Raw genomic sequence first — 915,101 nt, 5'->3', positions numbered from 1 at the left:
AGGCGACACCAGCGCAGGTGGAACCGCCCCCACTTTCAGTGCTTCGCTAAACCGCTCCGTCACACTTTACGAGGCGCTCAAGGTCGATCTCGACTTCCGCGAACGCGCCTATCTCTCGGCCCTTTCCTCGCTAGAAGCCGCGCGCGTCGAAGCAGATCGGCAACAGCGCTATGTCGCCACCTTTGTGACCCCCTCACCACCGGAATCGGCCCGTTATCCGCAGGCCCTCCTCACCATCCTGCTGATCGGAGCGGTGGCCTTCCTGATCTGGGGCATCCTGTCGATGTTCATGCATATCCTGCGCGAGCATCTGACATGACCCGCCCCCCTTCAATCCGGCCCCAAGTCCCGTATCAGCCGGATCTGTCGCCGCCGCAACATCGCCCCGGACAGCGGCCCGAAAAGGTGCAGCAACCGCACCGCCCAACTGGGCAGTGCATGAAGGCGGTTGGCCTCCATCGCACGGATCAAGACAAGGGCCACCTCTGCCGCTGTCATGGCTTGCGTGCCGGCAATCACCTCCGTCACCGCCGGGCGATGCCCGCGCTCGGCGGTCAGCATGGGGGTGTCCGTGTCGGGCGGCTGGCACAGTGTCACACCGATGCCCCGCGCGGAAAGCTCCACCCGCAGAACCTCGGCCAGTCCCCGCAACGCCAGCTTGGATGGCGCATAACCGCCATAGCCATGGATACCCGCAATCCCCGCCGCCGATCCGACAAAGCCGATCCGCGCGCCGGGCTGAAGCTGCGGCAGCAAGACATGCAGCACATGCACAGCGCCGAAATAATTCACTTCCATGACCCTGTGCTGCGCGTCGATCTCCAGCCCTTCAAAGAGCCCCGGCAGCGTCATACCCGCCGACAGGATTACCCGCTCCGGCACGCCCATCGCCTGCACCGCAGCCTTCATCGCCAAGGCGACAGCGGCGGCATCCGCCACATCCACGCTCCAACCGCGCACGGCCACCGTAGGCTCCAGCGCCGCGATCTCTGCCACGGCCTTTTCCAACCGCTCGGTATCCCGGCCAAACAACGCGATCTGCCCGGTCCTACCCTGAAACCGCCTCGCCCAATCACGTGCCACGGCCAGCCCAATGCCGCTTGACCCGCCCGTGACGAAAACGGTCCGCACCGCTCTACTCATGCCCAACGCACCTGAACTAAAAACTCAAGGCTCCACCATGCTCCTCCCTGTTACGCCGCGCAATCCGTCCTGCCGTGCGGCGCTTACCCGACGCGGCCTCCTCCTTGGCTCCATCGCCGCCTTGTCCGCCTGTGCCCTGCCGCAACAGGGCCCGTCCACCGCCGCCGTTCTGGAAGGGGCGGAAGACAAATCCTTCCTCCTGATCGAGGTGGATGAGAACATCACCCGCACCTTAGGCAATCCTCCCGTAACCTCCGTCTCGGGCCTGTCGCTTGACCCATCCGCCGCCCCATCCGAAGCGGTGGGCGTTGGCGATGTCCTCAGTATCCGCATCCTTGAAGCCGGGTCCGGCGGCCTTTTCGCCACCGGCAACGGCGGGGCGGGCGGAACCGATTTCGACAATGTCACCGTCGGCCGAAACGGCCATATAACGCTTCCCTACGTGGGAGAGATCTCCGTCGCAGGCCGCACACCCCTGCAAATCGAAACGCTGATCGTCGAAAGCCTGGAAGGCAAGGCCATCGAACCGCAGGCCCTTGTCCGCATTTCAACCTCCAGCGGCAACCGCGCCGTCATCACGGGCACCGTTGGACGCCCCGGCCCGTTCCAGCTTTCCCTGAGCGGGGACCGCCTATCGGCAGCCATCGCCGCCGCCGGCGGCAGCAGCAACCCTGCCCATGAAACCACCGTTACCATCCGCCGCAACAACCGTCAGGCCCGTGCAAGGCTCAGCGACATCTTCCTGCAACCGGCCAATGACATCCCGCTGCAACGCGACGACGTGGTTATCCTCGCCCATGAGCCACCGCGCTACACACTTGCCGGTGCCGTCGGGCAAACAAACACTTACCGCATCGAAACCCCGCGCTATTCGCTGCTTGAGGCAATCTCCGCCGCAGGCGGCGCGCGGGATGAACGGGCCAATCCCTCGGGCGTCTTCCTCTTCCGCCATGAAAGCCGCCGCCGACTTGGTCAGGCGGGCATCGCGGATCTTGATGCCTATCCCGTCACCGAACAGGGTCTTCCCACCGTATACCGCTTTGACATGTCCCGCCCGGAAACCCAGTTCAGCGCCCAGCGCTTCCTTCTAACCGATGGCGACGCGATCTTTGTGACCAATGCCGATACGGTGACGCTGGGCAAGTTCATCACGCTCTTTGATCAGGGTGTCGGCGCGATCAACCGGGCCCAAACCGTTACGGAATGAGACCGCCCCGCCTGCCCCCGGATTGGACAGAGGAAGACCTCAAGGCCGAACTGCGCGCCATCGCCGCGATCTATCGTAGGCTTTGGCCCGGTGCCGCCCTTGATCTCTGCTTGCGCCGCGCGCCGGGCTGGTGGGGCGATCCTACGGTCACTCTCAACCCGGCGGGGGACCCGGACGAAACCGGCTTGATGGCCCGCATCCGCCTTCCCGGTACTCAGCCCGCCCTGCGCGTCGAAACGGCGCTACCGCCCCCGGCCCGTCGCGCGGCCCAAGTTACCACGCCGGAACGCCCCCTCGCCCCCGGCCCCGTGACGCGCGGCCTGATCGCCGTGCACCCGATCCTGCCCGAATTGCCGCGCCACCTGCACGACACATGGCAAAGGCGTACCCTGCCCTTGCGCCACAGGACGACGCCGGTCGCCCCTTGCCCAAACGCGCCTTTTCCACCTGCACTCGGCTCCAACCGCAGCCCCGCCATCCTGATTGGAATGCACTGGCTTGAGGTGGGCGGGGCCGAACGCCTTGCCTTCGATTGCATCCGCTGGGCCCGCACTCTGGGCCTCAGGGTGGTGGTGGTGGCCTCTGTCCCCGCGCCGCAATCCCTCGCCGAAGAAATCGAAGGCGACCCCGGCATCCTTTTCCTGCGAACTGACCGCTATCTTCCCCGCGATCTCTGGCCCGATTTCATCACCGCCCTCGTCACGGCTGAAAACATCCGCCTCCTGCACATCCACCATTGCCACCCGCTTTATGACTGCCTGCCACAAGTCAAGGCGGCAGCGCCCCACCTGTCGGTCATCGACAGCACCCATATCGTCGAACATGCCGATGGTGGCTTCGCCCGCATTTCGGGCGTCTGGACCTGGCACATCGACCACCACCACGTCATTAGCACCAACCTTGCCGCCTACTTGCAACGCCGCTTCCCGGTCGCCGGACGTGTGCGGCTTGGCCGCATGTTCGACCGTCGCGCCATGCCGCATCGCCTTGTCCCGCCCAACCTGCGCCCCGAATCTGGCCGCCTCCGCCTTGCCTTCGTCGGCCGCCTCAGCCATCAGAAACGGCCCCTCCTCCTCTTTGCAACGATCCGCGGGCTGATCCGCCGCTTCACCCGCAAGGGCATCTCCGTCACCGCCACCATCCTTGGCGACGGGGCCTATCTCCATCTGATCCAAGACCTGATCCAGCGCCACGCCCTGACGGATGCAATTCGCCTTCTTCCCCCAAACGCCAATGTCGCCGACCTGATGGAGCAAAGCGACATCCTCCTCCTCCCCTCCGCCAATGAAGGCCTCGCCCTAGTGGGGATCGAGGCATTGCGCCATGGCTGCCTTCCCATCGCCACGGATGTGGGCGGGCAGTCCGAACTCCTTCCCCCGGCCCTTCTTGTGCCATCGGCCCCCCTCGCCTGCCTGCGCCAGACGGTCTCGCGCATCGAACGGCTGTGGCAGGATTCGGCCTTCCTCGACAGCACGCGCCGCGCGCTTCAGGACCGCTGGCTTACCTTTACCGCCGACCCAACGGCAGAAGAGGTGCTGACCCCTCTCTACCGTCAAGCATTGGAACCAGACGCATGACCCGCCTCATCGCCGTTCTGGTGACGCGCAACCGCGCTCAATCGCTGATGGCGGTTCTTGACGCGCTCGGCAATCAAACCCGGCGCCCCGACCTGACCGTGGTGATCGACAACGCCTCAACCGACGACACAAGCCAGCGCCTTATGGCCCGCGCGGCAAGCGACCCCTCCCTTCACCCGATCCGGCTGGATCGCAATGCAGGCGGGGCAGGCGGCTTTGCTGAAGGAATTCGCACTGCCTGCGCCCTTGGGGCCGATCTGCTTTGGCTCTCTGACGATGATGCCATCCCCCGGCCGGACACCATCGCAACCCTTATCGATGCCCTCCACCGCTTCGAACAGACTCACGCCCGCCGCCCCCCCTTCGCCTGTTCCCGCGTCCTCTGGACTGACGGCACCCTGTGCGAGATGAACACCCCCCGCCCCGTCTGGGATTGGCCCCGTTTCCTGACAGCCACCGATGGCGTGGCGCTGGTCGATTCCTGCTCTTTCGTCTCGGCCCTCGTCCCGCGCTGGGCTGTCGAAAGGCACGGCCTTCCCATCGCCGAATATTTCATCTGGTTTGACGATGCCGAATATACCCGCCGCCTATCGGCCGATCATCCCGGCCTATACGTTCCGGCCAGCGTGATCCGCCATGACATCCCCCTTAATCGCGGCGTGAATTTTGGCCGAGTCACCGCCGATGACCTGTGGAAATTCCGCTTCGGTGCCCGCAATCAGGCCTCATTCCACCTGCATCGCGAAGGCTGGGGCAGCTATGTCCTTTTCCTTGACCATGTCGAACGCCAGATGCGCAGAGGCGAGGTGCCGCTCCGTCTGCGCTGGCCGATCTGGCGCAGCCTGATTGCCGCGCTGACTTTCAATCCCAAAATCCGCTATCTCTCCGGCGCGACCACCAATCCCGGCCAAAAGACCTGACTCCGCAACGGCTAGGCCCTCACCCAGAAACCCCAGCCCGCAAACGCTCCACCAAAGGCTGAACCGCCTGCGCCCAGTCCCGCCCCGCCATATCGGCCATAGCCTGCGCCGACAGCCGCGCCAGCAGCGCATCGTCCCCAGCCAATCGCTGCAGCGCCGCTACCGCCTGCCCGACTACATCCGCCCCGTCCAGCAGCACCCCATTTTCCCCATCGCGCAACACCTCGCGCACCGCGCCCACATTCGTGGCCACAGGCACGACACCGGATCGCATCGCCTCCAGCACAGTAAGGGGCAGCCCTTCATAGTAAGACGGCAGGAAGAACACATCCGCCTCTGCCAAGGCCGCCGCGATCATGTGGCCTTGCAGGATCGGCGGCTCCAACATCGCGGCAATATCCTCGGGAAGCGCCGCCCCCCCGTCCGTCACCGCCTTCCCAATAAGCCGCCAGCGCAGGGAAATCCCCTCGGCCTTTGCCCTCCGTAGCGTGGCGGTTAATCGGTCCAGCCCCTTTTGCGCATCCAGCCTGCCCAGATAAATCACCCGCAAAGGCGCCCCCGCCGCACGGGGCCTGCGCATTACGCCCCCGGGCAGCGCAAAGGATGGCGCATTCGGTACGGGAACCACCTTTTCCTCTGGTATTCCCATCGCATGGCACCATTCGCCAAGCTGATGCGAACAGGGCAGCACCATGTCATAGGCATGTTCAAAGGCCAGCCCAAGATAGGCATTGCCCACAGGCCGCCCGAACCCGCTCAGATCGTTCAGATGCAGCGAAAGCCCGGTCCTAACCCCGAACCGCCGCAACTGGCCCATGACACCCGAAATCGCCCCGCCATGGAAATTCAGCGCGGCATCCAGCCAGGCCATCATGCCCAGCGCATCCCCATGATCACCCCAGCGCGCCCAGTCGGAAACGACCGTTCCCTGATACAGGGTCTGTCCCGGCCCCCAAGTGGCAAAGTCCGGATCACCCAGAAAGGTCACGCTTTCAAAAACCTCCTGCCATTCCGCACTGAACAGGATGTTGCGTGCCTCCAGCACGAAAAGATGCGGCACCATCCCCGCGGCCTTCAGCGCCGCCGCAATGTTCAACGCGACGCGCTCCACCCCGCCAAACTCCACCATCGGCATCACAAAGCCGATATGGAACCGCCCGTCAGACGCGCGCGGAAAGGCCGCCTTCGCCCCGGTCGGCACACGCGCCACCTCATGGCTGCGCGACCGCCAACCGATATCCGGGTGCCGCCATTCCCATTTGTGGCCCGCCGCCGCCCGGTAGTCCGACCGTGCCAACCGCGCCGCAATAGCCCCCAAGGCCTTCCCGGCAGACCATGGCACGGGCACCGCCGCACTTGGCAAGAACCGCCGCAGCGCGCCGGTGATCCCGGCCAATCCCGCCTCCGCCAACCGCTCCGGTGCCATCCGCACCCGGATCAAGGCCAAGCTTTCTTCTTCTGCCGGAACGGCCTCCCCGCCCACCCCAGCCATCTGCCAGACCAGCTTGCGCAACAGCGCGGGCGAGGCCATCACCATATCCGCCCTTAGTCGCCCCGAAGCCACCCCCCGCTCTTCAAACACGGCCAGACGCGCCGCCTCACCAGCCTCGACGATAAGCCCCGCCACCGCCTCATCCGTCGCCCGCCGCTCCAAAAGCCAAAGACTCCCGTGCAGCAACCCCGTCGCCTGCAATGCCTCCCACACCGCGGCCCGCGTCACCACAAGGAAGGGCGGCAGATGGTGGCGGGTGGTCCGCATCTGCCCCAGCCACCACATCCGTTCGAACTCCGCCACATCCAGCCGCGCCACAGCCCCATGTGCGGGGTCCAACGTCAACAAAACCTCGTTCCGATCCGCCAGCAGCACGGCAAAGCGCGGCGCCTCCCCCTGCTCCAGATCGACCAGCCGCCGCGGCCGGTACAGCCCGCGATGTTTCCGCTCGATCTCGCCCCGGATCACGGCCGCTTCACGCTCGGACTCGGCCAACATGCTTTCCCCCCGCTTGCGGTACTGGAAACCAAAGCTTTCAAGGTTGCGCCCAAGGAACCGCTTCTCGGCCGCGCGCAGAAAGAACTCCCAATCCTCAAACCCGCTTTGGAAGTCCGTGTCGAAAAACACCCCCGCCTCGAACACCCGCCGCCGGATCAGGCTACCCGCCTCGCAAAGGTTCATCCGGCTGTGCAGCAAAAGCGAAAACTCCCCCCCGTAATCCCCCGCCCATGTCAGGCCGAACATGTCGATATTGGGATAGATCCAATCCGCCTCCGGATGCGCCTCCAACTCTGCCGCCGCACGGGCCAAGGCACCGGGTCGCAACCGGTTGTCGGCGTCCAGCATGTAGATCGCCCCCACTTCGGGTGCCGCATCCAACACATGTCGGATGCCTACATTGCGCGCATCGCTCAACCCACCATTCGGCTTGCGGACATAGCGGATACGGTCTGGCCATGCCATTGCATAGGCGCGGCAGACGGCCTCCGTCTCACGATGCGGACAGCCGTCATTCACGATCACGATCAGGGGCACCTGGACCGCACCCTGCGCCAAGGCGCTTTCGATCGCCTCCACCAAAAGCACCGAATGGCGAAAGACCGGGATCACGACGCCAATGGCCATCACCCGCGCCGCGCCCTCCCGAACGGCAATCTCAGACATGCATCACCACGCCCGAAAACCCGCTCCATCCCCAAGCATTGCTTGTGGTGCCCGGCGGCAGACGTGTCATCAGGTAAAGGTCATGCGCATCGCCCGGCAGATCGGGCAGGATCAGGGTCACCTGCCCTGCCCGCATCGGCTTCATCCGCACCCAGCCGGAATGAAAACCCTCTGGGAACTCTGGCAAAACACCCGGCTGCTTTGGCCGCAATCCCGCAGGCAACACCCCAATGGCATAGTCCACCAAGGGTCCCTTCGCGCTCCATGTCATGATATCGGCGCTCACCACCCGCGCCCCGCCCACCGTTTCTGGCAAGATTCCGCAGGTCACGCGATCGGGCATCACATGCACCAGCAAGGCAGAGGCGTCCTGCACCTTCTGCATATCCTGCACCAGTGTATCAAGGTTGATCGCCCGGAGCAGCTCTATCCCGTCAATCCGCCGCGTTGGCAGATCCGCCTCGCCGGAACCATCCTGCAGCAGCCCCTTGGCCGATCCCGGCGCGCGCACGCCCGGCAAATAGTGCCAGACCTCAATCGCCAGCACATGCCGCCCGACTGGCATCCCATCCGCACCGCATGGCAGGAACCGTGGGTCGGGATGCGCCATCGCCGTCTCCAGTCGCAAGGGCCCCGCCCCCTCCCACTCCAGCCGAATTTCCAATCCGACCGGGTCTGCCTCCAGCCCCCGCAACAACGACAGCCGCAGCCACCCCGCCTCGATGCGCGCAGCAGGCACGGACCATTCCGCCAACACCTCCCCGCGATCCGGGCTTTCCAAACGGCACCGCAGAACTCCGCTCCGCGCAGGCCCCTCTGAAATCCGCAGCGCAATATCGGAAAGCCCTACGCTCAACCCCGGAACACGCTGCACCAGCGCAGCCCCGGAAGGCAGCTCCAGAACCGGGCTCCCCGCCGCTGGCGTGACCGTGAACCCTAGCTTCCGCTGCGACAGACGATGCAGAAATGCATGCGTCTCCAGCCGCGCGAATGAGGCCTGCATCGCCTCATGCTCCTGCCGCAGCGCGGCCATCGCACGCATAAGCGAAACCATGCGCCCTGCTGCGCCCTGCCGTTCGGCCAAAAGCACATCGGTCAGCCACTCCAATGCAGCCTCTCGCCGCGCCCCGGCGGCCACCCTGCTCAGATCCAAGAAACCCGGCAGTTCGCTTTCGAACAGGCGCGCCCAAAAAGCGGCCAATCCCGCCACATCCCGCGCACCTTCGGCAGAGAGCGCGACCACGCCCAGCGTCGCAAGATGCACCCGATCCTCGGCGACACCGTCCCCGCGCCAAAGAAACTCCGCTCCGTCGAATACGACGATATCGACAGGCAGGCCCAAGGCCTCTGCCGCCGCCGTGTCACAAAAGGGAACAAGGATCACCGCATCCGGCACCTCGCGGCACCTCATGCGATCGCGCATCCGCGCCGGTTCAGTCATCTCCACCGATAAAATCCCACCAACTACACAAAGGATGAAAGGCCGGAACCTGATGCCGGGATCATAGGAACCGACCCTTACCCCGTCAATCGACGGGCCCGAGGCCAGACCGCTTAGGCCAACCGCCCCATCCGCGCGGCCACCCGCAAGGCATGGGCTGCATCCTGCGCCACCCCCGGCAGAACCGGGTCATAGACTGCCCGGATCACTCCCGCGATCTCTGGCCGCAACATCACAGCCCCCCCGTCGCCCATGGCAAGCGGTGAACGGTCGGCAAAGGCCCGATCCGACCACAAAAGGATCACCTGCACCGCCTGGCTCAGGGCCAGTGTCTCTACCGGTACGGCGGCCAAATGCGCATCCATCCGGATAAAGACAAAGGCCGCCCGGATCGCCCCTTCGACGTCAAAGCGGAAAATGCGGTATTGGTTCGCATCCGCCGCCGCAAGCTTCGCGCAAAGCTCGGCCAAGCCCGGCACCAGCCGATCAAGGTTCGGTACCTCCGGCAGTTCCGCCCAATCCCGAAAGAAAAAGATCATCAGGTTCGCACCCAGTTCCGGGTCCGTCTCGGCCATCTGGTGGCCCGCCAGCGCCACCACCGCCTCCAGCGCGCCCTTCACCACTGACAAAGTGGCGTCTTCCACCCCAAAGACCACCGGCACGATCGGCCGCCCCCAGCGGGCGCAAAGATACTGCCCATCCCCCCGCGTGAACAATGCCTGTACCTGATCCGGTTCCATCCTCGTCCCCCGTCACCGCCCCCTGCGAAACCCGCTCGCCCCTTACCGCCTCAGACGGACGTTCTCAACCGTCAGAAAAGGGCCTGCCCCTGCCAAAGGCAGGACGCAGGCCCTTCTCCCGGTTTCACAGACCCTCAACCACCACCGCATCCACATGCGCATCCGTCAAATCGCCGTCCCACAGCGCCGCGTCCAGCACCGCCATCGCCACAGCCAGCCAAGCGACCGATAATGCCCCCCAAGCCCATGCGACAGCAGGACCAGCGGATAGCGCCCCGGCACCGCCTTGGCGTTCGTTGCCACAGTCACGGGCCGAAACACCGGGTTCCCGGCAAAGGGCGCAACCACGCTGCCCGCAACGCCCGGATACCAGACGGCGAATTCCATTTCCCGCCCATGATGCGGCGCGGGGATAGTCCCCTCCTGTACCCCGGCCACTTGGGCGAAAAGGGCAGCAGGCATCAGCGACAGGCACGAGGCAAGAATAGGGTTCTTCATCAGGGTCTCTCCATCAACAAGGGTTGCGAATACCCCAAGCTCTGCCACCCCCTACCCTTTCCGCGCGCCCTTAAACCGGTTCAAGGCTGTGCAAAACCGGTTCGAGGACTACCCCTATCCCCATGATCGCCCTGCCCTTGCCGCTTGTCCTGTCGCTGATCCTCGGCTTCCTCGCGCTCCGCATGGTGCTGCGCGGCAGGCCGGTCCCGATGATCGCAGGCCTCCTTGCGCTTCTCGCGCTTCAGGCGCTGATCAATGCCCTCGCCCTTCACTACACATCGCCCGCCGCCCGCTTCATCCAACCTGTCACCGCAATGGCCATCCCGGCCCTCGCCTGGCTCGCCTGGACGTCCGACGGCCTCGGCCGCCCGCTCACCCCGCGCGATGCACTGCACGCCGCAGGCCCTCTCTTGGCCCTCGCCCTGCGCTGGCAGGGCGGGTTTTTCCTCGAACTCCTCGTCCCCCTCACCTATGCCGCCTATGCGACGGCCCTCGCCCTCACTCTCAATCGCGCAGGTCCGGACCTCCCGCGCACGCGCCTCGGACAGGGTGGTACCCCCCACCTTCTCTGGGGCGGGATCGCCCTCGCCCTTGCCCTTTCCGCACTGTCGGATTTCGGCATCGCCCTAGCCATGGCCGCAGGTCACGCCGCCCGCGTGCCCCTGATTGTCGATATCGCGACCACCGCGCTCCTCCTCGGCATCGGCACGCTGGCCCTTGCTGCCGAACGACTGACCGCCCGGACTGACGACCAAGACAGCGCCACCGCCCCCGTGGCCACAGAAGACGACCACGCCCTCATGGCCCGCCTCAATGACCTGATGGAGAGCCGCCACCTTTGGCGCGACCCGGACCTCACGCTCGCCAAACTCGCCCGCCGCCTGCAGGTTCCGGCCAAGCGCCTGTCCACCGCCGTCAACCGCGCCACCGGCGACAACATCTCGCGCCTTGTGAACGGCTACCGCATCCGCGCCGCCTGCGATGCCCTGGCCCGTGGCGCTACGGCGACCGAGGCGATGCTGGACGCAGGCATCCTCACCAAATCCAACTTCAACCGCGAATTCCGCCGCATCACCGGCCAGACACCCACTCAATGGCAGGCGGCCCACCGCCAGCCCTGATCTGCATTTTGGGAAAATACTCTGTGGGGGAAGGCGGCGCGTCCCGCGCGGCCGTGGGGGCGCAAAGCCCCCTTAAAGCTCAAACAAATCCGCCTGCCCCGGCCCCTTCGGCGGCTCCAGCCCCAGATGCCGCCACGCCTTCGCTGCCAGCATCCGCCCGCGCGGCGTCCGCTGGATCAACCCCTGCTGCAACAGGTACGGCTCGATCACCTCTTCAATCGCATCCCGCGCCTCCGAAAGCGCCGCCGCGATCGTCTCCACCCCCACCGGGCCGCCCCCATAATTCTCGGCCAATAGGCTGAGGTAACGCCGATCCGCCCCATCGAGGCCAATGTGATCCACCCCCAGCCGCGTCAGCGCACGGTCCGCGATCTCTTTCGTCAGCCGTCCATCGCCCTCGACCAGCACGAAATCCACCACCCTGCGCAACAGACGCCCTGCCACACGCGGCGTCCCCCGCGCCCGCCGCGCGATCTCGCGCGTCCCCTCTGCCTCGGCCTGCACCCCCAGAAGCCGCGCCCCTCGCCCGACGATGAGGTCCAGCTCTTCCTCCGTATAGAACTGCAACCGCGTCGGAATCCCGAACCGGTCACGTAGCGGCGTGGTCAGCAGCCCCAGCCGCGTCGTCGCCCCCACCAGCGTGAATGGCTGCAAATCTATCCGCACCGTCCGCGCCGCAGGCCCTTCGCCGATCACCAGATCCAGCGCGAAATCCTCCATCGCGGGATAAAGCACCTCTTCCACCACCGGCGACAGACGGTGAATCTCGTCGATGAACAACACGTCGCGCGGTTCCAGATTGGTCAGGATCGCCGCAAGATCGCCGGGCTTGGCCAGCACGGGACCGGATGTCATCCGAAACCCCACGCCCAACTCCCGCGCCATGATCTGCGCCAAGGTCGTTTTGCCCAATCCGGGCGGGCCATGGAACAGCGTATGGTCCATCGCCTCGCCGCGCATCCGGGCGCTTTCGATGAAGACGCGCAGGTTTGCCCGAGCCTCCGCCTGCCCCACGAATTCCTCAAGGGCCTGCGGACGCAGCGCCCGGTCGGTATCTTCGGGCAAACGGTCAGGGCGAAGCGTGGGATCAGGGGTCATCATGGGCGGGAACATTCACAGAACGCCGCTCCTTTGGCAAGCCACTCAGGACCACGGCCCCCGCGCCTGCACCCCTACCTGGCCCCAACGCTTTCCCTCCGCCGCCAGCGCCTCCAGCGCTGCGATCCGGTTCGCTGTCGCCGGATGGGTGGAAAACAGCGCATCCCGCCGATGCGCATGCAGTGGATTGATGATGAACATATGCGCCACCGCCGGGTTCCGCTCGGCCTGATCGTTGTCGATCCCCTTGGCAAAGGCGTCGATCTTTTTCAGGGCCGAGGCCAGCCACAGCGGGTTCCCGCAAATCGCCGCCCCCGCCTTATCCGCCTCATATTCCCGCGACCGCGAAATCGCCATCTGCACCAGCGCCGCCGCAAGGGGCGCAAAGATCATCACCGCTATCGCACCCAGCATGCCCCCCTGCCGATCCCGGCCAAAGAACATCGCGAAATTGGCCAGCATTCCGATGGCCCCGGCAAAGGTCGCCGTCACCGTCATGATCAGCGTGTCCCGGTTTTGGATATGTGCCAATTCATGCGCCATGACCGCCGCCACCTCTTCGGCATTCAACCGTCGCAGCAAGCCCGTTGTCGCCGCCACCGCCGCATTTTCCGGGTTCCGCCCCGTGGCAAAGGCGTTGGGCTGGTCGCTCTCGATCACATAGACCTTCGGGCGCGGCATCCCCGCCCCATCCGCCAGCCGATGCACCATCCCCACGAATTCGGGGGCCGTGCGCGCATCCACCTCGCGCGCGCCCGTCATCCGCAAGACTGCCTTGTCCGCGTTCCAATAGCCAAACAGGTTCATCCCGGCCGCGAAGACAAGGGCCAGCAGGGCCCCGCCCGCGCCCCCGATCATCGCTCCAATTCCCATGAACAGCGCCGTCAGCGCCGCCATCAACAGGAATGTCTTCCCATAGCCACCCATGGCCCGACCCTCCATTACCGCAGTAAAGATGGTCAACGTCCGGCGCGGTGCAAGTCTTACTTGGGGGCCAACAGCTTCAGCGCCGCCCGGATCAAGGACGCTGCATCCGCTTCGGGATTTTCGGCGGCCACAGTCGCCACGGCCTGCGCCGCATCGCCGGGTCCGTAACCAAGGTTCGCCAAAGCCGACAGCGCATCCGCACTCGCCGCCGCCCGCGCCTGCGCGGCCCCATCCACCTTGGCCACCCGCTTCGGGGCCGCCGCCATAGGCTCGATCACCGCATCCGCTTCATCGGCCACCGCCGACACGGACAGCCGCCCCCCCATCGCCATCAATCCCGGCGCCTTGGACTTCAGTTCCAATATCACCCGCTGCGCCAGCTTCGGCCCCACGCCCGGCGCCGCCTGCACCGCCCGCGCATCACCAAGGGATATCGCCCGCGCCACCCCCTCCGCCCCCAAGGCTCCAAGGATCGCCATCGACGCCTTCGCCCCCACGCCCTGCACCGTCATCAACAGCTTGTGCCACTCCTTCTCCAGCATGGTCGGAAAGCCGAACAGCTGCAAAAGATCCTCCCGCACCAACAGGTCGGTATAAAGCGACACCGCCTCCCCGACCCCCGGCAGGCCGGCCATGGTCCGCTCGCTCACATGAACGATATATCCCACGCCGCGCACGTCGATCAGCACCGTATCCGACCCGCGCCAATCCAGCCGCCCCGAAATCTTGCCGATCATCCCGCCGCCCTCTTCAGCGCGGCCTGCAACCGCCCCGCGCTTTGGCAATGATGGGCATGGCAGATGGCCACGGCCAAAGCATCCGCCGCATCCGGCCCCGCCACCTTCACGCCGGGCAAATGCAGCTTCACCATGTGATCCACCTGCACCTTCGCGGCATGCCCCACACCCACCACCGTCTTCTTCACGGCATTAGGGGCATATTCCCCCACCGTCAGCCCGAACTGCGCCGGAACCAGCAGCGCAATCCCCCGCGCCTGACCCAGTTTCAGCGTCGCCACCGCGTCCTTGTTCACGAAAGTATGCTCCACCGCCGCCGTATCCGGCTGCCACTGTCGCAGCACATCGGTCAACTGGGCATGCAAGGACAACAACCTTTGCGCCAGATCACCCTCGGCCTCGCCGGGGGCCGAATGGCAAATGCCATTGGCAACATGCGTGAGCCGTGCCCCCGCGACATCAATTACCCCCCAGCCCAGATTCCTCAGCCCAGGGTCGATTCCCAGAACTCGCATCCCTGCCCCTTTTTCTTGCCCTTGTCGCAGGATTAGCACGAAACGGGAACATCCGGCAAACGGCATTTCCCCTTGCACAATTTGTGAACGATTTGTTATGCAGGCGCAGAAACCGACACAGCCCGTAGACAAAGCGACGGAAAACTGGTTCGGAACCGGATCACCCAGAAAAAACAGGGCCTTGACGGCCCCCTCTGTCATGCATCCATTGCATGGGTGCTTTGCTATTGCAGCGCTGGTTGTGCATGCGCAGCACGATTATATGGCTGCTCAGAAGCAAGAATGCTTCCACCATGAGCAGTTTATAAAGGATACCTCCCATGGCCGCCTATGAAACGACCCGTCCGGCGCCGTTCGGCGCCATTTCGATCTTCCGCGCTGTGCAGTTCATCGCGAATGCGCAAATCGCTTTCTCGAACTGGAACGACGCCCGCGTCACGCGCAAGTCCCTCGCCAAGCTTTCGGACCGCGAGCTTGACGATATCGGCCTGTGCCGTGGCGACATCGAAATGATCGGTCGCTGATCAACCAGCACCGTTCCGACATGCCAGAGCCGTCGTCCGTGGGGGACGACGGCTCTTTGCATTCCAACCCTCAAAGAAAATCCCAAACAGGCATGACAAAGGGGCGACGGCCCCTCGGACCGCGCCCCCGCATGTGTCAGGCCCTACAGGAACCCAATCAGTTCCGGCTGCGTTCGATCACGATATCGATGCCTTGTGAAACCATACGCGTCAAAGGCTCGGACCGCATCAGAAACCCCTGCACCGCATCCAGCCCGCCCCGCGCCTCGATCTCGGCCACACGGCGATCATAGGCTTCGGCCCCCATATGATAATGGATCGCGCCTTTCAGACCAAAGCAGAAGGCCAGAAGGAAAAGGCCAACCCGGAACACCGGTCGACGCCGCACAGGGGTCCGACGGTAAAAGGAACGGCCCAAAGTTCCTTCCGCCTCGAAGCCATAACCCATGGAATGGGCCTGCTCGATCCGGACCACGCGATTGTAGAAGTCCTTCAAATTCGGGTCGGACATGGAACAACTCCAGCAATCCAACCCCCACCGACGGTAAGGGATACTGACCAATCATGGCAAAATTGCGGCAAAACAGACCCTTCGCCACGTTTCTGCCGCATAAATTAAAACGACTGCGGTTTGCGGCGCAGGCTCAGCCCCGCCGCAGCACCAACGTGGACCATTCGCCAATATCCTCGCGGCCCTCCAGCGCGAATCCGACCGCTTCATAGGCCGCCGTCACTGCCTCGGCCTGCACCACAAGCAGCCCGGACAGGATGGCAAGCCCATCCTTGCCCACATGCGCCGCCATATCCGGGGCCAGTTCGATCAACGGCCCCTTCAGGATATTGGCAAAGACCAGATCAAAGGGCGCCATCTCAGTCAGCGCCGGATGGCCAAACCCCGCCGCTTCAAGGCAGTCCACCCGCCCCTCCAGCCCGTTGATCGCCAGATTGGCCGCCGCCACCTCAACTGCAACCGCATCGATATCGGATGCAATCACCCGCGCATCGGGCAGAACCGCCGCCGCCGCCATGGCCAGCACCGCCGTCCCACAGCCGATATCGGCCACCTTACCGGGCCGGAACCCGGCTTCGAACAGCCGATCGAAGGCCCGCAGGCAGCCCAGCGTCGTGCCGTGATGCCCCGTCCCGAAGGCCACCGTCGCCTCGATCTGCAAGGCCACCCGTCCCGCAGGCACCTTATCCGCATCATGGCTGCCAAAAACGAAGAACCGCCCCGCCTCAACCGGGCTCAACTCCCGCCGGACCTTGGCGACCCAATCGATCTCGGGCAGTTCCGACAGCGCGAAAGGCTTCGCACCAAAGGCCAGCGCGATCACTTCCAGCATCACCATATCGGGCTTTTCAAGGAAATAGGCCCCGACCTCCCACAGCCCGCTGTCATCTTCGATCTCAAAGACGCCAACCCCCGTGGGTTCCGGCTCCATCCGTTCAATCGCATTGGCCAGCGCCACGGCGGCATCCTCGCCTTCCAGCGTGGTCAGGGCGGAATAGGTGGGCATGGGATCGTCTCCTTCAGGGGGTGACCCCGGTAAACCTCAAACCGCAGCGGGGCGCAACCGCATCAGCAAGTAGTGGTTGCTTGCCCGAAACGCGGCCGAGGTCCGCTCCTGCGCCGTCAACCGCCGCGCCAGCGCCGCGCGCCGCCGCGCGCCCATCACCCGGCCCAGCACGCCCACCGCCACCCCCCGCAGCCATGGCCGCTTCGCCCGCAACTCGCGATCCATCCCCGCCACGCCCACGCCCAGCACGTTGAAAAAGGCCTGCTCCAGATCGATCGACGGCGCGACCTCATCGGTCACATCTTCTTCCGCCTCGATCACCAGCCCCTCGCGCGCCACCGCCGCCCGAAATTCGCCCAGCACATGGCCGCCGCCCACCGTCCGCCCCGGCGCATGCCGCCAAGGCCCATCATCCCGGCGAAAGCAATCGCCAATCACAATCGCGCCCCCCGGCGCCAGAAGGGCCTTCGCCTTTGGCAGGCTGTCATGCAGATGGATATATTGAAAGCTTTCCGAAAACAGACACAGATCGAAGGGGCCTGTCACCGCCGCCTCTTCAAAGATCGCCTCATGCACCACCGCCCCCGGCGCATTCGCCCGGCAGCGCGCGGCCAGAAAGGCCGACGGCACCACGATCTCCACCCGATGCCCCAGCCCAATCAGCCGCTTCGCCGTCTCGCCCGCGCCGCCGCCGATATCCAATATCCGCAACGGCCCCGGCGGAAACAGTGCCATGAGCCGCTGGCTATAGGCCTCTTGCGCCGCGCCAAGATTGGCTGCCACAGGGTCCAACCCCGCCCACAGCCCGTAATGCATATGCTCCTTGCCCGTCAGCCAGCGGGCAAGCGCGCAGCCTGCCTCCAGCCCGACGGTGCGCGTATCGATGCGCCCCGACCCCATCTGCGGTGATCGCCTCCCCCCAAGAACGCTGCCGCGTCTTAGGCGGTCAGTCCGATGGGGCAAGTTACCCCGGTCCCCCCGATGCCGCAATAACCGTTAGGATTCTTTGCCAGATACTGCTGATGGTAATCTTCCGCGAAATAGAAGACCGGCGCAGGCACGATCTCGGTCGTGATCGCGCCATAGCCCGCCGCCGTCAGCCGCACCTGATAGGCGGCCTTCGTCTCGCGCGCCAAGGCCGCCTGCGCTTCATCATAGAAATAAATGCCGCTGCGATAGGTCGAGCCCACATCATTGCCCTGCCGCATGCCCTGCGTCGGGTCATGCCCTTCCCAGAACAGCCGCAAGAGATCGGAAAAAGAAACCACAGCAGGGTCAAAGATCACCCGCACAACCTCGTTATGCCCGGTCAATTGCGTGCAGGTCTCGCGATAGGTCGGGTTCGGAGTATACCCGCCCGCATATCCCACCATGGTCAGCCACACGCCCTTCTGCTGCCAGAATTTCCGCTCCACGCCCCAGAAACAACCCATACCGAACATGGCCTCTGCCATGCCCGCAGGCACCGGGGATTTCAGGGGAAGGCCCGAAATAAAATGCGTCTCCGCCGTCGGCAAAGGCTCCTGCCGCCCCGGCAGCGCCTTCTCTGGCGTTACCATCTCCATCTTCTTGCGGTCGAAAAGAAACATGCGCGGCCCTCCTGCGTCAGCCTTCCGAATATAGGATCGCGTGCCCCAAATTTCTTCGAAGAAATTTGCAAAAAATCTTCACAAGATTTTTGGCCCCTCACTCCGCGGGCGCCGCTTTCGGCCCAACGGACCCGAAGACCGTCTCATATCCCGGTTCCGGGTGCCGCGGGATCATCAGCGCCAGCGCAAGTGCAGCCATCGCCATCCCCGCGCCCATCACGAACACCCAATCCGGGCTTTTTGCCCACATATACCCCATCGCCACGGGCAGAAAGACCGCCGCGATATGGTTGATCGTAAAGGCCACCGCCGCTGTCGGCGCAATATCGGCCGGATCGGCGATCTTTTGGAAATAGGTCTTCAGCGCGAAGGACAGGGCAAAGAACATCTGGTCAAGGATATAAAGCCCACCTGCGATCACCAGCCCCCAACCGAACCAATAGATCCCGCCATAGGCCAGAAAGACCAGCGTCAGCCCGACATATTCAAACACCATCACGCGCCGCTCGCCAAACCGGCCCAGCGCGCGGCCCATCGCGGGGGCAGCCACCATCTGCAAAACATAATTCACCAGCAAAAGCATCGTCATCTCCGATACTTTCATGCCGAAGCGTTCCACCATCATGAACCCGGCAAAGACGACAAAGATCTGCCGCCGCGCGCCCGCCATGAATTGCAGCGCATAAAACAGCCAATAGCGCCGCCGCAGGACCATCCGCTTCACCTGCGGATGGGGCCCTTCGAACTGCGGATAGGCAAGGAAACAGAACAGCGCGATCCCCGCCGTGATCCCGCCCGACACCAGATAGACAAGGTTATAGGTCAGCCCAAGTGGCTCCCACAGCAGGACCAGCGCGCCATAGGACAGAAGCGAAGCCCCCGATCCCACCGCCACGATCCGCCCCAGAACCTCCGGCGCGCGCTTCTTCTCGATCCACTGCAATTGCAGCGACTGATTCACCGTCTCGTAATAGTGAAACCCGATTGAAGACAGCAGCGTCACCGCCAAGAGCCCGCCAAAGGACGGAAACCACGCCGTCACCGCCGAGGCCACGCCCAAAAGCCCCAGCATCGCCACGCCCAGCACTTGCTCGCGCAGGTAAAGGATCAGAAAGATCACCCCCACCGCCAGCAGCCCCGGTATTTCGCGCACCGTATGCAGCCAGCCGATCTCCACCCCGGAAAAGCCTGCCACCTCGATGACGAAGTTGTTCAAAAGGGCCGACCACGTGGCAAAGGCCACCGGCATCGCAAAGGCCATCAGAAACAACAGCGACTCGGGCCGACGCCAGCGCGGCAGCCGCTCTGCTTCCTCAAGGGTCATGATCCGTTGCATCATCCCTTGGCCTTACGCCTTCGCACGGCCTCAGGACAGTGCGAATTTGTACCGGTGACATTCTGCCACCCACGCCTCAGGGGGCCGCGCCTGACACGTCCTGGGGATCGGTTGGGGATGATTCCGGCGGGATCGGCGCCGCCGCCGGTGCGTCTGTCCCCACGGCAGTGGCCGGATCAGGCGGGACCACGACGTCACTCGCCAAATCCTTGGGTGGGGCCTCGGCGGCGATGGGTTCCGCCGGACGGATCACTGCGGCCGGTCGGTCGGCTTCGATGAACAGATCGCGCATCACCCGCCCATCACCGGCATGCAGCACGATCTCGCGCTGCCCCTGCGGCCCCTCCGCAACGATGCGGATACGGCCAAGCAGGGTGCGCTTCGTCTCGACAACCGCGAACCCTTCGGATTCCAGCATTCTTTGCGCTTCATCCTCGGTCAACACCCGGCCTTCGCCCGCAAGCTGAACCGGCACAACGCTCCCCGGAAGGAGCATGTCCTCGATGCCATCCGCGCCCGCGCTCTGCGCCATGCACAAAAGGCCAGCTCCGAAGGCACCGGCCAAAACGCTTCGCGATCCGATGGTCTTTGCCAGACCCATTCTTTGTTCCTCCTGCGACACCCCATATCCAGAGCATCGCCCCTTCCGGCGTCTCAGCCCGCCGATCCATCGCTTTGCCGTCAAGGGCTTGGCCTGTGGACAACGTCACACTGCCTGATTCCTTCCACGAAAAGAACAGACAAAGGTCGGAGAAATTAAGGCATATGACCCGATCCTTGTGGCGAAACGAAGATTTTTCAACATCTTGCGCCGAAGGCGTAACAAAACCCCAAGAAAGGGTATGAGCCCCTACAAAAAGCTTTGCGGATCGATATCCACCGCAAGCCTTAGATTGGCAGGCAGCTTCATCTGCCCCACCCATTCCGCCAATGCCGCCTGCAGGGGCACGCCCTTTTCGGCCTTCACCAACAGCCGCACCCGATGCCGCCCCCGCACCCGCGCGATGGGTGCAGGCGCGGGCCCATAGACCTGCGCCCCCACCGCCCGCAAGGGCGCGTCCCGGCGCGCCAACGCGCCGGCAAAATCGAAGACCTGCGCCACATCCGGGCTGGAAAGGATAACCCCAGCCATCCGGCCATAGGGCGGCACCCCCGCCGCCCGCCGCTCGGCCGCCTCCGCCTTCCAGAAGGCCTCTTCATCCCCGCCAAGGATCGCCCGTATCACCGGATGCTCCGGCTGATGGGTCTGCAAGAGCGCCACGCCCTTGCGCCCCTCGACCCGCCCCGCGCGCCCCGCCACCTGCCGCATCAACTGAAACGTCCGCTCCGCTGCCCGCAGGTCCGACCCCTGCAAGCCAAGGTCCGCATCAATCACCCCCACCAGCGTCAGCAGCGGAAAGTTATGCCCCTTCGCCACAATCTGCGTGCCAATGATGATATCCGCCTCGCCCCCCGCAATCGCCTCGATCTGCGCCTTCAAGGCCCGCGCCGATCCGAACAGATCCGATGACAGCACCGCCACCCGCGCCTCCGGGAACCGTGCCGCCACCTCTTCGGCCAGCCGCTCCACCCCCGGCCCAACGGCGGCCATCCGCCCCTCCACCCCGCACGCCGGGCAGACCACCGGCACCGGCTTTGTCGCCCCGCATTGATGGCAGACCAGCCGCTTCTGGAACCGATGCTCCACCATCCGCGCGTCGCATTGGTCGCAGCCCACCTGATGCCCGCAAGCCCGGCACAGCGTCACCGGCGCATAGCCCCGCCGGTTCAGGAACAGCATCGCCTGCTCCCCCGCCGCCACCCGCGCCGCGACCTCGGCGGCGAGCTTCCCGCTCAGCCACCGATCCGAAGGAAGCTTCTCGGCCCGCATGTCGATGGCTCGCATGTCCGGCATCTCGGCCGCCCCGAACCGCGCCGACAGATCCAGCCGCCCGTATTTCCCCGCCTCCACATTGGCCCAAGTCTCCAAGGATGGCGTGGCCGAGGCCAGTATAACCGGGCAGCCCACAATGGACGCCCGCAGCACCGCCATATCTCGCGCGTTGTAAAGGACCCCCTCCTCTTGCTTGTAGGAGGTATCATGCTCCTCATCGACCACGATCAGCCCCAGCCGCTGATAGGGCAGGAACAGCGCGGACCGCGCCCCCACCACCACCGACGCGCCCCCCGTCGCCACCATCTTCCAGACCCGCCGCCGCTCGGTCATCGTCACGCCTGAATGCCATTCCGCAGGCCGCGCGCCAAACCGCGCCTCCACCCGCTTCAGGAATTCTGCCGTCAGCGCGATCTCAGGCAGCAGAACCAGCGCCTGCCGCCCCGCGCGCAGACATTCCGCCACCGCCTCCAAATAGACCTCGGTCTTCCCCGACCCGGTCACCCCCTTCAACAGCGTGGTCGCATACTCCCCCGCCGCCACCGCCGCGATCAGGGCATCCGCCGCTGCGACCTGATCCCCCTGCAATTCCGGCCCGCCTTTGGGGTCCAACAACGGAAAGGGCAAATCGCGCGGGGCCTCTTCCTCGATCACCACCCCCAGCTTCACCAACCCCTTCACGACCGAGGTTCCGCAACCCGCTTCTTCCGCCAACTCGCCCAGTGTCATCGGCGCACCGCCAAAGGCCCGCAGCGCCTCCACCACGCGATGCCGCGCATCGGTCAATTGATTGGGCACCGTGCCGCCCAGACGGTAAACCCGCCGCAGCGCCGCCCCCTCCATCAACCCCGGTGCCCGCGTCGCAAGGCGCAGCATCTGCGGCAAAGGCGTCAGCGTGTAATCCGCCGCCCGTCCCAGAAAAGCCCGCAACTCCGCCCGCATCGGCGGCGCATCCAAAACGCGCCCCACCGCCCGCACCTTCGCCGGGTCCCAATCTCCCCGTCCCCGGCCCCAAACCACACCCAACACCCGGCGCGGCCCAAGCGGCACCTCGACGAAATCCCCATCCCCGCAGCCACCCTCAGGCGCGCGATAATCCAGCACGCGCCCAAGCGGCTCGGTCGTCAGAACCCCGACCAGATCACCCGCCTGATAGGTCCGATCATACAAATGTTAGATTCCCCATACATTTTTATAGCAGCAACCTACGCCCGGCCCTTCCGCCCGGCGGCCTCTTGGGGTAAACCCGCCCCCAAAACCTCGCAACCCATAAGGACCGCGCCGATGAAATTCTTTGTGGATACCGCCGATGTCGAAGCCATCGCCGAACTCAACGATCTGGGCATGGTCGATGGCGTCACCACCAACCCCTCGCTGATCCTGAAATCCGGCCGCGATATCATCGAAGTAACGCGCGAGATTTGCTCCATCGTCTCAGGTCCCGTCTCGGCCGAAGTGGTGGCGCTCAAGGCCGATGACATGATCGCAGAAGGCCGTAAACTGGCCGAGATCGCGCCGAACATCGCCGTCAAGGTGCCGCTGACTTGGGACGGGCTGAAAACCTGCAAGGTCCTGTCCTCCGAAGGCAAAATGGTCAACGTCACCCTCTGCTTCTCGGCCAATCAGGCGCTGCTTGCCGCCAAGGCGGGCGCGACCTTCATCTCACCCTTCATCGGGCGGCTCGATGACATCAACCTCGACGGCCTGGAACTGATCGGCGACATCCGCACAATCTATGACAATTACGGGTTTGAGACCCAGATCCTCGCCGCCTCCATCCGCACCGCGAACCACGTCACCCAATGCGCCCTGATCGGCGCCGACGTGATGACCGCGCCTCCCGCCGTCATCAAGGGCATGGCCTCGCATGTCCTTACCGACAAGGGGCTCGACCAGTTCATGAAGGACTGGGCAAAAACGGGGCAGAAAATCATTTGACGGCCTGCTATACTGCCCGGCAAATCACCAAGAACGACACCGGGCAGTAGAACCAAATGATCGAACCAGACCTGCGCGACCGGCTTCTGGCGGAGCCGGAGCTTCTGCTTGAAGACCGCGATGTGATGAACGCCCTCATCGCCGCAAATGAACGCGCGATGGGGTCGAATATCGTCGATCTGCGCGGCATCGCGATGGAACGACTAGAGGCGCGGCTGGAACGGCTGGAAGACACCCACCGTTCCGTCATCGCTGCCGCCTATGAAAACCTCGCGGGCACCAACCAGATTCACCGCGCCATCCTCCAGATGCTCGACCCTCTCAGCTTCGAGGATTTCCTGAAATCGCTGGCCGGGGATGTCGCTGCCACCCTGCGCGTCGATTGCGTCCGCCTCGTTCTGGAAAGCGTGCAACCCGAAGACAGCCCTGCCCTCCTGCGCAAGCTGGGCGATGTGCTTTATGTGGCCGAGCCGGGCTTCGTCACCGATTACCTCGCAGGCGGACGCAACGTGCCGATGCGCCCCGTCGTCCTGCGGCAGGTGCAACCCGACAATGACGCGCTTTATGGCGAACGCTCCGGCTGGATCCGGTCCGAGGCGCTGATGCGCCTCGACTTCGGCACCGGCCGCCTGCCCGGCATGCTCGTCCTCGGCGCAGAAGACCCGCATCAGTTCAAACCGACGCATGGCACCGACCTTCTGGCCTTTTTCGCCGGGGTTTTCGAACGGACCATGCGCCGCTGGCTGCAATGACGGACCTCCCCGACGGCATGATTTCGCCACAGGCGCGCGACGCGCTTGCGCGCTGGCTGACCCATCTGCGCGCGCTGGACGGCGCGGCGGGAAACACCCTCACCGCCTATGGCCGTGATGTGTCAGGCTTCCTTGCCTTCCTCGCCCGCCATCGCGGCGGGGCAGAAGGCACTGCCCACCTCACCACCCTCCCCCTCACCGACCTGCGCGCCTGGATGGCACATGAACGCGCGCGCGGTCTTTCGGCCCGCTCCCTCGCCCGCGCCCTGTCTGCCGTGAAGAACTTCACCGCATGGCTGGCCGACCGCGACGGGCAGGATGCCACCACCACCCTCTCTGCCCGTGGCCCGAAATACCGACGCAAACTGCCACGCCCCCTTTCCGAAGACGGCGCACAGGCCATGCTCGATGCGGTGGGCGACCAGCATTCAGAAGACTGGATCGCCGCCCGCGACAGCGCCGTGGTCACCCTCCTCTACGGATGCGGCCTGCGGATCTCCGAGGCGCTTTCCCTCACCGGTGCCTCCCACCCCCTGCCCGATGTCCTGCGCATCACCGGCAAGGGCGGCAAGACCCGCCTCGTTCCCGTCCTGCCCGCCGCCCGCGACGCTGTCGCCCGCTATGCCCGCCTCTGCCCCTTTGACCTGACGGCAACCGAGCCCCTTTTCCGCGGCGCGCGCGGCGGCCCGCTCAATCCCCGCCTCATCGCGCTGGTGATGGAAAAGGCGCGGATGCAGCTTGGCCTGCCCGCCACCGCCACCCCCCACGCGCTCCGCCACAGCTTTGCCACCCACCTTCTCTCCGCCGGCGGCGACCTGCGCGCCATTCAGGAACTTCTGGGCCATGCCTCGCTCTCCACGACACAAGCCTACACGGCTGTGGATGCATCACGATTGATGGAAGTCTACGAAAAGGCGCATCCCCGGGCCTGACAGGAATTGCAACCGGGGGCGGTTTCGGTACAAACCGGGGGATGGATATGCGTTTCAAGGCCCTCGGCGTCCACCTCCTCACCGCGACCGGCGCGGTGCTTTCGATGTTCGCCATGCTCGCCGCCGTCGAGGAACAGTGGAGCTTGATGTTCCTCTGGCTCGTCGTCGCCCTTCTGGTCGATGGCATCGACGGCCCCCTCGCGCGCCGCTATGACGTGACGAAGAACTGGCCCACCTATGACGGCGTCCTGATGGACCTGATCGTGGATTACCTGACCTATGTCTTCATTCCCGCCTATGCCCTGTTCAAATCGGGGCTGCTGCCAGGCTGGACAGGGTGGTTCGCCATCATCGCCATCGTCTATGGCTCCGTGGTCTATTTCGCCGACACCCGGATGAAGACAAAGGACAAATCCTTTGCAGGCTTTCCCGCCTGTTGGAACATGGTGGTGCTGGTCCTCTTCGCCCTGCATCCGGCATGGTGGATCATCCTGCTGATCGTCATCGCCCTGACCGTGGGCATGTTCACCAACCTGAAATTCGTTCACCCCGTGCGCACCGCGCGCTGGCGCATGGTGACCCTGCCCATGGCGCTCGCTTGGGTCTTCTTTGCAGGCTGGGCGGCATGGGTGGATTTCTACCCCCAAAGCTGGGCGCATTGGGGGCTGGTGGTAACCTCGCTCTACCTGACTTTCGCCGGGATCGCGCAGCAACTCATCCCCGATCGGAACATCGACCGCGTGGCCTGATGCTGGCGGCGCGTGCAGTGCACGCCCCCCGCAGCACCCGTCATAACCGCGTCATCACCACGCCCGCGACGATCACCACCGCCGCCACAGCCTTGTCGACCCCCATCTTCTCGCCAAAAGCCAGCCAGCCGATCAGCACCGCAAACAGGATCGACGTCTCGCGCAGCGCCGCCACGACCGCCAAAGGCGCCACCGTCATCGCCCAGACCGACACCGCATAGGCCCCATAGGACGCAGCCGAAGCCACCGTCGCCACGCCCCACGCCTTCCGCTGCCGCGGGATCACGTCCAACCCCTTCCACAAAAGCATGCCCGTGGTGAAGATCGTGCCATCCACCACAAAGACCCAGGCCACATAGGCCACCGCATCCCCCGACACCCGCGCCCCCAGCCCGTCAATCAGCGTATAGGTCGCTGTCGCGCAAGCTGAACCCAGCGCGAAAGGCAAAAGCCGCCGATCCTCACCCCGCGTGAACACCCCCCGCGCCATCAAGAGGATGCCAAGGCCAAGCACCACCACCCCCAGATATTCCTGCATGGATATCGCATCGGGCAGCGTCAGCGCCCCCACCACCGCCACCACCATCGGCGCCGCCCCCCGCGCGATGGGATAAACCCGCGACAGATCCCCCCGCTCATAGGCAAAGACGAGGAAGGACTTATAGCAAAAATGTGTGCAGCCTGACGCGATCAGCCACCACCAGACCTCCGCCTCGGGAAAGGGCCGGAACAGCGCAACCGACAGGCCAATCGGCACCTCCGCGATGGACAGGATCACCATCCCCCCCGCCTTCGACGTGCCAAGCTTGATCAGCGCATTCCACAGCGCATGCAGAAAGGCGGCGGCCAGCACCGCCAGAAAGACACCAAGGGTCAAGATGCACCCGTCATGGAACCGTTACGAAAGGGCTAGACCTCGCCACGCGCTTCGGCAAGGCCGAAAGGTAGGGCCGTGGGGGGAAACCCCACCCTACCCCTATCGGCTTAAGCCGTAGGATGGGCCGTCCGGCCCATCTACCGCAGTCGCAACCGGATCGGCCCCCGCGCCGTCAGCGGATCAACCGGTTCGCCCTTCTGCACCGCCTCAATATCCGCATGCGATGCCGCAACCATCCGCACCCGCCCCATCAGGGGCCGCCAATCGGCGGCCAGCCCCCGCGCCACGTCCGACGGGCAGAAGGTCTTCCCCCGCCCCCGCCGCAGGGCAAGGTCCAGCATCAGGGCCGCGATCACCTCATCCGAGGGCGTCATTGCACCGTGCGCAGGTCCCCGGATGCTTATGCGTCCCCACATCCGGCAAGACCTGCCAGCAGCGTTCGCATTTCGCCCCATCCGCCCCACGGAAAACAACCGCCACACCCGGCACCTCGGCCAGCGTGAAGGCCCCCTCCGGTGCCGCCTCCGTCACCACGGAAATCCCCGATGTGATGCAGACATCCGCAAAGGGCACGCCCTCCAGCAGCGCTGCCGTCGGCCCATCCACATGCACCACAGGTGCCGCTTCCAGCGAGGCACCGATGACCTTCGCCACCCGCTGCACCTCCAAGGCCCCCGTCACCACACGGCGCACCGCACGGATACGGTCCCATTTCACCGCCAGCGGATGATTCAGCCATGCCGCAGGCGTCTCGGGGATATCCCGCAGATGGACCGACTCCCCCTCACCGGGGAAGCGCGACAGCCACACATCCTCCATCGTGAAGACAAGGATCGGCGCCAGCCATGTCACCAGCCGATGGAAGATCAGGTCCAGCACCGTCCGCGCCGCCCGACGCCGCAAGGACTGAGGCGCATCGCAGTAAAGCGCGTCCTTCCGAATGTCGAAATAGATCGACGATAGGTCCGTCGTGCAGAAGGCAAACAGCTTCTGGAACACACCTTGGAAGTCGTACTTGGCATAGCCCTCGCGCACCTCGGCATCCAGTTCCGCCAGACGGTGCAGCACCCACCGCTCCAGCTCTGGCATCTCTTCGATGGCTACCCGTTCGGCCTCGTCGAACCCGGCAAGGTTCCCCAGCATGAAGCGCATCGTGTTGCGCAGACGGCGATAGCTGTCCGCCACGCCCTTCAGGATCTCTTTCCCGATCCGCAGGTCCACCGTGTAATCCGACTGCGCCACCCACAGGCGCAGAATATCGGCACCGTATTCCCCGATCACCTCCTGCGGCGCGACCGTGTTGCCCAGCGACTTGGACATTTTCATGCCCTTCTCGTCCAGCGTGAAGCCATGCGTCAGCACGCCCCGATAGGGCGCGCGCCCCTTGGTGCCGCAGGCTTGCAGCATGGACGAATGGAACCACCCGCGATGCTGGTCGGTGCCTTCCAGATACAGGTCGGCAATCCCGTCCGCCGTCCCGTCCTTTCGGTCACGCAGCACGAAGGCGTGTGTCGACCCGGAATCAAACCACACATCCAGCACGTCAAAGACTTGGTCATAGGCTGCAGGGTCCACGATCCCGCCCAGAACCTTGTCCTTGAACCCAGGCACATACCAGACATCCGCGCCCTCGGCCTCAAACGCTGCCTTGATGCGGGCATTCACCTCCGGGTTCTTCAGTAGGAAATCCGGGTCCGTCGGCTGTGCCCCCTTCTTCACGAAACAGGTTAGCGGCACGCCCCATGCGCGCTGACGGCTCAACACCCAATCCGGCCGCGCCTCGATCATCGAATACAGGCGATTGCGCCCGGTCGCAGGCGTCCACTCCACCAGCTTGTCGATGGATGTCAGCGCGCGTTCGCGGATCGTGTCGCCATATTGGCCCATCCCATCCGCCAGCGCCCGGTCGATTGACACAAACCACTGCGGCGTGTTGCGATAGATGACCGGGGCCTTCGACCGCCACGAATGCGGATAGGAATGCCGCAGCTTCGCCTTGGCAAACAGCGTCCCCGTCCCCGCCAAAGCCTTGATGATCGACACATTGGCAGGCCCCTCCTTCCCATCGGGAAGGATGATGTGCTGCCCGCCGAACAACGGCAGATTGGCCCGATAGGACCCGTCCGGCTCCACGTTGTACGTCATGGCCAGACCGAATTTCAGCCCGATCTGATAGTCGTCATCCCCGTGGCTCGGTGCGGTATGCACAAACCCCGTGCCCGCATCATCCGTCACATGATCGCCCGGCAGCAGCGGCACGTCATAATCCCACTCGCCCGCGCCACCCTCGATCCCCCGGAAGGGATGCGCGCAGACCAGCGCCCCAAGGTCATCCGCCGACACATCGCACAGCCGACGCACATATTCGGCCCCGCCCAGCTTGGCCTGCCCAAAAGCCGCCTCGGCCAGCTTGTCGGCCAGCAGCACGCGATGCCCGATGGTGGCGTTGCTCTCGGCAGGCCGCCCGATGATCTCGTAAAGACCATAGCTGATCTCCGGCCCGAAACAGATCGCCCGGTTCTGCGGGATGGTCCAAGGCGTGGTGGTCCAGATCACCACATCTGTCGGCGTCTTGGTAAAAAGCGCATCGCCCGTATGCACCCGGAACTTCACCCAGACCTGATGGCTGGTATGGTCGTGATACTCCACCTCCGCTTCGGCCAGCGCGGTTTTCTCCACGGGCGACCACATCACGGGCTTCGACCCCTGATAAAGCGTGCCGTTCATCAGGAAGGTCATGAACTCATCCGCGATCACCGCCTCGGCGTGGTAATCCATCGTCAGATACGGGTCCGCCCAATTCCCCGTCACGCCCAGCCGTTTGAATTCCTCGCGCTGCACATCGATCCAGCCTTCGGCAAACTTCCGGCATTCCTGCCGAAAGGCCACCACATCCACGTCATCCTTGTTCAGCCCCTTGGCGCGATACTGCTCCTCGATCTTCCATTCGATCGGCAACCCGTGGCAGTCCCAGCCCGGCACATACCGCGCATCCCGGCCCAGCATCTGCTGCGACCGGACGATAAAATCCTTCAGCACCTTGTTCAGCGCATGCCCGATATGCAGATGCCCGTTCGCGTAAGGAGGGCCGTCATGCAGGGTGAAAGGCTCCCGCCCTTCCTTCTCGCGCAGGCGGTCATAGACTCCGATCCGCTCCCACCGCGCCAGCCATTCGGGCTCGCGCTGCGGCAGGCCCGCGCGCATGGGGAACTCGGTTTCCGGCAGGAAGACGGTGGAACGGTAATCGGGCGTGGCGGTGGTCTCGGCGCACATCAGCGGCGGTCCTCTGGGATAGGCTTGGGATAGGCGGCGCATCCGGCGCCGCAACGGCAACAGCAGGCAGTCCCGGCGGCTGGATCAGCGCGCCGGGCCGATAATTCGCCCGCCTATCGCAAAAAGGCTTCTCATGGCGCGCGTTATAGTCGCCCCGCCTGCCATGGTCCAGCCTGCGCAATGCACCCAACCCAAGCATTGCAGTCATTCTCTGGACAGCCGCCGCCCATGGGATACCTTCCCCATCAAAGGAAAGGGAAGCCCGATGAAGGAAGCCTCGCTCAACGTCCTTGGCCAGCCGCTGGAAGATTGCTCCCACGCGCCCCTGACCGGTTTTTTTCGAAATGGCTGCTGTGATACCGGGCCGATGGATACAGGCCGCCACACCGTATGCGCCCTGATGACCGAAGAATTCCTTGCCCTGTCGAAATACCTCGGCAATGACCTGTCCACCCCGCGCCCCGAATACGCCTTTCCGGGGCTGAAACCGGGGGATCAATGGTGCCTCTGCGCCGCCCGCTTCCATCAGGCCCATGACGAAGGCGCGGCCCCGCAAGTGCGCCTAGCCGCAACCCATATCCGTACGCTGGATATCGTCCCGCTCTCGATCCTGAAGCTTTACGCCGTTGACCTTCCCGCCGAAGGCCCAACCGACTGACCCGCTTCAGGCCGCCGATTTCGGCCGGATCTGATCGGTCACATCGTCCCGCATCAGATCGTCGATGAACAGCGAAAGAAGTTGTGGCCGCCCGCTCACCCCCGCCTTGCGGTAGATGGCATTCGTCTGCGCCTTTACCGTGCCTTCCGACGTGGCGCGAAGCGTGGCAATTTCAGACGTCGTCATGCCCTTGATGGCAAACAGCGCCACATCCCGCTCTGCCGGGGTCAGCGCCCATTCCACGAACCGCTCTTCCAACAAATCCATGAAGGCACCCGAGGCACGGCGCAGCTTCTCCTGCGCCTCGTTGCGTTCCTTGATCGTGCGCCGCAGCATCAGCGTGCCCACGACAAGCCCAAGGATAAGCCCGATCGCCGACCCGATCTCCATCAACTCGCGCACTTCCCACGGCAGAGGGCGCGTATAGATGCCAAAAATTGACGACAGAATGTCAGATACGAAAAAGATCGTGCAGAGAAACTGAACGAGCAGAACCGCCAGAATGACCCATCTGCTCGTCACGACATCCCCTGCCCTTCCCTAGGCTCAGTCAGAATCGCCGCCGTTGCTGCCACCGGAATCGCCACCATTGCGGTCACGCCCCGACCCGCTGCGATCATTAGACTTGTCGCCGTTGCTGCTGCTCTTGCCGCCATTGTCGTCGTCATCGTCATCGTCATCTTGTGAAACATTAACAAGGCCACTCCTGCCGCTGCCACCGCCATTTCCGGTCAACAGCAAATCGCGCAAGATTTCGCCAGTATTGGGGTTCACAATGATCTCGCGCTGCCCATCACGGCCTTCGGCTGTGATCCGCGTCCGCCCCAGCCAAGTCCGCTCGGTCGAGATGCTTCTGAAGCCCTGCGCTTCCAGTTGCTGGACAATCCGCTCCGAATACACATCCGCCATCGCAGGCGCAGCGCTCATAGCGCCAACAACGAGCGCCCCAACAAACTTTTTCCGTCCCATCATCTTTACCCCCTCTAGGGCAAAACCGCGTCAAGCGGTGATTAAGTTATCTTACACAAACAGCGCCCCGGCAAGGCCGGGACGCTTTGAATTGTCCTCAACGCAGCGACGATCAGTCGTTGCTGCCGCCACCGTTGCCGGAACGACCACCATTGCCGCCACCCGAAGTATTGCCATTCGCGTCCGAGCTTCCGGTCGAGCCGCCATTGCTATCCGACGTGTCGCCATTCGAATCAGAGGTATCCGACGAATCCGATGCCGGGCGGATGCGATAGCGCACCTGATCCCCTTCGATCCGCACCCGGATGCGCTGGCCATCTTCGGTCACTGCCCGCAGGCGCACATTGCCGTTGTTTCCGACATAAAGCCGAGTCAGCGTCAGGTCATTCGCCAGCAGCGCCGCCTCCACATCGTCGCGCGACGGCTTCGTATCCCCGCCAAACAGCGATCCAAGAAAGCTCAAATCGATTGCCGGCGCTGCAGGAGTCATCGGTGCGGGGTCCGGCGACATGCCAGTGTCCTGCGCCTGTGCCATGCTCGTGGTTCCGGCCAACACCGCAGCAGCGGCCAGCGTCAGCAAACGGGATTTCGTTTCCATGTCCTACGTTCCTTGTTTGGGGCTGACCGGGGCCATCTCCCCAGAGTCCCGCCAGCCCAGATGCAGCAATCAGGGCAACCCCCGATGGTGCCGTCATGCGCCTATCCTTTGGTAGAGTGAATTTAACCAAGGTTTAGGACGCGAAAATTCGTCAATGATCGCCGTGCTAAACGCAAGTTTACGGAAATTTACGCCCCGCGCGACGAAATGTGGCGGCCAAGAGGACAATCACCACAGCATCTTGTAGCCCCAAAAGAAAACCCCGGCGCCGCAGCACCGGGGTTTTTCATCCTTTATCAGGCCGTCCGGACCCGAATGTCAGGCTCAGACCTTCATATCCACGCCCAGATGCTTGGCCACGGTAAAGATGTCCTTATCCCCCCGCCCGCACATGTTCATCACGATGATATGGTCGCGCGGCAATTCCGGCGCGATTTTCATCACATGCGCCAAGGCGTGCGAAGGCTCCAGCGCCGGGATGATCCCCTCCAGCTTGCAGCACAGCTGGAACGCCTCCAGCGCCTCCGCATCCGTGATGCTCACATATTTCGCGCGGCCCGTGTCATGCAGCCAGGCATGTTCGGGCCCGATCCCCGGATAATCCAGCCCCGCGCTGATCGAAAATCCCTCAAGGATCTGCCCATCCAGATCCTGAAGCAGATAGGTGCGATTCCCATGCAGAACCCCCGGACGCCCGCCCGTCAGCGACGCGCAATGCTGCATCCGGTCATCCACGCCCTTGCCGCCCGCCTCGACGCCGATAATCCCGACCTCCGGATCGTCAAGGAAAGGATAGAACAGCCCCATCGCATTCGACCCGCCGCCAATGGCCGCGATCACCGTATCCGGCAACCGCCCTTCGCCCTCGGCTTCCGCCAATTGCCAGCGCACTTCCTTCCCGATGATCGATTGGAAGTCGCGCACCATGGCCGGATAGGGATGCGGCCCAGCCACCGTGCCGATGCAATAGAAAGTGTCGCGCACATTGGTCACCCAATCGCGCAGCGCATCGTTCATCGCATCCTTCAACGTGCCGCGCCCGCTCGTGACGGGGATCACCTCCGCCCCCAAAAGCTTCATGCGGAACACGTTCGGCGCCTGCCGCTCCACATCATGTGCGCCCATATAGACCACACATTTCAACCCAAACTTCGCGCAAACCGTGGCCGTCGCCACCCCATGCTGCCCCGCGCCGGTTTCTGCGATGATCCGCGTCTTGCCCATGCGGCGGGCAAGGATGATCTGCCCCAGCACATTGTTGATCTTATGCGCGCCCGTATGGTTCAACTCGTCGCGCTTCATATAGATTTTCGCGCCGCCCAGATGCGTGGTCATCCGTTCCGCGAAATAGAGGGGCGAGGGACGGCCCACGTAATGCTTCCACAGATCGTCCATTTCGGCCCAGAAGGTCGGGTCCGTCTTGGCGAAATTATACCGCTCTTCCAGCTCCAGGATCAGCGGCATCAGCGTCTCGGACACGAACCGCCCGCCAAAGATGCCAAACCGCCCGGCCTCATCCGGCCCGGTCATGAAGCTGTTGATCCCGTCCTCGGCCATTGTCGCCACTCCCCGTTTTCTTGCGCCCCGATGTAGCGCCCTTGGCCCGCCGGGGAAAGGGGGGCCTTCGCCCCCCCCTCCTCGCGCCGCGCCTCACCCGCTGAGGATATTCAAAGAGAGAGAATGAACATCCCGCCGCGCGTTAACATTAATGCCGTCCTGACGCTTTCGTGAACAGCCCCGCTGAAACCCTGCCCGCCCCCCCCTTCGTAGCTTCGCCCGTTGCAATCCATGGACAGGAGCGAAACCATGAAAACCCTTACTGCCACCTTTCTGCTCGCCGCCGCCGCGACCGGTGCGGCACAGGCCGAAACCGCCCTCGGCCTGACGGGCGACCGCACCCTCGTTATGATCGACACCGCCACCGCCGCCATCACCGGCAACGTCGAGGTGCGGGGTGTCACCCGCCTTCTCGGCATCGACTACCGCCCGAATACCGGCACCGTCATTGGCGTGACCGATACCCAAACGATCGTCGAGATCGACCCGATGACCGGTGCCACGACGGAAAAGGCCAAAATGGATACGATGCTGCCCGTCGCGGAAGGTGCAGCCGTGGTCGTCGATGTGAACCCCGCCGCCGACAAGCTGCGCTTCATGTCGGGCACCACCAATCACCGTGTCGATATGGAAACCGGGGCCGTCACCGTGGATGGATCGCTGAACTTCGACGCCGCCGATGCCAATGCCGCGTCCATGCCCATGGTCGTCGCGGTCGCCTATTCCAACAGCTTCGGCAAGCCGGAAAAAACCGCGATGTATGACATCGACGCGGGCCTGAACGCGCTTTTGCAACAGACCAAGCCGAATGACGGCCTCCTTGCCACCATCGGCAGCCTTGGTGTCATGCTGGAGGGCCCCGTCGCGATGGATATCGCCACCACCGCCGATGGCACCAACACGGCCTATGTCGCCGCACTCGGTGGGTTGCACCAGATCGACCTCGCCACCGGGATGGTATCGGGCACCATGCCCATCACTGGCAGCGATCAGCCGATCCGCGACCTCACCGTCCTGCCCGCGATGTAAGCGTCAAAGGCCCCCGCGGCGTCAGCCGACCGGGGGCCTTCACCCCGCCGCCCTTACGAATTCCGCGATGCGCGCGGCATCCTTCACCCCCGGCGCGCTTTCCACGCCTGACGCCACATCCACCTGCCGCGCCCCCGTCAGGCGGATCGCCTCGGCCACATTGCCTGCGGTCAATCCCCCGGCCAGCATCCAAGGCCGCAGCCATTTCCGCCCCACCAGCAGACGCCAGTCAAAGGTCAGCCCATTCCCGCCGGGCAGCACCGCATCCTTCGGCGGCTTCGCATCGATCAGAATCTGATCCGACACCAGCGAATATTCCGTCAGCGATGCCAGATCGGCCTCGCCCGCCACGCCGATCACCTTCATCACTGGCAGCCCATAGCGCGCCTTGACCTCGGCCACCCGCGCGGGCGTTTCATGGCCATGAAGTTGCAGCATGTCCAACGGCACCGCCGCCGTGATCGCATCCAGCAGCGCATCCTCGGCATCCACCACCAGCGCCACCTTGCACAGCCCCTCCGGCGCAGTCAGGGCCAGCGCTCGCGCCTCTTCCGCCGTCACGTATCGCGGCGATTTGGCAAAGAAATTGAACCCGGCATAGGCCGCCCCTGCGGCCGCTACGGCGGCAACATCCTCCACGGTCCGCAGACCGCAGATCTTCACCCGGACATTCGTCATGGCTCAGCCCGCCTTGCGCCGATCGATCAAGGCCAACACGTCATCCCCCGGCACGCTGGCGGAATCCTTCATCACCGCCAGTTCCCGCTCCAGCCGCGCCACTTCCTTGCGCCGCACGCTCGCCGCCTTGCGGTGCTTATGCTCGCGCAGCCATTCCCAGGTGAACCCGATCACCACGCCGATCACCACGCCGCCCAGGATCACCAGAAAAAGCGGCATCTCCATCTGCCAGCTCACGCCGAACAGCGCCGCCACATCCTCGGGCAGAAAGCGCACCGGAACCACCGTGCGATTGGCCAGACCGACGGTCAGCAACAGGACCATCAGCACGGCAATCAGGGCATAGCGCAGGTAACGCAGCATCAGGCTCTCCTCCGGGTGCAGGCCGCTTGACTATCGCGCCCTGCGCGCCCCGGCGCAAGCCATGCCCGCGCTCAGGACTTGCCGTTCAGCCGATCCCGCAGCAATTTGCCGGTCTTGAAGAAGGGAACCTTCTTATCCTCGACCTTGACCGATTCCCCGGTCCGCGGATTGCGCCCGACCCGGGCATCGCGCGATTTCACGGAGAAGGCGCCAAAGCCCCTCAACTCCACCCTATCACCCTTGGCCAGCGCCTCGATGATCTCGTCAAAGACGGTATTCACGATCCGCTCCACATGCCGCTGCGTGAGGTGCGGGTTTTCATCCGCGATCTTCTGGATCAGTTCCGATCGGATCATCCATGTCCCCCCTGTGGTCGCCGCAGGCCTGCCGCCATCGGTCGCCACGTCCTTGTTTGCCTTGGACTATAGGCAAAAAAACCCGTCGCACAATGAAAAGGACAACCTTTTCCGGCATTCCGCCTTCACTTGCGGCCCCGAGGCCCCCCCACAATTCACCCAAAAGTTGCGCAAACGAAAAAGGCCCCGCGGTTGCGGGGCCTTCCTCACGTCCTTCCGGAAGGATCGGATCAGTTGCCGCCCTTCAGCGCTGCGCCAAGGATATCCCCCAGCGACGCGCCCGAATCGGACGAACCGTACTGTTCCACGGCTTCCTTCTCTTCGGCGATCTCGCGCGCCTTGATCGACAGGCCCAGACGGCGGGTCTTCGGGTCGATATTGGTCACGCGCACGTCCACATGGTCGCCCACCTGGAAACGCTCGGGGCGCTGGTCGGCACGATCACGCGACAGGTCCGAACGACGGATGAACGACTTGGCGCCGTTATACTCCACCTCGATCCCGCCTTCCTCGATCGCCGTCACCGCCACGGTGATCACCGACCCACGCTTCACGCCATCCACCGCATCGGTGAACGAATCGTCGCCCAGTGCCTTGATCGACAGCGAGATACGCTCTTTCTCCACATCCACCTCGGTGACCGCGGCCTTGACCACGTCGCCCTTGCGGTAGTTCTGGATGGCGTCCTCGCCGCGCTGATCCCAGGACAGGTCCGACAGGTGCACCATGCCGTCGATATCGTTGTCGAGGCCGACGAACAGACCGAATTCGGTGATGTTCTTGACTTCGCCTTCGATGGTCGACCCAACCGGGTGCGATTCCGCGAACACTTCCCACGGATTGCGCATCGTCTGCTTCAGGCCCAGCGACACGCGGCGCTTGGCGCTGTCGATCTCCAGCACCATGACATCCACTTCCTGCGAGGTGGAAACGATCTTGCCGGGATGCACGTTCTTCTTGGTCCAGCTCATTTCCGAGACATGGACCAGACCTTCGACACCGGCTTCCAGTTCAACAAATGCACCGTAATCGGTGATGTTGGTCACGCGGCCCTTATGCACCGAACCCAGCGGATAGGCGCGTTCCACGGCATCCCACGGATCGGCCTGCAGCTGCTTCATGCCAAGGCTGATGCGGTGCGTGTCCTTGTTGATCTTGATGACCTGAACCTTCACCGTCTCGCCGATCGACAGGATCTCGGACGGGTGGTTCACACGGCGCCATGCCATGTCGGTCACGTGCAGCAGACCGTCCACGCCGCCCAGATCGACGAAGGCACCGTATTCGGTGATGTTCTTGACCACGCCATCCACAACCTGGCCTTCGGTCAGGTTCGAGATGACCTCGGCGCGCTGTTCCGCACGGCTTTCCTCAAGGATAGCACGACGCGACACGACGATATTGCCGCGGCGACGGTCCATCTTCAGGATTTGGAACGGCTGCTTCATACCCATCAGCGGGCCAGCATCGCGCACGGGGCGCACGTCAACCTGCGAACCGGGCAGGAAGGCAACGGCACCGCCCAGATCGACGGTAAAGCCACCCTTCACGCGGCCGAAGATCGCGCCTTCGACGCGGGTCTCGGCGGCATAGGCCTTCTCCAGACGATCCCAGGCTTCTTCGCGGCGGGCCTTCTCACGGCTGATGACAGCCTCACCGCGGGCATTCTCCACGCGGTCCAGATAGACCTCGACCTCATCGCCCACATTGATGTTGGGCTGTTCGCCGGGATTTGCGAATTCCTTCAGATCGATGCGGCCTTCCATCTTGTAGCCCACATCGACGATGGCCTGGCCCGCCTCGATGGCGATGACCTTGCCTTTGACAACCGTTCCCTCTTCGGGGGTGTCAATCTCGAAGCTCTCCTTCAGAAGGGCTTCAAATTCTTCCATAGCGTTTTTCGCGCACATATGCAGTTCGTCCTTTGTCATGGTTTTCTGGCCAAGCGGTTGTCTCCGCCGGTCTTTCGCTGGTCCGTCCCGAAAAGCCCGCAATGCCCGGAAAATCCAGGGAGCCGCGACTCTGCCGTCAGGATGGGGGGCCTATAGTCGCTCGGGGGCAAGAAAACAAGCGCGAAGCGTCCCATCGCCCGCCATGGTCCCTAGGGTAGGGTTCAACCTCGCCGCCCCCACCCATCCTAACGCAAAACCGCCTCCGGTCGTATTAAGAGAAAGCTAGGCTTTAGCTCCGCATCATGTGCCGCGCCACGCGAACCGGACTCGCGGCCCAGAGGGAGGATGACCGTGAACGTTTACCACTGCCTCATCGAATTGCGGACAGAGGCCCGCGCCCTCTCTTTCGCTCATGCGACGGGCCTCTGGCTCGACCATCTGACGCGCCACGACCTTGTTTCCGGCTGGCGTCTGATGCGCCGCAAATTCGGCCTCGCTTCCGGCCGCCACACCGATTTCGTGCTCGAGATTGAAATCAAGGGCCTCGCCGCACTCGACGACGCCTTCACCGCGCTGGCCGAAGCCGATGCCGACGCGGTGGAGCTTTACGAAAAGATGCATGCCATGATCGCCACCGTCGAAATCGGCCTCTACCGCCCCTATCCCGACCCCGCGCAACGCGAACGCATCGCACTGATCTGACGGGCACGAGAACGCCCCCGCCCCCCGACTTCCGTCTCCCGTCCCGGCCCCCGCGCCGGGACCTCCCTCTCCCCCCGGGCCCCTCCGCCCCCGGATCAGCCCCAGCGTCCAAGACAGCCCCCCCGCTAAGACGGGGTTAACCCGCCCCCCTCAAAAGCGCAAGGATCGGGTCGCGCGCGCCCATCCCCACATGCCACCCTCGGTGTCAACCTCCTGCGCCAAGGATCACCCATGCCACCGCCACTGTCCTCCCATGCCAAGACCTCGCACCAGATGTCCCCCCTTGAATGGACACTCCTCCTCTCCCTCGCCACCCTCTGGGGCGGGTCTTTCTTCTTCAACGGCATCGCGGTGCGCGAACTCCCTGTCTTCACCGTGGTGCTGGCACGGGTGGCGCTTGCCGCCCTCATCCTCCTCACCCTCCTGCGCCTCAGGCATGACCCGCTCCCCAAAGCCCCCGGCATCTGGTCCGCCTTCTTCACCATGGGCCTTCTGAACAACGCGATCCCCTTCTCGTTGATCGTCTGGGGCCAGCAGCACATCGCCTCGGGCGTAGCCTCGATCCTGAACGCCTCCACCCCACTTTTCACCGTCCTGCTTGCGCACCTGCTCACCCGCGACGAACGCGCCGCGCCCGCCAAGGTCACCGGCGTGTTCATCGGCTTTGCTGGGGTTGCGGTGATGATCGGGCTGGACGCCCTCACCGATCTGGGAACGGCGGTTCTGGCCCAGCTGCTCTGCCTCGCCGCCGCCCTCTCCTATGCCTTCGCGGGGATATACGGCCGCAGGTTCCGCGCCCTCGGCATCACGCCGATGGCCACGGCCACCGGACAGGTCATCGCCTCCAGCTTGATCCTGCTGCCCCTCGTCCTTTTGCTGGATCGGCCATGGACCCTTTCAATGCCCAGCGTCCAAGCCATCGCCGCGCTGCTGGGTGCCGCCGCCCTGTCGACGGCCCTCGCCTATGTGATCTATTTCCGCATCCTTGCTACGGCGGGGGCCACCAACCTCCTCCTCGTGACATTCCTGATCCCGGTCAGCGCGATCCTCCTCGGAACGCTCTTCCTTGATGAGATACTGCTTCCCCGCCACCTCGCAGGCATGGCCCTGATCGGCCTGGGGCTCGCGACCATCGACGGGCGGCTCTGGCGGGCCATCACCCGCAGCGGTCACCAGACAGGATCGGAAAGCCCATGATCGGCAAGGCCAAGCCGAACAGACGGCCGTCTGTGCAACCACGCACCCTTAACCAAGAATCCCGTCGTCGCCCTGCCGAAATTTGTATGTACACTTTGCTGCACAAAATCCGGCACAAAACAGGGCACAGTCGATGACGGCCCTTCCGCCCTTTTTTGCTTTCAGGACAGAAGCTTAACGCCAACCCGTCAGGGCATCAACTGCCCGCCATTCACCTCGATCACTTGGCCCAGGATGTATCCTGACAGCGAGGCGCAAGCCAGAAACAGATAGGCCCCCACGCAATCCTCTGCCGTGCCAAGCCGCCCTGCCGGGATCGTGGCCAGCTGCGCCTGCAACTGGGCTTCGGTCGAATAGCGTTCGTGAAACGGCGTGGTGATCACCCCCGGCGCCACGGCATTCACGCGAATTCCAAAGGGAATCAACTCTTTGGCCATCCCGCGCGTCACGTTATGGACAAATGCCTTGGACGATCCGTAAAGCCCCGCCCCGCCCGATGCCCCATTTCGTGCCGCCACACTCGTCGTATTGATGATGAACCCGCCCCCCGCCGCCTTCAACGGCGCAACAGCAGCCTGTGACGCCACCACGACGGACCGCGCGTTCAGGTCCATGATCTCATCATAATCCGCTTCAGAAACATCGGCGTAAGCCACCCGCCGCACCATTCCGCCGGCATTGTTGATCAACCCATCCAGACGCCCGAAGGCCGCCAAGGCCCCCTCAACCGCCGCCCGCGCTCCGGCCCCGGTCGATACGTCGGCGCGGATCAGAACCGCCTCGCCACCCGCGGCCTCGATCTCATAAGCCACTGCTTTTGCAGCTTCTTCCGATGCGTTGTAATGCAGGCCCACCCGCGCGCCCTGCGCCGCAAAGGCCCGCGCCAGCGCCGCCCCGATACCGGTCGAGGCCCCCGTGATGAGAACAGCCTTCCCCTTCAACTCCGGCAAGTGCATCCCTGTCATCCCCGCCCCTCCATGGCCTGTTCCACCACCGCGATGGCCCGCGCCACCGCCGCCTCCACTGTCATCTCACTGGTATCCAGCACCACCGCATCCGCCGCCGCCCTAAGCGGCGCATCCGTCCGCCCCATGTCACGCGCATCCCGCTCGCGCACCTCGGCCAACACAACGGATTGATCTCCGCCCACTTCCAACCACCGCCTATGGGCGCGCACCTCGGCTGACGCGGTGACGTACAGCTTCACCTCCGCCTCCGGGCAGATCACCGTTCCGATGTCCCGCCCATCCAGCACAGCGCCTCCGTCGGCTCGTGCAAAGCGCCGCTGAAACGCGACCAGAGCCGCCCGCACCTCCGGGATCACCGCCACTTTGGATGCCGCCTGCCCCGCCGCCAACGACCGCAACCCGTCCTGTTCCAGATCACCCGGCACCAAGCCGACAGCCGCAGCCACGGGGTCCCCCCCCTTGGCCCCCACTGCGCGATACAAAAGCCCGGTATCCAGATGCCGAAACCCGAACCGCGCCGCGACGGCCCGCCCGATCGTGCCCTTGCCCGCCGCAGCAGGCCCGTCAATTGCCACCGTGAAGATCACCGCCAAAGCCCCTTCATCTTGGCCAAAATACTCTCGGGGGGAAGGCCCGCAGGGCCGCGGGGGGCAGACAGCCTCCCGTTTCTCCGGCCCGTCACCCACGCGCCAGATCGGCACCCAGACCCGTCATCAACCCCTCGAAAATCGGGAAAGACGTCAGGATGGGCGACGCATCATCGACCGAAATCGCCGTCTTCGCCGCCATCCCGCAGACAAGGAAACTCATCGCAATCCGGTGGTCGAGATGGGTCTTCGCAACAGCCCCGCCCGGCACCCCACCCGCGCCAAGACCATGGACGATCAGCGTATCCTCATCTTCTTCCACCCGTACGCCACAGGCCTCCAGCCCCCGCGCCATGGCGTCAATCCTGTCGCTTTCTTTGACGCGCAACTCCTTCACACCGCGCATCACCGTGGTCCCTTCGGCAAAGGCCGCCACCACCGACAGGATCGGGTATTCGTCGATCATCGACGGCGCACGCTCCTCAGGCACCTCTATGCCCTTGAGGTTGGGGGAAAATTTCACCCGCAGGTCGGCGACAGGCTCGCCCCCTTCCTCGCGCGGGTTCTGGAATTCGATCTCCGCGCCCATTTCCACCAGCGTCAGATACAGCCCGTTCCGCGTCAGGTTCTGGCTCACACCCGGCACCATGATGTCAGACCCTTCCACGATCAGCGCCGCACAGGTCGGAAAGGCCGCACTGGACGGATCGCGCGGCACGGCCACACGCTGCGGCCGCAGCTCCGGTCGCCCGGTCAGGGTGATCACATTCCCCTCGGCCGTCTTTTCCACCACAAGTTCCGCGCCGAACCCGATCAGCATCCGCTCCGAATGGTCGCGCGTCGGTTCCTTCTCAATCACCACCGTCTGCCCCGGTGCGTTCAACCCCGCCAGCAGCACCGCCGATTTCACCTGTGCGCTCGCCACCGGCAGGGCATAGCGCACCGGCACCGGGTCCGCCGCGCCCACCACTGTCATCGGCAACCGCCCCCCCTGCCGCCCAAAAGCGCGGGTCCCGAACAGCGACAGGGGATCAGTCACCCGCCCCATCGGCCGTTTGCGCAAGGATGCATCCCCGGTGAAGGTCGCCGTGATAGGCGATGTGGCCATCGTCCCCATGATCAACCGCACACCCGTGCCGGAATTCCCGCAATCGATCACATCCGCAGGCTCGCGGAACCCACCCACGCCGACGCCATTCACCGTCCATTCGCCGGGGGCATGGCGCGCCACTTCGGCCCCGAATGCCCGCATCGCAGACGCCGTGTCCAGCACGTCTTGCCCTTCCAAAAGGCCCGTCACATGCGTCTCACCCACCGCCATCGCGCCAAAGATCAGCGCGCGATGGCTGATCGACTTGTCGCCCGGCACCTCGGCCACGCCCTTCAGGGGCCCGGATTTGCGGGCGGTCATCGGTTGCGCTTCGCCGTGGCCGGACATGGCTTCTCTCCCAATCATTCCGGCCCGCCTGATAGCGCAAGCAAGAAGGCCGGTCCATGCCCCAAGCATCGTGTCCAGCCATCCCATGATTGGGTCGCCCAAGGGTTGAAGACGCCGCCGCAGGACTCATATCACAAGCATGAACCGCCGCAGCTTTCTGACCAGAACCGCCCTTCTCGCCACCGGCATTGCCGCAGCCGCTACAGGAGCTTTCGCTCTGTCCCCTTCTCGCAACCGTTACTATCAGGGTCCACCGGGGCCGAATTTCGACGGCACCCGTTTCTTCAATCCCGGCGGCAGCCCGCCCAAGGGCTTTGCCGACCTGCTGAAATGGCAAACCGGGGGTGGGCGCGCGAAATGGCCCGAAAGCGTGGGCATCCGCCAATCTATTCCCGCCCCCCGCGTGGATGACCTGATCATCACCATGGTCGGTCATGCGACCCTTCTGATTCAGGTCGCGGGGCTGAACATCCTCACCGATCCCGTCTGGTCAGATCGCGCCAGCCCCTTTTCCTTTGCAGGCCCCCGCCGCGCCACCGCCCCCGGCATCCGGTTCGAAGCGCTGCCCCGCATCGACGCGGTCCTTCTGACCCACAACCACTACGACCATCTCGATCTGGCCACGCTGGCGCGCTTGAAAGCGGCCTATGATCCGCTCGTCATCACCCCTCTCGGCAATGACACGATCGTGCATGAGGCTGTGCCAGACATGCGCATCACCACGGGAAACTGGGGCCATACCGTGCCCCTCGGCCCTGCGACCGTGCATTTCGAACCCTGCCATCACTGGTCGGCGCGCGGCACGCGCGACCGGTCCATGGCGCTGTGGTCGGCCTTCCTGATCGACACGCCCGCGGGCCGCATCTTCCATATCGGTGACACCGGGTTCGATCAGGGTCGCCCCTATCGCGACCTGCCCAAGAAGCACGGAAAGATTCGCGCCGCCATCCTACCTGTGGGCGCCTATGAACCCCGCTGGTTCATGCGGGATCAGCATCAGGACCCCGCCGAGGCTGTGGAGGGCTTCCTCCTTTCCGGCGCAGACCACGCGATAGGCCACCACTGGGGCACCTTCCAGCTGACGAATGAGGGGCGCGAGGCCCCGCCCCGTGAGCTTTCCGCCGCCCTTCAGGCCAAGGGGATCGGCCCCGACCGCTTCCGCGCCTTGGGCCCCGGCGAATGGTGGGCGATCCCGCGGTGAAGGGGGCTTAACCCTGCCGACGAAACGTCAGGTAATGGGGATGCCGCCCTTCGCGCAGCGCTTTCTGCTCGTACCTCGTGGAAAACCAATCCTCCCACGCGCCACCTTCCCCGGCCTGGGACAGAAGATCGAACCCGGCCTTCGGCACCTCTTCCAAGGTCTGGCGCACGTAATCGGGGATATCCGTCGCCACCCGGAATTCGGCCCCCGGTGCCATCACCCGCGCCAGCGCGTTCAGATAGCCGGGCGTTACGAACCGCCGGCGATGATGCCGCGCCTTGGGCCAAGGGTCGGGATAATTCAGGAAACATTTCGCAACCGACGCCCCCGGCAGCACATCGAAAAGGTCACGCACATCGCCGGGATGGATCGCAAGGTTCTCCACCGCCGCCGCCCGGATCTTGCCCAACAACATCGCCACGCCGTTCACAAAAGGCTCGCAGCCGATGATGCCCACCTCCGGATAGCGCGCGGCCATATGGACCAGATGCTCCCCGCCGCCAAACCCTACCTCCAGCCACAAAGGCCGCCCGCCAAACAGCCCCGCCACGTCCAGCGCCGCCCGCGACGGGTTGTCCTCCACCGTCACGCCAGAAAGCCGAACCTTCCCAAGATCTTCGGCCAAATAGCCCTTCTGGCTTGCCCGCAATGTCTTGCCATGCACGCGGCCATAGAAATTGCGCCGCTCGGTCACTGGATTGTCAGACAAGGGTTCAGACATGGAAAAAGGCCCCGGAGATGATCCGGGGCCTCTAACCCTGTCACAGCCTTGGGGTCAACCCGTCAGCGGATCGCCGCCTTCAGCGCATCCACCAGATCGGTGCGTTCCCAGCTGAAGCCGCCATCCGCCGTGGCCTCACGCCCGAAATGGCCATAGGCCGAGGTGCGCGCATAGATCGGACGGTTCAGTTCCAGCTTCTCGCGAATGCCACGCGGCGTCAGGTCCATGCATTCCTCGACCGCCTTTTCAATTGCGGCAGCATCCACGGTCCCGGTGCCATGCGTATCAACATAGATCGACAAGGGCTTTGCCACCCCGATGGCATAGGACACCTGCAGCGTGCAACGATCTGCCAGCCCCGCCGCAACCACGTTCTTCGCCAGATAGCGCGCGGCATAGGCGGCCGAGCGATCCACCTTGGTGGGGTCCTTACCCGAAAACGCCCCGCCACCATGCGGGGCGGCCCCGCCATAGGTATCCACGATGATTTTGCGCCCTGTCAGGCCCGCATCACCATCGGGTCCGCCGATCACGAACTTGCCCGTCGGATTCACCCACCATTCCGTCTTGGCGGTGATCCACCCATTGGGCAGGATCTCACGGATATAGGGTTCCACGATCGCACGGATGTCATCGCTCGTCTGCGCCTCGTCCAGATGCTGGGTCGACAGCACGATGGACGTCACCTCGACCGGCTTGCCATCCTCATAGCGCAGCGACAGCTGCGATTTCGCATCTGGCCCAAGCGTCGGTTCCTTGCCGGATTTCCGCACTTCGGCCAGACGCCGCAGGATCGCATGCGAATACTGGATCGGTGCCGGCATCAGTTCCGGCGTCTCGCGGCAGGCATAGCCGAACATGATGCCCTGATCGCCCGCGCCGTCACGATCCACGCCCTGCGCGATATGGGCTGATTGCTCATGCAGCAGGTTATGAACCTTCAGGGTGTTCCAGTGGAACTTGTCCTGCTCGTATCCGATATCCTTGACGCAATCGCGGACAATCCCCTCGACGCGCGCAAGCATCGCCTTGGTGGCCGCCTCACTGGACAGACCAACTTCCCCGCCCACGACGACCGTGTTGGTCGTGGCAAAGGTTTCACAAGCTACTCGTGCATTCGGCTCTTCCGACAGGAAGGCGTCCAGAACCGCATCGGAAATGCGATCGCACACCTTGTCAGGATGCCCCTCCGACACGGACTCGGAGGTAAAAACATAGTTCAGTCGGGACATGGGAAGTGCTCCATTAGGGTTACCCCCGTCACGCCAGGAAGCCGTTGTGACGGTTCGATGCGCCTCCCTAGCCGCCCCCCCCTTGCGCGTCAAGCCGCCTTCCGCCGCCCGGCCAGAACCAGCCCGCCGCCGAGTCCCACCAGCAACAGAAGAACCGGCCCCTCTCCCCAACGCGCGTAAGGCGGCGCAGCCAAGGCCCCCGGCAGCACCACATCAAGATAACCCGCCTCACCTAAGGGCAGGCTTTCGACCACCCGCCCCCGCGCATCGATCAGGGCCGATACGCCGGTATTGGCCACCCGCACGAAGGGCAGCCCCTGCTCCACCGCCCTCAGCTGCGCCTGCGCCAGATGCTGATAAGGCCCCGTCCACTCTCCAAACCAAGCATCATTCGTGATCTGCAAAATCCAATTCGCCCGCTCTGGTGCCGCGCGCAGGTCCTGCGGAAAGACCGCCTCATAGCAGATCAAGGGCAGCACCTTGCCCAGACCCGGACCAAGGTCCAGCACTGCTGGCCCCGGCCCCGCCGAATAGCCATTCCCCTCTTGCGCGGCAAAAGCGACCAGCCCGAACCAGTCGTACATGACATCGCCAAAGGGGATGTATTCGCCAAAGGGCACAAGGTGATGCTTGTCGTAATGCTGCATGACCCGCCCTTCTGGGCCGATCACAGCAAGACTGTTCCAGAACCGCCAGCCCTCCACCCGCTGAACGCCCACCGCAACCGGCTGCCCTCGCCCCGCGGCACCGATCCGCACTGCAACCTCGGGGTAGTCTTCCAACAGATAGGGCACCGCCGTCTCGGGCCAGATCGCCAGATCGGGCCGCACCCCGGCCAGCGTGAAATCCAACTGCCGCTCAAAGAAGAGGCGTGCCTGCTCCGGCTCCCATTTCAGGCCCTGCTCCGCATTGGGCTGCACCAGCCGCAGCTTCGCCCCTTGCGCCACAGGCTCCGGCGCCGCCAGCCGCCACAGCCCAAAGCCAAAGCCCGCCGCCATCAGCGCCGCCCCGACCGCCACGGGCACAGGCCGCCAAAGCGCCACCGAACCCGCCACCAGCAACGTCAGCAGTGTTAGCCCCGACGGCCCCATGAGCGCCGCCACCTGCATCGGCGCATGGTCCACCCAGATATGACCCAGCGCTGCCCACGGAAACCCCGTCAGAACATAGCCCCGCGCCAGTTCCGCCGCGCCCAGCGCCACCGCAAACCCGATCCCTGGCCAACGCCCGCGCGCCCCCAAAAAGCCCGCCGCAGCCCAGAACAGCGCCAATCCAAAACTCAGGAAAACCACCGCGAAGGGCGCCATCCAGCCATAAACTTCAGGCTCGATCAGAAATGGCTCCACGATCCAGTTCAGCGCGGCCATGTAATGCCCCGCTCCGGCAAACCACGCCAACCAAAAAGACCCGCGCCCGCTCCGCCCCACTTGGCCGATCAGCAACGCCAAGGCAGGCAGCGCAAGCCACCACCAGCCCAGCGGGGCCTGCCCCACCGCCACCACCGCCCCCGTCACGAAGGCCATGGCCAGCGCGCCCCAACCGGGCCGCGCCCAGCGCCGGGCAGGGGCCGTCTCTCCCGTCATTCCTCGGCAGGCGCCGGCGGCCGCGCGGCCACCGCCTCGGGCAGACGAATGCGAAGCCGCTTGATCCGGCGCGGATCGGCGTCGATCACCTCGAACTCGGCCCCGCTCTCATGTGGCACGATCTCGCCCCGCGCGGGCACCCGACCCGTCCGCAAGAACACGATGCCGCCCAGCGTGTCGATCTCCTCGTCATCCTCGTCATGCCGCAGCTTCAAACCGATCGCTGTCTCGATCTCTTCCAAAGGCGCGGCCGCCATGGCGACAAAGACACCGGGCTTCTCCTCTTTCCAGAGGGCACCCTCTTCCTCGTCATGCTCATCCTCGATCTCGCCGATCACCGTCTCAATCAGGTCTTCGATGGTCACCAGACCATCCACCCCGCCATATTCGTCGATCACCAGCGCCATATGCACCCGCTCGCGCTGCATCTTCTGCAACAGCACCCCGATCGGCATCGATGGCGGCGCATAAAGCACAGGCCGCAGCATCCGCTTCAGCGAAAACCGCCCTCCCGCGCCAAAGCCATGCTGCAATGCAAGATCCTTCAGCAGCACGAGTCCCTGCGGATGATCCAGCGTCCCCTTATAGACAGGCACCCGGCTGAAACCATGCTCGCGGAACACCTCCACCAACTCGTCCCGCCCGATATCCAAAGGCACCGCCACGATCTCCACCTTGGGCACCGCCACATCATCGACCCGCAAGCGGCGCAAAGCACCCAGCCCCGGCAGCGCCGCCTGCGCAACGCCACCCGATGGGCCACCCGTCGCCGGGGCCTGCTCGGACCCTGTGGAAGCCTCGCTGTTCGAAGAGGAAAAGGCGCTCAAGATGCGCCCGAAAAATCCGCGCTGTGGAGGCTCCGCCTCATCCGCGCCCATATCATCCTGCGCGCCCCGCGCCGCAAGAGAACCGTCGCTGCTACTGCCCATGGATCCTTCTTCCAAAACACCCCGTCACGCAGGGCCTCACGAATATGGGTCAGAAAGGCCCATGCTGGCAAGTATCCGCACTTCAAGCCCTTCCATCACGGCGGCATCCGCCTCCTCGACATGGTCATAACCCAGACAATGCAACAGACCATGAATGATCAGATGGGTCACATGCTCGGCCATCGGTTTGCCCTGTTCCTCCGCCTCGCGCGCACAAGTCTCAAAGGCAATTGCGATGTCACCCAATTCGCAAGGATCGTCCTCATCCCCCGCCTCGGGCAGGTCCGGCACGCCACCCACCTCTTCCGCCGCCCGCTCTTCTGATGGCCAGGACAGAACATTTGTCGGCTGCGGCTTGCCCCGGAAATCCGCATTCAATTCCGCGATTCGCGCATCGTCACAGCCCATGAGCACAACAGAAAACCCTGCCGCCCCCAGCCCCACACCCGCCAACGCCGAAGCCACAGCCCGCTCTGCCAAGGCGGTCAGGCCAAAGGCCACCCAACGGTCATCCTCGATGACAATATCCACGATTCCGCTCATGACCGCGCTCTAACCGATGCCCAAGAAAAGCGCAAAGCCCCTTCATCTTGGCCCAAATACTCCGGGGGTCCGGGGGCAGGGCCCCCGGCAACCGAGCCGAAGCGCGGCACGCGCGAAGGCGAGAGGAATGTCTTGCGCGGTCCCCGCCTGCGGGGGCCGCGCGCAATTTGCGTCACGCGCTTGGCGATTCGTCTGCCTCATAGGCCTCGATGATCCGTGCCACCAGCGGGTGACGGACCACATCCTTGGCGGTGAAATAGTTGAAGGTCACGCCCTTCACCCCCTTCAGGATGCGCTCCGCATCAGCAAGCCCTGACGGCACGCCACGCGGCAGATCGATCTGCGTGCGGTCCCCGGTGATCACCATCCGGCTTCCCTCGCCCAGTCGCGTCAGGAACATCTTCATCTGCATCGTCGTCGCGTTCTGTGCCTCATCCAGCACGATGAAGGCATTCGATAGCGTCCGCCCCCGCATAAAGGCCAGCGGCGCGATCTCGATCCGCTTTTCCTCCATCAGCTTCTGCACCTGCTTCTGCGGAAGAAAATCGTTCAGCGCGTCATAAAGCGGCTGCATGTAGGGATCGACCTTCTCCTTCATGTCGCCGGGCAGGAAACCAAGCCGTTCGCCCGCCTCTACCGCAGGACGACTCAGGATGATCTTCTCCACCGCACCCGAAATGAACATCGTGACGCCAACGGCCACGGCAAGATAGGTCTTCCCCGTCCCCGCCGGCCCGATGCCGAAACCCAATTCATTCTGGAACAGGTTCGCCACATAGGCCTTCTGCGCCTCGGTGCGCGGTTCGATCGGCTTTTTGCGGGTGCGCAACTCCATGCCGCCGCCCGAGAACATCTCGATCTGCTCGCCCTCGGCCATCGCGCGGTCTGGCATGGGTCGCCCCATCCGCATTGCGCCGTCGATATCGCCCGCCGCCACGCCGCGCCCCGATTCCAGCCGCGCATAAAGCGACCGCAGCACGCCTGCCGCCTGATCCCTTGCCCCTTTCTCGCCGATCACGGCCAACCTGTTGCCCCGCCTCAGGATATGCACCCCGATCTGATGTTCGATCTGTGCAAGGTTGCGGTCGAACTCGCCGCATAGATCGATCAGCAATCGGTTGTCCGGAAATTCGAGCAGCGTTTCCACAACGTCCTCGGAACGGGTCGGGGGGGTCAGCGCGCTGATGCCCAAAGGGCTCTCCTTCTACAAGGGCTTCGCCAATATCTTGATGATGTGCCGCGTTGATCCACAAGGCAAGCACCATTCACGGGCGCAGGCAAAGATTGCCCAAGGATTGTGCAAATCCCGTGACGCCCCGCGCCAAAGCCAGCCACAACGAAAAGGGCGCATCCTGCGACGCGCCCCTTCCGGTCCTGTCCCTTATTCTCTCGGTCCCTGCGCCTTAGCGCGGGATCCAGTCGTTCAACACCGCCGACTCGGTCTGATACCGCCCCAGCACCGTGCCCGGCGGATAGCGGTTGTTGCAGATCGGCAAGCCGCTGACCGGGTCAAAGCGCGGGCTGGAATAGCCTTCCAGACCGTCATCGATGATCCAGTTCTGGCACCCGTCGGGGTCATAGGCGATGGCCGCTTCACCATTGACCAGCGCGCCGCGATCAAGCAGCCCGCGGTCCTGTCCCGTTGCAATCACGCTGCCCGGCCCCTGATAAGGCTGGATGCCACAGGCCGACAGCATCAGCCCGACCGCAACAAAGGCCCCCACACGGGGCAAGTTCACACATACCATCACCGACCCCACGTATAGCAGACGACTTCCACCCGGCGGTTCTGCTGCATGCCTGCCGCCGTTGCATTGCTGGCGCGCGGTTGCCGCTCGCCAAAGCCGATCATACGCTCCACCGGGGCACCGACCGACTGCGCCACCTCGGCCACTGCTGCCGCGCGACGCTGCGACAGGCGCATGTTGTATTCATCCGATGCCCGGCTGTCGGTATGCCCGTAGATAGCATAGCCAAAGGCACCCGCCGATTGGAAGAACGACTGCAACCTTGCCCGACCATGCGCCGTCAAATGCGCACTGTCGGTGGCAAACAGCGTGTCCGTGTTCTCCACAAGACAAAGATTGCGCTTCAGACAAACCGGCTTCCCCGTCGCCGGATCGCGGCGCGGCACCATATAGCCTTCCGTGCCGCCATCGGCCCACCAATGCATGCAGCCATCATCATCGACCCATGCACCCCAGTCGATCCGTCCGGTCACTTCGGGTTGGGATTGGGCCATCAGCCCGGTCGGCGCCCCTAGGCCAAGCGCCACACAAAGCGCGCTTACCAGCGCGCGACGCGATTATCGAAACAAGCCGAAGCCCTCCTCGTTAACAGTTCACCACATACGGATACTCGCAGTCAGGATTGCCGCCCCTCATTAAGCAAATCAAGGCAAAATCTTGGCGTTCGGACCTTTGTCGAACGAAAATCTGGGTTTAGCCGCGCGATTCACGCCAAAGCAGGCCGGATTGTCACCAATCACGCAACAATCGACCCGTCCAGGCGCGCGCCAGCCAAAGAATTGGGGGCCGACGCCGTGATCCGCACGCGCACCAGATCGCCCACTCGGCCCTCGGAATCAGCCACATGCACCGCGTGCAGGTGGTCCGATTTGCCCACCATCTGCCCCGGCAAGCGCCCAGCCTTTTCATAAAGAACCGCCACCTCGCGCCCAACCATGGCCTCTTGCGCGGCGCGCTGCTGCGATGTGATCAACGCCTGCAACTCCTGCAAACGCGCATCGGCGATATCCGCCGCGACTGGGTCTTTCTCAGCCGCAGGCGTGCCGGGCCGCGCCGAATATTTGAAACTGAACGCCGCGCCAAACCCGACCTGCCGGATCAGGTCCATGGTATCGGCGAAGTCCGCATCGCTCTCGCCCGGGAAACCCACGATGAAATCCGAACTCAGCAGGATGTCGGGCCGCGCCGCGCGGATGCGTTCCACCAGCCGGAAATATTGCTCCCGCGTGTGCTTGCGGTTCATCGCTTTCAGGATGCGGTCGCTACCCGATTGCACCGGAAGATGCAGATAGGGCATCAGCTTTGCCTCCTCGCCATGGGCGGCGATCAGGTCGTCATCCATGTCGTTCGGGTGGCTCGTTGTGTAGCGGATGCGCTCAAGCCCATCGATCCGCGCCAGTTCCCGCACCAGCCGCGCAAGGCCCCAACTGCCGCCCTCGCCCTCGCCATGATAGGCATTCACGTTCTGGCCCAGCAGGGTGATCTCGCGCACCCCCTTCTCCACCAACGCCCGCGCCTCGCCCAGCAGCCGTGCCACCGGGCGGCTGACCTCTGCCCCGCGCGTGTAAGGCACCACGCAAAAGGCGCAGAACTTGTCACACCCTTCCTGCACGGTCAAAAAGGCCGAAGGCCCACGCAGCATCTTGCGCTCGGGCAGGTGGTCGAACTTGTCCTCGGCGGGGAAATCGGTATCGACCGCCTTCTTCCCCTTGGCCACCTCGCCCATCATCCCCGGTAGACGGTGATAGCTTTGCGGACCCACCACCAGATCGACCAGCGGCATCCGCCGCAGAATTTCCTCTCCCTCCGCCTGCGCCACACAACCTGCCACGCCAATCTTCAGATCAGGCTTGGCCTGTTTCAGCGGCCGCAAACGGCCAAGGTCGGAATACAGCTTCTCGGAGGCCTTCTCGCGGATGTGGCAGGTGTTCAGCAACACCATATCCGCCTCTTCCGCCACCTCGGTCACGACATAGCCTTCCGCGCCCAGCGTCTCGGCCATACGCTCGCTGTCATAGACGTTCATCTGGCAGCCATAGGTCTTGATGAACAGCTTCTTGGTGTCCGGCATCTCGCCCCCCGTGATCCGCAAGCGCCCCATATAGTCAAATCGCCGGATTTCGCAATCGACGCGCCGCCAAAGGGCTTGCATCGGCGCGGGCCATGCCGGACTCTGCGCCGCGAACGGCCACAAAGGGCCGCACAGGTGCAGTTCGGGCAGGGTGCATGCAGCACGGGTCTTTGTCAGCTTACATCGCCAGCACGGCGGCCACGCCGCCCAAAGGGCCGATGGCCATCATCATGGCCGAAGACGGGGTCGAGGTGGATACCACCCTCCGCCACCATCTGCGCGCGGGCTTTGCCCCGGTCCTTCTCCTCGCCCCGCCCGAGATCGCGGTGGCTAAGGAACTCGATCCGCAAATTCACCGCATAGATCACAACGTCCATTCCGAAAACGCCCTGCCGGGGGCTGTGAACGCGCTGATCGCGGCCTTTCCCGGCATATGGATGTATTACTGCTTCAACGCGGAATACCTCTTTCATCCCTTCTGCGAAGCGCGCACGGTCCGCGACGTTCTTACCTTTCATGCCGAAGAACGGCGCGACGCCATGCTCACCTATGTCGTCGATCTCTACGCCGGTGACCTTGACCGCCACCCTTCCGCCGTCAGCCTTGAAACCGCCCATCTGGATCGGTCCGGCTATTACGCCCTTGCCCGCCCCGACCCCGACAACCACTGGCACCCCAAGGAACGGCAACTGGATTTCTTCGGCGGCCTGCGCTGGCGATTCGAAGAACATGTTCCCAAATCCCGGCGCAACATCGACCGCATCTCGATCTTCAAGGCCAAGAAGGACCTTGTCCTTCGCCCCGACTTCACCTTCTCGGACGAGGAATACAACACCTATGCCTGTCCGTGGCACAATAACCTGACCGCCGCGGTCTGCTCGTTCCGCACGGCCAAGGCGCTCAAGTCCAATCCCGGCTCGAAATGGGAAATCACCAGCTTCCGCTGGCACAATTCAACCCCTTTCGAGTGGCATTCACAGCAGTTGATGGACCTTGGCCTGATGGAACCCGGTCAGTGGTTCTGACGCCTACCAGCGCAGCATCCGCCGCCCCGCCAGCGCCCCGATCCCCGTAACCAGCAGCACCGCCACACCATACCAGGTGACATAGAAGATCGGGTTGTCCTTGGTGCAAAACAACGAATAGCCCACCGTCACTCCGCAACCAATCGCCAGCCCTGCCAAGGCCCCCGCGCGCATCGGGTTCTCGCTCGCGCCCTGACGCATCATCCACAACAAAACCCCAAGCGGCAGCAGCGACAAAAGCAGGATGAAGCCAAGGCATTCCACAATGGCCGACCCCATCTGTTCGGCAAAGCGCAAAGGTGGCGGCAAAACCGCAAAGGCCCAGACCCAAAGCCCAACCGCAACCGCCACCGGCAGCGCGACATAACCCCAAGGCGGCGTGCTTGCGTCGGGCCGCATCTGCCGCAGTGCCCAAGGCAAGGCCATAAGAAAAAGGATCAACGGCAGCAGCGTCTTAGCAAGAACCTCAGGTCGCTGCATCACAGTGGCCAGCCCGTCCCGCATCCCGGCCAGCGTCAGAAACAACGCCACCGCCGCAAGGATGCCCGCAACCGCGACACCGCCGATCCGCGCCGGACGCAGCGGCGGGGACGGCTGCGCATCCGCTGCCAGAAGCCCGATCAGATCATCCGTCCTCATCTTTCCAGTCCCTTCGCAATATCCGCCATCCGGCGGATCGCCCGGTGCAAGGCCACACGCACCGCGCCTTCGCTCATCTTCAACTGCGCGCCAACCTCGGCTGTACTCAATCCATCCAGGCTGACCGCCTGAACGATCTGTGCCGACCGCGCATCCAGCCGTCCAATCAAGACAGCGCTGTCGCGCGCCGCCATAACATCGCCCTCAGCCTCGGCTTCCAAGGCCTCGGAGAAGTCCTCGATGGGCAGATGCACCGCCCCGCCCCTTCGGCGGAAGGCATCCACCACCTTGTGCCGCGTCACCGCATAAAGCCACGGCAACAGGGGGGCCGTGCGGTCCCATGTGTGGCGCTTCGTGTGGATGGCGATCAACACCTCCTGCACCACATCCTCCTGCGCTTCCGGCCCCAAGACACGGCCACGGGCCCGGACGATGCCCCTCAGGACAGGCGTCACAAGCCCAAGGAACCGGGCATAGGCACGCCCGTCCCCTTCCATCGCCGCAATCAGCAGCGCCGACCATTCAGCTTCGCGCGTCGCCATTCCACCCTGTCCCTACGCAGTGCCGCGCAAGATGTTACAGACCCACCGTCCGCTACAGCAGAAATGTTTCAAACCGCTCACGCAAGCCCGCGTTTTCCATAATTTCGAACACCAGAGCGTGATCGACAGTAACGCCCCCCGACCCTGCCGCGAAAGGACGCACCGAGGACCGCAGCGGTCCTTGGCCGCATCAAGGCCTTTCCTTCCAACTGCGTCTGACAAGGAGCAAACACATGTCCATGATCGACAAGACCCTGACCCTCACGGCCACGCTCGCCACCGCGCTGACCATGGCCGCCGCCACCGCCTCGCACGCCGAAGACGCGATGGAAAAATGCTATGGCGTGGCACTTGCTGGCCAAAATGACTGCGCCGCCGGCCCGGGCACGACCTGTGCAGGCACCTCGACCGTCGACTATCAGGGCAATGCCTGGAAACTCGTCCCCGCCGGGACCTGCACCACGATGGAAACGCCCAATGGCATGGGCTCGCTGGACCCCATCGAATCGTGATGCCCAAAGGCCGGGGCATCGCGCCCCGGCCTCCCTTTCAGCGAAAGGCCCCGCGCCATGACCCTGCCCGCTTCTCCCGGCCTCGGCTTCAAAGCCGAACATTTCGATACCATCTGCCTGACCCTGCCAAGCTTGGGCTTTTTCGAGGTTCATGCCGAAAACTACATGGGTGCAGGCGGTGCGCCCCATCGCCAACTGGCCGCGCTGCGGCAGGATTATGCGCTTTCGCTGCATGGTGTCGGCCTTTCTATCGGCGGGACCGACCGCCCCGACGCCGCTCATCTTCAACGCCTGCGCGACCTGATCCGCCGTTATGAACCCGCGGCCTTCTCGGAACATCTCGCATGGTCCAGCCATGGCGGCGATTATCTCAACGACCTCCTGCCCCTACCATACACGCCCGAAACGCTTGCCCGCATTTGCGACCATATCGACGAAGTGCAAGCCGCCCTCGGCTGCCGGATGCTCTTGGAAAACCCCTCCACCTACATTCTCTTTGAACAGTCCAGCATCGACGAACCCGCCTTTCTCGCCGAAATCGCCCGCCGCACGGGCTGCGGCCTCTTGCTTGACGTGAACAACGTCTTCGTCTCCTGCACAAACCATCGCCGCGACCCGCGCGATTGGCTGGCCGCTTTTCCCCTGTCGCATGTGGGCGAAATCCATCTCGGCGGCCATGCCGAAGAAGAACTGCCTTCCGGCCCCCTCCTGATCGACGATCATGGCAGCCCCGTCGCCGATCCCGTCTGGACGCTCTATGCCGAGGTGATCGCCGATGCAGGCCCCCTGCCTACCCTTATCGAATGGGACAATGACATCCCCCCCTTCGCAACCCTGATGGACGAGGCCGCGCGTGCCGCCAAAATCCTCGCCCGGCAGGCCGATCACCTGAAAGGTGCCGCCTGATGCAAGCCGCCGATCCCCTGCCCGCCTTCCGCGCCGGCCTTTTCGACGGCAGCCTTCCCCCCGGCGTCACCGCCCGCGCGGCGGACGAGGCTGAAACCCGCTTCGCCGTCTACCGCAACAACGTGACCCACAGCCTGACGCGGGCCCTCGCTCGCCGCTATCCGGTGGTCGAACGCCTTGTCGGCCCGGAATTCTTTGCCGCCATGGCGCGGCTGTTCTTGCGCGACCATCCGCCCCGCGACCCGCGCCTCTTTCTTTGGGGCGAAACCTTTCCCGCCTTCCTGCAAGGCTTCCGCCCCCTGCGCGACCTGCCCTATCTGCCCGATGTGGCCCGTCTCGAATGGATGCGCGGGCTGGCCTATCACGCCGCCGACGCATCCCCCCTTCAGGCAGAAGCGCTTACCGCAGCCGCCACCGCACCCCAGCGCTTTGCCCTTACCCTGCACCCATCCGTGCAAATCCTGCGCTCGCGCCATGCCGTCGTGACCATCTGGCAGGCCAATCAACCCGGCGCATCCGCGCCAGAACGCCCGATCCGCGCCGATCTCGCTGAAGATGCGATGGTCCTGCGCAACCGGGCAGACCGGGTGCCCGTCATCGCCCTGCCATCGGGCGAAGCGGCCTTCCTCGCCGCCCTTCTTCGCGGCGACACGCTCCTGATGGCTGCCCAAGCCGCCGAAGGGGCCGACCCCGGCCCCCTCCTTGCCCAACTCGCCCATACCGGCACCATCACCGGACTGATCGAAAGGAATGCCCCATGACCTCTGCAACCGGCCTTCTGCGCCAGATCAATGGCCTGCTCGATCGTGTGACATGGGACATCCCCGCCTTTGCCTTACGGGTCTTTCCCGCCGCCATCTTCTTCGCCTCTGGCCGCACCAAGGTAGAGGGCTGGCAGATTGCCGACAGCACGTGGTTCCTGTTCGAACATGAATATGCCCTCCCCCTGATTCCGTCCCCATTTGCCGCCGTTGCCGCCACCGTGGCCGAACATGTCCTGCCGATTCTCCTGATCCTTGGCATCGCCACCCGCCTTTCGGCGCTCGGCCTCTTGGGAATGACCGCCGTTATCCAGATCTTCGTCTATCCCGAGGCATGGCAAACCCACGGACTCTGGGCCGCCTGCCTTCTTGCCGTTGCGGCACGGGGGCCAGGGCGAATTTCGGTGGATCATCTGGCAGGTCTCGACCGGTCGCCCGTAACGAATGGCCTGCCAAATCTCGGACGAATCTAACGGCGAAAGGGTCGGTTAACCCATCGCAGCCTATGCTGCGATCCATGCCGATACATCCTCCCCCCGCTTCAAGCTCAATCGAGCCGCTGCCGCCCGACCGGGCGGCGGGACGAACGCTTCCCCTGCTTCAAGGGGAACAACAGGTTTCCTCCGATCCGGGGACGGTGATCACCAGCGTCCTCGGCTCCTGTATTGCCGCCTGCCTTTGGGACCCGCGCGCGGGAATCGGCGGGATGAACCACTTCCTTCTGCCGGATGGCCCCGACGGGGGGGCCATCCCCATGCGCTATGGTCTGCATGCGATGGAATTGCTGATCAACGCCCTCCTGCGCCAAGGGGCGGATCGCGCCACTCTGCGGGCAAAACTCTTTGGTGGCGCCCATCTGCAACCGCATCTGCCAGATATCGGCAGCCGCAACATAGCCTTCGCCCAGGATTTTCTGAACCGTGAAGGCATTCTCTGCATTGGCGGCTCCACAGGCGGCAACCGTGCTCGGCGCATCCGTTTCTGGCCCCATGACGGGCGGGCACAGCAATTCCTCCTTCCCCCGACCGCCCTGCGCGAAAGGCCGTCGCCCCCCGTCGGGGCGGGTGAGGTTCTGCTCTTCTAGGTGGATCGCCATGCGGGAACTGCTTCGGAACTTACGTCGATTTAACGAATCAGTTGCAAGCTTGGGGAACGAACGGGCGGGCACGGGGCCGAAGGTCAGGCCCCCGCGAATGGAGGTGCGCAGGATGTTCACGCAAATCAAGGATGGGGCACCGATCTCGGTCGCCGCAGGAACCGTAACAGGGATGCTGGCAGGGGGCCTGCCCCTTGCGGCGGGCCTTCCGGGCGCTGGGGCCACGGCCGCTGCCGCGCTGGTTGCGGCAACCACTGCCGGAATGGTCTGCTTCGCCCGCAAGGGGCGCATGGAAAAGGCCAACGTCGGCGATGCCTGCGCCCCCGCCTTTGATGCCGCACCGGTAGCGCTGATTGTCACCGACCCTGCCGGCAAAATCACTCATGCCAACGCTGCCCTGCACGATCTCTTGGCCAAGCCCGGCTCGCCCCTGCAGCGTCATCTTGCCAAAGGCGGCGCGTTGTCCGTCATCGGAACCGATATCCGCTACTTCCTGCCGGATTACGATCGTCTTCTTTCTGCCCCGGCCATGGCGCGCAGGGCCGGGCTGGATTTGCATCTTTCGGCCCTGCCGGATCAAGCAGGGGTCATCATCGCCCTGGCCGAGGCCGACCTCACCGATAGGCAGCAGGCACAACTCGCGGCGATCCATGGGCAGCATCCGCTTTTCGAACTGGCCCCCGATGGCCGGATCCTCCGCGCGAATGCCGCCGCCGCACGTTTCGCCGCGACGACGCCCGACGCATTGGCAGGCCAAGATTACGGCACGATCATCGGGGAAGAGGGCGCAGCGTTTCCCCCCGCCCTTGCGCAAGCCATGGCAACAGGCACCGCGAAGGCACGCTTTCACATCACCGGAACCCCTGGTGGGTCATGGCTCGACGTCACTTTCCATGCCGTTCCCGATGCCGAAGGCCGGGTTGACCACCTGCTCCTTCTGGGGTCGGATGTTACCGAACGGGTCCTCGCCACCCGCGCCGAAGACCTGCAACGTCGTGCCGCGCAAGAAGCACAGAACCTGATGGCCCGCCATCTTGGCGACGGGTTGACGGCCCTCGCTCTTGGCGACCTTACCCATCGCATCCTCACGGCCTTTCCTGCGCAATACGAACCCTTGCGGCAGAACTTCAACACCGCTCTGGACCGTTTGGCAGCAGCCCTGACAGAGGTTGTTTCCGTTACCGCGGGCATCCGCAACGATGCCGCCGAACTCAACGCCGCGGCTGAGGATCTGTCACGTCGAACCGAAGGGCAGGCCGCCACGCTCGAAGAAACCGCCGCCGCGCTGGACGAACTCACCGCCAGCGTCCGCTCAGCCGCCGAAAGCGCCGCCAGCGCCGACAATTCGGCCCGCTCCGCCCATCGTGAGGCTGAAGAGTCGGGGCGCGTCGTCACCGACGCCGTCGAAGCCATGGGCCAGATCGAAGCCTCCTCCCGCCAGATCAGCCAGATCATCGGCGTGATCGACGAAATCGCCTTCCAGACCAACCTGCTCGCCCTGAATGCCGGCGTCGAGGCTGCCCGTGCGGGCGAGGCAGGGCGTGGATTTGCCGTCGTCGCATCGGAAGTTCGTGCTCTTGCCCAGCGCTCTTCCGAAGCCGCGCGCGAAATCAAGACATTGATCTCGGCTTCCAGCCGTCAGGTGGAAAACGGTGTTGGCCTTGTGGGGCAGGCGGGCAGCACGCTCCAGGCCATTGTCGCGGGCGTCACGAATATCGCTGATCGAGTCTCGTCCCTGGCTCAGTCCTCTCGGGAACAGGCCACAGGCATCACCGAAATCAATTCGGGCGTCACGATGCTGGATCAGGTGACACAGCAAAATGCCGCGATGGTCGAAGAATCAACTGCCGCCAGCCATTCTCTGCACCGCGCGGCTGAAAACCTCTCCGCGCTGATGCAACGCTTCCGGCTAGACGGTGTACCTCAACAGCCCGCCCAACTGGCTGTGCGAGACGCAAAGGTCACCCCGTTACGCCCAGCTGATCCTCCTCATCCCCGCGAAGACCGTGTCCCTGCCCGTGCCGCCATGGCGCAATCCGGTTGGGAAGACTTCTGAACCGGCCGTCACTCCTGTCCTTATGCCCCCTCCTTAGGCCTGCACCATGACGCAAACCATCCCTCTGCCTTCCCGTCTCGATGTTGAAGCGGCCGCCGCGCTTTGGACAAAAATCCTGTTGTCCGACGGTGACCTTCTGCTCGATGCGGTCGACCTGCATCATCTTGGTGCGGCAGGCCTCCAAACCCTTCTGATGGCGCAAAGGCATCAAGAAAGTCAGGGCCGATCCTTAAGCCTTGTCAATATTGGGCCCGACATCGCGGCACAGCTCGGCAACCTTGGGGCAACTCAACTCATCCCGGTTCAGGCGACCGCTCTGCCCGGAGGTGTGGAATGAAGGAACGCAACGCAACCCGCATCCTCGCCGTGGATGACAGCTTGACGATGCGCGAACTTTTGCGCTCCGCCCTTAGTTCGGCCGGTTATAGCGTCACTTTGGCCAGCGACGGGCGCGAGGCGCTTGATCGCCTCGCCGAAGCGCCGCCCGATGTGATCGTAACCGATCTGAACATGCCGCGACTCGACGGCTTCGGCCTGATCGAGGCGATTCGCTCCGGCCAAAAGGCCGCACGGGTGCCGATCCTCGTCCTCACCACAGAAACCGGCCAAGACCTGAAGGATCGCGCCCGACGCATCGGGGCAACCGGCTGGATTGGGAAACCCTTCGACGACGCAGCACTGGTGGCGACAATCCGCCGTGTCCTTCCGCATTGAATGAGGCGATGATGGCCAGCAGTACCGATCTTCGCGCGATCTTCTTTGAAGAGGCAGAGGAACTTCTCACCGCCCTCGATGAAGGCCTCCGCGCGCTCGGCACAGGGCAGACGGATGGGGAAGTGATCAACGCCGTCTTCCGTGCCGTTCACTCCATAAAGGGGGGGGCCGCCGCCTTCGCCTTGCACGATCTGGTGGCCTATGCGCATTGCTTCGAATCCCTGCTTGACGAATTGCGCACCGGCCTTCGTCTGCCCGAGGCCGATTGCATAGCTACCCTGACCGAGGCCGCCGATCATCTCGCCGACCTAGTCACCTGCGAACGCAGCGGAAGCCTGCTTGATCCGGAACAGATCCGCCATGCCCTCGACCGGCTCAAGGCCTTTGGCGAGGCCGGTCCAAGTCAGGTTCGCATAGAACTCGCCTTTGATCCGGTGCCCCTTGCCCCATTCGAGGCCGTGCAAATGGATGCTGCACCGTCGCACCGCATCGTTCACATCCACTTTGATCCGCATGAAGGCGCCTTTCGCGCCGGGCACGACCCCGCGCTTATTCTTCGTGACCTCTCGCTGCTTGGGGATATGAAGGTCACGCTCGACACCTCTGGCCTGCCCACAATCAAGGCCTTTGATCCGGCAAGCAGTCACCTCGCTTGGACCATCGCCCTTCGGACCGATCATCCCGAAGCCGATATCCGCGCCCTGTTCGACTTCATCGCCTTTCACGCCGATCTCGACCTTCGCATCGAAATCGCCGAAGTCCCGCCTCAACCCGCCCCCCAGCCGACAAACGCTCCCATCAAAGAGGGCACTGCGTCCCCTGAAGGCGGCCCCCATCCGCGCCCTCCTCCTATAGACGCCCCGCGGGACACGGGACCACAAATCCAGAAACCCACACTGCGTGTCGATGTCGAACGGGTCGACAGACTGGTCAATGTGGCGGGGGAACTTGTTATCCACAATGCGATGCTGACCGACGCGATAAACCGCAAACCATCGGCAGACCCGCATGAGATCGCGCGCAGCCTCGATCAGTTGCGCCAGCTTTCCCGCATGATCCAAGACAGCGCGATGGCCATCCGCGCACAACCGGTGAAGCCTCTTTTTGACCGCATGCACCGCATCCTGCGCGAAGCGGCATCAACCGCCGGCAAGAAGGCCCGTCTGGAAATCCTTGGCGAAACGACCGAGGTCGACCGAACCATTATCGAACGGCTTGCCGATCCGCTGACCCATATGGTCCGCAATGCGGTGGATCACGGAATCGAAACCGCGGAACGCCGCCGCATGGTCGGCAAGCCGGAAACTGGCACCGTCCGGATAGAGGCGCAGCATCGTTCCGGGCGCATCTTGATCATCGTTTCGGATGATGGCGGGGGCATCGATCGCGCACGGGTCCAGCAGATCGCGATCGATCGCGGCCTTGTCTCATCTTCGGCCGATCTTGCACCGGCGGATATCGACGCACTGCTTTTCCTTCCCGGTTTCTCGACCGCCAAATCCGTCTCGGCACTTTCTGGGCGCGGGGTTGGGATGGATGTCGTCCGATCGGCGATTCTTGCCCTTGGGGGGCGGATCGGCATCTCCTCCACGCCCGGTGAAGGCACAAGCCTGCGGATCAGTTTGCCGCTGACGCTTGCCGTGATGGATGGCATGGTCGTGCGCGCCGGGGGGCAGCCGCTCGTCCTGCCCCTATCCAGTATCGTCGAAACCCTCAGCCTTGATGGGGCCACGATGCATCATCTGGGGGATGGCGGTCGCCTCGTCGATCTGCGCGGGCAATGTCTGCCTGTCCTCGGTGTCGCCACCACGCTGGGTCTGACAAAAGTCACCACGCGCCCCGAGGATCAGGTCATCATCGTTGTCGAACGCGAAGACAAAAGCCGCCTCGCCTTGATCGTCGACGGGATAGATGACCAAAGGCAGATCGTCATCAAAAGCCTGGACGAAAATTATGGCCACATCCCCGGTATCGCCGCCGCAACGGTGCTCGGCGATGGGGCGGTCGCCCTCATCATCGACCCCGCAGAGCTGGTTCAGGCGCGCGGATCGCGCGTCGGACTTTCCCCCTATTCCGCAGCCGCCGAGTGACAGATGCAGACATCCCTTCCCGACACCGCACGTCCTTCCCCCCAAATTCGGCCGCCACTTGCCGAAGGTGCGCAACATCCCGACGCAGCGGCCACTGATGCCGCGCAGCAAACAAAACCGCGCGAATTCATCGCCTTTCGCGCGCAAGGGCAGGATTTCTGCATCGATATCCTTGCCGTGCGCGAAATCCGCGGCTGGACCCGTGCCGCCGCGCTGCCGCATGCACCTCACTATGTCGAGGGTGTCATCAATTTGCGCGGGGCCATCGTTCCGATCTTTGACCTTGCGGCGAAGTTGGGCCTTGCCCGCATCCCCGAACATGATCGCAACGTGATCATCGTCACTGTCGTCGGAAAGCGGGTGGTCGGCCTACTGGTCGAAACAGTCACCGACATCTTTTCGGCCTCATCAGACGCTATGCATCCCGTCCCCGACCTGACACGTGAAGAGGCGCATGTCGCCCTTTCGGGCATGATCGTAGATTCCGGCCGATTGATCCGCATCGTCGATCTTGAGGCACTCCTTCCATCACAGGCCGAAGGTGGTTGATGCCACAGACCGTCGCGCCGGGCCGACCGGACAACGAAATAGACGCCGAGACCTTCGCGCGCCTTCAGCGGATCGTCGAACGCGAAACCGGCATCGCGCTGGCCGAAGGCAAGCGGCCAATGCTGCAGGCGCGGCTGGCAACCCGTCTGCGCAGCCTTGGTATGGCCGGATTTCAGGAATTCCTCACCCGTGTCGAAGGCCCGGATGCCGCGACCGAACGCGCCAGCCTGATTTCGGCCATCACCACCAACGTGACCTCCTTCTTTCGCGAAGCGCATCACTTCACCTTGTTGCAGGACCGCATTCTTCCCCCCCTCCTTGATCAACCCCGCAACGGCGCGCGCTTGCGGCTTTGGTCATCGGCCTGTTCCAGCGGCGAAGAGGCCTATTCCATCGCAGCCATCCTTCTGGCCGCGGTGCCGGATGCAAACCGCCGGGATGCCCGCATCCTTGCTACGGATATCGACGAACAGGTCCTCAACCGCGCCATCACGGGCGATTATGGGCCGCAGCAGATGGCAGGCCTGTCGCCTGTCCAACGGGGTCTCCTTTTCGGGCCGACCGGATCGACTCAAATCCGCAGCGAATTGCGCCAACTGGTTGGCTTTCGCCAGCTCAACCTCAATGGCGACTGGCCGATGCGTGGCCCCTTCGACGTCATCTTCTGCCGCAACGTCGCGATCTATTTCCCGCGCGAACGGCAGGAACGGCTTTGGCAACGCTTTGCCGATCTACTCGCACCGGGGGGCTGGCTTCTTCTGGGCCATTCCGAGCGCCTTTCTGGACCCGCCACCGCTGCCTTCCGCTGTGAAGATATTACTGCCTACCGCAAGATCGGGTGATCCCCGCCCGCAGGAAAGACGAAATGAAAGGCCGAATATGAAACGTTCCGACCTTCGGATCGCGGTCGTCGACGACACCGCCGTCAGCCGCCATCTCATCACCGAAGTCCTCGATTGGATGGAGGTGTTTCACTACACCACCTACAACAACGGCAGTTCCGCGTTGGCCGGGTTGCTGGCCAGCCCTGTCCATATGGTGATCTCTGATTTCCACATGCCGGATATGGATGGTCTTGCCCTGCTGGAGCGGGTTCGGCGGACGCCCGGTCTGCAACGGCTAGGTTTCATCATCGTCACCGGCCGGGCCGACGCCAATATGATCGCCAACGGGCGCGCCCTCGGCCTGAACAACCTGATCAACAAGCCCTTCACCAAGGAACAGTTGCGACGCTGTATTGAATCCGTCACCGGGCCGCTGACATGACCGATCCTATCCCCTTGCCACGGCTTCTTGCCGCGCTGGCACAAGAGGCGGCCGAATTATCGGCCGATCTGCAAAGACTAGAGGCAGCGCTGCTTCCCGCCCTCCTGCCCCAGCTTCCGGGGCGGTCCGATCTGTCCATCGCAGTTCAAAACCTTGATCCGGTGCAGCAGCGCCTTGCCGCGCTGTCCCGGCTGGCAACTGCTGCCGCCGCAGAAGCTCCGCCACACCCGATGCCCGCCGCGACAGGGTGCTTTCACGCAATAAGGTTGGCCCGGTTCATGTCGGACCTGCGACCGTCACCGCCGCCCGAACCTGCCGCCACATCGCTTTTCACCCCGTAACTGTAAACCCGAACACAGTGCCCCCTCCTCACCCAAAGAACGCCGCCCGCGCGATGCCAAACCCGCCTTCCCACCCTGCCGCAGTGAAAGACGCAAATGCCCTGCCGCCTGCGCGCAATCCTATCGTTGCAATTGGCGCCTCGACCGGTGGCACAGAGGCGCTGCACATCCTGCTTTCCGCACTTCCACCAGAGGCCCCGCCGATTTTGATCGTGCAGCATCTGCCCGAAGGCTTTACCGCCTCTTTCGCGCGCCGCTTGGATGTCGCCTGCCGGATCACTGTGCGCGAGGCCCGGATGGGTGACATTCCCCAAACTGGCCTTGCCCTGATTGCACCCGCAAATCGGCATCTTGTGCTGCGCAAGTCGCCCAATGGCGGCACCATCGCCCTTGACGATGCCCCACATGTCTCGCGCCACAGACCGTCATGCGACGTGCTTTTTCGATCGGTCGCCCTGGCGGCCGGACGAAATGCAATCGGGGTTATCCTTACCGGCATGGGCGACGACGGCGCGCGGGGCTTGCGCGACATGCGTGCTGCCGGGGCGCGCACGCTTGGCCAGGATGAGGCTAGCTGTGCCATCTTCGGCATGCCAAAACAGGCCCTGAACCACGGCGCGGTGGAGGAATTGCTCCCCCTGCATCGCATCGCCCCGGCCATCCTGCGCCTTGCCGGCATCACCCCCCATCACGGCCCACCCTAACAAACCGTAAAGAAAAAGGGGGCCACCGGCCCCCTTCCCCCCGAATTTCCATCAGGCCTCAGGCCATGACATGTTCCGGCATCTTTGCCCCGGTCATGAAGGCCACGGCATCCGACATCGTATATTCCTTCGGATCGATGACGCAGAGCCGCTTGCCCAGCCGGTGAATGTGGATGCGATCCGCCACCTCAAAGACATGCGGCATGTTATGGCTGATCAAGATGATCGGCAGTCCGCGCTTCTTCACATCTTGGATCAGCTCCAACACTCGGCGGCTTTCTTTCACCCCCAGTGCGGCGGTCGGTTCGTCCATGATCACGACCTTGGACCCAAAGGCCGCCGCCCGCGCCACGGCCACACCCTGGCGCTGGCCACCCGAAAGCGTTTCCACCGCCTGCCCGATATTCTGGATCGTCATCAGGCCCAGCTCGCTCAGCTTGTCGCGCGCCACCTTTTCCATCGCCTTGCGGTCCAGCATGCGGAACATCGATCCCAGCACACCGGGTTTGCGAATTTCCCGCCCCATGAACATGTTGTCCGCAATCGAAAGCGCGGGCGACAACGCAAGGTTCTGATAGACGGTTTCGATCCCCGCCTCCCGCGCCTGCATCGGGTTGGTGAAATGCACAGCCTTCCCGTCAAGCTTGATCTCGCCCTCATCCGGCACCACGGCACCGCACAAGGCCTTGATCAGCGTGGATTTCCCCGCGCCGTTATCGCCGATCACGGCAAGGATCTCGCCGGGATAAAGGTCAAAGTCGCAATTGTCCAAGGCGGTGACGCGCCCATAGCGCTTGGTCAGGCCGCGTGCCGTCAGAATGGGTTCAGCCATATCTCGTCCTCCCTTAGCCCGAAACCTTGCGGATCCACTGGTCAATGGCGACAGCGCCGATGATCAGGATACCGGTCAAAAGCACTTTCCATTGCGGGTCTGCGCCCAGCATGTTCAGACCCATGCTCATCACGCCCACGATCAGCGTCCCGAACAGCACGCCAAGGATCGACCCGCGCCCACCAAAGAGCGAAATCCCCCCGATCACCGCAGCGGTGATGGCCTGCAAGTTGAAGTCCGTCACCACGGTAGAAGGCGAGATTGACCCGTTCCGCCCAATCGACACCCAGGCCGCCAGCCCCGCGATCAGGCCTGCCAGCGTATAGGTCTTCAACAGCACGCGGTTCGTCCGGATTCCGGCCAGATCGGCGGCATCGGGGTCATCGCCCACCGCATAGATATGCCGCCCGAAAGCCGTGTTGTTCAGCATATACCAAAGACCCACATAAAGCGTCAGCATCGCCACCACGCCCAGCGTCACCACAGCGCCGCCAAGCTTGAAGCTGATCCCGAAGATGTGCAGCCATTGGGTCTGCGCCGTTAGGTCCGCCTCTCGTAATGTGGCGTTTTCTGAATAAATCAGACAGATCGCCATAATGATGTTCCACGTGCCCAGCGTCACGATGAAGGGCGGCAGTTTCAGGCGCGACACCAGATACCCGTTCAGCGCGCCCCCACCCCCTGCAATCAGGAACCCGGCAAGGATGGCCACCATTGCTGGCATTTCATAGGCCAGCACGAAATTCCCCATGATGACGAAGGCAAAGACCATCACCACCCCGATCGACAGGTCGATCCCCGCCGTCAGGATGACCAGCGTCTGGCCTGCGGCAAGGATGCCCACCACCGCCACCTGCTGCATGATCAGCGTCAGGGTATAGGCCGAAAAGAACCGCTCTCCGCGCGCGAAGCCAAAGAAAATGACCAGCGCGACCAGAACGATCATCGGCACCGCGGCCGGGTTTGAATGCAGGAAATGCTGCAACTTGCGCAAACCGCTCCGCCGCTCTTCGAACTGCGCGACGCCTGTCGCGCTTTGCCCAAGCACCTTTTCGAATTCTTGTGGCTGGCTCATCTGTCCCCCCGTTCAACCCGTCATCCGGGCGCTACCTAGACAAAGGGCGGCCCTGATCGAGAGCCGCCCCCGTTTTCTCCCTTGCGGGATGGTGCGGGGGGATAGGCCCCCCGCGCAAGTCTTTTCAGATCAGCCCCAGCAGAGCTCGGTGCCCTTGGCGGTGTCGATCGACGGCACGCCTTCGGCGGGCTTGTCGGTGATCAGCGCCACGCCGGTGTCGAAGAAGGCCTTGCCGGGGGTCGGCTGCGGCTTCTCGCCCGTGTCGGCCCACTTCTTGATCGCTTCCACGCCCAGCGCCGCCATCATCAGCGGATACTGCTGCGAGGTCGCGCCGATCACGCCATCCTTGACCGAGGCAACGCCCGGGCAGCCGCCGTCAACCGACACGATCAGCACGTCGTTCTCTTTGCCAATCGCCTTCAGCGCCTGATAGGCACCCACGGCAGCCGGTTCGTTGATCGTGTGGATCACGTTGATATCGGGGTTGATCTGCAGAAGGTTTTCCATCGCCTTGCGGCCACCTTCTTCGTTGCCGTTGGTCACGTCATGGCCAACGATGCGCGCATCATCCTCGTCGCCGATGTCGTTGGGGTCCTTCACGTCGATCCCAAAGCCCATCATGAAGCCCTGGTTCCGCAGAACGTCCACGGTGGGTTCCGACGGGGTCAGGTTCAGGAAGCCGATCTTCGCATTTGCGGCTTCTGCACCCAGCGTCGCAGCGGCCCAAGCGCCGATCAGCTTGCCAGCTTCCAGGTTGTCGGTCGCGAAGGTCGCGTCGGCGGCATCCGCCGGATCAAGCGGGGTGTCGAGCGCGATCACAACCATGCCCGCTTCCTGCGCCTTCTTCACCGAGTCGACGATCGCCTTGGTGTCGGACGCCGCGATCAGGATGCCCTTTGCGCCATCTGCGATGCAGGCTTCGATAGCGGCGACTTGGCTGTCGTGGTCGCCGTCAACCTTACCCGCATAGGACTTCAGCGAAACGCCCAGTTCGGCGGCTTTGGCCTCGGCGCCTTCCTTCATTTTCACGAAGAAGGGGTTGGTGTCGGTCTTGGTGATCAGGCAGGCCGCCACGTCCTGCGCCATGGCCGGTGCCACCGACAGAAGGGCAAGCGTAGCCGCGCCCGCAAGGGCCTTAGCTTTGAATTTCATCGATTTTCCTCCCAAGAAAATCCGGGGGTGCGCCCCCTCATGTTGCGTGCCGTGTGGGCCTAGGCCCGTTGCGACAGGCCACAAGAAAACTGATTCCCGCCTCCACGTCAAGATAATTAAATCACTCTGATTTATTATTGACAGACTGCCGATTCCCCGCGCATCCTCGCCTGAAATCCGGGCAAAGCCCCGGGCGGGAGGAGACGTGAGACAGCAGGCCGAGACGATGCCAGATCGTCCGTTCCCCGAAGCATCCGGCTTCCGGGGATCGAACCAATCCGGCATGCGCGCCCACAACGAAAGGCTCGTCCTGTCCATTCTGCGTCAGCAGGGGGCGCTGGCGAAATCCGATCTCGCGCGCATGACCGGCCTTTCCGTGCAGACCGTCTCGGTCATCATGCGCTCGCTTGAACAGGACGGGCTTCTTCTGCGCGGCGAACCTATCCGGGGCCGTATCGGGCAGCCCTCCGTCCCGATGTCGCTTGATGCCGAAGGGGCCTTCTTCCTCGGCCTCAAGATCGGCCGCCGCTCTGCCGACCTGATGCTGGTGGATTTCTTGGGCCGTGTCCGCGCCTCGCGCCGCCGCGTCTATCGCTACCCTACCCCCTCTGGCGTCGTGGCCTTCGTGCGCGAAGCACTGCCCGCCGTCTGTGACGCCCTTCCCCCGTCGCAGCGCGACCGCATCGGCGGCATGGGCATCGCCATGCCTTTTCAGCTCTGGAGCTGGGTCCGCTACATCGGCGCCCCGCAAGCCGAGATGGACGCATGGCGTAACCATGACATCGCAACCGAGATCGCGGCCATCGCGGGGATGCCCGTCCATATCCAGAACGACGCCACTGCCGCTTGCGGGGCCGAACTTGTCTTCGGCACGGGCGAAAAGCCGAAGGATTTCCTCTATTTCTACTTCGGAACCTTCATCGGCGGCGGCCTTGTCCTGAACGGCCAGCTGTTTACGGGCCGCACGGGCAATGCGGGCGGCGTGGGCCCCTTGCCCGTTCCCGGCCCCGATGGCCGCCTTGAACGGCTTTTCGACGTGGCCTCCATGTCCCGTCTGGCCGAGATGATGGAACAGGCCGGCGAAAGCAGCGATCACTTGTGGGAACAGCATCTTCAATGGCGCGTTTCGCCGGGCCTTTTGGAAAACTGGCTTCAGCACGCCGCCGAAGGGCTGGCCTATGCCACCCTCTCCGCCGCCGCTCTGGTAGAGCTTGAGGCGGTGATGATCGACGGCTGGATGCCTGCCCGCATCCGCGCCGAAATCACCCGCCGCACCATCGCCGCCCTCAATCGCATCGATCTGTCGGGGGTTGAGCCGCCCCAGATTCGCGAAGGCACCGTGGGCGCCGAGGCCCGCGCCCTTGGCGCCGCTGCCATCCCGCTTGCCCAGCGCTACCTGATCGATCCCGCCGCCCTTCAGGGCTGATTGTCGCAACCCGTCGAAACCTGCGTCCAATCCGCAACGCTTTCGCTGCGGATGCGCCCGATTTGCCGCAACTGCATCTTGATCTGATCGAACATTCTGCCCAGATGGGGTGGGCCCGTCCTAACGGATGCTCTAACTTTTGGGCGAACCCGGACGAATAAGGAGACTGCGTCGAGGGAACGGCGCACAGGGAGAGACCGTTTCACGATGACCCTTGCGCTGATTGCCGCCCTGCCCTTCCTCGGCGCCCTTTTGCCGGGCCTGCTCATCCGTTCTGGCCGCACCGCCTGCGCCACCGTCACCGGATCAGTGACCCTGCTTGCCTTGGTGCTTTTGGGCCTGCAAGCCCCCGCCGTCCTGCGGGGCGAAGTTGTCACCACCCGGATCGACTGGCTCCCCTCCCTCGGCCTGAATGCGAACTTCATGCTCGATGGACTTGGCCTGCTCTTTGCGGGGCTCATCCTTGGCATCGGCCTCCTGATCATCCTTTACGCCCGCTTCTACCTCGCGAAATCCGATCCGATGGGGGTGTTCTACACCTACCTCATGCTCTTCCAAGGCGCGATGGTGGGGATCGTCCTGTCCGACAACATCCTGCTTTTGTTGATCTTCTGGGAACTGACCTCGCTGTCGTCCTTCCTGCTGATCGGCTATTGGAAGCACCTTCCCGAAGGCCGCCAAGGCGCACGCATGGCGCTGGCCGTCACGGGCGGCGGCGGGCTTGCGATGATCGCAGGGATGCTGATCCTCGGCAATATCGCGGGCAGCTATGACCTTTCGGTCATCCTCACGCAGAAAGAGGCGATTCAGGCGTCCGATTGGTATCTGCCCGCGCTGATCTTGATCCTTCTGGGTTGCTTCACCAAATCCGCGCAATTCCCCTTCCATTTCTGGCTGCCCCACGCCATGGCCGCCCCCACGCCCGTCTCGGCCTATCTGCATTCGGCCACGATGGTGAAGGCGGGCATCTTCCTGATGGCACGCATGTGGCCGGTGCTGGCCGGAACGCCGGAATGGTTCTGGATCGTCACCTCGGCGGGCCTCATCACGATGCTGATCGGGGCGAAGATTGCCTTCTTCAAAGATGACCTTAAGGCGCTTTTGGCCTTCTCAACGGTCAGTCATCTGGGCCTCATCACCATGCTTCTGGGCATGGGCACGGCCAAGGCCGCCACGGTTGCCGTTTTTCACATTATCAACCACGCCACCTTCAAGGCCGCGCTCTTCATGTCGGCGGGGATCGTGGATCACGAAACCCATACCCGCGATCTCAAGCGTCTTGGCGGCCTGCGCCACCTGATGCCCGTTACCTTCACCATCGCGGGCATCGCGGCGCTGTCCATGGCGGGCATCCCGCCCTTCAACGGTTTCCTCTCCAAGGAACTGATGCTGGAAGAGGCCGCGCATACCGCCCTCGGCCCGGCATGGCTGCTGCCCGTGCTGGCGACCCTCGCCGCACTCTTTTCCGTGGCCTACAGCTTCCGCTTCCTCGCCCATGCCTTCCTCGGGCCAAAGCGCGATGATTACCCTCATACACCGCATGACCCCGGCTTCGGCCTCTGGGCAGCGCCGGCGCTGCTCGCCACGCTTGTTGTCCTGATCGGCCTGATGCCCATGACCACCGCCGCCTGGCTGGTCGATGCAGCCTCGTCTGCCGTCACCGGCACCCCGCAAGAGGTGCATATCAAGCACTGGCATGGCCTTTATGCCCCCGCCCTGTGGATGTCGATCGCGGCCGTCGGTGGCGGCTATGCCCTGCTGTCGATCTTCCCCCGTCTCCGCGCCATGTGGGATGCCACCCCGCGCCCCGAAGCGAAGGCCATATTCGATGCCATCATCGAACCGCTTGCCGCCACCGCCCGCAGCGTGACGCAATTCCTGCACAACGGCTCGCTGACCCGCGCCATCGCCATCGGCACCATCGCCATCGGCGCGACTGCGCTCTGGGCTTTCGACACGGGCACCCACCTGCCCGGCACGCGCGACATGCTGGCCATCACCCCGGTCACCATCATCGCCTGGGGCCTTCTGATGTTCGCCGCTGTGGGCGTTGCGGTCATGCACCGCAACCGCCTTCTGTCGCTCGTCCTCATTGGGATCATCGGCCTGATCATCTCGCTTGGCTTTGCATGGCTCTCCGCCCCTGACCTCGCCCTGACCCAGATCACGGTCGAGGTGGTGACGGTCGTCTTCATGCTCCTCGCCCTCAATTTCCTGCCCAAGGAAACCCCGCGCGAAAGCAGCCCCGTCCGCCGCACCCGCGATGCCGTCATCGCCGTTGGCGCAGGCACCGGGATCGCGGCGCTTGCCTATGCGCTGATGACCCGCGCCGCGGCTTTCCCGCCGATTTCCGCCTTCCATCTGGAACAGTCGAAACCCGGCGCAGGCGGCACCAACGCGGTCAACACCATCATCGTCGACTTCCGCGGCTACGATACCTACGGCGAAATCATCGTGCTGGGCATCGCCGCCCTTCTGATCTACGCGCTGGTTGAGGCGCTCTTGAAACCCGGCCCCGCCAATGACGCGCTCCACGCCATGGCCGCCACGCGCAAGGGCTTTGCCGGCGACCGCCACCCGCTGCTGATGGTGATGGCCACCCGCTTCATCCTGCCGGTTGCCATGGTGATCGGCGTCTTCATCTTCCTGCGCGGGCACAACCTGCCGGGTGGCGGCTTTATCGCGGGCCTCGTCTTCGCCATTGCCACCGTGATGCAATATATGGCCTCTGGCCTTGCCTGGACCGAAACACGCCAGCGCATCGACCACCACGCCCTCATCGCACTGGGCGCCTTGGTCGCTGCCGCTGCCGGCGTGGGCTCATGGCTCTTCGGCGCGCCCTTCCTCGCCTCCAGCTTCACCTATGTCCATCTCTGGCCGCTGGAAGAGTTTGAACTTGCCACCGCCGCCATCTTCGACCTTGGCGTCTTCCTCTGCGTTCTTGGCGCGGTGATGCTCGCCCTCAACTCACTCAGCCGGCTGGCCCGCCGCGCAGGCGAAACCACCAGCGCCGATCCCTATTCCGTGGATCGCCCGGAAGGGGGAAACTGACATGGAAGCCCTCATCGCCATCGCCATCGGCACCCTTACCGCCAGCGGCGTTTATCTGATGCTGCGCCAGCGCACCTTCCCGGTCATCATCGGGCTGACACTCGTTTCCTATGCGGTGAACGTGTTTCTCTTCACCGCAGGTCGCCTCGTGCCCGGCCTGCCCGCCATCATCGCCAAGGATGCGGCGGGATACACCGACCCGTTGCCGCAGGCGCTCGTTCTGACCGCCATCGTCATCTCTTTCGGCATGACCGCCGTCATCGTCCTTATGGCGCTTGGGTCATGGCTTGAGGCGGGCCATGACAAGGTCGACATGGACGATGAGAAAGACGAACAGGAGACCCGCGCATGATGTATCACTGGATCATCGCGCCCGTCGTCGTTCCGGCGATCCTCGCGCCGCTCGTCGTGCTGGTGATGCGCAACGACCTGACCTTGCAGCGCGTCTTCGGTCTGGCTGGCACCTTGGCGCTGGCGGCCATCGCCGCCGCCCTTCTTTTCGCCGCCAGCCATAACGGGCCCGAGGTTTACCGCCTCGGCAACTGGCCCGCCCCCTTCGGCATCGTTCTGGTGCTGGACCGTCTCTCGGCCATGATGCTGATGCTGACGGCCCTGCTTGCCATCGCGGTGCAGCTTTACGTCATCTCCACCAATTGGGATGCACGCGGGCGCCATTTCCATGCGCTCTTCCTGTTCCAGATGATGGGCATCAACGGGGCCTTCCTGACAGGCGATGCCTTCAACCTTTTCGTCTTCTTCGAAGTGCTGCTCATCGCCTCTTACGGCCTGATGATCCACGGTGCGGGACGCGACAGGCTGCGCGCGGGCGTTCAATATATCGCCTTCAACCTCATTGCCTCGACGCTCTTCCTTTTCGCGCTGGCCACGGTCTATGCCGTGACCGGCACGCTGAATATGGCCGATATCGCGGTCAAGGTCGCGGCCCTGCCCGAGGGCGATTTGGCCCTCATCCGCGTGGCGGCCATCCTGATGCTGTCGGTCTTCGCCATCAAGGGCGCGCTGGTACCGCTGCAATTCTGGCTGCCCGGCACGTATGCCAACGCGCCCGGTCCTGTGGCTGCCCTCTTCGCAATCATGACGAAGGTTGGCGCCTATGCCATCTTGCGCACCAGCACCCTGATCTTCCCGCCCGATACGGCGGCGACCGGCAGCATGGTGGCCGACCTGATGCTTCCCGCCGCACTTGTCACCCTTGCCGTGGGCTCCATCGGCATCCTCGGCGCGACGACCCTGCCCCGACTTGCGGCCTTCTCGGGCATCGCCTCCATGGGCACAATCTTCACCGCCTTCGCCGCCTTCACGCCCGAGGCGACCTCGGCCGCGCTCTACTACCTTCTGCATTCCACCCTCGCCACGGCGGCAGTCTTCCTGATCGCCGATCTGGTGACCGACCGGCGCGGCAACGCCACCCTCACCGCCCAGCCGCGCATCGCGCAACAAGGCCTCATCGCCGCGCTCTTCTTCGCCAACGCCATCGCGCTGGCCGGGATGCCGCCCCTGTCGGGCTTCATCGGCAAGCTGATGGTGCTGGACGCCCTGCGCGCCGATGCCGCGCTGATCTGGACCGTGATCCTCGCCTCGTCCTTCCTGATGGTTCTGGGTTTCGGTCGGGCAGGCTCCACCCTCTTCTGGAAATCCCATGCCACTGGCGAACCGGCCGACCCGCATCACAGCAGCGAACCCTTGGCCTTCGCCGCCATCGGCGGCCTTCTGGCAGGTCTTGTCCTGCTCACCATCTTCGCCGGCCCCGTGAAGGATTGGCTCGACACCACGGCGCAGGCAATCCACGCCCCCGCCGCCTATATCACCGCCAACGATCTGCCGGGGGTGAACTGACATGCTCCGCCGCCTTTACCCCCATCCCTATCTGTCGCTCTTCCTCGTGGTCACGTGGTTCCTTCTGGTGAACCAATGGAAGGTCGGCTCCCTCGTCATGGCGATCTTCCTCGCCACGGTGATCCCGCTGCTCACCGCGCCCTATTGGCCGCACCGGCCAAAGCTCAACAGCATGCCCGCGCTTTTGTCCTATGTCGTGCTGGTGGTCTGGGACGTCATCATCGCCAATATTCAAGTGGCCAAGATCGTCCTCTTCATGCCGCGCGACCGCATCCAATCGGCATGGATCCGCGTCCCGATCGAGTTGAAATCACCCGAGGCCATCGCCCTTCTGGCGGGCACCATCACCATGACCCCCGGCACTGTCACCGCCGACATGTCCGCCTGTGGGCGCGTGCTCCTGATCCACTCGCTGCACGCCCCCGACCCCGACGCCATCCGCGACGATATCAAGTCGCGCTATGAATCCCGGCTGAAGAGGATCTTCGAATGATCACCTACGCCCTTGCCTTCGCGCTTGTCTGTTTCGGCCTTGGCCTGATCCTGAACCTCTGGCGCCTTGTCCTTGGCCCCACCGTGGCCGACCGCGTCCTTGCGCTCGATACGATGGTGGTGAACGTCATCGCCATCATCGTCCTTTACGGCATCCAGACCGGCCTCGGCATCAACTTCGAGGCGGCGATGCTCTTCGCCATGACCGGTTTCGTCGGCACCGTCGCCTTTTGCAAATACCTCCTGCGGGGGAGCGTGATCGAATGACCTACGCCCTCGAAATCGTGCTCTCTATCCTGCTTGTCGTCGGCGGCCTCTTCGGCCTCACAGGCAGCTACGGCCTCATCCGCCTCAAGGACCGGATGCAGCGCCTGCACGCCCCCACCAAGGCCTCCACCGTCGGCCTTGGAACGGCCCTTCTGGTCTCCATGTTCCACGGCCTTCTGATCGGCACGGGCTTTTCGTGGCAAGAGGTGCTGGTGATGCTCTTCATCTTCGTCACCGCCCCCATTACCGCCAATTACCTGTCCAAGGTCCATCTCCATTCCCGCCACTATGATGGGCAAACCCCGACCACAGGCGTCAGCCGCGATTGGGCCACCTTCGACGAAGCCCCCGAAGACCCGGAGCCGCAGCTTCCCAGCCGCGATTCCTGACCGAAAGGTCAAAAATTAGCCGATCAACGCCACCCCGCCCTTGCGCGGGGCCTCTCCCCCGTGCATCTTCCCTCCGTCCGAAGGGAGGACCGCGTGACCACTCTCACCCCCAGCCCGACCCAATTGCCTCAGGTCGCCCATCCAAGGAATGAGGGGATGCCCCTCGACCTCGACTGGGTCGCCGCCGTGCAGGCCAATACCTCCGCCATCGAACGCCGCGCCGCCACTTTGGGCGGCCGCCGGTCGGTCAAGAAGGACTGGCAGGCGGCATGGCTTCTCAAGGCCGTCTCGCTGATCGACCTCACCACCCTCTCGGGCGACGATACATGGGGCCGCGTCGAACGCCTCTGCGCCAAGGCGCGCCAACCCGTCAGCCCTTGGATGCTGGAAAAACTGGGGATGGAGGGGCTCACTGTCGGTGCCGTCTGCGTCTACCACGACATGGTCGAAACCGCCGTCCGCGCGCTTGAAGGCAGCAATATACCCGTCGCCGCAGTGTCTACAGGCTTCCCCGCAGGCCTTTCGCCCTTCCATCTGAGGATCGAAGAGATCCGCCAATCCGTCGCCGCTGGCGCGCGCGAGATTGATATCGTCATCTCCCGCCGCCACGTCCTGACCGGCAATTGGCAGGCGCTTTACGATGAAATGCGCGAAATGCGCGAAGCGTGCGGCCCCGCCCATGTAAAGGCGATCCTTGCTACGGGCGAACTGGCCACCCTGCGCAACGTCGCCCGCGCCTCGCTCGTCTGCATGATGGCGGGGGCCGATTTCATCAAAACCTCCACGGGGAAAGAGACCGTCAACGCCACGCTCCCCGTCTCGCTCACCATGATCCGCGCGATCCGCGATTATCAGGACCGCACCGGCATCAAAGTCGGCTACAAACCCGCAGGCGGCATCTCCAAGGCAAAGGACGCGCTTCTTTACCTCGCCCTGATGAAGGACGAACTCGGCCACCCATGGCTGCAACCTGATCTCTTCCGCTTCGGCGCCTCGTCCCTTCTGGGCGATATCGAACGCCAGCTTGAACACCACCTGACCGGCCACTACTCGGCCGCCAACCGCCACCCGATGGGATAAGACCATGACGATCAAGGAAATCTTCGACCGCATGGAGTACGGCCCCGCCCCCGAAGGCAATGCCGAAGCCAAGGCATGGCTCGCCAAACACGGCGCGACCTTTGGCCATTTCATCGACGGCGCCTTCACCAAACCAGGCCAGACCTTCGCCACGAAGAACCCGGCCAATGGCACCGACCTCTCCCAAATCACCCAAGGCAGCGCAGCGGATATCGACGAGGCCGTCGCCGCCGCCCGCCGCGCGCAACCGAAATGGGCACGCCTGCCGGGTCACGCCCGCGCTAAATATCTCTACGCGCTGGCCCGCCTGATCCAGAAACACGCCCGCCTTCTGGCGGTGTTGGAAACCATGGACAACGGCAAACCCATCCGTGAAAGCCGCGACATTGACGTGCCGCTCGTCGCCCGCCATTTCTACTACCACGCAGGGCTGGCGCAGCTGATGGACAGCGAACTTCCCGGCCACGCCCCCCATGGCGTCTGCGGCGCGGTCATCCCGTGGAACTTCCCCCTTCTTATGCTGGCATGGAAGGTCGCCCCGGCCCTTGCCGCAGGGAACACCATCGTCCTCAAACCGGCCGAATACACCCCCCTCACCGCCCTCCTCTTCGCCGAAATCACGCGCGAGGCGGGGCTGCCCAAGGGTGTTTTCAACATCGTCACGGGTGACGGCGACACGGGCGCGGCCCTTGTCGCCCATCCCGGCGTCGACAAGATCGCCTTCACCGGTTCCACCTCGGTCGGCAAGGCCATCCGCCGCGCCACAGCAGGCACGGGCAAGGCGCTGACGCTCGAACTCGGCGGCAAATCTCCCTATATCGTCTTCGACGACGCCGATATCGACAGCGCCATCGAAGGCCTCGTCGACGCCATCTGGTTCAATCAGGGTCAAGTCTGCTGCGCAGGCTCGCGCCTTTTGGTGCAGGAAGGCATCGCCCAGCGCTTCCACGAAAAACTGAAACGCCGGATGGATGGCCTCCGCCTTGGCGACCCTTTGGATAAATGCATCGACGTAGGCGCTGTGGTCGACCCGGTTCAGCTCGCAACCATCACCGACATGGTCCGCAGCTCCGACGGCGACATCTACCACGCCAAGACGCCCATCCCGCCGCAGGGCTGCTATTACCCGCCCACCCTCATCACCGGCCTCGGCACCGCCTCCCGCCTGATGCAGGAGGAAATCTTCGGCCCCGTCCTCGTCTCCATGACCTTCCGCACCCCGGCCGAGGCGGTGGAACTGGCCAACAACACCCGCTACGGCCTTGCTGCCAGCGTCTGGACCGAAAACGTCAACCTCGCCCTCGATATCGCGCCAAAGATCAAGGCAGGCGTCGTCTGGGTAAACGCCACCAACCTCTTTGACGCTGCAGCAGGCTTTGGCGGGGTGCGGGAAAGCGGCTTTGGCCGCGAAGGCGGCTGGGAAGGCCTCATGGCCTATCTCAAACCCGCCCGCACGGCGAAACCCCTGAAACCTGTCCCTGCCATCCCCGAACCCAGCAACTTCGCCCCCCCGGCGCTGGACCGGACGGCAAAACTCTTCATCGGCGGCAAACAGGCCCGTCCCGATGGCGGCTATTCCCGCGCCGTGTTTTCGGCCAAGGGCAAACATCTCGGCCATATCGGCCTCGGCAACCGCAAGGACATCCGGAACGCGGTCGAGGCCGCCCATGCCGCCAAAGGCTGGGGCAAGGCCACCGGCCATAACCGCGCGCAGATCCTTTACTACATCGCCGAAAACCTCTCGGCCCGCGCCGCCGAATTCGCCACTCGCCTGAAAGACCTGACCGGCAAGGATGGGCACGCAGAGGTCGAGGCCTCGATCGCCCGCCTCTTCACCTATGCCGCCTGGTCCGACAAATTCGACGGTCAGGCGAAATCCGTCCCCCTGCGTGGGATTGCGCTGGCCATGAACGAACCCGTCGGCGTCATCGCCGCCCTCTGCCCGGACGAGTCCCCCCTTCTGGGCCTCATCTCGGCCATGGCCCCCGCCATCGCCATGGGCAACACCTGCGTGCTGGTCCCCTCCGACCCCTTCCCCTTGGCCGCGACCGACCTTTATCAGGTGCTGGAAACCTCTGACCTGCCCGCAGGCGTGGTGAATATCGTCACCGGGTCACCTGCGGAACTGGCCAAGCCGCTGGCAGGCCATATGGATATCGATGCGCTCTGGTCCTTCTGCTCAACCGATCTGTCCAGCCTGATCGAAGGCGAAAGCGCGACAAACCTCAAGCGGACATGGGTCAACAACGGCCGCGCCCGCGATTGGCTTGGCGCTGAAGGGGAAGGTCGGGAATTCCTGCGCCACGCCACCGCGATCAAAACGGTCTGGGTCCCCTACGGCGAGTGACGAAAAATCTTCCCGAAGATTTTTCCCAAAGGGGCTTTCGAACGAAAGCCCCCGCAAATTTTCCACGGAAAATTTGCCCCCCCGAAAATTTTTCGCCGAAAAATTTTCGCTCCCTCAGGCTCGGCCAGCCGCCGCTGACAGGGTCAGCGGATCGATTCCCATCCCCCGCAGGGCCCCTGCCCATTTGCCCGCATCGTCCTGCGAAAAGACAAGCCCTTCGCTGGCCTCTGCAATCAGCCAGCCATTGGCCTTGATTTCGGTCTCAAGCTGCCCCGGCCCCCACCCGGAATAGCCCAGCGCAAGAATGGCCTGCGCCGGACCTTCGCCCCGCGCCAGCGCCTCGAGGATATCCAGCGTGGCGGTCATGCCGTAATCATCGCCCACCTTCATCGTCGTAGGGCCTCCGGCATAATCGCGCGAATGCAGCACGAACCCCCGCCCCCGCTCCACCGGCCCGCCGACATGCACGCGAATGTCCCGCCCCAAGGGCGCGCGTGGAATCTTCAACTGCTCCAGCAAGTTGCGAAAGTTCAGATCGGGCGACGGGCGGTTCACGATCAATCCCATCGCCCCCTCGGCCGAATGGGCGCAAACCAAGATGACGCTTTTGGCAAAGCGCGGATCGCCCATCCCCGGCATCGCCACCAGAAGCTTCCCGTCCAGTTCCAGATCAGCCATCACCGATCCCCTGCCACCGCTTCACCTTCTCTCAAGATGGGCCTGTTGCCCCCCGGCCTCAAGGGCAAAGCTGACACATCCTGTCGCCGGAACGTGATTTCCACTCTGCGTCGTCCTGCCTATCTTGGCGACATGCGCCAGATCATCCTTCTTTCCGCCCTTCTCTGTGGCACCTTGCCACCCGCCGCCCGCGCCTTTTCCCCAGAAGAGGTGATGGCAGGCCAGATGCGCCCCGGTTGGCAATTGTCCGATGGCGGCCATATGACCGCCCTGCACCTGACGCTCGCGCCCGGATGGAAAACCTATTGGCGCAGCCCCGGCGATGCCGGCATCCCCCCGATGTTCGACTGGACGGGCAGCGAGAATGTGAAAACCGTCCTCTTCCACTGGCCCCGTCCGCATGTCTTTCACCTCAACGGTCTGCAAACCGTGGGCTACAAGGGCGAACTTGTCCTGCCGATCGAGGTGACGCCCACCGATCCGACCCGCCCCCTGCGTCTGAAGGGCAGCGTGGAACTTGGCGTTTGTGACGATATCTGCCTTCCCGCCACCTTCGATTTCGATCTGGCCGTGCAAGGCCCCGGCGCGCCCGACCCTGTCATTGACATGGCCTTGGCCGATCGGCCCATCTCGGGCAAAAGCGCGGGCCTTTCGCATATCGGCTGCGTGATTGACCCCATCGCCGACGGTATCCGCATCACCGCGACCTTGGACATGCCCCCCGCTGCGGGTGAAGAGGTGGTGGTCTTCGAAAGCGGCAAGGCCGGAATCTGGGTATCCGAGGCAGCATCGTCACGCGATGGCAACCGCTTGATGGCCAGCGCCGAGATGGTGCCGCCACAAGGCACGCCCTTCTCCCTTGATCGTTCGGGGGTCACCGTGACCGTGATCTCCGACCATCGCGCGGTTGAGGTCAGGGGTTGCCCCGCCCCCTAGGCGCAGCATGGGCCGAATGGCCCATTCTACCCTTGGGCCGCGCGCGTCGGATGGGCCTTCCGGCCCATCACCCGCCCGAAAACCCAGGCCCCGCCCGCCACCAACGCCGCCGCTCCCGCCACCAGCAGCAGCGCGACAGGCCCAACCGCCTCTCCCGCTTCCCCAGGTAGCAGCGCCACCAGCCACGCAGGCAGCGCCCCTGTCACCATGACGGGCCCCATCACCGCGAGCCAAAACAGCGCCAGCACCACCGCCGCCCCCCGCACCAGCCCGCGCAGCCCGGCCGGCCCCCGGCGCAGCGCCCGCCGCAAGGCACGCAGCCGCCGCCCGATATCGGCCTGCACAACCCGGATCGCCGGCACCACCAGCAGCACAAGGAACATCCCGAAGCCAAGGCCAAAGACCAGCGTCACCACCGTCGGCTTCAGAAACTCCGCCTGACTTGACCGTTCGAACAAGAGCGGCGCCAGCCCCAGCACCGTCGTCAACGTTGTCAACAGCACTGGCCGCAACCGATCCGCCACCGCATCCACCACGGCCGGGATCAGCCCGCGCCTTTTCGCATAATCGTCGATGGTCGAGACCAGCACGATGGAATCATTCACGATGATCCCCGACATCCCGATGATCCCAACGACCGAGAACATCGACAAAGGCACGTCCCAGACCCAATGCCCAAACACCGCCCCCACCAGCGCGAAGGGGATGACCGACATCACCACGACAGGCCGCGCCCAGCTGGCGAATATCCACGCAAGGCACAGATAAATTCCCAACAGCGCCAGCAGGATCGCCACTGCCGCCCCGCCCAGAAATTCCCGCTCCTGCTCGGCTTGGCCCGAAAACCGCGCCATGACGCCGAAATCCTGCTCTACCCCCGGCACGATCTGCCCGCGCAGCGCCGCCTGTATCTCTGACGCCCGCGCCGGGTCATCCTCGGCCAGATCGCCCGATACCGTCACCACCCGCAGCCCATTTTCGCGCAGAACCGAGGAAAACCCCGCCTCCCGCGTGACCGTCACGATATCGGCCAGCGGAACATAGACCGCGCCCCCTGCCCCCACCGCCCGCATCTGGATGCGGTCAAGAAAATCCGCTGTCAGTTCGCCCTCCGACAATTCCACCCGGATCGCGGCGGATCGCGGCCCATCAGGATAGGTCGCGGCCTCTATCCCCGCCAGCATGGCGCGCAGGTCCCGCGCCAACCCGTCAATGGAAAAGCCCAAAGCCTGCCCCGTGGGCGTCAGCGTCAGGATCAACTCTTCCTTGTCATAGGCCAGCGTATCCTCCAGCCCCGACACCTCTGGGTAAACCGCCAGCCGCGCCTTCAACGCCTCTGCCGCCGCCTTCAGGTCACCCGCCTCCGCGCCATAAAGATCAACACTGATCGACGCGCCGCCGGGTCCAAACCGCCCGCCACGAAAGCTCAGTTCCTCCAGCAGCGGATGGCGGCGCACCTCTTCCTCCACCGCCGCGATGAAGGCATTGCTGGAATAGGGCCGCAGATCCGGGTTGATGATCTCTACCGCGATCCCGCCCAGAAGATCGGCATCCTTCGTCGCCGCCCCCGAAAGCCCGCGCCCTGACCCGCCACCCACTTCCGCCATGGCGAATTCCACCGGGTTCACCCCGTGCTCCGCCTCCAGCCGTGCCCCCGCCGCCTCCACCGCACGCTGCAACTCGGCCATCATCGCCATCGTATCGGCGCGCGTGGCCCCCGGCAGCATGGCAAAGTTTCCGGTCAGCGAGGATTGTTCCGGCGCGTTAAAGAACCGAAACGGCACATCCCCCCGCAGGAACAGCACCGCTTGCGTCGCCAAGGCCAGAACCGCCGCCGCCAGCACCGGATAACGCGCCACGACCACGGCCCGCATGAGGGGCTTCATCCCCCGCTCCTTGAACCGCTCCAACTGCCGGTTCGTGAACCGGCTTGGCGCGTCATACCACTTTTCCTTCACCGAATCCGCCAAGGCATGGGCCATGTGATTGGGCAGGATCAAAAAGCATTCGATCAGCGACGCGATCATCACCGCCATCACCGTCAGAGGAATATCCTTGATCAGATCGCCAAAGCGCCCCCCGATCACGGCCAGCGCCAGAAAAGCGATCACCGTCGTCAGGGTGGATGCCAGCACCGGCCCCGCCATCCTGACCGCCGCCCGTTCCGCCGCCTGCATCGGGCTTTCCCCCATATGCCGCACGCGGAAATCGGCATGTTCGCCCACCACGATGGAATCGTCGACGATCACCCCCAGCACAAGGATCAACGCAAAGAGCGAGATCATATTTACCGTCAACCCGCCCAGCCACATCACCCCGATGGCGGCCAGCGTGGCAACCGGTATCCCCGCCGCCACCCACAGCGCGATGCGCCCGTTCAGAAACAGGAAAAGCATCAGGACAACCAGAACCAACCCCGTCAGCGCGTTGTCCAGCATCAGCGTCAAGCGTTCGCTGATCTGATCCGCCCGCGCCCGGACAAGGTCCATCGTCACGCCTTCGGGCAAGCCGGGGCGCATCGCCTCGGCCACCTGCGCCACGCGGGCCTGCATGTCGATGGCATCGCCCTCGGCCCCCCGCTCCACCCGAACCGTCATCGCCGGGTTTGACCCGACAAAGGACGCCCGCCCCCGATCCGCCCCCTCAACCCGGATCGTGGCCACATCACCGATGCGCAGCACTGTGCCATCCGCCGCCACCCGCAGCGCGATCTCGCCGATCTCCTCGGCCTGCCGCCGCTCCTCGCCCGTCCGCACCCGCGCGGTGCCCGTGGCCACCTCGCCTGCCGGGGTCGTCGTAACCGCCGCCGCAATCGCCTCAGCGATTTGCGCCAGCGTCACGTCATGCCGCATCAGGGCGACGGTCGGCACCTCCACCACCATCTGCGGCGCGGCCAGCCCGCTGATCGTGGTGCGCGTCACCCCCGCCGCGAACAAACGCGCGGTAAATTCATCCGCCAACCGTGCGATCTGCCCCACCCCCACGGGACCCGAGATGACCACATCCGTCACCCCGTCCCGCCAAGCCGACCGCCGCACCTCCGGCTCTTCGGCACCGTCGGGCAGGGTCGTCACCGCCTCCACCGCTGCCGCCACATCCTGCGCGGCGCGGTCGATATCCACCCCCGGCTCAAACTCGATCTCGATCGAGGCGCGGCCCTCCACAGACCGCGACGCCGTCGCCGACACCCCTTCCACCGCCATCAGCGCGGGTTCCAGAACCTGCACGATGCCGCGATCCACATCCTCGGCCCCTGCACCGTCCCAACGGACGGACACATCCACCTCGGCCAGCACCACATCAGGAAAATACTGCGCGCGGATATTCATGGCGGCGACCAGCCCGCCCACCAGCATCAGCACCATCAGCAGATTGGCCACCGTCCGGTGGCGCACGAAATAGGACAGTATCCCCCGCCCCATCATCGCGCTCAGCCTCCCATCCGGGCTTCGATCCGCGCCACCACTTCGGCAGGCACCACATCCTGCCGCAACTGTTCGATCAGACGCGCCCGCGCCTCTTCCGGCATCCGGTCATTGCCTTCCACCGCCGCGATCAGCGCCGCGCGCCGCGCCTCGGTCAGCACGACACCCGCCGCCGCCTCAGTCTCCACCCCCGGCCGCACCGGGCGCACCTTGATGCCCGCGCCCAGCAAGGGCGACCGTTCCGCCACCACCTCGCGCCCCACCAGCGCGCCGGGGGCCACGATCACCCGATCCCCCTGCCGCCGCAGCACCTCGACCGCCACCTCTTCCAGCCGCGCCTCCTCTGTCACGGCCAGCACGCGGCCCGCCGCATCCACCGCCGTCGCGGGCAGATCGGCCACCGCCTCCAGCGCAGGTTCCGCCACCTCAACTGTCACGAAATCCCCCGGCCGCAGCCCCGGCGCGGCGTCAAGCATGGCAAAGACCACCCGCCCCCCGCCTGCCTCCGCGCCCGAGGCTCCGGCCCGCACCAGCCGCCCTTCCGCCGCCAGATCAGCCCCTACCACCTCAAGCCGCACCGCCACGGGTGCCGCAACCAAGGCGCCGCGCGCATCCACCAGCCGCGCATATTGCGCCGTCGAAAGCCGGAACCGCACCTCCAGCGCCGCCGGATCGATCACCCGCCCCAGCACCTCATTCGCGTTGACCTTTCCGCCCGTCACCACGGACGAAACCCCCTCCAGCCGCCCGGCAAACTCTGCCCGGATGACGGTATCGCCCAGAACCCGCTCCGCCTCGCCCAGCCCAATCTGCGCCCGCGTCAAGGTGATTGCCGCCTGATCCACCGCCGCCTCGGCCTGCGCCAGCGCCGACCGGCTGCCCAAAAGCGCCTGCTCCGCCTGCGCCTCGGCCAATTCCGCCGTCTCCACTGCCGCCGCCGACCCCGCTCCGCGCGCCGCAATGTCGCGCTGCCGCTGCACGGCCTGCGCCCGCAGCGCCAATTGCGCCTCAGCCTGTGCCAAATCCTCGCGCGCAAGGGTCAGCGCCCGGCCCGCCTCCCGCCCGCCCGCCTCTGCCTCGGCCAAGGCCGCCGCCGCCAGATCGCGCGCCGCCATGGCTTCTGCCGGGTCCAGCCGCAGCAGCACCTCGCCCTCCGCCACCGCTGCCCCTTCGGCAAAATTGGGCGACAGTTCCGCCACACGCCCGCCCACCGGCGCGCGCAGTTCCAGCGTCCGCACCGCCCGCAACTCGCCATAGGCCGTGGTCACGGGCACGATCCGCCCCGTCTCCACCCGGATCACATTGGCCGAAACCACCCGCTCCTCGGCTGGCCGCGCCGCAGGCCCGCCCGCCATCCGCTCGCGCAGCGCGCCGACAACGACCCCCACCGCCAGCGCAAGGATCGCCAGCGTCACCGCCGCCAGAAACAGCCCGCCCATCGCGCGCCCGAAGAACCGCATCTACATCCCTTCTGCCGCCCAGCCGAATACCTAGCCGCCCGCGCGCCCCGCGCCAATGACGCCTGCGTGAAACGGCCCTCTTGCCCGGTTAAACGCCGGCCCGCGCGCCTTCCGTCGCTACTTGCGCCGCCGATGTTCTTCCAGCCGGGGGAAAATCTCGACGAAATTACAGGGCCGGTGCCGGTAATCCAGCTGCCATTTCAGAATCTCGTCCCACGCATCCCGGCACCCGCCGGGGCTGCCGGGCAGCGCGAAAAGATAGGTCCCCCCCGCCACGCCCCCGCAGGCACGCGACTGCACCGCGCTTGTCCCGATCTTCTGCATCGACACCATGGTAAAGACCGTGCCAAAGGCCTCGATCTCCTTTTCATAGACATCCCGATGCGCCTCGACCGTGACATCCCGGCCCGTCAGGCCCGTGCCTCCTGTGGTCAGGATCACATCCACCCCCGGATCGGCGATCCACGCGCGCAACTGCGCCGCGATCTCCGCCCGCTCATCCCGCACAATCCCCCGCGCGGCCAGCACATGCCCTGCCCCGGTCAGCCGCTCCACCAGCGTGTCGCCCGAACGGTCATCCTCGGCCTTCCGCGTGTCCGATACCGTCAGCACGGCAATCCGCACCGGGATGAAGTCCCGCGTCTCATCAATCCGGCTCATCGCCCCCTCAATTTCGCCTGTATTTCCAAGAGATCCGCCCAAGCCTCGCGCTTCGCCACCGGATTGCGCAACAGATAGGCCGGATGCACCATCGGCATCACCGGACGGCCCAGCGCCTCGGCCCATGTCCCGCGCAAACGCAGAATGCCCTTCGCCCCCAACAGCGCCGAACAGGGCGTATTCCCCATCACCACGATGATCTCGGGCGCCGCCAAATCCACATGCCGCGCCACGAAGGGCCGCATCATGGCAATCTCTTCCGGCACAGGCTCCCGGTTCCCCGGTGGCCGCCACGGCATCACATTGGTGATGTAAAGCGCCCGCTCCAGATCAGGGCTTTCCCGCGACAGACCAATCGCCCCGAACATCCGATCCAAAAGCTGCCCCGCCGCCCCCACGAAGGGCCGCCCCTCAAGATCCTCGTCCCGCCCCGGCGCCTCCCCAAGGATCAAGACCCGCGCCCCTGCCCGCCCATCGGCAAAGACAAGGTTCCGCGCCCCCTTCTTCAACTCGCAATGCTCATATCCGGCCAGCGCCTCGCGCAGCGCCTCAAGGCTACCCGCACCCGCCGCCCGCGCCGCAGCCTCGGCCACCGCCGCATCCGCTGCCACCGCCGCGCGTTCCGCCGCACTGGCCTGCGGCACATAAGGCACATCCGCCACCCGCTCCACCCGCGCCGATGGCGCAGGCACCGTGGCCTTCACCACCTTGTCTGGCAGATCATAGGCATTCACCGGCGCATCACCGATCGCCTCATCAACCCCCATCTCCAACTGCCAACGCAGCGCCGCCAGCGCCGCCTGCCAGCCTTCGGGTGAAGCTATGTCCAGATCGATTCCCATGCCCGCAAACCTAGGCCCCACCCCGCCCCCGCGCCACCGCCAAATTTTTCCGAAAAACCTCGCAAATTCCTTCGAAGGAATTTCCTCCCTGCCCCACCGCTTGCCCGAACCCCCGCCCCTCCCTATAAGCCGCAAGACCCACCGAAGGAGGAACAGATGACCTTCCGCGCCCGCCACCTCCTCGGCATCGAACAACTCGCGCCGCTCGAGATCACCACCGTCCTGGATCTGGCCGACCGCTATGTCGATCTGAACCGCCGCACCGTGAAACAATCCGACGTGTTGGCTGGGATGACGCAGATCAACATGTTCTTCGAAAACTCCACCCGCACGCAGGCCAGCTTCGAACTTGCGGGCAAGCGTCTGGGGGCCGATGTGATGAACATGTCCGTCGCCCAATCCTCGGTGAAAAAGGGCGAAACCCTGATCGACACGGCGATGACGCTCAACGCCATGCATCCCGATCTGCTGGTCGTGCGCCACGGCGCTTCAGGCGCGGTCAACCTTCTGGCATCCAAGGTCAACTGCGCCGTCCTCAATGCAGGCGATGGCCGCCACGAACACCCCACGCAGGCGCTTCTCGATGCACTCACCATCCGCCGCGCCAAGGGCCGTATCCAGCGCCTCACCATCGCCATCTGCGGCGACATCGCCCATTCCCGCGTCGCGCGGTCCAACCTCATCCTGCTCGGCAAGATGGAAAACCGCATCCGCCTGATCGGCCCGCCCACCCTGATGCCCGCGGGCATCGCCGATTTCGGGGTCGAGGTCTATGACGACATGAAAAAAGGCCTCGAAGGCGCTGATGTCGTGATGATGCTCCGCCTTCAGAAGGAACGCATGGATGGCGGTTTCATCCCTTCAGAACGCGAATATTACCACCGCTACGGGCTGGATGCCGAAAAGCTCTCCCATGCAAAGCCGGACGCCATCGTCATGCATCCCGGCCCGATGAACCGGGGCGTGGAAATCGACGGCGACCTCGCCGATGACATCAACCGCTCCGTCATTCAGGATCAGGTGGAAATGGGCGTCGCCGTGCGCATGGCCTGCATGGACCTTCTCGCCCGCAACCTCCGCCTCGAACGTGGGCGCAAGATCGTGGGGACGATGGTGTGACCGCTCCCACGCCACAAGAAGGTATCGACGTGACGGGCATCCTCGACCCCGGTGAAACCCTGCTCTGGCAGGGGCCGCTCGGCTTCAACCATGCCTCCGCGCCGCCGACGGTGGCCGCCCTCTTCCTTCTGGCCTTCTACGCCTTCTGGGAAACATGGATCACCCGCTCCGTGGTCGAATTCTGCCCCGCTGAAACCGCAGGTCAGGGCTGCGCGGGCTTTTACTGGCTGGTCGGCCCCCTCCTCCTTGCCATCGCCCTTGTGCAGGGCTTTGCACTGATGGAACGCCAAGCCATCACCACAGGCCGCGCCCATGGGGCGCTCCTTCTCACCGACAAACGGCTGATCCGCCTTTCCCATTGGCCGTGGCGGCGAATGAAGACCGGGAATTACCTCCAGACCCCACCCTCCGGCGGCATGCCGGGGGTGATCCGCTTCGGCCCCCTCGGCTCCATGATCGTGGGGCCTGATGCAGGGATGCTCATCCACCGCATGCGCGCGGTAAAGGCAGGCAAAGCATGACCCCCGATCCTGATCGCAAACCCACGAAGGACGAAATGAAACAAGGCGGCAAGGTCGCCGCCCTCGTCCTGATCTTCCTCGCCCTCTTCACCACTTATTTCGTGCTGGGCTGATGATGGAGTTTCGCCCCTCCCCCGCCGCCTATCACCGCGCCCATGTGATCATGGCCCTTGTCGGCGGCGTCGCGGCGGGCATAGCCCTGATCCTTCTGGGCAATGCCAATCCATGGGTCGGCCCCGTGGCGGCCCTTCTCGCCATCGGCATCCGCGCCGCCTATCTCCGCTCCGAAGCACTGGCCGAGGTCTGGACCCTCACCCCGACCCATCTCACCGGCCCCGGCGGCCGCGCCATCCCCCGCGCGCAGATCGTGCGGGCCCGCGCCTTCCTCGGCGCGGTGCAGATCGTCACGGCAACAGGCGACAAGCATCTGATCCGCTACCTCCCCGATCCCGCCGCCGCCGCGCGCGCGATCCATCCCGGACCCCACGCATGACCACGCTCCACCTCACCAACGCCCGCATCATCGACCCCGAGGCTGGCACCGTCACCCAAGGCTCCGTCACCCTCGCCAAGGGCGTCATCGCCGCAATAAACGGTCCCAAACCGAAATCCGCGCAAGAGATTGACTGCGGCGGCAACCACCTCGCCCCCGGCATCGTCGATATCGGCGTCAAGATCGGCGAACCCGGCGAACGCCACCGCGAAAGCTTCCGCTCCGCAGGGCTGGCGGCAGCGGCAGGCGGCGTCACCACCCTCATCGCCCGCCCGGACACCCTTCCCGCCATCGACACGCCTGAAACGCTGGAATTCGTCACCCGCCGCGCGCGCGATGCCTCCCCCGTCCGCATCCGCCACATGGCCGCCCTCACCAAGGGCCGCGCAGGGCGCGAGATGACCGAGATCGGCTTCCTCCTCGACGCGGGCGCAATCGCCTTCACCGATGCCTTCGCCGTCACCGCCGACGCCAAGGTCCTGTCCCGCGCCTTCACCTATGCCCGCTCGCTCGGCGCGCTTGTCATCGGCCACCCGCAAGACCCCGGCCTCTCCCAAGGTGCCGCCGCCACCTCGGGCAAATTCGCCTCGCTGCGCGGCCTGCCCGCCGTCTCCCCCATCGCCGAACGCATGGGGCTGGAACGCGACCTCGCGCTCGTCGAACTCACCGGGGTCCGCTACCACGCCGACCAGATCACCACCGCCCGCGCCCTCCCCGCGCTTGAACGGGCCAAGGCCGCTGGCCTCGACGTCACCGCAGGCACCTCCATCCACCACCTCACGCTGAACGAAATCGACCTCGGCGATTACCGCACCTTCTTCAAACTCACGCCCCCCCTGCGCTCCGAAGAAGACCGCCTCGCCATGGTCGAGGCCGTCGCCAACGGCACCATCGACTGCATCTCTTCCCTCCATACCCCCGCGGATGAGGAATCAAAGCGCCTCCCCTTCGAAGAGGCCGCCCCCGGTGCCGTCGCCCTCGAAACCCTCCTTCCCGCCGCCATGCGCCTTTACCATGCAGGCCATATCGACCTGCCCACCCTCTTCCGCGCCCTCGCCCTCAACCCCGCCAAACGCCTCGGCCTCCCGCAGGGCAGGATGGCCCCCGGCGCGCCCGCCGACCTTGTCCTCTTCAACCCTGACACGCCCTTCCTGATGGACCGCTTCACCCTGCGCTCCAAATCCAAGAACACCCCGTTTGACGGGCAACGCATGGAAGGTAAGGTCATGGCAACCTTCGTGAACGGAATACAGGTCTACGCCACATGACGATCTTCCTGCCCGAACTTACCTCGCCCGCGCTGATGCTCCTCCTGACAGCGGCACTGGCCTATCTTCTGGGCTCCATCCCCTTCGGCGTGGTCATCACCCGCGCCATGGGCCTTGGCGACCTGCGCCAGATCGGATCGGGCAATATCGGCGCAACCAATGTCCTGCGCACCGGAAACAAACCCGCCGCCGCCGCCACGCTGATCCTCGACGCGGCCAAAGGCGGCATCGCCGTCCTCATCGCCCGCGCGACCGTGGGCGATGATGCGGCACAGGTGGCCGCACTGGCCTCCTTCCTCGGCCATCTCTTCCCGGTCTGGCTTGGTTTCAAGGGCGGCAAAGGCGTGGCCACCTTCCTCGGCATCCTCCTCGCCCTCACCTGGCCCATCGGCCTTCTGGCCTGCGCCACTTGGGCGGCAGCGGCGGCCCTCTTCCGCATCTCCTCGCTCTCGGCCCTTGCCGCCTCGGCGCTCGCGCCCGGCTACCTCGCCTTCGCAGGCTATTCCGACAAGGTCCTCCTCGCCCTCCTCCTCGCCGCCCTCGTCTGGTTCCGCCACGCCGAGAACATCCGCCGCCTCAAGGCTGGCACCGAACCCAAGATCGGCAAGAAAACCGCCTGACCTGCCTCTTCATCTTGGCGAAAATACTCTCGGGGGTGAATTGGCCGAATGGCCAAGAGGGGGCAGAAGGCCCCCTAACCCCGGAGGAGGCGCGGCACGCGGCCTCCGATGCCAAAAGGCTTGCGGCGGCACGCCGCGCCGTTTCCTTCCCACGGCAAGGGGCTTGCACCACGCCCGCCCTTGTTTCACCCTCCCCCCGCCACCTTCCCGCGTTGGAAGGAGAAGGCCCCAAAAAGAACGAGGGAACCGCGATGAACATGATCGAGGCCGTCAAGACCGTCTTTTCCAACTACGCCACCTTCTCCGGCCGCGCCCGGCGGTCGGAATATTGGTGGTTCTTCCTCTTCAACATGATCGTCTCGGCGCTTCTTGCCCTGCTCTTCGGGAACGGGCACGGCATGGGCATGGGCGGCGGCGGCATGATCAACTCGCTCTGGTCGCTCGCCGTGCTCCTGCCCTCGCTCGCCGTCGGCGCGCGTCGCCTGCATGACATCGACCGGGCGGGATGGTGGCTGCTGATCGGCTTCATCCCGCTCATTGGCTGGCTGATCCTGATCTACTGGTTCGCGACCAAGGGCACGCTCGGCACCAACCGCTTCGGCCCCGACCCGCTCGCTGCGTAATCCCGCGGGGTGGGGTTCAACCCCACCCTACCGAAACGCTACCCCGGCGCGCGCTGCGTGCCCACAGAATGCTGCACAAAACCCGGCACAAAACAGGGCACAGTCGTTTTCGCCGTCAAAGACTCGCAGCCTGATAGATATTCGAAAGATCGCCGCCCCAGTCCCCACGATAAAGCGACAGCCAGCGATCCGCCTGCGTCACGCCGGACTCCACCGCCTCGACCAGCGGCGCAAGATAGCGCTCCTCGCCCAAGGCCCGCCCAGCCAACCCCGCCTGCGACAAGGCCACCGCCGCCCGCGCCAGATCGGAAATCCGCACGCCCCCCGCCTGCCCGCCAAGCCCCTGGACCGAGGCCGCCACCCGCAGCCCCTCACGCGTCTCGGCATCCAACCCTTTCACAAGGTCCCAAGCCGCATCCAGCACCGTCTGGTCATACATCAACCCGACCCAGAAGGCAGGCAACGCCATCAGATGCGCCTGATCCCCGCAATCGGCCCCGCGCATCTCGATATACCGCTTCACCCGCGCCTCGGGGAAGACCGTGGTCATGTGATCCGCCCAATCCGAAAGCGTAGGCTTTTCCCCCGGCAGCGCAGGCAGTTCCCCCTTCAGGAAATCCCGGAAGGATTGCCCCAAGGCATTGATATATTTGCCATCTCGATAGACAAAATACATTGGCACATCCAGCACCCAGTCCACATAGGCCTGAAAGCCGAACCCCTGATCAAAGGCGAAAGGCAGCATCCCCGTCCGCGCATCGTCCAAGCCCCGCCAGATCCGCGACCGCCAGGATTTGTGCCCGTTCTCCTTCCCCTCGAAGAATGGCGATGACGCGAACAGCGCGGTCGCTACGGGCTGCAAAGCCAGCGCCACACGCATCTTCTTCACCATGTCGGTTTCCGACGCATAGTCGAGGTTCACCTGCACCGTCGATGTCCGATACATCATCTGCGTGCCATGGGTGCCGACCTTGCCCATATAGTCGGTCATCAGCCGATAGCGCCCCTTGGGCATCACCGGCATATCCTCATGCCGCCATTCCGGCGCAGCCCCGATCCCCATAAACCGGATGCCCAGCGGTTCCGCCAAGGACCGCACCTCGTCGAGATGGTTCCTTAACTCGTCATCGGTTTCCTTCAGGCTGGCAAAGGCCGCGCCAGACAGTTCGAACTGACCGCCCGGTTCAAGGCTGATATTCGCCCCGTTCCGTGTCAAACCGATAACATTCTCGCCTTCCCGCACGGGTTCCCAGCCGAATTTTGCGGCCAACCCCGCGAACAGGGCGTTAATGGATCGTTCACCATCATAGGGCAGCGGGCGGCGCGTATCGGTCAGCCAGCCGAACTTTTCGTGTTCTGTCCCGATCCGCCACAAGTCTTTGGATTTGCAGCCGGATTCCATGAATTCCGCCAGCTGGGAAAAGCTTTCGATCGGCCCGCCGCCGGATTGGGGAATCGACATCTGCTAGGCTCCGCGTCTTCGCTTTTCTCAAGGCCCCCACAGGTGCTTTGACTGCACGGTCAAGTCAAGGGGCCGGAAGGCGGTTAACTCTGCTTCAACGGGTCGCCAGCCCCGCCCCCGCCCGCCGCCAGATCACCTGCACAGCCTCGCCCATGGCCAATCCCGTGCCCGTCGCAACACCCCCCGGCGCCAGCGCCGCCAACAACGCCGCCATATCCATCCCCGGCAGCGTGGCGAACACATCGAAAAGCTGATCCGCCCCCGCCGCATCCACAGGCACCAGCAACACCTGTCCATCCGCCTGTTTCAGCCGCCACAACCGCCGCCCGCGCAGGGCCACCAGCCGCAGCTCAACCAGATCAGGCACCGCCACAAACCCGCCAAGCGTCGGGCCCATATAGGAAATCTGCCCCTCATCCACCTCGACAAGGCCCGGCGAATCCCCCCCTTGGGCAAAGCGCATCCGTCGCCACGCCTGCACGCCAAGCCCCGCGCCAAAGGCCGCAACCACCCCGCCAAAGGGCACCAGCACATAGCCGCCCTGTCCTGCCACCCACAGCCCCAAGGCCACCACCGCCCCCGCCGCGATCACCTCACGCCCCCGCCACAGGGCCGCTCGCAGCTCGGGCCGGATCACCGCCAATCCCCCAGCGCCGCCTGCCACAGCGTCAGCGCCGCCACCGCCGCAGTATCCGCCCTCAGGATGCGCGGCCCAAGGCTGACGGGCAGCACCGCAGGCAGTCCCCGCAGCTTCGCCTTTTCACCATCGGAAAACCCGCCCTCAGGCCCGATCAGAATGGCCCACGGCCCCGGCTCTTCCCCCGCCAGCCCTTCGGAAACCCCCAGCCTTGACTCGTCGCACCACAGGATACGCCGCCCCGCGTCCCACCCCGCCAACAGCCGATCAAGCGCAACAAGATCAGCAACTTCAGGCACATAGGTGCCACCGCACTGCTCTGCCGCCTCCACGGCATGGGCCTGCAAACGATCCTGCCTGATGCGTTCGGAATTGGTATGTCGCGTCTGCACTGGCAGGATGCGCCGCACCCCCAACTCCACCGCCTTCTCGACGATGAAATCCGTCCGCGCCTTCTTGATCGGCGCAAAGATCAGCCACAGGTCAGGCGGCATCAGCAGGGGCTTTGTCTGCACGTCGCAGACCAGCACCCCGCCGCGCTTGCCCGCTTCGGCCACCTCGGCCCGCCATTCCCCGTCGCGCCCGTTGAACAATGCCACCGCCGCCCCCTTGGCCAGCCGCATCACCGAAAACAGGTAATGCGCCTGATCCCCGCTCAGGGCCACGGCTTGCCCCGGCGCAAGGGGCTGCTCTACATAAAGACGAACCTTCGCATCCATGGCCCGCACCCTATGACCCAACCGCCCAATTTTCCAGAGGTCGAACGACCCGTCGGAACCGTCGCCGATGCCCCGCGCGGCAATTGGGTCGATACGCTGGCCCCTGCCGCCACCCGCCCCTATCTGCGCCTCTCGCGCGCTGACAGGCCGATCGGCACATGGCTCCTTCTGATCCCTTGCCTATGGGCCATCGCGCTGGCCGCCGCCGCGACGGGCGGCTTCACGGCGCTGGACCTCTGGCTTGCCACCTCCTCGGCTGTTGGTGCCTTCCTGATGCGCGGCGCGGGCTGCACATGGAACGACATTACCGACCGCGACTTCGACGCAGCCGTCGCCCGCACCCGGTCCCGCCCCATCCCATCCGGCCAAGTCACGGTAAAACAGGCCCTTTTCTGGATGGTGGCACAGGCGCTTGTCGCAGCCGCGATCCTTTTCACCTATCACCCGCTGGCCATCGCCCTTGGCGTGGGGTCCCTCGCCCTTGTCGCCATCTACCCCTTCGCCAAACGCTTCACATGGTGGCCGCAGGCCTTTCTCGGCCTCGCCTTCAACTGGGGCGCGCTCCTCCTCTGGGCCGCGCATTCGGGCAGCCTCTCGCTCGCCCCCCTGTTCCTTTACGCGGCGGGCTTCGTCTGGACGCTTTTCTACGACACGATTTATGCCCATCAGGACAAAGAGGATGACGCCCTGATCGGCGTCCGCTCCACCGCCCGCCTCTTCGGGCAGAACACGGGCAAATGGCTGGCGGCCTTCCTCGTGGCCACCGTCTGCCTGATGGCCGCCGCCGCCATCACGGCCCTTTTGCCGCTCGCCTCGCCCCTTCCCCTTCTCATCGCCCTGATGGGCGCTTGGGCCATGGGGGCGCATATGCTCTGGCAGATGCGGCGGGTGGATATCGACGATCCCGCCGCCTGCCTTGCCATTTTCCGCTCCAACCGCGACGCCGGTCTGATCGCTGCGCTGTTTCTTGCCGCCGCCGCGCTGCTTTGATTGATCCCCGCCCCCCGTCACCGTAAGCACATGCGGCGCGGAGAGAATCCCCCGGATCGCCCGCGTCCGCTGCCACGGCCCGACCGAAGGAACACGTCCCACTCATGCGCCTGCCCAAGCCGCGCCTGCCCAACCTGCGCCTTCCCAACGGATGGGCCGCACCGCGCCGCCTGCCGCAGGGGGTGATCGCCCTTGGCGCCTTCGCCGTCGCGGGCATTGCAGCCATCGGCATCGCCACCACAGCGGCTGAGGTGATCGAACGCCGCTCGGTCAAGGCGGTGAACTGGGTCATGGCGCAGGACGGCATCACATGGGTCACCGCACAGGCCGACGGGATGCTTGTCACCCTCACCGGCAACGCCCCGAACGAAGCCGCGCGCTTCCGCGCCGTCAACCTTGCAGGCACGGTGATCGACACTGGCCGCGTCCGAGACGAATTGACCGTCACCCCCGTCACCCAGATCGAGGCCCCCCGCTTCTCGGTCGAAATGCTGCGCAATGATGACGGGATACAGCTGATCGGCCTGCTTCCCGAAGGCCCAAATGAACAAACCCTCGCCCTTGCCGCAGGCGAACTCAGCCGCGGCATTCCCGTGGCGGATATGCTGGAAATCGCGGCCTATACACCGCCTGAAACATGGCAACCCGCCTTCGATTTCGGCCTTGCGGCCCTAAAACTCCTGCCCCGCTCCAAGATCTCCGTCGCTGCCGATGCCGTCACCGTCACCGCCATCGCAACAAGCGATGCCGAAAAGCGCAGGCTGGAAAGCGAACTCGCCCGCATGCGCCCCGAAGGCCTGCCGGTCACCATCGATATTTCCGCCCCCCGCCCCGTCATCACTCCCTTCACGCTCCGCTTCGTCAAGGATGCTGAAGGCGCACGCTTTGATGCCTGCTCGGCCGATACCGAGGCGGCCCGTTCCCGCATCCTCGCTGCCGCCATCGCCGCCGGGATGGAAGGCAAGGGCAGCTGCACCATCGGCCTTGGCGTCCCCTCCCCCCGCTGGGCCGAAGCCGTCGAATCCGCCATCCGCGCCGTCACGGCCATCGGGAATGCAACCGTCACTTTCTCGGACGCCGATGTCTCGCTCATCGCCGCCGAAGGCACCGATCAATCCGCCTTCGACCGCGCGGTCGGAGAGCTTAAGGCCGCTTTGCCCGCCTCCTTCTCGCTTGCCGCATCCCTCCCCCGCCCTGCGACCGTCACCGCAGGCCCGGCCGAATTCACTGCCACCCTCGCCCCCACAGGCAAGGTCGACATGCGCGGCCGCCTGACCGATGACATGGTCCGCGCCGCCGTCGACAGCTTTGCCAAGGTCGAATTCGGCGCGGGCAATGTCTATAACGCCACCCGCCTTGACCCCGAACTTCCCGATGGTTGGCCCGTCCGCGTCCTCGCCGGGATCGAGGCACTCGGAGAGTTGGAGGAAGGCTCCCTCCTCGTCCGTCAGGACACGGTCGAAGTGTCGGGCGTGACGGGGTCGCAAAACGCCCGTGGCCGGATCAGCCAGATCCTTTCCGAAAAGCTCGGTCAGGGCAAAACCTTCAAGGTCGATGTCCGCTATGACGAGGCGCGCGATCCCCTCGCTGCCCTGCCTACCCCCGAAGAATGCATGGCCACTCTCGATGCCATCCTCTCCGAACAGAAGATCACCTTCCCGCCGGGATCTGCCGAAATCGACGGCACCAATGCCCAGTTGATGACCCGTATCGCCGATGCGCTGAACGAATGCACCGCCTTGCCCTTGGAAATCGCGGGTCACACCGATTCCCAAGGGTCCGAGGAAGGCAACCGCGCCCTGTCGCAGGCCCGCGCCGATGCGGTCCTGCTCGCCCTGCAGGGCCGTCGGGTCGAGGTGTCGCTGATGCGCGCCGTGGGCTATGGCGAAAGCCGCCCAATCGCCGACAATGGCAGCGAAGAAGGCCGCGAAGCCAACCGCCGCATCGAAATCACAATGATCGGCGCCCCAGAAGCGGACACAACAGTGGCGGATGCCGCCGCCGCCCTTGCCGAACCCCCCGAAACTCCTGAAACGCCCGAAACACCGGTGGCGGCGACCAAAGCGCCTGAAGCCGTGGCCGAAGCGACCGGCACCACCCTTGCCGCCCCCCTTCCCCCCGCCGACGCCGCCGCCTGCGTGGCCAACATCACCGCGCTTCTGTCCCGCAACAAGATCACCTTCGATCCGGGTTCCGACGACATTTCCTCTGCCTCTGCGGGCCTTGTCTCCGCCCTTGGCGAGCTGCTCAAGCAATGCCCCGGCAAACCGATCGAAGTGGCCGGCCATACCGACAGCCAAGGCACCTCGCGCAACAACCTCACCCTGTCCGAAGATCGCGCCAAGGCGGTTCTGGTCGCGCTGAAGGAACGCGGGGTCGATGTCTCCACCATGAAGGCCGTGGGCTATGGCGAAGACAAGCCAATCGCCGACAACAGCACCGAAGAGGGGCGCGAGGCCAATCGCCGCATCGAATTCACCCTGATCGGCGAACCTGCGCCAGCACCCGCCACCGACGAACCCGCTGCGCCCGAAGCCCCGGCCAATTCCGCGCCCGACCAACCGGCACAGGTGGAAAACCCCGCCGAACCGCCCGCCGAACCGCCCACCGACGCACAACCAGTCACAACCGGCACCACACCCGCCACACCCCCGACAGGCGCGCCCGATTTCTCGAATGACACCAGCCCCTCCATCGCCCCGCAGGAAAAGACCTTGCGTCCGTCGCCCCGCCCCGCGAATAACGGCTAAGGCGTAATCGTAGAGACAGGGTGTAGACGCAGGGCCATGAACCGTCAGGAATTCATCACCGCCACCGCCATCATCCTTTTGTTGGCCTTCGCGCTTGGCTGGTTCACCTATTGGCTCTTGCACCGCTTCACCCGCGTGGCCGGCGGCGACGTGGCGGAAATGGACAACCTCGCCCAATCCCTGCACGAGGCTGAAGAGGCCCGCGATCAGGCGCTGATCTATCTTGAGGAACGCGAAGCCGAACTCCTCAACCAGATCGCCCAGACCGAGGCCGAGTTGCGCGCCGCCATGGAAGGCCTACGCGACGCGCGGCACGAGGCGGAAGAGATGCGCGCCTATATCGAACGCATGCACGCCGCAAACTGACGCAAGCCCACATTTCTTCGAAGAAATTTGCGACGGTCTTCCAAGATTCTTCGCTTAAAGCCCGCCGATACAGGCCTCCGTCAGGGCCGATCCCGGATCGGCCAGCGCCTCCACCACGTCGAAATGATGTCGCCCCGGATCGACGGTCCAAGGGCAATCCCATTCCTCTGACAAAAGCCGCGCCTGCCACAGGAAGGCGGGCCGCTCCTGCCCGCCCACCCAGACATGGGCCTCCACCCCTGCCTTCCGCGCCAACCGTGCCGGGCTTTCCCCCGCGCATTCCGTTGCGTCCAGATGCAGCTTCTCCTGCATCTCCGTCTCCATCAGGGGGGCCAACTCCGCTAGGGGCGAGATCGGCACCACCCGCCGCAGCCCCGGCACCGCCCGATCCGCGCATCCCATCCGTGCCGCCAGATGCCCGCCCGCCGAATGCCCCGCCACCACCACAGGCACGCCGGGCACGGCTTTCACCGCTGCCGCACAGGCCGCCGCGATCTCGCCCGTGATCTCACTAATCCGCGCCTCGGGGGCCAGCGTGTAGGATGGCACCGCACAGGCCCATCCCCGGGCCACCGAGCCGCCTGCCAGATGCGACCACGTCTCGCGCCCAAAGGCCAGCCAATAGCCCCCATGGACAAAGACCATCAGCCCGTGCGCCTTCTCCTCTGGCAGGAACAGATCGAACCGCTGCCGCGCGCCGTCGCCATAGGCCAGCCCCAGCCGCGCCCGCCCGCCCAGTCCCTCGCGAAACGCCGCCGCCGCCGCCGCCCACTGCGGCGGATAGGCATCCGCCCCCGCAATGAAGGCCCCATTCGCATAGGCGCGGTCCGCCGCGCTGCGCCACTGCTGCCCTTTGCTCATCCGATTTCCGCCGATTTGATCAAAATCTTCCCGCCTTGCCGCAAATTTCCCCCGCCAGAACTGGACAAGCCCCCCCTCGCGGATGCATCCATCCTTAACCCGAAACGCCGGAGGCCCACATGCTCGATTCCGTCACCAATCTCGCCGCGCTGCTGAAAGACCCGACCCTTCTGGTCACCAAGGCCTATGTCGCGGGCCAATGGATCGATGCCGATGACGGCACCACCTTCCCGGTCACCAACCCCGCCCGTGGCGACGTGATCTGCACCCTGCCGAACCTTGGCCGCGCGGAAACTGCCCGCGCCGTCGCCGCGGCTGAAACCGCGATGAAGGAATGGGCCGCCCGCACCGGCAAGGAACGCGCGGCCATCCTGCGCAAATGGTTCGATCTGATGATGGCCAATCAGGATGACCTTGGGAAAATCCTGACCGCCGAGATGGGCAAGCCCCTCGCCGAAGCAAAGGGCGAAGTCGCCTATGGCGCCTCCTTCATCGAATGGTTCGCCGAAGAGGCAAAGCGCGTCTATGGCGAAACCATCCCCGGCCATCAGCGCGACAAGCGCATCACCGTTATCAAACAGCCCATCGGTGTGGTGGGCTCCATCACACCTTGGAACTTCCCGAACGCCATGATCGCCCGCAAGGTGGGCCCGGCGCTTGCCGCAGGCTGCGGCTTCGTCGCCCGCCCTGCCGCCGAAACGCCGCTTTCGGCGCTGGCCATGGCGCTGCTTGGGGAACGCGCGGGGCTTCCGGCGGGGATCTTCTCGGTCATTACCTCCACCCGCTCTTCCGACATCGGCAAGGAATTCTGCGAAAACCACGCCGTGCGGAAACTCACCTTCACAGGCTCCACCGAAGTGGGCCGTATCCTGCTGCGTCAAGCGGCGGAACAGGTGATGAAATGTTCCATGGAACTGGGCGGCAACGCCCCCTTCATCGTCTTCGACGACGCCGATCTGGATGCCGCCGTCGCAGGCGCGATGATCTCCAAATTCCGCAACAACGGACAGACCTGCGTCTGCGCCAACCGCATCTACGTGCAGGCCGGCGTCTATGATGCCTTCGCCAAGAAACTGGCCGAGGCCGTCGCCAAGACCAAGGTCGGCGATGGTCTGTCCGAAGATGTGACCTTCGGCCCCCTCATCAACGACAAGGCCGTGGTCAAGGTCGAAGAACACATCTCCGACGCGCTGGCCAAAGGCGCAAAGGTCGAAACCGGCGGCAAGCGCCACGAATTGGGCGGGTCCTTCTTCGAACCCACCATCCTCACCGGCGTCACCACCGACATGCTGGTGACCAACGAAGAAACCTTCGGCCCCCTCGCCCCCCTCTTCAAATTCGACACCGAAGAGGAAGTGGTCGCCATGGCCAACGCCACGATCTTCGGCCTTGCCTCCTATTTCTACGCCCGCGACATCGGCCGCATCACCCGTGTGCAAGAGGCGCTGGAATACGGCATGGTCGGCGTGAACACTGGTCTCATCTCCACCGAAGTCGCCCCGTTCGGCGGGGTCAAGCAATCCGGCCTTGGCCGCGAAGGCTCCCACCACGGGATGGAGGATTATCTGGAGATGAAATACATCTGCCTCAGCGTCTAAGGCACGGCCAACGCTCAGTATGTCATACCGCCCCCGCCCCCGTGGCGGGGGCGTTCTGCATTCTAGGGCAACACAAAAAGGGGCCACTCAGTGCCGATTCGCCACAGCTTTTAGGTGAATTATCCAAGGCTGGCACAACTTATTGCCAAGTCCCCATATCGGCCCTATTTGCCCGGATAATTGATTTTAAGAAAGATTCCTTTATGTCTGCCGATCAAGGGCCGCGCCTGTCCGTCGCCATCCATGATGCCGTCTCTCTCCCTCCGCACAAAGACCGGCCGCACCTCTCGCATGAAGACCGTCTCGCCGTCGCAGCCGAACTTTACCGCCTCGCCGACACGATCTCGTCCCCTCCCATCACCCATTCCGATGCCGTCGCGCGCCAGCAGGCCATCCTCCGGGTCAAGTCGTTGCGAGCACTGCTCAGAACGGCGGACGCTCTTCCCGAAAGCTGGCATAAACCCATGGCCAATGACGATGTCGCCCCCTGATATCAGATAACAGGCCCGCGCTTTTGCCTAGCATCGCGCCGCCTGCCACATCCGTCCCAAGGCAAACCGCCCCGGCAAGACGGCCCAGATCACCTGTCACGATCTGGCCAAGGCGTCGGGCAAGAACCCGAAAGGACAGATGACATGCTGCCGAACTTCCGCACCGCGACAACCGCCGCCATCGCGGCCCTCGCCCTCGCCGCCACCACCGCCGCCCCCGTGCAGGCAGGCCAGCGCGAGCGTGATTTCCTCAAGGGCGTCGCCGCCACCGTGATCGTCGGCACCGTGCTGAAAAGCATGAACACCCAGCGCGCACAGGCCCAGCAGCCGCGCTATGTCCCGCAACAGCCGCGCCAGCAGGCCCAGCAGCCGCAATATTACGCCCCCCCGGCCCCGCGCGAACCCGTCTATTTCGCCCCGCCGCCGGTCCAGCGGCACGGCATCTCTACCTCGGCCGCTGCGCAGGCCTTCAAAAGCTACAGCCCCAGCGAACGCCGCGCCATCCAGCGCCAACTGGCCCGTCAGGGCTATTACGGTGGGGCCATCGACGGCGTCTTCGGCCCGGCCACCTTCCGTGCCATCTCGGCCTATGCCGCCGATCGCAACCTGAATGCAGGGATCGACAGCGCCTCGGGGGCCTATACCGTCTATGACAGCCTGATCTACTAACCGAAAAAGGGGCGCCCTTCCGGGCGCCCCAGCAACCGATCCGACAGGGGCGTCGCGGATCAGTTGGCCTTCGCAGCCGTCCCTTCCAGAACCGGTGCGGCAACGCTGGTTGCGGTCGAAATCTCGATCCGGCGCGGCTTCAACGCCTCCGGCGTCTCGCGGACCAGATCGATATGCAGCATCCCATGCTCATGCACCGCACCCGACACGCGCACATGATCGGCCAGCGCAAAGCGGCGTTCAAAGGCGCGCGTGGCGATGCCACGATGCAAATAGGTCTTTTCAGTTGTCTCCGGCGCCTTGCGCGCCGTCACCAAAAGAGTGCCATCCTTCACCTCGACTCCCAGTTCATCAGGCGTGAACCCGGCCACGGCGATCGAAATGCGATAGGCATCCTCGGCGGTCTTTTCGATGTTGTAGGGCGGATAGGTCGGCTGCGCGACCTCGGTCGTCAGAACGCGATCCATCAGATCGGCGATCCGGTCAAAACCGACGGTGGCACGATAAAGCGGGGCGAAATCCAGCGTTCGCATAAGGGTCATCCTCCATCGAGCGATGCTATGTTGCTGCCCTCCATCACGGACGGGCGGTGAGTGGCCGGCCCCTCATGGGCATCCGGCACACCCTAGACGTGGGAAAAGGCGCGCGGCTTTTCAAGCCCTGCGACAGACTGCCCTCTTAGGGCGCCACTTTCAGAAACTTCGCCCCGCCGCCCGATCCCGACAAGACCCGCACGCCGGGGGCCTTGCGCGGTGCATCCGCCTCCATCGCCGCCTGAAGGCGCGCCAAAGGCTCCATTAATGGCACCGCCAGCGCGACAGGTGCCCCATCCACCTCGGCCTTGGCCGACACCACCGACACGATCCGCATCTGCCCCTCGCGCAGCGCAAAGACCGGCGCGCCCGAGGCCCCGAAATCCACCGCACAGGTCAGCACCATCAAATCGCTGCGCTGCGCCATGATCTCGCAGACCTCCTGCAATGAGGGGGCCTCTGACCGATCCTTGGCATAGGACACGATGCCCACCTCTTCCCCCTTCTTCGGGGTCCAGTCGGTGGCAAAGGGCTGGACTTGCGGCAGAAGGATCGGCTGATCCAGCCGCAACAGCGCAAGATCACGCCCTACCCGCGTCAAGTCCTCTTGCGGGCCAAGCACATAATCAGGATGCGCCACGGCACGGGACACATTGCGATAAGCCTCGGCACGCCCATTGCGCCAGCCTGCCAAAAACCGCATCTCGCCATCGGCGATGCGCGCGCCTGTCGTTTTATCAAAAAGACAATGCGCCGCCGTCAGAACCAGATCATCCGCAATCAGCGCCCCGGTGCAAAATCCGCGCCCGCCCAGCTCGATCCGCCCCACCGCTTCCCAGCCACGCCCCTGATCGCCCGTCTGCAACGATCGCATCGTCGGCCCCTCGGCCAGAGCGGGCGCAGCCATCAGCGACAGGATCAGGGCGGCAAGACGCATCTCTTCATCCGTTCCGGCAAGGTCACGCCCGGCCTAATCTGGCTTTCCGGCGGAAGTTTGGCACCACCGGGGCGGTCCGTCCATCCCGTAGGATGGGCAATACGGCCCATCCTACGCAAGACCGCGCGGCACGGGGCCCCCTGTCGCCCAATCCAGCAATTCCACCGTATGCACCACCGGCACCTCGGTCCCCGATCCGATCTGCATCATGCAGCCGATATTCCCGGCCGCGATCACATCCGGCCCCTTCGCCTCCAGCGTCCGCACCTTGCGGGCCTTCAACTCCTTGGAAATCTCGGGCTGCAACAGGTTATACGTCCCCGCCGACCCACAACACAGATGGCTGTCCGCAGGTTCCACCACCTCGAACCCCACCCGTTTCAGCAAATCCTTCGGCGCGGTCTTCACCTGCTGCCCATGCTGCAAGGAACAGGCCGCATGATAGGCAACCCGCATCCCCTTCGCCGCCCCTTCCGGCAACCCGATCCGCACCAGCAGTTCCGAGATGTCACAGGCCAGCCCCGCCACCGTCTTTGCCTCGTCGGCCAACGCCTCGGTGCGGAACATATGCCCATAATCCTTCACCGTCGTCCCACATCCCGACGTGTTGATGACGATGGCATCCAGCCCCTCGCCCCGCACTTCCGCCATGAATGCGCGGATATTCGCGGCGGCAAAACCATGCGCCTCCTCCTCGCGCCCCATATGATGCGTTAGCGCCCCGCAGCAGCCCATGCCCTTCGGCACCACCACCTCGCAGCCCAACCGCCGCAGCAGCCGGATCGTCGCATCATTGATATCGGTATTCAGCGCCTTCTGCGCGCAGCCCGTCATCAGCGCCACCCGCATCTTCCGCGCGCCCACGGGGGCAAAGCTCTGAGGGTCATCATTGCGCGACACGGGCGGCACCTGCTTCGGCACCATATCCAGCATCGCCTGCACCCGCGCATCCGGGATCAGCCGCGCGAAAGGCCGCCCCGCCTTGGCCAGAAGGATCGCCAGCCGGAACCGCATCGGATAGGGCAGCACCTTCGCCAGAACGAAACGCAGCGCCCGATCGGTGAAGGGCCGCTTATAGGTCGCCTCCACATGGGCGCGGGCATGATCGATCAGATGCATGTAATGCACGCCACTCGGGCAGGTCGTCATGCAGGCAAGGCACGAAAGGCAGCGGTCCAGATGTTTCACCGTGCGTTCATCGGCAGGACGCCCGCTTTCCAGCATATCCTTGATCAGATAGATGCGCCCCCTCGGACTGTCCAACTCGTCGCCCAGCACCTGATAGGTCGGGCAGGTCGCCGTGCAGAACCCGCAATGCACGCAAGAGCGCAAAATCTCGTTCGATCGCGCCAGCGCGGGCACCTTCAGCTGCTCATCGGTGAAAAACGTCTGCATCTCATCCCCTCACAGCAGCATCAGGAAAATCGCCAGCGCCGACAGCGCCAAGCCTACCGCCAGCGCGGGCCAAACCCAGCCCGCCGCCCCGTCGGGGATCATCCGCCGCACCCCCTGCGCCAGCGCGGCCAGCGCCACAGGGACGGCCCCGATCATCACCAGAAGCCGCGCGAAACCCTCATCCGCCGCTCCATCATTGGTGATCCAAACCAGCGCCAGCGCCGCCGCCGCAAGCCCGATCCCCAGCCCCGCCCGCGCCCGTGGCAGCAGGCACAGCGACACATAGATCGCCAGCGGATAGATGATGAAAACCAGCGCCATCTCAGGCCGCCTTCATCAGGCCGGGGTTCAGAACCCCGCGCGGATCGAACTTCGCTCTAAGGCCCGCCGACAGCGCCGCAAGCGCGGGTGGCTCCGGCTGGAAGGCAGGCACCGCCCCCTCGCCCCTGACCCGTGTCGCATGGCCCGTGAACCGCCCCAAGCGCGCCCGCAAATCCACCCCCGGCGCCATCCTCAGCCAGACCAACCCACCGCCCCAGTCATAAAGCGCAGCCTCCGCCCCCGCCTTCACGACCAGCGCTGGCGCCTCCGACGGCGTCACCGACAACCGCCAGACATCCCCCGGCTGCCCATGGAACGGGACCACATCCCGCACTTGCGACCAGACATCGCCGCCCACCTCTGCAACCGATCCGAACCGACCCAGCACCCGCGCCAATGCGCCCGCCCGATAGCGCACCGATGTCTCGAACCCTTCCAGCCGCAGGAACGTCCCCCGCCCCGGAATATGCGCCGCGCCCGTCACGTCATAAGGCGACCCCAGCGCCGCCGCCATGGCCGCCACCGCCGCCTCATCCGCCAGCCCTGCCACACACAGCGTCGCCTGCACTTCCGGCGCGGGCAATAGCTTGAACGCCACCTCGGTCAGCACGCCCAAAGTGCCATGTGACCCCGCCATCAGCTTCACAAGGTCGATCCCCGTGACATTCTTCATCACGCGCCCGCCATTGCGGACCACTGTCCCGGTCCCATCGACGAACCGAACCCCGATCAGACTGTCGCGGCATGCCCCCGCCTGCACCCGGCGCGGCCCACTCGCATTGGCGGCAACCACCCCGCCAATCGTACTTTCTCCGCCGCGCCCAAGAAGGCCCCGCATATCCGGTGGCTCGAATGGCAGGCGCTGCCCTTCCGCCGCCAGCACCCGCTCCACCTCGGTCAAGGGCGTCCCCGCCCCGACAACCAGCGTCAGGGCACCGGGCTCGTAAAGGGCCACCCCCGACAGCCCCCCCGTCTCCAGCACCGCACCGGGCCCGGGCGACCCGATCCCTCGCGTCCCGCCGCCCCGGATCACGAAAGGCCCCGCCGCCCCCCGCACCAACTCTGCCAGTTCCGCCTCATTTCCCGGTCGGTTCATCCCGCCCCCCGCACCACTGTCCAGCAGCGCCCTTCATTTTCTGTCTCTAAATTCCGACGGGGGTCCGGGGGTGTGAAACCCCGGCCCCGCACCCTCAGGCCGCGCGACGGCTCGCCGTTACATAAAGCGGAAACACCTTCGCCGGATTCAGCAGCCAGCCCGGGTCGAACACATCCTTCACCCGCAACTGCGCCTCCATATCCGTGTCGGAAAACTGCACCGACATCAGGTCGCGCTTTTCCACCCCCACGCCATGTTCGCCCGTCAGGCATCCCCCCACCTCGACGCACAGCTTCAGGATATCCGCGCCCAACGCCTCGGCGCGGTCCAGATCACCGGGCTGATTGGCGTTGAAGATGATCAGGGGATGCATATTCCCATCCCCGGCATGGAAGACATTCGCCACCCGCAGGCCGTATTGATCCGACAACTCGCCAATCCGGCGCAGCACAAGGGGCAAGGACGACACGGGGATCGTTCCATCAAGGCAGATGTAATCCCCCATCTGCCCCATCGCCCCGAAGGCCGATTTCCGGCCCAGCCAGATGCGTTTTGCCTCATCCTCGCTGGCCGCCTCGCGATAGGCCACGGGGTCATGCCGCGCGGCGATCTCCTTGATCCGGGCCAGCTGCTCGTCGATCTCGGCGGGGCTTCCCTCCACCTCGACGATCAAAAGCGCCTCGCAATCGGGATAGCCGGCCTTTGCAAAGGCCTCGGTCGCCTCGATGCAGGGGCGGTCCATGAATTCAATGGCCACGGGCAAAAGCCCGCCCTTGATGATGTCTGAAACGCAGGCCCCCGCCACCTCATTGGCGGCAAAGCCCATCAGCACGGGTCGCGCGCCTTCGGGTTTCGGCAGGATACGCAGCCAGGCCTCGGTCACCACGCCCAACTGCCCCTCGGACCCGCAGATCACCCCCAGCAGATCAAGCCCGCCCGCATCCATGTAAGGACCACCGATCTGCACCACCTCACCCGTCATGGTGACCAGCGTCACGCCCAAGAGGTTATTCGTCGTCACCCCGTATTTCAGGCAATGCGCCCCCCCGGAATTCATCCCGATATTCCCGGCAATCGCGCAGGCCAATTGGCTGGACGGATCGGGGGCGTAGAAAAAGCCCTCCGCCTCCACCGCGCCCGTGACGGAAAGGTTGGTCCGCCCCGACTGCACCCGGATGAAACGGTTGGCATAATCCGTCTCGATCACTTCATTCATCCGCGCCACGCCGATGACCACCGCATCCGGCGTGGGCAGCGACCCGCCCGCCAGCGACGTGCCCGCCCCGCGCGGGATCACCTTCACGCCCTCCGCATGGCATTCCCGCATCACCGCCGCGACCTCTTCCGTCGTGCGCGGCAACACCACCGCCAGCGGCAAACAGCGATAGGCCGTCAGCGCATCACATTCATAGGCCCGCGTCTCGGACGGATCGGAAATCAGCGAATCCTCCGGCAGCACCGCCGCCAGCCGCTCAAGGATACGCGCCCGTTTGGCAAGGATCACCGGATCGGGAACTGGCATTTCCATCGCGTTTCTCCTGTTTCACGGCGTGCGGCATGAATTGGTAAAAATATATAACCAATTTGCCCCGCTGACAAGCCACGCCATCGTGATAACCATCACCCATGGATATGTTGACCCATCTCGGCGCGCTCAGCGCTCCCGACCTGCTCGCCGTTCTGGCGGTCTTCCTGCTTTGGGCCGGGTCCGGCTGGGTGATCGAACACCCACCTGCAAGCCGCCCCTCGGTCAGCCTGATCATGCAGGACTATCGCCACGACTGGATGCGCCAATTCGTCACCCGCCAACCGCGCATCTTCGACGCGACGCTGATCGATTCCCTTCGCCAAGGCACGGCCTTCTTCGCCTCCGCCTGCATGATCGCCATCGGCGGCGGCGTGGCGCTGATCGGCAATTCCGAAAGGCTGCGCGGCATCGCTCAGGACCTGACCATCGACCCCGCCACCGTTCAGGTCGAGGTGAAGATGATCCTCTGCCTCGCCTTCCTCGCCAATGCGCTGTTGAAATTCGTCTGGGCGCATCGGCTCTTTGCCTATTGCGCCGTGCTGATGGCCGCCGTGCCGAATGACGTGACCGACCCGCAGGCCTATCCCCGCGCGGCACAGGCGGCCGATATCAACATCACCGCGGCGCGCAACTTCAACAAAGGCCTGCGCGCGATCTATTTCGCGCTGGCCGCGCTTGGCTGGCTTTTCGGGCCATGGGGCCTGATCCTTGCCACCCTCGCGGCCACCACCGTTCTGATGCGTCGCGAATTTGTCTCGCAATCCCGCGACGTGATGCTGCGGCGCTAGGCGGCGACGCTCGGTTTGCGGCCCACGCGCCGCCCTTCCACCAACCACGCGGCCACCGCCAGCCCCGCGACCAACAGCAGCCACAGCCAGCCCGGCAAAACCGGGGCCACCCGCACATCCTCGGTCACATAGGCCCCGCGCGGCGTGATCCCGATCCAGCCCCGCCCCGCTGCGGGCCGCCCCTCGCGCACCTCGCGCAGATCGGGCACCCCGTCCTCCAGCCGCAGGATGCCGCCATTCGTGGGCGTCACCACAGCCTCCAGCACATCGCCTGTCGCAATGGTTTCAACGAATTCGCGCGGTGCCGAAGGACCTACGGCCACCACCCGCGTGAGATCGCCCTGTTCCAGCCGATACAGCCCCATCATCGGCGCCTGCCATTCCAGCGCGAAACGCCCCGGCCCCACCTCTGGCATCGGCAACACGACCGCTGCGCCATCCGGCCCGGTGATCGTCACATCCCCCGGCGGCACTTCGGCAATCGACCGCCGGGTGATCGTCAGGGCCTGCCCCTGCGCCGCCGCGGTCAGCGCCTCTTCCTCCAGTTCCGGTTCCTTCAGCATCCAATGCGCCAGCCGCCGCAGCAGTTCCAACTGTGGCCCGCCGCCCTCATAACCGCGCCCCCACAGCCACATGTGATCCGATGCAAGAACGGCGACGCGCCCCTCTTCCACCCGGTTCAGCACCAGCAAAGGCCGATCTCCCGGCCCCGACATCACCACCTGCCCCGCACGCGGCACCACATCCACCTGCCGGAACCAGCGGCCCCACCCTTCTTCCGGGGCCAAGGCCTCAAGCCCCTCGGTCACTGGATGCCGCCGCCCCAGATCGGTCAGCGCTGGGCGGAAACCGCCCTCCACCACCCGCGCTGTGGGTTCCACCGGAAGCACATCCGCCAAGGGCGACCGCCACAGCGAATCCACCGCCCCAAATTCCGGCCCCGCGGCCACCAGCACCGTGCCGCCATCGCGCACATATTGCGCAACATTCTCCAGATAGGACATCGGCAGGATGCCCCGCATGCGATAGCGGTCAAAGATGATCAGATCGAATTCCTCGATCTTCTCGATGAACAATTCCCGCGTCGGAAAAGCGATCAGCGAAAGCTCCGTCACCGGAATCCCGTCCTGTTTTTCCGGCGGCCGCAGGATGGTGAAATGCACAAGGTCCACCGACGCATCCGACTTCAGCAGGTTCCGCCAGACCCGCTCCCCCGCATGCGGTTCGCCCGATACCAGCAGCACCCGCAGCCTGTCGCGCACCCCGTTGATCTGCACCACCGCCGCGTTGTTGCGATCCGTCAATTCCCCTTCTGCCGCCGGGGTTGCAAATTGCAGCACATTCATCCCGCCATGCGGCAGCACCACCGGCAGATCCAGATCCTGCCCCACCGGCACCCGATAGGTCTGTGGCGCGCCATCATCGACCGTGATCGTCAGATCCACATCCTGCACCCCGGGTGCCGCCCCCTGATCCTCGATCCGCAGGGTCAGCATCACCTCTTCATCCAGAATGGCAAAGGCCGGCGCGTTCTTCACCACCAAGCGGCGGTCCCAATCCGCCGCTTCGCCCGTTAGCAGCACATGCAAAGGCGCGGGCATGTTGGGTGCCAGCGCCACGTCATGGACCTGCCCATCCGTGATGACCACCGCCCCCGCCACCCGCGCGCGCGGCTCTTCTGACAACAATTCCGCCAAGGCCGTCATGGCGAGCGTTCCAGCATCCTCCGCCCCATCCGCGAAACGACGGATACGCAGCTCGGTATTCGCCCGTCCCGCCACCTCGGCCTCCAGCCCCGCGATGGCCTCTTCCACCTGCGCCGCCCGGTCGCCAAGACCTTGGCTCGCGCTTTCATCCACAACCACCAGCAGGATGTCAGACAAAGGCGCGCGCTCCTCCTCCTGCAACGACGGGTTGGCGATGGCCGCCAGCACCACCACCGCCGTAAGACCCCGCAACCACCACCCCGAAAGCCCCCGCCAAACCGCAAGCGCCAACAGAACCACGGCAAATGCCGCCAGCCCCCACAGCACGGGCCAAGGCACAAGGGGCGACAGGATCACGCTTGCCGTCATTGCCCCAACCTTTCCAGAAGGGCCGGCACATGCACCTGATCCGACTTATAATTCCCCGTCAGCACATGCATGATCAGGTTGATCCCGAAGCGGTTCGCCATCTCACGCTGACGCTCGCCCGCGAAACCGCGCCCCACCGGGAACATCGGCACCCCCATCTGATCCACAGCCCAAGCCGACGCCCAGTCATTCCCGCCGATCACCACCGGCGTCACCCCGTCATTCAGGTTGCGGAAGGGCATCCCCTCCACCTGTTCCGCATCCGGGGGGGCCGCCTCTACCCAGACGGGCGCCCCGCCGAAACGGCCCGGAAAATCCTGCAAAAGATAGAAAGTCCGCGTCAGCACATGATCCTGCGGCACAGGTTCCAAAGGCGGGATATTCAGCCCCGCCGCGATCCGCTGCAATTGCTGTGCTTCCGGCGTCGTCCCCCCTGCCCCCGCAACATCGCTGTCGCGCGTGTCAAAGAGGATCATGCCCCCCGTGCGCAGATAATCGTTCAGCTTCCGATAGGCATTGCCCGATGGCAATTGCTGCCCCGCCGTGACGGGCCAGTAAAGAAACGGGAAGAACGCCAACTCATCCCGCTCGATATCCACACCGATGGGGGCCTCCGGTTCGATCGAGGTCCGCTCCCACAGCCGCTCGCCCAACCCTCGCAAGCCCGCCTCGGCGACCTCATCCACCCGGGCATCGCCCGTGAGCACATGGCCCAGCACCACCGCCGTCGTCGCCGCCAACGCCAGCATATCCTCGCCCGGATCGGCCTCTTGCGCCCGCACACCGCCCGGCACCGCCACAAGGATCAGCGCCCCCATCACCGCCGCCGCCCGCGCCATCCCCGACAGCCGCCCCGAAAGCCACAGCGACGCCAGCACATCCACCATCAGCGCCACCAGCGCCGCCGACAGGAACCACCCCTTCAGCGCCTGTTCCGGCACCACATCCATCCCTTCGACAGGCGTGCCAAGCGGCCAGACCGCCGCCGCCAATTCCGTCTCCGCCGATACCGCATTCAGCGCCACGCGCCGCTCCGCCCCGGCATAAAGCCCCGGCGGCAGCGCCGCCCCCGGCCCATCGGCAACCGCCCCGGCCAGCGCGGCCCCTTCGACACCCGCCACCTCGCCCGCCTCAACCTCCTGCCCATAGGCATTCAGCAGGACTTCCGGCACCCAGACCTGCCCCTCCAGTTCCGCCGCCCCCGGCACCGCCGCGCGCGTCGAAACCGCCAACCGTTCCAGCATCTGCACAAACAGCCCCGACAGCGGCAGCGACGACCATTCCGCATTGGCCGTCACATGGAAAAGCACCACCTGCCCCTGCCCCACCGCCTTGCGCGTGACCAAAGGCGTCCCATCGGCCAGCGCGGCAATTGTCCGTTCCGCCAATTCCGGGTCGGGCTGGGCCAGAACCTGCGCCGTCACCTGCACCTCTTCCGTCACCGCCAGACCGTGAAAGGGCGACGCCTCCGGGAATGGGGCCAGCGTCTTGGGCTCCCCCCAGCTCATCGCACCGCCCACCGTCCGGCCACCCTCGCGCAGCCGCACGGGCATCAGCGGGTCTTCCGACATCCGCGCCACATCCGACGCCGCCACCTGCGGCCCGGCAAAGCGCAACAAAAGCCCGCCGCCATCCAGCCAGCCCAGCACCGCATCCGTTTCCGCCTGCGTCAGAACCGCCACATCCGCCAGCACGATCACATCCGGGTTGGCCAAGACCACATCGCTCAGCGACCCGTCGATCAACTCCGCCACCGGCTCCAGCGCCTGCCGCAAATAATGCGTGGCCGACAGAAGTTGCAGCCCCTCCGCCGCATCATCCCGCCCGCCGATCAGCGCCACCTTGCGCCGCTTCAGGCTGTCATCCGTCAGGCTCACCGCCCCGGTGGACCGCTGCCCCACCAGTTCGAACCGCGTGATCCGGTTGCGCAACTCCGGCGGCAGGGAAAGCGCCAGTTCCGCCCGCCCCTCGCCCGCGCCAAAGTCCAGCACGCCGCGCGCCAATTCCCGCTCCACCCCCGCCGGATCGGGGCCTCGCGCCGACACCTCGACCTCTGCGCCCTCGCCCGCAGGCATCCGGCTGGCCGCCACCGTCACCACCCCATCGGCAAATCCCGCCGGATGCAGCGCCAGCACAGGCCGCGGGCTTTGAAACACCGTCACCGAACCCCGCGCCGCCAGCGCCTCGAACAATTCGCCTTGCCCCGGACGGTCCAACCCATCCGACAGCCAATAGGTCTCGAACCCTTCCTCCGGCAGAACAGCCGCCCAGCCCGCAAGGTCCGATGGCAACCACGCCTGCGGCTCCAACGCCGCCAACCGCCCGGCCCATGCATCCGCCGCCTGAAACACGATGTCCCCCGGCGCATCCGTCAGCCGGATCGCCGCCACCACGCGCCCATCGCGCCCCGCCTCTTCAGCCAGCGCCACGGCCCGATCCACCCGGCGCGGCCAATCCCGCGCATCGGCCCAACCGCCATCCATCACGATAAGCAAGGGGCCATCCCCCGGCTCGCGCTGCTGCGGGTTCAGGATCGGCCCGGCAAAGGCAACAATTGCCGCCCCCACGGCCGCCATCCGCAGCAAAAGCAACCACCACGGCGTCCGGTCCGTCTCGTTATCCTCATCCTTCAGACCCAAGAGAAGCGCCACACCCGGAAACCGCCGCCGGATCGGCGCAGGTGGCACGGCCCGCAGGATCAGCCATAGGATCGGCAAGGCCGCCAGCGCCCAAAGCACCCAAGGGGCCGCAAATCCGATAGGGCCGATCATGAACATCAGCGCCCGCCCTCCAGCGCCCGATACAGAAACAACAGCGCAGGCTGCGCAGGCCCGCCCGTATGGTGGCAATGGTAATGCCACCCCACCGAACGCGCCAAATCCGTTAGCCGCGCCTTCCGTTCCGCCAGCCGCGCCAGATAGCGCGCGCGCAAATCACTCGCGCGCAGAGTCTCATGCCGCACCGTGCCGCCCATGCTTTCGAAAATGGTGCGCCCGTCGAAGGGAAACTCCTCTTCCGCCGGGTCCAGCACATGGCACAAGACGCCCCGCGCCCCCCGGTCCGAGGCGCGCGCAAGCGCCGTCTCCACCCCCGCCAGATCGCCCATGAAATCCGAAAGGAACACCGCCCGCCCATGGCTTGCGATGCCGCCCGCATCGGGGGTGCCGTAATCCTCGCCGTCCTCGGTCAGCCCGGCCAGCAGGCGCAGCATCTGCCCCCGCCCCGGCCTTGGCGGCACGCCCTCGCCCGCCAGCCCAACCCGCTCACCCCCGCGCAGCAACAGGACCGCCAGCGCCATCGCCAAAAGCCGCGCCCGATCCGCCTTCGTCACCCGCCCTTTCGCACCCGAAAAGGCCATCGACTTCGCCGGATCGACCCAAAGCGTCACCGACTGCGCCGCCTGCCATTCCCGCTCTCGCACATAGGTGGCGTCCGACCGCGCCGACCGCCGCCAATCAATCATCCGCACGCTGTCGCCCACATGCGTCGGGCGATATTGCCAGAATTCGTCGCCTTGCCCTGCCCGCCTGCGCCCATGTTCGCCCATCATGATGGTCGAGGCGAGCATCTCCGCCTCCGCAAGCAGCGGTGGGAGCGATTGGCCCAGCGTCTCGGCCCGCTCGCGCAGGCCATCAAAGGCAAAGTCGCCCGTCACGCCGCCGCCTCGATCCCCAGCGCCCGCGTGGCCGTCCGGTCAATGATCCCCGCAAGGCTTTCGCCCCTTGCCCGCGCCGCAAAGGACAGCGCCATCCGATGCGTCAGCACAGGCCGCGCCATCGCCGCCACATCCGCGACCGACGGTGCCAGCCGCCCATCCAGCAGCGCCCGCGCCCGCACCGTCAGCATCAGGGCCTGCGCCGCCCGCGGCCCCGGCCCCCAAGCCAGCGCATCGGCCAATTCGCGCCCCTCCGGCTCTCCCGGACGGCAGGACCGCACCAGATCAAGGATCGCTTCCACCACCTGATCCCCCACAGGCATCCGCCGCAGCACGCCCTGCGCCGCAATCAACCCCTCGGCGGTGAAGACCTGATGCGACGCGGCCTCCTCGGCCCCGGTCGTCGCAATCAGGATGTCCCGCTCCGTCGCCCGCGTCGGATAGTCGACATCGACCTGAACAAGGAACCGGTCCAGCTGCGCCTCAGGCAGCGGATATGTGCCTTCCTGTTCAATCGGGTTCTGCGTCGCCAGCACATGAAAAGGCCGCCCCAAGGGGCGATGCTGCCCCGCGATGGTCACCTCCCGCTCCTGCATCGCCTGAAGCAGCGCCGATTGCGTCCGCGGGCTGGCGCGGTTGATCTCATCCGCCATCAGAAGCTGGCAGAAGATCGGCCCCTCGATGAACCGGAACGCCCGCGCCCCATCCGCCGCTGTTTCCAGCACCTCAGACCCAAGGATATCGGCGGGCATCAGATCGGGCGTGAACTGGATGCGGTTGCCCTTCAACCCCATCACCGTGGACAGCGTATCGACCAGCCGCGTCTTGCCCAAGCCTGGCAAACCCACCAGCAACGCATGCCCGCCGCACAGCATCGCGGCCAGCACAAGGTCGACCACCTTTTCCTGCCCGATGAAGCGGCGGTTGATTGAGGCCTTCGCCTCAGCCAAGGTTCCCCCCAGCGCTTCGATCTGGGCGACGAGGTCGGTCGCTTCGGCCATGACGTTGCTCTCCATCCGACTATATGATCGCATTAGACCCAACTATCCCGCCGGGCACAAATGGCAAAAAGAATGAGCGGACAAATGATCGTGAAACCCTCTGCAGAAGGACTCGCCGCCTCCGCTCAGGCGGCCAGCCGCAAGGGGCCGCCACCCGTGCATCTCTGGAACCCGCCCTTCTGTGGCGACATCGACATGCGCATCGCCCGTGACGGCACGTGGTTCTATCAGGGCACGCCCATCGGCCGCCCCGGCCTTGTGAAACTCTTCTCCGGCATCCTCAAAAAAGAGGGCGACCGCTTCTTCCTCGTCACGCCCGTGGAGAAAGTGGGCATCACCGTCGATGACGCCCCCTTCGTGGCGGTCGATTTCGACGTGTCAGGCGAAGGCAAGGACCAAAGCCTCACCTTCACCACCCATGTGGGCGAGACGGTGCCCCTCGATGCCGACCACCCCCTGCGGGTGGAACGCGATGCCGCCACGGGCGAACCCTCGCCTTACCTCCATGTCCGGGCTGGGCTTGAGGCGCTCATCGACCGGAAATCCTTCTATCGCCTCGTCGATCTCTGTGTTCACGCGCCTGTGGCGGGAAAAGACTGGTTCGGCCTCTGGTCATCGGGCAGGTTCTTTCCGGTGATTCCCTCGGAAGACCTGCCCTGAATGCCCCGTTTTGCCGCCAATGTGACGATGCTCTTCACCGAAGTGCCCATGTTGGCGCGCCCTGACCTTGCGCGCGAGGCGGGGTTCGACGGGATCGAGGTGCTGTTTCCCTACGACCATGCCCCCAAGGATTGGCAGGCCGCACTGTCGGGCATGCCCGTCGCGCTGATCAACACCCATCCCGGCGACTGGGCGGCGGGCGACCGGGGCCATGCCGCCGTCCCCGGCGAAACCGATGCCTTCCGCGCCAGCTTCAGCCGTGCCGCCGACCTTGCCGCCCAGCTTGGCGCAGGCCGCATCCACGTCATGGCCGGGGTTGCCCGCGGCCCTGCGGCCGAGGCGACCTATGTCGAGAACCTCGCTTGGGCGGCGGCGCAGGTGCCTGATCTGCACCTGACCATCGAACCGCTTAACCCCGATGACATGCCGGGCTATTTCCTTAACGATTTCGATCAGGCCGCGCGGATCGTGGATGATCTGGCCCTGCCCAATCTGGGCATCCAATTCGACCTCTGGCACGCCGCCCGCATCCATGGCGATGCCGACGCGGTCTGGGCCCGCCACAAGACGCGCGTGAACCATATCCAGATCGCGGGCTTCCCCGGTCGTAACGAACCGGGCGGCGGCGGCTTCGATCTGACGGGACTTTGCGCCGAACTGGACCGGACGGACTATCCCGGCTGGATTTCCGCCGAATACCTGCCTGCGCGGGCGACGGTGCATGGCCTGATGTGGCTTGCCGCGCTGAAGGGACGCGCAAGGCTGATCGGGGCCTGACCGTCCCACCCCTTGCCCCCGCCGCCGCAGGGGTTAGAATGCGCGCGCAGCAGCAAGAGGTTCGCCATGCCCATCGACGCCCCCGAAACCGAAGTCGTCACCCACTGGAAAGTGGCCTGCGACGGTGGCGAAGGCGCCCTTGGCCATCCCCGCGTCTGGCTGACCATCCCGCGCGATACGGGCTGGGTCGAATGCGGCTATTGCGACAAGCGCTATGTGATCGACCGCGACCACGCCCACGACGACCACTGACAGCGCCCGAAGAATTTTCACGGAAAATTCTTCTCTCCCCCCGCCCCGAAGAATTTTCATCCGAAAATTCTTCTTCAAAGGCCCGAAAATTTTTCATTCGAAAAATTTTCGGACGATGCCAATCGCGCGCTTGACCCAAGGTCAGGGCCGATGCACTGTCCTCTGCATGCTGAACCGTATCGCCCCCTTTGCCTATTACTTTACCGACGCGTCATAGGCGGCCGGTCAGCGTTCCTTCACCAGAAACCAGACCAGAGGCCGCCCCTGCGGGTGGTCGGTCCAACATCTTCCCGCAGCGGCGGCGGGAGATGAAAATGAAAACCGAAACGCGCCCCGAAATCCGCCCCGAAATCCGCCCTGAAATCCGCCACGCCACACCCGAAGACCTGCCCGCGTTGCACGCCATGGCGCTGCACCTTGCCGACCATCTGGACGCGGCCCCACGCGATGCCGAAACCTTTCAGCGGGACGCCTTCATCCTGCCCGGCACGCGCGTCTTGATCGCGCGACAGGGCGGCACGGTCGTGGGCTACCTCCTCATGCATCTGACGCGCGACCCCATCGCTTGGCGCATGGGCTATGAAATCACCGAACTTTTCGTCATGCCCGCCCATCGGCATCGCGGCATCGGCCGCCGCCTGATCGGCGCTGCCCGCCTCTTGGCCGAAGCCGAGGGTCGCGCCACCCTTGCCATCACCCCCGCGATGGCCGCGCTGACCCAAGGGATGGGGGCCGCGCGCGCCCTCCCCCTTGCTCTGGCCTGAGGCTGCCGATCATGCCATACCACCCCCAAAGGCAAGACGGAGGATGACCATGGGCTTTGGCAAGGGCTGCCACCTGCACCTGATCGACGGATCGGCCTATATCTTCCGCGCCTATCACGCGCTTCCCCCGCTCACGCGGAAATCCGACGGTCTGCCCATCGGCGCCGTCTCGGGCTTCTGCAACATCCTCTTCCGTTATCTTGAAGGCAACAAAGGCCCCGACGCCCCGAACGGTGCCCCCACCCATGTCGCGGTCATCTTCGACCATTCGTCCGAGACGTTCCGCAACGCCATCTACCCGCTCTACAAGGCCAACCGCCCCGAACTGCCCGAAGACCTCCGCCCGCAATTCCCCCTCACCCGCGATGCCACCCGCGCCTTCAACATCGCCTGCATCGAGACCGAGGGCTATGAGGCGGACGACATCATCGCCACCCTTGCCGCCCGCGCGACCGAAGCAGGCGGCGACGTCACAATCATCTCCTCCGACAAAGACCTGATGCAGCTTGTCGGCCCCGGCGTCATGATGTTCGACCCGATGAAATCCCGCGCCATCGGCCCCGATGAGGTCTTCGAAAAATTCGGCGTCGCCCCCAACCGCGTCGTCGATGTGCAATCCCTCGCGGGCGACAGCGTCGATAACGTCCCCGGCGCCCCCGGCATCGGCATCAAGACCGCCGCCCTCCTGATCCAGGAATATGGCGATCTCGAAACCCTTCTCACCCGCGCGACCGAGATCAAGCAGCCCAAACGGCGCGAGGCACTGATCGACAATGCCGACCTCATCCGCATCTCGAAACAGCTGGTGCAGCTGAAGGCCGACACCCCCCTCGATGTCACGCTTGATGATCTGGAGGTTCGCCCCCCCGAACCTGACACGATCATGGATTTCCTCACCCGGATGGAATTCCGCACGCTCACCCGCCGCGTGGCCGATAGCCTTAAGATCGCGCCCCCGGCCCCCCTGCCCGAAACCCAAGGCACCAACCCCAACCACCCCGACCCGGTCACCCCTGACCGCCTCCCCTTCGACCACGCCGCCTACGAAGCCGTCACCACCGAAGACGCGCTCCACGCATGGATCGCCACGATCCGCGACCACGGCACCGTTGCCGTCGATACCGAAACCACCAGCCTCGACGAGATGCGGGCCGAACTCGTCGGCATCTCCCTTTCCGTCACCACCGGAAAGGCCGCCTATATCCCGCTCACCCACCGCTCCGGCACGGATGACCTTTTCGGCTCGGCCAAACTCGCCGATGGACAGCTTCCCGTAGGCACCGTCCTTTCCGCCCTAAAACCCGTTCTCGAAGACCCCGCCATCCTCAAGATCGGCCAGAACATGAAATATGACTGGAAGATCTTCGCCCGCCACGGCATCCGCATCACCCCCTTCGACGACACGATGCTCATGTCCTCGGCCCTTCATGCGGGCCTCAATTCCCACGGCATGGACGCGCTCTCCGAAACCCATCTCGGCCACACGCCCATCCCGATCAAATCCCTCCTCGGCAGCGGTAAATCCGCCATCACCTTCGACCGCGTCGCCATCCCCGATGCCGTGAAATACGCCGCCGAAGATGCCGACATCACGCTCCGCCTCTGGCAGCATTTCAAACCGCAACTCCACCGCGCACAGGTGACGACCGTCTACGAAACCCTCGAACGCCCCCTCGTCCCGGTGCTGGCGGAAATGGAAATGGCGGGGGTCATGGTCGACCGCGACACGCTGTCCCGCATGTCCAACGCCTTCGCGCAAAAGATGGCAGGGCTTGAGGCCGAAATCCAAGAAATCGCGGGCGCAGCCTTCAACGTCGGATCGCCCAAACAACTGGGCGAAGTTCTCTTCGACAAAATGCAGGTTCCCGGCGGCGAAAGGGGCAAGACCGGGGCCTATGCGACCGGGGCCGATATCCTCGAAGACATCACCACGCTGGAAGACACCCATCCCGATGCCGCCCGCCTTGCCGCCCGCGTCCTCGACTGGCGCCAGATCGCGAAACTCAAATCCACCTATACCGACGCGCTGCAAGACCACATCCACCCTGAAACGGGCCGCGTCCACACCTCCTATTCCATCACGGGCGCGGTGACGGGCCGCCTCTCCTCCACAGATCCGAACCTCCAGAACATCCCCGTCCGCACCGAAGAAGGCCGCCGCATCCGCGAGGCTTTCGTCGCCCCGAAAGGCCGCCTCCTCGTCTCGCTCGACTACAGCCAGATCGAATTGCGCATCCTCGCCCATATCGCCGATATCCCCGAACTTCAGCAGGCCTTCCGCGACGGGCTCGATATCCACGCCCTGACGGCGTCCGAGATGTTCAATGTCCCGCTTGACCAGATGACCCCCGATATCCGCCGTCAGGCAAAGGCCATCAATTTCGGCGTCATCTACGGCATTTCCGGCTTCGGCCTTGCGCGCAACCTGCGCATCCCGCGGGCAGAGGCGCAAGGTTTCATCGACCGCTATTTCCAGCGCTTCCCCGGCATCAAGGGCTATATGGACAGCACCATCAAAGAGGCACAGGCGCGCGGCTTCGTCACCACCCTCTTTGGGCGCAAGATCCACACGCCCGAAATCAACGCCAAAGGCCCGACCGCAGGCTTTGCCAAACGCGCCGCGATCAACGCCCCCATTCAGGGCACTGCCGCCGACGTGATCCGCCGCGCCATGATCCGCATGCCCGCCGCCATCGCAGATCTGCCCGCCAAGATGTTGCTGCAAGTTCATGACGAACTGCTCTTCGAAGTGGACGAAGACGCCGCATCCACCCTCGCCGCCCGCGCCAAAGAGGTGATGGAGGCCGCCGCCCACCCCGCCGTCGCCTTCAAGGTCCCCCTGATCGTCGAGGCAGGTCAGGGCCGCACATGGGCCGAAGCGCATTGAAACCCCGCGCTGTCACCCAGCCTTCCACGCACAAGGTATCGTGCAAGGCATCGTGATGAACCTCGCGCCCTTCCTTGCCGCACCCTTCACCGTGCAGGTCCACGCCCTGGCCGCCCTCGCAGCCCTCTTGCTCGGCGCGCTGCAGCTTCTCGCCCCAAAGGGTCGGCTGCCCCACCGCTTCATGGGCTGGCTCTGGGTCGCGTTGATGGCCGTGACTGCCCTCTCCTCCTTTATCTTCGTCTGGGGGCCGGGCTTCGACGGGCTCGGCCCGATCCACTTACTTTCGTTCGTCACCCTTGTCTCCCTCTTGGGCCTCGTCCGCGCGGCTCGCTCCCACCAGATCGCCCGCCATCGCAGCATGGCGCTCTGGCTCTTCTGCGCGGCCCTCGTCATCACTGGGGGCTTCACCCTCCTGCCCGGCCGCCTGATGCATTGCGTGGCGTTTACCATGCCCGGCGCCGAATGCCGCTTCGGCGCCCCATGAACCGCGCCGCCGCCCCCAAAGGCCGGCTCAAGTGACGTGAAGCAATCGCGCCCCGCCAATCTGACCAAGCCCCTTCATCTTGGCAAAAATACTCGCCGGGGGTGAATGGCTGCGCAGCAGCCAGAGGGGGCGGCACGCCCCTTCACGCGGAGCGGGACGCGCGCTCGCGCGGCCCGCGACCCAAAAGGCTTGCGTGTCCCCCGAAAGGGGGGCACGCACCGCAGGATCACCACACCCCGGCCTAGGCTCAGTTCAACGCACCGGGACCGTTACCCCCGCCATTCCGGGCCCTCGTCGATACACGCCCTGCACCGGCCCCGCTCCCGCCGCGCCGCCACGCTTAGCTTAACGCACCCTCAACCCAGCGCCCGCCGCGTGCCCACAATTTGCGGCACAAAAGGCGGCACAAAACAGGGCACAAAGGATACCGGCCAAAAATCCTCGATTTGAAACCTCAGTCCCGCTCGATCCGCAGCTGAAAACAATTGTTCCGCGCCGACCGGACATGCACAAACGCCACCTCCGGCATCGCCAGCAATTCCGTCGCCCGCGCCGGAATGCGGCCTGTCTCGACAACGCCCCCGGTGCCATAAAGAATCCGCTCATCCGCCCCATACCCCCGGACGATGTATTCGGAAGAGGAAAGGATTTCAGGCAGTTCCGGCCCACCCCCCGCGTCACAAGGGTCCGCGCAGAGAAAGATCGGCCCCGTCTCCGCATAGGGCTGCAACGTCCCAAAGGGCCGATGCGCCAGAACCAGCATCCCCTTGCCCTCCGGGATCATCCGCAGGCAATGGCGGCAGGGGTTCCCGCCCCCATCCGAAATCTTGCGTTCCGGCAAAAGTCCATATGAATCAACGCCCCCCGCCTGATAGGCGCGGGCAATCTCAGTCGGTATCGGCAGAAATCGCAGCATCGGAACCCTCCATCAGAAGGCCCCATCCTGCCCGTCAGGTCCCGCCGCCGCGACCCGATCCTTGCGCTTTCAGTCGCGCGACAGCATCCGCCCCAAGGGCGCGCCCCCCACGATATGCAGATGATAATGCGGCACTTCCTGCCCGCCATGCCCACCGGCATTGGTGATGCCGCGATACCCCGCCCCACCATCCCCAAGGCTCACCCCCAGCATCGCACAAACGCTGGCGGCGGTGCGGTGGAAATCCACGATTTCGGCATCGCTGGCTTCCGCACAGAAATGGTCGAAGGTCACATAGGCCCCCTTCGGGATCACCAGCACGTGATGCGGCGCTTGTGGGTTGATGTCATGGAAGGCCAGCGTGTGGTCCGTCTCGATCAAGGTCCGGTTCGGAATCTCGCCCCGCAGGATGCGGGCAAAGATATTGTTCGGGTCGTAGCTATGGGCCATGTCTCTCACCACGTCTCTCAATCCACGAAAAGATGCCCCGTGGCGGCGATCTCGCGTGCCTTTTCCACAGGAATATCAAGGAACTCTGCCAAGGGCAGGGTGTTTTCATCTGCGCTCGCGCTTTGCCGGATGCGATGGAAACCGGGGAAATTCGCATCCCTGATCCGGTCGCTTTCGAACTTCACGTCATAGCGGATAGTGGGCAGCAAACGGTCGATCGTCTCCTTCGGGGTGCGATCCCCCGCCAAGCCCACGCGCCGGGCATGGCCGATCAGATAGTCGTCGGTGAAATCGCATTCGATCTCCAACAGGCGCACCGAAGCCTTGTCGTTATAGAAATCCTGCATCAGGTCGACATTCGCAGGATCGATGCAGAACAGCAGCCGATCCGTCTGCCAATAGTCGAACAGCATCCTCACCAGCGCCCGCCTGTGCCGCGTCCGCTTTTCCAGCGTCGTTTGGATACCGCCCAGATCGGGCAGCGGCGTGGACCCTTCATTGAACAGATATTCGATCGCGGGCAGGTTCGTCACATCCCGCACGCGGTCCACCAAACGCTTGGCGACATGCCATTTCTTGCAGGTCACCATCATCAGCGTGCGTTCACGCCCCAGACTGCTTTCCCGCTCCCAGAAGCGCGGCGCGAAACGGCGGCCCACCCGTCCCCGCCCTGTCAGAAACCGGAACAGGCTCCGCCCCTCGTTCGAGATGGTGAACTGCACCCCGCGCGAGGCATAAAGCTTGCCCAGCCTTTCCTTCAAATCCTTCGCATCCGCCGAAACCTTCCGCGCGAACAAGTAATCCTGGCTCAGCAGCAGGTCGTAATGATCGTTGTAGAAGGTCACTGGCATCCCGTAATCGGTGAACATCAGGAAGGTCAGCGTCCGCGACCGGATCTCGGCCTCTGGCACCAGATGGCGCACCAGCGTCTGAAAGAACGTCTCGTCGGGAATCCATGTCGTGCGGAAAAACCGCATCACATCCTTCCGTTTGTCGCAGAAATCCAGCACCGCCTCGACCGTCCGCCGCCGCAGACACCACCACTGGCTGCCGATCATGATCTGCAAATCCGCCGGCACCTGCCGCGCCAGACCCAGCTTTTGCTGCACCTGCATCGATCCATAGAACAGCCGCTTATGCGTGCGTTCGTTGAACCAGTGCCGATAGATCAACCGCTCTTCCTTGATCCCGGTCTTGATCCAGTCCGAGGTAAAGAAATCAAAGCTTTCGATATAGTCGATCTCTTCGCGGTCAAGGAAAGCATGGGCATATTCCGCCGACTTGATCGGCATACAATCCCCCGACAGCATGTAGAAATGCGTCGCATAAGGGAAGGCATCGACCGCCGCTTTGGTGGCAAGGATCGTCGCCTCCACCAGACTCCATTCCCCCCAACCGCATTTGATGCGCTTCTTTGCAAAGGTGACCGAGGGATTGTCCTTCAGCGCCGTCTCGATCTGCTCAAACGCCTCGCGCGGCGCACGGGCATCAAAATGGATGGAAACGAAATCCCCCGCCGCCGTCAGACGCTGCGCCTGCGCGACGATCCCGTCCGGGTCTTTGTGACACAACAGGATATAGGCAATCTTGGCCATGAAACCCGAACGGCTAGGGTGCGTTAAGTGTCACGTCTTGAACAAATAACGTCAACGGTGATTGAATAGGCATACTTTCTTTGCTTTTTTGTGGCCTATCGGCAAGTGCGACATGCAACGCATGTGCAGATTTTGGTACAGGCACGGGCGCGTCAGATGCCCGGCGATTGGAGGCAGTGCTTAAATGGGTTTCCCCGGAACCTGGATGACTGAAAGCGAAAGCGTGGTTTATCGGGTGGTGCCGAAATGTGCCTGCTCGTCCATCGGCCAGATCATGTTCTATTCCGATCACGGCCGCTTCTTCGACGGCGACATCCACGATGCAACCGATGGCCTGCACAAATGGGCGCTCGAACACAGCCAGCCGCGGATTGAGGATGTGGTCAAAGGGCACAAGGCCTATGCCTTCACCTGTGTCCGCAACCCCTATACCCGTGTGCTTTCGTCCTTCTTTGATAAGATTTGCGGGATTCAGCGGAACGGCAAACGCTATCGCGGCAACCTCGTCCCGATGCTCGTCCAGAAATACGGCGTGCAGGTCGGCGGCGACGATGGCAAGGAAGCGTTCGATCAGATCGCCAGCTTCCGCCGCTTCCTCCTCTTCGTGCGCGACACCATCCGCTTTCGCAAACCGATGGAGCCTGACATCCACTGGTCGTCGATGTCGGGCCATATCTCCACCTTCATTGTGAATGGCGGACGCTACGATAATATCTTCTTCACCGAAAAATTCGATGACGGGATGCAGACCGTCCTCGACAACATCACGACCAAGCACAAGGTGAACCTCAAGAAGATCCCGAAGTTCAACGAAAGCGAAGGCCATGGGCCAAAGCGCCTGCATCCGGTGGAAGATTACTTCGATGACCTGTCCCATCACCTGATGTGGGAAATCTACAAGAAGGACTTCCAACTCTTCCGCTACGATTTCGACGATCCGTCGAACAAGATGCCCAAAGGGCCGGTCGATCTGGATGAGGTTCACGCAAAGCTTGGCGACTGAGTCGCCGCTTTGAAACGGGCCTGCGCGGCAAAGCGCTGGCCCCACTGTGCAGGCCCCCGCGCCTAAGTCCGTCAGCGGTCGGCGAAAATCCCCACCTTGATAGGCGGCAAGCGGATCATCCAACCCGATTGCCCTGCCATCCCAAATCATGCCGCATAAACGCGGGCGGAATATTTACGTAATTTACGTAAACAAATCCTTTACGGCAAAAAGCCGCCATCACCCCCCTCGCCCGCTGGCGGAACGTCGCCTAGGGCGGGCTTGGCAGCCCCCCTTTTGCGGTTGAGTGTCACTGTCCTACCCCGCCCCAACCGTGGCGGGCCAATGGTCGAAAGACCCCCTGATAAGGACAAGGAACCGCACCGCATGGATATGCTGCTCGTCACCGACACGCTCCGCTTTTCGCACCTATTTGCCGTCTGCCTCGGCCTTGGCGCGTCGATCATGGCCGATCTCTACATCCTCAACCGCCTGCGCACCCCCCTGACGCATGAGATGATGGCCACCCTCCACCGCACCCATGGTTTTGTCTGGGCCGCGCTGGGGGTGATGTGGGTCACAGGGCTGGGCCTGCTTTACCTCCGCACCGGCTTCGACCTGGCGGCTTTCACGCCAAAACTCATGGCCAAACTGGGCATCGTGGGCCTTCTCACCCTCAACGCCATCTTGATCGGTGCTGTTGCTATGCCGATCCTTGCGGGCCGCATCGGCCGCTCCATCGCAGCCTTTCCGACCGCGTTGAAACTGCGCTTTTCCCTGATCGGCGGCATCTCTGCGGCGAGCTGGCTCTTGGCCCTTGCCTTGGGCGTCAGCAAGGCACTGGCCCGAAGCGGAAGCGAGGTTTTCGCCGTCCTCTTGCCCATCGCCTATGTCTCGGCCCTTGTCGCAACGGCCCTCGTCCTGCTGTCCCGCCCGATGACCGGCAACCATCCGGCCTGACGCCCAAGAAAGGGGCTGATCCTCAGATCAGCCCTTCCTTGCGGAACAACGCCTTCAGATCCGTCTCGGGCCGCGCACCGAAATGGCTGATCACCTCCGCCGCCGCGACACAGCCCATCCGCCCCGACACCTCCAGCGATTGCCCCGTGGCAAAGCCATACAGGAACCCCGCCGCGAACTGATCGCCCGCGCCCGTCGCATCCACCGGCACCACGCGGTTCACCGGCACCGTTACCATCTCATCTCCGCGTACAAGGATGACCTCATCCCCCGACCGGGTGCAGACCACCACGCCCGCATCCGCCGCCGCCTGTTCCAGCGCTGCCGACAGGTCGGTCTGATAAAGCGAGGACCATTCGTGTTCGTTCCCGATCACATAGTCCAACTCCTTGACCAGCCGCCGGAAATCATCCCGATGACGGTCCACGCAGAATGGGTCTGACAGGGCGATCCCCGCCTTGCCACCGGCACCCCGGCACAGCTTCGCCGCCCGCTCAAAAGCCTGTTTTCCCTTGGGCTTGTCGTAAAGATAACCCTCAAGGAACAGCAGCACCGCCTCACCTGCCACGGCATCCGACACGTCTTCCGGGCCCAGTTCCGAAGAAATCCCCAGATAGGTGTTCATCGACCGCTCGCCATCCGGCGACACAAAGATCATCGACCGCGAGGTGGGCAGTTCTCCCCCTGCCACCGGCGGGTTCGGAAAGGCCGTCCCGCTTTCGGCCATCGACTGCGCATAAAACCGCCCCAGCGCATCGTCATGCACCCGCCCGATGAAGGCCGTCCGCAAGCCAAGGTTCCCCAACCCCGCGATGGTATTGGCAACCGACCCGCCGGGGGCCTGCACCCGGTCTTTCATGGCGGCATACAGCAATTCGCCCCGCTCGCGTTCCACCAGCTGCATGATGCCCTTCTCGATGCCCATCATCTCGATGAAACTGTCATCGGCCTGATTGAACACATCGACGATGGCATTGCCGATGCCCACGACGTCATAGGTCTTCATTCGGTCTTTTCCTCATACTGACAAAGGTCGCGGATCGGGCAGATGCCGCATTTCGGTGTGCGCGCCACGCAAATATACCGGCCATGCAGGATCAGCCAGTGATGCGCGTGCAACTGGAACTCGGCGGGAACGTTGTCTTCGATCGCCCGCTCGACCGCCGCCTCGTCCTTGCCCGGCGCGATGCCCGTGCGGTTGCCGACGCGAAAGATATGCGTATCCACCGCCTGCGCAGGCTGGCGGAACCACATGTTCAAAACCACATTCGCCGTCTTGCGCCCTACCCCCGGCAGCGATTGCAAGGCCGCACGGCTGGACGGCACCGCGCCGCCAAACGCATCGATCAGGATACGGCACAGCTTGATGACGTTCTTCGCCTTGTTGCGATAAAGCCCAATCGTCTTGATATGCTCGATCAGCCCGTCCTCGCCCAAGGCCAGCATCTTTTCCGGCGTATCGGCCACGGCAAACAGGCCGCGCGTCGCCTTGTTCACCCCCACATCCGTCGCCTGCGCCGAAAGCGCTACCGCCACCAGCAGGGTGAAGGCGTTCACATGCTCCAATTCCCCCTTCGGCTCCGCCTCCAGCGCATGGAAGCGGGTGAAGATCTCTTTCATCGCGGCATAGGGAAGCTGCTTGGCCATGCCATCGCCTTAAGCGACCAGCCGTCACCGGGCAAGGCGGGATGCGCAGAATCCGGGTCGCCTGTGGCCGTCCGCCCCCATAGATTGGCCACAGAAGGAGATGCCCGATGACCGACCAATCCCCCGCCTACCACTACGCCGTCATCGCCCGCGCCCTGAAGGTGATCGATGACGGCGGCCCCGCGCTCACCCTCGATGATCTTGCCCGGCGGATGGATATGTCCCCGGCGCATTTCCAGCGCGTCTTTTCCCAATGGGTCGGCATCTCGCCCAAACGATACCAGCAATACCTGACGCTGGATCATGCCCGTGCCATGCTGTCCGAACGCTTCACCACGCTGGAAACTGCGCTTGCCACCGGTCTTTCCGGCACCGGCCGCCTGCACGACCTCTTCCTGACATGGGAGGCGATGACCCCCGGCGATTACGCGCAAGGCGGGGCCGGCCTCACCATCCGCTGGGGCTGGTTCGAAAGCCCCTTCGGCCCCGCCATTGTCATGGGCACCGAAAAAGGGCTCTGCGGCATGGGCTTTGCCGCCGAAATGGGGGCCGAAGCCGCCTTCGAAGACCTCATCCGCCGTTGGCCCAAGGCGGATTTCGTCGAAGACCCAATGATGCTGCGCCCTTGGGTGCTTGCCGCCTTTGGCACCGACGGGCAGGGCAAGGCCCCCCTCTACCTCATCGGCGCGCCCTTTCAGATCAAGGTATGGGAGGCGCTGATGCGCATCCCCACCGGCCATGTCACGACCTATAGCGAGATTGCCGGAACCATCGGCAATCCACGCGCCGTCCGCGCCGTAGGCACAGCCGTGGGCCGCAACCCGATCAGTTTTCTGATCCCTTGCCACCGCGCCCTGCGCCGCGACGGCAACCTTGGCGGCTATCATTGGGGCCTTCCGGTGAAACGCGCGATCCTTGCATGGGAAGCCGCCCGCACCGGAATGTGATGCGCGGAATGTTGCCGCGCGGGGGGCGCTCCTATCCAGCCCCGCCCCGCCTTGGTATAAGAAGGGTCAGCGCCCGCATCCAAGGGCCACCCACCATCGAGGCGGCAGCAATGACCTTCAAGACCCCCCTTATCCTTTCCACCCTCGGCATCCTTGCCCTCACGGCCTGCGTTCCCGCCGACCCCTATGCCGATCCCTATGGCGCGCAACCCACCGCCGCAGGCCCCCGCACGCAATCCGGCGCGCTGATCGGGGCGATGGCCGGTGGCCTGATCGGGTCGCAAAGCGATGATGACCGCCTTCTGAAAACCGCCGTCGGCGCGGGCATCGGCGCCGTGCTTGGCGGCGCCATCGGTGCCACGCTTGACGCGCAGGCCGCCGAATTGCGCGGCATCAATGGCCAATTCGATGTGACGAACAATGGCGACTTCCTCGTGGTGAACATGCCGCAGGATGTGCTGTTCGCCGTGGACAGCGCTGCCCTGCGGCCCGACCTGATCCGCGACATCGGGGCGGTGGCGCAGAACCTGCTGCGCTATCCCAACAGCCAGATCCAAATCATCGGCCATACCGACAATACCGGATCGGCGGCCTATAATCAGGACCTGTCGCAGCGCCGCGCCGTCTCGGTCGCGGATGTGCTGCGCGGCAATGGCGTGCCAAACAACCGCGTCACCGCTTTCGGACGGGGTGAAGATCAACCCATCGCCTCAAACCTCACGCCCGAAGGCCGTGCCGCCAACCGCCGGGTGGAAATCATCATCCGCCCGACCCGCTGATCCCGGCAATTTCAGCCCGAAGGGGACTGGAAAGCCTTATCGACGCAGTCTGTCAGGTCGGAAACGGCTTCATCGTTGGAAAATCGGAAAAAGCCCGCCGTAACTTTACGGCGGGCTTTACTTCGTCCGATTACGTTATGTCCCATGCCTGCGACAGGCGATAAACGCAGCGCCGATGCGTCAGCACGAGGGTCGCTGAGAAACGGCATGTTTTTGAAGAACCAATTCTTCGCAGGCGCAGCCTTCCGGACCTGAAGTATGCCGTCGCTCTATCGGCCCGATTGCTCGACCGACGGCGTCGACGAAAGATCATCGACGATCGTAATCGCATAGGTGCTGAATGCGCGATCCCGCACCGCCTTGACCGCAGCGTATTCCGGGCTTTTGAAAACGGAATCAACCGCCTCTCTCGACGGGTATTCGACCATCACGACTGTCTGGGAAGGGTGGGTGCCGATGACGACATCATTCACCGCAAAGCGCTTCACGATACGTGCTCCGGCCCGCTTAAGCAGCGGATCTGTAACACTGAAGTAGGCAGCCAAAGCGTCTGGGGCATCTTCAGAGATCGTAACAAACGCAAGAACTGTGACCATTTCGGCCCCCTAGAGATCTGAGTGAAAAACCGACATCACCGTTACTCAGGCCACAGAAGGACAGGTATTGCTGACTGACAGTGTCGCGTCAAACAGACTCTTCGGCTATGATTTGCATCAATCGTCGCGAACACGTTCATCCCTGTGTCGGCTTCGCAGTGAGGGGCCGTTTTTGGGACTGCAGCCAAGTGGCGCAATCCTGTATCAGGCTGCAGCCTCGCTCTGCGCGCGACCTCTACCTGGACTCCGTTCGCTCAGCCAAGGATCAGTCTTCGTCGCAGCAAAAAGAATAAACTGGCCAGATAGATAGCCACCCCGCGCGCCACGTCCTAACAGCCTGATGGCGCCACCGCAGGATCCGGCCGGTTTCTTTTAAGGAACACCATTGTCCCCACGGCCCAGTGGTCATAAATTCAGACCAAAATCGCGGGGAGATCATGCCGTTCCAAAAGGTGCAGCCCGAAAAATTGTCGCACGGGATCGTTCGCCAGATCGAACTCCTGATCCTGCGCGGCATCCTGCGCCCCGGCGAGCGCCTGCCTTCGGAACGCGAACTCTCCGAACGCATGGATGTATCGCGCCCCTCGCTGCGCGAGGCTTTGGCAGAACTGCAAGAGCGCGGGCTTCTCACCACCCGCCCCAATGCCGGGGTCTATGTGGCCGAGGTGATGGGGTCTGCCTTCGCCCCTGCGCTTGTTGATCTCTTCTCACGCCATGATGAGGCGGTTTTCGACTACATCGCCTTCCGCCGCGACCTAGAGGCGCTGGCCGCCGAACGCGCCGCACGACTTGGGTCTGACACCGATCTTCAAGTCATCGACGCGATCTTCACCCGGATGGAGGCCGCACATCAGAAACGCGATCCATCGGACGAAGCCGCCCTTGACGCCCAATTCCACCTTGCGATCATCGAGGCCAGCCATAACGTCGTTATGCTGCACATGATGCGGTCGATGTTCGATCTGTTGCGCGAAGGCGTCTTTTACAATCGCCAAATGATGTTCAAGGTCCGCACCACGCGTGAGGCCCTGCTCGACCAGCACCGCGCAATCAATACAGCAATTCAGGCGCGAGACCCCGCCAACGCCCGCGCGGCGGTAGAATCCCATCTCGACTATGTTGAAGCCGCCCTCATCGAACAGGGCCGCACCGCAAGGAACGAGGCGATCGCCCTCCAAAGGCTGCAACACGAACAATCCCGCTGACCGCAAATAGAAAAACCCGGCCAGTGGCCGGGTTCCCCTGATATCCTCAAACTGCCCAGATCAGTGCAGCTTGGCTTCAACCTGACCGATGGCCGCATCAATGGACGCAGCAGCGCCCTCTGCCGTCATCTGCTTGGCCAACACGTCACCTGCCGCCGCAACAGCCACCGCGATGGCACGCTCGCGCACCTCCCGGATGGCCGAAGCCTCAGCCGAAGCAATCTGATCTTCCGCCGCCGCCACGCGACGCGCGATCGACTTCTTCAGATCGGCCTTGGCCTGTTCGGCCGCTGCCATCGCCTCTTCCTTGGCGCTGGCCACGATGCGCTCGGATTGCTCCTGCACTTCTTTCTGCTTCTTCTCATAGGAAGACAGCAGGGCCTTCGCCTCGTCCCGCAGACTGCGCGCCTCGTCCAGCTCGGCCTTGATCTGCGCGGCACGGTTGTCCAGCAATTTGCCGATCAGCGCCGGCACCTTGTATTTCAGCAGGACGCCAACAAAGACCAGAAAGCCAATCGTCACCACAAAATCGGTGTTCGCCAGCGAGAAGAAGGGCTTGTCCCCCGCCGCCAAGGCGGGCGTGGCAGAAAGCGCCAGAATAGCCGTAAGCGTTCTCATCGCCTTCATCCCTTCAACCGCGCCGTGACAGCCGCCGTGACCGAACGGGCATCCGCTTTGCCACCCAGCGCCGCGACCAGTTCCTTCGCAGTATCCTTGGCCACTTCCGTGATCGCGTCCAAAGCACCGGCCCGGATCTCCGAAATCCGTCCTTCGGATTCCGCCGCCTTCGCCGCGATCTCCGCATCAGCCTTGGCCGTTGCCGCATCCAGATCCTTCTGGATTTCGGCCCGTGCCTCCGCCACGATCCTCGCCGCTTCGCTGCGGGCCCGTGCCAAAGCGTCCTGATAGGCTTTCTCAGCCTCGACCGCCTTGGCTTTCAATTCCTCGGCCGCCGTCAGGTCATTCGTGATCGTGCCTTTCCGCTCGGCCAGCACGCTCCCGATGCGGGGCAGCGCGATGCGCGACAGAACGAAATAGATCACGGCCAGCGCGACGACCAACCAGAACACCTGGTTTGGCATCCATTCGACGCACAGCTGCGGCATGCCGATCGCGCTGCCAGCCTCGCTGACGCAGGTGCTCGCTGCGGCGGTATGTTCAGTTGCCATCTTGTCCTCCGTCGGACCCTTTGAACTTCGAAGGGGCGCCGGTCTACCGGCGCGCCCCCCTCACGTAAGGATTCGAAGTGGGATCAGACGGCGAACATCAGCAGAAGCGCAACGAGGAACGCGAAGATCCCCAGAGCTTCTGCGAAGGCCAGACCGATGAACAGCGTGGCGGTTTGGCCACCAGCCGCCGACGGATTGCGCAGCGCGCCCGCCAGGAAGTTGCCGGCCACGTGGCCAACGCCGATGGCGGCAGCGCCCGAACCGATGGCGGCGAGGCCGGCACCGATGAACTGACCCATGCTTGCGATATCGCCTTCCATGATTTTCTCCTTACGATGGAATGCTTGAGTTTGGGTGTGACCGCGTCAGTGGCCCGGATGCAGCGCATCCTTCAGATAGACGCAGGTCAAGATGGTGAAGACATAGGCCTGAATGAAGGAAACCAGCACCTCCAGCCCGTAGATGGCGACGATCGCAAGGATCGACACCGGCGAGATTGCAGCAATCGCCGCAAAGCCCGCGAAAACCTTGATCACGGCGTGACCAGCCATGATGTTGCCTGCAAGACGGATCGAATGGCTAACGGGACGCACGAAGTAGGAAATCACTTCGATCACCGCGATAATCGGGCGCAGGATCAGCGGCGCATCCGACATCCAGAACAGACCCAGGAAATGCGCCCCATGCTTGTAAAAGCCGAGCAGGGTCACAGCGATGAACACGCCAAAGCCCAGCACCGCCGTCACCGCGATATGCGAGGTGGGGGTAAAGGACATCGGCAGCAGGCCAAGATAGTTCGTGAAGATGATGAACACGAACAGCGTGAAGATTTTCGGGAAGTACTTCACCCCTTCATGGCCGCAAATGTCCTCGACCATTTTGTAGATGAAGCCATAGGCCAATTCCGCCACCGACTGAACGCGCGATGGCACAACCGCCCGGCCCCGCGTGCCCAGAACGAACAGCGCGATGATGCACAGCACGGCCAAGCTCATCCACAACGTCACATTGGTGGGCGTGTACCACTCTACGGGACCATGCCCGAACAGCGGCTTCACGATGAACTGGTCCATCGGATGGAACACCAGACCGCCTTCGCTGTGTGCCTCGCCTGCCACGTCAGTCTTCCCCTTGCTCGGCGGCCTGTGCCGCCTTCCGTTCCTGCACTTCTTTCGCCGACCGCAGCATGGTTTTGATCCCCGCCGCAAAGCCCGCCAATATGAACAGCACCAGAAACAGCGGCATGGTCCCAAACAGCGAGTCCAGCCCGTATCCAATGCCGAAGCCGATCCCAAGTCCGGCCACAAGCTCGATCACCATTCGCCAGGCAAGCTGCGCCTGCGAATACTGCTCGTCCTGATGGCGCTTGCGCGGTGGGTTCACCGCGCCCTTCGCTTTGGCCAGTTTCTCCTCCAGCGCGGCAAGTCGCGCGCGATCGGGTTCTTCGGCCATGACGGGGCACCCCCAGAACAGTCGGGCGGAACCTACGGAGAGGGCCTGCCTGAGTCAAGCCGCGAATTCCCCACCCTGACATCCGACAAGCATATGATTTACATGTGTTTTCCGCAGGGCGGCACCCTGCCACACCTCTGCAAAGGCACCGCATGCGGCATTGCGGCATATTCAACCGAATGGTTGACGATTGCAGCACAGACCCGCAAACATGCCCGCATGACCGCGCCCACACCCGACCCGCTCGACACCGTTTTCAGCGCGCTGGCCGATCCCACGCGCCGCGCGATCCTGACGATGCTGCTTGAGGATGACATGGCCGTCACCGATGTAGCCGAACCTTTCGCGGTGTCGCTGGCAGCCATCTCGAAACACCTTGCCGTTCTGGCCGATGCAGGGCTCATCACGCAGGAAAAGCGCGGACGGGTGAAATGGTGCAAGCTAGAGCCCGATGCCCTGCGAACGGCGTCGGTCTGGATGCAGGGGTTCGGCCAGTTCGATCCCGTCGATCTTGATGCCTTTGAACGCTTCCTCGAAGCTGAACTTGACACTCAGGATGTGACCTGACCCAAGGATGTAGAACGGAATTTGACACAAATTCCGCCTTGCAACGCCGCGCCCCACCGTTTTCTGCGTGCAGAAAACGCCGCGAAATTTGCGTCAGATTTCGCCCCCTGACACGAACCAGCCCTTATAGGCCTCACGCAAAAGGTTCTTCTGCACCTTGCCCATCGTATTCCTTGGCAGGCTCTCCACCACCACTGCCGCCTTGGGCTGCTTGAACCGCGCCAATCGGTCGGAAATCGCCGCCAGCGCCTGACCCGCATCCAGCGCCGCGCCCTTCTGTGGCACCAGTACGGCAAAGACGGCCTCGCCGAAATCCGGATGCGGCACGCCGATCACCGCGCTTTCCGCGACCCCCGGCACTTCGTCCAAAAGCAGCTCCACCTCTTTGGGATAAACATTATACCCCCCGGTGATCACCAGATCCTTCGCCCGCCCCACGATATGCACATATCCGTCGGCATCCCGTTTCCCCAGATCGCCGGTTATGAACCAGCCATCCGCGCGCAACTCCTCGCGCGTCTTTTCCGGCATTTGCCAATAGCCCGCAAAGACATTCGGCCCCCGCACCTCGATCATCCCCACCTCTTCAGGGGCGACCTCGCGCCCCTCGGCCATGATCCGCAGGTCGACCCCCGGCAGGGGAAAGCCCACCGTCCCCGCCCGCCGCTCACCTTCATAGGGGTTAGAGGTGTTCATATTCGTCTCGGTCATCCCATAGCGCTCCAGAATGCGATGCCCCGTCCGCGCCTTCCATGCCACATGAGTCTCGGCCAAAAGCGGGGCGGACCCCGACACGAACAGCCGCATATGCCCGACCAGATCGCGCGTCAGCCCTGGCTCATCCAGCAGCCGCGTGTAGAAGGTCGGCACCCCCATCATCACTGTAGCCTGCGGCAGATGCCGCAGCACCGCCCCCGCCTCAAAACCCGGCAGCCAGATCATCGCCGCCCCGGACAAAAGCACCACATTCGACGCCACAAACAGCCCATGCGTGTGAAAGATCGGCAGCGCATGCAGCAGCACATCACGGCCCGTGAACCGCCATTCCCGCAGGAGAACGTCGGCATTCGACAACAGGTTGCGCTGCGTCAGCATCGCCCCCTTCGACCGCCCCGTCGTCCCCGATGTGTAGAGGATCGCCGCAAGGTCATCTGGCCCGCAGGCCACTGCGGCCTCTTCGGACGCCCCCGCCGCCAGATCGGCCAACTCTCCGGTTCCGTCGCCATTCAGAGCCACCAGCCGTGCCCCGGCCTGCGCCGCCACCGCTGCCAAGGCCTGCGCCTTCGCACCATCACAGACAAAGACCCGCGGCGTCGCATCGCCAAGGAAATAGGCCACTTCATCAGGCGTATAGGCCGTGTTCAACGGCAGGAACACCGCGCCCAAGGCCACCGCTGCGCCATATATGGCCAGCCCCTCGGGCGACTTGCCCACTTGCACCGCAATCCGGTCACCCTTGGCCAAGCCAAGCCCGCGCAAGGCCCCGGCCATCTGCCCGACAAGGTGAAAGAAGGCATCGCCAGAGATCCGCCGCCCATCCGGCAGGATCAGAAAATCACTCCCCCGTCCCGCCAATGGCGCAAACAGCGCGTCGAACAGATGATTGGCCATGCTCCGCCCTCCCATTTGCCCCCTCATGGCATGGCGCGGCCCTGCGGCTCAAGCCATCGGCAGCATCGGCAGACCTTTGCCAAGTCACTTCGGATCTGGGCAGGTTTTCGCCAAAATCGCCCAATTCACGCCCTTCACCATAGCCAAAACGCACGGAAAGACCGCGCCCGCGCCCATTTCCTGCCCATCTTTCGCGGCATCCTTCAGACGACAAAGGTTAGGGGCATCCGCCCACTCGAAAGGACATCGCCATGCAATACGGCCTCGCTCTGCTGGAAAAGCTAGGCCTTCTCGCCCACAAGGCGCAGCAGGTTGACCCGCAATTCGATCAGCGCCTGCAACGGATCGGCGCCCGCGAAATGGCGCGCGACGCGCAGCTTGGCCTTCGCGCCGTCCCGCCGGTCAGAAATCAACCCGCACCCCGGGCAGTCTAAGCTCCGATACCAAGTCGCGCACTTCCTGCCGCGCGGCGATATTGGACAGGTTCAGCTGATCCACCCCGGTATCGCGCAGATCAAGCAGCGTCAGCCCGCGCGGGAAAAGTTCGCGGAAGATGACGCGCTCGGAAAATCCCGGCGCCACGCGGAACCCGATCCGCCGCGACAATTCCTCCAGCGCCGCCCCCACCTTCTTCTTGTTATGCATCTGTTGCGCGCCCAGACGGTTGCGCAGCACGATCCAATCGATGGGCTTCAACCCGGCCTGCGCCCTGAGTTGCCGCGCGTTCCACACCATTTCGGAATAGATTGACGGCCCCTTCACCCGACCTGTTTCCGGGTCCACCCGCGCCAAAAGGTCAAAATCCACGAAACTGTCATTCAACGGCGTGATCAACGTATCGGCCAGCGAATGCGCCACCTGTGACAACCGCGTATGCGATCCGGGGCAATCGATCACGATGAAATCCGACACGGGCTCCAAAGCCGCAACCGCCGCCGCCAGCCGCGCGTCAAAGGCATTCTCGCCCGCCTGCAACTGATCCGCCGGCACCTCTGGCAATTCGCGATAGTCAGGCGTGGGCAGGCTCAACCCCGCCCGCGCCAGATAGGCCCGGCGGTTCTCAACATAGCGCCCGAAACTCCGCTGCCGCAGATCAAGGTCCAGCGCCCCCACCCGGAACCCAAGCCGCGCCAGCGCCGTGCCCACATGCATGCAGGTGGTGGACTTCCCCGATCCACCCTTTTCGTTCCCGACCACGATGATATGCGCCATGCCATCCCCCGACCCGATCAGCACCCCGCGCGGCAGCAGGCGGTGCGGAACAGCGATAAGGCCCAGTTGGCGGAAATCCGCAAGCCCTTCCGTGCAGGTTCCGCAATGGAAAACGCCGCCCCAAGGGGACGGCGCTCGCTACTTTCACAACGTAGGCAGGGATCAGAAGCCCAGACCGGCGTATTTGTTCTTGAACTTCGACACGCGGCCGCCGGTGTCCATCAGCTTGGCCGATTGTCCGGTCCAAGCCGGATGCGCCAGCGGATCGATATCCAGCGCCATCTGGTCGCCATCCTTGCCCCACGTGGTGCGGGTCTGGAACGTGCTGCCGTCGGTCATCTTGACGGTGATCATGTGATAGTCGGGGTGAATGCCCTTTTTCATCGCTGCGATCCTTATTCCGACTTTTCTTTGTAGTTCGACAGTTCGGCGATCCGGGCCGACTTACCACGACGCTCGCGCAGGTAGTACAGCTTGGCGCGGCGCACACGGCCACGACGCACAACTTCGATCGAGTCGATGTTGGTCGAATACAGCGGGAACACACGCTCCACGCCTTCGCCGAAGGAAATCTTGCGGACGGTGAACGAGGCCGAGATGGTCAGCCCGCCCTTGCGGCCGATGCAGACGCCTTCATACATCTGCACCCGCGAACGGCTGCCTTCGGTCACCTTATAGCCGACGCGGATGGTGTCGCCGGCCTTGAAATCCGGGATGGTCTTGCCGAGGGCGGCGATCTGCTCCGCCTCGATCTGCGCGATCAGGTTCATGCGCATGTCTCCATTTTGCCTGCGGTGGTCCCGCAGAGGTGATGCCGCCCCAGAGCTCTCGGTCTTCGATCGGGTCCGCCCCTTCAGGGGCGCCCGCCAGAGATGCAGGCCTGCTTTGACTGTGGCGTTCCCCTGCCCCAAACCCTGCCGAAGGATGCAGAAGGCAAAAGGAATCGCTCCCGGATGACGAAACCGCCCCGGACCGGGGGCCTATAGGGGCGAAAGGCCCTTGCGGTCAAGGGCGAAAGCGCGTCCGCCGGGGTCCTCCGCCCTGCCCCCGCAAGGCGCCTTTGCCGCGATGGCCGTAGGGCGGGGTTCCCCCCGCCATGACCGGCCTCATGGCTTCCGCTTCTCCCAAAGATCGGGCCGCCGCTCCTGGGTCAGCCGCTCGCGCTCTGCCCGCCGCCATTTCTCGATCTCGCCATGATGACCTGACATCAGCACGGCCGGAATCTCCCGCCCTTCCCAGACGGCAGGCCGCGTATATTGCGGATGCTCCAGCAGCCCGTCCGAGAAACTTTCCTCCTCCGTAGATGCCGCATTGCCCAACACATTGGGCAAAAGCCGCACCGTCGCGTCGATCATCGCCTGCGCCGCAATCTCGCCCCCAGTCAGGACGAAATCGCCCAAGGACACCTCCTCGACGCCCCAATGGTCCAGCACCCGCTGATCCACCCCTTCGAACCGCCCGCACAGGATCGTGACGCCATCCGCCGCCGCCCAATCCCGCGCCATGGCCTGATCAAACCGGCGCCCGCGCGGCGATAGGTAGACGAGGGGCCAACGCCCCCGCTCACCCGTCACCCCGATCGAGGCCTGCCGCAGCGCCCGATGCACCACATCAGCGCGCAGCACCATGCCCGCACCCCCGCCCGCAGGCGTGTCATCCACGTTGCGATGCTTGCCCTCGCCAAAGGTCCGCAGGTCCAGCGTCTCCAGCCGCCACAACCCCTGATCCAGCGCCTTGCCCGTCAAGGACAGGCCCAGAACACCGGGAAAAGCCTCTGGAAACAGCGTCACGATCCGCGCTTCCCACGCGCCCTTCACCCGGCGCGGCTCTTCCATCAAGTCACGCGGCTGCAGGCTGACCTGCACCTTGATCCGCCCATGAGACCGGGGCTTTTCGTCGGTCATTCCGTTTCCTCGGGCAGGTCCACCACAATCCGCCCCGCCGCCAGATCGACCGTCGGCACTACGGCCAGCGTGAACGGCACCAAGAGCGCTGATTTCATGCCGGAACCAAGGATTTCCAGCATATCGCCCGCCCCGTGATTATGCACAGCCCGCACCGTGCCAAGGGTCACCCCTCCGGCATCCTGCGCCACAAGCCCGATCAGGTCGGCGTGATAGAATTCGTCATCCGGCAGCGCGGGCAGCCTGTCGCGATCCGCGAAAAGCTGCGTGCCCTTCAAGGCATCCGCCTGCTCTTTGGTCAAAACCCCCGACAACCTTGCCCCCAGCCCGCCCGACACATTGGCCCGCGTCAGCTTCACGGCAAAGGATCGGCTGCCATCCTCGGTCCAAAGCGGCCCATAGGACGCAATCGCCTCCGGGTCGGCGCAAAAGCTTTTCAGCCGTACCTCACCCTGCACGCCGAAAGACCCGGCGATGGCACCGACACAGATACGGTCAGGTCGCGTCATCGTCACTCACCCGGTTGCAAGATCAAGGGAATAGGGGGGCCGCCAACGGCCCCCCCAAAGTCGTCCTTACTCTTCCGCAGGAGCAGCGGCCCGGGCGGCCTTCTTCGCGGCGCGCTCGGCCATCTGCTTGCCCGGCACAGCGGATTTCGGGTTGTTGCGGGCCTTCTTCGGCATCACGCCAGCAGCTTCCAGCATCCGTGCGATCCGGTCGGTCGGCTGCGCGCCCTGCGCCAGCCAATGCTTCACGCGATCCATATCCATCTTCACGCGGTTCTCGTCATCCTTGGCCAGCAACGGGTTATAGGTTCCCAGCTTCTCAAGGAACCGCCCATCGCGCGGCATGCGCGAGTCGGACGCCACGATGGAATAATGCGGGCGCTTCTTGGAACCACCACGGGCCAGTCGGATCTTCATTGCCATTGTCGTATCTCCTTTGAATGGCGTGTCATTGCAGGGGGCATAGGCCCACCTACGGGGATTGCAGTTTCTCGTGATGCCTGATGACTTCGCTGATGATGAAGGTCAGGAATTTCTTTGCGAATTCGGGGTCCAGATCGGCCTCGCGCGCCAGCGTCTCCAGCCGCTCGATCTGCCGCGCCTCGCGCGCCGGGTCGCTTGGCGGCAGATCGTGGCTGGCCTTCAGCCGCCCCACCGCCTGCGTATGCTTGAAGCGCTCCGCCAGCGTATAGACAAGGATCGCATCCAGCCGGTCGATCGACTCCCGATGCTCCTTCAATATCTCGGCGGCACGCTGGGCAGCGTCGGTCATGCGGTCCTCCTGCTGTCAGGGGCTGGATGGCGAAAGACAAGGCAAGGTGGCGCGCCGATCGACGGCGCATCCGGGTCAACCACCGCGCCAAGCCGCAGGGCAAGCGCGCGCGACCGCGCATTCCCTTCGGCAACATAAGATACGGCAGAGGTCCAGCCCAAAGTCTGATAGGCAAAGTCCCGCGCCGCACACGCCGCCTCGAAGGCAAACCCCTTGCCCTCGGCACCTGCGTTCCAGACCGACCAGCCGATCTCACGCTCGGGCCAAGTCTCGGGGAACCAAGGCCCCGTCGCGCCCAAAGGCGTCGCATCGCCCTTGGCGTGAAAGACGAACATCCCAAAGCCCCGCGCCACCCAATGCCCGATCACATGGCAAAAGCCGCGCCAGGTGTTCGACAGGTCATAGTCACCCGTGCGCACGAACTGCCCCCGGTCGGATGCCAGAAAGCCGTGGAAAGCAGGCCAATCCCCCGCCTCCGGCGCACGCAGCACCAGCCGTTCCGTCGTCAGAACAGGGGTCCCAGCAAGCCCGATCATGCAAAGCCCCGCAGATCATGCACGATCACCACATCGCCCGGATCGATCCCCGGCTGTGCCGCATCGATCCGCCCGCCCAGCCGTAAGCCCAGCGCAATGGACCGCGCATTGCCCGGATCGATGATATTGGTGATTGTGTCCCAGCCAAAGGCCCGCCGCACCCAAGCCATCACCGCCTGCGCGGCCTCACGCGCATATCCCCTGCCCTCAGCCGCAGGCACCACGAACCAGCCCAGTTCTGGCGCAGGATAGTCAGCGGCGTGATAAATACCTACCTCGCCCACATACGCACCGCCCGCGTCCACCGAAAACGGGCCATAGCCCATCAGAGGCCACTGCCCAACCTCCGACGCCCAGACCCGCCACGCCTGCACGCGCGACAAGGGTCCGCCCTCCCAGACCGACCGATCCGACGCATAAAAGGCTGCCCGATGCTCGAAATCGCCAAGCACGGGCATGCGCAGCGTCAGCCGCTCGGTATGAAGGGTCGGCGCGATCATGCGCGGCCCCCCGCAAAATGCCGATAGGTCAGCGTCGGCTCGTCGCCATAGGGGTGGGGCGCGGCTGCATCCACCACAGCACCAAGCCGTTCGCACAGCCGATGTGACCGGGCATTGGCCGGATCGGTATAGGACACCGCTGTCCGATGCCCAGAGGTCGCAAAGAACCAGTCCCGCGCCGCCCGCGCGGCCTCGAACGCCAGACCCTGCCCCTCATCAGCGGCATTCCACAGGCTCCAGCCCAGTTCCGGCTCGGGATGCGTGTCGGGATAGAAGGGGCCGATGCCTCCGATGCCCCGATCATCCCCCTTGCGGCAGACCGTAAACAGGCTGAAACCGTGCTTCTGCCACTGGGCAAACAGCCCTTCCGTCTCAACCACAAGCGTCTCTATCGACCATGGCCCGCCCATCAGGGCCGACCGCTCCGATGACCAGAACGCATGGCTCGCAGGTATGTCCTCGCGCCGGGGACGGCGCAGGAAGAGACGGTCGGTCCAAAGGACCGGCCCGCCCGTTTCATCCTGCGCCAGCGTGTAGGTCATTTCTTCTTCATCAGCCCCGAGAGACCCGACGGAAGGCCCATGCCGCGCGGCATGCCGGGGAAACCGCCGCCCTGACCAAGGCCCTGCTTCATGCCACGCGCCGCCTCTTCCAGCTGTTCCGGTGTCATCTTCGACGGGTCGGGCAGGCCACCCTTGCCCAGCATCTGGCGCATGGCTTGCTTCATCATGCCGCCCTTGCCCATCTTCTTCATCATCTCAGCCATCTGCTTGTGCTGCTTCAGCAGCCGGTTCAGATCGGCCACCTCCAGCCCTGCCCCCGCCGCGATCCGCTTTTTCCGGCTCGCCTGTAAAAGGTCCGGGTTGGCCCGCTCTTTCTTGGTCATCGACTGGATCAAAGCGATCTGCCGCTTCAGCATCCGGTCATCCAGCCCCGCCTCGGCGGCGGCGGCCTGCATCTTGCCCATGCCAGGCAGCATGCCCATCAGGCCCTGCATGCCGCCCATCTTGACCATCTGCTCAAGCTGCATCTTCAGGTCGTTCATATTGAACAAGCCCTTGGCAAAGCGCTTGGCCATCCGCTCGGCCTGCTCAGCCTCGAACGTCTCCTGCGCCTTCTCGACCAGCGCGACAATGTCACCCATCCCAAGGATGCGGCCCGCCACACGCTCGGCCTCAAAGGTCTCAAGCGCGTCCATCTTCTCGCCCAGACCCACGAACCGAATGGGCTTGCCCGTGATGGCCCGCATGGACAAGGCCGCACCGCCGCGCCCGTCGCCATCCATCCGCGTCAGGACAACGCCCGAAATCCCCACCTTCCCGTCGAACTCGGTCGCCACGTTGACGGCGTCTTGGCCTGTCAGGCCATCGACCACCAACAGCACTTCACGCGGCTGGGCGATGTCGCGCACCGCCTGCACTTCGTCCATCAGCACTTCATCGATATGCAGACGGCCCGCAGTATCAAGGAACAGCACGTCATAGCCGCCCATCGCCGCCTGCGTCTTGGCGCGCTTCGCGATCTGCACCGCGCTCTCGCCCTTCACGATGGGCAGGGCATCCACACCGATCTGGCCACCAAGGATCGCCAGCTGCTCCATCGCCGCCGGGCGGTTGGTGTCAAGCGAGGCAAGCAGAACCTTCTTCCCACTCCGCTCTTTCAACCGCTTGGCCAGCTTCGCCGTGGTCGTTGTCTTCCCCGACCCCTGCAAACCCACCATCAGAACCGTCGCCGGCGGATTGTCGATCTTCAGCGCATCCGCAGGCCCCTCGCCCTGCAACACCCGGATCAACTCGTCATGGACGATCTTGACGACCATCTGCCCCGGCGTGACCGACTTGGTCACCGCAACCCCGGTCGCCTTGTCCTGCACTCGCTTGATGAAATCCCGCGCCACCGGCAGCGAAACATCCGCCTCCAGAAGCGCCACCCGCACCTCGCGCAGCGCCGCAACAACATCCGCCTCGCTCAGCGCACCGGCCTTCGTCAGGCGGTCGAATACGCCACCAAGACGTTCTGACAGGCTTTCGAACATGGCACCCCTCCGGGTTCGTGACAAAGGCCGGATATGGGCATCCGACGGCGGAAATGCACCCGCAAAGGATTACGGCACCCGTGGGCGCAACGCGCTGACGGATGGCGATCCCCGCAAATGCGACGGGACCGGAAGCTTTCGGCCTCCGGGGAATTGCCGCCCCACTACGCCCCGCGCCCCCGCGAGTCAAGCCTCGCGCCCATTCCGCCCTTGCAATCCCCGCGCAGGCATCGCCACATGCCGCAAAGACCTTTTCACGGACGCCAAGGATGACCATCGACACTTGGGACGAAATCCGCACCGCCTATCAGGTCGCCCGGCTCGGCACCGTGTCCGGCGCGGCCGAGGTGCTGGGCGTCCACCACGCCACCGTCATCCGCCATATCGACGCGCTGGAAAAACGGCTCGGCACCAAACTCTTCCAACGCCACGCCCGCGGCTATACGCCGACCGAGGCAGGCCAAGACCTGCTCTCCGTCGCCCAGACCACGGATGAGCAATTCGCCCAACTCTCCAGCCGCATCAAAGGCCTTGGCGAAACCGTGTCGGGTGAATTGGTGGTCACCGCCATCGTGGGCCTGTCCGATCTCCTGATCCCCGTTCTGTCGCGCTTCCAGACCGCCTATCCCGGCATCCTTCTGCGCTTCCTCAGCGATACGCGTGTCTTCCGGCTGGATTACGGCGAGGCGCATGTCGCCATCCGCGCCGGAGCGGCACCCGAAGAGCCCGATAACGTCGTCCAACCGCTTGCCCGCATGCGCTCAGGCCTCTACGCCTCTCGCAGCTATGCCGAAGCCTATGGCCTGCCCCAATCCGAGGCAGAGCTTCCCGCCCACCGCTTCATCGGCACCGATGCCGCCGACAGCCGCGCGCCCTTCCACCGCTGGATGCGCGCCGCCGTCCCCCAGGACCGCATCAGCTTTCGCGCCACCGAACCCGCCGCCTTCGAGGCCGCCCTACGCGGCGGCTTGGGCCTTGGCTTCCTCGCCGCCTACAAGGCCGAGGCAGACCCCGACCTGATTGAAGTCATGCCCCCCCGCCCCGATTGGGTGGCCCCGCTCTGGATCGTCACCCATGTCGACCTGCACCGCACCCGCAAGGTGCAGGCCTTCCTCACCACCTTGAAAGAAGCGGCCAAGGACTGGAACCTATGACCGCGGCCCGCCCAAGTTCCGACGCATGACCCTGCCCGGATCACTGACCGAGTCACAGCGCGGCCATCTTGCCATGCTCACTTTCTCGGCGCTGGTCGCGGGCTCCTTCAGCTTGGGCTCCATGGCCGCACCGCTGATCGACCCGCTCGCCCTCAGCGCCCTGCGCTTCCTCATCGCGGGTGCCCTCGTCGGTGCCGCGGCCTTCGCCACGACCGGGATCACCCGTCGCGCCCTCGATGCGCCATGGCGCTACGCGGTCCTCGGCAGCCTCCTTGCCGCCTATTTCGTCTTGATGTTCCAAGGGCTGAAAACCGCCGAACCTGTCGCCACGGCGGCGGTCTTCACCCTCACCCCCATTATGGCCGCAGGCTTTGGCTGGCTCACCCTGCGCCAACGCCTGACCGCCCGCATGGGCGCGGCGCTCGCCATCGGGGCCATCGGTGCGCTCTGGGTCATCTTCCGCGCCGATCCCGCGCGCCTCTTCTCGCTGCATATCGGGATGGGAGAGGCGATCTATTTCGCAGGCTGCGTCGCCCATGCCCTTTACACGCCGCTGGTGCGCAAGCTGAACCGCGGTGAACCCGCCGTGGTCTTCACCTTCGGGATGATGGTGGCGGGCTGGCTTCTGCTCACCGGGGCGGGCCTGCCCGCCATCCGCGCCACAGACTGGATGGACCTGCCCCCCATTGTCTGGGTGACCCTTCTTTACACCGCAATCTTCGCCTCCGCCGCGACCTTCGTCCTGATGCAATATGCAACAATGCGCCTGCCCGCCGCCAAGGTCATGGCCTATACCTACCTCGTCCCCTCATGGGTCATCCTGTGGGAAATCGCGCTGGGCCGCGCCGCCCCCCCACCTCTTATCCTTGGTGGGATTGCGCTTTCCGTCACAGCCCTCGCGCTCCTCTTGAAAGACGATGCCTGACCGCACCGTCGCAGGGGGGCTGTCTGCCCCCCTCGTCGCTGACGCTCCTCTCCCCCCGAGAGTATTTTCTACCAAGATGAAATCAGCCCCCTTCATCTTGGCCCAAATACTCCGGGGGGTTGGGGGCCGCGCCCCCATCAGCCGAGCCGGACGCGCGGCACGCGCGGGAGGCGAGAGGAAAGGCGTGCGGGGGCGGCCCTGGCCGGCCCCGCTCCGATTGATTACCGCAATTCCTCGGGCAGCAACTCGATCGGCATGTTCTGATAGCTGACGGGCCGCAGCCAACGGCGGATCGCCATCGTCCCCACGCTCGTCGCACCGAAATTGGTGCTGGCCGGATAGGGCCCGCCATGCACCATGGCCTCGCAGACCTCCACCCCCGTGGGGAAACCATTGGCCAGCACCCGCCCTGCCTTCCGCTCAAGGATCGGCATCAGCCGCCGCGCCAGATCGGTATCGCCTGCCTCCATCTGCAAGGTGCAGGTCAATTGCCCCTCCAACGCCCGCGCCACCGCCTCCATCTGCGCGAAATCCGCCACCCGCACGATCACGCCCAATGGCCCGAACACCTCTTCGCCCAAGGCATGATTGGCCAACCAATCCGACCCCGACACCTCAAACAGATAGGGCGTGGCGTTCCGCCGGTCGCAGACGCTGGTCAGCACCTCGCGCACCCCGGCCGAGGCCGCAATCCGCGCGCGCCCCGCGCGATAGGCCGCCGCAATCCCATCGGTCAGCATGACCTGCGGCCCCACCGCTGTCAGCGCCGCCTGAGCCGCCGCGACAAAGGCATCACCCTCCGCCCCCGCCAGCGCCACCACGATACCGGGATTGGTGCAGAACTGCCCCGCCCCCATCGTCAACGACCCGGCCCAGCCCTTGGCAATCGCCTCTCCCCGCGCCGCCAGCGCCGCAGGCAACAGGAAGACCGGGTTCACCGACCCCAGCTCACCATAGAACGGGATCGGCACATCCCGCCGCGCGCAAAGATCAAACAGCGCCCGCCCGCCGGCCAACGACCCTGTAAACCCTACTGCGCAGATCAGGGGATGCGTGACCAGCGCCGCACCCAACTCCGTCCCCACCCCTTGGATCAGGCTGAAAACGCCCGGATGAACGCCACAAGCCTTCACCGCCGCATCCACCGCCTGCGCCACGATCTCGCCCGTCCCCGGATGCGCCGGATGCCCCTTCACCACCACGGGGCACCCCGCCGCAAGGGCCGAGGCGGTATCCCCGCCCGCCGTCGAAAAGGCCAAGGGAAAGTTCGACGCCCCGAATACCGCCACCGGCCCCAGCGCGCGCTGCATCATGCGAATATCCGGGCGTGGCAAAGGCGCACGGTCCGGCAGCGCTACGTCATGCCGAAGGTCAAGGAAATCCGTCGCAAGGATATGCCGCGCGAACAGCCGCAACTGCCCCGTGGTACGCCCCCGCTCCCCCTCCAGCCGCGCCGTGGGCAGACCCGTCTCGGCGGCCCCCACCGCCGTCAGATCGGCCCCACGCGCCTCGATCTCATCCGCGATCCGCTCCAGAAACGCCGCCCGCGCCGCCCGAGTCAGCGCCGAATAGGACCAGAACGCCGCTTCCGCCGCCTGCACCGCCCGGTCCACCTCTGCCACGCCACCGCTGGCAAAGATCGCCCCTTCGCCCGTCGCGGGCTGCGAGGTGAAGGTCACCTCGCCCCCGACCCACTCCCCGGCAATCAGATGCTTTCCGCTCAGCATGTCCCGTCCTCCGCATATCCTGCCGCTGACATGCCAGCATCCACGCCGACAGTCGAGTGTCAGGAAGACACCAAAACGCACCAACCGCCCAAAGGCGGCCAGATGGCGTGCAGATTTAAGGGAAAGTGGCGGACCCGGAGCGATTCGAACGCCCGACCCTCAGATTCGTAGTCTGATGCTCTATCCAGCTGAGCTACGGGTCCGTCGTGGCGGTGCGTTTAGCCCCCGCCTTCGCGGGGTGCAAGGGGAAAATCGCGTGGATCAGTCGTCTTCCCCCGCCCCCGGCCCCTTGGGCAGGCGGATCAGGAACTCCGTCCCCTCTGCATCGCTGCGCATCAATTCCAGCCGCCCGCCATGGCCGCGCACCAATTCGGCGGCAATCGCAAGGCCCAAACCCGTGCCGCCCTTCCGCGCGCCGCCCTGAAAGGCCTCGAACAGATGCTCCCGCGCCTTGGGGGGCAGCCCCGGGCCGGTATCACCCACGCGGATCCACCAATCCCGCTCATCCTCGCCGCCCGAAATCTCGATCGTGCCGCTCTGCCCCGTCGCCTCAATCGCCTGCCGCGCATTGCGGATGAGGTTCGACAGCACGCGGTGCAACTGCTCCGCATCCGCCCGGATCACCAGCCCCGCCGGCACATCCACCAGACAGGCCACCGTCGCCGCCTCTGCCCCAAAGCCTTCGCCCTCCACCACATCCTCGGCCAATCGCCGCAGGGCAAAGCGCGTCAATAGCGGCGGCGGCTCCTCCGCCTTCCCAAAGGCCAAGGTCGATTCGCACAAAGACACCGCCCGCTGGATCGACCCCACCAGTTTCGGTGCCGCCCGCGTCACCGCAGGGTCCGCGCTCGCCTCCAAACGGTCAGCAAACAACTGCGCCGTGGTCAGGATGTTGCGCAAATCATGGCTGATCTTCGCCACCGCGCCGCCCAGCTGCGCCAACCGCTCCTTCTGTCGAAGCGCCCCGGTCAACTGCGTCTGCATCGCGGCCAGCGCCTCTTCGGCCACCCGCAACTCCTCCACCCCGGCAGAAGGCTGGATCACCCGCCGCGCATCCTCGGGCGCCTCAGCATAGGCCGTCATATGCCGCACCACCCGCCGGATCGGCCCGACCAGCAACCGCTGCACGGCAAGGAACAGAAGAAACGCCGTCACCACCGAAATCAGCGCCGACAGGAACAAGATGCGCAGCCCATACTCCACCATCGCCTTGCGCAACGGCCCCGTTTCCATCGTGATCTCGATCAGAAGACCCGCATCCTGCACCGGGTTCCCGATCACCCGGATCACACGGTTCTCCGGATCGGCCAGCACGGTCGAGGCATCTCGGATCAACTCCCAAGGCCCTGCCAACCGCAGGTCATAGGTGTCATAAATGGGTTGCGGAATGGGCGAAGACAGCACCAACTGCCGCACCTCATCCCGCCGCAACACGACGTTGAACACCTCGGCATTCTTCAACAGTTCGGATTCCAGTGCCTCGCCGACCGTCGCATCCTCTGCCGCCAGCAGGGCAAGGGATGCGATCTGCGCTTTCTCCAGCCGCAAAAGCAGGTAATCCGCCCGATAGCGCGCGATGGACGGCACAAAGATCAAAATCTCCGCCAACATGACGAAGGCGACGGTCAACAGCAGGAACCGCCCCGACAGCGTATTCAGGAAACGCCCCCGCCCGATCCGCACGAAAAACCGCCCCCCGCTCTGCCCCGCCTGAAATACGCATCGCCCCTCGCCACCCGCAACCCCTTGCACAGGGAAAGACAGGCCGGATCGGCACCAATCAGCGCAGATTTATCAAAGCTTTCGCCGGAAAGACAGCCACAGGTCCGCTCGCACGCAACCTTGCCCCTTCATCTTGGCCCAAATACTCATCTTTGCCACGTCCCCACCGGGCGGCAGGCCTCAGGGCAGGAACCGCTGCACGAACCGCACAAAGGTCTTCAGCCTTGGGTTCTCGAACAGCGCGGGCGCGAAATGCGCCCCCGCCGCGCGCTTTGCCACCTCAGCCAGCGTCGGATAGGGCAGCACGACCCCCGCCAAGGTCGACACCTTCATCCGCGCGGAAACGGCCAGCGCAAGAGGCGCGATCACCTCTCCCGCTTCGGGTCCCACCACCGTCGCCCCGATCACCCGCCCCCGCCGGATCACCAGTTTGGCAAACCCTTCCGTCTCGCGCAGCGCCTGCGCCCGGTCATTGTGATGAAACGCCGCCCGCGCCACGCTGATGCCATCGCCATGCGCCGCCCGCGCCTCGGCCTCGGTCGGCCCGACCTGCGCCAGCTCTGGCGTGGTAAAGGTCACGCGCGGGATATGGTCCCCCCGCACCCGCGCCCGCAGACCCAGCACAGCCTGCCGGATCACCAACCCCGCATGATACCCTGCCAGATGGGTGAACTGCGCGCCCCCGGCCGCATCGCCCACGGCAAAGACGCGCCGGTTCCCCTTGGCCCGCAGGTCCGGCCCCACGGTCACGCCACGCTTGTCGAACGCCACCCCTGCCGCTGGCAGATCCAGCCGCTCCAGCACAGGCACGCGCCCCGCAGCCACCAGAAGATGCGACCCGGTCACCACCGCGCCATCCGCCAGCACGGCCTCGACGCCTTCCGACACGGCACGCAGCCGCACCACGCCCTGCCCTTCGCGGATATCCACCCCCTCCTCCCGCAGCCGTGCGATGACCACCGCCGCTGCCTCCGGGTCCTCGCGCCCAAGCGCGCGCCCCGCCTCAATCACCGTCACCGCCGATCCCAGCCGCCGATGCGCCTGCGCCATCTCCATCCCGATCGGCCCCGCCCCAAGCACCAGAAGATGCGCGGGCCGCTCGCGCAGCGAAAAGACCGTCTCATTCGTCAGATAGGGCACGCCCTCGATCCCCGGCACCGGCGGCACCGCCGCCCGCGATCCTGTAGCGATCACGAACCGCCGCGCCCGGATGCGCCGCCCGCCCGCCTCCACCTCGCGCGGGGAAACGAACCGCCCCCAATCGCGGATGACCAGACAGCCCAGCCCCTCGAAGCGTTCCTGACTGTCCACCGGCGCAATCGCCGCGATCACCGATGCGACGTGATCCTTCACCGCACCGAAATCCACCACAGGCTCCACCGCGCCGATCCCGAAGGCCGCCGATCCCCGCTGCGCCTGCGCCGCCGCCGCTGCGGCGATCAGGGCCTTGGACGGGACGCAGCCGAAATTCAGGCAATCCCCACCCATCTCGGCCCCTTCGATCAGCACGACCCGCGCGCCCATCTGCACCGCGCCCGCCGCCACCGAAAGGCCCCCCGACCCTGCGCCAATCACACAGATATCCGTCTCGATCCGCTCCATCGCCCCTACACCTCCCGCCGTCCGGCCCGCGCCCGCAAGCCGCGCACCGCCATGGGCATCACGCCCAGCGCCACCAGCCCGACAATGGGCCACAGGACATAAGGCTCCTGAAACACCCCGAAATCCGGGCTGCCGCCGCGCGCAAAAACCTCACCCAACCCCGACCCGACCGATGTCAGGACCAAGGCCCCCGGCACGATCCCCACCGCCGTCGTCACCGCGAATTTGAAGAGCGAGATATTGAGCAGGGCAGGAATGAGATTCGCCATGAAGAAAGGCACAATGGGCGTGACCCGCATCAGAAACAGCACCTCCCATTCATTCGCGGCCAAGGCCGCCCGTAGCCGCGCCACGCGCCCCCCCTGCGCCTCGATCTTTGCCGCCAGCCGCGCCCCGAATCCCGCCCGCGCCGCAAGGAACAGAAGAACCGCCCCCACCACCGCACCCGCCAGATTGAACAGAACGCCGGGAAACAGCCCGAACAGGAACCCGCCCGTCAGCGTCGCCACTGTGGCACCGGGCAGGGAAAAGGCCACGATCCCCACATAGGCCGCCACAAAGACGATCACGGCCACAAGGTAATGCGCGTCCCGAAAGGCCAGCAGCGCCTCGCGGTGCCGGGCCAGCGCTTCAAAACTCAACTGATCCCGCAAGAAGACCGCGCCAAGCACGGCCACAGCCAAAAGGACCAAGACGGGAATCATCCGACCCCTGCCTTGCGGCGGCAGATCGGATGGCGGGGGGATATGCGCGTTTTTCATCGCCCGAAGATGGTCCAAAGCGCTGCCCCCGCGCCAGCCCTCTCACGCCGCATTGATCGAAAGGCCCGCTCCTGCAACATTCCCGGCCCTTCGGCTGCGAAATGTTGCAGAAATCCCCCCATCCGCGCGTTGACTTGCCTGACAACCCCCCGTAAAGGACGGGCTTCGAATAGAAGCGGCGCTCGAATCCGTCGGATACGCGCTGCCTGATTGATACGGAGAGCCGCGATGAAGCGCACTTACCAACCGTCGAACCTGGTCCGCAAGCGCCGCCACGGGTTCCGCGCCCGCATGGCCACCAAGGGCGGCCGTCTGGTCCTGTCCGCGCGCCGCGCCAAGGGCCGCAAGCGCCTGTCCGCCTGATCCCTTCCGGCCCCTTGGGGCCGTTCACGGGTGATGCGATGACACCGCCGATGGACACGGGCACAGGCGACACCGCCGAAGCGCCCGCCGCGCCGTCGGCGGTTTCGCTTTGTCTGACGCTGACCACCCTGCAGAAACGCGCCGATTTCCTGCGCGCCGCCTCCGCCCGCCGTCAGGGCACGGCGGGCTTTCTGTTGCAGGCCCGCGCCCGCAATGACGAAAGCATGGGCATCCGCGTGGGTTTCACGGCCTCGAAGAAAATCGGCAATGCCGTCATGCGCAACCGCGCCAAGCGGCGCCTGCGCGCCCTTGTCCGCGACGTGCTGCCCTCGCTCGCCCAACCCGGCTGGGACTACGTCCTCGTCGCGCGGCCAGAGGCGACCGTTACCCGCCCCTTCTCCTCCCTTTGCGAAGACCTGCGCACAGCCCTCGCCTCCGTTCATGGGGGCCGGGCAAGATGACCCTGCTTGCGCGCCTCTTTTCCCTCCCGGTGCGCGCCTATCGCCTGATCCTGTCGCCTTGGGTCGGTCATGGCTGCCGCTTCCAACCCACTTGTTCGGCCTATGCGCTTGAAGCGCTGGAACGCCATGGCGGGATCAAGGGCGGATACCTGACGGTTCACCGCATCTGCCGCTGCCATCCTTGGGGCGGGCACGGCTACGACCCCGTGCCGGGGTCTGACCCGGAACATGACGCGAAGACGGGCCACTGACAGGACAGCGAAAAATCTTCAAAAAAGATTTTCCGCCCGGCCCCCTTTGGGAAAAATCTTCAAGAAAGATTTTTCCCCGCGCTCCAAAGATTTTTCACCGAAAAATCTTTGGAGCAGGCTCAAAGCTTCTCGAAGAAGATCGACACCTCACCCACATCCACGCCAAACCGTTTCATATAGGCCTTGTTGAACAGCCGATCCTCGGTCAAGAGCCACATCCAATCGTCAAACGTCACGCGCACCCTATCCGCCGTCCCATCCGCCGCAGGCACCGGCAGATCAATCGTGTAACGCCAGTTGAACCGGTCGCCACGTTCCTCTCCGGTGGCCACCCCGATCACGCCCGGCGCCGTGCCTTCCCAGGACTCCGCGCCGGTCTTCCTCAGGGTCCAGACCCGCTGCTCGGTCGATCCGTCCTCATAGGTGAAATCCTCGAACAGCCGCAGCCGCTGGCCATCCCAATCCCCCGCAATCTGGGCCACGAATTGCCGCCGCACCGTGCCGAAAATGTCCTGAAACTGCCCATGCGCCACCAGCCGGCCGTCGAAAAACTCTTCCAACTCCAGCTCGCGCGTGGACAGCGATGCATCCGTCAGCGCAGGCTTCCCCGTGCAGGCCGCGAGCAGGGGGATCAGGGCAAGGGCGGCGATCTTCGCAAGGCGCATGGGCAGTCCTCCATTTCCCCTCATACGCAGCCCGACCCCACCCGGATTGCCCAAACCGCGCCCTTCTGGCATATCCATCGCTCACGTTTCCGACACCCCGCGCCAAAGGCAGCCCGATGCTGGACGATCTCGACGACATCCACCCGCTCTTCCACGGCGCCCCCGCTTCGACCGAATTCAAGAAGCTGCGCAAGCGCATCGTCCGCGAAACCCGCGAAGCGATTGAAACCTATGGCATGGTCAACCGCGGTGACCGCTGGCTGGTCTGCCTGTCGGGCGGCAAGGACAGCTATACCCTCCTTGCCGTGCTGTACGAATTGCAATGGCGCGGCCTTCTGCCCGTCGACCTTCTGGCCTGCAACCTCGATCAGGGCCAGCCGGGCTTTCCGGCAACCGTCCTGCCGGAATTCCTGACAAAGATGGGCGTTCCCCATCGCATCGAATATCAGGACACCTATTCCATCGTGGTGGACAAGGTCCCGCAGGGCCGCACCTACTGCTCGCTCTGTTCGCGCCTGCGGCGGGGCAACCTTTACCGCATCGCACGGGAAGAAGGCTGTTCCGCCGTTGTCCTCGGCCATCACCGTGACGATATCCTTGAAACCTTCTTCATGAACCTCTTCCACGGTGGCCGCCTCGCCTCCATGCCGCCGAAGCTCGTGAACGAAGATGGCGACCTCATGGTCCTGCGCCCCCTGTCCTTCGTGGCCGAGGCCGATTGTGAAAAATTTGCCCGCGCCATGAATTACCCGATCATCCCCTGCGACCTCTGCGGCAGCCAAGAGGGGCTGCAACGCGCGCAGGTCAAGAAACTCTTGGATGACTGGGAGGCCCGCACCCCCGGCCGCCGCAACGTCATGTTCCGCGCGCTACAGAACGTGCGCCCCTCCCACCTTGCCGATCCGTCGATCTTCGATTTCCTGAACCTCGCCCCCGGCATGGCCCAACCCGCGCAGGATGACGGCCTTCCCCCCGCCCTGCGCTGATCACATTCCCCCGCCCCCCGGCCCCTGCGGGGGCGAAAGGCCTTGACCTTTCTCCCCCCCTTCTGTTGAAGCACCCCTGACCCAATTCCACCAACGGCGGCAGTCTCCTCCCATGGAAGATCAGAACAAGAACCTCCTGCTCGCAACCGTGCTGAGCTTTGTCGTCATCCTCGTATGGTTCGTCCTCTTCCCACCGCCCGAGGCGCCGCCCGTCGACCCCAACGCCCCCGCCGTCACCCAGACGCAGGATGCCGCCCCCGCAGCCCCCGCCGCGGCGGCCAATGGCGCGGCGACCACCGCCGAAGCCGACCCCCTGCCCGAAGCACCCCGCCTGACGGTGGACACCCCCGCCCTCACCGGTTCCATCTCGCTTCTGGGGGGCCGCATCGATGACCTGTCGCTCAAGGGCTATAAGGAAACACTGGCCGATGATTCCCCCATCGTGCGCCTTCTGTCGCCCGTGGGCCAAGAACATCCCTATTACGCCGTCTTCGGCTGGGGGCCCGGCACGGGCCTGACCGCCGAGGATGTGCCCGGCGCGCGCACCGAATGGCGCGTGGTGCAGGGCGGTACGCTCGCCCCCGATGCGCCCGTCACCCTGCAATGGCAGAATGCCAAGGGCATGACCTTCACGCGTGAAATCTCGGTCGATGATCGGTACATGTTCACCGTCACCGACACCGTGCAGAACGCCTCCGGCACCGCAGTTTCGCTCTTTCCCTATGGCATCGTGGCGCGCCACGGCCAGCCGGCCGGCCTTCAGAACTTCTTCGTCCTGCACGAAGGCATGGTCAGCCGCACCGACGGAACCCTGACCGAACAGAAATACGACGATCTGATGGAACTGCCCGTGGTCGAGCGCGAAGGCGCGCAGGCCGAGGTGGTGGATGCAGGCGCAGATGGCTGGATCGGCTTCACCGACAAATACTGGATGACGACCCTGATCCCCGAACAGGGCGTCCCCTTCACGGCGGTGACGAAATACGTCCCCTCCGCCGATATCTTCCAAACCGAGACCCGCAAACCCGTGCAGGAACTGGCGGCCGGCGCAACCGTCACCGCGACCACCCGCCTCTTTGCCGGGGCCAAGGAATGGGCCACGATCCGCGCCTATGAACGCGATCTGGGCGTCACGGGCTTCATCGATTCCATCGACTGGGGCTGGTTCTACTTCCTGACAAAGCCGATCTTTGCCGTGCTGCACTGGCTCAATGCCGTGATCGGCAATATGGGCCTTGCCATCATCGCGCTGACCTTCGTTCTCAAGGTCCTCGTCCTGCCGCTGGCATATAAATCTTACGTCAGCATGGCCAAGATGAAGGAACTTCAGCCGGAACTTGAGGCACTCAAGGAACGCGCGGGCGAAGACAAGCAAAAGCTGCAAAAGGAAATGATGCAGCTTTACAAGGACAAGAAGGTCAACCCCGCCGCGGGCTGCCTGCCGATCCTGATCCAGATCCCGATCTTCTTCGCGCTTTACAAGGTGATCTTCGTCACCATCGAATTGCGCCACGCGCCCTTCTTTGGCTGGCTGACCGACCTTTCGGCCCCTGATCCGTCGTCGATCTACAACCTCTTTGGCCTGCTGCCCTGGGCCGCGCCCGAACCGGGCAGCCTGATAGCGCTCATTTTCATCGGCATCCTGCCGATCCTTCTGGGCGTCACCATGTGGCTGCAACAAAAGCTGAACCCGCAGCCCACCGATCCGGTGCAGCAGCAGGTCTTCGCTTGGATGCCGTGGATCTTCATGTTCATGCTGGGCGGCTTTGCCTCTGGCCTCGTGGTCTACTGGATCACGAACAACATCATCACCTTCACCCAGCAATACCTGATCATGCGCAGCCACGGGCACAAGCCGGACATCTTCGGCAACATCAAGGCGGGCTTCAAGAAGAAGGAACCCGTCCCTGTCGCGGATAAGTCCAAGAAGGCCAAGAAATGACGGGCGGGCGGCTGGCCCATATCTGCCGCCACCCGATCAAGGGACACGGACGCGAGATGCTCGCGTCCGTTCGTCTTTCTGCGGGCGCCTGCCTGCCTTGGGACAGGCATTGGGCCGTCGCCCATGACGCGGCAAAATTGACCCCCGGCTGGAACGAATGCGTCAACTTCGCGCGCGGGGCCAAGGCCTATGAATTGATGGCCATCGAAAGCGATCTGGACGAGGCGACCGCCACCGTCACCCTGCGCCACCCGGCGCGCGGGGCCATCACCTTCCGCCCCGATGATGCGGCAGACCTGCCCCGCTTCCTCGAATGGGTCCGCCCCCTCAACCCCGCCAACCGCGCGCAACCGGCGCGCATCGTCACCGCAGGTCGTGGCATGACCGACAGCGACTTCCCCTCCATCGCCATCCTCAACCTCGCCAGCCTTGCAGACCTTTCGGCCCGCATGGGCCACGACCTGTCGATCCACCGCTGGCGCGGCAATCTCTGGCTTGACGGGGTTGATGCGTGGCAGGAATGGACCTGGATCGGCAAGCGCCTGCACATCGGCAGCGCGGTGCTTGAGGTGAAGGAACGCATCACCCGCTGCATGGCCACCACCGTCGAACCCACCACCGGGCAATCCAACGCCCACACGCTCAACGCGCTGGAACGGGAATTCGGGCATCAGGATTTCGGCCTTTACGCCGTGGTGGTCGAAGGCGGCGACATTGCCACCGGCGATGCATGGACGATTCAATGACCCAGTTGCAATTCACCCTCGCCCCCGACCCATCGGATGAGGCGCGCGAAAAAGGCCGCCTGATGTTCGCAGGCCCGGTGACCTTCGTCAAAGGCGTGGTTGCCATGTCGGGCCTGCCCCCCGCCGACCGGCTGGAGGTCTGCTTCGCGGGCCGCTCCAATGTGGGGAAATCCTCGCTCATCAACGCGCTGACGGGGCGCAAGACGCTGGCCCGCGCGTCGAACACGCCGGGCCGCACGCAGGAAGTCAACTATTTCGCCCTTGGCGAAAGCCGCTACATGACCGACCTTCCCGGCTACGGCTATGCCGAGGCGCCCGTCGCCACGGTCCGCAAATGGCAAGAGTTGCTGAAATCCTACCTTTCCGGTCGCCAGACCCTGCGCCGCGCCTTCGTCCTGATCGACGCGCGCCATGGGGTAAAGGCGGTGGATGAGGACATCCTGAAACTCCTCGACCGCTCTGCCGTGACATTTCAATGCGTGCTGACCAAGGTCGACAAGATCAACCGCGCGGATCGCGAGGCAGTGATCGAACAGGTCAAGGCTGCGTTGGCCAAACACCCCGCCGCCTACCCCGAGATCGTGGTCACCTCATCCGAAAAGGGCGACGGGATCGAAACCCTGCGCGCCATCATCGCCACGTTGGAATGATCCCGCAGGTTGGGCGATAGCGCCCATCCTACACATGCTGCCCGCCATTGATCTGCAACTCCGTCCCCGAGATGTAGGACGCCTGTTCCGAACACAGGAACCAGATCGCATCCGCAACCTCCTTCGGCTGCCCCAACCGCCGCAGTGGCAAACCCTCGACGATCTTATCCGTCCCCGGGGACAGGATCGCCGTCTCGATCTCGCCCGGCGCGATCGCGTTGACCCGCACCCCCAGCGGCCCGAAATCATGCGCCATCTCGCGGGTCAAGGCCGCCAGCGCCGCCTTCGACGTGGCATAGGCTGCCCCTGCAAAAGGATGCACCCGGCTGCCTGCGATGGAGGTGACATTCACCACCGACCCTTTCGCCGCCGACAATTCCGCCATCAACCCCCGCGCCAGCACGATCGAGGCGAAGAAATTCACATGGAACACCTGCCCCCATGTGCGCAGGTCCGTCTCCAGCGTGTTCAGCCGCGCGCCCTCCGGCCCCTTCGGGCTGATCCCCGCATTGTTCACCAAGGCATCCAGCCGCCCGCCGATTTTTTCCTTGATCCCGGCAATCGCCGCGATGGTCTTGTCGGGCGAGGCAAGGTCGATCTGGATATGATCCTCCTCTCCCCCCGGCCAAGGGCAGCGCGGGTCAAAGGGCTGGCGCGAACAGGTCAGTACCCGCCACCCCTCGGCCGAGAACCGCTTCACCGTCGCATGCCCGATCCCCCGCGACGCACCCGTCAGCACAAGGGTCTTTCGCCCGTCCATCCGACTCTCCCTTCAATCGCACGGCCCATCTTCGCTGCTTTCGCGCGCAAAGGCCATTGCCGCTTGGCAGCCGCGCCATCCCGCATTACCAAGACGCCAAACGTCACGGGGGACCCCCATGAAACCGCAGACCAGCACCATGTCCGACGCCGCCAACACCGCCAAAATGCTCTCCGAAGCGCTCCCTTATCTCCAACGCTATTCCGGCGCGGTGGTGGTGGTGAAATTCGGCGGCAACGCCATGGGCGATGATGCCGCCATGGCCGAATTCGCCCGCGACATCGTGCTGATGCGGCAGGTCGGCGTGAACCCCGTCGTCGTGCATGGCGGCGGCCCGATGATCAACGAAATGCTCGACAAGCTTGGCATCAAATCCGATTTCGTCCGCGGCAAGCGCGTGACGGACAAGGCCACCGTGCAGGTGGTGGAAATGATCCTGTCCGGCCTCGTGAACAAGCGCATCGTGCAGGCCATCATGGATGCCGGCGGCCGCGCGGTGGGCATTTCCGGCAAGGATGACGACCTCATGGTCTGCGAGGCGGATGATCCCGAACTCGGCTTCGTCGGGCGGCCCGTCGAAATGAACGTGCAGGTCCTGCGCGATCTTTACAACGCAGGCATCATCCCCGTCGTGGCCCCCGTCGCCACCGGCATGGCCGACAACGAAACCTTCAACGTCAACGGCGACACGGCCGCCGGGGCCATCGCGGGCGCGCTCAAGGCCGACCGCCTGCTTCTTCTCACCGATGTCGCGGGCGTCAAGAATGCCGAAGGTCAGGTCATGACCCAGATCACCCCTGAAGAGGTCCGCGCCATGACCGAAGCCGGCACCATCGCAGGCGGCATGATCCCCAAGACCGAAACCGCGCTCAAGGCGCTCGACGAAGGTGTCCGCGCCGTCACCATCCTTGATGGCCGCGTCCCCAATGCCTGTTTGATGGAGCTTTTCACCGACCACGGCGCCGGATCGCAGATCCGCTCTACCGAACCGCGCGTGAAACCGCGCGTGAAGCGGTGACCCTGCCGGAAACCCTCGCCGCCCATCACCTTGCCATTCTGGGCGGCTTCCATCCCACTGCCGAGGATGCCGTGCCCGCAGGCACCCAAACGCTCCTCCTCATCGGCCCCGCCGAACCGGGTTTCTGGGCGCATCTGACGGCCCAGCCCGAATGGCAGGACGACCAGCCCGATCCCATCGACCGCTGGTCGCGCCGTGTGATCGGGCGCATCGCCTGCGATCTGGGGGCCAAGGCGCTCTTCCCCTTTGGTGGCCCGCCCTACCACCCCTTCTACACATGGGCCCTGCGTACGGGCCGCATCTGGGATAGCCCCATCCGCCTGCTCGTCTCCGCCGATCAGGGCCTGATGGTCAGCTTCCGGGGTGCCCTCGCCCTCAAATCCCGCATCGACATCCCCGCGCAAACCCCGCGCCCCTGCGACACCTGCCCGGCCCCCTGCCGGGACGCCTGCCCCGCCCAGGCACTGACCGGGGATGGCTACGATGTCCCCGCCTGCCACAGCTTCCTCGACACCGACCAAGGCACCCCCTGCATGACAATGGGCTGTGCCACGCGCCGCGCTTGCCCGGTCTCGCAAGCCTATGCCAGACTACCCGAACAGTCGGCCTACCACATGCGCCGATTCCACAAGACCGACGGGGTGTCGCGCTGAACCACCCCGCAAAGGGAGGTTCGATGAAGCGGCTGATCCTGACCCGCCACGCCAAGTCCAGCTGGGACGACCCGCTCACCCCCGATCATGACAGGCCGCTGAACGACCGCGGCAAGGCTGCCGCCGCCGATCTGGGCCAATGGCTCGCCTCGCGCGGCTATATTCCCGATGAGGTCCTCTGTTCTGACGCTCTGCGCACAAGAAAGACCTGGAGCGGGATCGCCCCCGCCCTGCCCGGCAGCCCCGTTCTGGAACTCAAGCCCGCGCTCTATCACGCCGGGCCGGACGTGATGCTGGCCGTGCTGCGCCATGCCAAGGGCGATTGCGTGATGATGATCGGCCACAACCCCGGCATCGCCGAATTCGCCACCCGCCTTGTGGCCCATGCCCCGGCAAACCCGGAATTCCACCGCTATCCGACCGGGGCCACCATGGTGGCCGATTTCAACATCGACACATGGGAACAGGTCGGTTTCGGCGGCGGGGTGGTGGACGATTTCATCGTCCCCCGCGAAATCATGGCCTGATCACCCACAAGGCCGGGGCCCTCGCGTCGCCCGTCCTGCCGCCCGTCAGGCGGCAATCCGGGCGGGCGACGGCCCCTGCTCTTCCCTTTCTGTCGAAAAGGCAACCAGCGACGGCCCTTCGCGGTCCGCCTCGGCTATGGTGTCGATCCGACCGATCGCCACCTTGACCTCTTGCAGGCCCGAAAACTGCTCGCCAGCCGTTGTCGAAATGTCGCGCATCCGCTCTTCCAAGGTGCCGATGGTCTGCGTGATCCGCTCTAGCGCCACGCCCGTCTCTTCGATCAGGGCCGCACCATCCTTCACCCGCTTGGACGAAGCGCCCACCAGCGACCGGATTTGCAAGGCCGCATCCGCCGATTGCTGCGACAGTTTTCGCACCTCATTCGCCACGACGGCAAAGCCGCGACCCGCCTCTCCGGCCCGCGCCGATTCCACCGCTGCGTTCAAGGCCAAAAGGTCCGTCCGGCGGGCAATCTCGTCAATCAGTTCCACGATCTGGCTGATGCGGTCCGAAGACTCGCGGATGGACCGCATCGCTTCCACCGTCTGGGCAAAGGTCCGGCTGGACAGGTCCGCATCCTGCCGCGCCGCGCCGAACAGGCCGCGCGACCCTTCCGCCTGGTCCACCGCCGCCCGCGCCGCTGTCGCGATCTGATCCACCGCCGCCGCCGCACGCCGCCCCTCATCGCGGGTGCGTTCCGAAACGCGCTGCGCCCACTCGCGGCCAACTTCTGCAGCCACGCGCGCCGCTTCGGCCTCATCCGCAATCTCTGCCAGTTTCGCCCGCCCTGCTTCGATCTCAGCCGCGCTCTTCTTGCGCGCCATCATGGCCAACAAAAGAACCCCCGCCTCGGCCAGCACGATCAACGCATGCATCACCGTCCGCGCAAGGTTCCCCAGAAGATCAGCCGAAGGATAGACCAGCGACGGCAGCAAAAGGCCCAACGACAGGTGATGCACCGCGATGACAGCGACCCCAAAGATCAGCGCCGGGATGCTGCCCATGGTCGCAACAATCGCCAGCACCGCGAAAAAGGCCATATGCGTGTCCACCTGCCACGCATGGCCCGCAAAGGCCGCCGTGAACAGCGCGCATTGCCCCACCAAGGCCAAGGTCACCAGAAGCGCAGGCCCCGCACCCTGCCCCTTGCGCGCGGCAAAGGTGAGTATGCCAAAGACCAGCGACCCGATCAGGATCGGCGTCAACGCGCCCCCCGTGGCAAGGGCCGAGAGCGGCGCAACAGGTGCCGCGACAAAGGCGGCATTGCGCGCCAGTTTCAACTCGTCAGTGGAACCAAACTCGGACAGGGAGTCGGTCTTCATGAAATTCAACCTTCGCAAAAAAAGGAAAGGGCAGAAGCAGGCAGAACGGCAAAGGCCCCCGATGCCCTTAGGGCGGCCTCCGTGGCCCCCGATGCCAGCACCGCCAAGGGCGCAGAGACAGGCCCGATGGCCTGCCCTCCGGCCCGCGCCACCACATCGGCGGGATCATCACCCCATGGCAGGGTCACAACCAGCACAGGCGCGTCAGGATCCGTCACCTCCGGCGTGGTCAAGCCCAGCACCGCCGTCGCCGCCAGCGTGGCCAACCCGACCGTCATTAGCGCCCATGTCATCAGGTTCGACATTGCCCGTACCACCCAACCGGGCCTCAAATCCGCCCGACGATAATTAAGGCGGCACCACCGCAAAAAGGTTTAGCCGTCCAGCGCCCCGCAACGCCCGGTTGTGCAAATAAAAAAGGGGCCGGATCGGCCCCTTCTTCCCGTTCTGCGTCTTGTTGACTTAGTGACCCAAGATCTGGCTCAGGAACAGCTTGGTCCGGTCGCTCTTGGGGTTGTTGAAGAACTCTTTCGGTTCGTTCTGCTCCACGATCTGGCCCTGATCCATAAAGATCACCCGGTTCGCCACCGCCTGCGCAAAGCCCATCTCATGGGTCACGCAAAGCATGGTCATCCCCTCTTCCGCCAACTCGATCATGGTATCCAGCACTTCCTTGATCATCTCCGGATCAAGGGCCGAGGTGGGTTCGTCAAACAGCATGATCCGCGGCTTCATGCACAAGGACCGCGCGATGGCCACACGCTGCTGCTGCCCGCCCGACAACTGGCCGGGATATTTGTTCGCCTGCTCGGGGATCTTCACCTTGCGCAGGAAATGCATCGCCGTCTCTTCGGCTTCCTTCTTCGGCACTTTCCGCACCCAAATGGGCGCCAGCGTGCAGTTCTCAAGGATCGTCAGATGCGGGAACAGATTGAAGTGCTGGAACACCATCCCCACTTCCGACCGCACCTTGTCGATGTTCTTCAGGTCATTGGTCAGTTCCGTCCCATCCACGATGATCTGGCCCTGCTGGTGTTCCTCCAGCCGGTTGATGCAGCGGATCAGCGTGGACTTGCCGCTCCCCGACGGCCCGCAGATGACGATCCGCTCGCCGCGCTGCACGGTCATGTTGATGTCGCGCAGCACGTGGAACGTCCCGTACCACTTGTTCATTCCCGAAATCTGGATGGCGACCTCATCCGAGACCTGCATCTTCGAACGGTCAATGGCGTGTTCAGACATGGGTTGTTCCTTACCGATGATCGGTCTTCAGCTTGCGCTCCAGATACATGGAATAGCGCGACATGCCGAAGCAGATGACAAAGAAGATGACGCCGACAAAGATGTAGGGCTCCCAATAGATGCCCTTCCAGTCGATATCGGCCCGAACGATCTGCGTGACGCCCTTCAACGGGTCCATCAGCCCGACAAAGGCCACCAGCGTGGTATCCTTGAACAGGCCGATAAAGGTTGAAACGATCGCGGGGATCGAGATTTTCAACGCCTGCGGCAGGATGATCAACCGCTGCGCCCGCCAGTAATCAAGGCCCAGCGCATCCGCCGCCTCATACTGCCCGCGCGGCAGCGCCGCCAGACCACCCCTGATCACCTCGGCCAGATAGGCCGCGGCAAACAGCGTCACAAGGATGATCACCCGCAGGATGATGTCGAAATTCGTCCCCGGCGGCAGGAAATACTGCAACAGCAGCGATGCCGTGAACAAAAGCGTGATCAGCGGCACGCCCCGGATGAATTCGATGAACCCCACGCACAGCGTCTTGACGATCAGCATGTCCGACTGCCGCCCCAGCGCCAGCAGGATGCCGATAGGAAGCGAGAAGGTAATCGCCGTCACCCCGATGGTAATGGCCAGCAGGAACCCCCCGAACTGATCGGACGACACAGGCGCAAGCCCGCCCCCGATCATGCCCGCCAAGGCCTGCGTGATCGGAATATCCAGAAACAGCCACCAGAGTATCGCCAGCGCGACCGCCGCAATGGCCCCGCCCGTCGGCCCCATCCGCGCCACCAGCGCCAGATAGGCCCCGCCCATCACCACAAAGCCCAGCATCGCCACGATGGGCGTCCAGACTGACCCGCCCCACAACAGCCAGAAGCACAGCGCCGGATAAAGCACGGTGAACCACAACAGCTTGGCCGGTTGCACCTGCGCCAGCGCGATCATGCCCCCCACCAGCAGCAGCGCCGCGATCCAGCCGCCGATCGGCGCGCCCGCCAAGCCCAGCGTCACCAGCAGGAACACCCCCACCGCGCCAAGGATCAGCGTCAGGTTCTTCTTCTGCCCGGCAAACAGCACAGGGGCCATCGCCGCAAACAAAAGGCCAAAGGCCATGACAGGCCGCCAATACAAATCCGGCGGATAGAAGCCGAAGATGAACTGGTGCCACCGCTCGCGGATCATGGCCCAGCAAGCCCCGGTCGCGCCTTCACCCGCAGCAGCCGCCACGATCTCGCGGCACTCGCCCAGACTGTCGGCCGTCCAGACCGAATTCAGCCACCAAGGCAGCGCCGACACCACCAGCCAATAGATGACCACCACGCCCAAAAGCGTAAGGATCGTGTTGAACCACCCGGAAAACAGGTTCTCGCGCAGCCACTTCACCGCGCCCGCCTCGCTTACCGGCGGGGCCTGCGGAGGCAGCATTTCCGTGCGCACATAGGATGCATCGGCCATGGTCAGCGCACCTTGATCTGAACGGAACGGTTATAAAGGTTCATCAGCGAACTGATGATCAAGCTGATCGTCAGATAAATCAGCATCATCAACAGCATGCATTCCAGCTCGCGCCCCGTCTGGTTCAGCGTGATGCCGCCCAGGGTGCCGCGCAGGTCCAGATAGCTCACCGCGATCCCAAGCGAGGTATTCTTCGTCAGGTTCAGATATTGGCTGATCAGCGGCGGGATGATCACCCGCAGCGCCTGCGGCAGGATGATCAGGTTCATCGTCCGCCCCGGCCGCAGACCAAGGGCGAAGGCCGCCTCCGATTGGCCACGGCTGATAGCCAAAATCCCTGCCCGCACGATTTCCGCGATAAACGCCGCCGTATAGAGCGTCAGCGCAATCAGCAGCGCCGTGAAGGAATGCGCAACCAGAATTCCGCCTTGGAAGTTGAAGCCGCGCAGCTCCGGAATCTCCAGATGCAGGCCCAGCACAAGGCTGAGCGCGATCACAGGTCCGAACAGGATCAGGATCGACTTCCACCATGTCACGGGTCTGTCCCCGGTCGCCTCCTGCTGCGCCCGTGCGCTTGCCAGAAGGCGGCGGTTGATGAAGACCGATCCCGCAATCACCACGATATAGGCCAGCATCGTCAGGTTCAGCGTCAGGCCCAGTACATTCACCGACCCAAGGCTTACGTCAAACAACGGCGAAGGGACATTCGTCCCCCGGTTCGTCACCGCCACCGTATCCCACAGGATCATCGACGCCGCAGGCACCTCACCCGCTGCCGCCATCTCATCCGTCAGGCGGAAATCGCGCGGCTGCGGTGTTGTCTCCGACAGGATCACATAAGACAGCAAGATCCACAGCAGCAGGGGCACATTGCGGAACATCTCGACATAGACGGTCATCAACCGCCCCACGAGCCAGTTGTTCGACAGGCGCAACACCCCGATGATCACGCCAAGGATCGTCGCAAGGATGCAGCCCAGAATGGCCACCACCAGCGTGTTGATCAACCCAACCAGAAGCGCGCGGAAATGGTTGTCGTCATTCGTATAGGGAACGATCGCCTGCCCGATGTCATAGCCCGCGCGCTGCCACAGGAAGCCGAAGTTGAACTCCTTCCCCCGCACGGCCAAATTCTGCGCCGTGTTGTTCAGCAGCCATGCCAGAAACAGGCCGAAAAGGATCAAAACGAAAATCTGGATGGTGATGGAACGATACCGCGTATCGTAGATAAGCATCGAGAGCCGAAAGGACTCTTTCGGCACGTCACTGGCCACGGCCATGCGTTTTCCCCTGTAGCTTTGCGTTTCTGGCGACGCGAACCCCGGTTTTCCGGGTGCTCATGAAAATATGGCGCGCCTCTTGGCACACGCAGTTGAAACAGGGCGCCCGCAAATCGCGGGCGCCCCTTTTTTCAGATCAACGGAACGGCGGGGCGTATTGCAGGCCGCCCTGCGTCCACAGCGCGTTCAGGCCGCGGGCCAGGTTGATCGAGGTGCCTTCGCCGATATTCGCGGCAAAGACTTCGCCATAGTTGCCCACAGCGGCGATGGCGTTCTTGAACGCTTCGTTCGGCAGGCCGATCTTGGCACCCATATCGCCCGAAACGCCCAGCAGACGCTTCACTTCTTCGTCCGCGGTCGAGGCAGCAACCTCGTTCACATTCGCCTTGGTGATGCCCTTCTCTTCAGCGATCAGCAGCGCGTAATAGGTCCAGCGAACGATGTCGCCCCAGTTGTTGTCGCCATGACGCACGACCGGGCCCAGCGGTTCCTTCGAGATAATCTCCGGAAGGATCACGTGGTTCTCGGCATCGGGCATCGTCGCGCGCGACGCAGCCAGACCCGAGGCATCCGTGGTATAGGCGTCGCAAGCCCCGGCCAGATACTGGCGCTGTGCTTCCGAATCGTCGGCCACGGTGACCGGCTGATAGCTGATGTTGTTCTGCTTGAAGAAGTCAGCAAGGTTCAGTTCGGTCGTGGTCCCGGTCTGGATGCAAACCGTCGCCCCGTCCAGTTCCTTGGCCGAAGAAACGCCCAGATCCTTCTTCACCATGAAGCCCTGGCCGTCATAGTAGTTCACCGCCACGAAATCGAGCGCCAGCTCGCTATCGCGCGACAGCGTCCAGGTGGAGTTACGGACCAGCAGGTCCACTTCGCCCGACTGCAGCGCCGTGAAACGGGTTTCGCCCGTGGTCGGCACGAACTTCACCTTGGTCGCATCGCCAAAGACAGCAGCAGCCACGGCGCGGCACAGGTCCACGTCGAACCCGGCCCAGTTGCCGCTCGCATCCGGCGCACCAAAGCCGGTCAGACCGGTGTTCGAGCCGCAGATCAGCTCGCCACGTGCCTTCACGGTCTCCAGCGTCGCTTGCGCAGCAGCCGCGCCGGCAACCATCGTGGTGGCCGCGACAACGCCGAGGAATACGGATTTTTTCATTCTTACCTCTTCCTGAGTATGCCGTCCCCTTTCGGAACGGCGGTTATTGGTCCCCTTGGCACACCCAAGCGCCGCAGGGGCGGAACCTGTTGGAGGTGAGCCTCTCCCAGTACCGCGCAGTTTCTTCCGAAGCGGTTTGAAAGGTCAAGCACAACCCGCGCCCCTAGCAAATCTTCTTCGGTTTCAAGGATTTGGTTACCATTGACTGCAAATCAAGCGCCGCTTGCACAGAAATTCGGCAGGATTGTCACCCGCACAATGCATAGAATCGACTCGCCCCCTCGAAAGCGACACGCTTCACCGCTTCCATCGCCGCCGCCTCCTCGTCCTCGCCCCATTGCTCCACCTGCCACGCCTCGTCGATCCGCGACAGGGTCCAGGCTTCCGCAACGTCAATCCGCCCCCGGATCACCGCCAGCGCCAGAACCAGCGACCCGCTGATCGCCACAAGGTCATGGAACCCCGCCAGCCGGAACACCGACAGACCCGCCACCTCCGCTTCCAGCCGCGCCACAGCCTCGGGTTCCTGCGCCACGGGCATCACCCCGCGCGTCACCGCCAGCCTCGCGCCAAAGCTCTCCGCCGCCCAATCCAAAAGCGGGTCCCAAGCCGCCGCCTGCCGTTCCGCCAAAGCCTCCGGCCCCACCGCGCGATAGCACAAAAGGTCCGACGCCCCATAGGCCGCGAGAAGCGCCACCACCTCCGCCCGCTGCGGCACGATCTTGTCGATGGCCGAATTCGCCGCCCGCGTCACGGGCATCGTCTCCGGCTGCACCACCCCCGTCTGCGCGTCCCATTCCGCGGCAATCGCCTGCGCCATCGCCAAGGTCGGCACCACCAGCGGCGCCTTGGCGGGCGTCTTCACCCCCCGCCCATCCAGCCGCACGGTGAACCCGCCGTCACAAGGCTCCGCCTGCGCGGCCTGCCAGAACCGTTTCGCCGTCCAGCCGCTCATCGAAACACCGTGAAAGGATCAGAGGGCACGTCATCCTCTTTCCAGTCCAGCGCCTTCCATGTCCGCGCCATATGCTCGGGCAAGGGCGCGGTGAAGGTCATCTCCACCTTCGTCACCGGATGCTCCACCATCAACATCCGCGCGTGCAGATGCAGCTTGCGGGAAATGTCCCCCCCCACGGCGGCCCCCCAGCCATCGCCCTGATTGTCGGCATCCGACCCGCCATATTTCCCATCCCCGATTATGGGATGACCCAGCTCCGCCATATGCGCGCGCAGCTGATGCGTCCGCCCCGTCACAGGCTCCAGCGCCATCCATGACAGGCGCGATCCAAGGAACCACAGAACGAAGTAATCCGTATGCGCCCGCTTGGCATCGGGATAGTCGGCCATCTTCGCGGGATGGACGCAGACCATCTTCTCGCCCTCGCCGCGTTTGCCATGGCCGGGGGCCTTCATCAGCCCGTATTTGATCGACCCTTTCTTCGGGTTCGGGACGCCCGCCACCACCGCCCAGTAGATCTTGCGCGTGTTGCGGTGCCGCAGCGCCTCTGACAGGTTCCGCGCCACCCGATCCGTCCGCGCCAGCATCAGCAAACCGGACGTATCCTTGTCCAACCGATGCACCAGCTTCGGCCGCTCCTTATAGCCGAATTTCAGCGCCTCGGTCAGGCCGTCTACATGCCGCTCGCCCTGCCCGCTGCCCCCTTGCGACGGCAGGCCCGCAGGCTTGTTCAAGACGATCATATGCTCGTCCATCCACAGCACGCAGTCCTGAATCATCTTGGCATCCGCAGGCGAAATCCCCTCGATGCGGGGCCGCTCCACATTCGGATCGGGCAAGGGCGGCACGCGGATCGCCTGCCCCGGCACCACGCGATCTGATGCCTTGGCCCGCGCGCCATCGACCCGCACCTGCCCGGTGCGGCACATCTTCTCCACCGCGCCTTGGGTCACATGCGGAAAGCGCCGCTTGAACCAGCGGTCCAGCCGCTGCTCCCCCTCATCTTCCGATACGGTCAGGGTCTTCACGCCGCTCATGCGGTGATACTCCGGGCAAGGGCCGCGCCAAGCGCCACGGCAGCAAGGGAAAGGATGACGGATGCCGCAACATAGGCGCCAGCCTGCATCGCCTGTCCGCCCTCCCACAGCTTCATCGCGTCAAGGGAAAAGGCCGAAAAGGTGGTGAACCCGCCAAGGAACCCTGCCACGACCAAGGGCGCAATCGCCGCCCGCTGCGCCAGCAGGACATAGGCCACGCCTATGGCCAGCGATCCGACCACATTCACGACCAGCGTGCCAAGCGGCCAGCCGGGCATCATCCGCCCCGCCGCCGTGACGACAAGAAACCGCGCGACGGAACCCGCAGCCCCGCCCAAGGCAACAAGAAGGATGCTCTGGATCATGGGCCTGTCCATTGCGCCAAGGGGCCGGAATGTCAACAGAAGAAGGGCCAACCGCCCCCGCACAGGCCGCTCTCCCGCCCTTTCACCTTGGCTCAAATACTCAAACACACCGCTCCCATCCCGCCCTGCGATTGCGGATATGTCTCCTCCCCTCTCCCCCGCCTTCCGGGGGAGAGGGTCAGGGAGAGGGGGCCGCCTGTGCAAATGCGCACCCTTAACCATGATTTCGCCAATCTCTCTGCTGGAATTTGTATGTACACTTTGCTGCACAAAATCCGGCACAAAACAGGGCACAGCCGTTGCGGGCCAAACCCTTGCTACATATAGGAAAACTGGCTGCGATTAACGCTCGCCCTGCCGTTTCGCGCGCAGCTTGGCGAAATACTCCACCCGCTTCTTCAACTCGCGCTCAAACCCCCGCTCGGGTGGCGCATAAAAGACCGGGCGCTTCATGCCTTCGGGGAAATAATCCTGCCCCGAAAACCCATCCTCGGCATCATGGTCATAGGCATAGCCCGCGCCATAGCCGATCTCTTTCATCATCTTCGTCGGCGCGTTCAGGATATGGCGCGGCGGCATCAGGCTGCCGGTCTCCCGCGCCGCTGCCCGTGCTGCCTTATAGGCCACGTAGACGCCGTTCGATTTCGGCGCAAGTGCCAGATAAACAACGGCATTTGCCAGGGCAAGCTCACCCTCCGGCGACCCCAGCCGCTCATAGGTCTGCCATGAATCGATGCAGAGTCCCTGCGCCTGAGGGTCCGCCAGACCGATATCTTCCACCGCCATCCGCACCAACCGCCGCGCCAGAAACCGCGGGTCCTCCCCCCCCTCCAGCATCCGCGCAAACCAGTAAAGCGCCCCGTCCGGGTCCGACCCTCGGATGGATTTGTGCAAGGCCGAGATCAGGTTGTAATGCTCCTCCCCCGACTTGTCATATTTCGCTGCCCGACGCATCAACCGCTGCGCCAACTGGGCGCGATCCAAGGGCCGCTCCACCTTCCAGGCCGCCACCTGCTCGATCAGGTTCAGACAGGCCCGCCCATCCCCATCCGCCATCTCCAGCATCGCCTCCCGCGCCTCCCCCGTCAGGGGCAGGCTGCGACCCAACTCCTTTTCCGCCCGCTGCGCCAACCGCTCCAGATCGGCCAGTGAAAGCCTTTCCAGAACAATCACTTGCGCGCGGCTCAAAAGGGCTGCGTTCAATTCGAAACTGGGATTTTCGGTCGTCGCACCGACCAGAAGGATCGTCCCATCCTCCATATGCGGCAGAAATCCATCCTGCTGCGCCTTGTTGAAACGGTGAATTTCATCGACAAAAAGCAGCGTCCCCTGCCCGTTTCCGCGCCGGATTTTCGCCTGCTCGAACACCTTTTTCAGATCCGGCACCCCGGTGAAAATCGCCGAAATCTGCACGAAGGCCAGATCCGTCTCATCCGCCAAAAGCCGCGCGATGGTGGTCTTGCCCACCCCCGGCGGCCCCCAGAGGATCAGCGAACTCAAAGACTTCGCCGCCAGCATCGCGCCCAGCGGTCCATCAGGCGACAGCACATGCCCCTGCCCGATCACCTCGGACAGCCGCTTAGGCCGCAACCGATCCGCCAAAGGGCGCGGGCCTTCGGCAGCAGGACGGGGGGCAGAGTCGAACAGGTCAGCCATGGCTTCAACCTACCCCGCCAAACTCCACTGTGAAAGCATCAGAAACGGAACCGCAGCCGCAAGGCCCGTCCCTCGCGGATCAGGTCCAGCACCCAAACCCGCGACCCCATCTCGGCCAGCGCCAGCACATCCGCAGGCGTACCCACCGCCGCCCCGTTGATGCCCAGAAGGATATCCCCCCGCTGCACCCCCGCCCGCGCCGACAGGTCCTCGGCCTGCATCACAGCCACGCCCTCGGCCTGCATGGGCAGGCCCAACTCTTCGATCACCGCCGGATTGATCCGCACCACCGTCAGGCCGCGCAGGCCAACATCCGCCGTGACCGTCATCTGGTCGCGGGGCGGGTCATCCGGCGCGGGGGCCAGCATCATCGAGGCCTGCATCGCCTCTCCGTTCCGCAGCCAAGTGATTTCGGCCTCCGTCCCCACCCCCAGCGCCGCCATGCGGAAGATCACCTCCTGCGGCGTGTTCGTGGGCTCTCCCCCCAAGGACAGGATCACATCCCCCGGCTGCAACCCCGCGGCGGCAAAGGGACTTTTCGGATGCACATCGGAAATCACCACCCCGTCGGGCCGCGCCAGCCCAAGACTTTCGGCCAGCGCCGCATCCATCGCCTGACCCGTCACCCCTGCCCACGGCCGGGCAAAGCGTGCGGCCCCCGCCTCGGCCTGCGCCACAATGCTGCGCACCAGATTGGCCGGGATCGCAAAGCCGATCCCGTTCGACCCGCCCCCCCGCGTCAGGATCGCCGTGTTGATCCCAACCAGCCTTCCCCGCACATCCACCAGCGCACCGCCCGAATTCCCCGGATTGATGGCCGCATCCGTCTGGATGAAATAGCCCCGCCCATCCCCCACCTGCAGCGCCGACCGCGCCAGACCCGACACGATGCCCGAAGACACCGTCTGCCCCACGCCGAACGGATTGCCGATGGCCAGAACCAGATCGCCCACCTCCAACTCATCGGAATTCCGCATCTCAAGTACCGGCAGATCCGTCGCATCACGCAGTCGCAACACCGCCAAATCGCTTTCTTGATCGGCAAGGATCACATCCGCCGCATATTCGCGCCGGTCGTTCAGCACGACCCTGATCTCCGTCGCCTGCCCCACCACGTGATAATTCGACACAACGATCCCATCGGCGCTGACGATCACGCCAGACCCCAGCGAATTCTGGATGCGTGGCTGGGCAGGCCCCAACGCCTCAAAGAACTGATTGAAGAAGGGATCATCGGCAAAGGGCGACCGCCGCTCCTGCACGATGCGCGTGGCGTAGATATTCACCACCGCCGGCGCCGCCGCTTTCACCACGGGCGCGAAAGACAGGGAAATCTCGGCCTCACTGACAGGAACGGCCGTTTGCGCAAGGGCGCCGAATGGCAGGATCGACAGCGCAGCGACAAGACACAGGTGGCGGAACATAGGCATCCCCTCGGTTCGTCTTTCCCCGATATGCGCCCGCATTCCGTCGGCATCAATGGAAAAGGCCCACCATAAAGGCGGGCCTTTCAATCTCGACATTGCCGAAGGATCAATCCTCGGCTGCTTCCTCGGCCTCGACGCGGGCACGATCCGCAGCACCTTTGGCGCTGGTGTCGCGATCGACGAATTCGATGATCGCCATCGGTGCCATATCGCCAAAGCGGAACCCGGCCTTCAGCACGCGCAGGTAGCCACCATTGCGCGACTTGTAGCGGGGGCCCAGGATGGCGAACAGCCGCTCCACATGGCGGTCTTCCTTCAGCTGCGCAGCCGCCTGACGACGGGCGTGCAGATCACCGCGCTTGGCCAGCGTGATCAGCTTTTCAACGATCGGGCGCAGTTCCTTGGCCTTGGGCAGAGTCGTCTTGATCTGCTCATGCTCGATGAGCGAGCCGGCCATGTTGGCGAACAGCGCCTTGCGGTGTTCGTGGGTGCGGTTCAGGCGGCGGTAGCCGCGGGCGTGACGCATTGGTATCTCCTATCGCGTTTTGCTTTGTGTTGCCCCCCGTGCGTTGCGGAGGGCGTCGTTGGGGCGGTTGTGCCCAGATTTCCCCGGCATTCCGGGCATTTCCGTAGGGTGGGGTTATTACCCCACCCTACCGATTTCAGAACTGATCCTCGAAGCGTTTGGCCAGGTCTTCGATGTTCTCCGGCGGCCAATCCTCGACTTCCATGCCAAGATGCAGGCCCATGCCCGACAGCACTTCCTTGATCTCGTTCAAGGACTTGCGTCCGAAGTTCGGCGTCCGAAGCATCTCGGCCTCGGTCTTCTGGATCAGGTCGCCGATATAGACGATGTTGTCGTTCTTCAGGCAGTTGGCCGAACGGACCGAAAGCTCCAGCTCGTCGACCTTCTTCAGAAGCAGCGGGTTGAACTCAAGCCCTGCATCCACTTCGCCAGCCTTCGCCGATTCCGGCTCGTCGAAGTTGACGAAGATCGACAGCTGATCCTGAAGGATGCGCGCGGCATAGGCCACAGCGTCATCCGGCGTCAGGCTGCCGTCGGTTTCGATCTTCATCGTCAGCTTGTCATAGTCCAGCACCTGCCCTTCGCGGGTCGGCTGCACTTCGTAGGAAACCTTCTTGACCGGCGAATAGATCGCGTCGATCGGGATCAGGCCGATCGGCGCATCTTCCGGGCGGTTCTTGTCGGCCGAGACATAGCCCTTGCCGGTATTCACCGTCAGTTCCATGAACACGTCGGCGCCGTCATCCAGATGGCAGATCACATGGTCCTTATTCAGAACCTCGATCCCGTTGCTCTCCGAAATGTCACCAGCCGTCACCACGCCCGGCCCCTTGGCCGAAATCGACAGGCGCTTCGGCCCCTCGACTTCCATCTTCAGGCTCACGCCCTTCAGGTTCAGCACGATGTCCGTCACGTCTTCACGCACGCCCGCGACGCTGGAAAACTCGTGCAGCACGTTGTCGATCTGCACCGAGGTGATGGCCGCGCCCTGAAGCGAAGACAGCAGCACGCGCCGAAGCGCGTTGCCCAGCGTCAGGCCGAAGCCCCGCTCCAGCGGCTCGGCGATCACCGTCGCCACGCGCGCGGGGTCAGCACCAGGCTTAACCACCAGTTGCGTCGGCTTGATGAGTTCCTGCCAGTTCTTGTGGATCATGCTTTCGCCTCCATACCAGTCCGCAGCCCATGTCCAGATAGCGGCGGACGCCCGAGGATCAGAAATAGCTTAAGCGGGCCGCACCAACCGGCACGGCCCGCCTTATTCGAAAAGACTTAGACGCGGCGGCGCTTCGGCGGGCGGCAGCCGTTATGTGCCAGCGGGGTCACATCACGGATCGAGGTGATGTTGAAACCCACCGCAGCCAGCGCGCGCAGCGCCGACTCGCGGCCCGAACCGGGGCCTTGCACTTCGACTTCCAGCGTCTTCACGCCATGTTCCTGCGCCTTGCGGCCAGCATCTTCTGCGGCCATCTGGGCGGCGTAAGGCGTCGACTTGCGCGAGCCCTTGAAGCCCATCGTGCCAGCAGACGACCACGAGATCGCATTGCCCTGCACGTCGGAAATCAGGATTTTGGTGTTGTTGAACGACGAATTCACATGCGCCACACCAGCGGCGATGTTCTTGCGTTCCTTGCGCTTGGTGCGCGCGGCGGATTTGGTATCACGTGCCATGACTGTGCGCTCCCCTTACTTCTTCTTGCCGGCGATCGGCTTCGCCGGGCCCTTGCGGGTGCGGGCGTTCGTGTGGGTACGCTGACCGCGAACCGGAAGGTTCTTGCGGTGACGCAGGCCGCGATAGCAGCCAAGGTCCATCAGACGCTTGATGTTCATCGAAACTTCGCGGCGCAGGTCGCCCTCGACGGTGAAGTTCGCGTCGATGAATTCGCGGATGGCCAGCACTTCGGCATCCGAAAGCTGATTGACCCGGCGCGCGCGGTCAATGTTCAGCGAATTGCAAATGATTTCCGCATTATGCGAGCCGATCCCGGTGATGTAGGTCAGGGCAATCGGCACCCGCTTCTGGGTGGGGATGTTGACGCCAGCAATACGTGCCACGCGCATGTTCCTTTTCGTTGCGGTTCCGTGATGCCAGAACCTTTTTTCACAACTCCGGCGGCGCGGGTCACCCCATTCCACCGATTCGATCTGACCAGCCAAGCATCAATATGGCCGGACGATTCCCTTGCGGGACGCCGTGCTTTATGGGCTTTTCCCCCGCCCGTCAAGGGCGTGGGACGGCATTTTCAGGCTTTGTCAAGCACCGATGCGATGGCCTCGGAAACCGTGTCCATTTCCGCCAAACCATCCACCGTCGAAAGCTGGTGCTTTGCGTAGTAATAGCCAATCAGGGGCGAGGTCTTCTTGTAATATTCCATCAGCCGCTGTTTCAGCGCGTCCTCATTGTCATCCGCCCGCTTGCGCAGATCGGACGATCCACACACGTCGCAGACGCCCGCCGCCTTGGTGGGCTTGGTGACCTCGTGATAGACCTCGCCGCAGTTGCCGCAGGTGAAACGTCCGGTGATCCTCGCGACCAGTGCCGCGTCATCCACCTGCATCTCAATCACCGCATCCAGCGTCTGCCCCGTCCGGTTCATCAGCGCGGCCAAGGCATCCGCCTGTTTCAGCGTGCGCGGAAACCCGTCGAAGATGAAACCACCACCCGCAGGGCCGGTGATCTTTTCCTCGATAAGGCCGATGACGATCTCATCCGTCACCAATTCGCCCCGCGCCATGACCTCGGCCACGCGGTTGCCCATCTCGGTCCCGCTGGTCTTGGCTTCGCGCAGCATGTCGCCGGTCGAAAGCTGCACCATGTGCCTTTCATCGACCAGACGCTTGGCCTGCGTACCTTTGCCGGCCCCCGGCGGGCCCAGAAGGATGATATTCACCATCGCCCCTGACCTCAGCGCCGCGCTGGCGCCTTGGGCGCCGTCCGTTTCTTCCCGCGCAGATTCGACTTCTCGATCAGGCCTTCATACTGATGCGCCAAAAGATGCGATTGCACCTGATTGATCGTATCCATCGTCACCGACACCACGATCAGAACCGATGTGCCGCCAAAGTAGAAGGGCAGCCCCACCTGCGCGATCAGAACCTCGGGCAACAGACAGACCGCCGCCAGATAGGCCGACCCCAGCACAAGGATACGGGTTACGACATATTCCAGATATTCCTCGGTCTTCTTGCCGGGGCGGATACCGGGGATGAACCCGTTCTGATTCTTCAGGTTCTCGGCCACATCCTCCACCTTGAAGGACACGTTGGCCGTGTAGAAATAGGTGAAGAACACGATCATCGCCGCCATCGCCAACAGGTGCAGCGGCTGGCCATAACCCAGATAGGCCATCAGCGTCGACAGAACCGGGTTCGTATCCTGACCCGAGAAGGTGCCAATCGTCGTCGGCAAAAGCAGCAGCGACGATGCAAAAATCGCCGGAATAACCCCTGCCGGGTTCACCTTCACCGGCAGGTGCGACGACCCGCCATCATAGATCTTCATCCCCACCTGACGGCGCGGATACTGAATATGGATCTTGCGCAATGCGCGTTCCATGAACACGACAAAGGCGATGACCGCGATCACCATCACGATGATCCCAAGGATCAGGGGCGTAGAAATCGCGCCCGACCGGCCCTGTTCAAAGAACTGCACCAGCGCCGCCGGAATTTCGGCCACGATGCCCACAAAGATGATCAGCGATATCCCGTTGCCGATGCCGCGCGCGGTGATCTGTTCGCCCAGCCACATCAGGAACATCGTCCCGCCGACAAGGGTGATCACGCAGGCCAGCTTGAAGAACAGCCCAGGCTCATGCGCCAAACCACCCGCCTCGATGGAAACCGCAATACCCCAGGCCTGAAAGATCGCCAGCGCCACGGTGCCGTAGCGGGTATATTGGTTCAGCTTCTTTCGCCCCTGCTCGCCTTCCTTTTTCAGCTGCTCCAACTGCGGCACCATGGCCGCCAGCAGCTGCACGATGATCGACGCGCTGATATAGGGCATGATCCCCAGCGCGAAGATGCCCATCCGGCTGATCGCGCCCCCGGTGAACAGGTTCAGCATGCCGCCGATGCCCTGTGTCGCCTGTGTCATGAACTCACGCAATGCGGTGCCGTCGATGCCCGGCACTGGGATATAGGTCCCCAGCCGATAGACGATCAGCAGGCCAAGGGTAAAGAAGATGCGCTGACGAAGATCGGTCGCCTTGCCTAGGGCGGACCAGCTCAGGTTCGCCGCCATTTGCTCTGCAGCAGATGCCATGCCGAGGACTCTTTTCATGGAGGCGCCGCCGAACCGTTTTCCGGTCGGCGGCGCGGGAAAACTAGGGGTTATGTAAGCGGTCTGCCGACCGCTCACAACCGTTATTCAGCCGCAGCCGCCGCCGATGCCTTGACGGTGATCGAACCACCGGCCTTCTGGACCGCTTCGATGGCCGAAGCCGAGGCCCCGGTAACCACCAGCGTCACCTTCGACTTGATCTCGCCTTTGGCGAGAACGCGGATACCGTCGCGCTTGTTCGACGTCACGCCAGCAGCAACCAGCGCGTCCTCGGTGATCTCGGATTTCGCATCCAGCTTGCCCAGACCGATGAACTTTTCGATCAAGCCAAGGTTGACGACGGCGAATTCCAGACGGTTCGGCTTGTTAAAGCCGCGCTTCGGCAAGCGGCGATAAAGCGGCATCTGGCCGCCTTCATACCCACCGATGGCCACGCCCGAACGGGACTTCTGGCCCTTGATCCCGCGGCCTGCGGTCTTGCCCTTGCCCGAACCCGGGCCGCGCGCCACACGCTTTTGCTTGCGGGCCGCGCCGTCATTGTCACGCAGTTCATTCAATTTCATGTCGCATACTCCTTGGCCGGAAGGGCCCCGCCTGCGACGGATGGGGCCAACACGGCGTTTCTTTCTTGTTGCGGGTCTGGCATCACTGCCCCCCTATAAAATGGCAGAAGGCGCGCAGGTTTCCCTGCGCGCCCCCGATAGGATGGGCAATCTGCCCATCCTACACAATCAGCCACGCTCTTCGATGATCTTCACAAGGTGCGAGATCGAATTCACCATGCCGCGCACGGAAGGTGTATCTTCCAGCTCGCGCGTGCGGTGCATCTTGTTCAGGCCAAGACCCTTCAGGGTCGCGGTCTGAATGGCCGGGCGGCGGGCGGCCGAAGCCACCTGCTTCACGACGATGGTCTTCTTGGCAGTCATCTATCAGCCCTCCACGACTTCGGCTTCGGGCTTCTTCAGGATTTCGGCCACCTTCTTGCCGCGGCGGCTTGCCACGTGACGGGGCGAGGATTCCTGCTTCAGACCGTCAATCGTCGCACGGATCATGTTGTAGGGGTTCTGCGACCCGATGGACTTGGCCACCACGTCCTGAATACCCAGCATCTCGAACACGGCGCGCATCGGACCACCGGCGATGATCCCGGTACCGGCAACAGCCGTCCGCATCACCACCTTACCCGCGCCATGACGGCCTTCGATGTCATGGTGCAGGGTGCGGCTGTCCTTCAGCGGCACACGGATCAGGCTACGCTTGGCCTGTTCGGTCGCCTTGCGGATCGCTTCCGGCACTTCCTTGGCCTTGCCTTTGCCAAAGCCGACACGGCCACGCTGATCGCCCACGACGACCAGTGCCGCAAAGCCAAAGCGCTTGCCGCCCTTCACGGTTTTCGACACGCGGTTGATCGCGACCAGACGGTCGGCGAATTCCGGGGTTTCTTCCGGGCGGTTGTCACGACGGTCGTCACGACGCTCCCGGCGGTTCTCACGTTCTGCCATATGGCATTCCTTCATGTTGGCGCGGCAAGGCGCCGTTATGGGCCAATCCTGGTGGAGCCAGACGGCATCCCCGGATCATCGGGGCGGCGCTTGCACGCCGCCCACCGACATTAGAACTTCAGGCCACCTTCACGGGCAGCATCGGCAAGCGCCTTGATTTTCCCGTGGAAAATGAAACCGCCGCGGTCGAAATAGCACTCGTCCACGCCGGCCTTCTTGGCCCGCTCGGCAATCGCAGCGCCGATCTTGGCCGCAGCCTCGACGTTGTTCTTGCCGACGACGCCCAGTTCCTTCTCGAGGGACGAGGCAGAGGCCACGGTGACCCCCTTCACGTCGTCGATCAGCTGGACGCTGATGTTCTTCGAAGACCGATGAACCGACAGACGAAGACGCCCGTTGGCCATGGCCTTGATCTTGTTCCGAACGCGCAGGCGGCGCTTGAGGAACAGCTCTCTCTTGTTGTTCGCCATTTTTGCGCCCCTTACTTCTTCTTGCCTTCCTTGCGGAAGATGTACTCATCCTTGTAGCGGATGCCCTTGCCCTTATAGGGTTCCGGGCGCTTCCACTCGCGGATGTTCGCGGCCACCTGGCCGACCAGTTGCTGGTCAATGCCTTCCACGGTGATCTCGGTCTGCTTCGGCGAGGTGACGGTCACCCCCTTCGGCACTTCGAAATTCACTTCGTGGCTATAGCCCAGCGACAGCTTCAACACGTTCCCGGCCATCGCGGCGCGGTAACCCACGCCCTGGATTTCCAGGTCTTTCTTGAAGCCTTCGGTCACCCCGGTGACAAGGTTTGCCACCATGGACCGCACCATCCCCCATTGCTGGCGGGCGCGCTTGGACGTGCCGCGCGGCGTCACTTTGACGGTGGTGCCGTCGATGGTGATCGTCACGTCGTCGCCAGCGGTGAAGCTGCGGGTGCCTTTCGGCCCCTTCACTTCGATGGTCTGGCCGGACATCGAGGCCGTCACGCCCTTGGGCAGTTCGACCGGTTTTTTGCCAATACGAGACATACCACCCTCCTCAGAACACGGTGCAGAGGACTTCGCCGCCAACATTGGCAGAGCGAGCCGCTGCGTCCGACATCACGCCCTTCGGCGTGGAGACGATGGAAACGCCCAGACCGTTGCGCACCGACGGGATGTCCTTGACACCCATGTAGACGCGACGGCCCGGCTTGGACACGCGCTTGAGTTCGCGGATCACAGGGGCGCCTTCGAAGTACTTCAGCGAGATCACCAGTTCGCCCTGGCCATTCTCGGTCGTCTTCTTTTCATAGCCACGGATATAGCCTTCCGCAGTCAGCACATCCAACACCCAGGCGCGCAGCTTCGAAGCCGGCGTCGCGACGGTGGATTTGCCGCGCATCTGCGCGTTGCGGATGCGGGTCAGCATATCGCCGAGAGGATCGTTCATGGACATCTGTGCTCCTCCCTTACCAGCTCGACTTCACCATGCCGGGGATCTGGCCGAAGGAGGCCAGTTCGCGCAGCATGATCCGCGAGAGTTTCAGCTTACGGTAGTAAGCATGGGGACGGCCCGTCAGCTGGCAGCGGTTGTGCAGCCGGGTGGCGGACGAGTTGCGGGGCAGTTCCGCCAGCTTCAGAGTCGCCTTGAAACGCTCTTCCATCGGCTTGGACTGGTCGTTGATCACCGCTTTCAGGGCAGCGCGCTTCGAAGCATGCTGCTTCACAAGCTTGGCGCGCTTCACTTCGCGGTTCACCATGGATTTCTTTGCCATATCTCAGGTTCCTCGCGCTTACGACGTGAAGGGCATGTTGAAATGCTTCAACAGCGCCTTGGCTTCCGCGTCGGTCTTTGCGGTGGTGCAGATGATGATGTCCATCCCCAGAACTTCGTCGACCTTGTCGAAGTTGATCTCGGGGAACACGATGTGCTCTTTCAGGCCCATGGCATAGTTGCCGCGGCCATCAAAGCTGTTGCCCTTCACGCCGCGGAAGTCGCGGACGCGCGGCAGGGCGATCGTGATAAGACGGTCAAGGAATTCATACATCCGGTCGCCGCGCAGCGTGACCTTGCAGCCCAGCGGCATTTCCTCGCGAACGCGGAAACCGGCGATGGACTTCTTGGCCTTGGTGATGACGGCTTTCTGACCGGCGATCTGCGAAAGCTCCTCGGCGGCCTGCTTGACCTTCTTGGTATCTTTCACGGCCTCGCCGACACCCATGTTCAGGACGATCTTGTCCAGCTTGGGGATCTGCATGTCGTTCTTGTAGTTGAACTCGGCCTTCATCGCCGGGCGGATCTTGCCGGCGTATTCGGTCTTCAGGCGCGGGGTGTAGGTTGCTGTGTCAAGCATCAGATCGCCTCCCCGGTGGTCTTGGCGTAACGGACCTTTTTGTCGCCTTCCATACGGAACCCGACGCGGGTCGGTTTGCCGTTCTTGTCCACGATGGCAAGGTTCGACAGATCGATCGGCAACGCCACCGGAAGACGGCCGCCCTGCGATTGGGCCGACTGCTTCGTGTGACGGATGGCGACATTCACGCCATCGACGATCGCTTTGTTGTCCTTCGGCATGACGGCGGAAATCTCGCCCTTCTTGCCCTTGTCCTTGCCGGTCAACACGATGACCGTGTCACCCTTTTTAAGCTTCGCAGCCATCACAGCACCTCCGGTGCCAGCGAGATGATCTTCATGAAGTTCTTCGCACGCAGCTCACGCACGACCGGCCCAAAGATACGGGTGCCGACCGGTTCACCCTGGTTGTTCAGGATGACGGCGGCATTGCGGTCGAAACGGATGGACGTGCCGTCTTCACGGCGGACTTCCTTGGCGGTGCGAACGACAACAGCCTTGCGGACGTCGCCCTTCTTCACGCGGCCTTTCGGAATAGCTTCCTTCACCGACACCACGATGATGTCGCCGACGGACGCATAGCGGCGGTGCGAACCGCCCAGAACCTTGATGCACTGAACCCGGCGCGCGCCGGAGTTGTCAGCAACATCCAGATTGGTCTGCATCTGGATCATTGGGTTACTCCCGACCTTTGGGAACGGTCATGATCTGCAACCGTCCCAGGGTTTCGTTCGTGCTGAACGCTGGCCGCAGGCTTACGCCTCGACGACCACCGTCCAACGTTTCGTCTTCGAGATGGGCGCGCACTCTTCGATGCGAACAGTATCGCCAACCTTGAACGTGTTGTGCTCGTCGTGGGCCCGGTATTTCTTGGACTTGCGGACGGTCTTTTGCAGCAGCGGGTGCTTGAAGCGGCGCTCGACCAGAACGGTGATCGTCTGGGCGTTCTTGTCCGAGGTCACGACACCTTGCAGGATACGCTTGGGCATTTCGTGGTCCTCTTATTTCGCAGCTTCAGCGGCTTTTTGGTTCAGCACCGTCTTGATGCGCGCCACATCCTTGCGGATGGCGTTCATGCGGGCGGTGTTCTCAAGCTGGCCGGTGGCCTGCTGGAAGCGCAGATTGAAGGCTTCCTTCTTCAGCGAAACCAGGCTGTCGCGCAGCTGGTCAGGGGTCTTGCCCCGCAGTTCGTCGGCTTTCACGGCCTTTGTCCTTTTCTCAATCACCAGAGAGCCCCTTACGCGGAAGGGTAACCCTGAACCCGGTGGATCAATGATAAACCAACGATTCCGAGTCGCCCCGGAACCGCAGGATGCGTCCCATTACAGAAGCGATGTCCGAAGGGCAAGCACTTAGTTGCCCCTCACGCCCAACCATAGTTGAAGCTGACGCTGATACGCTCATCCTCCGCCATGTTCATCGGCACCTCGTGGCGCAGCCAGCTTTCCCACAAGAGCACCTCACCCACCTTCGGCTTCACATAGACAAAGCGTTGCAGCGCCTGCGACGCCTCTTTCTTGACCAGCGGCGCCATCATCATCATCGGCAGCCGCGGGTCTTCCAGCTTCAGCGCACTCGTCCCTTCCGGCATCGCCACATAGGTCGTTCCGGAAATCACCGAATGCGGATGAATGTGGCTCGCATGCGTTCCGCCTTCCGGCAGGATGTTGATCCACAGCGAATTGCATTTCAGCTTCTTGTCACCAAGATCGAACCCCAGAGCGGCGCAAAAAGCCGCAACATGCTTGTCCAGCGCCTTTTCCAGATCGCCAAAGATCGGCATCCGCCACGGCAGATCGTCCAGCGAGGCGTAGGAGGTATAGCCCGGATAACCATTCGCCTCGCACCATTCCTGCCCGGCCTCGTCATCCTCGGCCACCGCATCGCAGGTTGCGTGCAACTCGGCGTAATCCACCTTCTTCTTGGCAAGGCTGTTCAATTCAGCGCGGTAAAGATGGGTCACGAACAGCGGCGTGATCTCGGTCATCGGTCAGGCTCCATCGGGTGATCTCCACCTCCCCCACCTATGGGCGAGGGTCGGGGAGGGGGTCGGTGTCACAAAAGAAAAAGGCCCCCGACACTCGCGCATCGGGGGCCGATATCGGTAGGGCGGGGTTTCACCCCGCCGCCCTTACCAGTCCTCGCGCGCCACGACGCGGGTGGTGACCGGCAGCTTCATCGCGCCAAGGCGCAGCGCTTCGCGGGCGATCGTGTCGTTCACGCCGTCGATCTCGAACATGATACGGCCGGGCTTGACCTTGGCGACCCAACGGTCGACCGAGCCCTTACCCTTACCCATACGCACTTCGATCGGCTTTGCCGAGACCGGCAGGTCCGGGAAAATCCGGATCCAGACGCGGCCCTGACGCTTCATGTGACGGGTGATCGCGCGGCGGGCCGCTTCGATCTGGCGGGCCGTCACACGCTCGGGTTCCGTGGCCTTCAGCGCATAAGAGCCGAAGTTCAGCAGGAAACCACCCTTGGCTTCGCCATGGATGCGGCCCTTGTGCTGTTTGCGGAACTTGGTCCGTTTCGGTTGCAGCATTTCCTTCTACTCCCTTACGCGCGTTCGCGGTCGCGACGCGGCGCACGGGGCGCAGCGCCGTCCTGCGCTTCCGCCTGACGGCGGTCGCGGGCCTGCGGATCATGCTCAAGGATCTCGCCCTTGAAGATCCACACTTTCACACCGATGATCCCATAGGGCGTCTCGGCTTCCGACAGCGCATAGTCGATGTCGGCGCGCAGCGTGTGCAGCGGAACGCGGCCCTCGCGGTACCATTCGGTCCGCGCGATTTCCGCACCACCCAGACGACCAGCCACGTTCACCCGGATGCCCAGGGCACCCATGCGCATCGCGTTCTGAACGCCGCGCTTCATGGCACGACGGAACGAAACCCGGCGCTCCATCTGCTGGGCGATCGACTCGGCCACCAGCTGGGCATCAAGCTCCGGCTTGCGCACTTCGACGATGTTCAGGTGCAGTTCGGACGCGGTGAAAGCCGACAGCTTCTTCCGCAGACCTTCGATATCCGCACCTTTCTTGCCGATGATCACGCCCGGACGCGCGGTGTGAATGGTCACACGGCACTTCTTGTGCGGACGCTCGATGATCACGCGGCTCACGCCGGCCTGCTTGCATTCCTCATGGATGAACTCGCGCATCTTGAGGTCTTCAAGCAGCAGATTGCCATAGTCCTTCGACTCGGCGAACCAGCGGCTGTCCCAGGTCCGGTTGACCTGGAGGCGCATCCCGATGGGGTTAACCTTCTGTCCCATTATGCCGACTCCCCGGTCTGACGCACCTTGATGGTGATTTCGCTGAACGGCTTCATGATCTTGCCGAACCGGCCACGGGCCCGCGGACGGCCCCGCTTCATCACGAGGTTCTTCCCGACCCAAGCTTCCGCGACAACAAGGTTGTCCACGTCCAGCCCATGGTTGTTCTCGGCATTGGCAATGGCCGATTGCAGGCACTTCTTCACGTCACCCGCGATGCGGCGCTTAGAGAAGGTGAGATCGGCAAGCGCCTTCTCGACCTTCTTGCCACGGATCATCCCGGCAACGAGGTTCAGTTTCTGCGGCGAGGTGCGAAGCATCCGGGCAATCGCCATCGCTTCATTGTCCGCCACGCGGCGCGGATTCTTTTCCTTACCCATGGCTTACTTCCTCTTGGCTTTCTTGTCGGCGGCGTGGCCGTAATAGGTCCGCGTCGGCGAATATTCCCCGAACTTCTGACCGATCATTTCTTCGGTCACGTTGACGGGGATGTGCTTGTGTCCGTTGTAGACCCCAAAGGTCAGACCAACGAATTGCGGCAGGATCGTCGAACGGCGCGACCAGATCTTGATCACTTCGTTCTTGCCCGATTCCCGCGCCTTCTCTGCCTTCTTCAGGACATAGGCGTCGACGAACGGGCCTTTCCAGATAGAACGTGCCATGGATTAGCGCCCTTTCTTCGCGTGACGCGAACGGACGATGTACTTGTCCGTCTTCTTGTTCGACCGGGTCCGGTTGCCCTTGGTGCCCTTGCCCCACGGGGTAACGGGGTGACGGCCACCCGAGGTGCGGCCTTCACCACCACCATGCGGGTGGTCGATCGGGTTCATCGCAACACCGCGAACGGTCGGGCGGACGCCCATATGCCGCTTACGACCGGCCTTGCCGAGGTTCTGGTTCGAATTGTCCGGGTTTGACACAGCGCCGATGGTCGCCATGCATTCCTGACGCACCATCCGCAGTTCGCCCGAAGACAGGCGGATCTGCGCATAGCCACCGTCACGACCGACGAACTGGGCATAGGTGCCCGCGGCACGTGCCAGCTGGCCGCCCTTGCCGGGCTTCAGCTCGACGTTGTGCACGATCGTCCCGATCGGCATGCCGCTGAAGGGCATCGCATTGCCGGGCTTCACGTCGGTCTTGGCGCCCGCGATCACCTGATCGCCCACCGCCAGACGCTGGGGAGCCAGGATATACGACAGCTCGCCATCCGCATACTTCACCAGCGCGATGAAGGCGGTCCGGTTCGGATCGTATTCGATCCGCTCCACGGTCGCCGCAATATCGAACTTGCGGCGCTTGAAATCCACAACGCGGTACAGGCGCTTTGCGCCGCCGCCCTTGTGCCACATCGTGACACGTCCGGTGTTGTTCCGGCCACCCGTCTTGATCAAACCCTCGGTAAGGGCTTTGACAGGGCGTCCTTTCCACAGCTCCGAACGGTCGATCAGAACCAGCCCACGCTGGCCAGGCGTCGTCGGTTTATACGACTTGAGTGCCATGCTCTCTGTCTTCCGTCAGCTAGGGGATCACTTGGCGATCCCGTTGGTTATAGGGCTCCGAAGATCCCCGGCAGTCGGCCCCTATCCCTTGGGAAAAGAACCGGATTCTTCAAAAAATCCGCGGCCCCGGAAACCCGGGGCCGCAAGATTCGTGCGGCTTCTATCAGAGGCCTGTGGCCACGTCGATAGTGTTACCCTCTTCAAGGGTCACATAGGCCTTCTTCTTGTCGCTCCGCTCGCCAGCACGGCCGCGGAACTTCTTCGCCTTGCCCTTGGTCACGACGGTGTTCACCGCCTTGACCTTCACGCCAAAGACCGCCTCGACGGCTTCCTTGATCGCAGGCTTGGTGGCGTCCATCGCCACCTGAAAGACGACCGCACCGTTTTCGCTGGCCATGGTGGCCTTTTCGGTGATGATCGGCTTCTTGATCAGGTCGTAATGTTCGGGTTTCGCGCTCATTTCAGGCGTGCCTCCAGGGCTTCGACACCCGCCTTCGTGATCACAAGCGTGTCACGCTTCAGGATGTCATAGACATTCGCGCCGATGGTCGGCAGCACGTCGATCCCTTCGATATTGCGGGCGGCCAGCGCGAAATTCGCGTCGACATCCGCGCCATCGATGATCAGCACGCGCTTCCAGCCACGCTCTTTGACCGTCTTGGCAAGCATCGCCGTCTTGGCTTCCGCCATGGCGAGGTTGTCCACGATCACCAGCTCACCCGCCTTGGCCTTGGCCGACAGCGCGTGACGCAGCCCGAGGGCCCGGAACTTCTTCGGCAGGTCATGGGCATGCGACCGCGGGGTCGGGCCCTTGTAGACGCCACCATGACGGAAGATCGGCGCCTTGCGGGACCCGTGGCGTGCGCCACCGGTGCCCTTCTGGCGATAGATCTTCTTGGTCGAGTAGGACACGTCCGACTTGCCCAGAACCGAGTGGGTGCCGGCCTGTGCCTTGGCACGCTGCCAGCGCACCACGCGATGCAGGATGTCCGCGCGCGGCTCAAGGCCGAACAGCGCCTCATCCAGATCGATGGAACCGGCTTTGCCGCCGTCCAGCTTGATCACATCGAGTTTCATGCTTCACCCCCTTCGACCGCCACTTCGGCAGCCGGAGCAGCAGCGGTGCGGATCGCCGCAGGACGCGGGGCGTCCTTATGCGCAGGCTTCTTCACCGCATCCTTGATCGTGACCCAACCACCTTTGGAACCGGGGACCGCGCCCTTCACCATGATCAGGCCGCGCTCGCTATCCGTGCGAACGACCTGAAGGTTCTGAGTGGTCACGCGGACGGCACCAAGGTGACCGGCCATCTTCTTGCCCTTGAACACCTTGCCGGGGTCCTGGCACTGGCCCGTGGACCCGTGCGAACGGTGGCTGATCGACACACCGTGCGAGGCCCGCAGACCACCGAAGTTGTGCCGCTTCATCGCACCGGCAAAACCCTTACCGATCGAGGTGCCCGCGATGTCGACGAACTGACCTGCGAGGTAATGGTCGGCGGTGATCTCCGCGCCCACATCGATCAGGTTGTCGGGGGTTACGCGAAACTCCGCGACCTTCCGCTTCGGTTCCACATTCGCCTTGGCAAAGTGGCCCCGCTGCGCGGCCGTGGTCCGCTTGGCCTTGGCAGTGCCCGCGCCAAGCTGAACGGCAGTGTAGCCATCCTTGTCAGCGGTGCGCTGCGCCACGACCTGCAGGTTGTCGAGTTGCAGAACGGTAACCGGGATTTGTGCCCCGTTTTCCATGAACAGCCGGGTCATGCCCAGCTTCTTTGCGATAACGCCAGAGCGCATGGTCATGCCCTCCTCAAACCTTGATCTCGACATCCACGCCAGCCGCGAGGTCGAGCTTCATGAGCGCGTCCACGGTCTGCGGGGTCGGATCGACGATGTCGAGAAGACGCTTGTGCGTGCGGATCTCCCACTGGTCGCGCGACTTCTTGTCGATGTGCGGACCACGGAGAACCGTGAATTTCTCAATCTTGTTGGGCAGCGGGATCGGGCCGCGCACCTGCGCGCCGGTCCGCTTGGCCGTGCTCACGATTTCCTGCGTGCTGGCGTCCAGCACACGGTAATCGAAGGCTTTCAGCCGGATGCGGATGGTTTGACCTTGCATCTTCTTTTCCTTCGGAACGTAGGCCGGATCATCCAGCCCATAGGTTCACATTACGATTGCGTTTCGCCGGGGGATCGTTGCCGTCCCCCGGCGGTTCTTTCTTCCGTAGGATGGGCATTACTGCCCCTCCTACCTGTTCGATCACTCGATGATCTTCGACACCACGCCGGCGCCGACGGTGCGGCCGCCTTCGCGGATGGCGAAGCGCAGCTTCTCTTCCATCGCGATCGGCGCGATCAGCGACACGTTGAACTTCAGGTTGTCGCCAGGCATCACCATCTCGGTGCCCTCGGGAAGCTCAACCGTCCCCGTCACGTCCGTCGTGCGGAAGTAGAACTGCGGGCGGTAGTTCGCAAAGAACGGCGTGTGACGGCCACCTTCTTCCTTCGTCAGGATGTAGGCCTCAGCTTCGAACTTCGTGTGCGGCTTCACCGAACCCGGCTTGCACAGAACCTGACCACGCTCAACGCCGTCACGGTCCACACCGCGCAGCAGCGCGCCGATGTTGTCGCCCGCTTCCCCACGGTCCAGAAGCTTGCGGAACATCTCAACACCCGTGCAAACCGACTTCTTCGTCGGACGGATGCCCACGATCTCAACTTCGTCGCCGACGTTGATCACGCCACGCTCCACACGGCCCGTCACAACCGTCCCACGACCCGAGATCGAGAACACGTCTTCGATCGGCATCAGGAAGGGCTGGTCAACAGCGCGCGCCGGCGTCGGGATGTATTCGTCAACCGCCGCGATCAGGGCGCGGATCGCATCCTCGCCAATCGCCTTCTCGGTGCCGTTCATCGCGTGCAGCGCAGACCCCTTGATGATCGGAATGTCATCGCCCGGATAGTCGTAGGACGACAGCAGTTCGCGGATTTCCATCTCAACCAGTTCAAGAAGTTCCGGGTCATCGACCTGGTCCACCTTGTTCATGAACACCACCATGTAGGGGATGCCCACCTGACGGCCCAGAAGAATGTGCTCACGCGTCTGCGGCATCGGGCCGTCAGCAGCAGAACACACCAGAATCGCGCCGTCCATCTGCGCCGCGCCCGTGATCATGTTCTTCACATAGTCGGCGTGGCCGGGGCAGTCGACATGCGCGTAGTGACGTGCTTCCGACTCGTATTCCACATGCGCCGTCGAAATCGTGATCCCACGCGCACGCTCTTCCGGCGCACCGTCGATCTGGTCATAGGCGCGGAATTCGCCAAAATACTTCGTGATCGCAGCCGTCAGCGTCGTCTTGCCGTGGTCAACGTGGCCAATCGTGCCAATGTTGACGTGCGGTTTCGTCCGTTCAAACTTTGCCTTTGCCATGATGGCCTCCTGTTTCGGTGACGGTGCGTGCTAGCACGCACCCTACGGGGTTGGTAGGGTGCGTGCTTTCGCACGCACCGCCCTTATGCGTATTTCTTCTGGATTTCCTGGCTCAGGTTTTCCGGAACGGTGTCGTAATGGTCGAACTCCATCGAGAACACCGCCCGACCCGAGGTCATGGAGCGCAGCTGGTTGATGTAGCCGAACATGTTGGCCAGCGGAACCATCGCGGCGATGACATTCGCGTTGCCGCGGCTGTCCTGCCCGTTGATCATCCCCCGACGCGAGGTCAGGTCGCCGATCACGCCGCCCGTATATTCCTCGGGCGTCACGACTTCCACCTTCATGATGGGTTCCAGAAGCTTCGCCCCGGCCTTCTTCAGGCCTTCGCGCATCGCAGCACGGGCCGCGATTTCGAAGGCGAGAACCGAGGAGTCCACGTCATGGAACGCGCCATCGACCAGCTGAACCTTGAAGTCGATCACCGGGAAGCCAGCCAGCGGGCCGGAGTCCATCACCGACTTGATGCCTTTTTCGACACCGGGGATGTATTCCTTCGGAACCGCACCGCCAACGATCTTCGACTCGAACGAATAGCCTTCGCCCGGCTCGGTCGGCGAGATGATCAGCTTCACGCGCGCGAATTGGCCGGTACCACCGGTCTGCTTCTTGTGCGTGTAGTCGATCTCATGCTCGCGCGAGATCGTTTCACGATAGGCCACCTGCGGCGCACCGATATTCGCCTCAACCTTGAACTCGCGACGCATACGGTCGACGAGGATGTCGAGGTGAAGTTCGCCCATGCCCTTCATGATGGTCTGACCGCTTTCAAGGTCGGTCTCCACCCGGAAGGACGGGTCTTCGGCAGCCAGACGTGCCAGCGCGATGCCCATCTTTTCCTGGTCGGCCTTGGTCTTCGGTTCCACCGCGATCTCGATCACCGGGACCGGGAAGGTCATGGTTTCCAGAACGACGGGGGCCGCCGGGTCACACAGCGTGTCACCGGTGGTGGTCTCCTTGAGGCCGCCCAGCGCGATAATGTCGCCCGCAAAGGCTTCGGTGATTTCCTCACGCTCAATGGCGTGCATCATCATCATCCGGCCGACGCGTTCCTTGCGCTGCTTGGTCGCGTTCAGCATAGCATCGCCTTTGGCCAGCTTGCCCGAATAAATCCGGGTGAAGGTCAGCGATCCGACGAAGGGGTCGTTCATGATCTTGAACGCCAGCCCCGAGAAGGGCTGTTCGTCTTCCGCCGACCGCGCGATGTTGCGGGTTTCGCTTTCGTCGCCCGGCGCAAAGCCCATATAGGGCGGCACGTCCAGCGGCGAGGGCAGATAGTCGATCACGGCGTTCAAAAGCGGCTGCACACCCTTGTTCTTGAAGGCAGAGCCCGCAAAAACCGGGATGAAGTCGATGGCCAGCGTCGCCTTGCGGATCAGCGCACGCAGCGTATCCGCATCGGGTTCGTTGCCTTCCAGATAGGCTTCCATCGCGGCGTCATCCTGACCAACCGCGGTTTCCACCAGATTCATCCGCCACTCTTCCGCTTCGGCCTTCAGGCTGTCGCGGATCGGCTGACGCACCCACGATGCGCCAAGGTCTTCGCCCTCATAGACCCACTCTTCCATGGTCACGAGGTCGATGATTCCTTCCAGCTTGTCTTCTGCGCCGATCGGCAGAGCCACCGGAACGGCATTCGCGCCGGTGCGGTCCTTGATCATGCGAACGCATTTGAAGAAGTCAGCGCCGGTCTTGTCCATCTTGTTGACGAACACGATCCGCGGAACCTTATAGCGGTCAGCCTGACGCCACACGGTTTCGGTCTGCGGTTCCACGCCGGCGTTGCCGTCCAGCAGAACAACTGCACCGTCCAGAACCGCCAGCGAACGCTCCACCTCGATGGTGAAGTCCACGTGGCCGGGGGTGTCGATGATGTTGAACCGGAACTTCTTGGACTTGTCCGAGGTGTCTTGGCCCGGATCGGTCTGACGGTTCCAGAAGGTGGTCGTGGCAGCCGAGGTGATCGTGATGCCGCGTTCCTGCTCCTGCTCCATCCAGTCCATCGTGGCGGCGCCGTCATGGACTTCGCCGATCTTGTGGGACTTGCCGGTGTAGTAAAGAATCCGTTCCGAAGTCGTGGTCTTGCCCGCGTCGATATGGGCAATGATCCCGAAGTTGCGGTAACGCTCAAGCGGATATTCGCGTGCCATGGTGATCCCTTACCAGCGGTAATGGCTGAACGCTTTGTTCGCGTCGGCCATCTTGTGGGTGTCTTCACGCTTCTTCACGGCGGTGCCGCGGTTGTTCACCGCATCGGCCAGTTCGGCGGCAAGCCGTTCTTCCATCGTGTTTTCGTTGCGCTTGCGGGCGGCCGTGATCAGCCAGCGGATGGCCAGCGCTTCACGACGCTCGGTCCGCACTTCGACGGGCACCTGATAGGTGGCACCACCGACGCGGCGCGAACGCACTTCAACCGACGGCTTCACATTGTCCAGAGCCTCGTGGAAGGCCTGGATCGGTTCGCGCTTCAGGCGCGACTGGACGCGCTCCAGCGCGCCATAGACGATCGATTCTGCGACGGATTTCTTTCCATCCAGCATCAGGTTGTTCATGAACTTGGTCAGCACGCGATCGCCATATTTGGCGTCGGGCAGGATTTCGCGCTTTTCTGCGGCGTGACGGCGGGACATCTCTCAGCTCCTCACTTCGGACGCTTCGCGCCGTATTTCGAACGGCGTTGACGACGATCTTTGACGCCCTGGGTATCCAGAACACCGCGCAGGATGTGGTAACGCACACCCGGAAGGTCCTTCACGCGGCCGCCGCGGATCAGAACCACAGAGTGTTCCTGAAGGTTGTGCTTTTCGCCGGGGATGTAGCTGATCACCTCAAAGCCGTTGGTCAGGCGCACTTTGGCGACCTTCCGCATAGCGGAGTTCGGCTTCTTCGGGGTCGTGGTGTAGACGCGGGTGCAAACACCACGCTTCTGCGGGCAGGATTCCAAGTGCTGCGACTTGGACCTTCTAACTTTCGCTTCCCGCGGCTTGCGGATCAGCTGTTGGATCGTCGGCATTCAACTACCTCGATTTGCCCGTCCTGGGCTGTTGTCAATACTCGCGCCGAACCTCGACGCGCTGCTTCTCGACTGATGCCCTGCGCGGATCGCAAAACACCAAAACCGCATGCGCCCCCGTCCGGGGACGACGCGGTGGAATTCCAGAGGATCGGGGCACTTGGCCCGGATCATGACCACTCACTTTTCGATATCCAAAGGCCGACTCCCCTAGGGGGCCAGCACTCAGGTAGCGGGCGTATAGGGGGAGTCGCCGGGGATGTCAACGCCCGGCTGGGGCGCCTCACGTGGCGACTGCGGCCTTCACCTTTCGCTCGCGCCACAGGGTGAAAATGCCCGACCCCACCACCAACCCTGCCCCTAGCAGCGTCAGGCCATCAGGTAGGGTTCCAAAGACAATCCAGCCCAGAAATATCGCCCACAGCAGGGCGGTATAGCGAAAAGGGGCCACAAAACCGATATCCCCCACCCGCATCACCATGATGACGAACATATAGCCCGCCACCAGACAGCAGGCTGCCATCACGATCAGACCCAATTCGGTTGCCGTCGGCATCACCCATCCCGACAAGGGCGACAGGATCAGCGCCGTCACCGTCACCGAGGCCGAAGCCATCACTGCCACGCTTGCCGAAGGCACATCCCGTGGCAGCGACCGTGTCGTCAAATCCCGTACTACCACAAAGGCGACCGAGGCCAGCCCCATCAGCGACCAATGATCAAACCCCGAGGGCCCCGGCCGGATGATGATCAACACACCCAGAAATCCCACAAGGATCGCCGACAGCCGCCGCCACCCCACCCGCTCGCCCAGAAACAGCGCGGCGGCCAGCGTCACGGCAAGCGGTAAGGATTGCAAGATCGCCGACAGGTTCGCCAAGGGCATATGGATCAGCGCCGCAAGGAACAGAAGGGTCGATGCCACTTCCGCCACCGACCGCAACCCCACGATCCGCCCGACCCCCTTGGGAAACCGCAACCGCAGCCCCCCAGTCAGATGCCCGATCAACATCAAAGGCCCCAAGGTCAGCATGCCCCGCATCGCGATAGCCTGCCACAGCGGCAAATGCTGCATCACCGCCTTCATCGCCGTATCGTTCAGCGTGAAAGAGGCCATGGCCACGTTCATGTAGATCGCGCCGCGCAGATTGTCGGACAAAGGCATCAGTAGGTCACCGCAATCCCGCCAGCGCTGCCTCGAACCCCGCAAGGTCGATCCCGAAGCGCCGCTTCAACAGCGGTGCCCAACGTTCGCGTGGCAGGTCCCATGCCGGGGGTTCCTTCGGAATATGGCTGTCATTCCCGCCATGCGACCCGCGCAGGAACATCACCTCGTCAGGCAGCGTCAGCGTCGGCATGTTTCTCCACAGCTTGTGATGCGGATGGTCAAGGATCCGCTGCTCTGCATCCGCCTTCGTTAACACCGCCAGCGCCGGTGTCCAGAGGAGTGCCCGCCTCGGCATAACCACCACCCCATCCGGCCCCGACTCCACCACCACTCCGCGCGAATAATCCAACGCAGCATTCCCCGCCTTCAGAAAGGCCGGAACCAAGGCCGCCGCATCAGCACGGACCCGTTCCACGAAATCCACCGCCACCGCGTCATCGTCATCCAGCCGGAACTCGGCCACACAGTCTGCGGCGGGATCAACATGCGCCCGCACAGCATCGGCACAGATGCGGCGATGCTGACCGGGCGGGGCCGCCACGATGCGTACCTGCGGCACATCCGCGATCATCCGCTCCAGACGCGACCGCCACGGATCTGGCAGGTCCTCGCCCACCATCACGACAAAGGTGAAATTCCTATCCCGCTGCGCCCGGATCGACGGCAGCGTCACATGCTCGAACCAGACCGTCCGCAAGTCCAGCCGAGAGGGGTCGTATAGCATCGCACGCCGCGCCTCGAGCGTTACATGCTCCACCTGAAAGCCGCCCAGACTCGGAACCGAAAACCGGCACAGTCCCAGAACCTGCATCCCGGTCCCAATCGCCTCGTCCATCCCGGCCTCCCTCGCACGCGCACAGGCCCGCAGCCTAGCAGCCAGCCGCATGCGTTCAATGCGAAAAGGGCCGCCGCGTTTCCGCGACGGCCCCTTCCCATTCCTGATCCGACGATCAATCGCGGCTGTCGAAATCCGCCAGACCCGACTCCATCTCGCCCAGATCGACCACATCCATCGGCGCGGCCAAAGCGGCGGCCGTTTCGGCCTCCGACCGGCGGGCATCGATGACATTCTGGTCCCGATCCGACGCGATCTTCTTCACGCGGCTCGTCGCGCCACCCGTCCCTGCCGGGATCAGACGGCCCACGATGACGTTCTCTTTCAGACCAACCAGCTTGTCGCGCTTGCCCTGAACCGAAGCCTCGGTCAGCACCCGCGTGGTTTCCTGGAAGGACGCGGCCGAGATGAAGCTGCGGGTCTGCAACGACGCTTTGGTGATGCCCAGCAGAACCGGCTCGGCCTTCGCCTCACGCAGCCCACGGGCCCGCGCCTTGGCGTTCTCCTCTTCCAGTTCGATACGCTCCACCTGTTCACCCTTCAGCAGCGTGGTATCGCCGCTGTCGAGGATTTCCAGCTTTTGCAGCATCTGACGGACAATCACTTCGATATGCTTGTCGTTGATCTTCACGCCCTGCAGCCGATACACGTCCTGCACTTCGTCGATCATGTAGTTGGCCAGCGCCTCGACACCCATGATGCGCAGGATGTCATGCGGCGCGGGGTTGCCGTCCATGATGTAATCCCCCTTCTGCACGAAGTCGCCTTCCTGCACAGGGATGTGCTTGCCCTTCGGGATCATGTATTCGACCGGCGTCAACGTCTCGTCCACCGGTTCCACCGTGATGCGGCGCTTGGACTTGTAGTCCTTGCCGAACCGCACATAGCCATCGGTTTCCGCGATGATCGCATGGTCCTTCGGACGACGTGCTTCGAACAGTTCCGCCACGCGGGGAAGACCCCCGGTGATGTCCTTGGTCTTGGCCCCTTCGCGCGGGATACGTGCCACCACATCGCCCGGCCGCACTTCCTGCTGATCTTCGACCGACAGGATCGCGTCCACCGACATCGGATAGGTGATCGGGTTGCCATTGTCGGCACGCACCGGTTCCCCCGTCGCTGGGTCCATGATGATGATCTCGGGCTTCAGGTCGTTGCCCTTGGGCGCCGACCGCCAATCCGACACGATCTTCTGCGTCATGCCCGTGGCTTCGTCCGTCTCTTCCCGCACCGCAAGACCGGAAACAAGGTCGACGAATTTCGCCACACCGCCCTTTTCGGCGATGATCGGCAGCGTATAGGGGTCCCATTCGAACAGCTTGGTGCCGCGCTTCACGGCCTGACCGTCCTTGGCATGGACCTTCGCGCCATAGCCCACCTTGTGGACCGCACGCTCCGCCCCCGCCTCGTCGATGATGGCGATCGACATGTTCCGCCCGATCACGATCTGCTCGCCATTGGCGTTGGTCAGAAGGTTGCCGTTGCGGAACTCGATCTTGCCCTCTTGGCTGGCCTCAAGGAAGGACTGCTGCCCACCCTGCGCGATGCCGCCGATGTGGAAGGTCCGCATCGTCAGCTGCGTGCCGGGTTCCCCGATCGACTGCGCGGCGATGATCCCCACCGCTTCGCCGATATTCACCAGCGTGCCACGGGCAAGGTCACGGCCATAGCACATGGCGCAAACGCCCTCTTCCGCCTCGCAGGTCAGCGGGCTGCGGATACGTGCAACCTGCACGCCCGCCGCATCGATGGCATCGGCCTTGCGCTCGTCGATCACCTCGCCGCGCGCCACGATCACCTCGTCGCCGCCGGGCACGAGGATATCATCCGCCGCCACACGACCCAGCACACGCTCGGCCAGCGATTGCACTACTTCACCGTCGTTCACAGCCGTTTCTGCCGTGATCGCCCGCTCCGTTCCGCAATCATGCACGCGCACGATGCAATCCTGCGCCACGTCCACCAGACGCCGCGTCAGATAGCCCGAGTTCGCGGTCTTCAGCGCCGTATCGGCCAGACCTTTCCGCGCCCCGTGGGTCGAGTTGAAGTATTCAAGAACGGTCAGACCTTCCTTGAAGTTCGAGATGATCGGCGTCTCGATGATCTCGCCCGACGGCTTGGCCATAAGGCCGCGCATCCCGCCAAGCTGCTTCATCTGCGCAGGCGAACCCCGCGCACCAGAGTGCGACATCATATAGACCGAGTTCGGCTCCTTCTCCGCCCCCGCATCGTCAAAGCGGACAGCCGAGATTTCGGCCATCATTTCCGCCGCCACCTTGTCGGAACACTTCGACCAAGCATCGACAACCTTGTTGTACTTCTCACCTTGGGTGATCAGGCCGTCCATATACTGCTGTTCGAATTCCTTCACCTGATCGCGAACCTCGTTCACGATGCTCCACTTGGTTTCGGGAATAAGCATGTCGTCCTTGCCGAACGAAATGCCCGCCTTGAACGCCTCGCGGAAGCCCAGACCCATGATCTGGTCGCAGAAAATGACCGATTCCTTCTGCCCGCAATAGCGGTAGACGGTATCGATGACGGCCTGCACATCCTTCTTACGCAACAGACGGTTCACCAGTTCGAACGGTGCCTTGGCGTTCAACGGCAGCAGGTTGCCCAGACGCAGACGACCGGGGGTCGTCTTGTAGCGCTTCCAGACCTCATTGCCCTCTTCGTCGATTTGGCGCAGGCGCGCTGTGATCGACGCGTGAAGATGCACCTCGCCCGCCGCCAGCGCATGCTCGACCTCGTCGATATCGGCAAAGATCTTGCCTTCGCCGACCATGCCCTTGCGTTCCATGGTCACGTAGTAAAGACCCAGAACCATGTCCTGCGACGGCACGATGATCGGCGCGCCGTTCGCAGGCGACAGCACGTTGTTCGTCGACATCATCAGAACGCGCGCTTCCAGCTGCGCTTCCAACGAAAGCGGCACGTGCACGGCCATCTGGTCGCCGTCAAAGTCGGCGTTGAAGGCCGAACAGACCAGCGGATGCAGCTGGATCGCCTTGCCTTCGATCAGGATCGGTTCGAACGCCTGAATCCCCAGACGGTGCAGCGTCGGCGCACGGTTCAGCAGGACGGGATGTTCGCGGATCACCTCGTCGAGGATGTCCCAAACCTCCGGACGCTCTTTCTCGACCAGTTTCTTGGCCTGCTTGACGGTCGAAGACAGGCCCTTCGCCTCAAGCCGCGAATAGATGAACGGCTTGAACAGCTCCAACGCCATCTTCTTCGGCAAACCACACTGGTGCAGCTTCAGTTCCGGCCCGGTCACGATGACCGAACGGCCCGAAAAGTCCACGCGCTTGCCCAGCAGGTTCTGGCGGAACCGGCCCTGCTTGCCCTTCAGCATGTCGGACAGCGATTTCAGCGGGCGCTTGTTCGTGCCCGTGATCACCCGGCCCCGACGGCCATTGTCGAACAGCGCATCCACCGCTTCTTGCAGCATCCGCTTTTCGTTGCGCACGATGATATCGGGCGCACGCAGTTCGATCAGGCGCTTCAGACGGTTGTTCCGGTTGATGACCCGGCGATACAGGTCGTTCAAGTCTGACGTCGCAAAACGACCCCCGTCCAGCGGCACCAGCGGGCGCAGTTCCGGCGGGATCACCGGCAGCACGGTCAGAACCATCCACTCCGGGCGGTTGCCCGATTCAAGGAAGCTCTCGACGATCTTCAGCCGCTTGATGATCTTCTTCGGCTTCAGCTCGCCGGTCGCTTCCTTCAACTCTTCGCGCAGCGTGTCGGCAGTCTGTTCCAGATCGATCGCCGCCAGCATCTCGCGGATCGCCTCGGCCCCGATATTGGCCGTGAAGGCATCCGCGCCATACTGATCCTGCGCATCAAGGAACTCTTCCTCGGTCAGCAACTGACCATAGGTCAGGTCCGTCAGACCAGGTTCGATGACGACATAGTTTTCAAAGTAAAGGATACGCTCCAGATCCCGCAGCGTCATGTCCAGCATCAAACCGATACGGCTGGGCAACGATTTGAGGAACCAGATATGCGCGACGGGCGCGGCCAGTTCGATATGGCCCATCCGCTCGCGCCGCACCTTCTGCAGCGTCACTTCCACACCGCATTTCTCGCAGACGACGCCGCGATACTTCATGCGCTTGTACTTGCCGCAAAGGCATTCGTAATCCTTGATCGGCCCAAAGATACGGGCGCAGAACAGCCCGTCACGCTCGGGCTTGAAGGTCCGATAGTTGATGGTCTCCGGCTTCTTGATCTCGCCATAGGACCACGAAAGGATGCGCTCCGGCGACGCGAGCGAGATCTTGATCTCGTCAAACGTCTTGATCGGGGCAACCGGGTTGAACGGGTTGTTGGTCAGTTCCTGGTTCATTTCAATTCCCTAAGATGAGGGCTGCGGGGAAGGATGCCGGACGGTTGCCCGCCCGGCCGAGGACCGGATGGCGGGGATTACCCCGCCTTTCCGTCACTCCTCCTCCGCATCCAGGAGTTCCATGTTCAGGCCGAGGCCGCGGACTTCCTTGACAAGCACGTTGAAGCTTTCCGGAACGCCCGCCTCGAAATTGTCCTCGCCCTTGACGATCGACTCGTAGACCTTGGTCCGGCCTGCCACGTCGTCCGACTTCACTGTCAGCATCTCTTGCAGGGTATAGGCGGCGCCATAGGCTTCCAATGCCCAGACCTCCATCTCCCCCAGACGCTGACCGCCGAACTGCGCCTTCCCGCCCAGCGGCTGCTGGGTGACAAGCGAGTACGGCCCCGTCGAACGGGCATGCAGCTTGTCGTCGACAAGGTGATGCAGCTTCAGCATGTACTTGACGCCCACCGTGACCTTCCGGGCGAATTTCTCGCCCGAACGGCCATCGAACACCTCCGACTGGCCCGACTGATCGAACCCAGCCCGGCGCAGCGCGTCATTGACGTCCTGCTCCTTGGCGCCGTCGAAGACCGGCGTCGCGATCGGCACGCCGCGCGTCACATAGGACGCCTTCTCCAACAGGTCATCCTCGTCAAGGCCGGCAAAGACCTCGCCATAGGTGTCGTCGCCATAGGCGATCCGCATCGCTTCGCGCACCGGGGTCATATCGCCGGAACGACGATACTCTTTCAGCGCCTCGTCGATCTGCAGGCCAAGGCCACGCGCCGCCCAACCCATATGGGTCTCAAGGATCTGCCCCACGTTCATCCGCGACGGCACCCCCAGCGGGTTCAGCACAAGGTCAACCGGCGTGCCATCGGCAAGGAACGGCATGTCCTCGATCGGCACGACCTTGGAGATAACGCCCTTGTTCCCGTGGCGACCGGCCATCTTGTCGCCCGGCTGCAGCTTACGCTTCACCGCGACGAAGACCTTCACCATCTTCATGACGCCCGGAGGCAGATCGTCGCCCCGGCGCACCTTTTCGACCTTATCTTCGAAACGATGCTCCAGCGCGCGCTTCTGCGCCTCGAACTGGTCGTGCAGTGCCTCGACTTCCTTCGCCTCGGCCTCTTCACCCAGCGCAAGCTGCCACCACTGGCCACGGCTCAGCGTGCCCAGCAATTCGTCATCAATGGTCGACCCGGTCTTGATGCCCTTCGGCCCCTTCACGGCGGTCTTGCCCATGATCAACGTCTTGAGGCGCGAATAGATATTGCGCTCAAGGATCGCCAGCTCGTCGTCGCGGTCCCGCGCCAGACGTTCGACTTCCTCACGCTCAATCTGCAGCGCGCGCTCGTCCTTGTCGACGCCGTGCCGGTTGAACACCCGCACTTCGACGATCGTGCCATAGGCCCCCGGCGGCAGGCGCAGCGACGTGTCGCGCACGTCGGACGCCTTTTCGCCAAAGATCGCGCGCAGAAGCTTTTCTTCCGGCGTCATCGGGCTTTCGCCCTTGGGGGTGATCTTGCCCACCAGAATGTCGCCCGGCTGCACTTCGGCCCCGATATAGACGATGCCAGCCTCATCAAGGTTGCGCAGCGCTTCTTCGCCCACGTTCGGGATATCCCGCGTGATCTCTTCAGGGCCAAGCTTCGTGTCCCGCGCCGCGACCTCATATTCCTCGATATGAATCGAGGTGAACACGTCATCGCGCAGGATACGCTCGGAAATGAGGATGGAGTCCTCGTAGTTATAGCCATTCCACGGCATGAAGGCCACGACGACGTTCCGGCCAAGGGCCAGTTCGCCCATGTCGGTGCAGGGGCCGTCGGCGATCACCTCGCCACGCTCCACCCGATCACCCACCTTCACCAGCGGGCGCTGGTTGATGCAGGACGACTGGTTGGAACGCTTGAACTTGCGCAGACGATAGATGTCCACGCCGGGTTCGCCGGGTTCCAGCATCTCGGTCGCGCGCACAACGATACGCGTCGCGTCGACTTGGTCGATCACGCCCGACCGCCGCGCCATGATCGCGGCACCGGAATCGCGGGCCACCACGGCCTCGATCCCCGTTCCCACGAAGGGCGCGTCCGACTGCAGCAGCGGCACCGCCTGACGCTGCATGTTCGACCCCATCAGTGCGCGGTTCGCGTCGTCATTCTCAAGGAACGGGATCAGCGAGGCCGCCACCGAAACAAGCTGCTTCGGCGACACGTCGATCAGGTCGATGGCTTCCGGCGGGTTCAACATGAATTCCCCGGCCTTCCGGCTGGAGATCAGGTCGTCAAGGAACTTGCCCTCGCCATCCTGGTTCGCGTTGGCCTGCGCCACGGTATGCCGCATCTCTTCGGTTGCCGACATATAGATGACCTCATCGGTCACCTTGGCATCCACCACCTTGCGATAGGGGGTTTCGATGAAGCCATACTTGTTCACCCGCGCAAAGGTCGCGAGCGAGTTGATAAGGCCGATGTTCTGGCCTTCTGGCGTCTCGATGGGGCACATCCGGCCATAATGCGTCGGGTGCACGTCGCGCACTTCGAAGCCTGCGCGTTCCCGCGTCAGACCGCCCGGGCCAAGCGCCGACAGACGGCGCTTATGCGTCACTTCCGACAGCGGGTTCGTCTGGTCCATGAACTGCGACAGCTGCGAAGAGCCGAAGAATTCACGCACCGCCGCCGCCGCGGGCTTCGCGTTGATCAGGTCCTGCGGCATGATCGTGTCGATTTCAACCGACGACATCCGCTCCTTGATCGCGCGTTCCATCCGAAGAAGGCCAACGCGATACTGGTTCTCCATCAACTCACCGACAGACCGCACACGACGGTTGCCGAGGTGGTCGATATCGTCAATCTCGCCCCGCCCATCGCGCAGATCGCACAGCGCCTTGATGCAGGCGATGATATCCTCGCGGTCCAGCGTGCGCTGGGTATCGGGCTTCTGCAGGTCCAGACGCATGTTCATCTTGACCCGGCCCACGGCCGACAGGTCATAGCGTTCCTTGTCGAAGAACAGCGTATCGAACAGCGCGCTTGCCGCTTCCACGGTCGGCGGTTCGCCCGGGCGCATCACGCGATAGATGTCCATCAGCGCGGTGTCGCGGCCCATGTTCTTGTCGGCGGCCATGGTGTTGCGCATGTAGGGGCCGACATTGATATTGTCGATGTCCAGCACCGGGATCTCCGTGATCCCCTGATCCAAGAGCAGCTTGACCGTGCCACCCTTGGCAGCGCCGTCCCGGTCGTACTCCATGGTCAGCTCGTCGCCGGCCTCGACCCAGATTTCGCCCGTCTCTTCGTTGATGATGTCCTTGGCGACATAGCGGCCAATGATGTGGTCGAACGGAACCAGCAGTTCCGTCACCGTGCCCTCATCCTTCCACTTCTTCACCATCCGCGGCGTGGCCTTTTCGCCCGCCTTCAGGATCACCTCGCCCGTGGCGGCATCCACAAGGTCATAAGTCGGGCGCGTGCCCGAAACACGGTTCGGGAAGAACTTGGTCACCCAGCCCTTGTTCTTCACATGCTTGAAGGTCACGGTGTCGTAATAGGCATCCATGATGCCTTCCTGATCCATGCCCAACGCATAAAGCAGTGTCGTCACCGGCAGCTTGCGGCGGCGGTCGATGCGCGCAAAGACGATATCCTTGGCGTCGAATTCGAAATCCAGCCAAGACCCGCGATAGGGAATGATCCGGCAGGTGAACAGCAGTTTGCCGCTGGAATGCGTCTTGCCCTTGTCATGGTCAAAGAACACGCCGGGCGACCGGTGCATCTGGGACACGATGACCCGCTCCGTCCCGTTCACGATGAACGTGCCGTTCGATGTCATCAGGGGCATGTCGCCCATGTAGACATCCTGTTCCTTGATGTCCTTCACCGACCGCGCGCCGGTGGTTTCATCAACATCGAACACGATCAGGCGCAGCGTCACCTTCAAGGGCGCCGCATAGGTCATGTCACGCTGCTGGCACTCGTCCACGTCATATTTCGGCTTTTCCAATTCGTATTTCACGAATTCCAGAACCGCCGTCTCGTTGAAGTCCTTGATCGGGAACACCGATTGGAACGTCCCCTGAATCCCTTCGCCATCCAGCGGCTTGTCCGCATCACCGGACTTCAGGAACAGGTCATATGAGGATTTCTGAACCTCAATGAGGTTCGGCATATCCAGGACTTCGCGGATCTTGCCGTAATAGCGGCGGATGCGTTTCTGGCCAACGTAAGCTTGCGCCATGTGCGTCGTCACCTTTTTCTCGTGTCGCTGGCGCGGGTCCGTCGGGGCCACGGGCGCGCGCCTCTTGCGATAAGGGGGTCAGATCCCATTCATGCCCCCCGTCCCACCGGAGGGGCTCCCGAATCTGGAACCGCGCCTTGAAAGGGGCATTCATGCCCTGGGCTGTCAGATGCCCCTTTCAAGACAGGTTCGGCTGGGCCGGGGAATTCCCCGACCCAGCCTGAAAACCGATGTCAGGATGCGCTGCGCATCCCGCCCGATTACTTCAGTTCGACCTTGGCGCCAGCCTCTTCGAACTTCTTCTTCATCGCCTCGGCATCGGCCTTGGAGATGCCTTCCTTGACCTTGCCACCGGCTTCGGTCAGGTCCTTGGCTTCCTTCAGGCCCAGACCGGTGATTTCGCGCACAACTTTGATCACGTTGATCTTGTTCGCGCCGGCATCCGTCAGGACGACGTCGAATTCGGTCTTTTCTTCTTCAGCCGGGGCAGCAGCCGCAGCCGGACCAGCCGCCATCATCACAGCGCCACCAGCGGCGGGCTCGATGCCGTACTTGTCCTTCAGGATGGTCTTCAGTTCCTGAGCCTGCAGGAGGGTCAGGCCGACGATGTCTTCGGCGAGTTTGTTAAGATCAGCCATTTTGCTCATTCCGTAAGGTTAAGATGGGTTCCAACGCGATGGGGTCAACCACGCGGATATGTCGGGGATCAGGCCGCGGCCTTTTCCTCGATCGTCGACAGGATGCTCGCGATGTTCGATGCAGGCGCGCCAATGGCCCCGGCGATGTTCGACGCGGGCGCACCGATGCACGACACGATCTGAGCGATAAGCTCTTCACGCGACGGCATGGAGGCCACGGCTTTCACACCAGCCTGGTCCAGAACCTCGCCGCCCATGGACCCGCCAAGGATGACGAACTTGTCGTTCGTCTTGGCATAGGCCTCGGTCACCTTCGCTGCTGCGACAGGGTCTTCCGAATAGGCAAGCACGGTCATACCCGTGAGAAGGTCACCCATCTTAGCGCCGGGCTTCCCTTCAAGGGCGATCTTGGCGAGCTTGTTCTTGGCAACGCGCACGGACCCACCAACTTCGCGCATTTTTGCGCGCAGGTCCTGCATCTGTGCAACCGTCATACCCGTGTAGTGGGCAACCACCACAACGCCAGAGCTTTCGAAGATCTGGCCGAGTTCCTCGACCACTTTCTCTTTCTGGGCTCTATCCACAGTTTCACTCCAAGTGTGGGGGTTTCCCCCCGGCTCATGTCTGCCCCCCGAAAGGGGCGTTCGGGTCCATGATGCAGTCCCAAGAGCCATGTCACCGGGCGAAGCCCGTGAAATCGTCTCGAACCCCATCTCAGGCAGGAAGATTAAGGCACGTAAGGCCGCGCCACCCACCGTCTCGGACAAAGCATGCCATCCCCGTGACGAATCACGCAGGCGTGGCATTGGGGGTGCATAGTCTTTCCCCGCCGCCTTTCCAAGCCCCTTCCTACGTCGCGAGCCACCTCGCCGCCGACATCACGCAACCCTGATCGGCAGGATCAGGCGCCCAGTAACCCGGCCAGATCGGGATCGATCTTCGAAAACTCCGTCTCAGGCAATTGATAAAGACAGCCGATCTTGTCCAAATCCGCGATCTTTGCCGCGTCGAAATGATGCAAGGCCCGGTATTCCGCCCGCAGCGTGTCCTCCGCAGCCTCATCAGCCCCGCCCTGCAAGGCCAGATGCAGTGGCGCCAAATGCTCCCGGATCGCCGAGGCAAAGCCCCATGAACCAATCCGCCAAGCCAGTTTTGCCCGCCAAGACTCATATCCACGATCGAAGAAATGCAGCAGATAGGCCCCGGCCGTCCGGTCCAGCACCACCTCAGGCAGCATATTCCCCGCAGCATCCTGCGCCCAATGCTGGCGAATGGCACCGACCTCCTGCCTCGCCCGCGTGATCGACTTCCCCTGACGATGCCCGACCAACCCCATGTTCCGCCGCACAAGCAGACCCGCCGCGCCATAGATACGGTCAATCGCCTTTCGCGGCATCGGGGTGCGGAACCGCATCATCCCATCCGCAGCATCAGTCTGGATCACCTCGGCAGGCTCAAAGCGCACGGCCGCCACCTCAGGGGCCACGCCGCTCAAAACCGGGGCCAGTCCCCCCACTTCAACGTGAAAGAACTCATCCCCATCACAAACGGCGACCCAGCCTTCGGTCACCTGCCGATACCCATGGGTCAGCGCAGCGCATTGCCGTTTGGTAAACCGCTCATCGGTGGCCAACCCAAGGCTTTCCCAAAACGCAGCCGTGCAGGGAACGCAAACCACATCCGCCACATCGACCAGCGCCGCAATGGCCGGATCGGCGGGATCATCAAAATAAAACCGAAAGGCACTTACGCCCTGACGACGGTGCCACGTGATAAACCGCAAAAGATTGGGAAGAGGTTCGCGCAGGACGGAGACAAGCGTAATCGAAACGTTCGTCATCCCAGATTAACCCGCACATAAAGTAAAACCGGCCCCGCAAGGGGGCCGGTGAAACAGATCAGTTCGAGGTTGCCGAGGACAGGTCAACCGAAACGCCCGGCCCCATCGTCGACGACAACGAGACCTTCTTCAGATAGGCCCCTTTCGCCCCCGACGGCTTGGCGCGGTTCACCGCATCCACGAAGGCGCGGATGTTCTGGGCCAGCTTTTCGGCATCAAACGACACCTTGCCGACGCCGCCATGCACCACACCGGCCTTTTCGACCTTGAACTGCACTTCACCACCCTTGGCGGCCTCGACGGCGGATTTCACATCCATCGTCACCGTGCCAACCTTCGGGTTCGGCATCAGGTTGCGCGGGCCAAGGATCTTACCCAGACGGCCAACCAGCGGCATCAGGTCGGGGGTCGCGATGCAGCGATCGAATTCGATCTTGCCGCCCATGATGGTTTCCATCAGGTCTTCCGCACCCACGATATCCGCACCAGCGGCCTTGGCCTCATCGGCCTTGGCCCCACGGGCGAACACTGCAACGCGCACGGTCTTGCCCGTGCCGTTCGGCAGTTGCACCACGCCGCGCACCATCTGGTCCGCATGGCGCGGGTCGACGCCAAGGTTCATCGCGATCTCGACCGTCTCGTCGAACTTGGCCGAAGCCGCCTTCTTGATCAGAGCCACCGCATCCTCGACCGAAACGTTGGTCGCGGTGCCGAAAATCTCCTGCGCTGCACGCGCGCGCTTACCGAGCTTTGCCATGATCTCAGCCCTTCACTTCGATGCCGCAGGACTTCGCCGAACCAAGGATGATCTGCATCGCAGCTTCCACGGAATTGGCGTTCAGGTCCTTCATCTTCGTTTCGGCGATCTGGCGGATCTGCGCCACAGTCACCGTGCCCGCAACTTCGCGGCCTGGCTTGGTCGAACCCTTCGGACGGTTGCGCTTGCCCACCGGCGGCAGACCGGCAGCGGTCTTCAGCAGATAGGACGCCGGCGCCGTCTTCAGCTCAAGGCTGAACGACTTGTCCTGATAATAGGTGATCACGACGGGCGTCGGGGTGCCCGGCGGGATGTCGGCGGTCTTCGCGTTGAATTCCTTCACGAAGGCCATGATGTTCAGCCCGCGCTGACCCAGCGCCGGACCAACCGGGGGCGACGGGTTGGCTTGCTGAGCCTTCACTTGCAGCTTAAGGCTGCCGATTACTTTCTTGGCCATGGGCCATCTCCTTTGTCACAGCATCCGAAGATGCGGTTTAGTGGTCCGGTCCGTCACCCCTCAGGGGCGCTCGCCTCCCACGCGATGCACGTCAGACGCCTTTCGACACCTGCGTGAATTCCAGTTCCACCGGGGTCGCCCGGCCGAAGATCGAAACCGAAACCTTCAGGCGGCTGTGGTCCTCGTCGACCTCTTCCACCATCCCGTCAAACCCTTCAAAGGGCCCGTCGGTGACCTTCACCTTCTCGCCGATGTCGAAACGGATCAGGTTGCGCGGCTGCGCCTCCCCTTCCTCGACACGGTTGAGGATGGCGTTCACCTCGGCATCCCGCATCGGCATCGGCTTGCCCTGCGGGCCAAGGAACCCGGTCACCCGGTTGATCGACGAAATCAGGTGATAGCCGCGGTTGCTCATCTCCATCCGCACCAGCACATAGCCGGGCATGAAGCGACGCTCGCTCGTCACCTTCTTGCCGCGCCGCACCTCGATCACCTCTTCGGTCGGCACCAGCACCTCGTCGATCTCCTCCTGAAGACCGGCGTCAATCACGGCTTGCTTGATCTGCTCGGCCACTTTCTTCTCGAAATTCGAGAGAACGCTCACCGAATACCAGCGCTTCGCCATGCCTCGTCCATCCTGCTTCTTTGGGGTCGAACCCCGCAAATTTCACTGCTTTCGGGAACAAAAAACAGCGCGCAACCCGAATCGCTGCGCGCCTTGTGTCCCTGATCAGGGGCGCAGATACAGGCGCGCCCCCCCGAATTCAAGGCAAAACCGGCCTTAGCCGAACAGCATCCGCAGCCCGGTCCGAATCCCCAGATCGACAAGGCTGAAGAAGGTCGCCGTCAGCGCCGCCATGATAAAGACCATGATCGTGGTCAGCAGAACCTCGCGCCGCGTGGGCCAGACCACCTTGCCGACTTCGGTGCGCACCTGCTGCAGGAAGGTGAAGGGGTTAGTCTTGGCCATGGGTCACGTCCGAACGATTGGTTTGGCGCCGAGATACGCCGGATGGCTGCCTGATTCAAGGGAGACAGGGCGCATTGCGCGCATCTGGCCTGGCAGGGGCAGCAGGACTCGAACCCGCGACCCTCGGTTTTGGAGACCGATGCTCTACCAACTGAGCTATACCCCTAGGCCTGCGGGGGGGTTACGGCATGGTGGGAGGGAAATCAAGGGGGGCCGCACCGGGGAAATCCCGGTGCCGTGATTTTCTTTCCCCGCCTCAACACATAGCCAGCGCCGCCACATCCCCAGCCATCAGCGCAGGCAGCGCCGCACGGATGCGCGCAAGCTCCCAATCCCACCAAGCAATCTCCAATAGGCGCGCCACATCGGCCTCGGAAAACCGTAGCCGGATCACCCGCGCCGGGTTTCCCGCAACGATCGAGTAAGGCGCAACCGCGCCCGCCACCACCGCCCCCGCGCCGATGATGGCGCCGCTGCCAATCCGCGCGCCGGGCAAGATCAGCGCCGCATGCCCAATCCAGACATCATGCCCGATCTCGCTATCGGGCAGGTCCGCAAAGCTGTCGCGAAAACCCTCAAGCGTGGCAGGGTCAAAGACACCAAAGGGATAGGTGGAAATGCCCCCCATCGCGTGATTGGCCGATGCGGTAATGATCCGCACCCCATGCGCGATCTGGCAAAACCGCCCGATCCGCAACCGTTCTGGCGCACCCGGATAAAGATAGGGGGCCAGCCGCGCCGCCCATCCGTCAGGCGCGGGTGGGTCGAAATCATTGGCATAGCTGTAATCGCCCACCGTGATGTTCGGATGGTCGATGACACGCGCCAGATGCACCATGTCAGGATGCACGCTGCCATCAGGAAACATCAGGGGATGCACCGCATCCGCGTTCAGAAATGGCATAGGATGAACCTCGCTGATCGTCGTTTCAGGTGAAAACGCAGGTCAGATCGTCAGGTCCATCGGTGCCTCCCTCATGATGAGGCAAAATTACAAAGAAAAACGCGCGGGGTCACCCCCGCGCGTTCATTCCGTAGGACGGGCATTACTGCCCCTCCTACCTGTTCGATCACTCGATGATCTTCGACACCACGCCGGCGCCGACGGTGCGGCCGCCTTCGCGGATGGCGAAGCGCAGCTTCTCTTCCATCGCGATCGGCGCGATCAGCGACACGTTGAACTTCAGGTTGTCGCCAGGCATCACCATCTCGGTGCCCTCGGGAAGCTCAACCGTCCCCGTCACGTCCGTCGTGCGGAAGTAGAACTGCGGGCGGTAGTTCGCAAAGAACGGCGTGTGACGGCCACCTTCTTCCTTCGTCAGGATGTAGGCCTCAGCTTCGAACTTCGTGTGCGGCTTCACCGAACCCGGCTTGCACAGAACCTGACCACGCTCAACGCCGTCACGGTCCACACCGCGCAGCAGCGCGCCGATGTTGTCGCCCGCTTCCCCACGGTCCAGAAGCTTGCGGAACATCTCAACACCCGTGCAAACCGACTTCTTCGTCGGACGGATGCCCACGATCTCAACTTCGTCGCCGACGTTGATCACGCCACGCTCCACACGGCCCGTCACAACCGTCCCACGACCCGAGATCGAGAACACGTCTTCGATCGGCATCAGGAAGGGCTGGTCAACAGCGCGCGCCGGCGTCGGGATGTATTCGTCAACCGCCGCGATCAGGGCGCGGATCGCATCCTCGCCAATCGCCTTCTCGGTGCCGTTCATCGCGTGCAGCGCAGACCCCTTGATGATCGGAATGTCATCGCCCGGATAGTCGTAGGACGACAGCAGTTCGCGGATTTCCATCTCAACCAGTTCAAGAAGTTCCGGGTCATCGACCTGGTCCACCTTGTTCATGAACACCACCATGTAGGGGATGCCCACCTGACGGCCCAGAAGAATGTGCTCACGCGTCTGCGGCATCGGGCCGTCAGCAGCAGAACACACCAGAATCGCGCCGTCCATCTGCGCCGCGCCCGTGATCATGTTCTTCACATAGTCGGCGTGGCCGGGGCAGTCGACATGCGCGTAGTGACGTGCTTCCGACTCGTATTCCACATGCGCCGTCGAAATCGTGATCCCACGCGCACGCTCTTCCGGCGCACCGTCGATCTGGTCATAGGCGCGGAATTCGCCAAAATACTTCGTGATCGCAGCCGTCAGCGTCGTCTTGCCGTGGTCAACGTGGCCAATCGTGCCAATGTTGACGTGCGGTTTCGTCCGTTCAAACTTTGCCTTTGCCATGTCCTCGGGCCTTCGGATTGGGGGGCCCGGACGGGCCCTGTGCTACACGGGCGGCGAATTAAGCCGCCCACAGGGGAAAATCAAGCCGAAAGGGCGCGCCTTTGGCCCGCCGCACTACGACCCGTCGCTTAGGGAAGCGATGGGCCGGGGATCGGCACCACCGGTTGCGGCGGCGGCAAAGGAACGGCCACCGTTCCCGGTGCCGCCGTCGTGCCAGAGGCCGGGGCCACCGGGGCAGCCGCGGGCGCGGCAACGGCCGTCGCAGGCACCGCCGCCGCCTCCCCGTCTGCGGGCAAGGGCACGGGCAACGACCCATCAGTCGGGAACCATTCGGGATGGCGCACCAGCCAATCCTCCACCCGCTTCACTGCGTTATAGGACAGTACTTCCATCTGCTTGCGCTTGCTGCGCGTCAGCCCCGATCCGATGACCGTCTCGCCTGACACGCCCTCGAACACCGTGAACTGCTCGCCCTCAGGGTTCAGCTTTGTCTGCGTCGCGTCGTCCCAGACATTCGCCGTAATCACAAGCACCGATTTCGGCGCCGCCACAACTGGAATACCGGGCGGGGCCAGCGCATAGCCGTCGACCGAGATCCCGATATTGTAAAGCCGCCCACCCTGATATCGCCCGAACCGCGCCGCGACTGCCGCTTTCATCACCTCTTCCCACTCATCGGGCGATGCTTCCCGCGAAATCGGCACCTTCTGCACATTGTCCGCCACGACGATGTTCAGGCCCAGCGCAAAATCCCCCAGCGGCACCGGCGGCTCTTCCAGATCGCTCGCCCCGCAGGCAGACAGCAGGCCCAGCCCGCAGACAAGGGCCACATGGCGCAGGTTCAGCATGAGTTCTCCCGTCATTCGCGGCCCCGTCGGCCTTCCCCCCGGATAGCGGCTGCGCGCCCGTCGCGCAACGGTTGCCCTTTCCGCAGGGCATCCCCCCGCCTATCTTCCTCGGCAAGGAGGACCGCGCCCCATGCCCCGCGATGCCGCAACCCATACCGCCAAGGATGCCCCACTTCCCGTCCGCGTTCCCCTGGCGACGGAACCGCTCGGCATCCTCGGCACACTCCGTGCGGGCCGCCGCAATGTGCTGGAACTGATCCCCGAAATCGCCACCCACGCCCCCATCATCTCAAACCCGCGCGGCAAACGCTGGCATATGGTGATGGACCCCGACGCGCTTCGCCGCGTGCTGCGCGACCGGGTCGAGGATTACCCCAAATCCGATGTGACCAAACTCATGCTCGCCCCGGCCATCGGACAGTCGATGTTCATCGCCGAAGGGCAGGAATGGCTGTGGCAGCGCCGCACCGCCGCCCCCGTCTTTTCGCATCGCAACGTCGCAAACCTCGCCCCCGTGATGACCGCCGCCGCCGACCGCGCCTCGGCCCGCTTTGCCGCCGCCGCGGGCCGCGCCGCCGATGCCTTTGACGAAATGGTCACCGCCACCTTCGAGGTGATCTCGGACGTCACCTTTTCCGGTAACGACGGTTTTGATCGTGACGCCGTCCACAAGGCCATCGATGCCTATATTGGCCAGACGGCAAAGATTTCCCTCCTTGACGTGATCGGCGCACCGCCTTGGGTGCCGCGCCCCTCGCGCATGCTTTCCGGCCCTGGCCTGCGCGATATGAAAAAGATGGCAGACGCCACCATCGACCGTCGCCGCAGCGAAAAGGGCAGCAATCCGATGCCCGATCTGCTCGATCTTCTGATGGCAGGAGAAGACCCGAAGTCAGGCCGCAAGATGACGACCGAAGAGATCAGGGATAACCTTCTGACCTTCATCGTCGCGGGCCATGAAACCACGGCCCTCACCCTGTCTTGGGCGCTCTATCTGATGGCCTTCGACCCCGCCCTGCAAGACCGCGCGCGGGCCGAAGCACAGTCCATCCTCGGCCCGCGCACGGCAACGGCCGAAGACGTGCCGCGCCTGCCCTTCATCCGGCAGGTCATCGACGAAACCCTTCGCCTCTACCCGCCCGCCGCCTTCCTGTCGCGCACCGCCCAGAAAAACGACGAGCTTTGCGGGCGCGAGGTGCGGCGCGGTGATACCGTCATCCTGCCGATCTATGCGCTGCATCGCCACAAAAAGCTCTGGCCCAACCCCGACAGCTTCGATCCCGACCGGTTCGCCCCCGGCCATCAGACCGACCGTTTCGCCTTCCTGCCTTTCGGTGATGGCCCCCGCATCTGCATCGGCGCGAATTTCGCGATCCAAGAGGCGGTCATCATCCTCGCCACCCTGCTTGCCCGCTTCCGCTTTGCCCGCATCCCCGGCAAAGACCCCAAACCCGTCATGATCCTTACCCTTCGTCCCGAAGGCGGGGTCTGGCTTTCGGTCACATCTGCGGAATCTTCTGGATAGGTCACTTGCTTGATCTTTTAAGCGGGGGCCGAGCGGTGTATGTTCACGGTCGAATGGGCACCGGGCGCAAGCCCCCTCCCGCCCGTTCGTGTAGAGTAACGAGTGCGCGTCCGGGGCAGGCTTCCTGTTCCGGGCGGCACGCGCCGAGCCAATAGGCCCAGCCAAAAAACCTATACCAAAGATGTATCTTTTTCGACGAACGGACGGTTGCCCGACACGTCCTTTCGCCGCATTGTCATGGTCAACGGACATCGGGCGCCTGCCGCCTTGCCTCCGTTATGGTCGATACCGAGTGCAAGCCCGGAACAAACGCGTTCCGGGCGCATTTTTACCCGCAGATGCCGCGCAACGCCCGCCATTCCACATCGCTCAGCACAGGCTCATCCGCCTTACCCCCACCCGCCCGCGCGGCCTCCGCTCGATTGCCGCTTGCCGGATGGCTGGACAGAATCTCGGGCACGTCGCCCCCCATCCCCTCGATCCGATCGAAAAAGGCGGCAAGTCCTTCCGTCCCCACCCCCGTCCGCGCCAGCAGATCAAAGGCAAAGTCATCCGCCGCCGCCTCTGCCTCGCGCGTGTAAGACGCCCGCAGGACATAATCGCCTGCCAAGCCGATCACCGTTCCCCCGGTCACATCGCCAAGAACCAGCGCCAATATCCCCGCCGATCCCGCCGCCCGAAAGGCCAGCCGCACCGGATCGCGCGCCTCCACATGGCCGATCTCATGCGCCAGAACCCCTGCCACCTCTTCAGGGCTTTCCGCCTCATCCAGCAACCCGCGCAGGATCACCACATGGCCCCCCGGCGCGGCAAAGGCGTTCAGCATCTCATGGTCGAACACCGCCAGATCAATATCATAGCGCAGCCCCTGCCCCTCGGTCAGCCGCCGCCCCATCTTTTCCAACGCGGCCCCCCCCGCCGGGTTGTCGCAAACGAGGCTTCCCTCCGCGCCCAGCATCCCCTCTACCTGCCGCAGCACGGCCTGCCCAAAGGCCACCTCCTGCGCCAAAGGCAATTGATCGGCCAAAAGGTCCGAAATCCGCGGCAAGAACACGAACAGTATCGCCGCCAGCGCCACCCCCGCCAGAACGATGCGCCCCGCGACCTTCACCCCCGTGCCGCGCCTGACATCACGCCGCGCCAAACCCTTCGCCTCGGCCCTGACCCATGCCGCCAACGCACCCTCGGCCAGCACCAAACGCGCCGGATCGCGCGGCAACTCGTCCCCATCCGCCACGGCCAGCGCCAGAACCAGCGCCTCCCCCTCGATCCGCCGCAGCCGATCCAAGGGCCAAACTTCGCGCCCGAAACGCAAGGCACGCCCGTCGGGCGAAACCTCCACCACCACCGCCTGCCGCCGCGCGGAAACCCCGTCGAACCAAACGGCCTCTTCTGGCGCGGGGGCCATCAAAAGGCCCCGCCCATATCCAGAGCATCGGCCAAACCTTCGGCATCCGCGCCACGGTCCGATGCCCGCTGCCGCACCGCATCCAGCGCATCCGCACCCGTCACCGTCACGCTGTCGACGAAATGCCCAAGGATCGGCTGGTTGATGAAAACAAGCGTCAGCGCCCCGAACACCGTCAGCACCAAAAGATAGGCCAAGAAACCCAGCACCGCGAATTCAAAGGCCAGCAGGGCCGAAGGCTCCTCCACCCCTGCCATCAAACTCCCCAAGGGCGCAAAGATCGCCGCCGACCCGATCCCCCCCAAAAGGCCCACGATGACGACGCCCTTGAGGTAAAGCCAGACCACCCGCCCCGCCCGTGGCACCGCGCGAAAGCCAAGGCCACCGTCCATCTCCTTATGGGACATCAGATAGGCAAAGGCCCGGACCCGATAGATCACCAACCCGATCATCCCCCAGATCACACCCAAGGCCCCCAATAGCCCCGCCTGCCACTCCATCCCCGCCACACCGGCAGCCACCGCCAGAACCAGCATCCCAATCCCGACAAGCACATGAAAATAGGCTCCATATAGCCCCGTCCACCGCCCTCCCTGCCGAAACCGCGCGCTACCATACCATGTCCGCTCGGTCATAAAGGCCTCCAGCCGATAGGTCATCAGCGGCCACAGCACCCCCGCCGATCCCACTGTCAGCAGCAGGTAAAACAACCCGCGCAGCATGTAGCCGCCAGCCGCATTTTCCATCGCAAAGCGTATCCCCCGCAGCCGCGTCCGCGCCAGCTTGTAGCGCCGCGCCCGATAGGCCGCGAACAGCATCAGGGGCAGCACCGCCAGAAAGGACAGCGCGATGGAAATCCCCTGCGCCACCTCTTCCATCTGGTTTTGTGGGTCCAGAACGAACCGTATCCCCACCGCGAAGAGGATCAGTTGCACCAGCGCCAGATAGACAGCCAGCGCCACCACCGCCATTAGAAAGCCAAGGAACATCTCCAGCCCCGTGCCGGTGAATTCCATGGCGTCATCGCCCACCCGCACTTGCCCCCAGACATGCCGCCGGATGCGCGCCTTGGCCCAGAACCGATAGATGCCCAGCGTGATCACGCCCAGAACCCCGGTCCCCAGCGCCAGCGGAAACAGCTTCGCCGGATCACCCCGGTAGGAAACGCGCAACTCCCCGGTTTGATCCATCAAATGCCGTCCTCAAATCATCTTACGTAAATCGATTGTCCCTCGGGAACCCGCGCGGCGCCATCTTGCCCGCGCCCGCTCGCGGCCCCTGCCATTCGGTCAGATCGGCCTCGGTCCGCGTCCGCCCCGCCGGGTCTTTCCACGAAAGCCCATCGGTCAGCGTGAAGGTGACGGCATCCGACAGCCCGCCATCCTTGTATTTCTGCAACCGCACGCCCTTGCCCTTGGCCATCTCGGGCAATTCCGCCAGCGGGAAGACCAGCAGCTTGCGGTTATCCCCCACCACCGCCACGCTATCGCCCGAAACCCGACGGCACAGCGCGGTCTTCACCCCATCCTTCACCGTCAGCACCTGCTTGCCCGCCCGTGTCTGGGCCAGCACCTCATCCGACGGCACCACGAACCCATCCCCCGCCGTGGACGCCACCAACAACTTCTCGCCGGGGCGGAAAATCATCAGATCGGTGATCTCCGCCTCATTCGGCAGATCGACCATCAGACGCACGGGTTCCCCCATGCCCCGCCCACCCGGCAGGTTCGCGCCCAAAAGCGTATAGAACCGCCCGTTCGACCCGATCAGCAAAATCTTGTCCGTGGTCTCGGCGTGGAAGATGAACCGCCCCTCATCGCCGTCCTTGAACTTCACCTCGGTGTCCAGCGCGACATGCCCCTTCATCGCGCGGATCCATCCCATCTTGGAACAGATCACCGTGATGGGTTCCCGCTCGATCATCGCCTCAAACGGCACCTCTTCCACATCGCCCATCTCGGCAAATGTGGTGCGCCGCCGACCGATCACCGTATCCTTGCCAAACTGCTTGCGGATTTCTTCAAGCTCCGCCCCGATCTTCTTCCACTGCCGCTTTTCGCTTTCCAAAAGATCGGCCAGATCGGCCCGCTCTTTCATCAGCGCATCGCGCTCGCGGATCAGCTCCATCTCTTCCAGACGCCGCAAAGACCGCAGCCGCATGTTCAAGATGGCTTCCGCCTGAACCTCGGTCAGTTCCCCTTCACCAAGAGGGGGCGAGACATAATCCTTCTCCGACGTCGCCCGCTTGTGATCCTTGCCCCAATCCTCGGCCATCAAGGCGCGCTTGGGATCGTCGTCATAGCGGATGATGTCAATCACCCGATCCAGATTCAGGAAGGCGATGATAAAGCCTTCCAGAACCTCCAACCGATGGTCGATCTTTTCCATCCGGTGTTCCGACCGCCGCCGCAACACATCGCGCCGATGGTCAAGGAAGGCCCGCAGCACCTCTTTCAGGCTGCACACCTTCGGCACCTTGCCGTCGATCAGCACATTCATGTTCAGGCTGAAGCGGATCTCCAGATCGCTGTTCTTGAACAGCGTGCCCATCAGGACATCGGGTTCCACCGTCCGCGCCCGCGGCTCCAGAACGATGCGCACGTCATCGGCGCTTTCGTCCCGCACATCTGCCAAGAGCGGGATCTTCTTCGTCGTGATCAGCTCGGCCAGCTTTTCGATCAGCTTGCCCTTCTGCACCTGATAGGGAATCTCCGTGACCACGATCTGCCACGTGCCGCGCCCCAGATCCTCCACCTCCCATTTCGCGCGCAGCCGAAAACTGCCGCGCCCGGTACGGTAGGCCTCAAGGATATTGGCCTTCGGCTCCACCAGAACCCCGCCCGTCGGGAAATCCGGCCCCGGCACGAAACCCACCAATTCCTCGTCCGTGATGCCCGGATTGCCCAGCATCGCATGGCAGGCCCCGATCAACTCATCCAGATTATGCGGCGGGATATTCGTGGCCATCCCCACGGCGATCCCGCTCGCGCCATTCGCCAACAGGTTGGGAAAGGCCGCTGGCATCACGACGGGTTCTTCCAGCGTGCCGTCATAGTTCGGGCGGAAATCGACCGCGTTTTCCGCCAGCCCTTCCATCAGCGTTTCGGCAATCGCCGTCAGCCGCGCCTCGGTATAGCGGCTGGCCGCCGGGTTATCCCCGTCAATATTGCCAAAGTTCCCCTGCCCATCGACCAGTGGGTAACGAACGTTGAAATCCTGCGCCAAACGCGCCATCGCGTCATAGATCGCGGCATCCCCATGCGGGTGATAGTTCCCCATCACATCGCCGCTGATCTTGGCCGACTTGCGGAATCCCCCTGTCGAACTCAGCCGCAATTCCCGCATCGCATAGAGAATCCGGCGATGCACCGGCTTCAACCCATCCCGCGCATCCGGCAACGCGCGGTGCATGATGGTCGACAGCGCATAGGTCAAATATCGCTCACCGATCGCACGGCTTAGCGGCTCTGCGACAAGGACAGGCTCTATCTTGGGGCTCTCGGGCGTATCTGACATGCATGTTGTGTAATTCGCCACGCGCCCCCGGTCCAGCCGAAACCGCATCCCTCCTCCGGCAGACCACCCCGCAAAAGACAGAAGTCCAAACAGGCCATTTTCCGCTCAAACAATGTGCGAATCATGCTAGGGAAAGGACATACTTTTGGGTGTGGTGAGTCGGGTATCCTCATGTTTCGTTATCTCATTTTCTGCGGCGCTGGCCTTTACCTTGCTCTGCTGATCGGCGGCGAAGACCGCGGTCAGGAACGCATGGGCCTACGCGGTGCCTATGCCATCGAGCTTACCAGCCCATCCGTCACACTGGCCGAAACGGAACCAGACGTTGCCGAAGACGCGCCCGTGATCCGCGCGGCAGCCCCTGCCGACACGATCCGCATCCTGCCCGTCACAAAGGCCGCGCCGACGCCTGCCGTCTTGGAACAACCCGCCGAACCCGCCTTCAACGATTTCAACAACCCCACCGTCATCCTGCGCACCATCACCGCCGAAGCGGCCAATGTTCGCGACGCCGCCAGCCGCAATGGCGCCATCGTGGATCGTGTCACACGGGGCGAGATCGTTCAGATGGTCGAACAGGTCGGCGACTGGGTCCATATCCGCATCGAAGGCGACGGAGTCGAAGGCTTCGTTCATCGCCGCCTGATCTCAACCGAACCGCCCTCGCTCTCCACCTATTCGCTCTTCCCGGCCTCTGACTGATCCCGCAGATTGCAAAGCTGCGCCACGCTGCCTAAACCATGCCAAAGCATAAAAACGGCAAGGGCAGGCACATGCGTACGATCCTCATTACCGGCTGCTCTTCCGGCATCGGCCACCATGCCGCCCACGCGCTCAAGGCGCGCGGCTGGCGTGTCTTTGCCACCTGCCGCCAGCAAGGCGATTGTGACCGCCTGATCGCAGAGGGGCTGGAAAGCTTTCCCCTCGACTACGCCTCCGAAGACAGCATCGCGCGGGCGGTCGAAGAAACCCTCTCCCGCACCGATGGCCGCCTAGACGCACTCTTCAACAACGGCGCCTTCGCCTGCCCCGGCGCCGTCGAAGACCTGCCGCGTGGCGCCTTGCGCGAAATCTTTGAAACCAACCTCTTCGGCTATCACGACCTGTCGCGCCGCCTGATCCCCACCTTCCGGGCGCAAGGCCATGGCCGCATCGTGCAATGCTCTTCTGTGCTTGGCCTTGTCGGCGCGAAATGGCGCGGGGCCTATGTTTCAACCAAATTTGCCCTTGAAGGCCTGTCCGATGTCCTGCGCCTTGAAATGACCGGCACGGGGGTCGAGGTGATCCTGATCGAACCCGGCCCCATCGGCACCCGCATCCGCCAGAACGCCATCCCCCATTTCGAAAAGTGGATTGATTGGGAAAACTCCGCCCGCCGCGACGAATACGCCGCCCTGCGCGATAGGCTCTACAAACCTTCGGCCAAGAAAGACCGCTTCGAACTCCCCTGCTCCGCCGTCACGGCCAAATTGATCCACGCGGTGGAAAGCCCTCGCCCCCGTGCGCGCTATTACGTCACCACGCCCACCTATATCGCGGGCCTCCTGCGCCGCCTCCTGCCCACCCGTCTTCTGGACCGCGCCATCGCCAAGGGCTGACACGCATGCCAAGATGGGGCGCGGCATCTTGGGCATTCGCCTTTTCGCCGATCCCCGCTAGATCACGCCCCAACCACAGGGAAACGCCATGCTCTCCGATCCGCTTTTCATCATCGCCGCACTCGCGGCCTTTGCCGTTCTCGCCATCCTGATGGTGGGCATCGGCGGCTTCGCCAAAGGTGGCGACTTCAACCGCAAACACGCCAACCGCATCATGCGCTATCGCATCATCGCCCAAGCCGTGGCCGTGGCCCTGATCGTCGCCTTCGCCTATCTGCATTCCAAAGGGTAACTCATGGTCGTCCTGTCGAAAATCTACACCAAGACCGGCGATGCCGGGGAAACCGCACTTGGCAACGGCGCGCGCGTGGCCAAACACGCCACCCGCGTCTCGGCCTATGGCACCGTGGATGAAACCAACGCCACCGTCGGCCTTGCCCGCCTCCATGCCGACCCGGAAATGGACAAGTCCCTCGCCCGCATCTCGAACGATCTTTTCGACCTCGGGGCCGATCTCTGCACGCCCGACATGCATTTGGACGCTACGCTCCCCTACACCCCCCTCAGGATGCAAGAGGCACAGGTCCAGCGGCTCGAACGCGAAATCGACGCGATGAATGCCCGCCTGCAACCCCTGCGCAGCTTCATCCTGCCCGGCGGCTCGCCCCTTGCCGCGCAGCTTCACCTCTGCCGCACCGTCTGCCGCCGCGCCGAACGCCTGACGGTCGAACTCGCCACCATGGAATCGGTCAACCCTGAGGCGGTGAAATACCTCAACCGCCTGTCCGACTGGTTCTTCGTCGCAGGCCGCATCGCCAATGACGATGGCCGCGCCGACGTCCTCTGGGTGCCCGGCCTGACCCGCGAAGGCTGATCCCGCCAGAAAAACGCGACGTCTCGACGCGCGGACCTGTCGTATTTGGTCTGTTGCTGTCGGGTCATACGGTCTAACTACCTGACCGAGAGCTTGGGTGAGGTCCGCCCGTCGGACCGCAATAAGGAGATGCGCGATGAAGGTCTTGGTGCCTGTCAAACGTGTGATCGACTACAACGTGAAGGTCCGCGTAAAGGCGGATGGTTCCGGCGTCGATCTCGCCAACGTCAAGATGTCGATGAACCCCTTTGACGAGATTGCCGTCGAAGAGGCGATCCGGCTCAAGGAAAAGGGCATCGCGACCGAAGTCGTCGTCGTTTCCATCGGCGTGAAGCAGTCGCAGGAAACCCTGCGCACCGCGCTCGCCATGGGTGCCGACCGCGCCATCCTGATCGAAGCCGCCGCCGATGTGCATACCGATATCGAACCGCTGGCCGTGGCAAAGCTGCTGGCTGGTGTGGTCAAGGAAGAAGGCCCCGGCCTCGTCCTCTGCGGCAAGCAGGCGATCGACAATGACATGAACGCCACAGGCCAGATGCTTTCGGCCCTCTTGGGCTGGTCGCAGGCCACCTTCGCGTCGGAAGTCGCCATCGAAGGCGATACCGCCAAGGTGACGCGCGAAGTCGATGGCGGCCTCCAAACCATTGCCGTCAAGCTGCCGACCATCATCTCGGTCGATCTGCGCCTGAACGAACCGCGCTATGCATCGCTCCCGAACATCATGAAGGCCAAGACCAAACCCTTGGCCACCAAGACCCCCGCCGATTATGGCGTGGACGTCGCCCCCCGCCTCTCCGTGGTGAAAAGCGTGGAACCGGCAGGCCGCAAGGCAGGCGTGAAAGTGGGTTCGATCGAGGAACTCATCGCGAAACTCAAAGACGAAGCAGGGGTGATCTAAGATGGCCGTTCTTCTTCTCGCCGATGTGAATGATGGCCAACTGGCCACCGACGCCGTCGCCAAGGCCCTCTCCGCCGTGAACGCTCTGGGCGAGGTTCACATCCTCGTCGCAGGCACCTCCGCAACTGCGGCGGCCGAGGCGGCAAAGCTCGACGGTGCCTCCAAGGTCCTTCACGCCGATGACGCCGCCTATGACCATGGGATGGCCGAGGCGACCGCCGCCCTGATCGTCTCGCTGGCTGGCAATTACAGCCACATCGCCGCCGCCGCGACCGCCTTCTCCAAGAACGTCCTGCCGCGCGCTGCCGCTCTGCTGGACGTGATGGTGATCTCGGACGTGACCGCTGTCGTGGACGCCGACACTTTCGAACGCCCGATCTATGCGGGCAACGCGATCCAGACGGTGAAATCCTCGGACGGCAAAAAGGTCCTCACCGTTCGCACCGCCTCCTTCAACGCCGCCGCCAGCACGGGCAGCGCCGCCGTTGAAAAGGTCGCTGTCGCCGCCGACGGTTCGCTGTCGTCTTGGGTCGAAGACAAGGTCGCCGCGTCTGACCGCCCGGAACTCACCTCGGCTGGCATCGTCGTCTCTGGTGGTCGTGGCGTTGGCTCCCAAGCCGACTTCGCATTGATTGAGAAACTGGCCGACAAGCTCGGCGCCGCCGTTGGTGCCTCCCGCGCCGCCGTCGACTCGGGCTATGCCCCGAACGACTGGCAGGTGGGCCAGACCGGCAAGGTCGTCGCCCCCACGCTCTATGTCGCTGTGGGCATCTCTGGCGCGATCCAGCACCTTGCAGGCATGAAAGACAGCAAGGTCATCGTCGCGATCAACAAGGACGAAGAGGCCCCGATCTTCCAAGTGGCCGATTACGGCCTCGTGGCCGACCTCTTCACCGCTGTGCCGGAAATGATCGAAAAACTCTGATCCCTTCAGGATCACGGAACGAGGGGGCGCGGGGAAACCCGCGCCCTTTTCACATCACCCCCCGCAGCACCGGGATCAGCGCCGCCGCCACCTCCTCATGCGCGGCCAATCCCGGCAACCCCCGCGCCGCCGGCTCCGCCAAGGCCGGAAAGACCATTCCCTCCGTCCCCTGCGCCCGCGCGGCATCGCTTGGCACCGCCGTCACCACCACATCAGCCCGTGCCGCCACCTCTGCCATCATCGGCGCATCCACAAGCACCGGCTCGCCGAAAGGCGCATCCCGCCGTGGCCCCGGCGGCCTCTCCCCCATCCACAGCAGGACCTTTCGCCCCGGGATCGCCGCCAACAACGCCGCCATGCGTGCCAACCAAGACGCCCGCAACTCTTGCGCCACCAGCGCGAACCGCGCCGGATCGGCATCAAAAAGGGACCGCAGCATGTGGCGGGTAAAGTTGAAATCGGTGAAATCCACCCCCCGATAGATCGTTTGCAACAGGGGTGACGCGCGCAAAAACCGGTCGTTCCGGCGCGGATGCACCGTGTAGAACCGGTTCGACAGATCCGCCGCCCCCGGCACCTGCACCACCACCACCTCGGCCCGCGCCACAACATCCATCATCGAAGGATCGCCCAGCCACGCATCCGGCCCGGCATTGGGACAGCCAAGGTTCAACACCTTTGCCCCCAACCCCGCCTCAACCAAAGCCGGATAGGGCTTTGGGATATATCGCCCATAAGCCTCAATCCCGCCCAGAACCGCAACGAACCGCCCCGAAAGATCGCGCCGCGGCCCCCGGAACAACAACCGAGACCGCCCATAACGACAGGGCATGTAGTCGAGCGACCCCTCGCCCGCATAATCATAGGCCATAGCCCACCCCACATGAATTCACCCACCAACAGCCTTGCCGCAAAGGCATGAACGGGGGGTTAAACTCGCAATTCAGCTAAAGATTTCCGCATTCGGCCCACCACCGCTTGCGCGCCCCCCGCGCCGATGCATAAGGTTCGGGCGCGAATGAAGGAGTGGGTGGCATGGCAGAAATCCGCAGCGTAGGCGTCGTCGGCGCAGGCCAGATGGGCAATGGCATCGCCCATGTCTTCGCCCTTGCGGGCTATGACGTGCTCCTGACCGATATCAGCCAAGCCAGCATCGACAAGGCGCTTGCCACGATCGAGAAAAACCTCGACCGCCAAGTCGCGCGTGGCAAGATCACCGCCGAAGAAAAGGCCGCCGCGCAAGGCCGCATCCGCACCACGCTGCGCCTTGCCGATGTCGGCCCCACCGACCTCATCATCGAAGCCGCGACCGAACGCGAAACCGTCAAACAGGCGATTTTCGAGGATTTGCTGCCCCATCTCAAACCCTCGACCATCCTGACCTCCAACACCTCGTCAATCTCCATCACGCGGCTTGCCTCGCGCACGGATCGGCCCGAAAAATTCATGGGCTTCCACTTCATGAACCCCGTCCCCGTGATGCAGCTGGTCGAACTGATCCGCGGTATCGCCACCGATCAGGACACATGGGATAGTCTGCATGAGGTGGTGAAGAAACTCGGCAAAACCGCCGCCAGTGCCGAAGATTTCCCGGCCTTTATCGTCAACCGCATCCTGATGCCGATGATCAACGAGGCCGTCTACACGCTTTACGAAGGCGTCGGGAACGTGAAATCCATCGACGAATCGCTCAAACTCGGCGCGAACCACCCGATGGGGCCGCTAGAGCTGGCCGATTTCATCGGCCTGGACACCTGCCTTGCCATCATGAACGTGCTGCATGACGGTCTGGCGGATACGAAATATCGGCCCTGCCCGCTTCTGACAAAATATGTCGAGGCAGGCTGGCTCGGCCGAAAAACCCAGCGCGGTTTTTACGACTATCGCGGTGAAACCCCCGTCCCAACACGCTGAAATCGCGGAAACTGACGCAGTTTCCGCACCGATTTCTGACGCAGAAATCGGCCCCACCGTCCCGCAAATAGGCGACCAGCGGTCGCCCACCCGGAATTTGCGTCAAATTCCGACGCGATTTCTGCGTCAGAAATCGCCGCCGCCTCAAGAGACGGGAAACCCCGCCCTACCCTTTCAGTGAAAGCGTATATTCCCTCAGCCAGGCCAGAAACCCTCGCGGGTTCCCCTCCCAGTTTTTCAATTCCGTCGCCGGGATCGGCGGGCCGATCACGGGCCGTGTCGGCTTGAACAAACAACGCTTGATCTCATACAGCAGCAGACCCTGCCGCAGCGTGTCGCTGATCTGGTTGGCAATCTGGAACGCACGCGAATTCTGGCCGGGGAAGAATACCGGCAGGATCGTCGCCCCCGATGACCGCACGATCTTATGGGTGAAGACGTTCCACTCCGCCTCCACAGCTGGCCCCCACCAGCCCTCGCTCATCGCCACCTTGCCAGCGGGGAACAGGATGATCACCCCGCCCGCCTTCAGGTGCTTCATCGTCTCGTCCCGCATCTGCAGGCCCAGTTCCCGCGCATTATCCTCATGCGGAAAAGGCACCGGGATCATGAATTCCTCGACCTCCGGTATCCCCGTCAGCAAGGACCGCGTCAGGATCTTGAAATCCGACCGCACACGATTGACCATCTCGGCCAACACCATCCCATCGACCAACCCCGACGGATGGTTCGACACCACCACCAGTGGCCCCGTCTTCGGGATAAGGGCAATCTCTTCGGGCGGCGTCTGGATCGTTATCCCCATCTGACGGATCGCCTTGGGCCAGAAAGGCGCACCCTGCGGCGCTCCCGTCCGCTCGAAATCCCGGATCAACCGCAAGAGCGTGACCTTCGCCGTCAACCATTCGATGGTGCGGATCGTGTTCGCCTTGAACGGGTTCTTAAACGTCCCCGCATAGGACAGCCGCCGCATGTCATAGGGCCGCTCGGCCCGCGCCGCCCGCCGCCGGGCCAGCTCGTCCTCGCTCACCTCAAGGGTGCGCACCTCTTCGCTTTGCGACGTATCGGTCACGCGGGATCTGCCTATTGGGTCTGACGCGCCTCAGTAGTCTTCACCGAAGCGGTTTGCAACCAGCGCCTCCAGCGCATCGGCAAGCTTCTCCGCCTCTGCGCCGCTTGTCGCCACCGCGATCTCTGTCCCGCGCGACGCGGCCAACATCAGAAGACCCATGATCGAATCCCCCGACACGGTCATCCCGTCCTTTGTCACCTGCGCCTGCGCATCATGCCCTTCGACCACTTCCACGAATTTGGCCGAGGCGCGCGCATGCAGCCCCTTTTCATTGATGATCCGAAACACCCGTGCCGTCATGATCCCCAGCTCACGCCCCACCGCCAAGGTCCAGACTGTTGATATACTTCCGCCCGGCGTCAAGCGCGGCGGCCACAGCCTCCGGCACCGTCAAATCGCGCGACTTTGCCAGCTTGATCAGCATCGGCAGGTTCGCCCCATAGACGATGCGCCGATCCGCCCCGATACAGGCCATGAGCGATAGGTTCGACGGCGATCCCCCGAACATATCCGTCACCACCACCACGCCCGCGCCCGTATCCACCGCATCGGCGGCGGCACAGATCTCGGCCTGCTTGGCCTTGCGGTCATGGTCATCCTCGATGGCGATGGCCCGCATCGCATCCTGCTTGCCCACGACATGCTCGACCGCGGAAAGATATTCCCGCGCCAGCCCGCCATGTGCCACGATCACGATACCGATCACGCGCCCGTCACCCCGCCCATTCCCGTGCCCGCAGCACCCGGCGTCACCGCCGCCCTGCGTTCCAGTTCCCGGTGCCGTTTTGACACCGCCCAACCCGCCTCTGCAAGCGCCTTGCCAAGCATTTCGGCCACCGCCACGCTGCGATGTTGCCCGCCTGTGCAGCCAAAGCCGATGGACAGATGCGCCTTGCCCTCGGCAACCGATGCCGGAAGCAGGAATTGCACCAACCCGCTCACTCTTTCAAAGAATTCCGCAAAGCGCGGGTCATCCGCCACATGCGCCACCACCGCCGCATCACGCCCGTCCAGATCGCGCAAAGCGGCCTCCCAATAGGGGTTCCGCAGAAACCGGCAGTCAAACACCATATCCACGCCCCGCGGCAGCCCACGCTTATAGCTAAAGCTCTGCAAGGACACCGCCATCCGCGACGCCACAGACTGCCCGAACCATTGCGCAAGCTCTGCCTTCAAGTCATGCGGGCTCATCTCCGTCGTGTCGATCAGGTGATCCGCCCGCACCCGGATCGGGGCCAAAAGGTCGATCTCACGCGCGATCCCTTCGGCGGGCGTTTCCGCCGGGGCCAAGGGATGCCGCCGCCGCGTCTGGCTATAGCGCCGGATCAGTTCCGACGGCGCACAGTCCACATACAACACTTGCAACGCCACCCTCGGGTCGCGCGTCAAAGTGTCGATCAACTCGATCAAGGCGGTGACATTGAAATCCCGGTTGCGCACATCAAGGCCCAACGCGATGGGCCGCTCCAGCGGCGCGCCCTCGATCAGACGCGGCACAAGCCGCAGGGGCAGGTTGTCGATCACCTCATAGCCAAGATCCTCCAGCGCGTCGATCGACGTGCTGCGCCCTGCCCCCGAAGGACCGGTGACCAGCAAAAGCCGGTGCCCCATCGCCTGTAAGTCGTCCTGCATCGCGGGACTTTCCGTCACTCTTTGCGCCCTGCCCTGACATAGTGCAGCACCGCTGCCGGGAAATGGGGCCCTTCGATCCTTCGCACAAGGGCTACTGTCCGTCCGAGGTAGGAAACCTCACGTCGCGGCGGCAACCGCTCCGTCTCGGGCGTCCCCAGATCGACCACCAAAACCACCTCCGCCGCGTCCACCGGGTCCGCCGCCAGAAGGCCAATCCCCCGCGCCTCGATCATTCCCCGGATCGTGGGCGGGCAGGCGGCCCAGAGCGCCCCTTCTGTAACGGAAAGCGTCACTTGGTCATCCGCCACCAGCCGCGCGCCCAGCGCCATAAGGGACAGCGCAAGACCGGATTTGCCGCTGCCTGACGGCCCCGTGATCAACACCCCGCGACCCTCCACCGCGACACAAGTCGCGTGCAGCGTCACCTCTGCCGTCACACCGGCAGACCGACCACGAACCGCGCGCCCAGCGGGTCAGAGGTGACATCGGCATGGGTCGGGCGGATGTTCTCGGCCCAGATCACCCCGCCATGCGCCTCGACGATCTGCTTGGAAATCGCCAGTCCCAAGCCCGAATGTTCGCCAAACTGGACCTGCGGGCGTTCGCTGTAGAACCGCTTGAACACCTTTGTCAGCGCCTGTTCGGGAATGCCCGGCCCGGTATCCTCGACCACGATCAGAACCCGGTTCTCACGCCGCCGCGCCCAGATGCGCACCGCATCGCCATCTTCGCAGAAACTGATCGCATTGGTGATCAGGTTCACGAAGACCTGCGCCAACCGCGCCTCCAGCCCCCGGATCAGGATCGGCTCGCTGGGGAAGTCGGTGATGAACTCCACCCCCTTCTCCTGCGCCTGCTGACCCAGATATTCCGACAGATTGGTCAGGGTGCGGACAAGGTTGAACTCCTCCTCCTCCTCCTTCACCAATTCGCTGTCCAGCCGCGAGGCGTTGGAAATGTCGCTCACCAGACGGTCCAACCGGCGCACGTCATGCTCGATCACGTCCAGCAGCTTTTCCTTCTGGTCATCGCGCTTGGCCAGCCGCATCGTGCCAACCGCCGACCGCAGGCTTGCCAGCGGGTTCTTGATCTCATGCGCCACATCGGCCGCGAATTGTTCATTCGCATCGATCCGATCATACAGCGCCGCCACCATACCCCGCATCGCCACAGAAAGCCGCCCGATCTCATCCGGCCGCGCCGCAAGATCAGGGATGCGCACCCGTCCGGGCGCCATCTTGCGCGCGTCCCGGTCGCGGCCCAATTCCGCCGCCGCCGCAAGGTCTGACAACGGGTTCGCGATGGTCGAGGCCAGCATCAGGCTCAACCCGAAAGACACCATCAAGGATGCGATAAAGATCAGCAGCACCTGCTCACGCTCGGCCCGCGCCAATTGCTCAATCGGGCCCTGATCGGCGGTCATGATGACCACAGCCACCACTTGCCCATTGCGGAACACCGGCTCGGCCACGGCAAAAAGCCGCCCACCATCCGGCGACCGGCCCGCCACCTGCACGCCCTCGCCCTTCAGCGCGCCGGAAAACAGCGCCTGCGCAAGGGTAAGACGATTCACCGCCTCCGCCTCGGGCGTTGCGCGCTTCAATAGCCCCGCCACCCCGTTCCATGCCGCCGTCAGCGCATCCACGATGGGCGTCGGGCGCACCTGCACCTCACCCTGAATGCGTTCCTGCCCGACCTTGCGCCCAGCAAGCGTGCCATCGGGCAGCATGACAAAGGCCTCGCCGCCCGGGCCCACCTGCACCGTCTCCAGAACGCGCCCGGCCCGCATGGCATCCAGCGGACCCTCCGCCTCGGCGGCCACCGCTTCGAACACATCCGAAACCAGCAGCGTCTCGGCAATGATCGCATCCTGCCGCAGCGCCACAAGGCTTTCGCGGAAGGGATTAAGGAACAGCACCCCACCCGCCAACACCAAAAGCGCCAGCAAATTGAACAGGATGATCTTCCGCGCCAAAGGCGACCGGTTCAACGACACGACACCGCGCCGATCCCGGCTCGCCCGCAGCGCGGGATCGACCAAACCATCCCCGGATGTCCAGTCCTCGCCGAGGACGACATCATCCGAACGGTCCCGCCGTCCCTCTTTCCCGATGCGTGGCGCTGCGGTCATTTACTCTTCGTTGTAACGATAGCCGATTCCATACAACGTCTCGATGGCCGAAAAGTTTTCATCCACCGCACGCATTTTCTTCCGCAGACGCTTGATGTGGCTGTCGATGGTCCGGTCATCCACATAGACCTGATCATCATAGGCCACGTCCATCAACTGATCCCGGCTCTTCACGAAACCCGGTCGCTGGGCCAGCGCTTGCAACAGCATGAACTCCGTCACCGTCAGCGCGACATCCATGCCCTTCCACGTCACCGAATGGCGCAGCGGGTCCATGCGCAGGTTGCCCCGCTCCATGATCTTTGTCTCTTCCGTTGTCGCCACCTCACCCGTGGCGATGGCGTCCTGCCGCCGCAGCAGCGCCCGGATACGCTCCACCAGCAGGCGCTGGCTGAAGGGCTTCTTCACATAGTCATCCGCGCCCATGCGCAGACCCAGAACCTCGTCGATCTCATCATCTTTCGAGGTGAGAAAGATCACCGGCATCGTCGTCTTCTGACGCAGACGCTGCAACAGGTCCATCCCGTCCATCCGCGGCATCTTTATGTCAAGCACGGCCATATCCGGCAGCCGCCGGTTAAAGGCGTCCAGCGCCGATTGCCCGTCATTGTAGGTTTCGACCTCGAACCCTTCGGCTTCCAGCGTCATTGCGACCGAAGTCAGGATGTTCCTGTCATCGTCGACAAGTGCAATCCTTGCCATAATGGTTATCCCTTGCTGCCCGTACTACTGTCACGAAGACTTTTGTTTTGCCGGGCATGATCATTTTTCCGCTGCCGGGAATCAACCGATATGTGCGAATCGAGGCATTTGCTGGGCCAAACCGTCGCGGAAAACCCACAGACTGGCGGATTTGCCACCCATTTGCACAACCTGAACGAATGGTTGCGCTAAACCTTCGGTGGTTGCGCTAACGAAACGGAACCGACCTGTTCCCAACCGCGAGCGACGTGGTATAGGCCAGTCATGTCCCCTCCCCTTGGCCCGGGCGGTGGCATCCAACCCCTTGGCCCGGGTTGGCAATTTCGGGAACCGACAAGGCCGGGCGCGCCCCCGGCGGAGGAGCTTGCAGTATGACGAACGGTCGCGTGAACCCCGCGCAGGAATTGGCACATCAAGGCATCACAGGTCTTGGGAACGTCTATTACAACTTCCTCGAACACAGCCTCGTCGAAGAGGCGGTAAAGCGTGGCGAAGGCCGCCTCGGCAAAGGCGGCGCCTTCCTCGTCTCCACCGGCCAGTTCACCGGTCGCTCGCCCAAGGACAAACACGTCGTCCGCACGCCTTCCGTCGAAAACACCATCTGGTGGGACAACAACGCCGCGATGCCGCCCGAAGGCTTCGACCAGCTCCACGCTGACATGCTCGCCCATATGCAGGGCCGCGATTATTTCGTCCAAGACCTTTATGCCGGGGCTGACCCCGTCCACCGCCTTGACGTGCGCGTGGTGACGGAACTTGCCTGGCATGGCCTCTTCATCCGCCATCTCCTGCGGCGCCCGGAACGTACGGAACTGGATCAGTTCGTTCCTGAATGGACCATCATCAACTGCCCCAGCTTCAAGGCCGATCCCGCGCGCCATGGCTGCCGCAGCGAAACCGTGATTGCCTTCCACTTCGACAAGAAGCTGATCCTGATCGCCAACACCGCCTATGCCGGCGAAAACAAGAAATCAGTCTTCACGCTCCTCAACTACATCCTGCCCGAAAAGGGCGTGATGCCGATGCATTGCTCGGCCAACCACGCCATCGGCAACCCGGTCGATACCGCCGTCTTCTTCGGCCTCTCCGGCACCGGCAAGACCACGCTCTCCGCCGCGCCCGACCGCATATTGATCGGCGACGACGAACATGGCTGGTCCGACCGCGGCTCCTTCAACTTCGAAGGCGGCTGCTACGCCAAGACCATCAACCTCGACCCCGAGGCAGAGCCCGAGATCTATGCCACCACCCACCACTTCTCGACCGTGGTGGAAAACATGGTCTACGATCCCGAAACGCTGGAACTCGACTTCGCCGATGACAGCCTGACGGCCAACACCCGCTGCGCCTATCCGCTGGACTTCATCTCGAACGCCTCCAACACGGGCCTCGGCGGGCATCCGAAGAACATCATCATGCTCACCTGCGATGCCTTCGGCGTCCTGCCGCCCATCTCGCGGTTGACGCCCGCGCAGGCCATGTATCACTTCCTGTCGGGCTTCACCGCCAAGGTGGCCGGAACCGAACGCGGCGTGACCGAACCGCAACCCACCTTCTCCACCTGCTTCGGTGCGCCCTTCATGCCGCGCCGCCCCGAGGTCTATGGCAAGCTCCTGCAAGCCAAGATCGCCAAGCACGGCGCCAATTGCTGGCTGGTGAACACCGGCTGGACCGGCGGCGCCTATGGCACGGGCAAGCGGATGCCGATCAAGGCCACCCGCGCGCTTCTGTCTGCGGCACTCGACGGCTCGCTCGCTGCGGTGGAATTCCGCCGCGACCCGAATTTCGGCTTCGACGTGCCGGTCGCCGTGCCGGGCGTGGACACGGGCCTTCTCGACCCGCGCAACACTTGGGCCGACAAGGCCGCCTATGACGCGCAGGCCAAGAAACTGGTCGAAATGTTCTCGAAGAACTTCGAACAATACGTCCCCTTCATCGACGAAGACGTAAAGGCCGCCGCGATCGGCTAAGGGTCAGGGAGGGGGAGAACCCCACCCTACCGCAATGCCCGATGGGTAGGGTGGGGTTCTCCCCCCCCTACATCACCGCCTGACGCACCAGATTAAGCCCGGTCAGCACCAGCAACCCTTGGGTCCAGCGCCGGAAACGCGCCTGATCCAGCCGGTCCTGCACCCGATATCCCAGCATCATCCCCGCCATCGCCGGCATCACCAGCGCCGCCGAAAACCCAAGGCTCGCGCCATCCGCAACCCCCGTCCGCAGATGCGCCGCCAACAAGGCCACCGCCCCGATCAGAAAGACCACGCCCTGCACCCGCACCATCTCGGCCTTCTCGGCCTTGATGGACAACAGATAAACCAAAAGCGGCGGCCCCCAGATCCCCGACACCCCGCCAAACAGCCCGCCAACGATCCCCAGCCCCCATTCCGCCCGCGCCCGATGCCGCAGGGGCAGCGCCAGCGGCACCCCCATCAGCTGCGCCGCCGCAAAGGCCGTCACCGGCACACCCAGAACCAGAAGATAGGCCACCCGCGGGATCACCGTCAGGAACGGGGCCGAGATCAGGATGAACACCACCGTGCCGATCAGGAACCGGCGATAGGTCTTCACCGACCCCCATGCCGCCGCCAACCCCTGCCGCGTCGCCTGAAAGAGGTTTGTCACCAGCGTCGGCAGGATCAGCCCCGCCACCGCCATCTCCGGTGGCAGAAAGGCACTGAAGGCCGACACCATGATCAAGGGCATGGCAAAGCCCACCGCCCCCTTTACAAACCCGGCAAACAGCGTCACCGCCAGTGCCGCCCAAAAGGCGGCAGGCTCCAGCCCCGCCATCGCCCAATCCATGCCGCCCCCCCGCTTGCGCGCCGCGACCATGCCTCGCCCCCGGCGCGATGCCAAGCCCCTCCCGGCCCCGACTCACCCCCAATGCCGCAACAGCACGCTTAGGTTAACGCCTGATCACCGCGCGCTGCGTGCCCACAGAATGCTGCACAAAACCCGGCACAAAACAGGGCACAGCCGTTGCAGCCCGAAACCGCCAATTAATCCAGCGCCCGCAATCACTTGCCCCAATCCCGCCACGGCAAACAAAAAAACCATGCCCCCGCCCAACAAAATTCCGCTGCGACATTTTCCTTCACTTGATCTTTTCTGCGCGAAATTAAGTTGCTCTGCGACTGCAAAAAGCCTACCTCTCTCGCAACCGCAGAATGATGTCCGGAAGGTGCCCACCATGCCGCACGATGGCCAACCCATGACCGCCTCGCCCCTCCTCGCCGATCTCCTCGGCCTCACCGCCGAATCCCTGCCCGAGGTGGAGGCGCTCTTCGATCAGGCCCGCGAAAACCTGCGTGGCATGGTCACTGTCGCGGGCAAAGTCTCGTCTCAGGCGCTCGAAGACCATCAATATGCCGCCCATGCGCTGGCATGGCTTGCCACCTATACCGAATCCCTGCGCCAGATGCAGGCTTGGGCACAGCGCCTTGAAACCGCTGGCCAATTCTCGGAAATGGAGGCGCTTCTCCTCCAGATCGCCTATGGCGAATATCTCAACCAGATCCACGGCGGCATTCCCATGAGCCAGGGAGAGGTCGCGCGCTTGCAGGACCTCGGCCTTTCCCCGGCCCAGCCCGGCGCGGCGGCGGCCACCCTCATGGCCCGAGGCAACACCGCCGCCGCCCGCACCCGCCTTGTCGCCCTCATGCGCGACAATCACGGCCGCGCCACGTTCGGCGCGACGGGGCTGGACGAAGAACTGGAAATGATCCGCGACCAGTTCCGCCGCTTCGCCGATGAAAAGGTCGTCCCCCATGCCCATGAATGGCACCTGAAGGACGAACTGATCCCGATGGAGATCATTGATTCCCTTGCCGAAATGGGCGTCTTCGGCCTGACCATCCCCGAAGAATTCGGCGGCTTCGGCCTTTCCAAGGCCTCTATGGTCGTGGTCTCCGAAGAACTCTCGCGCGGCTATATCGGCGTGGGCTCCCTCGGCACCCGCTCCGAAATCGCGGCCGAACTGATCCTCTGCGGCGGCACGCCCGACCAAAAGGCCAAATGGCTGCCGAAACTCGCCTCTGGTGAAATCCTGCCCACCGCCGTCTTCACCGAACCGAATACGGGCTCCGACCTTGGCAGCCTGCGCACCCGCGCGCGGCGCGATGGCGACGATTGGGTGGTCAACGGCAACAAGACATGGATCACCCACGCCGCCCGCACCCATGTGATGACGGTCCTCGCCCGCACCATCGAGGGCACCACCGATTATCGCGGTCTGTCCATGTTCCTCGCCGAAAAGACCCCCGGCACCGACGAAACCCCCTTTGTCGACAAGGGCTTGTCAGGCGGCGAGATTGAGGTCTTGGGCTATCGCGGCATGAAGGAATACACCGTCAACTTCGACGATTTCCGCGTGAAGGGCGAAAACCTTCTCGGCGGTGTCGAAGGGCAGGGGTTCAAGCAGTTGATGCAGACCTTCGAATCCGCCCGCATCCAGACCGCCGCCCGTGCCGTGGGCGTCGCGCAGTCCGCGCTGGAAGTCGGCATGAAATACGCCGAAGACCGCAAGCAATTCGGCAAGTCCCTGATCGAATTCCCCCGTGTGGCGGGCAAGCTTGCCATGATGGCGGTGGAAATCATGGTGGCCCGCCAGCTCACCTATTTTTCGGCTTGGCAGAAAGACCATGACAAGCGCTGCGATCTGGAGGCCGGCATGGCCAAGCTTCTGGGTGCCCGCGTCGCATGGGCCAGCGCCGACAACGCGCTGCAAATCCATGGCGGCAACGGCTTCGCACTGGAATATCAGATCAGCCGCATCCTTTGCGACGCGCGCATTCTGAACATCTTCGAAGGTGCGGCGGAAATTCAGGCGCAGGTCATCGCCCGTCGCCTTCTGGATTGATTAACCAAGCCCTGTCAGGGTGGTGGAAGAAACGCGGACCGGCCCCCCGGCCCGCGTTTTTTCGTGCCAAGGACCGACCGCAGCCTTAACCGCGCCTTAACGAATACGTTTTCTGCACGCAGAAAACGGGTCCAGACCCATCGCGCTCCACCCGATTTTTGCGCGCAAAAATCGCCGCGAAATCTGCACCAGATTTCGCCCCTGTCACTCGCCCCTGTCACTCGCCCGCAAAGGGCCGCCCATGGGACGGACGGACTGTCCCCAACCGCGGATGCAACCGAGACGCCACGGTAAAGGCCCCGATCATTCCAACCCCCGTGACGGCGAAAAACGCCGCCAGCGGCGCCCCGAACGGCACCAGAACGACCCAAGCCGTGGCAGGCGTCACGATGCCGCTAACATCCCGAAAACTCGAATAAACCGCCGACATTTCCGTCCGCTCCGACGGCTTCACCGCCATCAGGAAAGGCAGCCCCCCCACCACGTCGAGCAGCACCAGAAAGATCGACGCCGCCATCATCGCCACCACGGTCACCCAAGGCAAAGGCGCAAAGGTCGCGCTTGCCATGAAACACAGCCCGCACAGGCCAAAGGCCAGCCGCACCGACCGCCGCACCGAAGTCCGCCGCACATAGCGCAGCATGAGCGGAGAGATGAATAAAAGCGCGTTCGAAATCGACAGCGCCACGCCCCCCACCTTTCCGCCAAGCCCCGCCTCGATGCAGAAGATCGGCAGATAGACGACATAGACCCACCACCCGCAGGACCGCATCACCGCAAACATCCACCCTGCGATCAGCCGGGGCTGGCGGAAGAACCGCCCCAGATAGGCCAGCGGGTTCAGCGCGGGCCCCTTCGCCCGCTGGATCTGCTTGCCATTCCCAAGGCGCAAGACCCAGAACACCACCAGCAGTAGAACCGCCACCGACCCCGCCAGAAGGAAGGGCGCAGGTGCCCACCAATCATGCAGCCAGACCCCCAGCATCGGCCCGATGGCCCAAGGCCCCGCCGCATAGACCATCTGGGTTGACTGGCTCCGCCCCAGATCGGTGCGTTCAATGTAATCAAGGACATAGGCATTGAAACAGACAAAGGTCGTCGCCGTCGCGCTGGCAAGGCACATCAGGGAAAGGGGCACCGTCACCGCCGTGCCCGTCACCGCCAGCGCCATCCCCACAAGGTAAAGCAGACAGCCCGCGGTATACATCCACCGCCGGGGCACATGCCGCGTGAACCACGGCACCAGCAGACCCCAGACCAAGGCCACGATCCCCGCCCAGAAATAGGCACTCGATGTGGCCTCAGCGCTGCCTAACCCCTCATAGACGACCAAAGGCATCGCCGAAATCAGCGTCCCGCGTACGGTCGCCTCGATCCCCGCCAAAAGGGCGAAATTCTCCACCCTTGGCGTGGGGCTGTGGCGCAGGAAAAGGGGAAGGTATCGGGTGGCCATGATCTGTCACAAATTTGTGCAATCTGCGCATCACATGGCCCGTCCCGTCTGCGCCATGGGCGACAGATCGGGTCGGGAACAGACTCCTCGCCTTACCCCCGCAACTCTCCCGTCACATTCACCGGGCCCACCGATCCGCGCAGGATCGCGCGATAGATCACAAGGCTTTCCGTCACCCGCATCACATAGGTCCGCGTCTCGGTAAACGGGATCATCTCAACCCAGTCGATCACATCCACCGCTGCATCGCGCGGATCGCCGAACATGTCCTTCCACCGTTTCGGCCGCCCCGGCCCGGCATTGTAACCCGATGCCACAAGCGCGATGGATGGCCCGAATTGTTCAACCAATTCCGCCAGATAGCCCGTCCCGATCCGAACGTTATAGGCCGGATCGTTCAACCGCCCCGCGTCATAGACAAGGCCAACCCGTGGCGCGACCAGCTTCGCCGTGGACGGCAGAACCTGCATCAACCCCCGCGCATCCGCCGCCGACCGCGCCGCCGGATCAAACTCCGACTCCCGCCGCGCAATGGCAAGGGCCAGCGCCCGGCTCACCCCGATCCCCTCACCCGGCACGAAGCCCGGCACCGGGAAATAGGCGCGCGGCAGGATCACGCCCCGCTCTGCCGCCTGCTTGGCAATCACCACCGCGATATGCGGCTCATCCATCTGCAAGGCCAGATCGGCCAGCTGGTCCATCTCTGTCGCGTTCAGGCTTTCGGCCAGATGCAGGAAGAACCGCTTCGATAGCGTCCTATCCCCCGCCCGCGACAGCAGCATCGCCGCCTCCAGCACGGAAGAAGAGGCAAACCCCGCGCCCCGCCAATCCGCAGGCCGGGCATTAGAAAGCAAGGCCGGATCAAGGGATTGCCCCAAGGCCTCGGCCGCCAATAAGCCGTAATAGGCCGTATGATGCCGCGCCGCCTCTTGCAATTCTGCCGTGCCGCCCGCCCGGTCGCCAGAGGCCAGCAGCGCCCGACCTGCCCAATAATGCGCGCGGCTAACGGATATGGGCGTCGCCACCCCTTCCCGCAGATTGCGGAAGTGCCGCAGCGCCGTCTCGGCATCGCCCAGCTTTCGCAGCGCGATGAACCCGGACAGAAACTCCAGATCGGCATAATCGCCACCCGATGTCAGGAAATGGCTGGATGCCACTCGATAGGCGGCCTTCGGCTTGCCATCGCGCAACAAGGCCCGCGCCAGCGCCCCGCGCCGATCCCCCCAGACCGCCGGATCGCCAAGGCTCGCCGCACTTTGCGACTGCGCGATCACCAAATCCGCCGCATCGTCATCCCGGTCGCGCCGGAACCGCCAATCCGCCCGCTCATAGGCCAGCCCCGGATCGCCTTGCAGGGCCGCCGGAACCTTGTCGATCAACGCATTCACCCCATCGGCATCCGCCCGCAACGCCATCCGCGCCTGCGCCAGCGCCTGCCAGCCCGCACTCACGCGCGGCAGCATCCGCCGCGCCTCGGACACCCGGTTCTGCCACAAAAGCCGATCCAGCCGCACCTCATGCGCCACTTTCAGCACATCGCCATAAAGCCCAAGGATTTCAGCCTCTTCCTCGGCAGAAGAGGCCAGTTCCGTCCAGGCCCGAAACGCCTCGGCCTCGGCCACATCAGCCCGCCCCAGCGCCCGCAGTGCCTTGATCAACGCAAGGGACCCTTCCGCTGTCTCGGGTTTTCCATTCCCGAAATAGGCCAGCACACGGTTCGGATCGGTAGACCGCGCCACCGCCTCCTCGCCCCTTTCCTTCAGCAGGGGCATCCCCGGCCAATCAGCGCGGCGCGCAAGGAAAGCCTCATATTCCCCCAGCCGCCCTTCGCCCGCGCGCAGCCGTTGCCATTCGATGATGTCCGCCGCAATCTGCCCGCCGCCCTGCGCCGCCGCCACGGCACCCGCCCAATCGCCCGCCGCCGCCCGGTCCAGCCCCGCGCGCAGCGCATCCGCCGGGGCCGCAATCACCCCTGCCGGCAACACCAAAAGAAATGCCGAAATAAACCACCCAAGGCGGCGCGTCCTTGCCATCATCTGCCCGATCATCATTGGTCTTGGTTGTGATCCTTAACGCAGAGTCTGCCGCAGCCCGCCGCCCCCCGCAACCCACAAGCACGTCATCCGCAGCCCCACTTGGCAAGGCCTTGCCACAGGTCTAGGAAGGGCGCGTTTGCAACCGGGCCACCCTCGCCCAGAAACAGGAGACGCGTGCCATGATCCAAGGGTCCATTCCCGCCTTGGTAACGCCGTTCAAGAACGGCGAACTTGATCTGGACACGCTGAAGAAACTTGTCGATTGGCAGATCGAACAGGGCTCTACCGGCCTTGTCCCGGTCGGCACCACGGGCGAAAGCCCGACGCTTTCCCACGAAGAGCACGAAGCCGTGGTCGAGGCGGTGGTGAAATTCGCCGCAGGCCGCGTGCCGGTGATCGCGGGCGCGGGATCAAACAACACGGTCGAAGGCATCCGCCTGATCCAGCATGCTGAACGCGTCGGCGCCGATGCCGCACTCGTCGTGACGCCCTATTACAACAAGCCCACGCAAGCGGGCATGATCGCGCATTACACCGCGCTGCATGACTGCTGCACGCTTCCCATCATCATCTACAACATCCCCGGCCGATCTGTTGTCGATATGACGCCCGAAACCATGGGAAAACTGGCACAGCTTCCCCGCATCATCGGGGTCAAGGACGCGACCGGCAAGATTGAGCGCGTCTCGATGCAGCGCGCCTCCTGCGGCCCCGACTTCATCCAGCTGTCAGGTGAGGATGCAACGGCCCTCGGCTTCAACGCCCATGGCGGGACGGGCTGCATCTCGGTCACGGCCAATGTCGCGCCGAAGCTCTGCGCCGAATTCCAGCAGGCCACGCTGGCAGGTGACTACCGCAAGGCACTGGCATACCAAGATCGCCTGATGCCCCTGCATGAGGCAATCTTCATTGAACCGGGGCTTGCGGGGGCGAAATACGGCCTCTCCCTCCTTGGACGCTGCACCGAAGAGGTCCGCCTTCCCCTTGTCGGCCTGACCGACGCCACCAAGGCCCGCATCAAAGCCGCGATGGAACACGCAGGCATCCTGTGACCGCCACGCCCCCGCGCAGCGCCAATCTGCGCGGGGCGCTCTGGATGGTCGCCGCCATGGCGGGCTTCGCGGTCGAGGATATGTTCCTCAAAGCCGTCACCGCGCATATCCCCCTTGGTCAGGCCCTGCTGATCTTTGGCCTGACAGGGGCCGCCTTCTTCGGCATCCGGGCAAAAAGCGCCGGCGAAACGCTGCTCCATCCGGCACTTCTCTCGCGCCCCCTCCTCATCCGATCATCGTTTGAAGTGGCGGGCCGCCTTTTTTACTCCCTCGCCGTAGCGCTTACCCCCCTCTCCACCGCCGCTGCCATCTTGCAAGCCACCCCCCTTGTCGTCGTCGCGGGCGCGGCACTCCTTTTCGGAGAAAAGGTCGGCTGGCGGCGCTGGACAGCGATCAGCGTGGGCTTTGCAGGCGTCCTTCTCATCCTGCAGCCTGGGGTCGAAGGTTTCACCCTCCTGTCCCTTGTCACCGTGGCCGGGATGCTCGGCTTTGCGGGCCGCGATCTTGCCACCCGCGCCGCTCCCCCGGCCCTGTCGAACCGCCAGCTTGGCACCATCGGGATGGCCATGCTTGCCCTTGCAGGCGCCATCATCCTTGCCGTCACAGGTGGCGCACGGATGCCCGATCCCACCGCCCTCGCCCTCCTTGCCGCCATGACGGCCTTCGGCATTTTCGCCTACAACGCCCTCACAATCGCCATGCGTACGGGTGAGGTGTCCGTCGTCACCCCCTTTCGCTACACGCGCCTCGTCTTTGCGATGATCCTCGGCATCCTCGTCTTCCACGAGCGCCCTGATGCCCTCACGCTGGCAGGTTCGGCCCTGATCGTGGCCTCAGGTCTTTACACCCTCTCTCGCTCGCGCCGCGCCTGAACTGGACTCCGCGCCGCCCATCGCCTATCTCGACACGATCATGGCCACGAAATCCGACCCAAATTCCAAACTCATCGCGGAAAATCGCCGCGCCCGCTTCGACTACCATATCGAAAGCGATCTGGAGGCGGGCATCATCCTCCAAGGGTCCGAGGTCAAAAGCCTCCGCCAAGGCGGATCGAACCTCGGCGAAAGCTATGCTTCCGTCGAAGGCGGTGAGCTGTGGCTGATCAACAGCTACATTGCCCCCTACCTGCAAGCCAAGACTTGGGGGCATGAAGAACGCCGCCGCCGCAAGCTATTGGTTTCCAAAAGGGAACTGTCGCGTCTCTGGAATGCCACTGCGCGCGAAGGCATGACCATCGTGCCGATGAAGATGTATTTCAACGACCGTGGCATCGTGAAGGTCAAGCTTGGCATCGCCAAGGGCAAGAAACTGGCCGACAAGCGCGAAACCAGCGCCAAGCGCGACTGGGATCGTGAAAAGGCCCGCCTCCTGAAGATGTCCAAGCGCGACTGACGGGACAGCATTTTCCGACGCGGAAAATGCGCCGATTTCTGGCACAGAAATCGGACCCCAATCGCCGCGCCTCCTCCCGTTTTCTGCGTGCAGAAAACGGCGCGATTTCTGCGTCAGAAATCGCCCCTCACGCCCGGCCACCCTTGCCACAAAGGCCCGATCCCGCTACTTGCCCCCAGACCGCATGGCCGGAGGCCCACCCGTGACCGACGATACCAAGACACTCGTTTCGACCGACTGGCTCGCTGCGCATCTGCGCGACCCGGACCTGCGCATTCTCGATGCCTCGTGGTATCTGCCCGACGCAGGCCGCGACCCAAAGGCCGAATACAATGCCGCCCATATCCCCGGCGCGCGCTTCTTCGACATTGACGAGATCTCGGATCAACGCTCCGCCCTCCCCCACATGGCCCCGCCGGTGGAAAAATTCATGTCCCGCATGCGCGCCATGGGCGTGGGCGACGGTCATCAGGTCGTGATCTACGATGGCGCGGGCCTCTTTTCCGCTGCGCGCGTCTGGTGGACCTTCCGTCTGATGGGCAAGACCGATGTCGCCGTCCTTGATGGCGGCTTTCCCAAATGGCGCGCCGAAGGACGCGAGGTCGAAGACCTTCCCCCCGTCGTCAAGGACCGCCACATGACCGTCAGCCGCCAGAACCATCTGGTCAAGGACGTCACGCAGGTGGCCCATACCTCCAAACTGCGCGAGGCGGAAATCATCGACGCCCGCTCCGCCCCGCGCTTTGCCGGAGAGGCGCCCGAACCTCGCCCCGGCCTGCGCGCAGGCCATATTCCTGGATCAAAGAACCTGCCCTTCGCCACGCTTCTGAACGCGGATGGCACCATGAAATCCGTCCCCGCCTTGCGCGCCACGTTCGAGGCGGCGGGGGTGGACCTTACCAAACCCGCCATCACGACCTGCGGGTCAGGCGTCACAGCGGCGATCCTGTCGCTGGCGCTGGAACGGATCGGCCATCGGAACCATAGCCTCTATGATGGCTCATGGTCCGAATGGGGCATGTACGAAGACCTGCCTGTTGAAAAAGGTCTCGGGGAAAAGGGATAGACCAATGTTCGACCAGCTGAAGGCGCAGCCGCAGGACAAGATCCTGCAACTCATCGCCATGTTCCGCGACGACCCGCGCACGACCAAGATCGACCTTGGCGTAGGCGTGTACAAAGACGCCACCGGTCTCACTCCCGTCATGCGCGCCGTAAAGGCGGCAGAAAAGAAACTGTGGGAGACAGAGACGACCAAGACCTACACAGGCCTTGCCGGGGAACCGGCCTATAATGCCGCGCTCTCTGCGATGATCCTCGGGGATGCCGTCCCAACCGACCGCCTCGCTTCCATCGCCACGCCGGGCGGCACGGGCGCGATCCGGCAGGCGCTGGAACTGATCCGCCTTGCCACGCCCACGGCCACAGTCTGGATTTCCAACCCGACATGGCCGAACCACCCTTCGATCATCAAGTTCCTCGGCATGAACATGGCCGAATACCGCTATTTCGACGCCGCAACGCGCGGGGTTGATTTTGTGGGGCTGATGGAAGACCTCGCCAAGGTCAAATCGGGCGACGTGGTCCTCCTGCATGGCTGCTGCCATAACCCCACGGGTGCCAACCTTGATGGGGCGCAGTGGGATCAGGTCATCACCCTTCTTGCCCAGCGCGGGGCCATCCCCCTTGTCGATCTTGCCTATCAAGGCTTCGGCGATGGGCTAACAGAGGATGCCGCCGCCACCCGCAAAATCGCCGCCGCCTTCCCCGAAGTGCTGATCGCCGCCTCGTGCTCCAAGAATTTCGGCATCTACCGCGAACGCACGGGCATCCTGATCGGCATCGGCGCGGCCGCAGGAAAAGGCGTGCTGCAAGGCAACCTCAACTTCCTCAACCGCCAGAATTTCAGCTTCCCGCCCGATCACGGCGCGCGTCTGGTGACGATGATCCTTGAAGATGCCGCCCTCAAGGCCGACTGGATGGCCGAGTTGGAAGAGGTCCGCCTCAATATGCTCACCCTCCGCCAATCGCTGGCCGATGAGCTTCGCAAGGCCACCAATTCCGACCGCTTCGATTTCGTGGCCAGCCATCGCGGCATGTTCAGCCGTCTCGGCCTGACCGAGGCGCAGGTGAACACGCTCCGCGAAGATCACGCCATCTACATGGTGGGCGATAGCCGCATCAACATCGCAGGCCTCAACGCCCGTACGGTGCCGATCCTCGCCGCAGCCATCGCGCAGGTCGCAGGCTGATGCACAGCGATGTGCAACAGGGCCGATAGATCGCTAACGCCCTGCTGTCGATATGTGCTAACCTCGCACGCGCAGCCACTGCCCTGACTGCGCGTTTTTTTGTTTCGGCGCAACCAAAGGGTGCGCTGACTGCGATCCAAGGGGCAGAGTGCAGACAGCGTTCCCTCCATAATCAGAGGGACCAGATCCATGTCGTTCTACCTCTATCAGCTTTCCTATACTCCCGATGCCGTGAAGGCACTCGTGGCCACCCCGTCCGACCGCGAAGCCGCCGCGCGAAAACTCATCGAATCCTTGGGTGGAAAACTTCACCATCTGTTCTTTGCCTTCGGTCAACATGATGTCATCTGCCTCATCGAAGGCCCGGACGACCAGATGATGGCCGCTGGAGCCATGGCCGTGGCCGCTTCTGGCACCGTCGCGTCCTCGTCCACGGTCAAGCTGATGACACCAGCCGAGGCGATGGCCGCCATGCAGGCCGCAGGCAAGGCTCTTGGCAGCTACAAACCGCCGATGCGCTAATAGAAAAACGGCCCGCGGGGGGAGTGTCCCGCGGGCCGTTTCAGTTTCGCACCGAGGAAGGGAGGAGGGACCCCGGCACGCCGTCCAAATGTGGGGCCACCCTCAGGCGGCCCCACCGAAAGCTTAGCTGTGGTAAGCCTGTTCACCATGCGAGGCGAGGTCCAGACCCTGACGCTCCGTGTCATTGTCGACGCGCAGGCCCATGGTCATGTCGATCGCCTTGAACAGAACGAAGGACACCACACCCGACCAGACGATGGTGATCAGCACGCCTTCGATCTGCACCCAAAGCTGCGCCATCATCGCATAGTCGTCGCCCTTCACGCCGCCGAAGGCTGCCGCGGAGAACACACCCGTCAGCACCGCGCCCACGATCCCGGCCACGCCATGGATGCCGAAGACGTCAAGGCTGTCGTCGTACTGCATCTTGTGCTTGACCACGGTCACGAAGAAGTAGCTCGCAAAGGTCGCCAGAACGCCCAGCAGGATCGCGCCCATCGGCCCGATCGCGCCACAGGCCGGGGTCACGGCCACAAGGCCCGTAACCATACCCGACGCAGCACCCAGCATGCTCGCCTTGCCACGCTGCATGCTCTCGATAAGGGCCCAAGCAACCGTCGCCGCAGCCGTCGCGATGAAGGTGTTGATCATCGCCAGCGTCGCGCCGCCATTGGCCTCAAGGTTGGACCCGACGTTGAAGCCGAACCAGCCGACCCACAGCATCGATGCACCAACCATGGTCAGCACCATCGAATGCGGGGCCATGTTGTCCTTGCCGTAGCCCACGCGCTTGCCGATCACGATGCAGCCCACCAGCGCCGCGATACCGGCATTGATATGCACCACGGTGCCGCCCGCAAAGTCGATGGCGCCCTTGGCGAACAGATAGCCGTTGGCATCCCACACCATATGGGCAATCGGGAAGTAGGACAGCGTGCCCCACAGGACCGAGAACACCAGAACCGCGCTGAACTTCACGCGCTCGGCAAAGGCCCCGATGATCAGTGCGGGCGTGATCGCCGCAAAGGTCATCTGGAAGGCGATGAACAGATATTCCGGGATCACATAGCCGGCCGAGAAGGTGGCCGCCATGCTATCCGCCGTCACGCCCGACAGGAACAGCTTGCCAAAGCCGCCAAAGAACGGGTTGGTCGATCCGCCAAAGGCAAAGGAATAGCCGTAGATCACCCAGACCAGCATCATGACGCAGGCGATCATCGTCGTCTGCATCAGCACCGACAGCATGTTCTTCGACCGCACGAGACCGCCGTAGAACAGCGCAAGGCCCGGGATGGTCATGAACAGAACGAGGACGGTGGACACCATCATCCAGCTGACATCGCCCTTGTCCATCACGGGCACGACTTCTTCAACAACCTCGGCCGCCGCCTCGGTCGCCTCCTGCGCCCATACGGGCAGGGCGGCAAAGGCCGCAGCGCCCAGCGCGCCCAGACCCGAAAGTTTCGCAAAATGCTTCATGGTTGCGGTTTCCCCTTCCCTGCGGCTCTTACAGCGCATCGTCATTGGTCTCGCCCGTGCGGACACGGACGGCGTGCTGAACATCCAGCACGAAGATTTTTCCATCACCGATCTTGTCGGTCTTCGCGGTGGTGCGGATCGTCTCGACGACCTGGTCTGCCAGGCTGTCGCTCACCACGATCTCCAGCCGGACCTTCGGCACGAAGTTCACGGCATATTCGGCACCACGGTAGATTTCGGTGTGCCCGGACTGCGAGCCGAAGCCCTTGATCTCGGTCACCATCATGCCCCGTACGCCGATGGTGGTCAGCGCCTCGCGGACCTCCTCCAGCTTGAACGGCTTGATTGCTGCAATGATGAGTTTCACGTCGTTCCCCTTCCATTGGCGGGGGCCCGTTCCGGACCCTTGCCCGCATCAAGGAGGGCGATGCCGCAGCTGCACAAGGAATCCGGGGGGATCACCGGGGCGTAAATCCGGCAAATTTGCACAATTTTTGCACTTTTGGCGGCGATTGATTAAATCATAGGCAGATCGCGTAAGCGAATCGTTGCCGATCCGTAAACACGATGCTGTCTCCACATTCCCGTGCGGTCAGGCTATGCTGCATCAAAACCAGCGCGCGAAAGACGGGCAGTAGAAGGCATGGCAGTATCCGGTAACGGGCGCGGACCCCGCGCCCCTCTCGTGGCCGACAGGCGCGTGGCGGCCTCCCGTCCGGCGGCGTCCAGCACGCCCTCCGGGTCCCGAAAGGGCGGGTCCGGGGGCAATGGCAAGCCGCCCGGTCGCGGCACTTCGCCCTCAAACCGCCCACCGCGCCGCCGTGGCCCGATCGGGCGCTTCTTCTTTGGCCTTTTCGGCCTGCTATGGCGCATCATCTGGGGCATCGGCTGGCGCGTCGGCTTTGTCATGGGCACGATCCTTGCCGCCGCCGTCTTCTATTTCTACGCCCAGCTGGCCCCGGTCACCGATCTGATCGATGCCCGCTCGCGCGGATCGGTCACCTTTCTCGATCGGGAAAACAAGGTCTTTGCATGGCGCGGCGAAACCTTCGGTGGCATGATCACCGCCGAAACCGTCTCGCCCTTCCTGCATGATGCGGTGGTCGCCACCGAAGACCGCCGCTTTTACCTGCATCTCGGCATCTCTCCCCGCGGCATCGCCAGCGCGATCCGCATCAACCTCGCCGAAGGGCGCGGCCCCTTCTCGGGCAATGGCGGCTCCACCATCACCCAGCAGGTGGCGAAACTCCTCTGCCTCGGCGTTCCCTATGATCAAACCCAGTGGAAATCCGAAGCCGATTACGAAGCCGACTGCCGCCGTGGCAGCATGTGGCGCAAGATCAAGGAAGTCCCCTACGCCATCGCGATGGAGTTGAAGTATTCCAAGGAGGAAATCCTCACCATCTACTTCAACCGCGCCTATCTGGGGGCCGGCGCGCGCGGGTTCGAAGCCGCCGCCCAGCGCTATTTCGGCAAATCCGCCAATGAAGTGAACGCCGCCGAGGCGGCAATGCTGGCAGGCCTTCTCAAAGCCCCGTCTTATTTTGCCCCCACGAACAACATGGATCGCGCCCGCGCCCGCGCCAATGTCATCATCGGGCTGATGGAGGAACAGGGCTACCTCACCGCCGATCAGGCAACCGAAGCCCGCGCCAACCCCGCCCGCCTGTCCGAAGCCGCCGCCTCCCGCTCTGGCGGTTTCTTTGCGGATTGGGTGATGGAAACCGCCCCCGCCTTCCTTACCACCCAGACGACCGAGGATGTCATCATTCGCACCACGCTGGACCAGCAGCTGCAAAGGGCATCCGAAGAGGCGCTCGCCTATATCTTTGACACAAAGATCAAACAGGGCTCGAACGCACAGGCCGCCATCGTGGTCATGTCCGCCGATGGGGCCGTCCGCGCCATGGTTGGCGGGCGCAAGACACAGGCCGCAGGCAGCTTCAACCGTGCCACACAGGCCCTGCGTCAGACGGGGTCAGCCTTCAAACCCTTTGTCTATGCCGCCGCCCTCGACCTTGGCTGGTCGCCGGAAGATTACGTCGAAGATACGCCCTATACGATCAACATCCCCGGCTCCGGCCCGTGGTCGCCCAAGAATTACGATGAAAAATTCAAGGGCATGATCACCCTGACCCAAGCCTTGGCGGAAAGCCGCAACATCCCTGCCGTCAAGGTGTCCGAAGCCGTGGGCCGCGACAATGTCCGCAAGGTCGCCGCCGATTTCGGGATACAAAGCGACCTCGCCGCAGGCCCCGCCCTCGCGCTTGGCGCGTCCGAGTCCACCCTCTTGGAAATGACAGGCGCCTATGCGGGCATCCTGAACGGCGGGTCATCCGTCACGCCATACGGTCTTGTCGAACTCAGCCTTCAGGGCGAAGAAGAACCGTTGATCGGGGCAGCAGGTGGCATCGGCGAACGTGTTATCTCGGAACAGTCGGCCCGCCTTTTGACCTATATGATGACCAAGGTCATCGAAAATGGCACGGGCGGCCGCGCGCGGCTTGACGATCGGCAGGCCGCAGGCAAAACCGGCACCACACAGGCCGCCCGCGATGCATGGTTCGTGGGCTATACCGCCGATTACGTGGCGGGCGTCTGGATGGGCTATGACGACAACACCCCCCTGACAGGCGTTACAGGCGGCGGCTTGCCCGCCGAAATCTGGCACGAGGTGATGGTCCGGGTCCACGAAGGCCTGCCCCCCAAGCCCCTACCCATGGATATCCCCGCCCCCCGCGCGCCGCCTCAGCCGGAATACCAAGACCCCGGCACCGTGGCCCAGCAGCCCCAACGCGACCGTTCACAAGAAGACCCAGTCGAGGCGCTTCTGCGCGACCTGCTCGGCCTTTACTGACCCGGGCCCCCTACATCTCTTCGGGTGGCATGCCCCCAGCCTGCCGCCGATCGGCAACCCAACGCGCCAAACGCCCCGCCGCCCCATCACAAGCCCGTGGCGGCGTGAAATCCGCCAAGGCTTCTTGCCAGATCGCCGTCGCCCGCTCATCCGCGCGCAGGCCGCCCGCGTCTCGCCATGCCCCATGGTTGGCCAGGTCCGCCACCAGCGGTGCATGGAAGGCTGTCTCATACCGCTCCATCGTATGCGCGGCTGCAAAGAAATGGCCGCCGGGCGGCACTTCGGCAATCGCCTCAAAGGCCAGCGCCGCCGTATCCGCCGCCGCAGGCTGGGCCAACGCTGCCATCACCTGCAAGGCTTCGACATCGCAGATGAACTTTTCATAGCCAAAGCTTAGCCCGCCCTCCAACCAACCCGCCGCATGAACTGTCACCGTCGCCTGCGCCAGCACCGCGCCCCACAGCGCCATCACCGTCTCGGTCGCCCCCTGCGCATCCGCCACATTCGACGCAGCCCCCGTGGCAGACCGCCATGGCAGCCCGATGAACCGCGCCAACTGCCCCGATCCCAGATTGGCGCGCACATGTTCCGGCGTACCAAAGGCGGGCGATCCGCTCTTCATGTCCACATTGGAGGAGAACCCGCCATAGGCCACCGGCGCGCCCGGTGCGGCCATCTGCGCCAGCACGATCCCCGCCAGGGCTTCGGCATGTTGCAGGACCAGCGCCCCCGCCACAGTCACCGGGGCCATCGCCCCCGCCAGACAGAAGGGCGTGATCAGCGTCAACTGCCCCGCCCGCGCGAAATCGATAATCCCCCGCGCCATCGGCACGTCGATCTGGCGCGGGGAATTGGTGTTGATCACCGTCGTGGCCCAGACCCCGTCACGGAACCCCGCCTCATCCAGCCCGCGCGCCAGCCGGATCATGTGAAAGGCCTCTTCCACCTGCCCGCGCCCCCGCGCATAGACAAAGAGGGGCTTTGCCCCATTGGCGAGCTGATCCTCCATCATCGCGTAATGCCGCAAATGGATTGGCACATCCTGTGGTTCCGCCGATGGACCATGCATATGGATCACGTCAAAGACCTGTTGCAGGCGCAGCGTCTCGACAAAACTTTCCCGCGATCCGGCCCGTCGCCCGCGCATAAGGTCAGTCACATTGGGGCAGCCCGCCCCCGCCATGAACAGCATCTCTCCGGGTGCAAAGACCCGCTCACGTGCCGGATCGGCGGCGCGCAGACGCACCGACCTTGGCGCTTGGCGCAGCGCCTCGGCGACCATGTCGCGTCCGATCCGCACCATGGCGCTGTCCTCGTCCACGATGGCCCCGGCCCCCCGCAGGATGGCCCGCGCCTCACTCAGCAGGACACGGATACCCAGATCCTCAAGCACCCGCAGCGCGGTGTCGTGCATCGCGGCGATCTCATCGTCGGAAAACGCGCCCTGCGCCGCGAATGGGTGGCGCAGGGCACCATAGCCTGCCCCAGCCCCCCCTGCGGCCCGCGCCTTTCCGCCCCGCCGCCCGCCGCGCCGCTCTGATCCTGCCATGCCCGCCTCCCTTGCCTTGGCCAATCCTCACTCAAGCGTCGCCCGCGTCTGCCCCTTTCCCGACACCGCAATGAAAAAACCCGCCGGATGGCCCCGGCGGGTTTGCCCTACAGCCCTGCGCAGGGGATCACAGCGTCTTCAACTCCGCCACCAGCGCATCGATATTGCCCCGGTTCTTGTCCAACAAGGCGCCGATCTCCGTCCTCTCCGAGGCCAGCATGTTAACCCCTTCGATGATGATGTTGAAAAACAGGCTACGCCCCGACTTGTCCGAAACATGCCAGCGCAGGTCGAACGGTGCCTCGCCCTGCAGATGGGCGACCGAGATCACCTCAAAATAGCTTTTGATCGGACGCGCATCCACAACCTCGATGCGCCCGCCGATGAATTCGCGGAAGCGGCGACCGTATTTCCGGCTGATATAGCCCTGATAGGCCGTGGTGAAGGCCGAAAGCTGCCCCCCGCTCGCCTGCCGCGCGGCAGGGCCAAGCGCCGACCGCGCGATCACCGGCACATCGGCATATTTCACAAAGACCCGCTCGAAATCCGCAAACATAGCGCTTTCGGATTTGCCCGACCCGATGATGCGGTTCACATCCGCCACCGCCCGGTCGATCAGATCACGCGACTGCTCTACCGTCAGGGCCTGCCCCGGCAGCGGCAAGGCAAAGGCAGCCGATGCCGCCAGTGCGATGGTGGTGAAACTCCGGCGCGACAGCCGGGAAAAAGCAGGATCATTGCGCATAGGGATCCTCAAAATCGGCATAGGGGTCTTCAAATCCGGCATCGTCCCCAGCAGCATCCTGCCCCAGTTCGAACCGGCGGTTCTGCAGATACAGCAGGCGCGCCTGCGCATAGCTGTCTGCGCTTTCATACAGAATGGAATCGACCGTGTTGGTAAAACGCGCGCGATTGCTCAGCCCGGACGAAATCTTTGCCACCGTGGCATAGCCCGCCTCGGGATTGGGCAGCGCCAACCGAACGGGGTTCAGCGCCACATCCACAACCAGCCCCACCATGTCGCGGCTTGTCGTCGGCCCCACAAACGGCGCTTCCACATAATCCCCTTCCGGCGCACCCCAGACATGTAGCGTCTCGCCGAAATCCGTGCGATCCCCCATCACGCCAAGCGCCGTGGCCGGGTCGAACAACCCGCCGATCCCGATGGTCGAATTGATAGCAAAGCGCAGCGTATTCTCCGCCGCTTTGCCCAGACGCAACTGCAACAGGTTGTTCACAACATCGCCCGGTGCATCAAGGTTGCTCGCGAAATTCGAAATCCCCGTTTCAACGGGTTCTGGCAGGATACGGCTATAGGTCGTGGCCGTCGGCCGCAGCAGGTTACGATCCAGCCCACGATTGAACTCATGGACCTGACGGTTCTGCGCTTCATTCGGATCATCGATCCCGGAGGGGATGGGCGCCGGGCCACAGGCCGACAAAAGCAGCGCAACACCCGCCGCCGCAACCGCCGGACCCTTCTTTCCCATCCGCATCTCGCGCCTGTTCATCGCCCTCTTCCAATCCCACACGGCCCGGACTTGCACCCAAAGCCTTTTCCAACGTCTATGCCGCGACGCCTGCCAAGACAACCGCAACCGGGCCTTTCCGCGATCACGTGTCGCGGAAACCCGCTGTTTTCGCTGCATCAAACGGCATTCATTCATATTACGCGCATTTCATTCCCCCGGATGACCCGCCCACGCGATTGTCACCGCCCTTCTGCCCGTGCTAGCCTTCGCGTCGGTCCGTCCGATGCAGGTTGTCGGGGCTGCGGGCCGTGTAACCCGTGTCAGGATTGCCCGTGAAACCGCCCCAAACGACGCCCGCGCCGCGTCTTTCCAACCGCGCCGCCCAGCATCCCGGTCTCGCCGAACTCGCCTCCCATCGCCAGCCCCGGCTCTTCGCCTTGGCCATCGTCTTTTCCGTAGCGGCCAGCCTCCTGATGCTGACCAGTCCGCTTTACATGCTGCAGGTCTATGACCGCGTCTTAGGCAGCCGATCCGAGGCAACGCTTGTTGCCCTTTCGCTCCTCATCACCGTCCTCTTTCTGCTGATGGGCCTGTTTGACCATGCCCGCAGCCGCCTTCTCGCCCGCATCGGCGCCCGGATGCAGGATGGCCTCGACCGTCGGGTCTTCTCCGCCGCCCTGACGGCCGCAAGCCTTGATCCCGATGATACACCCGCCGCCTCGGCCCCCCGCGATCTGGATGCCATCCGCCAATTCTGGTCCTCGCCCGCGATCACCGCCCTGATCGACATGCCATGGACCCCGGTCTTCCTTGCCGCGATTTTCCTCTTTCACCCGCTGCTCGGCTGGCTTGCCATCGCGGGCGGGGTCATCGTCGTGGGCCTTGCCGTCCTCAACCAACTTGCCACCCGCCGCGCCATCGCACGCAGCACCGCCGCCGCCCTGCATGCCGACCGCAGTGCTGACCGCATGGTCACCGAAGGCGAAACGATCCGCGCCCTTGGCATGACCGGGGCCGCCTTCGACCGTTGGCAAAGAACCCGCAACCTTGCCCTCGTCGAAGGTCTTGCCGCCTCCGACATCGCGGGCGGCCATGCCACCGCCTCGCGCACCTTCCGGCTTTTCTTGCAATCGGCCATGCTCGGCCTTGCCGCATGGGTCGTGCTGAAGGGCGAACTCAGCCCCGGCGCGATGATCGCGGCCTCCATCCTCATGGGCCGCGCCCTGCAACCCGTCGAACAGGCCGTGGGTCACTGGTCCACCGTCCAGCGCGCGGCTGAGGCGCGCCACCGCCTTGCCGACCTTCTGGCCCGCAATCCGCCACCTGCCCCGCGCACCAACCTGCCCCGCCCCAAGGGCCAGCTTGTCGCCGCCCAACTCGCCGTCCGCCCGCCGGGTCAACCCTTGCCCATCCTGCGCGGTATCTCTTTCGCCATAGACCCCGGTCAGGCTTTGGGTGTCATCGGCCCCTCCGGCGCGGGCAAATCCACCCTCGCCCGTGCCCTGATCGGCCTCTGGCCCGCCGCCACAGGCAGCCTTCGCCTCGATGGCGCGACGCTCGATCAATATGACCCCGATCAGCTGGGTCGCTGGATCGGCTACCTGCCCCAGCGGGTCACCCTCTTTGACGGAACCATCGCCGAAAACATCTCTCGCCTCGCCCCGCCCAACGATGCCGCTGTCATCGCCGCCGCAAAAAAAGCCGCCGCGCATGACATGATCCTGCGCCTGCCCGATGGCTATGACACCCGCATCGATGCCAGCGGCGGCCGCCTATCCGGTGGTCAGATGCAGCGCGTGGCGCTGGCCCGCGCGCTTTATGGCGACCCGCCGCTTCTGATCCTTGATGAACCGAATTCGCAACTCGACAATGACGGATCGAATGCCCTCAACGCTGCCCTGCGCGCGCACAAGGCGGCGGGGGGCTCTGCCCTCGTCATGGCCCATCGCCCCGCCGCCATTCAGGAATGCGACCTGCTCCTGATCCTAGAAAACGGCCAACCCTCCGCCTATGGCCCGCGTGATCAGATCCTGCGCGACCGCATCCAGAACGCCGCCGAAATCACCCGCGCCACCGCCCCCGGAAGCCTAAGATGACAGCCCCTTCGCCCTTTTCGGCCCGTCGCCCCGCGCTGCTCGGCCTCACTGCCCTTGCCGCGCTTTTGGCCACGCTTGGCCTCTGGGGCACCTTCACCACCCTTGACGGGGCCGTCATCGCCCCCGGTCAGGTCGAGGTGGCACAGAACCGTCAGGTGGTCCAGCATCCCGATGGCGGCGTCGTGTCCGGCGTCGCCATCCGCGAAGGCCAACCCGTTGCCGCCGGTGACCTCCTCCTCACCCTCGACGGCACCGCGGTCACCGCCGAATACCGCATCGTCACCTCCCAGCTTCTCGACCTCCGCACCCGCCGCGCCCGGCTCGAGGCGGAACGGGACGATGCCCCGACCCTCACCTTCCCCGCCGATCTTGATCCAGCCGACCCGCAGGTCGCCGACCTGATCGAAGGCCAGACCCGCCTCTTCCTCGCCCGCCGCGACACGCTCGCCCGTCAAACGGAACAACTCGCCCGCCGCAGCGCCCAGTTTGGCACCCAAATCGAAGGGATCGACGCGCAAACCGCCGCCCTCACCCGCCAGCTTGATCTCATCCGCCGCGAACTCGCCACCCAGCAGGACCTGCTGGATAAAGGCCTCGCCCAAGCCGCCCGCGTCCTCGCCCTCGAACGCGAAGAAGCCGGGCTGCAAGGCCGGCTTGGCGAACTCGCCTCCTCCCGCGCGCAGGCCGAAGGCCGCATCACCGAGTTCGACCTTGAAATCCTCCGCCTCGCCGCCCTGCGCCGCGAAGAGGCGCTCTCCGAACTGCGCGACATCGCCCCGCTGGAACGTGAGGCAGGCGAACGCGCCGCCACCTTAGCCGAACGCATCGCCCGGCTTGAAATACGCGCCCCCGTTTCGGGCCTCGTCCTCGGCCTGACCGTCACCACCCCCCGCGCCGTGATCCGGCCCGCCGAACCCATCCTCTACCTTGTCCCGCAGGACCGCCCGCTGGTGATCGCCGCCCGCATCCCCCCCCTCCATATCGATGAGGTGCATCCCGGCCAGCCGGTCCGCCTCATGCTACCCGCCTTCCCCCATGCCGACGCACCCGAACTCACCGGAACCCTCTCGGTGATCTCTGCCGATGCGCTGGCCGATGCCAATAGCGGCATCCCCTATTACCGGGCCGAGATCACGCTGACGCCTGCCGAACTCACCCTCCTCGGTGACCGCGCTCTTCTGCCCGGCATGCCGGTGGATGCCTATCTCCTCACCACCCCGCGCACGCCGCTTGCTTATCTCTTCCAACCCTTTGCGGTCTATTTTCGGCAAGCCTTCCGCGAAAGCTGATCCTGCCCACCCTTGCCCCGCCCCGCCCCGAAGGCTAGCCTCCGCGCCAAGCAACCGGAGGTTCCCATGTCCATCGAAGCCCGCCTCGCCGAACTCGGCGTCACCCTGCCCGACGCGCCCGCGCCTGCCGCGAATTACGTCCCCTTCGTCGTGGTGGGCAACCTCGTCCACGTCTCCGGCCAGATCAGCCAGAACGCCTCCGGCCTCATCAAGGGCCGCTTGGGCGACGACCTCGCCATCGAACAGGGGGCCGAGGCCGCGAAATCCTGCGCCATCTCGCTGCTGGCTCAAGTGAAAAAGGCCTGCGGCGGCGATCTCTCGCGCCTTGTCCGCGTGGTGAAACTGGTGGGCTTCGTCAACTCCACCCCCGAATTCACCGATCAGCCCAAGGTCATCAACGGCGCCTCCGACTTTCTGGTGGCAGCCCTTGGCGACGCAGGCCGCCATGCCCGCTCCGCCGTCTCCGCCGCCTCGCTGCCCTTGGGCGTGGCGGTGGAAATCGAAGGCCTCTTCGAAATCCGATAAACCGCCTGGTGACCCCGATGCGCGCGCCCCTGCCCCCCGCTTTCCTGACCACACCCATCGCTCACCGGGCCTATCACGACGTCACGCAAGGGCGCCCCGAAAACAGCCGCGCGGCCATCGCTGCCGCCATCGCAGCAGGCTACGCGATCGAGATCGACCTTCAACTGTCCCGCGATGGCGTCCCGATGGTCTTTCACGATGAAACCCTCGAACGCCTCACCCCGCGCGAAGGCTGGCTCTCCGACCTTACCGCTGACCAGCTGGCCGAAATCCCGCTCAAGGGCGGCGATGAAACCATCCCCACCTTGGCCGAGGTTTTATCCCTCATCGCAGGCCGCACCCCCCTCTTGATCGAGCTAAAGGATCAGACCCTCCGCATGGCCGAAACCGATGGCCGCCTCGAAGCGGCCACCGCCACCCTTCTGGCCGGATACCAAGGCCCCGTCGCCGTGATGTCCTTCAACCCCCATTGCATCGCCCGCATGGCGGCGCTTGCGCCCAACCTGCCGCGCGGCCTGACCACCTCGGCCTATGATCCCGAAGATTGGCACCCCCTCGCCCCTGAAACCTGCGACCGCCTCCGCCCCATCCCCGACTACGACCGGGTCGAGGCCACCTTCATCTCCCACGAACATACCGATCTCGCCCGCCCCCGCGTTGCCGAACTGGCCGCCAAAGGCGCGGCGATCCTTTGCTGGACCATCAAATCCCCCGAACAGGAAGCCTCCGCCCGCCGCATCGCGCAGAACATCACCTTCGAACAATATCCGGCCCCCCATCCGGCCTGACCCCTCTCTTCATCTTGGCCCAAATACTCAAAAGAAACCCGCCACTCCACGCGCTGCGGCTCCAAGGTTTTCGAAAGGGACGGCAGATAGCAAACCCAAGCGACACCACCCTTCCGGCTTGACCAAGGCACCCATTGCCCCACCTCTGCCCTGACCCGACGTTGCAAGACACAGCACCGGGGGGTCCGGGGGGCCGGATGGCCCCCCGGCCTTTCCAGAAAGACCGACGCGCCGGCATGACCAGAACCGAACTCCTCGACCGCCTCGCCGATATCCCCGCCGCCGAATGGGATGCCGTCGCCTGCCCAGAGGCCGCAGATGGAACAAGGCCGCAAGACCCCTTCACCACCCATCGCTTCCTCAACGCGCTGGATGCCTCTAACTCCACCGGCACAGGCACCGGCTGGTCGCCCCGCCCCCTGATCCTGCGCGACGACACCCGCCTCCTCGCGGCCACGCCGCTTTATGTGAAATCCCACAGCCAGGGCGAATATATCTTCGATCACGGCTGGGCGCAGGCGCTGGAACGCGCGGGCGGTCGCTACTACCCAAAACTTCAGATCGCCGTCCCCTTCACCCCCGCCACGGGACGCCGCTTCCTCACCGCGCCCGACGCCCCCCACGCCCGCGACGATCTGGTAGAGGCGGCGGTCCACCTAGCCCGCTCCAACCGCCTCTCCTCGCTCCACGTTACCTTTTGCACGGGGGAAGAGGCCGAAACGCTGGCCCCCCGCCACGGCCTGCTCCACCGCGTCACCCAGCAATTCCACTGGGAAAACCGGGGCTACGCAACATTCGACGATTTCCTGAACGACCTGTCCTCGCGCAAACGCAAGATGATCCGCAAGGAACGCGAAACCGCCCACGCCTCGGGTCTCACCGTCCGGGCGCTGACGGGCGATCAAATCCAATCACATCACTGGGATGCTTTCTGGGCTTTCTATCAAGACACCGGCGCGCGCAAATGGGGCACCCCCTACCTCAGCCGCCGCTTCTTCACTCTCGCCCATGAAACCATGTGCAACGACATGCTCTTGGTGCTGGCCGAACGTCCTGACGGCACCCCCGTCGCAGGCGCGCTCAATTTCATCGGGCGAGATACGCTTTACGGTCGCTATTGGGGCTGTGTCGAAGATCACCCCTGCCTGCATTTCGAACTCTGCTACTATCAGGCCATCGACTGGGCCATCACCCACGGCCTTGCACGTGTCGAGGCGGGCGCACAGGGCGAACACAAACTTGCCCGTGGCTACCTTCCTACCCCCGTCCATTCCCTCCACTGGATCGCCGATCCCGGCTTCCGTGACGCGGTGGCGCAATACCTGCGCGCCGAACGCCGCGCCGTGGATGACGAGATCGAGGTTCTCACCGCCTACGGTCCCTTCCGGCGCATCGACGCCGAGACGTGATCACCGCCGTTGACGCCGCCCCCTGCGGGTGCATGCTGCGCTGACAGACAGAGGTGCCCATGATCGACCGTCCCCCCTATCAACCCGTCGCCGACAGCGATCTCGCCCCGCTCATTGCATCAGGCTGGATGGTCATCGAAGGCGGCCGCGCCATCGCCAAGGTCTACACCTTCGCGAATTTCATCGAAGCTTTCGGCTTCATGACCCGCGCCGCCTTCTGGGCGGAAAAGTGGAACCACCATCCCGATTGGTCCAATGTCTACAAGACCGTCACCGTGACGCTCACCACCCATGACACGGGCGGGTTGACCGATCTCGACCTCCGCCTTGCCGCCAAGATGGATGCGCTCGCCTATGACTGACGCCGCCGCCTAAGCGCGAAGTCCAAGGCCAAAAAGGCCAGCGCGAAAAGCCCCAGCCACGTCGCCAGCCTGTCAAGCTGCCCAGACGCGCGGTCCAACCCCGCCGTCCCGAACAGCGCCACCACCGAAGGATCGCTCCGCGCCACCAGCGCCACGCGCCGCTCACCCACCGCCATGGCCTCCCATGTCTCGCGCGACACGGTGCTGCGATCCTCCAGAACATCGCCCGTCACCGGATCGGCAAAGCGGAAATAAAGGTAATAGGTCGGTATCCCCTCGCGCTCCGTCCCATCGGCATCGCTGCGCGTCGGCACATGCCGCCATTTCCGCACGATCTCGGCCTCGACCTCAACGCCCTCGCTCTGCAACAGCCGGACATCCGCGCCAAGGCTGCGGCCATACCAGCCCGCCGCCAGCGCCCCCGCCAGAAACAGCAGCGCAAAAGGGATCAGCAAGCCGCGCAGCAGGTCCACCCCCTCAATCCTCCACTTCCACCGTGGCCCATGTCTCGAAACACACACCGCCCGCAAGCGCCATCACCCCGATGGTCGCACGGCCCCCAAGTCCCCGCTCGCGCCCGAACACCTCGATAAACAGGTCCGACAGTCCCGACGATACCTTATGCACCTCTTCATAATCCGGCGTGCAGACCACGAAATTCAGCGTCCGCACGATGCCCTTCACCCGGTCCAGCGATCCGACCGCCTGCCGTATGCCGCCCAGCACGTTCAGCCCCGTCCGCCGCGCCGCGTCATAGCCCTGCGCTGTCGTCAGATCCGCCCCCAGTCGTCCCTTGTGGGTGATCTCCGCCCCCACCTGCGCCACATGACCCGACAGGAACAACAGGTTCCCCACCCGGTGATAGGGCTTCATCGTCCCATAATCCGCCCCGTAATACCCGATCCGGTCAAAATCGGGGATATCCAGCCCCATCTCGATCGCCAGCCGCTCCGGTGTCATGTGCCTCTCCCTCGTGACATGACCAAGCCTGCCCCGCGACGGCCCGCCCGATCAAGCCACCTCTGGCGTCAGCCAAGGCCGCAGCAACGCCATAGGATGCGCCCGCAGCGTCAGGCGGAGCGACACGTAATCCTCCACCACCTGCTCGCCCATCGTCATCTCGCGCAAGCTAACGCCGGGTTCCACGATCCCCTCGCCATCGATATCCCCGGCAAAGAGCGGCAAGGGGCTGCCCTCCACCAAGGCCTTCGCCGCCCATAGCGCCTCACGCCGCGTCACGCCCAGCGCCGCAAAGGCATCCGCTTCGGCCAAACGCGCCAGCATCCGCGCGCTCACCCCCGCGCGCCGCCAGACATCCTCCACCACGGCATAGCCATTGCCTCGCGCGGCGACGATCCACTGCGCCTCTTCCTCCACCATCCCCTTGATCTGCCGGAACCCCAGCCGCAGCGCCAACCCGCCCCGCCCATCGGGTTCCATCACATTGTCCCAATGGCTTGCATTGATGCAGGGCGGGCGCACCGTGACCCCATGTTCCCGCGCATCCCGCACGATCTGGGCCGGCGCATAAAACCCCATAGGCTGGCTGTTCAGCAACGCGCAGGCGAATATCCCCGGATGATGCCGCTTCAACCATGCACTGGCATAGACCAACAGGGCAAAACTGGCGGCGTGGCTTTCGGGGAAGCCGTAACTCCCAAACCCCTCGATCTGCGCGAAACAGCGCGCGGCAAACTCCTCCTGATATCCATTCGCCGCCATCCCCGCCATGAACCGCTCACGGAACTCGCTCACATTTCCATGCTTCTTGAAGGTGGCCAGCGACCGCCGCAGACGGTCAGCCTCGGTCGGCGTGAACCCCGCCCCGATGATGGCGATCTGCATCGCCTGTTCCTGAAACAGCGGTACGCCCAGCGTCTTGCCCAAGACGCGCCCCAACTCATCCGAAGGAAAGCTCACCACCTCCTGCCCGTTCCGCCGCCGCAGGAAGGGATGCACCATATCCCCCTGTATCGGCCCCGGTCGGATGATCGCCACCTGAATGACCAGATCGTAAAACGTCCGCGGCCGCATCCGTGGTAGGAAATTCATCTGCGCCCGGCTTTCCACCTGAAACACGCCAAGGCTATCGGCCCGGCACAGCATCTCATAGGTCGCAGGGTCCTCGGCGGGCAGGCTGGCCAGCGTATGCCGCAACTGGTGATGCCGCTCCATCAGGTCGAACGCCTTGCGGATGCAGGTCAACATCCCCAAGGCCAGCACATCCACCTTCAATATCCCCAGCGTGTCGATATCATCCTTGTCCCAGCAGATGACGGTCCGATCCTCCATCGTCGCATTCTCGATGGGCACCAACTCATCCAGCCGCCCCTCGGTGATGATGAACCCGCCGACATGCTGGCTTAAATGCCGGGGAAACCCCTGTATCTCCTCGATCAGTTGCAGCGTCAGCGCCAGCCGCCGATCCGTGGGGTCCAGCCCGATCTCACGCAGCCGGGTTTCCGTGATCTGCCCCGGTCCCCCCCAGCCCCAGATCTGGCTCGACATCGCGGCCAGCGTGTCCTCGCTCAACCCCATCGCGCGCCCTACCTCGCGCACAGCCCGCTTGCCACGGTAATGGATCACCGTCGCGCAGAGTCCCGCCCGATGCCGCCCATAGCGCGCATAGATATGCTGGATCACCTCCTCGCGCCGCTCATGTTCGAAATCCACGTCGATATCGGGCGGCTCATTCCGCGCCTCGGAAACGAACCGCTCAAAGACCATCGTCCCGATCTCCGGGCTGACACTCGTCACGCCCAAGGCGTAACAGACCACCGAATTCGCCGCCGACCCCCGCCCTTGGCACAGGATCCCCCGCGCCTTGGCGAAATCGACGATATCATGCACCGTCAGGAAATAGGGCTCGTACCGCAGCTTCCCGATCAGCGCCAATTCATGCGCCATCTGCGCCCGCACCCGATCGGGGGGGCCATCTGGGTATCGCCAATCCAGCCCCGCCCAAGCCAGCCGCGCCAGACGTTCCGCCGCCGTCTCGCCCCCCGTCACCTCCGACGGGTATTCATACCGCAACTCATCCAGCGAAAACGCCAAGCCCGCCGCCACCTCCCCCGACCGATGCACCGCATCCTCGTGGCCAGAAAACAGCCGCAGCATCTCGGCCTCCGACCGCAGCCGCTGCTCGGCATGGGGCAGCGCGCGGCGGCCCAGCGCATCCACCCGAACCCCCAGCCGGATCGCCGTCAGCACATCCGCCATCCGCCGCCGCGACCCGTGATGCATGATCGGCAAGGCGCTCGCCACGGGCGTCACCCCCACCCCCTCCGCCAGCCGCGCCAAGCGCGCGAACCGTGCCCGATCCTGCCCGTCATAGCGCGGCGCCATCAGCAGATGGCACGCCCCGCCAAAGGCCCCGATCAGCCGCGCCACCGCGCCCCGCCACGCCTCCATCTGCCCCCGCTGAGGCGGATGGATCAGCAGCACCATCCCCGTCCCCCACGCCAGCAGATCGTCCAGCGAAAGGTCACACTCCCCCTTCGCCACCCGCAACCGACCCAGCGAAATCAGACGGCATAACCGCCCCCACCCTGCCCGACCTTCCGGCAGACAGGTCACCGTGAACCCATCCCGCAGCACGATCCGCGCCGCCGGGATAAGCCGCGTCCCCGGCCAGTCCCGCCCCTCCTCCGCCGCCAGCCGTTCCAGTTCCCGCACCCGCGCATGGGCGCGCACGATCCCCGCCACGGAATTCACATCCGCCACCGCCACCCCCGCCATCCCCATGGCGGCGGCACGCTCCATCACCTCCTCGGGATGCGACGCCCCAAGAAGAAAGGTGAAATTCGACAGGGCCGACAATTCGACGAAAGCCATGGGCAGCAGGGATTCGCAGATGTTCCGATAAGAACATTATAGGAACACTTACGCGCAAGACGAGTCCCCCCCGCCCCTCAGGCCAGATCAGAAACCGTCAAACAGGATACTTACCGTCCGTTTCAGAACATCCCGAACGATGCCAGCGCCAAACCCTCACGCGCCCCCCAGTATCATCTCCACCGCCTCTTCCGCCGTCTCCACGAACCGGAACAGCTTCAGATCATCCGCGTTGATCAGCCCCTGATCCGCCAGCGCCTGCCAATTCACGACCCCCTCCCAGAACGCCCGGCCAAACAGCAAAAACGGCACCGGCTTCATCCGCCCCGTCTGGATCAAGGTCAGCGCCTCGAACATCTCATCCAGCGTGCCAAACCCGCCCGGAAAGATGCAGACCGCCCGCGCCCGCATCAGGAAATGCATCTTGCGGATCGCGAAATAGTGGAAGTTGAAACACAGATCTGGCGTGACATGGGCATTTGGCGCCTGCTCATGCGGCAGCACGATGTTCAACCCGATCGACTGCCCCCCCGCCTCCGCCGCGCCAAGGTTCCCCGCCTCCATGATCCCCGGCCCGCCCCCGGTGACGACCACCAACTCGCGCCCGTAACTCTTCAGGCTCTCCTCCGTGATAAGGAAGGAAAGCTTCCGCGCCTCCTCATACCACCGCGCCAGCCCGCCCGCAGGCCCCGTGCCATCCGGCCTGACCCGCGCCGACCCCATCACCACCACGGTGGACCGGATGCCCCGCTCGTCCAGCACCATCTGCGGCTTCAGCAGTTCCAACTGCAACCGCACCGGTCGCAACTCCTCGCGCATCAGGAAATCCGTGTCGGTAAAGGCCAGCCGATAGGCCGGTGCCTGCGTCTGCGCCGTATCCGGCAACCGCTCCGCCGCCGCCGCATCCTCGCTGCTGTCGCGGAAAGGGTGGCTGCGTCCATCCTCCTTGGGTGTCATGCCGTTCCTCTTGTTGCACGGGCCTTTCGGCCTCTCTATAGGGTCGCACCTGATCAGACCAATCAAAAGGGGGGAAGGCCATGACCTACGCCGCGCTCGAAGCCGCCATCGAAACCGCGTGGGATGCCCGCGACACCATCACCCCCGCCACCAAGGGCGAGGCGCGCGATGCCATCGAGGCCACGCTCAACGCCCTCGACAGCGGCACCCTGCGCGTGGCCGAACGGCAGGCCGACGGGCAGTGGCACGTCAACCAATGGGCCAAGAAGGCCGTCCTTCTGGGCTTCCGCATCAAGGATATGGAACATCACGCAGGCGGCCCGCAGGGCGGCGGCTGGTGGGACAAGGTCGACAGCAAATTCCACGGCTGGGGCCCCGACCAGTGGAAAGCAGCAGGCTTCCGCGCCGTCCCCAACTGCGTCGTGCGCCGCTCGGCCCATATTGCCAAGGGCGTGGTGCTGATGCCCTCTTTCGTCAACCTCGGTGCCTATGTCGATGAAGGCACCATGGTCGACACCTGGGCCACCGTCGGCTCCTGCGCCCAGATCGGCAAGAATGTCCACCTCTCGGGTGGTGTCGGCATCGGCGGCGTCCTCGAACCCATGCAGGCCGGCCCAACGATCATCGAGGACAATTGCTTCATCGGCGCCCGCTCCGAGGTTGTCGAAGGCTGTATCGTGCGCGAAGGCTCCGTCCTCGGCATGGGCGTCTTCATCGGCAAATCGACCAAGATCGTCGATCGCGAAACCGGCGCCGTGATGTATGGCGAGGTGCCCGCAGGCTCCGTCGTCGTCGCAGGCTCCATGCCCTCGAAAAACGGCATCAACCTCTACTGCGCCGTGATCGTGAAAAAGGTCGACGCCCAAACCCGCTCCAAGACCTCGATCAACGAACTCCTGCGCGACTGATGCAACGGGTGGGGTGCAACCCCACCCTACCCCGGCCGGAAGGGGCAGACGGAACCCTGCCCTTTCACCTTGGCCCAAATACTCACCTGCACGGCAAACCCCGCGCGCCACGCCTCAGGAACGCCCCCCTTAGGACGGGCCATCCGGCCGATGATCCAAAACTGTTCCGTCACCCCGCCAAAAGACGCGCCTCACGCGCCTTCAACTCCACCCGCGCCAGCGGCCCATAGGCCGCGCCATCCTCGCGCAAGGCCGGGAACAGCCGCAGCACCTCATCCCGCGCCTCGGCGTCACATCCCGCCAGACTGCCCGGATGATAGCTTTCGCAGGCCAACCCATTCGCCACCACCACCTCATGCCGGTCAAAGAGCAGGTGCAGATAGGCAACCTCGCCCCCCTCCACCACCCGCACGGCGCGGCCATCCACCAGATGCTGCGCCTTAACCAGAACCTCCGCCTCGCCAAACAGCAGCTCTGCCCGCGCCCCCGTCACAAGAACCCGATGATTGGGCGACAGGCGCACCGTCCCATGATCACCGAAGGTTCCCGCCGCGATTTCCACCGGCGCATCCGCCCCCACCGCCGCCCGCACCACACGCCCAACCCAGCGCAGCACTTGCGCCCCATGATCCCGCGTCAGCACGGCATCCCCAACCCGCAACCGTTCCACTGGCACGCGCCCACCTGGCACATCGATCAACGTGCCTTCCGTGAAACAGGCGATCATGTTGAGCTTGATAAAGGCCACATCCGTGGTGCCGACCCCATCGGTCACCTCGTAGGTGATCACCTGGTCCTGCGTACTTTTCATGGACTGGAAATACAGCTTCCCATCCTTGCCCAGCGTGATCACCTCGCCGGTGGACAGCTTGACGCTGTCCCCCGCCACCACATCGACCCCGTTGATCTTTGTGACGGTCAACGGATCGCCCAAGCTGGAACTGTCATTGCTTAGCACATCCAGCACACCCTCCTCGCCCTGCCGAAGGGTGATCTCGTCATCCTGCGCGATCATCGCCACCTGCACCGAGTCCGCCGCGATCATCACCGCCGAATCGAAGGCCCCGTCGCCACCATCGGCAATCGCCATGCGGAACGTGTTCACCTCTCCCGCGGTGACCGGCACCTTCAGGGTCAGCGTCACGGTAAAGCCGTCCATTTCGGTGTTATAGGTGTTCGATGAAGCCGGGTTATCGACATAGAGGTTCGAATTGACCTTGTCGTTGATATTGTCGATCGAAATCGCGCCGCTGCCCACCACCAGTTCAGCAGGCACCCCGTTCACCCAAACGGCAAAGGCATCGTTGAAGCCGGAATTCACATATTCCAGATATTCTTCCGAAGACCAGACGATCTGCATCGTCAGCAAATCGCCCGATGGCACGAAATTCGCCTGAAAAACCGCCGCATCAAAGGTTGTCTGACCCGACACCTTGCTCAGCATATCGTCGCCGGTCCTGCCGAAATCCGTCGATGTCCCGGATGAGATGTTTGCATCCCCCGACGATTGCGTGAAGTCCGACACCTTCCCGGTTGATAGGATCAGCCCGCTATCCGAAGGCGCAACCCCTGGCATCGTCGTTTCGGCCCCCGAATAGATGCCGACCTGACCCGACTGCCCGCTATAGCTGGCGGAAACGATCTTCACCCCGGCACCAAAGATGGTCTGCGCCATCTGTTCGGCACTCGCGGAATCGATCCGCAATTCCATATCGGCCATCTTCACGCACTCCTCGCAATGCCACCCCACAAGGAACGGCACCGAAGACCGACATGTTAACCTTAATTAACTCCCCTCCCGCCCGGCATCGCTTTGCGCTTCGCCCGTGGGGATGCTATCGCAGCCCCAGCACAGCGGAGCCTGCGACATGACCGACGACGCCCCCAGCCCCGAAAAGCGCGCCGCCAAACGGCCGCAACAGGTCTATACCCTTGTCGTTGAAGTGGGCCGCAAACCGGGCGATGGCCTGCCCGACAAGGCCACCGGGGCCGCGCTCATGTGCTATGCTTCCGGCGTGGATGAGGAAGAGGCCGTCCGCGAAACCGTCGCCATTTTGAAACAGGCCGACCTCGCCCCCCTCGACGTGTCGGGCTACGGCACGCTCGACGATCGGCTTAAGGCCGGGGATGAGATTGACGCCGAAGAACGCGCCCTCATGCAACGGGCGCTTGATGAAAACTCGGTCATCGTCGCCCAGATGACGCCCTTCTTCGACTGATGCCTACACCACCCGCCGCTGCAACCGCAGCAGCGCCGAACGCAGCGACTGCGCCTCATATCCATCCAGCAACCGCCGCACAGGCGGCTGCCCCGCCGGGCCCGCCGTTGCCAGCACACAGCCATCCGCCAGCACCAGTTCCGGCGACCCAAGGTCCAGCACCACGCCCATCGCGACCGCACGCCGACTGTCGGCAACCGCCATCTGCCCATCCGCCAGATGCCGCGCCAGAACCAGCACCTCTTCCTCGCCGAACAGATACTCCGCCTCTGGCCCGCCGACCCAGACAGGCTGATCGGGCGACACAAGGATATCCTCCCGCGCCCCGTAATAGGGCGCGCGCAGCCGGATCGGCGCAAGGCTACCCCGACTTGGCACCGCGATCCGCGTGACCCCGGTCACCGCCACCGCGCCATTCTCCTGCGTCACGACCCTGTCGCCGGGCTTCAGAAGCCCGGCCTGAACCGCACCGCGCTGCGTCTCGACCGGCGTCGCCACGCCCAGCCACGCCTGCGGTTGCGGCAAGGCCGCGCCCTCGGTCACCCCGAACCACAGCACCGCCGGATGCCGCATCACCCCCGGCCCGCCGGTGCAAAGCAGCCGCAGATCGTCCCAGCGCAGGGGCAATACTCGCGCCCCCTCTGCCGCAATCCGCCGCCCGTCCTGCTCAAGGGTCAATGACCAGCGCCCCGCCCCAGAATCCCAGCCAAACCGCAACTGCGCCACACCGGGTTTCTGCGGCAAAGGCCCCGGCAGCACATGGCGCAACACCCGCCCGCCCTGCCGATGCAGCAGCGCAATTCCCGCCCCCAGATCGTGAAACAACGACAGCGCCACTTCCGACGCGCCCTCACCCAGCCGCAGGTCCAATAGGACCGCCGCCCCTGCCAAGGGAAGCTCGATCTCCAACACCAAAAGCCCACGCGCCAAGTCATCCCCTTCCGGCAAGGCCAGAGGGGCAGTCTGATCCGAAAGGGCAATCCAGCGGGTCAATTCATGCGGCGGTGTTTACCAAACTTCCCCGCATCATGACCTCTGCCTCGAATCCGCGCAACACACGCCGCGCCGTCGGGCCATATCCAACCCCGGTTTCCGGGTCGATTTCGGGGAAAAGCGCCGAAAGCTCTGCCCGCGCGCCCATTTCCAACCCGGCAAGCGATGTCGCACCGGGATAGAAGCTCTCGCTCGGCAGGCCCTCGGCCCAGACCACCTGATGGCGGTCGAACATAAGATGCAGATACTCCACCTCGCCCCCCGGCTTGCGCCGGATGCTGTGGTCATTCACCAGATGCTTGGCCGCAACAAGCACCTCGTCCTCGCCAAACAGAATCTCGGCCCGTGCGCCGGTCAAAAGCACCCGATGCTCGGGCGACAGGCTCACCGCACCATGATCGCCCAGCGCCCCGGCAGCAAAGGCAATGGGCGCGAAATCACCCGCCGCCGCCACCCGCCGCCGCCCGATCCACCGCACAGGCCGCGCGCCCTCATCCCGCGTCATCACAAGATCGCCCGGCACCACCTCTTCCACCGCCACAAGGCCGTGCGGCGTCAGGATACGGCACCCCGCCACAAAGCAATGCACGATGTTCAGCGTCACCATGCCGACATCGCTTGCGCCCTGACCGTTCGAGATGGTGTAGGTAAAGCTCTGTGTCTCCACCGTGGCATCCGTCACCACCGTAAAGGTTCCGTTGGCGTTCAGCGTGATCTGCTCGCCCGAAGACAGCGTGATCGTCTGCCCCGCCACCACGGGCTGCCCATTCACATGCGTGATCGTCAGCGTGCCTTGCGTGCTCGAGTCATTGGCCAGCACATCAATGGTCGTGGCCTCATTGGGATCCACCTGAACCACATCAGACTGCGCCACGATGGATGTCTGAAGCGAATCCCCCGCGATCAGAAGGTTCGAATCCCACCCCGCATCGCCCACATCGGCAATCCCGATCCGGATCGTGTTCTGCACCCCCGCCGTGACCGGGATGGACAGCGACAGCGTCACCGTGAACCCGTCCATCTCGGTGTTATAGGCGTCGGTCGTGTTGTCCACGAACAGGTTCTGCTGCGTTGCTCCGTTGATGTTGTTGACGCTGGCCGTGCCGCCATTGACGACCATGGGCACCGACTGCCCATTCACCCAGACGCCAACCACATCGTTGAAGCTGGAATTGATATATTCCGGATATTCTTCCGATGCGAAAACGAACTGCATCGTCAGAACATTGCCCGTCGGCGTGAAGGTCACGTCCAGCCATGACGCATCAAAAGTCTGCGCCCCGGCCAAGGCGTTGAACAGGGCGTTGCCGTCCGGCCCGCTCGTATTCGTCGAGGTGCCGGCGCTGCGGTTCGGATCCCCGTTCGATTGCGTAAAACTCCGCACATCCCCTGTCGACAGGATCACGCCGGTTTCCGAGGGCACCACACCCGGTGCCAATTGTCCGTTCGAATAGATCGCCGAGGACGTATTCGCCCCGGTATAGCTTGCACTATTCACCACAACGCCGGTCCCGAAGATGGCATTCGCCATCTGCATCGCCGTCGCCCCGGTGTTGTAAGTCAGTTCCGCGCCTGTCGCCATTCGCCCGATCCCACTGCCCCGCCGCCCCCGGCAGAAGATTAATCTTTTTTAACCAATGATGGCAAAATAGACCCAAAGTATGGCCGTGATCGCGCAATAGTCAGGCAGCATCCATACTTCGCGTATCACCAAAGGCCCCGTTGCGACCCCCGCACGCAGGGGCTATCCCATGGCAAATGCATCCATAAGGCCCGTGCCATGCCCACCGATCCCGCCGCCCTGACCGCCGCCCTGATCCGCTGCCCCTCGGTCACCCCCACCGAAGGCGGCGCCTTGGTGCTTCTGGAAGACCTGCTGTCAAAAGCAGGCTTTGCCTGCGCGCGGGTGGACCGGAACGGCACCGCCAACCTCTTCGCCCGCTGGGGCGCACGCGGTGCCAACCGCAGCTTCGGCTTCAACGGGCACACGGATGTCGTCCCCGTGGGCGACCGCGCGGCCTGGACGCAAGACCCGTTCGGCGCAGCCATTGTGGACGGCTGGATGTATGGGCGCGGAGCCACCGACATGAAATCCGGCGTCGCCGCCTTCGCCGCCGCCGCCATCGACTTCGTCACCGAAACGCCCCCCGACGGCGCCGTGATCCTTGCCATCACAGGGGATGAAGAGGGTGACGCCACCGATGGCACCGTGGCCCTTCTCGACTGGATGGCACAGCAGGGCGAACGCATGACCCATTGCCTTGTCGGCGAACCCACCTGCCCCGATCACATGGGCCAGATGATGAAGATCGGCCGCCGTGGGTCACTCACCGCATGGTTCACGGCGACCGGGGTGCAAGGCCATTCCGCCTATCCCCACCGCGCCAAAAATCCCATGCGCGCGCTGACAACGCTCCTCTCCGGCCTGCCCGATCAGTTGGATGAGGGCACGGATCATTTCGATCCCTCCACGCTCCAGATCACCACGGTGGATTGCGGCAACCCCGCCAATAACGTCATCCCCGCCAAGGGGACCGCCACCGTCAATATCCGCTTCAACGACGCCCATTCGGGCGAAACCATCGCCACATGGCTGAAATCCGAAGCCGCCAAGGTAGAGGCAGAGACCGGCGTCCAGATCGCCACCCGAATCCAGATTTCGGGCGAAAGCTTCCTCACCCCCCCCGGCGACCTGTCGGCCCTGATCTCGCGCGCCGTGCAGGCAGAAACCGGTATCACCCCGGAACTTTCCACCACCGGCGGCACCTCGGATGCCCGCTTCGTCAAGAACCACTGCCCCGTGGTCGAATTCGGCCTCGTCGGCAAGACGATGCATCAGGTCGATGAACGGGTCGAACTGGCGCAAATCCACCAGCTCAAATCCATCTACAGCCGCATCCTGCGTGACTATTTCGCCGCCGCCTGACCATGACGATTCACATTGCCCCCACCCGCGACATCACCACCTGCCGCCACCTCCGCCGCGTGGTCTTCATCGAAGAACAGGGCGTGCCGGAAGAGGATGAGATCGACGACAAGGACGACACCGCCCTTCACCTTCTCGCCACCGAAAACGACACCCCCGTCGGATCCGCCCGCCTTCTGCTGCAAGGAAAGACGGGCAAGATCGGCCGTGTCTGCGTGTTGAAGTCCCATCGCGGCACAGGCCTCGGCGCAGCCCTAATCCGCGCCGCGCTCACGGAACTCCGCGCCCAAGGCATGACGACCGCCAAACTCGGCAGTCAAACGCACGCCATCGGCTTCTACGAACGCCTTGGTTTCACGGCCACTGGCCCGGAATACATGGATGCAGGCATCCCCCATCGCGACATGGTGTTGACGCTCTGACCCGTTCAGAGCAGGGCCCCTGCAAAACGTCCCCGCCTGATCATGCAAGCTCGCCCCGCGCGGCGAGCAGTCGGTTCAACCAATCCGGGTCCATCTCAGGCACCGACGATAGCAACAGCTTGGTGTAGTCCTCTTGCGGGGCCGCAAAGAGCGCCGCCTTGGGCCCCCGTTCGACCACCACACCTTGCTGCATCACCACGACCTCATCTGCGATGGACCTTACCGTTGCCAGATCATGGGTGATGAACATGTAAGCGAGGTTCAACTCGTCTTGCAGCCGGGCCAGAAGCTTCAGGATGCCCTCTTGCACAATCTGGTCGAGGGCACTGGTCACCTCGTCGCAGATGATCAGCTGCGGCTCGGCAGCAAGGGCGCGCGCAATTCCGATCCGCTGCTTCTGTCCGCCCGAAAGTTCGCCGGGCAGCCGGTCAATGTACTTGTCGGGGTCAAGCTCGATCAATGAGAGCAGGTCACGGATGCGGTCATCCAGAGCTTTTCCCCTAAGGCCCAGATACATTTCGGCGGGCCGACCGATCAGCTCTCGCAGCCGCAGCTTGGGATTCAAGGCAGTGTCGGCCATCTGGTAGATCATCTGGCACTGGCGCAATTCGTCGCGCGAGCGGGCCCTGAACTCGGGCGGCAACGGCTTGCCGTTGAACAGCACCTCACCATTTCGCGGCGGAAGAAGGCCCGTGATGACGCGCGCGGTCGTGGACTTGCCTGACCCGCTTTCGCCCACCACGGCGACCGTGCGGCGGGCATGGATATCAAAACTTACGTCCGTCAGCACATTGACCTTGCCATACCCAGCCGTAACGTTCCGCACCGAAACGACCGGAGTTCCCGTCGCAGACGGCTGTTCCGGGCGGGCAAAGCTGCGGACAGCCCAAAGGCTTTTCGTATAGTCATCACGCGGCTCGGCCAGCATTTTGCGGGTGTTCGCTTCTTCCACCTCGTTGCCGCGCAAAAGCACCTTGATGCGGTCTGCCATCTGCGCCACCACGGCAAGGTCATGCGTGATATAGATTGCCGCTGTCCCGAACTGGCGGACGATGTCGCGGATCGCCGCCAGAACCTCGATCTGTGTCGTGACATCAAGCGCTGTGGTCGGTTCGTCGAAGATGATCAGGTCAGGCCGGCACGCCATGGCCATCGCCGTCATCGCCCGTTGCAACTGCCCGCCCGAAACCTGATGCGGATAACGGAACCCGATCTCCTCGGGATTGGGCAGGCGCATACGACGGTAAAGCTCAATGGCATCAGCCTCGGCTTTCTCTCGCGGCATCACCCGATGAATGACAGGGGCCTCGCAATATTGGTCAATAAGCTTGTGCGCAGGGTTGAAACTGGCGGCTGCCGACTGTGCGACATAAGCGATGCGCTTTCCGCGCAAGCCTCGGCGCTCAATTTCGGATGCCGTACGCAGATCGATGCCGTCAAAGTCGATTGTCCCGCCCGAGATGCGGCATCCGTCGCGGGCAAAACCCATCGCCGCCAGACCCAGCGTCGACTTTCCCGCCCCGGACTCACCGATCAGCCCAAGGACCTCTCCCCTGTGAAGGGTCAGGTCAACGCCCTTGACGATCGGGTGCCACGCATCGCCCGAACGCCCCTCAATCTGCAGACCCTTTATGGTCAGAAGCACCTTCTTTTCCATTGGGTCACTCCTTCAATCCGCTGGCGCGGTGCAATTGCCAGTCGACGACGAAGTTCACTGCCACGGTCAGCAGTGCAATCGCTCCGGCAGGAAGCAGCGGCGTGATGTCACCAAAGGTCATCAGCGTGGCGTTCTCCCGCACCATGCTGCCCCAATCGGCAGTTGGCGGCTTGATCCCAAGCCCAAGGAACGACAGCGCAGAGATGGAAAGGAAAACGAAACAGAACCGCAGGCCGAACTCTGCCACAAGCGGTGCCATGGCATTCGGCAGGATCTCACGATGGATCAGATGCCAATTCGACTCGCCGCGCAGACGCGCCGCTTCAATGTAGTCCATCACGACAATCCCCTGCGCGACGGAACGCGCCAACCTAAAGACACGGGTCGCATCCACAGCCGCGATGACAAGGATCAGCGTCAAAACCGAAGTGCCAAAGATCGTGAGCAGAAGAAGCGAAAAGATCAAAGCCGGTATGGCCATAAGCGCATCCACAAAGCGGGACGTCCACTGATCCAGCCACCCACCCACCAAGGCTGCCCAAATGCCCAAGATAGAGCCGACAAAAAAAGCCAGCGCCGTCGTTACAAAGGCAATCCCCACGGTGTTTCGTGCACCATAGATCAGCCGTGTCAGCATATCGCGCCCAAGCTTGTCGGTACCAAGATAATGCGGAGCCGCCCACGGCAGATATTGGGCACCGACGACCTCTCCCTCGCCAAAGGGGGCAAGGAACGGCCCAAAGACAGCGACAAGAACGTAGAATAGGATCACAGCAAGTCCGAAGGACGCGGTAAGCGGCATGTCGCGGAAAGTCGGCTTGTGTGCCTCCGATGCCAGGCTCTTCATTGCGACGCGCGCCGCAACGCCAATCACAAAGAAAAGGGCAAGCGCTGCGACCAGAAAGACGATCACATTCATGCCGTTACCTCTGATGCATCAGCCGCGGGTTGGTGATCGTCGAGAGCACATCCGCGATTAGGTTCAGCAATACATATGCGGCCGCAAAGATCAGGGCGATGGCCTGCACGACTGGAATATCGCGGTTGGTGACCGCATCCACCATCAACTGCCCCAGACCCGGATAGACGAAGACCACCTCGACGACGACGACCCCGGTAATAAGATAGGCAAGGTTCAGCGCCACCACATTGATGATCGGGGCAAGCGCATTCGGCACGGCATGGCGCAGCACGACACGAAGCGGGGCCATGCCCTTAAGCCGCGCCATCTCGATATAGGGGTTGGCCAACAGGTTGATGATCGCCGCACGGGTCATCCGCATCATATGCGCGGTGACGACAAGCGTCAGTGTCAGCGCCGGCAGGAAGCACATGTAAAGCATGTCGCCAAAGGTCGTGGCCGGGGTAATCCGCACCATGGACGGGAAAAAGCCCGTTTGGCTAAGCCAGAGGATCAGGATGTAAGCCACGAAGAACTCGGGAAACGAGATCGCCGTCAAGGCGAGAGAATTCGATGCCCGGTCAAAGATTGAGTTCCGCCACAGCGCCGCCAAGACACCCAAGATCAGCGACAGCGGCACCGACATTGCAGCGGCATAAAGCGCCAGGAACATCGTGTGTTCCAGGCGTGTTCCGACCAATTCCAAGATAGGCTTTTTCGTTGCCATAGAGACGCCGAAATCGCCATGAAGCACGCCCGTCAGCCAGTTCCAATAGCGAACGGGGGCCGGCTCGTTCAGGCCAAGTTGCGCCCGCAAGGCGGCAAGCGTTTCTTCGGTCGCGGACTGGCCAAGCAATTCGCGCGCAAGGTCACCCGGCAAAAGCTCCGTCGCACCAAAGATCACGACCGAAATCACAAAGAGCGTCAGAAGACCCAGAAGAAGTCTCCGCCCGATCATCGCCAGGATGGCGCTCATGTCTTTCCCCCCGTTTCCGTCAGGCCCGGCGGTTCTTGCGCCGCCTTTGATAAAAAGCAGCCGGGACGCGGGCAGGCATTGCCCACCCGCGTCCCGGCCTCAAGCAATAGGGATCAGGCCATCCACCAGCGCTCGACGCAGCGGAAACCATCGAGGTTCCAGTTGTTGCCGATCTTCTCGGGTGTAGCGATCGCATTCGAGACCGCCATCACATAGTTGTTGTACATCGGAATGATCGACGAACCTTCGAAGGAGACGAGTTGCTGCATCTCCTCGTACATCGCCCGACGCTTGGTGTCGTCCAACTCGGACCGTGCCGCGACCAAAAGCTCGTCGAACCGCGCATTCGTCCAGAAGCTTTCGTTCCATGCCCCACCACCCAAATAGGCCGTGGTGAACATCTGGTCTTCGGTCGGCCGCCCGCCCCAGTAGCTGGCGCAGAACGGCTTTTTCAACCAGACATTGTCCCAGTAGCCGTCATCCGGCACCCGGTCCACGGTGATGGTGATACCGGCAGCGGCGGCTTTCTCACTCATCAGGACTGCGGCATCAACCGCGCCCGAGAAGGCAGCGTTTGCCGCAGAAATCGTGACTTCAAGCTTATCCATCCCGGCTTCCTTGAGATGGAACTTGGCCTTGTCGGGATCGTAGGTCTTTTGCTCCATGCCGGCAAAGAAGTACCGGTTTGCCGGGCCGATCGGGTTGTCATTCGAGACCGAGCCATGGCCGGCCAGGATCTTGTCCACCAGTTCCTGCCGATCGAAGGAATATTTCAGCGCAAGACGCACATTGTTGTCGCTGAACGGCGCAGCGCGCGCGTCCATCGGGAAGGTGTAATGCGCGTTACCTGAAATCGACAGGATCTTGGCCACGCCCCGGCTTTCCAAAAGCCCGATCGAGGCAGGGTCGACCTGGTCGATCGTATCGACCTCGTTGGTGATCAGCGCGTTCAGTCGGGCGGCCGGATCGATGATCGTCAGCAGGATAAGCTGATCGAAATGCGCCCGGTCGCTCTTCCAGTAGTTCGGGTTGCGGTTCAGCGTGGCCTGCACGCCGGGCTCGTAGCTTTCCACAATGTAGCCCCCTGCGCCGTCGGACGAGGTGACGTCGATCTTGCCATCGATGCCCGGCATGATCGCGAGGTGGTAGTCCGACATCAGATAGGGGAAGTCCGCATTCGGGGCGTCGAGGGTAACGACAACATTGCCGCCATCCGCCTTGATGTCGGTCACCGGGTCGAAATAGGACTTCACCGCCGATGTCGAGGCTTCGCCCCGGTGGTGGTTCAGCGATGCAATCACGTCATCGACGGTCAGCGGTTTGCCGGAATGGAACGTCACCCCCTCGCGGATCTTGAAAATCCAGGTCGAGCCATCGGGCGACTCCCAGCTTTCGGCAATCTCCCCGACAAGCGACCCGTCCGCTGCGATCTCGATCAGGTAGTTGTGGCGCGCCGCCGCAAAGGTCTGCACATAAAGCTGGTCCCACAGGCCCGGATCGTAGGTATCCGTGGTCGAGCCATGGCCGATTCCAAGGCGGAACACGCCGCCCTTCTTCGGCTCGGCCCGCGCCCTTTGCATGGTCGCAGGCAGGATCAGGCCCGCCGCCGCCATTGCAGTGGCGCCCTTCAAGACGCCGCGCCGAGTCATACCCGGCTGAAGTATAAGGTTTTTCACGATTTTCCTCCCTGGTTTTTGGTGAACTATACGAGCGCGGATCCAACCTGTCCAACGCTGTCGCTTAGGGGTTTGGCCTTGGGTAACCCCGTCCCCACGCAAATCGTCGGCCCGAAGGCTGTCCCGTCATCATTGATCTGCACATATGACGCGTCATGGTACCGTCTCTCGCCGACCATGCCGATGTCCGCGAAGGATATCTAAGGCCATATGCCCGTCATTCGCGCCGAACAGCCAACCTTCGCGGGCATGTCGCCCTGTCCTTTTCATGCGATATCCAGCCGCAAGCCACACTGCGACAGCACCGCCTCCAACCTGCGGAACAGGGATGGACGGCTTAGGCGCGAACACGTGCATTCTCCGGATCATAAAGGCATTCCGGCACGACGACGGCAGAGATCGGTTCTCCGATCACCTCGACGAACAGCCTTGTACCCTCAGTCGCCAGGGCCGGTTCGACAAAACCCATGGCAATGTTCCTGCCCACCCTATGCCCCCAGGCGACCGAGGTGACCGATCCCACCACCCGACCTTCCGACAGGATCGCATCCCCGCCATGCGCCGTGGCATGTGTAGCATCCAGCACCATGGACACAAAGGCGCGGCGGGGTCCTGCGGCGACCCTTCTTTCCAGCGCAGCCTTGCCAATAAATGCGGGCTTATCCATCCTAACGAACCGTGCCAGACCGGTCTCAAAGGGGTCGAACTCCGTGACCAAATCAGCCTTCCAGTGCCGATACCCCTTTTCCAGCCGCATGGATTCAACGGCGTAAGAACCAAAGAGCCGCAATCCATGCGCCTCACCTGCCTTCCGCAAGGCCAGATAGGCCGCATAAAGCTGGGCGTTCGGGACGTGGATTTCGTAGGCCAACTCGCCCGAGAAGCTGACCGACATCACCACCGCAGGCGCGATCCCCACAAAGGCACGGCGCACGGATAACCAAGGAAAGGCTGTAGCCGACCAGTCACCGCGCGCGGCTGCCGACAACACCTCGCGCGACTTCGGACCGGCAAGAACAAGGATGGTGTAATCATTCGTCAGTGACCGAATGCGGACCGCCCCGTCCTTCGGTAGATGCGCCGTAAGCCAGTCCATGTCGTGATATTCCGACGCGGCAGCCGATCCATACCAGATTATGCCCTCGTCGATATTGGCCAGCGTGGCCTCTCCCTTGATGTTGCCATGGTGATTCAAAAGATAACCAAGGCCAACCTTCCCCACCTTCCGCGTCACCCGCCCGCAGAACATGCTGTCGAGCCAGTCCTGCGCCCCCAAGCCGGTGATCTCGAACCGATTGAAACCGCTGACTTCGGTCAACCCCACCCCGGTCTGCACGGCCCGGACTTCTTCTGCCACCACGTCGAACGTCTCGTTGAAGCGGAAGCTGTGGGTTTCGTGGAAATCGGGCCTAGGCTTGATGTAGGCCATCCTCTCCCAGCCATTGACCACGCCGAACTCCGCCCCTTCCGCCGCGAGGATTGGGGTCAAGGGCGTGGTCTTCATCGGGCGGCCTGCCGGGCGGTGTTCATGCGGCAGGTGGAAACGGAACTCGTTCTGATAGTCCTCAATCGCCTTCAGCGCCGTGAGTTCCACATTCGCATGGCCGGTAAAGCGACGCGGATCGGTAACCCAAGTGTCATATTCTGCCTCGCCATGCACGATTTGTTGGGCGAGCAGCCAGCCATGCCCACCGCCTTCCCCAATTCCAGCCCGCAAGCCGATGATGCAGAAGGCATTTCGCTTGCCGGGGATCGGGCCGACGAGGGGCGCCCCATCGATAGAATATGTGATCGGGCCGTTCACGATGGTGTGGATGCCGACCTCGGCCAGCGCAGGCATGCGCTTGAAGACGTTCTCCAGCACAGGAAGAACACGGTCGGTGTCGCTAGGGCATAGCGCGTTGACAAAGTTCGGGTCGATCCCGTCCAGCCCCCAAGTCCGGCAATCCTGTTCGTAAAAGCCAACGAGAAGGCCCTGCTTCTCTTGCCGCGAATAGAAATCGTCGATCGGGCATCGCAGCAGCGGTACGCGTTTCCCGAAGTCGATGATCCCTTGGATTGGCTCGGTCAGGAAATACTGATGCTCCATCGAGGCGACGGGGTGGTGCACGCCCATCATCGCGCCCACCTCATTCACGCGATAGCCGCAGGCGTTAACGACGATCTCGCAGGCAATGTCGCCTTGTTCGGTATGGACGATCCAACTGTCATCCTTAAGTTGCGAAAGGCCGGTGACGGGCGTGTTCCGATAGACTTCCGCTCCGGCCTTGCGCGCACGCCGCGCCAGCGCCTGGCAGAGTTGTGCGGGGTCAATGTCGCCATCCAGCGGATCCCACAGTCCACCGATCAGCCGGTCAGTAGTGATCAGCGGATGGCGGCGCGCACATTCGGCGGCATCGATGATCTCGAAATCCACCCCCATCACCTTGGCTTGACTGGCGAAGTGGCGATAGCCGTCCATGGTCGTTTCAGAATTTGCGAGACGAATACCCCCATCACCGTGGTGATAGTTGATCGGATAGTCGGGATCGGCTGCCAATTCCTTGTAAAGCTTGATGGAATGGCTCTTTAGGCCCACCATCGTCTGCGTCATCCCGAAGTTGGTGACCTGCGCGGCTGAATGCCAGGTGGTGCCCGATGTCAGTTCGTTGCGTTCGATCAGGACGACATCGGTCCAGCCTTCCTGAGTCAAATGATACAGGGTTGAACACCCTGCAATGCCGCCGCCGATCACCACCACGCGGGTCTGGGTCTTCATACCGGACACTCCTGCCTCTTGTTGCAAAATCAAGCGTCAAGGGACTTGGCTTCGTCAATGAACGCCCCGGGGGTTCAGGAAAAGCGAAGGGCGCGATCAATTCGTGTGAACCAGACGCTTCTGCGTTGTCACCGCCTGTGGCATGCCCCTCCTATGGCGCTGAATATCGGAGAGAACGATGAACGACGGTCAGACCGGGCGGCGGAGCGGGGGAAGGGCAGACCGGGTCGCGAAACGGGCCCTGCCGCCAGCCGTCAATCCCTGCCCACCGGGTCAGCGCGGCGGCCAGTATCGCCCCCTGTCCGAGGCCGACATGCAGGCGATCTACGGCACCGCATTGCGGCTGCTCTCTGACCTCGGCGTCGGCGAGGTGCCGGAGATCATGGTCAAGCCATTCCGGGCGGCGGGCGCAACCTTCGGTGACGGGCGCGTGTTTTTTCCGCGCGACTTGGTCGAACGTGTCATCGCTCTGTCTGCCAAGACCTTCACCTTTCACGGCCGCGATCCGGCCCGTTCGATCGAAGTGGGCGGAGACGCCGTACATCTTGGCACCGGGGGCGCAGCCGTCCTTACATTGGATATCGACAGCGGCGGCTACCGCCCCTCCACCCTTCGCGACCTTTACGACTTCACCCGGTTGCAAGACACCTTGACCAATGTCAGCTGGTTTACCCGATGCTGCGTGGCGACGGACTTGCCCGATATCTATGATCTGGACGTCAACACCGTCTTTGCCCTGATGAAGGGGACGACAAAACCCGTCGCCACTTCCTTCACCATCCACGATCATGTCGCGCCGATCATGCGGATGGTGGACATCGGGCTGGGGGGCGACGGGGCATCGGGCCTGTTCCGCGCCACGCCGTTTCTGAAGGCGCATATCTCACCAATGATCTCTCCCATGCGCTATGGCGAGGATGCGGTGATGGTCACTCTGGCCTGCATCGAACACGGCCTGCCCCTGTCTTGTATAACCGCCGCGCAGTCGGGGGCCACGGCGCCCGCAACGCTGGCCGGCTTCCTTGCGCAATCCTTGGCCGAGACACTGGCAAGCCTGATCATGGTCAACGTGATCAAGCCCGGCCATCCGATGGTGTTTTCGAACTGGCCGCTCGTCGTGGACTTGCGCACCGGGTCCTTTGTCGGGGGCGGTGGCGAAATCAGTGTGATGAACGCGGCTTCGGCACAGATTTCGAACTGGATCGGGCTGCCCTCGGGCGTCGCGTCCAGCATGACCGACGCCAAGGTGCCGGACGCACAATATGGGGCGGAAAAGGGGATTTCCTCGCTGGCTGCGGCCCTCGCAGGGGGGAACCTGATCTACGAATCCTCCGGCATGATGGCGTCTCTTCTCGGCGCGTCCTTTGAGGCCTTCATCCTCGACGACGAGATGCATTCCCTCATTTATCGCACCCTCCGCGGGGTAGAGGTGAATGAGGAAACGCTCGGCTATGACGCTATCTGCGAGGCCGTCCTCGGTCCCGGCCACTTCCTTGGCGGCGCGCATACCATCGCGGCGATGCAGCGAGATTATTTCTACCCGACAATCGCCGACCGCGACGCACCGGTGACATGGGACGAGAAAGGCCGCCCCGACGCATGGACCCGCGCCAAGGCCGCCGCGCGGCGTGTGCTGGAGACGCACCACCCCACCTATCTGACGCCCGAAGCCGAGGCACGGATGCGCGCCGAGTTTCCGATCCGGCTGGAGCCCTGAATGGAACGGTTCGGCAAAAGCTTTACCCAGCAAGAGCCGATTTCCGAGGCCGGCATCACCCGCGCCGTCGAGGTGCTGCGCAGCGGGCGACTGCACCGATACAACGTCGATCCGGGCGAAACCGGATCGGTGGCCGCTCTAGAACGCGCCTTTGCCGACTATATCGGTCAACCCTATTGCCTAGCCGTCACCTCGGGCGGGCAAGCGATGCAGATTGCTCTGCGCGCCGCCGGGATCGGGCCGGGGGACCGCGTCCTGACCAACGCCTTCACGCTCGCACCTGTGCCCGGCGCGATTGCGCTGGTGGGTGCTGTGCCAGTGCTGGTCGAAACGACCGATCAGTTGCGCCCTGATCTTGCCGATCTAGAGAGCAAGGCCTACGGCGCAGGAGCGAAGGCACTATTGCTGTCCAACATGCGTGGGCATCTGCCCGATATGGCGGCGGTAACCGCGATCTGTGCCCGCCATGACCTGATCCTGATCGAGGATTGCGCGCATACGATGGGGGCAACGTGGAAGGGCCGGTCAAGCGGCACCTTCGGCCTTGCAGGCTGTTTCTCGACCCAAACCTACAAGCACATGAACTCCGGCGAAGGGGGGCTTTTGGTGGCGTCTGACGCAGGGTTCATGGCGCGGGCGACGATGCTATCGGGGTCCTACATGATGTATGCCCGCCATGGCGCAGGACCCGCCGATGCGGATTTCGACAGCGCCAAATATCAGATGCCGAACGGATCGGCGCGTATGGATGCCGTCCGCGCCGCGATCCTGCTAGACCAGATCGCCAGCATGCCCGACCGGATAAAGCGGTGGAACGCGCTCTACCAAGCTGCCGCTGTGGGTTTTGCCACCATCCCCGGCGTGACACTGCCGCGACGACCGCAGGAGGAAGGCTTTGTCGGTTCATCGATCCAGTTCCTTGTAGGCCCTGACTGGACGCCGGGCCGCTGCCGCGCCTTTATCGCGGCCTGTGCAGCCCGGGGGGTCGAACTGAAATGGTTCGGCGCAGCGGCCCCACACGGCTTTACCAGCCGCTTCGACCACTGGCGCTTCGCGCCACAAGCGCCCTTGCCGCGCACCTCGGCCGTGCTGGCAAGGCTGTTCGACATGCGCCTGCCTCTGACCTTCACCCCTGCCGACTGCACGCTGATCGCCCAGATCATCGCCGAGGAAACAGCCCACGCGACGGAGGCTGCATGACCCCGACCTATCTCAAGCGTGGTGCAGCCAATGCCCCAGCCGATGCGGAAAACCTGTCTGGTACAGTCGCGGCCCTTCTGGCCGAACTGGAAACAGGACGCGAGGCAATGGCGCAACGCCTGTCGGCCGAGCTTGACCGTTGGCAAGGTGACATCGTGGTGTCCGAGGAGGCGATGGAAGCCGCCTGCGCGCGGGTTCCCCAAAGACTTAAGGACGACATCGCCTATGCCCATGAAAACATCGCCCGCTTTGCAGCGGCCCAGCGTGCCAGCATCAAGGAAACCGAGATCGAACTCCGCCCCGGTCTGACGGCGGGGCAGCGCCTGATCCCGGTCAATGCGGCCGGGTGTTATGTGCCGGGTGGGCGCTACAGCCATATCGCAAGCGCCATGATGACGGTGACGACGGCCAAGATTGCGGGGGTCCGCCACATCGCGGCCGTCTCACCTCCGCGCGCCGATGCCCCGGCCGGGGTGCCAGACGCGATCCTCTACACATTGCGCCATTGCGGCGCAGACCGCGTTCTTGCTCTGGGCGGCATTCAAGGGGTGGCGGCGCTGGCCTTTGGCCTGTTCGGCCTGCCCCCGGCGGACATCCTCGTCGGCCCCGGCAACCAATATGTCGCAGAGGCAAAGCGTCTTCTTTATGGCCGGGTCGGCATCGACATGGTGGCAGGCCCGACCGACAGCATGGTCATCGCGGATTCCTCCGCAGACCCTGTGATCGTCGCATGGGATCTTATCGGGCAGGCCGAGCATGGGGCGAATTCGCCGGTCTGGCTGGTAACGGACAGCCCAGAACTTGCCACGGAAGTGGCGCGCCTTGCGCCCCTTTTCGCCGCCGAACTCCCCCAACCCAACCGGGCTGCGGCCGAGGCGGCATGGACCAATCTTGGCGAGATCATCCTCTGCGATGGGCCTGAAGCAATGGCCGCGACCGCCGACAGCATCGCGCCGGAACATCTGCATGTGCAGGCGGCAAAACTTGACTGGTGGAAGGCACGGCTTTCCGCCTATGGCAGCCTCTTCCTCGGCGCAGAAAGCACCGTGGCCTTCGGTGACAAGGCGGCGGGGACAAACCACGTCCTGCCCACCTCTGGCGCCGCGCGTTACACGGGCGGTCTGTCCGTCCACAAGTTCCTGAAAACAGTGACTTGGCAAAAAGTGACGCCCGAGGCGCTGCCGCAACTGGCAGCCGTCACCGCCAGCATCAGCCGCTTTGAGGGCATGGAGGGCCACGCCCGCACCGCCGATATCAGACTGGAGAAATTTCTGCGCTAATTCCCGGCACTTTTGGCCCTTGGCATATCGCCGGGGGTTTCACACCCCCGGACCCCCGTGGGATAACTGCGGACAGAACATGTCCAGAGGACACCAGATGCAGCTTTCACGCTTCCCCCGTATCCGACTTGGCCACCTACCCACACCCCTAGAGCACTTGCCCCGCCTCTCGGCCCTGCTGGGTCCAGAAATCTGGATCAAGCGCGACGATTGTACCGGGCTGTCGACAGGCGGCAACAAGACTCGCAAGCTGGAGTTCTTGATGGCCGAGGCCGTGGCGCAGGGCGCCGACATCGTTCTGACGCAAGGGGCCACCCAATCGAACCACGCCCGGCAGACGGCGGCGGCGGCGGCGAAGCTGGGGATGGATTGCCATATCCTGCTGGAAGACCGCACAGGCTATAACGAGCCGAACTACCGCCTGAACGGCAATGTCCTTTTGGATGTGCTTCATGGGGCAACGATCGAACACCGGGGCCCAGGTCTGGACATGAACGCCGAGATGTTCGCCGTGGCCACGCGGATGAAGGCCGAAGGGCGCAAGCCCTATGCCATCGTCGGAGGCGGGTCGAACGCAACAGGGGCGCTGGGCTATGTCAACTGCGCACTGGAATTGCTGGGGCAGATGGTGGAGCGCGGGCTGACCTTCGATCACATGGTGACGGCCACCGGATCGGCGGGCACGCATGCCGGGCTGATCGTCGGGCTAAAGGCGCTGAACGCGCAGCTTCCCCTGCTCGGCATCGGCGTACGCGCGCCAAAAGAGGTTCAAGAGGGCAACGTCTTCCGTCTGGCGCAAGCGACCGAAGAAAAGATCGGACTCCAAAGTGTCGTGGCGCGCGAGGATGTCGTGGCAAACTGCGACTACATCGGCAAGGGCTACGGCATTCCGGCAGACAGCACGCTTGAGGCTATCGACATCTTCGCCAAACAGGAGGCCATCCTTCTTGATCCGGTCTATTCCGGCAAGGGCGCGGCGGGTCTGATCGACCTGTGCCGCAAGGGGCATTTCACCAAAGGCCAGCGGATCGTCTTCCTGCACACAGGCGGCGCCATCGGTCTGACCGGCTATACTCACGTCTTGCCCCACGCATGAAGACGGTCGGCATCCTTGGCGGCATGGGACCAGAGGCGACAGTGCTTCTGATGCAGCGCCTCTTGGCCGCAGTCGATGCACAGGACGATGCCGATCATATTCCTCTGATCGTCCACCAAAATCCCGCCGTCCCCAGCCGTATCCGCCGGCTGATCGAAGGAACGGGCGAAGATCCAAGCCCGGTGCTGGCACAGATGGCGCGCGATCTGGCGGCCGCAGGGGCACAGGCGCTGGCCATGCCCTGCAACACCGCCCACGCCTATGCACCACAGATCATGGCAGCCACATCTTTGCCCTTCCTCGACATGCGGCTGGCGACGGTGGCCGCCTTGCCGAAGGGGCGGGTTTCTATGCTCGCCTCGCCCGCCATTCGCCTGACAGGGGCCTTTGACGCGCATTTTGCACAGGCCGGCATCACGCCGGTCTGGCCCAAAGATGAGGGCCCGGTCCTGTCGCTGATCCGTCGCGTCAAGACGGGCGATACCGGGCCAGAGGCGCATGCAGAAATGTCCGCGCTGGCCAAGGCGGCCGAGGGACATGTTCTTATCGCCTGCACCGAACTGTCGCTCCTGACCGGGTCGCTGACCGTGCCCTTCACGGACAGTCTGGATTGTCTGGTCGGGGCAATCCGAGATTTCGCGCTCAGCTAGGCTTCATCCTCCGCCACCTCAATCGCCGTTTCGAAACCCGGAGCAATGGCGACAAAGCGGGGGATCAAAACGTCGCGCAGGATGCGGCGGCAATCGCGGGCCAGCGCTTCGGGCAAGTGACCCAACTCCTCCGCCCGGGCAACAAGGTGGACGTGCCGCGTCTCTCCTGCAAAGGGCAAAGGAAGGATGTCCAGCATCGGGATGAATCGCTCTGCATCCAAAAGGTTCAAGGGCGTTGTCAGCGTCCAGCCACCGGTCTGCACCACCATTGCCAGAACTGATCGCGTCGCCTCAAAGGCAAAGCGGCGCGGGACGTTCAGCTTCACCCGTTTGAGGTGCTGCGCGACCTTCTGGCCAAGGGGCATCGTCTCGGAATACTGGACGAAGGGCAGCCGGGTCAGCGCCTCGCGCGGGTCGGAACCGGGCCCTATCGCGCCTTTCGCCGTGACAAGGATGAAGGCCTCACGAAGTATCTGCGCGGATTGGAACGTCGTCGTATCGGCAGGCAGAAGGGCGGTCACGCCAATATCCGCCTCACGCGCGTTCAGACGCTCGATGATCTGGTCCGACCTGCCAGAAAAGGCATGGACAAAGCATTTGCGAAACCGCGCCTGCAAGGCAGACACCAGCACCGGCGTCAATGACGCATCAAGGTCGTCGATGATCGCAAGGTTCAGTTGCGGCAGGCTGGTCATGCTAATTTCTGCCAGTTCGGCTTGCGCTTCGGACACGACGTTCAGAATACGGTGGGCATGGGCGCGAAGGACCTGACCCGCGGGTGTCAATGTGACCGGCTTGGCGCGGCGATCGAAAAGTTTCGCGCCGATGGCGGCTTCCAGCGCGGTGATATGCTGGCTGACGCCCGACGAGGACCCGCCAAGCCGCTGCGCGGCCCCCGCGATGGAACCGGTCTCCTCCAACGCCACAAAGACCCGCAAACCGCGCAGGGTCAGTTCGGACTGTATACGGTTCGCATCGTCGGACATGGCGGGACCTTAGCCGCCATTCTTGCTTGCGGAAACTGCCTTGCAACGCGCAGTCATTGCAAACCGGCCTCAAAAGCCGACGATCAGCCAATCTGCTCCAGCGCGGGTTCTGCCGTCTTTTCTGGGCGCGCGTGTCGACGACACAATTCAAGAACGTCGGCAGGCGTCATCAAAGCCGGAGGCAGGATCACACCGACCGCGCCGCCACCCTCGATAGACCGCCACAGTTCGGCTGCTTAGGCCTGCACATCTCGGTGCAATCCGCTTGCAGTTCGCTCCCAGAAAAACGCGCCGGAGGGGCGAAGAAGCTTGTGAAACTTCTCCATTCCCTGTGGTCCTTCCTTGCGCAGATTTGGACTGATCGCGTCTCCAAGGATGTTTGTCGACAGAAAACACAGAAGGGACGCGCCATTAAAGGTAACGCTCGGCAATCTGTTCGCCGTCTGTCCGGGAATATCCCCAAGGGTAAGAAACGCCCCGATGATCTTCTCTTGGACGATCCACTTCGCCGGACATGCGATGGCCAAGCCATCGGGCCGGATGACCTGTCCCCTTCGACGGCAGCGTTCCCCCCAAACCGATTGGCCTTTCCCCCGCCCCGTGCTAGGCCATCGCCATGCAGGATATCCCGACCAAAGCCCAGATCCTTCAATGGATCGCTGAAAACCCCGGCCTTTCGGCCAAGCGTGACATTGCCAAGGCCTTCGGGATCAAGGGCGCCGCGCGCATCGACCTCAAGCGCATCCTGAAGGAGCTAGAGGCCGACGGGTCTGTCACCAAAAAGGCCCGCACCTATCGCGACCCCGACACCCTCCCACCCGTCACCCTGCTGACCGCCCTGCCGCCCGATGATCAAGGGGATATCTTCCTGCGCCCCATGGAATGGCAGGGTGCTGCGGAAGATGCCCCTCGCATCCTCTTCATCCCGAAAAAGGGCGACCCCGCCCTCGGCGCGGGCGACCGCGTCCTTGCGCGCCTGTCCAAGGTCGATCTCGACGACTACCAGTATGAAGCCCGCCTCATCCGCCGCCTTGGATCAAACCCGATCAAGATCCTCGGCATCTTCCGAAAATCCGCCGAAGGCGGCCGCATCATCCCCATCGACAAAGGGGCCGACAAGGATTGGCTCGTCAGCCGCGACGACAGCCTAGAGGCCCGCGACGGCGAATTGGTCGAGGCCGAACAGCATGGCCCCAAGCGAATGGGCCTGCCCCGCGCCCGGATCGTTCAGCGCCTTGGCGATCCGATGGGGCCGAAAGCTGTCTCCCTCATCGCGATCCATCAGCATGGCATCCCCGACCGCTTCCCCGACCCGGTCATCCAAGAGGCCGAAGCCGCCAATCCCGCTCCCATGGACGCCCGCGAAGACCTGCGCGACCTGCCGCTTGTCACCATCGACCCCTCCGATGCCCGCGACCATGACGATGCGGTCTTCGCCGAGGCCGACCACGATGCCCACAACCCCGGCGGCCATATCGTCTGGGTGGCCATCGCCGATGTCGCCCATTACGTCCGCCCCGGCAGCGCTCTTGACCGCGAGGCGCGCAAGCGCGGCAATTCCACCTATTTCCCTGACCGCGTCGTTCCCATGCTGCCCGATATCCTGTCGGGCGACCTCTGTTCGCTGCATGAAGGCGTGGACAGGCCCTGCCTCGCCGTCCGCCTGAAACTGGATGCCGAAGGCACCAAGATCAGCCACCGATTTGTCCGCGGCATGATGCGCTCGGCCGCCTCTCTTACTTACGAAGAGGTGCAGCAAGCGCAGGACGGCCACCCCACGCCCCGCACCGCAGCCCTTATGGACCGGGTCATCACCCCCCTTTACGCGGCCTACCAAGCCGCCACCAAGGCCCGCCACCTGCGCCAACCGCTCGACCTCGACCTGCCCGAACGCAAGATCGTGCTGTCGGACGAAGGCAAGGTGCTCTCCGTGGCCTTCCGCGAACGCTTCGACGCCCACCGCCTGATCGAGGAATTCATGATCCTCGCCAATGTGGCCGCCGCCGAAGAATTGACCCGCCTGAAACGCCCCCTCCTGTTCCGCGTCCATGAAGAACCCAGCCCCGAAAAGCTCGACGCGCTGCGCGAAGTGGCCGAGGCGTCAGGTTTCACCCTTGCCAAGGGGCAGGTTCTCAAAACCGCCCATCTCAACCGCCTTCTGGCTCAAGCGCAGGGCACCGAATTTGACGAGTTGATGAACATCACCACCCTCCGCTCCATGACGCAGGCCTATTACCACCCGCAGAATTTCGGGCATTTCGGCCTGTCCCTGCGGTCTTACGCCCATTTCACCTCGCCCATCCGCCGCTATGCCGATCTGATCGTCCACCGCGCCCTGATCACAGGGCATGACTGGGGCCGCGACGGGCTATCCCCGCAGGATATCGAGGCGCTGGACGAAACCGCCAAGCTCATCTCCGATGCCGAACGCCGGTCGATGACGGCGGAACGCGACACCAACGACCGCTACCTCGCCGCCTATCTGTCAGATCGCGTGGGCAGCGAATTCACGGGCCGCATCTCGGGCGTACAACGCTTTGGCCTGTTCGTGAAACTCGACGAAACCGGGGCCGACGGGTTGATCCCGATCCGCGACGTGGGGCGCGAGTTCTTCCACTACGACGATGGAACCCAAACCCTGATGGGCGCCGATACGGGCCTCACCCTTGGCATCGGGCAAAAGGTCACCGTGCGTCTGGCCGAGGCAATCCCCGTTACCGGCGGCCTGACGCTGGAACTGATCTCACTCGACGGTGCCCCCTTGCCGCGCAGCCCGCGCACTGGGAAAAAGGGGCGCTTCTCACCCCGCAAACCCGGTGCCGCCGCCGCCCGCGACACCAAGCTGAAGCGCAAGGTCATCCGCAAGCGCCGCTGACCCGGCGAAACCCCGCCAGCGCCCTTTCCCCCCGCCTTCCAAGGCGGGCCACCCCGCCCTATCTTCTGTTGCAACCACAAGAAGAACCAACAGGCAGGTGATGTGATGCGTGCCGCGATCCTTTCCCTTTCGCTCCTTCCCGGTCCGGCCCTTGCAGGCCCCGCCGCAATGCCGCAGCCTGCCCCCGAACCGCCGCCCGTGACCGAGGCCATCTTGACCATCAGCAGCCCCCAATCCGGCCTTGACCAATGGGTCACCGCCTTCCGCCCCCGCGCGCTGGCCGCAGGCATCGCGCCCGCCACCTTTGACCGCGCCCTAAATGGCATCCGCTACAACGAAAGCGTCATCGAAAAGGACCGCAATCAGGCCGAATTTACCCGCACCCTCTGGGATTACCTCGACAGCGCCGTATCGGATCGGCGCGTGGAAAACGGCCAGATCGCGCTCGCCCAGCACCGCACCACGCTGGACCGGCTTGAGGCCACCTATGGCGTCCCCGCCGAGGTGGTCACCGCCATCTGGGGGCTGGAATCGAGCTATGGGGCCAACCGCGGCGATATCCCGGTGATCGAGGCGCTGGCCACACTCGCCCATGATGGACGCCGGGGGGCTTTTTTCGAGGCGCAGCTGATCGACGCCCTGCGCATCCTGCAATCAGGCGATATCGGCCCCGATGCCTTCACGGGCAGTTGGGCCGGGGCCATGGGCCATACGCAATTCATCCCCTCCTCCTATCAATCCTTCGCCGTGGATTTTAACGGCGATGGGCGGCGCGACATCTGGTCTGATGATCCGACCGATGCGCTCGCCTCCACCGCCGCCTATCTGGCGCGGTCCGGCTGGCAAAAGGGCCTGCCATGGGGGATCGAGGTCACATTGCCCACCGATTTCGACTACGGGCTTGCCGGAACAGGCACCGCCATGTCCTCTGCCGATTGGGCCACACTTGGCCTGCGGGATGCCACAGGCGGAAACCTCCCCGATCTTGACCGGGCCGAGCTTTTGCTCCCCGCTGGCGCGCGCGGTGCGGCCTTCCTCATCACCGCAAATTTCCGCGCCATCGAACGCTACAACGCCGCCGACGCCTATGTGATCGCCGTCGGCCATCTCTCCGACCGTCTGGCGGGTGGCCCCCCGATCCGCGCCGCATGGCCGCGCGAAGACCGCGCCCTGACAGGGGCAGAACGGCGCGAATTGCAGGAACGCCTGACGGCGGCAGGCTTTGACACGAAAGGGGTGGACGGCAAGATCGGCCCCAACACCCTTGCCGCCTTGCGCGCCTTCCAGCGCAGCGTCGGCATGGTGCCGGATGGCTATGCCTCGCTCGATATTCTAAAGCGGTTGCGCTGATCGCACCTGCGGGACCGGGGGCCAGCCCCCGGACCCCCGGAGTATTTACCGCCAAGATGAAAAGGCAGGATCACGGCTGCCGCTTTGGCTGCCTCAGCCACCCCTCCGCCCATTCCACCCGCGCGCTGCCTGCAAAGACCGCCAGCCGATCCAACTCTGCCTCCAGCTTGGCAATCCGCCCCTTGCCGAAATGCACCCCCGGCTCCGGCCAGACGGCGCGCACGGCCAGCACCTCGCCTGCGCGTTTCACATCGATCCGCCCCACCAGCCGCGCCCCTTCCAGCAGGGGGAAGACATAATAGCCAAAGACCCGCTTCGGTTCCGGCACGAAAACCTCGATCCGGTAGCGGAAGCCGAACAGGAACTCTGCCCGCTTCCGGTCGCGCAGTGCAGGGTCAAAGGGCGACAGCACCCGCATCCGCGCGGGTGGTTCGGGCACGTCCTGCCGCACCAAACCGGGCGACGCAAAGACACGCCGCCGCGTCCCATCCGCGCCTTCGATAAGCACCTCTTCCACCCGCCCTGCCCGCACCGCCTGCGCCAGCCAGTCGCGCACCGCCTCGCCCGGAACGGCGTTCCAATAGGCCGCCACCTCGCCCGCCGTGCCAAACCCCAAACGGTCAAGGGCCGAGGCGCAGGCCCATTCCACCTCTTCCTCTGGCGAAACCTCCGCCCCCCGCACCGCGTCGGGGATCACCCGTTCCGTCAGGTCATAGACCTTCTTGAACCCATCCCGCCGCGCCACCGCGATCCGCCCCGTGCGCCACAGCCATTCCAGCGCGGTCTTCGACGGATGCCAGTCCCACCAGCCACCCTTGCCCCGCACCTCCCCCTCGCCCACATCGGACGAGGAAACAGGCCCATCCCGTGCGATCCGGTCCAGTATCGTATCGAATTGCGCCTCATACCCCTCGCGGAACCACTTGCGCCAACCATCGCGCAGCCGCATCTCATCCCGCGCGAACCGCCCCCGCCACATCGGCCACAGCGCCACGGGCAGGATCGACGCATCATGCGTCCAATGTTCCCACAGCTGCCGGTCCCGCTCCAAGGCCCGCTTCAGGCCCGCCGGGCGATAGCCCTGCCGGCGCGACCACAGGATCATGTCATGCGCCCGCGCCACCGTGGTGATGCTGTCCACCTGCACGAAGCCGATCCGGTCCACCAGCCCCGCCAGCGCCGCGCCCGATGCCGCGCCCACCGGCGCCTCGGCCAGCGCATGCCGGTCCAGAAACAGCCGTCGCGCCTGCGTGTTGGGGATCACCGTAAGGTCCATCCGCCAGACCTAGCAGCCCCCACCCCATCAAGCCAAGCCCCCGGCCGGACGGGCGCTATTCCTGCGCCCGCAGGACCTGCGCCGGTCGCGCCGCCAAGGGCCGCAGCGCGAACAGAAGGCCCGCCGCCATGGTGGCAAACACCCCACCCGCAACGATGGCGATGGCCGAGACGGGTTCGAAGAAATAATCCGCCTCCATCACGAAGACCATCACCGCCCATCCGGCAAGGCCCCCCGCCACGATGGCCACGCCTCCCGCCGCAGCCCCCGTCAGCGCAGACCGCAGCGCGAAACTCGCCAAGATCCGCCCCCGCGTGGCGCCCAGCGTCTTCATCACCGCCGCCTCATAGACCCGCGCGCGCTCCCCCGCCGCCGCCGCCCCGATCAGAACGACGAACCCGGTCACCAGCGTTGCCGCCGCCGCCCAGGCTGTGGCCGTGGCAATGGCCTGCAAGGCCTCCGTCACCCGGTCAATCGCCTCGCGGATGCGGATCGCGGTCACGTTGGGATAAGCCTTCGACACATCCCGCAGGATCGCCGCCTCGGCCTCTTCCGTCGCATAGACCGTCGCGATGAAAGTATGCGGTGCCCCCTGCAAGGCGGCCGGGTTCATCGTCATGACAAACCCCATCCCCGCGCTGGAAAAATCCACCTGCCGGAACGAGGTGATCGTCGCCGGGATATCGCGGCCCAGCACATTGACCACCAATGCATCCCCCAGCTTCAGCCCGATCTCCTCGGCCTCTTCGGCGGCGAATGACACCTGCGCCGGCCCGGTATAGTCGGCAGGCCACCATTCCCCCGCCACCACCTTGGCATTCTCCTGCGGTTCGGCGGAATAGGTGATCCCGCGGTCGCCCCGCACCACCCAATGCTCCCCCGCCACCTCTTTTGCGGGCCGCCCGTTGATCTGGGTCAGCACCGCGCGCAGCATGGGCGCGCTTTCCACCTTGCTCACCGCCGCATCGCCCTTCATCCGGGCAAGGAACCCCTCCACCTGACCGGGCTGGATATCGACAAAGAAATAACTCGGCGCCCGCTCCGGCAGGTCCGTCTCGATGGCCGCCCGCAGATTGGCGTCGATCTGCCCCACCGCCGCCAGCACGGAAAGCCCAAGCCCAAGCGACAGGATCACCGCCCCCGCCTCATCCCGTGGCCCGCCAATACTGGCCAGCGCCAATCGCAGCGCCACGCGCCCCCGCGCCAGCCCCGCCCGCGCCGCGCCCCGCGCCAGCCGCCGCAGACCCACCGCTGCCACGGCCAGCACGATCAAGGCCCCGATCACGCCCCCCGCCGATCCCAGCGTCAGTTCCCACGTGCCGGAAAACCACACAGCCCCCCCGATCAGCAACACAGCCAAGGCACCGATGGCCCACAGATGCCGCGCCGCAGGCATCCCCGCCTTACCCGACCCCCGATACAACGCCGCCGCCCGCACCCCTTCGGTCCGCGCCAAGGGCCACAGGGTGAACAGAAAGGCCGTCACCACCCCGTAAAACGCTGCCTCCAGCAAAGGCAGCGGATAGACACCCACCTCCGCCGGAAACGGCAGCGCCGCCTCGATCACCCCGCCAAAGAGCATCGGCACCGCCGCACCAAGGGCAAGGCCGATCAAAACCCCCAGCCCCGCCAGAACCCCGATCTGCAACAGATAGATGCGAAAGATCAGCCGCCCTTCCGCGCCAAGGGTTTTCAGCGTGGCAATCGTCGCCACCTTCCCCTCCAGATAGGCCCGCACAGCCGCCTGCACGCCCACGCCACCCACGGCCAACCCCGCGATCCCCACAAGGATCAGGAAAGACCCGATCCGGTCCACGAACCGCTCCACCCCCGGCGCGGCGCGGCGGCTGTCATCCCAGCGCATCCCGGCATCGGCAAATTCCGCCTCGGCCCGCCGCTCCATCGCGGCCAAATCGGTGCCCACGGGCAGGATCAGGCGATATTCCGTCTCATACAGCGAACCGGGCTCCAACAACCCCGACCCCGCCAGATCGGCCGTCCGCACAATCGTGCGCGGGCCCAGCGAAAAGCCCCCCGTCGCACTGTCGGGTTCCCGCAACAGGACGCCGCCCAGCCGAAACTCCCCCACGCCCATACGGACCGCATCGCCGATGGCCAGACCCAGCCGATCCACCAGAACCTTGTCCATCACCATCCCGGCGCGGCCATCAACCACGGCCAGCGCCTCGGGCAGCGTTCCCGCCTCCAATTCCACCGAACCAAGCAGCGGATAGGCGTCATCCACCGCCTTTACCTGCGTCAGCGCGCTTTCCTCGCCCACCACCACCATGGACCGGAAATCCACGATCTCCGAAACCCGCTCGGAAACCCCGTCCATCCAAGCCCGCTCATCCTCGGTGGCAAAGCGGTAGGTGAATTCCATCTGCGCATCGCCGCCCAGCAGCACCGCGCCCTGATCGGCCAGCCCCTGCTGGATCGACGCCCGCACAAGCCCCACGGCGGCAATCGCCGCCACGCCCAGCGCAAGGCAGGCCAGAAACACCCGAAACCCCTTCACGCCCCCGCGCAATTCGCGCCGGGCTATCGTCCAAGCCAGTCTCAGATCGGGACTCACGCCGCCACCTCCGACTGCACAACCCGCCCATCGGCAAGCCGCACCACCCGGTCACAGCGCGCGGCCAGTTCCGGCGCATGGGTCACAAGGACAAGCGTCGCTCCATGCCGATCCCGCAACCCGAACAAAAGGTCCATGATGGCCTGCCCGTTCACCCCATCAAGGTTGCCCGTCGGCTCATCCGCCAAAAGGATCGCCGGACGTGGTGCCGCCGCGCGGGCCAGCGCCACGCGCTGCTGCTCGCCCCCCGACATCTGGCTTGGATAATGTCCCATCCGCGCGCCCAGACCCACGGCCTGCAACTCCGCCTCTGCCCGTGCAAAGGCATCTGGCACCCCCATCAACTCCAAGGGTACCGCCACATTCTCCAAGGCCGTCATTGTGGGCATCAGGTGGAAGGACTGGAACACCACCCCCATCTTGCCGCGCCGGAACCGCGCCAGCCCATCCTCGTCCATCGCCGTCAGGTCCTGCCCCAAGGCGCGCACCTCGCCCCCCGTGGCCCGCTCCAACCCCCCCATCAGCATCAAAAGCGACGACTTCCCCGATCCCGACGGCCCGATCAGACCAACCGTCTCGCCCGCATGAACTTCCAGTGATATGCCCTTGAGGATATCGACCGGCCCCGCATTTCCCGCCAAAGTCAACCGAACGTCCTTCAGCGTCAGAACTGTATCGAGCACCGCATCCGCCATGAAAATCGCCTTCCAACTGTCCAATGCCACATATGGCGCGCGCCGCAGGCTCCGCAACATCACATTGGCGCTAGCCTCTGTAACGCTCGCCGCAACCCTTTCCGTCGGGCACCCCTCTGCCGCACAGGCCGAACCCACCATCGTGGCGCTTGGCGACAGCCTCACCGCAGGCTACGGCCTGCCCGACGGCGAAGGTCTGGTCCCCCAACTCAACGCATGGCTCGCCGCGCAAGGCTCCCCCGCCACCGTGATCAATGCAGGCGTCTCGGGCGACACCTCGGCGGGCGGCCTCTCCCGCCTCGACTGGTCGCTGACGCCGGAAACCGACGCCCTGATCGTGACGCTCGGCGGCAATGACCTCCTCCGTGGCCTGCCCCCCGAAGAAACCCGCAAGAACATCGACAGCATCGTGAAAACCGCCACCGACCGCGGCCTTGCCGTCCTCGTCGTCCCGATGCAGGCACCGGGCAATTTCGGCCCCGATTACAAGGCTGATTTCGACAGCCTCTATGCCGACATCGCCACGGCCCATGGTGCGAAAATCACGGCCCCCTTCTTCCGCCTGCTCTCGCCCGACGCCACCGATCCGGGCCAGATCCGCCAATGGATGCAACCCGACGGCATCCACCCCAACAAGGACGGCGTGGCGCAGATCGTCACCCGCCTCGGCCCCGCCCTCCTCGACCTCGCCGCGCAGTCCGGGGACTGACCGCCGCCGCACCTCATCCCATCCCGCGCCATCGCGCCTACAGCCAAGACCGAAGCACGCCCTCCCCTTCATCTTGGCCCAAATACTCACCTTGCGCCGGCATCACAGGACGCAACATCTCCCCTTGCAACCCGCCCCGCGCCGTCCGATGACTCGCCCCACGACCGGAGCGCATGCCATGTCCCTCATCCCCGCCCTCGAAGCCCTTCTCGGTAAGACGAATGTCCTCACCGGGCCCGATACCGCGCGCCTGTCGCGCGATTGGATGGGCACCTATGAAGGTGCCCCCCTCGCCGTCGCCCGCCCCGGCTCCACCGCCGAAGTGGCTGCCACAGTCAAACTCGCCGCCGAACACGGCATCCCCGTCATCCCCATCTCCGGCAATACAGGTCTGACAGGGGCCACCTACACCGAAGGCGGCCTCCTTCTGTCCACCGAACGCCTCAACCGCATCCGCGACATCCGCCCCTCCTCCCGCCTCGCCATCGTCGAGGCGGGCGTCATCCTCTCGCGCCTCCACGACGCCGCCGCCGACCACGATCTTTATTTCCCCCTCTGGTTCGGCGCGCGCGGCTCCGCCATGATCGGCGGCGTCCTGTCCACCAATGCGGGCGGATCGAACGTCCTGCGCTACGGCTCGACCCGCGCGCTTTGCTTGGGGCTCGAGGTCGTGCTCCCCGACGGCCAAATCCTCGATCTCATGTCCGAACTGCACAAGGACAACTCTGGCTACGACCTCAAGGACCTCTTCATCGGTGCCGAAGGCACCCTCGGCATCATCACCGCCGCCGTGATGAAACTCGTCCCCGCCCCGCGCGCCCATGCCACGGCCACCCTCGCCGCCCGCTCGCTGCCCGACGCCCTCATCCTTCTGAACCGCCTGCAAGCCGCCACAGGCGGTCTGGTGGAGGCGTTCGAATACATGCCCGCCGATTACATGACCCGGCTGGAAAAGGTCCGCCCCGATCTTGGCATCCCCTTCCCCGCCCATCGCGACTGCACGATCCTTGTCGAAGTTGCCGCCACCGCCCCCGCGCTCACTACCGAAACGGCGCAAGGCACACTCCCCCTCACCGATCTGCTGGAAGACACCCTCGCCGCGCTGATGGAGGAAGGCCTCATCCTCGACGCCACCCTCGCCCGCTCCTCTACCCAGCGCGCGGCCATGTGGGCGCGGCGCGAGGCGGCGGCCGAACTTGGCGCCGCCGTCAAACCGATGATCGACAGCGACATTGCCCTCCCCCTCGACAAGGTCGAAACCTTCCTCACCCGCATCGCGCCTCGGCTTGACGCCATCGCCCCCGGCGCCGAAACCCTGACCGTTGCCCATCTGGGCGATGGAAACCTGCATTTCTCGGTCTATCCCGGCGACCCGTCGAAAGACCTTTACGACCGCGTCATCACCGCGATCGAAGACATCGTGCAAGACCTTGGCGGCTCCTTCTCTGCCGAACATGGCGTGGGCCTGTCCAAACTGCCCTCCATGGCCCGCCGCAAAAACCCCGTTGCACTTGACCTGATGCGCAAGATCAAACGGGCCATCGATCCGGCCAATCTGATGAACCCCGGAAAGGTCATCCCCCCGAAATGACCGCCTTCGCCGTCCTGCGCGATCCGACGCTCAGGCTCATCGCTTGGTCAATGCTGCTTTTGGGCGCGCTCAACGCCTCGGTCTATCCCTATCAATCGCTCGTGGGGATCGAACGCCTGGGCCTTTCGGAACCCGTCTTCGCCCTGATCCTTGCCATGGCCTCGGCGGTTTCGGTCAGCGCCTCGGTCCTTCTGGGCATCCTGTCGGATCAACGCGCTAACCGCCGCCGCATCGCCCTTCTGACCGCCGCCTCCGGCGCGGCGGGCGTGGGGCTTATGCTCATCGCCCCCTCACCCCTCACCTTCCTGCTCTGCCACGGGCTCCTCTTCCCGGTCGCCACCTCGCTCTATGGCCAGCTTTTCGCATTGGCACGGCTGGCCCGCGCCAAGGATGACGGCGCCGCCCGGGACGCGATCCTCGCCACCCTACGCTCGGCCCTCTCGCTCAGCTTCCTCGCCATGCTGATCTTCTTCACCTTCGCCTTCGGCTGGGGCCTCGACGTGATGGCCGTCTATCTCTCGGCGACGGTGGCCGCCGTGATCCTTGCCACCCTCCTGCACCTGCGCTGGCCCCACGACGGGCAGACCGCATGGCAGGATCGCCCCTCCGGCCTCAATTTCCGCCGCGCCTTTGCCGAGATTGCCGAAGGCCGCATCCTGATCCGCCTTCTCCTTCTTGGGGCCATCGCCTCGGCGGGGAACCTCTACATGATCCTCACCGCGCTGGTCTTCGATGCCTCACCCAGCCGCGACGCAGGCGATGCCGCGCTCTATATCGGCCTCGTCGCGGGGTGGGAGGTGCCTTGCATGCTCCTCCTCCCCCTTCTGACGCGCCGCTTCCGCCGCGCCACGTTGATGGCGGCAGGGACGGTGATCTACATCTCCCACCTCGCCCTGATGCCCGTCCTGACCGAAACCGCATGGCTCTGGCTCCTGCCGCTGCTGGCGGGCTTGGGCGGGACGGCGATCATCACCCTGCCCATCGCCTATTATCAAGATCTGCTCGACGGCCGCCCCGGCGCAGCGGGGGCGATGCTGGCGCTGCAACGGCTGGCGGCGGAACTTCTGGCGGCGGCGGCCTTCGCGCTGGGTGCAATGATCGGCGGCGGCTACGCGCTGACAGCGTTCATGGGGGCAGGCATCGCCCTTCTGGGCGCGCTGGCCCTCCTTTGGATCGACCGCCCGCGCCTAGGCGTTTCCTGACGCAGGAAACGCGACGGAATGTGACGCACATTCCGGGTCCAAACCAGACCGACGCCCGAAAGCGTTTTTTGCGTCAAAAAACGCCGCGAAATCTGCGCCAGATTTCGCCACCCCGACTCACCCCCGCAGATCATGGTTAACCGCGCGAAACAGCAGCGCGCGTGCCCACAGTTTGCTGCACAAAATCCGGCACAAAACAGGGCACAACCGTTTTCACGGCTTTTGGAGAATTAACCCAGCGCCCGCAAGCACTTAGCGCCAGCTGAAAAATCCCTCAGGCGCCCGCCCCAGCACCTCATCCGCCAGATCGCGCCCCATGGCCGCGGCGTCGGAAATGGCCCCCCGCCGCTCAGCCGTGATCGACTCGCTGCCGTCAGGCCGCAGGATCTCACCCCGCAGCCAAAGGCGCTCACCCTCGATCACAGCCAACCCCGCAATCGGCGTCTCGCAAGACCCGTCCAAGCGCGCAAGGAACCCCCGCTCGGCGGCCAAACGCACCCCCGTCGGCCCGTCATGGATCGCCGCCAGCATCCCTGCAACCCGTTGATCCGCAATGCGTCTTTCCACCCCAATCGCGCCCTGCGCCACGGCAGGCAGCATCTCCTCCGGCGCGATGGCGGATCGCGCCACATGCGCCATGCCCAGCCGATTCAACCCCGCCATGGCAAGGAAGGTGGCCACCGCCACCCCCTCTTCCAGCTTGCGCATCCGCGTCTGAACGTTCCCCCGGAACTCCACCAGCCGCAAATCAGGCCGCCGCAACGCCAATTGCGCCCGCCGCCGCAGCGACGAAGACCCCACCACCGCCCCTTGCGGCAGATCAGCCAGCGACGCGACCCCCGGCGAAACGAACCCGTCCCGCACATCCTCGCGCGGCAGATAGCAGTCAAGGACCAACCCCTCCGGCTGCACCGTCGGCATGTCCTTCATCGAATGGACCGCTATATCTATGGCCCCGTCGATCAAGGCCTCCTCTATCTCGCGTGTGAACAGCCCCTTGCCGCCGATCTCCTTCAGCGGCTTGTCAAGGATCTGGTCCCCCGTCACCTTGATGACCACGATCTCAAAGGCTGCCTCCGGCAGGTCAAAGGCCCCCATCAAGCAGCGCCGCACCTCATGCGCCTGCCACAGCGCAAGGGGCGAACCACGGGTTCCGATCTTCAAGGGCTGGGCGGGGGAGGGAAGCGGATTTGTCATGCCCCAAGGCATACAACTGTCATCTTTGCCTGACAACTCTTGACAAGACCCCGCCGCCGTCAGACCCATGGGTCATGACGCCGCTTCGCGCCCCGGCTCCGGCCCCATGCCCCGCCCTCCGGCCCCTTCGGGCCAGAGACAGCGCCCTGCGTCGCCCCGCATCACCCCTCCGGCCCCGCAGGGGCGACCCCACGAAAGCCACCCCATGACCCAGCCCACCAAGACCATCCTGCGCGCCCTTGCCGGCGAAACGCTGCCCACCCCGCCGATCTGGATGATGCGTCAGGCGGGTCGCTACCTGCCCGAATACCGCGCCACACGCGCGCAGGCCGGGGATTTCCTGTCGCTCTGCTATACCCCTGATCTTGCTGCAGAAGTTACCCTGCAACCGATCCGCCGCTATGGCTTTGACGCGGCCATTCTCTTTGCCGACATCCTCCTTCTGCCACAGGCCTTGGGGCCGAAACTCTGGTTCGAAACCGGCGAAGGCCCGCGGATGGAAACCACCACCACGATGGATCAGGTCAGGGCGCTCAAACCCACCGACGCGATCCACGACACGCTTTCCCCGGTCTACGAAACCGTCCGCATCCTCGCCCGCGAATTGCCCAAAGAAACCACCCTCATCGGCTTTGCCGGCGCCCCTTGGACGGTCGCCACCTACATGATCGCAGGCCGTGGCTCCAAAGACCAAGGCGCCGCCCATGCGCTCAAGAACACCGACCGCGCCACTTTCGAGGCGCTGATCGACCGCATCACCGAAGCCACGGTCGAATATCTCTCCGCCCAAGTGATCGCCGGGGCCGAGGTGGTTAAGCTCTTCGACTCATGGGCAGGCTCCCTGAAAGGTCAGGATTTCAAAGACTTCGCCGTCAAACCCGCCGCCCGCATCATCAGCGCGATGAAGGACCGCCACCCCGGCCTGCCGATCATCGCCTTCCCGCGTGAGGCAGGCGACGGCTATATCGGCTTCGCCGCCAAGACGGGGGCAGATTGCGTGGCCATCGACAATTCCGTCAGCCCGGAATGGGCCGCCGAACATGTCCAGCCGGGGGGCTGCGTCCAAGGCAACCTTGCCCCCGAACACATGGTCACAGGCGGCGAGGCGTTGGTCCGCGAAACCCGCCGCGTGGTCGATGCCTTCCGGAAGGGGCCGCATATCTTCAACCTCGGCCATGGCATCACGCCAGATGCCGACCCCGCCAATGTGCAACTGATGATCGACACGGTCCGCGGGGCCTGACATGGCGCTTTGGGTCTGGGCCGCGCTTCTGGGGGCGCTGGCCCAGACCGGGCGCAATGCCACGCAGGCGGGCCTGACATCCGCGCTGGGAACCGTTGGCGCGACGCAGGTCCGCTTTCTCTTCGGCCTGCCCTTCGCCGTATTTTTCCTTTTGATGCAAACTACTTGGACAGGATCGGCCATCCCCATCCCCGGCCTGTCCACCCTTGGCTGGACAGCCCTCGGCGCATGGGCACAGATCGCGGGCACCGCGCTCATGCTCCTCCTCATGCGGGATCAGGGCTTCGGCGTCGCCACGGCATGGATCAAGACCGAACCCGTCCTCGTGGCGCTTCTGGGGATCGCCCTGCTGGGCGACCACCTGACCTCCGGGACGCTTGCCGCCATCGCGCTGGCCACGGGAGGGGTCCTCGTCCTGTCGATCAAGCCAGGGCCGATCCGAACCCTCTTTCAGTTCCGCCCCGCCGCCCTCGGCCTTCTGGCGGGCGCGGGCTATGGCCTTGCTGCCATCGGCTTTCGCGGCGGCATCACCGCCCTGCCCGAGGGCGGTTTCCTCACCCGCGCGCTGACCACGTTGACCCTCGCGCTTGCGATCCAATCCGCCACACTGTTGATCTGGCTTGCGATTTTCGACAAGGGCGCGCTGAAAGGTTCCTTCCGCGTCTGGCGCACATCGCTTGCCGCAGGTTTCCTTGGCGCCTTCGCCTCGGCCTGCTGGTTCACAGGCTTCTCGCTGACCACCGCCGCGAATGTTCGCACATTGGCACTGGTCGAGGTGCCACTGGCCCAGATCGTCGCCCGACTGCACTTTCGGCAGAAAACCACGCCGCGACAGTATCTTGGCATGGCGATCATCGTGGCAGGCGTGGCGGCGCTGCTGTGGCAGCAGGCCTGACGCGAAGGAAGGGCAATCTGCCCATCCTAGGCCTCAGCCAACCAAACCCCGCAGCACCGTCAGCGCCGCCTGACCATCCGCATCATCGCCGGCGACGAAAACTGCCACCTCGCCCACCATACCCAGCTTGGCCTGCATCGACGGCTTGATCGTCAGGACAAAACCCTGATCGGAAAAGGCCACCGCCTCCACCGCATCCTTGGCGGCGAAGATTTCGTCGGACACCTCAAGATACAGGCCCTTCCGGTCGCCCGGCTTCCCTTCGAAGATCACATAGCCGTCCTCAGGGTCCTCGCTCGCCGCGAATCCCACGGCATGCTCGCCGCCCTCGGTGTCGGTCCAGAAGGCCCGCGCCCTGATCTCGATATCCGCCATGATCCGCCCCTTGCCCTGACCGCGCCCCCTTACAGCGCGCCGCCGGTCAAGTCCACTTGGCGATGGGCGGCAGGCTCATCAACACGGCATTGGCATCATGCCCCGTCTCCAGCCCGAACTTCGTGCCCCGGTCGTAGACAAGGTTGTATTCCGCATAAAGCCCGCGATGCACCAATTGCGCCTCGCGGTCGGCCTCGGTCCATGCACTGCCCACCCGCCGCTCTGTCACCGGCACGAAGGCAGGCAGGAAATGCCGCCCCACATCCTGCGTGAAGGCGAAATCCGCATCCCAGCTGTCGGCATCCGGGCCACCGCTATTCAGGTCATCATAAAAGATGCCCCCCACGCCCCGCGCCCTTCCCCGATGCGGCACGAAGAAATACTCATCCGCCCATGCCTTGAACTTTGGGTAATAGCCCGCGTCGTGCAGATCGCAGGCCGCCTGCATCTGGCCATGGAAATGCGCCGTATCCTCGGCATATTCGATGGCCGGGTTAAGATCCGACCCACCGCCGAACCACCATGCATGCGGCGTCCAGAACATCCGCGTGTTCATATGCACCGCAGGCGCATGCGGGTTCACCATATGCGCCACCAGCGAAATCCCCGATGCCCAAAAGCGCGGGTCCTTGTCCATCCCCGGCACGCCCCGCGCTGCCATCGCCTTCTGCGCCCGCTCGCCCAAGGTGCCATGCACCTCGGACACGTTCACGCCGACCTTTTCAAACACCCGGCCACCGCGCATCACGCTCATCAACCCGCCACCGCCATCGGCCCGCGTCGTGGGTGTCACCTCAAACCGGCCCGGCTCGCCTTCGCCAAACCGATCCTCCAGCCCCTCGAATGAGGCGACGATCTGATCGCGCAATTCACGGAACCAAGCGGCGGCACGGGCCTTGCGGGCATCGAACAGGTCGGTCATCTGTCTCTCCAAGTTGACACTTCCATGCCTAGCACTGCACCAACCGCTCGCCAACATGCCATTTGGCAGCATCCACCGCCCCGCGCTAGAATGCCGCCAAAACGGAAAGACCAGATCATGCGCCGCTTGTCACTCGTGCCCCTCGTTCTTCTTGCCGCCTGCGGCACCCCGCAAGAACAATGCATCAACCGCAACACCCGCGATCTGCGCGTGATGGAAAAGTTGATCGCCGAGACGCAAGGCAACCTCAGCCGCGGCTACGCGATTGAGGAATACACCGTCCATGTGCCTGTCTGGCAGCTGTGTCAGGCTCCGGCACCAGCGCCGGGCCAGCCCGCGGCTGCCCCCTATTATTGCTTCGAACAAGAAGCCCAGACCCGCAGCCGCCCCAAGGCCATCGACCTGAAGGCCGAATCCGCCAAACTGGAAAGCATGCTGGAACGGCGCGATCAACTGGCCCGCGCCGCGGAGCCCGTCATCGCCCAGTGCAAAGCGCAATATCCCGACTGATCAAAACGACGGGGCCGCCACCACGTCCAACAGGCCCCGTCCGCCGTCCAGTGTCAGGACCTGCCCCGTCATGAACCCCGACGCATCGCTGGCAAGGAAATGCGCAGCCTCCGCCACCTCATCGGCGCTGGCGATCCGGCCCAGCGGCGTACCCGCCTCGACCACCCCGCGCCAATCCGGGTTCTCCTTCAGCGCGCCCTGCATCGACGCGCTCAGGACGCTGGCAAAGGACACCGCATTCACCCGTATCCCTTTGGGTGCCAAGGCTACGGCCAAGGACCGCGTCATCTGCTCCACCGCTGCCGAACTGATCGAATAGGCCAGCAGTTCAGGCTGCGTCCGTACCGCCGCCAACGACGAAAGGTTGATGATCGACCCGATCATCCCTTCCGTTCCGGCCTTTTCCGCCTTTTGGATCATCCGCTTCGCCGTCATCTGGCTGAGGCGCAGGCTGGTCAGCACATTTTGCTGCCACAACTCATCCACCCCATCCTCTTCCGGGTCGATCGGGTTTGATGTCCGGCACTGGCGGCTGGCATTCACAAGAATGTCCACGCGATCAAAGGCATCCACCGTGGCCGAAAGCAGATTGGCGATGGTCAGCTTTTGCCGCAGATCGCCCGCGAACATCCGCACCTGCCCCTCGCCCCGCGCCTCGGCACCCACTTCATCTTCAAGTCGCGCCTCGTCCATATCAGCGAACATCACATTCGCCCCCTTGTCGAGGAAATGCCGCGCGATCGCCAACCCGATGCCATTGGCCGCCCCGGTCACGATGGCCGTCTTGCCCGAAATCGAAAAGCTCATCCCGTTCCCCTTATCGGGTCCGCAGCGGATAGGCCGCCCGAGTCACCCGGAAGGCGGCATCGCCGCCGATCTCCTGCACCTCGCGGAACAGGCCTTTCAACACCCGATCATAAGGCAGGTGGCGATTGGCGACCAGCCACAGCACCCCATCAGGCGCCAAGGCGCGCGCCGCAGCGCCGATGAAAGCCACCCCCAGCGCCGGATCGGCATCCCGCCCGGCATGGAAGGGCGGGTTCATCACCACATGTTCCATCAGTTTCGGCAGCCGCACCGTCGTTGCATCCGCCCAGTAAAACACCGCACGGTCATCCACCACATTCACCCGCGCACAATCCAGCGCCTCGGCCTCGGCCTCCACCAGATGGCATTCCTTAACGCCCGTCCGCGCCAGCACGGCCCGCGCCAGATAACCCCAGCCTGCCCCCAGATCGGCCACCTTGCCCTTCATCTCGGCAGGCAGGGCAGCGGCCAGCAAGGCCGAACCCCGGTCAACCCCATCCGCGCTGAACACGCCTGGCACGGTGCGGAAGCCGTCCACCTCAGCAGGCTGCGCCGCCCAATCCGCCAGCCCCGGCCCAGCGGCAAAAACCGCGATCTTGCCATGCGCCTTGGACAGCGCCTCCGACAGCGCAACCCGCCCGCGCAAGTCCTTTAGAAGCGAGTCGATGCCGTCGGTCTTTTGCCCGTCCACGGCGATGGGTCCATCCGGCACCACCACCTCGGCGGCCGCAGCGATCAGGGCCTGCCCCTGCGCCCGCGCACGGGGCAAACAGACCACCGCCGCCGCATAGGGCCCAACCAAGCGCGTCGCGACACTATATCCCCGCGCGGCAAACCAGTCTGCATCCGGCTTGAAACCTGTCACCACCTCGACCCGGTCCTTCGGCAGGGCGGACAGGTCATCCCCGATACGCGGCCGGATCACCGCGATCCGCCCCTCGGCAGGAAGAGGCCAAAGCCCCGCCTCCAGTGCCATCTCCAACCGTGCCGACCGCATCACGCATCCCCCGCTGAACGCCGCGCACCCTAGGGGCCAAGGACTGGAAAGCCAAGAAGGCGAAATCTGGCGCAGATTTCGCTGCGTTTCCTGACGCAGGAAACGAAAAAACCGCCCCTCGGGCGGTTCAAACCGGAATTTGCGTCAAATTCCGCCGCGAATTCTACGTCAAAATACGCCCGACCGAAGCAATGACCCCGTCACTCCTTCTCCATCGTGCATTGCAGCGGATGCTGATGCCGGCGCGAGAAATCCATCACTTGCGCCACCTTCGTCTCCGCCACTTCGAAGGAAAACACCCCGACCACCGCCAGCCCCTTCTTATGGACCGTCAGCATAATGTCGAAGGCCTGCGCATGGCTCATGCCGAAAAACCGCTCCAGCACATGCACCACGAATTCCATCGGCGTGTAATCGTCGTTTAGAAGCAGCACCTTATACATCGGCGGTCGCTGCGTCTTGGCTTTCGTCTTCGTCAGAACGCTCGAATCATTCCCGGGGCCTTCGGGGCTTCCAGACAGGATGACGGGCGTAAGGCTCACGGGTAACAGGCTCCGCTGGGGCAAAAGGGATTCGCTCGATGAACTGAGACTGTGAATATAGTCCAATCCTGCGCCCGGAAAAGGCCCCCCTATACCCTTGACCGCATGAGCAGCGTTGCGCCGCCCGCCCCCTGCTTGCACGCCATGGCGCAAGCAGGCAAAACTCCCGCTGAAGGAGTGCCCATGCCCCGTTCCCGCATCACCACCATCGGCTTTGATGCCGACGACACGCTCTGGCAAAATGAAACCTTCTTCCGCCTGACGCAGGATCGTTTCACCGCGCTTCTGGCCGATTATGCCGATCCAGATCACCTGCATGACCGCCTCCTCGCCGCCGAACGCCGCAACCTTGGGCATTACGGCTTTGGCGTGAAGGGCTTTACCCTCTCCATGATCGAAACCGCCATCGAAGTGACCGAAGGCCGCGTCCCGACCAGCGTCATCGCCGATCTCATGGCCGCCGGGCGCGAGATGCTGGAACATCCGATCGAACTCCTCCCCCATGCCCGCGACGCGGTCGAGGCGCTGGCCAACACCCACCGCGTCCTTCTGATCACCAAGGGCGACCTCTTGGATCAGGAACGCAAACTCGCCCAATCCGGTCTTGGTGATCTTTTCCACGGGGTCGAGATCGTGTCGAACAAAACGGCCCCTGTTTACGCCCAGATCTTCGCCCGCCATGGCGACGGGGCCGACCGTGCTCTGATGGTCGGCAACTCGCTCAAATCCGATGTCATCCCCGTGATCGAGGCTGGAGGTTTCGGCGTGCATGTCCCACATGGGCTGACTTGGGCGCTCGAACAGGCAGACCCGCCCGAAGGCCACCCCCGCTTTGCCGCGCTGCCCGATCTGGGCCACCTGCATGATCTTGTGTCCCGGATGAAGTGATCCACTACCCTTAGCATTCGTTAAACGGCCGCACCCCATCCTTTCCGCGAAGTTCTACCCGAAAGTCATTGAAAAACAGGGGTTTTCCGGTTCAGCGCCTTATGCTATTCTGCCCACAAGCAGACAAGCCCCACAAAAAAACCGGGGCGATTTGAGGCAGGAACAAGGAACCGGCGACGTGGCATCGCTTTTTGGGCATTTGGCCCGGCTCTTCTCTTTCTGGCTGTTCGCTGGACTGGCGTCGCTTCTGGCATCAGCGCCCGGTTTCGCCGCGCCCTATGCCGCGATCGTGATCGATGCCCGCACTGGCGAGGTGCTCTACTCCGAAAACGCCGAGGCCCGGCTTCACCCCGCCTCGCTCACGAAGATGATGACACTCTACATTGCCTTCGAGGAAATCCAGCGTGGCAACATCTCGCTCGACACCATGGTCACCGTGTCGAAACACGCGGCCGCCCAGCCGCCCTCGCGCCTTGGCCTGCGGGCTGGGCAGAAAATCTCGCTCCGCAACCTGATCCGCGCGGCGGCCATCAAATCCGCCAATGATGCCGCCACCGCCATCGGCGAAGCGATCAGCGGCAACGAAGCCGATTTCGCCCGCCGCATGACACGCACCGCCAAGGCGTTGGGGATGCGGAACACCACCTTCAAGAATGCCAATGGCCTGACGGCGCAGGGGCATCTGTCATCCGCCATGGATATGACGATCCTTGGGCGGCACCTGTTTTATGACTTCCCGCAATATTACAACCTCTTCTCGCGCCGCTCTGTCGATGCGGGGCTTGCTACGGTGAACAACACCAACCGCCGTTTCCTTGATGCCTACAAGGGTGCGGATGGCATCAAGACAGGCTACACCGTCGCCGCGGGTTTCAACCTGACCGCCTCCGCCGAACGCGGCGGCAAGCGGTTGATCGCCACCGTCTTCGGCGGCAAATCCACCGCCGACCGCAACGCAAAGATGATGAAACTGCTCGACCTTGGCTTCGGCAAGGCCCCACGCAACGCGCCCGTCAACCCGCCAGCACCGCCCAGCTATCAGGGCGGGGACGAAATGCTCGTTGCTGATGCAGACCTGCCCGAAGTGGCAAATGGCGCGGGCAAGACCGTGCGGGTCAATATGCAGATCGCCACCTCACCCCGCCCGCTTGCCCGCCCCGGAAGCGCGGTGCCCACGCAACTCGCCGCCGCCGAAACGGGCGAGGTGGCACCCGCTGAAACAGCGCAGCCAGAGAAAGCCGTCGCCGCCGCCGAAGCGGTAGATGCCATGCAAGACAGCATCGAAGGCGCACTCGCCGCAGCCCTTGGGACAGAGGAAGACGGCCCGCCCCCCGAACAGACCGATGCGCTGGATGTCGAGTCGATCGAACTCGCCTCCGCCGCGGCAGCACCCGATCCCAGCCTCACGCCGCAGGCTCGCCCCTCCACCCCCGCGGTGGAACCGACGGGAACCTCCGTGCCACAAGCCGAAATTATCCCTTTCCAAGTCGTCTCGGCCTCTGGCGTTACCGTCTCGCCCCGTCCGGCCAAACGCAGCGCCCCGATCTATGACGAAGTCGTGGCCCCCGCACCCTCGGCCGAAGCCGAACCCGAGGTGGTGATCTCTGTCTCCACGTCGGGCGATCGGCATTGGGGCGTGAATGTCGGCCGCTTCGGCAGCAGCTTTGAGGCAGAGCGCGCCCTTCTTCGGACCCAACTGGTAGAAACCGCTACCCTTGGCGGATCGCTGCGCAAGGTCATGCCTCGCTCCGGCGGGTTTGAGGCCACCTTCATGGGCCTCACGCAGGATCAGGCCGATCTCGCCTGCCGCCGCCTGCAAGCCCGTGCCATCCAATGCTTCACGATGGGGCCATAAGGCGTGCCGATCCTTCCCGAAACGCCCGCCCCCGTCACGTTGCCAATCAAGGGCAGCGCCCTGCGCTTCCCTGTCCGCCGTATCTTCTGCGTGGGTCGCAACTATGCCGAACACACGCGCGAAATGGGCGGCGACCCCACGCGCGAGGCGCCCTTCTTCTTCATCAAACCCGCCGATGCCTGTGTGGAGTCGGGCGCAACGATCCCCTACCCCCCACGCACCGCCGACCTGCACCATGAGGCAGAGCTGGTGGTCGCCCTTGCCTCAGGTGGTCGCGACATCACGGCCGAGGAAGCGCCCGCCCTGATCTGGGGCCATGCCGCCGGAAACGACCTCACGCGCCGCGACCTTCAGGCCGAAGCGAAATCCGCCCGCCGTCCGTGGGACATGGCCAAAGCCTTCGACCGCTCCGCCATCCTCGGCGCTCTGGTGGAAGGGCCTGTCGCGGATGCCCCGATCTCCTGCCATGTGAATGGCCGCCTGACGCAATCCGCCATGCTGTCCGACATGATCTGGTCCGTACCCGAAATCATCGCGCATCTGTCCACCTATGTCGACCTCTGCGCGGGCGATCTGATCTTTACCGGCACACCCGCAGGCGTCGGCCCCATTGCGCCGGGCGAAACCTGCACCGTCACCGTGGGCGATCTGCCCCCTGCAACGGTCACGGTCACCTGACCTAAATTTCCGCGAAGAAACTTGTAAAAATCGTCCAAGATTCTTGGCCACGCCCTACGGCTTGGGCCGATCATCCCATTCCTTTGTCAGGATGCGGTTCGCATCCCCTTCCGGGTCTTCGAACTGCTTTGTCTTCATCGCCCAGAAGAACGCCGCCAGCCCCATACCGCCCAAGAAAAGCGACACCGGGATCAGATATGTCAGGATCGCCATTCCATCCCCCTCACTTCAACCGCAGCGCATTCAGCGAAACGGTGATCGAAGACAGCGACATTGCCGCCGCCGCCGCCAAAGGTGTCGCCAGCCCGACCAGCGCCAAAGGCACCGCGATCACGTTATAACCTGCCGACACCGCAAAATTCTCCACAATCCGGCGCGATGCCTGACGGCTGATGCGCAGCGCATCGCCGATCGGTGCCATATCCTGCCCCAACAGAACGATGTCCGACGCCACCCGCGCCGCATCCAAGGCACTGGCGGGCGAAATCGACACATGCGCCGCCGCCAGCGCCGCCGTATCGTTCAACCCGTCCCCCACCATCAAAACGCGCTGCCCTGCCTGCGTCAGCCCCATCACCGTCGCGGCCTTCTCGGCAGGCAACGCGCCCGCCGTCCAGTCCGTGATCCCCAACCGCGCCGCCAAATCGGCCACCGCGCCCTGCGCATCGCCCGAAATCAGCATCACACGCAGCCCCTGCCCCCGCAGGGACGCCACCGCCTCTGCCGCGCCGGGGCGCAGACTGTCGGCAAAAGTGAAGGCCCGCGCCGCTCCCTCGCCCGTACAAAGATAGGTCGCCGTCGTATCGACCGGGTCGGAACCGCACCATTCCGCCCGCCCCAGACGTACCCGGCGGCCCTTCCAGACCCCTTCGACACCATAGCCCGGCACCTCGCGCAGGTCTTCCACCCGCACCGGATGGATACCCGCCGCACGCGCGCCCGCCACCAAGGCCTGCGCCAAAGGATGCGACGATGCCGCGGCCAACGCCACCGCCACCTCCACCGCCGCGCGGGGATGGTCACCCAGATTGGTCACCTCCGGCGCGCCCATGGTCAGGGTCCCGGTCTTGTCAAAGACGACCGTATCCACCTCGGCCAACCGCTCCAGCGCCGTGCCATGCTTGATCAGCAGACCCTTGCGGAACAGCTTGCCGCTGGCCGCCGTCACCACCGCAGGCACGGCAAGGCCCAGCGCGCAGGGGCAAGTGATGATTAGGACCGCAGCCGAGATATTGACCGCAAAGCGCAGATCGCCCCCCGTCTTCCACATCCAGAACCCAAAGGCGCTGAAAGACAGGATATGCACCAGCGGCGAATACCACTTTGCCGCCCGCTCGGCCAAGGATGTATAGCGCGTCTTCGCGCTCTCCGCGACCGCCACCAAATCAGCCATGCGATGCAGCGAAGAGTCCCGCCCCGCCGCCGTCACCCGCACGGTCAAAGGCCCGGTCAGGTTCACCTCCCCCGCCGAAACCACCATCCCCTCGCCCGCAAAGACAGGTAGGCTTTCCCCCGTCAACAGCGACCGGTCCAGTTCCGACTTCCCCTCTGTCACCACGCCATCCACCGGCATCCGCCCACCGGGGCGCACGCGCACCAGATCGCCCGCCACAACCTCAGCGATGGGCAAGACGACCTCTGCGCCATCGCGCAGCACCGTGGCGCGCGGCACTTCCAGCGCGGCCAATTCCTCAGCCGCCGACCGCGCCACCGCCCGCGTGCGATGGTCCAGATAGCGCCCCGCCAACAGAAAGAAGGACAGCATCACCGCCGCGTCAAAATAGGCATGATGTCCACTGTTCCATGTCTCGAAGAGTGAGATTGACGAAGCAAGGATCAGCGCAAGGCTGATCGGCACATCCATACCCAACCGCCCGACCCGCAAACTGGCCCAAGCGCTCTTGAAAAACGGCTGCCCCGCAAAGACCACTGTCGGCAGCGCGATGGCCGCCGAAATCCAATGGAACAGATCGCGCGTCGCATCCCCAGCACCCGACCAGACGGCGACCGACAGCAGCATGACATTCATCATGCTGAACCCTGCCACGCCCAGCCGCATCAGAAGATCGCGCCCCTGCCGATCCGTTTCCGTCGCGCTCAGAAGCCCGGGGTCCAGTTCATGCGCCTCATACCCGACCCTTTTGAGCACGTCGATCAGGGTATCGGCCGTGACCGTGGTCTCGGCTTCTACCGACAGCCGCCGCAAGGTCAGGTTCACCCGCGCGCTGCGCACGCCCGGCACCGCTTGCACCGCCTGCTCCACCGTGGAAATGCAGGCCGCGCAATGCGCCGTTGGCAGCGAAATCATCAACCGCGCGCCCTTTTCCGCTGCCGCTGCCGCCGCGATGGCCGCCGCACTGGGGGCCGCCGCGCAGGCAGGACAGGCCGAAGCCGTCACATGTTCCTCTTCGCGCGACTGAACGGGAAACGGGGCCGAGATTGTCATCGCGTTATCCCTGCACTTGATCCGTTACAAAAAGTTCCAACCGCTGCCGAAACATCGTCCCATCCGGGGCCTCTGCCTCTATCCGCAGCATCCACTTGCCTCGCGCCAGCGTCAGCGGCGCTTCCCAGACACCCGAAACACGGGTCAGCGCGGGCCGCTGATCATCGCTCGCCTCGGTCGTCCGCCCCACCAGAACATCAAGGGATTTCACGACCGCAGGCAGCCCCTCGGCGTCCGTCACCGCAAGCCGCAGCATGCCGTTTTGATACTCTGGCACTGCCGTCCAGCCCAGCGCCAGCTGTGCCTTGCGGTCGGCATCAAAGGTCTGGCTTGCCACATAGCCGTTGGCCACCTCCAACCCCGGAAAGGTTCGGATCGCCTGCACCGCCATCACCAAATTCACCGCAATGATGATGCCAAAGAACCCCAAGGTGATCGCCAGAACATGCCGCCCCTTCAGTTCGGTCATCTCAGTCATCCTTCCCGTTAAAGATGGTCTCATGCAACACCCGGTCCCGGCCAGCCGTATCGGCAACCCAAATGCGCAACTCCGTTCGATCCTCGGTCGCGGCCTCAGATCCCGGCGCGGCCTCGACATAGATCCGTTGCTGCAAGGTCTCGTTCGCGGGCACCCGCACCAGCGCGTCTTCAGTGCCTTCCAACCGGACCTTCAATTCCTCTTCCGAGGTGATCGCGATGGAAAAGAACGCATCGTTCCCCGTCTTGTTCCGCAAGCGCAGGTCATAGGTGTTGCGGATCGTGCCATCCGACAGGGTCACATAGGTCGGGTTGCGCACCGGCGTCACGTTCACATCAATATCCGACCGCAGGAACAGCGCCACCACCAGCGCGATGCCAACACCCGACCACAGCACCGTGTAAAGCACCGTCCGGGGCCGGAACACATGCTTCCAAACGCTCTTGGGCTCTTTCCCCTCACGCTCCCGCACCTCATCGGTCAGCGCAAGATAGCCGATCAGGTCACGCGGTTTGCCGATCTTGTCCATCATGTCATTGCAGGCATCGATGCACAGGCCGCAGGTGATGCAGGCCAGCTGCTGGCCGTTGCGGATGTCGATCCCCATCGGGCAGACATTCACGCAGGCCTTGCAGTCGATGCAGTCGCCATTGCCCGGCACGTCCTGCTTGCCCCGCGGCTCGCCCCGCCATTCGCGATAGGCGATGGTGATCGTATCCTCATCCATCATCGCCGCCTGAATCCGCGGCCAGGGGCAGGCATAGATGCACATCTGCTCCCGCGCAAAACCGCCAAAGGCAAAAGTCGTCGCCGTCAGGATCAGCATCGTCGTATAGGCGATGGGATGGGCATTTCCTGTCACCAGATCGACCGCCAGCGTCGGCGCATCCGTGAAATAGAAGATCCACGCCCCGCCCGTGGCGAGGCCAATCAGGAACCACAGCGTCCATTTCATCGCCCGTTTGCGGATCTTTTCGCCATCCCAACCCTGCCGATGCAGCCGGATACGTGCGTTCCGGTCCCCTTCGACCCAGCGTTCCACAAGGATGTAAAGGTCCGTCCACACCGTCTGCGGGCAAGCATAGCCGCACCACACTCGCCCGGCGGCAGAGGTGAACAGGAACAACCCCAACCCCGCCATGATCAACAGCCCCGCAACGAAATAGAATTCATGCGGCCAAATCTCGATCATGAAGAAAAAGAACCGCCGGTTCGCCATATCGATCAACACCGCCTGATCGGGCAGGTTCGGCCCCCGGTCCCAGCGTATCCACGGCGTCAGGTAATAGATGCCCAGCGTTACCGCCATGATCCACCATTTCAGGGTCCGAAAGGCCCCCTTCACCCGGCGCGGAAAGATCGGCTCGCGCGCGGCATAAAGGCTTTGCGGTTCGGTATCGGGGCTCGTCACGGCACTCTCCCACGGGATTCGATTGCCCCCGGTATCCCGCGCCGGGGCTATCGCCACCTTGACATGCATCAAACCATCATCCGCGATGCAGCTTTGTCGCAGGCAGGCCCGCCCTTCTGGCCCTTTCGCACGATCACCATTTCGTCATCGGCAGAAACGGAATGCCCCTCGCGCGCGTAAGGACAAAGGACGATAGATCGCGCAGGAATAGGATGCCATGATCGAACTCTTCTTTGCCTATGGCGCGGGTCTTCTGACCCTCATCAATCCCTGCATCCTGCCCATTCTGCCCATCGTATTGTCTACGGCCCTGCTTGCCGACCGCCGCGCGCCCCTGCGGCTTGCCGCCGGGATGAGCCTGTCTTTCATTACCCTTGGCCTCGGCCTCTCCGCCGCAGGCCCCGGCCTTGGACTTTCTCCCGATGCAATGGCCCGTGGCGCGGCACTGGTGATGGCTGTCTTCGGGCTGATGATGCTGGTCCCGCGCCTCTCGGCCGGTTTCGCCACAGCCACCACCACCTTCGCCGCCCGTGCTGACCAAAGCCTTGCCTCCGACTGGGCCACCTCACCCAAGGGCCAGGTTCTCGGCGGCATCCTCCTCGGCGCGGTCTGGAGCCCCTGCATCGGCCCCACTCTGGGCGCGGCCATCTCTCTCGCCGCCAGCAGGGCCGACCTTGTCGGCGCGGGCCTTGTGATGACGGCTTTCGCCGCAGGCGTCTCTACCCTGATCCTGCTTCTTGCCTATGGCGCGAAATCCCGCCTTCAGGCCCGCAAGGCGCTGATCGCCCGGCTGGCCCCCAAGGCACGGCCCATCCTCGGCGGGGCCTTCCTTGCTGTTGGGCTCTTCCTCTGGTTCGGCCTTAACCACCCGGTCGAGGCATGGCTGCTCGATACTCTGCCGCCATGGCTGACTGACCTCTCCGTTGCCCTTTGACCCTGTTCCAAGAAAGGACGTCACCATGATCGACCGTCGCACTCTTCTGCTGGCCTCGGCAGCCAGCCTTGCGCTCGCACCCACCGCCTCGCGCGCGGAAATGGAGAAACTCTTCTACACGCCAGGCCTTGCCGAAAAGGACATGGCCGATGGCAAGGTCGTCCTCCTCGACTTCTGGGCAAGCTGGTGTTCCACCTGCCGCGCTCAGGTCCGCGTCATGGATGCCCTGCGCGCCGAAAACCCTGCCTATGACAAGGCGATCCGCTTCATAACCGTGGATTGGGATGAATATGGCACCGGGAAATTGTCGAAAAAGCTGCAAATCCCCCGCCGCTCGACCCTTGTTCTGCTGAAAGGGGAAAAGGAACTTGGCCGTACCGTCGCCGGAACCTCCAAGGACGAAATCAAGGCGCTCCTTGACGCGGGCTTGGCCGCCGCCGGGGCATGATTTCCCCGGTAGGATGGGCATTATTGCCCATCCTACAGAAAAGGGCGGCAGGGTCTGCCAACCCCACCGCCCGAAAAGATAGGCACCGGCTCCCCCAGGAAACGCGCGAACAGGTGGGGCGCCGGTGCCGTTGCCCGGCGGGGTTCATCCCGCCGGGAACCTCGTCAGATCATTCGCCGCCACCACGGGAATGAACATAGGCCGCAACCGCCCGGATCTCGTCCTCGGTCAACCGCCCTGCCCATGCGGGCATCACGCCGAAGCGGGCATAGGTTACCGTCTCCTTGACCTTGTCGCGGCTTCCGCCATAGAGCCAGATCGCATCATTCAGCGCGGGCGCGCCCTGCGTCCGGTCGCCCTCGCCGGCATCCATGTGGCAGGCGGCGCAATTGTCGGCAAAGACTGTCGCCCCTTCTGCGGCCAATGTCGCGTCATGCTCTTGGCCCGAAATGGCCAGCACATGTTCCACCACCGCATCGATCTGCGCATCGTCAAGGATGCCATCCGCGCCGAATTTCGGCATTTCCGAATAGCGGGCATCCGGGTCCGTCGTGTTGCGGATGCCATGCGTGATCGTCAGATGGATATCCTCGATGGTGCCACCCCACAGCCAGTCATCGTCCAGCAGGCTGGGATAGCCTTTGCCTTCCACACCTGCCGCACCCGACCCATGGCATTGCGCGCAATAGGTGCGGAAAACCGATGCCCCTGCCGGTTCGGCATAGGCCATCAGCGTCTGGTCAGCGGGGATCGACTCCAACGGGGCCGCCACCAGTGCCGCCTTGATCTCGGCATTGGCTGCATCGAAGCGCTCGATCTCCGCAGCCACATCGGCCCGGGTGCTGGCGCCCAGAACCCCCGGCGTTGCCCCATTGATCAGGGGCCATGCCGGATAGGCGATCATGTAACCGATGGCCCAGACGATGCAGGCGTAAAAGGTCCAGACCCACCAGCGCGGCATCGGGTTGTTGTATTCCTCGATCCCATCCCAGCTATGCCCGGTCGTCTCGACCTGACCGACGGGCTTTCTCGTCACTTGCTTGGCGCACATGTCACGCCTCCTTCTGGCTGCGGGCGGGGGCAGGCGCGCCCCCTCCGGCCGGTTTCAACTCGTTGCGGAAGATCGACGCTGCGGCATCGTCATGCATCTTGCGACTGCCCGGTCTCCAGGCCCAGACAAGGACACCCAGAAAGACCATGACCAGCAGCAAAAGCATCCAGCTGTCCGCAAACTCTCTTAGCAAACTATAGGTTTCCATCGCGCCCTCCCCTACCGGCTCGCGTCCGGCGTGAAGGTCGAGAAGTCGACCATCGTCCCCAGCACCTGAAGATAGGCGATCAGCGCGTCCATCTCCGTCAGTTGCGGCTGCCCGTCAAAGTTCGAGACATTGGCCTTGGCATACCGCTCCTGCAGCCCGGCATAGTCGCCGTTCGGATCCGCCTGCGCCATGAAGTCCGCCACGGCGTTCTCCATCATCGCATCGTCATAGGGCACGCCGACAAGGCGGTGGGTCCCCATGATGTCCTCGATATAGCGCCCGTCGATCTCGCGGTTCAGCAGATAGCCGTATTTCGGCATGACCGATTCCGGCACCACGCTTTGCGGATCGGTCAGGTGATCCACATGCCAGGCGTCGGAATAACGCCCGCCCACGCGGGCCAGATCCGGCCCCGTCCGCTTGGACCCCCACTGGAACGGGTGGTCATATTGCGACTCCGCCGCCAGCGAGTAATGCCCATAGCGCTCCACCTCGTCGCGCATCGGCCGGATCATCTGGCTATGGCAGACATAACACCCCTCACGGATATAGATGTCCCGCCCCGCCAGTTCCAAGGGCGTGTAGGGGCGCACCCCTTCCACATCCTCGATCGTGTTCTCAAGGTAGAACAGCGGCGCGATCTGCACGATCCCCCCGATGGTCACGACCAGAAAGGACAGGACCAAAAGCAGGGTCGCATGGGTTTCGATTGCCTTGTGCTTGTCAAGAAAAGCCATCTCTCATGCCCCCCTTATTCCGCTGGAACGAAGTTGTTGGCATTGACAGGTGCCTTCGCCGGCTGCGCCCGCACCGTCATATACAGGTTGTAGGCCATGATCATCGCACCGGTCAGGAACATCACCCCGCCCAAACCGCGCACCACATACATGGGGAACTTCGCGGAAACCGTGTCGGCGAATGCGTTCACAAGGAACCCGTTCGCATCCACTTCGCGCCACATCAGTCCTTCCATGATGCCCGTGACCCACATCGACGACGCGTAGAGAACGATCCCAATCGTCGCCAGCCAGAAGTGCCAGCTCACCAGTTTCAGGCTATACAGCCCGTCCCGGTTCCACAGGCGCGGCGTCAGGAAATACAGCGCGCCGAAGGTGATCATCCCGTTCCAGCCCAGCGCACCGGAATGCACATGGCCAATGGTCCAGTCGGTATAGTGCGACAGCGAGTTCACGGCCTTGATGCTCATCATCGGGCCTTCAAAGGTCGACATCCCGTAAAAGCCCACCGAAACAACCATCATCCGGATGATCGGGTCCGTGCGCAGCTTGTCCCAGGCCCCCGACAGCGTCATCAGCCCGTTGATCATGCCACCCCAAGACGGCATCCACAGCATGACCGAAAAGGTCATCCCAAGCGTCGAGGCCCAATCCGGCAGCGCGGTATAGTGCAGGTGGTGCGGACCAGCCCAGATATACAGGAAGATCAGCGCCCAGAAGTGGATGATCGAAAGCTTATAGCTGAAGACAGGGCGTTCCGCCTGCTTCGGCACGAAGTAATACATCATCCCAAGGAAGCCTGCGGTCAGGAAGAAGCCCACCGCGTTATGGCCATACCACCACTGGATCATCGCATCCTGCACGCCCGCAGTGACTTGCACCGATTGCGACGAAAAGATGGAAACCGGGATCGCAAGGTTATTGCCCAGATGCAGCATCGCGATGGTCACGATGAAGGACAATAGGAACCAGTTCGCCACATAGATATGCGGCTCTTTCCGGTTGATCAGCGTGCCAAGGAAGACCGCAAGGAAAGCCAGCCAGACGACGACGATCCACCAGTCGATATACCACACCGTCTCGGCATATTCCTTGGACTGGGTGCCACCCAGAACATAGCTCGTCGCGGCCAGCACGATCATCAACTGCCAGCCCCAGAACACGAACCACGCCAGATTGCCGCCCCACAGCCGCGCCGCGCTGGTGCGCTGCACGATATAGAAGGACGACATGATCAGCGCATTGCCACCAAAGGCAAAGATCACCGCGCTGGTATGAAGCGGGCGCAGGCGGCCAAAGTTCAAGATGCCCTGCGACCACTCGAAATTAAGTGACGGAAAGGCCAGCTGGAAGGCGATGAACACGCCCACAAGGAAACCGACGACACCCCAGAAGGTCGTCGCGATCACCCCGGCGCGAACCACGCCATCCATATATTCGTTGCGATTGATGCGCTTCGGCTCGCCCATCGTCCGAAGCGTCCAGAGGAATGTCAGACCAGCGGCCAACATGACCACCAGCGCATTCACCTGATAAGGCAGATCATGCGCGTAGTTGGTGGCGATCGCCGCGAAAACGGCGATCAACCCCAGCACGATCAGTTTCAGATAATCCCACATGTTTGCGTCCCTTCGTCTCTTGGCCCGGTCAGGGCCGGACGAATCCGGACATGCGGGGCACTTTGCGACTGGTCCGCTTTTGCAATCACCGACCAGCCGATGCCTTGATCCATGTCAACAGCTTGGGGTCTCTGCCTTGACCTCGGTCAAAGAAATGTCCTGAACACTGGATTATCCCGTCTCTCATCCAATAACAGGAGGCGACGATGGCCTATAAATCCATCCTGACTGTGGTCACGAGTGCCGAGCGCGCAGAACTTGCCGTCGCGGGGGCTGCGGCGCAGGCACTCGCCCATGACGCCCATCTTGATATACTCGCGCTGGGCGTGGATCGCACACAGGTCGGCTATTCCTATGTCGGATCAGGCGCAGTGATCCTGCAAGCCGCGCTTGACCGCGCCGAACAAGACGCACGCGAAACCGAAGAGGCCGTCCGCCAGGCAATCGCGGCACAGGCTCCGACGCTGCGCTGGTCCCTCGAATCGGCGGTCACGCAACTTGGCGCGCTGACGGATCTGGTGGCCCAACGCGCACGCTTTGCCGATCTTGTGGTTCTGCCGCGCCCCTATGGTCTCGGCCTTGGCGCGGAACAGGAAGCGGTGGTTGAGGCCGCGCTCTTTGAAGGGCAGGCCCCGGTTCTGGTCCTGCCCGAAAGCGGCGCTGGTCGGGCTGCGACACCCCGTCGGGTCATTCTGGCATGGAATCAGGGGGCCGAGGCGATGACCGCCATTCGCAAGGCGCTGCCACTCCTGCAAAGTGCCGATCAGGTGAATATCGCGGTAATCGATCCGCCGCAGCATGGCCCCGAACGCTCGGATCCAGGCGGCATGCTGTGCCAGATGCTGGTGCGTCACGGGGTCCGGGCCGAAGTGTCGGTCCTTGCCCGCACGCTGCAACGCATCTCGGACGTGCTGGCGCGGCATGTGCGCGACAGCAACGCCGATCTGCTGGTGATGGGGGCCTATGGCCATTCCCGCTTCCGCGAAGCGATTCTCGGCGGGGCGACGCGAAATATGCTGGAACAGGCCGAGGTGCCTGTGCTGATGGCGCACTGAACCGGCAGGATGGGCAGTCTTGCCCATTCTACCGGGCGTATATTTTCGGCCAAGGCGGGGTGTAGCCTCGCCTTGGCACTGTGCGCTCCCGCACCATTAACCAATTCTCTGAGGCATTCTCTGCCGAATTTTGTATGTACACTTTGCTGCACAAAAGGCGGCACAAAACAGGGCACAACCGCTGCGCGGCAGAACCGTCAGATTTACCTGGAATCCCAGAAGGTTAACGTCAGACGAGGAAGCCACCATCATTGTCATCCCCGGTCTCTTCGATCAACCGATCGAAGTCCGGAACGATGATATGGCGCTTGCCTTCCAACTCAATCACCCCGTCGCGCTTCAAGGCGCTCACCTGACGGCTCACCGTCTCAAGCGTCAGGCCAAGGTAATCCGCCATCTCTTCCCGCGTCAGCGGCAGGTCGAAAACAATCGCCCCCTTGGCCGATTTCAGCTTCAGATGCGCATCCCGCCGCGCGATGATCGCCAGAAGCGACGCAATCTTCTCCCGCGCTGTCTTGCGCCCCAAAAGCAGCATCCATTCCCGTGCTGCATCCAACTCGTCCAGCGTCATCTCCAGCAGACGCTGCGCGATATGCGGGGTCGAGGTCATCATTTCCTCGAAGGGTTTTTTGCGAAAACAACACATTACAAGGTCGGTTGTCGCCGTCACGTCATAGGCCGCCGTGGGCCGCCCCGGCCGCCCAACGAAATCAGAAGGCAGCAAAAGCCCCACCATCTGCCGCCGTCCATCCTCCATCGTCTGGGTCAGCGTGGCGATCCCGGTCACGACCGACGCCACGAAATCCATCCGATCACCCGACCAGATCACCGTCTGCCCAGCCTGATAGCTGCGGTAATATTTGATCTGCTCCAGACGCTGCAATTCATCGGACTCGCACCGCGCGCAAACAGCGCGATGGCGGATCGGGCAGTCGCCGCACTCATGAGACACTGTTTGCAGGTCATGATGAGCCATGGCCAGCCCTTTCGTCCCTTTGCCGAATGCAAGTCCCCAAAATCGGTTTGATCTGCATCAAGGCTAAATTTCTTCGCTCTCATAAAGCTATTCGAATGAACCATGAATCGCAACTGATGCGCCTCGGTCTTTTTGACGCGCGGGTGCCCCGCTACACCAGCTATCCCACCGCCCCCCATTTCGGTGGAGGGGTGGGGTCAGCACAATTTGCCGATTGGATTCAATCGGTTCCGGCGGGATCATCGATTTCGCTTTACTTGCATGTGCCCTTTTGTCGAAGGCTTTGCTGGTTCTGCGCTTGCCGCACGCAGGGCACTTCATCGGATGAACCGGTCCGCGCCTATGCCCAGACGCTGAAGGCAGAGATCGCCCTTCTGAAACGCTATCTCGCCCCAAGCATCACCCTTTCGCGCCTGCATTGGGGCGGCGGCACGCCTACCCTTCTGCCCGCCGACATGATGCGCGATCTGGCGGATACCATCTTTGACGCCGTCCCAATGGGCCCCGGTGCCGAATTTTCGGTCGAGATTGACCCGAACGAGATTGACGATGCTCGACTTGATGCGCTTGCCGCCGCCGGCATGAACCGCGCCTCTATCGGGGTGCAGGATTTCGACCCCGAAATTCAGAAAACCATAGGCCGTGAGCAGGGTTACGAGTTGACCAAGCGCGTCGCTGATATGATCCGCGGGCGGGGCGTGGCCAGTTTGAACGCCGATATCCTTTACGGCCTGCCGCATCAGACCCGTGCCCGCATCGCGGATTCAGTGCAGAAACTGCTGACCCTCTCGCCTGATCGCGTGGCGCTTTATGGCTATGCCCATGTGCCATGGATGAGCCGTCGGCAACAGATGATCCCCTCGGACGCGATGCCTACGCCCGAAGAACGCCTGCGCCTTTTCGAAACCGCGCGGCAGCTTTTCACTTGGGACGGCTATCAGGAAATTGGGATCGACCACTTCGCCCGGCCTGAAGACGGGATGGCCATCGCCGCCCGGAATGGCACCCTGCGACGGAATTTCCAAGGCTATACCGATGACACAGCCCCCGTCCTGATCGGCCTCGGCGCCTCTTCCATCAGCCGCTTTCCGCAGGGCTACGCGCAGAACGCATCTGGCACGTCAGACCACACAAAAGCCATCCGCGAGGGGCGATTCTCAACCCATCGCGGCCATGTCTTCGTCGGCGAAGATCTGCTCCGCGCCCGGATCATTGAGGCGCTGATGTGCGATTTCCGTGTCAATCGTGCCGAACTGATCCATGATTTCGGCGTGTCGGATCAAAGGATTACAGACCTTTTCCGCGCAGCGACGTCGGCCTTCGACGGCTGGGTCGATCTTGACACGGAAGGCTTGGCCATCCCGCCGAAGGCACGTCCCTTGACGCGGATGATTGCTCGTGCCTTTGATTCCTATGACCAATCAAAGGCGCAGCATTCTGCGGCAATCTGAAGGGTAGAATGGGCAGAACTGCCCATCCTACGGCGCAAAACGCTCTACCGCCGCCACCATGCGGGGCAGGCAGACCGACCGCAGATCATATTTCTCCAGCACCGTTTTCCGTGCCGCCTCGCGCAAGGGCAGGAACTGCTCTGGTTTTTCCAAAGCCTGGATGAGCGTCCGCGACCATCCCGCGATATCAAAGAAATCGACCAACAGCCCATTTTCGCCATGACGGATCACTTCGCGCACCGGGGCCGTATCGGATGCAATCACCAAGGCCCCCGCCGACATCGCCTCGAGCATCGACCATGACAAAACGAAAGGATACGTCAGATAGGCATGCGCCCGACTGACCTGCATCAGTGATACAAAGGTCGGATAGGGCACCTTTCCAAGGAAATGAACGCGCGAGAGGTCCAGCCGACCCTTCACCTCATCCAGATACACGTCCCTCCATCGCCTTCCATCCTTGGGCGCCGGGCCATAGCTGACATCGTCGCCGCCGACGATCACCACCTGTGCATCGGGCCGCGCCGAAAGCACGTCAGGTAATGCCCGCATGAAAATGTGATAGCCGCGATAGGGTTCAAGGTTACGGTTTACGAATGTCAGAACCTCATCCCCGGCGTGCAGCACGCGACCATTGGGCAGGGTCACACTGGCAGAGAGGTTGGGTTTTACCGCCGCGCTATCAACGCCATCAAAGATCACTTCGATCATCCGTCGCAGCGCGGGTGGATAGGTCGAGGCCTGCCATTCTGTCGGTGACACGCCCGCATCAGCATGTAACAAGGACTGGCCCAAATGGGCCGCGCGGCCCTGCGCGATCAGGACGTGATCAAAGCTTCCATCCCCCGCCTCTGGGTCAAAACCGACATCCGCGCCCCGCCCTTGATAGTAGAATTCGGCATAAACGATCAGCTTCGCTTCTGGCCAGACTTCCTTCAGGAACAGTGTCTCGCCCCATCCTGAATGCCCGAAAATGACATCCGGCACATAGCCCGACTCGTTGCGCAAGCGCAGGCAGGCCCTTGCGACGGTCACGCCACGATCGCTCTGCGTGGTATAGTTGCGGCCAAGTCTGCTGACCTGAGCGTCCACCCTAACAGGATCATGCCGATAGCGGAGGGTGCGGACATCCGACTCGCGCTTATTGACCATGTCCGTCAGGGCCACAACGTCATGCCCTCGCCGCTTCAATTCAGGGGCAAGATACAGAAATTGGCCGGGGAAGTTCTGATGAACGAGAAGAATCTTCAAACCGCAGCCTCCCCGAAGGCCGCAGCCATCAGGGATCGCGTATAATCGCTTTTTGGCGCGTCAAAGACCGCCGCACAGTCGCCTGCTTCTACTACATCACCCGATTTCATAACCATCACCCTGTGCGACAACGCTTTCACCACCCGCAGATCGTGGCTGATGAAGATATAGGCCAATCCCCATTTGCGCTGCAACGACCGAAGCAGATCGACGATCTGCACCTGCACCGTCATGTCCAGTGCCGAGGTTGGTTCGTCCAGAACGACAAGCTTGGGCCGCAGGATCATCGCGCGGGCAATAGCAATTCGTTGCCGCTGACCGCCCGAAAATTCATGCGGATAGCGCCCCATCCATGCCGGGTCTAGGCCGACCTCGGTCATGATCTCGGCCACCATCTCGCGCCGATCACGCCCAGGCTCTACCCCATGAACGCCAAGGCCCTCGGCGATGATCTGTTCTGCCGTCATGCGCGGCGACAGACTGCCGAAGGGGTCTTGAAACACCACCTGCATATCCCGGCGCAGTGCCCGCAAAGCGGCACCTTGCACCCCTTTCAACTCGCGGCCCAGAAAGACCACGCGCCCCTCGGATGGCGTCAGGCGCAGAACGGCCAGGGCAAGCGTCGTCTTGCCCGACCCGCTTTCGCCGACGATCCCCAACGTTTCGCCCGCGCGAACCGACAAGGTGGCATCGTTGACAGCCTTTACATGGCCCACGGTCCGGCGCAGCAACCCGCGCTGGATCGGGAACCAAACGCGCAGGTTTTCAGTCCGCGCCACCTCCGGCGCATCGGCGGCGATTGGTTCCGGCACTCCCTTCGGTTCGGCGGCCAGCAGTTTCTGGGTATAAGGATGCTGCGGATTGGCAAAGATGTCCTTCGAAGGGCCTTGTTCGACAATCTCGCCACCCTGCATCACGCAGACCCGATCAGCGATCCGCCGCACGATGCCAAGGTCATGCGTGATGAACAACAGGCTTAATCCTTCGCGTGCCTTCAACTCGGCCAGTAGGTCAAGGATTTGCGCCTGAATCGTGACATCGAGTGCGGTGGTCGGTTCATCCGCGATCAGAAGTTCCGGCCCATTGGCCAGCGCCATGGCAATCATTACCCGCTGCCGCTGCCCACCAGACAGCTGATGCGGATAGGCACCAAGACGGCTTTCGGCGTCGGCGATCCCAACCTTTTGCAGAAGATCAACGATCCGCCCCCGCGCGGCATCGCCTGACAGGCCCTGGTGCAGGGAAAGGCTTTCGCCCAGTTGCCGTTCGATGGTGTGAAGGGGGTTCAGGCTCGTCATCGGCTCTTGGAAGATAAAGCTGATGTCGTTGCCGCGCACCCGGCGCAAGTCCGCCTCGGACGCCCCTACCATTTCGCGTCCGAGATAGCGGATCGATCCATCTACCCCCGCGCTATCTGGCAAGAGCGACACGGTCGACAAAGCCGTCACCGACTTGCCCGACCCGCTTTCCCCCACCAGCGCGACGGTCTCTCCCTTGCCGACGGTAAAGCTGACGCTCTTCACCGCCTCCAGCACCCGCCCATCTTGGCGAAAGCGGATCGACAGGTTTTCGACCTCCAGCACCACGCTCATCTGAATGTCTTTCTCGGATCAAAGGCATCGCGCACGCCTTCAAAAACAAAGACGAGCAGGCTGAGCATGATGGCAAAGGTAAAGAAGGCCGTGAACCCAAGCCATGGCGCCTGCAGATTCTGCTTTGCCTGCTGGGTCAACTCACCAAGGCTGGGTGCGCTTTCAGGCAGACCGAAGCCAAGGAAATCCAGTGTGGCAAGGCTACCGATCGTGCCCGTGATGATGAAAGGCAGCATGGTTAGCGTGGCGACCATCGCATTGGGTAGGACATGGCGGAACATGATCACCGGGTCTGGAACACCCAAGGCCCGCGCCGCGCGCACATATTCAAAGTTCCGCGCGCGGAGGAATTCTGCCCTGACCACCCCCACCAGCGCCGTCCAGCCAAACAGCACCATCAGGCCCACCAACAGCCAGAAATCCATGGTGAAGATCGCGGCCACGATAATGATGATGTAAAGACTTGGCGTTGCCCCCCAAATCTCGATCACCCGCTGAAAGATCAGATCGGTCAGCCCGCCGAAATACCCCTGAACCGCACCAGCGGCGATGCCGACAACCGACGTGATCAAGGTCACGATCAAGGCGAAACTGATCGAAAGGCGGAAGCCATAGATCACCCGCGCCAACACGTCGCGTGCGGTGTCGTCTGTGCCCAGCCAGTGGTTTGCGTCGGGTGCGGAAGGGGCAGGCCCGTTCAGATCGTTGATCGTGTTATAGCTGTAAGGGATGATCGGCCACAGGATCCATCCTTCGACGAAGTCGGGGTCCGCTGCGGCACGGCTGCCCTCTTCCACCTGCGCGATAACCCCGGCAGGATCGTCCCAACAATCAAGGCTGCCGCCTGATTTGATCAGGCATTGCACTTCGATATCTGTGTATTTCGCCTCTGTCCTGAAATCGCCGCCAAAAGCCGTTTCCGGATAGAAGGTCAGAAAGGGCGTGTGCAATTCGCCCCGATAACTGACCAGAATGGGACGGTCATTTGCGATAACCTCGGCAAAGAGGGATAATCCGTAGAGGAAAAGGAAAATCCACAAGGACCAATAGGCCCGACGATTTGCCGTAAAGTTGCGCCAGCGACGCTGGTTCAGCGGTGACAGGGCCATCATGTCCTCCGCGTGCCGAAATCGATGCGGGGGTCGATCCAGACATACATCAGGTCGGAAATGATCCCCATGATCAGCCCGATCAGGCCAAAGAAGAACAGCGTGCCGAAAATGACCGGATAATCCCGCTCTACAGCCGCGCGAAAGCCAAGCTGTCCCAGACCGTCAAGCGAGAAAATCGTTTCGATGATCAGACTGCCCCCGAAGAAGACCCCCACGAAAAGCGCCGGAAAGCCTGCGATCACGATCAGCATCGCATTGCGGAAGACATGGCCGTAAAGGACGCGGCTTTCGGTCAAACCTTTCGCCCGCGCCGTCATCACATATTGCTTCTTGATCTCGTCCAGAAAGCTGTTCTTGGTCAGCAACGTCAGCGTGGCAAAGCTGGAAATAGTCGAGGCGATCACCGGCAGCGCGATATGCCACAAATAATCCGCCGCCTTGCCGAAAAACGAAAGCTCTTCCCAATTGTCGGATGTCAGGCCCCGGAGCGGGAAAATCTTCCAATAAGATCCACCTGCGAACAGCACCAAAAGCAAAATGGCGAATAGGAAACCGGGGATCGCATAGCCCACGATGATCGCCCCACTTGTCCATGTATCGAATGGCGTGCCGTCCCGCACCGCTTTGCGGATGCCAAGTGGGATGGAAATCAGATATGCAATCAGCGTGGACCAAAGGCCCAAAGTTATAGAGACCGGCATCTTTTCGATCACCAGATCGACCACGTCGATGGACCGAAAATAGCTTTCGCCAAAGTCGAAACGGACATAGTTCCACATCATAATGAAGAACCGTTCCGTTGCCGGGATCATCTCCTTCTGGCATTCGGGCGCTGTGACCGTTGGTTCGCCTGCAAAGCCGTCTTCGCAGACAATACGGGCAAAACCGAATTGCACCTCGAGTTGCGCCAGAAATTCCGGCGGCAGACCACGCGCACCGATATAGCCATCTTCCTGACCCGGTAATTCCGCCCCGGCATCGCCGCCACCCGACACGACTTCCATCGCGTCACCATCACCTTCGAGCCGCGCCGCCACCTGTTCGATGGGGCCGCCCGGCACGAATTGCGTAAGCGCAAAGTTGATGACCATGATCCCAACCAGCGTCGGGATGATCAGCAAAAGCCGCCGCAGGATATAGGCGCCCATTCGGAGCTGTGCCTTCCGGTTATCTGATTGCGCCCGCCGCCCGCAGGGCTTCGGCCTTTTCGGCGTTGAACCACCAGAAATCAAGTTCGCCCAACGCGTAGGGCGGCAGATTGTCGGGCCGATCATACATGTCGATATAAGACACCCAGTGGGTCGCCTTGTACCATTGCGGAACCCAGAACCGTTCGGCCCGCAGCACGCGATCCAGTGCCTTGGTCGCCACGGTCAACTCATCCATCGACGTTGCAGCCATAACCCGATCTATCATGCGATCGACGGCAGGCGATTTGAGCCCCATCTGGTTGAAGGCAGAAACATCGGCCGTGGCCGACCCATAGAACTGCTTCAACTCTGACCCCGAGATATATCCAGAACGTGCATTTCCAACGACGATGTCGAAATCATATTCTGGCGGTCGGGTCCGTGCCTCCATCTGCGCGTTGTCGATACCGGTCAGAACGGCGTCAACGCCCAGCGATTTCAGGTTTTCGACATAGGGGATGATGACCCGGTCGAAAGAGGGTGAGTCATTCAAGAATTCGACCCGCAGCACTTTACCTGCAGCATTGCGACGCAGCCCATCGTCGCCCACGGCCCAGCCTGCCTCATCCAGCAAGGTCGATGCGGCACGCAAATTGGCCCGGTCAAGCTGACGTTCACCGCTGGTCGGCGCAGGTACTGGGGGATCGGTCAGGATGGAAGCGGACAGCAGGCCTTCATCGACAAGCGGTTGCAAAAGCGCCACCTCTTCTGGCGAAGGGGGACCTTCTGGTTCCATCCACGAATTTTCCCAAACGGAATCGATCCGGTCGTATAGCCCGTAGAACAGAGTGGCGTTCGACCATTCGAAGTTGAACATCAGACCCAGTGCCTCGCGCACACGTGAGTCTTGAAACGTCTCGCGCCGCAAGTTGAAGAGAAAGGCCTGACCACTGGCCTTTGCGCCCGATGGAACCTCTTCCTTCTTCACCCAACCATTGTTCAGGGCAGGAAAATCATAACGTGTGGCCCATGTGATCGAAGATGCCTCGGTCCGGAATGTGTAGTCGCCGCCTTTGAAGCCTTCGAAAGCTGCGTCGTAATCGGCGTAGTATTCGATACGGATCCGGTCAAAGTTTCCGCGCCCCCGATTGATCGGCAGATCATTGCCCCAGTAATCCGGATTACGCTTCCATGAGATCGATTTTCCGGTCTCCATCTTTTCTAGCATGTATTGCCCGGTGCCCAGGAACGGCGTCAGGCTCGACTTTTCAAGATCCAGACCATTCGCTTCGTAATGGGCTTTCGAAAGGATCGGTAGACCGCCCACTTCCGAAGGCAGATCACGGGTCGGAATTCCTGTCTTGAAAGTGAACTTGATCTGATGCGGCCCCAGAACTTCGGCCTTGTCTACCTGTTCCGCCAGAACGGCGCGGAAATCAGTCAGGCCTTTGGTCAGGAAGGTCTGATAGGAAAACAAGACGTCATCTGCCGTCATCGGCGAGCCATCGGCAAAGGTCACTTCGGGGCGCAGGTTGAAGATCACCCATGACCGATCTGCCGGATATTCCATGGTCGTACAAAGGAGGCAGTAGGAGGTGCCAATCTCATCCGAGGTGCCGGTCAGGATGGATTCATAAGGGGCAGAGGCCAGCGCCGCTGAACGCCCTTGAACCGAGTAGGGGTTGACGCTGTCAAAGCCACCAAAGGCCCATTGCGAAATCTCACCCCCTTTGGGCGCATCGGGATTGACGTAATCAAGATGGGAGAAATCGGCCGGATATTTCGGCGGATCGCCAAAGGTGGTGATCGCATGACTGACAATCGTGGCGTCTTGCGCGCGGGCCGAAAGGCCCCATCCGGCGAGTGCCAGCACCATCATCCCTGCGCCGACCCACGACAGGCCATGGCCCGCAGGTACTGCCTTCACTGCAACCTTCGCCTGATCTCCAGCGCCACCGCGTCTGATCATCCCGAACTCCCCTGCCTAGGGCGGCTGCTCCGCCCGTCTTCTTGACTGAAAGCTAGACCGGCTTTGCGGGAAGTCACAAGTTGCGTTTGCGTGAAAGCAGCGTCAAGTCGCGGCCTAGCCGTGTTTTTCACCAAAGCGGGCGATGGCTAGCGACAAACTGATCCGGCAAGGACAGGAAAAGCAAAAGCCGCGCCCTTTCGGACGCGGCCTAAAAAATGCAGTCTGCCAGTAGTCTTACTGAACCGTCGCCAGGTAAGCGATCAGGTTGGCACGATCCTCGACCTTGGGCAGACCCGCGAAGGACATCTTGGTTCCCGGCATGTAACCTTTCGGGTTTTCAAGGAAGCCGTTCAGGTTCTCAGGCGACCAAACATCCGCCGTCAGGGCGGCCAGAGCGTCGGAATAGGCATAGCCGGCCGAGGTGCCCTTGTTCTTGTCGACGATCCCGTTCAAGTGCGGGCCAACCGCATCGGCCCCGTCCAGCTTGTGGCAGGACTTGCACTTGGCGAAGACCTTCTCGCCTGCGCCTGCATCGGCGGCGGCAAAGACTGTCGCGAAGTCAGGTGCGGCCTCTTCCGCCTCGCCAGACGCTTCCTCGGCACCGGTGTCGATGCTGTAGGCTTGCGCCATCTCTTCCCCGCCATGGCCTGAATGGCCGACATGGTAGAGCGATTCCGCACCCCAAGCCGCCAACAGATAGACCAGCAGCGACCCGCAGACCGCGCCGGTCGCCTTGGTCATCGTCATCGTATCGAACATCTCGCGCGTTCCCTTGGCACTCTGTTTGCGCGGGTATGTATCCGCTTCCCCCCCCGGGTTTCAAGGTGTAGTAGCGCGACCAATCGCCCCTATTGCGGGGTAATTGAAGGCAAAGGCCGCAGGATATGACAGGACGCATCGCATTCCAGGGGGAACCGGGGGCTTATTCGCATCAGGCCTGCACGCAGGCCCGTCCGGATATGGAGGTCGTTCCTTGCCAGACATTCGAGGATGTCGTCGAACTTACCCGGTCTGGCGAGGTCGAACTTGGGATGCTGGCGGTCGAAAATTCGACCTATGGCCGGGTCGCGGATGTGCATAGCCTTTTGCCGCGCGCGGGGCTTCACATTGTGGATGAGGCCTTTGTCCGGGTGCATGTGAACCTGCTTGGCGTGAAGGGTGCAAAGCTTGAACAGATCACCGAGGCGCATGGCCATGTGGTGATCTTGCCGCAATGCGCGGGTTTCCTGAAGAAACATGACATCAAGGGCAAAGTAAGCAGCGACAATGCCCGTGCGGCGCGCGAAGTGGCCGAACGCGGCGATCCAACCCACGCGGCTTTGGCAAGCGAACTCGCTGCCGAGATCTACGGGCTCGACGTGATAGCGCGGCATATCGAGGATCAGGCGAACAATACGACCCGCTTCCTTGTCATGTCTCGCGAGGCCGATCTATCGCGGCGTGGTGCCGGGAAGATGATGACGACCTTCACCTTCCGTGTGCGCAACATCCCGGCTGCGCTTTACAAGGCGCTTGGGGGATTCGCCACGAATGGCGTGAACATGACCAAGCTTGAAAGCTATATGGTCGGCGGCAGCTTCACGGCGACGGAATTCTATGCCGATATCGAAGGCCATCCCGAGGATGACAATGTCCGCCTCGCTTTTGACGAGCTGCGCTATTTCACCTCGGCCTTCAACATTTTGGGTGTTTACCCAGCTGACCGCGAACGCGGATAAATGGCGCAAGCGTCGAATGGTCAGCCATTACAACGATGGCTGACCCGCGAAGCGCTTTTCGATATCATTCGCGATCTCAGCTATTCTTCCGTCAAAGCGTCTTTGCACACGCTTGCGCGCAAGTCGCATGGATTGGATGAACAGCCGCGCCGCGAGGGTGCGCGGCTTCAATTCGACCTGCATCAAAACTCGGGTGCGGCGCGCGGACAGTTGCACGAGATCGATATTCAGAACCCCTTCGACGGAAGGCCCATCGAAATCCAGCGTCATACCCTGCCCCGGCTCCAGCCGTTTTAGGCGAAGCTGCAACTGCCGTTCTTTGCCTCGCCATGCAAAGCGAGCTTGCCAAGTCATGCCCGGGCCAGCTGCACGCAGCTTGTCAGTGCGGTTTACTTCCGCGCCGCGCCGCATGGCAGAGCGTTCCCACCCTTCGAAATCGCTGAATGCAGCAAAGACGAAGGCAATAGGCGCCCCGATATCCGTTCGACCGCTGATCTTCATTCCTGTCCTGACCTGCCCTTCGCAACCATTGACTCACCCATCCGGCACGCGACGCCCTGCGCCTTTGCCCGGACCGCCCAGTTTAATCAAGCCTGTCTGCAAGCCAGTTCGCAATCAGGAAATGCGCGATTGCCCCACGTCGTGCAGGCTTGATCCGCGGATGCTGCCCTGTAACCACAAGAACCATCTCTTCGCGGTTAATCCAGAGCGCATCCTCCAGCTCTTCTGGATCAATGCGGATTTCGTCGGAAAGCGCCTCGCCCGCGCAGCCAAACATAAGGCTTGAGGGAAAAGGCCAAGGCTGGCTTGCCAGATATCTGACAGCGCCGACCTGAACACCGGATTCTTCCAAAACCTCGCGACGGACGGCCGCCTCAAGCGTTTCGCCTGGTTCTATGAACCCCGCGAGAAGCGAATACATTCCTTCCGGCCAATTTCCATTTCGCCCGATCAACACGCGATTTCCCCGTGTGATCAGCATGATGACCACTGGATCAGTGCGCGGGAAGTGATGGGCACCGCAGGCAGGGCAATTCTTTTGCCACCCCCCCATAGCGCTATGCGATTCCGCACCGCAGGCTGCGCAAAATCCGTGGGATCGATGCCAATGCAAGACGGCCTTGGCCGTGGCGGCCAGTTCGGCATCGCGCGCCGTCAGTGCCGTCATCACGCCGCGCAATTCAAGAAAGCTATGATCATCGGAAAGCGACGGATGCCGCTGTGCGGACGGATCGAAAAACCCTTGTTCCACCGCCTCGGCCCCAGCTTCGGGCGACCAATCAGAGATATCGGCGGCAAATCGGGGAACCCCCTCATCCAACCCAAGAAAGACGATTTCGCCAGAATGCGCCAGAACCGGGCTGTTCGGTGCCATCCAAGCCAGCCTTTCGCCTGACTGGAAAAGCGGTTTACCGCGCCAGATAGGCAGCACGGTCCCTGACTCGCGTAGCTTGGCAAGTTGCGCAGGGTCTGCCCGAAGATGGGCGGCGCGATCCAGCGCCGATCCGCCGAATGTCACCGTTTCCGCGTTGCGCATGGCCCATCCTTTGTTTCTATCGCGCCTCCATGCCACGCCGGATTTCGCAAGGCAAATGCGCGCATCACCCATTGGCCAAGGGCATCACGTTCAGCAGCCCTTGACTCGACGGGCAAACAGATCACAGTTGTAATCTGAAGTTGACACACAACCTGTCCGCTTTTTGGTTCGTAGCGATTTTCGGGATTGGTCAGTTGTCCCAGATTCATGCCACGCTTCGTCTTCTTGCGACGACAGACCTGCATGCGCATGCGCTAGGTTGGGATTATCGCCGCGACCAGCCGCAAAGCGGGCTGGGCCTTGCAGCCCTTGCCGACAAAATCGAAACGGCGCGGGCGGGATGCCCGAATACCCTTCTTCTTGACAATGGGGATTTTCTACACGGCAGCGCCTTGGGCGACTGGGCCGCCGAAGAGGGCGCAGGACAGCCCCATCCGATGATCGCGGCGATGAACGCGCTGGGATATGACGCAGCGACTTTGGGCAATCACGAATTCAGCAGGGGACTGGATGTTTTGGAACGGGCGCTGGATGAAGCGCAGTTTCCCATGGTTTCGGCAAATCTCTATGCGCTGGACGGACGACGCTTTGTGCAAAGCGGCATCCTGATCGAACGCGAGATACGCGATGACAGGGGCCAAGTGCATCGGTTGCGGATCGGGATTACAGGGATCGCCCCGCCACAGACGGCAATCTGGGAAAACGCACGGATCGGCGGGCGGATCGGGGTAAGCGACCCTATTCCCGCCGCGACCGAGGCCGTCACGGACTTGCGCCGCAAGGGGGCAGATGTGGTTGTTCTGTTGGCCCATACTGGGCTGGGCGAGGCGGCAGAGCAGCCCTTGATGGAACATGCCGCGCACCCACTTGCCCGACTCTCAGGCGCGGATGCCATCATCCTTGGTCACGAACATGCTGTTTTTCCCCAGCATTCTGGCCCAGACCAGACCCTTCTGCATGGCCGCCCTGCCGTCATGCCCGGTTTTCACGGATCACATCTGGGCAAAATCGACCTCGACTTGGTCGATGAAGGTGGCCGGTGGGTGGTGCGGCCAAGCGATGTGGCGGTCTTTCCTACGGCCGAGGCCGATAGCCCCCGATTGGACCGGGCGGAACGGAAGGTAACGGAAAGCGCGCATGTGTTCGGCCTTTCCGAGGTCTGTGAGCAGGCCCATAGGGCAACGCGGCGCTGGCTTGGGAAGGCCGTCGGGGAAACGCCGTATCGTCTGCACAGCTATTTTGACCTTGTCTCTCCCAGCCTTGCCTTGCGCACGGTCGCGGCAGCCCAGGCCGATTATGTGCGGCGGAGATTGGCAGGGGGGGCCTTTGCCGGGTTGCCGATCCTTTCGACCACATCCCCGTTCCGGACCGGAGGGCGCGGAGGATCGACAGAGTTCACGGATATCCCGGCCGGGCCCCTGTCCTTGCGCCACTTGGTCGATCTTTGCCCCCATCCCGACACGGTCGTCGCCCTTGCCATCACCGGAGCGGAACTGTCTGCTTGGCTTGAACGAGCAGCGATCCTTTTCACCCAGATCAGACCGGGACTGCATCAGCAAAGCCTAATCCGAAAGGATGTGCCGGGTTTCGACCTGATGATGATTGACGGAATTTCCCATACGGTCGACGTCGCCGCACCGGCACGATTCCTGCCAACGGGTTCTATCGCAAAGGGAAATTCGCACCGCATCGGGCCGCTGCGGCGCCAGGGGAAGCGCATTTCCCCTGATGAGACGTTCATTCTTGTCACAAACAGCTTTCGTGCGGCAGGCAGCGGCGGCTTTCCCGCCTGCCGGCCCGATCGCGTCTTGCTGGACGATGGCGTAGAAACACGGACCACGGTGATGGAGTTTCTGGCCCGTGGCGGCCAGGTGGCGCCCGTGGCCACGGAGGGGTGGCGGTTCAGGCCGATGGGCGGGACGTCGGTGGAGATAGAGACAGGGATGGGGGCAATGGGGTGTTTGGCGGATATCGCCCATCTGTCGCCCGAATTTCTGGGGGTGGCGGAACGGGGGATGGCGCGCTTCCGTCTGCGGCTGTGATGGGATAAGGCCGCAGGGGAACGGCTGGAGGTTCCCATGTTCGACGCGGTCTTCTTCGATCTGGACGGCACCCTTGTGGATACAGAGCGCCTTGCACTGGTCACGGGGATCGAGGCTTTTGCCGCCGTCGGCCATGCCGTCGATGCGGCCTTCATGCACCGTCTTGTCGGCAAGGCCGAACCGCAGGCCGCCCAGATCATCCGTGAGACGCTGCCGGGGATTGACCTTCAGGCCTTTCATGCCGAGTGGCGCAAAGCCTTTGACGGTGGCCTTCATACAGGGCTGGACCTGAAGGCCGGGGCGGTGGAACTACTTGAAATCCTTCAACATCCCCTTGGCCTTGTCACATCGACGGGCCGCGAGGGCGCGCATCACAAGCTGGGTCTTGCGGGGATCGCGCATCATTTCCGCACCGTCGTGACCTTTGATGATGTTAGGCAGCCGAAGCCCGCGCCAGAGCCCTATCTGTTGGCGGCAGAGCGGCTGGGGGTGGACCCGGCGCGCTGTCTTGTCTTTGAAGACAGCGATGTGGGGGCAGAGGCCGCGCATCGGGCGGGTTGCGTGGTGGTGCAGGTGCCAGACGTGGCCCCGACAGAGGGGCGATATGCGCGGCATGTCGCGGCGGATTTGTTGGCGGGGGCGCGGGCGGCGGGCGTGATTTGACGGCCAAGCCTTTGCGAACGCTGCATTAATTCGAAGAAATCCCCGGAATCCTTTGTGCCCTGTTTTGTGCAGCAAACTGTGGTCACGCCCTGTGCAGCAAGAATTCGGCAATCTTTGCTGTTAACCACGATTTCGACTCACTTCCTTGCCAAAGGATGAAGGCTAGGCCGCACCAATGAAGCAAAGCTGAACAAGCCGCGCCCGTTCGCGCCACCCTGTTCAGACAACCATCACCTGCGCCGGGTCCAGAAGCCATGGCGCGATGATCCCGCAGGTATCGGCAAGGGGAAGCAGGGTTTCGGGGCAGTCCATGCCGATCACCTCACGCAGGAACCTTGCGCGGGCCTCGCAGCGGGCGGCAACCTCGGGGAAGTTGCGCGCCAGCGTTTCGCGCAAGGTGGCATCGGCGATGACATAGCCATCTTCCATCCGGGTGGAGCCATAGAGGGGATGGCCCGGGATCACATCCATCTGCATCGCCATGCCGGATGCGACCGGAATGTCCGACCCCGCGTAGATCGGCGAAGAGAGCCATTCATCCAGCCCGATCAGATGGCCGGGATTGAGCGTAATGCCGAAAGTCGCCGCGGGCAGGCGGGTCTGGATCATGTCCCATACCGCATGGCCGGGGACGCCTGGGCGCATCAGCGCGCACCAGTCGGACATGGCCTGCATATAGGGCTGAACGAAGGCTTCCAGATAATCCTGCGCCGGGATGGGCAGATCAGCCGCCCCCCGCGCCACCCATCCGGCGCGGCAGATATTGGCGCCCCAGTGACAGATGTTGAAGGAGAGGGGCGAGCCAAGCGCCAAGCGCTGCCCCGTCGGGCCGGACAGGCCCTGCGCGGCGCGGCCTCCCGTAGCGAAGGTGACATGGCAGCCAAGGGGCAGGCCGCCGATACGCGCGGTCTCGACCGCGGCGAAGTCGGTCTGGCCGTCGCGGAAACCCTGCACCATACGGCGAAGGGCGGCGGCGGCCATATGATTGGCGAATTCCAACCGCGCGATTTCGGCGGCATCCACACGGGCGCGCAGGCCATGGGCGGGGTGCATCAGAAGGTCGGTGGCGTTTTCCACCCGTGCCGCATGGCGGCGCAGCGGATCGGCAAGAAAAGCGGGGATGTCGAGCGTGGTGGCGGGATCGTCCACTTCATCCGGGCCGAACCATTTCCAGCCGATGGCACCGATGGTGCCTTTCGGCAGTGCCTCGACCAGAAGATCGGCAAGCCTTGCCGTGCCGCGCGGTTGGGACGGAAGCGAAAGGCTCGCGCAATGCGCGCTACGGATCATGCCTGCCGCGACGAGGGGCGAGGTTTCGGTATAGGGCAGGCATTCGTTCCCGGCGAGGAGCAGGGCATCGGTCGCGGTGACGATCAGGACCGCCTCTTCGAAGCGGGGGTCAAAGCCCGTAATCCAGTGCAGATTGGCGGCATGCTCGCGGTCGCCGTAGATGACCAGCGCCTCATAGCCCCGCTTGTCAGCGGCGGCGCGCAGGGCCGCAAGGCGCGCGGTCAATTCCGGCAGGGAGAGCGGCGGTGGCAGATCGGGCGTACCGTGTTCAGGCCAGTCGATGCGGATTGTGCCGGGCATGCGCGTTTCCCCCCGTTGCTGTGGCAAGGTTAGACGACCGGGCCGATCCAGACCACAAGATTGACACAAGGCGGCAGGGCGCTTGCGAATCCGGGGCCGCGGGCCTATATGCAGCGTCGAGAGGTTGGCGCGGGCGAGCGCCTCGCCAACCCGGTCAGGTCCGGAAGGAAGCAGCCGTAACGAGCCCCGCTTGGGTCGTTGTCCAGCCTCTCACCTTTTCCCCTTCATGCCGTTGCGATGCAGGAAACGCCTTCCGGGCAAGGGGTAAGTGCGGTTTGACCAGCTTTTGTGAAGACGCGCATCGACGGCGGATAATGCATATTGGCCAGCAGTATGCGGTCGTCTAATCGCCCCGTGTTGGAAACTGAAATCCTTATAGACAAAGGAAAATCAGGGCGGTCGCGCCGTTGCAGACCGACTTTGCCAAGTGGGCCGCCAGCCTAGCGGAACGAGTGTCGATACCTGTTTCAGCTGCGGTCGAACGAAATGGGCGAAAGATCAACAGGTTTAAGCCTTCGCCTGCCGCATCGTGGTTACGTCCCGCAACTTCGCAAAAGTGAGACATAGCCGACATTCTGCCGTCACCGTCTGCGGAGAGTCTCGCGCTAACTCAATGAGGAGTGGCGCGCATGGAACCATGTCACCTCGGGCGAGCGCAGGGCCAACGGCATCGTGCCCTTTTTCTTTCCGACCTCCACCTTGGCGCCTTGGGCGGGCGGGCCGATTTGGTCGCGGGCTTTCTTGAAGCGCATAGCGCTGACACGATCTTCCTTGTTGGCGATATATTCGACATATGGCACCCACTGGTCTTGCGCTGGGGCACGGCCGAACGGCGGGTTGTCGAACTCTTGCGGCAGCGCGCCGAAGAGGGCAGCCGGTTGGTTTACCTTCGCGGCAACCATGATGCGCCTTATATGTCTGCGCGCTGCAAATCGGGGCTTGCCGGCGAAATCGAACTGCCTGTCGCGCCGAGTGACCATGCCATCCATGCGACGGGGGACGGGCGGCGCCTTTTGGTGATCCATGGCGATGTCTGTGATGCGCGCCCTTTGCGTTTTCACCTTTTGACGCGGCTTGGATCGCGGTTGGATAGCCTGCTGCTTTTGCTCGACAGCGGGCTTAGGCGGTTGCGCTTTGCCTTTGGGCCGCATGGGCGTGGGCCACTGAAACTCATGCTCTCCGCCGTCAACGACCTGATCTACTGCAACAGGGCGCATGAGCGCCGATTGGTGGCCTTGGCGCGCGCGCAAGGCTTGGACGGGGTGGTCTGCGGACATTTCCACATCGCCGCGCTGCATGAAGAGCACGGGCCGCTTTATGTGAATTGCGGGGATTGGGTGGACAGTTTCACCGCCGTTGTCGAGACGTGGGACGGTCGGCTGCAACTTCTTGGGGCCGCGGTCGAGGCGGGGGCGGCATCCCCGATCCATGAACAACTCCCTGCCGGAGATGTGGCATGATGGAGGCGCTGCTTGGGGTATTTGTCGTGGCGATGGCGGCCATGCATCTCTTGTCCTGCCTGCTCGTGGCGCGGCGCAAGGGGCGGGTGGATGGCGCGGTGGATCGGACGGTCTTTGTCACGTTGTTGCGGCCGGTCTGCGGGGTGGATCGGTTTGACGAAACGACGTTGGAAACATCGTTCCACCTGCATTGGCCACGATACGAGGTGATCTTCTGCGCCGGACACGAAGATGACCCTGCGATCCCGCTTGTCAGGGCGCTGATCGCGCGAAATCCGAACATTCCTGCCCGCCTCTTGATTGGCGAGGACAGGGTTTCGGGAAATCCGAAGTTGAACAATCTGGTCAAGGGCTGGCGCGCTGCGGCAGGCGACCGGGTGGTGATGGCGGATTCGAACCTGCTTTTGCCGCCGGACTATATCGACCGCTTGATGGCCGTTGATGCCGCCGATGTGGGCCTTGTGACTTCGCCCCCTATTGGCACGATGGCAGAGGGTTTTTGGGGCGCGTTGGAGATCGCGTTCCTGAACGGCAATCAGGCGCGACTTCAACTTGCTGCGGATGAACTTGGCCACGGCTTTGCGCAGGGCAAGACACTGATGTGGGCCCCTGCCTTTCTGGATGCCCATGGCGGGTTGCGGGCGCTGGGACGCAATCTGGCCGAGGACGTGGCGGCGACAAAGCTGGTCCGCAACGCTGGGCGGCATGTGCGCCTGACGCATCTGCCCTTTGCCCAACCCATCGGACGGCGAGACCTGCGCACGGTTTGGGGGCGGCAATTGCGCTGGTCCAAGGTGCGGCGGGATGGGTTTGCCGCCCTTTTTCTGGCGGAACCCTTGAATGGTGCGCTTTTCCCGGTTCTTGCCGCGACAGTCGCGGTCGGGCCTTGGGGTGGTGCGGTGGTGGCAACCTTGTTCTACGGGTCGGAACTGATCTTCTGCCGTGTAATGGGTTGGCCAGTCAGGCCATTGTCGCTGCTGGCGATGGTGCTGCGTGATGCGATGATCCCGGTGCTGTGGCTGGCCACGTTCCGCGGGCGCGGCATCGTCTGGAGGGGAACCACGATGGCCCCACCGCAGACCGCCGATCAAACCGGGTAGCCGCAGCATGGAAGGGTTGCAATCGGCCCTTGCCGATCATGGTATGCTGATCCTGTTCTTGCTTGCCCTGATCGAAGGCCCGCTTGTTGTTCTGGCGGCCACGGCGCTGGCCCAGATGGGGGCGGCCGACATTCGCATCGTCTGGGCGGTGGCGGTGCTGGCCGATCTGGCAGGCGATATGCTTCTTTATGCGTTTGGCCGCTGCGCGCCGGGCCTTTTGCCCCCGCGCCTTCGCCCGCAATTGGTGCGGCAGAAGGCGGTCGCGCTGTTCCGGCAGCGTGGTTCCCAACTGCTGCTTGCGGCGAAACTGACGCATTTCGCGGGATTGCCGACGCTGATTTCCGCAGGCTTTGGCCGCATGTCCCTTCTGCCCTTTCTGGTTTGGACTTTGATTGGAACCGTGCTGAAAGTATCCATCATCATCCTGATCGGCTGGCATTTCTGGCGGGCGATTGGCGCGGGTGACATGACCGAAGCTGTCACCGTGCTGATTGTCCTTTGCGTATGTTGCGCGCTGGTCTTCGCCGTGATGCAGGTGCGGCGATGGATATGACCGTTACCTGCATCATTCCGGCATGGAACGAGGCCGCGCGTCTGCCCCGGGTTCTTGGAGCGGTTCTGCATCATGCTTGGGTGGATGAGGTGCTGGTCGTCGATGACGGATCAACCGACCAAACGGCCAAGGTTGCGCGCGACTTGGGCGCGCGTGTCCTGACGCTGGTTTCGAATGGCGGGAAATCGGCAGCTGTCGCGGCGGGTCTTGGAGAGGCGCGGGGAAGGATCGTCCTGCTACTTGATGCCGATTTGCAGGGACTGAGCGCGCGGCATGTCACAGACCTGCTGATGCCCCTGCGAACGGGCCTTGCGGATGCCACGATTAGCCTGCGCGCGAATGCCCCCCGGCCATGGCGGCTGATCGGGATCGATTACATCTCTGGCGAAAGGGCGATGTTCATCGACACGATCCGCCCTTATCTGGGAGAGGTGGCCAAACTGCGCGGCTTCGGGCTTGAGGTGTTTCTGAACCGCCTTTGGCTGCGCCAGCGGCACAGGATCGCCATTGTTCCCCTTGCGGGAGTGGACAGCCCGTCGAAAATGCAAAAGCGGGGCTGGCTGCGTGGGATGGTTGATGACATGCGCATGCTGCGCGACATCTTTCGCACCGTCGGTATCGCCACGATCCTGTGGCAGATCATGGGCCTGAGATCCGCCCGCATCAGGTGACCGACACATAAGTTTTGGGCAGTGGTTACCGGGCAAATACCTTGAGGTTACAAGCTTGGCGGAAGGTGCAGGGGCTTATCACGGCGGAGAGTCCCATGCCCACACGTCCCATCCTTGGCGCAGCCCTTGATCATGCCAACCTTGCCGCACATCGCGACTGGCTTCTTGAAGCGCCGCGCGACCTTGAATTGCAGGCCTTCGTCAATGCCGAGGTTCTGGATGGCGACTGGAGCGGGCTGGCCGCCGAAACGATGCAGCTTCTTGATGGGCATAAGGGGCGGCGTGGCATCCATGGGCCGTTCTGGGGATTTTCGATTGCCTCTTACGAACCCGAGGTACGCCGCATCGTGACCCGGCGCTTTCATCAGGCGCTGGATGTCTGTGCCGCCGTAGAGGGCACGCATGTCGTGATCCACTCCCCCTTTACGACATGGGGCTACAACCACCGGGGTCTTTACCCAGCTGATGCGGACCGAATGCTGGAGGCGGCAAGCGATACGCTGGAACCGGTTCTGTCGCGGGCGGCAGATATGGGTGTGACCTTCATGGTTGAAAACATTGAGGATATCGAACCCCAAGATCGCGCGCAGCTTTGCAACGCGCTGGGATGGAGGGCGCTGGAACTTTCCGTCGATACGGGACATGCGCATTACGCACATGTTTCAACCGGGGCGCCGCCGGTCGATTTCTTCATCCGCGCGGCGGGGGCGCGGCTTGGCCATATCCATCTTCAGGATGCCGACGGCTATGCCGACCGCCATTGGCAGATCGGTCATGGCACAATCCTCTGGCCTTCGGTTTTTGCCGCGATTGCCGAAACCGGTGCCAACCCGCGACTTATTCTTGAATTGCGCGATAAAGCGGGGGTGATCCCGTCCGCACGCCATCTTGCAGCGCTGGGACTGGCCGAGTGATCGATCCGGTCTTCATCGCCTTGCAGGTCCGGGAGCGCGGCGCCTTTGGCCGGGCGAACACAAGGCTGGGCGCTGGGGTGCAGCAGATGAAACGCAGGGCGCACTGCGTCGCCTAAATGGTCAAAATCAGATGTAGGATCGCGTCCGCCCCGCCCGGCGGGCGCCGTCCATATTAAAAATAAGTAATTGTTATTGTTATAAAATTTTAAATATTCCGTTGTGAGGTCGTCACCGAATCCCCTCATACCTTCGCCGCGCTGCGATGTCCGCAGTTCAAACCAACGGAGACAGGGACGATGACCCAGAAGCTTGCAACTGCTGCCCTGCTGGCGCTGGCCGCCACTGCCGGGTCGGCCTCGGCCGAGAAGATTAAGTTTGAATACTGGTATGGCCTGACCGGCGACCTTGGCGCTGTCGTGGCCGAGACCTGCAACCGCTTTAACGCCGCGCAGGATCAGTATGAAGCGGTTTGCGTCGGCCAAGACGGTTATGAAAAGGCCGTGCAGAATGCCATTGCTGCCTTTCGCGCGCAGAAACACCCGACGCTTCTGCAATCTTTCGATGCGGGCACAGCCGACCTGATGCTGTCCGGCGAATTCTATCCGGTCCACAAACTGATGCAGGATACGGGTGTGACCGTGGACTGGGCCGATTACTTCCCCGGCATCGCCAATTACTACTCTGCCTCTACCGGTGAGTTTTTCTCGATGCCGTGGAACTCTTCCACGCCAGTTTACTACTTCAACAAGGCGCATTTCGAGAAGGCAGGCATCACCGAGGCACCGATCACTTGGGAAGGCATGGAAGAAGCCTTCAAGGCGCTGAAAGCATCCGGTCAAGCCTGTGGTTTCGCCTATGCGCCGTCATCTTGGATCGATCTCGAACAGTTCTCGATGGCCCATAACGTTCCCGTCGCGTCGAATGACAATGGCTATACCGGCCTTGATACGGAACTGCTGTTCAACACCACGCTGCATCTGAAGCATATGGAAAACATCCAGCGCTGGATCAGCGAAGGCTATGCTGCCATCCGCACCCAAGCCGCCGGCAAGACCGCCCGTGACAGCTTTGTCGAAGGCGAATGCTCTATCTTCTTCTCGTCGATCGCGGACCATAACACGATCCACAAGATCGCGCCTGAGGGGCTGAGCTGGGATGTCCAGATCATCCCGACCTATGAAGAGGCCGAGCGTCACAACACCGTCGTCGGTGGGGCGTCGTTGTGGGTGCTGTCGGGGAAAACCGACGATGAATACAAGGCCGCGGCGGCCTATCTGGCCTTTATTGCGACCAAGCCGGAGCAACAGTTCCTGCTGGAAAACAGCGGCTATATCCCGGTGACCAAGTCCACCTACGATGCGCTGGTCGCCGAAGGGTTCTATGCCAAGGAACCCTATATCAACCGCGATATCGCGATGAAATCGCTGACTTGGACGGAACCCACCAACCTGACCAAGGGTCTGCGCTTGGGCGGAATGATCCAGATCCGGTCTGAATGGACAGCCGAGGTCGAGGCTGCGCTGGCCGGGCAGAAATCGATGAAAGAGGCACTGGATACGGCTGCCGCGCGCGGCAACGAAATCCTCGCCCGTTTTGCCAAGACTTACGAAGGCAAGATGTTCCCCTGATAGGGCCTTCGTCGGCGCAGCGGCCCACAGTCGCTGCGTCACAGCTTCCACTTCGGAGGACAACGCCATGCGTCGCGCCCATTTCAAGACCAGCTGGATCGTCGCCGCCCTTCTTGCGCCGCAGCTTCTGGTGATCTTCATCTTCTTCTATTGGCCATCGGCGCAGGCTCTTTATTGGGCCTTCACCCTTGAGCAGCCTTGGGGCGGCGGCAATACATGGGTCGGCTTCGACAATTTTCGCGCTGTTTTGTCCGATCCGTATTACTGGGGCTCTGTCCGCGTCTCGGTGATCTTTGCCCTTGCCACGACTGCGCTTGCCATGGGCATGGCGCTTACCCTTGCGCTTTTCGTTGATCGCCAACTTGCGGGCTACAAGGTGTTTCGCGTGGGTCTGATCTGGCCCTATGCCGTGGCCGCCCCAGCCGTGGGCCTTGCCTTCCAGTTCGTCTTCAATCCGGGGGCGGGGATTTTTTCCTATATCAACACGCTTTCGCCCGGCCTTTGGGACCCGTCGCGCTATCCCGCGCAAGCCGTTCTTACCATCATCATCGCCGGCGCATGGAAACAGGTGGCCTACAGCTTCATCTTCTTCCTTGCGGCGCTGCAATCCATCCCGCGCAGCCTGACCGAGGCCGCTGCGATGGATGGCGCACGCCCGATGCGCCGGATGATCGATCTGCAATTGCCCCTGCTGACACCGACCATCTTCTTTCTGATCGTGATCAACATCACCGACAGCTTCACCGACAGCTTCGGCATCGTCGATACCCTGACCGGAGGTGGGCCGTTCCGCGCCACCGACCTGATGGTCTACAAGATCTATTCCGACGGGTTCCGGGGCTTTGACTATTCCGGGGCCGCCGCGCAATCCATCATCCTGATGCTTCTCGTCATGGCGCTGACCTTCGTGCAGTTCCGCTATGTCGAAAAGCGCGTCCATTACAGCTGAGGGCGCCATGATCGAACGCACCCCGATCCTGAACTTTCTGACCCATCTTATCCTGATTTCGGGTCTGGTGATCATCCTGATCCCCATCTGGCTGGCCTTCGTTGCCGCGACCCACACATTGCAGGCGGTCAACAGCGCACCGATAGAGTTCTGGCCGGGTGACCAGTTCTTCATGAACCTGCGCGAGGCATGGACCCAATCAGATTTTGGCCCGAAATTCATCAATACGATGATCGTGGCCACCGGTGTGGTGGTCGGAAAAATCACGCTGGCCTGCATCACGGCCTTCGCCATCGTCTTTTTCAACTTCCGTGGCCGTATGGTGATCTTCTGGATGATTTTCATCACGCTGATGCTGCCGCTTGAGGTGCGGATCGTCCCGACCTATGCGGTGGCGGCCAATGCGCTTTCCCCATTTCAGACCATTCTGGATGCAACCGGGATAAGCGGCGTGATCGCCGCCCTGTCCGGCGTGCAGATCAGCCTCGAATGGAACCTGCTTAACTCTTATACCGGTCTGATCCTGCCGCTGGTCGCGACGGCGACCGGCACCTTCCTTTACCGGCAGTTTTTTCTGACGATCCCTGATGATCTGGTCGAAGCGGCGCGGATGGATGGCGCGGGACCTCTCCGCTTTCTCTGGGATGTGCTGATCCCCTTGTCGCGCACCAATATCGCGGCACTGGCTACGATCATGTTCGTCTATGCGTGGAACCAGTATCTGTGGCCGCTGCTGATCATCACCGACCGGACGAATTACGGGATGGTCGTGGTGCAACTTTCCGACCTTGTTCCCGATCAGCTTTCCACCGGCGGCGGGACACCGACATGGCACCTTGCAATGGCGGCGACCTTGGTCGTCATGCTTCCCCCCGTGGCCGTCGTTATCCTGATGCAGCGCTGGTTCGTGCGCGGCCTGATCAACACCGACAAGTGAGGCAGAAATGGCCGAAATCCATATCCGCAACGCCGCCAAAACCTATGGCCAGACCACAATCTTGCAGGGCATCGACCTGCATATCGCCAATGGGGAATTCGTGGTGATCCTTGGCCCGTCCGGCTGCGGCAAATCCTCGCTTTTGCGCATGATTGCAGGGCTTGAAGACATCAGCGCAGGCGAGATCGTGATCGGCGGGATCGTGGTGAATGATCTAGAACCGCGGGAACGGGGATGCGCGATGGTGTTTCAAAACTATGCGCTTTATCCGCATATGACGGTGGCCGAAAACATCGGTTATGCCCTGAAGGTCGCCGGTGTGCCAAAGGTGGAACGGGCGGCGCGCGTGCAGGCCACGGCGCAATCCGTGGGCCTTGGCGATTATCTGGACCGCCGGCCGGGGCAATTGTCTGGTGGACAACGCCAGCGCGTCGCCATGGCGCGAGCGATCATCCGTCAGCCGAGGGTTTTTCTCTTTGACGAGCCGCTTTCCAACCTTGACGCCAAACTGCGGATGCAGATGCGTCACGAAATCCGTCGCATCCATAACCAAGTTGGCGCGACAAGCATCTTCGTTACGCATGATCAGCACGAGGGCATGACGCTTGCCGATCGGTTGGTCGTGATGAACAAAGGGTGTATTGAACAGATCGGCACACCGCGGGAAATCTATGACCACCCCGCATCGCTTTATGTGGCGGGTTTCATCGGCAGCCCCCCCATGAACTTCCTTCCGGGGCATTACAGCAAAGCCCGCCGGGGCGTCCTGCTGGAAAACGGATCGCTTATCCCCGTCAATGACGCGCTCGCCCTTGAAGATGACGAGATGGTGCAAATTGGCTTTCGGCCTGAACAGACGCTCCTGCTTGGTCCCGGTCAGGGGGATTTCGATGCCACGGTGGAAATGGTTGAGGAACTGGGGGCCTCTCGTCTGTGTCATCTTCTGTTTGAAGATATTCCTGTCGCCGTCCTAACCGACGAACGCCCCAGCTTTTTGGCCGGTGCCCGTGTCGGCCTGCGCATCGCAGTCGAGCATATGCATTTCTTCGAAGTGGCGTCGGGCCGACGTGTCGGGCAAAAGACGATGGGGCCGCAGGCCCCTAAGGTTTTGTCATCGGTCTAGTTTGCCGAAACGCCTTTGGCCTGCGCGGCGGTTCGTTCAGACTGCGCAAGGTGCGGCGGGGTGCGTTCATGATTCAGATCATGGCACGGGGGATGCTTCTTGGCTTGAAGTGACAAAGACCGTCATTCGCCAGCCAGGGGCCGATCGCTGATCATGGAATTGTCTTTTCTGCTAGACCGTTTTTCAGAACCCGTGCTGTTGGCAGGCTTTGGCCTATTCGTTGGCGTCGTATTCGGACTGTCAGCGCAGCGATCTTCATTTTGCTTGCGGGCGGCGACGGTGGAATTCGCCCGTGGGCAGCTTGGCCCAAGGATGGCGGTCTGGCTTTTGACCTTTTCCACTGCCGTGATCTGGGTTCAGGGGGCGCGTCTGGCCGGGCTGTTTCGCCCTGACGAGGCGCGGATGATGGCGGTGGCCGGATCATGGTCGGGGGCGATCATCGGCGGGTTGATGTTTGGGGCGGGTATGGTGCTTGCGCGCGGCTGTTCCGGGCGTCTGCTCGTGCTGGCGGCGACGGGAAATCTGCGGTCGGTCGTTTCGGGCCTTGTTTTTGCCGTGACAGCGCAGATGGCGCTGCATGGCTGGCTTGCCCCGCTGCGCGGTTGGCTTGCCGGGTTGTGGACGACGCCGGAGGGGCGGAATATCGACCTGATGGGGGCGCTTGCCCTGCCCGATACCGCGGGCCTGACGCTGGGCCTTGCGCTTGCGGCGCTGGCGCTGTGGCTGGCGATGCGCAACGCGATCGGCTGGTCGGTTCTGGTCTTTGCCTCGGGCGTGGGTTTTGCCGTGGCGCTGGGCTGGGTTCTGACCTTTTCCCTATCGCAACAGGCCTTTGATCCGGTCAGCATCACCTCGGCCACTTTTTCCGGCCCATCGGCAAATACGCTTATGTTCTTTTTGACCGAAGGCGCGGTGTTGGATTTCGACATCGGGCTGGTGCCGGGGGTGTTTTTAGGGGCCTTCCTTGGCGCGGCGGCGAAGGGAGAGTTGCGGCTTCAGGGATTTGACGGCGAAAGCCAGATGCGCCGTTCGCTGGGCGGCGCGGTGCTGATGGGCTTTGGTGCGATGCTGGCGGGGGGATGTGCCATCGGGGCGGGTGTCACGGGCGGGTCGATTTTCGTTGCAACCGCTTGGCTTGCGCTTTTGTGCATGTGGATCGGCGCGGTGGCGACCGATTTTCTGGTGGATCAGGCAGGGCGTGGGGTGATGGCCGGGGCGCAGAACTGACGAGGGTGTCACATCTCGGAAAAGCGGAAGCCGGTCGCGGCCTGTTCTACGCGCCCGATGCCGCCGCCGGGAAGGTGATAGCCGATCATCGGCATCCCTTCTGCAGCCAGCCGTTCCAAAAGCGCCACGCGCGTCGTCGCGGCCATATCGGCATCCTGATCAGAGCCAGAGGCCCAGTCGGGCCGTTCAAAGGCCACATGATGATTGCCGATTGCATCGCCCACCACCATCGCGGCGGCGGAGCCGATCTCATAGGCCAGATGCCCCGGCGTATGCCCCGGTGTCAGGCGGGCGGTGATGCCGGGCAGTACCTCTTCTCCATCTCCGACAAGACGGACGGTATCGGCGATGACGGCAAGCCGCCGCGCGGCACCCACAGCAAAACTCGCGCGCGCCTCGCCGATGCTGTTCACGGTGTCGGGGTCAGTCCAATAATCGAATTCCGCCTGCCCCATCACGAATTCCGCCGCAGGGAAGACCGGTTCGTCGAATTCATCCAGAAGGCCCCAGAGGTGATCAGGATGGCCATGGGTGAAAAGGACATGGGTCACCTCCTCCACCCCGATGCCAAGCGCATCCATCGCCTCGGCCAATTTGCCAGCGCTTGGCTGGAAATCCGGGCCGGAGCCTACATCTAACAGCACTGTCCGCGTCCCGTCGCGCAGAAGCGTCACATTGCAGGGGGGGGTCAGTTGATCCGTTGGCAGACCGTATCGGGCGACAATCTCGGCCACCTCATCCTGAGGCATTCCGCCGAGGATGAAGTCGCCGGGCAGGACAAGCGAACCGTCGGAAAGCGTGTCGATCTGGACATCGCCCAATGTAAGCGTCGATCCGGCCCAAAGCCGCGCGGGCAGCAGCGTGGCGGCAGCGGCAAGGGGGGCGGTGGTAAGGATGTGGCGGCGTGTCAGCATGGCGCGGTCCTTCGGGGCGTTCTTCGGGGCGGTCCTTCAAAGTGCGGGCACCCCTTGGCTGGGATGCCCGCCAGTCAGGGAGGATAGGGTTAGCCGAACATGTCGGCGGTAATCCCGGCATACCAGCCGAGGGATTCCTCATAGGTTGCCTTGCGAAGGGCGGCGTCTTCGCCAGTTGCACTGATGAAACTATCCACGGAGGCGATCTTTTCAGGCGTCGGTTCGTAGGACGCCCCGACCTTTACCCCGTCGTCGGGCGCAATCAGAGACCAGCAGGTGTTCGTGTATTTCGCGGGGAAGGCCTTTGACCCGGTCAGGTCGGCACGGATGGTCATGGCCGCAACCTTGGCTTGGCTGTTTGCGGCGAAGCCGGATTTTGGCATATCGCCCTGCGCGCTGGAATCGCCAAGGACAAAGACATTGTCATCTGCCTTGGATTTCATGCTGTCGGGATGCACGGGGGCCCAACCGCTTTCATCCGTGACACCCGCGGTCTGTGCGATGGCGCCAGCCATCTGGCCGGGGATCACGTTGCAGCAATCGACCTTCTGCACTTCACCATCGACCACGATTTCCATCGTTTCGGGCCGCACTTCGACGGCGCCGCCGCCGAATTCAGGGCCGATCCATTCGACCATTCCATCGTAATGGCGGCCCCAGCCTTCTTCGAACAGCGCCTGCTTCGAATACTTCTCCTTGGGGTCAAGGATCAGGATCTTGGCCGTCGGGTTCTTTTGTTTCAGGAGATGGGCCACCATGCTGATGCGTTCATAGGGGCCGGGCGGGCAGCGATAGGGGTTCGGCGGGGCGATCATGGCGAAGGTGCCGCCTTCGGGCATCGCTTCGACCATCGATTTCAGAAGCTGGGTCTGCGGCCCGGCCTTATAGGCATGGGGCATGATTTCGGCGTGCATATCGGCCGACCAGCCGGGAACGGACCCATCCCGGAAATCGATCCCCGGGGACAGGACCAGACGGTCATAGGCCAAGACCTGACCTCCTGCCAAGGTCACCGTCCGCGCCGCACGATCGACGCCCGTCGCCCGGTCATTGATGACGGTCACGCCACCTGCGGCCACCTTGTCATAACCGTGCTGGAGGCTTTCGAATTCGCGGAAGCCGCCAAGGTACAGGTTAGAGAAGAAGCAGGTCGTGTAGATCGGGTTCGCCTCGACCAGCGTGACATCCAGCGCGCCATCGCTGTCCTTTGCCAGATAGCGCGCGACGGTCGCACCGCCTGCGCCGCCACCGATCACCACCACACGGGGCTTGGCTTGTCCGAAAACCACCGGAGCAGAAAGCATGGCCCCTGCTGCAAATGTTGACCCAATGAAAAGCCGTCTGTTCAGTTGCATCCGCGTTTCCTCCCTTGAAATCGATTGGATCGGATGCGGTTTTCCCCGCATCTCAGGTCTTGTTCACTTGAGCGTTGCGAAATAGGCGGCCAGCGCCGCGATTTCGTCATTTGACAGGCGGCCCGCCATCATCTGCATCACTGGATGCGGGCGGAGCCTGTCTTTGTAGGCATGCATGGCGACGACGAAATCTTCTTCCGGCCAGCCGGTTACGGAAGGGATGCCCTGATCCGATCCGTCGACCTGATGGCAGGTCGTGCATTCCGACGAGAGATACTCGCCGTAATCCGGATCGCCCTGAATGGCGAGGATGGCGGGATCAACGGCATGATCGGTCATGATCGCGGTCGGTTCGGCCTCGGGGATGTCGCGTGGCCTGTCGGACCATTCGCGCAGGAAGGCCAGAAGCGCGCTCCGCGCATCCGGATCGGCCATGCCGCGGTAGTTCATCCGGGTGCCGGACACCAAGGCCTTGGGATTGTGGATATAGGCATCCAGCGTCTCAAGCGTCCAGGTCAGTCCATCCGCCCCCATGCGCGACATGGATTTGGAATAGGTGAACCCCTCCAACGTCCCAGCGCGCCGCCCGAAAAGGCCGTTCAGACGGGGGCCTATGCGATTTTCGGCCCCTTCGCCGATCTGGTGGCAGGCGGAGCATTGCTTTTTGAACAGGTCTTCCCCGCGCGTTGCATCACCGATTTCGGCGGCTTGCGCGGGCAGGGCCGCTGCGCCGATCAGGACCAGAACGGCAAGAAGGCGGCCCGGCATCCCCATCACTCGGCGAAGGTCGCGAGATAGGCGATGATCGCCGCACGCTCTTCGGGCTTCTTGAGGCCTGCGAAGGTCATCTTGGTGCCCTTCATGAAACCCTTGGGGTTTTCAAGGAAAGCGTGCAGGCTGGCGTCATCCCAGATCAGCCCGGCGGCGGCCATTTCGGCGAGCGGTTTGGAATATTTGAACCCATCCACCGTGCCTGCCGCCCGATTGACGACGCCGTTCAGTTGCGGGCCGGTGGCGTTCTTGGCGCCATCCCCAACCTTGTGGCAGGCGGCGCATTTCTTGAAGGCCTTCTCGCCCGCCTCGATCAGAGCGAGGTCGATGGTGGCTGTTTCGGCTGCGGGTTCTTCGGGCTCTGCCTCGGCTGTGGCCTCCATGACCACCGCTTCGCTTTCCACCGCGACCGCCGCGCGCAGGTCGGGCAAGCTGCCTGCCGGCCGGCCGTCGGGGTCTTGTGGCGTGACGTTCAGGTCGACGGCGCGTTTGGTGACTTGGGCCGTGCCTTCGGCACAGGCCGCCATGCAGGGTTCGGCTGTGAACTGGGGGTATTCCGTTTCAGGGCGGTCATCGGGATAGAAGCCGCCATTATTGGGCAGGACGATTTCGGTGAAATTCTCATTCGACAGGACGAAGTCATCCTCGACCAGACCGTTGGAGTAGAGAAGGAAAGCCGTGATCGCATAGGTTTCATCCACGCTGACCGTCTGGGCCGACCCGAAAGGCATGGAGCGGTGGACATAGTCCCAGACTGTGGAGAGATGCGGCCAATAGCTGCCAATGGTTTTGACCGGGCGGCGGTCGGTGAGCGAACCCTCGCCCCCTGCAAGCACGGGCCAACTGTCCAGACCTTCGGCGAATTCGCCATGGCACGAGGCGCATTTGTCGGCAAAGACCTCTTCGCCCGTCAGCACGTCGCCAGATCCGGGCTTGAGCCCCTGCCCATCGGGCAACACCGCCACATCCCATGCGGCAATTTCTTCGGGAAGGGCGGCACGGCCCAGTCCAAGCGGTTCGGCCATTACGGGCGCGGCGGTCAGGGCAAGGGCACCGGCGGCCAGAAGAAGGTTACGCGATTTCGACATTCTCGACCTCCCCATCCGCCTTGACCCACCAGGTCTGGATGCCGTTGTTGTGATAGACATTGTTCAGGCCGCGGATGTCGCGCAGGGCCTGTTTGGTGGGTTGAACATAGCCTGTCTCATCCACCGCGCGGGATTGCAGGAAGAGTTCGGACCCGTCCCAATCGATATCCAGATGGAAGCGCGTCAGCGCCTTCTTCTTGGCATCGCCCGAAATGCGGGCGGTCTGCCAGTTGCGCCCGCCATCCAGCGATACGTCCACGCGGGTTATTGCGCCATGGCCCGACCATGCCAGACCGGTAATGACGAGTGGTCCCTTGCCGTGACGGATCGGCACCTGCGGGCTGGGCGAGGTTATGACGGATTTGGCATCCATCACCCATGTCCATTTCCGCGCCCGGCCATCGGGCATCAGGTCGGTGTATTTCGACGTTTCCTCCCGGCTTTCCACCGCGCGGTCATAGACCCCGATCCGGCGCAGCCATTTCACCCACATATTGCCTTCCCAGCCCGGCACGACCAGCCGGACGGGATAGCCATGTTCCTTGCGCAGCGCCTCGCCATTGGCGAAGAAGGCGACCATTACGTCATCAAGCGCCTTTTCCATCGGGATGGACCGGCCGTTTGATGAGGCATCCGCCCCTTCGACATAGACCCACTTCCCTTCGGTCTGCACCCCGGCCTCGGCCAGAAGGTCACGCAGCATGACGCCAGTATATTCCATGTTGTGGATCATGCCTTGGGTGAATTGGCAGCCTTCAAGCTGTGCCCCACCCCATTCCATGCCGCCATTGGCCGCGCATTCGCAGAAGGCTGTCATCACATGGCGGGGAAAACGGGTCAGGTCTTCGTAGGTAAAGACCAGCGGGCGATCCACCAGCCCGTTGATCATCAGCCGATAGTCCTGCTTGGACAGTTCAATCGCGCCGGAATGGTGCCGTTCGAAGGCGCAGCCCTGCGGCGTGATTGTGCCTTCCAGCGCGTGGATCGGAGTGAAGTTGATCGACGATACGGGGCTTTCGGTCAGCCATTCCACATTGCGACGGGTGACATGGGATTCAAAGCGGATCGGCATCCCATAGGGCGTCGCATCCACCGCATCCCCAAAGGCGGAAGCCCAATCCTGCACTTCTGTGATCAGGGGGTCCGGCCCTTCGGCGCGGGCCGCACCCGCCCCGGCCACCAGCCCTGCCCCGGCCAATGCCGTGCCGCGCAGGAAACCCCGGCGCGAAGGTCCGGGTTGTTCGGTTTTCGTATCAGTCGTCATGCGTTCCTCGGCCATCGGCGCACGGTCCTCTTCTGTCTTTTCAAATCCCGGTCACCTGGACCGGCGCGCGCGGGTCCAGACTGACGGTGCCAAGTTTGCGGATATGGGATTCCACCACATCCCAGATCTGCGGGCCTTCGGTGCCTTCGTTCACGCTGGCCCAGCCTGCGACGGTGTAGGATTTCGCAGCCTCAATAGCCTCACCGGTATCGGTGAGGGTCAGGTTCCCGATCCGCTTGCCGATGTCTTGCGATACGTCGATGGAGAACCCAAGGCCCCCCACCCGGACCATATCGCCGCCTTGCTGGTAATAGGGATCGGGGTTGAACAGGTTGTCGGCCACGTCTTCCAAAATGGTAAGCAGGGTTTCGCCCGTCATCTCGGTCCGGTAGCAGGCGCCGTAGGTCATCGAAGTGACGTTGTGGATATCCTCGCGCGTGATCGCATCGCCGGGCATGAGAGAGGCCCCCCAGCGCACGCCGGGCGACATGGCGATCTGGGCGTCACGTTCCGACCGGATCGCATCGCAGATCAGGTCGTCCCATGTGCCCTGAAAATTCCCGCGGCGATAAAGCAGGCTTTCGGTCGTGCCGATCTTTTCTTCCAACTGATCCTTGAAGGGCGCGCGTTCGGTATCGATCAGCGCCGCCATATCGGCATCGGGCGCGATGACATCGGCGAAGATCGGGATCAGCTTGTGCCGGAACCCCATCATCCGCCCATCGCGTACATCCAGATCAAGGCGGCTGACAAATTTTCCGTGGCTGCCGCTGGCGATCAGGATCGTTTCACCCACAAGGACCGGTTCCGGGATGGCGTCATGGGTATGGCCCGTCAGGATCACGTCGATCCCTTGCACGCGGCCGGCCATCTTGCGATCGACGTCAAAGCCATTGTGGGACAGGCAAACCACCAGATCGACGCCCGCAGCGCGGACCTCGTCGACCATTTCCTGCATCCGCTCCTCGCGGATGCCAAAGCTGTATTCGGGGAACATCCATTTCGGGTTCGCGATGGGAAGATAGGGGAAAGCCTGCCCGATCACCGCGATCCGCACGCCGCCGCGTTCAAAGATCGTGTAGGGTTCGAAGGCGGGTTCGTCCCATTCCGCATCGAAGATATTCGCGCCGAGGAAGGGGAAGTTGAGCTGGGTTTCGACGATCTCTTTCACCCGCTCGGTGCCAAGCGTCCATTCCCAATGGCTGGTCATCGCCTCGACCCCCAGCGCGTTCATGACGTTGACCACGTCCTGCCCTTTGGTCAGGAAACTGGTCATCGAGCCGTGCCATGTATCCCCGCCGTCAAGGATAAGCGCTTCGGGGCGCGCGGCGCGGATCGATTTCACCACCGTGGCCACCCTGTCCATCCCGCCCATGCGACCATAGGCCTTGCCCAGCGCGGTGAAGTCTTCGTAAGTCAGGGCATAGGCCTCGGGCGAGGCGGGGGTCAGGTTGAACATGTCGATGAAGGCGCGGCCCACGACATGGGGCGGTTTCCCCTTGGCATCGCCCACGCCGATATTCCATTCAGGTTCGCGGAACCAAATCGGCCGCATCTGCGCGTGGATGTCGGTAATATGGACAAGGGTGACATTGCCGAAATCATCAAAAGCCAGGAGTTGATCCTGAGTCAGCGCTTGCTGCGCGGCCAGTTTCGACCAGTTGCCGAAGCCCGACACCCCAACGATGGCCGAAGCCGCCACCGAAGCCTGAAGGAATTCGCGCCGCGTGATCATTCGCCTGTCTCCTTTGGGCAAAGCCCTGCCAACCGCGCCGATGGCGCGCCCTGTTGGCCCCTTTTCTTCGTGATGATCCCGCCCCGCGCGTGCCGTCGGGGCGGGTCTTTCGGTCCTAGTGCCGGACGCCGACACCTTCGATGGCCAGCCCGTTGCCGCGCGACGCGACATAGAGTTCCAGCGCCTTGAATTCCGGCGATCCGGCCTTGAAGGTTTCAGCCCGGGTGTCGCGGACGCAGCCCACGAAACGCTGCTGCGCCGACACAAGGCCTGCATCTTTCAGGCGGTAGACCGGGAAGCCGCTCAGTTGCCCTTGGCTAAGATGGTCAGCCCGGATCATCTGTCCGGCCTGATCCTGATGGCAGTTCACGCAGCCCATTTCCAACTGACCAAAACGGGTGTGGTAGATTTCCTTGCCCTTTTCCCAGAAGGAGGCCGCGGGTCCGTCAATCGCGACATTCACGATCTCGCCGCGCGACTGCATGGAAATCAGCGCCAGCATGTCCTTCATCTTGTCCGAGGTGGTGCCCCAAGCCTCAAGGCCCATGCGCTCGGTCACGCATTCGTTGATGTAATCCTCCATGATCATCAACTCGCCCGTGGCAGCGTCGACGCGCGGCGTTACGGCGCGCAGGCCCTTCATGCTGTCAGGGCCTTCGTGGCAACCAGCGCAGCTTTCGCCCTTGGCCCCCATTTCCTTGTTCCAAGCGTCAAGGCCACGGTCGACAAAGACCATGCCCGGATTGTCGAAATCATCGCGCTGGAGATCGCGGGTTTCGGCCTCGCGGTAGTGCCAGCCGGACCAGATCGTGTCGACCGCGTCCTTCAGGTGGTCCGGCGCAGGGGCCGACGTGACCAGTTCGATGGCACCGTCATCGGTTTCGACGACGAGGCTGTCCTCAACTGGATCGGCAAAGGCAGTGCCCGAAAGGGCAATGCCAAGGGCCGTGGCGGCCAGAATTCTTGTGATGTCGTTGCGCATGGCGTCTCCTCCCTCGACGGTTCGCGCTCAGACGACTTCGATGGGCTTCGCGTCTTCGTAGACGGAGCCATCGTCATCATACCAAGTGAACTTGAACTCGCCTGCCGCATCGACCTTTGCGTCGAATTCGAAATAGGGGTTGGTGGACACGGCCGGGTCGATCGACACGTCCACCACATTCACCCCGTTCAGATCGCAGGTGAAGCGATTGATGATCGACCGCGGGATCAGCTTGCCTTCGGCATCCTTGCGCTGGCCGGATTCCATCTTGTGGCTGATCAGGGCCTTGATCGTGACCACCTCGCCCGCCGCTGCCGATTTCGGCACTTTCACGCGGGGTTTTGCATCTGTTGCCATCGTCTCTCTCCCTTTTCCCGATCTCAGCCGCCGCAGCCGCCGATGGTGACCTTGACCGTCGCCTGTGCCTGCACGATGGAACCATCGGCCATCTTGGCCATGGCAATCACGTCCTGCGTCTTTGCCAGCCGGATGCGCGTTGCCGCGCGCTGGCTTCCTGCCGCAGGGCCGAAGGTGAAGGTCGCCACCGCAGGTTCCGGGTTGCCAGCGGCGAGCAGCATGATCGCCACCGCGCCGGGGGCGTCGACCTCGACCGGGACGGTGTTGCCGTTTTCCGCGATTTCGGGGGTGGTCAGGGTGATGCCGTCGGTTCCCGCAGCCGCGCCGCCCGTGAAAGCCGCCGTCAGTTCATCGACCGTGGCCGCCGTGCCAAGGCCCGGAAAGGCCGCAGCGGCGATCCCGCCGAAGCCGACCCAAATGGCATTCCGTCTGGAAAGTTTCATCGTCATCTCCTTGCCTCTGTTCCGGGCCGTCATTCCTTGAGCGTCATCAGGAAGGCCACGACATCCTCGATCTGCTGGGCCGACAGGATCGGCGGCAGGTCGCCTTCGGGGGCCTTGCCGCTATAGGCGGCACCGGGCCGTATGAACCCTTCGGTCTTGTAGAAGGCCGGCATGAAGCTGCCTTCGAAGGTCATCTTGGCATTGGCGACGATCCCGCGAAGCTGCGCCTCGGACCAGCGATCCGCCACACCGTCAAGTGGCGGCGCGATGGTGCCGGGAAACTGCACGTTCGGGATTGCGTTCACCTGATGGCAGGCCACGCAATTCCCAAGGGCGTTGGTGGTCATCACCTTCACACCCTCATCAGGATTGCCCGGTGTTCCGGTCAGCGATGCCTCCACCGCCCCCTCGACATAGGCTACATCTTTGGGTGCCATTTCAGACAAAGCGGGCGTGGCAGCGGCAAAGGCCACTGCCGACGCCAGCCAAAGCCGGCGTGTCATTGCGATCCTCCCTGATCTCTCCCTGACATCACGATAACAACGGGATGCCATCGCATGCAACAGAAATATATGTATCTGTGAATATTCCTATATGCGAAGGAACATCAATCGCTTGCGCCTGTCTGTTCACCTGCTTGTTCCAGCGCCATCTGCTCGGCCACGAACTTCTGGAACTGCTCACCCGACTCATATCGGTGGTCGCGAACCCATGTCATCAGGGCTGCCGTCGTGCCCTTGCCAAACGCGCCGGGCATCATGGCGACCGCAGCTTCTTCGGCCGTTGCGCCCTCAGGCACCTCTTCGGGCAGAAAGATCAGCGTGGGCGTGAACATGACGCCCCAGCGCATCGCCATCTCTTTTTCAGGCAGCACAGTGCCGTCGAAATCTGTCACCTCGACATCACCGAAAAGGTTCATCTGGACCACGAAATAGCTTTCGCGGATCAGGGCATCGACCTTGGGGTCGGGATAGACCTCTTCATGCATCTTGGTGCAATAAATGCACCCCCGCTGTTCCACCGTGATCAGCAGGCGTTTGCCCTCGGCGTTGGCCTCGGCCAGATCTTCGCGCAGGTCCTTGAAGGTTTCGCGCAGCCACTCGGGCTTGTGCAGCCCATCATCGCCCAGTTCCACCGCCATGGCTGGCAGCGCAGAAAGGACCAGCGCCGCAAGCATCCCCGAAATCCGCTTCATCTCATCCTCCCATTCGTCATTTCAAAGTGGCCGACCAATCGAAATTGCGGATCATCCAATCCGCGATGATGTTCACCGAATTGGTGGCAATCAGCAGGCCGAAGATGATCAGCATCACCCCCATCGCCTTTTCCACATGCCCCATCAGGGCGCGGTGCCGCGCCACCCACGCCAAGAATGGCCCCGCAAAGGCCGCCGCCACCACGAAGGGCAGCGTCATCCCAAGGCCATAGACAAGCAGGAGCGCCCCCCCCCGCCACAGATCGCCCATCCCGCTGGCCACCATCAGGATCGCGGCCAGCGCCGGTCCAACGCAGGGCGTCCAGCCGAAGCCGAAGGCCAGCCCCATCACATAGGCCCCGATCAGGGTGCGCGGCTTTGCCTGCGACTGCACCCGCGCCTCACGGTAAAACAGGGCGATGCGCAAGAGGCCAAGGAAATGCAGTCCGAACAGAATCAGGATGCCGCCTGCGACCCAAGACAGCACCTCGCGCCATTGCAGGAAGACCCGGCCCAGAGCAGTGGCCCCCATCCCCAGCAAAACGAAGATCGACGTAACGCCCAGCGCGAAGGCCACTGCCTGCACCACCAGCCGTCCCTGCGCCCCCGGCGCGATGCGGCCGCCGTCGCGCAATTCCTTGACCGACAGACCGGCCATGTAGGACAGGTAGAAGGGCACCATGGGCAGAATGCAGGGCGACAAAAAGGACAAAAGCCCCGCAAGAGCCGCACCGGTAAAGCTCACCTCCAGCATTGCCCCCTCCCTGAAGCGCTGCATTGCCGAAGCGGCAAACATATATTAGGATATTACTATCTTTTGATGGACGTCAACATGACCCTCCGCAGCCTTGCCCTTGCCGCGATGTTGGCCTGCCTTGCCCCGGCTGTCTTTGCGGCAGAGCTGGAGCTGTTGATGGTCGAACAGCCCGGTTGCGTCTATTGCGCCCGTTGGAATGCCGAAGTGGCACCCGAATATCCCATCACGGCCGAGGGAAAGGCCGCGCCCCTGCGCCGCATCCAATTGCACGCAGCCCTGCCCGACGGCGTTACCCTTACCGTGCCAGCTGTCTATACGCCGACTTTCATCCTGCTTGCCGATGGCGTGGAACAGGGCCGGATCGAGGGCTATCCGGGCGAAGATTTCTTTTGGCCGCTTCTTGCGGGCATGATCGCCACAGCCCAAGCGCGCTAGGCTGTGGCAGGGCATTATCTTGTGGTCCGCTGTGGGCCAAGTCATGTATAGCCAGCACAGAACGGGGACAGGGAACTGGATCAGATCGTGACAGCGCGGGGCGCAGACGACACGCCCGATCACCTTGCCCCTTTGGTGGCCGAGGCGGAGAGCGCTGCCAATTTCCTGAAGGCCTTGGGGCATGACGGACGGCTGACCATCCTTTGCCACCTGCATTCCGGACCGAAATCCGTCACCGAACTTGAAAACCTGCTTTCGGCACGGCAGGCTGTCGTCAGCCAGCAACTGGCCCGCCTGCGGCTTGAAGGACTTGTCAGCGCGCGGCGCGATGGTCAGGTGATCTATTATTCGCTTCTCGACCCTAAGGTCGCGGAGATGATTGAACTGCTTTGCCGCCTCTTTGGCACCTCGGCGAAAGACCGGGGATAGGGGGCGGCCAGCCCGCAGGTTGCGCCGCGGGACACCAGAGGGAGGAAGAACGATGGAAAGCTTTCCCATCGGTATGCTGGCGGCCATCGTCGGCCTTGTCGGGGGTTTGGTGTTGGGCCTTGCCGCGCGACTTGGGGATTTCTGCACGCTAGGGGCGATAGAAAGCGCGCTTTACGGGCAGGATCAGCGGCGGCTGCGGCTTTGGGGCGTGGTGCTTGCCGTGGCGATCCTTGGCACGCAACTGGGCGCAATGGCCGGCTGGATCGATCTGGGCGCGACCTTCTACCACGACCTGCAATGGAACCCGATCGCCTCCATCGTTGGCGGTCTGGTCTTTGGCTATGGCATGGCGCTGGCAGGCAATTGTGGCTTTGGGGCCTTGGTGCGCTTTGGCGGCGGGGATCTGCGGTCGCTCGTGGTGGTGATCGTGATGGGGATATTCGGCTTTATCGCCCTGTCCGGCCCACTTGCGCCACTGCGTATGGCGCTTTTCCCGCAGCCTGACGCCGACGGACCGCAGGGGATTTTGCACAGCGCAAGCCTGATCGGCCTGCCGCCATTGGTGGTCATCACTGTTCTTGCACTGGCCCTGCTTGGCTGGGGGCTTGCCTATGGCGATCTGCGCCGGTCGCCCCGGATGATCCTTTGGGGAATCGCTGCCGGCGTGGCGGTCGTGTGGTGTTTCGTCGGCACGACATGGGTCGCCAGCCAAAGCCTTGGCGCCATCGGGGTGGAAGGTCCGTCCTTTACCGCCCCCGTCGGGAGGACGCTGATTTTTCTGATGACCTCGACCGCCGGGGGGATCACCTTTTCGGTAGGATCCGTCGTGGGGGTGATGGCGGGCGCGCTGATCGGGTCGATGATCCGGGGGCTGTTCCGCTGGGAGGCCTGCGAAGACCCGCGCGAACTGGGTCGTCAGGTCGGTGGCGCGGTTCTGATGGGGATTGGCGGCGTGGTGGCAATGGGCTGTTCTGTTGGCCAAGGGCTGACCGGCTTTGCAACGCTTGCATGGTCCGGCCCGGTCACGCTGCTGGCAATCGGGTTGGGGGCAAGTGTGGGGTTGCGTCAGCTTATTTCGGGGTTCCAGCCGGATTGATACGGGAGTGACTATTCCCCGCTGCGGGCGAAGTCGACATCCACTGCCACATCGCATTCGGCCATTCCCGCAGCGCGGAAGATGGCTTGACCCGATGCATCTGCGGCATCGGTGCGAAAGGTGACAAGCAGGCTGCCTTTGGCCAGATCTTCAGTTTCCAGTCGGGTATCGACGGCGACCGCGATCTTCGCCATCGACATATCGACGCCATCCGCAGCCCCGGTAAAGGCCCGCGGCCCCCTGCGCGTCCAGCGCATCGACGAGGGGCCGATGCTCATTTTCTTGGGATCAAAGCGGCCGGCCCAGCAAACGGCGCGGGGGGGCCTGCCGCATTGGACAACAAAGGGTCAAGGAGGGCGCCAAGTCCTTCAGGACCACCGCTGTCCTGACGGGCGATGATGGCCGGGGCCCATGTGCCATTGCGCGGGACGATCTCATCGAAAAGTTCCAGCTCGCAGATGCCGTCGCCGCCCATAAGCGTGTCCACCTCATCACCCGTCAGCCGGGACTGGATATAGGCCCCGTCGAAGGAGACGAGGATCATCTCCTCGGTCCCCTCTGGCGCGGGAATGTCGGTGGCGGCCTCAATCTCGGATGGAGCGAAGGCGGCGGGATCGGCCCGTTCCGGGACAGGCGCCGGGGCGGGAACGGGGCGCGGCCGCGTCATTATCGATGCGGAATGCGTGGTGCCGGCGGTCACGGCACTGGGCGTCACCTTGATGGCAGAGGAAGCGGCATAGGCCTGACGATCCTTGGGCACGATGGCCAATTTGCCGATCGCAGCAGCGACGGATTCGAATTCGGCCATAGGGTGGCGGAGATCGAATTGATCTGTGGAAAGGGCGACAATCGGTAAGGGGTGCACGATCGGCACAGGAGAAAACTCCGTCAGCCATCACCAATGGCGGCCTACGCTATGCCCCGTGAGCGAGGTCTTTCCTGCGCCGTTTGAAGCAATGTCAGTTTGGCCAAAGCCCACGGCATGCAAAGGGTGGGGGATCACTCTCCCGCCAGACGAAGCGCAAGCAGGGGCGGGCCGATGGGTTCGTTGGCCTTGGGTTCCTTTTGCGGCGTGGGTCGGACACGGAACCATGCCGCATAAAGCGCGGGCAGGAAGAACAGTGTCAGCACCGTGGCCACGATCAGCCCGCCCATAATCGACATGGCCATCGGCCCCCAGAATATGGACCGAGCCAAGGGGATCATCGCAAGGATCGCGGCCAGCGCCGTCAGGACCACGGGTCGCGCGCGTCGGACCGTGCTTTCAATGATCGCCTCCCACGGGGCGGCCCCGGCGGCAAGGTCCTGATCGATCTGGTCCACGAGGATCACCGTGTTTCGCATAATCATGCCTGCAAGCGCGATAACGCCCAGAAGCGCCACGAAACCGAAGGGCGCGTTGAAGATCAAAAGTGCGGCCACCGCCCCGATTGCCCCCAAGGGCGCGGTCAGGAAGACGAGGAACAGCTTCGAGAAGCTGCGCAGTTGCAACATCAGCAGCGAAAGCATCACTATGAACATCAGGGGGAAGATCTTAAACAGCGCGGCATTGGCCTTTGCGCTTTCCTCGACCGCTCCACCAGTTTCGATCCGATAGCCGGGGGGGAGCGCATCGATCAGCGGTTGAAGCGCGGGCAGAAGTTCCGCCGTCACCGTGGGTGCCTGCACCGAAGGCGGCACGTCGGCACGCACCGTCAGCGCCATGTCGCGGTTGCGACGCCAGAGGATCGGTTCTTCGTAGCCGTATGAGATTTCGGCCAGTTGCGACAAGGGAACGGCGGCGCCTGACGGTAAAAGGACCGTAAGTTCAGCGATCCGCGAGGGATCGGTCCGTTCCTCTTGCGGGGCGCGGACGATCACGTCAATCAATTCGGTGCCTTCGCGATATTCCGTCACCTTCAGACCGGAAAGCAGGGTCTGCAGCGTGTTCGAAACATCCTGCGTGTTCAGTCCCAGCGCCCGGATTCGATCCTGATCCAGCCGCAGTTCCAGCGTCTTGGCCTGTTCGTTCCAGTCGAATTGCGGCTCGATGGCGCGGGGATTGGCCACCATCACGGCGCGAACTTCCGTCGCGATACGACGCACTTCGGCCGGATCGGGGCCTATGACGCGGAACTGCACGGGAAAGCCTACGGGGGGGCCAAAGACGATCTGATCGACACGGATGCGCGCTTCGGGCACCGCGCCGGCGGCGACGGCGGCATCGATCTTGGCGCGCAGGCGATCACGGGCAGCGCTGTTCTTGGCCATCACGACGGTCATCGCGAAAGAGGGATTGGGCAACGCAGGATTGAGCGCGAAGAAGAAACGCGGTGCCCCCGCGCCCACATAAGTGGACACGAAACGGACATCCGGATCGTCCCGGACCAGCGCCTCGGCGGCCAAGGCGGCCTTAGTTGTGGCCTCGATGGAACTGCCCTCGGGCATGCGGGTTTCGATGAAAAGCTCGGCCCTTGCGGAATTCGGGAAGAATTGCTGCTGCACGAAGCCCATGCCCACGCCCGTCGCTACCAGCGCCGCAACGGTTGCCCCGATCACCCACCAGCGCGCGCGCATCGCGGCGGTGACGCCTGTGCGCAGCCCGCGATAGAGGCGGCTGTCATAGGCCGCATGATGCCCGCCAGGTTTGGGCGGTGGCAGAAGCGTCAGGCCCAGATAGGGCGTGACGATCACCGCCACGAACCAAGACACGATCAGCGCGATGCCCACGACCCAGAAGATATTGCCCGCGTATTCGCCACTGGTGGATTGCGCGAGGCCCACGGGCAGGAAGCCCGCCGCCGTGACCAGCGTGCCGGTCAGCATCGGAAAGGCGGTCGACGACCATGCCGCAGAGGCAGCGGCAATGCGGTCGTAACCCTGTTCGATCTTTACCACCATCATCTCGACCGCGATGATGGCGTCATCGACCAAAAGACCCAGCGCAATGATCAGCGCGCCAAGCGTGATACGGTCGAAGTTCAGGCCCATCGCCTGCATGATGACGAAGACGATGGCCAAAACGACCGGGACGGAGAGGGCGACCACGATCCCGGTCCGCCAACCTAGCGTCACGAAAGAGACGATAAGCACGATGACCAGGGCCTCAATGAAGGCGGTGATGAATTCACCGAAGGCATCTTCGACGATTGCGGCCTGATCGGAGGACTGCGTCACCTCGACCCCCAAGGGAAGATCGGCGCGGAAGGCATCTACTTCGGCCGCCAGCCGCGCGCCCAGTTGCACGACATTCGCGCCGTCGGCCATGGCAACACCAACAGCCACGGTGGGTTGGCCGTTGAAGAAGGCGAGATAGGCAGCCGGGTCTTCGTAGCCGCGCCGCACCGTGGCGATGTCGCCAAGCCGAAGGGTCGCGGACCCTGCGGGGATCGCCAGATCGCGCAATGCGGCAAGGTTGCCCAGATCGCCAGTGATACGGACCTGCACCTCATCCGCAGCGGTCTGGATGCTGCCTGTGGCGGCCATAGCATTCTGTTGTCCGATGGCGTCGAAAATCGACTGAGGCGAGATGCCCAAGGTGGCAAGGCGGCTGTGACTGATTTCGACAAAGACGCGTTCCTCGACCTCACCGATCAGGGCGACTTTGGCGGCGTCTTCGACGGCCAGAAGACGGGTGCGCAATTTTTCCGCGTAGGCTTTCAGTTCGGCACGCCCCAGACCTTCGCCCGTGACCATATAGATGGCCGAGAAGACATCGCCGTATTCGTCGTTGAAGAAGGGGCCGATCACACCCTGCGGCAAGTTGGGGCGCAGATCGTTCACCTTCTTGCGGATTTGATACCAGACCTCGGGCACCTCTTCGCGGACATTGTCCTGCAACTGCACCTGAAGGACGGTGGCCCCTGCGCGCGAAAAGGTACGCACGTAATCGAGTTGCGGCAGTTCCTGTATCCGCTTCTCGATGGGTTCGGCGACGAGGTTCTGCATTTGATCGGCCGTAGCACCAGGCCAGACGGCAGTGACGACCATGGTCTTGATGGTGAAGGTCGGGTCTTCGGCCCTCCCCATGTTGAGATAGGCAAGCGCCCCGGCGGCCATCGCCACGATGATCGCAAAGAGCGTTACCGCCGGATTACGGACGGACAGAAGCGAGAGGTTCAGGCCGCGCATGGGATCAGCTTTCGGGGATAGAGGCGGTTTCGACGATGCGCACTGGGCGGGCGGGATCGATCTTGTGGGCACCAAGAGTGACGACGATATCCCCGTCGCCAAGTGGGCCGTGGAGGCGCAGGGTCTGGCCGGAGATGTCAACCACCTCGACAGGGACGGGTTCGACCCGCGTGCCACTGGGATCTATGCGCCAGACAGTGGCCCCACTCCCGTCATTCAAGACCGCCGTAAGCGGCAAGGTAACCGTCGGCTCTGCCGCGCCCAGCGCCAGTTCTACGGTGACCGTCCGCCCGAAGGCCACGCGCTCATCCGGCGCGTCAATCGACATGCGAACGCGGTAGGTGCGGCCCGCGGGATCGACATCGGGCGAGATGTCGCGCAGGGACAGAGCGTAGGCAGCCCCGGCATCGCCCCAAAGTTCGGCCCGCGCCGTCGCAGCATCAATCAAGGCGCGGCCCTGTTCTGGCAGCTGAAAGACCACATCCGCCGCACCTTTTTCCGCGACCGTGACGACGGCTTGGCCTGCACTCACGACCTGGCCCACCTCGCCCGGCGTGGCGGTGACGATGCCGTTCTTGTCGGCCCGCAGAACGGTGTAATCAAGACGGTTGCGCGCAAGGGAAAGCGCACGCACCGCGCGGTCGGCGCGGGCAACCGCCTCGGCCTCGCCCGAGGTGGCGCGGTCGAGCGCGGCCTGCGCGATATGGCCATCGCGGAACAGCGTGGCAGCGCGGGCGGCATCGGCGCGAGCGCGGATCAGATCAATGTCGGAGGCGGTTGCTTCAGCCTCGGCCAGTTCCAGTTCAAGTCGGGCATCAGCATCATCAAGGCGCGCGACGATCTGCCCTGCCGTCACCTCATCCCCCAATTCAACAAGGCGGGCCGTGATCTTTCCGGGCAGGCGGAAGCCCAACACCACTTCCTGACGGGGGCGGACCGTGCCCGTGTGGCGGGTGATGCGTTCTTCGGACGCAAAGGCGATCCGGGTGACGCGCACCGGCTGTGCTGGACGTTCGGCGGCAACGGTCTGGCCGGCGCTTTCACCGGGGGACAGTACCGCCCCTGCTGCCGCCAATCCGCCCAAGGACATCACCCCAAATGCCAAAAGGGCCCAAGTCCGCCGTCCAGATTTGCCAGCCATGTCGCCCTCGCGATGATTCTTGCAATGTGAGTGCCGCTAACTTATGTAAGAGTTACTTACATTGCAAGCCCCGTTGCATGATCGCCGCGAATGGCCCCTTATTCCTGCGCAGCGCCGATCCGAAAGACCGCGAGAAGATCAGATGTCCGAAGACCCGCCCGCCCGCCGCAGCTATCATCATGGCGATCTGCGCGCGCAGTTGATCGCTGCCGTTGGTGATTTGGTGGAAACCCATGGGCCAGAAGGGTTTTCCGTGGCCGAGGCCGCTCGACGCGCGGGCGTCAGTTCGGCGGCCCCTTACAAGCATTTCCGCGACCGGCCCGAGCTTTTGCGTGCGGTGGCCGCCGAGGGCATGGACCGCCTGCGCGATGCAATGGCGGCAGGGGCAGCGCGCTATCCGGCTGGATCGCTGGAATCCGTGGCGGCGATCGGTCAGGCCTATGTGGATTTCGCGCGGTCAGGGCCGGGGGTGTTCCGGCTGGTCTTCGGGTTGACCGAAGGGCATGAGGACGACCCCAAACTGCAAGAGATGGGGTCGGACTGCTTTGCCGTTGTGCTGCGTGCAACGGCGGCAGTGCTGCATCTGCCCGTCGCCGACCCGGTCGTAGGACAGCGGGCCTATATGCTTTGGACCTGTGTTCATGGCCATTCATTCCTCACGATCGACCGCAAGACGGAGGGCAAGTTCGGCATGCCCGACGATTGGACCTATCTGATGGGGATCAGCCGCGCGATCCTTGGACAGACGCGCTAGGGTGCCACGAAGATCGTCCGCAGCCGTGCCGTATCCAGCGCGCGGCAGGTTCTTCCGGGCGGCTTTACGGTGGGCGCATCCTCGCCCGCGACAAGGGCGTTGATGACGGCTTCCTCCACCGCTTCGACCGCCGCCAAATAGATCGGGTCGATCCATTCGGGGTTGATCTCTGTGCGTTGGACGAGGGGGCCCTGCACCTGCGCCATGGGACCGTCATCGGTGGTGGAGAAAGCGAGGAAGATGTCGCCCGAATTGTTCCCACCCGGCGTGCCGTTTCGCCCGATGCCTATCGCCGCCCGCTTGGCCAATTGGCGCAGCGACAGAGGCGAAAGCGGTGCATCGGTGGCAAGGATGACAATGATCGACCCCATCTCGGCGCTGTAGAGCGCGTCTTCGGGAATCAGGCGGCCCACGGGCCGACCAAGGATGGAAAGCCACGGGCGGATGCCGTGATTGGCCTGCACAAGGGCGGCCACAGTGTAATCTGTTCCACCCAACGGCACACGGCGGGAAGATGTGCCCGTGCCGCCTTTGAATTCATAGCAGATCATGCCGTTACCTCCGCCGGTGGAGCCTTCGGCCACAGGTCCATCGGAAAGCGCCGCAAGCGCCGCCAGCGCATGTTCAGGCTGCACATGCAGGGCGTTGATATCGTTCAGGACGCCGTCATAGGTTTCGGCGACAATGGGCATGGCCCAGGCGTGCTGGTCACGGAACCAATCGGAATAGGTGTCGATCATCCAGCGCGTGGCGCCCAGATGCGCCGCGCCCACGCCATGCGTGTTGGTGATCAGGATGGGGCCGAGGAAATAACCCGCATCGTCGATCCAGTGGGTTCCCGTCATCTCGCCATTCCCGTTCAGCGCGTAATGCCCCGCGCGCACTGGAAGAGGGTCGCGGCCCTTGCGCGGCAGGATCGCCGTCACCCCCGTGCGCATGGCCCGCGCAGGATCGGTCAGCGTGCAGAACCCCACCTGCACGCCCGCCACATCGGTGATGGCGTTCAGGGGGCCGGGCGTGCCGGGAAAGGGAAGGCCAAGGTCACGGGCGCGGGGTCTGGTCATGTCAGTCTGTCTTTCTGGAACGCAGCCAAAGGCCAAGGGCGGCAATGGCCACCGAAGCAAGGATAAGAAGCGTGGCGATGGCGTTGATCTCAGGCTTCACGCCGCGCCGGATCATGCCGAAGATGAAGACGGGCAGCGTCGTGTCGCCGGTCCCTGAGACGAAGTAGGTGATGACCAGATCATCCATCGAAATGACAAAGGCCAAAAGAGCCCCGCCCATGATGCCGGGGGCAAGTTGCGGCAACAGCACCTTGCGCAGCGTCACCCATTCCGATGCGCCCAGATCGGCCGAGGCCTCTTCTAGCGCAGGGTTAAGGCCCGCCATGCGGGCCTGCACGATGATGAAGACATAGGAGGTCAGGAAGGTGCAATGCCCGATGATGATGGTCATCAGCGAAAGCTGCATCCCCAGCGTGACGAAAAAGATCAGAAGGCCGATGCCCAGCACGATGTCGGGCATCATCATCGGCAATAGAAGGAACCCGTCATAGAGTTTGCGCGCCCTAAACCGATAGCGGGCCAGCGCAATCGCCGTCGCCGTTCCCATGACGGTCGAGATCGTGGTGGTGAAGACCGCAACGAACAGCGAATTGCGTAGCGCGGCCAGCATCTGGTCGGTGCTTTCGATATAGGCGGCGCGGCTGTTGGCATCCATCGCGCGTTCGGTCAGCCCGAAGATGCCAGTATACCAATCCAGCGTGAATTCCTCCCAGATCATCATGTTGACCGGGTTGGAATTGAAGGAATAGCCGATGATCACGAAAAGCGGCGCGTAGATGAAGGCGAAGAATAGCAGGGAAAAGGCCGTCAGGGCGGCCCAGCCGAGGGGGCTTTTCATGGCTGACCTCTGCGCGCACGGGTGACAGCGATCAGAAGGACGAACAACACCACAGACATGATGATCATCGACAGAGCCGCGCCAAAGGGCCAGTTGCGGGCCGAGAGGAACTGCTGTTCGACAAGGTTGCCGATCATCAACCCCTTGGCTCCGCCTAGGATATCGGGGACGATAAAATTGCCGACCGACGGGATAAAGACGATCACCGCGCCCCCCATGATACCGGGCAGCGTCTGCGGCAGGATAACCTTGACGAAGGTCTGCAGGCGGTTCCCGCCAAGGTCCATGGACGCCTCGACCTGCGCACGGTCAAGGTTATCGACCGAGGCAAAGAGCGGCAGGAACATGAAGGGGATCATCACATAGACCATCCCCAGCACCACGGCGGCGGGGGAATAAAGGATTTCCAGCGGTTCTGAGATCAGCCCCGTGGCCATCAGCACGGTGTTCAGGATACCCGACGGTTTCAGGATCAAAAGCCAAGCATAAAGCCGGACGATCAGGCTGGAAAAGAAGGGCAGCGTGATAAGGAAGAGGAACACAAGGCGCCAACGCGCGGGCAGGCGGCTTACCCAGAAGGCTACCGGATAACACAAGATCAGGCACAGCATCACCGTCAGCGCGGCATAGCCCAATGAGCGGCCAAGGATCTGGAGATAGACGGGTTCATAGACCTCCATGATCCCGTCAGCCCAGCCGAAGATGCGGCCATAGTTCCAGTGGTAGAAAGCCCATTCCACCCCGCCGTAAAGCCCCGGCGTGAGAAAGGAAAACAGCGCGATGATCAGGAGGGGCAGGAGGAAAAAGACCCCAAGGAACATGGTCACCGGGGCGAGAAGTACGGCAAGGATCGCCGATTGACGCCGGAGTGCCATGTCAGCCCCCGTCAAGCACATGAATGAGGGTGGGGTCATGGGCCAAATGGATGGCCGCCCCTTCGGCAGGGGCAGCGGCCCCGTCGCGCACCGTGACCCGCAGCTCTGGCCCGCCTGCGGTGGGTTGCACGATCAAGTGCAGGTCGCTGCCCAGATAGACGGCCCGTTTCACAGTGCCGGGTATGCCGTCGGGGGCAAGGGTAAAGTCGGTGGGGCGCAAGATGGCGGTGATCGCCTCGCCCTGCTTGCGACCCGTGGCAGGCAGGTGCAGGGCGATGCCTTCGGCGGTGCGCGCAAGGGCGAGATCGCCTTCGATCCGGTCCACGGTGGCGGCGAAAAGGTTCGTTTCGCCGATGAATTCCGCGACAAAGCGGTTCTTCGGATGGCGGAACACCTCACGCGGGGTGCCGATCTGTTCGATTCGTCCAGAGCGCATCACGACGATGCGGTCGGACATCGTTAGCGCCTCTTCCTGATCATGGGTGACGAAGACGAAGGCGATGCCAAGGGTATGTTGCAGGGCCTTCAATTCGATCTGCATCTGCTGGCGCAGATTGCGGTCCAGCGCTGAGAGCGGCTCGTCGAGCAGCAAAAGGCGCGGCTTTGCGATGATCGCGCGGGCCAGCGCGACGCGCTGCCGCTGACCACCGGACAACTGCGATGGTTTGCGCGCGCCGAAGCCAGCAAGTCCCACCTTTTCCAAGGCAGCGGCAACCTCGGCCTCATATTCGGCGCGGGGGGTTCCCTTCACCTCCAGCGCGTAGCCCACGTTGCGAGCCACGGTCATGTGGCCGAATAGGGCATAGGATTGGAACACCGTGTTCACGGGCCGCTTGAAGGGCGGCAGGCCGGACAGATCGCGCCCCTGCAGGTGGATTGTGCCACTGTCCAACGCCTCGAACCCCGAAATCGCGCGTAGGAGCGTGGTCTTGCCGCAACCCGATGGGCCGAGGAGGGTGACGAATTCATTCTCGCCCACCGACAGGTCGACCCCATCGAGCGCGGCGACGCGCCCACCTTCGGGCGTCACGAAATCGCGCCGCGCGGCGCGGATGTCCAGAAGTGCGGTCATGTCGGATCACTCGTGGCGGGCGGCCCCGGAAAGGGCCGCCCCCTTGCCTTATTGCGCCGTGCGGACAGTATTCCACGCCCGGTCATAGACGCGGAGCGCCGCGCCGATATCTTCGAAGATCTGCAACCGGGCCATCGTGTCACCCTGCACGTTGATATTCGGATTGGCCTTGATGAAATCCGGCGTGAGGTCATTGGCGGGGATGTTTGGCGTCCCATTGAACTGCTGCGCGACGTTCAGCGCGGCAATTTCCGGGCGCAGGTAGAATTCAAGGAATTTCTTGGCGTTTTCTTTGTTCGGAGCGCTGGCCAGAACGCAGATGTTTTCCTGATACATCGTCGCGCCTTCGGCCGGGATGACATATTTGATGTCCGGCGTTTCGGTGAAAAAGACGTTGCCGCCCACAAAGAAATGCGCCGCCGCGATATCGCCCGAAGACAGCATTGCCATGGAATCATAGGTGAACGCCGACACGGCGGCCTTGTTGGACAGGATGTAATCAGTCGCCGCCTGCACATCGGCAGGTTCGGCACTGTTGACCGATTTGCCATTCACCATCAGGCCGATGGCCAGCACCTCGCGCATGTCATCCAGAAGCGTGATCTTTCCGCCCGATTTTTCGGGAATAGCGAAGAAATCCTCCCAAGTCGCCACTGGCCCGGTAACAGCCTCGTTATAGAACACCCCCACCGTCCCCCATGCATAGGGCAGGCAATATTCGCTGGCGGGGTCTTCCTTGGCGCGCAGGAAGGCCGGATCGATATTCTTGAAATCGGGATGCGCGTTGATGCCCGTCTTTTCCAGAAGGCCCAGTTTCAGCATGATGTCATTCATATGGACCGACGGAAAGACGATGTCATATCCCGTCGCCCCCGCCTGAATCTTGGCCAGCATCTCTTCGTTCGAAGAATAGGTGTCCAACGTGACGGCAATCCCCGTTTCCTCGGTGAATTTCGTCAGGACATCGGGGTTGATGTAATCGCCCCAATTATACAGCGACAATGTCCCCTCGGCAGCGGCGGCACCCGCCATCAAGGTGAAGGACAGGGCAAAGCCCACAGCTTGCGTTTTCATCGACGTCTCCCGGTTGTCAGCGGCCTGATGGCGGGGCGCGAGAAACAGTCTTTGCGCAACCGACTCGGACCTGTATGTTATGACAGAAGGCTAACATTCGCATTATTTGCTGTAAACACTGTCATGCATGACTCCTCCCCCCCGGACTCGCCCCTTGCCGCAAGATTGCGCGCCTTTCAGGACGGAATGACCAGATCCGAGGCACGGATTGCACAATGGCTCATCCTAAACGAGACGGGGTTGGCCGTAGAGACGGGAGCATCCATCGCCGCCAAGACCGGGGTGAGCGAGATCACCGTCAGCCGTTTCCTACGGCGGATCGGGTTTCGCGGCATCGCCGAGTTGAAGGCCGAGATCGGATCGCCCGCCGCTAGCCTGCATATCCATGCAGCCGATCGCTATATGCGGCTGTTGGAGGGGGAATTGGGCACCCTTTTGCGCCGGGATGCTGATGCCATCCTTGGCCTTGGCGCGCAGATCGGGCGGCCCGAATGGGCCGAGGCCATCGGGGCGCTGTTCCGCGCGGATGAAGTGTTCGTGACGGGGTTCCAGACGGTGCGCGGTCTGGCAGAAGATTTCGCCCGTCGCCTATCTATCGTGCGGGGATCGGTGCGGTTCATGGCAGCGCATGATGGCGGTCTAGTGGAATGGGTGCCGTCGGACCGCCGCGCGCAGGAAAAGCGGGCGCTGATCCTTGTGGACATGGTGCCGTATGCGCGCGAGGCCGAAGTGGTGGTGCGCACCGCAAGACGGCTGGGGATCGAGGTGGTGGTGATCACAGACGAGTTGAACACATGGGCGCGGGCGCATACGCCCTATGTGTTCCACGCTGCGACCAAGGTGGGGGCCTTTCTGGAAAGCACGGGGCCGCTGGCTACGCTGTTGAACCTTGTCACCCATGCAGTGGCGGCAGAGGACCCTGACAAGGCGCGGCGCAGGGTGGGCGACTGGCCTTCGGTGCTGCGCGAGTTGGGGCTCTACTGACCGCGCACTTGGCGCGCCACAGTTACCCCGAAGAAATAGACCCACTTCGCGGTGATGCGGGACGCCACGTCTTGCCCATGCCGGGGCGCAGGCACTAGGTTGGTCCCGACCAAGGAGCCTGCATGACCGAAACCGCAGACAAAGCCTATCGCGTTCTGGCGCGGAAATACCGCCCCGAAACCTTTGCCGATCTGGTCGGCCAAGAGGCGATGGTGCGCACGCTACGCAACGCCTTTGCCGCGGACCGGATCGCGCATGCCTTCATTATGACGGGCATCCGTGGAACCGGGAAGACGACGACGGCACGGATCATCGCCAAGGGTCTGAATTGCATTGGCCCGGACGGGACGGGGGGGCCGACGACGGACCCCTGCGGGAAATGCGACCCCTGCCGTGCCATCGCGGAAGGCCGGCATGTCGACGTGATGGAAATGGACGCCGCCAGCCGGACCGGCGTGGGCGATATCCGCGAGATCATCGACTCTGTGCATTACCGGGCGGCTTCGGCGCGCTACAAGATTTACATCATCGACGAGGTTCACATGCTGTCGAACAGCGCGTTCAACGCGCTGCTCAAGACGCTGGAGGAACCGCCTGCCCATGTGAAATTCATCTTCGCCACGACGGAAATCCGCAAGGTGCCCGTCACCGTATTGTCGCGCTGCCAGCGGTTCGATCTGCGACGGATCGAACCTGAGGTGATGATGGCGCTCTTGCGTCGGATCGCGACGGCGGAAGGGGCACAGATTACCGACGGGGCGCTCGCGCTCATTACCCGCGCGGCGGAAGGGTCGGCGCGGGATGCGACCTCCATGCTGGACCAAGCCATCGCCAATGGCATGGGCGAGGTGACCGCCGATCAGGTGCGCGCCATGCTGGGGCTGGCCGATCGTGGGCGGGTGCTGGACCTGTTTGATCTGGTCGTCACAGGGGATGCGGGCGGGGCGCTGGCTGAACTTGCGGCGCAATATGCCGACGGAGCCGATCCGATGGCCGTGCTGCGCGATCTGGCCGAGATCACGCATTGGCTTTCGGTGGTGAAGGTGACACCTGCCGCCGCCGAGGACCCGACCACCCCGCCGGATGAGGCTGCGCGGGGGCTGGACATGTCCGGAAAGCTGCCGATGCGGGTGCTGACGCGGCTGTGGCAGATGCTGCTAAAGGCGCTGGAAGAGGTGGCGGCGGCCCCCAATGCGATGATGGCCGCCGAGATGGCCGTCATCCGCATGACCCATGTGGCCGACCTGCCCGATCCTGAAACCCTAATCCGCAAGTTGAGCGAGGCCCCTGCCCCCGGCCCGATGCCGGGCGGTGCGCCTGCGGGCGGCGGGGGCGGCGGGCGCATGATGCATGCGCCGGCGATGCGTATGGCCCCGGCCAGCCCCACACGCGGACCCGTGATGCAAGGCGGGCAGGCGCTGGCCGTCGCGGAAGGGACGCTTCAGGTCTATGTCAGCTTTGATCAGGTGGTGGAACTGATCCGCGAAAAGCGGGACATGAAACTGCTTTACGAGGTGGAGCAAGGCCTGCGCCTTGTTCGATATTCCCCCGGCCGGATCGAGTTCCAACCAACGCCCGAGGCGCCGCCAGACCTTGCCGCGCAGCTGGGCGCACGATTGCAGATGTGGACGGGCGCGCGCTGGGGCGTTTCGGTGGTGAATGAGGGGGGCGCGCCCACCATCGCGGAAACCCGCGACGAGACGCGGCGTATGGCTGAGGCTGAGGCGATGCAGAATCCGCTGGTGCAGGCCGTGCTGGCCGCCTTTCCGGGTGCGAAGATCGCCGATATCCGCACGCCAGAGGCGATGGCTGCGGCGGCCGAAGCGGCAGCCCTGCCGGAAGTCGAGGATGAATGGGACCCGTTCGAGGATGGCTGATCGCCCTTGCCGCGCTTGCCCCGTTGCCCGCGACGGCTGAGGTCTGCGGCGAGGTGCGCCCCGGCTGGACACCGTCCGATGGCCCGGTTGGCGCTTTGGCTGAGGCGGGCTATGTGCTGGGCTCTCCTCTCGGAGTGATCCTCTTGGCCTTCGTGCTGCTGGCGATGATCTGGCCGCGCCGCTGGTTGGCAGTGGTGGTCGCGCTGCCTGTGCTGGCATTTGCCGCCCTTTTCTTTTTGGCGCGGCGGGCCGAGCTGGCGGTTCTTGCGATGGGCGAGGGCTGCATCGGCGGGATCGGGCCGACAGTGGCGATCTTGATCCTGATTGCGGCGGCCGTTCTGGTGCGGGGCTTCACCGCCCGGCGGCGTCAGCCTTGAAGCAACGGGGGGCAACCCCTATCACTGCAAAAGATCATGGAAGGAGCGGCGCGATGCTGAAGGGATTGGGCGGTCTGGGCGGACTGGGCGACATGGCCAAGATGATGAAGGCCGCGCAGGAGATGCAGGCCAAGATGGCCGAGATGCAGGAGCAGATGGCATCGACCGTCGTGGTGGGTGAATCGGGCGCGGGCCTTGTGAAAGTACGGGCAACGGCCAAGGGCGAGGTGACGGGGCTGGATATCGACCCGTCGATCCTTGTCGCCTCGGAAAAAGAGGTGGTGGAGGACTTGATCATCGCCGCCATCAAAGACGCGCAGGTCAGGGGCCAGAACCGCATGGCCGAAGAGATGCGCCGGATGACCGAGGCGCTTGGCCTGCCCGCCGATATGAAACTGCCTTTCTAAGGCGGCCTCCATGGGCAACGGGGGCGAGACCCCGCGCGAGATCGAGGCGTTGATCGACCTAATGGCGCGTCTGCCGGGGCTTGGGCCGCGTTCCGCCCGCCGCGCGGTTTTGGTTTTGTTGAAACGCCGGGGGGCGTTGATGGCACCCTTGGCACAGGCCATGGCACAGGTCGCGGCCTCGGCCCGCGATTGCCGGGTCTGCGGCAATATCGGGACTGCGGACCTGTGCCCCATCTGCGCCGATGACCGCCGTGCCACGGGCGAGATTTGCGTGGTGGAGGATGTGGCGGACCTCTGGGCGCTGGAACGCGCCGGTGTGTTCCGCGGGCGCTATCACGTTCTGGGAGGCACACTTTCCGCGCTGGATGCCGTAGGGCCAGAGGAATTGCGCATCCCCGCCCTGATCGACCGGGTGGCGGCTGAGGGCGCGCGCGAAGTGATCCTTGCGCTGAACGCAACGGTGGATGGGCAGACAACGGCCCATTACATCGCCGATGCTCTGGCCGGACTTGAGGTGACAGTCACCTCCCTCGCCCAAGGCGTGCCGATTGGTGGTGAGTTGGATTACCTTGACGACGGCACGTTGGGCGCGGCGCTGCGGGCGCGGAAGTCTTTCTAAACGCAGAAAAGGAAAAGGGCCGGGCAATACGCTCCCGGCCCCTGATCCTATTGCCCACAGCCATCAGCGGCGGCGGGTATCGTCTTCCTCATCCTCGTCATCGTCATCCGATTGCGGCAGATTGAAGAAGCTTTCGGCATCCGAGAAATCGGCGGGCTTTTCTTCCTCTTCGCGGCGGGTGAAGGCGGCAAGGCCTTCAAGGCCGGTGGGCATCTTGGGATCGTCCGACATGCCAAGCGATTGTTCGGTCGACACCAGTTTCCGCCGTTCGTCATCCGACATGACAGACCCCTCGGAAGCCTTGCGGCGGGCCGCCTGCTGCACCGCGGTATCCAGTTCGGTCTGACGGCACAGGCCAAGGGCAACGGGGTCGATGGGCGTGATGTTGTTGATGTTCCAATGGGTCCGTTCCCGGATCGACTGGATGGTCGGCTTCGTCGTGCCGACCAGTTTGCCGATGGCACCATCCGACAATTCCGGGTGGAACTTCACCAGCCAAAGGATCGCCGCTGGGCGATCCTGACGCTTGGACAGGGGGGTGTAGCGCGGGCCGCGACGCTTTTCCTCGCCCACGGCGGCAAGGTTGTGCTTCAGGCGGAGCTTATAGGCCGGATCGGCCTGACCACGCTCGATCTCGATCTGTTCCAGTTGGTTGTTGGCGATGGGATCGAAACCCTTCACGCCGGCTGCCACGTCGCCATCAGCGATGCCCTGCACCTCAAGTTCGTGCATCCCGCAGAAATCGGCGATCTGCTTGAAAGACAGGGTGGTGTTGTCCACAAGCCAGACGGCGGTGGCCTTTGCCATGAGGGGCTTCGTCATCGGATCGCTCCTTGCAATATCTTTCTCTGGCCGGGAAATCGGCTGCGACCGGGGCCGCCATTCCACGATTTCGGGGAAGTTCAGGCGCGGATATAGTCAGTTTCGCAAGCGGAGGGAAGGGAAAATGCGTGTGATCTTTGCGGTACTAGTGGCGCTGGCGATGACGGGGGCGATGACGGGGGTCGCGCGGGCCGAGGGCGAGAGGGCGGGGGATTTCGACTATTACGTGATGGCCCTGTCATGGTCGGCCAGTTGGTGCGCATTGGAGGGCGATGCGCGCGACGACCCGCAATGCGATGCCGGGCGGGGGTTGGATTTCGTGCTGCACGGGCTTTGGCCACAATACGAGGACGGCTGGCCCAGCTTCTGCCGGACGGCAGAGCGGGACCCGCCGCGTTCGATGACGTCGGCGCAGGCGGACCTGTTCGGAGGCGCGGGGGCGGCCTTTTACCAGTGGAAAAAGCACGGGCGCTGTTCGGGGCTCTCAGCGTCGGAGTTCTACGATTTGGCCCGGCAGGCGCGGGCGCGGGTCACGGTGCCAGAGGTGTTCCGCGGCCTTGCACGCGACATCCGGCTGGAGGCAGATGTGGTAGAGGACGCATTTCTTGCGGCAAATCAGATGCTTGTGCCGGAGGATGTGGTGGTCACCTGCCGTCAGGGTATGGTGCAAGAGGTGCGCATCTGCCTGACCAAGGGGCTGGAATTCCGCGCCTGCAGTGGAGATGTGGGCCGGGTCTGCCGGGGTGTGATTGGGATGGAGGCAGTGCGTTAAGATTTGCGCCAGATCAGGGCGGGGACTTAGGCGCGGGTGTTTAATCCGTGGACCGACTCACCTTGGAAGGGACAGGAACATGGCACTTCTGGCGAAGGGAACATGGGCGATTGTGATGGACGAGGAGCGGGCCATCATTCTGGAAAATACCGGGACGGTGGACAGGCCGCATCTGCAGGAGGTGGACAGGATCGAGGCGGACCCGCCGGCCCCCTATAGCGACAGGCCGGGGCGCATGCATGATGTGGGCAAGGATCACCGTTCCGCGATGGAAATGCCCGATCTGGACCGGATCGGCGGAGAGCGGCTGGCCGCACAGGTGGTGGGCCAGCTGAAGAAGGTTGCAGGGACGCGACCCGTGATGATCGCAGCGGCGCCGCAGGTTCTGGGCGCGGTGCGGGCGGAACTGGATCGGCAGGATGCGGTGACGGGGCCTGGGAAGATCAACCTGCTTTGCACCATTCCCAAAACGCTGACCGGGATGGGACCGTCAAAGCTGCCCCCGATCCTGCAAGCGGCGCTGGACGAGGTCTGATCACTCCACCTTCAGCACGATCTTGCCCACATGGCCGGAGCTTTCCATGCGGGCATGGGCGGCGGCGGCGTCTTGCAACGGGAATTCGCTGTCCATCACGGGGCGCAGCTTTCCGGCAGCGATCATCGGCCAGACATGCGCCTCGACCTCCGCCGCGATGCGGGCCTTGGCAAGGTCGCTTTGCGGGCGCAGGGTCGATCCTGTGATGGTGAGGCGGCGCATCATCACCTCGGCAAAGTTCAACTCGACCTTAGGGCCTTGCAAGAAGGCGATCTGCACCAATCGCCCTTCGGTTGCCAAGGCTTTGACATTGCGGGGCAAATAGCTGCCACCGACCATGTCGAGGATGAGCTGCGCGCCGCCTTCATCATGCATCATGGCGACGAAATCACCCGTGCGGTAGTTCAGCGCCTTGTCCGCGCCAAGCGCCTCACAGGCGGCGCATTTGTCATCTGACCCGGCGGTGGTGAAGACCCGTGCGCCCAGCGCCTTGGCGATCTGAATCGCGGTGGTGCCGATGCCGGACGACCCGCCATGGACGAGGAACCGTTCCCCCGCCTTCAGCCCGCCGCGCATCACCACATTCGACCAGACGGTAAAGCAGGTTTCGGGCAGGCAGGCCGCTTCGCGCAGCGACAGGCCTTCGGGAATGGGCAGGGCGTGGGCTTCCGGGGTGGTGACATATTCTGCATAGCCGCCGCCCGGCAGGAGGGCGCAGACCTTGTCGCCGATTGACCAGCGCGTCACGCCGGGGCCGATTTCGACCACGGTTCCCGACGCCTCTAGCCCCGGCAGGGGCGAGGCATTGGCGGGCGGCGCATAGCTTCCGGCGCGTTGCAGGGCATCGGGGCGGTTCACCCCGGCATAGGCGACGCGGATAACGATCTGGCCGTGGCCCGGCACCGGAACGGGACGGGTACATGGTTTCAAAACCTCCGGCCCGCCGGGTTCGGTAATTTCCACGGCGCGCATCGTGTGGGAAAGTTCCATTGTAAATCCTTGGTCTTAGCCTTGCCGGAAGCGATCCATCATCTTGCCGGGCAGGTCATCGGGAACTGTCGGCACGCGCCATTTCTCCATCACCTTGGCGGGGCCTGCAAGCAGGGCCTTGCCAAGCGGGTTGTCCTTGATCTTGGCCTTCAAGGTTTCGATTTGCATCACGTCAGCGATGCGGCGGTCGAGGAAATCCCATGTCGCCTGATGGCCGAGGCTGTCATCCCCCAGCCAGTATAGGACGGTGGAGCCGTAGACGGCGGAAAGGGTGGCGCGTTTGGAATACCAGTTCAGATCGCGTGTCGTATCGCCCAGCGCCGTCCAGATGGCGTCAGATGTGCCCCAGATCAGCTTTGCCCCTTCGGCGGCGTACTGCGGCAGTGCAAAGAGCGTGGTGCCCCGACGGACGAGTTCGCGGTCTTCCACGAGATCAAGCCGAGTGCGCACGGCAAAGGCGATGCGGTCGCGAAAGCGCATCTGGGAAAGGTCAGTCATTCCAAGGGTTTCGACCATGCGGCGGTCGCCGTCCTTGTGATAGGCCACGGCAAGATCGACACCGCCACGGGGGTAAAGGGCGCGCGCCAACCCCTCTGCCACGCCCGAATCGGCAATGGCAGCGCGCAGGGTGGTTTCGGACCAGCCGTCGAAGGGCACATGGGACAGCGCCGCATTCAGCACCGCTTCGCGCGCGTTTTCAGGGGGTTGCTGGCTTTCCATGGCGGTCTCCTTCACGGGTGGCGGTGGCGGCATCGGTGGACAGGCCGCGTTTCCTTTGTTATAGGGCGCGCGCCTGCACACTGTAGTGCAACTCTAACTTAGGAAGGTGGTGACAACCACATGCAGGTCAGCGTCCGCGACAATAACGTCGAACAGGCACTCCGTGCCCTGAAGAAAAAGCTCCAGCGCGAAGGCGTTTTCCGTGAAATGAAGCTTAAGCAGCATTTCGAGAAACCGTCCGTCAAGAAAGCGCGCGAGCAAGCCGAAGCGGTCCGCCGTGCGCGCAAACTCGCGCGCAAGAAGGCGCAGCGCGAAGGCGCCCTTTAAGGCGTTAGCGACACTGGGGGAGCGATCCCCGCCCGATCAACCCCCGTCCGCAAGGCCGGGGGTTTTTCATTGCCTCGCTGCTTAAGACTCGCGGATTTCGTTTGGTTTTTCAGCGGGATGGATGAAAACATTTGTGCCCTGTTTTGTGCCGCCTTTTGTGCAGCAAACTGTACATACAAATTTCAGCAGAGATCGGGGTCGATTCATGGTTAATCGTGCGCTGATGCAGCGCGATTTCTGGCGCAGAAATCGCGGCGAAATCTGACGCAGATTTCGTCTGTCAACCTTGTACCCGGTGGGTCACCGAAATCTGCGCCAGATTTCGGTGCGGAATTTGCGTCAAATTCCGTCCCCCCTCACACGGCCAGCGCCGTCGTTTGCACCACCGTCCGCAATGCGAAGGAGGAATGCATCTGACGGACCCCCGGCAGGCGCGACAGATACTGACGGTGGATGCGCGCGAAGTCTTCGGTATCCTGCGCGAGGATCTTTAAAAGGTAATCCGCCTGCCCCGCCATCAGATGGCATTCGAGGATGTCGGGAATGCGGGCCACCTCACGTTCAAACGCATCCAGCAATTCATCGGCCTGCCCTTGCAGCGTGATCTCCACATAGACCGTCGTCGGACGGCCTAGGCGGCGGGGGTCGAGCAGCGCCACGTAACCGGCGATGAACCCCTCTTCCTCAAGCCGCTGGGTGCGGCGGTGGCAGGCCGAGGGTGAGAGGTTCACCCGTTCCGACAATTCGGCATTGGTGATGCGGCCTTCCTTCTGCAAGACGGTCAGGATACGGCGGTCGGTTGCGTCAAGTTCGGACATTGTGGAAGAAACCTTCGCCAAAAGTGCCATTTGCGGTGAAAGTTACCGCAAAGCCTGCCCGGCGTCATCCAGTATTCAAAGCAATTGCATCCGATCTGGCGGAAGCTTTTCCCATCCGGGCCGAGGAGGGCCCGCACGGGAGAGAGAGAAGTCAGATGAAGATCGGATGTCCGAAAGAGATCAAGCCGCAGGAGTTTCGCGTTGGCATGACGCCGATTGCGGCGCGCGAAGCGGTGGCACATGGGCATGAGGTGCTGGTGGAAACCGGCGCGGGGCTGGGCGCGGGCTTTGCCGATGCCGATTACATCGCAGCAGGCGCGGCCATCGCCGCCGATGCGGCCGAGGTCTTTGCCAAATCCGAGATGATCGTGAAGGTGAAGGAACCGCAGGCGGTGGAACGGGCGCGGCTGCGTGAGGGGCAGGTGTTGTTCACCTATTTGCATCTTGCCCCGGATCCGGAACAGACCCATGACCTGTTGAAATCCGGCGTCACGGCGATTGCCTATGAAACCGTGACGGATGACCGGGGCGGGTTGCCCCTCTTGGCCCCGATGTCCGAGGTGGCGGGGCGATTGGCCCCGCAGGTCGGGGCATGGACGCTGCAAAAGGCCAATGGCGGGCGTGGCGTGCTGCTGGGCGGGGTTCCCGGCGTGTTGCCTGCCAAGGTGGTGGTGATCGGCGGCGGGGTGGTCGGCACCCATGCGGCGCGGGTGGCGGCGGGGATGGGGGCGGATGTCACCATCCTTGATCGGTCAGTGCCGCGCCTGCGCTATTTGGACGACATCTTCCACGGCACGGTGAAGACGGGCTATGCCAGCGCAGGGCTAACGGCGGACCTTGTGGCCGAGGCCGATATGGTGATCGGGGCGGTGCTGATCCCCGGCGCGGCAGCACCAAAGCTGGTGACGCGGGCGCAGTTGAAGACGATGAAGCCCGGCGCGGCCATCGTGGATGTGGCAATCGATCAAGGTGGATGTTTCGAAACGAGCCGCGCGACCACCCATCAGGACCCGATCTATGAGGTGGACGGCATCCTGCATTACTGCGTGGCGAATATGCCGGGCGCGGTGGCGCGGACGTCAACGCTGGCTTTGGGGAATGCGACAATGCCCTTCATGCTGGCCTTGGCGGACAAGGGGTGGAAACGCGCCTGCGCCGAGGATCGGCATCTGTTGAACGGGTTGAACACCCATAAGGGCAAGCTGACCTATGAGGCGGTGGGCACGGCGCTGGGTCTGCCCTCGATCAGCGGGGCCGAGGCCTTGGCACTTTGAAATGAGATGGGCCGCGGGATGACCCGCGGCCCTTTCGCCACAGACGCGGATGTCACTTCTTCAGCGCGTCGCGGATCTCCATCAGGATATCAAGTTCGGTCGGGCCAGCCGGGGCGGCGGCGGCTTCGGCGGCCTCTTTCTTGGCGGTGGCCTCTTTCAGCTTGTTCACCGCCTTGACCAAAAGGAACACCACCCAGGCAATGATCAGGAAGTTGATCACGGCGGTGATGAAGGCCCCATAGGCAAAGACCGGCGCGCCTGCATCGCGCGCAGCGGCAAGCGAGGCCGGGTCGGTGCCCGACAGATCGATGAAGAGGTTCGAGAAATCCACCCCGCCCGTGACCAAGCCGATGATTGGGTTGATCAGGTCGCCGACAAGCGAATTGACGATGGCGGTGAAGGCCGCGCCAATGATGATACCGACAGCAAGATCGACGACATTGCCACGGGCGATGAAGGTTTTGAATTCGTTGAGCATTCCACTGGTTCCCTAGGTTCTTCGGTTTTGGCCCCGCCGCCTTTCGCTTGGGGCATCCGAAAGTATGCATAGATTTTGAACGAATGCACCTTTTTCGCGTGGGGCCGCGAAGGGACCGGGATCAGACTGTCCGCACCATCGTATGGGCGGCGTTGAAGCCGAAGATCAGGCGCAAAGGGCCGATGCCTGCGGTGCGGGCCACGACGAAGCCTTGCCGTTCATAAAGGGCCTTGGCACGCCAGTTTGTATCGACCACATCCAGCCGGACCGCCGGATAACCACGGGCGCGGGCCTCGGTCACGATGGCCTCCAAAAGCGCCGATCCGACGCCTTGGCCACGGGCGGCGCGGCTGACGCAGAGGCCGTCCAGCAGGAAGCGGCGGTTGTCCACCTCATTGCCCAGAAGGCGCAGGACAAGCCCGCGCCAGCGCCCGCCGAATTGGCCATAGACGGCGCGGAGGTCGGCATCGGTTCCCCCGGCAAAGCTGCCCTGGCCGGTCTTGAACCCGGCAAGGCCCAGCAGGCGGCCTTCGGCGTCGATGGCGGTCAGGCAGTGGTCGGCGCGCATGACACGGGCGAGGAAGCGTAGGGCGGCCTCTTCGGGGCCAAGGACGCGGCCCAGTTTGCCGCCAAAGGCCTGCCAGTAAAGGGCGGCGGCCTCGGCGCGGAGGTGATCGGGCAGGCCCCGTTCGATGCGGATGGCGGTGCGGGTCATGGCCCCTCCGCCGCGGCGAGAAGCGCGGTTTCATGGCCTGCGCCAAGGATCCAGCCTTCCTCGTGGAGATCATCGATATCCTTGGCGGCAAACAGGGGATCAAGCGCTCTCCGATCGGAAAGCCGCCAAAGCGCGCGGGCCAGAAGGGTGACCTGCGCCGCGTCCTTGATGCCGGGCTGTTGCGCGACGAGAGGGGCGAGGAGCGAGGGGTAAACCTCGGACAGAACGATGGGGCAGGTGTCGGGCGGATCGAAAGGCCAGACGGCGGTGCCTGCGCATTGCGACAGGCGGTGGATCATGGGCAGGCCCATCAAGGCCTGCGACCCGACGGAGCCTGTGGTGAAGAGCTTCCACACAGGCTGCGCGCGGGGAACGCACCGCTCCACAGCGCGGCGTTCGGGCAGGCCGAGGGCGGGGTAATCGACGGCCTTTCGCTCTGGCAGATGGGACAGGGGCAGGCCGGAGGGGCGGCCCCAGAAGGGGCCCCCCGCCGACCCTGCCCCTGCCTTTGCGGCGAAACTTGCGTTGATTTCATCCGCCACGGCAAAGCGGTTGTTGCGGTTGCCCATATCCGTCACCCGTTCGGCCAGCCACCGCCAGAGGGCGCGGGGATCGGCCTGCCCGGTCAGGCGGGCGGCAAAGCCCTTGGGATAGCCCATCGGGAAATCAAAGCCGATCAGAAGGCGCCGATCTGCCGTGCGTTCGGCATCGATCAGGGCGGAAAGTTGTGCCTCGGCCTCGGCCCGGGTGCGGAAATAGCGGGCTTCCGTCCCTGCGGCGGTCGCGGTGCCGATCCAGATCGCATCGGCAGAGGGGCGGGCGGGTGACGGGCCATTGCTTGCCGACCAATCCACGATGGCAACGGTGTCGAATGCTGCGATGGTCACAGCCCAACCTCGGCCAAAATGAAATCGGCAACCGCCTTGGTATCGTTCAGGTCAAGGACCGGCACGGGCAGGGCAAGGCCCGCCGCATCCGTCGCCACGGCGCGGACCAGCGGGTCGCCCGTCTGGATCAGGGGTTGGCCGGTTTCGCGCCGCCACACCTCGACCTTGCGATGGGAATCGCGCTTGTAACCTTCGACCAGCACCAGATCGACGGGGGCAAGCCGGGCCAGCACGGCGGCAAGGTCGGGTTCGGGGCCGCGATGTTCCACCATCAGGGCAAAGCGATCCTTGGAGGCCAGCACCACCTCGCGCGCGCCGGCCTGACGGTGGCGGAAGGTGTCTTTCCCCGGCTGATCAAGGTCCACCTCGTGATGGACATGTTTGACGGTAGAGACGGAGAAGCCACGCGCGGTGATTTCAGCCACCAGCCGTTCCATCAGGCTGGTCTTGCCCGAATTTTTCCAGCCGATGACGCCATAGACCCTCATGCCGCGCCCCTTATGCGTGCCTCGGCGGTGGCAAGGTCTTCAGGCGTGTTGAGATTGGCGAAGGCCCCATCGGCGGGGAAATCGGCGCGGGCCGCAGCAAGGCTATCGGCAAAGTCGCGGACGCGCGGCTTGGCGCCGCTGGCAAGGAAGGTGGCCAGCGCCGCGCGCGCGGTGACGGGCCAAAGGCCGCAGGTGGGATGATCATTGCCACCCGATCGGGCCAGCGCCACCCCCGTGCCTTCGGCGGCCAGAAGAAGGCGCGGCACCAGATCGGGCGGCAGGAAGGGCGCATCGACGGGAGCCGTCACCAGATGGGTCGCGCCGTGGGACGCGGCCCAGCCCAGCGCGGCGAGCAGGCCGGAGAGGGGGCCATGCGAGCCGTCCTGATCTGCCAAGACCGTCAGACCATAGGGCGCGAACCGCGCGGGATCGCCATTCGCGCTGATGGCCAGACCTTCGACCTGGGGTTCCAGCCGATCCAGCGCATGGGCGATCAGGGGGCGACCGGCCAGCGGCAGAAGGGCCTTGTCGGCCCCGCCCATCCGCCTCCCCTGCCCGCCTGCAAGGATCACCCCGAAAATCCGCATCCTGATCTTTCCCTTTGCTGCGGAAAGGCCTAAGCCCTTCCTTGCGCAAGGTAAAGCGCGAGGCCGGATGTCTCTTCGCCCATGACCCCCCATCGCACCGCATTTCTGCGCGGCCTGCTGGCCGCCCTGCCGATGACGGTGGTCGTCGGCCCTTTCGCGCTGTTGTTCGGGGTGGTGGCAACGGAAGCCGGGCTAAACGTCGCGGAGGCGATGCTGTTTTCCGTTTCCGTCTTTGCGGGCGCGTCGCAATTCGCGGCGCTTCAGACGATGCAGGAAAATGCGCCGGTTCTGGTGGTGCTGGCCACAGCGCTGGCGGTGAACCTGCGGATGGTGATGTATTCGGTGACGCTGGCCCCGCATTTCGGGGAATTGCCGCTGCGGTCGCGGGCGCTCATGGCCTATTTCCTTGTGGATCAGAGCTTCGCCACAACCGTGGCCGAGATTGACCGCCGCCCCGGCATGACCGCGCAGGAAAAGCGGGCGGTGTTCTTTGGTGCGGTGGTGGCGGTGGCGCCTTTGTGGTTCATGGCGTCGCTTGCGGGGGCGATGATCGGGCGGGCGATCCCGCCGGATTATGCGTTGGATTTCGCGCTGCCGATCACCTTTCTGGCCATGGTTGCGCCAATGCTGCGCAGCCTGCCGCATCTGGCGGCGGCGGGGGTGTCGATCGTGATGGCGCTGGCCTTGGCGGGGATGCCTTATGGCACGGGCTTGCTGGTGGCGGCATCGGTCGCCATGGCGGTGGGTGCGGGGCTGGAGCGGTGGTTGGAGTTGCGGCGGGGATGATCGACAAGACCACCTTCTGGATCGTGCTGCCCGCGCTGGCCCTTGGCACCTATGCGATCCGCTTTTCCTTTCTTGGCACGCTGGGGGCGCGGCCCCTGCCCCTTTGGCTGACGCGGGCCCTGCGCTACACGGCGGTGGCGGTGCTGCCCGCGTTGGTGGCACCGGGCGTCTTGTGGCCGCCCGCGACGGGAGGCGAGACGGACCCCGCGCGGCTCGCCGCTGCCTTGGTCACGCTGGCGGTGGGGGTGGCCACGCGCAGCACGATGGGGGCGATCCTTGCCGGAGGCGGGACGCTGTTCGTGCTGCTGGCGACGGTGGGTTAAAGCGGCGATTGCGCCGATTGCACCAGAAGGACGCCGTGATTCTTATCGGCATCCTCGTCATAGATGACGCGAGTGGTGACGCCGGGAAGGCGGCCGAAATCTTCCATCAGCTTGTTCGGATACCAAGTGGAACGGATGGATTCGAACCCGGGCACGCCACGCAGAACATCGGTGATCGACCGCGCGCATTGCGCCTTTGGCACCGCGCCATATTCCTTGACCCGGCGCGCGACCAGATCGGCCACGCCGGGTGACACGACGATGGTCTGTTCGACCACGCGGAACGTTTCGCGCGCGTGATAGTCGATGTAGAAATCCACGATGCGCGGGGTGATCCCGTAATGCACATCGTTGCGTTCGGGGATGCGGGGATGGTTCCAGGTTCCAGCCGGATCGAACATGATCCGTTCGGAATCGTTGACCATCAGCCCGCTATGCGCCCCGGCGTTGGAGCGGTTGTTGATCACGGTAAAAAGCGTGATCGCGTTCGGGCCATCATGCACGTAGCGCGCCGCCTGCACCCGTTCCTCGGGGGCCCAGACGGGTTCTGCCCCGCAAGCCGCAAGCGTGAGGAGCGCGAGAAGTGCCAAAACGGCGCGCAACATGATCAGGTCCTGAAATAAAGGGGGCGGGTCCTGCCTCAGGCGCCGGCGAGGGCGAGGAAGATCAGGATCGCGAAGATGATGATCACGCCCCATTGCGTGAACTTCATGAAGCCCGCGAAGGTCTTTTCCTGCGCCCGGATGTCCATGCTGCCCGGCTTGAATTCGTGGTTATGGTCGGCCATGTCGGTTCCCTTTTCCGTCTTTCTGCGCCGAATACCCGATTCACGCCTGCCTGTCACCCCTTGCAGCGCGCCCCATCAGGCCGAAGCATCGCCGGATTCGCCGCCTGCCCATTGCGACATCATCTGAAAGCCGATGCGGCGGGGCGGTTCTTCGGGTTGTTCCTTTGGAATGGCGCGCAGAAGGACGTTCAACTGACTGACATGCTGGATGAGCTGGGTCTTCAGCCCGTCCTCGTCGCGGCCATAGAACGTGACAAGATCGGGGTCGAAGAAGCCGACGCCTTCGATGGCCAGAACCCCGGCCTGCCCGCCTGCGAAACCCATCGCCACCTCGTGATCGGCGTCCAGCTGTGCCTCGAAGTTCTGGATATAAAGGATGAGGCGCTCATAGGCCCATTCAGCGGGGCTTTTCTCTTCGACCTTGCGGCGGGTGGCGGCCTTGGGGAGGGGCGCGGTTTCCAGCGCGCCGCATTGCGACGGGTCGGAATGCACGGCCTTGGCGCGCGGGAGGGCCGAAGCCTCGATCGCCTCGGCGGTGGTATGGATGTCGTCTGTCATGGCCTGCCCCCCGTGCCTGCCCCCCCTGTCGCGGCCCTAGGGAACGGGATCGGGGGCGGGGTTGCAAGGGCGGTGATTACCCTCGGGGGGCGGCGGCGCGGCGAAGGCGGTCGTTGATGGCCCGGCCAAGGCCACGGTCGGGGATAGGGGCAAAGGCGATGCGGCCTGCGGGACCTGCCAGATCATCCGCCTGCCGGAGAATATGGAAGAGGCGGGCCGCCGCCTCGACATCATCGCCCGTTTCAGAAAGCGAGAGCGCCGCGCCGGGACAGGGGCCGAAGCCCACCCAGACCTCGCCCGCCTCGGGCGCGGTGACGTTCAGCCGGACCGGCGCGCCGGGGGCGTAATGGCTGGCCAGTTGGCCGGGCGCATTGGGGCGGGTTTCAGACCCGCCCGCCTGCAGGGATTGGCCAAGGGCGGCCTCCAGCGCCTCGACCGTCACGCCGCCGGGGCGGAGGAGGGCGGGGTCACCGTCCAACCCGATGATGGTGGATTCCACCCCCACCGCGCAGGGCCCGCCATCGACCACCGCCACGATACGGCCTGAAAGCCCCGCCAGCACGTGATCCGCCCGCGTGGGCGACACCTTGCCCGACGGATTGGCCGAAGGTGCCGCGAGCGGCCCACCAAAGGCGCGCAGCAAGCCCTGCGCCACGGGATGTGCGGGCAGGCGCACGGCCACCGTGGGCAGGCCCGCCGTCACGAGGGGCGATATCCCGGCATCAAGCCGCAGGGGCAGGACAAGGGTCAGAGGACCGGGCCAGAAGGTCGCCGCCAATGCCTCGGCCCGCGCGTCGAAGCGGGCCACGCTGCGCGCGGCCTCCATATCGGGGACATGCACGATCAGGGGGTTGAAGCTGGGCCGTCCTTTGGCAGCAAAGATCGCCGCCACCGCCCGGTCATTTCGTGCATCGCCGCCAAGGCCATAGACCGTTTCCGTGGGAAAGGCGACCAAGCCGCCTGCGCGCAACAGACCCGCCGCGCGGGCGAGGCCGTCGGTCGTGGGGGCCAGGGTCAGGGTATCGGTCATGTCGTGACGCAGCGTTGGGCTTGAGTGGGGGGCGCGGGGCTGTAAACCTTTGCAGGTCCGCTGTCCTAGCGCGGCAGGGCCCCGATGCCAAGCCGCCCGCGACAGCGCCTTCGAAGGAAAGACCCATGCCCTACCGCGCGCCACTTGCCGATTACGACCTGCTTCTGTCTTTGGTCACGGGCTATGGGCGCGTCGCGGCGACCGACCGTTTCGCAGACGCGTCGCCCGACACGGCCCGCGCCATTCTGGCCGAGGCGGGGCGGTTGGCCGAGACTACCATCGCGCCCCTGAACCGCGTGGGCGACAAGACCCCGGCACGGTTGGAAAACGGCATCGTGCGCACCCCCCCCGGCTTTGCCGACGGCTATCGCGCGATTGCCGAGGGTGGCTGGATCGGGATGGCGGCGCGGGCAGAGAATGGCGGGATGGGCCTGCCGATGACGCTGGCCACGGCGGTGAATGAAATGCTGGCGGGGGCTTGCCTTGCCTTGCAGATCGGCCCCCTTCTGACACAGGGGCAGATCGAGGCGCTGGAACATCACGCATCGGAGGCGCTGCGTTCGATCTATTTGCCAAAATTGATTTCGGGGGAATGGGGCGGGACCATGAACCTGACCGAACCGCAGGCCGGGTCGGATGTGGGGGCGCTGCGCACGAAGGCAGAGCCGCTGGGTGATGGTCGCTATGCGATCACGGGGCAGAAGATTTACATCTCATGGGGGGATGCGGATTTCCTGCCGAATATCTGCCATCTGGTGCTGGCCCGTCTGCCGGATGGTGCGGCGGGGACGGCGGGGATCAGCCTTTTCCTCGTGCCGAAATTCATCCCGGATGCCGCAGGGAACCCGGGCCAGAGGAACAACCTGTCGGTCGTGTCCTTGGAACATAAGCTGGGTCTGCACGGGTCGCCCACCTGCGTGATGCAATATGATGGCGCGACAGGCTGGCTGGTGGGAGAGCCGCATAAGGGCATGGCGGCGATGTTCACCATGATGAACAACGCGCGGCTGGGCGTGGCGGTGCAAGGCGTGGGTGTGGCCGAGGCGGCGTTCCAGCAGGCGCTGGCCTATGCCGAGGGGCGGGTGCAGGGGCGCACCCCCACCGGGCGCGCGGCGATCACCGACCATGCCGATGTGCGGCGGATGCTGGCCTCTATGCGGGCGCAGGTCTTTTCGGCGCGTGCCATCGCGCTGTCCTGTGCGGTGGCGATTGACATGGCGGCAGCGACGGGCGCACCCGAATGGCAGGCGCGCGCGGCGCTGTTGACCCCGATTGCCAAGGCCTATGGCACGGATACGGGGCATGAGGTGGCGCAGATGGGCGTGCAGGTCCATGGCGGGATGGGGTTCATCGAAGAAACCGGGGCCGCGCAATTCGCCCGCGATGTGCGGGTGACGACGATCTATGAAGGCACGAACGGCATTCAGGCGATGGACCTGACGGCGCGCAAGATGGCCGATGGCGGGGCGGCGGCCTTTGCCCTGATCGACGAGGTGCAGGCGGCAGCCGAGGCGGCGCGGGCCGCGCTGCCCGATCTGGCGGGGGATGTCTGGAACGCGGCCGAGGCGCTGCGCGAGGGGACAGAGGCGCTGCTGCGGCAAGACATGACGGATCGCTTTGCGGGGGCGGTGCCGTATTTGCGGGCCTTCGCCGTTGTGCTTGGGGCGGATGCCCATCTGCGGGCGGCCCATGCCGCCGGGGGCGCGCGGGTGGCGTTGGCGCGGGTGGCGATCCGGCGGCTGCTGCCTGCCCATGCAGGCCTGCTGGCCGAGGCGCGGGAAGGCGCGGCGGGGCTTTATGCGCTGTCGGCGGAAGACCTTGCTGCGTGAGGGCGGGCGGCTTAAGGCGGGGGCATGACTGACGCGACGCCAGAGACAGGGATCCGCTACCCGTTCGATACGCCCCCTGCCGAAGGGCAGGCGGTGGAGGTTGCCCCCGGCATCCTGTGGCTGCGCCTGCCGCTGCCGATGGCGCTGGATCATGTGAATGTCTTCGCGCTGGATGATGGCGATGGCTGGACGGTGGTCGATACGGGCTTTGCATCGAAACGCGCCAAGGCGATCTGGGAGGGGCTTTTGGCGGGCCCCTTGGCGGGCAAGCCTGTTACCCGCGTGATCGTGACGCATTACCACCCCGATCACATCGGGCTGGCAGGCTGGTTCCAGTCGCGCGGGGCGGAATTGGTGACGACGCGGACAAGCTGGCTTTATGCGCGGATGCTGGTTCTGGATGAACATCCTTTGCCTGTTGCAGAGGCGGTGGAGTTCCAGCGCCGCGCGGGGGTGGGGGCGGATCGGCTGGCATCCTATGCCGCAACGCGGCCTTTCAACTTTGCCGATGTGGTGGCCGCACTGCCCCCCGGTTTCACGCGCATCCGCGAGGGGGATGTGGTCACCGCCGGGGGCCGCCGCTGGCAGGTGCGCTGCGGCGATGGGCATGCACCGGAACATGCGACGCTGTGGAGCGTGGAGGATGGGCTGATCCTTGGCGGCGATCAGCTATTGCCGGGGATTTCGGCCAATATCGGCGTTTATCCGACGGAACCCGATGCCGATCCGCTGACGGAATGGCTGGACAGTTGCGCGCAATTTCAGCCGCTGGCGCGCGAGGATCAGCTGGTACTGCCGGGGCATAAGCTGCCCTTCACCGGGCTGCCCCTAAGGCTGCGGCAGATGATCGACAACCATGAGGGGGCCTTGGCGCGTCTGCTGGACCACCTGGCCACGCCACAGGTGGCGGCGGGCTGTTTCCTGCCGCTTTTCAAGCGGCAGATCGACGGACCGGAATTTGGCATGGCACTGGTGGAATCGGTGGCGCATCTGAATTGCCTGCGGCAGCGGGGGCAGGTGACGCGGCATCTGTCCGAGGATGGCGCATGGCTGTGGCAGGCCTGCTGACCGCCGTCAGTCGAAGATGCCCGTCACCCTGCCGAACAACATAAAGGCCCGCGCCGTGCGCGTATCGGCCAGTTCCGCCAGATCGGCATCGGAGGCGACCTTTTCGAATTCCTGAAAGGTCTTGTCGAAGCTGCGCAGGAAATGGTGGGCGGCGTCGCGAAAGACGGTATCTTCGCGCATCCGTGCCGCCGTCAGCGCCAGCGAGGACCGGTCGCGGATGCCGCCCAGCGCGGCGATGGTGCGCCCGCGTTCGCCTTGGGCAAAGCGCCGCCAGAGTTCTGGGCGGGCGCGGTCGGGGCGAAGGTCATCCATATAGATGCCCTCTTGCGACAGAAGGGTCAGCACGTCCTGCGCCGCGCGGATCAGCTTGGCGGTATTCCGATCTTCCAGCGCGGCGCGCAGCGCGCGGAAGCCTTCGCGATCATCCGGGTTTTCGGGGAAGTTCAGCGCGCGGATGGCATCGGCCACGGACACGGGGGGGCGCAATTCCTCGGCCGGGGTGCCAAGGGCGAGGGCGGGCTGTTCGTCCTGCGCCCCACGGTGTGGCGGCACGAGGGCGGCCTTACGATCGGCGGAAGGCACGGTCAGGCCCGGGTCGCGGCGGGTTTGGAAGGTGGCAAGAACGCCTGCCACCTCGTCCAACTTCTGTTCCACCACCGGCTTGATGGCGGCCTGAGTCTGCTGCGACAGAAGATAGGCATTGCGCATCGCATCGACCGTGGCCTGAAGCCGTGCCGCCTCGGCCCGCAGGACGCGGACGGACCGCAGGGTGGTGACCGCCGCCCAGATCAGGGCCAAGGGCAGGAACACGACCAGCAGCGTCATCACCAGACCCAGCAGCCCGCCGCCATCAGAGGCAGGCGAGATCAGCGCATAGGCGATCACGGCCACAACCCAGACCAGCGCCAGAAGGGCGGCGACAATCTCGGTCGGGCCGAAGGGGGGGCTGTCCTCGCTGCGCAGGAACATGCCCAATGGTTCGGGCTTTTCGCGGTCTTGCGCCATGCCGTTCCCCGGTCTCCTTCGCTTGCGTCAGATATAGCGGATGGTCAGGATCTCATAGCTTTTGGTGCCGCCGGGGGTTTTCACCTCGACGCTGTCGCCTTCATCCTTGCCGATCAGCGCGCGCGCGATGGGCGAACGGATGTTCAACAGCCCGCGTTCGATATCGGCCTCGGCCTCACCCACGATTTGATAGGTGCGTTCTTCGTCGGTGTCTTCGTCGACGATGGTGACCGTCGCGCCGAATTTCACCGCGCCCGAAAGTTTCGACGGGTCGATGACATCGGCAAGCGACAGCATCCCTTCCAATTCCTTGATCCGGCCCTCGATGAAGGACTGCTTTTCGCGCGCGGCGTGGTATTCGGCGTTTTCCGACAGGTCGCCATGTTCGCGCGCCTCGGCGATCGCGCGGATCACTGCGGGACGTTCGACCGATTTCAACACCTTCAACTCTTCATCCAGCGCGGTGAAGCCCGCGCGCGTCATCGGAATCTTTTCCATCGGCCCCTACATAACAAAAGGAAGGCCACGGCCCTGTTTCCAAGGCAGTGGCGTGATCCGTCCTGCGATTTCATCCATACCCAAACCGACCGGGACGGCAAATGCAAGGCCCTGCCGTGGCGGAATGCGGAAATCGGCGGCAGGACAAGGCCAAGGAACGCGACGACATGCCGCGAAGCGACATTGTGATGCCGCGTTCCGATTGACCCCTTGGCGCAGCATCGGCTAGGGGATTGCGAGCCGCCCGCAAGATTATTGCGCGGGCAAGCAAGGGATAGCGGGGAAGGAGCAGGCGGAATGGCCGACATCGTCCGTGAGTCGATGGAATATGACGTGGTGATCGTGGGGGCGGGTCCGGCGGGCCTGTCGGCGGCGATCCGGCTGAAACAGCTTGACCCCGATCTGACGGTGGTGGTGCTGGAAAAAGGGTCCGAGGTCGGCGCGCACATCCTTTCCGGCGCGGTGCTTGATCCGAGCGGCCTTGACGCGCTGCTGCCCGATTGGCGCAGCATGGGCGCGCCGATCAAGACCGAGGTGAAGGAGGATAACTTCTACATCCTTGGCCCGGCAGGGCAGGTGCGCATCCCGAATTTCCCGATGCCGCCGCTGATGAACAACCACGGCAATTACATCGTTTCCATGGCCAATGTCTGCCGCTGGATGGCGGGGGTGGCCGAAGGGCTGGGGGTCGAGATTTTCCCCGGCATGTCGGCCTCGGCGCTGGTCTATGAGGGTGACCGGGTGAAGGGCGTGGTTGCGGGCGAATTCGGCCGTGACCCGGAAACCGGGGAACCGGGGCCGTCCTATGAACCGGGGATGGAGTTGCATGGCAAATACGTCTTCCTGTCGGAAGGCGTGCGCGGGTCGCTGTCGAAAGAGGTGATCGCCAAGTATGACCTGTCGAAAGACAAGTGCCCGCAGAAATTCGGCCTTGGCATGAAGGAAATCTGGGAGATCGACCCCGCCAAGCATCGCGAGGGCACGGTCACCCACACGATGGGCTGGCCGCTTGGGTCAAACGCGGGCGGCGGGTCCTTCATCTATCATCTGGAAAACAATCAGGTCTATGTGGGCTTTGTGGTTCACCTGAACTACGAGAATCCGCATCTGTATCCCTATATGGAATTCCAGCGCTTCAAGCATCACCCGATGGTGGCGGAACTCCTGAAGGGCGGCAAGCGCGTGGCCTATGGCGCGCGGGCCATCTCCGAAGGCGGCTGGCAGTCGATCCCCAAGATGGTGGCACCGGGTGTGGCGCTCTTGGGTTGTTCGGCGGGGCTGGTGAACGTGCCGCGCATCAAGGGCAACCACAACGCCATGCTGTCGGGTAAGGCGGCCGCCGAGTCTGCCCATGCCGCCATCAAGGCAGGCCGCGCGGGCGACGAACTGGCGGCCTATGAGGCCGAGGTGCGGAATGGTGCCATCGGCCGCGACCTGAAGCGGGTGCGGAATGTCAAACCGCTGTGGTCGAAATACGGGTTGGTGGCCTCGCTTATGGGTGGGGGCATCGACATGTGGGCCAACACGATCGGCCTGACGATTTTTGGCACGCTGAAACATGGCAAATCGGATGCGGCGGCGACGGGTTTGGCGAAGGATCACAAGCCGATCGACTATCCCAAGCCCGATGGCGTGCTGTCCTTCGACCGACTGACCAATGTGGCCTACAGCTTCACCAACCATGACGAGGCGCAACCCGCGCATCTGAAGCTGAAGGACCCGTCGATCCCGATTTCGGTGAACTTGCCGAAATATGCCGAACCTGCGCAGCGTTACTGCCCGGCTGGGGTCTATGAGGTGCTGGGCGAAGGCAATGACGCGACCTTCCGGATCAATTTCCAGAACTGCGTCCATTGCAAGACCTGCGACATCAAGGATCCGTCGCAGAACATCAATTGGACCACGCCGCAGGGCGCGGGCGGGCCGAACTATCCCAATATGTGACCCAAGCGGTGACATTTCCGTGTAGGACAGCAGGCCGGGTGGCGAAATGCCCCCGGCCCGATTGCCAGCGGGGGCAGGCGCGGCTAGCTTTCCCCCATCCCTCGCGCCGGAGAGTTGCCTGATGCCGACCCGTTTCCTGCCCGCCCTGCTGTTTGCCTCGGTGATGGCCCTGCCCGTCGCCGCGCAGCAACAGGCCTATGACGGATCGGCAGGGGCCTTTCTTGCCGCCCGAGTGGCGGCATCCGAGAACGATTTCCGAGAAGCGGCGCGGTGGTATGACCGTCTGATTATGGCGGGGATGAACGATCCGGCCACGCTGGAAGGCGCGGTGATCGCGCATATGAGCCTTGGCGAGGTGGACCGCGCGGCAGAGCTTGCGCGGCAATTGGTGCAGAAGGGCGGGCGCAGCCAGCCGGCCTATATCGCCCTGCTGGCCGATCAGGCGAAGCGCGAAGACTATTCCGGGCTGATCGCCGATATCAAGGCGGGGCGGACGGTCGGGCGGCTGGTTGATGATCTGGTGATGGCTTGGGCCGGCCTTGGCGAAGGGCGCATGTCGGATGCGCTGGATGCCTTTGACGCGCTCGCGAAATCGCCGGGGCTTGAGGCGTTTGGCCTGTATCATAAGGCGCTTGCGCTGGCCTCGGTCGGGGATTTCGAGGGGGCGGACAATATTCTGTCGGGGCGCGAGGCGGGGCAGATCGTCCTGATGCGGCGGGGTGCGGTAGCGCATGCGCAGATCCTAAGCCAGCTGGAACGGAACCCGGATGCGCTGGCCCTCTTGGACCGTGCCTTCGGGACAGAGGCCGACCCCCAGCTTGATGCCCTGCGCGCAAGGCTTTCGGCGGGGGAGCCTGTTCCCTTTGACATCGTGCGCAATGCGCAGGACGGGATTGCAGAGGTGTTTTTCACCCTTGCCACCGCCCTGCGCGGCGAGGCCGAGGATGGCTATACCCTGATCTATGCCCGCGTTACGGGGCATCTGCGCCCCGATCATGCCGAGGGGCGGTTGCTGGCGGGCGGGATGCTGGAAGCGCTGGATCAATTCGCCCTGGCGGGCGAGGTCTATGCCACGATCCCGGCCGATGACCCGGCCTATCACGTGGCCGAGGTGGGCCGTGCCGATACGCTGATCGCGGAAGGCAAGGTGGACGCAGCGCTAGAGGTGTTGCAGGCCCTGACCCGCAGCCATGGCCATCTGGTCGAGGTCCAATCCGCGATGGGTGACGCGCTGCGGCGGCAGGAACGCTTTGCCGATGCCATCCCCTATTACAGCGCCGCCATCGACCAGATCGCCAAGACCGAACAGCGGCACTGGACGCTGTATTATTCGCGTGGGATCAGCAACGAACGCGCGGGGAATTGGCCCGAAGCCGAGGCCGATTTCCGCCGCGCCTTGGAATTGAACCCGGATCAGCCGCAGGTGTTGAACTATCTGGGCTACAGCTTTGTCGACCGGGGCGAAAATCTGGACGAGGCGCTGGGAATGATTGAACGCGCCGTCGCGGCGCAGCCCGATGCGGGATATATCATCGACAGCCTTGCCTGGGCGCTGTTCCGGCTGGGCCGCTATGAAGACGCAGTCGAACCGATGGAGCGGGCGTCGCTTCTGGAACCCGTCGATCCGGTGGTGACGGATCATCTGGGCGATGTCTATTGGGCCGTGGGCCGCAAGCTGGAGGCGCAGTTCCAATGGCACCGCGCGCTGTCCTTTGACCCGGAAGAGAAGGACGCCAAGCGCATTCGTCGCAAGCTGGAGATCGGACTTGATGCCGTTCTGGCGGAAGAAGGCGCGAAACCGTTGACCGAAGTGGCGAATGGCAGCAACTGAATTCGCGCCGGCCAAGATCAACCTTTGCCTGCATGTCACGGGGCGGCGGGCGGATGGCTATCACCTGCTTGATTCCATGGTGGTCTTTGCCGGGGTGGGGGATCGGGTCAGCGGGACGCTGGCCGATCCCCCGTCCCTTTCGGTGACCGGGCCGATGGCGGCGGGACTGTCGGGCGAGGGGGATAACCTTGTTCTGCGCGCCGCGCGGGCGATGGGGCTTTCAGCGCAGATCGTGCTGGTAAAGCACCTGCCTGTGTCATCGGGCATCGGCGGCGGGTCGGCGGATGCCGCCGCCGCCCTGCGCCTGCTGGCACGGCTGTCGGGGCGCTCGCTGCCCGATGCCGCCACCGTGCTGGCGCTTGGCGCGGATGTGCCGGTCTGTCTGGAAGGCCGCCCCGTGCGCATGACGGGGATTGGCGAGGGGCTGGCCCCCCTGCCCGCCTTGCCGGACGCGTGGTTGGTGCTGGCCAATCCCGGCGTGGCGGTTTCGACACCGTCGATCTTTCGCGCGCTGGCGCGGGCGGAGAATGCCCCCCTGCCGCGCGATCTGCCGCGCCTGAAGACGGCGGCAGAGCTTGCGGCCTTTCTGATGATGCAGCGGAACGATCTGGAACCGCCCGCCATCGCGCTGCAACCCGTGATCGGGCGGGTGAAGGCGCAGCTTTCGGCGCAGACAGGATGCCTGATGGCGCGGATGTCGGGATCGGGGGCCACCTGTTTCGGGCTATTTGCCGATCCGCTTTCGGCCAGTGCCGCCGCGCGGGCCATCCGGGCGGCGGAACCGGGCTGGTGGGTGGCGGATGCGCCGCTTCTTCAGCCCCAGTCGTGACGGAAGGCCACCTCGCGCCCATCGGCGCGGCGCAGGGCGCAGGCCACGAATTCGGGGGGGAAGCCTTCCTCCAGCGCGCCGTGAACGGTGACCTCTTCGCCCACCTCGACCGGCAGGTCATTGGGGCCGACATAGACGGTGACCACGCCGGTTTCATCCTTTAATCGGAAGGCATCAGTATCGGTGATGCGCAGCACCTTGCCCGATAGGGTGACGGGCTGGCCGCGCGGGGCCTTGGTGATGGGAACAGGTGTCGCAAAGGCGGCCGAGGCTGAAAGCAGAACCGCAGCCATCGCGGCGGAACGGATCATCGTCATCTCCCTGACGTGTTTTTGTTGTCTAGGGAGGTGGGGAAGCCGCCTGCCCTTCGCAAGGGGCGGCCTGCCCGGATCAGTCATAGCGGTGATCAAAGGTGACAAGGCTGCCATCGGCGCGGGTCGCTTCGCGGGCATAAACCTCGAGCCGCCCGAAGTCGCGATCGACGATCCCGCTGATCGTGATCTCTTCACCCGTGTTAAAGGGCACGATGCCGGGGCCAATATAGACAAGGACCGACCCGCTTTCATCGCGGAGGCGGAATTCATCCTCATCCGTGATCTGATCGACGACGCCACGGATCGTGGCACTGCTGCCATATTGCAGGTCGCCAATGGCAACGGCGGTGGCAGGCGTCGTGTTGGCAAAAGCTGGGCTTGCGACGGCAAGACCGGCAAGAAGGAATAAGCTGCGCATGAAACCCTCCATCATCTGCGTGGCAGAGAGGTCGGGGTGGGATCACGCCTGCGCAACGGGTCTGACGCCGATGTTATCGTTGCGTGAACCGCGGATCAGTTGATCCGCGCCACCACGTAATCGGCAAGGTCCGACAGCATGTCGCGCAATTCATGCGCGGGCAGGATATCCAACGCGCGGCGCGCGGTTTCGGCCCACATCAGCGCCTCATCCCGCGCGGCCCGCATCGCGCCATGCCGATCCATCAGGGCCATGGCATGGGCGAGATCGCCGTCGCGCTGATCGCCCTTTTCGATGGTGCGGGTCCAGAAGGCGCGTTCTTCGGCATCGGCCTTTGCGACGGCCTTGATGACCGGAAGCGTCAGCTTTCTTTCGCGGAAATCGTCGCCCGTGTTCTTGCCGATGGCGGCATCGGTGCCGCCGTAATCCAGAAGGTCATCGACGATCTGGAAAGCAATGCCCAGCGCGTCGCCATAAGCACGCAGCGCCTGCACCTGCGCCTCGGGCACGGCGGCGATGACGCCGCCCACTTCCATCGCGGCGGCGAACAGGGCCGCCGTCTTGCCACGGATCACCTGAAGGTAAATGGCCTCGGTCGTGCCAAGATCCTGCGCGGCGGTGAGTTGAAGCACCTCGCCCTCGGCGATCACGGCAGAGGCATTGGCAAGGATATCCATGACGCGCAGCGATTGCGTTTCCACCATCAACTGGAAGGACCGGGCGAAAAGGTAATCGCCCACCAGCACAGAGGATTTGTTGTCCCACAGCAGGTTTGCCGTGGGGCGGCCCCGGCGGCGTTCGCTTTCATCCACCACATCATCATGCAGAAGCGTCGCGGTGTGGATGAATTCCACCGTCGCGGCGAGTTTGACATGGTTCTCGCCCTGATAGCCGCACATGCGCGCGGCGGCGAGCGTCAGCATCGGGCGCAGGCGTTTTCCCCCCGCTTCGACCAGATGGGCCGTCACTTCGGGGATACGGGGGGCATGTTCGCTGGCCATGCGGGTGCGGATCAGAGCATTTACCGCCGCCATATCCTCGGCCAGCCAATGCGCCAGCCGGTCATGCGGTTTCTGCGCTGCTTGGTCCAAACCCATTCCCCCGCCTCTCGACATTCCGGGGCGGCGCCCCTTAATTCTATCGCATGAAAGAGCTTTTGCGCAGCACCGATCCGACGATCATCGCCTTTGCCACCGCCCTTCTTGAGGGGGAGGATATAGAGGTATTCGATCTGGACGTCCACATGAGCATCCTTGACGGCAGCCTTGGCATATTGCCACGCCGGTTGATGGTGCGGGACGAGGATCTGTTCATCGCCCGCGCCGTGCTGCGCGACAATGACATCCCTACGGGGCAAGAGTGAGCGTGTTCCCCGACGATGCCCTGTCGGATGACAAATTCCTTATGGGGCGGCTGAGGCTGTTGCAGCCCGCGCGCGGCTATCGCGCGGCGACGGACCCCGTGCTGCTTGCCGCGGCCTGCCCAGCGCGGGCCGGGGAAAGCGTGCTGGATCTGGGCTGCGGGGCGGGGGCGGCGGGATTGTGCCTTGCGGCACGGGTGCCCGGTGTGGTTCTGGCAGGGTTGGAAGTGCAAGCCGACTATGCCGATTTGGCGCGACGCAATGCGCAACGAAATGGCATGGCAATGGAAGTGGTGACGGGCGATCTGGCCGCGATGCCAAAGGTGCTGCGGCGGGAGTTTGACCATGTGATCGCCAACCCGCCCTATTACGGCGCGGGGGGCACGCCCTCGCCGGTGGCGGGGCGGGATCGGGCGGTCAGGGTGGATACGCCCATCGCCGCCTGGGTCGCCGCCGCGGGGGCGCGGCTGCGGCCAGGCGGCTGGCTGACCATGATCTTCGCGACGCCCTGCCTGCCTGAGGCGCTGGCGGCGTTGGCACCGAAACTCGGCTCGGCCAGCGTGCTGCCCTTGGCACCGCGCATCGGCCGCGCGCCGCCGCGTGTGATCTTGCAGGCAAGGAAGGGGGGGCGAGCCGCCTTTCGTCTGCTGGCCCCCTTCACCCTGCATGACGGTGCGGCGCATGATGGGGACAGGGAAAACTATACCCCCGGCGCCAACGCGGTGTTGCGCATGGGCGGCGATCTTTCGGCGGCCTTTGGCCGGGATGGTATAACACCTCCGTAAGTCTGCATCGATTATCCGTGACACGACTCGACGGTTGTGTTGCACTCAACCTGTCGGAACCAGTCATGAGGAGGACGGATATGACGATTGCTTCGCATCTGCAGGAACTGCGCCGCAAGCATGAGCACCTCTCTGAAATGGTCGAGCGTGAGCAGCGAAGCCCCGGCGCGGATGCCCTGAGGATTGCTGAGCTGAAGAAACAGAAACTCAGGCTCAAGGAAGAAATGACCCGCCTCCAGCAGGCGTAAGGGATCAGTCCCCGGCGCTGGTGCCTGCCCGGGCTGCCAGCGCCGCCCCCCCTGTGATCAGCACCGCCGCGGCGAGGATCGTCCATGAGGCCGGGCTGATGCCAGCGGCGACAAGGGCAAGGGTAGACAAGAGCGGTGCCGCATAGGAGGCAACGCCCAAGAGTTGGATATTGCCCTTCTTCATACCGATATCCCATGTGAAGAAGGCCGCGCCGACCGGGCCGATACCAAGCCCAAGGATGGCCAGCCAGCCCAAGGTGGTGGCGGGCCAGACGGTTTCCTCTAGCATCGGATGCACCAGCGCCGACAAAACGGCTGTGCCAAGGCAGAAGATGGTTACGCTTTCGGTGGGCACATCACCCAGACGGCGCGACAGGGTGGAATAGCCCGCCCATGTCAGGGCGCAGAGAAAGCCGAGAAGCAGACCCATCGGCGTGGCCGCCCCGCCTGCATCCCGGCCGAGCACGATCAGCGCGGCCCCCGCAAAGGCGATTATGGCCCCGATCACGACCATGGGGCGCAGCCTTTCGCCCGGCAGGAAGCTGGCGAAAAGCACGATGAAGAGGGGCCAGAGATAGGCCATGAGCCCGGTCTCGGCCGCAGGCGCGATCCGGAAGGCGGTAAAGTAAAGCGCGTGATAGCCGAAAAGGCCGATGATCCCGAAAGCATAAACCCGCCATGAGATGCCGCGCAGGCGGCCCAAGCCATTGCGCAGGGTCCAGATCAGGCCCAGCGTGCCTCCGATGCCAAAGGTCAGCGCGTTCAGAAGGAAGGGCGGCACTGGGGCCGATCCGATCGTGAACAGCGCCAGAAGCGCCCACATCAGAACGGCGGTAAAGCCGATGGCCGTTGCGTTTCTCTGCGTCATCCCTGCCTCGCGTTCCGCGCGCAACTTAGGCGGGGCGTCGGGTAAGGAAAAGACGGTTTCTGGCGCAGAAACCGGATCGGAATTTGACGCAAATTCCGGGGCCTTGGCGTTGCGCCGTCTGCCCTGCCGACCCACTGTCGGCAGGGCAGAACCGATTTCTGCGTCAGAAATCGACGCGGAATTTGTGTCAAATTCCGCGACCTTTCGCCAACGTCAGGTCAGACGAAGAACTGCCCGCCATTGGCCGAAATCGTCGACCCGGTGATGAAGCCCGCATCGTCTGACGCAAGGAAGACCACGGTCCGCGCGATTTCTTCGGGTTCGCCCAGACGGCCCACGGGAATTTGCGGGATGATGCGTTCGGCCAGAACCTTTTCATCGATCGCCTTCACCATCTCGGTCGCGATATAGCCGGGGCAGATCGCATTGACCGTGATCCCCGCCCGTGCGCCTTCCTGTGCCAAGGCCTTGGTAAAGCCCAGATCGCCCGACTTGGCGGCGGAATAGTTCGCCTGCCCCGCCTGCCCCTTTTGCCCGTTGATGGAAGAGATATTGATCACCCGCCCGAACTTGCGATCGCGCATCCCCGACCAAAGCGGATGTGTCATGTTGAACAGACCCGTGAGGTTGGTGTCGATCACCTCTTTCCACTGCTGCGGCGTCATCTTGTGGAACATGGCATCACGGGTGATACCCGCATTGTTGACCAGAACGTCCACCGGGCCAACCTCGGCCTCGACCTTGGCGATGCCCGCGACGCAGGCGTCATAATCCGCGACCGACCATTTGAAGGTAGGGATGCCTGTTTCCTTGGTGAAGGCCGCCGCGGCCTCATCGTTTCCGGCGTAATTCGCGGCCACCTTGTAGCCCGCCGCCTTCAGCGCCACCGAAATCGCGGCGCCGATCCCGCGCGAACCACCCGTCACCAAAGCCACTCGTGCCATAAGTCCCTCCTTCTGAATGCGGACATGCTTGAAATGGTGTTACCGAAATGAAGAAGGGCGCGCAACATTATTGCGCGCCCATTTTGCACCTGCGGCAATGTGGCCGCAGCATTCTGTCCTTAGGCACGCTCAAGGCACATGGCGACGCCCATGCCGCCGCCGATGCAGAGCGTGGCAAGGCCGCGCTTGGCATCGCGCCGCGCCATTTCAAAGAGAAGCGTGTTCAGGATACGGCAACCCGAGGCCCCGATCGGGTGGCCGATGGCGATGGCGCCGCCGTTCACGTTCACGATGGACGGGTCCCAGCCCATATCCTTGTTCACCGCACAGGCCTGTGCGGCAAAAGCCTCATTCGCCTCGACAAGATCAAGGTCGCCGACCTTCCAGCCCGCCTTGGTCAGCGCCTTGCGGCTGGCATGGATCGGGCCCACGCCCATGATCGACGGATCAAGCCCCGCCGTCGCATAGGACGCGATGCGGGCCAGCGGCGTAAGGCCGCGCTTTTCCGCCTCTTCCGCCGACATGATCAGAACCGCCGCCGCGCCATCATTCAGGCCCGAGGCATTGCCCGCCGTCACCGACCCGTCCTTGGTGAAGGCGGGTTTCAGTTTCTGCATCGATTCCAGCGTCGCGCCATGGCGGATATATTCGTCCGCATCCACCGTGATGTCGCCCTTGCGGGTAGAGATGGTGAAGGGGATCACCTCATCCTTGAACTTCCCGGCCTTTTGCGCAGCTTCGGCCTTGTTCTGGCTGGCCAGCGCGAATTCGTCCTGCATGTCGCGCGAAATCTGCCATTGCGCGGCGACATTCTCGGCCGTCTGGCCCATGTGATAGCCGTTGAAGGCATCCCACAGCCCGTCCTTGATCATCGAATCGATGAACTTCATATCGCCCATCTTGGTGCCGGCGCGCATATGCGCGACATGGGGCGAGAGCGACATGCTTTCCTGCCCGCCCGCAACCACGATCCGCGCATCGCCCAGCTGCACATGCTGCGCGCCCAGCGCCACCGCCCGCAGGCCCGACCCGCACACCTGATTGAGCGACCAGGCGCTGGCCTCTTTCTGCAGGCCGGCCTTGATATGCGCCTGACGGGCGGGGTTCTGGCCCTGCCCTGCGGTCAGAACCTGACCGAGGATCGTCTCCTCCACCTCGGCCTTGTCGATGCCGGCACGGGCCACCACGGCCTCAATCACCGCGGCGCCAAGGTCATGCGCCGGGGTATTGGCGAAGGCACCGTTGAAGCTGCCGACGGCCGTCCGGGCCGCGGAAACGATGACGACATTGGTCATGGCTGGTCCTCTCTTTCCCACACCGGGCAGGGTCCACGCGACCCTGCCGCCTTGCAGCATGGCCTAGACGGCGGGGGGAACAAAAGCAACATTATTGCCCAAGCAGATTGACGCAGGGGCATGGCTGCGGTGGCGGGCGCAGGGTCACAGCCCGTGGGGATAAAGTTTCGGCACACCCAGATGATGGCCTTGCAGGCAATCCACGCCCAAGGCGGCCAGACAATCCGCCTCGGCCGCCGTTTCCACGCCTTGCGCCACGGTCAGCATGTCAAACTCGCGCGCCAACGCGCGGGAGGCCGAAATCATGACCTGATTGTCGGGCTGCGCGGCGACATCGCGGGTAAACCCGGCGTCGATCTTCATCAGATCGAATTGCAGGTCGCGCAGGTGGCGCAGATGCATGGCCCCGGCCCCGAAACCATCCAGCGCGAAGGCGATTCCCTTGGGTCGCAACTCTTCCATCAGCGGGGTCAGAAGCTCAGGCACCGTCATCGCACTGGCTTCACTGATCTCAAGGATCAAGCGATCCCCGAGTCCCGGCGTACGGGAAAGACCCACCCGCAACAGGCGCAGCCAACTTGGCCAACCCACAGAACGCGCCGACATATTGATCGACAGGCGCAGGCTGGGATGGCGGATCAACGCATCCAGACCGATGGCCAGAGCAGCACAATCGATCTCGCGGCCCAGTCTGTGCGGCTCCACTGCCCGGATGAAATCGCGCGCGGGGATGACCTGCCCACCGGGATCGAGCAGCCGGATCAGCCCCTCATGGAACCCGATCCGCTGTGGATTGCGCGCCAAGACCACCGGCTGATAGGCCAGTCGCAGGCGACGCTGGCGCACTGCCTCTGCCACCCGGTCCAAGATGCGGGCCTCGCTTTCGGCAATCGCGGCCGAGAGCGGGCTTCCCAGCCCGTCTTCCATCTTTCGTGCCCCCTGCACCCCATGAAGGTCCTAACCGCTGGCCAGCCTGCCCCAATCCCCGTAAAGATCGGGTAAAGCCGAAGGCAGGCCAAAAGGGATGACAGGGATGCAGGATCGCTGCCCATGGTGCGGAACCGATCCGCTTTATGTCGCCTATCACGATGAAGAATGGGGCATTCCCGAACGCGATCCCCGCGCGCTTTGGGAAAAGCTGATCCTAGAAGGGTTTCAGGCTGGGCTTAGCTGGATCACAATCCTGAAAAAGCGCGATAATTTTCGCACCGCCTTTGCCGGCTTCGACCCCGCGACCATCGCCCTTTGGGGCGACGGCGATGTCACCCGCCTGATGGCCGATCCCGGCATCGTGCGCCATCGCGGCAAGATCGAAGGCACGATCCGCTCGGCCCGCGCTTTTTTGGCGGTGGAAGAACGCGAAGGTTTTTCCGCCTCTCTCTGGAAACATCTCGATGGCCGCCCGCACCAGACCAACGCCCGCAGCATGGCCGAGGTGCCGAATGAAACCCCGCTGTCAAAGACCATCTCGAAACAGCTGAAGGCCGATGGATTCACCTTCTGCGGCCCCACCATCACCTATGCCTTCCTGCAGGCCGCGGGGCTGGTGAACGACCACCTCACCACCTGCCCCGCCCATGCCCGCATCCGTGCCTTGGGCGAGGGGGGCTGATCTTCATCTTGGCGAAAAATACTCCGGGGGGAGGTGCGGCCCGCGCAGGCGGGCCGTGCCGGGGGGCTGGCCCCCCTCACCCGCGGCAAAGCCGAAGGCGGCGCCGCGAGAAAAAGGAATGCGCGGCGGGCGCCCCGCCCGGCGCGTGCCGATCACTTTCTTATTGAGCGTTTCCGGCCATCAAGGCACGGATGATGGTCTGGGCATGGGCGCTGTCCCATTCGGCGTCACCGATCAGGCGGCCCACTTCCTGTCCTTCCGGGTTCAGGATCACCGTCACCGGCAGGCCCATCACTGCCATTGGCCGGGCGAAATCGCTGCGCGGGTCGCGCAGGATGGGCAGGGCCTGCACGCCAGCCTCTTCGTAGAACCGTTCGATCCCTTCCACCGCATTGCGCCCTGTTGCCACGGGCAGGACCGCGATCTCGGGCATCGCCTGTTGCAGGCGCAGAAGCGAGGGCATCTCTTTCCGGCAGGGCGCGCACCATGTGGCCCAGAAATTCAGAACCACCCATTGCCCGCGCCATTGCGCAAGCGGCACTTCGGCATCGGCGGCATCCAGAAACACCCCGTCCGGCACCGCCACGGGTTCGGCATGTAGCGCCAGTTTCTTCATATCGCCTTCGCGCAGGTCCGCGACATCCCCAGCCAAAGCAGGCCCCGCAAGGGCCGCATTTGCACCGATGGCCAAGGCCGTGTAGAGGACGGCCAGAATTTTCCGCAGCATCATCCCTCCGAAGGCCGCCGCCATGTCCAGTCCCGATCCGTCCCGCACCGCCAACCAGATGTGGGGCGGGCGCTTTGCCGAAGGTCCGGATGCCATCATGACGGCGATCAACGCCTCCATCGGTTTTGACAAACGGCTTTACGCGCAGGACATCGCAGGGTCACGCGCCCATGCGGCGATGCTCGCCGCGACAGGCATCTTGACCAATAAGGATGCCGAGGCGATCGGGGAAGGCCTTCTCACGGTCTTGTCAGAGATTGAAACGGGTGCCTTCCCCTTCCGCACGGAGTTGGAAGACATCCACATGAATGTGGAAGCCCGACTGAAAGAGATCATCGGCGAACCCGCAGGTCGCCTGCACACCGCCCGGTCGCGCAACGATCAGGTGGCGGTGGATTTCCGTCTTTGGGTGCGCGATCAATGCGATGCCGCCATCGCGGGGCTTGAGGCGCTGATCCGCGCCTTTCTCGCGCAGGCCGAGGCGGGGGCGGATTGGGTCATGCCCGGCTTCACCCATTTGCAAACGGCACAGCCGGTGACATGGGGCCATCACATGATGGCCTATGTCGAAATGCTGGCGCGCGACCGGGGCCGATTCATCGACGCCCGCGCGCGGATGAACGAATGCCCCTTGGGCGCGGCGGCGCTGGCGGGCACCTCTTTCCCCATCGACCGGCATATGACGGCGCGCGCCTTGGGCTTTGACCGGCCCACAGCGAATAGCCTTGATTCTGTCAGCGACCGCGACTTTGCCTTGGAATTCCTTGCCGCCAGCAGCATCTGCGCCATGCACCTGTCGCGCTTTGCCGAGGAATTGGTGATCTGGTCCAGCGCGCAGTTCCGTTTCGTGCGGCTTTCGGATCGCTGGACCACCGGGTCCTCGATCATGCCGCAGAAAAAGAACCCCGATGCGGCGGAACTTTTGCGGGCCAAGCTGGGGCGCATCATGGGGGCGACGGTGGCCCTGTTCACCGTGATGAAGGGGCTGGCGCTGACCTATTCCAAGGATATGCAGGAAGATAAGGAACAGGTTTTTGACGCGGCCGATACGCTGATGCTGGCCCTTGCCGCGATGACGGGGATGGTGTCGGACATGACCGCGAACCGGGATGTTCTGGCGCAGGCGGCGGCATCTGGCTTTTCGACCGCCACCGATCTTGCCGATTGGCTGGTGCGCGAACTTGGCCTGCCCTTCCGCGAAGCGCATCATGTGACGGGCACCCTCGTCGCCCGGGCCGAGGCGAAGGGCTGCGACCTGCCCGACCTGACCTTGGCCGAGATGCAGGCCGTCCATCCCGGCATCCGCGCCGATGTCTTTGACGTGCTGGGGGTGGAAAACTCGGTCCGGTCGCGCAAGTCTTATGGCGGCACGGCACCCGATCAGGTGCGCGCGCGCATCGCCGATTGGAAGGCGCGTCTGGGGTGATCAGCCGGGGTGGGCAAGGCCAGCCTTGCCTCTGTGCCATGGTTGAGGAACAGTGGCGCGCATGATCACACGCCAAGTCCTTGCCGCAGGCCTGATGCCTCTTCTCGCGCTTGCCGCCTGTGCCGAGGCACGGGTGCCGAACCTGACCGTTCCCTTGGGGGATCGGAGCACTTTTGGCACCGACCTGCGGGCCGAGGACCCGGTCCTTGGCATCACCGTGATCGATCCTTTTGACAGGTTGCCCGGATGACCCGCCCCTTTGCCCTTTTCGCCCTGATCGCCCTTTGCGCCTGTTCCTCGCCGCGCCTGAATGCCGGGCTAAGTCTTGGCGCGGATGGGCTGTCGGTGCGGCCTTCCGTTTCCGCTGGGCTGGCAGGGGGACGTATCAGCTATGCGCCTTGAACATAACGCGAAACGACACGGAGAAGGGAAAGCCATGACGCGCCTTTTCGCCTTTGCCTCGCTTGCCCTTCTTGCTGCCTGCGGTGTCGATGGCCCGCCGATCCCGCCGTCGCAAGTGCCTGCCGAACCGCCGCCACCCGCCGTGACCATATCGGGTCAGGCGCAGATCGGCGTGGTGGGGGGCAACGGATGACACCGATGCGTTGGGTCTGGCTTGCCTTGGCCATCTGGGGTGCGGTGCATCCCATGTATTGGTTCGTCACCTATATGCAGGAAACCGGCACGGGCCTTTCGGGGTTGATCGATGCTTGGTATGTCAATGCCTCCACCACCGGGCTGACATGGGATCTGACCATCGCGGCAGTGACCCTGACCGTCTGGGTGCTGGTAGAGACCATCGCGCAGCGCAATTGGCGCGGGTTGGTGGCGATACCGGCCACCTTCTGTATCGGGGTCAGCTGTGGACTGCCGCTTTATCTGTTGCTGCGCCGCGCGGGCTGAGACGGGGCGAATTGCGCCCCCTGTCGGGTCTGCTATAGCAACGGGCGAGATCAGTTTTTCCGCAGGGGCCTAGGGATGGACCATTTCCTGTATCGCAACGGTGCCCTGCATGCCGAGGATGTGCCGATCGCCGATATCGCGGCGCAGGTGGGCACGCCTTTCTATGTCTATTCCGCCGCCACCCTGACACGGCATTACCACCTCTTCACCGAGGCGCTTTCGCCCCTGCCCCATCTTGTCTGCTTTGCCATCAAGTCCTTGTCCAATGTGGCTGTGCTGAAACTGCTGGGGGATCTGGGCGCGGGCATGGATGTGGTGTCGGGCGGGGAATATCGCCGCGCCCGGGCGGCGGGCGTGCCGGGGGATCGGATCGTCTTTTCCGGCGTCGGCAAGACGCGCGAAGAGATGCGGTTGGCCCTGACGGGTGGCATCCGGCAGTTCAACGTGGAAAGCGAACCGGAATTGCGCGCCCTGTCCGAGGTGGCGGCATCGCTGGGCGTGACCGCGCCGATCACCATCCGCGTCAACCCGGATGTGGATGCCCGCACGCATGAAAAGATCGCGACAGGCAAGAAGGAAAACAAATTCGGCATCCCCATCGCCCGCGCCTCCGAAGTCTATGCCGAGGCGGCAGCCCTGCCGGGAATCGACGTGGTCGGCATCGATGTCCATATCGGCAGCCAGCTGACCGAGTTGGAACCCTTTGAGCAGGCCTATCTCAAGGTGGCCGACCTGACCCATCGCCTGCGGGCCGAAGGGCATGACATCCGCCGCCTCGATCTGGGGGGCGGTCTTGGGATTCCTTACACGCGGTCGAACGAGGCCCCGCCCTTGCCCACCGATTACGGTGCGCTGATCAAGCGAACGGTCGGCGATCTGGGCTGCGAGGTTGAGATTGAACCCGGCCGCCTGATTTCCGGCAATGCGGGGCTTCTGGTCACCTCGGTGATCTATGTGAAAAAGGGCGAGGGGCGGGATTTCCTGATCCTTGACGCTGCGATGAACGATCTGGTGCGCCCGTCCATGTATGGCGCGCATCATGACATCGTCCCTGTCATCGAACCCGCCCCCGCCGTCCCCGTGCAGCCCTTTGATGTGGTGGGTCCGGTCTGCGAGACAGGCGATACCTTTGCCAAGGCGCGCGAGATGCCCGCCGTGGGCGAAGGCGATCTGATCGCCTTCCGCTCGGCCGGGGCCTATGGCGCGGTGATGGCGTCGGAGTATAACACGCGCCCCTTGGTGCCTGAGGTTCTGGTGAAGGGGGATCACTTCGCCGTCATTCGGGAAAGACCGACCTTTGACGAAATCCTGAACCGAGATACCATCCCAGCGTGGTTGTAAGGCGGCAAGGCCGCGTCAGTTGCGACAGAGGCCCGGCCCCGACGGATGAACACGGATCAGGACAGCACATTATCGGTCATTACCCGCCCCTTGCGGCTGACGCTGCTGGGGCTGTGGGCGGAACGGCTGACCCGGTGCTTCTGGCCGTTCTGGACCGTGCTTCTGGTTACCCTTTCGGCCCTGTCCTTCGGCCTGCAAGACCACCTTCCGCTTGAAGCGGCATGGTTTTCGCTGGTGCTGGCCCTTGTGGCGGCGGTGGCCACGCTTTGGCGCGGGCTGCGGGCCTTTCGCGCACCCACGCGCACCGAGGCGCTGATCCGGCTGGACAGCCGTCTGCCCGGCCAGCCCATCGCGGCGCTGACCGATACGCAGGCGATCGGCGGCAATGACCCCGCCTCCTTGGCCGTGTGGCAGGCCCACCGCGCGCGGATGGCGGCCCGTGCCGCCGCCGCGCGACCGGTGGAGCCTGATCTGAAACTTGCCCGCCGCGATCCCTTTGCCCTGCGCTATGTGGCGCTGACGGCCTTTGTGATGGCGATGATCTTCGGGTCGCTCTGGCGGGTCACATCGGTTGAGGCGCTGGCTCCGGGAGCGGGGAACGAATTGGCCGCAGGGCCGTCATGGGAAGGCTGGGCGCAGCCGCCGGCTTACACAGGCAAGCCGTCGCTGTACCTGAATGACATTCCCGAAGGCAGCCTTGATCTGCCCATCGGCACCCGTCTGCAATTCCGCCTCTATGGCGAGGTGGGCGATCTGACCCTGTCCGAAACCGTGTCGGGCCGGACAGAGGTGCCCGCCGCATCCGACCCGCTGCATGACTTCACGCTGCAACGCAGTGGCGAAGTGGCGGTGGGTGGCGAAGGTGGGCGAACATGGCGGATCACCGCGACGCCCGACATGGCCCCTTCGGTGACCCCGGCGACCAGCGCGGACCGCGAAGGCAACGGCCAGTTCACCATGGAATTCGCTGCCGCCGATGATTACGGCGTGGCCTCAGGGCGCGTCAGCATCGCGCTTGACCTGCCCGCAATCGACCGCCGCTTTGGTCTTTCCGCAGAGCCAGAGGCGCGCGAGCCTGTGGTCCTTGACCTGCCCATGCCCATGACGGGCGACCGCGCGCAGATCGCCGAAACCTTGGTTGACGACCTGTCGCAGCATCCCTTTGCCAATCTGCCCGTCGCCATGACCTTTACCGTGGCCGATGCCGCTGGGCAGGAAGGCAGCGCCGACCCCGTCCATGTCACCCTGCCGGGCAAGCGGTTCTTCGACCCGCTGGCCGCCGCCTTGATCGAGATGCGGCGCGATCTTCTATGGACGCGCGCCAATGCCCCCCGTGCGACGCAAATCCTGAAGGCGGTCACCCATCGCCCCGAAGACCTGATCCGCAATCAACGCGCCTATCTGCGCCTGCGCGTTCTGATGCGTGACCTAGAGGCGCAAGCAGTTAGCCTGACCCCCGATTCCCGCGACGCCATCGCCGCCGAATTGTGGGAAATTGCCCTTCTGGTCGAAGAGGGCGATCTGGCCAGCGCGATGGAACGGCTGCGCCGCGCGCAGGATCGTCTGGATGAGGCGATGCGGAACGGTGCCGACCCGTCCGAAATCGAACAACTTATGCAGGAACTGCGCGAGGCGCTGAACGATTACATGCGTGAATTGGCCGAAGAGGCCCAGCGCAACCCCGACAGCCAGCTTTCCCAGAACATGGAAGGGATGGAGATGTCGGGCGACCAGCTGCAACAGATGCTGGATGAATTGCAGCGCCTGATGGAGGAAGGCCGGATGGCCGAGGCGCAGGAATTGATGGAGATGCTGCGCCAGCTGATGGAAAACATGCAGGTGGCGCAGGGCGAAGGCCAAGGTCAGGGTCAAGGCGGCCCCGGCCAGCAGGCTATGCGTGAATTGCAGGATACGCTGCGCGGCCAGCAGGGCCTTTCCGACGATGCCTTCCGCGATCTGCAAGACGGGCAGGAAGGGAATGACGGCCAGCAGCCCGGACAACAGCAAGGTCAGGGCGAAGGGGAAGGCGAAGGTCAGGGCCAAAGCTTTGCCGAACGCCAGCAGGGGCTGCGCGATCGGCTGGGCCGTTTGCAGGAAGGTCAGCTTCCCGGCGATGGCAGTGCCGCCGGTGAAGAGGGCCGCCGCCAGCTGGATCGGGCAGGCCGCGCGATGGAACAGGCCGAAGAGGCGCTGCGCGAGGGCGATCTTCCCGGCGCGCTGGACCGTCAGGCCGAGGCGATGGAGGCGATGCGCGACGGCATGCGACAGTTCGGCGATGCGCTGGCCGAAGAACAGCGCCAGCAGGGCGATGCCGCGCAGGGGCAGGAATTCGGCCAGGCCGATCCGAATGGGCAGCGCGATCCGCTGGGGCGTGAGCCGGGCAATTCCGCGCGCATCGGATCGGATCGCAACATGTTGCAGGGCGAAGACGTTTATCGCCGCGCGCAGGATATTCTGGATGAAATCCGTCGGCGTTCCGGCGAACAGGCGCGGCCCGAAAGCGAACGGGACTACCTGCGTCGTCTGCTGGATCAGTTCTGACGGGCGTCAACCGCCCGCAGACCCACCCTCGGCCGCAAGCATGCCACGCAGGCTATCGGTCGCGGCGCGCATCGCCCCATCCAGCCATAGCCGCAACCCATCGACCGCCGCGACATAGGCATCCACGCTGCTTGCCACGGCAGGGATCTGCGCCTTGATCTGAGGGGCGGCGACATAGGCCGCCAGAAGCACAACGGCGATGAACAGCGCCAAGGCAAAGCCGCTGCGGAAGCCGCGCGCCTCAGAGGCGGCAGCGACGGCCTGCCCGTCTTCGCCCAACTGGGCCGGGATTTCATTGCCCTTGAGGGAGGAGTTGATCTCTTCAATATCCGGCAGAAGATCGCGCCGCGTTGCCGCGCGGGGCGGCGCAGGGGGCGGGGCATCCGGGTCCTTGCCTTGCATCTGCGCGATGCGGCGCGCGGCGCCGGCCAGCCCACCCGTGACAGGCGCAGGGGGCGGGGACGGTGGCGGGGACGCGGGCGCAGCAAGGCCAAGATCGGGCTGCGTTTCGATGACGCTGCCTTCGCTGCGGCGGGCGGCGGCCTCACGCTCCGCCTCTTCGCGCAGGATGGCCATGAGATTGTCGTCCAGCGTGCGGCGGGGCGGATCAGAGGGCGTAGCCGCGTCAGAAACCATCGAAGCGGCATCTGCCGCCATGGCGGGGGGCATCGCCTCATCCGCCCGTGATTGCGCGGGGGCCTCGGCTACGGCTGCCTCGGACGCGGAGGACGGCTCGGCGGCGGCGGCCTGACCGAAGAGTTCCTCTTCCTGTTCCAGCGCCAATTCGATCTCTGGCGGAAGCTGGAACCAGGCATGACCGCAATTCGAACATTGCACGTCCCGCCCAGTATCCGGAATGGCGGAATCCTCCACCTCATATTCCGCATCGCAGTTCGGACAGATCAGCCGCATTCGCCACTACCCCAATTTCACCCATCGCCGCAGCGCCAGCCCGACCCCGGCCGGATGACCCAACGTCGCCGCAAGATGACATCAACCCACCGGCACCACAACTGCCAGTCGGCCTGCATTGCAACCGCCGCCACCTTGGGCAATGCTGCGGGCGCAGGCAAGGGCCAGCAAGCATGGGGCAGTGAATACAAGTGATCGCCTTTGACAACGTCGCCTATAATTACGGCGGGGGAGAGCTTCTTTCTGAGGTCACCCTGCGCCTTGCCCCCGGTTCTTTTCATTTTTTGACCGGGCCTTCGGGTGCGGGCAAGACAACCTTCCTGAAACTCGCCTATGCCGAATTGCAGGCGACGGCGGGCCGGGTGACCATTTTCGACCGCGATGTCCGCAGCCTGTCACGCGACGATGTGGCGCGCACGCGGCGGCGGATCGGGGTGGTGCATCAGGATGTGCAATTCCTTGACCATCTGCCGATGGCGGCGAATGTGTCCCTGCCGCTGACCGTGTCGGGGCGCGCGGGAGATCCGCGTGACCTGACCGATCTTCTGGCTTGGGTCGGGCTGGCCGACTTGTCGGATGCCCTGCCGCCACAATTGTCGGGCGGGGAACGGCAACGCGCGGCGCTGGCGCGGGCGGTCATCATGGGGCCGGATGTGATCCTTGCCGATGAACCCACCGGCAATCTGGATTGGGAGATGTCGCTGCGCCTGCTGACCCTGCTGGTAGAGTTGAACAAGATGGGCAAGACCATCCTTGTCGCCACCCATGACATGAACCTGATCCGCACCGCCAAGAATCAGGTCGCGGCGCGCGTGCTGCGCATCCGCAATCGTCGCATCCAGCTTGCGGGGGCTGACCTGTGATCGTGCGCCTCCGCCTGTTCCTGACGCCCGACCGGCAGGCCGACCGTGTGGTCCCGCCGACGGGCCATACCGCATGGTTGACCGGATTCACCGCCGGGGCGATGACCTTTCTTGCCGTTTTTGCCCTTGCCTTGTCCTTGGCCGCTGACCGGCTGGCCGACCGCTGGTCGGATGCCCTGCAGCGCACGGCAACGATCCGCATCAGCGCCCCGCCCGACCAGATGGAGGCGCAGACCGCCGCCGTGCTGGAGGTGCTGCGCACCACCCCCGGCATCGCCGCATCCCGCGCCCTGAGCGATGATGAACAGCGTACATTGCTTGCGCCGTGGTTCGGGCCGGACTTGCCTGTGGATGCCCTGCCCCTGCCCCGTCTCGTCGAGGTGACGGAAACCCCCGAAGGCTATGACAGCGAAGGCCTGCGCCAAAGATTGCGGGCCGAGGCGCCCGGTGCCGTGCTGGACGATCATACCCGATGGCGTCGCCCGTTGGCGGTGGCAGCGGCGCGGTTAAACCTTCTGGGGGCCCTGTCCATCGCGCTGATCGGGGCGGCGATGGCCGCGATGATCACGCTGGCGGCCAATGCGGCGTTGGCGGCCAATGCGCAGGTGATCCGCGTGCTAAGGGTGGTGGGGGCGCAGGATGATTATATCGCTGCCGCCTTCGTGCGCCGCTTTACCCTGCGCGCCTTGGTTGGATCGGCGGCAGGCGCTGTGGTGGGCATGATCGGCATCGCGCTGCTGCCCCCGGTGGATGAGGCGGGGGGCTTCCTGACAGGCTTGGGCTTTCAGGGGGCTGGATGGCTGCTGCCGCTTCTGCTACCCCCGGTGGCTGCGGTGGTGGCGCTGCTGGCCACGGGGGCCGCAGCCTTCCGCAAGCTTCGGGAATTGCCATGATCTATGCTCTGCGCTGGCTGATGTCTCTGATCTTCATCATCCAGATGTATCTGGCGATGGTGGTCTATGCCTTGGCCTATGCACCCTATGCTATTCTAAGCCGGAATGGCGCATGGGCGGGCATCCATGCCTATTGCAACTATGTGCGCGCCACGGCGCATCTTCTGGTGGGCCTGCGGTCGGAAATCCGCGGACAGGTGCCAGAGGGCGAGGTTCTGATCGCCTCAAAGCATCAAAGCTTCTTCGACATCATCCTAATCTGTTCAGTGGTGCGCCGTCCGAAGTTCATCATGAAAAAGGAACTGAAATGGGCGCCCCTTTTGGGGTTCTATGCATGGCGGATCGGCTGCATCCCGGTCGATCGCGGCAAGAAGGGCCGTGCGATTGCCGAGATGAAGAAGGCCGTCGCTGCAGGGTCCGCCGTGCCGGGGCAGTTGATCATCTATCCGCAAGGCACCCGCGTCGCGCCGGGGGCGGCACTGCCCTACAAGGTGGGGACGGGGCTTCTCTATCAGCAGATCACCCAGCCCTGCATCCCGGCGGCCACCAATGTGGGCGTCTTCTGGCCGCGCCATGGCATCTATCGCAAGCCGGGGCTGGCGGTGGTGGAGTTTCTGCCCGCCATCCCGCCGGGGCGCAGCGTTTCTGATTTCATGGCAGAGTTGGAGCAGGTGGTCGAAACCGCCTCTGACGCACTGATGGCCGAGGCGGGGTTCACCTATTCCAAGGCGGCGTGACGCGCGCCTAAACTTCGAATCGCGTCGCGCCCCGGCGCTTTTCATCCACGGGTTGGGACAGGACCACCGCCTGATGCGCGCGCTGGTCGCAACCCGCGCGCGGGCAGATGCGGCAATTGATCCCGACCGGCGTCATGCGCGCGCCCGCCACAGAAAACGCCTCGGCATAGCCGATCTCAGGCGCGTGTTCGATCGCGCAGCCCATCGCCACGGCAAGGCGATTGTCTTGCGCATGCCGCGCCCATGTGGGCCGGTCCACCGTGCGCGAAAAGACAAAGAACTGCGATTTGTCCGGCATTTCAACGAATTGCGGCACGATCCGCCCCGGCGTGCGGAAAGACGTATGCACGTCCAGCCGCGGGCAGGCGCCGCCATGTTCGGCCAGATGGAACCCCGTGGCGTTGAACCGTTTGGTCACGTTACCGCCCTTGTCGATCCGCAGAAAGAAGAAGGGCACGCCCAGCGCCCCTTCACGCTGCAAGGTCGTCGCACGGTGGCAGGCCTGTTCGAAACTGACGCCAAAGCGCGTGGCGATATGGTCAAGGTCGTATTTCGTGGCCCGCGCCTCGGCTATGAAGGCGTCATAGGGCATCAGGACGGCGGCGGCGAAGTAATTGGCCAGTTCCACCCGCAGCCGCGCCACCCCGCGCGGATCAGTGATGCCGGAACGTGCAACAAGGGAATCCAGCAGCGCCCGCTGTTCCAAAAGCCCCGCCATATGCACCAACTGAAAGATGCGGTTGGTGTGATCCAGCGCCTCGGACAGCAATATCTCGCGCCGCGCTTCATCATATTGGCGCAGCGTGTCAGGCAGGTCTTCCACCCGCACCAGCCGCACGGTGACACCCACCCGCCCCCGTAACCGCCGTTTCAGCGCCACGTAAATCTCATCCGGTTCGACAGAAACGCTGCCCCAAAAGCCTTCTGCAGCCTCTTCCAACTCGCGGAAATGGTTCCGGTGCTTGCGAAACTCGTTATGCACCGCCGCCTCGGGCGTTGACAGGATTTGCGGCGCCTCCCCTTCCGTCAGCGACAAAAGCTGATCCGTCGCCGCCTGATAAGCACTGTGCAGCCGCAGAAACGACCCCACCAGCCCCGGCGAATGCACCAGCGCCGCGCGCATCTGGGCAAGATCTGGCCGAGTCTCGGCGAAAAGCGGGTCCTGCATCACGGCCCGCAGATCGGCGAGCTGGCTGGTCCCATCCTCATCCGCGATTTCCCGCCAATCGACGCCGTAAACATCGAAAAGCCGCAACAGAACGGAAACCGAAACCGATCTTTCATTGTTTTCCAGAAGGTTGACGTAAGAGGCGCTGATGCCCAGCGCCTTGGCCATCGCGCCTTGCGTTTCGCCCCGCTCGATCCTGAGGCGCCGCAGATGCGGCCCGATGAAGGTTTTTTGCATACCGTCGCACACATTCCTGGCTTCGTCATGTTTACAATATTACAAATTACACAGTTTGTAAATTCTCGCATTCACAGCAGAACCCGCTTTCGATTTGCCGGAATCGCAACCAGTGGCATCTGTCATCCCAAGCGAACAGGAAAAACGTCAGGGAGGACCACGATGAAAACCGGAACCCAGCACCTTTACATTCCCGGCCCGACCAATGTGCCGGAATCGGTGCGTCAGGCGATGATCGTTCCCATGCAGGACCATCGGGCCCCGGATTTCGGCGATCTGACGATGAACCTGTTCAGCGACATGAAAAAGGTTTTCAAAACGGAAACCGGAACCGTGATGATGTTCCCGGGATCGGGCACCGGCTGCTGGGAAGCGGCGATCACCAACACGCTCAACCCCGGCGACAAGGTGTTGATGGCACGGCATGGGCAGTTCAGCCTGCTCTGGGTCGACATGGCGCAGAAGCTGGGTCTGGATGTGGAAATCGTCGATCTGGCATGGGGCGCGGGCTGCCCGGCCAATGAATTCGCCCGTATTCTGGGCAATGACCGCCACGGCAAGATCAAGGCCGTCTTCGTGACGCACAACGAAACCGCCACGGGCGTGACCTCGGACGTGGCGCAGGTTCGCCGCGCGCTGGACGAAAGCTTCCACGACGCGCTCTTGTTCGTGGATGGCGTGTCCTCGATCGGGTCGATCGATTTCCGCATGGATGAATGGGGCGTCGACCTTGCCGTAACGGGTAGCCAGAAGGGGTTCATGCTGCCTGCGGGCCTTGGCATGATCGGTGTTTCGGCCAAGGCGATGGCGATGTCTGAAACCGCCACGATGCGCCGCGCCTATTTCGACTTTGCCGATATGGCGCGCGTGAATGCCACCGGCTATTTCCCCTACACCCCCCCGGTTCCCCTGTTCCACGGCCTGCGCAAATCGCTGGACCGCATGCTGGATGAGGGGCTGGAGAACATCTTCGCCCGCCACCGCCGCCTTGCGACCGGTGTGCGCAATGCCGTCGCCGCCTGGGGGATGGAACTTTGCGCCGAACACCCCTCGCTCTATTCCGACACGGTCAGCGCGATCCGCGTGCCGCAAGGGGTGGATGCACGCGACGTGATCCGCATCGCCTATGACCGCTACAACTGCTCTTTCGGCGCGGGGCTTGGCCCGCTGAATGGCAAGGTGTTCCGCATCGGCCATCTGGGCGATCTGAACGAAGGCATGTGCCTGTCGGCCATTTCCATCGCGGAACTGTGCCTTGCCGCCGCTGGCGCGCAGATCCGCTTTGGATCGGGCGTCGCCGCAGCACAAGAGGTGTATGCCGAACCTGTCGCCCGCGCCGTGCAGCGCAGCGCCCGCTCTGCCGCACGTATCGCCGCCGAATAACCCCTGAGGAAATCATGTCTCACACTTTGTACCCGCTGCGGCGTCAACGCCTGCAGCGATCGGAACTCGCTGTCCCGGCGTCGAACCCCACGATGATCGACAAGGCCGCCCAAGGCCCCGCCGATTATGTCTTTCTTGATCTGGAGGATGCCGTCGCGCCCCCGGAAAAGGAACAGGCCCGCAAGAACGCGATTCAGGCGCTGAATGACATCGACTGGGCCGCGAAGGGCAAGACCGTCTCGGTCCGCATCAACGGCCTTGATACGCATTACATGTATCGCGATGTGGTCGATGTGATGGAACAGGCGGGCGACCGCGTCCATACGCTTTTGGTGCCCAAGGTTGGGGTGCGCGATGACCTTTACATGGTCGAAGCGATGGTCAACCAGATCGAACAGGGCAAGGGCTACACCACCCGCGTGGGGCTTGAGGCGCTGATTGAAACCGCGCTTGGCATGGCCAATGTCGAAAGCATCGCCCAATTCGGCGGCCGGCTTGAGGCACTGCATTTCGGCGTGGCTGACTATGCCGCCTCCATGCGCGCCCGCACCACGAATATCGGCGGGTTGAACCCGCATTATCCGGGCGACCAGTGGCATGCCGCCATCTCGCGCATGGTCATCGCCTGCCGCGCCTATGGCCTGCGCGCCATCGACGGGCCCTTTGGTGATTTCTCGGACCCCGAGGGTTACAAGGAAGGCGCGCGCCGCGCAGCCGCCTTGGGTTGCGAAGGGAAATGGGCGATCCACCCAAGCCAGGTTTCCATGGCGAACGAGGTGTTCAGCCCGACCGACGCCGAAGTGACCAAGGCCCAGCGCATCATCGAGGAACTGAAAATCGCAGAGGCCCAAGGCAAGGGCGCGGCCAGCCTTGATGGCAAGATGATCGACGCCGCATCGGAAAAAATGGCGCGCAACGTGTTGGTGATTGCCGAAGCCATCGCCGGAAAGTGACCGCAGGGGCGGATGGGCCAATGGCCCATCAACCTACCGCAACAGGGAGGAAGAACATGGACATCCACGAATATCAGGCCAAGGAAATCCTCGCTCGCTTCGGCGTGCCCGTCCCGCGTGGCGGCCTTGCCTATAGCCCCGAACAGGCGGGTTACCGCGCCCGCGAATTGGGCGGCAGCGCATGGGTCGTCAAGGCGCAGATCCATTCCGGTGGCCGGGGCGCCGCAGGTGGGGTAAAGCTCTGCCGGTCCGAGGCCGAGGTGCAGGAATTCGCCGCCACCCTGTTCGGCCGCCAGCTTGTCACCAAACAAACCGACGCCAATGGCAAGGGCGTCTACCGCCTTTGGGTCGAAGGCGCATCGGACATCAAGCAAGAGCTTTATCTCGGCTTCGTCCTCGACCGGAAATCCGAACGCATCATGATCGTCGCCTCCGCCCATGGTGGGATGGAGATCGAGGATCTTGCCGAAAAAGACCCCAATTCGCTGCGCCGCATGACGATCGACCCCGCCGTGGGCCTGTCGGAATTTCAGGCCCGCGAACTGGCCTTTCAACTGGGGTTGAAGGGCGGCCAGATCGCCCAGATGGTGACCATCCTCAAGGCCTGCTATCGCGCCTATCGCGATCTTGACGCCATGATGGTCGAGATCAATCCACTTGTCATCACCGGCACGGGCGACCTTGTCGCGCTCGACGCCAAGATGTCTTTCGACACCAATGCCCTCTTCCGCCGCCCGGAAATCGCGGAACTCCGCGACCGCAGCCAGGAAGACCCCCGCGAAAGCACGGCGGGCGACCACGGCCTCGCCTATGTCGGCCTTGATGGCGATATCGGCTGCATCATCAACGGTGCGGGTCTGGCCATGGCGACGATGGACATGATCAAACTCGCCGGGGGGGAGCCTGCAAACTTCCTCGATATCGGCGGGGGGGCCAGCCCGGAGCGGGTAGTGCGGGCTTTCCGCACCGTGCTGGCCGACCGTAATGTCAGCGTCATCCTCGTGAACATCTTCGCCGGCATCAACCGCTGCGACTGGGTCGCCCAAGGCGTGGTTCTGGCCTATCGGGAACTGGGCCTGACGCTGCCCGTCGTCGTCCGCCTTGCGGGCACGAATGTCGAAGAAGGCCGCCGCATCATCGACGCTTCCGGCCTACCGTTGATCACTGCCGACACGCTGGAGGACGCTGCCATGAAGGCCGTCGCCACGCGCCAGCAACTTGCCGCATAAGGGGGAACGCAGATGGCCATTCTCATCACCGAAAAGACCCGCGTCATCGTGCAGGGCATGTCGGGCCGCATCGGCCAGTTCCATGCCGAGGACATGATCAAGCACGGCACCAATGTCGTGGGCGGCGTGACCCCCGGCAAAGGCGGCGAGACGCTCTTGGGCCGCCCCCTCTTCAACACCGTGCGCGAGGCGGTAGAGGCCACGGGGGCCGAGGCCTCTCTCGTCTTCGTGCCCCCGCCCTTTGCGGCGGATGCGATCATGGAGGCTGCGGATGCGGGCATTAAGACCGCCGTCTGCGTCACCGACGGCATCCCCTCGCAGGACATGATGAAGGTGAAGCGGTTCCTGAAACGCTATCAGGCCGACCGCAAGATGCGCCTCGTGGGCCCCAACTGCGCGGGCATCATCTCACCCGGCAAGGGCTTCATGGGCATCATGCCGCCGCATATCTACATGCCCGGTCGCGTGGGGATTGTGGGACGCTCCGGCACGCTGGGCTATGAAGCGGCGTCCCAGATGAAGGCCTTGGGCATTGGCGTGTCCACCTCGGTCGGCATCGGGGGCGACCCGATCAACGGCAGCAGCTTCCGCGACATCCTTGAACTCTTCGAGGCGGACCCTGAAACGGATGCCGTGATGATGATTGGCGAAATCGGCGGCCCGCAAGAGGCCGAGGCCGCGATCTATGCCCGCGACCATATGAAGAAACCCGTCGTCGCCTATATCGCCGGTCTTTCCGCCCCCAAGGGCCGCAAGATGGGCCATGCCGGGGCGATCATCTCGGCCTTCGGCGAAAGCGCGCAAGAAAAGGTGGAAATCCTCTCTGCCGCCGGCATCACCATCGCGCCGAACCCGTCCGCCATGGGCGAAACGGTGGCCCGCGTCCTGTCCATGCGCCGCGCGGCGGCCTGACCAGACAGCGAGACAAACAAAGGGGCGGTCCCGGTGGCCGCCCCTTTTGTCATGCTCTTGGCTTCATCTTGGCCCAAATACTCCGGGGTCCGGGGCAGCGCCCCGGGGCTTTCCCCCCGCGCCGTCAGGCGAATTTCAACGCCACGATCCCCGCGATGATCAGCAAGATCCCCACCACCCGCATCAGATTGACCGGGTCCCCGAACAGGAACACGGCCAGCACCGCCGTCCCCACCGCTCCGATCCCCACCCAGACAGCATAGGCCGTACCGACGGGCAGGTCCTTCATCGCGATGGACAAGAGCCAGAAGGACGCCGTCGCCCCCACCACTGTCAGGATCGACGGGATGGGCTTGGTGAAACCGTCCGAATATTTCAACCCCAGCGCCCAGCCGGTTTCCAACAAGCCCGCGATCAGAACGATCACCCAGGCATTCACGCGGCCAGACCCTTTGACCCCATCTCAACGAATTTGGCGCGACGGTCCTTGATCAGAGCGTCGGGCTTTTTCCCCGCCAATTCCTTCAGCATCGCCTCGATGCCCTTGCCCACCGCCTCGATCGTTTCCTTCCGGCCCCGCTGGGCGCCACCCAAGGGTTCCTTGATGATCCGGTCGATGACTCCCAGCTTTTGCAGATCCTGCGCCGTCAGGCGCAGCGCTTCCGCCGCCTCACGCATCTTTTCAGCATCCTTCCACAGGATCGAGGCGCAGCCTTCAGGCGAAATTACGGAATATACGGAATGTTCCAGCATCGCCACGCGATTGGCCGTCGCAAAGGCCACAGCCCCGCCCGACCCGCCTTCGCCGATCACGACGGAAATCAGCGGCACCCCGATCTCAAGGCATTTCGCCGTGGATCGGGCGATGGCCTCGGCCTGCCCCCGCTCCTCTGCGCCCTTGCCGGGATAGGCGCCGGGCGTGTCGACCAATGTCACCACCGGCAGGCGGAAGCGATCCGCCATATCCATCAAGCGGATCGCCTTGCGGTAACCTTCGGGGCGGGCCATGCCGAAATTCCGTTCGATCCGGCTTTTCGTGTCGTTGCCCTTCTCGTGCCCAATCACCACCACGGGCTGATCGTTGAACCGCGCCACACCGCCCATCACGGCATGGTCATCGGCAAAGTTGCGATCCCCCGCCAACGAGGTGAACTCGGTGAACAGCGCGTCGATGTAATCCTTGCAATGCGGGCGGTCCGGGTGCCGCGCCACCTGACATTTCCGCCAAGGGGTCAGGTCCTTATACAGGTCCTTGAGCAGCGCCTCCGCCTTGCGGTCAAGCGCCTCGGCCTCTTTCGTCACATCCATGCCGGAATTGCCCCGCGCCATCGCGCGCAGCTCTTCCGCCTTGCCCTCGATCTCGGCCAGCGGCTTTTCGAATTCCAGATAGTTCATGGGGCACCCCCTAAGCGCATCGCCCCTATATGGCCAGAGGCGGGGCAAGATGCAACTCGCCCGCATAGAGCATCCGCAAGGACAAGAAGCCACCTTGTTGAAACAGCAGCGCCCCGCGGCCGGGCCACGGGGCGTGCATCCTCCCCTATGCTGCGCGGGGCCTCCTCTCCCCGTGGGTCGCAGCGCGGGTAATCTTTGCAAAGCGCCTGTTTTTGTCGCTTTGATTGCCAGACCCTGCCCGCAGGACAGGCGGCCTGTCAACGATTCATTGTTGACGCAGCGTCAACCGGCGATCAATTCAGACTGCCGCACGATCACCTCGGCCTGTTTGATCGATGCGATATCCACCAGACGACCCTTATAGACCGTAGCGCCCTCGCCCCGCGCCTTGGCGGCCTCCATCGCCTCTAGAATTTCGCGCGCCTCGGCCACCGCCTGCGCGGATGGTGTGAAGACCTCATTCGCCAGCGTCACCTGTTTCGGGTGGATCGCCCATTTCCCCACCATGCCCAGCGTCGCCGACCGGAGCGCCTGCGCGCGGAAGCCTTCATCATCAGAGAAATCACCAAAGGGGCCATCGACGGGCAGGATGCCATGAGTCCGACAGGCCGCGACGATGGCCGCTTGTGCCCAATGCCACGGGTCGGACCAATGCTTCGCTCCCTCGCGCAGCATGTAATAGTTTTCCTGCGTCCCACCGATGCCCGTCGTCTGCATCCCCATGCTGGCCGCGAAATCCGCAGCCCCAAGGCTCATGGCCTGCAAGCGCGGCGAGGCCTTGGCGATCTCTTCCACATGGGAAATCCCGGCCGCCGATTCGATGATGACCTCAAAAGCAATCGGCTTTGTCCGCCCCATTGCCCGCTCCACCGCCGTGACCAGCGCATCGACGGCATAGATATCTTCGGCGCAGCCCACCTTGGGGATCATGATCTGATCCAGTCGTTCGCCGCCCTTTTCCAGAAGGTCCACCACATCGCGATACCACCACGGCGTATCCAGACCGTTGATCCGCACCGAAAGCGTCTTGCGCCCCCAATCGACCGATGAAATCGCGTCAATGACGTTCTCGCGCGCGATGGCCTTGTCGGATGGCGCGACGGAATCCTCCAGATCAAGGTTGATCACATCCGCCTCGCTTGCCGCCATCTTGGCAAAGATCGCAGGCCGCGATCCGGGGCCAAACAATTGGCAGCGGTTCGGGCGGGCGGGGGCGGGGGGTTGCAGGCGAAAGCTCATGGTCGTTCTCGCAAGGAAATTTCGGATCAGGCTGCGCTAGAGTTATATTCTTGCGCTGCACTGCGCAAGCGGCATTTCGCAGGTGCAGCATGACTTGACAGCGCGGCCCACCTCGCGCCCCCTCCGCCGCGACAGGAGGCCCCGATGATCACCGCCACGCTGGAAAGTTTCCCCCTTGCCCGCGCCTTCACCATCTCGCGCGGATCAAAGACTGAGGCGCGGGCGGTGACGGTGACCGTTACCCGCCAGGGTATCACGGGACGGGGCGAAGCCGTCCCCTATCCGCGCTATGGCGAAACACCCGAAGGGGTTTTGGCCCAGATCGCCGCCCTGCCCGACGGCATCATGCGGGCCACCCTGCAAGAAGCCCTTCCCCCCGGCGCGGCGCGCAATGCCGTCGACTGCGCGCTCTGGGATTGGGAGGCGAAAGTCAAAGGCACCCGCGTCTGGCACCTTGCGGGCCTGCCCGCACCTCGCCCCTGCATCACCGCCTTCACCCTGTCACTCGATACGCCCGATGCGATGCGCGCACAGGCGCTGGAAAATGCCCTCCGCCCGCTGTTGAAGATCAAGCTCGGCACCCCGGACGACATGCCACGGCTTGAGGCCGTCCGGGCAGGCGCACCGCGCGCCACCATCATCATCGACGCCAACGAAGGCTGGACGCCCGAAATATATGCCGACCTTGCGCCCCATCTTCTGCGCCTTGGCGTGGCGCTGGTAGAACAGCCCCTGCCCGCCGGGGCGGATGACATGCTGGCCGAAATCCCCCACCCCATCCCCATCTGCGCCGATGAAAGCGCGCATGACCGCCACAGCCTGACCGCCCTGCGCGGCAAGTATGACATGGTGAACCTGAAGCTCGACAAGACCGGGGGCCTGACCGAGGCGCTGCTCATGGCCGATACCGCCCGCAATATGGGGTTCGGCCTGATGGTCGGCTGCATGGTGGGAACCTCGCTTGCCATGGCCCCCGCGATCCTGCCCGCGCAGGCGGCGGCCTTCACCGATCTGGACGGCCCGCTTCTGCTGGCGCGGGACCGGGACCATGCGCTGCGCTATGACGATGACGGGGTGCACCCACCCGATGCCGCGTTGTGGGGATAGAGAGGACCGGGCAAGCCGGCACAGACCCGCCCGCAACCCGCCACCAAGGCCGCCCCGACACTCATGGCATCATGGATCGACAGGCCATGGCGCGCAGCCACGACCCCATCCCTCAGTGCGGGCCGCGACGGTCAGACCCACCACATGGCACAATCGCCGCATGCCCCAAAGGAACTCGGCAGCCTCATCCAAGGCTATCCCGTCCGGCTCAAGGGAAGGCGCAATTCCCCCTTGACCCAGCGCGCCCCATGCGCCCTAACCGCAGCCAACCAATAGCGCAGGGAGACACCCATGACCCGCACCGTCTATGTCAACGGCAGCTACCTGCCCGAAGATCAGGCCACCGTTTCGGTCTTTGACCGGGGTTTCCTGATGGCCGATGGCGTCTATGAGGTGACCTCTGTCCTTGATGGCAAGCTGGTGGACTTCGACGGCCACACGAAACGCCTGCACCGCAGCCTTGAGGCGCTGGATATGCAGGCCCCCTGTTCAGATGATGACCTGATCGCCATGCATCGCGAATTGATCCGTCTGAACGGCATCGATCAGGGCATGATCTATCTGCAAGTCACGCGCGGCAATCCGGGCGACCGGTCCTTCGTCTTTCCCGACGAGTCGGTGAAACCCACCATCGTGGCCTTCACGCAGGATATCCCCAACCTTGCCGATGCTCCCGCCGCCAAGACCGGTTTTCGCGTGATCTCGGTCCCCGACATCCGCTGGGGCCGGCGCGACATCAAGACGGTGCAACTCCTTTACCCTTCCATGGCCAAGATGATGGCCAAGAAGGCGGGTGTGGATGATTCATGGATGGTCGAGGATGGCGTCGTGACCGAAGGCACCTCGAACAACGCCTATATCATCAAGGGCAACCGCATCATCACGCGGCAATTGTCGAACGATATCCTGCACGGGATCACCCGCACCGCGGTCCTCCGCTTTGCCGCCGAGGCGCAGTTCGAGGTGGAGGAACGCCCCTTCACGGTGGATGAGGTGAAACAGGCCGACGAGGCCTTCGCCACCGCCGCCACCATCTTCGTCATGCCGGTGGTCGAAATCGACGGCGCGGCGATCGGTACGGGCAAACCCGGCCCCGTCGCCACCCGCCTGCGCGAACTTTACATCGACGAGATGCGCAAGGCGGCGATCTAACGGCTTTCGGACTGGGGCGACCCTTGGGCCGCCCCGCCCCTGATCACGCCGTCAGCCGCGAAAAGACGAAGGTCACATCCCTCAGGGCAGCCACGGTTTGGCCTTCCAAAAGCATGGACGCCTCGCCATCCAGTTCCACGACCACCCCGGTCCGGCCATTGCCGATATCCACATCCCGCAGCCCCAGTGCCGGCTGGACCGTGCCCTCATAGCCGATCTCGATCGAATCCTCGGCCGGGTTGAAGTCGGTCACAACCACGTTGGAGGGATCAGCCACGAAAAGATTGTCATTCCCTGCACCCAGCGTCACAGAGTCGATGCCGTCCGCACGCACTGAATCATTCCCGGCCCCGGCATCGATCACGTCCTGACCGATCACCTCAGCCGGAGGGCCGGCCGGCTCGTCCACGCCATCAATGACATCATCGCCGGTCCCCCCGAACAGCCTGTCATTGCCGCCCCCCGCGGTCAGGCTGTCATTGCCGCTCCCACCGATCAGCCAGTCGTCGTCGGCACCACCGTCGAGGCTGTCATTGCCACTGCCACCCACCAGAATGTCATTCTGGGTCCCGCCCAGCAGCGTATCCGCCCCGTCGCCGCCATCAAGGCTATCCACCCCAAAGCCGCCATTCAGGGAATCGTCCCCCGCGCCGCCGATCAACGTGTCGTTGCCAAGTTCGCCGAACAGGTCATCTGCGCCCCCGCCGCCGACGATGGCATCATTGCCCGCGCCACCGCGCACCAAGTGACCGCTGTCATCCGCGGCACCGCCGAATTCGTCATTCCCGGCCCCAAGGTAGAAGGCATCGACATCCCTGTCGCCAAGGGCCACCACCAGATCGTCCCCGGCACCGCCAAAGACAGTATCCTTGCCCAGCCCGTCAGAGATGGCATCCTCGCCCGCCCCGCCAAGGATCAGGTCATCCCCCTCGCCCCCTGCAAGCAGGTCATTGCCGGCATTGCCGTAAAGCTGATCGTCATCTTCTCCGCCGAACAACCGATCCGCGCCAAAGCCGCCGCGCAGCGTGTCATTCCCCGCCAAACCCACCAGAAGGTCGTTCCCGGTCCCGCCCCCGCCGACATCATTGCCCGCGCCGCCATAGATGCTGTCGTCACCCGCGCCGCCCTGCAACAGGTCATCGCCACCCCTGCCAAGGAGCGTGTCATTGCCCGTCTGACCGAAAATGCGGTCATCCGCTGCCGTGCCACCCCGCAATTCGCCATCGGCTGTAGCCGAGGGTTCTGCAGCGGCTGCCGGGGCTACGCTGAACGACATCGCCTCGGCGACAAGATCGGTGCCATTGTCATCGGGCATATCCGGCGTGTCGTCATCGGTGGTCAGATCGTCGTCGTTCTGGCCATCCATCACAGACAAAAGCGGCAAACCGGCCAGCAAAAGCAAAAGCGCACTCATTACAAAACCCCACGAACAGGCACATCACGGATCTGAACCTGCCACTGCCGCCATGATTCTGACAAATTCCTTTTGCCAAAGGCGCGAAATTGAAAGGGTTTCGAAAGCATTTCTAGGTAACGGCGCAGATCGTCCCCGATTCGGAAACAATCACGGGCAAGCCGCGCCCCGCCCACGGCCCCATTCCTTACCCCTCCGTCAGAATCGACTCAGCCGTGGGTCTTGAAGGCCTCGGTGAAGGCGGCCTTTTGGGCATCGGTCGCCTCCGCCTGGTGCAGGGCTTTCCAATCGTCATAGGGCATCCCATAGACCAGCGTCTTGGCCTCTTCCTTGCCCAAAGGCACGCCCGCCTCGGCAGCGGCCTCGGCCATCCAGCGGCTCAGGCAGTTGCGGCAGAACCCGGCAAGGTTCATCAGGTCGATGTTCTGCACATCGGTCCGCGCGCGCAGGTGATCGCGCAGCCGGCGATAGGCTGCGGCTTCAAGGGCCTGCATGGTGGCATCATCGATCTCGGGCATGGCACGCTCCTGTGTTTTCGCAAAGGTAGGGCAGCGACGACCCATGCACCACCCCCCCACCGTCCCGGCGTAGGGTGGGGCTCCACCCCACGATCCTTAGTCCACAAGGGCCAACGCCTGTTCCAAAAGCGGTGCCAGCCGCGCACCCCACGCAGCCTGCGCCGCGGGCGTGGCGATGAGGTCATTCCGCACCTCGACCAGCGTGTTCTGCCGCCCCCAGCGCAGGGCGTGGCGGTCGATCGCATCACCGGGCAGATGGCCGGAATAGGGCTCGTTGTCACCCACGCAAAGATCGACTTCGCCCCGCAGCACCTCGATCAACGCGCGGCTTAGCCGTTCGTCCAGATGCGAATGCAGCACGCCCACATGCCAAGGCCGGGGCGCGCGCCCCTTCAGGCAGGGGGTGAAGGAATGCACCGCCACGATCACCACATCGGGCCGCCGCCCCGCCAGCCGCGCCAGCGCGTCGTGATAGGGGCGATAAAGCCGCGCCAATCGCTCTTCCACCCCGGTCGCATCAATGTGGCGGTTCGCCGGGATGATCGTGCCGTCATAAAGCCGCATCACCAGCGTCGGGTCATCCTCGCCCCGGTTCGGGTCGATCACCAAGCGACTGAAATCAGACATCGCCACCGGGCTGTTCAGCGCCGCACCCAGCGCCTCGGCCACCCCCGCCGCACCGATGTCATAGGCGATATGACGGCCCATATCCGCAGGCCCGATCCCCAGATCGCCCCCCGCCACCCAATCCGGCACCCGGTTCGTCGCATGGTCGCAGGTCACAAGCCAGCGCCCCGGCCTGTCTTCCCCGATGATCCGATAGGCAGTCACCGCCGCCGACCCCCTGCTCTCTTCATGAATTCGTCATTTATTCTGACGAAAGGGAAAGCGCCAGTTGCGGCAGGCCCCCGATTGCGCCATAACCCGCCTCGGCCCACGACAAAATGAAGAACTGCATAAGGAACGAGGCATATGAGACGCCTTCGGAACGTCAAGATCGTGGCCACACTCGGACCGGCCTCCAGTGATTACGCAACCATCCGCGCCCTGTTCGAAGCAGGCGCCGATGTGTTCCGCCTGAACATGTCGCACGGCACGCATGACGATATCCGTGCGCGCCACACGATCATCCGTCAGGTCGAAGCCGATACGGGCCGCCCCATCGCCATTCTGGCTGATCTTCAGGGGCCCAAGCTGCGCGTTGGCACCTTCGCCAATCCTGCGGGCGAGGAACTGGCTGATGGCGCAGCCTTCCGCATGGACCTTGATCCCGCACCGGGTGATGCGACCCGTGTGCAACTCCCGCATCCTGAGATTTTCGCCGCCCTCGAACCCGGCGCCTCGCTTCTGGTGAATGACGGCAAGATCCGGCTCAAGGTGGAAACCTGCGGCAAGGACTTTGCCAACTGCACCGTGACGGTGGGCGGCACCATCTCGAACCGCAAGGGTGTGAACGTCCCCGACGTTGTGCTGCCGCTCGCCGCTCTGTCGGACAAAGACCGCAAGGATCTAGAATTTGCCTGCGAACTGGGTGTCGACTGGCTGGCCCTGTCCTTCGTCCAGCGCCCCGAAGATGTGATCGAGGCGCGCGATCTGGCCCGTGGCCGCGCCGCCGTCTTGTCCAAGATCGAAAAGCCCGCGGCGGTAAAGGCCTATGACGCCATCCTTGATGTGTCGGACGGCATCATGGTCGCCCGCGGCGACCTTGGCGTCGAACTGCCCGTCCATTCCGTGCCGCCGATCCAGAAGAAACTGGTCCGCGGCGCGCGGGCTGCGGCAAAACCGGTGATCGTTGCGACCCAGATGCTCGAATCGATGATCGAATCGCCCATGCCCACCCGGGCCGAGGTGTCGGACGTCGCCACCGCCATCTATGAAGGCGCGGATGCTGTCATGCTCTCGGCCGAATCGGCCGCCGGAAAATACCCGGTCGAGGCGGTTACCACGATGAACAACGTGGCAATCAGCGTCGAGGGCGATGCCGTCTACCGCCAGATCATCGAAGCCAGCCGCAGCGTCAACCGCACCTCTGTTGCCGATGCCATCGTGTCTGCCGCGCGCGAAATTGCGGAAAGCGCCGATATCAAGGCGATCTGCTGCTTCTCGCAATCCGGCACCACGGTCAGCCTCGTGGCGCGCGAACGCCCCCGCGTGCCGATCATCGCGCTGACCCCGCTGATGGAAACCGCCCGCCGCATGTGCCTGACATGGGGCGCGCATTGCGTGATCACCGAAGAACAGGACCGCTTCAAAGGGGCCGTCATCTCGGCCGTCCGCGCCGCGCGCACCTATGGTTTCGCCACCGAAAAGGACCAGATCGTCCTGACCGCAGGCGTGCCCTTCAACGTGCAGGGCACGACGAACATCCTGCGAGTCGCGCCCTGCGACGAAAGATTGATTTACCGCGTCGATCCTGAATAAGCTGACGCTACGTCACGGTAGACAGGGCCCGCCGTCGCGCGGGCCCTTATGTCATCTGGGGGTCCGCATGGTCAGCACCAACGATCTCTTCCTCGTCCTTGGCATCCTTTTCTTCATCCTGTCGCTTCCTTCCCTGCTGAACGCTTGGGTCGAAGGCCGGGTGCCGCGTTTCGGCGCGCTTCTCTCGATCGGGGGGATGGTCCTTGTCGGCGTCGCCGTCAGCAGGCAGGGCTATGCCGCCGATGAAATCCCGCAGGTCTTTCTTCGGGTCATGGGCCGCTTGCTTGGCTAATCCGCGCCCGCCATCCCGGAACCGCAGGCTGCGGGCTTGATCCCTGGCCAAGGGCATGGCCTAGTATGCCGGATGGACTGCGGTGCAGGTGGGTGATGGATTACGATTTGATGCTTATCATCGGTCTAAGCCTGATGATGTTGGCCCTCCCCTCTCTCTTTGCAGCATTGATCGAGGATCGGTTGCCCTTTGCTGCGGGAATCGGCCTTACCGTCGGCACCGGGCTTGCGGGCTGGGCCGTCCTCTCTGGCGAACGTGGGCTTGACCCCCGTGCCCTGCCAGATGTTCTGTTCACCGTGATCGGTCGCTACATCCTCTGATCCTGCCGCCCACCCCACACGTTTTCCCCTTGCACCGCCGCCTTGCCCCGCCTATACGGCCCACCTTGCGATACCCGCGCGGCCGGCCAATGTGGCATGCCGAGTCGCGCCTGCAACCACGGAGATGGAAATGCCCAAGATGAAGACCAAGTCGGCGGCGAAGAAGCGTTTCAGCTTCACGGCCTCCGGTCGGGTGAAGGCCGGCGTCGCCGGCAAGCGCCACGGCATGATCAAGCGCACGACGAAATTCATTCGCGACGCATCGGGCACCATGCTGCTCTGCGACAGCGATGCGAAGATCGTCAAGAAATACATGCCCTACGACCGCTGAGGAGCTAAGACATGTCCCGCGTCAAATCCGGTAAGGTGACCCACGCCCGTCACCGCAAGGTCATCAAGCAGGCCGCTGGCTATTACAGCGCCCGCTCGCGCAACTTCCGCACAGCCACGCAGGCTGTCGACAAGGCAAACCAGTATGCGACCCGCGACCGCAAGGCTCGCAAGCGCAACTTCCGCGCCCTGTGGATCCAGCGTATCAACGCCGCCGTGCGTCTGTTCGACCTTGAAATGACCTATTCCAAGTTCATCAACGGTCTGGCCAAGGCCGGGATCGAAGTGGACCGCAAGGTTCTCGCCGATCTCGCCGTGCATGAACCCGAAGCGTTCAACGCCATCGCCGCGCAGGCCAAGGCCGCGCTGGCCTGATCGGCTTGCAACGAAAGAAAACGAAACGCCCCGCCGCATCCCGGCGGGGCGTTTTGCTTTAACTCTTCCCTCTGCGATCCTGTTGCCGCCGCAACCCTGCCTTGAACCCGCCGCCTTCCACAGGCAACCTGTGCGCGATACGTTCTTTGTGGATTCCCGTCATGCTGCGTGCCCTCATCGCCCTTCTGACCCTGTCTTTCCTGATCTCCTGCGGCGAGATGGTCACCGAAAGCACCAAGGATGCCCGCATCCTGCTGATGGGCGATTCGATGATGGCCGCCAATCGCGGGTCGAACAACGCCGTGGCAGATGAAATCGAGCGCCGCCTCGGCGAAGAGGTGATCGACCGTTCCATCATCGCCGCGCGCTATTTCTACTACCTCCCCCTCACAGGTGCGGCAGGACTGCGGCTGCCCTCGCAATACCTGCCCGGCAAGTGGGATTGGGTCGTCCTGAACGGCGGCGGCAATGACCTGATGTTCGGTTGCGGCTGCGGCTATTGCAGTGGAATGGTGGATCGCCTGATCTCCAAGGATGGCAAATCTGGCGCGATCCCCGAATTGGTCGGCCGCATCCGGGCCAACGGCGCACGCGTGGTCTTTTCCGGCTACTTGCGCAATCCCGGCCTTTATACCCCCGTGCGGGCCTGCAAACCCTTTGGCGATGAGTTGGACCGCCGCCTCGCGCGCCTTGATGCCGCCGATCCCGGTTTCTTCTTCCTGCCGATGTCCGACCTCGTCCCGCGCGGCGATCCGTCCTTGCACCAGCAGGATCTGATGCACCCCTCGCCCAAGGGCAGCGCCGCCATCGGCGCACGCATCGCGGCCACCATCCGCAAGGCCGAAAACTGACCGCGCATCCTGCCCCTTCAGCTTGGCCAAAATACTCGCGGGGGTGAGCCCCGCAGGGGCGAGGGGGCAGCCGCCCCCTGCAACGGTGGGGTCAGGGCCTCCGCTTTGGGTCTTCCCCTTGCATCGCGCCCCCCGTGCCGTTACCACCGCCTCGCACCTGCAGGAGGCTTCGATGGACGGGCTCGACACGCTCAAGGCCAAGTATCTGACCGCCGTTTCCACCGCGGCCGATGAATCCGCGCTGGAAGAGGTGCGGGTCGCGGCCCTTGGCAAAAAGGGCGAAATCAGCGCCATGATGGCCACCCTCGGCAAGATGGACCCCGACGCCCGCAGGGCAGCAGGGGCCGCGCTGAACGCCCTCAAGGATGAGATTGACGCCGCGCTGCGCGCCCGCAAGCAAGGCCTTGCCGATGCCGCGCTCGATGAACGGCTGCGCACCGAATGGCTGGATGTCACCCTGCCAGGTCGCCCGCGTCGGACGGGAACAATCCACCCGGTCAGTCAGGTGATGGAAGAACTCACCGCCATCTTCGCCGATATGGGCTTTGCCGTGGCCGAAGGCCCGCAGGTCGAAAGCGATTGGTATAACTTTGACGCCCTCAACATCCCGCCGGAACACCCCGCCCGGCAGGAACATGACACCTTCTTCATGCATCGCGCGCCGGGCGACGACCGCCCGCCGCATGTGCTGCGCACCCATACGTCGCCGGTGCAAATCCGTGCCATGACGGACAAGGGCGCCCCCATCCGCGTCATCGCGCCCGGCCGTGTCTACCGCATGGACATGGACCAGACCCATACGCCCATGTTCCATCAGGTCGAAGGGCTGGCCATCGACCGCGACATTTCCATGGCCAATCTGAAATGGGTGCTGGAAGAATTCTGCCGCGCCTTCTTCGAGGTGGACAAGGTCGAACTCCGCTTCCGCGCCTCCCACTTCCCCTTTACCGAACCCTCGGCCGAAGTGGACATCCGCTATTCCAACGTGGGCGGCCAGCTCCGCATCGGCGAGGGGGACAAGTGGATGGAAATCCTCGGCTCCGGCATGGTGCATCCCAAGGTGCTGGCAGCGGCGGGCGTGGACCCGAACGAATGGCAGGGCTTCGCCTTCGGTATGGGGATCGACCGCTTGGCGATGCTGAAATACGGCATCCCCGATCTGCGCGCCTTCTTTGAAAGCGATCTGCGCTGGCTGCGCCATTACGGTTTTGCCGCGCTCGACATGCCCGATCTTCCCGGCGGCCTCAGCCGCTAATCCTGGGCACGCCGCAAAGAAAAAAGCCCCGCCAAAGCGGGGCTTTTCTCAATCGCAACAGGCAGATACGGCACTCAGAACGCCAGCATCAGCATAGCCACAAGCGACAGGCCCATGATCGTGATCAAGCGCCAAGCCGGCACACGGCGAGAGGGTTCGGGGGGTGTAAACATCGGGTCCATGCAGGCACCCTGCCGCCCGACCGGCGCGAAAATGTGGCGACCCCTTGCATTATAGAGGGCACCCCTTGAACAACCCGTTTCCACATCGGAAACCCCGATCCATCCCTGTGCCAGACCGCTTCCCCTTCCCGCCCCTTTAGGCTATCCCCTCCCCTGCATTTCTGAAGGACGGCACCGATGAAGTTCACCCTCTCCTGGCTGAAGGACCATCTCGACACCACGGCCACGCTGGACGAGATCCTCTACGCCCTGACCGATCTTGGTCTGGAAGTCGAAGAGGTGTCGGATCGCGCCGCCAAACTCGCCCCCTTTACCATCGCGCGTGTGCTGCATGCCGAACAGCACCCCGATGCCGACAAGCTGCGCGTCTGCCGCGTCCTGACGGATGAAGGCGAAAAGCAAATCGTCTGCGGCGCGCCCAATGCCCGCGCAGGTATCACCGTCGTCCTGTGCAAGCCGGGCGACTATGTGCCGGGCATCGACGTCACGCTGGGCGTGGGCAAGATCAGGGGCGTGGAATCCCACGGCATGATGGCCTCGGAACGCGAGCTGGAACTGTCTGACGAACATAACGGCATCATCGAACTGCCCTCGGGCGAGGTGGGCGAGAAATTCGCCGACTGGCTGGCCAAGAACCGGCCCGAAGTGGTGGATCCGATGATCCACATCAAGATCACCCCGAACCGCCCCGATGCGCTGGGCGTGCGCGGGCTGGCCCGCGATCTTGCGGCGCGGGGCCTTGGCACCCTGAAACCGCTGGACATCCCGGCGATCAAGGGCAGCTTCGCGTCACCCGTCACCGTGCAGATTGACCCGGCGCTGAAGGCCAAGGGTTGCCCCCTCTTCGCGGGCCGCCTAATCCGGGGCGTCAAAAACGGTCCCTCACCCGCTTGGCTTCAGGCGCGGCTGACCGCGATCGGCCTGCGCCCGATCTCGGCGCTGGTCGATATCACCAATTTCTTCACCTTCGCGCTGAACCGCCCCTTGCACGTCTTCGACGCCGCCAAGGTGCATGGCCCCCTGCGCATCCATCCCGCCCAAGGGGACGAGGAACTGCTCGCGCTTGATGGCAAGACCTACCGGCTTCAGCCCGGCATGATGGTCATTTCCGATGACAATGGCCCAGAATCGCTTGCCGGCATCATGGGGGGCGAGGTGTCGGGCTGCACCGAAACCACCACCGATGTCTTCCTTGAATCCGCCTATTGGGACCCAATCACCATCGCCACCACGGGCCGCGCGCTGAAGATCAATTCCGATGCCCGCTACCGCTTTGAACGCGGGGTGGACCCAGCCTTCACCTTGCCGGGTCTGGACCTTGCCACCCAGATGATCATCGACCTTTGCGGCGGCGAACCGTCCGAATTGGCACTGGATGGTGCGGTGCCGGACGTCTCGCGCGCCTACAAGCTTGATCCCGCCCGCGTCATCTCGCTGGTGGGCATGGATATCCCCGAGGCAGAACAGCGCCGCACGCTCGAAGCGCTGGGCTTCACCCTGAACGGCGACATGGCAACCCCCCCCACATGGCGGCCCGATATTCTGGGCGAGGCTGATCTCGTCGAAGAAGTCGCCCGCGTTGCCAGCCTGACCAAACTGGAAGGCAAGCCCCTGCGGCGTCTGCAGGCAGGCGTGCCAAAGCCGATCCTCACGCCGCTTCAGGCCCGTGAAAAGGCCGCACGCCGCACGCTGGCGGCGCTGGGCTACAATGAATGCGTCACCTACAGCTTCATCGACGCCGAGGCCGCCACGCTCTTCGGCGGCGGGTCCGATGCGGTGCGGGTGGACAACCCGATCTCGTCGGAAATGACGCATCTGCGCCCCGATCTGCTGCCCGGCCTGTTGCGCGCCGCCGCCCGCAATCAGGCACGCGGCTTTGCCGACCTTGCGCTGTGCGAGATTGGCCCCGCCTTCCATGGCGGCGAGCCGGGCGAACAGCATTTGCAGGCAACTGGCCTGCTGGTCGGCTACAGCGCCCCGCGCGATCCCTTTGGCAGCCGCCGCCCGGTGGATGTCTTCGATGCCAAGGCCGATGCCGAGGCGGTTCTGGCCGCCCTCGGCGCACCCGCACGCACGCAGATCACCCGCAAGGTGGCCGCGTGGTGGCATCCGGGTCGGTCCGGCGTGATCGGGCTTGGCCCCAACACGCTGGCAAGTTTTGGCGAGGTGCATCCCCGCATCCTGTCTGCCATGGGCGTCAAGGGGCCTGCCGTGGCCTTCACCATCCTTGTCGCCAACGTCCCCATGCCCAAGGTCAAGACACCCACCCGCCCGGCGTTGACGATCAGCGACCTGCAAGCGGTGGATCGCGATTTCGCCTTCGTCGTGGACAAGGGGGTTGAGGCGCTGGTTGCGATCAACGCCGCGCAGGGCGCGGACAAGGTGCTGATCGAAAGCGTCCGCCTCTTCGACCAGTTCACGGGTGACAAGGCCGAGGCACAGATGGGACCGGGCAAGAAATCCATCGCCCTGACCGTGCGGCTGCAACCCAGCGAAAAGACCTTGACCGAGGCCGAGATCGAGGCCGTCTCTGCCAAGATCATCGAAAAGGTGACCAAGGCCACGGGCGGAACGCTGCGGGGGTGATCCTGAATGCGGGATGGGCAATATTGCCCATCCTACGCATCAGCGCACCTTTAACCACGTTTTGCACAGTGAATCTGCCCAAATTTGTATGCACACTTTGCTGCACAAAAGGCGGCACAAAACAGGGCACAACCGCCGCAAGGTTCCTCTTCCAAATTTCTCCGTTCTGCGAATAGCTTAACCTCAGATCGCGGGGGACGTATGGAGTACGATTACATCATCGCCGGAGGCGGTTCCGCAGGCGCCGTGCTGGCCGCCCGCCTGTCGGAAGACCCCAGCATCACCGTCTGCCTGATCGAGGCAGGGGGGCAGGGAAAATCCTTTCTCATCAACACCCCAGCCATGGTCGCCGCCATGGTTTCGGGCAGGCCCCGGCTGCATAACTGGGCCTTCCGCACCGAACCGCAGCCGCATCTGAACAATCGGCGCTGCTATCAACCACGGGGAAAAGCGCTTGGCGGGTCTTCTGCCATCAACGCCATGCTTTATGTGCGCGGTCATCCATCAGATTACGACCAGTGGGCCGACCTTGGCGCCGATGGTTGGGATTGGCAGTCGGTCCTGCCTTACTTCTTGAAATCAGAAGGAAATTCCGCGGCCGTTGGCCCCTTGCACAATGCCGAAGGTCCGCTTCAAGTCACTGATCAGCAAAGCCCCCACGCCATCACCCACGCCTTCGTGCAGGCGATGGCGGATATTCAGCTGCCCGAAAACCCCGATTTCAACGGCGAAACTCAGTTCGGCGCGGGTCTTTATCAGGTCACCCAATTCCATACCGGCCCCCGCAAAGGCCGCCGCTGCTCGGCCGCTGCAGCCTTCCTGCATCCGGTGATGAGCCGCCCCAACCTGACCGTCCTGACCCATGCGCGGGCAGAGCGGATCGTCCTTGATGGAAACCGCGCCAAGGGACTGATCGCAAAGCAGAAAAACCGCCGCCTCTCGTTGAAGGCCCGGCGCGAGGTGATCCTCTCGGCGGGGGCATTCGGGTCGCCCCAACTCCTCCTCCTCTCTGGGATCGGCCCGGAAGAAGAGTTGCGCGCCCATAACATCCCCGTTGCCCATGCCCTGCCAGGTGTGGGGCGAAACCTTCAGGATCATCTGGATCATACGCTTATCTGGCGCTCTCCCCGCCCTGATGTGGTGGGGTTCAACCCGGCGGGCCTGATGCGCCTGCTGCGCGGCTGGCGGCCGTTTCGCGAACATGGAACGGGCGTCCTGACCACGCCGGGGGCGGAAGGCGGGGCCTTCCTCATGTCGCGCCCCGACCTGCAAATACCTGATCTGCAAGTGCATTTCGTCGTGGCGATCGTGGATGACCACATGCGCCGCATCCATCTTGCAGATGGCTGGTCGGCGCATGTCTGTCTGCTGCGTCCCGAAAGCCGTGGCCATGTCGGCCTGCGCGACGCCAACCCCGCGAGCCCCCCGCGCATCGATCCGAACTTCCTGTCCGATCCCCGCGATCTCGCCACGCTCAAGGCAGGGGTCCGCCTGCTGGAACAGGCAATGTCCGCTGACGCCCTCGCACCGTGGCGTGGGCAGCGCCTCTATCCCCATGACAACAGCGATGCCGGGCTTGAAGCCGATATCCGCGCCCGCGCCGACACAATCTATCATCCTGTCGGCACCTGCCGGATGGGCCGCGATACGATGGCGGTGGTGGACCCCGACCTGCGCGTTAAGGGTTTGGAAGGGCTTCGTGTGGTAGATGCCAGTGTGATGCCACGCCTGATCGGAGGAAACACGAATGCCCCTACAATCATGATCGCTGAACGCGCCGCCGACCTGATCCGCGCCGCGCGCGAGATGTCAGATGTTTGATTTTTTGAGTATTTTTTCCAAGCTGAAGAGAAAGGTCGCGCTTAACCCACCTACTTCCGCCCGAACAGGCGGTTGAACCAGCCGCCGATCCCCGCCTTGGCGCGATCGGCCCTGCGGTCCAGATCATCAAGCGTTTCCTGCGCCTCAATCACGGCGGGTTCGATCATCCGCTCCTTGAACTGCGCCCACATGCGCCAAGCCATGAAAAGGACAAAGGCAAGGAAGGACAGGATCACAATATTGACCCAAGGAATAATCCGCGCCTCTGGCCCATCAACCAGCCGCAGGGAAATGGCATTGGGAAAGATCGTGAACAGCTGATTGCGCCAACCGTAATGCGTCACCGCCACCCATTTCGGCGCATCCGCCGTCGATTGCAATTCCTTCGCCGAGGTATTGAGCGAGGAGCTGTCCATCTTGAAATAGGGCGGCCAGCCCCAGCCCGTATCTTCGTTGCGGTATTCCATCGTGCTGCCATCGGGATAGACGGCATTGATGAAAAAGATGTCTCGGCTGTTGCTGGGCGCCGTCCCCACATCGGGCGAGGCCCAGAACCAGCTATTCTCGCCGAGATCCATGCGGCGGTTTTCGGTGCCCACGATGCGCACGATATCGGTCTGCGGCAGGGTGTAATGCAGGAAGGAAAACACCAAGAGCGCCAGCGTGACAAGGACGGTCCATTTCAGATAACGCATTGCTGCCTCAGGAAAAATTCAAAATCCAGACCAAGGCGATTACCACCGCCGTGGGAATGACGAAGACCAGACCGATCAACCGCCTGCGCAGGCTGCGCTCATATGCAGCTAGGCCTTGTGCCACATGGCCATCGCGCGTGCCGGGAATGCCGCCATGGTCATATTCCTTTTCAAGCCTCTCCCTCTCGACCGACCGGAAGTAGAGGGCCAGCAGCCAATAGATGATCGTCAAGGCGATATAGCCGAACAGCGCCAGCTTGAAGAAGGCGACCATGTCGCAAAACCCCTATCCTACGTCACCAATGTGGCCCTGCCTGCACGGCTTCGCAAGCTTTCCCCTTGGCAGAAGGCCGCGCTGCACCCACCATTGGGGCATGACGGACGCCTTGATCCAGACAATCGACGACCGCCGCACCGCCCTGATCGGGCTGGCGCAGGACCTGATCCGTATCCCGACGCTGAACCCGCCGGGGCGGAATTACCGTGAGATTTGCGATTACCTCGCCGCCCGCCTTATGGCGCAGGGCTGGACGGTGGAGTTGATCCGCGCCACAGGTGCCCCCGGCGACAGCGACGCCTTTCCCCGCTGGAACATGGTTGCGCGAATAGATTCGGGCCGCGCGGGCGATTGCGTGCATTTCAACAGCCATCATGACGTGGTCGAGGTGGGCCATGGCTGGACCCGCGATCCCTTTGGCGGCGAACTCGACCGCGACCGTATCTATGGCCGTGGCGCCTGCGACATGAAGGGCGGGCTTGCGGCCAGCGTCATCGCGGTTGAGGCCTTCCTCGCCACCACCCCCGATTGGCGGGGCAGTATCGAAATCAGCGCTACGGCAGATGAAGAATCAGGCGGTTACGGTGGTGTCGCCTATCTGGCCGAGCGGGGATATTTCGCGCCGGACCGTGTGCAGCATGTCATCATCCCCGAACCGCTGCACAAGGATCGCATCTGCCTTGGCCATCGCGGCGTCTGGTGGGCCGAGGTGGAAACCCATGGCCGTATCGCACATGGCTCCATGCCGTTTCTTGGCGACAGTGCGATCCGCCATATGGGCGCGGTGCTGGAAGAGATTGAGGATCACCTCTACCCAATGCTGGAAACCCGGACCACCGCCATGCCCGTGGTGCCGCCACAGGCGCGGCAATCTACGCTGAACATCAATTCCATCCATGGTGGTGAACCCGAACCGCCAGAAGGCTCTACCGCCCTGCCCGCCCCTTGCGTGGCCGACCGCTGCCGCATCGTCCTTGATCGCCGTTTCCTGATCGAAGAGGCGGTGGAAGAGGTGAAGGCCGAAATGCGTGCCATGCTGGACCGGGTGCAGGCCCGCCGCCCCGGTTTCCGCTACACAATCCGCGACCTGTTCGAGGTGCAGCCCGTGATGACAGATCGCGACGCGCCCGTGGTCAGGTCCACCGCTGCGGCCATCGAACGGGTGCTGGGTCAGGTGGCCGATTACGTGGTCAGCCCCGGCACCTATGACCAGAAGCATATCGACCGCATCGGTCGCCTGAAGAACTGCATCGCCTATGGGCCGGGGCTTTTGCATTTGGCGCATCAGCCGGATGAATGGGTGGGGGTGCAGGATATGGCCGACAGCGCCAAGGTCATGGCCTTGGTGCTGCGCGACCTGCTGGCTTAGACGTCACACCGCGATATTGTCGATCAGCCGCACGCCATCCAGCCATGCCGCGGCCAGCATTCGGATAGGGCGGCCCAAATCGACCACAGCACCCAGCGTTTCGGCATCGCGCAGCTCGATATATTCCACGCTTTCAAAGCCTTCGGCCATCACCGCCGCCGCCGCCTTGGCCATTGCCTGATCTTGCGGCAGACCCGACCGCACATCCCGCGCCGCTGCCAGCATCGCGGCATAAAGCGCGGGCGCGCGTTGCCGCCCCGCTGCCGTCAGCCGCACATTGCGGGATGACATGGCCAACCCGTCAGGATCGCGCACCGTTTCACAGCCCACAACCGTGACGGCCAAGTTCAGGTCGGCCACCAGCCGTTGCACCACCTGCAACTGCTGCCAATCCTTCTGCCCGAAATAGCCCCGATCCGCCTGCGTCATCCCGAACAACTTGGCCACCACAGTCGCCACACCATCGAAATGCCCCGGCCGCAACGCGCCTTCCAAGGGTTCCGACACCCCGCCCACCGACACGGTCGTCACGAAGCCTTCGGGATAGACCTCTTCCGGGGACGGGCAGAACACCACCTCCACCCCGACCCAACGCAGAAGGGCGGCATCGGCATCCTCGCTGCGCGGATATTTCTTCAGGTCATCGGGGTTGTTGAACTGTTTGGGGTTCACGAAGATCGTCGTGATCACCCGCCCGCATTCCGCCTTGGCCCGCCGCGCAAGGCTGAGGTGACCGTCATGCAATGCGCCCATGGTGGGTACGACGCCCACCAGATGCCCCTCGGCCTTCCAGCTGCGCACGACCTCGCGCAGTTCGGCCACCGTGCGGATGATTACCGTCAAGATTTCACCTGATCCGCAAAGCCATGCTCCGGCCCCGGAAAGGCCCGCGACCGCACCTCTTCGGCATAGGCCGCGATGGCCTGATCCGCCGCAGCCCCCAATTCGGCATAGCGCTTGACGAATTTCGGGCGAAAGGCCGTGAACATCCCCAGCATGTCATCAATGACCAGAACCTGCCCGTCACAGTCCACCCCCGCGCCGATCCCGATGGTTGGGATGGATAGGTCCTGCGTGATTCGCGCGGCCAGACCGACCGGCACTTTTTCCAGCACGATGGAAAAGGCCCCCGCCGCCTCGCAGGCCTTGGCATCGGCCATGACACGCGCGGCCTCATCATCCCGGCCCACAACCTTGTATCCACCCAAGGTGTTCACCGCCTGCGGTGTCAGCCCCACATGTGCCATCACCGGCACCCCGCGCGCCGTCAGGAAGGCGATGGTTTCGGCCATGTGCTGGCCACCTTCCAGCTTTACCGCCGGGGCCCCCGTTTCGGCCATCAGCCGGGCCGAATTGCGATAGGCCTGCGCCGGGCTTTCCTCGTAACTTCCAAAGGGCATGTCGATCACCGCCATCGCCTTTGAAAGCCCGCGCACCACGGCGCGGCCATGCAGAATCATCATCTCCAGCGTGACGCCAAGGGTCGATGGCATCCCGTGCAGCACCATGCCCACCGAATCCCCCACCAGCGCGATGTCGCAATGCGCATCGACGAGCCGCGCCATCGGTGTGGTATAGGCTGTCAACACCACCAGCGGCACGCCGCCCTTGCGGGCCTTGATATCGGGCGGCAGCACGGGCCGGGTGGGGGCGGTCGCGCTCATGGGCGTCTCCATTCACAATCTGCCCGATATAGAGGCACAGCCGCGCCGGGACGGCAAGTTGTCATCGCTGCGTCGCGGCATGACCCTGCCTTTACGGCCCCACCAAAGGGCTTGACCCGCGCCACGCCGTACCCTCCCATTCCGGCATCAGACAAGCGGGCATCACAGAGGGGAACCCATGTCCAATATCCAGCGCGTCATCCGCGACGGCATCACGCCCGAGGTCGAAAGGCCCGATCCGGCCAAGGTAATTTCCGGCGATCCCGTCCACACGACATGGAGCATCGAGGAACGCGGCAACATCTATTCCGGCCTGTGGCAATCCACCCCCGGCAAGTGGAAGATGTCCTATAGCGAATGGGAATATGTCCATATCCATTCCGGCCATTCCATCCTGACGGACAAAGACGGCAGCGTGACCCACCTGAAGGGGGGCGACAGCTATATCATCCGCCCCGGTTTCGACGGCACATGGGAAGTCGTGGAAACCACGCTGAAAGATTACGTCATCATCACCTGACGGGTCCGCGCAACAAAAAGGGGCACCCCGGCGGGTGCCCCTTTCTGCTTTCCGTTAGGCGGGATCAGCTTGCCGGAACGGCAACCGCTTCCCCGGTCAGTTCGGCCAAGGTCGGGCATTCCGTTTGATCGATGCCGCGATTGCGGCAGATGCGCAGGCGACGGCGTTCGTCCTTGGCAGCCTGGTCCGCCGCAGCCTCGGCGGCAAGGCGTTCGTTTTCCACCCGCTGCGCCTCGGCCTCGGCGATGGCGATTTGGTCGGCTTGGAACTGCGCGCGGTTTTCCGGCGTGTCCGGCACGGCGCGACCATAGGCGTCGTCCATATAAGGACCTTCGGCGGCTAGGCTTTCCTCAGCCGTCCGCACCACGATGCGATCCCCGATCTCGGCATTCTCGAACAGGTGGATGGCATCCTGATTGAACAGGCGGATGCACCCCGCACTGGTTGCCCGCCCGATCGAGGCATTGTCGATCGTGCCATGGATTCGGAACATCGTGTCCCGCCCGCCGCGATACAGATACAGCGCCCGCGCGCCCAAAGGATTGTCCAAGCCACCCGGCAAACCAGCGGCGTAATCGGCATAAAGATCGGGCCGGGTGCGGATCATGTTGGCGGTCGGCTGCCACGACGGCCATTCCTGCTTGCGCCCGACATAGCCGGTGCCACGGAACGAAATCCCCTCACGCCCCACAGCGATGCCATAGCGCATCGCCTGCCCCCCTTCCTGCACGTGATACAGGACGCGGGCATAGGTATCGACGACGATGGTCCCCGGCTCTTCCGACCCGGCATAGGCCACCTCGGTGCGCGGGTTCGCCCCGAACAGATGCAGCGGCTCGACCGCCGGGATCACGTATTCGCCATCCTGCACGGCCTGATAATGCGCAGGCACTTGCGGTTCCGGCGCGGGCGGGGCTTCGCGGCTTGGCCGGTCGGCACAGGCGGCAAGGCCCAGAAGGGCGATCAAGGCGGTCAGTCGGATCAGGAAATTCGGCACGTTGCGCTCCCGGCGCTGGGGTTCGTTCAATGCTAAAAGCACGTTTGAATATGTTCCCGTCAAGCCCTGCTCGCCCGATCCAGGCCGATTTACCCCCCACACCTGCACGTTCCGGGGTGCCCAGCCCGGCAAATCTTTGCTCGACCGACTTGCGGCGCAGCATATCGTGCCCATCTTCGACCGAGACCCGATGGAAAAAGGAGTAGGCCCCATGCAATGCCCGGTGGATAACGAAACCCTCGTCATGGCCGATCGCAATGGGGTTGAAATCGACTATTGCCCGAAATGCCGGGGCGTCTGGCTGGATCGGGGCGAGTTGGACAAGATCATCGAACGAGCAGGCGAAGGCGCGGGCCCGGCCAAAGCAGCAGCACCGCCGCCCCCGCCGCAGCCGCAGGGCTACGCCCCGCCGCCGCAACCCGGCTTTCCGCAGGGGCAGCCCTACCCGCAACAGGGCTATGCCCGTGGCAAATGGGACAGCGACGATCACAACGATGATGAATATTACCGCCGCCACGGCCATTACCCGAAGAAGCGGAAATCGCTTCTGCGCGACATCTTCGACTTCTGAACAATTTCTCTGGTGCCGATCCTCCGACGGCACCTTTTGGCGGGACGGGCGGCCTTCCTTCGGAGGTCGCCCGTTTCGCTTGCGGCCTGTCTGATGACGTGCCACCCCTAGGGCAGGAAGGGGGACCCCATGACGCCGTCGTCACCATGGACAATCACGCGCATCCGGTTGGGCCGCTAGCACCATGCGCCCCGGCCCCCGCAATCTCATCACCGATCTCGCAGGGCTGCGCCTCGGCAACGCCCATGACGCCAACTTGCGGTCAGGCGTCACGGTTCTGACCGCTGACCGCCCCTTCACCGCCGCCGTCAACGTCATGGGCGGCGCACCGGGAACGCGTGAGACGGACCTTCTTGCCCCGGACCGTCTGGTGCAGCAGGTGGATGCGCTCGTCCTGTCAGGCGGGTCGGCCTTCGGGCTGGATGCCTGTTCCGGCGTGGCCGATGGGCTGCGCGCGCAGGGGCGCGGCTTTGCCGTGGGCGATCAGCGCGTCCCTATCGTCCCCGGCGCAATCCTGTTCGACCTGCTGAATGGCGGGGCTAAAGACTGGGACCGCAACCCCTATTCCGCCCTTGGCCGCGCCGCGCTGGCCGCCGCAACAGATACCCCCGCCTTGGGCAGCGCTGGCGCGGGCTATGGCGCGCTGACGGGGCGCTGGAAAGGGGGCCTTGGCTCCGCCTCTGCCATCCTCGCCTCAGGGCATATGGTGGGTGCGGTGGTCGCGGTGAACGCGCTGGGTTCCGCAACCGTGGGGGACGGCCCGCATTTCTGGGCCGCCCCGTGGGAGATGGGAGATGAATTCGGCGGCAAAGGCCCTGCCCCCAACCATGACCCCGGCCACGAACCCCCGCCCATGAAAAGGATGGGAGAGGCCACCACCATCGCCATCGTCGCCACGGATGCCGTGCTCACGCAGGCCGAATGCCGGCGGCTTGCCACAGCCGCACAGGATGGCATGGCGCGCGCGCTTGTCCCTTCCCATACGCTCTTGGATGGCGATCTGGTCTTTGCAGCAAGCACGGGCGCGCGGCCTCTGTCCGATCCGGTGGCTGACAGCTTCGCCCTTGGTCACGCCGCCGCCTGCTGCCTTGCCCGCGCCATCGCACGCGCCGTCTATCTGGCAGATCCGATGCCTGGCGACCGGCAGCCCGCCTACAAGACCCGCTTCACCAGCGGGTAAGCGCCGCCTCATCGGCCTCTTTGGCCGCAACCCATGCCGCGCCATCGGCCCCGATCTCTTTCTTCCAGAAGGGGGCGCGGGATTTCAGGTAATCCATCAGGAATTCTGCCGCCGCAAAAGCATCGGCCCGATGCGGCGCGGCGGTGGCCACCATCATGATCGCCTCACCCACCGCCAGTCGCCCATGCCGATGGATCACCAGCGCGTCGATCAGGGCCCAGCGCTCCATCGCCTGCGCCGCGATCCCGGCAATCGCCTTTTCAGTCATGCCGGGGTAATGTTCGATCTCCATCGCGGCCATAGCTCCATCGCCACGCACCACGCCCGTGAAGGTGACAACCGCGCCCGCGCCACCTGCGCCCGCCGCAAAAGCCCGCGCCTCATCGCCCAGATCAAAGGCCGCTTCCTGCACCGCGATGCGCATGCGTCAGCCCCCCGTCATTGGCGGGAAAAACGCCACCTCGCGCACCCCCGCCAAGGGGGCGTCAAAGGACGAAAGCTCTTGATCCAATGCAACGCGCAGGCTGGCCAAATCGGCAAAGGCCATCTCATAGCGGTCTTCCCGCGCCCGCAACTCTTCCACCAGCTCCATCACAGTCGCTGCCGAAGTCTCAACCCGTTCCTTTGGCAGGCCGATCCGTTCCCGCACCCATGCGAAATAAAGGACATCGATCATGTGCCATCCCTCAGATAGGGCTGCGACTTGCGGAAATAATCCCACCCGGTGACCAGCGTCAGCACCGCCGCAATCCAGATCAGCACCAGCCCCACCAGCGTCGCATAAGACGAACAGCCCCGCGTCCCGCAAGACCGGATCGGATCGGCCAGCCCTTGGCTAACCAGATCTGCATACTGTTCCACCGTCAGGCCCTGACGGGCGATGCCTTCCACATGTTCCAACCCCGTGCCAAGGAACAGGACCGCAATTGCCACCATCTGCGCGGTCGTCTTCCACTTGGCCAGCTTCGTCACCTTCAAAAGCCCAGCCGTGGACCCAAGGAATTCGCGCAGGCCGGAAACGAACACTTCACGGAACAGGATCGCCGTCACAGGCAGGATCAGCCACGGGTTCATCCCCGAATAGCCCGTGATAATGACCAGCGCGATCACCACCATCGCCTTATCGGCAATCGGGTCCAGCATCGCGCCGAATTTCGATTCCTGCTTCCATGCGCGGGCCAGATAGCCATCAAACCAATCCGTCACCGCCGCGCTGACAAATAGCGCCAGTGCCAGCCAATCTGCCCAAGGCCGATGGAAATAAAGGAACATCACCGCCACACCGGGCGCCGCCAGAAGACGGATCACCGTCAGGATATTCGGCAAGTTCCAGTTCATGCGCGCAGGGATAGCAGGGGAACGCCACTAAGTTAAAGAGCAATCACACAGCCGCAAGGTTGACGCGCGCGCGGCGCTTCGCTAGCAGGCCGCCTTCACCGACGGAGGCAAGCATGGCGCGCGGGAAAAAGGGCAGGGCGGTTTCAGGCTGGCTGATCGTGGACAAGCCCGCCGGAATCACCTCCACCGCTGTGGTGAACAAGGTGAAATGGGCGCTGGCCGCCCAGAAGGCAGGCCATGCCGGGACATTGGACCCCGCCGCAACGGGCGTTCTGGCCGTGGCGCTGGGCGAGGCGACAAAGACCGTCCCGCACATCACCGATGCGCTGAAATGCTATCGTTTCATGGTCCGCTTCGGGGCCGCCACCACCACCGACGATGCCGAAGGCGATGTCATCGCGACCGCCGCCACCCGCCCCACGGACGACGCGCTACGCGCCGCCCTTGGCGCCTTCCGGGGTCAGATCGAACAGGTCCCGCCGCAGTTTTCCGCCGTAAAGGTGGATGGCGAACGCGCTTATGACCTTGCCCGTGAGGGCGAAAGGCTTGACCTCGCCCCTCGCCCGCTTTGGGTTGACAGCCTTGAACTGATCGAACGCCCCGATCCCGACCATGCGCTTTTGGAAATGGTCTGCGGCAAAGGCGGCTACGTCCGGTCCATCGCCCGCGATCTGGGCGCGGCGCTTGGCTGCCTTGGCCATGTTCTTTGGCTGCGGCGGGAATGGTCCGGCCCCTTCCATGCCGAAGACGGGATCACCATGGAAATGATTGACCAATTGGCCCAAAGCCCAGAACTCGACACCCACCTCAAACCGCTGGAAATCGCGCTGGACGACCTGCCGCAAGTGACCGCCACGCCAGAGGGCGCGGCGCGCATCAAGAACGGCAATCCCGGGATGGTTATCGCCTCTGGCATCGAATGGGGGACCGAGGTCTGGGCCAGCCATCAAGGCCGCGCCATCGCAATAGGCCGCTATCAGGCGGGCGAACTGCACCCGTCGCGGGTCTTCAACTGACCTCTTCCAACTTCATCTTGGGAAAAATACTCTCAGGGGGTGTGCCACGGCTCGCCACTGGTTCAAGAACCGTGGCAAACGGGGCTGAATGCCCCCAGCGGCCAGCCAAAGGCAAAACCGAATGATCACCCGCCACCACCAGAAGGGCGACGCCGCCTCCACCGCCGTCTATTCACCCTGCGAGTCTTACCGCTATCTCTTGACCCGCGTCTGGAACCCGGCGGGCGAGAGGGCGCTTTTCGTCATGCTCAACCCCTCCACCGCGACCGAATTCCAAAACGACCCTACAGTGGAACGCTGCGAACGCCGCGCCCGCGCCTTGGGCTTTGGGTCATTCCGCGTGACAAATATATTCGCCTTCCGCGCCACCGACCCGCGCGTCATGCGCGCACAGCCCGATCCAGTCGGCCCCGGCAACGACGACGCCATCCGTGATAGCGCCACCGATTGGGCCGACCGCATCCTTTGCGCATGGGGCACGCATGGCACGCATCTGAACCGTGGCCCGCAGGTCGAGGCGCTGCTGCGCGCCACCGGGCGCCCCCTTTACACCCTTGGCCTGTCAAAGGACGGCCATCCGAAACATCCGCTTTATATCGGCTATGAGCAGCAACCGGAGCTTTGGCCATGACCGAAATCCCCGGTTTCACCCGCCGCCGCATCGCCCTGCCCGGCATCGCCCTTTCGATGCAGGAGGCAGGGGCGGGCGATCCCCTGATCCTTTTGCACGGTTTTCCACAAAACGGCCTTTGCTGGCACCACGTGGCCCCCGCCTTCGCAGAGCGATTCCGCGTCATCATCCCCGATCTGCGCGGCTATGGGCAAAGCGATGCGCCCCCGGACGATGCCGCCCACGATGCCTATTCCAAACGGCAGATGGCGAACGATATCGTCGCGCTGATGGATCACCTTGGCCTGCCAGCGGCCCATATCCTTGGGCATGACCGGGGCGCGCGGGTGTCTTATCGCCTTGCACTGGACCATCCCGCGCGTGTGCGGCGGCTGGGCATCATCGAAATCGCGCCAACGGCGGAATATTGGGATGCATGGGGCTATGACCTTGCCATGTCGGCATGGCATTGGACCTTCCTTGCCCAACCTGCCCCGGTGCCTGAACGGATGATCGGCTCTGACCCCGTGGCATGGCTGGACCATACGCTGCAAGGCTGGACGCTGGCCAAATCGCTGGATGCGTTCCCGCCTGCTTCTCTGGCCGCCTATCGCGCGCAGGCGAAGGACAAGGCCCGCATCCATGCCATGTGCGCCGATTACCGCGCCGGGGCCACGACTGACCGCGCGCAGGATATCGCCGACCGTGCGGCAGGCCACCGCATTACGGCACCGCTGCATTTCCTTTGGGGTCGCCACGGCTTTCCCGCCCGGACGGGCGATCCGGCAGGTATCTGGCGGCGCTGGGCCGATCAGGTAACAGACACGTCCTGTGACTCAGGCCATTTCGTGATGGAGGAAAACCCGCAGGCCGTGCTGGATGCCTTCCTGCCCTTCTTCACTCAGGCCGATTGAAGGATCAACTGATCCGCCCGCAATCCCGCCGCGCCAAGAACCCGCGCCACCACATCGCCATCGACAAGGACCAAGGCATCCGCCCCGTCATCCTGCACCGCAACCTCGGGCGGCAGGGCGGTGTCGGATGGATCAAGAACCACGACAAGACGGTCCGCCGAGGGATCGTAATCCATCACCGTCGCAGGCCCGCCTTGCAGCGTATCGGGCATTAGCGTGAAGGTATCCGCGCCTGCGCCCCCTGTGGCGATGGTCCCACCTGTCAGCCGCATCAGATCATCCCCGTCGCCGCCATTTAGGAAATCGGTGCCCGTCCCGGCATTCAGCGTGTCATTCCCTGCGCCGCCATCCAGCGTGTCATTCCCGGCACCACCCGACAGCGCATCATCGCCCCAGCCGCCATCCAGCCAATCATTCCCCGCGCCGCCCAAGGCCGTATCGTCGCCTTCGCCGCCCCAGACTGTGTCATCGCCCTGTCCCCCGGCCATCCGGTCATCACCGGATTGCCCTGCCAGTTGGTCATTCCCGACACCGCCGCGCAGCGTATCGTTCCCGGCACCGCCCTTGAGCAGGTCGTCATCGGCACGGCCATTCAGCAGATCTTCGCCCGCCGCCCCATCAAGTTGGTCATCGCCGCTACCGCCCCAAAGCAAATCATTCCCACCCGCACCGGCCAGCGCGTCCTGCCCGTCACCTCCCATCAAGGTGTCATCGCCCCCGCCGCCGTTCAAAATGTCGCCCCCGACAGTGCCCATCAGGCGCAAGTCGGGATCGGGCAAGTCGGGCAGGTCGTCGGACAAGGCGACGCCCTCTTCGACATAGCTATCGGCCAGCGCCGACTGCACCGCCGCCAGCTCGGCGGTTTCGGCCATCGTGGATTCGGACTGCACGGTTTCCGGCGTGGACAGATCGCCCTGCTCCGCCGCGCCGTCGGCATCAGTGTCAGGCTCTTCTTCCGTGCTGCTGAGAACTGCATCCGCCGCGACACCGGCGGCCAAAAGACCAAGAAGACCCATCAAGGCCAACATGCCACACCCCTGACCACACCCTGCGCATCGCCCCCGATGCAACCCACAGATGTGATGGTGCCAGAATCACCCCAAAGGTTCCACAAAAAGGCTGCCTGCCTTGGCCCCTATCTGCACCTTTGGTAAACGGCGCTTTGAGGCTCAGACAACCACCAGCGGCCTTCTGCAAAAGGGCTTTCCTTTCTGGCAGATTGCCCCTATACGCCCGCATCCGCACCATGTCTTGCGACTCAGGCTGCGGTTTCAACGGCCCTGCTGGACGACATCCCGGCTTGTGCCTTCACCCTCTTAACAGGAGATATCCGATGTCGATCACCGTCGAAGAAAAGACCCGCCTGATCAAGGAATACGCGACCAAGGAAGGTGACACCGGTTCGCCCGAAGTGCAGGTTGCGATCCTGTCGTCGCGCATCGCGACCCTGACCGAGCATTTCAAGACCCACAAGAAGGACAACCACTCGCGTCGTGGCCTTCTGATGCTGGTCGCCCAGCGCCGCAAGCTGCTGGACTATCTGAAGGCCAAGGATGAGGGGCGCTATGCCTCGCTCATCGCGCGCCTCGGCCTGCGCCGCTAAAAGGGCCAGCCGCCGAAACAGGAACGCCCGCGCCATACGCGCGGGCGTTTTTCTTTGTCACAACTGCTTGCCCATTTCTTGAACAGTGGACTTTCCGCTTTCGACAAGCCCCTCAATCTCGCCCGTGATGGCCGATACCTGATTGGCCAGCTTGCGGATTTCCTGCGCCACGATGGCAAAGCCCTGCCCCGCATCCCCCGCCCGTGCCGCCTCGATCGAGGCGTTCAGCGACAGAAGGTTCGTCATCTGCGCGATGGACCCGATGCGTTGGTTGAACTGGATGATATTTCCCAGCAAATCCTGCACCACCTTGATCGTCTGGCCTGCCATCGCCTTCTGCGCGGTGATGTCTTTCAGGAAGGCGGTATATAGCTTCGTGCCGTCATCCAGATCGATCAGGGACAACAGCAGGATCGCCGTGCTGATCTGACCATCCTTGCGATAGATCGGTACTTCGCGGCTGGTGCCGACGATCCTATTCTCACCTGTTTTGCGGTGGCGGTTGACGAAGCCGTCATGATCGCCCTGCATTTGCGGCGGGACCAGCATCTTGACGTTCTGGCCCACCACCTCGGCCGCCTTATACCCCCATAGCTTTTCCGCCGCCGCGTTGAAGAAGGTGACCGTATTCTCGGCATCGATCGACACCACCGCATCCATCGTGCTTTCCAGCGTCTGGCGAATGGCGATGCGGTTCTTGCGGTCTTCGGTCACGTCCCGCACGAAGGCGGCATAGTTCTGTGCCCCTTCTTCGCCGCGCACCTGCAGCAACGACAATGACACCCACAGCTTGCGCCCATCCTTGCGTTCAAGCTGCACCTCGCGTGCCGATCCGACGATGTGGTTCACCTGTGTGCGGCGGTGACGGTTCACCCATGAATCGTGCTGCCCGCGCATATCGACGGGCAGAAGCATCTTGACGTTCTGTCCCATCACCTCTGCGCGGTCATAGCCCCAAAGCCGTTCGGCCGCGGCGTTGAAATAGATGATGCTATTGCGATCATCGATCAGCACGATCGCATGGATCGCCTGATCCAGCACCTGCCGCAGATTGATGCGCTGGTCGAGTGTTGATTGGCCGTCAAGCATCCGGTCCTCCTGCATATGCAGCGCAGGCTGGCCGGGAAAACCTAACATCTGCTTATCGTCAGCACGGCAAAGCGAAAGAATCTGCGTCCTTTCCAAAGCCCCGCTTTTCCTGTATGCGCCGCCCCATCTGCGACGTGAGGCCATGCCCCCGGCCACATGCGAAGGATAGGGGGCGGCGGCAATGGGGCCGCCATGAAAACGGGGGGCCGGCAGGGGCCGGACACCCTCAGATAGGATCCGCTGATGTTCAACGTTATCAAGAAATCGATCCAGTGGGGCAATGAAACGCTCACTCTGGAAACCGGGAAGGTTGCCCGTCAGGCCGACGGCACCGTGATCGCCACGCTGGGCGAAACCTCGGTCATGGCCAACGTAACCTTTGCCAAGCAGGCAAAGCCGGGGCAGGACTTTTTCCCCCTGACCGTGCATTATCAGGAAAAATACTACGCCGCCGGCAAGATTCCGGGCGGCTTCTTCAAGCGTGAGGCGCGTCCTTCGGAAAAGGAAACGCTGACCTCGCGCCTGATCGACCGTCCTTGCCGCCCGCTCTTCGTGGATGGCTTCAAGAACGAAGTTCTGGTGATGGCGACCGTGCTGTCGCATGACCTGCACAACGAACCCGATATCGTGGCGATGATCGCGGCCTCTGCCGCCCTCACCATTTCGGGCGTGCCCTTCATGGGCCCGATCGGCGCGGCGCGCGTCGGCTTCTCGAACGGCGAATACGTTCTGAACCCGTCGGTGGACGATCTGCAGAACCTGCGCAACAACCCGGATCAGCGTCTCGACCTCGTCATCGCGGGGACCAAGGACGCCGTGATGATGGTGGAATCCGAGGCCTATGAACTGACCGAGGCCGAAATGCTCGGCGCGGTGAAGTTCGGCCATGCCGCGATGCAGCCGGTCATCGACCTGATCATCGACCTTGCCGAAGAAGCCGCGAAGGAACCCTTCGACTTCTCGCCGCCGGATTATTCCGACCTCTACGCCCGCGTGAAGGCCGCAGGCGAAACCCAGATGCGCGCCGCTTTCGCCATCAAGGACAAGCAGGACCGCACCAACGCGATCTCTGCCGCCGTGGATGCGATCAAGGCCGCGCTGTCGGACGAAGACAAGGCCGACATCAACCTTGGCTCGGCGATCAAAAAGCTGGAAAGCTCCATCCTGCGTGGCGATATCATCACCGGCGGCGCGCGCATCGATGGGCGCGACAACAAGACCGTGCGTCCGATCATCTCGGAAACCGGCGTCCTGCCGCGCACCCATGGCTCGGCCCTCTTCACCCGTGGCGAAACGCAGGCGTTGGTCGTGACCACGCTGGGCACCGGTGAAGATGAGCAGATCATCGACGCCCTGCACGGCAATTCGCGGTCGAACTTCCTGCTGCACTACAATTTCCCGCCCTATTCGGTCGGCGAAGTGGGCCGCGTCGGCTCCCCCGGACGCCGCGAAATCGGCCACGGCAAACTGGCATGGCGCGCGCTTCAGGCCGTCCTGCCCGCACCGACCGACTTCCCCTACACCATCCGCGTCGTGTCCGAGATCACGGAATCGAACGGTTCCTCCTCGATGGCCTCCGTCTGCGGCGGGTCGCTGTCGATGATGGATGCGGGCGTTCCGCTGAAGGCACCAGTCGCGGGTGTGGCCATGGGCCTGATCCTCGAAGACGATGGCCGCTGGGCTGTGCTGACCGACATCCTCGGCGACGAGGATCACCTGGGCGACATGGACTTCAAGGTCGCAGGCACCGCCGACGGCATCACCTCGCTCCAGATGGATATCAAGGTCGCGGGCATCACGCCCGAGATCATGGAACAGGCGCTGGCACAGGCCAAAGATGGCCGCATGCACATCCTGGGCGAGATGAACAAGGCGCTGTCCGCCCCGCAAGGCTTCAGCGAATACGCGCCCAAGATCGAAACGCTGACCATCCCCACCGACAAGATCCGCGAAGTGATCGGCTCGGGCGGCAAGGTCATCCGCGAGATCGTGGAAACCTCGGGTGCCAAAGTCGACATCAACGACGACGGCGTGATCAAGATCGCGTCGAACTCCGCCGATGCGATCAAGAAGGCCTATGACATGATCTGGTCGATCGTGGCGGAACCCGAAGAAGGCCATATCTACACGGGTCGTGTGGTGAAACTGGTCGATTTCGGCGCCTTCGTGAACTTCTTCGGCAAGCGCGACGGTCTGGTCCATGTGTCCCAGATCGCCAACAAGCGCCTGAACCACCCGAACGAGGTGCTGAAGGAAGGTCAGGAAGTGAAGGTGAAACTCCTCGGCTTCGACGACCGCGGTAAGGTCCGGCTCGGCATGAAGATGGTCGATCAGGAAACCGGCGAAGAGATCGTTGAGAAGAAGGGGGAGACGGAAGAGGCGTAAGGCCTATATCTTTCGGATGATGGAAGGCCCTGGCATCACATGCCGGGGCCTTTTGTCTTGCCGCAGAGGGCAGTTTGTTTCATTAGGAGCAGGACCGTGGTGGTCGCTTAGCCGGTACAGGTGGTGCAGTGACAATTTTTTTCGCAAGCCTTTGTAAATTGCCGCCGTCGCCCACGTGGTGGATTCAGGATGACCGCCAGGATGCCATCTAACCCCGCCCAGAAATCCAGAACTTCCGCCACCAGTTCGGGACTGGTGCGCCTTCTGTCACTCTCACGCATCCATAAACGCCTGCTCCAGATCACGGCGGACAGCTTTCTCATTGTCGGCAGCTTCATCCTTGCGATGGGCCTTCGCTATGACAGCTTTTTCTTCCTGTCCGATCCGCGCATCTGGATTGCCATAGGCCTGACGCTGCCTGTCACGATCCTCGTCTTTGCGGTGACAGGCTTCTACCGGGCAGTCATCCGCTACATCTCGTCCCGCGCCTTCATGACCATCGGACGGGGCATCGCGGTTTCGGCGGTGTTTCTCTTCATCATCTCTCAGCTTCTCACGCTGGCCGTTCCACGCTCCGTCCCCGGCATCTACGCGATGATCGCCCTGATCTCCGTCGGTGGATTGCGCTTCTTCTTGCGCGAACTCTTTCGCCACCAATTGCGGCGCGGCCTGAAACCCGTCCTCGTCTATGGGGCTGGCAGGTCGGGCCAGCAACTCGTCGCCTCGCTGCTCCGAGGCAATGACTATTTGCCGCTGGCGCTAGTAGATGACAATCCTGCGCTCCAAGGAAGTGAAGTAAACGGGCTCCGCGTCATCTCAGCCAAGGAAATGCCCCTGCTGATCGAAAATTTTGGGATTGACCTCGCCTTACTCGCTATGCCGAGCGCACCCCGATCTCTGCGGCGCGAGATTATCGAACATATGGCCGAACTTGATGTGCGCGTCCGCACGGTTCCCAACATGGAAGATATCATCGCCGGAAAGGCGCGCATGTCGGACATCATCGATGTATCCGAGGAAGACCTCCTTGGCCGCGACCCAGTTGCTCCTGTGCCGGAACTGATGTCCGCGAACGTCAACGGCAAGGTGGTCATGGTCACGGGTGCGGGCGGGTCCATAGGCAGCGAACTGTGCCGTCAGATCCTTCGCGAAGGACCGCGCGACCTCATCCTTTTCGAACAGTCCGAAGTGGCGCTTTATACGATTCAGATGGAGCTGCAGGCGCTTGCGGCCACGCTGGCAAACGTCCCGCGCCTGCATCCGGTCCTTGGTTCTGTCCAATCAGAACGCCGCCTGCGCGACACACTGGCGCGCCATACTGTCGATACCGTTTTTCACGCCGCAGCCTACAAGCATGTGCCTCTGGTAGAAGAAAACGTAGCCGAAGGTGTCCGAAATAACGTTTTCGGCACAAAAACCATGCTAGAGGCCGCCATTGCCGCAGGTGTCTCTTCCTTCACCCTCATCTCCACCGACAAGGCTGTCCGTCCAACCAACATCATGGGCGCGTCCAAGCGTTTGGCAGAAATGGTCTGTCAGGCTTTCGCCGAAGTTCAAACCGATACCCGTATCTCCATGGTCCGCTTTGGTAACGTGCTGGGCTCTTCAGGGTCGGTAATCCCTCTGTTCCGACAGCAAATCCAGGCCGGCGGGCCGATCACTGTCACCCATGCCGACATCACCCGCTATTTCATGTCGATCCCCGAGGCGGCACAACTTGTGATCCAGGCCAGCGCAATGGCCCGCGGCGGCGATCTTTTCCTTCTGGACATGGGCCAGCCCGTCCGCATCCTTGATCTGGCGATGCAAATGGCATCCCTGTCCGGTCTGCGCCCCTATATGGAAGAAGACGAGGGGGAAGACGGCGACATAGCAATCCGCTTCACCGGCCTGCGTCCGGGCGAAAAGCTTTACGAGGAATTGCTCATCTCCGCCGATGCCCGGCCAACGGCGCATCCCAAAATCATGTCGGCGCACGAAGATTTCTTCCCGCTGCAGCGTCTGACGCCGCTTTTGGTTGCCTTGGACAAGGCGACAGAAGACGAAGATGTGGCCGCTGTTCAGGATCTCATGCGGCGGGCAGGCACAGGGTATTCGGCAAAGACGGTTGAGTCCAAGGAACCCACAATGACAGGTCCGACAAAGTTACCATCGGTCGCCGGTGGCTGACGCACGCCAACGGGCACGGGTTAGGGGTCGATATGCCGCCTGTCACTCAACGCAAGATGCCTTGGGCCCAGTCTGACATTACGGTCGCAGAACCAACGCTGAGATGATCGTCATCGGAATAGAAGCTCGCGTATTCTGCCCCGATCCGGCAGATGCCTCCCTTTCCACATAGAACGCGGCCCGGATCATGGATCACTACATCAGGATAAACAGCCACTGCCGACCTAAACATCTCTCCGATGGCTGCTCCAAAGACTTGATGGTCCGCTACTGGCAAAGCCATCGCAGTCAGCGCATCATCCTGCCCGGCAAAATATGCCTCAAACACTTCCTTCGGGTCACGAAGTTGATGGGGCACTTGCGTGACAATATGCAACTCGGCACCTGAAGACAGATAGGCCGCAAGTGTCTGGTTCAGTGCAATGGAAAGGACCAGCGTCCTTTCGGCTAGACTTGCTGGCCATTCCCCCCCAAGCGCGCGGATATTCTGGGTGAAGCCACAATCCGGCTTGGGTTCACCGCAAGTGTAATAGTTCCAGCGAGACGCGAAGATGACGGTCTTGATACTCTCTCTCTCGACATAGTCCAAGGCACGTTCTGCCAAGTCCGCGCATTGCTGCGACATCGGCTGGCCCCGCTGCGGCTCTAACCCCAAAAGCAGCGGGCATCCTGACCGAGCGACGAGCCGTCCCGACAGACCCATCTTCCGCGCCGCCGCGTCAATGCTGGCAGCCAAAGCTTCAGCATGACTGTCACCGACCAGCAGAAAGCTTGGCCGCGACCCGTCGACGCCAAGCTGGCACCACGTAGTCGGGTTCATAAATCCGTTCTGGTCTATACAATCGGCCGGACCGGTGCTTGGCTCAAAGACCTCAAAGCTCGCAAAGAAGTCGGACGGAATAGACGGGTAAGCTCCTTCCACCGGCCTAGTGAGAACGACGGTCGCAAGCACAAGAGAACCCACAAGTGGCAGACCGGCCCAGAGATAGAACATGCGGAGCGGCACCGAGTCGCGTCGTCGAAACGGTTGTTCCACCCAACGCCAAGTCAGGGCCGAAAGCACTGCGGTCAGCACCATACCCGACACCATCAACCCGGATGTGCCGGTTCCGTCATTGCCGATCCTCAGAAAGGCGAAGATCGGAAAATGCCACAGATAAAGAGAATATGATGCCAGCCCGACGGCGACCAACGGCCGACTGGCAAGCAGCCGGGTCGCCGGGTCCCAAGGGTTTGCCCAGCCGATGATCAGCACTCCGCCAAGTATCGGCAGGAGTGTGATGATGGAAGGATGCGGTGTGGTCTCGTCAAAAAAGGCAATCGACACCACCACAATCCCCGCGCCAAGGCTGGGCAGATAGCGCGCTGCCGACGGCTGTTCGACCCTGTCACTGTCAAGCAAGACCTGCGCAAGGATCGCACCTATCAAAAGTTCCCACGCCCGCGAGAAGGGCAAAAAGAAGGCTGCTGCATTGTTTGTCGTCACCAAAGTGCTGGCAAGCATCAAGGAAAGCACCGACAGAACGCTAAGGATGCCCATCTGAAACTGTGCGCGCCGTCTCAACAAAAGCAGGGCAAGTGGCAGGACAAGATAGAACTGCTCTTCCACCGAAAGACTCCATGTATGGAGTAGCGGCTGCAACTGGCTAGGTGCGGCGGTGTAGCTGTCCTGAAAAAGAAAATGGATATTGGAAAAGAAGAAAATCGTCGAAACCAACGACTGCGAAAACTCACGCAGCGCTGCGGGCGTCATCAGCAGTACCGCGGCGACAGAGGATGCCACCAAAACACAAACCAACGCCGGAAGGATCCGACGCGCCCGACGTTCGTAGAAGTTCCAAAGGGAAAATCTGCCCTCGCGCAACTCGCTGGTGACAATCCCCCCGATCAGAAAGCCAGAGATCAAGAAGAACAGATCGACGCCAAGGTACCCACCTTGAAGGATACGGTCGCCGCCCACGGTAAACCGCGCATGGTATACAATGACGGACATAACGCAGATTGCCCGCAAACCGTCAATTTCAGGTCTGTACTGCACTTTTGTCTGAACCCTACCTGCCCCACACAAGCACGCACGAAGACGCCGAGAGTTCAACGTGTAATTCCTCCATGGCCCTAATCAAGAAGCAAACATGCCCTTCGGAGCGATCAAACGACGGTCATATTCCTCTTGGTGCAGGCTGACACCCGCCGCTCGGACTGTTGGCATGTCAGGTAGATCTTGTCGCTGCCGACCCCGCACCTGCGAAGAGGCACGAGATGAACGCGGCGGCCACCGTAGCAGAGATGGCATCATATGACTGGCCCTCGGGCATACTAGATTCACCGGTGCGGCAAGACTGCCTTCTCTACTCCATGGACAGCAGCCCCCTGCTCGCCGCAAAATTCTCCCTCCGCCTGCGCCGCGCGCTACTCCCACCGACGGATCTGATTGCTCGCATCAACCTGCGTCATTGCCCCAGCTGATCAGATGCCCCGCACACCTGATTCCGGTGTCCTCAATCGGATTAGAAAATGGTCAGCGCCAATAACCCGCGATATAGGCGACGAGGTCGATCTGCATGTAGAATCCGACGATTGCGGCCTCCTGAAAGATTTCGATTCGGTTCCCTTCACCGATCGGCACATCCACCTCAATATGGTTTAGGTCGTAGGGTGTATAACGCGCTGCCCCGGCAGATTTTCCGGTCGCCGAATGCAACACCTCATTGAGTTCGAAATCACTACCATGAGGGCGCAGCTTTACCTGCAAGCTCCCGTCCAGTTCGTTGTTCGCCCAAGTGACACCTGCCACCTTGGCCTTAAGGTGTAAGCGTACCGCCTTAGCGTCTTTCGGCAGGTTGTAGGGCGGCTTCGTCAAGTCTTCACTTACCAGCCAGCCCGGCACCATGATTGGTTCGACTGGCCTGCTGCCGGTTTCGTGGACACGAAGATAAGATCGTGACCAAGGAACTGGAGAGTGGATATGACGAGACGGAAGTTCAGCCGTGAGTTCAAGATCGAGGCCGTTAGGCTGGTGACGGATCGGGGCGTTGCGGTGGCGCAGGCCGCCCGTGACCTGGATGTGGCCGAGAGCGTTCTTCGCCGCTGGATGCGGGAACTGACCGCGACACCGGCGACGGCGTTTCCCGGGAACGGGCAGATGCGGGCCGATCTGGCTGAGATTGCAGCCCTGAAGAAAGAGGTCGCACGTCTTCGTGCGGAGCGTGACATCCTGAAGAAAGCGGCAGCTTTTTTCGCGCGCGAGGCGACATGAGGTTCGCCTTCATCGCCAAGCATCGCCATATCTGGCCCGTCAGCTGGCTGTGCGAAGTGCTGGAGGTCTCGCAGTCGGGCTTCCACGCCTGGCTCAATCGCCCGACCAGCGCCCGAGAGATCCACGACGAGAAGCTCGTCACGGCGATCGAGACGAGCTTCAAAGCCAGCGACCGGACCTATGGCGCGCGTCGCGTCTGGCGGGATGTCCTTGAAGAGGGGCTTGCCTGTGGCCTGCACCGGATCGAACGGCTGATGCGGATCAATGCCTTGCGGGCGCGGCCCAGACGCCGTGGAAAGCCGAAGGACGATGGGGAAAGGTCGGTCATCGCCGACAACATCCTCGACCGGGACTTCCAGGCCGACCGGGCGAACCAGAAGTGGTTAGCCGACTTCACCTATATCTGGACAGCTGAGGGCTGGCTCTACGTCGCGGTCGTGCTAGACCTGTTCTCGCGCCGCGTGGTCGGTTGGTCCATGAAGGCCGAACGGGATGCATCTCTGGTCATGGATGCGCTTATGATGGCCGTCTGGCGACGTGGCAAAGCCGACGCGCTGCTTCATCACTCGGACCAGGGATCGCAATACACAAGCGAGCAGTTTCAAAGGCTTCTGGCCGACAACGGTATCACCTGCTCGATGAGCCGCGCGGGCAACGTCTGGGACAATTCCGCGATGGAGAGCTTCTTTTCCTCGCTGAAGACCGAACGGGTGGCACGGAAGGTCTACCGCACCCGCAACGAAGCCCGTGCCGATGTCTTCGACTACATCGAGCGCTTCTACAACCCGCGCAGGCGGCATTCGAAACTCGGCTACCTCAGCCCCATGGAGTTCGAGGCCCGCGCTATGCTAGCTTAACCCGCTGTCCACAAAACCGGCAGCAGGCCAGACCCGATAGTCAGGCCCAATGGGATAGCCCCAAGACAGCCAGTCTCTATACATCCCGTCCGCATCTGGAAGACGCAGCGGCAAACTGGCAGACCCCTTCGCATAGCCAAAATATCTACCGAGTGCGACATATTCGTCGGCTGAAGCGGAGCGGACAGTAGATAAGTGGGAAACTGACACGATCAGCGCCATAAGCACGTATAGTTTCATCGCGAAAACTTCCGTTTGAAAGGGTGATCCGAAGAAACAAGTCAATTGCCAAAATTAACCAGCCGGACCTCATACAACCTCTAGCCAACGGGACCATTTGCACCCGATCCGCTTGCCTTAGAATGGCAAGCGAAACTGAAACCTCTGGCAGCCTACGTGGGTTTTCGGGACTAAAGACGTCTAGGAAGGGCCATACAATCCTTATGTCCCAAAAACCCACCGCGCCTCATAGTCTACCCCAACGGGCACGCACAAATTGCCGCAAGCATCCCCTTATCGGCTAGCAAAGAAGTAGATTTCTTTCCGCGTGGCTTTGCCTTCGAACACACATGTAAAGGCAGCGCGGGTGGACACCACCCACTCAAACGCTTCGAAAACAGAGCGTGCCTTGCCGGACATTCTCCAAGCTCGCCCCGCACGACCGGATATTCCCATGGTCGACACTTCAACTATGTCCATCTCGCAGGGCTTTCAAGCCTACTACCCTCAGAATGACATTTCTGCTTATGCGGCTCTCCGCACAGAAATTTGCGAGGGAGGGGGTGCATTTCGACCCAGTACCGGACAGACCTGCCATATCATCTGGCACAAGCCAGCAACTGTCTGCTATAGGCGCGCATAGATCCGTGCCGAAGTCAGTAGTATAGGAAAGGACCACTGTGGCTCGTAAACAAAGTGCGCTGGACATAAGCCGGAACCTCGACATGTCGATGTTCGCACCGGGTGCAAACAATCCGCCGCGCAAATACGGCCTTCCCGCGACGGTAGCTTTCTGCACATGCTGTGGTGTGTCGAACCAGCGCCCGAACTCGGCCGTCGAATTCCAGCACACCGCCGACTCCGAAAAAAAGACGATCAACTTCGACGAGAACGGCGTTTGCGATGCCTGCCGCACTGCGGCCCGCAAGGCCGCGGAAATCGACTGGGACGAACGCGAGGCCAAACTGGTCGCCCTCTGCGACCGCTTTCGCAGCCGGAACGGGTCTTATGACTGCCTTGTTCCCGGATCAGGCGGAAAGGACAGCTTCTACCAGTCTTGGGTCCTGAAATACAAATACGGGATGAACCCGCTGACGGTCACTTGGGCACCGAACATCTATACCGAATGGGGTCGGTCGAACTTTGATTCCTGGATTCATTCCGGAATGGACAACTATATGATGACGGCGTCCGGCAGGTCGAAACGCCTGCTTACCCGTCTGGCGGTCGAAAACATCTTTCACCCATTCCAGCCGTTCATCATCGGGCAGAAGTGCTTTGCTCCTAAGATGGCCATCATGTTCAAGATCCCGCTGGTCTTCTATGGCGAGAATGAAGCTGAATACGGCAACCCGATTGAAGACAATACGGATGCCCAGCGATCATATGACTATTTCGCCGCCTCCGGTGATGAAAATATGTTCCTTGGCGGAGAAAGCGTGGCTAGCCTGAAAGAGAATTTCGGAATGACGCAGGCCGACCTCAGCCCCTATCTGCCGTCCGACGTCGCCCCGCTCAAGGAACTGGGGGCCGAAGTTCATTATCTTGGTTACTATCTGAAATGGCACCCACAGGCTGCCTATTACTTCGCGGTCGAAAATGGTGGCTTCAAGGCATCGCCGGAACGCACAGCAGGGACCTACTCCAAATATAACTCTATCGACGACAAGATCGACGACTTCCACTACTACACGACCTACATAAAGTTCGGCATTGGCCGAGCCACCTATGATGCCAGCCAAGAGGTACGGTCGGGCGATCTGACACGGGACGAGGCGGTAGCCCTGATCCGTCGTTATGACGGTGAATTCCCGGAACGCTGGGCTGACGAGATTTTCCGTTACCTCTCTATTGACGAGAAAAGTTTTCCCAAGGCCCATAGAATGTTCGAGCACCCGGAAATGAACCGGGCTTATTTCGAAGCATTGTCCAACAAATTCCGATCACCGCACCTTTGGCAGCATGACGAGAATGGTTGGTCGCTTCGTCAGCGCATTGATCGTCTCTGATAGGGGCGCTCAGATGAAAAGAAGTTTCCGTTTGATTCCACGCCTAGATGTAAAGATGGAGTGGTTGATCAAAGGCGTCCAAATGGAAGGTTGGCGCAAGGTCGGTGATCCTGCTGCATATGCTGCCGAATATGCGGTCGCCGGGGCCGACGAACTTTTATTCATGGATGTTGTGGCCAGCTTATATGAGCGCAACAGCCTGCACGATATACTCCGCAATGTTGCATCGTCGGTCTTCATCCCTATGACAGTCGGCGGAGGCATCCGTACGGTCGAAGATGTTAGCGACATGTTGGCGTGTGGGGCAGATAAGGTGGCAATCAACACAGCCGCAACCCGCAACCCTGACCTCATCACAGAGGTTGCGAATCGGTTCGGCTCTCAGGCAACCGTGGTGTCGATTGAGGCGGTCAAGCATTCAGGCACTTGGATGGCGATGACCGATAATGGCCGTAATCACACCGGGCGCGATGCCGTGAAATGGGCAAAAGAAGCGGCAGAAAAGGGCGCGGGTGAAATCATCATCACCTCGGTTAATCAGGATGGACTTGGAACCGGTTACGACATCGAACTCGTCAAGTTAATCACCGAACAGGTGCGGGTCCCTGTGGTCTGTGGCGGCGGGCTCGGCACCACCGAGCATCTACGTGACCTTGTCATGCAGACCGATGCGTCGGCGGCTTCCATAGCGCAGGCCCTGCATTGGAAAAAGCTGCAATTGGACGACCTTCGCAGCACCCTTGAGGATACCGGCTGCTTCGTCCGTAAGCTGACCTGAGGCTGCGAGGGGGCAAGCGATGCTGGCAGGTGTTTCCTCTCCGATCTGTCTCTTTGGCGCAGGTGGCCATGGGCGGGGTATCGCTGCGCAGGTCGCCCGCGTGACAGGGCGCATGCCGATCTTCGCCGATGAGTCGCTTCCCATCGGCACAGCGGTGGCCGGAACAACGGTCAGCTTTGTCAAACTTGACGATATCGGTGCGCATCCCTTGATCGTGACTGTCGGGTCCGCTGCCCACCGGCGGGCCATACAGGAACGCGCATACAAACACGGCTTAACAGTGACACACTTCATTGCGGACGTTGATCGCTTCTTCGGTAATCCACCGGGGCGGGGAAGTGTTGTCCTCTCGGGTGCAGTAGTGAATGCGGAAACCCAAATTGCGGAAGGCGTTATCATCAATAACGGGGCCATTGTTGAACATGGCTGCAAGATTGGCGACTACTGCCATATTGCACCGGGGGCCGTTATCGCGGGCGATGTTGAAATAGACTCTGATGTCTGGGTCGGCGCGAATGCAACCGTCCTGCAGGGCCTGCGTATCTGCGCGCATGTCACGATCGGGGCTGGTGCCGTGGTGACCAAATCGATAAGCCGTCCGGGTGTTTATGTCGGCCAGCCTGCGCGCCGGATGGAACCGACAGTGATATGAATGGTGCATGAGGAACCTGCGAATGGCCTCCAAATCCTGCGTCATCATCGACTACGGTATCGGAAATGTCTTTTCCGTGTCGCAGGCGCTTGCGCATCTGGATGCTTCGGTCACCCTGACATCGGATCCTGCTGCCATCCGCGCCGCTGATCGCGTGATCCTTCCGGGCGTCGGTGCCTTTGGTCGTGCGGTAGATACCTTGCGGGCCATCCATATGGATGAGGTCATCTTTGACTTCATCAATACGGGCCGACCTTTCCTTGGAATCTGTGTTGGCATGCAGGTGATGATGGAACACGGCCTCGAATTCGGCACGCATCAGGGGCTTGGACTTTTCAAGGGTACAGTCGAACAGATCGACCTGAAGGACAGCGACAACAAACCGCTTCGCGTGCCACTGATCGGCTGGAATTCGGTCCGCCAGACCGCGCCGGGACGTTGGCAGGACACACCTTTCGCAACTGTGTCGGAAGGGTCGGATTTCTATTTCGTCCACAGCTATGCCGCCAAGGTGACAGATCCGCTGGACGTGGCCGCAATCGCACATGCCGGGGCAGGGGTGATCACTGCAGCGGTTCAGCGCGACAATATCACGGGGGTCCAGTTCCACCCAGAACGGTCGGCCGATGCCGGGCGGGCCTTCCTTTCCGGCTTCCTCGCGCAATGACCCGCGGCTATCCGCAGGCCAGATCTCTTGACGTGCTCTTTGTCACCTACGGGGGCGGGCATGTTCAGATGGTGCTTCCGGTCGCGCATCGCCTTGCACTTGATCTGACCCGCAACTGGTCTTTCATCCAGCCGCGACCGGAGCCGGTAGCTTGATGATCCGACCCCCAACGTTGGACCGCCCGAAGGCAGAGTTTTCCGGTACACGACAACGCGAGGCGCCAACCGCGACAGAAACTCCAGAAGCCGAAAGCGTTGGACACGCTTGCACATGACGACCGCACCAGTGCCGTCAACGCCCGCCAAACTGCAAACCGTCTTGCCCAAGTCAATTCCAAGAACCGCGATCTCAATCGGAATCCTCCTTCCTCTCCTACCGATACCCGCAACTATAGCTGCGGCTGGGTAGGAAGGCAGTTCATCCCATTATCGCACGACACCTCACCTCGGCCGACGTCTATTTCGGTCGCGGTGAAACCATCCTGGCTGAAAGAAGGCGCATCAAACAGCAGACCATCCAAAACCGCCGCTTGAACCACCAGCGTCAAGCAGCATAGCCTGAAACAGATGAGCCCGAATTCTCCGCTCCAAAATCACGCTGCCCGTTCCAAATCATTCGACGACGGACAGCGTGATCGGGGCGGGCGCACTCGTGGCTTGCGACCTCTACCGGCCCGGCACGTATGCCGGGGTCCCGGCCCGGCCTCTGCCCGAGACGAAAAGGAGCCTCGCGTGAGTTCGAAATGTGTCGTCATCGATTACGGAAGCGGAAACGTCTTCTCAGTCATGCATGCCCTACTCAGCCTCTGGGTCGAGGCCGATCTCAGCAGTGACCCGGACCGCATCCTGGCCGCCGACCGCGTGGTCCTGCCGGGCGTCGGCGCCTTCAGGCGCACCGCCGAGCGACTGCGCGGCCTCGGGTTCGACGAGACGACCAGCGCCTTCATCACCACCGGGCGGCCTTTCCTGGGGATCTGCGTCGGCATGCAGCTGCTGATGGAGGAGGGGCACGACTTCGGCACCCGTTCCGGGCTGGGCATCTTCCCCGGCACGGTCGACAAGGTCGACATCACCGAAGAGGACGGGTGCCGGCTGCGCGTGCCGCTGATCAGCTGGTACCTGATGACCCCACTACCGGGGCAGGACGCGAGCGTCTTCCGCGGCACGCCGCTGGAGGGAGCGCCTGACGGCGACGCCCATTACTTCGTCCATTCCTTCGCGGTGCGTCCCGCCGATCCAGTCGCGGTGCTGGCGACGGTCAGCCAGGCCGAGCAACCTGTGCCCGCCGCGATCCGCAAGGACAACGTCTTCGGTGTGCAGTTCCACCCCGAGCGCAGCGGCGAGGCCGGGCTAGCCCTGCTCGACCGTTTTTTGAAACTCTAACGCGAGGCCCCGAATGCCAGTGACGACATCATCGCAGGCCGGGCGAACACCGGGGCAATCCCCGGGAAATTCTCCGGGAGAGCTGCCAGGCACACGCCCGGTCATGCTGTCGGGTGTCTATCGCAGCGGCACGACCTTTCTGACGGCGGTGATCAACAGCATCCCCAATGTGGCTGCAGCCTCGTCAACGGTCAAATACCTGCGCTTCTGCCTGCCACATCACCACGGGCTGGACGATCCCGCGGCGCTGTCGCGCCTGCTGGACGAGATCGCGGCGCGGATCGGCACGCGCTGGTCGCTGACGCTGGACATCCCGGCGGTCCTCGCCGCGCTGGAGGGGCGACCGAAAACCCATGCTGCGGTCTATGACGCGGTGATGGGGTCGCTTCTGCTGACGGAGGGGGCCTCCCGCTGGGCGGAAAAGCTGGCGATGCAATGGCGCGACATCCCGCTTTTTCTCGAGATGTTCCCCGATGGCCAGGCGATCCACATATTCCGCGATCCGCGCGACGTGACCGCTTCGTACAAGAAGATGACCTACGAACCCTGGCCCGCCTTCCTCGATGCCGGACTGAACTGCAAGGCGGCGATGATCGAGCTGCCGCGGATGCAGGCGCGCTATGGCGCGGAGCGGCTGATGATCCTGCGCGCCGAGGATCTGGCGCGGGACCTGGCGGGCGAGATGGTGCGGATCTGCGACTTTCTGGGCGAGCCCTTCAGCCCCGACCTGGCTCGGGTCGAGGGGTTCGGCGACATCAAGGGCGAGGATTGGCGCACCAACTCGTCCTTCGACGAGGAGGGCCGCAACTATGCCGAGGCCGCGCCCCGCTGGGCCGGGATGCTGTCGCCTGAAGAGCTTTTCCTAGTCGAGATGATCTGCCAGCCCGAGATGGCCGGCCTCGGCTATGCCGGCAGCGGCCAGGATGTCTCGGGGCTCAACGGTGCCGCCCTGGGGGCGCTCCTGGCCGATCCCTGGATTGCCGGGCGGATCGGCACATATCTGGCCACCGGCCTGCCCGAGCAGGGCTATCGCAGCGATCCCTACCGCACCGAGATGGACATCGTCTTCGGGACCAGCCGGACGTGACCGCACGCATCCTCCGCCCCCTCTTGGCCAGCTATGGCGGCGGCCATGTGCAGATCGTCGCGGCGCTGGTGCGGGCCCTTGCGGCGCGCGGCGACTCACCCGAGGTCATCGGCTTTACCACCGCGCATGCCGAACTGCGCCGCCAGGGCATCGCGGCGCAGCCGGTCTCGGCGCTGCTCGACCCGGCGGAAGATGCCGAATGGCTGGCGCTGGCGGAGGAATTTACCGGCGCGGCCACGCATCCCGACATTCCCCCCGAGGAAACCTGCGCCTATTTCGCCCTCGGCCTGCGCGACTTGGCGCACGATCTGGGCCGCGAGGCGGCGCTGGCGCGGGTGCGCGAGACCGGCCGCACCGCGTTCGAGCCGGTCGGCGTGATGCGCCGCCACTTGCGCCGGACCCGGCCCGACATAGTCATCACCACCACCAGCCCGCGCTTCGAATGCGCCCTGCAAAAGGCCGCGCGGCTGGAGGGCATCCCCGGCCTCGCAGTGGGCGATCTCTTTCTGGTCAAGGACCGCGCCTGGATCCTTCAGGAGGGCTATGCGCCGCATCTGGCCGTGCTGTCGGGCGAGGTGGCGCGCGCGCTCGTGGCCGACGGTTTCCCCGAAAGCGGCATCCGCGTCACCGGCAACCCGGCGTTCGACCGCCTTGCCCCCGGCTCCGGGGATGCCGCACGGCGCGCGGCCCTGCGGGCGCGGCTGGGACTGGCGGACAGGACCGTGATCCTCTTTCCTGCCCCCGGCGCGCAGATGTCGATGATCGGCCGACCCTTCCTCGAACTGGCCGACGTGGTCGCGGCCCTGGAGGATTTCTGCCGCGCCGATCCGCGTCACGCCTACCTGATCCGGCAGCATCCCAACCGGCCGATGGCCCTGCCCGAGGGCGTCCGGCACGGCATGCTGGACGATGGCGGCCTGCTCGGCCCCGAGGACGCGATTCTGGTATCGGACATCGTCTGCGTCGAGGCCAGCACCATGGGATTGCAGGCGGCGCTGACCGGAAAGCCGGTGATCTGTGTTGGCTTTGCCGATTATCTGCTCTATCCGGGGTTCGGCCTCGGGCAGGCCGCGTCGGACATGGACGAGGCCATGGGGATACTGCGGGCGGGTCAGGCGGATGCGGCCCCGGAATTCGATATGCCCCCGCTGGGTGACGCTACCTCCAATGTCCTGGCCTATGTGGACGACATCCTTTCACGGCATGCCGATAAAGTTTTACCCAATCAGACCGACGGAGAGCCAAAATGACCGGGATCGAAGACCCCCGCGCCGCCTACTGGAACGAGACCTACCGCAAATACTGGCAGGAACGTGTGGCCGAAGCCGGGGCCGGGGCGGAATCGCAGGTTCAGAAGGGCGATGCGCGCACCGAGGGCGACTGGGTCTATGAGCGGGTCTTTGCGGCGCATCCCTTCCGGCCGGGTCGGGTTCTGGATGTGGGCTGTGCCTGGGGGCGGATGTTCCCGATCTACCGCGATCACGGGCTGGCAGTGTCGGGCGTGGACATATCTCAGGCGATGATCGAGGCCGCGCGCGAGGGCCATGCCGGGCGCGAGGGCATCGAGACGCTGGAAGTGGCCACCGCCGAGACGCTGCCCTTTGCCGATGCCAGCTTTGACAACCTCGTCTGCATTGCGGTCTTCGACGCCACCTACCAGCACTTGGCGGCGGCCGAATTCCTGCGCGTGCTCCGGCCCGGCGGACGGCTTTACCTTACCGGCAAGAACGACCGCTACGCCGCCGATGACGCCCTGGCGCTGGCCGCCGAGAAGGGCGCGCGCGGCAAGGGCCATCCGAACTATTTCACCGATGTCCCGGCGATGCGCGCAGCGCTGGCCGGTGCCGGCTGCCGCGAGGTGGCCACCTACGGTTTCGCCCGGCGAGGTGATTTCGCCGCATTTCACCATTCGACCACGCTCGATGCGCCCTTCTACGAATGGTTCCTGGTCCTTGAGGGGCCCGAGGTGCTGCACAAGCCTGACTTCGCGCCCTTCTCCTCGGACCATTCCCGCACCTTCCGCGACCTAGAGGCCCGTTCATGACTGCCGCCGTCCATTTCCTGCACGCCATCGACACCGAGGGCCCACTTTATGAAACCCTCGAGGCCAGTTTCGAACGGCTAGACGAGCTGTTCGGCATCGCGCATCTGCCGCGCACCCGCGATACCCTGCGCCAGTTGCAGGAAGGCAGTATCGACCTAGGCGGCAAGCAGGATGAGATCCGCCAGCTCTTGCGCGGGCACCGCATCAACTACATGGACAATTGGCCCAAGGTCGACGCGATGCTCGACCGGGTTATGGATCCGGAATTCCGCCAGAGCCGCCCGGACAGTTTCGGACAGGGCTGGGTCTACAACTGGTTTTGCCTCGATCATGTCGAGTTCCGGGTCAACCCGCGGCGCCGGGCGATGGGCTATCATGCGATCCACGACCATTACCTGCAGCGCATCGCCGAACAGCCAGATTGCCCGGACGAGATCCAGTGGCATTTCCACCCGATGTCGACCTATCGCGAGGCGCATCGCTGTGCCACGTCCTTCGTCAACTCGCCGCACCTGCACGAAACGCTGGCACGGCGGATCATCGAACGGGGCTTCTTCCCGTCGGTCTTTCGCGCCGGGTTCCAGACCGAGCGGCCCGACAGCAACCTCTTCCTGGAGCAATGGCTGCCCTTCGACATCTCAAACACCGCGCTCGATCCGCGGCAAGCCTGGACCGATTCCATCGACCTGCGCAACGGCCGCTCGGGCGACTGGCGCCGGGCGCGTCACGACTGGACGCCCTATCACCCGCATCACGACAATTACCAGCTGGAGGGAGGTTGCCGGCGCTGGATCGGGCGCGCGCTGAACCTGATGAACCGCTTTGCCAACCTGGAATATTTCGAGATCGAAAAGGCCTTTGCCCAGGCCGCCGAGGGCCGGCCGGCGCTGGTCGGCATGGCCAGCCACGATTTCCGCGATCTCGGCCCCGAGGTGGAAGAGGTGCGCGACATGATCGATCGGGCGCGCCGCGCCTATCCGGATGTGCCCTACCGCTTCTGCCGGGCCACCGAGGCGTTCCAGCGCACGCTGGATCTGCCCATCGACGAAACCCCGCCGCTGGACCTATCGCTGGATCTCGATGCCGCCCCGGCGGACGACGTTCCCAACCTCACCGTCCGCACCCTGGCCGGCAAGGTCTTCGGGCCGCAGCCGTTCCTGGCGATCGAGACGCGTGGGCAGCGCTTCATCCATGACAATTTCGATTTCGACACCGAGGACGGAACTTGGTTCTATGCCTTCCACAGCGACACGCTGCCCTTCGACGATGTACGCCGGATCGGCGTGGGTTCCAATGACGCACTTGGCCGGACCTGCGTGAAGACCCTCGACATCGCCCCGTGACCGGAACCCGCGCCATGCAAGCAAAAGGCCTGCCGCTGAAGCTGTCCCGACACCATTTCATGCCGGTGCTCGTCCTGGCGCTGTTCAACGGCCTGCATCTCGGCGGGCTCAAGACCTTCGAGTGTTGATTTCCGTTAGGAACTGAGCCGGGTCAGTTCAGGATGGAAATCAACAGCCTGTCCCGTCCCGATTTTGGCCATCATCTTTTCGTGCTGGATGAAATCGTACGCCAAAGGATGATCCAGAATGGTCGTTCCTCTGATGAGGTGACGATTACTGGCAATCCGGCCTTCGATACTCTACTTGACCCGGCTCTTATCGATGCGGGACGTCGCCTTCGCGCAGAACGCGGACGGGGCGAACAGGATCGTGTTGTCATCCTCTCGGCCAGTATACCCGAACCCGAGCGGCATCCGTTCACAGGCGAACCCGCCAACCCAGAATAGCCTTGCCGGGTCGAAGAGGAGTTACGCCGTGCCGTGCAGGCCGATCCACGGCTGGAACTTGTGATCCGCCGCCATCCAAGTGAGGATCAATCCATCCTCACAGCCGACCGTATCTCGGCAAGTCCGCGAGCCGATGACGTAAACATGGTGATTCATGCTGTCGATCTAGTGGTGGTTACCTGCTCCACCGTTGGTCTTCAGGACTATCTGGTTGGTGTTCCGCTGATCAGTGTCGAAGGATCAGTCTTCGCCAAAGACGCGCCCTATGGCGACTATGGAATGGCGATCCCGGTTGCCGATTTCTCACGGCGTGGCACAGCGGTCACGGGTATGATCGATGGGCTGAGGCGAAGAAAAGACAGCGGCACGAAGCAAGTGTGTTTCGGCGTGCAATTTTGATGAGGTGGACGGCCCCTGACCCAACCGTGGCGCGCTTTGCCGCCGCGGTTCATGATCAGGGTTCCAATTTAGGGAGGTTCCACCATGTCTGATGTGATCGTGACGGTCGGGCTCGACCTTGCGAAGAATGTGTTTCAGGTCCACGGCGTCGATGCTGACGGTAGAGTTTGTGTTCGCCGCAAGCTGCGGCGTGCCGAGGTTCTGGCATTCTTTGGCGAACTATCACCATGTCTTGTCAGGATGGAGGCTTGCGCATCGTCGCATTTCTGGGTGCGCGAGATTGCGGGGCTCGGTCACGAGGTGAAGCTGATGCCTCTGGCTTACGTCAAGCCATACGTCAAACGGGGGAAGACCGACGCCTCGGATGCAGAAGCCATTTGCGAGGCCGTGACGCGACCGACCATGCGATTTGTGGCGGTGAAGAGCGAGGAACAACAAGCGGTACTGATGTTGCACAAAACGCGGGAACTTCTTGTCAGGCAGAGGACGATGCAGACCAATGCACTCAGGGCCCATCTCGCGGAATTGGGCATCGTTGCAGCCCAAGGCGTCGACGGGCTGAGCAGCTTAAAGGCGCACTTCCATCGGGTGATCGGATCGCTGCCGGGACATGCCGTAGGGGCTCTTCAAGCCTTGCTCCGAATGGCAGATGGGCTTGTCGAAGAGATCGAAAGGCTTGAGAGCCGTATCTTGGATTGGCACCGAACCAACGATGCCAGCCATCGGCTTGCTACTATCCCGGGCGTTGGCCCGATCATAGCCAGCGCCATCGCGGCCAATGTGCCAGATGCGAGCCTCTTCAAGACTGCCAGACAGTTCGCGGCGTGGCTGGGGCTGACGCCGAGGGCCAATTCCAGCGGCGGTAAGGAGAGGCAGATGGGCATCAGCAAACAGGGCGATGCCTATATCCGCCGACTGCTCGTCTCAGGTGCGAGTGCCGTAATGCGCTTCACGCGTCAGGGCGATCCCGGCAAAGCATGGCTGGCGGGGATAAAGGAGCGTAAGCGGCCCAAGGTCGCTGCGGTCGCTCAGGCGAATAAAACCGCGCGCATCGCTTGGGCAATTTTGCGAAGAAACGAAGTATTCGTAGCTCGATCCGCCTGACGGAGGTGCGAGACAGACAAAACTGAATGCGTCGAGACTGAGGAAAGATGACAAACCGGTCGAACCGGGGATCAGAACACCCCAGGGGGTCAAGGCGTCAAATCGAACGCGTAATTTTGATTGGGATCTGATCTGCGGACTTCATCTGGGCCAGCGGCTCTATCGCACCAACAGGCCGTAGACATGACTGCTTTCGGCATAGGCTCGTCAAATTTCCAGCTTGCGCATCAGGGGCCGTCCAGACATGGAACCCTGATCATGAACCGCGGCGGCAAAGCGCGCCACGGTTGGGTCAGGGGCCGTCCACCTCATCAAAATTGGGCGCCGATAAGGGGTCAGTTTTGCACGCCGATTGACAAAGCAAGAGCGGCAAAGCGCGACAAACCGCATAGCCGATGCCATAATGGCCGGGTTGAAAGGAAAGTGGGGCAAGAGTGATGCCTAGGTTCAGATCGCCCTTACATGCGTGTGTTCTAGACGCAGCCTTGGTTGACAGGGGCTAAAGTTATGACTTTCGCACTGCCGGATATCCGAATTTCGACCCTATTGGTCGTCGCGGCAATACTTCCGCTCCTGCTTTCCGTGATGCTGGGACTCAAGACCTTCGAAATCTGGTCCCAAATAACCTACATGTGGGAAGCGGACGCAAATCCCCTAGTCGAACTTGCGCAGATTAACCCCCATTCCTTGCGATATATGCTGCTCTACCTTGTCCTTGTGACGGCGGAGTTCATGGGATGGCATCACGATACGCTGTTTTCCTATATACTTGTGGGCCTCTGCTTTTTCACGGTCAGAAACCTAGTTCGGACCGTCGCGATCACCGCAAATACCGATCACGTCTCTTACCTTGTGCAAATAGGCTGTGCTGCAATTGTCGTGATCCTTTTCTACCTGATGAATGGCAGGATCGGATTTGCCTTCCTTGGCTATTCCATCCTTCTTCTGATTGTGGCGCGCCACTACTATCAGCGACGCTTTGACGCTTTCTCCGCCGTTTCGGCGCTGGTGGGTTTGGGCCTTAGTTCGGTCAGTAGCGGTACGCTGATTTCTGCGGTGCTTTGCCTTGTCATTGCGCTGTATTTTGAAGTTATCCGGTCCTTCCAGCGTGTCTCGCTGACCAGGACGGCACTGTTTGCCTTACTGTCCTGCCTCGTGCTGGGTGTGCTATTTTTCCGTTTCTTCCTAGTTGGGATAAACAAGAACATCGCTTTTTATGGCGGCGGTGGCGATGGGTTTTTGCGCATGCTTGAACATGGTGCTGGGCGTTCGATTTATCCAGCGCTGAGTGCCGTTGGGTTGCCGACCGTTGTGGCCTTGGCCTTAGCAATGGCCGTGCTTTTCGCAATGCTCCTTTATCGTCTCCGACAGTCATTCATGTTGCATATCCTGCTCGCCGCGATGGTTTGCGGGGCCTTTGGATTTTCAACTCTGTCCTTGGCGGCGCTGCCAGTGCTGGTTGTGGCCTCGGCTTTGCTGATCTCTCGCGTGCCAGATCGCCGTCTATGGCCTGCCTCCGACTACAGGCTGTTCACCCCGCCTGAGGAAGCGACATAAGCCGTTCGACAATCAGGAAATCAAGCTGCGTGTCGATGTCGACAGATCGCTCTTCCGGCATCACATGCACTTGGGTGTTTTCCAGAAAAAGCAGGTCGTTTTCCAGAAGAGCCTTGCGCGTCCAAACATAGACTGACCCGTTTATGTCAAAGCATTTCGGGGAATCCTGTCGCCGCACAACCTGCTGGCCGAGTGTCTTGGAAAGGTGGGGCACCCCGCCTTCACCTAATTCGACCATGTTGAAATAGGGTGATTTTCGAGACGGTGTCACGGAAAACAAGTTGGACGCCCCCGACACAACAAGACTGTTCACCGATGCAACGATATCATCAACGGACCTCAACGGAGATGTCGCATCAAGGTCGACAACAATGTCACACTCCCTTCCAAACCGGCCTTCAGCCTCGATCATCGCATGTCGGATTGCAGGTATTTTCGGGGCGTGGTCATTTGCCAATTCATCCGGGCGACGGATCACCTCATCCGCTCCAAACCGCGCCGCGACGGATAGAATATCCTCATCATCGCTGCTGACATAAATAAGATCAAAGAGGCCGCTTTTCCTTGCCTGTGCGATGGAATACGCGATCAGTGGCTGACCATGCAGGTCCCGGATGTTTTTCCCCGGCACTCCTTTGGACCCGCCTCTCGCGCAGATGGAACAAAACCTGATCATTTATTCTACCACCCTTCGAAACGTCGATATTCCATCTCTGGCATTCTGGCGCCGCTCTACCAGTGTTTCCCCATGCAAGGTGAAACGCATCATTCGCTATCGATCTGCAACCGCCTTAAGGCCCGCAATGGCCCAAGATTGACGACCAGTAGCACAACACCTGCAACCAAGGCCAAGCCGACACCTCCCCAATGCCCGATCCGGTCGCCGAGATAAGTCAGGATCAAGCCGAATGGAATGATCACGCCCCCACATCGCACGATCAGCCAAATCAGCGTCCAAAGCCGCAGGGCTGAAGGTATGCGCCATCCGAACAGACAAGAAAGATAGGTGACTGCCAGCATGGAATTGTAGGTCGAAAGACCAATTGCAGCTAAGGCAAGGTAGTTGGAAGCCGACCAGCGCTGTACGACAAAGGCCCCTATACCACATAGACACAAAAGCATGATCGCCCAAATCGCCACCAGATCAACCCGCCCCTTTGCACTCAATGCCGCCGCGCCCAGCTGAACCACGCACAGTCCCGGCAGGCCCAGCATCAGAATGGCAGTCACCTGAGCAACCTGTTCCACGTCCGCCTCGCCCATCGCACCATAGCCATAGACGGATTGCGCAACGGGTAGGGCAAAGACGTATGCAACGCAGGCCGCAGAAAGCGCCAGTGCCACCCCCGCATGGATGGCAGTCAGAAGCGCATCTTCAAACTGCGATGCCTGCGCTGCGGCGGTCATGGCAGCAAGTTTCGGGATCATCACTATCACAACCGGTGCAATCAAGATTGCGGAAGGCAATTCAAAAAGCTTCAGCGCAAAACTAAAAAGGGCGAGATTGCCTTCACCAGTCGCCGCAGAAAGCGTGCGAAAAACCACGGGTGCTGCGACCGTGATGCCAAGGCCCAAAACCCCAAGGAAAAACCGTTTCGCAAAATCGAATCTCAAAGGCGTGATCACGTGCGCTTGGGCCTTGAAACGCGACATGCGCAAGACGGGCCCCATGAATGCCAGATGCAGTCCGAACCGCAGCATTGACGCCAGAAGGATGGCCAAGGCAAATCCCACGAGCCCATGGGCAGGCCGATGTTGCCCCAGAAGATAAAAGCAAAGCGTTACGTTGAAGAGAAGAACCGAAAGGCTTGGCACAGCAAACCGCCCGATCGAATTCAAATAGGCCGCTGCCACGCCGATCACCCCCACGATGGGCAAAGCAATCAGGCTCAGCCGGAAGGCAAGGTCCAGTTGCGGCAATGTCCCCTCTTCCAAGGTGGGCGCCAACAGGCCCATCGCGAATTGCGGAACCGACGCAAGCACACCAGCCAGCACCAGAAAACCAAGACCGATTAACAATGCTGTACGATGGACCAGCGCAATCCGCGCATCGCCTTCGGCTTGCTTGATCGCCGGGATCAGGACAGCATTGAAACCGCCCGCCAACAGCAAGCCCACCATAAGATCCGGCAAAGTCAGCAGCACGATTGCTGCATCCGCCATCGCTGTCGGGCCAAAGCTCGCCGCAAGTAGTGTTTCGCGCACAAAACCGGACAGACGGCCGAGCAGAAGGACAAAACTGACCAGAGCCGAGGCAAAAAGAACCGATTTCATCAAAGCACCGCCACCAACCCCTACCTTGGGCATCCAGTCCCTTGTAAACTCCAACCCAAAGCGCGCAAGCGCGAAACCCGTTATTTCGTGGTTCACACATGCTTATTCACTACGTATCGGGCAGCCGTGCCGATTTCGGCTTGATGGAGAAAACGCTGATAGGACTGTCTGGTCTGCCAGAACTGCAGATTTATGTCGTGGTAACGGGTCAACATCTGCTGCCAACCTATGGCAACACGATCAAGGATATCCTTGCCTCCGGCTTACCCTTGGCGGGTCAGATACCGGTCGCCCTTTCAGGGGCTGACGGGGCAGAGATGGGCCGGGCGCTTGCCACTGAACTTGTGGGTTTTTTGGACCTTTGGTCGAAGGATAGACCTGATCTCGTCTTGGTGTTGGGCGATCGCGGGGAAATGTTGGCCGCCACCTTGGCTGCTGTCCATCTTGGCATCCCCGTCGGCCATCTCCACGGTGGTGAACTCTCTGGCACCCTCGACGAAAGTTTTCGCCATGCGATTTCGAAATTGGCGCATTTCCATTTTGCTGCGAACGAAGAGTCTGCTGAACGCCTTCGCCGGATGGGTGAAAGGCCCGAACACATCTGGGTCGTTGGCGCGCCAGGGCTTGTCGGCCTTGCCGATGGCATCAGGCACGATGACGGATGGCTGGCCCGAACCCTGCCCTTGCGTCCTGGTCAATACCATCGCGCGCTCGTCGTCTTTCATCCTGTGGTGCAAGAGGCCGCATCCGCTGCGCAGCAAATCGAAACCCTGCTAGAGACGCTAAACAACGAAGGCTGTGCGGCCCTGGTGCTGCGCCCGAACTCCGATGCCGGCGGGGCCTCGATCAACGCCTATCTCGACAGGATGCAGGCTGAAGGTTGGCTGACGGTGATCGACCATTTCAATCGTGAATCCTATCTCGCCGCCTTGGCGCAGGCCGATGCGCTTGTCGGCAACAGTTCCTCGGGCATCATTGAAAGCGCGTCCTTGGGCACCCCTTGCCTTAACCTTGGTTCCCGGCAGAATGGCCGCCTGCGCAACGGGAATGTCGTGGATTGCGCGGAATTCAACATACCGGCCATCAGTCAGGCCCTTCGGCGTACGCTTGCGATGAAAGGCCCGTTTGAAAACCTCTATGGTGATGGCAGAACTATCGAACGCCTTGGAGCCGTGCTCCCTTCCCTGCCGCTTGATCAGGCTGTATTGGCCAAGCGCAACGCGTACTGAGATGTCTGAACAGTGAGTGAATGATGGTTCCGTCTACCGATATCCCCAAGTCCGTCGCAGGCGATGGCTTGATGCGTCTGACCGATGTCGTCCTTGCCTTCGTGCTTCTGGTGCTGACGGCCATTCCCATGCTGATGATTGCGATGCTTATCTTTCTCGACGATGGTCGCCCGATCATGTTCCGCCAGACACGCGTGGGGCAGGGCGGACGCCATTTCATGATCTTCAAATTTCGAACGATGACCCATGATAGGAACCGCGCGACCGGTACCTTTACTGGGGCGGTCACGACCGAGGATCGACAGAAATTCGAAACCACGATTTCCGGCGATCCGCGTATCACGCGGATCGGGCGGGTGCTTCGGCCACTTCACATGGACGAACTTCCGCAGATGCTGAACGTATTGTCTGGGGATATGTCGCTTGTGGGCGTGCGCCCTGACGTGCCCGTGCAACAGGCTGATTACAGCCCACAAGAATGGGTAGATCGGCATGTCCTGCGACCGGGTATCACGGGACTTGCCCAAATTGATGGAACCGTCGATAGCATGGCCGCCCGCACAGCGCGCGATTTGCAATGGGTGCAGACCCGCTCCTTTGGTCTTTATCTGTCGATCCTATTTCGAACCTTCGGAAAGGTGCTGAAACGCAATAGCCTATAATGGATCACGTCACTAACGGACATGATCCATAACCAACATTTCGTCCTTCTCCACCCCCCGCTTCAGGGCCAGACCCAGGAATACCTCCAGCCTGTCAGGGCTAATTCCAGTGCCGGGGCGTTTGGCCACCAGATCATCCTCTGACAGCACATGCCCTTGCGGCAGCGCCCTGCAGAAAACAAGGCTCTTGCGTGCTACGGCGCGCACCCCTTCCTCTGAAGCGACAGCGCGTTTCACGCCATCGCCAAGTCCTGCTTCCACTGCCCGGATCACCGAAACCATCTCGGCGAATTGATCCGGTTCGATTGAGGCGGCATGATCTGGACCCTCCAATGCACGATCTAGCGTGAAATGCTTTTCCAACACCGCCATGCCAAGCGCGCGCGCAGCGATCGCAGCAAATGGCCCGATCGTGTGATCGGAAAATCCGACCGGCCGCCCAAAAACCGCGCTCAAGGCAGGAATGACCCGAAGGTTCTGCTCTTCAATCCGTGCCGGATAGTTGGAGACGCATTGCAGTATAATGATGTCGTCACAGCCAGACTTGGCGAGTTGGTCGACGGCCACCGAGATTTCAGTCACGCTTCCCATGCCAGTGGACAGCATGACCGGCAGTCCGCTCCGCGCCGCCAGTCGCAATAAGGGCAGATTATTCAACTCTCCCGACGGCCATTTCAGGCAGGCAGGGCCAAGAGCGATCACCGTTTCTAGGCTGTGCGCGTCGAACGCGGTCGACATGAAATCGATGCCGACCGTTTTGCAATGGCGATGCAGTGCGGCAAACGCCTCGGTTGGCAACTCCAACCGACGCAGCATTTCGGCTTGCGAACCCCTTCCGGTCGTTTCGGTCTGATAATCGGCCTTCTGGGCCGACGCCGTCACCAGATCGTCAGTGCGAAAGGTCTGAAATTTTACCGCATCCGCGCCTGCCAGCTTTGCGGCATCAATCATCCTGTGGGCCAGATTGACATCGCCATTATGGTTCACGCCAATCTCGGCAATGATATAGCAGGGATCTTCAGCCGACACCCGGCGCGGTCCCAGCGTTGCATATGGCACAGCCATCACGCGCCCTCCTTCTTCGCCTCAATGAGGCGCACCACATCATTAATCCTGTCTCGGGCCAGAACGCGGTTTGCCTCCAAAGTCATGGGATCTGCCCGCTGGAACCCCTCATAAATCGTGCGCAGCGCATCAACCTCGGCTCGGAAATCCATGATCTGCATTAATTCATCCAGCGTGGCAGTACCGCGATGAAAGGTCCGCGAAAGGATCGCCGCATCCGATCCAAGCCGCACATGTTCGCCAAGTAAAATCTCGGGGCTGACAATGCCTTCGCGCGCGCGCGCGACTCCACCGATGCCAAAGGATACACCCGCCGCCCGCATTGCGGCGCAGGCCACTTCCAGCTGTCCATTGGCAATAGGCTGAAACATGAAGGACAGCTTCATATCAAGGTGAAGGTCGTTCAACCCGATATGGATGCGGGTCAGAGGCACCCGTTCCACCATGTTTGGAATGGCATCCAGCGCCGACTTCGTTTCGATCAATGGGACCGCTTCAGCCCGACCGGCCAGACAATCGACGAAATGCGCCACCTCATCCACAGTCCGGATCATAGGCAGCATCACGCTATCCGCACCCCGCGCCAAAGCGTCATCCACTTCGGCTGCCGTGCCGTCATGGGGTGGGTTAACCCGAACCAGAAGATGGGCATCCGGTACGGCCTCGCGCAACCGCGACACATCGGCCGGCGTTTGCCGGCTTTTCCACGTGTCCAGCCCCTTCTGGCGGCTATCCTTTCCCATCCACTCCAGATCAACAAACAGACGGTCAACCCCGTTCTGCGCCACAAATCGCGCGATCTCGGAATCGTTCACGATCATAAGGAACTGCATCAGGTGAACCCCACCTCGGCGGGATTGGGTGATCTTGCCTGATCAAGCCAATCAGGATCACGGTCCACGAAAAGCCGATACCACAATTCCAAGGAATAAATTGCCCTCAGTTGTCGCGTGTAGTTTGCGGTCCCGACCACGTGCGCGTCGATCATCGCCTTCACCACGTGCGTGTCGACGATCCCCCGCGCTTCCAGCCGACCGCTCAACAACATGTCTCGACAACTTCCGGCCAGAGCCTGACGGAACCATTCACCTACCGGAACGGTGAACATCTGCTTCTTACGCCATGTCAGGGCCGACCCGAGAAGCGGCTCTACAGCCTTCTTCATCACCCATTTCGTTTCGCCGTCGTTCAGCTTCATCTCACCCGGAACGGTGAAGGCGAACTCTGCCATACGATAGTCAAGAAAGGGCGACCGCACCTCCAATGAATTGGCCATCGCCATGCGATCCGGCTTCACAAGGTTGTTGCCGGGCAAAAGCGTGACGGTTTCGGCAAAGAGCACACGATTGATCGGGTCCATATGTCCGACTTTGCGAATCTCGGATGAGAGCGCGCGGTAAGGATCGTCATCCCCAAAGGCCTCACCCAATGCTCCGGACAATAGTTCTGACGCCTCAGTCCCCTGCAAAAGACCCGATTGACGAACAAAGGCATCCTCCCATCCGACCTTTAGATGATCGGTTCGGCCGCCGGGAAATACCTGAAGATACTTCTCGTATCCGCCGAACAGTTCGTCTCCGCCGTCCCCGGTCAACACCATTTTGACTTGCTTCACCGCCGCGCTGGAAACTTGGAAGGTCGGAATGAAGGACACGTCTCCATGCGGCTGGTCGCAATGATAGATGAAAAGCGGCCAGAGCGACGCGCTTTGCGGATCGGATAAGTTTCGTTCATGCAGCGTGCCAAAGCGCCGAGCGGCGTCCAAAGCATAGGCACTTTCGTCAAAACGCGGATCGTCGAAACCAACCGAGAAGGTGTGCAGGCCGCTGGGTTTGTAGAGGCTCATGAATCCCACGACGGAAGAGCTGTCCAACCCACCCGAAAGGAACGCGCCGAAGGGGGCATCCGACCGCATCCTGATGCGCGTTGCGTCATCCAACAACCGCAATAGCCCCGCTTGTGCCTCGGCCGGTGACATATCCGGTTCAGCCGATAGCCTCGAAAGGTCCCAATAACGCGTGATCGATAGGCCCGACGCGTCAACCCGCGCCATGTGACCGGGAGGTAGATGTGCAATCCCGGAAAACATCGTATCTGGCTGCGGCACGTAGTTCAGCGCGAAAAATTGCGCCAGCGCCGACATGTTCGGCGCATAATCCCGACCATTTCTCAAGATCGCCTTGATCTCTGAAGCAAACCACAAACGCCCGTCCTTTGGCCCCCCGGCAATAAACAGCGGCTTAACCCCGAGACGGTCACGATAAAGGTACAGGCGTCCAGCTGCGCCATCATATACCGCGATCGCGAACATGCCGTTCAACCGCGTCACGAAATCCGGCCCCCAAGCCTCGAAAGCGCGCAGGATAACTTCGGTATCCCCGGTGGTGTGGAACCTGTGCCCCTGCTTCTGCAACTCTTCGCGCAGTTCGATAAAATTGAAGATCTCGCCGTTCTGCACGACGAAGGTCCTACCATCCTCGGAAACAAGCGGTTGGTTGCTTGCCTCGCTGAGATCAAGGATCGACAGTCGGCAATTGCCAACCACCGCCGTCTCATCCGCGTGGTAGCCCGTTGCATCAGGGCCGCGATGACGGATGCTGCCTGCCATGGATTGGATCACTGAAGGATCGACCGGCCCACGCCCAAAACTGAACTGTCCAAAAATTCCGCACATCCCGCCCAGTTTCCTATTCTTCTGAAACGATCTGACGCACGGCTTCGATCACCCGGTCTTGATCCACAACCGACAAAGAACTCCCCGAAGGCAGGCACAGCGACCGCAGGAAAAGCCCCGGTGACACCGCCATTACAGGATCATGCGGCACGAATTCCATTCCATGGCAAAGCGGCTGCATATGCATCGGCTTCCATGCCGGGCGTGTTTCGATTCCATGTGCCCGAAGCCGCCGCATGAATTGATAGGGGTGCCTTGCGATCCGGTCCGGGTCTAGATCGATCACGGTCAACCAGCGGGTTCCATGGCCACCCGCCAAGTCGCCTTGAAACCTGATGCCGGGAATGTCACGAAACCCGTCTTGATACCGCGCGAAAACAGCACGACGCCTCGCCACTCGGTCAGGAAGATGGCCCAATTGGGCAATTCCGATCCCGGCCAGAATGTTCGACATTCTATAATTATAGGCAATCTGGCTGTGCTGGTAATGCTCAGCAGTGTCTCGCCCCTGTTGTGACAGGTTTCGCGCCTTCTCCACCAAATCGCCACGATCCGAAACAAGCGCCCCACCACCCGATGTGGTGATGATCTTGTTGCCGTTGAAGGAAAAGACGCTCAGCAGGCCATGCGCTCCGCTTGGACGATTGCGATAGGTTGCGCCAAGGCTTTCGGCTGCATCCTCGATGATCGGCACGCCATAGCGATCTGCCAGCGCCACGATTGAATCCATATCGGCCGATTGGCCATAAAGATGCACAACAATAATCGCCGAGGGAAGCTGCCCTTGCACCGCGTCAATCTCTAACTTTCGACCAAGTGCGACGGGAGACATGTTCCAACCCTCAGGCTCGGCATCGATCAGCACAGGTATCGCACCTTCGTAGAGGATCGGCTGCAGGGACGCGATGAAGGTCAGATCTGATACATAGACACGTTCTCCGGCCCCAATGCCCAGAACCCGCAAAGCCAGGTGCAGACCCGCGCTTCCCGATGATAGGGCCAGCGCGTGCTGCCGTCCGCTGACGGCTTTCAGACCTTCCTCGAACCGGGCAAGATGCGGCCCCGCCGGAGCAACCCAGTTCTCGTCAAAGGCCTGTTGAATAAACACGACCTCCGCCGTTCCCATATGCGGCGGCGATAGAAGGATTAGGTTTTCCAGTGTCGTGCGTGCAATCACATCCACTGGGGCTCCGGCCTTGTCGACGATCACCACGGCATTGATGGAATGGCTCCGCATCGCCTGCAAAAGTGGTTCTCGCGGCGTGCCCTCTGGAAAGGTGATTGGCTCTTTGCCGGGCAGGTTGCCGATGTGGCTGTCTAAAGTCGCACCCCCCAAAAGGGCGCGGCGGACATCACCATCCGTCAAGGTGCGTATGACCTTTCCGGATGTGTCTGTTGCCACGCAAAGTTTTGTCTGTGACCGATCCAGCACCCGCATTGCCTCGCGGATCGTCGTATTGGCCGTAACTGTTTCCATGTCTATTGCCGATCCTGTCCTTCTGGCGCGTCAAGCCAGATCACAATCACCTTCGATCTGCCATGCGCACCGGGAGACGCACAGGGCGCGTAAATCGCCGCCTCCTGCATCCGATAGCGTCATACCCCTATCTGCGACCGCTTGCCATCGCTCTCACGGGCTGGTGGCGAACAACACGCTCAAGCCATCGCACCCGCAGCGTGTTAGCGGCGTTCGTCAAGGCAGCCCTCTCACGCTCGCTGCAGGATGTTCACATCCAGTGAAACCATCCGGCGCAGGTCTTCAAGGTTCGAACGTCGTGTCCGACCCGGAGCAGTGACAGCCACGACCAAAGGAACATATCCGTCCATTCCACGCAGGACAGTACCTGCCCATGTCGCGCTGCAAGCGATGATCATGGGGCCAGTAGTCCCCGCGGTATTCTTGTCGCGTTGCGCCAGAATTTCCCGGAAATGCAGGCTGAAGTCGAAACTTTCGGACGGATACTGCACCTCGGTCCCATCCGCTTGCCGATGTACCAGTAGCGTACCATGGCCATGAATTGCCGTCCCGACCGAGGTAGACGCCTCGCTAGGCAAGGGTAATCCAATGGCGATTACGGTAGCGCCCGGCCCGCCGATGGAAGCACGGTTGGCCATCCATAACGCGGCAGGAAGGGATGAAAGGGCTGCATCGGTCGCCACCAAAACGGCCAGACCCGATCCCCTGGCGCGGAACGCGACCATGATCTCGGTCGCGTCCGGTTCGGTGATGGCATACCCGTCCCGCGATTGGCCGTTAGTGCCGAAGACACGGCCGCCGGTGTCTTGCCCCCCTTCAACAGAGGCAGACGCAAGGCGTCCTATTGTGCGCGCTGCATGAATGCGCCCAGAGGAAACCCCAAGCACGCCGGCCAAGAGCGTCCCAAATACAAGGCCCATCACGCCAAACACGGCCCAAGCAGGCGCACCCTTGGGGGCAGGACTTAATGGCACATTCGCCTCTTGCACCAAGGTCAGGACAGGTTTGGACACCCCTAGAAGGGCGTCGATGTTGAACGCCTCCACCAAAAGGTCATGCCGTCCGCGCGCAATAGCAAGGTCGCTCCTGCGTGCGTCGATCAAGCTTGCGTCCGCATTCTCGCGGATGGCCGTGCTTAGTTCCGTCAGCGCTGTGTCGCGGATCAGAGAGGCCTCTCCGATGGCTGCCGTTGCACGGTTCATCCAATCGGATGCCTCGTCCACCCGCGCCGCCGTCAGCTCGTCCATCGCCTTGCGCGCTGTCGCATTCGCCAGTTCGGCCGCAGCCCGTGCCAAAGGATGCGTTGCCAGCACTTCGATCATCCCGGCCGAGGTCCGAGAGATACGGATCGCCTTTCGATAGACATCACGGAACGCCGCCATCGCGGCCGCGCTATCCGAAGCGCTTTCTCCGACAAGTTCAGGAAGAATATCGGAGCGGATGGTGGCAAAGACCTTGTCCACGAACTGGAATCCCAGCAATCGCTCGACGACAGGATCACCGATGGAAACCGTGGCGCTCGTGATCGGATCAAAATGATCAAAGACCGCGCGGGTCTGGAAAACTGTTTCCGGCTGTTCGCGGAAACCAAACCCTACCCCCAGCAGCACGCACAGGCCAATAATCCAACTCTTGGCCCAGATCGCCAGAAAAAGCTCGGACAAGTCTACGACATCGTCCTCGCGACCGGAAGAATTCGCGTTCGCCATCTTACTGTTTCACTCGCTACTAGACGCTACACACACTTAACAAAGAAGCATCGGACCGCGCTACAACACTGCACAATCGTCCCGCCATTCCCACGGCGCATAGCCTTATCACATTCAGGGTCCTGGTGAAGGCATTCGCGACCCGATGTCTTCAAAAACAGTATTCTGTGCTGCAAACGCCGCCCAAGCCACTAGGCGCGCACTCTACGATGACTGCTGGTGGTTACGAATACGTAACCCGTCCTCTTACTGTCGCCCTGTCCGAAAGATGCGAAAAGCCCTTCGGCCGGAAGATCGTTGAAGAATGATCGCGTCCAGCGCAGCCACGCGACGCAGCGCTTCAAGAGTAGATCGCTTTGTTCGTCCCAATTCTGTAACGGCAATAACAAAGGGTGCCCGTGTCGCCAACCCGCGCAGAACGGGGCCGGCCCATTCAGCAGTACAGCAAATAATTACTTGTTCAGGTGCCTTAGACCGATGGCCTTTCATGATCTCATCAATGTGCAGGCTGAAGTCGAACGCGTTCGTAGGACAAAGAACCTCTGTCGCGTTGGACATTCGGGTCACCGAAAATACTCCGCTTTCGCCTTCAACTGTCCCGGTTGCTCCTTGCCTTTCACCCTCGATGCGATGGCCAAACGCTATGATGATTGACCCTTTGTCATCCGCTGACGCGCGTCTCGCCAGCCAAAGACCTGCAGGTAGGGCGGAAATTGCCTTATCCGTCGCAATAACAACGGCCAAGTTCGTGGCTCTATCCCGATAAGTCACCATGATCTCAGTCGCGGCCGGTTCAGCAATGCGATAGCCAGCAGATGAACCGGGCGCCCTTTCTGCCCCTTCGTCCTGCGCTTCCTGTTCTGCATTCACTGTTGCATCGGCAAGACGTCGCATCGTCTGCGCCGCATATATGCGCCCCGACGCTACTCCCATCAACCCGGAAAGCAACGTGCCAAAGACAAGTCCGAGGGACCCAAAGACGACAGATGGCGCAAGCCCCATCGGGATAGGTTCGGCTGGAACGCTTGCCTCTTGCACCATCGTCAAGACAGGGCGCGCGTTTACCATCAAGGCTTTCGCCTCAACTCCGTAGGTCTGAACAAGAAGATCGTGCCGAGCGCGCGCGAGGGCATGGTCCCTTTCGCGTGCTTCAACCACGCGGTCGTTCTTACCCTCTCGAAGCGCATCGTTCAGTGCCGATTGTGCCCTGTCTCGCTGAATTGCTGCTTCTGCAATTTCGGCGCTGGCTTTGGCAACCCAAGCGATAGCAAGATCATCTTGCGATCCTGCAAGCACCCTGATGGCCGTTTGCGCCGTCACATTTGCCAATTCTGCCGCGAATACTCCGGATGGATGCGTTGCCACGATATCAATCAATTCATCCGTCGTTCGGGAAAACCGGACGGATTGCCAGAAAACGGATCGAAACATATCCCGTTCGGCCATACGATCCTGCGGGGCAAGGTTTGGGCCGAGGCTGTGTGGAAACTGCTCTGTGTGGTAGACTTCCGCAGGTCAGGCGGAGGCGGGCATGGCGGGTTTCATCGAGGGTGTTGATCGTGGCCAGTCGGTGCTTTTCCCGGACCGTCTGGACGACTGGATCGGTGAGGACAGCCTCGTTCGCGTCGTGGATTTCTTCGTCGAAGAACTGGATCTGCAACGTCTCGGTTTCGTTCGCTCTGCCGCCGCACGGACTGGACGGCCCGGCTATCACCCAGCAATGCTGCTCAAGCTGTTCATCTATGGATACCTGAACCGCATCCCGTCGAGCCGCAGGTTGGAGCGCGAGGCAGGGCGCAATGTCGAGGTCATGTGGCTGACCGGCAAGCTGGTACCGGATCACAAGACCATTGCGGATTTCCGGCGCGACAACGGCGCGGGCATCCGCAAGGTCTGCGCGCAGTTCGTCGAGCTCTGCCGCCGGATTGGCACCCTGAAGGGCGATTGCGTCGCCATCGACGGCAGCAAGTTCAGGGCCGTGAACAACCGCGACAGGAACTTCACAAAGGGCAAGATCGCCAGCCGCATCGCCCATCTCGAAGCCGATGTCGAACGTTACATCACCGAGATGGTCCGCATCGACCGGCAGGAGGAAGGCGAGGCAAGGGGCGGAAAGGTCGAGCATCTGTCCCGCCGCTATGGCCGCATCCGGCAGGAGATCGCGCGCCTCAGGGAGGTGGACAAGGCTTTGGCCGCCGCACCGGATGGCCAGATTTCCCTGACTGACCCCGACGCCCGCGCGATGGCGACCAGCGCGCGGAACAGCGGGATGGTCGGCTACAACGTGCAGAGTGCAGTCGATGCCGAGACCCATCTCATCATCGCGCATGAGGTCACCAATCAGGGCTTCGACCGCGAACAGCTCAGCCCGATGGCCATCGCGGCCAAGGCCGCCCTTGGGCGGGACAAGCTCCATGCCATCGCCGACAAGGGCTATTTCAGCAGCCCCGAGATCCTGGCCTGTCATGAGGCAGGCATCACCACGACCGTGCCACGGCCCGCGACCTCGGGCAATGCGGCCAAGGGCATGTATGTGAAGGCGGACTTCGTCTACGACACCAAACGGGATGTCTATGTCTGCCCTGCAGGCGAAGACCTGACCTACCGCTACACGACCGAGGAGCGTGGCATCCCGATCCGGCGATATTGGATCAACGGATGCAAGACCTGCCCGCTCCGGACCAATTGCACGACCGGCAACGAGCGGCGGATTTCGCGCTGGGAGCGGGAAGATTTGGTCGACGACATGGAGAGCCGTCTGGGACGCGACCCAGACTACATGACCCTCCGCCGCTGCACGGTCGAACACCCGTTCGGCACGATAAAGGCATGGATGGGCAGCACCCATTTCCTGACACGCAGGCTGAAGAACGTCCGCAGCGAGATGGCGCTGAACGTGCTGGCCTACAACATCAAGCGAATGGTCGCCCTGCTCGGCGTCAGGGGGCTGATGCGGGCCATGCAGGGCTGATCTACATCATCTTGAGCTACATCGGGCCGACCGGAAACCGTCAGATCCCCCAGAGGCGTGGTGAACGCGATGTGCGCTCATTGCGAACCTGATCCCCGGAAATGCTCCGATCGCCTATGCGACCAACGTCACCACCGAGTTTCCATACAGCCTCGGCCCCATTCAGACAAGGCGGCGTCAGATAGCGCATCATGAACTTGATCGATAAAGACCGTGCCGTTCATTTGCTCGATAAATTGGCCTCCAACGGCAACCTTGCTTTGGCTAAAGGCGTCGAAGTGCTGAAATACAGCTCGTGCCTGAAAAACCGGTTCCCGATTGACTGTCATCCCGAACACGATCCCGCAGATCGCAAAAAGTGCGGCGATCCAAAGACGCGCCCGGATGGCTGAAAATAACTCACCTATATCGACGACATCCTCGTCGCGGTTCTTTAAGCTCATGTTGAACGACGTCTTTCCAAGTGCAATTGACATTTCACACTCGTGACGCGTGCCTGCCTCGAACGGCCAAGATCGGCACCAAACCTTACCGTGAATTCAATTCGATAACATAAAGCATAGTGTTCTGACGACGCCACTGCCCACTTGACAGCCAAAATCCTCTTACTGCGTGAAACAGATTCGGCAAGATTACTCCGTCGCCACATCCCACCCCGAAATCGCTTTCACCTCCAGAAACTCCTCGATCCCCCAAACACCCCCCTCGCGCGCCCTCCCAGACGCCTTGACGCCCCCAAAGGGCGACCCGGCCCCGCGCGACTTGCCGTTCATCTCCACCATACCCGACCGCAACTGCCGCGCCAGACGGTTCCGGCGCGCGCCGTCCTGCGATTGGACGTAGTTCGTCAGGCCATAGGGCGTGTCATTGGCGATCTGCACCGCCTCTTCTTCGGTATCGAAGGGGATGATCGACAGGACAGGTCCAAAAATCTCTTCCTTCTCAATGGTCATGCCCGGCTTCACATCCGCAAACACCGTGGGCCGCACGAAATAGCCCTTGTTCATCCCCTCGGGCAACCCCAATCCACCCGCCACCAAGCGGGCGCCTTCCTCGATCCCCTTCTGGATATACCCTTGGATCTGGTCCCATTGGCGCTTGTTCACCACCGGACCGATATGCCGCCCCGCCTCATGCGCCGAGGCGACCTTCGTCCCCTCTGCCACCTTCGCGGCGATCTCCACCGCGCGGTCATAGACCGGACGCTCCACCAGCATCCGGGTCGGCGCATTGCAGCTTTGCCCGGAATTGTTGAAGCAGTGCCGCACCCCCCGCTCCACCGCCCGGTCATCGGCATCGGCGAAGATCAGGTTCGCGCCCTTCCCGCCCAGTTCCAGCGTCACGCGCTTCAACGTTTCCGCCGCCGCCTTGGAAATCGCCTTCCCGGCGCGGGTGGACCCGGTGAAAGAGATCATCTCCACATCCGGATGCTCCGACAGCCGCGAACCGACCCCCATCCCGTCACCGTTCACAAGGTTGAACACCCCGGCCGGAACGCCCGCATCATGCACGAATTCGGCAAACAGCAGCGATGACAGCGGCGATTCCTCCGACGGCTTCAAGACGCAGGTGCAGCCCGCCAGCAACGCCGGGATCACCTTCAGCGTCACCTGATTCATCGGCCAGTTCCACGGCGTGATCAGCCCAACCACCCCGATGGGTTCCATCGCGATCCGGTCATTCGGCGCATGTGGGCCAAGGGGGCGAATCCATTCGATATGGTCAAAGGCTGTCAGAAAATTCTTCAGATGCCACGGCAGGCAGGGGGCCTGATCGGACCGCGACATGTCGATGGGTGCGCCCATTTCCATGCTGATCGCCTGCGCCATCTCCTCTTCCCGCGCCTCATATTGCGCAAGGATCGCCTCGACATAGCGCTTCCGTTCCGCAGGCGGCGTCGCGGCCCATGCCGGGAAGGCCCGCTTCGCCGCCGCCACCGCCAGATCGGTATCCGCCGCCGATCCCAGAGAGATCACCGCGCAGGCCTCTTCCGTCGACGGGTCAATCACCGGACAGTCGCGCGGGGCAAGGGGGGCCGTCCAACGGCCATCGATATAGAAATCGCGCTTGATCAGCATGGCGTCACCTCCAAGGTTGCCCGGCACCAAATCAGGCCACCCCGGCAGAGGCAAGCGGGGATGCGACATCTTCCGTCGCACCCGGCCACCCTTTGCCGTCGCAAACACGGCCTGCCCTAGTGGCACAACTTGGGAAAGCGTTCTGCATCGCAGGCTGCGGCAAGATGACCTTCCCCATTTTCACACGAAATCGGCAAGGGGGATGAAACCCTGTTCTGCATCGCGTATCTATCCCGCAGCAAGACACCGATAGGAGCATTGGCCATGGCCGTCCGCATCAACGACATCGCCCCCGACTTCACCGCCGAATCCACGGCGGGCACCATCCGCTTCCACGAATGGCTGGGCGACAGCTACGGGATCGTCTTTTCGCACCCGCGCGATTTCACCCCCGTCTGCACCACCGAATTCGGGGCGGTGGCCCAGCTTGCCGCCGAATGGGCCAAGCGGAACACCAAGGTCCTCGGCGTCTCGGTCGACTCGGTCGGCGATCACCAGAAGTGGAAGCGGGATATTGAGGCTTTCGGTGGCGCCCCCGCCGATTTCCCCATCATCGATGACTCGTCGCTGACGGTGGCCAAGGCCTATGACATGCTGCCCGCCGATTACTATACGCCCACTGAAGGCCGCACCCCGGCCCATACGGCCACGGTGCGCACCGTCTATATCATCGGCCCGGACAAGAAGGTCCGCCTGACCATGACCTACCCGATGAGCGTGGGCCGCAACTTCGCCGAAATCCTCCGCGCCCTCGATGCCGTCCGCGCAACCGACGGCGTCCCCCTCGCCGCCCCCGCCAACTGGGTGCCGGGTCAGGACATGATCGTGGCCCTCGCCCTTACCGACGATCAGGCCAAGGAACGCTTTGGCGAATTGGACATCAAACTGCCTTACCTGCGCTTTGCGAAGGTTCCGGCGAAGTAATCGATCCGCCCATCCCCTTCATTGCAAAGGGGATGGGCATTTTCCTGCTACCCGCCCTTGGCATCCGCCCCCTTTTGCCGCCATAGGGGGAAGGGACAAGCGAACGGGGCGATGATGCAGGGCAACTGGCGCAAGGTGACAGAAGGCGAATCTGGCGTAGCGGCCATCGCAGGCCAACCGCCTTATGGCACCTATGCCCCGAATGCCCTCCAGCGTGCCCTGATCAGCCTTGCGCAAAAGACCATCCTGCGCCGCGGCGCTTTCCGTTCAAGGATGACCCGGCTCATCCTCGCCCTCGGCCAAGGCAAACTCGACATCCGCTTCCGCAACGCAGCCTTCCGCATCTATGGCGAACGGAACCTGATCGAATACGGCCTCCTCCTTGTGCCGGAATACAACCGCACCGACATCGACTTCCTGCTGACGGACGCGCCGCAGGACGCCACCTTCGTCGATATCGGCTGCAACATCGGACTTTATGGCCTCCCACTCGCCGCCGCCCGCCCCAAGGGCCACGTTCTTGGCATCGACGCCAATCCCCGCATGATCGCCCAGATCGGCTGGAACGCCGCCGCCGGGGCGCAGACCAACCTCACCCTCACCCATGCCGCCGTCAGCGACCGCGACGGCAGCGCCGACCTCGTCATCCGCAAGGATGACGTGGCCATCGTCGCCATCGAAGAAAGCGACAGCGGCGAAATGCCCGTCCGCACCCTTGCCGCTCTGGTGTCCGAGGCCGGGCTGACCCGCATCCACGGCCTGAAGATCGACATCGAAGGACATGAGGACCGCGCTCTCGTCCCCTTCCTTGACGGCTGCGGGCCAGACCTACTCCCCCGCCGCATCGTGATCGAACATCCCGAAGCCGATGCCGATTATCCCGGCTGCACCGCCGCCTTCGCCCGCCACGGCTACCGCCTGCAGGGCCGAACACGGAACAATTCGCTCTACCTCCTCGCGCGCTGATCCGCCCGTCGGGGCCGCGCCTGACGCCCCGCGATTGATCCGGCGCGCGAAGGCGCGTAAGCCCAGAAAACAGCCCGCAAAGGGCGGCAGACAGGGCAAGGCATGCAGACATCGCGCGTTCCAGATGACATTACCGCTGCCCTTGCGCGGGTCACGCCCATCATCGTCACCTATAACAGCGCCCATTGCCTGCCTGCGCTGGTGCCACTCCTCTCCGCCTGCCCCCGCGTGATCCTGTCCGACAACGCCTCTGGTGATGGCAGCGCTGAGGAAGGCCGCCGCCTCCTGCCCAACGCCACCATCTTGCGCCATCCCCGCAACCTCGGCTTCGGCGCAGCGAACAACCGCGCGCTCGATTTGGTCCATACCGATTTCGCGCTGCTCCTGAACCCCGACTGCACGCTTACCTCCGATGCGCTGGCCCAACTCGTCGCCACCGCCGACCAATTCCCCGAAGCCGCGCTAATCGCCCCCCGCATCGTTGATGGGGACGGGCGCGTCGATCTTGGCCACCGCTGGGTGAATGACCTCTGGCCCTCCAAAGGCCCCGCCGCCGACGGCCCCGCCTGCGTGGGCTTTGTCACAGGGGCGGCCATGCTGATCCGCATGTCCGTCGCCGCCCCACATGGCTTCTTTGATGAGACCTTCTTCCTCTACTACGAAGATGACGATCTCTGCCGCAAATGGTTCAACGCCCGCCTGCCGCTCATCATCGATCCCGGCGCGACGGCCACCCACCTCTCCCGCCGCTCGGTCAAGGGCAACGCCCCCTTGCGTGATGAATATTGGCGCGGCTACCACCACGCTCAGTCCAAGCTGATCTACGCCGCCAAATACAGCGGCCCCGCCGCCGCCCAAGCCCTCCGCCGCCGCCTCATCTGGCAAACCGCCGCCGCCCTACCCCTGCGCGCCCTCGCCATATCCCCCCGCTTGCTGGCCCGCATGTGGGGCCGCATGTGCGGTGTACTTGACTGGCGGGGTTAACGATCCCTGTTGACAAGCCCGCCCCCACATCCGACCAAAAGGCCCGAACAGAACGGAGCGGCCTCCCAAATGATGCGCCTGTGGCATGGCCTCTTCCTCGCCGGAACGGCACTTCTGCTTGTCGTTCCGAACATCTACCTCGCCGCACCGGTCCTGCTCTCCTTCGCGGGTCTTTTCCTCTTCCGCCGCGCGCGCAACACCACCCCTATCACCGACCCCGCGCTCCGCGCCTCATGGAAGGCTCTGCTGGGGGGCTTCGCCGCCTTTGCCCTGACCGGCCTCCTCCTCAACATCTACCACGGCGACACCGACCCCGGCGCATATGAACGGCTAATCCCCTTCATCCTCCTCCCCGCCATGGCTTTCACCATCCGCGCCGGGGGCTGGCCCAGCCTCCCATGGATCGCGGCGGTTGGGCTGGCGGCCCTTCTGGCAGGCGGCCATGCGATATGGGAAGCGATGATCGATTCCAATATCCGCGCCCAAGGTGCCGCCGGGAACCCGATCAAATTCGGCCACAACGCCGTCATCCTGTCCGGCCTCTGCACTGTAGCCGCGCTTCTCTTCCCCTTTCCCAACCGTCCGTTCCTATGGCGCGCGGGCCTTTTCCTCGCCGCCCTCGCCGCGATGGTCGCCTCGCTCCTGAGCGGGTCAAAGGGCGGCTGGCCCCTTTTCCTCCTTTTCGCGTTGCTCGCCGCCTACATGATCACCCGACACCGCCCGCTTTGGCAGCGCCACGCCCTTGCCGCCTCGGCCCTTTCTGCGCTGGTCACCCTCACCCTGCTCGCACCGGCACCGCTCGTGCGCGACCGCATCGCCACGGGCTTCAATGGCGCAGTCCACTGGTTCAAATCGGGGGGAGAGGTCACCGACCGCTCCGTCAGCTTGCGCTTCGAACTCTGGACCCTCGGCCTTCACATCTTCACCGAAAATCCGATTCTTGGCGCAGGTGTGGAAGGCAAGGATGCCCGTTGGGCCGAACTCGTCGCCACCGATCCCTACTATGCGGTGATCGGCCCTCTCACCTCGGCCGATAACGATGTCATCGACGCGCTTTCGAATGGCGGCATCGTTGGAGCCCTATCCCTTCTCCTCGCCCTTCTGGGCACCTGGCTCGCATTCTGGCGCTGGCGTCATCACCCGGATGCTCAGGTAATGACGCTTGCCCGCATGGGCCTGATCCTCGCCCCCGCCTATCTACTATTCGGTCTTTCAGTCTCGGTCTTCGGCATCAGCATCTTCCGCGCCGTCATAGTGGCAACGTCCATAACGCTGCTCGCGCTGATCACGGTACGGCTGCGCGGGCTGAATAAGCCTTAGGTCGCCGACCGATCGGCTGTCTCCCGCACCATAGCAGCCGTGCAGTGGATTTCTGCAGCATCAAACACCCAATTTATTTTATCATTATGCGAATTAATCTACTAAATCATCGCTGTGTCGGTTCGCCAAATCCGGACCGAAAGCATGGCGCGGAATCAGCCGCCTCTCATGTGAGTTCTGCTCGCAATCCTAAACACTAAAAGTCCTTGTTATTAATAGGGATCTATTGCATGTTTCGCTGTGCATGGCATAATTTAATCGCCGCAGCCGGGCTAGGCTTGATCATCCTTCAGACAGCCCAAACTCCTGATCTGGTTTCTAATTCCAAAGCCTTCGGTCTCTAGCTTTACAGTGTTGGCTCCTATCAAATTGACCTCATGTGGAATGAAGTCCCACATAGGGACTGCTTAGCTGAACAACGACCCGCTCGTCCCGTCCGTCTCGCGCGTCGTCACAAGCGCCGTGACAGTGCAAAAGGTGAACAATATTCTCAAACTGCCGTCGAGACAGGACTATTTCAGCGCCCTGAAAGGTGGAGGAATGTGAGCAGAGCAGCTCGGCCTCGCGCCCCTCTTCAGGGTTTCCTCCTCTCGTCGTTCCGCCCCGTTCCCTTTTTGCACCACCAGCTGTGTCTCGGACCCGCGCCATCTTCTCTGTTCGTGGCCCCAGCCTTCGAAAGCCGAGAGGACCGCGGCCGTCGTTGATTGGCCGCCGCCGGCCTTCACTTGAGAAGATCATGGCTCCGGGCGATGGCCTCGCGCAGGAAGGCATTGAACCTCTTCATTTCAGCGGTATGGGCGCCGTGTTTTAGGGCGTTTTGATTGCCCAGAGGCGCCCCGCTCCCCTTCGCGCCCCCATGCATGCGGCAGCGGGCTTTGCCCTGCACGGCGGGTGCCAGGCAGGGCGTCCCTTTCCGGGTCTTTGCCCCACAGCGAGCGCTCTCGCGCATCGCGTCCGTGTTTCTGGGATGTGTGCCGGTCATGCGCGCTTCGCCTTCGATCTTCCTGCGGCACGCGCTTTCTGCGGCAGGGCTGCCGCAGTGGAGACAAGGCTAAGAGCGGGCCCCCCTGCCTTCGCCGCGCGCAGCCGCCGCGGTTTCTGGGGCGTGATGGGTGTCACGGTGCTGGGCCCCGCGCTGTCAGTCAAGGTCCAGGTCTCCTGCGTGGTCTCGACCTCTTGAACCGCCAAGGGCTGCTGGCTCTTGGCGCGTCGCCTCGTTTGGGCCTCCAGCGCCTCCATCTGGCGCGTGTAGAGGGACATGAGCTTCGCGGACGTGTTTATGAACTTTTCGACGCCGCCGATGAAGCGCCCGGGAAACCCGGCCTGGCTCATGGCCTCAAGGGCCGCGAAATGCGTGGCGACCATTTGCAGCGCAAGCATCGCCTCCATTCCGTCCTGCGGTGCCAAGCTTTCGTAAAGCTCAATCGCTCGCGCGATACGCAGGTTCTTCTCATCCTCGGACATCCTGTCGGTCAGCCAAAGAACGCGGCTGATCTCCGAAATCTTTTGCGCTGCGTATTGCTCGTCTGAGATCCGGTCAGAGCACAATGTCTGACGAAACGCCGGCATTTGATGGACGGCGTTGCCCATCAGGACGTCATATGGGTCTTCCGAACTCTCGATCTTGCGCTTGGACATGATGATCACCCCTAGCGCCCATCCTATCCTTTTGTCGGAGCACTGTGGAAGAACAAAAGGTCAACTGAATTTCTACTGTGTATGGGCTTGATATTCCGTTTTCAGAAAAAGTGTACATATTGTGGCTTGTTTGCGAATCGCTACAACATGATGTATATGTACGACCAGTCCACATGCGCGGGCAGGTCGGCCGGTTGACAGCGTGAAGAACCAAATTCAGATCCCGCGGGTCGCGGGCGGCGATGAGTTCTGCGCGCCGCCCGCGGCGTGGAGGGAGTGAAGACGGCCTGCCTGTTTCGCTCCGCATCCATCTCGGGACGCAACCCGCCGCTTGGCGTAGTGAGCCGGGCACAGATCCGCGCGCACCTTTGCTCTGCTCCGCAGCGGCCGTGACCGTGCTAGCGCGGTGGCTGGCCATACTCTTCGGTCGAAAGGCTTTCAGCCCAAGGCTGATACGACCCCGCCTGATGATGAAGGGCAGGGCGATCCGCCCGCGTCAGATGCTACGCTTGAGGCCGTACCTTCCGAGACCCCCACCGAGGCCGATCTGATACCCCGCGCCCCCAAGCCTCACCGGAATGCCGAAGTCGATTTCAAGGGCGCGAAACGGTCCAATTCCACCCATGCCTCGACCACCGACCCCGATGCGCGCCGTTAGCCGTTACAAGAAATCACCCGGCAACGGCGCGATACTTCGCTGCATGGGTCATGCTCTGATGGAACAGCGCTCTGGTCTGATCGTGCAGGGCGACCTGACGCAGGCCGACGATCATGCGGAAGGGCGCGCCGCGCTGGCCATGATCCACCGCCATTCACCGGGCTCGAACCGACAACTGACGCTGGCTGCCGACAAGGGCTTCGACGTCGCAGAGCTCGTCGCCGACCTGAGGCAGGCCTGTGTCACGCCCCATGTCGTGCAGAAATCGAGATTTTCAGCGATCGACGGCCGCACCACGCCCTGTCGATCAAACACCGCAAACGGATCGAAGAGGCTTTCGGCTGGGCCAAGACCGTCGGTGGTATGGCCCAGACCGTCTATCGGGGTGTCGAACGGTTGAGCTCACGCTTCATCCCGACGATGGCTGCCAACAACCTTGCCTCACTGTCCCGCCTGCTGGCTGCGTGACGAAGGAAAACCGCTTGAAACCGGCATGCTTTTTGCGCCAAGGCACCTGAAGCCAAAACGCCCGTAAGTTGCGCACAAAGGAAACCGTTCCGCATCGCCGACTATTTCAGCGCTCTGCTAATACGCCTCCCGCTCCTCCCAGACATTGACCCCATCGATCGCCCTCTCCCGAAAGTTCCGCGCCACGTAGCTGTCGATGAACTCAGTCATGGCCTCGCGGTCGTGTCGGGCGATCCAATGCAGAGCTGACCGACGACCCTCCGCATTAAAATAGGCCCATTTCCGGACGGTTCGGATGCCTTTTGGCCGGGTCTTCTCAATAATGCGGGCCGCCCGCATTGTCTCTTCGGCCTCTTTGCGCGCAGCCTCTGCCACGCGCACCGCATGGATATCGCCCCGGTCGGCTTGGCTCGCCAAGTTCTTTGCTGCCTGCACACGTTTCTCGGCATCTGCACGAATGCGCCGCGCTTCCGCTTCGCGCTGATCGGCAAGCTTGACCTTGAAGTCATTTGCGATGCGGGCAAGGCCCTTTTTCAGCCGCTCCAGATCATCGACCGCTGCCTTCCACTGCGCGATCTCGGCCTTCCAGGCCTCGTGCAAGGGCTTGGTTGCGGCGTCGCGGGCCTGAATCACGGCCTTCTCTGCAGCTTTCACATTGAGAAGGAGGGCATCAACCGCTTCGAGTTGCTCCTCGCTCTCGACGGGAATGCCATCAAGCCAGTTCTCCGCTTCATCGAGATAGGCGCTGAAAGGGGCCAAGATGGCTGCAGACCGCTCTAGAGGTTCCGGCGGATTGTTATGGCCCATGGGTGGGGGTGTGAGGTCGTTCATTCGGCTGCCTCATGATAGGGGATGTCACCAAAGTCGAGTGTGTCAGGGGGCACGGGCGATGACGCGTAGGGGTTCGCAAGCGCCGCTGCGTTTAATGCGGGTTCCCCCAAATCATCGGATTCAAAGGTGTGAGACATCGGAGCCTCCTCACTGGCTGTCCCTCGCGCCATCTGCCCCGCCTGCGCCACGAGCGCCTCCTCCGCTTGACTGTCGAGGAGATCGAGCTGCAGCCTGCGATGCGCGGCCTCATCCGCGACATGTGACCAGTCGCCCGCAAAATGCTGCTCCAGCTTTTCCAGTGCGGCCACGCTCGGCGCGGTCGAGACGATGCGGGTCAGGGCCTGCAGACGTGCCGCCTTCAGCATCGGATGCGCAACCGCCTCATCGGCAAGGCCCGCAAGGATGCTCAGAAGCCTTCGACCAGAGCTCGCCTCCGCGATCTGCTGCGCACATGTCCTCAACCCCATGATCTCCATGGCAAGGTCATCCACGTTGCACGTGTTGGCTTCCTGCGCCCGTATCCCGCTTCGATCCGACGCGGGCGCTCGGCTGGGCGGCTTCGTCCCAAAGTCCGGATCATCCGCCTCCCCCGTCGCGATCTGGAACTGCGCCCGGAGGAACTGCTTCAAGACATAACTCTGCGCCGCCCCAAAGGCCTGCGGCCCAGAACGGGGGATATCTACATGACGGCGAAAGGGTCCAAGCGTTTCGCCGGAGATATGGGCCAAGGTGATGTCATAGGTGATCCGCAGCCAGGACTCCGCACCCTGCCGCGCGCCTGACGCTCCATCCGCCACCGCCACCTCGTCCATCAGGATCACGAGGCCCGCCTCGACGCAGATCGGATTGATATGTTCAAGGAATCTGTCGATTGAGGTAAAGGCATAAGCCTCCTCAAGGTTCCGGTCTCCCTTGGCCAAGCGACGGATTTTGGACTTCGCCAAAACAACCGCGCCAAGGATCTGCGCCTTGGGAAAGAGCGTCTGATTTGACGTCATCTGATTTTGCGACATTTGATTTGGCAGCGCTTGATCCAAGGCCGCCCGACTGGCCGTCAAACCATCCCGCCCGGCAATAGCGCCACCCGAATTCCCTGATCCACTTGCAAGCATGTTTTGCCCTTCCAGTCGATGAGATTGGATTGAGCATGCCTCACCACTCGCCTTGCCGAGCCATCAGCAAAGCCTTTGAGAGCAGATCGAGCGATTCTCTATCCAGAGCGTCAATTTTGATGATTAATAATATCCCTCTTTCAGCCTTTAGACCAATGAAAACAAACGAAAATCACCTTATTCTGTGGATATTTTCTTACGCATCGGAGCGCATGCCTCAATGTGAAAGAACTCCCAGCCAAAGGGCTCTAAATCCCTCTCAAAACCGGCCAATTCGGGGTCAAAAATTGGGGTAAATTCAGAGACCGAAACATTGGCATTGGCATTGCCCTAGTGCTTCTCTGGAATTGAAAAAACATTCCCGCAATTCGGCTGTTCGCAGCACCACCAAATCTCAAGACGCACTCACGGGATTAACCGCACGCATTCGACGGCAAGATCGGTGCAGCTCGATCATCTCGCGATATTCTTCTAAAATTCGTTTCCTTATGGGAACGCCTCGGAGACGACGGATCATCGCCCTGCCCCGATCATTCGCAGGCCATGCCGGTTCGTCACGCCTTGAAGACCCGACTTACACACCAGAGCGGAAGGAGGAGAACAGCATCGCGGACGCCCTGCGAGAGATAGCACGAAGGACCAACAACATGGCACCGATCGACCGTCACACAGGGGTCGATGACGATGATTGAAATGTCACCGCAAGTTGCTTCATTCAAAGACAATCAACCCATGATTGCTTTTTTAAAAAACAAAGGCCGGGACCATCTTGATGCGACTGGCGAGATAAGTTGGGTCTAAGCAATGGGCGAATTGACAAAGGCCCATTGGCCCCTCGCCACCTGGAAATCGAGCCGCCGCCCGACTGGAACTCAAAACGCCCACGGGAAGAATCTCCAGCCAAGGCTATTCGAACCAGGCCCGGCAACTACGTCGGTCACAATCCTTCGGACAAAAATCGTCCCTGCCTGCAGCACAGTCCTCTCTCTACACAAGGCGTCCGCCCTGAGTAGACCCGGCCCTGATGCCGCTCTCCGGCACAATCCTGTCGCCCTCGACCCTCACACCCCTCCCTCAGCCCGCGCTAGCCTGATCGCAACCCGCCAAAGGACGCGCGCCATGCCCCATCCGCACCCCCACCTCATCTCGCCGATCACGCTCCGCGGCACGACGCTCCGAAACCGCATCGTCTTTGGCGCGCATACCAACAACATGTCCGACATGGGCCTCCCCGGCCCCCGGACGCTGGGCTATATTGCCGAACGGGCCAAAGGCGGCGCGGGCATGATCGTGATGGAACCCGTCCCCGTCCACCGCACCGGCGTCCTCACCCGCGGCAACTACCTCCATGGCACCGATGATATCATCCCCGCCTTCCGCAAGGTGACCGATGCAGCAAAGGCCGAAGGCGCCGTCATCCTCCAGCAACTCTACCACATCGGCGCGCATGGGGACTCCGACCTCAGCTTCCAGCCCCACTGGTCCCCCTCCGGCCACTCCAGCTATCACGACTCCGACGGCTCCCACCGCATGACGGAACCGGAGATTGAGGAACTCATCGACGCCCATATCGCCGCCGCCATCCGCTGCCACAAGGCAGGCTTTCAGGGGGTAGAGGTTTGGGCCGCCTACCATTCCCTCCTCGATCAGTTCTGGACCCCGTGGTCCAACACCCGCGACGATCAATGGGGCGGCAACCTCGAAAACCGCACCCGCTTCTCCCGCCGCATCATCGACGGCATCCGCCGCGCCTGTGGCGAGGATTTCATCGTGGGCCTCGCCGTCTCCACCTCCGATGCGCATGACGTGACCCTGTCGGTGGAAAGCCTCACCGAAATCGTCGCCCTCCACGACGCGACGGGCCAGATCGACTATGTCACCTGCGGCCATGGCGGCTATCTCGATTTCGAACGGCTGATGCCCACCTTCCTCTTCGCCGAAAAGCTCACCGCCCCGGTGACGGAAATCCTTAAGGGCGTGGTGAAACATGCCAAGGTCACCTCCGAGGCCCATATCCGAACCCCCGACAATGCCGAAACCATCATCGCCTCCGGTCAGGCCGACATGGTGTCGATCGTGCGCGGCCAGATCGCCGACCCCCATCTTGCCGCAAAGACGATGGCAGGGCGTGCAAGCGACATCCGCGCCTGCATCTCCTGCAACCAGATGTGCTGGGGCCGCCGGTCGCGCGATTACTGGATCTCCTGCCTGATCAACCCCAGCGCGGGCCGCGAATGGGAATGGGGCGGCGACCGCTTCACCCCCGCCGAGCGCCCCCGCCATATCCTGATCGTCGGCGCAGGCCCCGCCGGGTGTGAGGCTGCCCGCGCCGCGGCCGAACGCGGGCATAGGGTCGAGATTGCCGAGGCCGCCCCCCAGATCGGCGGTCAATTCCGCCTTGCCGGAATGCAACCTCGCCGCGCCCAGATTCTCGACCTGATGGATTGGTACGAACGCCAATTCGCTCGGCTGGGCGTCACCCTCCACCTCAACACCTTCCTCGACGAAGACGACATCGCAAACCACCCCGCCGACACGGTCATCCTCGCCACCGGCTCCCTCCCCGACCCGGATGCGAAACAACGCTGGCTCCCCGCCCAGCCCAAACTCCCCGGCCTCGAAAACGGCAATGTCTGGTCGGCAGAAGATGTCATGCGCCGCGAAGCCCGCCTTGGCGACACGGTGATCCTCTATGACGAAGGCGGCAATTGGCGCGGCGTCGGCACTGCATGGCACATGGCCGAACAGGGGAAGAAAGTGATCCTCGTCACCCCCGACCCTTACGTCGGCAAGGAAATCACCCGCACCTCCGCCGACGCTCCCGCCCGCCAGCGCCTTGCCAAACTCGGCGCGCAATTCCTGACGGAACATGTCATCACCCGCTGGCACGGCAACGGCGCCACCGTGAAATCCGGCCTGACGGGTGAGGAAACCACAATCCCCGCCTCCGCCCTCGTGATGGCCACGACCAATATCGCCTTCGACCCCTTCCCCGAAACCTTCCCCGGCAAGGAAACCCACCGCATCGGCGATTGCGCCGCCCCGCGCCAGGCCCCCTATGCCTTCCACGAAGGCCGGAAACTCGCGCTCACGCTCTGATCTTCATCTTGGCCCAAATACTCACCAGCAACGCCCCGACAGGCACCACGCCAACAGGACCAGAACCCTCCCCTCCCCCGTCCTTCACGGGGGAGGGGCCGGGGGAGGGGGCATCACCCCACCAGCCCAATCAGAACGGACAGGCCGCCCGAAACTCCACCCATTCCCCGCTGCCGGGATGGTGCAGCCCCAGCATCTCGGCATGCAGCATCAGCCGGGGGTAATCCCGCGCCGCTCCTTCCGCATAGATCGGATCGCCAAGGATTGGATGCCCCAAAGACAGCATATGCACCCGCAACTGGTGGCTTCGCCCGGTCAGCGGGAACATCCGCACCCGCGTCTCGCCCGCTCCGCGTGACACCACCTCCCACTCCGTCACCGCAGGCCGCCCGCGCTCGAAATCCACCTTCTGCCGGGGCCGATAGTCCCAATCCGCGCATAAAGGCAGGTCCACGCGGCCCCGATCCTCGGCCATCATGCCGCTGACACGCGCGACGTAACTCTTCCGCGCCCGGCGCTTCTCGAATTCCTGCCCCAGAAACCCCTGCGCCGCCTTGTCCCGCGCAAAGATCATCACCCCCGACGTGTCGCAATCCAACCGATGCACCAACAGGGCACCGGGCCGAAACGCCTCCAGCCGCGACATCAGGCAATCCGCCCGACCTTCCAGCTTCCCCGGCACCGACAACAGCCCAGAAGGCTTGTCCACCACGATCACCCGATCATCCTCAAACAGGATCACCGGGTCGCCCGCAGGCGGATCATAGCTGAAATCGGCCAGCAGGCTCACACCACCACATGCCCCGCTTCGCGCAAAGCGCCCGCCAGCGCCGCGATATGCGCAGGCCCCACCTCGCAGCAGCCGCCCACGATCGTCGCCCCCATTTCCACCCAGGACATGGCAAACTCCACATAGCGCTCCGGCGAAAGATCATGCCGCGCGCAATAGGCGGGTGCGCCGCCATCCTCCGGCAGTGGCAGGTGCGAGATTTCGGAAAACCCGTTCGCATAGGCCCCGAAGGGCAGGCCCAGCCCCTGCAACGCGCCCAAAGCCGCGGCCATCGCCTCGGGCATCGAACAATTCGCCAGAACCGCCGCCGCAGGCGCGGCCTTCAACACCTCAGCCAGCCCCGCCACAGGTTCCCCCGACCGCAGCTTCGTGCCATCCCGATCATGCACCGACACCGAAAGCCAGACAGGCTTTCCCGCCGCTTGCGCCCCGATCAACGCCCCCCGCGCCAGATCAAGCGATGACATCGTCTCGCACAACACCACATCCACATGTGCCGCCATGATCCGCGCCTTCTCGGCATATTGCGCCGCCGACACTTCCACCGGCGGCGTCAGATCGGGCCGATAGCTTTCGCCCAAAGGCCCCATCGACCCCGCGATGATCCCCCGCCCAGCGCGCGCCCGCGCCTCATGCGCCTCCATCAGCGCCCGCAGATGCAGGGCATGGAACTCGGCATCCATCCCCACCCGCTGCAACCGGTCATGCAAGATGTTATAGGTATTCGTCGTCGCCACCGACGCACCCGCCGCGAAATAATCGTCATGGATTGCCGCCACCAACCCCGGATGGTCGATCATGACCCGCGTGGCCCAAAGTTGCGTCGGCTCATCACCCGACCGCGCCACCAATTCCTGCCCCATGCCCCCATCCAGAAGCGTGATCTCGGCCATTTCTTACCCCCATGCCATCCGCAACGCCAAAGCCAGCAGCATCACCGCCGCCACCTTGTTCATCAACCCCATCCGCCCCGCAAGCCTTTGCCCGGCAAAGCCCGCAAGCGCCCCATATCCGCAGGTGATCGCCGTTCCGGTCAGGGTAAACAGCGCCCCTAGAACCGCGATCTGCGCCCAGACCGGTCCTCGGGCGGGATCGGTGAATTGCGGCAGGAAGGCAAGCACGAAAAGCGCCACCTTCGGGTTCAAGGCATTGGTGACAAACCCCCGCCAAAGCGCCAAGCCCGCCCGCATCTCGCCCCGACCTTCACGACCCGGATCGGCCCGCCAACTGCCCCAAGCCAACCACAGCAGATACCCAGCCCCGGCAAGCTTCAGGGCCATCAGCGCAGAAGGATGCGCCGCGATCAGCGCGCTCACCCCCAGCACCGCCAAGCCCACATGGAACAGCCCGCCAAAGCCCACCCCAAGGCCCGCCACCGCCCCCACGCGCGGCCCTCCGGCCACACCACAAGCTGTGGCAAAGATCACATCCGCCCCCGGCGTCAGGTTCAAAACGATCCCCGCCGCCAGAAAGGCCAGCAGGTCCGCAAGGGGGATCAGGTCGAACAGCGCATCCATGCGCCTTGCCTGCCTTCCCGCACGGCACTTGTCCAGCGCAGAGCACGTTGACAGCCGCCCAAGGCCCGATCACCCTGCCGCAAAGGAAAGGTCCCGATGGATTACGACCGCCTCCCCGCGCCCGAAATCGGCCACGCGCTGCGCGCGGTGACCGTCAATCTCCTCGTCCGCGATGTGCAGGCGCAGGTCGCCTTCCTCACCGCCTGTTTCGGCATGACCGCCCATCAAGCCACCGCCGATTTCGCGCTGATGCTCCATGCGGGACAGCCGCTCCAACTGCATGCCGATGCCACCTATACCGCGCATCCGCTGCACGCGCTCTTGCCCGAAACGCCGCCGCGCGGCGCAGGGATCGAGTTGCGCCTGCATGAGGCCGACCCCGACCTTGCCGCCAAGGCCGCCGCCGGATTCCCTCAGGCCACAATCCTGCAAGCACCGACCGACAAGCCCAACCACGGCCTGCGCGAGGCCGTCATCCTCTGCCCCAACGGCTATGCTTGGGTGCCCAGCCGCCGCATCTGACCGCTAGTCCCAGCCTGAAAACTGCGGCAGTCCATCGTCAATCTCGTAATGGCTGCCCTTCTCGGCCACAAAGATATGCGCGGCCAGCCGCCCGCCCGTCGGACCATCCACCACCCCCGCCTCGACCGAGAAACCCCCATCCGCCGCGCGAAACCACAGGCTGCTGCCGCAACCCTTGCAGAACCCTCGTACCCCGCCGCCCATGGTGCGATATTCGGCAAGGCCATCCTTCGCCTGCCACTCCACCACCGCCTCCTGCACATCGAAAGACGCGGAATAATGCCCCGAAAGGCTTCGGCATTGGTGGCAATGGCAGGCCGTGATCGCCCCCGCAGGCCCCGGCAGGGTGAACCGGCAGGCCCCGCACAAGCAGGACGCCGCCAACCGATCCGGCGCTGCGCCCGCCTCGGGTGGTGGGCCTTCGGGCGCATAATAATCCCCCGCATCTTCCGTGTAGATATGCTGCGCAACCTTGATCGACGTGGGCCCCTCCAGCGCGCCGGGGGAAAAACTGATCGCGTGATCCGCAGGCGTGCCCCAGTCAAAAACCGCATCCGCCTCTGGCAGCCAGAACAGCGTTGCGCCGCATTCCCCACAGAACCCCCGCTGCGCCACGGGCGACGACCGATACCACCGCAGCCCCCGCGCTTCCGTCACACGCCAATGTGCGACCGGCACGGAAGAAGCCGCCCAATAATGCCCGCTCACTTTGCGGCACTGGGTGCAATGGCAGGCCAGCACGTCGCGGATCGGTGCGTCCACCTCGAACCGCACCGCCCCGCAATGGCACGCCCCCCGCATCAGAGGGCCTCGCGGAACACTTCCGCCAGCAAAGGTACCAACCAATCCTCATCTGCCTGCGTAAAGGCCGCAGGCGTATCGCTGTCCAGATCAAGAACCCCCAGCAGAACGCCCTTCCCGTTCCACACCGGCAACACCAGTTCCGATTTGGTCGAAGACGAACAGGCAATGTGATCCGCAAACGCCTCCACATCCGGCACATTCTGCACCTTGCCCGTCCGCGCCGCCGCACCGCAAACCCCGCGCGAGAAGGGAATGACCAGACAGCCATGCCCCCCCTGATACGGCCCGATTTTCAGCAATTCCGGCCCCACCACCCGATAGAACCCCGTCCAATCGCAGAACGGATGCCCGTGATGGATCTCGCACACCACCGTCGCCATCAGCGCGACCGTATCCGTCTCGCCTTCGCACAGCGCGCGGATGCGCGCCGTGATCCCGTCGTAATCCACCGTCATCCCACGTCCCCGTCGATCAGTATCCCAGCGCGCAGCCATCCTTGCGCGGGTCCGATGCCCCCACCAGAACCCCGTCCTCGCAGATGAAAATCGCTTGGCACCCGCCAATCGGCTCGTCGGGGATCGACACGTCATGCCCCATCTCCGCCAGCCTTGCCCGCACCGCATCGGAATAGCCGCGCTCGACCTTCATCCCTTCCGGGCCCGTGAAACAGCGTGGCGCGTCATTCGCGGCCTGCAACTCCATCCCGAAATCCACAAGATTCGTCACCAGCCGCGCATGGCCGCAGGGCTGATAGGCCCCGCCCATCACGCCAAAGGGCATCGTCACCCGGCCATTCTGCCGCAGCATCCCCGGGATGATGGTATGCATCGGCCGTTTGCCCGGCCCCGCCTCATTCGGATGCCCCTCGGCCAGCGTGAACCCCGCCCCCCGGTTCTGGAAATTGATCCCGAACTTCTCCGACGCCAGCCCAGCGCCAAAGCCCCAGAAGATCGAATAGATCAGGCTCACCGCCATCCGGTCCTTGTCGACCACGGTGATATAGATCGTGTCCTTATGCACCGCTTCCGTCAGCGGGGCCGCCGCCGCCATCGCACGCCCGGGGTCGATCAGCGCGGCCAGCCGCGCCGCCGTCTCGGGCGCAAGCATATGGTTCAGCCGCGCCATATGATCCGGGTCCGCGATGAACCGGTTCCGCGCGTCATAGGCAAGCTTCGTCGCCTCTGCCTCGATATGCGCGCGTTCCGCCCCGAATGGGTCCATCGACGCCAGATCGAAATGACTCAGGATGTTCAGCATCAGGATCGCCGTCGCCCCCTGCCCATTCGGCGGATGCTCCAGAAGTTCCACGCCTTTATAGGTGCCACCAACCGGCGTCGTGTAATCGCAGGCCACGCCTGCGAAATCCTCCATCGAATGCGTCCCGCCCAAAGCACGCAGCGAGGCGACCATGTCTTCCGCCACCTCACCCTCATAGAACCCCGCCCGCCCCTCGCGCGCGATGCGGCGCAGCACCTCGGCCTGTCCGGGCGCGCGGAACATCTCGCCCGCCTTCGGCACCCGACCATTCACCAGATAATGCCGCCGTGCCACGCCTTGCAGGAATTCCGCATCCCCCGCCCAGTCAAAGGCCACCCGCGGGGCGACCGGCACGCCATCCTCGGCATAGCGGATGGCAGGCGTCAGCACCGCATCAAGGCCAAGCTTCCCCCAATCCGTCGAAAGACGGCAAAAGGCATCCACCGCACCGGGCAGCGTCACCGCCTCTACCCCATGCAACGGCACCGCCGACAGGCCACGCCCCCGCATCTCGGCCGCCGACAGGCCCGCAGGCGCGCGCCCCGATCCGTTCAACGCGATCACATCTTCCCGGCCCGCCGGTTTCAGCAGGACAAAGCAATCCCCGCCGATCCCCGTCATCTGGGGCTCGCACAGGCCCAAAAGCACCGCCCCGGCAATCGCCGCATCCACGGCATTCCCGCCACGCTCCATCACCTCCACCGCGACCTTTGCCGCCAAAGGATGCGACGTGGCGCAGATCCCGTTCGTCGCATAGACGGCGGAACGGCCGGGCAAATGGAAATCGCGCATCATGGTTCTCCCTGTCCTGTCGGGGGCAACCTAGGCGGCTTCGTCGATCTTTCCAATAACGCGCAACGCCCGTCCGTCGCAGAAGAAACGCGCCTTCTGTTCCATCCCGCAACCACATGCCATGGCCTGCATCGGCACCCCATGTCACCACAGTTTCACTGTGGCCAGTCTGGCCGATCGGTTTGGGTCATTTGGGGAAAGGATACCCCCGGTGCCGGGAATGGGTGGGGGCAGAAATCGCGGCACCGGGGGGCAGCTCGCACAACAGCTACGGTGAACTTAACGGCGGTGACGCGAAAAGGTTTAGCCGTGCCTGCGCCCGCCCCGCTGATAAGGCCAGTCCGGCGCTGCATCTCGCGCTTAATCCGCCGTCACCCCGCTCACGGCACGCAAACAGAACTAAAGGCCATGCGCCATTGTCACCCCTCCTTCTGCCCGCACCTCCAGCGTCAGGATGTTCAGTCCCCGCTTCCGCCGCAGCGCGAACCGTTCCGTCAAGGCGCGGATCAAGGGCAGGCCAAACCCGCCTTCAGCCGCCTGCGAAGGCATCTCTCGCGCCATTTCTCCGGCGGATGGCGCGCGAGAGGCCCGATCCACCACACGCCAGCCCAGCCCCGGACGCCCCGGCAGCGCCACCAGCCCAATCCAGCCGGGCCTGCCACCATAGCCATGTTCCACCACATTGTTCAGCACCTCTGCCAGAACCAGCAGTGTGCAATCCCTTTCCTCCTCGCTTAGCCGGACCAGCGCCGGGTCTTGTTCCAACCGCTCCAGCAGGCCGCGCACCGCCGCCGGATCGGCTGCGATCACATGCCGTTCACGCCGCTTCGCCAAGGGCATCGGCCACCTCTGCATGAATGGCGAACAGCATATCCATCCGCGTCAGTCGAAAGACCCGCGCCACAGGCCCGGTCAGCCCCGCCAAATCCATCGCCTGACCTGCCCGCAGAAAGCGCCGCACGGCAACCACTGCGCCCAACCCGCTGGAGTCGATGAACCCAACGCCGGACAGATCCAGCACCACCCGCCCCGGTGCGGACTCCACCGCCGCCTTCATCCTGTCCTTGAACCCGACCGCGCCCAAGGCATCCAGCCGCGCCTCGTCCGGGCGGATGATCGTCACCCCGCCGCGTCCTTCGATCTGCAAATCCATGCGCATCCCTCCTTGCCGAATGGGCAAAGCGTGGCAGGAAAGAATGAAGGAAAGGTTTGCGTCAGTTCAGCTGAAACTGAAGCGGATAGCGGCCATCCTCGAAATCGCCGAACAGATCCGGCAGATCGGGATGCCCTACCGGTTCCCCGGTTTCATCGGGCAGAAGGTTCTGCTCTGACACATAGGCCACGTAATAGGATTGATCATTTTCGGCCAGCAGATGGTAGAACGGCTGGTCCTTTACGGGGCGGCTGTCTTCGGGGATGGCGTCATACCATTCTTCGGTGTTGGAAAACCGCGGGTCCACATCAAATATCACACCGCGGAAGGGGTGCTTCCGGTGGCGGACAACCTGCCCGATGTGAAATTTGGCCTGCGCGGTAAACATGACATTGCATCCCTTGAATTCTTTTACTAATCCCACCCGCCACCTCTTGTCCATCGGGCAGGTGCAACAGCGGGGAAACAGTCTGTGAACCTCATCCTGACAGTGCTCGAAATCGTGGCCCCCGTCGGCTTGCTTGGTTTGATCGGATTTCTCTGGGTTCGCGCCGGTTTCGACTACCGGATGGAGTTCATCACACGCCTCTGCATGACCCTTTCTGTCCCCGCCCTCGTCTTCACCGCGCTGATGAAGACCGAGATCGATCCCTCCGCCCTCACCACCCTCTCACTGGCGGCGGCATTGGCCTATGGCGGACTGACGATCATCTTCTGGATCACCACCCGCCTCCTGCGGCTTGACCTACGCACCTATCTTGGCCCGCTCATCTTCGGGAACACCGGGAATGTGGGGCTTCCCCTTGCCCTCTTTGCTTTCGGCGCCGAAGGCCTTGGCTATGCCATCGTCGTCTTTGCCGTGATGATCCTGTGGAGCTTTACCTTCGGCCTCTGGATCGTGGCAGGCGGCGGGTCGCCCGCCCGGCTTTTGAAGGAACCGATCATGGGCGCCACGCTCCTCGGCGCGCTCTTTCTCTGGCAGGGCTGGCAGACGCCCCGCTGGCTCACCAACTCTCTCGACCTGATCGGCCAGATCGCCATCCCCCTCATGCTCATCACGCTCGGCGTCGCGGTGGCACGGCTGAACGCCCGCCACTTGGGCCGCGCCTTCGCCCTCTCGCTTCTTCGCGCGGCCTTCTGCCTTGCGGCCGCCCTTGGCGCGGGCCTCGCACTCAACCTGCCCCCCGTGGCGCTTGCCGTCCTGATCCTTCAGGTCACCACCCCCGTCGCCGTCACCTCCTATATGATGGCCGAGAAATACGGCGCCGACTCCGATGCCGTCGCGGGTCTTGTCATCGCCTCCACCCTCCTTTCGGTGATCACACTTCCGCTCACTCTCGCCTTTCTGATCTGACGCGCCCCTTTGCCCCATTTCCCCCGACGCGAATTTGCCCTATCCTGCCCGGCAAAACAAAAATCGTGCGAGTGGGCAAATGAGCAGAATCCTCCGCGCGTCGATCCTCTTGATGTTGTTGGCCTCCTGCGGGGGCGGCAACTATTCGGCGCCACGCAATCTTGATAACGCCTGCGCCCTTGTGGCCGAGCGTCCGGCCTATTTCCGTGCCATGCGCGATGCCGAACGCCGCTGGGGCGTGCCGATCCATGTCCAGATGGCCACCTTCCATCAGGAATCCAAATTCATCGGCAATGCCCGCACCCCCCATCGCTATGCCTTGGGCATCATCCCGATGGGCCGCCAATCCTCGGCCTATGGCTATAGCCAGGCCCTCGACGGCACGTGGGAGGAATATGAAGACGCCGTCGGCCGCTGGGGCGCGCGCCGCGACCGGATTGATGACGCTGCTGATTTCATGGGCTGGTATATGGACATCTCGACCCAGCGCCTCGGCATTTCCAAATGGGACGCGCAGGCGCAATACCTCGCCTATCATGAGGGGCGGACGGGCTATGCCAACCAATCCTACCTGAACAAGCCCTGGCTCATGGACGTTTCGGCCAAGGTCGCCCAACGGGCCGAAATGTATCGCGCCCAGCTGGCCTCCTGCGGCCGCATCTAAAGATTGAACCGAAGGAAAAGGGGCCGGATCACCGGCCCCGCTTTTCCACTTCCAGCGTGATGTTGAACAGCGATGCAGGCAGGTTCATCCCCGTCACCATCCGGTCCAACACAATGGTCGTGCGATTGCCCAGATCATCCGTGATGATCCATGAGGTCAGCGCAACGGGATCATTGGAAAACACCAATTCGATCGTCCCATATTCCGGCGCATCCGGGTCTTGCGCCACGACGCGCGTGGTATCCTCTGCCTCGTAATGCCCCACCACCATGCGCGCCGTGCCAAGGTTCACCTTATCGGCAAGGATCAGGTTCAATGGCGTGCGCCGCAGCGGATACTGCTCGGGCGGCTGGTTCGACTTGGCATCGAAAATCGCCACCTGCCCGCCCCCTGCCATCACAAGGCTGCGGTCAGGCGGCGCATATTCGAACCGCACCCGCCCCGGACGGCGGATGTAAAGCCGCCCTTCCGAAATGCTGCCATCCGCATTGATCTGGGTGAAATCGGCCTCGGCCGTGGTCAGCCCATTCAGATAGGCCGAAAGCGTAGCCAAAGGCACAAGTTCCGCCCGCGCAGGCAGGGTCGCCAACGGGGCGAGGGTCATCGCAAGGATCGGGGCCAAAAGGGCGGTGCGTCTGTTCATGGCCCGAATATATCCGCTCGCCCCCGCCTGTGCATCCCCGGCTCCCGCAATGTTGCAACCTTGTGCCGACCGCGTGATCACACACACGCCCCGGCAGGGGCAAGGCCAAGGGGAATCGCCCAATTCCTGAGCAAAGTGTGAAGACGGAAATCTCCGATAATTCTCTCAGAACCGTATTTTTCTCCGGCCCTACTAAAACTTAGCGCAATAATTTACTGCCAACTTCAAAAATTGGCATTTTTTCTCCCAAGATTTCCTCGGACACGCCACATCATCGCAAGCACCTTCCCAAGGGATTCCGGCATCTTCCGCGCAATTCGCACCCAACCCTCTGGCAAGGCAGGCAAAGATGAAGATCGTGGTTCTCGGCGCAGGCGTGATCGGTGTCACCTCGGCCTGGTATTTGGCCAAGGCCGGGCATGAGGTCACGGTGATTGACCGCCAGTCCGGCCCTTCGCTGGAAACGTCCTTCGCCAATGCGGGCGAAATCTCACCCGGCTATTCCTCGCCTTGGGCGGCCCCCGGCATTCCGGCCAAGGCCATCAAGTGGATGTTCATGAAACACGCGCCGCTGATCATCCAGCCGCGCCCCGATCTGGCGAAACTCGGCTGGATGGCAAAGATGCTGGCGAACTGCACGACGGCGGCTTACCAGACCAACAAGCGCCGCATGGTCCGCCTTGCCGAATACTCGCGCGACTGCCTGATGGACCTGCGCGCAGAAACCGGCATCTCCTATGACGAACGCACCCAAGGCACGCTGCAACTCTTCCGCACGCAGAAGCAGGTCGAAGCTGCCGCGAAAGATATTGAGGTGCTGCGCGCCGATGGCGTCCCGTTTGAGGTGCTGGACCGCGACGCCTGCCTCGCCGCCGAACCCGGCCTCGCCGGCGCGCGCGACAAGATCGCGGGCGGCCTGCGCCTGCCGGGCGATGAAACCGGTGATTGCTTCAAATTCACCAACAGCCTTGCCGAAATGGCCGAAAAGCTGGGCGTGATCTTCCGCTATGGCGTGGGCATTGCCGGGCTGGAAAGCGATGGCAGCCGGATCGTGGCCGCCCGCACCTCCGAAGGGCGCGTTACAGCCGATGCCTTCGTCGTGGCCCTTGGCAGCTATTCACCCTTCCTCGTCGCGCCCTTCGGCATGAAACTCCCGGTCTATCCGGTGAAGGGCTATTCGATCACCGTCCCGATCACCGATGAAAGCCGCGCCCCCATCTCCACCGTGATGGACGAAACCCACAAGATCGCGATCACCCGTCTGGGCGACCGCATCCGCGTGGGTGGCATGGCGGAAATCGCAGGCTTCGACCTGTCGCTAAACCCCAAACGCCGCGCCACGCTGGAACATTCGGTCGAAGACCTGTTCGGCGGCGCGGGCGATCAATCGCGCGCCACCTTCTGGACCGGCCTGCGTCCGATGACACCCGATGGCACCCCGGTCGTGGGTCGCTCCACCGTGCCGAACCTCTTCCTGAACACGGGCCATGGCACGCTCGGCTGGACGATGGCCGCAGGCTCGGGCCGCGTGCTCGCTGATATCGTGTCAGGCCGCACGACCGAGATTGAAAGCGCCGACCTCGGCTATGCCCGTTACCTGAAATCCCGCAGCGCGTCCCGTGCAAGGGGCTTCGGTGTGGCGCAGCCCGCCTGATCGGTAGGATGGGCAGTATTGCCCATCTTCTTACCGCTCAAGCCTCGACGCCATTTCTGGTTACCTAAATCTCCCACCAGCGCGCGCTGCGTGACCACAGTTTGCTGCACAAAAGGCGGCACAAAACAGGGCACAATCGTTTCTGGCCCTTCGTTTCCCGATCCGATAATCCCTATCGTTCAGGATCGCGGTAAAGATGGTGCCCGCCCTGCCAGTCGGTGATCCGCCACAGCCCATCGCCCAATGGTTCCGCATGGTCTCGAACCAGCGGCACCTTTCCGTAACCACCCGGAATATCAAGCACATAGGTCGGGATTAGCGTCCCGCTGATCCGCCCGCGCAGCCCCGCCATCAAGGCTTTTCCTTCCGCAATCGTGGTGCGGAAATGCCCCGTTCCTTTGGCCAGATCGCAATGGTGCAGGTAATAGGGCTTCACCCGCAACCGCATGAGTTTGCGGAACAATTCCTCCAAAGCCGCGACGCTATCATTGATACCGCGCAGCAGGACCGACTGCGACAGCAGCGGAATACCCGCCTCCGCCAACCGCGCCAAGGCCGCCTCGGCGGCCTCTCCGATCTCCTGCGCATGGTTCGTGTGAACCACCACCCAGACCCGCGCGCCCCGCAGTGCCGCGACCAGCGCCTCCGTCACCTTTTCCGGCGCAACCACCGGAATCCGCGTGTGAATCCGCACCTGATCGACATGCGCTATCATTGATAGCCGATCCATCAACCCCTTGATGCGCCTTGCAGAAAGCACCAGCGGATCGCCCCCCGTCAGGATCACCTCGCGGATCGCCGGATGAAGCGCGATGTAATCAAGGGCTGCCACAAGATCAGTATCAGGCAACGTTCCCTCGTCCCCCACCGCCTCACGCCGGAAACAGAACCGGCAATAAACCTCACAGGTCTTGGTTACATGCAGGATGACACGATCCGGATAGCGATGCGTCAGCCCCTTCACCGGGGAATAGACCTCATCCCCGATGGGATCAGCCAATTCCTCCTCCCGGATTATCATTTCGGCAGCCTCCGGCACAAATTGCCGCGCCACCGCATCCCCCACCCCCAAAACCCGCCCCCGCATCGCCCCGGTCATGCGGATGCGGAACGCCTCTTCCACTGGGGTCAGCGAAGGTGCCTGCGCGGGCGACACGAGTCCCGCTGCCACCATCTCTGCCAAGCCATTGATTGCCCGCTGTTCGGTCATACCTGCCTCGTTCATCCGGGCGCGGCACCTATCAAGCAGGGTCCGAAAGAACAAGGCCGCCCCTTGGGCGGCCGTTGCCTTAACAATTTCTTAACGCCTTTGACTATGCCTCCGGAATAAGAATCTCGCGCTTGCCCACATGGTTGGCGCGGGTGACGACGCCTTCTTCCTCCATCTGCTCTACCAGACGCGCGGCCTTGTTATAGCCGATCCCCAGCTTGCGCTGGATGTAGGACGTGGAACATTTCCGGTCCCGCGCCACGATGGCAACGGCTTGATCGTAAAGAGCTTCATCGCTGCCCTCGGCCCCGCCTCCGCCAAGGCCCAGCACCAGATCGATGTCGTCGGCCTTATCATCTTCCGGCCCTTCGACCACGCCCGACATGTATTGCGGCGGCCCAAAGCTCTTGAGGTGGTTGACGATTTCCTCGACTTCCTCATCCGAGACAAAGGGCCCGTGGATACGGGTGATCTTTGCGCCGCCAGCCATGTAAAGCATGTCGCCCATGCCCAAAAGCTGTTCGGCCCCCTGTTCACCAAGGATCGTGCGGCTGTCGATCTTGCTGGTTACCTGGAAAGAAATCCGGGTCGGGAAGTTGGCCTTGATCGTCCCCGTGATCACATCCACCGAAGGCCGCTGCGTCGCCATGATCAGGTGGATGCCCGACGCCCGCGCCATCTGCGCAAGTCTTTGAATACAGGCCTCAATCTCTTTGCCCGCCACCATCATCAGATCGGCCATCTCGTCCACAATGACAACGATATAGGGCAGTGCGACGGGGGCGAATTCTTCTGTCTCGAAGACCGGCTCGCCGGTATCCTCGTCAAACCCAGTCTGGATGGTGCGCTTGAAAAGCTCACCCTTGGCCAGCGCCTCGCGCACCCGGCCGTTATAGCCTTCGATGTTCCGCACGCCCATCTTGGACATTTTGCGGTAACGCTCTTCCATCTCGCCCACCACCCATTTCAAGGCGACGACGGCTTTCTTGGGGTCTGTCACCACAGGCGAAAGAAGATGCGGAATCCCGTCATAGACCGACAGTTCAAGCATCTTTGGGTCGATCATGATCAGCCGACATTCTTCGGGCGTCAGCTTATAAAGAAGCGACAGGATCATGGTGTTGATCGCAACCGATTTACCCGAACCCGTGGTCCCCGCGATAAGAAGGTGGGGCATCTTGGCAAGGTTCGCGACCAAGGGTTCACCGCCGATATCCTTGCCCAAAGCAAGTGGCAGCCGCATGTTGCTATCGCCAAAGTCCCGTGCAGAAAGGATTTCCCGCAGCACGACCTTCTCCCGATGCGCGTTCGGCAGTTCGATCCCGATCACTGTCCGCCCCGGCACCGTCGACACCCGCGCCGATAGGGCCGACATCGACCGCGCAATGTCATCGGCCAGCCCGATCACGCGGCTGGCTTTCAGGCCCGGCGCAGGTTCCAGTTCATACATCGTGACAACCGGGCCGGGGCGTACGCTTACGATCTCACCCTTCACACCATAGTCGTCGAGCACGTTTTCCAGCATCCGGGCGTTTTCTTCCAATGCCTCGTCCGAAAGCGTGTGGCGCTGCACCGTTGAAGGCGCGGCCAAAAGGGAAAGCGGCGGAAGTTCATATTCCGGCTGCATTTCTTCGAAGCGCAGGCGCGGCTGCGCCTCGGCCATCGCCTGCCGCGACGGGGCTGCGGGTTTCTTCGCCACATGCTGAACCACCGGGCGACGATCCGCCGTCAGGGGACGGGCAGGGGTGGGGATATCATCCTCGTCGACGTAATCCTCTGCCTCAGGCATCCAGCCATCGGCGTGGAACATGTTGTCGCCATCCTCCCAAGCCTCTTCCAACTCGGGAAGGGAATGATCTTGCGGCATATCAAGCGTTTGGCGCTGCGTTACACCCAACGGAGGGACTATCGGCGCCACGGGAACAGTCATGGTCGGCGTCAACGGCGGCTCCACCGGCAGGGGGCGCGGCGCAGGTGTCAGATCGGCGATCAAGGGTTGCGGCCCCCGCCGTAATGCCGGCTCCCGCCGCTGCACCGCCGCTTGAACGACATTCACAGGTCCGCCCGGATTGCGGATACGCGACTTTATCGCGTCCGAGATGCGTGCGCGGATGCGGTCTTCATCCGGTCGGATCCCTCCGTCATAGTCGGGCTGCGTCGGTTCTACCAGTTCCGGCTCTGGGTCGGACAGGCGGCGCATCAATCCCGGCACGCGGGCAAGTAGGCCCAGCTTTTCCTTAGGTGGCGCGTAATGCGGCGCCTCCGCAAGGGGGGCTGCATAGCGCGGTTCTGCCCGCAATTGCACCGGACGGCCCCATTCCGCCGCACCTTGCGCAGGTGAGGCCGGTGGTTCGCTCAGGGGGCGGCGCACTACGCCTCGTGCATTGGTTGGTGCCGCTTCAGCCTCCCACGCCGCAGAGCGGCGCACAGATGCCTCTGCTCGATTGGCATGTGCCATGCGGCGACGTTCTTGCATGGCAAGCGCTGCGCGCGCAGTCCCTTGCGCGCCCCGTCCCGCCACTGCCATTGCCTGCGAATAGGCGATGACGGTGCCAACCATCAAGAACCGCCCAATCTGTCGTAATTCAGCGCGATCAAAACCCGTCACGAAAAGCAGCATCGCCAGCACGCCGATACCCAGCAAAAGCGATACTAGTTTCAGGCTAAAGCCCGCGCTGCCCGGCACGATCCCAATCAACGCACCAAGAACAGTATCTCCGAACAGCCCGCCCAACCCGAAGGAATGTGGCCAACCCTGTCCCGGGACCAACGTCGCTGCATAGACCGAACACATGGCGACTGCGATCACGGCAAAGACGATCCGGCCCAAGACTCGGTCGGCGCCACGATGCGTCAGGAAGCGCCCACCCCAAACCATCAGAATGAGGGGGATGGACCATGCGCCCTTTCCCCCGATGATGATTAGGGTTGAGGCCAGCGCCGCCCCGAAACGGCCAAGTGCATTCTTGGCAGGCTCATCCGTAGCGACCATCCAACCCGGATCGTCAGGCGAATAGGTCCAGAGCATCGCGACAAAGGCCAGTGCGACCGCCACAAGGACAAGCCCCAAAAGCTCGCGTCCGCGACGTTCCAGCATCGCCTGCATGTTCTGATCCAGAAGGGGATCCCGCTGCCGTGCCTGATAGGATGCCATGCTGCTATACCTCACCCGTAGATGCAGTCGCGAAGCCGGATCAGCCCACGCTGCATTTCGTCCCTTGGGGCCACCATCGCGACCCGGATATATCCCTTGCCGGGGTTCTGCCCCCCGGCGTCACGCGACAGGTAAGCGCCGGGCAGTACCCGCACCCCCGCCTGTGTCCAAAGCTTTAGGGCAGCCTCTTCCCCATCTTCGACTGGAAGCCAGAGAAAGAACCCGCCTTCAGGATTGGAAAACCCCTGCACGCCTGCGAATACCTCATCCGCGATGCGGAACTTTTCCTGGTACAGCGCAAGATTGGCACGCACATGCGCCTCATCCGACCAAGCCTGTTCACTCACCCGTTGAACAGGCAGCGGCAGGGGCGCACCGGCAAAGGCGCGCAGTTGGCGGATGCGGGCGATGCCCTGCGGGCCGCCCGCCACGAAACCCGACCGAAGTCCCGGCAGGTTTGACCGTTTCGACAACGAATGAAAAACGAAAATGCGTTCTGGGTCCGCCCCGATCTCGGCGGCCACCTCCAGCGAACCAGGGGGCGGCGCATCGCGCCAGATCTCGGAATAGCATTCGTCGGAAAAGATGCGGAAATCGTGGGTTTCCGCAAGTCGCAGCAGCCCCGCCAGATAATCGCGCGATGCAATTGCCCCTTGCGGATTGGCGGGCGAACAGAGGTAGGCGATTGCGACCCGGTCCAGCACCTCCTTGGGCAGCGCCGCATAATCCGGCAGGAACCCCGTCGCTGCCGTGGCGGGCACATAGACAGGCTCTGCCCCCATCGCTAGCGCAGCCACGGCATAGACCTGATAGAAGGGGTTGGGCATCAGTACGATCGGCCTTTTGCCACCCTTCGCTTCAGGGCACAGGGCAACAGCGGCGTTGAAAAGCCCTTCGCGCGTGCCGTTCAGCACCATCAACCGATCATCGCCCAGATCGACCCCGTAGCGCCGCTTCAGCCAACCGGATATCGCGGCAAGTAACTCTGGAGTTCCGTCATTCGGGGGATAGACAGCAAAGCCTGCCACGCTCTCCGCAAGCACCGGACCAACGAAATCAGGCATCGGATGGCGCGGCTCTCCGATGGTCATGGCAATCGGCTCGGCCCCCGGCTTGTGGGGGTCAAGCAATTTCCGCAAACGCGGAAATGCGTAATCTGGCAGGCTCAAGAACCGCTCAGGAAACTGCATTCGTGCCTCAATCCCGGGGTCGTGTCGCCCCGTTTTGAAGCACGATAGCCAACCGATGGGCGGTGGTCCAGAAAAAGGCAACTCGCGCCATCACTTGGCAGCCAAAGCTGTGGCTTTTGCGACTCTGCCCCTTACCGCAGCGCCCTTGTCGCGGCCGCACCCACACGCAGTAGACGTTCTTCCTGATGCGGTGCGCCAAGGAAACTGATCCCGCAGGAAGGCTGCATTGTGGGTAGGGTCAATCCACAAAGGCCCATCAGGTTGCCAATCCGCGTGTTGCGCAAGGCCAGCAGGTTTTCCGTGACGTAATAGGCATCATCCGTCATCAGCCTATCCGACTGCGGTGGCAAGATGGGCGAAGTGGGAAGGATAACGGCGTCGTATCCCGCTGTCTTTTCCTGCCAAACCTTCCGCAGCACCTTTAGCCGCCGCCAGCCTGATACGTAGTCAGACGCGCTGAATGACGCGCCCGAACGGAAGCGTTCCAAGATGCGGGGGAACATTTTTTGAGGCGCAGCTTCGATCGTGTCGCGCCAGATGCCATAGGCTTCGGCGGTGAAGATCAGCGCGGCCAGACCCATCGCTTCGGCCACTTCGGGCACTTTGCCATGGGTGATTTGGGCACCACCCGCCGCAAGCCGAGCAACTGCATCCTCGAACCCCTGCGCGGGCCGTTCGCGCAGATCGTCAAGCGCGACCGTTTCAAGCACCAGAAAGCGCATGCCAGACAGGCTTGCCCCGCCAAGATCGGTGGGGCGGCCGCCTTCCATGGCTGCCAGAAGAAGCGCGCAATCCTCGACCGTGCGTGCAATGGGGCCGATGGTGTCGAACTTTTCGCAAAGCGGCACAGTTCCGCGCAACGAGATGCGGCCCGCCGTTGTCTTGAGCCCGACCAGATCATTCCATGCCGCCGGAATGCGGACTGACCCGCCCGTATCCGACCCGATCGCTGCAGGCGCCAAACCATAGGCGACGGAAGCGGCCGCCCCAGACGAGGATCCGCCCGGAACCGCGCCTTCGTCATTGATGCAAGGGGGCGTTGCCGTGACTGGGTTCAACCCAAGCCCGGAAAAGGCCAGTTCAGACATATGCGTCTTTCCAAGACAGACCAGACCGCCTTGGGTGGCCACCTCTACCACTTCGGCATCCCGCGCAGGCACGCGGCCCTTCAGAAGGGCGGACCCCGCCTCTGTCGCCGCCCCCGCCGTATCGAATAGGTCCTTCCAGCTTATCGGAACGCCGTCCAGCAGACCACGGCGGAACCCTTTGCGCGCTCTGCCATGGGCGGCCATCGCCTCGGCCCGTGCGCGGGCGGGTGTCAAGCGGGCATAGATGCGGTCGGCAAGCGGGTGGTTTGCGATCGCGTCAAGATGCTGTTCTGCCAGATCGACAGGGTTGATCCGCCCTGCGCCAATCTCGCGCCCCAATTCCGCAGCTGTGAGGTTTTGCCAATTCTTGCCCATGCGCGCCTCCATATCGGACCGGACGGTAGCGGCAGAGCGGCGCATGGACAATCCGTTTGCCGCCATCATATTGGCCATCATGAAATTCGATACCGATATCCTGATCGCAGGCGGAGGCCTGAACGGCCCGGCTCTTGCCCTTGCCCTTGCGCATGGGGGGTTACGGGTGACAGTGGTCGATGCGCGCCCCGCGCCTGCGCGGGCCGAAGCCGGGTTTGACGGGCGAGCCTATGCGCTGGCCATCGCATCGCGCCGCTTGCTGACGATGATCGGCATCTGGCCGACGGTCGGCGATCTGGCCCAGCCTATCCTTCAGATCAAAGCCAGCGACGGTCTTGCGGGCCAAGGCCCGGCGCCCTTCTTTCTGACCTTCGATGCAGCCGAGATTGAGGAAGGGCCGATGGGCTTTCTTCTGGAAGATCGCCACCTTTACGCGGCCTTCCTTGCTGCGATGCGGGAAGAGCCAAATATCACCCTTCTGTCGGGCGAAACCGTCACAGATCAGGATGTGACGGTGAATGGCGTTACTATCACGCTTGCCAGTGGTGGACGTTTGAAGGGCCGCCTTTTGGTGGGGTGCGATGGGCGCGGCAGCGGAACGGCCACGCGGGCGGGCATACGCCGTGTTGGATGGGGCTATGGGCAGACGGCATTGGTCACCGCGATCCGGCATGAGAAAGATCATTGCGGCACCGCGCATCAATTCTTCATGCCCGAGGGACCTTTGGCCATCTTGCCCCTGAAAGGCGGCCATCATTCCAGCATCGTTTGGAGCGAGACAGAGGAAAACGCCGCCCGCATACAGGCCCTGCCGGATGACCAGTATCTTGCGGCGCTGCGCCCCCGTTTCGGCGATTTTCTGGGCGAAATAACGCTTGCCGGGGATCGGTTCACCTATCCGCTTTCCCTTTCTCTTGCCGAACGATTTGTGGCGCCGCGCGTGGCGTTGGTGGGGGATGCGGCGCATGGCGTGCATCCCATCGCTGGACAGGGCCTGAACCTTGGCCTGCGCGATGTGGCAGCGCTGGCGCAAACCTTGATCGAGGCGCATCGCAGGGGCGAAGATATTGGCAGCCTCACAACACTTGAGGCCTATCAGCGGTGGCGAAGGTTCGACTCCACCACGCTTGCCCTTGGCATGGATACTGTCAATCGACTGTTTTCGAACGATAACCCGATCTTGCGCACTGGCCGTGACCTTGGGCTTGGGCTCGTGAACGCACTTCCGGGCTTGCGTCGCCGTTTCATCCGGCAGGCCGCCGGTTTGCAGGGTGATCTGCCGCGCCTTCTGGCCGGAAAACAGATCTAGTCCAGCGCGCGTGCCTCACTGACCAGCATGATCGGGATGCCGTCACGGATCGGAAAGGCCAGATGCGCCGCCCGCGACACCAGTTCCTGCCGTTCGGCATCATAGGTCAGCACGGCCTGCGTCATGGGGCAGACCAACGCATCCAACATCCGGCGGTCAAACACCGTGGCCTCGGTCATTGCATCACCTCATCCGATGACCCGCCGCGCAGGGCGAATTCGATCAATGTCACCAGCGTTTCCCTGCGCGTGGTCAGCGACGGCGCCTCAAGCAGCGCCTGCTTGTCTTCTGGGCTGAAGGGACAGAGCATGGATAGTGAATTGATCAGTAACTCCGTCTCGGCCTCTTTCATGCCGGACCAGTCCGTCGACAGGTTCATCGCAGAAAAATAGCGCCCGAGCAGGTCTAGGAATTCCGCCCGTCGAAAACCGGCATCCTCTTCTGTCGCGCCAAGGTCGCGCTGGAAGCCAGCCCAGTCCACTGCGCAGCGGCGATAGGGGGTGAAACCTGCCACCTCTTCCTTCACTCGGAACCGCGATATGCCGGACAGGGTAATCATATAGCGCCCATCCTCGGTTTCCGAAAATCCGGTCAGACGGCCCGCGCAGCCGATGGCATTCAGCCGCTTTTCGCCCGTTCCCGGCACCTCGCGTGGCTGGATCATCCCGATCAGGCGATGCTTTGTCTTCAGACAATCCTCGATCATCGCCAGATAGCGCGGTTCGAAAATGTGAAGCGGAAGCCTCCCTCGCGGCAAAAGAAGAGCACCGGGCAAGGGAAACACGGGAATGGTATCGGGCAGGTCGGCTGCGTTCATCATGCGCCTCAGGTAGCCCTGTCGGGCCGTCAGGCAAATATCATCGACGAAAGCCTGCGACGGCCCTTCAGAACGATGGGATCGGTTGGCTTCAGCGCATCGAAGATCGTGAGAAGTTGCGCCTTGGCCGCGCCGTCGTTCCATTCCCGATCCAGCCGGAACAGATCAAGTAGGACGTCAACCGCTTCATCCACTTTGCCTGCCGCATGTAGGGCTGTTGCAAGGTCGAACCGGGCTTGCCGATTGTTGGGATCTGCCTCGACCGCGGCGCGAAGCTCTTGTTCCGGTCCTGCATTGGCGGCCTGACGGGCAAGATCAAGCTGGGCGCGCGCGGCCTCAAGCTCTTTTGTCTTGGCGATGGCGGCGGGGGCTGCGGACAGCATCGCCTCGGCCTGATCAAGTTGCCCAAGTGCAAGGTGGCAACGCACCAATCCGCCATATGCAGCTGCATTTTCCGGCTCTTCGCCCAGAATGGCCGCGAAGGTTTCCGCGGCGTCAGTGACGGCCCCTTCGGCCAGCATCTGCTCAGCCGCCTCGATCGCCTCTTCAAGGCCGCCATCATCAGACAGCGCCGTCAGTTTATCGATGAACTTCTTGATCTCAGAGGCAGGGATCGCACCCTGGAAGCCATCGACCGGCTGGCCTTGCCAGAAGGCATAGACCGTCGGGATGGACTGGATGCGCATCTGTCCTGCGATCATCTGGTTCTTGTCGACATCGACTTTCACCATCTTGACCTTGCCCTTGGCGGCCATCACCGCCGCCTCAAGCGCCGGGCCAAGCGTACGGCAGGGACCGCACCAAGTGGCCCAGAAATCCACGATCACCGGCACCTCGCGGCTGGCTTCGATCACGTCTTGCATGAACGTGGCCTCGGTGCCTTCCTTGATCAGATCACCCTGAGGCGCTGTCTTTTCGTCGATCCCGAACATCGCATTCCTCATAACGCATGTCTTTGTGCCTTATATGCGCGCGGGGGCGGCAAAGGCCAAGGGGGCAAAGCCGCTTTACCTGCGGGATAGGAGACCTTAGCTTCCAACCCATCACGGCCTACGGAGGCGCAATGCCCGTTCTTCTGACCTTTGGCGATAGTAACACCCATGGGACGCCGCCGATCATCGACCGCGCGGAATACCGCCGCTTTCCCAAGGGGATACGCTGGCCCACGGTCACCCATGCCGCGCTGGGGTCCGATTGGGAACTGGTCGAAGAAGGGCTACCGGGCCGCACCGCACAATTCGATGATCCTGTGATGGGCGATTACATGAACGCCCGCCCTGCCCTGCGCATGGCCCTGCAATCGCACGGTCCCATCGACGTGATGACGCTGATGCTGGGCACCAACGATGTGAAGACGCGCTTTGCCACGACGCCGGAACAGGTAACAGCCGGGGTTGCGGGGTTGCTCGATGTGGCGATGTCGCTGGATTATCAGGCGCGCCATGGCGGGTTCCGCATCCTGCTGATCTGCCCGCCGCCCGTGGTGGAAACTGGCCCGATCAAGACCGAATTCTGGGGTGGTGCAGCGCGGTCACAGGCGTTGGCCCGACATTATCGCGCGCTTGCCGCATCGCGCGGGATCGGCTTTCTGGATGCGGGACAGGTGATAGAGGTCAGCCCGATTGACGGGGTCCATTTCGACGAGACGGCGCATGCCAAGCTGGGCGAAGCCGTTGCAAAGTCGGTGGCCGATCTGATCTGACGGCTTTACCCAGTGATTTAGGTGTGAGACGAGTTTTCCTATGCAGATCGAAAAGACAGACCTTCCCGACTTGTTGATCCTGACCCCGCGCCGATTTGGTGACTCGCGCGGCTGGTTCGTGGAAACGTGGAACGCCGCGCGGATGCGGGAAGCAGGGCTCGATCTGGCCTTTGTGCAAGACAACCATTCGTTTTCTGCACAGAAGGGCACGCTGCGTGGCCTGCATTATCAATCCCCGCCGCGCGCGCAGGATAAGTTGGTCCGCTGCTCGAGGGGTGCGATCTGGGATGTTGCGGTGGATGCAAGGCGCGGGTCGCCCACCTATGGGCGTTCGGTCGGAGTAGAACTTAGCGCCGAGAATGGGCGGCAACTGTTGGTTCCAAAAGGGTTCCTCCACGGCTTCGTCACCCTCACTGACGATTGCGAGGTGCAATACAAATGCACCGACCTTTATTCGCCCCAACATGACGGATCGGTTCGCTGGGACTCGGCGGGCGTGAATTGGGGCTTTGCGGGCGATCCCGTGCTGTCGGAGAAGGATCTTGCCGCACCCGCCTTTGCCGATTGGCAAAGCCCCTTCACTTATGGAGAGACGGCATGAAAATCCTTGTCACCGGCGGTGCGGGCTTTATCGGCTCTGCCGTTGTGCGGCTTGCCGTGGCGCAGGGGCATTCGGTGGTGAATGTCGATGCCCTGACCTATGCCGCCTGCCTTGAGAATGTGGCCTCTGTCGGCAACTCGCCGCGCTATACCTTTGAAAAGGCAGATATTCGCGACCGCTCCGCGATGGACCGCATTCTTGCTGCGCATGATCCTGATGCGCTGATGCATCTTGCCGCCGAAAGCCATGTCGACCGATCCATCGACGGCCCCGGCACCTTTATCGAGACAAACATCAACGGCACCTTCACGCTGCTTGAGGCCACGCGCGCCTTCTGGACGCGCAAGGGCAAGCCGGAGGAATTTCGCTTTCACCATATCTCGACAGATGAGGTGTTCGGATCGCTCGGCCCCACCGGCAAATTCACCGAAAACACGCCTTATGACCCCCGCAGCCCCTATTCAGCGTCCAAGGCCGCGTCCGACCATCTGGTCCGTGCATGGCATGAAACCTATGGCCTGCCTATCGTCCTGACCAATTGTTCCAATAATTACGGACCCTTCCACTTTCCCGAGAAGCTGATCCCCGTCGTGATTCTGAACGCGCTGTCGGGCAAAGAGATCCCCGTCTATGGCAAGGGCGAGAATGTGCGCGACTGGCTGTTCGTCGAAGATCACGCCGATGCCCTGCTAACCGTTTTGCAAAAGGGCGAGGTCGGGCGCAGCTATAACATCGGGGGCGAGAATGAGGCGCGGAATATCGACCTTGTGCGCATGATTTGCCGCTTGATGGACGAAATGCATTCACAGGGTGCGCCGCACGACCGGCTGATTACCTTTGTGGCTGACCGTCCCGGACATGATCTGCGCTATGCCATCGATCCGTCCCGGATGCGAGAGGAGCTGGGCTGGCGACCCTCTGTCACGCTGGAGGAAGGGCTACGACGCACCGTCCGTTGGTATCTGGAGAATGAGGATTGGTGGCGCCCGTTGCTGGCGCGGCAAGGTGTGGGCGAACGGCTGGGGGTAAAGGCGTGAAGCTTCTCGTCTTTGGTCAGACAGGGCAGGTTGCGCGCGAACTGGCCCGCCGCTGCCCCAATGGCGTTTCACCTGTATTCCTTGGCCGTGACCAAGCGGATCTCGCCGATCCGGCAAGTTGTGCCGATGCCATCGCGCACCATGACTGCGACGCGGTGATCAACGCCGCCGCCTGGACGGCAGTGGATCGTGCCGAAGCGGAAGAGAACGCCGCCACCCGCGTCAATGGCGACAGCCCCGGGGCGATGGCGCATGCCTGTGGGGCGAAGGGTATCCCATTCCTTCACATCTCGACGGATTACGTGTTTGACGGCCAAGGCGAAGCGCCCTTCACGACGGATCACCCGACTGCACCTCTGAATGCCTATGGGCGGTCAAAACTGGCGGGCGAGCAGGCGATCCGCGCCAGTGGTGCGCACCATTTGATCCTCCGGACAAGCTGGGTCGTGTCGGCCCATGGCCAGAACTTCGTCAAGACGATGCTGCGGCTGGGGGCTGAACGACCTGCGCTGAATGTCGTAGCAGATCAGGTGGGTGGTCCAACGCCTGCTGCGGCCATTGCCGATGCGCTTTTCGTGGCGGCAACTGCGCTGCGCGACAGCGCCGGGGGCGGAACATATCATTTCGCGGGCGCGCCCGACACGAGCTGGGCGGATTTCGCCCGCGCCATCATGGCCGGCGCGGGCTTTTCCTGCGCGGTGTCCGGTATCCCGTCCTCTGCCTATCCGACACCAGCTGCCAGACCGATGAATTCGCGGCTGGACTGTTCCACATTGACCCGTGACTTCGGCATCCCCCGCCCCGACTGGCACACGGGCCTTGCCGAGATTCTGAAGGAGTTGCGCGCATGACCAAACGCAAGGGCATCATCCTCGCCGGTGGGTCTGGCACAAGGCTCTGGCCCATTACGATGGGCGTGTCGAAGCAGCTTCTCCCGCTTTATGACAAGCCGATGATCTACTACCCGCTTTCAGTGCTGATGTTGGGCGGGATACGCGAGATCGCGATCATCACGACGCCAGAAGATCAGACGCAATTCCAAAGGCTTATGGGGGATGGCAGCCAGTGGGGCTTGTCTTTCACATGGATCGTGCAGCCCGCGCCCGACGGTCTGGCGCAGGCCTATCTGCTGGCACGCGATTTCCTGAATGGCGCGCCTTCGGCCATGGTTCTGGGCGACAACATCTTCTTCGGCCACGGGTTGCCGGAAACCCTTGCCGCCGCCGACGCGCAACCGATGGGAGGCACGGTCTTTGGTTACCGGGTGGCCGACCCCGAACGCTATGGTGTGGTTGATTTCGCCCCCGATGGCACGGTGCGCAGCATTCAGGAAAAGCCGGAAAAACCCCCGTCGAACTATGCGGTGACAGGCCTCTATTACCTTGACGGTCGCGCGCCGGACCTTGCCGAAACAGTCCGCCCTTCTGCACGGGGAGAGCTGGAAATCGTTGATCTGCTTGAGAAATACCGCAGCGAGGGCAGTCTCCGGGTCGAACGCATGGGGCGCGGCTATGCCTGGCTGGACACGGGCACCCACGGCTCGCTGCTCGATGCCGGGAACTTCGTGCGCACCCTGACCGATCGGCAAGGGCTGCAAGTGGGCAGCCCGGACGAGATTGCGTGGCGGTCGGGGTTCATCACGCGCGAGGCGCTGCTGAAACGCGCGGACACCTTCCGAAAGAACGATTACGGCCGCTATCTGCTTGGGATTGCTTCGGAATGATACATGCAAAAAACATGATGATTTCTGCCTAACCTGCGTTATCCTGCCGCAGTCGGGCCGATGACTCACCCCTTTCGGCCCGCCCTTTGGGAGGAGGGATGACAGGGATGAACAAGCTTATCGCCTTGATTTGTGTGATTTCTTGGTCTGGCTTTTGGGCCTTTGGCTATTTGGCACTTTCTGCGGATATTCAGGATCAGACCCAAATGGTGACCGCCGGATTCCTTGCCTTTGCAGGGTTCCTGACGGGGATGTTCACCTATATGCGGCTGTCGCGGGATATTCCGACAAACAGCTGAAAACACGCATTCATCACTGCGTTCCGCCCGAAACGGTTGTGCCCTGTTTTGTGCCGCCTTTTGTGCCGCAAACTGTGGTCACGCAGCGAACGGTGGCAACAGGTTAAGGTTAACGCCACCTTCATCTTGGCGAAAAATACTCTCAAGGGGTGAATGGCTGCGCGGCACGCGCAGACAGAGGGGACGGAACGTCCCCTGACAACGGAGCCGGAGCGCGAAGCGCGGAGGCGACAGGAAAGGCTTGCGGCGCAGCCGCGCCGATCCCTTTACACGGTTTCGGGAACGGGACGCTTGATCTTTGCCGATGCCGCCAGAACCAGCGGGCGCAGGCCGGCCCCGCCTGCATCGACCACTTCGAAGAAGTGCCGCCGCATCCGGGGTTCCCAAAAATCGTTGATATGGGCGGCGATGCCGGCAACGCCCTCGGCCTCGGGCTTCGATTCGAAGAATTTCGAAATCTGATTGGCCATGTAGATCAGCTTTTCATGGGGATCAGCGGACATGGGCGCTCTCCGTCAGTCGGTCAGAATGGGTGAAAACCTCGAACCGGTCGGACCGGGCAAGGGCGATCAGGGTCAGACCCGCCTCTTCGGCAAGGTCAACGGCATGGGCGGTGGGGGCCGAGACGGCGATCAGGATCGGCGCGCCAAGGGCGCAGACCTTCTGCACCATATCGATCGACACGCGGCTGGTCAGGACCACCGCGCCTTGGGCATAGCGGGCGCGGATCACATGGCCTGCCAGCTTGTCCAGCGCGTTGTGGCGGCCCACATCCTCGCGCGCGGCGACCATGCCTTCGGTCGTCCAATAGGCGGCGCAATGGGCGGCGCGGGTGTAGTCGTGCAGCGGTTGACGGTCGGTCAGGGACGCTACGGCCCGCATCACCTGCGAGGGTGTCATCCGCAGGGGCGAGGGCGCGATCTGGGCCACGGGGCGCATGGCCTGTTCGATGCTGTCGATGCCGCAGAGGCCACAGCCGACGGGGCCTGCCATGGTGCGGCGGCGGGCGGCGAGGCGCTGTTCGGCATCGGCATGCAGCCAGACCTGCACATCGACCCCGTCCCCTGCTGGAACGATATCAACGCTATCAATCTGATCCGGTGTGGCGATGCCTTCGGTCAGGGCAAAGCCATAGGCGAAATCCGTCAGGTCGGCGGGGGTGGCCATCATGACCGCCTGCGTCGACCCGTTGAAGGACAGCGCCACGGCCACCTCTTCGGGCAGGGGGCGGGACCCCTGCTCGATTCCCGCCGAGCCAAAGCTGAGGCGGGGAAGGCGGCGCGCGGTCTCCATCACTCGGCCGCCAGAATGCGGCGCGCGTGTTCGGCCTGTGCGGCGTATTCCTCTTGCCATTCGGTGGGGCCGTTGGACGGGCTGACCTGCACGGCCGTCACCTTGTATTCCGGGCAGTTGGTGGCCCAGTCCGAGAAATCGGTGGTGATGACATTGGCCTGCGTCGTCGGGTGGTGGAAGGTCGTATAGACCACACCGGGCGAGACGCGATCCGTGATCTTGGCCCGCAGCGAGGTTTCGCCAGAGCGGGAGGACAGTTTCACGAATTGACCATCCCGCACACCGCGCAGTTCGGCGTCATGGGGGTGGATTTCGAGAAGGTCTTCTTCGTGCCAGACCACGTTTTGGGTCCGCCGCGTCTGCGCACCGACGTTGTATTGCGACAGAATCCGCCCCGTCGTCAGCAAAAGCGGGAAGCGCGGGCCAGTCTTTTCATCCGTCGCCACATATTCGGTGACGATGAACTTGCCCTTGCCGCGGACAAAGCCGTCGATATGCATCAGCGGCGTGCCTTCGGGGGCACTCGCGTTGCAGGGCCATTGGACGGAGCCCATTTCTTCCAGCTTTTCATAGCTGACGCCCGCGAAGGAGGGGGTCAGCATGGCGATTTCGTCCATGATCTGCGACGGGTGGGTGTAGTGCCAGTCGGCCCCCATCGCCTGCGCAAACATCTGCGTGACTTCCCAATCGGCATAGCCCTGACGGGGGGCCATCACCTTGCGCACGCGGTTGATGCGGCGTTCGGCATTGGTGAAGGTGCCGTCCTTTTCAAGGAAGGAGGAGCCGGGGAAGAAGACATGGGCGTAATTCGCGGTTTCGTTCAGGAAGAGGTCGTGAACGATGACGCAATCCATCGCCGCAAGGCCCGCTGCCACATGTTTCGTGTCAGGGTCGGATTGCAGGATGTCTTCGCCTTGGCAGTAAAGGCCCTTGAAAGTGCCTTCGACTGCCGCATCGAGCATGTTGGGGATGCGCAGGCCGGGTTCGTTATCGATCTTCACGCCCCAGAGGGATTCAAAAACCTCGCGGACAGAGTCATTCTTCACATGGCGGTAGCCGGGCAGTTCGTGCGGGAAGCTGCCCATGTCGCAGGAGCCTTGCACGTTGTTCTGCCCGCGCAGCGGGTTCACGCCCACGCCGGGGCGGCCGATATTGCCGGTCAGCATGGCGAGGTTGGCGATGCCGATGACGGTGGTGGAGCCTTGGCTGTGTTCGGTGACGCCAAGGCCGTAGTAGATCGCGCCATTGCCGCCCTTGGCATAAAGGCGGGCAGCGGCGCGGAGTTCGTCGGCCTTGACGCCCGTCAGGAATTGCGTGGCTTCCGGGCTGTGGCGGGGGTCGGAGACGAATTCGGCGTAGTCTTGGAATTCGTCCCAATCGCAGCGATCACGGATGAAGGCTTCGTCGAAGAGGCCTTCGGTGACGATGGTATGGGCGATGGCCGTGACGACGGCCACGTTGGTGCCCGGCGTCAGCGGCAGGTGATGCGCGGCCTTGATATGGGCGGTGTCGACAAGGTCGATCCGGCGCGGGTCGATGACGATGAGCTTGGCCCCTTGGCGCAGCCGCTTCTTCAGGCGGCTGGCAAAGACGGGATGGCCATCGGTGGGGTTCGCGCCGATCAGGATCACGACATCGGTATGTTCCACGCTGTCGAAATCCTGCGTGCCGGCCGAGGTGCCGAAGGTCTGGCCCAGCCCGTATCCGGTGGGCGAATGGCAGACGCGGGCGCAGGTGTCGGTGTTGTTGTTCTGGAACACCGCGCGGGTGAGTTTCTGGACGAGATAGGCCTCTTCATTCGTGCAGCGCGACGAGGTGATGACGCCGACCGACTGCCGCCCATGTTTGGCGATGATGCCCTTCATGCGGTTTGAGGCGAATTCCATCGCCTCGGCCCATGTCACTTCTTTCCAGGGGTCGTTGATCGAGTCGCGGATCATGGGCGACAGGATGCGGTCCTTGTGGCTGGCGTAGCCATAGGCGAAGCGGCCCTTGACGCAGGAATGGCCGCGGTTGGCCTTGCCGTGCTTGTAGGGGGTCATGCGGACCAGTTCGTCGCCGCGCATTTCCGCCTTGAAGGAGCAGCCGACGCCGCAATAGGCGCAGGTGGTGATGACCGACCGGTCGGGGGTGCCGATGTCGATCACGGATTTCTCTTGCAGGGTGCCCGTCGGGCAGGCCTGCACGCAGGCCCCGCAGGAGACGCAGTCAGAGGTGAGCGCCGTGTCGGTCTTGGCGCCGAAGGACACGCGGCTGTCGAAGCCGCGGCCTTCGATCGTCAGGGCGAAGGTGCCTTGGATTTCCTCGCACGCGCGGACGCAGCGCGAGCAGACGATGCATTTCGCCGGGTCATAGGCGAAGTAGGGGTTGGATTCGTCCTTGGGAATCCAGTTGGGGTTCTTTTCGCCGGAGGTATTGCGCACCTCGAAATGGTTTTCGCCTTTTTCATAGCGCACGTCGCGCAGGCCGACGGCCCCGGCCATGTCTTGCAATTCGCAGTCGCCATTGGCGGCGCAGGTCAGGCAGTCGAGCGGGTGGTCGGAGATATACAGTTCCATCACCCCGCGGCGGAGCTGTTTCAGCTTGCTGTTCTGGGTGTGGACCTTGATCCCCGGCGCGACGGGGGTGGTGCAGGAAGCCGGGGTGCCGTTGCGACCTTCGATTTCCACAAGGCAGAGGCGGCAGGAACCGAAGGCGTCAAGCGAGTCGGTGGCGCAGAGCTTGGGGACAGAGATGCCCAGTTCGGCGGCGGCGCGCATGATCGAGGTGCCTTCGGGCACGGTCACGTCAAAGCCGTCGATGGTCAATGTCACCATCTGCTTGGATTTCGCGGCGGGCGTGCCGAAATCGCGGTCGGGGATGATGAAGTCTTTCATTCGGCGGCCTCTTTCATCGCGGGGGCGAAGTCGTCAGGGAAGTGGTTGAGCGCGGACATCACCGGATAGGGGGTGAAGCCGCCCAGCGCGCAGAGCGAGCCAGATTTCATCGTGTTGCAGAGGTCGGTCAGCAGCGGGATAGCGTCGGCATCACCCTTGGCGATGCGGTCCACCGTTTCCACGCCGCGCACCGCGCCGATGCGGCAGGGGGTGCATTTGCCGCAGCTTTCGATGGCGCAGAATTCCATCGCAAAGCGGGCCTGTTTCAGCATGTCGGCGGTTTCGTCAAAAATGACGAGGCCAGCATGGCCGATCAGGCCCTCTTTCGCGCCGAATTCTTCATAGCCGAAGGGGGTGTCGAACAGCGCGCGGGGGAAGTAGGCGCCCAAGGGGCCACCCACCTGCACGGCCTTGACCGGGCGGCCTGTGGCGGTGCCGCCGCCGATGTCATCGACGATCTGACCAAGGGTCAGGCCAAAGGCCACCTCGAACAGGCCGCCGAATTTGACGTTGCCGGCGATTTGCAGCGGGATCGTGCCGCGCGACCGGCCAAGGCCGAAATCCTTGTAATGGGCGGCGCCCTTTTCAAAGATCACCGGAACGGTGGCCAGCGAGATGACGTTGTTCACAACGGTGGGCTTGCCCATGAAGCCTTGCAGCGCGGGCAGCGGCGGCTTGGCGCGGACGATGCCGCGCTTGCCTTCCAGCGAGTTGAGAAGCGAGGTTTCCTCGCCACAGACATAGGCACCCGCACCGGTGCGTATCTCCATGTCAAAGGCCTTGCCGGAACCAAGGATGGAGGGGCCGAGAAGGCCCGATTTCCGGGCGATTTCCACGGCCGCCGTCATCACCTCGATCGCATCCGGATATTCGGAGCGAAGGTAGACATAGCCCTTGGTCGCGCCCGTGCCGATGCCCGCGATGGCCATGCCTTCGATCAGGGTGAAGGGGTCGCCTTCCATCAGCATGCGGTCGGCAAAGGTGCCGCTATCGCCTTCGTCAGCGTTGCAGACGATGTATTTCTGATCAGCCTTCGCCTCGGCCACCGTTTTCCATTTGATGCCGGTCGGGAAGCCTGCGCCGCCACGGCCGCGCAGGCCGGATTCGGTCACTTCGGCCACGATGGCGGCGCTGTCCATGGTCAGCGCACGGCGCAGGCCCGCAAGCCCGCCATGGGCTTCGTAATCCGCCAGCGAGAGGGGGTCGATCACGCCGACACGGGCGAAGGTGAGGCGGGTCTGTTTCGCCATCCACGGCAGCGCTTCGGTCAGGCCGAGCGCCTTTGGGTGCTGTTCCAGATCGCCAAAGAGGGCGGGCACATCAGCAGGGGTCAGGGGGCCAAAGGCGATGCGGCCTGCGTCGGTGGCCACCTCGACCAGCGGCTCCAGCCAGACCATGCCACGCGAACCGTTGCGGATGATTTCGACTTTGGTGCCACGCTTGGCGGCCTCGGCCGCGACGGCGGCGGCGACGTCATCGGCACCAAGGCCACGGGCGGCGGCGTCGCGGGGGATGTAGATTTTCATCAGCGCGCCCCTTCGATAATCGCGTCAAGGCGGGCTTCATCTACCCGACCGACGACCTTGCCATCGACCAGAGCGGCGGGAGCGCAGGCACAGAGGCCAAGGCAGAAGACGGGTTCCAAGGTGATGCGCCCGTCTTTGGTGGTTTCGTGCCATTCGATGCCAAGACGGTTTTGCGCATGCTGCGCCACGCGGTCACCGCCCATGGCCTGACATGCCTCAGCCCGGCAGAGTTTCAGGACGTGGCGGCCCGCCGGGTCTTCGCGGAAGTCGTGGTAGAAGGACATGACACCATGCACCTCGGCCCGCGTCAGGTTCAGGTGTTTGGCGATGATGGGAAGCGCGTCGCGCGGCACATAGCCGAAGGCTGCCTGAATGGCGTGGAGGATCGGCAAGAGCGGCCCCTCCATCCCCTGATGCGCGTCGAGGATTTCCCCCACCCGCGCGGCGATTTCGGTGCTGGTCTGCGACATCGGCGGCCTTCCTTGGTAGCTGTCTACCGGGATACGCCGATTGATAGGGAAATCAATATTGAATTACCGTCGTTTGATAGATGGCGTCTATTGAAGCGGCGGGGTTCGTACTGGGCAGTCAGATTTCGCCCTGATGCCCGGGGTGCGTGCAAGCCCGCACCCTAAGCGGCGGCGGCCTTGGCGAAACGCTCTGCTTCGGCGATCAGGGCCGCGAGGACGGGGGTGATCGGGTCGCGGCGCGCGGTGATCAGGCCGACGAGGTGTTCCACTTCGGGTGCCACGATGGGGATGGAACGGAGCTGCCCCCCCGCCACAAACATCTGCGCCAATTGACGCGGCACGATAGAGGCCCAGCGCCCCGTCAGCACATGGCTGGTCAGCGCGATGGTGGAATTCGATTCGATCTGTGGCACGACGGCGACCCCGGCCTCGGCCAGATGCTGGTTTACGATGCGGCGGTTCTGCATGTCGCCTGTGAGCAGACAAAGCGGCTGTTCGGCCAGTTCGGACCATGTCACCTGATCCCGGTCGGCCAATGGCGTGCCGGGGGCGCAGAGGTAGCGGTAGAATTCCGCGTAAAGCGGCACCTGCGCCACGCGACCGAGCGGTTCGTTGTCGAGATAGGTGATGCCTGCGTCGAGTTCGAGCGCCTCGATCCCCGTGAGGATTTCGGTGCTGGTGCGCGACAGGATGGAGACGCGGACGTTGGGGTGTTTGGCTGTGAAAGGGCCCGTGAGGCCCGCGACCATCGGCAGGGCAGTTGGGATGACGCCGATGCGCAGGTTGCCGGATAACCCTGCGCGGACGGTGCGCATCTCGTCCTTGAGCGCGCGCATGTCGCCTACGATGCGGCGGCCCCAGTCGAGCACGCGCTGGCCTTCGGGCGTGAGGCCCTGATAGCGGCTGCCGCGAAAGACGAGTTGGACGCCCAGCTGATCCTCCAGCTGCCGGATGGCAGAGGATAGGGTGGGTTGCGTGACGCCACAGACCTCGGCCGCGCGGCCGAAATGGCGTTCGTTGGCGAGGGCGATGAACATTTCCAGCTTGTCGATCATGTGAGCGATGCTGCCGTCATTCCTCACTTGTCCGCAAGGCCCCGGACCCTTAGCTGTGTGGCATGAGACGTTTCATCCCCTTCGTGCCCAAACCCGCCATGGTTCCCGTGATCCGCCTGCAAGGCGCGATCGGTGTGGGGTCGCGCGGGTTGAATGATCAGAGCGTCGCGCCGCTGATTGAGCGGGCCTTTGCCAAGGGCAAGCCTGCGGCGGTGGCGCTTGTCATCAACTCTCCCGGCGGATCGGCGGTGCAATCGGCGCTGATCGCGGCGCGGGTGCGGCGGCTGGCGGAAGAGAAGAAGGTCCCGGTCCATGCCTTTGTGGAGGATGTGGCGGCGAGCGGCGGCTATTGGTTGGCCTGTGCGGGGGATGACATCTGGGTGGATGCGTCATCGATCGTGGGGTCGATCGGGGTGATCTTTGCGTCTTTCGGGTTCCCAGAACTGATGGCGCGGCAGGGGATCGAGCGGCGGGTGGTGACGGCGGGCAGGTCGAAGAGTTTTGCCGACCCCTTCCTGCCGCAAAAGCCGGAGGATGTGGAACGCTTGCGCAAATTGCAGGAGCCGATCCATGCGGCCTTTATCGACCACGTAAAGGCGCGGCGTGCGTCGCGGCTGGACCTTTCGGCAGACCTGTTCAACGCCGATGTCTGGGTGGGGGCGGAGGCGGTCAAGCTGGGCCTTGTGGATGGCGTGGCACATCTGCGTCCCAAATTGATGGAGATGTATGGCGATAAGGTGCGGCTGATCCCCTATGGGCAGAAGCGCGGGCTGTTGCAGCGGTTGGGGATGGCGGCGACGGATGGGCTGATGCAGGGTGTCGAGGAACGCGCGCTTTGGGCGCGGTTCGGGCTGTGACGGCATGCTGCTGAAGATCTTCATCCTGTTCCTAGGCGGCATGGCCCTGATCGGGATGATCGGCAAATGGCTGTTTCCCGGTGCCATTTCGCGGTCGGTGAAGAAGCGGGTCGCGCGGGCAAAGCCCTCTCGCTGTCGGGGATGTGGGCGCTATCTCATCGGCAAGGGCGGGTGCGACTGCGGGAAGGGCTGACATGCGGGCATTGGTGACGGGGGCCGGGCGTCGGCTGGGGCGGGCGATGGCCCTGTATCTGGCCAGCCGGGGATATGACGTGGCCGTGCATTACGCAGGCAGTAAAGATGAAGCCGAGGCCGTGGCGGCCGAGATCGCCGCAATGGGGCGGCGGGCGGTGACATTGGCTGCCGATGTTCTGATTGAAGGCGAGGTGCAAACGTTGCTGCCGCGCGCGGCAGAGGCCTTGGGTGGGCCTTTGACAGTGTTGGTCAACAATGCCTCGATCTTTGAGCATGATGATTTCGCCAGCGCGACGCGGGAAAGTTGGGATCGGCATATCGAATCGAACCTGCGCGCGCCCTTCGTGCTGACCCAGGCCTTTGCCGCGCAGGTGCCGGAGCCAGAGAGTGATGACGGCGGCGAACCTGTGGCGCGCGGGTTGATCGTGAACATGGTGGATCAGAGGGTCTGGAAGCTGACCCCGGAATTCACGAGCTATACGATTGCCAAGGCGGCGCTGTGGGCCCTGACGCAGACGGCAGCGCAGGGCTTGGCCCCACGGGTGCGCGTGAATGCCATCGGTCCGGGGCCGACCTTGCAAGGCGGACGGCAGACGGCAGAGGCCTTTGCGCGCCAACGCGCGGCGACGGTTCTGCAACGCGGCGCGATGCCCGAAGACATCACCGCAGCGCTGGGTTACCTGATCGATGCGCGGGCTGTGACTGGGCAGATGATCGCGGTGGATGGCGGGCAGCATCTGGCATGGCAGACGCCGGATGTCGTAGGTGTTGAGTAAGGTTTACACCCCTTCAACCGATGGTCGTTACAGAGTTGTCCACTTCTGACATTGTGGTTACCAAGACGTTACAAAATCCCTAAGTTTTTCAGTGATTTGCCGCAATCTAGAAAATCTTTTGTTTGTTTTCAAATACTTGCAAATTTGCCTAAATTTTAGGCAATGCAAGGAAAGCAGCAGAAAACAAGGGAAAATTCGGCCTGCCAAAAACTTTCCCGCAGAGTTATCCACAGAAACCGTGGACAGCTTCCCTCTTGCCCTTCGTCGCGGAGCGTTGCAGCCAAGGGGGGGAATCGATGTGTCTAAGATAAAGGTGTAAGGGCATTGTCAGACGGCGTGCAGAAGGACGGCGAAGAGGGGACGGGGGCACCCGTGGCGACAGGCCATGAGGTGATCCAATCCTATCTGCGGACGCTCGATTCCTCGCCCGGTGTTTACCGGATGCTGAACGCGAAGTCCGAGGTGCTGTATGTCGGCAAGGCGCGGAACCTGAAGGCGCGGGTATCGAATTATGCGCGCCCGTCGGGCCATTCCGGGCGCATCGCGCGGATGATTTCGGAAACCGCGTCGATGATGTTCCTGACGACGCGGACAGAGATGGAGGCGCTGCTGTTGGAGCAGAACCTCATCAAGCAATTGAAGCCGCGCTATAACGTGCTGCTGCGCGACGACAAGTCTTTCCCCAATATCCTGATCGGGAAAGAGCATGCCTTTCCACAGATCAAGAAGCATCGCGGTAAGCGGTCGGAAAAGGGCAGTTACTTCGGGCCCTTTGCCAGTGCGGGGGCGGTGAACCGCACGCTGAACCAGTTGCAGAAGGTATTCCTCTTGCGGAACTGTTCGGATGCGATGTTCGAAAGCCGCACGCGGCCCTGCCTGCTGTTTCAGATCAAGCGCTGTTCGGCCCCTTGCGTGGGGCGAGTGACGCCTGAGCAATATGCCGCGCAGGTGTCGGATGCTGAGCGGTTCCTACAGGGCAAGTCGACTGAGGTGCAGGCGCAATTGGCCGGGCAGATGGCGGCGGCGTCCGAGGCGATGGAGTTTGAGCGGGCCGCCGCGCTGCGCGACCGAATCCGGGCGCTGACCCAGGTGCAATCGGCGCAGGGCATCAATCCGCGTGGGGTGGCAGAGGCGGATGTGATCGCGCTGCATCTGGAAGGGGGGCAGGCCTGCGTGCAGGTCTTTTTCATCCGCGCGAACCAAAGCTGGGGGAACCGGGATTTCTATCCGCGCACGGGATCGGGGGCGGAGGAGAGCGAGATTCTGGAGGCCTTTGTGGCCCAGTTCTATGACGACAAAGAGCCGCCGCGCCTGATCCTTCTGTCGCATCCGGTGGAGAATGAGGATCTGGTGGCGGCTGCCTTGGCCGAACGGGCAGGGCGGAAGGTGGAACTGGCGGTGCCGCAGCGGGGCGAAAAGGCGGAACTGGTGGAGAATGCGGCGCGCAATGCGCGCGAGTCGCTGGCGCGGCGGATGGCCGAAGGGGCGGCGCAGTCGAAGCTGCTGATCGGGTTGGCGGATGCCTTCGATCTGGACGCCCCACCAAGGCGGATCGAGGTCTATGACAACGCGCATATCCAAGGGTCGGATGCCGTGGGGGGGATGATCGTTGCGGGACCCGACGGGTTCGACAAGGGGCAGTATCGCAAGTTCAACATCAAGGGCGCGGCGGGCAAGGCGGGCGACGATTTCGGGATGATGAAAGAGGTGCTGACCCGGCGATTCGAGCGGCTGTTGAAAGAGGACCCGGAGCGGAAGACCGATGCCTGGCCGGACCTATTGCTGATCGACGGGGGCGCGGGGCAAGTGTCCGCAGTGGGCGAGATCATGGCCGAGTTGGGGGTGGAGGACATTCCCTATATCGGGGTGGCCAAGGGGATCGACCGCGATGCCGGGAAGGAAGAGTTCCACCGCCCCGGCGAGCCGCCCTTTGCGTTGCAGCGGAATGACCCGGTTCTGTATTTCGTACAGCGCTTGCGGGATGAGGCGCATCGCTGGGCCAATGGCGCGCATCGGGCGAAGCGGGCGAAGGCGGTGAGTGCGACACCCTTGGACGATGTGCCGGGGGTGGGAGCGGCGCGCAAACGCGCCCTTCTGGCACATTTCGGCAGCGCCAAGGCCGTGTCACGCGCCGGGGTGGCGGATCTGATGGCAGTGGACGGGATCAGCGAGGCGATGGCGCAGGTGATCCACGATTTCTTTCACGACAGATAGGGGCGGCGGGGCGGAACCCCACCCTACGGCCTGTCACGCCTCGGATTCATCTTCCGGGGCAGCAAGGTCGCGCTTGACCTTTTCATCCGAGAAGAGGCGGCGGGTTTCGTCCAACCTGTCAAAGGTTTCATCCGGGCGGAAGCGCAGGTCCGGGGCGTATTTGAGCGTCATCTCGGCGCTGACGCGGCGGCGCAGTTCGGCCTTGTTGCGGGCAAGGGCTGCGATGGCCTCTTCAACCTTGACCGATCCCATGAGGGGCATGACATAGACCGTCGCCACCTTGAGGTCGGGGGAGCAGGACACTTCGCCCACCGTAATGGACATGCGGTTGAGGTCGGGGTCGTGAATCTCGGCCCGGTTCAGCACGTCCGACAGCGTGCGGCGGATGAGTTCGCCCACGCGAAGCTGGCGTTGCGAAGGGCCCTTGCCCGAAGAGAAGCGCTTGTTCGACATGGGTTCCACATAGGCCCTTTGGCCCGCGCCCGCAACGGCGGGCTTTCATGGGGGGGCGGTTGCGGCTAAACGGGCGGTAAGCGTGGAGGATGATATGGCCGATCTGCCGGGAATTGTGGTGACGGGTGCGTCGGGGCGCATGGGGCAGATGTTGGTGCGCACCATCGTAGCTTCGGGCAAGGCGCGGCTGGTGGGCGCTGTCGAGCGGGCAGGGCATGATTGGGTCGGTCGCGATATTGGCGCGGCGATGGGGGGCGCGGCGATCGGCGTGGCGGTGACGGATGACCCGTTGGAGGCCTTTGCCAAGGCGCAGGCGGTAATCGATTTCACCGCCCCGGCGGCGACGGTGGAGTTCGCCGCATTGGCCGCGCAGGCGCGGGCGGTGCATGTCATCGGCACGACGGGGCTGGAGGCCGCCCATCTGGCTAAGATCGACGCCGCAGCCCGCCATGCGGTTGTCGTTCGGGCGGGGAATATGAGCCTTGGTGTCAATCTTCTGGTGCGGCTGACCCAGAAGATCGCCGCCGCCTTGGACGAGGATTGGGATGTGGAGATCGTTGAGGCGCATCACCGGATGAAGGTGGATGCGCCGTCAGGCACGGCGCTGATGCTGGGCCGGGCCGCCGCCGAGGGGCGCGGCGTCGATCTTGACGACGCGATGGACAGCGGGCGGCACGGGATCACGGGCGCGCGCAAGCGGGGGCAGATCGGATTTGCCGCCGTGCGGGGCGGCGATATCGTGGGCGAGCATGATGTCATCTTTGCCGCAGATGGCGAGCGGGTCATCCTACGGCATGTCGCAACTGACCGCGCGATCTTTGCCAGAGGTGCCTTGCGCGCGGCCTTGTGGGGGCAAGGGCAGAAGCCGGGGCAATATGACATGATGGACGTGCTGGGCCTTTAATTTTTCGGCAACCTTCACGTCAGCGTGACATTGACCACAATTCTGGATGCGGTATTCATCCGGCACAGGACTTTTGCCGTATGTCATCAGCTTCCATCGGGGCTTTCGTCATGTTGCACGCCGTTCTTCCAGCCGCCCTTCTTTCGCTTGCCGCATTGCCTGCTGCGGCAGAAAGCTTTGCGCGCATCAGCGACAAGTCGGATTTCATTGAAACCGTTTCCGGCAAGGAATTGCGGTTGGGGATGTTCGGCATCTCTTTGACCGTGGAAGAGGACGGCGAGATCAAGGGGCGTGCCCTTGGCTGGGACGTGACCGGGAGCTGGGAATGGCAGGATGGCTATTTCTGCCGCGAGATGGACTGGTCAGGCTATCCGATCCCGAGAAACTGCCAGCTTGTCGAGGCGCGGGGGGGCGAAGAGATTCGCTTTACCGTGGACAAGGGCGCAGGGGATTCGGCATCCTTCCGACTGCGTTAAGGCTGGCCCTTTAGAAGTCGATCGCCAGACCCTTCTTTTCCCAATCGCCATAGCGGACAGGTTCCGGGCCTTCGCGGCCACCGAGTTCCGGGGGCAGGACCTGCGCCTTGGCGGCTTTGCGGCGTTCCTCTGCCTCAGCCAAGGCGCGCTGGGCTTCGGGCGGCAGGTCGGGGCGCGGGTTTTCTTCGGTCATGGGAAGGGTTCCTTGTCGCTGGTTGTTGATATACGCCCGTTCCCCAAGGGAACAAGGGGCGTATCGGGGGCGTATCGGCATGGCGGCAGAGGGGTTGGCGGCACGGGCGGCGGCGGTGGGTCTGCTGGGCGCGGTGCTGGGCGAGGGGCGGCTGATGACGCAGGCGGTGGCCGATCCGCAGGGGCCGCTGAGTGGCCTGCCGCCGGGGGACCGCGCCCGGGCACAACGGTTGACCTTGGCAGTGCTGCGGCATCTGGAGCCTGCGGATAAAGTGCTGGAGCCGCATCTACGCAAGGCACCGCCCCGGATGGTGCGCGATGCGCTGCGGCTGGCCGTGGTGGAGATCGCGATGGGCGGGGCCGCGCATGGCGCGGTGAATGCGGCCGTGGAGATCGTACGGCGCGGCAAGCGGACGGGCCATCTGGCGGGGCTGGTGAATGCCGTGCTGCGCAAGGTGCCGGAACAGCCCTTTGAAGGGCTGCCCCCGCAGCGGATGCCGCGCTGGCTGCGCCAGCCGCTTGTGCATGCCTATGGGCGCGAAGTTGTGGCGGCGATGGAGGCCGTGCAGGCGGGTGCGCCGCCCTTGGACCTGACGGTTCGTGACAGGGCGGAAGCGCCGGAGGGTGTTGTTCTGCCGACAGGTTCGCTGCGGCTTGAGGAGAAGGGGCAGGTTTCGGCTCTGGCTGGCTATGCGGCGGGGGGATGGTGGGTGCAGGATGCTGCTGCCACGCTGGCTGTGCGGCTGCTTGACCCGAAACCGGGCGAGCGGGTGCTGGACCTTTGCGCGGCACCGGGGGGCAAGACGCTGCAACTGGCCGCTGCCGGAGCGCAGGTGACGGCGTTGGATCTTTCCGAGGCGCGGATGGCGCGGCTGCGCGAGAACCTTGCCCGCTGCGCGCTGGAGGCGGAGGTGGTGGTGGCCGATGCTTTGGACTGGACTCCTGCGAAACAATTCGACGCGGTGCTTCTGGATGCGCCCTGTTCGGCCACGGGGACGATCCGGCGGCATCCCGATCTGCCCTTCGTGAAGGATGGGTCAGAGGTGGCGGGGCTGGTGGCGTTGCAGGCGCAGCTTCTGGACCGGGCGTTGGGGATGGTCAGGCCGGGGGGAAGGGTGGTGTTTTGCACCTGCTCTCTGCTGCCGGAAGAGGGCGAGGGGCAGTTGGCATCGGCGCTGGCGCGGCATCCAGGGCTAAGCGTGGAGCGGGTGGCGATGCCGGGTGTGGAAGAGGCGTGGTGGACGGATGCGGGCGGGTTGCGCCTGCGGCCCGATCATTGGGCCGAGGCGGGGGGGATGGACGGGTTCTTCATGGCGCGGTTGAAAGGCGTTTTATGACGCATAAAACGCGACGAAATCTGACACAGATTTCGCGCGGCTGCGCCGCGAGGCGCAAGACCGCCTGCGTCGGGAATTTCACCTTCTGTCTCGCGCCGGAAAACGGTCACTTCGGCGCGAAGAGGCGGTAATAGGCCCAGTCCGGCAGGAATTGCGACAGGCGGAAGACCCATGCAAAGGGCACCGGGAAGCTGTTGGAAAAGCGGTCAGTCGTCATGTGTTCGAACATGATCTGCGCCGCCTGCCCCGGTTCCATGATTTGCGGCATGTTGAAATCGTTCTTGTCGGTCAGCCGCGTCTTGATGAAACCGGGGTTGCACAGTTGCACATCCACCCCGGACCCGCGCAGGTCGCAATACATCGATTCCGCCAGTGACATCGTCCCGGCCTTGGAGGCACAATAGCCGATGGCCCCCGGCAGGCCGCGAAAGCCCGAGAGAGACCCGGTGATGACGACATGGCCAGAACGCCGCGCCACCATGCCCGGCAGCACCGCGCCCATGACGCGGGCGCAGCCGGTGAGGTTGATGTCACACATCGCCTCGACCGCGTCGGCATCCCAGTCCTGCGCTTTCATCGGCCAGTAGACGCCCGCAAGGAAGACAACACCATCCAACTGGCCCGCCTGTTCCGCCGCCTCGCGCACCGAGGCCGTGGAGGCCACGTCGCAGGGAATGGGCGTGGCGCGGCCGGGCATCAGGGCGACAGCCTCGGCCAGTTTGTTGGGAGAGCGGGCAGACAAGATCACCTCAGCCCCCGCGCTGCTGAGCCGCTGAGCAAGGGCGAGGCCAAGGCCTTCGGACGCCCCAACCAGCCAATAGCGTTTGCCGCGAAACTCCCTCATGCCGGAAGCCTGCGCATGGTGGCAACGAGTTCGGCCACGGTGATGCCGAACTTGGTGAACTGGCTGCGGTTCATGATCGTGCCGTTTTCCATCAGATACATCCAGTCGGTCACGTTCAGGACATGGCCACCCGCCTCTTCGTCCAACTTGATGCGGTAATTGAGCAGGACGCCCGGCCCTTCTGCGCGACCTTGGCCGGGGCCGACCACATCATCCGCCTCGGCCCGGATGGTGCCGTCATTGGACAGGAACAGCCGCCACTCACGATCCTGCATGCGGCCGGAATCGTAGCGGAACCGTTCCTTCAGGACGCCCACATTGCCGTCCCATGTCCCCTCCATCTCGGCGGTGAAGCGCGAGGCGACGCGGCCGGTGGGGCCGTAGATCACGCCTTCGCAAAGGATTGGACCCGAAAGGTGGGTGCGCAGGTCAAAGCGCGGGCCACGATCGGACAGATCGGCGGGGCGCTGAGTGCGAAAGCCCACGAAGCGCGATTTCATCGCGACAAGAACGAGGGTGATCAGCGCACCGAGCAGGAGCGAGAAGAAGGGAGTCATGTCAAACCTCCGGAACCTTGGTGGCGGCCAGAAGCGCGATGGCAAGCACCTTGAGAGCGCAGGGAACCAGCGCGTAAAGGACAGATAGGACGAAAAGGGCAGAAGGCGCGTTTTCTTGCCCCGGGGTGAATCCTGCCGCTTGCAGCGCCGGGAGCAGCGTCGCGGCAGCAAGGGCAAGGGAGAGTTTCGAGACGAAGGACCATAGGCCGAAGGCGGCTGCCTCGCCGCCTTGGCCCAGTTGCCCCAGACGGCGGGCGAAAAGGGCGGGGAGGAGGACCATATCCGCCCCAAGGGCCGCGCCAGACGCGGCGCAGATCACGGCAAAGGCCAGCGTATCCCCCGCCCCAAGGGTGGAGGCCCAGAGGAAGGACGCGATGGCCAGCGCCATGCCGCAAAGCAGCACGGGTTTCGCCCCCCAGCTCTGCGCGGCACGCGACCAGAGCGGGGTGGAGAGAGCGGCGGCAAGGAAGAAGAGAAGGAGGAGCGGACCTTCCATGCCGGGCGCTGCGAGACGGCTTTCCACGAAGAAAAGGAAAAGCGTGGAGGTCACGGCCACGGGTGCCGCGTTCAGCAGGGCGATCAGCAGCAGGCGGCGGGCCAGCGGGTCGGAAAGCGCGGGGCGAAAGGCGGCCAGCGGGTTTTCAAACCCGCCGCCCTGCCCCAGCCATTGGTCGCGCATGGCGAAAGTGGCAGCCACGGCCAGAATGACGAACAAGGCGGCGAATGCGGCGAAAGGGCTGCCCGTCAGCCCGGCCAGCGCGACGGGTGCAACGGCGGCGACGCAGACGCCTACCAGCGACCCGCCCTCGCGCCAACCGGCCAGGCGGACATGGCCCTGAGGGCCAAGGGCGGCGGCCTTGGCCACGCCTTCGGCATAGAAGGTAATGGTGAGAAAGGAGAAGGCGGAAAACAGCCCCGACAGCGTGATCGCGAACCACAGAAGCGGCGCGACAGGCGGGGCGATGGCGAAAAGCCCGATCATCGACAGGGCCATGACACCCACCGCGAGCGTGACCCAAAGGCCGCGCCGTGCACGGCCTGCCTCGGCCAGCCAGCCCAGCACCGGGTCCTGCACCACATCGAACAGACGCAAGAGCGCAAGCACGCCGCCCAGCGCGGCAAGCGACAGGCCATAACTATCGACGTAAAATTTCGGGGCATGGATGTAGATGGGCAGTCCCGCCATCGCGATGAGCGCGGCGAAAAGGCTCCACCCCGCCAACCCTGCCCGGGGCGCGATTGCAGGCAGGGCAGCGGTCATCTGGTCACTTCCTGCGGTGGCGGCGTGGGACGGTTGCGGAATTTCACACCCTTGATCGCCAGTTTCAGCGCCTGCCAATGGATCAGGGCCAGCACGCGGCGGCTCCCCAAGGGGCGGCGGATCGCGGCGCGCAGGATTTCGCCATTGGTCAAGGGGACGCGGGGGCCGATCAGGTTGGTGTAAAGCCCGCCATCCTGCGAGGTGTAGTCGATCCAGACCCCGATCCGGTCGGGGCGGATGTCGAAGCGGAAGGCATAGCCGCCTTCAAGCGGTTGGAAGGGCGAGACGTGGAAAATCTTGCGCGCGGTGATCGTGTCGGTCCGGGTGATGGGACCGTGATCGTCGCGAAAGCAGAGATAGGAATGCCTGTCGCCATAGGTGTTCGACACCTCGGCAATCACCACGCGCAGGTTATCCGTTGCGTCATGGCACAGCCAGAAACTGACGGGGTTGAAGACATGGCCCAGAACACGGGGCTGACCCAGAAGAAGGATGCGGTCCGATCCGGGAAGATCATGCGCGGCCAGCACCTCACGCACCCAAGCGGTGCCGCGTCCCTTGCCCGGTGCGCCACCATAATCGACATCATGAATGGCGGTCAGGTTGCGGCGGTTACGGGAAAAGAGCGATGGGCCGCGCGCCGTTTCCGGGTCAAGGAGGACATAATCCACGGTGTAGCGAAAGCTGTTCGCAATCGCGCCCTTGCGACCGTGGAAGGTTTCGCCCCGGATCAGATCGACATCGTTCATGCGGCAAGCTGCCTTTCGCGGGCGCGAGAGCGCATCGCCTCAACCACATCCACGGCGGAGGCGAAGCCATCCTCGTGGAAGCCCGACCGCATCCAGGCCCCAGCAAACCATGTGTTCAGCGTGCCATTCATCGCGCGGATTTTGCCCTGTGCATCCAGTGCGGCCAGATCATAGACCGGATGATCGAAGGTGACGACATCATCGATCAGCTTTTCATCGATCCCGCCATTGGAGTTGAGGGTCACAAAGATCGGGTCATCCTGCGGGATGGGCTGGAGCGAGTTCATCCAATAGGTCAGGTCGATCTTGCCGCGCGCGCCGCCCTTCGGTTCGACATAGGCCCATGAGGACCAGCATTTGCGATTCTTCGGCATGACCGACGGGTCGCGGTGCAGAATCGCCTGATTGGGCTGATAGCGCACCGCAGAGAGCGCCGCGCGCTCGGCGGGCGTCGCATCGGCCAGAAGGGACAGGGTGATGTCGGAATGCGTGGCAAAGACCACGTCATCGAACATTTCCCATTCGCCGCCATAGGGACGGATCAGGACGCCGCCGCCTTCACGCTGCACCCCGGCAACCGCAGCGCCAAGGCGCAGGTCGACGCCACGCGAGGTAAGCGAGGCCTGCAGGCGACGGACATATTCGATGGAGCCACCTTTGACAGTGTACCACTGATGCTGGCCTTCATAGCCCATCAGCGCGTGATTTTCGAAGAACCGCACGAGGGCATGGGCCGGGAAATCGAGGATGCCCATGGTGGGGGTGGACCAGATCGCCCCGGAGAAGGGGGTGATGTAGTAATCGCGGAACCAGTCACCCGTGCCGAGAGTTTCCAAAAGATCACGGATCGTCATGTCGGGGCGAACGACCTGAGGCGCGTTCTTGTTGAAGCGCAGGATATCGGTCAGCATCCCAAGGAAGCGCGGCGAGACAAGGTTTTTCCGTTGCGCAAAGATCGTGTCGAAGGAGGCAAGGCCATATTCGACGCGGCCCCCGTCAAGCGAGGCACCGAAGGACATGTTGCTTTCGACGTAAGGCACATCCAGCCGGTCGAAGAGACCCAGAAGGTTGGGATAGTTCACCTTGTTGAAAACGATAAAACCGGTATCGACAGGCTGATCCCCGCGCTTGCCCGCGATCACGGTGCGGGCATGGCCGCCAAGGCGGGTCTCTGCCTCGAACAAGACGACGGAATTCTCATCAGCAAGAAGATGGGCCGCAGCCATGCCGGAAATGCCCCCCCCGATAACGGCGATGCGGCGAGGGACGGAACCAAGTGTTTCAAACGGCATGGAAGGGGACGCTCCTATTGGTATTTGTGCTTCTACGGAGGACGGAAGAGATTGGATCAGCGTGTAATTTTTTTTGGACAGTGGGAACTTGACATCGAAATTCTGCGAAACATTTCCCCGACTGTGATCCAGCGGACAGCATGCGGCGTAACACACCCATGATGTTCGATGCCCGTCAGGCCGAAAAAACGGATGCGCCATCGTCCGCGCAGCAATATGCTGCGCTGGAACAGAGGGTTAGTGTCCGGAAGGAAGGCCCTGCCGTGCAGACGGATCAGGTGGAAACGGATTGGGCAGCGCTGGTGTTGCGTGTGCGCGATCATCAGGACAAGGCGGCGTTTGCAGCGCTGTTTCGGCATTTCGCCCCACGGGTGAAGGCCTTTCTGATGAAATCGGGCGCCGATGCAACGACGGCTGAGGAATGTGCGCAGGATGTCATGGCAACGCTGTGGCAGAAGGCACACCTGTTTGATCCGTCGCGGGCCTCGGTGGCGACTTGGGTCTTCACCATTGCCCGCAACCGACGAATCGACGCGCTGCGCAAGGCGCGGCGGCCGGAACCGGAAGAATTGCCTTGGGGGCCAGAGCCTGAACCCGATCAGGCCGAGGTACTTGAGGCGCAGCAGGATACTGAACGGTTGGGAACAGCGCTGGCCCAACTGCCCGAGAAACAGCGCGCGTTGATCGAACGGGCCTTTTATGGCGATCTTTCGCATAGCGAGATTGCCGCAGAGACGGGCCTTCCTTTGGGAACGATCAAGTCGCGCATTAGATTGGCGCTGGAGCGATTGCGCCAGCAAATGAGTTGAAGGCACGAAGACGGATGAGCATCAAGCACCATCTTACGGACCAGTTGTTAATGGCCTATGCGGCAGGTGAACTGCCCGAGGCGTTCAATCTGGTTGCGGCGACCCATGTGTCCCTGTGCGACGAATGCCGCGCCCGGCTTGCCTCGTTCGAGGCGGTGGGCGGCGCGATGCTGGAAAGCGAAGACGTAGCGGCGATGTCGGATGACAGCCTTGCCGCCTGCATGGACCGGATCAGTGGGCTGTCGCAGGCCACCGCACGCCGCCCGTTGAAGCGGGCGGGCATCTTCCCGGCGCCCCTGGCGGATTACGTTGGCGGTGGCGTTGGCAAGGTGAAATGGCGCAGCCTTGGCATGGGCGTACGGCAGGCGATCCTGCCGACGGGCAAGGATGCATCTGCGCGGCTGCTGTACATTCCCGGCGGTCAGGCGGTCCCTGATCACGGGCATCGCGGGCTGGAACTGACGCTTGTGTTGCAGGGGGCCTTCCGTGACGAGACGGATCGTTTCGGCCCCGGCGATATCGAAATCGCGGATGAGGCGATGCAGCACACGCCCGTGGCGGAGGATGGCGAAGTTTGCATCTGCCTTGCGGCGACGGATGCACCGCTGAAGTTTAACGCGATTATCCCGCGGCTTGCCCAGCCTTTCCTGCGCATCTGAGAGGGTGCAATCGTCCGTGGCATGAAAAATCATGCAGGTCAGATTGACACTTTAGAAGAATCAACTGTTGGGATAGCTTGACAGGTGCGCGTTTTGCGCAGGCTGGGTTGGCGATGATGCTGCACATGTCCCAAAAGGTGCTGGCTGATCTGGGCAGGGGTGAGTTGTCACTTCTGGATGACAGGTTGGCCGAAGCCGATGAGGGCGAGATGATCTGCGCCTCACATATCGAGGAGTGGGTCGGATCTTGGTTCACGGACGGGGAATTGCCGCCCCCCGCGCCCCTGCCTCTGGACGAGGTGTAAGGCACGCGATGAAACAGCGCTTCCTGATTTCCGCCCGGAACGATCTGGCAGCGCTGCGCGAACATTACAGCCGCACCTTGCCGCCCGGTCTGCGGCATGGGCAGCGCCATCTGTCGGACGCCCTACGCCGTCTGGCCGAGAACCCGGAAGCGGGGATCGCCCTGCCTTCGCCGCATGGGGTGCGTGCCTTGATGCTGCCGATCATTCCCTTTGTGCTGCTTTATCGCATTCGCGGCACGCGGATCGAATTGTTGCGGCTGTGCCGTCTGGGTCAATCCGACACGCCATGAAGGCGAACCAGAAGCGCGGGTCCGCCTGAGATTGGAGGCAGCGGCGCATCGGTCAAGATCAGGTCATGCTGCGCGAGGGTCCGACCCGCGACTGTAAGCGCATCAAGGGCGAAGAGAGCAAGCCGCCCACCCGAAGCTGCGCCCTGCCCTTCTCGCAGCAACCGTACGTCGGGGCGGGGCAGGTTGCGGGAGGTCATGACGTTGAAATCTTCGGACGGGCCTGCCGCCGTGCCAGAGGCGACCACCGCCACATCGCCCGGAAAGGCCACGGGCACAAAGGGCTGGCAGTCCAGCGCGATGCCATCCCCCGACAGCCGGAAACCGGGGCCAGAGATCACCGTCAAGTTCCGGTCTATGCCGGGGAAGAGGGAGAAGGGGCCATCTTCGGCCACTGTCGCCATGGAAAGACGGTAAAGGATCGCTCCATCCCGTTCGGCACGGGTCAGTTCCACCGTGACGCCCTTGCCGTTCTTCCACGGCTGGCGGGTATAGTCAGCCTGTGACAGATGCCTCATTCCGCGGCCTGCGGGCCGATCAGGGGCGTGCCGGGGGTGCCCAATTCCTCGAAATCAAAATTGTCCAAACGACGCGCGCGTTTCGTAGCCTTTTCGGTGGAAATCTTGATTTCCTCCACATCGCGCTGCGCCTGCCCGAAATGGCGGTCGAGGTTTTCGACCCGCGTGCCGAGCCGTTCCACATCGGCGTATAGCAACGCCAGTTCCTTGCGGATCGCGCCTGCCTGTTCGCGCATCCGCGCATCTTTCAGCACAGCGCGCATGGTGTTGAGCGTGGCCATGCAGGTGGTGGGAGAGACGATCCAGACCTTGGCGGCGAAGCCTTCGCGCACGACGTCGGGGAAGTTGGCGTGCAACTCGGCATAAACCGCCTCGGACGGCAGGAACATCAGCGCGCCATCCGCCGTTTCCCCTTCGAGGATGTATTTTTCGGTGATCGCCTTGATATGGGCGCGGACGGCGGTGCGCAGATTCCGTTGCGCCTCGGCCAATTGCGCGGCGTTATCGGCGCGGCGGAGGGATTCATAGGCCTCGAGCGGAAATTTGGCGTCGATGACGATCGGGCCGGGCGGGTTGGGTAGGTGGATCAGACAATCGGCGCGGCGGCCATTGGACAGCGTGGCCTGCATGGTGAAGCTGTCAGACGGAAGGGCCTTGAGAACGATGTCATGCAGCTGAATCTCGCCAAAGGCGCCGCGTGTCTGTTTATTCGACAGAATGTCCTGAAGGGACAGGACGTTGCCTGACAGTTTTTCGATATTCGCCTGTGCGCGGTCGATGGTTTCAAGGCGTTGTTGCAGTTCGCCCAAGCTGCGCGCGGTGCGGGTGGAGGTGCCATGCAGCGCCTCGGTCATCTGGCGCTGCACATCGGCGAGGCGTTGTTCCATCAGTTTGAGCATGGAGGATTGGCTGACCGCCGCCGCCTCGGACACGTGATGCAGGCCGCCCGCCAGCCGTTCCTGCCCTTCGGAGAGGGATTGCACGCGGTTCGTCATCCATTCCATCTGCCGCAGGATGGGCTGTGCCATGCGGGCAGAGGAGGCTGCCGCACGCAGGGTGAGGAGGAGGACAAGGACGAGCGCGAGCGCGACGCCGCCTGCGATCAGGATGGGCGGGTCGGTCAGGGCATATTGGGTTCCGGCAATCGTGATCATCGGCGACCAAACAGCCTTTCGATATCCGCGAGTTTCAGTTCCACATAGGTGGGGCGGCCATGATTGCACTGGCCGGAATGGGGGGTGGCCTCCATCTCTCGTAACAGGGCGTTCATTTCCTCGGGGCGCATCTGGCGGCCAGAGCGGACAGAGCCGTGACAGGCCATGCGGGACAGGACGGCCTCGATCTTGGCCTGCACGAGAAGGCTGTCGCCTTGGTCGGCAAGTTCGTCAAGGATATCGCGGATGAGGTGGGCCGCGTTGACGGTGCCAAGGATGGCCGGCGTTTCGCGCACGGCGACGGCGCTGCCGCCGAAGGGTTCAATGGCAAGGCCAAGTCGAGCGAGTTGGTCGGCATGGTCCAGGATGCGGGTTGCGTCGGTGGGGGAAAGTTCAACGATTTCAGGGATAAGCAGGGCCTGCGCGGCGATGCCCGTTTCTGCCATCTGGCGTTTCAGGCGTTCATAGACCAGACGTTCATGGGCGGCGTGCTGGTCAACGATGACCATGCCGGTTTCGGTCTGGGCGATGATATAGTTTTCATGCACCTGCGTGCGGGCGGCACCTAGAGGGCGGTGCGCCGCCTCAGGTTCCGGGGGCGGAGTGTCGGCGCGAGCGGCCGGGGCCTCGGCAAAGCCGGGGGGCGCCATGGGGGCCTGAAAGGCAAAGGCGCGCGACAGGCTGGGCTGCGAGGGGCGGTCCATCTGGTAGACGCGCGCGGGTGTTGGTTCAGGGCGGAAGGCAGCCAGCGTGGCATCGCCAACGGTGGAACTGGCGCGGTGACCTGCCCCGGACAAGGTCGTGCGGAGGCCTGTGATGATGAGCGAACGTGCGGCATCGGGTTCGCGAAAGCGCACCTCGGCCTTGGCGGGGTGGACGTTCACATCGACCCTTTCGGGATCACAGGTCAACGTCAGGACGGCGGCGGGGTGGCGGTCGCGGCTGAGGAAATCGAAATAGGCCACGCGCAGCGCACCCAGAAGCAGGCGGTCCAGCACCGGGCGGCCATTGACGAAGACGAATTGCTGCACGGATGACCCGCGCGAATAGGTGGGCAGGGCGGCATATCCGGTCAGCCGCATCCCTTCGCGTTCGACATCGATCTTCAGCGCGTTCTCGATGAAATCCACGCCGAGCACGGCGGCAAGGCGGGCATGGAGGGCATCGAAGAAATCGCCCCCCGTGGGATCAGCGCGAAAGAGGGTGCGGCCTTCGCCCCCGCCCGTCACTTCGCGCAGAGTGAAGCCCACGGTCGGTTCGGCCATGGCAAGGCGTTTGACCACCTCTGTGATCGCTTGCAGTTCAGCCCGGTCGGAGCGGAGAAATTTCAACCGGGCTGGCGTGGCGAAGAACAGGTCGCGCAGTTCCACCACAGTGCCGCGCGTCAGGGCGGCAGGTTTCACCGCGCCCATGCGCCCGCCTGCGACGGTGATCGACGAAGCCTCGCCCCCCGCAACGCGGGAAGTGATGGTCAGGCGGCCCACCGCGCCAAGCGATGGAAGCGCCTCGCCCCGGAAACCGAAGCTGTGGATGTTCAGAAGATCGGACCCATCGATCTTGGATGTCGCATGGCGCGAAAGCGCCAGCGGCAGATCATCCCCCGTCATGCCACAGCCATCATCGGTGACTCGGATCAGCGTCTTGCCACCGTCGGCAATATCCACCGCAATGCGCGTGGCCCCGGCATCCAGCGCATTTTCCACCAGTTCCTTGACGGCAGAGGCGGGGCGTTCGACAACCTCGCCAGCCGCGATACGGTTGACCGCCGACTCATCAAGTTGGCGGATCACCGGGCGGCCTTGGGGGCCAGATATCTTGGGGGACGGCGCGTTCATGCACCCATATGTAGCAGGCTGAAGGCTGTGAGGCCACAGATTCGGCGCTAATCCGTTGCCGTAACACCCTGCGGTTCGCCAACGATGATGAAGCGGAGTTTGTCGGGCGTGTAGAGTTCGCGGGCGACGCGCTGCACATCTTCCATCGTCACGGCCCAGACCTTTTCGTTACGGGTCTTGGGGTAATCGGCGGGCAAGCCCATCATTTGCATGTTCACCATGATAGAGGCGAGCGGTCCATTCCCATCAAAGCGGAGCGGGTAGGCGCCGGTGATGTAGGTCTTTGTGGCGTCCAACTCTGCCTCAGTCAGCCCGCCTTCGGCAATCTTGCGCCATTCGTCGCGGATCACCTCAACCGCCTCGGCAACTTTTTCATTGGCGACGGAGGTTTGGCCCATCATCACCTCGGCCTGATCATAGCCGACAAGCGAGGTGCCGATGCCATAGGTTAGGCCACGCTTGGCGCGGACCTCGGTCATCAGGCGGGCAGAGAAGCGGCTGCCCCCCATCGCCTCGTTCAGCAGAAGCGCGGGGAAATAGTCCGGATCGTCGGTCTGAATGCCGCCTTGGCCAAACAGGATCACCGATTGCGGGCCGGGGAACGGTTCGACCGTGATGCCACCCGTCAGCATCAGGTCGGCCTTGCCGGGCAAAGGCGTGCCGGTGGCGGGCAAATCGCCAAGGAGGGTATCAAGCAGCGCGCCAAGCTGTTCAGCAGAGATATCGCCTGCCGCCGCGACATAGAGACGATCACGCGCCATGGTCGCGGCATGGACAGCGATCAGGTCATCGCGGGTGAGCGCGGGAACAGTTTCCAGCGTGCCGTCGCTGTCACGTTCATAGGGGTGGTCTTCAAAGGCCTTGTCCCGGAAGATGCGACTTGCGATGGCACCGGAATCTTTCAGATCAGCCCTAAGGCCCGCAAGCACCTGCCCGCGCACGCGCTCTACTGCCTCGGAATCAAAGCGGGGTTGTTTCAAGGCGCTGCGCAGCAAAGCCACGGCCTGATCGCGGTTTTCGGTCAAAAACTTGGCAGACACGGCAACCGAGTCGATATCCGACCGAAAGCGGAATTGCGCCGCAAGATCATCGCGCGCCTTGGCAAAGCCTTGGGCGTCCAGATCGGCTGCCCCTTCTTCAAGGAGCGCGGTCATCAGATTGACCGCACCTTCCTTGCCTGCGGGATCAAGGGATGAGCCGCCGCGAAACCGGATTTCCAGCGCGGTGAACGGGATGCCGGGTTCTTCGATCAACCAGGCCTTGATGCCGCCGGGGGAGGTGACGGTCTGGATATCCACCGCCGCCCGTGCGGGCAGGGCAAGGAAAAGGGACACAATCGCAACAGTCAGAAAGCGGAGCTGACGGGTCATTGGGCGGCCTCTTCGCGCATAAGCCAACCCGTGACGGCGCGGCGCTTGTCCAGCACATCCTTTGCGGCGGCGATAATGTCATCGGCGGTGACGGATTTCAGGATATCGGGCCAAGCCTTGACGTCTTCCAGCGTCAGGCCTGTTGCCAATGCCTCACCATAAAGGCGGGCAAGGCCGTCGGAATCATCACGGGAATAGATATCAGCGGCGCGGATCTGGGTCTTTATCCGTTCGAGATCGGCAGGATCGGGACCTTTGGCGATGAAATCGGCGATGGCGGCATCCATCGCGTCCTCTGCGTCTTGCAGCGAAGTGCCGGGGGTGGGCACGACAACAAGGCCGAAGGTCGTGTCATCGACGCTGGACCCATCATAGAAGGCTGCCGTGTAAACCGCCTTTCGCTGATCGAATTGCAACGCGCGGGCGAGAACGGAGGTGGTGCCGCTGCCACCCAGAAGTTCGGCAAGGACGGTAAGAGCGGCGGCTTTTGTCTGATCGCCGGGGTCGCGTTCGGGGGCCAGATAGCTGCGCGATATATAGGGTTCTGACACGCGCGGGTCGGACATCGTCAGGCGGCGTTCGGCCAGTTGCGGGGGTTCGGACACCCGGTCACGGGGGGCAATTTCTGGCGCGGCGGGGATCACGCCGTAATGCGTTTCGGCCAAGGCGCGCACCTCATCCGGTGTAACGTCGCCCGCCACCACAAGGATGGCGTTGTTGGGCGCGTAATGCTGGCGGTAGAAAGCCAGCGCATCGTCGCGGGTCAACCCCTCCATCTCATGCCGCCAGCCGATGATCGGAATGCCATAGGGATGGTTGAGGTATTGCGCCGCCCGCATTTGTTCCGAAAGCAGCGCTCCGGGGCTGGTGTCGGTGCGCTGGTTGCGTTCTTCGAGGATGACGGATCGTTCTGTATCCACCTGATCGGGCGCGATGGTAAGGCCCGTCATACGGTCGGATTCGATCTGCATCATCAGATCAAGTCGATCTGACGCAACGCGCTGGAAATAAGCGGTGTAATCCCAGCTGGTAAAGGCATTGTCGCTGCCGCCCTGCGCCTCGACGATATCCGAGAAGGCACCGGGGCCGATCTTTTCGGTGCCCTTGAACATCAAATGTTCAAGGAAATGCGCGATGCCGGATTTGCCGTCAGGTTCATCCGCCGCGCCAACACGATACCAGACCATCTGCACGACGACGGGGGCGCGGCGATCCTGAATCACCACCACCTCTAACCCGTTGTCGAGTGTAAAGCCGGTGACCGCCTGTTCCGCCATGGCGGGGGCGGCGGTGAGAAAGGCCGCCGCAAGGGCGAGGCCGCGAAAGTCGGTCATCCGAACGCTCCGCTATGCCCGAGGAACGGGCGTGATCTTCGCATGGAAGGTGGACCGATGCGGCGGCGGGTTCAACCCGCCCCTACGCGGTTGTTACTCGCCTTCGCCATCCTGCGGAGGCGGGGCAGAGGGCGTGCGCACGCCCGCCTGACGCCAGCGCCACAATTCGGCGTGCTGGTCCAGCGATTGCGGCTGATAGGCGCGGTAATAGACGTTCACGTTGAACAGGCGTTCCAAGAGGCGACCATCATTTTCGCGACGGTATTCAAGATCTTCGGCGGCCAGCGTTTCGCGGATGCCCTGCGTCACGCCATAGCGCGCGGCATAGGCGTAAAGGCCTGCATGCGCGCTGTTCACCCCCTGCGTGACCGATGGGTTGCCACCCAATGCTGCGACAGCCTCGGCGTTCGGGTTGCGGTCGGTGCGGTTGGCGCCGCCGGGGGTGGGGTCTGGCAGGGCGGCCAAGTCTTCGGGCATTTCCAGCGGCTTGGGCGGGATGATGCCGAATTCGTCAGGACCGCCAGTGGTGGAGCGGACATTCATCAGCGAAGGCACGGTGTCGCGATTGCCGCATGCCGCAAGCGCCATCACCATCGCCAGAGCGATGGCGGGGAAACGCCGTGTTGCCTGCATGCCAGCCTCCGTCAACCGTCTTGCCCCGTCTTAGCGCATGTCGCGGCGCGCGTCACGGGGTCTTTCCCTTGCCAGGGTCACCCTTTGCCGTCTTGTCCGATCCGCCCGTAAAAAGGATCAGCCCGATTGCCCCCGCGAAGATCGAAATATCGGCCACGTTAAAGGCATAGGGGTTTTCGATGCCACAGCAAGACATGTTCAGGAAATCGGCCACGGCGCCATAGACCACGCGGTCGATCACGTTGCCCAGCGCACCACCGACCAGAAGCCCCGCCGAAATCTGTGCCCAGCGCCCCGGTTCTTCCCGCCGAACCCAAAGCCAGACCCAAAGCGAAATGGCGATGGCGACCGCGATCAGAACCCAGCGCATGAAATCGGCGTCATGGGCCAGAAGGCCGAAATTGACGCCCCGATTCCATGCCATACGAAAGGTGAGGAATGGCGGCGCGACATCGATCACGCCGCGTTCAATCAGGTTCAAGCCGTGGACGATGGCCACCTTCGTGACCTGATCCAGCACGAAGATGACGGCGGCGGTGATGGCGGCTGTCTTCATGCCCTGCCCCCGATCAATGGCGGAAATGGCGCATGCCGGTAAAGACCATGGTAAGGCCCGCCGCATCGGCTGCGGCAATCACCTCGTCATCCCGCATGGAACCACCCGGCTGGATGATCGCGGTAGCCCCCGCTTCAGCCGCCGCCAGCAGGCCGTCGGCGAAGGGGAAGAAGGCGTCCGATGCGACGACAGACCCGTGGGTAAGAGGCTGGGAAAGACCCAGCGCCTCGGCCATGTCCTGAGATTTACGGGCGGCGATGCGGGTGCTGTCGATGCGCGACATCTGACCTGCGCCGACGCCGACGGTCGCGCCGTCTTTCACATAGATGATGGCGTTGGACTTCACGTGTTTCGCGACTTTCCACGCGAAAAGAAGATCAGCCATCTCGGCCTCGGTCGGGGCGCGCTTGGTCACGACCTTCAGATCGCCTGGACGCAGGGCGCCTGCGTCACGGTCCTGAACCAGAAGACCGCCCGCCACTTGTTTGAAGGCCAGCCCTTGCGCGCGCGGGTCGGGCAAGGCAGCGGTGGTCAGAAGGCGGAGGTTCTTTTTCGCCGCAAAGATGGCTTTGGCTTCTTCGGATGCGCCGGGGGCGATGACGACCTCGGTGAAAATCTCGGTGATCTTTTCCGCTGTGGCGGCATCAAGTGGTTGGTTCAGCGCGACAATGCCCCCGAAGGCCGAGGTGCGGTCACAATCATAGGCGCGGGCGTAAGCCTCGGCCAATGTGGCCCCGGTCGCCACGCCGCAGGGATTGGCATGTTTGATGATGGCGCAGGCGGGCGCGCCACCGCCAAATTCGGCCACCAGTTCGAAAGCGGCGTCCGTGTCATTGATGTTGTTGTAGGAAAGTTCCTTGCCCTGCCACTGGCGTGCGGTAGACACGCCTTCGCGGCGCGAGCCATCGACGTAGAAGGCCGCACCCTGATGCGGATTTTCACCATAGCGCAAGCCTTGGGCCAGTTTGCCCGCGAACGTGCGATAGCGCGGCGCGGTTTCGCCGATTTCGCCCGCAAGCCAGTTGGACACGGCAGCGTCATAAGCGGCGGTTCGGGAATAGGCGGTCAGCGCCATCTTTTGCCGGAAGGCCAATGTGGTTGCCCCGTCATGCGCGGCCATCTGGTCCATCAGCGACTGATAGTCTGCCGGATCGGTGACGACAGTGACAAAGCGATGGTTCTTGGATGCCGCGCGGATCATGGCGGGGCCGCCGATATCGATATTCTCGATGCAGGTGGCATGGTCGGCCCCCTTCGCGACCGTTTCCTCGAACGGGTAGAGGTTCACGATCAATAGGTCGATCGGTTCGATCCCATGCGCGGCCATGGCCAGAAGGTGTTCGTCATCGTCCCGCAAGGCCAGCAGCGCGCCATGCACATTGGGGTGCAGCGTCTTGACCCGTCCATCCATCATCTCGGGGAAACCCGTCACATCCGACACATCGCGCACCTTCAGCCCCGCCGTGCGCAGCATCCCCGAGGTGCCGCCGGTCGAGATCAGCTCCACCCCTCGCGCGGCAAGGGCACGGGCCAGATCAAGCAGGCCGGACTTGTCGGAAACGGAAATCAGCGCGCGTCCGATCGGAACGAGGTTGGTCATGGCAGCACCCCTTGCAACAGGTCAGACCGGAACCGGCAATTCCTCGCGGTCCAGATCGCGGATGGCGAGCGGAGTATCCTGTGCCTTGGCCAAGGTCCAGCCGATCCGCAATTCTGCCCCCGTTACCGGCGCGGAAAGGACGATCTGCCGCGCAGCACGGGGCTGCAAGCGCCCTTTTTCCAGATAAACCGATGCATCCAGCGTCAGTTTGCCGACGCCGTCATGGCGGAAGACCCAAATCTCCCCGGACTTTAGCGCCATGGACACTGCACTTCCGCCCATGTCGAGCCGCGCATCCACATCAGGGTGAAGGTGAAAGCGGATCGACACCGTCACCCCATCCGGCCGTGTGGCGCGGACCGTTTCCAGCCGTCGCTGATCGGGGGCGGAGTGGACATAGACCATATCGGTTCCGGTCAGCCGCCGCCCCTGCGCATCCAGCGTGAGGATACGGGAATGGATCAGGCCATGGCTGCCGCGCCAACCATCCTGTGCGACAGAGACGGTTTGACCGTGGTGGTCGGCGGTCTGCTGCAAGGTGATGACAGCAGCGCGGTGGGCAAAATCATCGCTGCCCTTGCCGAGCCGGGATGAGGACGAGCCGTCGATCGACAGGGTGGAATGCGATGCGGTGGCGCGTCCGGCAAGCGTCCAGTCTTCGCCAAAGGGGCGACCGGAGCCGCAGCTGACGATAAGCGGGCGCCGCCCAGAGGTCAGTTCGAAGCCAAGCGTCGAGGCATGTGCCTCGCCGCTGGCGCGGCCATGCGGAGGGGCGGCGGCGTCTAGGATGATGGTCGACCGCCCGGAGGACAGGCGGACGAAGCCCATCGCAGGCACGCCATGCGGTGGTGCGCCCCTAACCCCAGAGGCCGCCAAGGCGGCATCCAGCCGCCCTTCGATCCCGCGCCCTCCGCCATGGAACCGCGCCAGACCCCCATCGGCATGGCGCAGCGCGCGAAGGGTTGGCACGATCCGCCCTATGGCGGTGACCACTTCTGGCGGCACCTCACGCCCCGCCTCTTCAAGGGCCTGCGCGGCCCAGTTCAGCAGGGTCAGCACCTCAAGCAATTCTTCGGGATTACGGGTGGGGATGCCACCGCCCGAGTCAATCTGGCCACGGCAATCGCGGGCCAGTGCGGCGACGGCGGTCTTCACCAGCTTTGCCTTGCCCTCCAACGCCAGCCCAGCGACGATGAGGCCCGTTAGCGCCTCGAACCGCGGCAGGCCGGGGGCGGCGCGGGTCCAGCGTCGGGCGAGGTAATGGGTCTGTACGGTGACCGCACGGAAATAGGCGGCCGAGCGAGCCTTATCCTGCCCCTGCAACAGAAAGACGGCATGGTTGATCCAGCGGATCAGGCGGCGGCCCGTCAGATCGGGCGTCCAGCCGGGGCCTTGGCCGCCACCGAACCGGTCGATCCAAGCATAAGTCCAATCCTGCGCCCTTTTGCGCGCACTGGCATCACCCACGGCAGCAAGATCATCCAGCCAGATGAAGCCCTGCACCTCGGCCGCAAAGATCGCATCGGGCGGGGCGATATCCCAGATGGAACTGGCAGGGGCCTGCACCAATTTTCCTGCAAAGAGGAAGTTGCCCGCCACAAGTTGGCGCCCGCGCGCAAAAAGGCCGATTGAGCGGGGTTCGGGCTGCGAGCGAAAGGCGGTGGCGACATGGGCAAAGCCCGCCCGCCATACGGCGAAACGGTTGCCAAGCGACCCTGTCGGTCTGTCACCTGTGATGACGGCCATGCCTCGCCCGTAACCTGCTGCCTGCCCGGTTCATTCATTCGGGTCTTGGCAAGCATATTAGACGGGCGAAGCGCTGCCTGTCACCTCACAAGCGCGCCGATCAGCGGGCTGACATGTGATCGACACGTTCAAGATATTGGGCCAGAGTCCGGATCTGACCCATCCACTTGTCGATCAGCCGGGGGTCGTGCGGCGCGGCATGGACGCCTGCCGGTATCTCGCGCGACAAGACCGATTCGATGGCGAGGGAGACAGGAACCGACACCAGCCGTGCCATTGCTGTGCCGCGCGCATCGCCCCATGCATCCAGCGCCCATTCCTCGTGCCAGACCGGGTGACCGTCACGTTCGGCCTTGAGCGAGACGAAAAGGACCACGCGGTCAGGTTCGCCTTCGTCATAGGAATTCTCGGCCCAGAATTGCGCGGCCATTTCGGCCAGACGGGCATCGCCTGCGGGGCCTTCCAGCGTTTCAATCTCACGGAACACAGGACCCCATGCTTCGGCCCAGCCGTTAAGGCGGATCGTGCCGCGCACGAAATCCTTGACCTGCCAATCGGGATCGAAGCGGTAATCTTCCATGAAGGGATAGCTGTCGCGGTTGGGATAAACCTCAAAGCTTTCGGGGGTGGGCAGCGGCGCATCATAGGCCGTGATCGCGTCCCATGGGCGATTTACGCGGAGTTCGCTGAAATTCCGCAAGCTGCGCGACGGAGAGCGCAGCGCCTTCAGCACGCCCAAGGGCGACCAGCTGAACTTGTAGCGAAAAGGGTTCGGGATTTTCGGCACGCCGCCGCAATAGGAGGTGAAGGAGAGGGTATTCTTCACGTCATAGGCCGAGGATGCGCGATAGCGGGCGACAAGGTCATGCGCCATCAGGTGGTCGATACCGGGGTCAAGCCCCACCTCGTTGACGGAACAGAGGCCCTTTTCGCGGAATTCGGCATCCAGCGCCCGCATTTCTGGCGCGATGTAGGAAGAGGAAACGAAATGCGCCCCCTTGGCCAGACAGGCCTTGGCAATGCTGACATGCTGATCTGCGGGCAGCATAGAAATGGCCACATCGCCGGGTTCCAGCGCGGCGGTTAGCGCCTCAAGGCTGTAGGGACGGATATCGGAGGTCAGGTCGCCCACCGCCTCGCGCGCCTTATCAACGGTGCGGTTCCAGACCGTCACCTTATGGCCGCCCTCGATCAGCCGCCGCAGGCCGGGAACCGCGGAAAGGCCGGTGCCGCACCAATGGATCGTCATGTCTTTGTCCTCCTACGCTGAGCTTTGCCCCGCGAAAATTCTTCGAAGATCTTTGCAAATTCCGTCGCAGGAATTTGTCCTATTGCGTCACAGCGTAGCGATATGGCGGTCGTATTCCACCTTTGCCCGCCCCCAAACCCCTGCTGTCAGATCGGTCAGCGTCATCAGGCTGGGCAAAAGCTGGCCTGCGTAATCCTCGCTGCTCTCGACGGGCAGGAGGGACGGCAGGTTGTCGATCGCCGTTACATCAAGTGGCGGATCTTCCGCCACGCGCAGCGCAGGCGCGTCCCAATCCGTCGCACGATCATAGACCTTGATGGGCGAGAAATCGGAGGTCGGATCGCAGGCGATGTCCCCGATCACGGTCAGCGCGCGGGGATCGGTCTTCGCGCTGGCAGGAACGAAGACCGGGCAGCCGGGGCGGGCAAGGATGCAGTTGAGGAAGATCTCATGGGCCAGAACCTCGGGGAAAGGCCCGCCGCTCGCGGTTTCGGCCATGTCCCATTTGGTGACGGCCACCCCCATCTGGGTGCAGAGGTCTGATGCCCCGGTGCCGACACGGCCCAGCGCCCCGATGACGATGGCACGGGGGCGGGCCATCCCTGCCATTTCCCGTTCCAGATCGGCGATCAGCGCGGAGCGGCCGGGATATTTGGCCACTGGCCCCGCAATGCCGCCGCGCCGCTGCGCCGCCCAGCATTTCAGGGCGACAGCAGCCCCGGCGAAACCCGCCCAATAGCCAAAGGCGGCAACGCGCCGCCCAGTTTCGTCGACCAGGTATTCCAGATCGTAAAGAGTGCCGCCGCCTGCCTTGAACCGTTTCAACAATTCGCGCCCGGCAGGCTGGCCCTTATAGGCATGGCCAAACATGATGTGGCGATGGATGAGCGGCGTGCCGTCTTCGGGCAATTCCTTGAGGCCAAAGATGATGGCGTCGCGCGGGGCATTGGGCCACAGGTTTTCAGCGACGATCTCACATCCCGCGGCTTTGTAGCCATCGATCGGGATGGCGCGGACCGACGATTCCTCGACCGACACATGCAGCCCTGCCTTGACCAGCGCGGCAGCACCTTCGGGCGTCAGCCCGACCCGTTCTTCATTTGGACGCTGTTCCGCCCGGACCCAGAGATGCGTCATGCTTTATCCTTCCGTGGCGCAATAGCCGCGCCGCCCTGCCCGCTTGCGCCAGCGTTCTGCCGCAAGACAGGCCTCGCGCAGGTTTGAAAACCATACCAGCAGAGCTTGCCCACGCTTGCCCCGCTGGCCCCATTCCCTCAGCACCGAATATTCACCGAACAGGTTATAGCTGACCTCAACCCGATAGAATCGGGGGCGCGGGCGCGTGTCGCGCAGCATGAGATAGGTCAGCACGGTCCGGCTCCGTCTTGCCGTTGCGGATCATGGATTAGCAGAACCATCGCCGCGCGAAAGGGGATCAGAGGTCAAAGCTCGCAAAGACGGGAACATGGTCGGACGGCTGTTCCCATCCGCGGCAGGGCCGCAGGATGCGGCTGCCATGCGCGGCCCCGGCGATATCGGGCGTGGCCCAGATGTGATCAAGGCGCCGCCCTTTATCCGCGGCATCCCAATCTGCGGCACGGTAGGACCACCAGGAATAAAGCAGGCCCGACGGGATATCCTGCCGCGTGACATCGACCCATCCCCCAGCATCCTGGGCGGCGCCCAGATGTTCCACTTCGATCGGCGTGTGGCTGACGATCTTCAGCAATTGCTTATGCGACCAGACATCATCTTCGCGGGGCGCAATGTTCAGATCGCCGACAAGGATGGATTTCGCAGGCTTCTCGGCATGGAAATGGTCGCGCAGATGGGTGAGGTAATCGAGTTTTTGGCCAAACTTTTCGTTTTCCGTCCGCTCCGGGATATCGCCGCCTGCGGGGACATAGCAGTTGTGGATCGTCAGCCCGTTTTCGAGCCGTGCGGCAACGTGGCGGGCATGGCCGAGTCCCGCGAAATCCACCGATCCCGCATCTGTCAGCGGCATTTTGGACAGGATCGCCACGCCGTTATAGCCCTTTTGCCCCCGGGCAACCATGTGGGTATAGCCAAGGGCCTGAAACGCCTCGACCGGGATTTTTTCGACAGGGCTTTTGCATTCCTGCAGGCACAGCACATCGGGGGCCTCTTCCTGCATCAGGCGCGCCACCAGACCTTCGCGCAGGCGGACGGAATTGATGTTCCAAGTGGCGATTTTCATGAGGCTGACCTTTGCGCGTCATTCGTGGGATCGGCCCGGCAAGCTAGGCCGCTGCGCCGGGCTTCGCAAGCCGAGGGCGGATCGAACGATCGTCCGGACGCCCAGGCCTTCACCGCCGCGCTGTGCCAAGGCTTGGGCGATTGGCGGGTTTTGGATAGGCTCTCATCAAATCCAAAGGATTCCGCACGCAACAGCTTGACCTGCCGGTTCAGCAGGATTCGTATCTGTTCCTCAATCCCCGTTTCAATAAGCCCTATACCAGCTTTCATCTGGCATGGGATCGGGCGCGCAAGCGTTTGGGGATGAAGGACGTGCGCATTCACGACCTGCGGCACACCTATGCGAGCCTTCTGATCAACCGCGGGGCATCGATCTATGAGGTGCAGAAGCTTTTGGGTCATTACCACATCTCGATGACCGAACGGTATGCGCATCTGTTGCCAGATACGCTGCATCAACGGGTCGAGATCGTGGCTGACCTTTTGGCAGGACGGAACGCGCAGGTGGCGCGTCCTCACTAACCCCTGCGGCTTTCTTTGCCGATCCTGCCAGTGACGGCCGACCCTTGGGCCGGCCGCCCTGACACAGGCCAGGCTGCGATCAGTCGTTGATCGTGAAGGTGTTGATCTCACACAGGTTCTGGGATTTTGTTGCCTCGATCCCTTCATCGCTGACGAAGCGAAGGTCATAGTCGCAGACATCGAGGCCATCAGCGATGGTGATGTCGCCCGACATGCCGGGTTCGACGGCGTCGACGGTCAGGATGTTTTCGCCCCACAACTCTTCGTCGATGGGCGAGACGTTCATTTCGACGATCGTGTGGGAACTGTCGTTGATCAGGGTGAAGACGAGGTCTTCGGCAAAGACCGGGGTGGCGGCCAAGGCGACGGCGACCGCAACGGGGATACGCATGGAACTCTCCACTGAAACAGACCGCCAAGCGGGTGGCGGCAGGCTCTTTTAGGCGAGGTTCGGGCGGTCGCCAAAGCCTATCGCGATATACTGAGGTATAAGTGGCGAGCGGTTGCAGAAAAAATGCCCGGGCAAAGCGCGCCCGGGCGTCCAGTCCAACAGGGAGGTGCAACCCCGCGCAGATGGCAGGTTGCAATGAAAGAGAACGGCACAGCCTGCGATTGGGTGAGTCAACAATCTTGCGCCATTGTTAGCCAAACGGAAACAGATACCGGCCGCAGCGATTCGGCAGAAAAAAAGGCCGGGCATTGCGCCCGGCCAAGTCCAACAGGGAGGATGCCGTGTCATAACCCCGACACGGCGAGGGGAACCCTTCATGCGATCAATCTCGCATGAAACTCTAAATAGGTAGTGAATCCGGCGACAATAAGACCCTTAGGCCACCAATCTGTAACCGCCACTTTCGGTCACGAGCAGGCGGGCATTTGACGGATCGGGTTCGATCTTCTGCCGCAGGCGGTAAATATGGGTTTCCAGCGTATGAGTGGTCACCCCGGCATTGTATCCCCAGACCTCATGCAGCAGCACGTCGCGAGCCACAACGCCTTGTTGCGCGCGATAAAGGAACTTCAGGATATTGGTTTCCTTCTCCGTCAGCCGGATTTTCTTTTCCTTTTCATCGACCAGCATCTTCTGCGCGGGCTTGAAGGTGTAGGGGCCCAGCTGGAAGATCGCGTCTTCGGATTGTTCGTGCTGGCGCAGCTGCGCCCTGATGCGCGCAAGCAACACTGGGAACTTGAAAGGCTTCGTCACATAGTCGTTGGCCCCGGCATCAAGGCCCAGAATCGTATCAGCATCCGAATCATGTCCCGTCAGCATCAGGACCGGGCACTTCACGCCAGCCTTGCGCATCCGGCGGCACAGTTCGCGACCATCGGTATCGGGAAGACCCACATCCAGGATCACGAGGTCGTAAAGACCGGCTTTGGCCTTTTCCATCCCCTCTGCCCCGGTGCGGGCTTCGAAGACGTCAAAGTCTTCGGTCATGACGAGCTGTTCGCTCAGCGCCTCGCGCAGGTCGTCGTCATCATCGACCAGCAGAATCTTTCTTAGGGTGCCCATTGCAAGCTCCGTCCGTCTTGTGCGGCATCTTCGTCTTGCAACACATTGGCGAGACGCGCCTTTCCGGCAAGAATTGCGACGGTCCTCTCACGCGGATGTGTCAAGTTGCGAGGGAATATTTCACTTTTCCCATGGCGCGACCTAGATAGGGCGGCAGAGGACCCAGATATGACCCGACCCGCCCCCCTTGCCCCCTCCCCCATCGAACGGCTGGCCCGCGCGCGCGGCGACCTGCGCATGGGTGTTCCTGTGGTAATGACGGGGGATGGCCGTGCGATGTTGATCGTGGCGGTAGAGGCGTTGGAGCCTGCGCGCCTTGCCGCCCTGCGTGCGCTGGGTCAGCCGGAACTGGCGCTCACGGCGCGGCGGGCCGAGACCTTGAAGACCCCCGCCTATGACGGCGATATCGCGCGCATTCTTGTGCCCGAAGGGATGGGAGTAGAGTGGCTGCGTGCGCTGGCCGATCCGGCGGATGATCTGCGCGTGCCGCTGAAGGGCCCGTTGCGCAGCCTGCGCGAGGGGTCCTCGGCCCTGCACCGCGCCGCGCTGCAATTGGTGAAATCCGCCCATCTTCTGCCCGCCGCCCTGCTGGTGCCCGTGGCGCATGGCTTGGCCGTGGCGGAAGAGAACGCCCTTACCCTGCTGCCTTTGGCCGAGATCGTCCCAGAGCTGGCCCGCATGTCGCCCTTGCATCCGGTGGTCAACGCACGCCTTCCGATGCAGGCGGCGCAGGCGGGAAGGGTTCATATCTTCCGCCCAGAGGATGGCGGGGAAGAGCATTACGCGATTGAGATCGGCAGACCCGACCGCAGCCAGCCCGTACTGGCAAGGCTGCATTCCGCCTGTTTCACAGGTGACGTTCTGGGCAGCCTGAAATGCGACTGCGGCCCGCAATTGCGCGCAGCCTTGGCGCATATGGGCGAGGAAGGCGCGGGCGTTCTGCTTTACCTTAATCAGGAGGGCCGGGGCATCGGCCTTGCCAACAAGATGCGCGCCTATTCGTTGCAGGATCAGGGTTTCGATACGGTGGAGGCGAACCATCGCCTTGGGTTCGAAGATGACGAACGTGATTTCCGCATTGGTGCCGGCATCCTGCGGAAGATGGGCTTTGCTTCGGTCCGGCTGCTTACCAACAACCCGCGCAAGATGGCGATGATGGAAAGCTGCGGCGTGGCGGTGGCGGAACGTGTGCCGCTGAAGGTGGGGAAGACGGATGAAAACGCGGCCTATCTGGCGACCAAGGCTGCGAAGTCGGGGCATCTTCTGTGAAGCCGTCTGATCTGGTCGTGGGCCCTTGGGGCGCGCGGTTCATGGGGCGGAGCTTTCCATGTTCCATTGGGCGAACTGGAATCGTTCCGGCGCGCATGAAACGTGAAGGGGACGGGGCGACGCCTGCCGGGGTGCATCGTTTTGTCGGAATGCTCTATCGCCCCGACCGGCTGTCGGCGGCAGAACTGCCCGACTGGGCGCTGCCCTTCGGACCATCAGACCTGTGGTCGGACGATCCGAAAGACCCGGACTACAACCTGATGGTCCGGGCACCGCATGGCTGGTCGCATGAACGGCTGACGCGACCCGATCCGATGTATGACTTGATCCTGCTGACGGATTGGAACTGGCCGCAGGCGGAACCGGGCCGGGGATCGGCGATCTTCGTCCATACATGGCGGCGTCCGCGGCGGGGCACGGCGGGATGCGTGGCTTTCGGGCGCACAGACCTGCTTTGGATCGCGAACCGCATTCGCCATGAAAGCCGTCTGGTGATCCGCCTTTGAATCCGCTTTCCAAACCGCTTTGGAAGCCCTAATGTTCCCCCGATAGGGGAGGACATCATGGCCCGCACGCCATCTTCGGATGACGACATCTTTGACCTGCGCCTTGCCCGCAGTGCGCCGGACCTCTGGCCGATGCTTGAGGCGCTTTACGGTGCACGGCCGGATTATGCAGGCTTTCATGATGCGCTTCTCAAGTCGATGCGGAAGGCATGGGCAGATCGCGCGCCCGATCTGAAGCGGTTGGACCTGAAGCGGGATCTGGAACCCGACTGGTTTCAGCGCCCCGACATGGCGGGCTATGTCTTTTATATCGACCGCTTTGCCGGAACGCTGCCCAAGGTTCTGGAAAAGCTGGATTATCTGCAGGAGCTGGGGGTCAATTACATCCATTTCATGCCCTGCCTGAAACCCCGCCCGGGCGATAGCGACGGCGGCTATTCGGTTATGGATTACCGCGCGATCAACCCGGCCTATGGCACGATGTCGGACTTCGAGGCCGTTACGGCGGAGCTGCGTAAGCGTGGGATTTCCGTCTGTGTCGACCTTGTTCTGAACCACACCGCCAAGGAGCATGCCTGGGCGAAAAAGGCCGCCAAGGGTGATGCGAAATATCAGGACTATTACCTGATGTTCGACACACCCGATCTTCCAAAGCGCTATGAGGAAACGCTGGTCGAGGTGTTTCCCGACAACGCGCCGGGGAATTTCACCCATTACCCGGACTTCGGGAAATGGGTCTGGACCACCTTCAACGAACATCAATGGGACCTGAACTGGGCCAATCCTCAGGTGTTCCTTGAGATTGCCGAGATCATGCTTTTCCTCGCCAATCGCGGCGTGGATGTGCTGCGTCTGGATGCCGTGGCCTTCATGTGGAAGCGGATGGGCACCCGGTGCCAATCGGAACCAGAAGTGCATATGCTGCTTCAGGCGCTGCGGGCGGTGTGCAGGATCGCATGTCCCGCTGTCCTGCATCTGGAAGAGGCCATCGTCGCACCCGCCGAGATGCTGCCCTATCTTGGGCGTGGGCGGCATGACGGTAAGGAAGGCAATCTTGCCTATCACAACAGCCTGATGGTGCAATTCTGGTCGGCGCTCGCCACCCGCGACACGCGGCTGATGACGCATGTGATGGGCACGCATTTCCCCGACCGGCTGACCAATGCGACCTATGCCACCTATATCCGCTGTCATGACGATATCGGCTGGGCCGTAACGGATGAGGATGCTGCGGCACTGAACCTTTCCGGGCCTGCGCATCGCGCTTTTCTGTCGGATTTCTACGACGGCACCTTCCCCGGCAGTTTCGCGCGCGGCACGCTGTTTCAGGTGAACCCGGCAACGGGGGACAAGCGCATTTCCGGTACATTCGCAGCCCTGGCAGGGCTGGAACAGGCCGAGGCGACGGGCGACGTGGCAGGGGCGGAACTTGCGGTGCAGCGTGTCTTGATGGGCCATGCCCTGATTGCGGCATGGGGCGGGATCCCGTTGATCTATATGGGCGACGAACTCGCCCTTCCGAATGATTATGGTTATCTTGACGTGCCGGAACATGCCCATGACAGCCGCTGGATCCATCGCCCGCGGATGGATTGGGCGGCAGCCGAGGCACGGCATGAGGGGCGCAGCCATGCCTCACGCGTTTGGCTGGGGCTGCGCCACATCCTTGCGCGGCGGCGGGCGACGGTAGCCCTGCATGCGGCGTACCCGATCCGTGTGGTGACATGTGAAAGCGCGCAGGTCTTTGCCTTCCGCCGCGATGCCCCGACGGGGACGCTGCTTTGTCTGTTCAACTTTGCGGAAAGCTGGGCCCATGTGCCAGAAGCTTGGGCGCGGGCCCAAGGTGCAACGCGGCTGTGGGATGAGTTGTCGGATCATCCGGTCGAGACGCATCACGGCAATATCGTGCTGCCGCCCTATGCGCGGGTTTGGTTGGCGTAGGATGGGCTGTATTGCCCATCCTACCCGTCAGGCGTAGCTCCGCGCGCCGAAAATCGCTGATCCCACCCGCACATGGGTGGCGCCCGCCGCGATGGCGGCTTCGAAATCCCCGCTCATCCCCATTGACAGGCCCGTCAGGCCGTTCCGCGCCGCCATCCCGGCCAGTGCGGTAAAATGAGGGGTGCTGTCTTCACCTTCCGGGGGGATGCACATCAGACCTGCCACTGTCAGGTCCATCCCCCGGCAGGCGGCAAGGAAGGCATCCAGTTCAGCAGGCAGGACGCCGGCCTTCTGCGCCTCTTCTCCCGTGTTCACCTGTATAAAGAGTTGCGGGCAGCGCCCGCGATCCTGCGCAAGACGGGCAAGCTTTTCGGCCAGCGAGGGGCGGTCGACGCTGTGGATCGCGTCAAACAAGTCGACCGCCACCTTGGCTTTGTTCGTTTGCAAGGGGCCGATCATGTGCAGGTCGACCTTGCCGAAACGGGCCTGAAGGTCGGGCCATTTCCCCGCCGCTTCTTGCACGTAGTTTTCACCAAACACGCGATGACCCTGCTCCAGAACAGCCACAACACGATCCAGCGGCTGCACTTTGGAGACGGCAATCAAGGTGACGGAGCCTGCCGCGCGCCCGGCCGCCTGCTCTGCGGCCCGTATCTTACTGGCGATGTCTGACAGACCCATCATGTCCTCCGTTCCCCTGTCTTGCGCCATGAATCATAGCGCTTTCGGGATGGGAAGCGAGGAATCGAAAAGGGGCGGGCCATTGGCCCGCCCCTTTCCTTTCCGATCCGGGTAGGATCAGAACTTGAAGGTCACACCGAGGTCGGCAGTGCTCGAGTCGCGACCGGCAACCTTGGTGCGGGCCCAGCCGCCGGTGATGGCAGCACCGCCACCCAGATCGTAGGACGCGCCGACACCGAGAGCCGCCGTGCCGCCCAGTGCCGAGTCATCGGCATAGAACAGCGTGCCCGAAAGCGCGCCGGTCGTGTAGGTCGCCGAAGCGGCATACTGCTTGCCGTTGTTGGCCGGGGTCTTGATGTTCACACCGGCCAGTCTGCCGGAGGCCTGACCAATCAGGCCCTTTACAGTCAGGCCTGCAACCTTGCCTTCCAGCGTCAGGACGACGTGGTCGAGGTCGGTATTGTCAAGCGGCTTGGCAGCCGTCACGAGGGGCGTTGCCACCGTGACACCAGCCGGAGCGATGTAGCCGGACAGCTTTTCATAGCCGAGGCCGATCGTGTAACCGCTGAAGGTGTACTTCGCACCCAAAGCAGCCGCCGTTGCGTTCGAGTTCAGACCGGTATTGGCCGCAGCGTTCCCCGAGGTCACCGGACGGGTGTTGGTGTGCGACGCATAGAACGTGAAATCACCGAAGCTGTATTCGTACAGAACGGTGGGGTCGGTGGTTTCAAGCGGGTTATCCGGACCGGCGGCAAAGGCCTGCGTCACAAGGTTCGCACCACCTGCGCCGAGGAACGTCGACTCGTTCAGGTCGCCGAGACCGGTGAAGCCGACGCCAGCCACGTGGCCGGTCGCCATCTGGGCCGCGCCGTCGACGTCACCCATCGAAATCTTGCCGAAAGCGCCCGACAGGAACACGGAACCGGCGGTGCCGCCAGCAGCGCCACCCGCGTTGTCCGCACGGAACGAACCGCCGAACTGCAGGCCGCCGTCGGTTTCGCCCGACAGGCCGAAGGCGACACGAGCACGCGAGGTGAAGGCGAGGCCGCTTTCATCGATGGTCGGGGTGCGAGGGTCGTCGGAGCCGGACGAAATGACACCCATGCGGCCATCGCCCGACAACGTCACATCTGCGGCGGCGACCGAAGCGCCGGCGACGAACATGGTCGTCGCGAGCAGGACTTTTTTCATTGGTATTCTCCTTACTGGTAAAGAACCGATGCCGGGAACCTACTCTCGCACCGCCGTCATGATAAAGTCTTATGGTTTAATGGTTTAGTATTAACAAAAGTTAACGATGCATTCGCGCCACAGTGACGGCAACAACAGGCCGTATCCGCCCCGAAACGAGGCGGTTATGTTAGTAAATGTTAATTTTTCAAAGGCTTAGGCTGCGTTTAATCTGGCAAAAGGCCACGATCCCGCAGCACCTCGATCATCGGCGCAAGCTGCGACTCATATCTTTGCCACGCCTTGACCGATCCCCCAGATATCGGTTGACGCACTTGATACACGCTTAGCGTGTCTACTTTGCGCTTATTCTGATGGAAGTTCAGGCAGGCTTCTTCCCAATCCAGACCGCAGGCGGCGATCAGGCGGCGCGATTCCGCCTCAGGGTTGGCGACCAGCGTCTCGTAAGTGACTTCGGTGAACCAGTCGGGGGTCTGGCTGCGCCAGAACTCCACCATCTCGACGAAGGTGGCATAGTACTCGGCCAGATCGCGCAGATCATAGGCGTAAAGATGCGTGCCTTCGGGGAAGCGGTTCTTGTAGATCGACAGCAGCGTGTCGCGCGGATCGCGGCGCACGACGATGATGCGGGCCTCAGGCAAGGCAAGCTTGACCAGACCGATATACATATAGGTCGTGATCGACTTGTCGGTGATGATATCCGCGCCCGGAAAGCGTTCGCCCATTTGGCGCAGAAAGTCGTGGCCCATCGCGGCAATGTCGGAGGACGGGATGTCCGACAGGCGGCGCGCGTCGTCATACCGATCGGGGCGCGTGAAGATCAGCTTTTGGCAGGCGGCTTGCAAAAGCGCCACTTCGCCTGCACCCGTCACGCGGGAATGGCTGGCGATGATTTGTTCCACAAGCGTGGTGCCAGACCGGGGCATGCCCGTCACAAAGATCGGCGCGCTGTTATTGGCGCCCTTGATCTGTATCCCGGCCCAATCGACATCGCGGAAGGCGGATTGCACCGCCGTAACCTCTGCCCGCCGGGTGGCCATATCGAAGGGATGCAGCTTGCGGACAATTTCGTTGCCCTGCCGGATATAGGGAAAGGCGGCCGCGAAGTCCTTCTGATCTTCAAGCGCCTTGCCAAGGGCAAAGGCAAAGGAAAGGCGCGACCGGTCAGTCAGATCGGACCGGGCCATCGCCGCCTGCATCTGTGGCACGATGGGATCGCCGGGCTTGACCTTGTAGCCGACGATAAAGCTGCGGAACAATTCTCCATCCGTTGGAGAGAGGGCAAGCGATTGCCTGAAGGCGGCGTCCGCGGCATCGAAATCGCCTGCGGTCTGCAAGAGGCTGCCCTTTAAAGTCAGGGCCAGCACGTGATCAGGGCGGAGCGCGAGGACCTGTTCGATCAGGGCCGATGCATCACCGTCGCGGTTGATGTGGGTGTAGACCTGCGCCAGCATCACCATCGCCTCGGTCGATTTGCGGCGCGACAGGGTGACGGCGCGTTCCAGCACCTCGGCCGCGCGGGTGTGGTTGCGCAGAAGGGTCAGCGTATTGCCCAGCGCGATAAGGGCGGGCAGGGACTTCGGGTAGGCCGATGCCGCGCGTTCTGCAAAGGGCAGCGCCTTGGCCGATTGGGATTGCTGGTTCTGAATGGTGGCATAAAGGACCAGCGCCTGTTCAAGGTCAGGGGCACGGGCGATGGCGGCGCGGTAGGCGCGGCGGGCATCCTCTGGGCGCTCCTGTCGGCGCCATTCATTGCCTTCGTTGAGCCATGCCTCGGCATAGTAGGGGTCTAGTTTCTGGGCCATGCGAAGGGCGGCAATCGCATCGGCCCCGCGACCCATGCCGCTGAAGGTGCTGCCCAGCATCGCATGCAGGACGGCGGATTTCGGGTGTTTGGGCAGCAGGGTGGCAATCGCCTTCTGTGCCGCAGCAAAGGCCCCTTCGGACAGGTGCCGGGACAGTTGTGCAAGGACGGGCGGGGGAAGCCCCGTCATATCAGGGCGGGAGGCTTGGCGTTGCGCCCCAAACCGATCTTGCAGGCGGATTCGCAAGGGCGGAGGCAGATCGGCGGACTTGATGGCGTCGAGAAAGGTTCTTTCGGCATCAGCATTGCCAGACAGGGCTGCAAGATCCGCCCAAGTGGACCATACCGCTGGTTCAGCAGGTTTCAGTTGCACGGCCATGCTTGCCTGTTCCAGCGCGCGGTCGAACATGTCGAATTCGCCGTAAATCCGCGCTGCCTGCCAGCGGGGTTCGGCAAGGTTGGGGCTGGACTCGATCACCTGCCCGAACAAGGGAAGCGCCGCCTCTGGCTGGCCCTTGGACAAAAGCGCCATGGCATCGGCGTAGAGTGCCTTGATCTGGGCGGGGGAAAGCGGAGCGGATGGCATGGCACCTCGGATCGGTAGATGGCCCCCGGCCATAATGCGTAGGCGGCAACGAGTCGAGCGATGGGGCAAAAGGGTGGTTCAAAATGGAAAAGAGCGGGCGAAGGCCCGCTCTTCCCATCAGATCAAGACTTGCGTCAGATCAGAACGACAGGCCGAGGCCGATCGAGTAGGTCGACTGGTTGCCAGCCGTCGCGAAGTCGGTGTCCGAACCGTAGCCGGCCATGACAACAGCGCCGCCGCCCAGGTCGTAGTTCACAGCCAGACCGTAGGAGTCGTTCGACACGCCAGCGGTGTCGATTTCGCCGTAGTTGGCATGGATCGACAGAGCGCCGGTGGTGTAGGTTGCACCGATGCCGAGACGGTCGGTGTCAACACCACCGGTTTCGGTGTTGGTGAAGCCGATGACGCCCGAGAAGCCGCCAGCGAATTCAGCCGAGATGGACGCACCGATGGCATCCGAGTCAACACCAGCGACGGTGGTCGACTGATAGCCGAGACCGAAGCGCAGAGCCGTGCCGCCCATGTCCATGGCGTAGGTTGCACCGACACCCCAGACCGGGTCGCTGTTCGCAGCCCAGTTAGCAGCGGCGTTGTCTTCCTGCTCGAGCGAGAGGGCGATGCCGAAGCTGCCGAAGGAGTATTCGTAACGAGCGACTTGGTCGTCGTAGGTGCCGTCCAGACCGCCAGCGCCGAAGTAGCCAGCGTGGGTGGTGTGGTCGTCGGCGATCGCGGTCAGCGAACCAGCGTCAGCAACGGCCCAGTCAAGCGCGCCGTCGGTGTCACCAACGGTCAGCTTGCCGAAAGCGCCGGAAACGAACACGGAGGTGCCGTTGTTGTCGAGGCTGTTGCCCAGGTTGCCAGCTTCGTCGAGGTCAACCGACACGCCGAAAGCGAGGCCACCGTCGGTTTCGCCCGACATTTTGAAGGTCACGTCAACGTCGGTCCAGAACTGGGTCGAGCCAGCACCGGTAGCGGCGGTGTCGGAGTTGTAGATACCGACTTCAGCGTAGCCGGAGATTGCCACTTCGGCAGCGGCGAAACCAGCGGTGCCAGCCAGCATCGTGGTCGCAAGAAGAATCTTTTTCATCGTTTTCCCTCGTTGTCTTAAGGAACGCCCAACCCAGGGGAATCCGGGCTGGGGATGAGACGTTCATCAATCTTAACGCCCCGGAATGCAACGATGGACGATAAACGAAGGTTAATGCCCTCCATCGTGGTGCAGTCTTGCCACAGTCACTTTTCCCACCCGGCAATTGCTGCCGCAGAAGGGGGGATCGTTGCGCTTTGGAACTGGGGGCACCGGGAAGCGATGCCAGCATAGTTAACAGTGCGCTCGCGCCTGCGCGGGGGGAAAAGCCTTGGCACGCCGGATTGGCTGGGCTAGACAACGACCATAAGGATTACGGGGGTCTGGATGAACCTGCATCGCTGGGCACGGGTCGCGCTGATGGGCGGCGTTCTTGTCTCTCTGTCCGCCTGCGGCTCTGGCATTGCAAGCGGCGATAGCGGCCTGTTCCGGCGCGGCGGCGGGGCGGCGACGATTCCGTCTGAGGACGTGCTGGCGCGGCGCGAACGTGCCGAGGCGCAGCGCGCGGCACTGGAGAGGGCCGAAGGGACGAAGACCAACCGGTCGTCTTTCTTTGATCTGTTCCGCAATGGCACGGACCCGAACACCACCGTCGAGGTGAACAAGTATCTGTGGGTTGCAGCGCAGGATGTTCTGAATTTCCTGCCAATCGAATCGGTTGATCCCTTTACCGGGGTTATCGTGACGGGCTTTGGCACGCCGCCGGGTGGTGGACGGGCCTATCGCGCCACGATCTATGTTCAGGATCCGGCGCTGGATGCGCGCAGCCTGAAGGTGGCGCTGCAATCGCGGGGCGGTGGCGCTGTGGATGCCGGAACCGTGCGCGCGGTTGAAGATGCGATCCTGACCCGGGCGCGCCAATTGCGGATTCAGGACAGCAACCTGTAAGGCGACTCTTCGCCCCGGCTGGACCTTGGCTGCGCGCCTTGTATAACGGCGCGCGCAACCAGATGCTTGGGACCTGATGATGTCGCGCTATGAACCCGGCCAGACCGAACCGAAATGGCAAGCCGCATGGGATGCGGCAGGGGCCTTTACCGCGCGGCGTGAACCGGCGAAGGCCAAGTATTACGTGCTGGAGATGTTCCCCTATCCATCAGGGCGCATCCACATGGGCCATGTGCGCAACTACACGATGGGCGATGTGGTGGCGCGGCAGAAGGCAGCGGCGGGCTTTTCCGTGCTGCACCCTATGGGCTGGGATGCCTTCGGTATGCCCGCCGAAAACGCCGCGATGGAACGTGGTGGCCATCCGAAGGATTGGACCTACGGCAATATCGCCGACATGCGCGCGCAGATGAAGCCGCTTGGCCTGTCGATCGACTGGAGCCGCGAATTCGCCACCTGCGACCCGGAATATTACGGTCAACAGCAGGCCATGTTCATCGACATGCTGGAAGCGGGCCTCGTCTATCGCAAGGCCGCCGTGGTGAACTGGGACCCGGTCGATATGACGGTTCTCGCTAATGAGCAGGTGATCGACGGCAAGGGATGGCGGTCGGGCGCGGCGGTGGAACGGCGTGAGCTGACGCAGTGGTTCTTTAAGATTTCGGACTATTCGGAAGACCTGCTGAACGCGCTGGACGGGCTGACGAACTGGCCGGAAAAGGTGCGCCTGATGCAGGCGAACTGGATCGGCAAGTCGCGGGGGCTGCAATTCGCCTTCGATACCGTCGGGGCACCCGCCGGGTTTGAGACGCTTGAGGTTTACACCACCCGCCCTGACACTCTGATGGGGGCATCTTTCGCCGCCATCTCGGCCGATCATCCGTTGGCCAAGGCGCTGGAACAGGATCCGAAGGTCGCGGCCTTTATCGCGGAATGCCGCAAGGGCGGCACCAGCGCCGAAGAGATCGAGACGGCGGAAAAGATCGGCTATGACACAGGCATCAGGGTGAAGCACCCGCTCGACCCGGAATGGGAACTGCCCGTCTGGATCGCGAATTTCATCCTGATGGATTACGGCACCGGGGCCATTTTCGGCTGCCCTGCCCATGACCAGCGCGATTTCGATTTTGCTACGAAGTATGGCTTGCCGATCAAGGCGGTTTTCGTGGCCGAAGGTGCCGAGGACTCCCCGTTGGCCGAGGCGTTCGTGCCGATGAAATCTGAACGCGTGACTTACGTGCGGGGCTTCGCCGGGAACACCTCTCAGACTGGGGAGGAGGCCATTGCTGCAGCCATTTCGCACGCAGAAACAAATGGTTATGGAAAGGGTGTCACCAAGTTCCGTTTGCGTGACTGGGGCATTAGCCGCCAGCGCTATTGGGGCTGCCCGATCCCGGTGGTGCATTGCGCCACCTGCGGGGTGGTGCCGGAATCCAAGGCGAATCTGCCCGTTACGCTGCCTGATGACGTGACCTTCGACGTTCCGGGCAACCCGCTGGACCGCCACCCAACCTGGCGCGATTGCACCTGCCCGAACTGCGGCGCCAAAGCCCGGCGCGAGACGGACACGATGGATACCTTTGTGGACTCGTCTTGGTATTACGCCCGCTTTACCTCGCCCCGCGCGACCACGCCCACTGTGGCCGAGGATGCCGAATACTGGATGAACGTCGACCAGTATATCGGCGGGATCGAACATGCGATTCTGCACCTGCTTTATTCCCGCTTCTTTGCACGGGCGATGGCAAAGACCGGCCACCTGCCGCAAAAGGCGGTTGAACCGTTCAACGCGCTATTCACCCAAGGCATGGTCACGCATGAGATTTACTTTACGCGCGATGCAAACGGCCGCCCCGTCTACCACCTACCTGAAGATGTGATCCGCAGCGATGTGGGGGCCACACTGAAGGACGGCACGGCGGTGGAGATCATCCCTTCGGCCAAGATGTCGAAGTCAAAGAAGAACGTCGTCGACCCGATGAACATCATCGCCCAGTTCGGGGCTGATACCGCGCGCTGGTTCGTCATGTCCGACAGCCCGCCCGAACGCGATGTGGAATGGACCGCATCAGGGGCCGAGGCGGCGTTCAAACACCTGTCGCGCGTCTGGCGCATCGCGGACGAGATCGCGCAATCCGATGCCGCCGCCAATGGTGCAGAGGATCTGGCGCTGGCCCGCGCAACGGCAAAGGCGATTGACGAGGTGACGAAGGGCATCGAGGGATTCGCCTTCAACAAGGCCATCGCAAAGCTTTACGAATTCACCAACACCTTGCAGCGGTCGCAGGCAGGGGCCTCTGCCAAGCGTGACGCGATGAAGGTGATGGCCCAGCTGATGCAGCCTATGACCCCGCATCTGGCCGAAGAGGTTTGGTCGATGCTGGGTGGCGCTGGCCTTGTGACGCTGGCCCCTTGGCCCAAGGCGGACCCTGCGCTGTTGGTGGAGGATGAGGTGACCCTGCCCATTCAGATCAATGGCAAGCGGCGGGCGGAAATCACCGTTCCCAAGGATATGGCCGCGACTGAGGTTGAAAAGATCGCCCTAGCAGACGAAGCTGTGATCAAGTTCCTTGCCGGGCAGCCGGTGAAGAAGATCATCGTCGTGCCGGGGCGCATCATCAATGTCGTTGTCTGACCGCCGTCAGTTTCTGTTTGGTCTTTCCCTGCTGCCGCTTGCGGCTTGCGGTTTCACACCGGCTTATGGCCCTGAGGGTGGCGCTAGCGCCCTGCGTGGGCAGGTGGAGGTGCAGACCCCGCAATCCAAACCGGATTTCGACTTCGCTAGCCGAATCATCGCGCGATTGGGGGATACGTCGAATGCGGCTTACAGCCTTGGCTATGTCATCTCGGCGTCGCGCGAATCCGGCGGGGTGACTGCGGCGAATGTCACGACGCGCTATACCCTTCTGGGCAGCGCCACATGGACCCTGACGGAACAGCCCAGCGGAACCCGTGTTGCGGGGGGCACGGTGCGCGCCTTCACCTCTTGGTCGGCAACGGGTACCACTGTGGCAGGCCTTGCCGCCGAAGATGATGCCTATCGTCGCCTTTCCGTCATGCTGGCAGATCAGGTGATCCTGCGTCTGCTCGCCAAGGCACCTACGCTCGGCCAATGATCCTAAAGGGCGCCGAAGCCGCGCGCTATTTCGCGCGCCCTGATCCCGGCAAGCCGGGGCTTTTGATCTTTGGCGCCGATCCCATGCGCGTGGCGCTAAAACGGCAGGATGTCATCGCCGCGCTGATCGGCCCGGAAGGCGAAGCAGAAATGCGCCTGACGCGCATTCCTGCCGCAGACCTCCGCAAGGACGGCGCGTTATTGGCCGATGCCATCAAGGCGCAGGGGTTTTTCCTCGGCCCGCGCGTGGCCTTTGTCGAGGATGCAACCGATAGCCTAACCGCGACGCTGTCCGCAGCTTTGTCCGATTGGCGCGCAGGCGATGCAACCATCATCGTCACGGCAGGCGGGTTAACCGGCAAGTCCGCCCTAAAGATGATGTTTGAAAAGCATCCTTCAGCCGTCTGCATTGGCCTTTACGACGATCCACCCACGCGCGAGGAAATCGAAGACTCGCTGAAGAAAGCCGGGCTTACCTCCATAGACCGCGAGGCGATGACGGACCTGTCATCGCTGGCCCGCACCCTCGACCCCGGCGATTTCCGACAGACCTTGGAAAAAATCGCACTTTACAAGCATGGCGACCCCTCGCCTCTGACCCCGGCCGAGATTGCCGATCTGGCCCCCGCCACGGTCGAGGCCGAGGTGGACGATCTGATAACCGCGGTCGCTGACCGCAAAGTGGACGCGATCGGCCCCCTTCTGCGGCGGCTCGAGGCGCAGGGAACCCAACCCGTCGGTCTTTGCATTGCCGCAATGCGCCATTTCCGCACGCTTCATGCGGCGGCAAGTGAACCGGGCGGGGCGGCGGCTGCGCTGGGCAGGATGCGCGGCATCAACTTTAGGGTCCGCGATGTGATGATCCGGCAAGCGGGGCAATGGTCGTTGCGACGCCTAGAAGATGCCCTCGCGCTTTTGGTAGAGACCGACCTCACGCTACGCTCTGCCTCACGCGCACCAGCAATGGCGGTGATGGAGCGTGCGCTTCTAAAGCTGGCGCTGATGCGGGGATAGGTTGCATACGGGCAGCGGAGTGTCCAACCTGCAGGCCCCTTTCCGACGAAGGATCGCCGGACGCGACCAAGACAAGGCCCCGACCATGACCCACCCCCTTCGCGCCTTCGGCCCCGCCATGACCGCCCCCCCAAGGCGCGAGGCATTACGGGCGGCAGCGGGTGCGGGCCTTGGCCTTCTGGTCTGTGAGGTGGCGCTGTGGCTGCTGACACCGGGGGCGGTGCCAGGGCAGATGCTGCTGATCGCGCCCTTCGGTGCCTCGGCATTTCTTGTCTTCGGGTTGCCAAACAGCCCGCTGGCTCAGCCATGGTCTGTCATGATGGGCAACAGCCTTGCGGCAGGTGTGGCGGTGGCAGTGGCGTCAGTCCTGCCGGACGCCCGCCTTGCCGCGCCTGTTGCGGTGGCTCTTGCGATCCTTGTCATGGCTTTGGCCCGCGCCTTTCATCCGCCATCAGGTGCGGTGGCTTTGGCGACAGTCGTGGCAGCGGGTGATCCCGGCTTTCCGGGCCTGTCCTTCGCGGCCCTGCCCGTGGCAGCGGGATCGGCGGTTCTTGTTCTGGGCGGAATTCTTTGGAACCGCGCGACGGGGCGCGCCTATCCATTCCGGCAACCGCAGGCAGCGCCGACCGCCGCCCACCGCCGAGGTCTTGCGCCCAAGGATCTTGCCGCGCTGCTGGATCGCCTGCGCATGGCCCCCAATATCGGCGTGGCCGATCTGGCCCGTGTCCTGGATGCCGCCGAAACAGAGGCTGCGCGCAATCATCTTGGCGGATTGACGGCTGCCGATGTCATGACGCGCGACCTTGTCACTGTGGCCCCTGACACTTCCCTGCCTATGCTGGCCACTCTTTTCCGCCAGCACGGCTATAAGACCCTGCCCGTGGTCGACTGCGACCGCTACCTTGGGCTGGTGGATCAGGCGGCGCTTCTTGGTCTGACCGACCCGCAGCAGACGGCCCTGCACCTGGCCCGCCCGGTGCCGCCCTTGCCTCCAACTGCTGATGCTGCCGCCTTAATGGCTCGTCTTGCCGAAGGAGGCCAGCAGGCACTGCCCATCTGCGATGGCCCCCGCCTGATCGGCCTTGTCACAAGATCCGATCTGATCGCCCTTCTGGCCGCCCGCCTGCGCGACAGCTAGACAGAAGCCAGCGCGCATGGCGTTATGCCCACATGTCAGATGTTTTCGTCGCCCTGCACCAAGACTGCGCCGCACTTGGTGCACGGCTTTTCACGATCACAACCCATGACCTTCGTGCTGGCCTTTTTCGAAGGGCCTATACCTCACATCCGCAGGAATACCCGACGCATGGCACCAAACCGCTGGAACGGGACGCGTGGTACGACCTCTGCATCAGGCGCGCCAAGCCATTTGTCGCGAACTCGCCCGATGCCTTTGCCACAGTCTTCTTCGACCATGCACTCATCACCGCCATGGGGCTTGGCTCTGCCGCCAATCTGCCCGTGATCGCACCCGATGGCGCCGTTCCCGGCACGGTCAACCTTCTGGCCGAGGCGCAGCACTTTACACAAGATCGCTTGGCCGCCTACAGCGCGATACTTGAACGGTATAAGGCTGCCCTGCTTCTCGATCCCGGCTTCATCTTGGCTTAAATACTCCGCGGGGGTCCGGGGGCGCGAAGCCCCCGGCGGCCTGCCAAAAAGTGAAACGTCCATGGCCTTTACGCTCCGCCAACTTCAGTTCTTCGTCGCCGCTGCAGAGGCAGGCAGCGTGTCCGGTGCGGCGCGGGGGCTTTCAATCTCGCAATCCTCGGTGACCGAAGCGATCCGCGCGCTTGAAGATGATCTGGGCGTCATCCTGTTTGATCGACAGGCGCGTGGGCTTCTTATCACTCATAAAGGATCGGCCTTTCTGCGCCATGCGCGCCAGATTCTTGCCGATGTCGCCACGGCTCGCACCGCCTTTCGGGATGAGGCGGAAACCGCCACGGGCCGCCTATCGCTTGGCGTCACCTCACTGGTTGCAGGTTATGTGCTGTCTGACATCCTGTCGCGCTTTCGACGCGCCTTCCCGCAAGTCGAATTGAACGTCATCGAGGATAATGGCGATTACCTCCAACACCTTCTGATCGGGGGGGAGTTGGACGTAGCCGTCCTGCTAACCTCTTCCGTCAAGGACCGCATGGCATTGCAGGTGGAAACGCTGCTGGTGTCTCCGTACCGCCTCTGGCTGCCCTTGGGCCATGCGCTCGCGCAGCAAGAAGCCATCGCGTTGGAGGAACTGGCGGGTCAGCCCCTGATCCAGTTGATGGTGGATGAGATCGAGGAGAGCACTCGCCGCCTGACCGCCGCATTGCCTGTGAAACCCGAGGTGGCGTTCCGCACCCGCAGCGTTGAGGCCGTCAGGTCACTTGTCGCGACCGGCGCAGGGCTCGCCATTCTGCCTAGCCTTGTCTATCGGCCCTGGTCCTTGGAAGGCGACCGGATCGAAATCAGGGATGTGTCCGGCGATCTTCCGTCCGTTCAGGTCGGCCTCGCCTGGCGACGGGGCGCACCTCTTTCTCCGCCCGCGCTGAACTTCATCAGGTCGGCCCAAAGCAACGTGCCGAACCGGTGACAATGCATGACGCTATGGAACAGTTCGCTGGACGCTTTGCTGCTTTGTGCCTGCGGCGTGAATGCAAGAGGCAGATCAGTTCGTTCTACCCTTATGGCGAGCAGTAACCAGGAAGAAGGCCGTGGTCCACGCCGCGAATTCGTGCCGATCTTTTAGGCGCAGATCCCTGACTGCCTTTGTGATATAGGATCGTACGCTGCCTTCGCCCAGACGCATCCGTTCGGCAATCATCTTCTGCGACAACCCCTGCGCCACAAGCCGCCCGATGGCCAGTTGAACCGGCGAAAGCTGTAGTGCCTTTTCGTGGATGCCTTCCACAGACCCGAGATACATGGGGATCGGAACGAATTCCTCCGCCGGTTCCAGTAGTGTCCGCAGCGTCTCAACCAGTTGGGCCAGCCCGCAGTTGCGCGGCAACGATGCCGAGATCAGATCGCTGGTCCAATCGACTTCAATCCGGCCGGTTCCGAACAAAACGACGCGCGGCCGTTCGTTCATAAGGCGCGCCGTGTGGCCAAGCACGTCAAGGTAAAGATCGGGGGTCCCATAGCTCAGAACGACGACCTTGGGCTGACGATCCAATAGAAGGGAACGCAACTGCTCGGGCTTGGGGCAAAGTTCCACGTGAAGGTCTGGAAGCGCATCATTCACAAGCCGCTTTATCGCGGTGGCCGCGATCATGTGGTCATCGGCGATCAGCAGATCCAAAGGGCGGTCCATTCGTGCGTATTCCATCAGCAAACCTTCGCAACCGATACGCAACTGGATGAGACGAGTTTCAGGGATGCTAAGATTTCTATTCCGCCCTCTCTCAAACGGACACCTTACACAGTGAGGCAGCCAAGGAAAGCCACATCGGCATAGAAGCCGCCGCATGACTTTCTGGCGGCAGAGCTTTTGGATCGGATCAACCGACCAGAGACGAGGCGCGGATGACCAGATCGACGGGCGTCCGCGTTTCGGCCACGGGGCGCGCGCCTTCATTCAGCCAAGACATCAAGGTCGCTGCCATCTGCTGGCCAAAACCGGAAATCCCGCAATGCACCGAAGAGAGGGGCGGATAGCTTTGCGCGGCCTCCTCGATATCGTCAAACCCCACCAGACGGAAGTCACGCCCAACCAGATGGCCACGGCTGGCAAAGCCGGAAATGACGCCCAAAGCCACTAAATCATTGAAACAGACGGCGGCATCGCAATCGGGATCACTGATCAACCTGTCTGCGCATTCGCGCCCGAAGGCGCGCGTCGGACGGCCATGAAGGATCTTCGGCTGCTGTCCATGTTCGGCCAGAACTTGCAAATAGCCTGAAAGACGCTCTGCCGTGACGGACCGATCCTCAATCCCGCCGACAAAGGCAATGCGCCGCGCGCCGGTTGCAATCAGATGCTGCGCCGCCAGCCGCCCACCCGCCGCATAATCCGGCGCAGCGAAGGGAAAAAGGTCCGTTCGTGGGCTGACTTTGCGCAAGACTTGAAGTGCGGGAACACCAGCGCGGGTAAGTTGCCCGAAGGTCGCCTCTTCATCGCCATAGGCGGGTGAGATGATCAGGCCGGACACGCCATGTTCGATCATCGCCGCAATGGTGCGTGCCTGAAGGGCGGGGTTTTCATCCGTATTGGCAACGACCGTCGCATAGCCTGCATCCGATATCGCCATCTGCACCGCAGTCGCGAATTCCGCGAAGAAGGGGTTCTTCAGATCGTTGATCACCAACCCGACCAGACCAACCTGCGACGACCGTAGGTTCGCCGCCGCGCGGTTGTAGACATAGCCCAGTTCCTGCATCGCCTTGCGCACATCTTCGCGCGTCTTGGCGCTCACCGAGGGGCTGTTTTGAAGAACAAGGCTGACCGTCGATTTGGAAACACCGGCCGCCTTCGCTACATCGATGATGGTTGGCCTTGTCATCCAGTCCCCCTGCGATGGTCAGGTTATGGAAACTGGGTCTTGGATTGCAAGATCAAAGACCAGAATGCCATCCATCCCGCCCTGTGCATTCTGCATCAAAGCTGCGCCAAAGGCCTTGTGTTCTGCATCGGCCTGATAAGCGGCGAGATGGTCCCACGAGGTAAAATCGGCCACGAAACCATGCAGATAGCCACGTTCGATCTGTTCGGGACTCTCGCTGCGCCCCCAAGCAGCGGTGAAGCCGAGCCGGGTAGAAAGCGGGCCCAGCGCGGCTAGGATGGCGGCAATCGCCTCTTCACCAAGATCGCTGCGAAATCGGACAAGGACGATATGGCGGATCATGCGGCCCCCCGGATCAGATCGGCTGCCTTTTCCGCGATCATGATGGTCGCGGCATTGGTGTTGGACGAAACGACCTGCGGCATGATCGAAGCGTCTACCACCCGCAACCCATCAATCCCATTGAACCGGAGCGTCGGGTCAACGACTGCCGAAGGATCGGAACCCATGCGGCAGGTCCCCGCAGGATGGTGGTCTGTCTTGGCATGGGTGCAGGCGTAGGCGAAATAATCTTCGTCCGTCCGCACCTCAGGCCCCGGCAGGCGTTCAGCCTTTATGAAGGGACGCAGGGCATCCTGCCGCATGATCTCTTGCGCGAGTTTCAGGCCGCGGATCGACATCTCGCGGTCATAGGGGTCTTCCCAGTAATTCGGATCGATCAAGGGTGCGGCCAGAGGGTCGGCACTGGCCAGCCGCACCGTGCCGCGCGATCTTGGTCGCAAAAAGGCGGAGTTCAGTGTCACACCCCCCTGCGGCATGGCCGCTACGCCCGCCTCGATCCCTGATCCAAGGCCAAGGTGAAGCTGGATATCGGGTGATCGCGCGGCGGGATCGGCCCACCAGAAGCCACCCGTTTCGAACAGGCTTGACGCTACAGGACCCGTTCGCGTCAGCAGATAGCGAAGCCCCGCGATGGCGGACCAATGCGGTTTGGCATATCGGTCATAGGTGTAGGGCCCGCTGCATTCCGCGATCACGAAAAGATCGAGATGATCATGGAAATTGGCCCCCACCCCCGGTTGATCCAGCACGACCGGAATGCCCAAGCTGCGCAAATGGTCAGCCGGACCGATCCCTGACAGTTGCAACAGGCGCGGCGAACCGATCGCGCCGGCAGACAGGATCACCTCGCGCTCTGCCAGCAGCACGCCATGGCGCGCAAGTTCCACCCCAACAGCGCGCCCGCCCTCGACCACGATACGAAGCACCTGCGTTCCGGTCAGAACCGAAAGATTCGGTCTGTCCCGTTCCACGGGGCCGAGATAGGCCTTCGACGCCGACGACCGCCGCACCCTGCGCTGTGTCAGTTGGTAATAGCCCACACCTTCGGGCGTTTCGCTGGTCAGGTCAGGGTTGGTCGGGATGCCAAATTGACCTGCCGCGGCGAAATAAGCCTCGCAGATGGGCAAGGGCGCGGCGGGCTTGCTTACCCCCAGCGGGCCGCCCTTGCCATGCCAGCGATTGTCCCATGTGTCATTGTCTTCGGCCTTGCGGAAATAGGGCAGCACATCTTCGTATCCCCACCCCGTGCAGCCCGCCTGCCGCCATTCGTCATAGTCCAGCGGATGGCCACGGGTGTAAATCTGCGCATTCACCGTGGATCCACCGCCCAGGACCTTGGCCTGCGTAAAGCGGATCTGCATTCCCCGCATGTGGCGTTGCGGAACGGTGTGCCAACCCCATGACCCAATGCCCTTGGTCATCTTCGCGAAACCCGCCGGGATAGCGTAGAAGGGATGCCAATCGCGCGGCCCTGCCTCAAGCAAGAGGACGCGTGCGGTTGGGTCTTCGGACAGGCGCGCGGCCAGAACTGACCCGGCCGAACCGCCGCCGACGATGATGTAGTCCCAAGGCATGGTGGTGGCTCCTTCAGGCGGCGCGGTTGGCCAGATGCCGCCCCAGCCGCAGCGCTAGCGCGGCTACGGTCAGGGACGGATTGACCGCCGCCGAGGTCGGCAGGACCGAGGCATCGGCGATATAAAGGTTTTCAAGGTCATGCGCCTTCAGATCGGCATTCACGACCGATGCGGTAGGATCATCCCCCATGCGGGCCGTGCCACATTGATGGCTGGGTTTCGATTTCGGGAATCCCTTGGACAGGACAATCGGCCAACCCGCGCGGCGCATCGCCCGCTTCAAGAGCGCCACAAGAAGATCATGCGCCGCGACATTCGTCTTGCGCCAGTCCAGCACGATCTGCCCACCCTTCCACATCACGCGGCTGTTGGGATCGGGCAGATCTTCGGACATAGCCATGATATGGATCGACCGATCCGCCAGAAGGTTGGAAAGCCAAAAAGGCAAGCCGCTTTCCCCGGCAAGGATCGGCCCTGTCACCCGCCCCAGCATCTGGACATTGCCCAAGGGTTCGCCCTCTGGGCCGCCTGTCAGATACCAGTCGTTGAACTGGATGGTCTTTTCATAGACCGAACGGTTCCGCCGCAGCGGGTTGAAGGCGATCATCGCCGTCAGATTGTGGTTCATGAAATTCCGGCCCACCTGATCGGATCGATTGGCAAGGCCCGTCGGATGGTCTTCATTGGCCGAGGCAAGCAGCAGCGCCGCCGTCATCACCGCCCCTGCGCAAAGGCAGATGAGGGGCGCACGTAAAGTGGCTTTGCCCTGCGGCCCCTCGACCTCCAGCGCCGTCACGCGTCGGCCCTCCGCCAGAAAACGGCGCACCACCGTCCCGGTCATCAGCGTGACATTGGGATGCTTCAATGCTGCGGCCAAACCGCAGCTTTCGGCATCCGACTTTGCGCCCGTGCTGTCAGGAAAAGCGTCCCATGTGGTAGGCGCGCGGGCAAGCCAGCGGTCGATATCAACGCCAAGCGGCAGCGCGGTTGGATGCAAGCCCTGCGCAGAAAAGGCACGCCGCAGTTCTGCGATATCCGGTTCATCGGGAACGGGCGGAAAAGGATAAGGCGCGGAATGCAGCGGCTCGGTCGGATCGCCTGTCGCATCGCCGCGCACGCGATACAAATGTTCGGCCTGCGTGTAAAAGGGTTCCATCGTGTCGTAACCAATGGGCCATCCAGGCGTGACCCCGCCGATATGGCGCAGGGGTCGGAAATCTTCAGCCCGATAGCGCAGCAGGACGGCCCCGTAAAACTTTGTATTGCCGCCGACAAAAGCATAATTACCAGGGTTGAAAGGGCGGCCTTCGGCATCAAGCCATGTTTCCTTGGGCCGGAAATGCCCGCGCTGGAAGATCGCCGTTGGATCGCGGGCTTCTGGGCTGTCGACCAGCCTTTCGCCGCGTTCAAGAATCAGGATACGCTTCCCCGTCGGGGCGAGGGCAGCTGCCAGTGTCGCACCCCCCATGCCGGAACCGACGATGATGATATCTGCATCCATCAGGGGGCGATCCTTCCTTCGGTAGCCGGATCGAAGGCCACCGCCTTTTCCATGTTGACCGCGAACTCGTAGACCTGACCGGCCGACACGGCGGCATCCGCACGCATCCGGGCGATGGCATCCTTGCCGCCAAGGGTCATCGTCACAAACGTGTCGGAACCCGCAGGTTCCGTCACCGTCACACGGTTCGCAAGGGGCTGAATATTGCCGGACTTGCGATCCGCCCCTTCGGGATCGGTGATCGCCTCGGGCCGGATACCCAGCAGGATGTCGCGCCCGTTCCATGCCGCAAGGTTCCCTTGCGAAAAGCGCAGCAAGCGCGGCGTGCCGTCCGCATCCGTCACGCTGGCATGCGGCACGCCATCCTGAACCACCACCTTTGCAGGTACGATATTCATCGCAGGGCTGCCCATGAAGGTCGCAACGAACAGGTTCGCGGGTGTGTCGTAGATTTCCTTGGGCGTGCCCAGTTGTTGCACATACCCCTTGTTCATTACCGCGATCCGGGTGGACAGGGTCATCGCCTCGATCTGGTCATGGGTGACATAGACGATGGTTGTCTTGAGCTTCTGGTGCAGTTTCTTGATCTCGGTCCGCATGTCGACGCGCAGCTTGGCGTCAAGGTTCGAAAGCGGTTCATCGAACAGAAACACATCTGGGTCACGCACCAGCGCCCGCCCCATAGCGACGCGCTGCCGCTGCCCGCCCGACAATTGCCCCGGCTTACGGTCAAGCAGGTGGTCGATCTGCAAAAGCTTCGCCACCTCGGCCAGCGCGCGTTCCCGCTCTGGCTTTGGCACACCATGCATCTCCAGCCCGAAGGTCATGTTCTGTCCCACGGTCATATTGGGGTAAAGCGCGTAGGACTGGAACACCATCGCGATATTGCGCTTGGACGGATGCACGCCGTTCACCACGCGCCCCTTGATGGCGATCTCACCCCCGGTGATCGCCTCTAGCCCTGCGATCATGTTGAGAAGGGTGGACTTCCCACAGCCTGAGGGGCCGACAAGAACAAGGAACTCTCCCTCCTCAACCGCAATGTCGACACGGTGCAGGACTTCGACGTTACCGTAGGATTTGGTGACGTCACGGATGTCAAGAAAGCCCATGATTTCAGCCCTTTACTGATCCCGCCATCAGCCCGCGCACGAAGTATCGGCCCGCGACGATATAGACGATTAGGGTGGGAAGCGCGGCGAGGATCGCGCCAGCGAAGTGGACGTTGTATTCCTTCACGCCGGTCGAAGACTGGACGAGGTTATTCAGCGCAACCGTCATCGGCTGGCTGGTCCCGCCGAAAGAGGCGCCGAAGAGGAAGTCGTTCCAGATGTTGGTGAACTGCCAGATCACGCTGACCACCGCGATGGGGCCGGACACGGGCAGCAGGATGCGCAAAAAGATCTGAAAGAACCCAGCCCCGTCGATCTGCGCGGCGCGCACCAGTTCAGTTGGGAAGGCGGCATAGTAGTTGCGGAAGTAAAGCGTGGTGAAGCCGATCCCGTAGACGACATGGACAAGGATCAGCCCCGGCACCGACCCGGCCAGCCCCAGCTTGCCCAGAACCACAGCCATCGGGATCAGCACGATCTGAAACGGGATAAAGCAGGAAAACAGCATCAGGCCAAAGACCCAGGTATCCCCGCGAAAGCGCCATTTCGTCAGCACATAGCCATTCAGCGCGCCCACGATGGTAGAGATGGCGACAGCCGGGACGACCATCAGGATCGAATTCAGAAAATAGGGCTTCAACCCCGTAGGTTCGACGCCGATCTGCGCGGTCGACCATGCAGAACGCCACGGCTCCAACGTCCAGACCTGCGGCAGCGCCATCATGTTGCCGCCCGTGATCTCGGCCAAAGGCTTCACCGAGTTCACGCCCATGACGTAAAGCGGCAGCAAGTAGAACAGCGCGAACAGAAGCAGAAGAAGGTAGATAAAGACCCGCGTCACGCGGCCCGTGCGGACGGCGGTGTCTTGTGTGACGGCACTCATCCCTTCTTCTCCCTCAGCTCGGCGTAAAGGTAGGGAACCATGATCGCAGCGATGGTCATCAGCATGATCACGGCAGAGGATGCCCCGATCCCCATTTGGTTGCGGGTGAAGGTGTAGGAATACATGAAGGTCGCAGGCATCTCTGTCGCGCGGCCCGGCCCGCCGCCCGTCAGGGCCACGACAAGGTCATAGGACTTGATGGCCAAGTGGGACAGGATCACGAAGGCCGACAGGAAGGCTGGGCGCAAAAGCGGGATCACGATCCGGCGGTAAAGCTGCAAGTTCGACGCCCCGTCAATCTGCGCGGCCTTCAGGATTTCATTGTCGATCCCCCGCAGCCCCGCCAGAAACATCGCCATGACAAAGCCCGAGGTTTGCCAGACGGCGGCGATGACGATGGTGTAGATCGCCATGTCGCTGTCCTTGATCCATGTGAAGGAGAAGCTCTCCCACCCCCAAAGGTGCATCACCTTTTCCAGCCCGATGCCGGGGTCCAGAAACCATTTCCATGCCGTCCCCGTCACGATGAACGAAAGCGCCATGGGATAAAGGTAGATGGGCCGCAGCACGCCCTCGCCCCGGATTTTCTGGTCGAGGAAGATCGCCAGCATCAGGCCGACGACGGTGCAGATGATGATGTAGAGAGACGCGAAAATCGCGATGTTCACGATCGCCGTGTTCCAGGCAGGAAGCGCCCAAAGTTTTGCGTAATTCTCCCAGCCGACAAAGTCATAGCGCGGCAGCATCTTCGACCCGGTGAAGGACAGAAGGACCGTGAAGGCGATGAAGCCGTAGACGAAAAGGATGGTCACGGCAAAGGATGGGGCCAGCACCAGCTTTGGCAGCCAGTCCTGCAAGCGCGTACGGAAATCAGGCGCGGTGGACGCGGTCATGTGGGGGCCTCCCAGCCGGGAAAGATCAAAAGTTTTCGGAAACTTTTGCAAATTCCTTCGAAGGAATTTGGGGGCGACCGAAAGACCGCCCCCCTTTCGTCGCGTTACTGCGCCGCCGCGACAGCTTCGGCCAACGCCGCTGCTGCCGCCGCGCCATCGGCATATTCACCGTTGAAGGCCGCCGTGATCACGTCATACGTGGCGTTCTTCACCGATGCAGGCGCCGCATGGCCATGCGCCATCGAGCCGAACAGCGTGCCCGCGCCATTGGCTTCCGCAAGGTCGGCCATGCCCTTCTTGCCGCAGTCGTCGAAAGCCTCGTTCGACACGTCCGTCCGCGCCGGAACCGACCCCTTCACCACGTTAAAGGCCGACTGGAAGGCCGGGTCCATGATCGCCTTGGCCATATTGACCTGCGCGTCCTGCTTGCCCGCGTCGGTTTGGTTGAACATGGCGAATTGGTCAGAGTTGAAGGTGACCGACCCTTGTGTTCCGGGGAAGCGGATGCAGACGAAATCCGTGCCCGGCACCTTGCCTGCCTTCAGGAATTCGCCCTTGGCCCAGTCGCCCATCATCTGCATCCCGGCCTCACCGTTGATCACCATGGCAGAGGCAAGGTTCCAATCACGGCCCGAGAAGTTGTCATCCACATAAGACCGCAGCGTGATCAGGCGGTTGAAGGCTTCGGCCATCTGCTCACCGCCCAGCGCGGCGGGGTCCAGATCGACGAAGGCCGCCTTGTAGAAATCGCCACCCAGCGACAGGACGATCCCGTCGAACACTGTGGCTTCCTGCCACGGTTGGCCACCATGGCCCAGCGGGGTGATGCCGGCCTCCTTCATCTTGTCCAGAACCGCGACCAGTTCTTCCCAAGTCGTCGGCGCGGCAAGGCCGGTAGCATCAAGCGCGGCCTTGTTAATCCAGACCCAGTTGGTGGAATGCACGTTTACCGGGGCGGCCACCCATTTGCCGTCATTGGTGGAAAAGGCCTGCAGCGCCGCCGGAACCACCTTGTCCCAGCCCTCGGCCTGTGCCGTGGCCGTCAGGTCGGCCAGCGCGCCCTCGGCGGCCCAGTCTTGAATGTCGAAGCCCAGCATCTGCACCGCCGTCGGTGCATCGCCCGCCGTCACCCGCGCGCGCAGCGCGGTCATCGCCGCCTCGCCGCCGCCACCGGCAACGGGCATGTCCACCCAGCCCGTACCGCCTGCGGCAAGGTTGTCCTTCAGCACGCCAACTGCCGCCGCCTCGCCGCCGCTGGTCCACCAGTGCAGCACTTCAACATCCGCCGCTTTGGCCAGCGAAGTGGTCATCGCCAGCACGGCCAGAGCCTTGACCGTCGTCTTCATCATCGCACGCATCGTCTTCCTCCCGGTTGCGTTTGTTTTCCCGCCGTCAGCGGGTCTTCACCCAATTCGCCCGCGTGCGCCCGATGCGCATGACGACCGACTTGATCTCTGTGAACTCCTCCAGCCCGTAGCGGCCGATCTCGCGCCCTTGGCCGGATTGCTTGACCCCGCCGAAGGTCACTTCGGGGAAGCCATCCATCCATGTATTGGTCCAGACGGTGCCCGCCTGAACCCCCCGCGCGAAGGCAAGGCAGGTGTGGACATTTTCGCTCCAGACCCCGGCGGAAAGGCCATAATCGGCGTCGTTGCAAAGGGCGATGGCCTCATCCAGCGTGCGGAAGGTCTGCACGGTCAGAACCGGGCCGAACACCTCATCCCGCGCGATGGCCATGTCGGGGGTGACGCCCGTCACGATAGTGGGCCTGTAGAACTGCGCGCCCAATCCCGGCACATCCAGCGCACCGCCACCCAGCACCACCCGCGCGCCTGCCGCTTGGGCAGCCTTCACATGAGCATCAATCCGGTCGCGGTGTTCCGGTGTGACGATAGCCCCCACCTGCGTCTCGGGGTCCATCGGATCGCCAAAGGTCACATGGCGCGACAGGGCCACCACCTTTGCAACAAAGGCCTCGGCAATTTCTTCCTGCACAAGGATGCGACTGCCCGAATTGCAGCATTGGCCGACGTTGAAATAGACGCCGAAGACAACGGCATCGGCGGCACTGTCCAAGTCGGCATCGGCAAAGATCGCCTGCGGGTTCTTGCCCCCTAGTTCCAGCGCCACCTTCTTTAGATTGTCTGCTGCAATCCGGCTGATGGTGCGGCCCACGGCGGTAGAGCCGGTGAAAGTGACCATGTCCACCGCAGGATGCGCCGACATCCGCGCCCCCACGGGCTGGCCGAGGCCAAGCACGATGTTCACCACGCCAGAAGGGAGCCCCGCCTCGGCCAGAAGATCGGCCAGCATTACGGTAGTGGATGGTGTCATCTCGGATGGTTTCACCACGCAGGTGCAACCCGCCGCCAGCGCGAAGGGCAGTTTCTGGCTAAGGATCCAGAAGGGAAAATTCCAAGGCGTGATGATGGACACCACGCCGATCGGTTCCTTCAAGATCGTGGCCAGTATGTCCGGGCCAAGCCCGTTGAAACTGTCCCCTTCCCCCGTGCGCGCCAAGGCCGCAGCATAGCGCCATAGATCGGCCGCCCCCGCCACTTCGCCCCGTGCCTGCGTGATGGGCTTGCCGGATTCCAGCGTTTCGATCACGGCAAAAAGGCCGGCATGCGCCTCGATCAGATCGGCCACCCGCAGCAGCACCGCCGCGCGCGCCTTGGCAGGCTGACGCGACCACCGCCCATCGTCAAAGGCAGCACGGGCCACTGCAACGGCGGTTTCAACCTCGGCCTCGGTGCCGGCTGCGGATCGGCTCACCACATGTCCGTGCGACGGAGAGTGGCGTTCCGTCCAATGCGCCCCTTCCATCCACTGGCCGCCAATCCAGTGGCGGTTCACCCGCATCTCGGGCAGGGCAGCATCACGGCGCGGAACAAGCGTCATCTCGGTCATCGGTCAGGTCCCCGGAAAGATCGCCTTGCGCTTTGCGCGGAAGGCGGCGACGCCTTCGTCACGGTCGGCGCTGGCAGAGATGGCGGCGCTGCCCAGCGCCTCGATCAGGGCGGGGGCATCCTCACCCGCCCCGGCATGAATCATGGCCTTTGTGATCTCGACCGCGCGCGGCGAAAGGTCTAAGACACGGGCGGCAATCGCCTCGGCACTGGCGCGGGCATCCTCGGCCACTTCGGCGGCAAAGCCCATGGCCAGCGCCCGGTCCGCCGTGATCCGCCGCCCGAAAAGCGCCATTTCCTTTACCACCGGCTCTGGCAGTAGCCGGGAAAGACGTTGAGAACCGGACCACCCCGGAACGATGCCCACCTGTGCCTCGGGCAAGGCCAAGGTAGCCTTCGGCCCCATCACGCGGATATCGCAAGCCGCTGCGAGTTCCAGCCCACCACCAAAAGCATGGGCCTGCACCACCGCGATGGTGGGCCGCGCCAGACGTGCCAGCCGATCAAAAATCCTATGCCCGCCGCGCACCCAATGCCGCGCGAATTCGGCAGGCGTCAGGTCGCCCCATCCGTTGATATCGGCCCCGGCGCAAAAGGCCTTTGCCTCTGCTGCCGTGACCAGAACACAGGCGATGTCGGCACTGCGTTCGATCGTGTCCAGATGCCCCGCCAATTGCGCCAACATCTCGACCGTGAAAGCATTCAGCTTCGCGGGATTGTCCAGCCGCAACTCTGCCACCCGGCCATGAAGGGAAAGATGCACGCGGCTCATGGTGCCCATCCCATCGGGCCCTCGGCCAACAGCGAAAGGGGTAGCACGGTCGCATTGTCCGCCACACTCACCCGCCCGGCGCTGGCGGCAACAATATCCTGCGCAGGGTCGATCCCCGGCATGATCTCTGTCGCAACAAGCCCGCCATCGCCCAGCCGCATCACGCAGCGTTCGGTGACATAAAGAACCTCTTGCCCCTGTTCCCGGGCCCGCGCGCCGGAAAAGGTGACATGCTCCACCGCCTGAACCATCTTGGTGAACTTGCCAGGCGCTGCGACGCGGATGCCATCGGGCGTTAGGGCGATCTTCGCCCCTGCCTCGAACCAACCCGAGAAGACGATCTTCCGCGCATGGGCGGTGATATCGACAAACCCGCCGCAGCCCGCCGTCAGATAGGGCTTCTTGCCGAGTTTGGAGACATTGACGTTCCCCTCTACATCCACCTCAAGGAACGACAGGAAAGACAGATCGAACCCCGCGCCTTGGAAATAGATGAATTGCTGGGGCGACGGAACAAAGGCATCGGCATTGGATGCACAGCCGAAGGCAAATCCCGTCAGCGGCATGCCCCCCACCGCGCCTTGTTCGATGGCCCAGGTCACCGCTTCGGGATGGCCCTCCTCCAGAAGGATGCGCGGCACCATGGCCGATATCCCGAAACCGAGGTTGGCCGTCATCCCGGCCCGCAGCTCCATCGCAGCGCGGCGGGCGATGACCTTCTCAACTCCATGTTCGGCTAAGGAGAAGCTGGACCATGGCCGCATGATCTGCCCCGAAATCGCGGGATCGTAGGGCGTTTCACAGGTCTGTTTCTGATCGGGATCGACGACGATCAGATCCACCAGATGCCCCGGCACACGCACGTCATGGGGGCGCAGCGATCCCTTCGCCGTGACACGCGCCACCTGCGCGATGACCAGACCACCATGGTTACGGACGCAGATCGCCTGCTCTAACCCGCCAAGATAGGCGCCTTCATGTTCATAGGTCAGGTTGCCGTTTTCATCCGCTGTGGTGGCACGCAGGATGCAGACATCCGGCACGATATTGGGAAAGTGGAGCCATGTTTCCCCCCCAAACTGCACCCTTGCGACGATGGGGCTGGCTGCGCCTTTGCTATTCATCGCGCAGCCCTCGCGAACCGGGTCCACGAAGGTTTGCAAGCCCACCTTTGTTAGAACACCTGCCCGCCGCGCTGCCGCCTCGCGATGCATGTCGAACAGGATACCCGAGGGAACGTTATAGGCAGGAATCCGGTCTTCAGTGACCATCTTCCAGATTTCGGGCATCGGCAGGTTCGACGATCCCGAAGGGTAAGACCCGGCAACCACCCGCGCCAGAAGGCCATCTTGCGCCAGATGGTCAATCCCCTTCACCCCATACATGTCACCCGCCGCGATGGGATGAATAGAGGTCAGGCCGCGCGGATGGCCTTCGGCCCGAAACCGCGCCCCAATCGCCTCAAGCACCTTGTCAGGGCAGCCAAGCGATGAAGATGACGACACCGTAAGGACAGCCCCATCACCGATGCGCGCCGCGGCTTCGGCAGGCGAAACAACCTTCGTCATCGTGATCCGCCCCCGCGCAGACAAGCCTTCACCGTTGCGGCAAACGTTGTTTGCGCGCCCATCTGATCCTTGATTCCGATTATAGGATCGTTCCAAATTGTTTACTGGAACGATCCACTTCCTGTCAACAGATCAGAAAGCCAATTCCGCAAGGAACGAAAACGACACAAAGGCAGATCGCCGTGACGCCGCCGCGTCAGACCACGCTGTCGGGTTTGGGCAGGGTCGAAACCGCGCTTTTCGTCGCCAGCGCACCGTGCTGTGACAGGACCGCAGCCGCCATCCTTTGCCCCGCGCCCACGCACTCGGCAGCGTCACGGCCCATCATGCGGGCAGCAAGGTAACCCGCGTTGAAGGCATCGCCTGCGCCTGTGGTATCGACGATCTTAGCAACGGGCGGTGTCAAATACTCGGTCACAGACCCGTTGGTCGACAGGATCACCGGCCCCGGCCCGTCCTTCACGACCACCTCGTCCACCCCGCAAGCCTGCAACCGCCGGACGGTCGCCATAGCATCGGCGTCGCCAAAATGGGTCCTTTCATCGTCCAGACTGGGCAGCGCGATATCTGTCTGGCCCATCATCCGCGTCAGTGCCGCACGCATCTCCTCCAACGATGACCAAAGCCGCGGACGGATGTTCGGATCAAGGGCCACCACACCCCCCGCCGCCCGGAAATCGGCCAAGGCGGCCAGCAGCCGATCCCGCCCATCAGGCGACAAGATCGCCAAGGTGATGCCTGACAGATGCACCAAACCCACCCCGTGCAACGCATTCGCCAGAAATCCCGGATCATCCGCCAGATGCCGCGCGGCAGAGGTGTCGCGCCAATAGTGAAAGCTGCGCTCCACCCCATCGAGTTCGATCATGTAAAGGCCCATGCGTCGCGCAGGATCACGCGATATGCCGCTGACCGCCATGCCATCTGCGGCCATGGCCTCCACAAAGGCATCCGATAGCCGATCCTCACCCAGCCGGGTGATCATCCCCACCTCGGCCCGCAGGCCCAGCCACTGGGCCATATGCCAAGCCGTATTGTACGTGTCGCCCGCATAGCCCCGGCGATACAGACCGTCGCCCACAGGCGCCATCTCGACCATCGCTTCGCCGATGGCACGCACCGACCGGTGACGGATCATCTTCATTCCACTAGCGCCCCAGCGCCATAAATCGCCCCAGTCAACCAGGCAGGCCAATCGCGTTCAAAGAAGGCGCGGCTCGTCACGTCCATCTGTCGCGTCCGGCGCTCCTCGATCCGAAACTGGCCTGCGACATAGCGCAAGACGATCATGCGGTCGCGGTCTTCCTTCCGTTCCATCCGGAAACGCACATCCGACAGCGGGCCATGCGCCACCATCGGCATCCCTTCGCCCGCCGGATCAAGGATCGCCCGCGCCCCTCGGCTGCCACCGCCGCGCGTGATGTAGTGATCCAGCGCAGACAGCACCGCTTCAGAGGCCAGCGCCATTTGCCGCCATTGCACCGCGCGCGCCGCCTCGGCGGAACGTTCAATGGTGATCCCCTGATGTGCGATCCGGGAGTTCAAATCTCGCGCAGCCGCAAGAGCGCTGCGCACCGTAGGCGCATCGCACAAAATGCCTGCCGCATCGCTCATCCGCCCCTGCACCTCGTCACGCAAACTGCGCAGGCATAGACCACCATCTCCCACGCAAAGCGCCTGCACCTCTGCCACCGCCACCTCGGCGCAGCGGGTTGGATCGGCTGGGTGCCTTGCCGCATGTTTTGCCGCGATATGTTCCGCCGCTCGCGTGCCAAAGACCTGCCCCGCATTCAGTGCAGCCCCCCCCGGTCGCGTGACACCATGGGTCCCCGCCGCTTCGCCCACCGCATAGATCGCGGGATGCGAACTGCGGCCCCAGATATCCACCGCGACGCCGCCATTCATGTGCTGATTGTTCACCGCGAATTCCAAGGGTTCGGTGGCGATGTCGACCTTATAGCGCCGATAAAGCTCGATCGACAGCGGGTTCATGTGGCGCAGCCGATCAATCGGCAGTGCCTGCCACGCCCCGGCCGAGGCCAGATAGCCACGCACATCCACATCTAGCCGGGCCAGATCAAAGGGCTGATCCCCCGGCACGGGCTGGGGATTTCGGTTGAAATCCATGAACACGCGCCGCCCTGCCGCGCTTTCGCGCAAGATGGCCAAATCGATCAGGCTGGATCCGAAATCCAGCATGCGTGTCGCATGGAAGGGCCACTGATACCCTTTGCGAAAGATGTTGGAGGCCAGTTCCTGCGTCGTCCGATAGTAACCACTAAGGAAATGATGCTCGCGCCCCTCGGCATCTAGCGAAAACAGATGCGGCATAGCCTGCACATAGGTGCCCGATAGGTTCCATGGAAACCCTTCGCGCCTTGTGCCAATCCCGAACTGGCTTTCTGTCAGGTTGACCAGATCAAGCCCCGCCTCAAGGGCCAGTCCCAGCGTCCCGAAACAGCCATTGGGATAGACGCTGTCGCGATAAAGCTCTCCGGGTCCGCCCCCGGCCAGAGCGACGATGGGCGCTGTGATCAGGCACAGACCGAAGGGATTTTCTGCCGTCCGGTCGCGCACCCGCGCACAAAGTGCGCCGTGACAGCGATCCCCTTCGATCAACAGACGCAGCGCGGGGGTCTGGTTCAGGATCGGCACGCCCAGACGCAACGCCTCTTCCGCCAGCACCTTGACCATGAGGCGCGAGGTGCGGGGTCCACAACTTGTCGCGCGTCCAACCTCGTCATGATCGGTCTGATAGCGCAAGGTTCCGCCCAGCCTATCCTGCGGCAGCGGTAGCCCCAGATACTGCAGCGATGCCATCGACCGCACAGACCCTACCGCCTCAATATAGGCGGTATCGGCGTCCATCGAACCGCCCGCGGCGATGGCCGTGGCCATGGCCCTGAAATCATCGCCACGGTCTGCGGTATTTGCCGTATGGATCGTCTGCTTGTCAGACCCAGAACAGGCTGAGGTCCCGCCCCATGCGCTCTGGCTGGCCACCAGCACGGCCACGCCCCGCCGCGCCAATTCGACCGCTGTGCGCAGGCCCGCAGCCCCCGACCCGATCACCAGACAGTCCCCACGATGAACAGGCAGGTGCAGCCCCGCCACCTCAACCCCGCTTGTGGCAACAGGGTCCGGCGGAAGGCGCGGCATGTCCACATCGGTCAGCGCGTCGAGGATATGCTGCGGCACGTGGATCGGCATTGCGTCACCCCGCCAGATCGATATCGACCCAGGTCTGTCGCCGCCCGCTTTCCATGCAGGCATCGACGATCTGGCAGATGTGGTGGCCCGTATCGAAGGTCGGCCACATCGGCACCCCATGCGTGATCGACCGGATCACCTCTGCCGCCTCGATGATTTTCGTCTCGTTATACCCCAGCGCGAAATTGGGCAGGGGCAAGAAGGCACGGTAGGTTGGATGTTCGGGGCCGACATCGATCTGCCGGAACCCGCGCCGCCCGACCCGGTCTTCATTGGTGTAGAACCGCAGGCGGTTCACCTCATCATAGTCGTAGATAAGGCTGCCCTTTGTTCCATAGACTTCATATCCCTGCCGGAACTTCCGCCCTGTGGCCACGCGGCTGAAATCCACGATCCCGCGCGCGCCATTTTCGAACCGGCAAAGGATATGGGCTGCGTCGGGATTGGTCACCTCGGCCCAGTCCTCCTGCCCTGTCAGCCCATCCCCGGCGGACCCAAGCGCAGATCCGGCAAGGACGGGCCGCCTTGGCGTCAAGATCATCGTATCGGCCACAAGGGACTGCACCCGTCCCACCAGAAATTCCATAAAGCTGAAAACATGGCTGCCCGTATCCCCAACGATCCCTGTGGGGGCCAAGGCGCCATCCGCCCGCCACATGAAAGGCGCCGATGGATCGCCAAACATGTCCACATGTTGGCATCCCTTGAAAAGCCGCACCTCGCCAATCTCGCCCGAGGTGATGATCTCCTTGGCCAGATCATGCACGGGGTTGCGGGGGAAGGCATGGCCCACGCGGGTGCTAAGGCCTTTTGCCCGGGCCAGATCGGCCAATTCCTTGGCCTCCGCCGCCGTATCGGCCAAGGGCTTTTCGCAAAAGACATGCTTTCCGGCCAGAAGCGCGGCCTTGGCCACCGGATAATGCAGATGGTCCGGCAGACAGATGTCGATAAGGTCAATATCCGGGTCGCTCACCGCATCGCGCCAATCGGTCAGAATGCGCGTACCGGGGGCAACGCCCGGCAAGCCGGCCCCCGCCTGCGCATCCGTCACGACCAGTGCGGCGATTTCGGCTGTGCCATCCGCCATGCCGAAGAAATGCGGAAAGGTCTGGAAGGCCATCGTGTGAACCCTGCCCATCCATCCCGCCGCGCCGAGGATTGCAACCCGTATTACCGGCATTATGTCGCCCTCAGGACTTATTGGAACCTTCCAATTTCATACTGTCACGTTCCAAAGTCGTCAATCTCGTTTCAATGCCATGTCCAAAACAAAAGAGGCGGCCCACTGCATGGTGGTCCGCCCCTCTTTCGCCAAAACGGCAGGGATCAAGTGATGATGAAATCCAGCCAGTCCAGATCGCAGCCATTGAACCCGTTCGACAGATCGTCGTCGGAATCAAAACGGGCGATCTGCACAATGGTCCCGCCATCGCGGTTTCCATTGCTGTCATAGATCAGATAGCCGCTGTCCCGATCATAGATCAGACGGTCGTCCAGATCATCCGCCGCAACCCCTTTGAAGAACCATGATCCGCTGGAAATCTGCTCATTCGTCAAGCCGCGAAGGAAGGTGGATGCCGTGATCTCCAGCCTGTCACCGGGCTGGAAGTCGGTGATGATATCCGTCCCACCGCCGGGGCCCGAGAAGCAGAAGGTATCCTCGCCCTCTCCCCCGGTCAGCACGTCCAAACCGCCATCTCCGAAGATGCGGTCATTGCCGTCGCCGCCCTTGATCGTATCGGCACCTCCGCCGCCCCGGATCAAGTCGTCGCCATCGCCACCCTCAAGTCGGTTTGCTGCACCATTGCCGATGACGGTATCCGCGCCAGCGCCGCCGACTGCATTTTCGATAGAACTCAGCGTGTCTAACCCAATCGTCGATCCCTGCGCCGTCCGCGCCACGAGGTTGATGTTGACCGCCGCCTCAACGCCATCGAAGGAAATCGTATCGCTGCCCGCGCCACCGATCCAAGCGTCCGACCCATCCCCCTCAAAGCCAAGGAACAGGTCATCGCCATCGCCACCGGCGATCCGGTCCGCACCAAGACCGCCCGTGATCGTATCCGCGCCGGTGCCACCGGTGATCCTGAAGTCTTCGCTCTGGGATGACAGATCGACCTGCGCGCCTGCAACATTCTCGATCACCACCGCTTCAACACGGACCAGCGCCGCATCATCGGCGGGGCGATATTCAGCAACACCTTCCCCGACGACCAGCGTATCCCGGCCTGCGCCGCCGTCCACAATCAAGTCCGGCGCACTGTTTGGCGCAAGCACAATCCGGTCGTTGCCGCCAAGGCCAAGGACAATGTCCACCCCTTCAGTCGAAAGGATATCCGCCCGCGCGGTTCCAACCAGTGCGACCCCGGTCCCGTCGATCCGATGGGTGCCGAATTCATCCTCATAGACCCCATCCACCGTAACGTAGCGCGGCGCTGTATCGTTGGGCAGGGTCAGAGAAGCCCCGCTCCCGATATCTGACTGCACCCCGCCCAGCGTTGCCGAGGAAGACCAGACAAAGCTTGGTGCCAGCGGTCCTGCCAGATCGACATCGATCAGATTGGCATCCGCCGTCAGGATCGCCCGCGCCCCAGCCCCGTCCCCGCCAATAAGGGCAACCCAGCCGCTGGCCGCATCGTCCTGCGGCACAATATCGACCGTGGCGGCCACGCTACCTTCGGCATTCTGGCTGCTTCCGTCATTTACCGTCACGGTGATACTACGTTGCGTGTTGTCGGGGCGGTCGCTGGCATTGGCATAGCCCACCATGCGCAGCACACCCTGATATTCGGCCAAAGACGCCATCCCGGCCAGAAGCAGCACACCATTGGTATATTGCAGCGTGATGTTGCCCATGGTGGTGGTCTGCCCGTTCTCGGGCCGCCAATTGGCAACGACAAGACGGTCCTCGGGCAAGGGAGATGCGATCACCACCTTGGCTGAATGCAGCGTGGTGCCATCTGGATCGGCCAAGGTGAGATTCGGAACGATGAGAAGCGAGGCGGCATTTTCCACATAGGTAACGGGCGCGCCTGCCCCGGTAAGGATCGGCGCGTCATTCACCGGTGTGACGGCCACGCTGAAACGTTGGACCGCTGTCTCGGCCTTTCCATCGCTTGCCACCACGTCGAACCCTCCCAAAGTTGTTTCCGAACCATCATGCTGGAACGCCACCGCGTCCCCTGCGACAAAGGATGTCGCCGCTACCCCGTTCACCAGAACGCTGCCATTCGTGACCCCAGACAGCCGGAAGGTCACGGGATCGCCATCCGCATCTGTCGCGCCAAGATCGGCCTCTGTCAGGGCATAGCTGCCGCCCTCATCGACAAGTGCCGCGAAGTCCCCGGTCAGTTCCGGCACGGCATTTATGTTGGCACCGACGTCGACCGTCACCTCTGCCGTGGCGGTTTCTTCCCCCAAGGCCACAGTATAGCGCAGCCGAACAAGCCCCGCCGCCGCCGCGTTGAAAGAGATCACGTTATCAACCACTTCAGCCGTCGCAGACCCGTCGATGACTGCCACATCCTGCAATGTAAGGGGGGCCGGCGCGTCCGGGTTCACATCATTTGCCAGCACATCAAGGAGTGCGATGCTACCCGCCGTTGCAACAAAGGCATCTGCCGCAGGCCGCGGCGCATCAGGTATCGGGGATACCGTTATGTCTACCGTGCCCTCTGCCGTCTGCCCTGCCGCATCAGCGACGGTATAGGTAAAGGCCACGGTCCCGTTGAAATCCGCGGCCGGCACAAAGTGCAGCGTCGCATCGGCGTTCAGCGTGACAAGGCCATTGGCCACAGCGACCGTTGCGCCCGGAGTAGTGGGCTGGCCATCCACCGCTGTCACGGACAAGGGGCCGCCCCCCGTTCCGGGTAGGTCATTGGCCAGAACGTCGATGGTCACGCTGCCATCCTCGCTCATCGTCACACCATCGGGCGCGGCTAGCGGAACGGTCGCCGCATCCGGCAGAACGTCACCCGTTACCATCTGGGCCGGGATGTCGATCACGCGGATCATCCGGTCGGCAAATTGCAGGAATTCCACCCCGAAAAGGCGGACATATTCCATCCCATCCGGCTGAAGCAGCGACACTGGCACAAAGCGCAAGGCGGCGACGCTGCCATCAGGCTGAAGGGCAAGGAAATATTCCATCGCCTCCCCCTGCAGGACCACCGCATCCACGCCGCCACGTCCATCAACGAAATCATCCCCGCCGCCCGTGGTGATGCGGTTTGCCCCACCATCGCCCAGCAAGGCGTCATTCGCACGGCTGCCTTCGATATTCTCGATGTCATGGGTGAAGGTAAATGTTGCAGGCACCGCCGGGTCCAGATCGGGCGTCACCGCCCCGATCACCGCGCCCAGCGCCCAAGATGCCGTCACGCCCCCATCTGTGAATTGCGGAAGCCCTTGTCCATCGCCGCCACGACGGAACATCAGCCCTGCCTCCAGATCGACCCGCACCGCAGACCATTCCTGACGGAAGGATAGCGTATCCACCCCATCCCCACCGGAGACCAGATCGGCCCCGGTGTTGGACGCGATGATCGCAGCCGAAACACCATTGGCCGTAAGCCCGTCGTTGAGATCGCGGTTCAGCGCGGGCGTTTCCGGTCCGTGCAGTCCCGGCAAAAGAAGATCATTCCCTGCACCGCCATTCAGCACATCCTGACCGTCACCACCAAGGATCGTATCATCCCCGGCACCACCATCGCCCCGGTCATTTCCGACGCCCAGCGTGATGACATCATCGCCAAGACCCGCGAACAGCATGTCGTCCTTCGCACGCCCGTCCATCGCGTCATCGCCCGTCGTGCCCACCGCCACATCGCGCGGTGCGCCGGTCCGTGGACCAAGGCTCGCAAGGCCCGGCTGACGGGTATCAAGGTAGTTGATCCCGACATCGCCATCGCCGCTGTCATGGCCGAGGATCAACAGACCATTGTCGATCCCCGCAGCTGAAAAGGCGGCATGGCTACCCCCGGCATCCACCGCAAAAACGGACCCGACGGCAGCGCCCTGCATGTCGATGCGCTGGCCACCGATCGCGTCACCGTCCTGCCAGAACCAGACAAAGCCGTCTTCGGCCCCCGTGATCGGATCTACACCCGACGCCGCGACTTGAAGGGTGGCCCCCGCTGGGATGCTGCCAAGAACCAGTTCCGCCGACGGGACAGCCCCGGTGAAGATCACGGCCTTCACCACCTGCTCGCCTGCGCCTTCCGTCCAGAACACGGCAAAGCTGCCGTTCTGCTGCGCCACGACCATGCCCTGTCCGACCCCAGCTCCGAAGGCAAAGCTCTCGGCCCCAGCATAATCATAGGTCGTCACGCTTCCCGCCGCGCCACCGCGATCTGCTCCGGCATCCGTGACAAGCTCGATCACCTGAACCGCCAACTGGCCGGTCGCATCGACATGCGCCAGCACCAATTCGCCATCATGCAGCGTGGCCAGTGTCGGCTGCGCGCCCACACCCATCACCCGCACCGCATCCGCCCCGGCATCCACCTGCGCGCCAAGGTCATCAAAGGCGCGCGTGCCATCCACGTTCAGAAGGCGCGGCTCCGTCTCGGCACCCCTGCCGAAACTATCAGAGGTCGATGCAGCAATCCGTGCCCCCGTTACCGGGTCGACGTCATAGACCGGGATTTCATACCGCGCGAGGCGGATCTCTCCACCCACAACGAAAGCCACATGGAAACCAATTTCGACCGTGGAATTGTTGGCATCCACGATTTCGTATCCCTTGACCGAGGCGTTGCTGCCGCCTTCCGATCCAATCACCACAATCTCGCCTCCGGCAAAACCATAGGCGGGATAGCCCGCAGCGCCGTTGTTAAAGGGCGTGTCGGTCGCCGTGCTGCCATAGCGCAGGTGGATGGCGCTTTCCCCCCCTACATCGGTCGAGGTCCACGCTCCAATCAAGCCAAGCCCGCCGGCCATGCCAACGGCCGCCTGCGACACAGCATTTCCGGCGAAACGGCCATCCGTCATCTCGATCGCACCCGCAGGCCCACCGGGCAGCGACCAAAGCGGATCGACCACCCCGGTGATATCCTGCCGCACGGCCATCAGGCGGGTGCCATCGGCCACCCACAGCATCGCTGCGTCGTCCTGAAGGTTCGTCACCACGATCCCGCTTTCAACAGCCGGGGTGCCAAGATCGATGGTCTTCGACACCCCCTCATCGGTCAGTGACCAAGGCGTCGGCGTGCCATCCCACCCTGCCAGCGGTTCCGGTGCCTGAGGCGCATAAACATCCTCGGCCACTTCCAAAGTGACATCGGCGAATTGCAGCACCTCGACGCCAAAGACATTGTCGATCCCGTCATTCTGGACCGGATCGCCATTCGCGTCCTGCTCTGGCCGATTGTCGCGGATCTCAAATCCCGCTCCAGCCGAAGGATCAAAGATCGCGGTGATCGTGTAATCCGCCAGATTGCCGGAATAGACCGCCGTATCCCGACCCAAGCCGCCATCGATCAGTTCGGGCGACCCTGCCGCCCCTTTGATCCCCGGCCCGCCGATCAGAACATCGTCACCCATTCCGCCGAACAACTGGTCAACCAGCCCGTCAGCGTCCGAGATATCGCCACGGATCGTGTCGTCGCCGATGGTGCCCACAAGAATGTCGCGCCGCGCCTTGGGCTGGCCATCCCCGGCGATCAGGTCGCCGGTGATCTCTTGCCCCGGGGACCGTGTATCGAAGATGCGCGCGACAATATCAGCCCCGCCTTCGGCGATTGCCGGGTTCTTCTCTGTCCAGACCGAGATGAAACGGTCGCCCAGAAGGCCCGCCACGCTGCCCTGCCCTTGCTCACCCTCCTGCAGGGCATGGACCTGCACCGAATCCCCGTCGGGCCGCATGGCCAGCGCCACGCCCGTCGCCGGGTCAAGCGTGACTTGGAAATGGCGGGCAAAAATATCCCGCCCATCGCCCGTCCCGGTTTCCCACTGCACAACGATATCATTGCTATCTTCGCCGCTGATGCCCGTCACCCGGATCGATGCCAGATCGATACCCGCGGGAAGGTCCATAAGCGTGAAGGGGACACCCGGAGCCCCAAGGTCAAAGCCCTGCCCGTCAAAACCTGTGCCGGGCGACGAATACATGGTCGCACGCAGCAAGGGTTGGCCGTCCACCATCGCCACCCAGACGACGGCCGCATTCACAGCCCCAGCCGAGACGACGGTGACCCCCGCCTCAGCCACAAGCGCATCCCCCGCCGAGATATTGGACATATCGACCGGGATGATCCCGCCCATGTCGTCAATCGCCGTGCCCGCGACACGTTCCACACCCTCCACGCTTTCGATCCAGACGACGACCGTCTCGAACGTATGCAGCGCGGTGACAGACGGGCTGCGCCCACTGGCAGCCAAAACGTAGGGCGCATCGTCAGAGGCATCGATCACGCTGCCATCGCGGATACCCGCCATGCCGTCGATGCCGCCTGCAACAGGCGTTCCCGGCTCTCCCGCAGGGCTTAGCGGCACTTCGAAACGCTGAAGGCGAACCTCGCCATAGACCGGATCGAAACTGCCATCCGGCGCGATGGCGCTGGCAAGATAGGCGACATTATAGCCGTCATTCATGGCGGCAGGTCGTGCATCAACCACAACGCCATCGACCAGCCGCCGATCAAGGAAAGACCCGAAAACCGATGCATCATGGAAATGCATCCCTGTCTCGGGATCGACAGCTTGTTCCGTCCCCGTCAGTCCAATCCCAAGGAAATTGGTCTTCAGGATTTCATGCCCTTCCGGCTGCACTTCGGAAAAGACAAATCCCCATCCCGAAGCCCCACCTCCGCCCGCGACAACAGGCTTGCGTTCGACCCCAAGACCATCTGTCAGATAAATCGTATCCGGCAACGGGGTCTCTGTATCGGGTTCACCTAGCACATTGTAGAAACTTGCCCGGATGCGCGACCCTTCGGCGGTCTCCGTCTCCCATAGGATGGCGACGAACTCACCCACGTTGTCCGACACCACCGGGGCAGACTGCAATCCCGCTCGATCCGCCGCAGCATCGCTGTTGACGATGAAGCCATCGACATCGGGCGTCCGTTCTGTCGCGGGCAGAAGATCGGCATCCGCATCGGTCAGGCCCCACGCTGTCGGGGTGACATAGGGGCCCTCGCCCACAGCCCCGCCAAGATCGACGACGTCATCCGCGAATTGCAGCACCTCGACCCGACGCAGCAGATCATCACCGTCAATCCCGCGCCCGTCTACGATCCGAAACAGACCGGTCCCCAGATCAGTCAGTTCATAATCCGCCCGGTTACCTGACAGGACCACCGTATCGATACCGCCACCGCCATCGATCACGTCATTGCCCTCTCCGGCAAGGATCAGGTCATCCCCCATCCCACCGTCAAGGATATCGTCGCTCGCCCCGCCGTCGATCGTATCGGCACCAACCGTGCCGACAAGGATATCCGCTATGGGCTTGCCGGGCGCATCGGCCCCATTCAGCACAACCCCCGCCGCACCGCGCGGATCGATGATGGCCGATTGGATGCCGCCGCCCGCCTCTGACAGAACCAGAACGCGTTCGCCGGCAAGGCTGGCGGTCGCAATAGCGGAACCATCCGCTGCTGTGGCGATTGTGACGGGGGCCGCATCCATCGGCCCTGCCGCCGCATTGAAGGACATCGCCTTCACATCTGCGCCTTGGGTGAAGGAAAGGGTGAACCCGCCAATATCCTCCAGCATCGTGGTCAGGCTGAACGCGCCATCGAATGCTCCGCCCGCATCCACCAAGGTGACCTCCGGTCCGGCGGCAAAAGTTGCCGCCGTGCCGGGTGTCCCGCCCGTGGCACTATAGACCCGCGCATGCACCTCGCTGCCCTGCGACCACGCGACGACAAAACCACCCGCCGCAAGCCATGCCGTTTCGACATGCGCCCCCTCCGGGATATCCGTCGCATCTACCGTCACCGGCGCGCCACCCGCGCCATGGATCGACGCGTTTGCCGATCCATCCCGGTTCAGGACCATCAACCTGACCGAGGTCTCACCCAGCCCCGACGTTTCGACCCAAGCCAGCGCGCTTTCGCCATCATGTGTCACGGTCAGCGACACATCTGTCGCCACTCCACCCGCCGAAAAGATCGTCTCTGCCGCAGCGTCGGTGTTCGCAGGCGGTGTAGATTTCGGGTCCGACACGGGGCGCGGCGTGCCGGACACGCCATCCCGGCCCACCGGCTCAACAGCACCCAATGGGTCCTTCTTCAGGTCCAGCCAGACGGCATAGCGCTGAAACTTCACCACACCGCCATCGATCCATGCCGCTTCGAAACCATCAGCCACCGGCTTCTTGCCTGCGGTATCCAGCAACTCATATCCGGCAATCTCCAGATCATGGCCCGTGCCGATCGAAATCGTTGTGCCATATGGACCGGACAGCCCGAAATATTGCGCCGAGAGCGAGGCGTTCATCGCATCGCCGCCGGACGCATCCGCCCAGCCCACTGCGAAACCAACCACACCAGATGCCGCAGCCTCTACCTCGCTCAGCGTCAAACCTTCCGGGGTAAGCACCGTGCGTGGCCGCGCCGCCGATGCCTGCGCCTGCTCATCAAGGAACTCGACGGTCAACAGCCCGTCTTTCACATAGGCCACGGCCACCTCGGCCCCGCCACTATCCGCCGCCGCAAAAAGCGCTCCACCCGTGGGCGCATTCAATCCGGTTTCGACGAGGGTCGGCTCTGTGCCGTCAAGGCCCCAAAGAACAGTCATCACAAGTCCTCGCGTCTCGCACCGCCTCGCGGCGGCAGCACAACATTCGGGCCGGAGCAATTTCTTGCACCGGACGTTTGCGTGGCGGGTCAGCGAAGAGGCCGGGCCTGAAGCGGGGCACAGGACGACAATCCGTCAACAATGCAAGGCTACCGCAGGGATTGTTCTGGCCGTATCTGCGATGGTCGCGGCATCAGAGGGGAAAAGGTCCGACTTCGATCAGACCAAGGTCTGACGCACGGCTTGCCACGAAAGTCAGTCTTGCAAGGTCAACCATCAGGGTAATTTCACCCGGTTCGCCCAACCCGCCCGCCTATTTGGGGCATATCCCCCAATATCTGCGTATTTTTGAATGTATTTGGGTGTTCCACCGCCAGAAATGGCCCCAGGATTGGACCGATTGCATCGCGTTTCTGGAAAGGTTTCCGACAGACGTCTGAAACTTTCGTTTTGCCGATCAAACCAACCAGACACCCAGTCAGACGCAAAGACTCTCGCGCCGACACCCTTTGGATGGCACCGATTCGATGATCCACGACATAGGAACGGCCCTTGCCGTCACGACCAGCTTGGGTTGGAAATCATGTTCATTGATCCGGGCAACGGGCCAGTCCGCACCCGATTGCAACAGGATCGCTGACGTCAAAGTGGCGGCGTGCGATACGATTGGCCGACCGCCCCATCCATCGCGCCTTGGATCAGGCAAGGGTGACGGATCGTGACCCCTCTCCTGCCACTTCGGGATCAGGCTTCCTGATCCAGCCAATCACGAAATGTGGCGACGACGTCTGCCTCACTGGCGACCAGATGCTCTGGCCCCGGATAGGCCCCACCATGGACATCTGCCGCGAAGGCCGACATCGCCGTGACGCGCATGGCTTGAAGCCTGTCCTGTTCGGTTGCGAAATCGGCATAGACCTTCGCATGGCGCGGGATATGGCCACGGTTCTGGCCCAAAACATCATCGGTGAACAGATATTGCGCATGGCCCGCCGGGCCAGCCCCCATCGAGATCAGGAAAAGGTTCGTCCGTTCCGCGATGGCCTTGGTGATCGCAAAGGGCACGACCTCAATTTCAGCCGCGAAGGCACCCGCCTCTTCCAGCGCCCTGATTTGTCGCCAGACAAGTTGCGCCGTTTCCAGTGTCTTACCCACCGCCTTGAACCCACCGGTCCAAGTGCGTTTCGACGGAATGAGCCCCACATGGCCGCAGACCGGCAGGCCATGCTCAGCCATCGCGCGGATGGTCCGAAGCGAGCCAGAGCAATAGAAGCCGTCCGCCCCATGCTTATAAAGCGGAAAGGCCCATTTCAGGAAATCGCCGGTATCCCCGATTTCGTAGAAATTGTCGCCGGGAAAAGCAAAGGCGGTGGGTGCCACCTCACGAAAGCGGCGGTCCATGATCATGGCAGGCGGGACCGAGAGAAGTTCCACTCCGGCCTTTTCGGCCGCCTCGGCCTCTTCCAGCGTTTCGACACGCAGCATCGCGAATTGGTGCTTGCCGCGTTGGTCCAGAAGGTCGCGGACGGTCAGGCGGGCAGCCATCAGGGCACCTCGATATAGACGTCGGAACCGTCGACCTTCACGGGGAAGGTTTGAAGCTTGACGCAGACGGGCGCGCGCTTCGCTTCGCCTGTGCGATAATCGAACTGGCCGTTATGCTTCGGGCATTCGATCAGGTGGCCCATCACCAGCCCGTCGCAGAGATGCACATTCTCATGCGTGCAAAGGCCGGCCGTGGCAAAGAACTCGCCTTCGGGGGAATGGTAGATGGCATAGGTGGCGCCACCATGGTCAAAGCGGATCAGGTCTTCTTCGTCCACATCATCGGTGGCGCAGGCGCGAATCCATTGGGGCATCGTGTCTTCCTTACTCGGCAGGCAGGGCATCGGGCAGGTCGCCAAGGGCGGCCCTATGAAAATCCTCGCGATAGGGTTTTGCAGTGGGGGGAAGATCGCGCTTCAGGAAATAATCCTCATAGGCCAGCTGCCGCCGCAGGGCAGGCCACATCTCGGCAAAGGCTTCGGCGATGGATCGGTTGGGCGCGGGCAGATCGTGCTTGATGACCTCATGCAGGCGCGGCAGCGCGTGATAGGGAACCATCGGGAACATGTGGTGTTCCACATGGTAGTTCATGTTCCAATAGATGAAGCGGCTGATCGGGTTCATATAGACCGTCCGGCTGTTCAACCGATGATCAATGACGTTGTCGGCCAAACCACCATGTTGCAACAGGCCCGTCATGACGTGGTGCCATGCGCCATAAATGCGCGGCAGACCAATCACCATAAGCGGTAGGATGGAGCCCATCCAGACCGCCACCCCAAGGGTCACGGCATAGATCGCGCAATAGATCAGTGCCACGCGCTGCACCTTGCCCCATTCGGATTGTGGAACGAAGGTGCGTTCCTCTGCCGTTGGGCCAGTAAAGGCGTTGCGGATCATCCGGGGGACGAAATCGATCACCTCGGGGATGCCAAAGAAGCTGCCGATCAGCTTGACGAAGGCGGGCGGGCGCATGATCGCGATTTCCGGGTCGCGGCCCACGATATAGGTGTCGGTGTGGTGGCGGGCATGGCTCCACCGCCATGTGGCGGAATTGCGCATGATCATGAACGACGCGATTTCATAGACGGCGTTGTTCATCCACGGCGTGCGGAAGGCCGTGCCATGCCCGCATTCATGCCAACGAGAATCCGACGCAGACCCGTAAAGCACCCCATAGGCCAGCCAGAAAGGCACACACCACCACGTCCCCCACAGGGCAATGCCACCCGCCGCGAAAGCGACCATGCAGCCGTAAAGAAGGATCGTGTCGCGGATGGCCGGCGCGTCCGACCGCTGCATCAATTCTTTCATTACCTTGCGGGGTATATCCGTGTGGTACCACTCTGCCGCCGCCAGCCCGGTTTCAACAGCGCGGGCGCCATCCGGGCCAAGAAGGCTGTAATCTCTTTTTGCCATTTCCATCCCTCCAGCAACGAGCGCACTGCCTGCGAGCTTTTATCCAAGGTAGAATGATCGTTCCGAAAGTTGAAAGATGGAAAGCTGGACGTTCCAAAATTTTCGTCATAGTTATGCTCGCGTTTGACGAAAAAACATCAGGTGAAGCATGGCAAGGCGTCCGGGCATGGCGGCACTGGCGGCAGCGGCTGGGGTTTCAGTGGCGACCGTTGACCGTTTGCTGAACGGTCGTGAGGCGGTTGCCGCGGCGACTCGCGCTGCGGTGCTTGAGGCGGCATTGCGGATCGGGCATCCGGCGGCGGCGCGGCTGGTGGGGGATGGGCCGCGGGCGGTCACGACAATCCGCTTTGGGGTGCTGCTGCACAAGCAGGGGCAGGAGTTCTATCAGAACATGGCACGCGAGTTCCGCGCGGCGGTGGCGCAATTGCCCGGGGTGAAGGGGCAACTTGTTCTGGAGTTCGCCGCCAGCCAATCGCCGAACGAAGTGGCGGGCTTGATCCGGGGGATGGCGGGGCGCTGCGATGTGATTGCCGCAACAGCGGTGAACCATCCAGAGATCACGGCAGCTGTAGAAGACCTTAAGGCCGAAGGTGTCGCGGTTTTTTCGCTCCTGTCGGATTTCGCGCAAGGTGTAAGGGCGGGGTATGTCGGGCTCAACAACCTAAAGGTCGGCCGGACGGCGGCTTGGATGATCTCGCTTTCGGCAAAGGGCGCGGGAAAAGTGGCCATTTTCGTTGGGGGCGCGCGTTGGCATGGGCATGATCTGCGCGAGACGGGCTTTCGCGCCTATCTGCGCGAGGAGCGCCCTGACCTAGAGGTGCTAGAGACGGTCGTGAACCTTGAAACGCGCCAATTGACCTATGAGACAACGCTCAACCTGTTGAGCCGCCATCCCGATTTGCGCGGAATGTTCGTTGCAGGCGGCGGTATGGAAGGGGCGATTGCCGCCTTGCAGCAATCCCGTCGGCCGGGGGATGTGGCGCTGGTCGTGAACGAAGTGACCGCCGAGTCCCGCGCGGCACTGGCGCAAGGCTGGGTAACGATGGTCGATGCGACGCCGCTGCCCGACCTGTGCCGCGAGGTGCTGGCCCTGATGCAGCGGGCGGTGCGCGACAGGGGCAACGTCGGGGCCGGGCAGGTGTTCCTGCCGATGCAATTGCACGTCGCGGAATCGATCTAAAAGCAAACACTGGCCGAGATGAGAGCAGAATCGGCTGTGCCGCATTCTGTGCCGCATTCTGTGCAGCAAACTGTGGGCACGCAGCGAACGGTCCCGTCCAGCCTTGGTCGCGATGCAAAATGCGCGGGCTTGACGAAAATTCGTCATTTTCTGCCAGAATGCCAAGCGATCTTTTCCCAAGGAACGGGATCGTCAAAAATTCTCTTTTGTGGAATGAAAATTCCATTATTCTGGGGTCGGGAAGACAGTGAGGCCGTTAGGCGCACTGCCTGTGATCGAGGAAAACCACGGAATGCTGCCCTTCGCGCTGAACCACATGACGGCCCCGAAGCTGGGGTGGGAAGCATTTGCCGATCTTGCCGCAGGGCTTGGCTGTGTGGGCGTCGAATATCGCAACGACCTGCCCGGCCCGCTCTTCGGAGGGGCCGACCCGGCGGAGGTCGGCGCGGCGGTGAAGGCGCGGGGTTTGCGCTTTCTCGCGCTTGCCGAAGTCAAGATGTTCAACGACTGGTCCGACGCCAAGGCGGCGGAGGCCGACGCGCTGATGAAGGTTGCGGTCGCAGCGGGGGCCGAGGCCGTGAGCCTGATCCCGCGGAACGATGGCGTGGCGACGGAAGGGGGAGAAAGCCGCAAGGTGACAGAAACCGCGCTGCGGGAGATCCTGCCAATGCTGCGCGCCCACGGGTTGAAGGCGATGGTAGAGCCCTTGGGCTTTGCCGTCTGCTCGCTGCGCTACAAGGATGTTCTGGCCGATGCGATCGATGCCGTGGGGGGCGTGGGCACCTATTTCATGGTGCATGATACCTTCCACCACGCGCTGGCAGGCTTTGGGCCGATCTATCCAGATCTGACGGGGATCGTCCATGTTTCCGGCGTGAAGGACATGATCCCGCTGGACGACATGCGCGATCCGCATCGCGTGCTGGTCGATGCCGATGACGTGCTGGGAAACGTGGCGCAAATCCGCGCGTTGCGACGGGCGGGATATGAAGGGCCGATCAGCTATGAACCCTTTGCACCACAGGTCCATGACCTTGATAATCCGCGGTCCGCGCTGGCGGCCTCGATGAAATTCATCCGTTCCGGCGTGGAGGCCTGAACGGACGAAATACCGCCCGGAAAACAGGGGCGGTCCGGCAGGGAGAACGGTGTGCCGGACACCGACAGTGGAGGAGAGAACCAATGAAAAAGACCTTGATCGCCGCGGGCTTCATCTCGCTGATGGGCAGCACCGCCATGGCCGACGGGATTGGCGTGTCGATGGCGCTGTTTGACGACAACTTCCTGACCGTGCTGCGCAACGGCATCCAGGCACAGGCCGATGCGGCGGGCCTTTCCGTGCAGATTGAAGACGCACAGAACGACGTTGCCAAGCAGTTGGACCAGATCAATAACTTCATCGCCAATGGCGTGGATGCGATCATCGTGAACCCGGTCGACACCTCGGCCACGCAGGCGATGACCGATGCGGCAGCCGCCGCTGGCGTGCCGCTTGTCTATGTGAACCGCCAGCCGATCAACGTGGACAGCCTGCCCGACAATCAGGCCTTCGTGGCGTCGAACGAATCCGAGTCCTCGCGTCAGGGCTTTATCGAGCAGTGCAACCAGTGGGCCGCTGCGGGCAAGACCGATGTGAGCGTCTATGTCATGCAGGGCGAGCTGTCGAACCAAGCCGCCGTGCAGCGCACCCAGAACTACTATGACGTGATGGAAGCGGGCGAATGCGCCGTGAAAGTCAATGTGATCGACCAGCAGACCGCCAACTGGTCGCGCGATCAGGCGCAGAACCTGATGACAAACTGGCTGTCGACCGGTGCCGCCTTTGACGGCGTCCTCGCCAACAACGACGAGATGGCACTTGGTGCGATCCAGGCGATGAAGGCGGCGGGCATCGACATGGCGTCGGTCATCGTGTCGGGCGTGGACGCGACGCAGGATGCGCTGGCCTCGATGCAGGCGGGCGAGTTGGACATCACCGTGTTCCAGAACGCGGCAGCACAGGGCGGCGGCGCGCTGGATGCAGCGGTGAAGCTGGCGGCCGGTGAGACGGTGGATCAGAAGGTCTATGTGCCCTTCGAACTGGTCACCCCGGCCAATATCGCAAACTATCTGAGCAAGAACTGATCCCTTTATGGGCAGATGGGGGCGGCGGTCCGACCGCCGCCCTCCTTTATTCCTGAGCCGGATATGTCAGGATGAAAAGGTATCATAACGGGGGGAGAACGCCGTGGCCGACGCGACCCATGGCCTTGGGGGCCTGAAATACGATCCGTCAAAACGAACCCGCGCGCCCGAATGGAATGTCTTCGGGGCGCTGATCCTGATCGTCGTGATCTTCGAGGTCTTGAACCGCATGCAGGGCGGTTCCTTCCTGTTCAACATGCGCGACAACGTGGATGCGATCTTTAACCAGCAGCGGCTGGATATCATGATCTTGCAGGTGGCCATCATCGGGATCATCGCCATCGGCGTGACGCAGGTCATCATCATCGGCGGGATCGACCTGTCATCGGGGTCAGTCGTCGGGGCGACGGCGATGATCGTGATGAGCTTTGCGCAAACGGCGATGGTGAATGGCAATCCGAACCCGAAGGCAATCTTTGGCGACTGGGCGATGGACCTCCCGGTGATCGTGCCGATCGCGGTCGGACTTGCTTGCGGGTTGCTGGCCGGCCTCGTGAACGGTTTGCTGGTGGCCTATACGCGCATCCCGCCCTTCATCGCCACGCTGGGGATGATGGTATCGGCGCGCGGCGTGGCGCGTTGGTGGTCGAACGGTCAACCGGTAAGTTTTCCGACCGAAACCTATGGCAACCTTGCCAATGGCGATTTGCTGGGAGGTCTGACTTTTGGCCTGTTCAGCTGGCAGGGGCAGAACCCGGCGGTGATCTTCGTCATCCTTGCCGTGCTGTTCCACCTGATCATGAAATACACGCTTTACGGCAAGCGCAGCTATGCCATCGGGTCGAATGAGGCGGCGGCGCGGATGTCGGGCATCAATGTCGATCAGCACAAGGTTCTGGTCTACGCAATTGCCGGGATGCTGGCGGCGGTGGCGGCGGTTCTGCTGACATCAAAGAACCTGACGGCCCAGGCCGGGATGGGTGTGATGTATGAGCTGGACGCCATCGCCATGGCGGTGATCGGGGGCGTGTCGCTGGCTGGTGGGCGCGGGTCCATCCTTGGCACAGTGCTGGGCGCTGCGATCTTTTCGGTGATCATCTCGGGCTTCACGTCGATCCGGCTGGATGCCTATTACCAAGAAATGGTCAAGGGCGCGATCATCGTGGGCGCCGTGGTTCTGGACCAGTGGCGGCAACGCGCAAGGGCACGGGGGTGAGCGGGATGTCAAAGATCATTCTGGAAACGCGGGGCCTTACCAAGCATTACGGTGGCGTGCATGCGCTGGAGGATGCGAATTTCGTCCTGCATGAGGGCGAACATGTCGCCGTGGTGGGCGATAACGGGGCGGGCAAATCCACGTTCGTCCGCCAGGTCACAGCGGTTGAACAGCGGACGGCCGGGGATATCCTCTTCGATGGCCGTCCCGTGCATTTCACAGGTCCGCTTGAGGCGCGCGAGGCGGGGATCGAGACGGTGTTCCAGACGTTGGCCCTAGCCGATGATCTGGACGTGCCCTCGAACCTGTTCCTTGGGCGGGAACTGTTCAAGTTTCGTCTGGGGCCCTTCTCCATCCTTGACCGCAAGGCGATGCGGGAACGGACGCTGGAGGCGCTGAAAACGACGGCGGTGAAAATCCCGAACGTGGACAACCCGATCCGCAATATGTCGGGCGGTCAGCGGCAATGTGTGTCCATCGCGCGGACGGCAGCTTTCGCATCGAAACTGGTGATCATGGACGAACCGACGGCAGCCTTGGGCGTTCAAGAGACTGCGCAGGTCGAGAACATCATCCGCGGGCTCAAGGACCGGGGCGTGCCACTGATCCTGATTTCGCACAACTTGCGGCAGGTCTTCGATCTGGTTGACCGGATCGTGGTCTTCCGGCGCGGGCGGATCGTGGCTTCACTGCGAAAGGACGAGACGGACGGGAACGATATCGTTTCCTACATCACGGGCGTGAAGGGGGGCGCGGAGGCGGCGTAGCGCGGTTTCTTCAAGGCCGTGTCGGTGACAGTGCTGGTATCTTCCGAACCCCACAGCTCAGAGCAGGCTTTTTCGCCTCAACGGAACACAAGGGTCAGGACGACATCGCTTGGCACGGCCAAAGAGGGTGCGTTTCATTCGTTGCGCTTACCGGATCAAGTTTGCCCTATCCGCCCGAACAGCGAAGTCCTGTTCAACGGAGGCCTGCCAAGTGTTGCGGCAAGCCCTGGCGGGGGTTTTCGACCGCTCGTCCACCTCCGTGCAAAGCCGTTCAATGGCGGCGATCAACCGCCTTGGGGGCTCTGGCCCAAGGCGGGCATCATTGATGACCAACCGGACCCGTTTGGCGAGCGCTGGCCCGCCAAGGTGATCCGCAGCGTTGGGGATCGCCGCTGCGTGGTCCGCGAGATAGAGGGAAAGTGGCAGCGAAGCGCTTCTTTCAGGCTGTCTGATCATGGGAAATGTCTCCCGATACTCCCGACGCTCAATCCGCTGGGTTCAAAGGGTGCGAGCGTCAAACGTCATTTCGCTAACCGTCGGCCTCTGGGGGCTGCGTTTCTCTCTGCTCTTCTCGACCGGGACCATCCTCTTCCGTCGATCCGCAGGAGGGAGGATCGCAGGAAGAGGGAGGGTAACCGCCCAGACATAAATTCAATGACTTAGGGATCAGTGAACATGCTTATCCTGCCCGAACGGACCAACAGACCCCAAAATGGACAAACCAAGCTGGTTTTCACAACCGCACCCCTGCCGCCCTCGCTCAGCCATCGGAAAAACCGAATGCACCCATCAGCGTTTTGATATTGCGAAACGCTGCGCCCTGCCTACGCTTATGCTCCATGACCGGAAAACCGGCATGCGCGCGCCTGCGCGCCATCCAACGGGAGATCAACCAGCATGACCACACGCAGCCTGAAGCTTGCCGCCACCACAGCCCTCGCCCTGATCACCGGCCTTAGCCCCGCCCTTGCCCAAATGACCGAAATCGGCCCCGGCGAAGGCGAACTCTCCATCGTTGCATGGGCGGGCTATATCGAACGCGGCGAAACCGACCCGGCCTTCGACTGGGTCACGAAATTCGAAGAATCCTCTGGCTGCAAAGTCAGCGTGAAGACGGCGAACACCTCGGACGAGATGGTTGCCCTGATGAACGAAGGCGGTTTTGACCTTGTCACCGCCTCGGGCGACGCCTCGCTCCGCCTGATCGCGGGTGGACGTGTGCAGGAAATCAACAAGGACCTGATTCCGTCTTGGTCCACCATCGACCCCCGCCTTCAGGACGCGCCTTGGCACACCGTGGACGGCAAGCATTATGGCGTGCCGTACATGTGGGGGCCGAACGTCCTGATGTACAACACCGAGGTGTTCAAGGAACCGCCGACCAGCTGGAACGTCGTCTTTGAAGAAATGACCCTGTCGGATGGCCAATCGAACAAGGGCCGCGTGCAGGCCTATGACGGACCAATCCACGTTGCCGATGCCGCGCAATACCTGATGTTCCACAAGCCGGAACTTGGCATCACCTCGCCCTATGAACTGAACGAAGATCAATACAAGGCCGCGCTGGATCTGCTACGCGGGCAGCGTGAACTGGTCAGCCGCTACTGGCATGACGCCTTCATCCAGATCGACGATTTCAAGAATGAGGGCGTGGTCGCCTCCGGGTCATGGCCATTCCAAGTGAACCTGCTCAAGGCCGGTGGCGCGCCTGTCGCCTCTGTCATCCCGCAGGAAGGTGCCACTGGCTGGGCCGATACCACCATGCTGCATGCCGACAGCGAACATCCGAACTGCGCCTATATGTGGTTCGAACATCAGCTTGCCTCGAACCTGCAATCCGACCTCTCGGTCTGGTTCGGCGCGAACCCGTCGGTTCCCGCCGCCTGCACCGATGGGCGCGGCATGCAGACGGCAGAAGGCTGCACCGCCAACGGTCTGGACGATTTTGAAAAGATCCGCTTCTGGACCACCCCGGTCGCCGACTGCTCGCAGGGCGAAGATACCTGTGTGCCCTATTACCGCTGGGTGTCTGACTATATCGGCGTGATCGGCGGCCGCTGACCGGCCCCCTTTCCGACCCAAACAGGGTGCGCGTTCCCGCGCGCACCCTCCCGTCCTGTTTTGCCTGTCGAGGCCTGCCCCTTCATGACCGCCGCTGTCGAATTCCTCCGCGTTTCCCGCCATTTCGGCCCCGCCTCCGCCCCGGTAAAGGCGGTGGACGATGTCGATCTGACCATCGCGGAAGGGTCTTTCTTCGCCATGCTCGGCCCTTCGGGATCGGGCAAGACCACCTGCCTGCGTCTGATCTCGGGGTTTGAAAAACCCACAGGCGGCACGATCCGCATCTTCGGGCAAGACGTGGGCGACATCCCCCCGAATCGGCGCAACGTGAACACCGTCTTTCAGGATTACGCGCTGTTCCCCCATATGAATGTGCGCGACAACGTGGGCTATGGCCTGATGGTCAAAGGCGTGGACCGCCGCACCCGCGACAGTCGCGCCGAAGAGATGCTCGCGCTGGTCAAACTTGAAGGCTATGGCGACCGCAAGCCCGCCCAACTGTCCGGCGGTCAGCGTCAGCGCGTCGCCCTTGCCCGCGCGCTGGTGAACGAACCCAAGGTCCTGCTGCTCGACGAACCCCTCGGTGCGCTCGACCTGAAACTGCGCGAGGCGATGCAGGATGAACTCAAGGCCCTGCAAGCCCGCCTTGGCATCACCTTCGTCTTCGTCACCCATGATCAGGGCGAGGCGCTGTCGATGGCCGACAGTCTTGCCGTCTTCAACGAAGGCCGCATCGCCCAGATCGGCACCCCGGCCGAGGTCTATGCCCGCCCCCGCACCCGTTTTGTGGCCGATTTCGTCGGCTCTTCCAACGTCCTGCCGCCCGAAGTGACGCGCGCCTTCGGCGGCCCATTGAAATGGGCCTCCCTCCGCCCCGAAATGCTCCGCGTGACCGCCGCCGATGGCGTGGCGCTGTCTGGCACCGTCACCGGCATCCGCTATCTTGGGTCGGGCTCGCGCCTGTCCATCGCGTTGAACGGCACCGAAGTCGCGGCCCTTCTGCCCGCAGGCCAGCCTGTGCCAGACCCCGGCGCCACCGTCGGCCTCGCCTTCGACCCCACCGCGCTGCATGTGATGGAGGGCGAGGGATGACCTCCCCCACCCCCGCCATCCTGCCCGAACGCGGGCTTGCCGACAGGCTGACCGCGCTTTTCTGGCGTCGCCCACGCCTCTTGCTGGTGGTCCTGCTTACCCCGCCTCTGCTTTGGCTTGGCGCGGTCTACCTCGGCTCTCTCGCGGCGCTCTTGCTGCAATCCTTCTATTCGATCGACGAATTCTCCGGCGTTGTGAAAGAGGAATTCACCCTCAAGACCTATGCCGAACTCTTCCGCGCCCAGAACCTTGATATCATCATCCGCACGCTTGTGATGTCTGCCGCCGTCACCATCGGCTGCGCGGTGATCGCCTTCCCCATCGCCTATTACGCCGCCCGCTTCGCGCGCGGCAAATGGAAGGCCGTCTTCTACCTTGGCGTGATGCTGCCCCTCTGGTCGTCCTACCTCGTCAAGGTCTATGCGTGGAAACTGATCCTTGCCAAGGAAGGCATCATCACCTGGGCCGCCGAAGGCGTGGGCCTGTCGATGATCCTGAACGCCATCCTCGCCATACCCGCCATTGGCGGAAACAGTCTCTCCACCAGCCCATTGGGCACCTTCATCGTCTTCGTCTATGTCTGGCTGCCCTATATGATCCTGCCCATGCAGGCGTCACTGGAACGCGTGCCCAATTCGATGCTTGAGGCATCCGCCGACCTTGGCGCGTCACGGGCGCAAACCTTCCGCAGCGTGATCCTGCCGCTTGCCATGCCGGGGGTGATCGCAGGGTCGATCTTCACCTTCTCGCTGACCATGGGGGACTACATCATCCCGCAGATCGTCGGCACCTCGGCCCGCTTCATCGGGCTGGCGGTCTATCAGTTGCAGGGCACCGCCGGGAACATCCCTCTCGCCGCCGCCTTCGCCGTGGTCCCGATCGTGATCATGCTGATCTACCTGATGATCGCAAAGCGGAAGGGGGCCTTCGATGCACTCTGACCGCGCCTCCCTCGGCCTGAAGATCGCAGCCATCGGCGGGCTACTGTTCCTGCATTTGCCGATCCTGCTGATCTTCCTCTATGCCTTCACAACCGAGGACAAATCCTATCAATTCCCGCCCCCCGGCCTGACCACCCAATGGTTCGGCGTGGCATGGAACCGTGCCGATATCTGGCCGCCCCTTTACCTGTCGCTCTGGGTCGCCACCATCGCGACCTTCCTTGCCATGATCCTCGGTACCCTCGTCTCTGCCGCCATGGCCCGCACGTCCTTTTTCGGACGCGAACAGATCAGCCTTCTCATCATCCTGCCCATCGCGCTGCCCGGCGTCATCACCGGCATGTCGCTGCGGTCGGCCTTCTCGATCATGGACATCCCCTTTTCGACATGGACCATCATCCTCGGCCACGCGACCTTCTGCATCGTGATCGTCTATAACAACGCCGTCGCCCGCTTCCGCCGCCTGTCCGGCGGTATCTTGGAGGCCTCGGCCGACCTCGGTGCCAACAGCTTTCAGACCTTCCGCTATGTCCTGCTGCCGAACCTCGGCACGGCCCTGCTTGCAGGCGGCATGCTCGCCTTCGCGCTGTCCTTTGACGAGGTGATCGTCACCACCTTCACCGCAGGCCAGCAAAGCACCCTGCCCATCTGGATGCTTCAGGAACTGGTCCGCCCCCGGCAACGTCCCGTGACGAACGTCGTCGCCATCGTCGTCTTCCTCGCCACCTTCGTCCCCATCCTCATCGCCTATTACCTCACCCGCGGCGGGTCTGACACCGCCGGTTCGGGCAAATGACCAAAGGGAGGTCCACATGGACAGCGCACTCATGACCATCGACACCCAGCTTCTGATCGGCTCCTCCTTCGAGGCCGGGCAAGAAGCCAAGGAACAGATCCTCAACCCCCGCACCGGCGGCCTGATCCTTGAGGTGCCAGAGGCATCGACCACCCAAGTCGACCGCGCCGTCGCCGCCGCGCGCAAGGCGTTCGACACATGGTCCCGCACCACCCCCGCCGAACGCGCGGCCGCCCTTCTGCGCATCGCAGACCGGGTCGAGGCCGAGGCGGATTCCTTCGCCGCGCTTGAGGCCCTGAATTGCGGCAAACCCATCAACGCCGCGCGCAACGACGAAATCCCTGCCATCGTCGATTGCTACCGCTTCTTCGCCGGTGCCGTGCGCTGCCAACATGGCGCAGTGGCGGGCGAATACCTTGCAGGCCACACCTCCATGATCCGGCGCGACGCCATCGGCGTCATCGCCTCCATCGCGCCGTGGAACTATCCGCTGATGATGATGGCATGGAAACTCGGCCCCGCCATCGGTGGGGGAAATACCGTGGTGTTCAAACCGTCGGAACAAACACCGCTCACCGCGCTCAAGATGGCGCGGATACTGGCCGAAGAACTGCCCGAAGGCGTGGTCAATATCGTGGCCGGCCGCGGCCAGACGGTCGGCAACTACCTGATCAACCACCCGCAAGTGGACATGATCTCACTCACCGGTGATGTGGCCACAGGGAAAAAGATGCTCGACGCCGCCGCCAAGACGGTGAAACGCACCCATCTGGAACTGGGCGGCAAAGCCCCGGTCATCGTCTTTGACGATGCCGACGTGGCCGAGGTCGTCGATGGCCTGCGCGCCTTCGGCTATTACAACGCAGGCCAAGACTGCACCGCAGCCTGCCGCATCTATGCGGGCAAAAAGGTCTATGATCGTTTGGTGGCCGATCTCACCTCTGCCGTCTCCACCATCGCGCTGGGGAATGAAGATGACAGCACCAACGAAATTGGCCCCCTCATTTCCCTGCGCCAGCGCGACCGCGTGGCCAGCTTCGTCAACCGCGCCCGCGAGGTGAACCATATCGAAATCACCACCGGGGGCGAGGTGATGGATCAGGGCTATTACTACCGCCCCACCGTCATCGCAGGCGCAAAGCAGGAGGATGAGATTGTAAGGCGCGAGGTCTTTGGTCCCGTCGTCTCCATCACCCCCTTCTCGGATGTGGACACGGCCGTGGCATGGGCCAATGACAGCGATTACGGCCTTGCCTCTTCGGTATGGACCAAGGATGTGGGCCGCGCCATGGCGACAGCGGCCCGCCTGCGCTATGGCTGCACCTGGATCAACACGCATTTCATGCTGACCAATGAAATGCCCCATGGCGGGTTGAAGCAATCTGGCTATGGCAAGGACATGTCGGCCTATGCGCTGGAAGACTACACCGTCGTCCGTCATGTGATGATCAAGCACGGCTGAACAGCATTGCGCGCGGCCCGCAAGCGGGTCGCGCAAGCCTTTCCTGTCGCCTCCCGCGCGTGCCGCGCGTCCGGCTCCGCGTTCAAGGGGCGTTCCGCCCCCTCTTGTCCCGCCTGCGGCGTGCCAATTCACCCCCTGAGAGTAATTTTGCCAAGATGAAGACCCAACCCCTTCATCTTGGCCCAAATACTCATCTTTCTTGGCTTCCCACCAAAGCCGCCGCCCGCCCGGCCCAGCGCCCTGTCGCCCAGCAGCCGGTCAGCAGATAACCACCCGTCGGGGCCTCCCAATCCAGCATCTCGCCGCAGGCAAAGACCCCCGGCAGCGCCTTAAGTTCCAGCCCTTCGGTCAGTGCAGCCTGCGTGATGCCCCCGGCGCTTGAGATGGCCTCGGCAATCGGTCGCGGGCCCGCCAAGGCCAGGGGCAGCCGCTTTGCCGCCGCCTCGATGGGCATGTCGCGCCCAAATTCCATGACCAGCGCCGCCGCCACCGGCGACAGCCCCAGCTTGCGCAGCCGATTGGCCCGCGTCTCGCCCGGTTTCATCCGCGCCAGTCGCGCCGCAACCTCCGACTCGGCCACATCCGGCAGGAAATCCAGCGCCAGCCTCGCCCCTTCGCGCAACGCAGCCGAGACGGCATAGACCCCGCCCCCTTCGATCCCGCGCGCCGAGACGACGAATTCCCCTCTCTCCCGCCTGCCGCCCACCAGCAGCGCCGCGCCTTTTACCGGCTGGCCGAAATGCCGCGCCATATGCGCGGACCAATCCACCACGAAACCCATGTTCGCAGGCCGGAACGGCGCAACCTCCACCCCCTTTTCCTGCAACCAAGGCACCCATGCCGCATCTGACCCCAGCCTTGGCCAGCTTGCCCCGCCCAGCGCCAGCACCACCACGCGGGGATGCAGCACCTGCACCCCATCGGGCGTGTCGAACCGCCAACCGTCCCCCTGAAACCCCGTCCAGCGCCAGCGCAGCCGCAGCGCCACCCCCGCCGCGCCCAACCGCGCGAGCCAAGCCCGCAGCAGGGGTGACCCTTTCATCGCCACCGGAAACACCCGCCCTGACGTGCCGGTGAACACCTCCTGCCCCAGCGCGCGGCACCAAGCCATCACCTCCTGCGGCCCGAACTCCTGCAAGACCGGCGAAAGCCAGCCCCCGCCATAGGCCGCAAGGAAATCGGCCTCCCCCTCATCCTTCGTGACGTTCAACCCCGATTTCCCGGCCATCAGGAACTTGCGCCCTGCCGAGGGCTTGGCCTCGCAGATCACCACCCGCCGGCCGGCATGGGCCAGTTCCTCTGCCGCCATCAGGCCCGCAGGCCCTGCCCCGATCACCAGCGCATCCATCTTGCCCCCAGCACCTTCCGCGCCATCATCCGCATATGGACCCGATCTGCCCCCTCTGTCTGCGCCCCATCCCAGAGGACGTGCCGCAAAGCCTGCACCACCTGATCCCGAAACTGAAAGGGGGCAAGGGGGGGCCGACGGTGCTTGTCCATCACATCTGCCACAAGGAAATCCACGCCCGATTCACCGAATCCGAACTCGCCCGCCAGTTCAACACGCCCGAGGCGATCCGCGCCGATCCACGGATGGAAGGTTTCCTGACTTGGATCGCCAAGCGGCCGCCCGAATTCCTGTCCCCTGTGCCGAAAAGGCGGCGCTGATACCCGTTAGAACATCGCCTTCATCCGGCGTACATGCACCCCTTCCGCGCCCAGCGCATCGGCGGCAAGACCCAGCGCAGCTTCAACGGCATCCTCTGCCACCAGATCGACCAGACCCCAATCCCGCGCCTCGGTCGCGCCGATGCGGCGGCCCGCAAGGATGATCTGCTTGGCCCTTGCTGGCCCCACCAGCGCCGCCAGACGCCGCGGATCGGAAGGTTGCGGCAGATAGCCCCGCTTCATCACTGGATAAAAGAATTCGGCCCCCGGCACCGCCACACGCAGGTCGCAGGCCAGCACCATGCCAAAGGCACCCCCCGCCAACGTTCCGTTCAGCGCGGCCAATGTCAGCCCCGGAAAGGCCGCGATCCGCGCCGACAGCACCTCCCATTCCGGGGCATGGCCCAAGCCTTGCGCCATGCCTTCAAGGTCTGCCCCGGCGGAAAACACCTTTCCCGCCCCGGTCAGGATCAGCACGGCCACGCCCTCCGCCGCCGCCTGCGCCACCGCAGCGTCCAGCGCCGCCAGCATATCCCTTGTCAGCGCATTCGCCTTTCCGGCCCGGTCCAGCGTGATGACCCGCGCGCCGCCGCGATCTTCGGCCCGGATCATCGCCAGTTGCGAAAATGGCTCTGGGGCTTTTGTGTCACCGGACATTGCGTGCCTCTTCAATCACTGCGGCGCGCAAAGATCGCAGCGAGACTCCCTCCGCACATGCCAACTCCAAATTCTTCATCACAGAATAGGGTACCTCTGCCATCTCACCAGTCTGTGAAACAACACTCCCCTCTTCCACGATGAGCTTTGCAAGATCTCTGGCCGAAACACTTCCGGGATTGCACGCAGCGCAAAGCCCTCGTGGCGGCTGGCTGGCCAAGGCCATGATCGCTTTTGCAGTATCGGTCTTCTCGATCATCGAAAACCTAGGCTCCTGTCCGAAACTCTCGACCGGCCTGGTTCTGGCCAACCGGCAGAAGGTCTGGAACCGATCAGTGTAGTCGTCTCTTGAAAAGATGAAAGGCAAGCGCAGGGTCGTCGAACGCTCATGCAGTGATGAATGGGCAAGCTGCCATTCCATCTGTGCCTTGCGACGTGTGTAGCCATCGGCGATCCGTGCAATTTCAGCTGCGTCCGAACCAGCAGATATGCCGAAAGCTGATACATCGTGCTGATTTAGGAAGAATGTCGAAATGACCACATAGTGCTGAACACAACGAAGCGACCCCTCGCCGTCCATCCGCCCCATGGCTGCGGCATCAGCACCATCATAGCAGATCATGTCGACCAAGACGTCCGGCGCAAAGGCCAATATGGCCTGCCGAAGGGCGTTCTCATCCTTACGGTCAAGCACGACCGAGGTGACGCCTTTCATTTCCACGGCGCGACGACTGACCACACACACCTCGGAAAAGGCTGAATTCTCGGCGCAAAGTTCCAGAAGCGTACGACCCGAATATCGCGTCCCGCCAATAACCATCAGTCGCATATGCATTCCACTTGCCTTGAAGGTAATGCCTGCCTCGCAGGCACCAAAAGCGGTCGAAACCGTCGCATATACCCTCCGCCTTCACAATTCTGCCACCGACATAAGCCATGCCGTCGCGGCGTTGGAAACCCTTGACCCGGCCATCACCGGGGTGGATGCTCCGCGCCAAGAGATTTTTCGCATCGATACGAGGTTGATTATGCGCATCCGCAAGCTGGCAGGCAGCACCGCCTTGGTTATGATCCTTGCCGCGCCGGCTATGGCCGACGTGACCCCCGAACAGGTTTGGGAAAACTGGCTTGCCCTGATCCAAGGCAATGGCCAGACCGTCACCACCGAAAGCGTTGCCCGCGATGGCGATGCGCTTGTTGTCACCGGCCTGACCCTTGGCATCGCACAAGAAGGCGTAACCGGCGAAGGCAGCATCGAAGAGATGGTCTTCACCGATCAGGGCGATGGCACCGTCGCCGTGACCATGTCGGAAAACTATCCGATCTCACTCACCTTCGATCCGCCAGCGGATGAGGCGGATGGCGAACCCACCACTGTCACCATTGATGTGACGCAGCCTGACCTTACGATCATCGCGTCCGGGGATGCGGCGGAAACCACTTATGATTTCACCGCCCCCACCCTGACCGTGGCCCTTGGCAGCATCGAAGGCGTCGCCGCCGAGGCGATCGACACCACGGCCGAGGCGGTGCTGACCAACGTTACCGGCTCATACCTTTTCTCGGCGGGTGAAGGCGAAACCTCCGACCTCACCAGCAGCTTTGCCGCCGACAGCCTGACCCTTACGGTCAACGGCACCGATCTTGATCCCAGCCCCGCTGAGGGCGAAGGCGCTGGCCCTTCCACCGTGAAGCTGACCATGAACGTGGCCAATATCACCGGCACCACCAATGGCACGCTGCTTTCGGCCGAGGCCATGGCCGACATGGCCGCCGCGCTTCAAGCAGGTTTTGCCACCGAAGGCACGGTCAACGCAGGCGCCACCACCTATGACATGGAGGTGACCGATCCCACCGGCCTGACCAAGGTCAACCTGACGGGCGAAAGCAGCAGCCTCGGCTTTGCCATGGATGCTTCGCGCCTGTCCTATTCCGCAGGTACAAAGGGCGTGGCGATGACGATGTCCGCCCCCACCATCCCCTTCCCACAGGTCAACCTGAACTACGGCGAGGCGGCTTTCAGCTTCCTCATGCCGGTCGGGCCGTCTGGCGCGCCTGCCGATTTCGCCTTCCTCACCCGGATCGCCGATCTCAGCATTTCGGAAGAGATTTGGGCCATCATCGACCCGACCCAGCAGCTTCCGCGCGATCCGGCCACGCTGGTGATCGACACCAAGGGAACCGCCACGCTGACCACCAGCCTGATGGACGAGGCGGCGATGGCGACGCTGGGCGACGCTCCTCCCGGCGAATTGAATTCCCTCGACATCACCGAACTGCGCGCCAAGATCGCAGGGGCCGAACTCACCGGCACCGGGGCGCTGACCTTCGACAACACCGATCTGGTCAGCTTTGGCGGCATGCCAGCGCCAACAGGTCAGATCGACCTGAAACTCGTGGGTGGCAACACCCTGATGGACAAGCTGGTTGCCATGGGCCTTCTGCCGCAGGATCAGGCGATGGGTTTCCGCATGATGCTGTCGATGTTCGCCAATGCCACGGGCGAAGACGAACTGACCTCGGTCCTTGAATTCAAGGATGGCGGCTTCTTCGCCAACGGCCAGCAGTTGCAATAACGCCTTGACCACGGCGCAGGCCCCCGCCCCTTGGCGGGGGCCTTTCGCTGTGCCGTCCCCGCTTGCACAGCCGCCCCTGCCGGACTACCTGCAAGGCATTCCCGCCAAAGGACAGGCCATGACCGCATCGCTTCCCGACCTCACCGCCCGCCTTCTTGACGCCGCCCGCAAGGCCGGGGCCGAGGCGGCGGATGCGTTGGCCATCCACGGCACCTCCACCACCATCGACGTTCGCCGTGGGGCGCTGGAACAGGCCGAACGGGCCGAGGGCACGGAAATTGGCCTCCGTGTCCTTTTCGGCGGCAAACAGGCCTGCGTGTCCTCCTCGGACATATCCGACCGCACCATCGCGGCCCTTGCCGAACGCGCCGTCGCCATGGCGCGCGAGGCTCCGAATGACCCCTATGCCGGTCTGGCCGACCCCGACGCCATCGCCCGCGAATGGGACCTCGCCGCGCTCGACCTTGCTGATCCCGCCCCAGAACCCGATGCCGCCACGCTGGAATCCGATTGCCGCGCAGTCGAATCCGCTGCCCTCGCCGCCAAAGGCATCACGCAGGTCGAGGCATCGGCAGGCTATTCCGCCCGCGCCATGCACCTTGCCGCGTCAAATGGCTTTTCCGGCGGCTATTCCCGCACCTCGCGCAGCCTTTCGGCCGTGGCCTTCACCGGCGAAGGCACGGGGATGGAACGCGACTGGGCCGGGGAATCCCGCACATACCAATCCGACCTGCCTGATGCCGCAGGCATCGGCACCCTCGCCGCCGACCGCGCCCTATCCCGCGCGGGCGCAGTGAAACCCGTCACCGGCACCTATCCCGTCCTGTTTGACGAACGCATCGCCTCCTCCCTGATCGGCCACCTCCTTTCTGCCGTGAACGGCGCGGCCATCGCGCGCGGCGCAAGCTGGCTGCGCGACGCGCTGGGGCAGCAAGTCCTCCCCGCAGGCCTGTCCGTGATCGAAGACCCGCACCGCCCCCGCATCGGCGCATCCCGCCCCTTTGATGGCGAAGGCCTGCCGACCCGCCGCCGCGCCATCGTGGAGAACGGCATCCTCACCGGCTGGACGCTCGACCTCGCGACGGGGCGCAAGCTCGGCCTGCCCAGCACGGCCAACGCCGCGCGTGGCACCTCGGCTCCCCCCTCGCCAAGCACCTCGAACATCGACCTGACCCCCGGCACCCGCTCGCGCGACGACCTGATCCGCGACATGGGGACGGGCCTTCTGGTCACCTCGATGATCGGCTCCACCATCAACCCCACCACGGGCGATTATTCCCGCGGCGCGGCTGGCTTCTGGGTGCAGAACGGCGTGATCTCTCATCCCGTCAACGAATGCACCATCGCGGGCAACCTGCGCGACATGCTGCTGCGACTGATCCCCGCCAATGACGCCCGCGCGCATCTTTCCACGCGCGTCCCCTCCTGCCTGATCGACGGTCTGACGCTTGCCGGGGCCTGAGGACGACCTTTCCCTTCTGGTGCAGGCCGCCCGCATCGCGGGCCCCATCGCGCTTCGCTATTGGAAGCGGAATCCCAAGGTCTGGCAAAAGGGCGATGAAAGCCCGGTGACAGAGGCCGACCATGCCGTGAACGAGGCGCTGCATCACCATCTGCGCGCCGCCCGCCCCGATTACGGCTGGTTGTCCGAAGAAACCCCCGACGATCCCGCCCGCCTTGCCGCCCGCGATGTCTTTATCCTTGATCCGATCGACGGCACCCGCGCCTTCATCGAAGGCGAAGACAGCTTCAGCCACGCCCTCGCCGTGGCCAAAGGCGGGGTGGTGACGGCGGGTGTCGTCTACCTCCCCGCGCTTGATCGCCTCTTCGCCGCCACCCTAGACGGCCCCGCGACGTTGAATGGCCAGCCCATCCAAGCCAGCACCCAGACCACCATCGAGGGCGCAACCCTCCTCACCCCCGCCGTGAACCTGAAACCCGAATTCTGGCCCGGCGGCGTGCCGGATGTGAAACGCAGTTTCCGCACGTCTGTCGCCTATCGCCTTGCCCTCGTCGGCCAAGGCCGCTTTGACGGGATGCTCTCCTTCCGCCAAGGCTGGGAATGGGACATCGCCGCAGGCAGCCTGATCGCCGCCCGCGCAGGTGCCACCGTAACCGACAGGCACGGGGAACCCCTGCGCTTTAACCGCCCCACACCCCGCTCGGATGGCCTGATCGCCGCCGCACCCGGCCTGCATGCCGCGCTCCGCGCGCGCCTCGCCTAAGGCTTCAGCAAGTCCTTCAACTCATAGACCAGCCGTAGCGCCTCCATCGGCGTCATCTCGTCCGGCAACGCCTCTTTCAGCCGCGTCTCAACGACAGACTCCTTCGCCACCACACGCGGCGCGGGCGGTGCTGCCGGGGCCACGCTGAACAAGGGCAGATCGTCGATCAAGGCCTTCGGCCTTGCCCCCCCCTGCCGCTCGCCCGATTCCAAAGCTTCCAGAACCACCTTGGCCCGGTCCACCACCGCCGCAGGCAACCCCGCCAACCGCGCCACTTGCACGCCATAGGACCGATCCGCCGCCCCCTTCCGCACCTCATGCAGGAAGATGACCTCGCCCTCCCATTCCTTCACCCGCACCGTGGCGTTCTCCACGCCCTCCAACTTGCCCGCCAAGGCCGTCATCTCATGGTAATGCGTGGCAAAAAGGGCCCGGCAGCGGTTCACCCCGTGCAGATGCTCCATCGTGGCCCAGGCAATCGACAGCCCGTCATAGGTGGCCGTGCCCCGCCCGATCTCATCCAGAATCACCAGCGCCCGGTCATCTGCCTGATTCAGGATGGCCGCCGTCTCCACCATCTCCACCATGAAGGTGGATCGCCCCCGCGCCAGATCATCCGCCGCCCCCACGCGGCTGAACAGTTGGCTGACAACCCCGATATGCGCGCGGCGCGCAGGCACAAAACTCCCTGCCTGCGCCAGCAGCGCAATCAGCGCATTCTGCCGCAAAAACGTGGACTTACCCGCCATGTTCGGCCCGGTCAGCAGCCATATGGCAGGCGTTTCCCCTTCGGTCAAAGCGCAGTCATTGGCAACAAACGGCCCCGCCCCCTGCCGCCGCAGCGCCCGTTCCACCACCGGATGCCGCCCGCCCTCCACCACAAAGGCGCGGCTTTCATCCACCAGCGGCTCGCACCACCCTTCATCCGCCGCAAGGTCCGCCCAAGCTGCCGCCAGATCCACCTCAGCCAAGGCCCGCGCTGCCGCCCCCACCGGGCCGCTTGCCGCCAGAACCGCCGCCCGCAGCGCCTCGAAATGCCGCTTCTCGATCTCAAGCGCATGGTTCCCCGCATTCAGGATGCGCGTCTCCATCTCGGACAATGCAACGGTGGTAAACCGCACCTGCCCCGCCGTCGTCTGCCGGTGGATGAAAGTCTCTGACAAGGGCGGGTTCATCATCTTCTCGGCATGGGTCGATGTCGTCTCGATGAAATAGCCCAGCACATTGTTGTGCTTGATCTTCAGGCTCTGGATGCCGGTCGCTGCAATGAATTCCGCCTGCATCGTGGCGATCACCCCGCGCCCCTCATCCCGCAAGCGCCGCGCCTGATCCAGCTCCTCATCATATCCCGGCGCGATGAACCCCCCATCCCGCGCCAGCAAGGGCGGCTCCGCCACCAGCGCCTGATCCAGCAGATCGACCAGCGCCTCATGCCCCACCAGCGCCCGCGCGGCATCCTCCAGCAGCGAAGGTGCCCCCTCCAGCCGCGCCGCCACCGAAACCGCCTGCGTCAGCCCCGCCCGGATCGCCGCCAGATCCCGCGGCCCCCCCCGATCCAGCGCCAGCCGCGACAGTGCGCGGTCCATATCCGGCACCCGCCGCAGCGCATCACGCAATTCCCCGCGCAAAAGGCTCTGTTCCAGCAGAAACCGCACCGATTCCGACCGCGCATGGATCACCGAAAGGTCCCGCGACGGCGATGAAATCCGCCGCTCCAACAGCCGCGCCCCCGGTGCCGTCACCGTCCGATCCACCGCCGCCAGCAGCGACCCATCCCGACCGCCACTCAAGGCCTGCGTCAGTTCCAGATTGCGCCGGGTCGCCGCGTCGATCTGCATCGCGCCCCCCGCCGCCTCTTTCACCGGGGGCCGCAGCAGGGGCAGTTTCCCCCGCTGCGTCAGGTCCAGATAATCAACCAGCGCCCCCATCGCTGACAGTTCCGCCCGATCAAACCGCCCGAACCCTTCCAGCGTCCCCACATCAAACAGCGCACACAGCCGCTTTTCGGCGGAAACAGAGTCGAAAGACCCCCGCGCCAGCCGCGTCAGCGACGCGCCCGATTCCGTCACTATTCCGGCCCAATCCGCCTCTCGCGCCTCGGAAATCAGCACCTCGCGCGGGGCCAGCCGCGCCAGTTCCGGCCCCAGCCGCGCGGGCGCACAGGGCATCACCCGCAACTCGCCCGTGGAAATATCGGCCCAGGCCAAAGCCGCCTCGTCCCGCACTTCGGCAAAGGCGCACAGGAAGTTGTGCCGCCGCGCCTCCAGTAACGCGTCCTCGGTCAGGGTGCCGGGCGTGACCAACCGCACCACATCGCGCCGCACCACCGCCTTTGACCCGCGCTTCTTCGCCTCGGCCGGGTCTTCCAACTGCTCGGCAATCGCCACGCGAAAGCCCTTGCGGATCAGTGTCAGCAAATAGCCCTCGGCGGCATGCACGGGCACCCCGCACATTGCAATGGGCTCACCCAGATGGAACCCCCGCTTCGTCAGCGCGATATCCAGCGCCTCTGCCGCCGCGACGGCATCCTCGAAGAACATCTCGTAGAAATCGCCCATCCGGTAGAACAGCAAGGCCCCGGGGTTCTGCGCCTTGATCTCCAGATATTGCGCCATCATGGGCGTTACGCTGTCGTCGCTCATCGGTCCCCCTGTTCCGGGGAAACCCTACAAAAGCGCCGGGGCCCGCGAAAGGCCCCGCCCGCTATTTCGCGAATGCCGCCTGATCGCCCCAAATCGCCCGCACCCGCGCATCCCGCCCACAGGCCTCGCGGTAAAACGCATAAGCGTTCCGCTTCTGCTTCGGTCCTGCGCGCGTCAGCACGATGTCGCGGCTCTTGTAGTAATCCTGATGATAGTCCTCGGCCTCATAAAACGGCCCCGCCGCCAGAACAGGCGTCACCACCGCCGCGCCCAATGCTTGCGACGCCTCAGCCACCGCCGCCTCGGCAGCAGCTTTTTCAGCAGGATTAGAGACGAAAATGGCCGTCCGATAACTCTCGCCCCGGTCGCAAAACTGCCCGCCCGCATCCAGCGGATCGACAGATCGCAGGAACAGGCGCAACACCTGATCATAGCTGATCCGGTCGGTATCAAAGGTGATCTCCACCGCCTCGTAATGCCCGCTCGCGCCTGCACTCACCTGCTTATAGGTTGGGTCTTTCACAGTCCCGCCGGTATAGCCCGACACGACCGACACCACCCCCGGCACCTTCTCGAAATCCGCCTCCACGCACCAGAAACAGCCCCCTGCCACAACGGCCTTCCCCGTCGCAGCATGGCTCGCCGCCCCCAGCACGGCGGAAAGAAAGACGGTGACGACAACGGCAGCCACGGTGAACAGGCGATGCATGGGCGATACTCCTTTGTCCCAACCCTCACCCGACCGCCCAAATCCCGCAACTCACCCTGCCGTGACCTCACGCATAGGTGACGGCCCCCCTTCCCCTTGCCACGCCCCCCCACTACCCTCGCGCCAACACAAGAGGGCCCCATGACCGACCACGTCTCCACCCACGCCGCAGAAGAAGATATCCGTAACGAAAGCATCCTCATCTACGTGAATGGCCGCATTCTTCCGAAAAAGGATGCCCTCGTCTCGGTTTACGACTCGGGCTTCATGCTGGGCGATGGCGTCTGGGAAGGCATCCGCCTTTACGACGGCAAATGGGCCTTCATCCACGAACATATGGATCGGCTTTATGAGGCGGCAAAGGCCATCGACCTCGACATCGGTATGACCCCGGATCAGATGATTTCCGCCGTGTTAGAGACGCAAAAGGCCAATGGAATGGTCACCGACGCCCATTGCCGCCTGATGGTCACGCGCGGGATAAAGACCCGCCCCTTCCAGAACCCGCGCCTGTCGCAACAGGGGCCGACCGTCGCCATCATCATGGAACACTCGCGCCCCAAGATCCCGCGCCCCATCACGCTTGCCACCGTCCCGCATCTGCGCGGCCTGCCCATGACGCAGGACCCCAAGCTGAACAGCCATTCCAAACTGAACTGCATCCTCGCCTGCATCGCCGCCCAAAAGGCCGGCGCGGATGAGGCGCTGATGCTCGATGTCCATGGCTTCGTGAACACCACCAACGCCTGCAATTTCTTCATCGTCCGCAAGGGGCAGGTCTGGACCAGCACGGGCGACTACTGCATGAACGGCATCACGCGGCAAAAGGTCATCGACCTCTGCCGCGACAATGGCATTCCGGTCTTTGAACGCAACTTCAGCCTCGTCGATACCTACGGCGCGGATGAGGCCTTCCTGACAGGCACCTTCGGCGCGCAGACGCCTGTCTGCATGATCGACGGTCGTCAGATCGGGACGGGTCAGATGGGCCCCATGACAGAACGGCTGCGCGGGCTTTACAAGGCGTTGATCGCGCGTTCGTAGCGTATGCACAGTTTGCGGTACAAAATACGGCACAGGAAGCGGACGGGGAAAACCGATGAAGATTGCGATGTGGTCCGGCCCCCGGAACCTGTCGACGGCAATGATGTATTCCTTCGCCGCACGGGGTGATTGCGCGGTCGAGGATGAACCCTTCTACGGGGCCTATCTGGCCGCGACAGGCATCGACCATCCGATGCGGTGGGAGGTTATCGGTTCGCAACCCTCAGATCCGATGGATGTCGCGGCGGACATTCTCGGCCCAATTCCTGATGGAAAATCAATCCACTACCAAAAACACATGACCCTCCACATGATCCCGCAATTCGACCGCGGCTTCATGCGCGCCCTCACCAATGTCTTCCTCATCCGCCACCCCGCCCGCGTCGTCGCCAGCTATAGCCAGAAACGCGAAGCCCCAACCCTCGCCGATATTGGATTCGTTCAACAGGCCGAACTCTTTGACGAGGTGGCGCAATGGATGGGTCGCGCTCCCCTTGTGATCGACAGCGCAGATATCCGCGCCAACCCACGGGAATCGCTGGCAAAACTCTGCATGGCCCTGGACATCCCTTTCACCGAAAACATGCTGCACTGGCCCGCCGGACCTAAATCCTATGACGGGGTCTGGGCGCCGCATTGGTATAACGCCGTCCACGCCTCCACCGGTTTCGGCGAGGCGGAGGGCCCCCTTCCCACCCTTCCCGCCGATTATGCCCCCCTCGTGGAACAGGCCCTCCCGCATTATCAAAGGCTTGCACGGTTCAAGCTTTGACGATCTTCCATCATCGCCCCGCTTGCCCAAGGCCGCACGCCGTCGCAAACTCCTCTTAACCAGCATCGGGGAGGATGCCATGCTTAACCACTCCACCATCGCCGCCCGTGCGGCGCGCGTCTATCTAAAGGCCGAGGATTGCCGTATAGAAGACCTTGCAACCCTTTGTTCTCAAACTGTTTCCCTCGCGGATTACCCCTTTGCGGCGGATGTGCAGAAGAACATCCTGATCTATGACTGCCCCACCCTCCTTCCCACCCTGTCGAATGAAGAAGACCGCCGCGCCCTGATGGCCGAATGGGCCGAGGCGCTGCTGACAGGTCCCGGTGTGGTGGTTCTCAAGGGGGCCGAACCCGACCTTGCGATGCTGGATGAGGCAAGCGCCCTTTTCTGGAACCTGATCGCGGAACAAAACCGCGCAGGCACTGGCGGCGGCGATCATTTCGCCAAGCCCGGCGCGAATGACCGTATTTGGAATTCCTTGGAAAAACATTGCCTTGCGGACCCTGCCAACTTCGCCCGTTACTACGCCAACCCCTTCCTTGCGGCGATATCCGAGGCATGGCTTGGCCCCCATTACCAGATCACCGCGCAGCTCAACGTGGTGAACCCCGGCGGCGCGGCGCAGTCGCCGCATCGCGACTACCACCTTGGCTTCCAGTCAGCGGCGCAGATCGAACGCTACCCCCGCCATGTGCAACTCCTCTCGCCGGTCCTTACGCTCCAGGGTGCCATCGCCCATGTCGATGCCACGGTGGAAACCGGACCCACCCAACTCCTCCCCTTCTCGCAAACCTATGATGCGGGATATCTTGCGATGAACCGCCCCGATTTTCGTGCCTATTTCGTTGAAAATCATGTGCAATTGCCGCTTGCCAAGGGCGACATGCTGTTCTTCTCGCCCGCCCTTCTGCATGCAGCAGGCACCAACCGCAGCGCCGATGTGCGCCGAATGGTTAATCTTTTCCAAATCTCCTCCGCCTATGGCCGGGCGATGGAAACGGTGGATCGGGCGCGGATGACAAAGGCGCTGTATCCCGTTCTGCGCAAAGCGAAAAACGACGGCACCCTCTCTGCTGCCCAGATCGCCCATGCCATCGCAGCATCCGCCGAAGGCTACAGCTTCCCCACCAACCTAGACCGCGACCCGCCCTTGGGCGGCATGGCCCCCAAGACGCAGGCCGCACTGGTGGCCGAGGCGTTGGCGCAGGATTGGGAACCCAACCAGCTTGGCACCGCACTGGACGAACAGGCAGCCAAGAAACAGACCTGAAACGAAAAGGGCGGGCCAAAGCCCGCCCGATTTCAATGCCTTAGGCAAAGGATCACTTCACCCGCGCATTCCGCGTGGCAATCAGTTTCAACCGCAGCGCATTCAGCCGGATGAACCCTTCGGCATCCTTCTGATCATAGGCCCCGGCATCCTCTTCAAAGGTCACGTGCTTTTCGGAATAGAGCGAATGGTCCGACCACCGCGCCACCGTCCGCGCAGAACCCTTATACAGCTTCACCCGCACGGTCCCCGTCACATGTTCCTGCGTCTTGTCGATCAGGGCCTGCAACGCCTCCCGCTCAGGGCTGAACCAGAAGCCGTTATAGATCAGTTCCGCATAGCGCGGCATGATCGAATCCTTCAGGTGGCCCGCACCCGAATCCAGCGTGATCTGCTCGATCCCCCGATGCGCCTCAAGCAGGATCGTCCCGCCGGGGGTTTCATAAAGCCCCCGCGACTTCATCCCCACAAAGCGGTTTTCCACCAGATCCAGCAGCCCCACGCCATGCCGCCCGCCCATTTCATTCAAACGGGTCAGGATGGTGGCAGGCGACAGACGCTCGCCATTGATCGCGACGGCATCGCCACGTTCGAAGGAAATCTCAACGAATTCAGGGGTATCCGGCGCCTTCTCAACAGGCACCACGCGCTGATACACAAACTCGGGCGCCTCTTCGGCGGGGTTTTCCAGAACCTTACCCTCGGACGAGGTATGCAGAAGGTTCGCATCCACCGAAAACGGCGCCTCGCCCCGCTTGTCCTTGGCGATCGGGATCTGGTTCGCCTCGGCAAACTCCAGCAACTTGGTGCGCGAGGTCAGATCCCACAGCCGCCAAGGCGCAATCACCTTGATCGCCGGGTCCAGCGCCGCCACACCCAGTTCGAACCGCACCTGATCATTGCCCTTGCCCGTCGCGCCATGCGCCACAGCATCGGCCCCGGTGTCCTGCGCGATCCGCACCAGTTCCTTGGAAATCAAGGGCCGTGCAATGGACGTGCCCAGCAGATACAGGCCCTCATAGAGCGCATTCGCCCGGAACATCGGGAAGACGAAATCCCGCACGAATTCCTCGCGCAGATCGACGATATGGATGTTCTCCGGCTTGATCCCCAGCAAAATGGCCTTCTGCCGCGCCGGTTCCAGCTCTTCGCCCTGCCCCAGATCGGCGGTGAAGGTCACCACCTCACAGCCATATTCCGTCTGCAGCCATTTCAGGATGATCGAGGTATCCAGCCCGCCCGAATAGGCGAGGACGACTTTCTTCGGCTTCAACATCGGCGCAGCGCCCTTTTCATGGGGTTTTTCCGGGGCGCGGTGTATCGGGTAATCCCCTTGCGGGCAAGGGCGGCGGGGATGCGAAAAGGGCGGCCGCTACGGCCGCCCCCCATCATCGACCTGCACCTGCGCCTCAGGAACCCGACGCCGCGGCAATCACCTCTAGATCGGCATCCGAGAAACGCGCCCGCAATTGTTCCAGCAAAGCCTCTTCCTCAGGGCTAAGCCCATCTGCATCCCCGGGATTTTTGTTCCACAGGGCCAGAACCGCCTCTTCCGCATCGCTAACCGCATTCACAAGGTCAATCTCATCAGGTGACGGTTCCTCAACCACGGGCGTCCGCGCGATCAGGTCATCCAGCACCGGGTCCGGCTCGAACAGCACGGGCTCCGGGGCCGGGCCGGGGTTCAGGGCTGCCACCTCATCCTCGGTCAAGGCAGGGTTCAGAAGGGCCGCCTGATAGATCTCATCCCGCGCCGACCAATCGGCGAATGCCTGTTGATAGGCAGCATAGGCCGCCTGATCCTCCGCATAACTGCCCAGCACTTCCTGATAATTCGGCCCAAGCGCGGCTTCCAACTCGGTGCGATAGCCCTGCCAGATGTCGGCCCGGTCCAGCACATCGGCGCTATCGAGATCACCAGCCCTTGCATCGGCGGCCACCAGCCCCGCCACAGCGCCCACCGGACCGTTGAAATTGCCATTGCGGATATGCGCCAGAACCGCATTCACATTGGCATTCATCGCGCCGTTCATATTGCCCAGATCGCGGGCGGCAAAGACCACCTCACCCTCTTCAACAGGCGCGGTCGCGGCCTTCGGCTTGGCATTCGCAGGGGCGCCACGCGCAACCGATTTCTCGGCAGCGTTACCTCCGCCATTGCCGCCAGCCCGCTCTTTCGACTTGCCGCCGGATTTCTCACCACCCTTGCCGCCGCCACCGCCGTTTCCACCGCCGCCACCATTGCCGCCCCCGCCGCCCTTGCCGTTATTGGCATAGGCCGGGCCGGACCCAAGGTCGAAGGATGGCAAGGAAACCGGGCCCAACATAAGCGCCGTGATACCAAGAACTGTCACGATCTTCTTGGGATGGAACATGGTCCGCTCCTCGCTTAAGACTGCAGTGGACAGCCTGTGTGCCGATCAGCGGCAGAAACAAGGCAAGAATACGGCACGTTGCGGGCGGCGCAATCGGACTGATATTTTTCTGGGGGAGTTCCGCCGAATGACCGATTTCGTTGCAAAGGCCCGCGCCGCCACCGCCGCTCTTCGGGAGCTCTTTCCCGAGACGCCCCTGCAACGCAACGAACACCTGTCACAGCGCTATGACGCCGACATCTGGCTGAAACGCGAAGACCTGACCCCGGTCCGCAGCTACAAGCTGCGCGGGGCCTTCACCGCCATGCGCCACGTGCTGGACGAAACCCCCGATCGCCGCCATTTCGTCTGCGCCAGCGCTGGGAACCACGCGCAAGGCCTTGCCTTCGCTTGCCGCCATTTCGGCGTCGACGGCACGATCTTCATGCCCGTCACCACCCCACAGCAAAAGATCGACAAGACCCGCGCCTTTGGCGGCGACAATGTCCGCATCGTTCTGACGGGCGACTATTTCGACCAAACGCTTGCCGCCGCGCAGGACTTCTGCGCCGAACGGCAGGCACATTTCCTGTCGCCCTTCGATGATCCCGATGTGATCTTGGGCCAATCCTCTGTCGGCGTCGAAATCCTCGACCAACTGGGTCAGGCGCCCGACCTCGTGATCCTGCCCGTGGGCGGCGGCGGCCTGTCATCCGGTGTCACCGCCTATTTGCGGCAGGCTGCGCCCACGACCGCTTACCGCTTTGTCGAACCCCTGGGGGGCGCCAGCCTGATGGCCGCCCTGCGCGCGGGAGAGCCTGCGAAACTCCCCCGCGTCAACAGTTTCGTCGACGGTGCCGCCGTGGCTCGGCTGGGCGATATCACCTTCCGCCACCTGAATTGGATCGACGCGACCAACGTCCTCCTCGCCCCCGAAGACCGCATCTGCGTCACCATGCTGGAAATGCTGAACGTCGAAGGCATCGTGCTGGAACCCGCAGGGGCGCTTTCGGTCGATGTGCTGCCCGAACTGGCCGATGAAATCCGGGGCAAGACGGTGGTTTGTGTAACCTCCGGCGGGAATTTCGACTTCGAGCGCCTGCCCGAGGTGAAGGAACGCGCTCAGCGCTATTCGGGCGTGAAGAAGTATTTCATCCTGCGCATGCCCCAACGCCCCGGCGCGCTGCGCGAATTTCTTGGCATGCTTGGCCCGGATGACGACATCGCGCGCTTTGAATACCTCAAGAAATCGGCACGCAACTTCGGCTCTGTCCTGATCGGCATCGAAACCCGGCGACCCGAAAATTTCCGCGAGCTGTTCGCCAAGCTGGACGCTGCCGCCTTCACCTATCGCGACATCACGAATGACGAGATTCTGGCCGAATTCCTGATCTAGAATCGCAACGCCAACAACGACGCACGCGACCGTTCAAACAGATCGGCCAAGGCCACCGGATCCAGCGCCGCCCCCTGTTCCGCCGTCAGGCAGAAGGTGGCCAGATCATCCAGCCCCATGGTCAGCGCCGATCCTTTCAGGAAATGCATATCCGCCGAAATAGCGGCAGGATCATCCGCCTCTTGCAGCCGCGCCACGACCTGTGCGCTTTCGCTTAGAAACATCTCCAACACTTCGGGGAAACCGTCCTCCCCAATCTCTTGACGCAGCGCCTCAACCCGCGCGGGATTCACCAGCATCGCACCCTCCATTTCCCATGCAGGGCAAAGACTGGCGGCGAATCCTTCATGGCTGGTGAAGCCAAACCCCCAGAAAAACATGCAATTTTCGCGATTCACGGGGGTTTAAGGGCAAGGCTTCATAGTGATGCGGGAAAGGATCACCGGGAATGTCACAAGATGCGCCGCAACAGGTGCTTGTCGTCGACGACAGCGCCGCCCAACGCCAGATGCTGATGCGGCAACTCACCCGCTGGGGCTATGCCGTGACGCAGGCCGCCTCGGGGGCCGAGGCGCTTGCCATAGCGCGGCGCACCGATTTCGACATCGTCCTGTCCGATTGGGTCATGCCCGGCATGTCGGGCCCCGATTTCTGCCGCGCCTTTCGCGCCCTGCCAGACAGGGCCTATAGTTATTTCGTCCTGCTCAGCGCGAAGTCGGCAAAGGACGACATCGCCATCGGTCTGGACAGCGGCGCGGACGATTTCCTGACAAAACCGGTGGATTCCACCGAACTCTTGTCACGTCTCCATGCCGGGGAACGCATCCTTGCCATGCAGGCCGAATTGCGCCGCCGCAATGCCGATCTGGAACGCATCCATGCTGCCCTTCACCGCGATCTGGCCGAGGCGCGTCGTTTGCAACTCTCTCTCGCCCCGGAACCGGTTGTCGCGCTTGGCCCCGCCGATCTGGTGTTCCTTCTGCGCCCCTCTGGCCTTCTTGGCGGCGATCTCGTCGGCTGGTTCCCAATCGCCGAAGGGCGCATCCTGCTTTATGCGATAGATGTGTCGGGCCATGGCGTGGCTGCCGCCCTGATGATCGCGCGCCTATCCGCCCTTTTGGCCACAAGATCGCGCGACCAGAACATTGCCTTCCAGAATGGTCACCCCCTGCCGGTGGAAACCATGGTTGCCCGGCTGAACCGTATCCTGCTGTCGGATCAGACGGGGGACCTCTACCTGACCCTTCTTTGCGCAGAACTTGACCTTGCCACTGGGCAATTGCGTTTCGTTCAGGCGGGTCATCCACACCCTTTGCTCCTCAGAACCGATGGCAGCGTCCTGCCACTGGGTGAGGGTGGCCTCCCCGTTGGCCTTGTGCCCGACCCCGGCCATACCGCCCTGACCTTGCGCCTTTCCCCCGGTGATCGGCTGTTCATCGGGTCGGATGGGCTGATCGAATGCCCCGATCGGGCGCAGTCCGATCTGGGGGATGACGGGCTTGCCCGTCTTCTATCAGATCAGGCCCCCAATCGTGGCCGGGCCTTGGCCGATGGCGTCATCGCGGCCCTTGCCACCCATGCTGGCACCACTGACTTTCCCGATGACATCTCGGCCATCGTCATCGATTGGCACGGCCCACCCTAGCGCAATTGACCCAGCGCCCGCGCCAGCATCGCGCGATCCCCGTCATTGCCCAAAAGGTCCAACCCCGCCTGCGCGGGCATCCACACCGCGCGATGCCCCGCCTCGGACGGCGGGCCAAGACGCCGCACCGGATGGGCCAGATAGATGGAACACAGCTTTTCGGCCCAAAGGTCATATTCCGGCATATAGGTGAACCGCCGGAACGCCCCCAGCCGCCGTGTCACGGCGATCTTCCACCCCGTTTCCTCGAAAACCTCACGGTGCAGCGCCGCCACCGGATGTTCGCCGGGATCAATCCCTCCGCCCGGCAACTGATACTCTGGCACGGGTTCCGCCTGATGCGTCGCCAGCAACTCACCCCCGTCCAAGAGGATCGCATAGACCCCCGGCCGCCGCCTGTAGCGTTGACCTTGCTTCACTTGTTCCCCATATCGACGGATCATCTCTTCGGCCCCATGTTTACGCATGCCATATTGGCGCGGTATCAGGGGCTGGCACAATCGGGAAACCCAATGACCATCGGCTCTCAACTCGCCTGGGACGATACCGTCCTGCCGTTTCAGCTTGACCGCTCGGATATCCGCGGCCGTGTCGCGCGTCTCGATGGCGTGCTGGATCAGGTGCTGAAACAGCACGCCTACCCCCCGCAGATCGAGGCACTGGTGGCCGAGGCCGCGCTTCTGACCGCGCTGATCGGTCAGACGATCAAGCTGCGCTGGAAACTGTCCTTGCAGATTCGCGGCAACGGCCCCGCGCGGCTGATCGCGACGGATTACTATGGCCCCTCCGAAGATGGGCAATCCGCCCGTATCCGCGCCTATGCCAGCTTTGATCGCGACAGGCTCGACCCCGCCGCCACCCCGTTCAGCCAGATCGGCGAAGGCTATTTCGCCATCCTGATCGATCAGGGGCAGGGGATGGTGCCCTATCAGGGCATCACCCCCATCGCGGGCGGTTCCCTCGCGTCTTGCGCGGAAACCTATTTCGCGCAATCCGAACAGCTGCCCACCCGCTTTGCCGTCACCTATGGCCGCAGCCAGCAGCCGGGGGCCGCCCCCCATTGGCGCGCAGGCGGCGTGATGCTGCAACACATGCCCAAGGCATCGCCCTTTGTCGCCAATGGCGAAGGCACGGGCGAAGGTGGGCTTCTCACCCATTCCGATATCCTGTCGGGGGATGAGGGCGAAAACTGGAACCGCGCCAACCTCCTCCTCGACACAGTCGAAGAGATGGAGCTGATCGGCCCCTCGGTGCAACCGACCGACCTTTTGGTCCGCCTCTTCCACGAAGAGGAACCGCGCGTCTTCGACGCCCAACCTGTGCGCTTTGGCTGCTCTTGCTCCGAAGAAAAGGTCCGCAATTCGCTGTCCATCTATTCGGCCAAGGACATCGCCCACATGACAACGGATGAAGGCATCGTCACCGCCGATTGCCAGTTCTGTGGCGCGCATTACGAATTGGACCCGAAAACCGTGGGGTTTGAGGCGGAAAAGGCCCCCGATGCATGACGCGGAGTCCCGGCTGCGCGAGGCCCTTGCCCGCCCCGCGCGGCCGTCTTCGGATTTCGACCTGAACCCCGGCATTACCCTGCCGCCGGGCCGCAGCCTTCGGCCCGCCGCGGTGCTGGTTCCCGTCTGGCTGCACCCCGATGGCGCGCGGCTGATCCTGACGAAACGGTCATCGCATCTGAAACACCACCCCGGCCAGATCGCCTTTCCGGGCGGCAAGGTGGATGCGGGCGATGATGGCGCCATCGGCGCCGCCCTGCGTGAAAGCCGCGAAGAGGTGGGGCTTCCCCCCGCCCTTGTCGAAATCGCTGGAACCCTGCCCGACCATGAAACCGTCACCGGGTTCTCTGTCACCCCCATCCTCGGCTTCATCCGCGACAGCTTCACTCCCATCCCCGAGGCGGGCGAGGTGGAAGAAGTCTTCACCCTCCCCCTCTCTCACGTCCTGACACCCGGCAACTACGCCATCGAACGCCGCCGCTGGCGCAATGAATGGCGCAGGTACTATGCCGTGCCCTATGGTCCCTATTACATCTGGGGGGCCACGGCGCGCATCCTGCGCAGTCTGGCCGATAGGGTGCAGGGGTAAGGCATGAGGTTGACGGGTGACTGGCTAACCGACCCGGCTGCGCAATCCGTCTGCGCGGCGATCCTCGCGGGCGGGCATCAGGCGCTCTTTGTTGGCGGCTGCGTCCGCAATGGCCTCTTGAACATGCCCGTGGGCGATATCGACATCGCCACCGACGCCACGCCCGACCGTGTCATTGCGCTGGCCAAGGCGGCAGGGCTGAAATCCGTGCCGACAGGGATCGACCACGGCACCGTCACCCTTGTCGCGGATGGCAAACCACACGAAGTCACCACTTTTCGCCGCGATGTGGCTACCGATGGCCGCCGCGCCGTTGTGGCCTTTTCTGACCGCATCGAAGAAGACGCCGCCCGCCGCGACTTCACGATGAACGCCCTCTATGCACGCCCCGATGGCACGCTGGTTGATCCACTCCAAGGCCTGCCCGACCTGCACGCACGCCGTGTCCGCTTTGTCGGCGACCCGGATAGCCGCATCCGCGAAGATTACCTTCGCATCCTGCGCTTCTTCCGCTTCACCGCTTGGTATGGCGATCCCGCCCAAGGCATGGATGCCGACGGCCTTGCCGCCTGCGCAGCGGGCATCGACGGCCTGCATGCCCTGTCCAAGGAGCGCGTCGGGGCCGAGATGCGCAAGCTTCTTTCCGCCCCCGATCCCGCCCCCGCCGTGGGCAGCATGGCGCAGGCAGGCATCCTTGCCGCCCTGCTGCCCGGCGCCGATCCGCGCTTGCTTGCCCCTCTGATCCATCTGGAACAGGGCGAACCCATCCGCTGGCTGCGCCGCATGGCGGCGCTGGGTGGGCCGGACCCGACCGATGCGCTGCGCCTCTCGCGCAGCGACTCGCGCGATTTGGCCCATCTCCGCGCCGCGCTCGAAGGCACCCAGACGCCTGCCGTTCTTGGCCACAGCCTTGGCCCGGCCCTTGCCATGGATGCCTTGCTTCTGCGGGCCGCCCTTTTCGAACAGCCCCTCCCCCCCACTGCAAAAGACGACGTGGCGCGCGGCGCGGCTACCCCTTTCCCCGTCACCGCCGCCGACCTGCCCGCCCTGTCCGGCCCTGCACTTGGGCAGGAACTCAAACGGCTGAAAAACCTCTGGCTTTCCTCTGACCTGCGGCTGACACGCTCACAACTGCTTGGCTGACCGTTTCCCTTCGCCAAGAAGGGGGCTATATCGTGGGGTCTGACATAGAGGCTTCTCCCCGTGTTTCGTTTTTTCGAAGGCCTCGTTGACCCCTACGGTCCCTACGAGCAAACCGATACGCCGCCCCGGCGGCTCTGGCCCTTTCTGAAGGATTACATCCGCCCCTTCCGAGGGGTCTTTGCCATCACGGCCATCCTGTCGGTCATCACCGCTTTCGCCGATGTCGCGCTGATCTGGTATGTCGGGCGGCTTGTAGACCTTCTGGCGCAGAACGGCCCCCAGCAGGCATGGGCGCTCAACGGCACCGAGATGATCGCCGTCGCGCTGGCCGTCCTGATCCTGCGCCCCCTCCTCCTCGTCGCCAATGTCGCGCTCCTCCACAACACCATCCTGCCCAATTTCGGCACGATGATCCGCTGGCGGGCCCATGCCCATGTCATCCGCCAACCCGTCGGCTGGTTCGAATCCGATTTCGCGGGCCGCATCGCCAACCGCATCATGCAAACGCCCCCCGCGGCAGGCGATGCCGTGTTTCAGACCTTCGATGCCGTGGCCTTCGCCTCGGTCACCGTCGTCGGCGCAGCCATCATGCTGGCCGATGCTGACCCCCGGCTCCTGTTGCCGCTGGTCCTGTGGTTCATCCTCTACGGCGCCCTTGTGCGCTGGACGATCCGGCACGCTGGCCCGGCATCCAAGGCCAGTTCCGACGCCCGTTCCGCCGTCACGGGCCGCGTGGTGGATGCCTATACCAACATCCATTCCGTCAAGCTGTTCGCCCATGACGCCCGCGAACTCGACTACGCCAAGGAATCGATCGAACACGCGCGCGAGACGTTCAAGCAAGAGATGCGCATCATCACCAAGATGGACCTCGCGCTGACCGTGCTGAACGGCTTTCTTATCGTTGCCATCACGGGTTGGGCGATCCTTCTGTGGTATCAATCCGCTGCCACCATCGGCACCGTCGCCGCCGCCACCGCCCTTGTCCTGCGGCTGAACAACATGACTTATTGGATCATGTGGGCCTTCTCGTCTTTGGTGCAGGCCTTGGGCGTGGTGCAGGAAGGGATGGAAACGATCACCCACCCCATCACCCTTGTCGATGCGCCGAATGCCAAGCCTCTGGCCTTCCGCGAAGGCAGGATCGAACTGGACAATATCCGTCACCATTACGGGCGCGGCTCAGGCGGGCTGCAGGGCATTTCCCTCACGATCAACCCCGGTGAAAAGATCGGGGTGGTGGGCCGCTCTGGCGCGGGCAAGTCCACCTTGGTGAAGCTCATGCTGCGCTTTTACGATTGCGAAGCAGGCCGCATCCTGATCGACGGGCAGGATATCGCACAGGTCACCCAGAACAGCCTGCGCAGCCGCATCGGCATGGTGCAGCAGGACAGCTCTCTCCTTCACCGTTCCGTCCGCGACAATATCCTCTACGGCCGCCCCGACGCGACCGAGGAAGACATGATCACCGCCGCCAAGCGGGCCGATGCCCATGACTTCATCCTGACGCTGGAAGACCCACAGGGCAGGCGCGGCTATGACGCCCATGTCGGCGAGCGCGGCGTGAAACTCTCGGGTGGTCAGCGTCAGCGCGTCGCCCTTGCCCGCGTCATCCTGAAGGATGCGCCAATCCTGATCTTGGACGAGGCGACCTCCGCGCTGGATTCAGAGGCCGAGGCCGCCATCCAAGACGCACTTTATGGCGTGATGCAGGGCAAGACCGTCATCGCCATCGCGCACCGCCTGTCTACCATCGCCGCGATGGACCGCATCATCGTTCTGGAAGATGGACGCATTGCCGAACAGGGCACCCATGCCGACCTTCTGGTGCAGGGCGGGCTTTATGCCCGCTTCTGGGCCCGGCAATCGGGGGGCTTCATCGGCTTGGAAGAAGAGGCCGCCGAATGACCCTTTCCCGCACACTCGGCAACGCCATCGATGCCTTCCGCCCCGCTGACGGCCCCCCGCCGCAATCCTTGGGCAAGTTCTTCCGCTGGTCGCTGAAGGGGTCATGGCCCGCCCTCACCGTGGCGGGCATCCTCTCGTCCCTTGCCGGGGTGACAGAGGTCGTCTCAGCCCTCATCCTCGGCTGGGTGATCGACGCGGCCCTAGCCTCTGGCCCCGACCGCTTCTTCGCCGATCATGGCCTGCTGATCGCTTCCTTCCTGATCTTCTACATGGTCCTGCGTCCGCTGGCCTTTGGCATCTCTTCGGCGTCCAACTCCATCGTCGTCGGCCCCAATGTTCTGCCGCTTGTCCTATCCCGCCTGCACCGCTGGACGCTGGGTCAGGCCGTCACCTTCTTCGACAATGATTTCGCAGGCCGCATCGCGACAAAGCAGATGCAGGCCGCCCGCGCCGTCACCGATGTCGCGACCGAAGTCATCAACACCGTCTGCTTCGCGCTGGCCTCTGTCATCGGATCGGTCATCTTCCTGATCGCCATCGACAACCGCATCGCGCTGGCGCTCGCGGTCTGGCTGGTGGCCTATATCCTGCTGATCCGCTTCTTCATGCCCCGCGTGCGCGTCAACTCCGCCGCCCGCGCCTCATCCCGCGCGATGGTTTCGGGTCAGGTCGTCGACACGATCACCAATATCAAAACGGTGAAGCTTTTTGCCCATGCCGCATTCGAAGACCGCGTCGCCCTGAAGTCGATGGAGGTGTTTCGCGAAAAATCCCTCGAATTCGGCGTCATTTCCACCTTCTTCCGCCTGTCCTTGATGACCTTGGCGGGCGTCCTGCCCGTCCTCCTGATCGGCGGCGCGGTGCTTTTGTGGATGCAGGGGGCCTCCACCGCAGGCGACATCGCAGCCGCAGGGGCCATCGCCATGCGCATTGCCCAGATGTCAGGCTGGGTCAGCTTCACCCTCATGTCCATCTACACCTCAGTGGGCGAAGTGGAGGATGGGATGAAAACCCTTGCCGTCCCCCACGCCCTTGCCGATGCGCCCGACGCCCACGAACTCCCCCCCATCAAGGGCGAGGTGCGCTTCGATCACGCCTCCTTCGCCTATGGCCGCAAACGGGGCGGCGTCCGCGACATCGACCTCACCATCCGCGCGGGCGAAAAACTGGGGATCGTGGGGGCCTCTGGCGCCGGGAAATCCTCGCTCGTCTCCCTCCTCCTCCGGCTCTATGACACCGAATCCGGCGATGTTAGGGTCGATGGCCACGACGTTCGCACCGTCACGCAGGAATCCCTGCGCCGCCAGATCGGCATGGTCACGCAGGAAACCGCGATGTTCAATCGCTCCGCCCGTGACAACATCGCCTATGGCAAGCCGGGGGCCACGGATGACGAAATCATCGCCGCTGCCCGCGCCGCCGAGGCGCATGAATTCATCAGCCAGATGATCGATCACAACGGGCGCAAGGGATACGACGCCTACCTTGGCGAACGCGGCGTGAAACTGTCAGGTGGTCAGCGTCAGCGCATCGCCCTCGCCCGTGCCTTCCTCAAGGATGCGCCCATCCTCGTGCTGGATGAGGCAACCTCGGCACTGGATTCCGAGGTGGAGGCGAATATCCAAGACGCCCTTTCCCGCGTCATGGAAGGCAAGACCGTGCTGGCCATCGCGCACCGCCTTTCCACCATCTCGGCGATGGACCGCATCGTTGTGCTTGACGATGGCCGGATCGTCGAGGAAGGCACGCATGAGACGCTCCTCGCCAAGGGCGGCCTCTACGCCCGCTACTGGAACCGCCAGTCGGGCGGCTTCATCGGCACCGACGAAAAGGAAGCGGCAGAGTGATCCTGACCATCGACCGATTGGGTCATCTGGGCGACGGTATCGCCAAAGGCCCCGATGGCCCCGTCTACATCCCTGGCCTTCTCCCGGGCGAAGAGGTGGAGGGCACCCTGCACGGCGACCGTCTGCTTGATCCCCGCATCGTCACCCCCTCAGCCGACCGCAAGAAACCGCCTTGCCCGCATGCCCGCAGCTGTGGCGGTTGCCTGATGCAGCACGCGGCCGATCCTTTCGTGACGGCATGGAAAGAAGCGATCGTTCAAGGCGCCCTTGCGGGCCAAGGCCTTGATGCCCCCTTCCGCGCCACCCATACCTCCCCCCCAAACAGCCGCCGCCGCGCCACGCTGGCCGCACGCAAGACAAAGGGCGGCGCGCTGATCGGCTTTCACGCTCGCGGGTCCGACCTCATCATCCCCGTGCCGAACTGCAACCTCTTGCACCCGGACCTCCTCGCCACCCTTCCGGCGTTAGAGGCACTGACCCGCGCGGGCGGGTCACGCTCCACCGAACTCGCCCTCACCGTCACGCGCAGCCTGTCCGGCCCCGACGTCGCCGTGTCAGGCGGCAAGGAACTTGACGGTCCCCTGCGCATGGACCTTGCCCGCATCGCCGAAACCCACGGCCTTGCCCGCCTCACTTGGGATGGCGAAACCGTCACCCTCCGCACCGCGCCGATGCAGCGTTTCGGCAAGGCCCTTGTCGCCCCGCCCCCCGGTGCCTTCCTTCAGGCCACCCCGCAGGGCGAAGCGGCCCTTCTCGCTGCCGTCACCGATGCCGTCGGGGGCGCGCGGCGCATCGCCGACCTTTTCGCAGGCTGCGGCACCTTCGCCCTGCCCCTTTCGGAACGCGCCGAACTTCACGCCGTCGAAGGCGAAACCGCCATGACCGCCGCCTTGGAAAAGGGCTGGCGGGCCACCCCCGGCCTCAAGAAACTTACCACCGAAACGCGTGACCTTTTCCGCCGCCCGCTGGAACCCGATGAACTCCGATCTTTCGATGCCGTGGTGATCGACCCGCCAAGGGCAGGGGCCGAGGCGCAATTCACCACGCTGGCCCGCAGCCAAGTCCCCGTTATCGCGGCTGTTTCCTGCAATCCCGTTACCTTTGCCCGCGACGCCCGCCTCCTGATCGCCGCAGGTTTCGCCCTCGACTGGGTGCAGGTGATCGACCAGTTCCGCTGGTCCGCGCATGTCGAACTCGCCGCCCGCTTCTCGCGCCGATAATCCCGCTGACGAATCCGTGAGCGGCCCCTCCGAAAGGTCTCCTAGCCAGACCCGCGAATTTCGGCTATGCGGCTGAAAAAACGATAATCGGCAAGGCGGGCAGTGTCATGCGGTGGTTTCTGAAGGTTTTCCTCGTTCTCGCCCTCGCGCTGGGCCTGTCGGCCTGCGGCGGCAGCGGCAAGTTCCGCAAGTATAACGGGCCAGAGGTGACCTCGGTTCAGGTCCACAAGGCCGCACGCAAAATGTATCTGCTGCACAATGGCCGGGTGCTGGAATCCTACGATATCGCGCTGGGGTTCGCCCCCGAAGGCCACAAGCAGTTCGAAGGCGATGGCAAGACCCCCGAAGGCGCCTATTACATCACCCATCGCAACCCCAACTCGGCCTTCCACCTGTCCTTGGGCATCTCTTACCCCAACACGGCGGATCGTGCCTTCGCCGAAGAGGCAGGCAAATCCCCCGGTGGCGATATCTTCATCCATGGCGGCCCGCGCCGCCCCATCTCGCGCCGCGACTGGACCGAAGGCTGCATCGCCGTCACCGACAAAGAGATGGAGGTGATCTACGCCATGGTCAAACCCGGCACCGTCATCCACATCCTGCCCTGATCGGGGCAGGCTGCACGGCCCTAGCCGTTAAATGCCGCGCTCTGGAACCCGCCAAAGCCCCCGCTCGTCCCGGTAACGAGGGTCCACCAGATCTTGCCATTGGGTTCCTGAAACCATGCAAAGCCCAATTCCGTCGCCGCCGGATCAAGGATCACGTTGCGCATGTCGGGGCTTTCCATCCACGTGGCCAGCGTCTCCAACTCCGTCTCGTAGGTTTCTGAAATCAACTCACCCAGCAGCTTGCCGGTATACCCCACGCGCTGCACCCGCACCAAAGGCGACGACCCGTCAGACCCGAAATGCCAAGGCCGGTTCTGCACCGACATGTCGCGCGCATGAGTCGCCGCCGCCGCATTCAACTGCGCGTTCAGCGTCAGTTGACCCAGACCCCGCGCCTGCCGCAAGGCATTGACGGAATCCAGCAGCCGATATTCGATCGTCCCCGCCCCCTGCGCCGCCGTAGGATAGACCTGCGGCAGGGGTTTGCCATCCGGTCCCAGCTTCGGGCCTGCACCCATTGTGGGGCTACAGGCCGCCAGCGCCGCCGCAGCACCGCCCAGCATCAGCATCGTCCGTCTGTTCATGTCCTGCCCGCCCCTCATGCGCCGCAGCGCCGGTTCTTTGTGCCGCTCTTTATCGAAAGCGCGGTTGCAGTTCAAACCCAACTCTCCGTGACAGGGGTTTCCTGCGGCCCTTTGCCGACTGACGCGCGTTTGATTTGCCGAAACTGGGCAAAATCGCTATCACGCCCGCAAAGCCACAACCAAGAAACGAGGCAAGCAGATGACTGCCGACCGCAGGCCGCCCATGGGCCGCCGCCACTTCATTGCCGGGGCCGCCGCCATCGGGGCCGCCGCCGCCCTTCCTGCCGCCGCGATGGAAGGCTCCACCGAAATTCTTCCCGGTGCCTCCAGTTCGGTGCGCAACAACGCCTCCAGCTTCCGCATGCTGGATTGGCAAAGCTATTTCGACAACACCCGCAAAGGCGCGATCCTTGTCGATCTGACCTCGCGCGCCCTGCATTTCTGGTCCGAGGATCAGTCGATCTACCGCCTTTACCCGACCTCTGTCCCCCTGTCCGAAGACCTCACCCGTCGTGGCCGGACCGAGGTGGTGCAAAAGGTCGTCGCGCCCACGTGGCGGCCCACACCCGCGATGCGCGAACGCAACCCCGAATGGCCCGAAGTGGTGGAAGGCGGGTCTCCAGACAACCCGCTTGGCACCCATGCGCTCTACCTGTCATGGACCTACTATCGCATCCACGGTACCCATGACACGCGCAAGATCGGGCGTCGTTCATCGAACGGTTGCGTGGGCCTCTACAACGAGCACATTCAAGAATTGTTCGCCTTCGCGCAAGTCGGTACGCAAGTGTTGCTAATTTGACGAAAAGCGGCGGAACGGCGCGCGTCACGCAAGCAGCAAGTTGCATTCCGCCTAGGTTGCTGCTTAACAGGGGCCACGAGGTATATCTTGGGTGCATGGCGTCGCCTCTGCAACATTCGTCGTCATGCAATAACTGGAGGTTAACATGAAGAAACTCGCGCTCGCTGCCGCTCTGACGGTCGCCGCCTCGACCGCCTTCGCCGGCGGCATGGCTGAACCGGTCATGGAACCGGAAGTTGTCGAAGCGAACACGTCGTCCTCGGCTGGCGGCATCATCGTTCCGCTGCTGCTCCTGCTGGTCATCGCGGCTGCTGCCTCGAACTGATCTGTCGGATCGCGTACAGGAAAGGGTCGACGAAGCAATTCGTCGACCCTTTTCCTTTTGCCGATCCCCAAGGTCGGCTGCGCTTTAGCGCAGCCAGCCCGTAAGATTTTCCTCGATCACCGCGACAAGCGCCTCGATATGCGGCTCGTCATCGTTCAGGCAGGGGATATAGGTGAACACCTCACCCCCCTCATGCTCGAACGCCTCGCGGATCTCGCCGTTGATCTCTTCCAGCGTTTCGATGCAATCCGCTGAAAACGCCGGCGCAATCACCGCGATCTTCTTCTTCCCCTGCTTGGCCAATTCGGCCACATGCTCCACCGTATAGGGGCGCAGCCATTCTTCGGGGCCAAAGACGGATTGGAAGGTCGTGTCGATCGACCCCTTCTCCCACCCAAGCCGCTCCCGCAACAGGCGCGAGGTTTTGGCACATTGGCAATGATAGGGGTCACCCGACATCAGATACCGCTTCGGCATCCCATGATAGGACGCAACCAGCACATCGGGCTTGTGATCCAGCGCGGCATAAGCCTTCTCAACCGATTGCGCCAAAGCCTCGATATACAGCGGATGGTCGAAATATTCCGGCACCGTCCGCACCGCAGGCTGGCGCTTTTCCTTCATCAACGCGCGAAAGAATTGGTCATTCGCCGTGGCCGAGGTCGCGCCCGCATAATGCGGATAAAGCGGGAAGAAGAGGATCTTCTCGCAGCCCGCCTCGACCATCGCCCTTACCTTCGATTCCGTCGAAGGATTGCCATAGCGCATGCAGAAATCCACCATGATCTCATCGCCATACCGCCCGGCGATCGCTTCGCCGATCTTACGGGTCTGGTCCTTGGTGATTGTCAGCAGGGGGCTTTCGTTCAGGTCATGGTTCCAAATCAGCTTGTAATTCGCGCCTGACGAAAACGGCCGCTTGGACAGGATCACCAGCTGCAACAGCGGCTGCCATATCCATGCCGAATAATCGACCACCCGCTTGTCCGACAGAAACTCGTTCAAATAGCGCCGCATCGACCAATAGTCGTAATTGTCCGGCGTCCCAAGATTGGCCAGCAGCACCCCGATCTTCGCCCGGCGGACGGGCGGATGGTCCGGCCCGGCATGGGCAAGACGCCCCTTCCCAGGATGGATCATGCCCGCGTCATGGCCCATCACGGCACCCTGCGTCGAAGGCTTGGCATCCAGCATCACGTTTCCTTCAGATTCCCGAATATTGCGCGGGACATATAGGCTTATTGGCCGGGGTCAACCGTCCCCGGCCCTGTCAGGCAGTCGCAGCTCGTCTGTTCCCAGCGCATCGGCCAATCTTTGGGCAGCCGAACCGGGGCGCAGCGGCTTTTGCTGGCTGTCATCCGGCGCCCATCCCGTCAGGCAAATGATCTCGAACGTGGCGCTTATGCGCCCATCCGCCCCGGCATGATGCGCCTGATAGAGCGCCGCCGCCCGCGCCATCACCGCCCGCTGCGTGGGCCTGCGCAACCGCGCCATCAACGCATTCCCCTCACCCATGGCCCGCAGATCGCGCATCAAGGCAAAGGCATCCGCGTAAGTCACGGTTTTCGTGAAACTGTCGGCCACAGGAAGGGCAAATCCCGCCCGCTGCAACAGCGCGCCCAGATCGCGGATTTCCCCCATCGGCAGCACGCGCGGCGACAGCCCCCCTGTCACCTCGGCCTCGGCCTGCGCAAGACAGGCCCGCAACTCGGCCAGCGTCTGCCCCCCGAACAGAAACCCCAGAAACAGCCCATCCGAACGCAGCGCGCGGCGGCACTGCACCAACTGCCCGACCGGATCATTCGCCCAATGCAAGGCCAAAGCATGGATCACCAGATCGTGACCTTGCACCCCCAAAGGCAGCACATCCTCATCCGGCACCACCACCGCCCCCGGCAGAGCCCAAACCTGCGGGAAACCCGTCACCACGGCAGGCGACGTAAACCGTCTGTTAACCTCTGCGAGTCTCTCCTCCACCTCAGCACGCACTTCATCATGCAGAAACAGCGCGCCCTCTTCGGTACGGGCGCGGTTGCGCAGCAGGGCAGGGCGGTCGGTCATCAGGGGTGGCGTTTGCATGACGCGGACCTTCGCCAGAAAGGGAAACAGAATGCAAGCGGCTCTCCATCTTCTCTATCCGCCGCAATGCCTGTCCTGCGGCGGGCTGGTGGAAAGCGTCTTCGCCCTCTGCCCCGATTGCTGGCGCGATACACCCTTCATCACGGGCCTTGTCTGCGACAGCTGCGGCACCCCCCTTCCCGGCGAGGATGACGCCACCGTGCATTGCGACGACTGCCTCACGCTGGCCCGCCCATGGGATCAGGGCCGCGCCGCGCTGGTTTACCGTGACAGGGCGCGCAACCTCACGCTTGCCCTGAAACACGGCGACCGCACCGATCTGGCCCAACCAGCGGCCCGCTGGCTCTATCGTGCAGCCCAACCAATCCTGCGCCCCGGCATGATCGTGGCCCCCATCCCACTGCACTGGTTTCGGCTCTTTCGCCGCCGCTATAACCAATCCGCTCTGCTTTCCGCAGCGCTCGCCAAGGCCGCAGACTTGCCCCATATCCCGGACCTCTTGATCCGCCCCCGCCGCACCCCCACGCAAGATGGGCGCGACCGCGACGCCCGCTTTCGTAACGTCACTGGCGCGATTCGCGCCCATCCCCGCCATGCGCCGCGCCTGAAGGGGGCAGAGGTGCTGCTGATCGACGACGTGATGACCTCCGGCGCCACCCTTGCCGCCGCGACAGAGGCCTGCCTTGCAGCGGGTGCAAGGCGGGTATCCATTGCCGTGCTGGCCCGCGTTGCTAAGGATGCCTAAATCCCTATAGTTCGGCCCAACGCCGCCCCGTCGCCGCCAAGGATGCATCCCGTGAAACCCGTCGAAATCTACACCACCCCGATCTGCCCCTATTGCCACGCCGCAAAACGGCTGCTGACCAAGAAGGGCGTGGCCTTCACCGAAATCGATGTCAGTCGTGACCCCGCGCTGCGCGATACGATGACAACGCGGGCAAAAGGCCGCCGCACCGTCCCGCAGATTTTCATCGGCGGCACCCATGTCGGTGGCTGCGACGACCTCCACGCATTGGAGGCGGATGGAAAACTCGACCCGATGCTGGCCTGATGCGCGCGGGCTTGGTGCAACTTACCGTAACGGATGATCCGGCGGAAAATCTGCCGATCACCCTGTCGCACATCGCCGCCGCCGCTTCTGGCGGCGCGGGCTTCGTGCTGACACCGGAATGCACCAACGCCCTGTCGTCCAACCGCGCCCGCCTGCGGACGCTTTTGCACCCCGAGGAAACCGATCCCACCCTCGCCGCGCTGCGCGACGCGGCTGCCAAGCACGGCATCTGGCTGCTGATCGGCTCGCTTGGCCTTCTGACCCAAGACGAAGACGGCCGCTTCGCCAACCGCTCCTTCCTGATAGCGCCAGACGGCGGCATCGCCGCCCGCTACGACAAGATCCACATGTTCGACGTGAACGTGTCCGAGACCGAGGTTTACCGCGAATCCGCAGGCTACCGCCCCGGCAATCGCGCCATCTTGGCCGAAACGCCCTTTGCCAAGATCGGCCTGACCGTCTGCTACGACGTCCGCTTCCCCCATCTTTACCGCCGCCTTGCGCAATCGGGCGCGCAGATCATCACCGTCCCCGCCGCTTTCAACCACATCACCGGCGCCGCGCATTGGGAAACCCTGCTCCGTGCCCGCGCGATTGAAACCGGCTGCTTCATCCTCGCCCCCGCCCAGACCGGCTTTCACCCGGAAAAAGATGGCAAGGGCCGCCGAACCCACGGCCATTCCCTCGCCATCGCCCCATGGGGAGAGGTTCTGTCAGACGCAGGCACCGAACCCGGCGTCACCTTCGTCGATCTTGATCTGGCCGAGGTGGCAAAGGCCCGCGCCCGCATCCCCTCCCTGTCTCACGACCGCGATTTCACGGGGCCCGGCTCATGAAGCCCCCCGAAAAACAGCCGGTCGAAAAAACCGAAGACATCGCCGTCGCCCTGTTTGGCGAGTTGTTCATGGCCGACCAACTCGCCCGCAACCGCATCTCCAAGGTGCTGCCCAAGGGGATGGAACTGTCGCATTTCGGCGTGCTGAACCACCTCGCGCGGGTGAATGACGAACGCACCCCCGCGCAGCTTGCCCGCGCCTTCCACGTCACGCGTGGGGCGATGACAAACACGCTGACCCGCCTGGAATGGGCGGGCCACATCCATATCCGTCCCGATTGGGATGATGCCCGCCGCAAATTCGTGGCCATCAGCCCGGCGGGAAGGGCCGCCCGTGACGCCGCCGTGCAAGCCGTCGCCCCCCTGATCGGCGAAGTGGTGCAGGCCCTAGGCGCCGACCGCGTCCGCGCCGTCCTCCCCGTTTTGCGCGAAATGCGGACACGTCTGGAAGGCGAGTAGGGCGGGGTTCACCCCGCCATCCGGCCTATCACCCGTCGCCAGAAAACCCCGTCCCGGGCCTGACCCCGGACCTCCGGCAAATCCTGATTAAAGCTTTGGCCGGTGCCTCGGGTCAGGCCCCGGGGCGCGGGGTCTCTCCTATCCCCCACTTCCCCCGCATCCCATCCCCCCTTACACTCCACCCCATGCGGCTGCCCAACATCCCCCTCATCCTCCGCGACCTCTGGCACCTCTCGGATGAACGAGAGCTGGACCTCATCGCCGCAGGCATCGCCTTCTACGGCTTTCTCGCCCTCTTCCCCGCCGCCGCCGCCGTCATCGCCATCTGGGGCAGTTTCGCCGATGCCACCCTGATCCGGCAGGAACTTGAACTTGCCCGCGACTACCTCCCCCCCGATGCTTGGACCCTGATCTCTGATCAGATCGAGGCGTTGCTTGCCGTGCAATCCGGCCTTGGCCTTGCCACCGTCATCTCCATCCTCCTCGCCCTCTGGACAGCGCGCGCCTCGGTCGCGGCGCTGATGCGCGGGCTGAACGCCATCCACGGCCTGCCCAACCGCGCGGGCCACTGGCACCAGTTGCGCGCGCTGCTCTTGACCCTCGTTATGGTGGGCCTTGCCATCGCCGCCCTGATGGCGGCGGTGATTGGGCCGCTTATCCTCAACTTCCTGCCATTGGGGGCCTTTGCCACATTGGCCCTGGAAGGCGTCCAGCTCCTCATCAGCCTGATGATCGTGATCATCGGCGTGGCGCTGATCTACCGACTTGGCCTCAATCGCCAGATCAGCCACCCGCTCTTCACGCGCGGCATCCTTGTGGCCGTCCTCATCTGGATCGCAGCCTCGCGAGGGCTGGTGCTCTATCTGGCCAATTTCGACACCTATAACCGCATCTACGGCTCGATCGGCGCAGTCGCGGCGCTGCTCGTCTGGCTGTACCTGTCGGGCTACGCGATCCTTCTGGGGGCCGCCGTCGATGCCGCCCGCGCGCGCCGCGCCACCGATCAGTAATCCTTTTCGAAAAAGATCCCAACCCCGGTGCCCCCGGCCGACCCCGCACTGCCCCGCAGGGTGATGCTGTCGGTCACATCAAGGTTCAGGTTGATCTGGCTTTGCCCTTTGGCATCCACCTCCACCTGCGAATAGACATTCTCGGACAGGTATTTCCCCGCCCGTACCGTGGCCCCGCCTTCCGCCCCGGTCTGCACATCCAGATCATCCAACCCGAACCCTTCGCGCAACCGCCCGACAATCCCGATCCCACCGCGCCCCGCCAAGGTCGCCACCGCGCTGGCCAATTGCGCCGCTTGCAGGGCCGAAAGAGAATTGATCCCCCGCCCGAACAAAAGCCGCGACAGAACCTCTTCCTCCGGCAATTCCGGGGTGGATGTGAAACTCACCTCCGGCTCGGTCGCAGGCCCGTCGATGCGCACGAAACTGGTGATCCCATCGCTCTGGTTCGATGCCGCCACCGCCAGCATCGGCACGAAATCCCCTTCCAGCGTGAGGGATGCCTGCGTCAGGTCCAGCCGCTTGCCCAAGATATCCAACCGCCCCCGGATCAGGTCAAAGGCCCCCGAAGGCACAACAGCCGCCGTCGTGCCGCCCAGCCGCAATTCGCCCCCCAGTTCCGCATCCAAACCGCGCCCGCGGATATAAATCTGCGACGGTGCCGATATGGTCAGGTCCAGCGCAAAAGGCCGCCCCCCGCCGCCGCCCGCTGGCCCATCCGCCAAAAGACCCGCCCGCGCCCGCGTCTCGCGCACGGCCCCCGGTTCATTCACGTGCCGCAGGTCCGGGATATCCGCCGCGCCACCCAATCCGGTGGACGGAATCTGCACCTCTGTCCCACTCAGCACGATCTGCCCGCCCACAGCCGCGCCCCCGGTCAGCGGACCGCGCAGGGTAACTTCGCCATTCGCCGTTGTCTGGAACAGTTCCGGGTCGCGCAGAACCGCGCCAAGGATGCCCACCCGCAAATCAGCCGCGAAGGGTGCGACCATCCCAACCGTGCCCCCCAGATCAATACGACCCCCGCTCGTCAGCGCGGCCCCACCCAAAAGTTGCGCGCGGCCTTGGCCCAGATTGGCCGTCACCCCCACATCCTGAAGCGCAAAGAAAACAGACGGATCAGAAATCCGCCCCCCGCTGAGCGCCACTTGACCCGAAAGCGATGATACCGCCGCAGGCCCGTTCATCCGCAGATCAAACCGCACGGGGCCAGAAACCAGCTGTCCGGCCAGAAAGGCATTGGCCAGCCCCGCCTGCGCCTGCCCCGCGATGGTCAGGTCCGCCGTCCCATCGTCGCGCAACAGCCCCGCCACCCGCGCATCAATCCCGCCCGGCCCCAGCCCGCGCAGATCCAACCTCAGCCCACCCTCTTGTGCCGCCGTCCCCGTCACTGTCAAAGGCCCCGGAAATTCCGGCAACAGCAGCGCAAGATTCGCAATCCGCGCCGTCAGATCCAGCGCCTCGCCCTTGGACGCCGCGCGCAACATGACCTGCGGATTGCTCACCTCCACCCGGTTCAGCGTCAGCGCCGCGCCCGTCTCCAGATCCAGCGCCAGCACCGTCTCACCTTGCAGCAGGCGGTCCGCCTCGGTCTGCCCCACGGCAAGGTCACGCCCCCGCCCCTGCAACACCAACCGCGCCCCATCGGGCGCACCCGTCACCCGCAGATCACCCACCAGACTGCCCCGGAACCCGCCGCCCAGCGCCGCCAAATCGCGGAAATCCACCCGCGCTGTCAGGTCCAGATCACCGCTCGTCACCCGACCTTGCGCCGTGGCATCCAAACTCCCCGCCGCCACCGACAGCGACCGCAGCTCTGTCCCCGTCTCATCCCGCTTCGCCGAAACCCCGATCCGCGCCAGCCCTCGCAACAAGGCATCCACCTGCGCCTGACCGAGGGCGACATCGGTCCCCTCGACCATCACCTCGCCATCAAAGGCCCCGGTCAACGGGCTTGCCGCGCCCTCCACAACCACTCGCGCCGCGCCGCCCAAAGGCCGCCCCACCAGCCCGGACAGCCGGGCCAGATCATCAACCCGCGCCTCGGCCCGCCCCGAGACCTCCAGCGCCTCATCCAGCCCCGCGATCACCGCGCGGCCCTCCATCCCATAACCCTGACCGTTCAGCGCGATCTTCGGCAGGCGCAGCCCATCGCCCCCGTCCCGCCATGACAGAACGACCGACCCATCCACCTCAGACCCCAGCGCCGTGGCCAGCGCCGCATCCTCTGGCACGACCCCTCTGCCTGCGAAGTCCAAGACGGCACCCAGATGTACCGCGCCATCCCGCCGCCACAGCCGCCCCGCGCCATCCAGCGCCAACCGCTCGGCCACAAGCCCCGGCTGATCCAGCCCCGCGATCACCAGATCGGCGGTCCACCCCTCGCCCGCCGCTCTGTCATAGCCCACATCCAGATCGACAGACCGCACCCGCACCTCGCCCGATACGGGCAAAAGGACGGGCGACCCGTCGGCAAGCGCGATCCGTCCCCGCAGATCAAAGGACGCAGGCACCCCATCCGCCCCGATCACCGCCGCACCACGCAGCGTTATCGCCTGCGCCGCCAGATCCAACTCCCGCAGGCGCAACACACCCAGCGCCGACCGCTCCCCCTCGGCCCGAAGCGCGATCCGTTCCCCGAAGAACGCCGCATAATCCGGCATCCACAAGGGCGCGAGGTCGCCTGCCAGATCGACCTTGAACCCCTGCCCACCATCCTCGGCCCCCAGCAGTTCAACCGTCCCCGCCAGCCGCTCCTGCCCATCCGTCACCAGACCGACCGTCGCCACGAAATCGGAAACCGGCCCCTCACCCTGCACCGACAGCCGCGCCGAAGGCGCCCCCGGAATGCCCAGCTTTGTCACCGCGATGCCGCCCGCCGCCTCTTCGGCCAGCAGGTCCAGCGTCAGCAGCCCGCTTTCATTTCCATAGGCTGCCGTCAGGTCCAGCCGCCCATCCGGCCCGTCATCCACCCGCTCCAGCAGCAGTTCCGTCCGCCCCTCGCCCCCGGCAAGGCTGGCCGATGCCTCCAACCGCCCCGTGATCGCCTCGCCCAGCACTGCCTCACCCAGAACGATCCGTTCCGCCGCCAGCCGCCCGATGGAAATCGACACCGGCAGTTCCGGCAGCGCGAATGTCCCCGCCTCGGGCGAAGGTGGGGCCTCCTCCCCCTCTGGCACCCGTTCCAGCACGATCTCCCGCGCCGAAAGTTCGGCCACATTCACCTCGCCGCGCAAAAGGGCAGACCGGCTCCAATCCAGCACCACCCCATCCAGCGACAGCCACACCCCCGCATCATCGGCAATCGTCAGCCGATCGATCGTTGCCCGAGACGAAAGCGCCCCAGCAAAGCCGGTGATCGTCACCTGCCGCCCGGCCCCGGAAAGATTGTCTTCAAGGAAAGCCGTCAGGAAATCGCGGTCATCCTCCTGCGCCACGGCCCCCATCGGCAGCAGACAGAACGCCAGAACGCCAAGGAATGAACGCGCCCCCCACATCAAAAGGCCTGCCCCAATCCGACATAGATCTGCACGCCTTCCCCCGTCGTCCCGCCCACAGGCGCGGCCACGTCCAAACGGATCGGCCCGAACCCGGTATCATAGCGCAGCCCGATCCCGGCCCCCGAATGCCAATCCCCCGCCGTGCCAAAGAACCCACCCACATCGATCCGGCCCGTATCAAAGAACCCAACGACCCCGATCCGATCGGCCACCTTGGCCCGCGCCTCAAGCTGCGTGCCGATGAAATGCGTGCCCCCGATCTTGCCCGACAAAAGCCCTCGCGCCACAGTCACCCCGAGCGATTGGTAAGGTTGCCCCCGCACCGTCCCACCACCGCCAGAATAGAACAGATCATCCCGCGGCGTTTCCAACAGGGCCGACCCGTCGATCATCCCCAATTGCAACCGCCCTGCCAGCACCACGCCATCCTCGGCCCCAAGGCCAAGGTAGCCCCGCGCATCCAGCGTGCTGCGCGTGCCGCTGCCCGTGGTGCCAAGGCCGAAGAAGGGCTTCACCTCGGCATCCACATAAAACCCATTCGCTGGGTTCAGCGGATTGTCACGCCGATCCCACGTCACGCCAACGGGGATGCCGACATTGCGGAACAGGAATGCGTCAAACCCATCCCGCCCCTTTGCATATTCATAGCGCAGCCCGACCCGCCCGGTCAGCGTCTCAGAAAAGTAATGCGTGGCCTTCACGCCCGCCATTGCCACATCGGCAAAGTAATCCTCTTCGTCCAGATGCCCGATCTCGGCCTCAATCCCCACCGTCGTATCGGCGGTCAGCGTGGCAGGACGGTCAAGCGTCACGCCCAGCTTGTAATCCACGCCCGAATTCTGCGCCCCGATATTGGTGACCGACCCCTCGATCCGCAGCCGCTCCGCCCCGCCCAAAAGGTTGCGATGCAGCCAGAACCCGCTCAGCGACAGGCCCTCTTCCGTCGCGACCTCGGCGCCGAAACTGTATCGGCGCGGCTTTTCCTCCACCACCGTTGCCAGCATTGGCAACAGGTCCGGGGCGGCTACATCGCCCTCGCTCAGCGTCACCGACTTGAATACCCCCGTCCGACGCAACCGCTGTGCCGCCCGGTTCACCTCGGCAGGCGAATAGACCTCTCCCTCCGGCAGCCCGGCGATCTTCACGATCCGCCGCACCTCCATCCGCTCGGCCCCCGCCACCGACAATTGGCCAAAGCGCAGGCGCGGCCCCGGCTCCAGCAAGATCCGCGCAGCAAGCGTCGCGGCGGCGTGATCGGCCACCACATCCTGCCCCGCCACAGCCGCCTTGGCATGGCCTTGGTCACGCCAGCCATTCACCCCTGCCGTCGCTGCCTCACGCAAGATGCCCGATGGCGCAGGCTGACCCACGGCAAAGCCCTTGGGCAACACCGTCCCCGATGCCAGCGGCCCAATCCGCGCCTCTGACAGGCGGAAGGCAGGCCCCGGCTCTACCCGCACCTCGATCACATCGATCCGATCAGGCGCATCCAAAGGCGCGATCCCTGCCGCCTCGCGTCCATCCACCCGGACAGAGATCACGGCCGAATAATGCCCCGCCCCATAAAGCGCGCCCAGCAGCCGCCCATATTCCGCCCGCGCCGCCGCAAAAAGATCCTGTGCGTCCTGCTGATCGTCCCGCTCCTCGGCCAGCAGAACGGACGCCGCGCGCAGGCTATCCAGCAGCGCCTCATCCGCCCCCGGTGCCGTGAACTCCAGCCGTTCCAGCGCCATCCCCGGCCCGGCCAGACCGGCCATCAAGGCCACCACCGCCGCAAATCCACGACAGGGCGGCAAAAGGGGGAAAGGGGCAGGCAATGAATCCTCCGGGCGCGCTGTTAAGACTATCGCAACTCGCCCACCAAGGCGCAATCGCCGTCCGGTAAACTTGCCGAATTTCGCCGTTCCGCGCTTGGACAAACCCTTCACACCGAAGCACCGCGCAAGCCGTTTCTCGGCCTGCAATGCCATCATCCTTAACCACTCATCCGGCGCTGTCCCCTCACCATCCGTGAACCTTAACGCACTCCGACCTCACCGCCCACTGCGTGCCCACAGTTTGCTGCACAGAATACGGCACAAAACAGGGCACAACCGTTGCGACGGGTTGGGGGCAAAGCCGACGGCAAGGCACCGCCTCAAGACTGGGAACCAAACGGCACGGGCCAAACCGTTGGGCGGGGTTCTCCCCCGCCACGCCTGCCCCTCCTGCACCGCCATTTCGCGCGCGGGGACCAGTATCCCCTCGCTTCGGCCAATCCGCAGGGTGTGGTTCAACCCCACCACCCCGGCTCTATTGCGCCGCCATTTCCCGCGCGGGAACCAGTATCCCCTCGCTTACATAGGAAAGCGCCAGCGCCGCCGCCCCATGCGCCCAAAGCAGATCGCCCCACGCATGAATCTCGATCGGTGGCCTTGGCCGCCCCGTCTGGATCGCCAAGGCATCCATCTCGGCCAGCGTCTCTTGCGCATACAGATAGTCATAGCGCATCCGCTCACCCGACAGGATGATCAGCGCGGGGTCAAACAGGTTGATCACATTCGACAGACCCACCGCCAAATAGCGCCCGGCCCTGCGAAAGATCGACCGCGCCGCCGTGTTGCCCGCCTTGGCATGGTCATAAAGGCTTTCCAGCAACACGCTGATCGACTGGCCCTCGCGATGCGTCCAGTTCAGCGCCGTCGTCGCTTCGCGCGCCAAAGCATAGTCGGCGATATAGGCCTCAAGACACCCCCGCTGCCCACACCGACACAGGGCACCATCCAGTTGCACCTTGGTATGGCCCAATTCCATCCCAAGCCCTTGGGTTCCCCGGTAAATCCTGTGGTTGATGACATAGCCCATGCCGACGCCATGTTCGATCGTCACCACCGCGAAATCCGCCAACCGCCGCCCAGCGCCGAACCAGAGCTCGGCCAGCGTCACAAGGTTCGCGTCATTGTCGATCACCACCGGGATGCCCAACCGGCCCTGCGCCGCCGCCGCCAATGGCACCGCCCGATCTGTCAGAACCGATGACCACATCACCAGCCCCGCGACCGAATCCACAAAGCCCGGCACCCCGATCCCAACCGACGAAAGCTCTTCCCGCCGCAGCCCCGCCTTCGCGCAGACGCGATCCAGCAGCGTTTCAATCGCGGCCAGCATCTCGGGGATCGTCATCGGCCCCGGTCGCCGTGGAATCACGTCATCGGCTATCAGATTACCGGCGAAATCCACGATCACCGCCGTATGTTCGCGGTCCGACAGTTTCATCCCCGCGACGCGATGCGCACCCGCCTTGACGCCCAACAGCACCGCAGGACGGCCCCGCCCCTGATCGCCCTCACGCAGCGCCGAAACCTCTTCGATCAGCCCGACCTCGATCAATTCCTGCGTGATCGTGGTGACCGAAGCCGGGCTCACCCCCAGATCCTTCGCCACCTGCACCCGCGGAATCAGCCCCGCCGCCCGCACCCTCTCGAACACCTGCTGCCTGAGCGGCCGCAGCGAATCCGACAGCGGCGGGATCAGCGGCCCACAGCCCCGACGCCCCTCCCCCATCTCTTCCATCGGCCCTTTCGGCAGCATTTCTTTGGTCCCCGAATAAAAAAGTGGCAGAAACTCTGCCCTGAACCCGGTAAAGCATTCGTAAGCGGACCGAACTTTGCTGCAACGCCGCATGAACTTGCCGCTTCCGTGGGCAGTTCATATTTCACTCAGCAAATTTATTTTGACAACTGAATTTATTCGGGCCAATTTCCCGCCCGTACCGACGAATCCGTCGGACCGGCCATACGCTGGCCGCATCCATAGGGAGGATACTTATGCGTAACGCAATCCTCGTCGCCGTCATGGCGACGGTCGGCTTCTCTTCGGCCGCGCTGGCAGAAGGCAAAAAGATCGGCGTGTCCTGGGCCCAGTTCCAGGAAGAGCGTTGGAAGATCGACGAAGCCGCAATGAAAGCCGCCATCGAAGCTGCTGGCAACGAATACGTCTCGGCTGACGCCCAGTCGTCCGCCGAAAAGCAGCTGTCCGACATCGACGCGCTGATCGCACAGGGCGTCGACGCCCTCGTCATCAACGCGTGGGACAAGGACGCCATCGGGCCGGCCATCGAAAAAGCCGCTGCCGAAGGCATCCCGGTCGTTGGCTATGACCGTCTGATCGAAGACGCGCGCACCTTCTACCTGACCTTCGACAACGTCGGCGTCGGCCGTATCATCGCCGAGTCGGTCTTTGCTCAGGTGCCGAAGGGCAACTACGCCATCATCAAGGGCGACCCGGGTGACCCGAACGTCGGCTTCCTGCGTCAGGGCATGGAAGAAGTGATCGGCGCTGCCGTGGCTGCAGGCGATATCACCATCGTCGGCGAAGCGAACTCGGACGGCTGGAAGCCCGAGAACGCCCAGAAGAACATGGAACAGATCCTGACCGCCAACAACAACGCCATCGACGCCGTTCTCGCGCAGAACGACGGTATGGCCGGTGGTGCAGCTGCTGCTCTTGCGGCGCAGGGCCTGAACGTTCCGCTGGGTGGTCAGGACGGCGACCTCGCCGCGATCAACCGCGTTGCGCGCGGCACCCAGACCGTTTCGGTTTGGAAGAACGCACGTGACCTCGGCAAGGCCGCTGGTGAAATCGCCTCGGCTCTGGCCGATGGGGCGGCTCTGGACTCGATCGCTGGCGCGACCAAGTTCTCGGGCGGCGAGAAGGGCGTTGAAATGAACGCCATCCTTCTGGACCCGACGCCGATCACCAAGGACACGCTGAACATCGCGATCGACGCTGGCCACATCTCGAAAGAGCAGGCCTGCGAGGGCGCAATGCCCGACGTCGCTGCTTGCCAGTGATCTGATCCTACCCCTCGGCGCCGCCCTGATCCGGGCGGCGCCGAACCTCTTTCCGGGCATATGGCCAACGGCCACCAAACGACCCTGCACGCATCCCCGTCGGGCTGCGGCCGGTCCTTTGCCCGATCCCTCTCAGGCTGGATGAGGACATGACCGATACATCGCAAACTCCGACCTCGCAGACCCGTCAGGAGGGCGGCTTTGGCCGTTTCCTGCGCGCGACAGAAATCGATCCCCGCCTTCTGGGCATGATCGGTGCGCTGCTGCTGATCTGGTTCGCCTTCGAGGCCTATTCGGTCATCATCCTTGACCGTCCCTCCATGCTTCTGGGCGCGGCGCAGGTCGACGCAAACGGCTTCCTCACCCCGCGCAACCTTTGGAACCTTTCGGTCCAGACCGCCTATATCGGCATCATGGCCACCGGCATGGTGCTGGTCATCATCACCCGTAACATCGACCTCTCCGTGGGGTCGATCATGGGCATGGTTGGCATGTATATGGGCCTTTTGCAGGTCGAATGGCTGACCCCGGCGCTGGGTCTGGGCCATCCTGCGATCTGGATCATCACCGTGATCTTCGGCATCCTGATGGGCGCCATCATCGGTGCCCTGCAAGGCGGGATGATCGCCTATCTTGGCATTCCCTCCTTCATCGTCACCCTCGGCGGCCTGCTCGTCTGGCGCGGCGCGGCCTTCCTCGTGGCAGGTGGCAAGACCATCGCGCCGCTGGATGAAACCTTCGCGCTGATTGGTGGCGGCTCCTTCGGTGCCCTCGGCCAGACCGGCAGCTGGATATTCGGCATTATCGCCAGCCTCTTCGTCGTCTGGGCGATCCTGAACGGCCGCAAGTCGCGCAAACTGCACGACTTCCCCTTGCGCCCGATCTGGGCGGAATGGTTCGTCGGCGGCATCATAATCGGGGCCATCCTGGGCACCACCGCGCTTTTCAACTCCTACATCTGGCCGCGCGGCAACATCCAGAAATACTTCGCCTCCATCGGGCAAGAGGCACCTGCCTGCGCACAAAGCAACGACACCATCTACACCGATGTCTGTGCCAGCTTCGGCCACGGCTATGCCTTCCCCGTGCTCATCATGATCGTGGTCGCCATCTTCATGACCATCCTGATGACCCGCACCCGCTTTGGCCGCTATGTCTTTGCCATCGGCGGCAACCCCGAAGCGGCAGCTCTGTCGGGTATCAATACCCGCGCCATGACAGTGAAGATCTTCACCCTGATGGGGGCGCTGGCCGGGATCGCCGCCGTTATCGGCTCGGCCCGCCAGAACTCGGCCACGAACGCGATGGGCAACCTTGACGAACTTTACGTCATCGCCGCCGCCGTCGTGGGGGGCACCTCGCTCGCCGGGGGCGTGGGCACCATCTACGGCGCCATCATCGGCGCGCTGATCCTGACCTCGCTGCAAACGGGCATGGTTCTGATCGGCTTCGGCGATGGCTCCTACCAGCGGATCGTCATCGGCATCGCCCTCGTCGTCGCCGTCTGGCTCGACATCGTCTATCGCAAGCGCATCAAATAAGGGGGGACCAGATCATGACAAAACCCAATCGCGGCACCCCCTTGGTCGAGATGCGCGACATCTCTATCTCCTTCGGCGGGATCAAGGCGGTCGACCATGTGACGGTCGATCTTTACCCCGGCGAAGTGGTGGGCCTTCTGGGCCATAACGGCGCGGGCAAATCGACCCTCATCAAATGCCTGTCCGGGGCCTATCAACCCGATGCCGGCGACATCTACATCAACGGCCAGCGGGTCGAGATCAACAACCCCCGCGACGCCCGCTCTCAGAACATCGAAACGATCTACCAGACGCTTGCCTTGGCAGATAACCTTGATGCGGCCTCCAACCTCTTCCTTGGCCGCGAATTGGTGAACAGCTTCGGCTTCGTCGACGAAACGAAGATGGAGGCAGAGACGCGCAAGATCATGGCCCGTCTCAACCCCAACTTCCGCAAGTTCAACGTTCCCGTTTCCGCCCTGTCCGGCGGTCAGCGCCAATCGGTTGCCATCGCCCGCGCGGTCTATTTCAACGCCAAGATCCTGATCATGGACGAACCCACCGCTGCGCTTGGCCCGCATGAAACGCAGATGGTGTCGGAACTGATCGAGGAATTGAAAGCACAGGGTCTGGGCATCTTCCTGATCGAACATGACATCCACAACGTCATGAAACTCTGCGACCGCGCCTCGGTCATGAAGAACGGCCAGCTTGTCGGAACCGTCAACGTGAACGAGGTCACCGACGAAGACATCCTCGGGATGATCATCCTCGGCAAGAAACCGGCAAAGGCTGCGTGATGTATATCGGCCTCGACCTCGGCACATCCGGCCTGAAGGGCGTGCTGATCGATGACGCACAAGGGGTGCTGGCCGAGGCCAGCGCCCCTCTTGCCGTTTCCCGGCCCCATGAAGGCTGGTCTGAACAATCCCCCGCCGATTGGATCGCGGCGGCGGAAACCGTTATGGATGCCCTTGCCCCACATGGCCTGTCGCAGGTCCGCGCCATTGGCCTGTCGGGCCAAATGCATGGCGCAACCCTCCTCGATCAGGCGGATGAGGTGCTGCGCCCCTGCATCCTCTGGAACGACACCCGCAGCCATGAAGAGGCAGCCGAGCTTGATGGCGATCCCCTCTTTCGCCGCGTCACGGGCAATATCGTCTTTCCCGGCTTCACTGCCCCGAAACTTGTCTGGGTGCAGCGCCACGAACCCCGCATCTGGGAAAAGGTCGCGCGCATCCTTTTGCCGAAGGATTACCTCCGCCTCTGGCTGACCGGTGAACATGTGGCCGAAATGTCCGATGCCGCGGGAACAAGCTGGCTTGATACAGGCGCGCGTGACTGGTCGGATGACTGCCTGACTGCCACCGGCCTGACCCGTGCCCATATGCCCCGCCTTGTCGAAGGGTCGGAACCATCGGGCAAGCTCCGCGATGCGCTGGCCTCTCGTTGGGGCCTTCCGAAAGGCGTCGTTATCGCGGGCGGCGGCGGTGACAACGCCGCATCGGGCGTGGGTGTTGGCGTGGTCAAAGCTGGCGATGCCTTTGTTTCGTTGGGCACTTCGGGCGTCCTCTTCGCCGCCAATGACGGCTATCAACCCGCCCCCGAAACCGCCGTCCACACCTTCTGCCATGCCTTGCCAAATACATGGCACCAGATGGGCGTGATCCTTGCCGCCACCGATGCGCTGAATTGGTATGCAGGTCTGGTGGGCGACAGTGCCGCCACCCTGACAGGCGGCTTGGGCGATCTCAAGGCACCCGGCAAGACGCTGTTCCTGCCCTATCTCGGCGGCGAACGCACACCGCTGAACGATGCCGCGATCCGCGGAGCCTTCCTTGGCCTTGAACATGCCACGGACCGCGCCGCCGCGACCCGCGCCGTGCTGGAAGGCGTCACCTTCGCCATCCGCGACAGCCGCGATGCGCTGGCCGCCACGGGCACGCGGATCGACCGTCTGCTTGCAGTCGGCGGCGGCTCCCGCTCCGACTACTGGCTAAAGGCAATCGCGACGGCGCTGGGCATCCCTGTCCATCTGCCCGTCGCGGGCGATTTTGGCGGGGCCTTCGGGGCCGCTCGCCTCGCCCTTATGGCCGCCACCGGGGCGGGGGCGGAAATCGCCACCCTTCCCCCCATCGCGCGCACAATTGACCCCGATCGCAACCTCACGGCCGCCTTCGACACAGGCCATGCCCGTTACAAGGCCGCCCAATCCGCTATCAAGGGACTGACATGACCGACTTCTTCAAGGGCATTCCCCAGATCAAATACGAGGGGCCCACCTCCACCAACGAATTCGCCTTCCGCCATTACAACCCCGATGAAATGATCCTCGGCAAGCGGATGGAAGATCACATGCGCTTTGCCATTGCCTATTGGCACAGCTTCGCATGGCCGGGCGGCGATCCCTTCGGTGGCCAGACCTTCGACCGCCCATGGTTCGGCGACACCATGGCGCTTGCGCGCCTCAAGGCCGATGTGGCCTTCGAGATGTTCGACATCCTCGGCGCACCCTTCTACTGCTTTCACGATGCCGATGTCCGCCCCGAAGGCGCGACCTTTGCAGAGTCAAAGCGCAATCTGGATGAGATCGTCGAATACCTTGGGCAAAAGCAATCCTCGCACAAGACGCAGCTCCTCTGGGGCACCGCGAACATGTTCAGCCACCGCCGCTGGATGTCGGGTGCCGCCACGAACCCCGATCCAGATGTCTATGCCTATGCCGCTGCGACGGTGAAGGCCAACATGGACGCCACGCACCAGTTGGGTGGCGCGAACTATGTCCTCTGGGGCGGGCGCGAAGGCTATGAAACGCTCCTGAACACCGACCTGAAGGCCGAGCGTGAACATGCTGGCCGTTTCCTGCAGCAGGTTGTGGAATACAAACATAAGATCGGCTTCAAGGGCACGATCCTGATCGAACCCAAACCGCAGGAACCGTCCAAGCACCAGTATGACTACGACGTGGCCACGGTCTACGGCTTCCTTGTCCAGTTCGGGCTGGAAAAAGAGGTGAAGGTGAACATCGAGCAGGGCCACGCCATCCTTGCGGGCCACAGTTTCGAACATGAAATCGCCCTCGCCGCCTCGCTCGGCATCTTTGGTTCCATCGACATGAACCGGAACGATTACCAATCCGGCTGGGACACGGACCAATTCCCGAACAACCATGCGGAAAAGGCGCTGGCTTTCTACGAAATCCTGCGCGCGGGCGGCTACACGACAGGTGGCACCAATTTCGACGCCAAAATCCGCCGCCAGTCGCTTGATCCCGAAGACCTCATCCTCGCGCATGTTGGCGGCATGGATACCTGCGCGCGGGCGTTGAAGGCAGCCGCCGCGCTGCTTTCTGACGGATCGCTCGAAAAAACCCGCGCCGACCGCTATGCCGGGTGGCAAAAGCCCGAAGCGCAGGGCCTTCTTACCGGATCGCTGGAAGATGCCGCCGCTGTGGTCACCGCCCGCAACCTGAACCCCGAACCGAAGTCGGGCCGTCAGGAACGGCTCGAAAACCTCTGGAACCGCTTCATCTGATCTGGTCAAACTGCACATGACTTCGCGGCGGTGCGACCCTCGCGCCGCCGCTTTCCATGACGGAGAACCCCATGCCCTACACCCCCGCCGCCGACCGCTATTCCAAAATGGTCTACCGCAACTGCGGCAAGTCGGGCCTGAAACTTCCCGCCATCTCCCTCGGCCTCTGGCACAATTTCGGCCATGACACCCCGCATGAAACGAAACGCGTCATCTGCCAGACGGCCTTTGACCTTGGCATCACGCATTTCGACCTTGCCAATAACTACGGCCCGCCCCCCGGCAGCGCCGAAGAGGCTTTCGGCGAAATTCTGAAGAACGATTTCGCCGGATATCGCGATGAACTCATCATCTCGTCCAAGGCGGGCTATCTGATGTGGGACGGCCCCTATGGCGAATGGGGCAGCCGCAAATACATGATCGCTTCCTGCGACCAATCGCTGAAACGGATGGGGCTGGATTACGTCGACATCTTCTATTCCCACCGCTTCGATCCCAACACCCCGTTGGAAGAAACGATGCTGGCGCTTGATCACATCGTCCGCTCCGGCCGCGCGCTTTATGTTGGAATTTCCAGCTACAATAGCCAACGCACGCGCGAGGCGCATGCCATCCTGACCGAACTAAAAACGCCCTTCATCATCCATCAGCCCAGCTACAACCTCTTGAACCGCTGGGTGGAAACCGATGGTCTGAAGGACACCTTGGCCGAACTCGGCCTCGGCTCCATTGCCTTCACGCCACTGGCGCAAGGCATCCTGACGAAGAAGTACCTGGGCGGCATCCCGGCAGGCAGCCGCGCCGCGCAAGGCAAATCGCTCGACCCCGCCACAATCACCGACAGCGCCCTCGCTTCTGTCCGCGCGCTTGACGCATTGGCGCAAAAGCGTGGCCAAACCCTGGCTCAGATGGCCATCGCATGGGTCCTGCGCAATGGCGGCATCACCACCGCCCTCATCGGCGCGTCGAAACCCGAACAGGTCATCGATTGCGCAGGCGCAATCCACAACCTTGATTTCACGCCCGAGGAACTTGCCGAAATCGACCGCATCAGCCGGGAAGAGGATATCAACCTCTGGGCAAAGTCTTCCTCAGAATAGCGCTTGCCAAGGCCCGACTTCAAAATACCTTAACTATGCCATAGGGTTGCGGTAGGCTCGCCTCACACAACCCGCCGCCTGGCCATGTGAAAGGACCGATCAGCCATGTCCGCCTCGCTCTCCGGCGAATGCAGCTATGGCCTTTATCTTGGATCGCCCAGCTTGGGCGGCGCGGTTCAGCGCGCCGTCGTGGCCCGCTATCTCGACCTTGATCCCAACAGTCTAAATCTCTGCCTCTCCTCTCCCCAAGAACCTGCACGAAAAGGGCTTTCGCGCAGCGACGCGACTCGCCTTCGGACATTGCTTCAGGCCTTGGGCTGGCCCGCCTCCATTCGCCCCGACACCGATCAGCCCGGCACCGATCTGTCGCTGCAACCTGCAATCTGGGCCGATCATGCGCGTCTCACCCAACGTCTGGCACGCCTGCTCGACATGGATGTTGGCACGGTCCATGCCCGCCTGCTTGGCCCTGGCGGGCTGGTCCTGCCTGCCGACTCTGCAGAACGCAGGCTCATGTCACCGACGAAACTTCGCCACCTGCGCGGGTTGATCCACCTGACATCTGACCCCCTCACCGCCCGGTATGACATCTTTCCCGCCCGCCCCCTTGGCAAGGAACGGCGCGCGGCCATCCTGCGCCAACTCCGCCCCTTCGCCGCCTTGGCAAGCGCACCGACAGGCGCTTTAGCCGAAGGCCTGCCCGCCATCCTGCGTGACCGCGCCCTGGCCCATCTATCCCATCAGGATGTCATCGCCGTCGACCGCAGCTTTCAGCGATTCGAACTCCACCTCATCGGCGTCTCCGGCTGGACCAATTCCGAACTGGCCGATTTCCTGTCCCTGCGCACCGGCCAACCCCGCGCGCGGTTCGAGGTGATCTCGCCCGCAGACCCCATCGTTCTCGACACCGCGCTCACCCATGGCGTCGCCCGGCAATTTTGCGCAGATTACGCAGCAATTGGCCTGTTCACGCGCCTACATCTTTGCGGCCTGCCCCAAGATATCGAAAATCCGATCCGTTAGCGGCAGATAAACCCTTCGCGCCTAACCTCGACCCCGGGTGTGAAAATTGGGGTGTGGTATGACCGGGCAGCGGAACGCGGCGCCGATCGTCGTCAAACGCAAGAAGGTGGTCGCCGGGGGCGGCCATCATGGCGGCGCATGGAAAGTCGCCTATGCCGACTTCGTGACGGCGATGATGGCTTTCTTTCTTCTCATGTGGCTACTGAATGCCACGACAGAACAGCAACGCGATGGTATCGCCGACTACTTCAACCCCACCGTGCCCATCAATCGGGTCGCTGGGGGCGGCGATGGCCCCTTTGGGGGTGAATCGATCCTGTCCGAACCGACGCTTGCGCTGAACGGGTCCGGGGCATCGGCCAACAACCCGATCCAGACCGCCCGCCCTCGCTCCGATGGCGGCCCGCTCTCACCGGACGACGCCGCGGAAGAGGCCACCCTGCGTGAGGCTGAAAAGCGCCTTCTCTCCTATTCCGGGGAAAGCGCGGTTTCAGATTTGCTGCGCCAGCATGTCATCACGCGCCTGTCTGACGAAGGGTTGGTGATTGAGCTGTTCGATACCGCCGAAGGCCGCCTGTTCCGCGAAGAAACCGCCGAACCCTCGCCTCTTCTGCGCGACCTTATGGCCGTGGTGGCCGAAGTGGCGGCGCTGGCCACCAACCGGATCGCGGTGAACGGCCATGTCCGCGCCTATCCCGCCCCGCTGCGCCGCGATCCCGCATGGGATCTTTCCACCGCAAGGGCAGAACAGGCGCGCGCGCTTCTGGCCGAAACGACCCTTGATCCGGCCCGACTGCACCGCGTCACCGGCTATGCCGACCGCCGCCCCGCCAGCACGGACCCGACCGCCGCCCGCAACAACCGGATCGAGGTCGTGCTTCTGCGTCGCGCTTCGGCATTGTCAGGGATTTGAAGGATTAGGCACGCATTAATCCCTTCCGCGCCATGATGCCGCCGACTCAGGGGTTCGGCAGCAGAAAGGTGCATCCATGACGATTTCCTCTTCGCTCAACGCAGGCGTGGCCGGGCTGAATGCCAATGCCACGCGGCTGGCGACAATTTCCGACAACCTCGCCAACTCCTCCACCTTCGGCTACCGGCGGGCACAGACCGATTTCGAAAGCCTGATGATCGGCAACGGGCCGGGCGGGGCAAAATTCTCGGCCGGTGGGGTGCGCGCCTCGACCCTGCGGCTTTTGGATGAAACCGGGCCGCTTGTGGCAACGGGCAATGCGCTTGATATCGCGATTTCCGGGCGCGGGATGCTTCCGGTCCGTCCGCAGGCGGGCGATGGCAATGATCCGTCCCAAAACACCATGCAACTGACGCGGACGGGGTCGTTTAGAACCGATGAACAGGGCTATCTCTCCACGCCGACGGGCCTTGTTCTGCTGGGCTGGCCGGTCAATGTGGATGGCACCGTCCGCGAATTTCCACGCGATTCCGATATCGGCCTTGTTCCCGTCCGCATTGATGCGAACCAACGTGTCGGTGACCCGACCACGCGGGTGAACCTTGGGCTGAACCTCCCCGCCAACAACACCGCCTCAAGCGGGAATGGCGATGCCCTTCCTCTCTCGATCGAGTATTTCGACAATCTGGGTGCGCCAAGGACACTTGACCTATCCTTCACACCCACCATTCCCACCAGCGGCACCTCCAATATCTGGACTGTCCGCATCAACGACCCCCTGCAATCAAACGCCTTGATCGGGGAATTCACCTTTGAATTCGACGCCAACCGTGGCACCGGCGGCTCCATCGCCTCGGTGACCCCGCTCTCCGCTGGCAGTTACGATGCCGCGACCGGCATGCTGAACGTTGCGCTGCTTGGCGGTCCTCTCGACATATTCGTCGGCGCTCCGGGTGAGGCGACGGGTGTCACTCAGCTGTCCGACAGCTTCGCCCCCGTCGGCATCACCAAGAACGGGTCCCCCGTCGGCACCCTCACCGGGCTTGAGGTGGATGAGGAAGGCTTCATCAAAGCCACCTACGACACTGGTTTCACCCGCCGCCTCTACCAGATCCCGCTGGTCGATGTGCCAAACGTCAACGGCCTGCGCGCTTTGGGCAACCAGACCTATCAGGTCTCGCCGCAATCGGGTGTCTTCACGCTTTGGGATGCGGGCACTGGCCCGGTCGGGACGATGGTGGGCTTTTCGCGCGAAGGGTCCACCACGGATGTCGCGTCAGAACTGACCTCACTCATCGAAACGCAGCGGGCCTATTCCTCCAACGCGAAGGTCATCCAGACGGTCGCATTGTCCTTTGCCGTGGCCACGGTCTTGCCCGTCGAGATTTCGGACTGCGTCCGGGTCATGCTCATGTTGATGCTTTTCATCGTCTGCAGCGCAACCATCGCGCCGGTATTCGTAAGAATCGAAGACATGTCGTCTTTCCTGTTTTAGGGCGCCTTTGGCGCGACTGAAGCCCAGGCCTTCTGCCCCATGCGAACGGCCCTATGCCGTTGCGCCACCCCCTCTGGGATGCCCCGCCATCAAACCCGGCGGGGGTTAATCCTTTCCTGATCCGGCATCCCAAAATCCTTGGAATTTGAACCAATCGTCAGCCGCCGATCCGTCCCGTCCAGAACATGACGACGGCCCTGCGCATCATAGGCTGCGCCTTGGTTCGCCGAGGCGATCTCATCCAGACGCCGCCGCCCGTCCCGCAGGCCCATGATCGCCGCGGAAAGACAGGCGGCATTGCCCTCCGCCTCTCGCAAGATGCGCGCCAGCACGGGTTTCGGCAGTTCGGCCAGATCGGGCATAGAGTCCCGCAAATCTTCTGCATGCGCCTCCAGCCCGGCATAATCACCCCGCCGCAGATCGGCCCGCATCGCGCGCAACACCGCCTCTACCTTCTCTGCGCGCGCCGTCATCCTTCGCGCGGCCCCAGCGACCGCAGCAGCGATTCGGTCAAGCCGATCCCACCCGCATCGACCATCCGTTTCGCCATCGCCTCACGTAGGAAGGACGCAAACTGCTCTTCACCGATCCCGCCACCAAAGGCGCCCTGTAGACTTCCAAATCCTTCTCCGTCCCCGGACCCAAGCCCGGTATGGCGCAGCATTTCGGCAAGAAAGGCGCCCTCCAACGCCTGCGCCCTTTCGATCAGGCGCGCCCCGGGCAGGGCAGGGGGCCTCAGCGGCAACAGATCAGGGGTCATCGCGCAACGCTCCATCCAATGGGGTGTGGCGGCCAGTTTCCTGCCTTCGGGTAAAGGATCGGTAATCGGTTGCGCAGATGCTGCGGGACAGACCCCAAGAAAGCTGTCGCATGACCCCTTCCCCCGTCTCCGTCCCATTGGCCCCAGTTCTTGATCCGGCGCTGCCCGTCCCCGTCGGCGGCCGCAGCCCCGCCGATCCCTTGGTCAGATTTGCCGTGGACGGGCGCGTTTCGCCCGATTTTCTTACGATTTTTGCGCAACCCCTGCCCGCCGCCGCGCCCAAGCCATCCCCGGAAAGAGGTGCCGATGACGCGCCGGATATGGCCACTGCCGCGGATGCGTCCGCCCCGGCGGAACGGGATCAGATGCCCGCACCGCAGGCCAGCGAATCGCCCGATGCCTCTCTCCCATTGCCCTTCTGGGCGGTGCCGTCGCAGCCCCCTTCCACCCCGGACCTGCAGCTTGGGCCTGAGACATCGGCACCCCCCGCCATCGAGGACGCTGTAAAACCCATCCCGAAATTTGCGGAAAATGCGGAAAATGCGATGCATCTTTTTCCGCCCTCCCCCGGCTTAGCGCTGGGCGCTGCGGCATCGGGCGCGCCTTCACCATGGCCCGCCCCAATGACCCAAAGCCGGCCGGATAACCCGCCCGGCGCGCGCTTGTTTGCACCGGTGCAGGCCGCGGCCCGTCTCAGCGACCAGGTGGTCGAACCTTCTGCACGCGCCCCGCAATCGGCCAGTCAGGCATCGCCTGCAGTGGCGGACAAAATCTCCTACCCGCCTCAACCTGCGGCAAAAGGGGGCGATGCCCCCACCGCGACCCCGCTGGCCAAAGGTTCAGGTCCGTTCCAGCCCGCCGTCGCACCTTCCGCCCCGCCGCCGATCACCCCCGCTGGCTGGCCAGCCCCGATCGAACAGATGGCAATGCCTGTCCAAGACCCGCCGCCGCGCGCCACAACTCCGGCGGGCCAGACCCCGCAAACCGTGGCAGCGTCGGGCCGAACCGCTGCCCCCATGGTAGGGGCGGCAGGCACGGCCCCCCCGCTGGGCGACCTCGCGCCAAGCCCGAGGAACCCGGTCGAGCAGACCACCATGCCATCCCAATCCACGGTCGCCCCACCTGTGGCCGGGAACGGCCTTGGCGGCACGGGCCAGCCAAGCACACCCATCGCCCACGCGCCCATCCCATCGCTGACGGTGCCCACGGCTTTCCCACTGACCGTTGTCGAACGGACGACCACACCCAACCCGCCCATGGCGCAGGTGGAACACGCGCCCACGCTAGGACACAGCCACCCCAAACCATCCCTCATCACAGCTGACCTTGCGCCGCGCCTGCCCCCGTCTGACAGGGCGGATATCGCGCCGCTGCCCGTCGCGATGGCCAAACAGGCACCCGTCTCAGCTATTCCCCTGCAAGATGACCCTGCGTCTGCAGTGGCGCCCCCCTCTCCCTTCATGATCACGGCACCGACAACGATGGCGGTCTCCGGCATGGCACAGCCTGCGCCCCTGCCTGACCACGCCCCCTCACCCCTCTCGCGCCCAACGCCATCCGCCCCCACCGCTTGGCTAACGGCAGACCCGCGCCCCGCGACCGTCGCGCATGTCCTCACTCCCCCCGATCAGCCGACCGCACGGGATCAGCCAAACGCGACCATCCGCCCCAATGCGTCTGCGGCACCGCCCCCTGCGGTGGCGCCCCCCCCTCCCCTCATGACCACGGCACCGACAACGATGGCGGTCCTCGGCATGGCACAGCCTGCGCCCTTAAATGACCACGCCCCCCCACCCCTCTCGCACCCAACGCCATCCGCCCCCACCTCTTGGCTCACGGCAGACCCGCACCCCGCAACCGCCGCGCATGTCCTCACCCCCACCGATCAGCCGACCGCACGGGATCAGCCAAACGCGACCATCCGCCCTAAGGCGGTTGCCGGACCTGCCCCCTTGGGCGGAGCTCCCGTTTTGCTGGAACCCATGGCCTATGTCGCACCCGACCCCATCGCCGCGGACCTGCCTTTGGCAGATCGCGCCCTTCCGCGTGGCGACGCGGTCGTCGGAAAAACCTCCCTCCCTCAAGCCCCTCCAACAGCCCTGCCCGATCTCGTCATCCGGCAGATCCTGCCCAATATCGGCAAGGAAGGGATCGTTTCGGTCACCCTCGCCCCGGTCGAACTCGGCGCCCTCCGGTTTGAGGTGACGTCGCGCGGCGAAGGCCTGCACCTTCACCTCATGGTCGACGCAGCTGCCACGCTCGATCTTCTTCGCCGACAGGGGGATCAGATCCTCGCCGAATTGCGGCAGGCGGGCTTTGCGCAGGCCAGCCTTAGCTTTGCGCCCGGCGGCGGCCAATCAGGCGCGGGATCACCGGGCGGTGATGCCCGCTCAGGCGGGGCGGGCGGCGGCGCGTCCTCACCACAATCGCAAGGGTCAGACCCCGCCCCCCTGCATCGCCTTCCCACCGCAGGCCTTGGCCTGCTTGATCTGCGTCTGTGAAAGGACCCCCAGCTTGGACATCACAACCAATCCCCTCTCCGCCGCGCAGCGCCCTGCGCAAGGCGGCAATGCCCCCGCAGCGATCACTTCGGATTTCACCACCTTCCTCAAGATGCTGACGACGCAGTTGCAGAATCAGGATCCACTCAACCCGCTCGACTCCACTGATTTCGCACTGCAACTGGCCACCTTTTCGGGGGTGGAACAGCAGGTGCAAACGAACAGCCTGATCACGGGTCTTTCTTCGCAGCTGGGCTTCATGAACCTTGCACAACTCTCCGGCTGGATCGGGAAAGAGGCGCGCACCACCGCCGATGTCCATTTCGACGGCAGCCCGGTCACCCTTTTCCCCGAACCCGCCGCCGCCGCCGATCAGGCCGTCCTCGTCATTCGCGACATGGCCGGGTCAGTTCTGGCCCGTGAAACCCTGCCCCTGTCAGGCGGCGCCTATCAATGGCTGGGTGCCGATGCCACGGGTTCCCCCCTGCCCAAAGGCCGCTACAGCCTGACCGTCGAAAGCAGCCGGGGTGATGCCGTCATCGCCACCGACCCCGTAGCCAGCTTCGCCCCCATCGAAGAGGCGCGGCGCGATGGAAATTCCGTCCTCCTTATCCTCAAAGGCGGGGTTGAGGTGGCCGAAAAGGACGTCCTCGCCCTGCGCGATGGCTGATCCACCCCCTTGCAGCGGCGGGCCATCTCGCTACGGTCCGCCGCCATGCCGCACGACCCCGCCACAGCCGCCCTCGCCCGCCTCCTTCCCGCCCAAGCGGCATGGGAACCGCTGCCCGGTGGCCGCACCAACCGCCTTTGGCGCATCGGGCCCCTTGTCCTGAAACGCCACGACCCGGCCGCCGCCAGCCCCCTTTTCCCGAACGACCCGCAGGCCGAGGCGCGCGCCCTTGCCCTCTTTTCCCCCCATGCCCTCGCCCCCCGCCTGCGCGCGTCGGGCGATGACTGGCTCATCTATGACCATGTGGATGGCACGCCTTGGCGCGGCGATCCTGCCCCCGTCGCCCGCATGCTGCACCGCCTGCACATGACCCCCGTCCCACAAGGCACCTTCCGCCCCCTGCCCAATGGCAGCGCCGCCATCCTTGCCGATGCCGCCCGCTTCGCGCCACAAGACCTGCTCCCGCCCCCCGATCCGCAGCTTCCCCCCATCCCGCCGCGCCCCGTCCATGCCGACCCCGTCCCCGGCAACATCCTTGCCACGGCGCAGGGCCCATTGCTGATCGATTGGCAATGCCCCGGCCTCGGCGACCCAGCCGAAGACCTTGCCACCCTCGCCTCTCCGGCCATGATGTGGCTCTATACCGGCGCAAAACCGCCCGAAGGCTGGGCCGAGGCGATCCTGAACGCATACCCCGATCAGGCCATCGCAGACCGGACCCGAACGCTCCTTCCGCTGTATCACTGGCGCATCCGCGCCCATTGCGCGTGGAAGGCGGCGCGCGGCGATGCCGATTACGCCACCGCTTTCAGCATCGCCTAAAGAAACGACCCCAGCCCGATCCCCGCCGCAAAGACCGCAGCCCCCAGCGGGATCAGATACCACCGCGACCGCCGCCGTGGCGGCGCCAACGGCTTCGGCGGGTCCGCCTGCGCGATCAGCGCCGCCTCCACCATCCGCGGCAGCTTTGGCCCGAACCGCGACAGAACCCGCGCCGTCAACACCAGATCACGCAGCAGCGCCGCAGGCCCCACATTCCGCGCGACATAGCTTTCCACCACCGGCTTCGCGACCTGCCAAATGTTGATATGCGGATCGAGCGATCGTGCCACACCTTCCACCACCACCATCGTCCGTTGCAACAGGATCAACTCCGTCCGCGTCTGCATCCCGAACCGTTCTGTCACCTCAAACAGATAGGCCAGCAGCCGTGCCATCGAAATCCGGCTGGCATCCATGCCAAAGATCGGCTCGCCCACCGCCCGCAAAGCCCGCGCGAATTCGTCGATATCCCGATCCGCAGGCACATAACCTGCCTCGAAATGCACCTCGGCCACACGGCGATAATCCTTGCGGATGAACCCCATCAGGATCTCGGCATAGACTCGGCGGGTATATTCGTCGATCCGCCCCATGATCCCGAAATCATAGGCGATAATCGCCCCATCCGCCCCCACCTTCAGGTTCCCCTGATGCATGTCGGCGTGAAAGAACCCATCCCGCAGCGCATGGTTCAGGAACAGCGAAAGCACCCGCGCCCCCAGCGCATTGCGATCATGCCCCGCCGCATCGATTGCGGCGTTGTCATTCATCCCGATGCCTTCCGCCCATCCCAGCGTCATCACCGTCTTGCCCGACAGGAACCAGATCGGCTTCGGCACCCGAAACCCTTCATCCTTTTCCGTATTCGCCGCGAACTCGGCCGCGGCCGAGGATTCCAGCCGCAAGTCCAACTCGCCCATCACCACGCCCTCGAAATGGGCGATCACATCCATGGGGCGCAGCCGCCGCGTCTGCGGGGCCACGATCTCGATCGTGCGCGCGATCAGGTAAAAGGCATCGATATCCTTACGAAACGCCCGCTCGATCCCGGGGCGCAGCACCTTGACCGCAACCTCTTCCCCCGTATCCGCCAGCCGCGCCCGATGCACCTGCGCGATGGACGCCGCCGCCACGGGCTCGGAAAATTCCGAAAACACCTGATCGACGGGCAGCTCAAGCTCCGCCTCGATCATCTTCTTGGCCACAGTGCGCGGGAAAGGCGGCAACTGGTCCTGCAGATATTTCAACTGCTGCGACAGTTCCTCGCCCACGATGTCGGGCCGCGTGGAAAGGATCTGCCCGAACTTGATATAAGCCGGACCCAGCGCCGTCAGCGCCCGCGTCGCAGGCGGCAGCGCCGGATCACCCTTCAACCCCAGCCATTTGAACGGCCAGCCAAGCAGCCGCGCCGCGATCCGAATCGACGGCGGTGCCCGAAACGCCTCAAGCACCACGGCCATCGCCCCGGTGCGTTCCAGCGTCGCGCCCGTGCGGATCAGGCGCCAGATATTATGCGGCCCCCTCATTCAGATCTTCCAACCCGAATGCAGCGCCGCGATGCCCAAAGACAGGTTGCGATATTTCACCTGCCCAAAACCCGCCTTGCGGATCATGCCCGCGAATGTCTCCTGATCCGGGAATTTGCGGATCGACTCGACCAGATACTGATAGCTGTCCCGATCCTTCGCTACGATCTGGCCCATCACCGGGATCACATTGAAGGAATAGGCGTCATAGACCTTCTGCATCAGGTCATTCGGAATCTGGCTGAACTCCAGCACCATCAACCGCCCGCCGGGCTTTAGAACCCGATACGCCTCGTTCAGCGCATCCTGCACCCGCGTCACGTTCCTTATGCCAAAGCTGATTGTGTAAACGTCAAAGGAATTGTCAGGGAAGGGCAGGGCCATCGCATCACCCACCACCCAATCCAACCGCTCCGCCTGCCGCTCTGCCTCGGCCCGCTTTCGGCCCGCCACCAGCATGGATTCGGTCATGTCCAACACCACCGCCGATGCCGACGGCGCGCGTTTCAGGAACCGGAACGCGATATCCCCCGTCCCCCCTGCCACATCCAGCAGGCGCTGACCCGGCCGTGGGGCCAGCCAGTCCATCATCGCATCCTTCCACAGACGGTGAACGCCCCCCGACATCAGATCATTCATGATGTCATAGCGGCTGGCCACCCGGGTAAAGACGCCATGCACCATCCCGGCCTTCTCGGCCTCCGGCACGGTCTGAAAGCCGAAATGCGTGGTGCCGTCGCGTTCTTCGCTCATCTGGTCTTGCCGTTCCTTTGCCTGCAACTCCTTATAGGGCCGATCCTAGGCGCTGCAATGCGCCCACATGCCGCCAGCCGCCGAGAACGCCATGCCCGAACTGCCCGAGGTTGAAACCGTCCGCCGTGGCCTGCTTCCCGCGATGGAAGGCCGCCGCATCACCCGCGCCCAGGTCAACCGCCCCGATCTGCGTTGGCCCTTCCCGCCCCGGATGGCAGACCGCCTGACGGGCGCGCGCATTCTATCCTTGCGCCGCCGCTCCAAATATATCCTCGCCGACCTGTCCACCGACGAGACACTCCTTATCCATCTCGGCATGTCAGGCCGCATGCTGATCTCCTCTCCGGCAGGTCGCGAAACCTTGGGCGAATGGCACCACCACCACCCCGCTCCCGCCAAACACGATCATGTTATCCTTGATATGGAAGATGGCACCCGCATCACTTTCAACGATGCCCGCCGCTTCGGCGCGATGGACCTTATGCCCACCGCCACCGCCGAGGCCCACCCGCTTCTGGCGCAACTCGGCCCCGAGCCGCTGGGCAACGCCTTCGATGAACCCTATCTCGCCGCCCGGCTGAAGGGCCGCAATACCCCCATCAAATCCGCCCTGCTCGACCAGCACATCGTCGCGGGCTTGGGTAACATCTATGTCTGCGAAACCCTCTACCGCGCCCGCATCCACCCCGCGCGCAAGGCCGCCCGCATCAGCGCAGCCCGCGCCGCCACCCTCGTCCCCCTGATCCGCGACGTTCTGGCCGAGGCGATCACCGCCGGCGGCTCGTCCTTGCGCGACTACCGGCAGGCCGATGGCGAACTTGGCTATTTCCAGCACAGCTTCCAAGTTTACGGCCGCGAAGGCGAACCCTGCGTCACCCCCGGCTGCACCGCCACCATCCGCCGCATCGTGCAATCGGGCCGGTCTTCCTTCTTCTGCCCCACCTGCCAGCGATGACGTTCCGTAACCACCCTTGATAACGCCCCCGTTACTGCTAGGAGTCCTCCCAGCCAAAAGAAGCCGGAGCCACCGATGGCCTATGACACCCTGATCGTCGAGATCGAGGATTACACCGCCCTCATCCGCCTCAACCGCCCCGAGGCGCTCAATGCCCTCAACGCGCGGCTGATGCAGGAACTCGCACAGGCCATCACCGCCGCCGACCGCAACGACAAGATCCGTTGCATCGTCCTCACCGGGACGGAAAAGGCCTTCGCCGCTGGCGCCGACGTAAAGGAGATGGCCGAGAAAACCTTTACCGACGTCTATTTCGACGACCTCTTCGCCGCCGAGGCCGACGCCATCGCCCGCTGCCGCAAACCCCTCATCGCCGCCGTGTCGGGCTACTGCCTTGGTGGTGGCTGCGAATTGGCCATGATGTGTGATTTCATCATCGCCGCCGACACTGCCAAATTCGGCCAGCCCGAAATCAACCTCGGCATCGTCGCGGGCATGGGCGGCACCCAACGCCTCACCCGCGCCATAGGCAAGGCCAAGGCGATGGACATGAACCTGACAGGCCGCTTCATGGACGCGGCCGAGGCCGAACGTGCAGGCCTGATCAGCCGCATCGTCCCAGCCAAGGACCTTGTCACCGAAACCCTGAAAATCGCGGGCAAGATCGCCGAAAAATCCGCCCTCACCGCGATGCTCGTGAAGGAATCGGTCAACCGCGCCTTTGAAACCACCCTCTCCGAAGGCATCCGCTTCGAACGCCGTATGTTCAACGCCGCCTTCGCCTCCGAAGATCAGAAGGAAGGCATGGCCGCCTTCATGGAAAAGCGCCAACCGCAATTCCGCGACCGGTGATCTTTCCATCTTTTCTTTCTTTGCCACTTGGCCTATAGGCCCCGGTCACATGCGCGTGGGCCCGCTTAGGCAAGAATCGATTCCGTCCCGTTGGACGGGCCTCGGGTCTTTTGCGCAATCGATCTGAAACGCAAGACCCACAGGAACCGAAAGCCCATGGCAAATACCGCCCAGTCCAAAAAGCGCGCGCGCCAGTCCGAAACCCGCTTCGCGATCAACAAGGCCCGCCGCTCGCGCATCCGCACCTTCGTCCGCAAGGTCGAAGAGGCGATCGCATCGGGCAATGCCGAAGCCGCCCTCGCCGCCCTGCGCGCCGCCCAGCCGGAACTGGACCGCGGCGTGACCAAGGGCGTGCTGCACGCCAACACCGTGGCGCGCAAGATGTCGCGCCTCGCCGCCCGCGCCAAGGCATTGGCCACCCCGGCCTCCTAACATTTTCGACGATCCATCGTCGCGTGGGGCGCATCCGAAAGGCTGCGCCCTTTCTACTTTTTTGCTTAAGACACATACCAATCAGGGCATGTATTCCATGCGTTTTTGCAACCCCCCGTTGCCGATTTGCACAGGCCGCCGGATTCGATTTTGTCATCCCTGTGTCAAGCTTGAAGTTCGGTTGCACCTCCTCGCGGCGGCTTGTTAGCGTCAGGGTGCGATTCACTCTCGTCTTGGGGGACATGACGGGTTCGCAGACAGAAATCGGACGGTTCGCAAGGCTGCCAAGCGTGTGAATTGCCGCCGAAAATGTCTGTGAATCAAATGGTTGTGGTGTCTGCACAGGTTGTGCGGCAATCAGATCGGGCAGGCAGGCCAAGGATGCGAATCCGTGGTTTACTTGCCATGATACGTCGGCTGCGTTGGCCGGAAACAGGGTTGTGGGTGCCCCGGCGAAGGGGCGGTGTGAAACCTGTCTCCGAACCACGCCAAACGGCGCTGCCATGTTTTGCCACCTGATCCGAAAGGGGATGGCCCCGGCAACAGCCGGTGCAACAACAACAGGCGTGCCGGATCTGTCACAGATTCAGAAGCATGTCGCCGCACGGGTCAGAAAGAATGACGAACGAGACTTGGGGTTTGGTCCGCGAGGAACTGATCAAGAGGGTAGGCCGCACCAACTACGCAACCTGGATCGAACCGCTGAAACTCTCGCACCTCCGCAATGGTGTGGCGCGATTCGAGGTGCCGACGTCTTTCTTCGGTGACTGGGTCAACCGCAACTTCGCCGATCACATCCGCGCCCAGCTGAACACGGCAGGCGCGCAGGTGGAACGTGTCGAATTCACCGTGTCCAGCCGCCCCGCCGCCCCGGTCGCCGCACCCACGGCACCCGCCGCCGCGCCCAAAGCCAAACCTGCCCGCACCGCCGAAACCGAAGATATGCCCGGCGCGCCGCTGGATGCCCGTTTCACCTTTGACAGCTTTGTCGTGGGCAAGCCCAACGAACTCGCCCATGCCGCCGCCCGCCGTGTCGCCGAAGGCGGCCCCGTCACTTTCAACCCGCTGTTCCTTTATGGCGGCGTGGGTCTGGGTAAGACGCACCTGATGCATGCCATCGCGCATGAACTGCAAACCCGCCAGCCGCATCTGCGCGTGCTTTACCTCTCGGCCGAACAGTTCATGTATCGCTTCGTGCAGGCGCTCCGCGAACGTCAGATCATGGATTTCAAGGAACTCTTCCGTTCCGTCGATGTCCTGATGGTTGATGACGTGCAATTCATCGCAGGCAAGGACAGCACACAGGAAGAATTCTTCCACACCTTCAACGCGCTGGTTGATCAGAACAAGCAGATCGTCATCTCCGCCGACCGCGCACCGGGCGAGATTAAGGATCTCGAAGATCGCATCAAATCCCGCCTGCAATGCGGGCTGGTGGTCGATCTTCATCCCACCGATTACGAACTCCGCCTCGGCATCCTTCAACAGAAGGTGGAACAGTATCGCAATCAATATAAGGGCCTCGCCATTTCGGGTGGCGTGTTGGAATTCCTCGCCCATCGCATCACGACAAATGTCCGCGTGCTGGAAGGCGCGCTGACCCGCCTCTTCGCTTTCGCCTCCCTCGTGGGGCGCGAGATTACGCTGGAACTGGCGCAGGACTGTCTGGCCGATATCCTCCGCGCCTCGGACCGCAAGCTCACGATCGAAGAGATTCAGCGCAAGGTCGCCGAACATTACAACATCCGCCTGTCCGACATGATCGGGCCAAAGCGCGTCCGCACCATCGCCCGCCCGCGCCAGATCGCCATGTATCTGGCCAAGCAGCTGACGCCCCGCTCGCTTCCTGAAATCGGCCGTCGCTTTGGTGGGCGCGACCACACGACCATCATGCATGGCGTTCGCAAGATCGAAGAACTGATGGCCACCGACAGCCAGCTCAACGACGATCTGCAAATGCTCCGCCGTCTGTTGCAGGGCTGATCCGCGCAGGGCCGTTTCCGATGATTCGTTAAGGAATTGCTGTGGCCCCGCGCGTGGCCACAGTTTGCGGCACAAAAGGCGGCACAAAACAGGGCACAACCGATTTGCCCCGAAAGCCCAGGTAAAGCCAACGCACGCAAGCCGTTGCGACAATTGCGCCGCGCCCCGCGCCGCAAAGACGCCAAACCGCTTGTGAACCGCCTGAAAACGGCTACTTTCTGCATCCCCATGGGGGGCAAGAGCAAGGGATGGTCACCATGAAACTCTCGATCGAACGCGGCACGCTGCTCAAGGCCTTGGCGCAGGCGCAATCCGTCGTGGAACGCCGCAACACCATCCCGATCCTTGCCAATGTGCTGATCGAGGCGGATGGCGCACAGGTCAGTTTCCGCGCCACCGATCTGGATATCGAAGTGGTCGACCGCGCCCCAGCCATGGTGGAACGCGCCGGTGCCACCACAGTATCCGCCGTGATGCTGCATGAAATCGTCCGCAAACTCCCCGACGGCGCGTTGGTGAACCTGTCCGAAGACAGCGCCTCTGGCCGCCTGACGATCACGGCAGGCCGCTCCACCTTCAGCCTTGCCACGCTGCCGAAGGAAGACTTCCCCGTTATGGCCTCGTCGGAATACACGACGAACTTCTCGGCCAAGGCCGGCGAATTGCGCCGCCTCTTCGACAAGGCGAAATTCGCAATTTCAACCGAGGAAACAAGGTATTACCTGAACGGCGTCTATATGCACACCGCCACCGGTGAAGACGGCCCCGTCCTGCGCTGCGTCGCGACCGATGGCCACCGCCTCGCCCGCATCGACGCCCCCCTGCCGGAAGGCGCGCAGGGCATGGCGGGCGTGATCGTCCCGCGCAAGACGGTGGGCGAGCTTCGCAAACTCCTCGACGAAGACGATGCTGCCATCGCCGTCTCGGTCAGCGAAACCAAGGTCCGCTTCGCCACCCCGGCCATCACCCTGACGTCCAAGGTCATCGACGGTACCTTCCCCGATTACACCCGCGTCATCCCCACCCAAAACACCCGTCGGCTTGAGGTGGACGCCTCCGAATTCGCCAAGGCCGTCGACCGTGTCGCCACCGTCTCCTCCGAACGCTCGCGCGCCGTGAAACTCTCGCTCGACGAAGACCGCCTGATCCTCTCCGTCAACGCCCCCGACTCGGGCGCCGCCGAAGAGGAACTCGCCGTTGCCTATGGCGATGAACGGCTGGAAATTGGCTTCAACGCCAAATACTTGCTCGAAATCGCCAGCCAGGTTGACCGCGAGAATGCCGTCTTCCTCTTCAATTCCTCCGGCGACCCCACCCTCATGCGCGAAGGCAACGACACCAGCGCAGTCTATGTCGTCATGCCGATGCGGGTGTGACGCTCACACGCTGATCCTGAAGAAGAATGGAGATTGGGGTGGGTGGCCTGACCCTCTCGACACTCACCCTCTCCCACTTCCGCAGCCACCGCGCCGCGCGGTTGGAGTTGGACGGGCGTCCCGTGGCCCTCTCTGGCCCCAACGGGGCGGGCAAAACCAACATATTAGAGGCCGTCTCCCTCCTCTCCCCCGGCCGTGGCCTGCGTCGCGCGGCAACGGATGAACTGGCCCGCAAACCTGATGCCATCGGCTGGAAAATCCGCGCCGAAACCACGGCCCCCTTCCACGATCTTGAAACCTTCGCCGAAGGCGGTGAGTCGCGTCAGACCCGCATCGACGGCAAGGCCGCGCCCCAAGTGGCGCTCGCCCGCATCCTGCGCATCCTCTGGCTGGTCCCCGCGATGGACAGGCTTTGGATCGAATCCGCCGAAGGTCGCCGCCGCTTCCTTGATCGCACAACCCTCAGCTTCGCCCCGGATCACGCCGAGGTGGTGCTGACCTACGAAAAAGCCATGCGCGACCGCAACCGCCTGCTCAAGGACATGGTGCAGGACGCGCATTGGTACACCGCGTTGGAAACCCAGATGGCCGAGGCGGCCGCCCAGATCACCGCCAACCGCCAGCACGCACTTGCCCGCCTCGCCGCCGCGCAGGCCGGGGCGGAAACGGCCTTCCCCGCCGCCGACCTGTCGCTGATCGGGCCAGAGGGTGAGGATATGCCCGACGACCTCGCCCCCGCCCTTGCCGCCAACCGCCGCCGCGACATGGCCGCCGGGCGCACGCTTCTTGGCCCACATCGCGCCGATCTGGCCGCCATCTACAGCGCCAAGGGCACACCCGCCGACCAATGTTCCACCGGGGAACAGAAGGCGCTCCTGATCTCGCTCATCCTTGCCAATGCCCGGGCTTTGGCCGCCGATCTTGGCACCCCGCCCATCCTTTTGCTGGACGAGGTCGCCGCTCATCTGGATCAGAACCGCCGCGCCGCGCTTTATGATGAAATCTGCGCCCTCGGCGCGCAGGCCCTGATGACAGGCACGGAACCCGGCCTGTTTGACAGTCTGGGAAACAGGGCGCAAAGCTTCACCGTCGCCGAAGAGGGCGGCATGTCCAAGGTCACCGAAACATGACGCCGCAGCGCATCACCCTCATCACGCTCGGCACCCGTGACCTGCCCACCGCCCGCGCCTTCTATGCCCGTTTCGGCTGGCAGGAACATCTCGATAGCCAGCCCGGCGTCGCCTTCTTCCAACTCCATGGCCAAGCGCTCGCCCTGTTCGGCCTGACCGATCTGGCCAAGGATCAGGGCCGCCCCGACGCCCCCCTTGGCACCGGGGCCGTCACCCTTGCGCAGAACTTCGCGACAGAGGCCGAGGTGGACACCGCCTTCGCCGCCGCCCTTGCGGCAGGGGCAACCGCGCTAAAGGCACCGGAAAAGGTGTTCTGGGGCGGCTATTCCGGCTATTGGGCCGATCCTGACGGCCATGTCTGGGAAGTGGCGATGAACCCCTTCTGGCCGCTTTCCGCTGACGGAACCCTCACCCTGCCCGATCCGAAATGACCGTTACCGCCTACCAACTTCTTCTTTACGCAGGCGGCATGGCCGCACTCTGGGCCGTCCCCGGCCCCGTCTGGGTCGCCCTCACGGCCCGCGCTCTGTCGGGCGGCATGGCCGGGGCTTGGCCGCTTGCTGTGGGCGTGGCGCTGGGCGATCTGATCTGGCCCCTGATGGCGATCCTTGGTCTGACATGGGTCCACAGCGTCTATGGCGATTATCTGTCGGTCCTGCGCTGGGTCGCAGCTGTGATCTTCCTCTTGATGGGGGTCATGCTCATCCGCAAACCGACGGCCACGCTGAACGCCGACTCGCGCCTGACAAAACCGGGCCTCTGGGCAGGTTTCTCCGTCGGCGTCGCGGCCGTGATCGGCAACCCCAAGGCCATCCTTTTCTACATGGGCGCGCTGCCCGGTTTCTTTGACCTCGGCGCGTTGCAAACCCCAGACATCATCGCGATCATCGCCATTTCCGCCTTCGTTCCCATGGTCGGCAACCTTGGCCTTGCCTGGTTCCTTGACCGCGCGCGCCGCCTGCTTTCCAGCCCCGCAGCGGTCCGACGGATGAATATCGGTTCCGGCATTCTGCTTATCCTCGTCGGGCTGGTCATCCCCTTCACCTGACCGCAATATCTTGTGCCCAAGGCGTGACATTCCCCCCTTACCCCGCTATAAATCGCGGGCAATTCAAGGGATGCCCGACGCATGGCCGAAGCCGCGAAGAAAGCCGCCGAATACGGCGCTGATTCCATCAAGGTTCTCAAAGGGTTGGAGGCGGTTCGCAAACGCCCCGGCATGTATATCGGCGACACCGACGATGGGTCGGGTCTGCATCACATGGTCTACGAAGTCGTCGACAACGGGATTGATGAGGCATTAGCAGGCCACGCCACCGCCGTCACCGTGAAAATCCACGCCGACAGTTCCGTTTCCGTGCGCGACAATGGCCGTGGCATCCCCGTCGATCTTCATGCCGAAGAAGGCGTTTCGGCGGCCGAGGTCATCATGACCCAGCTGCATGCGGGCGGCAAATTCAACAACACCGATGACAGCGGCAACGCCTACAAGGTTTCGGGCGGTCTGCATGGCGTGGGCGTTTCCGTCGTCAACGCCCTGTCCGAATGGCTGGAACTCACCGTCTGGCGCAATGATACCGAATACCGGGCCCGGTTCGAGGATGGCGAATGCACCGTCCATGTCCATGAGGTCGGCCCCGCCCCCGGCATGCGCGGCACCGAGGTGCGCTTTCTTGCATCCGCCAAGACCAACCGCCCCGACGGCACCTTCAGTAACCTCGACTATAGCTTCAAGGTGCTGGAAACCCGCCTGCGGGAACTCGCCTTCCTGAATTCCGGCGTCCGCATCATCATCGAAGACGAACGCCCCGCCGAACCCTTGCATACCGAACTTTTCTATGAAGGCGGCGTGAAGGAATTCGTCAAATACCTCGACCGCTCCAAGACATCCGTCATGCCCGAACCCATCTACATGGTGGGCGAAAAGAACGGCATTGGGGTCGAGGTCGCGATGTGGTGGAATGACAGCTATCACGAGGCCGTCCTTCCCTTCACCAACAATATCCCGCAGCGCGACGGTGGCACCCACCTTGCAGGCTTCCGTGGTGCGCTCACGCGCACCATCAACGCCTATGCCCAATCCTCCGGCATCGCGAAAAAGGAAAAGGTCGATTTCACCGGCGATGACGCCCGCGAAGGCCTGACCTGCGTCCTGTCGGTCAAGGTGCCCGATCCCAAGTTTTCCAGCCAGACGAAGGATAAGCTTGTGTCGTCCGAGGTGCGCCCTGCGGTCGAAAACCTTGTGAACGAAAAGCTTGCCGAATGGTTCGAAGAAAATCCCGGCCCCGCCAAGATCATCGTCGGCAAAATCATCGAAGCAGCCCTCGCCCGCGAAGCCGCCCGCAAGGCGCGCGAACTCACCCGCCGCAAGACGGCGCTGGACGTGGCCTCTCTTCCCGGCAAATTGGCCGATTGTCAGGAACGCGATCCCGCCAAATCGGAACTCTTCCTCGTCGAGGGTGACTCTGCCGGCGGCTCGGCCAAACAGGGCCGTTCCCGTTCCAATCAGGCCGTGCTGCCCCTGCGCGGCAAGATCCTGAACGTCGAACGCGCGCGGTTCGACCGGATGCTCGGCAGTCAGGAAATCGGCACCCTGATCACCGCACTCGGCACCGGGATCGGGCGCGATGAATTCGACATCAAGAAACTCCGCTACCACAAGATCGTCATCATGACGGATGCCGATGTGGATGGCGCGCATATCCGCACCCTCCTTCTGACCTTCTTCTTCCGCCAGATGCCGGAACTGATCGAAGGCGGCTATCTCTACATCGCGCAGCCCCCGCTTTACAAAGTCTCGCGCGGGAAATCCGAGGTTTACCTGAAGGATCAGGCCGCGCTTGAAGATTACCTTGTCGAGATGGGTATCGAAGGCGCCGTGCTGCGCCTGAATGACGGGCAGGAAATCGCAGGGGCAGACCTTGCCCGCGTGGTTGAAGGTGCGCGCAGCTTCCGCCGTGTGCTGGACGCCTTCCCAACGCATTACCCCAAGAACATCCTCGAACAGGCCGCCATCGCCGGGGCCTTCGATCCCGGTCGCGCCGATGCCGATCTTCAGGCCGTCGCCGATCAGGTCGCCCGCCGGCTGGACCTCGTTGCTGCCGAGTATGAAAAGGGCTGGACAGGCCGCATCACGCAGGACCATGGCATCCGCCTCTCGCGCGTCCTGCGTGGGGTCGAAGAACTTCGCACCCTCGACGGGGCCGTCCTGCGGTCGGGCGAGGCGCGCAAGCTGTCCTCAATCGCCGGGCCCCAGCGCGAATATTACCGCGATCCCGCCCGCCTGATCCGCAAGGATCGCGAACAGATGGTCTACGGGCCGACCGACCTGCTGAAATCGATCCTTGCCGAAGGCGAAAAGGGTCTTTCGTTGCAACGCTATAAAGGCTTGGGCGAAATGAACCCCGAACAGCTTTGGGAAACCACGCTCGACCCCGATGCCCGCACCCTGCTGCAAGTCAAGGTCGACGATCTGGCCGAAGCCGATGACATCTTCACCAAACTGATGGGTGACGTCGTGGAACCTCGCCGCGACTTCATCCAGCAAAACGCGCTGAACGTCGAAAACCTCGACTTCTAGGCGTTCACCAACATCCGGGCGGCACGGTCAAAGGCCGTGTCGATCCGCCCCCGCGCCGCGCCATGGATGCCCGTGTCATCTAGGGCGCGCGCCATGCAGGCCAGCCAATCCTCTGCATCCTTCTCACGGATCGGCACATGGGCATGAATCTCGCGCAGACTCATATGCCCATGCGCTTCGGCGTAATAGCGCCGCCCGCCAAAGAACCCGCACAGGAACCCGAACTGCTCCACCCGCACATGGGCCAGCCCATGCCCCTGAAAATGCAGGTCGAGTATCCGCGCCCCTTCTGGTGCCGTCTCGATAATGTCGTAGAACCGCTCCACCAGCGCCCGCACAACCGGCTCTCCGCCGATCTCTTCCACCACTGTCGTCATGGGGGCCTCCATCGCTGGCCCATCAGACGCCGCGACAGCCCCGCCCGCAATGCGACACCCGCCCACAGCCCGCATCTTTCCGACGTAAAGGGAAACTGGCGATCCCGGCAGGACTTGAACCTGCAACCTTCCCCTTAGGAGGGGGACGCTCTATCCGTTGAGCTACGGGACCACACGCCCGCCTTGATGCGCGAAAACGCGATACGGTGCAACCTTGGCTGGATCAGGAAAAGAAAAAGGGGGAAGTGAATTTTTGGCCCACCACTTCCCCCCTCGGGTCCGTTGCGTCTGGGTTGAGAGCTTGCAGGACGCGCAGGATATGTATCGGTCAATCGCTTTCGCCCCGACCTGTTAGCGGTAACATATGCGATCATCGTCTCTTGGACAAGGGGGTAGTTTAGGGCTAACAATGTCCAACCAGAACAGGCAGGACCTTTACCCCGTGACCAAGCCCCCCGGTTTCGATCCCCGGCGCACCCTTACCCTCCGCGATGTGTCCGAAGCATCCGGTGTCAGCGAAATGACGGTCAGCCGCGTCCTGCGCAATCGGGGCGATGTCTCTGAAGCCACGCGTGAGCGTGTCTTGGAAGCGGCCCGCAGCTTGGGCTATGTGCCGAACAAGATCGCAGGCGCCTTGGCCTCACAGCGCGTCAACCTTGTGGGTGTCATCATTCCCTCCCTGTCCAACATGGTCTTCCCCGAGGTGCTCACCGGTATCTCCGACACGCTGGAAGACACGGGTCTGCAACCTGTCGTGGGCGTCACCAACTATTCCCCCGAACGCGAAGAAGCGGTGATCTACGAAATGCTGTCATGGCGTCCATCTGGGATGATCGTGGCAGGGTTGGAACATACCGATGCCTCGCGCGCCATGCTGGCGCAGGCAGGCATCCCGACTGTCGAGATCATGGATATCGACGGAACCGCCATCGATAGCGCCGTGGGCATCTCGCACCGCCGCGCGGGCCGCCAGATGGCCGAGGCGATCATCGCCGCAGGCTACCGCCGCATCGCCTTTTGCGGCACGATGATGCCCTATGATCACCGCGCGAAGAAACGCCTTGCAGGTTTTGAAGAGGCTCTCGCCAAGGCGGGCCTTACGCTGGCTGATCGCGAATTCTATTCCGGCGGCTCTGCCCTTCTGAAGGGCCGCGAAATGACCGAAGCCGTGCTGAAACGCACGCCCGATGTGGATTTCCTCTACTATTCCAACGACATGATCGGCGCTGGCGGCCTTTTGTGGTGCCTTGAAAAGGGCATCGACGTGCCCGGCAAGATCGGCCTTGCAGGCTTCAACGGTGTGGAACTCCTTGACGGCCTGCCCCGTCGCCTTGCCACCATGGATGCCTGCCGCCTCGAAATCGGCCGCCGCGCGGCCGAGATCATCGCCGGCAAACATGAGGGCGTGATCGGGGGCGAGGTGATCGAACTTACCCCGACACTGCAACCGGGCGATACGATCCGCCGCTAGGCCACCAACCGCCCACCCGCGAACCCCGTCACCCGTGCCGTCACGATCTGGCCTTCCGGCTGGTCGGTGGTGAACTCTACCTCAGTGAACTGCTCCGTCCGGCCCATGCGCGGGCCTTCCAGCAGTATCTGGTGCGAAACCCCCACCTGCGCCGCCAGATGCGCGGCAAGCGCCGCCTCTCCCGCCGCCCGCAGCCGCGCCGCCCGCTCCTTGATCACAGGCCCTTTCACCTGCGGCATCCGGGCGGCAGGTGTCCCCTTGCGGGGCGAAAACGGAAAGACATGCAGAAAGGTCAGTCCGCAATCCCGCACCAGATCGACCGATTGCTGGAACATCTCTTCCGTCTCGGTCGGGAAACCCGCGATGATATCCGCCCCGAACACCATATCAGGCCGCAACCGCCGCGCCTCTTCGCAGAACCGGATTGCGTCATCCCGCAGATGCCGCCGCTTCATCCGCTTCAGGATCAGGTCATCCCCCGCCTGCAAAGACAAATGCAGATGCGGCATCAACCGTGGCTCTGTCGCAATCGCGTCCATCAGCGCCTCATCGGCCTCGATCGAATCGATGGAACTGATCCGCAGCCGGGGCAGATCCGGCACCAGCCGCAATATCCGCATCACCAGATCGCCCAGCCGGGGCTGCGCCGGAAGGTCCGCCCCCCACGAGGTCAGGTCCACCCCGGTCAGCACAACCTCTTTGAACCCCTTGTCCACCAGCCGCTTGATCTGCTCCACCACCACCCCCGCAGGGACAGACCGCGAATTCCCGCGCCCGTAGGGGATGATGCAAAAGGTGCAGCGATGATCGCAACCGTTTTGCACCTGCACATAGGCCCGATGCCGCCCGAACCCGTCGATCAGATGGCCCGCCGTTTCCCGCACCGACATGATGTCATCGACCTGCACCTTCTCGGTCACCCCGATCAGGTCCGGTGCGCGCAGGCCCACCCATGTTTCCGCCTGCATCTTTTCATGATTGCCGATCACCCGCGCCACTTCGGGCATCGCGGCGAATGTCTCGGGTTCCGTCTGCGCCGCACAGCCGGTGACGATGATCGTCGCCCCCGGATGTTCGCGCGACAACCGCCGGATTTCCTGCTTGGCCTTTCGCACCGCTTCCGCCGTCACCGCGCAGGTGTTCACGATGACCGCATTCTCAACCCCCGCAGCGGCGGAAAGCTCTTTCATCGCTTCCGTCTCATAGGCGTTCAGACGGCAGCCCAGCGTGGCAAAGACAGGAACACTCATGCGACGGCTGCCAGAAACTCCGGGCTCAGCCAGCCGTCAAAGACATGCGCCACCGGTCCGGTCATCCAGACCCCATCGTCGCGCCAGTCCAACTCCAGCCGCCCGCCATCCACATCCATCACCACGCGCCGTCCCGTCAGGCCGCGCAGATGCGCCGCAACCGCCGTGGCACAGGCCCCCGATCCGCAGGCCAGCGTGATGCCCGTCCCCCGCTCCCACACCCGCATCCGCAGATGATCGGGGCCAACCAGAGACGCAAATTCCACATTCGTCCGCGCCGGGAACAGCGGGTCATGCTCCACCCGCGCGCCCCATCCGGCCACATCCACGCTTTCCGCATCCGGCACAAAGAACACCGCATGCGGATTCCCCATCCCCACTGCCACAGGGTCGCCCTCCAGCGGCAGATGCAAAAGGTCCACCTCGCGCGACAGGGGCACGTCGCGCCAGTCCAGAACGGGCGGCCCCATATTCACCGACACCAGCCCATCGCCCCGCCGCACCGCCGACAGCCCGCCACGCGCTGTGACCAATGTCACCGCCTCGCGCCCCAACTGCCGCATCATGTGATCCGAAACGCAGCGCGTGGCATTGCCGCAGGCCCCCGCCCGGCTGCCATCGCTGTTCCAGAAATCCAGCGCGAAATCCGCCCCCGCCGCATCGCGGATTTCGGCCAGCTGGTCGAACCCAACGCCCCGGTTCCGATCGCCCAGCGCCCGCGCCAGCGCTGGCGTCACCCGCCCAGCCGTCTCCGCCCCGCGCCCGCGCGAGTCGATGACGACGAAATCATTGCCCAGCCCATGCATTTTCATGAAGGCCAGGCCATCCGGGGGCCGCTTTTCCATCATCCCGCCCATATACGCCCCGGTCCCCAAATTATCCAGAGCCAAGCCTTTTTTGCCCTTGACCCCCCGCCGTGGCGCAACTAATCACCCCGCTCGTGGGCCCGTAGCTCAGTTGGTAGAGCAACTGACTTTTAATCAGTGGGTCACAGGTTCGAATCCTGTCGGGCTCACCACTGACCTCCTTCCTTGATGAATACGGTCTGGCCACGGTGTCGCTTGTCCCGTCCCTACGGGCGCAAGGTGATGAACAGCCCGCCCCTAGGTCGCATCCGATTGGGCACAGATAGACGCAACCAACGCCCTCAGCGCGTCCTTCCGGCCCTCGAACGCCACCCGATCATAGATCAGCGGTGGGTTCTCCCGATACTGCAGCGACGACCAATCCAACTCATCCGCCATGCTACGGATCTTCCGCAAAATCCGGGGCTTGATCTGCACCGGCCCCTCCGCCACTGGTGGTAGCCCCAGAAGGATACGCATTATCCCCCGCATCGCCGCGCTCTGCGCATTCGCCTGCCGCAGAATCTCGGCATCGACATCGCTCAAGCCCGCTTTGCCTTGGGTTTCCCTGCCCGCTGTGACGGGGCGAAGCCCCAGCCGACCCAGAACCTCGTCCACAGCGTTGCTTTGGGGCTGAAGGGCAATCTCCTCCACCACCTCGGCCCCAAAACAGCGCAAGGCCTCTTCGAACATCTGATCCCAGTCGCACAGCTTCGCGATCACGGGCCTGCCAAAGAAATCGGCAAAGCTGTCGCCATGCCCCCAATGTTCCGCCACGCCGCGTGACCGGGGCCGCCCCACCATTTCCAGCGCATGTTTATAGAACTGCCTCTGCCAGGCCCTCTTGTCCTGCGTGCAGACCAGAACCCGCATCGGCACGTCGCTGAACAAGGCGCGAAACTGCTTGAACATGACCCGGCGGATATAGGGCATCTCCAGAAACAGGTCTTCATCCGACAGCATCATCCGGGGCGCATGCACTTCACACTCGCGCAAGGCGCGCAGGCGGCCCATGTCGCCCGACAGCAATGCCTCGCTCAGCCAGCGATGATCGGGTGGCGCCCCCCCGCCAAGGGCAAGATCACCGCAATACTCCACCCCCTGATCGCCATAGGCCGCCCGGTTACTGGCCAAATGCGCCTGCAATCCACCGCCGCCAAGGCCGGGCAGGCCGATATGCAAAAGCATCTCTTCCAAAGGGCGGGCCACGCCAACATTGGCGTCTCGTTCAGCCAGCCCATACTGCCAACGGGAAGCCAGCCTCCTCATCCCGGCCCTCTCGGCCTCACCAATCATCACCTGCGCCAAATTCTTGCGTCTGGGCAGAGCCACGCAAAATTCACCGATCCGGCGGATATATCGCGGGCTGTTGCGGCGGCCCGCACGCAGCGCCTGTCGTAGCGCCAGATGATCCCCGGTCCCCATGATCAGACGGAACAGCGCATCCGTCCCGCCTGCCTGAATCAACATCTCCAGCACGCCATGCCCGCTGCCGGGCTGGAGGATGCTGTGCCATTTGGCGACCTTCGGGAACAGGTCTACATGCCGTTGGTCCAGGTCATGGGTCGGGTCATGCATGACGAAATAGGAAATCTCGTCGCTGATCTGATCCGATACATCATGAATGAAAGGCCCGATCTCCGCCGCTGCCGCGCGGTATCGGTGATCGAAAGGGGTGACATTCTGCTCGATGCTGAACTGCGGGCTAACAGCGATCACCCGATCCGAGCCCAACCTCTTGCCTGCCAGTATCGCACCATAGCCACCCATGCTGGCCCCATAGGCCGAAATCGGCGCCCGCCCGGCAACAAAGTCGCGGGCCGCCTCGACGGCCGCAAAGAACCCGTCCGATTGATACCAATTGGTCTTCGCATAAGTGAGCGAGATCACCGCCGCCCCGCGTTTGCGCAAAAACCCTTTGCCCCATCCCGGCGCGTCTGGGCCAGTGGGATGCGTCATATCAGGAAAGGTCATGACAAACCGATCCACCCGCGCCGGATCGGGCCCGTCATAATCCACGTAAAAATCGGCATTCTCATACAAACGCTGGCAGAAGGCCGTCGCTGCCTCCGGTGCCAAGGCGGTTCTGTCGTCCTTTGCCGCCCCGTCCATCATGCCCTATGCCGCATGCCCCGCAGGGATCTTCTGAAGATCACCATAAAGGACCGTCGGCACCATAGCGGAACACCTCTGCACGCGATCACACCCGGCACCCCAACGACTGGCCCCAATAGGGCGTTACTCTCCCATAGCGCCAAAATCGACGGAAGCCAAAACTTTGAAATAGAATGAAACGGCAAGGCCATTGTCGGTGCGCATCGGTCTGTGGCGCTAAGCAGAGCCTTAACTTGTTTGGCCCAAGATCACAGAAAGACGCGACGGCAACCTTTGCCGCGCGGCCTTCAATCTTGGGTTTCTGTTCGCATCAGGGGTAAGGCAGCCATGACTAAGGCCGCGGCGTTCACGGGCAGCATCGGGTTCAAATTCGGGGGCGTCCTCGCCCTTGTCTCTGGCCTGCTTTTTGTCACCACATGGATCAGCTTCACGCAATTCGGTCGCTTCTCCGTTGCCCTGTCCGATTTCGTCCAGACAGAGATGCCAAACCTCGCTAGAAGTTCCGATATCATTGAACGGTCCGGCGACCTGACCAAGGAATTGTCGCATCTGCTGATCGAATATGATCCCGAAAAGATGTCCTCCCACATCGACGACGCGCTCATCGCGCTTGATTCTCTTCGCACCGGCAAAATTGAAATTCACGGCGATGGCACGCCGGGCCTCACGAAACGAACCGACCGGGTTGCCGAACTCCTTTCCACCATCGCGCAGACCCGTGCCGAAGATATCGCAAGCAACATCTCCACCCGCGAAAAGGTCGCCTCGCTCGGCGAAGCGGTCACCGCGGCGGGGGATCGTCTCATCCACATCTCCAACATGTCCTATCTGTCGGTCCGCAGCACCGATCCGAACCAACCCGCAGGCGAACTCCGCACCTTTCTCACCCGGATGGCCCACGCGACCGAGCTTGAACGCCTTCTCGGCGATCTGCACTCCGTGATCCTGACCGGTGCCACCGCCGACCACCCCGATCAGATCACCGCCGCCCAGTCAAAGGCCAACGCCCTGTTCAGCAAGATCCGTGGCCTTGCCGCGAATTTCGCCGATGATGCGACCATACCGCCGGCCGTGGACCGGATCATTACCCTCTCCTCCGCAGAAGGGGGTGTCCTCGCGGGCCGCTCGGCCACCATCGCGGCGCGGGATGCCGCAAGCGAATCATCGCGTGAGGTGGCCGATCTCCTTGGCGGCATCAGCGCATCTGCCCGCGAACTGGAACAAGCCGCGATAGACGAAATCAAGACGGCAAGCAGCACCCTGATCACCGCCGCCGAAGACGGACGGCTGACCATGGTTTCGGTTGCAGGGCTTACGGTTCTTGCTGCCCTCGGTGCCGTCGCCGTCACCCTCTTCATGATCCTGCGCCCCCTGCGTCGTGTCATCGGCGTGACCGAGCGCTTGGCCGGCGGCGATTTCGCCCCCGTCCTCGGATTTGATCGGCAGGGCGGCGAAATCGGTCGCCTGGCCCGCGCCCTTGCCGTCTTCCGCGACAACCTTCTCGAACGCCAAAGGCTCGCCACCGAAGACGCCCGCCGCGAAGAAGAGGCCCGCGCCCGCGCCGAACGCGAAGACCGCGAAAACCGCCGACGCGAAGAGACAGAGCGTAAGCGTCGCGCCGATGAACAGGCCGAAAAGTTGCGCCGCGAACAAGAAGATCTCCGCCAGCGCGAAGCCCGCGCCGCCGAACAGGATCGGATCGTTTCTGTCCTTGCTTCAGCGATGAAACAGCTCGCCGCGGGCGACCTCTCCGTCCATCTGGGCGACCCATTCCCTGCGGCCTATGAACCGCTCCGCAAGGATTTCAACAGCGCGATCGAATCGCTGTCCGAGGTGATCGGTGCCATCGTCGACCGCGCCGGAAAGATCAACGACAACGCGCTTGAGATCTCCGCCTCATCCGACGAACTCTCTCGCCGCACTGAAAGTTCGGCCGCAACGCTGGAGGAAACCGCTGCCGCTCTGGGCGAAATGACAACCGCCATCGCCTCTGCCGCAGCCATGGCCACTCAGGCCAACAAGGTCGCAACACAAGTGAACGACCGCGCGCAAGAAAGCGGCGAGGTGGTCCGCCAAGCCATCCACGCCATGTCCCGAATTGAATCCTCGTCGCGCAAGATTGCGACGATCATCGATGTCATCGATCACATCGCGCGGCAAACAAACCTCCTCGCCCTCAACGCCGCGGTCGAGGCGGCACGGGCCGGCGAGGCAGGCCGCGGTTTCGCCGTCGTCGCGTCTGAGGTCCGCGCCCTCGCGCAACGATCGTCGCAGGCCGCCGGTGAAATCACTGGCCTCATTTCCGAATCGGATGAACAGGTGACCCACGGTGCCAAACTTGTCAGCAATGCGGGCGAAGCACTTCGTGGCATTGTCAGCGGTGTGGAACAGATCGCGCAGCAGGTGAACGAAATCACCAAGGCGGCGCAGGCGCAATCCGGGGGCATCAACGAGGTGAACCTTGCCACCGGGCAGCTGGACCAGACCATGCAACAAAACGCAGCCATGGCAGAAGAAACCACCGCCGCCACCCGCGTCCTGACAAATGAATCTCGCCACCTGCGCGACATGGTCCTGCGCTTTCGCGTGGCCTCGGTCGATGGCCCTCCCAGACGCCAGCCGCAGGTGGCCTGACCCGGCGGTCAGTTCCGGGTGCCCGCGCGATGCCACCCGCCTCAGGTGGTCGCCACAACCGCGTCCGGCACGATGCCCGAACGCGCGATATAGCCCCGCACGTCCCGCCCCGCGAACAACCCGTGATCCGCCACCAGCACCGCCCCCATCCCCGCCGCACAACCACCCAGCACATCGGTATGCAGCGTATCCCCCACCATCGCCAACCGTTCGGGCGGCAGGCCGGTTCGCGCGCAGGCATCATGGAACCCGTCGGCAAAGGGCTTGCCATACCAATGCGCCACACCGCCCAGCGCATCCAAAATGGCATGCGCAAACAGCCCCGGCTCTTGCGAAAACCCATCCTCACGCGGGGCCACCAGATCGGGATTGGCCACCACGATGGGGATCGGCCGCCGCGCCATCGCCTCCATCAGCCGCGCTTGCAGGACAGGCGTCCAGCGCACCGATGACAGGAACAGAACCCCATCCGCCACATCGAAAAGCGCAGGCTCCGCCACCGCATCCCCCACCCGCCCCGGCAGATCGGAAAACCCGTCCCCTTCTGCCGCGATGGCCGCCCAATGCGCGCCGGGCATCAACCGCCCGATGCGCGCTGCTGCCACATCCCGGCTGGACACCACTTCCTCTGCGGAAAAGTCGAATCCCAGATTACGATATTTCCGTAATGCTTCCGCCCGCGTGTAGCTCGCAGCATTGGTCAGCACGCACAGCTTCTTGCCCCGCGCCCGCAGCTCGGCCATCCGCGCCACCGCGCCAGGGATGGGCGTCTCACCCACGTTCAGCACCCCAAACGCATCCAGCACGAAGCCATCCCAACGATCGGCCACCTCGGAAAGGGTGCGCGCAAAGACGGGTGCCGCCGAGAACCGCGCCACAGGCAGCCGCGCCCGCACCGCCTCGTAACGCAGGAACGCGGCCTCCGCGTCCCGCAAATCCTCAGACACTGGAATAGCCCCCCTCGATCATCAGGATCGCCCCATTCACCAACCCCGATGCGGGCGAGGCCAGATACAGCGCCATATCCGCCACTTCCACCGTCTCACCAAACCGTCGCGCGGGCGTGGCGGCACGCATCGGCCCGCCCTTTTCCTCGGGCCCCCAAACCGCCTTGCCCATCGGCGTCAGGATCACCGTCGGGCAAATGGCATTGACCTGCACATTATGCCGCGCCCATTCCGCGCAGAGCGATTTGGTCAGCGCATTCAACGCCCCCTTTGACGTCGCATAGGCCGCATGGTCATCCAGCGCGATCACCCCCGTCTGGGACGAAATGTTGATCACCTTCCCCCAGCGCTGCGCAATCATCGCGGGGCCAAGCGTCTGCGCCAAAAGAAACGGCGCGCGCACATTCACCGCCATCGTTTCATCCCAATCGGCCAGCGACAACTCCACCGCAGGCGCGATCCGCGCAATCGCCGCGTTGTTCACAAGGATATCAATGGTCCCCCAGGCCTCCAACGCCTCACGCGCAGCCGTAACGGGGCCATCCGCCGTGCCCATCTCTGCCTCGATCACCAGACAGCGACGCCCCCGCGCCTCTACCTCGCGCTTCACCTCCAGCAACCCGGCCGTGTCCCGCGCCACTGCCACGATATCCGCCCCGGCATCGGCAAAGACCTTGCAAATCTCGAACCCGATCCCCTTCGACGCCCCGGTAACCAGCGCCTTGCGCCCGGCCAGCGAAAACCGCGCTTCCCATTCGGCCATGCCCGTCACTCCAGATTCGTATGCCGGTCGCGCATCGCCTCGGGCGAAACCCCCAACCGATCCCGCAGCATCAGGATCAGCATCTCGAACACCAGATACTGCGCCCCTTCAAACAGCGATCCCATCGGCAGCACGCTCGCCACGCGTGGCCCCGTGTCATCCGCCATCGTCTGCGCCGGGATCATCAGCACCCGATCCGCCCCCTGTGGCACCGCCCCACCGGGTTGCGCCGTGACGCAGGCCACCCGCGCGCCTGCACCCTTGGCCACCCCCATCAGGCCCAGCACTGTGGAAAACGCCCCCGGCCCCGCGCTGACAACCAACAGATCACCCGCGCCCACAGGCGGGCAGGACATATCCCCCACCACATGCGCATCCAGCCCCATGTGATACAGCCGCATCGCCAGCGCCCGCATCATCAGGCCCTCGCGCCCGACGCCATAGCAGACCACGCGCCCTGCACCCGCCAAGTCCTCTACCATTCCCGCCAGCGCCGAAGGGTCCACCCCCGCCGCCGCTGCGCGCAGCTCGTCTGCCGCGCGCGCCACCTGCTCTGCGTAACTCATGCGCGCCCCTCCTTCCGCGCGGGCAAAGGCAAGGATGCCTCCACCGCCGCCTCCAGCATCCCGCATTCTTCCAGCAAATCCAGCACCGTGTATCGGCTGCGCAGGAACCGCGCGTTCAGGGTCGTCCGGCGGAGGTAATCCCGCCCCACCCCAATCTCCGCCGCCTCGGCAGGCGCGCCCGCACGATGCAGCATGCCCACCATCAGATCAGGTGCCATCACCTGCGCCCTCAACCGCTCTGCCAGAAGGGGCCAACCCTCCCGCACACGCTCCAACCGCGCGCGCAGGTTCGCGCCTTCCACATGTTTGGCCCGCACCTCTTCCACAGCCCGCGCGGCAATCTCGCCAGGGCCAAAGGCCGCATGGATGGCCGCGATTTTCACACCAAGCGAGGGGGCCGCCGCCACCGCCGCCGCCACATCCAGCCGCGTCATATCCTGCCCCAGCAGCCAGTCAAACAGCCGCAGCGCCATCACGCAGCCCACTGCCACACAGGCCCCATGGCTTACCCGTTCGCCGCCGAATTTCAGATCGTCCATCTCCCACAGATGCGCGATCTGGTGATCGGCACCCGAAGCGGGCCGCGACGACCCATGCAACTCCATCGCCAAACCCACCAGCGTCAGCCCGGTGAACAACCCCTCCAGCGCCGCCGCATCCCCGGCGGCAACTGCCTCTGGCGCCCCAAGCCATCCACGCAGTCCGCCTTGCACCAAGGGCCATGCCACATCATCCACCGCCTCGATGCCCAGCGCATCAGCGATGATCCAATCGCCCCCCGCAGGCACCTTGCCCGCTAGGTCACCATATCCCCACCCCGTCATCTCGGCAGGGGCTGCGGCGATCACATCCAGATCGCCGATCACCGCTTTTGCGGGGCGGCACTGGATCGTCTTCTTGAACCCCTTATCCGAAAGCGGCGACCCGGCCGAGGTATAGCCATCCATGCTCGCCGCCGTGCCCACGCATAGATAATCGCGCCGCAGGCCAAAGGCCGCGTGTTTGACCACATCGTTGATCACGCCCGACCCTACCGCCACCGGAACCGCCTGATCCACCGCCAGCACATCGCGCAGGCTGTTGGCCAAATCGACCGTTGACTTCAACCGGGGCCGCCCCGGCATCACGTGATGCCTGACCGCCACACCCGCCGCCTTCAGCGACGCCTCAACCGCAGCCCCTGCCGCAATCCAGGTATTTTCATCGGCGATGACGCAGGCAGGCCCATCCCCGAACTGCCGCCGAAACAACGCCCCCGTCTGCGCCAGAACCCCGCGCCCCACCAGCACCTCTGCCACTGTGGCCGATTTCGCCACCGCCCCTGCAATAAGTGCCGCCGCCGTCATGCCGCCACGCCCCCCGAAGACAGCGTCACGCCATCTGCCCCGAAAAGATGGATGCGATGCGCCGGAAAGGACAACCCCACCGTCGCCCCATGATCCAGCGCGGTATCGCCCTCGGCCCGCACCACCATCTGCCCGCCAGCCGTCTGCACATAAAGATAGGCATCGCCCCCAAGCGTCTCTCGCAGGATGACCGTCCCATCCATCTCGCCCGCGCCGGGGGCCACCAGCCCCATATGTTCGGGCCTGATCCCCAGCCGCACCGCGCCCGGCACGGGTGCGGCTGTCCCGATCACCGTCTCCCCGCAGGCGACGCGACCGCCCTCGGACCGGATATCGAGGAAATTCATGCTCGGCGCGCCGATGAACCCCGCCACGAATTCGGTGCGCGGCCGATGATACAGGTCCATCGGCTGCCCCACCTGCTCCACCCGCCCCGCGTTCAGGACCACGATCTTGTCGGCCATGGTCATCGCCTCGACCTGATCATGGGTCACATAGATCATCGTGGCCTTCAGTTCCGAATGCAGCGCCTCCAACTCGACCCGCATCTGCACACGCAGCTTGGCATCAAGGTTCGATAGGGGTTCGTCGAACAGAAACACCTTCGGCTGCTTCACAATGGCCCGCCCGATCGCCACCCGCTGCCGCTGCCCGCCAGACAGATGCGCAGGCTTGCGGTCCAGATAGGGCTCCAACTGCAACACCCGCGCCGCCTCGGCGATTCGCCGCTCCCGGTCTGCTGGGGTGAAGTTGTTGATTTTCATTCCGAAATCCATGTTCTCGCGCACCGTCATGTGCGGATAAAGGGCATAGGACTGAAACACCATCGCCACGTCTCGTTCGGATGGCGCAAGGGCTGTCACATCCCGCCCACCGATAGAAACCGTCCCGCCCGAAATCGACTCAAGCCCCGCAATGGATCGCAGCAGCGTGGACTTCCCACATCCCGAAGGCCCCACAAAGACGACGAATTCGCCATCGGCAATGTCCAGAGAAACCCCATGCAGCGCCTGCTGCGCCCCATAGAACTTGTCCACCCCGACCAGCTTCACCTCGGCCATCCGCCGCCCTCCCGTTCCTGCCGCGCATTTTTCCCGGTTGACAGGATGCGCTTGCGATACATTTATATGCTAGGCGTTACAAATGGAAGTCAACGGTTCAAACGCTTAACCCGCTGGGAGGAAAAAAGATGAAACTCAAGATGCACGTCAGTGCGCTGGCGCTTGCCGCATCCACGCTTGCACTGGGCGCCCAAGCCAATGCCTGGTCGCTGGAAGAAGCCGCCAAACCCTATGCCGGCACGGAACTCGAGGTGCTCTTCCTCGATCGTCCGGGCTACAACGCCGCGATCCAGATGCTGCCGGAATTCGAGGCCGCGACCGGGATCAAGGTCAATTACACCGTCGTTCCCTATGAAAACGCGCTGGGCGAACAGGTCCGCGATTTCGTCGCGGGCGGCGATCTTGATATCGCGCTGATCGACCTCGTCTGGATGGGCAACTTTGCCGAAAACGGCTGGGTCGTGCCGTCCGAAACCTTCATCAACAACCCGGACCTCGCCGATCCGGCGCTGAACATGGACGATTTCTTCCCCCTCGTCCTGAACGCCTTCGGGTCGTGGAACGGGGTGAATTACGGCCTGCCCTTCGATAACTATTCGGGCCTTCTCTTCTACAACCGCTGCATGTTGGAGGCCGCCGGTTTCGATAAACCTCCGGCCACCTGGCAAGAGGTGATGGATACCTACGGCCCCGCCCTGACCAAAGACGGCAAATACGCCTATGCCCTGCAATCCAAGCGGAACGAAACCCAGTCGGCAGACAGCTTCGCCCGCTTCCTCTGGCCCTTCGGCGGGTCCTTCCTGAACGCCGAATTCCGGTCGAACCTTCTGTCACCCGAATCGCAGGCGGGCCTTCAGTTCCGTCAGGACCTGATGAAATTCATGCCCGAAGGCATCGTCGCTTATGACCATGCCGAAACCGTCAACGCCTTCGCGCAGGGCGATGTGGCGATGATCACCGAATGGTCGGCCTTCTATTCCACCGTGGTGAACCCCGAAACCTCGACCGTGGCCGATTGCGTCGAAATCGCCCCCGAACCGACCGGCCCCGCAGGCCGCAAGCCCGCGCTGGGCGGCTTCTCCCTCGCCGTCGCGTCGCAGGCCGACGAGGCGGAACAGGCCGCTGGCTGGCTCTTCATCCAGTGGGTCACCTCGGCCGCCAATGCCGGGCGCTATCTGGAAATGGGCGGCGTCCCGGCCCGTCAATCGGCCTATGCCGACCCGGCCCTTGCCGCGACCTACAAGTTCATCCCGGCGCTGGTCGAATCTTGGCAGGATGGCGTGCCGGAATTCCGTCCGCGCTTCGCCGAATGGCCCTCGATCACTGAAATCGTTCAGGAATGGGGCACCAAGATGATGCTGGGCGAAGTCAGCATCGAAGAAGGTGCCAAGACCATCGGCGAACAGATGGAAGCGGTCCTCGCCGAAGCGGGCTATTACGACGGCAAAAAGCCGCTGGCTCAATAAGGCTGGCGCAGCCACCTGTCAGACTGGCAAAATGATGCGCCCATGCTCCCGTGACGGCGCATCCGTCCCCGGCCTTACAAGGGCCGGGGACATCTCGCAGAAGGACCCCGCTTCATGACCGCTCATGTGCGCCGCAAGACGATCTTCGCCTTTCTCGGCCCTGCCGTCGCCGCCTTGCTTATCGTGGGGATCGTGCCCCTGCTCTATGCGGTCTGGAAAAGCCTTCACAACTTCAACCTCACCAAACAGGCGCAGACGAAATTCGTCGGCCTCTCCAACTATGCCGAGGTGTTGACCGATCCCACCTTCTGGCAGGCAATGGGCCGCACCGCGACCCTCTTCCTGATCTCGGTCCCGATCCAGATCGCCTTGGGCCTCTTGATCGCCATCGTCCTGCACCGCCCCGGCCTAACCTTTTTCAAGACGCTCGCCCGCCTGTCGCTGGTGCTGCCCATGGCCACGACCTATGCCGTCGTGGGTCTTCTGGCGCAGGTCATGCTGAACCAGAAATACGGTGTGATAAACCAGATGCTTGGCTGGATCGGCATTGATGCCATCAACTTCATCGGCGATCCCACCAACGCCTTCATCGCCGTCATCATCTGGGACATCTGGCAATGGACGCCCTTCGTGGCCCTCGTCCTGCTGGCGGGCCTCTCCACCGTCCCGCCGGAAATCGAAGAAGCGGCCATGTTAGAGACGAAATCCCAATGGACCGTCCTGCGCTATGTGCAACTGCCCTTCCTCATCCCGTCCCTTGTCGCCGTCTTGATCCTGCGCACCGCCGATACGCTGAAACTCTTTGACATGCCCTTTACGATGACGCGCGGTGGCCCCGGATCGGCCACCGAATTCATCGCCGTCCTGATCGAACGCGTCGGCAACCGGCAATTCGACATCGGCCTCGCCTCGGCGCAGGCGATCATCATGCTGGCGATCACCATCTTCCTCGCCCGGCTCTACATCCGCTTCTTCTACCGCGAGGTGAACTGATGGCCGCCCCCCTGCAACGCCGCGCGCTCTGGGCCGAAGGGCTGCTCCTGCTGCTGATCCTTCTGTTCTGCATCTTCCCCTTTTACTGGATGGTCACCACCAGCCTGAAAACACAGGTCGTGGCCCTCCAATCCCCGCCCGCATGGGTCTTTACCCCCACGCTGGCGAACTACTGGGAGGTGCTCTTCGAAGACCGCGTCGGCTTCGCGCTCATCAATTCCATCATCGTGGCCGTCTGCACCACGACGCTCGCCGTTCTTCTTGGCACACCCGCCGCCTATGCGCTGGCCCGCTTTGAATTCCGCGGCAAACAGGACCTGTGGTTCTGGTTCATCACCAACCGCTTCGTCAGCCCCGTCGTCCTTGCCTTCCCGGTCTTCCTCCTTAGCCGCGAACTTGGCCTGCGCGACACCCATCTCGCGCTGATCCTGATGTATCTGACCTTCACCCTGCCCATCGTCATCTGGATCTGCACCGATCAATTCCGCTCCATCCCGCGCGAATTGGACGAGGCCGCGCTTCTAGAGGGTGCCTCCCAATGGCGCATCTTCCGCTCCATCTGCCTGCCCCTCGCCATGCCCGGCGTGGCGGTGTCTTCCATCCTTTCCTTCATCTTCTCGTGGAACGAACTGCTTTTCGCCTACATCCTTGCGCCCAAGGCCGCGAAAACCGCCCCCGCGATGGCGATCACCTTCATGGAAGGTTACGATGTGCCCTATGGAAAGATCATGGCCACATCGACGCTGATCGTCATCCCGGTGTTGATCTTCGCCCTGATCGCGTCGAAACATCTGGTGCGCGGCCTCACGATGGGCGCGGTCAAGTAAAAGGATACGGATGGCGCGCGCCCCGAAACTGCCGCAGATCGACGCCGAACAGCGCTTCCTCGCGCAGGTGGCTTGGGCCTATTACGTCGAAGGCCTGACACAGGAAAAGGTTGCCGAAAAACTCGGCGCGACCCGCCTCCGCGTGAACAAGGCCCTGTCCGAGGCGCACCGCATCGGCCTTGTCCGCATCACCTTCAACACCGCCTTCGCCGCCTGCTTCGATCTGGAACAGCAGCTTTGCGAAAGATTCGGCCTGAAACAGGCCTATGTCGCGCCCGCTCCGGCACAGGAAAGCGACGTGCAAACGATCACGGGCGCGGCGCTGGGCAACCTTCTATCCGAAACCCTCGCCGACTCCGGCGTGAAAAGCTTTGGCATGTCTTGGGGCGGCACGCTCAACATCGCCACCCGCTTCCTCGCCGCCATCGAACGCCCGGATCTTGAGGTGATCTCCGTCATGGGCGGCCTCACCCGCGGATCGGACCTCAACAGTTTCGAAATCACCACCCGACTGGCCGACCTCCTCGGCGCGCAGCACAGCTATTTCACCGCCCCCCTTTACGCAGGCAGCGCCGAAAGCCGCGACACGATCATGCAACTCGATGTCTTCCGCGACATCCTCGAACGCATCCGCGCCGTCGATGCGCTGGCCATGGCGGCAGGCGATCTGTCGAAACGCTCGCTTCTGATGCGCGACGCACTGCCCAGCGGCACGTCGATCGATGAACTGCGCGCCGCAGGCGGCGTGGGCGATATTCTCGGCACCGTGATCGACGCCAATGGGCGGCCCATCGACCACCCGATCAACGAAAAGGTCATTGGCATCGGCATCCCCGATCTGGTCCGCATCCCTAATGTCATCCTCGCCGCAGGCGGCGCGCATAAGGTGCCCGTCTGCCGCGCCATCCTTGGCCTTGGCCTGATCGATACCTTCGTAACCGAAGAAAACACCGCCCGCGCGCTGGTGTCCGCATGACCCTGACCATCGGCATCGACCTTGGCACATCGGGCGTAAAGGCCGTCATCCTGCAGGATGCCGAAACCGTGCTCGCCGACGCAGCCCAGCCCATCGCCGTGTCGATCCCCTATGTCGGCTGGTCCGAACAAGATGCCGAAGATTGGGTCACCGCCGTCTGGTCCTGCCTCGACCGCCTTGCCGCCTCTGCCCCCCGCGAAATGGCCGCCGTCTCCGCCATAGGCCTGTCAGGCCAGATGCTCTGCGCACTCCTCCTCGACAAGTCCCACAAACCCCTGCGCCCCGCGATCCTCTGGAACGATCAACGCAGCATCACCGAATGCGCCGAACTTCTGCAACGCTGCCCGGATATCGGCCAGCGCACCAACGGCACGCCCGACCCCGGCATCACCGCGCCGAAACTCCTCTGGCTGGCCAAGCACGAACCGCAGGTGATGCGCGACGCGCGCATGCTCCTGCTTACCAAGGATTACGTCCGCCTTGCCCTGACGGGCGAGGTGGCCTCCGAACCCACCGATGCAGGTGGCACCCAATTGATGGATTGCCGCACCGGGCAATGGGACCACCAGCTTTGCGAAATCGCAGGCTGGAACCCTGACCACCTTCCCCCCCTCACGCAGGCATGGCAGGCGGCAGGCGGCCTCCGCCCCCAACTGGCCGCCCGCTGGGGGATGAAACCCGGCATCCCTGTCGCGGCGGGCGCAGGCGACAACATGGCCTCCACCTTGGGCGCAGGCGCGGCCCGCCCCGGCGATGCCGTCCTCACCATCGGCACCTCGGGTGTCGCCTGCATCGTCGATGCCACCTTCCACCCCGGCCCGCAGCGCGCCATCCTTACCTCTGCCCATGCCGCGCCCGATACGTTCCTCTCCATGGGTGTCGTCATGTCCGCTACCGCCGCGCTGGACTGGACCGCCCGCCTCTCCGCCACCACCGCCGCGGCCTTGGCGGGTGAGGCCGAGGCGATGGATACCCGCAAAACCGATGCCGCGCCGGTCTTCCTCCCCTGCCTCACCGGCATCCGCACCCCGGCCAACCGCCCACAGGCAACGGGGCGGCTTGAAGGGCTGCATCCCGGCGTCGACCGCGCCATGATGGGCTACGCCACGATGGAAGGCGTCGCTTTCCAATTCGCCGATTGCATCACAGCCCAGCGCGAGGTGGGGGCGATCCCCCAACGGTTCATCGCCGTGGGCGGTGGCACCCGTTCTGCCCTCTGGACCGCCCTCATCGCCACCGCCATCGGCGAATCCGTCGCCCTGCCGGCACGATCCGATATCGGCGGCCCGGCAGGCGCGGCGCGCCTTGCCGCCGTCGCGGCGGGGGCCTCTCCCGATGTCCTCGCCGCACCCTTGCCGATGCGCGCCACCATCGACCCCGACCCCGCCTTGGCCGCCCGCCTCGCCCCAAGGAAGGCCCGCTTCGACGCGCTGGTGGAAAGCGCGCGGCGCGGCTAGCCTGCCGCCATGAAACTCACCACCTACAACATCCAATACGGCTTTGGCGCGGATGGCCTCTACAGCCTGACCCGCATCGCCGACACGATCCGCGACCGCGACCTGATCGCCGTGCAAGAGGTTGACCGCCACTGGTCCCGCACCAATCACGACGATCAACCCGCGATCCTGTCGGCGCTCCTCCCCGACCACCACATGGTCTACGCCCCTGCCTTCGACATGGCCCTTCCCGGCGAACGCCAGAAACGCCGCCAATTCGGCCCCCTCATCCTGTCGCGCTGGCCGATCCTGTGGTCGCGCACATGGCCGCTGCCCAAACGCCGGATGCTTGACCCGATCAATACCCAGACCGCCGCGCTTGAGGCTGTCATCGCCCACCCCTCGGGTCCGATCAAGCTCGTCAACATCCACCTCGCCCATGTCGGGGTGGAGGAACGGCTCGACCAGATCGCATTTCTGAAACGGGTGTTAGGAAACCCCATAGCCGAAGGCGGACCATGGAGCGGCACCGACGACGAACCCACCCGCAACTGGACCGAAGGCGAAGCCGAACCCCCCAATCCCACCCGCGCCATCTGGGCGGGCGATTTCAACATGGAACCGGGCAGCGCCGAATACCGCGCCCTTCTGGGCCAAACCCCCTACCACCCCGGCGCGCGCTACGCCGATGGCCTGACCGACCCGGCAGCGGGCCTTGGCCTTCACACCCATGTCAAGGACATCGCATGCGAAATCCGTCTCCGGCAGCTTGACCACATCTTCCTGACGCCAGATCTCGCCCCTCATGTCGCAAGGGTCTGGCCCGACACCGCCAACCTAGCCTCCGACCACTTCCCCCTGCATCTCGACCTGACGCTCTGAACCAAAAAGGGCGCACCCACAGGCACGCCCTCCGTAGGGTGGGGTTCCACCCCAGCGATCCCCAGAAATCAGAACGCCAGTTCCCGGTCGCCGCCCGCATCCTTCACCCGGTTCGGCAGACCCATGACATTCAGAAGGTTCATGAAGGGCTTCGGGTCCAACGCCTCCACATTCACCATAGTCCCCACATCCCATACACCTTCCGCCACCAGCAGCGCCGCCGCCACCGGCGGCACCCCGGCGGTATAGGAAATCCCCTGCGAGCCGACCTCCTCGAAGGCTTCCTTGTGATCGGCCACGTTATACAGCATCACCTCCGCAGGCTTGCCGTCCTTGACCCCCTTCGCGATGGTGGCAATGCAGGTCTTCCCCGAATAACCGGGGGCCAGCGACGCCGGATCCGGCAACACCGCCTTCACCACCTTCAACGGCACCACCTCCAGCCCCTCGGCCGTCCGCACCGGTTTCTCCGACAACAGGCCAAGGTTCTTCAGCACCGTGAAGACGTTGATGTAATGGTCGCCAAACCCCATCCAGAACCGCACATCCGCCCCCGGATACCGGGCCGACAGGGAATGCACCTCATCATGCCCGGTAAGATAGGCCTTCTGCTCCCCCACCACAGGCATATCCCAAACGCGGCCCACCTCGAACATCCGGTTCGACTGCCACGCCCCGCCCTGCCAGGAATAAACCGTCCCCGTAAACTCGCGAAAGTTGATCTCAGGGTCAAAGTTCGTCGCGAAATACTTCCCATGCGACCCGGCATTGATATCGACGATATCGATCGACGTGATCTCGTCGAGGAATTCATCCTCCGCCACCCGCGCCCAAGCGTTCACCACGCCGGGGTCAAACCCCACGCCAAGGATCGCGGTCACCCCCGCCGCCTTGCACCGATCGCGGCGCTTCCATTCGTAATTCCCATACCACGGCGGCGTCTCGCAGATCTTGCCGGGGTCTTCGTGAATTGCCGTGTCCATATAGGCCACGCCCGTCTCGATACAGGCCTCCAGCACGGGCATGTTCACAAAGGCCGAGCCGACATTGATGACGATCTCCACCCCCAGCTGACGGATCAACCCCGCCACCGCCGCGCTGTCCATCGCATCAACGGCATGGGCGGCAAAGACGCCCGGCACCTTCATCGCACCCTTTTCCTGCACCGACGCAATGATCGCCTCGCATTTCGCCACGGTCCGCGACGCGATATGCAGATCGCCCAGCCGATCGTTGTTTTGCGCGCATTTATGCGCCACGACCTGCGCCACGCCACCTGCGCCAATGATCAACACGTTGCGTTTCATGGTAAAACACCCCCTTCAGGAAGGGCCGGAAGATCCGGCAATTTCAGCCAAGGTTTCAGCCAAGGTTCCCGGCAAAATCGGCATAGCCGAATTCCCGCGCCACGGTCATCGACCCGTCCAACTCCTTGATGACGATGCTCGGCATCTTCACCCCGTTGAACCAGTTCTTCTTGACCATCGTGTAACCCGCCGCATCTGCGATGCTCAGTCGGTCGCCCACAGTCAATGGCGCGGGAAAGTTGAACTCGCCAAAGATATCCCCCGCCAGACAGGACTTGCCGCAGATCATGTAAGGATGATCCCCCGCGACCTCCATCTTCCCCGCCTGCCGATAGATGAGAAGGTCAAGCATATGCGCCTCCACACTGCTATCAACGATAGCAAGGTCCTTGCCGTTGTTCAGGATGTCCAGCACCGTCACCTCAAGGCTTGCCGCCCCCGTGATCGCCGCCTCCCCCGGTTCCAGATAGACCTGCACCCCGAACCGATCCGAAAACGCCTTCAACCGCGCCGCCAGCTTGGCCACCGGATAGCCCTCGCCGGTGAAATGGATGCCGCCACCAAGGCTCACCCATGTCAACCGCGCCAGAAGGCCGCCGAACTCCTCTTCGATCCGGGTCAGTTGCCGGTCGAACAGATCGAAATCCGCATTCTCGCAATTGTAGTGGATCATGAACCCGGAAACCCGATCCATCACCCGCTCGATCTTCCCGGCATCCCATTCGCCCAGACGGCTAAAGGGCCGCGCCGGATCGGCCAGATCGAAACCGCTGGTGGAAAACCGCGGGTTCAGCCGCAGCCCCCGCGCAATGCTGGCCGACTGGTTGTCGAACCGCTCCAACTGGCCCACCGAATTGAAGATGATCTTGTCGGCATAGCCCACCGCTTCCGCGATCTCTTGCTCCGGCCATGCCACTGAATAGGCATGTGTCTCCTTGCCGAACTTCTCACGCCCCAGTCGCAGCTCATAAAGGCTCGACGACGTGGTGCCATCCATATGTTCGCGCATCTGGTCGAACACCGGCCAAGTGGCAAAGCATTTCAGCGCCAGCAGAACCTTCGCCCCCGACCCGTCGCGCAACTCATCCATCACGGCCATATTCCGCGCCAGCTTCGCGCGGTCGATCAGATAGAAAGGCGTCTGGATCATCACGAAATCCCCCCCGGGACCAAAGGGAAACAAGAGCGGGGGTATTTAGGTCCATACCCCCCCCTGCGCAAGCCCCGTAAGACCCCCACATGACACCACCATGACACGGCCACGCAGCCTCACCATCCGGTGATCCCCCTTGGCGCGCGGGCAACCCAACCCTAGCTGCGCAGGAACAACCCAAGAAAGGTGCCGCCGATGAAGAAACCCGCCTCCTTCCGCGCCCTCCTCCTTGCGTCCGCCCTCGCAGGGGCTTCTGTCACGCTCGCAACGCCCATCTTCGCCCATCACGGCTGGAACTGGGCCGAGGCCGAGGAAACCATCCTCAAGGCCACCATCACTGCCATCTCCCTTGCCCCACCGCATCCCGAACTGACGGTGACCGATGCCGAAGGCCGCGAATGGACCATCGAATTGGGCAATCCTCGCCGCACCCAAAGCGCGGGCTTTGTCGAAGGCACGGCCAAACCGGGCGAGTCCGTTACCATCCTTGGCAACCGCGCCTTGGATGGCAGCGCGGTGATGAAGGCCGTCCGCATCACGCTGAACGGCACGAACCACGATTTCTACCCCGAACGCATCGACAGCTGATGCTCGACACCATCGCCGCCCTGCCCCTCGCTAGCCTCCTGCGCGGGTCAGGCACGGCCTATCTGCTGGTGAATGCGACCCATATCCTTGGCCTCGCGCTTCTGATCGGGGCGATCCTGCCGCTGGACCTGCGCCTTGCCGGCGCCTTCCCCCGCACGCCTCTTCCCATCATCGCCCCCCTCCTGCGCGGCATGGCCCTTCTGGGACTGACTCTTGCGCTCCTCACAGGGGTGGCCCTCTTCACGACCAATCCCACCGAATACGCCACCAACCCCGCCTTTCAGATCAAGCTCGCCCTCCTTGCCGCAGCCCTCCTGAACGCCGCCCTCGTCACCCGCAGCCGGGCATGGGCGCAGGTGCTGTCGGGGGCTTCCCCCCCGCCCGCGCTGCGCCTCATGGCGATAGTGTCAGCATCGCTCTGGCTCGGCGTCCTGCTCGCGGGCCGCTGGATCGGTTTCCTTTAATCTTCCCCCCAGCTTCATCTTGGAAAAAATACTCTCGGGGGTCCGGGGGCAGACAGCCCCCGGCCGCCAGCCGCCAAGCGATTCGTCCGCAATCCTTAACGCCCCGAAAACCCGCCGCGCGTGGCCACAGAATGCTGCACAAATCCCGGCACAAAACAGGGCACAACCGATTGTGGCGAAAATGGCAGATTAATCCAGCGTCCTCAGGCCCTTAGACCATCCGGATCGCATCCTTCCCCACCGCCAGCACATAGCCCCGCCGCGCGATCGTCTTGACCAAAAGTTCGCTCACCAACTGATTGCCCAGCGCATCCCGCAGCCGCTTTACCCGCGTCGCCCCGGCGGCCTCATCGCAATCCGCCTCGCTGCGGCCCGAAATCACCGCCTCGATCTGCGCACCCGTCAGGACCTCGTCATCCATCCGCGCCTCGGCCAGCACGGCCAGCGTTTCCAGCGCCGCTTCGGTCAACTGGAACTCCATATCATTGATATAGACGGCCCGCCCCTCACGGCTGATCAGCAGGCTCGCCACCTGTATCCCCGACCGCTGGATGGCCGAAATGCGCCGGTTCAGCGCGATGATCGTCACCAAAAACACCAGCGCCGCCACCATCAGGGCAGTGGCAAAGACCAGCAAAACAAAGATCACCATCCGATAGGACGCCAGCACTTCAGAAAAGGCCGTGCCCGATTGGGCCAAGATTTCCAACAGCTTGATATCGGCGAAACTGGTCAGATCGTCATTCTCGACGAACAACCGTTCCACCTTGGCATTGAAGGCATTGGCGTCGGGCAGGTTCATGAACAAAAACACCGCCGCCCCCAGCAAGATCGTGACAATCGCCACGATCCCCCCGGCAACGACGCGGTTGCCCGCCTTCAGGCTCTCAGAAGCGGAGGAAGTATTCTCCTGCACTCGATTTCCTTTCTCCCAGCCCCTCTGGCCCAAAGACCGACAGCACGTTCAACAGGGTCCACCCGCCCGCCGCAAGACGCGGGGCAAGTTCCCCCTCGGCCGCGCCAGGGCCAGCCCCACAGGCCCCATCACTGACCTGTGCCACCCCATAATGCAGGCGCAAGGGATCGTCCTGCTTTGCCTTGTAATCGGCATAGCATTCGGCAGAAGCCTGCTGCCCAAGGGCCAGCACCGCTGCCACGGCAAGGAAAAGGCGCTTCATCACAACGACCTCCGTTTATGCCCTGCACTCTGCCCGCACCCCGCCCGCTAGGCAATGACAGAGGCGCGGGAAAAGGGTTTATGCCGCCGTTATCCCATAACAATCCCGCGTTATTGCCTGTCCGGCCCCATCGGCCCCAGCCTTGGCCTATCCCGGATCATCAGCCCGATCCGATCCGCCCATCCCACAACGGAGGCCAAGATGACACGCTCCGAAACCCTTGCCGAAACCGTCCACATCACCGCCAGCCTGCCGCGGCCGCGCGGCGAAGATCGTCGCCGCATCGGTCGCCGTCTTGCCGCAACCGTTGCTGCGGCGGCCACCGCGCTGGGCCTTTTGGTCGGCACATCCATTCCCGCACGTGCCGATAATGACGATCTGGCCAAGGCACTGGCAGCGCTTGCCATCGTCGGCATCATCGCCAGCCAGGCCAATCGCAACCGGGGTCAGCAGCAATACCAGTATGCCCCGCAGGAACCCAAGCACGGCCACCAACCTCGCCCTGCGCGCCACCCCCGCGTGCCATCAGTCTGCGCCATCGAAATCAGCGGCCAATCTGGCACCGCCATCGTCTATGGCGAAAACTGCCTGCGCCAACAGGGCTTTGACTACCGCCTGCCGCAGTACTGCGCCCGCTCGGCGCGCATCTACGGGCAGCGTGATCGCATCTACTCGGATCAATGCCTGCGTGAGGCTGGCTTCCGGGTAGAAGGCGCCCGGTATTGACCGCCGGGTAGCCACAAGGGCGCGGGTCATCCTTGCCAGACCCGCGCCCGCCTTCGGGGGTGGGGGGGTGAGCAGCCCCCACCCCCACCCTTTTCCACCCTTCCCCCAAAGCCATGCATCCGCTACGTCCCAAGGATGCCGCCGAAAACCCGCCCCGACTTCACCTTCGAAACCGCCGCCTTCTCCTGTGGCCATGCCTGCGTCGTGGGCGTCGATGAGGTGGGCCGCGGCCCCCTTGCCGGCCCCGTCACCGCCGCCGCCGTGCGCCTCGACCCGGCCCGCATCCCCGATGGGCTGAACGATTCAAAGACCCTGACCGAGACGCGGCGCAACGCCCTTTTCGGCGCCATCATGGCCGTGGCCGATGTCTCCATTGCCCATGCATCGGTGGCGGAAATCGACGAACTCAACATCCTCCGCGCCAGCCATCTGGCCATGGAACGGGCTGTAAAGGGTCTGGCAACCTTTCCAGATCATGCTCTCATCGACGGCAACATGATCCCGAAAGGCATCGGTTGCAGTGCCGAAGCGGTGGTCAAAGGCGATGCCCGTTCTCTCTCCATCGCGGCTGCATCCATTGTGGCAAAGGTCACACGTGACCGGATCATGGTGGATTTGGCGCAACAATTTCCCGGTTATGGCTGGGAAGTTAACGCTGGTTACCCGACTCCCGCCCATCTTCGGGCGCTTCTAGATTTTGGAATAACCCCACACCATAGGCGTTCGTTCAAGCCCGTCCACAATATCTTGTATCAAGAACATTCTATAACCCGTTGATTCAAAAAAGAATTTGACGCCGAATCACCTCTGAATCATCTTTGTCGGCAACAAGAACGGCACCAAAACGGGCCGACGACAGAGGCAGACATGACGAACAAGACCAAGGCCGAGGCGGCATCCCTGCCCCTCAACCAGATCCTTGCTGGTGACTGCATTGATGTGATGAACAGCCTGCCCGCAGGCTCCGTCGACCTGATCTTCGCCGATCCGCCCTATAACCTGCAACTGAAGGGCGATCTTCACCGCCCCGACAATTCCAAGGTCGACGCCGTCAATGACCACTGGGATCAGTTCAGCAGTTTCGCAGCCTATGACCAGTTCACCCGTGATTGGCTCAAGGCCGCGCGTCGCCTGCTGAAACCGAATGGCGCGATCTGGGTCATCGGCAGCTATCACAACATCTTCCGCGTCGGCACCGCCTTGCAGGACGCAGGCTTTTGGATGCTGAACGATGTCATCTGGCGCAAGTCGAACCCCATGCCCAATTTCAAGGGCAAACGTCTGACGAATGCCCACGAAACCCTGATCTGGGCCAGCCGGGACGAAGCCGCCAAATACACCTTCAACTATGAGGCGCTAAAGGCCCTCAACGAAGGCGTGCAGATGCGGTCGGACTGGGTCATCCCACTTTGCACCGGGCATGAACGGCTCAAGGATGAAAACGGCGACAAGGCCCACCCCACCCAAAAGCCCGAAGCCCTGCTTCATCGCATCCTGATCGCCACCACCAATCCCGGCGATGTGGTCCTCGATCCCTTCTTCGGCACAGGCACCACCGGCGCGGTGGCCAAGATGCTGGGCCGCGACTTCATCGGCATCGAACGCGAAGAGGCCTACCGCAAGGCTGCCACCGAACGCCTCTCGCGCATCCGCAAATTCGACGCTTCCGCCCTTGAAATCACCGGCTCCAAACGCGCTGAACCCCGCGTCCCCTTCGGTCAGGTCGTTGAACGCGGCATGCTGCGGCCCGGTGAGGAACTCTTTTCCATCGGCAACCGCTTCAAGGCAAAGGTCCGTGCCGACGGCACCCTGATCGGCAACGATATCAAAGGGTCCATCCATCAGGTCGGCGCGCATTACGAAGGCGCGCCCTCGTGCAACGGTTGGACCTACTGGCACTTCAAGCGCGACGGCAAGATGATCCCCATCGACATCCTCCGTCAGCAGATCCGCGCCGAAATGGACAGCGACCAAGGCCGCCCGAACTGATCCGAACACCCCGCAAAAGTTACGCCTGCGCCGTGGTCCGCCCGCGGCGCCACTGCCCCGCCGCGTTTGTCCGTGGCGGGGCCTTTTCCGTTTTTTGCTATCTGTCGGGCAGGGGCGTCAGCCCCTTGTTATACGGCTTCCAATCCGTGACATCCGGGTAAAACCGCTTGCGCCATGCCTTCACCCGCGGGTTCATGATCCGCTTCCACACCGGCGGGATCATCGCCGCAATCGTCATCACCGGATAGCCCAGCGGCAATTCCGGCGCGTCGTCATCGCCATAGGTCTGCAACAGCGGGAACCGCCGATCCGGCTTGTAATGATGATCCGAATGCCGCTGCAAATTGATCAGAAGCCAGTTCGACGCCTTGTAACTGCTGTTCCAAGAATGGCGCGGCAGCACATGCTCGTACCGACCATCCCCCAGATGCAACCGCGTCAGCCCGTAATGTTCGATGTAATTCACCAACTCCAACTGCCACACCGCGACAAAGGCCTGCACCACAAAAAGCCCCAGCCCGACCCAGCCACCAACGGCCAGCGCCAGCAGCACCATCCCCCCCTGCAAGGTCCAGTATCGCCAATAGGGGTTGATCCTGCTCCACCAAGGCAGCCCCTTGCGGCGCAGCATCCCCACCTCCGCCGACCAGGCCGACCTGCGGCATTGCCACAGAACGCGCGGGAAGAACCGGTGAAATCCCTCATTATACCGCGCCGTCACCGGATCGCGCGGCGTGCCAACCCAGACGTGATGCACCCGCAGATGTTCAGACCGGAAATGGCTGTAAAGAACCGAAGCCAACAGAAGATCGGCCAACCACCGCTCCACCTTTGATTTCTGGTGCATCAACTCATGGGCGTAGTTGATTCCGATCGTCCCCGAAACCACGCCCATCCCGAAGAAGACGCCCACCTTCTCCCACGGCCCCAGATGCGCCGCCCCCGGCACATACCACAGCAGCCAGATCAGCAGCGCGAACTGCACTGGAAACCAGATCAGGGTGATCCACCGATACCAGCCCAGCACCGCCTCTGGCGTGGTTGGATCGGGGTTCTCCTCATCCTTCCCCGTCAGCCGATCCAAAAGCATGAACAACCACCAGGTCGAAGCTGGCAGCAACAGGGTCGCCCAGCCACCCCACATCGCCCCAAGCACTGCCACTGGCACAAGGGCCAGCGACATCCAGAAGGGCAGGGCATGGGTCGGTTTGGCGATGTCGACAGCAGGGATCATGACGTGAACACCAATCACAGGGACTTGCGGCAGAATAGCCGCAGCCATCCAGCACTCAAGACGGCGAAAGGACGCTTTCCGCTAGGTCAAATGCCTTGCGCATCACGGTGGGCAGGTCTGATGGCCGAAATTCCGCATGCGGCTGGAAATTCCCCCGCACGGCATCCGCCCCGCTACCGACCCGCGCCACGCAGCAGCGCAGGATAAGTTGGAAATGCGTAAAGGTATGGCGAACCTCGCCTATATCCTGCCAGTCGGCCGCCAAAGGCTCCGCACCGCCACCACCGTCCCAATCGGAACCCGGAAAGCCCAGCATCCCACCCAAGAGCCCGCGCTCTGGCCGCCGTTCCACGAGCCATGCGCCATCTTCCCGGCGCGCGATCCATATCACGCCCTGCCGCACCGGTTTCGCGGCCTTTTCCAATTTGCGCGGCAGGCTTGCCTGCACCCCTTCAGCGCGGGCGCGGCACGGGTCGCGCCATGGGCAGATGCCGCAAGCTGGATTGCGCGGTGTGCAGATCGTGGCCCCCAGATCCATCACTGCCTGCGCATAATCCCCCGGTCGCGCAGCAGGCGTCAGAAGCTCTGCCAGCCGTGTTAGTGCCGCTTTTGCGCCCGGCAGCGGCTCTTCCACCAGCCAAAGCCGGGCCATCACCCGCTCCACATTCCCATCCACCACAGTGGCCGCTTCGTCATGCGCGATGGCGGCGATGGCCGATGCCGTATAGGGGCCAATCCCCGGCAAGGTCAGCAATCCCTCCCGCGTTGCCGGAAACACCCCGCCATGATCCCGCACCACGGCCCGCGCACAGGCCAACAGGTTGCGGGCACGGGCGTAATAGCCAAGGCCTGCCCATTCGCCCATCACATCGGCATCCTCAGCTGCGGCCAGATTGGCCACTGTGGGCCAGCGGTCGGTGAAGCGACGGAAATAATCCCGCACCGCCGCCACGGTCGTCTGTTGCAGCATCACTTCAGAAAGCCAGACGCGGTAAGGATCGGGCTTCACGCCCGCCTTCTTTTCCTCAGGCGGCACCCGCCACGGCATAACGCGCGCATGGCGGTCGTACCAATCCAGCAGCACATCGGACAAACCGCTCGCATCGCTGTCACGCATTCTTTACGCCTTTTGTTCCCCGCACAGCCCCGCCCGCATTTGCACCGCCGCGCCCCATCGCTAGAATAGCGGGCATGGGCCGAAGGGCCACCCGGAAGGAACAGATGTCCCGCAAGCCCCTCCCCCCTCCTGATCCAGCCCGCCGCATGCGCGGGTTTGAGGCCGCGTCGGGCTTCCTGCGTGACCCGATCCGCCATGCCACCGAAAGCAGGGGCTTTGCCGTCGCCCGCCTTCTCACCCATTGGCCCGAGGTGGTGGGCGAAGACCTTGCCCGCATGACCCGCCCCGTGAAGATTGGCTATGGCCGCGAAGGTCTTGGCGCGACGCTAACCCTTCTGGTCGCCTCGGCCCATGCACCCATGGTGCAAATGCAAGTTCCCCGGATGATCGAGAAGGTGAATGCTGTTTACGGCTATGCCGCCATCTCGCGCATCACCCTGACACAAACCGCCGCGACCGGCTTTTCCGAAGGACAGGCCGAGTTTCTGTGGCCACAGAATGCTGCACAGTTTGCGGCACAGAAAATCGGTGATGAGGCACGCGAAAAAGCCGCCCCAATCACGGACCCCGGACTAAGGGCGGCCCTTGAAGCGCTGGCCCAAAACATCTTAACTCGCCGCAGAAACTGAAAAGGCAGACCCCATGCTGAAGACCCTCGCCACCGCCGCAACCCTTGCCATCGCCGCCCTGCTTCCTGTCTCGGCCAGTGCGCAAGAGGCTGCCGCGACGGACACGCCCGCCGTGGAAATCACTGACTTTTCATTGGGTTCTGCCGATGCGCCGATGAAGATCACGGAATATGCCTCTTTCACCTGCCCGCATTGCGCGACATTCCACGCCAATGTGTGGCCACAGCTCAAGTCCGAATATATCGACACGGGCAAGGTGCAGTTCACCTACCGCGAGGTGTATTTCGACCGCTACGGCCTCTGGGCCGCCATGGTCGCCCGCTGCGGTGGCGAAATGCGCTATTTCGGCATCGTCGACATGCTCTTCGACCAGCAGAAGGAGTGGGCAGCCTCGAATGACCCAAATGTAGTGGTCGGCAACCTCCGCACCATCGGCAAAGCAGCCGGTCTGGACGACGCCACCCTCGACTCCTGCTTGAAAGACGGCGCTAAGGCCGAAGCGATGGTCGCCCATTTCGAAAAGAACATGGAGGCCGACGGAATCGAAGGCACCCCCAGCTTCATCATTGATGGTGAAAAGCATTCCAACATGTCTTTTGCCGATATGAAGTCCATCATCGACGCCAAGCTGGCCGAGTAAGATGGCCACACCCCTTGCAGGCATAAAAGTCATTGAACTTGCAAGGATTCTGGCCGGTCCATGGGCCGGTCAGACGCTTGCTGACCTTGGTGCAGACGTTATCAAGGTCGAAGCGCCAGAAGGCGATGACACCCGCCGTTGGGGGCCTCCCTTCATCGATCGGGACGGTGACCGCTCGGCCGCCTATTTTCATGCCACGAACCGCGGCAAGCGTTCCGTCATCTGCGATTTCCGCACCCCTGAAGGGCAGGAAATGGTGCGCCGACTGGTCGCCGACGCCGATGTGGTGATCGAGAATTTCAAGGTGGGTGGCCTTGCCAAATACGGCCTCGACTGGCCTTCGCTGCAAAAGTTGAACCCCCGTCTGATCTATTGTTCCATCACCGGCTTCGGCCAAACCGGCCCCTATGCCCACCGCGCAGGATACGATTTCATCATCCAAGGCATGGCCGGATTGATGAGCGTGACGGGCGAACCAGATGGCCAGCCCCAGAAGGTCGGTGTTGCAGTAACCGATGTATTTACAGGGGTTTATGCCGCGACAGCGATCCTTGCCGCCCTTATCCAGCGCGGGGTGACAGGCAAGGGACAGCAGATCGACATGGCCTTGATGGATGTCGCCACGGCGATCATGGCGAACCAGAACATGAACTACCTTACCACTGGAGAGGCACCGGCAAAGATGGGCAACGCCCATCCGAACCTTGCGCCCTATGCGGTGTTTGATTGCGCAGACGGCTGGATCATTCTGGCCACCGGGAATGATGGGCAATATCGCAAGTTGTGTTCCATCCTGGGCCTTGATGCGTTGGCCGAAGCGCCGGACTACCTGACCAACGCCGACCGCATCCGCAACCGCGCGCCGCTGACAGAGGCACTGACAGAGGCGACCTTGCGTTGGAAGAAGGCCGATCTCCTTGCCGCTTGCGAAGCGCAAGGTGTGCCCGCAGGCCCGATCAATGATCTGTCAGAGGTTTTTTCGGACCCTCAGGTCATCGCCCGCGGTATGCGCCTTGATCCCGAAGGGATTCCGGGTGTGCGATCGCCCTTCACCTTTTCCGACGCCAGCCTTTCCCTTGATCGCCCGGCGCCGAAGCTTGGTGAACATCAGGCAGACGTCACTCCCTAAAGGCCAAGCTGGGTCAAGGCTGCGACCAAAGGGCTGTCATCCTGCCAACGCAACCTGACCGGCAAGGTCAAAACTTTCTGCCGAAAAGAAGCAGGCAGCCGCACGGCGTCCTTTTCCGTGGTCACAAGCTGCGCACCGATCGTCTTTGCCTCTAATTCTAGCCGCCCCATAAGCGCGTCTGTCAGGGGCTGGTGATCGTCCAAAGGCACCGTCCGAACAAGTTCCACGCCTTCGGCGCGCAGCGTGGCAAAAAACTTCTCAGGATGTCCGATGCCGGCAAAGGCGATCACGCGCAGCCCTGTCCAATCCATTCCCATCTGCAAGGGGGCGAGTTCACCCTTCAAATGCGGCACTTTCACATGCAAAGCCCAGCGCGACGCGAAGGACGACTGTGCCGCCGCATCGCCTATCGACACTAAAAGATCGGCCCGACGCAAACCGATTTCCACTGGTTCACGCAAGGGGCCGGCAGGAAGACAGCGGCCATTCCCAAAGCCGCGCAGGGCATCAACGACAATGATGCTAAGGTCCTTTTGGACGGACGGGTTCTGAAACCCATCATCCATGATAATGACTTGCGCGCCCGCGGCCTCTGCCGCGCGCACAGCTGCCGCACGGTCCTTTGCCACCCAGACGGGGGCAAAGGCGGCAAGAAGCAAAGGTTCGTCCCCCACGTCCTTCGGCGAATGCGAACGCTCCTGAACTTGGACTGGTCCCTCTAACTGACCACCGTACCCGCGCGATACGACATGTGCCACAACACCACGTGCTGCAAAGCTTTCCAGCAAGGCGATAACAGTGGGCGTCTTTCCGGTTCCGCCTGCATTCAGATTGCCAACGCAGATCACGGGGCATTTTGCCCGATACCCCTGCTGCCGCAATCGACGGGCGGTTGCTGCTGCATAAACAAGGGCTAATGGCGTCAATAGCCTTGCCACAAACGCGGGTCGTTCGGGTGCGGTGTACCAGAAGGCGGGCGGGCGCATCAGCCTTCCCCATCCATGATGTTGCGGATCTTTGTAAGAACGCGATCCGTAACCTCGGCCCCATCTGATGCGACAGCCCATGCCGCTTGCGCTAGGCGTGCTGCCCGATCGGGCGAAAGCAGATCACCCAATGCCTCGGCCAAATCCGTAGCCGATCCTACAGCCCGCGCCGCCCGCGCTGCACCCAAGCGGCCAAAGACAACGCCATGAGGTCCGGGCCGCGGACCGTATAAGATGGCCGACCCTAACGCTGCCGGCTCAAGCGGGTCGCGGATGCAGCCGTCCCCGGCGAGGCTGCCACCAAGATAGGTGACCGGGGCAAGACGATACCACAGCCCGAATTCACGATCCGAGTCCGCGACATAAACTTCCGTTTCAGGGTCTGGCTCCTGTTCTTCGGCTCGCAGGGCAACGGTCCAACCTTCCTCTTTCTCCATCCGCTCTGCCAAAGGAAGGCTTCGCGCAGGATCTGCGGGAACCACAATAAGCAACAATCGGTGCGCCAATCTTAGGGCTGCCCTGTGGGCGGCAATCACGGCTTGCTCTTCCGCTTCGGGCAGTGCCGCCGCTAACCAGACAGGACGCGTAGCAAGTTGCCTTGCCAGGGCGTCGCGCTCTGCTTCAAGGCAGGGGAGGGCGGCGCTTTCCTCTTCGAGCTTGCCCGTGACCTCCACAGCCGAAAGAGTTGCCCCCGCCTTTCGAAAGGCGCGGGCAGAGGGTTCGTCAATTGTCAGAACGGCATGGAATTCCGCCAAAAGTCCACGCATGAGACCGGGATACCATCCATCCCGTTCACGCAGGAACGAAGGTTGTCTTCCTGCGACGATCATCAGCGGCAACTTCCGTTCGATCGCCTCATGAACGAGGGCGGGACGGATTTCGCCGTCAGACAGGATGGCAATGTCTGGCCGCCAATGATCAAGGAAAGCGCGCACATCCTGCGGGTTGTCGGGCGGTGGCAACTCGATCAAGGTTCCTTTGCGTTGCGGCAAGGGATCAGGACAGGTCAGAAGAAAGGGCAGGCCATCCTCTTCCTTCAATCTACGGCCAAGTTCCAACAAAGCACGTGCCGACTCGGCCGATGGCGCGTGCAACCAGACCAGTCGGCCCTGCGGTCTTGGCAAACGCTCCACACTCGGTCCAGCGTCGCGTCGACCTCCAAGATTATAAAGCGTGAGCCCTAGGGAATAGGCCATACGGGGGCGGCTCTCAGGCACCCAGTTCCTCGGTTGCGGAACCCGACTGTGCCTCATCCCTCAAGCGATGGATATGGGCAATGAAGTATCGCATATGCGCATTATCAACGGTGCGCTGCGCTTCGGCCTTCCAGGCAGAAAAGGCCGATGCATAATCCGGGAACATCCCCACGATGTGGATCTTGCTAACGTCCTTGAAGATGTTCTTTTCAGGCGTCACCAGTTCGCCGCCAAAGACAAGGTGTAGGCGCTGGGTCATGCGTTTCGCTCCGGACAAGGGTATTCATTGAATTGGCGCGCAGCCTAGCGGCGGTGCGCGCAGGGTCAAGAGACCTACGCCCCATCCCAGATACCTTCGGAAGAATGGGTCTCCCTCCCTCCTTACGGACCGGGCGCACAACTCCGGCACCGGCCTTGCAATTGAAGGCGTGACGATTTCACCCGGAGCCATGCCATGATGATCCGCACTCTTGCCCTACTTGTCCCTGTGACGATCACCCCACTTCTTGCGGTTGAAACCGCTGAAACGCTTATGCTGCGCGGTCCGATGGCGCACATTGCCATGACGGTCGAAAATGCCGGCAGCGGGGTTACGACCACACGGTCAGATGTTGTGACGGGTCTTTCGATCCTCTCCGCTTCGGCCAAATCAGACGGTGAGCCAGAGGTTCGCTTTGACCTGCTGCACGCCCTTCGCTTTTAACGCGGGTATACAAGCGGGCCGTTTTACCCTATGCCCGCCCTTACGGCCCGCGGATTCCGGGGCAGGCGGCGGTTTGGGAGGCCGGTCCTGCGAAGGGGAATGAGGTGCCGATAACTGGTGCTTCACGGGCGCATTGGCCGCCCCTTCGGGAAAAGACATGAAAGAGATGATGATTGCCGCGCCCTTGGCTGCGGCATTGGCGGCCAAGGGCTATGATAGCCTGACTGCCGTTCAAGAAGCCGTTCTTGGTGACGAGCTGGCAGCGAGGGACCTTCTTGTTTCCGCGCAAACCGGATCCGGTAAGACAGTCGCCTTCGGACTTGCGATTGCGCAGGATGTGCTTGCCGGGCAGGACCGTCTGCTTTTCGCAGACAAACCCCTTGCCCTGATCGTTGCGCCGACGCGCGAACTCGCTCTGCAAGTGCGGCGCGAATTCGAATGGCTTTACGCCGAAGCGGGTGCGATGCTGGCTTCTTGCGTTGGTGGGATGGATTATCGCAACGAACGGCGGGCGCTGGAACGTGGTGCGCATGTCGTCGTTGGGACGCCGGGCCGCTTGCGTGACCATATTGAACGCGGATCGCTAGATCTGTCTGGCGTCAAGGCCGTCGTCTTGGACGAAGCAGATGAGATGCTCGATCTTGGCTTTGCCGAGGATCTTGAATTCATCCTTGCCGCCGCGCCGGAAGACCGTCGAACCCTGATGTTTTCCGCCACCGTTCCAAAAGAGATCGAACGTTTGGCCGGCACTTTCCAGCACGATGCGATGCGGATCGTTGCGCAGGGTGAGGCGAAGCAGCATGTCGACATCGAGTATCGCGCCCTATCCGTACAGGCCCGTGACCGGGAACATGCGATCTTCAATCTTCTGCGGTTTTACGAGGCGCGCACGGCTATCGTCTTCTGCAAGACCCGCGCGAATGTGAATCACCTTTACGCCCGGATGGCCAATCGTGGTTTTCAAGCCGTCGCCCTATCGGGTGAGCTGAGCCAGTCAGAACGCATGCATGCCCTGCAAGCGCTCCGCGATGGGCGGGCGCGGGTATGTATTGCCACTGATGTTGCCGCACGTGGGATCGACCTGCCGGGGTTGGAACTTGTGGTTCATGCCGACCTTCCCTCCAATTCGGAAACGCTGCTGCACAGGTCTGGCCGCACCGGTCGCGCAGGGCGCAAAGGTGTATCTGCCCTGATCGTTCCGCCCGCCGAATTCCGCAAGGCACAGCGCCTTTTGCAAGGTGCAAAGGTAGAGGCAGAGTGGGGCAAGGCCCCCGGCGCGGATGAAGTTCAGGCGCGTGAAGATATGCGTTTGTTGGAACATAGCGCCCTTGGTTTGCCGCCCGGGGATGAGGAATCGATGGGGGCTGCCCTCATTGAACGATATGGCGCAGAACAGGTTGCTGCCGCCTTTGTTCGCCTTTGGCGGGAGGGACGGTCCGCGCCTGAGGTCCTATCAGATAGCCTGCCACCCCCGGCTGCCCTGCCTCCGCGGGAGAAGGGTGATTTTGGCCCATCCGTGTGGTACCGCCTTTCCGTGGGCCATACCCGGCGGGCAGAGGCACGCTGGCTGCTGCCCAAGATTTGTGAAACCGGGGGCATCGCGAAGGACGGCATCGGCGCGATTCGCGTGCAACAAGAGGTGACTTTCGTTCAGATCGCAGCGCCCCTCGCCAACCGTTTTGGCAATGAGGTGGAGATCGAGCCAGAGTTGGTGATGACGCGCCTTGAAGGCGAACCCAGCATGGACCGGTCACCGCGCGAACGTCCTGTCCGCCCCGAACGTACCGAACGGCCCGAACGACGCGTCTCGCCCCGCCCGGCACGCGAAGATCGTGGTGATCGTCCAAGTTATTCCGGCAAACCGCCCCGGATCGTGGAAGATGAAGACAAGCTGGTCGGAGAAACGGCACCCAGCTCGGGCGGAAAATGGCATCCCGAATCCCCCACGGTCACCAGACCCAAACCGCACGCAGCAGCACCTCGAAACAAGGGCGATGATGCGGAGCGCACCCCTCGCGCCAAACCGGCCTACAGCCCTCGCGCTGCATCGCAGAGCGCGGCCGAACCTACTAAACGGGCTCCACGAGAGGGCGGAGATTGGTCAAGCAAGGGTAGCGAATATGCGCCCAAAGAGCGGCGCGACGACAGTGAACGCAAGCCCCGGTGGAAGAACGAAGGTAGTGGTCCGCGGTCTGCCGGTTATAAATCGCATGGCGGCAGCCCGGATCGTCCGGCCCGCGCCTCTGGGTTCAAAAGCCATGCTGCCGAGGGCAGGGCGGTAACCGAACGGCCTACTGGCAAAACCGGCGGATGGAAATCAGCAGAAGGTCGGAAGGAACGGCCTGACGGGACGCAAAAACCCGCTGCGCGCACCGATGGCAAGAAACCCTACGCTCCGCGCAATGCGGGCGCAGAGGCAAAACCTTTCAGAGCAAAGGCAGGCGGCAAACCCGGGACCGGTGGCTTTGCCAAGCCGTCGTCAAAACCTCGGCCAGAAAAGCCGAAGGCAGATGCGCGCGATACATCAAAGCGCTTTGTGCCGCCGAAGAAAAAGTGATGTCTTCCGCGCCCCGTTGACGGATCAAACCGTGGCGGGGCGCGACAGACTGCTGATCAGGCGCCGGTGTTGGAGGAAACACCAACTTGCGCCGGACGCAGCAACCGATCGTGCAACATGAAGCCCTCCGTCATCACTTGAATGATTTGCCCGGCCTTGGTTCCGGGAACAGGTGCTTCGAACATCGCCTCATGGTTCTGCGGATCGAACATGTCGCCAACCTTGGGCGTTATGGGCTTCACGCCATGCCGTGTCATGACATTAGTCAATTCACGCAAGGTGAGTTGTACCCCTTCAAACAGGGCGGCGGCGGCGGCCTTCTGTTCATCGGTGGCGGCGTTCAGCGCGCGATTGAGATTGTCATAGACAGGCAAAAGATCCCGCGCGAGACGGCTGCCGCCATATTGCTCGGCCTCGCGGCGATCGCGTTCGCCGCGCTTGCGGGCATTTTCTGCATCTGCGAGGGCGCGCATGAACCGATCACGCAACTCATCCCGTTCGGCGCGAATTGCCTCAATCTCATCCAGCGCGGCGAGGTCTTCCAGACCCTCCTCAATGGCGAAATCTTCCGAAACCGTTTTATCGTCTGCCATGATCCTTCAGCCTTCTTCACTTGCCCCGTTCGGACACCAACCGCCCGACGAGTTGTGCCGTGTAATCGACGATGGGCACGATCCGACCATAATTCAGCCGGGTTGGTCCAATCACACCGACGGCACCGATGATTTTCCGATCCGCGTTCATATAGGGAGAAACGACGAGACTTGAACCGGAAAGTGAGAAGAGCTTGTTCTCAGAGCCGATAAAAATGCGTACACCTTCCCCGGTTTCCGCAAGTTCAAGGAAATCGGCGATATCACGCTTGCGTTCCAGATCATCGAAAAGACTACGGATACGTTCCAGATCGACGGATTCCTCTTCCAAAAGATTGGCGCGACCACGCACGATCAGCCTTTCGGACGTCTCACCAGGATTTTCCCAGACAGCAAGGCCAGACTCCACAAGATCATGGGCCAGCGAATCGATTTCCTGACGGCGCTTCGCGATTTCGGCTGTCATAGTGCGACGCAGTTCTGTCAGGGTTTTCCCCTCGGCGAGGGCGTTCAGGAAATTTGCAGCCTCACGCATGGAGGATGGGGTCTGACCCGGAGGTGGGGTGAAGATGCGGTTCTCAACATGTCCATTCGCGAGAACAAGTACCACCAGCGCCCGATCCTGCGACAACGAGACAAATTCGATATGGCGGATCGGCGCTTCAACCTTCGGTGCCAGAACAAGCGACGCACCGCGCGTTATTCCCGATAGGGCCGCCCCAACGTGGTCAAGAAGCGAGGTCACATCCTGATCGTTCTGACCAAGCGTCGCATCGATGCGTTCGCGGTCCTCATCCGCGACGGTGCCCACCTCTAGCAAGCTATCGACGAACATCCGCAGGCCTAGCTGGGTCGGCACGCGCCCGGCAGAGATATGCGGGCTGTCCAAAAGACCCAGAAACTCCAGATCTTGCATGACGTTGCGGATGGTGGCCGCCGATAGCTTTTCCGACATGGACCTTGTCAGCGTGCGTGACCCTACCGGGTCACCGGAGGCGAGGTAGCCTTCCACGACGCGACGAAATACTTCGCGCGACCGATCGTTCATTTCGGAGAGGAGTCTTGAACCGTCTGTCATCGTTCCGAAACCCTTCTGTCACCGCCATTATCGGAGCCATCAACGGGGCGTCAATCGGGGTTGCATACCAGGGGGGCGCCTGCGTATCTGGCTATAACCCAAAAAGGATGATGCAATGCGCCCCTCTGGCCGAAAATTAAGCGAAATGCGCCATGTTTCAATCGAAGTCGGCGTGATGAAACATGCCGAAGGGTCATGTCTGATCAAGATGGGCGAAACACATGTCCTGTGTTCGGCCACGATTGAAGACAAAGCCCCGCCTTTTCTGAAGAACACGGGGCTTGGTTGGGTGACCGCGGAATACGGAATGCTTCCCCGTGCGACCAATAGCCGGACACGGAGAGAGGCGGCTGCGGGTAAGCAGTCGGGCCGTACGCAAGAAATCCAGCGCCTGATCGGCCGCGCCTTGCGTGCGGGTGTTGATCGCAGCGCCTTGGGTGAACGTCAGATCGTCATCGATTGTGATGTCATTCAGGCGGATGGCGGCACGCGCTGTGCTTCGATCACCGGAGGCTGGGTCGCGCTGAAGATGGCGGTGGACAAGTTGCTGAAGGCTGGTGCCATCGTCAGCGATCCGATGATCGATCATGTCGCCGCTGTTTCCTGCGGAGTTTATGCTGGCCAACCGGTTCTTGATCTGGATTATGCCGAGGATTCAACGGCCGGAACGGATGGAAACTTCATTTTGACTGGGAAGGGCCGTCTGATCGAAGTGCAGATGAGTGCAGAAGGCGCGACCTTTTCCCGCAATGAGATGGGCCATCTTCTTGATCTCGCAGAACAGGGTTGCGCCACGTTAGTCGGGGCTCAGAAGGCAGCGCTGGGTCTGTGATGCGGCGCTTTAGCGAAAATAGGCTGGTTGTTGCTACGCATAACAAGGGGAAACTGGAAGAAATTTCAGCCTTGTTAGAGCCATTTTCTATCGATGTGGTCGGAGCGGCCTCTTTGGGCTTGTCAGAGCCTGCTGAAACCGAAAACAACTTTGTTGGTAATGCGCGCATAAAGGCACATGCCGCTGCTCAGGCAACCGGGTTGCCCTCTTTGGCAGACGACAGCGGAATCACCATTGATGCCCTTGGTGGGGCACCCGGGGTCTATACCGCCGACTGGGCAGAAACAGCAAATGGCCGAGACTTCGTTGTAGCAATGACGCGGGTTTGGCACGAATTGGAGGCCGTTGCTGCCATTTATCCCCGTAAAGCGCAGTTTCGTTGCACCTTGGTTCTGGCCTGGCCTGATCGTCACGACGAAGTCTTTGAAGGCGTGATGCCCGGTCAGGTTGTTTGGCCGATGCGGGGCAATCAAGGGCATGGCTATGACCCGATTTTTCAACCTGATGGTTATAATATAACTTTCGGCGAAATGGATCGGTGGGAAAAAAACCGCATCAGCCACCGCGCTGATGCTTTCCGAAAACTTGTCGCGGGGTGTTTTGGATGAAAAGGATTTCGACAGGCTCACCGTTCGAGGCGACGATGGGATACAGCCGGGCCGTCGTGAAGGGCGGTTGGTGCTTTGTCTCTGGTGTCACCGGTTATGATTATGCGACAATGGAAATCCCCGAAAATCCCGCGGCACAGGCGCGCAACTGTTTCCGGACGATCCGCCAGGTGTTGGAACAAGCGGGCTTTACCATGGACGATGTCGTCAGGGTTCAATACACGGTCACGGATGCCTCATTTGTGGATGCGATCGTACCCGCGCTGGGTGAAGCCCTTGGCGACATTCGGCCTGCCGCAACCATGGTAATTGCAGGGCTGATCAAGCCTGAAATGAAGGTAGAGATCGAGGTTACGGCCTTTAGGGGATAGTTATGGAAGATTGGCAAGCCGGGGGATTTGGTCTTTATATCCATTGGCCGTTTTGTCAGTCGAAATGCCCCTACTGCGATTTCAACAGCCATGTCGCTGCATCGATCGATCAGCGGCGCTGGCGAGATGCCTATCTTAAGAACATTCGCCAATGGGCAAGCGAGACAAAAGGCCGGGTTCTTGAAACCGTTTTTTTCGGTGGAGGGACACCGTCGCTTATGGATCCGGAGGTCGTGGCAGATATTCTAGACACTGTACGGACCAGTTGGCCAATGGTGAATAACCCTGAGATCACCTTGGAAGCCAATCCCACGTCCGTAGAGGCTGGCCGGTTTGCCGGTTATCGTGAAGCAGGTGTGAACCGGGTTTCCATGGGCGTGCAATCGCTGCGCGATGCAGATCTGCGACGACTGGGAAGGTTACATTCGGCCGATGAGGCCAAGGAGGCCTTTGATATTGCAAGGAATCTGTTCGACAGGGTCAGCTTTGATCTGATCTATGCCCGGCAATCGCAAACGCTGGCCGATTGGAGGGCTGAACTGACAGAGGCTCTTTCCATGGCCGTCGATCATTTGTCGCTATACCAACTGACCATTGAGGACGGTACGGCATTTGCTGACCGGTTTTCACGTGGCGGTTTGAAGGACCTTCCAGATGAAGAGGTTCAGGCGGACATGTATTCCCTGACTCAGGAAGTTTGCGCTGCACACGGCATGCCTGGCTATGAAATTTCAAACCACGCAAAGCCGGACGCTGAAAGTCGTCATAATATGATTTATTGGAGAATGGGGGATTATATCGGCATCGGCCCTGGGGCGCATGGTCGTCTGACATCGTCCGGTCGGCGCTGGGCGACGGTAGAGCCTAAGGCCCCGGGGTTGTGGGTGAATGCGGTAGAGAAAGACGAGGCCGAACGAACCATACGAGAAGAGATTTCGCTTTCAGAACAGGCTTTGGAATATCTATTGATGTCCTTGCGGCTTGCTGAGGGAACAGAGATTTCCCGATATGAACGGCTTGCAGGGGAACAGTTAAACCCTGACCGCATTGATCGACTTATGGAACTTGGCCTGATCAGCATTTTTGATGGGCGTTTGATCGCAAGTGCAGCAGGACGCGCTGTCTTGAATTCGATCCTGCGTGAGCTTGTTGGTTAACACGACTGCCGAAGTTGCTGGGTGGTTCGGTTTCATTGTTCATCGAAGTCGACGGGATCATCCTGACGCTGATACCGAAGTTTCCGCTGTTTTTGCCACTTTCATATGGATCCGTCCCGAGGAATGACAGAGAGGACGCGGCAAAGAAGATCCAGATCATCTAGGTTGCGATAGCGGATCGAAAGCGTCCCGCCGTCATCTATTCCTGCATGATCGATTGTGACTTTCATATTCAGATTTGCTGACAAATCGGATTCTAGAGCTCGTGTGTCGGCATCTTTATCAGATTTTCCGCGCGGCCCGCTTGTTTTACTCTTTCCCGTTTTTGCCGGGTCCTTTGCGAGGAGCTCAGTTTCCCGGACGGACAAATTTCGGGCAATAACCTGCCGCGCCAGTTCTGCTGCATTAGGGGCGGTTATAAGTGCGCGCGCATGGCCGGCCGTGAGTAGACCCTGCCGCACTTGAGACTGAACCTCATCAGGAAGTGATAAAAGCCGCAGGAGGTTTGCAATATGGCTGCGGCTTTTGGAAAGGGCCTCCGCCAGTTTTTCTTGTGTGTGACCAAACCGATCCATCAATTGTCGGAAGGCAAGCGCCTCTTCAATGGCATTCAGGTCGGCCCGTTGAATGTTCTCAATTATTGCGACTTCGATTACTTCGGAGTCCGTGAAGTCCCGAACAATGACGGGCAGTTCGTGAAGTTGGGCCAATTGCGCCGCCCGCCACCGACGCTCACCGGCGACAATCTCAAAGCGTCCATCATCGAGTGAGCGAACTATGAGCGGTTGGATCACGCCCTTGACACGGATGGAGGCTGCAAGTTCCTGTAGCGCTTCGGGTCTGAAATCACGACGCGGTTGGTTTGGGTTGGGAACCAGCTTTTCAACGGGAACCAAAAGGTCGGGACGCCGGGGACGATCGGCCATTTGCGGGTCGGCATCCACTGATACATCCGCCATAAGGGCCGATAGGCCCCGGCCTAGGCCGCGGCGTTCAACTTTCTTTTCCATTATGCCGGCTCCTGAACAGGCTCAAAGGGGTGACGTGCGGCAAGCTCTGCCGCCAGAGACCGATAGGCCTCCGAACCTTTAGAAGTGGTATCGTAGGACAGGACCGGGAGAGCGAAACTCGGTGCCTCAGATACGCGGACGTTTCGCGGGATGATTGTCTTGAAGACAAGATCACCAAGGTTCTCGCGTGCGTCGGTTTCAACTTGCTGACTCAACCTATTGCGGCCATCATACATCGTTAACACTACACCTTCGATTCGTAGGCCAGGATTTGCCGTCTGTCGTACCTCTCGAACCGTCAACATTAACTGCGAAAGACCCTCAAGCGCGAAGAATTCCGACTGAAGCGGCACGAGGACGGAGTGGCATGCCACCATTGCGTTGATCGTAAGCAGACTGAGAGACGGCGGGCAGTCAATCAGGATGAAATCCAAGCGGTACCTGTCCATCGCTGTTTGACGCAGCGCATCATGCAAAAGAAAACTGCGCTTTTCGTTTGCCACCAGTTCCATATCCGCCGAAGAAAGGTCCGCATTAGCGGGGCAAATCAATAGGTTGCCGATTGCTGTTTTCTGTATCACAGCCTCTAGTGGGGCTTCATCCAGCAAGAGATCATAGGTCGTTGATTTTCTACTCGCTGGCTCGATACCAAGACCGGTTGAGGCATTTCCCTGCGGGTCCAGATCAACCAGAAGAACACGCGCCCCGATCTCTGCCAATGCCGCGGCAAGGTTGATGGCAGTGGTCGTCTTTCCGACGCCACCCTTTTGATTGGCAACAGCTATGATACGCGGTTGTTTCGGGCGGCTGGGATCAGACATGAGAGATGGCCTTCACAGCTAGAATTGCACCATCGTCGTCGGTGATGCTTGTGTGGTTTTCAACTTCGAAATGCCAGTCTTTACGAGCGGCTTCAACCTCTTGTCGCCAGCTGGCGCCCTTCGGGAACAAACAGAGGCCGTTCGACGCTAGATGTCGATCTGCGAAGCCAAGCAATATCGGAAGCGCGGCCAGCGCACGTGCAGAGAGAATATCAGCACATAATGGTGGTACACGTTCAATTCTCTCGGAAATGACCGTTGCATTTAACTCAAGGAGGCTGGAGGCCATACGCAAGAACGTCGCTTTTCGTTGATCGGACTCTACGAGGGTTATTCTTAAGCTATCACCCCCTGCACTAGACATGCAGGCGATGACAAGTCCTGGAAAACCTCCCCCACTGCCTAGATCGACCCAATGTCCATGGTGTGGCGCCAAAGCATAGATCTGGGCAGAATCGACGATATGACGGTTCCAGATTGCGCCTATTGTCGACTTGGAAACCAAGTTGATCGCGGGATTCCACTTGATAAGCAACTCTTCCAGCGACTTCAGCTTCTCAGTTGTTTCACGTGAAACATCAAGAAGGCTCAAATCCCGCGCCATCAACTTGCCTTGTTTTTCTGAGCCTTCCGCAAATGCGCAAGGATCAAAGTAAGTGCCGCTGGTGTCATGCCCTCGATCTTGCTTGCGCGGGCAAGGTTTTCGGGTTGTTGTCGCTTTAGTTTCGTTTTCAACTCATAGGAAAGGCCCGAAAGTAGGTCATAGTCAAAGTCCCTTGGTATAATCGTTTGCTCTTCTTCGTGAAGCAATTTCGCGTCGGCTTCTTGTCGTTGGAGATATTGCGCATAGAGCGCGTCTGTTGCGACTTGGTCCCGTATGTCCTGACCGTAGGTAGAAAATGCAGGAAAAAGGCTTTCGACTGCTGTTCGTGCCTCTTCGCCAAGCGAAAGAAGCTCGAAACCATCACGCCGAACACCGTCCTGACTTAACCGCAGCCCGTGGGACAAAAGCTCTTTTGGTGACAATCGCTTTGTTGTGAGAGCCCTTCTTGCTTCGCATATCGAAATCATTTTCTCTTGAAACGCACGCTGCCGAGGCTCTGAGACACAGCCAACTGCGATACCCAGCGGCGTGAGCCTCTGGTCGGCATTGTCGGCCCTTAGCGCAAGCCTAAACTCTGCCCGAGATGTAAACATGCGATACGGCTCGGTCACGCCTCGCGTCACGAGATCATCAAGCATCACGCCGATGTAGCTGTCGCGTCGACTAAACGAAATCACGTCTTCGTCTTTTGCTAGCCGTGCAGCATTAAGACCTGCAACAAGCCCCTGCGCAGCTGCCTCTTCATATCCAGTGGTGCCGTTGATTTGCCCAGCAAAGAACAGCCCGGGCAGCTGTCTCACCTCGAGGCTCTGTCGCAATTCACGCGGATCAAAGAAGTCATATTCGATAGCATAGCCCGGCTGCAGAATCCGAACGTCTTCTAGGCCAGCGATCGTTCGGACATAGGCCTCTTGTACATCTCTCGGAAGCGAGGTCGAGATCCCATTGGGATAAATCGTATCATCGTCCAAGCCCTCGGGCTCGAGAAAGACCTGATGCGCGGACTTTTCTGAAAAGCGTACCACCTTGTCTTCGATGGACGGGCAATATCGTGGCCCGACACCCTCTATGTACCCACCGTACATCGCTGACCTTTGCAGGTTTTCCCGCACGATTTCATGAGTTTGCTCATTTGTGTGAGTTATGCCACAGGCGATTTGGCGTGCTGTCGGTTGCCTACTCATGAACGAAAACAGGACTGGGTCCTCGTCTCCGTCCTGCCGCTCAAGCCGCGACCAGTCAATCGATCGGCCGTCTAGGCGTGGCGGTGTGCCTGTTTTCAATCGCCCACCAGAAGGCAGAAGGTCACGCAAACGACCGGCAAGCGGGATAGACGGTTCGTCCCCGACCCGCCCCCCAGATCGACGTTCGCTCCCCACGTGGATCACACCGTTGAGAAAGGTTCCAGCCGTCAATACAACAGCCCGCGCGAACAAAGATGTACCATCCTTCAGGATTACGCCAGCCACCCTGCCGGACTGTAGATTAAGGTCAATGACCTCTGCCCCAATTATGGTCAGACCATTTTGCACCGACAGTGCTTGCTGCATTGCTTCTCGATACAGCTTTCGATCCGCTTGCGCTCGTGGGCCCTGTACGGCGGGCCCTTTGCGCCGATTAAGAAGACGAAACTGGATCCCCGCGGAATCCGCTACTCGCCCCATCAGGCCATCCAATGCATCAATCTCGCGAACAAGATGTCCTTTTCCCAATCCGCCAATCGCGGGGTTGCAAGACATAACGCCTATCTGCTCTGGGCGCAGAGTTACGAGGGCCGTTTTGGCACCCATACGCGCTGCTGCGGCTGCAGCCTCACTTCCTGCATGACCACCGCCAATCACGATCACATCGAATTGTTTCACGTGAAACACCCTCACTTCCCGATGCAAAAGCTGGAAAAAATCTCATCCAGCAGCGACTCGACATCTATATGGCCAAGAAGCGATTCCAAAGCCCGGATGGACACCCGCAACTCATCTGCTGCAATCTCTGCGCGATCCGGACCTTTTTCTACTTCATTCAGTGCCGATTCCATAGCGCGGATCGCACGCTCGATTGCAATTCGGTGCCTTTCTCTCGTAACGATTCCGGCTCCAGCGGTCATATTCCTAAGCCGATCTGCAATGTTGCCGATCAGCTCATCGATACCTTTTCCAGAAAGTCCTGAAACACCTTCACCACCGAGATCTGCCTTGCCACGGACCACTATATCGCCCGTTGCGGGCGCCAGTTCTGTGATTGCCTCGTTACTCAAAAGGAAAATTCGTAAATCCGCATCCCGCGCCCGACGCAGTGCCAGATCAACGCCCTTCCGTTCGACAATATCATCCGTTTCACGTAATCCAGCGGTATCTAAGAGAGTCACAGCCAGACCTTCGACGTTCATTCGAACTTCAATCACGTCCCTGGTCGTTCCAGCTATTTCTGATGTGATCGCGGCCTCTCGTCCCGCCAACGCGTTAAGAAGAGTGGACTTCCCTGCATTCGGTGCACCCACGATGGCAACCTCGAAACCATCCCTGATCCTCTCTGCTGCACGGCTACCCCTCACTTCGGCGCGAAGATCCGAAAGTACGCTTTGAATCAATGAAACCACCTCTGGCCCCACGTCCATGGGTACATCTTCATCTGCAAAATCAATCGTTGCCTCTATCAACGCAGCAGCTCGTATCAATCGCGAACGCCACTGTTCGGCACGTCTCCCGATAACCCCCGATAGAATGCGTACCGCTTGCCGTCTCTGCGCCTCGGTCTCCGCATCAATCAAGTCGGCCAACCCCTCGACCTGCGTAAGGTCGAGTCGGCCATTTTCGAGGGCGCGCCGCGTGAACTCTCCCGCCTCAGCAAGGCGCAGACCGGGAATTTTGCTAAGAACCCGAGTCACTGCTTCAACGACAGCCAACGACCCATGCAAATGGAACTCAGCCACAGCTTCGCCAGTGAAGCTTTCCCCCTCCGGAAATACTAGTATCAGAGCCTCATCAAGAACCTCTCCCCGCCAGACCAGCTTGCGGAGTGATGCAGTTCGGGGCTTCGGACAGGAGCCTGTCAAAGATATGACGGCATCAAAGGCTTTTGGGCCTGAAACCCGCAACACCGCCACACCGGCCTTGCCACGCGCGCTGGCTAAGGCATAGATTGTGTCCATTCTCGTTAATCCTTTGATTCAAAACACTTATGTGTTCATCGAATCGAAGAACTCTGAATTCGTCTTTGTCTGCTTCAGCTTGGACAGAAGGAACTCAATCGCGTCAGTTGTTCCCATGGGATTCAAGATTCGGCGCAAAACGTAGGTCTTCTGAAGATCAACCTTATCGACAAGAAGATCCTCCTTCCGCGTTCCAGACTTCAAAATATCAATCGCCGGGAACACCCTCTTATCGGCAACTTTGCGATCCAGAACAATCTCGCTGTTACCTGTTCCTTTGAACTCTTCAAAGATCACTTCGTCCATGCGGCTACCTGTATCAATCAAGGCTGTAGCGATGATCGTCAGAGATCCACCCTCTTCAATGTTCCGTGCCGCACCAAAGAAGCGCTTAGGACGCTGCAAGGCGTTTGCATCGACACCACCAGTAAGCACTTTGCCAGACGATGGCACGACCGTGTTGAACGCCCGACCAAGTCTCGTGATGGAATCAAGAAGGATCACAACATCCCGCTTATGTTCAACGAGACGCTTCGCTTTCTCGATCACCATCTCCGCCACGGCAACGTGACGAGTTGCCGGTTCGTCAAAGGTCGATGAAACAACCTCACCCTTAACCGATCGCTGCATGTCGGTAACTTCTTCCGGTCGTTCGTCGATCAAAAGAACGATCAGATAGCACTCAGGATGGTTCTTCTCGATGGAATGCGCGATGTTCTGTAGTAGGACGGTCTTCCCCGTTCTCGGCGGCGCCACGATCAATGCGCGCTGCCCCTTACCAATCGGGCAGACAAGATCAATGATCCGGGCCGAACGATCCTTGATGGTCGGGTCTTCGATTTCCATCTTCAACCGCTCATCAGGGTAGAGAGGCGTCAGGTTGTCGAAGTGAACCTTGTGCCGGGCCTTTTCCGGATCATCAAAGTTGATCTTCGTTGCCTTGACCAGACTGAAATACCGCTCATTTTCCCGCGGCGCCTGAATGACACCTTCGATCGAATCTCCGGTTCTCAGGGAGAACTGGCGGATCATGTCCGGGCTTACATAGATGTCATCCGGACCAGGCAGATAATTTGCCTCTGGGCTGCGAAGGAACCCGAAACCGTCCTGCAAAACCTCAAGAACGCCGTCGCCGCCGATCTCGAAACCTTCTTCCGCATGCTCCTTCAAAATCTGGAACATCATTTCACCCTTCCGCATGGAAGGCGCGTTCTCGATCTCCCACTCTTCGGCCATGGCCAATAGATCAGCAGGTGTCTTGGCCTTAAGGTCGGAAAGATTCAAACGTTCAGTGCTCATGTGGAAAAAGGTCCATAAGGAGCACGCCAAAGGCGCACCGGTGTCGTTATGTCATGCGGAAGACGCGTTGGGCCGGACGGCCCCGCAATCCGCGACATACGGACGACAGTCCCAAAAGTCAACGTCCACAACTGAGGAGTTCAAAACTTAACAATCACCGAAAAAACGATGATCAGCAGAAGGATCGTCGGAACTTCATTCATGATGCGGTATTGGCGCCCGGTCAGCATATTGTCGCCCCGCATGAAGTCTTTTCGGCGCAAGCCAAGCCAGTGATGAAACCAAGTCATCCCAAGAACAGCGGCCGCCTTTGTCCAAGGCCAAACCTCACTCCAGACAACAATCCCAGGCGTAAGCACCAATGCGAGTCCAAAGACCCAAGTCGCCACCATTGCCGGGTTCATGATGGCACGTAGAAGTCGGCGCTCCATTGTCTGAAACAACGTATCCGTTGGTGTCGAAGCCTGAACCACCTCTACATGATAAACGAACAATCTTGGCAGATAGAACAGCCCAGCCATCCATGAGATGACAGAGACAACGTGAAACGCCTTTGTCCAAAGATACCAATCCGCTAGAAAATCGCTCATCCCACCCGCCTTCTGAGTCCTCTACCTCTTCTTAACAATAAGATTAGAAAAGAGAATGATGATGATGTTGAGGTTGTGGAAACTAGAATTTCCCTGTTCATCCTGTGTTTCATCCACAGCACAATGCCTGTGGATATTTCTGGAGAAAAGTGCTTCCAGAGTCGATCAAGGAAAAAAATATAATATATTCAAAGTGATACGGTAAATGATTCCTTCAAGATACCCACAGCACAGCGGCTTCGAATGTCCCAAGGGGACATTGTCCAGAAGGAAGGAAAGTCTGCACCCACAAGTGGACAAGTTTCTTGGGGTCGAAGAAATATCCCCTGACCGATAGGGTTCTCCGGCACCTGCTAAGAACAGGCCACAAGGTGGCAGCAAGAACATAAAGAGAGTTTCCACAGGATTTCCCCATGCAGAAGATTATCCTTGCATCAGCGTCTTCTATTCGGCGGCAAATGCTGGAAAATGCAGGTGTTCCTGTCGAATGTATTGCTGCCCGCGTGGATGAAGACTCCGTCCGCCGTTCATTAGAGGCGGATGCGGCGAAACCAAGGGATATCGCCGACACGCTTGCGGAAATGAAGGCAAGAAAGCTAGCGGAACGTCTCCCGGACGCGGTTGTGATCGGAGCTGATCAGGTTCTGGAACTTGACGGCAAGGTATGGGGAAAACCGGAAACGGCTGATGCAGCGCGGGCACAGTTACAGATGCTTCGAGGGCGAACCCACGGTCTGATTTCAGCCGTCGTGCTATATCATGAAGCAAAGCCCATCTGGCGACATGTGGAAGAGGCCAAGCTAACGATGCGCGCGTTCTCGGACGCCTATCTAGACGATTATCTGTCGCGTAACTTTGGCGATGTCCGCCATAGCGTGGGGGCGTATCAACTCGAACGAGAAGGTGCCCGCCTTTTCGCAAAGGTGGATGGAAATCACTTCACTGTCTTGGGACTGCCCCTCTTGCCCCTCTTGAACTATCTTTCGCAGAGGGGTTTCATTCCCGAATGACCGAACATCCGCGCATCCCTCTGGCCGCTGTTATTGGTTCGCCAATCGCGCACAGCCGATCTCCGGCTCTGCATGGCTACTGGCTTAAGCGGTATGGCATCAAGGGCTTCTACATACCCATGGATGTCGCACAGGTGGATTTGCAGGATGTGCTTCGGATGATGCCGAAAATGGGCTTCGTCGGTGCAAATGTGACGATTCCCCATAAAGAGGCGATCCTCAATATCGCTGATGTCATCACGGACCGCGCCGCGCTGATCGGTGCTGCAAATACGCTGATCTTCCGGAAAGATGGAAAGATTCAAGCCGACAATACCGATGGCGCAGGCTTTATCGCTAACCTTCGCCAGTCTGCCCCTCATTGGGTGCCGTCGGCCGGACCAGCGGCAGTTTTCGGTGCTGGTGGCGCAGCTCGCGCAGTGATCGCCGCTCTGATCGAAGTTGGCGTTCCTGAAATCCGTCTTGCAAACCGGACTCGCGCCCGGGCCGATGCACTGCGATCAGACTTCGGGGCGAAGGTCCATGTCCACGAATGGGTGCAAGCCGATACCATGATCGATGGCTCTGCTACCGTCGTGAACACGACCTCTCTTGGAATGACGGGAAAGCCCGATCTCGTCCTTCCACTCGGATCGTTGTCACCACATGCTTTGGTTACTGACCTCGTCTATACTCCGTTAAAGACGCAATTCCTGATCGAGGCAGAGGAACGGGGTGCCACGGTCGTCGATGGTCTTGGCATGCTATTACATCAGGCGGCGCCAGGCTTTGAAAGATGGTTTGGGCAACGCCCCGACGTGGATGACGCCACAAGAGTAGCGGTCCTATCGGCATGAACGCATTCCGTCTTGGCCTGACTGGGTCGATTGGTATGGGAAAGTCCACAACAGCCGCTCTATTCGCGGATGAAGGCATCCCGGTTTGGGATGCAGATGCATCCGTCCATAGTCTTTACGCAACGGGTGGCAGGGCTGTTGAACCCGTGTCTGCGATCTGCCCTGCCGCGCTGGTTGATGGATCGATCGATCGATCCGCGCTCAAGTTGTGGATTGCATCTGACCCATCTGCCTTGAAGCGTCTTGAAAGCATAGTTCACCCTCTCGTTGCCAAAGATCGCGCCACCTTCCTAACAACCGCAACCTCCGACATCGTCGTTTTTGACATTCCGCTTCTGTTCGAAAAGGGAACCGAGTCCGAAATGGATGCAACGGTCCTCGTTACGGCACCACTATGCCTGCAGCGCCGCAGGGTTCTTTCGCGGCCCGGAATGACAGAGGAACAGTTTTCCGCAATCCTTGCGCGGCAGATGCCTGACGCTGAGAAAAGATCTCGGGCCACCCATATAATCGAGACTCTAAACCTAGACGCTGCGCGCGCCTGTGTTCGCGCGCTTATTGCTTTTATCCGGGAAGAACGCGATGCGTGAAATCGTCATGGATACCGAAACCACGGGTCTTGAGCCGGGCGAAGGACACCGCATCGTCGAAATCGGCGCGGTAGAGCTGTTCAACCACCTCCCGACAGGACGCACATATCATCAATACATCAACCCTCAGCGCAGCATGCCGAAGGAAGCTTTTGATGTGCATGGCCTTGGCGATGACTTTCTCCGTGACAAACCTGTGTTCAAGGCCATCGCTCCGGCGTTCTTGGACTTCATCGGCGACGCAACGCTGGTGATTCATAACGCGTCATTCGACATGAAGTTCATCAATGCGGAACTGCAGGCTGCTGGGTTAAACCCCTTACCCATGAGCCGGGCTTTGGATACCGTTGCGGTTGCAAGGCGGAAATTTCCAGGCGCGCCTGCCTCTCTCGACGCGCTATGCCGTCGTTTTGGTGTCGACAATTCTGCGCGTGAAAAGCATGGCGCATTGCTCGACAGTGAAATCCTCGCCGAAGTTTATCTGGAACTGATCGGCGGCCGTCAGCCGGACTTCGTTCTTGCGGCGGGGAACGAAACCTCTACCCCGACTGCCAAGGTTTCGACGGCTGCCGAAACTTGGCGCCCGCGCCCGCGCCCGGCACCGCTTGCCTCAAGACTGCACCCATCAGAGGCGAATGCGCATGAAGCTTTCGTCGAAAAATTGGGGGACAATGCGATATGGAAAAGGCGCGCATAATACTGCGCGCCTTATCTTCCAAACGAACTTAGTTGACAGCGGTCTGCGCCTGCGCGGCCTGCGAACGCCGGGCCAGTTCTTGGCGATACAGGGTCACGAAATCAACCGTATCGATATTCAATGCCGGGAATCCGCCGTCACGCGTCACGTCCGAAATGATCCGCCGCACAAAGGGGAACACAAGGCGCGGACATTCGATCAGGAGAAACGGATGAAGCTGTTCGTCAGGGACGCCTTCGACATGAAAAATCGCGCCATATTCGATTTCCAGAAGGAACAGCGTTTCACCATTCGTCTTGTTCTTTGACGTACAACGGTATTTCGAGATCACGTCATATTGGTGATCGACTGGCCGCTTCCGCGCATCAAGGCTCACGGCGATCTGGATATCCGGCTGCACATCACCGGATGACACGCCCTTCTTGGCGACCATGTTTTCGAATGACATGTCACGGATAAACTGTGCCAGCACCTGCATGCGGATCTGCGGCTGGCCTTGGCCTGCAACGGTTTCGCCGGACTCGGTCTCTTCGGCCATTCCTGACCCTCCCTGTCGAACTGCGGTCGTGGCGTTCCTATCAGGAAGGGGCATGCGCCTCAATGCCTTGTCCAACCTGAGGGGCGATCCTTCGGCATCGGGGATTTAGGCCCGTCGGCTTCAACCTCAACGAATTCCCCATCGATGACGATCCCGTCACTGCGGCGTGCGGGTTGGTCGGATTGCATCGACACGACGGCCATTTTCCTGCTCGCCGCCGAGATCAAAGCCGAACGAACGGGGGAAAACAGAAGCAGAAGGCCAAGCGCATCTGTCAAAAAACCAGGAAGGATCAGCAAAAGCGCGGCCAACGCCTTTAGGATCCCGTCGCCAACAGCCCCTACCGGGTCGCGCATACGGGCCATTTCACCCCGCAAACGTGTAGCATTGCTCAGACCCAGCCGCCGCAAAAGCACGACGCCACCAATTCCCGTTCCGACGACGATCAAGAGCGTCCACCACAGACCGATTGCCCCGCCGACCACGACAAAAAGCGCAATCTCGATCAGTGGCCACATCAAAAGAACGACGATGGCAGGCATTTGATGATCCTCTTGACCATTTCAGAAGGCTTTCATTGGTAGGCGGCATGGACACGCGCCACCATGACCCCTACATAAGGGCCTGATACACCTTATACCAACCCCAAGCCCTGCCGCAGTGTGGCATCGCATCCAGAGGTTCCAATGAGTTCTTCCCTGATCCAGTTACTGGTTCTGGCCGGGATCGCCATTTTCCTGATCCTGAAGCTGCGTTCCGTTTTGGGAACGCGGGAAGGCTTTGAAAAGCCGCCTATCCCGCTTGAAGAAGTGCGGACCGCCGCAAAGCCCCGCCGCGATTTTGAAGTCATCGAAGGCGGTCCGGATCGTGATATTACTGACCATGTGGCTGATGGATCAGATGCGGCAAAAGCACTTGCCGGGATGAAAATGGCCGAACCGGGGTTCAGCGTTTCATCGTTCCTTTCGGGTGCGCGTGGCGCCTATGAGATGATACTTATGGCCTACGAAAAAGGTGAGGTCGATAAGGTTCGCGCCTTCCTTTCTCCCGAAGTAGCCGACACCTTTGACGAAGCGATCCGTCATCGCGAAGAGCAAGGGCTTCATGTCGAGGCAAATTTTGTAGGCCTCCGCGAACTTGCTTTGCATGACGCCACATTCGACCGAACCTCTCGCGAGGCAGAGGTTACTGTGCGTTTCGTTGGTGAACTCACCTCTGTGGTGAAAAACGCTTCGGGTGAGATTGTCGAAGGCAGCCCGACTGAGATCAAGCGTCAGCGCGATATCTGGACCTTTGCCCGCAAGATGGGGTCCAGCGATCCGAACTGGCATCTTGTCGCCACCGGAGATTGATGCGCGCTCGCCTTTTAGCGGCTATTATGCTGGTCGCCATGACGACCAGCCAAGCATCTGCCGAAATCCTGCGCTTTTCCGATCTTGAAGGATGGGATCAGGATAATCACGTTGAGGCACTCGAGTCCTTCAGGGCCACTTGCGACCTGATGGCAGATCCCGATTGGATTCCAATTTGCAACCTTGCCGGCGATGCAGGATCAACGGCTGCGGCGGCTCGCCAGTTTTTCGAGTTGTTTTTTCGTCCAGTCGTCATCGGGAAACCACCCGCGCTTTTCACCGGCTATTTTGAACCCGAACTCGAAGGATCACCGGTTCGCACGCCGCGCTTTGCATGGCCGATCTATCGCCGTCCGCCAGAATTGCGGGATGGTCAGGTTTTTCACAGCCGCGCCGCGATCGAAGCGGGCATTCTACGAGGTCGCGGGCTTGAACTGGCATGGCTGGATGATCCTGTCGATGTCTATTTCCTTCAAGTCCAAGGATCCGGTCGGATAAGAATGCCGGATGGGCGCGTGATGCGGGTTGGGTATGCGGGTCGCAATGGTCATGCCTATCGCTCGGTCGGGCAGGAGTTGGTACGCCGCGGCACGCATAGTATGGATCAGGTTTCCGCGCAGGAAATAGCATCTTATGTGCGAAATCAGTCGGGTAGCGAATTATTGAACATCAATCCCTCATACGTCTTTTTCCGCCCGATCGATGACGTAGCACCTGAGAACGGACCCATCGGGGCAATGGGCCGCTCGATTACCGCGCTACGATCGGTTGCTATCGATCCGGCATTTACACCACTTGGTGCGCCGGTTTGGATTGAAAAGGCGGGGGCGAACCCAATCCGCAGCTTGATGATTGCGCAGGACACCGGCGGTGCGATCAAGGGGCCGCAAAGGGCAGACATTTTCTATGGAACCGGCCGCGTGGCCGGCGAGTCTGCCGGAACGATCAAGGATGGCGGAAGGATGGTTGTCCTTCTGCCAATCGACCGTGCTTATGCAATGTTGCCGGATGGCATGTAATGGCCCGCCGCCGATCCCTACGCCCAGAGGAAGAGGAACTTTGGCAGGCTGTGGCGCGAAGTGCGCGTCCATTGCACCCGAAGGCAAAAGGTCTTCATCGTGGAATAGACGCTGCTGGGCCTACGCCCATAATAGCTTCAGAAACAAAGCCCCGCGACTTGGAAATTCCGAAAAGCTGGTTAGAGCCGTTCAGGCTTGGCCAGAAGGCCAAAGCAACATCGGGGCATGATATCGCGCCGCCCTTGGGCGAAGCGCTCCGCACAGCCCCACTTCAGATGGATGCAAAGCTGCATGGTCGGATGGTGCGTGGCAAGGTGATGCCCGAGGCCCGCATCGACCTGCACGGCATGACCCTTGCCGAAGCCCATCCCGAACTCATCCGCTTCGTATTGAACGCCCAGACGGTCGGACTACGCCTTGTGCTGGTCATCACTGGCAAAGGTAAGCGTGGCGAAGATACCGGGCCCATTCCACAGCGCATGGGGGCCCTTCGCCATCAGGTCCCGCAATGGCTGCGCATGCCCCCCCTGTCCGCAGCTGTTCTTCAGATCAGCGAGGCGCATCTTAGGCATGGTGGATCGGGTGCCTATTACGTCTATCTCCGCAAGCGCTGATCAAGATCAGTTCAGGACATCGCCGGTGATTTCCGCCACAGGGGTCAAGATAATGCGCGTCGCACTTCGCGCAGTCAAAAGCACCCCTGGCAACAAGCCGGCCCTCCCTGCAGCATCATTTCCGAAGGCTTGATCGACATCCCCAATACGGCCCAAAAGTCTAATCAGTGCAGGTGAGGTTCCGGGAACGAAATGGCCTGCGCCTTTTGCAAAGGCCCCGACGTCAAGATATGTCACCTGAAGGTCCGAAATCTGTTCAACATTGTCCAGCGACCCAAGACGTCCCTGTTGGCCCGTAATCATGGCGGATAGGCGTAGAACCCGATCCCGATCTGAACCGAAGATAAGGAAAGGTTGCGGCAAAGCACCGATATCGCGTGCCTGCATTCGGAACACCTCGACGTCGATGTCGGGGGAAATCAGAACCACACCGCGAATTTGCGGCATCACCCGCCCGTTCTGCCGCACAATGTCGCGCAGCGCCTCCATCGAAAGGAAACTACCCATCGAATGAGCAACCAGAATGATACGCGTGGCCCCAGCCGCTACGGTCTCGCGGATCAGAACCTCCAAGCCGGTTCTGGCAAACATGACCGAGTCCCGATCATAGACATAACCCAAAGGTTCCGCCGCCGAAGGCCATGAATAATGCAATGCAACACCCGGCACCTCTAGATCATGGCGCAACTGCGCGATCCGATACAGGCCTTCGGTAAATGTGTTGTTGAACCCATGTACAAAGATGATCGCCTCGCGCCCGTTCTGGTCTAGTGCTGTGCGCAGATCATGACGAAAGTCGGTTTCGGCGCTGTAGATGCGCTGAACCGTTGTCAGAAAATCTGTCGTCGCATTTGGGCGGCCCAGGGCGGGATACTTGATCTCTCCCACCTCTCGCTGCGGTGGGATCGCTACGTCGTAACGTGCGAAGCTCATCTCCTCGGACCTGCCGCTTCCAAAAACGCCTGACTCTTCAATCGCCCGCGTCGTCCCGACAAAGACAGTCGAGATTGGCCCTTCCGCTGCCTCAGGCGGAACAATCACCATAGCGCCACGCGGTGCGCAAGCAGCGAGCATTAGAAATAGGATTGAAAAGACAACGTTGCGCAAAGGCCTTCCTCAACCAACAGGGACAGAGTGATCGGCCCTTGATGTCGAACGGTCAAGCCCGCGCACGACCTTACAGTACGTAACGAGAAATATCCGCCGATCGCGCCAACTGCCCAACATTTGCTTCCACAAAGCCTGCATCGACTGTGACCACTTCTCCCGATCTATCAGGCGCCGAGAATGACAGCTCTTCGAACACGCGCTCCATGATCGTATAAAGCCGCCGCGCCCCTATGTTCTCAACGCTCCGATTGACATCAGCCGCCATCCGCGCCAACGCGGAAATGCCATCCGTGGTAAACGCGACCGAAACGTCTTCCGTCGCCATTAGGGCCGAATATTGCCGCGTAAGGGCGTTATCCGTCTCTGTCAGGATACGAACGAAATCCTCTTCCGTCAGTGGTTGCAACTCCACCCGGATCGGAAGACGCCCCTGTAATTCGGGCAGCAGATCAGAAGGTTTTGCGATATGGAAGGCACCCGATGCAATGAACAGGATATGGTCCGTCTTGACCGGCCCATATTTCGTTGAAACCGTTGTCCCTTCGATCAGTGGCAGCAGATCGCGCTGCACGCCTTCTCGGCTGACATCGGCACCCCGCGCATCCGACCGAGCACAGATCTTGTCGATCTCATCCAAGAAGACGATTCCATTTTCCTGCACGCCATCAAGCGCAGCAGCCTTTACAGCCTCATCATCCAAAAGCTTGTCAGCCTCTTGTCCGATCAGGACGTCATAGCTTTCTGCTACCGTCATCTTCTTGCGCGTAGTTCGTCCGCCAAAGGCTTTGAAAAGGTCCTGCAGGCCCTGCATCTGCATGTCCATCCCATTGCCGCCGGGCATCATGGCAAAGGGGGTAGCATTGTCCTGCACATCCAGTTCGATCACCGTCTGATCCAGCTCGCCACGCTTTAGTTTTTGGCGGAACATTTCTCTCGTCTGCTCGCGCGCGTCTTTTCCGGCCAGCGCTTCAATCACCCGTTCTTCAGCCGCTTTGTGGGCGCGGGCCTTCACCTCATCCCGCATCCGTTGCCGCGTTTCGATCATCGCGGCATCGACCAGATCACGAATGATGCTGTCCACGTCGCGACCGACATAGCCAACTTCCGTAAACTTCGTCGCCTCTACCTTCAGAAACGGGGCCTTTGCCAATTTGGCAAGCCTTCGGCTGATCTCTGTTTTGCCAACCCCGGTTGGTCCGATCATCAGAATGTTTTTAGGGTAAACCTCGTCCCGCAGATCATCGCCCAATTGCTTTCGCCGCCAACGATTACGAAGCGCGACGGCGACGGCGCGCTTGGCATCGCGCTGGCCGATGATGAAACGGTCAAGTTCGGAAACGATCTCGCGCGGGGTCAGATTGGTCATGGTGAAATCACCCCTTGATGGTTTCCACAGTAAGATTGCCATTGGTGTAAACGCAGATATCCGCTGCAATCGCCATTGCTTTACGCGCCACCTGTTCCGCAAGAAAGTCAGTTTCCATCAGCCCGCGCGCCGCCGCCAATGCGAAATTCCCCCCTGAACCGATGGCCGCCACATTGTGCTCAGGCTCCAGAACATCACCCGCACCGGTGATGACAAATAGGTCGCGCCCGTCGGTCACAATCAGCATGGCCTCTAGGTTCCGCAGATACTTGTCCATCCGCCAATCCTTGGCGAGGTCGACGCAAGCCCGCGCCAATTGCCCAGGCGCGGCCTCTAGCTTTTTTTCAAGCCGCTCCAACAGGGTAAAGGCGTCCGCTGTTGAACCAGCAAAGCCGCAGACCACATCCCGACCGCCGGGTGACAGACGCCGCACCTTGCGCGCTGTGCCTTTGATCACGGTTTGCCCAAGGCTGACCTGACCATCACCAGCCACCACGACTTCGCCACCCTTTCGGACGGCCAAGATTGTCGTCCCGTGCCAGCCGGGGAATTTGTCGTCGGACATAGGGGCCTCCTATCTTTTCCGCATATGGGCACGACAGTGGAAAAAGGAAAAGGGCGGCCGCTACGGACCGCCCTACCAATTTCGCAAAGCCCGATCTTAGATCGCCGACTGAATCCAGGTCGCAAGCGCAGCCTTCGGTGCCGCGCCCACCTTGTTCGAAACGACCTGACCATTCTTGAACAGGAACAATGCCGGGATCCCGCGCACACCCAATTGCGCTGGGCTGTCTGGGTTCTCGTCCACATTCACCTTAACGATCTTGACCTTTCCCGCATATTCGGTGGCCAGTTCTTCAAGTGCAGGACCAATCATGCGGCAAGGGCCACACCATTCGGCCCAGAAATCCACTACCACCGGAATGTCCGATTTGCGGACCTCGGCATCAAAAGTGGCATCGGTGACGGCGACGGTCGCAGCGCCCATCTATCATATCTCCTGAAGGGAATGTTGGCCACCGAAGCTAGGGATGACCTGTGGAATCGTCAAGGGATCGTGGTGCGCGCCAGCGCCGCACTCACGATATCGGGAGAAAGCTTCATCAACCGTGCCGCCCGTGTCCACAAGATGGCCGTTTCGATCACTCTATCAGGATAAATCTGTGCCAGAGCATCCGCATAGGCACCCATCTGGCGCAAAATGCCCTCTGGTACCTCTGCGGCCTGATCCGGCACAACGCGGTTTGACTTGTAGTCGATGGCCAGAACCGTTTCTGGCATAAGGATTAACCGGTCTACCGTGCCTCGAAGGGGGCGATCGAAAAGCGTCGCGCTTATTTCCACCTCCGTAAGGGCGGGAAGGGCAAAAAGATCGGCATGATCCGAAAGGACCGCTTCGACTTCGACCAAAAGCTCTGATCGCAACGCCGGATCCGGCACCAGCCGCTCCGCGACAGAAGCACGATGTAAAGAGGGGATGCCCGGCAGATGTTCCAGCAATAGATGCAGCGCCGTTCCCCGTGCCTTTGCGCTTTCCTCATCTAGGCCATCACCAGCAAGCGCCTTTGCCCCACCCAGTGATGATGGTGAAAGCGGTTGAACCGGCCGATCCACCACACTGGAAATCTGCAAGGCCCAATCAGGAAGTGGCGATCTGTTCACCATTTCAACGCGCCGTTCCATAGGATCAGGCCAGGCGCCGAAACTGTGCCGCAATACGCCTTTCGCTACAGTTTGCGTACCTGCCGCCTGCATCCCTTGTGCGATCAGGCGATACCAAGCCTGATCCTGCTTAGCCTCACCGGCACCACAGACAATCAGCCAAGATTGGGCGCGCGTCATGGCCACATAAAGCAGCCGCAACCTTTCTTGGGCCTCGCGTTCTTTTCGACGCGTGCGGGCTGCCGTCAATACGGCGGGGCTTTCATCAACCGACACACGCCATACGGCGGTTCCATTAACATCTACGACTTCGTCCCGGTCCGTATCACGATGGTCGCAGGTATCTGGTAGTATAACGATCGGCGCTTCCAACCCCTTTGCCCCGTGAACCGTCATAACACGAATACGATGCCCCTCGCTTTCGGACTGCCGCTTAACCTCCACCTCATCCGTCGAAAGCCAGACAAGGAAGCCGGTCAGGCTTGGTACATCGCCACGCTCATAGACAAGGGCCTGAGAAAGCAGTTCGTCGATCCCATCTTCCGCTTCGACCCCAAGGCGTTGCAACAACCTCCGCCGTCCATCGTGGCGGGTAAGCAGCCTCTCGATCAGGTCATAAGGGCGCAAAAAATCCGACTGGTCGCGTAGGTCGCTCAGCATGGCATGAGTGTCCGGAAAATCCGCTGCGCGCCTCCGCAATTCCTCCCAAAGCCAGCCCGTTCGCGGTTGTGCAAGATCGTGCAATTCGGCCTCGGTCCATCCGCAAAGAGGTGAACGAAGCACCGCCGCCAACGACAGATCATCCTCTGGTGTGGCAAGGAAAGCCAGCAAGGCGTAGATGTCCTTCACCGCCAGCTCTGCCCCCAATTTCAGCCGATCAGCCCCTGCGATCGGTAACCCCTTCGCTTTGCAGGCTCGGATAATCTCGGAAAACAGCGCCGACCGACGCTGAACCAAGATCAGAATATCGCCGGCATGGATTGTTCGTGTTTGACCCTTGCTGTCGCTGATCGCCGTTCCACTTTCGATCATCTCACGGATTTCGTCGGCAATCCTGCCGGCAAGCTGCGCCGTGTGGTGTTCTTCGGTGATCCGGTCTACTGGATTGCGCCAGTCATCTTCGTCTTTTCCGTCGACCTTTTCGATCAAGGGCCATAGGTCAACGCGCCCAGGCATTTGCGTCCACTGCGCGATATGTGCCGACGCTCCGCCCAATGCAGAAGGAAAACGATCACCGAACGTGTCGTCCACCACTCGAAGAATGGCGGCAGACGAACGAAATGAATGTTCAAGCCGCAAGGATTGAAACGCACGACCCACATCCCTGAAGCGGCCTTGGAAACTGAGCAGCTTTTCGTCAAACGCCGCGACATCTGCACCTTGAAACGAATAGATCGATTGTTTCTTGTCGCCCACGACAAACAATGTGCGATCCAGATCGCGCGCGCCTGACCCCGCTGTGAACTCTGCCGCCAAGGACTCGATCACGCGCCATTGTTCAGGACTTGTGTCTTGTGCTTCGTCCACAAGAATATGGTCGATCCCTCCGTCCAGCCTGAATAAAATCCACGCTGCTACGCTCGGGTCGGTCAAAAGGTCAGATGCGCGTGTGATAAGGTCATCAAAGTCCAGCCAACCGCGGGCCGCTTTCCGATCTTCGTAAAGCGGAAGAAACACACCCGCAAAGCGATGAAGGGCCAACGCTCGATCCATGGCCATCAAGGCGCAACGCAGAATTCGCGCCCCCTCAACGCGTCCCATCAGGTTGTTCAGTCGGTTCAGCACATCCGGCGGTAAAGCCTTCTGAGTATCCTTCGTTGGGAAAGTGCCGATCTTGGCAGCAAAAGGCTGTTTTGCCTTGGCCCCCAGCAGAAACAGATCCTCCAACGCAACGAGTGTGGCAAGTGACGGCGCTGAAAGGTCAAGCGTTTGCAACCGCTCAGCATTCCTCACATCAGTCGAAGACCCGTTCGCCATCGTCGAAATGACCTCTGGCATCCACCGGACTTCGTCCCCCAAAAAAGTTTCGGAAATCAAGGTTTCGTGGCTGTCCCCCTGCCGCAATCCGAACATGCGGCGGGCGGTATCCGGCGTCAGCGGTTTGGAAAATCGTGCGCGGTTACCTACGATTTGCCGCATCAATTGGCCAAACTCTTCACCCGTCCAAGCGCGGGCCAGATCGGCAACGATGTCAGGCGCGATGGTGTCCGCCATCTCCTCGACAATCTCATTCTGGATCAACAGTGCGGTCCTGTCATCCAACTCAGAAAATTGCGGTGATACGCCAGCCTCAAGCGGAAAACGCCGCAGAAGACTCGCGCAAAAGGAATGGATTGTCTGAATGCGTAGACCGCCCGGTGTTTCGATGGCGCGTGCAAACAATCGACGCGCCTTCGCCAGCGTTTCCCGATCCAACTGCGCATCTTCGCCCAAATCTGCCAAGGCTGCGCGCAACGCATCGTCTGGTTTCATTGCCCAATCGCCAAGGCGACGGAACAACCGATTCTGCATCTCGGTCGCGGCTGCCTTGGTGTAGGTCAGGCACAGGATGTGCTGCGGTTCGACTCCGCCCAGCAACAACCGCGCAACACGGTCGGTCAGAACGCGCGTCTTTCCCGACCCTGCATTCGCGGAAAGCCATGTCGAGACCGCAGGTTGCGCTGCCTGAACTTGTCGTTCCGAAGCGGCATCCCTCATCTCGCACCCCCTACTGGCGCGGGAACGGGATCATCAGTGGTATCCCATTCGCCAAGTCGCGACAGGTGGTCATAATCCCCGGCATAGCGTTCCTTCTGGACCGCTCGCCGCGCGGTGTAGCCAGACGCCTCTTTCGCGTAATGTGCGATCAAGGCCCTCAAACCCTCCCAGACTTCGGCGGTGATTTCCTGCGTGATCTCCGTTGTTTCGACTTTCGGAGAACTTCCCAGACCAACATAGGTGATCCGTGCTACATCTGCTGGATCAAGATCTGAAAAACCGCCCCTCTCTGCCATAGCGGCTGCCAAGAGCAATTGCTTGTCGAACGCTTTCTGCATCGCCTGAGTGGGAGGGTTCCCGGTCTTGTAATCCAAGATGTGCAGGCGCCCATCCGGAAGACGGTCAATCCGGTCCGGTGTCCCGGTCAGCCGGAAATCGAAGGGCGCAACCTTCACGGCCCCTGCCTTCTCTAAGATGATTGGCGTTCCACCATCTTTCCCATCCACATCCAGAAAGAAATTTGCGGCCCGCGCCAGTCGCGCCAACCAAAGCGCCCGTGCCGCGGGCCATGGCACCATCTTACCCAAAATTTCGCGTGCCGTGGACAGCAGGCGCGCTTTTGCCGCGTTCAGGTCTTCAGCATCAGGCCGATCACGCACGAAACGCTCAAGTATCTTGTGCAGGATTTGGCCGCGCAGGGCAGCGTCTGGCTCATGTCGCAAGGGATCAAGCCGCTTCAGGCGCAGGACATAGCGGCAGTAGATCGCATAAGGATCACGGATCAGCAGGCTTATCCTTGTCAGCGAAAGCTCCTTCGGCCTCTGATCGGACTTGGGGCGGGGCGATGGCCTATTGGCCGGTTGCAATCGCGGGTCCGCATCCATTTCTGTGGTGGGTTCCTCCAGCGCCTCCGCAAGTTTCAACCACTGGGTTCCGCGCCGTTCCATTGCGCGCAGGGCATCTGGCCCGCGTTTTTCGGGCAGACCAGCCATCAGGTTGGTCAATCGGTTCAGCCATCGGGATGACACCGTCTCCGCCTCTGCATCCCTTGCCGAACGGCTTAGGATGACGCGCGGCGCAGCGACGGCGATCTGATAATCATGGGCAGACAGACCCACTTGCCGTTCCGGAAGCAATAGCCCGGCATCCTTCCTCATCTGTCGGTTCAACCAAGGATCGGGATCGGGCAGGCGCGGCCAAGTCCCATCATTCAGCCCGGCAAGGATGACCAGTTCTGCCGCATGCTCCCGCGCCTCTCGTGGGCCGAGGATCAAAAGGCGGGGATGCGCCAAAACACTTTCCCTGACCTCACCACGCGCGATTACCGCTTCAAACATGTCCCGATAGGCCGCCACAGTTAGGTGACCACCCGCATCTGCCTCACAAAGCAGGGTATCCATAACCGCGCGCGCCTCGGAACCGGCCTCTTTATCCCACAGAACCCCGGTTCCTTCGGCCGCAGTTCCACGCGCCATCGCCTCTGAAAGTTCAAGATGCAGCGCCACAAGATCGACAAGCGGGGCATCCACCACTTGCGCGGCAATATCGATAATCCTAGCAAGGGCTTCGGCCCAAATCTCGATCCCGTCGTCCTTACCTCTTTCAACCCTGGCGCGCGCCCAGTTTCGAAGGTCATCCCCCGTCGGAAAAGCAGGCCCTTCCCGCCGTAAATGCAGTTCCAGCCGTCGCGTGTGCAGCAGGTGCTGTCCCCGATCTCCACCCGTGAAGGCAAGGGGATGTTTCAGCAACGTCAGCAGGACATCTGATGTCAGCTTAAGCCCCATGATGCCTGCCACATGGCGCAAAAAACGGCCGGGCGCGGAAAGGGCAAGCGGCTTACCCGCAGAATCATCGGGCAAAATTCCCCACCGATCCAAAGCAGCGGTGACACGGCGCGTCAGCATCCTGTCGGGTGTGATCAGCGCAGCCGTGACGCCTGTTTCGGCCGCTTCGCGCATCACAAGCGCAATCGCCAACGCTTCGCTGCGCGGAGATGGGGCCGTAATCAGGGCCATCCCTTGGGTCGCCTCGATCAGATCCGGCAGGTCTTTACCGGAATGAAGCCATTGATCTGTCACGGGGGCCGGGCGCAGTGAAAGGGAAATCAGCCGGTTCCGATCCTCAGCCGGAGGCACAGCTTCTGTCCAGGGTGCCACATCCGCCGGTTCAACCGACAATCGATCCATTAGCCGGCGTAGCCGGAATTGCGGATGGTCTTCGCCCGTCATCGCATCATCAAGGCTTTCCCACACATCCTGTGGCATGAACGGATCAAAACCCGGCAGAACCAGCGCCCCTTGTGGCAACTTCGCCACCGCCTCCATAAGCGCTGCCGTTGTTCCCCGCGAACCGGTGGAACCTGCCACGATTACCGGATCGTGCGGCGGAGCTTCCATCCACAGTGCTGATAGACGCGAAACCGCCATTCTTTGCCGGGTTTCCCCATCCGGCGCATCGTCCCCGGTGAAAAAGGGTGTGACGATACGCAGGAATTCGCGTGTGCGCGCCCAGTGAGCGGAATGGTTCGAGACGTCCAATGCGGCAATACGTTCGGGAAGCACCCCTTCACCCTGCATCTCGTCCATAAGTCCGGCCAGACTGTCGGCAAGGTCGAAAAGCGCAGACCGAGGGGCAAGATCAGGTTGCCGATCCAGAAGACCGGCGATCAATTGGGTCAATTCTAGCCTGCGACGCAGGGGTGACACCGGTCCCGGCAGGTTCAGAAGAGGTAGGCCCTCACCAATATCCGTTAAAAGCCGCAACCTTGGCAAAAGCCCCGGCCCATCTTCAAGAAAGCCCTCGATTACCCGCCGCCGCATCCGCGCCGTGTTCAGATAAACGGTTACCCGTGCCATCGCCTCCGGCGGCTGGCCCGCAAGTCGCGCTTTCAGGCCCCGAACCAGTTCGCGCGCGAAATCCACGCCTGGCGGCAGGTGAAAAAAACGTGGCCCCGCTGCCATAAACATCATGCGGGTGCCCTCAAAAGTGTTTCTGCCGATACGATCCCTTCTGGCCTTCCAACATCACACCAACCACCGTCATGGATCATCCCATAGAGTCGTCCGTCTGAAATCATCCGATCCCACAGCAGGTTAAGGGAAAAGACCTCTGCCTCAATCTCGGCCAGCCCCGCCGTTTTTAGGATTTGCGCCCCTAGGTAAACAGGCCCAAGTCTACCATTCGCCCGTTCCAGACGCCCATCCCCGTCCATCAGGAAGTCGCCCTTCGCAAAGTGACCCACGGCCTTTTCCACGGGCAACAACAGCAACAAACCGTCCATCCGTACTTCGTCCCAAGCCTCCATCAATTCAACCAATGGATTGCGCCCCGTCCAAACGGCATCGGTGTTCAGTGTCATCACCGGATCATCCCCCAACAGGGGAAGCGCACGCTTCAATCCGCCTCCTGTCTCAAGAACCTCAGGTTCTTCACGTGATACAATCAGGCCACGCGTCGCGATGTGGCTCTCAATCTGATCAGCAAGGTAATGTGTATTGACGACGACCCGATCTATCCCCGCATCATCCACCAAGGCGAGCGCGTGATCGATCAGAAACCGCCCCGCGACAGGGATAAGCGGCTTTGGTCGATTGGCAGTCAACGCACCCATCCGCGTGCCCATCCCTGCCGCAAATAGCATCAGCGGTGGGCATATCGGCCGCATTGGTTACCTATCCTTTCCAAGGCTTCCGGATCAGGCTCCGGAAGAAGTGCACTGCAAATTTCCGCCAGCGGCGTAAGTGATGGATGTTCCAGATTGCGTTGCAACTGCGTCCAGACGCGTGGCATCAGACTGACATAGCCACCCTTTCCGTTCTTCAGGCAAAGTCGGGCAAAAACACCAAGAATGCGAAGTGCCCTTTGCGCGCCTAGCGTGGCATAGGATGGCGCGAAAACGTCGGGGTCTATTCCCTTCCCCGCACAGAACCGCGCAATCATTGCGGCCTCTGTCTCTGCCGAAACATCGCGCCGCGCATCCTGCAGAAGCGATACAAGATCATATCCCGGCTGCCCCATCTGGGCCAGTTGGAAGTCCAAGAGTCCCACCCGTGCCACATCGTGCCGGTCCGGCAGCCAAAGCAGGTTTTCGGCATGGTAATCCCGCAGGATCATCACACGTGGGTCGTCTGCGTAGGCCCTCATCAACTCTTCCAAAACAGTCACAAATTCTGCTGAATTAGGCTCCTCGCCTGACACGGCGAAGACGTACCAGGACAAAACGAAGGCCGCCGCCTCTGCCCATTCCCGCGCTGAAAGGTCGGGCAGGTCAATCGGGGTCGGGCTGTTATGGATCGCCAAAAGAACATCGGTTGCCCCGGCATAAAGCGCGCCTTCCAGTCCCGGATCATGTGCGATCAAACGTGAAAAAAGCCCATCCCCAAGGTCTTCCAACAACAGAAAACCATTCTCGTGATCTTCGGCATAAATTGCGGGCGGTGACAGCCCCAGATCAGCCAGATGCCGTGCGATCCGCGCAAACGTGGCTGTGTCCTCTGCCGTTCCCGGCGGGGCGTCCATCAAAACCGCTGAATGCCCTTCCATCGACAGGCGGTCATAGCGCCGATCGGACGCATCACCCGCCAAGGCCCATCTGTCACTGGTTCCCCATCCGGCCGTTACGAGAAACCGCTTCGACAGTTCCTTTCGATCCGTCATGCCGACCAACCCTTGACCTGGTCCAGCAGTCCGGGCCGACCACCACTCAAATGGGCTTTCCTGCCTTCGCCCTCTGCACTTAGGCGCAGATGCAACGCATCATCTGGCAGATAAGAGCCAAGCCGATCTGGCCACTCGATCAAACAGATGGCAGAAGCAAAGGCATCCTCCAGACCCAACTCCAGAACTTCATCCGGCACGGAAAGGCGGTAGAGGTCTGCATGCCAAATTTCGGTTTCGCCAGCATCATAGGTCTGCACCAGCGTAAAGGTTGGCGACGGCACATCCTCCATTCGCCCTAACTTTGCCCTGATCAACGCGCGGGCAAGGTGCGATTTTCCGGCCCCGATCGGCCCTTCTAGCAAGACAGTATCACCGGGCCGAAGGATCTGTGCCAGCCATTCACCCAAGGCGGTCGTCGCGGCCTCATCCGGCAGGACCAAAACAGCTTCTGGAGGGATCACGACCATCATGGCCGCAGTTTTATCTTCCCCTGCCGCTATCGCAAGCGTCAGCCGCGCCCAACCAAGACAGTCTTCATCGGTCCGTCGGTTGGCACGGCACGAAATCCAATCAGCATCGCACCTTCTGTCATCGGTTCGCAACGACAACGGATCAGGCGGCCATCGATCAGCCGCGCCTCGCCCTGCCATGCGCGCCGATCATCGGTCAAATCCCCGAACGCCTCCAACTCGGCCCAAAGGGACGTGGGGGCAGAGGCGGCCCGCCATTGGCTTGCCACCTGCCGCAGATCCATCTTTCCTACCCCCGCCACCGGATCGTGGTCCCAGAGGGCCGCGTAGGCCAGATTCGAAAGAACAAGCTGCCCAGACGCTGCAAAGACCGCAATCGCCTCATCCATCCTGTCGATCACGGCCTGACAGAGATCCAGACTGGCGCGATAGCGCCGTCCGCGCAGGATTTCAGGAGAGATATCCTCGATCATCAGGGCCAAGCCACCCCCCCTGTGTCGTCGGCCCGTCACTCGATATGTCTGGCCGCCTGGCAAGGCCCAAACATCTTCAAAAGCAGCTTTCGCTGCGGCCCTTTCCATATCGACAAGTTCCGCCTTCCAATTCTTCCAGTTCGCAGGTTCCGGTACCATGCTGCGATCCCTCATCGCATCAAGCATCGCCGTCAGGCTTGGCCGACGCGAGAGGAAGGCAGGCGAAAGTCCCGTCAGCTCCACAAGGACAGGGTTGAAACTGTTCAGATGACCCACCCGATCAAAGACCGCGACACCCAAAGGGAGTTGCGCAAAAGTCTGGGTCATCGATTGCAACATGTCGCGCAGGCTAACTTCAACGCGCGCCAAGTCGTCACAAGGAAGGGCAAACCCGATCGTCCCCACGGATTGACGCTCGAATTGTGCGGCTTCACTGCCTTCGCCGACAGTCAATCTTCCGCTCCCATGCAGAATGATCAGTCGGTCTTCCGCAGACAAGCGAAAGAATGCAGCGTTGGCCCAGTCTGGCGGCACGTCTTTCACCTGCTCGGCCCGGTTCACCCACACAGGAAAGGGAAGCCCCTCGGCCGCCCGCGCAGCAGCCCGCCGCAGGCTCAGCCGTCGCAAGATCGTCGCCCCGTCCATACGAACGGCTATCGCTAGAGCCAGGATCACAAGGCCCAGCCCAAACATGACGCTGCCTAATTCTCCCCAATAAGCCATGCAACCTACCCAAGGTGTCATGCAACTTTTGGGCGAGTAACCTTAACACTTCGTTAATTTTGCCAAAATAGTTCTCCCCTTTTTCACAGCGCGCGTCCTTTCCGCAGCGTGTTGCTTCGTCAGGCTTCAAAGGGTTTGTTATCTCCAAGACTGGAGCTGGGTGGTGCCGTAATGTCGCCTGTCATCCAGACAAGTTCCACGATCGCGCCACATCGTTCTGGCCGTTCCTCAGGCGTAAGAAAGGGGTCCGACGCATTGGCGAAGGAAAGTTCTGCCCCTGTCCGCTCTAGAAGGGTCTTCGCAATGAAAAGACCCAGCCCCATCCCCTCATATTCGGGGCGCCGTTCCAGATCCTGAACAGATCGCCGTGATCTGACGAAGGGGTCGCCGATCCGTCCGATCACTTGTGGCGGATAGCCCTCGCCGTCATCCACAATCCGGATCGTGATCGAGCGATCCGTCCATTCGCCATCGACCCATACCTTTGTGCGCGCAAAGTCCACGGCGTTCTGGATCAGGTTTCGTAATCCATGGATCACCTCGGGTCGCCGCAAGATCATCGGCTGCCGTTCGCCCGAGCCCGCTCCGGGTGACAAGCTAAATGCAACCTCCTTGCCCCGCCCCATATGCGGCTCTGCCGCTTCACGCAGAACAGACGCAAGCGGGGCCTGTCGAAGATGAAGGTCATCCTTCCCAGCCCGCCCCATACCGCGCAGGATATCCCGACAACGATCCGCTTGATCACGAATAAGGCGCGCATCCTCTGCTAGATCAGGTTGATCCTTCAACTCTTCCATCATTTCGGCGCTGACCAGTTTTATCGTCGCCAGTGGCGTGCCCAACTCATGCGCTGCAGCGGCGACCACCCCACCAAGATCCGTCAGCTTTTGCTCGCGCGCCAAGGCCATTTGCGTGGCCAACAGGGCGTCCGACATGGATCGAATCTCAGTTGCAATCCTTCTGGAATAAAGCCCCAAGAACACGATCCCGATCACGATGGCCAGCCAGAACCCGAATTCAAAAACCAGCGGCACCTGTAATGCGGACCCATCCGCGAAGCGCAACGGAACATTGACGAACGCGATCAATGACGTGAACAGAATGGCCAAAGCCCCCAGGAACAGCGTGGTCCGCAGTTCGAGGGCGGATGCCGAAATCGTCACGGGCGCAAGAATCAGAAGGGCGAAGGGATTTGTTAGTCCGCCTGTCAGGTAGAGCAGGAAAGCCAATTGAGACAGATCGAACAGAAGCGTCAGCATCGCTTCCACCTCGCTCAATCGCTTGTTTTCCGGATAGACGAAAATCGAAATAAGGTTGGCAATGATCGAAGCGCCCACTGCCATGTAGCAAAGGCCCAAGGGCAGCTCGATCCCGTATACACGGTCTGCGACTGTGATTGCTGCAATCTGGCCCGTAATCGCCATCCACCGCAAAAGGATCAAGGTTCGCAGCCGAACCCAATCGCTGCGCGTATCGCGGGAAAGCAGGCCGAAGCCGGGATTCATCATCGAAAGAGGCCCTACACGACGACGTGACCAAGTTTCGCATTGTTATGCAGCGCGGCTTGCAGGATCAATGTCGGCAAAAGCCAAGGAGCGATGGCATGAGCAAACTTTACGCAGGTCTGGCCGCAGCGGCGGTCGTTGGCATGGTGGGTGGCCTGTTCGCCTATGCCCAAATGGCAGCGCCGGATGATCGCTTTGCGCAATGCCGTGCGGGTGCGGTCGGAGGCGATATTGGCGGGCCGTTTTCCCTTGTGAACGGCGAAGGGCAGACTGTTACTGACAAGGACATCATTACCAAACCCAGCCTTGTATACTTTGGCTACACTTTCTGCCCTGATGTCTGTCCGTTGGATAATGCCCGCAATGCCGAGGCGATCGATATCCTTGATGAGCGCGGCTTTGACGTAACGCCCGTCTTCATCAGCATCGACCCAGAAAGAGACACCCCCGAAGTCGTGCGCGATTTCGCGGCCAACCTTCACCCCAAAATGATCGGCCTGACTGGCAGTCCTGAACAGGTAAAGGCGGCATCTCAGGCCTACAAGACCTATTTCCGCAAGCAGAATTCTGATGATCCGGAATATTACCTCGTCGATCATTCAACCTTCACCTACCTGGTTCTGCCTGAAACGGGTTTCGTCGATTTCTTCAAACGCGACGAAACCGCCGAACAGATGGCCGACAGGACCTCTTGCTTCCTGTCGAACTGACGGCGGTTGGATTTGACCAAAGCCGGAAACCCGCCTAACTTTCAGGCAAGAACAAAACACAGGGGAACCGCATGGCTGAAGACCTGACCGCCGAGCTTGGCCCGGACCGGACGCTGTTGCTTGTCGATGACGACGAGCCGTTCGTGAAACGTCTGGCAAAAGCGATGGAAAAGCGCGGCTTTCAGCCTGAAACGGCGGAAAGTGTGGCCGCGGGTAAAGCCATCGCAATGACCCGTCCGCCAGCCTATGCCGTTGTCGATCTGCGGTTAGAAGATGGTAATGGCCTCGACGTTGTCGAAACCTTGCGTGAACGCCGCCCAGATTGTCGCATCGTAGTATTGACCGGGTATGGCGCCATCGCAACTGCGGTTGCGGCTGTCAAAATTGGCGCCACCGACTATCTTTCAAAGCCAGCGGATGCCAATGACGTAACAAACGCGCTTCTTTCCCGAACCGAAACACTTCCCGGCCCACCGGAAAACCCAATGTCGGCAGATCGTGTCCGTTGGGAACATATTCAGCGCGTATATGAAATGTGCGATCGCAATGTATCGGAAACCGCGCGCCGCCTTAGCATGCACCGTCGGACGCTCCAGCGTATTCTCGCAAAACGGTCGCCTAAATAATACGGTTATTGAATTAACAGAGATCGTGCCCTAATAAAGCGTTATCCGGTCAATTGGAGAATGCTTAAATGACCATCGATCTCAATTCGCTTTCCCTCAAGGAACTCAAGGAACTTCAGGGACAAGTGACCCGTGCTATCGCGAATTTCGAAGACCGCAAGAAAAAACAAGCTCTCGCCGAACTTGAAGAAAAAGCACGCGAAATGGGCTATTCTCTGGCGGAACTGACGGGCACATCGGCCGCCAGGAAACGCGCGCCTGCTACCGCAAAATTCGCTAATCCTGCCAATCCCGCCGATACTTGGTCGGGCCGTGGCCGCAAACCCCGCTGGTTTGCAGAGGCGCTTGCCGCTGGAAAAAAACCGGAAGAAATGGCCGTCTGATCAGGCGGCCTGCTCCAGCCATTTCAAAAAGGCCCGCGTCGCGGCGCGTTGTGGGCCCGGTTGGGTAACGATGAAATAGGCGGGCAGTTTGTCCTTGCTGTCATGCAAAAGGACAAGCCGCCCTTCCTCCAGATCGCCTTCCAAAAGGGCTAGGCTTTCCACGACAAGTCCAAGTCCCTGCCGCGCTGCCGCCAATGACAATTCTTCATTTACGAAATCGGTTCGAGAGAGGGCTTCGGGACGAAGGCCTAGACTTTTCAGATAATTCTCCTGTTCGGGCCAGTCCCGTGCAAGGATCCACTCCATCTCTTGCATCTCTGCCGCCGACAGCGTTGTCCGTCCTGCAAGGAGATTGGGCGATGCCGCAACCGCCATCCGCGCCGGTGCCAAAAAGCGCGCCGTCACCCCCTGCCAGTCGCCATTCCCATATCGGATGCCTAGGTCCATCCCATCCCTACGCAAATCCACAACCCGCGCGTCGGGGTGCAAAGACAGGGCAATATCCGGGTAAAGGTCCCAGAATTCCTTCAATCTCGGCATCAACCACTGCGTCGCGAAACTGGCGGTAAGTGTAATCCGAACCGGTCGATCCGACCCGCCCGCTCGCAACGTGTCAACCCCTGCTGCAACTGTCGCGAAGCCGTCCAGCAAAGCCTGCGCAAGTTGCTGCCCCTCCGCTGTCAAGGCCATACCTCGACCGTCGCGGGCCACCAAAGCTGTATCAAGCGCCTGTTCCAGTCCACGCACTTGCTGTGAAACCGCCGCATGGGTGACAATCAGGACCCGCGCAGCCTGCGAAAAACCCCCAAGTTCCGCGACAGCCGCAAAGGCACGCAGAGAAGACAACGAAGGAAGGCTCCGCCAATCGATCGCCATGTGTAATCCATGCTAACAGTTCTGAAAGACTTCTGACTCGGAACCATGCCAATTTAAGTATATTCGTGCCAGAATAACTAAGTGACAGGAGAAGAAAATGTTACAAATTCTCGCCGAAGCCCTGCTCCTCGCCGCAGGTCAGCGCCTAGAACAGCGCCCCAGCAAAGGCCATCCTGTGCCGCAGGATGCCACGCGCGGCACGGAACGCCCCGGTCCTTACACTCCGCCTTCCCGCATTGTTGGCTGACCCGTGCAAGCCGCCAAAAGTTCTTCATGTCGTGAAATATAGTCCGTCCGCACAATCGCGGGCGGACGCAGTTTGATCTCTAGGCCCCGCAAAACCTGCGCATCCGGTTTCCCGAAGAAGCGATCCGCCTCGGCTGACGAAAATCCGGCAATCTGCACCGCCTCCATCCAGGCTGATATTTTGTCCGCCGACTTGATTGCCTTTTTGATCGGCGGAGGCAAAGTGATCGGCAGTCCAAAACGCAAATGCACCGCAGCGGTCAGACGTTCGTCCAGCGCACCATAGCCCGATCCGACCGCCGCCTTGACCGGGCTGATCATGTCTCCGATCACATATTCCGGCGCATCATGCAGCAAGGCTGCCAATTGCCAACGCGGTGCGACACCCGGATTGCAACGGCTAAAGATCACTTCGACCAGCAACGAATGCTCGGCCACCGAATAGGGCCAATCCCCCCGTGTCTGCCCATTCCATCGCGCAACAAAAGCCAGCCCATGCGCAATATCTTCGATCTCGATATCCATGGGCGTCGGGTCCAGAAGATCTAGCCGCCGCCCCGAAAGCATCCTTTGCCACGCCCGAGGCTGCTTCATCCCCTACCTCCCTTCGGCCATTAACCGACCTTTACCACCGTGTCATTGTCCAAGGCCGCACAGCATGCTATCTGCCGCCCAAATTGAAGGATCAAGGAGCAACGGCAAATGCCGCAGGATTACGTCGTCAAAGATATCGCGCTTGCAGAGTTTGGCCGCAAGGAACTCACCATTGCCGAAACGGAAATGCCGGGTCTTATGGCCTGCCGTGAAGAATTTGGCACATCCAAGCCGCTGAAGGGTGCACGTATTGCCGGTTCCCTGCACATGACGATCCAAACGGGCGTTCTGATCGAAACCCTTGTTGCGCTCGGCGCCGATGTGCGCTGGGCGTCCTGCAACATCTTTTCCACCCAAGATCACGCTGCCGCCGCCATCGCGCAGGCGGGCGTCCCTGTCTTCGCCATCAAGGGCGAAACCTTGGAAGAATATTGGGAATATACCGATAAAATCTTCCAGTTCGGTGGCGAGGGCGGCACCTGCAACATGATCCTCGACGATGGCGGGGATGCCACGCTTTACATCCTCCTCGGCGCCCGCGTCGAAGCAGGCGAAAAAGACCTGATCGAGGTGCCCACTTCGGAAGAAGAGGTTTGCCTCTTCAACCAGATCAAAAAGCGCCTTGCCGCATCGCCCGGCTGGTTCACGAAACAGCGCGCTGCCATTCAGGGCGTTTCGGAAGAAACCACCACAGGCGTTCACCGCCTGTATGAGCTGCACAAGAAGGGCCAACTGCCCTTCCCGGCGATTAACGTGAACGACTCGGTCACCAAGTCGAAGTTCGACAACAAATATGGCTGCAAGGAATCGCTGGTCGATGGCATTCGTCGCGCCACCGATACGATGATGGCGGGCAAGGTCGCCGTCGTCTGTGGCTATGGTGATGTCGGCAAAGGTTCCGCGGCGTCTCTGCGGGGTGCGGGCGCCCGCGTCAAGGTGACCGAGGTTGACCCGATCTGCGCCCTTCAGGCCGCGATGGACGGCTACGAGGTCACCATCCTCGAAGATGAAATCAGCACGGCCGACATCTTCATCACCACCACCGGCAACAAGGACGTGATCCGGATCGAACATCTGCGTGAGATGAAGGATATGGCCATCGTCGGCAATATCGGCCACTTCGACAACGAGATTCAGGTCGCTGCCCTGCGCAACCACAAATGGACCAACATCAAGGATCAGGTGGACATGATCGAAATGCCCTCGGGCAATCGCATCATCCTTCTGTCTGAAGGACGGCTCTTGAACCTTGGGAACGCCACCGGTCACCCGTCCTTCGTGATGTCGGCCTCCTTCACCAATCAGGTTCTGGCGCAGATCGAACTTTGGACCAAAGGTAAGGACTACGCGCCCGGCGTCTATATCCTGCCCAAGCAATTGGATGAAAAGGTCGCCCGCCTGCATCTGAAAAAGATCGGTGTAAAACTTACCGAACTGCGCCCCGATCAGGCCGCCTATATTGGCGTCAAACCTGAAGGTCCGTTCAAACCTGAACACTATCGCTACTGATCACAGAGCGCTGACGAAAGAAATCCACCCCCGTTCGGGCAGACCGGACGGGGTTTTTTCATCCCAAATCTGCCGAAATCCCGGCTTCGGGCAAAAACCTTTTGCACACTGCCTTTCTGACCGTAATCTTCTTTTGCGGCGGTAAGTCCTTCGCCGGACGTCAGGGAGAGAGTGAAGATCATGAGCAAACGAGCCGAACTGATTGCGAAATACGCCGAAGACCTGAAGACGAAATGCAAGATGACGCCTGACATGACGCTTCTTGAAAAGGTGACCATCGGCTGTGGCCCTGCAATCTACAGCGCCGATAGCGAAACTGTCGCCGCCACCGACAAAGCGGAATTGGAACGTGTGAAGGCCAATTTCTTGATCAAGAAACTTGGGCTGCCCGACTCCCCCAAACTGATGGAGGCGATCAATGCCGTGATCGACACCTATGGTCGGTCCGAGCGCAATAAGTATCGTCCCGTTGTCTATTACATGCTGGTCAAGCATTTCGGGAAAGAAAAGGCCTACGCCTGATCTGACCCACGACCGTCGCCCCGCGCCGCCCCGCGCGGGGTCGACCAATAAAATACTACGCATAATGGCTTTGCTTTGGTCCCTGCCTTCGGGCACGATCAAAGGGCAGGGCAGTATGCCCGGGACCCGTCTTTCATATCACGCACAGCGCATGGGGAGTGTGTGGGGTGGATGGAGGGTCCCGTAGGGGTGCGGGCCCTCCATTTCCAATGGGTTCAAGCAACCTTTTCGGCCCAAAAGTCGGCCTTAACGAACTACAGGCCTGAAGGGTCCAGTTCGCCCATTTCACAGACGATTTTCCATTCCTCTTCTGTCACGGGTTGGACGGAAAGCCGCGTGTTGTTGACCAGGGCCATGGACCCTAGTCCCGGCTGCACCTTGCATTGGTCAAGCTTCACAGGTTTCGGCAAGGCACAAACTGCCCGCACCGTCACACAATCCCATCTAGGATCGTCGGTTGTGCTGTCCGGCGCGCTCTCGCGGATGACCTCAACGATCCCGACAATCTCCTTCCCGATGTTGGAATGGTAAAAGAAACCCCGATCACCTACCCTCATGGCGCGCATATTGTTCCGCGCTTGATAGTTGCGGACCCCGGTCCATTCCTCCCCCGCATCGCCCTTGGCCACTTGATGCGGCCAACCGAACTCATCGGGTTCCGACTTGAAAAGCCAATAGGACATCAGCCGATCACTTTCTTCCATTCGCGGATATCGACCGATTGGAACAGGCCCGCCTTCGCATAGGGGTCATTCGCCGCCCATTCCCGCGCCTGATCAAGCGTCTCTACAGATAGGATCACAAGGGAACCGGCCATCTCGCCCGCCTCGTTCAAAAATGGCCCCGCCATCTCTACCAAACCAGAGCTTTCGATATGCGCCAGATGCGCTGGCCGGTTCTCTTGGCGGATATGGAGATGTCCGGGCCTGTCGATGCAGATAAGCGCTACGCGCATGCCTCATTCCTTCTTCAAAGGTCGTGACAAAAGGGTCTGTATTGCGTTTGGAAGGTCGATATGGCCGTCGATCAACGCCGCAACCATTCGCGTGACCGGCAGATCAATACCGCGTTTTTTCCCAAGGTTAGAAACTGCTTTCGCCGTTGCGGCGCCCTCTACCGTGACGGATGGGTCAAAGGCTTGTCCCGATCCCAGAGCGACCCCGAACCGGAAATTGCGCGACTGCGCCGATGTGCAAGTCAGCACCAGATCGCCCAGCCCGGAAAGCCCTCCCAGCGTTTCCGCGCGCGCCCCAAACGCAAGGGCAAGGCGCGTCATCTCGGCATAGCCGCGCGTCATCAGGGCCGCCCTTGCGGACTCGCCAAGGCCTGCGCCGATCACGATCCCCGCCGCAATCGCGATCACGTTCTTCAGCGCGCCCCCCAACTCGGCACCCGCCACATCATCCGTCAGATAAAGCCGCAAAGTCGCTGTAGACAATTGCTGTTGCAGCGTTTCTCCCAAGCCAGCCTCTCTGCAGGCCAAGGTCAGGGCGGTAGGAAGTCCCATAGCAATGTCGGCCGCAAAGCTGGGGCCGGTCAGAACCGCCGAACGGGCACTTGGCACTTCATTGGAAATGATGGCCGAAGGGCCGGTCAGTCGTTCAAGGTCAATCCCCTTGCAGCAGGCAACCAAAGGCCGTCCGGACAAGGCCTTTCCCGATCCAATCAGAAAGCCACTCAACACCTGCATCGGAAGGCAGAGCAAGACCGCGTCAGCATCACAAATACCATCCAAATCGGCCGTAACAGAGACGTTTTCTGGAAACAGAACTCCAGCCAGTCGCGCCTCGTTCTCTCGTTTTTCCTGCATCTTCCATGCACGCTCGGCGTCACGCAGCCATAGGGCCACATCACGCCCATCCCGCGCCAAGGTAACCGCCAACGCCGTTCCAAAGGCACCCGCACCTACGATGCCGATCCTGCCCCCGGTCATGCCTTCGCGCCTTTCTTCCCCGATCCGATCATCGGCGCTGCTTGCGCATCAAGCGGCCAGCGTGGGCGTGCCACAAGATCGATGCCAGACGGCATCCCTGCGCGTGCCTGTTCAATTCCGGCCCAAGCAATCATCGCGGCATTATCGGTGCAAAGCCGCAATGGTGGAGCAACGAAACGCACACCATTTTCGCCGCAAACCGTTTCTAACCTTGCCCGAATGGTCTTATTGGCCGCCACGCCCCCCGCCACGGCCAGCGCCGGGACAAGGGGCCGTTGCTCAAGATAGATCGCCAGCGCGCGATGTGTCTTTTCGGCCAGAACATCTGTCACGGCGGCCTGAAATCCGGCGCATATGTCGCGCCGGTCCTGAACCGTGATCCCACATTTCTCTGCCACCAGCGCATCCCGCGCCCGCAAAAGCGCAGTCTTCAAACCCGAGAAAGACAGGTCGCATCCGGGTCGGTCAAGCAAGGGGCGCGGAAAGGTAAATCGTGCTGGGTTGCCATCGGCGGCCTCTCGTTCGACGACAGGGCCCCCCGGCTGCGCCAGACCCAAAAGCTTGGCCACTTTGTCAAAGGCTTCGCCCGGCGCATCGTCGATCGTCCCCCCAAGGCGACGGAACCGATCTACCCCCTCCACGATCAGGAACTGGCAATGCCCCCCGGAAACCAGCAGCATAAGATACGGAAAGGGCAACCCATCCGTCAGCCGGGGCGTCAGCGCATGGCCCGCCAAATGGTTCACCCCCCAAAGCGGGCGCTTGGCACCTGCCGCCAAACCCTTCGCCAGCATGACACCCGAAAGAACCCCGCCAATGAGGCCGGGGCCAGAGGTAACAGCGATCCCATCAATGTTGTGCAGGCTTAGCCCGGCCTCTGACAAGGCACGGTCCACGCAATAGTCCAACCGTTCCGCATGCGCCCTTGCAGCAATCTCAGGCACAACTCCGCCAAAAGCGGCGTGTAGGGAGGTTTGGCCTTCAACGACAGATGCCATAACCTCTGCCACGCCATTTTCATCTGCCCGCACCACGGCGGCCGCGCTGTCATCGCAGCTCGATTCGATGCCAAGAAAAGTCAGCGCCGCCATATCCATTGCCCGATGGGATCGCTTGGGGGTAACACCCTTGTCATGGCCCTGCAATCCCGCCCCCTACCGTTGCTTCTCACGCGGCCCGCCGCACAGGGTGAGCGCTTCGCTGCCCAGATTGCGACGCGAATGCCCGGACGGTTCAATCTGATCCTGACGCCGCTTATGGCTCCGTCCTTCTTTTCGCCTGACCTTCCAGATCCGCCGTGGTCATCGGTTATCCTCACCTCCGAAACAGGGGTCGAGGCAACTTCGCGCTTAGCCCAAGCAGGCCATATCTTCCCGCCTCGGGCATGGTGCGTCGGCGACCGCACTGCCAAAGTCGCGCGATCCGCAGGGTTCGATGCGTTATCCGCCCAAGGTGACGCAGAGGCGCTTATCGCCCTTATTCTTGCATCCGATGATCAAGGCCCGTTTCTTCATCTCCGTGGGCGTGACGCACGCGGCGACATCGCGCCCCGGCTTGCGGCACATGGTCGCCCCGCCCATGCGGCCATCGTCTACGCACAAGATCCGCAGCCGCTTACAGCCATTGCCCTTAACGCCCTCGCCGGACCGGGTCCCGTGGTGGTTCCCCTGTTTTCGCCCCGCTCCGCGGCAGTTTTAACCGCCCAGGGCCCGTTTTCGGCGCCACTCTGGATCGTCGCGATAAGCGACGCCACCGCGCGCGCCGCCGCATCACTTGCTCCGAAAAGACTTATGGTCGCGGAACGCCCCGATGCTGATGCTATGGCAACCGCCGTTGAAACCATCGTGAACAACCCGGCTTCTTGAACCCACAACCCTCAGGGGATTAGGGTGATATAGAACCCGCCCGGCGCGGACGGGAAAAGGAGCCACCCATGGCCAGACGCAAGACCGACGAACCAGCACCTGACGCCGAGGCCGACCTTATGGCCGTCGTCGAAGCGACAGATCCGCAAACCAGCGCCTCAGAACCCCCCGCGCCCATTCCGCCCGAAACCCTGCATGTCACGGACTCCGCGCCCGCACAGACCGAGACGCAGGCCCGATCAGGCGGTGGCGCCGGGGCCTTTTTTGGGATGTTCCTCGGTGGCCTAGTTGCGGCTGCTGGAGGTTTCGGCCTTGCCCGTCTGGTGCCCGATCTCTTTCCCACGGCCGGTGACTCCGTCCTGTCTGAAACTGTGGCGGCACAGGCAGAAGAATTGGCAGCCATTCGAGAACAATTGGCAGCCCTCCCCGCCAAACCGACTCCTGACCCCAGTGTCGAGGCGCGGCTTGCGGCGCTGGAGGCAGCAAGCTCATCCGATCTTGAAGCGCGCCTTATGTCGCTGGAATCACAGTTCGCCGCCCTTCCATCGCCGTCGGCATCTGGCCAGACCGCCGATCCAGCTCTTCTTGCCGATATCGAGGCCCTTAAACAGCAAGTGGCCAGCCTTGGTTCTGGTGGCACGGTTCCCGCCGATGTCATCGCCGCCGCAACTGCCGCCGAAGCCCGCCTGCAAGAAGCCGAAGCCCGCGCCGCCGAACTTGCCGAACAGGCTGTCGCTGCGGCTGCGTCAGCGCGGCGCTCCGCCGCCGTGGACCGCATCGCCGCCGCCTTTGACAGCGGCGCACCTTACGCCTCTGCTGCCGCAGAACTTGGCCCAGACCTTCCCTCTGCCTTGACCGAACATGCCGCTGCCGGCATCCCCACTATCGCGGATCTGCAGAACAGCTTTGACGACGCTGCGCGCCAATCGCTCGAAGATGCACTCCGCGCGAATATGGGCGAAAGCTGGACGGACCGCGTCTCAAGCTTCCTACGCAGCCAGACGGGCCTGCGGTCGCTCACCCCACGCGAAGGGGATGATCCTGATGCCATCCTGTCGCGCGCCGAAGCCGCGCTAGCTGCGGGTCGAATCGGCGATGCTTTGGCAGAGTTGGATGCTATGCCCGATGCCGGTAAACCTGCCCTTGCAGAATGGATCGCTGAAGCCGGAAAAAGAACCGCCGCCGAAGACGCCCTTTCGCAACTTCGTGCCGAATAGGGGGCCTTGAATGATCTGGTCCCTCGCCAAGGTTCTGCTGTTTATTCTTATCATCGCCACACTCACGCTTGGGGCCGAGGTTCTGTTGAACACCGGTGGCGGTATCCGTATCGCGGTCGCGGGCTACGAATTCACTCTTGGCCCGCTTCAGGCCTTCATCACCTTTCTTGTGATGATCGTCCTCGTCTGGCTCTTGATGAAGTTCGTGGGTTTTACCATCGCCCTCTTCCGCTTCCTCAATGGCGACGAAACTGCAATCAGTCGCTATTTCGACCGCAACCGGGAACGCAAGGGGTTCGAGGCCTTATCAGAAGGCCTCATGGCCCTTGCCGCAGGTGAAGGACGCCTTGCTCTGAACCGTGCGATTAAGGCCGAGAAATACCTTGCCGAACCGCATCTCACCACGCTTCTCGTCGCACAGGCGGCCGAGGCGGCGGGTGACACGCGCCGCGCAACGGATGCCTATAAGGAACTGCTGTCCTCTGATGTCACCCGATTTGTCGCCATCCGGGGCCTTTTGCGCCAGAAGCTGACCGAAGGTGATACCGAAACTGCGCAGAAACTTGCGATCAAGGCGCTGGAACTTAAGCCGCGCCATGAAGAAACGCAGGATATCCTCCTGAAATTGCAGGCAGAAAGCCGTGATTGGAAAGGTGCACGCGGCACCCTGACTGCCAAGATGAAGGCAGGAGCCTTGCCCCGCGATGTCTACCGCCGCCGAGATGCCGTGCTTGCCTTGCAGCAAGCGCAAGCCGTGCTTGACGAAGGCAGCAGCATCGAAGCCCGCGAGGCCGCAATCGAGGCGAACCGCCAATCGCCCGACCTTATTCCCGCCGCTGCCATGGCCGCGCGGGCTTTGGCCGAAAAAGGCGATAGAAAAGGGGCGACACGCGTTCTGAAAAAGGCATGGGACGCCAAACCCCATCCCGATCTCGCGGCCGCATTCGCGGATATCGAACCCGGGGAATCAGCGGCTCAGCGGCTTAAACGCTTCCGCACCCTTGTGACGAACCATCCGCAGCACGAAGAGACCCGGCTTCTTATGGCCGAACTCAACATCGCCGCTGAAGATTTCCCCGAAGCCCGGCGCGCGATTGGCGACATTGTTGAAACACATCCAACACAGCGCGCGCTGGCCATCATGGCCGCCATTGAACGCGGCGAGGGCGCGGATGAGGCTGTGGTGCGCGGCTGGCTGGCGAAGGCGCTTATAGCGCCCCGCGGCCCGCAATGGTGCTGTGACAAATGTCAGGCTGTTCACGCGAAATGGGACCCGATCTGTGACAATTGCGGTGGCTTCGATACCCTTTCTTGGCGCGAGCCTCCCGAACGGACCGGACCCTCGGCCACGGGGGCCGAACTTCTGCCGGTGATTGTGTCCCCGCCCAAGCCAAGCGAACCCCCGGAGCCCGCCCCCGAAGAACCGAATGCCAAAGGTCCGGCAGAACCGGAAACCATCGATCTAGAGGCGATTGTTCGTCGCGGCGGTTAAGGCTTGCCACAACGTGTGGCAAGTGCCCAAAAAGCCCGCATTTACCTTGGGTTAACTAATCTTCCTGCGCACGGAAAAACTGCGCATCACGCGTGACGGGGCTTGCGTATCTCGCAGGTTGCAGAAATAAAAATTCGTCACAACTAACCAACGCAAAAGCAAATCATGGGAGGAAATACATGGATCGCCGTTCATTCCTGACCAAGGCCGCCGTTGGCGGTGTCGGGGCCGCCGCATTGGCCGCACCTGCCATCGCGCAGACAGCACCAAAGGTCACTTGGCGCCTCACCTCGTCTTTCCCGAAGTCGCTCGATACCATCTATGGCGGGGCAGAGGTTCTGTCGCGTATGGTGTCCGAGGCTTCGGAAGGCAACTTCCAAATTCAGGTCTTCGCTGCAGGCGAACTCGTCCCCGGACTTCAGGCCGCGGATGAAGTGACGGCCGGCAATATCGAAGCCTGCCACACTGTCGGCTACTACTACTGGGGCAAGGATCCGGCTTGGGCCGTTGCCGCCGCCGTTCCCTTCTCGCTCTCGGCCCGCGGGATCAACGCGTGGCACTACCACGGCGGCGGGATCGACCTCTATAACGAATTCCTCGCCCAGCATAACATCGTCGCACTTCCGGGCGGTAACACGGGCGTCCAGATGGGCGGCTGGTTCCGTAAGGAAATCAACAGCGTGGCAGACCTTTCGGGTCTGAAAATGCGGGTCGGCGGCTTCGCGGGCAAGGTCCTTGAAAAGCTCGGCGTCGTGCCGCAACAGATCGCGGGCGGCGATATCTATCCGGCGCTTGAAAAGGGCACCATCGACGCCGCCGAATGGGTCGGCCCGTACGATGACGAAAAGCTTGGCTTCAACAAAGTCGCGCCCTACTACTACTATCCCGGCTGGTGGGAAGGTGGCCCGACCGTCCATTTCATGTTCAACAAGGCGCAGTACGAGGCGCTTCCGCCGCAGTATCAATCTCTGCTGCGCACGGCTGCGCAGGCCGCCGACGCGAACATGCTCCAGATGTATGACTACAAGAACCCCACCGCGATCAAATCACTGGTGGCCGGTGGTGCACAACTGCGTCCCTTCTCTCCAGAAATCCTCGAAGCCTGCTTCAACGCTGCGAACGAGGTCTACGCCGAGATGGAGGCGACCAACCCCGGCTTCGCCAAGCTTTGGGGCTCGATCAAGGCTTTCCGCAAAGAGAACTACACCTGGGCACAGGTCGCAGAATACAACTACGACACGTTCATGATGCTTCAGCAGAACGCAGGAAAGCTCTGATCCCGACAGATCGGACGCAAAAGGAAACCCCCGGTCGCAAGACCGGGGGTTTTTTCGTCAGTTCCCCGCAGCCGGGGCCTGCAACGCTGCTGGGGGTTGCCCCAATCCACCCGGTTGCAACAGGGCAGGGGGCTGACCCAGCCCTCCCTGCGGCTGCAAAGCTGGCGGCGCGCCTAGCCCACCTTGTGCTGCTCCTGGTGGCTGCAACCCGGCTGGCGCTCCAAGCCCCCCGCCCAAGCCGCCCGGCTGGCCCAAACCGCCAAGCCCACCACCCAACGGCTGCAAGGTCGGCATCTCGATGGTCACTGTCGACGGATCGATCACCGGTGCCTTGTAGTGCAAAACCAGCTGCGGGAAGAGGATGACCACCACCACCATGAACATCTGGATCACGATAAACGGGATCGCGCCTGCATATATCTGATCCGTCCGCACCGGATCTTCCAACTTTCCAGTGACCGTATCCTTGTAGCGCGACTTGGGCGCGACCGACCGCAGATAGAACAAGGCAAAGCCGAAGGGCGGCGTCAGGAAGGACGTCTGCATGTTCATGGCAAGGATTACGCCCAACCAGATCAGATCGATCCCCAAGGCATCCGCCGCAGGCACGATCAGCGGCACGATGATGAAGACCAGTTCAAAGAAGTCGAGGAAAAAGCCAAGAACGAACAGGACCACGTTCACCACGAACAGGAACCCGTATTCGCCTCCGGGGACCGACGTCAGCAGATGCTCCACCCAAACATGGCCATTCACGCCATAGAAGGTCAGCGAAAACACCCTCGCCCCGATCAGGATGAACATCACGAAAGCCGACAACCGCGTCGTCGCCGCCAGCGCTTGGGTGATGACCGGCAACTTGAGCCGACGCTTCATAAAGGCCAGAACCAGCGCCCCTACCGCCCCCATCGCGCCCGCCTCGGTCGGCGTCGCAAGCCCGATGAAGATCGTCCCGAGCACAAGGAAAATCAGGGCAAGCGGCGGGATCAGCACAAATATCACCTGCTGCGCCAACCGTGACATCGTGTTTAGGCCCAGCGCCTTGTCGGCCAACGTGTACCCATAGATCACCAGAACACCGACCACCGCACCCAGAACATCAGCATTCGCCCCTTGGGTCGGATACAGCCAGACGTGCGCGCCATAGCCGATCCCCATCATTGCCGCTGCGGCCACCAACAACGATTTCACCCCACGACCCAGCGTCCGCACCTCGGGCGGCAGGGCAGGCACAGCATTCGGCCGAAAGATCGAAAGCAAAAAGACATAGGCCATATACAGCCCGACCAAGATCAACGCGGGCAGGATCGCACCGTGATACATATCGCCAACCGATCGACCCAACTGATCCGCCAGCACAATCAGAACCAGCGATGGCGGCACGATTTGCGCCAAGGTCCCGCTGGCGGCAATCGTGCCCGCTGCCACGCGACGGTCATACCCATAGCGCAACATGATCGGCAGGCTGATAAGCCCCATCGCGATCACCGATGCCGCCACCACCCCCGTCGTCGCAGCCAATAGCGCGCCCACCAAGATGACAGCATAGGCCACGCCACCCCGGATCGGCCCGAACAACTGCCCGATCGTGTCCAGCAGATCCTCAGCCATCCCGGACCGTTCCAGAACGATCCCCATGAAGGTGAAGAACGGGATCGCCAAAAGGGTCTCGTTCGACATTACCCCCCAGATGCGATTGGGCAGGGTGTTCAGCAATGGCCAATCCAGCGTGATCGACCCACCCGAAAGAGGCGCAAGCTCCACCCCGATGAAAAAGAACAACAACCCGTTCGCGGCAAGGGCGAACGCCACCGGATAGCCAAGGATCAAAAAGATCACGAGGCTCGCGAACATGATCGGCGCAAGGTTAAGCGCGATGAACTCGATCATTTCCGCACCTCATCCAGCAAAGCCTGCGCCTCAAGCTCTGCTTGCTCCTTGGCGTTATGGAACGGATGCGGGTCCTCGATCAGCCCGCGCATGATCGCGACCTTCTTTATGATCTCGGAAATCCCCTGCAACGTCAGAAGAATGAACCCAATCAGTAGGATGGCCTTTGCAGGCCAGATGATCAGCCCGCCGGAATTCGTCGACACCTCGCCGCTCCGGAAAGATGAAGCAACATAAGGCACAAGGTAGTAAACCATCAGCCCCACGAAGGGCATCAGAAAGAACAGATGCCCCAACAGATCAATCCACTGCCGTGTGCGGTCGCTCACCCGGCCGTAGATCACGTCGATGCGCACATGTTCGTTCTGCTTCAGGGTATAGGCGGCAGCCAACATGAACGCCGCCCCGAACAGATACCACTGCAATTCCAGCCAAGCATTGGACGAGGTAGAGAATACTTTCCGCACAACGGCGTTGGCCGCACTCACCAGAATGGCCACAAGGATCAACCAGCCGACCGCCTTACCGACGATGACATTGAAACGATCAATAAGTGTCGAGAGTCCAAGCAGACCCTGCATTCAAATACCCCCTGAGGATCGGTCGCTTAGGCGACGCTTAGTTGATCGCCCTACCTAGGGCGACGAGGCGGGGTGCGTCAATCGAAAGGGGTCAAAAACGACGCTTTCCGTCACGATTACGCTCTGTCCGCACGGTCAGTATTTGCCTGAAATCTAGGCAATTTCCCATTTCACCTCAGTTTTCCACAAGATTCTCTCCGGACCACGGTGCCGATCTGATTGAAGCGCTGGTCCCCGCCAAAGCGATCGTTTACCGGCCTTTAAACACCGTTAACCTGTCCTACTTTTGCCGTTATTAAGGATGAATTTTAGGCTGGGGTAGCTGATTTGCGTGTGACCCTTCCAATCAGGGCAGCGTGACCAAGGAATGGGAAGTTTTGTAATGAGAATCCTCGCGATCGATGACGATCCTGTGTTTCTCGAACTCTTGGCCGGTATGCTCAAGATGATCGGCTACGCACAGGTTACAACCATGCCCTCTGGTGAAGAGGCGTTGCACGAACTGGATTATTCCGGGACGCTCTATGATTGCATCCTGTCAGACATGCAGATGCCCGACATGGACGGTGCCGCCGTTACGGCCGCCATCCGCACACGCACGGCCTACAGGCAGACCCCGATCCTGATGATCACTGCCATGTCCGGCAAGAATGCCGTGGATGAAGCATTCGCTGCCGGTGCGACCGATTACATCACCAAGCCCCTCGACATCATCGAATTGCGGGCCCGGATCGGGATGGTTGACCGCCTTCTCGCCGAACGCCGGCGCCTTGCAGAATTCGCGCGCCTCGTCGGTCAACGTGCCGCAGCGGCCGAGATAAAGGCCGAATTCGAAACCCCGATCCTTATCCCCGGTTTCGAACGCGGCATCGAATTTCTCGCGATGGAAAACTACCTCCTGACCCTTGGGGTCAAGCGGATGTATTCCACCTCCGCCTTTGCGATCCACGTAAAGAACGCCAGCATCATTTTTAACAAGGCGTCTGGCGCGACCTATGTGCAGATGCTTGGTGATGTGGCCGCTCAGATCGTAGACGCACTCAAGACCGAAGAGGTCATGATCGCTTATGCCGGAAGCGGCACCTTCGTCTGCATGACGGAACGTGATCTTGGACAATCGCCGGATGACCTTGAAATCCTTATCAATATTGGCCTGATGGATTTTGAAACCATCTATGCATCGGATCGGTTGCCTGTGCCTCAGGTCCGCGTAGGAGAACCCGCGCGCAGCGCGTTCCTTTCACCGACAAAGCCGACCCGCATCCTTGAACGCGCAATCCAGTCGGCGACGACGCCACCGGAACGCCGCAGCAAGAACGGGCAACTCGTCGCATGACGGCAGTCGGGCTGTGGGTAGGCCAGAATGCCGATCACCCTTTGGCGCGCGCTGACCGGATGTTCCGCATGGCCGCTGGTGAACGGCTCGACATCCTCAATAGTGGCTGGATGCAATTGGAATCAGGCCACGACCCTGCGCCTGCCCGAAACGATATCCGCATTGTCGCGCATAAAATTGCGGGTGTTGCGGCCTCACTCGGCCATACGCGATTGGGCGAGATCGCCGATGAAGTCGAACAACTTTGCACCAAAGATGCAGCCCCCAAGGTTCTGCAACGCGCACTGCGAGAATTCATGTCGCTCTTGGCTGAACTGACCGAAGATTAGGCCTTCATCACCAGTGACCGAATGGCCTTGGTAACATCGGTCATGGTCAGCGGCTTCGACACGCAGCTGTCGAACCCCCACATCAGATACTCCACGATCTGATGCGACATCGCATTCGCCGTCACTGCGATGATCGGCACCCGGCCCTTGCCGATAGCTGCCTCGCGGGCCCGAATTTCTTCAAGTGCGCCTTTGCCATCCATCACTGGCATCGCGATATCCAAAAGAACGGCGTCGAACTTACCCGGCTCCCATGCCTGAACGGCCTGCCATCCGTCATCCACCGTGGTCACCGTCGCACCACATCGCGTCAGCATCAGTTCCAGAACGGAACGGTTTGTTCCATTGTCATCCGCAGCCAGAATCCGCAGCCCATCCAGCCGCCCGTCAACCTGCAATTCTGTCTGCACGGATGCGGGCTCTGGCGCAGCTTCCGTTACGGATAGGGGCAGGGTGACCCGCACCGTCGTCCCAACACCGGGGGCAGACGTCACGCGAATATCGCCGTCCATCCGGTTCACCAAGGTTCGCGTGATCGCCATACCTAGCCCGGTGCCGCCAAAACGCCGGGTGACGGAACTATCCGCCTGCCGGAATTCTTCATGCAATCGATCGATCTCTTCGGCCGACATGCCGATGCCGCTGTCCCGCACCTCAAGGACCAACGGCGTCCCCAGTCGCCCCGAAACCTCGACCGTCACTTCCCCCTGATCGGTGAACTTTATGGCGTTGGACACAAGGTTATGCATGATCTGTTGCACCCGGAACGGATCGCCCATCCGCCGCAACTCGGCCCCTGTGGAAACCAGAACTTCGAAATCCAGCCCTTTTTCATCTGCCTTCAGGCGATGCAGGTCTTCTACACGCTCGGCCAACTCAACAGGGCTGAACGGGACATTCTCGAGTTCAAGTTTCCCTGCCTCGATCTTCGACATATCAAGGATATCATTCAGGATATTCAACAGCGTCTCACCCGACTTGCGGATCGTGCCGATCATCCGCTTATGTTCCGGGTCGGTCAGGGCGGCCTCCAGCACCTCGGCCATCCCCAGAACGCCGTTCATCGGCGTGCGGATTTCATGGCTCATATTCGCAAGGAACATGGATTTCGTCCGACTCGCCTCTTCGGCCCTCGCTTTCGCAAGATACAGCTCTGAAACATCAGATCCGACGCCGCGATAACCAAGAAACACACCCGATCCATCAAAGACCGGCTGCCCCGAAATGCGAAACCATCTTTCGCTTCCATCGGGTGCCAGAGGCGCACGATAGACAAAATTGCGAAATGGTCTCCTCTCGCGCAGCGCCGACAGGACGATCTCCCAATCCGCGCTGGCCCGCACCTCTGGGTGCTCCTTTAGCCACTCGTCCCGCGTCTTGCCGATGATGCTGTCTGCATTCAGCCCCAGCTGCTCAAGATGTTCCGTCGCCGAAAGATAGGAAAAACGCAGGTCCTGATCCTGTTCCCACAGCCAGCCATCCGTCACCGCCGCGATGTCCGAAAACCGCTGTTCTGCGCTGGCCCTTAGCGCAAGCGCCTGTTCCAACTCGGCCTTCGCACGGATCAGTGCTGCCTCGCGTGACTTAAGTTCCGAAATCTCGATCTGGATGCCCGCCATCACCTTTGGCGATCCGTCCGGTTTGCGGCGCACCACTCTTGCGCGATCAAGCACCCATATCCAATGGCCGGCCCGGTGGCGCACCCGGTATTCGGCCTCATAGCTGTCGTCTTCGCCTTCGCTACACCTGCGCAACTCAGCCTCGACCCAATCCTTGTCATCCGGATGGATCAACGTGCTCCACGTCTCATAGGTAATCAGCGGCAATTCCGAAAGCTCGTAGCCCAGCATCGCCGCCCAGACATCATTCACAATCTGGCCGACCGAATCGAAATCCCAGGTCCAGGTGCCCACCTGCGCACCCTCGATCACATCGCGCAGGCGCCGTTCGGCCATCAAAAGCGCCTCAGGGGTCACAAGGCCCCAGTCCGGTTCGGCGCTATTACGCAATGGCTCTTCGCGTTCAGTCGTCATCCGCGCCTTCCATGGCCAAATGCGGGTCACGGATCACCCCAGTTGCAGAATGGATTCGATCGTCGAAAGGAATGTCTCGGCCTTCAGGGGTTTGGGCAGGATGGCATCGATCAATCCATCCTGTGTCCGGATATCCACCCGATCCGCATCAGCGGTGAAACGGATGACGGGCGTCGCTGCATTGCTCGAGTTTCCAGACCGAAGATAGCGGATCACCCGATCACCCGTGATATGGGGCATATTGTGATCGAACAGCATCAAATCATACTTCGTGCCCAGCGCAGCCTCCAACGCGCTGCGCCCATCGCCGACGATAGTTAGTTCGATATGGGGCGCTGCCGACAGGAACGCCATCACAATCTGCTGGTTCACCTCATCATCCTCCGCAAGGAGGACGCGATACTTCTGCTGATACGTCGCAGCGTTCATGCACATGCCCTGTTTACAATAACTAGCCCAATTCCACCGCACCACAACTCATGGGCGATAATGTGGTCAAATCAGGGATAGAAATACGTCTTAACACAGAACCAGATTCCCACTTACGATCAAGCGATATTTCGGTGGAAAATCGCTTCAACCCCGCAACAGTGTTTTCACGGCATGAAGCAGTTCTTTCCGCTTGAACGGTTTTGCCAGATGCGTGTCAAAGCCCCCCATGATGTAATCGGCAACCTGATTGGGCATGGCGTTCGCCGTCACTGCAATCGCAGGAACAGGGGCGTTCCCAGAATGACCTTCACGTTCACGGATTTCGGCAAGCGCGCGCATTCCATCCATGACAGGCATGGTAATATCCAGAAGCAACAGGTCAAACGGGCTTTCCTGCGCCTGCGCCCGTTCCCATGCTGTCACGGCCTCTAGCCCGTTCTCCACCATCGTGGTCCGCAATCCGCTATGGCCAAGCATTTCCGCTAGAACCATCCGATTGGTGACATTGTCATCGGCGATCAGCAGGTTACGCCCCTGAAGCGCAGAGATGTCGGGCGCTTCATCCGGTTCGGGAACCGACACCGATCCAATCTCTGCTTCTGGCAAGGGGATCACGACGCGCACTTGTGTCCCTTCCCCCGTTTGGCTTTGAAGCGAGATCATCCCCCCCATCAGGACAACCAGTTGCCGCACGATCGAAAGGCCCAGACCGGTGCCACCAAAGCGCCGGGTCATCGACCCATCGGCCTGTTCGAAACTCTCAAAGACACGGGAAAGCTGTGCTTCGGTCATGCCGACACCGGTGTCCGAAACATCTATGTTGATGGGCTTGCCCGGGCGGCAAGACAGCTTTAGCCGCACCCGCCCGGATTCGGTGAACTTGATCGCATTGCTCAAAAGGTTGTTCAGGATCTGAGTCAACCTATGCGGGTCGCCTATGCGCGGAAGATCGGCCCCCGCGCTGGTCAGAACTTGCAATTCCAACCCCTTTTCTTCGGCCTTCACCCGATGCAGCGCTTCGACTTGGGCAAGAATATCCGACAGCACCATCGGAACCCGTTCCAGTTCCATTTTCCCGGCCTCGATCTTCGACATGTCGAGGATCGAGTTCAGCACCGTCAACAGTGTCTCGCCCGAACGACGGATGGTCGCGACCATTTGCTTTTGTTCCGGCACTCCCACAAGGCTGTCCAGTACTTCTGCCATCCCCAAGACCCCGTTCAAAGGTGTCCGGATCTCGTGGCTCATATTGGCAAGGAAGATCGATTTCGCGCGGCTCATCTCTTCCGCCTTGGCGCGCGCTTCTTCCAACCGGGCGGTGGAGGCCAGTTCATCCGTGATGTCGGAAAAGGATACAACGACATGCTGCCCGCCATCGGCTGGCATCAAGGGAACCGCATTCGCCGAAAGAACCCGCCGCGTCCCGTCCTGCAAATGGACGGCAAAGCGAATGTCACGCACGATCCCACCATGGGCCAAAGCCTGCCGGAATGGCAGTTCTTCATCCGGTAGGGGCGTGCCATCCAGCCGCTGAAGCTGCCATTTTGGATCGTTGTAAAGACGGCCGCGGAGGGCCGATCTTTCCAGCCGCAGAATTCGCTCTGCTTCCTGATTGGCATAGGTCATGGCCCCACGCTCATTCAGAACCGCCAGTGCCGCGATGGATGTATCCATCACCTCAGACAGATAGGCGCGCCCGGCCTGCAACTGCTGTTCCAGCCGCTTGCGGTCCGAGATATCCAGATGAACCCCCGCCATACGAAGGGGAGTGCCGTCCGCAGCCCGCTCTGTCACCCGCGACCGCGAAAGCACCCACACCCAGCCGCCATCATCATGGCGCAGCCGGAATTCGATCTCATGAAATCTTTCGCCCAATTCAAGGTCATCTCGAAACGGATTGGGCAGCAACACCACATCATCCGGATGGATCGAGGCGCGGAATTCAGACAAGGTAAAGAGACCGGATTCCGATTTGTCGCGGCCCAACATCTCGGCCCAGCGGCCCCCCACCCGCAGCACATCGTTGGCGATATCCCATTCCCATGTGCCGACCGCCGCCCCGTCGATGATGCTTCGTAGATTGCGCTCGGCCTGATCGCGCTTCTCAAGTGCTGCACTCAGTTCCTGATTGGCGGAATCCAGCGCGGCAATCTGATTGTGCCGCGCTGTCACATCGATGGCGATGGCGACGATGCCACCGTCTGACGTTCGGGTGTGCAGACGGCGCATCCAACGGCCATCCGGCAGTTGCACCTCGTCTTGATCAAAGGGTTTCCGATAGGTGGCCATCCGTTCGGCAACCCAAGCCTCGGCCTCTTCGGGGGATGAGCAGGGGCCAAAAATTCCAAGCTCAACGCCCTTGCGAAGGGTCATTTCCAACTTCGCACCCGGTCGCACAAATGGGGCCATCCCCGGCAGCATGTTGGCATAGGCACCATTGGCGACCACGACACGCTCCTGATCATCAAGGATGATCACCGCATCGGGCAGGGCGCGCACCGCGTTTTCTAGCCGTTCGCGCGCCTCTGTCGCGCTACGGGCAAGGCCCGCCATGGCCGCTTCCTGCTCCTTCAGCTTGGTGATCACCGTCTCAATCGTCACGAAACCTGCCAGATCACCCTGCGCATCGTGCAAAGGCACCACGTTGAAATCGATCCAATAGCGATTCCCCCACCGATCCTGATTGATCGTCGTGCCCGAATAAGGCTCACGCTGGCGCATCGCCTCGCGGACGGCCTCGACATTCTTGGGATCGTTGCCCGGAACGCGGATCACCTCGCCCAAGTTACGCCCGCGCAGCTCATCAAGACTCCAACCAGTCTGCTTTTCGAAGGCCGCGTTGCACCAGACGACCTTCTCATCCAGATCAATGATACACACGAGGTTTGACATCGCCTCGACGATCTTGCCCAGCTGGGTCACCTCGTCGCGCATGCGCGTGTCGGCGGTCACGTCCCGCACAAGAAAGATGACGTTTGGCGGCGTATCGGGGGCATCCGACGGCTTCATTGCACCCGTCAATTCAAACCAATGCGGCCCGTCCGGCAGATCCAGCCGATAGCGCACACCCTCCACCCGGCCCTCGCTCAAGGCCCGTTCAAGCGCACCCTGCACGATTCGGGTCACCTTGGGCGGCAGCAATTTGGCAAAGCTCTGCCCCTGCAGCTTTTCCGGCGACACAATCATCAGATGCCTTGGTCCGGCCACGAAACCAGAGAACCGCCCATCTGCGGTCACCTCAAACAGCAGATCGGGCAGTGCGGAAAGCGTCGCCTCCATGCGCCGCGACGTTTCCAGATAGCGCATTTCTGTTTCGCGGCGGGCCAGCACCGTTTCCAGGACCTCCGCCGCCGCCTTCATCCGGTCGATCTTGATGGGGCCAAAATCGGTTTGCGGCGTTGCGAACACAAAAGCCAGAACACCGGTCAGTTTCCCGTTTTCATTGATCGGCAGCACCAAAAGGGCACCGCAGACGGCCACTTCGTGCAATGGATTATCGGCGGGCAGGGCGGTCCGGTCAGCCACATGGACAGGTCGGTTCGCAATCAACTCGGGCAGCAGCGGCTGCAACAGCCTGTCGCCATCGCATTCGATGGCCTCGTGTCCCGGCGCAATATAACTGCTGCGCTTCCGAAGGTGCGCCTCTTCCATACGATAAAGGCAGGCCCAGTTTGCACCGGAAACCTCGGCCAACTGCGCGATACAGCGGCTTACAGCCTCATCGAGGCCCGGAAGTGGCGTCCGCACCAGCTCATTGAGCATCCGAACGACCGAAATCTCTTCGGGCACCCTATCCTCCTGCCTTCCGGCCACAGCCAAACTGCGGCAGGCCCACACCCGAGGATTCATAAACATCAACCGATCCTGATTCACAATATCCCATAGGTTGCACGCAGCGTTGCCGGATTGGGTGTTATCGCTTGTCCAAGCCCTGCACTGCGATAATCATGCAATCATGAAGGAACTGTTTACGGATGATCGACTAGGACTTTTCCTCACCGTGATCACCGTCGCGGGAATGGTCATCGTTCTTGCCGGTTCCTTTTTTCTTACCCTACCGCCTGCCGTTGCATCACCTGCTCTCTGGGCTGTCTATCTTGCAGGCGGCATTCCAGCGGCCGCCTCAGCTCTGCGCGCGCTTTGGGTCGAAAAGGTGCTGGATATCGACCTTCTCATGGTCATCGCTGCCTTGACTGCCGCCGCTGTTGGATCGGCTTTGGAAGGGGCGGTGCTTCTCACCCTTTTCTCCCTTTCCGGCACGCTCGAAGATCGGGCGATGGGCAAGGCCCGCCGCGCGGTCGAGGCCCTGATGGCCCTGCGCCCGGAAACAGCGGTCCTTCGCCGCGATGACGGCACAACGGAAGAGGTCGCCGTCGATACGCTTGTCATGGGCGATACGGTCATCCTTCGTCCCGGCGCCCGCGTTCCCGTCGACGGCACATTGATCGAAGGCGAAGGCGCCTTGGACGAATCTTCCATCACGGGGGAATCCTTTCCCGTAACAAAGGCACCCGGTGCGAAACTTCATGAGGCGACCGTCAACCTGAACGCTATCCTCGCCTTGCGCGTGGACCGTCCCCTGTCGCAATCCACCGTCGCCCGCATGATCCGAATGGTAACAGAGGCGCAGGCAATGAAGGCCCCCTCTGAACGGTTTTCCGAATGGTTCGGCCAGCGCTATACGATTGCTGTCCTTCTCGGCTCATCTCTCCTCTTTCTTCTGTTCATCCGCCTTGGGATGCCAGAGTCCGATGCCCTTTACCGTGCCGCCACCATCCTTGTCGCGGCAAGCCCCTGCGCCGTCGTCATATCCGTTCCTGCCGCCATCCTTTCCGCCCTCTCCGCCGCTGCGCGGGGTGGTGTCCTGTTCAAGGGTGGCGCCGCGCTTGAACGCCTTGCCGAAGTGAAAAGCTTCGCCTTCGACAAGACGGGCACCCTTACCACCGGCAAGGCCGAGGTTACCCGCGTGCTGCCCGTGGAAGGGGATGCCCACGGTCTTCTGACCCTTGCGGCAGGACTTGAATCGCAATCCGAACACCCGATTGCCGCCGCCATTCGCCGCGCGGCCGCAGCACAGGGCCTGATGCCGAAATCCGTCACCGAAGTAACCTCCAGCCCCAGCGAAGGCATCATCGGCAAATGCGAAGGCGCGCAGGTCTGGGCGGGCAATCCACGCATGCTTGCCAGAATGCAGGCCACCGAGGACCACCCCGCCTTGGCCGAACTTGCGGATGGGGCGGAAACGGTCGTGTATTTTGGAACTGGGCCGCGTCTTCTGGGCGCAATCACCGTGGCGGATCAGCCCCGCGAAACCTCCCGTCGCGGGCTCGAGGCATTGCGCACTGCTGGCATCACCCAATTCCGGATGATGACCGGGGATCGGCGCCCTGTCGCCTTGCGTATCGGCCAATCGCTCGGCTTTGCCCCGCAGGATATTCAGGCCGATCTTCTGCCCGGCGAAAAGGTTCGGCTGGTTGACGAACTTGCTCGCGAAGGCCCCGTCGCCTTTGTTGGCGATGGCGTGAACGACGCCGCGGCCCTTGCCCGCGCCGATGTCGGCATCGCCATGGGCGCTGCCGGAAGCGAAGTGGCACTTCAGGCCGCCGAGGTCGCGCTTTTGTCCGAAAACATGGAACGCCTTGCCGCCGCCCATCACCTCGCCCGCCGCACCGCGCGCATCATCCGCCAGAACCTTGCCTTCGCGCTGGGCGCGATGGTCCTTCTGGTCATCGGGGGCCTGTTCTTCGACCTTCCGCTTCCCCTAGCGGTGATCGGGCACGAAGGTGGCACGCTTCTTGTGGTCTTAAATGGGCTACGTCTGCTGTTCGACCCCATACGAACGGATGCCCGTCACTGATGCTAATTTATAACCAATAAGCGAGTTCTTCCCCTAACTACCCCTATTGGTTGCAATTCTGCCCCTTCTCCGTCCCAGAGATGTGCTGATATTGCCTTTTTTTGGCCCCACCCACGCCGCCTGCAAAATGTCCTCTGTCCCCGCTGCTCTGCTTATCTTCGGGGACCACCATGCTCGCTCGCCCGCACCGTTTCCGGCACTTCTTTGCGCATCGCGCAGGGGCCGCCGTGCTTGCCGTTCTGCTCGGTATGGCTGCCACCATGCCCGCCATGGCTATCGATGCGCGTCGCCCTTCGGCCGACATCATCCCAATCCGGGCTGAGGTGACGCCCCCCCCTGGCGCACAGGGCATTTGCGCGACGTATGACTGGGCCTGTGCGAAATCCAACCGCACCATTCTGGTCGATGACGCGCTGATGCAAACGGTGCGCACCGTGAACTCCCGCGCCAATCGCAGCATCCGGCCGATCTCGGACTTGAACCAATACCGCATCATGGAACGCTGGTCCCTTCCCACCGCGCGCGGCGGCGACTGCGAAGATTACGCGCTTTACAAAAAGCGCGAACTGATCCGCGTGGGAATCCCTGCGGAGCAACTTCTCATTGCCGTCGTGCTGGATCGCAAGCGCCAACCCCATGCCGTTCTCATCCTTCGCACCGGAACGCAGGACCTCGTCCTCGATAACATGAACAGCCGCATCCTGCCGTGGCAGAAAACCGGCTACACTTTCCTGCGTCTGCAAGATCCGCGCCAACCGTCGCGCTGGGTATCGGTCATGGCCGGGGGGATTCTACCCAACAGCTGATCGCTCCCGTTTGTGCAGGGCCTTGCCACTTCGCGGCCCTGCCGGTCTGCCTGCCTTGACCTGACGTCCAACTCAAGGCCTTATCGACCGCATACCAAGATCAAGAAACGGACCAGAGTGTGAGCAGCCTGCAAGACGCCCTCGCAGACAAGCTGGAAGATGCCGACGAAGCAGAAGAAGACGGACGCTTCGAACAGGCGATCATCCTGTGCAACGAAGTCACCCGCATCGATCGTAAACAGGCCGAGGCGTGGAAGATACGCACCCGCTCCTTCATCGCGATGGAACGGCTTGATCTTGCAATTGAAAATGCGCGCGAAGCGGCGAAACTATTCCCCTCCTCTGTTACCCATCGCATCATGCAGGCGCGTATCCACGTCCTTGCACGCCGTTGGGAAAAGGGCGCCACCATCTATCGCGCCATCCTGCGCGACAATCCTGCCCATCTGAACTCGATCCGCGAGCTGATGGATTTCGAAACCATCACGCCGCAGGATGACATCTATACCCAACTCGTCCGCGCTGCCGATGACGATGGGATGAAACCTTATGATCGCGCCTCGACATGGTTCCTGCGCGCCCAGATTCACATGGTCGCCGGCGAAGATGATCTGGCCTTCCGCCTTTTTGACGAAGGCAACCGCCGGATGCGCGAAGACGTGCACGAAAACCGCCGCCTCGAATATTCCTTCAGCCGCCTGCTGCCGGAACTCGATTTGGCCTTCCAGCGGCGCCATTCCCCGATGACCCCACCTGACGCCTGCCCCCTTTTCGTGATCGCGGGCCTTCCCCGGTCGGGCAAGACGCTTCTGGAAAAGCTGCTTGGGTCTCAGCCCAGTCTTTATGCAGTCGGGGAAACCTCTGTTCTTTATAACCTCTTCCTCGATGTAGATCGGTCTGGTGGCGCAGATGGCACCATCCGCGCCCTGCGCGCCCTGCCTGGCCAACCCATCCGTGACCATTTTGCGGATCGCTTGAAATACGGCCCCAAGAAAGGGGCCATCCGCTGCATCGATACGACGCCCGGCAGTCTGGAACAACTCGGCCTCCTTGGCCCCTTGCACCCTGATGTGCCCATCGTCTTTGTCCGCCGGGATACACGCGATCTTGCCGCGTCACTTTACTTCAAGCAGTTCAACAAGGCGCATCGCTACACCTATGACCTCGGCACCGCCGCCCGCGCCATCGCCCGGACCGAATATCTTGCCCGCCGCTGGCAGGCTACGATGCCCAATCCGATGGCCGAAATCCGCTATGAAGAGATGGTGGCCGATCCTGTCGGTACCGCACGCCGCCTCCTCACACAGTTTGGTCTTCCTGTGGAAGAAGAGGCCCTTCGCCACGCCGCAGGCGATGATGGTCGGTCCCTCAACCTGCTGCCCGGAAGGTCCCTTGATGGTGTTGGCGCGATTCGGCGTGACCTAGTCGGGTTCTCTGAACGGTTCGCCCGCCAGCTTGAGACAGTTCTCCCGGCATACGAGGCTGAAATCCGCGACCTCGGCTAATCGTCGACCCGAGGCAAAAGAAAAAGGCCCGCGTAATAGCGCGGGCCTTCGTCATTTCATTTGGGCTGGCGATCAGGACTTGCCACCATTGCCGCCACCGGACTTGTCGCCTTTGTCGCCACCGGACTTGTCACCGTTTCCGCCCTTGTCGCCTTTGTCGCCACCGGACTTGTCACCGTTTCCGCCCTTGTCGCCTTTGTCGCCACCGGACTTGTCACCGTTTCCGCCCTTGTCGCCTTTGTCGCCACCGGACTTGTCACCGTTGCCGCCCTTGCCGCCCTTGTCGCCACCGGACTTGTCACCGTTTCCGCCCTTGTCGCCTTTGTCGCCACCGGACTTGTCACCGTTGTCGTCCTTGTCGCCACGGTCGTCACCGGACTTGTCACCGTTGTCGTCCTTGTCGCCACGGTCGTCACCGGACTTGTCACCGTTGTCGTCCTTGTCGCCACGGTCGTCACCGGACTTGTCGCCGTTGTCGTCCTTGTCGCCACGGTCGTCACCGGACTTGTCGCCGTTGTCGTCCTTGTCGCCACGGTCGTCACCGGACTTGTCGCCGTTGTCATCCTTGTCGCCACGGTCGTCACCGGACTTGTCGCCGTTGTCATCCTTGTCGCCACGGTCGTCACCCGACTTGTCGCCGTTGTCATCCTTGGACTTGTCGTCTTCCTTGGATTTATCGCCGTTGTCGTCCTCGGGCTCTCCATCGTCTTCAGGGTCGTCGCCGTTGTCGTCGTCCGAGTCGTCGTTGTCGTCGTCCGAGTCATCGGGATCGACCGGGTCCGTGCCATTGGTCGGATCGACCGGGTCCGTGCCATTTGTCGGATCGACCGGGTCCGTGCCATTTGTCGGATCGACCGGGTCGGTGCCGTTGGTCGGATCGACCGGGTCCGTGCCATTTGTCGGATCGACCGGGTCCGTGCCGTTGGTCGGGTCGACCGGGTCCGTGCCGTTGGTCGGGTCGACCGGGTCGGTGCCGTTGGTCGGGTCGACCGGGTCCGTGCCATTGGTCGGGTCGACCGGGTCCGTGCCGTTGGTCGGGTCAACCGGGTCCGTGCCATTTGTCGGATCGACCGGGTCGGTGCCGTTGGTCGGGTCGACCGGGTCGGTGCCGTTGGTCGGGTCAACCGGGTCCGTGCCATTTGTCGGATCGACCGGGTCGGTGCCGTTGGTCGGGTCGACCGGGTCGGTGCCGTTGGTCGGGTCGACCGGGTCCGTGCCATTGGTCGGATCGACCGGGTCCGTGCCATTGGTCGGATCAACCGGGTCCGTGCCGTTGGTCGGATCGACCGGGTCGGTGCCGTTGGTCGGGTCCACCGGGTCCGTTCCGTTGCTCGGATCGGTCGGGATCGTCGGGTCCGTCGGCGTATCGCCTTCGTCATCATCCTCTGGCGGGTCATTATCAGGCCCGTCCGTCGCCTGATCGGCCACTTCCGGGATCGTTCCCGTCGGCCCGATCAGCAGACCAGCCAGATCACCGCATTCGTTCTGCACGTATTCAAGGATCTCAAGATAATCCTCTCTCAGCCGCAGCTGGGCGAGAAGGGCTTCGTTGAGGGGGACTTCCTCAAGGATTTCGCACCACTGTTCTTCTTCATCATCAGTGGAAAGCGATTGCACATGCGCACCCGCCGTATGCGGCAGAATGAACAGGGTCCCCATGATCATGAAGGCCGAGCCGAAACCCGCAACCTTACGCTTCTTGGGAATGTAACGCGAACGACGAGACTTCATGACCTAACTCCTGGCAGCGGGTGCATCCCAACGTATGGGACGGTATTAACTTTCGTTAACGCGCCAACAGATGTCGGTCAAATTTTCGCCTTATTTATGCCTTTAGCCCCTCCAGAATAAGGCACAATTCACGCCCTAGAGTATTTTGAATGACAATCATACAACCTAAGCGTGTGGTCTGTTTAGGCTTGGGGAACAATCCGAACCAAGACGGAAACGAATCATCTGCTCCTAAGCCATTTTTCGCCGTCAATCGGGGTTGGGCGGCGAAAATGGGCCCATAAACCCCAGTTTACGGTCAGGTCCCCCCAAAAAAGACCACTTTGCCGTCAAAATCGTGGCCGTTTGGCCACAATGTGGCATCATCAGGGCGGCCATGCCCAGATTGCGACGGGATCAAGGTACCCTTTGCGCCAACTCCTTATCCTCAACGACACTGCTGCCGACGCCGTTGTCCGCGCTACCTGCCGTCGGTCACGAATGGCCCAAAAGGACCGAGCTTTCCCCCCGATCTGGCCGCTCCGACCCTTATCCCGCACCCCTCAAGATCCAATTAACTCGCAACCTTTAATTGCACTCGTTTCTCGCCTTAAAATCGAAAGTTAGAAAAACCACTCCCGAAAACTATAAAAAATCCCGGAAATCTTCCGCCACAGGCCCCCTTCTCCTCCACAAAGCGCTTGACGCCGACCGACGACCTTCTATGTGTGAATGAACGTTCATTCTCGCTTAAGCCCAACCAGAGACGCACCTTGAACCAACCCGATCGCACCCCACCACAGGCCGAAATCCGCGCTGTCGAAATCCTCGAAGGTGTGCGTCTGGCCTTTGCTGAAAAGGGATTTGACGGCGCATCGATGCAGGATCTCGCCCGCGCCTGCGGGATGAGTGTGGGGAACTTCTACCGCTACTTCCCGTCCAAGGCCGCCATCGTTGCCGCCCTCGTCACACGCGACCTTGCCGAAGTCGAAGATCAGTTCAGCCAGATCATTGAAAGCCCCGATCCGATGCGCACCCTGCGCGAGGCGCTCCGCTTCCGGATCGAAGAAGACACCTGCACCGACGATGGCCAGCTTTGGGCCGAAGTGACCGCCGCCGCCCGCCGCAAACCCGAGATCGCTGAAATCGCGCTTCAGATGGAAACCGAAGTGAAGCGTTATCTCTGCATCGTTTTCGCACGGGTAAGAGGCATCTCATTCGAAGAGGCCCATGTCACCTACGGTGCCCATGCAAGCCTCCTCGTGATGATGGTCAAGGCCAGCGCCATGCACCGTTCGCAAACCCCGCAAGCGCAGGAAGACCTCACCGCGCTCATCATTAGAACCCTAAACCGCATTCTCGACGAAATCGTCAGTGACGATGTGAAAGGTTGATCCCTCATGCGTAGCCTTCTTGTCGCCTCCGCCCTGTTCTCCGCCCTCACCTTCGCAGCGCCAATCTATGCCGCCGATGAGGCCGCAGTTGAAAACGCCCCCATTCTTCCGGCCATTACCGTCTCGCCCGTCGAGACTCGCCTGCTGCGGGATCGCGTCATCGTATCGGGTCTGGTGAACCCGGTGGAACAGGTGCAAGTCGCGCCACTGATCGAAGGTCAGCCCATCGAAACCCTGCTTGCCGATGTCGGCGATTGGGTCAGCGAAGGGCAGGTGCTTGCAACGCTGTCGAAAACCACACTCGAATTGCAGAAAAGCCAATACATCGCCTCCCGCGCCTCGGCCGAGGCGACCATCGCGCAGGCCGCAGCCCAACTTCTCGAAGCGAAGGCCGCCGCAGATGAGGCGCAGCGGGTCAACGAACGGACCGCCGCGCTCAAGGCGCAGGGCACCGCCTCGCAGGCCGCCGCCGATCAGGCCAGCGCGAATGCCATCGCCTCCACCGCCCGCGTCACCGTCGCCACCCAATCACTCGAAGCCGCCCGCGCCCAACTGGCTCTGGTGCAGGCGCAACTGGCGAATGTCGATCTGCAACTCTCGCGGTCCGAGGTGAGGGCCCCGGTCTCCGGCGAAATCACCCACCGCAACGCCGTCATCGGTTCCATCGCCTCTGGGGCCGGGCAGCCGATGTTCACCATAATCCGCGATGGCGCCCTCGAACTTTCTGGCGACGTAGCTGAGATTGATCTCATCCGCCTCGCCCCCGGCCAAATCGTATCGATGGTCGCCGTCGGCGCACCTGATCGTCTGACTGGAACTGTCCGCCTCGTGGAACCGACGATCGACACCACCACCCGCCTTGGCCGCGCCCGCATCACCATAGATCAAGCCACCGATGTCCGCGCCGGGATGTTCATGGATGCCGAAATCCTTGTGGCCGAACGCGAAACCGTCGCTGTGCCGGTTACCGCTGTCGGTTCCTCTGCCGGTGGCAGCACCGTAATGAAGGTCGTGAATGGAGAGGTGACCCGCACCCCGGTCAAGACGGGCATCCGCGACGCTGGCTGGATCGAAATCGTCGAAGGCCTTTCCTCCGGCGATGTCGTGGTGACCAAGGCCGGTGCCTTCGTCCGCGATGGCGACAAGATCAACCCTGTCCCTGTGACCACGAACTGAGGTTTCGGCGATGAACTTCTCCGCTTGGTCGATCCGAAATCCCGTCGCCCCGCTGCTGGCCTTTGTGCTGCTCCTTGTGCTGGGCTGGCAAAGCTTCAACAGCCTGCCCATCACCCGTTTCCCGAATATTGACGTCCCTCTCGTCGCCGTCACCGTGAACCAATCCGGTGCGGCCCCGGCCGAGATGGAGACCCAGATCACCAAGGAAATCGAAGATGCCGTCGCCGGCATCACCGGGGTCAAGAACGTCGTTTCCACCGTGACCGATGGCGTATCAACGACCGTCGTCGAATTCCGCATGGAAGTGCCCACCGATAAGGCGGTGCAAGACACAAAGGACGCCATTGATCAGATCCGTGGCGATCTGCCGGGGTCGATCGAAGCCCCCGTCGTCACCCGGATCGATGTCGAAGGTCAGGCCATCATGACCTTTGCCGTCTCCGCCCCCGACATGACGATCGAGGAACTTTCTTGGTTCGTCGATGACACGATCATCCGCAGCCTTCAGGGCCAGACAGGCATCGGCCGCGTCGACCGATACGGTGGGGCCGAACGCGAAATCCGTGTTGAACTCGATCCGGTAAAGCTCGACAGCTATGGCATCACCGCCAGCGCGGTGAACGCCCAGCTTCGTGCCACCAACGCCAATCTTGGCTCGGGGCGCTCCGAACTCGGTGCCGCCGAACAGGCGATCCGCGCGCTGGGCGATGCGCAGACGGTGGAACGCCTTGCCAATACCACCATCGCGCTCCCCTCTGGCCGCCATGTCCGGCTCTCTGACCTTGGTCAGGTGAATGACACTTACGAAGAACTCCGCTCCTTCTCGCGGCTGAACGGCGAACAGGTCGTGACTTTCGCCGTCTTCCGCGCCAAAGGCGCGTCTGAGGTTTCGGTCGCCGAAGTGGTGAATGCCGAACTCGACACGCTCCGCACCGTCCACCCTGAGGTGCAGATCAAGCTGGTCGATGAAACCGTCTTCTATACCTACGGCAACTACGAAGCCGCGCTGCACACCCTGATCGAAGGCGCGATCCTCGCCGTCCTCGTCGTGCTCGCCTTCCTCAAGAACTGGCGCGCCACGCTCATCTCGGCGGTGGCCTTGCCTCTTTCGGCGATCCCCACCTTCTATGTGATGGATCTTCTGGGCTTCTCGCTGAACCTTGTCAGCTTCCTCGCCATCACGCTGGCCACCGGCATCCTTGTCGATGACGCGATTGTAGAGGTTGAAAACATCGCCCGCCACATCCGCATGGGCAAAACCCCCTACCGCGCCGCCATCGATGCCGCAGATGAAATCGGCCTCGCCGTCATCGCGACATCGGCCACCATTGTCGCCGTCTTCGTGCCCGTCTCCTTCATGCCAGGCATTCCGGGGCAATATTTCCGGCAATTCGGCCTTACCGTCGCCATCGCCGTCATCTTCTCGCTGATCGTTGCGCGCCTCATCACGCCAATGATGGCCGCCTATCTGATGCGCGCCAAGGATGCCGAAGAAAAGCACGCTGAAGACGGTCCAATCATGAAGGGCTACCTTCGCTTCGTGCGCGCCACCACGGCCGGTCGCTTCCTGTTCATCCCCGCCCGCTACCTGACGCTCGTTGGGGCCATAGCTGTGCTGGCCGTATCCATCCACTTCATGCTCAAGGTCCCCGGCAGCTTTATCCCACCGGAAGACGTCAGCCGTATCCCGATCTCGGTCGAACTGCCGCCCGGCACCACGCTGGCCGAAACCGACCGCACCACACTGAAGATGGTGGAAGTGATCCGTCAGGTCGAAGGGGTCGAAAATGTCTTTGTCCTCGGCGGCTCATCCCCCACAGGCGACCGCGACATCCGCCGCGCCTCTGTGACCGTTCTCCTCCAAAGACTCGATCACTCCCTTCTCCTGAAACTGTCCCAGATCGCCAACAAGATCCCCGTCGTAGGTCAGATCGTGCCCGATGTCGAAAACACCGGCCGCACAATCCCCCAGAACCAAGTGGAAGCGGAAATTTTCCGCCGCCTCGCTGCCGTCCCCGATATCCGCGCCTTCAAGCTGAATGATCGGGGCGAACGCGACCTGTCCTTCTCCATCCTCGCCAACAACGAGGCCGATCTGAACACCGCCGTGGCTCGGCTAGAAGAGGCGCTTTCTGGCGATCCGCTTCTTGCCAACGTTGCCTCCGAAGGTGCGCTGCCCCGCCCGGAAATTCAGATCACCCCCCGCGCGAATGAAGCAGCACGTCTGGGCATCACCACCGCCCAAATAGCCGAGGTTGTCCGCGTCGCCACCATTGGCGATGTGGATGCGGCGCTGGCAAAACTCTCCATCGACAACCGCCTGATCCCGGTTCGTGTCCGCCTGAACGATGCCAGCCGCGAAGACCTCACCCGCATCGGCGCGCTCAAACTCGCCACCGGAACGGGGGCCACCGTGCCGCTATCCGCCGTGGCAGATATCGCCATCGCCGAAGGCCCCTCGACGGTTGACCGTCTCAACCGCGAACGCCGCGCCACCATCGGGGCCAACCTCCCCGTCGGCGTGGCACTTGGCACCGCAACCGCCCGCTTCAACGAACTCATCGCCAGCGTTGAACTTCCTCCCGGCGTTCGGGTGCAAGAGGCAGGCGATGCCGAGGTGCAGCAGGAACTCATGGCAGCCTTCGGCAATGCCATGATCCTTGGGCTGATGCTCGTGCTGACGGTGCTGATCCTTCTGTTCAAATCGGTGATTCAGCCCTTCACCATCCTCTTCTCCCTCCCCCTCGCCATCGGCGGCGTGGCGGCGGCACTGATCCTGACCAACTCCGCCCTCTCCATGCCGGTACTGATCGGCATACTTATGCTGATGGGCATCGTGACGAAGAACGCCATCCTCCTGATCGACTTCGCGATCGAGATGCGCAATCAAGGCATGTCGCGCTTCGATGCCGTGATTGAGGCTGGCCACAAGCGCGCCCGCCCCATCGTGATGACCTCCATCGCCATGTCGGCTGGCATGCTGCCCTCCGCGCTGGGCGTGGGCGAAGGCGGGTCTTTCCGTGCGCCCATGGCCACGGCGGTGATCGGTGGCATCATCGTCTCGACCGTCCTCTCCCTCGTCATCGTTCCGGCCTTCTTCCTCATCATGGACGATCTCTCTCGCCTCATGACCCGCATCTTCAGCCGGATCATTGGCCCGAAAGAGGTGGAACCCGATGAACCACCCGCGCATATCCTCGCTGAACGGATCGAGGCGCTGGGTCAAAGGGTCGGTGAACTTGAGGCGCGGCCCTCCTCCACCCCACGGCCCAGCCTGCACGTGGCAGAATAGGGCCAAAGATGGCGCAAACGGCAAAGGATGGCCCATAAGGCCATCCTTTCGCTTTTCCGCACCGCACGTTAACAGCTATTACCGTCCCCAAGGGCATGACAGGGTCGGATTATGGCACGCAGCAGCACGGAACTCCTTGGTCAATCGGCTCTGGAACTCGCTCGCAAAGGGCGCTGGGATGAGGCGCTTCCGTCCCTCCGCACCGCCGCCGAACAAGGAAGCAGCGATGCGCAGGTCCACATGAACCTCGGCCACGCCTTGCGCCGGATCAAGGATTACGGTCCCGCCGCCGATGCCTTCCACCGCGCCGCCGACCTTGCGCCTGAACTTCCCGAACCGCTCTTCTACCTCGCCACCGCCCTCAAAGAGGGCCAAATGCTCCCCGAGGCCGAAGCCGCCTATCGCGACCTCAACGCCGCCCACCCCGATTTCTTCAGCGGGTGGAGCTTGCACGGAGTTTTCCTAAAAAACGCAGGCCGCTTCGAAGAGGCCGTGCCGATCCTGCAAAAGGCGCTCACCCTCAAGGACGATTACGAAACCCGCAACACCTTGGTGGTCAGCCTCAGCCGCGCCGGGCGCGACGCTGAAGCCATCGCCGCAGGCCGTATCAACCTTGAAACCAAGGATCGCGAGGCGCTCGCCCGCTTTCCGGGCAGCCCCGCCGCGACCGTCACGCTCACGGATCGCAACCCGCCCTTCAATCCGTCCAAGCGCCGCAACAACATCATCGCCTTCTCGCTCTGGGGCGATAATCCGGTCTATGTGCATGGCGCCATCGTCAACGCGCGCCTTGCCCCCAATCTCTATTACGGCTGGAACTGCCGCTTCTACTGCGATGACAGCGTCCCCTCCGATGCGCTTCAAATCCTGCGCGACGAAGGCGCACAGGTCGTGATGGTCACCGACCCAGCCCTTCAGGCCGTCCGCCCCATGTGGCGTTTCCTCGTCTCCGACGACCCCGCGGTTGACCGTTTCATCTGCCGCGACACCGACAGCCGCTTGAACGCGCAGGAACTGATTGCGGTGGAAGATTGGATTCGCTCTGGCAAGCGCTTTCACGTCATGCGCGATCACATCTACCATATGGAACTGATGCTCGCGGGAATGTGGGGCGGTGTCGCCGGGGTTATCCCTGATATGAAGGGCCTGATCCTCAAATCGAAAAAGCACTTCAACAACCGCTTCGGCGATCAGGCCTTTCTGATGGAACAAATCTGGCCCCTGATCCGCGAAGACCTCTGCACCCATGACAGCATCTATGGCTTTCGCGGCAAGGATTTCCCCGATGCCTACCGGGTTCCGCGCCCCATCCATGTGGGGGGCGCGATCAAGACCATGCCGCACTGGCGGAAATAGGCGTCAGAACGCCAGCCCGGAAAACCGTGAAGGTCGCTGCGGTACGCCAGGCAGAACGCACAGCATCTCATAAAGCAGATTGGCGCCAATCAGCGCGGTATTCCCCGACGGATCATAGGGCGGCGACACTTCCACCAGATCGCCCCCCACGATGTTCAGCCCCGCGCAGCCCCGGATGATCTCCAGTGCCTGCCATGTCGAAAGGCCGCCCGGTTCCACCGTCCCCGTCCCCGGCGCGAAGGCCGGATCCAGACTGTCGATGTCATAGCTGATATAGACGGGCATCTCGCCGATCCGTTCCCGAACGATCTCCATCAGGCGCACCAGCGACTTGCCCCAGCATTCCTCGGCCTGAACCACGGTCCAACCCTGCCCGCGCGCCCAGTCGAAATCATCCGCCGCATAGCCTGTGCCGCGCAGCCCGATCTGGAACACCCGATCATTGATCAGGCACTCGTCCTCCCAAGCCCGACGGAACGGGCAGCCATGCGCCACTGTCTCGCCGAACATATGCTCGTTTATATCGGCATGGGCATCGATATGGATCAAGGCGACCGGACCGTATTTCTCTTTCATCGCCCGCAGGATCGGCCATGTCAGCGTATGGTCGCCCCCAAGTGTCAGCGGTGTCACCCCGGCCGCCAGAACCCTGCGGTAATAATCGGTGATGATGTCCACCGTCTTTTTCAGATCAAAGGTGTTGATCGGCACGTCGCCCAAATCGGCCACCTGCAAATGGTCAAACGGCGCGGCCCCCGTCGCCATGTTATAGGGGCGCAGCATCCGGCTCTCGTCCCTGATCTGCCGCGGCCCCAACCGCGTGCCGGAACGGTTCGACGTGCCGTGGTCCATCGGTATGCCGATGAAACCCACGTCCAGCCCTTCGGGCGACGTGGCCGCAGGCAGTCGCATCATCGTGGCAGGGCCCCCGAAACGCGCCATCTCATTCCCGCCCAGCGGTTGGTTGAACGTTGTCATCTGCCTTTTCCTTCCAGCCACTCCCGGATGATCGTCCGGTGCTTTTCTCCCGAATAGCTTGGGAAATGCCCGCCATGCACCACCCGCACGGGCAGGGCCAGCAGTCGCTCCATCGACCGAATATACTGCGCCTGCTCCTGCGCCGTCGTTCCCTCAATCAACTCGCCATCGTAGACGATATCGCCCGAAAACAGCACGCCCGTCGCCGCTTCCCACAAGGCGATCCCCCCCGGCGAATGCCCCGGCGTATGGATCACCTCGAACTGCCGATCCCCCAGATCGACCACATCCCCATCCCACAACAGCCGAGTCGCGGGCGCTGCCTTCACCGCATAGCTGGCCGAAACATAAGGCTCCGGCGGCAGCGCGGTGAAAATCTCGTCCGTCACATATTTGTCGGCAAAGGTATTCTCCCGCGTGGGCGCGCGCAAAAGATGCGCCTCCGCCCCATGGCAGGATCGGCAGGGAAATTCGTGATGGCATCCCACATGGTCGAAATGCGTATGGCTCGCCACTGCCTCCAAAGGCCGCTCCGTCACCAAGGGCACCCACTCACGCAGGGAAACCACCCCCATCCCGCTATCCACCAGCATGTCCCGGTCCCGCCCCCGCACATGCCAGACGTTGCAGCGATAGAATTCCCGCACATGCGGCTCGTCGATCCACGTGACGCCATCGCCCACCGACCGCACGCGCCACCAATCCGCAGGCCCCATCCGTTCCATCATGCCTCCAGAACCACGAAATCCTCGGCCCCAAGATCCAGCTCCGTCCCCACGGCCACCTCTGCCCCTTGGGGTAGATGCACCACCAGCCGCAGGCCCGGCGCGGCCACCGGGGCAACATGCGCCCGCAGATGCGTGCCAAAAAACACGGTCTCCACCACCCGGCACGGACCCAGCCGCAGCCGTCCTCCTTCCAAAATCGCCTCAGGCCGGATGCATAACACCCCATCCGGCACCGCCACCGGGCCAAAGGCCGCCTCGCCGCCCTTCACAGGCACCTTGTTCACCTCGCCCATGAAGCCCGCCGAAAACAGGCTCTTTGGGCGCAGATAGACATCCCTCGGCGGTCCCTGATCGGCGATCCGCCCGCCATTCATCACCACGATCCGATCGGCAATCGCCATCGCCTCTTCCTGATCATGCGTCACATGCACAAAGGTCGTCCCCACCCGCCGCTGGATGGCCTTCAACTCGTCCTGCATCGCCCGTCGCAGCTTAAGGTCCAGCGCCCCCAAAGGCTCATCCAACAACAGCACATCCGGCTCCACCGCCAAGGCCCGTGCCAGCGCCACCCGTTGCCGCTGACCGCCGCTCAATTCATGCGGCCGCCGCCCCCCGCGCCCCTCAAGACCCACCAGCGTCAGCATCTCCTCCGCCTTCGCCTCGCGCGCGGCCTTGGCAACACCGCGCATCCGCAGCCCGAACCCCACATTTTCGGCCAGTGTCATATGGGGAAAGAGGGCGTAATCCTGAAACACCGTAGTCGTGGGCCGATCCTTCGGCGCCACCCCCGCCATATCCCGCCCGCCAATCAGTACGGCGCCCGCGGTCGGCTCTGCAAAACCGCCGATTATGTTCAACAGCGTGGTCTTGCCGCATCCCGACGGTCCCAACAGCACCACGAACTCTCCCGCCGCGATCTCCAGATCGACCGCATCCAGCGCGAGCGCCGTCCCATAGCGCTGCGTCACCCCGCGGATCGACACCCCCGCTGTCATTTCGCCCTCCGAAACACGAACACCTCCAGCAGAACCACCAGCGTCACGGAAACCAGAAACACCAAAGACCCCACCGCATTCGTCGCAGGCGAAATCCCCGACCGCAGCATCGACCAAATCTCTACCGGCAGCGTCACGTCAAACCGCGTCAGCAGGAAGGCGATGATGAACTCATCCCAACTGAACGTGACCGACAGGAAAAACGCCGCCGCCAAGGGTGCCGCCAGCATCGGGGCCGACACCAGCAGCAGCACCTTCCACTCCGGCGCACCCAGATCACGCGCCGCCCGTTCCGCGTTCTTCTGATGATCCCCCATCGCCGCATAGGTGATAGCAAAGCAGAGGGGCAGGTTGATCACCACATGCCCCACACCCGCCGTCCACAAGGACAGCCGCACCCCCGCCTGATTGAACAGCGTGAGCAACCCCAACGCGATAATCAGATAGCTCACCGTCATCGGCGCGATCAGCACGCCGCGCATCAGAACCGATCCCGGCAGCCGCACACGGGCCAGGGCATGCGCCGCCAAAAACCCCAAAATCAGCGCGAATAGTGACGATATTGCCGCCACCAGCGCCGAGTTTACCAACGCCTCCATCAGGTCACGCTCCCCCAGTACCCGCCCATACCAGCGCAGAGTGAACCCCTGAAAGGGCGGCACCGGCAGCCGCCCGTCCTGAAAGGAGAAGGCCACCAGAACCACCACTGGCAGAAAGACGAAAGCATAGGCAACGGCCAGATAGGCCCATGACAGCGCGCGCATCGCTACACCCGATCCAACCGCAGCCATCGGCTACTTGCGAAATAGGCCAGCGTCACCACCGCCATCAGAACCACCGAAAGGGCGGATGCCAACGGAAAATTCCCGCTCCGCCCCATCTGCAACATGATCAACTGCGGCAGCGTCAATTCTGCATTCCCGCCCAATATCTGCGGCGTGATGTAATCCCCGATACAGAGGACAAACGTCAGGAAAGCCCCTGTCACCACACCCGGCAGTGTCAGGGGCAGGATCACATGCCGGAACGTCTGCCATCGTCCCGCCCCAAGGTCCGCCGCCGCCCGCGCATAATTGGGCGAAAGCTGGATCAGATTGGCATAGATCGTCAGTGTCAGCAGCATCACGAAGAAATGCACGAACCCGATCACCGTTGCCGTCCGCGTCGCGGCAATCTCCAAGGGCTCGGCAATCACCCCCAACCCCAGCAGCGCCTTATTCACCACCCCGTTCTGGCCCAGCACCAAAAGCCACGAATAAGACCGCACGACATAAGACGTCCAGAACGGCAACACCGCCATCAACAGCGCCAACCGCTGCCACCGCGCAGGCACCCGAAAGGCGATGATGGCAGCCAGAGGATAGGCCAGCACCACCGAAACCACCGTCACCACCGCCGTGATCTCAAGGCTGTTCAGCAAAGCCTTCAGCATCGTCCAATCGGTGAAGATGCGGATGTAGTTGCCGGGGTCCAACCCATGCACCACCGCGCGCCCCTCCATCCGCGCGAAGGACAGCGCCACCATGATGGCAAAGGGCAGCACAAAGAATGCGATGGTCCAAAGCAGGGCAGGGGCCACAAGGCCCCAACCCATTCGTCGCTCCTGTACGGCCAGTGTCACGCCGTCACTGGTTCAGCATTTCGGTCCACATGTCCTGCATCGCCGTATCCAGCGCCGCATCCGGGATCGGGTACAGCTGCGCCCGCTTCAGGAATTCCGGCTGCTCACTCCAACGCAGCACTTCGCGGCTTTCCAAAGACAGCGAATCCCCCGCCTTCGCGTTGGCGGGCATCCCCCAATAGCAGGACGATGTTGCCAACCGCGCCTGGCCCTCCGGCGACACGATGTATTTCACGAATTCCAGCGCCAGATCAGGCTGCGTCGAACCCGCCACCACCCCGATTGATTGCGCCCAGCGCAGACCGCCCTGCTTCGGGATCGTCCAGTCAAGGTTCGGGTTATCCGCTGCCAGCACCGCCGTCAGCCACTCACCCCCGCCCACAACGATATCCACCTCGCCCGTGGCCAGCGCCGTCTGCGCCGACACCACATCCGCCACCTGCTTTGATGCCGCGCGCAGCGCCATCAGCGGGTCCTTCAGGCTGGGCAGAGTTTCCGCCGTGATATCGGCGGTATTCACCCCCTGACCCAGCGCCACCAGCCCGATCACCGGCAGATAATAGTCATAAATTCCGATCCGCCCGTCATATTTGCCGGAAGTCAGCGCCGCCATGTCCTGCATGTCGGCCGGGTCCACCTTGGTCTTGTCATAGGAAATGGTGTTGTAGCCGAACTTCTCGGTCACGGCGTAGGTCTTGCCGTCCACCATATTGTTCTCGGCCATCACCACTTCGGGAAAGAAATCCTGCGTCGGCAATTGATCCGCCGGCAGTTCCGCAAGGAACCCGCCCTCCACCGCGCGCTTCACATCCACCGCGTCGATGACCAGAACATCCCATTCGCCGGGCTGCGACTGTTCAAGGATCTGCAATCCCGCCGCCGTGCCCTCATATTCCTTCAGGTTCACCGTCACGCCGAACTTTTCCTCGAACGGCGCGATCAGCGCCGGGTCGGTATGGTCACACCAGACCAGCGCATTAATTTCCTGCGCGAAAGACGGGCTCGCCACAGCCAGCAGGGCAAGGGCAGTCAACGGAAGGGTCGCGTTATGGGCCATTCTCATCTCCATGTCGGGGTCACGTCGCACCTCTGCCGGGCGCATCCAGAAAAGAATTGAGTTCGTTCAAATTTGAAGTCAATGTTAAAAAGCAGGCGATTTGTGAACGGGTGCCATGACAGGACTGCGCGAAAGACAGAAGGCCGATAGAACCAGCCGCATCCTTTCCGCCGCCACGCGGCTTTTCCGTGAAACCGGCTATGGCGCGATCCGCATCGAAGACATCGCGCAGGCGGCCGAGGTGTCTGTCGGCACACTTTACAACTACTTCGCCAACAAGGGCGATCTCCTCCTCGCCATTGTATCGATGGAGGTGGAAGAGGTCGTCGCCGCTGGAAAGACCGTTGTCGCCAACCCGCCGCGCGACATCGGGCAAGCTCTCGCCACGCTGATCGGGGGCTATTACGACCACTCGCTCCACTACCTGTCAAAAGAGATGTGGCGCACCGCCATGGCCATCTCGATCGAGGCGCCGGGAACCCCCTTCTCCATCCGCTATACCGAACTCGATGCCACTCTCGCCCGGCAAGTCTGCGAACTGATCCGCAGGCTTCAGGCATTGGGCTATGCCCGTGCCGATGTGGATGCCGTGGCGATTGGCCAGCTTGTGTTCAACAACTTGAATCAGATGTTCACCGAATTCGTGAAACAGGACGCCATGCCGATGGAGGCGCTCCACGCCGCCACCGCGCGCCAGAACGCCCCCCTCGCCGATTATCTGACCCGCCGCTAGGCCCTCAGATATCCTTCACCAACCGCAGCGCATCATAGATCGCGGCGTGGATGTTGCGAGCTTCCACCGCATCCCCGATCCGATACAGGCGAAACCCCTTCGGCCCCCCACCCATCTCCTGCGGGCGCCCCGCCACCAATGCCTCGTAATCCACCGCGCCAAGGTTTTCCGACAGCGGCTTCAGGTCGAAATAGATATCCGCCAAGGGCTGTGTCCCATGGTTCACCACGATCTGGTCGAACACCCGCTCCTGCCGCAGGTCGCGCCGGTAATCCGATCCGATCACCGCCTTCAGCCGGTTTCCCTCCCGCTCCGCCGCCAGCAAGCGATAGGTCACGGTAAAGGTCACCGCCTTGTCCTGCATCGCCCGCATATAGGGAACAAGGTTCATTCCCATCACCTCGGGCGCAAAGGTCCGGTCAGGCGTCATCACCTCCACCACCGCCCCCGCCTCGGCCAGCATCTGCGCTGCCTGCATCGCCGTATGGTCGCCCGCATCATCATACAACAGCACATTCGCCCCCGGCTTCGCATCGCCCGACAGGATATCCCACGCGCTCACCACCAGATCGTTCCCGCGTTCCAGAACCGCCGTCTCCGGCAGACCCCCCGTCGCCACGATCACCACATCCGGTGACTGTGCCAGCACATCCCCCGCCTCGGCCCATGTGTTGAACCGGAACTCCACATCCCGCGCCGCGCATTGCGCCATGCGCCAATCGATTATCCCGATCATCTCGGCCCGGCGCTTCTGTTGCGCCAGCAGCCGCACCTGCCCACCGGGCTGCGCCGCCGCTTCGAACACCGTCACCGCATGGCCCCGCTCCGCCGCCACCCGCGCGGCCTCCAAACCGCTCGGCCCCGCGCCGATGACGACCACCCGCTTCCGCTCTGCCGCTGGGGTCACCACATGCGGCATCATCTCTTCCCTGCCCGTCGCCGGGTTGTGGATGCACAGCGCCATGCCGCCCTGATAGATGCGGTCAAGGCAATAGGTTGCCCCCACGCAGGGCCGGATGTCATCCTCCCGCCCCTCAGCCACCTTCCGCACGATATGCGGGTCGGCCATATGCGCCCGCGTCATCCCGACCATGTCCAACTGGCCTGTCGCCACCGCATGACGCGCCGTCGCAACGTCAGGGATGCGCGCGGCATGGAATGTCGGCATCCCCACCTCGGCCCGCACCCGCCCCGCGAAATCCAGATGCGGGGCCGACCGCATCCCCTGCACAGGAATCACATCCGTCAGCGCCGCATCCGTATGAATCCGCCCCCGGATGATGTTCAGGAAATCCACCAGCCCGGAATCCTTGAACCGCTGCGCGATCTCGATCCCTTCTTCGGGCGGTATCCCCCCCGGTTCATCTTCATCCGCCACGAACCGCACACCCAGTAGGAAATCATCCCCCACCCGCGCCCGACACGCCTTCAGCACGTCCATTGCAAACCGCATCCGGTTCTCCAGCGGCCCGGCATATGGCCCCGCCTCCGCCGCCGTCAGCGGGCTGATGAACTGGTCCATCAGATGCCCGTAGCACTCGAACTCCATCCCATCGAGTCCGCCTGCCTTGATCCGTTCCGCCGCATCCGCGTAATCGGTGACGATCCGCGCGATGTCCCAATCCTCCATCACCTTGGGAAAAGCCCGGTGAGACGGTTCGCGCGACTTGTTCGGTGCCACTACGGGCAACCAGTCGCCCTTGTCCCATCGCGTCCTGCGGCCCAGATGGCTGACCTGAATCATCACCGCCGCGCCCGCCTCGTGGCAGTCATCCGCCATCCGTCGGAGCCACGGCACCACCTCGTCCTTCCAGACCAGCAGGTTGTTGAACACAGGCGGGCTGTCGCGGCTTACGCTCGCGGACCCCGCCGTCATCACCATCGCCACGCCCGCCTTGGCGCGCTCCAGATGATACAGCCGATAGCGATCCTTCGGCATGCCATCCTCGCCATAGGCGGGCTCATGGCTCGTCGTCATGATCCGGTTGCGCAGGGTCAGATGCTTCAGACGATAGGGCTGCAACAGCGGATCGTTCGACATATCAGGCATCTCCAAGCTTGTCGTTCCGGCGACCATCCTGCAAAATGTTCACTACTGTCAAGTTTGCATCCATCCCTGAACATTTCCTTGCGACGCCACCCCCGCCCCGCTACCCTTTCCCCATGATCGACGATCTTCCCCAAGAAACCGGCTGGCGCGGCTCGCGCGAGGTTTGGCTCGATGCCGCCCTCACATTGCTCGTCGAAGGAGGCATTGACGCCGTTCGCATCCAGCCCCTCGCCAAACGCCTAAAGATCGCGCGCACCAGCTTCTACTGGCACTTCACCGACCGCGACACGTTGCTTGCAGCGCTGGGCGACGCTTGGGTCACCCGCACCACCACAAGCCTTACCGCCGCCTGCGCCGAATATGCCGAAAGCCGGGCCGAAGCGATGCTCAACGTCATCTCCTGCTTCCTGATCGATACCGCCTTTGACAGCCGCCTCGAACACGCCGTCCGCGCTTGGGCGTTGCAAGACGCCACAATTACGGCGCGCCTTCATGCCGAAGACGACACCCGCATCGCCGCCCTCACTGCGCTCTACCATCGCTGGGGCGTCACGGGGGTTGAGGCGGACACCCGCGCCCGCGCCGTCTACCTCACCCAGATCGGCTATATCTCCATGCAGGTCACGGAATCGCTGGCCACTCGCATGGCGCGAATCCCCTCATATGTCGAACTCTTCACCGACGCCGCGCCCAGCCCCCGCGAACTCGCGCGCTTTCACGCGCGGCACGGTTTCACAGGCTGACCCCGCCCCGCCACACGCCCCGCAGACCCCAATCTGCCCCCAGATACACCAGATCGGCCCGCGCGCCGGGGCGCAGATGCCCCAGATCGCCCCGCCCAATCACCGCCGCGGGAAGGGAAGAGGCCATTGCAAGCGCCCGCTCCGCCGAAATACCCACCTCTTCCACCAGAACCCGCACCGCCCGCGGCAGCGTCAGATCGGCCCCCGCCAAGGTCCCGTCCTCCAGCGTCAATCGACCCTGTTTCCGCAGAATCCGCCTGCCACCAAGAAAGAACTCGCTCCGATCCGTCCCTGCCAGTGCCATACAGTCGGATACAAGGAAAATCCCCTCGCGCTTCGCCGCCAGCGCCACCCGCAGGGTCAGAGGGTCAACATGCACCCCATCTGCGATCAGCCCGGCAAATCCGCCCGATCCCAGCACCGCCCCCACCATCCCCGGTTCGCGGTTTCCCAACTGGCTCATCGCATTGAACAGATGCGTGGCACATCGCGCCCCCGCCGCCATCGCTGCCCGCGCCACTTCGGCGCTGCAATCCGTATGGCCCAGCGAAACCACAACACCTGCCGCCGCCATCGCCCTGATCTGTTCAAGGCTCACGGACTCAGGTGCCACCGTGACCATCAACGCAGGCAATTCCGACGCGGCCTCCAGGATCAGGTCAAGGTCCCGCCCCGCCATCGGCCGGATCAGTCCCGCGTCATGCGCCCCTTTCCGGCGCGGGTCGAGATGCGGCCCCTCCAGATGCAGGCCCAGAAACCCCGGCACCTGCGCCTTGGTCGCCGCAATCCCCGCCTGCACCACCCGCGCCGTGGCATCGAAAGTATCGGTGATCAGCGTGGGCAGGCACCCCGTTGCCCCCAACCGCGCCTGAACATCACAAACTGTCTCTAACAACGCCAAATCAGTGGAGTTATCAATGGCCACACCGCCCGACCCATTCACCTGAAGGTCCAGAAATCCGGGGGCCAGAACCCCTCCTTGCAGATCGACGACCTGCCCATCCGGCGCGCCAATGCCGATCACCCGGCCGTCCTCAACCACCAGCGCTCCCTCACGGAACTGCGCCCCGTCAAAAACCTGCGCCCCGGTGAAGGAAACCCGCCCCATCACACCGTCTCCGTCACCTTGCGCAAATAGGGCGGCGTATCTGGATCAAACCCACGGCGCCGTGCCAAGGCCTCTACAAAGCCATAGAACCCAACGGCCAGCACCAATGGTGCCACCAAAGGATGCAGCCCCGCCACCGATGGCAGCGTCACGCATCCCTTTGCCGCCGCGCCTGTCACAAAGACATCCGCCCCCTGCGCCGCCAGACGCTCTGCTGTCTGCACCACCCCCGCCTGCGCGGCATCCTCCACCGCCAGCGCCAGCACCGGGAACTGCGCCTGCACGATCGCTGCTGGCCCATGCAGAACTTCAGCCGCCGAATAAGCCTCGGCATGCAACCCACAGGTTTCCTTCAATTTCAGCGCCGATTCATTGGCAATTGCAAAAGCAGGCCCGCGCCCCAGCACAAACCCCGATTGCGCCCGCGACATCCGCGCCGCCAGCGGCGACCAATCCAAGGCCAACGCCGCCTCAAATGCCTCTGGAATCGTCTCTATTGCTGCCAAAAGTGGCCCATCCTGCCGCCACTCCGCGAGCAGCGCCAATCCCGCCAGACACGAGGTGACAAAGGTTTTCGTCGCCGCCACCGATTGCTCCACCCCCGCCCGAAGCGGCAGGCAATGCGCCGACGCCTGCGCCATGGGGCTATCGTCAAAATTGGTGATCGCCACGGTCAGCGCACCGCCCGCGCCCGCCGCTCGCATCATTTCCACGATATCCGGACTGCGCCCCGACTGCGAAATTCCCACGCAGGCCGCACCTTCCAACCGCAAGGGCCGCCCATAAACCGATGCCACCGATGGCCCGACGGATGCCACCGGCACCCCCGCCAGCAATTCCACCGCATATTTCAGATAGGTCGCTGCATGGTCCGAAGACCCACGCGCCACCGTCACGATCAGCCCCGGATCAACCCTCCGCATCGCTGCCGCTGCCGCGGTCAAAGCATCCCGCGATTCCAATAAAAAACGTCTCGAAACCTGCGGAATCTCGCGCACCTCACGCGCCATGTGGCTGCTCATCGTCCAATCCTTTCCGCTTCAGGCGAAAGTTTAAGTTCCACCGCGAAGTCATAGGCATCGCCGCGATAAAGCGACCGTGTGAATTCAACCACCCGCCCGTCCGGCAAATAGCCGATCCGTTCGATCCGCAACCCCGCCGCCCCGGCTGGCACGTCCAACAACTCTGCATCCCGCGCACCCAGATTGGCCGCCGAAATCCGCTGCACTGCCCGCACCGGCCGCATCCCTCGGGCCTCCAGCACCGCATAAAGCGATGCCTCAACCGCCTCGGGCTCTGGCAGAACCCCCGCCGAAAGCGAGGCCCGCTCAATCGCCAATGGCACCCCATCCGACCGCCGTACGCGTTCCAGCCGCGCCACGCGATCCCCCGCCCCAAGGCCAAGCGCCATCACCTCTTCCGGCGCGGGTGCATGCAACCCCCGCGCCAGCCAGACGGACTCCACGCTCTTGCCCCGCCGCGCCATGTCTTCGGTAAAGCTTGTCAGCAGGCTCAGCGCCTGTTCCAACCGCTCCACCCGCGCCGCGACAAAGGTCCCCGATCCCCGCTTTTGCACCAATTGGCCCGCCGCGACCAAACCCTCCACGGCCTTGCGCACGGTCACCCGGCTCAATCCCGTCATCGTCGCCATGTCCCGCTCCGGTGGCAGGCTGTCACCGGGCCGCAACCGACCTGCCGCAATGGCCTCGCCAATCCGTCGTTGCAATTGCAGATAAAGCGGCCCGCCGCCGATCTCTTCGAACCCCTCCGGCGAAAAGATCCCCTCCATCACGCCGCCTCGCGCGCCAGCAACAACGCCCCGTCCAACGCGGTTCCCCGCGCCGCGCAAATCGCGAACCGCTCTGCCATTCTCTTGGCAAAAGCAGTCCCTAACCCGCCCAAAAAGACCACAGGCAGGTCATCACTCGCCCGCAACAACGCCACCGCCTCGGCCACATCCGCCTCGGCCTGCATCATCACCGCAACGGCTGCGGGATCACCGCTCGTCACCACCCTTGGCGCCAATGTGGCGAAATCCGCAGGCCGCGCGCGCAGGGAAAAGGCCACAATGCCATCCGGTCCGCCCATTTCGTCCAACAGGCCGGCCAAGAGGGGCGTCATATCGGAAAATCCATCCACAGCCCGCAGGGCACGCGCCAGCACCGTGCGCCCGATCCAAGCCCCGCTCGCCTCATCCCCCAGAACCAAGCCGCGCCCGCCGATCTGGCGGATCATGCCCGCCCGCTGCACCGCAAAGACCGATCCGGTGCCCAGCGCGACCACGACGCCGTCATCGGGCCCCAAGGCCCCCTTCACCGCCGTGATTCCATCGGTCACAACGGCGACGCGCGGCCAAGGCAGGGCCTCGCGCAGCCGTTCCGTCGCACCTGCCGCATTGGCCCCAGCCAATCCCAGACCTGCCGCCGCCACCGCGCCGCCCCCAGCCGCTGCCAAAGCCTCTCCTGCGGCCGCAAGGATGTTTTCCGCCGCCTTATCCGGGTCCGACGCAATATTGGCAGGCCCCGCCGCGCCCCGGCCCAGCACATGGCCCGCAACATCCGCCACCGCCGCGCGGCATCCCGTTCCGCCCCCATCGATGCCCAAGAAAAGCTGCATGACGAATCCTCTCTGGCGCAAAGATACCAAAACAATACCAAATGGAAAGAACCTTTGCGAAAAGCGGCGTAAAACCCATGCTGCACCTGCAAAACGACAAGAGGCTTTACAATTGGTATTATTTTGGCATTGTCAGGGAAACAGGAAGGGAATCACATGGCCGAACGCCCGACAGAGGCACGTCATCCCCATTCGGCAGGGCTGCATGCCCTTCCGGGGCCGACCGCCCTGTCGCATCTGCTGGATGCACAGCTTGCCGCGCTGGCCGCGGTGCGCCCTGCCATCCCGATGATTGACCTTGCGGCCACCGCTGCGGCGGGCAGCCTGCGCGCCGGCGGCAAGCTGGCCTATGCAGGGGCAGGGTCCTCGGGTCTTATGGCGCTGGCCGATGCGTTGGAACTGGCCGGAACCTTCGGGATCTCGCCCGCCAGCACCCCGATCCTCTTCGCAGGCGGCACAGCGGCCCTCCTTCATATGACAGGCGGCGTCGAAGATGACCCTGCATTGGCCGAGGCCGATTTCCACCGCGCGGGCCTTGCACAGGGCGACACAATCCTTTGTCTTTCGGCGTCTGGCAGCACGCCCTACACACTTGCACTCGTCAATCTTGCTCGCGCCCACGGCTTAACCGTCGTGGGTATTGCCAATGTTGCCGGGTCAAAACTGCTTGAACAGAGCCACATTTCCATCCTTCTCGACACAGGGCCCGAGGTTGTGAATGGCTCCACCCGCATGGGTGCTGCCACGGCGCAGAAGGTCGCGCTCAATATGCTGTCGGTCCGTCTGGGCATCCTGCTTGGCCATGTCCATGACGGCTATATGGTCAATGTCGTCGCCGATAACGCCAAGCTCATCGAACGCGCTGCCCGCATCGTGGCGGGCCTTTCTGGGCGTGACATGGAAACTGCGAAACACGCGCTGTCCCAGACGGGCGGCGCCGTGAAACCGGCTGTTCTAATGGCGGCCGGGTCCTCGCCCGAACAGGCCGAGGCATTGCTAAGGGACAGCGACGGGGCACTCGGCCCGGCCCTCGCCGCTTTGAACGCATAAGGCCACCAATAGGGAGATATTCAATGACAAAGACCTTCCGCTTCGCCCTCCTCGCCAGCACGCTTCTCGGCGGTGCAGCCTCGGCGCAGGACGTGACGCTGACGATCGAAAGCTGGCGCAACGATGACCTGACCATCTGGCAAAACAGCATCATCCCGGCGTTTGAGGCGCAGAATCCCGGCATCAAAGTCGTCTTCGCCCCCACCGCGCCCGCCGAATACAACGCTGCGCTCAACTCTAAACTTGCGGCAGGCAGCGCCGGTGATCTGATCACCTGCCGTCCCTTCGACGCTTCGCTGGAACTGTATAATCAGGGCCATCTGGCCGATCTCTCTGGGCTTGCCTCGATGGCGAATTTCTCGCCCGTTGCGAAATCGGCATGGCAGACGGATGACGGCGCGGCGACCTTCTGCGTGCCCATGGCCTCGGTCATCCACGGTTTCATCTACAACAAGGACGCCTTTGATGCCCTTGGCATCGCCGTCCCTACCACCCGTGACGAATTCTTCGCCGCGCTCGACACGATCAAGGCTGACGGCACCTATATCCCGATGGCGATGGGCACCAACGACCAGTGGGAAGCCGCGACCATGGGCTATAACAATATCGGCCCGAACTACTGGAAAGGCGAAGAAGGCCGCCTCGCCCTGATCGCGGGCGAACAGAAGCTGACCGATGCGCAATGGGTCGCCCCGTTCGAAGAACTCGCCCGCTGGAAGGATTATCTGGGCGACGGGTTCGAGGCGCAAACCTACCCTGACAGCCAGAACCTCTTTACCCTTGGCCGTGCCGCCATCTATCCGGCAGGGAGCTGGGAAATCTCGGGCTTCAACGCGCAGGCAGGCTTTGCCATGGGTGCCTTCCCGCCCCCGGTCGCCGCGGCGGGTGACACTTGCTATATCTCGGACCACACCGATATTGCCATCGGCATGAACGCCAAGTCGCCCAATGCCGAGGCGGCCAAGACCTTCCTTGAATGGGTCGGCAGCCCGGAATTCGCGGCGCTTTATGCCAATGCCCTACCGGGCTTCTTCAGCCTGAACTCCACCCCGGTGGAAATGCAGGATCCGCTGGCGCAGGAATTCGTGTCCTGGCGCGGCAAGTGCCAATCGACGATCCGGTCCACCTATCAGATCCTGTCGCGCGGTACGCCGAACCTGGAAAACGAAACCTGGAATGCCTCGGCCAACGTGATCCGCGGCAGCGAAGCCCCGGCAGATGCGGGCAAGCGTCTGCAGGACGGTCTGGCAAGCTGGTACGCACCGCAGCAGTAAGCGCGGTCTGAACCTAAAGGACCGGGGGGCTTTCCGCCCCCCGGACCCCCCAAGGATATTTTCATTCAGAAAATGAGGGCGTCATGGCGCGACGGAAGCCTTTCCGCTGGCATATCGGCGTATTCCTTGCACCCGCCGTGCTGGTCTATACCGCGATCATGATCATCCCGCTTTTCGGGACGCTGAACCTGTCCCTTTACAACGCGGAAGGTCAGAGCCGTATTTTCGTCGGTTTGGCCAATTTCGTGACGCTTTTCGGGGATCCGCGCTGGTCTGGTGCCTTCTGGAACGCACTCTGGAACAATTGCTGGTTCTTCGTCATTCACATGCTGGTCCAGAACCCCATCGGCATCCTGTTGGCGGCACTCCTCTCATCGCCGCGCCTGCGGATGGCGGCCTTCTACCGCACCGCAATCTTTATCCCCACGATCCTGTCCTTTGTCATAGTGGGTTTTGTCTGGAAACTGATCCTGTCGCCCATTTGGGGCATCGCGCCCGGCATGCTCGATGCTGTGGGCCTGAAATTCCTCTTCGCTCCATGGCTGGGGCGCGAGGAATACGCCCTGACCACCCTTGCCCTGATCTCCGTCTGGCAATTCGTGGGCATCCCCATGATGCTGATCTACGCCGCCCTCCTGTCCATCCCCGACGACGTGATCGAGGCGGCGGAAATGGACGGCCTCACCGGCTGGGCGCAGTTCTGGAAGATCAAGCTGCCGCTCATCCTGCCGTCGATCGGGATCATTTCCATCCTCACCTTCGTGGGCAATTTCAACGCCTTCGACCTGATCTATGTGGCCCAAGGTGCGCTGGCAGGGCCGGATTTCAGCACGGATATCCTGGGCACTTTCCTCTACCGCACCTTCTTTGGTTTCCAGTTGCAACTTGGCGATCCCTATATGGGATCGGCCATCGCCACGGCCATGTTCGGCATCATCCTCTTGGGTGTCTGCATCTACCTTTTCGGCATCCAGACGCGGCTGCGCCGCTATCAGTTCTAAGGGGGCCGCCATGTCCAGAACCCGCAGCCACACCGGACGCAACATCGCCGCTCATGCGATCCTGCTGACCTACACCCTCATCGCCCTCTTCCCCGTCTTCGTCATTGTCATCAACAGCTTCAAATCCCGCCGCGCCATCTTTGCCGAACCCTTGATGCCGCCGATGCCGGGGAACTGGGACCTTGTCGGTTACACCACGGTGCTGCAGCAGGGGGACTTCTTCCAATATTTTCTCAACTCGATGACCGTCACGGTCGCCAGCCTGTTTTTCGTCCTGCTCTTCGGGGCGATGGCGGCCTTTGCCCTGTCGGAATACCGGTTCCGCGGCAATCTACTGATGGGCCTCTACCTCGCGCTGGGCATCATGATCCCCATTCGCCTTGGCACGGTGGCGATCCTTGAGATGATGGTTTCGGCTGGTTTAGTGAATACTTTAACCGCCCTCATCCTTGTCTACACCGCCCAAGGCCTGCCGCTGGCCGTCTTCATCCTGTCGGAATTCATGCGCTCCGTTTCCGATGACCTAAAGAATGCGGGGCGGATCGACGGCCTGTCGGAATACCGCATCTTCTTTACCCTCGTCCTGCCGCTTGTCCGGCCTGCCATGGCGACCGTCGCCGTCTTCACCATGATCCCGATCTGGAATGACCTTTGGTTCCCTCTGATCCTTGCGCCATCTGAGGAGACCAAGACCATCACCCTAGGGTCACAGGTCTTCATCGGCCAGTTCGTCACCAATTGGAACGCCGTCCTTGCTGCCCTCTCCCTCGCCATCGTCCCGGTGCTGGTGCTGTATCTGATCTTCTCGCGCCAGCTTATCCGCGGCATCACAGCCGGAGCCGTCAAATGACCCCCATCCGCACGCTCGTCGCCGGTCTCGGCACCATGGGCCGCAGCCATGCGCTGGCCTATCACCGCAACCCGGCCTTTGATCTGGTCGGTCTAGTGAACCGCAGCGAACCAAAGCTCGACCCGACACTGGCCGCCTACAGCATCGAACCGGACTACAAACAGGCTCTAACAAGGCTAAAACCTGATCTCGTCAACATCTCCACCTATTCCGACAGCCATGCTGATTACGCCTGCATGGCGATGGAACAGGGCGCGCATGTCTTTGTCGAAAAGCCGCTGGCCACCACGGTTTCAGATGCCCGCCGCGTGGTCGATTGCGCCAAGGCGAACAATCGTAAGCTTGTTATCGGCTATATCCTGCGCCACCATCCGTCATGGATGCGCCTCATTGCAGAAGCGCGCGCTTTGGGCGGGCCTTATGTCTTTCGCCTGAACCTCAACCAGCAATCCTCGGGTCCGACATGGGAGGTTCACAAGACCCTCATGCAGACCACATCCCCCATTGTCGATTGCGGCGTTCATTACGTCGATGTCATGTGCCAGATCACCGATGCCAAACCGGTCGAGGTGCGGGGGATGGGCCTGCGCCTGTCGAACGAAATCGCGCCCGACATGTATAATTATGGCCATTTCCAAGTTCTCTTCGCCGATGGCTCCGTCGGCTGGTATGAGGCAGGCTGGGGCCCCATGATGTCTGACACCGCCTTTTTCGTGAAGGATGTGGTCAGCCCGAATGGCGCCGTTTCCATCCGCATGCCCGAAAGCGCGCGGTCGGATGACCACGACACCCACACCAAGACCTCAACCATCCGCGTCCACCGCGTGGACCAGCCGGATGAGGACCTCTCCATGGCCGATGAGCCCGGCCATCAAGACCTCTGCGAACGCGAACAGGCCTATATGGCCCGCGCCATCCACGAGGACATCGACCTGACCCGCCATATGGAAGACGCGGTCCAATCCCTCGCCATCTGTCTTGCCGCCGACGAAAGCGTCCGGTCCGGCCAGCCCGTCAAACTGTAAGGAAACGCCATGGGTGCGCTGACGCTGTCCAAAGTCACCAAATCCTTCGGCAAGACCGAGGTGATCAAGGGCGTTGACCTGCATGTCGAAGAAGGCGAATTCTGCGTCTTCGTCGGCCCCTCCGGCTGCGGAAAATCCACCCTCCTGCGGATGATCGCGGGGCTTGAGGATGTGACCTCAGGCACCGTCACCCTTGATGCCCGCGACATCACGGATGAGGCGCCTGCCAAACGGGAAATCGCGATGGTCTTCCAGACCTACGCCCTCTACCCCCACCTCACCGTGCGGGATAACATGAGTCTTGCGCTCAAACAGGCGGGCGAATCCAAAGCCGCCATCGACAAGGCCACCGCCCGCGCCGCATCCATGCTGGCCCTCGACCCTTATCTCGACCGCCGCCCCGCCGAACTTTCCGGCGGCCAGCGCCAGCGTGTCGCCATCGGCCGCGCCATCGTCCGCACGCCCAAGCTTTTCCTTTTCGATGAACCGCTGTCGAACCTCGACGCCGCCCTTCGCGTGGCCACCCGCATCGAAATCGCCCGCCTGCACCGCGAATTGGGTGCCACGATGATCTATGTGACCCATGATCAGGTAGAGGCGATGACGCTCGCCGATAAGATCGTCGTCCTCCGCGCCGGGGTGGTGGAACAGACCGGATCGCCGATGGAACTTTACAACAACCCCGCCAACACCTTCGTCGCGGGTTTCATCGGCAGCCCGCAGATGAACTTCCTCAAATCCGCAGCCCTTGGCGAACGCGGCGAAACCACGGGCATCCGCCCCGAACATCTGACCCTCTCCCGCGATACAGGCAGCCTTCCCGGCACTGTCAGCCATGTGGAAAAGCTGGGCGGCGAAACCCTTGTCTATGTCCACGCTGAACCGCATGGCCTTTTGACCGTGCGGCTGTTTGGCGAACATGACTACGCCGTGAATGAACCCGTCCACATCACCCCCGACGGCACCCGCGCCTTCCATTTCGACGCGGCAGGCCAGCGCTTGCGCTGATTCCAAACCGCCACATCCGGCCCCCATCTGACCCGCTACCGCAGCATATTGTCAGAAAAGGGCTGGAATCCGGGGCCATTTGCGGCTATGCATTTTTGCAAGGCCCGCCAAAAGGGCCATTCGAGAGCGGTGCGCCGGCACATTTTTCCGGCGGTTGAGGCGGAGTAGTGTCATGAGTTCGGCGATCGATTTCGCCGTCCGCAGTTCTGCGGGCGGAACCCAATACGGTCAGGTTGCAGGCCCCGACCAAAGCACCTTCATCCAGACAGCCGCGGGCGACAGCCTGTCCCTGAACCTCGGTCAATCCAGCGTGATCGGCTATACCCGCGACGGGGCCGATCTGGTGATCGAACTCGCCGATGGCCGTGTCATCACACTGGCCGATTGGTTCCACGCCGATGCCATCGTTCCCAACCGCCTTTACCTCTCGACCGATGGAACGATCACCGAAGTCGCACTGACGGATGCAGGCGATGGTTTCCTTTCCGCCAGCTTCATCCCCGCCGATATCGGCGGCAAGTGGAGCCCGCTTGACGGCCTTGTCTTCTACGATCAGGACCCGATCGTTGCCCTTGCCGGCACGGGTCAAGATGATCCCGCCGGAATGGGCATCTTTATCCCGGGCCTTCTTGGCGCGGGCGGCGCGGGCCTTGGTACCGCCGCCCTTGTGGGCGGCGGTGTTGTCGCGGCCTCCACCCTTCTTGGCGGTGGGGGCGATGGCGGCGGTACAGGGGGCGGCACGGGGGGCGGCACGGGGGGAACAGGCGGGGGCGGCACCACCACACCCACCTACACCCGCGGTGTCGATGGCGTCGGCAGCAGCACGACCATCACCTCAAATACCTCTAATCCGGCCATAACAGTGACGGGAACGGGCGTTCCCGGCGATACGGTCACCGTCACCATCGGGAACCAGCAGCAGACCACCACCGTCAACGGCAATGGCACATGGACGGCGGGCTTCTCCGGCCCCACGCTGCCCGCCGATGGCACCCACACCGCCACCGCCAGCTTCACGGGCAATGGCAGCAACGCCACCCTCAGCGGCCCCGGCTATATCATCGACCTCACGCCGCCCGATCTGCGCGCCACCACAGGGTTCCAGTCCAACGGCGATGTCGAAAACCTGGCCGAATATGCTGATGGCGTCACCCTGAAGGGCACCACCGAACCGGGTGCCACGGTCAATGTCACGCTGGGCATTCCGGGGGCGCCGGGTGCGATCACCCGTCCCGCCACGGTTGCCGCGAATGGCACATGGGAAATCACCTTCACCCCACAGGAAATTCCCGGCGGCGAACGCAGCCAAACCGTCACCGTCACTGCCGCCGATCCGCTTGGCAACACCCGTACCATCACGGAAAGCGTGGTGCTGGACACGATCCCCCCGCCGCTCGCCCTGAATGGCGTCGCAGGCGACAACGTGGTCAACCGCGCCGAAAGCCTGCAACCGATCGTCCTCACCGGCACGGCCACGCCCAATACCTCCGTCACCGTGACGATCGAAGGTATCCCCGGCACCGTGACGCGCACCGCCAACGCCAATGGCGTCTGGTCGCATGAACTGCCCGCCAACAGCTTCCCCGATGGCACCTATTCCCGGCAGGTCACCGTCACCACCCGCGACGCCGCCGACAACCCCACCACCGTCACCCGCAGCATCAACATCGACACCCAGATGTCGGTCGCCCTTGATCCCGCCCCCTTCGCCATCGACAATGTGGTGAACCTGACGGACTCCCAAGGCGCCCTCACCCTCACCGGCACCGCCCCCCGCGATGCCACGCGGGTCGAGGTGCAATGGCTCGGCCAACCTGTCCCCGCCACGCTGAACGGGGATGGCACATGGTCCATCCGCTTCCCGGCAGGCACCGCCACCGCTTCGCAAAACAGCACCCTTACCGTCACCGCATGGGATGCGGCAGGCAACAGCGCCACCGCCACCCGCCCCATTCGCATCGACCTTGAAACCGCCATGACGCTCACGCCCGAACCCGTGGGCGCAGACCGCATCCTGTCCGGCCCGGAACAGCGTGCAGGCTTCACCGTCGGTGGCACGGGCGAGGCGGGTGCGCAGGTCTTCCTCTCGCTCAACGGCACCAATTACGGCCCCGTCCCGGTGTCGGACACTGGCGCATGGACACACACCTTCACCAGCGCCAACCTTAATGGTCTTGCCCACGGGTCGCAGGCCACCCTCTCGGCCTATTCCGTCGATGCGGCGGGCAACCGCAGCGCCACCGAAACCCGCAGCTTTGCCGTCGATACCCAAGTCGGCAACTTCACCTTCGACGCCCCCGATCTGAGGGGCAGCGTCAACGATGGCCCCCGCGACGCCTCGGTCCTGAATGCCGTCGAACGGGGCCAAGGCCTTCTCGTCACCGGCAGCGTGGAACCCGGTGCCAGCGTCACCCTCGCATGGGGCAATGGCAAGACACATGAAATTCCGGGCAGCCAGACGACCAACGGCACATGGTCCTACCGCATCCCCGGCGCCGACCTGCCCGAAGGCGCGAATGCCAGCGCCACCATCACCGCCACCGCCCGCGATACCCTTGGCAACACCGCGCAGGCGCAACAGACCGTCGCCATCGACACCGTGGTCGCCAATTTCAACGCGGCGGACATCCGCCTTGGCACCGGCACCGACAACATCCTGAACGCCCGCGAACATGCCGCAGGCCTTAGGGTCGAAGGCAAGGCAGAGGTCGGTTCCACCATCAACGTCACCTTGGGCAACCACATCCACACTGCCACCGCCAATGCCGATGGCGATTGGTCCGTCAACTTCACCTCCAACCAAATTCCCACCGGCGAACGCACGGGCATCCCGATTTCCGTCACCGCCGTAGATACGGCAGGCAACACAAGCGGCCCGTTCGAAAAGACCTTTGCCGTCGACACCATCGCCCCGTCCACGCCCGACGTCATCGCAGCCGAAGATGTGGGAACCGGCCTGCGCGCCCTGACCACCGCCCCGTCGACCGATCTCTACACGTTCCAGCGGATCGATCCGACCGGGCCCGCCACCCCGCTTGCCGCCCGCGAAACCTATGACTCCTTCATGAACGAGGAACGGTTTCAATTCCTCAACAACCAGACCGTGCCGGATGGCAGTTATCTCGTCATCAATACCGCCGATGCGGCAGGAAACACGGCCAACACCCTCTTCATCAACGACACGAACTCCGCCACCACCACCGTCGATCTGGGCCGCGAAGGGCTGCAAGGCGTCGATCTTGCCGCGATCGACCTGACCCGCGTCCCCGATGCCCGCTTGACGATCACCGAGCAGCAGCTTCTCTCGGTCACCGGGCCGGACAATACGCTGCTCATCAAAGGTGATAGCGACGACGAAATCTCCTTGGTGAACGCCGTCAAGGTCGAAGACAACCGCATGATCAACGGCAACGCCTTCGATATCTACACCCTCGGCACCTCGGGCGCGCGGATCATCATCGAAGACGACATCAGCCTCAGACAAATCTAAGGGCCGCGCCATGCAGCCTGCCTCACTTCTATCCAGATCGGTCAGGGCACCCCATCTTGGCCCCACTTGGGTGCTTCTGTCCGTCGCGGTGCTGCTTTCGGGATGCATGGGCGGGTTGCAGCCGCCCGCCATGCTGGCCTTCGCGCCGGGCAAACCGCCCTCCGATCTTCAGGCGCGCCAGCGTCTTTCCCCCGAAGGCAGCACCGCTTCCCCCCTTGTGGCTGATCTTTCCGCCCGCCGCTCCATCCTGCCGCCGAATGGCGTCTTTGCCCGCATCGCCACCGCCACCCATGCCGCCGCCCCGCAGGTCGAGGCGGCCGAGCTTGGCCTTGCCCGGCTAAAGGCCGAGGCAGCGTCGCGTAACGGCTGGCCCACCATCACCCCCAGCCTGTCGCTCGACGGTATCGCAGGCCTCGCCGCGCGGCTCGTCGTCGATCAGCCCCTCTTCGATCATGGCCGCCGCGATGCCCAACGCGACCGCGCCGCCGCCGAGCTTGACCTTGCCGCCGTCACCCTATCCGCCCGCCAAAACCAGCGCGCCTTTGACGCTCTTTCCCGTTATCTCGATGCCGAACGCGCCCGCGCGCAGGCCGAGGTTGCGCAGCAGGCCGTCGCTCGCCTGACCGAATTCCACCGCATCGTCACCGCCCGCATCAAGGGCGGATTGTCGGACCGCAGCGAAGAACAGATCATCGCCCAGACCATCACCGAAATGCAGGCCACGCTGGCCGCGGATCGGCAGGCCCGAATGCAGGCCTTGGCCGATCTGCGCCTTCAAACAGGCTCTAACATGGCTGAAACGCTCTCTGGTCTTGATCCCTTGCCGCCTCCGTCTGACGCCGACCCCTTGTCGGTTCTGCGCCAACAGGCCGACGGCGCCCGCCATCTGGCCGAGGCGCGGATCACCCGCGCCAACGCCCTTCCCGGCCTTTCCGCCACCGCCACCGCGACCGAGGATGCCGTCACCTCCGGCCTTGCGCTGGGCGGCGTCACCCTTGGCCTTGGCAGCCCTGCCACATTGGCCGCCGCCGCCGCCACGCCCGACCTCGTCGCCCGCCAAACGGATGAGGCACGCCGCGCCGCCGACCGCAGCCGCCAAGAGACCGAGGGCCGCATCGCCACCCTCCGCACCCGTCAGGCCCAAGGGGCCGAGGTGCTTCGCCAAACCCGCGCCAATCTGGACCTTTACGCCGAACAATACCGCCTTGGCCGCCGCAGCCTGACCGATCTCACCGCCCAGACCGCCGCCGCCGCCCGGCTGGAACGCGATCAGGCCTCGCTCGCCTATGATATCGCCCGCCTCGAACTGGAAATTGCCCGCGATGCCGGGCTCCTCTTGGATGGGGCGCGATTGTGACAGAACCGGCGGCCCAGCCGCGCGTCATCGCCTTCGATCTTCATCCCGCCCGCGCCGTCCCGCAGGCCCCGACAGCCTTCACCCCCGCGCCCCCTGCCGCCCCCACCGCCCTGCGCGCCCGCGCCGAACTGGCCGCCGTCCTGTCCACCCGCCTCGGTGGCCGCCTCCTGCCGTCCGACCTTCTTGACCATCTTGCCGCCATCGGCGCCCCTGAACGCCCCGGCTTTGACCACCTCTCCGCCGCTTTCCGCCGTGCGGGCTATTCCGTCACGCTTGACCACGACCCCGACCTCACCACCCTGCCCGCACTGGCCGAGATGCAGACCGGCCAGCTCCTCCTGATCCTTTCCCGCCACGATGACCGGATCACGATCTACGATCCCACCACCCCAGACCGTTCCGCCGATATCCCGCTTCGGGATTTCACCCCCCATTTCGCGGGCTGGCTTCTGCGCGTCCGCCTGCCCTTTGCCGAAGTGGCCGCTCGCCATTCCGAACCGGGCGAGGAACCGCATTGGTTCTGGTCCGAATTCCGTCACCACCGTCGCGCCTTCGCCGAGGTGGCCGCCGCTTCCCTCACCGCCAACCTTCTGGCCACCGCCATCGCGCTTTATGCGCTGCAAATCTACGACCGCGTCATCCCCAACCAGTCCGAACCGACGCTCTGGGTCCTTACGCTTGGCGCGCTCTTGGCCATCGCCTTTGATGCTGCCCTCCGCATCGCCCGCGCCGCGCTCATGGATACAGCAGGCCGCCGCATTGAAACCGCCGTGCAAGACAGGCTGATGACGCGCCTCCTGCACCTGCGCCCCATCGCGGGCCGCCACCAGCCCAGCCAGATCTTCGCCGCCATGCGCGATTTCGGATCGGTCCGCGAATTCTTCACCGCCGCCACCATCGGCACGCTGGCCGATCTGCCCTTCCTCGTTATTTTCCTTGCCCTTGTGGCGATGATCGGCGGCAACCTCGTCTGGGTCCTCATCTTCGGCGGCATCCTGATGGTCGTCCCCGGTCTTCTCCTGCAAAAGAAGATGATTGCCCTCACCCAAGCAGGGCAGGGGGCCAATATCCGCGCCGCCCGCCTTCTGTTCGAGGCGGTCTTCGAACAGGAAACCGTGGCCACCTTGCGTGGGCAGGACCGTTTCACCCGGCTCTGGAACGAACTCGTCACCCTCTCGGCAATCCGCGCGTCCGACCAGCGCCACCTGACGACGCTTCTGTCGGCTTGGGCGCAGGGCGTGCAACAAGCCACCGGCATCGCCGCCATCCTGATCGGCACCTACCTCGTCTTTGCAGGCAGCTTCACGGTCGGCACCATCATCGCCGTCTCGCTCCTCACCGCCCGCACCCTTGGCCCGCTGTCACAGCTATCCGCCACGCTTGCCCGCTGGTCGCAGGTCCGCGCCGCGCTTTCCGCCCTCGACGCCATCGCCACCGCGCCACAGGTCGAAGACCCCGCCCGCCGCTACCTGCGCCGCGAAACATTGTCGGGCCGCTATGATCTGCGCGACCTGACCTTCCGCTACGCCCCCGATGCCTCCCCCGTCCTCGATATCCCGGCGCTTGCCATCCCGGCAGGCCAGCACGCCGCCATCCTTGGCGCGAACGGATCCGGCAAATCGACGCTCTTGCGCTGCCTTGCAGGCCTTGCCGATCCCAGCCATGGCCGCATCCAGCTTGACGGGGCCGATATGGGCCAGATCCACCCCCGCGACCTGCGCCGCAATATCGGCTATCTGGGGCAAGAGGTGCGCCTCTTCTCGGGTACCTTGCGCGAAAACCTCGTCCTTTCCGACCTCGAACCCGATGATGACCGCATCTATGCCGCGCTCGATTTCGCGGGGCTTGGCGCGTTCCTGCGCGGCCATCCCCGCGGTCTGGATCTTGAGATCCGCGAAATGGGCGAAGGCCTCTCCCATGGCCAGCGCCAATCCATCGGCTGGGCCCGGCTCTGGCTGCAAGACCCCCGCATCGTCCTTCTGGACGAACCCACCGCCGCGCTGGACCAGACGCTGGAATCCACCCTCGTGGCCCGCCTTGGCCCATGGCTGCACGGGCGCACCGCGCTCATTGCCACGCATCGCCTGCCCATCCTCGGCCTGACGTCCCGCACCCTCATCCTGCAAAATGGCCGCCTTGCCGTGGATGGCCCGCGCGAGGCCGTCCTCGCCCATCTGGCCCGCAGCGCATCATGACCCTCTCCACCTTCGATCCCCCCCTCGACCGCCGCGCCCGCACCCCATCACGCGTCATCCTGCTGATCGTGGCCACCGTCGCGGCCTTCCTCCTCTGGGCCGCCTTCGCCTGGGTCGAGGAAATCGTCCGTGCCCCCGGTCAGATCGTCCCCTCCTCGCGCCCGCAGATCATCCAGAACCTCGAAGGCGGCATCCTCGCGTCCCTCCAAGTGGCCGAAGGCGACACGGTCGAGGCAGGCCAGACCCTCGCCCAGCTTCACGGCACCCAATATCAGGCCGCCGTCGATGATCTCACCGATCAGATCGCCGCGCTGGACATCCGCCGCCTGCGGTTGCAGGCCGAACTTGACGGGCAGGAAACCTTCACCGCCCCGCCCGACCTTGCCGCCCGTGTGCCCGCTATCCTTGCCTCGGAACAGGCCCTGCTGACGGCCCGCCTGTCCGACCTCTCCTCCCGCCTGTCAGGCGCCCGCGCCGTGCTGAAACAGGCAGAGAAAGAAGAAGACATGATCCGCCGCATGGCCGATCAGGGCCTTGCCCCGGAAATCGAACGCACCCGCGCCGAAAAGGCCCGCGCCGATGCGCAGGCGCGGTTGGACGACATCGAAACGCAGGCCCGTCTGGAACGCGCCGATGCCTATGCCACCACGCAGGGCGAACTCGCCTCGCTCCGCCAGCGGCTGAAACTGTCGCAAGACCAACTCGCCCGCACCACGCTCACCGCGCCCATGCGCGGGGTCGTGAACCGCATCGCCGTCACCACCATCGGGGGCGTCGTCCGCCCCGGCGAGGAGATCCTTCAGATCATCCCCCTCGACACCGGCCTGTTCATCGAGGCTCGCGTCCGCCCCGCCGACATCGCCGCCCTCCGCGAAGGGCAACGCGCGACGGTCAAGCTATCGGCCTATGATTACACGATCTGGGGCACCCTGCCCGCCACGGTGACCTTCGTCTCGGCCGATACCTTCCGCGACGAACGCACCCGCGATGCCGAACCGCATTACCGCGTCACCCTGCGGGTGGACCTGTCCGAATTGACCGAACGGCAGCAATCGCTCGCCATCCGCCCCGGCATGCAGGCAGAGGTCGAATTTCAAACGGGTGGAAAAACCATCCTGCGCTACCTGACCCGCCCCCTCTGGCGCGGGTCCGAAGCCCTGCGCGAACGCTGATCAGGCCAGCGCTGCCTTCGCCCGCCGCCGCATCACAAACGCGCCAAGGCCAAGTGCGGAAAGCATAAGCGGCAGCGTGCCGCCAATCGGGACGGGTGTCGCGGACGCTGCTGCCAACCGCCCGACCTGGGTGGGGCTTCCAATAGACTGCGAAACAAAGCTTGTCCCTTGGAATGGCCCGTTCGTATTAGTCGTCGTAATTGTTCCAGTCGGATTGCCCTTCAAGTATCGTAGCAGTGTGCCACTTTGAAAATCGAAACTGGTGGCACCAAGGGCTGGCCACATCCAAGATATCCGATACTTCAGGCCCGGTCCTATTACCTGGCCAGCGGTGGATTGACCAGAAATGGTGAAGTACAACTCTGATCCTACGACGGACGATGAGTGCGCCAGCCCATCTGGCAAAGGTGCCAGATCAGCCTCATCAAGCGTCACATGGAAATAGTAGACTTGGCCGGCTGCGAATGCACTTGGCACTGAACCATAGTCATCAAACAACCCATCCACCGTCGCCGCCTGCGCACCTGTCGCAAACAGCATCGCCGCCACCGCTGCCCTCAATATTTTTTTCATTTTTTCCTCGTAAGCCCACGCCTCAGAAGCAACATGACAGACACAGATTCCACTGTGCAATACCTGTTAAGGTTCCATCAGACCTATGGCTGAAGGAAACTGGGGGATATCCCCCACCTTCCCCCGAGAATGATTTGCAAACTCCAAAACGGGCCAAAAACAGCCCTCACGCCCGCATCGTGAAGCCCCGCGCTATGTGGTTTCGCACGAACCAGATCATCCCCACACCGGGAATCAGTGACACCACCGTCATCGCCATGACCAGCCCGATATCCGTCTGAAAGGTGAACAGCGCGTTGATCGCCATGGTGATCGGCTTGCCCGCCGTCACCGTCAGGATGCGCGCGAACACCACCTCCACCCACGAAAAGACGAAACAGAAAAACGCCGCCACCCCGATCCCCGGCGCAATCGCCGGGATCAATCGCTTCACCATGAACCCCGGCAGGGAATGGCCATCAAGAAAGGCCGTCTCGTCAAACTCCCGCGGCACGGCGCGGATGAAACTCTCCAATATCCAGATCGCAATGGGCAGGTTGAACAGGCAATGCACCAGCGCAATCCCAAGCGGGCGGTTCACCAGCCCCACCTGCGCGAACAGGATAAAGATCGGCAGCGACAGAACCACCGGCGGCGTCACCCGGAAAGCCAGCATCATGAACAGGAAATGCCTGTCCCCCACGAACCGATACCGCGCCAGCGCATAGGCCGCTGGCAATCCCGCCACCAGACACAGGCCCACATTCAGCAACACATAAGTCAGGGAATTCAGGATCGATTCCACCAGAACCGGGTCCGCCGCGATGTTGCGATAGTTGATCAGGCTCCACTCCCCCTCCACCATCCCTTCACGCGGCAGGGTGGACATGAAGGAAAGTGCAAAGGTCTGCACAAGCGGCAAAAGGATGAATAGCGCCAGCCCCCCGAACACCGCCCCCCGCAGGATCAGCGCCCTCATGCCCCCTCCTCCTGCCGCGACAGGCCCGCGATACGGACAAAGGCCCAGACCACCGTCACCACGATCAGGAAATAGACCATCGACCGCGCCGCCGCCGACCCATAGCTGAACCCCTTGATCTCTTCCCCCAGATCAATCGCCAGAAAATGCGTCGCCATATCCGGCCCGCCTGCATTGATGGCAAAGGCCTCGGTATAGATCATGAAACTGTCGACAAACCGCAGCAGCAGCACGATGCCCATCGGCGCGGCGATGCGCGGCACCTCGATATGCCGAAACACCGCCCAGCGCGACGCCCCGTCAATCGCCGCCGCCCGATAGAACTCTGCCGGTATCCCCGACAGCCCCGCATAGGCCAGAATCACCACCAGCCCCAGCCAGTGCCACGTATCCATCACCACCAGCAAAACCCATGTCTGCCACGCGGTGAACTTCCAGTCGAACACGACCCCCGCCGATGCCAGCACCCGCCCCACGATCCCGGTCCCCGGATCGATCAGCCCCAGCCACATCATCGCGATCATGTTCCACGGCACCACCAAAGGCAGCGCCACCAGCATCAGAACCAGCACCGCCCCCCGGGCCCTCCGCAGCAGCAGCGCGATTCCCACGCCCAGCGGCACCTGAACCGACAGGACGATGGCGGAAAACATCAGGCTGCGCAGCAGGCTTTCGTGAAACCGGGATGAGGTGACGATGTCCTCATACCATTCCACCCCCACCCAATGCACATTGGCCAGCGAAAAGATGTCATGCAGCGCATAGTTGAACACCGCGATCAGGGGCAGCACCCCCACAAAGGCCATCACCGCCGCCGCAGGCAGCATCAACAGCCATGCTCCGTTCCGCATCCCCGTCCCGCGCCCCGTCTTATCCGGCCCCGATAACCGCATGGAACGCGCACCAAGGCAACGCATGTGTCAATCCAGAGGCCCGGTTAACAGGTCTCACCCCACCGTGCGCTGCGTGCCCACAGTTTGCTGCACAAATCCCTGCACAAAACAGGGCACAACCGTTGGCGTGGTTAACGCGCCCCTCGCTTCACGCTCGCCGTCACGTAATTGCAGGAAAGATCCCGCGCTGAAAGCGACCATGACCAGCTTACAGGGTTGAAAACCATGCCTTTTTTATCCACCGGCTCCAGCCCTGCCTTGCGGATCAGGTCATACAGCTCATCCGGCGTGATGAACTTCGCCCAGTCATGCGTCCCCTTCGGCAACCAGCGCATCACATACTCCGCGCCAATAATCGCCATGACAAAGCTTTTCGGGTTACGATTCAGCGTGGAACAGATCATCAACCCATTGTTTTTCAATAAAAGTTGGCAGGCCGTCAGATAGGCTTGCGGGTCCGCCACATGTTCTACCACTTCCATATTGAGAACGATATCGAACTGCTCCCCCGCCTCGGCAAGCGCCTCTGCCGTGGTGTGGCGATAGTCGATATCCAGCCCCGATTGCGCCGCATGCACCTGCGCCACCGGAATGTTCCGCGGCGCCGCATCCGCCCCCACGACCGTCGCCCCCAGCCGCGCCATGGGTTCTGACAAAAGCCCGCCACCGCAACCAATATCCAGCAATCTCAAACCCTTAAAGGGAAGGGGCTGCGTCAGATCCCGGTCAAACTCTGCTGCGATCTGGCTGGTGATATAGTCCAACCGGCACGGGTTCAGCATATGCAACGGCTTGAACTTCCCGTTCGGGTCCCACCATTCCGCGGCCATCGCCTCGAATTTCGCCACTTCACTGGGGTCTACCGTGGTCGTTACCATCTGCCGTCCTCTTCTTTAACTTTGGCGCAAGGATTTTAAGCGTTATATAGGGCGGCGATGGACCAGAGATCAGGCCAAAAGCGCGCAGTCGAATTCCTCTACCCGCCGATCGATCCTTTCGATCAGCGGATTATCGACATGCGCGATGGGCATCGCATCTATGTCGAACAATGCGGCAACCCCGACGGCATCCCCGTCGTCGTGCTGCATGGCGGTCCCGGTGGCGGATGCAGCCCCGCCATGCGCCGCTACTTTGACCCCACCGCCTTCCGCGTGATCTTGTTCGATCAACGCGGCTGTGGCCGTTCCCGCCCCCATGCCAGCGTGCTGCAAAACACCACCTGGCACCTCGTCAACGATATCGAAATGATCCGCAAGGAACTCGGCATCTCGCGCTGGATCTGTTTCGGCGGCAGTTGGGGCGCGACCCTCGCGCTTGTCTACGCCATCACGCATCCCGACCGCGTCGCCCATCTGGTGCTGCGCGGCGTCTTCCTAATGACCCGGGCGGAACTTGACTGGTTCTATGGCGGCGGGGCAGGGGCCTTCTTCCCCGAACTCTGGTCACGTTTTGTTAACGCAATTCCGCAAGACGAGCGCGAAGACCTGATCGCCGCGTATCACCGCCGCCTCTTTTCCGGCAACGTGATGGAGGAAACCCGCTTTGGCCGCATCTGGGCCAATTGGGAAAACGCGCTCGCCTCCATCCACAATGATGGTCCCTTGGGCGAAAGCCCCGCCGAATATGCCCGTGCTTTCGCACGGCTTGAAAACCACTATTTCCACAATGGTGGCTTCCTTGAAGAAGACGGGTGGATTTTGCGTGAAAAATCAAGGATTAAGAACATCCCTGCGACCGTCATCCAAGGCCGGTATGATATGATCTGCCCGCCCGTTTCCGCATGGAAACTGGCCCAAGGCTGGGACAAATGCGATCTTCGCCTCATTCCCTTCGCGGGCCATGCCCTCTCCGAACCGGGCATCAGCGAGGGCCTTGTTCGCGCGATGGACAGCCTCCGCCGCGCCTGACCAAACCCCTTGCAGACTCACCCCCCGGCGCGTATATGCCCTTGCAACAGCGGTGTCGGGGTCCAAACCCGGCCCCACCGAACCTGACACGCGGGCCGCTGAGCCCGCTTTTTTGTTTCTACCGGAACCCGAATGACCGACCTGATCGCCAAGACCGCCATCGACCGCCGCCTTGCGGCCATCGTCGGCCCCGTTATCGAGGGGCTGGGCTTCGAACTGGTCCGCATCCGGCTGATGGGCGGCAAGACGCGCATCCTGCAAATCATGGCCGACCGCCCCGAAGGCGGGATCGAGGTGGACGATTGCGCCACCATCTCCACCGCCGTCTCTGCCGTTCTCGATGTCGAAGACCCGATCGAAGACAACTATGTCCTCGAAGTCTCCTCCCCCGGCATCGACCGTCCCCTGACGCGGCTCAAGGATTTCGACATGTGGGTCGATTACGAGGCACGGCTTGAAACCACCGAACTCATCGATGGCCGCCGTCGCTTCAAGGGCACGCTGCAAGGCACCGAAGGTGATGAGGTGCTGATTGAGATCGAAGAGGCCGGCGAACCCCTCACCATCGGCCTGAAATTCGATTGGCTGTCGGATGCCAAACTGATCCTGACCGATGACCTGATCGCCGAAATGCTCCGCCAGCGCAAAGCATCGGGCGTGATCGACGAATCGAAATTCACCGACATCGAAGAATTCGAAGGCGATGAAGGGGACGACACCGCCCCCGACGCGCCTGAGACCAAACACTGAAGCCCGGAGGCCATCATGGCAATTACCTCTGCGAACCAGCTCGAACTCCTGCAAACGGCCGAGGCCGTGGCACGGGAAAAGATGATCGACCCGGATCTCGTGATCCAGGCGATGGAGGAATCGCTCGCCCGCGCGGCCAAATCCCGCTACGGCAGCGACCTCGACATCCGGGTGAAGATCGATCGCAAGACGGGCCGCGCCACCTTCGCCCGCATCCGCACGGTGGTGGAAGATGAGGCCGTGGAAAACCACCACGCCCAACTCACGGTGAAACAGGCCAAGGCCTACAAGGCCGATGCCGCCGTGGGCGACGAAATCATTGACGAAGTGCCCCCCGTCGATCTGGGCCGCATCGCCGCCCAATCGGCCAAGCAAGTCATCCTGCAAAAGGTCCGCGAGGCCGAGCGCGACCGCCAGTATGAAGAATTCAAGGACCGCAAGGGTTCCATCATCAACGGCGTGGTCAAGCGCGAAGAATACGGCAACCTCATCGTCGATATCGGCCGGGGCGAGGCGATCCTGCGCCGCAACGAAAAGATCGGCCGCGAAGCCTATCGCCCGAATGACCGCATCCGCTGCTACATCAAGGATGTCCGTCGTGAGGCGCGGGGTCCGCAGGTCTTCCTGTCGCGCACCGACCCGCAATTCATGGCCGAACTCTTCAAGATGGAAGTGCCCGAGATTTACGATGGCATCATCGAAATCAAGGCCGTCGCCCGTGACCCCGGGTCGCGCGCCAAGATCGCCGTGATCTCTTATGACAACTCGATCGATCCCGTAGGCGCCTGCGTCGGTATGCGCGGCAGCCGCGTGCAGGCCGTTGTGAACGAACTCCAGGGCGAAAAGATCGACATCATCCCGTGGAATCAGGATCAGGCCACCTTCCTCGTGAATGCGCTGCAGCCTGCCGAAGTGTCCAAGGTCGTGATCGACGAAGAGGCCGGCAAGATCGAGGTGGTCGTCCCCGACGAACAGCTTTCCCTTGCCATCGGCCGCCGTGGCCAGAACGTCCGGCTTGCGTCGCAACTGACGGGCCTCGACATCGACATCATGACCGAAGCCGAGGAATCGCAGCGCCGTCAGGCCGAATTCGCGGAACGGACCAAGCTCTTCATGGACACGCTCGATGTCGATGAGATGATGGCCCAACTCCTCGTCTCCGAAGGCTTCACCAACCTCGAAGAAGTGGCCTATGTCGATGTGGACGAACTTCTGTCCATCGACGGGTTCGACGAAGACACCGCCGCCGAACTTCAGGCCCGCGCCCGCGACTTCCTCGAAGAACAGAACCGCAAGGCGCTTGAAAATGCCCGCGCGATGGGTGTGGAAGACAGCCTCATTGATTTCGAAGGCCTCACGCCCCAAATGATCGAGGCGTTGGCAAAGGACGGGATCAAGACGCTGGAAGACTTCGCCACCTGCGCCGACTGGGAACTGGCCGGCGGCTGGACGACGGAAAATGGTCAGCGCAAAAAGGACGAAGGCGTCCTCGAAAAGTTCGAGATGTCGCTAGAAGAAGCCCAGCACCTTATCATGACCGCACGTGTCATGTTGGGCTGGGTCGATCCGACCGAATTGGAAACCGCCGAACAGGCGGAATCCGAAGAGGAGGCCGAGGCCTGATCGCAGGTCTCGGGAAACGGCGCAGCCATGGCGCGGGGCGGGCGGCAGACAGATCAGGACGGACCGGAACGCAAATGTATCGTTTCCGGTCAAAGCCAGCCTAAGGCCGGCCTGATCCGTTTCGTCATCGGCCCCGATGCGATGGTGGTGCCGGATGTTCTGGCCCGCCTTCCGGGGCGCGGTATCTATGTGGCGGCAGATCGTGCCGCCATTGACAAGGCGGCGGCAAAGGGTCTTTTCTCCCGCGCGGCGCGCCAGCCGGTGAAGGTGCCCGACGGTCTTTCCGACCTGATCGAGGCGCAACTCCTCCGCCGGGTGATCGACCTCGTGTCGATGGCCCGCAAGGCAGGGGCAGCTGTCACCGGTTATGAAAAGGTGAAGGACTGGCTGGAAAAGGGGCAGGCTTCCCTTCTTCTTCAGGCCAGCGACGGATCGGAACGCGGCAAGACCAAGCTGCATCCGCCGGATGGGGAAGACAGCTTCATAGGCTGTCTTTCTTCGGGGGAATTGGGTTTGGCTTTCGGCCGTGAACGTGCCATACACGCCGCGCTTGCGGCTGGTGGACTCGAAAGACGTGTTGTAGAGGAAGCGGCAAGGCTCGCGGGCATTCGCGGGCGGATCGGTGGAATTTCCACCGGAGAGGATACGAAGACGGCATGAGCGATACTGACGGCAAGAAACCCCTTGGCTTGGGTGGCGGCGCGCGTGGACCCGGACAGGTGAAGCAAAGCTTCAGCCACGGCCGCACCAAAAGCGTGGCGGTTGAGGTCAAGCGCAAGCGCGTGGTGGTCCCCACGAAACCCGGCGCCCCCGGCACGGCTGGCGGCGCATCGGGCTCGGCCACCCATCTCGGTGATCCGTCCAAGCGTCCGGCAGGCATCACCGATGCCGAAATGGAACGGCGTCTGGCTGCCCTGCGTGCCGCCAAGGCCCGCGAACAGGAAGACGCGGCCCGCCGCGCCGAGGAAGAGAAGGCACGCGAGGAAGAACGCCAGCGCCGCCGCGAAGAGATAGAGGCCAAGGAACGCGAAGACCGCGAACGCGAAGCTGCGCTCCGCGCCAAGGCCGAAGAAGAAGAACGCGCTGCGCGTGCTGCCGAAGAGGCGAAAGCCGCCGCCGCCGCCGCCCGCAAGGCCGAGGTTCTGGGCACTCGCCCGAAATCGGCTCCCGCGCCCGAGGCACCCGCCCCCAAGGCAGCCCCGGCAGCTCCGGCCGAAGAAAACACCCGTGGCGGTGCCGCACCTCGCGCCCCCCTTGCCCCGCGCAAGGCTGAACGCGAACGCGACGAACGCGCCACCGATCGTGACCGCGGCAAGGTGAAGGGCGACGAAGGCCGTCGTTCCGGCAAGCTTACGCTGTCGGATGCCATCTCGGACGAAGGCGGCCGCCAGCGGTCGCTCGCCGCGATGAAGCGGAAACAGGAAAAGGCCCGTCAAAAGGCGATGGGCTTCGGCCAAAAGGCCGAAAAGCAGGTGCGCGATGTGCAGCTGCCCGAAACCATCGTCGTGTCGGAACTTGCCAACCGGATGGCCGAACGCGCCGCCGATGTGGTCAAGGCACTGATGAAGATGGGCATGATGGTCACCATGAACCAGACCATCGACGCCGACACCGCCGAACTTGTGATCGAGGAATTCGGCCACAAGGCTGTCCGCGTGTCCGATTCCGATGTGGAACAGGCCATCGAAACGGTCGCCGACCGCCCCGAAGACCTGCAGTCGCGCCCGCCGATCGTCACGATCATGGGCCATGTCGACCACGGCAAGACCTCGCTCCTCGACGCGATCCGCAAGGCCAACGTCGTCTCGGGCGAAGCTGGCGGCATCACGCAGCACATCGGTGCCTATCAGGTGACCACGCCGAACGGCTCGCTCGTGTCCTTCCTCGATACGCCCGGCCACGCGGCCTTTACCTCCATGCGTGCCCGTGGCGCGCAGGTGACGGATATCGTCGTTCTCGTCGTGGCTGCCGATGACGCGGTCATGCCCCAGACGATCGAGGCGATCAACCACGCCAAGGCCGCCAAGGTGCCGATGATCGTCGCCATCAACAAATGCGACAAGCCGGACGCGAACCCGCAAAAGGTCCGCACCGATCTGTTGCAGCATGAAGTGGTGGTCGAACAGATGTCCGGCGATGTGCAGGATGTCGAAGTGTCGGCCAAGACGGGCAAGGGCCTTGATAACCTGCTCGAGGCAATCGCCCTTCAGGCCGAACTCCTTGAATTGCGCGCCAACCCGAACCGCGCCGCCTCTGGCGCCGTCATCGAAGCCAAGCTTGATGTCGGTCGCGGCCCGGTCGCAACCGTTCTGGTCCAGAACGGTACGCTGAAGCGCGGTGATATCTTCGTCGTCGGCGAAAAATGGGGCAAGGTCCGCGCGCTGATCAACGACAAGGGCGAAACCGTTGCCGAAGCAGGCCCGTCCGTCCCGGTCGAAGTGCTGGGCCTAAACGGCACGCCCGAAGCGGGCGATGTGCTGAACGTCGTCGAAACCGAAGCACAGGCCCGCGAAATCGCCGATTACCGCGAAAAGGCGGCCAAGGACAAACGCGCTGCCGCCGGTGCCGCGACCACGCTGGAACAGCTGATGGCCAAGGCCAAGGCCGATGCCGACGTGGCCGAACTTCCGGTTCTGGTGAAGGCCGATGTCCAAGGCTCTGCCGAGGCGATCATCCAGGCCCTCGAAAAGGTCGGCAACGAAGAGGTCCGCGTCCGCGTCCTGCATTACGGTGTCGGCGCGATCACCGATTCCGATGTCGGTCTGGCCGAGGCGTCCAAAGCCCCGATCATCGGCTTCAACGTCCGCGCCAATGCCACGGCCCGCAGCTCGGCCCAACAAAAGGGCGTGGAAATCCGGTACTATTCGATCATCTACGACCTGATCGACGACATCAAAAAGGCCGCCTCTGGTCTGCTCAAGGCCGAAGTGCGCGAAAACTTCATCGGCTACGCCCGTATCCAAGAAGTCTTCCGCATCACCGGCGTGGGCAATGTCGCCGGTTGCCTTGTCACCGAAGGCGTGGCTCGCCGCTCTGCCGGTGTCCGTCTTCTGCGCGACAACGTGGTCATCCACGAAGGCACGCTCAAGACGCTCAAGCGCTTCAAGGATGAGGTCAAAGAGGTGCAGTCCGGTCAGGAATGCGGCATGGCCTTCGAACGCTATGACGATGTCCGCGCGGGTGATGTGATCGAAATCTTCGAACGCGAAGAAGTGCAGCGCACGCTCGCCTGATCGGAATTTTCGTAAAATACAAAAGGCCGGGCATCACTGCCCGGCCCTTTCGTTTCTCCGAGACGATGAAAGGCCCTCAAGCCGCCCGCAACGGTGCGACGGGATAGCCGACAAAGGTCTTCTCATCGACCTTCACCACGATCTTCCCATCCGCAAGCTGACCCACCACAATTCCCTGAACGGAAACGCAACTGCCCAGCATGATCGTTCGCAACATTCCCATGCTCCTCCCCGAGCAATTCGTCAGGGAAAGTTAACGAAAATCGTCTTCAGAGCTATCAAGAATCGCACAACCACAGGTTATCTTGTGGATAACTGCTGCCGAAAAGCTTCAAAGCCAGTCGCGAAGTATGGGGATCAGTGGCACATCGGCTGGGGGCATCGGGTAATCTTTCAGGTTCTGCGCACGAACCCATGCCAGATTCTGCCCTTCGCGCCCCTGCACGATCCCCTCCCACTTGCGGCAGGCGAACAGCGGCATCAGCAGATGAAACCCTTCATAGCTGTGGCTGGCAAAGGTCAGTGGGGCAAGGCAACTTGCCCATGTGTCGATGCCCAACTCTTCCTTCAACTCGCGGATCAGCGCGGCTTCGGGCGTCTCGCCCGGTTCCACCTTGCCGCCCGGAAACTCCCACAGCCCCGCCAGCGACTTGCCCTCGGGCCGTTGCGCCAACAGGACCCGCCCTTCCACGTCAATCAGGGCAACCGCCGAAACAAGGACGATCTTCACGACCGGTAATCCGCGTTGATCTCCACATAGCGATTGGTCAGATCGCAGGTCCAGACCGACCGCTTCCCCTTACCAAGCCCCAGATCAACCCCGATCACCAACTCCTCGCCCAGCATATAGGCCGCGCCATCCTCTTCCCGGTAATCCGGGTTGCGCCATCCCTTCGTGGCCACAAGGATATCGCCAAAGCGGATGGTCAACCGGTCCCGGTCCGCCTCGGCCCCGGATTTGCCTACCGCCGCAACGATCCGCCCCCAATTCGGGTCCTGCCCCGCAATCGCCGTTTTCACGAGCGGAGAGTTCGCCACCGCAAAGGCCACCTTCGCGGCATCCGCATCATCCTTGGCCCCGGTCACGCGCACCTCGACGAACTTGGTCGCGCCTTCGCCATCACGGATCACCTGATGCGCAAGGTTCATCATCACGCCCCGCAGCGCCAACTCAAAAGCCTTGGCCACCGTCCCCTTCACCTCAGCCGCAGCAGACCGCCCCGTGGCCGCCACCAGCAGCGTGTCGGATGTCGACGTATCGCTGTCCACTGTGATGGAATTGAACGTCGCGCCCACATTGCGCGACAGCATGCGCTGCAAGGCTGCCGCCGAAATCTTCGCATCGGTGAAGATATAGACCAGCATCGTCGCCATATCCGGCGCGATCATCCCTGATCCCTTGGCAATCCCGGCGATGCGAATCTCGCCGCCCTCACCCTGCACCACCGCCGCCGCGCCCTTGGGGAACGTGTCGGTCGTCATCATCGCATGGGCCGCCATCTCAATGGCATCCTCGCGCAGCTCAGCCACCAGATCGGGGATCTTCGCCGTGATCCGCTCATAAGGCAGCGGCTCGCCAATCACCCCGGTGGAAGACGAAAACACACGGCTCGCCGGAATACCCAGCGCCTCGGCCACGCCCCCGGTCACCGCTGCGACGGCCTCATCCCCCACTTTCCCGGTAAAGGCGTTGGAATTGCCGGAATTCACGATAATCGCCGCACCCGCACCGGCTGGAACCTTCACCGCCAGTTTCGCCTGACAATCCCGCACACAGCCCGAACGTGTCGATGACGTGGTGAACACCCCTGCGACCGCCGTATCCGGCGCCAGCCGCACCAGCATCACATCCTTGCGGTTCTGATAGCGCACCCCGGCCTCGACGGCGGCAAACTCCACCCCCGCAATCGTGGGCAGCATCGGGAACCCATCCTTGGGTGCCAGCGGCGACACGGCCTTTGCCTTCTTGGCCGGGACGGCGGCCACCGCCGCCCCGATCTCGTCCCCCATGATCCGGGCCTTCAGCTTGCGAACCTTCTTCTTCAGCGCCTTCGCCTCTGATTTCCAATCGTTCTTCGCCATCGGCCCGTCCCCTGCTTATTTGTCCAACAGAGTTGCATCCCGGATCAGCGCCGGGTCAAGCCCTTCGCCGGGCCGCGCGATCTCCGCCGCTCCGGTCAGTTCCGCCAGCTTCGCCTCTACGGCCTTCTGTTCGATCTCGGCGGCCAACTCATCGCGCACCTCGTCAATCGTCGGCTTCAAGGCGTCGCGCACCTCATTCACCTTGATCAGATGCCAGCCGAAATCCGTCTGCACCGGCGCGGTCACCGTGCCCGGCGTTGCCGCGACCACCGCCTCTTCGAACGGGGCCACCATCATGCCCAACCCGAACCAGCCCAGATCGCCGCCATTGATCGCCGAACCCGTATCGGTCGAATTGGCCTTTGCCACCTCGCCGAAATCCGCGCCGCCGTCGATCTGCGCCTTCAACTCGTTCGCCTTCTCCTCGCTCTCCACAAGGATGTGCTGCGCCGAATACTCCTTGGCCGCCGGGGCATTGGCAAATTTCTCGTCATAAGCCGCCTGCAAGGCGGCATCCGTCACCGCCCCCTGCACCACCGATTGCAGCGCCTTGCCCGCCAAATAGCTGCGCCGATCCGTCCGCATCCACAGCTCGTCACGCTTGGTTGTCGTCTCGGCCACCGATTGCTCCAGCGCTGTCTGCTGGATCGCCTGATCGATCAACCCGTTGAACAGCATGTCATCCGGCAGCGCCTGATACTGCGCCGGCAGCTTTTCGCGCAGGATGATCAGCTCGCCCAGCGTGATCTCGGTTCCGTTCACCGTGGCCACAACCGTATCCGCCGTCGCCGCCTCGTCCTGTGCCAGAACGGGGAAAGCCAGCCCGCAGGTCATCGCCAGCCCGGTCAGCACGCCACCAAAGGCTCTGCCATGTTTCGCCATATCACCTTCTCCTGATCGGGCCGCTTGCCTAAGCGACGTTGACTATACCCGGTCCGTCCCTTATTTCGCGGGGGTCGCGTGCGACGGGGCCGCCGGGCCACTTGGCTCTTCTATGGAAGGCGTTGGGGGCGGGCAAGGCCACAGCCTCACACGATGATGTCAGGTAGGCGGAGAAAACATGCTGGGTCTCGGAACGATTGCGCGAAAGGTCTTCGGAACGCCGAATGACCGCAAGGTAAAGTCGGTTCGCCCGCTGGTCGCAAAGATCAACGCACTGGAACCCGAATTCGCCGCGCTCAGCGACGATGGCATCAAAGCCAAGACCGCCGAATTTCAAAAGCGCGTGCAGGAAGGCGGCGAAAGCCTTGATGCGATCCTGCCCGAAGCCTTTGCCAATTGCCGCGAAGGGGCCAAGCGCGCCCTCGGCCTGCGCGCCTTTGATGTGCAGCTGAAGGGCGGCATCTTCCTGCATCAGGGCAATATCTCGGAAATGAAGACGGGCGAGGGCAAGACCCTCATGGCCACCTTCCCCGCCTATCTCAACGCCCTTACCGGCAAGGGCGTGCATGTCGTCACGGTCAACGACTACCTTGCCAAGCGCGATTCCGAATGGATGGGCAAGGTCTTTGCCCAGCTGGGCATGACCTGTGGTGTCGTCTACCCGTATCAGCCCGATGCCGAAAAGCGCGCCGCCTATCGCTGCGACATCACCTATGCCACCAACAACGAACTTGGCTTCGACTACCTTCGCGACAATATGAAGATGTCGATCGAAGACATGGCCCAGCGCGGCCATTACTTCGCCATCGTCGATGAGGTGGACAGTATCCTGATCGATGAGGCGCGCACCCCCCTCATCATCTCGGGCCCGTCGCAAGATCGCAGCGACCTTTACCAAAAGGTCGACCGCCTGATCCCCCTCCTGCGGGAAGAGGATTACAAGATCGACGAAAAGACCCGCTCGGTCACCTATACCGAAGACGGCAACGAACATATCGAAAAGCTGCTGCAAGAGGCGGGCCTTCTGCCCGAAGGCCAGTCGCTCTACGATCCCGAAAGCACCTCGCTCGTTCATCACGTGACGCAGGCGCTCAAGGCGCACAAGCTTTTCCACAAGGATCAGCAGTATATCGTCCGCGATGGCGAAGTGATGCTGATCGACGAATTCACGGGCCGCATGATGCGGGGCCGTCGCCTCTCCGAAGGCCTTCATCAGGCGATCGAGGCAAAGGAACGCGTCTCGATTCAGCCCGAAAACGTCACCTTGGCCAGCGTGACCTTCCAGAACTACTTCCGCCTTTACGAAAAACTCTCGGGTATGACGGGCACCGCCCAGACCGAGGCCGAAGAATTTATGGAAATCTACGGTCTCGGCGTGGTCGAAGTGCCGACCAACCGCCCCGTCGCCCGGATTGACGAACACGATCAGGTCTACCGCACCGCCAAGGAAAAATTCCAAGGCATCGTCGTGGCAATCAAAGAGGCCCATGCCAAAGGCCAGCCGATGCTGGTCGGCACCACCTCCATCGAAAAGTCCGAACTGCTGTCGTCGATGCTGAAACAGGATGGCATCGTTCACAACGTCCTGAACGCCCGCCATCACGAACAAGAAGCCAAGATCGTGGCCGAGGCAGGCCGTCTGGGCGCCGTCACCATCGCCACCAACATGGCCGGTCGCGGCACCGATATCCAGCTTGGCGGCAATGTCGAAATGAAGGTGATGGAGGCCATCGCCGCCGACCCCCACCTGCACCCCGATGAGGTGCGCGCGCGCATCGAAGCGGAACATGCCGAAGAAAAGGCCAAGGTCATCGCCGCCGGCGGCCTTTACGTCCTCGGCACCGAACGTCACGAATCCCGCCGGATCGACAATCAGTTGCGTGGCCGCTCGGGCCGTCAGGGCGACCCCGGCCGTTCCTCCTTCTTCCTCTCGCTCGAAGATGACCTGATGCGCATCTTCGGGTCTGACCGCTTGGATTCCGTCCTGTCGAAGCTCGGCATGAAGGAAGGTGAGGCGATTGTTCACCCCTGGGTCAACAAATCCCTCGAACGCGCCCAAGCAAAGGTCGAAGGTCGCAACTTCGACATTCGTAAACAGCTTTTGAAATTCGACGATGTGATGAACGACCAGCGCAAGGCCATCTTCGGTCAGCGTCTGGAAATCATGGAAACGCAAGAGATCGGCGATATCGCCACCGACATGCGCGTGTCCGTGGTCGATGATCTGGTCGATTTCTACATGCCGCCCAAAACCTATGCCGATCAGTGGGATGCCCCCGGCCTTGCCGCGGCGGTGAAGGACAAGCTCAACCTCGATCTTCCCATCGAAGCTTGGGCCGCCGAAGAGGGCGTCGACCAAGATGTGATGCGCGAACGGCTGATCGAAAAGTCCGACGCCATGATGGCCGAAAAGCTGGCCGCCTTTGGCCCCGACACGATGCGCAACATCGAAAAGCAGGTTCTCCTTCAGGCCATCGATGCCAAATGGCGCGAGCATCTGCTGAAACTGGAACACCTGCGCTCTGTCGTGGGCTTCCGTGGCTATGCCCAGCGCGATCCGCTTTCGGAATTCAAGACAGAGGCCTTCACCCTTTTTGAATCCATGCTCAACTCACTCCGTCAGGATGTGACGCAAAAGCTGTCCCTCATCCGTCCGATGACGAAGGAAGAGCAGGACGCCATGATGCAGCAAATCCTTGCCCAGCAGCGCGCGGCCCAATCCGCGGCCGAAGTGGCCAAGGCTGCGGCCCCTACCGCGGCCCCCGTTGCCGCTGCCGCCGCCACCGTCCCTGTCGGGGCGGCCGCTTCGGCACGTCCGGGCTTTGACGAACAGGATCGCGCCACATGGGGCAACCCGTCGCGTAACGATCCCTGCCCCTGCGGGTCCGGCGAACGGTACAAACACTGCCACGGCGTGAACGACTGATCAGTCGTTCGTTTCCCGTAATGCCACAATCCTGCCCTTAGCAGGTCCATTTTCCCTGCCATCCCACCAACAGTAACGGTGCGGCAGAGGTTTGACATGGATCGCAAGCGTAATCTTGGGATGATCGCGGTGACAGTGGCCCTTGCCATAGGGGCTGGCCAATATCTCCAATCCGGCAAGGCGCAGTCGGCGGCAACCATGACGCCGATCCCCAAATCGGACCCGCCGCCGCCCCTGCGCCTCGCCGCAGGCACACCGCTTTCCGCGTATGAACCTGCATTGATCCCCGTCGTGGCGGAACCCGACCCGCCTCCTGCGGCCCTGCCCGAACCTGCACCGCTGGTGGCCGAGGTTCCCGCCTGCCCCGTCACGCTTGATCTTTTTGCCGGCGATGCGGCCACCCTCTCGCTTAGCCTGACCGCTCCCTGCCGCCCCAATCAGGGCTTCGTCCTGCGCCATGGCGGCATCGCCATTACCTTCCAGACCAATTCCACGGGGTCATTCTTCCTCGACCTGCCCGCGCTTGACGCGAAGGGAGAGGTGAGCCTCCGCTTCGCCGATGGCACAGAAACCTCTGCCGCCGTCCCCCTGCCCGACATCGCCGCCTATCGTCGCCTTGCCCTGCAATGGCTTGACGGCGATACCTTCACCCTCACCGGCGATGGCCCCGTCACCAGCTTGGGTGAAAAGGCAACCATCCTGCCGATGTATGCCCAAATCATCACCCTTCCCGCCGCCGATGCCCCCCTCACGATCGAGGCACCCATAACCCCCACCTCCTGCGGGCGCGAGGCGATGGCAGTCGCCGTCTATTCCGAAGCCGGGCGCATCACCCTAAGCGACCTTTCCGTCGCCCTGCCCGAATGCGATGACGAAGGCGGTTTTGTGGTCTTGAATAATCCCGTCCCCGACATGAAACTCGCCGCCCAGAACTAGGGTCAAGGCGGGGTTCATGCGTCTTTCTTCGTGCCGCGCGGCGATCTTCGCCGCGCTTCTGTTTCCAATCGCGGCCTTGGCGCAGGATGTGACCCTGACGGCCCGTGACGGTGGTCTGTCCCTTACCGGCACCCTGCAAGGCTGGGACGGCGAGTTCTACCGCATCGACACCTCCTATGGCCTTCTCACCGTCGATGGGCAGGGTGTCATCTGCGAAGGCCCCGGTTGCCCCGACCTCACCGCCCCACGCATTCCCGTCCGCATCCTGGGCGAAGGTGAACCCGGCCGCAGCCTGATCCCGCCCCTCGTCACGGCCTTTGCTGCCTCCCGTGGCCTTGACCACGCTGTCACCGAAGACGGCACCGCCCGCCTGACCGATCCGACGACGGGCCAGATCCTTGCCGATTTCACCTTCACGCCCCTGTCCCAAGAACAGGCCCGCGCCGCCCTTCTGGCAGGCCGCGCCGAACTGATCCTGTCCACCGCCACCGAACCCGATCTCGGTTTCCGCCCCCTCGCCCTTGATGCGCTGGTCCCGGTCGCGGCCACCGATAACCCGGTTGCACAAATCTCCTCTGCCGATCTCGCCCGTGTTCTGGCGGGTGATGTGTCGAACTGGGCCGAAATCGGCGGTCCTGACATGCCCCTCGTCCTGCACGGTCTTACTCCCGACAGCGGGTTGCAACGCGCCCTGTCAGAACGGCTTGGCCGCGACAGCGCTGCCACCGTGATCCACCCCGATCTTGCCACCCTCGCCACCGCCGTCGCCCGTGACCCTTGGGCGCTGGCCGTCACAGGCCGCGCCATGGCAGGCCGCACCCGCATCCTGACCCTGACAGACAGTTGCGGCTTCCCCCTCCTGCCCAACAGCCTTTCCGTAAAGGCCGAAGACTACCCGCTCGCCCTTCCCCTCCATCTTCTCACGCCGCGCCGCCGGCTGCCGCTGATGGCGCGGGAATTCCTTGAATTCCTCACCCTGCCACAGGCGCAGGCCGTCATCGCCGCCACCGGATATGTCGACCGTGACCCCGAACGCCAACCAATGACGGCCGATGGCCTGCGCCTCATCAATGCCATTCAGGGCGCGGGCGCGGAAACCACGCTCGACGATCTCAAACGTCTTGTCGATGTGATGGATGGGGCCGACCGCCTCTCCCTTACTTTCCGGTTCGAGGATGGGTCCAGCACGCTCGACGCGCATTCCCAAGGCAACCTCGCCGATCTGGCCCGCCTCCTGCAATCGGGCGCGTTCCGGGGCGAATCCCTCATCCTTGCCGGGTTTTCCGATGGCTCTGGCGCGGCCGCTGCAAACCTTGCCTTGTCGGAAGACCGCGCCACGGCCATCCTCTCGGCCCTGACCAACGCCGCCCCCGACCTGCCCGCCGACCGCCTGCCCAGCGTCATCGCCTTTGGCGAGGCGTTGCCCATGGCCTGCGATGAAACTGCCGCAGGCCGCCGTCTGAACCGCCGCGTCGAACTTTGGCTTCGGCCCGATTTCCTTAGATCAGACGCTCCGACCGCAGACTGACTTCGCGGCTTTTGCCGATGATCAGATGATCATGCAGCGTGATACCCAATACGCCGCAGGCATCCGCGATCTTGCGCGTCATGTCGATATCTGCCCCCGAGGGCGTCGGGTCCCCTGACGGGTGATTATGCACAAGGATCAGTGCCGAGGACCCCAGTTCCAGCGCCCGCCGCACCACCTCGCGCGGATAGACCGGCACATGATCCACCGTCCCCTGCGCCTGTTCCTCATCCGCGATCAGCACATTCTTGCGGTCCAGAAACAGGATGCGGAAATGCTCCCGCTCCGCATGGGCCATGACGGTGTGGCAGTAATCCAAAAGTGCCGTCCAGGACGACAGCACGGGTCGCTGGATCACCCGCGACCGCGCCATCTTCTGCGCGACCGCCCCCATCAGCTTCAACTCCATCACCACCGCAGGCCCCACGCCATGCACCCGCGCCAGCTGCGCGGGCGATGCGGCCACCACCCGCGCCAGATCGCCAAACGTGTCGATCAACCGCCGCGCCAAGGGCTTTACATCCTGCCGCGCAATGGCCCGGAACAGGATCATCTCCAGCAATTCATATTCCGGCACACCCTGCCCTTCGGTTTCCATGAACCGGGCGCGCAGGCGTTGGCGATGATCGGCAATATAGCTAGGCAACCGCCCATTGGCCGACACCGGCGCGGCGGCAATGGCCTCATCCTCATCCCCATGGGGGAAAAGCGGAAGGGTAGCCTCTTGGAAATGCGATGTGCTTCTCATGCGCGCACCATCGCATAAAGGCGTAAACGCCCACTTAACGGCACCAAGCCATGAAAAAAGGCCCACCCCACGGGGTAGGCCCTGCAAGCCTTAGCTCTTCATCCCGTCCCAAAAGCCCTTCACCTTGGAGAAAAAGCTTTTGCCTTCGGGGTTGTTCTCTTCGCTCAGCTTCTCGAACTCGATCAGCAATTCGCGCTGCCGTGCTGTCAGGTTCACGGGCGTTTCCACCGCAAGCTCCAGCACCATGTCGCCGCTGCCGCCGCCCCGCAACGCAGGCATGCCCTTGGCACGCAGCCGCAACTGCTTGCCCGTCTGCGCGCCCACCGGCACCTTCACGCGGCTGCGCCCGCCGTCGATTGTGGGCACCTCCACCTCGCCGCCCAGCGCCGCTGTGGTGATGCTGATCGGCACGCGGCAGAACAGATGCACCCCGTCACGCTGAAAGATCGGGTGCTCCCGCACCTCGATGAAGATGTATAGGTCACCCGAAGGCCCGCCGCGCAGACCCGCCTCGCCCTCACCGGCCAGCCGGATGCGCGTGCCCGTCTCCACCCCCGCCGGGATGTTCACCGACAGCGCGCGCTCCTTCTCCACACGGCCCGCGCCACCGCAGGACCGGCAGGGGTTCTTCACGATCTGGCCCATGCCGTTGCAGGTGGGGCAGGTGCGTTCCACGGTAAAGAAACCCTGCTGCGCCCTGACCTTGCCCATGCCCGAACACGTGGGGCAGGTGACAGGCTCGGCGCCCCCCTCGGCCCCCGTGCCGCGGCAGGTGTCGCAAGACACCGAAGTCGGCACGTTGATCGTCTTTTGAACGCCCTGATAGGCCTCTTCCAGCGACACGCGCAGGTTATAGCGCAGGTCCGATCCACGCTGCGCGCGCGACCGCCCACCGCCACCCCGGCCCCCCATGAAATCGCCGAACAAGTCTTCGAACACGTCGGAAAAGGCGCTGGCGAAATCGGCATTCCCGCCGCCACCAAAGCCCTGCGGCCCACGCCCGCCGCCGCCGCCTTCAAAGGCGGCATGGCCATAACGGTCATAGGCGGCCTTCCGGTCCGCGTCTTTCAGAATGTCATAGGCCTCGTTCACTTCCTTGAACTGCGCCTCGGCATTCGGATTGTCGGCATTCCGGTCAGGATGCAGCTCTTTCGCCTTCTGGCGATAGGCCTTCTTCAGTTCCTCCGCCGATGCGCCGCGCGACACGCCGAGGACGTCATAATAATCTCGTTTTGCCATTCGGGACAAAACCCCCTCTCAGAACCGGGTGGGGGCGGCCCGTTCCCGAACCGCCCCCTCTTCCGATTCACGCGGTGTCACTTCCGCTTGTTTTCGCCAAGATCCTCGAAATCGGCGTCGACGATATCGTCATCCACCGGCCGCGGCCCGTCTTCGTCCTTGCCTTCGGCTTCCGCTTGGCTGGCCTTGTAGATCGCCTCGCCCAGCTTCATCGCCGCTTCGGTCAGGTTCTGGATCGCGCCCTTGATCTTGCCCGCATCCTCGCCCTTCAGCGCATCTTCAAGCGGGGACATCGCAAACTCGATGGCCTCCACCGTCGACGGATCGACCTTGTCGCCATGTTCGGCCAAGGATTTCTTCGTCGAATGCAGCAGGCTTTCGCCCTGGTTCTTGGTTTCCACCAATTCCTTGCGCTCGCGGTCCGCTTCGGCATTCGCCTCGGCATCCTTGATCATCTTTTCGATGTCATCGTCCGACAGGCCACCCGATGCCTGAATGGTGATGGCTTGCGATTTGCCGGTGCCCTTGTCCTTCGCGCTGACGGACACGATGCCGTTCGCGTCGATGTCAAAGGTCACTTCGATCTGCGGCATGCCACGCGGTGCCGGGGGGATGTTCTCAAGGTTGAACTGTCCCAGCATCTTGTTGTCGGCAGCCATCTCGCGCTCGCCCTGGAACACCCGGATCGTCACGGCGTTCTGGTTGTCTTCGGCGGTCGAGAAGATCTGGCTCTTCTTCGTCGGGATCGTCGTGTTGCGGTCGATCAGGCGGGTAAAGACACCCCCCAGCGTCTCGATCCCCAGCGAAAGCGGCGTCACGTCCAAAAGGACCACGTCCTTCACGTCGCCCTGCAGCACGCCCGCCTGAATAGCGGCGCCAGCGGCCACAACTTCATCCGGGTTCACACCCTTGTGGGGCTCTTTGCCGAAGAACTTCGTGACCTCTTCGATCACGCGCGGCATCCGCGTCATGCCGCCGACCAGAACCACCTCGTCGATATCGCTGGTGGACAGGCCCGCATCCTTCAGGGCCGCCGCACAAGGCTTCATCGACTTCTTGATCAGGTCATCGACCAGCGATTCAAGCTTCGCGCGGGTTAGCTTTACCACAAGGTGCAGCGGCTGCCCGGTGTTCTTGTCCATCGAAATGAACGGCTGGTTGATTTCGGTCTGCTGGCTGGAGGAAAGCTCGATCTTCGCCTTTTCGGCGGCTTCCTTCAGGCGCTGCAGCGCCATCTTGTCCAGCGTCAGGTCGACGCCATGCTCTTTCTTGAACTCGTCGGCCAGATAGCTGACGATCCGCATGTCGAAATCTTCACCGCCCAGGAACGTGTCCCCATTGGTGGATTTCACCTCGAACAGACCATCGTCGATCTCAAGGATCGTGATGTCGAAGGTGCCGCCGCCAAGGTCATAGACCGCGATGGTCCGGCTTTCCTTCTTGTCCAGACCATACGCCAGCGCCGCCGCCGTCGGTTCGTTGATGATCCGCAGCACTTCAAGACCCGCGATCTTGCCCGCGTCCTTGGTCGCCTGCCGCTGCGCATCGTTGAAATAGGCAGGCACCGTGATCACGGCCTGCGTCACCGTTTCACCCAGATAGGACTCGGCGGTTTCCTTCATCTTCTGCAGGATGAAGGCCGAAATCTGCGACGGCGAATACTTCTCGCCCCGCACTTCGACCCAGGCGTCGCCATTGCCGCCGTTGATCACCTTGTAGGGGATGTTCTTTTGATCCTTCGTCACCGCCGGATCGTCATGCCGACGCCCGATCAGGCGCTTTACGGCAAAGATCGTGTTGGCGGCGTTTGTCACGGCCTGCCGTTTGGCCGGCTGGCCCACCAGTCGCTCGCTTTCCGTGAAAGCGACGATCGAGGGCGTGGTGCGCGCCCCTTCCGAGTTTTCGATGATCCGGGGCTGCGATCCATCCATGATGGCAACGCAGGAATTCGTGGTCCCGAGGTCAATCCCGATGACTTTGGCCATGATATGCTACCTCTTCAGTCGGCGATGTTAGGGGGCTGGACCCTGGCAAGGCATCCGGCCCCGATCCCAATGGCGTCAGGTGCGGGCGGCCAGCCCATCACGCGGCGTCCGGCTGTATATAAGGGGGGGTGCCGGGGCCTGCAAGCGTTGCAAAGGATGGAATTTAGGCAGATGTCAGGGAGCATGCCGATGATCACGCCACAGGAAATCCGCGGCTGCCTGCATTGGCCGGGGCTTCTCGACCTGCCCGCGCAGCAGGCCTTGGTGGCCGATCTGCGCACCGTGGTGGCCGCCGCACCGCTGATGTCGCCCGTCACGCCGGGGGGTCGGCCGATGTCGGTGCGCATGACGGCGGCGGGGCGGCTGGGCTGGATCACCGATGCGACGGGCTACCGCTATGAACCGCGCCACCCCTCTGGCAAGCCGTGGCCCCCGATCCCGCCCGCCATCCTTGCGCTTTGGCATCGCCTCACGGGGCTGGACCGTGTGCCGGATTGCTGTCTTGTCAACTTCTACGGCGAAGGCGCAAAGATGGGCCTGCATCAGGATCGCGACGAAGGCGATTTCTCCTTCCCCGTCCTCTCCCTCAGCCTTGGGGATGAAGCACTCTTTCGCATCGGTGGCCCGAACCGCCGCGACCCAACCACCAGCCTCTGGCTCAAATCCGGCGACGCGCTGCTGATGGGCGGCGAGGCTCGGCTTGCCTTCCACGGGATCGACCGCACGCGCTTTGGCTCTTCCCGCCTGCTGCCGCAGGGCGGGCGCATCAACCTGACGCTGCGCGTGGTTGCCTGATCGTTACTTGCCCATCGACCAGCTTAGGCTGACCCGCTTGCCGGTGTAATATTCCCCGATCAATCCGATCGTCAGACAGGCCAGCATGATATAGATCGGATATTCCATGCTCGAATAGCGCGGCGCATAGTTTAAAAACACATAGCCCCGCGATTGATCGATCACATGGAACAGCGGGTTCCAGTCGAAAAAGGCCAGCACCGCTGTCGGCATCGCATTGGCCACGAACATCTTGCCCGACGCGATCATGTTGATCCGGGTATAAAGCTGCGCCACCGTCCCGAAGAACCGCGGTTGCCACGGCATCGCGGCGCGGAACATCATCCCGATGGCCAGCCCCGTGCCCCATGCCAGAAGCAGCATCCCCATCATGCCCACCGGTTCGTCGATGGTCAGGGGCGACATCACGGCATGATAGACATAAAGCACGATCGAAGCCGCAAAGATCTGCGTATAAAGCGCGCCCAGCGACGCCGCCCCCACCGCGATCAGCGTGTTCATCGGCGCGTGCTTCATGATGGCAGATGTCGGTCCCTCTGCCCGCATCACCGCCTGCAACGTCTTCACATGCGTCATGAACATGAAAATGCCGGACATCAGGAACAGCACATAGTCGCCCCGTATGGACGTCCCGCGCATCCCCGCAAAGTTCATCATCAGGTAAAAGAACCCGATCATGATCACCATTTGCGTAAGGTTCAGCAAAAGGCCGATCACCGCGCTGGTATGGGTCTTGCGCACATTGTGCACCGCGCCGTGGAACACCAGTTCCAACATGCCGAACGCCGTCCGCGCCCGTGTCCGCTTGACCTCTGCGTAAAACCGCACCTGCCGTCACCTCGTGCTGCGGGGCGCTTTCGACCCCGGTACCGCTCAATCTTGCCGTTTTTCCTTTCCGGCATGATAAGGCGACCACGTGTATCGTTCAACTGTGGCGGAAAATCCGCCGATGCGAGGTTTCTTATGGATTTCGACACCCTCATCCCGGTCATCCGCCGCTTGGCGCTTCAGGCGGGCGATGCCATCCTCGCGGTCTATAATGGCCCCGATTTCGAGGTGAAGTCGAAATCCGACGCCTCCCCCGTGACCGAGGCGGACGAGGCCGCCGATGCCCTCATCTCGGCAGGCCTGCGCGCGGCCTTCCCCGAAGTGACGCTCATCACCGAAGAACAGGCCGAAAGCCACGCCCTGACCGCCCGCACCTTCCTGATCGTCGATCCGCTGGATGGCACCAAGGAATTCGTTCAGCGCCGCGGCGATTTCACCGTGAACATCGCCTATGTCGAAGACGGCATCCCCCGGCGCGGCGTGGTCTATGCCCCGGCGCAGGGCCGCCTCTTCTACACCCTCCCCGATGGCATGGCGGTCGAGGAAACGGGTCCCTTCGACCAAAACCACCCCGGCGAAACCCGCCCCATCCGCGTGTCCACCCCCGACAATACCGCGCTCATGGTCGTGGCGTCGAAATCCCACCGCGATCAGGCCACCGATGACTACATCGGCAAATACGCCGTCCGCGATTCCAAAAGCGCTGGCTCCAGCCTGAAATTCTGTCTCGTCGCCACGGGCGAGGCCGACCTTTATCCCCGCCTTGGCCGCACCATGGAATGGGACACCGCCGCAGGCGATGCCGTCCTGCGCGGGGCAGGGGGCCATGTCGTCCGCTTCGACACGCACGAACCGCTGACCTATGGCAAGCCGGGCTGGGACAATCCCTTCTTCATCGCCTTTGCCCCCGGAGTGGACCTGAAGAAATGACCGTCCTTATCGCCATCCCCGCCCGCTATGCCTCCACCCGCTATCCCGGCAAACCGCTGGTGGAACTGAACGGTCCCGATGGCCGCAAGACCCTCATCCGCCGGTCGTGGGAGGCCGCGATGGCCGTCCGTGGCGCCGACCGCGTGGTGGTCGCCACTGATGACACCCGCATTGCCGATCACGCCGCATCCTTCGGCGCCGAGGTGGTGATGACATCCCCCGATTGCCAGAACGGCACCGAACGCTGCGCCGAGGTGGCGGCGAAACTTCCCGGCCACGACATCATCGTGAACCTGCAGGGCGATGCCCCCCTGACGCCTGCATGGTTCATCGAAGACCTCGTTGCTGGCCTCCTCGCCGATCCGGGGGCCGAAGTGGCCACCCCCGTCCTGCGCTGCGAAGGCGCGATGCTGGCCAAGCTTCTGGAAGACCGCCGCCATGGCCGCGTCGGCGGCACCACCGCCGTTTTCGGCGCAGGCATGCGCGGACTTTATTTTTCAAAGGAAGTCATCCCCTACACGGGCCGCGCCTATGGCGATGACGAACCCACCCCCGTCTTCCACCATGTCGGCGTCTATGCCTATCGCCCCGCCGCCCTTGCCGCCTATCCCGGCTGGCAGACAGGCCCCTTGGAAAAACTCGAAGGCCTCGAACAGCTCCGCTTCCTCGAAAATGGTCGCTCCGTCCTCTGCGTCGAGGTAGCGGCAAAGGGGCGTCAGTTCTGGGAACTCAACAACCCTTCCGACGTGCCGGTGATCGAAGCCATGCTCGCCGCCATGGCATAGTGCCTTGCACGCAGGCATTTCGGCCCACAGATCGGCGACCCTTTGCCATAAAACAGCCTTGGCCTGATGCTTGATGAGGCAGGCTCCTTGCCTTGGGGCAAATGCCGCGCTACCGCAGAAGGCATTCGTTTCTTCTTGCGAAGAACGCTGCTAATCTGCCCTTGGCATGTCGCCCAAGGCGGGCCAGAGCTGTGCATTTAGGCAGGTGATGCCCTGGGCAGTCCGGGGCCAGAAGTAGGTGCTGAATATGAAGGTCCGTAAGGTCACCAAGGCTGTTTTTCCAGTTGCAGGTCTTGGAACCCGCTTCCTCCCCGCGACCAAGTCGATCCCGAAAGAGATCATGACGCTGGTCGACCGCCCCCTGATCCAATACGCAATCGATGAGGCGCGCGCCGCTGGCATCAAGGAATTCATCTTCGTCACCTCGCGCGGCAAATCCGCTTTGGAGGATTACTTCGACAACGCCCCCGAACTGGAAAGCGCGCTGCGCAAAGCCGGCAAGGAAGACCTGCTTGAGGTGCTCAAGGAAACCAACATGGATTCCGGCGCCATCGCCTATATCCGCCAGAACCGCCCACTCGGCCTTGGCCATGCGGTTTGGTGCGCGCGCCGCCTGATCGGCAACGAACCCTTCGCCGTGCTTCTGCCCGATGACGTGATCGCCGCCGAAAAGCCCTGCCTCCAGCAGATGGTCGAAGCCTATGCCGAAACCGGCGGCAATATGGTCGCCGCGATGGAAGTGTCACCCGAAAAGACGAAATCCTACGGCATCCTTGATATCGGCGAAGACATGGGCGCCATCGTCAAGGCCAAAGGGATGGTCGAAAAGCCCGCGCCCGGCACCGCGCCCTCGAACCTCGCCGTGATCGGCCGTTACATCCTGTCGTCGCAAGTCCTGACGAATCTCAACCGCATGAAACAGGGCGCGGGTGGCGAGATTCAGTTGACCGACGCGATTGCCGAAGAAACCGCCGCAGGCAAGGTCTATGGCTACCGCTTCCGTGGTCAGCGCTATGATTGTGGCTCCAAGGCAGGCTTCCTTCAGGCCACAGTGGCCTTCGGCCTGTCGCGCCCCGATCTGCGCGACGAATTCTCGGTCTACCTGAACGACATGGTCGCCCTTCAGAAGGCCGCCCAATAGGCGGCGCCGGGGGCAGGTTGACCACCACGCCCGATGACCTTTGGCAGGCCTACCGCCTGCGCTGGAAACGGCGCAGGTATCTGGCTCACGCCGTCCGCCATCGCCACGACCTGACCCCCCGCCACGACCGCACGGCCGCAATCGGCAAGGGCGACATCCTCGCCTTCGCCACCGTTCGGAATGAATCCATCCGCCTGCCGTGGTTTCTTGACCATCACCGCCGCCTCGGCGTGTCGCATTTCCTGATCGTCGACAACGGCAGCGATGACGGCACCACCGATCTCCTCGCCGCTCAACCGGATGTCTCGCTCTGGACAACCACCGCCTCTTACAAGGCGTCTCGCTTTGGGATGGATTGGATCAACTGGCTGCTCATGCGCCATGGGAACGGCCATTGGTGCCTCACCCTCGATGCCGACGAACTCCTGATCTACCCCTACTGGGACAGCCGCGATCTGCGGGCCCTGACCCGTTGGCTGGATGGGCAAGGGCGCCCCATGTTCGGGGCCATGATGCTTGACCTTTATCCAAAAGGCCCGGTCGGCGATTTCCCCTATCGCGCGGGTGAAGATCCGCTCGCCAATCTCCACTGGTTCGATCCGGCGGGCTATGGCATCCGGGTGCAGCAACCCATGGGCAACCTTTGGATTCAAGGCGGCCCACGCGCCCGTGCCTTTTTCGCCGCCGATCCCCGCCGCGCGCCCACCTTGAACAAGGTGCCCTTGGTAAAATGGCACTGGCGCTATGCCTATGTGAATTCCACCCATTCCCTCCTGCCCCCGCCCCTCAACCGCATCTATGACAAGGATGGGGGTGAGGCGCCTTCCGGCCTTCTCCTCCACACGAAATTCCTCCACACCATCGTGGATCGGGCCCGCGTCGAACAGGAACGGGGCGAACATTTCTCCAATTCCGCCCTCTATGACCGCTACTATGACGCGCTGACCGAAAACCCCGATCTCTGGACCCCGCATTCCCGCCGCCTGACCACATGGCGCGCGCTGGAATCCCTTGGTCTCATGTCACGCGGCGGCTGGGTCTGATCCGGCCCGATCCATGCAAATTTCACTGCCGTCCAGCAATTGTTTACTTGCCCCATGCCACATACTATCCTGTCGCAAAATGCCGGACGGGTGCCCGCTGGGCGGATCGTTCTGAAACGGCGCAGAGGCACGGAAGTTTCGGGAACAGCTTTCGCCGCAAAAGCATGGCGGCGAAGGGTAAAGGTAAGGACGGGCAGGGCCAGTGGGGATTGTCGGGGCATATCGGCTGAGGCTGCGCCGCAGACGTCTGCACCTTCGCGCTTGGGCCAAGCGGCGCGAAATGTCACCCGTCGTCAACCGCACCGGGGCGATAAGGGGGGATAGCATCCTTCTCCTCTCCACCCTGCGGAACGAACGCATCCGCCTGCCCTATTTCCTGCGCTACTACCGCGATCTCGGGGTGAACCATTTCCTGATCGTCGACAACGGGTCGGATGACGGGTCGCGCGAATATCTCCAGCAGCAACCCGATGTCTCGCTCTGGTCAACGCAAGCAAGCTATAAACGCTCGCGCTTCGGGATGGATTGGATCACCGCGCTTCAGCGCAAATATTGCCACGGCCATTGGACGCTGGTGGTCGACCCGGACGAATTCCTCGTCTACCCCTTCTGCGAAACCCGCCCCCTGCGCGCGCTGACGGATTGGCTGGAAAGTTCCGGGGTCCGCTCTTTTTCGGCCATGCTTCTGGACATGTATCCCAAGGGGCCGATGGACGCGCAGCCCTACCGCGAAGGGCAGGACCCGTTCGAAATCGCCCAATGGTTCGACAGCGCCAACTATTCCGTCAAACGCAACCCCGGCGATGGCAACCTCTGGATTCAAGGTGGCCCCCGCGCCCGCGTCTTCTTTCCCGAAGAACCGAAAAAGGCACCCGCGCTGAACAAGATCCCGCTCGTGAAATGGAACCGCGCCTACGCCTATAACAGTTCCACTCACAGCCTTCTGCCCCGCGGCCTGAACCTCGTCTATGATGAATGGGGCGGCGAAAAGGCGTCGGGCTGCCTGCTCCATGCCAAATTCCTCGACACTTTCGCCGTCAAGGCCCAAGAGGAACTATCCCGCCACCAGCACTATGCCAACAGCGTCGAATACCGCGCCTATCTGGACGGGGTGAAGAACCAACCCGATCTCTGGTGCAAGTGGTCGGAAAAATACATCAACTGGCGCCAGCTCGAAATCCTCGGCCTCATGTCCAAAGGGAACTGGGCATGACCGCAACGGATGACACGCTCCCCACCACCACCCCGCGCCAGAACGGCACGCTCGGCTTCGTCATGCTGTGCCACACAGCGCTGCACCGCGCCGCCGATACCGCGCGCCACTGGGCCGAACGCGGCTGCCCCGTCGTCATCCACGTCGACAAGCGCGTCGGCAAGTGGAGCGTTGAGAAACTTCAATCCGACCTTTCCGATCTGCCCAATATCCGCTTCTCGGAACGCTTCGCCTGTGAATGGGGCACCTGGGGCATCGTCGCCGCCACGCAATCCGCGTCTGAGGTGATGCTGGCCGAATTCCCCTCCGTCCGCCACGTCTACCTTGCCTCTGGGTCCTGCCTGCCGCTGCGCCCGGTCAAGGAACTCATCGCCTATCTCGACGAACGCCCCCGCACCGATTTCATCGAATCCGTCACCACCGAAGAGGTGGGCTGGACAATCGGCGGGTTGAACATGGAACGCTTCACCCTGCGTTTCCCCTTTTCATGGCGCACGCAGCGCTGGCTCTTTGACCGCTACGTGAAGCTGCAACGCGCGGTGCGGTTCCAGCGTGCCATCCCCAATGGCATCGTCCCGCATCTGGGCAGCCAATGGTGGTGCCTCACCCGCCAGACGCTTTCCACCATTCTCCAAGGTCCCGACCGCGCCACCTATGACCGCTACTTCCGCCGGGTCTGGATTCCGGATGAAAGCTATTTCCAGACGCTTGTCCGGCAGGTCTCGGCCAATGTCGAAAGCCGCTCGCTCACGCTGTCCAAGTTCGACTTTCAGGGCAAGCCCCACATCTTCTACGACGATCACCTGCAACTCCTGCGCCGCTCCGATTGCTTTGTCGCGCGCAAGATCTGGCCGCATGCGAATAAGCTCTACTCCACCTTCCTGTCCGATGATGCCGAAGGGCAGGCGGGCGGCGAACCCAATCCCGGCAAGATTGATCGCCTGTTTTCCAAGGCCGTCGAACGCCGCGTGAAGGGCCGCCCCGGTCTTTACATGCAAAGCCGGTTTCCGAATGAACATTGGGAAAACGGCCGCTCCGCCGCCGCCTATTCGGTGTTCCAAGGCTTCTCTGATGTGTTCGAAGGTTTCGAAGGCTGGCTGGGCAAAGTGACGGGCACCCGCGTGCATGGCCATCTCTTCGCCCCTGATCGCGTCGAATTCGCGGGGGGTGAGGCGGTGTTCAACGGCGCCCTGTCCGACAGCGCCGCAATCCGCGATTACAACCCGAAATCTTTCCTCGCCAACCTGATCTGGGCCACGCGCGGCGAACGCCAATGCTTCCAGTTCGGCCCCGCCGATAATCAGGATCTCAACTGGTTCATGGCGCTTGATTCCAACGCCCAAATCTCGGTCATCTCAGGGGCTTGGGCGATCCCGCTTTTCAAATCCAACCGCAACTTCGCCGATATCCGCCGCGATGCCGCCCGCCTCCAAAAGATCGAGATTGACCACCTCGCCATCCTCCGCCACGCCTCTTGCAAGGCGCGCATCCGCGTCTGGAACCTTGCCGAATTCATCGAAAACCCGATGGAACCTCTGCAAACCATCGTCGATGAAATCAGCCCCCGCTCGCTGCGCCGCCTGACCGAGGCGCCGCGTCTGACCGATCTTTCCGGCTTCGGCCAATTCCTGCAAAACCTCCGCAACCAAGGCATGCAACCCGTCCTGATGGGCGATTTTCCCGCCACGGGCGACCCGCGTCCCACCGATTCACGGCGGGGCCGCCCTTACCTAGTGAAGTGAACCAGTGACCCGCCCGTTCGATTCCTTTGTCATGTTCGCGGAAATGCGGACAGGCTCCAACTTCCTCGAAGCCAATCTGAACGCCATCTCCGGCATCGCCTGTCATGGCGAGGCGTTCAATCCCTATTTCATCGGCAAAAAGGACCAGACAGAGATGTTCGGCGTCACCCTTGCCGAACGCGAGGCGGACCCCGCCCTTCTTCTGCGCCGCATGCGCGAACGCACGCCGGGCCTGTCGGGTTTTCGCTATTTCCACGATCATGACCCCCGCATCTTCGATCTGGTCATGGATGATCCGCGCTGCGCCAAGATCATCCTGACCCGCAACCCGTTGGAAAGCTATGTCAGCCTGAAGATCGCGCAGGCCACAGGTCAGTGGAAACTGACCAACCCCAAGAACCTCAAACAGGCCAAGGCCCGCTTTGACGCCGTGGAATTCACCACCCATCTCGATCAGGTGCAGCAGGCCCAGATCCGCCTTCTCAACGCGCTTCAGACGCGCGGGCAGACGGCCTTTTGGATCGATTATGACGATATCCCCGATCTGGCCGTCCTGAACGGCCTAGCGGCCTTTCTGGGGGTCGAAGGGCGGCTTGAGTCCGTCGATACCAGCCTGACCGTCCAGAACCCCGAACCCTTGGCCGACAAGGTCACCAACCCCGCCGCGATGGAACTGTCGCTGGCGCGGCTGGATCGCTTCAACCTTGCCCGCACGCCCAATTTCGAACCCCGCCGCGCCGCCGCCGTGCCGGGCTATATCGCCTCTCAAACGGCCCCGCTTCTTTTCATGCCGATCAAGGGCGCGCCTCTGAAACCCGTTTTGAACTGGTTCGCCTCTCTTGGCGGCACGGAAACGGATTTCACGCATAAAACGCTCCGCCTGTGGCGTCGTGCGCATCCCGGCAGCCGCAGCTTTACCGTTCTGCGCCATCCCCTTAACCGTGCCCACCGCGCCTTTTGCGCGCTGGAAAAAGGCCCGCTCCAAGGTGATCAACGCCGGCAACTCGCGCGCCTATACGGCATCACGCTGCCCGCCCCCGGCCAACCCTTCACCGATCCCGCCGAACGCCGTACGGCCTTCCTCGCCTTCCTGCGTTTTCTCAAACGCAACCTTGCCGGGCAGACCTCGTTCAAGACCGATCCCGCATGGGCCACGCAATCGGCCGTTCTGCAAGGCTTTGCCACCCTGCAATCGCCCGATCTGATCCTGCGTGAAGACCGCCTTGCCGAAGGCATGGCCTATCTTGCTGCCGAATTGGGCCTGCCCGCCCCGCCGCCGCTTCCCCCGCAAGACCCCGAGGATGCGCTTCTCGACACCATCCGCGATGGCGAATTGGAAGAGGCCGCGCGCGACGCCTACACCCGCGATTATCAGGGATTGGGGTTCTACCCCCTGCGTTAGGCCGCCTGCGTCGTCCGCGCCTCGGTCAGGATCGCATAGATCTTGGCCGGGTCGTTATTGGCGCGCAGTTTCGCCACCACCGCCTGATCCCGCATCGTCCGGCTGACCAAGGCCAACGCCTTCAGATGATCCACGCCCGAATCCTTTGGCGCGAACAGCCCAAAGACAAGATCAACCGGCTGCCGATCCACGCTGTCATAATCCAAGGGCTTTTCCAGGCGGATGAACACGCCCCGGATTTGTGCCAGATCCTCCAGCCGCGCATGGGGCAGGGCGATGCCATGCCCCACGCCGGTCGGTCCCAGACTTTCCCGCTCTTGCAGCCCGTCGATGGCGGTCGCCCCGCTCATCCCATAGGCCTGCGCGGCAAGCTCTCCCAATTCCTGGAAAAGCCGCTTCTTGCTCGTCAACTGCCCGACAACACGCACCGCGCCGGGGATCAAAAGCTTGGAAAGGTCCATGCCTTACGTCGTTCCTATCCGCCGCAGGGGCGTCATTTGCTGTTGCGCGGATCGATCCAGCCGATGTTCCCGTCATCCCGACGGTACACGACATTCACGCCGCCATGTCCCTCATTGCGGAACACGAGCATCTTCTGACCCCCCAATTCCAGCTGCATGACCGCTTCGCCGACGGTGATCGAAGGGATCTTCGTCTCCATCTCGGCAATCACGATGGGCTGTGGATCGGTGCTGTGGTCGTCGTCCTCGGGTTCCTCGCTTGGCGCGAGGATATATGCAGACCCGGCGCCGAATTCAACAGGGGCCGTCCGCGCACTGTGATGGCTGCGCAAACGCCGCTTATAGCGACGCAGCTGCTTGTCCATTTTTTCGCGGCAGGATTCGAAAGCGGCATAGATTTCCGCTGCATGCCCCTTGGCCTGCGCCGTCAGGCCAGTGGAAAGATGGATCGTTGCTTCACAGACGAATTCATGCGCCACGCGCGAAAAGATCACCACGGCATCGGTCGGGCGCTGGGCGTATTTCTCCACCACCTCGCCCAATTCCGCCTTCACATGCGTTTGCAGCGCCTCTCCAATGTCGATCTGTTTTCCACTGATCTGGTAACGCATGCTGGGTCCTCCGCGTGAAACAGGCCATCGCGCCCCGGGATCGGGAACGTTCTCGGCCTCATGAATCTGACTTGGGTCCGAAGGTCCGATCCCGCAAGGTGACCTGCCGTCATGGCGGCGGTCCGGGTGGGATCGACAAGGGCGATTTGCACACGCATCACAAGCATTTGGCATCCGCCACTGCCCACTTGTCAACTGAGTCTTACAGACCCGGGGAAACCCGGCACCTGCGTGTTAGCTGATCCTGAAATTCTGACCCAGATAGACGCGGCGCACCATCTCGTCGCGGACCACCTCATCGGTGGTGCCGCTCATCAGGACCTTGCCGTCATGCAGGATATAGGCGCGGTCAACGATCTCCAGCGTTTCCCGCACATTGTGATCGGTGATCAGAACCCCGATTCCCCGCGCCTTCAGATCCTGCACCAGATGCCGGATCTCGCCCACCGCGATCGGGTCCACCCCGGCAAAGGGTTCGTCCAGCAGCAGGTATTTCGGGTCCGCCGCCAGACAGCGCGCGATTTCCACCCGCCGCCGCTCCCCCCCCGACAGCGCCAGCGCAGGCGCGCGCCGCAGATGGGTGATGGAAAATTCCGACAGCAATTCCTCCAACCGCTCGCGCTGCTTGTGGCGGTCGGAATAGGTAATCTCCAGCACGGCAAGGATATTGTCCTCGACCGATAGGCCCCGAAAGATCGAAACCTCCTGTGGCAGATAGCCGATCCCCAACCGCGCGCGGCGATACATCGGCAGCATGGTCACATCCCGCCCATCGATCAGCACTTCGCCGCCTTCCGGCGTCACCAGCCCCGCGATGGCGTAGAAACAGGTCGTCTTCCCCGATCCGTTCGGGCCAAGCAGTGCCACCACCTCGCCCCGGTTCAGATGCATTGATACATCCCGGATCACCGGACGCCGCTTGTAACTCTTGCGCAGCGACCGGACCGCCAATCCGGCCGATCCTTGCGTCACCGTCAGATCGGGCCCCGCCCTCATGGTGTGCCACTGCCGGGAACAAAGACGGTCTGCACGCGGCCTTCCATCACCCCGGTCCCGGCATCCAGATTATACACAAGGCGCGGCCCCGCGATGGTCGTCGTCCCCTGCGTCAACAGCACATTGCCCGTCATGACCACTTCACCCGTGGCCAGCGTATAGACCGCCTCATCCCCTTCCGCCGCATCGGTGGGGCTGGTGAACAGCACGTTTTCGTAAAAGAAAACCTTATGCACCTCGTTGCCGCCGGGCGTGTATTCCACCCGCGCGCGCTCTGAGGTGATGGTCATATCCCCCTGAACAACCTTCACATTTCCGGTAAAGACCGCCTCGCCCGTGCCCTGATCCACGCTCAGCGTATCGCTTTCGACTTCCACCGGAAGGGATGAGTCCTGCTTCAATCCCGTCAGCGCGACCGTCGTTTGCGCCTGCGCTGCCGCCGCGATTGCCATCGCCCACAGCGTCATCGGGACGATTATCGCGCGCAAAGACAATGGCATCCGATCCTCAATACATTCGCATTACTTCTTGGGTAGGTATATCAGCCTAACGTTTCCGTTGAAAACCAGAAGATATCCATTGGCACCAGCCCCACCCTGCGTCAGGCGCATCGTATCGGCGGTGACTTGCCCCAAAGGCCCATCCGCAATGACAGGAACATCCGACCGCACGTCCGTGCGTTGCAAGCTGGCCGTCATTGCCTCGCTGCGCACCCGATAGCCCGTTTCGTGATCCAGCACGACATTCCCGGTAAAGGTCACTTCGCTCTGATCCAAGGGCAGGTCGGCGGCATCGGCCACCAGATGCGTCACCACCCCGTCGGGCGTCGTCATCACGCCCGCCACATCCACCGCCGATTGGCCTTTCACGCCATCTTGCGCGGGGCGGGCCTCGGAGGCCTGCACTTCGATGGAACTTCCATCCTCGGTCACGCCCGCATAGGTGGGCAGCGTCATCCGCGGCTCGCGCAGCCGCGCCTCCACATCCACATCGGCAAAGGGCAGCGCGTCCTCCGGATTGATCCGATCCGACAAAAGGAACAGCGTCGACAAAGCCCCCAGCGCGGCCAAGGGCAATACCACCTTCAGCAGCGCCACAAGCCGCGACCAGCCATCCCCGCTGCCCGCCGCCCGCGCCATCACGCGATCCCGGCCCGCAGGCAATCATGGATGTGCAACACACCCGCCACGCTCTGGCTGCCGTCGGGGTCGACCACGAAAAGGCAGGTGATCTTTTTCTCGTTCATCACCCTGACCGCCGTCTCGGCCAGCGCCTGCGGCCCGATGGTCCGCGGCCCCGCCGTCATCACATCCCCCGCCGACAGGTCCAAAAGCCCGGCCATATGCCGCCGCAGGTCGCCGTCGGTGATGATGCCTTGAAGATACCCGTCCGAATCCGTCACGCCAACCACGCCAAACCCCTTGGACGACATCGCCAGTAAGGCCTCGCTCATCGGCGCATCATGCGCGATCAAGGGCGCATCGGCATGCATCAGATCACCCACCCGCGCCAGCCGCGCCCCCAGCTTGCCGCCTGGATGGAACACCCGGAACTGATCTGGCGTGAATTCCCGATGCTCCATCAACGCCACCGCCAGCGCATCGCCCAAGGCCAGCGTCATGGTGGTGGATGTCGTAGGCACAATCCCCGTCTCGCAGGCCTCGGGTGCCGCAGGCAGCACGATCGCCACATCCGCCGCCCGCATAAGGGTGGAGTCGGCCCGCCCCGCCACGCCGATCAACGGAATGTCGAACCGCCGCGTATGCGCGATGATATCGGCCAGTTCCGGCGTCTCGCCACTATTGGAAAGCACCAGCGCCACATCGCCCTTCATCACCATGCCCAGATCGCCATGGCTCGCCTCGGCGGGATGCACGAATTGCGCCGGCGTCCCGGTCGAGGCAAAGGTCGCCGCGATCTTCCGCGCGATATGCCCAGACTTTCCCATCCCCGACACGATCACCCGGCCTTCGGCCCGCAGGATCATCTCCACCGCCGCCGTAAAGGCCCCATCCAGCCCATCCGCCAAAAGAGTCAGCGCCTCCGCCTCGCGCCGGATGACGCGCTGCCCCGTCGCCAAAAGGTCAGTGGTGGAAGATGTCATTGGGTTCTTCCCATCCCAGCAGGTCCAACTCCGCCCGCGCGGGCAGGAAATCGAAACAGCGCTGCGCCAGCTCCATCCGCCCCTCGCGCAGCAGCCGCGCCTCCAGCGCCGCCTTCAAGGGATGCAGATACAGCACATCCGACGCCGCATATTCCTTCTGCGCCTCGGTCAGAACCTCTGCGCCCCAATCGCTCGTCTGCTGCTGCTTGGAAACATCCACGCCCACCAGTTCCAAAAGCAGGTATTTCAACCCATGCCGATCCGTGAAGGTGCGGATCAGCTTCGACGCGATCTTCGTGCACCACACCGGGGCCGTCACCACGCCAAAGGCCTTCTGCAAGGCCGCAATATCGAACCGCCCAAAATGAAACAGCTTCAGCGTCTCAGGGTCCGTCAACAGGCGCTCCAGATTGGGCGCCGACCTCTGCCCCCGCGCGATCTGCACCAGATGCGCATCCCCATTCCCATCCGACAACTGCACCAGACACAGCCGATCCCGCCGAGGGTCCAACCCCATCGTCTCGGTATCAATCGCCACGACGGGGCCAAGGGTCAGGCCATCGGGCAGGTCGTTCTGATGCAGGAAAATGGCCAAGGCAGGCGTCCTTTCGGCAGGGGATTGGGGTCCAGTAACCCTGCTGCCCCATTGGGTCAACCTGCTGTGGATCGCTGCGTCATCTCCCGCCGCCTTTACCCGCATTCCCGATGTTACCTGTCCACGGTTCAGGCAAAGGGCGGGCAGAGGACAACACCTCTTTTGCAGATGCATTTGCCGCGGCTCTGGCACGGAAAGGTCATGCTTGCGCCGCATCTCCACGCTGTCTTGGCGCGATCTTTGTAACGCGTGTGAAAGTAAATGGTCACCATGTCTCGAACCACCTCGACCTCCGCCCTCGCCCTATGCCTTTCCCTGTTTTCTGCCCAAGTTGCCGTCAGCGAAGCGGCGCCCTGTGACACGTCCCCAAAGGCCCAGCTATGCGCAGACAGCACAAAGCGCCCCGTTCCCGCAGAGACGCCCTCGCCCTCTGCCCGCGCATCGCTTCTGAAAGGGTCGGCGATTTCCATGTTCGCAGACCGGATGGACAGCGCGAAACCCTCTCTCGCACCACGAGGCAACCGAACCGCCGACAGTCAGGCCCCGACGGGTTACTCCCACCAATCCGGCGTGGCTGGCGCTGCCAGGAGAAACGCCTTCATGAATGGGCCCGACGCCGCCTCCGACGTTAACGGCTCATGGGCCAGCGCTTCGGCAGTAAACGAGGCGAACATGGCCGCAGCCGAACAGGCGTTCCAACAGGCCCAACAGGATGTTGCCAACTCGATCGCCACCGCGATGGAAGGGGCCCAGAAAAGCGTCGCCGCCGCCATGAGCGCCACGGGTCCGGCTGGAAACTGACCGCGCCACACCCAAAACCGTTCCGCAAACACCAAGGGGCGCGGCCAAAGCCAGCGCCCCTTCGCAAGATCGACATGGTGCCCAGAAGAGGACTCGAACCTCCACGCCTTGCGGCGCTGGTACCTGAAACCAGTGCGTCTACCAATTCCGCCATCTGGGCCCAAGTCGATGGAGGGCGATGTAAAGAACGCCCAAGGCACTGTCAACGGTCGCCAAAAAGAATCTTCCGGCCCGCTTTGGCCCCCTGCGGCGCAGCGGATGCTTGGCCTTCGCGCCACAAGGGTGTAATCACCCCCCAACAAAGAATTGGGGAACCGGACATGAACAAGCTTGTCACCATCTACGGCGGTTCGGGCTTCGTCGGCCGCTACATCGCGCGCCGCATGGCCAAGGAAGGCTGGCGGGTCCGCGTCGCCGTCCGCCGCCCCAATGATGCGCTCTTCGTCAAACCCTATGGCGTTGTCGGGCAGGTTGAACCCGTCGCCTGCAACATCCGTGACGATGCCTCGGTCCGCGCGGTGATGAAGGGGGCTGATGCGGTGGTGAACTGCGTGGGCATCCTCAACCGCTCTGGCAAGAACACCTTCGATTCCGTGCAGGCCGAAGGCGCCGCCCGCATCGCCCGCATCGCCGCCGAAGAGGGCGTGGCCAACCTCGTCCACCTCTCGGCCATCGGCGCGGATGAAAACAGCCCCTCGGAATATCAGCAGACCAAGGCCGCAGGCGAAAAGGCGATCCTCGCCGCCTTCCCCAAGGCCGTGATCCTGCGCCCCTCGGTCATCTTCGGCAACGAAGATGGCTTCTTCAACCGCTTCGCCGCCATGGCCCGTTTCGGGCCGATCCTGCCCGTCGTTGGGGCCGAGACCCGCTTTCAACCCGTCTATGTCGATGACGTGGCACAGGCCGCCGTCCTTGGCATCACCGGGCAGGCCGCGCCGGGGATCTATGAACTTGGCGGTCCCGATGTGGAAACCTTCCGCGATCTGATGCGCCAGATGCTGGCCGTCATCCGCCGCCGTCGCCTGATTGTGAACATCCCCTTCTTCGCGGCCTCCATCATGGGCGGGGCCTTCGACCTGCTTCAGGCGGTCACCCTCGGCCTTATCCAGAACGGCATGGTCACCCGCGATCAGGTCCGCAACCTGCGCGCCGATAACGTGGTTACCCCCGGTGCCAAGGGCTTTGCCGAACTCGGCATCACCCCCACCGCGATGGAGGCAGTGCTGCCCGAATATCTCTGGCGCTATCGTCCCTCGGGCCAATATGCCGCCATCAAGGAATCGGCCAAGAACCTGCGGAAAGCCTGATCCTATGCGGGCTGCGCTGGCCCTTCTCCTCATGGCCAGCGCAGGCCATGCGCAGGACGCGCCCGATTTCGCCGCCATCGGCACGCTTTTCGCCGAACGCTGCGTGATCTGCCATTCCGGCAGCGATGCCCCTTTGGGCCTGCACCTCGATAGCTATCAAGGCGTGCTGAACAGGTCCGAAAACGGCCCCGTCGTCATTGCGGGCGATGGCATGAGTCCCCTGCTCCAACGCCTGCGCGGGCAGGCCGAACCGCAGATGCCGCTCGACGGCCCGCCCTTCCTGTCGGAACCCGAGATTCAGCTTGTCGCCGACTGGGTCGGCGCAGGCATGCCCGAAGGCACCGCCACCTTCACCGCCCTGCCCGAACGCACGCGCCCCGCCCCCGGCGAAGACGTGCTCTGGGCCGATGTGGAACCCATTTTCCTCAAGGTCTGCGCCAAGTGCCATTCCGACAATTCCAAGGTCGGCGGCCCGCCCGAAGGGCTGCGGCTCGATACGTGGGAACACGCGCTTTCCGCCGATGAACGTGTGGCCGTGGTCCCCGGCAATCCGGAAATGTCGGAAATCTGGCGGCGCATCACGGGCCTTGCTGATCCGCGCATGCCCTTTGACGGCCCGCCATGGCTGCCCGATGACGATATCCGCCTGATCCGCGATTGGATCGCTCAAGGCGCCCGTGCCGCCGATGGCACCCCTGCCCCCATCCCGGTCGGCGCGCGCGTCCGCCTACGGGGCACCCTGACCGGCAAGAATGAGGTGGACGGCGCCCGCTTCACCGTGGACGCGGGAACCCGCCTTGATAAACCGCCCACCGTTGGCGGCTCTGCCGAAATGCGCGGCGAGGTGCAGCCAGACGGCACCGTCCGCGCCACCCGCCTGCGCGCCCGCTAGGACATTCCCATGGACATGAACACCCTCGTCGCGGCGATCCTCGGCCTTGTCGAAGGGCTGACCGAATTCATTCCCGTCTCCTCCACCGGTCACCTGTTGCTCTTGGGCCATTTCCTTGGCTTCGACAGCCCCGGTCGCACGTTCGAGGTGGTGATCCAGCTTGGCGCGGTGCTGGCCATCCTCACCGTCTATGCGGCAAAGCTTTGGCAGGTCGCCTCCACCATGCACACTGACCCGGCCTCGGCGCGGTTCGTGGCCTCGGTGCTCTTGGCCTTCTTCCCCGCCGCCGTGATCGGCGTCTTGGCGCATGACATCATCAAAACGATCCTTTTTGAAACCCCGGTCCTGATCGCGACCATGCTCATCCTCGGCGGCCTTGTCCTTCTGGTGGTCGACCGCATCGCCCCCGCGCCCCTCCATGAAGACGCGATGCAACTGCCCTTCCGCAAGGCGCTGTCCATCGGCCTGATCCAATGCCTTGCCATGATCCCCGGCGTCAGCCGTTCGGGCGCCACCATCGTCGGTGCGCGCCTGATGGGCGTGGGCAAGCGGGCATCGGCGGAATTCTCCTTCTTCCTCTCCATGCCCACCATGGCGGGGGCCTTCACCTATGACCTTTGGAAAAGCCGCCACATCCTCGACTTCTCGGCGCTGACGGACATCGCCGTGGGCTTCCTCCTCGCCTTCCTTTCCGCCGTCCTCGTGGTGCGCTGGACGCTGGATTTCGTCTCGCGCCACGGTTTCGCGATCTTCGGTTGGTGGCGAATCATCGTCGGCACCGCCGCCCTGATCCTGCTTTCGCTGGGCTTCTGACCGTAAATGTAAACTTTGCTGACCTAAATTCCACAAAATTGGACAGCAGAATTGACCCAACCGGGCAAAAACCGGTATTTAGGTCAAACATACTGACTTTTATTCCCCTCGCCACCAAAGTATCAAGGCGCACCCAGGTAACCCCGGTTGGAAAGGGCGCCCTCATGGCAAAGAACCGCATGCTCCAATTCGTCACCGTCGCGAAGGAGACGCCCGAAAAACGCCCCGCCAATCTGCGCGCGCAGGATTTCCATGAAATCTACCGCGAATACGCCGCCGAAAAGGCCGCCGAACAGGCTGGACGGTGCAGCCAATGCGGCGTGCCCTACTGCCAATCGCATTGCCCGCTGCACAACAACATCCCCGACTGGCTCCGCCTCACCGCCGAAGGCCGCCTGCAAGAGGCCTATGAGATCAGCCAAGCCACCAACACCTTCCCCGAAATCTGCGGCCGCATCTGCCCGCAGGATCGGCTTTGCGAAGGCAATTGCGTGATTGAACAATCCGGCCACGGCACCGTCACCATCGGGTCGGTCGAAAAATACATCACCGACACCGCATGGGAAAACGGCTGGGTCCAGCCGATCAAACCCCATGCCGAACGCACCGAATCCGTCGGCATCATCGGCGCAGGCCCCGGCGGCCTTGCCGCTGCCGACATGCTCCGCCGCAAGGGCGTGCAGGTCACCGTCTACGACCGCTATGATCGCGCAGGCGGCCTGCTGACCTACGGCATTCCGGGGTTCAAGCTGGAAAAGCCCGTCGTCATGCAGCGCATCGACCAACTGGCCGAGGCGGGCGTCCAATTCGTCATGAACTGCACCGTCGGCGAAACCATCAGCTTCGACGCCATCCGTGGCCAGCATGACGCCGTCCTTATCGCCACCGGCGTCTACAAGGCCCGCGATATTCAGGCCCCCGGCGTGGGCGCCACGGGCATCGTCAAGGCGCTGGACTACCTCACCGCCTCCAACCGCAAATCCTTTGGCGATGACGTCGCCGAATTCGACAGCGGCGAATTGAACGCCGAAGGCAAGCGCGTCGTCGTGATTGGCGGCGGCGACACCGCGATGGACTGTGTCCGCACCGCCATCCGCCAAGGCGCAACCTCCGTGAAATGCCTCTACCGCCGCGACCGCGCCAATATGCCCGGCTCCCAGCGCGAGGTGCAGAACGCCGAAGAAGAAGGCGTCGAATTCGTCTGGCTTACCGCCCCCAAAGGCTTCACCGGGTCGCCCCATGTCGAAGGTGTCATGGTCCAACGCATGCGCCTTGGCGCCCCCGATGCCACGGGCCGCCAATCCCCTGAACTGATCGAAGGGGCCGACTATGTGGAACCCGCCGACCTCGTCATTCAGGCACTCGGATTTGAGCCCGAGGAAATCCCCACCCTCTGGGGCGTGCCGGAACTCGCCGTCACGCGCTGGGGCACGATCAAGGCCGATTTCCAGACCCACGCCACCAGCTTGCCCGGCGTCTATGCCGCGGGCGATATCGTGCGCGGCGCGTCCCTTGTCGTTTGGGCCATCCGTGACGGGCGCGAGGCGGCGGATGCCATCCTCGCCTATCTCGCCCAGCCCGCACAGGTGGCCGCCGAATGACCGCCCGCATCCTCCTGCCCCTGCTGGCTATGGTCCTCGCCACCCCTGCGGCGGCACAGGGCACCTTCACGCCGCCCGAAGGCTGCACCACCTTCATGACCGTGCAATCGAAAGGCTGCCGCGTTTCGAACCATTTCAAATGCACCGCCGATGCGCCGGGCGACCAGTGGCGCACCGATTTCGATCAGGAAGGCCCCTTCTTCTCCTCGCGTGTTAACTACGAGGCGGAATGGGTCGAAAGCTATGAAATCGACCCGCCGGTCCGCCAGACGCTCGACCCCAATCCCGCCGATCCGGCCTCCTTCTCGGACCTTCTGGCCACGGGCAGCGACAATTACATCTTCGGCCTCTCCGATGACACGGGCGAACGCACCCGCGTGCGCGGCGCCGATACGCTGACGGGCCGCGTGGTCGTCATCGACGGGATCGAGTTGCAGGAAACCGCCTTCAACTTCACCGAGACGGACCTTGCCGGAAACGTCCTGCGGCGGTCGCGCGGCAACGAATATATCCATCCCGAATGGCGGCTGTTCTTTTCCGGCCCCTCACAATGGGATGGCGGCAACGGCAATTTCGTCCCGATAGACGGCTCGCCCCTGCAATTCATCTTCCCCGGCGAACCCGGTTTCGCCAGCACCCAACCGCTCTTCGATTGCGACGCCGTTCTGTCGTCGCTGCCGCTGCCGCCCAAGTCGTAAGGAGACCTTTGCCATGACGATCTATGACGAATCCTGGGTGAAGGCCGAAGAAGCCAAGCGCCAGTGGATGGACGAACACAGCCTCTACAAGACCGAGGATGAACATTCCTCCTGCGGTGTGGGGCTGGTGGTGTCGATCTCTGGCAAACCGTCCCGCAAGGTGGTGGAAAACGGGATCAACGCGCTCAAGGCCGTCTGGCACCGGGGCGCGGTCGATGCCGATGGCAAGACGGGTGATGGCGCGGGCATCCATGTGCAAATCCCGGTGCGGTTCTTCTATGACGTGATCCGCCGCACGGGCCATGAACCCGATCTGAACAAGCTCGTCGCCGTGGGTCAGGTCTTCCTGCCCCGCACCGATTTCGGCGCGCAGGAACGCTGCCGGACCATCGTGGAAACCGAAGTCCTGCGCATGGGCCATTACATCTATGGCTGGCGTCACGTCCCGGTGAACACCGAAGTTCTGGGCGAAAAGGCCAATGCCACCCGCCCGGAAATCGAACAGATCCTGATCCGCTGCGAAAAGGACATCGATCGGGAACAGTTCGAACGCGAACTTTACATCATCCGTCGCCGCATCGAAAAAGCCGCCGTCGCGGCGCAGATTCAGGGGCTTTACCTCTGCTCCCTCTCCTGCCAATCGATCATCTACAAGGGGATGATGCTGGCCGAACAGGTCGCCGTCTTCTACCCCGATCTGATGGATGACCGTTTCGAATCCTCCTTCGCGATCTACCATCAGCGCTATTCGACCAACACCTTCCCGCAATGGTGGCTCGCCCAACCCTTCCGCATGCTTGCCCATAACGGCGAAATCAACACGCTGAAGGGCAACGTCAACTGGATGCGCAGCCACGAAATTCGCATGGCGTCCAACAACTTCGGCGATGCCGCCGAAGACATCAAGCCGATCATCCCGTCGGGCACGTCGGACTCCGGCGCCTTGGATGCTGTGTTCGAAGTGCTGGTCAGATCGGGCCGCTCGGCCCCCATGGCCAAGACGATGCTGGTGCCGGAAGCCTGGTCCAAAACCACCACCGACATGCCGCAGGCATGGGCGGATATGTATGCCTATTGCAACTCCGTCATGGAACCGTGGGACGGCCCCGCCGCCCTTGCCATGACCGATGGCCGCTGGGTCTGCGGCGGGCTGGATCGCAACGGCCTGCGCCCGATGCGCTATGTCATCACCGGCGACGGCATGCTCATCGCCGGGTCCGAGGCGGGCATGGTCCCCGTCGATGAAACCACCGTGCGCGAAAAAGGCGCGCTTGGCCCCGGCCAGATGATCGCGGTGGATATGGCGGAAGGCAAACTCTACCACGACGCCGAAATGAAGGACAAACTGGCCGCCAGCCAGCCCTATGGCGAATGGATCGAAAAGATCGTCGATCTGAACAGCCTGCTGCGCGACGTGCCGGAAGCCGCCCTCTTCTCCGGCGCCGACCTTCGCCGCCGCCAGATCGCCGCTGGCTACACGGTCGAGGAATTGGAACAAATCCTCGCCCCCATGGCCGAAGACGGCAAGGAAATGGTCGCCTCCATGGGCGACGACACGCCCGCCGCAGTCCTGTCCAAGGTCTACCGCCCACTGTCGCATTTCTTCCGCCAGAACTTCAGCCAGGTCACCAACCCGCCGATCGACAGCCTGCGCGAAGGCCGCGTGATGTCGCTGAAAACCCGCTTCGGCAACCTCCGCAACGTGCTGGATGAAAACAGCAGCCAGACCGAAATCCTCGTTCTGGAAAGCCCCTTCATCGCCAATGCCGAATTCGACGTGATGGTGCGGCAATTCGGTGATCAGGTCGCCTTCATCGACTGCACCTTCCCCGTCTCGCCCGAACTCGACGATCTGCGCCAAGGGCTGGAACGCATCAGGGCCGAGGCCGAAGATGCCGTCCGCTCCGGCGCGGGCCATCTGGTGCTGACGGATCAGCATCAGGGCCCCGACCGCGTGCCCATGCCCATGATCCTTGCCACCTCTGCCGTGCATTCATGGCTGACGCGCAAGGGCCTGCGGACCTTCTGCTCCATCAATGTCCGTTCCGCCGAATGCATCGACCCGCATTACTTCGCCGTCCTCATCGGCTGCGGCGCGACGACGGTGAACGCCTACCTCGCCCAAGACTCCATCGCCGACCGCATCTCGCGCGGGCTTCTTGACGGCACCCTCACCGATGCCATGCGCCGCTACCGCGACGCCATCGACGCGGGCCTTCTCAAGATCATGTCCAAGATGGGCATCTCGGTCATCTCCTCCTACCGCGGCGGCCTCAACTTCGAAGCCGTCGGCCTCTCCCGCGCGATGGTGGCCGAATACTTCCCCGGCATGCAGTCCCGCATCTCCGGCATCGGCCTCACTGGCATCGAACAGAAACTGGAAGAGGTCCACGCCAAAGGCTGGCTCGGCGGCACCGATGTCCTGCCCATCGGCGGCTTCTACAAGGCCCGCCGCTCTGGCGAAAAGCACGCATGGGAGGCGCAGACCATGCACATGCTGCAATCCGCCTGCGACCGCGCCAGCTATGACATCTGGAAGCAGTACTCCGCCGCGATGCGCGCCAACCCGCCCATCCATATCCGCGACCTTCTGGATATCAAACCGCTGGGCAAACCCGTCCCGATCGAGGAAGTGGAATCCATCACCTCGATCCGCAAGCGCTTCGTCACCCCCGGCATGTCGCTGGGTGCCCTGTCGCCCGAGGCGCACAAAACCCTCAACGTCGCCATGAACCGCATCGGCGCGAAATCCGACAGCGGCGAAGGCGGCGAAGACCCGGCGCATTTCCACCCCGAACCCAATGGCGACAACCCATCCGCCAAGATCAAGCAGGTCGCCTCAGGCCGCTTCGGTGTCACCGCCGAATACCTGAACGCCTGCGAAGAACTTGAAATCAAGGTCGCCCAAGGCGCCAAGCCCGGCGAAGGCGGGCAGCTTCCGGGGATGAAGGTCACCGCCCTCATCGCGCGGCTGCGCCATTCCACCCCCGGCGTGACGCTGATCTCGCCGCCGCCGCATCACGACATTTATTCCATCGAAGACCTCGCCCAGCTGATCTATGACCTCAAACAGATCAACCCGCGCGCCAAGGTCACGGTGAAACTCGTCTCGGCCTCTGGCGTCGGCACCATCGCGGCAGGCGTGGCCAAGGCCAAGGCCGATGTCATCCTGATCTCCGGCCACAATGGCGGCACCGGGGCCTCCCCCGCGACCTCCATCAAATATGCGGGCCTGCCGTGGGAAATGGGCCTGACCGAGGCGCATCAGGTCCTCGCCATGAACAACCTGCGCGAACGGGTCACGCTGCGCACCGATGGCGGCCTCCGCACCGGGCGCGACGTGGTGATGGCCGCCATGATGGGGGCCGAAGAATACGGCATCGGCACCGCCGCCCTGATCGCCATGGGCTGCATCATGGTGCGCCAGTGCCAATCCAACACCTGCCCCGTGGGCGTCTGCACGCAGAACGAAGCGCTGCGCCAGAAATTCACAGGCAGCGCGGATAAGGTGGTCAACCTCATCACCTTCTATGCGCAGGAAGTGCGGGAAATCCTCGCTTCCATCGGCGCGCGGTCTTTGGATGAAATCATCGGTCGCGCCGATCTTCTGACGCAGGTCAGCCGGGGCCACGCAGCGCTCGATGATCTTGATCTCAACCCCCTTCTCATCACCGTCGATGGGGCGCAGAAGATCACCTATGATCGGTCCAAGCCGCGCAATGCCGTGCCCGATACGCTCGATGCCGAGATTATCAAGGACGGCCACCGCTTCTTCGAAGACGGCGAAAAGATGCAACTGTCCTATGCCGTGCGGAACACGCTCCGCACCATCGGCACGCGCGCCTCGTCGCATATCGTCAAGAAGTTCGGCATGCGAAACAGCCTGCAACCGGATCACCTGACGGTGAAACTCACCGGTTCTTGCGGCCAGTCGCTCGGTGCCTTCTCCGTGCGCGGTTTGAAGATCGAGGTGCAGGGGGATGCCAACGACTATGTCGGCAAGGGCCTGTCGGGCGGCACGATCACCGTGCGCCCGATGATGTCCTCCCCCCTCAAGGCGGAAGAGAACACCATCATCGGCAACACAGTCCTTTATGGGGCGACCGATGGCTTCCTCTTCGCATCGGGCCGCGCGGGCGAGCGTTTTGCGGTGCGGAACTCCGGCGCCAAGGTGGTGGTCGAAGGCTGTGGCTCGAACGGCTGCGAATACATGACGGGCGGCGTCGCGGTGATCCTTGGCCGGATCGGCGCGAACTTCGGCGCGGGCATGACGGGCGGCATGGCCTATGTCTACGATCCCGATGGCGTGGCCGAGGATTTCATGAACCTCGAGTCGATCCTCACCTGCGGCATCGGCCATCCCCATTGGGAGGCACAGGTGAAGGGCCTGATCGAACGCCACCACGCCGAGACAGGCTCGCGCATCGCCGAACGCATCCTTGCGAACTGGGAGGCTGAGAAGCGCAACTTCCTGCAAGTCTGCCCGAAAGAGATGCTCCCCCATCTGGCGCACCCCCTCTCGGACGAGGCGGCAAAGGTTCCGGCAGAGTGACGAAACAGAAAGGCCCCCGCGAGGGGGCCTTTTCTTTCACCCGTTCCGCAGCGCGGGATATGCAGGATCGAAACCCCGTCGCCCTTGGGTGCGGCTTTGCTCTCTGCATCCATCTGCCGATCCTACCCAACTCACTTAGACCCAAACCGTCGCCTTAACGCCCCCTTCATCCACCGCGCGCTCTGTGCCCACAGTTTGCTGCACAAAAGGCGGCACAAAACAGGGCACAGCCGTTGCAGCGCTTTCCCTTGCCGTCTCTTGACCGCGTGCCCCCGCCCGTGGTTCTAGTCCCCGCCATGACCGACAGTCCCGAAAAGCCCAAGGCCAAGCCGAAAAAGACCGCCGCCAAGGCCGCGCCGACCCCCGTCGCGCAGCCCCTGCGCCGCCGTGTCCTGCGCTGGGCGGGCCGCATCGCAGGCGGCATCGCGGGGCTTTACCTCCTCCTCATCCTCCTCTTTTCCTTCCTCCCGCCCCCCATCAATTTCTACCAACTGGGCGAAAGCTTCCGCCTTGGCGGGATCGAAAAGGACTGGGTCCCGATGGAGGATATTGCCCCCGTCATGGCCCGCGCCGCAGTGGCCGCCGAGGACGCAAACTATTGTCTTCATTGGGGTTTCGACATGGCCGCCATCCGCGAGGCGGTGGCCGAAGGCTCCAACCGCGGGGCCTCGACCATCAGCCAGCAGACGGTCAAGAACGTCTTCCTCTGGCATGGGCGGTCCTGGGCACGCAAGGCCGCCGAGGCCGCGCTGACCCCGGTCGTGGAAACCCTCTGGTCCAAGCGGCGCATCCTTGAAGTTTACCTGAACGTCGCCGAATTTGACGAAGGCGTCTTCGGCGTGCAGGCCGCCGCGCAGCACCATTTCGGCGTCGATGCGCGTGATCTCACACCCACCCAAGCCGCCCGCCTCGCCGCCGTCCTCCCCGATCCGAAAAACCGCAGCGCCTCCAACCCCTCCAACTTCGTCCGCCAAAGAACCCGCGCCATCCTCTCCGGCGCCGAAACCATCGCCGCCGACGGCCGCGCCGCCTGTTTTCAGGAATGACCGTTGAATTCCCGCCCCCAAAAGGGCAAGAGACTCCAATCCGTTACAAGATCCGCCGGGGTAAGCCCTCCCTATGATCCGTCTCTATCATTTCCCGCTCTCGCCCTTTTGCCGCAAGGTCCGCCTGACCCTTGCCGAAAAGCGGCTGGAGGTGGAATTGGTCGAAGAGCGCTACTGGGAACCCACCCCCGATTTCCTGCGCCGCAATCCCGCCGGAAAAATCCCTGTCCTGCGCTGGGACAGCCGCGTGATGTCGGAAAGCCAGGCGATATGTGAGTTTCTGGAAGAAACCGTTCCCACCCCGCAACTTATGCCCCGCGACCCCGAACAACGCTATGAGGTGCGCCGCCTCTGCGCATGGTTCGATGACAAGTTTCACGACGAGGTCACGTCGAAACTGCTCTATGAACGTGTGAACAAAAAGGTCATGGGGCAGGGCTACCCGGACAGCAAGAATGTCAAATTCGGCGCGAGCCGGATCAAGTATCATCTGGATTACCTCGGCTGGCTCTTGGATCAGCGCCGTTGGCTTGCCGGCGATGTGATGACGCTGGCCGATTTCACCGCCGCCGCGCATCTGTCCTGTCTGGATTACATCTCGGATGTGGACTGGAACCGCTCTGCCACGGTCAAGGACTGGTATGCCAAGGTGAAATCCCGCCCCAGTTTCCGCACCCTTCTTGCCGATCAGGTGCCGGGCTTCCCGCCGCCGCCGCATTATGCGGATCTGGATTTTTAGACCCAACCCGGGCAGGGGGGCTGTCTGCCCCCCACGGCGCGTGCCGCGCCTCCCCCCGAGAGTATTTTTGCCAAGATGAAGCCTGACGATCTGAAAGAACGGTTGTCAAATCAGGCCCTTGCGGAAGGCTTCGCCGCCATGGGCATCTGCGCCCCAGATGCTATCCCCGACGCCGCGCCGCGCCTGATGCGGTTTCTTGACCAAGACCATCACGGGCAGATGCAATGGATGGCCGACCGTGCCGAATGGCGTGGCAACCCTGCCGCGCTTTGGCCAGAAGCGCGGTCCATCATCATGCTGGCCGAGGTCTACAGTCCCGAAACCGATCCGCTTGCCGTCCTGTCCCAACCAGAGCGGGCCGCCATCTCTGTCTATGCGCAGGGGAAGGATTACCACGATCTGGTCAAGCGGCGGCTGAAACGGCTGGGGCGCTGGCTGCTGGATCAAGCCGGGCAGGGCGAGGCGATCAAGGTCTTTGTCGACACGGCCCCCGTGATGGAAAAACCGCTGGCGCAGGCCGCAGGTCTTGGTTGGCAGGGCAAGCACACCAATCTTCTGTCCCGCGATTTCGGAAATTGGGTCTTTCTGGGCGCAATCTTCACCACCATCGACCTGCCAAAGGACGCGCCCGAGATATCGCATTGCGGGAGTTGCACCGCCTGTCTCGATATCTGCCCGACCCGTGCCTTCCCCGCGCCCTACCAACTCGACGCGCGGCGCTGCATTTCCTATCTGACGATTGAACATAAAGGCCCGGTGGACCCGGACCTTCGCGCCCTGATGGGCAACCGAATCTATGGCTGCGACGATTGCCTTGCCATCTGCCCATGGAACAAATTCGCCAAGGCCGCCACCGAGATCGGCTATCAGAACCGCATTGGCGCGCCAGATCTTGCCGATCTTGCGATGCTGGACGATGCCGCCTTCCGTGCCCGTTTCGCAGGCAGCCCGATCAAACGCATCGGGCGTGACCGTTTCATCCGCAACGTCCTTTACGCCATTGGAAATTCTGGCCTTCCTGCCTTGCGCCCCGCCGCCGAGACGCTTCTCTCCGACCCCGATCCCACCGTGGCCGAGGCCGCGCGCTGGGCGATCCAGCGCCTGTCTTAAGGTGGCTTTTGGGCAAATGCCCGCATTGGTTCGGATCGGTCGCTTTGGCGAGGCGGGCTTTTCTGTTACCCTGTCTCTCCGTCCTTGAAGGGAGGCAGACATGACCAAGCATATCGCCGATAAGCGTAGCCCCTCGTCCGGCAGCCGTGTGCAGCAATTCCTTCGCCTGTCGCGCAGCCCGCGCGAAACATGGCATCACTCGCGCCCCGCTGCTGGGTCCAGCCGCTTGATCCAATTCCTGCGCATCGCACGCGGGCGCAGCGCCTGATCAGGCCCGCTTGCGGGTGCATGGGTCGGGGGCATAGGCTGGCCCCGAACAGCAATCGGGGCCGCCATGACCAATCCGCACTGGATTTATACCCAGACGATCAAGACCTTTGCCGCAGGGGCCGAACCCGGTTTCGAAGACCCCGGAGAACTTGCTGCGACATGGGGCAAGGTCTGGGGCATCGACAATGACGTGGGCCGTATCCGCGAAATCCTGATGCACCGCCCCGGCCCCGAAATGGCGGTGGTGGACCCATCAAAACGCCTGCCTGAAATCGGGTCTTTCGGCGACCCTTCCGTGGGCTGGTATTTCCAATCCGATACCCCGCCAGACATTCCCCTGATGCAGCGCCAGCATGCCGCCTTTGTCGCCGCACTCGAATCCGAAGGGGTCATCGTCCACTATCTGGATGGAGAGGCAGGCAACCGCCTAAAGCAGGTCTATACCCGCGATCCGCTGATCATGGTGAAGGGCGGAGCCATCATCTGCCGCATGGGCGCGCGTATCCGGCGCGGCGAGGAATTGGCCGTCACCCGCACCCTTGCCCGCCTTGGCATCCCGATCTTGCGCACGATCAACGGCACAGGCGTCATGGAAGGCGGCAGCTTTGCGTGGCTGAATGACAAGACCTGCGCCATAGGCGTGGGCGTTCGCGTCAACCGCGACGGTGCCGAACAGGTGCGCGACGTGCTGGCGCGGCAGGGCGTCGAACTCCTGATCGTTGATCTGGTCGGCTATGACATCCATCTGGATGTCAGCTTCCTGATGATCGACCGCGATCTTGCCATCCTCAACCCGATGGGTCTGCCCTTCTCATTCCTAGAAGAGCTTAGGGCACGCGGCATCCGCTGGATCGAAACCGATCCCGCCGATGATGGCTGGATCGTCAATTCGCTGGCCATCGCGCCGGGCAGGGTGCTGATGCCCGAAGGCGCGACCAACCGCACGCTTGATCGGCTGGCGGCGGCGGGCGTGTCATGGGTGACCATCCCCTATGCCGAGGTGCAAAAGAATGGCGGCGGCCTGCATTGTTCCACCACGCCGTTGATCCGCGACAGGCTGTGAACCGAATCGAAAACGCTGTCTGCCATCGTCATCCATGTGGGAATGGGGGACAGATGGATGGACAGACTTCTGATTGCGGGATTGGTGCGCCGTGCGTTGGCGCAATATGTGCCGCGCGGCGCAAAGATGCGGGTGGCGGTTGAAGGCGGGCCAATAACACCCCTTCACGTCATGGTTGATCTGCCGGGGGACATCGCGCTCGATGGGGCGGCCATCCTGACCCTTGCGCGCAGCCTTCGCGAAAGGGCGGCACGCCGGGGTATTGCCGGCCTGCCGATCCTGACGCTTCGGTTGACCGAAGACCCAAAGGAAAAGGGGCACCGCGACCCGAAGTAGCGGCACCCCTTTATCGCTTGCGGCAGATGCCCGTCAGGCGCGGACCATGCGTTCGTATTCGGTGGCGATCCGCTTTGTCAGATCACCCACCTCGAAATTGTAATCGCCGATCTGGCCCACAGGGGTGACTTCCGCCGCCGTCCCGGTCAGGAAGCATTGCTGGAACCCTTCCAACTCATGCGCTTCGATCCGGCGCTCATGCACCTTGATCTGCATGTCCTTCAGCATCCCGATGACCGTCTGCCGCGTGATTCCGTTCAGGATCGCATCCGGGATCGGCGTATGCACCTCTCCGTCCTTCACGAAGAAGATATTCGCCCCCGTCGCCTCGGCCACATAACCGCGATAGTCGAACATCATCGCGTCGGAACAGCCTTTCGCTTCAGCTGCGTGCTTGGACATGGTGCAGATCATGTACAGACCCGCCGCCTTGGCCGCATGGGGGATTGTCTCGGGCGAGGGGCGCTTCCACTTGGCGATGTCCAGCTTCGCGCCCTTGAACTTTGCATCGCCATAGTAATTGCCCCAGGTCCAGGCGGCGACGGCCAGCCGGATCGGGTTCCGCTTCGATGCGACCCCCATATCCTCACCGGCACCGCGCCAGGCGATGGCACGCACATAGGCATCGGTCAGGTTATTGGCCTTCAGCACCGCTTCCTTGGCGGCGTTGATCTCTTCCACCGAATAGGGCAGCGGCATGTCCAAAAGTTCGCCCGACGTCCGCAGCCGTTCGGAATGCTCGGACGATTTGAAGATCTTGCCGTTATAGCAACGCTCCCCCTCGAACACCGCGCTGGCATAATGCAGTGCATGGGTCAGGATGTGGACATTCGCGCCGCGCCATTCCACCAGCTTGCCATCCATCCAGATGAACCCGTCGCGATCGTCGTAGCCAGCCATGTCCCACTCCCAAGGGCAGAATTTCCGATTGTTGCGCCGATTAAGTCCGCTTCGGACATAATATTGCGCAAAAGCGAGGCTGAGCTAACAGTTGTGACTTGGAAAGTCAACAAGGCTGACGTAAATTCCTTGGCAACACAGGGAGGCGCGCATGGCAGAGGGCAATACGGGTGGTGAAAGCCTGCTCTTCCTTACCGACGAACAGCTGAGAAAGGGGATCGAGGCGATGTTCTTCGCCTATCGCGGTTTCACCGCCGATCCTGACCGCATCCTTGAAACCATGGACTATGGCCGCGCGCATCATCGCGCGATCCATTTCATCCACCGCTCGCCCGGCACCACCGTTTCGAACCTTCTCGCCATTCTTGGTGTGACAAAGCAAAGCCTGAACCGCGTGCTGCGCAGCCTGATCGACGATGGTCTGGTTGAGGCGCGCGTTGGCAAATCCGACAAGCGCGAACGCAACCTTTTCCTGACACCGAAAGGGCAGGATTTGGAACGCCAGCTTTCCGATGCGCAGCGCGCCCGCATGCGCGCCGCCTACCGCGCCGCAGGCCCTGCCGCCGTGCAAGGCTTTCGCACCGTGCTTGAGGCGATGATGGACCCGGAAATGCGCAGGCAGTATCAATCCCTCCGCGAGGGAGAGAAATGACCGAACCGCAAGCCCATCTTCTGGTCGTCGATGACGACGAACGCATTCGCGGCCTGTTGCAGAAATTCCTGATGCGCAACGGCTTTCTGGTGACTGTCGCGCGCGACTCCGCGCAGGCCCGCCGCCTGCTGGCCGGGCTGGAATTCGATATGATCGTGCTGGATGTGATGATGCCCGGCGAGGATGGCATCAGTCTGACGCGCGAATTGCGAGCCAAAAATGCCGTGCCGATCCTGCTGCTTACAGCCCGCGGCGAAACCCAAAACCGCATCGAAGGGTTCGAGGCGGGGGCCGATGATTACCTTGCAAAACCGTTTGAGCCGAAGGAATTGCTGCTGCGGATCAACGCCATTCTGCGCCGGGTGCCGCAGGCACAGCCTGCGCCGCCGGCGCCGAAAGTGCTGCATATGGGGGCCGTGCGCTATGACATGGACCGGGGCGAATTGTGGCGCGGCCCCGATCTTGTTCGCCTGACGGCAACCGAATCTGCCCTGATGCGCCTTTTTGCGGCGCAACCCGGCCAGCCCATCCCGCGTGAGCGACTGGTGGGCGACCTTGGCCGCGGCGGCGAAGAGGGGGCACAGGAACGCGCCGTCGATGTGCAGATCACCCGCCTGCGCCGCAAGATCGAGGATGATCCCCGCCAACCCCGTTACCTGCAAACCGTGCGCGGCGAAGGCTATATGCTGCAACCGGACTGAGGGGTGGACGCACCCGGGGCTTTGCCCCGGACCCCAGAGTATTTTTCGCCAAGATGAAGGAGGCTGGTCCTTTGGCAACCATCGTCTATGCGCATCTCGACTGCATGACCCATGTAACGCCCCCCGGCCATCCAGAATGCGTGGACCGTCTGCATGCGGTAGAGCGTGGCCTTGCCGCTTTGCCGGTAACCCGCGAAGAGGCACCGCTTGCGGCAGCGGATGAGGTGCTGCGCTGCCATCCCTCCGCCTATCTGGCCAAGGTGCGCCGCGCCGTGCCGACAACGGGTTGGGTTGCACTGGACGGGGATACGATCCTGTCGCCCGGATCGCTGAACGCCGCCCTGCGCGCCGTGGGGGGGATCGCGGCGGCGGTCGATGCGGTCATGGCGGGTCAGGCGCAGAATGCCTTTGTCGCCGCCCGCCCGCCGGGGCATCATGCGGAAACGGAAACGGCCATGGGGTTCTGCCTTTTTGGTACCGTTGCCATCGCGGCCAAGCGGCTGTTGGATCATCACGGCCTGTCGCGCGTGGCGATTGTTGATTTCGACGTTCATCACGGCAATGGCACGCAAGACCTTTTGTGGGACGAACCGCGCATCCTCTTTGCCTCGACCCATCAGATGCCACTTTATCCCGGCACGGGCAGCGCGTCGGAATGCGGCGCCCACGGGAATATCCTGAACCACCCCCTGCGCCCTGAGACCGGCAGCGCCGCGATGCGTGCGGCCTATGACACCCATATCCTTCCCGCGTTGGAGGCATATGCGCCCGAATTCATCCTGATCTCTGCCGGGTTCGACGCGCATGAGGATGACCCCCTTGCCGCGCTGAACTGGAAGACCGAGGATTACGCTTGGCTCACCCACCGCCTCTGCGACATTGCGGATGCCCATGCGCATGGCCGCATCGTCTCGACACTTGAAGGCGGATATGATCTTCCTGCGCTTCAGGCCTCGGTGGCCGCGCATGTTGGCGTGTTGGAGGAACGTGGCAGATGACGACAAAACCCGTATCCGAAATGACCTTCGAAGAGGCGATGGCCGCGCTGGAGCAGGTCGTGACTCAGCTTGAACGTGGCGAGGTCGCGTTGGAGGAATCCATCGCGCTTTATGAACGCGGCGCGGCCCTGAAGGTGCATTGCTCGGACAAGCTCAAGGCCGCCGAGGAAAAGGTCGAACTCATCCGTGCGCAGGAAGGCCGCGCCACCGGCACCACCCCGGCGGAGGGGATGTGACCTTTCCCGAAACCCTGACGCAGGATGCCGCCCGGATCGAGGCGCATCTGATGGCCACGCTGGCCCATCGCGCCGATCAGCCCGTGATCCACGCCATGCGCTATGCCCTGCGGGGCGGCAAACGCCTGCGCGGCTTCCTCGTGCTGGAAGGCGCGCGGATGCACGGTCTTGCCACCACTCAAGCCCTGCCCGCGGCGGCGGCTGTCGAATCCCTGCATGCCTATTCCCTTGTCCATGACGACATGCCCTGCATGGATGACGATGATCTGCGCCGGGGCCAGCCCACCATCCACGTGACATGGGATGAGGCGACGGCAGTGCTGGCAGGGGACGCGCTGCAAACCCTTGCCTTCGAATTGCTGGCCGATCCCGCGCTGGGCTCGGGCGATACCCGCATCGCCCTTGTGGCGGGGCTTGCCAAGGCATCCGGGGCCGAAGGCATGGTGCTGGGTCAGGCGCTTGACATCGCGGCCGAAACCGCCACCGCGCCCCTGACGCTCCAGCAGATCACCGAATTGCAGGCGGGCAAGACAGGTGCCCTGATCCGCTGGTCGGCAGAGGCGGGGGCCATCCTTGCCGGCGCCGATCCGCAGCCTTTGGCACGTTATGCCACGGCGCTGGGCCTTGCCTTCCAGATTTGGGATGATGTGTTGGACGTGGAAGGTGACCCAGAAAAGACCGGCAAGCGCCTGCATAAGGATGCCGATGCGGGCAAGGCGACCTTCGTTTCGCTCCTCGGCCTTGATGCGGCAAAGACGCGCGCCCGGTCTTTGATTTCCGAAGCGGAAAGCCACCTTTCCCCCTATGGCGACAGGGCCGCGAACTTGATCGCCTGCGCCCGCTTCGTTATCAGCCGCGACACCTGACGCCCTTTTCGCCCGATCGGAGGGCCGCATGACCGACCGACCCAAGACCCCGCTTCTGGACCGTATCGCCGCGCCTTCGGATATGAAGGCGCTCTCGGACCGCGAATTGCGGCAACTGGCCGATGAACTGCGCGCGGAAACCATCAGCGCCGTTTCTGTCACCGGCGGCCATCTTGGCGCGGGTCTGGGCGTGGTGGAACTGACCGTTGCCATACATGCCGTTTTCGACACCCCACGGGACAAGCTGATCTGGGACGTGGGCCACCAATGCTACCCGCACAAGATCCTGACCGGGCGGCGCGACCGCATCCGTACCCTGCGGACCGAAGGCGGTCTATCCGGTTTTACCAAGCGCAGCGAATCGCCCTATGATCCCTTTGGCGCGGCCCATAGCTCCACCTCTATCTCGGCGGCCCTTGGCTTTGCCGCGGCGCGCGATTTGGGCGGCGATCCGGGTGATGCCATCGCGGTGATCGGCGACGGGTCCATGTCCGCCGGCATGGCGTTCGAGGCGATGAATAACGCAGGGCACCTCAAGACCCGTCTCTTCGTCATCCTCAATGACAATGAAATGTCCATTGCGCCGCCTGTTGGCGCGCTGTCCTCCTACCTGTCGCGCCTTTATGCCGAAGCCCCGTTCCAGGATTTCAAGGCCGCCGCCAAAAGCGCGGTCAGCTTCCTGCCCGAACCCTTTCAGGAAGGCGCGCGGCGGGCGAAGGAAATGCTCAAGGGCATGGCCGTCGGCGGCACTTTGTTCGAAGAGCTGGGTTTCAACTACATCGGCCCCATCGACGGGCATGATCTGGATCAGCTTCTCCCCGTCCTGCGCACGGCCCGCGCCCGCGCCACGGGGCCGACGCTTATCCATGTGCTCACGAAGAAGGGCAAAGGCTATGCCCCGGCCGAGGCTGCACGCGACCGTGGCCACGCCACCGGCAAATTCGACGTGCTGACCGGCGTGCAGGCCAAGGCCGTGTCGAACGCCCCCGCCTATACCAAGGTCTTCGCCCAAGGCTTGATCGCCGAGGCCGAGCGCGATGAAAAAATCGTTGCCGTCACCGCAGCCATGCCCGATGGCACGGGGCTGAACCTTTTTGCCGACCGCTTCCCCCGCCGCTGCTTTGACGTGGGCATCGCCGAACAGCATGCCGTGACTTTCTCGGCGGGTCTTGCCGCTGGGGGCCTGCGGCCCTTCTGCGCGATCTATTCGACCTTCCTGCAACGCGGCTATGATCAGGTCGTCCATGACGTGGCGATCCAACGCCTTCCCGTCCGCTTCGCCATCGACCGCGCGGGGCTGGTCGGTGCCGACGGCGCCACGCATGCAGGCAGCTTTGACGTGGCCTTCCTTGCCAACCTGCCCGGCATCGTGGTGATGGCCGCGGCGGATGAGGCGGACCTGATGCATATGGTCGCCACCGCCGCAGCGTATGACGAAGGCCCCATCGCCTTCCGCTATCCGCGCGGCGAAGGCGTCGGTTGCGACATGCCCGCGCGCGGCACGCCCCTTACCATCGGCAAAGGCCGCGTAATCCTCGAAGGCGGCCGCGCCGCCATCCTCTCCTTCGGCACGCGGCTGTCCGAGGTGCTGAAGGCCGCCGAATCCCTCGCCCAGCGCGGCCTCGCCCCCACCGTGATCGATGCGCGTTTTGCCAAACCGCTCGACCGCGACCTGATCCTTCACGCCGCCCGCCACCACGAGGCGCTGATCACCGTGGAAGAGGGTGCCGTAGGCGGCTTCGGCTCCCATGTGGCCCAACTCCTCGCCGATGAGGGCGTCTTTGACACGGGGCTGAAATTCCGCAGCATGGTCCTGCCGGACATCTTCATCGATCAGGCCAACCCCGACCGCATGTATCAGATCGCCGGAATGGATGCCGCCCAGATCGAGGCGAAAGTGCTGTCGACCCTTGGCGTGGCGATGGTGGGGCGGCGGGCCTAGCGGTCCGCCAATCGCTTCTCCAACGCCTCCAGCCGCGCCATCAGTTCCGCATGACGCGCCGCCGCCTCATCCGGCTTGTCGGCCTCAGCGGCCTCTTGCATCGAGTTCACCACCAGACCGACGAACAGGTTGATGACGGCAAAGGTGGTCACAAGGATGAAGGTCACGAAGAACATCCACGCATAGGGATAGACCTCCATCACCGGGCGCACGATCCCCATGGACCAGCTTTCCAGCGTCATCACCTGAAACAGCGTATAGGCCGACCGACCCAGATCGCCGAACCAATCGGGGAAGGACGCCGCGAAAAGCTTCGTCGCCATCACAGAGGCGATGTAGTAAATCAGCGCGATCAGCAGCGTCACCGACCCCATCCCCGGCAGTGCCAGAAGGAACCCTTCCACGACACGCCGCAGGCTGGGCGCGATGGAAATCAGCCGCAACACCCGCAGCACCCGCAAGGCCCGCAGCACCGAAAGCCCCCCCGTCGCGGGCATCAGTGCAACGCCCACCACCGCCAGATCGAACAGGTTCCACCCCGATCGGAAGAACCGCCCCCCCAGCGCGAAAAGCTTCAGCGCGATTTCCACGACAAAGATCGCAAGACAGATTCGATCCAGCGTCAGGATCACCCCACCCGCCGCCGCCATCACCGGCTTGGATGTCTCCAACCCTAGGAGAACCGCATTGAACAGGATCACCCCCATGATGAACCGGGTCACCACGGGCCGCTCCAGAAACATCGCCACTTGCTCGCGCATCACTTTATCCATCCCTCGCGCCACAACGCAGGACGCCCGGGCATTCCAGCCCGGGCGCACCACTCCAATTTCAACCCGTCACTCTGCGGGTTTCACCATCTCGCCCTTATCGCCTTTCGTCTTCCACAGCGAAAAGATCACGCCCGCCCCAAGGATCGCAAAAGTGATCCCCAAGGACCAACTCGGCGGGAACTTCTCCCATCCCATCGCATCCGCGATGAAGATTTTCGAACCAATGAACACCAAAAGCAGCGACAGCGCATATTTCAGATAGGCAAAGCGATGCAGGATCGCGGCCAGCGCGAAATACAGCGCCCGAAGGCCAAGGATGGCAAAGATGTTCGACGTGTAAACGATGTAAGGGTCCGTCGTGATCGTGAACACCGCAGGCACCGAGTCGACCGCAAAGACCAGATCGGCAATCTCGATCAGGATCAGCGCGATGAACAGGGGCGTCGCATAGCGCACCACCTTGCCGCTCGCATCCGCCCGCTTCACGAAGAAACGGTTGCCCTCCAACTCTTCCGTCACACGGAACCGCCCCTTGACGAATTTCAGGATCGGGTTCCCGGCGATGTCATGCTCCTCATCGCCCACGAAAAGCATCTTGATCCCGGTAAAGATCAGGAACACGGCGAAAAGATACAGAACCCAAGCGTAGGACGCGACAATCGTCGCCCCCAGCCCGATCATGATGCCACGCAGCACGATCACGCCAAGGATACCCCAGAACAGCACCCGGTGCTGATAGGCGCGGGGGATCGCGAAATAGGTAAAAATCAGCGCGATGACAAAGACGTTGTCCATCGCCAGCGTCTTTTCCACCACAAAGGCCGTCAGGTAATGCGCGGTGCTTTCCCACCCCATCTGCCAATAGACAAACCCGGAAAAGCTTAGTCCCAGCGCGATATACATCGCCGAAAGCTTTAGGCTCTCGGCCACCCCGATCTCGTGATTTCCATCCTTGTGCAAAACCCCAAGGTCAAAGGCCAAAAGCGAAATGACCAAGATGATGAACAGCAGCCACATCCACATGGGCTTGCCTAAGAACAGCAGATAGAGAAATTCCATTCCCCGACGACCTCTCTCGAACACGTATCAAACGCCGGGAAGTCAGCCGATCAGGTCCGGGCATGACATCGAGGCGCACTCGATGCGGTCCGACATGGCGCTTTCGCGTCAGAGGGGCCCGGCCCGCGTTCCAAAGGTGGGTAGGGGAGTCACGAATTCAACCCTCTGCACCGCAGAATTTTCACAGCCCCGTGAACTGGCCCGTGAACTGGCCCCGCTCTGCCGCAAGCAAAGCCGCCAATCCTTCGCGATAGGTTGGGTAGATCAGCCGCACGCCCAGTTCGGCCTTGATCCGGTCATTCCGCACCCGCTTGCTCTCGGCATAGAAACTGCGGGCCATCGGCGTCATCTCCGCCGCGTCATAGGGTACGGCCTCTGGCAGCGGCAGGCCCAGCAATTCCGCCGCATGGCCGATCACATCCTCGGGCGGGGCAGGGTCGTCGTCGCAGACATTGTAAATCCTGCCCGGGCTTGGCCGCGCGATGGATGCCGCCAGAACCTGCGCGATATCCTCCACATGGATGCGGCTGAACACCTGCCCCGGCTTGATGATCCGCCGCGCCGTCCCGTCGCGCACCTTCTCGAACGGCCCGCGCCCCGATCCATAGATCCCCGCCAGCCGAAAGATGTGCAAAGGCAGCCCCAGCGCTGTCCAGCCCCGCTCTGCCGCCACCCGCGCTTGGCCCCGTGCGGTCGTGGGGGTTAGCGCTGTATCCTCATCCACCCAACCGCCTGCATGGTCGCCATAGACGGCGGTCGTTGAAAGATAGCCCACCCATTCCGGCCGCGCCGCGCGCATTTCTTCCGCATGCTCGCGCAGGATCGGGTCGCCCGCCTCATCCGGGGCCACGGAGACAAGGATATGCGTCGCCTCCGCCAAGGCCCCCGCCAAGGGGCCGGGCAGCAGCACTGCCTCAACCCCTGTGGCCGCCATGCGCCGTGCCTTTTCCGCCCGCCGCGTGGTCCCGATCACCCGCCAGCCCTGTGGCAAAAGCCGCCGCGCCAGCGCCTCGGCCGAATAGCCATGCCCTATGGAAAGAAGCGTTTTCATGGCGGCGACTATCTCCCGCCCGCGCCGCCACCGCAAGGCCACCCGGCCGCACGTTGCAAAGCCTTCACTTGCCCTCGCCCCCCGGTTTCGGATTAGATGCCGGATCAAACCGAAGACGTAGAAAGAACAATAACGAATGAACGAAGATGCCCTTCCCCTTCTGACCCCCGACAGCAACCCCGTGGCCGAGTCCTTTACCGATCCCGCCGCCGCCGTCGCCCGTCTGGAAGAGCTTTATTTCAACGCCACCGCCTTCCTTTCTCAGCATTTCACCGCCGCCGTGACCGGGGGCAAACCCCATGCCCGCATCCGGGCCTTCTATCCGGAAATTCGCCTGACCACGACCAGCCATGTAAAGACCGACTCGCGCCTTTCCTTTGGCCATGTCGCGGAACCGGGCACCTATTCCACGACCGTCACGCGCCCCGACCTGTTCCGCAACTACCTGACCCAGCAGCTTGATCTTCTGATCCGCCACCACGGCCAGCCCATCGTGATCGGCCCTTCCGACACGCCCATCCCCGTGCATTTCGCAGTTGCTGGAAACCCCAAAGTGTCCGTCCCACAAGAAGGCGTGCTGGAATTTTCGCTCCGCGACATCTTTGATGTGCCCGACCTCGCCACCACCAATGACGATATCGTCAATGGCACACGTCAGGTTCATCCCGATGGGTCGCGCCCGCTCGCGCCCTTCACGGCACAGCGCGTGGATTACTCGCTCGCGCGGCTGTCGCATTACACCGCCACCGATGCGGCGCATTTCCAGAACCACGTCCTTTTCACCAACTATCAGTTTTACGTCGATGAATTCGAATCCTACGCCCGCCACGCGCTGGGCGATCCAGCCTCGGGCTATACCGAATTCGTCGCCCCCGGAAACCAGATCATCACGGCATCCGACGGCACCCTGCCGCCGCCCGCAAAGATGCCCCAGATGCCCAGCTACCACCTGAAACGGGCCGACGGGAATGGCATTACGCTGGTCAATATCGGCGTCGGCCCCTCGAACGCGAAAACCGCCACCGACCATATCGCCGTCCTGCGCCCCCACGCTTGGCTGATGGTCGGCCATTGCGCGGGCCTTCGCAATTCGCAGTCCTTGGGCGATTTCGTCCTCGCCCATGCCTACCTGCGCGAAGATCACGTCCTTGATGACGACCTTCCCATCTGGGTCCCCATCCCCGCGCTGGCCGAGATCCAGATCGCCCTTGAAGACGCGGTGGAACAGGTGACCCAACTCGAAGGCTACGAACTCAAACGCATCATGCGTACGGGCACCGTCGCCACCATCGACAACCGCAATTGGGAATTGCGCGATCAGTCCGGCCCCGTTCAGCGCCTCTCGCAATCCCGCGCCATCGCGCTTGATATGGAATCCGCCACCATCGCGGCGAATGGCTTCCGCTTCCGCGTCCCCTACGGCACCCTTCTCTGCGTGTCCGACAAACCCCTGCATGGCGAGCTAAAGCTTCCCGGCATGGCCTCGGAATTCTACAAGACGCAGGTCGCCCGCCACCTTCAGATCGGGATCAAGGCGATGGAACGGTTGCGTGCCATGCCCATCGAACGTATCCACAGCCGCAAGCTGCGCAGCTTTGACGAAACGGCCTTCCTCTAGGCCACAATCGCAAGGCCCGCGCAGCGTAAACCGGCCAAATCCGTCAGAATGGGCTTGATTTGTTCGGCGAAACAGAATTTAGCGACATCCAGTCGCTTCATGGACAGGGAAAGCCCCGCCGCATAATGGGGCCCGCAAACGAAGGAACATGACATGTCGAAACCGATGACCAAGACCCAGCTCGTCGCTGCCCTCGCCGAAACGATGGGGTCGGACAAAAAAACGGCTTCTGCCGCCCTTGATGCCATCGCCGCCGTCGTCGCGCGCGAAGTGGCGGCCGGCGGTGCCGTGACGCTGCCGGGTCTGGGCAAGGTCGTCTGCCGCGCCCGCCCGGAACGTCAGGTGCGCAACCCGGCCACCGGCGAAACCGTGACCAAACCGGCCGACAAGCAGGTGAAGTTCTCCATCGCCAAGGCGCTGAAGGACAGCGTCAACGCCTGATCTCAGGCATGGACTGAATGCAGGGCCGCCCCATCCCGGGCGGCCCTTTTTGCGTCGAGGCTACCGATGGACCTGCGCGCCCTTCTGATGGGCCTGATCTTCGCCCTGATGTGGTCCTCGGCCTTTGCCACGGCCCGCATCATCGTTGCCGATGCCGCACCCCTTGCCGCACTGGCGGCCCGTTTCCTGATTTCCGGCCTCTTGGCGGTGGGCGTCGCGCTGGCCCTTGGCGCGCGCGCCACCCTCACGCGCGCGCAATGGCGCTCTGTTGCGGCCTTCGGCCTCTTGCAGAACACGGCCTATCTCGGCCTTAACTTCATCGCCCTGCAATGGGTCGAGGCATCGCTTGCCGTGATCATCGCCGCTTCCATGCCCCTGATGGTGGCCGCCCTGTCATGGGCCTTCCGGGGCGAACGCCTGCCTGCCCTCGGTCTTGCGGGCCTTGTCGCAGGCTTTGCCGGAACCGCCCTCATCATGGGCACGCGCCTTTCCGGCGGGGCCGATCCCTTGGGGACCCTGCTCTGCATCCTCGGCGCGCTGGCCCTCGCGATCGCCACCCTGACTCTGCGCTCCGCCTCGGGCGCGCAAGGCGGCCTTGGCCCGCTTCTTCTGGTCGTGGGCTTGCAGATGCTCGCAGGCTCCGCCGCCCTGGCCATAATCGCCGCGCTGACGGAGCCCTTCCGCCTGACGCCCACCCTGCCGCTCGCGCTGGCCTTTGCCTACCAGATCTTCATCCCCGGCCTCGCCGCCACGCTGATCTGGTTCGCCCTCGTCCGCCGCATCGGCCCCACCCGCGCGGCCACCTATCACTTCCTCAACCCTGCCTTCGGCACGGCCATCGCGGCGCTGCTTCTGAATGAAACCCTTCAGCTGACCGACATCCTCGGCGCAGCCATCGTTGCCGCCGGCATTCTGGCCGTGCAGCTGTCACGCAAACCGGCTTAGCCGATCTTCCCCCGCACGCCGCCCGTCTGCCCACGATCCAAAAGCAGATGGTCCAGCAGCACGCAGGCCATCATCGCCTCGCCCACCGGCACGGCGCGGATGCCCACGCAGGGGTCATGCCGCCCCTTGGTGATCAGGTCGATCTCTTCGCCCTTCACATTCACCGTCCGTCGCGGCGTCAGGATCGATGACGTGGGTTTCACCGCAAACCGGCACACCACCGGCTGCCCCGTCGAAATCCCGCCCAAAATCCCACCCGCATGGTTCGACAGGAACTCCGGCCCCTCCGCCCCCATGCGGATCTCGTCGGCATTCTCCACCCCCGTCAACGCGGCCGAGGCCATACCGTCCCCGATCTCCACCCCCTTCACGGCATTGATCGACATCATCGCCGAAGCCAGATCGCTATCCAGCTTGCCATACAAAGGTGCCCCCAACCCGGCCGGAACCCCCTCCGCCACGACCTCGATCACCGCGCCCACCGAATTATGCGACAGCCGCAACTCATCCAGATAGACGGCCCATTCCTCTGCTGCGACGGCATCCGGGCACCAGAACGGGTTCCGTTCCACCTCCGCCAGATCAATCCGCGCGCGGTCAATCCCCTTCACACCCATCTGCACCATATATCCCGCGATCCGCAGCCCCGGCACCATCCGCGCCAGCACCGCCCGCGCCACGGCCCCCGCCGCCACCCGCGCCGCCGTTTCCCGCGCGCTGGACCGCCCGCCGCCGCGATAATCCCGCACCCCGTATTTCTGGTGATAGGTGATGTCGGCATGACCCGGCCGGAAGGCCTGCGCGATCTCGCCATAGTCCTTCGACCGCTGGTCGGTATTCTCGATCATCAACTGGATCGGCGTGCCGGTCGTCACCCCTTCGAACACGCCCGAGAGGATGCGCACCTCATCGGGTTCCTTCCGCTGCGTGGTGAACTTGTTCTGCCCCGGCTTCCGCTTGTCCATCCACGGCTGGATATCCGCCTCCGCCAAGGCCACCCCCGGCGGCACCCCATCTACCGTGCAGCCCAGCGCTGGCCCATGGCTCTCGCCCCATGTCGTCACGCGAAAGATATGGCCGAAGGTGTTGAAGGACATCGCAAAGGCTCCCTGATCCGGCCCCGTCCATAGGCCAAAGCGGGGCAGGGCGCAAAGGGGTTTGGCAGGCTCGCCCATGGCACCCCACCCGAAAACCCGGTTGACAGGCCCGCGCCCCGCGGCATTTTTCCCAGCCTCCCAGCCTCCCAGCCTCCCAGCCTCCCAGCCTCCCAGCCTCCCAGCCTCCCAGCCTCCCAGCCTCCCAGCCTCCCAGCCTCCCAGTGTCCCCGACTCCGATCCATCCACGTTAACCTTAACGCCCCAGCATTAACCCTAATGACTGCCCGTTAACCTTAACGCCTGCCGATCACTCCCGACCCCGCCCCGTTAACCTTAACGCCCGGCTTCATCTTGGGAAAAATACTCCACGGGGGTCCGGGGGTGTGAAACCCCCGGTCCTCCCGCACCACAAGCGCCAACGATCCCCCTTGCACCCGCCTCGCCATCCCTTATCTTCCCCCCTACCTCGGGGTGCCCATAGGGCTGAGATGCGAAAGCGGACCCGTTGAACCTGAACCGGATCATACCGGCGGAGGGAAGGTGCATGGAATTCGATCTCCATCTCCGACCACCCGTCGCAAATGGAGAGAAATATGAAACCTTCCATACTTGCGCTGGGCCTTGCCACCGTTGCCACCGCAGCCACGGCACAAGACAAGCCCATCCTCACCGTCCTGACCTATGACAGCTTCACCGCCGAATGGGGCCCCGGACCGGCGGTCGAAATGGCGTTCGAGGCAACCTGTGCCTGCGACCTGCAATTCGTGGCCGCGGGCGATGGCGCAGCCCTTCTCGCCCGTATCCAGATGGAAGGCGCGGCCTCGGATGCCGATATCGTCCTCGGCCTTGATACGAACCTGACCGCAGCCGCCACCGCCACGGGCCTTTTCGCCCCGCATGGCCAGACCTGGGCCAACACCCTTCCCGTGCCTTTTGAAGATCCCAACTTCGTCCCCTTCGACTGGGGCTGGTTCGCCTTCGTCCATGACAAGGCGAAACTCCCCGAACCGCCAAAATCCTTTGAAGATCTCGCCGCCTCGGATGTGAAGATTCTGATTCAGGACCCCCGCTCTTCCACCCCCGGCCTCGGCCTTCTGATGTGGGTCAAGGCCGCCTATGGCGACCGTGCTGCCGAAATCTGGGCAGCGCTGGCCGATAATATCGTCACCGTCACCCCCGGCTGGTCCGAGGCTTATGGCCTTTTCTTGGAAGGTGAGGCTGACATGGTCCTCTCCTACACCACCTCTCCCGCCTATCACCTGATCGCGGAAGAGGATGATACGAAGGCCGCCGCCCCCTTCACTGAAGGCCATTACATGCAGGTCGAAGTGGCCGGAAAACTGGCCGCCACCGATCAACCCGAATTGGCCAATGCCTTCCTCGCCTTCATCGGATCCGAAGCCTTCCAATCGGTGATCCCCACCACGAACTGGATGTATCCCGCCGTGACACCAGCCGTAGGCCTGCCCGCCGGGTTCGAAACGCTGATCCAGCCCGAAACCTCCCTCCTCCTTTCCCCGGATGAGGCCGCCACCATCCGCGACGCGGCGCTGTCCGAATGGCAAGCCGCGCTCGCCCGCTAAGGCTCCCCATGGGGGCGGCGCTTGCCGCCGCCCTTCTTGGGGCCATGACGCTCGGCACCGTCGGTGCCGTGGCGATTCATGCAGGCGCGGCCCCCATTGGCCCCGCCGACTGGGCGGCGCTTCGCTTCACCCTTTTGCAAGCCTTCCTCTCGGCGCTCATCTCCACCGCCCTCGCAATCCCCGTGGCCCGTGCGCTGGCCCGTCGCCGCTTTCCCGGTCGCGGGGCGCTGATCACCTTGATGGGGGCGCCCTTCCTGCTTCCGGTTATCGTGGCGATCCTTGGCCTTCTTGCCATCTTCGGTCGGGGGGGCACGCTGAACCAACTCCTCACCACCGCAGGCCTGCCGCCGATCTCCCCCTATGGCCTGCACGGCGTCCTGCTGGCGCATGTCTTCCTCAACCTGCCCCTCGCCACCCGCATGATCCTGCAAGGCTGGCAGGCCATCCCGGCGGAACGGTTCCGTCTTGCCCGGTCCCTCGCCCTCACACCCATGGCCCAGTTCCGCCACCTGGAATTCCCCATGCTGCGCGCCACCCTGCCGGGGGCCTTTCTCACCATCTTCACTCTCTGCCTTGCCAGCTTTGCCACTGCCCTCATCCTCGGCGGCGGTCCCGCCGCCACGACGGTGGAATTGGCCATCTACCAAGCGCTCCGCTTCGACTTCGCCCCTGACCGCGCCGCCACCCTTGCCCTGCTCCAATTCGCCCTCACCACTGCCGCCCTTCTGGCGGGCTGGGCGCTGATCCGTGACACGGGCTTTGGCGCGGGCCTTGGCCGCCCCCCCGAACTTCCCGCCCCGAAAGGCTGGCGCCGCGCGCTGGATGCCGCCGCCATCACGCTGGCCGCCGCTTTCCTGATCCTGCCGCTTGCCGCGCTTGTGGCCCGCGGCCTGCCCGGCCTGACGAACCTTCCCCAAGGCCTGATCGGTGCGACCACCCGCTCTCTTGCCATAGCGCTGGCCTCCGCCGCGCTGGCCACCGCCGCCGCGCTGGCCCTTGCGCTGGCCACCGCCCGCCGCGCCATGGGCCATCGCCTTTTCGACGCCGCAGCCACCTTCCCCCTTGCCGCCTCGTCCCTCGTTATCGGCACCGGCCTCTTCCTGATGCTCCGCCCCTTTGCTGCGCCATCCGACCTTGCAATCCCGGTCACCATCGCCACCAACGCCACCCTCGCGCTGCCTTACAGCTATCGCCTCCTCTCCCCGCCCGCCCGCGCGCTGCTTGCCGATTATGGCAGGCTGACGGCGGCCCTCGCCCTGACCCCTGCCGCCAAGTTCCGCCTTGTCACCCTCCCGCAGCTCGCCCGCCCCTTGGGCTTTGGTGCGGGCATCACGGCGGCGCTCTCGATGGGCGATCTGGGCGTCATCACGCTTTTTGCCGGCCAGACGAATGCCACCCTACCGCTCTATATCCACAGCCTGATGGGCAGCTACCGGATGGAACAGGCGGCCGCCGCCTCCCTTCTTTTGCTGACGCTTTCCTTCACCCTCTTCGCCCTTTTCGACGGGATCGGTCGCCGCCATGCTCCTGCTTGACCACCTCACCCTCACGGCCCCCGACTTTCGCCTGATGGCCAACCTGACCATCTCGCAAGGCGCGCGGGTCGCGCTGATCGGCCCATCAGGCGCAGGGAAATCCACCCTCTTGAATGCCATCGCAGGCTTTGTCCCCCCGCAATCCGGCCGCATCCTCTGGCAGGGCCAGAGCATCACTGAAACAAATCCCGGTCAGCGCCCCGTCACGATCCTGTTTCAGGATCAGAACCTCTTTCCCCATCTGACGCTGGAACGGAACCTCGCGCTGGGCCTTGCCCCGGATGGGCGGCTGATCCCGGATATCCGGGACAAGGTTGCCAAGGCGCTCGACCGGACCGGGCTGCATGGTCTGGCCCAGCGCAAACCGGGCCAATTGTCGGGCGGTCAGCAGGGCAGGGCGGCCCTTGCCCGCGCGCTTTTGCGGGCGCGACCGCTTCTTTTGCTTGACGAACCCTTTGCCGCGCTTGGCCCCGCGCTGAAACGGGACATGCTCGCCTTAGTGGCCGAGGTCGCAGCAGAGACTGGGGCCACCGTCCTGATGGTCACCCATGATCCGCAGGATGCGAAAACCTTCGCCGATCAGACGATCCTTGTCGCCGACGGGCTGGCTCATCCGCCACAAGACACGGCCATGCTTTTCGCCACGCCCCCCAAGGCCCTCACCGCGTATCTGGGCCAGGGCGGTTCCTGACGCAGGAACCGCGGCGGAATTTGACGCAAATTCCGCTCAACAACCGATGCACAACGGCCCCAGTGCGATTTCTGCGCCAGAAATCGCCGCGGAATTTGCGTCAAATTCCGCCTCCCCAACGCGCCAAATAAAAAACCCCGCCCTTTCAGGCGGGGTTTTTTATTCACATCACCGGATGGCTCAGGCCGTCTTGCCCTTCACGCTCGCCCAGATCCGCTTGTTCGTCAGATACAGAAGCGAGGCAAGGATGATCAAGAAGATGACCGCCTTGAACCCGGCCTCACGACGATCCATCAGCTTCGGCTCAGCCGCCCACATCAGGAAGGCCGACACATCCTCTGCCATCTGGCTCACCGTTGCCGGGGTGCCGTCGGCATAGGTCACCTGATCATCTCCAAGCGGCTGCGGCATCGCGATCCAGCTGCCCGGAATGGTGGAAATCCCCTTCTCGTCTTTGCAGGAGTCAGGAATCGCACCCTTGTCGAAAGAGGTGTTGTAATAGAACCCGTCGATGCCATCGGGGGCGCATTCCGGGTTCTCTTCGTAATGTGTCAGGATGGAATACATGTATTCCGCCCCGCCCATGCCGTTGAACAGCTGGCTCATCCCGGTGCCATAGGGCCCCGAGAATCCGGCCCGCGCCTTGGTCATCAGCGACAGGTCCGGCGCGCCTTCCATCCCCGAAACCGGGAAGTGGTCCGTCGGCTTGCCTTCGCGATCTTCCCCCGTTTCCTTGTCGGTCACGGTGAACTGCGCCGCATAGGCGCGCACCTGATCTTCCGGCAGCTGCGGGCCACCGGGATCGGCCAGCGTGCGGATCGGCACGTATTTCAGCCCGTGGCAGGCCGAACAGACCTCGGTATAGACCTGCAACCCGCGTTGAAGCTGAAACTGGTCGAACTTCCCGAAGGGGCCTTCATGGGCGAAGTCCACATCGGTGATTTCTTTATGCCCGCCCGCCGCCAGCGCCACCCCGGAGGACAGCGCCAGAACGGCAGCGGTTGTGAGTGCGATCTTCCTGATCATCTTGCTCAGTTCCCTTCTCACTCGGCCGGTTGCGCCACGGCATTGCCGCCGGGCTTGCCGTAGTGGGCATTGAAGTCATCCTCGATGGTCGCCGGCTGCGGCAGCGGCTTCTCGATCACCCCCAGAAGCGGCAGGATCACAAGGAAGTAGGCGAACCAATAGGCCGACGCGATCAACGAGATGGTCGCATAGGGCTCTTCCGCAGGCATTGCACCGACCCACATCAGAACCATGAAGTCGACAACCAGCAGCGCGAACCACCACTTGAACATCGGGCGATAGCGGCCCGACCGGACGGACGAGGTATCCAGCCACGGCGCCAGCGCCATCACAGCGATGGCCCCGAACATCGCCAGCACGCCGAAGAACTTGGCGTCGACGATCCCGAAGGTGATCCATTCCGCCGCGATCACCACCCAGACATCGGCCGTAAAGGCGCGCAGGATGGCGTAGAAGGGCAGGAAGTACCATTCCGGCACGATATGCGCAGGCGTCGCAAGCGGGTTCGCCTCGATATAGTTGTCCGGGTGACCCAGATAGTTCGGCATGAAGCCCACGATGGCGAAGAACACCGCCAGAATGACCGCCAGCGCGAACAGGTCCTTGATCACGTAATAGGGCCAGAAGGGCACGGTATCCTTGGCCGCCTCTTCCTTCGACCCGCGGCGCACTTCCACCCCGGTCGGGTTATTGTTGCCCGTGGTGTGGAACGCCCAGATATGCACGGCCACAAGGCCCGCGATCACGAAGGGCAGCAGATAGTGCAGGCTGAAGAACCGGTTCAGCGTGGCATTATCCACCGCAGGCCCGCCCAGAAGCCAAGTCTGAATGCTCGGCCCGATGCCGGGGATGGCGCCAAACAGGCCGGTGATCACGGTCGCGCCCCAGAAGGACATCTGACCCCACGGCAACACATAGCCCATAAAGGCCGTGCCCATCATCAGCAGATAGATCAACATGCCCACGATCCAGGTGATCTCACGCGGGGCCTTGTAGGACCCGTAATAAAGACCGCGGAAGATGTGCAGATAAACCGCCACAAAGAACAGCGACGCGCCGTTCTGGTGCAGATAGCGGATCATATAGCCGCCATTCACATTGCGCATGATATGTTCGACCGACGCGAAGGCGTAATCGACATGCGGCGTGTAGTGCATCACCAGGATGATGCCCGTGATGATCTGCAACGCAAGGCAGAAGGTCAGGATGATCCCCCAGATCCACATCCAGTTCAGGTTCTTGGGTGTGGGGATCATGATCGTGTCATACAGAAGCCCCGCGATCGGCAGGCGCTTGTGCAGCCACTTCTCGCCAGAGCTCTTGGGCTCGTAATGGTCGTGCGGAATTCCGGCCATCTCTTGTGTTCCTTACCCGAGCTTGATCGTGGATTCGTCTTCGAAAGCCGCCACCGGCACCGGCAGGTTGCGCGGTGCAGGCCCTTTGCGGATGCGGCCCGCGGTATCGTAATGCGACCCGTGGCAGGGGCAGAACCAGCCGCCGAATTCACCGGCGCCATCGCCCAGCGGCACGCAGCCCAGATGGGTGCAGACCCCCATCATCACCAGCCACTCGCCCGCCTCGTCCAAGGTGCGGTTTTCGTCCGAGGCATCTGCCCCCGGCTTGTTCGCGTTGTCCGACAGCGGATCGACCAGATCGGTCAGCGGGACAGCGCGCCCTGCCTCGATCTCTTCCGGCGTGCGGCGACGGATGAAGACGGGCTTGCCCAGCCACTTCACCGTCAGCTGCGTCCCGACATCCACGCCCGACACGTCGACGAAAATCGACGACAGCGCCTGAACATCGGCGGAAGGGTTCATCTGGTTGATCAGCGGCCAGACAGCGGCGCCCGTGGCAACCGCACCGGCCCCTGCCGTCGCGTAGTACAGGAAATCCCGCCGGGTACCTGCGTTTTCGTCAGCGTGGGACACGAGATATTCTCCCTTTCACAGGCGCGGGGGGCTCCCGCGACCCATTGTCGATAGGGCCGCGGTCACCCGCAGCCTTGCCGGGCGGCTTTTAGACAAGGCGCGCCGGATCGTCCAGCGGACAAACGGGCGCAGACCCTGCCAAAGCCTGCGGAAAATTTCGCCCTGTGGCCGGACGGGCGCGCAAACCGCCCCGCACCGGCCAAAGGCCATGCGCAAAGGATGTAACGGCAGCGGTCCCGCTCAACCCCCTGCGACAAGTCGTAGCGCAAAGCCAGCGAACAGGAGGCCCGCCACCCCCTGCAACAGCCAGCCCGCGCGCAGATAGAACCGCAAGGCCGGCGCAGTTGAAAACAGAATCATGTAGATGCCGTGAATCGAAAACGACAGGACACAGGCCCCGGCGCAAAGGACCGCCATATCCCCCGCCTGCGCATCCGCCACCGGAAACATGCCCATCACCGCCAGCCAACTCGTCAGCGCCTTGGGGTTGACCGCAATCACCGCCAGGGCCCGCCGAAACCCTGTTGCAAATCCCGCACCGCGCCGCGCCTCCGGCACCGCCATGCCGCGCGCCCGATACCCCGCCAGCGCCGCCCGCAGATAGCGCCCCGCAAACAACAAAAGCAGCCCCACCGCCGCCCAGCGCAGCACCTCCGCCATCCACGGCGCAACCGCGATCACCGCCGCCAGACCCAGCAGCATCGACAGGCACCACAACCCGATGCCCAGACCCACCCCGCAGGCCGATCCAAGCCCGGCCCGCCGCCCCGATCCCATCGCCAGCGCGATCGTGTTCAAAACATTCGGCCCGGGCGAGGCGATATTGGCCGCCAGAAACAGCCACACCGTGACAAAGGCGCCGAAAGGCAAAGACATGTCAGACAGGCATCGTCGCCATCATCGAAGGCCGCGCGGCAAAGCGCGCATACCATTCCGCCAGCGCAGGCCGCCCCGTCCGCCAACCCCGCGCATCATGCCGAAAATCCAGATAACCCAGCGCGCAGGCCACCGCGATCTGCCCGGCATCCAAAGGCCCGTCCAGATGCGCCATCCAGCGCTGTTCCAGCGCATCCAACGACCGGTCCACCTTGGCCCATTGCCCCTCCACCCAAGGGGCAAAGCGCATCTCTTCCGGGCGCAGTCGCCCCTCGTAAACCATCAGCAGCGCGGCATCCAGAATGCCATCCCCTGTCGCCTCCACCACCAGCGTGTCCCAGCGACGCCCATCCGTCGGATAAAGCCCGGCCCCCGCGCCCGCCTTGGCCCGCGCATCCAGAAACTGGCAGATCACCCGGCTGTCATAAATGGCAGGCCCATCCCCCCGCTCCAACGCAGGCACCTTGCCAAGAGGATTGGCCTCCAGCGGCGCCGCACCGGGGTCAACCGGGCTTCCCGACCCCGTCACAAGTTCGACCTCGTCCAATTGCCCCGTCTCATGCAACAGGACCATCACCTTGCGAACATAAGGCGAGGTGGGCGAGAAAAAGAGACGCATGTCACAGGCTCCTTCGGCTTTGGCCAAACCCTAGGCCCGCCCCGCTTCCTGGAAAAGCGATTTCCACAGTGGAACCGCGCCCTTCCGCCGCCCCAACCTCCGGCCCATCCCGCTCCCTCAGTCCAGCGCCTGCATCAGGGCCGCGATCTGCGCCGCCATCCCGCCCTGCGCCTCCAGCGCCGCGATCACCCTCGCCCGCGCCTCCGGGCTCTTGTTCTGGTTCAACTTCCACGTCCCGTCGATCTCGGTGACCTCAAGGCGAAAGGGCAGGATACCCCGCATCATCCGGGCCATCACCCCCTCGCCCATCTTCTCCTTGGTCCATGGCCGCTTGCCCGCGATCCGCCCCTCGAACATGGCCGAAAGCGCGTCCACCTGCGGTTCAAGTTCCTCTGCCTCCATCGGATGCAGCACGCCGCGCAGATGCACCGCCACATAATTCCATGTCGGCACCTGATCCGGCACGCCATACCAGTCGGGCGAGATATACGCATCCGGCCCCTGTACAGCCAAAAGCGCAGGCGCAGGCAACCCTGTCCGCGCCATCGCATTGGACCGCGCCAGATGCACCTCCACCACATGCGGCCCTGCCATCACGAAAGGCACATGCGCGGCGAGTGGCCCCGCCGCGCCATTCACGCAAAGCATCCCAAAGCCCTTCGCCGTGGCAAAGCGCAGATTCTCCTCTTCAGGCTGGCCCCGAAAGGCGGGATTCGGATGCATGACAAGGCCCTCCAAACGATTCGCGTCGTTAAGGTTAACGCGCACCCCAGCGTGCGCTGCGTGCCCACAGAATGCTGCACAAAAGGCGGCACAAAACAGGGCACAACCGTTTTCGCCCGAAAGCCCCGATTAAGCCAGCGTTCTCAATGCCTTGGGCGCGACGAAAAACAAAAGGCCGCCCACCGGGCGGCCCTGTCCTCCGGTCTCCCGGAAAAAATCAGCCCTGACGAGCCTTGTACCGCTTCTGCGTCTTGTTGATCACATAGACGCGGCCTTTGCGGCGCACGACCTGGCAATCGCGATGACGCGTCTTGAGCGAGCGGAGCGAGTTCGCAACCTTCATCGTTCTTCTCCCATTCGCGGCGCGCAGCGCCTTGAAATCCTTGATGTTTCCCTTGTCAGGAAACGGCGAAATGGTGGGCGGTACTGGGATCGAACCAGTGGCCACTACGATGTCAACGTAGTGCTCTACCGCTGAGCTAACCGCCCACGCTCCTTCACTTATCCGCCCGTTCCCAAAACAAAAGGACGCGGGCGGGTCCGCGTCGGTCGTGGGGTCTATAAAAGGAGTCGCCCATAGGTTCAAGGGGTTTTGGCATCTGGAAAAACACGGCTATATCTGTGGGATGCAAAGCGACGCATACACCCTCCACCTTCCCCGCCGCCGGACCACCCCGGTGGTCTTTTCGTCGCCACATTCCGGCGCCGACTACCCGCAAAGCTTTGTTTCGCAAAGCCTTCTTGATCGCCACACGATCCGTTCGTCAGAGGATGCCTTTGTCGATCACTTGTTTTCCGCCGCCCCCCTGCACGGCGCGCCCCTCCTCGCCGCCCGCATCCCCCGCGCCTATATCGACCTCAATCGCGCTGCTGACGAACTCGACCCGGCGGTGATCGAAGGCATCGACCGCGCCCCCCACAACCCCCGCGTCTCTTCCGGGCTTGGCGTCATTCCCCGCGTCGTCGCGGGTGGCCGGGCCATCTATCGCGGCAAACTCCCGCGGGCCGAGGCGGAACGGCGCATCGCCTCTGTCTGGCACCCCTATCACACCGCGCTAAAAACTCTTTTAGATGAAAACCTTGCGCAGTTCGGTCAGGCGATCCTGATCGATTGCCACTCCATGCCGCATGAGGCGATTGAGGCACATTCCCGCCCCGGCTATCCGCGCCCCGATGTGGTTCTGGGCGACCGTTTTGGTGCCGCCGCCTCTCGTGATGTGGTCGAACGCATCGAACGCGCCTTCGCCGCCGCAGGCCTGCGCACCGCCCGCAACGCGCCCTTTGCAGGGGCGTATATCGCCCAAGCCTATGGTCGCCCCTCGCGCCAACAGCACGTGGTGCAGATCGAAATTGACCGCGCTCTCTACATGGATGAACAGCGCATCCAGCCACGGCCCGATTTCAAGGAATTTCAACGGCTTGTAACCCGTGTCATCGCTGATGTGACGGCCCCGCAGGCAGGCAATATGCCCCTTGCGGCGGAATGATCAGCGCAGGCTTCGGCCCTTGATGATCGCATCCTTGCCGAATCTCGCCCGTATCGCATCCGCTGCCCGCTCTGCCTTTGCCCTTTGCCCCGCGCCGGGGTCCAATAGGTCACCTGATCGATCCGCCTGATCGGCCTGCACCAGATCGGCAATCCCTACCCCGATCAGGCGAAACGGCCCTTTCGCCCCCGCCTGATCGAACAAGTCCCGCGCCGCGCGATAGATGCGATCCGCGATCTGCGTCGCATCGCCCAAGGCATGCCGCCGCGTAACCGTCTGAAAATCATCACGTTTCAGCTTCAATACCACCGTCCGCCCGGCAAGGTCCTTGGCCTTTGCCCGATCCGCCACCTGTTCTGCCAGCCGCCAGATATGCCCATCAAGGATATCTGGGTCCCCCGTATCTTCGTTGAAGGTCGTCTCCTTGCTGATGGATTTCGGCCTCTCATCCCGGCTGACACGCCGCTGATCCTGCCCCCGCGCCAGATAATAAAGCCGCTCCCCCATGCTCCCGAACCGCGCCACCAGATCGGCCCTGTCCCAACGCAGCAGGTCTGCGATCGTTCTTATACCCGCCGCCTCCAGCGCGGATTGCGTGGCCGTCCCCACCCCCCAGATGATCCGCACGGGTTTCGGCGTCAGAAAGGCTTGCGTCTCGGCCCGCCCGATCACCGAAAACCCCTTCGGCTTATCAAGGTCGGAGGCGATCTTTGCCAAAAACTTGTTATGACTCAAGCCGATAGATCCGGTCAGGCCCAACTCTGTCTCCATCCGGCGCACCAGCCGCGCCAGCATCACGGCAGGCGGCGCACCATGCAGCCGCGCCGTCCCTGACAGGTCCAGAAATGCCTCGTCCAGCGACAGGGGTTCGATATCCGGCGTCAGCGCCTCCATCATCGCCCTGATCTTGCGGCTTTCCTCGGCATAGACGGCCATGCGCGGCTTCACCACCACCGCGTCAGGGCACAGTTTCAACGCCTGAAACATCGGCATCGCCGAACGTACGCCAGAGATTCGCGCGATATAACAGCAGGTTGACACCACTCCCCGCGTCCCGCCCCCCACGATCAGGGCCTTGTCCCGCAAATCGGGATTGTCGCGCTTTTCCACGCTGGCATAGAAGGCATCGCAGTCCATATGCGCGATGGACAGGTCAAACAGTTCTGGATGCGCCAGAACCCGCGGGCTACGACAGGCCGGGCAGCGCGGGGCATCCTCAAAGGTCGTCAGACAGTCGCGGCACAGGGCTGGCATGGCCCTATTATGCGCCGCCCCTTTTCGCGCGTCCATGCCCGACCCTTGCACCCAACACGCCAAACCCCCATGATTCGCCCGTAGCATTTCAGGAGGTAGCGGGCATGGAGCCTGAACTTTTCGGCGGCAACGCGATCTTTCTTTCAATCGCGATCTTCATCATCCTCTGCATCTTCCTTGGCGTGCGGATCGTGCCGCAATCCGAAAAGCATGTGGTCGAACGCTTTGGCCGCCTCCGGTCGGTCCTCGGACCGGGGATCAACTTCGTCGTCCCCTTCCTTGATCGGGTGCCGCACAAGATTTCGATCCTTGAACGGCAACTTCCCAATGCCTCGCAGGACGCCATCACCGCCGATAACGTGCTGGTAAAGGTGGAAACTTCGGTCTTCTACCGCATCACCGAGCCGGAAAAGACGGTCTACCGCATCCGCGACGTGGATGCCGCCATTGCCACCACCGTGGCCGGGATCGTGCGGTCGGAAATCGGTAAGCTGGAACTCGATCAGGTCCAGTCGAACCGCGCGCAACTCATTGAAAGGGTGCGCGAACAGGTCCGCATGATGGTCGATGACTGGGGGGTAGAGGTGACGCGCGCCGAAATCCTTGACGTCAATCTCGACGATGCAACGCGTGCCGCCATGCTGCAACAGCTGAACGCCGAACGCGCCCGCCGCGCCCAAGTGACCGAGGCTGAAGGGAAAAAACGCGCGGTCGAACTTGCCGCCGATGCCGATCTTTACGCCGCCGAGCAGGCCGCCAAGGCCAAGCGCATCACCGCGGATGCCGAGGCCTATGCGACAGGCGTGATCGCCACCGCCATCACCGCCAATGGGCTTGAAGCTGCGCAATACCAAATCGCCATGAAACAGGTAGAGGCCTTGGCCCAAGTCGCTGTGGGCGAAGGCAAGCAAACGATCCTTTTGCCCGCGAACGCGCTTGAGGCATTCTCGGATGCGTTCAAACTGGTTCGGGGAAAATCCTGATGTGGTGGTCCATCTGGTGGGTCTGGATCGTCGCCGGTTTCTTGATCGGTGTGCTTGAGGTGCTGCTGCCCGGCTATATCTTTCTCGGCTTTGCCATCGGCGCGGTGGTGACGGGCATCTTACTTGGCCTTGATATCCTTGTCGGTGGTCCGGCCTTCCTGTTTCTGATCTTCGCGCTCTGCTCTCTCGTCGCTTGGGTTGCGCTTCGCCGCACGATGGGGGTGCGCGCCGGACAGGTGAAACGCTGGGACCGCGATATCAATGATAACTGAGTCAGGCTTTGTGGGGGCCAAGGCCGCGCTTTTCTGCGGTGACGCCCTCCTTGCCTGCCTGCGCGATGATCGCCCCGGCCTGCCATGGCCGGGCATGTGGGACCTGCCCGGAGGTGGCCGAGACGGTAATGAAACCGCTGAAACCTGCCTCCTGCGCGAACTCCAAGAAGAATTCGGCCTACGCCTTCCCGCCACCCGTCTGATTTTTCGTGCCGTCTTTCCCGGTCTGGTCGATCCGGCACGTCCCGCCGTCTTCTTCGCCGGTCACATCACACAGGCAGAGGTTGCGGCGGTTCGCTTCGGGGCAGAAGGGCAGGGCTGGGCCTTGATGCTGATCGACGATTTCCTGAACCATCCCAAGGCGATACCCGGCCTTAAGGCGCGTGTCCGCCGCGCCCTTACCGCGCTGGCAATTCCGCAATGACAGCCCGCGCCGCCGCCGCCGGGTCTGCGGCTTGCCAGATCGGACGCCCCACCACGATGTGATCTGCCCCATCCCCGATGGCCTGCGCCGGGGTGGCGATCCGCTTCTGATCCCCTGCCGCCGCGCCTGCGGGCCGAACCCCCGGTGTCACGATCAGCTTGCCCTTGGCCTGCGGCAGTGCCCGGATCATCGCGGCCTCTTGCGGGCTGGCGATCACACCATCCGCCCCGGCCTCTAACGCCCGTGCCGCCCGTTCCAGTGTGATATCATGGATATCACCCGCCTTGATCAGATTGGCATCCAGATCGGCCCGATCCAGCGATGTCAGCACCGTCACCGCCATGATCTTCAACCCGCTGCCGCCCTTGCCTTCCGCTGCCGCCCGCACCACCTGCGGGTCGCCATGCACGGTCAGCAGGTCCAGATCGTATCGCGCGATCCCCCGCACCGCCGCTTCGATCGTGGCGCCGATATCGAACAGCTTCAGGTCCAGAAAGACCCGCTTGCCCATCTCGCCCTTGATCTCATTGGCCAGCGCCAGCCCGCCACCCGTCAGCATACCAAGCCCGATCTTGTAGAAATTCGCCGCCGCGCCGATGCGCGAGACAAGGTCCAACCCCTGCACCACATTCGGCACATCCAGCGCCACGATCAGACGGTCGTCAGACATCCGCATTCCCCCGATGAAAGCCCGCGCCAGATGATCCGCACAGGCGGGGCTGTCAAGCCGCGCGAAGCCCGTTAATCTAGCCGAAAACTGCAGGGATGGCGCATGATCCTCTGTTTCGATATCGGCGGCAGCCGCATCAAGGCCGCCTCCTCTACGGGCGGCACCCTCACGCCGCTGGGCGACACGCCCACTCCGACAGGGGATTTCACGGCCTTCATCGCCGCCATCGCCCGCTTTGCCCAAGGGCTGCATCCCAAGGCAATCGCCATTTCCATTGCAGGCGTCGTTGACCCCGAAACGCAATGCCTGCGCGTTGCCAACATCCCCTGCGCCGATGGCCGCCAATTGGGGCCAGAGCTTGAGGCGCATCTGAACCTCCCCGTCCTCATTCTCAACGACGCAGATTGCTTTGCGATGGCCGAGGCGACGCAGGGTGCAGGACAGGGCCACCGCACCGTCTTTGGCGTCATCCTTGGCACCGGCGTAGGCGGCGGGCTGGTGATCGACGGCAAGCCCATCTCTGGCCCCGGTGGATTTGCTGGGGAATGGGGCCACGGCCCCGTCGCGCGGACACAGGTCGAAGGCGTCACCCTGCCCGAATATCCTTGCGGCTGCGGGCTGACGGGCTGCCTTGATGCCGTCTGTTCGGCGCGCGGCATCGAACGGCTGCACCAGACCCTGCACCAAGCCGCGCTTTCCTCTGAAACCATCCTGCAAAGCTGGCTTTCAGGCGAACCACAGGCGGCGCAAACGGTGGATATCTGGCGTGCCATACTCGCCCCGCCGCTTGCCATGATTCTGAACACGGTCGGCGCTTCCATCGTTCCCGTGGGCGGTGGCCTCTCCAACGTGCCTGCCCTCATTGCGCATCTCGACCAAGCTGTCCGCGCCATGATCCTGCGCCGCGCGGATGCGCCCATCGTCACTCCTGCCCTATGCCGCATCGAACCCGGCCTGATCGGGGCTGCCGCCGCCGCCGAGGTGGCCTTTGCCTGACATCCTGCTTGAGGTTTGCGTCGAAGATGCCACCGGCCTTGCCGCCGCGATCCGGGGCGGGGCAGGGCGGGCAGAGCTTTGCTCGGCCCTCGCCCTTGGCGGCTTGACCCCATCCCCCGGTCTGATGGCCGAGGCGGCACGTGCACCGATCCCAGCGTTGGCCATGATCCGCCCCCGCGCGGGCGGTTTCGTCTGGTCTGCCGAAGACCTGCGCCAGATGAAGGCCGATATCGCCGCCGCCCGTGCTGCAGGCCTTGCAGGCGTCGTCCTTGGGGCCTCGCGCCCCGATGGTCGGCTGGATGAATGGATGCTGTCCACCCTTCTGGCCGAGGCGGAAGGGATGGACACCACCCTTCACCGCTGCTTTGACCTTACGCCTGACAAAGCGCGGGCGCTGGAAACGGCCATCGCCTTGGGCTTCCGCCGCATCCTTACCTCGGGCGGCGCCCTCTCCGCCCCGGAAGGTGCCGCGACCCTTGCCCGTCTCATGGATCAGGCGGCGGGGCGCATTCTGATTATGCCCGGAGCGGGCATCCGGCCCGAAACGCTGCCCGCCCTTTCGCATCTGCCCTTGCGTGAAATCCACGCCTCCTGTTCCATGCCGGAACCCGAAGCCGCCACCATCGCCGCCTTTGGCTTCGGCCCGCCCGAACGGCACGTCACCTCTGAAACGCAGGTGCGTGCCCTCTTCGCGGCCCTGACGACACAGTATCAGAAAAGGTAGACCCGTGCAGATCACCGTGACCTATGACCGCCCCCAAGACGGTCCCCGCTCAGGCCCCGTGCAGGTGGGCTGGTTCCTGTCCTCTGATAAGGGCGCGGTGCTGTATGAGCCGCCCGAACGTCTGGTCTCCCGACAGGTCAACCGCCAGCACGCCAAAAGCGCCAGCCGCTGCCCCGCCGTCATCCAGATGGAAAGCCGCTATTTCGTTGTCAAATGCCCCTTTGACCTTCAGATCGGCTTTGCCCGCGATGACAAGGGCAAGGCCGTGCTGGTCAACCGTGCAGGCAGCGCCTCTCCCATCCGGTCAAACAAACTGAACGAGGTGCTTACCCTCGTGGCTGAGGCAGAGTGGCGCTACCCCGACCGCCCCACGATCCAACTGCAATTGCCCTACACTTTCATCGCGGATGAACCCGTCTGGATGACGCAGGTGGGCACCTTCGCCCATTACCGCAAGGATCCGCTTCCCGGCACAATCTTTGGTGGCCGCTTCCAGTTGAACCTCTGGCCACGACCCATCATGTGGGCCTTCGAATGGCACGAACCGGAAAAGGACATCATCCTGAAACGGGGCGAACCCCTGTTCTATTGCCAGTTCGAACATGAAGGCCCCGACAGGCCCGTCCAGATGATCGAGGCCGACAAAACCCCCGAACTCACCGCTTATATGGAACAGATTTCCGGCGTGGTGAATTACGTCAACCAAACCTTCAGCCTGATGCGCGACGCTGAACGGCTGCGCCCGGCCAAGCTTCTCAAGGCCAAGGAAAGGTGAGATCGCACCTCACTCTCTGGACCCTCGCCGATGGGCTTTCCCGCACCATCCTGACTGTCGAACACCGGATCGAGGCCCCCAATTGGGACCCGTCCGGTGATACGCTGCTGGTCAATGGCGGCGGCAGGCTGTTTCGCGTGCCGCTTGCAGATCCTCGTCTGATCCCAGTCGATACGGGCTTTGCTGACCGCTGCAACAATGATCATGGTATCAGCCCGGATGGCAGGACCATTGTTCTCTCCCACCATCGCGGTGCGGGGTCTGAGATTTTCTTGATGCCCGCATCTGGCGGCACCCCCCGTCTTATCAGCCCCGCTGCACCCAGTTGGTGGCACGGCTGGTCGTCCGATGGCAAATCACTTGCCTATGTCGCTGCTCGCGGCGGCAGCAGGGTCATCGATGTTTATACCCTGCCTGTCGAAGGCGGCATCGAAACCCGCCTTACCCATGGCGAAGGCCATTCCGATGGACCGGATTACAGCCACGACGGCAGGCTGATCTATTGGAACTGCGACCGCGACGGTCACGCGCAGATTTGGGTCATGGCCGCCAATGGAAAGGATCAGCGCAGGCTTTTCGCCGATGATCACGTCAACTGGTTCCCCCATCCGTCGCCCTGCGGCAAGCACCTGCTCTATCTTGCCTACCCTCCGGGAACCGAAGGACATCCCGCCGACCTTCCCATTGCCCTTGTTCTGTGCCGCCCCGATGGCAGCGACCGTCGCCGCATTCTTGAATTCACAGGCGGTCAGGGCACGATGAACGTCCCAAACTGGGCCCCTGACGGCCATGCCTTTGCGTTCATCCGCTACGAAGCTTAGGGGCTGCCGCCCCCGCCGCCCGTTCCGGGCGTCTCCGCTGCGCGTACTTGGGCCAATATGAAGCCGGCTTTCAGGAAAAGTTGCCGCAGCCCGGCGTTGCAATCTTGCATCAGGCAGGGCTGCGTCCCATCTTTCTGTCAAGGCCGGGGCGGGCGTGCCTTTTCAGGGCGTTCGCAGGACGGTGCTATGAAAAGGAGAAATGCCGATGAACCTTGAAAAGTTCACGGAACGCTCGCGCGGGTTCCTTCAGGCCGCGCAGACGATTGCGATGCGGGAAAGCCACCAGCGGCTTGCGCCCGAACATCTTCTAAAGGCGATCATGGATGACGATCAGGGGTTGGCGTCCAACCTCATTCGCCGCGCCGGGGGGGAACCCGCCCGCGTGGCCGAAGCCGTCAATCTGGCGCTGTCCAAGCTGCCAAAGGTTTCGGGCGATGCGCAGCCCTTCACCGATCCGGGCCTTGTGAAGGTTCTGGATGAGGCTGAGAAACTGGCCAAGAAAGCGGGTGACAGCTTTGTTCCCGTCGAACGCATCCTTATGGCGCTGGCCATGGTTCCCGGCGGCGCCAAGCAGGCACTGGATGCCGGGGCAGTCACGGCACAGAAACTCAACGCTGCGATCAACGACATCCGCAAGGGTCGCACCGCCGACACGGCATCCGCCGAAGAAGGCTATGACGCGTTGAAGAAGTATGCCCGCGACCTGACCGAGGCGGCAGAACAAGGCAAGATCGACCCGATCATCGGCCGGGATGAAGAGATTCGCCGCGCCATGCAGGTTCTGTCGCGCCGCACCAAGAACAACCCCGTCCTCATCGGTGAACCTGGCGTTGGCAAGACCGCCATCGCCGAAGGCCTTGCCCTGCGCATCGTGAACGGCGACGTGCCCGAATCCCTGCGCAACAAGAAACTGATGGCACTGGACATGGGCGCCCTTATCGCAGGGGCCAAGTATCGTGGCGAGTTTGAGGAGCGGCTGAAAGCCATCCTGAACGAGGTGACCTCTGCCAATGGTGAGATCATCCTTTTCATCGACGAAATGCACACCCTCGTGGGCGCGGGCAAATCCGACGGCGCGATGGATGCCGCGAACCTGATCAAACCCGCTCTTGCCCGGGGCGAATTGCATTGCGTCGGCGCGACTACGCTGGATGAATACCGCAAATATGTGGAAAAGGACGCAGCCCTTGCCCGCCGTTTCCAGCCCGTGATGGTGAACGAACCCACGGTGGAAGACACGATCTCTATCCTGCGGGGGATCAAGGAGAAATACGAACTTCATCACGGTGTCCGCATCAGCGACTCGGCGCTTGTGGCGGCGGCGACCCTGTCGCATCGCTACATCACCGACCGCTTCCTTCCCGACAAGGCGATCGACCTTGTGGATGAGGCCGCTTCGCGCCTGCGGATGGAAGTGGACAGCAAGCCCGAAGAGCTTGACGCCCTTGACCGTCAGATCCTGCAATTCCAGATCGAATCCGAGGCGCTGAAAAAGGAAGACGACGCCGCCTCGCGCGACCGTCTGGAAAAGCTGGAGAAGGAGCTTTCGGATCTGCAACAGCAATCCGCCGCGATGACCGCCAAATGGCAGGCGGAACGTGACAACCTTGAACAGGCGCGTGAGTTGAAGGAACAACTCGACCGCGCCCGTGCCGAACTGGAGCAGGCCAAGCGCGAAGGTGATTTCGCCAAGGCAGGCGAACTCCAATACGGGCGCATTCCGGGGCTGGAAAAATCGCTGGCAGAAGCCGAAGCCCGCGAAGGTGAGGCCTTGGTCAGTGAAGCCGTGCGCCCCGAACAGATCGCCGAGGTTGTCGAACGCTGGACCGGCATCCCCACCAGCAAGATGCTGGAAGGCGAAAAGGAAAAACTCCTAAGGATGGAGGAAGAGCTTGGCCGCCGTGTCATTGGACAGCTTCAGGCAGTGGAAGCGGTGTCGAAAGCCGTCCGCCGCGCCCGCGCGGGCCTGAATGACGAAGGTCGCCCGCTGGGGTCGTTCCTCTTCCTCGGCCCCACCGGGGTGGGCAAGACGGAATTGACCAAGGCGCTGGCCGAATACCTTTTTGACGATGAAACCGCGATGGTGCGCATCGACATGTCCGAATTCATGGAGAAACACGCCGTGGCCCGCCTGATCGGCGCGCCCCCCGGCTATGTCGGCTATGATGAAGGCGGCGTGTTGACCGAGGCAGTTCGCCGCAAGCCCTATCAGGTTGTCCTGTTTGACGAGGTGGAAAAGGCCCATCCCGACGTGTTCAACGTTCTTCTTCAGGTGCTGGACGATGGCATCCTGACCGATGGTCAGGGCCGCACGGTGGATTTCAAGCAGACGATCATCGTTCTGACCTCGAACCTTGGGTCGCAGGCGCTGTCACTCTTGCCCGACGGGTCGGATGCGGCGATGGCCAAGCGTGAGGTGATGGAAGCGGTGCGTGCTCATTTCCGCCCCGAATTCCTGAACCGTCTGGATGAGACGATCATCTTTGACCGCCTTGGTCGCGCCGATATGACCGGCATCGTCGAAATTCAGCTTCGGCGTCTGGAAAAGCGTCTTGCACAGCGCAAGATCACGCTCGACCTTGCCGCTGATGCCAAGGCATGGCTGGCCGAGGAAGGCTATGATCCCGTCTATGGTGCGCGCCCCCTTAAACGGGTGATCCAGCGTCAGTTGCAGGACCCGCTGGCCGAGATGCTGCTTGCTGGCGATATCCTTGATGGGTGTACCGTTCACGTGACGGCGGGTGCCGAAGGCCTGATCGTTGGGGATCGGGTCATCGCATCGAACCGCGAAAGGCCGTCTCAGGCAGTCGTTCACTGAAGACAGGGGGCGCAGCGCTGCTGCGCCCCCTTTGATTCTGTTAAAAATCAGCCCTCGGGCGGAAGGATGACCGCGTCGATGACGTGGATCACGCCATTCGTAGCCTCGATATCGGCGGTCGAGATGGTCGCGCCATTGACCTTCGCGCCACCCTCCAGCGTGATGGTCACATTTGCGCCCTGCACCGTTGCAGCCGTCAGGCCTTCGGACAGATCGGTCGACATCACTTTGCCCGGAACCACGTGATAGGTCAGGATTGCGGTCAGCTTGTCCTTGTTTTCGGGCTTCAGCAGGTCTTCCACCGTGCCGGCCGGAAGCGCGGCAAAGGCGGCATCCGTCGGCGCAAAGACGGTGAACGGCCCCTCACCCTTCAGGGTATCGACAAGGCCGGCCGCCTCAACGGCCGCGACCAGCGTGGTAAAGCTGCCCGCGCCCACGGCGGTGTCGACGATGTCCTTCGAATGATTGTCTGCAAAAGCCGGGGCCGAAAGGGCCATAGCGGTGGTCAGGGCAAGAAATGTTCTGCGGATCATTGGCGTCACTCCCATTTGATCTGTCGCCAGAATTGGCCTCCCTCATATGGGGTTCGAATGCGATTGGATGACGCTGACAGATGCGTTACGCCGCCTTGCCGAAAACCGCTCCACGCCTAAGCCGCGCCCTGTTTCGCCTTCCAGTCAAAAACCTGTGACGCGGATTTACCATTCGTGACTGAAACACTTTGCCCTTTGCACACGTAAAGCCAAGGTGAAGGGCACACCCGTTGTCTTTTGCGTCAAGTGGCGCACACTCCATGGCAGATGCCGCGAAGGAGATTGGACTATGAAAAGAACCGCCCCCGGCTGGTCGGATGTTACGCCGCAACATCTCTGGCTCAACCGCCGCGCCCTGATCGCAGGGGCAGGTGCTGCCCTTGTCGCTGCCCCTGCTGCGGCGAAGCTGACCTATTCGCCTAGCCGCTATTCCACCGCCGAAGCGCCCAACAGCTTTGAAGACATCACCAGCTACAACAACTTCTACGAATTCGGCACCGGCAAAGAAGACCCCGCCCGCAACGCAGGCAGCCTGACCACCGATCCGTGGTCCATCGTCATCGACGGCATGGTCGACAAGCCCGGCACCTATGACCTTGCCGATGTCCTCAAGGGTCAGCCACTTGAAGAACGCATCTACCGCTTTCGCTGTGTCGAGGCATGGTCGATGATCGTCCCGTGGATCGGCTTCGAACTTTCCGGTCTGCTCAAGCGCGTCGGCGTTCAGCCGGGCGCGAAATATGTCGCCTTCGAAACCCTCGTCCGACCCGAGGAGATGCCGGGCCAACGGTCCCCAATCCTCGATTGGCCCTACCGCGAAGGCCTGCGTCTGGATGAGGCGATGCATCCTCTGACAATTCTCGCCACCGGTCTTTACGGGGAAGAGATGCCGAACCAGAACGGCGCACCGATCCGTCTGGTCGTTCCGTGGAAATACGGCTTCAAATCGATCAAGAGCATCGTTCGCATCAGCCTTGTCGATAAACAGCCACTTGCGACTTGGAATATGCTGCAACCTTCCGAATACGGGTTCTACTCCAATGTGAATCCGACAGTGGATCACCCGCGCTGGTCGCAGGCCACGGAACGCCGCATCGGCGCAGGCCTTTTCGCCGGACGACAGGACACGCTCATGTTCAACGGCTATGAGTCCGAGGTTGCCTCCCTCTATGCCGACATGGATCTGACGAAGTTCTACTGATGGACCAGATCAACAGCCTTGCCCGCCGGGTTCCGGTGAATGCCGTCTATCTCGCGGGCATCCTGCCGTTTCTCTGGATCGTCTGGCTTGCCATCAGCAATGGCCTTGGCCCCGACCCGGTAAAAGAGATTGAACTTCGGCTGGGCGAACTGGGCCTGCAACTTCTTGTGGCAGGCCTTCTGGTCACACCTCTGCGCTGGGTTGGTCTGAATCTGATCCGCTTTCGTCGTGCGATCGGATTGCTCGCCTTCTTCTAT

Annotated in this window: 889 protein-coding genes, 6 tRNA genes, 1 other RNA gene, 2 pseudogenes and 2 riboswitches (2 of these 900 cut by a window edge); of the genes and pseudogenes, 421 read left to right on the top strand and 477 right to left on the bottom strand. The window is 62.8% G+C overall.

The window, feature by feature from the left end; all coding sequences use genetic code 11:
• On the top strand, positions 1-319 hold the 3' end of the coding sequence (locus tag QF092_RS16670; protein ID WP_281465641.1) for a KpsE/RkpR family capsule polysaccharide export protein. 1,133 nt of this gene lie to the left of the window's left edge; 319 of the gene's 1,452 nt are visible here — the last part of the coding sequence; its start codon lies off the left edge, out of view; the stop codon is at positions 317-319.
• A gap of 11 nt (positions 320-330) precedes the next feature.
• On the opposite strand, the gene QF092_RS16665 is transcribed toward QF092_RS16670, so the two are convergent.
• Positions 331-1,143 carry an SDR family NAD(P)-dependent oxidoreductase gene (locus QF092_RS16665; RefSeq protein WP_281465639.1) on the bottom strand — a complete coding sequence of 271 codons (813 nt, stop codon included), beginning with the start codon at positions 1,141-1,143 and terminating at the stop codon, positions 331-333.
• A 37-nt stretch (positions 1,144-1,180) separates the two neighbouring features.
• Between QF092_RS16665 and QF092_RS16660 the strand changes: the two genes are divergently transcribed.
• From QF092_RS16660 to QF092_RS16650, 3 genes are read left to right on the top strand one after another with little or no spacing between them, the layout of a single operon-like run.
• Positions 1,181-2,350: a polysaccharide biosynthesis/export family protein gene (locus tag QF092_RS16660; RefSeq protein WP_281465637.1), complete on the top strand. Its 1,170-nt coding sequence runs from the start codon at positions 1,181-1,183 to the stop codon at positions 2,348-2,350.
• Complete coding sequence (locus tag QF092_RS16655; protein WP_281465635.1) at positions 2,347-3,927, top strand: glycosyltransferase; 1,581 nt, start codon at positions 2,347-2,349, stop codon at positions 3,925-3,927. The genes QF092_RS16660 and QF092_RS16655 overlap by 4 nt, the downstream gene beginning before the upstream one ends.
• The gene (locus QF092_RS16650; protein ID WP_281465633.1) at positions 3,924-4,847 is read left to right on the top strand and encodes a glycosyltransferase; all 924 of its coding nucleotides are present in this window, start codon (positions 3,924-3,926) and stop codon (positions 4,845-4,847) included. Before QF092_RS16655 ends, QF092_RS16650 begins: the two co-directional genes overlap by 4 nt.
• 19 nt (positions 4,848-4,866) lie before the next feature.
• Here the strand turns inward: QF092_RS16650 and QF092_RS16645 are convergent, their stop codons facing one another.
• The 4 genes from QF092_RS16645 to QF092_RS16630 all read right to left on the bottom strand — a co-directional run bounded on the left by QF092_RS16645 (position 4,867) and on the right by QF092_RS16630 (position 10,182).
• Entirely contained in the window at positions 4,867-7,503 is a 2,637-nt protein-coding gene (locus QF092_RS16645) for a glycosyltransferase (protein ID WP_281465631.1), read from the bottom strand.
• Entirely contained in the window at positions 7,496-8,914 is a 1,419-nt protein-coding gene (locus tag QF092_RS16640; RefSeq protein WP_281465630.1) for a DUF6212 domain-containing protein, read from the bottom strand. The genes QF092_RS16645 and QF092_RS16640 overlap by 8 nt, the downstream gene beginning before the upstream one ends.
• 143 nt (positions 8,915-9,057) lie before the next feature.
• Complete coding sequence (locus QF092_RS16635) at positions 9,058-9,684, bottom strand: hypothetical protein (RefSeq protein WP_281465628.1); 627 nt, start codon at positions 9,682-9,684, stop codon at positions 9,058-9,060.
• Between the two features lie 165 nt (positions 9,685-9,849).
• A complete protein-coding gene (locus QF092_RS16630) occupies positions 9,850-10,182 on the bottom strand; it encodes a hypothetical protein (protein WP_281465626.1) in 333 nt (110 codons plus the stop codon).
• A gap of 122 nt (positions 10,183-10,304) precedes the next feature.
• Between QF092_RS16630 and QF092_RS16625 the strand changes: the two genes are divergently transcribed.
• Entirely contained in the window at positions 10,305-11,303 is a 999-nt protein-coding gene (locus tag QF092_RS16625) for a helix-turn-helix domain-containing protein (RefSeq protein WP_281465624.1), read from the top strand.
• A 72-nt stretch (positions 11,304-11,375) separates the two neighbouring features.
• Here the strand turns inward: QF092_RS16625 and ruvB are convergent, their stop codons facing one another.
• Genes ruvB through ruvC form a run of 4 tightly spaced genes read right to left on the bottom strand, consistent with a single transcriptional unit; the run spans position 11,376 to position 14,580 of the window.
• Complete coding sequence (gene ruvB, locus QF092_RS16620) at positions 11,376-12,404, bottom strand: Holliday junction branch migration DNA helicase RuvB (RefSeq protein WP_281465622.1); 1,029 nt, start codon at positions 12,402-12,404, stop codon at positions 11,376-11,378.
• Positions 12,405-12,446: 42 nt separating this feature from the next.
• Positions 12,447-13,328, bottom strand: coding sequence for a zinc metalloprotease HtpX (gene htpX, locus QF092_RS16615; protein WP_281470077.1), 882 nt, complete (start codon positions 13,326-13,328; stop codon positions 12,447-12,449).
• 56 nt (positions 13,329-13,384) lie between these two features.
• Positions 13,385-14,065 carry a Holliday junction branch migration protein RuvA gene (gene ruvA, locus QF092_RS16610; protein ID WP_281465620.1) on the bottom strand — a complete coding sequence of 227 codons (681 nt, stop codon included), beginning with the start codon at positions 14,063-14,065 and terminating at the stop codon, positions 13,385-13,387.
• The gene (ruvC, locus tag QF092_RS16605; RefSeq protein WP_281465618.1) at positions 14,062-14,580 is read right to left on the bottom strand and encodes a crossover junction endodeoxyribonuclease RuvC; all 519 of its coding nucleotides are present in this window, start codon (positions 14,578-14,580) and stop codon (positions 14,062-14,064) included. The genes ruvA and ruvC overlap by 4 nt, the downstream gene beginning before the upstream one ends.
• Positions 14,581-14,900: 320 nt before the next feature.
• On the opposite strand from ruvC, the gene QF092_RS16600 reads away from it, so the two are divergent.
• The gene (locus QF092_RS16600; RefSeq protein WP_281465616.1) at positions 14,901-15,104 is read left to right on the top strand and encodes a DUF1127 domain-containing protein; all 204 of its coding nucleotides are present in this window, start codon (positions 14,901-14,903) and stop codon (positions 15,102-15,104) included.
• Positions 15,105-15,261: 157 nt separating this feature from the next.
• On the opposite strand, the gene QF092_RS16595 is transcribed toward QF092_RS16600, so the two are convergent.
• From QF092_RS16595 to QF092_RS16565, 7 genes are all read right to left on the bottom strand, one after another.
• Positions 15,262-15,615, bottom strand: a complete 354-nt coding sequence (locus QF092_RS16595) for a Rossmann-fold NAD(P)-binding domain-containing protein (RefSeq protein WP_281465614.1) — start codon at positions 15,613-15,615, stop codon at positions 15,262-15,264.
• A 133-nt stretch (positions 15,616-15,748) separates the two neighbouring features.
• On the bottom strand, positions 15,749-16,621 hold the full coding sequence (locus QF092_RS16590) for a 50S ribosomal protein L11 methyltransferase (protein WP_281465612.1): 873 nt from the start codon (positions 16,619-16,621) through the stop codon (positions 15,749-15,751).
• Between the two features lie 36 nt (positions 16,622-16,657).
• Positions 16,658-17,521: a class I SAM-dependent methyltransferase gene (locus QF092_RS16585; RefSeq protein WP_281465610.1), complete on the bottom strand. Its 864-nt coding sequence runs from the start codon at positions 17,519-17,521 to the stop codon at positions 16,658-16,660.
• A 38-nt stretch (positions 17,522-17,559) separates the two neighbouring features.
• On the bottom strand, positions 17,560-18,210 hold the full coding sequence (msrA, locus tag QF092_RS16580; RefSeq protein ID WP_281465608.1) for a peptide-methionine (S)-S-oxide reductase MsrA: 651 nt from the start codon (positions 18,208-18,210) through the stop codon (positions 17,560-17,562).
• Positions 18,211-18,307: 97 nt separating this feature from the next.
• On the bottom strand, positions 18,308-19,546 hold the full coding sequence (locus QF092_RS16575) for an MFS transporter (protein WP_281470075.1): 1,239 nt from the start codon (positions 19,544-19,546) through the stop codon (positions 18,308-18,310).
• A gap of 76 nt (positions 19,547-19,622) precedes the next feature.
• Positions 19,623-20,147, bottom strand: coding sequence for a hypothetical protein (locus tag QF092_RS16570; RefSeq protein WP_281465606.1), 525 nt, complete (start codon positions 20,145-20,147; stop codon positions 19,623-19,625).
• Positions 20,148-20,396: 249 nt separating this feature from the next.
• On the bottom strand, positions 20,397-22,589 hold the full coding sequence (locus QF092_RS16565; RefSeq protein ID WP_281465604.1) for a primosomal protein N': 2,193 nt from the start codon (positions 22,587-22,589) through the stop codon (positions 20,397-20,399).
• 114 nt (positions 22,590-22,703) lie between these two features.
• Here QF092_RS16565 and fsa point away from each other — a divergent pair, with 114 nt between their 5' ends.
• Genes fsa through QF092_RS16545 form a run of 4 tightly spaced genes read left to right on the top strand, consistent with a single transcriptional unit; the run spans position 22,704 to position 25,790 of the window.
• On the top strand, positions 22,704-23,357 hold the full coding sequence (fsa, locus tag QF092_RS16560; protein ID WP_281465602.1) for a fructose-6-phosphate aldolase: 654 nt from the start codon (positions 22,704-22,706) through the stop codon (positions 23,355-23,357).
• Positions 23,358-23,413: 56 nt separating this feature from the next.
• Positions 23,414-24,109: a DUF484 family protein gene (locus QF092_RS16555; RefSeq protein ID WP_281465600.1), complete on the top strand. Its 696-nt coding sequence runs from the start codon at positions 23,414-23,416 to the stop codon at positions 24,107-24,109.
• On the top strand, positions 24,106-25,041 hold the full coding sequence (locus QF092_RS16550) for a tyrosine recombinase XerC (protein ID WP_281465598.1): 936 nt from the start codon (positions 24,106-24,108) through the stop codon (positions 25,039-25,041). Before QF092_RS16555 ends, QF092_RS16550 begins: the two co-directional genes overlap by 4 nt.
• Positions 25,042-25,082: 41 nt before the next feature.
• Complete coding sequence (locus QF092_RS16545; protein WP_281465595.1) at positions 25,083-25,790, top strand: CDP-alcohol phosphatidyltransferase family protein; 708 nt, start codon at positions 25,083-25,085, stop codon at positions 25,788-25,790.
• A gap of 40 nt (positions 25,791-25,830) precedes the next feature.
• Here the strand turns inward: QF092_RS16545 and QF092_RS16540 are convergent, their stop codons facing one another.
• The 3 genes from QF092_RS16540 to ileS form a co-directional block, all read right to left on the bottom strand.
• A complete protein-coding gene (locus QF092_RS16540; RefSeq protein ID WP_281465593.1) occupies positions 25,831-26,667 on the bottom strand; it encodes an EamA family transporter in 837 nt (278 codons plus the stop codon).
• A 137-nt stretch (positions 26,668-26,804) separates the two neighbouring features.
• Positions 26,805-27,041, bottom strand: coding sequence for a DUF3253 domain-containing protein (locus tag QF092_RS16535; RefSeq protein WP_281465591.1), 237 nt, complete (start codon positions 27,039-27,041; stop codon positions 26,805-26,807).
• Positions 27,025-29,940 (bottom strand): isoleucine--tRNA ligase, encoded by a 2,916-nt coding sequence (ileS, locus tag QF092_RS16530; protein WP_281465589.1) that lies wholly within the window; start codon positions 29,938-29,940, stop codon positions 27,025-27,027. The genes QF092_RS16535 and ileS overlap by 17 nt, the downstream gene beginning before the upstream one ends.
• 265 nt (positions 29,941-30,205) lie before the next feature.
• Between ileS and QF092_RS16525 the strand changes: the two genes are divergently transcribed.
• The gene (locus QF092_RS16525) at positions 30,206-30,598 is read left to right on the top strand and encodes a DUF2237 family protein (protein WP_281465587.1); all 393 of its coding nucleotides are present in this window, start codon (positions 30,206-30,208) and stop codon (positions 30,596-30,598) included.
• Between the two features lie 6 nt (positions 30,599-30,604).
• On the opposite strand, the gene QF092_RS16520 is transcribed toward QF092_RS16525, so the two are convergent.
• The 4 genes from QF092_RS16520 to trpB form a co-directional block, all read right to left on the bottom strand.
• Positions 30,605-31,120 (bottom strand): helix-turn-helix transcriptional regulator, encoded by a 516-nt coding sequence (locus QF092_RS16520; protein WP_281465585.1) that lies wholly within the window; start codon positions 31,118-31,120, stop codon positions 30,605-30,607.
• 24 nt (positions 31,121-31,144) lie between these two features.
• Positions 31,145-31,570, bottom strand: coding sequence for a hypothetical protein (locus tag QF092_RS16515; RefSeq protein WP_281465584.1), 426 nt, complete (start codon positions 31,568-31,570; stop codon positions 31,145-31,147).
• A gap of 109 nt (positions 31,571-31,679) precedes the next feature.
• Complete coding sequence (locus QF092_RS16510; RefSeq protein ID WP_281465582.1) at positions 31,680-32,165, bottom strand: hypothetical protein; 486 nt, start codon at positions 32,163-32,165, stop codon at positions 31,680-31,682.
• Between the two features lie 324 nt (positions 32,166-32,489).
• Positions 32,490-33,722: a tryptophan synthase subunit beta gene (gene trpB / locus QF092_RS16505; RefSeq protein WP_281465580.1), complete on the bottom strand. Its 1,233-nt coding sequence runs from the start codon at positions 33,720-33,722 to the stop codon at positions 32,490-32,492.
• 249 nt (positions 33,723-33,971) lie between these two features.
• Here trpB and QF092_RS16500 point away from each other — a divergent pair, with 249 nt between their 5' ends.
• Positions 33,972-34,751, top strand: a complete 780-nt coding sequence (locus QF092_RS16500; protein ID WP_281465578.1) for a DUF4394 domain-containing protein — start codon at positions 33,972-33,974, stop codon at positions 34,749-34,751.
• Between the two features lie 39 nt (positions 34,752-34,790).
• Here the strand turns inward: QF092_RS16500 and QF092_RS16495 are convergent, their stop codons facing one another.
• The 4 genes from QF092_RS16495 to rpsA form a co-directional block, all read right to left on the bottom strand.
• Positions 34,791-35,429 (bottom strand): phosphoribosylanthranilate isomerase, encoded by a 639-nt coding sequence (locus QF092_RS16495; protein ID WP_281465576.1) that lies wholly within the window; start codon positions 35,427-35,429, stop codon positions 34,791-34,793.
• A 3-nt stretch (positions 35,430-35,432) separates the two neighbouring features.
• Positions 35,433-35,792: a lipopolysaccharide assembly protein LapA domain-containing protein gene (locus QF092_RS16490; RefSeq protein ID WP_281465574.1), complete on the bottom strand. Its 360-nt coding sequence runs from the start codon at positions 35,790-35,792 to the stop codon at positions 35,433-35,435.
• Between the two features lie 71 nt (positions 35,793-35,863).
• Positions 35,864-36,148, bottom strand: a complete 285-nt coding sequence (ihfB, locus tag QF092_RS16485) for an integration host factor subunit beta (RefSeq protein ID WP_281465572.1) — start codon at positions 36,146-36,148, stop codon at positions 35,864-35,866.
• A 230-nt stretch (positions 36,149-36,378) separates the two neighbouring features.
• Positions 36,379-38,058 carry a 30S ribosomal protein S1 gene (gene rpsA / locus QF092_RS16480; protein ID WP_281470073.1) on the bottom strand — a complete coding sequence of 560 codons (1,680 nt, stop codon included), beginning with the start codon at positions 38,056-38,058 and terminating at the stop codon, positions 36,379-36,381.
• A 327-nt stretch (positions 38,059-38,385) separates the two neighbouring features.
• Here rpsA and QF092_RS16475 point away from each other — a divergent pair, with 327 nt between their 5' ends.
• Both QF092_RS16475 and QF092_RS16470 read left to right on the top strand, forming a co-directional pair.
• Positions 38,386-38,742: a DUF6614 family protein gene (locus QF092_RS16475; protein WP_281465569.1), complete on the top strand. Its 357-nt coding sequence runs from the start codon at positions 38,386-38,388 to the stop codon at positions 38,740-38,742.
• 273 nt (positions 38,743-39,015) lie between these two features.
• The gene (locus QF092_RS16470; protein ID WP_281465567.1) at positions 39,016-39,939 is read left to right on the top strand and encodes a DMT family transporter; all 924 of its coding nucleotides are present in this window, start codon (positions 39,016-39,018) and stop codon (positions 39,937-39,939) included.
• A gap of 188 nt (positions 39,940-40,127) precedes the next feature.
• Here the strand turns inward: QF092_RS16470 and QF092_RS16465 are convergent, their stop codons facing one another.
• From QF092_RS16465 to aroA, 3 genes are all read right to left on the bottom strand, one after another.
• Positions 40,128-40,904, bottom strand: a complete 777-nt coding sequence (locus QF092_RS16465; RefSeq protein WP_281465566.1) for an SDR family NAD(P)-dependent oxidoreductase — start codon at positions 40,902-40,904, stop codon at positions 40,128-40,130.
• Positions 40,901-41,494 (bottom strand): (d)CMP kinase, encoded by a 594-nt coding sequence (locus QF092_RS16460; protein WP_281470072.1) that lies wholly within the window; start codon positions 41,492-41,494, stop codon positions 40,901-40,903. The genes QF092_RS16465 and QF092_RS16460 overlap by 4 nt, the downstream gene beginning before the upstream one ends.
• 91 nt (positions 41,495-41,585) lie before the next feature.
• Positions 41,586-42,932, bottom strand: a complete 1,347-nt coding sequence (aroA, locus tag QF092_RS16455) for a 3-phosphoshikimate 1-carboxyvinyltransferase (RefSeq protein ID WP_281465564.1) — start codon at positions 42,930-42,932, stop codon at positions 41,586-41,588.
• A gap of 139 nt (positions 42,933-43,071) precedes the next feature.
• Here aroA and QF092_RS16450 point away from each other — a divergent pair, with 139 nt between their 5' ends.
• A complete protein-coding gene (locus tag QF092_RS16450; protein WP_281465562.1) occupies positions 43,072-44,133 on the top strand; it encodes an MBL fold metallo-hydrolase in 1,062 nt (353 codons plus the stop codon).
• 7 nt (positions 44,134-44,140) lie between these two features.
• Here the strand turns inward: QF092_RS16450 and trmB are convergent, their stop codons facing one another.
• The 9 genes from trmB to miaB form a co-directional block, all read right to left on the bottom strand.
• Positions 44,141-44,854 (bottom strand): tRNA (guanine(46)-N(7))-methyltransferase TrmB, encoded by a 714-nt coding sequence (trmB, locus tag QF092_RS16445; RefSeq protein ID WP_281465560.1) that lies wholly within the window; start codon positions 44,852-44,854, stop codon positions 44,141-44,143.
• A 62-nt stretch (positions 44,855-44,916) separates the two neighbouring features.
• On the bottom strand, positions 44,917-46,086 hold the full coding sequence (gene metK / locus QF092_RS16440) for a methionine adenosyltransferase (protein ID WP_281465558.1): 1,170 nt from the start codon (positions 46,084-46,086) through the stop codon (positions 44,917-44,919).
• Positions 46,087-46,092: 6 nt separating this feature from the next.
• Positions 46,093-46,142, bottom strand: a riboswitch (SAM-SAH riboswitch).
• 33 nt (positions 46,143-46,175) lie between these two features.
• Positions 46,176-47,669 carry an apolipoprotein N-acyltransferase gene (gene lnt / locus QF092_RS16435; RefSeq protein WP_281465556.1) on the bottom strand — a complete coding sequence of 498 codons (1,494 nt, stop codon included), beginning with the start codon at positions 47,667-47,669 and terminating at the stop codon, positions 46,176-46,178.
• Positions 47,666-48,598, bottom strand: a complete 933-nt coding sequence (locus QF092_RS16430; protein ID WP_281465554.1) for a transporter associated domain-containing protein — start codon at positions 48,596-48,598, stop codon at positions 47,666-47,668. Before QF092_RS16430 ends, lnt begins: the two co-directional genes overlap by 4 nt.
• Before the next feature lie 36 nt (positions 48,599-48,634).
• The gene (gene ybeY, locus QF092_RS16425) at positions 48,635-49,141 is read right to left on the bottom strand and encodes an rRNA maturation RNase YbeY (RefSeq protein ID WP_281465552.1); all 507 of its coding nucleotides are present in this window, start codon (positions 49,139-49,141) and stop codon (positions 48,635-48,637) included.
• Positions 49,142-49,313: 172 nt separating this feature from the next.
• On the bottom strand, positions 49,314-50,333 hold the full coding sequence (locus QF092_RS16420; protein WP_281465550.1) for a PhoH family protein: 1,020 nt from the start codon (positions 50,331-50,333) through the stop codon (positions 49,314-49,316).
• 211 nt (positions 50,334-50,544) lie between these two features.
• Positions 50,545-50,889 carry a hypothetical protein gene (locus tag QF092_RS16415; RefSeq protein ID WP_281465549.1) on the bottom strand — a complete coding sequence of 115 codons (345 nt, stop codon included), beginning with the start codon at positions 50,887-50,889 and terminating at the stop codon, positions 50,545-50,547.
• Positions 50,889-51,383 (bottom strand): OmpA family protein, encoded by a 495-nt coding sequence (locus QF092_RS16410; RefSeq protein WP_281465547.1) that lies wholly within the window; start codon positions 51,381-51,383, stop codon positions 50,889-50,891. The genes QF092_RS16415 and QF092_RS16410 overlap by 1 nt, the downstream gene beginning before the upstream one ends.
• Before the next feature lie 242 nt (positions 51,384-51,625).
• Entirely contained in the window at positions 51,626-52,960 is a 1,335-nt protein-coding gene (gene miaB / locus QF092_RS16405) for a tRNA (N6-isopentenyl adenosine(37)-C2)-methylthiotransferase MiaB (protein WP_281465545.1), read from the bottom strand.
• A gap of 155 nt (positions 52,961-53,115) precedes the next feature.
• On the opposite strand from miaB, the gene QF092_RS16400 reads away from it, so the two are divergent.
• Complete coding sequence (locus tag QF092_RS16400) at positions 53,116-53,985, top strand: hypothetical protein (RefSeq protein ID WP_281465543.1); 870 nt, start codon at positions 53,116-53,118, stop codon at positions 53,983-53,985.
• 3 nt (positions 53,986-53,988) lie between these two features.
• On the opposite strand, the gene QF092_RS16395 is transcribed toward QF092_RS16400, so the two are convergent.
• Together QF092_RS16395 and QF092_RS16390 are read right to left on the bottom strand one after the other, a co-directional pair.
• Complete coding sequence (locus QF092_RS16395) at positions 53,989-54,624, bottom strand: DUF1109 domain-containing protein (protein ID WP_281465541.1); 636 nt, start codon at positions 54,622-54,624, stop codon at positions 53,989-53,991.
• Positions 54,621-55,166, bottom strand: a complete 546-nt coding sequence (locus tag QF092_RS16390; protein ID WP_281465539.1) for a sigma-70 family RNA polymerase sigma factor — start codon at positions 55,164-55,166, stop codon at positions 54,621-54,623. Before QF092_RS16390 ends, QF092_RS16395 begins: the two co-directional genes overlap by 4 nt.
• Before the next feature lie 233 nt (positions 55,167-55,399).
• Between QF092_RS16390 and QF092_RS16385 the strand changes: the two genes are divergently transcribed.
• The 14 genes from QF092_RS16385 (at position 55,400) to QF092_RS16320 (ending at position 66,161) form a co-directional block, all read left to right on the top strand.
• Positions 55,400-55,678 (top strand): BufA1 family periplasmic bufferin-type metallophore, encoded by a 279-nt coding sequence (locus QF092_RS16385; protein ID WP_281465537.1) that lies wholly within the window; start codon positions 55,400-55,402, stop codon positions 55,676-55,678.
• A gap of 57 nt (positions 55,679-55,735) precedes the next feature.
• Positions 55,736-56,584: an MNIO family bufferin maturase gene (gene bufB, locus QF092_RS16380; RefSeq protein ID WP_281465535.1), complete on the top strand. Its 849-nt coding sequence runs from the start codon at positions 55,736-55,738 to the stop codon at positions 56,582-56,584.
• The gene (locus tag QF092_RS16375; protein ID WP_281465534.1) at positions 56,584-57,345 is read left to right on the top strand and encodes an HvfC/BufC N-terminal domain-containing protein; all 762 of its coding nucleotides are present in this window, start codon (positions 56,584-56,586) and stop codon (positions 57,343-57,345) included. The genes bufB and QF092_RS16375 overlap by 1 nt, the downstream gene beginning before the upstream one ends.
• Positions 57,342-57,818, top strand: coding sequence for a DoxX family protein (locus QF092_RS16370; RefSeq protein ID WP_281465531.1), 477 nt, complete (start codon positions 57,342-57,344; stop codon positions 57,816-57,818). The genes QF092_RS16375 and QF092_RS16370 overlap by 4 nt, the downstream gene beginning before the upstream one ends.
• A gap of 164 nt (positions 57,819-57,982) precedes the next feature.
• The gene (locus tag QF092_RS16365) at positions 57,983-58,429 is read left to right on the top strand and encodes a chemotaxis protein CheD (protein WP_281465530.1); all 447 of its coding nucleotides are present in this window, start codon (positions 57,983-57,985) and stop codon (positions 58,427-58,429) included.
• Positions 58,430-58,553: 124 nt separating this feature from the next.
• On the top strand, positions 58,554-60,497 hold the full coding sequence (locus QF092_RS16360; protein ID WP_281465527.1) for a methyl-accepting chemotaxis protein: 1,944 nt from the start codon (positions 58,554-58,556) through the stop codon (positions 60,495-60,497).
• Between the two features lie 46 nt (positions 60,498-60,543).
• Complete coding sequence (locus QF092_RS16355) at positions 60,544-60,834, top strand: STAS domain-containing protein (protein WP_420026474.1); 291 nt, start codon at positions 60,544-60,546, stop codon at positions 60,832-60,834.
• A complete protein-coding gene (locus QF092_RS16350; RefSeq protein WP_281465523.1) occupies positions 60,831-61,211 on the top strand; it encodes a response regulator in 381 nt (126 codons plus the stop codon). Before QF092_RS16355 ends, QF092_RS16350 begins: the two co-directional genes overlap by 4 nt.
• Positions 61,212-61,222: 11 nt before the next feature.
• Complete coding sequence (locus tag QF092_RS16345; RefSeq protein WP_281465521.1) at positions 61,223-63,301, top strand: chemotaxis protein CheA; 2,079 nt, start codon at positions 61,223-61,225, stop codon at positions 63,299-63,301.
• 3 nt (positions 63,302-63,304) lie between these two features.
• Positions 63,305-63,850 (top strand): chemotaxis protein CheW, encoded by a 546-nt coding sequence (locus QF092_RS16340; RefSeq protein WP_281465519.1) that lies wholly within the window; start codon positions 63,305-63,307, stop codon positions 63,848-63,850.
• Complete coding sequence (locus QF092_RS16335; RefSeq protein ID WP_281465516.1) at positions 63,850-64,692, top strand: CheR family methyltransferase; 843 nt, start codon at positions 63,850-63,852, stop codon at positions 64,690-64,692. The genes QF092_RS16340 and QF092_RS16335 overlap by 1 nt, the downstream gene beginning before the upstream one ends.
• Before the next feature lie 37 nt (positions 64,693-64,729).
• On the top strand, positions 64,730-65,116 hold the full coding sequence (locus tag QF092_RS16330; RefSeq protein ID WP_281465514.1) for a response regulator: 387 nt from the start codon (positions 64,730-64,732) through the stop codon (positions 65,114-65,116).
• On the top strand, positions 65,113-65,457 hold the full coding sequence (locus tag QF092_RS16325) for a hypothetical protein (protein WP_281465512.1): 345 nt from the start codon (positions 65,113-65,115) through the stop codon (positions 65,455-65,457). Before QF092_RS16330 ends, QF092_RS16325 begins: the two co-directional genes overlap by 4 nt.
• A gap of 83 nt (positions 65,458-65,540) precedes the next feature.
• Positions 65,541-66,161 carry a CheB methylesterase domain-containing protein gene (locus QF092_RS16320; protein ID WP_281465510.1) on the top strand — a complete coding sequence of 207 codons (621 nt, stop codon included), beginning with the start codon at positions 65,541-65,543 and terminating at the stop codon, positions 66,159-66,161.
• A gap of 58 nt (positions 66,162-66,219) precedes the next feature.
• On the opposite strand, the gene QF092_RS16315 is transcribed toward QF092_RS16320, so the two are convergent.
• The 3 genes from QF092_RS16315 to QF092_RS16305 all read right to left on the bottom strand — a co-directional run bounded on the left by QF092_RS16315 (position 66,220) and on the right by QF092_RS16305 (position 69,220).
• Positions 66,220-66,993, bottom strand: a complete 774-nt coding sequence (locus QF092_RS16315; RefSeq protein WP_281465508.1) for an ATP-binding cassette domain-containing protein — start codon at positions 66,991-66,993, stop codon at positions 66,220-66,222.
• A 13-nt stretch (positions 66,994-67,006) separates the two neighbouring features.
• Complete coding sequence (locus QF092_RS16310) at positions 67,007-68,068, bottom strand: ABC transporter permease (protein WP_281465506.1); 1,062 nt, start codon at positions 68,066-68,068, stop codon at positions 67,007-67,009.
• Positions 68,069-68,197: 129 nt separating this feature from the next.
• A complete protein-coding gene (locus QF092_RS16305; protein WP_281465504.1) occupies positions 68,198-69,220 on the bottom strand; it encodes a substrate-binding domain-containing protein in 1,023 nt (340 codons plus the stop codon).
• Between the two features lie 226 nt (positions 69,221-69,446).
• Between QF092_RS16305 and QF092_RS16300 the strand changes: the two genes are divergently transcribed.
• The 9 genes from QF092_RS16300 to QF092_RS16260 all read left to right on the top strand — a co-directional run bounded on the left by QF092_RS16300 (position 69,447) and on the right by QF092_RS16260 (position 80,129).
• Positions 69,447-70,646: an ROK family transcriptional regulator gene (locus tag QF092_RS16300; RefSeq protein WP_281470070.1), complete on the top strand. Its 1,200-nt coding sequence runs from the start codon at positions 69,447-69,449 to the stop codon at positions 70,644-70,646.
• A gap of 207 nt (positions 70,647-70,853) precedes the next feature.
• A complete protein-coding gene (locus QF092_RS16295) occupies positions 70,854-73,697 on the top strand; it encodes a monovalent cation/H+ antiporter subunit A (RefSeq protein ID WP_281465502.1) in 2,844 nt (947 codons plus the stop codon).
• A gap of 1 nt (position 73,698) precedes the next feature.
• Positions 73,699-74,049 (top strand): Na+/H+ antiporter subunit C, encoded by a 351-nt coding sequence (locus QF092_RS16290; protein ID WP_281465499.1) that lies wholly within the window; start codon positions 73,699-73,701, stop codon positions 74,047-74,049.
• Complete coding sequence (locus QF092_RS16285) at positions 74,049-75,554, top strand: monovalent cation/H+ antiporter subunit D (RefSeq protein WP_281470068.1); 1,506 nt, start codon at positions 74,049-74,051, stop codon at positions 75,552-75,554. Before QF092_RS16290 ends, QF092_RS16285 begins: the two co-directional genes overlap by 1 nt.
• Before the next feature lies 1 nt (position 75,555).
• Complete coding sequence (locus tag QF092_RS16280; RefSeq protein ID WP_281465498.1) at positions 75,556-76,047, top strand: Na+/H+ antiporter subunit E; 492 nt, start codon at positions 75,556-75,558, stop codon at positions 76,045-76,047.
• Positions 76,044-76,313, top strand: a complete 270-nt coding sequence (locus QF092_RS16275) for a K+/H+ antiporter subunit F (protein WP_281465496.1) — start codon at positions 76,044-76,046, stop codon at positions 76,311-76,313. Before QF092_RS16280 ends, QF092_RS16275 begins: the two co-directional genes overlap by 4 nt.
• Positions 76,310-76,702 carry a cation:proton antiporter gene (locus QF092_RS16270; protein WP_281465494.1) on the top strand — a complete coding sequence of 131 codons (393 nt, stop codon included), beginning with the start codon at positions 76,310-76,312 and terminating at the stop codon, positions 76,700-76,702. Before QF092_RS16275 ends, QF092_RS16270 begins: the two co-directional genes overlap by 4 nt.
• Positions 76,703-76,795: 93 nt before the next feature.
• Positions 76,796-77,782, top strand: coding sequence for a deoxyribose-phosphate aldolase (deoC, locus tag QF092_RS16265; protein ID WP_281465492.1), 987 nt, complete (start codon positions 76,796-76,798; stop codon positions 77,780-77,782).
• A gap of 4 nt (positions 77,783-77,786) precedes the next feature.
• Entirely contained in the window at positions 77,787-80,129 is a 2,343-nt protein-coding gene (locus QF092_RS16260; RefSeq protein WP_281465491.1) for an aldehyde dehydrogenase family protein, read from the top strand.
• 114 nt (positions 80,130-80,243) lie between these two features.
• On the opposite strand, the gene QF092_RS16255 is transcribed toward QF092_RS16260, so the two are convergent.
• Complete coding sequence (locus QF092_RS16255; RefSeq protein WP_281470066.1) at positions 80,244-80,798, bottom strand: YqgE/AlgH family protein; 555 nt, start codon at positions 80,796-80,798, stop codon at positions 80,244-80,246.
• Positions 80,799-80,939: 141 nt separating this feature from the next.
• On the opposite strand from QF092_RS16255, the gene QF092_RS16250 reads away from it, so the two are divergent.
• Positions 80,940-81,743, top strand: a complete 804-nt coding sequence (locus QF092_RS16250) for a protein-disulfide reductase DsbD domain-containing protein (protein ID WP_281465489.1) — start codon at positions 80,940-80,942, stop codon at positions 81,741-81,743.
• 26 nt (positions 81,744-81,769) lie between these two features.
• Here QF092_RS16250 and QF092_RS16245 read toward each other — a convergent pair whose 3' ends face one another.
• The 4 genes from QF092_RS16245 to QF092_RS16230 all read right to left on the bottom strand — a co-directional run bounded on the left by QF092_RS16245 (position 81,770) and on the right by QF092_RS16230 (position 88,130).
• Positions 81,770-85,168, bottom strand: coding sequence for an efflux RND transporter permease subunit (locus QF092_RS16245; protein ID WP_420026473.1), 3,399 nt, complete (start codon positions 85,166-85,168; stop codon positions 81,770-81,772).
• Between the two features lie 5 nt (positions 85,169-85,173).
• Positions 85,174-86,628, bottom strand: coding sequence for an efflux RND transporter periplasmic adaptor subunit (locus QF092_RS16240; RefSeq protein ID WP_281465487.1), 1,455 nt, complete (start codon positions 86,626-86,628; stop codon positions 85,174-85,176).
• A gap of 117 nt (positions 86,629-86,745) precedes the next feature.
• On the bottom strand, positions 86,746-87,288 hold the full coding sequence (moaB, locus tag QF092_RS16235; protein WP_281465485.1) for a molybdenum cofactor biosynthesis protein B: 543 nt from the start codon (positions 87,286-87,288) through the stop codon (positions 86,746-86,748).
• On the bottom strand, positions 87,285-88,130 hold the full coding sequence (locus QF092_RS16230; RefSeq protein ID WP_281465483.1) for a uracil-DNA glycosylase: 846 nt from the start codon (positions 88,128-88,130) through the stop codon (positions 87,285-87,287). The genes moaB and QF092_RS16230 overlap by 4 nt, the downstream gene beginning before the upstream one ends.
• A 156-nt stretch (positions 88,131-88,286) precedes the next feature.
• Between QF092_RS16230 and QF092_RS16225 the strand changes: the two genes are divergently transcribed.
• The 6 genes from QF092_RS16225 to QF092_RS16200 all read left to right on the top strand — a co-directional run bounded on the left by QF092_RS16225 (position 88,287) and on the right by QF092_RS16200 (position 92,774).
• Complete coding sequence (locus QF092_RS16225; protein ID WP_281465481.1) at positions 88,287-89,249, top strand: aspartate carbamoyltransferase catalytic subunit; 963 nt, start codon at positions 88,287-88,289, stop codon at positions 89,247-89,249.
• Positions 89,246-89,770, top strand: coding sequence for a hypothetical protein (locus QF092_RS16220; RefSeq protein WP_281465479.1), 525 nt, complete (start codon positions 89,246-89,248; stop codon positions 89,768-89,770). The genes QF092_RS16225 and QF092_RS16220 overlap by 4 nt, the downstream gene beginning before the upstream one ends.
• 112 nt (positions 89,771-89,882) lie before the next feature.
• A complete protein-coding gene (locus QF092_RS16215) occupies positions 89,883-90,263 on the top strand; it encodes a hypothetical protein (RefSeq protein ID WP_281465477.1) in 381 nt (126 codons plus the stop codon).
• The gene (gene pyrC, locus QF092_RS16210) at positions 90,260-91,531 is read left to right on the top strand and encodes a dihydroorotase (RefSeq protein WP_281465475.1); all 1,272 of its coding nucleotides are present in this window, start codon (positions 90,260-90,262) and stop codon (positions 91,529-91,531) included. Before QF092_RS16215 ends, pyrC begins: the two co-directional genes overlap by 4 nt.
• Positions 91,532-91,539: 8 nt before the next feature.
• On the top strand, positions 91,540-92,151 hold the full coding sequence (plsY, locus tag QF092_RS16205; protein WP_420026547.1) for a glycerol-3-phosphate 1-O-acyltransferase PlsY: 612 nt from the start codon (positions 91,540-91,542) through the stop codon (positions 92,149-92,151).
• 251 nt (positions 92,152-92,402) lie between these two features.
• The gene (locus QF092_RS16200) at positions 92,403-92,774 is read left to right on the top strand and encodes a DUF805 domain-containing protein (RefSeq protein ID WP_281465471.1); all 372 of its coding nucleotides are present in this window, start codon (positions 92,403-92,405) and stop codon (positions 92,772-92,774) included.
• A gap of 115 nt (positions 92,775-92,889) precedes the next feature.
• Here QF092_RS16200 and QF092_RS16195 read toward each other — a convergent pair whose 3' ends face one another.
• The 3 genes from QF092_RS16195 to QF092_RS16185 all read right to left on the bottom strand — a co-directional run bounded on the left by QF092_RS16195 (position 92,890) and on the right by QF092_RS16185 (position 95,592).
• Positions 92,890-94,236, bottom strand: a complete 1,347-nt coding sequence (locus QF092_RS16195; protein WP_281465469.1) for a glutamate--cysteine ligase — start codon at positions 94,234-94,236, stop codon at positions 92,890-92,892.
• 94 nt (positions 94,237-94,330) lie between these two features.
• The gene (locus tag QF092_RS16190) at positions 94,331-94,873 is read right to left on the bottom strand and encodes a hypothetical protein (RefSeq protein WP_281465467.1); all 543 of its coding nucleotides are present in this window, start codon (positions 94,871-94,873) and stop codon (positions 94,331-94,333) included.
• Positions 94,870-95,592 (bottom strand): 16S rRNA (uracil(1498)-N(3))-methyltransferase, encoded by a 723-nt coding sequence (locus QF092_RS16185; protein ID WP_281465465.1) that lies wholly within the window; start codon positions 95,590-95,592, stop codon positions 94,870-94,872. Before QF092_RS16185 ends, QF092_RS16190 begins: the two co-directional genes overlap by 4 nt.
• A gap of 12 nt (positions 95,593-95,604) precedes the next feature.
• Between QF092_RS16185 and ubiA the strand changes: the two genes are divergently transcribed.
• The 3 genes from ubiA (at position 95,605) to QF092_RS16170 (ending at position 99,698) form a co-directional block, all read left to right on the top strand.
• Positions 95,605-96,582 carry a 4-hydroxybenzoate octaprenyltransferase gene (gene ubiA / locus QF092_RS16180; protein ID WP_281465463.1) on the top strand — a complete coding sequence of 326 codons (978 nt, stop codon included), beginning with the start codon at positions 95,605-95,607 and terminating at the stop codon, positions 96,580-96,582.
• 104 nt (positions 96,583-96,686) lie between these two features.
• Complete coding sequence (locus QF092_RS16175; protein ID WP_281465461.1) at positions 96,687-99,332, top strand: OmpA family protein; 2,646 nt, start codon at positions 96,687-96,689, stop codon at positions 99,330-99,332.
• Positions 99,333-99,368: 36 nt separating this feature from the next.
• Entirely contained in the window at positions 99,369-99,698 is a 330-nt protein-coding gene (locus QF092_RS16170; protein WP_281465459.1) for a hypothetical protein, read from the top strand.
• A 54-nt stretch (positions 99,699-99,752) separates the two neighbouring features.
• On the opposite strand, the gene QF092_RS16165 is transcribed toward QF092_RS16170, so the two are convergent.
• Entirely contained in the window at positions 99,753-100,559 is an 807-nt protein-coding gene (locus QF092_RS16165) for an alpha/beta hydrolase (protein ID WP_281465457.1), read from the bottom strand.
• 119 nt (positions 100,560-100,678) lie between these two features.
• Here QF092_RS16165 and QF092_RS16160 point away from each other — a divergent pair, with 119 nt between their 5' ends.
• The 3 genes from QF092_RS16160 to QF092_RS16150 all read left to right on the top strand — a co-directional run bounded on the left by QF092_RS16160 (position 100,679) and on the right by QF092_RS16150 (position 103,317).
• Complete coding sequence (locus tag QF092_RS16160; RefSeq protein WP_281465455.1) at positions 100,679-102,157, top strand: NAD-dependent succinate-semialdehyde dehydrogenase; 1,479 nt, start codon at positions 100,679-100,681, stop codon at positions 102,155-102,157.
• Between the two features lie 203 nt (positions 102,158-102,360).
• The gene (locus tag QF092_RS16155; RefSeq protein WP_281465454.1) at positions 102,361-102,648 is read left to right on the top strand and encodes a hypothetical protein; all 288 of its coding nucleotides are present in this window, start codon (positions 102,361-102,363) and stop codon (positions 102,646-102,648) included.
• A 144-nt stretch (positions 102,649-102,792) separates the two neighbouring features.
• A complete protein-coding gene (locus QF092_RS16150; RefSeq protein ID WP_281465451.1) occupies positions 102,793-103,317 on the top strand; it encodes a peptidoglycan-binding domain-containing protein in 525 nt (174 codons plus the stop codon).
• A gap of 59 nt (positions 103,318-103,376) precedes the next feature.
• On the opposite strand, the gene QF092_RS16145 is transcribed toward QF092_RS16150, so the two are convergent.
• From QF092_RS16145 to QF092_RS16120, 6 genes are all read right to left on the bottom strand, one after another.
• Complete coding sequence (locus QF092_RS16145) at positions 103,377-103,850, bottom strand: Hsp20 family protein (RefSeq protein WP_281470062.1); 474 nt, start codon at positions 103,848-103,850, stop codon at positions 103,377-103,379.
• Between the two features lie 145 nt (positions 103,851-103,995).
• A complete protein-coding gene (locus tag QF092_RS16140) occupies positions 103,996-104,787 on the bottom strand; it encodes a trypsin-like serine peptidase (protein ID WP_281465449.1) in 792 nt (263 codons plus the stop codon).
• A gap of 111 nt (positions 104,788-104,898) precedes the next feature.
• Complete coding sequence (glcF, locus tag QF092_RS16135) at positions 104,899-106,182, bottom strand: glycolate oxidase subunit GlcF (protein WP_281465447.1); 1,284 nt, start codon at positions 106,180-106,182, stop codon at positions 104,899-104,901.
• Between the two features lie 9 nt (positions 106,183-106,191).
• Positions 106,192-106,503: a hypothetical protein gene (locus QF092_RS16130; RefSeq protein WP_281465445.1), complete on the bottom strand. Its 312-nt coding sequence runs from the start codon at positions 106,501-106,503 to the stop codon at positions 106,192-106,194.
• 1 nt (position 106,504) lies between these two features.
• Positions 106,505-107,599 (bottom strand): FAD-binding protein, encoded by a 1,095-nt coding sequence (locus tag QF092_RS16125; RefSeq protein ID WP_281465443.1) that lies wholly within the window; start codon positions 107,597-107,599, stop codon positions 106,505-106,507.
• Positions 107,600-107,693: 94 nt separating this feature from the next.
• Entirely contained in the window at positions 107,694-109,127 is a 1,434-nt protein-coding gene (locus QF092_RS16120; protein WP_281465441.1) for an FAD-linked oxidase C-terminal domain-containing protein, read from the bottom strand.
• A gap of 104 nt (positions 109,128-109,231) precedes the next feature.
• Between QF092_RS16120 and QF092_RS16115 the strand changes: the two genes are divergently transcribed.
• Positions 109,232-109,915, top strand: coding sequence for a DUF599 domain-containing protein (locus tag QF092_RS16115; RefSeq protein WP_281470060.1), 684 nt, complete (start codon positions 109,232-109,234; stop codon positions 109,913-109,915).
• Here the strand turns inward: QF092_RS16115 and QF092_RS16110 are convergent.
• The 4 genes from QF092_RS16110 to QF092_RS16095 are packed head-to-tail and all read right to left on the bottom strand — an operon-like array spanning position 109,912 to position 116,646.
• On the bottom strand, positions 109,912-111,990 hold the full coding sequence (locus QF092_RS16110) for a hypothetical protein (RefSeq protein ID WP_281465439.1): 2,079 nt from the start codon (positions 111,988-111,990) through the stop codon (positions 109,912-109,914). The two genes, QF092_RS16115 and QF092_RS16110, sit on opposite strands and share 4 nt — an antisense overlap.
• Complete coding sequence (locus QF092_RS16105) at positions 111,987-114,767, bottom strand: DUF4159 domain-containing protein (protein WP_281465437.1); 2,781 nt, start codon at positions 114,765-114,767, stop codon at positions 111,987-111,989. Before QF092_RS16105 ends, QF092_RS16110 begins: the two co-directional genes overlap by 4 nt.
• A complete protein-coding gene (locus QF092_RS16100; RefSeq protein WP_281465435.1) occupies positions 114,767-115,645 on the bottom strand; it encodes a DUF58 domain-containing protein in 879 nt (292 codons plus the stop codon). The genes QF092_RS16105 and QF092_RS16100 overlap by 1 nt, the downstream gene beginning before the upstream one ends.
• A complete protein-coding gene (locus QF092_RS16095) occupies positions 115,642-116,646 on the bottom strand; it encodes an AAA family ATPase (protein WP_281465433.1) in 1,005 nt (334 codons plus the stop codon). The genes QF092_RS16100 and QF092_RS16095 overlap by 4 nt, the downstream gene beginning before the upstream one ends.
• 72 nt (positions 116,647-116,718) lie before the next feature.
• On the opposite strand from QF092_RS16095, the gene QF092_RS16090 reads away from it, so the two are divergent.
• From QF092_RS16090 to QF092_RS16065, 6 genes are all read left to right on the top strand, one after another.
• Positions 116,719-117,306 (top strand): DUF1285 domain-containing protein, encoded by a 588-nt coding sequence (locus tag QF092_RS16090; protein WP_281465431.1) that lies wholly within the window; start codon positions 116,719-116,721, stop codon positions 117,304-117,306.
• Complete coding sequence (locus QF092_RS16085) at positions 117,307-118,083, top strand: hydroxypyruvate isomerase family protein (RefSeq protein ID WP_281465429.1); 777 nt, start codon at positions 117,307-117,309, stop codon at positions 118,081-118,083.
• A gap of 66 nt (positions 118,084-118,149) precedes the next feature.
• Positions 118,150-118,335: a zinc-finger domain-containing protein gene (locus QF092_RS16080; RefSeq protein ID WP_281465427.1), complete on the top strand. Its 186-nt coding sequence runs from the start codon at positions 118,150-118,152 to the stop codon at positions 118,333-118,335.
• Positions 118,336-118,649: 314 nt separating this feature from the next.
• Complete coding sequence (locus QF092_RS16075; protein WP_281465425.1) at positions 118,650-119,099, top strand: GNAT family N-acetyltransferase; 450 nt, start codon at positions 118,650-118,652, stop codon at positions 119,097-119,099.
• Positions 119,100-119,148: 49 nt separating this feature from the next.
• Positions 119,149-121,986, top strand: coding sequence for a DNA polymerase I (polA, locus tag QF092_RS16070; RefSeq protein WP_281465423.1), 2,838 nt, complete (start codon positions 119,149-119,151; stop codon positions 121,984-121,986).
• A gap of 55 nt (positions 121,987-122,041) precedes the next feature.
• The gene (locus QF092_RS16065) at positions 122,042-122,470 is read left to right on the top strand and encodes a DUF2306 domain-containing protein (protein WP_281465421.1); all 429 of its coding nucleotides are present in this window, start codon (positions 122,042-122,044) and stop codon (positions 122,468-122,470) included.
• Positions 122,471-122,924: 454 nt separating this feature from the next.
• Here QF092_RS16065 and QF092_RS16060 read toward each other — a convergent pair whose 3' ends face one another.
• The 3 genes from QF092_RS16060 to QF092_RS16050 form a co-directional block, all read right to left on the bottom strand.
• Positions 122,925-123,386, bottom strand: coding sequence for a DUF1203 domain-containing protein (locus tag QF092_RS16060; protein WP_281465419.1), 462 nt, complete (start codon positions 123,384-123,386; stop codon positions 122,925-122,927).
• 69 nt (positions 123,387-123,455) lie between these two features.
• Positions 123,456-123,836: an HIT domain-containing protein gene (locus tag QF092_RS16055; protein ID WP_281465417.1), complete on the bottom strand. Its 381-nt coding sequence runs from the start codon at positions 123,834-123,836 to the stop codon at positions 123,456-123,458.
• A 17-nt stretch (positions 123,837-123,853) separates the two neighbouring features.
• Positions 123,854-125,431, bottom strand: coding sequence for a DUF5928 domain-containing protein (locus tag QF092_RS16050; RefSeq protein ID WP_281465415.1), 1,578 nt, complete (start codon positions 125,429-125,431; stop codon positions 123,854-123,856).
• A gap of 184 nt (positions 125,432-125,615) precedes the next feature.
• Here QF092_RS16050 and QF092_RS16045 point away from each other — a divergent pair, with 184 nt between their 5' ends.
• Together QF092_RS16045 and QF092_RS16040 are read left to right on the top strand one after the other, a co-directional pair.
• Positions 125,616-126,434: a sulfotransferase family protein gene (locus QF092_RS16045; RefSeq protein WP_281465414.1), complete on the top strand. Its 819-nt coding sequence runs from the start codon at positions 125,616-125,618 to the stop codon at positions 126,432-126,434.
• 366 nt (positions 126,435-126,800) lie between these two features.
• Positions 126,801-127,373 (top strand): hypothetical protein, encoded by a 573-nt coding sequence (locus QF092_RS16040; protein ID WP_281465412.1) that lies wholly within the window; start codon positions 126,801-126,803, stop codon positions 127,371-127,373.
• A 22-nt stretch (positions 127,374-127,395) separates the two neighbouring features.
• On the opposite strand, the gene QF092_RS16035 is transcribed toward QF092_RS16040, so the two are convergent.
• Positions 127,396-128,379: an adenosine kinase gene (locus QF092_RS16035; protein WP_281465410.1), complete on the bottom strand. Its 984-nt coding sequence runs from the start codon at positions 128,377-128,379 to the stop codon at positions 127,396-127,398.
• The gene (nth, locus tag QF092_RS16030) at positions 128,376-129,020 is read right to left on the bottom strand and encodes an endonuclease III (protein WP_281465408.1); all 645 of its coding nucleotides are present in this window, start codon (positions 129,018-129,020) and stop codon (positions 128,376-128,378) included. Before nth ends, QF092_RS16035 begins: the two co-directional genes overlap by 4 nt.
• Before the next feature lie 107 nt (positions 129,021-129,127).
• Here nth and QF092_RS16025 point away from each other — a divergent pair, with 107 nt between their 5' ends.
• Positions 129,128-129,967 carry a methylated-DNA--[protein]-cysteine S-methyltransferase gene (locus tag QF092_RS16025; protein WP_281465406.1) on the top strand — a complete coding sequence of 280 codons (840 nt, stop codon included), beginning with the start codon at positions 129,128-129,130 and terminating at the stop codon, positions 129,965-129,967.
• Positions 129,968-130,077: 110 nt separating this feature from the next.
• Positions 130,078-130,746, top strand: coding sequence for a YiaD family glycine zipper/OmpA-like lipoprotein (locus QF092_RS16020; protein WP_281465404.1), 669 nt, complete (start codon positions 130,078-130,080; stop codon positions 130,744-130,746).
• A gap of 269 nt (positions 130,747-131,015) precedes the next feature.
• On the opposite strand, the gene QF092_RS16015 is transcribed toward QF092_RS16020, so the two are convergent.
• Positions 131,016-131,342 carry a DUF1330 domain-containing protein gene (locus tag QF092_RS16015; RefSeq protein ID WP_281465402.1) on the bottom strand — a complete coding sequence of 109 codons (327 nt, stop codon included), beginning with the start codon at positions 131,340-131,342 and terminating at the stop codon, positions 131,016-131,018.
• Positions 131,343-131,779: 437 nt separating this feature from the next.
• Here QF092_RS16015 and QF092_RS16010 point away from each other — a divergent pair, with 437 nt between their 5' ends.
• Positions 131,780-132,547, top strand: a complete 768-nt coding sequence (locus QF092_RS16010) for an FCD domain-containing protein (RefSeq protein WP_281465400.1) — start codon at positions 131,780-131,782, stop codon at positions 132,545-132,547.
• A 60-nt stretch (positions 132,548-132,607) separates the two neighbouring features.
• Here the strand turns inward: QF092_RS16010 and QF092_RS16005 are convergent, their stop codons facing one another.
• The 5 genes from QF092_RS16005 to QF092_RS15985 form a co-directional block, all read right to left on the bottom strand.
• The gene (locus QF092_RS16005; RefSeq protein ID WP_281465398.1) at positions 132,608-133,165 is read right to left on the bottom strand and encodes a F0F1 ATP synthase subunit B; all 558 of its coding nucleotides are present in this window, start codon (positions 133,163-133,165) and stop codon (positions 132,608-132,610) included.
• 5 nt (positions 133,166-133,170) lie between these two features.
• A complete protein-coding gene (locus QF092_RS16000; protein WP_281465396.1) occupies positions 133,171-133,716 on the bottom strand; it encodes a F0F1 ATP synthase subunit B' in 546 nt (181 codons plus the stop codon).
• An 83-nt stretch (positions 133,717-133,799) separates the two neighbouring features.
• Positions 133,800-134,036, bottom strand: coding sequence for a F0F1 ATP synthase subunit C (locus QF092_RS15995; RefSeq protein WP_281465394.1), 237 nt, complete (start codon positions 134,034-134,036; stop codon positions 133,800-133,802).
• A gap of 45 nt (positions 134,037-134,081) precedes the next feature.
• The gene (locus QF092_RS15990) at positions 134,082-134,789 is read right to left on the bottom strand and encodes a F0F1 ATP synthase subunit A (RefSeq protein WP_281470058.1); all 708 of its coding nucleotides are present in this window, start codon (positions 134,787-134,789) and stop codon (positions 134,082-134,084) included.
• A gap of 46 nt (positions 134,790-134,835) precedes the next feature.
• Complete coding sequence (locus tag QF092_RS15985) at positions 134,836-135,168, bottom strand: AtpZ/AtpI family protein (protein ID WP_281465392.1); 333 nt, start codon at positions 135,166-135,168, stop codon at positions 134,836-134,838.
• Between the two features lie 219 nt (positions 135,169-135,387).
• Between QF092_RS15985 and QF092_RS15980 the strand changes: the two genes are divergently transcribed.
• Positions 135,388-135,735: an ArsR/SmtB family transcription factor gene (locus tag QF092_RS15980; protein WP_281465390.1), complete on the top strand. Its 348-nt coding sequence runs from the start codon at positions 135,388-135,390 to the stop codon at positions 135,733-135,735.
• Between the two features lie 93 nt (positions 135,736-135,828).
• Here the strand turns inward: QF092_RS15980 and QF092_RS15975 are convergent, their stop codons facing one another.
• The 13 genes from QF092_RS15975 to ffh form a co-directional block, all read right to left on the bottom strand.
• Positions 135,829-137,346 (bottom strand): malonate--CoA ligase, encoded by a 1,518-nt coding sequence (locus QF092_RS15975; RefSeq protein ID WP_281465388.1) that lies wholly within the window; start codon positions 137,344-137,346, stop codon positions 135,829-135,831.
• 281 nt (positions 137,347-137,627) lie between these two features.
• Complete coding sequence (locus QF092_RS15970) at positions 137,628-137,759, bottom strand: hypothetical protein (RefSeq protein ID WP_281465386.1); 132 nt, start codon at positions 137,757-137,759, stop codon at positions 137,628-137,630.
• Positions 137,749-138,558: a division plane positioning ATPase MipZ gene (locus QF092_RS15965; RefSeq protein ID WP_281465384.1), complete on the bottom strand. Its 810-nt coding sequence runs from the start codon at positions 138,556-138,558 to the stop codon at positions 137,749-137,751. The genes QF092_RS15970 and QF092_RS15965 overlap by 11 nt, the downstream gene beginning before the upstream one ends.
• A 162-nt stretch (positions 138,559-138,720) precedes the next feature.
• On the bottom strand, positions 138,721-138,942 hold the full coding sequence (gene rpmE, locus QF092_RS15960) for a 50S ribosomal protein L31 (RefSeq protein ID WP_281465382.1): 222 nt from the start codon (positions 138,940-138,942) through the stop codon (positions 138,721-138,723).
• Between the two features lie 11 nt (positions 138,943-138,953).
• Positions 138,954-139,328, bottom strand: a complete 375-nt coding sequence (gene rplS, locus QF092_RS15955) for a 50S ribosomal protein L19 (protein WP_281465380.1) — start codon at positions 139,326-139,328, stop codon at positions 138,954-138,956.
• Positions 139,329-139,664: 336 nt separating this feature from the next.
• The gene (gene trmD / locus QF092_RS15950) at positions 139,665-140,462 is read right to left on the bottom strand and encodes a tRNA (guanosine(37)-N1)-methyltransferase TrmD (RefSeq protein ID WP_281465378.1); all 798 of its coding nucleotides are present in this window, start codon (positions 140,460-140,462) and stop codon (positions 139,665-139,667) included.
• Positions 140,459-140,971, bottom strand: a complete 513-nt coding sequence (gene rimM / locus QF092_RS15945) for a ribosome maturation factor RimM (RefSeq protein WP_281465376.1) — start codon at positions 140,969-140,971, stop codon at positions 140,459-140,461. Before rimM ends, trmD begins: the two co-directional genes overlap by 4 nt.
• Before the next feature lie 66 nt (positions 140,972-141,037).
• Entirely contained in the window at positions 141,038-141,391 is a 354-nt protein-coding gene (rpsP, locus tag QF092_RS15940; RefSeq protein WP_281465373.1) for a 30S ribosomal protein S16, read from the bottom strand.
• Between the two features lie 49 nt (positions 141,392-141,440).
• Positions 141,441-141,740 carry a chorismate mutase gene (locus QF092_RS15935; protein WP_281465371.1) on the bottom strand — a complete coding sequence of 100 codons (300 nt, stop codon included), beginning with the start codon at positions 141,738-141,740 and terminating at the stop codon, positions 141,441-141,443.
• Positions 141,737-142,276, bottom strand: coding sequence for a GNAT family N-acetyltransferase (locus QF092_RS15930; protein WP_281465369.1), 540 nt, complete (start codon positions 142,274-142,276; stop codon positions 141,737-141,739). Before QF092_RS15930 ends, QF092_RS15935 begins: the two co-directional genes overlap by 4 nt.
• Positions 142,273-142,776 carry a GNAT family N-acetyltransferase gene (locus tag QF092_RS15925; protein WP_281465367.1) on the bottom strand — a complete coding sequence of 168 codons (504 nt, stop codon included), beginning with the start codon at positions 142,774-142,776 and terminating at the stop codon, positions 142,273-142,275. The genes QF092_RS15930 and QF092_RS15925 overlap by 4 nt, the downstream gene beginning before the upstream one ends.
• Complete coding sequence (locus QF092_RS15920) at positions 142,773-143,318, bottom strand: GNAT family N-acetyltransferase (protein ID WP_281465365.1); 546 nt, start codon at positions 143,316-143,318, stop codon at positions 142,773-142,775. Before QF092_RS15920 ends, QF092_RS15925 begins: the two co-directional genes overlap by 4 nt.
• Entirely contained in the window at positions 143,315-144,811 is a 1,497-nt protein-coding gene (ffh, locus tag QF092_RS15915; protein WP_281465363.1) for a signal recognition particle protein, read from the bottom strand. Before ffh ends, QF092_RS15920 begins: the two co-directional genes overlap by 4 nt.
• A gap of 269 nt (positions 144,812-145,080) precedes the next feature.
• Between ffh and QF092_RS15910 the strand changes: the two genes are divergently transcribed.
• Positions 145,081-145,965 (top strand): LysR family transcriptional regulator, encoded by an 885-nt coding sequence (locus tag QF092_RS15910; RefSeq protein ID WP_281465361.1) that lies wholly within the window; start codon positions 145,081-145,083, stop codon positions 145,963-145,965.
• 25 nt (positions 145,966-145,990) lie between these two features.
• Complete coding sequence (locus QF092_RS15905) at positions 145,991-146,890, top strand: DMT family transporter (protein ID WP_281465359.1); 900 nt, start codon at positions 145,991-145,993, stop codon at positions 146,888-146,890.
• Between the two features lie 221 nt (positions 146,891-147,111).
• Here QF092_RS15905 and QF092_RS15900 read toward each other — a convergent pair whose 3' ends face one another.
• The 5 genes from QF092_RS15900 to QF092_RS15880 all read right to left on the bottom strand — a co-directional run bounded on the left by QF092_RS15900 (position 147,112) and on the right by QF092_RS15880 (position 152,645).
• On the bottom strand, positions 147,112-148,617 hold the full coding sequence (locus QF092_RS15900) for an aldehyde dehydrogenase (NADP(+)) (RefSeq protein WP_281465357.1): 1,506 nt from the start codon (positions 148,615-148,617) through the stop codon (positions 147,112-147,114).
• Between the two features lie 126 nt (positions 148,618-148,743).
• Positions 148,744-148,820 (bottom strand) — tRNA-Arg (locus QF092_RS15895).
• 58 nt (positions 148,821-148,878) lie between these two features.
• Positions 148,879-150,228 (bottom strand): sensor histidine kinase, encoded by a 1,350-nt coding sequence (locus QF092_RS15890; RefSeq protein WP_281470056.1) that lies wholly within the window; start codon positions 150,226-150,228, stop codon positions 148,879-148,881.
• 291 nt (positions 150,229-150,519) lie between these two features.
• Positions 150,520-151,941, bottom strand: coding sequence for a dihydrolipoyl dehydrogenase family protein (locus QF092_RS15885; protein ID WP_281465355.1), 1,422 nt, complete (start codon positions 151,939-151,941; stop codon positions 150,520-150,522).
• A gap of 5 nt (positions 151,942-151,946) precedes the next feature.
• Positions 151,947-152,645: a TVP38/TMEM64 family protein gene (locus tag QF092_RS15880; protein WP_281465353.1), complete on the bottom strand. Its 699-nt coding sequence runs from the start codon at positions 152,643-152,645 to the stop codon at positions 151,947-151,949.
• Between the two features lie 285 nt (positions 152,646-152,930).
• Between QF092_RS15880 and rpmH the strand changes: the two genes are divergently transcribed.
• The 3 genes from rpmH to yidD are packed head-to-tail and all read left to right on the top strand — an operon-like array spanning position 152,931 to position 153,777.
• A complete protein-coding gene (gene rpmH / locus QF092_RS15875; protein ID WP_101921406.1) occupies positions 152,931-153,065 on the top strand; it encodes a 50S ribosomal protein L34 in 135 nt (44 codons plus the stop codon).
• A 38-nt stretch (positions 153,066-153,103) separates the two neighbouring features.
• Positions 153,104-153,526 (top strand): ribonuclease P protein component, encoded by a 423-nt coding sequence (gene rnpA, locus QF092_RS15870; RefSeq protein ID WP_281465351.1) that lies wholly within the window; start codon positions 153,104-153,106, stop codon positions 153,524-153,526.
• Positions 153,523-153,777, top strand: a complete 255-nt coding sequence (gene yidD / locus QF092_RS15865) for a membrane protein insertion efficiency factor YidD (RefSeq protein ID WP_281465349.1) — start codon at positions 153,523-153,525, stop codon at positions 153,775-153,777. Before rnpA ends, yidD begins: the two co-directional genes overlap by 4 nt.
• Before the next feature lie 119 nt (positions 153,778-153,896).
• Here the strand turns inward: yidD and QF092_RS15860 are convergent, their stop codons facing one another.
• On the bottom strand, positions 153,897-154,442 hold the full coding sequence (locus QF092_RS15860) for a DUF3833 domain-containing protein (RefSeq protein ID WP_281465347.1): 546 nt from the start codon (positions 154,440-154,442) through the stop codon (positions 153,897-153,899).
• Positions 154,443-154,558: 116 nt separating this feature from the next.
• On the opposite strand from QF092_RS15860, the gene ttcA reads away from it, so the two are divergent.
• The 4 genes from ttcA (at position 154,559) to yihA (ending at position 158,766) form a co-directional block, all read left to right on the top strand.
• On the top strand, positions 154,559-155,428 hold the full coding sequence (ttcA, locus tag QF092_RS15855) for a tRNA 2-thiocytidine(32) synthetase TtcA (RefSeq protein ID WP_281465345.1): 870 nt from the start codon (positions 154,559-154,561) through the stop codon (positions 155,426-155,428).
• A gap of 112 nt (positions 155,429-155,540) precedes the next feature.
• On the top strand, positions 155,541-157,370 hold the full coding sequence (gene yidC / locus QF092_RS15850) for a membrane protein insertase YidC (RefSeq protein WP_281465343.1): 1,830 nt from the start codon (positions 155,541-155,543) through the stop codon (positions 157,368-157,370).
• Positions 157,367-158,116 carry an MOSC domain-containing protein gene (locus QF092_RS15845; protein WP_281465341.1) on the top strand — a complete coding sequence of 250 codons (750 nt, stop codon included), beginning with the start codon at positions 157,367-157,369 and terminating at the stop codon, positions 158,114-158,116. Before yidC ends, QF092_RS15845 begins: the two co-directional genes overlap by 4 nt.
• Complete coding sequence (gene yihA, locus QF092_RS15840; RefSeq protein ID WP_281470055.1) at positions 158,113-158,766, top strand: ribosome biogenesis GTP-binding protein YihA/YsxC; 654 nt, start codon at positions 158,113-158,115, stop codon at positions 158,764-158,766. The genes QF092_RS15845 and yihA overlap by 4 nt, the downstream gene beginning before the upstream one ends.
• A 28-nt stretch (positions 158,767-158,794) precedes the next feature.
• Here the strand turns inward: yihA and QF092_RS15835 are convergent, their stop codons facing one another.
• Positions 158,795-159,526 (bottom strand): SDR family NAD(P)-dependent oxidoreductase, encoded by a 732-nt coding sequence (locus QF092_RS15835; protein WP_281465339.1) that lies wholly within the window; start codon positions 159,524-159,526, stop codon positions 158,795-158,797.
• Positions 159,527-159,665: 139 nt separating this feature from the next.
• Here QF092_RS15835 and argB point away from each other — a divergent pair, with 139 nt between their 5' ends.
• Genes argB through QF092_RS15820 form a run of 3 tightly spaced genes read left to right on the top strand, consistent with a single transcriptional unit; the run spans position 159,666 to position 161,724 of the window.
• Positions 159,666-160,544 (top strand): acetylglutamate kinase, encoded by an 879-nt coding sequence (gene argB / locus QF092_RS15830; protein ID WP_281470053.1) that lies wholly within the window; start codon positions 159,666-159,668, stop codon positions 160,542-160,544.
• Positions 160,541-161,197 (top strand): ferredoxin, encoded by a 657-nt coding sequence (locus tag QF092_RS15825; protein ID WP_281465337.1) that lies wholly within the window; start codon positions 160,541-160,543, stop codon positions 161,195-161,197. The genes argB and QF092_RS15825 overlap by 4 nt, the downstream gene beginning before the upstream one ends.
• A gap of 23 nt (positions 161,198-161,220) precedes the next feature.
• Positions 161,221-161,724 carry a SixA phosphatase family protein gene (locus tag QF092_RS15820; protein ID WP_281465335.1) on the top strand — a complete coding sequence of 168 codons (504 nt, stop codon included), beginning with the start codon at positions 161,221-161,223 and terminating at the stop codon, positions 161,722-161,724.
• A gap of 45 nt (positions 161,725-161,769) precedes the next feature.
• Here QF092_RS15820 and QF092_RS15815 read toward each other — a convergent pair whose 3' ends face one another.
• From QF092_RS15815 to QF092_RS15530, 58 genes are all read right to left on the bottom strand, one after another.
• The gene (locus tag QF092_RS15815; RefSeq protein WP_281465333.1) at positions 161,770-163,047 is read right to left on the bottom strand and encodes a methyl-accepting chemotaxis protein; all 1,278 of its coding nucleotides are present in this window, start codon (positions 163,045-163,047) and stop codon (positions 161,770-161,772) included.
• Between the two features lie 5 nt (positions 163,048-163,052).
• Complete coding sequence (locus QF092_RS15810) at positions 163,053-163,340, bottom strand: hypothetical protein (RefSeq protein ID WP_281465332.1); 288 nt, start codon at positions 163,338-163,340, stop codon at positions 163,053-163,055.
• 169 nt (positions 163,341-163,509) lie between these two features.
• Positions 163,510-164,289, bottom strand: a complete 780-nt coding sequence (locus QF092_RS15805) for an amino acid ABC transporter ATP-binding protein (protein WP_281465330.1) — start codon at positions 164,287-164,289, stop codon at positions 163,510-163,512.
• 10 nt (positions 164,290-164,299) lie between these two features.
• A complete protein-coding gene (locus tag QF092_RS15800; RefSeq protein WP_281465328.1) occupies positions 164,300-165,742 on the bottom strand; it encodes an amino acid ABC transporter permease in 1,443 nt (480 codons plus the stop codon).
• A gap of 2 nt (positions 165,743-165,744) precedes the next feature.
• Complete coding sequence (locus QF092_RS15795; protein ID WP_281465326.1) at positions 165,745-167,022, bottom strand: amino acid ABC transporter permease; 1,278 nt, start codon at positions 167,020-167,022, stop codon at positions 165,745-165,747.
• Between the two features lie 136 nt (positions 167,023-167,158).
• Positions 167,159-168,178 carry an amino acid ABC transporter substrate-binding protein gene (locus tag QF092_RS15790; RefSeq protein ID WP_281465324.1) on the bottom strand — a complete coding sequence of 340 codons (1,020 nt, stop codon included), beginning with the start codon at positions 168,176-168,178 and terminating at the stop codon, positions 167,159-167,161.
• A gap of 247 nt (positions 168,179-168,425) precedes the next feature.
• Positions 168,426-169,133, bottom strand: a complete 708-nt coding sequence (locus QF092_RS15785) for an ATP12 family chaperone protein (protein WP_281465321.1) — start codon at positions 169,131-169,133, stop codon at positions 168,426-168,428.
• The gene (locus QF092_RS15780) at positions 169,130-170,173 is read right to left on the bottom strand and encodes an RluA family pseudouridine synthase (RefSeq protein WP_281465319.1); all 1,044 of its coding nucleotides are present in this window, start codon (positions 170,171-170,173) and stop codon (positions 169,130-169,132) included. Before QF092_RS15780 ends, QF092_RS15785 begins: the two co-directional genes overlap by 4 nt.
• Positions 170,170-170,538 (bottom strand): fluoride efflux transporter CrcB, encoded by a 369-nt coding sequence (gene crcB, locus QF092_RS15775; protein WP_281465317.1) that lies wholly within the window; start codon positions 170,536-170,538, stop codon positions 170,170-170,172. The genes QF092_RS15780 and crcB overlap by 4 nt, the downstream gene beginning before the upstream one ends.
• Before the next feature lie 342 nt (positions 170,539-170,880).
• Entirely contained in the window at positions 170,881-172,194 is a 1,314-nt protein-coding gene (locus QF092_RS15770; protein ID WP_281465315.1) for a replication-associated recombination protein A, read from the bottom strand.
• A gap of 38 nt (positions 172,195-172,232) precedes the next feature.
• Positions 172,233-173,618, bottom strand: coding sequence for a Do family serine endopeptidase (locus QF092_RS15765; protein WP_281465313.1), 1,386 nt, complete (start codon positions 173,616-173,618; stop codon positions 172,233-172,235).
• A gap of 109 nt (positions 173,619-173,727) precedes the next feature.
• Positions 173,728-174,147 carry a 50S ribosomal protein L17 gene (gene rplQ / locus QF092_RS15760; protein WP_281465311.1) on the bottom strand — a complete coding sequence of 140 codons (420 nt, stop codon included), beginning with the start codon at positions 174,145-174,147 and terminating at the stop codon, positions 173,728-173,730.
• Positions 174,148-174,283: 136 nt separating this feature from the next.
• On the bottom strand, positions 174,284-175,300 hold the full coding sequence (locus tag QF092_RS15755; protein ID WP_101921431.1) for a DNA-directed RNA polymerase subunit alpha: 1,017 nt from the start codon (positions 175,298-175,300) through the stop codon (positions 174,284-174,286).
• A gap of 116 nt (positions 175,301-175,416) precedes the next feature.
• Positions 175,417-175,815 carry a 30S ribosomal protein S11 gene (gene rpsK, locus QF092_RS15750; RefSeq protein ID WP_101921432.1) on the bottom strand — a complete coding sequence of 133 codons (399 nt, stop codon included), beginning with the start codon at positions 175,813-175,815 and terminating at the stop codon, positions 175,417-175,419.
• Between the two features lie 15 nt (positions 175,816-175,830).
• Entirely contained in the window at positions 175,831-176,199 is a 369-nt protein-coding gene (gene rpsM, locus QF092_RS15745) for a 30S ribosomal protein S13 (protein ID WP_281470051.1), read from the bottom strand.
• A 188-nt stretch (positions 176,200-176,387) separates the two neighbouring features.
• Complete coding sequence (locus QF092_RS15740) at positions 176,388-177,038, bottom strand: adenylate kinase (protein WP_281465307.1); 651 nt, start codon at positions 177,036-177,038, stop codon at positions 176,388-176,390.
• Positions 177,039-177,049: 11 nt separating this feature from the next.
• Entirely contained in the window at positions 177,050-178,408 is a 1,359-nt protein-coding gene (gene secY, locus QF092_RS15735; RefSeq protein WP_281465305.1) for a preprotein translocase subunit SecY, read from the bottom strand.
• A 101-nt stretch (positions 178,409-178,509) separates the two neighbouring features.
• Complete coding sequence (gene rplO, locus QF092_RS15730; protein WP_281465303.1) at positions 178,510-178,989, bottom strand: 50S ribosomal protein L15; 480 nt, start codon at positions 178,987-178,989, stop codon at positions 178,510-178,512.
• A gap of 168 nt (positions 178,990-179,157) precedes the next feature.
• Positions 179,158-179,352: a 50S ribosomal protein L30 gene (gene rpmD, locus QF092_RS15725; RefSeq protein WP_101921436.1), complete on the bottom strand. Its 195-nt coding sequence runs from the start codon at positions 179,350-179,352 to the stop codon at positions 179,158-179,160.
• A gap of 3 nt (positions 179,353-179,355) precedes the next feature.
• The gene (gene rpsE / locus QF092_RS15720) at positions 179,356-179,928 is read right to left on the bottom strand and encodes a 30S ribosomal protein S5 (protein WP_281465300.1); all 573 of its coding nucleotides are present in this window, start codon (positions 179,926-179,928) and stop codon (positions 179,356-179,358) included.
• A gap of 110 nt (positions 179,929-180,038) precedes the next feature.
• Positions 180,039-180,398, bottom strand: a complete 360-nt coding sequence (gene rplR, locus QF092_RS15715; RefSeq protein WP_281465298.1) for a 50S ribosomal protein L18 — start codon at positions 180,396-180,398, stop codon at positions 180,039-180,041.
• A gap of 11 nt (positions 180,399-180,409) precedes the next feature.
• Positions 180,410-180,943 carry a 50S ribosomal protein L6 gene (gene rplF / locus QF092_RS15710; protein WP_281465296.1) on the bottom strand — a complete coding sequence of 178 codons (534 nt, stop codon included), beginning with the start codon at positions 180,941-180,943 and terminating at the stop codon, positions 180,410-180,412.
• Positions 180,944-180,953: 10 nt separating this feature from the next.
• Complete coding sequence (gene rpsH, locus QF092_RS15705) at positions 180,954-181,352, bottom strand: 30S ribosomal protein S8 (protein ID WP_281465294.1); 399 nt, start codon at positions 181,350-181,352, stop codon at positions 180,954-180,956.
• A 13-nt stretch (positions 181,353-181,365) separates the two neighbouring features.
• Positions 181,366-181,671 carry a 30S ribosomal protein S14 gene (gene rpsN / locus QF092_RS15700; RefSeq protein WP_101921441.1) on the bottom strand — a complete coding sequence of 102 codons (306 nt, stop codon included), beginning with the start codon at positions 181,669-181,671 and terminating at the stop codon, positions 181,366-181,368.
• A gap of 18 nt (positions 181,672-181,689) precedes the next feature.
• Entirely contained in the window at positions 181,690-182,250 is a 561-nt protein-coding gene (gene rplE / locus QF092_RS15695) for a 50S ribosomal protein L5 (RefSeq protein ID WP_281465291.1), read from the bottom strand.
• Entirely contained in the window at positions 182,250-182,555 is a 306-nt protein-coding gene (gene rplX / locus QF092_RS15690) for a 50S ribosomal protein L24 (protein ID WP_281465289.1), read from the bottom strand. Before rplX ends, rplE begins: the two co-directional genes overlap by 1 nt.
• The gene (gene rplN / locus QF092_RS15685) at positions 182,555-182,923 is read right to left on the bottom strand and encodes a 50S ribosomal protein L14 (protein ID WP_023666245.1); all 369 of its coding nucleotides are present in this window, start codon (positions 182,921-182,923) and stop codon (positions 182,555-182,557) included. Before rplN ends, rplX begins: the two co-directional genes overlap by 1 nt.
• 81 nt (positions 182,924-183,004) lie before the next feature.
• Positions 183,005-183,238 carry a 30S ribosomal protein S17 gene (gene rpsQ, locus QF092_RS15680; protein WP_281465280.1) on the bottom strand — a complete coding sequence of 78 codons (234 nt, stop codon included), beginning with the start codon at positions 183,236-183,238 and terminating at the stop codon, positions 183,005-183,007.
• 12 nt (positions 183,239-183,250) lie between these two features.
• A complete protein-coding gene (gene rpmC, locus QF092_RS15675; protein WP_281465278.1) occupies positions 183,251-183,451 on the bottom strand; it encodes a 50S ribosomal protein L29 in 201 nt (66 codons plus the stop codon).
• Positions 183,452-183,612: 161 nt separating this feature from the next.
• Positions 183,613-184,236, bottom strand: a complete 624-nt coding sequence (locus QF092_RS15670; protein WP_281465276.1) for a TIGR02466 family protein — start codon at positions 184,234-184,236, stop codon at positions 183,613-183,615.
• A gap of 144 nt (positions 184,237-184,380) precedes the next feature.
• Positions 184,381-184,794, bottom strand: coding sequence for a 50S ribosomal protein L16 (rplP, locus tag QF092_RS15665; protein WP_281465274.1), 414 nt, complete (start codon positions 184,792-184,794; stop codon positions 184,381-184,383).
• A gap of 14 nt (positions 184,795-184,808) precedes the next feature.
• Positions 184,809-185,525, bottom strand: a complete 717-nt coding sequence (gene rpsC / locus QF092_RS15660; protein ID WP_281465272.1) for a 30S ribosomal protein S3 — start codon at positions 185,523-185,525, stop codon at positions 184,809-184,811.
• On the bottom strand, positions 185,525-185,905 hold the full coding sequence (gene rplV / locus QF092_RS15655) for a 50S ribosomal protein L22 (RefSeq protein WP_101921450.1): 381 nt from the start codon (positions 185,903-185,905) through the stop codon (positions 185,525-185,527). The genes rpsC and rplV overlap by 1 nt, the downstream gene beginning before the upstream one ends.
• 3 nt (positions 185,906-185,908) lie before the next feature.
• Positions 185,909-186,187 (bottom strand): 30S ribosomal protein S19, encoded by a 279-nt coding sequence (gene rpsS, locus QF092_RS15650; RefSeq protein ID WP_281465269.1) that lies wholly within the window; start codon positions 186,185-186,187, stop codon positions 185,909-185,911.
• 3 nt (positions 186,188-186,190) lie between these two features.
• Positions 186,191-187,027 carry a 50S ribosomal protein L2 gene (gene rplB / locus QF092_RS15645; RefSeq protein WP_101921452.1) on the bottom strand — a complete coding sequence of 279 codons (837 nt, stop codon included), beginning with the start codon at positions 187,025-187,027 and terminating at the stop codon, positions 186,191-186,193.
• Between the two features lie 163 nt (positions 187,028-187,190).
• Complete coding sequence (locus QF092_RS15640) at positions 187,191-187,487, bottom strand: 50S ribosomal protein L23 (protein ID WP_281465266.1); 297 nt, start codon at positions 187,485-187,487, stop codon at positions 187,191-187,193.
• Entirely contained in the window at positions 187,484-188,104 is a 621-nt protein-coding gene (rplD, locus tag QF092_RS15635) for a 50S ribosomal protein L4 (RefSeq protein WP_281465264.1), read from the bottom strand. The genes QF092_RS15640 and rplD overlap by 4 nt, the downstream gene beginning before the upstream one ends.
• A complete protein-coding gene (rplC, locus tag QF092_RS15630) occupies positions 188,101-188,820 on the bottom strand; it encodes a 50S ribosomal protein L3 (RefSeq protein ID WP_281465262.1) in 720 nt (239 codons plus the stop codon). Before rplC ends, rplD begins: the two co-directional genes overlap by 4 nt.
• A gap of 13 nt (positions 188,821-188,833) precedes the next feature.
• Positions 188,834-189,142 carry a 30S ribosomal protein S10 gene (gene rpsJ / locus QF092_RS15625; protein WP_101921455.1) on the bottom strand — a complete coding sequence of 103 codons (309 nt, stop codon included), beginning with the start codon at positions 189,140-189,142 and terminating at the stop codon, positions 188,834-188,836.
• 141 nt (positions 189,143-189,283) lie between these two features.
• Complete coding sequence (gene tuf, locus QF092_RS15620) at positions 189,284-190,459, bottom strand: elongation factor Tu (RefSeq protein WP_281465230.1); 1,176 nt, start codon at positions 190,457-190,459, stop codon at positions 189,284-189,286.
• 83 nt (positions 190,460-190,542) lie between these two features.
• A complete protein-coding gene (fusA, locus tag QF092_RS15615) occupies positions 190,543-192,669 on the bottom strand; it encodes an elongation factor G (protein ID WP_281465258.1) in 2,127 nt (708 codons plus the stop codon).
• Between the two features lie 9 nt (positions 192,670-192,678).
• Entirely contained in the window at positions 192,679-193,149 is a 471-nt protein-coding gene (rpsG, locus tag QF092_RS15610) for a 30S ribosomal protein S7 (protein ID WP_101921458.1), read from the bottom strand.
• Positions 193,150-193,160: 11 nt separating this feature from the next.
• A complete protein-coding gene (gene rpsL, locus QF092_RS15605; RefSeq protein ID WP_023667098.1) occupies positions 193,161-193,532 on the bottom strand; it encodes a 30S ribosomal protein S12 in 372 nt (123 codons plus the stop codon).
• A 283-nt stretch (positions 193,533-193,815) separates the two neighbouring features.
• Positions 193,816-194,697, bottom strand: coding sequence for a DMT family transporter (locus QF092_RS15600; RefSeq protein WP_281465253.1), 882 nt, complete (start codon positions 194,695-194,697; stop codon positions 193,816-193,818).
• Positions 194,698-194,704: 7 nt separating this feature from the next.
• Positions 194,705-195,535, bottom strand: coding sequence for a glycosyltransferase (locus tag QF092_RS15595; protein WP_281465251.1), 831 nt, complete (start codon positions 195,533-195,535; stop codon positions 194,705-194,707).
• 115 nt (positions 195,536-195,650) lie between these two features.
• Positions 195,651-199,889 carry a DNA-directed RNA polymerase subunit beta' gene (rpoC, locus tag QF092_RS15590; RefSeq protein ID WP_281465249.1) on the bottom strand — a complete coding sequence of 1,413 codons (4,239 nt, stop codon included), beginning with the start codon at positions 199,887-199,889 and terminating at the stop codon, positions 195,651-195,653.
• A gap of 93 nt (positions 199,890-199,982) precedes the next feature.
• Positions 199,983-204,116, bottom strand: a complete 4,134-nt coding sequence (gene rpoB, locus QF092_RS15585) for a DNA-directed RNA polymerase subunit beta (RefSeq protein ID WP_281465245.1) — start codon at positions 204,114-204,116, stop codon at positions 199,983-199,985.
• A 260-nt stretch (positions 204,117-204,376) separates the two neighbouring features.
• Positions 204,377-204,754 (bottom strand): 50S ribosomal protein L7/L12, encoded by a 378-nt coding sequence (gene rplL / locus QF092_RS15580; RefSeq protein WP_281465243.1) that lies wholly within the window; start codon positions 204,752-204,754, stop codon positions 204,377-204,379.
• Between the two features lie 68 nt (positions 204,755-204,822).
• A complete protein-coding gene (gene rplJ / locus QF092_RS15575) occupies positions 204,823-205,338 on the bottom strand; it encodes a 50S ribosomal protein L10 (RefSeq protein WP_281465241.1) in 516 nt (171 codons plus the stop codon).
• Positions 205,339-205,655: 317 nt separating this feature from the next.
• Entirely contained in the window at positions 205,656-206,594 is a 939-nt protein-coding gene (locus QF092_RS15570; protein WP_281465239.1) for a glycosyltransferase family 2 protein, read from the bottom strand.
• A 58-nt stretch (positions 206,595-206,652) separates the two neighbouring features.
• Positions 206,653-207,351, bottom strand: a complete 699-nt coding sequence (gene rplA / locus QF092_RS15565) for a 50S ribosomal protein L1 (protein WP_281465237.1) — start codon at positions 207,349-207,351, stop codon at positions 206,653-206,655.
• A 4-nt stretch (positions 207,352-207,355) separates the two neighbouring features.
• Positions 207,356-207,808 (bottom strand): 50S ribosomal protein L11, encoded by a 453-nt coding sequence (rplK, locus tag QF092_RS15560; RefSeq protein ID WP_281465235.1) that lies wholly within the window; start codon positions 207,806-207,808, stop codon positions 207,356-207,358.
• A 91-nt stretch (positions 207,809-207,899) separates the two neighbouring features.
• Positions 207,900-208,433: a transcription termination/antitermination protein NusG gene (gene nusG, locus QF092_RS15555; protein ID WP_101921467.1), complete on the bottom strand. Its 534-nt coding sequence runs from the start codon at positions 208,431-208,433 to the stop codon at positions 207,900-207,902.
• Between the two features lie 156 nt (positions 208,434-208,589).
• Entirely contained in the window at positions 208,590-208,778 is a 189-nt protein-coding gene (secE, locus tag QF092_RS15550) for a preprotein translocase subunit SecE (protein ID WP_101921468.1), read from the bottom strand.
• Between the two features lie 90 nt (positions 208,779-208,868).
• Positions 208,869-208,944 (bottom strand) — tRNA-Trp (locus tag QF092_RS15545).
• Between the two features lie 90 nt (positions 208,945-209,034).
• A complete protein-coding gene (locus QF092_RS15540; protein WP_281465232.1) occupies positions 209,035-209,682 on the bottom strand; it encodes a CatB-related O-acetyltransferase in 648 nt (215 codons plus the stop codon).
• A 166-nt stretch (positions 209,683-209,848) separates the two neighbouring features.
• Positions 209,849-211,024, bottom strand: a complete 1,176-nt coding sequence (gene tuf / locus QF092_RS15535; RefSeq protein WP_281465230.1) for an elongation factor Tu — start codon at positions 211,022-211,024, stop codon at positions 209,849-209,851.
• A 128-nt stretch (positions 211,025-211,152) separates the two neighbouring features.
• On the bottom strand, positions 211,153-211,887 hold the full coding sequence (locus QF092_RS15530) for a hypothetical protein (protein ID WP_281465228.1): 735 nt from the start codon (positions 211,885-211,887) through the stop codon (positions 211,153-211,155).
• A 115-nt stretch (positions 211,888-212,002) separates the two neighbouring features.
• On the opposite strand from QF092_RS15530, the gene QF092_RS15525 reads away from it, so the two are divergent.
• The gene (locus QF092_RS15525; protein WP_281465226.1) at positions 212,003-213,397 is read left to right on the top strand and encodes a cytochrome P450; all 1,395 of its coding nucleotides are present in this window, start codon (positions 212,003-212,005) and stop codon (positions 213,395-213,397) included.
• A 328-nt stretch (positions 213,398-213,725) separates the two neighbouring features.
• On the opposite strand, the gene QF092_RS15520 is transcribed toward QF092_RS15525, so the two are convergent.
• From QF092_RS15520 to QF092_RS15510, 3 genes are read right to left on the bottom strand one after another with little or no spacing between them, the layout of a single operon-like run.
• Positions 213,726-214,805: a M48 family metallopeptidase gene (locus QF092_RS15520; protein ID WP_281465225.1), complete on the bottom strand. Its 1,080-nt coding sequence runs from the start codon at positions 214,803-214,805 to the stop codon at positions 213,726-213,728.
• Positions 214,805-215,995, bottom strand: coding sequence for a DUF898 family protein (locus QF092_RS15515; RefSeq protein WP_281465223.1), 1,191 nt, complete (start codon positions 215,993-215,995; stop codon positions 214,805-214,807). Before QF092_RS15515 ends, QF092_RS15520 begins: the two co-directional genes overlap by 1 nt.
• Positions 215,996-216,017: 22 nt before the next feature.
• On the bottom strand, positions 216,018-218,321 hold the full coding sequence (locus QF092_RS15510; RefSeq protein WP_281465221.1) for a DNA topoisomerase IV subunit A: 2,304 nt from the start codon (positions 218,319-218,321) through the stop codon (positions 216,018-216,020).
• Between the two features lie 171 nt (positions 218,322-218,492).
• On the opposite strand from QF092_RS15510, the gene QF092_RS15505 reads away from it, so the two are divergent.
• The 6 genes from QF092_RS15505 (at position 218,493) to QF092_RS15480 (ending at position 222,616) form a co-directional block, all read left to right on the top strand.
• A complete protein-coding gene (locus tag QF092_RS15505) occupies positions 218,493-219,023 on the top strand; it encodes an SH3 domain-containing protein (protein ID WP_281465219.1) in 531 nt (176 codons plus the stop codon).
• A gap of 71 nt (positions 219,024-219,094) precedes the next feature.
• A complete protein-coding gene (locus tag QF092_RS15500) occupies positions 219,095-219,919 on the top strand; it encodes an SDR family oxidoreductase (RefSeq protein ID WP_281465217.1) in 825 nt (274 codons plus the stop codon).
• Positions 219,920-220,007: 88 nt separating this feature from the next.
• Complete coding sequence (locus QF092_RS15495; protein WP_281465215.1) at positions 220,008-220,211, top strand: twin transmembrane helix small protein; 204 nt, start codon at positions 220,008-220,010, stop codon at positions 220,209-220,211.
• 3 nt (positions 220,212-220,214) lie between these two features.
• Complete coding sequence (locus tag QF092_RS15490; protein WP_281465213.1) at positions 220,215-220,793, top strand: cob(I)yrinic acid a,c-diamide adenosyltransferase; 579 nt, start codon at positions 220,215-220,217, stop codon at positions 220,791-220,793.
• Positions 220,794-220,929: 136 nt separating this feature from the next.
• Positions 220,930-221,691 (top strand): electron transfer flavoprotein subunit beta/FixA family protein, encoded by a 762-nt coding sequence (locus tag QF092_RS15485; RefSeq protein WP_281465211.1) that lies wholly within the window; start codon positions 220,930-220,932, stop codon positions 221,689-221,691.
• Position 221,692: 1 nt separating this feature from the next.
• Positions 221,693-222,616 carry an electron transfer flavoprotein subunit alpha/FixB family protein gene (locus tag QF092_RS15480; RefSeq protein WP_281465209.1) on the top strand — a complete coding sequence of 308 codons (924 nt, stop codon included), beginning with the start codon at positions 221,693-221,695 and terminating at the stop codon, positions 222,614-222,616.
• A 49-nt stretch (positions 222,617-222,665) separates the two neighbouring features.
• On the opposite strand, the gene QF092_RS15475 is transcribed toward QF092_RS15480, so the two are convergent.
• A complete protein-coding gene (locus QF092_RS15475) occupies positions 222,666-223,487 on the bottom strand; it encodes a DUF6473 family protein (protein WP_281465207.1) in 822 nt (273 codons plus the stop codon).
• 164 nt (positions 223,488-223,651) lie between these two features.
• On the opposite strand from QF092_RS15475, the gene QF092_RS15470 reads away from it, so the two are divergent.
• A complete protein-coding gene (locus tag QF092_RS15470) occupies positions 223,652-224,530 on the top strand; it encodes a 3-hydroxybutyryl-CoA dehydrogenase (protein WP_281465205.1) in 879 nt (292 codons plus the stop codon).
• A gap of 166 nt (positions 224,531-224,696) precedes the next feature.
• Here the strand turns inward: QF092_RS15470 and QF092_RS15465 are convergent, their stop codons facing one another.
• From QF092_RS15465 to QF092_RS15435, 7 genes are read right to left on the bottom strand one after another with little or no spacing between them, the layout of a single operon-like run.
• Positions 224,697-225,602 (bottom strand): lysophospholipid acyltransferase family protein, encoded by a 906-nt coding sequence (locus tag QF092_RS15465; RefSeq protein ID WP_281465203.1) that lies wholly within the window; start codon positions 225,600-225,602, stop codon positions 224,697-224,699.
• 30 nt (positions 225,603-225,632) lie between these two features.
• Positions 225,633-225,902 carry an HPr family phosphocarrier protein gene (locus QF092_RS15460; protein WP_281470049.1) on the bottom strand — a complete coding sequence of 90 codons (270 nt, stop codon included), beginning with the start codon at positions 225,900-225,902 and terminating at the stop codon, positions 225,633-225,635.
• 10 nt (positions 225,903-225,912) lie between these two features.
• Positions 225,913-226,308: a PTS sugar transporter subunit IIA gene (locus tag QF092_RS15455; protein WP_281465201.1), complete on the bottom strand. Its 396-nt coding sequence runs from the start codon at positions 226,306-226,308 to the stop codon at positions 225,913-225,915.
• On the bottom strand, positions 226,305-227,213 hold the full coding sequence (gene rapZ / locus QF092_RS15450; protein ID WP_281470047.1) for an RNase adapter RapZ: 909 nt from the start codon (positions 227,211-227,213) through the stop codon (positions 226,305-226,307). The genes QF092_RS15455 and rapZ overlap by 4 nt, the downstream gene beginning before the upstream one ends.
• 35 nt (positions 227,214-227,248) lie before the next feature.
• Positions 227,249-227,671 (bottom strand): HPr kinase/phosphorylase, encoded by a 423-nt coding sequence (locus QF092_RS15445; RefSeq protein WP_281465199.1) that lies wholly within the window; start codon positions 227,669-227,671, stop codon positions 227,249-227,251.
• Positions 227,668-229,365: an ATP-binding protein gene (locus QF092_RS15440; RefSeq protein WP_281465197.1), complete on the bottom strand. Its 1,698-nt coding sequence runs from the start codon at positions 229,363-229,365 to the stop codon at positions 227,668-227,670. Before QF092_RS15440 ends, QF092_RS15445 begins: the two co-directional genes overlap by 4 nt.
• Entirely contained in the window at positions 229,366-230,067 is a 702-nt protein-coding gene (locus QF092_RS15435; protein WP_101921488.1) for a response regulator transcription factor, read from the bottom strand.
• Positions 230,068-230,438: 371 nt separating this feature from the next.
• On the opposite strand from QF092_RS15435, the gene QF092_RS15430 reads away from it, so the two are divergent.
• Complete coding sequence (locus tag QF092_RS15430) at positions 230,439-232,037, top strand: phosphoenolpyruvate carboxykinase (RefSeq protein ID WP_281465192.1); 1,599 nt, start codon at positions 230,439-230,441, stop codon at positions 232,035-232,037.
• A gap of 67 nt (positions 232,038-232,104) precedes the next feature.
• Here the strand turns inward: QF092_RS15430 and QF092_RS15425 are convergent, their stop codons facing one another.
• Positions 232,105-232,902, bottom strand: a complete 798-nt coding sequence (locus tag QF092_RS15425; RefSeq protein ID WP_281465190.1) for a sulfite exporter TauE/SafE family protein — start codon at positions 232,900-232,902, stop codon at positions 232,105-232,107.
• A gap of 358 nt (positions 232,903-233,260) precedes the next feature.
• Between QF092_RS15425 and QF092_RS15420 the strand changes: the two genes are divergently transcribed.
• Positions 233,261-234,928, top strand: coding sequence for an acyl-CoA dehydrogenase family protein (locus tag QF092_RS15420; protein ID WP_281465188.1), 1,668 nt, complete (start codon positions 233,261-233,263; stop codon positions 234,926-234,928).
• Between the two features lie 217 nt (positions 234,929-235,145).
• On the opposite strand, the gene QF092_RS15415 is transcribed toward QF092_RS15420, so the two are convergent.
• Complete coding sequence (locus QF092_RS15415) at positions 235,146-236,381, bottom strand: MFS transporter (protein WP_281465186.1); 1,236 nt, start codon at positions 236,379-236,381, stop codon at positions 235,146-235,148.
• 92 nt (positions 236,382-236,473) lie between these two features.
• Positions 236,474-238,417, bottom strand: a complete 1,944-nt coding sequence (locus QF092_RS15410) for a lytic transglycosylase domain-containing protein (RefSeq protein ID WP_281465184.1) — start codon at positions 238,415-238,417, stop codon at positions 236,474-236,476.
• 179 nt (positions 238,418-238,596) lie between these two features.
• On the opposite strand from QF092_RS15410, the gene dapA reads away from it, so the two are divergent.
• The 6 genes from dapA (at position 238,597) to QF092_RS15380 (ending at position 243,635) form a co-directional block, all read left to right on the top strand.
• A complete protein-coding gene (gene dapA / locus QF092_RS15405) occupies positions 238,597-239,469 on the top strand; it encodes a 4-hydroxy-tetrahydrodipicolinate synthase (protein WP_281465183.1) in 873 nt (290 codons plus the stop codon).
• The gene (locus QF092_RS15400; RefSeq protein WP_420026472.1) at positions 239,466-240,341 is read left to right on the top strand and encodes a DMT family transporter; all 876 of its coding nucleotides are present in this window, start codon (positions 239,466-239,468) and stop codon (positions 240,339-240,341) included. The genes dapA and QF092_RS15400 overlap by 4 nt, the downstream gene beginning before the upstream one ends.
• A gap of 40 nt (positions 240,342-240,381) precedes the next feature.
• Positions 240,382-240,861, top strand: coding sequence for an SsrA-binding protein SmpB (smpB, locus tag QF092_RS15395; RefSeq protein ID WP_281465182.1), 480 nt, complete (start codon positions 240,382-240,384; stop codon positions 240,859-240,861).
• A 202-nt stretch (positions 240,862-241,063) separates the two neighbouring features.
• Entirely contained in the window at positions 241,064-241,927 is an 864-nt protein-coding gene (sseA, locus tag QF092_RS15390; RefSeq protein WP_281465180.1) for a 3-mercaptopyruvate sulfurtransferase, read from the top strand.
• A gap of 4 nt (positions 241,928-241,931) precedes the next feature.
• Positions 241,932-243,113, top strand: coding sequence for an amino acid aminotransferase (locus QF092_RS15385; protein ID WP_281465178.1), 1,182 nt, complete (start codon positions 241,932-241,934; stop codon positions 243,111-243,113).
• Between the two features lie 189 nt (positions 243,114-243,302).
• Positions 243,303-243,635: a GYD domain-containing protein gene (locus QF092_RS15380; RefSeq protein WP_281465176.1), complete on the top strand. Its 333-nt coding sequence runs from the start codon at positions 243,303-243,305 to the stop codon at positions 243,633-243,635.
• A gap of 123 nt (positions 243,636-243,758) precedes the next feature.
• On the opposite strand, the gene QF092_RS15375 is transcribed toward QF092_RS15380, so the two are convergent.
• Complete coding sequence (locus tag QF092_RS15375) at positions 243,759-245,114, bottom strand: ammonium transporter (protein WP_281465174.1); 1,356 nt, start codon at positions 245,112-245,114, stop codon at positions 243,759-243,761.
• Positions 245,115-245,142: 28 nt separating this feature from the next.
• Complete coding sequence (locus QF092_RS15370) at positions 245,143-245,481, bottom strand: P-II family nitrogen regulator (RefSeq protein WP_281465172.1); 339 nt, start codon at positions 245,479-245,481, stop codon at positions 245,143-245,145.
• Between the two features lie 276 nt (positions 245,482-245,757).
• Between QF092_RS15370 and QF092_RS15365 the strand changes: the two genes are divergently transcribed.
• Positions 245,758-247,971, top strand: a complete 2,214-nt coding sequence (locus tag QF092_RS15365) for a transglycosylase domain-containing protein (protein WP_281465170.1) — start codon at positions 245,758-245,760, stop codon at positions 247,969-247,971.
• A gap of 10 nt (positions 247,972-247,981) precedes the next feature.
• Here the strand turns inward: QF092_RS15365 and QF092_RS15360 are convergent, their stop codons facing one another.
• The 3 genes from QF092_RS15360 to QF092_RS15350 all read right to left on the bottom strand — a co-directional run bounded on the left by QF092_RS15360 (position 247,982) and on the right by QF092_RS15350 (position 251,010).
• Entirely contained in the window at positions 247,982-249,520 is a 1,539-nt protein-coding gene (locus QF092_RS15360; RefSeq protein WP_281465168.1) for a trimethylamine methyltransferase family protein, read from the bottom strand.
• A gap of 127 nt (positions 249,521-249,647) precedes the next feature.
• Positions 249,648-250,265, bottom strand: coding sequence for an MlaC/ttg2D family ABC transporter substrate-binding protein (locus QF092_RS15355; RefSeq protein WP_281465166.1), 618 nt, complete (start codon positions 250,263-250,265; stop codon positions 249,648-249,650).
• On the bottom strand, positions 250,255-251,010 hold the full coding sequence (locus tag QF092_RS15350) for an MlaA family lipoprotein (protein WP_281465164.1): 756 nt from the start codon (positions 251,008-251,010) through the stop codon (positions 250,255-250,257). Before QF092_RS15350 ends, QF092_RS15355 begins: the two co-directional genes overlap by 11 nt.
• A 314-nt stretch (positions 251,011-251,324) precedes the next feature.
• Between QF092_RS15350 and QF092_RS15345 the strand changes: the two genes are divergently transcribed.
• From QF092_RS15345 to QF092_RS15320, 6 genes are all read left to right on the top strand, one after another.
• Positions 251,325-253,088: a type I secretion system permease/ATPase gene (locus QF092_RS15345; protein ID WP_281465162.1), complete on the top strand. Its 1,764-nt coding sequence runs from the start codon at positions 251,325-251,327 to the stop codon at positions 253,086-253,088.
• Positions 253,085-254,377, top strand: a complete 1,293-nt coding sequence (locus QF092_RS15340) for an HlyD family type I secretion periplasmic adaptor subunit (protein ID WP_281465160.1) — start codon at positions 253,085-253,087, stop codon at positions 254,375-254,377. Before QF092_RS15345 ends, QF092_RS15340 begins: the two co-directional genes overlap by 4 nt.
• Before the next feature lie 66 nt (positions 254,378-254,443).
• Complete coding sequence (locus QF092_RS15335) at positions 254,444-254,902, top strand: RidA family protein (RefSeq protein ID WP_281465158.1); 459 nt, start codon at positions 254,444-254,446, stop codon at positions 254,900-254,902.
• A 17-nt stretch (positions 254,903-254,919) separates the two neighbouring features.
• Positions 254,920-255,690 (top strand): glycerophosphodiester phosphodiesterase family protein, encoded by a 771-nt coding sequence (locus tag QF092_RS15330; RefSeq protein ID WP_281470043.1) that lies wholly within the window; start codon positions 254,920-254,922, stop codon positions 255,688-255,690.
• Between the two features lie 236 nt (positions 255,691-255,926).
• Positions 255,927-257,099 (top strand): GNAT family N-acetyltransferase, encoded by a 1,173-nt coding sequence (locus QF092_RS15325; RefSeq protein ID WP_281465156.1) that lies wholly within the window; start codon positions 255,927-255,929, stop codon positions 257,097-257,099.
• Positions 257,100-257,158: 59 nt separating this feature from the next.
• Positions 257,159-257,461: a 4a-hydroxytetrahydrobiopterin dehydratase gene (locus tag QF092_RS15320; protein WP_281465154.1), complete on the top strand. Its 303-nt coding sequence runs from the start codon at positions 257,159-257,161 to the stop codon at positions 257,459-257,461.
• On the opposite strand, the gene QF092_RS15315 is transcribed toward QF092_RS15320, so the two are convergent.
• From QF092_RS15315 to QF092_RS15300, 4 genes are all read right to left on the bottom strand, one after another.
• On the bottom strand, positions 257,452-257,934 hold the full coding sequence (locus QF092_RS15315) for a DUF3592 domain-containing protein (RefSeq protein WP_281465152.1): 483 nt from the start codon (positions 257,932-257,934) through the stop codon (positions 257,452-257,454). The genes QF092_RS15320 and QF092_RS15315 overlap by 10 nt on opposite strands.
• Positions 257,935-257,938: 4 nt before the next feature.
• Positions 257,939-258,421, bottom strand: a complete 483-nt coding sequence (locus tag QF092_RS15310; protein ID WP_281465150.1) for a RidA family protein — start codon at positions 258,419-258,421, stop codon at positions 257,939-257,941.
• A 51-nt stretch (positions 258,422-258,472) separates the two neighbouring features.
• Positions 258,473-261,295, bottom strand: coding sequence for an error-prone DNA polymerase (locus QF092_RS15305; protein ID WP_281465147.1), 2,823 nt, complete (start codon positions 261,293-261,295; stop codon positions 258,473-258,475).
• A 156-nt stretch (positions 261,296-261,451) separates the two neighbouring features.
• The gene (locus QF092_RS15300) at positions 261,452-262,252 is read right to left on the bottom strand and encodes an LOG family protein (RefSeq protein WP_281465145.1); all 801 of its coding nucleotides are present in this window, start codon (positions 262,250-262,252) and stop codon (positions 261,452-261,454) included.
• 80 nt (positions 262,253-262,332) lie between these two features.
• On the opposite strand from QF092_RS15300, the gene dapD reads away from it, so the two are divergent.
• Entirely contained in the window at positions 262,333-263,160 is an 828-nt protein-coding gene (gene dapD, locus QF092_RS15295) for a 2,3,4,5-tetrahydropyridine-2,6-dicarboxylate N-succinyltransferase (RefSeq protein WP_281465144.1), read from the top strand.
• A 169-nt stretch (positions 263,161-263,329) separates the two neighbouring features.
• Here the strand turns inward: dapD and QF092_RS15290 are convergent, their stop codons facing one another.
• Entirely contained in the window at positions 263,330-264,880 is a 1,551-nt protein-coding gene (locus tag QF092_RS15290; protein WP_281465142.1) for a choice-of-anchor L domain-containing protein, read from the bottom strand.
• A 148-nt stretch (positions 264,881-265,028) separates the two neighbouring features.
• Here QF092_RS15290 and QF092_RS15285 point away from each other — a divergent pair, with 148 nt between their 5' ends.
• Positions 265,029-265,379: a hypothetical protein gene (locus tag QF092_RS15285; RefSeq protein WP_281465140.1), complete on the top strand. Its 351-nt coding sequence runs from the start codon at positions 265,029-265,031 to the stop codon at positions 265,377-265,379.
• A 3-nt stretch (positions 265,380-265,382) separates the two neighbouring features.
• Here QF092_RS15285 and QF092_RS15280 read toward each other — a convergent pair whose 3' ends face one another.
• Both QF092_RS15280 and QF092_RS15275 read right to left on the bottom strand, forming a co-directional pair.
• Entirely contained in the window at positions 265,383-266,372 is a 990-nt protein-coding gene (locus tag QF092_RS15280; protein ID WP_281465138.1) for a Hint domain-containing protein, read from the bottom strand.
• Between the two features lies 1 nt (position 266,373).
• Complete coding sequence (locus QF092_RS15275; RefSeq protein ID WP_281465135.1) at positions 266,374-267,954, bottom strand: Hint domain-containing protein; 1,581 nt, start codon at positions 267,952-267,954, stop codon at positions 266,374-266,376.
• Between the two features lie 198 nt (positions 267,955-268,152).
• On the opposite strand from QF092_RS15275, the gene dapE reads away from it, so the two are divergent.
• Together dapE and QF092_RS15265 are read left to right on the top strand one after the other, a co-directional pair.
• Entirely contained in the window at positions 268,153-269,298 is a 1,146-nt protein-coding gene (dapE, locus tag QF092_RS15270) for a succinyl-diaminopimelate desuccinylase (protein ID WP_281465133.1), read from the top strand.
• Between the two features lie 2 nt (positions 269,299-269,300).
• The gene (locus tag QF092_RS15265) at positions 269,301-269,720 is read left to right on the top strand and encodes a GNAT family N-acetyltransferase (protein ID WP_281465131.1); all 420 of its coding nucleotides are present in this window, start codon (positions 269,301-269,303) and stop codon (positions 269,718-269,720) included.
• 40 nt (positions 269,721-269,760) lie between these two features.
• On the opposite strand, the gene QF092_RS15260 is transcribed toward QF092_RS15265, so the two are convergent.
• The 5 genes from QF092_RS15260 to QF092_RS15240 all read right to left on the bottom strand — a co-directional run bounded on the left by QF092_RS15260 (position 269,761) and on the right by QF092_RS15240 (position 277,688).
• Positions 269,761-271,377: an ABC transporter ATP-binding protein gene (locus QF092_RS15260; RefSeq protein ID WP_281465130.1), complete on the bottom strand. Its 1,617-nt coding sequence runs from the start codon at positions 271,375-271,377 to the stop codon at positions 269,761-269,763.
• 4 nt (positions 271,378-271,381) lie between these two features.
• Positions 271,382-272,296 carry an ABC transporter permease gene (locus tag QF092_RS15255; RefSeq protein WP_281465127.1) on the bottom strand — a complete coding sequence of 305 codons (915 nt, stop codon included), beginning with the start codon at positions 272,294-272,296 and terminating at the stop codon, positions 271,382-271,384.
• A gap of 4 nt (positions 272,297-272,300) precedes the next feature.
• Positions 272,301-273,254, bottom strand: a complete 954-nt coding sequence (locus tag QF092_RS15250; protein WP_281465125.1) for an ABC transporter permease — start codon at positions 273,252-273,254, stop codon at positions 272,301-272,303.
• A gap of 113 nt (positions 273,255-273,367) precedes the next feature.
• Positions 273,368-274,930 (bottom strand): ABC transporter substrate-binding protein, encoded by a 1,563-nt coding sequence (locus QF092_RS15245; RefSeq protein ID WP_337250646.1) that lies wholly within the window; start codon positions 274,928-274,930, stop codon positions 273,368-273,370.
• Between the two features lie 337 nt (positions 274,931-275,267).
• Positions 275,268-277,688, bottom strand: coding sequence for a GcvT family protein (locus tag QF092_RS15240; RefSeq protein WP_281465123.1), 2,421 nt, complete (start codon positions 277,686-277,688; stop codon positions 275,268-275,270).
• Positions 277,689-277,866: 178 nt separating this feature from the next.
• On the opposite strand from QF092_RS15240, the gene QF092_RS15235 reads away from it, so the two are divergent.
• The 5 genes from QF092_RS15235 to cuyB all read left to right on the top strand — a co-directional run bounded on the left by QF092_RS15235 (position 277,867) and on the right by cuyB (position 283,631).
• Positions 277,867-279,405 (top strand): trimethylamine methyltransferase family protein, encoded by a 1,539-nt coding sequence (locus QF092_RS15235; protein ID WP_281465122.1) that lies wholly within the window; start codon positions 277,867-277,869, stop codon positions 279,403-279,405.
• Positions 279,406-280,605: a DegT/DnrJ/EryC1/StrS family aminotransferase gene (locus QF092_RS15230; RefSeq protein ID WP_281465120.1), complete on the top strand. Its 1,200-nt coding sequence runs from the start codon at positions 279,406-279,408 to the stop codon at positions 280,603-280,605. It begins immediately after the preceding gene.
• Positions 280,602-281,885, top strand: coding sequence for a histidinol dehydrogenase (gene hisD, locus QF092_RS15225; RefSeq protein WP_281465118.1), 1,284 nt, complete (start codon positions 280,602-280,604; stop codon positions 281,883-281,885). Before QF092_RS15230 ends, hisD begins: the two co-directional genes overlap by 4 nt.
• 97 nt (positions 281,886-281,982) lie before the next feature.
• Complete coding sequence (gene cuyA / locus QF092_RS15220; protein ID WP_281465116.1) at positions 281,983-282,981, top strand: D-cysteate sulfo-lyase; 999 nt, start codon at positions 281,983-281,985, stop codon at positions 282,979-282,981.
• The gene (gene cuyB / locus QF092_RS15215; protein WP_281465114.1) at positions 282,978-283,631 is read left to right on the top strand and encodes a cysteate racemase; all 654 of its coding nucleotides are present in this window, start codon (positions 282,978-282,980) and stop codon (positions 283,629-283,631) included. The genes cuyA and cuyB overlap by 4 nt, the downstream gene beginning before the upstream one ends.
• On the opposite strand, the gene QF092_RS15210 is transcribed toward cuyB, so the two are convergent.
• Complete coding sequence (locus QF092_RS15210; protein WP_281465112.1) at positions 283,628-284,617, bottom strand: LysR family transcriptional regulator; 990 nt, start codon at positions 284,615-284,617, stop codon at positions 283,628-283,630. The genes cuyB and QF092_RS15210 overlap by 4 nt on opposite strands.
• A 616-nt stretch (positions 284,618-285,233) precedes the next feature.
• Here QF092_RS15210 and rnr point away from each other — a divergent pair.
• Both rnr and QF092_RS15200 read left to right on the top strand, forming a co-directional pair.
• Complete coding sequence (rnr, locus tag QF092_RS15205; RefSeq protein WP_281465111.1) at positions 285,234-287,492, top strand: ribonuclease R; 2,259 nt, start codon at positions 285,234-285,236, stop codon at positions 287,490-287,492.
• Between the two features lie 105 nt (positions 287,493-287,597).
• Entirely contained in the window at positions 287,598-288,842 is a 1,245-nt protein-coding gene (locus tag QF092_RS15200; RefSeq protein ID WP_281465109.1) for a lytic murein transglycosylase, read from the top strand.
• A gap of 70 nt (positions 288,843-288,912) precedes the next feature.
• On the opposite strand, the gene QF092_RS15195 is transcribed toward QF092_RS15200, so the two are convergent.
• From QF092_RS15195 to QF092_RS15185, 3 genes are read right to left on the bottom strand one after another with little or no spacing between them, the layout of a single operon-like run.
• Positions 288,913-290,118 carry a winged helix-turn-helix domain-containing protein gene (locus QF092_RS15195; RefSeq protein ID WP_281465107.1) on the bottom strand — a complete coding sequence of 402 codons (1,206 nt, stop codon included), beginning with the start codon at positions 290,116-290,118 and terminating at the stop codon, positions 288,913-288,915.
• Positions 290,119-290,173: 55 nt separating this feature from the next.
• Positions 290,174-292,681, bottom strand: coding sequence for an ABC transporter permease (locus QF092_RS15190; RefSeq protein ID WP_281470039.1), 2,508 nt, complete (start codon positions 292,679-292,681; stop codon positions 290,174-290,176).
• An 8-nt stretch (positions 292,682-292,689) separates the two neighbouring features.
• On the bottom strand, positions 292,690-293,388 hold the full coding sequence (locus QF092_RS15185; RefSeq protein WP_420026471.1) for an ABC transporter ATP-binding protein: 699 nt from the start codon (positions 293,386-293,388) through the stop codon (positions 292,690-292,692).
• Between QF092_RS15185 and QF092_RS15180 the strand changes: the two genes are divergently transcribed.
• From QF092_RS15180 to QF092_RS15170, 3 genes are all read left to right on the top strand, one after another.
• The gene (locus tag QF092_RS15180) at positions 293,387-294,097 is read left to right on the top strand and encodes an arylesterase (protein ID WP_281465105.1); all 711 of its coding nucleotides are present in this window, start codon (positions 293,387-293,389) and stop codon (positions 294,095-294,097) included. The genes QF092_RS15185 and QF092_RS15180 overlap by 2 nt on opposite strands.
• A gap of 178 nt (positions 294,098-294,275) precedes the next feature.
• Entirely contained in the window at positions 294,276-295,688 is a 1,413-nt protein-coding gene (locus QF092_RS15175) for an FAD-binding oxidoreductase (RefSeq protein WP_281465103.1), read from the top strand.
• The gene (locus QF092_RS15170) at positions 295,685-296,890 is read left to right on the top strand and encodes an MFS transporter (protein ID WP_281465101.1); all 1,206 of its coding nucleotides are present in this window, start codon (positions 295,685-295,687) and stop codon (positions 296,888-296,890) included. Before QF092_RS15175 ends, QF092_RS15170 begins: the two co-directional genes overlap by 4 nt.
• 252 nt (positions 296,891-297,142) lie before the next feature.
• Here the strand turns inward: QF092_RS15170 and hemC are convergent, their stop codons facing one another.
• Entirely contained in the window at positions 297,143-298,087 is a 945-nt protein-coding gene (gene hemC, locus QF092_RS15165) for a hydroxymethylbilane synthase (protein WP_281465099.1), read from the bottom strand.
• Positions 298,088-298,292: 205 nt separating this feature from the next.
• On the opposite strand from hemC, the gene hemE reads away from it, so the two are divergent.
• Together hemE and QF092_RS15155 are read left to right on the top strand one after the other, a co-directional pair.
• Positions 298,293-299,330 (top strand): uroporphyrinogen decarboxylase, encoded by a 1,038-nt coding sequence (gene hemE / locus QF092_RS15160; protein ID WP_281465097.1) that lies wholly within the window; start codon positions 298,293-298,295, stop codon positions 299,328-299,330.
• A 1-nt stretch (position 299,331) separates the two neighbouring features.
• Positions 299,332-300,225 carry an EamA family transporter gene (locus tag QF092_RS15155; RefSeq protein ID WP_281465095.1) on the top strand — a complete coding sequence of 298 codons (894 nt, stop codon included), beginning with the start codon at positions 299,332-299,334 and terminating at the stop codon, positions 300,223-300,225.
• A gap of 33 nt (positions 300,226-300,258) precedes the next feature.
• Here QF092_RS15155 and QF092_RS15150 read toward each other — a convergent pair whose 3' ends face one another.
• Entirely contained in the window at positions 300,259-300,600 is a 342-nt protein-coding gene (locus QF092_RS15150; RefSeq protein ID WP_281465093.1) for a hypothetical protein, read from the bottom strand.
• Between the two features lie 46 nt (positions 300,601-300,646).
• On the bottom strand, positions 300,647-301,522 hold the full coding sequence (hemF, locus tag QF092_RS15145) for an oxygen-dependent coproporphyrinogen oxidase (RefSeq protein WP_281465091.1): 876 nt from the start codon (positions 301,520-301,522) through the stop codon (positions 300,647-300,649).
• Between the two features lie 117 nt (positions 301,523-301,639).
• On the opposite strand from hemF, the gene QF092_RS15140 reads away from it, so the two are divergent.
• Entirely contained in the window at positions 301,640-302,032 is a 393-nt protein-coding gene (locus QF092_RS15140) for a hypothetical protein (protein WP_281465089.1), read from the top strand.
• On the opposite strand, the gene QF092_RS15135 is transcribed toward QF092_RS15140, so the two are convergent.
• From QF092_RS15135 to clpS, 3 genes are all read right to left on the bottom strand, one after another.
• Positions 302,033-302,839 carry an SDR family NAD(P)-dependent oxidoreductase gene (locus QF092_RS15135; protein WP_281465087.1) on the bottom strand — a complete coding sequence of 269 codons (807 nt, stop codon included), beginning with the start codon at positions 302,837-302,839 and terminating at the stop codon, positions 302,033-302,035.
• A 10-nt stretch (positions 302,840-302,849) separates the two neighbouring features.
• On the bottom strand, positions 302,850-303,836 hold the full coding sequence (locus QF092_RS15130; protein WP_281465085.1) for a class I SAM-dependent methyltransferase: 987 nt from the start codon (positions 303,834-303,836) through the stop codon (positions 302,850-302,852).
• A gap of 200 nt (positions 303,837-304,036) precedes the next feature.
• Complete coding sequence (gene clpS / locus QF092_RS15125; RefSeq protein WP_281465084.1) at positions 304,037-304,378, bottom strand: ATP-dependent Clp protease adapter ClpS; 342 nt, start codon at positions 304,376-304,378, stop codon at positions 304,037-304,039.
• Positions 304,379-304,561: 183 nt separating this feature from the next.
• On the opposite strand from clpS, the gene QF092_RS15120 reads away from it, so the two are divergent.
• From QF092_RS15120 to QF092_RS15110, 3 genes are all read left to right on the top strand, one after another.
• Positions 304,562-305,266, top strand: a complete 705-nt coding sequence (locus QF092_RS15120) for an HAD family hydrolase (RefSeq protein ID WP_281465082.1) — start codon at positions 304,562-304,564, stop codon at positions 305,264-305,266.
• Positions 305,267-305,444: 178 nt separating this feature from the next.
• Complete coding sequence (locus tag QF092_RS15115) at positions 305,445-307,121, top strand: D-alanyl-D-alanine carboxypeptidase family protein (RefSeq protein WP_281465080.1); 1,677 nt, start codon at positions 305,445-305,447, stop codon at positions 307,119-307,121.
• 3 nt (positions 307,122-307,124) lie between these two features.
• Entirely contained in the window at positions 307,125-307,799 is a 675-nt protein-coding gene (locus QF092_RS15110; protein WP_281465078.1) for a fumarylacetoacetate hydrolase family protein, read from the top strand.
• Positions 307,800-307,853: 54 nt separating this feature from the next.
• Here the strand turns inward: QF092_RS15110 and ccoS are convergent, their stop codons facing one another.
• The 4 genes from ccoS to ccoG are packed head-to-tail and all read right to left on the bottom strand — an operon-like array spanning position 307,854 to position 312,134.
• Positions 307,854-308,012: a cbb3-type cytochrome oxidase assembly protein CcoS gene (ccoS, locus tag QF092_RS15105; RefSeq protein ID WP_281465076.1), complete on the bottom strand. Its 159-nt coding sequence runs from the start codon at positions 308,010-308,012 to the stop codon at positions 307,854-307,856.
• Positions 308,013-308,022: 10 nt separating this feature from the next.
• Positions 308,023-310,245, bottom strand: a complete 2,223-nt coding sequence (locus QF092_RS15100) for a heavy metal translocating P-type ATPase (protein WP_281465074.1) — start codon at positions 310,243-310,245, stop codon at positions 308,023-308,025.
• A 4-nt stretch (positions 310,246-310,249) separates the two neighbouring features.
• Positions 310,250-310,714, bottom strand: coding sequence for a FixH family protein (locus tag QF092_RS15095; protein WP_281465072.1), 465 nt, complete (start codon positions 310,712-310,714; stop codon positions 310,250-310,252).
• A 1-nt stretch (position 310,715) separates the two neighbouring features.
• Entirely contained in the window at positions 310,716-312,134 is a 1,419-nt protein-coding gene (gene ccoG, locus QF092_RS15090; protein ID WP_281470035.1) for a cytochrome c oxidase accessory protein CcoG, read from the bottom strand.
• 217 nt (positions 312,135-312,351) lie between these two features.
• Here ccoG and QF092_RS15085 point away from each other — a divergent pair, with 217 nt between their 5' ends.
• Together QF092_RS15085 and QF092_RS15080 are read left to right on the top strand one after the other, a co-directional pair.
• Positions 312,352-313,068, top strand: a complete 717-nt coding sequence (locus QF092_RS15085) for a cytochrome c biogenesis CcdA family protein (protein WP_337250645.1) — start codon at positions 312,352-312,354, stop codon at positions 313,066-313,068.
• 25 nt (positions 313,069-313,093) lie between these two features.
• Positions 313,094-313,516, top strand: a complete 423-nt coding sequence (locus tag QF092_RS15080; RefSeq protein ID WP_337250644.1) for a thioredoxin family protein — start codon at positions 313,094-313,096, stop codon at positions 313,514-313,516.
• A gap of 169 nt (positions 313,517-313,685) precedes the next feature.
• Here QF092_RS15080 and ccoP read toward each other — a convergent pair whose 3' ends face one another.
• From ccoP to ccoN, 4 genes are read right to left on the bottom strand one after another with little or no spacing between them, the layout of a single operon-like run.
• Positions 313,686-314,567 (bottom strand): cytochrome-c oxidase, cbb3-type subunit III, encoded by an 882-nt coding sequence (gene ccoP / locus QF092_RS15075; protein WP_281465070.1) that lies wholly within the window; start codon positions 314,565-314,567, stop codon positions 313,686-313,688.
• A gap of 1 nt (position 314,568) precedes the next feature.
• The gene (locus QF092_RS15070; protein ID WP_281465067.1) at positions 314,569-314,775 is read right to left on the bottom strand and encodes a cbb3-type cytochrome c oxidase subunit 3; all 207 of its coding nucleotides are present in this window, start codon (positions 314,773-314,775) and stop codon (positions 314,569-314,571) included.
• An 11-nt stretch (positions 314,776-314,786) separates the two neighbouring features.
• Positions 314,787-315,512, bottom strand: coding sequence for a cytochrome-c oxidase, cbb3-type subunit II (ccoO, locus tag QF092_RS15065; RefSeq protein WP_281465065.1), 726 nt, complete (start codon positions 315,510-315,512; stop codon positions 314,787-314,789).
• Positions 315,513-315,526: 14 nt separating this feature from the next.
• Complete coding sequence (gene ccoN, locus QF092_RS15060; protein WP_281465063.1) at positions 315,527-317,131, bottom strand: cytochrome-c oxidase, cbb3-type subunit I; 1,605 nt, start codon at positions 317,129-317,131, stop codon at positions 315,527-315,529.
• Positions 317,132-317,337: 206 nt separating this feature from the next.
• Between ccoN and QF092_RS15055 the strand changes: the two genes are divergently transcribed.
• Entirely contained in the window at positions 317,338-318,186 is an 849-nt protein-coding gene (locus QF092_RS15055) for a universal stress protein (RefSeq protein WP_281465062.1), read from the top strand.
• A gap of 229 nt (positions 318,187-318,415) precedes the next feature.
• On the opposite strand, the gene fnrL is transcribed toward QF092_RS15055, so the two are convergent.
• Positions 318,416-319,162: a transcriptional regulator FnrL gene (gene fnrL, locus QF092_RS15050; RefSeq protein WP_281465059.1), complete on the bottom strand. Its 747-nt coding sequence runs from the start codon at positions 319,160-319,162 to the stop codon at positions 318,416-318,418.
• 95 nt (positions 319,163-319,257) lie between these two features.
• Here fnrL and hemN point away from each other — a divergent pair, with 95 nt between their 5' ends.
• A complete protein-coding gene (gene hemN, locus QF092_RS15045; RefSeq protein WP_281465057.1) occupies positions 319,258-320,613 on the top strand; it encodes an oxygen-independent coproporphyrinogen III oxidase in 1,356 nt (451 codons plus the stop codon).
• A 27-nt stretch (positions 320,614-320,640) separates the two neighbouring features.
• On the opposite strand, the gene QF092_RS15040 is transcribed toward hemN, so the two are convergent.
• From QF092_RS15040 to QF092_RS15015, 6 genes are all read right to left on the bottom strand, one after another.
• Entirely contained in the window at positions 320,641-321,864 is a 1,224-nt protein-coding gene (locus QF092_RS15040) for a glycosyltransferase (RefSeq protein ID WP_281465055.1), read from the bottom strand.
• On the bottom strand, positions 321,861-323,456 hold the full coding sequence (locus QF092_RS15035) for an ABC transporter ATP-binding protein (protein WP_281465053.1): 1,596 nt from the start codon (positions 323,454-323,456) through the stop codon (positions 321,861-321,863). The genes QF092_RS15040 and QF092_RS15035 overlap by 4 nt, the downstream gene beginning before the upstream one ends.
• Positions 323,453-324,565, bottom strand: coding sequence for an ABC transporter permease (locus tag QF092_RS15030; protein ID WP_281470030.1), 1,113 nt, complete (start codon positions 324,563-324,565; stop codon positions 323,453-323,455). The genes QF092_RS15035 and QF092_RS15030 overlap by 4 nt, the downstream gene beginning before the upstream one ends.
• On the bottom strand, positions 324,565-325,716 hold the full coding sequence (locus QF092_RS15025) for a microcin C ABC transporter permease YejB (protein ID WP_281465051.1): 1,152 nt from the start codon (positions 325,714-325,716) through the stop codon (positions 324,565-324,567). The genes QF092_RS15030 and QF092_RS15025 overlap by 1 nt, the downstream gene beginning before the upstream one ends.
• A 19-nt stretch (positions 325,717-325,735) precedes the next feature.
• Positions 325,736-327,667, bottom strand: coding sequence for an extracellular solute-binding protein (locus tag QF092_RS15020; RefSeq protein WP_420026470.1), 1,932 nt, complete (start codon positions 327,665-327,667; stop codon positions 325,736-325,738).
• Between the two features lie 234 nt (positions 327,668-327,901).
• On the bottom strand, positions 327,902-328,426 hold the full coding sequence (locus QF092_RS15015; protein WP_281465049.1) for a c-type cytochrome: 525 nt from the start codon (positions 328,424-328,426) through the stop codon (positions 327,902-327,904).
• A 125-nt stretch (positions 328,427-328,551) separates the two neighbouring features.
• On the opposite strand from QF092_RS15015, the gene QF092_RS15010 reads away from it, so the two are divergent.
• The gene (locus QF092_RS15010; protein ID WP_281465047.1) at positions 328,552-329,385 is read left to right on the top strand and encodes a prephenate dehydratase; all 834 of its coding nucleotides are present in this window, start codon (positions 328,552-328,554) and stop codon (positions 329,383-329,385) included.
• Between the two features lie 27 nt (positions 329,386-329,412).
• Here the strand turns inward: QF092_RS15010 and QF092_RS15005 are convergent, their stop codons facing one another.
• Both QF092_RS15005 and nudC read right to left on the bottom strand, forming a co-directional pair.
• Positions 329,413-329,886 carry an SRPBCC family protein gene (locus QF092_RS15005; protein WP_281465045.1) on the bottom strand — a complete coding sequence of 158 codons (474 nt, stop codon included), beginning with the start codon at positions 329,884-329,886 and terminating at the stop codon, positions 329,413-329,415.
• Between the two features lie 82 nt (positions 329,887-329,968).
• Entirely contained in the window at positions 329,969-330,922 is a 954-nt protein-coding gene (gene nudC / locus QF092_RS15000; protein ID WP_281465043.1) for an NAD(+) diphosphatase, read from the bottom strand.
• A gap of 194 nt (positions 330,923-331,116) precedes the next feature.
• On the opposite strand from nudC, the gene QF092_RS14995 reads away from it, so the two are divergent.
• Both QF092_RS14995 and QF092_RS14990 read left to right on the top strand, forming a co-directional pair.
• On the top strand, positions 331,117-332,964 hold the full coding sequence (locus QF092_RS14995; RefSeq protein WP_281465041.1) for a 5'-nucleotidase C-terminal domain-containing protein: 1,848 nt from the start codon (positions 331,117-331,119) through the stop codon (positions 332,962-332,964).
• A 36-nt stretch (positions 332,965-333,000) separates the two neighbouring features.
• Entirely contained in the window at positions 333,001-333,627 is a 627-nt protein-coding gene (locus QF092_RS14990; protein ID WP_281465039.1) for an HAD family hydrolase, read from the top strand.
• A gap of 219 nt (positions 333,628-333,846) precedes the next feature.
• On the opposite strand, the gene QF092_RS14985 is transcribed toward QF092_RS14990, so the two are convergent.
• On the bottom strand, positions 333,847-335,217 hold the full coding sequence (locus QF092_RS14985; protein ID WP_281465037.1) for a M24 family metallopeptidase: 1,371 nt from the start codon (positions 335,215-335,217) through the stop codon (positions 333,847-333,849).
• Positions 335,218-335,335: 118 nt separating this feature from the next.
• Between QF092_RS14985 and ffs the strand changes: the two genes are divergently transcribed.
• The 11 genes from ffs (at position 335,336) to QF092_RS14930 (ending at position 345,779) form a co-directional block, all read left to right on the top strand.
• Positions 335,336-335,432: signal recognition particle sRNA small type (gene ffs, locus QF092_RS14980), an RNA gene on the top strand.
• 414 nt (positions 335,433-335,846) lie between these two features.
• Positions 335,847-336,677 carry a UDP-2,3-diacylglucosamine diphosphatase gene (locus QF092_RS14975; protein ID WP_281465035.1) on the top strand — a complete coding sequence of 277 codons (831 nt, stop codon included), beginning with the start codon at positions 335,847-335,849 and terminating at the stop codon, positions 336,675-336,677.
• Positions 336,674-337,777: a ceramide glucosyltransferase gene (locus QF092_RS14970; RefSeq protein WP_281465033.1), complete on the top strand. Its 1,104-nt coding sequence runs from the start codon at positions 336,674-336,676 to the stop codon at positions 337,775-337,777. The genes QF092_RS14975 and QF092_RS14970 overlap by 4 nt, the downstream gene beginning before the upstream one ends.
• 7 nt (positions 337,778-337,784) lie before the next feature.
• The gene (locus tag QF092_RS14965) at positions 337,785-338,330 is read left to right on the top strand and encodes a DedA family protein (RefSeq protein WP_281465031.1); all 546 of its coding nucleotides are present in this window, start codon (positions 337,785-337,787) and stop codon (positions 338,328-338,330) included.
• A complete protein-coding gene (locus QF092_RS14960) occupies positions 338,321-339,001 on the top strand; it encodes a glycosyltransferase family 2 protein (protein ID WP_281465029.1) in 681 nt (226 codons plus the stop codon). Before QF092_RS14965 ends, QF092_RS14960 begins: the two co-directional genes overlap by 10 nt.
• Positions 339,002-339,096: 95 nt before the next feature.
• A complete protein-coding gene (locus QF092_RS14955; RefSeq protein ID WP_281465028.1) occupies positions 339,097-339,915 on the top strand; it encodes a sugar phosphate isomerase/epimerase family protein in 819 nt (272 codons plus the stop codon).
• A 296-nt stretch (positions 339,916-340,211) separates the two neighbouring features.
• Positions 340,212-341,543 carry an extracellular solute-binding protein gene (locus QF092_RS14950; protein WP_281465026.1) on the top strand — a complete coding sequence of 444 codons (1,332 nt, stop codon included), beginning with the start codon at positions 340,212-340,214 and terminating at the stop codon, positions 341,541-341,543.
• Positions 341,544-341,610: 67 nt separating this feature from the next.
• Positions 341,611-342,492, top strand: coding sequence for an ABC transporter permease subunit (locus QF092_RS14945; RefSeq protein WP_281465024.1), 882 nt, complete (start codon positions 341,611-341,613; stop codon positions 342,490-342,492).
• A 7-nt stretch (positions 342,493-342,499) separates the two neighbouring features.
• Positions 342,500-343,429: an ABC transporter permease subunit gene (locus QF092_RS14940; RefSeq protein ID WP_281465022.1), complete on the top strand. Its 930-nt coding sequence runs from the start codon at positions 342,500-342,502 to the stop codon at positions 343,427-343,429.
• 7 nt (positions 343,430-343,436) lie between these two features.
• Positions 343,437-344,552 carry an ABC transporter ATP-binding protein gene (locus QF092_RS14935; RefSeq protein ID WP_281465020.1) on the top strand — a complete coding sequence of 372 codons (1,116 nt, stop codon included), beginning with the start codon at positions 343,437-343,439 and terminating at the stop codon, positions 344,550-344,552.
• 153 nt (positions 344,553-344,705) lie between these two features.
• Complete coding sequence (locus QF092_RS14930) at positions 344,706-345,779, top strand: YeeE/YedE family protein (RefSeq protein ID WP_281465018.1); 1,074 nt, start codon at positions 344,706-344,708, stop codon at positions 345,777-345,779.
• 8 nt (positions 345,780-345,787) lie between these two features.
• On the opposite strand, the gene QF092_RS14925 is transcribed toward QF092_RS14930, so the two are convergent.
• From QF092_RS14925 to QF092_RS14870, 12 genes are all read right to left on the bottom strand, one after another.
• A complete protein-coding gene (locus tag QF092_RS14925; protein WP_281465016.1) occupies positions 345,788-346,693 on the bottom strand; it encodes an MBL fold metallo-hydrolase in 906 nt (301 codons plus the stop codon).
• Positions 346,694-346,782: 89 nt separating this feature from the next.
• Positions 346,783-348,048, bottom strand: coding sequence for an NAD(P)/FAD-dependent oxidoreductase (locus QF092_RS14920; protein ID WP_281465014.1), 1,266 nt, complete (start codon positions 348,046-348,048; stop codon positions 346,783-346,785).
• 63 nt (positions 348,049-348,111) lie between these two features.
• The gene (locus QF092_RS14915) at positions 348,112-348,816 is read right to left on the bottom strand and encodes a c-type cytochrome (RefSeq protein ID WP_281465012.1); all 705 of its coding nucleotides are present in this window, start codon (positions 348,814-348,816) and stop codon (positions 348,112-348,114) included.
• A 5-nt stretch (positions 348,817-348,821) separates the two neighbouring features.
• Entirely contained in the window at positions 348,822-349,907 is a 1,086-nt protein-coding gene (locus QF092_RS14910; protein ID WP_281465010.1) for a c-type cytochrome, read from the bottom strand.
• Positions 349,891-351,186 carry a sulfite dehydrogenase gene (gene soxC, locus QF092_RS14905; protein ID WP_281465008.1) on the bottom strand — a complete coding sequence of 432 codons (1,296 nt, stop codon included), beginning with the start codon at positions 351,184-351,186 and terminating at the stop codon, positions 349,891-349,893. The genes QF092_RS14910 and soxC overlap by 17 nt, the downstream gene beginning before the upstream one ends.
• 25 nt (positions 351,187-351,211) lie before the next feature.
• Positions 351,212-352,906 (bottom strand): thiosulfohydrolase SoxB, encoded by a 1,695-nt coding sequence (soxB, locus tag QF092_RS14900; protein ID WP_281465006.1) that lies wholly within the window; start codon positions 352,904-352,906, stop codon positions 351,212-351,214.
• Between the two features lie 115 nt (positions 352,907-353,021).
• On the bottom strand, positions 353,022-353,888 hold the full coding sequence (soxA, locus tag QF092_RS14895) for a sulfur oxidation c-type cytochrome SoxA (RefSeq protein ID WP_281465004.1): 867 nt from the start codon (positions 353,886-353,888) through the stop codon (positions 353,022-353,024).
• A 27-nt stretch (positions 353,889-353,915) separates the two neighbouring features.
• On the bottom strand, positions 353,916-354,245 hold the full coding sequence (gene soxZ, locus QF092_RS14890; RefSeq protein WP_281465002.1) for a thiosulfate oxidation carrier complex protein SoxZ: 330 nt from the start codon (positions 354,243-354,245) through the stop codon (positions 353,916-353,918).
• A gap of 23 nt (positions 354,246-354,268) precedes the next feature.
• A complete protein-coding gene (gene soxY / locus QF092_RS14885; RefSeq protein WP_281465000.1) occupies positions 354,269-354,688 on the bottom strand; it encodes a thiosulfate oxidation carrier protein SoxY in 420 nt (139 codons plus the stop codon).
• A gap of 29 nt (positions 354,689-354,717) precedes the next feature.
• On the bottom strand, positions 354,718-355,191 hold the full coding sequence (soxX, locus tag QF092_RS14880) for a sulfur oxidation c-type cytochrome SoxX (RefSeq protein ID WP_281464998.1): 474 nt from the start codon (positions 355,189-355,191) through the stop codon (positions 354,718-354,720).
• Between the two features lie 104 nt (positions 355,192-355,295).
• Positions 355,296-355,883 carry a thioredoxin family protein gene (locus QF092_RS14875; RefSeq protein WP_281464997.1) on the bottom strand — a complete coding sequence of 196 codons (588 nt, stop codon included), beginning with the start codon at positions 355,881-355,883 and terminating at the stop codon, positions 355,296-355,298.
• A gap of 16 nt (positions 355,884-355,899) precedes the next feature.
• Entirely contained in the window at positions 355,900-356,637 is a 738-nt protein-coding gene (locus tag QF092_RS14870) for a cytochrome c biogenesis CcdA family protein (protein WP_281464995.1), read from the bottom strand.
• A 78-nt stretch (positions 356,638-356,715) separates the two neighbouring features.
• Between QF092_RS14870 and QF092_RS14865 the strand changes: the two genes are divergently transcribed.
• The 3 genes from QF092_RS14865 to QF092_RS14855 all read left to right on the top strand — a co-directional run bounded on the left by QF092_RS14865 (position 356,716) and on the right by QF092_RS14855 (position 358,600).
• A complete protein-coding gene (locus QF092_RS14865; protein WP_281464993.1) occupies positions 356,716-357,075 on the top strand; it encodes a thioredoxin family protein in 360 nt (119 codons plus the stop codon).
• Between the two features lie 87 nt (positions 357,076-357,162).
• Positions 357,163-357,504 (top strand): ArsR/SmtB family transcription factor, encoded by a 342-nt coding sequence (locus tag QF092_RS14860; protein ID WP_281464991.1) that lies wholly within the window; start codon positions 357,163-357,165, stop codon positions 357,502-357,504.
• A 52-nt stretch (positions 357,505-357,556) separates the two neighbouring features.
• Positions 357,557-358,600, top strand: coding sequence for a YeeE/YedE family protein (locus QF092_RS14855; protein ID WP_281464989.1), 1,044 nt, complete (start codon positions 357,557-357,559; stop codon positions 358,598-358,600).
• Positions 358,601-358,611: 11 nt separating this feature from the next.
• Here the strand turns inward: QF092_RS14855 and QF092_RS14850 are convergent, their stop codons facing one another.
• From QF092_RS14850 to QF092_RS14835, 4 genes are all read right to left on the bottom strand, one after another.
• Positions 358,612-358,878 carry a hypothetical protein gene (locus tag QF092_RS14850; RefSeq protein WP_281464987.1) on the bottom strand — a complete coding sequence of 89 codons (267 nt, stop codon included), beginning with the start codon at positions 358,876-358,878 and terminating at the stop codon, positions 358,612-358,614.
• Positions 358,875-359,408: a hypothetical protein gene (locus QF092_RS14845; RefSeq protein WP_281464985.1), complete on the bottom strand. Its 534-nt coding sequence runs from the start codon at positions 359,406-359,408 to the stop codon at positions 358,875-358,877. The genes QF092_RS14850 and QF092_RS14845 overlap by 4 nt, the downstream gene beginning before the upstream one ends.
• A gap of 191 nt (positions 359,409-359,599) precedes the next feature.
• Entirely contained in the window at positions 359,600-362,710 is a 3,111-nt protein-coding gene (locus QF092_RS14840) for an efflux RND transporter permease subunit (protein ID WP_281464983.1), read from the bottom strand.
• A gap of 4 nt (positions 362,711-362,714) precedes the next feature.
• Positions 362,715-363,851 (bottom strand): efflux RND transporter periplasmic adaptor subunit, encoded by a 1,137-nt coding sequence (locus tag QF092_RS14835; protein WP_281464981.1) that lies wholly within the window; start codon positions 363,849-363,851, stop codon positions 362,715-362,717.
• 142 nt (positions 363,852-363,993) lie between these two features.
• On the opposite strand from QF092_RS14835, the gene QF092_RS14830 reads away from it, so the two are divergent.
• Positions 363,994-364,605, top strand: coding sequence for a TetR/AcrR family transcriptional regulator (locus tag QF092_RS14830; RefSeq protein WP_281464979.1), 612 nt, complete (start codon positions 363,994-363,996; stop codon positions 364,603-364,605).
• On the opposite strand, the gene QF092_RS14825 is transcribed toward QF092_RS14830, so the two are convergent.
• Genes QF092_RS14825 through QF092_RS14805 form a run of 5 tightly spaced genes read right to left on the bottom strand, consistent with a single transcriptional unit; the run spans position 364,602 to position 369,528 of the window.
• A complete protein-coding gene (locus QF092_RS14825; RefSeq protein ID WP_281464977.1) occupies positions 364,602-365,669 on the bottom strand; it encodes a DmpA family aminopeptidase in 1,068 nt (355 codons plus the stop codon). The genes QF092_RS14830 and QF092_RS14825 overlap by 4 nt on opposite strands.
• 1 nt (position 365,670) lies before the next feature.
• Entirely contained in the window at positions 365,671-366,507 is an 837-nt protein-coding gene (locus QF092_RS14820) for an ABC transporter permease (protein ID WP_281464975.1), read from the bottom strand.
• Positions 366,504-367,382: an ABC transporter permease gene (locus QF092_RS14815; protein ID WP_281464973.1), complete on the bottom strand. Its 879-nt coding sequence runs from the start codon at positions 367,380-367,382 to the stop codon at positions 366,504-366,506. The genes QF092_RS14820 and QF092_RS14815 overlap by 4 nt, the downstream gene beginning before the upstream one ends.
• Before the next feature lies 1 nt (position 367,383).
• Positions 367,384-368,454, bottom strand: a complete 1,071-nt coding sequence (locus tag QF092_RS14810; RefSeq protein WP_281464971.1) for an ABC transporter ATP-binding protein — start codon at positions 368,452-368,454, stop codon at positions 367,384-367,386.
• A gap of 48 nt (positions 368,455-368,502) precedes the next feature.
• Positions 368,503-369,528 (bottom strand): polyamine ABC transporter substrate-binding protein, encoded by a 1,026-nt coding sequence (locus tag QF092_RS14805; RefSeq protein ID WP_281464969.1) that lies wholly within the window; start codon positions 369,526-369,528, stop codon positions 368,503-368,505.
• 27 nt (positions 369,529-369,555) lie between these two features.
• Between QF092_RS14805 and QF092_RS14800 the strand changes: the two genes are divergently transcribed.
• From QF092_RS14800 to recR, 5 genes are all read left to right on the top strand, one after another.
• Entirely contained in the window at positions 369,556-370,512 is a 957-nt protein-coding gene (locus tag QF092_RS14800; RefSeq protein WP_420026469.1) for a MurR/RpiR family transcriptional regulator, read from the top strand.
• Positions 370,513-370,634: 122 nt separating this feature from the next.
• On the top strand, positions 370,635-372,389 hold the full coding sequence (locus tag QF092_RS14795; RefSeq protein ID WP_281464965.1) for a DNA polymerase III subunit gamma/tau: 1,755 nt from the start codon (positions 370,635-370,637) through the stop codon (positions 372,387-372,389).
• Positions 372,365-372,766: a hypothetical protein gene (locus tag QF092_RS14790; RefSeq protein WP_281464963.1), complete on the top strand. Its 402-nt coding sequence runs from the start codon at positions 372,365-372,367 to the stop codon at positions 372,764-372,766. The genes QF092_RS14795 and QF092_RS14790 overlap by 25 nt, the downstream gene beginning before the upstream one ends.
• Before the next feature lie 53 nt (positions 372,767-372,819).
• Complete coding sequence (locus QF092_RS14785; RefSeq protein ID WP_281464961.1) at positions 372,820-373,173, top strand: YbaB/EbfC family nucleoid-associated protein; 354 nt, start codon at positions 372,820-372,822, stop codon at positions 373,171-373,173.
• A gap of 10 nt (positions 373,174-373,183) precedes the next feature.
• Complete coding sequence (gene recR, locus QF092_RS14780; RefSeq protein WP_281464959.1) at positions 373,184-373,792, top strand: recombination mediator RecR; 609 nt, start codon at positions 373,184-373,186, stop codon at positions 373,790-373,792.
• 63 nt (positions 373,793-373,855) lie between these two features.
• Here recR and QF092_RS14775 read toward each other — a convergent pair whose 3' ends face one another.
• Positions 373,856-374,614 (bottom strand): DUF1013 domain-containing protein, encoded by a 759-nt coding sequence (locus tag QF092_RS14775; protein WP_281464957.1) that lies wholly within the window; start codon positions 374,612-374,614, stop codon positions 373,856-373,858.
• Between the two features lie 124 nt (positions 374,615-374,738).
• Here QF092_RS14775 and QF092_RS14770 point away from each other — a divergent pair, with 124 nt between their 5' ends.
• Both QF092_RS14770 and QF092_RS14765 read left to right on the top strand, forming a co-directional pair.
• Positions 374,739-375,386 (top strand): ribonuclease T2 family protein, encoded by a 648-nt coding sequence (locus QF092_RS14770; protein ID WP_281464955.1) that lies wholly within the window; start codon positions 374,739-374,741, stop codon positions 375,384-375,386.
• 79 nt (positions 375,387-375,465) lie between these two features.
• Positions 375,466-375,921 (top strand): baeRF12 domain-containing protein, encoded by a 456-nt coding sequence (locus QF092_RS14765; RefSeq protein ID WP_281464953.1) that lies wholly within the window; start codon positions 375,466-375,468, stop codon positions 375,919-375,921.
• On the opposite strand, the gene QF092_RS14760 is transcribed toward QF092_RS14765, so the two are convergent.
• Positions 375,922-376,911 carry an NAD(P)H-quinone oxidoreductase gene (locus tag QF092_RS14760; protein ID WP_281464951.1) on the bottom strand — a complete coding sequence of 330 codons (990 nt, stop codon included), beginning with the start codon at positions 376,909-376,911 and terminating at the stop codon, positions 375,922-375,924.
• A 15-nt stretch (positions 376,912-376,926) separates the two neighbouring features.
• The gene (locus QF092_RS14755) at positions 376,927-377,631 is read right to left on the bottom strand and encodes a COQ9 family protein (protein WP_281464949.1); all 705 of its coding nucleotides are present in this window, start codon (positions 377,629-377,631) and stop codon (positions 376,927-376,929) included.
• A gap of 120 nt (positions 377,632-377,751) precedes the next feature.
• Between QF092_RS14755 and rpsU the strand changes: the two genes are divergently transcribed.
• Positions 377,752-377,958, top strand: coding sequence for a 30S ribosomal protein S21 (rpsU, locus tag QF092_RS14750; protein WP_023666753.1), 207 nt, complete (start codon positions 377,752-377,754; stop codon positions 377,956-377,958).
• 356 nt (positions 377,959-378,314) lie between these two features.
• Here rpsU and QF092_RS14745 read toward each other — a convergent pair whose 3' ends face one another.
• Positions 378,315-378,776 carry an Lrp/AsnC family transcriptional regulator gene (locus QF092_RS14745; protein WP_101919317.1) on the bottom strand — a complete coding sequence of 154 codons (462 nt, stop codon included), beginning with the start codon at positions 378,774-378,776 and terminating at the stop codon, positions 378,315-378,317.
• A 155-nt stretch (positions 378,777-378,931) separates the two neighbouring features.
• On the opposite strand from QF092_RS14745, the gene ald reads away from it, so the two are divergent.
• Positions 378,932-380,050, top strand: coding sequence for an alanine dehydrogenase (gene ald, locus QF092_RS14740; RefSeq protein WP_281464944.1), 1,119 nt, complete (start codon positions 378,932-378,934; stop codon positions 380,048-380,050).
• A gap of 52 nt (positions 380,051-380,102) precedes the next feature.
• Here the strand turns inward: ald and mscL are convergent, their stop codons facing one another.
• The 5 genes from mscL to mobA all read right to left on the bottom strand — a co-directional run bounded on the left by mscL (position 380,103) and on the right by mobA (position 383,205).
• The gene (mscL, locus tag QF092_RS14735) at positions 380,103-380,528 is read right to left on the bottom strand and encodes a large conductance mechanosensitive channel protein MscL (protein ID WP_281464942.1); all 426 of its coding nucleotides are present in this window, start codon (positions 380,526-380,528) and stop codon (positions 380,103-380,105) included.
• Positions 380,529-380,649: 121 nt separating this feature from the next.
• Positions 380,650-381,243: a GNAT family N-acetyltransferase gene (locus QF092_RS14730; RefSeq protein ID WP_281464940.1), complete on the bottom strand. Its 594-nt coding sequence runs from the start codon at positions 381,241-381,243 to the stop codon at positions 380,650-380,652.
• Positions 381,240-382,130 carry a molybdopterin guanine dinucleotide synthesis gene (locus QF092_RS14725; RefSeq protein WP_281464938.1) on the bottom strand — a complete coding sequence of 297 codons (891 nt, stop codon included), beginning with the start codon at positions 382,128-382,130 and terminating at the stop codon, positions 381,240-381,242. The genes QF092_RS14730 and QF092_RS14725 overlap by 4 nt, the downstream gene beginning before the upstream one ends.
• The gene (gene mobB, locus QF092_RS14720; RefSeq protein ID WP_281464936.1) at positions 382,127-382,618 is read right to left on the bottom strand and encodes a molybdopterin-guanine dinucleotide biosynthesis protein B; all 492 of its coding nucleotides are present in this window, start codon (positions 382,616-382,618) and stop codon (positions 382,127-382,129) included. The genes QF092_RS14725 and mobB overlap by 4 nt, the downstream gene beginning before the upstream one ends.
• Positions 382,615-383,205, bottom strand: a complete 591-nt coding sequence (gene mobA / locus QF092_RS14715; protein WP_281464934.1) for a molybdenum cofactor guanylyltransferase MobA — start codon at positions 383,203-383,205, stop codon at positions 382,615-382,617. Before mobA ends, mobB begins: the two co-directional genes overlap by 4 nt.
• Before the next feature lie 81 nt (positions 383,206-383,286).
• On the opposite strand from mobA, the gene QF092_RS14710 reads away from it, so the two are divergent.
• The gene (locus QF092_RS14710) at positions 383,287-383,991 is read left to right on the top strand and encodes an AzlC family ABC transporter permease (RefSeq protein WP_281464932.1); all 705 of its coding nucleotides are present in this window, start codon (positions 383,287-383,289) and stop codon (positions 383,989-383,991) included.
• Positions 383,988-384,314 carry an AzlD domain-containing protein gene (locus QF092_RS14705; RefSeq protein WP_281464930.1) on the top strand — a complete coding sequence of 109 codons (327 nt, stop codon included), beginning with the start codon at positions 383,988-383,990 and terminating at the stop codon, positions 384,312-384,314. Before QF092_RS14710 ends, QF092_RS14705 begins: the two co-directional genes overlap by 4 nt.
• Here the strand turns inward: QF092_RS14705 and QF092_RS14700 are convergent.
• The 4 genes from QF092_RS14700 to QF092_RS14685 all read right to left on the bottom strand — a co-directional run bounded on the left by QF092_RS14700 (position 384,311) and on the right by QF092_RS14685 (position 386,689).
• On the bottom strand, positions 384,311-384,916 hold the full coding sequence (locus QF092_RS14700; protein ID WP_420026546.1) for a hypothetical protein: 606 nt from the start codon (positions 384,914-384,916) through the stop codon (positions 384,311-384,313). The two genes, QF092_RS14705 and QF092_RS14700, sit on opposite strands and share 4 nt — an antisense overlap.
• Positions 384,917-384,954: 38 nt before the next feature.
• On the bottom strand, positions 384,955-385,101 hold the full coding sequence (locus QF092_RS14695) for an aa3-type cytochrome c oxidase subunit IV (RefSeq protein WP_281464926.1): 147 nt from the start codon (positions 385,099-385,101) through the stop codon (positions 384,955-384,957).
• A gap of 75 nt (positions 385,102-385,176) precedes the next feature.
• Entirely contained in the window at positions 385,177-385,659 is a 483-nt protein-coding gene (locus QF092_RS14690; protein WP_281464924.1) for a DUF6173 family protein, read from the bottom strand.
• A 76-nt stretch (positions 385,660-385,735) separates the two neighbouring features.
• Complete coding sequence (locus QF092_RS14685; protein WP_281464922.1) at positions 385,736-386,689, bottom strand: L-threonylcarbamoyladenylate synthase; 954 nt, start codon at positions 386,687-386,689, stop codon at positions 385,736-385,738.
• 125 nt (positions 386,690-386,814) lie between these two features.
• On the opposite strand from QF092_RS14685, the gene QF092_RS14680 reads away from it, so the two are divergent.
• Complete coding sequence (locus QF092_RS14680; RefSeq protein ID WP_281464919.1) at positions 386,815-388,518, top strand: acyl-CoA dehydrogenase family protein; 1,704 nt, start codon at positions 386,815-386,817, stop codon at positions 388,516-388,518.
• 24 nt (positions 388,519-388,542) lie between these two features.
• Positions 388,543-389,586, top strand: coding sequence for an MBL fold metallo-hydrolase (locus tag QF092_RS14675; RefSeq protein ID WP_281464917.1), 1,044 nt, complete (start codon positions 388,543-388,545; stop codon positions 389,584-389,586).
• 6 nt (positions 389,587-389,592) lie between these two features.
• Here QF092_RS14675 and QF092_RS14670 read toward each other — a convergent pair whose 3' ends face one another.
• On the bottom strand, positions 389,593-390,591 hold the full coding sequence (locus tag QF092_RS14670) for a hypothetical protein (protein ID WP_281464915.1): 999 nt from the start codon (positions 390,589-390,591) through the stop codon (positions 389,593-389,595).
• Between the two features lie 27 nt (positions 390,592-390,618).
• A complete protein-coding gene (gene greA / locus QF092_RS14665; protein WP_281464913.1) occupies positions 390,619-391,089 on the bottom strand; it encodes a transcription elongation factor GreA in 471 nt (156 codons plus the stop codon).
• A gap of 297 nt (positions 391,090-391,386) precedes the next feature.
• Between greA and QF092_RS14660 the strand changes: the two genes are divergently transcribed.
• The 3 genes from QF092_RS14660 to QF092_RS14650 all read left to right on the top strand — a co-directional run bounded on the left by QF092_RS14660 (position 391,387) and on the right by QF092_RS14650 (position 395,693).
• Positions 391,387-393,033 (top strand): electron transfer flavoprotein-ubiquinone oxidoreductase, encoded by a 1,647-nt coding sequence (locus QF092_RS14660; protein ID WP_281464912.1) that lies wholly within the window; start codon positions 391,387-391,389, stop codon positions 393,031-393,033.
• A 121-nt stretch (positions 393,034-393,154) separates the two neighbouring features.
• Positions 393,155-394,864, top strand: a complete 1,710-nt coding sequence (locus tag QF092_RS14655; protein WP_420026468.1) for a tetratricopeptide repeat protein — start codon at positions 393,155-393,157, stop codon at positions 394,862-394,864.
• Entirely contained in the window at positions 394,851-395,693 is an 843-nt protein-coding gene (locus QF092_RS14650) for a 4-(cytidine 5'-diphospho)-2-C-methyl-D-erythritol kinase (protein WP_281464910.1), read from the top strand. Before QF092_RS14655 ends, QF092_RS14650 begins: the two co-directional genes overlap by 14 nt.
• Here the strand turns inward: QF092_RS14650 and QF092_RS14645 are convergent.
• From QF092_RS14645 to QF092_RS14635, 3 genes are all read right to left on the bottom strand, one after another.
• A complete protein-coding gene (locus tag QF092_RS14645) occupies positions 395,678-396,004 on the bottom strand; it encodes a hypothetical protein (RefSeq protein WP_281464908.1) in 327 nt (108 codons plus the stop codon). The two genes, QF092_RS14650 and QF092_RS14645, sit on opposite strands and share 16 nt — an antisense overlap.
• Before the next feature lie 79 nt (positions 396,005-396,083).
• On the bottom strand, positions 396,084-396,425 hold the full coding sequence (locus QF092_RS14640; protein WP_281464906.1) for a hypothetical protein: 342 nt from the start codon (positions 396,423-396,425) through the stop codon (positions 396,084-396,086).
• 95 nt (positions 396,426-396,520) lie between these two features.
• Positions 396,521-397,522, bottom strand: a complete 1,002-nt coding sequence (locus QF092_RS14635) for a polyprenyl synthetase family protein (RefSeq protein ID WP_281464904.1) — start codon at positions 397,520-397,522, stop codon at positions 396,521-396,523.
• A gap of 47 nt (positions 397,523-397,569) precedes the next feature.
• Here QF092_RS14635 and QF092_RS14630 point away from each other — a divergent pair, with 47 nt between their 5' ends.
• From QF092_RS14630 to QF092_RS14620, 3 genes are all read left to right on the top strand, one after another.
• Positions 397,570-397,788 carry a putative signal transducing protein gene (locus tag QF092_RS14630; protein WP_281464902.1) on the top strand — a complete coding sequence of 73 codons (219 nt, stop codon included), beginning with the start codon at positions 397,570-397,572 and terminating at the stop codon, positions 397,786-397,788.
• A gap of 2 nt (positions 397,789-397,790) precedes the next feature.
• Positions 397,791-398,570 carry a tRNA1(Val) (adenine(37)-N6)-methyltransferase gene (locus QF092_RS14625; RefSeq protein ID WP_281470024.1) on the top strand — a complete coding sequence of 260 codons (780 nt, stop codon included), beginning with the start codon at positions 397,791-397,793 and terminating at the stop codon, positions 398,568-398,570.
• 80 nt (positions 398,571-398,650) lie between these two features.
• Positions 398,651-398,818 (top strand): YdcH family protein, encoded by a 168-nt coding sequence (locus QF092_RS14620; protein ID WP_101919339.1) that lies wholly within the window; start codon positions 398,651-398,653, stop codon positions 398,816-398,818.
• A gap of 4 nt (positions 398,819-398,822) precedes the next feature.
• Here the strand turns inward: QF092_RS14620 and yddG are convergent, their stop codons facing one another.
• From yddG to QF092_RS14600, 4 genes are all read right to left on the bottom strand, one after another.
• Positions 398,823-399,686, bottom strand: a complete 864-nt coding sequence (yddG, locus tag QF092_RS14615; RefSeq protein ID WP_281464899.1) for an aromatic amino acid exporter YddG — start codon at positions 399,684-399,686, stop codon at positions 398,823-398,825.
• Between the two features lie 218 nt (positions 399,687-399,904).
• On the bottom strand, positions 399,905-400,630 hold the full coding sequence (gene phbB / locus QF092_RS14610) for a beta-ketoacyl-ACP reductase (protein WP_165046477.1): 726 nt from the start codon (positions 400,628-400,630) through the stop codon (positions 399,905-399,907).
• A 119-nt stretch (positions 400,631-400,749) separates the two neighbouring features.
• Positions 400,750-401,925 (bottom strand): acetyl-CoA C-acetyltransferase, encoded by a 1,176-nt coding sequence (locus QF092_RS14605; RefSeq protein ID WP_281464896.1) that lies wholly within the window; start codon positions 401,923-401,925, stop codon positions 400,750-400,752.
• A gap of 144 nt (positions 401,926-402,069) precedes the next feature.
• Positions 402,070-402,852, bottom strand: coding sequence for an EAL domain-containing protein (locus QF092_RS14600; RefSeq protein WP_281464894.1), 783 nt, complete (start codon positions 402,850-402,852; stop codon positions 402,070-402,072).
• A gap of 106 nt (positions 402,853-402,958) precedes the next feature.
• Between QF092_RS14600 and QF092_RS14595 the strand changes: the two genes are divergently transcribed.
• Positions 402,959-403,537 carry a DNA-3-methyladenine glycosylase I gene (locus tag QF092_RS14595; protein WP_281470022.1) on the top strand — a complete coding sequence of 193 codons (579 nt, stop codon included), beginning with the start codon at positions 402,959-402,961 and terminating at the stop codon, positions 403,535-403,537.
• A gap of 160 nt (positions 403,538-403,697) precedes the next feature.
• Here the strand turns inward: QF092_RS14595 and QF092_RS14590 are convergent, their stop codons facing one another.
• Positions 403,698-404,264: a TlpA family protein disulfide reductase gene (locus QF092_RS14590; protein WP_281470020.1), complete on the bottom strand. Its 567-nt coding sequence runs from the start codon at positions 404,262-404,264 to the stop codon at positions 403,698-403,700.
• 22 nt (positions 404,265-404,286) lie between these two features.
• Here QF092_RS14590 and argH point away from each other — a divergent pair, with 22 nt between their 5' ends.
• The 7 genes from argH (at position 404,287) to QF092_RS14555 (ending at position 410,475) form a co-directional block, all read left to right on the top strand.
• Entirely contained in the window at positions 404,287-405,690 is a 1,404-nt protein-coding gene (gene argH, locus QF092_RS14585; protein ID WP_281464893.1) for an argininosuccinate lyase, read from the top strand.
• Positions 405,691-405,751: 61 nt separating this feature from the next.
• Positions 405,752-405,940 (top strand): hypothetical protein, encoded by a 189-nt coding sequence (locus QF092_RS14580; protein WP_281464891.1) that lies wholly within the window; start codon positions 405,752-405,754, stop codon positions 405,938-405,940.
• Positions 405,937-406,092, top strand: a complete 156-nt coding sequence (locus QF092_RS14575) for a hypothetical protein (RefSeq protein ID WP_281464889.1) — start codon at positions 405,937-405,939, stop codon at positions 406,090-406,092. Before QF092_RS14580 ends, QF092_RS14575 begins: the two co-directional genes overlap by 4 nt.
• A gap of 34 nt (positions 406,093-406,126) precedes the next feature.
• Positions 406,127-406,285: a lipoprotein gene (locus QF092_RS14570; RefSeq protein WP_281464886.1), complete on the top strand. Its 159-nt coding sequence runs from the start codon at positions 406,127-406,129 to the stop codon at positions 406,283-406,285.
• On the top strand, positions 406,282-406,593 hold the full coding sequence (locus QF092_RS14565; RefSeq protein ID WP_281464884.1) for a DUF2834 domain-containing protein: 312 nt from the start codon (positions 406,282-406,284) through the stop codon (positions 406,591-406,593). Before QF092_RS14570 ends, QF092_RS14565 begins: the two co-directional genes overlap by 4 nt.
• 75 nt (positions 406,594-406,668) lie before the next feature.
• Positions 406,669-407,934, top strand: coding sequence for a diaminopimelate decarboxylase (gene lysA / locus QF092_RS14560; RefSeq protein ID WP_281464882.1), 1,266 nt, complete (start codon positions 406,669-406,671; stop codon positions 407,932-407,934).
• A gap of 45 nt (positions 407,935-407,979) precedes the next feature.
• The gene (locus QF092_RS14555) at positions 407,980-410,475 is read left to right on the top strand and encodes a TIGR02302 family protein (protein ID WP_281464880.1); all 2,496 of its coding nucleotides are present in this window, start codon (positions 407,980-407,982) and stop codon (positions 410,473-410,475) included.
• Positions 410,476-410,481: 6 nt separating this feature from the next.
• Here the strand turns inward: QF092_RS14555 and QF092_RS14550 are convergent, their stop codons facing one another.
• Positions 410,482-411,387: a zinc-ribbon domain-containing protein gene (locus tag QF092_RS14550; protein WP_281464878.1), complete on the bottom strand. Its 906-nt coding sequence runs from the start codon at positions 411,385-411,387 to the stop codon at positions 410,482-410,484.
• Between the two features lie 191 nt (positions 411,388-411,578).
• On the opposite strand from QF092_RS14550, the gene QF092_RS14545 reads away from it, so the two are divergent.
• The 3 genes from QF092_RS14545 to QF092_RS14535 are packed head-to-tail and all read left to right on the top strand — an operon-like array spanning position 411,579 to position 413,880.
• A complete protein-coding gene (locus tag QF092_RS14545; RefSeq protein ID WP_281464876.1) occupies positions 411,579-412,250 on the top strand; it encodes a cell division ATP-binding protein FtsE in 672 nt (223 codons plus the stop codon).
• Complete coding sequence (locus QF092_RS14540; protein ID WP_281464874.1) at positions 412,247-413,143, top strand: cell division protein FtsX; 897 nt, start codon at positions 412,247-412,249, stop codon at positions 413,141-413,143. Before QF092_RS14545 ends, QF092_RS14540 begins: the two co-directional genes overlap by 4 nt.
• On the top strand, positions 413,140-413,880 hold the full coding sequence (locus QF092_RS14535) for a lysophospholipid acyltransferase family protein (RefSeq protein WP_281464872.1): 741 nt from the start codon (positions 413,140-413,142) through the stop codon (positions 413,878-413,880). The genes QF092_RS14540 and QF092_RS14535 overlap by 4 nt, the downstream gene beginning before the upstream one ends.
• Positions 413,881-413,887: 7 nt before the next feature.
• Here QF092_RS14535 and QF092_RS14530 read toward each other — a convergent pair whose 3' ends face one another.
• The gene (locus tag QF092_RS14530; protein ID WP_281464870.1) at positions 413,888-415,285 is read right to left on the bottom strand and encodes a helix-turn-helix domain-containing protein; all 1,398 of its coding nucleotides are present in this window, start codon (positions 415,283-415,285) and stop codon (positions 413,888-413,890) included.
• A 162-nt stretch (positions 415,286-415,447) separates the two neighbouring features.
• On the opposite strand from QF092_RS14530, the gene QF092_RS14525 reads away from it, so the two are divergent.
• Genes QF092_RS14525 through sucD form a run of 4 tightly spaced genes read left to right on the top strand, consistent with a single transcriptional unit; the run spans position 415,448 to position 419,762 of the window.
• The gene (locus QF092_RS14525; RefSeq protein ID WP_281464868.1) at positions 415,448-416,668 is read left to right on the top strand and encodes a pyridoxal-phosphate-dependent aminotransferase family protein; all 1,221 of its coding nucleotides are present in this window, start codon (positions 415,448-415,450) and stop codon (positions 416,666-416,668) included.
• A gap of 14 nt (positions 416,669-416,682) precedes the next feature.
• On the top strand, positions 416,683-417,621 hold the full coding sequence (locus tag QF092_RS14520) for an HpcH/HpaI aldolase/citrate lyase family protein (protein ID WP_281464866.1): 939 nt from the start codon (positions 416,683-416,685) through the stop codon (positions 417,619-417,621).
• A 56-nt stretch (positions 417,622-417,677) separates the two neighbouring features.
• Positions 417,678-418,850: a malate--CoA ligase subunit beta gene (locus QF092_RS14515; protein ID WP_281464864.1), complete on the top strand. Its 1,173-nt coding sequence runs from the start codon at positions 417,678-417,680 to the stop codon at positions 418,848-418,850.
• Positions 418,851-418,862: 12 nt separating this feature from the next.
• Complete coding sequence (gene sucD, locus QF092_RS14510; protein ID WP_281464862.1) at positions 418,863-419,762, top strand: succinate--CoA ligase subunit alpha; 900 nt, start codon at positions 418,863-418,865, stop codon at positions 419,760-419,762.
• A 124-nt stretch (positions 419,763-419,886) separates the two neighbouring features.
• Here the strand turns inward: sucD and QF092_RS14505 are convergent, their stop codons facing one another.
• The 3 genes from QF092_RS14505 to QF092_RS14495 all read right to left on the bottom strand — a co-directional run bounded on the left by QF092_RS14505 (position 419,887) and on the right by QF092_RS14495 (position 422,396).
• Positions 419,887-420,201 carry a DMT family transporter gene (locus tag QF092_RS14505; protein ID WP_281464860.1) on the bottom strand — a complete coding sequence of 105 codons (315 nt, stop codon included), beginning with the start codon at positions 420,199-420,201 and terminating at the stop codon, positions 419,887-419,889.
• Positions 420,198-421,157, bottom strand: coding sequence for an acetyl-CoA carboxylase carboxyltransferase subunit alpha (locus QF092_RS14500; protein ID WP_281464858.1), 960 nt, complete (start codon positions 421,155-421,157; stop codon positions 420,198-420,200). Before QF092_RS14500 ends, QF092_RS14505 begins: the two co-directional genes overlap by 4 nt.
• A gap of 282 nt (positions 421,158-421,439) precedes the next feature.
• Complete coding sequence (locus QF092_RS14495; protein ID WP_281464856.1) at positions 421,440-422,396, bottom strand: L-malyl-CoA/beta-methylmalyl-CoA lyase; 957 nt, start codon at positions 422,394-422,396, stop codon at positions 421,440-421,442.
• Positions 422,397-422,540: 144 nt separating this feature from the next.
• On the opposite strand from QF092_RS14495, the gene dgcA reads away from it, so the two are divergent.
• Together dgcA and QF092_RS14485 are read left to right on the top strand one after the other, a co-directional pair.
• On the top strand, positions 422,541-423,503 hold the full coding sequence (dgcA, locus tag QF092_RS14490) for an N-acetyl-D-Glu racemase DgcA (protein ID WP_281464854.1): 963 nt from the start codon (positions 422,541-422,543) through the stop codon (positions 423,501-423,503).
• 291 nt (positions 423,504-423,794) lie between these two features.
• A complete protein-coding gene (locus QF092_RS14485; RefSeq protein WP_281464852.1) occupies positions 423,795-424,655 on the top strand; it encodes a D-amino-acid transaminase in 861 nt (286 codons plus the stop codon).
• A gap of 43 nt (positions 424,656-424,698) precedes the next feature.
• Here the strand turns inward: QF092_RS14485 and QF092_RS14480 are convergent, their stop codons facing one another.
• The 3 genes from QF092_RS14480 to QF092_RS14470 form a co-directional block, all read right to left on the bottom strand.
• The gene (locus tag QF092_RS14480; RefSeq protein ID WP_281464850.1) at positions 424,699-426,069 is read right to left on the bottom strand and encodes a calcium-binding protein; all 1,371 of its coding nucleotides are present in this window, start codon (positions 426,067-426,069) and stop codon (positions 424,699-424,701) included.
• A gap of 209 nt (positions 426,070-426,278) precedes the next feature.
• On the bottom strand, positions 426,279-426,578 hold the full coding sequence (locus tag QF092_RS14475) for a DUF1244 domain-containing protein (protein ID WP_420026545.1): 300 nt from the start codon (positions 426,576-426,578) through the stop codon (positions 426,279-426,281).
• Between the two features lie 105 nt (positions 426,579-426,683).
• Positions 426,684-427,418 (bottom strand): N-formylglutamate amidohydrolase, encoded by a 735-nt coding sequence (locus tag QF092_RS14470; protein WP_281464846.1) that lies wholly within the window; start codon positions 427,416-427,418, stop codon positions 426,684-426,686.
• A 141-nt stretch (positions 427,419-427,559) separates the two neighbouring features.
• On the opposite strand from QF092_RS14470, the gene pyk reads away from it, so the two are divergent.
• The 9 genes from pyk (at position 427,560) to QF092_RS14425 (ending at position 437,020) form a co-directional block, all read left to right on the top strand.
• Positions 427,560-429,008, top strand: coding sequence for a pyruvate kinase (pyk, locus tag QF092_RS14465; RefSeq protein WP_281464844.1), 1,449 nt, complete (start codon positions 427,560-427,562; stop codon positions 429,006-429,008).
• Positions 429,009-429,075: 67 nt separating this feature from the next.
• A complete protein-coding gene (locus QF092_RS14460) occupies positions 429,076-429,300 on the top strand; it encodes a hypothetical protein (protein ID WP_281464842.1) in 225 nt (74 codons plus the stop codon).
• 95 nt (positions 429,301-429,395) lie between these two features.
• Positions 429,396-429,620: a hypothetical protein gene (locus QF092_RS14455; protein WP_281464840.1), complete on the top strand. Its 225-nt coding sequence runs from the start codon at positions 429,396-429,398 to the stop codon at positions 429,618-429,620.
• Between the two features lie 130 nt (positions 429,621-429,750).
• Positions 429,751-429,951 (top strand): 50S ribosomal protein L35, encoded by a 201-nt coding sequence (gene rpmI / locus QF092_RS14450; RefSeq protein ID WP_031338626.1) that lies wholly within the window; start codon positions 429,751-429,753, stop codon positions 429,949-429,951.
• A gap of 11 nt (positions 429,952-429,962) precedes the next feature.
• On the top strand, positions 429,963-430,325 hold the full coding sequence (gene rplT / locus QF092_RS14445; RefSeq protein WP_281464836.1) for a 50S ribosomal protein L20: 363 nt from the start codon (positions 429,963-429,965) through the stop codon (positions 430,323-430,325).
• A 161-nt stretch (positions 430,326-430,486) separates the two neighbouring features.
• Positions 430,487-431,176, top strand: coding sequence for an SGNH/GDSL hydrolase family protein (locus QF092_RS14440; RefSeq protein WP_281464834.1), 690 nt, complete (start codon positions 430,487-430,489; stop codon positions 431,174-431,176).
• Positions 431,177-431,348: 172 nt separating this feature from the next.
• Positions 431,349-432,431 (top strand): phenylalanine--tRNA ligase subunit alpha, encoded by a 1,083-nt coding sequence (gene pheS, locus QF092_RS14435; protein ID WP_281464832.1) that lies wholly within the window; start codon positions 431,349-431,351, stop codon positions 432,429-432,431.
• Between the two features lie 359 nt (positions 432,432-432,790).
• On the top strand, positions 432,791-435,199 hold the full coding sequence (gene pheT, locus QF092_RS14430) for a phenylalanine--tRNA ligase subunit beta (RefSeq protein ID WP_281464830.1): 2,409 nt from the start codon (positions 432,791-432,793) through the stop codon (positions 435,197-435,199).
• Positions 435,200-435,400: 201 nt separating this feature from the next.
• Positions 435,401-437,020, top strand: a complete 1,620-nt coding sequence (locus QF092_RS14425) for a GMC family oxidoreductase (RefSeq protein ID WP_281464828.1) — start codon at positions 435,401-435,403, stop codon at positions 437,018-437,020.
• 50 nt (positions 437,021-437,070) lie between these two features.
• On the opposite strand, the gene QF092_RS14420 is transcribed toward QF092_RS14425, so the two are convergent.
• Both QF092_RS14420 and QF092_RS14415 read right to left on the bottom strand, forming a co-directional pair.
• On the bottom strand, positions 437,071-437,715 hold the full coding sequence (locus QF092_RS14420) for a DUF1523 family protein (protein ID WP_281464826.1): 645 nt from the start codon (positions 437,713-437,715) through the stop codon (positions 437,071-437,073).
• Between the two features lie 7 nt (positions 437,716-437,722).
• Positions 437,723-437,989, bottom strand: a complete 267-nt coding sequence (locus QF092_RS14415) for a hypothetical protein (protein ID WP_281464824.1) — start codon at positions 437,987-437,989, stop codon at positions 437,723-437,725.
• A 100-nt stretch (positions 437,990-438,089) separates the two neighbouring features.
• On the opposite strand from QF092_RS14415, the gene QF092_RS14410 reads away from it, so the two are divergent.
• Entirely contained in the window at positions 438,090-439,361 is a 1,272-nt protein-coding gene (locus QF092_RS14410) for an acetylornithine deacetylase/succinyl-diaminopimelate desuccinylase family protein (protein WP_281464822.1), read from the top strand.
• Positions 439,362-439,364: 3 nt separating this feature from the next.
• Here the strand turns inward: QF092_RS14410 and panC are convergent, their stop codons facing one another.
• Positions 439,365-440,204 (bottom strand): pantoate--beta-alanine ligase, encoded by an 840-nt coding sequence (gene panC, locus QF092_RS14405; protein ID WP_281464820.1) that lies wholly within the window; start codon positions 440,202-440,204, stop codon positions 439,365-439,367.
• The gene (panB, locus tag QF092_RS14400; protein ID WP_281464818.1) at positions 440,201-441,025 is read right to left on the bottom strand and encodes a 3-methyl-2-oxobutanoate hydroxymethyltransferase; all 825 of its coding nucleotides are present in this window, start codon (positions 441,023-441,025) and stop codon (positions 440,201-440,203) included. The genes panC and panB overlap by 4 nt, the downstream gene beginning before the upstream one ends.
• Before the next feature lie 178 nt (positions 441,026-441,203).
• Here panB and QF092_RS14395 point away from each other — a divergent pair, with 178 nt between their 5' ends.
• Positions 441,204-441,545 carry a cupin domain-containing protein gene (locus tag QF092_RS14395; protein WP_281464816.1) on the top strand — a complete coding sequence of 114 codons (342 nt, stop codon included), beginning with the start codon at positions 441,204-441,206 and terminating at the stop codon, positions 441,543-441,545.
• A gap of 280 nt (positions 441,546-441,825) precedes the next feature.
• Here the strand turns inward: QF092_RS14395 and QF092_RS14390 are convergent.
• A pseudogene (locus QF092_RS14390) lies at positions 441,826-442,527 on the bottom strand (L,D-transpeptidase); the annotation flags it as partial.
• A 226-nt stretch (positions 442,528-442,753) separates the two neighbouring features.
• On the opposite strand from QF092_RS14390, the gene QF092_RS14385 reads away from it, so the two are divergent.
• Together QF092_RS14385 and QF092_RS14380 are read left to right on the top strand one after the other, a co-directional pair.
• Complete coding sequence (locus tag QF092_RS14385) at positions 442,754-443,113, top strand: TFIIB-type zinc ribbon-containing protein (protein WP_281464814.1); 360 nt, start codon at positions 442,754-442,756, stop codon at positions 443,111-443,113.
• 184 nt (positions 443,114-443,297) lie between these two features.
• Entirely contained in the window at positions 443,298-444,293 is a 996-nt protein-coding gene (locus QF092_RS14380) for a P1 family peptidase (RefSeq protein WP_281464812.1), read from the top strand.
• On the opposite strand, the gene QF092_RS14375 is transcribed toward QF092_RS14380, so the two are convergent.
• Genes QF092_RS14375 through pgsA form a run of 3 tightly spaced genes read right to left on the bottom strand, consistent with a single transcriptional unit; the run spans position 444,280 to position 445,631 of the window.
• Complete coding sequence (locus QF092_RS14375) at positions 444,280-444,717, bottom strand: molybdenum cofactor biosynthesis protein MoaE (RefSeq protein WP_281464810.1); 438 nt, start codon at positions 444,715-444,717, stop codon at positions 444,280-444,282. The two genes, QF092_RS14380 and QF092_RS14375, sit on opposite strands and share 14 nt — an antisense overlap.
• 3 nt (positions 444,718-444,720) lie before the next feature.
• Positions 444,721-444,969, bottom strand: coding sequence for a molybdopterin converting factor subunit 1 (moaD, locus tag QF092_RS14370; RefSeq protein ID WP_281464808.1), 249 nt, complete (start codon positions 444,967-444,969; stop codon positions 444,721-444,723).
• Positions 444,966-445,631 carry a CDP-diacylglycerol--glycerol-3-phosphate 3-phosphatidyltransferase gene (gene pgsA, locus QF092_RS14365; protein WP_281464806.1) on the bottom strand — a complete coding sequence of 222 codons (666 nt, stop codon included), beginning with the start codon at positions 445,629-445,631 and terminating at the stop codon, positions 444,966-444,968. Before pgsA ends, moaD begins: the two co-directional genes overlap by 4 nt.
• 113 nt (positions 445,632-445,744) lie before the next feature.
• Here pgsA and truB point away from each other — a divergent pair, with 113 nt between their 5' ends.
• The 3 genes from truB (at position 445,745) to QF092_RS14350 (ending at position 448,171) form a co-directional block, all read left to right on the top strand.
• Entirely contained in the window at positions 445,745-446,647 is a 903-nt protein-coding gene (truB, locus tag QF092_RS14360) for a tRNA pseudouridine(55) synthase TruB (RefSeq protein ID WP_281464804.1), read from the top strand.
• Positions 446,648-446,768: 121 nt separating this feature from the next.
• Positions 446,769-447,278: a DUF1643 domain-containing protein gene (locus tag QF092_RS14355; protein WP_281464802.1), complete on the top strand. Its 510-nt coding sequence runs from the start codon at positions 446,769-446,771 to the stop codon at positions 447,276-447,278.
• Complete coding sequence (locus QF092_RS14350; RefSeq protein WP_281464800.1) at positions 447,275-448,171, top strand: alpha/beta fold hydrolase; 897 nt, start codon at positions 447,275-447,277, stop codon at positions 448,169-448,171. The genes QF092_RS14355 and QF092_RS14350 overlap by 4 nt, the downstream gene beginning before the upstream one ends.
• Here QF092_RS14350 and QF092_RS14345 read toward each other — a convergent pair.
• Positions 448,159-449,199, bottom strand: coding sequence for a calcium-binding protein (locus tag QF092_RS14345; protein ID WP_281464798.1), 1,041 nt, complete (start codon positions 449,197-449,199; stop codon positions 448,159-448,161). The two genes, QF092_RS14350 and QF092_RS14345, sit on opposite strands and share 13 nt — an antisense overlap.
• 305 nt (positions 449,200-449,504) lie before the next feature.
• On the opposite strand from QF092_RS14345, the gene rpsO reads away from it, so the two are divergent.
• Positions 449,505-449,774, top strand: coding sequence for a 30S ribosomal protein S15 (gene rpsO, locus QF092_RS14340; protein ID WP_101919393.1), 270 nt, complete (start codon positions 449,505-449,507; stop codon positions 449,772-449,774).
• A gap of 57 nt (positions 449,775-449,831) precedes the next feature.
• Here the strand turns inward: rpsO and QF092_RS14335 are convergent, their stop codons facing one another.
• Entirely contained in the window at positions 449,832-450,863 is a 1,032-nt protein-coding gene (locus QF092_RS14335; RefSeq protein WP_281464795.1) for a PAS domain S-box protein, read from the bottom strand.
• A 243-nt stretch (positions 450,864-451,106) separates the two neighbouring features.
• On the opposite strand from QF092_RS14335, the gene pnp reads away from it, so the two are divergent.
• Both pnp and QF092_RS14325 read left to right on the top strand, forming a co-directional pair.
• Positions 451,107-453,248: a polyribonucleotide nucleotidyltransferase gene (pnp, locus tag QF092_RS14330; RefSeq protein WP_281464793.1), complete on the top strand. Its 2,142-nt coding sequence runs from the start codon at positions 451,107-451,109 to the stop codon at positions 453,246-453,248.
• A 255-nt stretch (positions 453,249-453,503) separates the two neighbouring features.
• Positions 453,504-455,417 (top strand): polysaccharide biosynthesis protein, encoded by a 1,914-nt coding sequence (locus tag QF092_RS14325; RefSeq protein WP_281464791.1) that lies wholly within the window; start codon positions 453,504-453,506, stop codon positions 455,415-455,417.
• A 46-nt stretch (positions 455,418-455,463) separates the two neighbouring features.
• Here the strand turns inward: QF092_RS14325 and QF092_RS14320 are convergent, their stop codons facing one another.
• Both QF092_RS14320 and QF092_RS14315 read right to left on the bottom strand, forming a co-directional pair.
• Complete coding sequence (locus QF092_RS14320; RefSeq protein WP_420026467.1) at positions 455,464-457,455, bottom strand: acyltransferase family protein; 1,992 nt, start codon at positions 457,453-457,455, stop codon at positions 455,464-455,466.
• Positions 457,456-457,935: 480 nt separating this feature from the next.
• Positions 457,936-458,307: a hypothetical protein gene (locus QF092_RS14315; RefSeq protein ID WP_281464786.1), complete on the bottom strand. Its 372-nt coding sequence runs from the start codon at positions 458,305-458,307 to the stop codon at positions 457,936-457,938.
• A gap of 75 nt (positions 458,308-458,382) precedes the next feature.
• Here QF092_RS14315 and QF092_RS14310 point away from each other — a divergent pair.
• The 16 genes from QF092_RS14310 to QF092_RS14235 all read left to right on the top strand — a co-directional run bounded on the left by QF092_RS14310 (position 458,383) and on the right by QF092_RS14235 (position 473,217).
• A protein-coding gene (locus QF092_RS14310) for an IS3 family transposase (protein WP_281464784.1) occupies positions 458,383-459,530 on the top strand; the annotation gives its coding sequence in 2 pieces (ribosomal slippage) (positions 458,383-458,644 and positions 458,644-459,530; 1,149 coding nt in all).
• Positions 459,531-460,474: 944 nt separating this feature from the next.
• On the top strand, positions 460,475-461,758 hold the full coding sequence (locus tag QF092_RS14305) for an N-acetyl sugar amidotransferase (protein ID WP_281464782.1): 1,284 nt from the start codon (positions 460,475-460,477) through the stop codon (positions 461,756-461,758).
• The gene (hisF, locus tag QF092_RS14300; RefSeq protein WP_281464780.1) at positions 461,721-462,536 is read left to right on the top strand and encodes an imidazole glycerol phosphate synthase subunit HisF; all 816 of its coding nucleotides are present in this window, start codon (positions 461,721-461,723) and stop codon (positions 462,534-462,536) included. The genes QF092_RS14305 and hisF overlap by 38 nt, the downstream gene beginning before the upstream one ends.
• A 19-nt stretch (positions 462,537-462,555) precedes the next feature.
• Positions 462,556-463,188: a NeuD/PglB/VioB family sugar acetyltransferase gene (locus QF092_RS14295; RefSeq protein WP_281464778.1), complete on the top strand. Its 633-nt coding sequence runs from the start codon at positions 462,556-462,558 to the stop codon at positions 463,186-463,188.
• Positions 463,189-463,210: 22 nt separating this feature from the next.
• Entirely contained in the window at positions 463,211-463,855 is a 645-nt protein-coding gene (gene hisH / locus QF092_RS14290) for an imidazole glycerol phosphate synthase subunit HisH (RefSeq protein ID WP_281464776.1), read from the top strand.
• Complete coding sequence (locus tag QF092_RS14285; RefSeq protein ID WP_281464774.1) at positions 463,852-464,010, top strand: hypothetical protein; 159 nt, start codon at positions 463,852-463,854, stop codon at positions 464,008-464,010. The genes hisH (QF092_RS14290) and QF092_RS14285 overlap by 4 nt, the downstream gene beginning before the upstream one ends.
• Positions 464,011-464,586: 576 nt before the next feature.
• Positions 464,587-465,237 carry an imidazole glycerol phosphate synthase subunit HisH gene (gene hisH / locus QF092_RS14280; protein WP_281464772.1) on the top strand — a complete coding sequence of 217 codons (651 nt, stop codon included), beginning with the start codon at positions 464,587-464,589 and terminating at the stop codon, positions 465,235-465,237.
• 103 nt (positions 465,238-465,340) lie between these two features.
• The gene (locus QF092_RS14275; RefSeq protein WP_281464770.1) at positions 465,341-466,324 is read left to right on the top strand and encodes a sulfotransferase; all 984 of its coding nucleotides are present in this window, start codon (positions 465,341-465,343) and stop codon (positions 466,322-466,324) included.
• Positions 466,321-467,574, top strand: a complete 1,254-nt coding sequence (locus QF092_RS14270; protein WP_281464768.1) for a hypothetical protein — start codon at positions 466,321-466,323, stop codon at positions 467,572-467,574. The genes QF092_RS14275 and QF092_RS14270 overlap by 4 nt, the downstream gene beginning before the upstream one ends.
• A complete protein-coding gene (locus tag QF092_RS14265; protein ID WP_281464767.1) occupies positions 467,571-468,368 on the top strand; it encodes a class I SAM-dependent methyltransferase in 798 nt (265 codons plus the stop codon). Before QF092_RS14270 ends, QF092_RS14265 begins: the two co-directional genes overlap by 4 nt.
• Positions 468,365-469,711: a hypothetical protein gene (locus tag QF092_RS14260; protein WP_281464765.1), complete on the top strand. Its 1,347-nt coding sequence runs from the start codon at positions 468,365-468,367 to the stop codon at positions 469,709-469,711. Before QF092_RS14265 ends, QF092_RS14260 begins: the two co-directional genes overlap by 4 nt.
• Positions 469,708-469,839 carry a hypothetical protein gene (locus QF092_RS14255; RefSeq protein WP_281464763.1) on the top strand — a complete coding sequence of 44 codons (132 nt, stop codon included), beginning with the start codon at positions 469,708-469,710 and terminating at the stop codon, positions 469,837-469,839. Before QF092_RS14260 ends, QF092_RS14255 begins: the two co-directional genes overlap by 4 nt.
• A 33-nt stretch (positions 469,840-469,872) precedes the next feature.
• Positions 469,873-470,157, top strand: a complete 285-nt coding sequence (locus QF092_RS14250; RefSeq protein WP_281464761.1) for a hypothetical protein — start codon at positions 469,873-469,875, stop codon at positions 470,155-470,157.
• 33 nt (positions 470,158-470,190) lie between these two features.
• Positions 470,191-470,556, top strand: coding sequence for a hypothetical protein (locus tag QF092_RS14245; protein ID WP_281464760.1), 366 nt, complete (start codon positions 470,191-470,193; stop codon positions 470,554-470,556).
• 84 nt (positions 470,557-470,640) lie between these two features.
• Positions 470,641-471,660: an IS110 family RNA-guided transposase gene (locus QF092_RS14240; protein WP_281464758.1), complete on the top strand. Its 1,020-nt coding sequence runs from the start codon at positions 470,641-470,643 to the stop codon at positions 471,658-471,660.
• Between the two features lie 507 nt (positions 471,661-472,167).
• Positions 472,168-473,217 carry an LTA synthase family protein gene (locus QF092_RS14235; protein WP_281464756.1) on the top strand — a complete coding sequence of 350 codons (1,050 nt, stop codon included), beginning with the start codon at positions 472,168-472,170 and terminating at the stop codon, positions 473,215-473,217.
• Here QF092_RS14235 and QF092_RS14230 read toward each other — a convergent pair.
• Both QF092_RS14230 and QF092_RS14225 read right to left on the bottom strand, forming a co-directional pair.
• A complete protein-coding gene (locus tag QF092_RS14230; RefSeq protein ID WP_420026466.1) occupies positions 473,192-473,893 on the bottom strand; it encodes an acylneuraminate cytidylyltransferase family protein in 702 nt (233 codons plus the stop codon). The genes QF092_RS14235 and QF092_RS14230 overlap by 26 nt on opposite strands.
• A gap of 89 nt (positions 473,894-473,982) precedes the next feature.
• Positions 473,983-475,491 (bottom strand): lipid II flippase MurJ, encoded by a 1,509-nt coding sequence (locus QF092_RS14225; RefSeq protein ID WP_281464751.1) that lies wholly within the window; start codon positions 475,489-475,491, stop codon positions 473,983-473,985.
• Between the two features lie 98 nt (positions 475,492-475,589).
• Here QF092_RS14225 and neuC point away from each other — a divergent pair, with 98 nt between their 5' ends.
• Both neuC and QF092_RS14215 read left to right on the top strand, forming a co-directional pair.
• Complete coding sequence (gene neuC / locus QF092_RS14220; protein WP_337250643.1) at positions 475,590-476,720, top strand: UDP-N-acetylglucosamine 2-epimerase; 1,131 nt, start codon at positions 475,590-475,592, stop codon at positions 476,718-476,720.
• Between the two features lie 20 nt (positions 476,721-476,740).
• Positions 476,741-477,382 (top strand): sugar transferase, encoded by a 642-nt coding sequence (locus QF092_RS14215; RefSeq protein WP_281464749.1) that lies wholly within the window; start codon positions 476,741-476,743, stop codon positions 477,380-477,382.
• A 12-nt stretch (positions 477,383-477,394) separates the two neighbouring features.
• Here the strand turns inward: QF092_RS14215 and neuB are convergent, their stop codons facing one another.
• From neuB to QF092_RS14185, 6 genes are all read right to left on the bottom strand, one after another.
• Positions 477,395-478,447: an N-acetylneuraminate synthase gene (neuB, locus tag QF092_RS14210; protein WP_281470016.1), complete on the bottom strand. Its 1,053-nt coding sequence runs from the start codon at positions 478,445-478,447 to the stop codon at positions 477,395-477,397.
• A complete protein-coding gene (locus QF092_RS14205; RefSeq protein WP_281464747.1) occupies positions 478,447-479,280 on the bottom strand; it encodes an aldolase/citrate lyase family protein in 834 nt (277 codons plus the stop codon). The genes neuB and QF092_RS14205 overlap by 1 nt, the downstream gene beginning before the upstream one ends.
• Positions 479,280-481,121: an asparagine synthase (glutamine-hydrolyzing) gene (gene asnB / locus QF092_RS14200; RefSeq protein ID WP_281464745.1), complete on the bottom strand. Its 1,842-nt coding sequence runs from the start codon at positions 481,119-481,121 to the stop codon at positions 479,280-479,282. The genes QF092_RS14205 and asnB overlap by 1 nt, the downstream gene beginning before the upstream one ends.
• 13 nt (positions 481,122-481,134) lie before the next feature.
• A complete protein-coding gene (locus tag QF092_RS14195; RefSeq protein WP_281464743.1) occupies positions 481,135-482,598 on the bottom strand; it encodes a DegT/DnrJ/EryC1/StrS family aminotransferase in 1,464 nt (487 codons plus the stop codon).
• 230 nt (positions 482,599-482,828) lie between these two features.
• Entirely contained in the window at positions 482,829-484,307 is a 1,479-nt protein-coding gene (locus tag QF092_RS14190) for a hypothetical protein (RefSeq protein WP_281464741.1), read from the bottom strand.
• Positions 484,308-484,553: 246 nt separating this feature from the next.
• Entirely contained in the window at positions 484,554-485,753 is a 1,200-nt protein-coding gene (locus QF092_RS14185) for a hypothetical protein (RefSeq protein ID WP_281464739.1), read from the bottom strand.
• An 85-nt stretch (positions 485,754-485,838) separates the two neighbouring features.
• On the opposite strand from QF092_RS14185, the gene QF092_RS14180 reads away from it, so the two are divergent.
• Positions 485,839-487,278 (top strand): IS1182 family transposase, encoded by a 1,440-nt coding sequence (locus QF092_RS14180; protein WP_281464165.1) that lies wholly within the window; start codon positions 485,839-485,841, stop codon positions 487,276-487,278.
• 128 nt (positions 487,279-487,406) lie between these two features.
• Here the strand turns inward: QF092_RS14180 and QF092_RS14175 are convergent, their stop codons facing one another.
• Both QF092_RS14175 and QF092_RS14170 read right to left on the bottom strand, forming a co-directional pair.
• Positions 487,407-487,721, bottom strand: a complete 315-nt coding sequence (locus tag QF092_RS14175) for a hypothetical protein (RefSeq protein WP_281464737.1) — start codon at positions 487,719-487,721, stop codon at positions 487,407-487,409.
• Positions 487,722-487,910: 189 nt separating this feature from the next.
• Positions 487,911-489,356 carry an aldehyde dehydrogenase family protein gene (locus QF092_RS14170; RefSeq protein ID WP_281464735.1) on the bottom strand — a complete coding sequence of 482 codons (1,446 nt, stop codon included), beginning with the start codon at positions 489,354-489,356 and terminating at the stop codon, positions 487,911-487,913.
• 264 nt (positions 489,357-489,620) lie between these two features.
• Between QF092_RS14170 and QF092_RS14165 the strand changes: the two genes are divergently transcribed.
• The 4 genes from QF092_RS14165 (at position 489,621) to QF092_RS14150 (ending at position 493,550) form a co-directional block, all read left to right on the top strand.
• Positions 489,621-490,280, top strand: coding sequence for a peroxiredoxin (locus QF092_RS14165; protein ID WP_281464733.1), 660 nt, complete (start codon positions 489,621-489,623; stop codon positions 490,278-490,280).
• Positions 490,281-490,391: 111 nt separating this feature from the next.
• The gene (locus QF092_RS14160; protein WP_281464731.1) at positions 490,392-491,246 is read left to right on the top strand and encodes an FkbM family methyltransferase; all 855 of its coding nucleotides are present in this window, start codon (positions 490,392-490,394) and stop codon (positions 491,244-491,246) included.
• A gap of 102 nt (positions 491,247-491,348) precedes the next feature.
• Complete coding sequence (locus tag QF092_RS14155; protein ID WP_281464729.1) at positions 491,349-492,230, top strand: glycosyltransferase family 2 protein; 882 nt, start codon at positions 491,349-491,351, stop codon at positions 492,228-492,230.
• 69 nt (positions 492,231-492,299) lie between these two features.
• Positions 492,300-493,550, top strand: coding sequence for an O-antigen ligase family protein (locus QF092_RS14150; protein WP_281464727.1), 1,251 nt, complete (start codon positions 492,300-492,302; stop codon positions 493,548-493,550).
• Positions 493,551-494,271: 721 nt separating this feature from the next.
• Here the strand turns inward: QF092_RS14150 and QF092_RS14145 are convergent.
• Positions 494,272-494,499: an HGGxSTG domain-containing protein gene (locus QF092_RS14145; protein WP_281464725.1), complete on the bottom strand. Its 228-nt coding sequence runs from the start codon at positions 494,497-494,499 to the stop codon at positions 494,272-494,274.
• A 29-nt stretch (positions 494,500-494,528) separates the two neighbouring features.
• A complete protein-coding gene (locus QF092_RS14140) occupies positions 494,529-495,188 on the bottom strand; it encodes a hypothetical protein (RefSeq protein WP_281464724.1) in 660 nt (219 codons plus the stop codon).
• Between the two features lie 571 nt (positions 495,189-495,759).
• Here QF092_RS14140 and QF092_RS14135 point away from each other — a divergent pair.
• Positions 495,760-496,314 (top strand): annotated as a pseudogene (locus QF092_RS14135) (transposase); the annotation flags it as partial.
• Between the two features lie 117 nt (positions 496,315-496,431).
• Here the strand turns inward: QF092_RS14135 and QF092_RS14130 are convergent.
• Positions 496,432-497,145 carry a hypothetical protein gene (locus QF092_RS14130; RefSeq protein WP_281464722.1) on the bottom strand — a complete coding sequence of 238 codons (714 nt, stop codon included), beginning with the start codon at positions 497,143-497,145 and terminating at the stop codon, positions 496,432-496,434.
• The gene (locus tag QF092_RS14125) at positions 497,142-498,143 is read right to left on the bottom strand and encodes an ERF family protein (protein WP_281464720.1); all 1,002 of its coding nucleotides are present in this window, start codon (positions 498,141-498,143) and stop codon (positions 497,142-497,144) included. Before QF092_RS14125 ends, QF092_RS14130 begins: the two co-directional genes overlap by 4 nt.
• A gap of 1,233 nt (positions 498,144-499,376) precedes the next feature.
• On the opposite strand from QF092_RS14125, the gene QF092_RS14120 reads away from it, so the two are divergent.
• Positions 499,377-501,356 carry an oxidoreductase gene (locus tag QF092_RS14120; protein WP_281464718.1) on the top strand — a complete coding sequence of 660 codons (1,980 nt, stop codon included), beginning with the start codon at positions 499,377-499,379 and terminating at the stop codon, positions 501,354-501,356.
• Between the two features lie 130 nt (positions 501,357-501,486).
• Here the strand turns inward: QF092_RS14120 and QF092_RS14115 are convergent, their stop codons facing one another.
• Genes QF092_RS14115 through QF092_RS14105 form a run of 3 tightly spaced genes read right to left on the bottom strand, consistent with a single transcriptional unit; the run spans position 501,487 to position 503,663 of the window.
• Positions 501,487-502,137 carry an RluA family pseudouridine synthase gene (locus tag QF092_RS14115; RefSeq protein ID WP_281470014.1) on the bottom strand — a complete coding sequence of 217 codons (651 nt, stop codon included), beginning with the start codon at positions 502,135-502,137 and terminating at the stop codon, positions 501,487-501,489.
• A gap of 5 nt (positions 502,138-502,142) precedes the next feature.
• Entirely contained in the window at positions 502,143-503,039 is an 897-nt protein-coding gene (locus tag QF092_RS14110) for a homocysteine S-methyltransferase family protein (RefSeq protein WP_281464716.1), read from the bottom strand.
• Positions 503,040-503,042: 3 nt separating this feature from the next.
• Positions 503,043-503,663: a LysE family translocator gene (locus QF092_RS14105; RefSeq protein ID WP_281464714.1), complete on the bottom strand. Its 621-nt coding sequence runs from the start codon at positions 503,661-503,663 to the stop codon at positions 503,043-503,045.
• A gap of 96 nt (positions 503,664-503,759) precedes the next feature.
• Here QF092_RS14105 and QF092_RS14100 point away from each other — a divergent pair, with 96 nt between their 5' ends.
• On the top strand, positions 503,760-504,185 hold the full coding sequence (locus QF092_RS14100; protein ID WP_281464712.1) for a VOC family protein: 426 nt from the start codon (positions 503,760-503,762) through the stop codon (positions 504,183-504,185).
• A gap of 3 nt (positions 504,186-504,188) precedes the next feature.
• Here the strand turns inward: QF092_RS14100 and QF092_RS14095 are convergent, their stop codons facing one another.
• The 6 genes from QF092_RS14095 to hspQ form a co-directional block, all read right to left on the bottom strand.
• The gene (locus QF092_RS14095; protein ID WP_281464710.1) at positions 504,189-504,986 is read right to left on the bottom strand and encodes a GFA family protein; all 798 of its coding nucleotides are present in this window, start codon (positions 504,984-504,986) and stop codon (positions 504,189-504,191) included.
• Entirely contained in the window at positions 504,986-505,444 is a 459-nt protein-coding gene (locus QF092_RS14090; protein ID WP_420026465.1) for a GAF domain-containing protein, read from the bottom strand. Before QF092_RS14090 ends, QF092_RS14095 begins: the two co-directional genes overlap by 1 nt.
• Before the next feature lie 16 nt (positions 505,445-505,460).
• Positions 505,461-507,038, bottom strand: coding sequence for a gamma-glutamyltransferase family protein (locus tag QF092_RS14085; protein WP_281470010.1), 1,578 nt, complete (start codon positions 507,036-507,038; stop codon positions 505,461-505,463).
• Between the two features lie 399 nt (positions 507,039-507,437).
• Complete coding sequence (locus tag QF092_RS14080) at positions 507,438-507,878, bottom strand: ATP-binding protein (RefSeq protein WP_281464708.1); 441 nt, start codon at positions 507,876-507,878, stop codon at positions 507,438-507,440.
• Complete coding sequence (locus QF092_RS14075; protein WP_281464706.1) at positions 507,856-508,191, bottom strand: STAS domain-containing protein; 336 nt, start codon at positions 508,189-508,191, stop codon at positions 507,856-507,858. The genes QF092_RS14080 and QF092_RS14075 overlap by 23 nt, the downstream gene beginning before the upstream one ends.
• A gap of 61 nt (positions 508,192-508,252) precedes the next feature.
• Positions 508,253-508,579: a heat shock protein HspQ gene (hspQ, locus tag QF092_RS14070; protein ID WP_281464704.1), complete on the bottom strand. Its 327-nt coding sequence runs from the start codon at positions 508,577-508,579 to the stop codon at positions 508,253-508,255.
• A gap of 84 nt (positions 508,580-508,663) precedes the next feature.
• On the opposite strand from hspQ, the gene QF092_RS14065 reads away from it, so the two are divergent.
• Both QF092_RS14065 and QF092_RS14060 read left to right on the top strand, forming a co-directional pair.
• Complete coding sequence (locus tag QF092_RS14065) at positions 508,664-509,545, top strand: AEC family transporter (protein WP_281464702.1); 882 nt, start codon at positions 508,664-508,666, stop codon at positions 509,543-509,545.
• A gap of 79 nt (positions 509,546-509,624) precedes the next feature.
• Complete coding sequence (locus QF092_RS14060; protein ID WP_281464700.1) at positions 509,625-510,209, top strand: transglycosylase SLT domain-containing protein; 585 nt, start codon at positions 509,625-509,627, stop codon at positions 510,207-510,209.
• 28 nt (positions 510,210-510,237) lie between these two features.
• On the opposite strand, the gene QF092_RS14055 is transcribed toward QF092_RS14060, so the two are convergent.
• Positions 510,238-510,852 carry a LolA family protein gene (locus QF092_RS14055; RefSeq protein WP_281464698.1) on the bottom strand — a complete coding sequence of 205 codons (615 nt, stop codon included), beginning with the start codon at positions 510,850-510,852 and terminating at the stop codon, positions 510,238-510,240.
• A 349-nt stretch (positions 510,853-511,201) separates the two neighbouring features.
• Here QF092_RS14055 and QF092_RS14050 point away from each other — a divergent pair, with 349 nt between their 5' ends.
• On the top strand, positions 511,202-512,506 hold the full coding sequence (locus QF092_RS14050) for a D-amino acid dehydrogenase (RefSeq protein WP_281464696.1): 1,305 nt from the start codon (positions 511,202-511,204) through the stop codon (positions 512,504-512,506).
• Positions 512,507-512,678: 172 nt separating this feature from the next.
• Here QF092_RS14050 and QF092_RS14045 read toward each other — a convergent pair whose 3' ends face one another.
• From QF092_RS14045 to QF092_RS14030, 4 genes are all read right to left on the bottom strand, one after another.
• The gene (locus tag QF092_RS14045; protein WP_281464694.1) at positions 512,679-513,716 is read right to left on the bottom strand and encodes a lysine-2,3-aminomutase-like protein; all 1,038 of its coding nucleotides are present in this window, start codon (positions 513,714-513,716) and stop codon (positions 512,679-512,681) included.
• A 103-nt stretch (positions 513,717-513,819) separates the two neighbouring features.
• Positions 513,820-516,870, bottom strand: coding sequence for a DNA translocase FtsK (locus tag QF092_RS14040; protein WP_281464692.1), 3,051 nt, complete (start codon positions 516,868-516,870; stop codon positions 513,820-513,822).
• A gap of 11 nt (positions 516,871-516,881) precedes the next feature.
• Positions 516,882-518,060: an aminotransferase class I/II-fold pyridoxal phosphate-dependent enzyme gene (locus tag QF092_RS14035; RefSeq protein ID WP_281464690.1), complete on the bottom strand. Its 1,179-nt coding sequence runs from the start codon at positions 518,058-518,060 to the stop codon at positions 516,882-516,884.
• Between the two features lie 131 nt (positions 518,061-518,191).
• Positions 518,192-519,523: an amidase gene (locus QF092_RS14030; RefSeq protein ID WP_281464688.1), complete on the bottom strand. Its 1,332-nt coding sequence runs from the start codon at positions 519,521-519,523 to the stop codon at positions 518,192-518,194.
• 43 nt (positions 519,524-519,566) lie between these two features.
• Here QF092_RS14030 and QF092_RS14025 point away from each other — a divergent pair, with 43 nt between their 5' ends.
• Complete coding sequence (locus tag QF092_RS14025) at positions 519,567-520,832, top strand: UbiH/UbiF/VisC/COQ6 family ubiquinone biosynthesis hydroxylase (protein WP_281470007.1); 1,266 nt, start codon at positions 519,567-519,569, stop codon at positions 520,830-520,832.
• On the opposite strand, the gene QF092_RS14020 is transcribed toward QF092_RS14025, so the two are convergent.
• The 3 genes from QF092_RS14020 to trxA (QF092_RS14010) are packed head-to-tail and all read right to left on the bottom strand — an operon-like array spanning position 520,829 to position 522,581.
• The gene (locus QF092_RS14020; RefSeq protein WP_281464686.1) at positions 520,829-521,011 is read right to left on the bottom strand and encodes a Trm112 family protein; all 183 of its coding nucleotides are present in this window, start codon (positions 521,009-521,011) and stop codon (positions 520,829-520,831) included. The two genes, QF092_RS14025 and QF092_RS14020, sit on opposite strands and share 4 nt — an antisense overlap.
• Positions 521,008-521,652, bottom strand: coding sequence for an LON peptidase substrate-binding domain-containing protein (locus QF092_RS14015; RefSeq protein WP_281464684.1), 645 nt, complete (start codon positions 521,650-521,652; stop codon positions 521,008-521,010). Before QF092_RS14015 ends, QF092_RS14020 begins: the two co-directional genes overlap by 4 nt.
• A gap of 26 nt (positions 521,653-521,678) precedes the next feature.
• A complete protein-coding gene (trxA, locus tag QF092_RS14010; protein WP_281464682.1) occupies positions 521,679-522,581 on the bottom strand; it encodes a thioredoxin in 903 nt (300 codons plus the stop codon).
• Positions 522,582-522,712: 131 nt separating this feature from the next.
• On the opposite strand from trxA (QF092_RS14010), the gene QF092_RS14005 reads away from it, so the two are divergent.
• The 6 genes from QF092_RS14005 (at position 522,713) to QF092_RS13980 (ending at position 527,011) form a co-directional block, all read left to right on the top strand.
• Positions 522,713-523,351, top strand: a complete 639-nt coding sequence (locus QF092_RS14005; RefSeq protein ID WP_281464680.1) for an SGNH/GDSL hydrolase family protein — start codon at positions 522,713-522,715, stop codon at positions 523,349-523,351.
• A 40-nt stretch (positions 523,352-523,391) separates the two neighbouring features.
• Positions 523,392-523,952: a dTDP-4-dehydrorhamnose 3,5-epimerase gene (gene rfbC, locus QF092_RS14000; protein WP_281464678.1), complete on the top strand. Its 561-nt coding sequence runs from the start codon at positions 523,392-523,394 to the stop codon at positions 523,950-523,952.
• Entirely contained in the window at positions 523,949-524,989 is a 1,041-nt protein-coding gene (gene rfbB, locus QF092_RS13995) for a dTDP-glucose 4,6-dehydratase (RefSeq protein WP_281464676.1), read from the top strand. The genes rfbC and rfbB overlap by 4 nt, the downstream gene beginning before the upstream one ends.
• Entirely contained in the window at positions 524,986-525,840 is an 855-nt protein-coding gene (gene rfbD / locus QF092_RS13990; RefSeq protein ID WP_281464674.1) for a dTDP-4-dehydrorhamnose reductase, read from the top strand. The genes rfbB and rfbD overlap by 4 nt, the downstream gene beginning before the upstream one ends.
• A complete protein-coding gene (gene rfbA, locus QF092_RS13985; protein WP_281464672.1) occupies positions 525,837-526,712 on the top strand; it encodes a glucose-1-phosphate thymidylyltransferase RfbA in 876 nt (291 codons plus the stop codon). Before rfbD ends, rfbA begins: the two co-directional genes overlap by 4 nt.
• 107 nt (positions 526,713-526,819) lie before the next feature.
• Positions 526,820-527,011: a hypothetical protein gene (locus QF092_RS13980; RefSeq protein ID WP_281464670.1), complete on the top strand. Its 192-nt coding sequence runs from the start codon at positions 526,820-526,822 to the stop codon at positions 527,009-527,011.
• 266 nt (positions 527,012-527,277) lie between these two features.
• Here the strand turns inward: QF092_RS13980 and QF092_RS13975 are convergent, their stop codons facing one another.
• From QF092_RS13975 to QF092_RS13950, 6 genes are all read right to left on the bottom strand, one after another.
• Positions 527,278-527,514 (bottom strand): formate dehydrogenase subunit delta, encoded by a 237-nt coding sequence (locus QF092_RS13975; RefSeq protein WP_281464668.1) that lies wholly within the window; start codon positions 527,512-527,514, stop codon positions 527,278-527,280.
• Positions 527,504-528,307 (bottom strand): formate dehydrogenase accessory sulfurtransferase FdhD, encoded by an 804-nt coding sequence (fdhD, locus tag QF092_RS13970; RefSeq protein WP_420026464.1) that lies wholly within the window; start codon positions 528,305-528,307, stop codon positions 527,504-527,506. The genes QF092_RS13975 and fdhD overlap by 11 nt, the downstream gene beginning before the upstream one ends.
• On the bottom strand, positions 528,304-531,180 hold the full coding sequence (gene fdhF, locus QF092_RS13965; RefSeq protein ID WP_281464664.1) for a formate dehydrogenase subunit alpha: 2,877 nt from the start codon (positions 531,178-531,180) through the stop codon (positions 528,304-528,306). Before fdhF ends, fdhD begins: the two co-directional genes overlap by 4 nt.
• Positions 531,177-532,706 (bottom strand): formate dehydrogenase beta subunit, encoded by a 1,530-nt coding sequence (locus QF092_RS13960; protein ID WP_281464662.1) that lies wholly within the window; start codon positions 532,704-532,706, stop codon positions 531,177-531,179. The genes fdhF and QF092_RS13960 overlap by 4 nt, the downstream gene beginning before the upstream one ends.
• Complete coding sequence (locus tag QF092_RS13955) at positions 532,706-533,176, bottom strand: formate dehydrogenase subunit gamma (RefSeq protein ID WP_281464661.1); 471 nt, start codon at positions 533,174-533,176, stop codon at positions 532,706-532,708. Before QF092_RS13955 ends, QF092_RS13960 begins: the two co-directional genes overlap by 1 nt.
• A 161-nt stretch (positions 533,177-533,337) precedes the next feature.
• Entirely contained in the window at positions 533,338-534,231 is an 894-nt protein-coding gene (locus QF092_RS13950) for a LysR family transcriptional regulator (RefSeq protein ID WP_281464659.1), read from the bottom strand.
• A 62-nt stretch (positions 534,232-534,293) separates the two neighbouring features.
• On the opposite strand from QF092_RS13950, the gene QF092_RS13945 reads away from it, so the two are divergent.
• The 4 genes from QF092_RS13945 (at position 534,294) to uvrC (ending at position 538,273) form a co-directional block, all read left to right on the top strand.
• Positions 534,294-535,088 (top strand): S49 family peptidase, encoded by a 795-nt coding sequence (locus QF092_RS13945; protein ID WP_281464657.1) that lies wholly within the window; start codon positions 534,294-534,296, stop codon positions 535,086-535,088.
• Positions 535,089-535,092: 4 nt separating this feature from the next.
• Positions 535,093-535,281 carry a hypothetical protein gene (locus QF092_RS13940; protein WP_281464655.1) on the top strand — a complete coding sequence of 63 codons (189 nt, stop codon included), beginning with the start codon at positions 535,093-535,095 and terminating at the stop codon, positions 535,279-535,281.
• Between the two features lies 1 nt (position 535,282).
• Positions 535,283-536,059, top strand: coding sequence for an SDR family oxidoreductase (locus tag QF092_RS13935; protein WP_281464653.1), 777 nt, complete (start codon positions 535,283-535,285; stop codon positions 536,057-536,059).
• 336 nt (positions 536,060-536,395) lie between these two features.
• A complete protein-coding gene (gene uvrC / locus QF092_RS13930) occupies positions 536,396-538,273 on the top strand; it encodes an excinuclease ABC subunit UvrC (RefSeq protein WP_420026544.1) in 1,878 nt (625 codons plus the stop codon).
• A 33-nt stretch (positions 538,274-538,306) separates the two neighbouring features.
• On the opposite strand, the gene rbfA is transcribed toward uvrC, so the two are convergent.
• Complete coding sequence (gene rbfA, locus QF092_RS13925; RefSeq protein WP_281464651.1) at positions 538,307-538,726, bottom strand: 30S ribosome-binding factor RbfA; 420 nt, start codon at positions 538,724-538,726, stop codon at positions 538,307-538,309.
• A gap of 94 nt (positions 538,727-538,820) precedes the next feature.
• Here rbfA and dapB point away from each other — a divergent pair, with 94 nt between their 5' ends.
• Together dapB and QF092_RS13915 are read left to right on the top strand one after the other, a co-directional pair.
• Positions 538,821-539,630: a 4-hydroxy-tetrahydrodipicolinate reductase gene (gene dapB / locus QF092_RS13920; protein ID WP_281470003.1), complete on the top strand. Its 810-nt coding sequence runs from the start codon at positions 538,821-538,823 to the stop codon at positions 539,628-539,630.
• A 110-nt stretch (positions 539,631-539,740) separates the two neighbouring features.
• Positions 539,741-540,106, top strand: a complete 366-nt coding sequence (locus QF092_RS13915) for a dihydrodipicolinate reductase (RefSeq protein ID WP_281464649.1) — start codon at positions 539,741-539,743, stop codon at positions 540,104-540,106.
• Positions 540,107-540,116: 10 nt separating this feature from the next.
• On the opposite strand, the gene QF092_RS13910 is transcribed toward QF092_RS13915, so the two are convergent.
• Positions 540,117-540,299: a DUF1674 domain-containing protein gene (locus QF092_RS13910; protein WP_281464647.1), complete on the bottom strand. Its 183-nt coding sequence runs from the start codon at positions 540,297-540,299 to the stop codon at positions 540,117-540,119.
• Between the two features lie 79 nt (positions 540,300-540,378).
• Between QF092_RS13910 and QF092_RS13905 the strand changes: the two genes are divergently transcribed.
• Positions 540,379-541,635 carry an RsmB/NOP family class I SAM-dependent RNA methyltransferase gene (locus QF092_RS13905; protein WP_281464645.1) on the top strand — a complete coding sequence of 419 codons (1,257 nt, stop codon included), beginning with the start codon at positions 540,379-540,381 and terminating at the stop codon, positions 541,633-541,635.
• A 106-nt stretch (positions 541,636-541,741) separates the two neighbouring features.
• On the opposite strand, the gene QF092_RS13900 is transcribed toward QF092_RS13905, so the two are convergent.
• The 5 genes from QF092_RS13900 to QF092_RS13880 are packed head-to-tail and all read right to left on the bottom strand — an operon-like array spanning position 541,742 to position 546,338.
• On the bottom strand, positions 541,742-542,479 hold the full coding sequence (locus QF092_RS13900; RefSeq protein WP_281464643.1) for an SDR family NAD(P)-dependent oxidoreductase: 738 nt from the start codon (positions 542,477-542,479) through the stop codon (positions 541,742-541,744).
• Complete coding sequence (locus QF092_RS13895; RefSeq protein ID WP_281464641.1) at positions 542,476-543,036, bottom strand: DUF3833 domain-containing protein; 561 nt, start codon at positions 543,034-543,036, stop codon at positions 542,476-542,478. Before QF092_RS13895 ends, QF092_RS13900 begins: the two co-directional genes overlap by 4 nt.
• A 1-nt stretch (position 543,037) precedes the next feature.
• Positions 543,038-544,297, bottom strand: coding sequence for an MFS transporter (locus tag QF092_RS13890; protein ID WP_281464639.1), 1,260 nt, complete (start codon positions 544,295-544,297; stop codon positions 543,038-543,040).
• Positions 544,294-545,046, bottom strand: coding sequence for a DUF1365 domain-containing protein (locus QF092_RS13885; protein ID WP_281464637.1), 753 nt, complete (start codon positions 545,044-545,046; stop codon positions 544,294-544,296). The genes QF092_RS13890 and QF092_RS13885 overlap by 4 nt, the downstream gene beginning before the upstream one ends.
• On the bottom strand, positions 545,043-546,338 hold the full coding sequence (locus tag QF092_RS13880) for an NAD(P)/FAD-dependent oxidoreductase (RefSeq protein ID WP_281464635.1): 1,296 nt from the start codon (positions 546,336-546,338) through the stop codon (positions 545,043-545,045). The genes QF092_RS13885 and QF092_RS13880 overlap by 4 nt, the downstream gene beginning before the upstream one ends.
• 158 nt (positions 546,339-546,496) lie before the next feature.
• On the opposite strand from QF092_RS13880, the gene QF092_RS13875 reads away from it, so the two are divergent.
• The 4 genes from QF092_RS13875 to QF092_RS13860 all read left to right on the top strand — a co-directional run bounded on the left by QF092_RS13875 (position 546,497) and on the right by QF092_RS13860 (position 548,401).
• Positions 546,497-547,147, top strand: a complete 651-nt coding sequence (locus QF092_RS13875; RefSeq protein ID WP_337250642.1) for a sigma-70 family RNA polymerase sigma factor — start codon at positions 546,497-546,499, stop codon at positions 547,145-547,147.
• A gap of 14 nt (positions 547,148-547,161) precedes the next feature.
• Positions 547,162-547,806, top strand: coding sequence for a ChrR family anti-sigma-E factor (locus QF092_RS13870; protein WP_281464633.1), 645 nt, complete (start codon positions 547,162-547,164; stop codon positions 547,804-547,806).
• 77 nt (positions 547,807-547,883) lie between these two features.
• Positions 547,884-548,111, top strand: coding sequence for a hypothetical protein (locus tag QF092_RS13865; RefSeq protein WP_281464631.1), 228 nt, complete (start codon positions 547,884-547,886; stop codon positions 548,109-548,111).
• An 8-nt stretch (positions 548,112-548,119) separates the two neighbouring features.
• Positions 548,120-548,401 (top strand): type II toxin-antitoxin system RelE/ParE family toxin, encoded by a 282-nt coding sequence (locus tag QF092_RS13860; protein ID WP_281464629.1) that lies wholly within the window; start codon positions 548,120-548,122, stop codon positions 548,399-548,401.
• Here the strand turns inward: QF092_RS13860 and QF092_RS13855 are convergent.
• The 13 genes from QF092_RS13855 to QF092_RS13795 form a co-directional block, all read right to left on the bottom strand.
• Positions 548,383-548,916, bottom strand: a complete 534-nt coding sequence (locus QF092_RS13855) for a HutD/Ves family protein (RefSeq protein WP_281464627.1) — start codon at positions 548,914-548,916, stop codon at positions 548,383-548,385. The two genes, QF092_RS13860 and QF092_RS13855, sit on opposite strands and share 19 nt — an antisense overlap.
• Complete coding sequence (locus tag QF092_RS13850) at positions 548,913-550,070, bottom strand: DNA recombination protein RmuC (protein WP_281464625.1); 1,158 nt, start codon at positions 550,068-550,070, stop codon at positions 548,913-548,915. The genes QF092_RS13855 and QF092_RS13850 overlap by 4 nt, the downstream gene beginning before the upstream one ends.
• Positions 550,067-551,905 (bottom strand): DNA mismatch repair endonuclease MutL, encoded by a 1,839-nt coding sequence (gene mutL / locus QF092_RS13845; protein WP_281464623.1) that lies wholly within the window; start codon positions 551,903-551,905, stop codon positions 550,067-550,069. Before mutL ends, QF092_RS13850 begins: the two co-directional genes overlap by 4 nt.
• 47 nt (positions 551,906-551,952) lie before the next feature.
• A complete protein-coding gene (locus tag QF092_RS13840; RefSeq protein ID WP_281464621.1) occupies positions 551,953-553,275 on the bottom strand; it encodes a M16 family metallopeptidase in 1,323 nt (440 codons plus the stop codon).
• Positions 553,272-554,609, bottom strand: coding sequence for a M16 family metallopeptidase (locus QF092_RS13835; RefSeq protein ID WP_281464619.1), 1,338 nt, complete (start codon positions 554,607-554,609; stop codon positions 553,272-553,274). The genes QF092_RS13840 and QF092_RS13835 overlap by 4 nt, the downstream gene beginning before the upstream one ends.
• Before the next feature lie 93 nt (positions 554,610-554,702).
• Positions 554,703-555,242 carry a DUF3035 domain-containing protein gene (locus tag QF092_RS13830; RefSeq protein ID WP_281464617.1) on the bottom strand — a complete coding sequence of 180 codons (540 nt, stop codon included), beginning with the start codon at positions 555,240-555,242 and terminating at the stop codon, positions 554,703-554,705.
• 52 nt (positions 555,243-555,294) lie between these two features.
• Complete coding sequence (lspA, locus tag QF092_RS13825; protein WP_281464614.1) at positions 555,295-555,798, bottom strand: signal peptidase II; 504 nt, start codon at positions 555,796-555,798, stop codon at positions 555,295-555,297.
• A gap of 13 nt (positions 555,799-555,811) precedes the next feature.
• Complete coding sequence (purH, locus tag QF092_RS13820) at positions 555,812-557,398, bottom strand: bifunctional phosphoribosylaminoimidazolecarboxamide formyltransferase/IMP cyclohydrolase (protein WP_281464612.1); 1,587 nt, start codon at positions 557,396-557,398, stop codon at positions 555,812-555,814.
• A 21-nt stretch (positions 557,399-557,419) separates the two neighbouring features.
• Entirely contained in the window at positions 557,420-559,144 is a 1,725-nt protein-coding gene (locus tag QF092_RS13815; protein ID WP_281464610.1) for a heparinase II/III family protein, read from the bottom strand.
• A gap of 100 nt (positions 559,145-559,244) precedes the next feature.
• A complete protein-coding gene (locus QF092_RS13810; protein ID WP_281464608.1) occupies positions 559,245-560,393 on the bottom strand; it encodes a saccharopine dehydrogenase family protein in 1,149 nt (382 codons plus the stop codon).
• Between the two features lie 87 nt (positions 560,394-560,480).
• Complete coding sequence (locus QF092_RS13805; protein ID WP_281464606.1) at positions 560,481-561,530, bottom strand: saccharopine dehydrogenase; 1,050 nt, start codon at positions 561,528-561,530, stop codon at positions 560,481-560,483.
• 3 nt (positions 561,531-561,533) lie between these two features.
• Complete coding sequence (locus QF092_RS13800; RefSeq protein WP_420026463.1) at positions 561,534-561,764, bottom strand: WGR domain-containing protein; 231 nt, start codon at positions 561,762-561,764, stop codon at positions 561,534-561,536.
• A gap of 64 nt (positions 561,765-561,828) precedes the next feature.
• Positions 561,829-562,611: an exodeoxyribonuclease III gene (locus tag QF092_RS13795; protein ID WP_281464604.1), complete on the bottom strand. Its 783-nt coding sequence runs from the start codon at positions 562,609-562,611 to the stop codon at positions 561,829-561,831.
• A 164-nt stretch (positions 562,612-562,775) separates the two neighbouring features.
• Between QF092_RS13795 and QF092_RS13790 the strand changes: the two genes are divergently transcribed.
• On the top strand, positions 562,776-563,132 hold the full coding sequence (locus tag QF092_RS13790) for a tyrosine-type recombinase/integrase (protein WP_337250664.1): 357 nt from the start codon (positions 562,776-562,778) through the stop codon (positions 563,130-563,132).
• 79 nt (positions 563,133-563,211) lie between these two features.
• Here QF092_RS13790 and QF092_RS13785 read toward each other — a convergent pair whose 3' ends face one another.
• Both QF092_RS13785 and QF092_RS13780 read right to left on the bottom strand, forming a co-directional pair.
• Entirely contained in the window at positions 563,212-563,523 is a 312-nt protein-coding gene (locus QF092_RS13785) for a hypothetical protein (RefSeq protein WP_281464602.1), read from the bottom strand.
• A 435-nt stretch (positions 563,524-563,958) separates the two neighbouring features.
• Positions 563,959-564,645, bottom strand: a complete 687-nt coding sequence (locus QF092_RS13780; protein ID WP_281464600.1) for a response regulator transcription factor — start codon at positions 564,643-564,645, stop codon at positions 563,959-563,961.
• Positions 564,646-564,813: 168 nt separating this feature from the next.
• Between QF092_RS13780 and ribA the strand changes: the two genes are divergently transcribed.
• From ribA to QF092_RS13765, 3 genes are read left to right on the top strand one after another with little or no spacing between them, the layout of a single operon-like run.
• Entirely contained in the window at positions 564,814-565,914 is a 1,101-nt protein-coding gene (gene ribA, locus QF092_RS13775; RefSeq protein WP_281464598.1) for a GTP cyclohydrolase II, read from the top strand.
• Positions 565,915-565,955: 41 nt separating this feature from the next.
• Complete coding sequence (locus tag QF092_RS13770) at positions 565,956-566,420, top strand: L,D-transpeptidase family protein (RefSeq protein WP_281469995.1); 465 nt, start codon at positions 565,956-565,958, stop codon at positions 566,418-566,420.
• 57 nt (positions 566,421-566,477) lie between these two features.
• Positions 566,478-568,361 carry an amylosucrase gene (locus tag QF092_RS13765; protein WP_281464596.1) on the top strand — a complete coding sequence of 628 codons (1,884 nt, stop codon included), beginning with the start codon at positions 566,478-566,480 and terminating at the stop codon, positions 568,359-568,361.
• Positions 568,362-568,388: 27 nt separating this feature from the next.
• Here the strand turns inward: QF092_RS13765 and QF092_RS13760 are convergent, their stop codons facing one another.
• The 4 genes from QF092_RS13760 to QF092_RS13745 form a co-directional block, all read right to left on the bottom strand.
• On the bottom strand, positions 568,389-569,042 hold the full coding sequence (locus QF092_RS13760; RefSeq protein ID WP_281469993.1) for a YggS family pyridoxal phosphate-dependent enzyme: 654 nt from the start codon (positions 569,040-569,042) through the stop codon (positions 568,389-568,391).
• Positions 569,043-569,159: 117 nt separating this feature from the next.
• On the bottom strand, positions 569,160-570,233 hold the full coding sequence (locus QF092_RS13755; protein ID WP_281464594.1) for a porin: 1,074 nt from the start codon (positions 570,231-570,233) through the stop codon (positions 569,160-569,162).
• Positions 570,234-570,439: 206 nt separating this feature from the next.
• A complete protein-coding gene (locus QF092_RS13750) occupies positions 570,440-572,623 on the bottom strand; it encodes a tetratricopeptide repeat-containing sulfotransferase family protein (RefSeq protein WP_281464592.1) in 2,184 nt (727 codons plus the stop codon).
• A gap of 139 nt (positions 572,624-572,762) precedes the next feature.
• On the bottom strand, positions 572,763-573,710 hold the full coding sequence (locus QF092_RS13745) for a porin (protein WP_281464590.1): 948 nt from the start codon (positions 573,708-573,710) through the stop codon (positions 572,763-572,765).
• 327 nt (positions 573,711-574,037) lie between these two features.
• Between QF092_RS13745 and QF092_RS13740 the strand changes: the two genes are divergently transcribed.
• From QF092_RS13740 to QF092_RS13710, 7 genes are all read left to right on the top strand, one after another.
• Entirely contained in the window at positions 574,038-574,598 is a 561-nt protein-coding gene (locus QF092_RS13740) for a DUF3576 domain-containing protein (RefSeq protein WP_281464588.1), read from the top strand.
• Positions 574,599-574,677: 79 nt separating this feature from the next.
• Complete coding sequence (gene leuS, locus QF092_RS13735; protein WP_281464586.1) at positions 574,678-577,233, top strand: leucine--tRNA ligase; 2,556 nt, start codon at positions 574,678-574,680, stop codon at positions 577,231-577,233.
• Positions 577,220-577,714: an LPS assembly lipoprotein LptE gene (gene lptE / locus QF092_RS13730; RefSeq protein WP_281464584.1), complete on the top strand. Its 495-nt coding sequence runs from the start codon at positions 577,220-577,222 to the stop codon at positions 577,712-577,714. The genes leuS and lptE overlap by 14 nt, the downstream gene beginning before the upstream one ends.
• Positions 577,711-578,727: a DNA polymerase III subunit delta gene (holA, locus tag QF092_RS13725; protein ID WP_281464582.1), complete on the top strand. Its 1,017-nt coding sequence runs from the start codon at positions 577,711-577,713 to the stop codon at positions 578,725-578,727. Before lptE ends, holA begins: the two co-directional genes overlap by 4 nt.
• 85 nt (positions 578,728-578,812) lie before the next feature.
• On the top strand, positions 578,813-579,865 hold the full coding sequence (locus QF092_RS13720; protein WP_281464580.1) for an HPP family protein: 1,053 nt from the start codon (positions 578,813-578,815) through the stop codon (positions 579,863-579,865).
• Positions 579,866-579,897: 32 nt separating this feature from the next.
• Positions 579,898-580,338: a GAF domain-containing protein gene (locus QF092_RS13715; RefSeq protein ID WP_281464578.1), complete on the top strand. Its 441-nt coding sequence runs from the start codon at positions 579,898-579,900 to the stop codon at positions 580,336-580,338.
• Between the two features lie 61 nt (positions 580,339-580,399).
• Positions 580,400-581,302 (top strand): LysR substrate-binding domain-containing protein, encoded by a 903-nt coding sequence (locus tag QF092_RS13710; RefSeq protein WP_281464576.1) that lies wholly within the window; start codon positions 580,400-580,402, stop codon positions 581,300-581,302.
• Between the two features lie 75 nt (positions 581,303-581,377).
• Here QF092_RS13710 and QF092_RS13705 read toward each other — a convergent pair whose 3' ends face one another.
• The 19 genes from QF092_RS13705 to QF092_RS13615 all read right to left on the bottom strand — a co-directional run bounded on the left by QF092_RS13705 (position 581,378) and on the right by QF092_RS13615 (position 610,683).
• Positions 581,378-582,037 carry a helix-turn-helix transcriptional regulator gene (locus QF092_RS13705; RefSeq protein ID WP_281464574.1) on the bottom strand — a complete coding sequence of 220 codons (660 nt, stop codon included), beginning with the start codon at positions 582,035-582,037 and terminating at the stop codon, positions 581,378-581,380.
• Positions 582,038-582,209: 172 nt separating this feature from the next.
• Complete coding sequence (locus QF092_RS13700) at positions 582,210-583,211, bottom strand: LacI family DNA-binding transcriptional regulator (protein WP_281464572.1); 1,002 nt, start codon at positions 583,209-583,211, stop codon at positions 582,210-582,212.
• Between the two features lie 18 nt (positions 583,212-583,229).
• The gene (locus tag QF092_RS13695; RefSeq protein ID WP_281464570.1) at positions 583,230-583,553 is read right to left on the bottom strand and encodes a Dabb family protein; all 324 of its coding nucleotides are present in this window, start codon (positions 583,551-583,553) and stop codon (positions 583,230-583,232) included.
• Complete coding sequence (locus QF092_RS13690) at positions 583,550-585,127, bottom strand: GMC family oxidoreductase (protein ID WP_281464568.1); 1,578 nt, start codon at positions 585,125-585,127, stop codon at positions 583,550-583,552. The genes QF092_RS13695 and QF092_RS13690 overlap by 4 nt, the downstream gene beginning before the upstream one ends.
• A gap of 13 nt (positions 585,128-585,140) precedes the next feature.
• A complete protein-coding gene (locus QF092_RS13685) occupies positions 585,141-586,628 on the bottom strand; it encodes a GMC oxidoreductase (RefSeq protein WP_281464566.1) in 1,488 nt (495 codons plus the stop codon).
• Positions 586,628-587,740, bottom strand: a complete 1,113-nt coding sequence (locus tag QF092_RS13680; RefSeq protein WP_281464564.1) for an ABC transporter ATP-binding protein — start codon at positions 587,738-587,740, stop codon at positions 586,628-586,630. Before QF092_RS13680 ends, QF092_RS13685 begins: the two co-directional genes overlap by 1 nt.
• A gap of 4 nt (positions 587,741-587,744) precedes the next feature.
• Positions 587,745-588,623 (bottom strand): carbohydrate ABC transporter permease, encoded by an 879-nt coding sequence (locus tag QF092_RS13675; RefSeq protein ID WP_281464563.1) that lies wholly within the window; start codon positions 588,621-588,623, stop codon positions 587,745-587,747.
• Positions 588,620-589,516, bottom strand: a complete 897-nt coding sequence (locus QF092_RS13670) for a carbohydrate ABC transporter permease (RefSeq protein WP_281464561.1) — start codon at positions 589,514-589,516, stop codon at positions 588,620-588,622. Before QF092_RS13670 ends, QF092_RS13675 begins: the two co-directional genes overlap by 4 nt.
• A 104-nt stretch (positions 589,517-589,620) precedes the next feature.
• Positions 589,621-590,874: an ABC transporter substrate-binding protein gene (locus QF092_RS13665; RefSeq protein WP_420026462.1), complete on the bottom strand. Its 1,254-nt coding sequence runs from the start codon at positions 590,872-590,874 to the stop codon at positions 589,621-589,623.
• 34 nt (positions 590,875-590,908) lie between these two features.
• On the bottom strand, positions 590,909-592,426 hold the full coding sequence (locus QF092_RS13660; protein WP_281464559.1) for an aldehyde dehydrogenase family protein: 1,518 nt from the start codon (positions 592,424-592,426) through the stop codon (positions 590,909-590,911).
• Between the two features lie 3 nt (positions 592,427-592,429).
• Positions 592,430-593,197, bottom strand: coding sequence for an enoyl-CoA hydratase/isomerase family protein (locus tag QF092_RS13655; protein ID WP_281464557.1), 768 nt, complete (start codon positions 593,195-593,197; stop codon positions 592,430-592,432).
• Positions 593,194-594,765 (bottom strand): acyl CoA:acetate/3-ketoacid CoA transferase, encoded by a 1,572-nt coding sequence (locus tag QF092_RS13650; protein WP_281464555.1) that lies wholly within the window; start codon positions 594,763-594,765, stop codon positions 593,194-593,196. The genes QF092_RS13655 and QF092_RS13650 overlap by 4 nt, the downstream gene beginning before the upstream one ends.
• Before the next feature lie 196 nt (positions 594,766-594,961).
• A complete protein-coding gene (locus QF092_RS13645) occupies positions 594,962-595,909 on the bottom strand; it encodes a sugar kinase (RefSeq protein ID WP_281464553.1) in 948 nt (315 codons plus the stop codon).
• Positions 595,906-597,975 (bottom strand): FAD-binding protein, encoded by a 2,070-nt coding sequence (locus QF092_RS13640; RefSeq protein ID WP_281464551.1) that lies wholly within the window; start codon positions 597,973-597,975, stop codon positions 595,906-595,908. Before QF092_RS13640 ends, QF092_RS13645 begins: the two co-directional genes overlap by 4 nt.
• A 4-nt stretch (positions 597,976-597,979) precedes the next feature.
• A complete protein-coding gene (locus tag QF092_RS13635) occupies positions 597,980-599,155 on the bottom strand; it encodes a Gfo/Idh/MocA family protein (protein ID WP_420026461.1) in 1,176 nt (391 codons plus the stop codon).
• Between the two features lie 146 nt (positions 599,156-599,301).
• Positions 599,302-607,719 carry an Ig-like domain-containing protein gene (locus QF092_RS13630; protein ID WP_281464547.1) on the bottom strand — a complete coding sequence of 2,806 codons (8,418 nt, stop codon included), beginning with the start codon at positions 607,717-607,719 and terminating at the stop codon, positions 599,302-599,304.
• Between the two features lie 744 nt (positions 607,720-608,463).
• Positions 608,464-609,264, bottom strand: coding sequence for a 3-methyl-2-oxobutanoate hydroxymethyltransferase (locus QF092_RS13625; protein ID WP_281464545.1), 801 nt, complete (start codon positions 609,262-609,264; stop codon positions 608,464-608,466).
• On the bottom strand, positions 609,264-609,578 hold the full coding sequence (locus QF092_RS13620) for a MocE family 2Fe-2S type ferredoxin (RefSeq protein WP_281464543.1): 315 nt from the start codon (positions 609,576-609,578) through the stop codon (positions 609,264-609,266). The genes QF092_RS13625 and QF092_RS13620 overlap by 1 nt, the downstream gene beginning before the upstream one ends.
• 10 nt (positions 609,579-609,588) lie before the next feature.
• Positions 609,589-610,683, bottom strand: coding sequence for a fatty acid desaturase family protein (locus QF092_RS13615; RefSeq protein WP_281464541.1), 1,095 nt, complete (start codon positions 610,681-610,683; stop codon positions 609,589-609,591).
• 148 nt (positions 610,684-610,831) lie between these two features.
• Here QF092_RS13615 and QF092_RS13610 point away from each other — a divergent pair, with 148 nt between their 5' ends.
• From QF092_RS13610 to QF092_RS13565, 10 genes are all read left to right on the top strand, one after another.
• The gene (locus QF092_RS13610) at positions 610,832-611,863 is read left to right on the top strand and encodes a substrate-binding domain-containing protein (RefSeq protein WP_281464539.1); all 1,032 of its coding nucleotides are present in this window, start codon (positions 610,832-610,834) and stop codon (positions 611,861-611,863) included.
• 292 nt (positions 611,864-612,155) lie between these two features.
• On the top strand, positions 612,156-612,962 hold the full coding sequence (locus tag QF092_RS13605) for a TIM barrel protein (protein WP_281464537.1): 807 nt from the start codon (positions 612,156-612,158) through the stop codon (positions 612,960-612,962).
• A gap of 83 nt (positions 612,963-613,045) precedes the next feature.
• The gene (locus QF092_RS13600) at positions 613,046-613,987 is read left to right on the top strand and encodes a substrate-binding domain-containing protein (RefSeq protein WP_281464535.1); all 942 of its coding nucleotides are present in this window, start codon (positions 613,046-613,048) and stop codon (positions 613,985-613,987) included.
• A 103-nt stretch (positions 613,988-614,090) separates the two neighbouring features.
• Positions 614,091-615,203, top strand: coding sequence for an ABC transporter permease (locus QF092_RS13595; RefSeq protein ID WP_281464533.1), 1,113 nt, complete (start codon positions 614,091-614,093; stop codon positions 615,201-615,203).
• Between the two features lie 5 nt (positions 615,204-615,208).
• On the top strand, positions 615,209-615,970 hold the full coding sequence (locus QF092_RS13590; RefSeq protein WP_281464531.1) for an ATP-binding cassette domain-containing protein: 762 nt from the start codon (positions 615,209-615,211) through the stop codon (positions 615,968-615,970).
• A gap of 897 nt (positions 615,971-616,867) precedes the next feature.
• Entirely contained in the window at positions 616,868-618,031 is a 1,164-nt protein-coding gene (locus tag QF092_RS13585; RefSeq protein ID WP_281464529.1) for an ABC transporter substrate-binding protein, read from the top strand.
• 84 nt (positions 618,032-618,115) lie between these two features.
• Positions 618,116-619,123, top strand: a complete 1,008-nt coding sequence (locus QF092_RS13580; protein WP_281464527.1) for an ABC transporter ATP-binding protein — start codon at positions 618,116-618,118, stop codon at positions 619,121-619,123.
• Positions 619,120-620,064: an ABC transporter permease gene (locus tag QF092_RS13575; protein ID WP_281464525.1), complete on the top strand. Its 945-nt coding sequence runs from the start codon at positions 619,120-619,122 to the stop codon at positions 620,062-620,064. The genes QF092_RS13580 and QF092_RS13575 overlap by 4 nt, the downstream gene beginning before the upstream one ends.
• Entirely contained in the window at positions 620,054-620,860 is an 807-nt protein-coding gene (locus tag QF092_RS13570) for an ABC transporter permease (protein WP_281464523.1), read from the top strand. Before QF092_RS13575 ends, QF092_RS13570 begins: the two co-directional genes overlap by 11 nt.
• 16 nt (positions 620,861-620,876) lie before the next feature.
• On the top strand, positions 620,877-622,322 hold the full coding sequence (locus QF092_RS13565) for a gamma-aminobutyraldehyde dehydrogenase (RefSeq protein WP_281464521.1): 1,446 nt from the start codon (positions 620,877-620,879) through the stop codon (positions 622,320-622,322).
• Positions 622,323-622,512: 190 nt separating this feature from the next.
• Here QF092_RS13565 and QF092_RS13560 read toward each other — a convergent pair whose 3' ends face one another.
• Complete coding sequence (locus tag QF092_RS13560) at positions 622,513-623,670, bottom strand: TIGR03862 family flavoprotein (protein ID WP_281464519.1); 1,158 nt, start codon at positions 623,668-623,670, stop codon at positions 622,513-622,515.
• A gap of 35 nt (positions 623,671-623,705) precedes the next feature.
• On the opposite strand from QF092_RS13560, the gene QF092_RS13555 reads away from it, so the two are divergent.
• On the top strand, positions 623,706-623,990 hold the full coding sequence (locus QF092_RS13555; protein ID WP_281464518.1) for an HNH endonuclease family protein: 285 nt from the start codon (positions 623,706-623,708) through the stop codon (positions 623,988-623,990).
• Between the two features lie 6 nt (positions 623,991-623,996).
• Here the strand turns inward: QF092_RS13555 and QF092_RS13550 are convergent, their stop codons facing one another.
• Both QF092_RS13550 and QF092_RS13545 read right to left on the bottom strand, forming a co-directional pair.
• Entirely contained in the window at positions 623,997-624,602 is a 606-nt protein-coding gene (locus QF092_RS13550) for an enoyl-CoA hydratase/isomerase family protein (protein WP_281469989.1), read from the bottom strand.
• Positions 624,603-624,636: 34 nt separating this feature from the next.
• Complete coding sequence (locus tag QF092_RS13545) at positions 624,637-625,482, bottom strand: Rossmann-fold NAD(P)-binding domain-containing protein (RefSeq protein WP_281464516.1); 846 nt, start codon at positions 625,480-625,482, stop codon at positions 624,637-624,639.
• A gap of 19 nt (positions 625,483-625,501) precedes the next feature.
• On the opposite strand from QF092_RS13545, the gene QF092_RS13540 reads away from it, so the two are divergent.
• The 3 genes from QF092_RS13540 to QF092_RS13530 all read left to right on the top strand — a co-directional run bounded on the left by QF092_RS13540 (position 625,502) and on the right by QF092_RS13530 (position 629,448).
• Positions 625,502-627,223, top strand: coding sequence for a DUF2125 domain-containing protein (locus QF092_RS13540; RefSeq protein WP_281464514.1), 1,722 nt, complete (start codon positions 625,502-625,504; stop codon positions 627,221-627,223).
• A 118-nt stretch (positions 627,224-627,341) separates the two neighbouring features.
• The gene (locus QF092_RS13535; protein WP_281464512.1) at positions 627,342-628,685 is read left to right on the top strand and encodes a TldD/PmbA family protein; all 1,344 of its coding nucleotides are present in this window, start codon (positions 627,342-627,344) and stop codon (positions 628,683-628,685) included.
• Entirely contained in the window at positions 628,672-629,448 is a 777-nt protein-coding gene (locus tag QF092_RS13530; protein WP_281464510.1) for a 3'(2'),5'-bisphosphate nucleotidase CysQ, read from the top strand. Before QF092_RS13535 ends, QF092_RS13530 begins: the two co-directional genes overlap by 14 nt.
• Here the strand turns inward: QF092_RS13530 and mutS are convergent.
• Together mutS and msrA (QF092_RS13520) are read right to left on the bottom strand one after the other, a co-directional pair.
• A complete protein-coding gene (gene mutS / locus QF092_RS13525; RefSeq protein WP_281464508.1) occupies positions 629,445-632,090 on the bottom strand; it encodes a DNA mismatch repair protein MutS in 2,646 nt (881 codons plus the stop codon). The genes QF092_RS13530 and mutS overlap by 4 nt on opposite strands.
• A gap of 61 nt (positions 632,091-632,151) precedes the next feature.
• Complete coding sequence (msrA, locus tag QF092_RS13520) at positions 632,152-632,799, bottom strand: peptide-methionine (S)-S-oxide reductase MsrA (protein WP_281464506.1); 648 nt, start codon at positions 632,797-632,799, stop codon at positions 632,152-632,154.
• 141 nt (positions 632,800-632,940) lie between these two features.
• On the opposite strand from msrA (QF092_RS13520), the gene QF092_RS13515 reads away from it, so the two are divergent.
• The 3 genes from QF092_RS13515 (at position 632,941) to QF092_RS13505 (ending at position 635,888) form a co-directional block, all read left to right on the top strand.
• A complete protein-coding gene (locus QF092_RS13515) occupies positions 632,941-633,843 on the top strand; it encodes a D-amino acid aminotransferase (RefSeq protein WP_281464504.1) in 903 nt (300 codons plus the stop codon).
• A gap of 55 nt (positions 633,844-633,898) precedes the next feature.
• Entirely contained in the window at positions 633,899-634,615 is a 717-nt protein-coding gene (locus QF092_RS13510; RefSeq protein WP_281464502.1) for a sulfotransferase-like domain-containing protein, read from the top strand.
• A 79-nt stretch (positions 634,616-634,694) separates the two neighbouring features.
• Positions 634,695-635,888 carry a phytanoyl-CoA dioxygenase family protein gene (locus QF092_RS13505; RefSeq protein WP_281464500.1) on the top strand — a complete coding sequence of 398 codons (1,194 nt, stop codon included), beginning with the start codon at positions 634,695-634,697 and terminating at the stop codon, positions 635,886-635,888.
• Positions 635,889-635,940: 52 nt separating this feature from the next.
• On the opposite strand, the gene QF092_RS13500 is transcribed toward QF092_RS13505, so the two are convergent.
• Positions 635,941-637,164, bottom strand: coding sequence for an argininosuccinate synthase (locus QF092_RS13500; protein ID WP_281464498.1), 1,224 nt, complete (start codon positions 637,162-637,164; stop codon positions 635,941-635,943).
• A gap of 133 nt (positions 637,165-637,297) precedes the next feature.
• Positions 637,298-638,263 carry a hypothetical protein gene (locus QF092_RS13495; protein ID WP_281464496.1) on the bottom strand — a complete coding sequence of 322 codons (966 nt, stop codon included), beginning with the start codon at positions 638,261-638,263 and terminating at the stop codon, positions 637,298-637,300.
• Positions 638,264-638,390: 127 nt separating this feature from the next.
• On the opposite strand from QF092_RS13495, the gene ilvA reads away from it, so the two are divergent.
• Positions 638,391-639,638 carry a threonine ammonia-lyase IlvA gene (ilvA, locus tag QF092_RS13490; RefSeq protein ID WP_281464494.1) on the top strand — a complete coding sequence of 416 codons (1,248 nt, stop codon included), beginning with the start codon at positions 638,391-638,393 and terminating at the stop codon, positions 639,636-639,638.
• Here the strand turns inward: ilvA and QF092_RS13485 are convergent.
• Positions 639,635-639,937 (bottom strand): Hpt domain-containing protein, encoded by a 303-nt coding sequence (locus tag QF092_RS13485; protein ID WP_281464493.1) that lies wholly within the window; start codon positions 639,935-639,937, stop codon positions 639,635-639,637. The two genes, ilvA and QF092_RS13485, sit on opposite strands and share 4 nt — an antisense overlap.
• A gap of 149 nt (positions 639,938-640,086) precedes the next feature.
• Here QF092_RS13485 and QF092_RS13480 point away from each other — a divergent pair, with 149 nt between their 5' ends.
• Positions 640,087-641,283 carry a PP2C family protein-serine/threonine phosphatase gene (locus tag QF092_RS13480; protein ID WP_281464491.1) on the top strand — a complete coding sequence of 399 codons (1,197 nt, stop codon included), beginning with the start codon at positions 640,087-640,089 and terminating at the stop codon, positions 641,281-641,283.
• Here the strand turns inward: QF092_RS13480 and QF092_RS13475 are convergent.
• Entirely contained in the window at positions 641,280-641,726 is a 447-nt protein-coding gene (locus QF092_RS13475; protein ID WP_281464489.1) for an NUDIX hydrolase, read from the bottom strand. The genes QF092_RS13480 and QF092_RS13475 overlap by 4 nt on opposite strands.
• Positions 641,727-641,795: 69 nt before the next feature.
• On the opposite strand from QF092_RS13475, the gene hslO reads away from it, so the two are divergent.
• The 7 genes from hslO (at position 641,796) to QF092_RS13440 (ending at position 650,106) form a co-directional block, all read left to right on the top strand.
• Entirely contained in the window at positions 641,796-642,791 is a 996-nt protein-coding gene (gene hslO, locus QF092_RS13470) for an Hsp33 family molecular chaperone HslO (RefSeq protein ID WP_281464487.1), read from the top strand.
• Entirely contained in the window at positions 642,784-643,380 is a 597-nt protein-coding gene (locus QF092_RS13465) for a CoA pyrophosphatase (protein WP_281464486.1), read from the top strand. Before hslO ends, QF092_RS13465 begins: the two co-directional genes overlap by 8 nt.
• A gap of 3 nt (positions 643,381-643,383) precedes the next feature.
• Complete coding sequence (locus tag QF092_RS13460) at positions 643,384-644,523, top strand: CCA tRNA nucleotidyltransferase (protein WP_281464484.1); 1,140 nt, start codon at positions 643,384-643,386, stop codon at positions 644,521-644,523.
• Between the two features lie 60 nt (positions 644,524-644,583).
• The gene (locus tag QF092_RS13455; protein WP_281464482.1) at positions 644,584-646,431 is read left to right on the top strand and encodes an ABC transporter ATP-binding protein; all 1,848 of its coding nucleotides are present in this window, start codon (positions 644,584-644,586) and stop codon (positions 646,429-646,431) included.
• The gene (locus QF092_RS13450; protein ID WP_281464480.1) at positions 646,428-648,278 is read left to right on the top strand and encodes an ABC transporter ATP-binding protein; all 1,851 of its coding nucleotides are present in this window, start codon (positions 646,428-646,430) and stop codon (positions 648,276-648,278) included. Before QF092_RS13455 ends, QF092_RS13450 begins: the two co-directional genes overlap by 4 nt.
• Positions 648,275-649,498 carry a class I SAM-dependent RNA methyltransferase gene (locus QF092_RS13445; RefSeq protein WP_281464478.1) on the top strand — a complete coding sequence of 408 codons (1,224 nt, stop codon included), beginning with the start codon at positions 648,275-648,277 and terminating at the stop codon, positions 649,496-649,498. The genes QF092_RS13450 and QF092_RS13445 overlap by 4 nt, the downstream gene beginning before the upstream one ends.
• A gap of 107 nt (positions 649,499-649,605) precedes the next feature.
• On the top strand, positions 649,606-650,106 hold the full coding sequence (locus tag QF092_RS13440) for a L,D-transpeptidase family protein (RefSeq protein ID WP_281464476.1): 501 nt from the start codon (positions 649,606-649,608) through the stop codon (positions 650,104-650,106).
• A gap of 20 nt (positions 650,107-650,126) precedes the next feature.
• Here the strand turns inward: QF092_RS13440 and dalA are convergent, their stop codons facing one another.
• Positions 650,127-650,690 (bottom strand): divisome-associated lipoprotein DalA, encoded by a 564-nt coding sequence (dalA, locus tag QF092_RS13435; RefSeq protein ID WP_281464474.1) that lies wholly within the window; start codon positions 650,688-650,690, stop codon positions 650,127-650,129.
• 199 nt (positions 650,691-650,889) lie between these two features.
• Between dalA and QF092_RS13430 the strand changes: the two genes are divergently transcribed.
• Together QF092_RS13430 and QF092_RS13425 are read left to right on the top strand one after the other, a co-directional pair.
• A complete protein-coding gene (locus tag QF092_RS13430; RefSeq protein ID WP_281464472.1) occupies positions 650,890-651,492 on the top strand; it encodes a L,D-transpeptidase in 603 nt (200 codons plus the stop codon).
• Positions 651,493-651,637: 145 nt separating this feature from the next.
• Complete coding sequence (locus QF092_RS13425; protein WP_281464470.1) at positions 651,638-651,817, top strand: hypothetical protein; 180 nt, start codon at positions 651,638-651,640, stop codon at positions 651,815-651,817.
• An 84-nt stretch (positions 651,818-651,901) separates the two neighbouring features.
• Here the strand turns inward: QF092_RS13425 and hemH are convergent, their stop codons facing one another.
• Together hemH and QF092_RS13415 are read right to left on the bottom strand one after the other, a co-directional pair.
• On the bottom strand, positions 651,902-652,957 hold the full coding sequence (gene hemH / locus QF092_RS13420) for a ferrochelatase (protein ID WP_281469987.1): 1,056 nt from the start codon (positions 652,955-652,957) through the stop codon (positions 651,902-651,904).
• Between the two features lie 111 nt (positions 652,958-653,068).
• Entirely contained in the window at positions 653,069-653,896 is an 828-nt protein-coding gene (locus tag QF092_RS13415) for a methyltransferase domain-containing protein (RefSeq protein WP_281464468.1), read from the bottom strand.
• 31 nt (positions 653,897-653,927) lie between these two features.
• Here QF092_RS13415 and QF092_RS13410 point away from each other — a divergent pair, with 31 nt between their 5' ends.
• The 5 genes from QF092_RS13410 to QF092_RS13390 all read left to right on the top strand — a co-directional run bounded on the left by QF092_RS13410 (position 653,928) and on the right by QF092_RS13390 (position 657,251).
• Positions 653,928-654,641 carry a ComF family protein gene (locus QF092_RS13410; protein WP_281464466.1) on the top strand — a complete coding sequence of 238 codons (714 nt, stop codon included), beginning with the start codon at positions 653,928-653,930 and terminating at the stop codon, positions 654,639-654,641.
• Between the two features lie 51 nt (positions 654,642-654,692).
• Positions 654,693-654,947, top strand: a complete 255-nt coding sequence (grxC, locus tag QF092_RS13405; RefSeq protein WP_281464464.1) for a glutaredoxin 3 — start codon at positions 654,693-654,695, stop codon at positions 654,945-654,947.
• Positions 654,947-655,783 (top strand): carbon-nitrogen hydrolase family protein, encoded by an 837-nt coding sequence (locus QF092_RS13400; protein WP_281464462.1) that lies wholly within the window; start codon positions 654,947-654,949, stop codon positions 655,781-655,783. The genes grxC and QF092_RS13400 overlap by 1 nt, the downstream gene beginning before the upstream one ends.
• Positions 655,780-656,241 (top strand): MarR family winged helix-turn-helix transcriptional regulator, encoded by a 462-nt coding sequence (locus QF092_RS13395; protein WP_281464460.1) that lies wholly within the window; start codon positions 655,780-655,782, stop codon positions 656,239-656,241. Before QF092_RS13400 ends, QF092_RS13395 begins: the two co-directional genes overlap by 4 nt.
• Positions 656,242-656,426: 185 nt before the next feature.
• Complete coding sequence (locus QF092_RS13390) at positions 656,427-657,251, top strand: YihY/virulence factor BrkB family protein (protein ID WP_281464458.1); 825 nt, start codon at positions 656,427-656,429, stop codon at positions 657,249-657,251.
• Here the strand turns inward: QF092_RS13390 and QF092_RS13385 are convergent.
• The 3 genes from QF092_RS13385 to QF092_RS13375 form a co-directional block, all read right to left on the bottom strand.
• Positions 657,245-660,748, bottom strand: coding sequence for a translocation/assembly module TamB domain-containing protein (locus QF092_RS13385; protein WP_281464455.1), 3,504 nt, complete (start codon positions 660,746-660,748; stop codon positions 657,245-657,247). The two genes, QF092_RS13390 and QF092_RS13385, sit on opposite strands and share 7 nt — an antisense overlap.
• On the bottom strand, positions 660,748-662,508 hold the full coding sequence (locus QF092_RS13380; protein ID WP_281464453.1) for an autotransporter assembly complex protein TamA: 1,761 nt from the start codon (positions 662,506-662,508) through the stop codon (positions 660,748-660,750). The genes QF092_RS13385 and QF092_RS13380 overlap by 1 nt, the downstream gene beginning before the upstream one ends.
• 535 nt (positions 662,509-663,043) lie before the next feature.
• Positions 663,044-664,321, bottom strand: coding sequence for an ROK family transcriptional regulator (locus QF092_RS13375; protein WP_281464451.1), 1,278 nt, complete (start codon positions 664,319-664,321; stop codon positions 663,044-663,046).
• Positions 664,322-664,557: 236 nt separating this feature from the next.
• On the opposite strand from QF092_RS13375, the gene QF092_RS13370 reads away from it, so the two are divergent.
• The 9 genes from QF092_RS13370 (at position 664,558) to QF092_RS13330 (ending at position 675,168) form a co-directional block, all read left to right on the top strand.
• Positions 664,558-665,583 (top strand): substrate-binding domain-containing protein, encoded by a 1,026-nt coding sequence (locus QF092_RS13370; RefSeq protein WP_281464449.1) that lies wholly within the window; start codon positions 664,558-664,560, stop codon positions 665,581-665,583.
• A gap of 149 nt (positions 665,584-665,732) precedes the next feature.
• The gene (locus QF092_RS13365; protein WP_281464447.1) at positions 665,733-667,124 is read left to right on the top strand and encodes a sugar ABC transporter permease; all 1,392 of its coding nucleotides are present in this window, start codon (positions 665,733-665,735) and stop codon (positions 667,122-667,124) included.
• Between the two features lie 14 nt (positions 667,125-667,138).
• Complete coding sequence (locus QF092_RS13360; RefSeq protein WP_281464445.1) at positions 667,139-667,903, top strand: ATP-binding cassette domain-containing protein; 765 nt, start codon at positions 667,139-667,141, stop codon at positions 667,901-667,903.
• Positions 667,903-669,339, top strand: a complete 1,437-nt coding sequence (xylB, locus tag QF092_RS13355) for a xylulokinase (protein ID WP_281464443.1) — start codon at positions 667,903-667,905, stop codon at positions 669,337-669,339. Before QF092_RS13360 ends, xylB (QF092_RS13355) begins: the two co-directional genes overlap by 1 nt.
• Complete coding sequence (xylA, locus tag QF092_RS13350; protein WP_281464441.1) at positions 669,336-670,637, top strand: xylose isomerase; 1,302 nt, start codon at positions 669,336-669,338, stop codon at positions 670,635-670,637. Before xylB (QF092_RS13355) ends, xylA begins: the two co-directional genes overlap by 4 nt.
• Before the next feature lie 71 nt (positions 670,638-670,708).
• A complete protein-coding gene (gene mgrA / locus QF092_RS13345; RefSeq protein ID WP_281469985.1) occupies positions 670,709-671,737 on the top strand; it encodes an L-glyceraldehyde 3-phosphate reductase in 1,029 nt (342 codons plus the stop codon).
• Between the two features lie 105 nt (positions 671,738-671,842).
• Complete coding sequence (locus QF092_RS13340) at positions 671,843-672,760, top strand: hypothetical protein (protein WP_281464439.1); 918 nt, start codon at positions 671,843-671,845, stop codon at positions 672,758-672,760.
• A gap of 58 nt (positions 672,761-672,818) precedes the next feature.
• Complete coding sequence (locus QF092_RS13335) at positions 672,819-673,673, top strand: flagellar motor protein MotB (RefSeq protein ID WP_281464437.1); 855 nt, start codon at positions 672,819-672,821, stop codon at positions 673,671-673,673.
• A 76-nt stretch (positions 673,674-673,749) separates the two neighbouring features.
• Positions 673,750-675,168: a flagellar hook protein FlgE gene (locus tag QF092_RS13330; protein WP_474198317.1), complete on the top strand. Its 1,419-nt coding sequence runs from the start codon at positions 673,750-673,752 to the stop codon at positions 675,166-675,168.
• Positions 675,169-675,257: 89 nt separating this feature from the next.
• Here the strand turns inward: QF092_RS13330 and QF092_RS13320 are convergent, their stop codons facing one another.
• From QF092_RS13320 to QF092_RS13310, 3 genes are all read right to left on the bottom strand, one after another.
• A complete protein-coding gene (locus QF092_RS13320) occupies positions 675,258-675,641 on the bottom strand; it encodes a hypothetical protein (protein ID WP_281464409.1) in 384 nt (127 codons plus the stop codon).
• Positions 675,638-675,928 carry a rod-binding protein gene (locus tag QF092_RS13315; RefSeq protein ID WP_281464408.1) on the bottom strand — a complete coding sequence of 97 codons (291 nt, stop codon included), beginning with the start codon at positions 675,926-675,928 and terminating at the stop codon, positions 675,638-675,640. Before QF092_RS13315 ends, QF092_RS13320 begins: the two co-directional genes overlap by 4 nt.
• Before the next feature lie 784 nt (positions 675,929-676,712).
• Positions 676,713-677,135, bottom strand: coding sequence for a hypothetical protein (locus tag QF092_RS13310; RefSeq protein ID WP_281464406.1), 423 nt, complete (start codon positions 677,133-677,135; stop codon positions 676,713-676,715).
• Here QF092_RS13310 and fliK point away from each other — a divergent pair.
• From fliK to QF092_RS13295, 3 genes are read left to right on the top strand one after another with little or no spacing between them, the layout of a single operon-like run.
• Positions 677,128-678,429: a flagellar hook-length control protein FliK gene (fliK, locus tag QF092_RS13305; RefSeq protein WP_281464404.1), complete on the top strand. Its 1,302-nt coding sequence runs from the start codon at positions 677,128-677,130 to the stop codon at positions 678,427-678,429. The two genes, QF092_RS13310 and fliK, sit on opposite strands and share 8 nt — an antisense overlap.
• Positions 678,430-678,442: 13 nt before the next feature.
• Complete coding sequence (locus tag QF092_RS13300; protein WP_281464401.1) at positions 678,443-679,099, top strand: flagellar hook capping FlgD N-terminal domain-containing protein; 657 nt, start codon at positions 678,443-678,445, stop codon at positions 679,097-679,099.
• A 45-nt stretch (positions 679,100-679,144) separates the two neighbouring features.
• A complete protein-coding gene (locus QF092_RS13295) occupies positions 679,145-679,921 on the top strand; it encodes a phosphotransferase family protein (protein WP_281464399.1) in 777 nt (258 codons plus the stop codon).
• Here the strand turns inward: QF092_RS13295 and ubiB are convergent.
• Positions 679,918-681,447 carry a 2-polyprenylphenol 6-hydroxylase gene (gene ubiB, locus QF092_RS13290; protein ID WP_281464397.1) on the bottom strand — a complete coding sequence of 510 codons (1,530 nt, stop codon included), beginning with the start codon at positions 681,445-681,447 and terminating at the stop codon, positions 679,918-679,920. The two genes, QF092_RS13295 and ubiB, sit on opposite strands and share 4 nt — an antisense overlap.
• Entirely contained in the window at positions 681,448-682,200 is a 753-nt protein-coding gene (gene ubiE / locus QF092_RS13285) for a bifunctional demethylmenaquinone methyltransferase/2-methoxy-6-polyprenyl-1,4-benzoquinol methylase UbiE (RefSeq protein WP_281464395.1), read from the bottom strand.
• A 91-nt stretch (positions 682,201-682,291) separates the two neighbouring features.
• Between ubiE and mutM the strand changes: the two genes are divergently transcribed.
• The 9 genes from mutM (at position 682,292) to gyrB (ending at position 692,508) form a co-directional block, all read left to right on the top strand.
• Positions 682,292-683,155: a bifunctional DNA-formamidopyrimidine glycosylase/DNA-(apurinic or apyrimidinic site) lyase gene (gene mutM, locus QF092_RS13280; RefSeq protein WP_281469981.1), complete on the top strand. Its 864-nt coding sequence runs from the start codon at positions 682,292-682,294 to the stop codon at positions 683,153-683,155.
• 75 nt (positions 683,156-683,230) lie between these two features.
• On the top strand, positions 683,231-684,007 hold the full coding sequence (locus QF092_RS13275) for an enoyl-CoA hydratase (RefSeq protein ID WP_281464393.1): 777 nt from the start codon (positions 683,231-683,233) through the stop codon (positions 684,005-684,007).
• Positions 684,008-684,163: 156 nt separating this feature from the next.
• The gene (rpsT, locus tag QF092_RS13270) at positions 684,164-684,439 is read left to right on the top strand and encodes a 30S ribosomal protein S20 (RefSeq protein ID WP_281464391.1); all 276 of its coding nucleotides are present in this window, start codon (positions 684,164-684,166) and stop codon (positions 684,437-684,439) included.
• 618 nt (positions 684,440-685,057) lie between these two features.
• Positions 685,058-686,422, top strand: coding sequence for a chromosomal replication initiator protein DnaA (gene dnaA / locus QF092_RS13265; RefSeq protein ID WP_281464388.1), 1,365 nt, complete (start codon positions 685,058-685,060; stop codon positions 686,420-686,422).
• A 257-nt stretch (positions 686,423-686,679) separates the two neighbouring features.
• Positions 686,680-687,798 carry a DNA polymerase III subunit beta gene (gene dnaN / locus QF092_RS13260; RefSeq protein ID WP_281464386.1) on the top strand — a complete coding sequence of 373 codons (1,119 nt, stop codon included), beginning with the start codon at positions 686,680-686,682 and terminating at the stop codon, positions 687,796-687,798.
• 38 nt (positions 687,799-687,836) lie between these two features.
• On the top strand, positions 687,837-688,928 hold the full coding sequence (gene recF / locus QF092_RS13255; RefSeq protein WP_281469979.1) for a DNA replication/repair protein RecF: 1,092 nt from the start codon (positions 687,837-687,839) through the stop codon (positions 688,926-688,928).
• Entirely contained in the window at positions 688,925-689,359 is a 435-nt protein-coding gene (locus QF092_RS13250) for a VOC family protein (protein WP_281464384.1), read from the top strand. Before recF ends, QF092_RS13250 begins: the two co-directional genes overlap by 4 nt.
• Positions 689,356-689,976: a LysE family translocator gene (locus tag QF092_RS13245; protein ID WP_281464382.1), complete on the top strand. Its 621-nt coding sequence runs from the start codon at positions 689,356-689,358 to the stop codon at positions 689,974-689,976. The genes QF092_RS13250 and QF092_RS13245 overlap by 4 nt, the downstream gene beginning before the upstream one ends.
• An 81-nt stretch (positions 689,977-690,057) precedes the next feature.
• Positions 690,058-692,508, top strand: a complete 2,451-nt coding sequence (gene gyrB / locus QF092_RS13240; protein WP_281464380.1) for a DNA topoisomerase (ATP-hydrolyzing) subunit B — start codon at positions 690,058-690,060, stop codon at positions 692,506-692,508.
• Here the strand turns inward: gyrB and QF092_RS13235 are convergent.
• Both QF092_RS13235 and QF092_RS13230 read right to left on the bottom strand, forming a co-directional pair.
• Positions 692,505-692,885: a globin domain-containing protein gene (locus tag QF092_RS13235; RefSeq protein ID WP_281464379.1), complete on the bottom strand. Its 381-nt coding sequence runs from the start codon at positions 692,883-692,885 to the stop codon at positions 692,505-692,507. The genes gyrB and QF092_RS13235 overlap by 4 nt on opposite strands.
• A 96-nt stretch (positions 692,886-692,981) precedes the next feature.
• Positions 692,982-693,057, bottom strand: a tRNA-Arg gene (locus QF092_RS13230).
• A 237-nt stretch (positions 693,058-693,294) separates the two neighbouring features.
• Between QF092_RS13230 and QF092_RS13225 the strand changes: the two genes are divergently transcribed.
• A complete protein-coding gene (locus QF092_RS13225) occupies positions 693,295-694,356 on the top strand; it encodes a LacI family DNA-binding transcriptional regulator (protein WP_420026460.1) in 1,062 nt (353 codons plus the stop codon).
• Here QF092_RS13225 and mtaB read toward each other — a convergent pair.
• Together mtaB and dapF are read right to left on the bottom strand one after the other, a co-directional pair.
• Positions 694,353-695,606 (bottom strand): tRNA (N(6)-L-threonylcarbamoyladenosine(37)-C(2))-methylthiotransferase MtaB, encoded by a 1,254-nt coding sequence (gene mtaB / locus QF092_RS13220; protein WP_281464377.1) that lies wholly within the window; start codon positions 695,604-695,606, stop codon positions 694,353-694,355. The two genes, QF092_RS13225 and mtaB, sit on opposite strands and share 4 nt — an antisense overlap.
• The gene (gene dapF / locus QF092_RS13215) at positions 695,603-696,451 is read right to left on the bottom strand and encodes a diaminopimelate epimerase (protein WP_281469975.1); all 849 of its coding nucleotides are present in this window, start codon (positions 696,449-696,451) and stop codon (positions 695,603-695,605) included. Before dapF ends, mtaB begins: the two co-directional genes overlap by 4 nt.
• Positions 696,452-696,548: 97 nt before the next feature.
• Between dapF and QF092_RS13210 the strand changes: the two genes are divergently transcribed.
• Positions 696,549-696,624, top strand: a tRNA-Lys gene (locus tag QF092_RS13210).
• An 85-nt stretch (positions 696,625-696,709) separates the two neighbouring features.
• Here the strand turns inward: QF092_RS13210 and QF092_RS13205 are convergent.
• Complete coding sequence (locus tag QF092_RS13205; protein ID WP_281464375.1) at positions 696,710-698,566, bottom strand: hypothetical protein; 1,857 nt, start codon at positions 698,564-698,566, stop codon at positions 696,710-696,712.
• A gap of 327 nt (positions 698,567-698,893) precedes the next feature.
• On the opposite strand from QF092_RS13205, the gene QF092_RS13200 reads away from it, so the two are divergent.
• A complete protein-coding gene (locus QF092_RS13200; protein WP_281464373.1) occupies positions 698,894-701,200 on the top strand; it encodes a methyl-accepting chemotaxis protein in 2,307 nt (768 codons plus the stop codon).
• A 41-nt stretch (positions 701,201-701,241) separates the two neighbouring features.
• Here the strand turns inward: QF092_RS13200 and QF092_RS13195 are convergent, their stop codons facing one another.
• Genes QF092_RS13195 through QF092_RS13175 form a run of 5 tightly spaced genes read right to left on the bottom strand, consistent with a single transcriptional unit; the run spans position 701,242 to position 705,883 of the window.
• Positions 701,242-702,147: an HAD-IIA family hydrolase gene (locus QF092_RS13195; RefSeq protein WP_281464372.1), complete on the bottom strand. Its 906-nt coding sequence runs from the start codon at positions 702,145-702,147 to the stop codon at positions 701,242-701,244.
• Complete coding sequence (locus QF092_RS13190; RefSeq protein WP_281464370.1) at positions 702,140-702,910, bottom strand: SDR family NAD(P)-dependent oxidoreductase; 771 nt, start codon at positions 702,908-702,910, stop codon at positions 702,140-702,142. The genes QF092_RS13195 and QF092_RS13190 overlap by 8 nt, the downstream gene beginning before the upstream one ends.
• Positions 702,911-702,915: 5 nt before the next feature.
• Positions 702,916-703,476 (bottom strand): SIS domain-containing protein, encoded by a 561-nt coding sequence (locus tag QF092_RS13185; RefSeq protein WP_281464369.1) that lies wholly within the window; start codon positions 703,474-703,476, stop codon positions 702,916-702,918.
• Positions 703,473-704,822, bottom strand: coding sequence for a sn-glycerol-1-phosphate dehydrogenase (locus QF092_RS13180; protein ID WP_281464367.1), 1,350 nt, complete (start codon positions 704,820-704,822; stop codon positions 703,473-703,475). The genes QF092_RS13185 and QF092_RS13180 overlap by 4 nt, the downstream gene beginning before the upstream one ends.
• The gene (locus QF092_RS13175) at positions 704,819-705,883 is read right to left on the bottom strand and encodes an ABC transporter ATP-binding protein (RefSeq protein ID WP_281464365.1); all 1,065 of its coding nucleotides are present in this window, start codon (positions 705,881-705,883) and stop codon (positions 704,819-704,821) included. Before QF092_RS13175 ends, QF092_RS13180 begins: the two co-directional genes overlap by 4 nt.
• A gap of 128 nt (positions 705,884-706,011) precedes the next feature.
• Here QF092_RS13175 and QF092_RS13170 point away from each other — a divergent pair, with 128 nt between their 5' ends.
• The 6 genes from QF092_RS13170 (at position 706,012) to QF092_RS13145 (ending at position 712,463) form a co-directional block, all read left to right on the top strand.
• Positions 706,012-707,349 (top strand): ABC transporter substrate-binding protein, encoded by a 1,338-nt coding sequence (locus QF092_RS13170; protein WP_281464363.1) that lies wholly within the window; start codon positions 706,012-706,014, stop codon positions 707,347-707,349.
• 114 nt (positions 707,350-707,463) lie between these two features.
• Positions 707,464-708,342, top strand: a complete 879-nt coding sequence (locus QF092_RS13165) for a carbohydrate ABC transporter permease (RefSeq protein WP_281464361.1) — start codon at positions 707,464-707,466, stop codon at positions 708,340-708,342.
• Positions 708,342-709,169 carry a carbohydrate ABC transporter permease gene (locus QF092_RS13160; protein ID WP_281464359.1) on the top strand — a complete coding sequence of 276 codons (828 nt, stop codon included), beginning with the start codon at positions 708,342-708,344 and terminating at the stop codon, positions 709,167-709,169. The genes QF092_RS13165 and QF092_RS13160 overlap by 1 nt, the downstream gene beginning before the upstream one ends.
• Before the next feature lie 10 nt (positions 709,170-709,179).
• Positions 709,180-710,145 (top strand): sugar-binding transcriptional regulator, encoded by a 966-nt coding sequence (locus QF092_RS13155; RefSeq protein WP_281464357.1) that lies wholly within the window; start codon positions 709,180-709,182, stop codon positions 710,143-710,145.
• Positions 710,142-711,602 carry a xylulokinase gene (gene xylB, locus QF092_RS13150; RefSeq protein WP_281464355.1) on the top strand — a complete coding sequence of 487 codons (1,461 nt, stop codon included), beginning with the start codon at positions 710,142-710,144 and terminating at the stop codon, positions 711,600-711,602. Before QF092_RS13155 ends, xylB (QF092_RS13150) begins: the two co-directional genes overlap by 4 nt.
• A 9-nt stretch (positions 711,603-711,611) precedes the next feature.
• The gene (locus tag QF092_RS13145; RefSeq protein WP_281464353.1) at positions 711,612-712,463 is read left to right on the top strand and encodes an endonuclease/exonuclease/phosphatase family protein; all 852 of its coding nucleotides are present in this window, start codon (positions 711,612-711,614) and stop codon (positions 712,461-712,463) included.
• 68 nt (positions 712,464-712,531) lie between these two features.
• Here the strand turns inward: QF092_RS13145 and QF092_RS13140 are convergent, their stop codons facing one another.
• Both QF092_RS13140 and QF092_RS13135 read right to left on the bottom strand, forming a co-directional pair.
• Complete coding sequence (locus QF092_RS13140) at positions 712,532-713,770, bottom strand: saccharopine dehydrogenase family protein (RefSeq protein WP_281464351.1); 1,239 nt, start codon at positions 713,768-713,770, stop codon at positions 712,532-712,534.
• Positions 713,771-713,825: 55 nt separating this feature from the next.
• Positions 713,826-714,920, bottom strand: coding sequence for a carboxynorspermidine decarboxylase (locus tag QF092_RS13135; protein WP_281464349.1), 1,095 nt, complete (start codon positions 714,918-714,920; stop codon positions 713,826-713,828).
• Between the two features lie 198 nt (positions 714,921-715,118).
• Between QF092_RS13135 and QF092_RS13130 the strand changes: the two genes are divergently transcribed.
• On the top strand, positions 715,119-715,511 hold the full coding sequence (locus QF092_RS13130) for a DUF6152 family protein (RefSeq protein WP_281464347.1): 393 nt from the start codon (positions 715,119-715,121) through the stop codon (positions 715,509-715,511).
• Complete coding sequence (locus QF092_RS13125) at positions 715,511-715,975, top strand: DUF6644 family protein (protein ID WP_281464345.1); 465 nt, start codon at positions 715,511-715,513, stop codon at positions 715,973-715,975. The genes QF092_RS13130 and QF092_RS13125 overlap by 1 nt, the downstream gene beginning before the upstream one ends.
• Positions 715,976-716,186: 211 nt before the next feature.
• Here the strand turns inward: QF092_RS13125 and QF092_RS13120 are convergent, their stop codons facing one another.
• Both QF092_RS13120 and QF092_RS13115 read right to left on the bottom strand, forming a co-directional pair.
• A complete protein-coding gene (locus QF092_RS13120; protein ID WP_281464344.1) occupies positions 716,187-716,891 on the bottom strand; it encodes a winged helix-turn-helix domain-containing protein in 705 nt (234 codons plus the stop codon).
• Complete coding sequence (locus QF092_RS13115; protein WP_281464343.1) at positions 716,863-717,153, bottom strand: hypothetical protein; 291 nt, start codon at positions 717,151-717,153, stop codon at positions 716,863-716,865. Before QF092_RS13115 ends, QF092_RS13120 begins: the two co-directional genes overlap by 29 nt.
• 201 nt (positions 717,154-717,354) lie before the next feature.
• Between QF092_RS13115 and QF092_RS13110 the strand changes: the two genes are divergently transcribed.
• The 3 genes from QF092_RS13110 to QF092_RS13100 all read left to right on the top strand — a co-directional run bounded on the left by QF092_RS13110 (position 717,355) and on the right by QF092_RS13100 (position 719,868).
• Positions 717,355-717,879, top strand: coding sequence for a hypothetical protein (locus QF092_RS13110; protein ID WP_281464342.1), 525 nt, complete (start codon positions 717,355-717,357; stop codon positions 717,877-717,879).
• Between the two features lie 135 nt (positions 717,880-718,014).
• Positions 718,015-718,656 (top strand): ribonuclease HII, encoded by a 642-nt coding sequence (locus QF092_RS13105; RefSeq protein WP_281464341.1) that lies wholly within the window; start codon positions 718,015-718,017, stop codon positions 718,654-718,656.
• Positions 718,657-718,746: 90 nt separating this feature from the next.
• Positions 718,747-719,868 carry a site-specific DNA-methyltransferase gene (locus tag QF092_RS13100; protein WP_281464340.1) on the top strand — a complete coding sequence of 374 codons (1,122 nt, stop codon included), beginning with the start codon at positions 718,747-718,749 and terminating at the stop codon, positions 719,866-719,868.
• A 97-nt stretch (positions 719,869-719,965) separates the two neighbouring features.
• Here QF092_RS13100 and QF092_RS13095 read toward each other — a convergent pair whose 3' ends face one another.
• Positions 719,966-721,102, bottom strand: coding sequence for an alkane 1-monooxygenase (locus QF092_RS13095; RefSeq protein WP_281464339.1), 1,137 nt, complete (start codon positions 721,100-721,102; stop codon positions 719,966-719,968).
• A gap of 55 nt (positions 721,103-721,157) precedes the next feature.
• Entirely contained in the window at positions 721,158-722,219 is a 1,062-nt protein-coding gene (mutY, locus tag QF092_RS13090) for an A/G-specific adenine glycosylase (protein WP_281464338.1), read from the bottom strand.
• Between the two features lie 104 nt (positions 722,220-722,323).
• Between mutY and QF092_RS13085 the strand changes: the two genes are divergently transcribed.
• From QF092_RS13085 to QF092_RS13075, 3 genes are read left to right on the top strand one after another with little or no spacing between them, the layout of a single operon-like run.
• Positions 722,324-722,848: a DUF721 domain-containing protein gene (locus QF092_RS13085; RefSeq protein ID WP_281464337.1), complete on the top strand. Its 525-nt coding sequence runs from the start codon at positions 722,324-722,326 to the stop codon at positions 722,846-722,848.
• A 13-nt stretch (positions 722,849-722,861) separates the two neighbouring features.
• On the top strand, positions 722,862-723,488 hold the full coding sequence (locus tag QF092_RS13080) for a DsbA family protein (RefSeq protein ID WP_281464336.1): 627 nt from the start codon (positions 722,862-722,864) through the stop codon (positions 723,486-723,488).
• 1 nt (position 723,489) lies between these two features.
• Entirely contained in the window at positions 723,490-724,617 is a 1,128-nt protein-coding gene (locus tag QF092_RS13075; RefSeq protein WP_281464335.1) for a CaiB/BaiF CoA transferase family protein, read from the top strand.
• Here QF092_RS13075 and lpxK read toward each other — a convergent pair.
• Genes lpxK through QF092_RS13060 form a run of 3 tightly spaced genes read right to left on the bottom strand, consistent with a single transcriptional unit; the run spans position 724,614 to position 727,058 of the window.
• Complete coding sequence (gene lpxK / locus QF092_RS13070; protein ID WP_281464334.1) at positions 724,614-725,603, bottom strand: tetraacyldisaccharide 4'-kinase; 990 nt, start codon at positions 725,601-725,603, stop codon at positions 724,614-724,616. The genes QF092_RS13075 and lpxK overlap by 4 nt on opposite strands.
• Positions 725,603-726,799, bottom strand: a complete 1,197-nt coding sequence (locus QF092_RS13065) for a 3-deoxy-D-manno-octulosonic acid transferase (RefSeq protein WP_420026543.1) — start codon at positions 726,797-726,799, stop codon at positions 725,603-725,605. The genes lpxK and QF092_RS13065 overlap by 1 nt, the downstream gene beginning before the upstream one ends.
• Before the next feature lie 13 nt (positions 726,800-726,812).
• Entirely contained in the window at positions 726,813-727,058 is a 246-nt protein-coding gene (locus QF092_RS13060; RefSeq protein ID WP_281464332.1) for a DUF4170 domain-containing protein, read from the bottom strand.
• Between the two features lie 195 nt (positions 727,059-727,253).
• Between QF092_RS13060 and QF092_RS13055 the strand changes: the two genes are divergently transcribed.
• Positions 727,254-727,502, top strand: coding sequence for a hypothetical protein (locus QF092_RS13055; protein WP_281464331.1), 249 nt, complete (start codon positions 727,254-727,256; stop codon positions 727,500-727,502).
• Positions 727,503-727,659: 157 nt separating this feature from the next.
• Positions 727,660-730,059, top strand: coding sequence for a DEAD/DEAH box helicase (locus QF092_RS13050; protein WP_281464330.1), 2,400 nt, complete (start codon positions 727,660-727,662; stop codon positions 730,057-730,059).
• A 56-nt stretch (positions 730,060-730,115) separates the two neighbouring features.
• Here the strand turns inward: QF092_RS13050 and QF092_RS13045 are convergent, their stop codons facing one another.
• A complete protein-coding gene (locus tag QF092_RS13045; protein WP_281464329.1) occupies positions 730,116-730,652 on the bottom strand; it encodes a nucleotide exchange factor GrpE in 537 nt (178 codons plus the stop codon).
• Positions 730,653-730,668: 16 nt separating this feature from the next.
• Complete coding sequence (gene hrcA, locus QF092_RS13040) at positions 730,669-731,730, bottom strand: heat-inducible transcriptional repressor HrcA (RefSeq protein ID WP_281464328.1); 1,062 nt, start codon at positions 731,728-731,730, stop codon at positions 730,669-730,671.
• Positions 731,731-731,845: 115 nt separating this feature from the next.
• Between hrcA and rph the strand changes: the two genes are divergently transcribed.
• From rph to hemW, 4 genes are read left to right on the top strand one after another with little or no spacing between them, the layout of a single operon-like run.
• Positions 731,846-732,562, top strand: a complete 717-nt coding sequence (gene rph / locus QF092_RS13035) for a ribonuclease PH (protein ID WP_281464327.1) — start codon at positions 731,846-731,848, stop codon at positions 732,560-732,562.
• Positions 732,559-733,170 carry an RdgB/HAM1 family non-canonical purine NTP pyrophosphatase gene (rdgB, locus tag QF092_RS13030; RefSeq protein ID WP_281464326.1) on the top strand — a complete coding sequence of 204 codons (612 nt, stop codon included), beginning with the start codon at positions 732,559-732,561 and terminating at the stop codon, positions 733,168-733,170. The genes rph and rdgB overlap by 4 nt, the downstream gene beginning before the upstream one ends.
• Positions 733,167-733,541: a RidA family protein gene (locus QF092_RS13025; RefSeq protein ID WP_281464325.1), complete on the top strand. Its 375-nt coding sequence runs from the start codon at positions 733,167-733,169 to the stop codon at positions 733,539-733,541. The genes rdgB and QF092_RS13025 overlap by 4 nt, the downstream gene beginning before the upstream one ends.
• 2 nt (positions 733,542-733,543) lie before the next feature.
• Entirely contained in the window at positions 733,544-734,698 is a 1,155-nt protein-coding gene (gene hemW, locus QF092_RS13020) for a radical SAM family heme chaperone HemW (RefSeq protein ID WP_281464324.1), read from the top strand.
• Positions 734,699-734,799: 101 nt separating this feature from the next.
• On the opposite strand, the gene QF092_RS13015 is transcribed toward hemW, so the two are convergent.
• The 7 genes from QF092_RS13015 to hemJ all read right to left on the bottom strand — a co-directional run bounded on the left by QF092_RS13015 (position 734,800) and on the right by hemJ (position 742,170).
• Complete coding sequence (locus tag QF092_RS13015) at positions 734,800-735,708, bottom strand: ParB/RepB/Spo0J family partition protein (RefSeq protein ID WP_281464323.1); 909 nt, start codon at positions 735,706-735,708, stop codon at positions 734,800-734,802.
• On the bottom strand, positions 735,708-736,529 hold the full coding sequence (locus QF092_RS13010) for a ParA family protein (protein ID WP_281464322.1): 822 nt from the start codon (positions 736,527-736,529) through the stop codon (positions 735,708-735,710). The genes QF092_RS13015 and QF092_RS13010 overlap by 1 nt, the downstream gene beginning before the upstream one ends.
• Complete coding sequence (rsmG, locus tag QF092_RS13005) at positions 736,522-737,133, bottom strand: 16S rRNA (guanine(527)-N(7))-methyltransferase RsmG (RefSeq protein ID WP_281464321.1); 612 nt, start codon at positions 737,131-737,133, stop codon at positions 736,522-736,524. The genes QF092_RS13010 and rsmG overlap by 8 nt, the downstream gene beginning before the upstream one ends.
• On the bottom strand, positions 737,133-738,995 hold the full coding sequence (mnmG, locus tag QF092_RS13000) for a tRNA uridine-5-carboxymethylaminomethyl(34) synthesis enzyme MnmG (protein WP_281464320.1): 1,863 nt from the start codon (positions 738,993-738,995) through the stop codon (positions 737,133-737,135). Before mnmG ends, rsmG begins: the two co-directional genes overlap by 1 nt.
• 11 nt (positions 738,996-739,006) lie before the next feature.
• Positions 739,007-740,281 carry a tRNA uridine-5-carboxymethylaminomethyl(34) synthesis GTPase MnmE gene (gene mnmE, locus QF092_RS12995; protein ID WP_281464319.1) on the bottom strand — a complete coding sequence of 425 codons (1,275 nt, stop codon included), beginning with the start codon at positions 740,279-740,281 and terminating at the stop codon, positions 739,007-739,009.
• 27 nt (positions 740,282-740,308) lie between these two features.
• Positions 740,309-741,580, bottom strand: a complete 1,272-nt coding sequence (gene rho, locus QF092_RS12990; protein WP_281464318.1) for a transcription termination factor Rho — start codon at positions 741,578-741,580, stop codon at positions 740,309-740,311.
• 140 nt (positions 741,581-741,720) lie between these two features.
• Positions 741,721-742,170: a protoporphyrinogen oxidase HemJ gene (gene hemJ / locus QF092_RS12985; RefSeq protein ID WP_281464317.1), complete on the bottom strand. Its 450-nt coding sequence runs from the start codon at positions 742,168-742,170 to the stop codon at positions 741,721-741,723.
• Between the two features lie 413 nt (positions 742,171-742,583).
• On the opposite strand from hemJ, the gene QF092_RS12980 reads away from it, so the two are divergent.
• The 4 genes from QF092_RS12980 to dnaQ are packed head-to-tail and all read left to right on the top strand — an operon-like array spanning position 742,584 to position 745,303.
• Positions 742,584-743,180 carry a Maf family protein gene (locus QF092_RS12980; RefSeq protein ID WP_281464316.1) on the top strand — a complete coding sequence of 199 codons (597 nt, stop codon included), beginning with the start codon at positions 742,584-742,586 and terminating at the stop codon, positions 743,178-743,180.
• Entirely contained in the window at positions 743,177-744,016 is an 840-nt protein-coding gene (locus QF092_RS12975) for a shikimate dehydrogenase (RefSeq protein ID WP_281464315.1), read from the top strand. The genes QF092_RS12980 and QF092_RS12975 overlap by 4 nt, the downstream gene beginning before the upstream one ends.
• A complete protein-coding gene (gene coaE / locus QF092_RS12970; RefSeq protein WP_281464314.1) occupies positions 744,013-744,606 on the top strand; it encodes a dephospho-CoA kinase in 594 nt (197 codons plus the stop codon). Before QF092_RS12975 ends, coaE begins: the two co-directional genes overlap by 4 nt.
• Entirely contained in the window at positions 744,599-745,303 is a 705-nt protein-coding gene (gene dnaQ / locus QF092_RS12965) for a DNA polymerase III subunit epsilon (RefSeq protein ID WP_281464313.1), read from the top strand. The genes coaE and dnaQ overlap by 8 nt, the downstream gene beginning before the upstream one ends.
• Positions 745,304-745,331: 28 nt before the next feature.
• Here dnaQ and secB read toward each other — a convergent pair whose 3' ends face one another.
• Together secB and QF092_RS12955 are read right to left on the bottom strand one after the other, a co-directional pair.
• Positions 745,332-745,841, bottom strand: a complete 510-nt coding sequence (gene secB / locus QF092_RS12960) for a protein-export chaperone SecB (protein WP_281464312.1) — start codon at positions 745,839-745,841, stop codon at positions 745,332-745,334.
• A 59-nt stretch (positions 745,842-745,900) separates the two neighbouring features.
• Entirely contained in the window at positions 745,901-746,383 is a 483-nt protein-coding gene (locus QF092_RS12955; protein ID WP_281464311.1) for an FxsA family protein, read from the bottom strand.
• A 144-nt stretch (positions 746,384-746,527) separates the two neighbouring features.
• Between QF092_RS12955 and QF092_RS12950 the strand changes: the two genes are divergently transcribed.
• Genes QF092_RS12950 through QF092_RS12940 form a run of 3 tightly spaced genes read left to right on the top strand, consistent with a single transcriptional unit; the run spans position 746,528 to position 748,826 of the window.
• Entirely contained in the window at positions 746,528-747,193 is a 666-nt protein-coding gene (locus QF092_RS12950) for a Tim44/TimA family putative adaptor protein (RefSeq protein WP_281464310.1), read from the top strand.
• On the top strand, positions 747,193-748,212 hold the full coding sequence (gene mltA, locus QF092_RS12945; RefSeq protein WP_281464309.1) for a murein transglycosylase A: 1,020 nt from the start codon (positions 747,193-747,195) through the stop codon (positions 748,210-748,212). Before QF092_RS12950 ends, mltA begins: the two co-directional genes overlap by 1 nt.
• Positions 748,212-748,826 (top strand): Smr/MutS family protein, encoded by a 615-nt coding sequence (locus QF092_RS12940; RefSeq protein WP_281464308.1) that lies wholly within the window; start codon positions 748,212-748,214, stop codon positions 748,824-748,826. The genes mltA and QF092_RS12940 overlap by 1 nt, the downstream gene beginning before the upstream one ends.
• A gap of 6 nt (positions 748,827-748,832) precedes the next feature.
• Here the strand turns inward: QF092_RS12940 and QF092_RS12935 are convergent, their stop codons facing one another.
• The 11 genes from QF092_RS12935 to regB form a co-directional block, all read right to left on the bottom strand.
• Positions 748,833-749,933 carry an alpha/beta hydrolase gene (locus tag QF092_RS12935; RefSeq protein WP_281464307.1) on the bottom strand — a complete coding sequence of 367 codons (1,101 nt, stop codon included), beginning with the start codon at positions 749,931-749,933 and terminating at the stop codon, positions 748,833-748,835.
• Positions 749,934-750,003: 70 nt separating this feature from the next.
• Complete coding sequence (gene hslU, locus QF092_RS12930; protein WP_281464306.1) at positions 750,004-751,302, bottom strand: ATP-dependent protease ATPase subunit HslU; 1,299 nt, start codon at positions 751,300-751,302, stop codon at positions 750,004-750,006.
• 7 nt (positions 751,303-751,309) lie between these two features.
• Entirely contained in the window at positions 751,310-751,867 is a 558-nt protein-coding gene (gene hslV, locus QF092_RS12925; protein WP_281464305.1) for an ATP-dependent protease subunit HslV, read from the bottom strand.
• A 96-nt stretch (positions 751,868-751,963) separates the two neighbouring features.
• On the bottom strand, positions 751,964-752,290 hold the full coding sequence (gene trxA, locus QF092_RS12920) for a thioredoxin (RefSeq protein ID WP_281464304.1): 327 nt from the start codon (positions 752,288-752,290) through the stop codon (positions 751,964-751,966).
• 59 nt (positions 752,291-752,349) lie between these two features.
• Positions 752,350-755,661 carry a double-strand break repair helicase AddA gene (gene addA / locus QF092_RS12915; protein ID WP_281464303.1) on the bottom strand — a complete coding sequence of 1,104 codons (3,312 nt, stop codon included), beginning with the start codon at positions 755,659-755,661 and terminating at the stop codon, positions 752,350-752,352.
• Positions 755,658-758,627, bottom strand: coding sequence for a double-strand break repair protein AddB (gene addB, locus QF092_RS12910; RefSeq protein WP_281469973.1), 2,970 nt, complete (start codon positions 758,625-758,627; stop codon positions 755,658-755,660). The genes addA and addB overlap by 4 nt, the downstream gene beginning before the upstream one ends.
• Positions 758,627-759,325 (bottom strand): nucleotidyltransferase family protein, encoded by a 699-nt coding sequence (locus tag QF092_RS12905; protein WP_281464302.1) that lies wholly within the window; start codon positions 759,323-759,325, stop codon positions 758,627-758,629. The genes addB and QF092_RS12905 overlap by 1 nt, the downstream gene beginning before the upstream one ends.
• Positions 759,301-760,317, bottom strand: a complete 1,017-nt coding sequence (locus QF092_RS12900; protein ID WP_281464301.1) for an aminoglycoside phosphotransferase family protein — start codon at positions 760,315-760,317, stop codon at positions 759,301-759,303. Before QF092_RS12900 ends, QF092_RS12905 begins: the two co-directional genes overlap by 25 nt.
• A complete protein-coding gene (tsaE, locus tag QF092_RS12895; RefSeq protein ID WP_281464300.1) occupies positions 760,314-760,790 on the bottom strand; it encodes a tRNA (adenosine(37)-N6)-threonylcarbamoyltransferase complex ATPase subunit type 1 TsaE in 477 nt (158 codons plus the stop codon). Before tsaE ends, QF092_RS12900 begins: the two co-directional genes overlap by 4 nt.
• 38 nt (positions 760,791-760,828) lie before the next feature.
• On the bottom strand, positions 760,829-761,986 hold the full coding sequence (locus QF092_RS12890; RefSeq protein ID WP_281464299.1) for a PAS-domain containing protein: 1,158 nt from the start codon (positions 761,984-761,986) through the stop codon (positions 760,829-760,831).
• 119 nt (positions 761,987-762,105) lie between these two features.
• Entirely contained in the window at positions 762,106-763,494 is a 1,389-nt protein-coding gene (regB, locus tag QF092_RS12885) for a sensor histidine kinase RegB (RefSeq protein ID WP_281464298.1), read from the bottom strand.
• A gap of 95 nt (positions 763,495-763,589) precedes the next feature.
• On the opposite strand from regB, the gene QF092_RS12880 reads away from it, so the two are divergent.
• The 3 genes from QF092_RS12880 to QF092_RS12870 all read left to right on the top strand — a co-directional run bounded on the left by QF092_RS12880 (position 763,590) and on the right by QF092_RS12870 (position 765,210).
• Positions 763,590-764,201 carry an SCO family protein gene (locus QF092_RS12880; RefSeq protein WP_281469971.1) on the top strand — a complete coding sequence of 204 codons (612 nt, stop codon included), beginning with the start codon at positions 763,590-763,592 and terminating at the stop codon, positions 764,199-764,201.
• A 71-nt stretch (positions 764,202-764,272) separates the two neighbouring features.
• Complete coding sequence (locus tag QF092_RS12875; protein ID WP_281464297.1) at positions 764,273-764,827, top strand: ActR/PrrA/RegA family redox response regulator transcription factor; 555 nt, start codon at positions 764,273-764,275, stop codon at positions 764,825-764,827.
• A 68-nt stretch (positions 764,828-764,895) separates the two neighbouring features.
• Positions 764,896-765,210 carry an H-NS histone family protein gene (locus QF092_RS12870; protein ID WP_281464296.1) on the top strand — a complete coding sequence of 105 codons (315 nt, stop codon included), beginning with the start codon at positions 764,896-764,898 and terminating at the stop codon, positions 765,208-765,210.
• Here QF092_RS12870 and QF092_RS12865 read toward each other — a convergent pair whose 3' ends face one another.
• Complete coding sequence (locus tag QF092_RS12865; RefSeq protein ID WP_281464295.1) at positions 765,211-766,086, bottom strand: LysR family transcriptional regulator; 876 nt, start codon at positions 766,084-766,086, stop codon at positions 765,211-765,213.
• Positions 766,087-766,302: 216 nt separating this feature from the next.
• Positions 766,303-766,926, bottom strand: a complete 624-nt coding sequence (locus QF092_RS12860; protein WP_281464294.1) for an HD domain-containing protein — start codon at positions 766,924-766,926, stop codon at positions 766,303-766,305.
• 108 nt (positions 766,927-767,034) lie between these two features.
• On the opposite strand from QF092_RS12860, the gene ahcY reads away from it, so the two are divergent.
• Together ahcY and QF092_RS12850 are read left to right on the top strand one after the other, a co-directional pair.
• Entirely contained in the window at positions 767,035-768,435 is a 1,401-nt protein-coding gene (gene ahcY, locus QF092_RS12855) for an adenosylhomocysteinase (RefSeq protein ID WP_281464293.1), read from the top strand.
• 180 nt (positions 768,436-768,615) lie between these two features.
• Entirely contained in the window at positions 768,616-768,957 is a 342-nt protein-coding gene (locus QF092_RS12850; protein ID WP_281464292.1) for a DUF2853 family protein, read from the top strand.
• A gap of 254 nt (positions 768,958-769,211) precedes the next feature.
• Here QF092_RS12850 and QF092_RS12845 read toward each other — a convergent pair whose 3' ends face one another.
• Genes QF092_RS12845 through tsaD form a run of 4 tightly spaced genes read right to left on the bottom strand, consistent with a single transcriptional unit; the run spans position 769,212 to position 771,981 of the window.
• Entirely contained in the window at positions 769,212-769,640 is a 429-nt protein-coding gene (locus QF092_RS12845; RefSeq protein ID WP_281464291.1) for an EVE domain-containing protein, read from the bottom strand.
• Positions 769,640-769,912 (bottom strand): YciI family protein, encoded by a 273-nt coding sequence (locus QF092_RS12840; RefSeq protein WP_281464290.1) that lies wholly within the window; start codon positions 769,910-769,912, stop codon positions 769,640-769,642. The genes QF092_RS12845 and QF092_RS12840 overlap by 1 nt, the downstream gene beginning before the upstream one ends.
• 3 nt (positions 769,913-769,915) lie before the next feature.
• Positions 769,916-770,890 (bottom strand): NAD(P)H-dependent glycerol-3-phosphate dehydrogenase, encoded by a 975-nt coding sequence (locus tag QF092_RS12835; protein WP_281464289.1) that lies wholly within the window; start codon positions 770,888-770,890, stop codon positions 769,916-769,918.
• Complete coding sequence (gene tsaD / locus QF092_RS12830; protein WP_281464288.1) at positions 770,887-771,981, bottom strand: tRNA (adenosine(37)-N6)-threonylcarbamoyltransferase complex transferase subunit TsaD; 1,095 nt, start codon at positions 771,979-771,981, stop codon at positions 770,887-770,889. Before tsaD ends, QF092_RS12835 begins: the two co-directional genes overlap by 4 nt.
• 42 nt (positions 771,982-772,023) lie before the next feature.
• On the opposite strand from tsaD, the gene QF092_RS12825 reads away from it, so the two are divergent.
• From QF092_RS12825 to QF092_RS12810, 4 genes are all read left to right on the top strand, one after another.
• Positions 772,024-772,755 (top strand): uroporphyrinogen-III synthase, encoded by a 732-nt coding sequence (locus tag QF092_RS12825; RefSeq protein ID WP_281464287.1) that lies wholly within the window; start codon positions 772,024-772,026, stop codon positions 772,753-772,755.
• A gap of 68 nt (positions 772,756-772,823) precedes the next feature.
• Complete coding sequence (locus QF092_RS12820) at positions 772,824-773,972, top strand: COG4223 family protein (RefSeq protein ID WP_281464286.1); 1,149 nt, start codon at positions 772,824-772,826, stop codon at positions 773,970-773,972.
• Between the two features lie 10 nt (positions 773,973-773,982).
• Positions 773,983-775,464 (top strand): heme biosynthesis protein HemY, encoded by a 1,482-nt coding sequence (locus QF092_RS12815; RefSeq protein ID WP_281464285.1) that lies wholly within the window; start codon positions 773,983-773,985, stop codon positions 775,462-775,464.
• Between the two features lie 179 nt (positions 775,465-775,643).
• On the top strand, positions 775,644-776,741 hold the full coding sequence (locus tag QF092_RS12810; RefSeq protein WP_281464284.1) for a TRAP transporter substrate-binding protein: 1,098 nt from the start codon (positions 775,644-775,646) through the stop codon (positions 776,739-776,741).
• Positions 776,742-776,798: 57 nt separating this feature from the next.
• Here QF092_RS12810 and QF092_RS12805 read toward each other — a convergent pair whose 3' ends face one another.
• Together QF092_RS12805 and QF092_RS12800 are read right to left on the bottom strand one after the other, a co-directional pair.
• Positions 776,799-778,631, bottom strand: a complete 1,833-nt coding sequence (locus tag QF092_RS12805; RefSeq protein ID WP_281464283.1) for a TRAP transporter large permease — start codon at positions 778,629-778,631, stop codon at positions 776,799-776,801.
• Entirely contained in the window at positions 778,628-779,212 is a 585-nt protein-coding gene (locus QF092_RS12800; protein ID WP_281464282.1) for a TRAP transporter small permease subunit, read from the bottom strand. The genes QF092_RS12805 and QF092_RS12800 overlap by 4 nt, the downstream gene beginning before the upstream one ends.
• 382 nt (positions 779,213-779,594) lie before the next feature.
• Between QF092_RS12800 and QF092_RS12795 the strand changes: the two genes are divergently transcribed.
• Together QF092_RS12795 and QF092_RS12790 are read left to right on the top strand one after the other, a co-directional pair.
• Positions 779,595-780,548: a response regulator gene (locus QF092_RS12795; protein ID WP_281464281.1), complete on the top strand. Its 954-nt coding sequence runs from the start codon at positions 779,595-779,597 to the stop codon at positions 780,546-780,548.
• Entirely contained in the window at positions 780,545-780,877 is a 333-nt protein-coding gene (locus QF092_RS12790; RefSeq protein WP_281464280.1) for an Hpt domain-containing protein, read from the top strand. Before QF092_RS12795 ends, QF092_RS12790 begins: the two co-directional genes overlap by 4 nt.
• Here the strand turns inward: QF092_RS12790 and QF092_RS12785 are convergent.
• The 3 genes from QF092_RS12785 to QF092_RS12775 form a co-directional block, all read right to left on the bottom strand.
• Positions 780,874-782,910, bottom strand: coding sequence for an ATP-binding protein (locus tag QF092_RS12785; RefSeq protein WP_281464279.1), 2,037 nt, complete (start codon positions 782,908-782,910; stop codon positions 780,874-780,876). The two genes, QF092_RS12790 and QF092_RS12785, sit on opposite strands and share 4 nt — an antisense overlap.
• Before the next feature lie 33 nt (positions 782,911-782,943).
• Positions 782,944-783,339, bottom strand: coding sequence for a response regulator (locus QF092_RS12780; protein WP_281464278.1), 396 nt, complete (start codon positions 783,337-783,339; stop codon positions 782,944-782,946).
• 147 nt (positions 783,340-783,486) lie between these two features.
• Positions 783,487-787,131: a PAS domain-containing protein gene (locus QF092_RS12775; RefSeq protein WP_281464277.1), complete on the bottom strand. Its 3,645-nt coding sequence runs from the start codon at positions 787,129-787,131 to the stop codon at positions 783,487-783,489.
• Positions 787,132-787,297: 166 nt separating this feature from the next.
• Between QF092_RS12775 and QF092_RS12770 the strand changes: the two genes are divergently transcribed.
• The 3 genes from QF092_RS12770 to QF092_RS12760 all read left to right on the top strand — a co-directional run bounded on the left by QF092_RS12770 (position 787,298) and on the right by QF092_RS12760 (position 791,510).
• Positions 787,298-789,199 carry a heavy metal translocating P-type ATPase gene (locus QF092_RS12770; RefSeq protein WP_281464276.1) on the top strand — a complete coding sequence of 634 codons (1,902 nt, stop codon included), beginning with the start codon at positions 787,298-787,300 and terminating at the stop codon, positions 789,197-789,199.
• Positions 789,200-789,369: 170 nt separating this feature from the next.
• Positions 789,370-790,005 (top strand): transglutaminase-like cysteine peptidase, encoded by a 636-nt coding sequence (locus tag QF092_RS12765; RefSeq protein WP_281464275.1) that lies wholly within the window; start codon positions 789,370-789,372, stop codon positions 790,003-790,005.
• 119 nt (positions 790,006-790,124) lie between these two features.
• On the top strand, positions 790,125-791,510 hold the full coding sequence (locus tag QF092_RS12760; RefSeq protein ID WP_281464274.1) for a tetratricopeptide repeat-containing sulfotransferase family protein: 1,386 nt from the start codon (positions 790,125-790,127) through the stop codon (positions 791,508-791,510).
• Between the two features lie 72 nt (positions 791,511-791,582).
• Here QF092_RS12760 and QF092_RS12755 read toward each other — a convergent pair whose 3' ends face one another.
• Entirely contained in the window at positions 791,583-793,241 is a 1,659-nt protein-coding gene (locus QF092_RS12755; RefSeq protein WP_281464273.1) for a DUF4573 domain-containing protein, read from the bottom strand.
• 752 nt (positions 793,242-793,993) lie between these two features.
• On the opposite strand from QF092_RS12755, the gene QF092_RS12750 reads away from it, so the two are divergent.
• The 4 genes from QF092_RS12750 to QF092_RS12735 all read left to right on the top strand — a co-directional run bounded on the left by QF092_RS12750 (position 793,994) and on the right by QF092_RS12735 (position 800,438).
• A complete protein-coding gene (locus QF092_RS12750; protein WP_281464272.1) occupies positions 793,994-794,614 on the top strand; it encodes a TetR/AcrR family transcriptional regulator in 621 nt (206 codons plus the stop codon).
• 6 nt (positions 794,615-794,620) lie between these two features.
• A complete protein-coding gene (locus QF092_RS12745; protein WP_281464271.1) occupies positions 794,621-795,790 on the top strand; it encodes an efflux RND transporter periplasmic adaptor subunit in 1,170 nt (389 codons plus the stop codon).
• A 10-nt stretch (positions 795,791-795,800) separates the two neighbouring features.
• The gene (locus QF092_RS12740) at positions 795,801-799,082 is read left to right on the top strand and encodes an efflux RND transporter permease subunit (protein ID WP_281464270.1); all 3,282 of its coding nucleotides are present in this window, start codon (positions 795,801-795,803) and stop codon (positions 799,080-799,082) included.
• A 111-nt stretch (positions 799,083-799,193) separates the two neighbouring features.
• Positions 799,194-800,438, top strand: coding sequence for a tetratricopeptide repeat protein (locus QF092_RS12735; RefSeq protein ID WP_281464269.1), 1,245 nt, complete (start codon positions 799,194-799,196; stop codon positions 800,436-800,438).
• A 3-nt stretch (positions 800,439-800,441) separates the two neighbouring features.
• Here QF092_RS12735 and speB read toward each other — a convergent pair whose 3' ends face one another.
• From speB to QF092_RS12705, 6 genes are read right to left on the bottom strand one after another with little or no spacing between them, the layout of a single operon-like run.
• Positions 800,442-801,416 (bottom strand): agmatinase, encoded by a 975-nt coding sequence (speB, locus tag QF092_RS12730; protein ID WP_281464268.1) that lies wholly within the window; start codon positions 801,414-801,416, stop codon positions 800,442-800,444.
• Positions 801,413-802,144, bottom strand: coding sequence for an MBL fold metallo-hydrolase (locus tag QF092_RS12725; RefSeq protein ID WP_281464267.1), 732 nt, complete (start codon positions 802,142-802,144; stop codon positions 801,413-801,415). Before QF092_RS12725 ends, speB begins: the two co-directional genes overlap by 4 nt.
• Positions 802,141-803,139, bottom strand: coding sequence for an ABC transporter ATP-binding protein (locus QF092_RS19995; protein WP_420026459.1), 999 nt, complete (start codon positions 803,137-803,139; stop codon positions 802,141-802,143). Before QF092_RS19995 ends, QF092_RS12725 begins: the two co-directional genes overlap by 4 nt.
• A complete protein-coding gene (locus QF092_RS12715) occupies positions 803,136-803,930 on the bottom strand; it encodes an ABC transporter permease (RefSeq protein ID WP_281464266.1) in 795 nt (264 codons plus the stop codon). Before QF092_RS12715 ends, QF092_RS19995 begins: the two co-directional genes overlap by 4 nt.
• Positions 803,906-804,733: an ABC transporter permease gene (locus QF092_RS12710; protein WP_281464265.1), complete on the bottom strand. Its 828-nt coding sequence runs from the start codon at positions 804,731-804,733 to the stop codon at positions 803,906-803,908. Before QF092_RS12710 ends, QF092_RS12715 begins: the two co-directional genes overlap by 25 nt.
• Positions 804,734-804,764: 31 nt before the next feature.
• Entirely contained in the window at positions 804,765-805,817 is a 1,053-nt protein-coding gene (locus QF092_RS12705; RefSeq protein ID WP_281464264.1) for an extracellular solute-binding protein, read from the bottom strand.
• A 115-nt stretch (positions 805,818-805,932) separates the two neighbouring features.
• On the opposite strand from QF092_RS12705, the gene QF092_RS12700 reads away from it, so the two are divergent.
• Positions 805,933-806,550, top strand: a complete 618-nt coding sequence (locus QF092_RS12700) for a TetR/AcrR family transcriptional regulator (protein WP_281464263.1) — start codon at positions 805,933-805,935, stop codon at positions 806,548-806,550.
• 4 nt (positions 806,551-806,554) lie between these two features.
• On the opposite strand, the gene QF092_RS12695 is transcribed toward QF092_RS12700, so the two are convergent.
• On the bottom strand, positions 806,555-808,591 hold the full coding sequence (locus QF092_RS12695) for an oxidoreductase (RefSeq protein ID WP_281469969.1): 2,037 nt from the start codon (positions 808,589-808,591) through the stop codon (positions 806,555-806,557).
• 125 nt (positions 808,592-808,716) lie between these two features.
• On the opposite strand from QF092_RS12695, the gene QF092_RS12690 reads away from it, so the two are divergent.
• Entirely contained in the window at positions 808,717-809,343 is a 627-nt protein-coding gene (locus tag QF092_RS12690) for a TetR/AcrR family transcriptional regulator (protein ID WP_281469967.1), read from the top strand.
• Here QF092_RS12690 and nagA read toward each other — a convergent pair.
• From nagA to QF092_RS12670, 4 genes are read right to left on the bottom strand one after another with little or no spacing between them, the layout of a single operon-like run.
• Positions 809,333-810,451: an N-acetylglucosamine-6-phosphate deacetylase gene (gene nagA / locus QF092_RS12685; RefSeq protein ID WP_281464262.1), complete on the bottom strand. Its 1,119-nt coding sequence runs from the start codon at positions 810,449-810,451 to the stop codon at positions 809,333-809,335. The two genes, QF092_RS12690 and nagA, sit on opposite strands and share 11 nt — an antisense overlap.
• Positions 810,451-811,473 (bottom strand): SIS domain-containing protein, encoded by a 1,023-nt coding sequence (locus QF092_RS12680; protein WP_281464261.1) that lies wholly within the window; start codon positions 811,471-811,473, stop codon positions 810,451-810,453. The genes nagA and QF092_RS12680 overlap by 1 nt, the downstream gene beginning before the upstream one ends.
• A complete protein-coding gene (locus tag QF092_RS12675) occupies positions 811,470-812,240 on the bottom strand; it encodes a GntR family transcriptional regulator (RefSeq protein WP_281464260.1) in 771 nt (256 codons plus the stop codon). Before QF092_RS12675 ends, QF092_RS12680 begins: the two co-directional genes overlap by 4 nt.
• On the bottom strand, positions 812,240-813,067 hold the full coding sequence (locus QF092_RS12670) for a glucosamine kinase nucleotide-binding domain-containing protein (RefSeq protein ID WP_281464259.1): 828 nt from the start codon (positions 813,065-813,067) through the stop codon (positions 812,240-812,242). The genes QF092_RS12675 and QF092_RS12670 overlap by 1 nt, the downstream gene beginning before the upstream one ends.
• Before the next feature lie 156 nt (positions 813,068-813,223).
• Between QF092_RS12670 and QF092_RS12665 the strand changes: the two genes are divergently transcribed.
• The 10 genes from QF092_RS12665 to QF092_RS12620 all read left to right on the top strand — a co-directional run bounded on the left by QF092_RS12665 (position 813,224) and on the right by QF092_RS12620 (position 827,489).
• Positions 813,224-814,117: an N-acetylmuramic acid 6-phosphate etherase gene (locus tag QF092_RS12665; RefSeq protein WP_281464258.1), complete on the top strand. Its 894-nt coding sequence runs from the start codon at positions 813,224-813,226 to the stop codon at positions 814,115-814,117.
• 23 nt (positions 814,118-814,140) lie between these two features.
• Positions 814,141-815,391: an ABC transporter substrate-binding protein gene (locus tag QF092_RS12660; RefSeq protein ID WP_281464257.1), complete on the top strand. Its 1,251-nt coding sequence runs from the start codon at positions 814,141-814,143 to the stop codon at positions 815,389-815,391.
• Positions 815,392-815,474: 83 nt separating this feature from the next.
• Entirely contained in the window at positions 815,475-816,392 is a 918-nt protein-coding gene (locus QF092_RS12655; protein WP_281464256.1) for a carbohydrate ABC transporter permease, read from the top strand.
• 10 nt (positions 816,393-816,402) lie between these two features.
• Entirely contained in the window at positions 816,403-817,242 is an 840-nt protein-coding gene (locus tag QF092_RS12650; protein ID WP_281464255.1) for a carbohydrate ABC transporter permease, read from the top strand.
• Complete coding sequence (locus QF092_RS12645; RefSeq protein ID WP_281464254.1) at positions 817,239-818,267, top strand: Gfo/Idh/MocA family protein; 1,029 nt, start codon at positions 817,239-817,241, stop codon at positions 818,265-818,267. Before QF092_RS12650 ends, QF092_RS12645 begins: the two co-directional genes overlap by 4 nt.
• A gap of 9 nt (positions 818,268-818,276) precedes the next feature.
• Complete coding sequence (locus tag QF092_RS12640) at positions 818,277-819,275, top strand: ABC transporter ATP-binding protein (protein WP_281464253.1); 999 nt, start codon at positions 818,277-818,279, stop codon at positions 819,273-819,275.
• Positions 819,276-819,447: 172 nt separating this feature from the next.
• Positions 819,448-822,765, top strand: a complete 3,318-nt coding sequence (locus QF092_RS12635) for an Ig-like domain-containing protein (RefSeq protein ID WP_281464252.1) — start codon at positions 819,448-819,450, stop codon at positions 822,763-822,765.
• Between the two features lie 10 nt (positions 822,766-822,775).
• Entirely contained in the window at positions 822,776-824,122 is a 1,347-nt protein-coding gene (locus tag QF092_RS12630; RefSeq protein WP_281464251.1) for a TolC family protein, read from the top strand.
• On the top strand, positions 824,119-826,317 hold the full coding sequence (locus QF092_RS12625) for an ATP-binding cassette domain-containing protein (protein WP_281464250.1): 2,199 nt from the start codon (positions 824,119-824,121) through the stop codon (positions 826,315-826,317). The genes QF092_RS12630 and QF092_RS12625 overlap by 4 nt, the downstream gene beginning before the upstream one ends.
• The gene (locus tag QF092_RS12620) at positions 826,314-827,489 is read left to right on the top strand and encodes a beta-barrel domain-containing protein (protein ID WP_281464249.1); all 1,176 of its coding nucleotides are present in this window, start codon (positions 826,314-826,316) and stop codon (positions 827,487-827,489) included. The genes QF092_RS12625 and QF092_RS12620 overlap by 4 nt, the downstream gene beginning before the upstream one ends.
• Here QF092_RS12620 and QF092_RS12615 read toward each other — a convergent pair whose 3' ends face one another.
• The 4 genes from QF092_RS12615 to ubiG form a co-directional block, all read right to left on the bottom strand.
• Complete coding sequence (locus QF092_RS12615; RefSeq protein WP_281464248.1) at positions 827,490-828,062, bottom strand: hypothetical protein; 573 nt, start codon at positions 828,060-828,062, stop codon at positions 827,490-827,492.
• Positions 828,063-828,228: 166 nt separating this feature from the next.
• Complete coding sequence (locus tag QF092_RS12610; protein WP_281464247.1) at positions 828,229-829,020, bottom strand: carbohydrate ABC transporter permease; 792 nt, start codon at positions 829,018-829,020, stop codon at positions 828,229-828,231.
• Complete coding sequence (locus tag QF092_RS12605; protein ID WP_281464246.1) at positions 829,017-829,913, bottom strand: carbohydrate ABC transporter permease; 897 nt, start codon at positions 829,911-829,913, stop codon at positions 829,017-829,019. The genes QF092_RS12610 and QF092_RS12605 overlap by 4 nt, the downstream gene beginning before the upstream one ends.
• A 131-nt stretch (positions 829,914-830,044) precedes the next feature.
• Entirely contained in the window at positions 830,045-830,791 is a 747-nt protein-coding gene (ubiG, locus tag QF092_RS12600; RefSeq protein WP_281464245.1) for a bifunctional 2-polyprenyl-6-hydroxyphenol methylase/3-demethylubiquinol 3-O-methyltransferase UbiG, read from the bottom strand.
• Positions 830,792-830,848: 57 nt separating this feature from the next.
• Between ubiG and pip the strand changes: the two genes are divergently transcribed.
• The 5 genes from pip to infB all read left to right on the top strand — a co-directional run bounded on the left by pip (position 830,849) and on the right by infB (position 837,426).
• The gene (gene pip / locus QF092_RS12595; RefSeq protein ID WP_281464244.1) at positions 830,849-831,820 is read left to right on the top strand and encodes a prolyl aminopeptidase; all 972 of its coding nucleotides are present in this window, start codon (positions 830,849-830,851) and stop codon (positions 831,818-831,820) included.
• Positions 831,821-831,952: 132 nt separating this feature from the next.
• Positions 831,953-832,570 (top strand): ribosome maturation factor RimP, encoded by a 618-nt coding sequence (rimP, locus tag QF092_RS12590; RefSeq protein WP_281464243.1) that lies wholly within the window; start codon positions 831,953-831,955, stop codon positions 832,568-832,570.
• Between the two features lie 15 nt (positions 832,571-832,585).
• Positions 832,586-834,193 carry a transcription termination factor NusA gene (gene nusA / locus QF092_RS12585; protein WP_281464242.1) on the top strand — a complete coding sequence of 536 codons (1,608 nt, stop codon included), beginning with the start codon at positions 832,586-832,588 and terminating at the stop codon, positions 834,191-834,193.
• Positions 834,194-834,220: 27 nt separating this feature from the next.
• On the top strand, positions 834,221-834,853 hold the full coding sequence (locus tag QF092_RS12580) for an RNA-binding protein (RefSeq protein ID WP_281464241.1): 633 nt from the start codon (positions 834,221-834,223) through the stop codon (positions 834,851-834,853).
• Complete coding sequence (infB, locus tag QF092_RS12575) at positions 834,850-837,426, top strand: translation initiation factor IF-2 (RefSeq protein ID WP_281464240.1); 2,577 nt, start codon at positions 834,850-834,852, stop codon at positions 837,424-837,426. The genes QF092_RS12580 and infB overlap by 4 nt, the downstream gene beginning before the upstream one ends.
• Positions 837,427-837,502: 76 nt before the next feature.
• On the opposite strand, the gene QF092_RS12570 is transcribed toward infB, so the two are convergent.
• The 4 genes from QF092_RS12570 to QF092_RS12555 all read right to left on the bottom strand — a co-directional run bounded on the left by QF092_RS12570 (position 837,503) and on the right by QF092_RS12555 (position 840,390).
• Positions 837,503-837,643 carry a hypothetical protein gene (locus QF092_RS12570; protein WP_281464239.1) on the bottom strand — a complete coding sequence of 47 codons (141 nt, stop codon included), beginning with the start codon at positions 837,641-837,643 and terminating at the stop codon, positions 837,503-837,505.
• A 114-nt stretch (positions 837,644-837,757) separates the two neighbouring features.
• On the bottom strand, positions 837,758-838,156 hold the full coding sequence (gene mutT, locus QF092_RS12565) for an 8-oxo-dGTP diphosphatase MutT (protein WP_281464238.1): 399 nt from the start codon (positions 838,154-838,156) through the stop codon (positions 837,758-837,760).
• A complete protein-coding gene (gene argJ / locus QF092_RS12560) occupies positions 838,153-839,508 on the bottom strand; it encodes a bifunctional glutamate N-acetyltransferase/amino-acid acetyltransferase ArgJ (RefSeq protein ID WP_281464237.1) in 1,356 nt (451 codons plus the stop codon). The genes mutT and argJ overlap by 4 nt, the downstream gene beginning before the upstream one ends.
• A 15-nt stretch (positions 839,509-839,523) precedes the next feature.
• The gene (locus tag QF092_RS12555) at positions 839,524-840,390 is read right to left on the bottom strand and encodes a peptidylprolyl isomerase (RefSeq protein WP_337250641.1); all 867 of its coding nucleotides are present in this window, start codon (positions 840,388-840,390) and stop codon (positions 839,524-839,526) included.
• A 178-nt stretch (positions 840,391-840,568) separates the two neighbouring features.
• Between QF092_RS12555 and secA the strand changes: the two genes are divergently transcribed.
• From secA to QF092_RS12540, 3 genes are all read left to right on the top strand, one after another.
• Complete coding sequence (gene secA, locus QF092_RS12550) at positions 840,569-843,316, top strand: preprotein translocase subunit SecA (protein ID WP_281464236.1); 2,748 nt, start codon at positions 840,569-840,571, stop codon at positions 843,314-843,316.
• Between the two features lie 96 nt (positions 843,317-843,412).
• Complete coding sequence (locus QF092_RS12545; RefSeq protein WP_281464235.1) at positions 843,413-844,252, top strand: hypothetical protein; 840 nt, start codon at positions 843,413-843,415, stop codon at positions 844,250-844,252.
• A 16-nt stretch (positions 844,253-844,268) separates the two neighbouring features.
• Positions 844,269-845,780, top strand: coding sequence for an OmpA family protein (locus QF092_RS12540; protein ID WP_281464234.1), 1,512 nt, complete (start codon positions 844,269-844,271; stop codon positions 845,778-845,780).
• Here the strand turns inward: QF092_RS12540 and radC are convergent.
• The 3 genes from radC to dnaK form a co-directional block, all read right to left on the bottom strand.
• A complete protein-coding gene (radC, locus tag QF092_RS12535) occupies positions 845,752-846,528 on the bottom strand; it encodes a RadC family protein (protein ID WP_281464233.1) in 777 nt (258 codons plus the stop codon). The genes QF092_RS12540 and radC overlap by 29 nt on opposite strands.
• A gap of 90 nt (positions 846,529-846,618) precedes the next feature.
• Complete coding sequence (dnaJ, locus tag QF092_RS12530) at positions 846,619-847,767, bottom strand: molecular chaperone DnaJ (protein WP_281464232.1); 1,149 nt, start codon at positions 847,765-847,767, stop codon at positions 846,619-846,621.
• Between the two features lie 77 nt (positions 847,768-847,844).
• Positions 847,845-849,752, bottom strand: coding sequence for a molecular chaperone DnaK (dnaK, locus tag QF092_RS12525; RefSeq protein ID WP_281464231.1), 1,908 nt, complete (start codon positions 849,750-849,752; stop codon positions 847,845-847,847).
• Positions 849,753-849,935: 183 nt separating this feature from the next.
• On the opposite strand from dnaK, the gene QF092_RS12520 reads away from it, so the two are divergent.
• Complete coding sequence (locus QF092_RS12520; protein ID WP_281464230.1) at positions 849,936-850,547, top strand: alpha-ketoglutarate-dependent dioxygenase AlkB; 612 nt, start codon at positions 849,936-849,938, stop codon at positions 850,545-850,547.
• Positions 850,548-850,550: 3 nt separating this feature from the next.
• Here the strand turns inward: QF092_RS12520 and QF092_RS12515 are convergent, their stop codons facing one another.
• Positions 850,551-851,375 (bottom strand): ABC transporter permease, encoded by an 825-nt coding sequence (locus QF092_RS12515; RefSeq protein WP_281464229.1) that lies wholly within the window; start codon positions 851,373-851,375, stop codon positions 850,551-850,553.
• A 135-nt stretch (positions 851,376-851,510) separates the two neighbouring features.
• On the opposite strand from QF092_RS12515, the gene cysQ reads away from it, so the two are divergent.
• The 7 genes from cysQ (at position 851,511) to QF092_RS12480 (ending at position 859,631) form a co-directional block, all read left to right on the top strand.
• A complete protein-coding gene (gene cysQ / locus QF092_RS12510) occupies positions 851,511-852,305 on the top strand; it encodes a 3'(2'),5'-bisphosphate nucleotidase CysQ (RefSeq protein ID WP_281464228.1) in 795 nt (264 codons plus the stop codon).
• Entirely contained in the window at positions 852,302-853,090 is a 789-nt protein-coding gene (locus QF092_RS12505; RefSeq protein ID WP_281464227.1) for a 3-deoxy-manno-octulosonate cytidylyltransferase family protein, read from the top strand. The genes cysQ and QF092_RS12505 overlap by 4 nt, the downstream gene beginning before the upstream one ends.
• Before the next feature lie 247 nt (positions 853,091-853,337).
• On the top strand, positions 853,338-854,231 hold the full coding sequence (gene galU, locus QF092_RS12500; protein WP_281464226.1) for a UTP--glucose-1-phosphate uridylyltransferase GalU: 894 nt from the start codon (positions 853,338-853,340) through the stop codon (positions 854,229-854,231).
• Between the two features lie 17 nt (positions 854,232-854,248).
• Positions 854,249-855,274 (top strand): glycosyltransferase family 2 protein, encoded by a 1,026-nt coding sequence (locus QF092_RS12495; RefSeq protein WP_281464225.1) that lies wholly within the window; start codon positions 854,249-854,251, stop codon positions 855,272-855,274.
• 226 nt (positions 855,275-855,500) lie between these two features.
• Entirely contained in the window at positions 855,501-856,487 is a 987-nt protein-coding gene (locus QF092_RS12490) for a glycosyltransferase family 2 protein (RefSeq protein WP_281469963.1), read from the top strand.
• Complete coding sequence (locus QF092_RS12485; protein ID WP_474198316.1) at positions 856,484-858,229, top strand: DUF5927 domain-containing protein; 1,746 nt, start codon at positions 856,484-856,486, stop codon at positions 858,227-858,229. The genes QF092_RS12490 and QF092_RS12485 overlap by 4 nt, the downstream gene beginning before the upstream one ends.
• Before the next feature lie 31 nt (positions 858,230-858,260).
• Positions 858,261-859,631: a nodulation protein NodH gene (locus QF092_RS12480; protein WP_281464224.1), complete on the top strand. Its 1,371-nt coding sequence runs from the start codon at positions 858,261-858,263 to the stop codon at positions 859,629-859,631.
• Here QF092_RS12480 and QF092_RS12475 read toward each other — a convergent pair.
• The 7 genes from QF092_RS12475 to QF092_RS12445 form a co-directional block, all read right to left on the bottom strand.
• A complete protein-coding gene (locus tag QF092_RS12475; protein WP_281464223.1) occupies positions 859,628-860,092 on the bottom strand; it encodes a PTS sugar transporter subunit IIA in 465 nt (154 codons plus the stop codon). The genes QF092_RS12480 and QF092_RS12475 overlap by 4 nt on opposite strands.
• 32 nt (positions 860,093-860,124) lie before the next feature.
• Positions 860,125-860,703 (bottom strand): ribosome hibernation-promoting factor, HPF/YfiA family, encoded by a 579-nt coding sequence (gene hpf, locus QF092_RS12470; protein WP_281464222.1) that lies wholly within the window; start codon positions 860,701-860,703, stop codon positions 860,125-860,127.
• 234 nt (positions 860,704-860,937) lie between these two features.
• A complete protein-coding gene (lptB, locus tag QF092_RS12465; RefSeq protein WP_281464221.1) occupies positions 860,938-861,699 on the bottom strand; it encodes an LPS export ABC transporter ATP-binding protein in 762 nt (253 codons plus the stop codon).
• Complete coding sequence (gene lptA / locus QF092_RS12460) at positions 861,696-862,166, bottom strand: lipopolysaccharide transport periplasmic protein LptA (RefSeq protein WP_281464220.1); 471 nt, start codon at positions 862,164-862,166, stop codon at positions 861,696-861,698. Before lptA ends, lptB begins: the two co-directional genes overlap by 4 nt.
• A 54-nt stretch (positions 862,167-862,220) precedes the next feature.
• Entirely contained in the window at positions 862,221-862,838 is a 618-nt protein-coding gene (lptC, locus tag QF092_RS12455) for an LPS export ABC transporter periplasmic protein LptC (protein WP_281464219.1), read from the bottom strand.
• Positions 862,838-863,803 carry a KpsF/GutQ family sugar-phosphate isomerase gene (locus QF092_RS12450; RefSeq protein ID WP_281464218.1) on the bottom strand — a complete coding sequence of 322 codons (966 nt, stop codon included), beginning with the start codon at positions 863,801-863,803 and terminating at the stop codon, positions 862,838-862,840. The genes lptC and QF092_RS12450 overlap by 1 nt, the downstream gene beginning before the upstream one ends.
• Positions 863,784-864,398, bottom strand: a complete 615-nt coding sequence (locus QF092_RS12445; RefSeq protein ID WP_281464217.1) for a ribonuclease D — start codon at positions 864,396-864,398, stop codon at positions 863,784-863,786. Before QF092_RS12445 ends, QF092_RS12450 begins: the two co-directional genes overlap by 20 nt.
• Positions 864,399-864,998: 600 nt before the next feature.
• Between QF092_RS12445 and QF092_RS12440 the strand changes: the two genes are divergently transcribed.
• On the top strand, positions 864,999-865,199 hold the full coding sequence (locus QF092_RS12440) for a hypothetical protein (protein ID WP_281464216.1): 201 nt from the start codon (positions 864,999-865,001) through the stop codon (positions 865,197-865,199).
• Between the two features lie 75 nt (positions 865,200-865,274).
• On the opposite strand, the gene QF092_RS12435 is transcribed toward QF092_RS12440, so the two are convergent.
• Positions 865,275-865,359 (bottom strand) — tRNA-Leu (locus QF092_RS12435).
• Positions 865,360-865,519: 160 nt separating this feature from the next.
• Here QF092_RS12435 and QF092_RS12430 point away from each other — a divergent pair.
• The 12 genes from QF092_RS12430 to QF092_RS12375 all read left to right on the top strand — a co-directional run bounded on the left by QF092_RS12430 (position 865,520) and on the right by QF092_RS12375 (position 879,626).
• On the top strand, positions 865,520-866,506 hold the full coding sequence (locus QF092_RS12430; protein ID WP_281464215.1) for a complex I NDUFA9 subunit family protein: 987 nt from the start codon (positions 865,520-865,522) through the stop codon (positions 866,504-866,506).
• A 4-nt stretch (positions 866,507-866,510) separates the two neighbouring features.
• Positions 866,511-867,398, top strand: coding sequence for a c-type cytochrome domain-containing protein (locus QF092_RS12425; protein WP_281464214.1), 888 nt, complete (start codon positions 866,511-866,513; stop codon positions 867,396-867,398).
• 9 nt (positions 867,399-867,407) lie between these two features.
• Positions 867,408-868,211: an undecaprenyl-diphosphate phosphatase gene (locus QF092_RS12420; RefSeq protein WP_281464213.1), complete on the top strand. Its 804-nt coding sequence runs from the start codon at positions 867,408-867,410 to the stop codon at positions 868,209-868,211.
• A gap of 164 nt (positions 868,212-868,375) precedes the next feature.
• Positions 868,376-869,812 carry an NAD(P)-dependent oxidoreductase gene (locus QF092_RS12415; RefSeq protein ID WP_281464212.1) on the top strand — a complete coding sequence of 479 codons (1,437 nt, stop codon included), beginning with the start codon at positions 868,376-868,378 and terminating at the stop codon, positions 869,810-869,812.
• A complete protein-coding gene (locus QF092_RS12410; RefSeq protein WP_281464211.1) occupies positions 869,809-870,510 on the top strand; it encodes a hypothetical protein in 702 nt (233 codons plus the stop codon). Before QF092_RS12415 ends, QF092_RS12410 begins: the two co-directional genes overlap by 4 nt.
• A gap of 13 nt (positions 870,511-870,523) precedes the next feature.
• A complete protein-coding gene (gene gltB / locus QF092_RS12405) occupies positions 870,524-875,062 on the top strand; it encodes a glutamate synthase large subunit (protein WP_281464210.1) in 4,539 nt (1,512 codons plus the stop codon).
• 296 nt (positions 875,063-875,358) lie between these two features.
• On the top strand, positions 875,359-876,108 hold the full coding sequence (mtgA, locus tag QF092_RS12400) for a monofunctional biosynthetic peptidoglycan transglycosylase (protein WP_281464209.1): 750 nt from the start codon (positions 875,359-875,361) through the stop codon (positions 876,106-876,108).
• Between the two features lie 73 nt (positions 876,109-876,181).
• Positions 876,182-876,847: an FtsZ-binding protein FzlA gene (gene fzlA, locus QF092_RS12395; protein WP_281464208.1), complete on the top strand. Its 666-nt coding sequence runs from the start codon at positions 876,182-876,184 to the stop codon at positions 876,845-876,847.
• 75 nt (positions 876,848-876,922) lie between these two features.
• Complete coding sequence (gene queG, locus QF092_RS12390; protein WP_281464207.1) at positions 876,923-877,957, top strand: tRNA epoxyqueuosine(34) reductase QueG; 1,035 nt, start codon at positions 876,923-876,925, stop codon at positions 877,955-877,957.
• A 100-nt stretch (positions 877,958-878,057) separates the two neighbouring features.
• The gene (locus QF092_RS12385; protein ID WP_281464206.1) at positions 878,058-878,225 is read left to right on the top strand and encodes a hypothetical protein; all 168 of its coding nucleotides are present in this window, start codon (positions 878,058-878,060) and stop codon (positions 878,223-878,225) included.
• A gap of 66 nt (positions 878,226-878,291) precedes the next feature.
• Entirely contained in the window at positions 878,292-879,290 is a 999-nt protein-coding gene (locus tag QF092_RS12380; RefSeq protein WP_281464205.1) for a dimethylarginine dimethylaminohydrolase family protein, read from the top strand.
• A 57-nt stretch (positions 879,291-879,347) separates the two neighbouring features.
• Positions 879,348-879,626 carry a hypothetical protein gene (locus QF092_RS12375; protein ID WP_281464204.1) on the top strand — a complete coding sequence of 93 codons (279 nt, stop codon included), beginning with the start codon at positions 879,348-879,350 and terminating at the stop codon, positions 879,624-879,626.
• A 33-nt stretch (positions 879,627-879,659) separates the two neighbouring features.
• Here QF092_RS12375 and QF092_RS12370 read toward each other — a convergent pair whose 3' ends face one another.
• On the bottom strand, positions 879,660-880,526 hold the full coding sequence (locus QF092_RS12370; protein WP_281464203.1) for a branched-chain amino acid aminotransferase: 867 nt from the start codon (positions 880,524-880,526) through the stop codon (positions 879,660-879,662).
• Between the two features lie 151 nt (positions 880,527-880,677).
• Here QF092_RS12370 and QF092_RS12365 point away from each other — a divergent pair, with 151 nt between their 5' ends.
• The 6 genes from QF092_RS12365 (at position 880,678) to dxs (ending at position 885,921) form a co-directional block, all read left to right on the top strand.
• A complete protein-coding gene (locus QF092_RS12365; protein WP_281464202.1) occupies positions 880,678-881,178 on the top strand; it encodes a MarR family winged helix-turn-helix transcriptional regulator in 501 nt (166 codons plus the stop codon).
• The gene (locus tag QF092_RS12360) at positions 881,175-881,879 is read left to right on the top strand and encodes a response regulator (protein ID WP_281464201.1); all 705 of its coding nucleotides are present in this window, start codon (positions 881,175-881,177) and stop codon (positions 881,877-881,879) included. Before QF092_RS12365 ends, QF092_RS12360 begins: the two co-directional genes overlap by 4 nt.
• Positions 881,880-881,950: 71 nt before the next feature.
• Positions 881,951-882,877 carry a histone deacetylase family protein gene (locus QF092_RS12355; RefSeq protein WP_420026458.1) on the top strand — a complete coding sequence of 309 codons (927 nt, stop codon included), beginning with the start codon at positions 881,951-881,953 and terminating at the stop codon, positions 882,875-882,877.
• On the top strand, positions 882,874-883,113 hold the full coding sequence (locus QF092_RS12350; RefSeq protein WP_281464200.1) for an exodeoxyribonuclease VII small subunit: 240 nt from the start codon (positions 882,874-882,876) through the stop codon (positions 883,111-883,113). Before QF092_RS12355 ends, QF092_RS12350 begins: the two co-directional genes overlap by 4 nt.
• Positions 883,110-883,979, top strand: a complete 870-nt coding sequence (locus QF092_RS12345; RefSeq protein WP_281464199.1) for a polyprenyl synthetase family protein — start codon at positions 883,110-883,112, stop codon at positions 883,977-883,979. The genes QF092_RS12350 and QF092_RS12345 overlap by 4 nt, the downstream gene beginning before the upstream one ends.
• 28 nt (positions 883,980-884,007) lie before the next feature.
• A complete protein-coding gene (gene dxs / locus QF092_RS12340; protein ID WP_281464198.1) occupies positions 884,008-885,921 on the top strand; it encodes a 1-deoxy-D-xylulose-5-phosphate synthase in 1,914 nt (637 codons plus the stop codon).
• Here dxs and QF092_RS12335 read toward each other — a convergent pair.
• The 3 genes from QF092_RS12335 to QF092_RS12325 form a co-directional block, all read right to left on the bottom strand.
• Positions 885,918-886,682, bottom strand: coding sequence for an ion transporter (locus QF092_RS12335; protein WP_281464197.1), 765 nt, complete (start codon positions 886,680-886,682; stop codon positions 885,918-885,920). The two genes, dxs and QF092_RS12335, sit on opposite strands and share 4 nt — an antisense overlap.
• 78 nt (positions 886,683-886,760) lie before the next feature.
• A complete protein-coding gene (locus QF092_RS12330; RefSeq protein ID WP_281464196.1) occupies positions 886,761-887,753 on the bottom strand; it encodes a TerC family protein in 993 nt (330 codons plus the stop codon).
• 181 nt (positions 887,754-887,934) lie between these two features.
• Positions 887,935-888,804, bottom strand: a complete 870-nt coding sequence (locus tag QF092_RS12325) for an SDR family oxidoreductase (RefSeq protein ID WP_281464195.1) — start codon at positions 888,802-888,804, stop codon at positions 887,935-887,937.
• A gap of 136 nt (positions 888,805-888,940) precedes the next feature.
• On the opposite strand from QF092_RS12325, the gene QF092_RS12320 reads away from it, so the two are divergent.
• The 3 genes from QF092_RS12320 to QF092_RS12310 all read left to right on the top strand — a co-directional run bounded on the left by QF092_RS12320 (position 888,941) and on the right by QF092_RS12310 (position 891,808).
• Positions 888,941-890,422 (top strand): AMP nucleosidase, encoded by a 1,482-nt coding sequence (locus QF092_RS12320; protein WP_281464194.1) that lies wholly within the window; start codon positions 888,941-888,943, stop codon positions 890,420-890,422.
• Positions 890,423-890,575: 153 nt separating this feature from the next.
• Entirely contained in the window at positions 890,576-890,863 is a 288-nt protein-coding gene (locus QF092_RS12315) for an HU family DNA-binding protein (RefSeq protein ID WP_281464193.1), read from the top strand.
• A gap of 66 nt (positions 890,864-890,929) precedes the next feature.
• Positions 890,930-891,808, top strand: a complete 879-nt coding sequence (locus QF092_RS12310) for a DMT family transporter (protein ID WP_281464192.1) — start codon at positions 890,930-890,932, stop codon at positions 891,806-891,808.
• Here QF092_RS12310 and aroC read toward each other — a convergent pair.
• Entirely contained in the window at positions 891,805-892,905 is a 1,101-nt protein-coding gene (gene aroC / locus QF092_RS12305) for a chorismate synthase (RefSeq protein ID WP_281469957.1), read from the bottom strand. The genes QF092_RS12310 and aroC overlap by 4 nt on opposite strands.
• Before the next feature lie 457 nt (positions 892,906-893,362).
• A riboswitch (TPP riboswitch) is annotated at positions 893,363-893,460 on the top strand.
• A 38-nt stretch (positions 893,461-893,498) separates the two neighbouring features.
• Between aroC and thiB the strand changes: the two genes are divergently transcribed.
• Genes thiB through QF092_RS12290 form a run of 3 tightly spaced genes read left to right on the top strand, consistent with a single transcriptional unit; the run spans position 893,499 to position 896,714 of the window.
• Positions 893,499-894,488, top strand: coding sequence for a thiamine ABC transporter substrate binding subunit (thiB, locus tag QF092_RS12300; RefSeq protein WP_281464191.1), 990 nt, complete (start codon positions 893,499-893,501; stop codon positions 894,486-894,488).
• Positions 894,464-896,023 (top strand): ABC transporter permease family protein, encoded by a 1,560-nt coding sequence (locus QF092_RS12295; protein ID WP_420026457.1) that lies wholly within the window; start codon positions 894,464-894,466, stop codon positions 896,021-896,023. Before thiB ends, QF092_RS12295 begins: the two co-directional genes overlap by 25 nt.
• Positions 896,010-896,714 carry a thiamine ABC transporter ATP-binding protein gene (locus QF092_RS12290; protein WP_281464189.1) on the top strand — a complete coding sequence of 235 codons (705 nt, stop codon included), beginning with the start codon at positions 896,010-896,012 and terminating at the stop codon, positions 896,712-896,714. The genes QF092_RS12295 and QF092_RS12290 overlap by 14 nt, the downstream gene beginning before the upstream one ends.
• 180 nt (positions 896,715-896,894) lie before the next feature.
• Here QF092_RS12290 and QF092_RS12285 read toward each other — a convergent pair whose 3' ends face one another.
• The 8 genes from QF092_RS12285 to QF092_RS12250 all read right to left on the bottom strand — a co-directional run bounded on the left by QF092_RS12285 (position 896,895) and on the right by QF092_RS12250 (position 902,375).
• Positions 896,895-897,740, bottom strand: coding sequence for a cytochrome c1 (locus QF092_RS12285; protein WP_281464188.1), 846 nt, complete (start codon positions 897,738-897,740; stop codon positions 896,895-896,897).
• Positions 897,741-897,757: 17 nt separating this feature from the next.
• The gene (petB, locus tag QF092_RS12280; protein ID WP_281464187.1) at positions 897,758-899,095 is read right to left on the bottom strand and encodes a cytochrome b; all 1,338 of its coding nucleotides are present in this window, start codon (positions 899,093-899,095) and stop codon (positions 897,758-897,760) included.
• Between the two features lie 12 nt (positions 899,096-899,107).
• Positions 899,108-899,668, bottom strand: coding sequence for a ubiquinol-cytochrome c reductase iron-sulfur subunit (gene petA, locus QF092_RS12275; RefSeq protein ID WP_281464186.1), 561 nt, complete (start codon positions 899,666-899,668; stop codon positions 899,108-899,110).
• A gap of 240 nt (positions 899,669-899,908) precedes the next feature.
• Positions 899,909-900,544 carry a LysE family translocator gene (locus tag QF092_RS12270; protein WP_281464185.1) on the bottom strand — a complete coding sequence of 212 codons (636 nt, stop codon included), beginning with the start codon at positions 900,542-900,544 and terminating at the stop codon, positions 899,909-899,911.
• A 1-nt stretch (position 900,545) separates the two neighbouring features.
• Positions 900,546-901,163, bottom strand: a complete 618-nt coding sequence (locus QF092_RS12265; protein ID WP_281464184.1) for a glutathione S-transferase — start codon at positions 901,161-901,163, stop codon at positions 900,546-900,548.
• Between the two features lie 117 nt (positions 901,164-901,280).
• Positions 901,281-901,886, bottom strand: coding sequence for an FMN-binding negative transcriptional regulator (locus QF092_RS12260; protein ID WP_281464183.1), 606 nt, complete (start codon positions 901,884-901,886; stop codon positions 901,281-901,283).
• Between the two features lie 217 nt (positions 901,887-902,103).
• Positions 902,104-902,229, bottom strand: coding sequence for a type B 50S ribosomal protein L36 (gene ykgO, locus QF092_RS12255; protein WP_023666132.1), 126 nt, complete (start codon positions 902,227-902,229; stop codon positions 902,104-902,106).
• 71 nt (positions 902,230-902,300) lie between these two features.
• Positions 902,301-902,375, bottom strand: a tRNA-Val gene (locus QF092_RS12250).
• A gap of 137 nt (positions 902,376-902,512) precedes the next feature.
• Between QF092_RS12250 and QF092_RS12245 the strand changes: the two genes are divergently transcribed.
• The gene (locus tag QF092_RS12245; RefSeq protein ID WP_281464182.1) at positions 902,513-903,373 is read left to right on the top strand and encodes an N-formylglutamate amidohydrolase; all 861 of its coding nucleotides are present in this window, start codon (positions 902,513-902,515) and stop codon (positions 903,371-903,373) included.
• Here the strand turns inward: QF092_RS12245 and QF092_RS12240 are convergent, their stop codons facing one another.
• Positions 903,374-904,627, bottom strand: coding sequence for a DNA polymerase IV (locus tag QF092_RS12240; RefSeq protein WP_281469950.1), 1,254 nt, complete (start codon positions 904,625-904,627; stop codon positions 903,374-903,376).
• Positions 904,628-904,731: 104 nt separating this feature from the next.
• Between QF092_RS12240 and QF092_RS12235 the strand changes: the two genes are divergently transcribed.
• Genes QF092_RS12235 through QF092_RS12225 form a run of 3 tightly spaced genes read left to right on the top strand, consistent with a single transcriptional unit; the run spans position 904,732 to position 906,306 of the window.
• A complete protein-coding gene (locus tag QF092_RS12235; RefSeq protein ID WP_281464181.1) occupies positions 904,732-905,610 on the top strand; it encodes an SPFH domain-containing protein in 879 nt (292 codons plus the stop codon).
• On the top strand, positions 905,610-905,882 hold the full coding sequence (locus QF092_RS12230) for an NfeD family protein (RefSeq protein ID WP_281464180.1): 273 nt from the start codon (positions 905,610-905,612) through the stop codon (positions 905,880-905,882). The genes QF092_RS12235 and QF092_RS12230 overlap by 1 nt, the downstream gene beginning before the upstream one ends.
• Positions 905,872-906,306 carry an NUDIX hydrolase gene (locus QF092_RS12225; RefSeq protein ID WP_281464179.1) on the top strand — a complete coding sequence of 145 codons (435 nt, stop codon included), beginning with the start codon at positions 905,872-905,874 and terminating at the stop codon, positions 906,304-906,306. Before QF092_RS12230 ends, QF092_RS12225 begins: the two co-directional genes overlap by 11 nt.
• On the opposite strand, the gene pyrF is transcribed toward QF092_RS12225, so the two are convergent.
• Entirely contained in the window at positions 906,281-906,976 is a 696-nt protein-coding gene (gene pyrF / locus QF092_RS12220) for an orotidine-5'-phosphate decarboxylase (RefSeq protein ID WP_281464178.1), read from the bottom strand. The two genes, QF092_RS12225 and pyrF, sit on opposite strands and share 26 nt — an antisense overlap.
• Before the next feature lie 102 nt (positions 906,977-907,078).
• Here pyrF and QF092_RS12215 point away from each other — a divergent pair, with 102 nt between their 5' ends.
• The 5 genes from QF092_RS12215 to clpB all read left to right on the top strand — a co-directional run bounded on the left by QF092_RS12215 (position 907,079) and on the right by clpB (position 913,110).
• The gene (locus QF092_RS12215) at positions 907,079-907,972 is read left to right on the top strand and encodes an ROK family protein (protein WP_281464177.1); all 894 of its coding nucleotides are present in this window, start codon (positions 907,079-907,081) and stop codon (positions 907,970-907,972) included.
• Entirely contained in the window at positions 907,965-908,696 is a 732-nt protein-coding gene (locus QF092_RS12210) for a copper homeostasis protein CutC (RefSeq protein ID WP_281464176.1), read from the top strand. Before QF092_RS12215 ends, QF092_RS12210 begins: the two co-directional genes overlap by 8 nt.
• 4 nt (positions 908,697-908,700) lie before the next feature.
• The gene (locus QF092_RS12205) at positions 908,701-909,471 is read left to right on the top strand and encodes a hypothetical protein (protein ID WP_281464175.1); all 771 of its coding nucleotides are present in this window, start codon (positions 908,701-908,703) and stop codon (positions 909,469-909,471) included.
• A complete protein-coding gene (locus tag QF092_RS12200) occupies positions 909,468-910,292 on the top strand; it encodes a TolB family protein (RefSeq protein ID WP_281464174.1) in 825 nt (274 codons plus the stop codon). Before QF092_RS12205 ends, QF092_RS12200 begins: the two co-directional genes overlap by 4 nt.
• Positions 910,293-910,497: 205 nt before the next feature.
• A complete protein-coding gene (clpB, locus tag QF092_RS12195) occupies positions 910,498-913,110 on the top strand; it encodes an ATP-dependent chaperone ClpB (RefSeq protein WP_281464173.1) in 2,613 nt (870 codons plus the stop codon).
• Between the two features lie 47 nt (positions 913,111-913,157).
• On the opposite strand, the gene QF092_RS12190 is transcribed toward clpB, so the two are convergent.
• The gene (locus QF092_RS12190) at positions 913,158-913,643 is read right to left on the bottom strand and encodes a fasciclin domain-containing protein (protein ID WP_281464172.1); all 486 of its coding nucleotides are present in this window, start codon (positions 913,641-913,643) and stop codon (positions 913,158-913,160) included.
• Between the two features lie 289 nt (positions 913,644-913,932).
• Here QF092_RS12190 and msrP point away from each other — a divergent pair, with 289 nt between their 5' ends.
• Complete coding sequence (gene msrP, locus QF092_RS12185) at positions 913,933-914,844, top strand: protein-methionine-sulfoxide reductase catalytic subunit MsrP (RefSeq protein WP_281464171.1); 912 nt, start codon at positions 913,933-913,935, stop codon at positions 914,842-914,844.
• Positions 914,844-915,101, top strand: the 5' portion of a protein-coding gene (msrQ, locus tag QF092_RS12180; protein WP_281464170.1) for a protein-methionine-sulfoxide reductase heme-binding subunit MsrQ. It continues 351 nt past the right edge of the window; only the first 258 of its 609 coding nucleotides appear in the window; the start codon lies at positions 914,844-914,846; the stop codon falls past the right edge of the window. Before msrP ends, msrQ begins: the two co-directional genes overlap by 1 nt.

Source organism: Fuscovulum ytuae (assembly GCF_029953595.1).
Classification (GTDB): domain Bacteria; phylum Pseudomonadota; class Alphaproteobacteria; order Rhodobacterales; family Rhodobacteraceae; genus Paragemmobacter; species Paragemmobacter ytuae.
Note: the sequence above shows the minus strand (reverse complement) of the source record. Positions and strands in the feature narration are given on the sequence as shown.

Bases quoted from the DNA above. Each gene is read 5' to 3' on its own strand.
- QF092_RS15035 (WP_281465053.1), bottom strand. From the start codon at position 323,456: ATGAGCGTGGTGCTGGAGGTCGAAAACCTGTCGATCCGCTTTCGCCAA.
- QF092_RS16085 (WP_281465429.1), top strand. From the start codon at position 117,307: ATGCCCCGTTTTGCCGCCAATGTGACGATGCTCTTCACCGAAGTGCCC.
- rplC (WP_281465262.1), bottom strand. From the start codon at position 188,820: ATGCGCTCTGGCGTTATCGCAAAGAAGCTGGGCATGACCCGGCTGTTC.
- QF092_RS12295 (WP_420026457.1), top strand. From the start codon at position 894,464: ATGGCAAGCCGCGCTCGCCCGCTAAGGCTCCCCATGGGGGCGGCGCTT.
- QF092_RS13810 (WP_281464608.1), bottom strand. From the start codon at position 560,393: ATGACGATCCATTGGTGCGGCACCGGCCTTTCCGCGGTTCCCGGCCTG.
- QF092_RS14965 (WP_281465031.1), top strand. From the start codon at position 337,785: ATGGAAGGGTTGCAATCGGCCCTTGCCGATCATGGTATGCTGATCCTG.
- soxA (WP_281465004.1), bottom strand. From the start codon at position 353,888: ATGCGCAACGACATCACAAGAATTCTGGCCGCCACGGCCCTTGGCATT.
- QF092_RS16040 (WP_281465412.1), top strand. From the start codon at position 126,801: ATGGATATGCTGCTCGTCACCGACACGCTCCGCTTTTCGCACCTATTT.
- rfbA (WP_281464672.1), top strand. From the start codon at position 525,837: ATGACCAAACGCAAGGGCATCATCCTCGCCGGTGGGTCTGGCACAAGG.
- QF092_RS14455 (WP_281464840.1), top strand. From the start codon at position 429,396: ATGGATTACGATTTGATGCTTATCATCGGTCTAAGCCTGATGATGTTG.
- QF092_RS14100 (WP_281464712.1), top strand. From the start codon at position 503,760: ATGGATTACGACCGCCTCCCCGCGCCCGAAATCGGCCACGCGCTGCGC.
- ttcA (WP_281465345.1), top strand. From the start codon at position 154,559: ATGCTGGACGATCTCGACGACATCCACCCGCTCTTCCACGGCGCCCCC.
- QF092_RS14410 (WP_281464822.1), top strand. From the start codon at position 438,090: ATGACGGACGCCTTGATCCAGACAATCGACGACCGCCGCACCGCCCTG.
- QF092_RS12695 (WP_281469969.1), bottom strand. From the start codon at position 808,591: ATGTCGAACGATCCGCTGTTGCAGCCCTATCGTCTGAAGCATCTGACC.
- metK (WP_281465558.1), bottom strand. From the start codon at position 46,086: ATGTCCCGACTGAACTATGTTTTTACCTCCGAGTCCGTGTCGGAGGGG.
- ruvA (WP_281465620.1), bottom strand. From the start codon at position 14,065: ATGATCGGCAAGATTTCGGGGCGGCTGGATTGGCGCGGGTCGGATACG.
- QF092_RS14605 (WP_281464896.1), bottom strand. From the start codon at position 401,925: ATGACCAATGTCGTCATCGTTTCCGCGGCCCGGACGGCCGTCGGCAGC.
- QF092_RS13605 (WP_281464537.1), top strand. From the start codon at position 612,156: ATGCTGCCCTTCGCGCTGAACCACATGACGGCCCCGAAGCTGGGGTGG.
- QF092_RS13575 (WP_281464525.1), top strand. From the start codon at position 619,120: ATGACCTCCCCCACCCCCGCCATCCTGCCCGAACGCGGGCTTGCCGAC.
- QF092_RS15500 (WP_281465217.1), top strand. From the start codon at position 219,095: ATGCGTACGATCCTCATTACCGGCTGCTCTTCCGGCATCGGCCACCAT.
- QF092_RS12975 (WP_281464315.1), top strand. From the start codon at position 743,177: ATGACCGAACATCCGCGCATCCCTCTGGCCGCTGTTATTGGTTCGCCA.
- QF092_RS12385 (WP_281464206.1), top strand. From the start codon at position 878,058: ATGACCAAGCATATCGCCGATAAGCGTAGCCCCTCGTCCGGCAGCCGT.
- QF092_RS12805 (WP_281464283.1), bottom strand. From the start codon at position 778,631: ATGATCGAGTTCATCGCGCTTAACCTTGCGCCGATCATGTTCGCGAGC.
- QF092_RS12330 (WP_281464196.1), bottom strand. From the start codon at position 887,753: ATGGAATTTCTCTATCTGCTGTTCTTAGGCAAGCCCATGTGGATGTGG.
- rnr (WP_281465111.1), top strand. From the start codon at position 285,234: ATGCAGGATATCCCGACCAAAGCCCAGATCCTTCAATGGATCGCTGAA.
- QF092_RS13135 (WP_281464349.1), bottom strand. From the start codon at position 714,920: ATGATCCAGACGCCTTTCTATCTGATCGACCGCGCGAAGCTGGCGCGG.
- QF092_RS12370 (WP_281464203.1), bottom strand. From the start codon at position 880,526: ATGGCTGGCTACGACGATCGCGACGGGTTCATCTGGATGGATGGCAAG.
- QF092_RS16300 (WP_281470070.1), top strand. From the start codon at position 69,447: ATGCCAGATCGTCCGTTCCCCGAAGCATCCGGCTTCCGGGGATCGAAC.
- QF092_RS12735 (WP_281464269.1), top strand. From the start codon at position 799,194: ATGGCACGCAGCAGCACGGAACTCCTTGGTCAATCGGCTCTGGAACTC.
- QF092_RS14630 (WP_281464902.1), top strand. From the start codon at position 397,570: ATGAAAGAGCTTTTGCGCAGCACCGATCCGACGATCATCGCCTTTGCC.
- yihA (WP_281470055.1), top strand. From the start codon at position 158,113: ATGACCCAGTTGCAATTCACCCTCGCCCCCGACCCATCGGATGAGGCG.
- QF092_RS16475 (WP_281465569.1), top strand. From the start codon at position 38,386: ATGACCGTGAACGTTTACCACTGCCTCATCGAATTGCGGACAGAGGCC.
- QF092_RS13740 (WP_281464588.1), top strand. From the start codon at position 574,038: ATGAACCTGCATCGCTGGGCACGGGTCGCGCTGATGGGCGGCGTTCTT.
- QF092_RS13375 (WP_281464451.1), bottom strand. From the start codon at position 664,321: ATGCTGCCGAAAGGGCCGATGGAAGAGATGGGGGAGGGGCGTCGGGGC.
- QF092_RS14460 (WP_281464842.1), top strand. From the start codon at position 429,076: ATGGTCAGCACCAACGATCTCTTCCTCGTCCTTGGCATCCTTTTCTTC.
- panB (WP_281464818.1), bottom strand. From the start codon at position 441,025: ATGAGCGCGACCGCCCCCACCCGGCCCGTGCTGCCGCCCGATATCAAG.
- QF092_RS12410 (WP_281464211.1), top strand. From the start codon at position 869,809: ATGACCGCCCGCATCCTCCTGCCCCTGCTGGCTATGGTCCTCGCCACC.
- QF092_RS13275 (WP_281464393.1), top strand. From the start codon at position 683,231: ATGGCCTATGACACCCTGATCGTCGAGATCGAGGATTACACCGCCCTC.
- purH (WP_281464612.1), bottom strand. From the start codon at position 557,398: ATGACCAACCTCGTTCCGATCGGACGCGCGCTGATTTCCGTTTCCGAC.
- QF092_RS13125 (WP_281464345.1), top strand. From the start codon at position 715,511: ATGCTCGACACCATCGCCGCCCTGCCCCTCGCTAGCCTCCTGCGCGGG.
- rplR (WP_281465298.1), bottom strand. From the start codon at position 180,398: ATGGCGAACAACAAGAGAGAGCTGTTCCTCAAGCGCCGCCTGCGCGTT.
- hisH (WP_281464776.1), top strand. From the start codon at position 463,211: ATGGCCTCCAAATCCTGCGTCATCATCGACTACGGTATCGGAAATGTC.
- QF092_RS13155 (WP_281464357.1), top strand. From the start codon at position 709,180: ATGGCGCGCGCCCCGAAACTGCCGCAGATCGACGCCGAACAGCGCTTC.
- QF092_RS15475 (WP_281465207.1), bottom strand. From the start codon at position 223,487: ATGGCCTATGATTATGCGGGCGAGGGGTCGCTCGACTACATGCCCTGT.
- QF092_RS15375 (WP_281465174.1), bottom strand. From the start codon at position 245,114: ATGAAGCATTTTGCGAAACTTTCGGGTCTGGGCGCGCTGGGCGCTGCG.
- soxC (WP_281465008.1), bottom strand. From the start codon at position 351,186: ATGGCCGAGGAACGCATGACGACTGATACGAAAACCGAACAACCCGGA.
- QF092_RS13465 (WP_281464486.1), top strand. From the start codon at position 642,784: ATGCATGACGCGGAGTCCCGGCTGCGCGAGGCCCTTGCCCGCCCCGCG.
- rpmD (WP_101921436.1), bottom strand. From the start codon at position 179,352: ATGACTGCCAAGAAGACCATCGTCGTGAAGCAGGTGGCTTCGGCCGCC.
- QF092_RS12380 (WP_281464205.1), top strand. From the start codon at position 878,292: ATGACCAATCCGCACTGGATTTATACCCAGACGATCAAGACCTTTGCC.
- QF092_RS14745 (WP_101919317.1), bottom strand. From the start codon at position 378,776: ATGTCCGAACTTGACGCAACCGACCGCCGTATCCTGACCGTCTTGCAG.
- QF092_RS13485 (WP_281464493.1), bottom strand. From the start codon at position 639,937: ATGCTGGTGAATCCCGCGCGGGTTGAGGCGCTGCGTCAAGAGATTGGG.
- ihfB (WP_281465572.1), bottom strand. From the start codon at position 36,148: ATGATCCGATCGGAACTGATCCAGAAGATCGCGGATGAAAACCCGCAC.
- QF092_RS13560 (WP_281464519.1), bottom strand. From the start codon at position 623,670: ATGGATGCGCTGGTGATCGGGGCAGGGCCTGCGGGCCTGATGGCGGCA.
- QF092_RS13755 (WP_281464594.1), bottom strand. From the start codon at position 570,233: ATGAAAAAAGTCCTGCTCGCGACGACCATGTTCGTCGCCGGCGCTTCG.
- QF092_RS14275 (WP_281464770.1), top strand. From the start codon at position 465,341: ATGCTGTCGGGTGTCTATCGCAGCGGCACGACCTTTCTGACGGCGGTG.
- QF092_RS12980 (WP_281464316.1), top strand. From the start codon at position 742,584: ATGCAGAAGATTATCCTTGCATCAGCGTCTTCTATTCGGCGGCAAATG.
- QF092_RS14765 (WP_281464953.1), top strand. From the start codon at position 375,466: ATGGCACTTCTGGCGAAGGGAACATGGGCGATTGTGATGGACGAGGAG.
- rph (WP_281464327.1), top strand. From the start codon at position 731,846: ATGCGCCCCTCTGGCCGAAAATTAAGCGAAATGCGCCATGTTTCAATC.
- QF092_RS15670 (WP_281465276.1), bottom strand. From the start codon at position 184,236: ATGACCGAGATCACGCCGCTGTTCGTGACCCATCTTTACCGCGCTGAA.
- QF092_RS13635 (WP_420026461.1), bottom strand. From the start codon at position 599,155: ATGCCGGTAATACGGGTTGCAATCCTCGGCGCGGCGGGATGGATGGGC.
- QF092_RS12655 (WP_281464256.1), top strand. From the start codon at position 815,475: ATGGCGCGACGGAAGCCTTTCCGCTGGCATATCGGCGTATTCCTTGCA.
- QF092_RS13640 (WP_281464551.1), bottom strand. From the start codon at position 597,975: ATGCCGATCCACGTGCCGCAGCATATCCTCGACGCGCTGACCGATGTG.
- mobA (WP_281464934.1), bottom strand. From the start codon at position 383,205: ATGCGGATTTTCGGGGTGATCCTTGCAGGCGGGCAGGGGAGGCGGATG.
- QF092_RS12290 (WP_281464189.1), top strand. From the start codon at position 896,010: ATGCTCCTGCTTGACCACCTCACCCTCACGGCCCCCGACTTTCGCCTG.
- QF092_RS16060 (WP_281465419.1), bottom strand. From the start codon at position 123,386: ATGCTGCGATTTCTGCCGATACCGACTGAGATTGCCCGCGCCTATCAG.
- QF092_RS16625 (WP_281465624.1), top strand. From the start codon at position 10,305: ATGATCGCCCTGCCCTTGCCGCTTGTCCTGTCGCTGATCCTCGGCTTC.
- rpsU (WP_023666753.1), top strand. From the start codon at position 377,752: ATGCAGGTCAGCGTCCGCGACAATAACGTCGAACAGGCACTCCGTGCC.
- QF092_RS15790 (WP_281465324.1), bottom strand. From the start codon at position 168,178: ATGAAAAAATCCGTATTCCTCGGCGTTGTCGCGGCCACCACGATGGTT.
- rpsC (WP_281465272.1), bottom strand. From the start codon at position 185,525: ATGGGACAGAAGGTTAACCCCATCGGGATGCGCCTCCAGGTCAACCGG.
- QF092_RS12475 (WP_281464223.1), bottom strand. From the start codon at position 860,092: ATGGACCTTTCCAAGCTTTTGATCCCCGGCGCGGTGCGTGTTGTCGGG.
- QF092_RS13535 (WP_281464512.1), top strand. From the start codon at position 627,342: ATGACCGCATCGCTTCCCGACCTCACCGCCCGCCTTCTTGACGCCGCC.
- QF092_RS14025 (WP_281470007.1), top strand. From the start codon at position 519,567: ATGGACAATCCGTTTGCCGCCATCATATTGGCCATCATGAAATTCGAT.
- hslU (WP_281464306.1), bottom strand. From the start codon at position 751,302: ATGACCAATCTGACCCCGCGCGAGATCGTTTCCGAACTTGACCGTTTC.
- QF092_RS14235 (WP_281464756.1), top strand. From the start codon at position 472,168: ATGACTTTCGCACTGCCGGATATCCGAATTTCGACCCTATTGGTCGTC.
- QF092_RS14830 (WP_281464979.1), top strand. From the start codon at position 363,994: ATGTCCGAAGACCCGCCCGCCCGCCGCAGCTATCATCATGGCGATCTG.
- QF092_RS14060 (WP_281464700.1), top strand. From the start codon at position 509,625: ATGAGCAGAATCCTCCGCGCGTCGATCCTCTTGATGTTGTTGGCCTCC.
- QF092_RS14040 (WP_281464692.1), bottom strand. From the start codon at position 516,870: ATGGCATCCTATCAGGCACGGCAGCGGGATCCCCTTCTGGATCAGAAC.
- QF092_RS15305 (WP_281465147.1), bottom strand. From the start codon at position 261,295: ATGGCTTTCGTCGAATTGTCGGCCCTGTCGAATTTCACCTTTCTTCTT.
- QF092_RS13835 (WP_281464619.1), bottom strand. From the start codon at position 554,609: ATGACCGACTTTCGCGGCCTCGCCCTTGCGGCGGCCTTTCTCACCGCC.
- QF092_RS14160 (WP_281464731.1), top strand. From the start codon at position 490,392: ATGATGCAGGGCAACTGGCGCAAGGTGACAGAAGGCGAATCTGGCGTA.
- QF092_RS12940 (WP_281464308.1), top strand. From the start codon at position 748,212: ATGGCCCGCCGCCGATCCCTACGCCCAGAGGAAGAGGAACTTTGGCAG.
- xylB (WP_281464443.1), top strand. From the start codon at position 667,903: ATGTATATCGGCCTCGACCTCGGCACATCCGGCCTGAAGGGCGTGCTG.
- speB (WP_281464268.1), bottom strand. From the start codon at position 801,416: ATGACAACGTTCAACCAACCGCTGGGCGGGAATGAGATGGCGCGTTTC.
- hslV (WP_281464305.1), bottom strand. From the start codon at position 751,867: ATGTCCGACGACAAATTCCCCGGCTGGCACGGGACGACAATCTTGGCC.
- QF092_RS13955 (WP_281464661.1), bottom strand. From the start codon at position 533,176: ATGTCGCAGACCAGCACCGAAATCGCCGCGCGGGTGGGGGAAATCCTC.
- QF092_RS13895 (WP_281464641.1), bottom strand. From the start codon at position 543,036: ATGACTCCCTTCTTCTCGCTCCTGCTCGGTGCGCTGATCACCCTCGTT.
- QF092_RS16545 (WP_281465595.1), top strand. From the start codon at position 25,083: ATGGATATGCGTTTCAAGGCCCTCGGCGTCCACCTCCTCACCGCGACC.
- QF092_RS16290 (WP_281465499.1), top strand. From the start codon at position 73,699: ATGGAAGCCCTCATCGCCATCGCCATCGGCACCCTTACCGCCAGCGGC.
- QF092_RS12865 (WP_281464295.1), bottom strand. From the start codon at position 766,086: ATGGCGATCGATTGGCGGAGCCTTCCTTCGTTGTCTTCTCTGCGTGCC.
- trmB (WP_281465560.1), bottom strand. From the start codon at position 44,854: ATGTCTGAACCCTTGTCTGACAATCCAGTGACCGAGCGGCGCAATTTC.
- QF092_RS13840 (WP_281464621.1), bottom strand. From the start codon at position 553,275: ATGACCCGTCAGCTCCGCTTTCTGACTGTTGCGATTGTGTCCCTTTTC.
- trpB (WP_281465580.1), bottom strand. From the start codon at position 33,722: ATGGCCGAGGACGGGATCAACAGCTTCATGACCGGGCCGGATGAGGCC.
- xylB (WP_281464355.1), top strand. From the start codon at position 710,142: ATGACCCTGACCATCGGCATCGACCTTGGCACATCGGGCGTAAAGGCC.
- QF092_RS12795 (WP_281464281.1), top strand. From the start codon at position 779,595: ATGAGAATCCTCGCGATCGATGACGATCCTGTGTTTCTCGAACTCTTG.
- dapD (WP_281465144.1), top strand. From the start codon at position 262,333: ATGACCTACGCCGCGCTCGAAGCCGCCATCGAAACCGCGTGGGATGCC.
- QF092_RS13510 (WP_281464502.1), top strand. From the start codon at position 633,899: ATGAAGATTGCGATGTGGTCCGGCCCCCGGAACCTGTCGACGGCAATG.
- galU (WP_281464226.1), top strand. From the start codon at position 853,338: ATGAAGGTCCGTAAGGTCACCAAGGCTGTTTTTCCAGTTGCAGGTCTT.
- QF092_RS12725 (WP_281464267.1), bottom strand. From the start codon at position 802,144: ATGATGGAACGGATGGGGCCTGCGGATTGGTGGCGCGTGCGGTCGGTG.
- QF092_RS13660 (WP_281464559.1), bottom strand. From the start codon at position 592,426: ATGACCGAGATGACGCTTGTTCCGCGCCGTGATGCTGCCCTGCCCGAG.
- QF092_RS13165 (WP_281464361.1), top strand. From the start codon at position 707,464: ATGACCGCTCATGTGCGCCGCAAGACGATCTTCGCCTTTCTCGGCCCT.
- QF092_RS14820 (WP_281464975.1), bottom strand. From the start codon at position 366,507: ATGAAAAGCCCCCTCGGCTGGGCCGCCCTGACGGCCTTTTCCCTGCTA.
- QF092_RS12715 (WP_281464266.1), bottom strand. From the start codon at position 803,930: ATGGCTGCGGTTGGATCGGGTGTAGCGATGCGCGCGCTGTCATGGGCC.
- QF092_RS14380 (WP_281464812.1), top strand. From the start codon at position 443,298: ATGCGCCCCGGCCCCCGCAATCTCATCACCGATCTCGCAGGGCTGCGC.
- trmD (WP_281465378.1), bottom strand. From the start codon at position 140,462: ATGACCGACGAAAAGCCCCGGTCTCATGGGCGGATCAAGGTGCAGGTC.
- msrA (WP_281465608.1), bottom strand. From the start codon at position 18,210: ATGTTTCTTTTCGACCGCAAGAAGATGGAGATGGTAACGCCAGAGAAG.
- QF092_RS16285 (WP_281470068.1), top strand. From the start codon at position 74,049: ATGTATCACTGGATCATCGCGCCCGTCGTCGTTCCGGCGATCCTCGCG.
- greA (WP_281464913.1), bottom strand. From the start codon at position 391,089: ATGGAAAAGATTCCGATGACGCGCGCGGGCTTCACCGCGCTGGATGAA.
- nusA (WP_281464242.1), top strand. From the start codon at position 832,586: ATGGCAATTACCTCTGCGAACCAGCTCGAACTCCTGCAAACGGCCGAG.
- QF092_RS19995 (WP_420026459.1), bottom strand. From the start codon at position 803,139: ATGACAGCGGGGGTGTCGATCCGCGGGGTGACGCAGCGCTATGGGACG.
- rpsN (WP_101921441.1), bottom strand. From the start codon at position 181,671: ATGGCAAAGAAATCCATGGTGAACCGCGAAGTGAAGCGCGCCAAGCTT.
- QF092_RS15795 (WP_281465326.1), bottom strand. From the start codon at position 167,022: ATGGCCGTGGCCAGTGACGTGCCGAAAGAGTCCTTTCGGCTCTCGATG.
- QF092_RS14110 (WP_281464716.1), bottom strand. From the start codon at position 503,039: ATGGCCGAGATCACGCTTCTGGATGGGGGCATGGGGCAGGAATTGGTG.
- QF092_RS16275 (WP_281465496.1), top strand. From the start codon at position 76,044: ATGATCACCTACGCCCTTGCCTTCGCGCTTGTCTGTTTCGGCCTTGGC.
- QF092_RS14350 (WP_281464800.1), top strand. From the start codon at position 447,275: ATGACCGAAATCCCCGGTTTCACCCGCCGCCGCATCGCCCTGCCCGGC.
- QF092_RS13320 (WP_281464409.1), bottom strand. From the start codon at position 675,641: ATGACGGCGCGCGCAGAGAAGGTAGAGGCGGTGTTGCGCGCGATGCGG.
- mutS (WP_281464508.1), bottom strand. From the start codon at position 632,090: ATGAGCGACGACAGCGTAACGCCCATGATGGCGCAATATCTGGAGATC.
- QF092_RS13095 (WP_281464339.1), bottom strand. From the start codon at position 721,102: ATGATCCCTGCTGTCGACATCGCCAAACCGACCCATGCCCTGCCCTTC.
- QF092_RS12640 (WP_281464253.1), top strand. From the start codon at position 818,277: ATGGGTGCGCTGACGCTGTCCAAAGTCACCAAATCCTTCGGCAAGACC.
- miaB (WP_281465545.1), bottom strand. From the start codon at position 52,960: ATGCCGGACACCAAGAAGCTGTTCATCAAGACCTATGGCTGCCAGATG.
- ccoO (WP_281465065.1), bottom strand. From the start codon at position 315,512: ATGGCTTTTCTTGACAAGCACAAGGCAATCGAAACCCATGCGACCCTG.
- rpsG (WP_101921458.1), bottom strand. From the start codon at position 193,149: ATGTCCCGCCGTCACGCCGCAGAAAAGCGCGAAATCCTGCCCGACGCC.
- hpf (WP_281464222.1), bottom strand. From the start codon at position 860,703: ATGCGTTACCAGATCAGTGGAAAACAGATCGACATTGGAGAGGCGCTG.
- QF092_RS14125 (WP_281464720.1), bottom strand. From the start codon at position 498,143: ATGACGTCAAATCAGACGCTCTTTCCCAAGGCGCAGATCCTTGGCGCG.
- QF092_RS16360 (WP_281465527.1), top strand. From the start codon at position 58,554: ATGTTCACGCAAATCAAGGATGGGGCACCGATCTCGGTCGCCGCAGGA.
- QF092_RS13680 (WP_281464564.1), bottom strand. From the start codon at position 587,740: ATGGGCTTTCTTGACATCCGTGACGTCACCAAATCCTACGGTAACGTC.
- QF092_RS15285 (WP_281465140.1), top strand. From the start codon at position 265,029: ATGACCGACGACGCCCCCAGCCCCGAAAAGCGCGCCGCCAAACGGCCG.
- QF092_RS13180 (WP_281464367.1), bottom strand. From the start codon at position 704,822: ATGACGGCGGCGGCACTTATTGCAGGGGCGGTGGCGAAATCGGCCACA.
- QF092_RS14345 (WP_281464798.1), bottom strand. From the start codon at position 449,199: ATGTTGGCCTTGATGGGTCTTCTTGGTCTTTTGGCCGCCGGTGTCGCG.
- pheT (WP_281464830.1), top strand. From the start codon at position 432,791: ATGAAGTTCACCCTCTCCTGGCTGAAGGACCATCTCGACACCACGGCC.
- QF092_RS12780 (WP_281464278.1), bottom strand. From the start codon at position 783,339: ATGAACGCTGCGACGTATCAGCAGAAGTATCGCGTCCTCCTTGCGGAG.
- mutM (WP_281469981.1), top strand. From the start codon at position 682,292: ATGCCCGAACTGCCCGAGGTTGAAACCGTCCGCCGTGGCCTGCTTCCC.
- QF092_RS16355 (WP_420026474.1), top strand. From the start codon at position 60,544: ATGACGCAAACCATCCCTCTGCCTTCCCGTCTCGATGTTGAAGCGGCC.
- QF092_RS16090 (WP_281465431.1), top strand. From the start codon at position 116,719: ATGAGCGGACAAATGATCGTGAAACCCTCTGCAGAAGGACTCGCCGCC.
- QF092_RS13545 (WP_281464516.1), bottom strand. From the start codon at position 625,482: ATGCATATGCGACTGATGGTTATTGGCGGGACGCGATATTCGGGTCGT.
- QF092_RS14020 (WP_281464686.1), bottom strand. From the start codon at position 521,011: ATGACCGAGGCCACGGTGTTTGACCGCCGGATGTTGGATGCGTTGGTC.
- QF092_RS12485 (WP_474198316.1), top strand. From the start codon at position 856,484: ATGACCGCAACGGATGACACGCTCCCCACCACCACCCCGCGCCAGAAC.
- QF092_RS13515 (WP_281464504.1), top strand. From the start codon at position 632,941: ATGACCGACCACGTCTCCACCCACGCCGCAGAAGAAGATATCCGTAAC.
- QF092_RS16050 (WP_281465415.1), bottom strand. From the start codon at position 125,431: ATGGCCAAGATTGCCTATATCCTGTTGTGTCACAAAGACCCGGACGGG.
- QF092_RS14930 (WP_281465018.1), top strand. From the start codon at position 344,706: ATGGAATTGTCTTTTCTGCTAGACCGTTTTTCAGAACCCGTGCTGTTG.
- QF092_RS12285 (WP_281464188.1), bottom strand. From the start codon at position 897,740: ATGATCAGGAAGATCGCACTCACAACCGCTGCCGTTCTGGCGCTGTCC.
- rpsQ (WP_281465280.1), bottom strand. From the start codon at position 183,238: ATGCCCAAGCGTATCCTGCAAGGTGTCGTGACCTCGGACAAGAACGCC.
- QF092_RS13440 (WP_281464476.1), top strand. From the start codon at position 649,606: ATGCGGTGGTTTCTGAAGGTTTTCCTCGTTCTCGCCCTCGCGCTGGGC.
- QF092_RS13200 (WP_281464373.1), top strand. From the start codon at position 698,894: ATGACTAAGGCCGCGGCGTTCACGGGCAGCATCGGGTTCAAATTCGGG.
- QF092_RS15480 (WP_281465209.1), top strand. From the start codon at position 221,693: ATGGCCGTTCTTCTTCTCGCCGATGTGAATGATGGCCAACTGGCCACC.
- QF092_RS13760 (WP_281469993.1), bottom strand. From the start codon at position 569,042: ATGGGTCTGTCAGACATCGCCAGTAAGATACGGGCCGCAGAGCAGGCG.
- QF092_RS13615 (WP_281464541.1), bottom strand. From the start codon at position 610,683: ATGGCAAAAAGAGATTACAGCCTTCTTGGCCCGGATGGCGCCCGCGCT.
- QF092_RS13360 (WP_281464445.1), top strand. From the start codon at position 667,139: ATGACAAAACCCAATCGCGGCACCCCCTTGGTCGAGATGCGCGACATC.
- QF092_RS14655 (WP_420026468.1), top strand. From the start codon at position 393,155: ATGCCGACCCGTTTCCTGCCCGCCCTGCTGTTTGCCTCGGTGATGGCC.
- QF092_RS13235 (WP_281464379.1), bottom strand. From the start codon at position 692,885: ATGACGACAGTGGTGGAAGAGATCGGCGGAGAGCCGGTTGTGCGGGCG.
- QF092_RS14850 (WP_281464987.1), bottom strand. From the start codon at position 358,878: ATGAGCATCGGCCCCTCGTCGATGCGCTGGACGCGCAGGGGGCCGCGG.
- fsa (WP_281465602.1), top strand. From the start codon at position 22,704: ATGAAATTCTTTGTGGATACCGCCGATGTCGAAGCCATCGCCGAACTC.
- QF092_RS15890 (WP_281470056.1), bottom strand. From the start codon at position 150,228: ATGTTGGCGGAGATTTTGATCTTTGTGCCGTCCATCGCGCGCTATCGG.
- QF092_RS15785 (WP_281465321.1), bottom strand. From the start codon at position 169,133: ATGAGCGGCTGGACGGCGAAACGGTTCTGGCAGGCCGCGCAGGCGGAG.
- QF092_RS12700 (WP_281464263.1), top strand. From the start codon at position 805,933: ATGACAGGACTGCGCGAAAGACAGAAGGCCGATAGAACCAGCCGCATC.
- QF092_RS16165 (WP_281465457.1), bottom strand. From the start codon at position 100,559: ATGAGCAAAGGGCAGCAGTGGCGCAGCGCGGCGGACCGCGCCTATGCG.
- QF092_RS13110 (WP_281464342.1), top strand. From the start codon at position 717,355: ATGACACGCTCCGAAACCCTTGCCGAAACCGTCCACATCACCGCCAGC.
- QF092_RS13750 (WP_281464592.1), bottom strand. From the start codon at position 572,623: ATGCCATCCGCTCCGCTTTCCCCCGCCCAGATCAAGGCACTCTACGCC.
- QF092_RS15530 (WP_281465228.1), bottom strand. From the start codon at position 211,887: ATGACGGGAGAACTCATGCTGAACCTGCGCCATGTGGCCCTTGTCTGC.
- QF092_RS13570 (WP_281464523.1), top strand. From the start codon at position 620,054: ATGCACTCTGACCGCGCCTCCCTCGGCCTGAAGATCGCAGCCATCGGC.
- QF092_RS12610 (WP_281464247.1), bottom strand. From the start codon at position 829,020: ATGAGGGCGCTGATCCTGCGGGGGGCGGTGTTCGGGGGGCTGGCGCTA.
- pyrC (WP_281465475.1), top strand. From the start codon at position 90,260: ATGACCACGCTCCACCTCACCAACGCCCGCATCATCGACCCCGAGGCT.
- QF092_RS16375 (WP_281465534.1), top strand. From the start codon at position 56,584: ATGCAAGCCGCCGATCCCCTGCCCGCCTTCCGCGCCGGCCTTTTCGAC.
- QF092_RS15965 (WP_281465384.1), bottom strand. From the start codon at position 138,558: ATGGCGCATATCATCGTGGTCGGGAACGAAAAGGGTGGATCGGGGAAG.
- QF092_RS12265 (WP_281464184.1), bottom strand. From the start codon at position 901,163: ATGCGTCTCTTTTTCTCGCCCACCTCGCCTTATGTTCGCAAGGTGATG.
- QF092_RS16120 (WP_281465441.1), bottom strand. From the start codon at position 109,127: ATGGAAATGCCAGTTCCCGATCCGGTGATCCTTGCCAAACGGGCGCGT.
- QF092_RS13425 (WP_281464470.1), top strand. From the start codon at position 651,638: ATGAAGAAACTCGCGCTCGCTGCCGCTCTGACGGTCGCCGCCTCGACC.
- polA (WP_281465423.1), top strand. From the start codon at position 119,149: ATGGGCTTTGGCAAGGGCTGCCACCTGCACCTGATCGACGGATCGGCC.
- QF092_RS14165 (WP_281464733.1), top strand. From the start codon at position 489,621: ATGGCCGTCCGCATCAACGACATCGCCCCCGACTTCACCGCCGAATCC.
- QF092_RS16650 (WP_281465633.1), top strand. From the start codon at position 3,924: ATGACCCGCCTCATCGCCGTTCTGGTGACGCGCAACCGCGCTCAATCG.
- rplQ (WP_281465311.1), bottom strand. From the start codon at position 174,147: ATGCGTCACGCCCGCGGCTACCGCCGCCTGAACCGCACCCACGAACAC.
- aroC (WP_281469957.1), bottom strand. From the start codon at position 892,905: ATGTCCTTCAACACCTTCGGCCATATCTTTCGCGTGACGACATGGGGC.
- QF092_RS14495 (WP_281464856.1), bottom strand. From the start codon at position 422,396: ATGAGCTTTCGCCTGCAACCCCCCGCCCCCGCCCGCCCGAACCGCTGC.
- xylA (WP_281464441.1), top strand. From the start codon at position 669,336: ATGACCGACTTCTTCAAGGGCATTCCCCAGATCAAATACGAGGGGCCC.
- QF092_RS14425 (WP_281464828.1), top strand. From the start codon at position 435,401: ATGGAGTACGATTACATCATCGCCGGAGGCGGTTCCGCAGGCGCCGTG.
- soxY (WP_281465000.1), bottom strand. From the start codon at position 354,688: ATGAAACTTTCCAGACGGAATGCCATTTGGGTCGGCTTCGGCGGGATC.
- QF092_RS13175 (WP_281464365.1), bottom strand. From the start codon at position 705,883: ATGGCCGAGGTGAAGCTGGTCGGGGTGGACAAGTTCTATGGGGCGCAG.
- QF092_RS14815 (WP_281464973.1), bottom strand. From the start codon at position 367,382: ATGGCACTCCGGCGTCAATCGGCGATCCTTGCCGTACTTCTCGCCCCG.
- QF092_RS13870 (WP_281464633.1), top strand. From the start codon at position 547,162: ATGAGCATCAAGCACCATCTTACGGACCAGTTGTTAATGGCCTATGCG.
- QF092_RS14795 (WP_281464965.1), top strand. From the start codon at position 370,635: ATGACCGAAACCGCAGACAAAGCCTATCGCGTTCTGGCGCGGAAATAC.
- ahcY (WP_281464293.1), top strand. From the start codon at position 767,035: ATGCCGCAGGATTACGTCGTCAAAGATATCGCGCTTGCAGAGTTTGGC.
- QF092_RS12955 (WP_281464311.1), bottom strand. From the start codon at position 746,383: ATGCCTGCCATCGTCGTTCTTTTGATGTGGCCACTGATCGAGATTGCG.
- QF092_RS12215 (WP_281464177.1), top strand. From the start codon at position 907,079: ATGATCCTCTGTTTCGATATCGGCGGCAGCCGCATCAAGGCCGCCTCC.
- bufB (WP_281465535.1), top strand. From the start codon at position 55,736: ATGACCCTGCCCGCTTCTCCCGGCCTCGGCTTCAAAGCCGAACATTTC.
- QF092_RS13430 (WP_281464472.1), top strand. From the start codon at position 650,890: ATGACTGCCGACCGCAGGCCGCCCATGGGCCGCCGCCACTTCATTGCC.
- QF092_RS15080 (WP_337250644.1), top strand. From the start codon at position 313,094: ATGATCGACCGTCGCACTCTTCTGCTGGCCTCGGCAGCCAGCCTTGCG.
- QF092_RS15770 (WP_281465315.1), bottom strand. From the start codon at position 172,194: ATGGCTGACCTGTTCGACTCTGCCCCCCGTCCTGCTGCCGAAGGCCCG.
- fusA (WP_281465258.1), bottom strand. From the start codon at position 192,669: ATGGCACGCGAATATCCGCTTGAGCGTTACCGCAACTTCGGGATCATT.
- QF092_RS13075 (WP_281464335.1), top strand. From the start codon at position 723,490: ATGGCCACACCCCTTGCAGGCATAAAAGTCATTGAACTTGCAAGGATT.
- gltB (WP_281464210.1), top strand. From the start codon at position 870,524: ATGACGATCTATGACGAATCCTGGGTGAAGGCCGAAGAAGCCAAGCGC.
- QF092_RS14810 (WP_281464971.1), bottom strand. From the start codon at position 368,454: ATGACCGCACTTCTGGACATCCGCGCCGCGCGGCGCGATTTCGTGACG.
- QF092_RS16550 (WP_281465598.1), top strand. From the start codon at position 24,106: ATGACGGACCTCCCCGACGGCATGATTTCGCCACAGGCGCGCGACGCG.
- QF092_RS15845 (WP_281465341.1), top strand. From the start codon at position 157,367: ATGACGGGCGGGCGGCTGGCCCATATCTGCCGCCACCCGATCAAGGGA.
- QF092_RS15415 (WP_281465186.1), bottom strand. From the start codon at position 236,381: ATGGCCACCCGATACCTTCCCCTTTTCCTGCGCCACAGCCCCACGCCA.
- QF092_RS16665 (WP_281465639.1), bottom strand. From the start codon at position 1,143: ATGAGTAGAGCGGTGCGGACCGTTTTCGTCACGGGCGGGTCAAGCGGC.
- QF092_RS15335 (WP_281465158.1), top strand. From the start codon at position 254,444: ATGTCCATCGAAGCCCGCCTCGCCGAACTCGGCGTCACCCTGCCCGAC.
- clpB (WP_281464173.1), top strand. From the start codon at position 910,498: ATGAACCTTGAAAAGTTCACGGAACGCTCGCGCGGGTTCCTTCAGGCC.
- aroA (WP_281465564.1), bottom strand. From the start codon at position 42,932: ATGTCCGGCCACGGCGAAGCGCAACCGATGACCGCCCGCAAATCCGGG.
- ccoN (WP_281465063.1), bottom strand. From the start codon at position 317,131: ATGTGGGATTATCTGAAACTGATCGTGCTGGGGTTGATCGCCGTTTTC.
- QF092_RS16115 (WP_281470060.1), top strand. From the start codon at position 109,232: ATGTTGACCCATCTCGGCGCGCTCAGCGCTCCCGACCTGCTCGCCGTT.
- QF092_RS13945 (WP_281464657.1), top strand. From the start codon at position 534,294: ATGAGACGTTTCATCCCCTTCGTGCCCAAACCCGCCATGGTTCCCGTG.
- hemE (WP_281465097.1), top strand. From the start codon at position 298,293: ATGACCCAGCCCACCAAGACCATCCTGCGCGCCCTTGCCGGCGAAACG.
- QF092_RS15385 (WP_281465178.1), top strand. From the start codon at position 241,932: ATGTTCGACCAGCTGAAGGCGCAGCCGCAGGACAAGATCCTGCAACTC.
- QF092_RS14565 (WP_281464884.1), top strand. From the start codon at position 406,282: ATGACACCGATGCGTTGGGTCTGGCTTGCCTTGGCCATCTGGGGTGCG.
- QF092_RS15930 (WP_281465369.1), bottom strand. From the start codon at position 142,276: ATGATCGGGCTTGCTGGGACCCCTGTTCTGACGACGGAACGGCTGGTG.
- cuyA (WP_281465116.1), top strand. From the start codon at position 281,983: ATGCAGCTTTCACGCTTCCCCCGTATCCGACTTGGCCACCTACCCACA.
- QF092_RS15525 (WP_281465226.1), top strand. From the start codon at position 212,003: ATGCCCCGCGATGCCGCAACCCATACCGCCAAGGATGCCCCACTTCCC.
- QF092_RS16295 (WP_281465502.1), top strand. From the start codon at position 70,854: ATGACCCTTGCGCTGATTGCCGCCCTGCCCTTCCTCGGCGCCCTTTTG.
- QF092_RS13785 (WP_281464602.1), bottom strand. From the start codon at position 563,523: ATGCGTATCCCCGTTGCGGTCGCCGTCGCCTTGGCCGCCACCCCGGTC.
- yidC (WP_281465343.1), top strand. From the start codon at position 155,541: ATGGAAGATCAGAACAAGAACCTCCTGCTCGCAACCGTGCTGAGCTTT.
- QF092_RS16015 (WP_281465402.1), bottom strand. From the start codon at position 131,342: ATGGTCACAGTTCTTGCGTTTGTTACGATCTCTGAAGATGCCCCAGAC.
- QF092_RS15250 (WP_281465125.1), bottom strand. From the start codon at position 273,254: ATGAGCGCCATCCTGGCGATGATCGGGCGGAGACTTCTTCTGGGTCTT.
- QF092_RS13630 (WP_281464547.1), bottom strand. From the start codon at position 607,719: ATGACTGTTCTTTGGGGCCTTGACGGCACAGAGCCGACCCTCGTCGAA.
- QF092_RS16390 (WP_281465539.1), bottom strand. From the start codon at position 55,166: ATGGCGACGCGCGAAGCTGAATGGTCGGCGCTGCTGATTGCGGCGATG.
- hemH (WP_281469987.1), bottom strand. From the start codon at position 652,957: ATGATCCATCCTGGGAAGGGGCGTCTTGCCCATGCCGGGCCGGACCAT.
- QF092_RS13815 (WP_281464610.1), bottom strand. From the start codon at position 559,144: ATGGCCGTCATCACAGGTGACAGACCGACAGGGTCGCTTGGCAACCGT.
- QF092_RS16465 (WP_281465566.1), bottom strand. From the start codon at position 40,904: ATGACAGGGATGCACTTGCCGGAGTTGAAGGGGAAGGCTGTTCTCATC.
- QF092_RS14855 (WP_281464989.1), top strand. From the start codon at position 357,557: ATGGAAAGCTTTCCCATCGGTATGCTGGCGGCCATCGTCGGCCTTGTC.
- ybeY (WP_281465552.1), bottom strand. From the start codon at position 49,141: ATGAGCGGAATCGTGGATATTGTCATCGAGGATGACCGTTGGGTGGCC.
- QF092_RS13565 (WP_281464521.1), top strand. From the start codon at position 620,877: ATGGACAGCGCACTCATGACCATCGACACCCAGCTTCTGATCGGCTCC.
- QF092_RS16150 (WP_281465451.1), top strand. From the start codon at position 102,793: ATGCTGCCGAACTTCCGCACCGCGACAACCGCCGCCATCGCGGCCCTC.
- QF092_RS14285 (WP_281464774.1), top strand. From the start codon at position 463,852: ATGACCCGCGGCTATCCGCAGGCCAGATCTCTTGACGTGCTCTTTGTC.
- QF092_RS16575 (WP_281470075.1), bottom strand. From the start codon at position 19,546: ATGCAACGGATCATGACCCTTGAGGAAGCAGAGCGGCTGCCGCGCTGG.
- QF092_RS15140 (WP_281465089.1), top strand. From the start codon at position 301,640: ATGCGCCGCTTGTCACTCGTGCCCCTCGTTCTTCTTGCCGCCTGCGGC.
- QF092_RS14030 (WP_281464688.1), bottom strand. From the start codon at position 519,523: ATGGGCAAGAATTGGCAAAACCTCACAGCTGCGGAATTGGGGCGCGAG.
- QF092_RS14260 (WP_281464765.1), top strand. From the start codon at position 468,365: ATGACTGCCGCCGTCCATTTCCTGCACGCCATCGACACCGAGGGCCCA.
- QF092_RS15380 (WP_281465176.1), top strand. From the start codon at position 243,303: ATGTCGTTCTACCTCTATCAGCTTTCCTATACTCCCGATGCCGTGAAG.
- QF092_RS15805 (WP_281465330.1), bottom strand. From the start codon at position 164,289: ATGTCTGAACACGCCATTGACCGTTCGAAGATGCAGGTCTCGGATGAG.
- QF092_RS12430 (WP_281464215.1), top strand. From the start codon at position 865,520: ATGAACAAGCTTGTCACCATCTACGGCGGTTCGGGCTTCGTCGGCCGC.
- QF092_RS13460 (WP_281464484.1), top strand. From the start codon at position 643,384: ATGAGGTTGACGGGTGACTGGCTAACCGACCCGGCTGCGCAATCCGTC.
- QF092_RS16270 (WP_281465494.1), top strand. From the start codon at position 76,310: ATGACCTACGCCCTCGAAATCGTGCTCTCTATCCTGCTTGTCGTCGGC.
- QF092_RS14935 (WP_281465020.1), top strand. From the start codon at position 343,437: ATGGCCGAAATCCATATCCGCAACGCCGCCAAAACCTATGGCCAGACC.
- QF092_RS15800 (WP_281465328.1), bottom strand. From the start codon at position 165,742: ATGGCCGATGCATCCTATGTGCGCACGGAAATGCTGCCTCCGCAGGCC.
- trxA (WP_281464304.1), bottom strand. From the start codon at position 752,290: ATGGGCGCTGCGACCGTCGCCGTCACCGATGCCACTTTTGATGCCGAG.
- holA (WP_281464582.1), top strand. From the start codon at position 577,711: ATGATCCTAAAGGGCGCCGAAGCCGCGCGCTATTTCGCGCGCCCTGAT.
- QF092_RS12810 (WP_281464284.1), top strand. From the start codon at position 775,644: ATGGATCGCCGTTCATTCCTGACCAAGGCCGCCGTTGGCGGTGTCGGG.
- QF092_RS14945 (WP_281465024.1), top strand. From the start codon at position 341,611: ATGCGTCGCGCCCATTTCAAGACCAGCTGGATCGTCGCCGCCCTTCTT.
- QF092_RS12375 (WP_281464204.1), top strand. From the start codon at position 879,348: ATGGACAGACTTCTGATTGCGGGATTGGTGCGCCGTGCGTTGGCGCAA.
- yddG (WP_281464899.1), bottom strand. From the start codon at position 399,686: ATGACGCAGAGAAACGCAACGGCCATCGGCTTTACCGCCGTTCTGATG.
- rho (WP_281464318.1), bottom strand. From the start codon at position 741,580: ATGAGCACTGAACGTTTGAATCTTTCCGACCTTAAGGCCAAGACACCT.
- QF092_RS15025 (WP_281465051.1), bottom strand. From the start codon at position 325,716: ATGGGCGCCTATATCCTGCGGCGGCTTTTGCTGATCATCCCGACGCTG.
- QF092_RS12365 (WP_281464202.1), top strand. From the start codon at position 880,678: ATGGCAGAGGGCAATACGGGTGGTGAAAGCCTGCTCTTCCTTACCGAC.
- addB (WP_281469973.1), bottom strand. From the start codon at position 758,627: ATGTTTATGGCAGCGGGGCCACGTTTTTTTCACCTGCCGCCAGGCGTG.
- QF092_RS13720 (WP_281464580.1), top strand. From the start codon at position 578,813: ATGACCCACCCCCTTCGCGCCTTCGGCCCCGCCATGACCGCCCCCCCA.
- QF092_RS15740 (WP_281465307.1), bottom strand. From the start codon at position 177,038: ATGGTGAATATCATCCTTCTGGGCCCGCCGGGGGCCGGCAAAGGTACG.
- QF092_RS16415 (WP_281465549.1), bottom strand. From the start codon at position 50,889: ATGGTATGTGTGAACTTGCCCCGTGTGGGGGCCTTTGTTGCGGTCGGG.
- QF092_RS12650 (WP_281464255.1), top strand. From the start codon at position 816,403: ATGTCCAGAACCCGCAGCCACACCGGACGCAACATCGCCGCTCATGCG.
- QF092_RS14265 (WP_281464767.1), top strand. From the start codon at position 467,571: ATGACCGGGATCGAAGACCCCCGCGCCGCCTACTGGAACGAGACCTAC.
- QF092_RS14800 (WP_420026469.1), top strand. From the start codon at position 369,556: ATGGCGGGGCGCGAGAAACAGTCTTTGCGCAACCGACTCGGACCTGTA.
- QF092_RS16095 (WP_281465433.1), bottom strand. From the start codon at position 116,646: ATGGCCGAAGCGACCGACCTCGTCGCCCAGATCGAAGCGCTGGGGGGA.
- QF092_RS14120 (WP_281464718.1), top strand. From the start codon at position 499,377: ATGCCCCATCCGCACCCCCACCTCATCTCGCCGATCACGCTCCGCGGC.
- rplF (WP_281465296.1), bottom strand. From the start codon at position 180,943: ATGTCTCGTATTGGCAAAAAACCGGTCGAACTGCCCAAGGGCGTGACG.
- QF092_RS15900 (WP_281465357.1), bottom strand. From the start codon at position 148,617: ATGCTGAGCGGAAAGCATCTGATTGCCGGGGAGTGGGTCGGGGGCGAG.
- QF092_RS16640 (WP_281465630.1), bottom strand. From the start codon at position 8,914: ATGAGGTGCCGCGAGGTGCCGGATGCGGTGATCCTTGTTCCCTTTTGT.
- QF092_RS16025 (WP_281465406.1), top strand. From the start codon at position 129,128: ATGACCGACCAATCCCCCGCCTACCACTACGCCGTCATCGCCCGCGCC.
- ccoS (WP_281465076.1), bottom strand. From the start codon at position 308,012: ATGGCGATCCTGACATATCTGATCCCGGTGTCGCTTTTCTTGGGCGGT.
- asnB (WP_281464745.1), bottom strand. From the start codon at position 481,121: ATGTGCGGAATTTTTGGACAGTTCAGTTTTGGGCGTGGGCCGGTCGAT.
- QF092_RS15430 (WP_281465192.1), top strand. From the start codon at position 230,439: ATGACGAACGGTCGCGTGAACCCCGCGCAGGAATTGGCACATCAAGGC.
- QF092_RS15980 (WP_281465390.1), top strand. From the start codon at position 135,388: ATGACCGCGCCCACACCCGACCCGCTCGACACCGTTTTCAGCGCGCTG.
- dnaN (WP_281464386.1), top strand. From the start codon at position 686,680: ATGAAACTCTCGATCGAACGCGGCACGCTGCTCAAGGCCTTGGCGCAG.
- smpB (WP_281465182.1), top strand. From the start codon at position 240,382: ATGGCCACGAAATCCGACCCAAATTCCAAACTCATCGCGGAAAATCGC.
- ubiG (WP_281464245.1), bottom strand. From the start codon at position 830,791: ATGGTAACGACCACGGTAGACCCCAGTGAAGTGGCGAAATTCGAGGCG.
- argJ (WP_281464237.1), bottom strand. From the start codon at position 839,508: ATGGCGAAGAACGATTGGAAATCAGAGGCGAAGGCGCTGAAGAAGAAG.
- QF092_RS15975 (WP_281465388.1), bottom strand. From the start codon at position 137,346: ATGGCCAATCATCTGTTCGACGCGCTGTTTGCGCCATTGGCGGGACGG.
- QF092_RS12665 (WP_281464258.1), top strand. From the start codon at position 813,224: ATGGCCGAACGCCCGACAGAGGCACGTCATCCCCATTCGGCAGGGCTG.
- QF092_RS16010 (WP_281465400.1), top strand. From the start codon at position 131,780: ATGCCGTTCCAAAAGGTGCAGCCCGAAAAATTGTCGCACGGGATCGTT.
- QF092_RS13385 (WP_281464455.1), bottom strand. From the start codon at position 660,748: ATGTGGGGGGCGCGTTCATTCCTTGGCGTTCTGGCGTTCTGTCTGCTG.
- QF092_RS12705 (WP_281464264.1), bottom strand. From the start codon at position 805,817: ATGGCCCATAACGCGACCCTTCCGTTGACTGCCCTTGCCCTGCTGGCT.
- QF092_RS15540 (WP_281465232.1), bottom strand. From the start codon at position 209,682: ATGCCATTTCTGAACGCGGATGCGGTGCATCCCCTGATGTTTCCTGAT.
- pyrF (WP_281464178.1), bottom strand. From the start codon at position 906,976: ATGTCTGACGACCGTCTGATCGTGGCGCTGGATGTGCCGAATGTGGTG.
- QF092_RS15355 (WP_281465166.1), bottom strand. From the start codon at position 250,265: ATGCGCAATGATCCTGCTTTTTCCCGGCTGTCGCGCCGGAGTTTCACC.
- QF092_RS16250 (WP_281465489.1), top strand. From the start codon at position 80,940: ATGCGCCAGATCATCCTTCTTTCCGCCCTTCTCTGTGGCACCTTGCCA.
- QF092_RS13950 (WP_281464659.1), bottom strand. From the start codon at position 534,231: ATGATCGACAAGCTGGAAATGTTCATCGCCCTCGCCAACGAACGCCAT.
- QF092_RS15420 (WP_281465188.1), top strand. From the start codon at position 233,261: ATGCCGCACGATGGCCAACCCATGACCGCCTCGCCCCTCCTCGCCGAT.
- QF092_RS16470 (WP_281465567.1), top strand. From the start codon at position 39,016: ATGTCCCCCCTTGAATGGACACTCCTCCTCTCCCTCGCCACCCTCTGG.
- rplN (WP_023666245.1), bottom strand. From the start codon at position 182,923: ATGATCCAGATGCAGACCAATCTGGATGTTGCTGACAACTCCGGCGCG.
- ald (WP_281464944.1), top strand. From the start codon at position 378,932: ATGAAGATCGGATGTCCGAAAGAGATCAAGCCGCAGGAGTTTCGCGTT.
- pheS (WP_281464832.1), top strand. From the start codon at position 431,349: ATGGACGGGCTCGACACGCTCAAGGCCAAGTATCTGACCGCCGTTTCC.
- QF092_RS14530 (WP_281464870.1), bottom strand. From the start codon at position 415,285: ATGCAAAAAACCTTCATCGGGCCGCATCTGCGGCGCCTCAGGATCGAG.
- tuf (WP_281465230.1), bottom strand. From the start codon at position 211,024: ATGGCAAAGGCAAAGTTTGAACGGACGAAACCGCACGTCAACATTGGC.
- QF092_RS15055 (WP_281465062.1), top strand. From the start codon at position 317,338: ATGGCCTATAAATCCATCCTGACTGTGGTCACGAGTGCCGAGCGCGCA.
- QF092_RS15485 (WP_281465211.1), top strand. From the start codon at position 220,930: ATGAAGGTCTTGGTGCCTGTCAAACGTGTGATCGACTACAACGTGAAG.
- QF092_RS16195 (WP_281465469.1), bottom strand. From the start codon at position 94,236: ATGTCGATTCCCCAATCCGGCGGCGGGCCGATCGAAAGCTTTTCCCAG.
- hisD (WP_281465118.1), top strand. From the start codon at position 280,602: ATGACCCCGACCTATCTCAAGCGTGGTGCAGCCAATGCCCCAGCCGAT.
- QF092_RS14870 (WP_281464995.1), bottom strand. From the start codon at position 356,637: ATGCTGGAGGTGAGCTTTACCGGTGCGGCTCTTGCGGGGCTTTTGTCC.
- QF092_RS16450 (WP_281465562.1), top strand. From the start codon at position 43,072: ATGAACCGCCGCAGCTTTCTGACCAGAACCGCCCTTCTCGCCACCGGC.
- QF092_RS15320 (WP_281465154.1), top strand. From the start codon at position 257,159: ATGATCGACCGTCCCCCCTATCAACCCGTCGCCGACAGCGATCTCGCC.
- QF092_RS14440 (WP_281464834.1), top strand. From the start codon at position 430,487: ATGCTGCGTGCCCTCATCGCCCTTCTGACCCTGTCTTTCCTGATCTCC.
- QF092_RS15925 (WP_281465367.1), bottom strand. From the start codon at position 142,776: ATGATCGCGCCGACCCTTCATACCGAGCGGCTGACGCTGCGCATGCCC.
- QF092_RS13225 (WP_420026460.1), top strand. From the start codon at position 693,295: ATGTCCAACCAGAACAGGCAGGACCTTTACCCCGTGACCAAGCCCCCC.
- QF092_RS13650 (WP_281464555.1), bottom strand. From the start codon at position 594,765: ATGACGAAGGTTGTTTCGCCTGCCGAAGCCGCGGCGCGCATCGGTGAT.
- truB (WP_281464804.1), top strand. From the start codon at position 445,745: ATGGCGCGCGGGAAAAAGGGCAGGGCGGTTTCAGGCTGGCTGATCGTG.
- QF092_RS13400 (WP_281464462.1), top strand. From the start codon at position 654,947: ATGCGCGCGGGCTTGGTGCAACTTACCGTAACGGATGATCCGGCGGAA.
- QF092_RS15440 (WP_281465197.1), bottom strand. From the start codon at position 229,365: ATGACCGCAGCGCCACGCATCGGGAAAGAGGGACGGCGGGACCGTTCG.
- dnaJ (WP_281464232.1), bottom strand. From the start codon at position 847,767: ATGGCAAAACGAGATTATTATGACGTCCTCGGCGTGTCGCGCGGCGCA.
- QF092_RS13170 (WP_281464363.1), top strand. From the start codon at position 706,012: ATGAAACTCAAGATGCACGTCAGTGCGCTGGCGCTTGCCGCATCCACG.
- QF092_RS13505 (WP_281464500.1), top strand. From the start codon at position 634,695: ATGCTTAACCACTCCACCATCGCCGCCCGTGCGGCGCGCGTCTATCTA.
- QF092_RS14190 (WP_281464741.1), bottom strand. From the start codon at position 484,307: ATGGCGAACGCGAATTCTTCCGGTCGCGAGGACGATGTCGTAGACTTG.
- dapF (WP_281469975.1), bottom strand. From the start codon at position 696,451: ATGGAAAAGCGGCCCCCGGATGGCCTGGCCTTCATGAAAATGCATGGG.
- QF092_RS16385 (WP_281465537.1), top strand. From the start codon at position 55,400: ATGTCCATGATCGACAAGACCCTGACCCTCACGGCCACGCTCGCCACC.
- QF092_RS16570 (WP_281465606.1), bottom strand. From the start codon at position 20,147: ATGGGTCTGGCAAAGACCATCGGATCGCGAAGCGTTTTGGCCGGTGCC.
- QF092_RS16280 (WP_281465498.1), top strand. From the start codon at position 75,556: ATGCTCCGCCGCCTTTACCCCCATCCCTATCTGTCGCTCTTCCTCGTG.
- QF092_RS14485 (WP_281464852.1), top strand. From the start codon at position 423,795: ATGACCCGCACCGTCTATGTCAACGGCAGCTACCTGCCCGAAGATCAG.
- rplB (WP_101921452.1), bottom strand. From the start codon at position 187,027: ATGGCACTCAAGTCGTATAAACCGACGACGCCTGGCCAGCGTGGGCTG.
- QF092_RS13050 (WP_281464330.1), top strand. From the start codon at position 727,660: ATGAAAGAGATGATGATTGCCGCGCCCTTGGCTGCGGCATTGGCGGCC.
- QF092_RS15070 (WP_281465067.1), bottom strand. From the start codon at position 314,775: ATGGAAACCTATAGTTTGCTAAGAGAGTTTGCGGACAGCTGGATGCTT.
- QF092_RS15100 (WP_281465074.1), bottom strand. From the start codon at position 310,245: ATGACAATCTCGGCCCCGTTTCCCGTTCAGTCGCGCGAAGAGGAACAT.
- QF092_RS14215 (WP_281464749.1), top strand. From the start codon at position 476,741: ATGATGGTTCCGTCTACCGATATCCCCAAGTCCGTCGCAGGCGATGGC.
- tuf (WP_281465230.1), bottom strand. From the start codon at position 190,459: ATGGCAAAGGCAAAGTTTGAACGGACGAAACCGCACGTCAACATTGGC.
- htpX (WP_281470077.1), bottom strand. From the start codon at position 13,328: ATGGGTGGCTATGGGAAGACATTCCTGTTGATGGCGGCGCTGACGGCG.
- QF092_RS15010 (WP_281465047.1), top strand. From the start codon at position 328,552: ATGACAGGACGCATCGCATTCCAGGGGGAACCGGGGGCTTATTCGCAT.
- pnp (WP_281464793.1), top strand. From the start codon at position 451,107: ATGTTCAACGTTATCAAGAAATCGATCCAGTGGGGCAATGAAACGCTC.
- QF092_RS14225 (WP_281464751.1), bottom strand. From the start codon at position 475,491: ATGAAATCGGTTCTTTTTGCCTCGGCTCTGGTCAGTTTTGTCCTTCTG.
- QF092_RS13335 (WP_281464437.1), top strand. From the start codon at position 672,819: ATGACCGGGCAGCGGAACGCGGCGCCGATCGTCGTCAAACGCAAGAAG.
- QF092_RS14155 (WP_281464729.1), top strand. From the start codon at position 491,349: ATGCAGACATCGCGCGTTCCAGATGACATTACCGCTGCCCTTGCGCGG.
- QF092_RS13550 (WP_281469989.1), bottom strand. From the start codon at position 624,602: ATGATCCGGGCCGAAGATCGCGGCGGCGCGCGGGTCATCACGCTGGAC.
- ilvA (WP_281464494.1), top strand. From the start codon at position 638,391: ATGACCGATTTCGTTGCAAAGGCCCGCGCCGCCACCGCCGCTCTTCGG.
- QF092_RS16500 (WP_281465578.1), top strand. From the start codon at position 33,972: ATGAAAACCCTTACTGCCACCTTTCTGCTCGCCGCCGCCGCGACCGGT.
- QF092_RS15300 (WP_281465145.1), bottom strand. From the start codon at position 262,252: ATGACACCCAAGGAGGATGGACGCAGCCACCCTTTCCGCGACAGCAGC.
- radC (WP_281464233.1), bottom strand. From the start codon at position 846,528: ATGAGAAGCACATCGCATTTCCAAGAGGCTACCCTTCCGCTTTTCCCC.
- QF092_RS14385 (WP_281464814.1), top strand. From the start codon at position 442,754: ATGCAATGCCCGGTGGATAACGAAACCCTCGTCATGGCCGATCGCAAT.
- QF092_RS14925 (WP_281465016.1), bottom strand. From the start codon at position 346,693: ATGCTGACACGCCGCCACATCCTTACCACCGCCCCCCTTGCCGCTGCC.
- QF092_RS13855 (WP_281464627.1), bottom strand. From the start codon at position 548,916: ATGAGGCATCTGTCACAGGCTGACTATACCCGCCAGCCGTGGAAGAAC.
- ubiB (WP_281464397.1), bottom strand. From the start codon at position 681,447: ATGAGGGGGCCGCATAATATCTGGCGCCTGATCCGCACGGGCGCGACG.
- QF092_RS14080 (WP_281464708.1), bottom strand. From the start codon at position 507,878: ATGCCCTTGGCGAAGCGGCGTGAACGGCATGTGATCGCAGCCGATCCG.
- QF092_RS14645 (WP_281464908.1), bottom strand. From the start codon at position 396,004: ATGATCCGTTCCGCCGCGATGGCTGCGGTTCTGCTTTCAGCCTCGGCC.
- QF092_RS14680 (WP_281464919.1), top strand. From the start codon at position 386,815: ATGCCCTACCGCGCGCCACTTGCCGATTACGACCTGCTTCTGTCTTTG.
- QF092_RS12905 (WP_281464302.1), bottom strand. From the start codon at position 759,325: ATGCGGCCGATATGCCCACCGCTGATGCTATTTGCGGCAGGGATGGGC.
- QF092_RS13940 (WP_281464655.1), top strand. From the start codon at position 535,093: ATGCTGCTGAAGATCTTCATCCTGTTCCTAGGCGGCATGGCCCTGATC.
- rpsE (WP_281465300.1), bottom strand. From the start codon at position 179,928: ATGGCAGAACGTGAGAACCGCCGGGAGCGTCGTGACGACCGTCGTGAC.
- QF092_RS12225 (WP_281464179.1), top strand. From the start codon at position 905,872: ATGATAACTGAGTCAGGCTTTGTGGGGGCCAAGGCCGCGCTTTTCTGC.
- lysA (WP_281464882.1), top strand. From the start codon at position 406,669: ATGGACCATTTCCTGTATCGCAACGGTGCCCTGCATGCCGAGGATGTG.
- soxX (WP_281464998.1), bottom strand. From the start codon at position 355,191: ATGACACGCCGGCTTTGGCTGGCGTCGGCAGTGGCCTTTGCCGCTGCC.
- QF092_RS13250 (WP_281464384.1), top strand. From the start codon at position 688,925: ATGACGCCGCAGCGCATCACCCTCATCACGCTCGGCACCCGTGACCTG.
- argH (WP_281464893.1), top strand. From the start codon at position 404,287: ATGTCCAGTCCCGATCCGTCCCGCACCGCCAACCAGATGTGGGGCGGG.
- QF092_RS15275 (WP_281465135.1), bottom strand. From the start codon at position 267,954: ATGGCGACAGGCGCGGAACTGACTTACAACACCGGGGCGACGGCGATG.
- QF092_RS14690 (WP_281464924.1), bottom strand. From the start codon at position 385,659: ATGACAGACGACATCCATACCACCGCCGAGGCGATCGAGGCTTCGGCC.
- QF092_RS12800 (WP_281464282.1), bottom strand. From the start codon at position 779,212: ATGCAGGGTCTGCTTGGACTCTCGACACTTATTGATCGTTTCAATGTC.
- QF092_RS13060 (WP_281464332.1), bottom strand. From the start codon at position 727,058: ATGACCCAGCGCCTACACCTTGTCTTTGGCGGCGAACTGGTGACGCCT.
- QF092_RS13015 (WP_281464323.1), bottom strand. From the start codon at position 735,708: ATGGAAAAGAAAGTTGAACGCCGCGGCCTAGGCCGGGGCCTATCGGCC.
- QF092_RS12425 (WP_281464214.1), top strand. From the start codon at position 866,511: ATGCGGGCTGCGCTGGCCCTTCTCCTCATGGCCAGCGCAGGCCATGCG.
- hrcA (WP_281464328.1), bottom strand. From the start codon at position 731,730: ATGACAGACGGTTCAAGACTCCTCTCCGAAATGAACGATCGGTCGCGC.
- QF092_RS13885 (WP_281464637.1), bottom strand. From the start codon at position 545,046: ATGAACGATGTCGATCTGATCCGGGGCGAAACCTTCCACGGTCGCAAG.
- QF092_RS12635 (WP_281464252.1), top strand. From the start codon at position 819,448: ATGAGTTCGGCGATCGATTTCGCCGTCCGCAGTTCTGCGGGCGGAACC.
- QF092_RS13115 (WP_281464343.1), bottom strand. From the start codon at position 717,153: ATGAAGCGCCTTTTCCTTGCCGTGGCAGCGGTGCTGGCCCTTGGGCAG.
- QF092_RS12360 (WP_281464201.1), top strand. From the start codon at position 881,175: ATGACCGAACCGCAAGCCCATCTTCTGGTCGTCGATGACGACGAACGC.
- QF092_RS14955 (WP_281465028.1), top strand. From the start codon at position 339,097: ATGCCCACACGTCCCATCCTTGGCGCAGCCCTTGATCATGCCAACCTT.
- dxs (WP_281464198.1), top strand. From the start codon at position 884,008: ATGACCGACCGACCCAAGACCCCGCTTCTGGACCGTATCGCCGCGCCT.
- QF092_RS14250 (WP_281464761.1), top strand. From the start codon at position 469,873: ATGGAAATCAACAGCCTGTCCCGTCCCGATTTTGGCCATCATCTTTTC.
- ruvB (WP_281465622.1), bottom strand. From the start codon at position 12,404: ATGATGACCCCTGATCCCACGCTTCGCCCTGACCGTTTGCCCGAAGAT.
- QF092_RS13645 (WP_281464553.1), bottom strand. From the start codon at position 595,909: ATGAAGATGATCCGTCACCGGTCGGTGCGTGCCATCGGCGAAGCGATG.
- ileS (WP_281465589.1), bottom strand. From the start codon at position 29,940: ATGTGCGCCGAGACCACCGCCACGCCCGATTACCGTTCCACCGTCTTC.
- QF092_RS12245 (WP_281464182.1), top strand. From the start codon at position 902,513: ATGCAAAGCGACGCATACACCCTCCACCTTCCCCGCCGCCGGACCACC.
- QF092_RS14085 (WP_281470010.1), bottom strand. From the start codon at position 507,038: ATGCGCGATTTCCATTTGCCCGGCCGTTCCGCCGTCTATGCGACGAAC.
- QF092_RS14170 (WP_281464735.1), bottom strand. From the start codon at position 489,356: ATGCTGATCAAGCGCGATTTCTATATCGATGGCCGTTGGACGGCCCCC.
- rapZ (WP_281470047.1), bottom strand. From the start codon at position 227,213: ATGGGGCACCGGCTTTTGCTGGTCACCGGTCCTTCGGGGGCAGGGCGC.
- QF092_RS15240 (WP_281465123.1), bottom strand. From the start codon at position 277,688: ATGAAGACCCAGACCCGCGTGGTGGTGATCGGCGGCGGCATTGCAGGG.
- QF092_RS13140 (WP_281464351.1), bottom strand. From the start codon at position 713,770: ATGAAACGCAACGTGTTGATCATTGGCGCAGGTGGCGTGGCGCAGGTC.
- addA (WP_281464303.1), bottom strand. From the start codon at position 755,661: ATGAGGGATGCCGCTTCGGAACGACAAGTTCAGGCAGCGCAACCTGCG.
- QF092_RS15360 (WP_281465168.1), bottom strand. From the start codon at position 249,520: ATGGCAGGATCAGAGCGGCGCGGCGGGCGGCGGGGCGGAAAGGCGCGG.
- QF092_RS15210 (WP_281465112.1), bottom strand. From the start codon at position 284,617: ATGTCCGACGATGCGAACCGTATACAGTCCGAACTGACCCTGCGCGGT.
- QF092_RS16600 (WP_281465616.1), top strand. From the start codon at position 14,901: ATGGCCGCCTATGAAACGACCCGTCCGGCGCCGTTCGGCGCCATTTCG.
- rpsP (WP_281465373.1), bottom strand. From the start codon at position 141,391: ATGGCAATGAAGATCCGACTGGCCCGTGGTGGTTCCAAGAAGCGCCCG.
- QF092_RS16020 (WP_281465404.1), top strand. From the start codon at position 130,078: ATGACCTTCAAGACCCCCCTTATCCTTTCCACCCTCGGCATCCTTGCC.
- hemC (WP_281465099.1), bottom strand. From the start codon at position 298,087: ATGACAAATCCGCTTCCCTCCCCCGCCCAGCCCTTGAAGATCGGAACC.
- QF092_RS12740 (WP_281464270.1), top strand. From the start codon at position 795,801: ATGAACTTCTCCGCTTGGTCGATCCGAAATCCCGTCGCCCCGCTGCTG.
- QF092_RS13625 (WP_281464545.1), bottom strand. From the start codon at position 609,264: ATGGCTGCCCGCCTGACCGTCCGCGACCTTCTGGACCAACGCGGCAAG.
- hslO (WP_281464487.1), top strand. From the start codon at position 641,796: ATGACCATCGGCTCTCAACTCGCCTGGGACGATACCGTCCTGCCGTTT.
- rplO (WP_281465303.1), bottom strand. From the start codon at position 178,989: ATGAAATTGAATGAACTGCGTGACAATGACGGCGCGGCCCGCAAGCAA.
- soxZ (WP_281465002.1), bottom strand. From the start codon at position 354,245: ATGGCAACAGATGCAAAACCCCGCGTGAAAGTGCCGAAATCGGCAGCG.
- rpsH (WP_281465294.1), bottom strand. From the start codon at position 181,352: ATGTCCATGAACGATCCTCTCGGCGATATGCTGACCCGCATCCGCAAC.
- QF092_RS12315 (WP_281464193.1), top strand. From the start codon at position 890,576: ATGTCGAAACCGATGACCAAGACCCAGCTCGTCGCTGCCCTCGCCGAA.
- QF092_RS14005 (WP_281464680.1), top strand. From the start codon at position 522,713: ATGCCCGTTCTTCTGACCTTTGGCGATAGTAACACCCATGGGACGCCG.
- QF092_RS13745 (WP_281464590.1), bottom strand. From the start codon at position 573,710: ATGAAAAAGATTCTTCTTGCGACCACGATGCTGGCTGGCACCGCTGGT.
- QF092_RS15515 (WP_281465223.1), bottom strand. From the start codon at position 215,995: ATGGATCAAACCGGGGAGTTGCGCGTTTCCTACCGGGGTGATCCGGCG.
- QF092_RS15880 (WP_281465353.1), bottom strand. From the start codon at position 152,645: ATGATTCCCGTCTTGGTCCTTTTGGCTGTGGCCGTGCTTGGCGCGGTC.
- QF092_RS16245 (WP_420026473.1), bottom strand. From the start codon at position 85,168: ATGATGGGGCGGGGGATACTGTCCTATTTCGTGCGCCACCGGACGGTG.
- QF092_RS14150 (WP_281464727.1), top strand. From the start codon at position 492,300: ATGATGCGCCTGTGGCATGGCCTCTTCCTCGCCGGAACGGCACTTCTG.
- QF092_RS16350 (WP_281465523.1), top strand. From the start codon at position 60,831: ATGAAGGAACGCAACGCAACCCGCATCCTCGCCGTGGATGACAGCTTG.
- QF092_RS14705 (WP_281464930.1), top strand. From the start codon at position 383,988: ATGATCGACAAGACCACCTTCTGGATCGTGCTGCCCGCGCTGGCCCTT.
- QF092_RS12240 (WP_281469950.1), bottom strand. From the start codon at position 904,627: ATGCCAGCCCTGTGCCGCGACTGTCTGACGACCTTTGAGGATGCCCCG.
- msrP (WP_281464171.1), top strand. From the start codon at position 913,933: ATGAAAAGAACCGCCCCCGGCTGGTCGGATGTTACGCCGCAACATCTC.
- QF092_RS12450 (WP_281464218.1), bottom strand. From the start codon at position 863,803: ATGACATCTTCCACCACTGACCTTTTGGCGACGGGGCAGCGCGTCATC.
- QF092_RS12675 (WP_281464260.1), bottom strand. From the start codon at position 812,240: ATGGAGGGGATCTTTTCGCCGGAGGGGTTCGAAGAGATCGGCGGCGGG.
- QF092_RS15340 (WP_281465160.1), top strand. From the start codon at position 253,085: ATGACAGCCCCTTCGCCCTTTTCGGCCCGTCGCCCCGCGCTGCTCGGC.
- QF092_RS13100 (WP_281464340.1), top strand. From the start codon at position 718,747: ATGACGAACAAGACCAAGGCCGAGGCGGCATCCCTGCCCCTCAACCAG.
- QF092_RS16510 (WP_281465582.1), bottom strand. From the start codon at position 32,165: ATGGAAACGAAATCCCGTTTGCTGACGCTGGCCGCTGCTGCGGTGTTG.
- QF092_RS14785 (WP_281464961.1), top strand. From the start codon at position 372,820: ATGCTGAAGGGATTGGGCGGTCTGGGCGGACTGGGCGACATGGCCAAG.
- mobB (WP_281464936.1), bottom strand. From the start codon at position 382,618: ATGAGGGTCTATGGCGTCATCGGCTGGAAAAATTCGGGCAAGACCAGC.
- rplE (WP_281465291.1), bottom strand. From the start codon at position 182,250: ATGCTTGACACAGCAACCTACACCCCGCGCCTGAAGACCGAATACGCC.
- dnaA (WP_281464388.1), top strand. From the start codon at position 685,058: ATGACGAACGAGACTTGGGGTTTGGTCCGCGAGGAACTGATCAAGAGG.
- cysQ (WP_281464228.1), top strand. From the start codon at position 851,511: ATGGATTTCGACACCCTCATCCCGGTCATCCGCCGCTTGGCGCTTCAG.
- QF092_RS16260 (WP_281465491.1), top strand. From the start codon at position 77,787: ATGACGATCAAGGAAATCTTCGACCGCATGGAGTACGGCCCCGCCCCC.
- lpxK (WP_281464334.1), bottom strand. From the start codon at position 725,603: ATGCGCCCGCCCGCCTTCTGGTACACCGCACCCGAACGACCCGCGTTT.
- QF092_RS14580 (WP_281464891.1), top strand. From the start codon at position 405,752: ATGATCACACGCCAAGTCCTTGCCGCAGGCCTGATGCCTCTTCTCGCG.
- QF092_RS15155 (WP_281465095.1), top strand. From the start codon at position 299,332: ATGGCGCTTTGGGTCTGGGCCGCGCTTCTGGGGGCGCTGGCCCAGACC.
- rpsO (WP_101919393.1), top strand. From the start codon at position 449,505: ATGTCGATCACCGTCGAAGAAAAGACCCGCCTGATCAAGGAATACGCG.
- QF092_RS13710 (WP_281464576.1), top strand. From the start codon at position 580,400: ATGGCCTTTACGCTCCGCCAACTTCAGTTCTTCGTCGCCGCTGCAGAG.
- QF092_RS16225 (WP_281465481.1), top strand. From the start codon at position 88,287: ATGACCTTCCGCGCCCGCCACCTCCTCGGCATCGAACAACTCGCGCCG.
- QF092_RS16310 (WP_281465506.1), bottom strand. From the start codon at position 68,068: ATGAGCCAGCCACAAGAATTCGAAAAGGTGCTTGGGCAAAGCGCGACA.
- dnaK (WP_281464231.1), bottom strand. From the start codon at position 849,752: ATGGCCAAAGTCATCGGGATTGACCTCGGGACCACGAATTCCTGCGTT.
- QF092_RS12950 (WP_281464310.1), top strand. From the start codon at position 746,528: ATGAGTTCTTCCCTGATCCAGTTACTGGTTCTGGCCGGGATCGCCATT.
- lnt (WP_281465556.1), bottom strand. From the start codon at position 47,669: ATGACGGGAGAGACGGCCCCTGCCCGGCGCTGGGCGCGGCCCGGTTGG.
- QF092_RS15135 (WP_281465087.1), bottom strand. From the start codon at position 302,839: ATGAGCTTTTCGATTTCGGGCAAGACGGCCATCGTGACCGGGGCGGCC.
- QF092_RS12770 (WP_281464276.1), top strand. From the start codon at position 787,298: ATGAAGGAACTGTTTACGGATGATCGACTAGGACTTTTCCTCACCGTG.
- QF092_RS13905 (WP_281464645.1), top strand. From the start codon at position 540,379: ATGGCGGCAGAGGGGTTGGCGGCACGGGCGGCGGCGGTGGGTCTGCTG.
- rpsA (WP_281470073.1), bottom strand. From the start codon at position 38,058: ATGTGCGCGAAAAACGCTATGGAAGAATTTGAAGCCCTTCTGAAGGAG.
- QF092_RS16330 (WP_281465514.1), top strand. From the start codon at position 64,730: ATGAAACGTTCCGACCTTCGGATCGCGGTCGTCGACGACACCGCCGTC.
- QF092_RS16075 (WP_281465425.1), top strand. From the start codon at position 118,650: ATGAAAACCGAAACGCGCCCCGAAATCCGCCCCGAAATCCGCCCTGAA.
- QF092_RS13205 (WP_281464375.1), bottom strand. From the start codon at position 698,566: ATGATGGACGGGGCGGCAAAGGACGACAGAACCGCCTTGGCACCGGAG.
- QF092_RS14055 (WP_281464698.1), bottom strand. From the start codon at position 510,852: ATGAACAGACGCACCGCCCTTTTGGCCCCGATCCTTGCGATGACCCTC.
- QF092_RS16630 (WP_281465626.1), bottom strand. From the start codon at position 10,182: ATGAAGAACCCTATTCTTGCCTCGTGCCTGTCGCTGATGCCTGCTGCC.
- QF092_RS12840 (WP_281464290.1), bottom strand. From the start codon at position 769,912: ATGCGCGTAGCGCTTATCTGCATCGACAGGCCCGGACATCTCCATATC.
- QF092_RS13850 (WP_281464625.1), bottom strand. From the start codon at position 550,070: ATGATCACGATTGCCGGAACCCAATATGCCCTGACCGACCCGCCCATC.
- QF092_RS13010 (WP_281464322.1), bottom strand. From the start codon at position 736,529: ATGTCTGATCCCAGCCGCCCGAAACAACCGCGTATCATAGCTGTTGCC.
- QF092_RS16105 (WP_281465437.1), bottom strand. From the start codon at position 114,767: ATGTTCATGATCGGCCCTATCGGATTTGCGGCCCCTTGGGTGCTTTGG.
- QF092_RS15495 (WP_281465215.1), top strand. From the start codon at position 220,008: ATGCTCTCCGATCCGCTTTTCATCATCGCCGCACTCGCGGCCTTTGCC.
- QF092_RS16495 (WP_281465576.1), bottom strand. From the start codon at position 35,429: ATGACGAATGTCCGGGTGAAGATCTGCGGTCTGCGGACCGTGGAGGAT.
- QF092_RS15195 (WP_281465107.1), bottom strand. From the start codon at position 290,118: ATGGACCTTACGGTGATCCCCAACACGCAGGCGCGACGGCTGTTTCTG.
- QF092_RS16055 (WP_281465417.1), bottom strand. From the start codon at position 123,836: ATGGCCCATAGCTACGACCCGAACAATATCTTTGCCCGCATCCTGCGG.
- QF092_RS15470 (WP_281465205.1), top strand. From the start codon at position 223,652: ATGGCAGAAATCCGCAGCGTAGGCGTCGTCGGCGCAGGCCAGATGGGC.
- QF092_RS13780 (WP_281464600.1), bottom strand. From the start codon at position 564,645: ATGGGCACCCTAAGAAAGATTCTGCTGGTCGATGATGACGACGACCTG.
- QF092_RS15600 (WP_281465253.1), bottom strand. From the start codon at position 194,697: ATGCCTTTGTCCGACAATCTGCGCGGCGCGATCTACATGAACGTGGCC.
- QF092_RS13695 (WP_281464570.1), bottom strand. From the start codon at position 583,553: ATGATCCGCCATATCGTCCTTGTCCGATTTCGCAGCGATCTTGGTGAA.
- QF092_RS13500 (WP_281464498.1), bottom strand. From the start codon at position 637,164: ATGTTGAAGCCGAAGAAAGTCGTCCTCGCCTATTCGGGCGGGCTGGAT.
- QF092_RS16525 (WP_281465587.1), top strand. From the start codon at position 30,206: ATGAAGGAAGCCTCGCTCAACGTCCTTGGCCAGCCGCTGGAAGATTGC.
- QF092_RS16125 (WP_281465443.1), bottom strand. From the start codon at position 107,599: ATGAACCGACCGGGAAATGAGGCGGAACTGGCAGAGTTGGTGCGGGGG.
- coaE (WP_281464314.1), top strand. From the start codon at position 744,013: ATGAACGCATTCCGTCTTGGCCTGACTGGGTCGATTGGTATGGGAAAG.
- leuS (WP_281464586.1), top strand. From the start codon at position 574,678: ATGTCGCGCTATGAACCCGGCCAGACCGAACCGAAATGGCAAGCCGCA.
- thiB (WP_281464191.1), top strand. From the start codon at position 893,499: ATGAAACCTTCCATACTTGCGCTGGGCCTTGCCACCGTTGCCACCGCA.
- QF092_RS16345 (WP_281465521.1), top strand. From the start codon at position 61,223: ATGGCCAGCAGTACCGATCTTCGCGCGATCTTCTTTGAAGAGGCAGAG.
- tsaE (WP_281464300.1), bottom strand. From the start codon at position 760,790: ATGATGGTCGTGATCCCTCCAGAAGCTGTTTTGGTCCTGCCGGATGAG.
- rbfA (WP_281464651.1), bottom strand. From the start codon at position 538,726: ATGTCGAACAAGCGCTTCTCTTCGGGCAAGGGCCCTTCGCAACGCCAG.
- QF092_RS13380 (WP_281464453.1), bottom strand. From the start codon at position 662,508: ATGGCCGGTCTGGCCGGGCCGGGGATGGCGCTGGAACGGCTGGAGTTC.
- QF092_RS14865 (WP_281464993.1), top strand. From the start codon at position 356,716: ATGACCCTCCGCAGCCTTGCCCTTGCCGCGATGTTGGCCTGCCTTGCC.
- tsaD (WP_281464288.1), bottom strand. From the start codon at position 771,981: ATGGCGGCGCTGACTTTTCTTGGCATCGAATCGAGCTGCGATGACAGC.
- QF092_RS12825 (WP_281464287.1), top strand. From the start codon at position 772,024: ATGGCCCTGCAATCCCGCCCCCTACCGTTGCTTCTCACGCGGCCCGCC.
- QF092_RS15765 (WP_281465313.1), bottom strand. From the start codon at position 173,618: ATGTTCCGCCACCTGTGTCTTGTCGCTGCGCTGTCGATCCTGCCATTC.
- dapA (WP_281465183.1), top strand. From the start codon at position 238,597: ATGATCCAAGGGTCCATTCCCGCCTTGGTAACGCCGTTCAAGAACGGC.
- QF092_RS14755 (WP_281464949.1), bottom strand. From the start codon at position 377,631: ATGGAAAGCCAGCAACCCCCTGAAAACGCGCGCGAAGCGGTGCTGAAT.
- QF092_RS14525 (WP_281464868.1), top strand. From the start codon at position 415,448: ATGAAAACCGGAACCCAGCACCTTTACATTCCCGGCCCGACCAATGTG.
- QF092_RS16160 (WP_281465455.1), top strand. From the start codon at position 100,679: ATGCTCGATTCCGTCACCAATCTCGCCGCGCTGCTGAAAGACCCGACC.
- QF092_RS15330 (WP_281470043.1), top strand. From the start codon at position 254,920: ATGCGCGCGCCCCTGCCCCCCGCTTTCCTGACCACACCCATCGCTCAC.
- rpsL (WP_023667098.1), bottom strand. From the start codon at position 193,532: ATGCCGACGATCCAACAGCTGATCCGCAAGCCGCGGGAAGCGAAAGTT.
- QF092_RS16110 (WP_281465439.1), bottom strand. From the start codon at position 111,990: ATGACGGCAAGCGTGATCCTGTCGCCCCTTGTGCCTTGGCCCGTGCTG.
- QF092_RS16230 (WP_281465483.1), bottom strand. From the start codon at position 88,130: ATGGGAATCGATCTGGACATAGCTTCACCCGAAGGCTGGCAGGCGGCG.
- QF092_RS14090 (WP_420026465.1), bottom strand. From the start codon at position 505,444: ATGACGGTGGATTACGACGGGATCACGGCGCGCATCCGCGCGCTGTGC.
- QF092_RS13860 (WP_281464629.1), top strand. From the start codon at position 548,120: ATGAAACAGCGCTTCCTGATTTCCGCCCGGAACGATCTGGCAGCGCTG.
- QF092_RS12850 (WP_281464292.1), top strand. From the start codon at position 768,616: ATGAGCAAACGAGCCGAACTGATTGCGAAATACGCCGAAGACCTGAAG.
- QF092_RS13085 (WP_281464337.1), top strand. From the start codon at position 722,324: ATGTCCCGCAAGCCCCTCCCCCCTCCTGATCCAGCCCGCCGCATGCGC.
- QF092_RS14985 (WP_281465037.1), bottom strand. From the start codon at position 335,217: ATGCCCGGCACAATCCGCATCGACTGGCCTGAACACGGTACGCCCGAT.
- QF092_RS15570 (WP_281465239.1), bottom strand. From the start codon at position 206,594: ATGACGAACGTTTCGATTACGCTTGTCTCCGTCCTGCGCGAACCTCTT.
- QF092_RS13495 (WP_281464496.1), bottom strand. From the start codon at position 638,263: ATGTTCCATCCCAAGAAGATCGTGACAGTTCTTGGTATCACGGCGCTT.
- rfbC (WP_281464678.1), top strand. From the start codon at position 523,392: ATGCAGATCGAAAAGACAGACCTTCCCGACTTGTTGATCCTGACCCCG.
- QF092_RS14355 (WP_281464802.1), top strand. From the start codon at position 446,769: ATGATCACCCGCCACCACCAGAAGGGCGACGCCGCCTCCACCGCCGTC.
- QF092_RS13190 (WP_281464370.1), bottom strand. From the start codon at position 702,910: ATGGCCGAATGGGAAGCGCGGTTTTCGCTGGCCGGGCGCAAGGCGCTG.
- QF092_RS15640 (WP_281465266.1), bottom strand. From the start codon at position 187,487: ATGAGCGCGAAACCCGAACATTACGACCTGATCAAGAAGCCGATCATC.
- QF092_RS15510 (WP_281465221.1), bottom strand. From the start codon at position 218,321: ATGTCAGATACGCCCGAGAGCCCCAAGATAGAGCCTGTCCTTGTCGCA.
- ccoP (WP_281465070.1), bottom strand. From the start codon at position 314,567: ATGTGCGCCAAGCAAGTGACGAGAAAGCCCGTCGGTCAGGTCGAGACG.
- QF092_RS15175 (WP_281465103.1), top strand. From the start codon at position 294,276: ATGTCCCTCATCCCCGCCCTCGAAGCCCTTCTCGGTAAGACGAATGTC.
- QF092_RS14140 (WP_281464724.1), bottom strand. From the start codon at position 495,188: ATGTCCAAGCGCAAGATCGAGAGTTCGGAAGACCCATATGACGTCCTG.
- QF092_RS15410 (WP_281465184.1), bottom strand. From the start codon at position 238,417: ATGATGGCAAGGACGCGCCGCCTTGGGTGGTTTATTTCGGCATTTCTT.
- QF092_RS14670 (WP_281464915.1), bottom strand. From the start codon at position 390,591: ATGGCGCAAGACCGCGAAAAGCCCGAACCATTGGGCATGTTCCTGCGC.
- QF092_RS14480 (WP_281464850.1), bottom strand. From the start codon at position 426,069: ATGAGTGCGCTTTTGCTTTTGCTGGCCGGTTTGCCGCTTTTGTCTGTG.
- QF092_RS14790 (WP_281464963.1), top strand. From the start codon at position 372,365: ATGGGACCCGTTCGAGGATGGCTGATCGCCCTTGCCGCGCTTGCCCCG.
- QF092_RS13935 (WP_281464653.1), top strand. From the start codon at position 535,283: ATGCGGGCATTGGTGACGGGGGCCGGGCGTCGGCTGGGGCGGGCGATG.
- QF092_RS14420 (WP_281464826.1), bottom strand. From the start codon at position 437,715: ATGCGTTATCTGAAATGGACCGTCCTTGTCACGCTGGCGCTCTTGGTG.
- QF092_RS16410 (WP_281465547.1), bottom strand. From the start codon at position 51,383: ATGGCCCAATCCCAACCCGAAGTGACCGGACGGATCGACTGGGGTGCA.
- QF092_RS12190 (WP_281464172.1), bottom strand. From the start codon at position 913,643: ATGATCCGCAGAACATTTCTTGCCCTGACCACCGCTATGGCCCTTTCG.
- QF092_RS14825 (WP_281464977.1), bottom strand. From the start codon at position 365,669: ATGACCAGACCCCGCGCCCGTGACCTTGGCCTTCCCTTTCCCGGCACG.
- QF092_RS14760 (WP_281464951.1), bottom strand. From the start codon at position 376,911: ATGGAACTTTCCCACACGATGCGCGCCGTGGAAATTACCGAACCCGGC.
- QF092_RS15085 (WP_337250645.1), top strand. From the start codon at position 312,352: ATGATCGAACTCTTCTTTGCCTATGGCGCGGGTCTTCTGACCCTCATC.
- hemF (WP_281465091.1), bottom strand. From the start codon at position 301,522: ATGACCGACCTGTTCGATGCCCGCAAGGCCCGTGCCGCCGCTTGGTTC.
- QF092_RS15255 (WP_281465127.1), bottom strand. From the start codon at position 272,296: ATGAATGTGATCGTCTTTCTGGTCGCAGCGCTTGCCCTTTTCTTTGTG.
- rplS (WP_281465380.1), bottom strand. From the start codon at position 139,328: ATGAACCTGATCGCGCAGATCGAGGCGGAGCAGATCGCCGCCCTCGGC.
- QF092_RS13315 (WP_281464408.1), bottom strand. From the start codon at position 675,928: ATGACCCCTGATCTGTTGCCGCTGAGGCCCCCTGCCCTGCCCGGGGCG.
- mutY (WP_281464338.1), bottom strand. From the start codon at position 722,219: ATGCGTGACAGCGATGCGAGCGGTTTGTCCGATGTGCTGCTGGATTGG.
- QF092_RS13145 (WP_281464353.1), top strand. From the start codon at position 711,612: ATGAAACTCACCACCTACAACATCCAATACGGCTTTGGCGCGGATGGC.
- QF092_RS15130 (WP_281465085.1), bottom strand. From the start codon at position 303,836: ATGCGGTCGGCACGGTTGGAGATGGCACTGGAGGCGGGGCTTTGGCCT.
- QF092_RS12570 (WP_281464239.1), bottom strand. From the start codon at position 837,643: ATGTTGCGAACGATCATGCTGGGCAGTTGCGTTTCCGTTCAGGGAATT.
- rpsS (WP_281465269.1), bottom strand. From the start codon at position 186,187: ATGGCACGTTCTATCTGGAAAGGCCCGTTCGTCGACGCCTATGTCCTG.
- hisF (WP_281464780.1), top strand. From the start codon at position 461,721: ATGGTTGGTCGCTTCGTCAGCGCATTGATCGTCTCTGATAGGGGCGCT.
- hspQ (WP_281464704.1), bottom strand. From the start codon at position 508,579: ATGTTTACCGCGCAGGCCAAATTTCACATCGGGCAGGTTGTCCGCCAC.
- QF092_RS13160 (WP_281464359.1), top strand. From the start codon at position 708,342: ATGGCCGCCCCCCTGCAACGCCGCGCGCTCTGGGCCGAAGGGCTGCTC.
- QF092_RS12230 (WP_281464180.1), top strand. From the start codon at position 905,610: ATGTGGTGGTCCATCTGGTGGGTCTGGATCGTCGCCGGTTTCTTGATC.
- QF092_RS14940 (WP_281465022.1), top strand. From the start codon at position 342,500: ATGATCGAACGCACCCCGATCCTGAACTTTCTGACCCATCTTATCCTG.
- QF092_RS13980 (WP_281464670.1), top strand. From the start codon at position 526,820: ATGAACAAGCTTATCGCCTTGATTTGTGTGATTTCTTGGTCTGGCTTT.
- lptE (WP_281464584.1), top strand. From the start codon at position 577,220: ATGTCGTTGTCTGACCGCCGTCAGTTTCTGTTTGGTCTTTCCCTGCTG.
- QF092_RS15170 (WP_281465101.1), top strand. From the start codon at position 295,685: ATGACCGCCTTCGCCGTCCTGCGCGATCCGACGCTCAGGCTCATCGCT.
- neuB (WP_281470016.1), bottom strand. From the start codon at position 478,447: ATGGCTGTGCCATATGCAACGCTGGGACCGCGCCGGGTGTCGGCTGAA.
- QF092_RS14990 (WP_281465039.1), top strand. From the start codon at position 333,001: ATGTTCGACGCGGTCTTCTTCGATCTGGACGGCACCCTTGTGGATACA.
- QF092_RS15200 (WP_281465109.1), top strand. From the start codon at position 287,598: ATGCGTGCCGCGATCCTTTCCCTTTCGCTCCTTCCCGGTCCGGCCCTT.
- rpmI (WP_031338626.1), top strand. From the start codon at position 429,751: ATGCCCAAGATGAAGACCAAGTCGGCGGCGAAGAAGCGTTTCAGCTTC.
- QF092_RS12645 (WP_281464254.1), top strand. From the start codon at position 817,239: ATGACCCCCATCCGCACGCTCGTCGCCGGTCTCGGCACCATGGGCCGC.
- mltA (WP_281464309.1), top strand. From the start codon at position 747,193: ATGCGCGCTCGCCTTTTAGCGGCTATTATGCTGGTCGCCATGACGACC.
- QF092_RS14145 (WP_281464725.1), bottom strand. From the start codon at position 494,499: ATGCGCGAGAGCGCTCGCTGTGGGGCAAAGACCCGGAAAGGGACGCCC.
- QF092_RS14575 (WP_281464889.1), top strand. From the start codon at position 405,937: ATGACCCGCCCCTTTGCCCTTTTCGCCCTGATCGCCCTTTGCGCCTGT.
- QF092_RS14805 (WP_281464969.1), bottom strand. From the start codon at position 369,528: ATGAAAACGCAAGCTGTGGGCTTTGCCCTGTCCTTCACCTTGATGGCG.
- QF092_RS16430 (WP_281465554.1), bottom strand. From the start codon at position 48,598: ATGGGCAGTAGCAGCGACGGTTCTCTTGCGGCGCGGGGCGCGCAGGAT.
- QF092_RS15595 (WP_281465251.1), bottom strand. From the start codon at position 195,535: ATGGACGAGGCGATTGGGACCGGGATGCAGGTTCTGGGACTGTGCCGG.
- rimP (WP_281464243.1), top strand. From the start codon at position 831,953: ATGACCGACCTGATCGCCAAGACCGCCATCGACCGCCGCCTTGCGGCC.
- QF092_RS16325 (WP_281465512.1), top strand. From the start codon at position 65,113: ATGACCGATCCTATCCCCTTGCCACGGCTTCTTGCCGCGCTGGCACAA.
- QF092_RS13340 (WP_281464439.1), top strand. From the start codon at position 671,843: ATGTCCGCCTCGCTCTCCGGCGAATGCAGCTATGGCCTTTATCTTGGA.
- QF092_RS15030 (WP_281470030.1), bottom strand. From the start codon at position 324,565: ATGGCCCTGTCACCGCTGAACCAGCGTCGCTGGCGCAACTTTACGGCA.
- QF092_RS12615 (WP_281464248.1), bottom strand. From the start codon at position 828,062: ATGAAAAAAATATTGAGGGCAGCGGTGGCGGCGATGCTGTTTGCGACA.
- QF092_RS14970 (WP_281465033.1), top strand. From the start codon at position 336,674: ATGATGGAGGCGCTGCTTGGGGTATTTGTCGTGGCGATGGCGGCCATG.
- QF092_RS12260 (WP_281464183.1), bottom strand. From the start codon at position 901,886: ATGCATCCGAATCCCGCCTTTCGGGGCCAGCCTGAAGAGGAGAATCTG.
- dapB (WP_281470003.1), top strand. From the start codon at position 538,821: ATGGCCGATCTGCCGGGAATTGTGGTGACGGGTGCGTCGGGGCGCATG.
- QF092_RS13540 (WP_281464514.1), top strand. From the start codon at position 625,502: ATGCCTGCCTCGCAGGCACCAAAAGCGGTCGAAACCGTCGCATATACC.
- QF092_RS12335 (WP_281464197.1), bottom strand. From the start codon at position 886,682: ATGCGCGAGCAAGTGGCGATGTTTCTGGAGCGGCCCGTGGTGACCCGG.
- rplT (WP_281464836.1), top strand. From the start codon at position 429,963: ATGTCCCGCGTCAAATCCGGTAAGGTGACCCACGCCCGTCACCGCAAG.
- QF092_RS14960 (WP_281465029.1), top strand. From the start codon at position 338,321: ATGGATATGACCGTTACCTGCATCATTCCGGCATGGAACGAGGCCGCG.
- QF092_RS15910 (WP_281465361.1), top strand. From the start codon at position 145,081: ATGACCATCGACACTTGGGACGAAATCCGCACCGCCTATCAGGTCGCC.
- QF092_RS14570 (WP_281464886.1), top strand. From the start codon at position 406,127: ATGACGCGCCTTTTCGCCTTTGCCTCGCTTGCCCTTCTTGCTGCCTGC.
- QF092_RS15755 (WP_101921431.1), bottom strand. From the start codon at position 175,300: ATGATCCACAAGAACTGGCAGGAACTCATCAAGCCGACGCAACTGGTG.
- nth (WP_281465408.1), bottom strand. From the start codon at position 129,020: ATGGCCAAGCAGCTTCCCTATGCCGCGATGAAAGAGATCTTCACCCGC.
- rimM (WP_281465376.1), bottom strand. From the start codon at position 140,971: ATGACGCGACCTGACCGTATCTGTGTCGGTGCCATCGCCGGGTCTTTC.
- QF092_RS15835 (WP_281465339.1), bottom strand. From the start codon at position 159,526: ATGGACGGGCGAAAGACCCTTGTGCTGACGGGTGCGTCGCGGGGGATC.
- fzlA (WP_281464208.1), top strand. From the start codon at position 876,182: ATGATCCGTCTCTATCATTTCCCGCTCTCGCCCTTTTGCCGCAAGGTC.
- QF092_RS12845 (WP_281464291.1), bottom strand. From the start codon at position 769,640: ATGTCCTATTGGCTTTTCAAGTCGGAACCCGATGAGTTCGGTTGGCCG.
- QF092_RS16585 (WP_281465610.1), bottom strand. From the start codon at position 17,521: ATGGGGTCGGGGCGCATCGATACGCGCACCGTCGGGCTGGAGGCAGGC.
- QF092_RS14555 (WP_281464880.1), top strand. From the start codon at position 407,980: ATGAACACGGATCAGGACAGCACATTATCGGTCATTACCCGCCCCTTG.
- QF092_RS13585 (WP_281464529.1), top strand. From the start codon at position 616,868: ATGACCACACGCAGCCTGAAGCTTGCCGCCACCACAGCCCTCGCCCTG.
- QF092_RS12710 (WP_281464265.1), bottom strand. From the start codon at position 804,733: ATGGGTTGGGGCCTTGTGGCCCCTGCCCTGCTTTGGACCATCGCATTC.
- QF092_RS13715 (WP_281464578.1), top strand. From the start codon at position 579,898: ATGTCAGATGTTTTCGTCGCCCTGCACCAAGACTGCGCCGCACTTGGT.
- QF092_RS13890 (WP_281464639.1), bottom strand. From the start codon at position 544,297: ATGACCGCTGCCCTGCCTGCAATCGCGCCCCGGGCAGGGTTGGCGGGG.
- gyrB (WP_281464380.1), top strand. From the start codon at position 690,058: ATGGCCGAAGCCGCGAAGAAAGCCGCCGAATACGGCGCTGATTCCATC.
- QF092_RS14045 (WP_281464694.1), bottom strand. From the start codon at position 513,716: ATGACCGAACAGCGGGCAATCAATGGCTTGGCAGAGATGGTGGCAGCG.
- QF092_RS12480 (WP_281464224.1), top strand. From the start codon at position 858,261: ATGTTCGCGGAAATGCGGACAGGCTCCAACTTCCTCGAAGCCAATCTG.
- QF092_RS13080 (WP_281464336.1), top strand. From the start codon at position 722,862: ATGCTGAAGACCCTCGCCACCGCCGCAACCCTTGCCATCGCCGCCCTG.
- QF092_RS13185 (WP_281464369.1), bottom strand. From the start codon at position 703,476: ATGAGTTACGCAGAGCAGGTGGCGCGCGCGGCAGACGAGCTGCGCGCA.
- QF092_RS12765 (WP_281464275.1), top strand. From the start codon at position 789,370: ATGCTCGCTCGCCCGCACCGTTTCCGGCACTTCTTTGCGCATCGCGCA.
- QF092_RS15460 (WP_281470049.1), bottom strand. From the start codon at position 225,902: ATGACGGCACGGGTGTTTCGGATCATCAATGAAAAGGGGCTGCATGCG.
- QF092_RS12325 (WP_281464195.1), bottom strand. From the start codon at position 888,804: ATGAAAACGCTTCTTTCCATAGGGCATGGCTATTCGGCCGAGGCGCTG.
- QF092_RS14035 (WP_281464690.1), bottom strand. From the start codon at position 518,060: ATGCAGTTTCCTGAGCGGTTCTTGAGCCTGCCAGATTACGCATTTCCG.
- QF092_RS13480 (WP_281464491.1), top strand. From the start codon at position 640,087: ATGTCACAAGATGCGCCGCAACAGGTGCTTGTCGTCGACGACAGCGCC.
- QF092_RS12860 (WP_281464294.1), bottom strand. From the start codon at position 766,926: ATGAAGCAGCCTCGGGCGTGGCAAAGGATGCTTTCGGGGCGGCGGCTA.
- QF092_RS15350 (WP_281465164.1), bottom strand. From the start codon at position 251,010: ATGGGAAAGAAGGGTCCGGCGGTTGCGGCGGCGGGTGTTGCGCTGCTT.
- ubiA (WP_281465463.1), top strand. From the start codon at position 95,605: ATGACCCAACCGCCCAATTTTCCAGAGGTCGAACGACCCGTCGGAACC.
- moaD (WP_281464808.1), bottom strand. From the start codon at position 444,969: ATGATCGATGTCCTTTATTTCGCATGGGTGCGGGAACGGATCGGCCTG.
- QF092_RS14195 (WP_281464743.1), bottom strand. From the start codon at position 482,598: ATGGAAACAGTTACGGCCAATACGACGATCCGCGAGGCAATGCGGGTG.
- QF092_RS15020 (WP_420026470.1), bottom strand. From the start codon at position 327,667: ATGATCAGACGCGGTGGCGCTGGAGATCAGGCGAAGGTTGCAGTGAAG.
- QF092_RS12540 (WP_281464234.1), top strand. From the start codon at position 844,269: ATGCGTCTTTCTTCGTGCCGCGCGGCGATCTTCGCCGCGCTTCTGTTT.
- QF092_RS15905 (WP_281465359.1), top strand. From the start codon at position 145,991: ATGACCCTGCCCGGATCACTGACCGAGTCACAGCGCGGCCATCTTGCC.
- QF092_RS16140 (WP_281465449.1), bottom strand. From the start codon at position 104,787: ATGCGTCTTGCCGCCCTGATCCTGTCGCTGATGGCTGCGCCCGCTCTG.
- QF092_RS13620 (WP_281464543.1), bottom strand. From the start codon at position 609,578: ATGCCCCAATGGATTCGCGCCTGCGCCACCGATGATGTGGACGAAGAA.
- QF092_RS14775 (WP_281464957.1), bottom strand. From the start codon at position 374,614: ATGACGAAGCCCCTCATGGCAAAGGCCACCGCCGTCTGGCTTGTGGAC.
- QF092_RS12270 (WP_281464185.1), bottom strand. From the start codon at position 900,544: ATGTCTTTGCCTTTCGGCGCCTTTGTCACGGTGTGGCTGTTTCTGGCG.
- QF092_RS14950 (WP_281465026.1), top strand. From the start codon at position 340,212: ATGACCCAGAAGCTTGCAACTGCTGCCCTGCTGGCGCTGGCCGCCACT.
- mgrA (WP_281469985.1), top strand. From the start codon at position 670,709: ATGCCCTACACCCCCGCCGCCGACCGCTATTCCAAAATGGTCTACCGC.
- QF092_RS16035 (WP_281465410.1), bottom strand. From the start codon at position 128,379: ATGAAGACCTATGACGTCGTGGGCATCGGCAATGCCATCGTCGATGTG.
- lspA (WP_281464614.1), bottom strand. From the start codon at position 555,798: ATGAAGACAGCCGCCATCACCGCCGCCGTCATCTTCGTGCTGGATCAG.
- QF092_RS12420 (WP_281464213.1), top strand. From the start codon at position 867,408: ATGGACATGAACACCCTCGTCGCGGCGATCCTCGGCCTTGTCGAAGGG.
- rpmH (WP_101921406.1), top strand. From the start codon at position 152,931: ATGAAGCGCACTTACCAACCGTCGAACCTGGTCCGCAAGCGCCGCCAC.
- QF092_RS14520 (WP_281464866.1), top strand. From the start codon at position 416,683: ATGTCTCACACTTTGTACCCGCTGCGGCGTCAACGCCTGCAGCGATCG.
- pgsA (WP_281464806.1), bottom strand. From the start codon at position 445,631: ATGAACTGGAACTTGCCGAATATCCTGACGGTGATCCGTCTTCTGGCG.
- QF092_RS12880 (WP_281469971.1), top strand. From the start codon at position 763,590: ATGAGCAAACTTTACGCAGGTCTGGCCGCAGCGGCGGTCGTTGGCATG.
- recR (WP_281464959.1), top strand. From the start codon at position 373,184: ATGGGCAACGGGGGCGAGACCCCGCGCGAGATCGAGGCGTTGATCGAC.
- QF092_RS16240 (WP_281465487.1), bottom strand. From the start codon at position 86,628: ATGCGGTTCTTCGGGCGCGCGATGGGCGGGCTGTTTCTGGCGGCGGTG.
- QF092_RS15780 (WP_281465319.1), bottom strand. From the start codon at position 170,173: ATGAGCGGCGTGAAGACCCTGACCGTATCGGAAGATGAGGGGGAGCAG.
- nudC (WP_281465043.1), bottom strand. From the start codon at position 330,922: ATGCGCAACGCGGAAACGGTGACATTCGGCGGATCGGCGCTGGATCGC.
- QF092_RS14620 (WP_101919339.1), top strand. From the start codon at position 398,651: ATGACGATTGCTTCGCATCTGCAGGAACTGCGCCGCAAGCATGAGCAC.
- QF092_RS12790 (WP_281464280.1), top strand. From the start codon at position 780,545: ATGACGGCAGTCGGGCTGTGGGTAGGCCAGAATGCCGATCACCCTTTG.
- hemN (WP_281465057.1), top strand. From the start codon at position 319,258: ATGAACCATGAATCGCAACTGATGCGCCTCGGTCTTTTTGACGCGCGG.
- QF092_RS15235 (WP_281465122.1), top strand. From the start codon at position 277,867: ATGAACGACGGTCAGACCGGGCGGCGGAGCGGGGGAAGGGCAGACCGG.
- mtgA (WP_281464209.1), top strand. From the start codon at position 875,359: ATGACCGACAGTCCCGAAAAGCCCAAGGCCAAGCCGAAAAAGACCGCC.
- QF092_RS16185 (WP_281465465.1), bottom strand. From the start codon at position 95,592: ATGGATGCGAAGGTTCGTCTTTATGTAGAGCAGCCCCTTGCGCCGGGG.
- secA (WP_281464236.1), top strand. From the start codon at position 840,569: ATGCTGGGTCTCGGAACGATTGCGCGAAAGGTCTTCGGAACGCCGAAT.
- QF092_RS13675 (WP_281464563.1), bottom strand. From the start codon at position 588,623: ATGAGTGCCGTCACACAAGACACCGCCGTCCGCACGGGCCGCGTGACG.
- ubiE (WP_281464395.1), bottom strand. From the start codon at position 682,200: ATGAGCGAAGAACGCGACGGCACCACGCATTTCGGCTTTCAGACCGTG.
- rplD (WP_281465264.1), bottom strand. From the start codon at position 188,104: ATGAAACTCGATGTGATCAAGCTGGACGGCGGCAAAGCCGGTTCCATC.
- regB (WP_281464298.1), bottom strand. From the start codon at position 763,494: ATGATGAATCCCGGCTTCGGCCTGCTTTCCCGCGATACGCGCAGCGAT.
- mutL (WP_281464623.1), bottom strand. From the start codon at position 551,905: ATGAACGCGCCGTCCCCCAAGATATCTGGCCCCCAAGGCCGCCCGGTG.
- QF092_RS13960 (WP_281464662.1), bottom strand. From the start codon at position 532,706: ATGAAAATCTACATCCCCCGCGACGCCGCCGCCCGTGGCCTTGGTGCC.
- QF092_RS15230 (WP_281465120.1), top strand. From the start codon at position 279,406: ATGGAACGGTTCGGCAAAAGCTTTACCCAGCAAGAGCCGATTTCCGAG.
- QF092_RS15185 (WP_420026471.1), bottom strand. From the start codon at position 293,388: ATGGCGGATGCGGTGCTCGATACAGTTCTGACGCTGAAGGACGTTCGG.
- QF092_RS16155 (WP_281465454.1), top strand. From the start codon at position 102,361: ATGTCTGCCGATCAAGGGCCGCGCCTGTCCGTCGCCATCCATGATGCC.
- QF092_RS15820 (WP_281465335.1), top strand. From the start codon at position 161,221: ATGAAGCGGCTGATCCTGACCCGCCACGCCAAGTCCAGCTGGGACGAC.
- QF092_RS13975 (WP_281464668.1), bottom strand. From the start codon at position 527,514: ATGTCCGCTGATCCCCATGAAAAGCTGATCTACATGGCCAATCAGATT.
- QF092_RS15520 (WP_281465225.1), bottom strand. From the start codon at position 214,805: ATGGCCCCCGCGCCAGAAGAGGCCGTTTGGTTCGACGGGGTTTCCGCG.
- queG (WP_281464207.1), top strand. From the start codon at position 876,923: ATGAAGCCTGACGATCTGAAAGAACGGTTGTCAAATCAGGCCCTTGCG.
- QF092_RS14230 (WP_420026466.1), bottom strand. From the start codon at position 473,893: ATGATCAGGTTTTGTTCCATCTGCGCGAGAGGCGGGTCCAAAGGAGTG.
- QF092_RS16065 (WP_281465421.1), top strand. From the start codon at position 122,042: ATGAACCTCGCGCCCTTCCTTGCCGCACCCTTCACCGTGCAGGTCCAC.
- QF092_RS16490 (WP_281465574.1), bottom strand. From the start codon at position 35,792: ATGCTGCGTTACCTGCGCTATGCCCTGATTGCCGTGCTGATGGTCCTG.
- QF092_RS13765 (WP_281464596.1), top strand. From the start codon at position 566,478: ATGGCCCGCACGCCATCTTCGGATGACGACATCTTTGACCTGCGCCTT.
- QF092_RS15260 (WP_281465130.1), bottom strand. From the start codon at position 271,377: ATGGAAAAGAAGGTGCTTCTGACCATAAAGGGTCTGCAGATTGAGGGG.
- QF092_RS15365 (WP_281465170.1), top strand. From the start codon at position 245,758: ATGGCAGTATCCGGTAACGGGCGCGGACCCCGCGCCCCTCTCGTGGCC.
- QF092_RS15325 (WP_281465156.1), top strand. From the start codon at position 255,927: ATGACCAGAACCGAACTCCTCGACCGCCTCGCCGATATCCCCGCCGCC.
- soxB (WP_281465006.1), bottom strand. From the start codon at position 352,906: ATGATCACGCGGCGCGAATTCCTTCAGGCTTCGGTGGCGGCTTCGGCC.
- QF092_RS13045 (WP_281464329.1), bottom strand. From the start codon at position 730,652: ATGGCAGACGATAAAACGGTTTCGGAAGATTTCGCCATTGAGGAGGGT.
- QF092_RS14015 (WP_281464684.1), bottom strand. From the start codon at position 521,652: ATGATGAACGCAGCCGACCTGCCCGATACCATTCCCGTGTTTCCCTTG.
- QF092_RS16635 (WP_281465628.1), bottom strand. From the start codon at position 9,684: ATGGAACCGGATCAGGTACAGGCATTGTTCACGCGGGGGGATGGGCAG.
- QF092_RS14315 (WP_281464786.1), bottom strand. From the start codon at position 458,307: ATGGTGCCGGGCTGGCTGGTAAGTGAAGACTTGACGAAGCCGCCCTAC.
- QF092_RS14695 (WP_281464926.1), bottom strand. From the start codon at position 385,101: ATGGCCGACCATAACCACGAATTCAAGCCGGGCAGCATGGACATCCGG.
- QF092_RS12815 (WP_281464285.1), top strand. From the start codon at position 773,983: ATGATCTGGTCCCTCGCCAAGGTTCTGCTGTTTATTCTTATCATCGCC.
- QF092_RS15990 (WP_281470058.1), bottom strand. From the start codon at position 134,789: ATGGACCAGTTCATCGTGAAGCCGCTGTTCGGGCATGGTCCCGTAGAG.
- QF092_RS14180 (WP_281464165.1), top strand. From the start codon at position 485,839: ATGGCGGGTTTCATCGAGGGTGTTGATCGTGGCCAGTCGGTGCTTTTC.
- QF092_RS16395 (WP_281465541.1), bottom strand. From the start codon at position 54,624: ATGAGGACGGATGATCTGATCGGGCTTCTGGCAGCGGATGCGCAGCCG.
- QF092_RS12415 (WP_281464212.1), top strand. From the start codon at position 868,376: ATGGCAAAGAACCGCATGCTCCAATTCGTCACCGTCGCGAAGGAGACG.
- rpsK (WP_101921432.1), bottom strand. From the start codon at position 175,815: ATGGCACGTGATACCAAATCCGCCGCGCGCACCAAGCGCAAGGAACGC.
- QF092_RS13880 (WP_281464635.1), bottom strand. From the start codon at position 546,338: ATGCCGTTTGAAACACTTGGTTCCGTCCCTCGCCGCATCGCCGTTATC.
- QF092_RS14105 (WP_281464714.1), bottom strand. From the start codon at position 503,663: ATGGATGCGCTGTTCGACCTGATCCCCCTTGCGGACCTGCTGGCCTTT.
- QF092_RS13805 (WP_281464606.1), bottom strand. From the start codon at position 561,530: ATGACGCATCTCTGGGTCCGGGCGGAACAGCGTCCAAATGAAGAACGG.
- QF092_RS15885 (WP_281465355.1), bottom strand. From the start codon at position 151,941: ATGGAGCGGATCGAGACGGATATCTGTGTGATTGGCGCAGGGTCGGGG.
- QF092_RS14295 (WP_281464778.1), top strand. From the start codon at position 462,556: ATGCTGGCAGGTGTTTCCTCTCCGATCTGTCTCTTTGGCGCAGGTGGC.
- QF092_RS16340 (WP_281465519.1), top strand. From the start codon at position 63,305: ATGCAGACATCCCTTCCCGACACCGCACGTCCTTCCCCCCAAATTCGG.
- QF092_RS12520 (WP_281464230.1), top strand. From the start codon at position 849,936: ATGCCGATGATCACGCCACAGGAAATCCGCGGCTGCCTGCATTGGCCG.
- QF092_RS14075 (WP_281464706.1), bottom strand. From the start codon at position 508,191: ATGGATTTGCAGATCGAAGGACGCGGCGGGGTGACGATCATCCGCCCG.
- QF092_RS16645 (WP_281465631.1), bottom strand. From the start codon at position 7,503: ATGTCTGAGATTGCCGTTCGGGAGGGCGCGGCGCGGGTGATGGCCATT.
- QF092_RS13830 (WP_281464617.1), bottom strand. From the start codon at position 555,242: ATGCAGGCAACACGGCGTTTCCCCGCCATCGCTCTGGCGATGGTGATG.
- QF092_RS15860 (WP_281465347.1), bottom strand. From the start codon at position 154,442: ATGCGCCTTGCGAAGATCGCCGCCCTTGCCCTGATCCCCCTGCTCGCG.
- QF092_RS16200 (WP_281465471.1), top strand. From the start codon at position 92,403: ATGAACATGATCGAGGCCGTCAAGACCGTCTTTTCCAACTACGCCACC.
- QF092_RS14335 (WP_281464795.1), bottom strand. From the start codon at position 450,863: ATGCTTGACGGCCAATCAACACTCGACCAGCGCATCAATCTGCGGCAG.
- QF092_RS15935 (WP_281465371.1), bottom strand. From the start codon at position 141,740: ATGACCGACGCTGCCCAGCGTGCCGCCGAGATATTGAAGGAGCATCGG.
- ruvC (WP_281465618.1), bottom strand. From the start codon at position 14,580: ATGCGAGTTCTGGGAATCGACCCTGGGCTGAGGAATCTGGGCTGGGGG.
- QF092_RS16005 (WP_281465398.1), bottom strand. From the start codon at position 133,165: ATGAGAACGCTTACGGCTATTCTGGCGCTTTCTGCCACGCCCGCCTTG.
- QF092_RS13705 (WP_281464574.1), bottom strand. From the start codon at position 582,037: ATGGAATACGCACGAATGGACCGCCCTTTGGATCTGCTGATCGCCGAT.
- QF092_RS13610 (WP_281464539.1), top strand. From the start codon at position 610,832: ATGGCAAGGCGTCCGGGCATGGCGGCACTGGCGGCAGCGGCTGGGGTT.
- QF092_RS13025 (WP_281464325.1), top strand. From the start codon at position 733,167: ATGAAAAGGATTTCGACAGGCTCACCGTTCGAGGCGACGATGGGATAC.
- QF092_RS13910 (WP_281464647.1), bottom strand. From the start codon at position 540,299: ATGACCGAAGAAAACCCGCGCCCCGACCTGCCGCCCGAAGCCCAGCGC.
- QF092_RS14395 (WP_281464816.1), top strand. From the start codon at position 441,204: ATGTCCAATATCCAGCGCGTCATCCGCGACGGCATCACGCCCGAGGTC.
- msrA (WP_281464506.1), bottom strand. From the start codon at position 632,799: ATGCATCGCCTGTTCACCGTGGCTGCCGTTGTCGTCACCGTCTTTCTT.
- QF092_RS13475 (WP_281464489.1), bottom strand. From the start codon at position 641,726: ATGATCCGTCGATATGGGGAACAAGTGAAGCAAGGTCAACGCTACAGG.
- QF092_RS16045 (WP_281465414.1), top strand. From the start codon at position 125,616: ATGGGTTTCCCCGGAACCTGGATGACTGAAAGCGAAAGCGTGGTTTAT.
- QF092_RS14730 (WP_281464940.1), bottom strand. From the start codon at position 381,243: ATGACCCGCACCGCCATCCGCATCGAACGGGGCCTGCCCGATCACCTC.
- QF092_RS14685 (WP_281464922.1), bottom strand. From the start codon at position 386,689: ATGACCGATACCCTGACCCTGGCCCCCACGACCGACGGCCTCGCCCGC.
- argB (WP_281470053.1), top strand. From the start codon at position 159,666: ATGTCCGACGCCGCCAACACCGCCAAAATGCTCTCCGAAGCGCTCCCT.
- crcB (WP_281465317.1), bottom strand. From the start codon at position 170,538: ATGATCCAGAGCATCCTTCTTGTTGCCTTGGGCGGGGCTGCGGGTTCC.
- QF092_RS16660 (WP_281465637.1), top strand. From the start codon at position 1,181: ATGCTCCTCCCTGTTACGCCGCGCAATCCGTCCTGCCGTGCGGCGCTT.
- QF092_RS15920 (WP_281465365.1), bottom strand. From the start codon at position 143,318: ATGACCTACACGCTGGCGCAGGATGAAACGGGCGGGCCGGTCCTTTGG.
- QF092_RS13690 (WP_281464568.1), bottom strand. From the start codon at position 585,127: ATGCCTTGGGACTACATCATCGTCGGCGGCGGTTCGGCCGGGTCAGTT.
- QF092_RS12545 (WP_281464235.1), top strand. From the start codon at position 843,413: ATGGATCGCAAGCGTAATCTTGGGATGATCGCGGTGACAGTGGCCCTT.
- QF092_RS16400 (WP_281465543.1), top strand. From the start codon at position 53,116: ATGCAGCACGGGTCTTTGTCAGCTTACATCGCCAGCACGGCGGCCACG.
- QF092_RS12580 (WP_281464241.1), top strand. From the start codon at position 834,221: ATGGCGCGGGGCGGGCGGCAGACAGATCAGGACGGACCGGAACGCAAA.
- ribA (WP_281464598.1), top strand. From the start codon at position 564,814: ATGACCCGACCCGCCCCCCTTGCCCCCTCCCCCATCGAACGGCTGGCC.
- ffh (WP_281465363.1), bottom strand. From the start codon at position 144,811: ATGTTCGAAAGCCTGTCAGAACGTCTTGGTGGCGTATTCGACCGCCTG.
- QF092_RS12745 (WP_281464271.1), top strand. From the start codon at position 794,621: ATGCGTAGCCTTCTTGTCGCCTCCGCCCTGTTCTCCGCCCTCACCTTC.
- QF092_RS15995 (WP_281465394.1), bottom strand. From the start codon at position 134,036: ATGGAAGGCGATATCGCAAGCATGGGTCAGTTCATCGGTGCCGGCCTC.
- nusG (WP_101921467.1), bottom strand. From the start codon at position 208,433: ATGGCGAAGCGCTGGTATTCGGTGAGCGTTCTCTCGAATTTCGAGAAG.
- QF092_RS14305 (WP_281464782.1), top strand. From the start codon at position 460,475: ATGTCGATGTTCGCACCGGGTGCAAACAATCCGCCGCGCAAATACGGC.
- mnmE (WP_281464319.1), bottom strand. From the start codon at position 740,281: ATGGACACAATCTATGCCTTAGCCAGCGCGCGTGGCAAGGCCGGTGTG.
- QF092_RS16145 (WP_281470062.1), bottom strand. From the start codon at position 103,850: ATGCGAACGCTGGATTTCGCCCCGCTTTATCGTGCCACCGTCGGTTTT.
- QF092_RS15005 (WP_281465045.1), bottom strand. From the start codon at position 329,886: ATGAAGATCAGCGGTCGAACGGATATCGGGGCGCCTATTGCCTTCGTC.
- dapE (WP_281465133.1), top strand. From the start codon at position 268,153: ATGCCCACCGATCCCGCCGCCCTGACCGCCGCCCTGATCCGCTGCCCC.
- QF092_RS15815 (WP_281465333.1), bottom strand. From the start codon at position 163,047: ATGAAGACCGACTCCCTGTCCGAGTTTGGTTCCACTGACGAGTTGAAA.
- QF092_RS14185 (WP_281464739.1), bottom strand. From the start codon at position 485,753: ATGGCCGAACGGGATATGTTTCGATCCGTTTTCTGGCAATCCGTCCGG.
- QF092_RS14590 (WP_281470020.1), bottom strand. From the start codon at position 404,264: ATGCTGCGGAAAATTCTGGCCGTCCTCTACACGGCCTTGGCCATCGGT.
- QF092_RS16515 (WP_281465584.1), bottom strand. From the start codon at position 31,570: ATGATGGGACGGAAAAAGTTTGTTGGGGCGCTCGTTGTTGGCGCTATG.
- QF092_RS12630 (WP_281464251.1), top strand. From the start codon at position 822,776: ATGCAGCCTGCCTCACTTCTATCCAGATCGGTCAGGGCACCCCATCTT.
- QF092_RS14920 (WP_281465014.1), bottom strand. From the start codon at position 348,048: ATGCAACTGAACAGACGGCTTTTCATTGGGTCAACATTTGCAGCAGGG.
- QF092_RS16655 (WP_281465635.1), top strand. From the start codon at position 2,347: ATGAGACCGCCCCGCCTGCCCCCGGATTGGACAGAGGAAGACCTCAAG.
- rplK (WP_281465235.1), bottom strand. From the start codon at position 207,808: ATGGCCAAGAAAGTAATCGGCAGCCTTAAGCTGCAAGTGAAGGCTCAG.
- QF092_RS12555 (WP_337250641.1), bottom strand. From the start codon at position 840,390: ATGGCGAAACATGGCAGAGCCTTTGGTGGCGTGCTGACCGGGCTGGCG.
- QF092_RS12820 (WP_281464286.1), top strand. From the start codon at position 772,824: ATGGCCAGACGCAAGACCGACGAACCAGCACCTGACGCCGAGGCCGAC.
- mscL (WP_281464942.1), bottom strand. From the start codon at position 380,528: ATGCTCAACGAATTCAAAACCTTCATCGCCCGTGGCAATGTCGTCGAT.
- QF092_RS13770 (WP_281469995.1), top strand. From the start codon at position 565,956: ATGGGGCGGAGCTTTCCATGTTCCATTGGGCGAACTGGAATCGTTCCG.
- QF092_RS14975 (WP_281465035.1), top strand. From the start codon at position 335,847: ATGGAACCATGTCACCTCGGGCGAGCGCAGGGCCAACGGCATCGTGCC.
- QF092_RS13395 (WP_281464460.1), top strand. From the start codon at position 655,780: ATGAAGCCCCCCGAAAAACAGCCGGTCGAAAAAACCGAAGACATCGCC.
- QF092_RS14845 (WP_281464985.1), bottom strand. From the start codon at position 359,408: ATGGCCGAATTCGAATCCGTCGCTGCTGCGATCGGCAAATTGGCCATC.
- QF092_RS13065 (WP_420026543.1), bottom strand. From the start codon at position 726,799: ATGGCCTATTCCCTAGGGCTCACGCTTTATAATCTTGGAGGTCGACGC.
- lptB (WP_281464221.1), bottom strand. From the start codon at position 861,699: ATGAGGGCGGGGCCCGATCTGACGGTGACGCAAGGATCGGCCGGATTG.
- rsmG (WP_281464321.1), bottom strand. From the start codon at position 737,133: ATGGCGCGGGATTTGAGCCTTCTTGATGTTTCACGTGAAACAACTGAG.
- QF092_RS13555 (WP_281464518.1), top strand. From the start codon at position 623,706: ATGGACCCGATCTGCCCCCTCTGTCTGCGCCCCATCCCAGAGGACGTG.
- QF092_RS13655 (WP_281464557.1), bottom strand. From the start codon at position 593,197: ATGAGCCGCGTGCATCTTTCCCTTCATGGCCGGGTGGCAGAGTTGCGG.
- trxA (WP_281464682.1), bottom strand. From the start codon at position 522,581: ATGTTCGGGATCGACGAAAAGACAGCGCCTCAGGGTGATCTGATCAAG.
- QF092_RS12605 (WP_281464246.1), bottom strand. From the start codon at position 829,913: ATGCGGTTATCGGGGCCGGATAAGACGGGGCGCGGGACGGGGATGCGG.
- nagA (WP_281464262.1), bottom strand. From the start codon at position 810,451: ATGGGGCGGGTTTCCTTCACCGGGGCGCAGGTTTTTGACGGGGCGCAG.
- QF092_RS13365 (WP_281464447.1), top strand. From the start codon at position 665,733: ATGACCGATACATCGCAAACTCCGACCTCGCAGACCCGTCAGGAGGGC.
- QF092_RS13875 (WP_337250642.1), top strand. From the start codon at position 546,497: ATGATGTTCGATGCCCGTCAGGCCGAAAAAACGGATGCGCCATCGTCC.
- rplV (WP_101921450.1), bottom strand. From the start codon at position 185,905: ATGGGTAAGGAAAAGAATCCGCGCCGCGTGGCGGACAATGAAGCGATG.
- QF092_RS12785 (WP_281464279.1), bottom strand. From the start codon at position 782,910: ATGACGACTGAACGCGAAGAGCCATTGCGTAATAGCGCCGAACCGGAC.
- neuC (WP_337250643.1), top strand. From the start codon at position 475,590: ATGCTTATTCACTACGTATCGGGCAGCCGTGCCGATTTCGGCTTGATG.
- QF092_RS13450 (WP_281464480.1), top strand. From the start codon at position 646,428: ATGACCCTTTCCCGCACACTCGGCAACGCCATCGATGCCTTCCGCCCC.
- QF092_RS16315 (WP_281465508.1), bottom strand. From the start codon at position 66,993: ATGGCTGAACCCATTCTGACGGCACGCGGCCTGACCAAGCGCTATGGG.
- QF092_RS14550 (WP_281464878.1), bottom strand. From the start codon at position 411,387: ATGCGGCTGATCTGTCCGAACTGCGATGCGGAATATGAGGTGGAGGAT.
- QF092_RS13370 (WP_281464449.1), top strand. From the start codon at position 664,558: ATGCGTAACGCAATCCTCGTCGCCGTCATGGCGACGGTCGGCTTCTCT.
- rplP (WP_281465274.1), bottom strand. From the start codon at position 184,794: ATGCTGCAACCGAAACGGACCAAGTTCCGCAAACAGCACAAGGGCCGC.
- QF092_RS13410 (WP_281464466.1), top strand. From the start codon at position 653,928: ATGCAAGCGGCTCTCCATCTTCTCTATCCGCCGCAATGCCTGTCCTGC.
- dnaQ (WP_281464313.1), top strand. From the start codon at position 744,599: ATGCGTGAAATCGTCATGGATACCGAAACCACGGGTCTTGAGCCGGGC.
- glcF (WP_281465447.1), bottom strand. From the start codon at position 106,182: ATGCAGACGTTTTTCACCGATGAGCAGCTGAAGGTGCCCGCGCTGGCG.
- dgcA (WP_281464854.1), top strand. From the start codon at position 422,541: ATGATCACCGCCACGCTGGAAAGTTTCCCCCTTGCCCGCGCCTTCACC.
- QF092_RS14840 (WP_281464983.1), bottom strand. From the start codon at position 362,710: ATGCGCGGCCTGAACCTCTCGCTTCTGTCCGTCCGTAATCCGGCGGTA.
- QF092_RS13665 (WP_420026462.1), bottom strand. From the start codon at position 590,874: ATGCGTGCGATGATGAAGACGACGGTCAAGGCTCTGGCCGTGCTGGCG.
- QF092_RS16130 (WP_281465445.1), bottom strand. From the start codon at position 106,503: ATGGCGCTGGTTTTCATCATCTATCCGCTGGCGATCTATGTGTCGCTG.
- rpoC (WP_281465249.1), bottom strand. From the start codon at position 199,889: ATGAACCAGGAACTGACCAACAACCCGTTCAACCCGGTTGCCCCGATC.
- QF092_RS12660 (WP_281464257.1), top strand. From the start codon at position 814,141: ATGACAAAGACCTTCCGCTTCGCCCTCCTCGCCAGCACGCTTCTCGGC.
- QF092_RS16370 (WP_281465531.1), top strand. From the start codon at position 57,342: ATGACCTCTGCAACCGGCCTTCTGCGCCAGATCAATGGCCTGCTCGAT.
- fdhF (WP_281464664.1), bottom strand. From the start codon at position 531,180: ATGAAAGACTTCATCATCCCCGACCGCGATTTCGGCACGCCCGCCGCG.
- QF092_RS14910 (WP_281465010.1), bottom strand. From the start codon at position 349,907: ATGTCGAAATCGCGTAACCTTCTTCTGGCCGCCGGTGCCCTTGCCCTG.
- QF092_RS14660 (WP_281464912.1), top strand. From the start codon at position 391,387: ATGGCCGACATCGTCCGTGAGTCGATGGAATATGACGTGGTGATCGTG.
- QF092_RS15150 (WP_281465093.1), bottom strand. From the start codon at position 300,600: ATGGCGGATATCGAGATCAGGGCGCGGGCCTTCTGGACCGACACCGAG.
- QF092_RS13390 (WP_281464458.1), top strand. From the start codon at position 656,427: ATGCGGCTGCCCAACATCCCCCTCATCCTCCGCGACCTCTGGCACCTC.
- QF092_RS14515 (WP_281464864.1), top strand. From the start codon at position 417,678: ATGGACATCCACGAATATCAGGCCAAGGAAATCCTCGCTCGCTTCGGC.
- QF092_RS12870 (WP_281464296.1), top strand. From the start codon at position 764,896: ATGACCATCGATCTCAATTCGCTTTCCCTCAAGGAACTCAAGGAACTT.
- rpsJ (WP_101921455.1), bottom strand. From the start codon at position 189,142: ATGCAAGGTCAAACCATCCGCATCCGGCTGAAAGCCTTCGATTACCGT.
- QF092_RS16555 (WP_281465600.1), top strand. From the start codon at position 23,414: ATGATCGAACCAGACCTGCGCGACCGGCTTCTGGCGGAGCCGGAGCTT.
- rpoB (WP_281465245.1), bottom strand. From the start codon at position 204,116: ATGGCGCAAGCTTACGTTGGCCAGAAACGCATCCGCCGCTATTACGGC.
- rfbB (WP_281464676.1), top strand. From the start codon at position 523,949: ATGAAAATCCTTGTCACCGGCGGTGCGGGCTTTATCGGCTCTGCCGTT.
- hemW (WP_281464324.1), top strand. From the start codon at position 733,544: ATGGAAGATTGGCAAGCCGGGGGATTTGGTCTTTATATCCATTGGCCG.
- QF092_RS12900 (WP_281464301.1), bottom strand. From the start codon at position 760,317: ATGACGGATCGAAAGGAACTGTCGAAGCGGTTTCTCGTAACGGCCGGA.
- QF092_RS16305 (WP_281465504.1), bottom strand. From the start codon at position 69,220: ATGAAATTCAAAGCTAAGGCCCTTGCGGGCGCGGCTACGCTTGCCCTT.
- QF092_RS15490 (WP_281465213.1), top strand. From the start codon at position 220,215: ATGGTCGTCCTGTCGAAAATCTACACCAAGACCGGCGATGCCGGGGAA.
- phbB (WP_165046477.1), bottom strand. From the start codon at position 400,630: ATGGCACGAGTGGCTTTGGTGACGGGTGGTTCGCGCGGGATCGGCGCC.
- QF092_RS14500 (WP_281464858.1), bottom strand. From the start codon at position 421,157: ATGAACTATCTGGAATTCGAAAAGCCGCTGGCCGAGATCGAGGGCAAG.
- QF092_RS12755 (WP_281464273.1), bottom strand. From the start codon at position 793,241: ATGAAGTCTCGTCGTTCGCGTTACATTCCCAAGAAGCGTAAGGTTGCG.
- QF092_RS14050 (WP_281464696.1), top strand. From the start codon at position 511,202: ATGAAGATCGTGGTTCTCGGCGCAGGCGTGATCGGTGTCACCTCGGCC.
- QF092_RS13580 (WP_281464527.1), top strand. From the start codon at position 618,116: ATGACCGCCGCTGTCGAATTCCTCCGCGTTTCCCGCCATTTCGGCCCC.
- QF092_RS13900 (WP_281464643.1), bottom strand. From the start codon at position 542,479: ATGAGGGAGTTTCGCGGCAAACGCTATTGGCTGGTTGGGGCGTCCGAA.
- QF092_RS14675 (WP_281464917.1), top strand. From the start codon at position 388,543: ATGACTGACGCGACGCCAGAGACAGGGATCCGCTACCCGTTCGATACG.
- lptA (WP_281464220.1), bottom strand. From the start codon at position 862,166: ATGACGCTGTGGGCGATGGCAATCGCGGCGGCAGCGCAGGCGCAAACG.
- lptC (WP_281464219.1), bottom strand. From the start codon at position 862,838: ATGGCGCGGGCGGCGGGCAGCGGGGATGGCTGGTCGCGGCTTGTGGCG.
- dalA (WP_281464474.1), bottom strand. From the start codon at position 650,690: ATGAACAGACGGACGATGCTGATGCTGGGCGGTGCTGCGGCGGCGCTG.
- rpsT (WP_281464391.1), top strand. From the start codon at position 684,164: ATGGCAAATACCGCCCAGTCCAAAAAGCGCGCGCGCCAGTCCGAAACC.
- pip (WP_281464244.1), top strand. From the start codon at position 830,849: ATGGACCAGAGATCAGGCCAAAAGCGCGCAGTCGAATTCCTCTACCCG.
- rplX (WP_281465289.1), bottom strand. From the start codon at position 182,555: ATGGCTGCGAAGCTTAAAAAGGGTGACACGGTCATCGTGTTGACCGGC.
- QF092_RS14915 (WP_281465012.1), bottom strand. From the start codon at position 348,816: ATGCCGGGCCGCCTTCTTGCCGTTCTGGTCCTGATCGGCGCAGCGGCC.
- secY (WP_281465305.1), bottom strand. From the start codon at position 178,408: ATGGCATCTGCTGCAGAGCAAATGGCGGCGAACCTGAGCTGGTCCGCC.
- QF092_RS15180 (WP_281465105.1), top strand. From the start codon at position 293,387: ATGAAAATCGCCTTCCAACTGTCCAATGCCACATATGGCGCGCGCCGC.
- QF092_RS14375 (WP_281464810.1), bottom strand. From the start codon at position 444,717: ATGCGCATCGCGGTGCAGGAAGCGGCCTTTGATCTGGGCGATGAGGCG.
- QF092_RS15095 (WP_281465072.1), bottom strand. From the start codon at position 310,714: ATGACCGAACTGAAGGGGCGGCATGTTCTGGCGATCACCTTGGGGTTC.
- QF092_RS14640 (WP_281464906.1), bottom strand. From the start codon at position 396,425: ATGCGCAGCTTATTCCTTCTTGCCGGTCTTGCCGTCGCAAGCCCAGCT.
- QF092_RS14175 (WP_281464737.1), bottom strand. From the start codon at position 487,721: ATGAGCTTAAAGAACCGCGACGAGGATGTCGTCGATATAGGTGAGTTA.
- QF092_RS13330 (WP_474198317.1), top strand. From the start codon at position 673,750: ATGACGATTTCCTCTTCGCTCAACGCAGGCGTGGCCGGGCTGAATGCC.
- QF092_RS13600 (WP_281464535.1), top strand. From the start codon at position 613,046: ATGAAAAAGACCTTGATCGCCGCGGGCTTCATCTCGCTGATGGGCAGC.
- QF092_RS14600 (WP_281464894.1), bottom strand. From the start codon at position 402,852: ATGGAAGACGGGCTGGGAAGCCCGCTCTCGGCCGCGATTGCCGAAAGC.
- QF092_RS15265 (WP_281465131.1), top strand. From the start codon at position 269,301: ATGACGATTCACATTGCCCCCACCCGCGACATCACCACCTGCCGCCAC.
- QF092_RS12670 (WP_281464259.1), bottom strand. From the start codon at position 813,067: ATGCAGCTTTTCTTGGGCATCGATGGGGGCGGAACGGGATGCCGCGCG.
- secB (WP_281464312.1), bottom strand. From the start codon at position 745,841: ATGGCCGAAGAGACCGAGTCCGGCGAAACCGTTGCAGGCCAAGGCCAG.
- rnpA (WP_281465351.1), top strand. From the start codon at position 153,104: ATGACACCGCCGATGGACACGGGCACAGGCGACACCGCCGAAGCGCCC.
- QF092_RS16000 (WP_281465396.1), bottom strand. From the start codon at position 133,716: ATGGCAACTGAACATACCGCCGCAGCGAGCACCTGCGTCAGCGAGGCT.
- QF092_RS12320 (WP_281464194.1), top strand. From the start codon at position 888,941: ATGAACGAAGATGCCCTTCCCCTTCTGACCCCCGACAGCAACCCCGTG.
- QF092_RS16590 (WP_281465612.1), bottom strand. From the start codon at position 16,621: ATGCCCACCTATTCCGCCCTGACCACGCTGGAAGGCGAGGATGCCGCC.
- QF092_RS12890 (WP_281464299.1), bottom strand. From the start codon at position 761,986: ATGGCTTATTGGGGAGAATTAGGCAGCGTCATGTTTGGGCTGGGCCTT.
- QF092_RS13670 (WP_281464561.1), bottom strand. From the start codon at position 589,516: ATGACCGCGTCCACCGCGCCTGATTTCCGTACGCGCTTGCAGGACTGG.
- QF092_RS14835 (WP_281464981.1), bottom strand. From the start codon at position 363,851: ATGGCTGGCAAATCTGGACGGCGGACTTGGGCCCTTTTGGCATTTGGG.
- QF092_RS13915 (WP_281464649.1), top strand. From the start codon at position 539,741: ATGTTGCACGCCGTTCTTCCAGCCGCCCTTCTTTCGCTTGCCGCATTG.
- QF092_RS14095 (WP_281464710.1), bottom strand. From the start codon at position 504,986: ATGCGGGGGGCGTGCCATTGCGGGGCGGTGCGGTTCGAGGTGGACGCA.
- QF092_RS13295 (WP_281464399.1), top strand. From the start codon at position 679,145: ATGCCGCACGACCCCGCCACAGCCGCCCTCGCCCGCCTCCTTCCCGCC.
- QF092_RS13590 (WP_281464531.1), top strand. From the start codon at position 615,209: ATGTCAAAGATCATTCTGGAAACGCGGGGCCTTACCAAGCATTACGGT.
- mtaB (WP_281464377.1), bottom strand. From the start codon at position 695,606: ATGAGTGTTCCTGTCTTTGCCACGCTGGGCTGCCGTCTGAACGCCTAT.
- QF092_RS15435 (WP_101921488.1), bottom strand. From the start codon at position 230,067: ATGGCAAGGATTGCACTTGTCGACGATGACAGGAACATCCTGACTTCG.
- QF092_RS15015 (WP_281465049.1), bottom strand. From the start codon at position 328,426: ATGTTCGATACGATGACGATGACCAAGGCGACCGGCGCGGTCTGCGGG.
- QF092_RS15810 (WP_281465332.1), bottom strand. From the start codon at position 163,340: ATGACATGGGCGCTAATGACGGTCGGGTTGGCCACGCTGGCGGCGACG.
- sucD (WP_281464862.1), top strand. From the start codon at position 418,863: ATGGCCATTCTCATCACCGAAAAGACCCGCGTCATCGTGCAGGGCATG.
- yidD (WP_281465349.1), top strand. From the start codon at position 153,523: ATGACCCTGCTTGCGCGCCTCTTTTCCCTCCCGGTGCGCGCCTATCGC.
- QF092_RS14205 (WP_281464747.1), bottom strand. From the start codon at position 479,280: ATGCAGTTCCTTATGATCGTGAACGATTCCGAGATCGCGCGATTTGTG.
- QF092_RS15290 (WP_281465142.1), bottom strand. From the start codon at position 264,880: ATGGCCGATATGGAATTGCGGATCGATTCCGCGAGTGCCGAACAGATG.
- QF092_RS12505 (WP_281464227.1), top strand. From the start codon at position 852,302: ATGACCGTCCTTATCGCCATCCCCGCCCGCTATGCCTCCACCCGCTAT.
- QF092_RS13105 (WP_281464341.1), top strand. From the start codon at position 718,015: ATGCCGCCGAAAACCCGCCCCGACTTCACCTTCGAAACCGCCGCCTTC.
- petB (WP_281464187.1), bottom strand. From the start codon at position 899,095: ATGGCCGGAATTCCGCACGACCATTACGAGCCCAAGAGCTCTGGCGAG.
- cuyB (WP_281465114.1), top strand. From the start codon at position 282,978: ATGAAGACGGTCGGCATCCTTGGCGGCATGGGACCAGAGGCGACAGTG.
- QF092_RS13685 (WP_281464566.1), bottom strand. From the start codon at position 586,628: ATGGATGCAGATATCATCATCGTCGGTTCCGGCATGGGGGGTGCGACA.
- infB (WP_281464240.1), top strand. From the start codon at position 834,850: ATGAGCGATACTGACGGCAAGAAACCCCTTGGCTTGGGTGGCGGCGCG.
- QF092_RS13795 (WP_281464604.1), bottom strand. From the start codon at position 562,611: ATGAAAATCGCCACTTGGAACATCAATTCCGTCCGCCTGCGCGAAGGT.
- QF092_RS16175 (WP_281465461.1), top strand. From the start codon at position 96,687: ATGCGCCTGCCCAAGCCGCGCCTGCCCAACCTGCGCCTTCCCAACGGA.
- QF092_RS13415 (WP_281464468.1), bottom strand. From the start codon at position 653,896: ATGCAAACGCCACCCCTGATGACCGACCGCCCTGCCCTGCTGCGCAAC.
- hemJ (WP_281464317.1), bottom strand. From the start codon at position 742,170: ATGAGCGATTTTCTAGCGGATTGGTATCTTTGGACAAAGGCGTTTCAC.
- QF092_RS15505 (WP_281465219.1), top strand. From the start codon at position 218,493: ATGTTTCGTTATCTCATTTTCTGCGGCGCTGGCCTTTACCTTGCTCTG.
- QF092_RS12440 (WP_281464216.1), top strand. From the start codon at position 864,999: ATGAATGGGCCCGACGCCGCCTCCGACGTTAACGGCTCATGGGCCAGC.
- QF092_RS13700 (WP_281464572.1), bottom strand. From the start codon at position 583,211: ATGACAAGGCCAACCATCATCGATGTAGCGAAGGCGGCCGGTGTTTCC.
- QF092_RS14130 (WP_281464722.1), bottom strand. From the start codon at position 497,145: ATGAACGACCTCACACCCCCACCCATGGGCCATAACAATCCGCCGGAA.
- QF092_RS15310 (WP_281465150.1), bottom strand. From the start codon at position 258,421: ATGACACCGGAGCGGCTGGCGATCGAGATGGGGCTGGATATCCCCGAT.
- rplL (WP_281465243.1), bottom strand. From the start codon at position 204,754: ATGGCTGATCTTAACAAACTCGCCGAAGACATCGTCGGCCTGACCCTC.
- QF092_RS15985 (WP_281465392.1), bottom strand. From the start codon at position 135,168: ATGGCCGAAGAACCCGATCGCGCGCGACTTGCCGCGCTGGAGGAGAAA.
- QF092_RS15425 (WP_281465190.1), bottom strand. From the start codon at position 232,902: ATGGTCGCGGCGCGCAAGCGGGGGGGCGGCATGGATTGGGCGATGGCG.
- QF092_RS14635 (WP_281464904.1), bottom strand. From the start codon at position 397,522: ATGGGTTTGGACCAAGCAGCGCAGAAACCGCATGACCGGCTGGCGCAT.
- QF092_RS16170 (WP_281465459.1), top strand. From the start codon at position 99,369: ATGAACCGTCAGGAATTCATCACCGCCACCGCCATCATCCTTTTGTTG.
- QF092_RS12350 (WP_281464200.1), top strand. From the start codon at position 882,874: ATGACGACAAAACCCGTATCCGAAATGACCTTCGAAGAGGCGATGGCC.
- QF092_RS15120 (WP_281465082.1), top strand. From the start codon at position 304,562: ATGCCCCGTTCCCGCATCACCACCATCGGCTTTGATGCCGACGACACG.
- secE (WP_101921468.1), bottom strand. From the start codon at position 208,778: ATGGCCAAGACTAACCCCTTCACCTTCCTGCAGCAGGTGCGCACCGAA.
- QF092_RS14770 (WP_281464955.1), top strand. From the start codon at position 374,739: ATGCGTGTGATCTTTGCGGTACTAGTGGCGCTGGCGATGACGGGGGCG.
- QF092_RS16535 (WP_281465591.1), bottom strand. From the start codon at position 27,041: ATGACGCCCTCGGATGAGGTGATCGCGGCCCTGATGCTGGACCTTGCC.
- QF092_RS14415 (WP_281464824.1), bottom strand. From the start codon at position 437,989: ATGGTCGCCTTCTTCAAGCTGGCGCTGTTCGGCTATATCGCCTTGACG.
- rpmE (WP_281465382.1), bottom strand. From the start codon at position 138,942: ATGAAAAAGGGCATTCACCCCGACTATCACATGATCACCGTCAAGATG.
- QF092_RS12875 (WP_281464297.1), top strand. From the start codon at position 764,273: ATGGCTGAAGACCTGACCGCCGAGCTTGGCCCGGACCGGACGCTGTTG.
- QF092_RS16595 (WP_281465614.1), bottom strand. From the start codon at position 15,615: ATGTCCGACCCGAATTTGAAGGACTTCTACAATCGCGTGGTCCGGATC.
- fnrL (WP_281465059.1), bottom strand. From the start codon at position 319,162: ATGGCTCATCATGACCTGCAAACAGTGTCTCATGAGTGCGGCGACTGC.
- QF092_RS16215 (WP_281465477.1), top strand. From the start codon at position 89,883: ATGATGGAGTTTCGCCCCTCCCCCGCCGCCTATCACCGCGCCCATGTG.
- QF092_RS14595 (WP_281470022.1), top strand. From the start codon at position 402,959: ATGCAGGATCGCTGCCCATGGTGCGGAACCGATCCGCTTTATGTCGCC.
- QF092_RS14710 (WP_281464932.1), top strand. From the start codon at position 383,287: ATGACCCCCCATCGCACCGCATTTCTGCGCGGCCTGCTGGCCGCCCTG.
- QF092_RS14650 (WP_281464910.1), top strand. From the start codon at position 394,851: ATGGCAGCAACTGAATTCGCGCCGGCCAAGATCAACCTTTGCCTGCAT.
- QF092_RS12680 (WP_281464261.1), bottom strand. From the start codon at position 811,473: ATGAGCAGCCACATGGCGCGTGAGGTGCGCGAGATTCCGCAGGTTTCG.
- rplA (WP_281465237.1), bottom strand. From the start codon at position 207,351: ATGGCAAAGCTCGGTAAGCGCGCGCGTGCAGCGCAGGAGATTTTCGGC.
- moaB (WP_281465485.1), bottom strand. From the start codon at position 87,288: ATGAGCCGGATTGATGAGACGCGGGACTTCATCCCGGTGCGGATTGCC.
- QF092_RS14240 (WP_281464758.1), top strand. From the start codon at position 470,641: ATGTCTGATGTGATCGTGACGGTCGGGCTCGACCTTGCGAAGAATGTG.
- QF092_RS12310 (WP_281464192.1), top strand. From the start codon at position 890,930: ATGGACCTGCGCGCCCTTCTGATGGGCCTGATCTTCGCCCTGATGTGG.
- QF092_RS16335 (WP_281465516.1), top strand. From the start codon at position 63,850: ATGCCACAGACCGTCGCGCCGGGCCGACCGGACAACGAAATAGACGCC.
- QF092_RS16080 (WP_281465427.1), top strand. From the start codon at position 118,150: ATGCCCATCGACGCCCCCGAAACCGAAGTCGTCACCCACTGGAAAGTG.
- QF092_RS14875 (WP_281464997.1), bottom strand. From the start codon at position 355,883: ATGAAGCGGATTTCGGGGATGCTTGCGGCGCTGGTCCTTTCTGCGCTG.
- QF092_RS13130 (WP_281464347.1), top strand. From the start codon at position 715,119: ATGAAGAAACCCGCCTCCTTCCGCGCCCTCCTCCTTGCGTCCGCCCTC.
- QF092_RS13055 (WP_281464331.1), top strand. From the start codon at position 727,254: ATGATGATCCGCACTCTTGCCCTACTTGTCCCTGTGACGATCACCCCA.
- QF092_RS14535 (WP_281464872.1), top strand. From the start codon at position 413,140: ATGATCTATGCTCTGCGCTGGCTGATGTCTCTGATCTTCATCATCCAG.
- QF092_RS12620 (WP_281464249.1), top strand. From the start codon at position 826,314: ATGACCCTCTCCACCTTCGATCCCCCCCTCGACCGCCGCGCCCGCACC.
- QF092_RS12835 (WP_281464289.1), bottom strand. From the start codon at position 770,890: ATGACCGGGGGCAGGATCGGCATCGTAGGTGCGGGTGCCTTTGGAACG.
- ykgO (WP_023666132.1), bottom strand. From the start codon at position 902,229: ATGAAGGTTGCGAACTCGCTCCGCTCGCTCAAGACGCGTCATCGCGAT.
- QF092_RS13245 (WP_281464382.1), top strand. From the start codon at position 689,356: ATGACCGTTACCGCCTACCAACTTCTTCTTTACGCAGGCGGCATGGCC.
- pyk (WP_281464844.1), top strand. From the start codon at position 427,560: ATGAGACGCCTTCGGAACGTCAAGATCGTGGCCACACTCGGACCGGCC.
- QF092_RS12235 (WP_281464181.1), top strand. From the start codon at position 904,732: ATGGAGCCTGAACTTTTCGGCGGCAACGCGATCTTTCTTTCAATCGCG.